The 896,822-nt window shown below is 65.5% G+C and carries 867 protein-coding genes, 10 tRNA genes, 1 other RNA gene, 5 pseudogenes and 3 riboswitches (2 of these 886 cut by a window edge); of the genes and pseudogenes, 416 read left to right on the top strand and 467 right to left on the bottom strand.

The genetic code is table 11. The features are described 5' to 3' along the window. From ACFSX5_RS13220 to treZ, 4 genes are all read right to left on the bottom strand, one after another. A protein-coding gene (locus ACFSX5_RS13220) for a CmpA/NrtA family ABC transporter substrate-binding protein (RefSeq protein ID WP_386834044.1) crosses the window boundary here: on the bottom strand, positions 1–1,137 show its 5' portion. It extends 84 nt beyond the left edge of the window; 1,137 of the gene's 1,221 nt are visible here — the first part of the coding sequence; the start codon lies at positions 1,135–1,137; its stop codon lies beyond the left edge, outside the window. A 13-nt stretch (positions 1,138–1,150) separates the two neighbouring features. Further along, complete coding sequence (locus tag ACFSX5_RS13215) at positions 1,151–1,738, bottom strand: ANTAR domain-containing response regulator (protein WP_386834042.1); 588 nt, start codon at positions 1,736–1,738, stop codon at positions 1,151–1,153. Between the two features lie 213 nt (positions 1,739–1,951). Beyond that, positions 1,952–3,505 (bottom strand): alpha-amylase family glycosyl hydrolase, encoded by a 1,554-nt coding sequence (locus ACFSX5_RS13210; RefSeq protein WP_386834041.1) that lies wholly within the window; start codon positions 3,503–3,505, stop codon positions 1,952–1,954. Then, entirely contained in the window at positions 3,502–5,337 is a 1,836-nt protein-coding gene (gene treZ / locus ACFSX5_RS13205) for a malto-oligosyltrehalose trehalohydrolase (protein ID WP_386834039.1), read from the bottom strand. The genes ACFSX5_RS13210 and treZ overlap by 4 nt, the downstream gene beginning before the upstream one ends. Positions 5,338–5,511: 174 nt before the next feature. Here treZ and ACFSX5_RS13200 point away from each other — a divergent pair, with 174 nt between their 5' ends. Together ACFSX5_RS13200 and ACFSX5_RS13195 are read left to right on the top strand one after the other, a co-directional pair. Next, the gene (locus ACFSX5_RS13200; protein WP_386834038.1) at positions 5,512–5,799 is read left to right on the top strand and encodes a DUF2934 domain-containing protein; all 288 of its coding nucleotides are present in this window, start codon (positions 5,512–5,514) and stop codon (positions 5,797–5,799) included. Between the two features lie 4 nt (positions 5,800–5,803). Beyond that, complete coding sequence (locus ACFSX5_RS13195; protein ID WP_386834037.1) at positions 5,804–5,968, top strand: hypothetical protein; 165 nt, start codon at positions 5,804–5,806, stop codon at positions 5,966–5,968. A gap of 56 nt (positions 5,969–6,024) precedes the next feature. On the opposite strand, the gene ACFSX5_RS13190 is transcribed toward ACFSX5_RS13195, so the two are convergent. After that, complete coding sequence (locus ACFSX5_RS13190) at positions 6,025–6,639, bottom strand: biotin transporter BioY (protein WP_386834036.1); 615 nt, start codon at positions 6,637–6,639, stop codon at positions 6,025–6,027. A gap of 97 nt (positions 6,640–6,736) precedes the next feature. Here ACFSX5_RS13190 and ACFSX5_RS13185 point away from each other — a divergent pair, with 97 nt between their 5' ends. Further along, positions 6,737–7,639, top strand: coding sequence for an MBL fold metallo-hydrolase (locus ACFSX5_RS13185; protein ID WP_386834035.1), 903 nt, complete (start codon positions 6,737–6,739; stop codon positions 7,637–7,639). A 3-nt stretch (positions 7,640–7,642) separates the two neighbouring features. On the opposite strand, the gene ACFSX5_RS13180 is transcribed toward ACFSX5_RS13185, so the two are convergent. The 4 genes from ACFSX5_RS13180 to pdxH all read right to left on the bottom strand — a co-directional run bounded on the left by ACFSX5_RS13180 (position 7,643) and on the right by pdxH (position 11,697). Continuing rightward, positions 7,643–8,461, bottom strand: coding sequence for a DUF1499 domain-containing protein (locus ACFSX5_RS13180; protein ID WP_386834033.1), 819 nt, complete (start codon positions 8,459–8,461; stop codon positions 7,643–7,645). A gap of 89 nt (positions 8,462–8,550) precedes the next feature. After that, positions 8,551–9,687, bottom strand: a complete 1,137-nt coding sequence (locus ACFSX5_RS13175) for a M48 family metallopeptidase (protein ID WP_386834032.1) — start codon at positions 9,685–9,687, stop codon at positions 8,551–8,553. Continuing rightward, a complete protein-coding gene (locus ACFSX5_RS13170; RefSeq protein WP_386834030.1) occupies positions 9,687–10,892 on the bottom strand; it encodes a DUF898 family protein in 1,206 nt (401 codons plus the stop codon). Before ACFSX5_RS13170 ends, ACFSX5_RS13175 begins: the two co-directional genes overlap by 1 nt. A gap of 175 nt (positions 10,893–11,067) precedes the next feature. Beyond that, on the bottom strand, positions 11,068–11,697 hold the full coding sequence (gene pdxH, locus ACFSX5_RS13165; RefSeq protein ID WP_386834028.1) for a pyridoxamine 5'-phosphate oxidase: 630 nt from the start codon (positions 11,695–11,697) through the stop codon (positions 11,068–11,070). Positions 11,698–11,794: 97 nt separating this feature from the next. Between pdxH and ACFSX5_RS13160 the strand changes: the two genes are divergently transcribed. Both ACFSX5_RS13160 and ACFSX5_RS13155 read left to right on the top strand, forming a co-directional pair. Further along, complete coding sequence (locus tag ACFSX5_RS13160; RefSeq protein ID WP_386834026.1) at positions 11,795–12,760, top strand: DnaJ C-terminal domain-containing protein; 966 nt, start codon at positions 11,795–11,797, stop codon at positions 12,758–12,760. Then, positions 12,757–13,092 carry a hypothetical protein gene (locus tag ACFSX5_RS13155; RefSeq protein WP_386834025.1) on the top strand — a complete coding sequence of 112 codons (336 nt, stop codon included), beginning with the start codon at positions 12,757–12,759 and terminating at the stop codon, positions 13,090–13,092. Before ACFSX5_RS13160 ends, ACFSX5_RS13155 begins: the two co-directional genes overlap by 4 nt. Positions 13,093–13,247: 155 nt before the next feature. On the opposite strand, the gene ACFSX5_RS13150 is transcribed toward ACFSX5_RS13155, so the two are convergent. After that, entirely contained in the window at positions 13,248–14,201 is a 954-nt protein-coding gene (locus ACFSX5_RS13150) for an L-threonylcarbamoyladenylate synthase (RefSeq protein WP_386834023.1), read from the bottom strand. A 74-nt stretch (positions 14,202–14,275) separates the two neighbouring features. Here ACFSX5_RS13150 and ACFSX5_RS13145 point away from each other — a divergent pair, with 74 nt between their 5' ends. Genes ACFSX5_RS13145 through ACFSX5_RS13130 form a run of 4 tightly spaced genes read left to right on the top strand, consistent with a single transcriptional unit; the run spans position 14,276 to position 16,818 of the window. After that, on the top strand, positions 14,276–15,223 hold the full coding sequence (locus ACFSX5_RS13145; protein ID WP_386834022.1) for a histone deacetylase family protein: 948 nt from the start codon (positions 14,276–14,278) through the stop codon (positions 15,221–15,223). An 8-nt stretch (positions 15,224–15,231) separates the two neighbouring features. Then, a complete protein-coding gene (locus tag ACFSX5_RS13140; RefSeq protein WP_386834021.1) occupies positions 15,232–15,474 on the top strand; it encodes an exodeoxyribonuclease VII small subunit in 243 nt (80 codons plus the stop codon). A 4-nt stretch (positions 15,475–15,478) separates the two neighbouring features. Beyond that, positions 15,479–16,078 (top strand): SCO family protein, encoded by a 600-nt coding sequence (locus ACFSX5_RS13135; protein WP_386834020.1) that lies wholly within the window; start codon positions 15,479–15,481, stop codon positions 16,076–16,078. Further along, on the top strand, positions 16,075–16,818 hold the full coding sequence (locus ACFSX5_RS13130; protein WP_386834018.1) for a TlyA family RNA methyltransferase: 744 nt from the start codon (positions 16,075–16,077) through the stop codon (positions 16,816–16,818). The genes ACFSX5_RS13135 and ACFSX5_RS13130 overlap by 4 nt, the downstream gene beginning before the upstream one ends. 111 nt (positions 16,819–16,929) lie before the next feature. Here the strand turns inward: ACFSX5_RS13130 and aroC are convergent, their stop codons facing one another. Beyond that, positions 16,930–18,045 (bottom strand): chorismate synthase, encoded by a 1,116-nt coding sequence (aroC, locus tag ACFSX5_RS13125; RefSeq protein WP_386834017.1) that lies wholly within the window; start codon positions 18,043–18,045, stop codon positions 16,930–16,932. A 129-nt stretch (positions 18,046–18,174) separates the two neighbouring features. Between aroC and ACFSX5_RS13120 the strand changes: the two genes are divergently transcribed. Further along, entirely contained in the window at positions 18,175–19,014 is an 840-nt protein-coding gene (locus ACFSX5_RS13120; protein ID WP_386834016.1) for an MBL fold metallo-hydrolase, read from the top strand. On the opposite strand, the gene ACFSX5_RS13115 is transcribed toward ACFSX5_RS13120, so the two are convergent. Together ACFSX5_RS13115 and ACFSX5_RS13110 are read right to left on the bottom strand one after the other, a co-directional pair. After that, positions 19,011–19,631 (bottom strand): histidine phosphatase family protein, encoded by a 621-nt coding sequence (locus ACFSX5_RS13115; protein WP_386834014.1) that lies wholly within the window; start codon positions 19,629–19,631, stop codon positions 19,011–19,013. The genes ACFSX5_RS13120 and ACFSX5_RS13115 overlap by 4 nt on opposite strands. Before the next feature lie 50 nt (positions 19,632–19,681). Beyond that, positions 19,682–20,491, bottom strand: a complete 810-nt coding sequence (locus tag ACFSX5_RS13110) for an enoyl-ACP reductase FabI (RefSeq protein ID WP_386834013.1) — start codon at positions 20,489–20,491, stop codon at positions 19,682–19,684. A gap of 92 nt (positions 20,492–20,583) precedes the next feature. Here ACFSX5_RS13110 and ACFSX5_RS13105 point away from each other — a divergent pair, with 92 nt between their 5' ends. Beyond that, positions 20,584–21,990 carry an FAD-binding oxidoreductase gene (locus ACFSX5_RS13105; protein ID WP_386834012.1) on the top strand — a complete coding sequence of 469 codons (1,407 nt, stop codon included), beginning with the start codon at positions 20,584–20,586 and terminating at the stop codon, positions 21,988–21,990. On the opposite strand, the gene ACFSX5_RS13100 is transcribed toward ACFSX5_RS13105, so the two are convergent. From ACFSX5_RS13100 to ACFSX5_RS13090, 3 genes are all read right to left on the bottom strand, one after another. Continuing rightward, positions 21,991–22,380 (bottom strand): type II toxin-antitoxin system VapC family toxin, encoded by a 390-nt coding sequence (locus ACFSX5_RS13100; protein ID WP_386834010.1) that lies wholly within the window; start codon positions 22,378–22,380, stop codon positions 21,991–21,993. Continuing rightward, positions 22,364–22,645: a type II toxin-antitoxin system Phd/YefM family antitoxin gene (locus tag ACFSX5_RS13095; RefSeq protein ID WP_386834009.1), complete on the bottom strand. Its 282-nt coding sequence runs from the start codon at positions 22,643–22,645 to the stop codon at positions 22,364–22,366. The genes ACFSX5_RS13100 and ACFSX5_RS13095 overlap by 17 nt, the downstream gene beginning before the upstream one ends. A gap of 64 nt (positions 22,646–22,709) precedes the next feature. Next, on the bottom strand, positions 22,710–23,435 hold the full coding sequence (locus ACFSX5_RS13090) for an SOS response-associated peptidase (protein WP_386834007.1): 726 nt from the start codon (positions 23,433–23,435) through the stop codon (positions 22,710–22,712). A 75-nt stretch (positions 23,436–23,510) separates the two neighbouring features. Here ACFSX5_RS13090 and ACFSX5_RS13085 point away from each other — a divergent pair, with 75 nt between their 5' ends. The 4 genes from ACFSX5_RS13085 to ACFSX5_RS13070 all read left to right on the top strand — a co-directional run bounded on the left by ACFSX5_RS13085 (position 23,511) and on the right by ACFSX5_RS13070 (position 25,222). Further along, positions 23,511–23,909, top strand: coding sequence for an NUDIX hydrolase (locus ACFSX5_RS13085; RefSeq protein WP_386834005.1), 399 nt, complete (start codon positions 23,511–23,513; stop codon positions 23,907–23,909). Between the two features lie 13 nt (positions 23,910–23,922). Beyond that, positions 23,923–24,282: a TIGR02301 family protein gene (locus ACFSX5_RS13080; protein WP_386834003.1), complete on the top strand. Its 360-nt coding sequence runs from the start codon at positions 23,923–23,925 to the stop codon at positions 24,280–24,282. A gap of 85 nt (positions 24,283–24,367) precedes the next feature. After that, positions 24,368–24,643 carry a hypothetical protein gene (locus ACFSX5_RS13075; RefSeq protein ID WP_386834001.1) on the top strand — a complete coding sequence of 92 codons (276 nt, stop codon included), beginning with the start codon at positions 24,368–24,370 and terminating at the stop codon, positions 24,641–24,643. Positions 24,644–24,694: 51 nt separating this feature from the next. Next, positions 24,695–25,222, top strand: a complete 528-nt coding sequence (locus tag ACFSX5_RS13070) for a hypothetical protein (RefSeq protein ID WP_386833999.1) — start codon at positions 24,695–24,697, stop codon at positions 25,220–25,222. On the opposite strand, the gene ACFSX5_RS13065 is transcribed toward ACFSX5_RS13070, so the two are convergent. Next, the gene (locus tag ACFSX5_RS13065; protein WP_386833997.1) at positions 25,219–26,547 is read right to left on the bottom strand and encodes a dihydroorotase; all 1,329 of its coding nucleotides are present in this window, start codon (positions 26,545–26,547) and stop codon (positions 25,219–25,221) included. The genes ACFSX5_RS13070 and ACFSX5_RS13065 overlap by 4 nt on opposite strands. Positions 26,548–26,616: 69 nt before the next feature. Between ACFSX5_RS13065 and ygfZ the strand changes: the two genes are divergently transcribed. The 3 genes from ygfZ to ACFSX5_RS13050 all read left to right on the top strand — a co-directional run bounded on the left by ygfZ (position 26,617) and on the right by ACFSX5_RS13050 (position 28,691). Next, a complete protein-coding gene (ygfZ, locus tag ACFSX5_RS13060) occupies positions 26,617–27,447 on the top strand; it encodes a CAF17-like 4Fe-4S cluster assembly/insertion protein YgfZ (protein WP_386833995.1) in 831 nt (276 codons plus the stop codon). A gap of 106 nt (positions 27,448–27,553) precedes the next feature. Continuing rightward, the gene (locus ACFSX5_RS13055) at positions 27,554–28,129 is read left to right on the top strand and encodes a hydrolase (RefSeq protein WP_386833993.1); all 576 of its coding nucleotides are present in this window, start codon (positions 27,554–27,556) and stop codon (positions 28,127–28,129) included. 109 nt (positions 28,130–28,238) lie between these two features. Next, positions 28,239–28,691, top strand: a complete 453-nt coding sequence (locus ACFSX5_RS13050; RefSeq protein WP_386833991.1) for a hypothetical protein — start codon at positions 28,239–28,241, stop codon at positions 28,689–28,691. Here ACFSX5_RS13050 and ACFSX5_RS13045 read toward each other — a convergent pair. The 3 genes from ACFSX5_RS13045 to ACFSX5_RS13035 all read right to left on the bottom strand — a co-directional run bounded on the left by ACFSX5_RS13045 (position 28,688) and on the right by ACFSX5_RS13035 (position 32,869). Then, positions 28,688–29,668, bottom strand: a complete 981-nt coding sequence (locus tag ACFSX5_RS13045; protein ID WP_386833989.1) for a cell wall hydrolase — start codon at positions 29,666–29,668, stop codon at positions 28,688–28,690. The genes ACFSX5_RS13050 and ACFSX5_RS13045 overlap by 4 nt on opposite strands. Positions 29,669–29,908: 240 nt before the next feature. Then, positions 29,909–30,466, bottom strand: coding sequence for a hypothetical protein (locus ACFSX5_RS13040; protein WP_386833987.1), 558 nt, complete (start codon positions 30,464–30,466; stop codon positions 29,909–29,911). A 75-nt stretch (positions 30,467–30,541) separates the two neighbouring features. Continuing rightward, positions 30,542–32,869: a putative PEP-binding protein gene (locus ACFSX5_RS13035; RefSeq protein ID WP_386833985.1), complete on the bottom strand. Its 2,328-nt coding sequence runs from the start codon at positions 32,867–32,869 to the stop codon at positions 30,542–30,544. A 60-nt stretch (positions 32,870–32,929) separates the two neighbouring features. Here ACFSX5_RS13035 and ispH point away from each other — a divergent pair, with 60 nt between their 5' ends. Genes ispH through rnhA form a run of 3 tightly spaced genes read left to right on the top strand, consistent with a single transcriptional unit; the run spans position 32,930 to position 34,891 of the window. After that, positions 32,930–33,901 carry a 4-hydroxy-3-methylbut-2-enyl diphosphate reductase gene (gene ispH / locus ACFSX5_RS13030; RefSeq protein ID WP_386833983.1) on the top strand — a complete coding sequence of 324 codons (972 nt, stop codon included), beginning with the start codon at positions 32,930–32,932 and terminating at the stop codon, positions 33,899–33,901. After that, entirely contained in the window at positions 33,898–34,428 is a 531-nt protein-coding gene (locus tag ACFSX5_RS13025; RefSeq protein ID WP_386833981.1) for a GNAT family N-acetyltransferase, read from the top strand. Before ispH ends, ACFSX5_RS13025 begins: the two co-directional genes overlap by 4 nt. After that, positions 34,421–34,891 carry a ribonuclease HI gene (gene rnhA, locus ACFSX5_RS13020; RefSeq protein WP_386833979.1) on the top strand — a complete coding sequence of 157 codons (471 nt, stop codon included), beginning with the start codon at positions 34,421–34,423 and terminating at the stop codon, positions 34,889–34,891. The genes ACFSX5_RS13025 and rnhA overlap by 8 nt, the downstream gene beginning before the upstream one ends. 311 nt (positions 34,892–35,202) lie before the next feature. Here rnhA and rmuC read toward each other — a convergent pair whose 3' ends face one another. From rmuC to ACFSX5_RS12975, 9 genes are all read right to left on the bottom strand, one after another. Next, on the bottom strand, positions 35,203–36,675 hold the full coding sequence (gene rmuC / locus ACFSX5_RS13015) for a DNA recombination protein RmuC (protein ID WP_386833978.1): 1,473 nt from the start codon (positions 36,673–36,675) through the stop codon (positions 35,203–35,205). Positions 36,676–36,800: 125 nt separating this feature from the next. Then, complete coding sequence (locus ACFSX5_RS13010) at positions 36,801–37,787, bottom strand: DUF808 domain-containing protein (RefSeq protein ID WP_386833977.1); 987 nt, start codon at positions 37,785–37,787, stop codon at positions 36,801–36,803. A 60-nt stretch (positions 37,788–37,847) separates the two neighbouring features. Further along, positions 37,848–39,872, bottom strand: coding sequence for a glycine--tRNA ligase subunit beta (gene glyS, locus ACFSX5_RS13005; protein ID WP_386833976.1), 2,025 nt, complete (start codon positions 39,870–39,872; stop codon positions 37,848–37,850). Positions 39,873–39,938: 66 nt separating this feature from the next. Further along, positions 39,939–41,837 carry a DUF2207 domain-containing protein gene (locus tag ACFSX5_RS13000; RefSeq protein ID WP_386833975.1) on the bottom strand — a complete coding sequence of 633 codons (1,899 nt, stop codon included), beginning with the start codon at positions 41,835–41,837 and terminating at the stop codon, positions 39,939–39,941. Positions 41,838–41,843: 6 nt separating this feature from the next. After that, on the bottom strand, positions 41,844–42,401 hold the full coding sequence (locus tag ACFSX5_RS12995) for a LemA family protein (protein ID WP_386833974.1): 558 nt from the start codon (positions 42,399–42,401) through the stop codon (positions 41,844–41,846). A gap of 91 nt (positions 42,402–42,492) precedes the next feature. Beyond that, on the bottom strand, positions 42,493–43,395 hold the full coding sequence (locus ACFSX5_RS12990; RefSeq protein WP_386835644.1) for a glycine--tRNA ligase subunit alpha: 903 nt from the start codon (positions 43,393–43,395) through the stop codon (positions 42,493–42,495). 92 nt (positions 43,396–43,487) lie between these two features. Further along, a complete protein-coding gene (locus ACFSX5_RS12985; protein ID WP_386833973.1) occupies positions 43,488–43,727 on the bottom strand; it encodes a hypothetical protein in 240 nt (79 codons plus the stop codon). Continuing rightward, positions 43,724–44,569: a S49 family peptidase gene (locus ACFSX5_RS12980; RefSeq protein ID WP_386833972.1), complete on the bottom strand. Its 846-nt coding sequence runs from the start codon at positions 44,567–44,569 to the stop codon at positions 43,724–43,726. The genes ACFSX5_RS12985 and ACFSX5_RS12980 overlap by 4 nt, the downstream gene beginning before the upstream one ends. A 51-nt stretch (positions 44,570–44,620) precedes the next feature. After that, complete coding sequence (locus ACFSX5_RS12975) at positions 44,621–45,340, bottom strand: tRNA1(Val) (adenine(37)-N6)-methyltransferase (RefSeq protein WP_386833970.1); 720 nt, start codon at positions 45,338–45,340, stop codon at positions 44,621–44,623. Between the two features lie 137 nt (positions 45,341–45,477). Between ACFSX5_RS12975 and ACFSX5_RS12970 the strand changes: the two genes are divergently transcribed. After that, positions 45,478–46,503, top strand: a complete 1,026-nt coding sequence (locus ACFSX5_RS12970) for a polyprenyl synthetase family protein (protein ID WP_386833969.1) — start codon at positions 45,478–45,480, stop codon at positions 46,501–46,503. Here ACFSX5_RS12970 and ACFSX5_RS12965 read toward each other — a convergent pair. From ACFSX5_RS12965 to ACFSX5_RS12955, 3 genes are all read right to left on the bottom strand, one after another. Beyond that, positions 46,497–47,384, bottom strand: a complete 888-nt coding sequence (locus ACFSX5_RS12965; protein ID WP_386833968.1) for a 4-(cytidine 5'-diphospho)-2-C-methyl-D-erythritol kinase — start codon at positions 47,382–47,384, stop codon at positions 46,497–46,499. The two genes, ACFSX5_RS12970 and ACFSX5_RS12965, sit on opposite strands and share 7 nt — an antisense overlap. Before the next feature lie 6 nt (positions 47,385–47,390). Then, on the bottom strand, positions 47,391–49,127 hold the full coding sequence (locus ACFSX5_RS12960) for a tetratricopeptide repeat protein (protein WP_386833966.1): 1,737 nt from the start codon (positions 49,125–49,127) through the stop codon (positions 47,391–47,393). Between the two features lie 96 nt (positions 49,128–49,223). Next, positions 49,224–50,876, bottom strand: a complete 1,653-nt coding sequence (locus ACFSX5_RS12955) for an electron transfer flavoprotein-ubiquinone oxidoreductase (protein ID WP_386833964.1) — start codon at positions 50,874–50,876, stop codon at positions 49,224–49,226. Positions 50,877–50,942: 66 nt separating this feature from the next. Between ACFSX5_RS12955 and ACFSX5_RS12950 the strand changes: the two genes are divergently transcribed. The 3 genes from ACFSX5_RS12950 to moaB all read left to right on the top strand — a co-directional run bounded on the left by ACFSX5_RS12950 (position 50,943) and on the right by moaB (position 53,685). Beyond that, on the top strand, positions 50,943–51,737 hold the full coding sequence (locus tag ACFSX5_RS12950; RefSeq protein WP_386833963.1) for a uracil-DNA glycosylase: 795 nt from the start codon (positions 50,943–50,945) through the stop codon (positions 51,735–51,737). Between the two features lie 123 nt (positions 51,738–51,860). After that, the gene (locus ACFSX5_RS12945) at positions 51,861–53,171 is read left to right on the top strand and encodes an MFS transporter (protein WP_386833962.1); all 1,311 of its coding nucleotides are present in this window, start codon (positions 51,861–51,863) and stop codon (positions 53,169–53,171) included. Continuing rightward, complete coding sequence (moaB, locus tag ACFSX5_RS12940; RefSeq protein WP_386833960.1) at positions 53,149–53,685, top strand: molybdenum cofactor biosynthesis protein B; 537 nt, start codon at positions 53,149–53,151, stop codon at positions 53,683–53,685. Before ACFSX5_RS12945 ends, moaB begins: the two co-directional genes overlap by 23 nt. Here moaB and arr read toward each other — a convergent pair. Both arr and ACFSX5_RS12930 read right to left on the bottom strand, forming a co-directional pair. Beyond that, the gene (gene arr, locus ACFSX5_RS12935) at positions 53,682–54,074 is read right to left on the bottom strand and encodes an NAD(+)--rifampin ADP-ribosyltransferase (protein WP_386833958.1); all 393 of its coding nucleotides are present in this window, start codon (positions 54,072–54,074) and stop codon (positions 53,682–53,684) included. The two genes, moaB and arr, sit on opposite strands and share 4 nt — an antisense overlap. Before the next feature lie 172 nt (positions 54,075–54,246). Then, positions 54,247–55,734 carry an MDR family MFS transporter gene (locus ACFSX5_RS12930; RefSeq protein ID WP_386833956.1) on the bottom strand — a complete coding sequence of 496 codons (1,488 nt, stop codon included), beginning with the start codon at positions 55,732–55,734 and terminating at the stop codon, positions 54,247–54,249. A gap of 362 nt (positions 55,735–56,096) precedes the next feature. On the opposite strand from ACFSX5_RS12930, the gene ACFSX5_RS12925 reads away from it, so the two are divergent. Continuing rightward, the gene (locus ACFSX5_RS12925) at positions 56,097–57,245 is read left to right on the top strand and encodes a PA0069 family radical SAM protein (RefSeq protein ID WP_386833954.1); all 1,149 of its coding nucleotides are present in this window, start codon (positions 56,097–56,099) and stop codon (positions 57,243–57,245) included. 270 nt (positions 57,246–57,515) lie between these two features. On the opposite strand, the gene ACFSX5_RS12920 is transcribed toward ACFSX5_RS12925, so the two are convergent. Beyond that, the gene (locus ACFSX5_RS12920; RefSeq protein ID WP_386833953.1) at positions 57,516–58,190 is read right to left on the bottom strand and encodes an HAD family hydrolase; all 675 of its coding nucleotides are present in this window, start codon (positions 58,188–58,190) and stop codon (positions 57,516–57,518) included. A gap of 63 nt (positions 58,191–58,253) precedes the next feature. Then, positions 58,254–58,835, bottom strand: coding sequence for a hypothetical protein (locus ACFSX5_RS12915; RefSeq protein ID WP_386833951.1), 582 nt, complete (start codon positions 58,833–58,835; stop codon positions 58,254–58,256). Positions 58,836–58,911: 76 nt separating this feature from the next. Between ACFSX5_RS12915 and ACFSX5_RS12910 the strand changes: the two genes are divergently transcribed. From ACFSX5_RS12910 to ACFSX5_RS12900, 3 genes are all read left to right on the top strand, one after another. Continuing rightward, a complete protein-coding gene (locus tag ACFSX5_RS12910) occupies positions 58,912–59,265 on the top strand; it encodes a DUF4180 domain-containing protein (RefSeq protein WP_386833950.1) in 354 nt (117 codons plus the stop codon). A 17-nt stretch (positions 59,266–59,282) separates the two neighbouring features. After that, positions 59,283–59,972: a ribonuclease HII gene (locus ACFSX5_RS12905; RefSeq protein WP_386833948.1), complete on the top strand. Its 690-nt coding sequence runs from the start codon at positions 59,283–59,285 to the stop codon at positions 59,970–59,972. A 114-nt stretch (positions 59,973–60,086) separates the two neighbouring features. Beyond that, on the top strand, positions 60,087–61,220 hold the full coding sequence (locus ACFSX5_RS12900) for a site-specific DNA-methyltransferase (RefSeq protein WP_386833946.1): 1,134 nt from the start codon (positions 60,087–60,089) through the stop codon (positions 61,218–61,220). 64 nt (positions 61,221–61,284) lie between these two features. Here the strand turns inward: ACFSX5_RS12900 and ACFSX5_RS12895 are convergent, their stop codons facing one another. The 3 genes from ACFSX5_RS12895 to ACFSX5_RS12885 form a co-directional block, all read right to left on the bottom strand. Further along, complete coding sequence (locus ACFSX5_RS12895) at positions 61,285–62,142, bottom strand: alpha/beta fold hydrolase (protein ID WP_386833944.1); 858 nt, start codon at positions 62,140–62,142, stop codon at positions 61,285–61,287. Between the two features lie 65 nt (positions 62,143–62,207). Beyond that, positions 62,208–62,984 (bottom strand): ZIP family metal transporter, encoded by a 777-nt coding sequence (locus tag ACFSX5_RS12890; RefSeq protein WP_386833942.1) that lies wholly within the window; start codon positions 62,982–62,984, stop codon positions 62,208–62,210. Positions 62,985–63,050: 66 nt separating this feature from the next. Further along, positions 63,051–64,103 (bottom strand): A/G-specific adenine glycosylase, encoded by a 1,053-nt coding sequence (locus ACFSX5_RS12885; protein WP_386833941.1) that lies wholly within the window; start codon positions 64,101–64,103, stop codon positions 63,051–63,053. 60 nt (positions 64,104–64,163) lie between these two features. On the opposite strand from ACFSX5_RS12885, the gene ACFSX5_RS12880 reads away from it, so the two are divergent. The 13 genes from ACFSX5_RS12880 to gcvPB all read left to right on the top strand — a co-directional run bounded on the left by ACFSX5_RS12880 (position 64,164) and on the right by gcvPB (position 79,272). Further along, entirely contained in the window at positions 64,164–64,724 is a 561-nt protein-coding gene (locus ACFSX5_RS12880) for a DUF721 domain-containing protein (RefSeq protein WP_386833939.1), read from the top strand. Positions 64,725–64,813: 89 nt separating this feature from the next. Next, positions 64,814–65,524, top strand: coding sequence for a DsbA family protein (locus ACFSX5_RS12875; RefSeq protein ID WP_386833937.1), 711 nt, complete (start codon positions 64,814–64,816; stop codon positions 65,522–65,524). A gap of 101 nt (positions 65,525–65,625) precedes the next feature. Next, positions 65,626–69,084, top strand: coding sequence for a chromosome segregation protein SMC (smc, locus tag ACFSX5_RS12870; protein WP_386833935.1), 3,459 nt, complete (start codon positions 65,626–65,628; stop codon positions 69,082–69,084). A 1,421-nt stretch (positions 69,085–70,505) separates the two neighbouring features. Then, on the top strand, positions 70,506–70,901 hold the full coding sequence (locus ACFSX5_RS12865) for an AtpZ/AtpI family protein (protein ID WP_386833934.1): 396 nt from the start codon (positions 70,506–70,508) through the stop codon (positions 70,899–70,901). An 18-nt stretch (positions 70,902–70,919) separates the two neighbouring features. Beyond that, positions 70,920–71,699, top strand: coding sequence for a F0F1 ATP synthase subunit A (locus tag ACFSX5_RS12860; RefSeq protein WP_386833933.1), 780 nt, complete (start codon positions 70,920–70,922; stop codon positions 71,697–71,699). A gap of 58 nt (positions 71,700–71,757) precedes the next feature. After that, complete coding sequence (locus ACFSX5_RS12855; RefSeq protein ID WP_046108093.1) at positions 71,758–71,985, top strand: F0F1 ATP synthase subunit C; 228 nt, start codon at positions 71,758–71,760, stop codon at positions 71,983–71,985. Between the two features lie 94 nt (positions 71,986–72,079). Continuing rightward, a complete protein-coding gene (locus ACFSX5_RS12850; protein WP_386833932.1) occupies positions 72,080–72,727 on the top strand; it encodes a F0F1 ATP synthase subunit B in 648 nt (215 codons plus the stop codon). A 5-nt stretch (positions 72,728–72,732) separates the two neighbouring features. Next, the gene (locus tag ACFSX5_RS12845; protein WP_386833931.1) at positions 72,733–73,221 is read left to right on the top strand and encodes a F0F1 ATP synthase subunit B family protein; all 489 of its coding nucleotides are present in this window, start codon (positions 72,733–72,735) and stop codon (positions 73,219–73,221) included. Between the two features lie 329 nt (positions 73,222–73,550). Further along, positions 73,551–74,489: an IS110 family transposase gene (locus tag ACFSX5_RS12840; RefSeq protein ID WP_386833930.1), complete on the top strand. Its 939-nt coding sequence runs from the start codon at positions 73,551–73,553 to the stop codon at positions 74,487–74,489. A 106-nt stretch (positions 74,490–74,595) separates the two neighbouring features. Beyond that, a riboswitch (glycine riboswitch) is annotated at positions 74,596–74,686 on the top strand. A gap of 148 nt (positions 74,687–74,834) precedes the next feature. Further along, complete coding sequence (gene gcvT / locus ACFSX5_RS12835; RefSeq protein WP_386833929.1) at positions 74,835–76,001, top strand: glycine cleavage system aminomethyltransferase GcvT; 1,167 nt, start codon at positions 74,835–74,837, stop codon at positions 75,999–76,001. Next, entirely contained in the window at positions 75,998–76,363 is a 366-nt protein-coding gene (gene gcvH / locus ACFSX5_RS12830; RefSeq protein ID WP_386833927.1) for a glycine cleavage system protein GcvH, read from the top strand. The genes gcvT and gcvH overlap by 4 nt, the downstream gene beginning before the upstream one ends. Positions 76,364–76,369: 6 nt before the next feature. Next, complete coding sequence (gcvPA, locus tag ACFSX5_RS12825) at positions 76,370–77,725, top strand: aminomethyl-transferring glycine dehydrogenase subunit GcvPA (protein WP_386833925.1); 1,356 nt, start codon at positions 76,370–76,372, stop codon at positions 77,723–77,725. Next, positions 77,722–79,272, top strand: coding sequence for an aminomethyl-transferring glycine dehydrogenase subunit GcvPB (gene gcvPB / locus ACFSX5_RS12820; protein ID WP_386833924.1), 1,551 nt, complete (start codon positions 77,722–77,724; stop codon positions 79,270–79,272). Before gcvPA ends, gcvPB begins: the two co-directional genes overlap by 4 nt. Positions 79,273–79,336: 64 nt before the next feature. Here the strand turns inward: gcvPB and ACFSX5_RS12815 are convergent, their stop codons facing one another. From ACFSX5_RS12815 to ACFSX5_RS12805, 3 genes are all read right to left on the bottom strand, one after another. Further along, positions 79,337–79,924 carry a hypothetical protein gene (locus ACFSX5_RS12815; protein WP_386833922.1) on the bottom strand — a complete coding sequence of 196 codons (588 nt, stop codon included), beginning with the start codon at positions 79,922–79,924 and terminating at the stop codon, positions 79,337–79,339. A 23-nt stretch (positions 79,925–79,947) separates the two neighbouring features. Next, the gene (locus ACFSX5_RS12810; RefSeq protein WP_386833921.1) at positions 79,948–80,442 is read right to left on the bottom strand and encodes a peroxiredoxin; all 495 of its coding nucleotides are present in this window, start codon (positions 80,440–80,442) and stop codon (positions 79,948–79,950) included. A 105-nt stretch (positions 80,443–80,547) separates the two neighbouring features. Continuing rightward, complete coding sequence (locus ACFSX5_RS12805) at positions 80,548–81,345, bottom strand: protein-disulfide reductase DsbD domain-containing protein (RefSeq protein WP_386833920.1); 798 nt, start codon at positions 81,343–81,345, stop codon at positions 80,548–80,550. 124 nt (positions 81,346–81,469) lie between these two features. On the opposite strand from ACFSX5_RS12805, the gene ACFSX5_RS12800 reads away from it, so the two are divergent. Continuing rightward, positions 81,470–82,045, top strand: coding sequence for a YqgE/AlgH family protein (locus ACFSX5_RS12800; protein WP_386833918.1), 576 nt, complete (start codon positions 81,470–81,472; stop codon positions 82,043–82,045). Positions 82,046–82,051: 6 nt separating this feature from the next. Here ACFSX5_RS12800 and ACFSX5_RS12795 read toward each other — a convergent pair whose 3' ends face one another. From ACFSX5_RS12795 to coxB, 11 genes are all read right to left on the bottom strand, one after another. Then, entirely contained in the window at positions 82,052–84,931 is a 2,880-nt protein-coding gene (locus ACFSX5_RS12795) for a putative bifunctional diguanylate cyclase/phosphodiesterase (protein ID WP_386833917.1), read from the bottom strand. Positions 84,932–85,099: 168 nt separating this feature from the next. After that, positions 85,100–85,711 (bottom strand): GNAT family N-acetyltransferase, encoded by a 612-nt coding sequence (locus ACFSX5_RS12790; RefSeq protein ID WP_386833916.1) that lies wholly within the window; start codon positions 85,709–85,711, stop codon positions 85,100–85,102. 4 nt (positions 85,712–85,715) lie between these two features. Beyond that, on the bottom strand, positions 85,716–86,978 hold the full coding sequence (locus tag ACFSX5_RS12785) for a M16 family metallopeptidase (protein WP_386833915.1): 1,263 nt from the start codon (positions 86,976–86,978) through the stop codon (positions 85,716–85,718). 38 nt (positions 86,979–87,016) lie between these two features. Then, complete coding sequence (gene thrC, locus ACFSX5_RS12780; RefSeq protein ID WP_386833913.1) at positions 87,017–88,405, bottom strand: threonine synthase; 1,389 nt, start codon at positions 88,403–88,405, stop codon at positions 87,017–87,019. A gap of 70 nt (positions 88,406–88,475) precedes the next feature. Continuing rightward, a complete protein-coding gene (locus tag ACFSX5_RS12775) occupies positions 88,476–89,219 on the bottom strand; it encodes an SURF1 family protein (protein ID WP_386833912.1) in 744 nt (247 codons plus the stop codon). Positions 89,220–89,291: 72 nt separating this feature from the next. Then, entirely contained in the window at positions 89,292–90,131 is an 840-nt protein-coding gene (locus tag ACFSX5_RS12770; RefSeq protein ID WP_386833911.1) for a cytochrome c oxidase subunit 3, read from the bottom strand. A 2-nt stretch (positions 90,132–90,133) separates the two neighbouring features. Continuing rightward, positions 90,134–90,700 carry a cytochrome c oxidase assembly protein gene (locus tag ACFSX5_RS12765; RefSeq protein WP_386833909.1) on the bottom strand — a complete coding sequence of 189 codons (567 nt, stop codon included), beginning with the start codon at positions 90,698–90,700 and terminating at the stop codon, positions 90,134–90,136. Next, positions 90,700–90,882, bottom strand: a complete 183-nt coding sequence (locus ACFSX5_RS12760) for a hypothetical protein (protein ID WP_386833907.1) — start codon at positions 90,880–90,882, stop codon at positions 90,700–90,702. Before ACFSX5_RS12760 ends, ACFSX5_RS12765 begins: the two co-directional genes overlap by 1 nt. Next, complete coding sequence (locus ACFSX5_RS12755) at positions 90,882–91,814, bottom strand: heme o synthase (RefSeq protein ID WP_386833906.1); 933 nt, start codon at positions 91,812–91,814, stop codon at positions 90,882–90,884. Before ACFSX5_RS12755 ends, ACFSX5_RS12760 begins: the two co-directional genes overlap by 1 nt. Positions 91,815–91,864: 50 nt before the next feature. Next, positions 91,865–93,559: a cytochrome c oxidase subunit I gene (gene ctaD / locus ACFSX5_RS12750; RefSeq protein ID WP_386833905.1), complete on the bottom strand. Its 1,695-nt coding sequence runs from the start codon at positions 93,557–93,559 to the stop codon at positions 91,865–91,867. A 22-nt stretch (positions 93,560–93,581) separates the two neighbouring features. After that, positions 93,582–94,505: a cytochrome c oxidase subunit II gene (gene coxB / locus ACFSX5_RS12745; protein ID WP_386833903.1), complete on the bottom strand. Its 924-nt coding sequence runs from the start codon at positions 94,503–94,505 to the stop codon at positions 93,582–93,584. 314 nt (positions 94,506–94,819) lie between these two features. Here coxB and ACFSX5_RS12740 point away from each other — a divergent pair, with 314 nt between their 5' ends. Both ACFSX5_RS12740 and ACFSX5_RS12735 read left to right on the top strand, forming a co-directional pair. Next, positions 94,820–95,332 carry an invasion associated locus B family protein gene (locus tag ACFSX5_RS12740; RefSeq protein WP_386833902.1) on the top strand — a complete coding sequence of 171 codons (513 nt, stop codon included), beginning with the start codon at positions 94,820–94,822 and terminating at the stop codon, positions 95,330–95,332. A 7-nt stretch (positions 95,333–95,339) separates the two neighbouring features. Beyond that, positions 95,340–95,585: a PilZ domain-containing protein gene (locus tag ACFSX5_RS12735; protein WP_386833901.1), complete on the top strand. Its 246-nt coding sequence runs from the start codon at positions 95,340–95,342 to the stop codon at positions 95,583–95,585. Positions 95,586–95,738: 153 nt separating this feature from the next. Here the strand turns inward: ACFSX5_RS12735 and ACFSX5_RS12730 are convergent, their stop codons facing one another. Further along, a complete protein-coding gene (locus tag ACFSX5_RS12730) occupies positions 95,739–95,996 on the bottom strand; it encodes a DUF1127 domain-containing protein (protein ID WP_386833900.1) in 258 nt (85 codons plus the stop codon). A 151-nt stretch (positions 95,997–96,147) separates the two neighbouring features. Here ACFSX5_RS12730 and ACFSX5_RS12725 point away from each other — a divergent pair, with 151 nt between their 5' ends. Genes ACFSX5_RS12725 through ACFSX5_RS12710 form a run of 4 tightly spaced genes read left to right on the top strand, consistent with a single transcriptional unit; the run spans position 96,148 to position 100,115 of the window. Next, the gene (locus tag ACFSX5_RS12725; RefSeq protein ID WP_386833898.1) at positions 96,148–97,041 is read left to right on the top strand and encodes a LysR family transcriptional regulator; all 894 of its coding nucleotides are present in this window, start codon (positions 96,148–96,150) and stop codon (positions 97,039–97,041) included. A gap of 46 nt (positions 97,042–97,087) precedes the next feature. Then, positions 97,088–98,698, top strand: a complete 1,611-nt coding sequence (gene xseA, locus ACFSX5_RS12720; protein ID WP_386833897.1) for an exodeoxyribonuclease VII large subunit — start codon at positions 97,088–97,090, stop codon at positions 98,696–98,698. 47 nt (positions 98,699–98,745) lie between these two features. After that, positions 98,746–98,967 (top strand): DUF2093 domain-containing protein, encoded by a 222-nt coding sequence (locus ACFSX5_RS12715; protein WP_386835643.1) that lies wholly within the window; start codon positions 98,746–98,748, stop codon positions 98,965–98,967. Positions 98,968–98,969: 2 nt separating this feature from the next. Further along, positions 98,970–100,115: a hypothetical protein gene (locus ACFSX5_RS12710; RefSeq protein ID WP_386833895.1), complete on the top strand. Its 1,146-nt coding sequence runs from the start codon at positions 98,970–98,972 to the stop codon at positions 100,113–100,115. Here ACFSX5_RS12710 and ACFSX5_RS12705 read toward each other — a convergent pair. Together ACFSX5_RS12705 and ACFSX5_RS12700 are read right to left on the bottom strand one after the other, a co-directional pair. Next, positions 100,112–100,363: a DUF4170 domain-containing protein gene (locus ACFSX5_RS12705; RefSeq protein ID WP_386833894.1), complete on the bottom strand. Its 252-nt coding sequence runs from the start codon at positions 100,361–100,363 to the stop codon at positions 100,112–100,114. The two genes, ACFSX5_RS12710 and ACFSX5_RS12705, sit on opposite strands and share 4 nt — an antisense overlap. A 14-nt stretch (positions 100,364–100,377) precedes the next feature. After that, the gene (locus ACFSX5_RS12700; protein ID WP_386833892.1) at positions 100,378–101,211 is read right to left on the bottom strand and encodes a 3'(2'),5'-bisphosphate nucleotidase CysQ; all 834 of its coding nucleotides are present in this window, start codon (positions 101,209–101,211) and stop codon (positions 100,378–100,380) included. Positions 101,212–101,482: 271 nt separating this feature from the next. Between ACFSX5_RS12700 and ACFSX5_RS12695 the strand changes: the two genes are divergently transcribed. Both ACFSX5_RS12695 and ACFSX5_RS12690 read left to right on the top strand, forming a co-directional pair. After that, positions 101,483–101,959, top strand: coding sequence for a DUF6101 family protein (locus ACFSX5_RS12695; protein WP_386833891.1), 477 nt, complete (start codon positions 101,483–101,485; stop codon positions 101,957–101,959). A gap of 107 nt (positions 101,960–102,066) precedes the next feature. Then, on the top strand, positions 102,067–102,519 hold the full coding sequence (locus ACFSX5_RS12690) for a nucleoside deaminase (RefSeq protein WP_386833889.1): 453 nt from the start codon (positions 102,067–102,069) through the stop codon (positions 102,517–102,519). Here ACFSX5_RS12690 and ACFSX5_RS12685 read toward each other — a convergent pair. From ACFSX5_RS12685 to ACFSX5_RS12670, 4 genes are all read right to left on the bottom strand, one after another. Beyond that, positions 102,516–103,397 carry a patatin-like phospholipase family protein gene (locus tag ACFSX5_RS12685; RefSeq protein ID WP_386833887.1) on the bottom strand — a complete coding sequence of 294 codons (882 nt, stop codon included), beginning with the start codon at positions 103,395–103,397 and terminating at the stop codon, positions 102,516–102,518. The two genes, ACFSX5_RS12690 and ACFSX5_RS12685, sit on opposite strands and share 4 nt — an antisense overlap. A gap of 142 nt (positions 103,398–103,539) precedes the next feature. Next, the gene (gene purD, locus ACFSX5_RS12680; RefSeq protein WP_386833886.1) at positions 103,540–104,814 is read right to left on the bottom strand and encodes a phosphoribosylamine--glycine ligase; all 1,275 of its coding nucleotides are present in this window, start codon (positions 104,812–104,814) and stop codon (positions 103,540–103,542) included. A 157-nt stretch (positions 104,815–104,971) separates the two neighbouring features. After that, a complete protein-coding gene (locus ACFSX5_RS12675; protein ID WP_386833884.1) occupies positions 104,972–106,342 on the bottom strand; it encodes a glutamate--cysteine ligase in 1,371 nt (456 codons plus the stop codon). Between the two features lie 69 nt (positions 106,343–106,411). Beyond that, positions 106,412–107,161, bottom strand: coding sequence for a 16S rRNA (uracil(1498)-N(3))-methyltransferase (locus ACFSX5_RS12670; RefSeq protein WP_386833883.1), 750 nt, complete (start codon positions 107,159–107,161; stop codon positions 106,412–106,414). Positions 107,162–107,501: 340 nt separating this feature from the next. Between ACFSX5_RS12670 and ACFSX5_RS12665 the strand changes: the two genes are divergently transcribed. Next, positions 107,502–108,236 carry a class I SAM-dependent methyltransferase gene (locus ACFSX5_RS12665; RefSeq protein ID WP_386833881.1) on the top strand — a complete coding sequence of 245 codons (735 nt, stop codon included), beginning with the start codon at positions 107,502–107,504 and terminating at the stop codon, positions 108,234–108,236. Here the strand turns inward: ACFSX5_RS12665 and ACFSX5_RS12660 are convergent. The 5 genes from ACFSX5_RS12660 to ACFSX5_RS12640 form a co-directional block, all read right to left on the bottom strand. Then, entirely contained in the window at positions 108,215–109,060 is an 846-nt protein-coding gene (locus ACFSX5_RS12660) for an aminoglycoside N(3)-acetyltransferase (RefSeq protein ID WP_386833879.1), read from the bottom strand. The genes ACFSX5_RS12665 and ACFSX5_RS12660 overlap by 22 nt on opposite strands. A gap of 205 nt (positions 109,061–109,265) precedes the next feature. Next, positions 109,266–109,688 (bottom strand): arsenate reductase (glutaredoxin), encoded by a 423-nt coding sequence (gene arsC, locus ACFSX5_RS12655; protein ID WP_386833878.1) that lies wholly within the window; start codon positions 109,686–109,688, stop codon positions 109,266–109,268. Then, positions 109,685–110,746, bottom strand: a complete 1,062-nt coding sequence (gene arsB, locus ACFSX5_RS12650; RefSeq protein ID WP_386833877.1) for an ACR3 family arsenite efflux transporter — start codon at positions 110,744–110,746, stop codon at positions 109,685–109,687. The genes arsC and arsB overlap by 4 nt, the downstream gene beginning before the upstream one ends. Before the next feature lie 7 nt (positions 110,747–110,753). After that, the gene (gene arsN2, locus ACFSX5_RS12645; RefSeq protein WP_386833876.1) at positions 110,754–111,179 is read right to left on the bottom strand and encodes an arsenic resistance N-acetyltransferase ArsN2; all 426 of its coding nucleotides are present in this window, start codon (positions 111,177–111,179) and stop codon (positions 110,754–110,756) included. Beyond that, positions 111,176–111,562, bottom strand: a complete 387-nt coding sequence (locus tag ACFSX5_RS12640) for an ArsR/SmtB family transcription factor (protein WP_386833875.1) — start codon at positions 111,560–111,562, stop codon at positions 111,176–111,178. The genes arsN2 and ACFSX5_RS12640 overlap by 4 nt, the downstream gene beginning before the upstream one ends. Positions 111,563–112,457: 895 nt before the next feature. On the opposite strand from ACFSX5_RS12640, the gene ACFSX5_RS12635 reads away from it, so the two are divergent. From ACFSX5_RS12635 to ACFSX5_RS12620, 4 genes are all read left to right on the top strand, one after another. After that, positions 112,458–112,673: a cold-shock protein gene (locus ACFSX5_RS12635; protein WP_386833874.1), complete on the top strand. Its 216-nt coding sequence runs from the start codon at positions 112,458–112,460 to the stop codon at positions 112,671–112,673. Positions 112,674–113,023: 350 nt separating this feature from the next. Continuing rightward, entirely contained in the window at positions 113,024–113,389 is a 366-nt protein-coding gene (locus tag ACFSX5_RS12630) for an IS5 family transposase (RefSeq protein WP_386833872.1), read from the top strand. After that, positions 113,365–113,655: a transposase gene (locus ACFSX5_RS12625; RefSeq protein ID WP_386835642.1), complete on the top strand. Its 291-nt coding sequence runs from the start codon at positions 113,365–113,367 to the stop codon at positions 113,653–113,655. The genes ACFSX5_RS12630 and ACFSX5_RS12625 overlap by 25 nt, the downstream gene beginning before the upstream one ends. After that, positions 113,568–113,792, top strand: coding sequence for a transposase (locus tag ACFSX5_RS12620; RefSeq protein ID WP_386835641.1), 225 nt, complete (start codon positions 113,568–113,570; stop codon positions 113,790–113,792). The genes ACFSX5_RS12625 and ACFSX5_RS12620 overlap by 88 nt, the downstream gene beginning before the upstream one ends. Here ACFSX5_RS12620 and ACFSX5_RS12615 read toward each other — a convergent pair. From ACFSX5_RS12615 to ACFSX5_RS12580, 8 genes are all read right to left on the bottom strand, one after another. Then, entirely contained in the window at positions 113,789–114,022 is a 234-nt protein-coding gene (locus tag ACFSX5_RS12615) for a BrnA antitoxin family protein (RefSeq protein ID WP_386833871.1), read from the bottom strand. The two genes, ACFSX5_RS12620 and ACFSX5_RS12615, sit on opposite strands and share 4 nt — an antisense overlap. Before the next feature lie 20 nt (positions 114,023–114,042). Further along, positions 114,043–114,279: a hypothetical protein gene (locus tag ACFSX5_RS12610; protein ID WP_386833870.1), complete on the bottom strand. Its 237-nt coding sequence runs from the start codon at positions 114,277–114,279 to the stop codon at positions 114,043–114,045. Positions 114,280–114,439: 160 nt separating this feature from the next. Continuing rightward, positions 114,440–114,808, bottom strand: a complete 369-nt coding sequence (locus tag ACFSX5_RS12605; protein ID WP_386833869.1) for a response regulator — start codon at positions 114,806–114,808, stop codon at positions 114,440–114,442. Between the two features lie 126 nt (positions 114,809–114,934). After that, positions 114,935–115,198 carry a hypothetical protein gene (locus tag ACFSX5_RS12600; protein WP_386833868.1) on the bottom strand — a complete coding sequence of 88 codons (264 nt, stop codon included), beginning with the start codon at positions 115,196–115,198 and terminating at the stop codon, positions 114,935–114,937. Further along, on the bottom strand, positions 115,195–115,476 hold the full coding sequence (locus ACFSX5_RS12595; RefSeq protein ID WP_386833866.1) for a hypothetical protein: 282 nt from the start codon (positions 115,474–115,476) through the stop codon (positions 115,195–115,197). The genes ACFSX5_RS12600 and ACFSX5_RS12595 overlap by 4 nt, the downstream gene beginning before the upstream one ends. Positions 115,477–115,500: 24 nt before the next feature. Then, positions 115,501–115,935, bottom strand: coding sequence for a hypothetical protein (locus tag ACFSX5_RS12590; RefSeq protein ID WP_386833865.1), 435 nt, complete (start codon positions 115,933–115,935; stop codon positions 115,501–115,503). Between the two features lie 183 nt (positions 115,936–116,118). Continuing rightward, a complete protein-coding gene (locus ACFSX5_RS12585; protein ID WP_386833864.1) occupies positions 116,119–116,403 on the bottom strand; it encodes a hypothetical protein in 285 nt (94 codons plus the stop codon). A gap of 185 nt (positions 116,404–116,588) precedes the next feature. Next, positions 116,589–117,083 (bottom strand): hypothetical protein, encoded by a 495-nt coding sequence (locus tag ACFSX5_RS12580; RefSeq protein ID WP_386833863.1) that lies wholly within the window; start codon positions 117,081–117,083, stop codon positions 116,589–116,591. A gap of 324 nt (positions 117,084–117,407) precedes the next feature. On the opposite strand from ACFSX5_RS12580, the gene ACFSX5_RS12575 reads away from it, so the two are divergent. The 4 genes from ACFSX5_RS12575 to ACFSX5_RS12560 all read left to right on the top strand — a co-directional run bounded on the left by ACFSX5_RS12575 (position 117,408) and on the right by ACFSX5_RS12560 (position 122,313). Then, complete coding sequence (locus tag ACFSX5_RS12575; protein WP_386835639.1) at positions 117,408–118,802, top strand: IS1182 family transposase; 1,395 nt, start codon at positions 117,408–117,410, stop codon at positions 118,800–118,802. 235 nt (positions 118,803–119,037) lie between these two features. Next, complete coding sequence (ubiA, locus tag ACFSX5_RS12570) at positions 119,038–119,970, top strand: 4-hydroxybenzoate octaprenyltransferase (RefSeq protein ID WP_386833861.1); 933 nt, start codon at positions 119,038–119,040, stop codon at positions 119,968–119,970. 40 nt (positions 119,971–120,010) lie between these two features. Then, positions 120,011–121,816: a DNA mismatch repair endonuclease MutL gene (mutL, locus tag ACFSX5_RS12565; protein WP_386833860.1), complete on the top strand. Its 1,806-nt coding sequence runs from the start codon at positions 120,011–120,013 to the stop codon at positions 121,814–121,816. Further along, the gene (locus ACFSX5_RS12560) at positions 121,813–122,313 is read left to right on the top strand and encodes a metallophosphoesterase family protein (protein WP_386833858.1); all 501 of its coding nucleotides are present in this window, start codon (positions 121,813–121,815) and stop codon (positions 122,311–122,313) included. Before mutL ends, ACFSX5_RS12560 begins: the two co-directional genes overlap by 4 nt. Before the next feature lie 121 nt (positions 122,314–122,434). Here ACFSX5_RS12560 and edd read toward each other — a convergent pair whose 3' ends face one another. The 4 genes from edd to ACFSX5_RS12540 form a co-directional block, all read right to left on the bottom strand. Continuing rightward, positions 122,435–124,249 carry a phosphogluconate dehydratase gene (edd, locus tag ACFSX5_RS12555; RefSeq protein WP_386833857.1) on the bottom strand — a complete coding sequence of 605 codons (1,815 nt, stop codon included), beginning with the start codon at positions 124,247–124,249 and terminating at the stop codon, positions 122,435–122,437. A gap of 123 nt (positions 124,250–124,372) precedes the next feature. Continuing rightward, complete coding sequence (gene pgl / locus ACFSX5_RS12550) at positions 124,373–125,068, bottom strand: 6-phosphogluconolactonase (RefSeq protein ID WP_386833856.1); 696 nt, start codon at positions 125,066–125,068, stop codon at positions 124,373–124,375. Further along, positions 125,068–126,549: a glucose-6-phosphate dehydrogenase gene (gene zwf / locus ACFSX5_RS12545; protein WP_386833855.1), complete on the bottom strand. Its 1,482-nt coding sequence runs from the start codon at positions 126,547–126,549 to the stop codon at positions 125,068–125,070. The genes pgl and zwf overlap by 1 nt, the downstream gene beginning before the upstream one ends. Before the next feature lie 20 nt (positions 126,550–126,569). After that, positions 126,570–127,508: a BadF/BadG/BcrA/BcrD ATPase family protein gene (locus tag ACFSX5_RS12540; RefSeq protein ID WP_386833853.1), complete on the bottom strand. Its 939-nt coding sequence runs from the start codon at positions 127,506–127,508 to the stop codon at positions 126,570–126,572. Between the two features lie 202 nt (positions 127,509–127,710). Here ACFSX5_RS12540 and cobU point away from each other — a divergent pair, with 202 nt between their 5' ends. Then, positions 127,711–128,265, top strand: coding sequence for a bifunctional adenosylcobinamide kinase/adenosylcobinamide-phosphate guanylyltransferase (gene cobU, locus ACFSX5_RS12535; protein ID WP_386833851.1), 555 nt, complete (start codon positions 127,711–127,713; stop codon positions 128,263–128,265). Here the strand turns inward: cobU and cbiB are convergent. The 4 genes from cbiB to cobA are packed head-to-tail and all read right to left on the bottom strand — an operon-like array spanning position 128,262 to position 132,777. Next, entirely contained in the window at positions 128,262–129,227 is a 966-nt protein-coding gene (gene cbiB / locus ACFSX5_RS12530; protein ID WP_386833849.1) for an adenosylcobinamide-phosphate synthase CbiB, read from the bottom strand. The two genes, cobU and cbiB, sit on opposite strands and share 4 nt — an antisense overlap. Continuing rightward, positions 129,227–130,681: a cobyric acid synthase gene (locus ACFSX5_RS12525; protein ID WP_386833847.1), complete on the bottom strand. Its 1,455-nt coding sequence runs from the start codon at positions 130,679–130,681 to the stop codon at positions 129,227–129,229. The genes cbiB and ACFSX5_RS12525 overlap by 1 nt, the downstream gene beginning before the upstream one ends. A 7-nt stretch (positions 130,682–130,688) precedes the next feature. Continuing rightward, entirely contained in the window at positions 130,689–132,005 is a 1,317-nt protein-coding gene (locus tag ACFSX5_RS12520) for a cobyrinate a,c-diamide synthase (protein WP_386833846.1), read from the bottom strand. Then, positions 131,971–132,777, bottom strand: a complete 807-nt coding sequence (gene cobA / locus ACFSX5_RS12515; RefSeq protein WP_386833844.1) for a uroporphyrinogen-III C-methyltransferase — start codon at positions 132,775–132,777, stop codon at positions 131,971–131,973. Before cobA ends, ACFSX5_RS12520 begins: the two co-directional genes overlap by 35 nt. Before the next feature lie 65 nt (positions 132,778–132,842). Here cobA and ACFSX5_RS12510 point away from each other — a divergent pair, with 65 nt between their 5' ends. Next, entirely contained in the window at positions 132,843–133,568 is a 726-nt protein-coding gene (locus ACFSX5_RS12510; RefSeq protein WP_386833842.1) for a cobalt-precorrin-6A reductase, read from the top strand. On the opposite strand, the gene ACFSX5_RS12505 is transcribed toward ACFSX5_RS12510, so the two are convergent. Then, positions 133,505–133,912 carry a cobalamin biosynthesis protein gene (locus ACFSX5_RS12505; protein ID WP_386833841.1) on the bottom strand — a complete coding sequence of 136 codons (408 nt, stop codon included), beginning with the start codon at positions 133,910–133,912 and terminating at the stop codon, positions 133,505–133,507. The two genes, ACFSX5_RS12510 and ACFSX5_RS12505, sit on opposite strands and share 64 nt — an antisense overlap. A gap of 282 nt (positions 133,913–134,194) precedes the next feature. On the opposite strand from ACFSX5_RS12505, the gene ACFSX5_RS12500 reads away from it, so the two are divergent. After that, positions 134,195–135,091 carry a cation diffusion facilitator family transporter gene (locus tag ACFSX5_RS12500; protein WP_386833840.1) on the top strand — a complete coding sequence of 299 codons (897 nt, stop codon included), beginning with the start codon at positions 134,195–134,197 and terminating at the stop codon, positions 135,089–135,091. 38 nt (positions 135,092–135,129) lie between these two features. Beyond that, the gene (locus tag ACFSX5_RS12495; protein WP_386833838.1) at positions 135,130–135,606 is read left to right on the top strand and encodes a hypothetical protein; all 477 of its coding nucleotides are present in this window, start codon (positions 135,130–135,132) and stop codon (positions 135,604–135,606) included. Here ACFSX5_RS12495 and cobO read toward each other — a convergent pair. The 6 genes from cobO to ACFSX5_RS12465 form a co-directional block, all read right to left on the bottom strand. Further along, the gene (cobO, locus tag ACFSX5_RS12490) at positions 135,603–136,211 is read right to left on the bottom strand and encodes a cob(I)yrinic acid a,c-diamide adenosyltransferase (protein WP_386835638.1); all 609 of its coding nucleotides are present in this window, start codon (positions 136,209–136,211) and stop codon (positions 135,603–135,605) included. The two genes, ACFSX5_RS12495 and cobO, sit on opposite strands and share 4 nt — an antisense overlap. A gap of 29 nt (positions 136,212–136,240) precedes the next feature. Then, complete coding sequence (cobN, locus tag ACFSX5_RS12485; RefSeq protein ID WP_386833837.1) at positions 136,241–140,044, bottom strand: cobaltochelatase subunit CobN; 3,804 nt, start codon at positions 140,042–140,044, stop codon at positions 136,241–136,243. A 157-nt stretch (positions 140,045–140,201) separates the two neighbouring features. Beyond that, a complete protein-coding gene (cobW, locus tag ACFSX5_RS12480; RefSeq protein ID WP_386833836.1) occupies positions 140,202–141,260 on the bottom strand; it encodes a cobalamin biosynthesis protein CobW in 1,059 nt (352 codons plus the stop codon). Further along, entirely contained in the window at positions 141,257–141,991 is a 735-nt protein-coding gene (locus ACFSX5_RS12475; RefSeq protein ID WP_386833835.1) for a CbtA family protein, read from the bottom strand. Before ACFSX5_RS12475 ends, cobW begins: the two co-directional genes overlap by 4 nt. A 25-nt stretch (positions 141,992–142,016) precedes the next feature. Further along, positions 142,017–142,199: a CbtB domain-containing protein gene (locus ACFSX5_RS12470; protein ID WP_386833833.1), complete on the bottom strand. Its 183-nt coding sequence runs from the start codon at positions 142,197–142,199 to the stop codon at positions 142,017–142,019. Between the two features lie 37 nt (positions 142,200–142,236). Further along, a riboswitch (cobalamin riboswitch) is annotated at positions 142,237–142,505 on the bottom strand. An 18-nt stretch (positions 142,506–142,523) separates the two neighbouring features. Further along, the gene (locus ACFSX5_RS12465; RefSeq protein WP_386833832.1) at positions 142,524–143,177 is read right to left on the bottom strand and encodes a hypothetical protein; all 654 of its coding nucleotides are present in this window, start codon (positions 143,175–143,177) and stop codon (positions 142,524–142,526) included. A gap of 92 nt (positions 143,178–143,269) precedes the next feature. Between ACFSX5_RS12465 and ACFSX5_RS12460 the strand changes: the two genes are divergently transcribed. Together ACFSX5_RS12460 and ACFSX5_RS12455 are read left to right on the top strand one after the other, a co-directional pair. Then, positions 143,270–143,524, top strand: a complete 255-nt coding sequence (locus tag ACFSX5_RS12460) for a DUF2164 domain-containing protein (RefSeq protein WP_386833831.1) — start codon at positions 143,270–143,272, stop codon at positions 143,522–143,524. Between the two features lie 37 nt (positions 143,525–143,561). Continuing rightward, a complete protein-coding gene (locus ACFSX5_RS12455) occupies positions 143,562–143,918 on the top strand; it encodes a DMT family protein (protein WP_386833829.1) in 357 nt (118 codons plus the stop codon). A 62-nt stretch (positions 143,919–143,980) separates the two neighbouring features. Here ACFSX5_RS12455 and ACFSX5_RS12450 read toward each other — a convergent pair whose 3' ends face one another. Together ACFSX5_RS12450 and ACFSX5_RS12445 are read right to left on the bottom strand one after the other, a co-directional pair. Beyond that, entirely contained in the window at positions 143,981–145,162 is a 1,182-nt protein-coding gene (locus ACFSX5_RS12450; protein WP_386833827.1) for a hypothetical protein, read from the bottom strand. A gap of 169 nt (positions 145,163–145,331) precedes the next feature. Further along, on the bottom strand, positions 145,332–146,288 hold the full coding sequence (locus ACFSX5_RS12445) for a zinc ABC transporter substrate-binding protein (protein WP_386833825.1): 957 nt from the start codon (positions 146,286–146,288) through the stop codon (positions 145,332–145,334). Between the two features lie 125 nt (positions 146,289–146,413). Between ACFSX5_RS12445 and ACFSX5_RS12440 the strand changes: the two genes are divergently transcribed. The 3 genes from ACFSX5_RS12440 to ACFSX5_RS12430 all read left to right on the top strand — a co-directional run bounded on the left by ACFSX5_RS12440 (position 146,414) and on the right by ACFSX5_RS12430 (position 148,594). Continuing rightward, positions 146,414–147,211 (top strand): ATP-binding cassette domain-containing protein, encoded by a 798-nt coding sequence (locus ACFSX5_RS12440; protein ID WP_386833823.1) that lies wholly within the window; start codon positions 146,414–146,416, stop codon positions 147,209–147,211. A 161-nt stretch (positions 147,212–147,372) separates the two neighbouring features. Beyond that, entirely contained in the window at positions 147,373–148,191 is an 819-nt protein-coding gene (locus ACFSX5_RS12435) for a metal ABC transporter permease (RefSeq protein WP_386833821.1), read from the top strand. After that, positions 148,181–148,594, top strand: coding sequence for a Fur family transcriptional regulator (locus tag ACFSX5_RS12430; RefSeq protein ID WP_386833820.1), 414 nt, complete (start codon positions 148,181–148,183; stop codon positions 148,592–148,594). Before ACFSX5_RS12435 ends, ACFSX5_RS12430 begins: the two co-directional genes overlap by 11 nt. 231 nt (positions 148,595–148,825) lie before the next feature. On the opposite strand, the gene rsmD is transcribed toward ACFSX5_RS12430, so the two are convergent. From rsmD to ACFSX5_RS12390, 8 genes are all read right to left on the bottom strand, one after another. Continuing rightward, positions 148,826–149,389, bottom strand: coding sequence for a 16S rRNA (guanine(966)-N(2))-methyltransferase RsmD (gene rsmD / locus ACFSX5_RS12425; RefSeq protein WP_386833818.1), 564 nt, complete (start codon positions 149,387–149,389; stop codon positions 148,826–148,828). A 3-nt stretch (positions 149,390–149,392) separates the two neighbouring features. Further along, entirely contained in the window at positions 149,393–151,048 is a 1,656-nt protein-coding gene (locus tag ACFSX5_RS12420; protein WP_386833817.1) for a pseudouridine synthase, read from the bottom strand. Between the two features lie 101 nt (positions 151,049–151,149). Next, positions 151,150–151,869, bottom strand: a complete 720-nt coding sequence (locus tag ACFSX5_RS12415) for a hypothetical protein (RefSeq protein ID WP_386833816.1) — start codon at positions 151,867–151,869, stop codon at positions 151,150–151,152. Positions 151,870–151,952: 83 nt separating this feature from the next. Next, positions 151,953–152,516 (bottom strand): signal peptidase II, encoded by a 564-nt coding sequence (gene lspA, locus ACFSX5_RS12410; RefSeq protein WP_386833814.1) that lies wholly within the window; start codon positions 152,514–152,516, stop codon positions 151,953–151,955. Positions 152,517–152,749: 233 nt separating this feature from the next. Then, the gene (gene ileS, locus ACFSX5_RS12405) at positions 152,750–155,674 is read right to left on the bottom strand and encodes an isoleucine--tRNA ligase (RefSeq protein WP_386833813.1); all 2,925 of its coding nucleotides are present in this window, start codon (positions 155,672–155,674) and stop codon (positions 152,750–152,752) included. Between the two features lie 81 nt (positions 155,675–155,755). Next, complete coding sequence (locus ACFSX5_RS12400) at positions 155,756–156,727, bottom strand: bifunctional riboflavin kinase/FAD synthetase (protein WP_386833812.1); 972 nt, start codon at positions 156,725–156,727, stop codon at positions 155,756–155,758. Between the two features lie 3 nt (positions 156,728–156,730). Then, complete coding sequence (locus ACFSX5_RS12395) at positions 156,731–157,597, bottom strand: TIGR01459 family HAD-type hydrolase (protein ID WP_386833810.1); 867 nt, start codon at positions 157,595–157,597, stop codon at positions 156,731–156,733. A 78-nt stretch (positions 157,598–157,675) separates the two neighbouring features. After that, positions 157,676–158,914, bottom strand: a complete 1,239-nt coding sequence (locus ACFSX5_RS12390) for an EAL domain-containing protein (protein WP_386833808.1) — start codon at positions 158,912–158,914, stop codon at positions 157,676–157,678. 148 nt (positions 158,915–159,062) lie between these two features. Here ACFSX5_RS12390 and ACFSX5_RS12385 point away from each other — a divergent pair, with 148 nt between their 5' ends. Both ACFSX5_RS12385 and ACFSX5_RS12380 read left to right on the top strand, forming a co-directional pair. Continuing rightward, positions 159,063–160,535 (top strand): sigma-54-dependent transcriptional regulator, encoded by a 1,473-nt coding sequence (locus ACFSX5_RS12385; RefSeq protein WP_386833807.1) that lies wholly within the window; start codon positions 159,063–159,065, stop codon positions 160,533–160,535. 67 nt (positions 160,536–160,602) lie between these two features. Beyond that, positions 160,603–161,130 (top strand): dihydrofolate reductase family protein, encoded by a 528-nt coding sequence (locus ACFSX5_RS12380; RefSeq protein WP_386833806.1) that lies wholly within the window; start codon positions 160,603–160,605, stop codon positions 161,128–161,130. 1 nt (position 161,131) lies between these two features. Here the strand turns inward: ACFSX5_RS12380 and ACFSX5_RS12375 are convergent, their stop codons facing one another. The 3 genes from ACFSX5_RS12375 to ACFSX5_RS12365 form a co-directional block, all read right to left on the bottom strand. Next, on the bottom strand, positions 161,132–162,064 hold the full coding sequence (locus ACFSX5_RS12375) for a DMT family transporter (protein WP_386833805.1): 933 nt from the start codon (positions 162,062–162,064) through the stop codon (positions 161,132–161,134). 211 nt (positions 162,065–162,275) lie between these two features. After that, a complete protein-coding gene (locus ACFSX5_RS12370) occupies positions 162,276–162,467 on the bottom strand; it encodes a hypothetical protein (RefSeq protein ID WP_386833803.1) in 192 nt (63 codons plus the stop codon). A 51-nt stretch (positions 162,468–162,518) separates the two neighbouring features. After that, entirely contained in the window at positions 162,519–162,896 is a 378-nt protein-coding gene (locus ACFSX5_RS12365) for a DUF427 domain-containing protein (protein WP_386833801.1), read from the bottom strand. Positions 162,897–163,048: 152 nt separating this feature from the next. Here ACFSX5_RS12365 and ACFSX5_RS12360 point away from each other — a divergent pair, with 152 nt between their 5' ends. Both ACFSX5_RS12360 and groL read left to right on the top strand, forming a co-directional pair. Continuing rightward, positions 163,049–163,339 (top strand): co-chaperone GroES, encoded by a 291-nt coding sequence (locus ACFSX5_RS12360; protein ID WP_386833799.1) that lies wholly within the window; start codon positions 163,049–163,051, stop codon positions 163,337–163,339. Between the two features lie 54 nt (positions 163,340–163,393). Continuing rightward, positions 163,394–165,031, top strand: coding sequence for a chaperonin GroEL (gene groL, locus ACFSX5_RS12355; RefSeq protein ID WP_386833798.1), 1,638 nt, complete (start codon positions 163,394–163,396; stop codon positions 165,029–165,031). 214 nt (positions 165,032–165,245) lie between these two features. Here the strand turns inward: groL and ACFSX5_RS12350 are convergent, their stop codons facing one another. From ACFSX5_RS12350 to ACFSX5_RS12320, 7 genes are all read right to left on the bottom strand, one after another. Continuing rightward, positions 165,246–165,995: a TSUP family transporter gene (locus tag ACFSX5_RS12350; protein WP_386833796.1), complete on the bottom strand. Its 750-nt coding sequence runs from the start codon at positions 165,993–165,995 to the stop codon at positions 165,246–165,248. 6 nt (positions 165,996–166,001) lie between these two features. After that, positions 166,002–167,201 (bottom strand): glycosyltransferase family 2 protein, encoded by a 1,200-nt coding sequence (locus ACFSX5_RS12345; RefSeq protein ID WP_386833794.1) that lies wholly within the window; start codon positions 167,199–167,201, stop codon positions 166,002–166,004. Positions 167,202–167,267: 66 nt separating this feature from the next. After that, positions 167,268–167,960: an ATP phosphoribosyltransferase gene (hisG, locus tag ACFSX5_RS12340; protein WP_386833792.1), complete on the bottom strand. Its 693-nt coding sequence runs from the start codon at positions 167,958–167,960 to the stop codon at positions 167,268–167,270. Further along, the gene (locus tag ACFSX5_RS12335; RefSeq protein ID WP_386833791.1) at positions 167,957–169,021 is read right to left on the bottom strand and encodes an ATP phosphoribosyltransferase regulatory subunit; all 1,065 of its coding nucleotides are present in this window, start codon (positions 169,019–169,021) and stop codon (positions 167,957–167,959) included. The genes hisG and ACFSX5_RS12335 overlap by 4 nt, the downstream gene beginning before the upstream one ends. 133 nt (positions 169,022–169,154) lie before the next feature. Continuing rightward, positions 169,155–170,651: a histidine--tRNA ligase gene (gene hisS / locus ACFSX5_RS12330; RefSeq protein ID WP_386833790.1), complete on the bottom strand. Its 1,497-nt coding sequence runs from the start codon at positions 170,649–170,651 to the stop codon at positions 169,155–169,157. A 274-nt stretch (positions 170,652–170,925) separates the two neighbouring features. Next, positions 170,926–171,186, bottom strand: coding sequence for a hypothetical protein (locus ACFSX5_RS12325; RefSeq protein ID WP_386833788.1), 261 nt, complete (start codon positions 171,184–171,186; stop codon positions 170,926–170,928). A gap of 335 nt (positions 171,187–171,521) precedes the next feature. Then, positions 171,522–172,139 carry a DNA-3-methyladenine glycosylase I gene (locus tag ACFSX5_RS12320; RefSeq protein ID WP_386833786.1) on the bottom strand — a complete coding sequence of 206 codons (618 nt, stop codon included), beginning with the start codon at positions 172,137–172,139 and terminating at the stop codon, positions 171,522–171,524. Between the two features lie 173 nt (positions 172,140–172,312). Between ACFSX5_RS12320 and ACFSX5_RS12315 the strand changes: the two genes are divergently transcribed. Next, on the top strand, positions 172,313–172,921 hold the full coding sequence (locus ACFSX5_RS12315) for a L,D-transpeptidase (protein WP_386833785.1): 609 nt from the start codon (positions 172,313–172,315) through the stop codon (positions 172,919–172,921). 62 nt (positions 172,922–172,983) lie between these two features. After that, a complete protein-coding gene (locus tag ACFSX5_RS12310) occupies positions 172,984–174,822 on the top strand; it encodes a ubiquitin-activating E1 FCCH domain-containing protein (protein WP_386833784.1) in 1,839 nt (612 codons plus the stop codon). Between the two features lie 19 nt (positions 174,823–174,841). Here ACFSX5_RS12310 and ACFSX5_RS12305 read toward each other — a convergent pair. After that, positions 174,842–174,918, bottom strand: a tRNA-His gene (locus ACFSX5_RS12305). A gap of 269 nt (positions 174,919–175,187) precedes the next feature. Here ACFSX5_RS12305 and ACFSX5_RS12300 point away from each other — a divergent pair. The 5 genes from ACFSX5_RS12300 to ACFSX5_RS12280 all read left to right on the top strand — a co-directional run bounded on the left by ACFSX5_RS12300 (position 175,188) and on the right by ACFSX5_RS12280 (position 182,792). Then, positions 175,188–177,797 carry a histidine kinase dimerization/phospho-acceptor domain-containing protein gene (locus ACFSX5_RS12300; RefSeq protein ID WP_386833782.1) on the top strand — a complete coding sequence of 870 codons (2,610 nt, stop codon included), beginning with the start codon at positions 175,188–175,190 and terminating at the stop codon, positions 177,795–177,797. 150 nt (positions 177,798–177,947) lie between these two features. Continuing rightward, positions 177,948–179,426 (top strand): ABC transporter substrate-binding protein, encoded by a 1,479-nt coding sequence (locus ACFSX5_RS12295; RefSeq protein ID WP_386833781.1) that lies wholly within the window; start codon positions 177,948–177,950, stop codon positions 179,424–179,426. Positions 179,427–179,459: 33 nt separating this feature from the next. After that, positions 179,460–180,413: an ABC transporter permease gene (locus ACFSX5_RS12290; RefSeq protein WP_386833779.1), complete on the top strand. Its 954-nt coding sequence runs from the start codon at positions 179,460–179,462 to the stop codon at positions 180,411–180,413. After that, complete coding sequence (locus tag ACFSX5_RS12285) at positions 180,410–181,249, top strand: ABC transporter permease (protein ID WP_386833778.1); 840 nt, start codon at positions 180,410–180,412, stop codon at positions 181,247–181,249. Before ACFSX5_RS12290 ends, ACFSX5_RS12285 begins: the two co-directional genes overlap by 4 nt. Then, positions 181,236–182,792 carry a dipeptide ABC transporter ATP-binding protein gene (locus ACFSX5_RS12280; RefSeq protein ID WP_386833777.1) on the top strand — a complete coding sequence of 519 codons (1,557 nt, stop codon included), beginning with the start codon at positions 181,236–181,238 and terminating at the stop codon, positions 182,790–182,792. Before ACFSX5_RS12285 ends, ACFSX5_RS12280 begins: the two co-directional genes overlap by 14 nt. Positions 182,793–182,861: 69 nt before the next feature. Here ACFSX5_RS12280 and bglA read toward each other — a convergent pair whose 3' ends face one another. The 8 genes from bglA to ACFSX5_RS12240 form a co-directional block, all read right to left on the bottom strand. Continuing rightward, positions 182,862–184,532 carry a beta-galactosidase BglA gene (gene bglA / locus ACFSX5_RS12275; RefSeq protein WP_386833776.1) on the bottom strand — a complete coding sequence of 557 codons (1,671 nt, stop codon included), beginning with the start codon at positions 184,530–184,532 and terminating at the stop codon, positions 182,862–182,864. A 184-nt stretch (positions 184,533–184,716) separates the two neighbouring features. Next, the gene (locus tag ACFSX5_RS12270; RefSeq protein WP_386833775.1) at positions 184,717–184,941 is read right to left on the bottom strand and encodes a DUF3072 domain-containing protein; all 225 of its coding nucleotides are present in this window, start codon (positions 184,939–184,941) and stop codon (positions 184,717–184,719) included. Positions 184,942–184,994: 53 nt separating this feature from the next. Continuing rightward, on the bottom strand, positions 184,995–186,308 hold the full coding sequence (locus tag ACFSX5_RS12265; RefSeq protein WP_386833774.1) for a GH1 family beta-glucosidase: 1,314 nt from the start codon (positions 186,306–186,308) through the stop codon (positions 184,995–184,997). A gap of 79 nt (positions 186,309–186,387) precedes the next feature. Further along, on the bottom strand, positions 186,388–187,515 hold the full coding sequence (locus ACFSX5_RS12260) for an Mrp/NBP35 family ATP-binding protein (protein ID WP_386833773.1): 1,128 nt from the start codon (positions 187,513–187,515) through the stop codon (positions 186,388–186,390). A 145-nt stretch (positions 187,516–187,660) separates the two neighbouring features. Then, on the bottom strand, positions 187,661–188,314 hold the full coding sequence (gene fsa, locus ACFSX5_RS12255) for a fructose-6-phosphate aldolase (protein WP_386833771.1): 654 nt from the start codon (positions 188,312–188,314) through the stop codon (positions 187,661–187,663). A 73-nt stretch (positions 188,315–188,387) separates the two neighbouring features. Next, a complete protein-coding gene (locus ACFSX5_RS12250; protein WP_386833770.1) occupies positions 188,388–189,572 on the bottom strand; it encodes an amino acid aminotransferase in 1,185 nt (394 codons plus the stop codon). A gap of 153 nt (positions 189,573–189,725) precedes the next feature. Continuing rightward, positions 189,726–190,646 carry an electron transfer flavoprotein subunit alpha/FixB family protein gene (locus tag ACFSX5_RS12245; RefSeq protein ID WP_386833768.1) on the bottom strand — a complete coding sequence of 307 codons (921 nt, stop codon included), beginning with the start codon at positions 190,644–190,646 and terminating at the stop codon, positions 189,726–189,728. Beyond that, the gene (locus tag ACFSX5_RS12240; RefSeq protein ID WP_386833767.1) at positions 190,646–191,404 is read right to left on the bottom strand and encodes an electron transfer flavoprotein subunit beta/FixA family protein; all 759 of its coding nucleotides are present in this window, start codon (positions 191,402–191,404) and stop codon (positions 190,646–190,648) included. Before ACFSX5_RS12240 ends, ACFSX5_RS12245 begins: the two co-directional genes overlap by 1 nt. A 183-nt stretch (positions 191,405–191,587) precedes the next feature. Between ACFSX5_RS12240 and ACFSX5_RS12235 the strand changes: the two genes are divergently transcribed. Genes ACFSX5_RS12235 through ACFSX5_RS12225 form a run of 3 tightly spaced genes read left to right on the top strand, consistent with a single transcriptional unit; the run spans position 191,588 to position 194,159 of the window. Then, positions 191,588–192,757: a M20 aminoacylase family protein gene (locus tag ACFSX5_RS12235; protein ID WP_386833765.1), complete on the top strand. Its 1,170-nt coding sequence runs from the start codon at positions 191,588–191,590 to the stop codon at positions 192,755–192,757. Next, positions 192,758–193,861 carry an AbrB family transcriptional regulator gene (locus tag ACFSX5_RS12230; protein WP_386833763.1) on the top strand — a complete coding sequence of 368 codons (1,104 nt, stop codon included), beginning with the start codon at positions 192,758–192,760 and terminating at the stop codon, positions 193,859–193,861. A 22-nt stretch (positions 193,862–193,883) separates the two neighbouring features. Further along, positions 193,884–194,159: a hypothetical protein gene (locus ACFSX5_RS12225; RefSeq protein WP_386833761.1), complete on the top strand. Its 276-nt coding sequence runs from the start codon at positions 193,884–193,886 to the stop codon at positions 194,157–194,159. Positions 194,160–194,197: 38 nt separating this feature from the next. Here ACFSX5_RS12225 and ACFSX5_RS12220 read toward each other — a convergent pair whose 3' ends face one another. Continuing rightward, positions 194,198–195,838, bottom strand: a complete 1,641-nt coding sequence (locus ACFSX5_RS12220; protein WP_386833760.1) for an alpha-glucosidase family protein — start codon at positions 195,836–195,838, stop codon at positions 194,198–194,200. A gap of 83 nt (positions 195,839–195,921) precedes the next feature. Between ACFSX5_RS12220 and ACFSX5_RS12215 the strand changes: the two genes are divergently transcribed. Beyond that, entirely contained in the window at positions 195,922–196,386 is a 465-nt protein-coding gene (locus tag ACFSX5_RS12215; RefSeq protein ID WP_386833758.1) for a GNAT family N-acetyltransferase, read from the top strand. 57 nt (positions 196,387–196,443) lie between these two features. Next, entirely contained in the window at positions 196,444–196,782 is a 339-nt protein-coding gene (locus ACFSX5_RS12210) for a cupin domain-containing protein (RefSeq protein ID WP_386833756.1), read from the top strand. A gap of 17 nt (positions 196,783–196,799) precedes the next feature. Here ACFSX5_RS12210 and ACFSX5_RS12205 read toward each other — a convergent pair whose 3' ends face one another. Both ACFSX5_RS12205 and ACFSX5_RS12200 read right to left on the bottom strand, forming a co-directional pair. Further along, the gene (locus tag ACFSX5_RS12205) at positions 196,800–197,729 is read right to left on the bottom strand and encodes a 2-hydroxyacid dehydrogenase (RefSeq protein ID WP_386833755.1); all 930 of its coding nucleotides are present in this window, start codon (positions 197,727–197,729) and stop codon (positions 196,800–196,802) included. A gap of 40 nt (positions 197,730–197,769) precedes the next feature. Continuing rightward, positions 197,770–198,705 carry an AEC family transporter gene (locus ACFSX5_RS12200; RefSeq protein WP_386833754.1) on the bottom strand — a complete coding sequence of 312 codons (936 nt, stop codon included), beginning with the start codon at positions 198,703–198,705 and terminating at the stop codon, positions 197,770–197,772. A gap of 149 nt (positions 198,706–198,854) precedes the next feature. On the opposite strand from ACFSX5_RS12200, the gene glpD reads away from it, so the two are divergent. Then, on the top strand, positions 198,855–200,342 hold the full coding sequence (glpD, locus tag ACFSX5_RS12195; protein ID WP_386833753.1) for a glycerol-3-phosphate dehydrogenase: 1,488 nt from the start codon (positions 198,855–198,857) through the stop codon (positions 200,340–200,342). A gap of 18 nt (positions 200,343–200,360) precedes the next feature. After that, positions 200,361–201,848, top strand: a complete 1,488-nt coding sequence (gene glpK, locus ACFSX5_RS12190) for a glycerol kinase GlpK (RefSeq protein WP_386833752.1) — start codon at positions 200,361–200,363, stop codon at positions 201,846–201,848. A 4-nt stretch (positions 201,849–201,852) separates the two neighbouring features. Here glpK and ACFSX5_RS12185 read toward each other — a convergent pair whose 3' ends face one another. Further along, positions 201,853–202,353 (bottom strand): CAP domain-containing protein, encoded by a 501-nt coding sequence (locus tag ACFSX5_RS12185; protein ID WP_386833750.1) that lies wholly within the window; start codon positions 202,351–202,353, stop codon positions 201,853–201,855. Positions 202,354–202,365: 12 nt separating this feature from the next. Then, positions 202,366–203,214, bottom strand: a complete 849-nt coding sequence (locus tag ACFSX5_RS12180; RefSeq protein ID WP_386833749.1) for an aminoglycoside phosphotransferase family protein — start codon at positions 203,212–203,214, stop codon at positions 202,366–202,368. 211 nt (positions 203,215–203,425) lie between these two features. Between ACFSX5_RS12180 and ACFSX5_RS12175 the strand changes: the two genes are divergently transcribed. Continuing rightward, entirely contained in the window at positions 203,426–203,596 is a 171-nt protein-coding gene (locus tag ACFSX5_RS12175; protein WP_386833747.1) for a hypothetical protein, read from the top strand. Here ACFSX5_RS12175 and uxaC read toward each other — a convergent pair. Beyond that, positions 203,593–205,008 (bottom strand): glucuronate isomerase, encoded by a 1,416-nt coding sequence (uxaC, locus tag ACFSX5_RS12170; RefSeq protein ID WP_386833745.1) that lies wholly within the window; start codon positions 205,006–205,008, stop codon positions 203,593–203,595. The two genes, ACFSX5_RS12175 and uxaC, sit on opposite strands and share 4 nt — an antisense overlap. 206 nt (positions 205,009–205,214) lie before the next feature. On the opposite strand from uxaC, the gene ACFSX5_RS12165 reads away from it, so the two are divergent. From ACFSX5_RS12165 to ACFSX5_RS12145, 5 genes are all read left to right on the top strand, one after another. Beyond that, complete coding sequence (locus tag ACFSX5_RS12165; protein ID WP_386833744.1) at positions 205,215–205,379, top strand: hypothetical protein; 165 nt, start codon at positions 205,215–205,217, stop codon at positions 205,377–205,379. A gap of 126 nt (positions 205,380–205,505) precedes the next feature. Further along, positions 205,506–205,679 (top strand): hypothetical protein, encoded by a 174-nt coding sequence (locus ACFSX5_RS12160; RefSeq protein ID WP_386833742.1) that lies wholly within the window; start codon positions 205,506–205,508, stop codon positions 205,677–205,679. A gap of 161 nt (positions 205,680–205,840) precedes the next feature. Continuing rightward, on the top strand, positions 205,841–205,996 hold the full coding sequence (locus ACFSX5_RS12155) for a hypothetical protein (RefSeq protein ID WP_386833741.1): 156 nt from the start codon (positions 205,841–205,843) through the stop codon (positions 205,994–205,996). A gap of 168 nt (positions 205,997–206,164) precedes the next feature. Beyond that, on the top strand, positions 206,165–208,588 hold the full coding sequence (gene treY, locus ACFSX5_RS12150; RefSeq protein ID WP_386833740.1) for a malto-oligosyltrehalose synthase: 2,424 nt from the start codon (positions 206,165–206,167) through the stop codon (positions 208,586–208,588). Positions 208,589–208,713: 125 nt separating this feature from the next. Beyond that, a complete protein-coding gene (locus ACFSX5_RS12145) occupies positions 208,714–208,863 on the top strand; it encodes a hypothetical protein (protein WP_386833738.1) in 150 nt (49 codons plus the stop codon). 21 nt (positions 208,864–208,884) lie between these two features. On the opposite strand, the gene ACFSX5_RS12140 is transcribed toward ACFSX5_RS12145, so the two are convergent. From ACFSX5_RS12140 to ACFSX5_RS12095, 10 genes are all read right to left on the bottom strand, one after another. Further along, positions 208,885–208,960, bottom strand: a tRNA-Phe gene (locus ACFSX5_RS12140). 168 nt (positions 208,961–209,128) lie between these two features. After that, positions 209,129–209,311, bottom strand: a complete 183-nt coding sequence (gene yacG, locus ACFSX5_RS12135; RefSeq protein WP_386833736.1) for a DNA gyrase inhibitor YacG — start codon at positions 209,309–209,311, stop codon at positions 209,129–209,131. Further along, complete coding sequence (locus ACFSX5_RS12130) at positions 209,311–209,949, bottom strand: Maf-like protein (protein ID WP_386833735.1); 639 nt, start codon at positions 209,947–209,949, stop codon at positions 209,311–209,313. The genes yacG and ACFSX5_RS12130 overlap by 1 nt, the downstream gene beginning before the upstream one ends. Before the next feature lie 9 nt (positions 209,950–209,958). Then, positions 209,959–210,177: a translation initiation factor IF-1 gene (gene infA / locus ACFSX5_RS12125; protein ID WP_046103343.1), complete on the bottom strand. Its 219-nt coding sequence runs from the start codon at positions 210,175–210,177 to the stop codon at positions 209,959–209,961. A gap of 75 nt (positions 210,178–210,252) precedes the next feature. Next, on the bottom strand, positions 210,253–211,224 hold the full coding sequence (locus tag ACFSX5_RS12120) for a UPF0262 family protein (protein ID WP_386833734.1): 972 nt from the start codon (positions 211,222–211,224) through the stop codon (positions 210,253–210,255). Next, on the bottom strand, positions 211,221–212,513 hold the full coding sequence (hisD, locus tag ACFSX5_RS12115) for a histidinol dehydrogenase (RefSeq protein WP_386833733.1): 1,293 nt from the start codon (positions 212,511–212,513) through the stop codon (positions 211,221–211,223). The genes ACFSX5_RS12120 and hisD overlap by 4 nt, the downstream gene beginning before the upstream one ends. A gap of 6 nt (positions 212,514–212,519) precedes the next feature. Next, the gene (locus tag ACFSX5_RS12110) at positions 212,520–212,954 is read right to left on the bottom strand and encodes a DUF2948 family protein (protein ID WP_386833731.1); all 435 of its coding nucleotides are present in this window, start codon (positions 212,952–212,954) and stop codon (positions 212,520–212,522) included. A gap of 569 nt (positions 212,955–213,523) precedes the next feature. Beyond that, positions 213,524–213,898: a VOC family protein gene (locus ACFSX5_RS12105; protein WP_386833729.1), complete on the bottom strand. Its 375-nt coding sequence runs from the start codon at positions 213,896–213,898 to the stop codon at positions 213,524–213,526. 70 nt (positions 213,899–213,968) lie between these two features. Then, positions 213,969–215,261 carry a UDP-N-acetylglucosamine 1-carboxyvinyltransferase gene (gene murA / locus ACFSX5_RS12100; RefSeq protein ID WP_386833728.1) on the bottom strand — a complete coding sequence of 431 codons (1,293 nt, stop codon included), beginning with the start codon at positions 215,259–215,261 and terminating at the stop codon, positions 213,969–213,971. Between the two features lie 137 nt (positions 215,262–215,398). Beyond that, positions 215,399–215,590: a hypothetical protein gene (locus tag ACFSX5_RS12095; RefSeq protein ID WP_386833727.1), complete on the bottom strand. Its 192-nt coding sequence runs from the start codon at positions 215,588–215,590 to the stop codon at positions 215,399–215,401. Positions 215,591–215,687: 97 nt separating this feature from the next. Here ACFSX5_RS12095 and ACFSX5_RS12090 point away from each other — a divergent pair. After that, positions 215,688–215,762, top strand: a tRNA-Thr gene (locus ACFSX5_RS12090). A 111-nt stretch (positions 215,763–215,873) separates the two neighbouring features. After that, complete coding sequence (locus ACFSX5_RS12085) at positions 215,874–216,803, top strand: aldo/keto reductase (RefSeq protein ID WP_386833725.1); 930 nt, start codon at positions 215,874–215,876, stop codon at positions 216,801–216,803. A gap of 91 nt (positions 216,804–216,894) precedes the next feature. Here ACFSX5_RS12085 and ACFSX5_RS12080 read toward each other — a convergent pair whose 3' ends face one another. After that, positions 216,895–217,287 (bottom strand): PRC-barrel domain-containing protein, encoded by a 393-nt coding sequence (locus tag ACFSX5_RS12080; RefSeq protein ID WP_386833724.1) that lies wholly within the window; start codon positions 217,285–217,287, stop codon positions 216,895–216,897. 141 nt (positions 217,288–217,428) lie between these two features. Here ACFSX5_RS12080 and ACFSX5_RS12075 point away from each other — a divergent pair, with 141 nt between their 5' ends. After that, entirely contained in the window at positions 217,429–217,686 is a 258-nt protein-coding gene (locus ACFSX5_RS12075; protein ID WP_386833723.1) for a hypothetical protein, read from the top strand. Further along, positions 217,686–217,985 carry a hypothetical protein gene (locus ACFSX5_RS12070; RefSeq protein WP_386833721.1) on the top strand — a complete coding sequence of 100 codons (300 nt, stop codon included), beginning with the start codon at positions 217,686–217,688 and terminating at the stop codon, positions 217,983–217,985. The genes ACFSX5_RS12075 and ACFSX5_RS12070 overlap by 1 nt, the downstream gene beginning before the upstream one ends. Positions 217,986–218,050: 65 nt before the next feature. On the opposite strand, the gene ACFSX5_RS12065 is transcribed toward ACFSX5_RS12070, so the two are convergent. From ACFSX5_RS12065 to ACFSX5_RS12055, 3 genes are all read right to left on the bottom strand, one after another. Beyond that, complete coding sequence (locus tag ACFSX5_RS12065; protein WP_386833720.1) at positions 218,051–218,719, bottom strand: OmpA family protein; 669 nt, start codon at positions 218,717–218,719, stop codon at positions 218,051–218,053. Between the two features lie 132 nt (positions 218,720–218,851). Beyond that, the gene (locus ACFSX5_RS12060; protein ID WP_386833719.1) at positions 218,852–219,622 is read right to left on the bottom strand and encodes an SDR family NAD(P)-dependent oxidoreductase; all 771 of its coding nucleotides are present in this window, start codon (positions 219,620–219,622) and stop codon (positions 218,852–218,854) included. Between the two features lie 371 nt (positions 219,623–219,993). Further along, entirely contained in the window at positions 219,994–221,286 is a 1,293-nt protein-coding gene (locus ACFSX5_RS12055; RefSeq protein ID WP_386833717.1) for a hypothetical protein, read from the bottom strand. 313 nt (positions 221,287–221,599) lie between these two features. Here ACFSX5_RS12055 and hemA point away from each other — a divergent pair, with 313 nt between their 5' ends. Next, positions 221,600–222,880: a 5-aminolevulinate synthase gene (hemA, locus tag ACFSX5_RS12050; protein WP_386833716.1), complete on the top strand. Its 1,281-nt coding sequence runs from the start codon at positions 221,600–221,602 to the stop codon at positions 222,878–222,880. 954 nt (positions 222,881–223,834) lie between these two features. On the opposite strand, the gene ACFSX5_RS12045 is transcribed toward hemA, so the two are convergent. Both ACFSX5_RS12045 and ACFSX5_RS12040 read right to left on the bottom strand, forming a co-directional pair. Further along, a complete protein-coding gene (locus ACFSX5_RS12045) occupies positions 223,835–224,506 on the bottom strand; it encodes a hypothetical protein (RefSeq protein ID WP_386833715.1) in 672 nt (223 codons plus the stop codon). Continuing rightward, entirely contained in the window at positions 224,506–224,796 is a 291-nt protein-coding gene (locus tag ACFSX5_RS12040; protein WP_386833714.1) for a DUF6460 domain-containing protein, read from the bottom strand. The genes ACFSX5_RS12045 and ACFSX5_RS12040 overlap by 1 nt, the downstream gene beginning before the upstream one ends. Before the next feature lie 279 nt (positions 224,797–225,075). On the opposite strand from ACFSX5_RS12040, the gene ACFSX5_RS12035 reads away from it, so the two are divergent. Next, positions 225,076–227,565 carry a ligase-associated DNA damage response DEXH box helicase gene (locus ACFSX5_RS12035; RefSeq protein ID WP_386835637.1) on the top strand — a complete coding sequence of 830 codons (2,490 nt, stop codon included), beginning with the start codon at positions 225,076–225,078 and terminating at the stop codon, positions 227,563–227,565. Further along, entirely contained in the window at positions 227,562–228,269 is a 708-nt protein-coding gene (gene pdeM / locus ACFSX5_RS12030; protein WP_386833713.1) for a ligase-associated DNA damage response endonuclease PdeM, read from the top strand. The genes ACFSX5_RS12035 and pdeM overlap by 4 nt, the downstream gene beginning before the upstream one ends. 179 nt (positions 228,270–228,448) lie before the next feature. Here pdeM and ACFSX5_RS12025 read toward each other — a convergent pair whose 3' ends face one another. The 3 genes from ACFSX5_RS12025 to ACFSX5_RS12015 all read right to left on the bottom strand — a co-directional run bounded on the left by ACFSX5_RS12025 (position 228,449) and on the right by ACFSX5_RS12015 (position 234,201). Next, positions 228,449–229,213 carry a TIGR02186 family protein gene (locus ACFSX5_RS12025; protein WP_386833711.1) on the bottom strand — a complete coding sequence of 255 codons (765 nt, stop codon included), beginning with the start codon at positions 229,211–229,213 and terminating at the stop codon, positions 228,449–228,451. Further along, entirely contained in the window at positions 229,210–230,142 is a 933-nt protein-coding gene (locus tag ACFSX5_RS12020; RefSeq protein WP_386833710.1) for a sulfite exporter TauE/SafE family protein, read from the bottom strand. Before ACFSX5_RS12020 ends, ACFSX5_RS12025 begins: the two co-directional genes overlap by 4 nt. Positions 230,143–230,628: 486 nt before the next feature. Then, a complete protein-coding gene (locus ACFSX5_RS12015; protein ID WP_386833708.1) occupies positions 230,629–234,201 on the bottom strand; it encodes a peptidoglycan-binding protein in 3,573 nt (1,190 codons plus the stop codon). 174 nt (positions 234,202–234,375) lie between these two features. Between ACFSX5_RS12015 and ACFSX5_RS12010 the strand changes: the two genes are divergently transcribed. Continuing rightward, positions 234,376–235,047: a response regulator gene (locus ACFSX5_RS12010; protein WP_386833707.1), complete on the top strand. Its 672-nt coding sequence runs from the start codon at positions 234,376–234,378 to the stop codon at positions 235,045–235,047. Between the two features lie 3 nt (positions 235,048–235,050). On the opposite strand, the gene ACFSX5_RS12005 is transcribed toward ACFSX5_RS12010, so the two are convergent. Then, positions 235,051–236,673, bottom strand: coding sequence for a hybrid sensor histidine kinase/response regulator (locus ACFSX5_RS12005; RefSeq protein WP_386833705.1), 1,623 nt, complete (start codon positions 236,671–236,673; stop codon positions 235,051–235,053). 157 nt (positions 236,674–236,830) lie between these two features. Between ACFSX5_RS12005 and mscL the strand changes: the two genes are divergently transcribed. The 4 genes from mscL to ACFSX5_RS11980 all read left to right on the top strand — a co-directional run bounded on the left by mscL (position 236,831) and on the right by ACFSX5_RS11980 (position 240,170). Further along, positions 236,831–237,268, top strand: coding sequence for a large conductance mechanosensitive channel protein MscL (gene mscL, locus ACFSX5_RS12000; protein ID WP_386835636.1), 438 nt, complete (start codon positions 236,831–236,833; stop codon positions 237,266–237,268). Positions 237,269–237,495: 227 nt separating this feature from the next. Beyond that, positions 237,496–238,131 carry a response regulator gene (locus ACFSX5_RS19655; protein ID WP_449240232.1) on the top strand — a complete coding sequence of 212 codons (636 nt, stop codon included), beginning with the start codon at positions 237,496–237,498 and terminating at the stop codon, positions 238,129–238,131. 209 nt (positions 238,132–238,340) lie between these two features. Then, the gene (locus ACFSX5_RS11985) at positions 238,341–238,733 is read left to right on the top strand and encodes a GFA family protein (RefSeq protein WP_386833704.1); all 393 of its coding nucleotides are present in this window, start codon (positions 238,341–238,343) and stop codon (positions 238,731–238,733) included. A gap of 75 nt (positions 238,734–238,808) precedes the next feature. Beyond that, positions 238,809–240,170: an MATE family efflux transporter gene (locus ACFSX5_RS11980; protein ID WP_386833703.1), complete on the top strand. Its 1,362-nt coding sequence runs from the start codon at positions 238,809–238,811 to the stop codon at positions 240,168–240,170. Here ACFSX5_RS11980 and ACFSX5_RS11975 read toward each other — a convergent pair. Continuing rightward, positions 240,167–241,276: a quinone-dependent dihydroorotate dehydrogenase gene (locus tag ACFSX5_RS11975; protein ID WP_386833702.1), complete on the bottom strand. Its 1,110-nt coding sequence runs from the start codon at positions 241,274–241,276 to the stop codon at positions 240,167–240,169. The genes ACFSX5_RS11980 and ACFSX5_RS11975 overlap by 4 nt on opposite strands. Further along, positions 241,273–241,629: a DUF952 domain-containing protein gene (locus ACFSX5_RS11970; RefSeq protein ID WP_386833701.1), complete on the bottom strand. Its 357-nt coding sequence runs from the start codon at positions 241,627–241,629 to the stop codon at positions 241,273–241,275. The genes ACFSX5_RS11975 and ACFSX5_RS11970 overlap by 4 nt, the downstream gene beginning before the upstream one ends. Positions 241,630–241,743: 114 nt before the next feature. On the opposite strand from ACFSX5_RS11970, the gene ACFSX5_RS11965 reads away from it, so the two are divergent. Then, positions 241,744–242,385: a S24 family peptidase gene (locus ACFSX5_RS11965; protein WP_386833700.1), complete on the top strand. Its 642-nt coding sequence runs from the start codon at positions 241,744–241,746 to the stop codon at positions 242,383–242,385. Continuing rightward, positions 242,382–242,828, top strand: a complete 447-nt coding sequence (gene aac(6') / locus ACFSX5_RS11960) for an aminoglycoside 6'-N-acetyltransferase (protein ID WP_386835634.1) — start codon at positions 242,382–242,384, stop codon at positions 242,826–242,828. Before ACFSX5_RS11965 ends, aac(6') begins: the two co-directional genes overlap by 4 nt. 14 nt (positions 242,829–242,842) lie before the next feature. On the opposite strand, the gene ACFSX5_RS11955 is transcribed toward aac(6'), so the two are convergent. The 3 genes from ACFSX5_RS11955 to ACFSX5_RS11945 are packed head-to-tail and all read right to left on the bottom strand — an operon-like array spanning position 242,843 to position 244,933. Next, a complete protein-coding gene (locus ACFSX5_RS11955) occupies positions 242,843–243,040 on the bottom strand; it encodes a type II toxin-antitoxin system HicA family toxin (protein WP_386833699.1) in 198 nt (65 codons plus the stop codon). Beyond that, positions 243,041–243,274: a DUF1902 domain-containing protein gene (locus ACFSX5_RS11950; RefSeq protein WP_386833698.1), complete on the bottom strand. Its 234-nt coding sequence runs from the start codon at positions 243,272–243,274 to the stop codon at positions 243,041–243,043. A 60-nt stretch (positions 243,275–243,334) separates the two neighbouring features. Beyond that, complete coding sequence (locus tag ACFSX5_RS11945; protein ID WP_386833697.1) at positions 243,335–244,933, bottom strand: lysine--tRNA ligase; 1,599 nt, start codon at positions 244,931–244,933, stop codon at positions 243,335–243,337. A gap of 134 nt (positions 244,934–245,067) precedes the next feature. Between ACFSX5_RS11945 and ACFSX5_RS11940 the strand changes: the two genes are divergently transcribed. After that, positions 245,068–245,481 carry a tellurite resistance TerB family protein gene (locus ACFSX5_RS11940; RefSeq protein WP_386833695.1) on the top strand — a complete coding sequence of 138 codons (414 nt, stop codon included), beginning with the start codon at positions 245,068–245,070 and terminating at the stop codon, positions 245,479–245,481. Here the strand turns inward: ACFSX5_RS11940 and ACFSX5_RS11935 are convergent. After that, complete coding sequence (locus tag ACFSX5_RS11935) at positions 245,478–246,263, bottom strand: transporter substrate-binding domain-containing protein (protein ID WP_386833694.1); 786 nt, start codon at positions 246,261–246,263, stop codon at positions 245,478–245,480. The two genes, ACFSX5_RS11940 and ACFSX5_RS11935, sit on opposite strands and share 4 nt — an antisense overlap. A gap of 236 nt (positions 246,264–246,499) precedes the next feature. Then, on the bottom strand, positions 246,500–247,708 hold the full coding sequence (gene metZ, locus ACFSX5_RS11930) for an O-succinylhomoserine sulfhydrylase (protein WP_386833692.1): 1,209 nt from the start codon (positions 247,706–247,708) through the stop codon (positions 246,500–246,502). Positions 247,709–247,749: 41 nt separating this feature from the next. Next, a riboswitch (SAM riboswitch) is annotated at positions 247,750–247,825 on the bottom strand. Between the two features lie 80 nt (positions 247,826–247,905). On the opposite strand from metZ, the gene ACFSX5_RS11925 reads away from it, so the two are divergent. Further along, positions 247,906–249,012 (top strand): 2'-deoxycytidine 5'-triphosphate deaminase, encoded by a 1,107-nt coding sequence (locus tag ACFSX5_RS11925; protein ID WP_386833691.1) that lies wholly within the window; start codon positions 247,906–247,908, stop codon positions 249,010–249,012. 34 nt (positions 249,013–249,046) lie between these two features. On the opposite strand, the gene ACFSX5_RS11920 is transcribed toward ACFSX5_RS11925, so the two are convergent. Together ACFSX5_RS11920 and ACFSX5_RS11915 are read right to left on the bottom strand one after the other, a co-directional pair. Next, entirely contained in the window at positions 249,047–249,259 is a 213-nt protein-coding gene (locus tag ACFSX5_RS11920; protein WP_386833690.1) for a hypothetical protein, read from the bottom strand. 3 nt (positions 249,260–249,262) lie between these two features. Beyond that, positions 249,263–249,457 carry a hypothetical protein gene (locus tag ACFSX5_RS11915; RefSeq protein WP_386833688.1) on the bottom strand — a complete coding sequence of 65 codons (195 nt, stop codon included), beginning with the start codon at positions 249,455–249,457 and terminating at the stop codon, positions 249,263–249,265. Positions 249,458–249,748: 291 nt separating this feature from the next. Between ACFSX5_RS11915 and ACFSX5_RS11910 the strand changes: the two genes are divergently transcribed. From ACFSX5_RS11910 to ACFSX5_RS11890, 5 genes are all read left to right on the top strand, one after another. Further along, the gene (locus ACFSX5_RS11910; protein ID WP_386833687.1) at positions 249,749–250,987 is read left to right on the top strand and encodes a glycosyltransferase family 1 protein; all 1,239 of its coding nucleotides are present in this window, start codon (positions 249,749–249,751) and stop codon (positions 250,985–250,987) included. Then, positions 250,980–252,113 carry a UDP-galactopyranose mutase gene (gene glf / locus ACFSX5_RS11905; RefSeq protein WP_386833685.1) on the top strand — a complete coding sequence of 378 codons (1,134 nt, stop codon included), beginning with the start codon at positions 250,980–250,982 and terminating at the stop codon, positions 252,111–252,113. The genes ACFSX5_RS11910 and glf overlap by 8 nt, the downstream gene beginning before the upstream one ends. Further along, positions 252,113–253,444 (top strand): family 1 glycosylhydrolase, encoded by a 1,332-nt coding sequence (locus tag ACFSX5_RS11900; protein ID WP_386833683.1) that lies wholly within the window; start codon positions 252,113–252,115, stop codon positions 253,442–253,444. Before glf ends, ACFSX5_RS11900 begins: the two co-directional genes overlap by 1 nt. Before the next feature lie 186 nt (positions 253,445–253,630). Then, a complete protein-coding gene (locus tag ACFSX5_RS11895; protein ID WP_386833682.1) occupies positions 253,631–254,566 on the top strand; it encodes a hypothetical protein in 936 nt (311 codons plus the stop codon). 68 nt (positions 254,567–254,634) lie between these two features. Continuing rightward, a tRNA-Gly gene (locus ACFSX5_RS11890) sits at positions 254,635–254,708 on the top strand. A 110-nt stretch (positions 254,709–254,818) separates the two neighbouring features. Here the strand turns inward: ACFSX5_RS11890 and ACFSX5_RS11885 are convergent. Continuing rightward, the gene (locus tag ACFSX5_RS11885) at positions 254,819–255,199 is read right to left on the bottom strand and encodes a septal ring lytic transglycosylase RlpA family protein (RefSeq protein ID WP_386833680.1); all 381 of its coding nucleotides are present in this window, start codon (positions 255,197–255,199) and stop codon (positions 254,819–254,821) included. Positions 255,200–255,432: 233 nt separating this feature from the next. Then, complete coding sequence (locus ACFSX5_RS11880; protein ID WP_386833679.1) at positions 255,433–256,560, bottom strand: S-(hydroxymethyl)glutathione dehydrogenase/class III alcohol dehydrogenase; 1,128 nt, start codon at positions 256,558–256,560, stop codon at positions 255,433–255,435. A gap of 222 nt (positions 256,561–256,782) precedes the next feature. Between ACFSX5_RS11880 and ACFSX5_RS11875 the strand changes: the two genes are divergently transcribed. Next, positions 256,783–258,117 carry an FAD/NAD(P)-binding protein gene (locus tag ACFSX5_RS11875; protein ID WP_386833678.1) on the top strand — a complete coding sequence of 445 codons (1,335 nt, stop codon included), beginning with the start codon at positions 256,783–256,785 and terminating at the stop codon, positions 258,115–258,117. A 43-nt stretch (positions 258,118–258,160) separates the two neighbouring features. On the opposite strand, the pseudogene ACFSX5_RS11870 reads toward ACFSX5_RS11875, so the two are convergent. The 10 genes and pseudogenes from ACFSX5_RS11870 to ACFSX5_RS11825 all read right to left on the bottom strand — a co-directional run. Further along, positions 258,161–258,511 (bottom strand): annotated as a pseudogene (locus tag ACFSX5_RS11870) (SDR family oxidoreductase); the annotation flags it as partial. Positions 258,512–258,692: 181 nt separating this feature from the next. Continuing rightward, positions 258,693–259,751: an ABC transporter ATP-binding protein gene (locus tag ACFSX5_RS11865; protein WP_386833676.1), complete on the bottom strand. Its 1,059-nt coding sequence runs from the start codon at positions 259,749–259,751 to the stop codon at positions 258,693–258,695. A 12-nt stretch (positions 259,752–259,763) separates the two neighbouring features. After that, positions 259,764–261,965, bottom strand: a complete 2,202-nt coding sequence (locus tag ACFSX5_RS11860) for a glycoside hydrolase family 2 protein (protein ID WP_386833675.1) — start codon at positions 261,963–261,965, stop codon at positions 259,764–259,766. 7 nt (positions 261,966–261,972) lie between these two features. Next, positions 261,973–262,791, bottom strand: coding sequence for a carbohydrate ABC transporter permease (locus tag ACFSX5_RS11855; protein WP_386833674.1), 819 nt, complete (start codon positions 262,789–262,791; stop codon positions 261,973–261,975). Next, complete coding sequence (locus ACFSX5_RS11850; RefSeq protein WP_386835633.1) at positions 262,788–263,618, bottom strand: carbohydrate ABC transporter permease; 831 nt, start codon at positions 263,616–263,618, stop codon at positions 262,788–262,790. The genes ACFSX5_RS11855 and ACFSX5_RS11850 overlap by 4 nt, the downstream gene beginning before the upstream one ends. Positions 263,619–263,970: 352 nt before the next feature. After that, positions 263,971–265,245, bottom strand: a complete 1,275-nt coding sequence (locus ACFSX5_RS11845) for an ABC transporter substrate-binding protein (protein WP_386833673.1) — start codon at positions 265,243–265,245, stop codon at positions 263,971–263,973. A gap of 89 nt (positions 265,246–265,334) precedes the next feature. Further along, a complete protein-coding gene (locus tag ACFSX5_RS11840) occupies positions 265,335–266,327 on the bottom strand; it encodes a LacI family DNA-binding transcriptional regulator (protein WP_386833671.1) in 993 nt (330 codons plus the stop codon). Between the two features lie 47 nt (positions 266,328–266,374). Next, positions 266,375–266,680, bottom strand: a complete 306-nt coding sequence (locus ACFSX5_RS11835) for a TM2 domain-containing protein (protein ID WP_386833670.1) — start codon at positions 266,678–266,680, stop codon at positions 266,375–266,377. Positions 266,681–266,750: 70 nt separating this feature from the next. Next, on the bottom strand, positions 266,751–268,883 hold the full coding sequence (pbpC, locus tag ACFSX5_RS11830) for a penicillin-binding protein 1C (RefSeq protein ID WP_386833668.1): 2,133 nt from the start codon (positions 268,881–268,883) through the stop codon (positions 266,751–266,753). After that, a complete protein-coding gene (locus ACFSX5_RS11825) occupies positions 268,880–274,375 on the bottom strand; it encodes an MG2 domain-containing protein (protein ID WP_386833667.1) in 5,496 nt (1,831 codons plus the stop codon). The genes pbpC and ACFSX5_RS11825 overlap by 4 nt, the downstream gene beginning before the upstream one ends. Before the next feature lie 624 nt (positions 274,376–274,999). Between ACFSX5_RS11825 and ACFSX5_RS11820 the strand changes: the two genes are divergently transcribed. From ACFSX5_RS11820 to ACFSX5_RS11800, 5 genes are all read left to right on the top strand, one after another. Beyond that, positions 275,000–276,586 carry an MGH1-like glycoside hydrolase domain-containing protein gene (locus tag ACFSX5_RS11820; RefSeq protein WP_386833666.1) on the top strand — a complete coding sequence of 529 codons (1,587 nt, stop codon included), beginning with the start codon at positions 275,000–275,002 and terminating at the stop codon, positions 276,584–276,586. A gap of 76 nt (positions 276,587–276,662) precedes the next feature. Then, positions 276,663–277,967, top strand: coding sequence for an ABC transporter substrate-binding protein (locus tag ACFSX5_RS11815; RefSeq protein ID WP_386833665.1), 1,305 nt, complete (start codon positions 276,663–276,665; stop codon positions 277,965–277,967). 116 nt (positions 277,968–278,083) lie between these two features. Further along, positions 278,084–278,977, top strand: a complete 894-nt coding sequence (locus ACFSX5_RS11810; protein WP_386833663.1) for a carbohydrate ABC transporter permease — start codon at positions 278,084–278,086, stop codon at positions 278,975–278,977. Positions 278,978–279,323: 346 nt separating this feature from the next. After that, complete coding sequence (locus ACFSX5_RS11805) at positions 279,324–280,094, top strand: carbohydrate ABC transporter permease (RefSeq protein ID WP_386835632.1); 771 nt, start codon at positions 279,324–279,326, stop codon at positions 280,092–280,094. Positions 280,095–280,247: 153 nt separating this feature from the next. After that, the gene (locus tag ACFSX5_RS11800) at positions 280,248–281,315 is read left to right on the top strand and encodes an ABC transporter ATP-binding protein (protein WP_386833661.1); all 1,068 of its coding nucleotides are present in this window, start codon (positions 280,248–280,250) and stop codon (positions 281,313–281,315) included. Here ACFSX5_RS11800 and ACFSX5_RS11795 read toward each other — a convergent pair. The 4 genes from ACFSX5_RS11795 to ACFSX5_RS11780 all read right to left on the bottom strand — a co-directional run bounded on the left by ACFSX5_RS11795 (position 281,270) and on the right by ACFSX5_RS11780 (position 286,849). Then, entirely contained in the window at positions 281,270–283,138 is a 1,869-nt protein-coding gene (locus ACFSX5_RS11795) for a glycosyltransferase (protein ID WP_386833659.1), read from the bottom strand. The genes ACFSX5_RS11800 and ACFSX5_RS11795 overlap by 46 nt on opposite strands. Before the next feature lie 200 nt (positions 283,139–283,338). After that, positions 283,339–284,355 (bottom strand): Hsp33 family molecular chaperone, encoded by a 1,017-nt coding sequence (locus tag ACFSX5_RS11790; RefSeq protein ID WP_386833658.1) that lies wholly within the window; start codon positions 284,353–284,355, stop codon positions 283,339–283,341. 125 nt (positions 284,356–284,480) lie between these two features. Continuing rightward, positions 284,481–285,413: an ornithine carbamoyltransferase gene (gene argF, locus ACFSX5_RS11785; protein ID WP_386833657.1), complete on the bottom strand. Its 933-nt coding sequence runs from the start codon at positions 285,411–285,413 to the stop codon at positions 284,481–284,483. A gap of 236 nt (positions 285,414–285,649) precedes the next feature. Next, positions 285,650–286,849 (bottom strand): aspartate aminotransferase family protein, encoded by a 1,200-nt coding sequence (locus ACFSX5_RS11780; RefSeq protein ID WP_386833655.1) that lies wholly within the window; start codon positions 286,847–286,849, stop codon positions 285,650–285,652. Between the two features lie 354 nt (positions 286,850–287,203). On the opposite strand from ACFSX5_RS11780, the gene ACFSX5_RS11775 reads away from it, so the two are divergent. Next, positions 287,204–287,773 carry a GcrA family cell cycle regulator gene (locus ACFSX5_RS11775; RefSeq protein WP_386835631.1) on the top strand — a complete coding sequence of 190 codons (570 nt, stop codon included), beginning with the start codon at positions 287,204–287,206 and terminating at the stop codon, positions 287,771–287,773. Positions 287,774–288,360: 587 nt separating this feature from the next. On the opposite strand, the gene ACFSX5_RS11770 is transcribed toward ACFSX5_RS11775, so the two are convergent. Next, on the bottom strand, positions 288,361–289,830 hold the full coding sequence (locus tag ACFSX5_RS11770; RefSeq protein ID WP_386833654.1) for a mannitol dehydrogenase family protein: 1,470 nt from the start codon (positions 289,828–289,830) through the stop codon (positions 288,361–288,363). A gap of 91 nt (positions 289,831–289,921) precedes the next feature. On the opposite strand from ACFSX5_RS11770, the gene ACFSX5_RS11765 reads away from it, so the two are divergent. The 8 genes from ACFSX5_RS11765 (at position 289,922) to ACFSX5_RS11730 (ending at position 299,089) form a co-directional block, all read left to right on the top strand. Continuing rightward, on the top strand, positions 289,922–290,860 hold the full coding sequence (locus ACFSX5_RS11765) for a sugar kinase (protein WP_386833653.1): 939 nt from the start codon (positions 289,922–289,924) through the stop codon (positions 290,858–290,860). 124 nt (positions 290,861–290,984) lie between these two features. Next, positions 290,985–291,515 (top strand): biliverdin-producing heme oxygenase, encoded by a 531-nt coding sequence (locus ACFSX5_RS11760; RefSeq protein WP_386833652.1) that lies wholly within the window; start codon positions 290,985–290,987, stop codon positions 291,513–291,515. Further along, positions 291,502–294,048: an HWE histidine kinase domain-containing protein gene (locus ACFSX5_RS11755; RefSeq protein WP_386833650.1), complete on the top strand. Its 2,547-nt coding sequence runs from the start codon at positions 291,502–291,504 to the stop codon at positions 294,046–294,048. The genes ACFSX5_RS11760 and ACFSX5_RS11755 overlap by 14 nt, the downstream gene beginning before the upstream one ends. 68 nt (positions 294,049–294,116) lie before the next feature. Further along, the gene (locus ACFSX5_RS11750; protein WP_386833649.1) at positions 294,117–296,771 is read left to right on the top strand and encodes a membrane-bound PQQ-dependent dehydrogenase, glucose/quinate/shikimate family; all 2,655 of its coding nucleotides are present in this window, start codon (positions 294,117–294,119) and stop codon (positions 296,769–296,771) included. Between the two features lie 95 nt (positions 296,772–296,866). Continuing rightward, complete coding sequence (locus tag ACFSX5_RS11745; RefSeq protein ID WP_386833648.1) at positions 296,867–297,787, top strand: VOC family protein; 921 nt, start codon at positions 296,867–296,869, stop codon at positions 297,785–297,787. Between the two features lie 8 nt (positions 297,788–297,795). Next, positions 297,796–298,341 carry a DUF924 family protein gene (locus ACFSX5_RS11740; protein ID WP_386833647.1) on the top strand — a complete coding sequence of 182 codons (546 nt, stop codon included), beginning with the start codon at positions 297,796–297,798 and terminating at the stop codon, positions 298,339–298,341. Between the two features lie 57 nt (positions 298,342–298,398). Further along, positions 298,399–298,578 carry a hypothetical protein gene (locus ACFSX5_RS11735; RefSeq protein ID WP_386833645.1) on the top strand — a complete coding sequence of 60 codons (180 nt, stop codon included), beginning with the start codon at positions 298,399–298,401 and terminating at the stop codon, positions 298,576–298,578. Positions 298,579–298,663: 85 nt separating this feature from the next. Continuing rightward, a complete protein-coding gene (locus tag ACFSX5_RS11730) occupies positions 298,664–299,089 on the top strand; it encodes an organic hydroperoxide resistance protein (RefSeq protein WP_386833644.1) in 426 nt (141 codons plus the stop codon). Positions 299,090–299,236: 147 nt separating this feature from the next. Here the strand turns inward: ACFSX5_RS11730 and ACFSX5_RS11725 are convergent, their stop codons facing one another. Beyond that, complete coding sequence (locus ACFSX5_RS11725; protein ID WP_386833643.1) at positions 299,237–301,033, bottom strand: ABC transporter ATP-binding protein; 1,797 nt, start codon at positions 301,031–301,033, stop codon at positions 299,237–299,239. A 608-nt stretch (positions 301,034–301,641) separates the two neighbouring features. Between ACFSX5_RS11725 and ACFSX5_RS11720 the strand changes: the two genes are divergently transcribed. Both ACFSX5_RS11720 and ACFSX5_RS11715 read left to right on the top strand, forming a co-directional pair. After that, the gene (locus ACFSX5_RS11720) at positions 301,642–302,886 is read left to right on the top strand and encodes an aminopeptidase (RefSeq protein WP_386833642.1); all 1,245 of its coding nucleotides are present in this window, start codon (positions 301,642–301,644) and stop codon (positions 302,884–302,886) included. A gap of 129 nt (positions 302,887–303,015) precedes the next feature. Further along, on the top strand, positions 303,016–303,309 hold the full coding sequence (locus ACFSX5_RS11715) for a GIY-YIG nuclease family protein (RefSeq protein ID WP_386833641.1): 294 nt from the start codon (positions 303,016–303,018) through the stop codon (positions 303,307–303,309). A 460-nt stretch (positions 303,310–303,769) separates the two neighbouring features. On the opposite strand, the gene ACFSX5_RS11710 is transcribed toward ACFSX5_RS11715, so the two are convergent. The 5 genes from ACFSX5_RS11710 to ACFSX5_RS11690 all read right to left on the bottom strand — a co-directional run bounded on the left by ACFSX5_RS11710 (position 303,770) and on the right by ACFSX5_RS11690 (position 309,699). Continuing rightward, positions 303,770–305,044, bottom strand: coding sequence for an L-fuconate dehydratase (locus tag ACFSX5_RS11710; protein WP_386833640.1), 1,275 nt, complete (start codon positions 305,042–305,044; stop codon positions 303,770–303,772). 188 nt (positions 305,045–305,232) lie between these two features. Further along, positions 305,233–306,180, bottom strand: a complete 948-nt coding sequence (locus tag ACFSX5_RS11705) for an ABC transporter substrate-binding protein (protein WP_386833639.1) — start codon at positions 306,178–306,180, stop codon at positions 305,233–305,235. An 88-nt stretch (positions 306,181–306,268) separates the two neighbouring features. Then, a complete protein-coding gene (locus tag ACFSX5_RS11700) occupies positions 306,269–307,267 on the bottom strand; it encodes an ABC transporter permease (protein ID WP_386833638.1) in 999 nt (332 codons plus the stop codon). 168 nt (positions 307,268–307,435) lie between these two features. Beyond that, entirely contained in the window at positions 307,436–308,953 is a 1,518-nt protein-coding gene (locus ACFSX5_RS11695; RefSeq protein ID WP_386833636.1) for a sugar ABC transporter ATP-binding protein, read from the bottom strand. Continuing rightward, complete coding sequence (locus ACFSX5_RS11690) at positions 308,950–309,699, bottom strand: SDR family oxidoreductase (RefSeq protein ID WP_386833635.1); 750 nt, start codon at positions 309,697–309,699, stop codon at positions 308,950–308,952. The genes ACFSX5_RS11695 and ACFSX5_RS11690 overlap by 4 nt, the downstream gene beginning before the upstream one ends. A gap of 120 nt (positions 309,700–309,819) precedes the next feature. Here ACFSX5_RS11690 and ACFSX5_RS11685 point away from each other — a divergent pair, with 120 nt between their 5' ends. From ACFSX5_RS11685 to ACFSX5_RS11670, 4 genes are read left to right on the top strand one after another with little or no spacing between them, the layout of a single operon-like run. Next, a complete protein-coding gene (locus ACFSX5_RS11685; RefSeq protein ID WP_386833634.1) occupies positions 309,820–310,587 on the top strand; it encodes an IclR family transcriptional regulator in 768 nt (255 codons plus the stop codon). Beyond that, positions 310,587–311,414: an amidohydrolase family protein gene (locus ACFSX5_RS11680; protein WP_386833633.1), complete on the top strand. Its 828-nt coding sequence runs from the start codon at positions 310,587–310,589 to the stop codon at positions 311,412–311,414. Before ACFSX5_RS11685 ends, ACFSX5_RS11680 begins: the two co-directional genes overlap by 1 nt. 48 nt (positions 311,415–311,462) lie before the next feature. Beyond that, positions 311,463–312,296 carry a sugar phosphate isomerase/epimerase family protein gene (locus ACFSX5_RS11675; RefSeq protein WP_386833632.1) on the top strand — a complete coding sequence of 278 codons (834 nt, stop codon included), beginning with the start codon at positions 311,463–311,465 and terminating at the stop codon, positions 312,294–312,296. Between the two features lie 42 nt (positions 312,297–312,338). Further along, complete coding sequence (locus ACFSX5_RS11670) at positions 312,339–314,069, top strand: PAS domain S-box protein (protein ID WP_386833631.1); 1,731 nt, start codon at positions 312,339–312,341, stop codon at positions 314,067–314,069. A gap of 115 nt (positions 314,070–314,184) precedes the next feature. Here ACFSX5_RS11670 and ACFSX5_RS11665 read toward each other — a convergent pair whose 3' ends face one another. From ACFSX5_RS11665 to ACFSX5_RS11655, 3 genes are all read right to left on the bottom strand, one after another. Next, on the bottom strand, positions 314,185–315,564 hold the full coding sequence (locus tag ACFSX5_RS11665) for an FAD-containing oxidoreductase (RefSeq protein WP_386833630.1): 1,380 nt from the start codon (positions 315,562–315,564) through the stop codon (positions 314,185–314,187). 90 nt (positions 315,565–315,654) lie between these two features. Beyond that, positions 315,655–317,070, bottom strand: coding sequence for a Si-specific NAD(P)(+) transhydrogenase (gene sthA, locus ACFSX5_RS11660; protein WP_386835630.1), 1,416 nt, complete (start codon positions 317,068–317,070; stop codon positions 315,655–315,657). Positions 317,071–317,167: 97 nt separating this feature from the next. Beyond that, positions 317,168–318,028: an LOG family protein gene (locus ACFSX5_RS11655; RefSeq protein WP_386833629.1), complete on the bottom strand. Its 861-nt coding sequence runs from the start codon at positions 318,026–318,028 to the stop codon at positions 317,168–317,170. A 103-nt stretch (positions 318,029–318,131) separates the two neighbouring features. Between ACFSX5_RS11655 and ACFSX5_RS11650 the strand changes: the two genes are divergently transcribed. Then, a complete protein-coding gene (locus tag ACFSX5_RS11650) occupies positions 318,132–319,052 on the top strand; it encodes a DUF817 domain-containing protein (protein WP_386833628.1) in 921 nt (306 codons plus the stop codon). Between the two features lie 119 nt (positions 319,053–319,171). On the opposite strand, the gene ACFSX5_RS11645 is transcribed toward ACFSX5_RS11650, so the two are convergent. Next, positions 319,172–320,491: a sensor histidine kinase gene (locus tag ACFSX5_RS11645; protein ID WP_386833627.1), complete on the bottom strand. Its 1,320-nt coding sequence runs from the start codon at positions 320,489–320,491 to the stop codon at positions 319,172–319,174. Between the two features lie 53 nt (positions 320,492–320,544). On the opposite strand from ACFSX5_RS11645, the gene ppk2 reads away from it, so the two are divergent. The 6 genes from ppk2 to recR all read left to right on the top strand — a co-directional run bounded on the left by ppk2 (position 320,545) and on the right by recR (position 325,535). After that, a complete protein-coding gene (ppk2, locus tag ACFSX5_RS11640; protein ID WP_386833626.1) occupies positions 320,545–321,402 on the top strand; it encodes a polyphosphate kinase 2 in 858 nt (285 codons plus the stop codon). A gap of 53 nt (positions 321,403–321,455) precedes the next feature. Then, positions 321,456–322,226 (top strand): N-formylglutamate amidohydrolase, encoded by a 771-nt coding sequence (locus ACFSX5_RS11635; protein ID WP_386833625.1) that lies wholly within the window; start codon positions 321,456–321,458, stop codon positions 322,224–322,226. 256 nt (positions 322,227–322,482) lie between these two features. Further along, positions 322,483–322,578: signal recognition particle sRNA small type (gene ffs / locus ACFSX5_RS11630), an RNA gene on the top strand. Positions 322,579–322,699: 121 nt separating this feature from the next. Further along, entirely contained in the window at positions 322,700–324,454 is a 1,755-nt protein-coding gene (locus tag ACFSX5_RS11625) for a DNA polymerase III subunit gamma/tau (protein WP_386833624.1), read from the top strand. After that, positions 324,451–324,774, top strand: coding sequence for a YbaB/EbfC family nucleoid-associated protein (locus tag ACFSX5_RS11620; RefSeq protein WP_386833622.1), 324 nt, complete (start codon positions 324,451–324,453; stop codon positions 324,772–324,774). Before ACFSX5_RS11625 ends, ACFSX5_RS11620 begins: the two co-directional genes overlap by 4 nt. Before the next feature lie 167 nt (positions 324,775–324,941). Continuing rightward, positions 324,942–325,535, top strand: a complete 594-nt coding sequence (gene recR, locus ACFSX5_RS11615) for a recombination mediator RecR (RefSeq protein WP_386833621.1) — start codon at positions 324,942–324,944, stop codon at positions 325,533–325,535. A 54-nt stretch (positions 325,536–325,589) separates the two neighbouring features. Here recR and ACFSX5_RS11610 read toward each other — a convergent pair whose 3' ends face one another. Next, the gene (locus tag ACFSX5_RS11610; protein ID WP_386833619.1) at positions 325,590–326,096 is read right to left on the bottom strand and encodes a hypothetical protein; all 507 of its coding nucleotides are present in this window, start codon (positions 326,094–326,096) and stop codon (positions 325,590–325,592) included. A gap of 133 nt (positions 326,097–326,229) precedes the next feature. On the opposite strand from ACFSX5_RS11610, the gene ACFSX5_RS11605 reads away from it, so the two are divergent. Further along, positions 326,230–326,436, top strand: coding sequence for a hypervirulence associated TUDOR domain-containing protein (locus ACFSX5_RS11605; protein ID WP_386833618.1), 207 nt, complete (start codon positions 326,230–326,232; stop codon positions 326,434–326,436). Between the two features lie 7 nt (positions 326,437–326,443). Here the strand turns inward: ACFSX5_RS11605 and ACFSX5_RS11600 are convergent, their stop codons facing one another. Then, complete coding sequence (locus ACFSX5_RS11600) at positions 326,444–326,830, bottom strand: GFA family protein (RefSeq protein ID WP_386833617.1); 387 nt, start codon at positions 326,828–326,830, stop codon at positions 326,444–326,446. Positions 326,831–326,952: 122 nt separating this feature from the next. Here ACFSX5_RS11600 and def point away from each other — a divergent pair, with 122 nt between their 5' ends. The 3 genes from def (at position 326,953) to truA (ending at position 329,270) form a co-directional block, all read left to right on the top strand. Next, positions 326,953–327,465, top strand: a complete 513-nt coding sequence (gene def, locus ACFSX5_RS11595; RefSeq protein ID WP_386833615.1) for a peptide deformylase — start codon at positions 326,953–326,955, stop codon at positions 327,463–327,465. Positions 327,466–327,603: 138 nt separating this feature from the next. Further along, positions 327,604–328,527 (top strand): methionyl-tRNA formyltransferase, encoded by a 924-nt coding sequence (gene fmt, locus ACFSX5_RS11590; protein WP_386833614.1) that lies wholly within the window; start codon positions 327,604–327,606, stop codon positions 328,525–328,527. A 5-nt stretch (positions 328,528–328,532) separates the two neighbouring features. Next, positions 328,533–329,270, top strand: coding sequence for a tRNA pseudouridine(38-40) synthase TruA (gene truA / locus ACFSX5_RS11585; protein ID WP_386833612.1), 738 nt, complete (start codon positions 328,533–328,535; stop codon positions 329,268–329,270). Here the strand turns inward: truA and ACFSX5_RS11580 are convergent. From ACFSX5_RS11580 to ACFSX5_RS11560, 5 genes are all read right to left on the bottom strand, one after another. Then, positions 329,267–329,836 (bottom strand): hypothetical protein, encoded by a 570-nt coding sequence (locus ACFSX5_RS11580; protein WP_386833610.1) that lies wholly within the window; start codon positions 329,834–329,836, stop codon positions 329,267–329,269. The genes truA and ACFSX5_RS11580 overlap by 4 nt on opposite strands. 8 nt (positions 329,837–329,844) lie before the next feature. After that, positions 329,845–330,390, bottom strand: coding sequence for a hypothetical protein (locus tag ACFSX5_RS11575; RefSeq protein WP_386833608.1), 546 nt, complete (start codon positions 330,388–330,390; stop codon positions 329,845–329,847). Continuing rightward, positions 330,387–331,547, bottom strand: coding sequence for a succinyl-diaminopimelate desuccinylase (gene dapE, locus ACFSX5_RS11570; protein ID WP_386833606.1), 1,161 nt, complete (start codon positions 331,545–331,547; stop codon positions 330,387–330,389). Before dapE ends, ACFSX5_RS11575 begins: the two co-directional genes overlap by 4 nt. A 33-nt stretch (positions 331,548–331,580) precedes the next feature. Beyond that, a complete protein-coding gene (gene dapD, locus ACFSX5_RS11565; RefSeq protein WP_386833605.1) occupies positions 331,581–332,432 on the bottom strand; it encodes a 2,3,4,5-tetrahydropyridine-2,6-dicarboxylate N-succinyltransferase in 852 nt (283 codons plus the stop codon). Between the two features lie 72 nt (positions 332,433–332,504). After that, complete coding sequence (locus ACFSX5_RS11560; RefSeq protein ID WP_386833604.1) at positions 332,505–333,272, bottom strand: tetratricopeptide repeat protein; 768 nt, start codon at positions 333,270–333,272, stop codon at positions 332,505–332,507. A gap of 138 nt (positions 333,273–333,410) precedes the next feature. On the opposite strand from ACFSX5_RS11560, the gene ACFSX5_RS11555 reads away from it, so the two are divergent. After that, entirely contained in the window at positions 333,411–334,760 is a 1,350-nt protein-coding gene (locus ACFSX5_RS11555; RefSeq protein ID WP_386833602.1) for a leucyl aminopeptidase family protein, read from the top strand. A gap of 6 nt (positions 334,761–334,766) precedes the next feature. Here the strand turns inward: ACFSX5_RS11555 and ACFSX5_RS11550 are convergent, their stop codons facing one another. The 3 genes from ACFSX5_RS11550 to ACFSX5_RS11540 all read right to left on the bottom strand — a co-directional run bounded on the left by ACFSX5_RS11550 (position 334,767) and on the right by ACFSX5_RS11540 (position 337,351). Continuing rightward, positions 334,767–335,438, bottom strand: a complete 672-nt coding sequence (locus ACFSX5_RS11550) for a YqaA family protein (RefSeq protein ID WP_386833600.1) — start codon at positions 335,436–335,438, stop codon at positions 334,767–334,769. Positions 335,439–335,503: 65 nt separating this feature from the next. Continuing rightward, on the bottom strand, positions 335,504–336,442 hold the full coding sequence (locus tag ACFSX5_RS11545; RefSeq protein WP_386833599.1) for a 2-hydroxyacid dehydrogenase: 939 nt from the start codon (positions 336,440–336,442) through the stop codon (positions 335,504–335,506). A gap of 78 nt (positions 336,443–336,520) precedes the next feature. After that, positions 336,521–337,351: a c-type cytochrome gene (locus tag ACFSX5_RS11540; protein WP_386833597.1), complete on the bottom strand. Its 831-nt coding sequence runs from the start codon at positions 337,349–337,351 to the stop codon at positions 336,521–336,523. Positions 337,352–337,605: 254 nt separating this feature from the next. On the opposite strand from ACFSX5_RS11540, the gene ACFSX5_RS11535 reads away from it, so the two are divergent. Then, positions 337,606–338,433, top strand: coding sequence for a prephenate dehydratase (locus ACFSX5_RS11535; RefSeq protein WP_386833595.1), 828 nt, complete (start codon positions 337,606–337,608; stop codon positions 338,431–338,433). Between the two features lie 7 nt (positions 338,434–338,440). On the opposite strand, the gene ACFSX5_RS11530 is transcribed toward ACFSX5_RS11535, so the two are convergent. The 8 genes from ACFSX5_RS11530 to ACFSX5_RS11495 form a co-directional block, all read right to left on the bottom strand. Continuing rightward, complete coding sequence (locus tag ACFSX5_RS11530) at positions 338,441–339,439, bottom strand: type II secretion system F family protein (RefSeq protein WP_386833594.1); 999 nt, start codon at positions 339,437–339,439, stop codon at positions 338,441–338,443. Between the two features lie 13 nt (positions 339,440–339,452). After that, positions 339,453–340,427, bottom strand: a complete 975-nt coding sequence (locus ACFSX5_RS11525; protein WP_386833593.1) for a type II secretion system F family protein — start codon at positions 340,425–340,427, stop codon at positions 339,453–339,455. Between the two features lie 4 nt (positions 340,428–340,431). Then, on the bottom strand, positions 340,432–341,916 hold the full coding sequence (locus ACFSX5_RS11520) for a CpaF family protein (RefSeq protein ID WP_386833592.1): 1,485 nt from the start codon (positions 341,914–341,916) through the stop codon (positions 340,432–340,434). Between the two features lie 23 nt (positions 341,917–341,939). Next, on the bottom strand, positions 341,940–343,208 hold the full coding sequence (locus ACFSX5_RS11515) for an AAA family ATPase (RefSeq protein WP_386833590.1): 1,269 nt from the start codon (positions 343,206–343,208) through the stop codon (positions 341,940–341,942). Between the two features lie 37 nt (positions 343,209–343,245). Beyond that, a complete protein-coding gene (locus ACFSX5_RS11510) occupies positions 343,246–344,667 on the bottom strand; it encodes a type II and III secretion system protein family protein (RefSeq protein ID WP_386833588.1) in 1,422 nt (473 codons plus the stop codon). A gap of 9 nt (positions 344,668–344,676) precedes the next feature. Continuing rightward, entirely contained in the window at positions 344,677–345,591 is a 915-nt protein-coding gene (gene cpaB, locus ACFSX5_RS11505; protein WP_386833586.1) for a Flp pilus assembly protein CpaB, read from the bottom strand. 192 nt (positions 345,592–345,783) lie between these two features. After that, a complete protein-coding gene (locus ACFSX5_RS11500) occupies positions 345,784–346,284 on the bottom strand; it encodes an A24 family peptidase (protein WP_386833585.1) in 501 nt (166 codons plus the stop codon). A gap of 93 nt (positions 346,285–346,377) precedes the next feature. Then, positions 346,378–346,557: a Flp family type IVb pilin gene (locus tag ACFSX5_RS11495; protein WP_386833583.1), complete on the bottom strand. Its 180-nt coding sequence runs from the start codon at positions 346,555–346,557 to the stop codon at positions 346,378–346,380. Positions 346,558–346,857: 300 nt separating this feature from the next. Between ACFSX5_RS11495 and ACFSX5_RS11490 the strand changes: the two genes are divergently transcribed. The 4 genes from ACFSX5_RS11490 to ACFSX5_RS11475 all read left to right on the top strand — a co-directional run bounded on the left by ACFSX5_RS11490 (position 346,858) and on the right by ACFSX5_RS11475 (position 349,238). Beyond that, positions 346,858–347,307, top strand: coding sequence for a pilus assembly protein N-terminal domain-containing protein (locus ACFSX5_RS11490; protein ID WP_386833582.1), 450 nt, complete (start codon positions 346,858–346,860; stop codon positions 347,305–347,307). A 131-nt stretch (positions 347,308–347,438) separates the two neighbouring features. Next, a complete protein-coding gene (locus tag ACFSX5_RS11485) occupies positions 347,439–347,972 on the top strand; it encodes a TadE/TadG family type IV pilus assembly protein (protein WP_386833580.1) in 534 nt (177 codons plus the stop codon). Further along, positions 347,972–348,547 (top strand): TadE/TadG family type IV pilus assembly protein, encoded by a 576-nt coding sequence (locus ACFSX5_RS11480; RefSeq protein WP_386833579.1) that lies wholly within the window; start codon positions 347,972–347,974, stop codon positions 348,545–348,547. Before ACFSX5_RS11485 ends, ACFSX5_RS11480 begins: the two co-directional genes overlap by 1 nt. Positions 348,548–348,617: 70 nt before the next feature. Further along, complete coding sequence (locus ACFSX5_RS11475) at positions 348,618–349,238, top strand: HAD family hydrolase (RefSeq protein ID WP_386833577.1); 621 nt, start codon at positions 348,618–348,620, stop codon at positions 349,236–349,238. A 3-nt stretch (positions 349,239–349,241) separates the two neighbouring features. Here ACFSX5_RS11475 and ACFSX5_RS11470 read toward each other — a convergent pair whose 3' ends face one another. The 5 genes from ACFSX5_RS11470 to ACFSX5_RS11450 are packed head-to-tail and all read right to left on the bottom strand — an operon-like array spanning position 349,242 to position 353,378. Further along, entirely contained in the window at positions 349,242–349,637 is a 396-nt protein-coding gene (locus ACFSX5_RS11470; RefSeq protein WP_386833576.1) for a VOC family protein, read from the bottom strand. An 11-nt stretch (positions 349,638–349,648) separates the two neighbouring features. Next, complete coding sequence (gene upp / locus ACFSX5_RS11465) at positions 349,649–350,290, bottom strand: uracil phosphoribosyltransferase (RefSeq protein ID WP_386833574.1); 642 nt, start codon at positions 350,288–350,290, stop codon at positions 349,649–349,651. Positions 350,291–350,308: 18 nt separating this feature from the next. After that, positions 350,309–351,526 (bottom strand): phosphopentomutase, encoded by a 1,218-nt coding sequence (locus ACFSX5_RS11460; RefSeq protein ID WP_386833573.1) that lies wholly within the window; start codon positions 351,524–351,526, stop codon positions 350,309–350,311. A gap of 3 nt (positions 351,527–351,529) precedes the next feature. Next, positions 351,530–352,852: a thymidine phosphorylase gene (deoA, locus tag ACFSX5_RS11455; protein WP_386833571.1), complete on the bottom strand. Its 1,323-nt coding sequence runs from the start codon at positions 352,850–352,852 to the stop codon at positions 351,530–351,532. A gap of 46 nt (positions 352,853–352,898) precedes the next feature. Beyond that, positions 352,899–353,378, bottom strand: a complete 480-nt coding sequence (locus tag ACFSX5_RS11450; RefSeq protein WP_386833570.1) for a MarR family winged helix-turn-helix transcriptional regulator — start codon at positions 353,376–353,378, stop codon at positions 352,899–352,901. 106 nt (positions 353,379–353,484) lie between these two features. Here ACFSX5_RS11450 and ACFSX5_RS11445 point away from each other — a divergent pair, with 106 nt between their 5' ends. Then, on the top strand, positions 353,485–354,714 hold the full coding sequence (locus ACFSX5_RS11445; protein WP_386833569.1) for an HlyD family secretion protein: 1,230 nt from the start codon (positions 353,485–353,487) through the stop codon (positions 354,712–354,714). A gap of 12 nt (positions 354,715–354,726) precedes the next feature. After that, entirely contained in the window at positions 354,727–355,767 is a 1,041-nt protein-coding gene (locus ACFSX5_RS11440; RefSeq protein ID WP_386833568.1) for an FUSC family protein, read from the top strand. Here ACFSX5_RS11440 and ACFSX5_RS11435 read toward each other — a convergent pair. From ACFSX5_RS11435 to ACFSX5_RS11400, 8 genes are all read right to left on the bottom strand, one after another. Next, the gene (locus tag ACFSX5_RS11435; protein WP_386833566.1) at positions 355,755–358,127 is read right to left on the bottom strand and encodes an aldehyde dehydrogenase family protein; all 2,373 of its coding nucleotides are present in this window, start codon (positions 358,125–358,127) and stop codon (positions 355,755–355,757) included. The genes ACFSX5_RS11440 and ACFSX5_RS11435 overlap by 13 nt on opposite strands. 8 nt (positions 358,128–358,135) lie before the next feature. After that, on the bottom strand, positions 358,136–359,125 hold the full coding sequence (gene deoC, locus ACFSX5_RS11430) for a deoxyribose-phosphate aldolase (protein ID WP_386833564.1): 990 nt from the start codon (positions 359,123–359,125) through the stop codon (positions 358,136–358,138). A gap of 161 nt (positions 359,126–359,286) precedes the next feature. After that, positions 359,287–359,721 carry a cytidine deaminase gene (locus ACFSX5_RS11425; protein ID WP_386833563.1) on the bottom strand — a complete coding sequence of 145 codons (435 nt, stop codon included), beginning with the start codon at positions 359,719–359,721 and terminating at the stop codon, positions 359,287–359,289. Between the two features lie 92 nt (positions 359,722–359,813). After that, complete coding sequence (locus tag ACFSX5_RS11420; RefSeq protein ID WP_386833562.1) at positions 359,814–360,779, bottom strand: ABC transporter permease; 966 nt, start codon at positions 360,777–360,779, stop codon at positions 359,814–359,816. Between the two features lie 3 nt (positions 360,780–360,782). Continuing rightward, entirely contained in the window at positions 360,783–361,913 is a 1,131-nt protein-coding gene (locus ACFSX5_RS11415) for an ABC transporter permease (RefSeq protein WP_386833560.1), read from the bottom strand. Beyond that, on the bottom strand, positions 361,910–363,502 hold the full coding sequence (locus tag ACFSX5_RS11410; RefSeq protein ID WP_386833559.1) for an ABC transporter ATP-binding protein: 1,593 nt from the start codon (positions 363,500–363,502) through the stop codon (positions 361,910–361,912). The genes ACFSX5_RS11415 and ACFSX5_RS11410 overlap by 4 nt, the downstream gene beginning before the upstream one ends. A 9-nt stretch (positions 363,503–363,511) precedes the next feature. Continuing rightward, positions 363,512–364,516, bottom strand: a complete 1,005-nt coding sequence (locus ACFSX5_RS11405) for a BMP family lipoprotein (RefSeq protein ID WP_386833558.1) — start codon at positions 364,514–364,516, stop codon at positions 363,512–363,514. 111 nt (positions 364,517–364,627) lie between these two features. Further along, entirely contained in the window at positions 364,628–365,125 is a 498-nt protein-coding gene (locus ACFSX5_RS11400; RefSeq protein ID WP_386833557.1) for a CoxG family protein, read from the bottom strand. A 166-nt stretch (positions 365,126–365,291) separates the two neighbouring features. Here ACFSX5_RS11400 and ACFSX5_RS11395 point away from each other — a divergent pair, with 166 nt between their 5' ends. From ACFSX5_RS11395 to ACFSX5_RS11385, 3 genes are read left to right on the top strand one after another with little or no spacing between them, the layout of a single operon-like run. After that, on the top strand, positions 365,292–366,515 hold the full coding sequence (locus ACFSX5_RS11395; protein ID WP_386833556.1) for a cell surface protein: 1,224 nt from the start codon (positions 365,292–365,294) through the stop codon (positions 366,513–366,515). A 32-nt stretch (positions 366,516–366,547) separates the two neighbouring features. Then, the gene (locus ACFSX5_RS11390; RefSeq protein ID WP_386833555.1) at positions 366,548–367,486 is read left to right on the top strand and encodes a DUF6384 family protein; all 939 of its coding nucleotides are present in this window, start codon (positions 366,548–366,550) and stop codon (positions 367,484–367,486) included. Positions 367,487–367,490: 4 nt separating this feature from the next. Continuing rightward, positions 367,491–369,035 carry a hypothetical protein gene (locus ACFSX5_RS11385; RefSeq protein WP_386833554.1) on the top strand — a complete coding sequence of 515 codons (1,545 nt, stop codon included), beginning with the start codon at positions 367,491–367,493 and terminating at the stop codon, positions 369,033–369,035. Here ACFSX5_RS11385 and ACFSX5_RS11380 read toward each other — a convergent pair. The 18 genes from ACFSX5_RS11380 to ACFSX5_RS11295 form a co-directional block, all read right to left on the bottom strand. Further along, a complete protein-coding gene (locus ACFSX5_RS11380) occupies positions 369,032–369,430 on the bottom strand; it encodes a VOC family protein (RefSeq protein WP_386833552.1) in 399 nt (132 codons plus the stop codon). The two genes, ACFSX5_RS11385 and ACFSX5_RS11380, sit on opposite strands and share 4 nt — an antisense overlap. A gap of 177 nt (positions 369,431–369,607) precedes the next feature. After that, complete coding sequence (locus ACFSX5_RS11375) at positions 369,608–370,366, bottom strand: iron ABC transporter ATP-binding protein (protein ID WP_386833551.1); 759 nt, start codon at positions 370,364–370,366, stop codon at positions 369,608–369,610. After that, the gene (locus ACFSX5_RS11370) at positions 370,363–371,364 is read right to left on the bottom strand and encodes an iron chelate uptake ABC transporter family permease subunit (RefSeq protein WP_386833550.1); all 1,002 of its coding nucleotides are present in this window, start codon (positions 371,362–371,364) and stop codon (positions 370,363–370,365) included. The genes ACFSX5_RS11375 and ACFSX5_RS11370 overlap by 4 nt, the downstream gene beginning before the upstream one ends. Continuing rightward, a complete protein-coding gene (locus ACFSX5_RS11365; RefSeq protein ID WP_386833549.1) occupies positions 371,361–372,323 on the bottom strand; it encodes an ABC transporter permease in 963 nt (320 codons plus the stop codon). The genes ACFSX5_RS11370 and ACFSX5_RS11365 overlap by 4 nt, the downstream gene beginning before the upstream one ends. A gap of 79 nt (positions 372,324–372,402) precedes the next feature. Continuing rightward, positions 372,403–373,311 (bottom strand): siderophore ABC transporter substrate-binding protein, encoded by a 909-nt coding sequence (locus ACFSX5_RS11360; RefSeq protein WP_386833548.1) that lies wholly within the window; start codon positions 373,309–373,311, stop codon positions 372,403–372,405. Between the two features lie 162 nt (positions 373,312–373,473). Continuing rightward, positions 373,474–373,959 carry a copper chaperone PCu(A)C gene (locus ACFSX5_RS11355; RefSeq protein WP_386833547.1) on the bottom strand — a complete coding sequence of 162 codons (486 nt, stop codon included), beginning with the start codon at positions 373,957–373,959 and terminating at the stop codon, positions 373,474–373,476. Positions 373,960–373,968: 9 nt separating this feature from the next. After that, entirely contained in the window at positions 373,969–374,880 is a 912-nt protein-coding gene (locus ACFSX5_RS11350; protein ID WP_386833546.1) for a LysR family transcriptional regulator, read from the bottom strand. A 26-nt stretch (positions 374,881–374,906) separates the two neighbouring features. Continuing rightward, positions 374,907–375,650, bottom strand: coding sequence for a TSUP family transporter (locus tag ACFSX5_RS11345; protein ID WP_386833544.1), 744 nt, complete (start codon positions 375,648–375,650; stop codon positions 374,907–374,909). A gap of 201 nt (positions 375,651–375,851) precedes the next feature. Continuing rightward, positions 375,852–377,747, bottom strand: a complete 1,896-nt coding sequence (locus ACFSX5_RS11340; protein WP_386833543.1) for an ABC transporter ATP-binding protein — start codon at positions 377,745–377,747, stop codon at positions 375,852–375,854. Beyond that, complete coding sequence (locus ACFSX5_RS11335; protein WP_386833542.1) at positions 377,744–379,600, bottom strand: ABC transporter ATP-binding protein; 1,857 nt, start codon at positions 379,598–379,600, stop codon at positions 377,744–377,746. Before ACFSX5_RS11335 ends, ACFSX5_RS11340 begins: the two co-directional genes overlap by 4 nt. 155 nt (positions 379,601–379,755) lie before the next feature. Beyond that, positions 379,756–380,745, bottom strand: coding sequence for a heparan-alpha-glucosaminide N-acetyltransferase (locus ACFSX5_RS11330; RefSeq protein WP_386833541.1), 990 nt, complete (start codon positions 380,743–380,745; stop codon positions 379,756–379,758). Between the two features lie 64 nt (positions 380,746–380,809). Further along, on the bottom strand, positions 380,810–382,660 hold the full coding sequence (recQ, locus tag ACFSX5_RS11325; RefSeq protein ID WP_386833539.1) for a DNA helicase RecQ: 1,851 nt from the start codon (positions 382,658–382,660) through the stop codon (positions 380,810–380,812). Between the two features lie 188 nt (positions 382,661–382,848). Continuing rightward, complete coding sequence (locus ACFSX5_RS11320; protein WP_386833537.1) at positions 382,849–383,712, bottom strand: SDR family oxidoreductase; 864 nt, start codon at positions 383,710–383,712, stop codon at positions 382,849–382,851. Positions 383,713–384,071: 359 nt separating this feature from the next. Continuing rightward, positions 384,072–384,638 carry a DNA-3-methyladenine glycosylase gene (locus ACFSX5_RS11315; RefSeq protein ID WP_386833536.1) on the bottom strand — a complete coding sequence of 189 codons (567 nt, stop codon included), beginning with the start codon at positions 384,636–384,638 and terminating at the stop codon, positions 384,072–384,074. A 154-nt stretch (positions 384,639–384,792) separates the two neighbouring features. Beyond that, the gene (locus ACFSX5_RS11310; RefSeq protein ID WP_386833534.1) at positions 384,793–385,275 is read right to left on the bottom strand and encodes a GNAT family N-acetyltransferase; all 483 of its coding nucleotides are present in this window, start codon (positions 385,273–385,275) and stop codon (positions 384,793–384,795) included. Positions 385,276–385,302: 27 nt separating this feature from the next. Then, positions 385,303–386,364: a D-TA family PLP-dependent enzyme gene (locus tag ACFSX5_RS11305; protein WP_386833532.1), complete on the bottom strand. Its 1,062-nt coding sequence runs from the start codon at positions 386,362–386,364 to the stop codon at positions 385,303–385,305. Further along, a complete protein-coding gene (locus ACFSX5_RS11300; RefSeq protein ID WP_386835629.1) occupies positions 386,357–387,133 on the bottom strand; it encodes an SDR family oxidoreductase in 777 nt (258 codons plus the stop codon). The genes ACFSX5_RS11305 and ACFSX5_RS11300 overlap by 8 nt, the downstream gene beginning before the upstream one ends. Positions 387,134–387,260: 127 nt before the next feature. Continuing rightward, positions 387,261–387,644 (bottom strand): RidA family protein, encoded by a 384-nt coding sequence (locus ACFSX5_RS11295; RefSeq protein WP_386833531.1) that lies wholly within the window; start codon positions 387,642–387,644, stop codon positions 387,261–387,263. 180 nt (positions 387,645–387,824) lie between these two features. Between ACFSX5_RS11295 and ACFSX5_RS11290 the strand changes: the two genes are divergently transcribed. Continuing rightward, on the top strand, positions 387,825–389,291 hold the full coding sequence (locus ACFSX5_RS11290) for a M81 family metallopeptidase (protein WP_386835628.1): 1,467 nt from the start codon (positions 387,825–387,827) through the stop codon (positions 389,289–389,291). Positions 389,292–389,516: 225 nt separating this feature from the next. On the opposite strand, the gene ACFSX5_RS11285 is transcribed toward ACFSX5_RS11290, so the two are convergent. The 7 genes from ACFSX5_RS11285 to ACFSX5_RS11255 form a co-directional block, all read right to left on the bottom strand. Next, positions 389,517–391,526: a beta-N-acetylhexosaminidase gene (locus ACFSX5_RS11285; RefSeq protein WP_386833530.1), complete on the bottom strand. Its 2,010-nt coding sequence runs from the start codon at positions 391,524–391,526 to the stop codon at positions 389,517–389,519. Between the two features lie 127 nt (positions 391,527–391,653). Beyond that, entirely contained in the window at positions 391,654–392,520 is an 867-nt protein-coding gene (locus ACFSX5_RS11280) for a MurR/RpiR family transcriptional regulator (RefSeq protein ID WP_386833529.1), read from the bottom strand. A gap of 29 nt (positions 392,521–392,549) precedes the next feature. Then, positions 392,550–393,626, bottom strand: coding sequence for an ABC transporter ATP-binding protein (locus ACFSX5_RS11275; RefSeq protein WP_386833528.1), 1,077 nt, complete (start codon positions 393,624–393,626; stop codon positions 392,550–392,552). A 64-nt stretch (positions 393,627–393,690) separates the two neighbouring features. Continuing rightward, complete coding sequence (locus ACFSX5_RS11270) at positions 393,691–394,914, bottom strand: ABC transporter substrate-binding protein (protein WP_386833526.1); 1,224 nt, start codon at positions 394,912–394,914, stop codon at positions 393,691–393,693. 91 nt (positions 394,915–395,005) lie between these two features. After that, complete coding sequence (locus ACFSX5_RS11265; RefSeq protein ID WP_386835627.1) at positions 395,006–395,848, bottom strand: carbohydrate ABC transporter permease; 843 nt, start codon at positions 395,846–395,848, stop codon at positions 395,006–395,008. Between the two features lie 92 nt (positions 395,849–395,940). Next, a complete protein-coding gene (locus ACFSX5_RS11260) occupies positions 395,941–396,828 on the bottom strand; it encodes a carbohydrate ABC transporter permease (RefSeq protein ID WP_386833524.1) in 888 nt (295 codons plus the stop codon). A 12-nt stretch (positions 396,829–396,840) separates the two neighbouring features. Beyond that, the gene (locus tag ACFSX5_RS11255) at positions 396,841–397,995 is read right to left on the bottom strand and encodes a Gfo/Idh/MocA family protein (protein WP_386833523.1); all 1,155 of its coding nucleotides are present in this window, start codon (positions 397,993–397,995) and stop codon (positions 396,841–396,843) included. 336 nt (positions 397,996–398,331) lie between these two features. On the opposite strand from ACFSX5_RS11255, the gene ACFSX5_RS11250 reads away from it, so the two are divergent. The 3 genes from ACFSX5_RS11250 to ACFSX5_RS11240 all read left to right on the top strand — a co-directional run bounded on the left by ACFSX5_RS11250 (position 398,332) and on the right by ACFSX5_RS11240 (position 402,055). After that, positions 398,332–399,492, top strand: coding sequence for an MFS transporter (locus ACFSX5_RS11250; RefSeq protein ID WP_386833522.1), 1,161 nt, complete (start codon positions 398,332–398,334; stop codon positions 399,490–399,492). Between the two features lie 2 nt (positions 399,493–399,494). Then, positions 399,495–400,925 (top strand): M81 family metallopeptidase, encoded by a 1,431-nt coding sequence (locus ACFSX5_RS11245; RefSeq protein ID WP_386833521.1) that lies wholly within the window; start codon positions 399,495–399,497, stop codon positions 400,923–400,925. Positions 400,926–401,167: 242 nt separating this feature from the next. Then, positions 401,168–402,055 (top strand): DMT family transporter, encoded by an 888-nt coding sequence (locus ACFSX5_RS11240; RefSeq protein WP_386833520.1) that lies wholly within the window; start codon positions 401,168–401,170, stop codon positions 402,053–402,055. Positions 402,056–402,072: 17 nt separating this feature from the next. Here ACFSX5_RS11240 and ACFSX5_RS11235 read toward each other — a convergent pair whose 3' ends face one another. Next, positions 402,073–402,294, bottom strand: coding sequence for a hypothetical protein (locus tag ACFSX5_RS11235; RefSeq protein ID WP_386833519.1), 222 nt, complete (start codon positions 402,292–402,294; stop codon positions 402,073–402,075). 502 nt (positions 402,295–402,796) lie between these two features. On the opposite strand from ACFSX5_RS11235, the gene ACFSX5_RS11230 reads away from it, so the two are divergent. Further along, the gene (locus ACFSX5_RS11230) at positions 402,797–403,840 is read left to right on the top strand and encodes a LacI family transcriptional regulator (RefSeq protein WP_386833518.1); all 1,044 of its coding nucleotides are present in this window, start codon (positions 402,797–402,799) and stop codon (positions 403,838–403,840) included. A gap of 159 nt (positions 403,841–403,999) precedes the next feature. Here ACFSX5_RS11230 and ACFSX5_RS11225 read toward each other — a convergent pair whose 3' ends face one another. Continuing rightward, positions 404,000–405,811: an ABC-F family ATP-binding cassette domain-containing protein gene (locus ACFSX5_RS11225; protein ID WP_386833517.1), complete on the bottom strand. Its 1,812-nt coding sequence runs from the start codon at positions 405,809–405,811 to the stop codon at positions 404,000–404,002. Positions 405,812–406,041: 230 nt separating this feature from the next. Beyond that, positions 406,042–406,515, bottom strand: coding sequence for an iron-responsive transcriptional regulator RirA (gene rirA / locus ACFSX5_RS11220; RefSeq protein WP_386833516.1), 474 nt, complete (start codon positions 406,513–406,515; stop codon positions 406,042–406,044). Positions 406,516–406,662: 147 nt separating this feature from the next. Between rirA and ACFSX5_RS11215 the strand changes: the two genes are divergently transcribed. Beyond that, complete coding sequence (locus ACFSX5_RS11215) at positions 406,663–407,007, top strand: integration host factor subunit alpha (RefSeq protein WP_386833515.1); 345 nt, start codon at positions 406,663–406,665, stop codon at positions 407,005–407,007. Here ACFSX5_RS11215 and ACFSX5_RS11210 read toward each other — a convergent pair. Then, a complete protein-coding gene (locus tag ACFSX5_RS11210) occupies positions 406,954–408,162 on the bottom strand; it encodes an ROK family transcriptional regulator (protein ID WP_386833514.1) in 1,209 nt (402 codons plus the stop codon). The genes ACFSX5_RS11215 and ACFSX5_RS11210 overlap by 54 nt on opposite strands. A 131-nt stretch (positions 408,163–408,293) precedes the next feature. Here ACFSX5_RS11210 and ACFSX5_RS11205 point away from each other — a divergent pair, with 131 nt between their 5' ends. Then, positions 408,294–408,794, top strand: a complete 501-nt coding sequence (locus tag ACFSX5_RS11205) for an HD domain-containing protein (protein WP_386833513.1) — start codon at positions 408,294–408,296, stop codon at positions 408,792–408,794. Here the strand turns inward: ACFSX5_RS11205 and ACFSX5_RS11200 are convergent. Both ACFSX5_RS11200 and ACFSX5_RS11195 read right to left on the bottom strand, forming a co-directional pair. Then, positions 408,791–409,603 (bottom strand): ABC transporter ATP-binding protein, encoded by an 813-nt coding sequence (locus tag ACFSX5_RS11200; RefSeq protein ID WP_386833512.1) that lies wholly within the window; start codon positions 409,601–409,603, stop codon positions 408,791–408,793. The genes ACFSX5_RS11205 and ACFSX5_RS11200 overlap by 4 nt on opposite strands. After that, positions 409,603–410,631, bottom strand: coding sequence for an ABC transporter substrate-binding protein (locus ACFSX5_RS11195; RefSeq protein WP_386833511.1), 1,029 nt, complete (start codon positions 410,629–410,631; stop codon positions 409,603–409,605). The genes ACFSX5_RS11200 and ACFSX5_RS11195 overlap by 1 nt, the downstream gene beginning before the upstream one ends. 97 nt (positions 410,632–410,728) lie before the next feature. On the opposite strand from ACFSX5_RS11195, the gene ACFSX5_RS11190 reads away from it, so the two are divergent. Next, positions 410,729–411,493, top strand: a complete 765-nt coding sequence (locus ACFSX5_RS11190) for an ABC transporter permease (protein WP_386833509.1) — start codon at positions 410,729–410,731, stop codon at positions 411,491–411,493. Positions 411,494–411,511: 18 nt separating this feature from the next. On the opposite strand, the gene ACFSX5_RS11185 is transcribed toward ACFSX5_RS11190, so the two are convergent. From ACFSX5_RS11185 to ACFSX5_RS11160, 6 genes are all read right to left on the bottom strand, one after another. Further along, the gene (locus tag ACFSX5_RS11185; protein WP_386833508.1) at positions 411,512–412,426 is read right to left on the bottom strand and encodes an ABC transporter ATP-binding protein; all 915 of its coding nucleotides are present in this window, start codon (positions 412,424–412,426) and stop codon (positions 411,512–411,514) included. Continuing rightward, positions 412,423–413,451, bottom strand: coding sequence for an ABC transporter ATP-binding protein (locus ACFSX5_RS11180; RefSeq protein WP_386833507.1), 1,029 nt, complete (start codon positions 413,449–413,451; stop codon positions 412,423–412,425). The genes ACFSX5_RS11185 and ACFSX5_RS11180 overlap by 4 nt, the downstream gene beginning before the upstream one ends. A gap of 3 nt (positions 413,452–413,454) precedes the next feature. Next, the gene (locus tag ACFSX5_RS11175) at positions 413,455–414,312 is read right to left on the bottom strand and encodes an ABC transporter permease (protein WP_386833506.1); all 858 of its coding nucleotides are present in this window, start codon (positions 414,310–414,312) and stop codon (positions 413,455–413,457) included. A 4-nt stretch (positions 414,313–414,316) separates the two neighbouring features. Beyond that, a complete protein-coding gene (locus ACFSX5_RS11170) occupies positions 414,317–415,321 on the bottom strand; it encodes an ABC transporter permease (protein ID WP_386833505.1) in 1,005 nt (334 codons plus the stop codon). Positions 415,322–415,420: 99 nt separating this feature from the next. Beyond that, a complete protein-coding gene (locus ACFSX5_RS11165) occupies positions 415,421–417,349 on the bottom strand; it encodes an ABC transporter substrate-binding protein (protein ID WP_386833504.1) in 1,929 nt (642 codons plus the stop codon). A 125-nt stretch (positions 417,350–417,474) separates the two neighbouring features. After that, positions 417,475–418,404 carry an ArsR/SmtB family transcription factor gene (locus tag ACFSX5_RS11160; RefSeq protein WP_386833503.1) on the bottom strand — a complete coding sequence of 310 codons (930 nt, stop codon included), beginning with the start codon at positions 418,402–418,404 and terminating at the stop codon, positions 417,475–417,477. Between the two features lie 180 nt (positions 418,405–418,584). On the opposite strand from ACFSX5_RS11160, the gene arfA reads away from it, so the two are divergent. Beyond that, positions 418,585–420,105, top strand: a complete 1,521-nt coding sequence (gene arfA, locus ACFSX5_RS11155; RefSeq protein ID WP_386833501.1) for an arabinosylfuranosidase ArfA — start codon at positions 418,585–418,587, stop codon at positions 420,103–420,105. Between the two features lie 27 nt (positions 420,106–420,132). Here the strand turns inward: arfA and ACFSX5_RS11150 are convergent, their stop codons facing one another. The 5 genes from ACFSX5_RS11150 to ytfQ form a co-directional block, all read right to left on the bottom strand. Then, a complete protein-coding gene (locus tag ACFSX5_RS11150; RefSeq protein ID WP_386833500.1) occupies positions 420,133–420,867 on the bottom strand; it encodes a FadR/GntR family transcriptional regulator in 735 nt (244 codons plus the stop codon). A gap of 1 nt (position 420,868) precedes the next feature. Further along, entirely contained in the window at positions 420,869–421,846 is a 978-nt protein-coding gene (yjfF, locus tag ACFSX5_RS11145; protein WP_386833499.1) for a galactofuranose ABC transporter, permease protein YjfF, read from the bottom strand. Next, positions 421,843–422,847, bottom strand: a complete 1,005-nt coding sequence (locus ACFSX5_RS11140; RefSeq protein ID WP_386833498.1) for an ABC transporter permease — start codon at positions 422,845–422,847, stop codon at positions 421,843–421,845. The genes yjfF and ACFSX5_RS11140 overlap by 4 nt, the downstream gene beginning before the upstream one ends. After that, positions 422,844–424,364, bottom strand: coding sequence for a sugar ABC transporter ATP-binding protein (locus tag ACFSX5_RS11135; protein WP_386833496.1), 1,521 nt, complete (start codon positions 424,362–424,364; stop codon positions 422,844–422,846). Before ACFSX5_RS11135 ends, ACFSX5_RS11140 begins: the two co-directional genes overlap by 4 nt. Positions 424,365–424,528: 164 nt before the next feature. Further along, the gene (gene ytfQ / locus ACFSX5_RS11130) at positions 424,529–425,500 is read right to left on the bottom strand and encodes a galactofuranose ABC transporter, galactofuranose-binding protein YtfQ (RefSeq protein WP_386833495.1); all 972 of its coding nucleotides are present in this window, start codon (positions 425,498–425,500) and stop codon (positions 424,529–424,531) included. A gap of 249 nt (positions 425,501–425,749) precedes the next feature. Here ytfQ and ACFSX5_RS11125 point away from each other — a divergent pair, with 249 nt between their 5' ends. The 5 genes from ACFSX5_RS11125 to ACFSX5_RS11105 all read left to right on the top strand — a co-directional run bounded on the left by ACFSX5_RS11125 (position 425,750) and on the right by ACFSX5_RS11105 (position 431,815). Beyond that, a complete protein-coding gene (locus tag ACFSX5_RS11125) occupies positions 425,750–426,961 on the top strand; it encodes an NAD-dependent epimerase/dehydratase family protein (RefSeq protein WP_386833494.1) in 1,212 nt (403 codons plus the stop codon). After that, complete coding sequence (locus tag ACFSX5_RS11120) at positions 426,961–428,661, top strand: hypothetical protein (RefSeq protein WP_386833493.1); 1,701 nt, start codon at positions 426,961–426,963, stop codon at positions 428,659–428,661. Before ACFSX5_RS11125 ends, ACFSX5_RS11120 begins: the two co-directional genes overlap by 1 nt. After that, entirely contained in the window at positions 428,636–430,453 is a 1,818-nt protein-coding gene (locus ACFSX5_RS11115) for a glycosyltransferase (RefSeq protein ID WP_386833492.1), read from the top strand. Before ACFSX5_RS11120 ends, ACFSX5_RS11115 begins: the two co-directional genes overlap by 26 nt. 81 nt (positions 430,454–430,534) lie before the next feature. Further along, on the top strand, positions 430,535–430,750 hold the full coding sequence (locus tag ACFSX5_RS11110) for a hypothetical protein (protein WP_386833491.1): 216 nt from the start codon (positions 430,535–430,537) through the stop codon (positions 430,748–430,750). 198 nt (positions 430,751–430,948) lie between these two features. Continuing rightward, positions 430,949–431,815: a DUF6544 family protein gene (locus ACFSX5_RS11105; protein WP_386833490.1), complete on the top strand. Its 867-nt coding sequence runs from the start codon at positions 430,949–430,951 to the stop codon at positions 431,813–431,815. A 133-nt stretch (positions 431,816–431,948) separates the two neighbouring features. On the opposite strand, the gene ACFSX5_RS11100 is transcribed toward ACFSX5_RS11105, so the two are convergent. From ACFSX5_RS11100 to ACFSX5_RS11090, 3 genes are all read right to left on the bottom strand, one after another. Then, positions 431,949–432,509, bottom strand: coding sequence for a hypothetical protein (locus tag ACFSX5_RS11100; RefSeq protein ID WP_386833489.1), 561 nt, complete (start codon positions 432,507–432,509; stop codon positions 431,949–431,951). A gap of 14 nt (positions 432,510–432,523) precedes the next feature. After that, complete coding sequence (locus ACFSX5_RS11095; RefSeq protein ID WP_386833487.1) at positions 432,524–433,075, bottom strand: DUF998 domain-containing protein; 552 nt, start codon at positions 433,073–433,075, stop codon at positions 432,524–432,526. Between the two features lie 196 nt (positions 433,076–433,271). Then, positions 433,272–433,961, bottom strand: a complete 690-nt coding sequence (locus tag ACFSX5_RS11090) for a polyheme membrane-associated cytochrome C (RefSeq protein WP_386833486.1) — start codon at positions 433,959–433,961, stop codon at positions 433,272–433,274. Between the two features lie 509 nt (positions 433,962–434,470). Here ACFSX5_RS11090 and ACFSX5_RS11085 point away from each other — a divergent pair. From ACFSX5_RS11085 to ACFSX5_RS11045, 9 genes are read left to right on the top strand one after another with little or no spacing between them, the layout of a single operon-like run. After that, complete coding sequence (locus ACFSX5_RS11085) at positions 434,471–435,733, top strand: Na(+)-translocating NADH-quinone reductase subunit A (RefSeq protein WP_386833485.1); 1,263 nt, start codon at positions 434,471–434,473, stop codon at positions 435,731–435,733. Then, positions 435,730–436,494, top strand: coding sequence for an RnfABCDGE type electron transport complex subunit D (locus ACFSX5_RS11080; protein WP_386833484.1), 765 nt, complete (start codon positions 435,730–435,732; stop codon positions 436,492–436,494). The genes ACFSX5_RS11085 and ACFSX5_RS11080 overlap by 4 nt, the downstream gene beginning before the upstream one ends. Beyond that, the gene (gene nqrC, locus ACFSX5_RS11075; protein WP_386833483.1) at positions 436,487–437,290 is read left to right on the top strand and encodes an NADH:ubiquinone reductase (Na(+)-transporting) subunit C; all 804 of its coding nucleotides are present in this window, start codon (positions 436,487–436,489) and stop codon (positions 437,288–437,290) included. The genes ACFSX5_RS11080 and nqrC overlap by 8 nt, the downstream gene beginning before the upstream one ends. Then, positions 437,290–437,943 (top strand): NADH:ubiquinone reductase (Na(+)-transporting) subunit D, encoded by a 654-nt coding sequence (locus tag ACFSX5_RS11070; RefSeq protein ID WP_386833482.1) that lies wholly within the window; start codon positions 437,290–437,292, stop codon positions 437,941–437,943. Before nqrC ends, ACFSX5_RS11070 begins: the two co-directional genes overlap by 1 nt. Next, positions 437,940–438,551, top strand: a complete 612-nt coding sequence (gene nqrE, locus ACFSX5_RS11065) for an NADH:ubiquinone reductase (Na(+)-transporting) subunit E (RefSeq protein WP_386833481.1) — start codon at positions 437,940–437,942, stop codon at positions 438,549–438,551. Before ACFSX5_RS11070 ends, nqrE begins: the two co-directional genes overlap by 4 nt. Beyond that, entirely contained in the window at positions 438,548–439,768 is a 1,221-nt protein-coding gene (nqrF, locus tag ACFSX5_RS11060) for an NADH:ubiquinone reductase (Na(+)-transporting) subunit F (RefSeq protein WP_386833479.1), read from the top strand. The genes nqrE and nqrF overlap by 4 nt, the downstream gene beginning before the upstream one ends. A gap of 4 nt (positions 439,769–439,772) precedes the next feature. Next, entirely contained in the window at positions 439,773–440,756 is a 984-nt protein-coding gene (locus ACFSX5_RS11055) for an FAD:protein FMN transferase (protein WP_386833478.1), read from the top strand. A gap of 12 nt (positions 440,757–440,768) precedes the next feature. Then, complete coding sequence (locus ACFSX5_RS11050; protein WP_386833477.1) at positions 440,769–440,945, top strand: hypothetical protein; 177 nt, start codon at positions 440,769–440,771, stop codon at positions 440,943–440,945. Continuing rightward, positions 440,938–441,330 (top strand): CBS domain-containing protein, encoded by a 393-nt coding sequence (locus tag ACFSX5_RS11045; protein ID WP_386833475.1) that lies wholly within the window; start codon positions 440,938–440,940, stop codon positions 441,328–441,330. Before ACFSX5_RS11050 ends, ACFSX5_RS11045 begins: the two co-directional genes overlap by 8 nt. Before the next feature lie 45 nt (positions 441,331–441,375). Here ACFSX5_RS11045 and ACFSX5_RS11040 read toward each other — a convergent pair whose 3' ends face one another. From ACFSX5_RS11040 to ACFSX5_RS11030, 3 genes are all read right to left on the bottom strand, one after another. Further along, entirely contained in the window at positions 441,376–442,350 is a 975-nt protein-coding gene (locus ACFSX5_RS11040; protein WP_386833473.1) for a calcium/sodium antiporter, read from the bottom strand. 44 nt (positions 442,351–442,394) lie between these two features. Then, positions 442,395–444,335: a heavy metal translocating P-type ATPase gene (locus ACFSX5_RS11035; protein ID WP_386833472.1), complete on the bottom strand. Its 1,941-nt coding sequence runs from the start codon at positions 444,333–444,335 to the stop codon at positions 442,395–442,397. Positions 444,336–444,540: 205 nt separating this feature from the next. After that, positions 444,541–444,948 (bottom strand): hypothetical protein, encoded by a 408-nt coding sequence (locus tag ACFSX5_RS11030; RefSeq protein ID WP_386833471.1) that lies wholly within the window; start codon positions 444,946–444,948, stop codon positions 444,541–444,543. A 2-nt stretch (positions 444,949–444,950) separates the two neighbouring features. On the opposite strand from ACFSX5_RS11030, the gene ACFSX5_RS11025 reads away from it, so the two are divergent. Further along, positions 444,951–445,271, top strand: a complete 321-nt coding sequence (locus ACFSX5_RS11025; RefSeq protein ID WP_386833470.1) for an HNH endonuclease — start codon at positions 444,951–444,953, stop codon at positions 445,269–445,271. A 36-nt stretch (positions 445,272–445,307) separates the two neighbouring features. On the opposite strand, the gene ACFSX5_RS19650 is transcribed toward ACFSX5_RS11025, so the two are convergent. Then, complete coding sequence (locus tag ACFSX5_RS19650) at positions 445,308–445,388, bottom strand: hypothetical protein (protein WP_449240240.1); 81 nt, start codon at positions 445,386–445,388, stop codon at positions 445,308–445,310. 2 nt (positions 445,389–445,390) lie between these two features. Here ACFSX5_RS19650 and ACFSX5_RS11020 point away from each other — a divergent pair, with 2 nt between their 5' ends. Then, a complete protein-coding gene (locus tag ACFSX5_RS11020; protein ID WP_386833469.1) occupies positions 445,391–445,591 on the top strand; it encodes a hypothetical protein in 201 nt (66 codons plus the stop codon). Between the two features lie 293 nt (positions 445,592–445,884). Here the strand turns inward: ACFSX5_RS11020 and ACFSX5_RS11015 are convergent. Next, positions 445,885–445,974: transfer RNA gene (locus ACFSX5_RS11015), tRNA-Ser, on the bottom strand. A gap of 246 nt (positions 445,975–446,220) precedes the next feature. Between ACFSX5_RS11015 and ACFSX5_RS11010 the strand changes: the two genes are divergently transcribed. The 3 genes from ACFSX5_RS11010 to ACFSX5_RS11000 are packed head-to-tail and all read left to right on the top strand — an operon-like array spanning position 446,221 to position 447,669. Then, entirely contained in the window at positions 446,221–446,544 is a 324-nt protein-coding gene (locus ACFSX5_RS11010; RefSeq protein WP_386833468.1) for a hypothetical protein, read from the top strand. Between the two features lie 34 nt (positions 446,545–446,578). Next, a complete protein-coding gene (gene msrA / locus ACFSX5_RS11005) occupies positions 446,579–447,241 on the top strand; it encodes a peptide-methionine (S)-S-oxide reductase MsrA (RefSeq protein ID WP_386833467.1) in 663 nt (220 codons plus the stop codon). A gap of 32 nt (positions 447,242–447,273) precedes the next feature. Beyond that, positions 447,274–447,669, top strand: a complete 396-nt coding sequence (locus ACFSX5_RS11000; protein ID WP_386833465.1) for an MmcQ/YjbR family DNA-binding protein — start codon at positions 447,274–447,276, stop codon at positions 447,667–447,669. Here ACFSX5_RS11000 and ACFSX5_RS10995 read toward each other — a convergent pair. From ACFSX5_RS10995 to ACFSX5_RS10970, 6 genes are all read right to left on the bottom strand, one after another. Further along, a complete protein-coding gene (locus ACFSX5_RS10995; protein WP_386833464.1) occupies positions 447,641–449,422 on the bottom strand; it encodes a hypothetical protein in 1,782 nt (593 codons plus the stop codon). The two genes, ACFSX5_RS11000 and ACFSX5_RS10995, sit on opposite strands and share 29 nt — an antisense overlap. Before the next feature lie 332 nt (positions 449,423–449,754). After that, positions 449,755–450,063 carry an HPr family phosphocarrier protein gene (locus ACFSX5_RS10990; RefSeq protein ID WP_386833462.1) on the bottom strand — a complete coding sequence of 103 codons (309 nt, stop codon included), beginning with the start codon at positions 450,061–450,063 and terminating at the stop codon, positions 449,755–449,757. A 52-nt stretch (positions 450,064–450,115) separates the two neighbouring features. Next, positions 450,116–450,517, bottom strand: coding sequence for a PTS sugar transporter subunit IIA (locus ACFSX5_RS10985; protein WP_386833461.1), 402 nt, complete (start codon positions 450,515–450,517; stop codon positions 450,116–450,118). A gap of 160 nt (positions 450,518–450,677) precedes the next feature. Next, entirely contained in the window at positions 450,678–451,148 is a 471-nt protein-coding gene (locus ACFSX5_RS10980; protein ID WP_386833459.1) for an HPr kinase/phosphorylase, read from the bottom strand. Between the two features lie 10 nt (positions 451,149–451,158). Next, on the bottom strand, positions 451,159–452,940 hold the full coding sequence (locus ACFSX5_RS10975) for a stimulus-sensing domain-containing protein (RefSeq protein ID WP_386835626.1): 1,782 nt from the start codon (positions 452,938–452,940) through the stop codon (positions 451,159–451,161). Positions 452,941–452,955: 15 nt separating this feature from the next. After that, positions 452,956–453,669: a response regulator gene (locus ACFSX5_RS10970; protein WP_386833457.1), complete on the bottom strand. Its 714-nt coding sequence runs from the start codon at positions 453,667–453,669 to the stop codon at positions 452,956–452,958. 262 nt (positions 453,670–453,931) lie between these two features. Here ACFSX5_RS10970 and pckA point away from each other — a divergent pair, with 262 nt between their 5' ends. Then, the gene (gene pckA / locus ACFSX5_RS10965) at positions 453,932–455,524 is read left to right on the top strand and encodes a phosphoenolpyruvate carboxykinase (ATP) (RefSeq protein ID WP_386833456.1); all 1,593 of its coding nucleotides are present in this window, start codon (positions 453,932–453,934) and stop codon (positions 455,522–455,524) included. A 17-nt stretch (positions 455,525–455,541) separates the two neighbouring features. Here the strand turns inward: pckA and ACFSX5_RS10960 are convergent, their stop codons facing one another. Then, positions 455,542–456,453, bottom strand: a complete 912-nt coding sequence (locus tag ACFSX5_RS10960) for a cell wall hydrolase (RefSeq protein WP_386833454.1) — start codon at positions 456,451–456,453, stop codon at positions 455,542–455,544. Positions 456,454–456,764: 311 nt separating this feature from the next. After that, a complete protein-coding gene (locus ACFSX5_RS10955; RefSeq protein WP_386833452.1) occupies positions 456,765–457,550 on the bottom strand; it encodes an alpha/beta hydrolase in 786 nt (261 codons plus the stop codon). Positions 457,551–457,704: 154 nt separating this feature from the next. Between ACFSX5_RS10955 and infC the strand changes: the two genes are divergently transcribed. Continuing rightward, on the top strand, positions 457,705–458,241 hold the full coding sequence (gene infC, locus ACFSX5_RS10950; protein ID WP_386835625.1) for a translation initiation factor IF-3: 537 nt from the start codon (positions 457,705–457,707) through the stop codon (positions 458,239–458,241). A gap of 293 nt (positions 458,242–458,534) precedes the next feature. Here the strand turns inward: infC and ACFSX5_RS10945 are convergent, their stop codons facing one another. After that, positions 458,535–459,512: a carbohydrate kinase family protein gene (locus ACFSX5_RS10945; RefSeq protein WP_386833450.1), complete on the bottom strand. Its 978-nt coding sequence runs from the start codon at positions 459,510–459,512 to the stop codon at positions 458,535–458,537. 184 nt (positions 459,513–459,696) lie between these two features. Here ACFSX5_RS10945 and ACFSX5_RS10940 point away from each other — a divergent pair, with 184 nt between their 5' ends. Further along, entirely contained in the window at positions 459,697–460,254 is a 558-nt protein-coding gene (locus tag ACFSX5_RS10940; RefSeq protein ID WP_386833448.1) for a TRAP transporter small permease subunit, read from the top strand. Next, positions 460,254–461,645, top strand: coding sequence for a TRAP transporter large permease (locus ACFSX5_RS10935; protein WP_386833446.1), 1,392 nt, complete (start codon positions 460,254–460,256; stop codon positions 461,643–461,645). Before ACFSX5_RS10940 ends, ACFSX5_RS10935 begins: the two co-directional genes overlap by 1 nt. Positions 461,646–461,746: 101 nt before the next feature. On the opposite strand, the gene ACFSX5_RS10930 is transcribed toward ACFSX5_RS10935, so the two are convergent. Next, a complete protein-coding gene (locus tag ACFSX5_RS10930; protein WP_386833445.1) occupies positions 461,747–462,847 on the bottom strand; it encodes a TRAP transporter substrate-binding protein in 1,101 nt (366 codons plus the stop codon). Positions 462,848–463,081: 234 nt separating this feature from the next. Between ACFSX5_RS10930 and ACFSX5_RS10925 the strand changes: the two genes are divergently transcribed. From ACFSX5_RS10925 to ACFSX5_RS10915, 3 genes are read left to right on the top strand one after another with little or no spacing between them, the layout of a single operon-like run. Next, positions 463,082–463,480: a COG4315 family predicted lipoprotein gene (locus tag ACFSX5_RS10925; RefSeq protein WP_386833443.1), complete on the top strand. Its 399-nt coding sequence runs from the start codon at positions 463,082–463,084 to the stop codon at positions 463,478–463,480. Between the two features lie 50 nt (positions 463,481–463,530). Continuing rightward, positions 463,531–464,004 carry a sigma-70 family RNA polymerase sigma factor gene (locus ACFSX5_RS10920; protein WP_386833441.1) on the top strand — a complete coding sequence of 158 codons (474 nt, stop codon included), beginning with the start codon at positions 463,531–463,533 and terminating at the stop codon, positions 464,002–464,004. Further along, entirely contained in the window at positions 464,001–464,777 is a 777-nt protein-coding gene (locus ACFSX5_RS10915; protein WP_386833439.1) for an anti-sigma factor family protein, read from the top strand. The genes ACFSX5_RS10920 and ACFSX5_RS10915 overlap by 4 nt, the downstream gene beginning before the upstream one ends. Before the next feature lie 232 nt (positions 464,778–465,009). Here ACFSX5_RS10915 and ACFSX5_RS10910 read toward each other — a convergent pair whose 3' ends face one another. Continuing rightward, the gene (locus ACFSX5_RS10910; protein WP_386833438.1) at positions 465,010–466,194 is read right to left on the bottom strand and encodes an alpha-hydroxy acid oxidase; all 1,185 of its coding nucleotides are present in this window, start codon (positions 466,192–466,194) and stop codon (positions 465,010–465,012) included. Between the two features lie 188 nt (positions 466,195–466,382). Between ACFSX5_RS10910 and ACFSX5_RS10905 the strand changes: the two genes are divergently transcribed. From ACFSX5_RS10905 to ACFSX5_RS10885, 5 genes are read left to right on the top strand one after another with little or no spacing between them, the layout of a single operon-like run. Next, a complete protein-coding gene (locus ACFSX5_RS10905) occupies positions 466,383–467,339 on the top strand; it encodes a Bug family tripartite tricarboxylate transporter substrate binding protein (RefSeq protein WP_386833436.1) in 957 nt (318 codons plus the stop codon). Next, positions 467,329–467,874: a tripartite tricarboxylate transporter TctB family protein gene (locus tag ACFSX5_RS10900; protein WP_386833434.1), complete on the top strand. Its 546-nt coding sequence runs from the start codon at positions 467,329–467,331 to the stop codon at positions 467,872–467,874. Before ACFSX5_RS10905 ends, ACFSX5_RS10900 begins: the two co-directional genes overlap by 11 nt. Before the next feature lie 3 nt (positions 467,875–467,877). After that, entirely contained in the window at positions 467,878–469,365 is a 1,488-nt protein-coding gene (locus tag ACFSX5_RS10895; protein ID WP_386833433.1) for a tripartite tricarboxylate transporter permease, read from the top strand. After that, complete coding sequence (locus ACFSX5_RS10890; RefSeq protein WP_386833431.1) at positions 469,362–470,294, top strand: SMP-30/gluconolactonase/LRE family protein; 933 nt, start codon at positions 469,362–469,364, stop codon at positions 470,292–470,294. The genes ACFSX5_RS10895 and ACFSX5_RS10890 overlap by 4 nt, the downstream gene beginning before the upstream one ends. Then, positions 470,291–470,920 (top strand): class I SAM-dependent methyltransferase, encoded by a 630-nt coding sequence (locus ACFSX5_RS10885; RefSeq protein ID WP_386833429.1) that lies wholly within the window; start codon positions 470,291–470,293, stop codon positions 470,918–470,920. The genes ACFSX5_RS10890 and ACFSX5_RS10885 overlap by 4 nt, the downstream gene beginning before the upstream one ends. Before the next feature lie 122 nt (positions 470,921–471,042). Here ACFSX5_RS10885 and ACFSX5_RS10880 read toward each other — a convergent pair. The 3 genes and pseudogenes from ACFSX5_RS10880 to ACFSX5_RS10870 form a co-directional block, all read right to left on the bottom strand. Beyond that, positions 471,043–471,222: pseudogene (locus ACFSX5_RS10880) on the bottom strand (acylphosphatase); the annotation flags it as partial. Position 471,223: 1 nt separating this feature from the next. Further along, positions 471,224–471,553, bottom strand: coding sequence for a TfoX/Sxy family protein (locus ACFSX5_RS10875; protein ID WP_386833428.1), 330 nt, complete (start codon positions 471,551–471,553; stop codon positions 471,224–471,226). Beyond that, positions 471,550–473,100 carry a UxaA family hydrolase gene (locus ACFSX5_RS10870; RefSeq protein ID WP_386833426.1) on the bottom strand — a complete coding sequence of 517 codons (1,551 nt, stop codon included), beginning with the start codon at positions 473,098–473,100 and terminating at the stop codon, positions 471,550–471,552. The genes ACFSX5_RS10875 and ACFSX5_RS10870 overlap by 4 nt, the downstream gene beginning before the upstream one ends. A 108-nt stretch (positions 473,101–473,208) precedes the next feature. On the opposite strand from ACFSX5_RS10870, the gene ACFSX5_RS10865 reads away from it, so the two are divergent. The 3 genes from ACFSX5_RS10865 (at position 473,209) to ACFSX5_RS10855 (ending at position 475,331) form a co-directional block, all read left to right on the top strand. Beyond that, positions 473,209–473,958 (top strand): GntR family transcriptional regulator, encoded by a 750-nt coding sequence (locus ACFSX5_RS10865; RefSeq protein ID WP_386833425.1) that lies wholly within the window; start codon positions 473,209–473,211, stop codon positions 473,956–473,958. An 8-nt stretch (positions 473,959–473,966) separates the two neighbouring features. Beyond that, positions 473,967–474,398 carry an RbsD/FucU family protein gene (locus ACFSX5_RS10860; RefSeq protein ID WP_386833423.1) on the top strand — a complete coding sequence of 144 codons (432 nt, stop codon included), beginning with the start codon at positions 473,967–473,969 and terminating at the stop codon, positions 474,396–474,398. An 81-nt stretch (positions 474,399–474,479) separates the two neighbouring features. Then, the gene (locus tag ACFSX5_RS10855) at positions 474,480–475,331 is read left to right on the top strand and encodes a fumarylacetoacetate hydrolase family protein (protein WP_386833421.1); all 852 of its coding nucleotides are present in this window, start codon (positions 474,480–474,482) and stop codon (positions 475,329–475,331) included. 180 nt (positions 475,332–475,511) lie between these two features. On the opposite strand, the gene ACFSX5_RS10850 is transcribed toward ACFSX5_RS10855, so the two are convergent. After that, the gene (locus ACFSX5_RS10850; protein ID WP_386835624.1) at positions 475,512–475,901 is read right to left on the bottom strand and encodes a RidA family protein; all 390 of its coding nucleotides are present in this window, start codon (positions 475,899–475,901) and stop codon (positions 475,512–475,514) included. 74 nt (positions 475,902–475,975) lie between these two features. Between ACFSX5_RS10850 and ACFSX5_RS10845 the strand changes: the two genes are divergently transcribed. The 3 genes from ACFSX5_RS10845 to ACFSX5_RS10835 are packed head-to-tail and all read left to right on the top strand — an operon-like array spanning position 475,976 to position 477,935. Beyond that, the gene (locus ACFSX5_RS10845) at positions 475,976–476,545 is read left to right on the top strand and encodes a tetratricopeptide repeat protein (protein WP_386833419.1); all 570 of its coding nucleotides are present in this window, start codon (positions 475,976–475,978) and stop codon (positions 476,543–476,545) included. Positions 476,546–476,602: 57 nt separating this feature from the next. Beyond that, positions 476,603–477,052, top strand: a complete 450-nt coding sequence (locus tag ACFSX5_RS10840) for an Rrf2 family transcriptional regulator (protein WP_386833418.1) — start codon at positions 476,603–476,605, stop codon at positions 477,050–477,052. Further along, complete coding sequence (locus tag ACFSX5_RS10835; protein WP_386833417.1) at positions 477,045–477,935, top strand: NAD(P)/FAD-dependent oxidoreductase; 891 nt, start codon at positions 477,045–477,047, stop codon at positions 477,933–477,935. The genes ACFSX5_RS10840 and ACFSX5_RS10835 overlap by 8 nt, the downstream gene beginning before the upstream one ends. Positions 477,936–477,943: 8 nt before the next feature. On the opposite strand, the gene trhO is transcribed toward ACFSX5_RS10835, so the two are convergent. Further along, entirely contained in the window at positions 477,944–478,978 is a 1,035-nt protein-coding gene (gene trhO / locus ACFSX5_RS10830) for an oxygen-dependent tRNA uridine(34) hydroxylase TrhO (protein WP_449240239.1), read from the bottom strand. A gap of 74 nt (positions 478,979–479,052) precedes the next feature. Between trhO and ACFSX5_RS10825 the strand changes: the two genes are divergently transcribed. After that, positions 479,053–480,090 (top strand): aldo/keto reductase, encoded by a 1,038-nt coding sequence (locus ACFSX5_RS10825; RefSeq protein ID WP_386833413.1) that lies wholly within the window; start codon positions 479,053–479,055, stop codon positions 480,088–480,090. Between the two features lie 160 nt (positions 480,091–480,250). Here ACFSX5_RS10825 and ACFSX5_RS10820 read toward each other — a convergent pair whose 3' ends face one another. Then, entirely contained in the window at positions 480,251–481,735 is a 1,485-nt protein-coding gene (locus tag ACFSX5_RS10820) for a DHA2 family efflux MFS transporter permease subunit (protein ID WP_386833412.1), read from the bottom strand. A gap of 159 nt (positions 481,736–481,894) precedes the next feature. Further along, positions 481,895–482,227, bottom strand: a complete 333-nt coding sequence (locus ACFSX5_RS10815; RefSeq protein WP_386833410.1) for a YnfA family protein — start codon at positions 482,225–482,227, stop codon at positions 481,895–481,897. 99 nt (positions 482,228–482,326) lie between these two features. On the opposite strand from ACFSX5_RS10815, the gene ilvA reads away from it, so the two are divergent. The 14 genes from ilvA to ACFSX5_RS10745 all read left to right on the top strand — a co-directional run bounded on the left by ilvA (position 482,327) and on the right by ACFSX5_RS10745 (position 496,155). After that, positions 482,327–483,853: a threonine ammonia-lyase, biosynthetic gene (ilvA, locus tag ACFSX5_RS10810; protein WP_386835623.1), complete on the top strand. Its 1,527-nt coding sequence runs from the start codon at positions 482,327–482,329 to the stop codon at positions 483,851–483,853. A 185-nt stretch (positions 483,854–484,038) separates the two neighbouring features. Beyond that, positions 484,039–485,274: a hypothetical protein gene (locus ACFSX5_RS10805; RefSeq protein ID WP_386833409.1), complete on the top strand. Its 1,236-nt coding sequence runs from the start codon at positions 484,039–484,041 to the stop codon at positions 485,272–485,274. Between the two features lie 79 nt (positions 485,275–485,353). Beyond that, entirely contained in the window at positions 485,354–486,058 is a 705-nt protein-coding gene (locus ACFSX5_RS10800; protein WP_386833408.1) for a pyrimidine 5'-nucleotidase, read from the top strand. Between the two features lie 37 nt (positions 486,059–486,095). After that, positions 486,096–487,973 carry an ABC transporter ATP-binding protein gene (locus ACFSX5_RS10795; protein ID WP_386833407.1) on the top strand — a complete coding sequence of 626 codons (1,878 nt, stop codon included), beginning with the start codon at positions 486,096–486,098 and terminating at the stop codon, positions 487,971–487,973. Further along, the gene (locus ACFSX5_RS10790; RefSeq protein WP_386833405.1) at positions 487,970–488,296 is read left to right on the top strand and encodes an ArsR/SmtB family transcription factor; all 327 of its coding nucleotides are present in this window, start codon (positions 487,970–487,972) and stop codon (positions 488,294–488,296) included. Before ACFSX5_RS10795 ends, ACFSX5_RS10790 begins: the two co-directional genes overlap by 4 nt. Positions 488,297–488,371: 75 nt before the next feature. Continuing rightward, positions 488,372–489,628 carry an NAD(P)/FAD-dependent oxidoreductase gene (locus ACFSX5_RS10785; protein ID WP_386833404.1) on the top strand — a complete coding sequence of 419 codons (1,257 nt, stop codon included), beginning with the start codon at positions 488,372–488,374 and terminating at the stop codon, positions 489,626–489,628. Between the two features lie 56 nt (positions 489,629–489,684). Further along, positions 489,685–490,428, top strand: a complete 744-nt coding sequence (locus tag ACFSX5_RS10780; protein WP_386833403.1) for a Crp/Fnr family transcriptional regulator — start codon at positions 489,685–489,687, stop codon at positions 490,426–490,428. Between the two features lie 61 nt (positions 490,429–490,489). Continuing rightward, a complete protein-coding gene (locus ACFSX5_RS10775) occupies positions 490,490–490,732 on the top strand; it encodes a DUF6894 family protein (RefSeq protein WP_386833401.1) in 243 nt (80 codons plus the stop codon). 87 nt (positions 490,733–490,819) lie between these two features. Next, complete coding sequence (locus tag ACFSX5_RS10770) at positions 490,820–492,145, top strand: erythromycin esterase family protein (protein ID WP_386833400.1); 1,326 nt, start codon at positions 490,820–490,822, stop codon at positions 492,143–492,145. Positions 492,146–492,147: 2 nt separating this feature from the next. Continuing rightward, the gene (locus ACFSX5_RS10765) at positions 492,148–492,804 is read left to right on the top strand and encodes a phosphoribosyltransferase (RefSeq protein ID WP_386833399.1); all 657 of its coding nucleotides are present in this window, start codon (positions 492,148–492,150) and stop codon (positions 492,802–492,804) included. A 94-nt stretch (positions 492,805–492,898) separates the two neighbouring features. Continuing rightward, positions 492,899–493,546: a nutrient deprivation-induced protein gene (locus ACFSX5_RS10760; RefSeq protein WP_386833397.1), complete on the top strand. Its 648-nt coding sequence runs from the start codon at positions 492,899–492,901 to the stop codon at positions 493,544–493,546. Beyond that, a complete protein-coding gene (locus ACFSX5_RS10755; RefSeq protein WP_386833396.1) occupies positions 493,533–493,949 on the top strand; it encodes a phage holin family protein in 417 nt (138 codons plus the stop codon). The genes ACFSX5_RS10760 and ACFSX5_RS10755 overlap by 14 nt, the downstream gene beginning before the upstream one ends. Further along, a complete protein-coding gene (locus ACFSX5_RS10750; RefSeq protein WP_386833395.1) occupies positions 493,949–495,004 on the top strand; it encodes a DUF3618 domain-containing protein in 1,056 nt (351 codons plus the stop codon). Before ACFSX5_RS10755 ends, ACFSX5_RS10750 begins: the two co-directional genes overlap by 1 nt. A gap of 50 nt (positions 495,005–495,054) precedes the next feature. Continuing rightward, the gene (locus ACFSX5_RS10745) at positions 495,055–496,155 is read left to right on the top strand and encodes a YihY/virulence factor BrkB family protein (protein WP_386833394.1); all 1,101 of its coding nucleotides are present in this window, start codon (positions 495,055–495,057) and stop codon (positions 496,153–496,155) included. A 3-nt stretch (positions 496,156–496,158) separates the two neighbouring features. On the opposite strand, the gene ACFSX5_RS10740 is transcribed toward ACFSX5_RS10745, so the two are convergent. The 8 genes from ACFSX5_RS10740 to ACFSX5_RS10705 form a co-directional block, all read right to left on the bottom strand. Continuing rightward, positions 496,159–496,908 (bottom strand): SDR family oxidoreductase, encoded by a 750-nt coding sequence (locus ACFSX5_RS10740; protein WP_386833392.1) that lies wholly within the window; start codon positions 496,906–496,908, stop codon positions 496,159–496,161. Further along, entirely contained in the window at positions 496,905–497,891 is a 987-nt protein-coding gene (denD, locus tag ACFSX5_RS10735) for a D-erythronate dehydrogenase (RefSeq protein WP_386833390.1), read from the bottom strand. Before denD ends, ACFSX5_RS10740 begins: the two co-directional genes overlap by 4 nt. Positions 497,892–498,028: 137 nt before the next feature. Continuing rightward, positions 498,029–499,516 (bottom strand): DUF6600 domain-containing protein, encoded by a 1,488-nt coding sequence (locus ACFSX5_RS10730; protein ID WP_386833388.1) that lies wholly within the window; start codon positions 499,514–499,516, stop codon positions 498,029–498,031. A 557-nt stretch (positions 499,517–500,073) separates the two neighbouring features. Continuing rightward, positions 500,074–501,195 carry a mandelate racemase/muconate lactonizing enzyme family protein gene (locus ACFSX5_RS10725; protein WP_386833386.1) on the bottom strand — a complete coding sequence of 374 codons (1,122 nt, stop codon included), beginning with the start codon at positions 501,193–501,195 and terminating at the stop codon, positions 500,074–500,076. A 15-nt stretch (positions 501,196–501,210) separates the two neighbouring features. Further along, positions 501,211–502,698: an argininosuccinate lyase gene (gene argH / locus ACFSX5_RS10720; RefSeq protein ID WP_386833384.1), complete on the bottom strand. Its 1,488-nt coding sequence runs from the start codon at positions 502,696–502,698 to the stop codon at positions 501,211–501,213. Positions 502,699–502,805: 107 nt separating this feature from the next. After that, positions 502,806–503,855, bottom strand: a complete 1,050-nt coding sequence (locus tag ACFSX5_RS10715) for a polyamine ABC transporter substrate-binding protein (RefSeq protein WP_386833383.1) — start codon at positions 503,853–503,855, stop codon at positions 502,806–502,808. 35 nt (positions 503,856–503,890) lie between these two features. Next, positions 503,891–505,564, bottom strand: coding sequence for an ABC transporter permease subunit (locus tag ACFSX5_RS10710; RefSeq protein WP_386835622.1), 1,674 nt, complete (start codon positions 505,562–505,564; stop codon positions 503,891–503,893). A 91-nt stretch (positions 505,565–505,655) separates the two neighbouring features. Beyond that, a complete protein-coding gene (locus ACFSX5_RS10705) occupies positions 505,656–506,792 on the bottom strand; it encodes an ABC transporter ATP-binding protein (RefSeq protein WP_386833381.1) in 1,137 nt (378 codons plus the stop codon). A 60-nt stretch (positions 506,793–506,852) separates the two neighbouring features. Here ACFSX5_RS10705 and ACFSX5_RS10700 point away from each other — a divergent pair, with 60 nt between their 5' ends. Further along, positions 506,853–507,752 carry a LysR family transcriptional regulator gene (locus ACFSX5_RS10700; protein WP_386833380.1) on the top strand — a complete coding sequence of 300 codons (900 nt, stop codon included), beginning with the start codon at positions 506,853–506,855 and terminating at the stop codon, positions 507,750–507,752. A 17-nt stretch (positions 507,753–507,769) separates the two neighbouring features. Here the strand turns inward: ACFSX5_RS10700 and ACFSX5_RS10695 are convergent, their stop codons facing one another. Beyond that, positions 507,770–508,183 carry a hypothetical protein gene (locus tag ACFSX5_RS10695; protein WP_386833378.1) on the bottom strand — a complete coding sequence of 138 codons (414 nt, stop codon included), beginning with the start codon at positions 508,181–508,183 and terminating at the stop codon, positions 507,770–507,772. Beyond that, positions 508,147–508,887, bottom strand: coding sequence for a hypothetical protein (locus ACFSX5_RS10690; RefSeq protein WP_386833376.1), 741 nt, complete (start codon positions 508,885–508,887; stop codon positions 508,147–508,149). The genes ACFSX5_RS10695 and ACFSX5_RS10690 overlap by 37 nt, the downstream gene beginning before the upstream one ends. 589 nt (positions 508,888–509,476) lie before the next feature. Here ACFSX5_RS10690 and ACFSX5_RS10685 point away from each other — a divergent pair. Continuing rightward, positions 509,477–510,607: a hypothetical protein gene (locus tag ACFSX5_RS10685; RefSeq protein ID WP_386833375.1), complete on the top strand. Its 1,131-nt coding sequence runs from the start codon at positions 509,477–509,479 to the stop codon at positions 510,605–510,607. A gap of 75 nt (positions 510,608–510,682) precedes the next feature. Here the strand turns inward: ACFSX5_RS10685 and ACFSX5_RS10680 are convergent, their stop codons facing one another. Further along, positions 510,683–511,978 carry a PDDEXK-like family protein gene (locus tag ACFSX5_RS10680; RefSeq protein WP_386833373.1) on the bottom strand — a complete coding sequence of 432 codons (1,296 nt, stop codon included), beginning with the start codon at positions 511,976–511,978 and terminating at the stop codon, positions 510,683–510,685. A 176-nt stretch (positions 511,979–512,154) separates the two neighbouring features. Between ACFSX5_RS10680 and ACFSX5_RS10675 the strand changes: the two genes are divergently transcribed. From ACFSX5_RS10675 to ACFSX5_RS10650, 6 genes are all read left to right on the top strand, one after another. After that, the gene (locus ACFSX5_RS10675; RefSeq protein WP_386833371.1) at positions 512,155–515,367 is read left to right on the top strand and encodes a helicase-related protein; all 3,213 of its coding nucleotides are present in this window, start codon (positions 512,155–512,157) and stop codon (positions 515,365–515,367) included. Positions 515,368–515,371: 4 nt separating this feature from the next. After that, positions 515,372–518,977, top strand: coding sequence for a type ISP restriction/modification enzyme (locus ACFSX5_RS10670; RefSeq protein WP_386833370.1), 3,606 nt, complete (start codon positions 515,372–515,374; stop codon positions 518,975–518,977). 349 nt (positions 518,978–519,326) lie between these two features. Continuing rightward, positions 519,327–519,524, top strand: coding sequence for a helix-turn-helix domain-containing protein (locus ACFSX5_RS10665; protein ID WP_386833369.1), 198 nt, complete (start codon positions 519,327–519,329; stop codon positions 519,522–519,524). After that, positions 519,521–522,106 (top strand): hypothetical protein, encoded by a 2,586-nt coding sequence (locus tag ACFSX5_RS10660; RefSeq protein WP_386833367.1) that lies wholly within the window; start codon positions 519,521–519,523, stop codon positions 522,104–522,106. The genes ACFSX5_RS10665 and ACFSX5_RS10660 overlap by 4 nt, the downstream gene beginning before the upstream one ends. Before the next feature lie 336 nt (positions 522,107–522,442). Then, complete coding sequence (locus ACFSX5_RS10655) at positions 522,443–523,693, top strand: tyrosine-type recombinase/integrase (RefSeq protein ID WP_386833365.1); 1,251 nt, start codon at positions 522,443–522,445, stop codon at positions 523,691–523,693. Beyond that, entirely contained in the window at positions 523,686–524,027 is a 342-nt protein-coding gene (locus ACFSX5_RS10650; protein ID WP_386833363.1) for a DUF3223 domain-containing protein, read from the top strand. The genes ACFSX5_RS10655 and ACFSX5_RS10650 overlap by 8 nt, the downstream gene beginning before the upstream one ends. Positions 524,028–524,236: 209 nt before the next feature. Here ACFSX5_RS10650 and ACFSX5_RS10645 read toward each other — a convergent pair whose 3' ends face one another. Both ACFSX5_RS10645 and ACFSX5_RS10640 read right to left on the bottom strand, forming a co-directional pair. Next, positions 524,237–524,515, bottom strand: a complete 279-nt coding sequence (locus ACFSX5_RS10645; RefSeq protein ID WP_386833362.1) for a helix-turn-helix domain-containing protein — start codon at positions 524,513–524,515, stop codon at positions 524,237–524,239. Between the two features lie 130 nt (positions 524,516–524,645). Further along, a protein-coding gene (locus ACFSX5_RS10640; protein ID WP_386833361.1) for an IS3 family transposase occupies positions 524,646–525,874 on the bottom strand; the annotation gives its coding sequence in 2 pieces (ribosomal slippage) (positions 524,646–525,526 and positions 525,526–525,874; 1,230 coding nt in all). A gap of 24 nt (positions 525,875–525,898) precedes the next feature. On the opposite strand from ACFSX5_RS10640, the gene ACFSX5_RS10635 reads away from it, so the two are divergent. The 4 genes from ACFSX5_RS10635 to ACFSX5_RS10620 all read left to right on the top strand — a co-directional run bounded on the left by ACFSX5_RS10635 (position 525,899) and on the right by ACFSX5_RS10620 (position 530,727). Beyond that, positions 525,899–526,369, top strand: coding sequence for a hypothetical protein (locus ACFSX5_RS10635; RefSeq protein ID WP_386833360.1), 471 nt, complete (start codon positions 525,899–525,901; stop codon positions 526,367–526,369). A gap of 210 nt (positions 526,370–526,579) precedes the next feature. Next, on the top strand, positions 526,580–527,791 hold the full coding sequence (locus tag ACFSX5_RS10630; protein ID WP_386833359.1) for a DUF262 domain-containing protein: 1,212 nt from the start codon (positions 526,580–526,582) through the stop codon (positions 527,789–527,791). Then, positions 527,778–529,226, top strand: a complete 1,449-nt coding sequence (locus ACFSX5_RS10625; RefSeq protein WP_386833357.1) for an AAA family ATPase — start codon at positions 527,778–527,780, stop codon at positions 529,224–529,226. The genes ACFSX5_RS10630 and ACFSX5_RS10625 overlap by 14 nt, the downstream gene beginning before the upstream one ends. A 586-nt stretch (positions 529,227–529,812) precedes the next feature. Beyond that, complete coding sequence (locus tag ACFSX5_RS10620; RefSeq protein WP_386833355.1) at positions 529,813–530,727, top strand: LysM peptidoglycan-binding domain-containing protein; 915 nt, start codon at positions 529,813–529,815, stop codon at positions 530,725–530,727. Positions 530,728–530,892: 165 nt separating this feature from the next. Here ACFSX5_RS10620 and ACFSX5_RS10615 read toward each other — a convergent pair whose 3' ends face one another. After that, the gene (locus ACFSX5_RS10615; protein ID WP_386833354.1) at positions 530,893–531,354 is read right to left on the bottom strand and encodes a hypothetical protein; all 462 of its coding nucleotides are present in this window, start codon (positions 531,352–531,354) and stop codon (positions 530,893–530,895) included. A gap of 465 nt (positions 531,355–531,819) precedes the next feature. Between ACFSX5_RS10615 and ACFSX5_RS10610 the strand changes: the two genes are divergently transcribed. Continuing rightward, positions 531,820–532,122 carry a hypothetical protein gene (locus tag ACFSX5_RS10610; RefSeq protein WP_386833352.1) on the top strand — a complete coding sequence of 101 codons (303 nt, stop codon included), beginning with the start codon at positions 531,820–531,822 and terminating at the stop codon, positions 532,120–532,122. 84 nt (positions 532,123–532,206) lie between these two features. On the opposite strand, the gene ACFSX5_RS10605 is transcribed toward ACFSX5_RS10610, so the two are convergent. Together ACFSX5_RS10605 and ACFSX5_RS10600 are read right to left on the bottom strand one after the other, a co-directional pair. Further along, positions 532,207–532,377 (bottom strand): YegP family protein, encoded by a 171-nt coding sequence (locus ACFSX5_RS10605; protein ID WP_386833351.1) that lies wholly within the window; start codon positions 532,375–532,377, stop codon positions 532,207–532,209. Positions 532,378–532,515: 138 nt separating this feature from the next. Beyond that, positions 532,516–532,770 (bottom strand): hypothetical protein, encoded by a 255-nt coding sequence (locus ACFSX5_RS10600; protein ID WP_386835692.1) that lies wholly within the window; start codon positions 532,768–532,770, stop codon positions 532,516–532,518. Positions 532,771–532,930: 160 nt separating this feature from the next. Between ACFSX5_RS10600 and ACFSX5_RS10595 the strand changes: the two genes are divergently transcribed. The 10 genes from ACFSX5_RS10595 to ACFSX5_RS10550 all read left to right on the top strand — a co-directional run bounded on the left by ACFSX5_RS10595 (position 532,931) and on the right by ACFSX5_RS10550 (position 545,276). Further along, positions 532,931–533,563 carry a restriction endonuclease subunit S gene (locus ACFSX5_RS10595; protein WP_386833349.1) on the top strand — a complete coding sequence of 211 codons (633 nt, stop codon included), beginning with the start codon at positions 532,931–532,933 and terminating at the stop codon, positions 533,561–533,563. Between the two features lie 7 nt (positions 533,564–533,570). Further along, on the top strand, positions 533,571–535,097 hold the full coding sequence (locus ACFSX5_RS10590; RefSeq protein WP_386833348.1) for a type I restriction-modification system subunit M: 1,527 nt from the start codon (positions 533,571–533,573) through the stop codon (positions 535,095–535,097). Next, the gene (locus ACFSX5_RS10585) at positions 535,087–536,388 is read left to right on the top strand and encodes a restriction endonuclease subunit S (protein ID WP_386833347.1); all 1,302 of its coding nucleotides are present in this window, start codon (positions 535,087–535,089) and stop codon (positions 536,386–536,388) included. Before ACFSX5_RS10590 ends, ACFSX5_RS10585 begins: the two co-directional genes overlap by 11 nt. Continuing rightward, positions 536,385–539,354, top strand: coding sequence for a type I restriction endonuclease subunit R (locus ACFSX5_RS10580; protein WP_386833346.1), 2,970 nt, complete (start codon positions 536,385–536,387; stop codon positions 539,352–539,354). Before ACFSX5_RS10585 ends, ACFSX5_RS10580 begins: the two co-directional genes overlap by 4 nt. Then, positions 539,351–540,091, top strand: a complete 741-nt coding sequence (locus ACFSX5_RS10575; RefSeq protein ID WP_386833345.1) for a M48 family metallopeptidase — start codon at positions 539,351–539,353, stop codon at positions 540,089–540,091. Before ACFSX5_RS10580 ends, ACFSX5_RS10575 begins: the two co-directional genes overlap by 4 nt. Before the next feature lie 146 nt (positions 540,092–540,237). Beyond that, positions 540,238–540,915 (top strand): hypothetical protein, encoded by a 678-nt coding sequence (locus ACFSX5_RS10570; protein ID WP_386833344.1) that lies wholly within the window; start codon positions 540,238–540,240, stop codon positions 540,913–540,915. Between the two features lie 93 nt (positions 540,916–541,008). Beyond that, a complete protein-coding gene (locus ACFSX5_RS10565) occupies positions 541,009–541,227 on the top strand; it encodes a hypothetical protein (RefSeq protein WP_386833343.1) in 219 nt (72 codons plus the stop codon). After that, positions 541,227–543,362, top strand: coding sequence for a VapE domain-containing protein (locus ACFSX5_RS10560; RefSeq protein ID WP_386833342.1), 2,136 nt, complete (start codon positions 541,227–541,229; stop codon positions 543,360–543,362). The genes ACFSX5_RS10565 and ACFSX5_RS10560 overlap by 1 nt, the downstream gene beginning before the upstream one ends. Before the next feature lie 332 nt (positions 543,363–543,694). Further along, positions 543,695–544,951, top strand: a complete 1,257-nt coding sequence (locus tag ACFSX5_RS10555) for a tyrosine-type recombinase/integrase (RefSeq protein ID WP_386833341.1) — start codon at positions 543,695–543,697, stop codon at positions 544,949–544,951. Then, positions 544,944–545,276, top strand: coding sequence for a DUF3223 domain-containing protein (locus ACFSX5_RS10550; protein WP_386833340.1), 333 nt, complete (start codon positions 544,944–544,946; stop codon positions 545,274–545,276). Before ACFSX5_RS10555 ends, ACFSX5_RS10550 begins: the two co-directional genes overlap by 8 nt. 465 nt (positions 545,277–545,741) lie before the next feature. Here the strand turns inward: ACFSX5_RS10550 and ACFSX5_RS10545 are convergent, their stop codons facing one another. The 3 genes from ACFSX5_RS10545 to ACFSX5_RS10535 all read right to left on the bottom strand — a co-directional run bounded on the left by ACFSX5_RS10545 (position 545,742) and on the right by ACFSX5_RS10535 (position 548,752). Next, positions 545,742–546,218 (bottom strand): RNA polymerase sigma factor, encoded by a 477-nt coding sequence (locus tag ACFSX5_RS10545; protein WP_386833339.1) that lies wholly within the window; start codon positions 546,216–546,218, stop codon positions 545,742–545,744. Positions 546,219–546,379: 161 nt separating this feature from the next. Then, a complete protein-coding gene (locus tag ACFSX5_RS10540) occupies positions 546,380–548,218 on the bottom strand; it encodes an ATP-binding protein (protein WP_386833338.1) in 1,839 nt (612 codons plus the stop codon). Between the two features lie 459 nt (positions 548,219–548,677). Beyond that, a tRNA-Gly gene (locus ACFSX5_RS10535) sits at positions 548,678–548,752 on the bottom strand. A 190-nt stretch (positions 548,753–548,942) separates the two neighbouring features. On the opposite strand from ACFSX5_RS10535, the gene trxA (ACFSX5_RS10530) reads away from it, so the two are divergent. The 3 genes from trxA (ACFSX5_RS10530) to ACFSX5_RS10520 are packed head-to-tail and all read left to right on the top strand — an operon-like array spanning position 548,943 to position 550,791. Beyond that, a complete protein-coding gene (gene trxA, locus ACFSX5_RS10530) occupies positions 548,943–549,893 on the top strand; it encodes a thioredoxin (RefSeq protein WP_386833337.1) in 951 nt (316 codons plus the stop codon). Between the two features lie 2 nt (positions 549,894–549,895). Then, positions 549,896–550,561, top strand: coding sequence for an LON peptidase substrate-binding domain-containing protein (locus ACFSX5_RS10525; protein ID WP_386833336.1), 666 nt, complete (start codon positions 549,896–549,898; stop codon positions 550,559–550,561). Next, the gene (locus ACFSX5_RS10520) at positions 550,561–550,791 is read left to right on the top strand and encodes a Trm112 family protein (protein WP_386833335.1); all 231 of its coding nucleotides are present in this window, start codon (positions 550,561–550,563) and stop codon (positions 550,789–550,791) included. The genes ACFSX5_RS10525 and ACFSX5_RS10520 overlap by 1 nt, the downstream gene beginning before the upstream one ends. On the opposite strand, the gene ACFSX5_RS10515 is transcribed toward ACFSX5_RS10520, so the two are convergent. Both ACFSX5_RS10515 and ACFSX5_RS10510 read right to left on the bottom strand, forming a co-directional pair. Further along, a complete protein-coding gene (locus ACFSX5_RS10515; protein WP_386833333.1) occupies positions 550,788–550,934 on the bottom strand; it encodes a KTSC domain-containing protein in 147 nt (48 codons plus the stop codon). The two genes, ACFSX5_RS10520 and ACFSX5_RS10515, sit on opposite strands and share 4 nt — an antisense overlap. A 70-nt stretch (positions 550,935–551,004) precedes the next feature. After that, a complete protein-coding gene (locus ACFSX5_RS10510) occupies positions 551,005–552,225 on the bottom strand; it encodes an FAD-dependent oxidoreductase (RefSeq protein ID WP_386833332.1) in 1,221 nt (406 codons plus the stop codon). Between the two features lie 259 nt (positions 552,226–552,484). On the opposite strand from ACFSX5_RS10510, the gene ACFSX5_RS10505 reads away from it, so the two are divergent. From ACFSX5_RS10505 to ACFSX5_RS10490, 4 genes are all read left to right on the top strand, one after another. Further along, entirely contained in the window at positions 552,485–552,823 is a 339-nt protein-coding gene (locus tag ACFSX5_RS10505) for a P-II family nitrogen regulator (RefSeq protein ID WP_386833330.1), read from the top strand. A gap of 28 nt (positions 552,824–552,851) precedes the next feature. Next, positions 552,852–554,186, top strand: a complete 1,335-nt coding sequence (locus ACFSX5_RS10500; protein WP_386835620.1) for an ammonium transporter — start codon at positions 552,852–552,854, stop codon at positions 554,184–554,186. 306 nt (positions 554,187–554,492) lie between these two features. Then, positions 554,493–557,189 carry a DNA translocase FtsK gene (locus ACFSX5_RS10495; RefSeq protein WP_386833329.1) on the top strand — a complete coding sequence of 899 codons (2,697 nt, stop codon included), beginning with the start codon at positions 554,493–554,495 and terminating at the stop codon, positions 557,187–557,189. 96 nt (positions 557,190–557,285) lie between these two features. Next, positions 557,286–557,909 (top strand): LolA family protein, encoded by a 624-nt coding sequence (locus ACFSX5_RS10490; RefSeq protein ID WP_386833328.1) that lies wholly within the window; start codon positions 557,286–557,288, stop codon positions 557,907–557,909. A gap of 3 nt (positions 557,910–557,912) precedes the next feature. On the opposite strand, the gene ACFSX5_RS10485 is transcribed toward ACFSX5_RS10490, so the two are convergent. After that, a complete protein-coding gene (locus ACFSX5_RS10485; protein WP_386833327.1) occupies positions 557,913–558,725 on the bottom strand; it encodes an undecaprenyl-diphosphate phosphatase in 813 nt (270 codons plus the stop codon). A gap of 116 nt (positions 558,726–558,841) precedes the next feature. Here ACFSX5_RS10485 and ACFSX5_RS10480 point away from each other — a divergent pair, with 116 nt between their 5' ends. From ACFSX5_RS10480 to ACFSX5_RS10465, 4 genes are read left to right on the top strand one after another with little or no spacing between them, the layout of a single operon-like run. Beyond that, a complete protein-coding gene (locus tag ACFSX5_RS10480) occupies positions 558,842–559,519 on the top strand; it encodes a glutathione S-transferase family protein (protein ID WP_386833325.1) in 678 nt (225 codons plus the stop codon). Next, positions 559,516–560,631: a tRNA epoxyqueuosine(34) reductase QueG gene (gene queG / locus ACFSX5_RS10475; protein WP_386833324.1), complete on the top strand. Its 1,116-nt coding sequence runs from the start codon at positions 559,516–559,518 to the stop codon at positions 560,629–560,631. Before ACFSX5_RS10480 ends, queG begins: the two co-directional genes overlap by 4 nt. Further along, positions 560,631–561,497 carry an SDR family oxidoreductase gene (locus ACFSX5_RS10470; protein ID WP_386833323.1) on the top strand — a complete coding sequence of 289 codons (867 nt, stop codon included), beginning with the start codon at positions 560,631–560,633 and terminating at the stop codon, positions 561,495–561,497. Before queG ends, ACFSX5_RS10470 begins: the two co-directional genes overlap by 1 nt. Further along, positions 561,494–562,147, top strand: coding sequence for a GNAT family N-acetyltransferase (locus tag ACFSX5_RS10465; protein ID WP_386833322.1), 654 nt, complete (start codon positions 561,494–561,496; stop codon positions 562,145–562,147). Before ACFSX5_RS10470 ends, ACFSX5_RS10465 begins: the two co-directional genes overlap by 4 nt. A 425-nt stretch (positions 562,148–562,572) precedes the next feature. On the opposite strand, the gene ACFSX5_RS10460 is transcribed toward ACFSX5_RS10465, so the two are convergent. Then, positions 562,573–563,256 carry an HAD family hydrolase gene (locus ACFSX5_RS10460; RefSeq protein WP_386833321.1) on the bottom strand — a complete coding sequence of 228 codons (684 nt, stop codon included), beginning with the start codon at positions 563,254–563,256 and terminating at the stop codon, positions 562,573–562,575. 161 nt (positions 563,257–563,417) lie between these two features. Here ACFSX5_RS10460 and ACFSX5_RS10455 point away from each other — a divergent pair, with 161 nt between their 5' ends. The 8 genes from ACFSX5_RS10455 to ACFSX5_RS10420 all read left to right on the top strand — a co-directional run bounded on the left by ACFSX5_RS10455 (position 563,418) and on the right by ACFSX5_RS10420 (position 574,354). Further along, complete coding sequence (locus ACFSX5_RS10455; protein WP_386833320.1) at positions 563,418–564,827, top strand: protein adenylyltransferase SelO; 1,410 nt, start codon at positions 563,418–563,420, stop codon at positions 564,825–564,827. Positions 564,828–565,311: 484 nt separating this feature from the next. Next, positions 565,312–565,866: a gamma carbonic anhydrase family protein gene (locus ACFSX5_RS10450; protein ID WP_386833319.1), complete on the top strand. Its 555-nt coding sequence runs from the start codon at positions 565,312–565,314 to the stop codon at positions 565,864–565,866. Positions 565,867–565,966: 100 nt separating this feature from the next. Next, a complete protein-coding gene (locus tag ACFSX5_RS10445; protein ID WP_386833318.1) occupies positions 565,967–567,466 on the top strand; it encodes an MmgE/PrpD family protein in 1,500 nt (499 codons plus the stop codon). Positions 567,467–567,660: 194 nt separating this feature from the next. After that, positions 567,661–568,815, top strand: coding sequence for a bifunctional 2-methylcitrate synthase/citrate synthase (prpC, locus tag ACFSX5_RS10440; RefSeq protein WP_386833317.1), 1,155 nt, complete (start codon positions 567,661–567,663; stop codon positions 568,813–568,815). 1 nt (position 568,816) lies between these two features. Continuing rightward, the gene (prpB, locus tag ACFSX5_RS10435) at positions 568,817–569,728 is read left to right on the top strand and encodes a methylisocitrate lyase (protein WP_386833316.1); all 912 of its coding nucleotides are present in this window, start codon (positions 568,817–568,819) and stop codon (positions 569,726–569,728) included. A gap of 2 nt (positions 569,729–569,730) precedes the next feature. Beyond that, the gene (locus tag ACFSX5_RS10430; protein WP_386833314.1) at positions 569,731–570,507 is read left to right on the top strand and encodes a DeoR/GlpR family DNA-binding transcription regulator; all 777 of its coding nucleotides are present in this window, start codon (positions 569,731–569,733) and stop codon (positions 570,505–570,507) included. Between the two features lie 153 nt (positions 570,508–570,660). Next, positions 570,661–573,267 (top strand): bifunctional diguanylate cyclase/phosphodiesterase, encoded by a 2,607-nt coding sequence (locus ACFSX5_RS10425; RefSeq protein WP_386833313.1) that lies wholly within the window; start codon positions 570,661–570,663, stop codon positions 573,265–573,267. A 64-nt stretch (positions 573,268–573,331) separates the two neighbouring features. Beyond that, entirely contained in the window at positions 573,332–574,354 is a 1,023-nt protein-coding gene (locus ACFSX5_RS10420; protein WP_386833312.1) for a Gfo/Idh/MocA family protein, read from the top strand. Positions 574,355–574,476: 122 nt separating this feature from the next. On the opposite strand, the gene ACFSX5_RS10415 is transcribed toward ACFSX5_RS10420, so the two are convergent. From ACFSX5_RS10415 to ACFSX5_RS10395, 5 genes are read right to left on the bottom strand one after another with little or no spacing between them, the layout of a single operon-like run. Then, a complete protein-coding gene (locus ACFSX5_RS10415; protein WP_386833310.1) occupies positions 574,477–575,307 on the bottom strand; it encodes a dipeptide ABC transporter ATP-binding protein in 831 nt (276 codons plus the stop codon). Positions 575,308–575,309: 2 nt separating this feature from the next. Then, complete coding sequence (locus ACFSX5_RS10410) at positions 575,310–576,152, bottom strand: ABC transporter ATP-binding protein (protein ID WP_386833309.1); 843 nt, start codon at positions 576,150–576,152, stop codon at positions 575,310–575,312. A gap of 5 nt (positions 576,153–576,157) precedes the next feature. Continuing rightward, the gene (locus ACFSX5_RS10405; protein WP_386833308.1) at positions 576,158–577,060 is read right to left on the bottom strand and encodes an ABC transporter permease subunit; all 903 of its coding nucleotides are present in this window, start codon (positions 577,058–577,060) and stop codon (positions 576,158–576,160) included. Positions 577,061–577,069: 9 nt separating this feature from the next. Next, on the bottom strand, positions 577,070–578,077 hold the full coding sequence (locus tag ACFSX5_RS10400; protein WP_386833306.1) for an ABC transporter permease subunit: 1,008 nt from the start codon (positions 578,075–578,077) through the stop codon (positions 577,070–577,072). 54 nt (positions 578,078–578,131) lie between these two features. After that, positions 578,132–579,727 carry an ABC transporter substrate-binding protein gene (locus ACFSX5_RS10395; protein ID WP_386833304.1) on the bottom strand — a complete coding sequence of 532 codons (1,596 nt, stop codon included), beginning with the start codon at positions 579,725–579,727 and terminating at the stop codon, positions 578,132–578,134. Positions 579,728–579,944: 217 nt separating this feature from the next. On the opposite strand from ACFSX5_RS10395, the gene ACFSX5_RS10390 reads away from it, so the two are divergent. Genes ACFSX5_RS10390 through ACFSX5_RS10380 form a run of 3 tightly spaced genes read left to right on the top strand, consistent with a single transcriptional unit; the run spans position 579,945 to position 581,771 of the window. Then, complete coding sequence (locus ACFSX5_RS10390; RefSeq protein ID WP_386833303.1) at positions 579,945–580,331, top strand: VOC family protein; 387 nt, start codon at positions 579,945–579,947, stop codon at positions 580,329–580,331. Then, positions 580,304–580,861, top strand: a complete 558-nt coding sequence (locus tag ACFSX5_RS10385) for a hypothetical protein (protein ID WP_386833301.1) — start codon at positions 580,304–580,306, stop codon at positions 580,859–580,861. Before ACFSX5_RS10390 ends, ACFSX5_RS10385 begins: the two co-directional genes overlap by 28 nt. Further along, positions 580,833–581,771 carry an aldo/keto reductase gene (locus tag ACFSX5_RS10380; protein WP_386833299.1) on the top strand — a complete coding sequence of 313 codons (939 nt, stop codon included), beginning with the start codon at positions 580,833–580,835 and terminating at the stop codon, positions 581,769–581,771. The genes ACFSX5_RS10385 and ACFSX5_RS10380 overlap by 29 nt, the downstream gene beginning before the upstream one ends. Positions 581,772–581,827: 56 nt before the next feature. On the opposite strand, the gene ACFSX5_RS10375 is transcribed toward ACFSX5_RS10380, so the two are convergent. The 3 genes from ACFSX5_RS10375 to ACFSX5_RS10365 all read right to left on the bottom strand — a co-directional run bounded on the left by ACFSX5_RS10375 (position 581,828) and on the right by ACFSX5_RS10365 (position 584,454). After that, positions 581,828–582,766: a Gfo/Idh/MocA family protein gene (locus tag ACFSX5_RS10375; protein ID WP_386833298.1), complete on the bottom strand. Its 939-nt coding sequence runs from the start codon at positions 582,764–582,766 to the stop codon at positions 581,828–581,830. A gap of 70 nt (positions 582,767–582,836) precedes the next feature. Beyond that, a complete protein-coding gene (locus tag ACFSX5_RS10370) occupies positions 582,837–583,184 on the bottom strand; it encodes a VOC family protein (RefSeq protein WP_386833296.1) in 348 nt (115 codons plus the stop codon). A gap of 13 nt (positions 583,185–583,197) precedes the next feature. Next, complete coding sequence (locus ACFSX5_RS10365) at positions 583,198–584,454, bottom strand: glycerate kinase type-2 family protein (RefSeq protein ID WP_386833294.1); 1,257 nt, start codon at positions 584,452–584,454, stop codon at positions 583,198–583,200. A 95-nt stretch (positions 584,455–584,549) separates the two neighbouring features. On the opposite strand from ACFSX5_RS10365, the gene ACFSX5_RS10360 reads away from it, so the two are divergent. From ACFSX5_RS10360 to ACFSX5_RS10340, 5 genes are read left to right on the top strand one after another with little or no spacing between them, the layout of a single operon-like run. Continuing rightward, entirely contained in the window at positions 584,550–585,242 is a 693-nt protein-coding gene (locus ACFSX5_RS10360; RefSeq protein ID WP_386833293.1) for a DUF1045 domain-containing protein, read from the top strand. After that, the gene (locus tag ACFSX5_RS10355; RefSeq protein ID WP_386833291.1) at positions 585,239–586,366 is read left to right on the top strand and encodes an alpha-D-ribose 1-methylphosphonate 5-triphosphate diphosphatase; all 1,128 of its coding nucleotides are present in this window, start codon (positions 585,239–585,241) and stop codon (positions 586,364–586,366) included. Before ACFSX5_RS10360 ends, ACFSX5_RS10355 begins: the two co-directional genes overlap by 4 nt. Continuing rightward, positions 586,366–586,932 (top strand): phosphonate metabolism protein/1,5-bisphosphokinase (PRPP-forming) PhnN, encoded by a 567-nt coding sequence (gene phnN, locus ACFSX5_RS10350; protein ID WP_386833290.1) that lies wholly within the window; start codon positions 586,366–586,368, stop codon positions 586,930–586,932. Before ACFSX5_RS10355 ends, phnN begins: the two co-directional genes overlap by 1 nt. A gap of 58 nt (positions 586,933–586,990) precedes the next feature. Next, on the top strand, positions 586,991–587,143 hold the full coding sequence (locus tag ACFSX5_RS10345) for a hypothetical protein (RefSeq protein ID WP_386833289.1): 153 nt from the start codon (positions 586,991–586,993) through the stop codon (positions 587,141–587,143). Next, positions 587,130–587,333 carry a hypothetical protein gene (locus ACFSX5_RS10340; protein ID WP_386833288.1) on the top strand — a complete coding sequence of 68 codons (204 nt, stop codon included), beginning with the start codon at positions 587,130–587,132 and terminating at the stop codon, positions 587,331–587,333. Before ACFSX5_RS10345 ends, ACFSX5_RS10340 begins: the two co-directional genes overlap by 14 nt. Positions 587,334–587,346: 13 nt before the next feature. Here ACFSX5_RS10340 and ACFSX5_RS10335 read toward each other — a convergent pair whose 3' ends face one another. The 4 genes from ACFSX5_RS10335 to ACFSX5_RS10320 form a co-directional block, all read right to left on the bottom strand. Further along, positions 587,347–588,378 carry a sulfate/molybdate ABC transporter ATP-binding protein gene (locus ACFSX5_RS10335; RefSeq protein ID WP_386833287.1) on the bottom strand — a complete coding sequence of 344 codons (1,032 nt, stop codon included), beginning with the start codon at positions 588,376–588,378 and terminating at the stop codon, positions 587,347–587,349. A 14-nt stretch (positions 588,379–588,392) separates the two neighbouring features. After that, positions 588,393–589,256 (bottom strand): sulfate ABC transporter permease subunit CysW, encoded by an 864-nt coding sequence (cysW, locus tag ACFSX5_RS10330; RefSeq protein ID WP_386833285.1) that lies wholly within the window; start codon positions 589,254–589,256, stop codon positions 588,393–588,395. Then, positions 589,240–590,091, bottom strand: coding sequence for a sulfate ABC transporter permease subunit CysT (gene cysT, locus ACFSX5_RS10325; RefSeq protein WP_386833284.1), 852 nt, complete (start codon positions 590,089–590,091; stop codon positions 589,240–589,242). Before cysT ends, cysW begins: the two co-directional genes overlap by 17 nt. 164 nt (positions 590,092–590,255) lie before the next feature. Then, a complete protein-coding gene (locus tag ACFSX5_RS10320; protein ID WP_386833283.1) occupies positions 590,256–591,278 on the bottom strand; it encodes a sulfate ABC transporter substrate-binding protein in 1,023 nt (340 codons plus the stop codon). A 213-nt stretch (positions 591,279–591,491) separates the two neighbouring features. Here ACFSX5_RS10320 and ACFSX5_RS10315 point away from each other — a divergent pair, with 213 nt between their 5' ends. From ACFSX5_RS10315 to ACFSX5_RS10290, 6 genes are all read left to right on the top strand, one after another. Further along, positions 591,492–592,067: a cysteine hydrolase family protein gene (locus ACFSX5_RS10315; protein WP_386833282.1), complete on the top strand. Its 576-nt coding sequence runs from the start codon at positions 591,492–591,494 to the stop codon at positions 592,065–592,067. A gap of 4 nt (positions 592,068–592,071) precedes the next feature. Next, on the top strand, positions 592,072–593,031 hold the full coding sequence (locus tag ACFSX5_RS10310; RefSeq protein WP_386833280.1) for a TIGR03885 family FMN-dependent LLM class oxidoreductase: 960 nt from the start codon (positions 592,072–592,074) through the stop codon (positions 593,029–593,031). 66 nt (positions 593,032–593,097) lie between these two features. Next, positions 593,098–593,688: a hypothetical protein gene (locus ACFSX5_RS10305; RefSeq protein ID WP_386833278.1), complete on the top strand. Its 591-nt coding sequence runs from the start codon at positions 593,098–593,100 to the stop codon at positions 593,686–593,688. Beyond that, positions 593,685–594,146: a dUTP diphosphatase gene (gene dut / locus ACFSX5_RS10300; protein WP_386835619.1), complete on the top strand. Its 462-nt coding sequence runs from the start codon at positions 593,685–593,687 to the stop codon at positions 594,144–594,146. The genes ACFSX5_RS10305 and dut overlap by 4 nt, the downstream gene beginning before the upstream one ends. A 1-nt stretch (position 594,147) precedes the next feature. Next, a complete protein-coding gene (locus ACFSX5_RS10295) occupies positions 594,148–594,843 on the top strand; it encodes a DUF2259 domain-containing protein (RefSeq protein ID WP_386833276.1) in 696 nt (231 codons plus the stop codon). Beyond that, positions 594,833–595,552, top strand: a complete 720-nt coding sequence (locus ACFSX5_RS10290) for a HesA/MoeB/ThiF family protein (protein ID WP_386833275.1) — start codon at positions 594,833–594,835, stop codon at positions 595,550–595,552. Before ACFSX5_RS10295 ends, ACFSX5_RS10290 begins: the two co-directional genes overlap by 11 nt. Before the next feature lie 5 nt (positions 595,553–595,557). Here the strand turns inward: ACFSX5_RS10290 and fabB are convergent, their stop codons facing one another. Continuing rightward, positions 595,558–596,784, bottom strand: coding sequence for a beta-ketoacyl-ACP synthase I (gene fabB / locus ACFSX5_RS10285; protein WP_386833273.1), 1,227 nt, complete (start codon positions 596,782–596,784; stop codon positions 595,558–595,560). 85 nt (positions 596,785–596,869) lie between these two features. Next, a complete protein-coding gene (fabA, locus tag ACFSX5_RS10280; RefSeq protein ID WP_386833271.1) occupies positions 596,870–597,391 on the bottom strand; it encodes a 3-hydroxyacyl-[acyl-carrier-protein] dehydratase FabA in 522 nt (173 codons plus the stop codon). Between the two features lie 177 nt (positions 597,392–597,568). Here fabA and irrA point away from each other — a divergent pair, with 177 nt between their 5' ends. From irrA to ACFSX5_RS10260, 4 genes are all read left to right on the top strand, one after another. Then, positions 597,569–598,072 (top strand): iron response transcriptional regulator IrrA, encoded by a 504-nt coding sequence (gene irrA / locus ACFSX5_RS10275; RefSeq protein ID WP_386833270.1) that lies wholly within the window; start codon positions 597,569–597,571, stop codon positions 598,070–598,072. Between the two features lie 192 nt (positions 598,073–598,264). After that, a complete protein-coding gene (locus tag ACFSX5_RS10270; protein WP_386833269.1) occupies positions 598,265–599,095 on the top strand; it encodes an arylamine N-acetyltransferase family protein in 831 nt (276 codons plus the stop codon). Then, the gene (locus ACFSX5_RS10265; RefSeq protein ID WP_386833267.1) at positions 599,095–599,715 is read left to right on the top strand and encodes a YdeI/OmpD-associated family protein; all 621 of its coding nucleotides are present in this window, start codon (positions 599,095–599,097) and stop codon (positions 599,713–599,715) included. The genes ACFSX5_RS10270 and ACFSX5_RS10265 overlap by 1 nt, the downstream gene beginning before the upstream one ends. Positions 599,716–599,880: 165 nt before the next feature. Continuing rightward, positions 599,881–600,774, top strand: coding sequence for a hypothetical protein (locus ACFSX5_RS10260; RefSeq protein ID WP_386833265.1), 894 nt, complete (start codon positions 599,881–599,883; stop codon positions 600,772–600,774). Between the two features lie 181 nt (positions 600,775–600,955). Here the strand turns inward: ACFSX5_RS10260 and truB are convergent, their stop codons facing one another. Genes truB through ACFSX5_RS10245 form a run of 3 tightly spaced genes read right to left on the bottom strand, consistent with a single transcriptional unit; the run spans position 600,956 to position 603,342 of the window. Continuing rightward, positions 600,956–601,861: a tRNA pseudouridine(55) synthase TruB gene (gene truB / locus ACFSX5_RS10255; protein ID WP_386833264.1), complete on the bottom strand. Its 906-nt coding sequence runs from the start codon at positions 601,859–601,861 to the stop codon at positions 600,956–600,958. Further along, complete coding sequence (rbfA, locus tag ACFSX5_RS10250; RefSeq protein WP_386833262.1) at positions 601,858–602,271, bottom strand: 30S ribosome-binding factor RbfA; 414 nt, start codon at positions 602,269–602,271, stop codon at positions 601,858–601,860. Before rbfA ends, truB begins: the two co-directional genes overlap by 4 nt. Positions 602,272–602,316: 45 nt before the next feature. Continuing rightward, entirely contained in the window at positions 602,317–603,342 is a 1,026-nt protein-coding gene (locus ACFSX5_RS10245; protein WP_386833261.1) for a 2-hydroxyacid dehydrogenase, read from the bottom strand. 97 nt (positions 603,343–603,439) lie between these two features. Between ACFSX5_RS10245 and ACFSX5_RS10240 the strand changes: the two genes are divergently transcribed. Further along, a complete protein-coding gene (locus ACFSX5_RS10240; protein ID WP_386833259.1) occupies positions 603,440–604,000 on the top strand; it encodes an SH3 domain-containing protein in 561 nt (186 codons plus the stop codon). Positions 604,001–604,127: 127 nt separating this feature from the next. On the opposite strand, the gene ACFSX5_RS10235 is transcribed toward ACFSX5_RS10240, so the two are convergent. The 6 genes from ACFSX5_RS10235 to ACFSX5_RS10210 form a co-directional block, all read right to left on the bottom strand. After that, on the bottom strand, positions 604,128–605,150 hold the full coding sequence (locus ACFSX5_RS10235; protein WP_386833257.1) for a DUF2793 domain-containing protein: 1,023 nt from the start codon (positions 605,148–605,150) through the stop codon (positions 604,128–604,130). A gap of 657 nt (positions 605,151–605,807) precedes the next feature. Further along, positions 605,808–606,638 (bottom strand): metal ABC transporter permease, encoded by an 831-nt coding sequence (locus ACFSX5_RS10230; RefSeq protein ID WP_386833256.1) that lies wholly within the window; start codon positions 606,636–606,638, stop codon positions 605,808–605,810. Continuing rightward, positions 606,635–607,489: a metal ABC transporter permease gene (locus tag ACFSX5_RS10225; protein ID WP_386833255.1), complete on the bottom strand. Its 855-nt coding sequence runs from the start codon at positions 607,487–607,489 to the stop codon at positions 606,635–606,637. The genes ACFSX5_RS10230 and ACFSX5_RS10225 overlap by 4 nt, the downstream gene beginning before the upstream one ends. Continuing rightward, on the bottom strand, positions 607,486–608,361 hold the full coding sequence (locus ACFSX5_RS10220; RefSeq protein ID WP_386833254.1) for a manganese/iron ABC transporter ATP-binding protein: 876 nt from the start codon (positions 608,359–608,361) through the stop codon (positions 607,486–607,488). The genes ACFSX5_RS10225 and ACFSX5_RS10220 overlap by 4 nt, the downstream gene beginning before the upstream one ends. Then, entirely contained in the window at positions 608,361–609,242 is an 882-nt protein-coding gene (locus ACFSX5_RS10215; RefSeq protein ID WP_386833252.1) for a metal ABC transporter substrate-binding protein, read from the bottom strand. Before ACFSX5_RS10215 ends, ACFSX5_RS10220 begins: the two co-directional genes overlap by 1 nt. Before the next feature lie 96 nt (positions 609,243–609,338). Then, positions 609,339–609,920 carry an NAD(P)H-dependent oxidoreductase gene (locus ACFSX5_RS10210; RefSeq protein WP_386833251.1) on the bottom strand — a complete coding sequence of 194 codons (582 nt, stop codon included), beginning with the start codon at positions 609,918–609,920 and terminating at the stop codon, positions 609,339–609,341. Between the two features lie 105 nt (positions 609,921–610,025). On the opposite strand from ACFSX5_RS10210, the gene ACFSX5_RS10205 reads away from it, so the two are divergent. Beyond that, positions 610,026–610,907, top strand: a complete 882-nt coding sequence (locus ACFSX5_RS10205; protein ID WP_386833250.1) for a glycosyltransferase family 8 protein — start codon at positions 610,026–610,028, stop codon at positions 610,905–610,907. A 15-nt stretch (positions 610,908–610,922) separates the two neighbouring features. Here ACFSX5_RS10205 and ACFSX5_RS10200 read toward each other — a convergent pair whose 3' ends face one another. Genes ACFSX5_RS10200 through ACFSX5_RS10190 form a run of 3 tightly spaced genes read right to left on the bottom strand, consistent with a single transcriptional unit; the run spans position 610,923 to position 613,095 of the window. Then, a complete protein-coding gene (locus ACFSX5_RS10200; protein ID WP_386833249.1) occupies positions 610,923–611,816 on the bottom strand; it encodes a hypothetical protein in 894 nt (297 codons plus the stop codon). Beyond that, entirely contained in the window at positions 611,813–612,727 is a 915-nt protein-coding gene (locus ACFSX5_RS10195) for an ABC transporter ATP-binding protein (protein WP_386833248.1), read from the bottom strand. The genes ACFSX5_RS10200 and ACFSX5_RS10195 overlap by 4 nt, the downstream gene beginning before the upstream one ends. Next, positions 612,724–613,095 carry a GntR family transcriptional regulator gene (locus tag ACFSX5_RS10190; protein WP_386833247.1) on the bottom strand — a complete coding sequence of 124 codons (372 nt, stop codon included), beginning with the start codon at positions 613,093–613,095 and terminating at the stop codon, positions 612,724–612,726. The genes ACFSX5_RS10195 and ACFSX5_RS10190 overlap by 4 nt, the downstream gene beginning before the upstream one ends. 348 nt (positions 613,096–613,443) lie before the next feature. On the opposite strand from ACFSX5_RS10190, the gene ACFSX5_RS10185 reads away from it, so the two are divergent. Both ACFSX5_RS10185 and ACFSX5_RS10180 read left to right on the top strand, forming a co-directional pair. Next, on the top strand, positions 613,444–614,202 hold the full coding sequence (locus ACFSX5_RS10185; protein WP_386833246.1) for a copper homeostasis protein CutC: 759 nt from the start codon (positions 613,444–613,446) through the stop codon (positions 614,200–614,202). A gap of 41 nt (positions 614,203–614,243) precedes the next feature. Next, positions 614,244–615,029 (top strand): siderophore ferric iron reductase, encoded by a 786-nt coding sequence (locus ACFSX5_RS10180; RefSeq protein WP_386833245.1) that lies wholly within the window; start codon positions 614,244–614,246, stop codon positions 615,027–615,029. A 129-nt stretch (positions 615,030–615,158) separates the two neighbouring features. Here ACFSX5_RS10180 and ACFSX5_RS10175 read toward each other — a convergent pair whose 3' ends face one another. After that, complete coding sequence (locus tag ACFSX5_RS10175) at positions 615,159–615,734, bottom strand: TetR/AcrR family transcriptional regulator (RefSeq protein WP_386833244.1); 576 nt, start codon at positions 615,732–615,734, stop codon at positions 615,159–615,161. A gap of 85 nt (positions 615,735–615,819) precedes the next feature. Here ACFSX5_RS10175 and ACFSX5_RS10170 point away from each other — a divergent pair, with 85 nt between their 5' ends. Beyond that, positions 615,820–616,230: a VOC family protein gene (locus ACFSX5_RS10170; protein WP_386833242.1), complete on the top strand. Its 411-nt coding sequence runs from the start codon at positions 615,820–615,822 to the stop codon at positions 616,228–616,230. A 68-nt stretch (positions 616,231–616,298) separates the two neighbouring features. Continuing rightward, positions 616,299–617,423, top strand: a complete 1,125-nt coding sequence (locus ACFSX5_RS10165; protein ID WP_386833241.1) for a Gfo/Idh/MocA family protein — start codon at positions 616,299–616,301, stop codon at positions 617,421–617,423. A gap of 11 nt (positions 617,424–617,434) precedes the next feature. Here the strand turns inward: ACFSX5_RS10165 and ACFSX5_RS10160 are convergent, their stop codons facing one another. Genes ACFSX5_RS10160 through ACFSX5_RS10150 form a run of 3 tightly spaced genes read right to left on the bottom strand, consistent with a single transcriptional unit; the run spans position 617,435 to position 621,203 of the window. Continuing rightward, positions 617,435–619,375: a hybrid sensor histidine kinase/response regulator gene (locus ACFSX5_RS10160; protein ID WP_386833240.1), complete on the bottom strand. Its 1,941-nt coding sequence runs from the start codon at positions 619,373–619,375 to the stop codon at positions 617,435–617,437. 18 nt (positions 619,376–619,393) lie between these two features. Continuing rightward, complete coding sequence (locus ACFSX5_RS10155) at positions 619,394–620,086, bottom strand: hypothetical protein (RefSeq protein ID WP_386833239.1); 693 nt, start codon at positions 620,084–620,086, stop codon at positions 619,394–619,396. Continuing rightward, positions 620,079–621,203 carry a hypothetical protein gene (locus tag ACFSX5_RS10150; RefSeq protein WP_386833238.1) on the bottom strand — a complete coding sequence of 375 codons (1,125 nt, stop codon included), beginning with the start codon at positions 621,201–621,203 and terminating at the stop codon, positions 620,079–620,081. Before ACFSX5_RS10150 ends, ACFSX5_RS10155 begins: the two co-directional genes overlap by 8 nt. 186 nt (positions 621,204–621,389) lie before the next feature. Between ACFSX5_RS10150 and ACFSX5_RS10145 the strand changes: the two genes are divergently transcribed. From ACFSX5_RS10145 to ACFSX5_RS10120, 6 genes are read left to right on the top strand one after another with little or no spacing between them, the layout of a single operon-like run. Next, positions 621,390–622,991 carry a glucan biosynthesis protein gene (locus ACFSX5_RS10145; RefSeq protein ID WP_386833237.1) on the top strand — a complete coding sequence of 534 codons (1,602 nt, stop codon included), beginning with the start codon at positions 621,390–621,392 and terminating at the stop codon, positions 622,989–622,991. Then, a complete protein-coding gene (locus ACFSX5_RS10140; protein WP_386833235.1) occupies positions 622,988–623,125 on the top strand; it encodes a hypothetical protein in 138 nt (45 codons plus the stop codon). The genes ACFSX5_RS10145 and ACFSX5_RS10140 overlap by 4 nt, the downstream gene beginning before the upstream one ends. A gap of 23 nt (positions 623,126–623,148) precedes the next feature. Next, a complete protein-coding gene (gene mdoH / locus ACFSX5_RS10135; protein ID WP_386833234.1) occupies positions 623,149–624,888 on the top strand; it encodes a glucans biosynthesis glucosyltransferase MdoH in 1,740 nt (579 codons plus the stop codon). Next, complete coding sequence (locus ACFSX5_RS10130) at positions 624,875–626,095, top strand: OpgC family protein (RefSeq protein WP_386833233.1); 1,221 nt, start codon at positions 624,875–624,877, stop codon at positions 626,093–626,095. The genes mdoH and ACFSX5_RS10130 overlap by 14 nt, the downstream gene beginning before the upstream one ends. Positions 626,096–626,107: 12 nt before the next feature. Further along, positions 626,108–627,253, top strand: a complete 1,146-nt coding sequence (locus tag ACFSX5_RS10125; protein WP_386833232.1) for a glycosyltransferase — start codon at positions 626,108–626,110, stop codon at positions 627,251–627,253. A gap of 52 nt (positions 627,254–627,305) precedes the next feature. Further along, entirely contained in the window at positions 627,306–627,596 is a 291-nt protein-coding gene (locus ACFSX5_RS10120) for a DUF2188 domain-containing protein (RefSeq protein WP_386833230.1), read from the top strand. A 58-nt stretch (positions 627,597–627,654) separates the two neighbouring features. Here the strand turns inward: ACFSX5_RS10120 and ACFSX5_RS10115 are convergent, their stop codons facing one another. The 5 genes from ACFSX5_RS10115 to ACFSX5_RS10095 form a co-directional block, all read right to left on the bottom strand. Next, a complete protein-coding gene (locus ACFSX5_RS10115; protein ID WP_386833229.1) occupies positions 627,655–628,587 on the bottom strand; it encodes an IS110 family transposase in 933 nt (310 codons plus the stop codon). Between the two features lie 277 nt (positions 628,588–628,864). Then, positions 628,865–631,123 (bottom strand): ATP-binding cassette domain-containing protein, encoded by a 2,259-nt coding sequence (locus ACFSX5_RS10110; RefSeq protein ID WP_386833228.1) that lies wholly within the window; start codon positions 631,121–631,123, stop codon positions 628,865–628,867. A 64-nt stretch (positions 631,124–631,187) separates the two neighbouring features. Further along, positions 631,188–631,616: an iron chaperone gene (locus ACFSX5_RS10105; RefSeq protein ID WP_386833227.1), complete on the bottom strand. Its 429-nt coding sequence runs from the start codon at positions 631,614–631,616 to the stop codon at positions 631,188–631,190. A 29-nt stretch (positions 631,617–631,645) separates the two neighbouring features. Continuing rightward, positions 631,646–632,404, bottom strand: a complete 759-nt coding sequence (locus ACFSX5_RS10100; RefSeq protein ID WP_386833226.1) for an ABC transporter permease — start codon at positions 632,402–632,404, stop codon at positions 631,646–631,648. Next, on the bottom strand, positions 632,401–633,360 hold the full coding sequence (locus tag ACFSX5_RS10095; RefSeq protein ID WP_386833224.1) for an ATP-binding cassette domain-containing protein: 960 nt from the start codon (positions 633,358–633,360) through the stop codon (positions 632,401–632,403). Before ACFSX5_RS10095 ends, ACFSX5_RS10100 begins: the two co-directional genes overlap by 4 nt. 158 nt (positions 633,361–633,518) lie before the next feature. Between ACFSX5_RS10095 and ACFSX5_RS10090 the strand changes: the two genes are divergently transcribed. After that, positions 633,519–634,298 (top strand): TetR/AcrR family transcriptional regulator C-terminal domain-containing protein, encoded by a 780-nt coding sequence (locus ACFSX5_RS10090; RefSeq protein ID WP_386833222.1) that lies wholly within the window; start codon positions 633,519–633,521, stop codon positions 634,296–634,298. Between the two features lie 53 nt (positions 634,299–634,351). Then, positions 634,352–634,705: a nuclear transport factor 2 family protein gene (locus ACFSX5_RS10085; protein ID WP_386833221.1), complete on the top strand. Its 354-nt coding sequence runs from the start codon at positions 634,352–634,354 to the stop codon at positions 634,703–634,705. Between the two features lie 87 nt (positions 634,706–634,792). Here the strand turns inward: ACFSX5_RS10085 and ACFSX5_RS10080 are convergent, their stop codons facing one another. The 6 genes from ACFSX5_RS10080 to ACFSX5_RS10055 form a co-directional block, all read right to left on the bottom strand. After that, a complete protein-coding gene (locus ACFSX5_RS10080; RefSeq protein WP_386833219.1) occupies positions 634,793–635,851 on the bottom strand; it encodes an ABC transporter ATP-binding protein in 1,059 nt (352 codons plus the stop codon). 11 nt (positions 635,852–635,862) lie between these two features. After that, entirely contained in the window at positions 635,863–636,948 is a 1,086-nt protein-coding gene (locus tag ACFSX5_RS10075) for a Gfo/Idh/MocA family protein (protein WP_386833218.1), read from the bottom strand. Next, complete coding sequence (locus ACFSX5_RS10070) at positions 636,945–637,961, bottom strand: Gfo/Idh/MocA family protein (RefSeq protein ID WP_386833217.1); 1,017 nt, start codon at positions 637,959–637,961, stop codon at positions 636,945–636,947. Before ACFSX5_RS10070 ends, ACFSX5_RS10075 begins: the two co-directional genes overlap by 4 nt. A gap of 34 nt (positions 637,962–637,995) precedes the next feature. Continuing rightward, complete coding sequence (locus ACFSX5_RS10065; protein WP_386833215.1) at positions 637,996–638,883, bottom strand: carbohydrate ABC transporter permease; 888 nt, start codon at positions 638,881–638,883, stop codon at positions 637,996–637,998. Continuing rightward, a complete protein-coding gene (locus tag ACFSX5_RS10060) occupies positions 638,876–639,820 on the bottom strand; it encodes a carbohydrate ABC transporter permease (protein WP_386833214.1) in 945 nt (314 codons plus the stop codon). The genes ACFSX5_RS10065 and ACFSX5_RS10060 overlap by 8 nt, the downstream gene beginning before the upstream one ends. A 114-nt stretch (positions 639,821–639,934) precedes the next feature. After that, positions 639,935–641,221: an ABC transporter substrate-binding protein gene (locus ACFSX5_RS10055; RefSeq protein WP_386833213.1), complete on the bottom strand. Its 1,287-nt coding sequence runs from the start codon at positions 641,219–641,221 to the stop codon at positions 639,935–639,937. 374 nt (positions 641,222–641,595) lie between these two features. On the opposite strand from ACFSX5_RS10055, the gene ACFSX5_RS10050 reads away from it, so the two are divergent. Next, positions 641,596–642,513 carry a LysR family transcriptional regulator gene (locus tag ACFSX5_RS10050; RefSeq protein WP_386833212.1) on the top strand — a complete coding sequence of 306 codons (918 nt, stop codon included), beginning with the start codon at positions 641,596–641,598 and terminating at the stop codon, positions 642,511–642,513. A 3-nt stretch (positions 642,514–642,516) separates the two neighbouring features. Here the strand turns inward: ACFSX5_RS10050 and ACFSX5_RS10045 are convergent, their stop codons facing one another. The 5 genes from ACFSX5_RS10045 to ACFSX5_RS10025 all read right to left on the bottom strand — a co-directional run bounded on the left by ACFSX5_RS10045 (position 642,517) and on the right by ACFSX5_RS10025 (position 649,305). Beyond that, entirely contained in the window at positions 642,517–643,338 is an 822-nt protein-coding gene (locus tag ACFSX5_RS10045) for a DUF2189 domain-containing protein (RefSeq protein WP_386833211.1), read from the bottom strand. A gap of 278 nt (positions 643,339–643,616) precedes the next feature. Continuing rightward, complete coding sequence (locus ACFSX5_RS10040) at positions 643,617–645,227, bottom strand: glycoside hydrolase family 43 protein (protein ID WP_386833210.1); 1,611 nt, start codon at positions 645,225–645,227, stop codon at positions 643,617–643,619. 171 nt (positions 645,228–645,398) lie between these two features. Continuing rightward, positions 645,399–646,706, bottom strand: a complete 1,308-nt coding sequence (xylA, locus tag ACFSX5_RS10035; protein WP_386833209.1) for a xylose isomerase — start codon at positions 646,704–646,706, stop codon at positions 645,399–645,401. Beyond that, entirely contained in the window at positions 646,703–648,166 is a 1,464-nt protein-coding gene (xylB, locus tag ACFSX5_RS10030) for a xylulokinase (protein ID WP_386833207.1), read from the bottom strand. The genes xylA and xylB overlap by 4 nt, the downstream gene beginning before the upstream one ends. 95 nt (positions 648,167–648,261) lie before the next feature. Continuing rightward, the gene (locus ACFSX5_RS10025) at positions 648,262–649,305 is read right to left on the bottom strand and encodes a LacI family DNA-binding transcriptional regulator (protein WP_386833205.1); all 1,044 of its coding nucleotides are present in this window, start codon (positions 649,303–649,305) and stop codon (positions 648,262–648,264) included. A gap of 125 nt (positions 649,306–649,430) precedes the next feature. On the opposite strand from ACFSX5_RS10025, the gene ACFSX5_RS10020 reads away from it, so the two are divergent. The 7 genes from ACFSX5_RS10020 (at position 649,431) to ACFSX5_RS09990 (ending at position 660,776) form a co-directional block, all read left to right on the top strand. Then, positions 649,431–650,441: an aldose epimerase family protein gene (locus ACFSX5_RS10020; protein ID WP_386833204.1), complete on the top strand. Its 1,011-nt coding sequence runs from the start codon at positions 649,431–649,433 to the stop codon at positions 650,439–650,441. A gap of 341 nt (positions 650,442–650,782) precedes the next feature. Further along, the gene (locus tag ACFSX5_RS10015) at positions 650,783–651,475 is read left to right on the top strand and encodes a nucleotidyltransferase family protein (RefSeq protein ID WP_386833203.1); all 693 of its coding nucleotides are present in this window, start codon (positions 650,783–650,785) and stop codon (positions 651,473–651,475) included. Further along, entirely contained in the window at positions 651,472–654,483 is a 3,012-nt protein-coding gene (gene addB / locus ACFSX5_RS10010; protein WP_386833202.1) for a double-strand break repair protein AddB, read from the top strand. Before ACFSX5_RS10015 ends, addB begins: the two co-directional genes overlap by 4 nt. Further along, the gene (gene addA, locus ACFSX5_RS10005) at positions 654,480–657,908 is read left to right on the top strand and encodes a double-strand break repair helicase AddA (RefSeq protein WP_386833201.1); all 3,429 of its coding nucleotides are present in this window, start codon (positions 654,480–654,482) and stop codon (positions 657,906–657,908) included. Before addB ends, addA begins: the two co-directional genes overlap by 4 nt. 79 nt (positions 657,909–657,987) lie before the next feature. Beyond that, positions 657,988–658,311, top strand: a complete 324-nt coding sequence (trxA, locus tag ACFSX5_RS10000) for a thioredoxin (protein WP_386833200.1) — start codon at positions 657,988–657,990, stop codon at positions 658,309–658,311. 391 nt (positions 658,312–658,702) lie between these two features. Next, complete coding sequence (gene trxA / locus ACFSX5_RS09995; protein WP_386833199.1) at positions 658,703–659,026, top strand: thioredoxin; 324 nt, start codon at positions 658,703–658,705, stop codon at positions 659,024–659,026. A 130-nt stretch (positions 659,027–659,156) separates the two neighbouring features. Then, positions 659,157–660,776, top strand: coding sequence for a glycoside hydrolase family 3 protein (locus tag ACFSX5_RS09990; RefSeq protein WP_386835618.1), 1,620 nt, complete (start codon positions 659,157–659,159; stop codon positions 660,774–660,776). A gap of 282 nt (positions 660,777–661,058) precedes the next feature. On the opposite strand, the gene ACFSX5_RS09985 is transcribed toward ACFSX5_RS09990, so the two are convergent. Both ACFSX5_RS09985 and ACFSX5_RS09980 read right to left on the bottom strand, forming a co-directional pair. Continuing rightward, positions 661,059–661,143, bottom strand: a tRNA-Leu gene (locus ACFSX5_RS09985). Between the two features lie 73 nt (positions 661,144–661,216). Continuing rightward, complete coding sequence (locus ACFSX5_RS09980; protein WP_386833198.1) at positions 661,217–661,579, bottom strand: GFA family protein; 363 nt, start codon at positions 661,577–661,579, stop codon at positions 661,217–661,219. Positions 661,580–661,720: 141 nt separating this feature from the next. Here ACFSX5_RS09980 and ACFSX5_RS09975 point away from each other — a divergent pair, with 141 nt between their 5' ends. From ACFSX5_RS09975 to ACFSX5_RS09950, 6 genes are all read left to right on the top strand, one after another. Next, positions 661,721–662,698 carry a complex I NDUFA9 subunit family protein gene (locus ACFSX5_RS09975; RefSeq protein WP_386833197.1) on the top strand — a complete coding sequence of 326 codons (978 nt, stop codon included), beginning with the start codon at positions 661,721–661,723 and terminating at the stop codon, positions 662,696–662,698. Positions 662,699–662,973: 275 nt separating this feature from the next. Next, positions 662,974–663,693, top strand: a complete 720-nt coding sequence (locus tag ACFSX5_RS09970; RefSeq protein WP_386833196.1) for a PadR family transcriptional regulator — start codon at positions 662,974–662,976, stop codon at positions 663,691–663,693. A 178-nt stretch (positions 663,694–663,871) separates the two neighbouring features. Beyond that, entirely contained in the window at positions 663,872–666,790 is a 2,919-nt protein-coding gene (locus ACFSX5_RS09965) for an FAD-binding and (Fe-S)-binding domain-containing protein (RefSeq protein WP_386833195.1), read from the top strand. A gap of 217 nt (positions 666,791–667,007) precedes the next feature. Beyond that, complete coding sequence (locus tag ACFSX5_RS09960; RefSeq protein WP_386831039.1) at positions 667,008–667,946, top strand: IS110 family transposase; 939 nt, start codon at positions 667,008–667,010, stop codon at positions 667,944–667,946. Between the two features lie 139 nt (positions 667,947–668,085). Beyond that, entirely contained in the window at positions 668,086–669,279 is a 1,194-nt protein-coding gene (locus ACFSX5_RS09955; RefSeq protein ID WP_386833194.1) for a class I SAM-dependent RNA methyltransferase, read from the top strand. Between the two features lie 93 nt (positions 669,280–669,372). After that, positions 669,373–669,786 (top strand): hypothetical protein, encoded by a 414-nt coding sequence (locus ACFSX5_RS09950; RefSeq protein WP_386833192.1) that lies wholly within the window; start codon positions 669,373–669,375, stop codon positions 669,784–669,786. Positions 669,787–670,086: 300 nt separating this feature from the next. On the opposite strand, the gene ACFSX5_RS09945 is transcribed toward ACFSX5_RS09950, so the two are convergent. The 4 genes from ACFSX5_RS09945 to ACFSX5_RS09930 all read right to left on the bottom strand — a co-directional run bounded on the left by ACFSX5_RS09945 (position 670,087) and on the right by ACFSX5_RS09930 (position 674,309). Then, positions 670,087–670,905 (bottom strand): sugar phosphate isomerase/epimerase family protein, encoded by an 819-nt coding sequence (locus tag ACFSX5_RS09945; protein ID WP_386833191.1) that lies wholly within the window; start codon positions 670,903–670,905, stop codon positions 670,087–670,089. A 114-nt stretch (positions 670,906–671,019) separates the two neighbouring features. Beyond that, positions 671,020–672,189, bottom strand: a complete 1,170-nt coding sequence (locus ACFSX5_RS09940) for a dihydrodipicolinate synthase family protein (RefSeq protein WP_386833189.1) — start codon at positions 672,187–672,189, stop codon at positions 671,020–671,022. 156 nt (positions 672,190–672,345) lie between these two features. After that, complete coding sequence (locus ACFSX5_RS09935; protein ID WP_386833188.1) at positions 672,346–673,497, bottom strand: Gfo/Idh/MocA family protein; 1,152 nt, start codon at positions 673,495–673,497, stop codon at positions 672,346–672,348. Positions 673,498–673,568: 71 nt separating this feature from the next. Further along, complete coding sequence (locus ACFSX5_RS09930) at positions 673,569–674,309, bottom strand: sulfite exporter TauE/SafE family protein (protein ID WP_386833186.1); 741 nt, start codon at positions 674,307–674,309, stop codon at positions 673,569–673,571. Positions 674,310–674,519: 210 nt separating this feature from the next. Here ACFSX5_RS09930 and ACFSX5_RS09925 point away from each other — a divergent pair, with 210 nt between their 5' ends. From ACFSX5_RS09925 to ACFSX5_RS09910, 4 genes are all read left to right on the top strand, one after another. Further along, complete coding sequence (locus tag ACFSX5_RS09925) at positions 674,520–675,557, top strand: Bug family tripartite tricarboxylate transporter substrate binding protein (RefSeq protein ID WP_386833185.1); 1,038 nt, start codon at positions 674,520–674,522, stop codon at positions 675,555–675,557. A gap of 75 nt (positions 675,558–675,632) precedes the next feature. Further along, a complete protein-coding gene (locus tag ACFSX5_RS09920) occupies positions 675,633–676,193 on the top strand; it encodes a tripartite tricarboxylate transporter TctB family protein (RefSeq protein ID WP_386833183.1) in 561 nt (186 codons plus the stop codon). Positions 676,194–676,207: 14 nt separating this feature from the next. After that, on the top strand, positions 676,208–677,734 hold the full coding sequence (locus ACFSX5_RS09915; RefSeq protein ID WP_386833181.1) for a tripartite tricarboxylate transporter permease: 1,527 nt from the start codon (positions 676,208–676,210) through the stop codon (positions 677,732–677,734). Further along, positions 677,703–678,368: a TetR/AcrR family transcriptional regulator gene (locus tag ACFSX5_RS09910; protein WP_386833180.1), complete on the top strand. Its 666-nt coding sequence runs from the start codon at positions 677,703–677,705 to the stop codon at positions 678,366–678,368. The genes ACFSX5_RS09915 and ACFSX5_RS09910 overlap by 32 nt, the downstream gene beginning before the upstream one ends. Positions 678,369–678,618: 250 nt before the next feature. Here the strand turns inward: ACFSX5_RS09910 and yihA are convergent, their stop codons facing one another. Genes yihA through rpmH form a run of 4 tightly spaced genes read right to left on the bottom strand, consistent with a single transcriptional unit; the run spans position 678,619 to position 681,699 of the window. After that, positions 678,619–679,269 (bottom strand): ribosome biogenesis GTP-binding protein YihA/YsxC, encoded by a 651-nt coding sequence (gene yihA, locus ACFSX5_RS09905; protein ID WP_386833179.1) that lies wholly within the window; start codon positions 679,267–679,269, stop codon positions 678,619–678,621. 47 nt (positions 679,270–679,316) lie between these two features. Further along, positions 679,317–681,146: a membrane protein insertase YidC gene (gene yidC, locus ACFSX5_RS09900; RefSeq protein WP_386833178.1), complete on the bottom strand. Its 1,830-nt coding sequence runs from the start codon at positions 681,144–681,146 to the stop codon at positions 679,317–679,319. 7 nt (positions 681,147–681,153) lie between these two features. Then, positions 681,154–681,540 carry a ribonuclease P protein component gene (gene rnpA, locus ACFSX5_RS09895; RefSeq protein WP_386833177.1) on the bottom strand — a complete coding sequence of 129 codons (387 nt, stop codon included), beginning with the start codon at positions 681,538–681,540 and terminating at the stop codon, positions 681,154–681,156. Between the two features lie 24 nt (positions 681,541–681,564). After that, a complete protein-coding gene (gene rpmH / locus ACFSX5_RS09890; protein ID WP_035077916.1) occupies positions 681,565–681,699 on the bottom strand; it encodes a 50S ribosomal protein L34 in 135 nt (44 codons plus the stop codon). Positions 681,700–681,922: 223 nt separating this feature from the next. Between rpmH and ACFSX5_RS09885 the strand changes: the two genes are divergently transcribed. The 3 genes from ACFSX5_RS09885 to ACFSX5_RS09875 all read left to right on the top strand — a co-directional run bounded on the left by ACFSX5_RS09885 (position 681,923) and on the right by ACFSX5_RS09875 (position 685,011). Next, positions 681,923–683,335, top strand: a complete 1,413-nt coding sequence (locus tag ACFSX5_RS09885; protein ID WP_386833175.1) for an FAD-dependent oxidoreductase — start codon at positions 681,923–681,925, stop codon at positions 683,333–683,335. A 52-nt stretch (positions 683,336–683,387) separates the two neighbouring features. Beyond that, complete coding sequence (locus ACFSX5_RS09880) at positions 683,388–684,821, top strand: sensor histidine kinase (RefSeq protein ID WP_386833173.1); 1,434 nt, start codon at positions 683,388–683,390, stop codon at positions 684,819–684,821. Between the two features lie 113 nt (positions 684,822–684,934). After that, positions 684,935–685,011 (top strand) — tRNA-Arg (locus tag ACFSX5_RS09875). A 167-nt stretch (positions 685,012–685,178) separates the two neighbouring features. On the opposite strand, the gene ACFSX5_RS09870 is transcribed toward ACFSX5_RS09875, so the two are convergent. From ACFSX5_RS09870 to ACFSX5_RS09860, 3 genes are all read right to left on the bottom strand, one after another. Beyond that, positions 685,179–685,742 (bottom strand): hypothetical protein, encoded by a 564-nt coding sequence (locus tag ACFSX5_RS09870; protein WP_386833172.1) that lies wholly within the window; start codon positions 685,740–685,742, stop codon positions 685,179–685,181. Positions 685,743–686,041: 299 nt separating this feature from the next. Beyond that, entirely contained in the window at positions 686,042–686,797 is a 756-nt protein-coding gene (locus ACFSX5_RS09865; protein ID WP_386833171.1) for an SDR family oxidoreductase, read from the bottom strand. 19 nt (positions 686,798–686,816) lie between these two features. Beyond that, complete coding sequence (locus tag ACFSX5_RS09860; RefSeq protein WP_386833170.1) at positions 686,817–689,498, bottom strand: bifunctional acetate--CoA ligase family protein/GNAT family N-acetyltransferase; 2,682 nt, start codon at positions 689,496–689,498, stop codon at positions 686,817–686,819. A 156-nt stretch (positions 689,499–689,654) separates the two neighbouring features. Between ACFSX5_RS09860 and ACFSX5_RS09855 the strand changes: the two genes are divergently transcribed. From ACFSX5_RS09855 to ACFSX5_RS09845, 3 genes are read left to right on the top strand one after another with little or no spacing between them, the layout of a single operon-like run. Further along, positions 689,655–690,350: a DUF1538 domain-containing protein gene (locus ACFSX5_RS09855; protein ID WP_386833169.1), complete on the top strand. Its 696-nt coding sequence runs from the start codon at positions 689,655–689,657 to the stop codon at positions 690,348–690,350. Beyond that, positions 690,347–691,072 (top strand): DUF1538 domain-containing protein, encoded by a 726-nt coding sequence (locus ACFSX5_RS09850; protein ID WP_386833167.1) that lies wholly within the window; start codon positions 690,347–690,349, stop codon positions 691,070–691,072. Before ACFSX5_RS09855 ends, ACFSX5_RS09850 begins: the two co-directional genes overlap by 4 nt. Before the next feature lie 4 nt (positions 691,073–691,076). Beyond that, on the top strand, positions 691,077–691,406 hold the full coding sequence (locus ACFSX5_RS09845; RefSeq protein WP_386833166.1) for a P-II family nitrogen regulator: 330 nt from the start codon (positions 691,077–691,079) through the stop codon (positions 691,404–691,406). A 2-nt stretch (positions 691,407–691,408) separates the two neighbouring features. Here the strand turns inward: ACFSX5_RS09845 and ACFSX5_RS09840 are convergent, their stop codons facing one another. The 4 genes from ACFSX5_RS09840 to ACFSX5_RS09825 form a co-directional block, all read right to left on the bottom strand. Beyond that, entirely contained in the window at positions 691,409–694,219 is a 2,811-nt protein-coding gene (locus ACFSX5_RS09840) for a cation-translocating P-type ATPase (RefSeq protein WP_386833165.1), read from the bottom strand. A 210-nt stretch (positions 694,220–694,429) separates the two neighbouring features. After that, positions 694,430–694,939 carry a DUF2249 domain-containing protein gene (locus ACFSX5_RS09835; RefSeq protein ID WP_386833164.1) on the bottom strand — a complete coding sequence of 170 codons (510 nt, stop codon included), beginning with the start codon at positions 694,937–694,939 and terminating at the stop codon, positions 694,430–694,432. Between the two features lie 35 nt (positions 694,940–694,974). After that, complete coding sequence (locus tag ACFSX5_RS09830; RefSeq protein ID WP_386833163.1) at positions 694,975–695,556, bottom strand: UbiX family flavin prenyltransferase; 582 nt, start codon at positions 695,554–695,556, stop codon at positions 694,975–694,977. Then, the gene (locus ACFSX5_RS09825) at positions 695,553–697,064 is read right to left on the bottom strand and encodes a UbiD family decarboxylase (protein ID WP_386833162.1); all 1,512 of its coding nucleotides are present in this window, start codon (positions 697,062–697,064) and stop codon (positions 695,553–695,555) included. The genes ACFSX5_RS09830 and ACFSX5_RS09825 overlap by 4 nt, the downstream gene beginning before the upstream one ends. A gap of 106 nt (positions 697,065–697,170) precedes the next feature. On the opposite strand from ACFSX5_RS09825, the gene ubiT reads away from it, so the two are divergent. The 4 genes from ubiT (at position 697,171) to ACFSX5_RS09805 (ending at position 700,124) form a co-directional block, all read left to right on the top strand. Continuing rightward, complete coding sequence (gene ubiT / locus ACFSX5_RS09820) at positions 697,171–697,668, top strand: ubiquinone anaerobic biosynthesis accessory factor UbiT (protein ID WP_386833161.1); 498 nt, start codon at positions 697,171–697,173, stop codon at positions 697,666–697,668. Positions 697,669–697,672: 4 nt separating this feature from the next. Further along, entirely contained in the window at positions 697,673–698,650 is a 978-nt protein-coding gene (gene ubiU / locus ACFSX5_RS09815; protein WP_386833160.1) for a ubiquinone anaerobic biosynthesis protein UbiU, read from the top strand. 1 nt (position 698,651) lies between these two features. Continuing rightward, positions 698,652–699,557, top strand: a complete 906-nt coding sequence (gene ubiV, locus ACFSX5_RS09810; RefSeq protein WP_386833159.1) for a ubiquinone anaerobic biosynthesis protein UbiV — start codon at positions 698,652–698,654, stop codon at positions 699,555–699,557. Positions 699,558–699,689: 132 nt separating this feature from the next. Then, on the top strand, positions 699,690–700,124 hold the full coding sequence (locus ACFSX5_RS09805) for a hypothetical protein (RefSeq protein ID WP_386833158.1): 435 nt from the start codon (positions 699,690–699,692) through the stop codon (positions 700,122–700,124). A gap of 84 nt (positions 700,125–700,208) precedes the next feature. Here ACFSX5_RS09805 and ACFSX5_RS09800 read toward each other — a convergent pair whose 3' ends face one another. Continuing rightward, on the bottom strand, positions 700,209–701,096 hold the full coding sequence (locus ACFSX5_RS09800) for an SUMF1/EgtB/PvdO family nonheme iron enzyme (RefSeq protein ID WP_386833157.1): 888 nt from the start codon (positions 701,094–701,096) through the stop codon (positions 700,209–700,211). A 61-nt stretch (positions 701,097–701,157) separates the two neighbouring features. Continuing rightward, positions 701,158–702,303, bottom strand: coding sequence for a copper-containing nitrite reductase (gene nirK / locus ACFSX5_RS09795; RefSeq protein WP_386833155.1), 1,146 nt, complete (start codon positions 702,301–702,303; stop codon positions 701,158–701,160). Between the two features lie 225 nt (positions 702,304–702,528). On the opposite strand from nirK, the gene ACFSX5_RS09790 reads away from it, so the two are divergent. The 5 genes from ACFSX5_RS09790 (at position 702,529) to ACFSX5_RS09770 (ending at position 705,317) form a co-directional block, all read left to right on the top strand. After that, positions 702,529–702,963 (top strand): pseudoazurin, encoded by a 435-nt coding sequence (locus tag ACFSX5_RS09790; RefSeq protein ID WP_386833154.1) that lies wholly within the window; start codon positions 702,529–702,531, stop codon positions 702,961–702,963. Between the two features lie 197 nt (positions 702,964–703,160). Next, positions 703,161–703,625 (top strand): metal-sulfur cluster assembly factor, encoded by a 465-nt coding sequence (locus ACFSX5_RS09785; RefSeq protein WP_386833152.1) that lies wholly within the window; start codon positions 703,161–703,163, stop codon positions 703,623–703,625. 3 nt (positions 703,626–703,628) lie between these two features. Further along, the gene (locus ACFSX5_RS09780; protein ID WP_386833151.1) at positions 703,629–703,880 is read left to right on the top strand and encodes a DUF2249 domain-containing protein; all 252 of its coding nucleotides are present in this window, start codon (positions 703,629–703,631) and stop codon (positions 703,878–703,880) included. A 3-nt stretch (positions 703,881–703,883) separates the two neighbouring features. Next, positions 703,884–704,912 carry a hypothetical protein gene (locus tag ACFSX5_RS09775; RefSeq protein ID WP_386833150.1) on the top strand — a complete coding sequence of 343 codons (1,029 nt, stop codon included), beginning with the start codon at positions 703,884–703,886 and terminating at the stop codon, positions 704,910–704,912. Positions 704,913–705,146: 234 nt separating this feature from the next. Next, positions 705,147–705,317: a hypothetical protein gene (locus ACFSX5_RS09770; RefSeq protein ID WP_386833149.1), complete on the top strand. Its 171-nt coding sequence runs from the start codon at positions 705,147–705,149 to the stop codon at positions 705,315–705,317. A 165-nt stretch (positions 705,318–705,482) separates the two neighbouring features. Here ACFSX5_RS09770 and ACFSX5_RS09765 read toward each other — a convergent pair. Next, positions 705,483–705,932: pseudogene (locus ACFSX5_RS09765) on the bottom strand (L-2-hydroxyglutarate oxidase); the annotation flags it as partial. Between ACFSX5_RS09765 and ACFSX5_RS09760 the strand changes: the two are divergent. Then, complete coding sequence (locus ACFSX5_RS09760; RefSeq protein ID WP_386833148.1) at positions 705,910–707,052, top strand: UDP-glucose dehydrogenase family protein; 1,143 nt, start codon at positions 705,910–705,912, stop codon at positions 707,050–707,052. The pseudogene ACFSX5_RS09765 and the gene ACFSX5_RS09760 overlap by 23 nt on opposite strands. A gap of 341 nt (positions 707,053–707,393) precedes the next feature. Continuing rightward, complete coding sequence (locus tag ACFSX5_RS09755) at positions 707,394–708,053, top strand: L,D-transpeptidase (protein ID WP_386833147.1); 660 nt, start codon at positions 707,394–707,396, stop codon at positions 708,051–708,053. Positions 708,054–708,161: 108 nt separating this feature from the next. On the opposite strand, the gene ACFSX5_RS09750 is transcribed toward ACFSX5_RS09755, so the two are convergent. Both ACFSX5_RS09750 and ACFSX5_RS09745 read right to left on the bottom strand, forming a co-directional pair. Further along, entirely contained in the window at positions 708,162–708,869 is a 708-nt protein-coding gene (locus ACFSX5_RS09750; RefSeq protein WP_386833146.1) for a type 1 glutamine amidotransferase, read from the bottom strand. A gap of 111 nt (positions 708,870–708,980) precedes the next feature. Then, positions 708,981–709,547, bottom strand: a complete 567-nt coding sequence (locus ACFSX5_RS09745; protein ID WP_386833145.1) for a NifU family protein — start codon at positions 709,545–709,547, stop codon at positions 708,981–708,983. Between the two features lie 122 nt (positions 709,548–709,669). Here ACFSX5_RS09745 and ACFSX5_RS09740 point away from each other — a divergent pair, with 122 nt between their 5' ends. After that, positions 709,670–709,960 (top strand): DUF3817 domain-containing protein, encoded by a 291-nt coding sequence (locus ACFSX5_RS09740; RefSeq protein WP_386833144.1) that lies wholly within the window; start codon positions 709,670–709,672, stop codon positions 709,958–709,960. On the opposite strand, the gene ACFSX5_RS09735 is transcribed toward ACFSX5_RS09740, so the two are convergent. From ACFSX5_RS09735 to ubiE, 7 genes are all read right to left on the bottom strand, one after another. Continuing rightward, complete coding sequence (locus tag ACFSX5_RS09735) at positions 709,961–710,431, bottom strand: universal stress protein (RefSeq protein ID WP_386833143.1); 471 nt, start codon at positions 710,429–710,431, stop codon at positions 709,961–709,963. 12 nt (positions 710,432–710,443) lie between these two features. Continuing rightward, positions 710,444–711,484 (bottom strand): tryptophan--tRNA ligase, encoded by a 1,041-nt coding sequence (gene trpS / locus ACFSX5_RS09730; protein WP_386833142.1) that lies wholly within the window; start codon positions 711,482–711,484, stop codon positions 710,444–710,446. 52 nt (positions 711,485–711,536) lie between these two features. Continuing rightward, complete coding sequence (murJ, locus tag ACFSX5_RS09725) at positions 711,537–713,096, bottom strand: murein biosynthesis integral membrane protein MurJ (protein ID WP_386833141.1); 1,560 nt, start codon at positions 713,094–713,096, stop codon at positions 711,537–711,539. 150 nt (positions 713,097–713,246) lie between these two features. Next, a complete protein-coding gene (locus ACFSX5_RS09720) occupies positions 713,247–716,045 on the bottom strand; it encodes a [protein-PII] uridylyltransferase (protein ID WP_386833140.1) in 2,799 nt (932 codons plus the stop codon). Continuing rightward, complete coding sequence (mutS, locus tag ACFSX5_RS09715; RefSeq protein WP_386833139.1) at positions 716,026–718,740, bottom strand: DNA mismatch repair protein MutS; 2,715 nt, start codon at positions 718,738–718,740, stop codon at positions 716,026–716,028. The genes ACFSX5_RS09720 and mutS overlap by 20 nt, the downstream gene beginning before the upstream one ends. A 125-nt stretch (positions 718,741–718,865) precedes the next feature. Continuing rightward, entirely contained in the window at positions 718,866–720,428 is a 1,563-nt protein-coding gene (gene ubiB, locus ACFSX5_RS09710) for a 2-polyprenylphenol 6-hydroxylase (protein WP_386833137.1), read from the bottom strand. A 3-nt stretch (positions 720,429–720,431) separates the two neighbouring features. Continuing rightward, the gene (gene ubiE, locus ACFSX5_RS09705) at positions 720,432–721,196 is read right to left on the bottom strand and encodes a bifunctional demethylmenaquinone methyltransferase/2-methoxy-6-polyprenyl-1,4-benzoquinol methylase UbiE (RefSeq protein ID WP_386833136.1); all 765 of its coding nucleotides are present in this window, start codon (positions 721,194–721,196) and stop codon (positions 720,432–720,434) included. A gap of 96 nt (positions 721,197–721,292) precedes the next feature. Between ubiE and mutM the strand changes: the two genes are divergently transcribed. The 3 genes from mutM (at position 721,293) to dnaA (ending at position 724,939) form a co-directional block, all read left to right on the top strand. Continuing rightward, positions 721,293–722,180, top strand: a complete 888-nt coding sequence (gene mutM, locus ACFSX5_RS09700; RefSeq protein WP_386833135.1) for a bifunctional DNA-formamidopyrimidine glycosylase/DNA-(apurinic or apyrimidinic site) lyase — start codon at positions 721,293–721,295, stop codon at positions 722,178–722,180. A 155-nt stretch (positions 722,181–722,335) separates the two neighbouring features. Then, positions 722,336–722,602, top strand: coding sequence for a 30S ribosomal protein S20 (gene rpsT / locus ACFSX5_RS09695; RefSeq protein WP_386833134.1), 267 nt, complete (start codon positions 722,336–722,338; stop codon positions 722,600–722,602). An 870-nt stretch (positions 722,603–723,472) separates the two neighbouring features. Next, positions 723,473–724,939 carry a chromosomal replication initiator protein DnaA gene (dnaA, locus tag ACFSX5_RS09690; RefSeq protein WP_386833133.1) on the top strand — a complete coding sequence of 489 codons (1,467 nt, stop codon included), beginning with the start codon at positions 723,473–723,475 and terminating at the stop codon, positions 724,937–724,939. 24 nt (positions 724,940–724,963) lie between these two features. Here the strand turns inward: dnaA and ACFSX5_RS09685 are convergent, their stop codons facing one another. Beyond that, a complete protein-coding gene (locus tag ACFSX5_RS09685; protein ID WP_386833132.1) occupies positions 724,964–725,356 on the bottom strand; it encodes a DUF6766 family protein in 393 nt (130 codons plus the stop codon). Positions 725,357–725,527: 171 nt separating this feature from the next. Between ACFSX5_RS09685 and dnaN the strand changes: the two genes are divergently transcribed. The 3 genes from dnaN to gyrB all read left to right on the top strand — a co-directional run bounded on the left by dnaN (position 725,528) and on the right by gyrB (position 730,349). Next, positions 725,528–726,652 (top strand): DNA polymerase III subunit beta, encoded by a 1,125-nt coding sequence (gene dnaN / locus ACFSX5_RS09680; protein ID WP_386833131.1) that lies wholly within the window; start codon positions 725,528–725,530, stop codon positions 726,650–726,652. Positions 726,653–726,689: 37 nt separating this feature from the next. After that, positions 726,690–727,802: a DNA replication/repair protein RecF gene (gene recF / locus ACFSX5_RS09675; protein WP_386833129.1), complete on the top strand. Its 1,113-nt coding sequence runs from the start codon at positions 726,690–726,692 to the stop codon at positions 727,800–727,802. Positions 727,803–727,925: 123 nt separating this feature from the next. Continuing rightward, positions 727,926–730,349: a DNA topoisomerase (ATP-hydrolyzing) subunit B gene (gyrB, locus tag ACFSX5_RS09670; RefSeq protein WP_386833128.1), complete on the top strand. Its 2,424-nt coding sequence runs from the start codon at positions 727,926–727,928 to the stop codon at positions 730,347–730,349. A gap of 18 nt (positions 730,350–730,367) precedes the next feature. On the opposite strand, the gene ACFSX5_RS09665 is transcribed toward gyrB, so the two are convergent. After that, positions 730,368–730,613, bottom strand: a complete 246-nt coding sequence (locus tag ACFSX5_RS09665) for a hypothetical protein (RefSeq protein WP_386833126.1) — start codon at positions 730,611–730,613, stop codon at positions 730,368–730,370. Positions 730,614–730,743: 130 nt separating this feature from the next. Here ACFSX5_RS09665 and ACFSX5_RS09660 point away from each other — a divergent pair, with 130 nt between their 5' ends. From ACFSX5_RS09660 to ACFSX5_RS09650, 3 genes are all read left to right on the top strand, one after another. Beyond that, positions 730,744–731,766: an LLM class flavin-dependent oxidoreductase gene (locus ACFSX5_RS09660; protein ID WP_386833125.1), complete on the top strand. Its 1,023-nt coding sequence runs from the start codon at positions 730,744–730,746 to the stop codon at positions 731,764–731,766. Positions 731,767–731,832: 66 nt separating this feature from the next. Further along, positions 731,833–732,048: a type II toxin-antitoxin system HicA family toxin gene (locus ACFSX5_RS09655; protein WP_386833124.1), complete on the top strand. Its 216-nt coding sequence runs from the start codon at positions 731,833–731,835 to the stop codon at positions 732,046–732,048. Continuing rightward, positions 732,035–732,328, top strand: coding sequence for a type II toxin-antitoxin system HicB family antitoxin (locus ACFSX5_RS09650; RefSeq protein WP_386833123.1), 294 nt, complete (start codon positions 732,035–732,037; stop codon positions 732,326–732,328). The genes ACFSX5_RS09655 and ACFSX5_RS09650 overlap by 14 nt, the downstream gene beginning before the upstream one ends. On the opposite strand, the gene ACFSX5_RS09645 is transcribed toward ACFSX5_RS09650, so the two are convergent. Further along, the gene (locus ACFSX5_RS09645) at positions 732,329–732,814 is read right to left on the bottom strand and encodes a hypothetical protein (protein ID WP_386833122.1); all 486 of its coding nucleotides are present in this window, start codon (positions 732,812–732,814) and stop codon (positions 732,329–732,331) included. 255 nt (positions 732,815–733,069) lie between these two features. Here ACFSX5_RS09645 and ACFSX5_RS09640 point away from each other — a divergent pair, with 255 nt between their 5' ends. Further along, a complete protein-coding gene (locus ACFSX5_RS09640) occupies positions 733,070–735,784 on the top strand; it encodes a PBP1A family penicillin-binding protein (protein ID WP_386833121.1) in 2,715 nt (904 codons plus the stop codon). Positions 735,785–735,789: 5 nt separating this feature from the next. On the opposite strand, the gene ACFSX5_RS09635 is transcribed toward ACFSX5_RS09640, so the two are convergent. Further along, on the bottom strand, positions 735,790–736,530 hold the full coding sequence (locus ACFSX5_RS09635) for a M48 family metallopeptidase (protein WP_386833120.1): 741 nt from the start codon (positions 736,528–736,530) through the stop codon (positions 735,790–735,792). 112 nt (positions 736,531–736,642) lie between these two features. Between ACFSX5_RS09635 and ACFSX5_RS09630 the strand changes: the two genes are divergently transcribed. Further along, positions 736,643–737,194 (top strand): ActR/PrrA/RegA family redox response regulator transcription factor, encoded by a 552-nt coding sequence (locus ACFSX5_RS09630; protein ID WP_386835617.1) that lies wholly within the window; start codon positions 736,643–736,645, stop codon positions 737,192–737,194. On the opposite strand, the gene ACFSX5_RS09625 is transcribed toward ACFSX5_RS09630, so the two are convergent. From ACFSX5_RS09625 to ACFSX5_RS09605, 5 genes are all read right to left on the bottom strand, one after another. After that, complete coding sequence (locus ACFSX5_RS09625) at positions 737,191–738,333, bottom strand: MFS transporter (RefSeq protein WP_386833118.1); 1,143 nt, start codon at positions 738,331–738,333, stop codon at positions 737,191–737,193. The genes ACFSX5_RS09630 and ACFSX5_RS09625 overlap by 4 nt on opposite strands. 11 nt (positions 738,334–738,344) lie before the next feature. Then, the gene (locus ACFSX5_RS09620; protein WP_386833117.1) at positions 738,345–738,806 is read right to left on the bottom strand and encodes an MmcB family DNA repair protein; all 462 of its coding nucleotides are present in this window, start codon (positions 738,804–738,806) and stop codon (positions 738,345–738,347) included. Further along, the gene (locus ACFSX5_RS09615) at positions 738,799–739,989 is read right to left on the bottom strand and encodes an MFS transporter (protein WP_386833116.1); all 1,191 of its coding nucleotides are present in this window, start codon (positions 739,987–739,989) and stop codon (positions 738,799–738,801) included. Before ACFSX5_RS09615 ends, ACFSX5_RS09620 begins: the two co-directional genes overlap by 8 nt. After that, positions 739,986–741,161 carry an MFS transporter gene (locus tag ACFSX5_RS09610; protein WP_386833115.1) on the bottom strand — a complete coding sequence of 392 codons (1,176 nt, stop codon included), beginning with the start codon at positions 741,159–741,161 and terminating at the stop codon, positions 739,986–739,988. The genes ACFSX5_RS09615 and ACFSX5_RS09610 overlap by 4 nt, the downstream gene beginning before the upstream one ends. Positions 741,162–741,269: 108 nt before the next feature. Beyond that, positions 741,270–742,139 carry a LysR family transcriptional regulator gene (locus tag ACFSX5_RS09605; protein WP_386833114.1) on the bottom strand — a complete coding sequence of 290 codons (870 nt, stop codon included), beginning with the start codon at positions 742,137–742,139 and terminating at the stop codon, positions 741,270–741,272. 178 nt (positions 742,140–742,317) lie between these two features. Between ACFSX5_RS09605 and ACFSX5_RS09600 the strand changes: the two genes are divergently transcribed. The 3 genes from ACFSX5_RS09600 to ACFSX5_RS09590 are packed head-to-tail and all read left to right on the top strand — an operon-like array spanning position 742,318 to position 744,459. Further along, a complete protein-coding gene (locus ACFSX5_RS09600) occupies positions 742,318–742,470 on the top strand; it encodes a DUF1127 domain-containing protein (protein ID WP_386833113.1) in 153 nt (50 codons plus the stop codon). 11 nt (positions 742,471–742,481) lie between these two features. Next, positions 742,482–743,477 (top strand): aldo/keto reductase, encoded by a 996-nt coding sequence (locus ACFSX5_RS09595; protein ID WP_386833112.1) that lies wholly within the window; start codon positions 742,482–742,484, stop codon positions 743,475–743,477. Continuing rightward, positions 743,470–744,459 carry an aldo/keto reductase gene (locus ACFSX5_RS09590; protein ID WP_386833111.1) on the top strand — a complete coding sequence of 330 codons (990 nt, stop codon included), beginning with the start codon at positions 743,470–743,472 and terminating at the stop codon, positions 744,457–744,459. Before ACFSX5_RS09595 ends, ACFSX5_RS09590 begins: the two co-directional genes overlap by 8 nt. Before the next feature lie 62 nt (positions 744,460–744,521). On the opposite strand, the gene ACFSX5_RS09585 is transcribed toward ACFSX5_RS09590, so the two are convergent. Both ACFSX5_RS09585 and ACFSX5_RS09580 read right to left on the bottom strand, forming a co-directional pair. Then, a complete protein-coding gene (locus ACFSX5_RS09585; protein WP_449240231.1) occupies positions 744,522–744,890 on the bottom strand; it encodes a septal ring lytic transglycosylase RlpA family protein in 369 nt (122 codons plus the stop codon). 378 nt (positions 744,891–745,268) lie between these two features. Next, a complete protein-coding gene (locus ACFSX5_RS09580) occupies positions 745,269–746,108 on the bottom strand; it encodes a glycoside hydrolase family 25 protein (RefSeq protein ID WP_386833109.1) in 840 nt (279 codons plus the stop codon). 177 nt (positions 746,109–746,285) lie between these two features. Here ACFSX5_RS09580 and ACFSX5_RS09575 point away from each other — a divergent pair, with 177 nt between their 5' ends. From ACFSX5_RS09575 to ACFSX5_RS09565, 3 genes are all read left to right on the top strand, one after another. Further along, entirely contained in the window at positions 746,286–747,812 is a 1,527-nt protein-coding gene (locus ACFSX5_RS09575; protein ID WP_386833108.1) for a YifB family Mg chelatase-like AAA ATPase, read from the top strand. 146 nt (positions 747,813–747,958) lie between these two features. Then, positions 747,959–748,372, top strand: a complete 414-nt coding sequence (locus ACFSX5_RS09570; RefSeq protein WP_386833107.1) for a hypothetical protein — start codon at positions 747,959–747,961, stop codon at positions 748,370–748,372. A gap of 164 nt (positions 748,373–748,536) precedes the next feature. Then, a complete protein-coding gene (locus ACFSX5_RS09565; RefSeq protein ID WP_386833106.1) occupies positions 748,537–749,184 on the top strand; it encodes a DUF1294 domain-containing protein in 648 nt (215 codons plus the stop codon). 19 nt (positions 749,185–749,203) lie between these two features. On the opposite strand, the gene aceA is transcribed toward ACFSX5_RS09565, so the two are convergent. Together aceA and ACFSX5_RS09555 are read right to left on the bottom strand one after the other, a co-directional pair. Then, on the bottom strand, positions 749,204–750,499 hold the full coding sequence (gene aceA, locus ACFSX5_RS09560) for an isocitrate lyase (RefSeq protein WP_386833105.1): 1,296 nt from the start codon (positions 750,497–750,499) through the stop codon (positions 749,204–749,206). 73 nt (positions 750,500–750,572) lie between these two features. Then, positions 750,573–750,803 carry a hypothetical protein gene (locus ACFSX5_RS09555; protein WP_386833104.1) on the bottom strand — a complete coding sequence of 77 codons (231 nt, stop codon included), beginning with the start codon at positions 750,801–750,803 and terminating at the stop codon, positions 750,573–750,575. A 144-nt stretch (positions 750,804–750,947) separates the two neighbouring features. Between ACFSX5_RS09555 and ACFSX5_RS09550 the strand changes: the two genes are divergently transcribed. Then, a complete protein-coding gene (locus ACFSX5_RS09550) occupies positions 750,948–752,354 on the top strand; it encodes a helix-turn-helix domain-containing protein (RefSeq protein WP_386833103.1) in 1,407 nt (468 codons plus the stop codon). Here ACFSX5_RS09550 and ACFSX5_RS09545 read toward each other — a convergent pair. From ACFSX5_RS09545 to rpmI, 6 genes are all read right to left on the bottom strand, one after another. Beyond that, complete coding sequence (locus tag ACFSX5_RS09545; RefSeq protein ID WP_386833101.1) at positions 752,351–753,070, bottom strand: helix-turn-helix transcriptional regulator; 720 nt, start codon at positions 753,068–753,070, stop codon at positions 752,351–752,353. The genes ACFSX5_RS09550 and ACFSX5_RS09545 overlap by 4 nt on opposite strands. A gap of 54 nt (positions 753,071–753,124) precedes the next feature. After that, complete coding sequence (gene pheT, locus ACFSX5_RS09540) at positions 753,125–755,545, bottom strand: phenylalanine--tRNA ligase subunit beta (protein ID WP_386833100.1); 2,421 nt, start codon at positions 755,543–755,545, stop codon at positions 753,125–753,127. 10 nt (positions 755,546–755,555) lie between these two features. Then, positions 755,556–756,599: an ASCH domain-containing protein gene (locus tag ACFSX5_RS09535; protein WP_386833099.1), complete on the bottom strand. Its 1,044-nt coding sequence runs from the start codon at positions 756,597–756,599 to the stop codon at positions 755,556–755,558. A 5-nt stretch (positions 756,600–756,604) separates the two neighbouring features. After that, positions 756,605–757,735, bottom strand: a complete 1,131-nt coding sequence (pheS, locus tag ACFSX5_RS09530) for a phenylalanine--tRNA ligase subunit alpha (RefSeq protein ID WP_386833098.1) — start codon at positions 757,733–757,735, stop codon at positions 756,605–756,607. Between the two features lie 279 nt (positions 757,736–758,014). Next, on the bottom strand, positions 758,015–758,419 hold the full coding sequence (gene rplT, locus ACFSX5_RS09525; protein WP_386833097.1) for a 50S ribosomal protein L20: 405 nt from the start codon (positions 758,417–758,419) through the stop codon (positions 758,015–758,017). 20 nt (positions 758,420–758,439) lie between these two features. Further along, complete coding sequence (gene rpmI / locus ACFSX5_RS09520) at positions 758,440–758,640, bottom strand: 50S ribosomal protein L35 (protein WP_104892577.1); 201 nt, start codon at positions 758,638–758,640, stop codon at positions 758,440–758,442. 154 nt (positions 758,641–758,794) lie between these two features. On the opposite strand from rpmI, the gene ACFSX5_RS09515 reads away from it, so the two are divergent. From ACFSX5_RS09515 to ACFSX5_RS09505, 3 genes are all read left to right on the top strand, one after another. Beyond that, positions 758,795–759,283 (top strand): hypothetical protein, encoded by a 489-nt coding sequence (locus ACFSX5_RS09515; RefSeq protein WP_386833096.1) that lies wholly within the window; start codon positions 758,795–758,797, stop codon positions 759,281–759,283. A gap of 182 nt (positions 759,284–759,465) precedes the next feature. Continuing rightward, complete coding sequence (locus tag ACFSX5_RS09510) at positions 759,466–761,349, top strand: glucose/sorbosone family PQQ-dependent dehydrogenase (RefSeq protein ID WP_386833095.1); 1,884 nt, start codon at positions 759,466–759,468, stop codon at positions 761,347–761,349. Between the two features lie 435 nt (positions 761,350–761,784). Then, positions 761,785–761,979 carry an AAA family ATPase gene (locus tag ACFSX5_RS09505; protein ID WP_386833094.1) on the top strand — a complete coding sequence of 65 codons (195 nt, stop codon included), beginning with the start codon at positions 761,785–761,787 and terminating at the stop codon, positions 761,977–761,979. Between the two features lie 5 nt (positions 761,980–761,984). On the opposite strand, the gene ACFSX5_RS09500 is transcribed toward ACFSX5_RS09505, so the two are convergent. Continuing rightward, the gene (locus tag ACFSX5_RS09500) at positions 761,985–762,329 is read right to left on the bottom strand and encodes a hypothetical protein (RefSeq protein WP_386833006.1); all 345 of its coding nucleotides are present in this window, start codon (positions 762,327–762,329) and stop codon (positions 761,985–761,987) included. Continuing rightward, the gene (locus ACFSX5_RS09495) at positions 762,329–763,429 is read right to left on the bottom strand and encodes an IS5 family transposase (RefSeq protein WP_386833004.1); all 1,101 of its coding nucleotides are present in this window, start codon (positions 763,427–763,429) and stop codon (positions 762,329–762,331) included. Before ACFSX5_RS09495 ends, ACFSX5_RS09500 begins: the two co-directional genes overlap by 1 nt. Positions 763,430–763,519: 90 nt before the next feature. Here ACFSX5_RS09495 and ACFSX5_RS09490 point away from each other — a divergent pair, with 90 nt between their 5' ends. Continuing rightward, the gene (locus ACFSX5_RS09490; RefSeq protein ID WP_386833092.1) at positions 763,520–764,686 is read left to right on the top strand and encodes an AAA family ATPase; all 1,167 of its coding nucleotides are present in this window, start codon (positions 763,520–763,522) and stop codon (positions 764,684–764,686) included. Positions 764,687–764,812: 126 nt separating this feature from the next. On the opposite strand, the gene polA is transcribed toward ACFSX5_RS09490, so the two are convergent. Then, a complete protein-coding gene (gene polA, locus ACFSX5_RS09485; protein WP_386833090.1) occupies positions 764,813–767,731 on the bottom strand; it encodes a DNA polymerase I in 2,919 nt (972 codons plus the stop codon). Between the two features lie 211 nt (positions 767,732–767,942). On the opposite strand from polA, the gene ACFSX5_RS09480 reads away from it, so the two are divergent. After that, positions 767,943–768,311 (top strand): response regulator, encoded by a 369-nt coding sequence (locus ACFSX5_RS09480; protein WP_386833089.1) that lies wholly within the window; start codon positions 767,943–767,945, stop codon positions 768,309–768,311. 94 nt (positions 768,312–768,405) lie between these two features. Continuing rightward, positions 768,406–770,244, top strand: a complete 1,839-nt coding sequence (locus ACFSX5_RS09475) for a PAS domain-containing protein (RefSeq protein WP_386835615.1) — start codon at positions 768,406–768,408, stop codon at positions 770,242–770,244. Here the strand turns inward: ACFSX5_RS09475 and ACFSX5_RS09470 are convergent. Continuing rightward, a pseudogene (locus ACFSX5_RS09470) lies at positions 770,241–770,726 on the bottom strand (transglycosylase SLT domain-containing protein); the annotation flags it as partial. The gene ACFSX5_RS09475 and the pseudogene ACFSX5_RS09470 overlap by 4 nt on opposite strands. Before the next feature lie 260 nt (positions 770,727–770,986). Between ACFSX5_RS09470 and ACFSX5_RS09465 the strand changes: the two are divergent. From ACFSX5_RS09465 to ACFSX5_RS09455, 3 genes are all read left to right on the top strand, one after another. Further along, positions 770,987–771,063: transfer RNA gene (locus ACFSX5_RS09465), tRNA-Arg, on the top strand. 88 nt (positions 771,064–771,151) lie between these two features. Further along, positions 771,152–771,343 (top strand): DUF4082 domain-containing protein, encoded by a 192-nt coding sequence (locus ACFSX5_RS09460; RefSeq protein ID WP_386833087.1) that lies wholly within the window; start codon positions 771,152–771,154, stop codon positions 771,341–771,343. A gap of 236 nt (positions 771,344–771,579) precedes the next feature. After that, a complete protein-coding gene (locus ACFSX5_RS09455; protein ID WP_386833086.1) occupies positions 771,580–772,977 on the top strand; it encodes an L-serine ammonia-lyase in 1,398 nt (465 codons plus the stop codon). Between the two features lie 4 nt (positions 772,978–772,981). Here ACFSX5_RS09455 and ACFSX5_RS09450 read toward each other — a convergent pair whose 3' ends face one another. After that, positions 772,982–773,392 carry a hypothetical protein gene (locus tag ACFSX5_RS09450; RefSeq protein WP_386833085.1) on the bottom strand — a complete coding sequence of 137 codons (411 nt, stop codon included), beginning with the start codon at positions 773,390–773,392 and terminating at the stop codon, positions 772,982–772,984. An 80-nt stretch (positions 773,393–773,472) separates the two neighbouring features. After that, positions 773,473–774,342 (bottom strand): c-type cytochrome, encoded by an 870-nt coding sequence (locus ACFSX5_RS09445; protein WP_386833084.1) that lies wholly within the window; start codon positions 774,340–774,342, stop codon positions 773,473–773,475. A 213-nt stretch (positions 774,343–774,555) separates the two neighbouring features. Between ACFSX5_RS09445 and ACFSX5_RS09440 the strand changes: the two genes are divergently transcribed. Further along, complete coding sequence (locus tag ACFSX5_RS09440; RefSeq protein ID WP_386833082.1) at positions 774,556–775,965, top strand: FAD-binding oxidoreductase; 1,410 nt, start codon at positions 774,556–774,558, stop codon at positions 775,963–775,965. Positions 775,966–776,283: 318 nt separating this feature from the next. Continuing rightward, the gene (locus tag ACFSX5_RS09435; protein WP_386833080.1) at positions 776,284–776,496 is read left to right on the top strand and encodes a hypothetical protein; all 213 of its coding nucleotides are present in this window, start codon (positions 776,284–776,286) and stop codon (positions 776,494–776,496) included. A 3-nt stretch (positions 776,497–776,499) separates the two neighbouring features. On the opposite strand, the gene ACFSX5_RS09430 is transcribed toward ACFSX5_RS09435, so the two are convergent. The 3 genes from ACFSX5_RS09430 to ACFSX5_RS09420 are packed head-to-tail and all read right to left on the bottom strand — an operon-like array spanning position 776,500 to position 779,446. Beyond that, the gene (locus ACFSX5_RS09430) at positions 776,500–777,531 is read right to left on the bottom strand and encodes a response regulator (protein ID WP_386833078.1); all 1,032 of its coding nucleotides are present in this window, start codon (positions 777,529–777,531) and stop codon (positions 776,500–776,502) included. Next, on the bottom strand, positions 777,528–778,907 hold the full coding sequence (locus tag ACFSX5_RS09425; RefSeq protein WP_386833076.1) for a sensor histidine kinase: 1,380 nt from the start codon (positions 778,905–778,907) through the stop codon (positions 777,528–777,530). The genes ACFSX5_RS09430 and ACFSX5_RS09425 overlap by 4 nt, the downstream gene beginning before the upstream one ends. Beyond that, complete coding sequence (locus ACFSX5_RS09420) at positions 778,904–779,446, bottom strand: molybdopterin-dependent oxidoreductase (protein ID WP_386833075.1); 543 nt, start codon at positions 779,444–779,446, stop codon at positions 778,904–778,906. The genes ACFSX5_RS09425 and ACFSX5_RS09420 overlap by 4 nt, the downstream gene beginning before the upstream one ends. A gap of 283 nt (positions 779,447–779,729) precedes the next feature. On the opposite strand from ACFSX5_RS09420, the gene ACFSX5_RS09415 reads away from it, so the two are divergent. The 3 genes from ACFSX5_RS09415 (at position 779,730) to ACFSX5_RS09405 (ending at position 780,507) form a co-directional block, all read left to right on the top strand. Beyond that, positions 779,730–779,981 carry a hypothetical protein gene (locus ACFSX5_RS09415; protein ID WP_386833074.1) on the top strand — a complete coding sequence of 84 codons (252 nt, stop codon included), beginning with the start codon at positions 779,730–779,732 and terminating at the stop codon, positions 779,979–779,981. A gap of 182 nt (positions 779,982–780,163) precedes the next feature. After that, complete coding sequence (locus ACFSX5_RS09410) at positions 780,164–780,334, top strand: DUF1127 domain-containing protein (RefSeq protein WP_386833073.1); 171 nt, start codon at positions 780,164–780,166, stop codon at positions 780,332–780,334. Next, the gene (locus ACFSX5_RS09405) at positions 780,334–780,507 is read left to right on the top strand and encodes a hypothetical protein (protein ID WP_386833072.1); all 174 of its coding nucleotides are present in this window, start codon (positions 780,334–780,336) and stop codon (positions 780,505–780,507) included. Before ACFSX5_RS09410 ends, ACFSX5_RS09405 begins: the two co-directional genes overlap by 1 nt. A 37-nt stretch (positions 780,508–780,544) precedes the next feature. Here the strand turns inward: ACFSX5_RS09405 and ACFSX5_RS09400 are convergent, their stop codons facing one another. From ACFSX5_RS09400 to ACFSX5_RS09375, 6 genes are all read right to left on the bottom strand, one after another. Beyond that, complete coding sequence (locus tag ACFSX5_RS09400) at positions 780,545–780,715, bottom strand: hypothetical protein (RefSeq protein ID WP_386833071.1); 171 nt, start codon at positions 780,713–780,715, stop codon at positions 780,545–780,547. A gap of 148 nt (positions 780,716–780,863) precedes the next feature. Then, on the bottom strand, positions 780,864–781,430 hold the full coding sequence (locus ACFSX5_RS09395) for an alpha/beta hydrolase (RefSeq protein ID WP_386833070.1): 567 nt from the start codon (positions 781,428–781,430) through the stop codon (positions 780,864–780,866). A gap of 55 nt (positions 781,431–781,485) precedes the next feature. Continuing rightward, positions 781,486–783,624, bottom strand: coding sequence for a polyribonucleotide nucleotidyltransferase (pnp, locus tag ACFSX5_RS09390; RefSeq protein ID WP_386833069.1), 2,139 nt, complete (start codon positions 783,622–783,624; stop codon positions 781,486–781,488). Between the two features lie 295 nt (positions 783,625–783,919). Beyond that, on the bottom strand, positions 783,920–784,189 hold the full coding sequence (rpsO, locus tag ACFSX5_RS09385; RefSeq protein WP_386833068.1) for a 30S ribosomal protein S15: 270 nt from the start codon (positions 784,187–784,189) through the stop codon (positions 783,920–783,922). A 133-nt stretch (positions 784,190–784,322) separates the two neighbouring features. Then, positions 784,323–786,044: a sensor histidine kinase gene (locus tag ACFSX5_RS09380; protein ID WP_386833067.1), complete on the bottom strand. Its 1,722-nt coding sequence runs from the start codon at positions 786,042–786,044 to the stop codon at positions 784,323–784,325. A gap of 125 nt (positions 786,045–786,169) precedes the next feature. Beyond that, positions 786,170–786,367, bottom strand: a complete 198-nt coding sequence (locus ACFSX5_RS09375; RefSeq protein WP_386833065.1) for a hypothetical protein — start codon at positions 786,365–786,367, stop codon at positions 786,170–786,172. A gap of 94 nt (positions 786,368–786,461) precedes the next feature. On the opposite strand from ACFSX5_RS09375, the gene miaB reads away from it, so the two are divergent. Further along, on the top strand, positions 786,462–787,871 hold the full coding sequence (gene miaB / locus ACFSX5_RS09370) for a tRNA (N6-isopentenyl adenosine(37)-C2)-methylthiotransferase MiaB (RefSeq protein WP_386833064.1): 1,410 nt from the start codon (positions 786,462–786,464) through the stop codon (positions 787,869–787,871). Here the strand turns inward: miaB and ACFSX5_RS09365 are convergent. Then, on the bottom strand, positions 787,868–788,386 hold the full coding sequence (locus ACFSX5_RS09365) for a hypothetical protein (RefSeq protein ID WP_386833063.1): 519 nt from the start codon (positions 788,384–788,386) through the stop codon (positions 787,868–787,870). The genes miaB and ACFSX5_RS09365 overlap by 4 nt on opposite strands. An 86-nt stretch (positions 788,387–788,472) precedes the next feature. Between ACFSX5_RS09365 and ACFSX5_RS09360 the strand changes: the two genes are divergently transcribed. From ACFSX5_RS09360 to ACFSX5_RS09345, 4 genes are all read left to right on the top strand, one after another. Then, entirely contained in the window at positions 788,473–788,808 is a 336-nt protein-coding gene (locus tag ACFSX5_RS09360; protein WP_386833062.1) for a nuclear transport factor 2 family protein, read from the top strand. Between the two features lie 133 nt (positions 788,809–788,941). Next, positions 788,942–790,003, top strand: a complete 1,062-nt coding sequence (locus ACFSX5_RS09355; RefSeq protein ID WP_386833061.1) for a PhoH family protein — start codon at positions 788,942–788,944, stop codon at positions 790,001–790,003. A gap of 2 nt (positions 790,004–790,005) precedes the next feature. Beyond that, entirely contained in the window at positions 790,006–790,494 is a 489-nt protein-coding gene (ybeY, locus tag ACFSX5_RS09350) for an rRNA maturation RNase YbeY (protein ID WP_386833059.1), read from the top strand. A gap of 59 nt (positions 790,495–790,553) precedes the next feature. Beyond that, positions 790,554–791,588: a hemolysin family protein gene (locus ACFSX5_RS09345; protein ID WP_386833058.1), complete on the top strand. Its 1,035-nt coding sequence runs from the start codon at positions 790,554–790,556 to the stop codon at positions 791,586–791,588. Between the two features lie 148 nt (positions 791,589–791,736). Here ACFSX5_RS09345 and ACFSX5_RS09340 read toward each other — a convergent pair whose 3' ends face one another. The 5 genes from ACFSX5_RS09340 to ACFSX5_RS09320 all read right to left on the bottom strand — a co-directional run bounded on the left by ACFSX5_RS09340 (position 791,737) and on the right by ACFSX5_RS09320 (position 794,707). Next, positions 791,737–791,889, bottom strand: a complete 153-nt coding sequence (locus ACFSX5_RS09340) for a hypothetical protein (RefSeq protein ID WP_386833056.1) — start codon at positions 791,887–791,889, stop codon at positions 791,737–791,739. A 61-nt stretch (positions 791,890–791,950) separates the two neighbouring features. Continuing rightward, the gene (gene msrB / locus ACFSX5_RS09335) at positions 791,951–792,445 is read right to left on the bottom strand and encodes a peptide-methionine (R)-S-oxide reductase MsrB (RefSeq protein ID WP_386835614.1); all 495 of its coding nucleotides are present in this window, start codon (positions 792,443–792,445) and stop codon (positions 791,951–791,953) included. 130 nt (positions 792,446–792,575) lie between these two features. Continuing rightward, on the bottom strand, positions 792,576–793,136 hold the full coding sequence (locus tag ACFSX5_RS09330) for a fasciclin domain-containing protein (RefSeq protein ID WP_386833054.1): 561 nt from the start codon (positions 793,134–793,136) through the stop codon (positions 792,576–792,578). A 318-nt stretch (positions 793,137–793,454) separates the two neighbouring features. Then, on the bottom strand, positions 793,455–794,159 hold the full coding sequence (locus ACFSX5_RS09325; RefSeq protein ID WP_386833053.1) for an anti-sigma factor: 705 nt from the start codon (positions 794,157–794,159) through the stop codon (positions 793,455–793,457). After that, positions 794,156–794,707 carry a sigma-70 family RNA polymerase sigma factor gene (locus ACFSX5_RS09320; protein ID WP_386833051.1) on the bottom strand — a complete coding sequence of 184 codons (552 nt, stop codon included), beginning with the start codon at positions 794,705–794,707 and terminating at the stop codon, positions 794,156–794,158. The genes ACFSX5_RS09325 and ACFSX5_RS09320 overlap by 4 nt, the downstream gene beginning before the upstream one ends. 151 nt (positions 794,708–794,858) lie before the next feature. Here ACFSX5_RS09320 and argB point away from each other — a divergent pair, with 151 nt between their 5' ends. Both argB and ACFSX5_RS09310 read left to right on the top strand, forming a co-directional pair. Further along, on the top strand, positions 794,859–795,761 hold the full coding sequence (gene argB / locus ACFSX5_RS09315; RefSeq protein WP_386833050.1) for an acetylglutamate kinase: 903 nt from the start codon (positions 794,859–794,861) through the stop codon (positions 795,759–795,761). Positions 795,762–795,869: 108 nt separating this feature from the next. Further along, positions 795,870–796,556, top strand: coding sequence for an outer membrane protein (locus ACFSX5_RS09310; RefSeq protein ID WP_386833049.1), 687 nt, complete (start codon positions 795,870–795,872; stop codon positions 796,554–796,556). Here the strand turns inward: ACFSX5_RS09310 and ACFSX5_RS09305 are convergent. After that, positions 796,553–798,853 carry a putative bifunctional diguanylate cyclase/phosphodiesterase gene (locus ACFSX5_RS09305; RefSeq protein WP_386833047.1) on the bottom strand — a complete coding sequence of 767 codons (2,301 nt, stop codon included), beginning with the start codon at positions 798,851–798,853 and terminating at the stop codon, positions 796,553–796,555. The two genes, ACFSX5_RS09310 and ACFSX5_RS09305, sit on opposite strands and share 4 nt — an antisense overlap. 15 nt (positions 798,854–798,868) lie before the next feature. After that, entirely contained in the window at positions 798,869–800,206 is a 1,338-nt protein-coding gene (locus ACFSX5_RS09300; protein ID WP_386833045.1) for a FecR domain-containing protein, read from the bottom strand. Positions 800,207–800,473: 267 nt separating this feature from the next. On the opposite strand from ACFSX5_RS09300, the gene ACFSX5_RS09295 reads away from it, so the two are divergent. Then, positions 800,474–802,267 carry an ABC transporter ATP-binding protein gene (locus ACFSX5_RS09295; protein WP_386833043.1) on the top strand — a complete coding sequence of 598 codons (1,794 nt, stop codon included), beginning with the start codon at positions 800,474–800,476 and terminating at the stop codon, positions 802,265–802,267. 40 nt (positions 802,268–802,307) lie between these two features. Further along, positions 802,308–803,513, top strand: a complete 1,206-nt coding sequence (locus tag ACFSX5_RS09290; RefSeq protein ID WP_386833041.1) for a TIGR03862 family flavoprotein — start codon at positions 802,308–802,310, stop codon at positions 803,511–803,513. 144 nt (positions 803,514–803,657) lie between these two features. On the opposite strand, the gene ACFSX5_RS09285 is transcribed toward ACFSX5_RS09290, so the two are convergent. Then, the gene (locus ACFSX5_RS09285) at positions 803,658–806,786 is read right to left on the bottom strand and encodes an efflux RND transporter permease subunit (RefSeq protein WP_386833040.1); all 3,129 of its coding nucleotides are present in this window, start codon (positions 806,784–806,786) and stop codon (positions 803,658–803,660) included. Continuing rightward, complete coding sequence (locus ACFSX5_RS09280) at positions 806,783–808,015, bottom strand: efflux RND transporter periplasmic adaptor subunit (RefSeq protein WP_386833039.1); 1,233 nt, start codon at positions 808,013–808,015, stop codon at positions 806,783–806,785. The genes ACFSX5_RS09285 and ACFSX5_RS09280 overlap by 4 nt, the downstream gene beginning before the upstream one ends. 103 nt (positions 808,016–808,118) lie before the next feature. Between ACFSX5_RS09280 and ACFSX5_RS09275 the strand changes: the two genes are divergently transcribed. The 11 genes from ACFSX5_RS09275 (at position 808,119) to ACFSX5_RS09225 (ending at position 820,534) form a co-directional block, all read left to right on the top strand. Continuing rightward, complete coding sequence (locus ACFSX5_RS09275; RefSeq protein ID WP_386833037.1) at positions 808,119–808,628, top strand: DUF2937 family protein; 510 nt, start codon at positions 808,119–808,121, stop codon at positions 808,626–808,628. A gap of 234 nt (positions 808,629–808,862) precedes the next feature. Further along, complete coding sequence (locus tag ACFSX5_RS09270) at positions 808,863–809,801, top strand: IS110 family transposase (RefSeq protein ID WP_386831039.1); 939 nt, start codon at positions 808,863–808,865, stop codon at positions 809,799–809,801. A gap of 212 nt (positions 809,802–810,013) precedes the next feature. Beyond that, positions 810,014–811,414: an adenosylhomocysteinase gene (ahcY, locus tag ACFSX5_RS09265; RefSeq protein ID WP_386833035.1), complete on the top strand. Its 1,401-nt coding sequence runs from the start codon at positions 810,014–810,016 to the stop codon at positions 811,412–811,414. A gap of 507 nt (positions 811,415–811,921) precedes the next feature. Continuing rightward, positions 811,922–814,375, top strand: a complete 2,454-nt coding sequence (locus ACFSX5_RS09260; RefSeq protein ID WP_386833033.1) for a sensor histidine kinase — start codon at positions 811,922–811,924, stop codon at positions 814,373–814,375. Next, positions 814,372–814,794, top strand: a complete 423-nt coding sequence (gene tsaE / locus ACFSX5_RS09255; RefSeq protein WP_386833031.1) for a tRNA (adenosine(37)-N6)-threonylcarbamoyltransferase complex ATPase subunit type 1 TsaE — start codon at positions 814,372–814,374, stop codon at positions 814,792–814,794. The genes ACFSX5_RS09260 and tsaE overlap by 4 nt, the downstream gene beginning before the upstream one ends. Before the next feature lie 225 nt (positions 814,795–815,019). After that, a complete protein-coding gene (locus ACFSX5_RS09250) occupies positions 815,020–815,631 on the top strand; it encodes an Ig-like domain-containing protein (protein ID WP_386833029.1) in 612 nt (203 codons plus the stop codon). Between the two features lie 82 nt (positions 815,632–815,713). Continuing rightward, positions 815,714–816,916 carry an IS256 family transposase gene (locus tag ACFSX5_RS09245; protein WP_386833027.1) on the top strand — a complete coding sequence of 401 codons (1,203 nt, stop codon included), beginning with the start codon at positions 815,714–815,716 and terminating at the stop codon, positions 816,914–816,916. A 24-nt stretch (positions 816,917–816,940) separates the two neighbouring features. Continuing rightward, positions 816,941–818,671, top strand: a complete 1,731-nt coding sequence (locus tag ACFSX5_RS09240) for a hypothetical protein (protein ID WP_386833026.1) — start codon at positions 816,941–816,943, stop codon at positions 818,669–818,671. A gap of 135 nt (positions 818,672–818,806) precedes the next feature. Further along, positions 818,807–819,166 (top strand): DUF2200 domain-containing protein, encoded by a 360-nt coding sequence (locus tag ACFSX5_RS09235; protein WP_386833025.1) that lies wholly within the window; start codon positions 818,807–818,809, stop codon positions 819,164–819,166. A gap of 167 nt (positions 819,167–819,333) precedes the next feature. Beyond that, complete coding sequence (locus tag ACFSX5_RS09230) at positions 819,334–819,909, top strand: TetR/AcrR family transcriptional regulator (protein ID WP_386833024.1); 576 nt, start codon at positions 819,334–819,336, stop codon at positions 819,907–819,909. 67 nt (positions 819,910–819,976) lie between these two features. Then, complete coding sequence (locus tag ACFSX5_RS09225; RefSeq protein WP_386833023.1) at positions 819,977–820,534, top strand: DUF308 domain-containing protein; 558 nt, start codon at positions 819,977–819,979, stop codon at positions 820,532–820,534. Between the two features lie 88 nt (positions 820,535–820,622). Here the strand turns inward: ACFSX5_RS09225 and ACFSX5_RS09220 are convergent, their stop codons facing one another. Further along, complete coding sequence (locus ACFSX5_RS09220; protein WP_386833022.1) at positions 820,623–823,028, bottom strand: methyl-accepting chemotaxis protein; 2,406 nt, start codon at positions 823,026–823,028, stop codon at positions 820,623–820,625. Between the two features lie 183 nt (positions 823,029–823,211). On the opposite strand from ACFSX5_RS09220, the gene ACFSX5_RS09215 reads away from it, so the two are divergent. Further along, a complete protein-coding gene (locus ACFSX5_RS09215) occupies positions 823,212–825,515 on the top strand; it encodes an FdhF/YdeP family oxidoreductase (protein WP_386833020.1) in 2,304 nt (767 codons plus the stop codon). Then, positions 825,515–826,315 carry a formate dehydrogenase accessory sulfurtransferase FdhD gene (fdhD, locus tag ACFSX5_RS09210; protein ID WP_386833018.1) on the top strand — a complete coding sequence of 267 codons (801 nt, stop codon included), beginning with the start codon at positions 825,515–825,517 and terminating at the stop codon, positions 826,313–826,315. Before ACFSX5_RS09215 ends, fdhD begins: the two co-directional genes overlap by 1 nt. A 7-nt stretch (positions 826,316–826,322) precedes the next feature. On the opposite strand, the gene ACFSX5_RS09205 is transcribed toward fdhD, so the two are convergent. Both ACFSX5_RS09205 and ACFSX5_RS09200 read right to left on the bottom strand, forming a co-directional pair. Beyond that, positions 826,323–826,706 carry a hypothetical protein gene (locus tag ACFSX5_RS09205; protein ID WP_386833017.1) on the bottom strand — a complete coding sequence of 128 codons (384 nt, stop codon included), beginning with the start codon at positions 826,704–826,706 and terminating at the stop codon, positions 826,323–826,325. A 72-nt stretch (positions 826,707–826,778) separates the two neighbouring features. After that, positions 826,779–827,237 carry a DUF1810 domain-containing protein gene (locus tag ACFSX5_RS09200; protein WP_386833016.1) on the bottom strand — a complete coding sequence of 153 codons (459 nt, stop codon included), beginning with the start codon at positions 827,235–827,237 and terminating at the stop codon, positions 826,779–826,781. A gap of 77 nt (positions 827,238–827,314) precedes the next feature. Between ACFSX5_RS09200 and ACFSX5_RS09195 the strand changes: the two genes are divergently transcribed. Continuing rightward, positions 827,315–827,521 (top strand): hypothetical protein, encoded by a 207-nt coding sequence (locus ACFSX5_RS09195; RefSeq protein WP_386833015.1) that lies wholly within the window; start codon positions 827,315–827,317, stop codon positions 827,519–827,521. 69 nt (positions 827,522–827,590) lie between these two features. Here the strand turns inward: ACFSX5_RS09195 and ACFSX5_RS09190 are convergent, their stop codons facing one another. Continuing rightward, complete coding sequence (locus tag ACFSX5_RS09190; protein WP_386833014.1) at positions 827,591–827,851, bottom strand: hypothetical protein; 261 nt, start codon at positions 827,849–827,851, stop codon at positions 827,591–827,593. Between the two features lie 138 nt (positions 827,852–827,989). Here ACFSX5_RS09190 and ACFSX5_RS09185 point away from each other — a divergent pair, with 138 nt between their 5' ends. After that, a complete protein-coding gene (locus ACFSX5_RS09185; RefSeq protein ID WP_386833012.1) occupies positions 827,990–828,196 on the top strand; it encodes a hypothetical protein in 207 nt (68 codons plus the stop codon). Between the two features lie 161 nt (positions 828,197–828,357). Here ACFSX5_RS09185 and ACFSX5_RS09180 read toward each other — a convergent pair whose 3' ends face one another. Next, positions 828,358–829,269 carry a LysR substrate-binding domain-containing protein gene (locus tag ACFSX5_RS09180; RefSeq protein ID WP_386833011.1) on the bottom strand — a complete coding sequence of 304 codons (912 nt, stop codon included), beginning with the start codon at positions 829,267–829,269 and terminating at the stop codon, positions 828,358–828,360. Between the two features lie 107 nt (positions 829,270–829,376). Between ACFSX5_RS09180 and ACFSX5_RS09175 the strand changes: the two genes are divergently transcribed. From ACFSX5_RS09175 to lepA, 3 genes are all read left to right on the top strand, one after another. After that, on the top strand, positions 829,377–829,523 hold the full coding sequence (locus ACFSX5_RS09175; protein ID WP_386833010.1) for a hypothetical protein: 147 nt from the start codon (positions 829,377–829,379) through the stop codon (positions 829,521–829,523). Positions 829,524–829,575: 52 nt separating this feature from the next. Next, complete coding sequence (locus ACFSX5_RS09170) at positions 829,576–830,025, top strand: hypothetical protein (protein WP_386833009.1); 450 nt, start codon at positions 829,576–829,578, stop codon at positions 830,023–830,025. Positions 830,026–830,095: 70 nt separating this feature from the next. Next, entirely contained in the window at positions 830,096–831,907 is a 1,812-nt protein-coding gene (gene lepA / locus ACFSX5_RS09165) for a translation elongation factor 4 (RefSeq protein WP_386833008.1), read from the top strand. Positions 831,908–832,443: 536 nt separating this feature from the next. Here the strand turns inward: lepA and ACFSX5_RS09160 are convergent. Together ACFSX5_RS09160 and ACFSX5_RS09155 are read right to left on the bottom strand one after the other, a co-directional pair. Next, positions 832,444–832,788, bottom strand: coding sequence for a hypothetical protein (locus ACFSX5_RS09160; RefSeq protein WP_386833006.1), 345 nt, complete (start codon positions 832,786–832,788; stop codon positions 832,444–832,446). Beyond that, positions 832,788–833,888: an IS5 family transposase gene (locus tag ACFSX5_RS09155; protein ID WP_386833004.1), complete on the bottom strand. Its 1,101-nt coding sequence runs from the start codon at positions 833,886–833,888 to the stop codon at positions 832,788–832,790. Before ACFSX5_RS09155 ends, ACFSX5_RS09160 begins: the two co-directional genes overlap by 1 nt. A gap of 243 nt (positions 833,889–834,131) precedes the next feature. Here ACFSX5_RS09155 and ACFSX5_RS09150 point away from each other — a divergent pair, with 243 nt between their 5' ends. The 10 genes from ACFSX5_RS09150 (at position 834,132) to ACFSX5_RS09105 (ending at position 840,846) form a co-directional block, all read left to right on the top strand. Next, on the top strand, positions 834,132–834,692 hold the full coding sequence (locus ACFSX5_RS09150; RefSeq protein WP_386833002.1) for a dihydrofolate reductase family protein: 561 nt from the start codon (positions 834,132–834,134) through the stop codon (positions 834,690–834,692). Between the two features lie 73 nt (positions 834,693–834,765). Further along, positions 834,766–835,023, top strand: a complete 258-nt coding sequence (locus ACFSX5_RS09145) for a hypothetical protein (protein WP_386833001.1) — start codon at positions 834,766–834,768, stop codon at positions 835,021–835,023. Positions 835,024–835,100: 77 nt separating this feature from the next. Continuing rightward, positions 835,101–835,673, top strand: coding sequence for a hypothetical protein (locus tag ACFSX5_RS09140; protein WP_386833000.1), 573 nt, complete (start codon positions 835,101–835,103; stop codon positions 835,671–835,673). 480 nt (positions 835,674–836,153) lie between these two features. Then, positions 836,154–836,783, top strand: a complete 630-nt coding sequence (locus ACFSX5_RS09135; protein WP_386832998.1) for a DUF1236 domain-containing protein — start codon at positions 836,154–836,156, stop codon at positions 836,781–836,783. A 97-nt stretch (positions 836,784–836,880) separates the two neighbouring features. Then, the gene (locus ACFSX5_RS09130) at positions 836,881–837,342 is read left to right on the top strand and encodes a Crp/Fnr family transcriptional regulator (protein WP_386832996.1); all 462 of its coding nucleotides are present in this window, start codon (positions 836,881–836,883) and stop codon (positions 837,340–837,342) included. Next, on the top strand, positions 837,339–837,647 hold the full coding sequence (locus ACFSX5_RS09125) for a SelT/SelW/SelH family protein (RefSeq protein WP_386832995.1): 309 nt from the start codon (positions 837,339–837,341) through the stop codon (positions 837,645–837,647). The genes ACFSX5_RS09130 and ACFSX5_RS09125 overlap by 4 nt, the downstream gene beginning before the upstream one ends. Positions 837,648–837,726: 79 nt before the next feature. After that, positions 837,727–838,521, top strand: a complete 795-nt coding sequence (locus ACFSX5_RS09120) for a substrate-binding periplasmic protein (RefSeq protein WP_386832994.1) — start codon at positions 837,727–837,729, stop codon at positions 838,519–838,521. 133 nt (positions 838,522–838,654) lie between these two features. Beyond that, the gene (locus tag ACFSX5_RS09115; RefSeq protein WP_386832993.1) at positions 838,655–839,470 is read left to right on the top strand and encodes an amino acid ABC transporter permease; all 816 of its coding nucleotides are present in this window, start codon (positions 838,655–838,657) and stop codon (positions 839,468–839,470) included. Between the two features lie 57 nt (positions 839,471–839,527). After that, on the top strand, positions 839,528–840,046 hold the full coding sequence (locus tag ACFSX5_RS09110) for a CreA family protein (protein ID WP_386832992.1): 519 nt from the start codon (positions 839,528–839,530) through the stop codon (positions 840,044–840,046). 164 nt (positions 840,047–840,210) lie between these two features. Next, complete coding sequence (locus ACFSX5_RS09105) at positions 840,211–840,846, top strand: peroxiredoxin (RefSeq protein ID WP_386832990.1); 636 nt, start codon at positions 840,211–840,213, stop codon at positions 840,844–840,846. 110 nt (positions 840,847–840,956) lie between these two features. Here ACFSX5_RS09105 and ACFSX5_RS09100 read toward each other — a convergent pair whose 3' ends face one another. From ACFSX5_RS09100 to ACFSX5_RS09045, 12 genes are all read right to left on the bottom strand, one after another. Further along, positions 840,957–842,249, bottom strand: coding sequence for a bifunctional folylpolyglutamate synthase/dihydrofolate synthase (locus ACFSX5_RS09100; protein WP_386832989.1), 1,293 nt, complete (start codon positions 842,247–842,249; stop codon positions 840,957–840,959). Positions 842,250–842,315: 66 nt separating this feature from the next. Then, complete coding sequence (locus tag ACFSX5_RS09095) at positions 842,316–844,826, bottom strand: methyl-accepting chemotaxis protein (protein WP_386832988.1); 2,511 nt, start codon at positions 844,824–844,826, stop codon at positions 842,316–842,318. 90 nt (positions 844,827–844,916) lie between these two features. After that, positions 844,917–845,897 carry an acetyl-CoA carboxylase, carboxyltransferase subunit beta gene (gene accD, locus ACFSX5_RS09090; protein ID WP_386832987.1) on the bottom strand — a complete coding sequence of 327 codons (981 nt, stop codon included), beginning with the start codon at positions 845,895–845,897 and terminating at the stop codon, positions 844,917–844,919. Positions 845,898–846,005: 108 nt separating this feature from the next. Then, a complete protein-coding gene (gene trpA / locus ACFSX5_RS09085; protein WP_386832985.1) occupies positions 846,006–846,830 on the bottom strand; it encodes a tryptophan synthase subunit alpha in 825 nt (274 codons plus the stop codon). Positions 846,831–846,833: 3 nt separating this feature from the next. Next, complete coding sequence (gene trpB, locus ACFSX5_RS09080) at positions 846,834–848,045, bottom strand: tryptophan synthase subunit beta (protein ID WP_386832984.1); 1,212 nt, start codon at positions 848,043–848,045, stop codon at positions 846,834–846,836. A gap of 122 nt (positions 848,046–848,167) precedes the next feature. Continuing rightward, positions 848,168–848,815, bottom strand: a complete 648-nt coding sequence (locus ACFSX5_RS09075; RefSeq protein WP_386832983.1) for a phosphoribosylanthranilate isomerase — start codon at positions 848,813–848,815, stop codon at positions 848,168–848,170. A gap of 6 nt (positions 848,816–848,821) precedes the next feature. Beyond that, the gene (locus ACFSX5_RS09070) at positions 848,822–849,178 is read right to left on the bottom strand and encodes a LapA family protein (protein WP_386832982.1); all 357 of its coding nucleotides are present in this window, start codon (positions 849,176–849,178) and stop codon (positions 848,822–848,824) included. Positions 849,179–849,265: 87 nt separating this feature from the next. After that, positions 849,266–849,550, bottom strand: a complete 285-nt coding sequence (locus tag ACFSX5_RS09065; protein ID WP_164533056.1) for an integration host factor subunit beta — start codon at positions 849,548–849,550, stop codon at positions 849,266–849,268. Between the two features lie 32 nt (positions 849,551–849,582). Next, entirely contained in the window at positions 849,583–850,545 is a 963-nt protein-coding gene (gene sppA / locus ACFSX5_RS09060) for a signal peptide peptidase SppA (protein WP_386832981.1), read from the bottom strand. Between the two features lie 31 nt (positions 850,546–850,576). Beyond that, complete coding sequence (locus ACFSX5_RS09055; RefSeq protein WP_386832980.1) at positions 850,577–851,092, bottom strand: GNAT family N-acetyltransferase; 516 nt, start codon at positions 851,090–851,092, stop codon at positions 850,577–850,579. Between the two features lie 74 nt (positions 851,093–851,166). After that, complete coding sequence (rpsA, locus tag ACFSX5_RS09050; protein WP_386832979.1) at positions 851,167–852,876, bottom strand: 30S ribosomal protein S1; 1,710 nt, start codon at positions 852,874–852,876, stop codon at positions 851,167–851,169. A 165-nt stretch (positions 852,877–853,041) separates the two neighbouring features. Further along, a complete protein-coding gene (locus ACFSX5_RS09045; RefSeq protein ID WP_386832978.1) occupies positions 853,042–853,689 on the bottom strand; it encodes a (d)CMP kinase in 648 nt (215 codons plus the stop codon). Between the two features lie 183 nt (positions 853,690–853,872). Here ACFSX5_RS09045 and ACFSX5_RS09040 point away from each other — a divergent pair, with 183 nt between their 5' ends. Both ACFSX5_RS09040 and ACFSX5_RS09035 read left to right on the top strand, forming a co-directional pair. Beyond that, positions 853,873–854,280 (top strand): TIGR02300 family protein, encoded by a 408-nt coding sequence (locus tag ACFSX5_RS09040; protein ID WP_386832977.1) that lies wholly within the window; start codon positions 853,873–853,875, stop codon positions 854,278–854,280. Between the two features lie 174 nt (positions 854,281–854,454). Then, a tRNA-Ala gene (locus tag ACFSX5_RS09035) sits at positions 854,455–854,530 on the top strand. A gap of 82 nt (positions 854,531–854,612) precedes the next feature. On the opposite strand, the gene ACFSX5_RS09030 is transcribed toward ACFSX5_RS09035, so the two are convergent. Further along, positions 854,613–855,713 (bottom strand): alpha/beta fold hydrolase, encoded by a 1,101-nt coding sequence (locus tag ACFSX5_RS09030; RefSeq protein WP_386832976.1) that lies wholly within the window; start codon positions 855,711–855,713, stop codon positions 854,613–854,615. Positions 855,714–855,877: 164 nt separating this feature from the next. Between ACFSX5_RS09030 and ACFSX5_RS09025 the strand changes: the two genes are divergently transcribed. The 5 genes from ACFSX5_RS09025 (at position 855,878) to ACFSX5_RS09005 (ending at position 861,079) form a co-directional block, all read left to right on the top strand. Next, positions 855,878–856,474: an exopolysaccharide biosynthesis protein gene (locus tag ACFSX5_RS09025; RefSeq protein WP_386832975.1), complete on the top strand. Its 597-nt coding sequence runs from the start codon at positions 855,878–855,880 to the stop codon at positions 856,472–856,474. Then, positions 856,471–858,189 (top strand): alpha/beta hydrolase, encoded by a 1,719-nt coding sequence (locus tag ACFSX5_RS09020; RefSeq protein ID WP_386832974.1) that lies wholly within the window; start codon positions 856,471–856,473, stop codon positions 858,187–858,189. Before ACFSX5_RS09025 ends, ACFSX5_RS09020 begins: the two co-directional genes overlap by 4 nt. A 31-nt stretch (positions 858,190–858,220) precedes the next feature. Next, positions 858,221–859,369, top strand: a complete 1,149-nt coding sequence (locus ACFSX5_RS09015) for a winged helix-turn-helix domain-containing protein (RefSeq protein WP_386832972.1) — start codon at positions 858,221–858,223, stop codon at positions 859,367–859,369. A gap of 75 nt (positions 859,370–859,444) precedes the next feature. After that, positions 859,445–860,752 (top strand): nicotinate phosphoribosyltransferase, encoded by a 1,308-nt coding sequence (pncB, locus tag ACFSX5_RS09010; RefSeq protein WP_386832971.1) that lies wholly within the window; start codon positions 859,445–859,447, stop codon positions 860,750–860,752. Positions 860,753–860,812: 60 nt separating this feature from the next. Continuing rightward, a complete protein-coding gene (locus ACFSX5_RS09005) occupies positions 860,813–861,079 on the top strand; it encodes a hypothetical protein (protein ID WP_386832969.1) in 267 nt (88 codons plus the stop codon). Here the strand turns inward: ACFSX5_RS09005 and ACFSX5_RS09000 are convergent. The 5 genes from ACFSX5_RS09000 to tsaB form a co-directional block, all read right to left on the bottom strand. After that, positions 861,048–861,278, bottom strand: a complete 231-nt coding sequence (locus ACFSX5_RS09000) for a hypothetical protein (RefSeq protein ID WP_386832968.1) — start codon at positions 861,276–861,278, stop codon at positions 861,048–861,050. The two genes, ACFSX5_RS09005 and ACFSX5_RS09000, sit on opposite strands and share 32 nt — an antisense overlap. Before the next feature lie 78 nt (positions 861,279–861,356). Continuing rightward, positions 861,357–862,166 (bottom strand): lysophospholipid acyltransferase family protein, encoded by an 810-nt coding sequence (locus ACFSX5_RS08995; protein ID WP_386832967.1) that lies wholly within the window; start codon positions 862,164–862,166, stop codon positions 861,357–861,359. Next, complete coding sequence (locus tag ACFSX5_RS08990) at positions 862,163–862,549, bottom strand: Fur family transcriptional regulator (protein WP_386835613.1); 387 nt, start codon at positions 862,547–862,549, stop codon at positions 862,163–862,165. The genes ACFSX5_RS08995 and ACFSX5_RS08990 overlap by 4 nt, the downstream gene beginning before the upstream one ends. 77 nt (positions 862,550–862,626) lie before the next feature. Beyond that, the gene (gene rimI / locus ACFSX5_RS08985; protein WP_386832966.1) at positions 862,627–863,106 is read right to left on the bottom strand and encodes a ribosomal protein S18-alanine N-acetyltransferase; all 480 of its coding nucleotides are present in this window, start codon (positions 863,104–863,106) and stop codon (positions 862,627–862,629) included. Beyond that, positions 863,103–863,714, bottom strand: coding sequence for a tRNA (adenosine(37)-N6)-threonylcarbamoyltransferase complex dimerization subunit type 1 TsaB (gene tsaB, locus ACFSX5_RS08980; RefSeq protein ID WP_386832964.1), 612 nt, complete (start codon positions 863,712–863,714; stop codon positions 863,103–863,105). Before tsaB ends, rimI begins: the two co-directional genes overlap by 4 nt. Positions 863,715–863,829: 115 nt before the next feature. On the opposite strand from tsaB, the gene lnt reads away from it, so the two are divergent. From lnt to ACFSX5_RS08960, 4 genes are all read left to right on the top strand, one after another. Beyond that, positions 863,830–865,455: an apolipoprotein N-acyltransferase gene (gene lnt / locus ACFSX5_RS08975; protein WP_386832963.1), complete on the top strand. Its 1,626-nt coding sequence runs from the start codon at positions 863,830–863,832 to the stop codon at positions 865,453–865,455. Between the two features lie 144 nt (positions 865,456–865,599). After that, complete coding sequence (gene metK / locus ACFSX5_RS08970) at positions 865,600–866,856, top strand: methionine adenosyltransferase (RefSeq protein WP_386832961.1); 1,257 nt, start codon at positions 865,600–865,602, stop codon at positions 866,854–866,856. Between the two features lie 74 nt (positions 866,857–866,930). Continuing rightward, entirely contained in the window at positions 866,931–867,638 is a 708-nt protein-coding gene (gene trmB, locus ACFSX5_RS08965; protein ID WP_386832959.1) for a tRNA (guanosine(46)-N7)-methyltransferase TrmB, read from the top strand. Positions 867,639–867,721: 83 nt separating this feature from the next. Further along, the gene (locus ACFSX5_RS08960; protein ID WP_386832957.1) at positions 867,722–868,102 is read left to right on the top strand and encodes a winged helix-turn-helix transcriptional regulator; all 381 of its coding nucleotides are present in this window, start codon (positions 867,722–867,724) and stop codon (positions 868,100–868,102) included. 103 nt (positions 868,103–868,205) lie between these two features. On the opposite strand, the gene ACFSX5_RS08955 is transcribed toward ACFSX5_RS08960, so the two are convergent. Together ACFSX5_RS08955 and ACFSX5_RS08950 are read right to left on the bottom strand one after the other, a co-directional pair. Further along, positions 868,206–868,424: a hypothetical protein gene (locus tag ACFSX5_RS08955; RefSeq protein ID WP_386832956.1), complete on the bottom strand. Its 219-nt coding sequence runs from the start codon at positions 868,422–868,424 to the stop codon at positions 868,206–868,208. Positions 868,425–868,613: 189 nt separating this feature from the next. Next, positions 868,614–869,309 carry an alpha/beta fold hydrolase gene (locus tag ACFSX5_RS08950; RefSeq protein ID WP_386832955.1) on the bottom strand — a complete coding sequence of 232 codons (696 nt, stop codon included), beginning with the start codon at positions 869,307–869,309 and terminating at the stop codon, positions 868,614–868,616. A gap of 128 nt (positions 869,310–869,437) precedes the next feature. On the opposite strand from ACFSX5_RS08950, the gene rimP reads away from it, so the two are divergent. The 5 genes from rimP (at position 869,438) to ACFSX5_RS08925 (ending at position 875,875) form a co-directional block, all read left to right on the top strand. Then, positions 869,438–870,067, top strand: coding sequence for a ribosome maturation factor RimP (gene rimP / locus ACFSX5_RS08945; RefSeq protein ID WP_386832954.1), 630 nt, complete (start codon positions 869,438–869,440; stop codon positions 870,065–870,067). A gap of 1 nt (position 870,068) precedes the next feature. Continuing rightward, the gene (gene nusA, locus ACFSX5_RS08940; protein ID WP_386832952.1) at positions 870,069–871,673 is read left to right on the top strand and encodes a transcription termination factor NusA; all 1,605 of its coding nucleotides are present in this window, start codon (positions 870,069–870,071) and stop codon (positions 871,671–871,673) included. 25 nt (positions 871,674–871,698) lie between these two features. Then, a complete protein-coding gene (locus ACFSX5_RS08935) occupies positions 871,699–872,388 on the top strand; it encodes an RNA-binding protein (protein ID WP_386832950.1) in 690 nt (229 codons plus the stop codon). A gap of 5 nt (positions 872,389–872,393) precedes the next feature. Further along, positions 872,394–875,186, top strand: coding sequence for a translation initiation factor IF-2 (infB, locus tag ACFSX5_RS08930; protein WP_386832948.1), 2,793 nt, complete (start codon positions 872,394–872,396; stop codon positions 875,184–875,186). Positions 875,187–875,254: 68 nt separating this feature from the next. Next, entirely contained in the window at positions 875,255–875,875 is a 621-nt protein-coding gene (locus ACFSX5_RS08925; RefSeq protein WP_386832947.1) for an HAD-IA family hydrolase, read from the top strand. Here the strand turns inward: ACFSX5_RS08925 and ACFSX5_RS08920 are convergent. From ACFSX5_RS08920 to ACFSX5_RS08910, 3 genes are all read right to left on the bottom strand, one after another. Beyond that, on the bottom strand, positions 875,872–876,336 hold the full coding sequence (locus ACFSX5_RS08920; RefSeq protein WP_386832945.1) for a glutathione peroxidase: 465 nt from the start codon (positions 876,334–876,336) through the stop codon (positions 875,872–875,874). The genes ACFSX5_RS08925 and ACFSX5_RS08920 overlap by 4 nt on opposite strands. Before the next feature lie 43 nt (positions 876,337–876,379). Beyond that, on the bottom strand, positions 876,380–877,378 hold the full coding sequence (locus ACFSX5_RS08915) for a cation diffusion facilitator family transporter (RefSeq protein ID WP_386832943.1): 999 nt from the start codon (positions 877,376–877,378) through the stop codon (positions 876,380–876,382). Positions 877,379–877,473: 95 nt separating this feature from the next. Continuing rightward, on the bottom strand, positions 877,474–878,310 hold the full coding sequence (locus tag ACFSX5_RS08910) for a glycosyltransferase family 2 protein (protein WP_386832942.1): 837 nt from the start codon (positions 878,308–878,310) through the stop codon (positions 877,474–877,476). Positions 878,311–878,426: 116 nt separating this feature from the next. On the opposite strand from ACFSX5_RS08910, the gene ACFSX5_RS08905 reads away from it, so the two are divergent. After that, a complete protein-coding gene (locus ACFSX5_RS08905; RefSeq protein ID WP_386832940.1) occupies positions 878,427–878,846 on the top strand; it encodes an Hsp20 family protein in 420 nt (139 codons plus the stop codon). A gap of 15 nt (positions 878,847–878,861) precedes the next feature. Next, positions 878,862–879,143 (top strand): DUF1150 family protein, encoded by a 282-nt coding sequence (locus tag ACFSX5_RS08900; RefSeq protein ID WP_386832938.1) that lies wholly within the window; start codon positions 878,862–878,864, stop codon positions 879,141–879,143. Positions 879,144–879,195: 52 nt separating this feature from the next. Here ACFSX5_RS08900 and ACFSX5_RS08895 read toward each other — a convergent pair whose 3' ends face one another. The 8 genes and pseudogenes from ACFSX5_RS08895 to ACFSX5_RS08860 all read right to left on the bottom strand — a co-directional run bounded on the left by ACFSX5_RS08895 (position 879,196) and on the right by ACFSX5_RS08860 (position 885,989). Continuing rightward, entirely contained in the window at positions 879,196–879,663 is a 468-nt protein-coding gene (locus ACFSX5_RS08895; RefSeq protein ID WP_386832937.1) for a PTS sugar transporter subunit IIA, read from the bottom strand. Between the two features lie 50 nt (positions 879,664–879,713). Further along, positions 879,714–880,295 (bottom strand): ribosome hibernation promotion factor, encoded by a 582-nt coding sequence (locus tag ACFSX5_RS08890; RefSeq protein WP_386832935.1) that lies wholly within the window; start codon positions 880,293–880,295, stop codon positions 879,714–879,716. Positions 880,296–880,489: 194 nt separating this feature from the next. After that, the gene (gene rpoN, locus ACFSX5_RS08885; protein WP_386832934.1) at positions 880,490–881,995 is read right to left on the bottom strand and encodes an RNA polymerase factor sigma-54; all 1,506 of its coding nucleotides are present in this window, start codon (positions 881,993–881,995) and stop codon (positions 880,490–880,492) included. A 123-nt stretch (positions 881,996–882,118) separates the two neighbouring features. After that, positions 882,119–882,868, bottom strand: a pseudogene (lptB, locus tag ACFSX5_RS08880) (LPS export ABC transporter ATP-binding protein); the annotation flags it as partial. Positions 882,869–882,873: 5 nt separating this feature from the next. After that, entirely contained in the window at positions 882,874–883,329 is a 456-nt protein-coding gene (locus tag ACFSX5_RS08875) for an LptA/OstA family protein (protein ID WP_386832933.1), read from the bottom strand. Continuing rightward, a complete protein-coding gene (locus tag ACFSX5_RS08870) occupies positions 883,329–883,973 on the bottom strand; it encodes a hypothetical protein (RefSeq protein ID WP_386832932.1) in 645 nt (214 codons plus the stop codon). The genes ACFSX5_RS08875 and ACFSX5_RS08870 overlap by 1 nt, the downstream gene beginning before the upstream one ends. A gap of 14 nt (positions 883,974–883,987) precedes the next feature. Beyond that, positions 883,988–884,602, bottom strand: coding sequence for a ribonuclease D (locus ACFSX5_RS08865; protein WP_386832930.1), 615 nt, complete (start codon positions 884,600–884,602; stop codon positions 883,988–883,990). A gap of 70 nt (positions 884,603–884,672) precedes the next feature. After that, positions 884,673–885,989, bottom strand: coding sequence for an ActS/PrrB/RegB family redox-sensitive histidine kinase (locus ACFSX5_RS08860; RefSeq protein ID WP_386832929.1), 1,317 nt, complete (start codon positions 885,987–885,989; stop codon positions 884,673–884,675). A gap of 132 nt (positions 885,990–886,121) precedes the next feature. On the opposite strand from ACFSX5_RS08860, the gene ACFSX5_RS08855 reads away from it, so the two are divergent. Further along, entirely contained in the window at positions 886,122–886,592 is a 471-nt protein-coding gene (locus tag ACFSX5_RS08855) for a DUF2852 domain-containing protein (protein ID WP_386832928.1), read from the top strand. 277 nt (positions 886,593–886,869) lie between these two features. On the opposite strand, the gene ACFSX5_RS08850 is transcribed toward ACFSX5_RS08855, so the two are convergent. The 9 genes from ACFSX5_RS08850 to ACFSX5_RS08810 form a co-directional block, all read right to left on the bottom strand. Then, positions 886,870–887,844 (bottom strand): ABC transporter substrate-binding protein, encoded by a 975-nt coding sequence (locus ACFSX5_RS08850; RefSeq protein ID WP_386832926.1) that lies wholly within the window; start codon positions 887,842–887,844, stop codon positions 886,870–886,872. A 25-nt stretch (positions 887,845–887,869) separates the two neighbouring features. Continuing rightward, positions 887,870–888,979 carry an ABC transporter permease gene (locus ACFSX5_RS08845; RefSeq protein ID WP_386832925.1) on the bottom strand — a complete coding sequence of 370 codons (1,110 nt, stop codon included), beginning with the start codon at positions 888,977–888,979 and terminating at the stop codon, positions 887,870–887,872. Continuing rightward, a complete protein-coding gene (locus ACFSX5_RS08840) occupies positions 888,976–889,845 on the bottom strand; it encodes an ABC transporter permease (protein WP_386832924.1) in 870 nt (289 codons plus the stop codon). Before ACFSX5_RS08840 ends, ACFSX5_RS08845 begins: the two co-directional genes overlap by 4 nt. A 139-nt stretch (positions 889,846–889,984) precedes the next feature. Then, positions 889,985–890,776 (bottom strand): ABC transporter ATP-binding protein, encoded by a 792-nt coding sequence (locus tag ACFSX5_RS08835; RefSeq protein ID WP_386832923.1) that lies wholly within the window; start codon positions 890,774–890,776, stop codon positions 889,985–889,987. Between the two features lie 206 nt (positions 890,777–890,982). Beyond that, positions 890,983–892,434, bottom strand: coding sequence for a dihydropyrimidinase (hydA, locus tag ACFSX5_RS08830; protein ID WP_386832922.1), 1,452 nt, complete (start codon positions 892,432–892,434; stop codon positions 890,983–890,985). 14 nt (positions 892,435–892,448) lie between these two features. Continuing rightward, a complete protein-coding gene (locus ACFSX5_RS08825) occupies positions 892,449–893,699 on the bottom strand; it encodes a Zn-dependent hydrolase (RefSeq protein WP_386832921.1) in 1,251 nt (416 codons plus the stop codon). Positions 893,700–893,702: 3 nt separating this feature from the next. Then, entirely contained in the window at positions 893,703–894,089 is a 387-nt protein-coding gene (locus tag ACFSX5_RS08820) for an endonuclease domain-containing protein (protein WP_386835612.1), read from the bottom strand. Positions 894,090–894,244: 155 nt separating this feature from the next. After that, complete coding sequence (locus ACFSX5_RS08815) at positions 894,245–895,741, bottom strand: CoA-acylating methylmalonate-semialdehyde dehydrogenase (RefSeq protein ID WP_386832920.1); 1,497 nt, start codon at positions 895,739–895,741, stop codon at positions 894,245–894,247. 66 nt (positions 895,742–895,807) lie between these two features. After that, positions 895,808–896,822, bottom strand: the 3' portion of a protein-coding gene (locus ACFSX5_RS08810; RefSeq protein WP_386835610.1) for an aspartate aminotransferase family protein. 266 nt of this gene lie beyond the right edge of the window; 1,015 of the gene's 1,281 nt are visible here — the last part of the coding sequence; its start codon lies off the right edge, out of view; it ends in the stop codon at positions 895,808–895,810.

Genomic DNA, 896,822 nt, shown 5'->3' with positions numbered 1-896,822 from the left:
CAGCTTGCCGCCGAGAGCCCCCACCACCATCGCCGTCGACAGCTCGCCCTCGACCTTGCTGCTGGCACCGGGCACGGCAAAGCCCATGCCGGCGAGTGCGGCGCGATAGAGATCGGGGCGGTAACTTGCGGCAGCCCTGGCCGCGTGTTCGGGCGTGTGGGCCACCTGCCCCCAGCGCACCATCTGCGAGTAGAACCAGAGCGCGTGGCTGACCCAGGGAAAGTTCGCCGCGCGGGAATAGGGCACGAAGAACTGGGGCAGGCTCCGCTCGGTGCCTTCGACGAATTGCAGCCTGCCGGTGATGGCGCGCAGCAGCAGGCCGGCGTCGACGCCGAGGCGATCCTCGCGCGCCAGCATGGCGGCCAGCGCCTCGTGATTGGCCGGGTCCTCGCACCAGCGCGCGGCGCGGGTGGCGGCGCGCAGCAGGGCGGCGAGCCGTTCGGGGTAGCGCTCGGCCCAGGCGAGGCGGGTGCCCAGGACCTTGTCGGGACTGTTGTTCCAGATCTGGCCCTTGGTGGTGACGATGCGCCCTACCCCGCGCTGCACGGCAACCGAGCCGAACGGCTCGCCGACGCAGTAGCCGTCGGTGCGTCGCGCCTCGAGGGCATCGGCCTGGAAGGGCGGCGGCACGATGACGATGTCGACGTCATGATCCGGATCGATGCCGGAGGCGGCGAACCAGTAGCGCAAGGCGTAGTTGTGGGCGCTTTCCGGGTGGACCACGGCGAAGCGCAGGCGCGGCAGGCCCTTGGCAGCCCGCTGTTGCACCACGGTGCGCAGGGCTGCCCCCACGGGACCGGGGGAACCGTCCTCCGGCGCGCCAGCCTCGGCCATCGCCGCCCAGACGGCGTTGGATACGGTGACGGCGGCGGCACCGAGCCCCAGCGCCATCGGCGCGATCACCGGCACGTCGAGCGGGGTCAGGCCAAGATTGGCGCTGAGCGGCATTGGCCCAAGCATATGGGCAACGTCGAGATGGCCGATGGCAACGCGGTCGCGGATATTGGCCCAGGAGGTTTCCCGCACCAGTTTGAGTTCCAGTCCTTCCGCCTCGGCGAAGCCGAACTCCTCGGTCGCCAGCAGCACGGCGCTGTCGAGCAGCGGAACATATCCGGCGACGATCTGCGTCAGCCCCACGACATCACCTCCTTCATGGTCCCAGTAGTTCCGAGGCGGTGATCAGCGCCTGCGCGATCTCGACGATGCGCCGGTTCTGGTTCATCGCCGTCGAGCGCAACAGGCCATAGGCCTGCTCCTCGGTGAGGCCGCGGGTCGACATCAGGATGCCCTTGGCCTTGTCGATGATCTTGCGGCCTTCGAGTTCGGAGCGGGCTGCCTCCAGTTCGTCCTGCAGACGCGAGAAGGCGCGGAAGCGGACGATCGCCATATCGAGGATCGGCTTGATGCGGTCCTTGCGCAGGCCGTCGACCACATAGGCCGACACCCCCGCCTCGACAGCCGCTTCGATCTCGGACGGATCGGACTTGTCGACGAACATGGCGATGGGACGCTTCAGCGAGCGGCTGATGGCGAAGAAGTGCTCGAGCACGTCGCGATTGGGATTTTCGAGATCGACGATCACCACGTCCGGCGCGATCTCGCCTATGCGCCGCGCCACGCCGTCGATGTCGGTAATGACCTGCACCGCCTCATGCCCGGCCTCGCGCAATCCCGCCTCGATGATCGAGGCGCGGATGGCGTTGTCGTCGATCACCAGGATGGAAAGGGTGTCGGCCATGGTCTCCCGCAGCGTGTACCCAAGGGTTCGCCGAGTGGACGCGGTTTGTCCACCGCGCCGGATGCGGGGGTGGTTTGTGGTGAGCGCATGGGGACACTAACCGCTGCCGCGCCAGGACCTGATCCTGAGCTTGTCGAAGGACGAGGTCCGGTGGCACCGACCTCGTGGTTCGACGGGCTCACCATGAGGTCTATGAGAGCGCGGTGTGTGCCCTCAGTCCAGTTTCACCAGCACGGCTTCGTTGGGGCGCAGGCCGAAGGGGCCGGTGACGGCTTCTTCCCGGTCCATCAGGGTGGAGACGAGGATGCGGCCGCTTCCCTCGAACTCTGCCGGTTGCGGAGTGTCGGAGAAGTTGGCGGCGACGTAGAAGCGGTCGGTCTTGCCGCGATAATAGGCCAGCACCTGCTTGTTGCCGTAGGCGGTCTCGTAGGCCGGGCCTTGCAGGTCGAGGTATTGCCGGCGCAATTCGATCAGCCGGCGATGCAGGTGCACTATCGAACGTGGGTCGGCCTTCTGCGCCTCGACATTGCATGTGTCGGCGTTGGGCGGCAGCGTCATCCATGGCGTGCCGGTGGTGAAGCCGCCATGCGGCTCGGCGGACCAAGGCATCGGTCCGCGTTCGGCATCGCGGCCTTGTCCGAACTTCTCGTAGGGGTCGACGGCATCCTTGGGGTCGAACTCGCTCGCCTCCATTCCGAGTTCGTCGCCATAGTAGATGAACGGGGTGCCCGGCAGGGTGAGCAGCAAGAGTGACGCCACGCGGGCCTGTGCCGGACCGAGCCGTGTCGCGAGGCGTGGCACGTCATGGCTGCCGATGACCCAGTTGGGCCAGCCGTTTTCCGGTAACAGCAGCATGAACTGCTCGATGGACGCGTCGACCTTGCGCGCCTTCCAGGGCTCGGTCTTCATCACCTGGTTGTTGAAGGGCATGTGCAGCATCGGCGCCTTGCGGCCATAATAGCGCATCATGCGGGTGATCGGCGCCTGCACCTCGCCGATGAACACGGCATTGTACTCGTCCAGGATCTTGCGCCAGCGGGCGATCAGCTCGTGCGTCTCCGGCCGGTCGGAACTGAACACATGGTCCATCCAGGCCGGCGGGCCCTCGTCGAGGTCGTCGTCGGTGGGTTCGTCGCGAAAGTGGATGTCTTCCACCAGGTTCATGGCTGAATCCAGCCGGAAACCGTCGATGCCGCGATCGAGCCAGAAGCGCATGCCGCGCTCGATGGCCTCGACCACATCGGGATTGCGCAGGTTGAGGTCGGGCTGGGAGGACAGGAACAGGTGGTAGTACCACTGCCCGGTCGCCTCATCCCACTCCCAGGCAGGTTTGTCGGTGTTGTCGATCCAGTTGTTGGGCGGGCCGCCACCGGGCTTGCCGTCGCGCCAGACGTACCAATCGCGCCTGGGGTTGTCGCGCGACGCGCGGCTCTGCTTGAACCATTCGTGCTGGTCCGAAGTGTGGTTCGGCACGAAGTCCATGACGAGCTTCATGCCGCGCCGGTGCATCTCGGCCAACAGCCGATCAAAATCCTCCATCGTTCCGAACACCGGCTCGATGGCGGTGAAGTCGGCGATGTCGTAGCCGGCATCGACCATGGGCGATTTGTAGAGCGGCCCCAGCCAGATGAGATCGACCCCCAGCCACCCGAGATAGTCGAGCCGGCTGGTGATGCCGTTGATGTCCCCGATCCCGTCGCCATTGCCGTCCTGAAAGGACATCGGGAAGATGGAATAGGCGACGGAGGACCGCCACCATTCCTTCACGCATCCGTCCCTTGGCTCAGGGTGTAGACGAGGCTCCAGGCCGACAGGGTATCGCCTTCGGCGAAGCCTTCGAGCCAGAGCTGGTCGGGACCCCAGATGCTGACGCCGGAATATGGCTCGTCGGAGAGATTGGCGACCAGGGTCAGGCGCGAGCCGTCGCCGAGTTTCCAGCTCACCTTCAGCACGCGTGGCGCCAGCAGTTCATGGCTGCCGGAGAACCCCTCCATCCCGATCAGGCGCGGCACGATGTGCTTCCTGCGAAGCTCGATCAGCCGCCGGTAGAGGCTGAGGAAGCGGACACTCTCCTCCTCGCCGCGCTCATGCCATTTGAGCCTGGAGGCCTCGAACGTCTCCACCGCCATCGGGTCTGGCGGATCGCCCTGCCCTTCCTTGCGTGGGAAGTCCTTCATCTCCTCGGCGCGACCCTTGCGGATGGCATCGGCCAGGTCCTCGCCGACATCGGAGAAGAACAGGAACGGGGTCTTGGCACCCCACTCCTCGCCCATGAACAGCATCGGGATTTGCGGCGCCAGCAGATAGAGCGCCGCCCACAGCCGCGCCTTGTTGGGCGGCACCAATTGGGCAAGGCGCTCACCGAAGGGGCGGTTGCCCGCCTGGTCGTGGTTCTGCGCATAGGCGACGAAGGCGGTGGGTGGCAGGAAGGCGCTCGGTTCGCCTTTTTCCTTGGCCAGATGTTCCATGTATTCGCCCTGCCAGGCGAGTCCCTCGGACAGAGCGCGCCCAACCAGGTCCATCCGACCATCGAAGTCGGCATAATACCACTGTGCCTCGCCGGTGATGGCGTTGTGCAGGGCGTGGTGGACGTCGTCGTTCCACTGGGCATTGTAGAGCCAGGGCGAACCATCCTCGCGGCGCTTCAGCCATCCGGACTGATTGTCGGCGTTTTCGGCCACGAGGTGGATGTGGCGGCCATCGGTCGAGGCGCGGACCTGCTCGGCCAGATCCTGCAGCATGTGGCGCGGACCATAGTCACGGATTTCGTGCACGGCATCGAAGCGCAGGCCGTCGAAATGGTACTCGTTGAGCCAGTAGCGGGCATTGGCGAAGACGAAATCGCGCACGGCAGTGGAGCCTTCGGCGTCGTAGTTCACCGCCGCCCCCCAGGGGGTGTCGTGCTTGTCGGTCATCAGGGGCGTGTAGACGCCCATGTAGTTCCCCTTGGGCCCGAAGTGGTTGTAGACCACGTCGAGGAACACGCTCAGCCCCTTGGCATGAGCCGCATCGATCAGCGCCTTCAGGTCCTCGGGGCGCCCGTAGGAATGGTCGGGCGAGAACAGGTGCCCGCCGTCATAGCCCCAGTTGCGATCACCGGGGAAATCGCCGATCGGCATCAGCTCGATGGCGGTGATGCCGAGTTCCATCAGGTAGTCGAGCTTGTCGATGATCGCCCGGAAGGTGCCCTCCGGCGTGAAGGTGCCGACATGCAACTCGTAGATGATCATTTCTTCCCAGGGCCGTCCCCGCCAGCCCTCGTCGGTCCAGCCGAAGGCGCGCGGGTCGATGATCTCGCTCGGCCCGTCAATGTCCTCGGGCTGGAAGCGGGAGGCCGGATCGGGCACTTCATGTCCGTTTTCGAGCACGAAGCGGTAGCGCATGCCCGGCCGCGCCTCGGCCACCTCCACCTCGTACCAGCCGCGCGGCTGGCTCTCCATGGCGACGACCATGTTGAGGTCGTAGATCTTGAGGGAAACGGCCTGGCAGAACGGCGCCCAGAGGCGGAAGCGCACCCCATGGGGGATGATCTGGGTGCCGAATTTCATCTCCTGGTCCCGCTGCACAGTCCGGAAGAGCGGGGGAGTCATGTCGTTCATAGGCGTTGGTCCTGCTGAGCCGCTGCTGCTTCAAAGCTGGCGGTGCCGGCTTCGTTCCCGAGCGCCTTCGCGTCGGACCGGGCCTGCAGCCTTGAAGAATTGCCACCAATTGCCGCAACGACAGCGGCCCGGCCCCGTTCCTGCCAATAACAACGGCAAGCACGGGAGAGCGCCATGCCTGACATCGACGAAGACCGCATCCGCCAGCGGGCCTACCAGATCTGGGAGCGCAAAGGGCGGCCGGAGGGCAACCCCGACGACCACTGGCACGAAGCCGTGGGCGAACTGATGGGCGAGGATCACCTTGCCTCGGGTGGCGTCGAAGTGGGCTCGGCCACATCACATCATCCGGGCGGCACCCTGCCCGCCGGCGGGGCACGCGTGGCCGGCAGCATCGGCACCGGCGGCGGCTCGACGGCCAATGATGGCACCGGCTCGCAGCCGGGCCGCGACAGCGAGTGACACCATGGCGGAGCAGGAAGCCTTCAAGGAACCGGCCGATCCCAAGCTGAACCCGCCGCCCTCTACCGGCGCGGCGGCCGGACCGCTGCCCATTTTCGGCTTGCTCGCCGTGCTGGCGGTGGTGGTGATCGGCATCATCGCCTTCGTGGTGATGCGCAGCGCCGGCTGAACAAACGAAAAGGGCCGGCGCGGAGCCGGCCCTTTCCACAAACTCTGCAGTTGCCGTCAGCGGCGGGAGACGATGCCCCAGATGCCGGTAACCGTCAGGGCCGCCAGCGCCATCTTGAGGATGTCCCACACCACGAAGGGCTGCACGCCGCGGGCCCAGGCGGACGCAACGACGTTGGACTGGTCGATCCAGCCGGCCTGGCCGGACATGGCGAGCAGCCAGGCAAAGCCCAGCGCCATCATCACGGCATTGCCGATGAGCATGGCGCCGAACAGCGCCAGCGGCTTGCCGGAAGCGCCGCGATCGGCGGCATAGCCGGTGACGGCGGCAAGAACGAGGAAGCCGATCAGGAAGCCGCCGGTGGGGCCGAGCAGATAGGCCGGGCCGCTGAACGCGCCGGCGAACACCGGCAGGCCGGCGAACCCTTCGAGCAGGTAGAGCGAAACCGTGGCCACGCCGATGCGCAGGCCGAAGGCCGCGGCAACGGCGGCAATGGCGAAGCTCTGCAGCGTCACCGGCACCGGCCAGGTCGGCACGTTGATCTTGGCGCACGCCGCGATGAACAGCGTGCCGAGCACGACCGTCGCGAGATTGGACGCGAGTTTGGCTGCAGCGCCTTGCGGCTGGAAGCGGCCGAGAAGCGTGTTGGGCGTGGTCAAAGTCAGCGCCATTTCATACCTTCCGTGCTTGCACATCCGAAGCGGCGCGCCTCCCCGGCGTCTTTGCTTCGGTCGAGGCAAGTCTTAGTCGCTCCCCCACAGGTTCGCAATGCCGCCCGCTCCCGTCTTCGACACCAGTTTCGATCCCGAGACGGGGCGTGCCGTCGCCGTCGGGGATGGCATCGTGCGGGTGACGGCGCCGAACCGCAGCGCCTATACCTTCACCGGCACCAACAGCTTCCTGCTCGGGCACCAGCGGCTGGCGCTGGTGGATCCGGGGCCGGATGATCCGCGGCACCGTTCGGCGCTGCTCGATGCGATCGGCGGGCGGGGGGTGGCGGCGATCCTGCTGACGCATACCCATCGCGATCACTCCGCCGGCGCCCGGCGCCTTGCGGACGATCTGGGCGCACCGCTGTGGTTCGGCGGTCCACACCGGCTGTCGCAGCCGCTGCGGCGATTCGAGCGCAATCGGCTGCGGCGGTCCTCCGACTGGGATCTGATGCCGGATCAGACATTGCTGGACGGCGAGCGCATCGTGGCGGGGGACGTGGAGGTGACGGTGCATGCAACGCCCGGCCATTGCGCCAACCACCTCGCCTTCGGCATGGGCGATACGCTGCTGTCGGGCGACCATGTGATGGGCTGGAACTCGACGCTGGTGGCGGTGCCGGATGGCTCTATGGCGGATTACCTGGCCTCGCTCGACAAGGTCATCGCCCTGCCCTACCGGAGCTATCTGCCCGCGCATGGCGGGGAAATCGCCGATGGGCCGGGGCATGCTGCGGCGCTCAAGGCGCATCGGGAGGGGCGCAACCGGCAGGTGCTGGCCGCGGTTGCGGCGGGCGCGCGCAGCGTCAGGCGCATCGTCGATGCGATCTATCCGAGTCAGCCCCTGCCCGTGCGGCTGGCGGCGCGGATGACGATAGCAGCGCATGTCGAATATCTTGCCGACAGGGGTGAACTGCGGACCACGCGGACGTTGTTCGGGCTCAAGGTTTCACCGGCCTGACGGCTACTCTGCCTCAGGTTCTTCCGGCAGCTCGGGTTCGGCCTCGAGCGGCTGGTTGGCGTTGGGGTTGTCGCGAAGCAGCGTGGTCACGGCATCATCGAGTGCCACCAGGAAGCTCTCGATGCGACGGCCATTGCCGCCGAAATCATGGACCAGATCGAGCGAGGCCGAGCGCATATCGACGGTGGACTCCTCCATGCCGCCGGTGACGCGGATCACCACCTCCTCGCGCCAGCCGGGGATGGCAGCAACACGGGCGTTGATGCGGCCGGGGCTGAAATCTGCGCCCGGCTCGCGCTCGGCGATGATCTCCCAGCCATTGGCCATGACCATCTGGCGGATCAGACTGTAGGCAGGCACCTGCCCCAGCGGGTAGGTGCGGGTGTGGACGTTGGGGAACACCGCGGCGGCTTCGGCGGTCGAAAGCACGTGCGGCGTCGGCATGCTGCGGCTGACCGGGTCGAAGATCAGCGGCAGTTCGCCCCGCTCCACCGTCGCGATATCGGTGACCTGCGGATAGCGCAGCGCCAGGCTCAGATGCCAGGCAAAGGGCAGGAGGGCCAGCGTGCCGAACAACAGCCCGAGCAGCGCCCGGTCCCAGCCCAGGTCACCGCTCTGCCAGAGCCGCACCAGCGCCACCAACGCCGCCAGCACGGCCATCGCCGCCACTGCCGCAGCAGCGATTTCGGCGACCAGGAAGACGTCCCCGGAGATCAGCCGCATCCACATGAGCACGATCGGCAGCACCACCATAGGGATGGCGAGATTGCCCAGTCGGCGCGCCCAGATCGCCCATCGTGATGTTCGGATCAGTATCCGCAAGTGTTTCCCGCCTATGGAGCTCGCCGACCGGCTCCGCCCTCGTCACCAGAACGGCTTTAGCAGCAACATGTTGCCTGAGCCTGAATGCCCTATCCGCCCTTGCGCTTGCCGGCGGCGGGCAGATCGCACATGCCCTTGATGGCGCGCCACTCCGCGTCGGTGAAGGGTGGCTCGAGCCCGGTCGGGCGCTCTGCCGCCATGAGCTCCAGCGCCGCCTTGCGGTCGTCGGTGAGCGGATGTGTGCTCAGCAGCGCCAGGGCCCGGGCGAAATCATCGTCGGCGCCGGCCCGCCCGACGAGGTCGGCGAGCCCGGCAGGATGGAAGTCCATCCGCTGGGCCACCTCGGCAGCGAAGGCATCGGCCTGCAGTTCCGATAGCCGCGAGAAGCGGGTGTCGATCACCATGGTGCCGAGACCTGCTGCCAGCGAGATGCCGGTCATGTCGCCGAGGATGAAGCCGATCAGCGCACCGGTGCCAGCGGTGGAGATCAGTTGCTCCATGCCGTGGCGGTTGACCACATGGCCGATCTCGTGCGCCAGCACCCCGGCGAATTCGTCGGGCGTGCGCGCCAGGTGCAGAAGGTTGGAGAAGAAATAGACCTTGCCGCCCGGCAGCGCGAAGGCGTTCGGCACTTCCGAGCGCACCACCTGGATGTCGAGGTCGAAGGGTGTTCCGGTTCCGGCAATGGCCGCGTCCCCGAAGCGGCGGAGCGCGCGATTGGCCAGGCTCTGCGGATCGGGGTCGCAAATATCCAACCCTCCAAGGCTCGTTTCCATCTGTTGCGCGACGGTGTCGCCCAAGCTCGCCTCCCAGGCGGGCGGCACCAGGTGCACCAGCCGGCTCGCCAGCACCGGCACGCCATAGACATAGGCCGAGATCACAGCGGCGAGGGCCAGAGTAGCGGTCACCGCAAGCCGCATCTGCCGGCCCGCCTCCGCCCGGTGCTTCTGGTGCAGTTGCGGCAGGGTGGCGAGCACGCGCGCGATGTTGTCCCGCCCTGCGATCACCACGCGAGCGCCGTCCGGCTGACCGGTCGAGCCCAGCCGCAATTCGTGCCGGCGGGTGGGGACCATGAACAGCGAGTCCGCCGGCCAGCGGCCGATCTCGGTGCGCGAGTGCGGCTGGCGGATGACGAGGGTGCCGGCGCTGCCGACCGCCTCGTAGTCGAGCCCGGCATGATGCGCCGTCGCGACCTGTCCATCCCAGAAGCGTGCGGGAATGGCCATCAATACGCCCCCACATTGAGGGCGTCCGCCAGACCTTCCCCGCCGAGCGCACGATCCTCGCCGCGCGCCCGCACCGAAGCGAGCGTCTCGAGCCCGCTGATGCGCGCGTCCCGTGCCACCAGCCGCCAGAAGCCGTAGCCGAGGAACAGCTCATTGGCCCAGGTGAAGCCGCCCAGGATCAGCAGGTAACCGACGATGATGGCGCTCAGGGTCAACAGGCTCGACTGCATGTGCTGCATGAACACGGTCAGATCGAAGCCGCCATCGCTGAAGGCGTCACCGGCCACGATCTGCAGCACCACGAAGCCGCCGACAGCGAGCAGGATGTAGATGCCGATCAGCGCCATGCCAAACAGCAGGTACTGCCCCAGCAGCCGCCAGGGGGACACCGTCACCGTCAGGGTTGCCTCGCCGAGTTGGATCGAGGAGAACATCCGCGTCATTTCGGTCGCCCGGTAGACGGTGACGATCACCCCGATCACCAGCGCGCCCAAGACCAGTGGCACATAGCCCGCCGGGTTGGCCGTTCCCTCGTCGGGGAACGCGCCACCTTCGACGGCTGCGACCACGGCGATGACCGCGACCACCGCGGCCACCAGCCAGGCCAGGTAGTAGGGTGCCACCAATTGCTTCAGCCCGCCGGTGAAGCCGAACTGCCGGTCACCGAACCAAGAATTGCGGTAGCGATAGCGCCACAGGCTCAAAGCCATGAAGGGATAGGCGAGGCCGGCCGTCACGATCACCAGCAGCGACCACAGAAACCGCCGCACGGCGTAGCGCCAGGCGCTGCCCTGCTGGTCGAAGCGGATGCCGCGCCACAGCGTGCGCGACAGACGGAAATCGCGGGCGCGATAGATCGCGTAGCCCATCAGGAACCACAGGATGACGCCGACGGCGCCATAGCCGACCACCACCGCTTCCGAGGATTGCGTGGAGAGATAGAAGAACAGCCCATAGAGCGGCACGAACACCGCCAGCGCCATCAGGAAGCCGAGCAGCAACTGCACGGCCGAGCCGGTATATTCCAGCGCATCGCCGCCGATTTCGGTGTTGGACCAGTAGAAGCGCCGCTTGGCCGTGGTCAGCCAGAACCGATAGAGCCCGATGGTGGGCAGCATCAGCGCATAACCGCGCAACAGGGTCCAGCCGAGTTCCCCCCGCCCCCCGGTAAACCGCACCGGCTCCGTCTCCACGCCCCAGGCCATCAGCGCCCCCGATCCTGCCGCGTTTTTACGAGAGCGCCATGAGGTTGGGAAGGCGCGTTCACCGCGGCTTCAGTAGACCTCATCCTGAGCCTGTCGAAGGACGAGGTCGTGCGCACCTTAGGGTCAGCGGCCGCGACCTCGTAGTTCGACAAGCTCACCATGAGGTCTACTTGGCTCAGGGATAGAGCCGCGTACTGGTCCAGCCGGCACCGTCGCGCACGAAGCGGACGCGGTCGTGGAGGCGGAACTGGCCGTCTTTCCAGAACTCGATCTGGGTCGGCACGATGCGGAAGCCGGACCAATGCGGCGGGCGGATCACGGTGCCCTCGCCGGCGGCGGCCGTGAGTTCTTCAACGCGCGCCGTCAGTTCCGCCTTGCTGGGCAACGGCCGGGACTGCAGCGATGCGGAGGAGGCGATCTGGGAGCCGCGCGGACGCGAGCCGAAATAGGCGTCGGCCTCCTCAACGCTCACCACTTCCACCGGGCCGCGCACCCGCACCTGCCGGCGCAGCGATTTCCAGTGCATGACGAAAGCGGCCCTGGGGTTGGCCAGGAGTTGGCGGCCCTTGTCGCTGTCGAAATTGGTGAAAAAGCAGAAGCCCCGGGCATCGCGGGCATTCAGCAGCACCATGCGCACGTCCGGCATGCCCTCGGCGTCGACGGTCGCCAGCGCCATGGCGTGGGGGTCGTTGGGCTCGGAGTCCTTGGCGAGCGCAAACCACTCCTCGAACACCGCGATCGGGTCGAGCCCGCTGCGGTCGCTGTCGTCGAACAGGCGGTCGGTCAAGGTCTCGAGCATCGGCATCTCCGCTGCCCCGAAAACTGGACAAGCCCAGGGGGCGTCGCCATATAGGACTCAAATCCGGGGCGCGACAACGCCCCCAGCCATTGAAATGGACCAGATGCGCGATCCTTATACCGTGCTCGGGGTGCCCCGTTCGGCGAGCGAGAAGGAGATCAAGTCTGCCTATCGCAAGCTCGCCAAGCAGTACCACCCCGATCAGAACCCAGACGACGCCTCGGCCCACGCCAAGTTCGCCGAGGCAACCAATGCCTACGACCTGCTGAACAACACCGAGAAGCGGGCGCAGTATGACCGTGGCGAGATCGACGCCGACGGCAATCCGCGCTTTGCCGGCTTTGGTGGTGGCGGCTTCGGCGGTGCCCGCAGCGGCGCCCGCTCCGCCGGCGGTGCTGGCGGCTTCACCGCCGAGGACATTCTCAAGGAGTTCATGAGCGGCTTCGGCGGCCAGCCGCGCGGCGGAGCCCGCCCTGGTGGCGGCGCCCAGTGGGACCCGTTCACCGGCACGGCCAGCGGCTTCGCCGGCGCCGCCGGCGCCGGTCCCGGCACCCGCACGACCAAGGGCGAGGACATCGTCGTCACCGTCGCCGTGTCGCTCGAGGATGCCCACAAGGCCGCCTCTATCCCGGTGCGCATGCCTTCGGGCAAGGTGCTGTCGGTGAAGCTTCCCGAGAAGGTCGAAGAAAACCAGCAAATCCGGCTCAAGGGTCAAGGCGGCACCAGCCCCTTCGGCGAGCCGGGCGATGCGCTGGTGACCGTCAAGTTCGAGAAGTCGAGGCAGTTCCGCAAGGACGGCCACGACATCCGCACCGACGTGCCGATCACGCTCTACGAGGCCGTGCTCGGCGCCAAGGTGCGGGTGCCCACCCTGGACGGCCCGGTGGAGCTTAACCTGCCGCCGGGCGTCGATACCGCCAAGGCGCTGCGCCTCAAGGGCAAGGGCCTCTACAATGACGGCGATCTCTATGTGAACCTGCGGGTGGTGATGCCACCCGGGGGCGATCCGGACCTCGAGGCGCTGGCGCGGTTCCTGCGCGACCAGAAGCCCTATTCGGTTCGCGATTGAGCCGAGCGCTGATCATTGCCCTGGTGAGTGCCGCCGTCCTGATGGTCGGCGGCATTGCCTTGATGGGGCTGCCCGGCGCCGTCTACGGCACGCTGGCCGATCCGGTGGTCACCGCGCTCCGCGGGCTCCCGGAGCCGGTGCTCACCGGCGACCGGGCCTGGCCGATGGCGATCCTGCTCACCCTCGCGGTACCCCCGGTTATTCCGCTGACGGTGTTTGTTCAGCGGCGGCTGCGGCCGGGGATGGCCTGGTGGGGCGTGCTGCTGCTGATCCTGGCGACGATGTACCTGTCCACTGTCGCCATCATGTTCGCCTTCAGCTTCGGGCTTTAGCTTTCGCCGAGCACGTCTGCCTCACCTCTCCCCTGAGGGGAGAGGTCGCCGCGAAGCGGCGGGTGAGGGGTTCAGCGCCGGTGTTCTGCCGCGAGGGTGAACCCCTCACCCCAACCCTCTCCCCTCAGGGGAGAGGGGGCGAAGGGGCCGCCTACTTACCCGCGCGGTGCCGCGGCCCGGCGCAGGCGATCATTGATTGCCTCGCCGAGCCCCGTTTCCGGTATCGGCGCCACTGCAATCACCGCTGCACCGCTGGCATCGAGTTCGTGCAGCATCGAGAACAGGTTACGTGCCGCCTCCCGCAGGTCACCTGCGGGCGACAGGTTGCGGGTGGGGCCGTCGAACTCCGCCGCCGGCCCGAAGGCCAGGTAAGCCTCATCTGGCCGCGGCTCCGCCGACAGGCGTATTCCCGCATTGGGGGCATAGTGGCTGAGCATCATGCCCGGCGCCGCAATCCCGGCGTCTTCGCCCACCACCTCCACCGGACGGCCCATGGCCGCGGCGATTTCCTCGCGCGCCACGGCACCGGCGCGCAATTGCACCAGCCGCTCGCCCTCGACCCGCACGATGGTCGACTCCACGCCCGCCTGGCAGGGCCCGCCGTCAAGCACCGGCACGCGGCCGCCGAAGCCGCGGCGCACCTGTTCGGCTGTCGTGGGCGACAGCCGCCCGGACGGGTTGGCGGATGGTGCCGCCACCGGCCTCCCGACCGCCGAGATCAGTTCGCGCGCCAGCGGATGGTCGGGCACCCGCACCGCCACCGTGTCGAGCCCGGCCGTCGCCACATCGGCCAGCCCGTTGCCGGGTTTTGCCGGCAGCACCAGCGACAACGAACCCGGCCAGAACCGCGCCGCCAGGTCGCGCGCCAGTGGCGTGAACGTCACCAGCGTCTCGGCCATGGCCAGATCGGCGCAATGGATGATCAGCGGGTTAAAGCGCGGCCGGCCCTTGGTTTCGTAGATCGACAGCACCGCATCAGGGTTGGTGGCATCGGCGCCGAGCCCGTACACCGTCTCGGTGGGAAAGGCGCAGAGCTGCCCGGCACGGATCAGCGCCGCGGCTTGTGCCAGGTTTGGCCGTTCAGGAACCGTTTGGGCGCCGTTCATCATGGTGGCGGCTGTTTGACAACCGCGCCCCGCCGCGTCAAGACGAAGGCCAGCAAACCAGCGCGGAAGCACCCATCTTGACCACGCTGCTCGTGTCCCAGCAGAACTTCGCCGATCACCGCACGCCGGACGGCCACCCGGAGCGCGCCGACCGCATCCGGGCCGTCGAGGACGCGCTGTCGCGCCCGCGCTTTGATCGCCTGGTCCGCCGCCCTGCCCCCTCGAGCGATCTCGCACTGGCGGAACTCGTCCATGACAGCGGCTACCTGGCCCGACTGCGCGATGCGCGTCCGGCCGAAGGCATTGGTCAGCTCGACGAGGACACCTTCATCTCCGCCGAGTCCCTCGACGTCGCCGGTACCGGCCTAGGCGGCGCGCTTGCGGCACTCGATGCGGTGCTGTTGGGCGAGGCCGACAACGCCTTCTGCGCCATCCGCCCGCCCGGTCACCACGCCGAAATCGCTCGGCCGATGGGGTTTTGCCTGATCAACACGGTGGCCATCGTCGCTCGCGAGGCGCAGCGCAAATACGGGGCCGAGCGCATCGCGATCGTCGATTTTGACGTCCACCACGGCAATGGCACCGAGGACATCTTCAAGGCGGACCCGACGGTGTTCTATGCCTCGAGCCACCAGATGCCGCTTTACCCCGGCACCGGCAGCCCGCGCGAACGGGGCGTGGGCAATATCTGCAACGTTCCCCTGGCGCCGGGCTCCGGTGGGGAGGCGATGCGCGAGGCTTATCTCGGCACAATCCTGCCGGCACTGGTCGATTTCGCCCCGGACCTGCTGCTGATCTCGGCAGGTTTCGATGCCCACCAGCGCGACCCATTGGCGCAGCTCCAGTGGGAGGGGAGCGATTTCAGCTGGCTTACCGGCAAGTTGATGGATGTGGCCGATCGCGCCTGCGGCAACCGCATTGTTTCGCTGCTGGAAGGTGGCTATGACCTCAAGGGCCTGGCCCAGGGTGTCTCGCACCATGTGGCCATGCTGATGGATGGGGCGGTCGGCCGCCTCGACGATTAGGAGCAGTCATGGCGGAGACCGACGACATCAGCGCCCTCAGCTTCGAGGCAGCGCTCCATCAGCTCGAAGAGATCGTGCAGAAGCTCGAGACCGGCCGGGCGCCGCTCGCCGAGTCGATCTCCATCTACGAGCGCGGCGAAGCCCTCAAGAAGCATTGCGAGACGCTGCTGCAGACGGCCGAAGCGCGGATCGAAAAGATCACGCTGTCGCGGGATGGCCGCGCCACCGGGCTCGAGCCGCTGGACCCCTGAGATCATGGCTACCACCAAGTCCCTGCGCACCTTCCGTATTGTCCTGTGGGTGCTGGTTGCGGTTGCCGCCATCGGCGCAACGGCGCTCTATTTCCTGCGCCCGCCGCAGCGGCCTCTGGGGGTAACCGGACAGGAATTCGCTCTTGCCTCCACCCAGGGCGGCACCTTCACGCAGAACGACCTGCGCGGCACGCCGAGTCTGGTCTTCTTCGGCTACACCTTCTGTCCGGACGTGTGCCCCACCACCCTCGCCGAGACTACGGCCTGGCGGGCGGCGCTGGACCTCGCGCCGGAGGACCTGCGCATCATCTTCGTCACCGTCGATCCCGAGCGCGACACGCCGGAGATGGTCAAGGACTATGTGGAAGCCTTCGATCCGTCGATTATCGGCCTCGTCGGCTCGCTCGAGGAGACCGAGAACGCCAAGAAGGCCTTCGGCGTGTTCTCCGAGAAGGTGGGCGAGCCGGATGATCCGTACTACCTCGTCAACCATTCGGCGCTGACCTTCCTGATCGACGAGAACGGGCAGTTCGAGGGCACCATCGCCTACCAGGAAGCCCAGGACACCGCCGTCGCCAAGGTGAAGCGGCTGGTCGAGGGGTGAGCGAGCGCATCCGGCTCGACCAGGCGCTGGAGCAGCGGGGGCTCACTCCCAGCCGCTCCCGAGCCCGCGATGCCATCCTGCGCGGCACCGTTACGGTCAACGGCGTTACTGCCGGCAAGCCCAACCAGCAGGTCGGGCCCGATGACGCGATCGCCATTGCCGATCCTGCCTCGAACTATGTTTCCCGCGCTGCCCTTAAGTTGATCGCCGGCCTGGACGCTGCTGATGTTCCCGTCGAGGGGCGCATCTGCCTCGATGTCGGTTCGTCCACCGGTGGCTTCACCCAGGTGCTGCTGGAGCGGAGCGCGGCCAAGGTCTATGCCGTCGACGTCGGGCACGACCAGTTGCATCCGAGCCTGCGCGGCGACAGTCGGGTGATCAGCCTCGAAGGCACCAATGCGCGGGATCTCACCGCCGAGGTCATCCCCGAGCCGGTGGACCTTGTCGTCTCCGACATCAGCTTCGTCTCGGTGACCAAGGTGCTTGCTGCGCCACTGGCCCTTTGTGCCCCTGCCGCCGGTGCCGTCATCCTGTTCAAGCCGCAATTCGAGGTCGGCCGCGAGCATGTCGGCAAGGGTGGCATCGTCACGGATGAGGCGGAGACGGCCCGCGCCATGACGGAGGTGATTGCGTTTGTGGGGGCGGCGGGTTTCCGGCACATTCTGTCCGTCCCCTCCCCCATCGCCGGTGGCGACGGCAATCGGGAAACGGTGCTGGTGTTCAGACGCGCTGGCACCTGAGGCTCTGCGCAACCCCTCACCCTGACCCTCTCCCCGGAGGGGCGAGGGGACGCAGGAACCCATCGCTCTGTGCGGGTGGAGTGGGGTTGCCGCCCCTCGCACCCAAATCGTTCAGTTCCGCTCGAAGCCCACCGCGCCTTCACGGCCCGTCTGACCGCGGTGGCGCAAATAGTGATCCGCCAGCACGCAGGCCATCATCGCCTCGCCGACCGGCACGGCACGAATGCCGACGCATGGGTCGTGGCGGCCCTTGGTGACGATGTCGGTGTCCTCGTTGCTGGTGGTCACGGTCTGGCGCGGGGTGATGATCGAGGAGGTCGGCTTCACCGCAAAGCGGCAGACGATCGGGTCGCCATTGCTGATTCCACCGAGAATGCCGCCGGCCTTGTTGGAGAGGAAATAGGGCTGCTCCGGCCCGGCGCGCATCTGGTCGGCGTTCTCGACGCCGGTCAAGCTCGCGGCCTCGAAGCCAGCACCGATCTCGACGGCCTTCACCGCATTGATGCTCATCATCGCCGATGCCAGGTCGGCACTGAGCTTGCCGTAGACCGGTGCGCCCCAACCAGCCGGCACGCCTTCGGCCACAACTTCGATCACGGCGCCCACCGAGTTGCCGTCCCGGCGGATGCCATCGAGATAGTCGGCCCACTCTCCGGCCGCCACCGGATCGGCGCAGAAGAAGGGGTTGTTGTCGACTTCGCTCCAGTCGAAGCGACTGTAGTCGATCTTGTGCGGACCGACCTGCACGAGGCTCGCCCGAACGGTGACGCCCTTGAGCACCTGCCGGGCCACCGCGCCGGCCGCCACGCGCGCGGCCGTCTCGCGCGCCGAGGTGCGGCCGCCGCCGCGATAGTCGCGGATGCCGTATTTCTGGTCATAGGTGTAGTCGGCGTGGCCGGGCCGGTACTTGTCGCGTATCTCGGAATAGTCCTTGGACCGCTGATCGGTGTTCTCGATCATCAGCGAGATCGGGGTGCCGGTGGTGCGCGGTCCGTCGGTGCGCTCGTCCTCGAACACGCCCGAGAGGATGCGCACCTCGTCGGCCTCGCGCCGCTGCGTCGTGAACTTCGACTGCCCGGGTTTGCGGCGATCAAGATCGCGCTGGATCATCTCGGGGGTCAGCAGCAGGCCCGGTGGGCAACCATCGACCACGACGCCTAGCGCCGGCCCGTGGCTCTCGCCCCAGGTGGTGAAGCGGAAAAGATGCCCGAAGGTATTGAACGACATGGCGCGGCCCCTGTTGGTCGCCTGTTTAGGGCAGCGGCGGCGCCCGGGTCAATCGAGCCGGCTTAACACGCCGCATGCCTGCGAACCCTGACCGGCCTGTCGACTTCTCCCCGCGCAAGGAGAGTACGCATGACGGTTCAGATTCCTCTTTCCGATGCAGCCCTCGCGGCTGATCGCGACGGTGGCGGCGGCACGCACGAAATCGCGCCCGATATCGCCTATCTGCGGACGGTGCTGGTGAACGTCATCTATGTCGGCCGGCCAAACCAGCCTGGCTGGGTGCTGGTCGATACCGGCATCATCGGCTCTGCCGGCGCCATCCGCGATGCCGCCCACGCGCGCTTCGGCCGGGATAATCCTCCCGCGGCGATCATCCAGACGCACGGTCATTTCGACCATGTCGGCGGGCTCGAAAGCCTCAGCCGTGAATGGGATGTGCCCGTCTATGCCCACCCGCTCGAAGCGCCCTACCTCACCGGCCAGGCGAGCTATCCCACGCCCGACACCAAGGCCGATGGCGGGGTGATGCCCAAGCTCGCGCCGATGTTTCCGCGCACGCCGGTCGACGTGTCCGAGCGCCTGCGCCTGTTGCCGGAGGACGGGTCCGTACCGCATCTGCCCGGCTGGCGCTGGGTGCATGTGCCCGGCCACACCCCAGGGCAGATCGCGCTCTGGCGGGAAGCCGACCGCAGCCTCATCTCGGCCGATGCCTTCATCACCACCGGCCAGGAATCTGCCTACGAGGTCATGACCCAAAAGCCGGAGATGCACGGCCCACCGCGCTACTTCACCCCGGACTGGATCGCTTCGGCGGAATCGGTGCGGCGCCTGGCGGCCCTTGAGCCGAACCTCGTCATCACCGGCCACGGTCGAGCGGCGGCGGGCGAAGAGATGCGCCGGGCGCTACGCCAACTCGCCAGCGAGTTCGAGCAGATCGCGCCGCCCGAACACCTGCGTGAGGGCCATTAGGCCTCGTCGGGCCGCAGCAGTTCCATCCTGCCTGGCGTGAAGTGCATCACCGCATCCTGCGGCGGGGCCCAGTTGATCACCTCGATCACCGGCGCCCGCTCGATCAGCACGCGCAGGGTCCGGGCAATGCCGCCATGTGCCACCACGACCGACGGACCGGTCAGCACTGCGGCGAATTCGATCAGCCGCGCCTCAACGTCCCGGTAGCTCTCGCCGTTCTCGGGCCGGAAGTCCCAATAGGTTTCGTCGCGATGCCCCGGAGCCACCGCCATGTTGGCCGGCAGTTCCTCGTGGAGGCTCCCCTCGAGCACCCCGAAGGAGATCTCCATCAGCCGCACGTCGTACTTCACCTCGGGCAGATGGATGGAAAAGCCGGCACGAACCCGGTCCATAGTCTCGCGGGTGCGGCCAAGAGGCGAGGCGTGCCATTCGAAGGCGCGGGGGTCGAGCCCCCGCTCCTTGAACAGCTGGGCCAGCAGCTTGCCGTTGCGGCTCGCCTGGCCCTTGCCCTTCTCGTTGAGTGGGATGTCCTTGCGCCCCTGGTAGCGGCGCTCGGCATTCCACGGCGTCTCTCCGTGCCGGATGAAGTAGATTTCCGGCCAGGCGGGCGCAGTCATGTTCTTTCCGCGCCGTGGGCAGGCGCGTCCTTCAAGCTAGTGGCGAGCGCCTATTCGCTCGCCTCGGGAGTTGCATCGTCGAGCAGCTTCATACCAACGACGTTGAAGCCGGCGTCCACGTAGTGGATTTCACCGGTGACGCCACCGGCCAGATCGGACAGCAGGTATGTTGCGGCACCACCGACATCGTCGATCGAGACGTTCTTGCGGAGAGCGGAGTTCGCCTCCTGCCAGTGCAGCATGTCGCGCAGGCCGGAAATGCCGGATGCAGCCAGCGTCTTGATCGCACCGGCCGAGATGGCGTTGACGCGGATGCCGGACTTGCCGAGATCAACGGCGAGATAGCGCACCGAGGCCTCGAGCGCGGCCTTGGCCACGCCCATGACGTTGTAGTTCGGCACGTATTTGGCCGCACCATAATAGGTCAGCGTCAGCAGCGATCCGCCGGCCGACATCAGCGGCTCGGCGCGCTTGGCGACGGCCGTGAAGGAATAGACCGAGATGTCCATGGTCAGCGCGAAGTTGTCGCGGCTGGTCTCGATATAGCGGCCCTCGAGCTCTTCCTTGTTGGAGAAGCCGATGGCGTGGACGAGGAAATCGAGCTTGCCCCAGCGTTCCTTGATCTGGCGGAAGGTCTCGTCCATGGCCGCTTCGTCGCTGACATCGCACTCGACCAGGAAGTCGGAGCCGACCTCGGCTGCCAGCGGCTCGACGCGGCGCTTCAGCGCCTCGCCCTGATACGAAAACGCCATTTCGGCGCCCTGGGCATGCAACTGCTTGGCGATGCCCCAGGCGATGGACCGGTTGTTGGCGAGACCCATGATGAGGCCGCGCTTGCCGGCCATCAATCCAGTGGTCATTGTTGTTTTCCCTTGCTGGAGTCGTTAGGTCGGTTGTGACACAGGGCCCTGTAGGGGGCAAGTTCGCCGCCCCGCCAGCTCAAGCTTTCACCATGACCATCGACATCATCGCCACGCTCGCCGCCATCGTCGGCACCGACCACGTCATCGCCCCGGGCCCGGGCATGGCGACCTATATCAGCGAGCCGCGCCGCCGCTTCCACCAGACTGCCGCAGCCGTCGTCCGGCCCGGCACGGTCGCGGAGGTGCAGGCGATCGCGCGCTGGGCCAACGAGCATGGCATCGGCCTCATACCCCAGGGCGGCAATACCGGGCTTGTCGGGGCGCAGGTCCCGCTCCGAGGCGACGAGGTCATCGTCAGCCTCCCGCGGCTCGACCGTGTCCGCAGCGTCGATCCGGCGGCAGGCACGATTACTGTCGAAGCCGGCGCGATTCTGGAGCACGTCCACGCTGCCGCCGAAGCTGAGGGCATGATGTTCCCGCTCTGGCTTGCCTCACAGGGCTCGGCCCGGATCGGCGGTCTGCTCTCCTCCAATGCCGGCGGCGTCAATGTGCTGGCCTATGGCAATGCCCGCGAGCTCACCATGGGGGTGGAAGCCGTGCTCGCCGACGGGCGGCTCTACCAGGGCCTCAACGCGCTGAAGAAGGATAATACCGGCTACGACCTCAAGGACCTGCTGGTCGGCGCCGAAGGCACGCTCGGCATCATCACCGCGGCAACGCTGAAGCTGTTCCCGCAGCCGGAAGACCACGAAACGGCGCTGGTCAATGTCGCGAGCCCCGCCCGCGCGGTCGAACTCTTCCAACTGCTGCGCGAGCGGCTCGGTGGCCGCCTGACCGCCTTCGAGCTGGTGCCCGCCCTCGGGCTCGACATGCAACTCCGCCATGGCATGCTGGATCGTGATCCCACCGCCGGCCCCTCGCCCTGGTACGCGCTGGTCGAGTTCTCGCGCATGAGCGGCGGTGATCCCGGTACGCTTGCCAGCGCCATCGAGGCGGCGTTCACCGCCGCGCTCATCGACAACGCGGTCCTCGCAGAATCCCTCGCCGACCGCACCCGCATGTGGGCCTTCCGTGAGCAGATGAGCGAGGTCCAGTCCAAGGAGGGCGCCTCGGTCAAGCACGACGTCTCTGTGCCCGTTGCCGCCATCCCGGCGCTAATCGAACAGGGCTCGGCCGCCGCCGAAGCGCTCGCCCCCGGCATCCGCCCGGTGCCGTTCGGCCATGTCGGCGACGGCAACATCCACTTCAACTTCAGCCAGCCTGTGGGGGCCGACGGCAAGACCTTCATGGCGCAGTTCGACGAGGCGCTGCACGAAGCGATCTACGACGTGGTGCTGCGCCTCGGCGGCTCGGTTTCCGCCGAGCACGGTATCGGGCAGCTCAAGGTCGACCTGCTCAAGCGCGTCAAGGACCCGGTGGCACTCGAGATGATGCGCGCCATCAAGGCGGCGCTCGATCCCAAAGGCATCCTCAACCCGGGCAAGATGCTGGGATGATCACCAGGTGATAATAGTGTCGCTGTAGGCAGCCAGCTTGCTGTCGGCAGTGACGAGACGCATCGGCTCGGCCAGTGCCTGCGCCAGGATCAACCCGTCGAATGGATCAGCGTGCGCCAGCGCTATCTCTTCCAGCGCTGCGGCATGCGCGGCCGTGAGATTCAACATGAGCAGTCCGAACCCTTCGAACATGACGATCATCTGCGCGCTCGAGAACTTCGGTGCCGACTTGCCGCCCTTGCGGCGCTTGATAGCCACTTCCATGATCGAGACAGCGGACACGAAGAGGGTATTGCGCTGATCCTCCAGCAGCCGCTGCACTTTGCGGGGTATGCGCTCGGGTTCCATGACCGCCCAAATGGCGACGTGGGTATCAAGAAGCAGGTTCATCTTCGCCCGGGAAGATCGAACTATCCTCAAACATCCGGCGGATCTCTTCGTCGTCGGCGTTGAACTCCTCGAGGGACATAGAAGGATACATGCCCTTGAACATCCCCAGCTTCCGCTTGCCCAGCGGCTTCGCCGCGATCGGCACCAGCCGTGCCGCGGGCTTGCCGTTGCGGGCGATGATGATCTCCTCCTCGGCGCCGCTTTCCACCGCCTCGACGAGCTTGGACAGATTGGTCTTGGCCTGAAGCATGTTCACGGTGCTCATTCTCGGCCTCCTTGGCTAAGCCTGGCTAATGTAGGCCTCGCTCGCCGCCGGCACAAGCTGCAGGCTAGAACAGGCTCATCTGCCCGCTCGCGGCCTTTTTCGGCTTCGGCTGGGGTCGCACGATCTCGGCCGGCTCGATCAGGCCAGGGTCATCGTCGCGGGCGGAGTTCACTCGCGTCGAGACCGGGTGGAACTTCAGCGCGCCATCCTCGAGCGGCAGCGCCAGTTGCGCGGCATGGCGCGCCCGCACGTGGCGCACGTCGAGCCACTGGTCCATGGCCTCGCCCCGCAACACGGCCGGCATGCGGTCATGCACCTCCGACAACTGCCGGTTGGCGGGCACGGTGATGGTTGCGACGCTGTCCACCAGCTCGCCGTTCGGCCCCTCCCAGGTAGCCCAGAGTCCTGCCAGCGCCATCGGGCTGCCGTCGGCCATCGTCACGTAGTAGGGCTGCTTCGACTTGTCGGGGTTGGTGTGCCACTCGTAGTAGCCGCTCGCAGGCAGGATGCAGCGACCGTGTTTCATCGGGTCGCGAAAGGCCGGTTTGTCCAGCATCGACTCGACCCGCGCATTGACCAGCAGCGGAAACTCGCGCGGGTCCTTCACCCAGTTCGGCACCAGGCCCCAGCGCGCAAAGTGAGCCTCGCGCCGTGCCTCCTGCTCCCAGATCGCCACCACCGGCTGAGTTGGCGCGATGTTGTAGCGGGGCACGATTTCGACGCTGTTCAGGAGCTTGAACAGTTCCGCCATCATTTCGGGAGGCAGGGTCGAGGCATAACGTCCGCACATCGGCTCTTTCTCCTTTCGTGCCGCCGCAACAGGTAGTCTCTGTGGACCCGAATCGCAATTTGTCGAACCAGAAACGTGACCGAGATCCCCAACGCCGCCAGCGTCGCCATCATCCGCACCGGCAAGGTGCTGCTGATCAAGCGTGCCCGTCAGCCCTACCAGCACCTGTGGACCCTGCCGGGCGGCCGCACCGAGCCGGGCGAGACCATCGAGCAATGTGCTGCGCGCGAGGTGCAGGAGGAGCTCGGCCTCGCCGTGCGCAATCTCCGGCCGGTGCTGGTGCAGGCGCTCGGGCGCAATGGCGAGTTCCGCCTGGCGGTGTTCGCCACCCAGGACTTCAGCGGCCTGATCCGCCCGTCGGACGAAGTGGCCGACCACAAGTGGATCGATCCGTCGGCTCTCGTGGCGTTGCGAACCACCAGCCGCCTGGATGACGTTCTGGCGAAGGCATTCGCCGTGCTGCAACAAAGCTGATATGAGCGCGCTCATGCGCACCCTCTTCGCCCTGCTGTTCGCTCTGGTCCTCGTCGGTCCCGCCGCCGCCATCGATCCGCCCTACCAGCGGCAGATGGAGCGGCTCTCGGAGATCATGGGCAGCCTCTATTTCCTCGAGCCGCTCTGCGGCAATGCCGATACCGACTGGCGGCAAGAGATGGGCGAACTGATCGAACTCGACGAGCCGGACGATGATCGCCGGCAGCGGCTCGCGGGTGCGTTCAACACCGGCTACACCGCCTATGCGCGCTTTCACCGCGCCTGCACCCCTGCAGCCAGTACCGCCTACCACCGCCTGCTCGAAGAGGCACAGCGGATCGTACGCGACATTCACGCCCGCTTCGCGGAGTAGGGCTCGGTAGAACTGCATAGCAGATGTTAACCTTCGGGTTACTTCCGCCGCGCTGTCGCCGCATCGGCGTGTTAACGCATTGCCCATGACCACGAGATCCATCTTTGCCCCCGGCTGGGGCCAGGACGCCGCAGGCCGCGATCAGGACGAGCGCCAGATCGCGCTGGAATACCTGGCCGAAGCCTGGAACAGCGCCGAAGATGACGGCGTGGAGTCGGCTGCGCTTGCCCATGCGTCGCTATTTGCCGCGCTTGCGACCTTGGTAAAACTGCATGGCGACGATGCGACCGCCGAACTCATCGCCAACCTGCCCGACCGCATCCGTACCGGCGAATACAATCTCGACCGCAATCTGCAGTAGGGGCTTGCCTGCAGCTCTCCACCGGTCATGATCGGCGCAAGGAGTTCCCGCATGCGCACCATCCCCTTCGCCTTCGCCCTTCTTGCCCTCACCGTGCCGGTAGCCGCGCAGGAGACATCGGTCAGCAGCGACCTCTCCGCCCTGCCCGCACCGGTCTTCGAGACCTACGAGGCGCTGCTGGACGCTGCCCGTGCCGGCGATTTCGACGGGCTCGAACAGGTCCGGACTGAGAGGGGCGACGACCTGCAGATCGGCTTCGGTGGTGCCGAGACGATCACCGACTTTCTCACTGCCAATTCCCTAAGCGGCGACGGCGTCGACGCGATGGCCGGGCTCATCGAGATCCTCGAATCGCCCTATGCCCGGGTAGATGCCGGCGACGGCACCATGTTCTACATGTGGCCGTTCCTGGCCGGGCTCGAAGACCTCAGTGACCTGCCCCTCGAACAACGGCTCGAGGCCTACCAGCTCGTCGATGCCGACGCGCTCGACGACTTCGCCGAATATGGCGGCTGGCTGGCGACCCGCACCATCATCGAGGCCAATGGCCGCTGGACCGCGATCGTCGCTGGCGACTAGGGACGCGACAGCGCTTCGCTGAAGCGCATCGGCTGCCCGGTGGATGGGGTGACCAGTTCCCCGTTCCACATCACCCGCCTGCCCCGCACCACCGTGCCGACCGGCCAGCCGGTGACGGTCACGCCGTCATAGGGCGTCCAGCCGGCGCGACTCTTCACCCACTCATTTGAGATGGTCTCGCGGCGCTTCAGATCGATCACCGTCAGGTCGGCATCGTAGCCGACGGCAATACGCCCCTTGTTGGCGATGCCGAACAGCCGGTTCGGCCCGTGGCTGGTCATGTCGACGAAGCGCTCGAGGCTCATTCGGCCAGCGTTCACATGGTCGAGCATGATCGGCACCAGCGTCTGCACGCCGGTCATGCCGGAATGGCTCTCGGGATAAGGATGGTCCTTCTCCTCGCGCGTGTGCGGCGCGTGGTCGGACCCCAGGATATCGGCGACCCCGTTGTGGACGCCAGCCCAGATGCCATCGCGATGCGCCTTGTCGCGCACCGGCGGGTTCATCTGCGCATAGGTGCCGAGCCGATCGTAGGCGGTCTCGTCCAGAGTCAGGTGGTGCGGTGTCACCTCGACGCTGGCGACGTCCTTGTGATCGGCGAGGAACACCATCTCTTCGGCGGTCGAGATGTGCAGCACATGGATGCGCTTGCCGGTCTTGCGCGCCAGCGCCACCAGGCGCTCGGTGCAGTTGAGCGCCACTTCCGGCGAGCGCCACACCGGGTGGCTCGAGGGGTCACCCGGCACCCGCAGGTGCTCGCGCTCCTCGAGCATGTATTCGTCTTCGGAATGAAACGCGGCACGGCGGGAGATGGCGTTGAGGATCGCCTCCACCCCGGCATCGTCCTGCACCAGCAGCGAGCCGGTGGAGGAGCCCATGAACACCTTGATGCCGGCGCAGCCCGGCAGCCGCTCCAGCTCCGGCAGGTCGGCGACGTTGTCGTGGGTGCCGCCGACATAAAAGGCGAAGTCGCAGTGCATGCGATTGGTGCCGAGCCGGATCTTCTCCTCGAACCGCTCGCGGTTGGTGGTCAGCGGATTGGTGTTCGGCATTTCGAACACGCCCGTCACGCCACCCATCACCGCCGACAGTGATCCCGATTCGAGGTCTTCCTTGTGGGTCAGCCCGGGCTCGCGGAAGTGCACTTGGGTGTCAATCACGCCCGGCAGGATATGGAGCCCCGTGCAGTCGACGACCTCCGCCGCGTCGCCGCTGATGGAGCCCACGGCCGCGATGCGACCGTCCTTGACGGCAATATCGCGCTGCCCCTGCCCGTCATGGTTCACCACGGTGGCGTTCTTGAAAATCGTGTCGTACTGCGCCATGTCTTCGGTCCCGCCGCTTGCCGTGTTCCGGCCGATGTAGCGGAGGGGCGCTCCGCGAGGCAAGTCACCATGACCATCCATCTGCGCGCCGACCGCGCCGTGTTCCGCTTCGGCGGCCCCGAGGCCCACAAGCTCCTGAACGACGTCGTCACCGGCCACATCCCTGCTGCCGATGAAGGCGTTGCCGCGCCGTGGGCGCTGCTGTCGCCGCAGGGCAAGATTCTGGCAGAAGGTCTCGCCGGCTGGAATGATGAGGCGCTGTGGCTCGACGTGCATGAGTCGGTCGCCGACGATTTCTTCAAGCGCATGCGCATGTACCGCCTGCGCGCCAAGGTCGACATTGACGACCTGCGCGCAACGCACCGCGTCGGGTTTTCCGACGGGGCCGACCTAACCGGGATCGTTCATCGCGACAGGGTGGGGCCGGTGTCTCTTGGATCCCGCGTAATCGCCTCCGCCGAAGAGGCCGCCCATTGGGCGCAGGACGATCGAGCCTACCAGCAGAGGCGCATCGCGGGCGGCATTGCTCACCAGGGCAACGACTTCCCCGCCAACGACATCTTCGCCCACGACATCGGCCTCGACCTGCTCGATGCCATCGACTTCGACAAGGGCTGCTATGTCGGCCAGGAAGTGGTCAGCCGCATGAAGCATCGCGGCACCGCCCGACGTCGGCCGGTGATCGTCTCGGGTGTGGAAGCGGAGCCTGGAACGGCGGTCGTGGCGGGGGGCCGCGAGGCCGGCACAATCGGCCAGGTGGACGACGGCAAGGCCGTCGCCATTCTCCGGCTCGACCGTATCACCGATCCGTCCGCCGTCACCGTCAACGACAAGCCCGTCGGCCTGACCCTGCCGCCCTGGGCTTCCTACCACTTCGGCGACAGCGTTCCCGAGGACTAGTCGCCGCGCCGAACTCCCGAATCGTCCGACCTTCCGCTAGGCTCGCGCGCGCAGGCAATCGCGACGGGGACATATGGCACAGGCAGGTGAAAGGGCGTGGCAGCGCATGCTGTCCGGCCGGCGGCTCGATATTCTCGACCCCTCGCCCCTCGACGTCGAACTCTCTGACATTGCCCACGGTCTCGCCCGCGTGGCCCGCTGGAACGGCCAGACCGTCGGTGACTACCCCTTCTCCGTCGCGCAACATTCGGTGCTGGTGCTGGAACTTTTCCGTGCCCAGCAGCCGGAGGCCGGCGCCACAGCACAGTTGCAGGCGCTGCTGCACGACGCACCGGAATATGTGATGGGCGACCTCATCTCCCCCTTCAAGGCGGCGATGGGCGGCAACTACAAGCTGGTCGAACAGCGCCTCCTGTCGGCGATCTACCTGCGCTTTTCCCTGCCCGCTGCCATGCCCGCTGCGCTGGTGAAGCAGGTCAAGAAAGCCGACCGCGAGGCCGCCTACTACGAGGCGGTGGAACTTGCCGGCTTCACCGAATCCGAGGCCCGCAAGTATTTCGGGGCTCCCGGCGTCGCCGCCTTCGAACTCGACTTCTTCGAACGGCTGATCCGGCCCTGGCCTACCCGCGAGGCACATGACCGCTTCGTTGCCGCTTTCGAGGCGATCTCCGGCACTGCCTGAACCCTGTGCGGATTAACCCTGCTGCGCGATGAACTTTGCGCGAGGGATAAATCTGGTTACTGATCCGTTAACGTGATTGCCGCAAGCGGCTCAAAACGGGACGGATGCCATGAACACGCCGGATCGCCACATGTTGCTCGGAATGGCCTTGGGCGCCGTCTGCGCCACCGCCCTGGCGGCGACCGGGCCGGGATGGGTGCTGTCGGTGACGGCCGACGAATTGCCGGGACCGGCGATCGACACCGACAATCTGGTGCGGTTCGGCGATCGGGAGTTCTTCGTCGACTACGAGGATTGGGTCTCAACCGATCCGCTGTCGACCGCTTCGGTCAAGAAGATCGAGGCCGGTCGGGTCAGCTACGTGACCATCACCACCACGGCAACCGGCGTCTACTCCAGCGACGGCTTGACCTCCCGGCACGTCCAGTATCCCGGCATCGGCGTTGAACCGGCCGAGCCCGCCAATCGCTTCGCCTACTGGAGCGACGGCCACTGGAACGCCTTCGCCGTGACGGTCGGAGATTCCTTCCGCTACATCTCGAGAGCGGCGGTCAACCGCTAACCGAAGAGCCAGCCCCGCTTGAACTTGTAGAACACGTGCAGCCCGATCTGGGTGACCTTGTTCATGCGCGGGGCCCAGGCCGGCCGCACATAGGTGGCGTGGTAGTGCGTCGCGTCGCCGACCTCGGTCAGGTAGAGCTCGCCGGCCGTATAGCGGCGTGCGATATCCTGCGCCTGCGCCCATGACTTGTTGTCGTTGATGCTCTCGGGGATGCCGTCGCAGGCGAAGGAGAACTGGCACGAATTGCGACGATGCTGGTTCTGGTAGACCACCCCGCAGATGGTGTCGGGATAGCGATGATCCTTCACGCGGTTCAGCACCACCTGCGCCACCGCGACCTGGCCGCGATAGCTCTCGCCGCGCGCCTCGAAGTAGATGGCCGTGGACAGGCACCAGAGTTCCTTATCCGAGACTTCGACCGCCTCGCCGCTGGCATAGTCGCCAGTCGCAGGGGTGTTGGCGCGGGCATAGGCCAATTGCTCGGACGGCGTCAGCGGCACCGGATTGGTGGCGCTGACCATCGGCGGGGCAATGCCCGCAATGGCGTCGAGTGCGGCTGCCGCGGCCGGATTGATCGAAGCGACCGACATGCGCGGCCCCTCTTGAACGGGCTCAGCCTCTTCGGCCGCAGCAAGCCGCGACTGCGCAAGATCGGTCGGATCAGCGGGTTTCCGCAGCGCCGCCAGTTGCAGCCGGGTTTCCTCGAAGCTCTGGGCGAAGGCCAGCACATCCACCGGCGGCCGGTAGCGGTCGGTCTTGGCGGCGCGGTTGGGGCCGCTGAAGGCCGCAGCGCTGAACAGGTGATCGAAGGCGTTGGTCGAGACGGGAGCGGGCTCTGCCGGGCCAAGGCTGGCCGACGCCACTTCCACCGTTCGCGGCAGGTTTTCGACCAGGTCAGTGCCCGATCCGATCCCACCTGCCATCAGTCCGGAATAGGCAAGGCCGGAGACCAGCCCAGCCGCCAGCAACCGGAACAAGGGACTCCGCCGGCGAACCGCTCTGACCGGGCGCGACTGCACCACGGGCCGGGTGGAATGGGCCATAAACGCTACTCAACGCTACACAACACTACTGGCCGGCCAAAGTGACGCTAAAATGCCGACGATCAGAATGTTGTCTGATTAGGGTTAGCAGCGCGTAAACGGCGACTTTGACCAGTAGATGGGCGAACCGTGGCCGGGGTGGGGCAAGCGTGAGGAGCGGCGAATATGTCGCACTCAGCTGCCGCAGGCGGCCCGCACATGCGCCGCCTCCGGCGCAAAGGCATCCACCCGGAAGCGCACCGACAGCGAACGCGAGTTCACAGGCGTCACCCGTGCCGTGAGGTTGGTGGCACCGGCCAACCCGTCCAGGAACTGCGCCGCATCGCGCGTATTGTCGATCACCAGCGCGGTGTTGTCCTCGTTCACCGGCAGGGTACGGCTGCGCGCCGCCTGCAGATCGTATTGCAGCGTAATGCCGGCGTCCCGTCCCAGAGCCGACATGGTATTGCCGGCAAAGGCGAAGCTGACGGTCAGCTCATCTTCGATGCACGCCACCGTCATTGTCGCCGGTCCCCGTCCGGTGGGGCGGGCCGGGATCAACTGCTCGGATTCCAGTACAGCGCTCAGTCCTTCGGCCGCCGCCTGCGCGTCGCGGAACAATCCGTCGTAGCAGGCAAGTCTGCCAGCATCGTCTTCGATGGCCGTGCAGGCCGACACACCCGTCTGGGCACTGGCAGGCAGGCTGGGTGCCGCAAGCATCGGCGCCAGCAGCAGAACCGGCAGAACTCTCACCTCGGATCGTCTCCTTCCCCCGGCCGCAGGAACAGCGGCCTCGTCCCCTTCATATAGGGCTCATCTTGCCCGCAGTTAAGCAGACGCCTGCGCCAGCGTCAGCCTTGCGACCGGGACACGATAGGGTGAGCAACTGACATAGTCGACACCGAGCCCCGAGAAGTAGCGCAACGAGGTCGGGTCGCCGGCATGTTCGCCGCAGATGCCGATCTTGAGCGTCGGGTTGGCGGCCCGGCCGCGGCTGATGGCGATGCCGATCATTTCGCCCACCCCCTTCTCGTCGATGGTGACGAAGGGGTCGCGCTCGTAGATGCCCTTGCGCTGATAGGCGGCGAGGAAGGTCGGAGCATCGTCACGGGAAATGCCGAAGGTCGATTGCGTCAGGTCATTGGTGCCGAAGCTGATGAAATCCACCATGTGGGCGATGTCGCCGGCGCGCAGGCACGCCCGCGGCAGCTCGATCATGGTGCCGAAGCTGAGCTTCACCCGATCAGTGCGCAGGAGGCCCGAATTGGCGGCTATGGCATTCACCCGCTCCCGCACCCAGGCCACCTCGCTGGCCGTCGAGACGAACGGGACCATGATCTCCACGGCCACCGGCTCGCTCTGGCGTTCCGACGCCTCGCGCACCCCGGCCATCAGCGCCTGCACCTGCATCTGCAGCAGTTCGGGGTAGGTGATGGCTAGGCGCACGCCGCGGTGGCCGAGCATCGGGTTGACCTCGGCGATGCGCTCAAGCCTCAGCCGCAGCGCCCGGACGGCAAGCCCGAGCTGCGCTGCCGTCTCCTCGATGTCCTCGTCGCTGCGCGGCAGAAATTCATGCAGCGGCGGATCGAACAGGCGCACGGTCACCGGCCGGCCGTGCATGGTGGCAAACAGCGCCGAATAGTCACCGGTCTGGTAGTCGACGAGGCCGTTGATGGCGCGGCTACGGTCGTCCTCGTCTTCGCTGAGGATGACGCGGCGCAGCGCCACCATGCGCTCGGGCGAAAAGAACATGTGCTCGCTGCGCGCGAGCCCGATGCCTTCGGCCCCGAAACTCAGGGCCGTGAGCGCCGATTCCACCGTCTCCGCATTGGTGCGCACCGAGATCTGCCGCGTGGCGTCGGACCAGCCGAGCAGCGTGCCGATGGCACCGCCGATATGCGGCTGCGCCAGCGGCAGCGCCCCCGCATAAACGGAGCCGTCGCTGCCATCGATGGTCAGCCGGTCGCCGGTGCGGAACTCGCGATCCCCGATGCGGCACACCATCTCGCCGGCATTCACCGACAGCGTCCGCACCCCGGCGACGCAGGGCTTGCCGGTAATGCGTGCCACCACCCCGGCATGGCTGGTCATGCCACCACGGGCGGTGAGAATGCCGGTGGCTGCCTTCATGCCTTCGATGTCGGCCGGGCCGGTCTCGTTGACCACCAGGATGCAGTGACGGGACCGGGCTCGCATGCGCGCCGCATCCTCGGCGGTGAACACCACCACACCGCTGGCCGCGCCGGGCGAAACCCCGAGGCCCGTCGCGATCGGCAAAATCCCCTCGGTGGAGCGGATGCCGGGGTGCAGCAATTGCGCGATGCGGGTGGGGTCGACGCGCGTCACTGCATTGTGGGCGGTCCAGACCTTGCGCTGCACGCGATCCACCGCCGCCTCGAGTTCGGCCGCCGCCGAGGCCTGGATCGGCCGCGCTGACAGGAAGGTGACCTTGCCGCCATCGACCGCAACGAGGCAGGTCATGTGCCGCCCCGACTTGGCGTCGAGCAGTTGCACCAGCGCTTCGACCGAATCCGGCAGCCGCGGCAGCGGTGCACCACCGGCCGGCGCCGGCCCCAGCTTGCCGGTCACGGCATGGCGCGTCAAAAACTGCTCGAGTTCGCCTTCTGCCGTGGTCTGCACCAGGACGATCTGTCGCGCGCGCTCCTCTTCCGACGAACGCGATCCGCCCCAGCTCCGCTCGAAGCCATAGCTCTCGAACGCCTCGCGGATGGCTTTGCCGAGAGCGCTGCCCGGATCGACGGATTCATCGGAGGTCGTCGGCGCCGGAATGCCGATCCGCGCCGGCATGAGGCCGCCATTGTGCGCCCCGGCGGAGGTGCGCACCGTCAGTTGCGGCGGCTTGGACGGGTCGGCGACCAGCTTGAACAGACAGGCGATCCAGTGCGTGCGCAGCTTGGTGTCGCGCCGCTGCCGCTCAGCCTGCAGCCCTTCCCAGGCGGCGCGGGTGATGGCGATGGTTGGAACGGTCGGGAAACCGGTTTCGCCGACCCGGAAGATCCAGCGCGCCTTGCCGCTCAGCAATTTGAGCTGGCTTGCCGACAGGTTCGCCTTGCCCGTTGCCGGGACGATCGCGAACATTTCCTGCGCCAAACTCACTGCCGGGTCCTTGCCGTAATTCGCGGGCATATTGCCCATGCGCCCCATCGCCTGCAACAAGGCTTGACTTGCCCGGGCGCGGAAAGCATCTGAACTGCTATGGAAAAGCGGCCGCACCTTGACATTCTGCTCTGCGCCCCGCGCGGTTTTTGCGCTGGCGTGGATCGAGCCATCCAGATCGTGGAGCTCGCCCTCGAGAAATACGGTGCGCCGGTCTATGTCCGCCATGCCATCGTGCACAACAAGTACGTGGTCGACGGACTCAGGGCCAAAGGCGCCATTTTCGTCGAGGAACTGAGCGAGATCCCCGACACCGAGGCACCGGTGGTGTTCTCCGCCCATGGCGTACCGAAGTCGGTCCCCGCCGATGCCAAGACGCGCAACATGTTCTTTCTCGACGCCACCTGCCCGCTGGTCAGCAAGGTGCATGTGGAAGCGCAGCGCCATTTCGCCGAAGGCCGCGAGATCGTCCTGATCGGCCATGCGGGCCACCCGGAAGTGCTCGGCACCATGGGTCAGTTGCCGGAGGGCGCGATCACGCTGATCGAAACCGTGGCCGATGCCATGGTCTTCACGCCGAAGAACCCCGAAACCCTCGCCTTCGTCACGCAGACCACCCTTTCAGTCGACGACACTCGCGAGATCGTCGCCGCACTGAAGTCCCGCTTCCCCGCAGTCAGCGGCCCTCACAAGGAAGACATCTGCTACGCCACCACCAACCGGCAGGAGGCCATCAAGGCCGTTGCCCCGGAAGTGGACGCGATGATCGTCGTCGGTTCGCCCAACTCTTCCAATTCGCTGCGACTGGTGGAAGTAGCGGAGCGTTCGGGCTGCAAGGTTGCCATGCTCGTCGACCGCGCCTCCGAGATCGATTGGAGCCGCCTCGTAGGCATCCGCTCGCTCGGCGTCTCCGCCGGTGCCTCGGCGCCCGAGACGCTGGTTGACGAGGTGATCGAAGCCTTCGCCGAGCGCTACGACATCAAGGTGGAGACCCGTGTCACCGCTCGCGAGAACATCGCCTTCAACATTCCGCGCGAACTGCGCACGCTCGAAACCGCCGTGGCTCGATGACCGACCTGACTTTGCTCGAAACCGAGCGGCTGGTCATGTCCGGCTGGCGCATGGACCAGCTCGACGACCTCGTCCGCCTGCACGGCACCGAGGCCGTCGCCCGCTATCTCAGCGCCGACGGCCAGCCTTGGAGCCATGACAAGGCGCGAACCGCGCTCGCCGGCTGGATCGAGCTGTTCGAGACCCGTCGTCTCGGCAAACTGCGGCTCATCCGCAAGTCCGACGGCGCCTTCATCGGCCGTGCCGGATACGGAATCTATCCCCCCACCGGTGAGCCGGAGATAGGCTACGCCCTGTTCGAGGAACATCACGGGCAAGGCTATGCGACCGAGGCGGCGGCGGCGCTCCGCGACTGGATCTTCCGGGAAACCGACGCCACTCACTTCATCGGCTTCGCCGACACCCGCAACGCGCCCTCGCTTGCCGTCCTCCGCAAGATCGGCATGGTCCCGACCCATGTCGACACGGAACCCGGCGGGCTCCTGTGCCAGTTCCACGTCTATCAGCGGCCCGCGGCCGATGTCTGAAGCGGTCATCATCCACACCGATGGGGCCTGCTCGGGCAATCCCGGCCCTGGCGGCTGGGGCGCCATCCTCCAGTTCGGTCCGCACACCAAGGAGCTCAAGGGCGGCGAGGCGCTGACCACCAACAACCGCATGGAGCTCACCGCCGCCATCGAGGCGCTGAACGCGCTCACCCGACCGTGCAAGGTCGAACTCCACACCGACAGCCAGTACGTCAAGAATGGCGTGCAGGGCTGGATTCACGGCTGGAAGCGCAACGGTTGGCGCACCGCCGACAAGAAGCCGGTCAAGAACGTCGAGCTCTGGCAGGCGCTCGACGCCGCCACCCAGCGCCACGAGATCAACTGGCACTGGGTCAAGGGCCACGCCGGCCACGACCTCAACGAACGCGCTGACGAACTCGCCCGCGAAGGCATGGCCCCGTTCAAGCCGAAAAAACGCGCCGAACTGATGCCGCCGGTTTAGGCGGTGCCCGCGACCTCGTCCTTCGATAGGCTCAGGATGAGGTCCAGGACGGTGCAGCGGGCCGGAGACACTCCAGGCAGGCGCTCAATCCCTCATAGACCTCATGGTTAGCTTGTCGAACCACGAGGTCGCGGGCACCACCTACGCACAGAGAATCCCAGCTCCTGCCTCACCTCTCCCCTGAGGGGAGAGGTCGCCGCGCAGCGGCGGGTGAGGGGTTAAGCGCCTGAGTTCCTGCCGTGAGGGTGAACCCCTCACCCTAACCCTCTCCCCTCAGGGGAGAGGGGACCAGCACAGCGCCTGCCGAACCCCTACCCCACCCGGTGCAGGAAGGCCGAGCTCACCACATTGCCGTCGCCGTCCTCACCCGCATCGCCCAGGTCTTCCTCGAACTGGCCCAGCAGATCCACCGCCTCGGTTCCCGGCAACTCCTCGACCCCGCGCAGCTTGCGGGTAATTGCCCGGCTGCGCACTTCGGCCTTCTCGATGTGATTGGAGGCCTCGTTGAGCTTCTTCTTCACGCTGCTCAGCACATCGCCGAACTTGCCGAACTCGGCCTTGACCGCCCCGAGCACCTGCCACACTTCGCCCGACCGCTGCTGGATGGCGAGGGTCTTGAAGCCCATCTGCAGGCTCGACAGGATCGCCGTCAGCGTCGTCGGACCAGCCACGATGATGCGGTGCTTCTTCTGCAACTCGTCCACCAGGCCCGGCCGGCGCAGGGCCTCGGCATAGAGGCCCTCGGTGGGCAGGAACATGATGGCGAAGTCGGTGGTGCGCGGCGGCACGATGTACTTGGAGGCAATCGTCGCCGCCGAATCCTTGAGCCGCCGTTCGAGCGCCTTGGCGGCGATCTCGACCTGGTCGACGTCGCCGGCGTCGGCGGCGGCCTGCAGCCGCTCATAATCCTCCACCGGGAACTTTGCATCGATCGGCAGGAACACCGGCTGCTCGTCGCCCGGCAACTTGATGGCAAACTCGACCCGCTCCGAGCTCCCCTCGGCCATGGCGGCGTTGACCACATACTGGTCCTTGGTCAGCATCTGCTCGAGCAGATTTCCCAATTGCACCTCGCCCCAGGAGCCGCGCGCCTTGACGTTGGTCAGCACGCGCTTGAGGTCACCAACGCCAGTCGCGAGCGTCTGCATCTCGCCCAAGCCCTTGTGCACCGCATCGAGCCGCTCGCTGACCAGCTTGAAGCTCTCGCCCAGCCGCTGCTCCAGCGTTCCCTGCAGCTTTTCGTCGACGGTCATGCGCATGGCTTCGAGCTTGGCGGTGTTCTCGTCGCGCAGGGTCTTGAGCTGAGCCTCCAGCGCCCCTCGCAGGGCCTCGCTGCCGAGCCGCTGCGCCTCCGACAGCGCCTGCACCCGCGCCTCGAAGCTGTCGTGCTGCTGCTTCTGGATATCGAAGAGCTGGCGGGATTGCTGGTGTGCGCGCTCGCCGAATGTTTCCAGCGACGTCTTCACCGTCTCGCCCAACGCCTTGCTGGCTTCGCCCTGCTGGCGCGCCTGCTCGGCTGATTGCCGCGCCAGCCCTTCGGCCAGGACGCGGATCGAGGCGTTGACCTCCTCGCGCAGGTGCCGCGCACCCTCCGCCTGTTCCTGGCGGCTGCGCTGCATTGCGTCGGCCACCGAGCGCTCGAACCGCTCCTGCCCTGCCACCAGCGCATCCAGCGCCTGCCGCAGGGTCGCGTCGCTGCCGCCGCTGCGCCTGAAGGCACCGACCACGGCAAACACCAGCGCCAGCGCACTCAAGGCGATGGCGATCAGCACAAGATTGGACAAGGGCACGGCTTCCGCCGCAGCGAGCATTTCGGTCAGGGCGTCGATGGTGCGATCCTCCGCAGAATCGCCCTATCGGAACATAATGGGAACGCCGACGCAAGCGGCGCTGGCCGCTGCTCCACAGCTCAGGCAGTCTTCCGCTTCGGCAGCACGCCCTTGACCGCCCGCCACAGGGGCGCGATGACATAGCCGGCCACCGGGATCAGCAACGCCCCCAGCGCCAGCCCGAAGACGAAATCCACACCGGCCGTTGCCAGCCACCCGGCCACCGCCGCGATCGCCGGGAAGGCTGCTTCGGCCCAGTGCGCCGCCGCCTCGATGACGTGCTCGGGCCAGTCGAAGCCGAATTCGTAGAGCCCATGGGCGACGATGCTGCCGCCGACCCAGGTCATGGCCGCCGTACCCACAATGCCGAGCACCCGCATGAATCCCGGCATGGCCTTGACCAAACCGCGCCCGAAGGTGCGCCCGGTGCGGGTGCGGCCGTGCTTGGCAAGCCAGACGCCGGCGTCGTCCGCCTTCACGATCAGCGCCACCGCACCATAGACCGCCACCGTGATACCGATCGCGGCAACCGCGAGCACCGCGGTGCGGAACCAGAGGCTGTCCACCTCGATGGCCGCAAGGATGATGGTCATGATCTCGGCCGACAGGATGAAGTCGGTCTTGATGGCGCCGGCCACCTTGGCGTCTTCCAGCGACGTCGGTTCGAGGGCGACCGGCTCGAGCGAGGCCTCGTGCACCTCTGCCTCATGCGGCAGCAAAGCATGGAACACCTTCTCGGCGCCCTCGTAGCAGAGATAGGCGCCGCCGATCACCAGCAGCGGCGTGATCAGCCAGGGCGCAAAGAGGCTCATCAGCAACGCCGCCGGTAGCAGGAACAGCAGCTTGTTCTTGACCGAGCCCCAGGCGATCTTCGCCACGATCGGCAGTTCGCGATCGGCAGCGAACCCTTGCACATAGTTCGGCGTGACCGCAGCATCGTCGATCACCGCGCCCGCGGCCTTGACGCCGGCCTTGGCCGCCTGCCCGGCAACATCGTCCAGCGACGCCGCCGCCACCTTCACCAGCCCCGCAACATCATCGAGCAGCGCCAAGAGGCCCACAGCCATCAGCGAAATCCTTCCAACAGGTCCATCGCGGAAAGCCGGAGGCCGGTCGCCGGTTCCCTCCTAGCCGGCAACCTTGGAGAAGTCGGCAACGAGATGCATGGTGTCGCGCAGCCGCGCCAGCAGGTTCAGCCGGTTCGCCCGCACCGCCGGATCGGCATCGTTGACCAGCACCGCCTCGAAGAAGGCATCGACCGGCGCACGCAGGGTTGCAAGTTCTGTCATGGCGCCCTTGTAGTCGTCGCGGTCGACATGGCTCGTCACCGCGGCATGCACGGCGTCCACGGCGAAGGTCAGCGACTTCTCTTCGGCCAGACCCAGCAGCGACTGGTCCACTTCGCCACGATAGCTGGTGCCGTCCTTCTTCTCCTCGGCAGCGAGGATGTTGGCCGCGCGGCGATAGCCGGCGAGCAGGTTCTGCCCGTCCGGCGACGAGAGCAGCGTCGACAGTGCCTCGGCCCGCTGGGTGATCTGCAGGATGTCGTTGCTGTCCGACGACAGCACCGCATCGACGAGGTCATGTCGCGCGCCAGCGTCGCGTAGCGACACCTTCAAGCGGTCGTGGAAGAAGGCGAGAAGGTCCGGGTCGACCTCGAGCGGGAAGCGCAGCCCGTTCTCGGTGATGATGCGGATCACACCCAGCGCAGCCCGGCGCAGCGCGAACGGATCGCGCGAGCCGGTCGGCTTCTCGTCGATGCTCCAGAAGCCGGTGAGCAGATCGAGCTTGTCGGCCAGTGCCACGGCAATGGCGACGGGCTCGGTCGGAACGCGATCCGTCGGGCCGAGTGGTTTGTAGTGCTGTTCCACGGCATTGGCGATGTCGGCCGGCTCGCCCTGCGCGGTGGCATAATAGCGGCCCATCAGGCCCTGCAGTTCGGGGAACTCGCCGACCATTCCGGTGACGAGGTCGGCCTTGGCCAGCATGGCGGCGCGCTTGGCGCGCTCGACATCGGCGCCTACCAGTGGGGCGATCTCGCCGGCCAGCTTCACCAGTCGCTCGACGCGCTGGAACTGGGTGCCGAGTTTGGCATGGAACACGGTGTCCTCGAGCTTGGGCACGCCATGCTCGAGCGGCGTCGCCAGGTCGCCCTGGTAGAAAAACACCGCGTCCGACAGGCGGGCGCGGATCACCCGCTCATTGCCGGCGATGATGGCCGCACCGCCATCGGCCGCCTCAGTATTGGCGGTGATGATGAAGTTCGGCGCCAGCTTGCCGGAAGAGTCGCGCAGGCAGAAGCACTTCTGGTTGGCGCGGATGGTGGCAATGATCACTTCCTCCGGCAGCTTGAGGAAGTCGGGATCGAACGAGCCCATCATCACCACCGGCCACTCGACCAGCCCGGCGACTTCCTCGAGCAGCCCCTCGTCCCCGATCAGGGTCAGCCCCTGCGCGAAGGCCAGGTGCTCGGCGTCCGAGCGGATCATGTCCTTGCGGCGGTCGAGGTCGAGCACGACCTTGGCGCGCTCCAGCGCCGTGACATAATCGTCGAAGCGCTTCACGCGAATGGCGTCGGGCGCGAGGAAACGGTGGCCATAGGTGGTCTGCCCCGCCGCGATCTCGCTGGTTGCGAACGGCACCACCACCGGCTCATCATTGTCGTTGCCGAAGGTGGCGGTGATGGCGCGCAGCGGCCGCACCCAGTTGAAGCTGCCCGAGCCCCAGCGCATCGACTTGGCCCAGGGGAATTCCGCCAGCACCTTGGGCAGGATGCCCGACAGCAGGTCCAGCGCTTCGGCACCCGGCCGGTGGATGTGGGCGACATAGAAGTCGCCCTTCTTGGGGTCGCTCTCGACCTTGGCCTCATCGATCGAGGTCAGCCCGGCCGACCGCATAAAGCCGTCGATCGCCTGCTGTGGCGCGCCGACCTTGGGGCCCTTCTTTTCCTCATGAGTGTCCGGCGAACGGCCCGGCACGCCCGTCACGCTCAGCGCCAGCCGGCGGGGCGTCGCATAGGCGCGCGCACCCTCGTACAGCAGCCCGGCATCGACCATGGCGTTGGTGACGGCCTTCTTGAGGTCCTCGGCCGCACGGCGCTGAAAGCGGGCGGGGATTTCCTCGGAGAAGAGTTCGAGCAGCAGTTCGGGCATGGGCGGGAAACCGGCTAGAGGAGTGGGCGACTAGTTAGCGTGGTGCGGTGGGCATGTCCATGGCGGCTACCAGCCGCCGCCGCCACCACCACCGCCTCCTCCGCCGGAGAAGCCGCCGCCACCGCCACCCCCGCCCGAAAAGCCGGACGAACTCGCCTGCACCGGTTGTGCCGCGACCATCGCCGCCGCCATGCCCGTCGTTGCCGAGGTGATGGCGCTGGAGAGCCGCCCCGACGAGAAGGAGGAGCCACGATACCAGTTGGGTCGGTATCCGCCTTCGGCATCGGGCACGGCATTGCGCCCCAGTTCCGCCTCGAAATGGTCCGACCACGGCTTCTCGACCCCGAGCGCAATGGCATAGGGCAGGATGCGCTCGAACCGCTCCACGGTCAGCGGCGGCTCGCCGAGGATGTTGAGCCGCTCCTTCTCCGCCGTCTCGAGATAGAGCTTGAAGCCCTCGATCTCGTCCATGACCTTGCGGCCCTGGATAGTTGGCGCCCGCATCAGCACCGCGAAGCCGACGGTGATCAGGACGATCGAAGCCGCCGCGACCGCCGCAGTGTTGATGGTGATGCTGGTGAAGCTTTCGAGCCCGATGCCGATGAAGTTGAAGCCGACGATGGCCAGCCAGATCAGCGGCACCACCCGGCCAAATCCTCGCCCGTTCCAGAAGCTGTGCAGCACGCCTGCACCGACACCAAGGATGATGCCGATCACCGCAGCCGCTATCAGCCATTCCGGCTCCAGCACGTCGAAGACCACCATGGCGCCGAGCACCAGGATGGCGATGACGAACCCCAGCACGGCAAAACCGGTATTGTTGCGGAACCAGACCTGCCGGTTCTCGCCCTCGATGGCCGCGACGAAATCGCGGCGTTTCTTGGCGATGTCGGCGCCATTGGCCTTGTCTATGGTGAAGCTGCCGCGGCTCTCGACGAAATCGTAGATGACCTGCTCCGGCGTCGGCAGCTTTTCGTTCGGCGCCGTCCCGGTGGCGGTCACCTTCAGCGTCTTGCCGGGGTTGTCGATCCGCACCAGGCCCTTGACCCCCAGGTCGAAGATTGCCGCGGTCAGTGCCGTCCAGCCGCTGTTGGAAAAGCCCCAGTGATGGACATAGTGGGTCAGCGCCGGCGAGAAGCCCTTGGGCGGGTGGAACAGCGGGATGATCGTGCCCTTGGGCGGGTCGCGGCCCACTCGGCTCCAGGCCGTGAGGTTATAGGCGAGCACCGCCACCACCCCCAGCACCGGCAGCCACACATCGCGCAGCCTCGACAGCCAGGCCAGGAGCGCATCGACCCCGGTCGGCGCCACCAGCACGCCCTTGTTGAAGGCGACGGCGAAGGTCATGCCCTCGCCCGGCCCCAGTGCCCGCCCGGTGCGGAAGATCGCCTCGGTGTCGGAAACGCGGGTGATCGTCACCGCCTGCTCGGTCGAGCCGACCGGTCCCGTATAGGCCACGAGATCTTCGATCACCGCGCCATTCGGCAGCACTGCCCGGGCGACCGACTCGAGCACCGGGAAATTCCAATAGTGACCGGTGGCGTTCCAGTAGAGTTCGTCGTGGTCCTCGAACTCCCGCGCCATGCCGGTCATGGTGTAGGTGATGACGTAGCGGTGCTCGCCCGGGCTCAGCATCCGCTCCGGGTCGCCGATCCACACCCGGTGGAAATTGCCCATGCGCTCGACGCGGAACGTCTCCGGCCGCCCTGCCCGGGTCACCGAGATGACGTCGATGTCCGAGCGCAGCTTGTTGCCGTGGTCGTCGAGCTGAGTGGTGAAGATGTCGCGAAAGATGCCGCGGCGGATCTCCACCAGCTCGGCATTGACGTCGACCGTTTCGACCACCCGCACCGAACCGTCAGGCCGCAGCGTCACCTCGGCGGCGAGAGAACGGATCTCCTCGCGTGCCAGCACCGGTGCCGCCAAGACGGCCAGGGCGACAACAACCAGTCGCAGCAACCGCAACACGGCTCAGAACTTGACGCTGGGAACGGCCCGGTCGGCGGGGTTCTCGAGCTCGAAATACTCGGCCTTCTGGAAACCGAACGGCCCGGCGATGAAGTTCGACGGCACCGACTCCACCATCACGTTGAGGTTGCGCACCGCACCATTGTAGTAGCGCCGCGCCATCTGGATTTCGTCCTCTATGGTCTGCAGCGCCGCCTGGAACTCGAGGAAATTGGTGCTGGCCTTGAGGTCGGGATAGGCCTCGGCGGTGGCGATCAGCCGACCCAGCGCCTGCGAGAGCTGGCCTTCGGCCTGCGCGCGCTGCGCCGGCGTGCCCGCAGCGGCGCTCGTCGCTGCCGCCCGGGCATTGGTCACCGCCTCGAGCGTCTCGCGCTCATGGCCCATATAGCCCTTCACCGTCTCGAGCAGATTGGGAATCAGGTCGGTACGGCGCTTGAGCTGCACGTCGATCCCCGACCAGCCCTCCTCGACCATCTGCCGGGACTTCACCAGCCCGTTGTAAAGCACGACTGCATAGAGCGCCGCGAGAACGACGACACCTAGGATGATCCAGCCGAACATGTTGCGCGCTCCCTCGCCCGCATTGACGCCGCAGCGGACACTCGCACCGCCACGGGGCCGTTGCAACTTTTAGTGAAAAGTCCGGCGGCTTCTACTCGGCGCCGCCGCCTTCGGTCTGCAGCCACGCCTCGCCGCAAGCTTTTGCCAGCTCGCGAATTCTGAGGATATAGCTCTGCCGCTCGGTCACCGAAATGACGCCGCGCGCATCGAGCATGTTGAAGTTGTGCGAAGCCTTGATCACCTGCTCATAGGCAGGAATCGCCATGGTCTGGCGATTGGCTTCCGCGCCTTTCGCCAGGATGGCGCGGCATTCGCGCTCGGCATCCTCGAAGTGGCGGAACAGCATGTCGGTGTCGGCGGCCTCGAAATTGTACTTCGAGCTTTCGCGCTCGTTCTGCAGGAACACCTCGCCATAGGTCACCTTGTCGGCGCCCTCGCGGCCGTTGAAGTTGAGGTCGTAGACGTTCTCGACCCCCTGCACATACATGGCGAGCCGCTCGAGCCCATAGGTGATCTCGCCCGGCACCGGCGAACACTCGAAGCCCGCCACCTGCTGGAAATAGGTGAACTGCGACACTTCCATGCCGTCGCACCAGCACTCCCAGCCAAGACCCCAGGCGCCCAGCGTCGGGCTTTCCCAGTCGTCCTCGACGAAGCGGATGTCATGCAGGCGCGAATCGAGCCCGATCTCGGCCAGCGACTGCAGGTAGAGATCCTGGATGTTGTCCGGCGACGGCTTCAGGATCACCTGAAACTGGTAATAGTGCTGCAGCCGGTTCGGGTTCTCCCCATAGCGGCCATCGGTCGGCCGGCGGCTCGGCTGCACATAGGCTGCCTTCCACGGCTTCGGGCCGAGCGCCCGCAGCGTCGTCGCCGTGTGGAAAGTACCGGCGCCCATCTGCATGTCGTAGGGCTGCAGGATGACGCAACCCTGCGCCGCCCAGAAATTCTGCAGCGTCAGGATCAGACCCTGGAACGAGTTCTTCGGATCCAGGTGAGCGGGGCGGGACGACATCGGCGACACAATCCGGGCAGGGAAACGCGGCGGACCCTAGTGGCGGCGCCCCATCCGGTCAACACTGCCGATCACCGCCGCGTGTCCTCGTCCTTTCGCCCCGGCCGATAGGTGCCGTCAGGCCCCTGCTCCAGGTCGATGACGTCGGGGCGCTCGCGTTCGCGCAGGTCGCGTTCGCGGCGGAGGCGGCGGACCTCTTCGTCCTCCGCCTTGAAGCTCTTCTGCCAGTCGCGCCAGATGCGGCGGGCACCGAAGACGATGATCAGTCCGATGATGGCGAGGATGATGACGCGCAGCAGCATGGCGGTCATAGCCCGAACCGTGCCCAGGCAGCGCGATCTTCGACCGTCGCGGCCAGTTCATTCGACCAACCGGCGGCGAAGCTCAACCGCGGCAGCCCGAACCAGCTCCGCTTGGGTTCGATCACCTTGAGCTGCACCTTGTCTCCGTAGCGTTGGCGCAACGTCGCATGGAGGTCGCCGATCGCGTCGACCAGCCCCAGTTCCACCCCGCGCAGTCCGGTCCACCACTCGCCGGTGAATAGTTCGTCGTCGGAAGCCCGGAGCCGCACCCCGCGGCGGGCCTTCACATGGTCGATGAACACCTGGTGGATGTCGAGTTCGAAGCGCTTGATGCGCTCCACATCCTCGGGTTTCTCCGGCAGGAAGGGGTCCAGCGTCGACTTGTTGCGGCCTGCCGTATGCACCCGCCGCTCGATGCCGAGCTTGTCGATGGCTCCGACAAAGCCGAAACCGGCCATGATCACCCCGATCGAGCCGACGATGGAGCTTGGGTCGACGATGATCTCGTCCCCGGCAACAGCGATGAAATAGCCGCCGGAGGCCGCCGCATCCTCGACGAACACCAGCACCGGCTTGCCGTTCTGGTCGGCGAGGTCGCGGATATGCTTGCTGATCAGCCGGCTCTGCACCGGCGATCCACCGGGCGAGTTGACGACGATCGCCACCGCCGGCGCCGACTTGATGGCAAAGGCGCGCTTGAGCAGCGGCGCCACCGTGGCGATGTTGAGCCGGCCCTGGCGCTGCTCGGCGGCGATCACACCATGCAGGCGCACCACCGGAATGATCGGTCCACCGCGGCCGGTCAGCCGCTGCAGCCAGTTGCGCCTTGGTGTGGTGGTCAGTTCCGCCATCGCCTGTCCCTTGAGCCTGTGTGGGCGAGATTTAGGTGGTCCCGCCCGGGTTTACCAGTCGAGCGCGGCATTGCCACGGAAGATGTCATCGAACTCGGGGGCAAAGGCACGGCCATCGGCACCGTGCAACGGGCGGCTCGCGAGCAGGGTCAGCGGCGCCCGCGACCCCTTCTTCCCGCGCACCAGCACCCGGCTGGCCGCCTCGCCCGGCCGCGGCGACAGCGACAGCACCGCCAACGCACCGAAGCGCGGCTCCAGCGCGGCCAGCAAAGCCCCGAGCCGCTCGGCGGGATAGATGAAGATCACCTCGCCCCCGGCCCGCGCCGTTGCCGCCGCCACCCGCGCCCAGTGCGCCAGCCGGTCCGCCGGCATGTGCCGCGCCGCTGCCCTGCCTCCGTCCGGCGCCAGCGTGCCAAGCACGAAGAAGGGCGGATTGGCGATCACCGCGTCGAATTCGTTGTCGGTCAACCCCGCGCTACGCCGGACCTCGGCCGAAGCCTCGACATCCACCGCGGCCACCGCAGCCCGCTCCGAAAACCCGTTCTCCGCGACATTGGCCCGCGCCAGTTCGAGCGCCAGCGGCTCCCGCTCCGCCAGCACCGCATTTCCGGCCCGGCCGAGCTCGAGCGCCACCAGACTCGCCGTCCCCACGCCGGCACCGAGTTCTAGCAGCCGCCCCGTTCCGGCCCGTACCGCGGCGCCCAACAGCACGCTGTCGAGCCCGGCCCGGAAGCCGTGGCGCGGCTGCGACAGTTGGAGGCGGCCACCCAAAAAGCCGTCGCGCGTTATGGAATGGTATTTTACAACGGGTTCGGGCTGGTCTAGGGACATCGTGCGCGGGGCCGGTTCGCGCCGACCATACAGGTGCCGAGGCCGCCGGCTCAACAGCTATCCCATCGGCAGCGAGGATGCAGGGTACGGTGTCAGTTCTGACCCAGATCAAAGAGGACGCGGTCGCGACGCCCGTCGACCGGCTGGTCGCGGCGACGGCTCCGGACATGGCCCGCGTGAACGAGCTGATCCTCAGCCGTGCTCAATCGCATGTGGACATGGTGCCTGAGCTCGCCCGCTACCTGATCGACAGCGGTGGCAAGCGCCTTCGGCCGATGCTCACCGTCGCCTCGGCCATGCTGTTCGGCAAGGGCACCGGCAACGCCATCAATTTCGCCGCCGCCGTCGAGTTCATGCACAATGCCACCCTGCTCCACGACGACGTGGTCGACGAGAGCGACATGCGCCGCGGCAAGCCGGCCGCCCGCATGATCTGGGGCAACAAGGCGTCCATCCTCGTCGGCGACTTCCTGCTCGGCCAGGCCTTCATGATGATGGTGGAGACCGGCGACATCGTTTCGCTCGGTGTCCTGTCCTCCGCCTCTGCCGTGATGGCGGAAGGCGAAGTGCTGCAGCTCGCCAAGACCGGCGACGTCAGCACCAGCCCGGCCGACTATTCCGAAGTGATCCGCGCCAAGACCGCAGTGCTGTTCGAGGCCGCGTGCCAGGTGGGCGCCATCTCCGGTGGCGCCGACACCGCCGGCCGCCAGGCGCTGAGCCAGTACGGGCTCGAACTCGGCATCGCTTTCCAGCTTGTCGACGACGTTCTCGACTATGGGGGCCAGGCCGGCACGCTCGGCAAGAACACCGGTGACGACCTGCGCGAAGGCAAGATGACGCTGCCGGTGATCCTGGCGCTGGCCGAAGGCACCGCCGAAGAACGAGAGACCATCACCACCGCTCTTGGCGATCCCGACGCCACGGCCGATCAGGTCAGCGCCGTAGTCGCGATCATGAACCGCTACCGCGCTCTCAGCCGCACGCTCGACCAGGCCCGCGTCCATGCCCGCGCGGCCCAGCGCGCGCTCGAGGCGCTGCCGGCGTCCGACATGCAGACGCTGCTGGCGGACGTTGTCGAATACAGCGTGTCGCGCGCCTACTGAGCCGCTCCGGCCGTCAGCAGCGGCGCGGCCGCCACCCAGTGCTCCGGGTTGCGCTCGCGGACCGATTGCGCCGCCTGATGCGCCTGCCCTTCCGACCCGAACAGACCGAACACGGTTGCCCCTGAGCCGGACATCCGCGCCAGCATGCAGCCCGGCGTTGCGGCAAGATCCTCGACGATGTCCCCAATGACCGGCACCAGCTTCACCGCCGGCGGCTGCAGGTCGTTGCGGGTCTCGGTCAGCCAGAGCCCCAGTTGCGCCGGGCGCGTGAGCAGCTCGGGCAGCGCCGGCAGCGGGTAGTTGTCATGCGCTCTCAGCCGCCGGAACACGTCGGCCGTCGCCAGCGCCACCAGCGGATTGACCAGCACGATGTGCAGGTCCGGAAATGCCGGGAGCACCTGCAGCTCCTCGCCGATCCCGCCCATCACCAAAGGTTGCGACAGCAGGCAGGCCGGCACATCGGCGCCGAGCCGGAGGGCCAGTTGCTGCAATTCCGCAGAGGCCGGCGGCAAACCCGCACGTGCTGCCATCAGCCGCAGCGCCGCGGCCGCGTCGGCCGAACCACCGCCGATCCCGGAGGCAACCGGCAGGTTCTTGGTCAGAGTCAGCGCCAGCGGCTCCACCGCATCGGGCCAGCGCGCCCGAAAGGCGGCAACGGCGCGGTTGACCAGATTGGTCTCGCCACCGCTCAGTCCGTCGGCGAAGGGGCCCGCGATCGTCAGGCTGTCGCGCTCGGCTGGTTCGGCCCGCAGTTCATCGCCCACGGCCGCAAAGGCGATGAGGCTCTCGAGCTCATGATAGCCGTCCTCGCGGCGGCCGGTGACATGCAGCGCAAGGTTCACCTTGGCCGGTGCGACCTGAAACAGCCCGTCGTCGTCCATATGAGCTTACTGGCTCGCGACGTCTTGGCTGAGCCCGTTGGCGAGCTTGGCCGCCACCCGCTCGCGCACATTGCCGACCTCGTCGACATCGGCGGCGATGGTCCACTGGAACTTCGCCTCGAGTCGCCGGCCCGCCTGCCAATAAGCGTCGCCGAGATGGTCGTTGAGCTCGGGATCGTTCGGCAGCAGCGTCACCGCCTGTTCCAGCGTCGTCACTGCATCCTCGATACGACCGAGCTTGTAGAAGGCCCAGCCCAGCGAATCGATGATGTATCCGTCCTGCGGACGTGCCTCGACTGCCTGCTCGATCATGTCCAGCGCCGGTTCGAGGTTCATGTCCATGTCGATCCAGCTATAGCCGAGATAGTTCAGCACCTCCGGCTGGCCAGGATTGAGCTCCAGCGCCCGCTTGAAGTCGGCCTCGGCCTTCGGCCACTGCTTGGCGCGCTCATAGGACATGCCGCGCGTGTAGTAGATCGCCCAGTCGCCGTTGCGATTGCCGCCGGTGAGTTCGAGCGCCTTGGTATAGGCTTCGGCGGCCTTCTCGTACTGCTCGTCGAAGCGCAGCAGTTCGGCATAGGTGAAAACGGCGTCGAGATCGTCGGGGCGCGTCGCCACGATGTTGCCCAGCCGCCGCAGCGCCTCCTCCCCGTCACCCAGCACGTCCAGGTTGTGGGCAAAGCGCACCACTGCCGCCGGCTTCATCGGCGACTCGTTGGGGATGGACTCGTAGATGCGGTTCGCCGCCTCCGCCTGCCCGACCCGGTCGAGCACCTCGCCCACAGCAACCGCGATGACGTCGGCCTTGGGATCGAGGTAGAGCCCGAGCCGCAGGAACACCAGGGCAATATCGGGGCTGCCATCGCGGGCCAGGGCAACGCCGAGGCCATGGAACATCTCCGCTGCACCGATCTGGACATTGGCGGTGAAGATGCCGGGGCGGCGTTCTTCTTCCACCGCTTGCTTCACTTCGGTCACCAGCGGATGGGTCAGCCCCTGAGATTCGAACTGGGCGATCACGTCCGCCGCTTCATCGAACTGGCCGGCATTGGCCAGCATGCTGGCATAGACCTGCGTCACGCGCGCCACGTTCGGCTCGTTCTCGAAGGCCTGACCAGCGAGCCGGATGGCACTCTTGGTTTCCCCCGCCGCCTCGGCCATCAGGGCCCGGTGGAAGATCAGGAAGTCGTCGAGCCCGGTGGCGCCGATCTCCTGGAGCAGGGCGTCGGCCTCATCCTTGCGGTCGAGCCCGATCAGGGCCCAGGCGCGCAGAATCGCTGCCGTCACGCCGGAGAATGTCTCGACGCTGATCTCGGCGAACTGCTGCTCGGCAGCTGTATAGCGGCGCTCCTTGAGCGCCTCTGTGGCGGAGATCATCTGCGCCAGCTCGTTGCCGGTTTCGAGCTCCAGCAGGCGCCGGGCGGTCTTGGCTGCCTCGGCGATCTGGCCATCGGCAGCCTGGGCGATGAAGGCGCGTTCGACCAGCAGGGGATTGTCCCAGTCGGCCTGCGCCGCGGCCGCCATGTACCGGGCGGCTTCGTCGGTCCTGAGGTCTTTCAGCGCCTGCTGCCCCGCCATGTAGGAGCCAGTGGGCGAGACCCGCGCATTGGTCAGCAGACCAAGCAGCTTGAGCTGCTCGTTGACCCCCAGTGCCCCCTCCTGCGCCCCGGTTGGCAGCGCCAGGCCAACCAGCAGAAGAGCCGTGAGGGAAAGGCGCGAGAGGCGAGTGCGAAGCGATGTCACGGGGTCGAGGTCTCCTTGGCCGCAAGGCCCGATTTGACGGCAGACATTGTCTGTTTTGCGACTGCGCCGCAAGCGCACGCCAAATGGCGTGATCGGCTACATGCCCGAGTAGTTCGGACCGCTCCCGCCTTCGGGCGGAACCCAGGTGATATTCTGCGCCGGATCCTTGATGTCGCAAGTCTTGCAGTGCACGCAATTGGCAGCGTGGATACGGAACACCGGCTCGCCGCCCTCCTCTGCTACTTCATAGACCCCTGCCGGGCAGTAGAGCGGTGCCGGCTCGCCGTAGCGCGGCAGGTTCTCACGGATCGGCACCGTGGGATCGGCCAGCACCAGATGCACCGGCTGGTCTTCGTCGTGGGCGATGTTGGCGAGAAACACCGAACTGTTGCGGTCGAAGGTCAGCTTGCCGTCCGGCCTTGCATACTGCCGTCCCGGTTTCTTGCCCTTGGGCCGCAGCTTGGCGTGATCCGGGCCGCTATGGTCAAGCGTCGTGCCCCGATGGGGCGAGCGCGAGAAGATCGCCGAACGCCAGAGGTCGATCCCACTGGCGAGCGCGCCCAGCAGCGTGCCGTACCGGCTCCACAGCGGCTTGACGTTGCGCACGCCGATCAGCTCGTCGGCAATACCGGTCTGCATGACTCGGTGGCCGAAATCGGCGATCAGATCGTGCTCACGCCCGTTGGCGATGGCTTCACCCACGGCGTCCGCGGCGCCGATCCCCGACAGAATCGCGTTGTGAATGGCCTTGAGGCGCGGCGCGTTCATGAACCCCGCCGAGCATCCGATCAGCCCGCCGCCCGGGAAGGCCAGCGTGGGGATCGACTGCCACCCGCCCGCGGTCACCACCCGGGCGCCATAGCTCACCCGCGTGCCACCCTCGAGCAGTGGCGCCATCGCCGGGTGCTGCTTGAAGCGCTGGAACTCGTCGAACGGAGAAAGAGTGGGATCCTCGTAGTCGAGATAGGTGACCAGCCCGACATAGAGCTTCCGATCCTCGGCATGGTAGACGAAGCCGCCGCCGGCCGTGCTGTCTTCCAAGGGATAGCCGAGATAGTGATCCACCTGCCCCGGGCGGTGCCGGTCGGCGGGGATCTCCCACACTTCCTTGATGCCGAGGCCATATTTCTGCGGCTGGCGCTCCAGCGAATGCGAACGGATCACGCGCTTCGCCAGTGAGCCACGCGCGCCTTCGGCGATCAGCGTGTACTTGGCCTTGAGGGCAATCCCCTCGGCAAAGCCGGGCTTTGGCTCTCCTGCGCGGTCACGGCCGAGATCGCCAGTGATGATGCCCCGGACCGGTCCGCGCTCGGTGCCGAGCACGTCGACCGCTGCGGTCATCGGGAAGATGTCGACGCCGAGCGCCGTCGCCTGTTCCCCAAGCCACTGCACCAGCCGTCCCAGGCTGACGATCACTGCGCCCGGCGTCCGCATCTGCGGCGGCACCAGCGCGTGCGGCAGCGAGAAATCGCGTTTGGCCGTGAGATAGTGATAGGTGTCGCGGGTGACATCGGGCCCCACGGGCGCGCCCTTCAGCCGCCAGTCCGAGATCAGCGCGTCGAGTCCCACCGGATCCATCACCGCGCCCGACAGGATATGGCCGCCGAGTTCTGCCGATTTCTCCACCACCGTCACCGACAGATGCGGATGGTGCTGCTTCAGGCGGATGGCCGCCGACAGGCCAGCGGGACCGGCGCCGACGATCACGACGTCCGTTTCGATTGTCTCGCGCGAGCCGGCTTCTGCCATGGGTTTGTGCGGTCCTCATCGCCCGAACGCTGGCCGGGCCGAACGGGGTGTGACATAACAGAACTCATGTCCGAGACGCGACCGCTAAATCACGACGAGCTGCTCGCCGTGCTCGACTGGTATCGAGCCGCCGGCGTCGACATTGCCGTCGGCGACGAGCCGGTCGACCGCTTCGCCGTGCGTCCCCGGCCCACACCGGCCGCGCCACCGCAGGAAAACGCGGCGCCGCCGGTCAACCTTCTCTCCATCGGCAGTGACCCGGCGGAAGCCCGGCGCCTCGCCGCCTCCGCGCAGACCCTGCCGGAGCTGCAGCAAATCCTCGGCGCTTATGACGGCTGCGGGCTCAAGCTGCGAGCAACCCAACTGGTCTTCGCCGACGGCAATCCGGAAGCCGAGATCATGCTGATCGGCGAAGCCCCCGGCGCCGAGGAAGACCGGCAGGGCAAGCCCTTCGTCGGCCGCTCCGGCCAGTTGCTCGACCGTATGCTCGCCGCCATCGGCCTAGACCGCACCAAGGTTTATATCGCCAACACAGTCCCCTGGCGCCCGCCCGGCAACCGCGCGCCCACCCCCGAGGAAGCAGCGCTCTGCCTGCCGTTCCTGCAGCGGCAGGTGGAACTGGTCGCGCCCAAGGTGATCATGACCCTTGGCGGCCCCGCCATGCAGACGGTGTTCTCCACCACCGCCGGCATCATCAAGATGCGCGGCCGCTGGTCCACCGTCACCATCGGCCAGCACCAGGCCGACGCCATGCCGACCCTCCACCCCGCCTATCTCCTGCGCAACCCCGCCGCCAAACAACAAGCCTGGCGCGACCTGCTGAGCTTCAGGCTCAAACTCGACGAACTCGGGATCGGTTGAAGCCGGAGGCCTTCGGACAGTGCCGGGGCGATATTCCCTTGCCCTGGAGCGGGAACGCCGCCCTAATGCCACCGTTGGGTGATTTGCACCTCTGCCTTCAGTCTACCCCGGACCCATAGCGTCATGGCCTCCGTCATCAAGATCTATGCCCTGTTCCTTGGCTCGGCCCTGCTCATGTTCGGCGGCGGGCTACAGGGCCTGCTCCTCTCCGTCCGTGGCGCCGAGGAAGGGTTCTCGCTGACAGCGCTCGGGCTGATCGGCACCGGCTGGTCGGTGGGGTTCGTCGCCGGCTCCATCGCCGTGCCGATGATCGTGCGCAATGTCGGCCATATCCGCGCCTTCTCGGTGATGGCGGCCATCGGCACCGTCACCATCCTGCTCAACCTCTTGTGGATCCAGGATATTGGCTGGATCCTGCTCCGCGCCCTGTCCGGCTTCTGCTTTGCCGGCGCGGCGATGATCGTCGAGAGTTGGCTCAACGAGGTCGCCGACAACCGCAGCCGCGGCACGGTGTTTTCGATCTATGTCACCATCAACATGGCCTCCTCGACGCTGGGGCAGTTGGCCATGTCGATCACCGGCACTGCCGGCTACATCCCCTTCGTGATCGGCGCCATCAGCTTCATCTGCGCGGTGCTGCCCACCGCGCTTACCTCCACGCCGCAGCCGCGCCCCCTCGCCTCGGCCAAGCTTGACCTTGGCCTCCTCTACCGCACCTCCCCGATCGCGGTGATCGCTGCCTTCTCCTGCGGCATGGCCAATGGTGCCTTCGGCACGCTGGCGCCGGTCTATGGCTACGCGCAGGGCCTCGAGGCCGGCGACATTGCCCTGTTGTTCGCCGTCGCCGCCATCCTCGGCGCCCTGGCGCAGGTGCCGGCTGGTCGTCTCTCCGACCGCATCGACCGCCGGATCGTCATGATCGGCCTTGCCAGCTTTGCGGCAGTCGTCGGTCTCGTGACTGTGCTGATCAATCCCGGTCCCGGCTGGCTCATGTACGTGCTGTTCGCCGCCTACGGCTTTGCCGCGAACCCGCTCTATGCCATCGCCGTCGCCCACGCCAACGACTTCGCCAAGGGCGACTTCGCCAAGGTGGCCGGCGGCATGCTGCTGGTGCTCGGTGTGGGCCTTGCCGTCGGCCCTGCGGTCGCCTCTCTCCTCATGGGCTGGTCGCCCGTCGGGCTGTTCGTGGTCACCGCCACCTTCCACGGTGCCCTCGCCGTTACCGCATATCTCCGCATGCAGATCCGCCGGAGCCCCGAGTCCCGCGCCCCGTTCCAGCCGATGACCACCGACCGGCCGACGCAGGAAAGCGTTGTGCTCGATCCGCGCTCTGGTAGTGATGACGAGGACATTCCGGTGGAGCACGAAGCTCCGGTTCCGGAAGAACTCTTGGCCACAAAGGACGCGGGCGATGTTCAAGACCGACCGGTTTGAGGACCGCAGCTTCAAGCCGCTTTCCATCGCCGTCGTCGCCGTGTCCGACACCCGCACGCTCGAGACCGACACCGGCGGCGCCCTGCTCAAGTCGCTGCTCGAGGCGGACGGTCACACCTGCCACAGCCGGCAGGTGATCCGCGACGACATCCAGCTCATCCGCCAGGCTGTCCAGACCCTGGTCGCCGACCCGGCGGTCGACGTCGTTCTCACCACCGGCGGCACCGGCTTTTCCGGCCGCGACGTGACGCCCGAAGCAATTGAGCCCCTGTTCGACAAGCGCATGGACGGCTTTTCGGTGCTGTTCCACCAGTACTCGGCGACCACCGTCGGCACGTCCTCGCTGCAGTCGCGCGCCACGGCCGGGCTGATCGGCACCACTTTCGTGTTCTGCCTCCCCGGCTCCCGCGGCGCCTGCCGCGACGCCTGGGGAGGCATCCTCAGCCATCAGCTCGACTACCGGCACAAGCCGTGCAATTTCGTCGAGCTGATGCCGCGGCTTTCTGAACGCTAGTTGATGATCTCGGCGCCCTCGCGCATCAGCCGCTCGATGCCGGCGCGCATGGCCGCCAGTTGCTCGGGCGGATGCCCCTCCCAGTCCATCAGTTCGGAAACGATCCGCAACGGCTGCTGCGAGCGGTAGGACTTGGTTGGGTTGCCCGGGAACTTCTTGTCGGTGAGGTTTGGATCATCCATCCATGGGCCCGTCGGCTCGACGATATAGATGTGGCCGCGCCCTTCGCCCTGCGCCAGTTCGGCACCCCAGACCGCAGCCTCCAGCGTAGCGCTGAAATAGATCCACGCGGCCTGGTGACCGCCAAGATTCGCCCGATAGCCGGGCACCAGCAGGTCGCCCGGTTGCAGTTTCGCCTTGGTGCCGTGGTAGAATACCGGATCCGTCATCGCGTCGCTCCTGGCTGTTGGATGGACGGCGAACCTACTGCGGCACCCGCCTCTTGAAGCAAGCCCGTCGTGCTCCACATATGTGAGTGGGACGGCACCTCCTCCATGTCGTGCCCATGAAAAAGGCGCCGGTTTCCCGGCGCCTTTTCTGCTTTCGGCAATGTCGCAAGGCTCAGTGGCCGTGACCGCCATGCGCGCCGCCGCCCTCGGGGCGGCGGATGAAGAACGCCGCCACCACCGCGAACAGCGAGATCACCGCACCGATGGTGAAGGCGAGGCGGATGCCGCCTTCCAGCGCCGGCACCTGGTCCAGCCCCGACGCCGCGAGCGCGGCCGTCTGCACCGTCATCGCCGCAATGAACAGGGCGATGCCCGCAGCACCGGCCAGTTGCTGGGCCGAACCCAGCACCGCCGAGGCGTGGGAGTAGAGCTCCTTGCGCACCGAGCCCATGGACGAGGTGAACACCGGCGTGAAGATCAGCGCCAGGCCAATGCTCAGCACCACGTGCCCCGCCAGCAGCGCCCAGACCGAAGTGTCCTGACCGACCGTGGTCAGCGCCCACAGCACGGCCGAGACCATGATCGCACCCGGCACTGCCAGCACGGTCGGACCCACGCGGTCGAACAGGCGGCCGACGATCGGCCCCATCAGGCCCATCACGAGGCCACCCGGCAGCAGCAACAGACCGGTCTGCAGCGTGTCGAGGCCCACCACGTTCTGGGTGTAGATCGGCAGCAGGATCACCGTGCCGAACAGCGCCATCATCGCCACCAGCATCATGCTGACAGAGACGGTGTAGTTGCGCGACTGAAACACCCTCAGGTCGAGCAGCGCCTTGTTGTCCTTCTGCAGACCGAGCTGCCGCCAGACGAACGCGGCCATCGCGACGATGCCGACGGCGATCGGCACCCACAGCGGGATCGGACCCGGCTCACCGGCATGGGCGATGCCCTCGCCGAAGCTCGACAGGCCATAGATCAGCCCGCCGAAGGCCAGTGCCGACAGGATCACCGAAAGGACGTCGAGCGGCGCATAGCGCGGGGTACTGACGTTCTGGATCTTGCGGGCGCCCAGCAGCAGTGCGCCCACCGCGATGGGCAGCACCAGGATGAACATCCAGCGCCACTCCAGATGCGCCAGGATGAAGCCGCCGATGGTGGGACCAATGGCCGGAGCCACGGACATCACGATCGAAATGTTGCCCATGGTCTTGCCGCGGGATTCGGGCGGGACCAGGGTCATCACCGTGGTCATCAGCAGTGGCATCATGATCGCCGTGCCCACCGCCTGCACCACGCGCCCGAGCACCAGCAGCCCCAGCCCCGGCGCCACGGCGCAGAGCAGCGTGCCCAGGGTGAAGGTCGACATCGCGATCAGAAAGATCGGCCGCGTGTTGAGGCGCTGCAGCAGGAAGCCGGTGATCGGGATCACCACCGCCATGGTCAACAGGAATGCCGTGGTCAGCCACTGGGCCGCCCCCGCCGTCACGTTGAGGTCGTCCATTAGGTTGGGGATGGCCACGCTCATGATGGTTTCGTTGAGAAACACCACGAAAGTGGATACGAGCAGCAGGGCGATCACCAGCCGGTTGCGGCTGGCGACGTCGGGCTCCCGTGCGGGCTCGAGCGGTACGGAGTCGATCGTAGCGTCGATACTCATGGTGTCCTCGATTCTGTTTCAGCGTTTGCCGTTGCGACGAGCGGCCAGGGGCGATCTCGACAGCGCTCTGCAGCGCGGGAATGACATCCCTTGGCAGCAGCGTTCTTTGACTGGACTTCGGCTAGCCCCGGCCGAAGGGGGGCGACGAATACGCCCGCGCCCCAAGTGCGTCCACCCGAAAAACTGCAACTCTGGCCTGCATTTTCGCTGCCGCGGGCCTTCAAACCCGGGCGCAGTGCTCCCATGTTGATGCCAGCTGAAGCCGCTATCGCGGGAACTTCTGCGCCACAGTTCTTGTTTTGTTCTCATCAGATGCTATCTTGAGAACACGGGGGTCGAGTCGACCCGCGCGGAGAACCACCATGGCGCTTTACCAGGCACCCTCCTTCGAAGCCCTCGAGCGGCTGAGCCGCAGCCGCGACGCCGACCTGGCCCGGCGCGAACTCCTGTCGCCCGACCGCATCCGCGGCCGCGGTGCGCAGTCCAACCGCTCCGGCCGCTTCGAGAAGCAGACGCGCGAGAGTTTCGACGATGGCTGGTCGACGGTCGAACCGCTGCCGGTGTTCGAGACGGTCGAGCACACCGAGCGCGCCAAGACCATCATCACCGCCAATGACAGCCCGGACGTCAATTTCGAGCGCTCGATCAACGCCTATCGCGGCTGCGAACACGGCTGCTCCTACTGCTTCGCGCGTCCCACCCACGCCTTTCTCGGCCACTCCGCCGGCCTAGAGTTCGAGCGCGACATCTATGTGAAGACAAATGCGATCGAAGCCCTGCGGGCCGAACTGGCGGCGCGCAACTACAAGGTGCGCGCCATCGCCATGGGCACCAATACCGATCCCTACCAGCCCGCCGAGCGCAAGCACCGGCTGACCCGCGGCATCCTCGAAGTCATGCTGGAAACCCGCCACCCGGTGATGATCACCACCAAGTCGGCGCTGGTCATCCGCGACCTCGACATCCTCACCGAACTGGCCAAGCTCGGCCTCGTGAAGGTCGGGCTGTCGATCACCTCGATGGACCACAAGCTCAGCCGCAAGATGGAGCCGCGCGCCTCCTCACCCGCCCGGCGGCTCGAAGCCCTGCGCCTCCTCAGCGAAGCCGGCGTGCCCACCGCCGTCCTCGCCTCCCCGATGATCCCGGCCATCAACGACATGGAACTCGAGCGCATCCTCGATGCCGCCCGCGCCCAGGGCGCCATCAGCGCCTCGATGATCCTCCTCCGCCTGCCCGGCGAGGTGCGCGACGTGTTCCGCGAATGGCTGCTGCGCCACTTCCCCGACCGCGTCCGTCACGTCCTTTCGCTGGTGCGCGACACCCGCAACGGCAAAGACTATGACGCCCGCTGGGGCGTGCGCATGACCGGCGAAGGCCCCTACGCGACCCTGCTCCGCCAGCGCTTCGAGAAAGCCCGCGAGCGCTACGGCTTCACCGAACGCATGCCACCCCTCCGCACCGACCTGTTCGTGCCGCCCAAGCTCGAAGACCGGCAGATGAGCTTGTTCTGAGGGATCACCAACAACCCCAACGTCATCGCCGCGCAGGCGGGGATCCATTCTTCCCGCGACCTCCAGGAAAGAGTGGATTCCCGCCTGCGCGGGAATGACACCGTGGGTATGGGAAGGGCGAGCTCAGCCCTCTCATAGACCTCATCCTGAGCTTGTCGAAGGACGAGGTCGCGGCCACGGTGTCTCCACCCTCGTGGTTCGACAAGCTCATCATGAGGTGTAGGCCCCGCGGGAGGGATCGTAGTAGCAGCGATGCAGGAGCACCGTCCCCTACCCCATCACCCGTTCCCGCACCAACCGCAGCACCCGCTCGTCGTCATACCCGGCTGCTGCAATCATCGCCCCCGCCTCGACCAGCGCCACTTCGTCCAGCCCCGTCGCAATCCCGATCGTCGCTATTCCCGCTGCCGTTGCCGAGGCAATGCCCGTCCGCGAATCCTCGAACGCCACACTGTTGGCTGGGTCCGCGCCCAGCAGCCGCAGCCCCTCCAGATATGGCAGCGGATGCGGCTTGCCGTGCTCCAGTTCCGCCCCGATCACCACATGCTCGAACCTCGGGCGCACCCCGATGGCATCCAGCAGCAGGTCGGCATTCGGCCGTGGGGCATTGGTCACCGCCACCTTGGGCACCCCGTTTGCCTCAGCCCAGTCGAGCAGCGCGAACAGCCCATGCACCGGCTCGATCCCTTGCGCCGCGAGTTCCCGAAAGGCAGCCTCCTTGCCATCGAGGATCTCCATCCGCCGCTCCGGCGTCTCGTCCGGAAACAGCTGCGCCCCGATATGCACATTCGCCTTGCCCTGCAGTTCCCGCGCGAACCGTTCCTTGTCGAACCGGTGCCCGTAGGGCGCAAAGGCGTCGTTGAAGGCCTTGAGGTGCAACGGATCGCTATCCACCAGCGTGCCGTCGATATCGAACAGCAGCGCGGCGCCGGGCTTGAGGGGCATGTATTCTGGTCCGTCAGGGAAGTTGCCGGATAAACCCCTGAGGGGCCGTTGCCGTCAACCGGCTTAGTATTGCGCCACCCGCCGCGCATAGGTCGACATGAAGTCGAGCGAGGCCATCACACCGCGCAGGGACAGGCGCACCTCGTGCTCACCGCCTCCGCTCACCGGCACGCTCAGCGTCACTGCATTCCCGGCCTTCATCAGCTCGAGCAGGCGGTCACGCGTCGCCGCATCGCTGATGAAATACTGGTTCACCGTGTTGAACCGCGTCTCGAGGTCGCTGTCGAAAGCGAGGCGCAGCGGTGGCTCGCTCCCAAAGCTCAGGACCAGATCGCGGCTCTCGTCCACGCTGACGTCATCGGCCGCCACTGTCACCGCCAGGTCGAGTTCTCCATCGAGCCGGTTGCGGACCAGCGTCAGCTTGTAGGCCGGCAGATTGGCGCTGTTCAGCTCGGCGCTGCCGGTCGAGGCGAAGCAGGAATAGCCGTAATAATCCGGCGCATCCTCGATGATCCTGTCCGGGCAAGAGGCTAGCCAGTCGCGGTGATACTCGCGCCATTCCCCTGAGGAATGAGCGAACGGATCAGCGCTCGCGGGCGCAACGGCAATTGCGGCGAGCAGAAGGGCGACGGCAGTCCTCGGCAATCTGAAACCTCTCTGGCTGGCGCCCTCCCGCGGCTTCGACTATAGCAGCCGCCCCGACGCTGAACAGGAGGTGGGAATGGCCATTACCAATCACAACGGCATGACCCTGCTCGAGCTCGAGCTCGAGGGCGCCTGCCTTGGTGCAGACCTCCACGTCAACGACATCCTGGGCGATGCCTTCGGGGCCGAGGCCGAGATCGTGGTGGTGCCGGTGAGCCGCATCGAGCCCGCCTTCTTCGAACTCAGAAGCGGGATCGCTGGCGAGGTGTTCCAGAAGATGGAGCAGTACCAGCGCCGCCTCGTCATCCTTGGCGACATCGCCGCGGAGGTTAATGCCAGCAAGTCGCTCCACGACTTCGTCTACGAGACCAACCTTCGGGGCCACCATCTGTTCGTTCCCGACCGGGAGGCGATGCTGGCGCGGCTGTGACCGCCGGCCCGATTGACTTGGCCGCACCACTGCAGATGCTCGACACCATGCTGATCGATTCGCCCGTCCAGACCGAACCGGATTTCAGCCGCGAGCGCGAGCTGATGGCTCGCGGGGCGCGGCTGGTCGCCGGCGTCGACGAAGCCGGCCGCGGCCCCCTCGCTGGTCCGGTCGTGGTGTCCGCCGTGGTGCTCGATCCCACCAGCATCCCCGACGGGCTCGACGACTCCAAGCGCCTTGACGAGGAAAACCGCGAGATGCTGTTCGAGCGCGTCATGGCCACCGCCCTCGGCGTCGCCGTGGTGGTCGCCCCGCCCTCGGTCATCCTCGAGCGCAACATTCGCGGCGCCACCCTGTGGGCCATGGCCCGCGCCGCCTGCTCGCTGCCGGTGGTGCCGGATCGCGTTCTGGTCGACGGCCGTGACGTGCCCATGGGTCTGCCCTGCGACGGCGTCGCCGTGATCGGCGGCGACGGGCTCAGCGTCTCCATTGCCGCGGCCTCGATCGTCGCCAAGGTCACGCGCGACCGCATGTGCCGCATCATGGACTGCGACGCCCCGCATTTCGGCTTCGCCGGTCACAAGGGCTATTCCACGCCGCAGCACCTGACCGCCCTCACCCAGCACGGCCCCTGCCGTCACCACCGCGAGGCCTTCGCGCCAGTGGCTGAAGCCTGGGCCCGCCTCAGGGGCGAACTCGTCGCCTAGGCGATCATCCGCGCTCCGGGACAGCGCTTAACCTCCCGCTAACCCCTTGCGAACGCTCCCTTAACCTTACGCAGGCTATAACGGTCCCGTTAGTACTGCGTTAGGGTTAAGTGCATGTTGCGTACCGCGCGTACGGCGTACATCGCCGATGCGGAAGAGGCCAGAAGCCTGCCGATCGACACGATCCTGGTGGGCGACTGCATCGATCACATGAATGCCCTGCCGGCCGGCAGCATCGACCTGATCTTCGCCGACCCGCCGTATAATCTGCAGCTGGAACAGGGCCTCACGCGCCCCGACCAATCGCGCGTCGACGCCGTCGACGACGAGTGGGACAAGTTCGAGAGCTTTGCCCATTACGACGGCTTCACCCGCGAGTGGCTCCGCGCCGCCCGCCGGCTGCTCAAGCCCGATGGCGCCATCTGGGTCATCGGCAGCTACCACAACATCTTCCGCGTCGGCACGGCGCTGCAGGATCTCGACTACTGGATCCTCAACGACATCGTCTGGCGCAAGGCGAACCCGATGCCGAACTTCCGCGGCACCCGCTTCACCAATGCCCATGAGACCCTGATCTGGGCCTCGAAGTCGCAGAAGAGCCGCGTCACCTTCAATTACGAGGCGATGAAGCTCGCCAATGACGACACGCAGATGCGGTCGGACTGGCTGTTCCCGATCTGCACCGGCGCCGAGCGGCTGAGGGACGAAGACGACGAAAAGGTCCACCCGACCCAGAAGCCGGAGGCCCTGCTCTATCGCATCCTCAATGCCACGACGAAGCCGGGCGACATCGTGCTCGACCCGTTCTTCGGCACCGGCACCACTGGCGCGGTGGCGCGCAAGCTCGGCCGGCACTTCATCGGCATCGAGCGCGAGCAAACCTATGTTACAGCCGCGCTCACCCGCATCGCCAGCATCCGCCCGGCCGTGTTCGAGGCCCTGCAGTCGGTCACGCCCAAGCGCAAGGAAGCCCGCATTCCTTTCGGCTCGCTGGTCGAACAGGGACTTATTCAACCTGGCACGCAACTCTTCGACTTAACGAGACGTTACTCGGCCATGGTTCGTGCTGACGGCTCACTCGTCTCCGGTCCCCATCAGGGCTCCATCCACAAGGTGGGTGCTCTCGTGCAAGGGGCCGAAGCATGCAACGGGTGGACCTTCTGGCACCACGACGACGGCGGCCGCCTAGCTCCTCTGGATGATTTGCGCGCCGGCGTTCGTCGTAAACTTGATTTGCTTTCTGCCTGATCCTGACCTCCAATCGTCTCAGGCTCTAAACTGGCCGCCGGCACCACCGGCGGCCTCTTTGTTTCTAGGCCTCGGCGGCGGCGCCAACGAGCCGCGAAATCAGCTCCGCGACCTTTTCCGGCTGATCCTCCGGCGCGAAATGCGCGCACTCCTCGAGCACGGTAAGCCGCGAACCCGGGATCGCCTGGTTGAGCCTGTGCGCCCAATCCGGCGTCTGCCACTTGTCCTCCGCGCCCCAGATCAGTTGCACCGGCACCCGGCCCAGCTCCGGAATTCGGTCGGCGATCTCGAGCGTATGCACCGGGTCGTAGTGCCGGACCTGATGCTGGAACAGGCTCGGCTGCCCGATCGGGCCGGAGATATAGTCGAGATAGGTCTCGAGTGGCCCGGCGGCGAACCGCTCCTTGTGATGCACAGCACTCAGCAGCCAATCACGGAAATGCTCTCGATGGACCGCATCAGGCGCCTTGATCAATGCGTCGAGGCCCTGCTCCATCTGCTGGCGCGTCCGGCCTGAAGGGTAGCTGTCGTAGCTCACCACATCGATCATGGTCAGCGACAGCAGCCGCTCAGTGTGAAACACGCCAAACCGCTGCGCGACGCCCCCGCCGATGTCGTGCGCGACAAGGTGAAAGCGCTCGATGCCCCAGTGCGCCAGCATCTGTTCGAGCACGCCCACCTGAGCGGAGATGGACGTGTCCACCTCGAGCGATGCCGGCCGTTCGGACAGCCCGAAGCCCAGAAGATCGAACAGGTGCACCCGAAATCCCGCCGCCGCGAGACGCGGCGCGACGTTCCGCCAGATCAACGATGATGACGGCGTACCATGCACCAGCACCACCGGCTCACCATCGCCATGCGCTCCTGCGGCAATCCGACAGCCGTCCACCAGCACATGTTCGGTGATGAGTTCGTTGTTCACGCTGGTTCTCCTTCGGCTGGTGAGTGTCACCTGCCGAATGCCCGGAACCGCCGATCGATCCGCGTTCAACTCACCTGCGACAGCACCAGCGCCGTCAGAAACCCGCAGGTGATCGCGATGGCTGCCGATTGCTGGTACTGGTGCTCTTCGGCCGACGGCAGCAGGTCGGTGGTGGTGAGATAGAGCATCGCTCCCGCCCCCGCCGAGAGCAGGAACGACAAAACCTCCACCGGCACGTTGCGCAGCAGCGCCCAGCCACCAAGCCCCGCCACCATCAGCGACAGCCCGATCAGCCCGGTCCACACCAGCGTGCGCCGCACATGGGTCCTGTCATCCTCCTTGCGGGCAAGCGCACCGATGCTCATCGCCTCGCTGAGATTGTCGATGGCGATGGCGATGCCCACCACCAGCGCGGTGGCGCCGCCGAGCGACCCTCCGACACCGATGCTGAGCCCCTCGATCAGTTCCTCCGTGGCGGTGGCCATCGCCAGCACCGTCACCATGGTGCCGCGCGGCCGGTGCCGACGGTGGAAGCTCTCCACCTTCGGCTTCTGGTCCGCCTCGTCTCCGGCGAGCTGTCCCTTGTTGACGAACATGTCGAGACCATAGGTCAGCAGCATGCCGAGGATCACCGCCGGCACCACCAGCCACACGGCGATCCGTTCCAGCGCCGTCGGAATCATCTCAAAACTCGCCGTGCCGATCAGGATGCCGCCGGCGAACCCCACGGTGATCGAGAGCAGCAGACTCGACGGCGAGAAGCGGGTGGCGACGAACCCGCCGATGGGCGAGCACAGCCCGGCGCCAATCACGATGGCCGCTACCTTCCAGAACCCGTCCACGCCGACCTCCGCTTTGCGCAGGAGAACGGCCGCAATCAGACCCGGTTGCTGCCCCTTACCAGCGGCTCAGCCGTGCCCAGCCGCCGCGAGCACCTTGCGGAACAGGGTCGGCAGCGCCTCGCCACCAAGGCGCTGCGGTTCCACCCACCAGCCGTCGTCGACACCGGCCGGCTCTACCGTCGCCGACCACACCTCCAGTTCCAGCCGGAAATGGGTGAACATGTGCACCACCTGGCCATGGTGCCGCCAGTCGCCCGCAGTCGGGTAGGTCGGCGCGCCCAGTTCCGCCGCCCAGTCGGAACCTGGCACCTCGCTCATCCCGGCGAGCAGCCCCTTGCTTGGCCGGCTGCGCAGATAAACGTCCCCGCCGGCATCACGCATCACATAAGCATGGCCCTTGCGGATGGGCTTGTCGGTCTTCGCCGCCTTCACCGGATAGGCGGTAGGGTCCGCCGTCCGCGCCGCCGCACAGCCCGGCTCCAGCGGGCAAAGCAGACACGCGGCATTGCGCGGCGCACAGACGGTGGCACCGAGATCCATCATCGCCTGGGCGAAATCTCCCGCGCGCTGCGGCACCGAAAGCTGCAGCACCGCCCGTAATTCTTCCTTCCCCTCTCGCACCGGCACTTCGAGCCGGTGATAGCGCGCCAGCACCCGTTCGAGATTGCCGTCCAGCACCGCCACGCGTTCGTCGAAGCAGATCGCGGCGATCGCCGCGCTGGTATAGGCGCCAATGCCGGGAAGCGTCGCGAGCCCAGCCGCCGTCGCCGGGAACACCCCACCATGCCGCTCGACCACCGCCTGCGCGCAGGCATGGAGGTTCCGCGCCCGCGCATAGTAGCCGAGCCCCGCCCATTCGCGCAGCACCGAGTCCAGCGGCGCCGCCGCCAGCGCGAACACCGTCGGCCACAGCTCGGTGAACCGGAGGAAATAGCGACGCACCGCTGCCACGGTGGTCTGCTGCAGCATCACTTCGCTGAGCCACACCCGATACGGATCCGGCCGCACGCCTTGCGCCCGCAAGGCCGGCGGCACCCGCCATGGCAGGTCGCGCGCATGCCGGTCGTACCAGGCGAGTACGGCCTCGGCATCAAGCGGTCGGGGGTCGAGAGTGGGCATCGCCTCCCGATACTCACCCGCCCGCCGCTTCACAAGCGCCGGCACCGGCTTGGCGCGGATGTGATCGCACTTGCCGCTGCCCGCCCCCGGCGCTACTCCAACGTCATGGCCAAGGACGAACCAGCCGAACCCAAGCGCCGCAATCGCACGCTCAGCGTCGCCGATGCCGTCTCGGGCGCGCTCGGTCCGATGCTGAAGAAGCGCGGCTTTGCCAGCCGCGACATCATCGCCAACTGGCCCGCCATCGCCCCGCCGCCCTATGACCAGGTCACCATGCCCGACAAGCTGAGCTGGCCGCGCGGCGAACGGAGCGCGGAGGGTGCGACCCTGGTCCTGCGCTGCGCCCCGGGCCATGCCCTCGCCGCCCAGCACGACGCACCTCGGATTGCGACAGCGGTGAACCGCTATTTCGGCTTCCTCCTGGTACGCGAGGTGCGCCTGTCTGCCGACCCGTTCACCCCCGGTTCAGGCACCAGGCGCGACAACACCCAACAACCGGACCCGAGCGTTGCCGCAAAGGTCGGGGGCCTCGTGGCCCGGGTGGACGACGACAATCTGCGGGAAGCGTTGCGGGCCTTGGGCCACGCGCTCGCCAGCAGATCGGACCGCAACAGCGAATAGTGCGTTCACCCAGCAGTGACCTATGTGCCCACTTGCCGACGCGGTCGACGCGTGTAGTGTCCGCACAACCACAAGAAGGAGCGTGAGCCGTGAACCTCAACCGTCGTGAGACCCTCGCCTTGGCCGCTGCCGCATCGGTGCTGAGCCTGTGCGGCGTGTCCGCTGCCAGTGCCGCCGAAGGCGACATGATCGATCAGGCGAAGCTGTTGGCTCCGGCCGGCGACCTGCCCGACCGCCCGCTCGGAAATCCCGACGCGCCGGTGACGGTGATCGAATACGCCTCCCCCACCTGCCCGCACTGCGCGACCTTCCACAACGAGGTCTATCCCGAGTTCAAGGCGCAGTACGTCGATACCGGCAAGGTGCGGTTCATCCTGCGCCCCTTCATCCGCAACCCGATCGACGCCGCCATTTTCATGCTGGCCGAGGCCTCGGGCGAGACCAACTACCACAACGTCATCGGCACCTATTTCCGCACCCAGGCCACCTGGGGCATTTCGCAGACCCCGCGCGACGCCATCTTCGAAGTGGCCCAGCAGCTCGGTTTCAACGAGGAAAGCTTCAACGCCGCATTGACGAATCAGGCCCTCTACACCGGGATGGAAGCCCAGCGCGAACAGGCGCTAAACGAGTTCGGCCTGCAGGGTACGCCCACCTTCTATGTCAACGGCAAGACGCTCACCGGCGACAAGACGCTCGAACAGCTCGCTGCCGAGATCGACCCGCTCGTGCCCGCCGACTTCCAGCCGACCGACGCCGACGCCGCAGCCGACGCCGCGACCGAAACTCCTGCGCAGTAGTCTCGGCAACCTCGATGCCCCCCTTCTCCCCTTGCGGGAGAAGGTGCCCGAAGGGCGGATGAGGGGCTTCCCTCCGCGCCCACAGCAGGCCGGGTGAACCCATGAAGTTCACCCGCCTCAAGCTCCACGGCTTCAAGTCCTTCTGCGACGAGACCGTCCTGGTGATGGAGCCGGGGTTGACCGGCATCGTCGGCCCCAATGGCTGCGGCAAGTCCAACCTCGTCGAAGCCATGCGCTGGGTGATGGGCGAAAGCTCCTACAAGGCCATGCGCGCCTCGGGCATGGACGACGTGATCTTCTCGGGCTCCGGCAACCGCCCGGCCCGCAACACCGCCGAAGTCACCCTCGTCCTCGACAATTCCGACCGCACCGCCCCGGCTGCCCTCAACAACGCCGACATCCTCGAAGTCACCCGCCGCATCGAGCGCGAGGCCGGCTCGGTCTACCGGGTCAACGGCCGCGAGGTGCGCGCCCGCGACGTGCAATTGCTGTTCGCCGACGCCTCCACCGGCGCCCACTCGCCCGCCCTCGTCCGCCAGGGCCAGATCGGCGAACTGATCGCCGCCAAGCCCACCGCCCGCCGCGCCCTGCTTGAAGAGGCTGCCGGCATTTCCGGTCTTCACTCCCGCCGCCATGAGGCCGAGTTGCGCCTGCGTGCCGCCGAGCAGAACCTCGAGCGCGTCGACGACATCATCGCCCAGGTCGAGGCGCAGCTCGAAACGCTGAAGCGCCAGGCGCGCCTTGCCACCCGCTATCGCGCCCTCTCGGGCGACATCCGCCGCGCCGAAGCGACCCTTGCGCATCTGCGCTGGGTTGCCGCCCGCTTTGCCGAGAAGGAGGCCGAAGCCCAGCAGGCTGTGCTGATCCGCCAGCTCGCCGACGCCACCCATGCCGAGCGGGTCGCCCAGAAGACCGCCGAAGCCGCGTCCGCCGAACTTGCGCCGCTGCGCGAGCGCGAGGCCGTGGCCGGAGCTGTGCTCCAGCGCTACACCATCCTCGCCGAGCAACTGGCCGAAGAAGCCCGCCGCACCAGCCAGCGCCGCCGCGAACTCGAAACCCGCCTCGCCCAGCTCGCCGCCGACGGCACCCGCGAGCACGACCTCGTCACCGAGGCGGAAACCACGCTCGCCGCCCTCACCGCCGAAGATCAGGAGCTCGCGCGCGAGGCGGAAGCCGCGGCAACGGAACTGACCGCAGCCCGCACCGCCGCCGACACGGCCAAGGCCGCAGCCGCGGACGCCGAGACGCGCGCCCGCGAAGCGCTGGACGCCTTGGCGCAGCTCCGCGCCCGCCGCGCCGCCGCCGAGCGCAGCCACGCCGACGCCCTCGCCCGTATCGAGCGCGTGCGCCGCCAGACCGCCGAAGTGGAAACCGAAGCCGCGACCGTCAGCGCCGCCCTCTCCGCCGACGCCGACCTTGCTGCCCGCCGCGCCGCGCTCGAGGCCGCGCAGGCAGAGGCCGGCACCGCCGAAGCTGCGGCCATCGCCGCCGAAGAAGCATCCGCCGCCGCCCAAGCGAGCCTCGACGCACTGCGCCCCAAGCTCGTCGAAATCGACTCCAGCCTCACCCGCCTCGAAGCCGAGGCAGCGACTCTGGCCAAGATGCTCAATGTCGCCGACGCCAGCCTCTGGCCCGCCATTGTCGACGACCTCAAGGTCGCCCCCGGCTACGAGACCGCGCTCGGCGCAGCCCTTGGCGACGACCTCGAAGCCAGCTCAGATGCCGGCGCTCCGATCCACTGGTCCGTCGCCATCGACCACACCGACGACCCGGCCCTGCCGCAGGCGGCCGAGCCGCTCAGCCGCTACGTCACCGGCTCGCCGCTGCTGAAGCGCCGGCTCGACCAGATCGGCCTCGTGTCACCCGTCGACGGCCCGGCGATGATGCGCGCCCTGAAGCCAGGGCAGAAGCTGGTCACCCTCGATGGCGCCCTCTGGCGCTGGGACGGTTTCGTGGCCGCGGCCGATGCCCCCTCGCCTGCCGCCCAGCGCCTGGCTCAACGCAACCGTCTCGCCGAGCTCGACGAGGAAATTCTGCGCATCCGTCAGGAGCGCAATGCCCGCCGCCGCGACGTCGAAGCCGCCACCGCCGCCGTCGATGCTGCCCGCGCCGAGGAGCGCCAGTGTCGCGACTCCTGGCGCGCCGCCCAGCATGCCATCACCGCTGCCCAGTCCGGCGTCGATCAGGCCCAGCGCCGCATGGGCGACCTTGCCGCTCGCCAGTCTGCCCTGGCCGAGGCCCGCCAGCGGCTGGATGCCAGCCTTGAGGAGGCGACGCTCGCCCTCAAGGAAGCCGAGACCGCCCTTGCCGGTGCCGGCACCGAAGATGAAGCCGCTGACGCTGCCCGCACCCTCGAAACCCGGCTCGCCTCGCTGCGCGATGCCGCCGAGCAGGCACGCCTCCGCCTGTCCACCCTCGAAACCGCGGCACGCCTCCGCGACAACCGCCGCGCCCAACTCGCCCGCGATGCCGAAGCCTGGGGCCGCCGCCGCGACAGTGCCGCCGGTCAACTCGCGACTCTGGCCGAGCGCCGCGCCGAGGTCGAAGCCCAACTCGCCTCCTCTGCCGAAACCCCGGACGGTTTCGCTGCCCGCAAGGCGCAGCTCGACGAGCAGATCGACACCGCCAAGGTCGAGCACAAGGCCGCCGGCGACAGCCTTGCCGTCGCCGACACCCGCTGGCGCGAAGCCGACCGCGCCGTCAAGGCCGCCGGCGAGGCCCTCACCAATGCCCGCGTCGAACTCACCCGCCTCGAAGAGCGCGTCCGCGGCCTCATCGCTCAGCGCCAGCAGATCGAGCGCAGCATCGAGGAAACTCTTGGCATTGCCGCCAAGCAGACGCTGGAAGCCTCCGGCATCAAGCCCAGCGAAGCGCTGCCGCCCGAGGCGCAGGTCGAACAGCGCCTCGACCGGCTCAAGGCCGAGCGCGAGCGCCTGGGCGGGGTCAACCTCTCCGCCGAGAAGGAAGCCGTCGAGGTTCAGGAAAAGCTCGACACCATGGTCGCCGACCGCGACGACCTGATCGAGGCCATCGCCAAGCTGCGCACCGGCATCCAGTCGCTCAACCGCGAGGGCCGCGCCCGCCTTAGCGAAGCCTTCACCCAGGTCAACGCCCACTTCCAGGAGCTGTTCACCACCCTGTTCGGCGGCGGCACCGCCGAGCTCAGCTTCGTTGAAAGCGACGATCCGCTCGAGGCCGGCCTCGAGATCATCGCCCGGCCGCCTGGCAAGAAGCCGCAGACCATGACCCTGCTCTCCGGCGGCGAACAGGCGCTCACCGCCATGTCGCTGATCTTTGCGGTGTTCCTCACCAACCCCGCCCCGATCTGCGTGCTCGACGAAGTGGACGCGCCCCTCGATGACGCCAATGTCGAGCGCTTCTGCACCCTGCTCGACTCCATGCGCCAGCGCACCAACACCCGTTTCATGGTCATCACCCACAACCCGATCACCATGAGCCGCGTCGACCGCCTGTTCGGCGTCACCATGGCCGAACGCGGAGTCTCCCAACTCGTCTCGGTCGACCTCACCACCGCCGAAAGCTTCCGCGAAGCGAGCTAGCACCCCGGCTGCGGCGGGACTGCACCACCGGGACAAGCCTCCGGTGGTGACGACGCGGAGAGTCACTCTCATAGCGGTCCGTCGTCATTGCCGGGCCTGTCTGACAATCCATCGCCACTCTCCCACCCACGCGTCATCCCCGCGAAGGCGGGGATCCATTCTTCCCAGGAGCTCGGCAAAGAGTAGATTCCCGCCTGCGCGGGAATGACGCCGGGTTGTTACTGGTGCTGTGCCTCTCAAGAATCTGTCTGGACCACCGGGACAAGCCCGGTGGTGACGACACGGAGAGTCACTCTCATATCGGTCCTTCGTCATTGCCGGGCTTGTCCCGGCAATCCATCCGCAACTCTCCCACCCGACCGCGTCATCCCCGCGAAGGCGGGGATTCATTCTTCTCAGGCGTTCAGCCAAGTGGATTCCCGCCTTCGCGGGAATGACGCCGAGTGTGTTGTGAGTTCATGGCGCACCCCCACCCAGCCTCCCCCGCAGGCGGGCGAGGAGCTGCATCGAGGTTGCTGCGCTGCCCGGGCACCCACCGGTCCGTCCCTCCCCTTCAGGGGGAGGTTGGGTGGGGGTGTGCGATCCCTCGCCCCTTCACCACCCCCTCCCCACCCCCGATGTCACCCCCGCGAAAGCGGAGGCCCATGCCGAGATTTTCCCACCGCCGCAAGATGGTGGTGCAAGCACCTCAGGCTGGATTCCCGCGTGCGCGGGAATGCACCGAGTGTGTTGTGAGTTCATGGCGCACCCCCACCCAGCCTCCCCCGCAGGCGGGGGAGGCGCTGCATCGAGCCTGCCGCGCTGCTCGAACACCCACCGACCCGTCCCTCCCCCGCCCGCGGGGGAGGTTAGGTGGGGGCTCTTCCCACACCCACCAGCCCCACAAATCTATCCCCCTTATCCCCGTCGCCTCCCCATGCCCCATACTCCCCCCATCTCTTCCGCACGGGGCGGCCTGCAGCGACCAGTGGCGGAAGGACGGCCGGGCAGGGGGAGGTCGCTCTTTCCCTGGGCTCGTGGGTGGTCCGCTCAGGTCCGGCGAGGTGCGGTAAGTCCCGTGCCCCCTGTCCGGAATGGAGTCGTCGCGCCCCGTTCTAAAATCCCGGCGCCCCGAGGCGATGTCGTCTCACTAAATAAATACTCAGAGGCGCCACCGCCTCGGGGCCCGCTCCCATCGAACCGACGGTGACCCCGGCGGACAGCTTCGCTCGCCCAGAATCCGTCCGGCATGCCACGACTCCACCACCACACCTGTGTGGACAGCATGCCGCACCCCTTGTGAGCCTCGAATTTCCACGATTTCACAATCACTTAGCACCGCGCTACTCGCCTTGACACCATTTGGGGCCACCACTATGTTGCGCGCGACCAAAAGGGCGCCCCGGAATCCCGGGAAAGCTGGCAACAAGGGGAGCGGGCGGATGACGAATTCGCAAGACGACCCGAAGCTGCCGGACAGCGCTCGCGGGGTGACGCGGGATCTGGCATCGCGCATCGCCTCGGCCAAGCGGGAACGGATGCTGGAGGACGACAGAGCCTCCCGCGACGCTTCCCCGGAGATGAGCGGACTGGCGCGCGGCTTGCGCATCGGCACCGAGTTCGTCGCCGCGATCATGGTGGGGGCCGGCATCGGCTATCTCATCGATCTTGGCCTGGGAACCAGCCCCTGGGGCTTGCTCATCCTGTTCGGGTTGGGCTTTGCCGCTGGAATCCTGAACGTCATCCGTGCGGTGGCGGAAATGAATGCCGCTTCGCCTCCTCCCGCCGGTGCCGATCTCGGTCCGGACGGGGAAGACGAAGAGCTGAACGATAGATGATGGCACCTAGAGGGCTCTATGGCCGGTACTGACCCGATCCACCAGTTTGTCATCTATGACATCTTCGAGCTCTTCACCCTTGGCGGTGATGCAGCCGAAGGCACCGGCACCACCTTCGCCTTCACCAATTCGTCGCTGTTCATGGTGCTGACGGTGGTGGCGATCACCGGCTTCCTGCTGCTGTCGACCTCCGGGCGCAAGCTGGTGCCGACGCGGGCGCAGCTCACCGCCGAACTGCTTTACGAGTTCGTCGCCGGCATGGTGCGAAGTTCTGCCGGAACCGCCGGCATGAAGTTCTTCCCGCTGGTGTTCTCGCTGTTCACCTTCATCCTCTTCGCCAATATGTGGGGCATGGTGCCCTACTTCTTCACGGTCACCAGCCACATCATCGTCACCTTCGCGCTGTCGATGCTGGTGTTCCTCACCGTGATCGTCTACGGCTTCATCAAGAACGGCCCGAAGTTCCTCAAGCTGTTCGTGCCGGCCGGCGTGCCGGGCTACATCCTTCCGATCGTGACGCCGATCGAGATCATTTCCTTCCTCTCGCGTCCGATCAGCCTCTCCGTCCGTCTGTTCGGCAACATCCTTGCCGGCCACATCACCCTCAAGGTCTTCACCGGCTTTGCCGTGATGATGATCGGCGCCCTGGGCGCTCTCGGCTGGGGCGCTGCCATCCTGCCGATGCTGATGGCGATCGCCCTGACGGGCCTCGAGTTTCTCGTCGGTGCAGTCCAGGCCTATGTCTTCGCGGTCCTGACCTGCATGTATCTCAACGACGCGATCCACCCCTCCCACTAACCACCAATCTCGGCGGTAAATGCCCGTCGAACTCCTAGTCGCTTGAAAGGACATTAAAATGGAAGCTGAAGCCGCGAAGTTCATCGGTGCGGGCATTGCTTGTTTCGGTATGGCCGGCGCCGCCATCGGTGTGGCCAACATCTTCGGCAACTTCCTGTCGGGCGCCCTGCGCAACCCGTCGGCCGCTCCCAGCCAGTTCGGTAACCTGATCTTCGGTTTCGCCGTGACCGAAGCTCTGGGCATCTTCTCGTTCCTGGTTGCCCTGATCCTGCTGTTCGTCGCCTAAGACGAACCACCAGAGCCTTGCCGCAGCCGGTCGCCCGGCTGCGGTTTGATGTCCGGCAGACCCGCCAGGACACCGGACGAACGGGACCGCACAGATGGTAACGCAAGCCTTCGCGCAAGAGGCGGAAACGCCGACCGAGGAAAACCTCGACCAAGCCGTCGACGCCAGCCACGGCGAACCCGTGCCCGGCGCAACCGGACACGATCCGGTGGCGGATACTCATTCCACGGCCGAAGTGCACCACGAAGAAGCCCATGGCGTCTTCCCGCCCTTCGATCCGGCGACCTTCCCGAGCCAGTTGCTCTGGCTCGCGATCACCTTCGGTGCGCTCTATCTGCTGATGAGCCGCATCGCCCTGCCCCGCATCGGCGGCATTCTCGAGAAGCGCAAGGCGCTGATCGATGCCGACCTTGCCGCAGCCGATGCTTCCCGCCAGCAGACCGACGCAGCCATCGCCGCCTATGAGTCGGCCCTGGCCGCGGCCCGCAGCAATGCCCAGGCCATCGCGACGCAAACTCGCGAGCAGATCCAGGCTGACCTGGCGGGCCGTCGCGCTGCCGTGGAAGCCGACCTCACCAGCAAGGTGACCGAGGCGGAAGCCCGCATCGCTGCCACCAAGGCCGAGGCGATGACCCATGTCGACGAGATCGCCGCTGAAACGGCGCAAACCGTAGTCACCCAGCTCATCGGCGATGTACCCGCCGAGAACGTCCGCGCTGCGGTCGCCAAGGCCAAGGAGTAAGCGCCATGCCAGAATGGTTGGATAACAGCTTCTTCGCCATGCTGGCGTTGGTCATCTTCGTCGGCATGATGATCTTCTTCGGCGTCCCCCGCATCATCGGCAAGATGCTCGACGGCAAGATCGCTGACATCGAGAACGACATCGCCGAAGCCAAGCGCCTGCGCGAAGAGGCCGCAGCTCTCCTGGTCGAATACGAGCAGAAGCGCGTCGCCGCCGAAGCCGAGGCCCAGGGCATCGTCACCGCCGCACAGGAAGAGGCCCAGCGCCTCACCGCCGAGGCGCAGGCTTCGCTGGCCGAGCTCGTCGCCCGCCGCACCAGGTCGGTGGAAGACAAGATCGCCCAGGCCGAAGCTCAGGCAGTTGCCGAAGTTCGCGCCCGCTCTGCCGACCTCGCGATCGAGGCGGCACGCACCGTCCTCACCGACGAGATGCGCAACCGCGGCGGCCAGGTCATCGACAAGGCCATTGCCGACGTGGGCAGCCGGCTGAACTAAGGCTCGGTACATCACTCAAGAACCAAAGGCGGGTCGCAAGACCCGCCTTTCTTGTTTTCGTGGCCGCGACCTCGTGGTTCGACAAGCTCACCATGAGGTCTACGGGGGCGCCGAGTTCTCATAGACCTTGTATTAGCGGGATGTGCGAATGTGGGGGTGCCGCGGCCTGTTCGACACCAGGCCGCGGCGGCGGCATCGGATCGAGGTAGACCCAGACTGGTGGTGTGCACCTTTGTCTGAGGATGAGCGGGATCGTTGCCGTCAGTCTTCATCGGGCCCGCATGGTTGATTGAACCCAGGGTTCGCATTCCAAGGACGGGACGAGGAAGATGAGCCATTCTAGCACATTTGTGGCCGGGATCGATACCGGCAAGGCAGCTCTTGATCTGGCGGTGACGCCCGGCGAGGGATGGCTGCGGGTGAACAATGACGCGGCCGGATGGCAGGCGGCGGCGGAGTGGTTGCTCAAGGCCGGAGTCGATCGGGTCGGCATCGAAGCCAGCGGCGGCTACGAACGTGGCGTGGTCGCGGCTTTGCGGGAGGCCGGGTTCAAGGTGATCCTGCACCAGCCGCTGCAGGTACGCCTGTTTGCCCGCATGCGTTTGCAGCGCGCCAAGAACGACCGGCTGGATGCCCGGGTCATCGCCGCCTTCACCGCCCTGTTCCAGACGAGTCGGGCCGCAGTTGATCCGGCCCTGTCGGCCTTGAACGAGCATCTGGTCTTCATCGACCAGCTGGTCCAGGACATCGCCCGGCTCAAGACCCGGCTCGAGCATCTGCACGATACCCGTCTTGCCAGCCTGGTTGCCGCTGACATTGCCGCACTCAAGGCCCGCCTGCGCGACGAACGGCGCCGGCTGGAACGGGCGGTGCGGGCCGACAAGGCTCTCGGGCGGCGGCTCGATCTGCTGCTCTCCGTCCCCGGCATCGGCATACCGACCGCCTTGGCCTTGCTGATCGCCATGCCGGAACTGGGCAGCATCAGCCGTGAACAGGCCGCTGCCCTGATCGGGTTGGCACCGTTCGACCACGACAGCGGCAAGCATCACGGGCGGCGCCACATCGCCGGCGGCCGTGCCCGCCCCCGGCAGGCTCTCTACGCCGCGGCCCTGCCTGCCGCCTATCGATGGAACCGCCAACTCATGGCGCTCTATGCCCGCCTTACTGCCGCTGGCAAACCCCACAAGCTCGCCCTCGTCGCCTGCGCTCGAAAACTCGTCATCTTCGCCAACACCGTTCTGCAACGAGGCCAACCCTGGACCCCATAGCTAATGGTTGCTCATCCTGAGCCCGTCGAAGGACGAGGTCGCGGCCAGCTGCTTGTGACAAGCACCTCTGGGTGCATTGACGCCCGCCGGAATCTCCACCATGGTGCCGGCGACTGCGGGAGAGACCGGCCACAGAGCCGGCGCCGAAGGAGCAACCGCCCCGGAAACTCTCAGGCATCAGGGACCGCAGTCGGGTCAAGCACTCTGGAAAGTGGACCGGCTCGCCGGTCACCCCGAAGGAGCAACCGGCGCTCAGCCGGGAAATCTCTCAGGGCAAGGACAGAGGGGGCACGTGCGCTTCTCAGGCGAGGCGCGTTCCGTGTCGCTCATTGTTCCGGGTTGCCCATGGCCGAAGCCAGCTCCGCCGATCTCAAGACCGTACCGCTCCACGCCCGCCACGTCGCCGCCGGCGGCCGCATGGTGCCGTTCAGCGGCTATTCCCTGCCCGTCCAGTACCCCACCGGCATCATGGCCGAGCACAAATGGACCCGCGAACAGGCCGGCCTGTTCGATGTCAGCCATATGGGCCCCTGCTTCCTGATGCTCGACAATCCGAGCGGCGATCCCGACGCCGACCACGCCGCCATCTCGGCCGTGCTCGAGCCGCTGGTGTGTGGCGACATTGCCGGCCTCAAGCCGGGCCAGATCCGCTACACGCTGCTGCTCAACGACCAGGGCGGCATCCTCGACGACCTCATGGTCGCCCGCTCGCCCAAGGTGTCCGGCGCCCTCTATATCGTCGTCAACGCCGGCACCAAGGAAGCCGACTTCGCCCGTATCGCCGCGGCTGCCGAGGGCCGCGCCCGCCTCACCCGTGCCGACCAGAACCAGGCGCTGCTCGCTCTCCAGGGCCCGGAGGCCGTTGGCGTCCTTGCCCAGCATCTGCCGGGCGTGGTCGAGCTTGGTTTCATGCAGTACGGCCCCTACGAATTCGCCGGCCAGACGGTGATCGTCTCCCGCTCCGGCTACACGGGCGAGGACGGCTTCGAAATTCTTTGCCCCAACAGCTTCGCCGAAACCCTGTGGGACACGCTCCTGGCCGATCCGCGGGTGAAGCCGATCGGCCTCGGCGCCCGCGACTCGCTGCGGCTCGAGGCCGGCCTGCCGCTCTATGGCCATGACCTCGACGAGACCGTCTCCCCTATAGAAGCCGATCTCGGCTTCGCGGTCAGCAAGCGCCGGCGCGAGGCCGCCGACTTCCCTGGCGTCGGGCGCATTCTCGCCGAGCGCGAGGGCGCTCTCACCCGCAAGCGCGTCGGCCTGATCGTCGAAGGCGCGCCGGCCCGCGAGGGCTCGGACATCCTCGACGCCTCTGGCACCATTATCGGCCGGATCACCAGCGGCGGCTTCGCCCCCTCGCTCGGCAAGGCCATCGCCCTCGGCTTCGTGCCCCCCGAGCACACAGCGGCTGGCACCCGCCTCCAGGTCTCGGTTCGCGGCCGCGCGCAGCCCGCCGAAATCGTCGCCACTCCCTTCGTCCCCCACCGCTACTTCCGCAAGGCTCCGCAATGACCACGAAGTTCACCCCGGATCACGAATATCTCCGCGTCGACGGCTCCACCGGCACTGTCGGCATCACGCCCTATGCCCAGGAGCAGCTCGGCGACATCGTCTTTGTCGAGCTGCCAGAAGTCGGCAAGGTGCTGAAGAAGGGCGACGAGGCCGCGGTGGTCGAGTCGGTCAAGGCCGCCTCCGAGATCTACGCGCCGGTTTCCGGCACCGTCACCGAGGTCAACTCCGCCCTCGCCGGCGAGCCCGGTCTCGTCAACTCCGACCCCGAGAACGCCGGCTGGATGTTCAAGCTCACCCTCAGCGACCCGTCTGAGGTCGACTCCCTGCTTGATGCCGACGGCTATGCCGAACTGACCCTCTGAGACCAGATGCGCTATCTTCCCCATTCCGCCCATGAGCGCGCCGACATGCTCGGCGTCATTGGCGCTGCCAATGTCGAGGCGCTGTTCAGCGCCGTTCCGGCATCTGCCCTCAAGAGCTTCGAGCTCGACCTGCCCGCCCACCAGCCCGAATTCCTGGTGGAGGCGCATATGCGCGCCCTCGCCAACCGGAACCACGCGGCCGCGGACGGTCCGTTCTTCATTGGCGCCGGCGCCTACCGCCACCACGTTCCGGCGACCGTGGATCACCTGATCCAGCGTTCGGAATGGCTCACCGCCTACACGCCCTACCAGCCGGAGATTTCGCAGGGCACCCTGCAGATGCTGTTCGAGTTCCAGACCCAGGTGGCCAAGATCACCGGCATGGATGTGGCCAACGCCTCCCTCTATGACGGTTCGACCGGCACGGCCGAAGCCGTGCTGATGGCCCAGCGCCTCACCAGGCGCAGCAAGATCGTGCTCTCCGGCGGCCTCCATCCGCACTACCGCGACGTGGTCAAGGCCTACCTCAAGGACGATCCGAACCTGGTCTGCCTGTCCCCCTCTCCCGAGGGCCAGGGCGATATCCTCGACCACATCGACGGCAGCACCGCCGCCATCGTTATCCAGACACCCGACTTCTATGGGCACCTGCGCGATCTCAAGGGTGCGGCCGATGCCGCTCATGCCGCCGGCGCGTTGCTGATCGTGGTGGTCACTGAGGTCGTCTCCCTCGGCCTTCTCGAAGCGCCGGGCGCCCTCGGCGCCGATATCGTCGTCTGCGAGGGCCAGTCGATCGGCAACGCCCTCAACTTCGGCGGCCCGTATCTGGGCCTGATGGCCACGCGCAAGGAGTTCATCCGGCAGATGCCCGGCCGGCTCTGCGGCGAGACCGTCGATGCCGACGGGCAACGCGGCTTCGTACTGACCCTCTCCACCCGCGAGCAGCACATCCGCCGCGAGAAGGCCACCAGCAACATCTGCACCAATTCCGGCCTCTGCGCCCTCGCCTTCTCCATCCACATGGCGCTGCTCGGCGAAGCGGGCTTCACCCGCCTTGCCCGGCTCAACCATGCCAATGCCGTCAAGCTGGCGCGGATGCTTGGCACGGTCCCCGGCATCGAGCTTCTCAACAAGAGCTTCTTCAACGAAATGACCATCCGTCTGCCGGTGCCTGCTGCACCTGTGGTCGAGATGCTCGCCCAGGCTGGCGTCCTCGCCGGTGTGCCGGTCAGCCGGGTCGAACCCGGCAACCCCGAGGTCGAGAACCTGATCGTACTCGCCGCAACCGAACTCACCACCGACAGCGACATCGAGATGCTGGCCGAGTGCCTCCACGCCGCCATCCAGGAGGACGAGCAATGAGCATGAACACCCAGGGCCGCCCCACCGGCATCGGCACTGCCGCCACCGGCATGTCCTCCACCGGCTCCGCCCTGCTCCCCAACGAGCCGCTGTTGTTCGAGATCGGCGACACCGAGCACTCCGGCGTCGACCTGCCGGACGCGCAGGTCGACGGCAGCTTCCTCGGCGGCTTCGAGCGCAAGACCCCGCTCGACCTCGCCGGCCTCACCGAGCCCGAGGCCATGCGCCACTATGTACGCCTCAGCCGGCTGAACCACTCCATCGACAGCGGCATGTACCCGCTCGGCTCGTGCACCATGAAGCACAATCCGCGCCTCAACGAGAAGATGGCCCGTCTGCCGGGCTTTGCCGACATCCACCCGCTGCAGCCGGTCTCGACCGTACAGGGCGCGCTCGAGCTGATGAACCAGCTCAGCCACTGGCTGATGACCCTCACCAATACCGCCGCCGTCGCCCTGTCCCCCAAGGCCGGCGCCCATGGCGAACTGCTCGGCATGATGGCGATCAAGGCCGCCCAGGAAGCCCGCGGGCAAGGCCACCGCAAGGTCGTGCTGGTTCCCGAAAGCGCCCACGGCACCAACCCGGCCACGGCCGCCTTCCTCGGCTACAGCGTCAAGGCAGTCCCGGCGCGGGCGGACGGCACCGTCGACGTCGAGGCGGTCAAGGCGGCCCTGTCGCCTGATGTCGCCGCCATCATGCTGACCAATCCCAACACCTGCGGCCTGTTCGAGCCACAGGTCCTCGAGATCGCCGCCGCGATCCATCAAGCCGGCGCCTTCTTCTACTGCGACGGCGCCAACTTCAACGCCATCATGGGCGTGGTACGGCCGGGCGATCTCGGCATCGACGCCATGCACATCAACCTGCACAAGACCTTCTCCACCCCCCATGGTGGTGGCGGGCCGGGTGCCGGTCCGGTGGTCCTGTCCGAAGCGCTCGCGCCCTTCGCGCCAGTCCCGTTCGTGCGCCGCAACGGCAACGCGCTGGAGCTGGTCGAGCATGTGGAAGGTCAGGCCCTCGGCCGCGTCACCGCCTTCCATGGCCAGATGGGGATGTATGTGCGCGCCCTCACCTACATGCTCAGTCACGGCGCCGACGGGCTGCGTCAGGCTGCGGAAGACGCCGTCCTCAACGCCAACTACATCAAGGCGCGGCTCGGCGAAGTCTTCTCGGTCCCCTACCCCGATTACCCGACCATGCACGAGGCCCTGTTCGACGACAGCTTCCTCGAGGGCACGGGCGTCACCACGCTCGATTTCGCCAAGGCGCTGATCGACGAAGGTTTCCACCCCATGACCATGTACTTCCCGCTGGTCGTGCATGGCGCCATGCTGGTCGAGCCCACCGAAAGCGAGAGCAAGCAGACGCTCGACCACTTCTGCGACGTCATGGCCGAGTTGGCCGAGGACGCCAAGAACGGCAATCGCGAGCGCTTCACTGCCGCCCCGCAGCGGGCACCCCGTCGCCGGCTCGATGAAACCCGTGCCGCCCGACAGCCGATCCTCAGGTGGGAACGGCCGATGGTTGTTCCGCAGGCAGCCGAATAGAACAAAGGGCCCGGTGATCGTTCACCGGGCCCTCATTTTTCGTTCATCTGCGTTCAGCTTGGCGTCAGCCCTTGGTGTCGAAACCGACCCAGATGGTGATGGTTTCCCCACCAAGATAGGGGATGGCGACGTTCTCGACCACCTTGACGAACTCGGCCGAACGGGCCGGCGGCGTCAGCGCCACGGGGATGGTGTACTTCTCCGAGAACACCGCCTGGCCGTCGCGCTCCACCGCGAAGCGGATCGGGGCGTTGACCGAACTCTGGTTGCCCTGCGGCCCCAGCAGCACGCGCCCAACCACACCCATATTGACAGTGATCAGGCCGTTCGAGACCACGCAATTCCGCGACGTCTCGTCGATAACACCCTGATATTGCAGCGCTCTCGGATCACCCGTGCGGCCGCTGCCATAGTAGAACATTGCCTCGCTGCCGGTCCGCACGCGGATCGGCGGGCACTCGGTCGCGATCGCCGGCAGGGCATTGGTCTGCGCCGCTGCCACCGCGGCCGGCGTCGCCGTCGCGTTCTGCAATTGCTGCTGCTGGGCGGCATTGCCGCCCCCCATCAGGCCGCCCATGGAGCAGCCGGCAAGGGCAAGCGCCGTCAGGCCGGCACCCGCCAGACGCAGGACGGGGGAAACCATGTCGTTCATCAATGCTCCTCCTGACGCGGACACTAGCGGCCCTGAGCCTCGAGCGCCATCAGAATGGCAGGCGCGCCGGTCGCCGTCACCCCGGGCGCATCCTCGACGAACACGGCTTCCACAACCCCGTTGCGGATCAGCGCTGCCGAGCGGGTAAAACGGGTGCCCATTCCCGAGCCGGACAGGTCCTTGTTCAAGCCCATGGCCTTGGCGAGGTCGCCATTGCCATCGGCCAGGAAGTCGATCTTGCCCAGCGCGCCTGAGGCTTCCGCCCAGGCCTTCATGACGTGGTGGTCGTTCGCCGCCGCGCAGACAATGCGGTCCACGCCCGCAGCCCGCAACTTGGCTTCGTTGCTGACGAAACCAGGCAGATGGTTCACGTGGCAGGTCGGGGTGAACGCGCCGGGCACGGCGAAGAACACCGTCAGGCCCTGCCCCAGCGCGGTGTCGCTGGTGGTATCGGCAATGCCGTCGCCGGTAACGAGCTTGACTGGTACCGACGGGATGGGATCACCGCGTTCGATCATGAACTCTGCCTCTTGGGATTGCTGCCGCCGGTCTAGCGGTCTTGTTCAGGGAGTTGCCCGTGCGCATAGGCGGCTTTGGGTCGTGACACAAGCAGTGCCGACGCCTCAACCGGGCGGTCCGATGGTGCGGCGCGTCTCATAAGCCCCTTCGCTGGTCATGAACGTCAGCCGAACCTCACGCCCGACGAGCCCGTTCATGTCCCCCATGTCGAGCACCGGAATCTGCACTACGTTCGCTTCGGGGCCAATTTGCGGCATACCCAGCAGCGGCATGCCATCATCGAATGTGGCGATCAGCGACTGAATGTCGATGTCTGCGGTCTCGACCAACACTGCGCCCCGCTCCGGTACCAATTGCGCTTCGCCGAACCCCGGCTCCGCCTCTGGCCAGGCCATCGGTACGTCGGCCACGGCCTGGCGAATGCGGAGGCCATTGGCGCGATCCGGGGCGGCATCACGCAGCGGGATCGAAAACTGCGCCTGGGCCGGAATGCAGATTTCCGAGCAGATCCCCACCACGAGGCTTGCCTCGAGCTGCGGTGCGTCGGCGTCGACGTTCAGCAGCACGGGGATCACCGTGTGGCCACGATAGACATAGTCGAGGTAGTCAGGAGTCTGCTCCACGGCCGGGAATGGCCAGAGCACCTGATGGCTCACGACTCCCTGGGAGCCCCCGAGATCCACCTCGAGCGGCAGGCCGGTATCACCGGGCACCTGCCAATAGGTCTTTGTGCTCTCCGGCATGTCGATCTCGATCGCCGCCAACGTGCGGCCGTCGCTCTTGATCTCACCGGTCGAGACCATGCGCATCTGCACACCGGGGGCCACTTCCACCCAGGGCGTTTCGCCCGCCAGGGTAGGGCCAGCGATCATCGATAGAAGCAGCAAGAGGATCAGACGCATGACCTCGCCCTTATCGCAGGCAGGAATGAAGAAACAGCGCATCAGGCCATCGTGAAGGCGCCGGCGCCGCCCCATCAGGCCCGGCGGCTTGGCTTTGCGGGATACGCACTCTACTATTCACAGCATGAGCACGCTTGAAGGACAATTTCTGGTCGCCATGCCCGACATGGAGGATGAGCGGTTCGCTGAAAGCGTCATTCTTCTCGTTGGCCACAGCGACGAGGGGGCGATGGGGCTGGTGGTCAATCACGCCCTCAGCACTCTCAAGTTCTCCGACATCCTGGACGAACTCGACCTCGGCGACCCGGACTCCATCATCCGCTTGCCGGACTCCATTCGCAACCGCGAGGTCCTGCGTGGGGGCCCGGTCGAGAAGGGCCGCGGCTTCGTTCTCCACTCCGGCGAATACCGCAGCGGCAACACCTATGCCGTGCAGGGCGGTGTCTATCTCACCGCCACGCTGGATGTGCTCAAGGCCATGGCCTTCGGTCCGGCGCCAAAATCCTCGCTGTTCGCGCTCGGCTGCTGCGGCTGGGGCGCCGGTCAGTTGGAAGATGAAATCGCCCGCAATGGCTGGCTCACCGTTCCCTTCGACAAGGAACTGCTGTTCGAGGTGCCGGTAAAGGGGCGGTACGAGGCCGCTCTGGCGCGCCTCGGTGTCACCCGCGCGACGCTCAGCTCCGAGGCCGGCCACGCCTGAGCCTCCTCAGCGGGCCAGTTGTGCCGCGAGCTTCCGGCCCAGCTCAGCCCCGGTCATCGCTGCACCGAACGCAAATCCCTGCGCGTGCCGACAACCCAGTTGCCGGAGCCGTTCGATCTCGTCGAGCGTCTCGACCCCCTCGGCGATCACCATAAGGTCCAGGTCCGTTGCCAGCGTCACCACGGAGCGGATGATCGGCGCCTGGGTGTGGGCGATGCCAGTGGCGTCGCTGATCTTCACGAAAGCGCCTGGGATCTTGATGGTGTCGAACGGGAAGCGGTGCAGATAGCTCAGCGACGAGTGACCCGTCCCGAAGTCGTCCAGGGCAAGGCCGAGGCCGATATCCTTGAGCGCCTGCAGCATATAGGCGGAGTGTTCCGGATTGGTCATCACCTGGGATTCGGTGATCTCGAGCTTGAGGTGCCGCGCCAATTCGCGATCCTGGCTCAACAGGCTCCGCATGTCGTTGAGCAGGGTCTCGGTCGCCAGTTGCGAGGGTGACAGGTTCACCGAGATGAAGAACTCCTCGGGCAAACCAAGGGTCGTCATCCACTCGCGCGCCTGCGTGGCCGATTGCTCGAAGGCGAGCCGCCCGAGCTTCTCGATCTTTCCCGAACGTTCTGCCAAGGGCACGAACTCATCGGGATTGACCAGGCCGCGGGTCGGGTGCGTCCAGCGCATCAGGGCTTCCGCGCCCACCATCTGCCCGGAAACGACATCCACCACCGGCTGGAACTGCACGTGCAGTTCACCCTGTTTCATGCCGCGCTCGAGATCCTCCTCCCCAGCGCGGTTGTAAGTGGCAATGGAACGGGCCGAAGCGCGATAGGCTTCGATGCGATCGCCGCCCAGGCGCTTGGCATAGTACATCGCCAGCTCGGCGTCGCGCAGCACGTCGTCCGCACCGGCCGGATTGCTGTCATAGATGGTGACGCCGATCGAGGCGGTGAGGGTCAGGTCGCGATCGCCGAAGTTGAAGGGCGCCTTGAGGGCCTTGCGGATCTGCTCGGCCGACTCGGCGATCTTGCCTGCCGCCTGTTCGGAGGCGAGGATCACCGCGAACTGGTCGGCAGAGATGCGGGCCACCGTGTCGAGCGGGCGCATGATGCGGGCGATGCGTCGAGAGATCGCCAGCAGCACCGAATCGGCAGCCGAGTGACCGATGCGCTCTTCCAGTTCCATGAAACGGTCGATGTCGATCAGGAACACTGCCGGCTTGATGCCGCCCGGCGTGCGGGCCCGCACCAGGGCGCGCTCGAGGCGATCCAGGAAGAGCTGCCGGTTGGGCAAGCCGGTGAGGCTGTCGTGCACGGCGTCGTGCAGCAGCCGCTCGCGAGCAGCCCGGTCTTCCGTCACGTCCTGCAGCGTGCCGACGATGCGATTGACCTGTCCGCCGCCACCCAGCACGGGCTTTACGCGCATGCGGAAGGTTCGGTAAGTGCCGTCGCTGCTGGCGATCCGCATATCCGCCGAGACCTTGCCGCGGCGCAGTTCCACCAGCGTGTCGAAGGCGGTGCGGAACCGGTCACGATCATCGGGATGGACCCGGTCCAGCCAGCGCTTGATCGCCCCGCGCAGGGCACCGCGCTTTTCCCCCAGACGGGTCGCCAGTTCGTCGCTGACGGTGACGCGGTCGCGGTCGATGTTCCAATCGAAGACGAAGTCGCCCGAACCCGTAAGCGCCAGGGCGCGACGCTCCACCTCGCTCAGGGCGCCGATCGACACCTGCCCTTCGGCGAAGGCGTGCTGCACTGCCGTGAAGCCGAGCAACATGACGATCAGCACCAGGCCGCCACCCACGGCCGGCTGGGCGATGTCATTGCTGACCTGACCCGACACCACCAGCCAGGAATAGAACAGCCAGGCGATGAAGATGATCCAGGTGGGCACCAGCAGCACGGCTCGGTCATAGCCGCGCAGCGCCAGCAACAGGATCAGGAACATGCCGGAAAGTCCCAGCAGCGCCAACACAAGCCGAGCGATAGTTGCGGCGATGGCCGGTTGGAAGAAGGCGAAGGCGAAGAGCGCCAGGAACAATGCCGCCAGGCCAAGCGCCAAGTGAATGAAGCGCAGATGCCAGCGGTGGAGGTTGAGGTAGATGAACAGGAATCCGGCCAAGGTGGTGGCGATTCCCGCCTCCGCCGCCGCCCTCAGGGGCTGCATGCCGCCTGCGGAAAAGCCGAGCAGACGCCCCATCACGCCGAAATCGATCAAGAGGTAAGCCAACGCCGCCCAGGCGAAAGCGGCCGTAGCCGGGAACACACCCCGCCCCTTCACCACGAACATGATGGTCAGGAACACCGCTGCCAACGAGGCGACGCCAAGCACCACACCGCGGAACAGGGTGAAGGAATTGACGTAGTCGCGGTAGGCGCTCGGCTCCCAGAGGTAGAGTTCCGGCAGGTCCTCACCGGCCAGTTCGGCGACGAAGGTGACGGTGGCACCAGGGTCGAGCGTGACCTCGTAGACATCTGCTTCGCTGTCGCTGAGCAGCTCCGGGCGAATGCCTGCACTGGGCGTCAGGGCCGTCAGCCGGTCACCACCCAGATCCGGCTGGATAATCCCGGAACCCGGAAGGCGGAAATACGGCGCCACCAGCAGCCGCTCGATCTGCTGGTCGCTATCGTTGCGCAAGGCGAACAGCGCGAAAGAGGGGTTTGTCCCCTGCTGGCTCGCCAGCACTTCGATGCGGCGAATGATGCCGTCTTCGCCCGGGGCGGTGGACAGTTGGATGCGCCCGTCGGTGCCGGGCTGCACCTCGATCACCTCCGACAGATTGACGGCGTTGACGTCCACAGGAACGGTGATGACTTCAAAGCCGGACGCCGCAACCAGGCTCGCCAAGGCGAGCGCAAGACCTGTGGCGAGTGCACGGAGGTGACGCATTAGGGGCGATTATATCCTGCGGTAGGCTGCATTGTGGCAGCCCCCTGCCCATGACGCCGCATGGCGATACGGCGGGGAGGCCGGCGTCCTCTTTGCGGGAGCGCGTCCTTGGTAGCGAGGATTGCCAGCGGGAACAAGCAGCGGCGGGTGTTGCCAAATGGCAACTGGCTAGACAGCCCGCCTGGTGTAACGCGCCGCTTCCCAGCGCTCACGAGTGAGACCGAATAGGACGTGGTCTTCCCAGCGGCCGTTGATCTGCAGGTACTTTTCCGCAAACCCTTCTTCGACGAAGCCGTTCTTTTCCAGCACCCGGCGTGAAGCCGTGTTGCCGGGCAGGAAGGCGGCATGCACGCGGTGCAGTATCAGCGTGTCGAAAACGAACGGTAGGCACGTGCCCACCGCCTCGGTCATGATTCCCTTGCCGGCATAGCTCTGGCCCATCCAGTAGCCGAGCGTCACGAATTGGGCAGCGCGCCGCCGGATATTGGACAGTGTCACGCCGCCGACCAGGGTCTCGGCATGGCCTTCGGTCAGATAGATAAAGAACGAAAAGTCCGTCCCCTCCTCCGCCTCCTCACGGGCCCGGCGCACCCGGCTTGAGTAGGCCCGCCGGCTGAGGTCCGCTTCCGTCCAGCGCGGCTCGAACGGGCGCAGGAAATCGCGGCTGCGGTGACGCAGGTCATACCACTCGTCATAGTCGGCCAGTCGCGGCAGGCGCAGCACCATGCGGGGGCCGCGAAGCACCACAAGCGAGGCCGGCGATGACCAGGGCCACAGCATGCCGTCAGCGCCGTAGCTGGTCGCCGATGCTGCCGACGTCGGTCAGCGAATTGACCGGGCCGATACCGGCCAGGGTCGGCGCGGCGCCGGAGAAGATCTGTTCCGCCACGTCCCGCACCCGCTGAGCAGTGATGCGATTGATCCGCTCCACCGTCTCCTGCATCGGGATCGGCCGTCCCCACAGCACCTGTTGCCTCGCCAGCTGTCCGGCACGGGCGGACGGGCTCTCCAGCGACATCAGCAGACCGGCGCGAATCTGGTTGCGCACACGCACCACTTCCTCGTCGGAGATAGTTTCTGTGGCCCGCTTCAGTTCATCGAGCACCACGGGCACCAGTTCGGCGACCTCTTCCTCGCCGGTGGCGGCGGCAACGCCGAAGACACCGCTGTCCTCGAATGCCCAGTGGAAGGAATAGACCGAGTAGCAGAGCCCGCGCTTTTCGCGCACTTCCTGGAACAGCCGCGAGCTCATGCCGCCACCCAGCACCGACGCGAGCACCTGCGCGGCATAGAATCCGTCGGAGTTGTAGGCGCGTCCCTCGAAGCCGAGCACGATATGGGCCTGCTCGTGGTCAGACAGCAGCCGCTCCTCGCCACCATGATATTCGGCACGTTGCGGCGCCGGGGCGCCATTCGGCTTCAGGTCCGCGAAGCGGTCGCGCGCCACCTGCACCAGGCCCTCGTGGTCCACATTGCCCGCAGCCGCGATCACCATGTGGTCGCCCACATAGTTGCGCTTCATGTATTTGCGGATCATGTCGGGCCTGAAGTCGCGGACGGAGTCGACCGTACCCAGAATGGTGCGCCCGATCGGCTGGCTCGGATAGGCAGCCTGCTGGAACAGGTCGAAGACGTGGTCGTCAGGATTGTCGCGAGCAGCGCCGATCTCCTGCACGATCACCTGCTTTTCCCGCGTCAGTTCCTCGTCCTCGAACAGCGAGTTCTGCAGGATGTCGGAAAGGATATCGGCCGCAAGCACCACATCGTCCTTGAGCACCCGGGCGAAATAGCCGGTGTGCTCGATGGAAGTTGCAGCGTTGAGATCGCCGCCCACATTCTCGATCGCCTCGGCAATCTCGAGCGCCGTGCGGCTGGTGGTGCCCTTGAAGGCCATGTGCTCGAGCAGGTGCGATATGCCATGCTCGCTTTTGCGCTCGCTGCGGGCGCCTGCCTTGACCCACACCCCGATCGAGGCGCTTTCGAGGTGCGGCATGTCGTCGGTGAGGACCACCATGCCGTTGTCGAGGGTCGTTGATTGTACGCTCACGCGGTTACCTCCGAGCCGGATTTCGTCCGGCCTTCTCGTCAGGCGCGCGTCCGCGCCAGAATGAAATCTTCAACAGCCCGGGCGTCGTTGGCAAGAACGCTGACGCGCTCCGGCCGCTCGTGCAGGTCGGCAAGCCAGGCTGGCAGCGGCGGCTCGACGCCCGATGCGGCCAGCACGGCAGCGGGGAACTTGGCAGGATGCGCAGTGGCGAGCGTCACCATCGGGGTTGCCGACAGGTGCGAACGCGCGACGTTCACGCCGACCGCGGTGTGCGGGTCGAGCAGGTATCCGTTTGCGGCTCGGGTTTCACCAATGGTGCGGGCAGTCTCGCTCTCGTCGGTCGTGCCTGCGGCAAAGCCGCTGCGGATGGTTGCCAGCGCCGCCTCCGGCACGGCGAACCCCCGCGATTGCTTCAGCCCCTCCATCATCCGCCCGACCGCCGCTGCGTCACGCGCGGACGCTTCGAACAGCAGCCGTTCGAAGTTGGACGATATCTCGATATCCATCGAGGGGCTGATGGTCGGGGTGACTCCCGCCATGTCGTAGCGACCGGTGTCCAGTGTCCGCCGCAGGATGTCGTTGCTATTGGTGGCGATCACCAGCTTCTCGATCGGCAAGCCCATGGCCTTGGCGCACCATCCGGCAAAGATGTCGCCGAAATTGCCGGTCGGAACGGTGAAGCTCACCGGGCGGTGCGGTGCACCGAGCGAAACAGCGGCGGTGAAGTAGTAGACGATCTGCGCGACGATGCGCCCGAAATTGATCGAGTTGACGCCGCTCAGCCGCACCCGATCCCGGAACTGGGTATCCGCGAACATCATCTTCACGATGGCCTGGCAGTCGTCGAACGTGCCCTGCACCGCGATGTTGTGGACGTTGCCGTCGAGCACCGTGGTCATCTGCCGCCGCTGCACTGGCGAGGTCCTGCCCTCAGGGTGCAGTATGAAGATGTCTGTGGTGTCCCGCCCGCGAAACGCCTCGATCGCGGCGGAGCCGGTGTCCCCCGAGGTGGCACCCACGATCGTCGCCCGGGCGCCGCGTTCCGCCAGGATGTGATCCATCATCCGGCTCAAGAACTGCATGGCCACGTCCTTGAACGCCAGCGTCGGACCGTGGAAGAGCTCGAGGACGAAGTGATTGGGCTCGAGTTCGACCAGCGGAGCGACCGACGGGTGCCGGAACTCGGCATAGGCAGACTCAACGATATCGCGGAGCGCCGCTTCGGGGATTTCCCCTTCCGTGAAGCGCCCGATGATGTCGAGGGCGACGTCGGCATACGGCCTGCCTGCGAACCCGGCGATCTCGGACGCGGTGAGTTGCGGCCAAGTCTGCGGCAAATAGAGTCCGCCATCGGCGGCTAGACCGGCCAGCACTGCGTCGGAAAAACCGAGCACCGGCGCCTGGCCGCGTGTGGAAACGAATTGCATGCCTGTGGAGAGTCCGTCTCGAGATCGGGGCAACCTAGTCAATGCCGGGCCTCATCGCAAGATTAGGCAGTCAAGCTGCCCCATCGCGACGCTGCCGCCACAGCCAGAACCCAAGCATCACCACGGCGACGACTGCGAAGCCGTACCAGGTAATGGCATAGCCCAGATGGTTGTTGGGGAAAGTGATCACCGTCTCGCCGCCCTGCGGCAGTTCACCCGGCGCGCCTGCCGGCATGTCCACGTAGAACGGCGCGAACGGCGCCAGCGCCGGATCGACCATCTCCGCCAGCCGCTCCGGATCGCGCACGAAGTCGATGCGATCCGAGGTGTTGGGCGCCGGAGTCAGGAAGCTCGTCCCCTCGGCGGGGCGAAGCAGACCGGTAATGGTCACCTGCGGCTCGTCCGGTCCGCCATCCGTGACAGCCGCCTCCTGGAATTCCTGGGGGACGAAGCCGCGATTGACGAACACCGTGCCGCCCTCAGCCAGGACGAACGGGGTCACCACCCAATATCCCACGCCCCCATGGACGCCGCGTGCATCGGCGAGGCTGGTGAACACGGTGACGGTCTGGCTGTAGCGGAAGGTGCCGGTGAGTGCGACCGGTTGATAGTTCATCGCCTCCGCGTCGAACGAAGCCCACTCATTCACGGCGGGGACCGGCACCGGCTCAGCGTCGAGACGGGAGTCCACCGCGGCGATCAGCGCCTCCTTCTCGGCAAGGCGCTGCATCTGCCAGGTGCCCAACCAGAGGCAGAGCGCCGTGAGCGCGAGCATCAGTGCGGCGAAGACGATGGTTCCGGCCCTGTGGTTCACGGGCAGCCCTCAGTGGTCAAAAAGAAAGGGCGCAGCTTGCGGCTGCGCCCTGGATAGATCGAGTCCCCGGTCCTAGTGGCCCGTAAGCGCCACGCCCCACGAACCCCAGACATAGATCGAGGCGAACAGGAACAGCCAGACCACGTCCACGAAGTGCCAGTACCAGGCGGCGAATTCGAAACCCAGGTGACGCTGGGGCGTGAAGTCGCCACGCTCGGCGCGGATCAGGCAGACCAGCAGGAACACGGTACCCACGAACACGTGGAAGCCATGGAAGCCAGTCGCCATGAAGAAGGTGGCGCCGTAGAAATTGCCCGAGAACGAGAAACCGGCCTGCGTGTATTCCAGGATCTGCACGAACGAGAACAGCACGCCAAGCGCGATCGTCAGGACCAGGCCCCAACGCAGGCCCTTGCGGTCGCCTTCAAGCAGAGCGTGGTGTGCCCAGGTGACCGTGGTGCCCGAGGTCAGCAGGATCAGGGTGTTGAACAGCGGCAGGTGGAAGGGGTCGAAAAGTTCGATGCCGGTCGGAGGCCAGTGCCCACCGGTGACTTCGACGCGGGTGTATTGCTCGACGTCATCGAACCGGAAGAACCCGTCGAAATAGCCCCAGAACCAGGCGACGAAGAACATCACCTCGGAGGCGATGAACAGCATCATGCCGTAGCGGTGATGGATCTGAACCACGGGGGTGTGGCTGACGCCATCATTGGCTTCCTTCACCACATCGCTCCACCAGGCATAGAACGTGTAGAGCACGCCGGCGAGGCCGATGAAGAAGAGCCACGGTGTCCAGTCCTGCATCCAGGCGATGGCGCCGATCGCCATCACCAGCAGCGTAAATGACATCACGACCGGCCAGGGGCTCGGTTCGACCATGTGATAGTCGTGGTTCTTGGCTACTCCAGCCATGGTCAGCTTCCCCCGTTGTCTGAAGCGTAGAAGGTATAGGAGAGAGTGATCTCTCGGATGGTGTCGAGCTCGGCGACTTTATCGAGCTCAGGATCGACGAAGAACACGATCGGCATCTCTACCGTTTCGCCCGGCTGCAGCGTTTGCTCGGTGAAACAGAAGCACTCGATCTTGTTGAAATAGGCGCCTGCGGCGTTGGGCGTGACGTTGAAGATTGCCTGGCCCGTGATCGGCTTGTCGCTGAGATTGGTGGCGATGTAGTTCACCGTATCCACCTGCCCCACCTGATCGGTGATGGCCGCTGCCGGCTTCACCGTCCAGGCGAGGTCGTTCGCGACGGTGGAATCGAACCGTACGGTCATCATGCGGTCGATGACGCCCTTGGGGCTGTCCGTCGCCACTTGGGTGGTGCCGCCATACCCGGTCACCTGGCAGAACAGCTGATAGAGCGGCACCGATGCATAGGCGAGGCCCACCATGGCGCCGACGAAACCAAGAGCCACGAGTCCCACCCGCTTGTTGCGACGGGGATCAGGGCCGGCTCCAGAATTGTGCAGTACTTCAGTCATCACAGTGCCCGCTCGAACAGAGCGGGTCCCATCTTGACGATGGTCAGCGCGTAGAACGTGAGGGCGAACAGCACCAGGGCCGCCGCCAACGCCCACGACCGACGGCGGCGGTTGCGTGCCCGCGCCTCGTCAGCATCCGGCGTCGCCGCCGGGGGATGAGTCTTGTTCTCGGATGCAGCCATCAGAATGCGCCTCCGAAACGGGTGAGCAGATTGTCCGCCAGCAGGGCGAAGAACACAATGAACAGGTAGCTCAGCGAGTAGTTGAACAGCACGCGAGCCGACTTGCGCATGGCCACCGATTCCTCGGTACGGACCAGTCGCGCCGCCAGGACCAGGAACGATACGCCGGTGACTACGGCGACGATCGTGTAAACGGTTCCGGCCATGCCGAGCCAGGTTGGCAACAGGGCGGAGACGGCCAAGAGCGCGGTGTAGACCAGGATCTGCCGCTTGGTCGATGCTTCCCCGGCGACGTTCGGCATCATCGGCACGCCCGCAGCGCCATAGTCGGCCTGCTTGTAGAGCGCCAGCGCCCAGAAGTGCGGCGGGGTCCACAGGAAGATGATCAGGAAGAGGGCAACGCTCTCCCAGGTGATGGTGCCGGTTACGGCAGCCCAGCCCACCATGGGCGGAAACGAGCCGGCGGCGCCGCCGATCACGATGTTCTGCGGCGTCCAGCGCTTCAGCCACATCGTGTAGATCACGGCATAGAAGAAAATGGTGAAGGCGAGCAGTCCACCCGCCACCCAGTTGGTGGCCAGACCCAGCAGCATCACCGAAAACACGGCGAGCACCACGCCAAAAGCCAGTGCCTCACCGGGCGTCACTCGCCCGGCGGGGATCGGCCGGTTGCGGGTGCGGCTCATCACCGCGTCGATGTCCGCATCGTACCACATGTTGAGCGCGCCGGAGGCACCTGCGCCGATGGCGATGCAGACGATGGCAATGATGCCAATGACGGGATTGATGTCGCCAGGCGCCACCAGCAGCCCCACTGCGGCCGTGAACACCACCAGCTGCATGACGCTCGGCTTCAGCAGGGCGAGGTAGTCCTCCACCCGTGCTTCGCCCGTCATCGCGGGAAGGTTCTGACTGTCGTCGATCAGGGCCACTGGGGATTGCCTCGGAAGTTCGTGGGCCGCGCGCACGCGGCCCGTACTGGTTAGTGTGCCTTGGACTCTTCGATCTTCGGCAGGGTCGAGAACTGGTGGAACGGCGGCGGGCTCGAAAGGGTCCACTCGAGCGTCGTCGCACCCTCGCCCCACGGATTGTCGCCCGCAGGGCGCTTCTTCCGGCTGGCTTCCCACGTTGCGTAGAAGAAGATCAGCATGGCGGCGAAGGTCACGTAGTAGCCGATCGACGAGATGCGGTTGAACAGCGCAAACGCATCCGGGTAGTCGATGTAACGACGTGGCATGCCGGCGAGGCCGAGGAAGTGCTGCGGGAAGAACACCAGGTTCACGCCGATGAACATGGTCCAGAAGTGCAGCTTCCCGAGGAACTCGTTGTACATGTACCCGAAGATCTTGGGGTACCAGTAGTACCAACCCGCAAAGATCGAGAACACGGCGCCGAGCGACAGCACGTAGTGGAAGTGCGCCACCACGTAATAGGTGTCGTGCAGGTAGCGGTCTGCACCGGCATTGGCGAGCACCACACCCGTCACACCGCCGACGGTGAACAGGAAGATGAAGCCGATCGCCCAGAGCATGGGGGTACGCAGGGTGATCGAGCCGCCCCACATCGTGGCAATCCAGCTGAAGATCTTCACGCCGGTCGGCACCGCAATCACCATGGTCGCCGCCGCGAAGTAGCGCTGCACGTCGAGGCTGAGGCCGGTGGTGTACATGTGGTGCGCCCAAACCACGAAGCCGACGAAGGCGATGGCCACCATGGCGTAGGCCATGGCGAGATAGCCGAAGACGGGCTTGCGCGAGAAGGTTGCGACGATGTGGCTGATCATGCCGAAGCCGGGCAGGATCATGATGTACACTTCGGGGTGACCGAAGAACCAGAACAGGTGCTGGAACAGGATCGGATCACCCCCGCCCTGCGGCGAGAAGAAGGTGGTGCCGAAATTGCGGTCGGTCAGCAGCATGGTGATGCCACCGGCGAGCACGGGCAGTGCCAGGAGCAGCATGAAGCCGGTGACCAGCACGGACCAGGCGAACAGCGGCATCTTGTGCAGGGTCATGCCCGGCGCACGCATGTTCAGGATCGTGGTGATCAGGTTGATCGCACCCAGAATGGAGCTGACGCCGGCGATGTGCAGCGACAGGATCACGAAGTCCAACGACGGACCGGGGTGACCACTGGTCGACAGCGGCGGATAGACGGTCCAGCCGCCACCGAAACCGGCAACGCCGCCAGCGCCTTCAAAGAACAGGCTGAGCAGCAGCAGAATGAACGCCGACGGCAGCAGCCAGAACGCCACGTTGTTGATGCGGGGGAAGGCCGTGTCCGGCGCCCCGATCATCAGCGGAGCGAAGTAGTTGGCGAAACCACCCATCGTGGCCGGCATGACCACGAAGAACACCATGATCAGCGCGTGCGCGGTGGTGAACACATTGTACATGTGCTTGCCGGCATCCAGTGCCTCGGCACCGCCGACGCCATACACCATGGCCGCGAGGCCGTGGAAAATCTGAATGCCCGGCTCCTGCAGTTCCATGCGCATGACGCCGGAAAGCAGGCCGCCGATGACGCCAGCCACGATGGAGAACACCAGGTACATGATCCCGATGTCCTTGTGGTTGGTGGAATAGAGCCAGCGGCGCCAGCCGGTGGGCTCGTGCGCATGCGCAGCGTGATCGTGCCCGGTGGCATGCGCCTCGAGATGAGTGGTGGTGTCAGCCATAATCGTCCCCTGACCCTATAACTTACTGCACAGCCGGCAGGGTGGCAGCCGCGGTCGCGTAGTCCGCGCCCTCTGCCGCCGCCATGAAGGCTGCGAATTGTTCCTGGCTGACCACGCGGATCGCGATCGGCATGAAGGCATGATCCTTGCCGCAAAGCTCGGAGCACTGGCCGTAGAAAATGCCGGTCTCGCGCGAGTTGAACCAGGTCTCGTTGAGGCGGCCCGGCACCGCGTCCATCTTCACGCCGAAGCTCGGCACGGCGAAGGCATGGACCACGCCCAGCGGATCAGCGGTGACCTGCAGGCGCACGGTGGTGTCGACCGGAACCACGAGTTCGTTGTCCACGGCAAGCAGACGCGGCTGGTTCGGCTTGGAAGCCAGGCGATCGTCCTCTCCGAGCATGATCGAGGTCAGCGTCACGCCCTGGTCGACATACTCATAGTCCCAGTACCACTGCTGGCCGGTGGCCTTGATGGTGAGTTCGGCAGCCGGCACTTCGACTTCGCCGAACGAGAAGATGTTGGCCCCGAGATATTTCCGCTCCCCGTCCGGGGTGGTCATCTGGTCGGCCAGCACACCGAAGGAAGGGATGGCGATGACGATCAGCACCACGATCGGCAGCACCGTCCACAGGATCTCGACCAGGGTATTGTGCGTGAAGGGATTGGGCGTCGGGTTGGACTTGGCGTTGTAGCGCACCAGCACCCACACCAGTAGCGCCAGCACCAGCACCACGATTAGGCTGATCGTCCACATCAGGATGCCGTCGTGGAAGGTGACGATCGAGTCCATGATCGGCGTCACGGATGGCTGCAGGTGGAACTGCCCCGGGAGCGCATATCCTGGCGTCTGCTGGCCCGCCTCCTGGGCAAACGCCAGGCCCGGCACGAAGGCCAGCGCGGCTGCCGTTGCGGCTCCCATCCTCTTCAAGAACTGCCCGGTCACCGAAACCCCCTATCGAATACAGTGGTGCGATCGCACCGGATTGAGGGGAAAACCAGCGGCATAGCTAACGCCGCCCCGACTCAACCTCGGAGCGAAAAACTCGTTCTTGGCACCTAAACCACATCGGCACAGCCGAGTCTATTGCGGCAATGGCGGCCCAACATGCGTCATATTGATCCCCGGCTTCGCCTCACCCTCGCCGCAGTTCTTACCCCAAATGCGCGCGTAAACGGGGGTTTGGTTGACTCGTCGGGCAGGCTGCCCGACACAGAAGCAAGCCCGCCGCGGCCCGATTCGGCAGGAGATGTGAGAGAGTGACGTTCAGCCTCAACCGCCTTGTGGCCCGTCTGGGCCTTGCCGCAGCCTTCGCGGCCTCCCTCGTGATCACCGCCGGCGCCCAGGGCACCGTGCGTGGTGAATACGGGGACTGGCAGATGAGCTGCGACACCCCGCCCGGCGCCAGCTTCGAGCAGTGCGCGGTCATCCAGAACGTCGTTTCCGAGGACGAGCCCAATGTCGGGCTGTCGGTGATCGTGCTGCGCACCGCCGATCGCGAAGCCCAACTCCTGCGCGTGCTTGCCCCGCTTGGCGTGCTGCTGCCCAATGGGCTCGGGCTCAACGTCGATGGCCAGGACATGGGACGCGTCGCCTTCGTGCGCTGCCTGCCCAATGGCTGCATCGCCGAGGTGATCCTGGACGAAAGCCTGATCGAGACCCTTTCGAACGGCGAGGAAGCCATCTTCGTGGTCTTCAAGACCCCGGAGGAAGGCATCGGCATCCCGGTCTCGCTCAACGGCTTCGACGAAGGTTTCGCACAACTGCCGTGAGGCGCCCATGAGCGAGGATCATCGACAGGCCCCGCGCCGCCGCACGCTTAAGGGTGGCCGCATCGTCATCAACAACGGCTTCTCGACCTTCGAGTGCACCGTACGCAATCTGTCCGACACGGGTGCCCGTCTCAAGGTGGCGAGCATCGTCGGACTGCCGGACAGCTTCGATCTGGTGATGGAAGACGGCACGCGACACGCCTGCCGCGTTGCCTGGAAGACCGAGACCGAGCTCGGCGTCACCTTCGTCTGAAAAAAAGCCGGACACGCGGCAGAGCCACGGTCCGGCCAGTCATCAGGAAACGGGACCGGCGGCAAAACCGATCCGGGATGGCACAGCCGCGTATCGCGCCTGGGCCATGACGAAGCGTCTTCGGCGGAGGTCGGCCGAAGTCGCAAACTGGTCCTAGAGCCTCGAGTTCCGGGCTCGTGCACTGCTGAGCACCAGCCCGGAACCGCGGGGCTGCTGCAGGGCCTCGATGATGTCCGAGCGGCTGATGCCGAGATCACGCAATCGGGCCTCGTCCAGCTCCAGCAGGGAGGTGAGTGCTCGCCGACGCGCGCGGCTCGTCCTGACGGCAGCAATCCAGCGCCCGAGCAGGGCGAGGGGATTCCGAGGCGTTGCGGCCGCGACTGACCGCTCGCCGAACAGCGAGAGAGCCATGGTAGTCTCCGGATCGTGCATGGGCCGGCGAGGGAAGCACCGGTGGGGAAGCGCGGATGGTCAGCGCCGGTGATCCATGGGGTAGGCTCTGGACATCCATTCGTCCAACAAATAGATTTCATTGTCTCGATCAATTCGCGTGATGATCTGAATGACCGCTCCGCTCGACCTCGATCAGTTGCAGAGCTTCTGCGCCATCGCCGATTGCGGCAGCTTCACCGAGGCCGCGCGGCGGGTGAACAAGACTCAGTCGGCAGTGTCGATGCAGATCAAGCGGCTCGAGGAACGGCTGGGTCACACGCTGTTCACGCGTGACGGCCGCAGTGTCACCCTCACCGCTCATGGCGAGACACTCTATGCCCGCGCCCGCAAGATGCTGCGGGTCAACGCCGAGATTCTCGACCATTTCTCCGATGACGACCTCTCGGGCTCCATTCGCTTCGGCGTCCCCGATGACTATGCCGTGCGCCTGCTGCCGGTGATCCTGTCAAGCTTCCAGCGCACCCATCCGCGTATCGCCGTCGATGTGTCCTGCATGGCGTCCGAACAACTGCTCTCGGGCATGCGCGCGGGCCGCTACGACCTGATCGTCTTCACCCAGGGCACGGAGCAGAACTACGGCGAACTGTTCCGCACCGAGCGGATGTTCTGGGTCGCCTCCCATGGGGGACGCGCCCTCGCCAGTGAACCGCTGGCGATCGCCTGTGGTCCGCAGTGCTGCATCTGGCGCAAGGACGCCATGGAGGCGCTGGAGCGCACCGGGCGCGACTATCGCGTCGCCTATACATCGTCCAACGCCACTGCCATCTCGAGTGCCGTGCTCTCCGATCTTGCCGTCGGCTTTCTGCCGGAAAGCGCCCTCCAGCCCGGCATGCGCGTGATTGGTGACGAACAGGGCCTGCCCCGGCTGGGCGATGCGCAGATCGCCCTGATGCGGGCGAGCCACGCCTATGGCGGCATCTATGACGCGCTCGCCAACCATATCGTGCAATCGATGGGCAATCTCGACGTCCCGACCGGCTCGCAGGCCGAGGCCGCCGAGTAAGCGCCACCCGCTTGACCCGGCCGCGCGGTTGGCGCACCAAAACAGCATGTCCCAGGTTCTGACCAACGCCGCCGAGTATACCGTCAGCGAGATTTCGCAAGCTGTCCGGCGAACGGTGGAGGAAGAGTTCGGCTATGTCCGGGTGCGCGGAGAAATCTCCGGCTATCGCGGCCAGCACTCATCCGGCCACGCCTATTTCACCCTCAAGGACGAGAACGCCTCCATCGACGCGGTGGTGTGGAAGACCGCTTTTGCCAAGCTGACCTTCAAGCCCCAGGAGGGACTGGAGGTCATCGCCACCGGCCGGCTCACCACCTTCCCGCGCTCCTCCAAATACCAGATCGTCATCGAGCAGATTCAGCCGGCAGGCGCCGGCGCGCTGATGGCGCTGCTCGAAGAGCGCCGTAAGAAGCTGGCGGCGGAGGGACTGTTCGCCCGCGAGCGCAAGCGCCCCCTGCCCTATCTGCCGCGGGTGATCGGCGTCATCACCTCGCCTACCGGCGCAGTGATCCGCGACATCCTCCACCGCCTCGAAGATCGCTTCCCCACGCGCGTGCTGGTCTGGCCGGTACGCGTCCAGGGCGAGACCTCCGCCGCCGAAGTGGTTGCCGCCATCGAAGGCTTTAACGCGCTGGCCCCGAACGGCGCAACGCCACGGCCGGACCTGCTGATCGTCGCCCGTGGCGGCGGCTCGATCGAAGACCTGTGGGGCTACAATGACGAGGCCCTGGTACGCGCGGTTGCCGCCAGCGGCATTCCCGTCATCTCGGCCGTCGGGCACGAGACCGACACTACCCTGTGCGACTACGCCGCCGACATGCGGGCGCCCACGCCCACCGCGGCAGCGGAAGCTGCCGTCCCGGTTCGGACGGAACTCGTTGGCTATGTGGACGATCTCGGCGCCCGCCAGCGCAATGGCGCCCGACGTGTAGCTGCAACCGCCCGCGACCGGCTGCGCGCTGCCGCCGCCGGGCTGCCGCGCCCGCACGACCTCGTCACGGCACAGCGGCAGCGGCTCGACCATGCTGCCAGCTCCCTGCTCGCCTGCCTGCGGCACTCGGTGCAGGACCGGCACGTCGCCTTTTCTCGCGTCGCACCGCGCCTCGCCCCGCAACTGCTGCAGCGACGCCGCGCGGAACTGGGCGAACGGCTTGCGGCATTGTCGCTGCGCAAGGAAGCCGGCGTTCGCAAGACGGTGGAACAGGCGCGGCTGAAATACGACCCGTGCGCCACCCGGCTCGCACCTGAAGTCACCCGTCTGGTGGAGCGCCGCCGCGCTCAATTCCACGCGACCGCCGTCAAGCTTACCCCCAGCGCATTGCGCGCCGACCTGCGCCACGGGCGCAGTGTCCTCACACCGTTGGCCGCGCGGCTCATGGCCGGCATCGACCGCACCATCGGAGACCGGCAGGCGGCCCTCACCCAGGCGGGCAAACTGCTCGACACGCTGAGCTATCGCAGCGTGCTCGCCCGCGGCTATGCCGTGGTCAAGGACATGGACGGCAACCTCGTCCACCACCGCGAGGGCCTGGCGCCCGGCGAGCCGCTGGCGGTCGAATTCCACGATGGTGAGGTCGGCGTCACTGTCTCCGGTAGCCCGGTGGTCCGGCGACGAAAGAGCCGGGCGGATGAAGGGACGCAGGAAAGCCTCTTTTGATCGGCAGTGCCGAGCGCTATATCGACGGCACGACAAGGAATGGCGTCATGAACATCTTCGACAAGGGCTTCGCGCCGGCCGAGGCAACGATCCGCTACATGGACGGTGACTATGTGGTGCTGAAGCCCGGCACCTTCGTGCGCTGCGCCATCACCGGCAAGCCGATCGCGCTCGATGAACTGTTCTACTGGAGCGTCGACCGGCAGGAGCCTTATGCCGATGCCGAGGCCGCCCACACCGCGTTCGAGCGTTACGGCCGCGGAGTCTGAGCGTGGCGGAAGCGTCAGTCCGCCCGCGTTTTCTGATTATCTCGAACGGTCATGGTGAGGATGCGATAGCCGCCCAGATCGCGGCTCGCCTCGCCGGTGACGTCATGGTCGAAGCCTATCCAATGATCGGGTCGGGCAACGCCTATGCAAGCGTGTGCCCCATCGTCGGCCCGCGGGCGACGCTCGCCTCCGAAGGCTGGCGCAACGTCAAGGGCTCGCTGCGAAGGGACCTTGCCGCCGGCGGCCTTGGTACCATTCCGCCCGCACTGCGCTTCCTGCGCCAGGTTCGGGGCAAATACGACAAGGTCGTCGTAGTCGGAGACATGGTGGGCGTCTTGGCGTGCCTGGCCGCCGGCCACCGCAACCTCTTCTATATAGACGTCTACAAGACCGGCGCTGCTCGCCTCTATTCGGGCCCGGAACGCTGGGCGATCCGGAAGGCCTGCAGCACGGTATTCTGCCGCGCCTCCAACCTGGCGCAACTGCTCGCTGCCGGCGGTGTCGATGCGCGTTCCGCCGGCAATGTCATGATGGATACCATTCCTCACGGAGACTACGACGCGGTGAGCCGGCGCCGACGCCCCTTCGCCGTGACGCTGCTGCCCGGCAGCCGCGCCCTCACCTCCGAGAGCTTCGCCCTGCAAGTCGAGGCAATCCGCGGCCTGCCGGACGACCTGCGCCCGAACGTTTTCCTCGCCGCCGCTGGCAGCGTCAGCGTGGACGAACTGGCTCGCGCCAGCGGTCTCACGCGGGTGTCCATGCTGACGGCGGAATCCGGCGATCTCGGGCAACTCACCGACGGCGGGCTCACCATCCACATGGCTCGCGGTTCGGCGATGGGCAACCTGCTTGAGGCATCTGACCTGGTGTTGAGTCAGGCCGGCACCGCCACGGTGCAGGCGCTGGGTCTCGGTCGGCCCGTCATCACCTTCATCAACCCGCGCGATCGCCGCTCCCGCTTCGAAGACGAGCAGCGGCTGTTCGGCGACGCACGGGTCGTAGTGGAGGCGGACGCCGCCAAGGTGCGGGACGCCCTTCAGAGGCTGCTCACCGACTCGTCCGAGCGCTTCCGCCTGGCGACAATCGGCCGGGAACGCATTGGCGGCCCCGGGGCTCTCGACGCGATCCTGGCCGCGCTTCTGAACTAGGCGTCAGACTTGCCGGTCTCGGGGTCGAGCAGCCTGTGCAGATGCACGATGAAATACCGGGTCTCGGCACTGTCGACAGTCATCTGCGCCTTGCGCCTCCAGGCGTCGTAGGCCGAGGCATAGTTCGGGTAGAGGCCCACGATGTCGACCTTGTCGAGATCGTCGAAGGTGACACCGTCGAGGCTCGACAGTTCGCCGCCGATCACGAGATGGAGCAGTTGCTTCTGGTTTTCGGTCGAAGCCGCCATGGCCGAATCCTTCCTTACGAGATAGCCAAGTCCGCGTCGCTCGTCTCGGGACACCCGTAGACATCGATCAGCGCCGCGTGGACGACGGGTTTTAGGCTCATGTCACTCAGCGCGGCAAGCGCCCCGTGGCGCACATCTCGTTTGTTGAATCGCGGGGTCCCGCTGCAGACGTCGGCGAAGTCGACGCCCGCCGCATCGAGGATCAGCGCCGCCGCCGCGATGTCCCAGTCCTGGCTGCCGCGGCGCACCGCCAGCCCGTCGAGCCGGCCGGTGGCGACCTGCACCAGCCGATAAGCCAAAGAGGAGTAAACGGGGCCGCGCGTGTAGTTGAGCCCCGCCTTCTGCATCTGCTGGTGCACCGCGCCGGGTGCCGGGATCAACGGCAGCGCTCCGGCCCGTCGACTGCGGCGCAAGGGCTGGCCGTTGAGCCGCGCGGTGCCTCCGGCGATGGCGTCATAGAGTTCGTCGCGCACCGGAGCATAGACCACCCCCGCCACCGGCACCCCGTCCTCAACCACGGCAAGGCAGATGGTCCAACTGTCCTCTCCCCGGAGGAACCCGCTTGTGCCATCGATCGGATCGACCACGAATACCCGCCGGCAGGCGAGCCGGCTCGGATTGTCGACCGTCTCCTCACTGAGCCAGCCATAGTCGGGGCGCGCACCGAGCAAGCTTGCCGCCAGATAACGGTCAACGAGAATATCCGCCTCGCTGACCGGCGTGGCGTTCTCCTTCTTCCAGCTCTTCACGTCCTGGCGGAAATAACCGGCCGCGATGATCCCCGCTGCCACCGCGGCGGAGCGGAGCAGTTCGAGGTCTTCGGCGTGGCTGGTCGGAAAATCTGGCATTGGCGGGCCCTTTTAGGCCCGGCTCCCCCTGCGAGCAAGCGCGCGGAGAGACACTGTCGCGCGACATCGCAGTTAATCGCTTCCTACACCGAGTCAGCACCCGCTAACCGTTCGCGGAAACAAGATAAACTTAACCGAACCGATTAAGGCCACGGGTAAGGCGGGGCGCTATCGTGAGGCCCATAAAGCAGGGCGCAAAAGCTCTCGAAGTTGACAGGAAGGCGAGTTTCAAATGCATCACGGCGTTGCGATGGAAGGAGCAGCAGTTGTGTTGGCGTTCCCGCGCCGCGACCTGGCGGAGCGCCGGTTCGTGGCTGCCAACGACAACGGCCCGCGCGATCCGGTCAAGACCGTAACGGTCCGGCGCGTGCTCGAGCAGAGCGGAATTGCCATCAAGATCAAGGTGCCGGTCACCGAGTTCATCGGCGTGGCCGTGGCCACGAGCCTGACCGAGGAGGGCGTGCTCTCCAGCGCCATCGAACTGGTGCATTCCGATCCGGACCTCAACTATCGGGTGTTCGAGGAAGAGGGCAACCACACCGTCGTTGCCGAATGGCAGAACTGGGGCAAGAAGCTCCGCCTGCCGCTGTTCATCAAGGCAGGCGATGGCACCTACCTGCCCTACAGCCAGCAGGTCAGCGGCATCACCGCTGCTCCCCCTGCCCCGCGCCGGCGCTTTGCCGCCGACGCTTCCCGCCGCCCGCGCTTCCTCAACCGGCGCAAGCCCGGCCAGCCGGACGCGATCTGAACGAGTTTACTGCCCTCCAAAGCACGTTGAGAGGTCGGCCGGTGGTGCGGTCGGCCTTTCGGCGTTTTCGGCTTCCCCTTCCGCTCGCGAGGCGATAGCGGAACAGCATGCCGCCCGTGACCGCACCCATGGACCTCGCCCTCGCGCTCGCCGCCGAAGCCGCCGCCGTCGGCGAAGCGCCGGTCGGTGCCGTGATCGTCGAGGGTGAACGCGTCCTTGCCGCCGAACGCAACCGCATGCAGGCCATGCGCGACCCCACCGCCCATGCCGAATTCCTCGCCATCCGTGCTGCTCTCGAAACCCGCGGCACCGGCCGCCTCGACGGCTGCGATCTCTATGTGACGCTCGAGCCTTGCGCCATGTGCGCTGGCGCCATCGCCCACACGCGTCTCCGCCGCGTCTACTACGGTGCCGAAGATCCCAAGGCCGGCGCCGTCGACAACGGCATCCGCCTCTTCGCCCAACCCACCTGCCACCACCGTCCAGAGGTGATCGGCGGCCTCGGCGCCAGCCGCTCCGAAGCGCTGCTGCGCGAATTCTTCCGCGGCTTGCGCGACTAGCTGTTGGGATTGCTGTCGATCACCGGCTGGCGGTCGGCGATATAGTCCTCGATCTTCTGCTCGAGAATGCGCTTGAAGCGGTCCTTCTCGGCATCGACGTGGTTGAGGATCTCGCGCACCCGCCAGAACTCGTGCGCCCCGAACCGCGCCACATGCGGGCGCACATAGACGTCCGGCGGGTAGGCCGCCATCTGGTGGGCGATCAGCGAGTGCATCATGATCTGCGCCGAACCGAACCAGACGTCGAGGGGACGGTGGTCGGTCTTGAACAGCCCCTCGGACGGGTCGCCATTGACGTCAATGCCAATCAGGAAATCGGTGTCGATATCGGCCTGATCCAGCGGCAGCGGGTTGACCACACTGCCATCCACCAGCACGTGATTGGCGTGGACTACCGGCTTGAACAGCGACGGAATGGCGATCGAGGCCGCCACCGCCGGCCGCAACGGCCCGGAGTTGAACACCGTCTGGTGCCAGGACTGGAAATCGGTCGCCACCACATAGAGCGGCACCTTGAGATCCTTGAACTCGTGCGGAAAATGCTCCGGCGTAAACGCATCGACGATGCTCGTGGCATCGAGTTGCACCGACAGCCCGCTCTTGAACAGACCGCTGAGCCCACGGACATGGTGGCTCCACAGCCGGCCGGCGATGATGCGCATGGTGCCGAGCACTTCGAACGAGTGCTCGCGCAGTTCCTTGCCGGTCATGCCCGCAGCCCAGCCAGCGCCGATCAGGGCCCCGATCGAGGTGCCCGAGATCACCGACGGCTTGAGCCCCAGCTCATCCATCGCCTCGATATAGGGGATATGCGTCAGCCCACGCGCCGAGCCGCCACCCAGCGCCACGCCGATGCGCGGACCCGAAACCGTGCTCATGCCGCCCCGCTCCTTGCCCTTGGAGCGCAGCCGCTCGACCAGCCGCTTGCCGCGCAGTTGCAGCGGCGTCAGCGGCCGGGGCGACGGCGCCTCGTCGAAGACGGATCGGAGGTAGGTTAGGCGGCTGAGATTGAAAAAGGGTTCAGGCGCCGGAACGGCTGATTTCGCGCCAACCGATGTCGCTGCGGCTAAAGCCTTCCGGCCAGTCAATCTTGTCCACGCATCGGTAAGCACGGTCTCTTGCGTCTTTCACCGTGGTTCCGAGCGCCGTGACGTTGAGCACGCGCCCGCCGGCAGCAACTAAACGCGCGCCATCGCGGCGCGTTCCGGCGTGGAAGACCTGGACCTCAGGATCATCGATCTGGTCCAGCCCACGGATCTCCGAGCCCTTGCCGTAGTTGCCGGGATAGCCCTGCGTTGCGAGGATCACGGTCAGCGCCCAGGCATCCTTCCAGCGTACGTCCATGCCCTTGAGACTGCCGCTCGCGGTGGCCTGCAGCAGCTCCAGCAGGTCGCTGTCGAGCCGCATCATCATCACCTGGCATTCCGGGTCACCGAAGCGGGCATTGTATTCCACCAGCTTCGGGCCCTCGGCCGTCAGCATCAGCCCCGCATAGAGCACGCCGCGATACGGAGTGCCGCGGGCGGCCAGACCTTTCACGGTCGGGAGGATGATTTCGTTGATGGCGCGATCATAAAGCGCTTTGGTCAGCACCGGCGCCGGGGAATAGGCCCCCATGCCACCGGTATTCGGCCCCTGGTCGCCGTCAAAGGCGCGCTTGTGGTCCTGCGCCGTGGTCAGCGGCAGGATATCGGTGCCGTCGCTGAGCACGAACAGGCTGACCTCCTCGCCTTCCATGAACTCTTCCACCACCACTTCGGCGCCTGACTGTCCGAAAGCACCGGCGAAGCAGTCCGTGATCGCCGCCTCGGCCTCTTCCAGCGTCATGGCGACGGTTACGCCCTTGCCGGCCGCCAGACCGTCGGCCTTGATCACGATCGGCGCGCCCTCGGCATAGACATAGGCCAGGGCATCGGCCTCGTTGTCGAAGCGCGCGTAACGGGCGGTGGGAATGCCCATCTCGTCGCACAGGGCCTTGGTGAAGCCCTTGGAGCCTTCCAACTGCCCCGCCGCCTTGGACGGGCAGAAGCACTCGATGCCTGCCGCCCGCAGGTCGTCGCCGAGCCCCGCCACCACCTGCGCGTCGGGCCCCACCACGACGAAGTCGATGCTTTCGGACCGGCAGAGGGCAATCAACGCCGCGTGGTCGGTGATATCCACCTCGCGGTTCTCCGCCACCGCCTCGGTACCGCCATTGCCCGGCGCGATGAACAGCTTGTCGACCTTCGGAGACCGCGCCAGCTTCCACGCCAGGGCATGCTCGCGCCCCCCCGAACCGATCACCAGTACCCGCATCTGTGCCCTCCGATGTCAGGCGCGTGATGCACGAGATGGCGGGGAGTGGCAAGGGCGGGACTGGCGAGATTGTTTCGGTCGGTATGCTCCAGCAGAGTGGAGCCACACCCTCCCCCTTGCGGGGAGGGCCGGGGAGGGGATCGACCGGAGTGGAGCCCTACAGCTCCGCCTCAGCAAAAATCCGCGTCAAATCCCCATCCCACTCGCCACGGAACCGCTCCAGCCAGCGCTCGGCCGGGGACTGCGAGGTGCGGATCACTTCTTCCAGTGGCGCCAGATAGATGGTCTCGTCCTTGCCGGCCGCATTGCGCCGCCCGCGCCGAACCAGTCCGGCCTCGGCGATGCCAACGGCCTGCGCCGCGACGTCGAACAGGTTGGACCGGTCATGCGGAGTCATCAGCCCCAGGCGGGGCACCTCGCGGCGCAGGTGTTCGCGCTCTTCGCGGGTCCACGGCTCAATCAGCTCGTAGGCGGCTTCCAGCGACACCTCGTCATAGAGCAGCCCGGTCCAGAACGCCGACAGCGCCGTGACCGAAGCCTCGTCGCCCATGTCGGCGCCGCGCATCTCGAGATATTGCTTCAGCCGCACTTCCGGGAAAATGGTGGAGAGGTGGTCTTCCCAGTCCTTGACGGTGGGCAGCTCGCCGGGCAGTTGCGGCAGTTCGCCCTTGAGGAACGCCCGGAAGCTCTCGCCGGCGACGTTGACGTATTTGTGGTCCCGAATGACGAAATACATCGGCACGTCGAGCGCATAGTCGACATACTGCTCGAAGCCGAAGCCCTCGTCGAACACGAAGGGCAGCATGCCGGTGCGGTCGGGATCGGTGTCGAGCCAAATCTGACTGCGGTAGCTGAGATAGCCGGTGTCGCGGCCTTCTGAGAAGGGCGAATTGGCGAACAGGGCCGTCGCCACCGGCTGCAGCGCCAGGGATACCCGGAACTTCTTGACCATGTCCGCTTCGCTCGAGAAGTCCAGATTGGTCTGAACGGTGGCTGAACGGAACATCATCGAGGTTCCGAGCTTACCCTTCTTGTCCATGTACGGCGCCATGATGCCGTAGCGGGATTTCGGCATCGCCGGAATGTCCCTGACCGACCACAGCGGCGTCACCCCGAGCCCGAGGAAATGGATGTCGAGCGGCTCGGCCACGGAGCGGGCAACGCGCAGATGCTCGCCCATCTCCTCGGCGGTGCCGTGCAAATCCACCTGCGGCGCCCCGGAGAGCTCGAACTGGCCACCCGGCTCGAGCGAGATGCCGCCGGCGACCTCGTTGTTCCTGAGCCCGATCGGGTTGTCCCCGTCATAAAACGGGTGCCAGCCCGTTGCCTTCTCGATGCCGGCGAGCAGCGCACGAATCCCCTGCTCGCCTTCATAGGTCACTGGCCGCAACGGATCGGTGTGGAAGACGTGCTTTTCGTGTTCGGTGCCGATCCGCCACTCGTCCGCGGGTTTAGCGCCCCGCGCCAGGGCCTCGATCAGGTCGGCGCGGGATTCGATCAGCGGAGAATGAGAGTCGGCGCCGGCCATGAAGTCCTCTGGTTACGGGGCAAATGCGGGCGCGAACATAGCGTTGCGTTCACCGAAAGCAATCGCGATTTATCGCCAGTCACCGATGGATGCCTGAATCAGCGCCAGTGCTGCCACGGCAGCGGTGTCCGCGCGGAGAATACGCGGCCCGAGACTGATCGGCACCACGAAGTCCAGCCCGCGCAGTCGCTCGCGTTCGGCGTCGGAGAAGCCACCCTCCGGGCCAACCAGCAAACCGACTCGCTCCCCGGCCAGCGATTGCAGCGTTGCCAGCGCAGACGACGATGGCTCCCCTTCATCAGCGAAGACGAGCCTGCGGCCGGCATGATCCTCCGGCCAGCGGTCCAGCAGGTGATCGAGGGTAATCTCCGGCGCCACCACCGGCACGTTGAGCACCTCGCATTGCTCGGCCGCCTCGATGGCGTTCGCCACCAGCTTGTCGTGCTTTACCCGGCCGACCTGGGTGAACCGGGTCAGCACCGGCTGCATGGTGCCGACGCCCATCTCCGTCGCCTTCTGCACCACATAGTCGAGCCGCTCGGTCTTGAGCGGCGCAAAACCGTACCAGAGGTCGAGCCGCGGCGTCTGCGGCGCAATCTGCTCGACCGGTTCGAGAGCCACCGACTTCTTGCTGTCCGCGGTCAGCCGCGCCAGCCAGGCCCCGTCGCGGCCGTTGAACACCACGACCTCGTCACCCACCGACTTACGCAACACCGCAGCCAGATACAGCGACTGCTCCTTGTTCAGGATGATCTCGGCACCGGCGGCAAGATCAGGATCGACGAAGAGACGGGGCAGGCTGGCGTGAGTGCGGGGCATGGCGGCAGCATATCTTCCAACACACTGACCTGCCAGCTTGCTGCTTGGCCCCTTCGCCCTCGACGGAGCCGCGCGGTCACCGCTGGCGCCGCCCGCCCCAAGGCGATCGACCTTCGCTCCATCGCCAGCCACCGTCGCACCCGCCCCCCGCTTGCGCACCCAGGGCAACGCCGCCGTCGCGCCCGACTGGGACGAGTTCTAGGTCGGGGCGGCGACTGTCCCGCCGCATACACATGGCTCAGTGGGGTCCGCTGCCGACAGCGGTCGGGTGGTTTGCCGCCGGTCGGCTTTCGGGCGAGAGGGTCAGGAATGCGGACTTCATAGCCTCGAGGCCAGCACCGTGCCCGACCTATACGATGATCCAGAGCTCTATGACCTTGTCGCGCCGCGTGACGAGGCGATGGAGCAATTCTACGTCGAGGTCGCTGGGGGCCACTCTCGAAAGGTGCTGGAGCTGGCCTGCGGATCAGGTCGCCTGACGGTGCCGCTCGCCAAGAGCGGTGCGCTGGTGACGGCAGGGGACATTTCGGCGATGCTCGACAGGGCGGAAGCTGCCGCTCGTGAGAGTGCCGTCGACGTCAGCTTCGTTGAGCTGGACATGCGGGATTTCGATCTCGGTACCAAGTTCGATGTCGTAGTGATCGCCGCCAACTCACTGATGCATCTGAACACGACGGAAGACTTGGTGCGAGCCATGTCTGCCGCCCGCCGGCATCTGGCGCCCGGAGGAATCTTCGCCTTCGATATCTTTGTGCCGAGCCCATCCCTGCTCAGCCTGCCTTCGGCACAGCGTCGGCCCGTGGGCGTTTTTCCCCACAAGCACCTCGGAGAGGTGACGGTGGAGGAGACGATTACCTATGATCCGGTCTCCCAAGTCAGCCAGGCGGATTGGTATTGGTCGACGAAGCTTGATCCGACGTTCCGGCGCACAACGATCCACATGCGCCAAATATACCCGCAGGAAATGCCGCTGCTCCTGCAACTGGGCGGGTTGACGCTGGCCAGCCGCTTCGGTGATTTCGTTCGACAGCCGCTAGATCCGGAAAGTTGGCGTCAGGTTTGCCTGTGTCGATGACTGGCCGATGCCGGGTGGTCGCGGCCGGACCAGTGCTGAACTGCGAACCCAACAAGCTGCTGCATTCTCGTGATGACGCATCGCGCCTGCGCGATGCTGCCGCGTGCCGCGACGCCAGACGCTAGCGCGGCCTCACCAACCATCAGGAATTCATCATCGTCCATGATCTGAGGAACGTCGAAAGTTACCCATTCGCGTTCACCGGCAACGATGATGGGAGCGCCCTCCTTCGTAGTGGACCGATCCGGCCACCGGATATGCTCGGCAAGATGCAGAGCCGTACAACGGTTGAACTCCACCCCGATCAGCAGGACCTTTGCATCCAACCGGTGCAACTCCCCCAGAGGCGAAGTCGGGCCCAATGGATCGCTCAACTCATGGCGAGCTACAATCTCCTGGGCGTGACGACCCCACGCCGCCATCGAGCTTGCAGGATGGGCGCTGCGGCGAACACCGGGCCAGGTCCGGAAAGCTTCGGCAACCGCTCCCATGTTGCGAGTCGGTGTGGTGGCCGCTTCATATGCAGGCATGGTCGAGCGAATCGTCTCGATCCACTCCAGGGGCACAGGCGGTGCGCTCCAGTTGGCCGGCTCAGTGAGGCCTGTGGAATGGGATGGCATCACCAGTGTCCCATCGTCCCCCACCGCATCAAACAACGCCTGGAGCACGGCGACCTGGCCGCCGCAGACCCAGCCCATGGCACGCATGGAGCAATGGACGAGCAGAGTGTCGCCCGCTCTGACGCCCAGCTTGGGCAAGTCGTGTTGCAGGCTCTCGCGGGTGGCCGGTACCTTGGTGCGTGCAATGATATCAGCTTCACTCATGGTCGGCACTCCGCGGTCACGAGGACTGGTACTGCCCTTTTCCGGCATCCACCCGATCTACAGCAAGGGGGTAGTAGGCTCAGTGGCGGGACAGGGGTGGCAAGCAGACCGTCAGCTTTGCGGAGCAGCTCGCCCCTACACGGACATTGGGAACCTGAACATGCTGGAGGAGCCGGGAGAGTCTTGCGGCGCTTCCTGTCCCGCATCAGACAAGGCGCTTGCCTTCGGCGTTGATGATGACTTCGCCGTCCTCCTTGGTGAACGGGCCTATATCGGGGTTCTCGAGGATGTCGAGCACGACCTCGGACGGGCGGCACAGGCGGGTGCCCTTCGGCGTGACTACGAAGGGGCGGTTGAGGAGGATGGGGTGCTCTGCGATAGCTTCGAGGAGTTCGTCGTCGCTCCGGGCCGGGTCTCCGAGGCCGAGTTCTTCGAACGGCGTATCCTTCTTTCGAAGCGCCTCGCGCACTGTGAGCCCGGCGTCGCGGATCAGCCGGGTGACGGTGCCCCGGTCGGGCGGGGTCTTGAGGTATTCGATCACCGTGGGCTCGACGCCGCTCTGGCGGATCATCGCCAAGGTGTTGCGAGACGTGCCGCAGTCGGGGTTGTGATAGATGGTGACGCTCATTCGGCTGCCTTCGCTTCGGTGTTGCGGCCGACTGCGGCGCCGCGTTCGTACCAGCCCTTGGTGCGGTTCACGATCCAGACCACCGAGAGCATCACCGGCACTTCCACCAGCACGCCGACAACGGTGGCGAGCGCTGCGCCGGAGTTGAAGCCGAACAGGCTGATGGCGGCGGCAACGGCCAATTCGAAGAAGTTCGAGGCTCCGATCAGGGCGGAAGGACCGGCCACGCAGTGCTGCTCCCCTGAGACCCGGTTCAGCAGGTAGGCGAGGCCGGAGTTGAAGTAGACCTGGATCAGGATCGGCACCGCCAGCAGCAGGATGACCGTAGGCTGGGCGACGATCTGTTCGCCCTGGAAGCCGAAGAGCATGACAAGGGTCAGCAGCAACGAGGCGATGGAGATCGGCTGCAGGACTGCAAGCGCCCGGTTCATACTGTCGATCCCGCCATTGGCGAGCAGCCAGCGGCGGTAGAGCTGCGCGGCGATCACCGGCACGACGATATAGAGCCCGACCGACAGGAGCAGCGTGTCCCAGGGGACGGTGATGGCGGAGAGACCAAGCAGAAGGCCGACAATGGGGGCGAAGGCGATGATCATGATGGCGTCGTTGAGCGCCACCTGCGACAGGGTGAAGTGCGGCTCGCCCCTGGTCAGATTGGACCACACGAACACCATGGCGGTGCAGGGCGCAGCGGCAAGGATGATGAGGCCGGCGATGTAGCTGTCGATCTGCGTTTCAGGCAGCAGCGGACGGAACAGCCAGCCTATGAAGAGCCAGCCCAGAAGTGCCATGGAGAACGGCTTGATGGCCCAGTTGATGAATAGGGTGACGCCGATGCCGCGCCAGTAGGCGCCGACCTGGCCGAGCGACCTGAAGTCGATGCGCACCAGCATGGGGATAATCATCAGCCAGATCAGCACCGCCATCGGCAGGTTCACCTGTGCGTATTCGAGTGCAGCCAGACCTTCGAAGACCGAAGGCAGGAAGTGGCCGGCGGCGACCCCGACGATGATGCAAATGGCGACCCACAGGGTCAGGTAGCGTTCGAAGATGGTCATAGGCACTCTAGATGGCACGCCATAGCAGAGCAGCACTGGTGCAGATGGATGACGCCTGCCGGGTAGCCAGGATCGCTGCCGGAGCAGCAGTGCGGCCGATGTGGTCGAAACCGAGGTGCTTGAAGAAGCTGGCCGCAGTCGTTGTCAGAAGATAGACGCGCTTGCCTCCGGCTGAGGATATCTCGCCGAGGAGGGTTTCGGTGACGAGCCGACCGGCGCCAGTTCCGCGCCTGTCCTCCGGCACGACGACGGAGCGAAGCAGTGCATCCTCGCCATAAAGCTCAAACCCGCCAAAGCCGATGCGCTGCCCATCCCGCTCGATGCGGAAGAAGGAGCGTCCCGTATCCTCTACGTCATCCATAGGCAGGCCTGCGGCTGAAAGTGCAGCCTGGAGATTGGTATCGGTTCCGGAAACCGGCACAGCGGTGATCATGCTGTGCCCTCGCTCGCGCCACTGGCGCCTTTCAGGACGCCAGTGCCCGAAGCGCAGCATGGGGTGAATTCGGCGACCAGTGGTCCGCAGAGTTCGGGCCGCCCGCCGCAGCAGTCCTGAACCAGGTAGCTGGCAAGCTCACGGACACGATCTACAACGGCCCGGTAGATTATCGAGCGGCTCTGCCGTTCAGAGTCGATCAGCCCCGCCCGGGTCAGTATGGCGAGGTGCGAGGACATGGTGTTCTGGGGAACGCCGAGCCGGCGAGCCACCTCACCCGCAGGAAGGCCTTCCGGCTCGTGCTTCATCAGCAGGCGGAACGTTTCCAGTCGCGTGGGCTGCGAGAGGGCTGCAAACACGACGAGTGCATCATTTGTTTCCATAAATCCAAAGTCATCGATATATCAGAGGGAGTCAAGGGACCTTACCGCGTTAGATTCGATCGTAGCTCTTGGTCTTCCATGGCCGCGGCATTGGCCACAATAGGATGGGCGAACGAAGGGGTGTCGCCCAGTGTCGTGTTTCCAAGCCGGTCGAACTCCAGGTGCTCACTGCCGAGGTTCGGCGCGGCTGCCCCTTAGCTCTCTGGCAGGCAAGGTAACCGTTGACTTGACCTGGACAACAGGAGGGCGGCGCTTCGGATCTGCCTTCCCAGGATCTCGCCTGCGTTGTGTTCAGGCCAAGGGCACCACCCCGCCGCTGAGAGCGTCGGCAAGCACCCGGCCTTGACTTTGGCCGGTTTTGAGCGGAAGCACAGGAGTGCTCGGGTCCGCCCTATAGTGCACTCAATGTACGCCTATGATGGCGCACCCAGCGAAAGAGACACAATGAATCACCGGTTCGAAACTGGTCAGGTTTTGGAGCTCCGCTCCGCACCTCGCCACAGCAACAGACCTGCAGGGCTGTGCGAAGTCATTTCCTGCCTGCCACATGACAAGGGACCACTGCTCTACCGGGTAAAATCCCGCAACGAGAGCATCGAGAGGGTTGTGGATGAAGTGGACCTTTCGCCCAGCGATGCGGTGAAAACCGCTACCGAAACCCACGCGAGTGTCTTCAAGATTGCCATCCGTAGGCGCTGATCCTGTCGCGCCTTGTTTCCGACGTGAACAGCTGTCATAAGGCACTCACACGTTTTCAGCCCAAGTCGGCTGCCTCTGCCGGACATTTCCGGTCCTTGGCTCACTGATCCACTTTGCGAACGTTCTAGGCTCCTTCTGCATGTCGCAGGGGAGAAACGCTCGCTTTGCTTCGGCTCCGAGCTACAAGGAAAATACCATGGCCAACATCAACGGCACCGTTAAGTTCTTCAACACCACCAAGGGCTTTGGCTTCATCACTCCAGAAAACGGCGGCAAGGACCACTTCGTGCACATTTCCGCTGTCCAGAATTCTGGTGTCGACGGTCTCTACGAGAACGACAAGCTGACCTACGAGATCGAGACTGGTCGCGATGGTCGCGAGTCTGCGATCAACCTGATGCTGCAGAAGTAGTCTTCGGCACCAGCCGCGTAGATGTAGAAGGCCGCCCGAAGGGCGGCCTTCTTCGTTCCGGCGCCTGGAGGGAACCACTGGCCACGAGTCGGTTAGGGGCTTACGCCGATCCGGTCAACTCTTCATGGGGACCTGTGGGTGCTAGGATTTCTTTTGCTCACCGAGACTGACAGCGCCTTTCAACGAAGGGGTTTGATGCGTTGGTCTTCGGTTTTTCCTGCATGGCATCATCGCACGTTTGAGGACCAGCCCGTTAGCGGTATCGGGGAATTCGGCCGCTAGGTCGTGAACCCATAAACGAGGTTCCGTTTTGCGAGCGATCGTGATTCAAGCTCTTGATGGAGGGCCTGATGGTAGGACGTCACGATCTCAGCGAGAAGGAATGGGCGCTGATCGCGCCCCTGTTGCCCAATAAGCCGCGCGGGGTTGCGCGGGTAGATGACCGGCGGGTGATCAGCGGTATCTTCTACATACTGCGCACAGGGGCACCCTGGCGCGATCTGCCGGAACGTTACGGCCCCCCAACCACGGTCTACAACCGCTACAACCGATGGGCCAAGCAGGGCATCTGGCTGCGCATCTTTGAGCGGCTGAGCGAGGTCTCGCCGGAGAGTCTGCACCTTCTCGACTCCTCGATCGTTCGTGCCCACCAGCATGCGGCGGGTGGTAAAAGGGGGGCCCGGATCACGCCATCGGTCGCTCCCGTGGGGGACTGACCACCAAGATCCATGCCGTTGTTGACCGACGCGGGCTGCCCATCCGCTTCGTACTCACTCCTGGGCAGGCCTCCGACAAGACTACGACGCCCGAACTGGTCGGGCCGCTCCGGCTGCGCGGCGATGTGGTTGCCGACCGCGGCTACTTCGGGCGCCACGTGACCGAAGCCATAGAGGCATCCGGTGCGACGGCCCACATCCCCAGTCAGAGCAATGTCCGCATCGTCCGCTCCGTCGATCCCGAACTCTACCGAAAGCGCACATGATCGAGCGCTTCTTCAGCCGCCTCAAACACTTCCGAGGCATCGCAACCCGATACTTTAAAACCGCAGCCAACTTCCTCGCTGCAATCCACCTGGCAGCCGCAAGGCTCTGGATTAGAAGTTATGAGTCCACAACCTAGTGGAGGCCGGCGGCTGCCCGAAGTGCTGCGTTGATGCGCTCCTGCCACCCGGGCCCTTCCGCCTGGAAGTGCTCCAGTGTGTCCCGGTCGATGCGCAAGGAAACCAGTTCCTTGCCGGTCGGTACGGTGTTCGTCCTGGGCAGGGGTTCGCTCGGCTTGGTGGTGAGGCTCTTGAACGCAGCCTCGGCATTCTCGGTTACGCTGTTGCGCCGGCGCGTAGGATGAACCATTTGGCTTGACCTTTTGCTGATCAGAGTTTGCTGTAGAGCGTCGTCACCGTCTCCACACCCGAACCGCTCGTCTCTGTGACGCGGGCGCGCAGGCGCCGGGAATTGCCGATCGTGTGCAGGTCCTCGTTCAGCACCTTCATTGCTGCCGCTTTCGGCGAAGCTGCGTACACCTTGCGAACGTCCGACTGCTGCGGCCGCCCCTCAGGATCGGTATTGTAGGATTCGACGATATATTCTTGCTGCGGCGACGTGTTCATCGGCTCACTCCAGGAGGGTGACCTTAGCACCTCTTCCTTGCGGCATCGACCAGGCTGGAGCGGCGTTGCGGCTACTCCTGTGCCGGCTCCCTGCCGCCAGGCGGTGGAAAGCGCGAAGCGTCGGAAAACGAGATGGTAACCGCCACAGGGACACTCGGGGTCAGAGCGCCAATTGGTCGCGGAGTGCGGCCGAGAGGTCCGCCAGGTCGATGGGCTTGGGCAGCATCTTGCTGTTTGGCACGCCGCGCTCCGTCCAGGAGGCACCGCTGTCGCCACTCACATAGATCACCGGCAGGTTGGGCCAGATCTCTCGCGCACGGTGCGCAAGTGCCCAACCATCATGTGCCCCGGGCATGCGGATGTCGGTGAGCAGGACATGGGGCTGCCCACCGGCAGAAAGCCACTGAACTGCCGCATCACCGGTTGGAAACGTGACCACATCGAAGCCGGCTTCCACCAGTTCATATTCGAGAGCGGATGCGATGAGATATTCGTCCTCAGCAATCGCAACGATGGTTCGCTGTGTCATGGCAAGTCCTGCTTGTTCTGGGCGCAGTGCACTACGGGTGGGCCCAAGCCGGGTTTCGCGTTATTGTCTGCCTTGGGTGGCGGCCAGCCGTGACGGCGGCCAGGCGGTAATTCTGCACTGCCACTCCTACGAGTGCCCGCTGTTGAGGGCATGTGCCTCGTCGTTGGCGAGGAGCGCCTCAAGTTCTGCGGTGGTCACACTCCAGGCGCTGGTTTCACCGCCGGAGGTGAGCAGCAGCGTGTACTCAGTTCGGTAAGCTTCCCAGGACACATCGAGCGGAACCTTCTCGACTCGCAACTCGAAGGTGCCGGGCTTGTGCTGGCCGGACATCCCGCTCAGCTGGAATGGATGGCGCAGCGTTACCCATCGGCTGGTGCTGATCTCGCTCATTTCTGTCGGTCCTCCTGCAGTGGTGCAGGCTCCACAGGTTCCTTGGTCGACGGCGAACCGAGCCGGACGAAGTGTTCCGTCATCCAGGTCCGGACGGTAGCGGCGGTTTCCACCACCTCGCTCCCGGTGTTCCGGCAGATAACGGCGCAGAGGTCCCGTTCCGTGCTGATCCGGTCGAGATCGCGCGAGGTGAGGAACGGCCACCTCTTCTGTGCCTCCAGTCGCTCGCCGAATTGCCGACGGCCGAATGGGGTGACGTCTTGCTTGTTGCCGAACATCAGCTTCTCCGAGGCAGGTGCTCATCAGGAGACGATCTGCCCGAGTTCGGCACCCTGTGTGGTGATGGTGAGGTCTTCCTCGGCTCGCTCGGCCAGCCCGCGCGACACGAGGAAGAACACGGCTGCTTCGTCGTCGGTGCCGTAAAGCGTCCGCAGGGGCACGGGACCCTGGTTCAGGCGGCGGAGCAGCCCATAAGAATAGACCGGAATGTGCTCCGGCCGGCGTGGTGCGCTCCCGCCCGCCATGAACCCGTCGTCGAGCACGGCCGGCCGCATCAGGTCGGCAGCCTCGTGAGTGAAGCATAGCGCCTCGAGCCACGAGGCAACGCCGGTCGGTACCTGCGTTTGGCCACCTAGCCACTCTTCGACTACGCCGGGCCTGACTTCGAGGGTCTGTGCCAGCGTGGCGGGCCCCCACTTTATGGTGTCGAGGCAGGCCTTCAGGCGCTCAGGTTTCATTGGGTCCTCTTGGCGGCAAGCTCCCGGATGCGGCCGGGCCTAGATGGGCGGTCGGGTCATGCACGGGTCCCCTCCGGGGATGCGGTTCTTCAAAGCGATTGTCGTTATGAGGCAGCATGCCCGCTACCCGTCCGAGCAGAATGACGGGAAAGCCGCGACGCCGGCCCTCCGCAGTGAGCGGCCTCACCAGTGGGGCCGGCGCGGCGGGTACCCTGTTGACCGTACCGGGTCGACCGAGTTGGCGGAATGCTCGGCCAGTCGCAGTCGTTGCCCGTTCAGCCACGAGGCCACCAGCGAGCGGGCCGCCGGCAAAGGCACCCTCTTGCGCGATGCCACGAGCACGCTGAGCTCGGCCGGCGATCGGACCGCGCGCAGGTCACGATCGCTCAGGAAGGGCCACGCCCTCTGCGCCTCCGCCCGTTTGCGGATCTTGAGGGAAAGGCGCTCCTCGGTGCGATAACCGAACATAGGATTTTCTTTCGGGAGAGCGGGCGACCGATGCGGTCGTTAGATCGTCGTGTGCATGAAGCACGGCCAAAGCCTCAATCGATCTCCATAGACACATGTCGCCCCCCACTGAATGGTTGCATCACGGAAAGGAGCGGCGACCAGCGCGTCGCACGTCGGCAAGAGCTGCGCCGCTCACCCGAAACCTATTGCGCCGCCGGATCGGCACCCACAGGCTCTGCGGCTGGGGGTTCCACCACCGGCTGCGGCGCCACCGCCGGGACGTCCCCTTCGGTGACTTCACCCTCTTCGATCACCTCGCCGTCTTCCACCACGGGTAGTTCGATCGGCTCGAGCCCGGAAAGCATTCGCGCGCAAAGCGTCGCGGTTGGCCGCGCGACCGCTTCGCTGTCCGGCATAACTGCCCAGCCACCGTTCTCGATGAACGTGCGCTGCTGGGAGGCACTGGCGAACTGCTTGATCTCTGCAAGGTTCTCCCGCGCCCCCTCATCCGCGAGGAAGTTCTGAACGCATATCGCGGCGGCCAGATCAGTCCGGCTCGTATCTGCTGCGGCCTGTGCACGAGCCTCGGCTGAACCGCCAGTAACCCACCCTCCCCACATGAAGCCTACGATGGCCACGGCAATACCTCCGGCCACCGCGCCATAGGCCGCGGGTTTGATCCATTCGGGGGTGTTCATGATGTTCCGATCAGTTCGGAGTGGACGGCATAATCACCGCCTAGTCGGACCTTAGCATGGAACAGGCGTTGACCCTAATGGTTGGGCTGAACCGGCGACAAGGCCTGGCGTGGCGAACAGGATCAAGCCGGTGACTACAAAGTTCACCGCACTGTCCGAGATATCAGCAGGCCAACGGCAGCTTTCGGAGCATCTCCCTGCAAACTGCCATGACCGACATGGGGTCGAGGCTGTGTGAAAACCCCTGACCGTGCTATGATTTGGCACTGCTTCGGGGGTGCCGCATGGGGCGTTTCGTTGAAGTTGCCGTAACAGGCGAGCTTTCTGCCAGCGTGCCTTGAGGACTATGTCGATGCTGACAATCCTGTCCGCATCATCGATGCATTCGTCGATGAACTCGATCTCGCCGAGCTCGGCTTCGAGCGTGTCCAGCCGGCATCGACTGGCAGACCGGGCTACGCGCCAGGCACCATGCTCAAGCTCTATGTTTATGGATACCTCCATCAGCTGACCTCGAGCCGAAAGCTGGAACGCGAGGCGGGTCGCAATATCGAGTTGATGTGGCTGATCGGCAAGCTGGTGCCCGACTTCAAGACCATTGCCGACTTCCGCCATGACAATGCCAGTGCGATCCAAATGGCGTGTCAGCGCTTCGTTGCCATCTGCCGCGCCCTTGGCCTGGTCGGCGGCGGAATGGTCGCCATTGACGGCTCACGCTTACGCGCGGTGAACACGCACGAGAAGAACTACACCAAGGGCAAGCTGGCGCGACGGAAGGCTCATGTCGAGGAAAGCATCGCGCGCTACATCGCCGAGCTTGAGCAAGCCGACAGTGCAGAGACTGGCCCCGCGACACCGCGGATCGCGCACCTGACCGAGCGACTGGCGTCGCTGCGTGGGCGGCTCGGTGAGCTTGAGGAGATTGGCCAGCAGCTGCAAGCTGCACCGGACGAGCAAGTATCGCTCACCGATCCGGACGCCCGCGCCATGGCGACTGGAAGCAATCATCGTGGTGTTGTCGGCTACAACGTCCAGGCGGCGGTCGATACCAAGCATCACATCGTCGTCGCCAACGCAGTGACGAACCGAGGGCATGACCGCTCGCATCTGCTGGAAATGGCCAAGGCGGCACAGGCCGAGCTCGGCGCTGCTGATATGATCGCCCTTGCCGATCGTGGATATTATGAGGGTGGGCAGATCCGCTCCTGCGCCGCAGCCGGCATCATCCCGATGGTACCCAAGCCGAATACGTCACCAGCCCAGGCGCGAGGTTTTTGGGGCAAGGCCATGTTCGTGCACGAGCCCGAGACCGACACCTATCGCTGCCCTGCAGGCGAACAGCTCCAGAAGCGCTTTGCAAGGGTGGAAGGCGGCAAGCTCATCAGCGTGTACTTCAACCAGAAGGCTTGTGGTGCCTGCTCATCTCGTCCTCTGTGCACAGCCGGCAAGGAGAAGCGCATCCGACGATGGGAGCACGAGGCCGTGCTCGATGCGATGGAACGTCGCCTCGAAGCCATGCCGGACGCCATGGCGGTCCGTCGATGTACGGTCGAGCACGTCTTCGGCACGATCAAGGGCTGGATGGGCGCCACACACTTCCGGACGCGAGGACTAAAGAACGTCGCCACCGAAGCCAGCTTGGCAATCCTGGCCTACAACATCAAGCGCGCTATTGCAGTCGCCGGCGTCGGCCCCACCATCAAGGCAATAAGGAGCTAAGAGAATCCCGCTGCCTTATCGCCGACCCACTCGGCATAGCGCCGCAGCGAGTTCTCACACAGCCTCGGGTCGACACCGGTCACCTCCGTATGGTGAGGCGCATCCCCATGCACCATCATTCCCCCATCCCGGGCATGACGCCGGGGGCGGAACGCTGTAGAGCTGGCTGACGTATCGAGACCTCATCCCGAGCCTGTAGCAGGACGAGGTCGCCTGCCGAGAAGCCGAGGCCGCCATGACCGATTCCAACCCCACCGGCTCCGTTGCCGATGCCCAGGCCGGCAATTGGGTCGACCGCCATGCCCCCGACTGGCTGAAGCCCTATGCGCGCCTTGCGCGCTGGGACCGGCCGATCGGCTTCTGGCTCCTGTTCTGGCCCTGTGCCTGGAGCTTGGGCCTCGCCGCGGTGGCCGATCCCGCCCGCGGTTTCGACTGGTGGGCGGCGATGCTGATGCTGGTGGGCGCCATCCTGATGCGCGGCGCCGGTTGCACCTTCAACGACATCGTCGATCGCGACATCGACATGAAGGTGGCCCGCACCCGCTCGCGCCCCATCCCCTCCGGCCAGGTCACCGCCCGCGACGCGCTGGCCTTCCTCGTCGCCCAGGCGCTGCTTGCTTCGGTGATCCTGTTCCAGTTCAACCGCTTCACCGTCTGGGCCGGCATCGCCTCGCTGGTGCTGGTCGCCATCTACCCGTTCATGAAGCGGATCACCTGGTGGCCGCAGCTTTTCCTCGGCCTCGCCTTCTCCTGGGGTGCGCTGGTCGGCTGGACCAGCCAGACCGGGGGCATCGCCCAGCCGGCGCTGCTGCTCTATCTCGGCTGCATCCTGTGGGTTATCGGCTACGACACCATCTACGCCCTGCAGGACATCGAGGACGACGCCCTGATCGGCGTGCGCTCCACCGCCCGGCTGTTCGGCCCACGCACCCGGCCGATCGTTGCCGGCTTCTATTCTGGCGCGTTCGTGCTGTGGATGCTCGCGGCGCTATGGGCCGGGGCCGGCATCGTCTTTGCCGTGCTGTCGCTGGTCGCGGCGGGCCTGCTGGCCTGGCAGGTGCAGACCGTCGATGTCGAAGCGCCAGGCAATCCGCTGCTCCGCTTCAAGAACAACCACTATGTCGGCATCGCGCTGACGCTGGCGCTCCTGGCCGAATGGGTGTGGTGAGGCGCTGGGGCGTCGTATAGTCGCCCCAGGAGAATCGCCCGTGTCCATCCGCCAGCTTCCCGAAGACTTGATCAACCGCATCGCCGCCGGCGAAGTGGTCGAGCGGCCCGCCAGTGCCGTCAAAGAGTTGGTGGAGAACAGCATCGATGCCGGTGCCACCCGCATCGTCGTCACCACTGCCGGTGGCGGCAAGACGCTGATCCGCATCGAAGACGATGGCTGCGGCATGGACCAGACCGACCTGCTGCTGTCGGTCGAGCGCCACGCCACCAGCAAGCTCGGGGCGGACGAACTCGACGACATCCGCACCCTCGGTTTCCGCGGCGAGGCGCTGGCCTCGATCGGCTCGGTGGCCGAGCTCTCCATCGCCTCGCGCTGCGCCGAGGCCGAGAGCGGCCTTCGCCTCGATCTCCGCTATGGCGCCCGCTCCGGCCCGGTGCCGGTCGCCATGAACTGCGGCACGATCGTCGAGGTGAAGAACCTCTTCGCCCGCACCCCTGCCCGCCTCAAATTCCTCAAGACCGACCGCGCCGAGGCCGCCGCCATCACCGATGTGGTGAAGCGCCTCGCCATGGCCAATCCGGGCGTCCACTTCGTCCTCAACGGCTCCGACCGCACGGCGCAGAGCTGGCCGGCGGTGACGGGCGCCCGCGCCCTCGAGGCGCGCCTGTCGCAGCTCGTCGGCGACGACTTCGCCCAGAATGCCGTTCCCCTCGCCCTGTCCCGCCATGGCGTGGTGGTGGCGGGGCTCGCGGGCCTGCCCACCTATACCCGCGCCAATTCGCTGTCCCAGTTCTACTTCGTCAATGGCCGCTCGGTGCGCGACAAGGTGCTGGTCGGCGCCGTGCGCGCCGCCTATGCCGACTACACCTTCCGCGACCGCTTTCCGGTGGTGGCGCTCTATGTCGCCGTCGACCCCGCCGAGGTCGATGTCAACGTCCACCCCACCAAGGCCGAACTCCGCTTCCGCGATGCCGGTGGTGTCCGCGGCGCCGTCATCCGTGCCATCGGCGAGGCGCTCACCGCCGCGGGCTTCAAGGCCTCGACCAGCGTCGCCGAGGACGTGCTCGGCGCCTTCACCACTCCCGCCTATGAATCCGCTGCAATTGCTCCCGTTTCCGCCCCCGTTCCGCTGCAGAACGCGGTTCAGCGGGAACGGAACGCAACGGCATTCTCCCCATTTTCCGCCGCCGAGGTGCTGCCCGGGCTCTCCGAGCCGAGCGCCCGGATCGAGGCCGATACCCCCGCCCCTGCCCTCACCGAATTCCCCCTCGGCGCCGCCCGGGCGCAGATGTTCGACAACTTCATCATCGCCCAGAACGGCGAAGGCCTTCTGCTGGTCGACCAGCACGCCGCCCACGAACGCCTTGTGTATGAACGGTTTAAGGCCCAGATGGCCACCGGCACCGTCCCCAGCCAGGCCCATTTGATCCCGGTCGTGGTCGAGCTGCCGGAGGAGGACTGCGAACGTCTCGAGGACGCCTCCTCCGAACTACAGAGCTACGGCCTTCACCTCGAACGCTTCGGCCCCCGCGCCATCGCGGTGCGCGAAACCCCAGCAATTCTGGGCTCTTCCGACGTCGAAGGCCTGGTCCAAGACCTCGCCGACGGCCTCGCCGAATGGGATTCCACCGCCGCCGTCAGCGACCGCATGGAGGCCATCGTCGCCCGCATGGCCTGCCACGGCTCGGTCCGCTCCGGCCGGCGACTGCGGGTGGACGAGATGAACGCCCTGCTGCGCGACATGGAGCGCACGCCCCATTCCGGCCAGTGCATCCACGGCCGGCCCACCTACGTTGAGCTCAAGAAGAAGGATATCGAGCGCCTGTTCGGCCGGAGCCGTTGATTTTGCTGTATTTTACCAGCGACACCCACTTCGCCGACCCGCGCGTGCTGCGCATCGACCGCCGCCCCTTCGCCGACATGCCCGAGCACGACGCGGCGCTGATCGGCAACTGGAACAGCACCGTCTCGCCCGAAGACGAGGTCTGGCATCTCGGCGATTTCGCCCGCGGCAGCACCGAGGATGTCGAGGCGCTGCTCGAAAAGCTCAACGGCACTAAGCACCTGATCATCGGCAACAACGATCCCCCGGCGACTCTCGCCGCCCATGGCTGGGCCAGCATTCAGCATTATGCCGAGCTCAGGATCGACGCGCAGTTGTTCATCCTCTGCCACTACCCGTTCCGCACCTGGAACCAGATGGGCAAGAAGTCGGTCAACCTCCACGGCCACTCGCACGGCAGGCTAACGCCAATCCCGCGGCAGTTCGACGTCGGCGTCGATGCGCAAGGGCTCAAGCCGAGGACGCTGGCGGAGGTTCTAGCCTCAAGGAAGCGGTAGTGCCCCCACCCATCCTCCCCCGCACGCGGGGGAGGGGAAGATCGAGCCTGCCTCGCCGCCCGGGTACCCACCACCCCGTCCCTCCCCCGCTCGCGGGGGAGGTTAGGTGGGGCCTCTTGGCCTACCCGAACACGCTCGCGCCGCGGTCTGCGACGCCCACCAGCGCCCGCATCCCCGCAAACAGCTCGCGACCCATGCCGTAGTGCTGCGGGCGCAGGTCTTCGGTCGCCGGCGTGCGGGAGAGGAATTCCTTCTCGTCACCGATGAACTGCAGTGTGCCTGCATTGGCGTCGAGCCGGATGATGTCGCCGTCCCGGATCTTGCTGATCGGCCCGCCATCCATGGCTTCCGGCGTCATGTGGATCGCCGCCGGCACCTTGCCCGAAGCGCCGGACATGCGGCCGTCGGTGAGCAGCGCTACCTTGAAGCCGCGATCCTGCAGCACGCCGAGCGCCGGGGTCAGCTTGTGCAGCTCCGGCATGCCGATGGCGCGCGGCCCGGAGAAACGAACGACGGCGACCACGTCGCTATTGAGCTCGCCCGCCTTGAAGGCCGCCTGCAGACCTTCCTGGCCGTGGAAGACGCGCGCCGGCGCTTCCACCACACGATGCTCCGGCTTCACCGCCGAGACCTTGATGACCGAGCGGCCGAGATTGCCGGTCAGCAGCTTGAGACCACCGGACTCCTGGAACGGTGTCTTGGCTGAAGCCAGCACCTTGGGCAGCGCCGATTTCGCGGCTGCGGGCTCGAAGCGCAGTTCGTCCTCGATTAGCTTGGCTTCCACCGTGTAGCCGGAGAGGCCGGTACCCCAGACGGTCCTCACGTCTTCATGCAGGTGCCCGCTTTCCAGCAGTTCCCGGATCAAAAAGCCCATGCCGCCCGCCGCGTGGAAGTGGTTCACGTCGGCGACGCCGTTGGGATAGACCCGCGCCAGCAGCGGCGTTGCGTCCGACAGATCGCTCATGTCGTCCCAGGTCACCTGCAGCCCGGCCGCGGCGGCGATGGCGATCAGGTGCAAGGTGTGGTTGGTCGACCCACCCGTGGCGTGCAGGCCTACGAGACCATTGACGATGGCCTTTTCGTCGATGACGTGGCCGACCGGTGTATAGTTGTTGCCGAGCGCGGTCAGCGACAGCGCCCGCTTGGTGGCTTCGCGCGTGAGGGCGTCTCGCAGCGGCGTGCCTGGATTGATGAAGCTGGCGCCAGGCAAATGCAGGCCCATGATCTCCATCAGCATCTGGTTGGAATTGGCGGTGCCGTAGAAGGTGCAGGTGCCGGGCGAGTGATAGCTCTTGCTCTCGGCTTCCAGCAGTTCGGCGCGGCCGACCTTGCCTTCCATATAGAGCTGGCGGACCTTGGCCTTTTCGTCATTGGGAATGCCGGAGGGCATGGGCCCGGCCGGGATGAACACCGCCGGCAGATGCCCGAAGGTCAGCGCCCCGATCAACAGGCCCGGCACGATCTTGTCGCAGATGCCGAGATAGACGGCGGCATCGAACATGTTGTGGCTGAGCGCAATGGCCGTCGACATGGCGATCACGTCGCGGCTGAACAGCGACAGGTCCATGCCGGCCTGTCCCTGGGTAACGCCATCGCACATGGCCGGCACGCCGCCGGCCACCTGCGCCGTGGCGCCGATCTCGGAAGCGGCGGCTTTGATGATCTCAGGATAGAACTGATAAGGCTGATGCGCGCTCAGCATATCGTTGTAGCTGGTGACGATGCCGAGGTTCAGCGCCTTGTTGCCGGCCAGCATCGCCTTTTCCGTCGGCGAGCAGGCGGCAAAACCGTGGGCGAGGTTGCCGCAGGAGAGAACGGCGCGGTTCACGCCGGCTTCGCGGGCGGCATCGATGCGGCGGAGATAATCGGCGCGGGTGTCGCGGCTGCGCGCGGCAATACGGTCAGTGACGTCCTGGATCGCCTGACGGACGGACATATCGAGCTCCTACTCTATGGTGGGAGCGCTCAACCGAGGCAGGCGGGGATCACCTGCCTCGTGGGCACACCCTGCTGGAGCCGCGTAGTGGCCAAGGCAGCCGATTGGGGGCCGCCGAGGGGACTAAGGGCACCAGAAAACGGTTACTGGCTGACCCGACCGCAGAACGGCGCGCACGGGCATGTCCTCGACGGGACCATCCCCCAGCGCCTGATCCAGCGTGGCAGCCTTTTCTTCCCCCTCGACATGCAGATAGATCCCATCCGCGCGGAGGAGACGCGGCAGGGTGAGAGTGATGCGGGGCTCGCCGGCGCCGGGCGCACGCAGGGCCATGGTCGGGCCTTCGTCGGACAGCACCTGGTCGAGCGTATCGCCACCCGGGAAGAAGCTGGCGGTGTGCCCGTCATTGCCCATGCCGAGCACCACCGCAGCAAAGCGCTCCGGCAGATCGGCAAGCGTAGCATTGGTGCGGGCAACGCCATCGGCGTCGGGTTCATTGCCGCCGGAATAGAGCGGCAGGAAGCGCGCGATGGCAGCGGGGCCCTGCAGCAGTTTTTCGTTGACCAGCTTGGCGTTGGAGCGGTCGTTGAGTTCGTCCACCCAGCGTTCGTCGACAAGGGTGACGATCACCTTCGTCCAGTCGAGCGTCTTGGTCTTGCCGAGCACCGAAAAGAACTTGGCTGGCGTCGAGCCGCCGCTGACGGCGATGGCAGCAACGCCATCACGTTCGATGGCCGCCTCGATGCGGGCAGCGACCGTCTCGGCGAGTTCCTTGGCGAGTGCGGCCTTGTCGGCGAAGCTGCGGCGTTCGACGTCCACTACAGGTTCTCCTCGTACCAGGTGCGGCCATCGCGCTCGATCAGGGCGATCGAGCCGCTCGGGCCCCAGGTGCCGGCCGAATAGGGCTGCGGCGGCTCATTGGCGTGATTCCAGGCCTCGCGGATCGGGTCGACCCAGCGCCAGGCGGCCTCCAGCTCGTCGCGGCGCATGAACAGGGTCTGGTTGCCGCGGATCACGTCCAGCAGCAGCCGCTCGTAAGCTTCCGGCGTACGCTCGGTGAACTGCTGGGCGAAGCTCAGATTGAGCGGCACTTCACGCAGGCGCATGCCGCCCGGGCCCGGGTCCTTGATCATCATCATCAGCTTGACGCCCTCGTCGGGCTGCAGGCGGATGATCAGCTTGTTGGGGCGCGGCGCGCCTTCGGCATGATCGAAGATCGAGTGCGGGATCGGCTTGAACTGGATGCAGATCTCCGAAACGCGGCTCGCCATGCGCTTGCCGGTGCGCATGTAGAACGGCACGCCCGACCAGCGCCAGTTCTCGATCTCGGCCTTGAGGGCAACGAAGGTCTCGGTGCGGCTGCCCTTCTTGTCGTCGGGCAGTTCTTCCTGATAGCCGGCAACGGCGGCGGTCTCGGACTTCACGCCGCGATACTGGCCACGCACGGTCTTGGTGGAGACCTCGCCATTGGTGATCGGCCGGAGGGCACGCAACACCTTGAGCTTCTCGTCGCGCAGCGCATCGGCGTCGTCGCTGGCCGGCGGCTCCATGGCCACAAGGCAGAGCAACTGCAGCATGTGGTTCTGGATCATGTCGCGCAGGGCGCCGGATTCGTCGTAGTAGCCGCGGGTGCCAGCGCCGACGCTTTCAGAGACGGTCAACTGCACGTGGTCGATATGCGCACTGTTCCAGATCGGCTCGAACAGGGCGTTGGCAAAGCGCAGGGCCAGGAGGTTCTGCACCGTCTCCTTACCGAGATAGTGATCGATGCGATAAACCTGATCTTCGTTGAAGATCTTGGCGATGCCGTCATTGATCTCGACGGACGATGCGAGATCGTGGCCGAGCGGCTTCTCGATCACGACGCGGGCGTCGCGGCGGTAGTACTTCTTCTTGGCCAGGAACTCGGCGATCGGCTCGAACAGGTCGGGCGCCACCGCCAGATAGAAGGCGCGCACGATCTTGGGATCCTCACGCAGCTTCTTGCCGAGATCACCCGCCTCTTCCGGCTTGGATACGTCGATGGAGACGTAGCTGAAGATCTTGACGAAGCGGTCGATGACGCCCGCGTCCTGGTAGTCCTTCTCGACGAACTGGGTGACGGCGTCGCGGGCGACCTGCTGGAAGTCGGCGTCACTGAGCTGCGAGCGCGAGGCGCCGATGATCTGGGATTTCTCGTCGAACTGCCCGTCGAGGAACCGGTGGTACAGCGCCGGAATCAGCTTGCGCTTGGTCAGGTCGCCGGTGGCGCCGAACACCACATAGTCGAAGGGCTGGACGGGAATGATACGGCTGGACACGGGGCGTTCCTGGAAATCGTTCAGGCGGAGAAGTTCTGGCGGGCGAGGATGACTGCGCCATGCAGAGGTTCGAATCTGGGCAGGGCGACGAAGTCGCCATACCGCTGTTGCAGGATCGGGAAGAGGCGCTGCCCGAACCCGCCGACAATGGCCATGACCTGGGCGCCGTGGTTCCTGAACCAGCGTACATAGGTGTCGATGTAGCCGATTTGAATGTCCATCATCCGGCGGGCAACGGGATCACCCTTGTCGAAATGCTCGATGAACAGCGGCATCAGCTTGCCGTATTCGGCCGGGGCACGGCCGATCAGCGCGTCGTCGCATCCTTCCGAGCCGTCGCGGCTCAGCAGGGTCAGATCCATCTCGGTGGCGAAGGACCAGGTCATGACGGCCTGGTTGTCGCCGCCGAGGGCCGCTATCACCGCTTCAGTCAGGGGAGATGCCTCGACCAGTCCGTCGGCTGCTTCGACCGAATAGCGGGCGAGTTCCCGGCCGAGGATGGCGCCCGACATCTGGTCGCCGATATGAAAGCCCCACCCGCCGGCCTGGTAGCGCTTGCCGCCGACGATGGACATGGCCGCCGAGCCGGTGCCGATGATGACCACGCCGCCCTCGTCGCCGCCCAGCGCCCCGGCGTGGGCGATGTCGATGTCGTCATAGACCTTCACCCCGGCAAAGGGCCACGGCCGGGCCGCGAACTCGGCCCGCGCCGAATCCATGCGGCCACCGGCCATGCCGAAACAGGCGTAGGTGTTGGCGGTTTGCGCATAGTCGAGGCCGGCCGCAGCGAAGACGTCGCGGGTACCGTCGCTGATGGCCTTGTAGGCCGGATCGCCATCGTCGATCTGCAGATTCGAGCGCCCGTTCTTGACTTCGGCGAGGGTGACGAGATTCTCGTCGGCAAGGCGCACGCGGCAATTGGTGCCGCCGCCATCCACGCCAAGATAATATCTGGGCACGCGGGGAAACTCCGTTGTCTCGACGGATGCTAGGGTATCGTTTCGGCGCGGACCATAATGCGAAAGGCGCCTAGACGAAAGTAGGATAAGGGACAAAAAACCGGGACCTTACGGGCAGGGTCGCGGAGCACCCGGACGGGCATTGGCAACCACATCGGCGGGCCCGGAATTGCCTTATGGAGTAGCGGAACGGAGTGCGGCGATGACGCGACACGTATTGGTGCTGGGCGGAGCGCGATCGGGCAAGACGGCGTTCGCGGAGCGGCTGGCGCTCCATGCCGGAAATCGCCCGGCCTATCTCGCCACCGCCGAGGCGCTCGATGCTGAGATGCGCGACCGCGTCGAAAGCCACAAGGCCGGCCGCGCCGCGCGCTTCACCACCATCGAGGAGCCGATCGCCCTTTCCGCGGCGATCCTGCGCGCGTCGGCCGACCATGATGTGATTCTGGTAGACTGCCTGACCCTGTGGATCACCAACCTGCTCATCGCCAATGAGGACGTGGCGCAGGCGGTCAGCGAATTGGTCGCGGCGCTGGTGCAGATCAAGACGGCAAAGGTGATCCTGGTCAGCAACGAGGTCGGCCTCGGCATCGTGCCCGACAACGCCATGGCCCGCACCTTCCGCGATCTCGCCGGCTCGGCCCACCAGCGGCTCGCCGAAATCTGCGACGACGCCTATTTCGTCGTCGCCGGCCTGCCCGTGGTGCTCAAGGGCGAGCCGCCCGACGCGCCCACCAGCAAGATCCACGAGGCCTAGCCCGCGATCGCCAGCGCCAGAGCGAGCACCACGCTGAAGCCGAGCAGCACGTTCAGCGTGGCGCGGTAGAGCTGCAGTGCCCACTCGATGTGGTTGGGTCCGAGTGCCTTGGTACCGTCGCCCATGGTGGGCAGGTCCACGACCTCGCCATCATAGGCCCGCGGCCCGCCAAGGCTGATGCCGAGCGCGCCGGCGAAGGCCGCCTCCGGCCAGCCGGCATTGGGCGACTTGTGCTTCATCGCATCGCGCCAGGCCGCCGCCCAGGCACCACCGGGGCTCGCTTGCGGCACGAAGAAGCAGGCGATCACCACCAGCAATGCGGTGAACCGCGCCGGCACGAGATTGACCAGATCGTCGAGCCGGGCCGCTGCCCAGCCATAGTCGCGGTAGCGCTCGTTGCGGTGGCCGATCATCGAATCGGCGGTGTTGATGGCCTTGTAGGCGGCAATGCCCGGCAGGCCGAACAGCACCAGCCAGAACCACGGCGCCACCACCCCGTCGGAGGTGCTCTCCGCCAGCGTCTCGACCCCCGCATTGACCACGCCCGCCTCGTCCAGCACCTGCGGATCCCGCCCCACCACGTGGCTCACCGCTGCGCGTCCGGCATCCAGGGACTGCCGCAGACCGGCCGCCACGGCAGCCACGGCGCGCCCCAGCTCCTTCTGCGCCAGAAAGCTCGTGGCGAGCAGCATCTCCACCAGCCAGCCGCCCGGAAAGGACCGCAGCAGCCACTGGATGACGAGGCAGGGCAAAACGGCGGCGGCGACCAGCAGCACCACCGAGACAATGCCCGCCAGCCGCTTCTGATCCGCCGTGCGCGGGCGCCGGAACGACGCGGTCTCCAGTGCGGTGATCAGCCGCCCGAACCACATCACCGGATGGCCCACAACCTTCAACAGCGCCGGCGGATAGCCGAGCCAGCGTTCGACGGCGAGCGCCAGAGGGGCGAGGAAAGCGTCCATCAGACGGGCTCCGCAAGCGTCAGCAGCATGTCGAGGTCGAGATGCCGCTCGAGATGGGCGGCAAGCGCATCGAGCGTCGCGTCCACCCCGGCCTCATAGGCGAGGTCGGCAGCGGCGGCCCCGCCGAGCAGCGCCCGGCGAAACCCGTCGGCGGCGAAAAGGCCGTGCAGGTAGGTCCCGGCCACCCTCCCGTCCGCGCTCACCGCCCCTTCCGGCGCCTCGCCGACATGGGCGAAAGGCCGATCCCGATCGGCTCCGGAGGTCACGCCCATATGCATCTGGTAGCCGGAGATCGTCTCGCCCGAGGCCGCATGGTGCGCCGCTTCCAGCCGGAGCTCTTTCACCGGCGCCAGCACCGTGTCGACATTCAGCAGGCCCAGTCCCTCGCTCGTGCCCGGCTCCCCCTCCACCCCATCGGGATCGGCAACGCTGCGGCCGAGCATCTGGTAGCCGCCACAAATGCCGAGCACCTGCCCGCCGGCGCGCCAATGCGCCTTGATGTCGATGTCCCAGCCATTGGCCCGCAACGCCGTGAGATCGCTGCGCGTCGATTTCGAGCCGGGCAGGATGACGAGGTCGGCATCCCGCGGCAGCGCCTGACCCGGCTGCACCAGCACCAGCGACACACCGGGCTCGGCGCGCAGCGGATCGAGATCGTCGAAATTGCTGATGCGCGGCAGCCGCGGCACGGCGACCACGAAATCACCGCGGCGCTCCCGGGCATAGGCCTCCAGCGCCAGAACGTCTTCCGCCGGCAGCCGGTCGGCGGCGTCGAACCAAGGCACGGGGCCGAGGCACGGAACACCGGTATGACGGGCGAGGAAATCCCGGCCCGCTGCGAACAGCACAGGATCGCCCTGGAACTTGTTGATCAGCGTCGCCCGTATGCGCCCGGCGTCGGCTGGATCGATGACGCTGAAGGTCCCCGCCAGCGCTGCGATCACACCGCCGCGCTGGATGTCGCCGATCAGCACCACCGGCACAGCGGCAGCCGCGGCAAAGCCGAAATTGGCGATGTCCCCTTCCCGAAGGTTCACCTCGGAAGCGCTGCCCGCCCCTTCCACCAGGACGATGTCCGCGTCCGCCGCCAGTTCGCGAAAGGCCCCGAGCACCTCCGGCAGCAATTCCTGCCGGTTCTTCCAGTATTGCCGCGCCGCCACCGAACCCCGCCGCTGCCCCCGAACCACCAGTTGCGAACCGGTCTCCCCCTCGGGTTTCAGCAGCACCGGGTTCATCGCCGTCACCGGCTCGCGGCGGGCAGCGAGTGCCTGCAGCGCCTGCGCCCGCCCGATCTCGCCGCCATCGGCGGTGACGGCGGCGTTGTTGCTCATGTTCTGCGGCTTGAACGGCGCGACCCGCAACCCGCGATTGCTCAGAGCGCGGCACAGCCCCGCGACCAGCAGCGACTTGCCCACATCGGAGCCCGTGCCCATGAACATCAATGCCTTGGCCATTGTCTGCTTATGCCCGATCGATGACATGGGCGTAAGAGCCCATGACGCGCCCGATCACGGCGCCCATCGGCGGCAGCGCCTCGCCTCGAGCGTCCGTGGCGGCAAACAAGGGCGGCAGGCGCGTCTGCCGGGCGAAGGAGTAGTGAAATTCGTGCCCCATCAAATGTCCCGGCCAGGGCAGGTCCCCCGACTGGATCAGCCGGCGATAGCCCAGCACGCGCTTGGGCCTGTCGATGCGGGTGGTGACCGGCAGCAGCCCCGCCATGGGGTAGGCTGCTCCCGTCTTGTCGACGATTGCCTCGCCCAGCACCATGAAGCCCCCGCACTCGCCATAGATCAGCGCACCGCGGTCCCGCGCCGCGGCGAGGCCGCTCTTGAACCGTGAGGCGGCGGCAAGTTGCGGGCCGTGCAGTTCGGGATAGCCGCCCGGCAGGAAGATCGCATCTGCCGATGCGTCCGGCGCCTCGTCCGCCAGCGGCGAAAAGAAGCTCAGCGTGGCACCCTGCGCCCGCCAGCCATCGAGCAGGTGCGGGTAGAGGAAGGCAAAGGCGGCATCGCGGGCAATGGCGATGTGCTGACCCAGCGGCGGCAGCGGCTCGCCCGCCTCGCTCGCCTCCGGCGTTGGCGAGGCAAGCCGCAGCAGGGCGTCGAGGTCGACATAGTCGCCCACCGACTGCGCTGCCGCCGACAGGAACAGGTCGAAGCCGTCGATCTCCCCCGGCAGCACCAGCCCGAGATGCCGCTCCGGCAGCGCCATGTCCGGATCGCGCGGCAAGGCGCCGAGCAGCGGCAGTCCGGTTTGCGCCACCGCCTCCGCCAGCATGCGCTCGTGCCGGGTGGAGGCGACGCGGTTGAGGATCACCCCCGCCACCCGCACATCGCTGCGCCAGCGCGCGAAGCCGGCGATCAGCGCCGCCACCGACTGGCTCTGCCGCTCGGCATCGACGGCCAGGATCACCGGCAGGCCGAGACCGGCCGCCAGATCGGCGGTGGAGCCGGTGTTGTCGGCGGCCCCGTCGAACAGGCCCATCACGCCCTCGACGACGAGCAGGTCCGCCCCGGTCGCCTGCAAGCTCGCCAACTCCCGCAGCCGCTCCGCCGGCATGGCCCAGGGATCGAGATTCACCGCATCCCGCAGTGCCGCCCGGCTCAGATAGGTCGGGTCGATATAGTCCGGCCCGGTCTTGGCCGGTGCCACCACCGTGCCGCGCTGCCGCAGCGCCGCCAGGAGGCCGAGCGTGACCACGGTCTTGCCCGATCCCGAGCGCGGCGCGGCAATGACCAGCCCCTTAGCCAAAGCGGTGGCTCCGCACCGCTTCCACATACCAGTCGAGCGACTGCCGGTAGGTACCCACTTCGCCCAGCACCACGATGGCCGGCGTCGGCACCTCGACGAGGCTCGATGCAGCGAAAAGAGTGGTTTCCAGCACCTGTTGCTGCGGCGTCGCCGCGTTGGAGACAATGGTCAGGCGCTCCTCGGGCTGCCGGCCAGCCGCAAGCAGGCGCCCGGCGATCACCGGCAGGTGCTTGACCGCCATGAACATCACCAGCACCGGTGCTGCCTGAGCCACCGAAGGCCAGTCGATGGCGCCCGGCACGTCCCCGGTCTCGTCATGCCCGGTCAGGAACAATACCGCATGGTTGGTGTCCCGGTGCGTTACCGGAATGCCGGCATAGGCAAGCCCGCCCAGCCCCGAAGAAATGCCCGGCACGATGCGGAACGGAATGCCGGCGCGTGCCAGAGCCTCGGCCTCCTCGCCGCCACGGCCGAACATGAAGGGATCGCCGCCCTTGAGGCGCAGCACCCGCCGTCCGGCCTGCGCCAGCTCGATCAGGCGCAGGGAAATGTCGGCCTGCTTCGGCGACGGCTTGCCGCCCCGCTTGCCGGCGAAAATGCGTTCGCTACTGACCGGAGCGAGCGCCAGGATGGCATCGGAAACCAGCGCATCATGGACGATCACGTCCGCCTGCCCGAGCGCATGATAGGCGAGCAGCGTCAGCAGGCCGGGGCCTCCCGGCCCGGCGCCGACGAGCCAGACGGAGCCGGGCTGAAGCTCGGGAAAATCGGCCGCCTCGAGTTGTGCGAAGTGGGTCACGACGCTGCCCCACGGACTTGCGGCCCCTGCCCTGCCGGGCCAGAGTGCCGACAGGGAGTAAGTGCATGAAAATCCTGATCCTGGGCGGCACGGCGGAGGCGCGGGAACTGGCCGGCCGGCTCGTTGCCGAGGGCCACGAGGTCATCACCTCGCTGGCCGGGCGCACGAGCGACCCGATCCTGCCCCCGGGTGCACTCAGGATGGGCCGGTTCGGCGGCATCCCCGGGCTCAGCGCTTATCTGCGCGTCGCCGGCATCGAGCGTCTGGTGGATGCGACCCACCCCTATGCCGGCATGATCTCGAAGAATGCCGTCGCCGCTGCGCAGCAAACCGGCGTCAGACTGGTCCGGCTGATGCGCCCCGGCTGGGAACCCCGCGTCGGCCAGGAATGGACCCTGGTGGAAACCGTCGCCGAAGCGGCTGCGGCGCTGCCGCCGGGCGCCGACGTACTGCTGACCACCGGCCACACCGGACTCGAGACCTTTCTCGAGCGCGACGACTGCCATTTCGTCATTCGGCTGATCGAGACTCCGGCGCTGCCGATCCCGCAGCATGCGGAACTGCTGCGGACGCGCCCGCCCTATGCGCTGGCCGACGAATTGGCGCTGATGCAGCGGCACGGCTTCACTCATCTCGTCACCAAGAATTCGGGTGGCGGGCAGACGGCGGCAAAGCTCGAGGCGGCGGCGGAATTGGGCGTAAAGGTCATCATGATCCAGCGGCCGTTCTATGGTCCGGCCATGGAGGTTGATTCGGTGGAGGCGGCCATCGCCGCGCTGGAGCTCGGCTGACCCCATAGCAGCGGATCGAAATCCGCTGGCACGGCGGCCAGCGCACAGGTGCCGCGGGCGGACTTCAGCTTGCCGAGGACCAGTGGCCCGGCACTCGCCGCCACCGGCTCCGCCACCCCCGGCCCGGGCAGGTCGACCACGCGCAACGGCACGCCCAGATGGGCAGCAGCAGAACGAAGTGCCGGGTGATTGGCGCGCCGGGGAACGGTCGCAAGGGCGACCAGCTCGCCAGAACCCTGCGCCAGGGCCTGACAGATGAGATCGATCACTTCGCCGCTTGCGGCGCTGCTGGTGCAGCCAATGCCGGCAACCAGTCGCCGGCCGATGTCAGCACTCTTCGTCATCAATGCCTCTCGTTTCCCGAAGAGGCAGGGTTCGCACCAGACCCGTTGCAGCTCCGGAGTTGGTCCCCGCTTGGGTCGACCGCACCGGACTCTGTTTCAGTTCCGTCAGGGGGAACGCTGCGCTGGTCCGGTTCTAGGCGCAGGGGCAGCCGTGGTCAATCAAGGGCTTAGCGACCCAGACCCGCTGTTGCGAATGCTTCTCAGAATCATGGGCAAATTCAAGGGCTTGCACCTGCAGCCGTGGCGGCCTATGGCCGGATTTCAGCAGCTTCAGGAGCCACGATGACCACCGCTCAGCGTACCCAGACCATCGCGGCGGCGAGTCTCGGCATTGCCGTGCTGGTGTTGGCCCTGAAATTCCTCGCCTGGTGGGTGACGGGATCGATCGCGCTCTACTCGGATGCGCTCGAATCCATCGTCAACGTGGTCACCTCGGTCGCGGCCCTGATCGCCGTGAGCCTGGCGCAACGACCGGCCGACGCTGCCCTGCCCTATGGGTACCACAAGGCGGAGTATTTCTCGGCCGTGCTGGTCGGCGTGATGATCATCATCGCCGCCATCCTGATCTTCCGAGAAGCCTGGCTGGGGCTGCTGGCGCCAGAGATCCCGGACGCGCCGGCGCTCGGCCTCGGCATCGGCGCCGCTGCGACCGTCGTGAACATCGTCTGGGCACGCGTGCTGATCCGGCACGGCCGCAAGGCCCGTTCGCCGGCGATCGAAGCCGATGGCCGGCACCTGATGACCGATGTGGTGTCCACCGTGGGCGTCCTTGTCGGCCTCGGATTGGTAGTCCTCACCGGCTGGGCGGTGCTCGACCCTATCCTCGCGGCACTGGTCGCCCTCAACATCCTCTGGTCGGGTTGGGCCGTGGTCCGCGACAGCGTTGGTGGGCTCATGGATGTGGCAGTGCCAGCCGACGTCCAGCAGACCATTCGCGAGGTCATCGCCACCAGCGCCGAAGGGGCGATCGAGGCGCATGACATCCGCACCCGCCAGGCCGGGCGCATGACCTTCATCGACTTCCACCTGGTGGTGCCCGGCGCCATGAGCGTCGACGATGCCCACACCATCTGCGATGGCATCGAGGCCCGCCTGCGTGAAGCCGTGCCGGACGTCCAGATCACCATCCATGTGGAGCCCGAGAACAAGGCCAAGCACTCCGGCATCGTGGTGGTGTGAGCTTGCAGACCCCCGCCTTTGCGGGCAGGATTCACGGCATGCGCACTGCCCTCGTCGTCACCGCACTGCTCCTCGCCGCCGCTCCTGCCGCCGCGCAGTTCTGGACCCAATACGCCAATGCCCGCTTCGGCTATTCGCTCGACATTCCCCCCGGATACGAGGCTCAGGGCGAGAGCGACAATGGGGACGGGCGGACCTTCTTCGATCCGGCGACCACGCAGATGCTGACGGTGTGGGGCGGATACGTGCTCGAGGACTTCGAGGCCGAGGCACGATCCTCGATCGCTTCCGCCGAGGACGACGCGTGGAACATCACCGGCGAAACGGTGACCCCCGATTGGGCGGAGTTCACCGCCATCAAGGGGATGCGCGCACTCCACCAACGGCTGATCGCCGGCTGCAACGGCACCGCCTATGCCGCTTTCCGGATCGACTACCTCGTCACCGACACGTCCAGGATCGGCGAGATCATCGAAGGCCTGACCCCCACCTTCCTGCCGCCGACCAATTGCTAGAACTCGATGCCCTTCTGCGCCTTCACCCCGGCGCGGAAGTGGTGCTTGATCTCGGTCATTTCGGTCACCAGGTCGGCGATCTCGATCAGTTCGTCCTTGGCGTTGCGGCCGGTGACGATGACGTGCTTGTCGGCAGGCTTGGCCTTGAGCACCTCCACCACCTCGGCGATCGGCAGGTAGTCGTAGCGCAGGCAGATATTGAGTTCGTCGAGCAGCACCATATCGTATGACGGGTCGGCGATCAGCGCCTTGGCCTGCTCCCACGCCTTGCGCGCAGCGGCGAGGTCGCGCTGCCGATCGGCGACGTCCCAGGTGAATCCCTCGCCCATGGCGTTGATGGTCACCTGCTCGGGGAACTTGTCGAGCACGTCGCGTTCGCCGGTGTTCCACACGCCCTTGACGAACTGCACGACCCCCACCCGCATGCCGTTGCCGATGGCACGAAAAACCATGCCGAAAGCTGCCGTGGATTTGCCTTTGCCCTTGCCGGTGTGAACGATAAGCAACCCTTTTTCCTCGGTTTTGCTGGCGAGTATCTTGTCGCGGGCAGCCTTTTTCTTCCGCATCTTCTCGGCATGATACGCGTCGCGTTCGGCCTCGGTCATCAGGTCGGTCTTCTTCACCGGCTGCTCGCTCATAGGGCGGTCTCCTCGAGATAGGCATAGGCGGCGTTGGAGCGGGGCGACCACAGCCCGCGCTCGCGCGCCTCGTTGAATTTCGCGATCAGCTCATCATAGCCGAAGCGGTTGGAATTGCTGATAAATTCCCGCACCCGATCGTCCTCCACGAAGGCATCGAAGGCGAGGTCGAAGTGGTGGCTTTTCACCGCCCCCGTCGTCGCGGCAAAGGCGAACATGAAGTCGACCGTCGCAATGATCTCGAAGGCGCCGCGATAGCCATGGCGCATCATTCCGGCGATCCATTTGGGGTTCACCACCCGCGAGCGCATCACATGCGCGATCTCTTCGGAAAGTGTCCGGATTCTGGGCCTTTCCGGCCGGGAATGGTCGTTATGATAGGCCGCCGGAGCCCGACCGGTCAGCGTCTCCGCCGCCGCGGCGAGGCCGCCCTGGAACTGGTAATAGTTGTCGCTGTCGAGCAGGTCGTGCTCGCGATTGTCCTGGTTGTGGACCACCGCATCGATGCCGGAGAGCCTGAGAGCGAAGCGATCCCGCTGCGGCAGCCCGTCGGCCTTGGCGCCATAGGCGTACTGGCCCCAGTCGAGCGCGCGACCGGCCAGGTCGGCCTTGCTCGACCAATTACCACTATCAATCAAGGCGTTAAGCCCGGCGCCATAGCTGCCGGGGCGGGAGCCGAAGATGCGGTGGCCCGCCTCGAGGGCGGCCTCATCCTTGGACTTTCCGGCGGCCATCAAGCCTAACGCCTCGCTGCGCATGCGGGCGGCGATGGGGTTCTCCTCCTCGGGCTCGTCCAGGGCGCCGATGGCCCGCGCGGCGCGGTCGAAGAGGGCGATCTGCGTCGGGAACGCATCGCGGAAAAAGCCCGAGATTCTGAGGGTTACGTCTACCCGGGGGCGACCTAGCCTGGCGAGCGGGATGATCTCGTAGCCGGAAAGGCGGAGCGAACCCGGGTCCCAGGTCGGGCGGGCGCCGATCAGAGCCAGCGCCTGGGCGATGTCGTCGCCGCCGGTGCGCATATTGGCGGTGCCCCAGACGGAAATGGCGACGGCGCGGAGGTGCTGGCCGTGGTCCTGGAGGTGCCGAAGCACCAGGTTTTCTGCGGATTTGCGGCCGAGTTCCCAAGCGGTGGGAGTGGGCACGGCGCGCGGGTCGACGGAATAGAAGTTGCGGCCGGTCGGCAATACGTCGAGGCGGCCGCGGGAAGGGGCGCCAGACGGCCCGGGGCCCACGAGCTTCCCGTCCAACCCGTTGAGGAGCGCCGATGTTTCCGCCGGGCCGGATAGGCGGAGACGGGGTTGGACGACCTCCTGCACGGTCTTCATCACGGCCCGGGTGGCGCTCCAGTCCGGGGCGGGGTCGGTCTCGCCGCTGACGAGGCGCGCAGCGAGATCTTCCAGCGCAGAAACAACGTCCCCGACGCGGCGCACGGAGGATTCTGAAGGCAGATGAACGGAGTCTGACGGCTGATGAACGCCTTCAGCCGGACGGTGATGAACCGCATCTGCCTGTTGATGAATGGAGTCCGCGCCCGAGATGAAGGGGCCCCGCCAGGGCTGCCCCAGTTCCGCCGTCAGTGGATCGAAGCCGAGTTTGAGGTCGTCGGCGAGAGCGCGGATCAGCGAGGCCTCCTCCGGGCTCTCCCCTCGAGGTACGCGCGTCAAGGCGACGGTGAGATCGCGCTCGAGAGCTCCCGCGGGCGACTGGCCGAAGACGTGGAGTCCATCGCGGATTTGCGCCTCCTTGAGGTCGCAGAGGAAGTTGTCGATCCGGATCAGCGCTTCCGTTTCGTCCTCGGGCAGGCCGATGTCCTGGTCGAGCCGGGCATCGCGGGTGAAGTCGAGGATGCGGCGGCGAAGGCCGTCGAGGCGGCGGCGGTCCATGCCGGAGGCGGCGTAGTATTCGTCGAGCAGCGCCTCGAGGTCCTTGAGCGGCCCGTAGGTCTCGGCGCGCGTGAGCGGCGGCACGAGGTGGTCGATGATGACGGCGCCGGTGCGGCGCTTGGCCTGGGTGCCCTCGCCGGGGTCGTTGACGATGAAGGGGTAGAGGTGTGGCAGTTGCGCCCACAGGGCGTCGGGCCAGCTGAGATCGTCCAGCGCCACGGCTTTGCCCGGCAGCCATTCGAGCGTGCCGTGCTTGCCGTTGTGGATCAGCGCATGGGCGCCGAACTCGTGGCGGAGCCAGAGATAGGCGGCGACATAGGCGTGGGGCGGCGGGCGGTTGGGGTCATGGTAGCTCGTGGCATCGTCCTCGCCATGCGTGCGGCCGGGCTGGAGCAGGACGACGACGTTGCCGAAGCGGTGCACCGGCAGGTGGAAGCTGCCCTCGCGCACGAAGGGGTCGGTGGCGGCATCGCCCCAGGTCTCGACAAACGACTGGCGGAGTTGCTCCGGCAGCGGGGCCAGGAGTTCGCGATAACGGGCGAGCGGGAGCACGGCGTCGGACTGCCCGCGCTGCGGATTGGCGTTGGTCGGACCGGACTGGAGGCGCGCCATCAGGTCGGCGGCGGTGGTGGGAATGTCGGCCGCAGCATACCCCTCCCGCTTCAACTCCCGCAGCATGCGCACGGTGGACTCGGGGGCGTCGTAGCCGACGCCGTTGGCGAGGCGGCCGTCGCGGAGGGGGTAGTTGGAAAGGATGACGGCGATCCGGCGCTCGGGGCGGGGCGTGTGGCGCAGGCGGGTCCAGTTGCGGGCGAGGGTGACGGTGCGGCGAATGCCGGAAGGTTCGGGCGCGTAGGCGGTGAGCGGGCACTGGGTGCGCTCGTGCCAGACGGCATCGGCCTTGTGGCCGACGATGATGCCGCCGATGCGGCCATCGAGTTCGGGCATGACCACCGTCATCGCCAGGTCCTTGGCGGAGAGGCCTTGCGGGTCGCTGCTCCATTCGGCGGCGGAGCGGCCGGACTGGATGAGCTGAATGACCGGGGCGTCGGTGCTACTGAAGGGGTTGTGCTTGTCGTCGAGCCCGTCGAGCCCGATCGCAAAGGCAGTGAGATTGAGGATAGCCGAGGGCCGGAAGGCGGCGAGGGCATTCTGCACGAACCGGACGCAGGCGCCTTCCTTGAGCGAGGAGACGAGCAGCGGCACGGGGGCGAGCCCCTGCTGCTCCAGTTCGCTGATCAGGGCTTCCACCACGTCGGTGCCGGCGCCTTCGAGGGCAGCACGGTAGAAGAGGATGGGGATGTGCGGGCGATCCGCGCCATGCAACGTCCGCAGCCCGGCCTCGTCGGTGATGCCGATGTAGGGGTGCCACAGGCCGAAGCGGGGGAAGGGCTGGGGAGCCAGATCGGCGACGCGGGGTTCTGCGGCTGACGCCGGCGCAGCAAGAGCCGTGAAGGCGTCCAGAATGGCATCGGCATTTCCGGGGCCGCCGGCGACAAAGAGGCCGTGAAGCTTGTGCCAGTCGTCGGGGTGGACCGTGGAGCGGTCCCGCAGAATCGGGTCGGGGTTGGCGTCGCCGGGGAGCAGGATGAGCGGGATGCGCTTGTTGGCGCAGAGGGCGGTGAGTTCGTCGACGCCATACTGGAAGTAGGCGATGCCGCCGATCAACCGGAGCACCACCAGGCGCGCGTGCCGGACGGTGTTCTCGAGCCAGAGATCGACCGAGAGGTTGTTGGCGAGGCGCAGGGTGTTGGCGAGGCGCAGTTCGGTTTCGCCGGAGCGGTCCGCGGCAGCCGCGAGCATCGACAACTCGCTGTCGGCGGAGGAGGCGAAGATAAAGGCGCCAGGAGATTGGCCGAGGTCGATGGCCTCGCCCTCCTGCTGGATTGCACCGGCCTGGGCGGAGAGGAGGTGCATGTCAGCCCTCTCTGGAGAAGGAGCCGACCGACCCCCTCCCCGGCCCTCCCCTCAAGGGGGAGGGAGAGCAGGAGCCGTTAGCACCGAGGCGGAGGCTCCTTTGCTTCCCTCCCCCTTGAGGGGAGGGACCGAGGGAGGGGGTCCCGGTGATCATCACCTAAGCCGCGACCGACTCTGCCCGGCGCAGGCTTGCGGTGACGGCGGCGTGGTCGAGCGGGGACTCGCCGATGACAACCAGGCTGGTCTCACGCTTCTCGTCGGCACGCCAGGGCCGGTCGAAATAGGCGGTGACGCGCGGGCCTACCGCCTGAATGGCGAGGCGGGCGGCGGCACCGGGGATGGCGGCGAAGCCCTTGAGGCGGAGGATGTCGTGCCGGCGGATGGTGTCCTCGATGGTGGCAAGGAGCTGATCCTTGCCCTCCACGGCCGGCAGGGTCAGGGCGAAGCTGTCGAAATCGTCGTGCTCGTGCTCTTCGCCGCCATGCTCCAGCTCGTGGTGGCTGGGACGGTTGGCAATGTCGTCCTCGGAACCGATGCCCATGCCGAGCAGCGCACCGATATCGACATGGCCGTTGCGGGCGTGGATGACGCCGACGCCCGGGCGCAGCTCGGCGCGGATATTGGCTTCCACGGTCTTGAGCGTCTCGGGATCGACGAGGTCGGTCTTGTTGAGAATGACGAGATCAGCGGCGGAAAGCTGGTCCTCGAACAGTTCGCCCAGCGGGGTTTCATGATCGAGCATCTCGTCGGCGCGGCGCTGCGCGTCCACGGCGGCCTCGTCGGCGGCGAAGCGGCCTTCAGCGAGAGCCGCGGCATCGGCGACGGTGACGACGCCATCGACGGTCACCTGTGCCTTGATCTCGGGCCAGTTGAAGGCGCGGATCAGCGGCTGCGGCAAAGCAAGGCCGGAGGTCTCGATGACGATGTGGTCGAACTTCTCGGGCCGGGCCAGCAGCGCCTGCATGGTGGGGATGAAGTCTTCCGCCACGGTGCAGCAGATGCAGCCGTTGGATAGTTCGACCATGTCCTCTTCGCGGCAGGTTTCGTCACCGCAGCCGGCGAGGATGTCCTTGTCGACGCCGAGCGAGCCGAACTCGTTGATGATCAGGGCGATGCGCTTGCCCTTGGGAGCGTGCGCCAAGAGGTGGCGCACGAGGGTGGTCTTGCCGGCACCAAGGAAGCCGGTGATGACGGTGGTCGGGATTTTGGTGCTCATGCCGGAGCTCCCTCGGGGATGGCCACCGAGCGGGCCGCGAGACGATCATTGACCCAGCCGAAGGCAAGGCCGAGCACGGTGAAGAACAGCGCGCCGTTGAACAGCACGGCCGAGACGAATTCGGCGGTCATGCGCGGCGGCACGCCGGTGGGCTCGTCGGGCGCGACGGGCGCCGCGATCAGGTGCGGCAGGATGATCAGCGCCGCAGCGACGGCCAGGGCCCAGCCGGCGCGGAATTTTGCCGCGATCACCAGGGCAGCACCGGTCGACACGGCGGCACCGGCCCACCAGAGCTGGCGCGCGAGCGTATCAGCCACCGGCATGCCGGGCATGCCAGGCGGCAGGCCGAGAGCAGGCGCCAGGCTGAAGGCGGCAAAGGCGCCGAGGCCCCAGAGCAGGCCGTTATTGAAGGTGATCGGCAGGTTGAACAGGACCGACACAGCGCCGAGCACCAGGGCATAGCCGGCGGCCATCAGCAAATTGGCAAGGACGGTGTAGGCGGTGCGCTCGAAGCCGTCCTGCGGCATCCACTCGTCGTCGCCGTGGCTATGAACCGGAGTGCCGGCTTCATGGCTATGGGCGGCGTCATCGCCGTGGCTGTGCGCTTCGCCGCCTTCGAAGGATTCAGCGGCAAAGATCAGCGGGGTGACGCGCCAGGCCTGGAAGGCGGACGTGACGAGGCCAGCACAAAGGGCTGCGAGAACCGCAGCAACAAACAGATTGCGAAACATGTCGAGATTCCTTGTTCCCGCTGCCTCAGTGGCAGGGAAAGCCCATGGCATGGCGCGTATCGTGGGCGCCGTTGTGCAGGCGGTAGTCACCGGCAAAACCGGTGCCGACCAGCAGCACCAGGCCCAGCATGAGGGCGAGTGCGCCGGCGATCAGCCGCTGCGACAGGGTCAGGGATGGAATCGAGGTAGAAACGGCAGTGGTATTCATGCGGCACCCTCCGTGCGCGGAATAGAATTGGACCGTGATGGTCCGGCTCGCGACGGCAGGTCTCCTGGCTTGCGGTGATTGCAGCGCCCTCGCCTTCCCGGACTTCCTCGGGGCATCGACTTATCCAAAAACCGCGTCGCACTTTTTGGGTCGATGCCTAGGCATCCAGTGGCATTCGAGGGCACCCACCGCTCACAGTTGCGGGGGCAGCCACGGTCTTGGCCCCTGATGGGTAATCCGCACCGTGTTCCCTTTTGATCCCCCGGCCGCAACGGGCGCGGGAGAACCGTCCCGATCAGCAATACGCCCTCGGATAGCGCCGGGTCAATATTGGGGCATCGGCAGGTCGTCCGGCCAGGGGTAGCCGAGAGTCAGAACCTGAACGCGGGTGTCGATCTCGGCCAGCAGCGGATCGTCGGACGACACCTGCACTTCGCCGGAGACGGAGGTGACGTCGATGTCTTCGGGATAGTCGTCACTGGGCGAGAAGCGGATGGAGAGGTGGCAGCCGCCTTCGAGCTGGGCGAGGTTGCCGGATTCGATGTTGGCGTAACCGCCATAATCCCACCAGAAACCGCCGACCTGGAACGGCTCGCTGTTGAGCGCCTCGACCTCGGCGACGGTCTGGCCGATGCGGACGCCGCCGGGCGCGGTCTGTGAGGGGGACAGTTCGACATAGCTGAGACGGGTGAAGTTCTCCTCGTCGAACCAGCCGAACTCCATGATGCGCTCCGGATCGTCCGGGAAGACGGTGGTGGCGATGAGTTCGGTGCCCTCGGGCCCCGGCACGGTGCCGGTGACGACGTTGTCGGCGCCGAAGGTCTCGATCAGCATGGCCTCGGAACTGCCGGGGCCGAAGACGCCCAGGCAGGCGACCTCTTCGCCCGAGGCGGCAGGTGCACCCTTGTCCTTGGCGGCGGCGGGCGCAGCGGCAGCGAGGACGCAGCAAGCAAGGGCGAGCGACAGGCGGGCATTCATGGTGATTTTCCTCCCATGCGGCCTCGGCCGCATTGGCTGATCATAAACGACTCGCGATATGAACGGCAGCCGAAGCAGAGGTATCCCGTTCCATGAAGCCCATTACGTTCAGCCGCGAAGAGACCAAGGCGCTGGTCGGCGAGATCCAGGATTATTTCCGCGAGGAGCTCGACCAGCAGATCGGCGCGCTGCCGGCGGAGATGCTGATGCAGTTCTTCAGCGAGCGGATGGGCGCCTATTTCTACAATCGCGGGCTCTATGACGCGCAAGCGCTGGTCCGCAAGCAGATCGACTCGCTCAGCGACGACATCTTCGCGCTGGAGCAGCCGACCAGGCACCTGCGATAGAGGATCGTCTCAGCCTCACCTGATTTGGGAGCAAGCCTTGGGCTTCAACCTGCCGACGCTGGCGCCGATCGCGCTACTGATCGCGTCCAACCTGTTCATGACCTTCGCCTGGTACGGGCACCTGAAGTTTCCCGGCGCGGCCCTGTGGGTGGTGGTGCTGGCGAGCTGGGGCATCGCCTTCTTCGAATACTGGCTGGCAGTGCCGGCCAACCGGATCGGCTACGGCGTCTATTCGGGGGCGGAGCTCAAGACCATCCAGGAGGTGATCTCGCTCAGCGTCTTCGTCCTGTTCGCGGTGTTCTACCTTGGCGAGAAGATGACCTGGAACCACGGGGTGGGCTTCGCGCTGATCGCGCTCGGGGCGTTCTTCATCTTCAAGGGGCCGCTGAAGTAGGGGCGCCGGAGCTTGCTGCGCCCCGGCACCCGCGTGATGTCTCCTGCCGACCGGCAGTTGGGTCAGTGCTGCGTGCCCGAACCGCCGACGGCGACGACCGTATAGGGCAGGCCGTCGACGGCGATCGCCTCGGCCACGGTGAAGGTGTCGACCTCGATCATGTGCACCACGCCGGCGAGCGGATCGGTCACCGCGACGTGGTCGCCGGCTACGGCGAGACGCGGACGAGGCAGGCTCCATTCGCCGTCCATGGAGTAGGGTTCGGTGACCCTGACGGTCTGGGCGATCTTGCCGCTGACGACGTCGAGCTGATGGAGATCGCCGTCCTCGGTGAAGATGTAGGCGAAGCGGGGGCGAACCGGATCGGCGACGAAATGCACGCGACGGGTGGGGAGTTCAACCAGGCGGAAGATTGGTTCGGCACCGGGTTCGATGATCACCGCCTTGTCCGACCCGTAGTTGCCGACGAAGTACTGCATGCCCCGGCCGCCGATAAGGGTGGTGGACTTGCCCTCGGGCAGCCCGTCATAGCCGATCCTTTCGACCTCAGGTTCGCCGGAGCCTGAGAGGAGGAGCAATCCTTCCGCGCAGGCGATCGCCAGGATGTTGCCCGAACTGGCTTCGCCATGGAGATCGGCGCAGCCATGGGTGTCGCCGACGACGTAGCCTCCGGCGTCCAGCACATTGACGCCGATCGGCAGGTTGGAGGGATTCTCGGGATGGGGCACGGAGACGATGGTGTAGTCACCCCAGGGAATGGCAACGCCGTGATGTGGCGCGCCGCTGTCGATCTCACGCGGTTCAACGGCTTCTCCGGCGATCCAGGCGTCAGCGTCGAGGATGCTGGCTAGGCCCGAACCGTCGAAGAAGATGGCGACGTCGCCATCATGCCCGACGAAATGCACCGGGCGCTCTCCAGTGACGGTTGCGTCCACCAGCACCGGATCGGTGATGTCGATGTCGCCGTGGTCGCCGTGATCGTCGATGGCGATCCCGGAGCGGATCGCCGACACCTGGTTGGCGGCTCCCTGCACGGCAAAGATGTTGGAGCCTTCCGTGTAGAGGCTCGGTGGTCCGGCGAGGTCGAAGCTGGCGATCGTATCGGCGGCAACTGGATCGATCACTGTCACTCGTCCTTCGGCGTGATCGCCCACGAACAGGCGCCAGGCAGTCGTTTCTTGTGCTGCGCCGGGACCGACCAGCGCGGTGGCGGCGAGGAGCGCGAGGGGAAAGCGGATGTGCATGTTACCTCCGATATGTTAGCACATTACGTACAGGAGTAGAGTGGGGATGTTCTGGAGTGGGCAGGACGTCTAGGGGCCCCGGCCTTGCCTTTCGATAGGCTCAGGACGAAGTCGATGAGAACGCAGCGCCTCGTAGACGTTATGGTAAGTCCAAGAGCCCGGCGGACGATTATTCGCCCAGGCACTCCACCATGCCGGCGGCGAGGCCGCGCATCAGCTCGGCGTAGAGCTCCGGACCGGCTTCGAGCGCACTGCCCTCGGGGTCGAGGGTGCCGGCGCGGGCGGGGGTGGCTTCGGTGACGGTGGCGACGAGGGCGGGCTCGAAATTGGGTTCGGCGAAGACGCAGACGGCGTTGCGGTCGGTGATGATGTGGCGGAGTTCGTCGATGCGGGCGGCGCCGGGCAGCACTTCCGGGGAGACGGTGATGGAGCCGGCGGCGGCAAGGCCGAAGCGGTGCTCGAAATACTGGTAGGCGTCGTGGAAGACGATGAACGGGCGGTCGGCGACCGGCGCCAGGGTCGTTTCGAGCTCGGCTTCCAGCGCGTCTATGGTTTCGACGGTGGCGGCGGCGTTGGCGGCGTAGGTGGCGGCGTTGGCCGGATCGGCTTCAGCCAGCACCTCGCCGATGTGGGTGACCATCAGGGCGGCGTTGTCGGGGTCGAGCCAGAAGTGCATGTCGGCGTCGCCTTGGGCGTGGTCGTGACCGGCATGATCATGCCCCTCGTGGTCGTGATCGTGGTCATGGTCGTGACCCTCGTGCTCATGCGCCTCGAAGGCGCCGCCCTCGCGCATGGGGAGGAGTTCGAGGCCGGGCGTTTCGGCGAGTTCGACCAGGGTGGCATTGTCCGAGAGGGTGCCGAGCGCGTCGCCGAGGAACAGTTCCATGCCGTGCCCGGTCCAGAACACCACATCGGCCGATTCGAGCGCGGCGGCGTCGGAGGGTTTCAGCGAATAGGTGTGGGGTGAGGCGGCGCCGTCGACCAGCAGGTCCGGCTCGCCGACACCGGCCATCACAGACGAGACGAGCGAATGGATCGGCTTGGTGGTGGCGACCACCGCAGGGGCCGCAGTCGCGCTGGTGGTCAAGAGGAGCAGGCCGGCGAGGATGGGGAGGGCGCGCTGCATCATGGCTCCGTGTAATGTTATGTTATTACGCTTGCGGCGGTGTTATGCTATAACGTATTTGGAGGCGTCAAGGGGTGATGCGCCGATGGAGTCGCCCCTGCCCCGCCACACCTGCTGGAGCCGAAATGCTTGATGCGCGACACGAGATCCTGGTGACGCTGGCCGGTGCCGGCGTGCGCCGCGGCGGGCGGACGCTGGTCGAGGGGGTCGACCTCGACCTCAGGCGCGGCGAGATCGTGACGCTGATCGGACCCAACGGATCGGGCAAGTCGACCACGGCGAAGATGGTCACCGGCGTGCTGAAGCCCACGGCGGGCACGGTGACGCGGCAGCCGGGGCTGACCATCGGTTATGTGCCGCAGAAGCTCGGCATCGACTGGACCATGCCGCTGACGGTGGAGCGGCTGATGACGCTGACCGGACGCTTCGGTGCGGCCGAAATCGAGCGGGCGCTGGCAGCGGTGGGTGCGGCGCATCTCAAGCGCGCGGCGGTGCAGGAATTGTCGGGCGGCGAGTTCCAGCGGGTGCTGTTCGCGCGGGCGATGATCCGCAAGCCCGACCTGATGGTGCTGGACGAGCCGGTGCAGGGCGTCGACTTTTCGGGCGAGGTGGCGCTCTACGAGCTGGTGCGCGAGATCCGCGACACCACCCGCGCCGGCATTTTGATGATCAGCCATGACCTGCATGTGGTGATGGCCGAGACCGACACGGTGATCTGCCTCAACGGCCATGTCTGCTGCACCGGCACGCCGGCGGTGGTGAAAAAGAGCCCGGAATATCTACGCCTGTTCGGCCCGCGGGCGGCCGAGACACTGGCGATCTACGAGCACCATCACGACCACGAGCACCATGACGATGGCTGCGTGGTGCCGGCGGGGGCGGTGCATGAGCATGGGCACGAGGGGCATCATCATGGGCATTGAGGGCTTGGCCAGCCACGACACCCCCACCCCAACCCCTCCCCTCAGGGGGGAGGGGCTTTGGTGCGGTGGTTGGGGCAATACGCTGCCACAGACGCGAGGCGGTCCCCTCCCCCTTGAGGGGAGGGCTAGGGTGGGGGTGTCGAACTCCGGGAGCCAACGTCATGCTCGGTGATTTCTTCTCGCGCGCCCTCATTGCCGGAATCGGCCTCGCAGCCGTGACCGGGCCGCTCGGCTGTTTCGTGGTGTGGCGGCGGATGGCGTATTTCGGGGATACGATGGCGCATTCCGCGCTGCTCGGCGTGGCGCTGTCGATCCTCCTGTCGCTCAACATGGCGCTCGGCGTGTTCGTCGTGGCCGCAATGGTTGCCGGGGCGCTGTTGCTGCTGGAGCGGCAGAATTCGCTGTCGACCGACGCGCTGCTCGGCATTCTCAGCCATTCGACCCTGGCGGTCGGGCTGGTGCTGGTGGGGTTCCTCACCACGGTGCGGATCGACCTGATGGGCTTCCTGTTCGGCGATCTTCTCGCGGTCTCGTTGGGGGACATCGCGCTGATCTATGGTGGCGGCGCCGCCATCCTCGGCGTGCTGCTGCTCGGCTGGCGGCCACTGCTGGCGGCCACGGTGAGCCCGGAACTCGCCGAGGCCGAGGGCCTGCGGCCGGGGGTCAGCCGGGTGATCCTGATGCTCTTGATGGCATCGGTGATCGCCATCGCCATGAAGCTCGTCGGCGTCTTGCTGATCACCTCGCTGCTGATCATCCCGGCCGCCACGGCGCGGCGCCTCAGTGCGACACCGGAGGCGATGGCGGCGATTGCCGCCGTGCTCGGCGCATTGGCGGTGATCGGCGGGCTGTTCGGCTCGCGCACCTGGGACACGGCGTCGGGACCCTCGATCGTGGTCGCGGCCCTCGTGATCTTCCTGGTCTCGCTGGCGGTGCCCACCGCCCGCTTGTTTGGGCGAAAGGTTCAGCATGGCGCATGATCATCCCATCCCGGCGGACCTGACCCGCAACCAGGAGCTGGTGCTGGGTACGCTGAACCATTCGGCGGGGCCGCTCAGCGCCTATGACATTCTCGACCGGCTGCGCGGCGAAGGCCTGCGGGCACCGCTGCAGGTCTATCGGGCGCTCGACAAGCTGGTGGAGCGCGGCCTCGCGCATCGCCTGGAGTCGCTCAATGCGTTCGTTGCCTGCGCCGATGTGCACTGTCACCGCAAGGGCCTGATCGCCTTCGCGATCTGCGAGCGCTGCGGCAAGGTCGACGAGTTCGCCGACGCCGTGATCGAGGAGCGACTCGGCGGCTGGGCGGAGACCGAAGGGTTTACCGTGGAGCGCACGACGATGGAGATCCGCGGGCGCTGCTCGGAGTGCGCGAAGGCGGCATAGGGGCGCCAGGTTGCGGGGGTGCGAGGCCGCGACCTACCCACACCCACCAGCCTGCCCCTGGACGTGATCCGAGGGCCTCTTATCGCGTCAGCGGGCGCTGACAATGGCCCTCGAGTCGAGCCCGAGGGCAGATCGGGGACCGGGCAGTTTCGGTGCGCTGCCGCAGCGCCGAAGACCGGATCGATAGCACCGTGGCCGCGACCTCGTCCTTCGACAGGCTGAGGATGAGGTCTATGAAGCTGTGGTGGCCGTCAGAAAGTGCACTGCGGCGGCGCCGTATTCGCGGCGGTCTTCGAGGGTCAGACCGGCGGGAATGGTGATGGGGGTGTCCACCGCCTCTTCCCAGACCAGGGTGGCGCCGTCGGCGAGCCAGCGGTGGGTCAGCAGTTGGTCGACTGCCTGTTCGCCGAGTTGCTTGCTGTAGGGCGGATCGAGGAACACCAGGTCGAAGCGGCCGAAGGTGCCCGGGACGCCAAGATTGGTGGCGTCGCGGCGCAGGAGCTTGGTGATGCCGGCGATGCCGAAATCCTCGATATGGTCGCGGATCAGGCCGCGGCCCTCGGCGCCGTTCTCGACGAAGGTGACATGGGCAGCACCGCGCGACAGCGCCTCGAGCCCAAGGGCGCCAGTGCCGGCGAACAGGTCGAGCACGCGCTTTCCTTCGAGCACCGGGCCGAGACGCGAGGCGAGAATGTTGAAGACGTTCTCGCGCACCCGATCCGCTGTGGGGCGGATCGATTCATCACTGGGTGAACGCAACTGCTTGCCGCGGAAGCGACCGGCGACGATGCGCATGCCTTAACCCCGCGGACGGCGCGGACCGCCTGCCGGCTTGCCGCCAGCGGGACGGGAGCCGGTGGGACGCGGACCACCGGGACGCGGGCCGCGCGGCTTTGCCGGTCCCCCATCGCGCGGCGGGCGACCACCAGGGCTGCCGCCCGGCTTGCCGCCGAAGCGGGCGGGCTTGCCACCGCGATCCCCCTCGGGCCGCGGGCGAGCAGGCCGGGACGGACGCCCCTCGCCTGCACCAGCGTCCTCGCGCGGGCGGAACGGCTTGTCACCACGGGGGCGGAACGGCTTGTCGCTGCGCTGCGCCTCGTCGCGCGTGCGCGGCGGACGCGGCCCACGAGCAGGGGCATCGCCGTCACGCCGGGGCGGGCGCGGACCACGGGCAGGACGAGCGTCGGCGCCTTCGGCGTCGCGGCGCGGCTTGAAGGATCCGCGGGGCGCATCGTCACCCCCACGGCGCGGTTTGAAGGCGCCACGCGGAGCCTCGTCGCCGTCGCGGCGGGGCTTGCCAGCACCCTCGAAGCGCGGCTTACCGAAGCTGCGGTTGGGACCGCCGTCGCGGTCGCCGCGGCCGCGGGCAGGCGCCCTGCCCTGGTATTCCTCCGGCGCGCGACCGTCCTCGTCGAAATGAATGCGGCGGGTCGGGCCGGCCGGACGATCGTCACGGGCGCCGCCACGGGGCGGAGCGGCGCGCGGCGCCACACGGTCGCGCGGGCTGCGGACCGGGCGCTGCTCGCGCTGCGCTTCCCATTCCTCGGGCGACAGTTCGGCGTGATCGGTGAAGCGGAAGCGCTGGCGGTTGATCTCGACGGTGTTGGTGCCGCGGCCGGTCTTGCGGTCGCGCGTCGGCTTGCCCACCAGCGCCTTGGCGGGATCGAGCTCGGGCATCTCGCTGTCGAAATCGACATCGGCAGCGTCGGCCAGCTTCTTGCCGAGCTGATCGCGCAGCACCTTGGCGCGCACCGTCTCGATGCCACCGACCGGAATGTCGTTGAGCTGGAACGGACCGTAGCTGACGCGGATCAGGCGGTTGACCTCGAGGCCGAGCGCGCCGAGCACGTTCTTGACCTCGCGGTTCTTGCCTTCGCGCAGCGCCACCACCAGCCAGACATTGCTGCCCTGCTCGCGCTCGAGGGTCGCTTCGATCGGCCCGTAGCGAACGCCTTCGACCTCGATACCATCCTTGAGCGTATCCAGCCGCGCCTGGGTGATGCTGCCATGGGCCCGCACGCGGTAGCGGCGGAGCCAGCCCGTCGCCGGCAGTTCGAGCACGCGCTTGAGGCCGCCGTCATTGGTGAGCAGCAGCAGCCCTTCGGTGTTGATGTCGAGCCGGCCGACGGTGACCACCCGCGGCAGGCCGTGCTCGGCCAGCGCCTCGAAAATGGTGGGGCGGCCTTCGGGATCCTTCTCGGTGACCACGAGCCCGGCAGGCTTGTGGTAGAGCCAGACGCGGGTGCCCTGACGGGCGGCGAGCGGAGCGCCGTCGACGAGGATGGTGTCACGGTCGGTAACGTTGAAGGCGGGCGTGATCACCTTCTTGCCGTTGACCACCACGCGGCCGGCGGTGATCCAGGCTTCGGCGTCACGACGAGAGCAGAGGCCGGAGCGGGCGATGACCTTGGCGAGGCGATCGCCGGTGTCGGGCTTGGCAGGAGAGGTGGACATCGCTGGATGATCTTTCGACATGCGGGACCCGGACGGGCGGCGCGGAAATGACGATGCGGCCGGACAAGCCGACCGCATCAGAAAACGTGTTGAGTCCCGGCCTAGTTGGGGTTGTTGTCCAGGCCGAGTTCCTTGCCCAGGGAGCCGCTCTCGATTGGCCGCGAGGCAGAGCTGGCGCCGCCGATCCAGTTGCGCTGCGACTGCAGCGCCTTGCGGACATCCTCGGGGCAGCGCTGATCGTTCACCGAGACGAGTTCGCCATTGGCGGCGCGGCAGACGAGTTCGGCATCGCCGACGCGCGTGAAGTACTCGTCGGGCGGCAAATAGAGTGGCCGGTTGGTGTTGGCGGTAACCGTCATGTTGGCCGCCTGCATGCGGGCGGTCAGCATCTTGGCCTCCGCTTCGGTCAGCGGGCGACCGGAGAGCGAGCGCAGATCCACCACCTTGGCGTTGCGCAGGCGCTGCAGATCGGCCTCGGTCAAACCGCTGGTATCGATCCGCACGGTATCGCTGTTGGCCGGCAGCTGGGCGGCGGCAACCTGCGTCGCCGGCTGCGGCAGAGCTTGACCGCTGGCCGGCAGCACCAGGGGCGCGCGGGCGGTCGCAGGCTCTTCCTTCTCGGCAGCGCCGGGAATGAGGCCGACGCCGGCGGCGGTCGGCTTCAGCACTTCGCGCTCGAAAGTGCCGATATCGGTCATGGCGTTGGTGCCTTCCACCGTGGTGCAAGCACCCAGGCCAAGGGCCAGCACGATGCCCAACGAGGCTAGACCCACACGGGCAAGGCCGGCGCGGGCACGCTGCCCGATCAAACCACTCAGCATGTAACGTCCTTCGCGATATCGCGGCGCTTATAGACCATTCTGCCCGCTAAAACCAGATTGCGGCAGCACCATGTTGTGGCGCTTCACGCCTGCTTGGGGCGAGCCTTGCCGAGGCCCAGCGCATCGAGCAGCAGCAGGATGACGCCGAATGTGATGGCGACATCGGCCAGGTTGAAGATGTAGAACGACCATTGGCCCCAATGGAAGTGGAAGAAGTCCGCCACCGCGCCATAAAGCAAGCGGTCGAGGGCGTTGGACAGCGCGCCGCCCACGGCGAGGGCAAGGCCGAGCCGCACCAGCAGCACGTCGGTGCGTGTCCACCAGACAGACAGGGCGATGATGGCCACGGCCATGATCAGCCCCAGAGCCCAGACGGGAAGGCCGCCGAGCAGCCCATACGAAATGCCGGTGTTCCAGACGAGCACATAGTCGAAGAAATCGGTCACGCGAATGAACTCGCCGCCGCGCCAGCCGGTGAGGCTGACGGGGACGAAGGTGGCAAAGACTTCGACGCAGCGATCCTGGCCGATGCCGATGCAGTCGGCGGCGATGTGGAAGTGCTTCTGCGCCCGGTCGATGCCGAAGGCGAAAATGCCCGCCATGAGCGACACCAGCACGGATGGGTCGCGCAGCGATGGTGTGGTCATGTGGTAGCCCCTCCTTGCATCAGGACTAGGGAGCATGGCGCCGGGTGGCAAGTGAGAAGGTGAGGCGGACACCCAGTGCGCGAAGGCACCCCCTCACCCTGGCCCTCTCCCCCTAGGGGCGAGGGGACGATGTTGCCGGTGCGGCGCTCCCCACAGACACCGAATCCTCGCCTCCTGCGTCCCCTCCCCCCTAGGGGGAGAGGGCCAGGGTGAGGGTTGCACCAGCTCTTCGGCTACAACCCCGCTTCGGCCCGTTCGCGCAGGGCCTGGGCGTCGCGGAGGGTGACGTCGGGGAAGTCGGGGTCGGTGCCGACTTCGGGCAGGACCTTCCAGGAGCGGGCGCAGCGCTTGCCTTCGGCCAGCGCCGGCACCACGGCGACGCCGGGCACTTCCGCCAGGGTGAAGGCGCCCATGGGCAGTTCGCCAGCCTTTTCCACGCTGATGGCGGAGGTGATCGCCACTTCGGCCATGTCGACCCCCTCGATGGCGGCGGCGAGCCGCTCATCGGTGATGGTGACGCGCGGGGCCGCTTCCAGCGAGGAGCCGATGCGCTTTTCGCGGCGCTCGATCTCGAGGGCGCCGGTGATGACGCGGCGGACGGCCTTGATGCGATCCCAGCGCTCTTCCAGTTCCGGATCGAGCCAGTCCGCCGGAACATCGGGGAAGAGGCGCAGGTGGACGGACGAGCCGGCCTCGGGGTGACGCTCGAGCCAGCACTCTTCCATGGTGAACACCAGGATGGGCGCGAGCCAGGCGGTGAGGCAGTCGAACAGGTGGTTGAGCACCGTCAGCGCGGCGCGGCGGCGAACCGAGGAGATCGGATCGCAGTAGAGCGCATCCTTGCGGATGTCGAAGTAGAACGCCGAAAGCTCGATGTTCATGAAGTTGGTGAGGAGCGTGACCACGCGGCGGTAGTCGAACTCCTCGTAGGCGGCGCGGACGCCCTGGTCGAGCTCGGCGAGGCGATGCAGCATCAGCCGCTCGAGCTCGGGCATTTCGGCGAAGGCGACTTCGTCCTCGGCCCGGTAGTGAGCGAGGTTGCCGAGCAGCCAGCGCAGGGTGTTGCGCAGCTTGCGGTAGCTGTCGACCGTGGTCTGGATGATCTCCTTGCCGAGGCGCAGGTCTTCCGCATAGTCGGACGAGGCGACCCAGAGGCGCAGGATGTCGGCGCCGTACTGCTTGATGATCTCCTGCGGGGCGACGACGTTGCCCAGCGACTTCGACATCTTGCGGCCTTCGCCGTCCATGGTGAAGCCATGGGTGAGCACGCTGTCATAGGGCGCGTGGCCGTTGGTGGCGGCGGATTCGAGCAGCGAGGAATGGAACCAGCCGCGGTGCTGGTCCGAGCCTTCCAGATACATCGAGGCCGGAAACTTGAGGTGCGGCCACTTCTGCTTGTTGCGCAGAACGAAGGCGTGGGTGGAGCCGGAGTCGAACCACACATCGAGGATGTCGGTGACCATCTCGTAGTCGGCGGCGTTGTAGCCGTCCCCGAGATAGCGCTCGGCCGCGCCGGGCTTGTACCAGGCGTCGGCGCCTTCTTCCTCAAAGCTCTGGGCGATGCGGTGGTTGACCTGCTCGTCCTTGAGGATCTCGCCGCTTTCCTTGTGCACGAACACGGTGATCGGCACGCCCCAGGCGCGCTGGCGCGACAGCACCCAGTCGGGGCGCTCGGCGATCATCGAGCGCAGGCGGTTCTGTCCGGCAGCGGGGTAGAATTTGGTGGCGTCGATGGCGCGGAGGGCGCGGGTGCGCAGGGTGTCGCCTGCGGCGCCGCCGATCGGGCGGTCCATGTACACGAACCACTGCGGGGTGTTGCGGTAGATCACCGGCTTCTTGGAGCGCCAGGAATGCGGGTACTGGTGCTTGATGCGGCCGCGCGCGACCATGGCGCCGCGCTCGGCTAGGGCGGTGATGACGCGCTGGTTGGCGTCGCCCTTCTTGCCGCTGTCGTCGATGACGCGGGCGCCTTCGAAGCCGGGCGCATCCTTGGTGTAGAAGCCGGCATCGTCGACGGTGAAGGGGATGCGGGTGTCGATGCCGCGCTCGGTGAGCTGGCGGCCGTTGGACATCCAGACGTCGAAGTCGTCGAGGCCGTGGCTCGGCGCGGTGTGGACGAAGCCGGTACCGGCATCGTCGGTGACGTGTTCGCCGTCGAGCAGGGGCACGTCGAAGGCGTAGCCGTTGGCGAAGCCGCGGAGCGGGTGGGCGCAGGTCAGGCCGGCCAGATCAGCGGCGGAGACAGTCGCGCGCTTCTCGAAGGCTTCGACCTTGGCCTTGCTGAAGACCTCGGCGGCGAGCTGGTCGGCGATGATGTACTTGTCGCCCACCGCGGCCCAGTTGCCTTCCGGCGCAGCCGTGACCTCGTAAAGCCCGTACTCGATCTTGCTGGAAAAGGAGATGGCGCGGTTGGCAGGAATGGTCCACGGCGTCGTGGTCCAGATCACCACAGAGGCACCAGCAAGCTCGCCGGAAGTCACCGGGAACTTCACCCAGATCGCGTCGGACTCGTAGTCTTGGTACTCGATCTCGGCTTCGGCCAGCGCCGTGCGTTCGACGACCGACCACATCACCGGCTTGGAGCCGCGATAGAGCTGGCCGGAGGTGGCGACCTTCATCAGTTCGCGAGCGATCTGGGCTTCGGCGTCGAAGCTCATGGTGAGGTAGGGGTTGTCCCACTCGCCGAGCACGCCGAGGCGCTTGAACTCCTCGCGCTGGATGTCGACCCATTGCGAGGCGAAGGCGCGGCATTCCTGGCGGAATTCGACGACCGGAACCTCGTTCTTGTCCTTGCCCTTGGCGCGGTACTGCTCTTCGATCTTCCACTCGATCGGCAGGCCGTGGCAGTCCCAGCCCGGCACATAGGCCGAGTTGTAGCCCAGCATCTGCATCGAGCGGCTGACGAGGTCCTTCAGCGTCTTGTTGAGCGCGTGGCCGATATGGATGTTGCCGTTGGCGTAGGGCGGGCCGTCATGCAGGGTGAACAGCGGACGGTCCCTGGCCTGCTCGCGCTGGAGGCCATAAAGGTCCATCTCTTCCCAGCGCTTCAGCCAGTCGGGCTCGCGCTGCGGCAGGCCGGCACGCATGGGGAAGTTCGTCTCGGGCAGGAACAGCGTCGAGGAATAGTCGGTCTCGGCGCTCACGGCGGTATCGGTCATCACACGGCAATCGGGATGGGGGAGGTTGGCGGCCTTTTAGCAAGGCAGGGCGGATGGGGCAAAGGGTTTGGGTACCCTTGGCTAGCCGAAGAACCCCAGCTGGGCATCCAGCTCCGTCAGCGGGCGGGCGGCGGCGAGGGCTTCGCGGGCCTTGCGGCTGTCGCGATCCATGGCGGCGATGAGGGCGTCGAGGCCGGAGAACACTTCCTGGCCACGGATGTGGGCGACGAGGGCGACCTCGATGGTGTGGCCGTAGATGTCCTCGTCGAAGTCGAACAGGTGCGTCTCGAAAGGCGGGCGCTGGTTGTCGAACATCGGCTTGCCATAGGCGGCGACGCCATCGAACAGCCGCTCGCCGAGGCGGGCGCGGACGGCATAGACGCCCTGGGCCAGATGGAAGCCGGTGGGCGTCATGGTGTTCGCGGTGGGGTAGCCGAGCTCCCTGCCCCGCTGGTCGCCCTTGATCACGCAGCCGGTGAAGAACCAGTGGTAGCCGAGCAGGCGATTGGCGGCGGTGACGGCGCCCTCCGACAGGGCAGCGCGGATGCGCGAGGAACTGATCGGCTCGTCGCCCTCATCCATCAGGTCGAGGGTTTCGACGGCGAAACCCTGCGCCTCGCCAGCAGCCTTGAGGAAATTCGGCGTGCCGCGGCGCTGGCGGCCGAAATGGAAGTCAGCGCCGACGATCACCCCGGTGACGCCCAGCGCCTCGACCAGGAAGCGCTGGACGAAATCCTCCGCCTCGATCTGCGAAAAGGCGCGGTCGAAATGGAGAATGGCGGCGGCGTCGAGCCCGAAGGCCTCGGCCAGACGCGCCTTGGCGGTGCCGTCGGTCAGCCGGAACATGAACGGGGCCGGCGCGAACACGTCGCGCGGATGCGGCTCGAAGGTCAGCATCAGCGCCGGCACGCCGGCGGCACGCGCCCGCTCCAGGAGGGTCGCGAGCACCGTCTGGTGGCCGCGATGCACCCCGTCGAAATTGCCGATGGCCACATAAGCGCCGCGCAGCGAAGCGGGCACGCTGTCGAGTGAATCAAGCCGCTGAAAGGCCATCTTTTACCACGCCAGCCGCGGCAGGAAGCCGGCGACGCGGGCGCGGCTCGGCGCCACGAGGTCGGCAATGGCTTGGGGGTCGGGCTGGCCGAAAGCGTCGAGTTCGGCCGCATGGATGGAGCCGGTGACGAACAGCAGGTCGACGCCGAACTGGGCGGCGCCCGTCGCGTCGGTGCGTACGCTGTCGCCGATCGCCAGCACCCGCGCCTTGTCGAGCGGCCGGCCGGCGGCCTCCTCGGCGAGGCGGAAGGCTTCCTCGTAGATCGGCTGGTAAGGCTTGCCGGCCATCAGCACCATGCCGCCCATGGCGGCATAAAGATCGCCGAGCGAGCCGCCGCAATAGATGATCTTGTCGCCATGCTCGACCACCCGATCGGGATTGGCGCAGATCATCGGTAGCCGCCGCGACAGCCAGAACTTGGCGCGCTCGCGGTACATTTCGGGGTGATCCTCGTCGGTGTCGAGATCGGTCACCACCACCGCCTCGGCTTCTTCCGCGCCGGTGCGGCGCACGTCGAGGCCCTCATAGAGCGAGTCGTCCTCGGTCGGCGGGCCGACATGGTGGATGGCCCTGCCCCGATACTTGGCGATCATCGCCCGGGTCGCATCACCGGAGGACACGATCGCATCATAGGCATCGCGGCCGACGCCGAGGCGATCGAGCATGGCAACGATAGGACCGGAGGGCCGCGGCGCATTGGTGATGAACACCACCTTGCCGCCCGCCTTGCGGTACTCGACCAGCGCCGCGACGGCGCTCGGGAAGGCCGAAACACCGTTGTGCACCACGCCCCAGACATCGCTCAACACGGCATCGTAACGGCCGGCAAGATCGGAAAGTCCGTCGATTTCTGGAAGAGGTGCGGTCATGGGTCGGGTCCAGGGGAAGGTGGCCCTGTATGTGGCAGCTTGCCGCTACCGATCAAGCCCAAACCGTGGGCTCGCGACTCAGCCCTCCACCCGTCGCAGTTGCTGCGTGAGGGGCGCTCCCGGCACCTCGGAGGCGAGATCCGGGCGGATGGGCCCGGGGACCCCGATATATGGACCCTGCGCCAGGGTGATCCCGGCGTCGAGCAGTTCGACGATCTGGCGCTCGCTGGTGATGCCGCTGGCGAGCAGCACCACGCCGGAACGGGCAACATAGCTGGCGATGTCGGTAGCGTGGAAGTCGGTGAAGGTTTCGGGGGCGTCGATGAAGCGGCTGGCATCGATCCGGAGCGAACGCACGCCCTGGGCGGCGAGCTCGGCCACATCCATGCGCAGGCCGGTGACGCCGGACAGGGAGAAGCTGGCGCCCTTCTTCACCATGGAATCGGTCAGCGCCCGCTCGCCGGTTGTGAGTTCGACCCACTGGGTGTGGGGCACAAGGAAGGTGAAGCTGGGGGCGACGGCGCGATTGGCCTCGACGCTGGCGGCCAGTTGTTCGGCAGCGACGTGGTCGGCGAGGGTCGCGCGGGAGAGCGGGATATAGAGGGCCAGCGGCTGGCCGTTGCTGCGGGCGCGCCGCGCGATGGTGATCGCCTCGACCATGGCCATGCCCTCGGTGCGGCGCACCAGTTCCTCGCTGCCCCTTCGCGGCATGAAGTCTACGCTGTCGACCAGTTCGCCATTGCCGAGCATCAGGCGCGGAACGAGATCGAAGCCGTGGGTGCGGCGCTGCGGCAGCGTCACCACCGGCTGGACATGGAACAGCAGGCGGTTCTCCGCCATGGCCTGGCGCAAGCCGTCGGAAGAGATGCGCGGCTCCGGCTCCAGGCCGGAGTTAACCGGTGCCGCCGGGGCGATATAGCGCTCGCCGGCCGGTGCGGGCCTGGTGGGCACCCGGTCCTCGATCTCGGCTACGGCTTCCGCCACCTGGCGAATGACGGTGCCAAGCACCGAAATGTCCGCTTCCATGCCCTCGAGGCGCTGGCCGGCATTGAGGTCGGTCAGGGCGTTGATGCGCTGGCCGAGCACCGCCCCGGCCTGGGCATCGGTGGCCAAGAGACGCGACAGATCCTCGATGGCGCGCTCCAGCCGGTTCTCGGCGCGCACGCGCAGGCGGCGCTCCATCAGCACCACGGCGGCACAGCCGAACACGATGGCGGCAAGGATCGCTTCGGTGGGCGTGAAGGCGAGGCCGAAATAGCTAGTGGCGCCAACAGCGAGCGCGGCAAGGCCGATAAGGGTGTAAACCAGTGCCTGCACGAGGTGTGTCGCTGCCTTTCGCGTCGTGTGGAATCGGCTCCTGTTCATACCATTGTGGGGCGGGCGTGCCAAAGCGAGCCGGCGAGCGGAACGGATTATTTACCCTAACGGAATGACAATTGCGGCGGACACAACACCGGACGGCCGCATGGGCGGCGCCAGCCGGGGCACCAAAGAGGGCATGGACCGCATGGCAAGGCAGACGGGTATCGGTGAAGCAACTGTCGGAGCCGGCCTGCTGGTGGTCGATGCCGACGCTGCGCATGCGCGTGCGCTCGCCGAGGCCCTGCAGGCGCTGTCGATCTATCCAAGCATTGCCACCGCCGGCAATGGCCGCGAGGCATTGGAAATCCTGCGCCGCAACGGCTGCGAGATCGTGCTCGCGGACCTTGCCAGCCTGTCCGACATCGCCTCCTCTGGCGAGGATGCGGTGGCGCGACTGGTCAGGGTGGCCGATGGCGCCCTGGTGATCGCCCTGGCGGAAGGCGATTCGGTTTCGGCTGCGGTGGGCGCGATGCGCGCCGGAGCGCACGATTACCTGGCCAAGCCGGTGAATGGCGAATTGCTGCGGACCCGGCTGTGGGACCTGTGGCAGCGGCACGGCCGTGGACCGCGGCCGACCGCAGCGCCGGCGAGCCCGGCTCCCGCGGGTCCCGATTTCGGCGGCTTTGTCGGCCGCTCGAGCGCCATGCAGGTGGTTTACGAACAGATCGGCCGTGTCGCGGGGTCTTCGGCCCCAGTGTTCATTACCGGGGAAAGCGGCACCGGCAAGGACGTGTGTGCCGAGGCGCTGCATGCCCATGGGCCACGCGCCGGCAAGCGGCTGGTGGCCGTCAACTGCGCGGCGATCCCGCGCGACCTGATGGAAAGCGAATTGTTCGGCGTAGCCCGGGGTGCCTTCACCGGAGCGCACGAGGACCGCAAGGGCGCGGCGGAGCTGGCCGACGGCGGCACGCTGTTTCTGGACGAGATCGGCGAACTGGACCTGTCGCTGCAATCGAAACTGCTGCGATTTCTGCAGACCGGGACACTGAGCCGGCTCGGGGAATCGGGGACGCGCAAGGTGGACGTGCGGGTGATCTGCGCCACCAACCGCAACCCCATGCAACTGATCCAGGAGCGCAAGTTCCGCGAGGACCTGTTCTACCGGCTCCACGTGCTGCCGATCCACCTGCCGCCGCTGCGGCAGCGGCCGAGCGACGTGCTGCCGCTGGCGCGGTATTTCCTCGCCCATTATGCGCGCGAGGAACACAAGAGCTTCACCGGCTTCTCGCGCGAGGCCGAGGCACGGCTGAGCGCGGCCGAATGGCCCGGCAATGTGCGGCAATTGCAGAACCTGGTGCGGCGGCTGGTGGTGATGTTCGATGGCGGCGAGATCGGACACGACATGCTCGACATCGCCGATATCGAATCGCGCCGGCCCGCCAGTGGCGGGGAGCCGGCGCCGACCGTGTCCCGGCGCGCGGTGCAGCCGATGTGGCAGCAGGAGCAGCGGATCATCGAGGAGGCGATTGCGGCCTTTGGCGGCAACATCTCTCTGGCCGCGGCAGCGCTCGAGATCAGCCCCTCCACCATTTATCGCAAGCGCCAGAGCTGGGCGGAAATGGCGATGGCGGGCTAGGCGTCGCCTGCTGACAGCGGCTGACAGCGGCCGGGCCTAGACGACGGCTCCAGCAAGGAGCACGCCCATGGCCCGAATTCTCGGATACATCGCCGCCAGCCTCGATGGCTTCATCGTCGACCAGAACGGCAGCCTCGACTGGCTGTTCAAGTATGACGACATGGACCTCGGCGAGCACGACTACCGCACCTTCATCAAGCGCATCCGCACGGTGGTGATGGGACGCGCGACCTATGACTGGGTCGCCGCCGAGCCGGGTCCATGGGCCTACCAGGACCAGCGCACCATCGTGGTGACGCACTCTCCGATCGAAGATCCGAAGGGGCCGCTCGAAATCCGATCCGACATCGATGCGCTGATTGCCGAGTTGCGGGCGCTCGACGATGGCGATGTGTGGATGCTCGGCGGCGGGCGGCTGCAGATGGCCTTCATGGAGCGCGGGGCGCTCGATGAACTGGAGATCTACGTGATCCCCGAGATCATCGGCGGCGGCGCGCCGCTGTTCCCGGCCACCGGCTTCCGGGCCTCGCCGACGTTGATCTCGGCCAAAGAGATGAGCAAGGGCTGCGTGCGCCTGCACTACCGCTTCGGCTGAGCTATTGGGGCGGCGTGGCGCTGCGGGCGTTGCGGCGATCAAGACCGAGATAGTGCTCGCGCAGGATCACGGCGATGCCGGATCCGACGATCACCAGCGCGCCCACGAGCATGGTTGCGGTGGGTACATCGCCGAAGACGAAGAAGCCGATGATGATGGTGAGCAGCAGCGAGACATATTCGAACGGCGCGATCACCGACATGTCGGCATAGCGGTAGCAGGCGGTCATCAATAGCTGGCCGACGCCACCGGCGATGCCGGCGCCGATCAGCAGTGCGGCCTGTTCCGGCGTGGGCCAGACCCAGCCGAAGGGGATGGTCAGAAGCGACAGGAGGCTGGCGCTGATGAAGAAGTAGGTGACGATGGCTTCGGTGCGCTCGGTCTGGACCAGATTGCGCACCTGCAGCATGGCAAAGGCGGAGAGGACCGCGCCCGAAAGCGCGGCGATCGCACCCACGGCCTCGCCATCGAGCGCGGCGCCCGATGTCAGCACCGAAAAGCGCGGCACGAGGATGATCAGCACTCCGGCGAGCCCCACCAGCACCGCGGTCCAGCGGAAGGCATGCACCCGCTCGCGCAGGAGCAGGGCGCCGATGGCAACGATCAAGAGCGGCGAGGCATAGCCGATGGCAGTGGCCTCGGGCAGCGGCAGGCGGGTCAGGGCAAAGAAGCCGGAGCCCATCGACATGACGCCGATCAGCCCGCGCACGAAGTGGCGCATCGGCCGCCTGGTGCGGAACGCATCGGCGATCCGTCGCTGCCAGATCAGCATGGCAAAGACCGGCAGCAGCGCGAAGAAGGAGCGGAAGAACACCATCTCCCCTGCCGGAATGGTGGCCGTCGCCTTGAGCAGCGTCGCCATCACCACGAAGGCGCAGACGGAGAGTATCTTGAGGGCGATGCCGCGCAGAGGCTGGGTTCTGGTGGGGGTCACGGCTTCGTGGTCTTCCGTCGGCTAGGAGCCGCACCTGCAAGGCTGGTGCGCGAGGCCCCACCCCACCCTCATTCCCTCCCCATCGAGGGGAGGGAGGCGCAGGAGCCACGGTGCCGGTGTTCATCGTCTCCCTCCCCCTTGTGGGAAGGGATCAAGGGTGGGGGTGCCGGCCCATCCACAGCCACCGCTAGCTCGTTGGGAGCATCCCGCCTCAGCGGCCGGATTGTTCCAGCTTTTCCTTGGCGATACGGGCGGTCGCGAAGGCCTTGTGTTCGGGGCCGACGGCGCTGCCGGTCTTGATCACCTTGCCGTCGGCGTCGTGGATTTCCCAGTGCCAGTTGGCGTTGGCACCCATGCCGCCGGTGCGGCGGAGCTTGATCTGGTAGTTCGGGGAGTCTGTCATGGAGGCCCTTATGCCGCAGGGGTCGTGCCGGGGGAAGAGGGTGCCGGCGGATCAGACCTCGGAAAAGCGGTGTTCGATGCGATCACCCGAGAAGGCGATGAGGTCCGTCAGATCGGCGAACTCGGCCGGCGGCTCGGGATGGAACCAGGCCTGGTCGGGTCCGGTGGCGGTCAGGGTCTTGATGGTGCTGTAGTGGATCTCGCCCAGCACCGGGTCGGTGCCGCGGGTTTCGGAGAGTTCGAGGATGCCGGGCTGGATGTCGTCACGCGGGAAGTAGATGCGCACCGGGGCGCCAGGCTGGTGCAGTTCCAGGGCGTTGAGGGAACTGCCGATTTCGGCGCCATCGAAGGAGACATGAGCGCGGCCCGAAACCGGGCGGATGAAGACGTCGCTATCCGTCATGTGGACCTGCCAAGTTGCTGATTGCATTCGGTGCTCAACGCGCGAATGCGGGAGCGAGTTCACGGGTCCTTGACTCGCTCCGGGGGCGCTCCTATATCGCCGAGGTCGTTGTTAGCACTCACTTCATGCGAGTGCTAACAGCCGTGAAATTGCCAGTATTGATGCCACAAGGAGCAATCATGGGCTTCCGTCCTCTCCACGACCGCGTGGTCGTCCGCCGCGTCGACAGCGAAGAAAAGACCAAGGGCGGGATCATCATCCCCGATACCGCCAAGGAAAAGCCCTCCGAGGGCGTGATCGTCTCCGTGGGCCCCGGTGCCCGCGACGACTCCGGCAAGATCATCACCCCGGACGTCAAGGCCGGTGACCGCGTGCTGTTCGGCAAGTGGAGCGGCACCGAGGTCAAGCTGAACGGCGAAGACCTGCTGATCATGAAGGAATCCGACATCATGGGCGTGATCGAGGGCTAACCGGCTCTCTCGCGCCCTTTTCCGTATCAACCCAGAACATCTAGGGAGCCAGTCATGGCCGCCAAAGAAGTCAAGTTCTCTACCGACGCCCGCGAGAAGATGCTGCGCGGCGTGAACGTCCTCGCCAATGCGGTGAAGGTCACGCTCGGTCCGAAGGGCCGCAACGTCGTCATCGAGAAGTCGTTCGGCGCTCCGCGCATCACCAAGGACGGCGTCTCCGTCGCCAAGGAAATCGAACTGGAAGACAAGTTCGAGAACCTCGGCGCCCAGCTGCTGCGTTCGGTCGCCTCCAAGACCAACGACATCGCCGGTGACGGCACCACCACCGCCACCGTTCTCGGCCAGGCCATCGTCGTCGAAGGCATCAAGGCCGTCGCCGCCGGCTTCAACCCGATGGACCTGAAGCGCGGTATCGACCTCGCCGTCGGCGAAGTCGTTTCCAACCTCAAGGCCTCGTCCAAGAAGATCACCTCTTCGGCCGAAGTCGCCCAGGTCGGCACCATCTCCGCCAATGGCGAGAAGGAAATCGGCGACATGATCGCCGAGGCCATGCAGAAGGTCGGCAACGAGGGTGTGATCACCGTCGAGGAAGCCAAGACCGCCGAGACCGAGCTCGACGTCGTTGAAGGCATGCAGTTCGACCGCGGGTACCTGTCGCCCTACTTCGTCACCAATGCCGAGAAGATGACGGCCGTCCTCGAGGACCCCGTCATCCTGCTGCACGAAAAGAAGCTCTCGAACCTGCAGGCCATCCTGCCGATCCTCGAATCCGTCGTGCAGTCGCAGCGCCCGCTGCTGATCATCGCCGAGGACATCGAGGGCGAAGCCCTGGCCACCCTCGTGGTGAACCGTCTGCGTGGCGGCCTCAAGGTCGCTGCCGTCAAGGCTCCGGGCTTCGGTGACCGCCGCAAGGCAATGCTCGAAGACATCGCCATCCTGACCGGTGGCCAGGTCATCTCCGAAGAACTCGGCATCAAGCTCGAGAACGTGACCATCGACATGCTGGGCACCGCCAAGCGCGTCGAGATCACCAAGGAGAACACCACCATCGTCGACGGCGCCGGCACCCAGGAAGACATCCAGGGCCGCGTTGGTCAGATCAAGGCGCAGATCGAGGAAACCACCTCGGACTACGACCGCGAGAAGCTGCAGGAACGCCTGGCCAAGCTCGCCGGTGGCGTTGCCGTCATCCGCGTCGGCGGCTCGACCGAAGTCGAGGTGAAGGAGCGCAAGGACCGCGTCGATGACGCCCTGAACGCCACCCGCGCCGCCGTTGAAGAAGGCATCGTGCCCGGTGGTGGCGTGGCCTTGCTGCGCGCCTCCTCAGCTCTCACCGTCAAGGGTGCGAACGCCGACCAGGAAGCCGGCATCTCCATCGTCCGCCGCGCCCTGCAGGAGCCGGTGCGCTGCATCGCCAACAATGCCGGTGCCGAAGGCTCGGTCGTGGTCGGCAAGATCCTCGAGAACTCGGCTGCTTCGTTCGGCTACAACGCCGCGACCGGCGAGTATGGCGACCTGGTCGCCCTCGGCGTGATCGACCCGGTGAAGGTGGTCCGTACCGCTCTCGAGGATGCGGCTTCCGTCGCCTCGCTGCTGGTCACCACCGAAGCCACCGTCGTCGAGGCCCCCAAGGAAGCGGCTCCGGCAGCTCCGGGCGGCGGCATGGGCGGTATGGGCGGCATGGATTTCTGATCCGCTAGCGGATCAGAGTTTCCTGCGCTCACGGACCGGGTCGCGGTCGGAGGACTTCCGACCGCTGGCCCTCCGCGGGGGCGGCCAACGGCCGGCCGGCCTTGCCGCCATGGTTGCTGCGCGCCCCAGCCCAACAAGGACTTCGAAGCTCGTTTCTTCCCAGTTGCGGACTTCGTGGAAAGGCGCGGTGGAAACACCGCGCCTTTTTCATCGCCTACGGGAACAGCAGCAGCCGGATCGCCAGGGCGATCGACACCACCACCACCAGCGGCCGGATGACCCGCGCGCCATAGCGGATACCGGTACGCGCCCCCAGATAACCGCCGATCAACTGCCCGGTGGCCATGGCCACCGCAGCCGGCCAGACCACGTCCCCCGCCGGAATGAAGATGGTGAGCGCGGCTAGGTTCGAAGTGAGGTTCAGCGCCTTGGTGCTGCCCGACGCCTTGGTCAGCCCCAGCCCGAACAGCACCACGAAGCCGATGGTGAAGAACGAGCCGGTGCCGGGGCCGAAAATGCCGTCGTAAAAGCCGATCAGCAGCCCCATCACTGGGACGAACAGCCGGAACGTCAGCCGCGCCGCCCGATCGGCATCGCTGAGATTGGGCGCGAACAGGAAATAGAGCGCGATGGCGATCAGCGCCACCGGCACCGCGATCTCCAGGAGGCTGGTATCGGCCTGGCGCACCACCAGTGCCCCGATGAGGCTGCCGGCATAGGTGAACAGGATCGCCGGGATCAGCGCCTTGAGATCGACGAAGCCGCGCCGCCAATAGGTCAGCGCCGCCATGCCGGTGCCCACCACCGACTGCATCTTGTTGGTGGCAAGCGCGGCCACCGGCGGCAGGCCGGCCGAAAGCAGCGCCGGCAGCGCGATCATGCCGCCGCCGCCGGCAATGGCATCGACGAAGCCTGCCAGCATGCCGACGCCGGCAAGGGCAAGAAGAACCAGAGGATCGAGCATGATGGGCTAGGCCGTGGGGTTGTCCGGTGGCAGGGGATCGGTGACGCGGCGCTCATAGATCGGGATGTTGATCATCGACGACATGAAGCCGCTCATCATCAGTTGAAAGCCGCAGACCAGCGCCGTGGTGGCAACGATCAGCGGCCGCAGCGTGGTGGAGGGGTTGAGATGGCCGAAGCCGCGATCGGCCCATTCGGCCACGCCCCAGACGAGCCCGGCGACGCCCGCGCCCATCAGCACCAGCGCCGCAAGCAGCACCCGCTCCAGGGTCAGCGATTCGAGCAGGCGCCCATATGTGCCGGATGGGGGAATGAAGCCATAGCGGGAGGCGAAGCGCCGGCCGATGATGGCGAAGGCGATGGATTGAACGCCCATGATCACGAACAGGCTGGCAATGAGCAGGGTGTGGATGTCGAAGGTAACCGAGCCATAGCGCACCGGACCCGGCAGCAGCACGGCCCCGACCACCAGCCCGAGCCACAGGAGGGCAATGCCGGGGTAGAGGAACAGCCAGCGCGGCGAGAACAGCAGCAGGAAGCGCAGGTGCCGCCAGCCATCGCGGAAGGAGCGCAGATGCGGCGCCCGCGAACGCCCGTCTGGCGAAAGCGTGGTCGGCACTTCGCGCAGGTCGAGCTGCGCCAGCGTCGCCTTCACCACCATTTCGGAGGCGTATTCCATGCCGCTGGTGCGCAGGTTGAGCCCGAGCACCGCGGCGCGCGAGAAGCCACGCAACCCGCAATGGAAATCGCCGATCGGGGTGCGGAAGAACAGTCGGCCGACCGAGCTCAGCACCGGATTGCCGAGATAACGGTGATGCCAGGGCATGGCGCCCGGTGCGATGCCGCCGCGGAATCGGTTGCCCATCACGAGGTCGGCGCCATCGCGCAGAGCGGCGACAAAAGCGTCCAGATGGGCGAAATCGTAGCTGTCGTCGGCATCGCCCATGATGACGTAGCGGCCGCGGGCGGCGGCGATGCCCCCGGCAAGGGCAGCGCCATAGCCGCGCTCGGTGACGCTTACCACGCGGGCGCCGGCGGCACGGGCGATGTCCTGCGAGCCATCGGTCGAGCCGTTGTCGGCGATCAGGATCTCGCCCGCTATGCCGGTGCGGGCAAGGAAGCCTTGCGCCTTGCCGATGCAGGTGGCGAGGGTTTCGGCCTCGTTGAGGCAGGGCATCAGGATGGTGAGTTCGAGCTCAGGGGCCACCCACGCTCTCCCGCGACAGAATCGCTGATCTTGTGCCCCAGGGGAGCGGCGGGTGCAATGCGGGGCTCAGGTCTCGAGGCGCGCCAGCAGCGTTTCGAGCTGCGCCGTGCTCTCCGGGGCCCAGTTGGCCGTGCGGGAAACGACGAGACAGGCCTGGCTCTTCAGCATCACCCCGTCCTCAAGCACACGCAGCCCGTTTGCGGTCAGGGTGGAGCCGGTTGAGGTGATGTCCACCACGACGTCCGCGACACCTGCGGCCGGCGCCGCCTCGGTGGCGCCGAGGCTTTCCACGATCCGGTATTCCGCGATCCCGGCGCGGGCGAAGAACTGGCGGGTGATGGTGATGTATTTGGTCGCCACCCGCAGCCAGCGGCCGTGGCGCGAGCGGAAGTCGGAGGCGACGTCGGCGAGGTCGTGCATATGCGTGACGTCGATCCAGGCCTCAGGGACGGCGACGACCACATCGGCATGGCCGAAGCCGAGTTCGGCCGCGAAGCGCACCGCGTCAGGCCCGGCTTCGCTGGTCTCGTGGATCAGGTCGCGCCCGGTGATACCGAGGTCGATGGTGCCGCGGATCAGTTCGCGGGCAATCTCGCTCGCCGGATAGAAGCGCACGGTGACATCGGGCACCCCGGCGATGCTGCCGAGATAGGAACGGGCGCCGCCGGGCCGCTCGATGGTGAGGCCGCGGGCGGCGAACCAGTCGCGCGCCTGTTCTTCGAGGCGGCCCTTGGAGGGCAAGGCAAGGGTGAGGGTCATTTCGGCCACTCCGCTTCCAGCCGGTCGACCCACAGGGCACAGCCGGCAGCGGCGATCGGGGCGGTAGCGCCCAGCCGCTCCAGCAGCCGGTCATACTGGCCGCCGGAAACGAGGATGGTATCCCCCTGCCCGCGCATCTCGAAGACGATGCCGGTGTAATAGTCGAGGCGCGGGGAGAAGCTGGCGTCGAAGGAGATACGCGCCTCGCCCAGGCTGTCGAGGTGGCGCCGCAGCGCCCGGATGGGGGCGCCGAGAAACAGCCGATGGCGTTCGCCGAGGGCTTCGATCTCGCGCAGCGCCGCCATGGCGTCGCCGCGGATGGCGAGATACTGACGCAGCAGCTTCAGGGTCGCGGCCGGAACCTGTGCAGCATCGAGCGCCTGTTGCTCGAGGAAGCGGTCGGCGATCTCTTCGGGGGTCCGCCCGTCGGAGAGGCTGAGGCCGGCCGACACCATGCGGGCGGTGACGTCCTCCACCAGTTCCTCCCGCGAGGGCTGCTCACGGCGGGGCGCGTCCGGCGCCTGTTCCAGCCGCGTGAGCAGCCGGTCCATGGCTTCGGGGTGGCCGAAGCGGTGGCGGATGCGCGAGCGCCAGGCCTCGGGCATGTCGGCCTGCGCCAACAGCGCCTCGAACAGGCCGACGCCGCCCAGCAGCACCTGCGGAACGATGCCATAGATCGACAGCGCCGCGCGGGCGAAGGTGAACACCTGGTCGAGCGCCACTTCCCCGTCCGGCTGCGCGAGGAGTTCGATCCCGGCCTGATCGAACTCGGCCGGCTTGCCGGCGCGCTGGCGGAAGATCGGACCGAGATAGCTGAACGCCGCCGGCCGGCGGTCGCCATTGGCGATGTAATCGGTGGCGATCGGCAGGGTAAAGTCGGGGCGGAGGCAATACTCCTCGCCCGAAGCATCGGTGGTCAGCAGCAGCCGGCGGCCGAACTCCTCGCCGGCAAGATCGAAATAAGGCCCGGCCGGCAACAACAGCGGCGGCGTAGCGCGACAGCCACCCTGCGCTTCGACAAGGGACTCGAGCTGCGAGCGGCGCATGGCGGCGTTGGTCATGCCACGCTCTCCGCGAACCGTGCGCTCCGAGACCTCATCCTGAGCTTGTCGAAGGACGAGGTCGTGGCACCATCCAGCGCACGACCTCGTGGTTCGACAGGCTCACCATGAGGTCTACTGAGGCGCCAAGGCATCACTGCTCACTCAGCAGCTTCTGGATCGCCGACAGCAATTCTGAGCGGTCCACCTCGAACTGCCCCGGACGCGCGGCTTTCCACTCGGCGTTGTCGGTGATCTCGGCGGCGGCCTGTTTTCCGGCGACGAGGTCCTTGATCTGCACCACGCCGCGGGCCCGCTCGTCGGAGCCCTCGATGATCACTGCCGGCGCATTGCGCTTGTCGGCATAGGCGACCTGCTTGCCGAAATTCTTGGTCTGGCCGAGGAACATCTCGGCACGGATGCCGGCATTGCGCAGTTCGGAGACCATCGCCTGGTAACCAGCGGTCTGGTCCTTATCCATGACGAGGACCACCACCGGACCGACGGGCTGGGTGGCGCCGAGATTGCCGGTGAGCTTCAGCGCATTGGCAAGGCGCGACACGCCGATGGAGAAGCCGGTTGCCGGCACCGGCTCGCGACGGAAGCGCGAGACCAGCCCGTCATAGCGGCCACCGCCACCGACGGAGCCGAACACCACGTCCTGTCCCTTCTCATTCTGCACCTTGAAGGTGAGTTCGATCTCGAAGACGGGGCCGGTATAGTATTCGAGGCCGCGGACCACGGAGGGGTCAAGGATGACGCGGCCGCCAAAGCCGGCGGCGCTGACGAGGCCGAAGATCGAGGCCAGTTCCTGCACGCCGGCAAGGCCGGTCTCGGACCCGCCGATCAACCCGGCGAGGGTGTTGATGGTGGCAATGACGTGCTCGTTGCTGCCGCGTTCCACGCCTTCGGTAGGGACACCGCTGTCGACATAAGCGAGGATCGGCTCAATCTGCGTCTCGGCGAGACCTGCGCCCTTGGTGAAGTCGCCGGACTCGTCCTTGCGGCCCGCGCCGAGGAGGAGACGGACGCCTTCGGGACCGAACTTGTCGAGCTTGTCTATGGCGCGGAGGACGGTGAGCTTCTGCTCGTCGGTCTCGACACCGGCAGCGGCGAGCACGCCGTCCAGCACCTTGCGGTTGTTCACCCGCACCACGTACTGGCCAGCGAGGCCGAGGGCGTCCATGACGTCGGCCATCATCATGCACATCTCGGCATCCGCCTCGGGACCGGGCGCGCCAACCGTGTCGGCATCGAACTGCATGAACTGGCGGAAACGGCCGGGACCGGGCTTTTCGTTGCGGAACACGTAACCCTGCCGGTAGGAGCGGTAGGGCTTGGGCAGGGTCTCAAAATTCTCGGCGAAATAGCGGGCGAGCGGCGCCGTCAGGTCGTAGCGCAGGCTCAGCCACTGCTCGTCGTCGTCCTGCAGCGAGAACACGCCGGCATTGGGCCGGTCGGTATCGGGCAGGAACTTGCCGAGCGTCTCGGTGAACTCGAACAGCGGGGTTTCGACCGGGTCGAACCCGTAGCGATGATAGACCTGCTTGATCTTGTCGATCATGGCGCCCACGGCAGCGATCTCGCCCGCGTCGCGATCCTCGAAGCCACGCGGCAGGCGCGGCACGATGAGCTTGGTCTTGTCGGTCATCATTGGTCCTGGAAAGTCGCGCCGTTCCTAGCGGATCGGGGGACGAGCGGCAACAGGGGCATGTGGTGGCCTCGGGGGCGTGGAGAGTCCCCTCACCCTGACCCTCTCCCCAGAGGGGCGAGGGGACGCAGGAGCCGGCAGTGCGATGCCAATGCTCTGCACCGCAACGGCCACATCGTCCCCTCGCCCCTCTGGGGAGAGGGCTAGGGTGAGGGGTCTACCGGGTGAGGGGTTTACCCGGGAGAGGGAGGCCGGCGAACCGGCCTCCCCTGCCCTACATGCCGGGCCTCCTGAGGGGGGCAGGCATGGCGATGCCGTTGTGAACATCGGTCCAGTGTGCCGCTTCTGCCGCCGGGGGCAGGCCGAGATCGGCCCTGAGGTAGGCGGGAAGATGGGCGGGCAGCCGCGGCCGGTTCCACCAGGCCGCCAGCGCTGCGGTCAGCACCGGCACGAGACCGCGCTGGTGCACGGCATCGGCAATGGAGAATTCGAGGCGCAGCACCACGCTGCGCGAGTCGATCGCGTCATAGGTCATTTGCTTGTCCGGCCGCCATGACGCGCACCGGTCCCTTGGTCAGAGATGGAAACAGAACCGGAGACGGAGTCGTGGCGCGACCCGGTTTCGGCTCAGGTGGTTGTGGTCAGGAAGCGTCCGGAAGAAGGGCCGCCGAAGAAGACACGTCGGGTGTCAGTTTCGGTGCCAAGTGCCTTTGAAAGGTCCCTGACGGAGTACGCAGAGCTTGGTCATGTAGCGCCTCCCTGGGGTTGGCAGTTGTGGACGAAGCGCTTCTAGCTCACGAAGCCGTGAGCCGCAAGCAACAAAAGGACAGATTGTCGCAGCGCCTCCGACCCGTGGCAGATCTGCCACAGCTATCCCGGGCGAGCCAGCTTCTGCCGCTCAGCCTCGACCTCGTCGCGGCAGAAGCAGCCTTCCACATGATCGTTCACCAGCCCCATGGCCTGCATGAAGGCATAGCAGGTGGTGGGGCCGACAAAGGCGAAGCCGCGCTTGCGCAGATCCTTGCTGAGGGCGCGCGAGGCGTCGGTCTGCGCCAGCGCGCGGATCGCCTGCCAGCTCAGATCATCCGGCCGATGCTCGGGCTTCGGCTCGAAGCGCCAGACATAAGCCGCGAGCGAGCCGAACTCGCGCTGCACCTCGAGCGTGCGCGCGGCATTGTTGATGGTCGCTTCGATCTTGCCGCGGTGGCGGATGATGCCGGGGTCGGCGAGCAGCCGCTCGACGTCGCGCTCGTCCATCCGCGCCACCCGCTCGATCGAAAAGCCGTGGAAGATCTCGCGGAAGCGGTCGCGCTTTCTGAGGATGGTGATCCAGCTCAGCCCCGACTGGAATCCCTCGAGGCAGATCTTTTCGAACAGTCGCGTATCGTCCACCACCGGCCGGCCCCATTCGTGGTCGTGGTAGTGCCGGTAGAGCGTGTCGTCCCCGGCCCAGGGGCAGCGTGGCAACGAATCGTGCTGGTTTGTCATGCAGATCTCCAGAACGCGGCGGGGGTGGTAACGGAACGCAGCCGGATTGTCGCCGCAACCCGTCAGATCGTGTCAGCAGCAGTGCCGGTTTCACCACCCGCTAACCACATCGATTCACGGCGCGTTGGTCGCCGCCAAGCATAGTACCGCCGATCCAGAAGCGGAGCAGAACGATGGTTGGCCTGGTCGGACGGTTGGTACTCGCGGCTGTGCTGGTGGTGGCGAGTGTCACCCCCACCTTCGCGCAACAGTGGCGTTTCGCCCCGCCGACGGGGGTGATCATCACCCAGGGCGCCCCAAGTAACCCTTTGATGCTGCGGGCGAATACGCAGGTTCATCCGGTCTATCTGCGCCAGGTGGTGCAGTACCCCACCACCGAGCGCAGCGGCACCATCGTGGTCGATACCCGCGCGCACTTTCTCTATTTCGTCCTCGGTGACGGCCGCGCCCTGCGCTACGGCATCGGCGTTGCGCGCGAGGGCTTCGAGTGGCGCGGCACCCATCGCGTCACCCGCAAGGCGGAGTGGCCAAGCTGGACCCCGCCGGCTGAAATGCGCCGCCGCCAGCCGGGCCTGCCCTCGCACATGCCCGGTGGCATCAACAATCCTCTAGGCGCCAGAGCACTTTACCTGGGCTCGACCCTCTACCGTATCCACGGCACCAACGAGCCCTGGAGCATCGGCCAGAACGTGTCTTCGGGCTGCATTCGCATGACCAACGAAGATGTCATCGACCTTTACGACCGCGTCCAACTTAACACCAAGGTGGTCGTTATTTCCTAACGACTCTTCGCCAGACTGCGCCGGTGCCCGCCTGACGGGCACGAGGTGTTGCGGTGGGGCAAATGCGACTTCCCTCCAGTCTGATCCGGCGTTTCGTCGCGGACGAGCGCGGGGTATTCGCGGTTATCTTCGGGCTGATGGCCATCGTGCTGGTGGCGGTCGGCGGAGCCGTGGTCGACTATGTGTCGCTGGAACAGGCCCGTAACCGCGCACAGATCGCCCTGGACGCAGCGGCCCTGGCGCTCCAGCCGCAGATCAACAGAGCCACAGCCACACCCGACTCGATCCGTGAACAAGCGCTGGCGCTGGTGAACGAGCAGATCGGCAATGACAGCCGTATCTCGCTGACCATCAATGAGCCGGTGATCGACCAGGAGAACGGCCGGCTGCGGCTGAGCGGCAGTTTCGAGATGCCGACCTATTTCGTCCAGCTTGTCGGCGTCAGGAAGTTGGGTGCGGCCTTTGCCTCCGAAGTGGTTCGCGGAGCGGTGGACGTCGAAGTCTCGGTGGCGCTCGACGTCACCGGCTCGATGCGCGGCCAACCCCTGATCGACCTCAAGGCCGCCGTGCGGGAACTCGTTGACGCGGTGGTGCAGGATGTGCAGACGCCGAACTACACCAAGATGGCGCTGGTGCCCTATTCGCAGGCGGTCAACGCCGGCACCTACGCCACCGCCCTGCGCGGCCCGATCCGCGGGCCGAAGGGCATCAGCAACATCAGCTGGATGGCAAACACCACTGTCCGTGACATCTCGAGCATTTCCCGTTCGAACCTGGCAACAGTGGAAACCTCGGTGGATCACGGTTTTGCCAACGGAGACTGGGTTTATCTCTGGGGCGTGAGCGGCATGTCCCAAATCAACAACCGAGCCTATCGCGTCACCAACCGAACCAACCGCACCTTCCAGTTGCAGGGCGTCAACAGCAGCAGCTACAGCTGGTACTTCTGGGGCGGCAAGGTCCGCAAGTGCAGCAATGCCGACTGCAACGTGGTGATAACCTCCAACAATCATGGCTACGCCGCAGGGCAGTACCTGCTCATCACCGACAGCGCCATCAACGACCTCAACAACGAAACGCTGCGTGTTGCCAGCGCCACCACCCACACCCTGACGCTATCGGAATTCCCGACGCCAAGCGGCACCGGCACCAACACTTCGAACCGCGGCAATCTGCACTGCACCTGGCAGACGGCAACCGAAGGCTGCACCTATTATCGTTTTCCGGTCACGAGCGGCGGCTGGACCACGCATGCGGTGACCAACTGCGTCACCGAGCGCGGTCTCAACGGCGCGACGGACCTCCCCCCGACCACGACGCTGATGGGCCGGAACTACCCTGAATCGGGCAATGGCTGCACCAGCCATCAGATCGTGCCGCTGACGGCAAACAAGACCACGCTGCACAACGCCATCAATGCGTTGGTCGACAATGGGTCGACCTCCGGCAGCCTGGGGGTTCTGTGGTCGTGGTACATGCTGGCGCCGAATTTCGGTTATGTCTGGCCGGCCGAGTCGCGCCCGGCGGCTTATCGCGACGACAACCTGCTCAAGGCCGCCATCATCATGACCGACGGCGAGTTCAACACGGTCCATTGCAACGGCGTGGTGGCGCGCAACACCGGCAGCGGCAGCGGCGGCAACAAGATCAACTGCGACGCGCCGAACGGCGATCCCTATGATCAGGCGCGCGCCTATTGCAACGCCATGAAGGCGGACGCCACCGGCATCATCGTCTATACGGTCGGCTTTGGCATCAATCCCGGGACACCGGCCGCCAACTTCATGAATTCCTGTGCGTCCACGCCCGAGAACGCCTACCTTGCGGAGAACGGCGCGGCGCTGGCTGCTGCGTTCCGGCAGATCGCGCAGAACATCTCGGCTCTGCGCGTGGCGCGCTGACAATCATGGAAAGGGAGAATGGTACCGCCTCCCCGGATCGAACGGGGGACCTCTAGATCCACAATCTAGCGCTCTAACCAACTGAGCTAAGGCGGCAGGGTGGCTTCGCGGGAGCTGGGCTCCGGGCGAAAGCGGGCGGAACATAGGCAAGGAATGCCGCGATGACAAGCACCGATTTGCCCTTGCGAACAGGTGGCATTCACAAGGCGCTTAACCAAATGCCGTATTGGTGCACGGACATCGAAGCGCCGCACTGGACCCCGATTTTTCCACGGGATATTGAAGAAAACTTACGAAGTGCCGGCTCATCTGTGCCGAATTGGTACAGCTCCAGCCGTTGAGTACCGGAGACCCGCTGGGGCGACATGAACGTCGACTGGACCACATCGCCGAGCGGCCAGCGCGTGATGGCGCATGCCGAAGATGCGCGCCCGGCCTGGCTCTGGTCGCAGGACGGGCAGAGCCTGCTGTGGCACAACCAGGCGGCGGAGCTCTTCCTGGCCAAGGTGAAGAAGCACGGCCTCAAGAAGCAGCCGCTGGCCGCTCCCATCAAGGGACAGGTGCAGCGCATCATTCGGCTCGGCTCCGTGGGCAGGGCAAGCCTGGCCCGCATCCAGTTTCTCGCCGGCGAGCGCCCTGCCTCCGCCACCTGCACGGTGACGCCGCTCGCCTGGGGGGATAGCCAGACAGCGCTGTTGATCGTCGGGGTCGATCCCATCGACGAGGCGGTGCTGACAGCGGCGCGCGCAGGAGCGGCCGACGCAGAACAGGATCAATCACAGTCGATCCCGGAAGCGGTGGTGGACCCGGAACCCGCCATCCACCCCGAGACAGCTCCGCCGCCGCAGGCACCGTCGGAGGCCGAACCGCCGCCGCAAGGACCTGTCGAGCCGGAGCATCTGTCGGAGGCCGATGCCGACGCATGGGTCGAATCGGTCGAGCCACCGCCCGTTGCCGCACCGACCGTGCAGGACACGGAGGAAGCAGCCGAACCCGCCGAGGAGGCGGACTGGGATCGCGACATCGCCCTTGCAGAATATGGCACCGAAGACCGTTCGGCCGAGACGGAGCCGGACGGGACGGAGTCGGCCGGAGAGGCCGAGGCGCAGCCGGCGCCCGAGGAGGCGCGCTCGGTTCGAAACCGGCTGTCGCGGCTGATCGAGATGCTGAGCGACGAGCCCGCCGAGCCTGCTGAAGCAGAGCGGACCGAAGCGAGCGAGGCACCGGCAGCCGAGGAGCCGACGCCGGACGAGACCGAGGCAGCGGCGCTCGCCGTGACCGAGGGTGAAGGTACGACGCAATTGTTCCGGGTGACTGCCCGCCGGATCGTCCCAGCAGACGAGTCGGAGACTGCACCGGAGCCGGTGGCGGAAACGCCGGCCGAGCCCGAGACTGCTCCGCCGCCGGCAGCGGAAACGCCGCCCGATCCGGAAACGGTGGAGCGGGTCTCGCGCTACAATTTCGACGAGCTTGCCCGAATCCTCAACGACCGCGTCGGTGACACCAATCCGGCGCCCGTCGCTTCCCCGGCCAAGGCCGGCGAGTTGGTGAGCCTGGGTGGCGAGACCCTGGTGCTCAACCGCCTGCCGCTGGGCATTCTGGTGTTTCGCGACCAGCAGATCCTGTTCGCCAACCGCGCCATCACCGAAATGGTGGGTTACGAGTCGGTGGAGAGCCTGCGTCAGGCGGGGCTCGCGGCGGTGTTTCCGGCGGCAGGCCCCGACGAGCCGGCAGCAGGACCGGTCAATCACCTGGTTCAGCGGGACGGCACGCTAGTGCCGGTGACGGCGCGGCTGCAGTCGATCTCCTGGCATGGCCGGCCGGCCTTGATGCTGTCGGCCAGCGCCACCGAAGTGCGCACCGGACACGAGGCGGCGGTGCGCGCCTTCGCCGAGGCGTTCGCGGAGATCAGCGGCGACGGTTTCATCGAAGCGACGCGCTCCGGCATGGTCAGCGCCCTCTCCGGCCGCGCCCGCGAGGTGCTGGGCGAATCGGTGGCCACCGGCAAGACGCTGATCGAGTTCATCGCCGATTCCGATCGCGAGACCCTCCGCGCCTTTCTCGAGCGCCCGGCCCGCTTTGCCGAGACGGCGCGGCCGGCGGAAACGCTGCGGCTGCGCAACGGCCGGGGTGACCTGGCGCTGTTCGCGCAAGGCCAGGCGGGCGTGGTGTCCGGCTATTTCGGGCTGGTCCGTCCGCGCGCCACTCCTTCGGCTGCGGCGCGGCTTGCGGCCGCAGGAAGCGGTGACGATCCGGGCCTGCTGGCGCGCATCAGCCGCGGGGTGCGGCGGCCGCTCAACACCATCATCGGCTTCTCGGATCTGCTGCGGACCGCCGCGACCGGGGCGCTCGATCCTGACCGCCAGAACAGTTATGCCGCCGATATCGCCAGCGCCGGGCTCGAGATCGCCGCGCTGGTCGACGAGCTCGAGGACTATGCCCGGCTGCGCGAGGGCCGCTACCTGCCGCAACGCGCCAGCATCGACCTTGCCGGCCTGCTCGAGAGCAGCGTGGTGCGGGTGCGCCAGCAGGCGAGCAGCGCCCGGGTGTTCGTGCGCAGCGGTATTTCCGAGCGATTGCCGCGGATCACCGCCGACCGTGCCTCGCTGGCGCAGGCGGTACTCAATCTGCTGGCAAGCGCCATCGACCAGACGCCCACCGGCGGCACGGTGGTGATCTCGGCGCAGCACGAGGACAATGGCGGCATCGCCATCCATATCCGCGACGGCTCCGATACGCCGGTGGACATGGCGGAACGGTTCGTGGTGTTCCGCGACGGGGTCGGCCGCGATGGTCAGGCGCTGGCGCCGGTGCGCTCCAGTGTCGGACTGGCGCTGACCCGCTCGCTGCTGGCGGTGAACACCTTTTCGCTCGCGGTCGATCCCGCGGGGGAACAGGGGCTGCTGTTCAGCCTCAGGATTCCCGCAGGGTGTGTGGAGCCGGCCGAGAAGTCCGGCGTCGCCGAAGAGCACTGAGAATCCTGCGCCGGCCCTTGCGTGGGTTGAACTTGCTCAACGGGTCTCGCCTCGTAGGAAAGTATCACCGGCTCCGGTGCTGCCATGTCAGTGGCGATGTTCTATTAGGGGCGCGGAGCGGCCATCCGGCCAGACAAACAGGGGACGAGTATGCATGCTTGGGTGAAGGCCTCATGGCTGGCGGCGGCGCTGGCGACTTGCGCAGTTCCGGCGGTGGCGCAGCAAACCGACATCCGGATCGGCGTCGCCCTCGAGCCACCGATCCTCGACCCCACCGCCGGTGCGGCGGAAGCCATCGACATCGTGGTGTACCAGAACGTGTTCGAGGGCCTGACGCGGGTGGACCAGAACGGGGCGGTGCAGCCGGGGCTGGCGACCGACTGGACCATTTCCGAAGACGGGCTGACCTATACCTTCACCCTGGCCGAGGGCGTGACCTTCCATGATGGTTCGAGCTTCGACGCCGAGGACGTGAAGTTCACCTTCGAGCGCATTCTGGGGCCGGACAGCGTCAATGCCCACAAGGAGTTCTACGAGCCGATCGAGAGCGTGACGGTGATCGACCCGCTGACGGTGGAGCTCAAGCTCAGCCGCCAGATCGGCAACTTCCTGTTCGACCTCGGCCGCGGCGATGCGGTGATCGTGGCGCCGGAAAGCGCCGACAACAATGCCAACGAACCGATCGGCACCGGGCCCTTCGCCTTCGTGCAGTGGGATCGCGGCAGCCGCGTCATCCTCGAGCGCTACCAACCCTATTGGGGCGAGGCGCCGGCGCTGAGCCGCGCCACCTACCTGTTCATCGCCGATACGGGAGCCATGACCAGTGCGCTCTTGGCCGGGGACATCGACGGGACCAACAATTTCGGCCAGGAGGCGCTGGCGGTGTTCGAGGGCAATCCGCAGTTCACCGTGCTGGTCGGCTCGACCGAAGGCGAGACGATCCTTGCCACCAACAACCAGAAAGCGCCGTTCAACGATCTCAAGGTGCGCCAGGCGATGGCACATGCGCTCGACCGGCAAGCCATCATCGAAGGCGCGACCTATGGCTATGGTACCCCGATCGGCTCGCACTTTGCCCCGCACAACCCGTACTATGTCGATCTGACCGGCACCTATCCCCATGATCCGGAAGCGGCCAGGGCGCTGCTGGCGGAGGCAGGATATCCGGACGGATTCTCGGCAACGCTGAAGCTGCCGCCACTGGCCTACGCCCGACTGTCGGGCCAGATCATTGCCAGCCAGTTTGCCGAAGTCGGCATCCAGCTCGAGCTGATCAATGTCGAGTTTGCGCAGTGGCTCGAGGACGTCTATTCCAACAAGGACTACGACCTGACCATCATCAGCCATGTCGAGCCGTTCGACGTTGGCAACTACGCCAACCCCGACTACTACTTCGGCTACGACAATCCCGAATTCCAGGCGCTGATCGACGAGCTCAATGGCACCACTGACGACGCCCAGCGCCGGGAACTCGCTGTCGAGGTGCAGGAGATGCTTGCGCGCGACGCGGTCAATGGCTGGCTGTTCCAGCTGCCGCAGACCGGTGTGTGGAACAGCAAGCTCGCCGGCATGTGGCCGAACTCGCCCATCGAGGGGCTGGTGCTGCGGGACATCCACTGGACTGAGTAGCGGCGGGCCGGCCCTCACCGGGAAGGCGGTCAGATGATCGCCTTCTTCGTGCGCCGGGTGCTCGGCTTTGCCGTGACGCTGTTTCTGGCGGCGGTGGCGATCTTTGCCGTGCTGAACGTGCTGCCGGGCGATCCGGCGCAGTTCACGCTCGGGCTCAATGCGTCGCCGGATGCGGTGGCGCGGCTGCGTGCGCAGATGGGGCTCGACCGCCCTGCCCCGGAACGCTTCTTCGACTGGCTGTTCGGAATGCTGCGCGGCGATTTCGGACAGTCCTATACCCAGCGGGCACCGGTGGCGCAGTTGATCTGGGACCGGGTGGGCGTGACAGTGCCGCTTGCCGTGATGGCGATGGTGATCTCCGCCCTGGTGGGGCTGCCGCTCGGCATTCTCGCGGCGCGGCGCCGGGGCAAGCCGCTCGATACCGCGCTGATGGTGCTGGCCCAGACCGGCATCGCCATTCCCAATTTCTGGTTCGGCATGCTGCTGACGCTGGTGTTCGCCGTGGCGCTGCGCTGGCTGCCACCCGGTGGCTTCACGCCGTGGCATGAGAATCCGGGCCTCGCCTTCCGCGGGCTGATCCTGCCGGCGCTGGCGCTGGCGCTGCCGCAGGCTTCGATCCTGGCGCGGGTGATGCGCACTGCGCTGGTCGACGTCACGGGACAGGATTTCATCCGCACGGCGCGAGCCAAAGGGCTGACGCTTGGGGAAGCGGTGTGGCGGCACGGGGTTCGCAATGCGCTTCTGCCGGTGCTGACCATTCTGGGCCTGCAGTTCGCCTTCCTGATCGCGGGCACCATCATCGTCGAGAACGTGTTCTACCTGCCCGGGCTCGGGCGGCTGGTCTTCAATGCCGTGCTGGAGCGCGACCTCGTGCTGGTGCAGGGTGCGACCATCATCCTGGTGCTGGTGGTGACTGCGACCATGCTGATCACCGATCTCACCTATGCGCTGGTCGATCCGCGCCTGAGGGAGCGGACGACACCGTGAAGCGGCTCCTGCAACATCCGAGCCTCGCGGTCGGGCTGGCGGCGACACTGGTGTTCGTCCTTGTCGGGCTCACCTCGCTGGTGTGGACGCCCTACCCCATCGAGCAGATCGATATCGGTCGCCGCTTCCTCCCGCCGAGCCCCGATCATTGGCTGGGCACCGACCACCTGGGGCGCGACATGCTGGCGCTGGTGATGTCGGGGACCTTCACCAGCTTCCAGGTGGCGGCGTTATCGGTAGTCATCGGCGCCGGCGTCGGCGTGCCGCTCGGATTGGCGGCGGCAGCCTGGGGCGGCGCGGTGGAATGGATGGTGCTGCGGCTAAGCGATTTCATGTTCGCCTTTCCGGCGGTGGTCGTTGCCATCCTCATCACCACCCTGCTCGGCCCCGGCGCGACCAACGCCATCATCGCCATCGGCATCTTCAACATTCCGGTATTCGCGCGGGTGGCACGGGGCGGAGCGATGAGCATCGGCACGCTCGATTTCGTCGCGGCGGCGCGGCTGGCGGGGCTCGGCAAGGCAGCGATCGCCTTGCGACACCTGCTGCCGAACATCATGAGCCTCATCATCGTGCAGGGCACGATCCAGCTCTCGCTCGGCATCCTGTCGGAGGCGGGGCTGTCCTATATCGGCATCGGCACGCAACCGCCGGAGACCAGCCTCGGGTTGATGCTGCGCGATGCGCAGGGGATGTTCCTGGTCCACCCCTGGCTCAGCATCGTGCCGGGCCTCTCCATCGTCTTCATCGTGATCGCGCTCAACATTGCCGGCGACGGCCTGCGCGATGCGCTCGACCCGCGGCTCAGGCAGGGCACCAGCGATGTCCTTGCTTGAAGCAACAGGCCTTTCCGTTCGCTTCGGCGTGCTGGAGGCGGTGGCGGATGTCGCGTTCAGCATCGCGCCGGGAGAGCGCTTCGGCATCATTGGCGAGAGCGGCTCGGGCAAGACCATGACGGCTCTGGCGGTCAGCGGCCTCTTGCCGGAAGGCGCCGCCATGTCCGGCAGCATCCGTTTCGACGGACAGCCGCTGCCTGAGGACGAGCGCACCATGGCGCGGCTGCGCGGCAAGCGCATCGGCATGATCTTCCAGGAGCCGATGACAGCGTTGAACCCGCTGATGCGGATCGGGGCGCAGATCGCCGAGGCGATGCGCATCAACCTACCGGCAGGGGAGCCGGAGGGCGCAGTGTTGGCGCTGCTCGAAGAAGTGGGTCTGGCGCCGGATCATTCCCGCCGCTTCCCCCACCAGCTCTCGGGCGGGCAGCGGCAGCGGGTCATGATCGCCATGGCGCTCGCCAGCGAGCCGGACCTGCTCATCGCCGACGAGCCGACTTCGGCGCTCGACCTGATCACGCAGCGGCTGGTGCTCGATCTGATTGCCGAGATCTGCGAGCGCCGGCGAATGGCGCTGTTGTTCATCAGCCACGACCTCAAGGCGGTGGCGGCGCTCTGTAGCCGGGTGGCGGTGATGCACCGCGGCCGGATGATCGAGACGGGGGCGACCGATGCGGTGTTCCGGGCGCCGCGGGAGCCCTACACGCAGCGACTGGTGGCGGCAACGCAGCTGGAGCGGCACACCGGCGCCGAGGCGCCCTCGGGTCCGATCCTGCTCGAAGCCGAGGCGGTGACACGGGACTATGCCAGCCGGCGGTGGCTGCTACGGGGCCCGTCCTTCCGGGCGGTGGATTCGGTGAGCTTCACCCTCCATCAGGGGGAGTGCCTGGCTCTGGTCGGACCTTCGGGGTGCGGCAAGACCACGCTGGCGCGGGTGCTGGTCGGGCTCGACACCGCCACGTCCGGCGCGCTCCGCTTCGAAGGTCAGAGCTATCGCGGGGCCGACCTGCCGGCGGAGCTTCGACGCGATCTGTCGCTGGTGTTCCAGGACCCGTTCGGCAGCTTCGATCCGCGGCTGACGGTGGGACAATCGGTGGGCGAGCCGCTGCGGCTGGAGCGGGGGCTCGATGCCGCGGCACGGCGGAAACGGGTGGAAACGGCAGTGCTGGCCGTGGGCCTCGATACGGCGATGCTGGATCGCTATCCGCATGAATTCTCCGGCGGCCAGCGCCAGCGGCTGGCGATCGCCCGGGCGCTGGTGACCCGCCCGAAGCTGGTGGTGCTCGACGAGCCGGTCTCGGCGCTCGATGTGTCGGTGCGGGGCGAGGTGCTGGCGCTCCTGGCGCGGCTCAGGGCCGAGCACGGGCTCACCTACGTGCTGATCAGCCACGATCTCGACATGGTGCGGACCATGGCGGACCGGGTACTGGTGATGGAGGCCGGACGGATCGTCGAGGAAGGCGATCCAGACGAGATTTTCGCCGCGCCGCAGCACCGGCTGACGCAGGACCTGGTGGCGGCGCGGTTGCCGGAGGTGGGCTAGAGCGTCCGTGCCCGCGCCCTCGTGGTTCGACAGGCTCACCACGAGGCCTATGGGGGGCGCGGTGCGAGACTACAGCCGGCCGATATAGGCCCCGAACGGCTCAAGGTCGATTTCGCCTTCGATCACGGCAGCCACGACGCCGGGGCAGCCGAGGTCGTGCGGGTCCATGCCCGGCGGCACGACGAATTCAGCGGCGGCCTCGGTCATGTTGAACACGCACAGAAGCCGCTCACCCTCCCCTTCTCGGATGAAAGCCAGCACGCCCGTCGGCGCCTCGAGCAGGGTGATGGTGCCCTTGCTCAGCGCCGGGTGCTGTTTGCGGAAGGCGAGCACGGCCCGATAGAACTGCAGCACCGAATCGGGATTGGCGAGCTGCTGGTCGACGGCGCGCATCAGATGGTTGTTGGGCACCGGCAGCCAGGTCTTGGGCGCACTCGAAAAGCCGCCCTGCGGCGCAGCGGCCTGCCACACCATCGGCGTGCGGCAGCCGTCGCGGCCCTTGAACTCGGGCCAGAACTCGATGCCGTAGGGATCGACCAGTTCGTCGAAGGCCAGCTCGGCCTCGGGCAGGCCGAGTTCCTCTCCCTGATAGAGGCAGACCGAGCCTCGCATGCTCAGCAGCAGCGTGATCGCGAGGCGAACAAAGGCCTCCTGGTGATCGCGGGCCGCCCAGCGGCTGAGATGCCGCACGACGTCGTGGTTGGAGAAGGCAAGACAGATCCAGCCATCGGGCGCGGCGGCCTCGGTGTCGGCGATCGACTTGCGGAAGTGCGCCGCGCTGAACTCGCCGCCGAGATAGTCGAAGGTGTAGGCCATGTGGAGGCGCTGGCTGCCGGAGGTGTACTGGCTCATCACCTCGAGCTGATGCTGGCTGTCACCGATTTCGCCGACCGTCGTGGTCCCGGGGTACTGGTCCATGAGGGAGCGCAGACGCTCGAGGAAGGCCAGGTTCTCGGGGCGGCTCTTGTCGAACAGGTGTTCCTGGAAGTTGTAGGGGTTCACGGCCGGAGCTGTCGAGGCGTTGAAATCCTCCGGCCGCACCACGGGATTGGACTCCAGCCCCTGTGAGTGGAAGTAGAAATTCACCGTATCGAGCCTGAAGCCGTCGACGCCGCGCTCGAGCCAGAAGCGCATGTCGGAGAGCAGGGCATCCTGCACTGCCGGGTTGTGGAAGTTGAGATCCGGCTGGCTGGCGAGGAAATTGTGCAGGTAATACTGCATGCGCCGGCTGTCCCACGCCCAGGCCGAGCCGCCGAAGATCGACAGCCAGTTGTTGGGGGGCGTGCCGTCGGGCTTGGGATCGGCCCAGACGTACCAGTCCGCCCGTTCATTGGTGCGCGAGACGCGCGATTCGGCGAACCAGGGATGGCGGTCCGAGGTGTGGCTGATCACCTGGTCGATGATGACCTTGAGACCGAGACTGTGGGCTTTCTCCAGCAGCCGGTCGAAATCGCCCAGGGTGCCGAAGATGGGATCGACGTCGCGGTAGTTGGAGACGTCGTAGCCGAAGTCCTTCATCGGCGAGGTGAAGAACGGAGACAGCCAGATGGCATCGACGCCAAGGTCCGCGACGTACCCGAGGCGCTCGGTGATGCCGGTCAGATCGCCCACGCCATCGCCGTTGTGATCCTGAAAGGAGCGGGGGTAGATCTGGTAGATCACCGCCCCGCGCCACCAGTCGCGATCGAGTTCCTGTTCCGGCTCGGTGCGCGGCTCGGTCATCATGGTTATGGCGGACATGGGGGCTCCTCGCGAATGCTGGCGCGGTGTCTAGCACCACGGTTCGCGCGGGAGAAGGTGGTGGGTGGCGGATGGTTCCGCACTCTTCTCCCCGTCAGGAGAAGGCGGCGCTGCAGCGCCGGATGAGGCGGGAGGGCTTCTCGCCCTCCTTGAGCTTCCCCGCCCCGTTTGGGAGAAAGGGGGGCTAGTCCAGCCCCACCTCTTCGCGCAGCGCGTCGATGCGCTTGCTGGCTTCGGCCTTGCTGAGCCGGTCTTCGAACAGTTCAGGCTTGCCGGCCTGCTCGCTCAGCGTCTTGAGGTAGGAGGCTTGGGCGTCGGTCATCGGATCGTCGCCCGTGGTCCAGTCGTCCGGATCTTTTTCGAGGTTCGAATGCGGACCGGGATCGACCTTGGGATTGGTGTTCGACATCGGGAGAACTCCTGTTTCTGTTCTCCCAATGTTCTCACCGGCGACGGGTTCCCTCAGCGGGTGTTGTGCAGCATGCCCTGGAAGGCGCGATAGCTCGCCTTGGGCGTGCGCTTTTGCGTCTGGTAGTCGACATGAACGAGGCCGAACCGCTTGGCATAGCCCTCGGCCCACTCGTAATTGTCGAGCAGCGACCAGGCGAAATAGCCGCGCACATCGGCACCCTGGTCCTGCGCTGCCTTCACCGCCTGCAAGTGGGCGTCGTAGTAGCTGACGCGGCGCGGATCGTCGTCGCCTTCGACCTCGGCCATGCCGTTCTCGGTGATATAGAGCGGCACCTTGGTGTATTCGTTGAAGACGCGCACCAGCAGGTCAGTCAGGCCCTGCGGGTAGATTTCCCAGCCGATATCGGTCTTTTCGAGGTCGCCCTTGACCTGCTCCACCGGCCGCGCCGGATCGCCGGACGCCTTGTAGAGGCCGCGGGTGTAGTAGTTGATGCCGAGCCAGTCGAGCGGGCGGGAGACGACCTCCATGTCCGCCTCGTAGCCGGAGGGCAGGTTGTCGCCAAGGAAGTCGAGGATTTCCCTGGGATACTGGCCCTTGAGCACGCCGCCGAGGTACCAGCGGTTGAACATGGCGTCGCCGAAATTCGCCGCCTGCCTGTCGGCTTCGGAGTCCGAGGCCGGTTCGGACTTTTCGAGATTGAGCACGATGCCGAGGTTCTTGGCGCCATTGGCGCGCAGGGCGTCGATGGCAGTACCGTGGGCGAAGAGCACGTGGTGCATGGCGCGGGCGGCAGCGCGGATATCGCGATAGCCGGGGGCATGAATGCCGAGGAAATGGCTGAGGAAGGCGACGCACCAGGGCTCGTTGATGGTGGCGGTGGCGGCGAGGCGATCACCGAACCTGTCGGCGACGAGCGCGGCATAGTCGGCGAACCAGCCAGCAATGTCGCGGTTCATCCAGCCGCCCTTGTCCTGCAGCGGGGACGGCAGGTCCCAGTGGTAGAGAGTGGCGTATGGCTTGAGCCCGCGCTCGAGCATGCCGTCGATCAGCCGATCGTAGAAGTCGACACCGGCCTGGTTGACGGCACCGGTGCCCTCGGGGATCAGCCGCGGCCAGGCGAAGGAGAAGCGATAGGCATCGAAGCCGCCGTCGCGGATGAGGTCGAGATCCTGCGGCCAGAGTTCGTAGTGGTTGCAGGCGTCGCGGCCGGTGTCGCCACCGACGACATTGCCGGGCGTGGCGGAAAAGCTGTCCCAGATCGAAGGGCCGCGACCGTCACGCTGACCGCCTTCGATCTGATACGCGGCGGTCGCGACACCAAAGGTGAAGCCCGGCCCGAAATTGCTGCGCTCGACTGTGAACATGTGCCCCTCATTCACTCGGCCGTTACCGGTGGAGCAAGGCTGATAACCGACCGAGGCCGGTTGTGCAATCGATTGCAGTTCAAAGATCGCGGTACGCCTTGCCGTCCGCGGCAGATGCCCATTCGGTAATAGTGGCGAACGGATCGCTGCCTGCGCTCGCCAGTACCGCGCGCGCGATCTGGCGGAAGGCCTTGGCTTCCGGCCCGTCTGGTTCTGCGACAAGTGGGGGACGCCCGGCGTCGGAGTCCTCGCGGATGGACATCACCAGCGGGATGGCACCGAGGAACGGCATGCCGAGTTCGGCCGCCGCGCGCTCGGCACCACCGGTGCCGAAGATGTCGTAGCGCCGGCCGGTATCGGGGGCGATGAAGTAGCTCATGTTCTCGACCAGGCCGAGCAGGCGCACGCCCATGCGCTGCATCATGTCGACGGCCTTCTTGGCATCGATCAGCGCCAGATCCTGCGGGGTCGAGACGATCACGGCGCCGTCCAGCGTCACCTGCTGGAACAGCGAGATGTGGATGTCGCCGGTGCCGGGCGGCAGGTCGACGACGAGCACGTCGAGCTCGCCCCAGTCGGTTTCGCGCAGCAACTGGCGCAGGGCCGAAGTTGCCATCGGACCGCGCCACACCACTGCCTGGTCTTTGGTCAGCATCGAGCCGATCGACATGGCCTTGAGGCCATAGGCACCATGGGGCGTGAAGATGCCGTCCTCGCGGATGGCGGGGCGGCCTTCGAGCCCGAGGAGCTTGGGGATGGAGGGGCCGTAGAGGTCGGCGTCAAGGATGCCGGTCCTGAGGCCTTCGGCAGCGAAGGCCAGCGCCAGGTTCACGGCGGTGGTCGACTTGCCGACGCCGCCCTTGCCGGAACCTACGGCGATGATGTGGCGGACGCCGGGCACCGGCGTCTTGCCGGGCGGCTGCGGCGTGCCGTGGGAGAACCGGGGACCGCCGGTCTGCTTTTCGGAGGTGATGGACACCATCACCTTGCGCCCCGGAGCCTCGCGCTGCGCAACGGCGATCGCCTGCTCGCGGGCGGGGCCGAAGGCCGCCTCCATGCCCTGTGCAACCGAAATGGCGAAGGCCACGGCGCCGGGGGTGACGATGATTTCCGAGAGCCCGGCATAACCCGCCAAGTCGGCGCCGCCGGGGATTTCCACGGCGGCCAGCGCGGATTTGATGCGGGCGGCAAGATCGGGGTCGGACATTAGCGAACGGGTGCCTCTGTACCCCGAACTCCCATCCCACCCGGTGTCATCCCCGCGAAAGCGGGGATCCATCTTGATATCTCAGGATGGGCCCCCGCTTTCGCGGGGGTGACATCGAGGACGTGAATAGAATTGGTCCGAGCCACTACAGGATCGACTGACCGGTGCCCTTCCAGTCCTTGAGGAAGCCTTCGATGCCCGAATTGGTCAGCGGGTGGTTGGCGAGCTTGCGGATCACGTCGGGCGGAATGGTGGCCACGTCGGCGCCGGCCAGAGCCGCCTGGGTGACGTGGTTGGCGTTGCGGATCGAGGCCGCCAGGATCTGGGTCTCGAACTGGTAGTTGTCGTAGATGGTGCGGATGTTCTCGATCAGTTCCATGCCGTCGAGATTGATATCGTCGAGGCGGCCGATGAAGGGCGAGATATAGGTCGCGCCGGCCTTGGCAGCGAGCAGCGCCTGGTTGGCCGAGAAGCACAGGGTGACGTTGGTCTTGATGCCGGCTTCCTTGAAGTGCTTGGTGGCCTTGAGGCCATTCAGCGTCAGCGGCAGCTTGACGACGACGTTGGAGGCGATCTTGGCCAGCACTTCGCCTTCGGCGACCATGCCGTCATATTCGAGCGAAGCCACCTCGGCCGAGACGGGCCCGGGGGTCACGTCGCAGATTTCCTTGATGACTTCCTTGATGTTCCGACCGGACTTGGCGATCAGCGACGGGTTGGTGGTGACACCGTCCACGAGGCCAGCCTCGTGCAGTTCGCGGATGTCTTTGACTTCTGCAGTATCGACGAAGAACTTCATCGTTCCCTCCTGATTTCGGTTGCCGGCGCGGCGTGTTGACCAAGGTGTAGCACGGCACCACCCGGCCGCAAGGTTAGCGGGTGGCGGCGAGCAAGGCCTCGGCGAGGTCACCCACGCGATCCTCGGGGATGCCGGCGACGTTGATGCGGCTGTCCCCGATCATATAGATGCCGTTGGTGGCCTTTAGATGTTCGACGACGCTGTTTTCGAGCCCGAGCAGCGAAAACATGCCGCGATGCTCGGCGATGAAGTCGAAGTCGGTCGAGTTGCTGCGCTGGCGGATGGCTTCGGCGAGCTTTTCGCGCAGGCCGATCATGCGGGCGCGCATGTGGTCGAGCTCACGCTCCCACTCGGCTCGCAGCTCCTTGTCCTCGAGAATGGTGCGGATGATCTCGGCACCATGATCGGGGGGCTGCGAATAGGCGCCGCGGATGATGTTGAGCAGTTGCGACTGGGTGATGTCGGCTGCCTCGGCATTGCGGGCGACCAGGATGGCGGCACCGATGCGCTCGCGATAGAGGCCGAAGTTCTTGGAGCCCGAGAAGGCCACCAGGGCTTCCGGCACCATCGAGAGCACCTTGCGGGTGCCGTAGGCGTCGGGCTCGATGCCGTCGCCGAAGCCGAGATAGGCGAGGTCGATGAACGGCAGGGCGCCGGTGCGCGCGAGGCTCTCCGCCACCCGGTCCCACTGCTCGGGCGTGAGGTTGGCGCCGGTGGGGTTGTGGCAGCAGCCGTGGAGCAGGACAACGTCGTCCGGGCCCAGCCTGTCGAGCGCAGCCAGCATGGCGTCGAACTTCACGCCGCGGGTTTCGGCGTCGAAATAGGGGTAGGTCGCGACCTTGAGGCCGGAGTTGACGGCGATCGGGTTATGATTGGGCCAGGTCGGGTCGGAGACCCACACCGTGGTGCCCGGACGGGCGCGGTTGACCAGTTGCATCAGCACCCAGAGCGAACCGGTGCCGCCGGGGGCCTGGGCGATACGGACGCGCGAGCGGTCGACGCTATCGGCCAGCGCCAGATCGAGCACGGCGTTGGCGAAACCCTTGTTGCCCGCAATGCCGAGATAGGTCTTGGTCTTTTCGGACTCGAGGATGCGCTGCTCGGCCTTGCGCACCGAGGACATCACCGGGGTGGTGCCGGCCTCGTCCTTGTAGACGCCGACGCCGAGGTCGATCTTGGCCGGGCGGGGGTCGGCGGCATACTCGCCCATCAGCGCCAGGATCTTGTCGCCGGGGGCCTTGGTGAGGGTTTCAAACATTGCAGGAGGGTCCGGTAAGAGGCGTGGCCTTTATAGGCGGGCGGTGGGGTTTTGCAATTGCAGAAGGATTTCCAGGAGCACTGCATCCTGAGCCTGTCGTAGGGCGAGGTCCGGTAGCACCGACCTCGTGGTTCGACGAGCTCACCATGAGGTCTACGAGGGTTTGCGTTTCTCCAGCTCCGCGATCAGCTCGGGTACCACGGTGAACAGGTCGCCGATCAGCGCCAGGTCGGCGATCTTGACGATCGGCGCTTCGGGATCGGTGTTGATGGCGATGATCTTCTTGGCGCCCTGGATGCCGGCGAGATGCTGGAGCGCTCCGGAGATGCCGACGGCGATATAGAGATCGGGCGCGATCACCTTGCCGGTCTGGCCCACCTGCCAGTCGTTGGGGGCGTAGCCGGCGTCAACCGCCGCCCGGGTCGCCCCGACCGCAGCGCCCAGAGTCTTCGCCAGCCGCTCGATCAGCTTGAAGTTCTCGGCCGAGCCGACCGACACTCCGCCACCCGCCACGATCTGGGCCGTGGCGAGGTCGGGTGAATCGCTCTCGGTGCGGTGCGTCGCAATGATCCGCGCGGCAGCAGCTACGGAGATGTCGCGTTGCTCGACCGTGGCGTTGCCGCCGGTGGCGACCGGCCGGAAGGCGGACGCGCGCAGGGTCAGCAGATGCTTCGGTTGCGGATCGCGCACTGTTTCGATGGCATTGCCGGCATAGATCGGCCGCTCGAAACGTTCCGGCGAGAGGATCCTGGTAATGTCCGTCACCGGCATGATGTCGAGCCGGGCGGCGATGCGCGGGATGACGTCCTTGCCCACCGAGGAGGCTGCAGCGACGAGATATGCATAATCGTGCGCAAAAGTCTCGATAAGTGTCGCCAAACCGTCCGCTACCGGCTCAGCGGTAACGGAAAACACCCGATTCACCTGCTGAAGCGCCGCTGCAGCAGAAGCCGCAGCAGCCGGTCCGACGACCAGTACATCCACCGGACCAAGGTCGGCAGCACCGGCAACGATGCGAGCAGTGGCGGGGGCCAGAACACCGTTGTCGACTTCGGCGAGAACCAGAACGCTCATCACAGCGCCTCCATCGCGTCGACGTCAGAGGCAATTAGCGTCGCCAGTTCGGAGGCCGTACCGACCTGGCTACCTGCCCGACGCTCCGGCGGCGGCGAGACCTTCTCGACGGTGAGGCGCGGGGCAAGATCGACGCCGAACTCGGCGACCGGACGGGTGGCCAGCGGCTTGGACCGCGCCTTCATCACCATCGGCAGCGCCGCATTCCTGGGCGTGTTGAGCCGGAGGTCGGCGGTAACGATCGCGGGCAGCGGCAGGGCGACGGTTTCGCGGCCATAGTCGACCTCGCGGGTGACCTCGAGCCTATCTCCTAACGCCTTGATTTCGGATGCGAAAGTCGCCTGCGGGCGGTTGGTCAGGGCCGCGAGCATCTGGCCGACGTGGTTGGAATCGTCATCCACCGCCTGCTTGCCGAGCAGCACCAGGTCCGGCTGCTCCTCTTCGACCACCTTTGCCAGCAGCTTGGCGATGGCGAGGGTTTCGAGCGGCTGATCGGCCTCGACCAGGATGCCGCGATGGGCGCCCATGGCGAGTGCAGTGAGGATCACATCGGTCGCCGGCTTGGGGCCGATGGAGACCACCACGATTTCGCTCGCCTGGCCGGCTTCGGCCAGTTGCACGGCAGCTTCCACGGCGTGCTTGCAGAACGGGTTCATGGACATGCGCACGCCATTGGTTTCCACCCCGGTTCCATCGGGACGGACTCGGATGCGGACGTTGTGGTCCACCACCCGCTTGACGGCGACGAGGATCTTCATTGGCGGCTCCGGCAGGTTGCGGGCTTTCTGGCAAAAAGCCCCGGAGCGGGCAAGGCGCAGGAGGAGAATTCGGTTCGGCCCTGCGCGCCAATGTTGGAACGCGGTGCTGCGGCAAGGGCGCTGTTGACGCCATCTGTTGGGGCAGCGACATTGTCGCATCCAGTCAGCCGCGTCGGAGCCTTCATGCCGATCATCAATCGCATCGCCGAATTCCATGACGAGATCACCGCCTGGCGGCGCGATCTTCATGCCCATCCGGAGGTGCTGTTCGATACCGCTCGGACCGGCGCCATCGTGGCGGAGAAGCTGCGGGAATTCGGCTGTGACGAGGTGATCACCGGCCTCGCGACCAACGGGGTGGTCGGCATCATCAACGGGCGCAGCACCGAAGGCGGGCGCACGATCGGGCTCCGCGCCGATATGGATGCGCTGCCGATGACCGAGAAGTCCGGCAAGCCCTATGCTTCAACCGTAGACGGCAAGATGCATGCCTGCGGGCATGACGGGCACACGGCAATGCTGCTGGGCGCGGCGAAATACCTGGCCGAGACGCGCAATTTCGAGGGCCGGGTGGCGCTGATCTTCCAGCCGGCGGAGGAAGGCGGTGGCGGCGGCAAGGTGATGCTCGAGGACGGTCTGCTGGACCGCGTCGCCATCGACGAATTCTACGGCATGCACAACTGGCCCGGCATGCCGGTCGGCACGTTCGGTATCCGCGCCGGCGGCATCATGGCGGCGACCGACCGCTTCTATATCGACATCACCGGCAAGGGCGGCCACGCCGCCCGGCCGCACGAGACCATCGATCCGATCATCGTCGGAGCGCAACTGGTCACGGCGCTGCAGACCATCGTGTCGCGCAACATCGACCCGCTCTCGAGTGCCGTGCTGTCGGTGACGATGATGGAAGCGGGCGAGGCCGACAACGTGATCTCGCGAACCGCCAAGATCACCGGCACCGTGCGGACGCTGGACGGGGCGGTGCAGGACATGATCGAGGATCGGCTGGCCGAGTTCGTGCCGCAGTTCGCCAAGAGCTTCGGCGCGGAGGCAAGCGTGCGCTATGCCCGCGGTTATCCGGTGACGGTGAATACGCCCGAGCAGACCGCCTTTGCCGCGAATGTCGCTGCCGAGGTGGTGGGCGTGGATCGGGTGGACACCGATGCACCGCCATCAATGGGCGGTGAGGACTTTTCCTTCATGCTCGAGAAGCGTCCGGGCGCGTACATCTTCCTCGGCAATGGCGACACATCGGAACTCCACACCGACACCTACGACTTCAACGACGAGGCCATTCCGGTGGGCACCAGCTATTGGGTGCGGCTGGTCGAGAAGGCGCTGCCGGCGCGGTGAGTGCCGGTTGCCGCCTGGCGGCAGCCCTATCCCGATAGCCGCCGCGACAGGCTGATGACGTTCCTCGTTCCCTCGCTGTTGACGATCGCGCTCGCCGCCGCCGGTGGGGGCGTCGCGACACTGCTCGGCCTGCCGGCCGGCTGGATCATGGGTGGCGCTCTGGTGGTATCAGTGGCCGCCATGGCTGGCGTGCCGGTCGCCATGCCGAACCGGCTCCGGGACGTGGTGTTCGTCCTGATCGGCATGTCCATGGGTGCGAGCGTGGCGCCCGATAGCCTTTCCCTGCTCCCCAGTTGGCCCGCGAGCCTGGCGGGGCTGGTGCTGGAGCTGGTGCTGATCATCGGGCTGACCGGCTGGATGCTGCAGCGCCGCTTCGGGCTTGATCGCGGCACGGCCTATCTCAGCTCGTTTCCCGGGCACCTGTCTTTTGTCATGGCCATTGCCAGCGCCGGGGTGGGCGACGCGCGGCAGATCGCCATCATCCAGGTTATCCGCATCCTGATGCTGACGGTCGCTGTGCCGATCGGGGCGATGTTCCTGCCGGTGGCGGAATTCACGCCTGCGGCGGATTTCGGGACGCTCGGCGTGCTCGAACTGCTGATGCTTGCTGCAGGCTGCGTGGTCGTGGGGCTGGTGTTCGTGCGGCTGAAGGTGCCGGCGGGACTGGTGCTGGGGGCAATGGCGGCTTCCACGGCCGCCAAGCTGGCGGGCCTTTATACCGCGGCCATTCCCGAACCATTGGCGATCATCACCTTCGTGCTGACGGGGGCACTGATCGGCTCGCGCTTCGCCGGCATCACCCGGCGCGAGTTCATGGCGGCAGCCAAGGGTGGAGTGATCGCCACGCTGATGACACTGGTGATCGTGACTGCGGTCGCCTGGGGCGTGAGCCTTGTCGTGAGCATCCCGTTTGCCCAGATATGGATCGGACTGGCGCCGGGTGCGCTCGAGGGAATGGGTGCGCTCGGCATTGCCTTGGGATATGACACGGCTTTCATAGCCGCCCATCATGTCGTCAGGCTGATGTTGCTGACCTTTGCCATCCCGCTGGTTGTGGCGCTGATTCAGCGACGCGAGACCGCCACAATCGGGCGAGATGACTGAACGCAGAACCGGAGTTCACCTGATGAAGAAATCGCTTCTTGTCGGCATCGCCATCGCCGCGATCGCCTCCGCGCCCGCAATGGCCGCCCCGATCTGTAGCGGCACGTTCAGCCTGCCGCGCGACCGCTTCAGCGAGGCAGAAATCAATGATTACAACCAGCAGATGCTGCGCTCCTACGGCGTCGACGCCACCCGCGTCGAGATGTGGAGCGGCTGCATCCGCGCCTATGTGCGCCAGCCGGACGGCACCGAAGAGATGCAGTTCTTCGAGCCGCTGAACTTCCGCCGAGTCGGCTGATCTTCGGACAACCCTCACCCAAGGGTGAGGGCTTTTTCCTATCGGTAGCTCACCCGGGCTGTGCTCTCGCCCGCGATGGGGATGAAGGCGAAGCCATTGGCTTCGAGGCGCAGCGACCGGCCCGAAAGTGTCGCGCCGCGAGACACCTCTTCCAGTGCGGCGCCGCGGGCACCGGAGACTGTCAGGTCGCACGGCTCTGCGGAGAGATTGAAGGCGCAGAGCATGGCCTGACCGTCGTGTTCGCGCCGAAAAGCGAGTACCGGCTCGGCGGTGTTGAAGAAGCGAATGTCGCCGAGGGCGAGTTCGGGGTGCGTTTTGCGCCAGGCAAGAATGGTGCGGTAGAAGGCGAGGGTCGAGTTGTCGTCGCCCTCTTGCGCGGCAACGTTGAGCGCCGATTGTGCCGGCTTAACCGGTAGCCAGGGCGTGCCGGTGGTGAAGCCGTTGGGCGCTTCGCCCTCTTCCCACGGAATGGGCGTACGGCAGCCATCGCGGCCCTTGTCTTCGGGCCAGAAGCGGATGCCGCGCGGGTCGGTCAGTTCCTCGAACAGCAGATCGGTTTCGGGCAGGCCGAGTTCCTCACCCTGATAGAGGCAGACCGAGCCCCGCAGGCTCAGCACCAGCGCGGCCGACTGGCGAGCGAGGTCCTCGCGCGACACGCTGTGCGGCGCCCAACGGGTGACATGGCGCGGCACGTCGTGGTTGGAGAAGCTCCAGCATGGCCAGCCATCGGGCCCCACCTTGAAGAAGGTCTCGAGCCGACTGCGGAAATGGCGGGCGGTGAACTCGTCCCCGAGGAAATCGAAGCCGTAGCACATATGGAGCGTGTCGCCGCCCGAGGTGTACTGAGCCATCAACGGTACCGACTTGTGCGAGTCGCCCACCTCGCCGACGGAAGTGGTGCCGGGGTACTGTTCGAGCAGGGCCCGCACGCGTTTGAGGAAGGCGAGGTTCTCCGGCTGGGACTTGGAGAATTTGTGCTCCTGCATGTCATAGGGGTTCACGGCATAGGGCAGGTGCTCGCCGCGCACCCGGTTGGGCGGGTTGGAGCGCAGCCGCTTGTCATGGAAGTAGTAGTTGACCGTATCGAGGCGGAAGCCGTCGACGCCGCGCTCGAGCCAGAAGCGCATGACGTCGAGCACCGCCTGCTGGACTTCCTCGTTGTGAAAGTTGAGGTCGGGCTGGGAGGCAAGGAAGTTGTGCAGGTAGTACTGCCCTCGCGTGGGGTTCCATTCCCAGGCGCGGCCGCCAAAGACCGCCGGCCAATTGTTCGGTGGTGAGCCGTCGGGCAGCGGATCCGCCCACACATACCAGTCGGCGCGCCGGTTGGTGCGGGACAGGCGAGACTCCTGGAACCAGGGGTGCTGGTCGGAGGTGTGGCTGACCACCTGGTCCATGATGACCTTGAGACCGCGGGCATGGGCCTGTTCGATCAGCGAATCGAAATCCTGAAGCGAGCCGAAGAGCCTGTCGACCTCCAGATAGTCGGAGACATCGTAGCCCATGTCGTCCTGAGGCGATTGCTGGATCGGCGACAGCCAGATGCAGTCGACGCCGAGGCTCTGGATATGGTCGAGCCGGTGGATGATGCCGGCAAGGTCACCTACTCCGTCGCCATTGGTGTCCTGAAAGGACCGGGGGTAGACTTGGTAGATAACGCCGCCCCGCCACCATTCGTTCATTGCCGTCTCCGTCTGCTGCAAGGGACGCAAGCTAGCCTGATGCGGCCCGGTTTGGAATCGCGGGGACGGAATGGGAGCCACGATTGGACGCACTTCACACCGAATTGCTGGCCGACCGGCCGGAGGTGATCGGGGCGCTGGTGGAGCTGATGGAGTCGGTCTGGGCAGACTGGTACCATCCCGGCGGCGCCTCGGCGCGGGCGGAACTGAGCGAGAGGCTCCAGCGTGACCGGCTGCCACTCGGGATTGTCGCGCTGAACGGCGAGGCGGCGGTCGGCACTTGCGCCCTTACCGTCAGTTCGGGCGGGCTGGTGACCGAGCGCTCGCCGTGGATCGGAGGGCTGGTGGTCGATCCCCGCTGGCGCCGCCGCGGTGTCGGTCTCCTGCTGCTGCAACGGGCCCGGCACGAGGCAAAGCGGCTGGGATACACCAGAGTTTATGCCCTGACGGCCGAAGCGATGGCGCTGTTCGAGGCCGCCGGCTGGCGGCACGTGGACACGCTGACGGTCTCGGACGAGGCGCACGCGGTGTTCGAAATCAGTGCATGATTGGTGTCGAACCGGGCCGATGCCGCTCGTCGCATGGGCAGATATGGAGGACACACCATGGCACATCTGCTGCGCGCCGCCGACCGGCCGGTCACCAAGAGCCGCACCATCCGCTTCGAGGGTGATGCCTACGGCACCGGTATCTCGTTCTTCTCGGTGGACAACGACCCCGGCCAGGGGCCGGTGCTGCACACCCACCCCTATCCCGAGACCTGGATCGTGAAGTCGGGGCGGGCCCTGTTCGTTGCGGGCGACGAGCAGTTCGAGGCCGGCGCCAACGACATTGCCGTCGTGCCCGCCGGCGTGCCGCACAAGTTCACCAATATCGGTGACGGACGGCTGGAACTGGTCTGCATCCACGCCGCTGGAACGATGGAGCAGACGAACCTGGAGTGATCGGCCGAAGCGGTAGTCTACACCACCGCGCTCGGTAGCGGGTCGCCGTTGAAGTGCGCCTTGAGGTTCTTGAGGACCAGGGCGCCCATGGCGTCGCGGGTGGTGCGGGTGGCGCTGGCGTAGTGGGGTGTCAGGACGACGTTGTCGAGTTTGCGCAGGCGCTCGGGGACGCGGGGTTCGTCGGCGAAGACGTCGAGACCGGCGCCGCCAATCCCGCCGGTTTCGAGCAGTTCGATCATCGCCTGCTCATCGACGAGGCTGCCGCGGGCGACGTTGACCAGCCGCCCCTCGGGGCCGAGCGCCTCGAGCACCTGGCGCGAGACGATACCGTTGGTCTCGGGGCCGCCCGGAGCCACGATGACCAGCCAGTCGCTGTCGCGCGCCATTTCTTCGAGATTGTCATAGTAGACGTGGGGTTCGGTCGGCTGCCGGTTGCGGCCATGATAGACGATGCGCATCTTCATTGCCTGGGCGCGGGCGGCGATCTCCTTGCCGATGCGGCCGAGTCCGAGGATGCCGACGGTCTTGCCGCGCAGTTCGGTGGTGAAGGGATAGTTGCCCTGCTCCCAGCGGCCCTCACGGGTGAAGCGATCCGCTTGCGGCAGTTGGCGCGACAGCCCGATCATCAGCGCCATAGCGATCTCGGCAACAGCATCGTCCAGCACGCCGGGCGTGTTGGTGACGCGGATGTTGCGCTCGCGGGCGGCCTTGGTGTCGATGCTGTCGTAGCCGACGCCGAAATTGGCGATGATCTCGAGCTTGGGCAGCCGACCCATCAGCGCGCCGTCGACATTGCCGCCGGCAATGGCACGGATGCGCGGGCCGATTTCGTTCAGCAGGGCTTCGCGGTCGCTGGCTTCGTGCAGCTTGTGCACGGTGTAGCGCTCGGCGAGGCCGGCTTCGCAGGTGTCGAGGAGCTTGTGGGTCTGGAGCAGTTCGATGGTCATAGACCGACCATAGCTGCCGAAACGCGTCTGGCAAGCGGCCTCAGGCGCCGAGAATGTAAAGCCACACCGATACCGTCACCGCCGAGGCCAGGGTGGCGATGAGGATGGTGTTGGCAGCAACGCTCACGCCGCGATTGTAGTAGGTGGCGAAGACGTAGATGTTCACGCCCGGCGGCATGGCCGACAGCAGGATGCCGTAGCGGGCGATCTCGATCGGTACGCCGAGCACCGGCACCATCAGCACATAGGCGATGAGAGGGTGGAGGATGAGCTTCAACACGCTCGCTACCACCGCCTGCCGCCAGCTATCCGACAGCCGGTACTCGTTGAGAGCGCCGCCGATGCCGAACAAGGCAACAGGGACCACCGCCTGCATCATCATCAGGAAAAAGGCGTCCGCCGGCTCAATGAGTTCAAGGCCACTGAAATAGCCGATCATGCCGGCAGCGATGCCCCAAATGAGTGGATTTGAACCCACACGGCGAAGGGCTACTGCCATGGTCTTGCCCAGCGACTGCCCGTCGCGGCGCATGAACTCCATAGTCAGCATCGCAAGCGTCAGCAGAATGGCGCCGTGCAGGCCGATGATCGACAAGGTGACCGGCAGGGCTTCTGCGCCGTAAGCGCGCTGAATGATGGGCAGGCCAATGAGGACGGTGTTGGTGAACATGGCCGAAAATCCGGCTGAAACCGCCTCGCCCGGGCGATTCCCGAAGAGCTTCACCGCCAGCAGAATCCCGGCCACGAAGCAGATTATTGCGCCGATGTAGTACGGCGCGATGATCGCGATGTTGAACGCTGACACCAGATCGCTGTTGATCAGGGAATAGAACAGCAGGCAGGGGGTCGCGAAGTTGTTCACGAAGGCGATGAGACCGCGAATGCCCTCTGCGGGGAAAGCACGGAGCCTCACGGCAAAGTAACCGAGTGCCATCAGCGCGAAGATGGGCGCGATGACGTTGACGATGGCGAGCATGCTGGGTTTCCGCACAGAGACAGCCCCTGCCTACGCGCGCCAGGACGGCCGGTCAACGCAACCTTGTATGGAAGAATAAACGAAAGCTGATGCTTTTCGTTGTCCGGGGAACCGCGTACAAGCGAAAGCCAGCCGAAACGGAGAACCAGATGCCGAAGGACAATGTCGATATTCTTGTGATCGGCGGGGGCATCAATGGCGTCAGCGTCGCCCGCGACGCGGTGGGCCGCGGCTTCACCGTTGCCCTGGCGGAAATGAACGACCTCGCCTCCGGCACCTCGTCGGCCGCGACCAAGCTGGTACATGGCGGCCTGCGCTATCTCGAACACTACGAGTTCCGGCTGGTTGCCGAGGCGCTGGCGGAGCGGGAGGTCTTGTGGGCCGAAGCGCCGCACATCATCTGGCCGCTAAGGTTCGTGCTGCCGCACCACAAGGGGCTGCGCCCTGCCATCGTGCTGCGGGCGGGCCTCGCCATGTACGACAATCTCGGCGGCCGGCGACTGCTGCCGGCGACCAAAACACTGGACCTCACCCGGCATGAGACCGGCAAGCCGCTGAAGCCCGGCTATCGGCTGGGATTCGAGTATTCCGACTGTTGGGTGGATGACGCGCGTTTCGTGGTGCTCAACGCGCGCGATGCCGCGGATCGCGGTGCCGACATCCTGGTGCGCACCAAGGTGGCCTCGGCACGGCGCGACAATGGCGGCTGGGTTGCGACACTGGAAGGCCCGGATGGTCAGCGCGAGGTTCGCGCTCGATTGCTGGTCAATGCCGGCGGCCCCTGGGTCGACCAGGTCATCAACGGCGTGGTGCACAACAACGGCAAGCGCAATGTCCGGCTGGTCCAGGGCAGCCATATCGTTGTCCGCAAGCTCTACGACCACGACCGCTGCTACATCTTCCAGAACGCCGATGGGCGCATCATCTTTGCCATTCCGTACCAGGACGATTTCACCCTGATCGGCACCACCGATCGCGACTACCACGGCGATCCCAAGGATGTGGCGATCACGCCGGAGGAGACCGCCTACCTGCTTTCTGCCGCGAGCGAGTATTTCGCCAAGCCGGTCACGCAGGACCAGATCGTGTGGAGCTATTCCGGGGTGCGGCCACTGTTCGACGATGGCGCCAGCGCCGCGCAGGAAGCGACGCGCGATTATGTGCTGAAGGTCGATGGCGACATCGCCACGGGGGCCATGGTCAACGTGTTCGGCGGCAAGCTCACGACCTCGCGGCGGCTCGCCGAGTCGGTGATGGAGAAGATCGAGGGCGTGCTCGGCCAGCGCGGCAAGGCATGGACCAAGGGCAGCACCTTGCCGGGCGGCGACTTCGGCCCGCTCGAATTCGAGCCGCAGGTGCGGCGGCTGCAGCTCGACTATCCGCAACTCCCCCCTGCCCTGCTTCGCCGGCTGATGCGGCTCTATGGGAGCAAGGCGCGGGTGCTGCTCAGCGAGCGGCGGACGGTGGAGGCGCTGGGGGAAAACTTCGGGTCGGACCTCTACGCGGCCGAGGTCGACTACCTCGTTGCCAACGAATGGGCGAAGACGGCACAAGACGTGTTGTGGCGGCGCACCAAGCTGGGGCTGCGGGTCAGCGCCGACGACACGGCGCGGCTCGACGCCTATTTGGCGCAGTAGGGTACCAGGGGAGGAATCATGAGCGGATTTGTGCTGGCGATCGACCAGGGAACGACTTCGTCGCGGGCGATTGTGTTCGATGCCGAGCGCAGGATCGTGGGGGTCGGGCAGCGGGAGTTCACGCAGCTTTTTCCGCAGGACGGCTGGGTTGAACACGACCCGGAGGAGATCTGGGAGAGTGTCGTCTGGTCGGTGAAGACGGCGCTGGCCCAGGCCGGGATCGGGGCCGGGCAGGTCGCGGCGCTCGGCATCACCAATCAGCGGGAGACAACGCTGGTGTGGGAGCGCGCCACCGGCAAGCCAATCCACAACGCCATCGTCTGGCAGGACCGTCGCACCAGCCGGCGCTGCGCGGAGCTGAAGGCGGCGGGGCACGAGGCGACGATCACCCGCAAGACCGGCCTGTTGCTGGACCCCTATTTCGCCGGGACCAAGCTCGAATGGCTGTTGGACAACGTGGACAGTGCGCGGGAGCGTGCGCAGGGCGGCGATTTGGTGTTCGGCACGGTCGACACCTTCCTGATCTGGCGGCTGACCGGCGGCAAGGCCCACGCGACCGATGCGACCAATGCGGCCCGCACCCTGCTGTTCGACATCGCCAAGAACCAGTGGGACGCTGAACTGCTGCAGTTGTTCGGCGTGCCGGAGCAGATGCTGCCGGAGGTGAAGGATTGTGCGGCGGACTTCGGCGCTACGGACCCGGCGATGTTCGGGGCGGCCATCCCGATTCTCGGGGTTGCCGGTGACCAGCATGCCGCCACTATCGGGCAGGCCTGCTTCGAGCCGGGCATGCTGAAATCGACCTATGGCACTGGGTGCTTCGCGGTGCTCAACACCGGCACCGACCTCTGCCGCAGCGAGAACCGGCTGCTGACCACCATCGCCTATCGGCTCGATGGCGTGACCACCTACGCGCTCGAAGGCTCGATCTTCGTGGCCGGAGCCGCGGTGCAGTGGATACGCGATGGGCTGAAGCTGGTGCAGCATGCGAGCGAGACCGGACCACTCGCGGCACAGGCCGACCCGGGTCAGCACGTCTATATGGTGCCCGCTTTCGTCGGGCTCGGGGCGCCCTGGTGGGATGCAGACGCGCGCGGCGCCATTTACGGGCTGACGCGCAACACCGGACCAGCCGAGATCGCGCGGGCGGCGCTCGAATCCGTGTCGTATCAGACGCGGGATCTGCTGGAGGCGATGCGCAAGGACTGGCGCGGCGGCGGCGACACGGTGCTGCGCGTCGATGGCGGCATGGTCGCTTCCGACTGGGCCATGCAGTTTCTCGCCGACATCCTGGATGCGCCGGTGGACCGGCCGGTGATCCTCGAAACGACTGCGCTGGGTGCGGCCTGGCTTGCCGGCTCCCGCGCGGGAGTGTGGCCGGGCATGGCGGAATTCGCGGCGAGTTGGGCGCGTGACCATCGCTTCGAACCGCAGATGGATGCGGCGGTTCGCGAGCAGAAGGTGCGGGGCTGGGACGCGGCCGTGCGCCGGACGCTGACGCAGTAGGGCGCTACTGCATCCAGGCCTGGAAGCTGCCGCCGGCGATCATGGCCCAGTACACCTTGCCGCTGCCGGTGCGGGCGGCCGCGAGGCCGAACTCCGTAAAGCGGTGGCTCAGGAGGGTCGAGCGGTGGCCGGAGGAGCCGAGCCAGCCTTCGATGGCGGCGGGCAGCGTGGCGTAGCCCTTGGCCACGTTCTCGCCGACCGCTCCCATATAGCCGGCGGCGGTGACGCGTTCGCGCAGAGTGGTGCCGAGATCGTGGCTGAGGGTGTCGCGGCTGGCCATCAAGCGCGCCTGGGCGCGGGCGGCATCCTCGAGACGGGTGTTGTAGGTCCAGGGCGGAGCGCCATTGGCCCGGCGCGTCGCGTTGATCGCCGCCACGATCTCTTCGTCGGAAAGGGTCTCCGGGGAACTTGCCAGCTTGGGCAGGACCGGCACCGTCGTGGAGCAGGCGGCGAGCGCAGCGGCGGCGCCGAGGACGAGGAAGTGGCGTCGCTTGAGGACGGACATCGAGGCTCCGGATCAGGCCCGATCATAGGCCGCGAGCAGCGGCGGCAGGACGGCAAGGTCGGTGGTGATGGGATTGCCGGCGGCCAGGTCCCAGCAGACGCTGAGACCGGAATGGGCGGCGGCATAGCCGAGGATGCGTTTGCGGTTGAAGCCGAGGCGTGCCGCGAAGATATCGGCCATCTGCGCGATGCGGCGCGGATCGGCCGCAAGGTTCGTCGCACCCTGTGGGTTGCGGAAGGCGTTCGCCACCTCGTAGGCGGGGTCACCGATCAGTCCCTTGGGGTCGATGGCGAGCCATCCGCGGTCCGAGGAGAGGATGTTGTCGTGGTGGAGATCGCCATGCAGCGGCACCTGCGCGGCGGGCTTGTCGAAGAGCTTCAGGGCGATGCCGCTGGCGCGGGCATAGAGATCGCGGGCGGTGTGCGGCCAGGCGCGGACATCGGTATCGAACAGGGCCTGGAAGCGCTGGCGCAGCGGCATCAGACCTTCAGGAGCGTCGGGGCGGGGGCGGTGCAGATTGCCGACCACCGTAGCGATGGCAATGGTCGCCTCCTCGTCATGGCCGGCCCGGACGGCATCGCCGAGTGTCTTGCCGTCGAGCCACTCCATGAAGATGGTGTCGCCATGCATGTCGAACATGGTGGCCGCGCCGTCGCCGCCGTACCATTGCAGCAGGCGGGCACCCCTGCCCTCTTCTTCCGATACATCCGGCTTGAGGATCTTGAGGGCGGCGAAGTTGCGGCCGTTCTGCTCGACGCGGAAGATCCAACTGCGTGGCGTTTCCGTCACCGGCGTGGACTTGGTGAGCGACCAGCGGATCATGGCGCGGCTGAGCGCCGTCTCGACAGGCGACTGATTCATGGCCGGCATTAGAACAGAAGCGGAGGGATGTTGCGACGGCATGTCGCCTGTTGACGGCGAAAGGTGATGGAATTGCGGCGTTTGCGCTTCAGTAAGGTTGACGCTTGGCAGGACGGAAACCCTGACTCGCACCGCCGACGGCAAGGAAACCGCTGTTTACCTATTTGGGGCGCACACTCTCCTCAGGCGCAGGAACGATGAGGAGGTCGAGATGGCGCATCCCGGCATCGAAGACGATCCGCGGCGGCTCCGAGATATCGTCGCGACCGACGAGGAAAGGCCGAGCTGGAGTCAGCAGCTCGCCAATGGCCTGGGCGGGCTGATGCTGCTGCTCGTGACCGGCGTGGTGATCGTGCTGCTGGTGCTGTGGCGGTCTCCCTAGCTGATGCGGTAGGCATCCTTGGCGGCCTGGTAGCTCAGGTGACGAGCGATATCGCTTGCCGATGAGCGGGTGAGACGATGCTCGGCGACCCAGTTGGCGAGGAAGCCTGCGACCTCGCGGCGCCACACATCGTGGCGGGCCGGGATGGATAGCAGGGCGCGCGTGTCGTCGTTGAAACCGGCCAGATTGTAGAAGCCGGCGGTTTCCACCACCTGGTCGAGATAGCGGCGGATGCCCTGCGGCGAATCGTGGAACCACCAGGGCGGGCCGATCATCAGCGACGGCCAGTAGCCGGCCATCGGCGCAAGCTCGCGCGCATAGGTGGTTTCGTCGAGTACGAACATGATGATGCGCAGGTTCGGCTCGTTGCCGCAGCGCGACAGCAGCGCCTTGAGCCCCCCGACATAATCGGTGGTGCCCGGGATGTCGGCACCAAGGTCAGGGCCGCGCTCGGTGAACAGCAGCGGATCGGTGTTACGGCGTGAGCCGGCGTGGATCTGCATGACCATGCCATCGTCGACCGACAGCAGCGCCATCTCGGTCAGCATCTGGGCACGGAACAGTTCGGCGTCGTTGGCGTCGTGACGGCCGGCGAGGATTCTGTCGAGCAGCGCCTGCTTTTCGACCAGCGGCAGATCGGCGGTATTGGCGGTGGGAACGCCGTGGTCGGTGGCGACGGCGCCGAAGCGGCGGAAGTATTCGCGACGCTTCCTGTGGGCGTTGATCAGCCCTTCCCAGCGCGTGATGTCTTCGCCGGTCAGTTCGCCGAAGCGCTTGAGATTGTCGACAATGGCGGGGCGGCTTGGGTCGGTGACGTCGTCGGGGCGATAGGTGGTGCGGACGCGGCCGATGGTGCCGGCAGACTCCATCTTCTGGTGGTGCACCAGCGGATCGAGGGCGAATTCCGTGGTGGCGATCACTTCCACCCTGGCGCGATCGAGGATGGCGTGCGGCAGGAGTTCCGGCGTGGCGAGAGCCGCGTCGATGGTGTCGTAGATGCGGTCGGCCGTCTCCGGCGACAGTTCGTCGGTGATGCCGAACGCCCAATGGAGCGAATGGTCGACCCAGGTCTTGGACGGGGTGCCGGCGAACAGGTGGTAGTTTGCGGCCAGCAGCCGCCAGGCCGCCCTGCCCTCGGCGACCGGTTTGCCATCCTTGCGGGGCACGCCGAGATCGTCATAGCTGAGGCCGCGGCTGCGGAGCATGCGCAGCACGTAGTGGTCGGGCGTCAGGAACAGCGCGGCCGGATTGCTGAAGCGTCCGTTCTCGGCGAACCAGGATGGATCGGTGTGCCCATGCGGGCAGATCAGCGGCAGATCCGCCACCTCCGCATAGAGCTCGCGGGCGATGCCGCGGGCGGGCTCGGCTGAAGGAAACAGGCGATCGGGGTGCAGGTGCGCTGGCTGGGTCATGCAGCCGTTCTGCCACGACAGCACGACGAGATCAACGACTTCCATACAAGATGCGGATCGATCGCATTTATCTCGAATTAACCGCATCTGAAGCTCGGCATTCGACCCGCGCTGGGCAGAGAGTAGGCTCTGGGCAAGGGTGAGAAACAGCGCAAGGCGGCTGCCCACAACTGCCGGTCGGCGACCGGCCAGCAAGGGGGTGCCAGATGGCCAATCTCGATACCCATGATCCCACACTTGTCGAGTCGGCGAGGCGGCTCGCGCGGCGTGCAGGCCGCATTGACCACACACAGCGCATGCTGGTCGCGGCGGGACTTTCTGCCATGGGCATCGTGGCGGTGGCTGCAACCATGCTGGGGATGGTGCTCTAGCCAGCATACCCCCAGCGCATGGCTGGCTTGACCGATCGAGCCCTACCCGATGACCGCTCATGGGCCCATCTAGGGGTCATGAAAGCGGCCCGGAAATGTTGATCGGGTCCATCCAAGGAGTTGGTCATGAGCGCCCTGCGCAACAATCGTCTGTTTGCGACTCTCGGTACCATCGCCGATGTGTTCGGCAGCGCCGCCGCTGCCGCCGCGGCTGTGGAAGCGGGTCGGACGCCCAAGGCCAAGCACCTGAGGACCCTCGGTATCGACGCCGACGCTTTCCGTCGGATCGAGCGGCTCTAGTCTCCCCGACGCGGGGCGCCGTCCCTCCCTCCCGGCGACCCGCGCCGAGCCCGGTCCGTACGTCAGAGAGCCCGGATGCCAGCAATGGTGTCCGGGCTTTTTCTTGGCCGGAACCGATGGCGCCGCCTGCCTGTTGGATGGGCATAGCGAAGGAGATCGCCATGGCCGACAAGGACATCAAGAGCAAGCCGGCACCGCTCGAGACCGATCCGGGTGAGCAGCAGGACGACAACATCGACGATCTGGGCGACAAGCACGGCGGTGGCAAGCAGGAGCAGCCGGGCGGAAGCGGCACCGACAAGGACCGCAAGCGCTGAGGCGCACGTCTCCGTCACCCACGGCAGGGCGAGGAACGAACTCTCCCCGCTGCCGTTCAGACCGGGCCCGACACCTGGACCAATGCCCATGATCCCCGCGAATCCTACCCGGCGCCATGCTGCGCCGGGCTGCCCTAGTGCGTGGCCTACCAGACGGGGGCGGCCGCTATGATCACCCCACGCGCCACCTACCGCCTGCAGCTCAACAAGGACTTCACCTTCGCCGATGCCCTGGCGCTGGTGCCCTATCTCGAGGAGCTGGGGGTCAGTCACGCCTACCTGTCGCCGATCCTCAAGGCGCGAGCCGGCAGCACGCACGGCTATGACACGGTCGACCATACGCAGCTCAACCCCGAACTCGGGACCATGGCAGAATTCCGCGCGTTGGCGGATGCGCTGCACCAGCGGGGCATGGGCGTTCTGCTCGACTTCGTGCCCAATCATGTGGGTGTCGGCGGCAGCGAGAACCCGATCTGGCTCGACCTGCTGAAGCATGGGCAGGCGAGCCGCTATGCCGAGTGGTTCGACGTCGACTGGTCCGCGGGGCGACCGGGAGCGACTGGCAAGGTGCTGGTGCCGTTCCTGGGCTCGACCTATGCCGAAGCGCTGGCGGCGGGGCAGATCCGACTCAAGTCCGATGGCGAGGATGGCTTCGCCGTCTGGGTCTATGACAACGACAAGCTGCCGGTGCGGCCGGAGGATGCAGCGGCGCTGGTGGAGCAGTATGGCAGTGCCGATGCTGCCGTGACGGCGCACACCGGCCACGAGGGCGATTTCGCGAGTTGGGGGGCGCTCGACCGGCTGATTGCCAGCCAGCACTGGCGGCTGGTGCATTTCGGCGCTGGCGGCGACGAGATGAACTATCGCCGCTTCTTCGTGAACAGCGAACTCGCCGGCATCCGCATCGATCGCGACGAGGTCTTCGAGCATGCCCACCGTCTGGTGTTCGAGCTGATCGCCGAGGTGCTGGTGGATGGTCTCAGGATCGACCACATCGATGGGCTGCTCGATCCCAAGCGGTATCTGGAGCAGTTGCGGGCGCGGTCGCCGCGGCCGATCTGGTTGCTGATCGAGAAGATACTGGCGCCGCACGAGCAGTTGCGGCCGGACTGGCCGGTGGATGGCACCACCGGGTACGAGGCTGGCGCAGAGTTGATCCGGCTGGTCACTCGGGCGGAGGCGGAACCGGCACTGACGGCAGCCTATGCTGACTTCGTGGGCGAGGTCACGGAGCCGGACCAGGAGGAGTACCGCACCAAGCTCCGGGTGATGGACAACGAACTCGCGGCGGAGCTGGAATCGCTGGCGAAGCGCTTCGCAGCGCTCGCCTGGTCTGTGCCGGAGACGCGGGACCTGACCGAGTTGCAGATGCGGCGGGTGCTGCGCGAGACCGTGGCGCATCTGTCGGTTTATCGCACCTATGCCGATGGCGAAGGTGTAAGCAGCCGGGACCGGCGAGAGATCGGCCGGGCGCTGGCGTTGGCGCGGCGGACGCAGCCGCAGGTACAGCCGATAGCGTTCGATTTCGTCGAGAGGGTCCTCTGCGGCACGCTCGAGGGCGGATATGACCCGGAGGCGCTGCGCCTCGCCCGGGGGCGGTTCCAGCAGTATAGCGGGCCGGTGATGGCCAAAGGTCTCGAGGACACCACCCTCTATCGCTACAACCGGCTGGTGTCGCTGAACGATGTCGGGGCGCATCCGGACCGGTTCTCGCTTTCGATCGCGGCGTTCCACGACAGCAATCGCCGGCGGCTTGTGACACATCCAAGTTGCATGATCGCGACATCGACGCATGACACCAAGCGTGGCGAGGATGTGCGCGCCTTCATCGCTGCGATAGCGGATGAGCCGGAGCTTTGGGGCGAGGCGGTGAACCGCTGGCGGCAGCGGCTTTCGCCGGCGGCGGACGCGGTACATCCGAACGATCTCTACCTGCTGTTTCAGTTGCTGGTCGGCGGCTGGCCCGTAGGGGACGTGGGAGACGAGTTTGCGCAGCGGCTCAAGGACGCGATGATGAAGTCGGTGCGCGAGGCGCGGGAGCGCAGCGACTGGGGCGTGAACAACACCGGGTATGAGGAGCAGGTATTCGGGCTGATCGACGCCCTGCTCGGTGACGCAAGGTTTCTCGAGGATTTTCACCCGGTGCGCGAGCGCATCCAGGCTGTCGGGCGGCGCAAGGCGCTGGTGCAGGCGGCACTGAAGCTGACCATTCCCGGCGTGCCGGACATCTACCGCGGAGGCGAAGACTGGGAGCAGAGCTTCGTCGACCCCGACAACCGCCGGCCGGTGGATTTCGCGCGCCTGAAGGAGCGGCTGGCCTCACCGGAAAAGAACCGGGACGAGAAGATTGTGCTCACCCGGACGCTCCTCCGTCTGCGTTGCCGGTTGCCGGAGGTGTTCTCTGCGGGCAGCTACGAGCCCATTGATGCTGGTGAGGACATCATAGCCTTCCGCCGCAGCCATGGGGACAAGTCCGTGGTGGTGATCGCCGACCTGTCACGTGGGCACAGCACAATGCTGCCGCAGTTGGCGGACCTGCCCACCGCCTTTGGATCGACGGGAGGGCCGGTCTGGGTGCTGGCGAGCGCGTGAGAGGCTTCGCTGCTGACGGCTCGCTGACAGGATGCTGACGACCGGCGGCTGAGATTTTGGTGTTGGAACAATCAGCTAGCTGGGCAGTTGAGGGTGAAACGAACGAACTCTGCTGGAGAACCAGAATGGTTGCCCTCTTGATCGCCGCCGCCCTGCTCTGCCTCGCCATGCCCGCCGCGCTTCTGGCGGCGCTGTTCTACAATGACTACGAGGCTCGCCGTGCCCAGCAGGGCATCGACGCGCTGGCCGAAGCAGCCGTGCGGCACGGTCTGTAGGGCTGGAGGGTCTTGGGAAAATGGTGCCCGGGACCGGAATCGAACCAGTGACACGCGGATTTTCAATCCGCTGCTCTACCAACTGAGCTACCCGGGCAAGGGCTCTTCCGGCGTGCCGGTTGCGAGCCACGCGGCCTTATAGGGGAAGGGTTTGTAGGGCGCAAGCGTGAAAAGAAGCGCTTGCATGGGTCAGGTTCGAGCCTGTGGAAAGGCCGCTCTCGGTGGCCTCTCCCTCGGAAAGGGCGAGAGGACTCCGCGCTCCTTGCTACTCTTCCTCCTGGTAGTCGGCGTCCTCGTCAGTATCGCCCGAGTCGTCGCCGCGGGCGGGGATAACGTAGGTGCCGCTGAGCCAGCGGTTGAGGTCGATATCGGCGCAGCGCTTGGAGCAGAAGGGCTTGAACTCTTCCACCGTGGGCTTGCCGCAGATTGGGCAGCGCTTCTCGGCCATCAGACGCCCGAAAGGCTCGACTGATTGAGCCAGTTGAAGTGAACGGGGTAGCCCTCGCCGGCGAGCAGTTGGGCCACCTCATGCAAGGGCAGGCCGACCACGGCGGAATAGGAGCCCACCAGCTTGACCACGAAAGCGCCGGCAATGCCCTGGATGGCATAGCCACCCGCCTTATCGCGCCACTCGGCGCTGGCGAGATAGGCCTCCATCTCCTTGCTGGTGAGACGCTTGAAGCGGACGCGGGTTTCCACCAGCCGCTGGCGGCGTGCGCCGGAGGGCGTGAGCAGGGTCAGTCCGGTATAAACGCGATGGGTGCGGCCGGAGAGCATGTGGAGGCAATCGGACGCCTCTTCCATGGTCTCCGCCTTGGGCAGCACGCGGCGACCGACGGCAACCACGGTGTCGGCGGCGAGCACAAGCGCCCCCTGCCCAAAGCCGGCGGAGCGGGCCTTGTGCTGGGCGGTCAGCGCCTTGAGTTCGGCGAGGCGGATAGCCAGGTGCCGCGGCAGCTCGCCCTTTTCCGGCGTTTCGTCGACATGGGCCGGCACCAGGTGCTCGGGCTCGATGCCGATCTGATTGAGCAGGGCAAGGCGGCGCGGCGAGGCGGAGGCCAGGATCAGGTCCGGACGGCTGGCCATGGGCGCGGCTTACTTGAAGCGGTAGGTGATGCGGCCCTTGGTCAGGTCATAGGGCGTCATTTCGCACAGGACCTTGTCACCGGCGAGGACACGGATGCGGTTCTTGCGCATGCGGCCGGCGGTGTGGGCGATGATTTCGTGATCGTTCTCGAGCTTCACGCGAAAGGTCGCGTTGGGAAGCAATTCCGTTACCACGCCCGGAAATTCGAGCACTTCTTCCTTGGCCATACTGTCTCCAGAAAAGACCCCGCGCACACATTCACCGGGCGCCGGGGTCGAAAAGCGCGCGGAACCTACTCGAATTCAGGGACTTTGTGAACCACCGGAAACCAATGGCTCGAGGCGCTCGCGCACCTTGAGGCGCAACTGGTCACGAAGTTCACGATAAGCGTTGAGGACGAGGTCACGGCTACCCTCGACCAGCGACGGGTCGGGGGTGGGCCAGTGTTCGACGGCGCCCGCTTCGAGCCCCTTCTTCGCCACGGCATCGGGAGCGTCGTCCGAGAGGGTGACGACGAGGTCGAAGCGGTTGGCGACGAGTTCATCCAGAATATGGGGGGTGTGCACGCTCATATCAACGCCGACCTCCTCCATGACTTCATGGACGAAGCTGTCGGCCTTGCCGCCGTCGACGCCCACGGAACGGGCGATGATGCGGCCGGGAAAGGCCTGGCGGGCGAGCGCGGCGGCCATGGGCGAACGGACCGAGTTCATCGAGCAGACAAAGAGCACGGTCGGCAACTCGCTCTTGGATTCGTCGATCCGGCTGGCATAGGGCTGCACGGCGCAGATCAGGGTGAACAGGCGCCGGGCGGTGTTGAGGTCGATGATCAGCTTGTTGTGGAGCCGAGTGCGCAGCAGTTCGGCCGCCTCGTTGTGCATGCCGCGGCGCGCCATGTCGACGGTTTCGATCTGAAAGGGCTGCGCCGAGCGGATGGCCTCGTAATAGGCCTCGCGAATCCGGAAATAGTCGCGGATGAGCCGGCGGAACGGGGTGAGCGAAAGGTAGTGCGCGGCGATCGGCTGGAAGGTCTCGGGATGGCGGACGTCGAGGACGATGGAGTTGCCGATGATCGAGACGTGGAGGGCGAAGGGCCCTTTGGCGTCGACGCGAGCGGGGCGGAAGGAATTTTCCTCGAGCAGGTCGTAGATGGCGATGCGCCACTCATGCACCTCGTCGGGGTCGATCGAGGTGATGGTGTTGGGATCAAGCGTGACGGTCACCAGGCGATCGCTGTCGGAAGGCTTCGCCTGGGCCTCCATCGAGATGCTCAACGGTTGAGCCTAATGGAGATGGAGCGCCCGTGGCCGTCGAGCGCCTCGACTTCGGCGATGGCGACGGCCGCCTCCGCCAGGGCCGAGAGCGAGGTCGGATCGCAGCCGAGGATGGAGGTGCGCTTCATGAAGTCGAGCACGCCGAGCCCGGAGGCGAAGCGTGCCGAGCGGGCGGTGGGCAGCACGTGGTTGGAGCCGCCGACATAATCGCCGATGGCCTCGGGGGTGTGGTGACCAAGGAAGATGGCACCGGCATGCCGGATGGCCGGCAGGATCGACTGCGGATCATCGAGCGCCAGCTCCACATGCTCCGAGGCGATGCGGTTGGCGAGGCTGGCGGCCTCCTCGAGGGAAGCGACCGTGATGATGGCGCCGAACTCTTCCCAGCCCTCGCGGGCGATCTGCTGCTTGGGCAGAAGCGAAAGCTGGCGGTCGACCTCGGCGGCGACGGAGTCGGCGAGGCCTTTTTCCGTGGTGACGAGGATGGACTGGGCGCCACCGCCATGTTCGGCTTGGGCAATCAGGTCGGCCGCAATCCAGGCCGGATTGGCGGAGCCATCGGCGATGATGAGGACTTCGGAGGGACCTGCAATCGAGTCGATGCCTACCTGGCCGAACACCTGGCGCTTCGCCGCCGCAACATAAGCATTACCTGGACCGACGATCTTGTCGACACGGCCAACGGTTTCGGTGCCATAGGCCAGAGCAGCAATCGCCTGGGCGCCACCGATTCGGTAGATCTCCGTCACGCCAGCGATCTGCGCTGCCAGCAGGATGGAGGCGCTGATCTGGCCGCCAGGGGTTGGCACGGCCAAGGCGATACGCTCGACGCCGGCGAGCTTGGCCGGCACGGCGCCCATGATCACGGTCGAGGGATAGGTGGCGAGCCCCCCCGGGACATAGATGCCAACGGCATCGACCGGGGTCCAACGAGTGCCAAGCGTTACTCCGAGCGCGTCCTGGTAGACGTGGTCTTCGGGCTTCTGCTTCTCGTGATGGGCTCGGATGCGATCATGCGCCGTCTGTAGCGCCGTCCGCACCTCTTCGGACACCTGTGCGGAAGCCTGCTCGATTTCTTCGGGCGAAATACGCAGGTCGGCGGCCGCGAAGTTGGTGCGGTCGAACTTGTTGGTCAGTTCCAGGACTGCCGCATCGCCACGGGCGCGCACATCGGCGATGATGCGGGAAACGGTGTCGCTGACGTCTTGGCTGGATTCGCGCTTGCTATCCAGGAGGTCCTGGAAACGCGCATCGAAATCGGAATCGGCGGTATCGAGACGAACGGGCATGGCGACCTAGTCGAGGGCGTGACGGGGCTGGCCGGCGGCGGCCCAGGCGGCGCCGAGGTCGGTCAGGCGGGCTTCAACGTAGTCGACGCCGAGCCGGATGGTGCCGCCACCGGCGAAGCTGAGCTCGATGATGCCGGCGGGCGCGTCTGCCGGGGTGAAGGTAATGGCCAGCAGCTCCAGCACCCCGTCGGCAGCGTTGGGATCGAAGCCGGCATAAGCCACATGGCCAACGGCATCGAAATGCAACGCCGCGCGCTTCCGCAGGCCCTTGCTGCGGCGCCCGCCGACCGAGGTCCAGTCGAAGCGGTTCATGAGGAGGGCGAAGCGCCGGTCGGCCCGGGCATAGCCCATGTCGGCGACACGGACCACGGCATCCTGCACATGGGCAGAAATGATCTGCAGATCTTCGATGTCGAGCGCAATGAGCTTCAGGTCGGTCATGTTCGGCCTTGAGTCTGGGGTGAGCGGCGACAGCCTCGGTCTACAGCGTGAACACGATATGGGCAATGTGGCTGCAACGGGCAAGCGGCGATGGCCGCCGGGTTCGGCCCGTCGGTTCGGTTGAAGGCGGAGCCCCGAGGCGGCGGCGCCTCTGAGATTTTATTTAGTGAGACGACATCGCCTCGGGGCGCCGGGATTTTAGAACGGGGCGCGACGACTCCATTTCGGACAGGGGGTGCGGGCCTTACCGCACCTCGCCGAACCTGAGCGGCTCACCCAGAGCCCAGGGAAAGAGGGACCTCCCCCTGCCCGGCCGTCCTTCCGCCACTGGTCGCGGCAGGCCGCCCCATGCGGAAGAGATGAGGGGGAGTATGCATGAGGTGGAGTATGCATGAGGTGGAGGGGCTGGGGATAAGGGGGATAGATTCGAGGCTGGTGTTTGCCGGCCCCCACCTAACCTCCCCCGCGAGCGGGGAGGGACGAGGCGGTGGGTGGTTGGGCAGCGAGGCAGGCTCGATGCAGCCCCTCCCCCGTTCGCGGCGGAGGTTGGGTGGGGGCGTGCCGCGAGCTCACGTTCCCTGCATCCAGCCGATGGCGGCGCCGGTGGGGTCGCGGAGGACGCAGACGCGGCCGATACCCTCGACGTCATGGGGCGGGCGGATGGCGGTGGCGCCGTGTTCGAGGGCGGTGGCGAAGCGCTCGTCGATGTCGGTGACTTCGATGAAGGCGATCCAGTAGGACTGGGTGGTTTCCACGTCACCGGTTTCGAGCGCGCCGAGACCGCCGACCATCTCCTCGCCGGACCAGATGACGGCATAGGGCTGGCCGTCGAGCTCACGCTCCCGAAAGCTCCAGCCCAGCGTGGCACCGAAGAAGGCCTTGGCCTTCTCGACGTCCGTGGTCAGCAGCTCGTTCCAGACGAAGACGCCGTGCTTTCTTGCCATCAACCCCTCCCCTCGGTCGTGATCGCGGGGAGAGGTTAGGCGATGCGCTGGCGTGGCGCCAGCCGGCGGATCAGCCGGAGACGCGTTCGATCTCGGCGCCGCAGCGGGAGAGCTTGTCTTCGAGGCGCTCGAAGCCGCGGTCGAGATGATAGATGCGGTTGACCACGGTTTCGCCGCGGGCAGCGAGGCCGGCGATGACCAGCGACACCGAGGCGCGCAGGTCGGTGGCCATGACCTGAGCGCCCTTGAGCTGCGCCTTGCCGCGGATGGTCGCGACCTGGCCATCCACCGAGATATCGGCGCCGAAGCGGGCGAGTTCGGCCACGTGCATGTAACGGTTCTCGAAGATGGTCTCGCGGATCTGCGAGGTGCCGGAGCTCATGGTCATCAGGGCCATGAACTGGGCCTGCAGGTCGGTCGGGAAGCCAGGGAAGGGCTCGGTTTCGACATCGACCGGCTGGATGCCGTTGCCATTGCGGTGGACGCGCAGCCCATCGGCTTCGGCGCTCAGGGAGACACCGGTGCGGGCGAGGATGTCGAGGGCGGACTGCAGGTGCTCGGCCCGGGCGCCGCGCAACAGGACGTCCCCGCCGGTCATGGCCGCAGCCATGGCGAAGGTGCCGGTCTCGATGCGATCGGGGATCACCTGGACGGTGGCGCCATGGAGCTTTTCCACGCCCTCGACGGTGAGGGTGCGGGTGCCGATGCCTGAGATTTTCGCGCCCATGGCGACGAGGCACTCGGCGACATTGGTGATCTCGGGCTCCTGGGCGGCGTTCTCGATCACCGTGGTGCCCTGGGCCAGTGTGGCGGCCATCAGGATGGTGTGGGTGGCACCGACGGAAACCTTGGGGAAGCTGACGGTCGCGCCCCTGAGCCCGCCCTTGGGGGCGCGGGCGACGACATAGCCTTCGTCGATGTCGATTTCGGCGCCGAGCTGGCGGAGACCGAACAGGAACAGGTCGACCGGGCGGGTACCGATGGCGCAGCCGCCGGGCAGCGACACGCGAGCCTCGTGGCAGCGGGCGAGCAGCGGGCCGATGACCCAGAAGCTGGCGCGCATCTTCGAGACCAGATCATAGGGGGCGGTGGTGTCGACGATGTCGGCGGCATGGAAGGTCATGCGCTGGCCCACGCCCTCGGCCTCGCCGCGGCGGCGGCCGTGAACGGCAATGTCGACGCCGTGATTCTCGAGGATGCGCTCGAGCTGCTTGACGTCGGCGAGGCGCGGCACGTTCTCGAGCACCAGCGGCTCATCGGTGAGCAGCGCGGCAATCATCAGCGGCAAGGCGGCGTTCTTGGCGCCCGAGATGGGGATTTCGCCCCGAAGCTCGTTGCCACCCACCAAACGAATTCGATCCATGTTTGTCCTGGTCCTGAATGGCGACCCTTGTGGGGTCTGCTACCTGAAAGGGAGGTAGGCCAAGTCTTCTTTGTCCCGTAGACCAGACTCGCCGCGCTCAGCGTATGTACGATGCGAACAGTTCGCCCGAAATTGGTTTACGGTTTCTTGACCGTGCCCGGTTCGGGAGCCGCAGGAGGTTCAGGCGCCAGCGCATCGCGATCCGATCGCGCCCGCGCCTGAGTCTTGCGGCGCTTGAGGTTCTCTCGAAGCTTTGCGGCCAATCTTTGCTCACGCAACAGGGCCTGTTCGGACTTGCTCATGCTGTGCCCGAGTCTGGTGTTCGGCATCGGGGTGCTCATAGGCGCTTTTTGGCCTTGCGTCGAGCGGGGGGCTATGGCAGTAGAGCCCCCGTTCCGCCGGACGGCCAAGCCCCGGCAGATTTTCGCTGCCGTAGCTCAGTGGTAGAGCACTCCCTTGGTAAGGGAGAGGCCGTGAGTTCAATCCTCACCGGCAGCACCAGTTTCCTGCTTGTCTGCTGTTACCGTCGTTGCGATCGGTGCCCACCGGGTTGCCTCCGGGGGGCTTCTGGTGTCCTGATGGCGCTGCCCGCCATTTTGCCAGGACCAACCGATGAAGACCTACAGCGTGCCCGGGGCCGGGTTGAGCGTGCCGAGCCTGGTGCTCGGGCTCATGCGCATCGCCGAGATGGAGGATGCCGCGATCCGTCGTCTGTTCGACACGGCAGTCGAGGCGGGAATCACGATGCTGGATCACGCCGACATCTACGGCGGCGCGCCGCATCGGAGCGAATCGCGGTTCGGCGAGGCAGTTCGGCTGTCGGCGGCGGAGCGCGAGCGCATCCAGATCCAGAGCAAGGTGGGCATCCGCAGCGGCTATTTCGATTTCTCGGCCGAGCACATCCTCAAGTCTGTGGACGAGTCGCTGGCGGCCCTGCGGACCGATTACCTCGACGTGCTGTTGCTGCACCGGCCGGATGCACTGGTGGAGCCGGAAGAGGTGGCGGCCGCGTTCGACACGCTTCAGGCCGCCGGCAAGGTGCGGCATTTCGGGGTGTCCAATCATACGCCGGGACAGATCGAGCTGTTGAAGACGGCCGTGCGGCAGCCACTGCTGTTCAACCAGATGCAGTTGAGCCTGACGCATGCCAACCTGATCGCCCAGGGGATCGCTGCCAATATGGGCGAGCTCGAGCAGTCGGTGTCGCGTGACGTCGGGCTGCTCGACTACAGCCGGCTCAAGGGGATGACGCTGCAGGCGTGGTCGCCGTTCCACGCCGGGCGAGGCAAGGGGATCTTCCTTGGCGACTACGATACCTACCGCGAACTCAACGAGACGTTGGACCAACTGGCAGCGCAGTACGGGGTGACGCCGACCGGCATTGCCATCGCCTGGATCGTGCGGCACCCGGCCAATATCCAGGTGGTGCTGGGCACCACGCGACCGGAGCGGGTGCGCGACAGCGCCGCCGGGGCCGACATCCGGCTGACTCGCGAGGAGTGGTACCGACTGTTCCGGGCGGCGGGGCATACCGTGCCCTAAGCGCGGCTGCCCAAACGAAAACCGGCGCTCCGAAGAGCGCCGGGGGCGATAAACATTACTTCGTGCTGAAAATATCTGACCGGGGGCGCGGTCAGATCCAGTACGGGGCTACGCCGTAATAGTCGTAGACCCGGCGGCCGTTCTCGGCCGTCCAGTAATCGTCGTCATTGTCGCGATCGTAGCGCGGCGCGCCCTCGAGCTGCTCCTTGGTCACGTCCACCCGGTAGCCACCGAGGCTTTCGTCGTAGTTCAGCTTGGACCAGGGCAACGGATAGTGTTCGTGACCGATGCCCATGAAGCCGCCGAAGCTCAGCACGGCGTAAGACACCTTGCCGCTGCGCTTCTCGACCAGAATGCGTTCGATCGAGCCGATATGCTCGCCGCGCGGATCGAAGACCTTGGTGCCTTCCACCTTGTCGGAGGCGATGAGGTCATGGGTCTCGTGGACGTCGGCGTCAGCCTTGCGGATGTCGTCGTAAGCCATCTCTGACTCCTCTCGTTTGCGGTGTGCAGAAAGAACGCATGCCCTGTGGCGTGGTTCCCCGATCACCGGTCCGAAGCGGAACCGTGATCGGGCCACTGCATTGAGCTTTCGACGGCTTTTTTCTTGCCGAAGGAGAGTGCTATGGCTTTCGACAGCCTCAAGGATCGCCAGGGCGGCAAGGAACGGTTGCGCCCCATGGAGATCGCCCACAACTCCCTGTTCACCGCGCGCGAAAAGATCGCGCTGCTCAACGAACTCAAGGCGGAAGTTACAGGGGCGCAGCAGGAAGGCGATGATCTCGGCATCGACGCCGAGGAGATCGACGCCGCTATCGCCGAAGTGCGCGAGGGCGTGCAGTCGGGGGTGGGCGCAGACACCGTATTCAAGGGAGATTACTGATGGCGACGGCGCCCAAGGCCCCTACCCCCACCGTGGCCGAGGTGGATTTCCTGACCGACGAGAACGGTGCGCGCGTGGACGTGCCGGATGGCTCGCAGCTCAAGGTGGCGAACGAGCATGAACCGACGGTGGGCTCTACCGGGCCCACGAACTGGTGGCTCTATGGGCTGATCGGCATGGCGATCGTGATCGCGCTGTTGTTCGTGCTGCAGCTGTTCAACGGGGCGCCGAGCACCGAGGTGCAGCCGGGCACGCCCACGGCTGCACCGGTGGTAGAACCGGTGGCTCCGCAGAGCTGACGGGCACGGCGCTCCAACAAAAAAGGGCCACGCGATGCGTGGCCCTTTTGCTTAGTGCGGCTGGATCAGCCCTGGATGGGCGAGAGCTGGATCTCGACGCGGCGGTTCTGGGCGCGGCCGGCTTCGGTGGCGTTCGAGGCGATCGGGGCGGTCTCGCCCTTGCCCTCGATATAGAAGCGGCGCTGGTCGATGCCCTGGCTCGACAGGATGGTGGCCACGGCAACAGCGCGGCGCTGGCTGAGGCTGAGATTGTAGGCGTCGTCGCCCTGGGAGTCGGTGTGGCCGTAGACGTCGACAATGGTCTTGTCGAACTTCTTGAGCACCAGCGCAACGGAGACGAGCGTCGAGTTGAACTGCGGCTGCACCGTCGAGGAATCGGTGGCGAAGGTGATGTTGGACGGCATGTTGAGAATGATCTGGTTGCCGACGCGGGTGACCGACACGCCCGTACCCTGGAGCTGGGCGCGCAGTTCGGCTTCCTGCTGGTCCATGTAGGAGCCGATGGCCGCACCGGTGAGGCCGCCGACACCGGCGCCGATCAGGGCGCCGACGCGCGGATCACCGCCCACTGCAGCGCCAACCAGCGCCCCGGCAACGGCGCCGCCGCCGGCGCCGAGCAGCGTGCCGCCCGCGGTGTTGGAGAGCTGAGACTGGCCGGTATAGGGATTGGTGGTGGTGCAGGCGGTCAGCGCCAGCGTGGCCGCGAGCGCGACCAGGAACTTCGACTTCTTCAATGTATCCCCCTGAAGGATTCGTTCGGTGGCCTTGGTGGCCGCGGAATACGGCAGCACCGTGGTAAGACTATTGCCCTCGTCGTCAGCTAGATGAACAACGATGAACGCTGGCTGAACGGCTGATGACCGCTCTCAGGTGTGGGCCCAGCCGCCATCCACGAGGAATTGCTGCGCTGATATCATTGAACTGTCATCGGCGGCGAGGAAGAGGGCCATGCGGGCAACGTCGTCGGGCATGACGCGGCCGGCAAGTGCCTGGCTCTGGTCGAGCTGCTTTTCGCCCTCGGCATCGAGCCAGAGGGTGCGCTGACGCTCGGTCATCACCCAGCCCGGCGCGATGGTGTTGACGCGGACGCCGGACTTGCCGAGTTCGCGGGCCATGGAGCGGGTGAGGCCATGGATGGCGGCTTTGGCGGTTTCGTAGATGGGGATGCGCGGCGACATCACCATCCAGCTGATCGAGCCGAAGTTGATGACGGCGCCGCCGCCGGCCCGGATCATGCCGGGCGCGACGGCCTGGATGGCGAAGAAATAGTGCTTGAGATTGACCGCCATGCGGTCGTCCCAATAGGCGGGGGTCGCCTCGGCCCAGCCATGACGCTCGTCGTGGCCGGCATTGTTGACCAGCACCAGAGCGTCGCCGTGGGCTCCGGCGAAGCCGTCGATGGCAGCCTGGTAGGCGGTGATGTCGGTGATGTCGCAGCGGGTGAAGCGGACGGCGTGGCCGGCGGCGGTGAGCTCGGAGGCGAGGCGCTCCCCGGCTTCATCGGCGATGTCGACAAAGCCCACCCGGGCGCCCTGGGCGGCGAAGTTGCGGACCAGCGACTCGCCGATGCCGGAGGCGCCGCCGGAGATGACGACGGGCCGGTCGCACAGGCTGGGATAGTCGGCGAAGTTGGTCATGGTCAGAGGTCCGCGATCGGTGGGCTTTGGTTCTTGGTAGCGTTCCTGCGGGCGGGCTGCAAGTGCAGGTGAGGTACGTACCTCAAACGGTCTGCGGAGGGCTGACGGATGGTATGGGGTCGATGAGGGGGCGACACCCCCACCCTTGATCCCTCCCCACAAGGGGGAGGGAGACGATGAACATTGGAGCTTTCCCTCGAGGCAGCGCTCGCTTGTCTCCTCATCTTCCGCTTGGATGGTGCGGTACCCCCACCTTACCTCCTCCTGGGAGGGGGAGGGGTTGAGAGATCGGAGAGGGGAGACATTGTGCCGGTGGAGAGTGGATCGCCGGGACGGGCCCGGCGATGACGAAGGAGCGGGGAAGCTCTCGGTCAGACGGGCTCGCGCGCCTCGGTGCTTTCGAGCAGGGTGAGGATGTCGTCGACGCGTTGGAGGTAGCTGGCTTCCATGGCGAAGTTCAGGGTGATGAACTCGCGGTTGGGCACGAAGGTGCAGAGGTTGGCGCTGGGGTGGAAGGAGCCGACATAGACGGGCTCCACCAGGCTTTTGGTGAGATTGCCGTACATGCGGTGCGGCGGCACCAAGGTCAGCACCACGTCGGTGGACCGGTTGTAGCGGAACAGGCGGTCGCTGAAGAGAAAGGGCAGCACCCGGGCCGTCTTCCGCATCATGCCGAACATGCCCATGATCATGAGCTGGAAGGTGGTGGTGTCCTTGGCTTCCACCTCGGTCAGGGTCTGGTCGATCCCGCGGACATAGTCGACGAAATCGCCCTTGACCTGGAACTTGGTCTCGAGGGCACGGACGCGGAACTGGTCGTCGTCGTCTTCGAAGCGCTCGGAATTGTCGAGCATGGTGTAGGCGGCGGAGATCACCTTGGCCTCCGGGCCCTTCTCGGCGACGTTGAGCGCCTGGGTGATGAGGCCGAACATCAGCGCGCGCTGGCGCACGCCGAGCTTGTTGGCGACGGCGCGGATGCGCGAGCGTTCGATGGCGAGCGAGCGGAAGCCGAGCTGCTTTTCCGGCACCGGGGTGGCATGGGCAAGAATGACGGTGAGAGCCGTCATCATGAAGGAGCCGAGCGCCAGGCCGAACCGGCGCTTGAGCGGGATCTTGGTCTTTGTGGGCCGGGTGGACACCGAACTGCGCGCGATGGAGTGCGAACGCGTCAGCAGCGAGGAATCGTGGCCCTCGAGCAAAGCATGGCTCGAGCGCACCAGCACGGCAGCGGAGCGGCCCTGGGCGTCGGGGCCGCCACGGCGGGTGACGGCATAGACCCGGAACAGCGGCAGATCCTTGCGCTCGAAGATGTCGAGCCCCTTGCCCAGCCACTTGTCCGGGTACTCGTCGAGTTCATCGACCTCGGCCACCGAGGTGATGGCATCGAGAATGTGCTTGGGAAAGGGTTGCCCCGGCAGGGCGCCGACGAAGCCATGCGTCAGTTGCGGCGCGAGCGACACCATTTCGGCGACGAAATTGTCGAGCGCCTGCTTGTCGAGCGGTGTCCTGGAGAAGGCAGTGAAATAGACGGTGTTCTTGGAGTGGTAGAGATACCACTGGAAGTTGGTGAACAGGGCCTGCGGATTCTTGCGGACGGCGCGGGCGGCCCAGAGCAGGGCCTCGTCATGCTCCGCGGCGGTATTACTGCCGGAAAAACTCTTCACAATAAACGTCCCCCCTGGTCCTCTGGACCATGATGGGAGCGTAGTAATTCGCGCTGAAACCGGCAACACCCCCTGTTTGGGCGGGTTAATGCCGCATCATCTTGATTATCGGGTGTGGCTGGCGTGCCACCCTGACGCATTGGCAAGCGGTGAGGCACACTTTAGAATGGCTCTCAAGATTTCGCCTCTCCGTGAGGCGATTCAAGGGCTTAGCTTCCGACCCGCAGCCACTTGACCTAGGTCAACGCGCAAGGCCGGAGACTGGAAGACAAGAGTGCCAGCCAAGCAAGCCGGCGCAAGAAGGACGAGCCTCATGGACTATCGCGGCATATTCGAAGATGCGGTCGACGCGCTGCGCGCCGAAAAGCGGTACCGCGTGTTCGCCGATCTCGAACGGATCGCCGGGCGCTTCCCCAATGCCATCTATCGCGACGATTCGGACAATGCCCGCGAGATCACCATCTGGTGCTCCAACGACTATCTGGGCATGGGCCAGCACGAAAAGACCGTGACGGCGATGCAGGAGGCCGCAGCCAAGCTCGGCGTCGGCGCCGGTGGCACGCGCAACATTTCCGGCACCAACCGGCCGCTGGTCGAGCTCGAGCGTTCGCTCGCGGACCTGCACCGCAAGGAAGCGGCGCTGGTGTTCACCTCCGGATTCGTTTCCAACGAGGCGGCGATCTCGACCATTGCCCGGCTCCTGCCGGACTGCATCATCTTCTCCGACCAGCTCAACCACGCCTCGATGATTCAGGGCGTGCGCCAGTCGGGCATGGAAAAGAAGATCTTCCGCCACAACGACGTCGCGCACCTGCGCGACCTGCTGGCGGCGACGGACCGCAAGCGGCCGAAGCTGATCTGCTTTGAATCCGTCTATTCGATGGATGGCGACATCGCCCCGATCAAGGAAATCTGCGACCTGGCCGAAGAGTTCGGCGCGCTGACCTATATCGATGAAGTGCATGCGGTGGGCATGTACGGACCGCGCGGCGGCGGCATTGCCGAGCGCGACGGGCTGATGGACCGGATCGATGTGATCGAAGGCACGCTCGCCAAGGGTTTCGGCGTGATGGGTGGCTATATCGCTGCCAACAAGTCGATCATCGACGCAGTGCGTTCCTATGCGCCGGAGTTCATCTTCACCACTGCCCTGCCCCCGGCGCTCTGTGCGGCTGCCCGCGCCTCGATAGAGCACCTCAAGGCATCCGACCATGAGCGGCTGATGCACCAGCGTCAGGCGCGGCTGACCAAGGCGATCCTTGCCGATGCCGGCCTGCCGGTGATGGACACGCCGACCCATATCGTGCCGGTGCTGGTGGGTGACGCGCGCCAGTGCAAGGCGGCCAGCGACATGCTGCTCGACAAGCACAACATCTATATCCAGCCGATCAACTACCCGACGGTCCCGAAAGGCACCGAGCGCCTGCGGATCACCCCGACTCCGCTGCACACGGACGAAATGATCTTCGCGCTGCGCCATGCCCTGGTGAGCGTGTGGACCAGCCTTGAGCTGCCGCGTGAGAAGGCCGATGCGGCGATTACCGCAAACAAGCTGACCAGTGGCGACCTGACGCTGCCGACGGTGGGCGGGTGATTGTTGGACCTCGTCCACTCGGGCGTGGGCTCCAGGTAGGCGACTGGCTGGAGCATTGCGCTCAAGTCGCACCCGGTGTCATCCCGCGTAAGCGAGGATCCATCCTTAGGTATCTCACATCCACCTGGCGGCCGTTCCGGCATCTCGGGATGGGCCCCGGCTCAAGGCCGGGGTGACATCGGAGGTGTGGGAAGTGTGGGGCCCCATGGAGAAATCCATGAGGGTGAACCCCTCACCCCTGACCCCTCTCCCCGGAGGGGCGAGGGGAAGATGGAGCCGATAGGCTCGCGTACTGCTTCATACTTCTCTGCCACTGGCCCTTCTCACCTCTCCCCTGAGTGGAGAGGTCGACGCGGAGCGGCGGGTGAGGGGTTTACCCCCGGTGTTCTTGCCGTGAAGGTGAACCCCTCACCCTACCCTCTCCCCTCAGGGGAGAGGGGCGAAGGAACGGATAAGTTGGAGGCTGGGTGGCAGCAGCCCCTCACCCCTGCCCCCTCTCCCCGGAGAGGTGAGGGGAAGAAGGAGCCGATGGGCTCGCGTTTCTTCTGCTGTTTCCGCCACCGACGCCCCCGCCAGCGCAATGGACCTTTGGTCGCAGTTGAAGTTCCGTGTCCCGCGGCCGATGTAGGTAGTGGGTTCTAGAACCCTGTTCCGAAAACACTTTTTCACGCTCCGCATGTGCGAGAAGCGAGGAGGTATGCCGTTATGTCCGCCCTGAGGCAGTGTCCATCATGTGCCGAGCCGTGGCCCCGGGCCGCCGTGCGCTGCCCATGGTGCCGCGCCACCGTCGAAATGCCGAGCCGCGTGCCCGAACACCTCTATGCGGCGCCGGGACGGAGGGCCGGAGAGACAGGGCGGCCGGTGCCGAGAACAGAGGCACAGACGTAACGCCCTGCCGGCACAAGCCTCTCAGGATCGGCCCCGGCTCGAGGCCGGGGTGAGGTCGGAGGCAGATCAGCGCTCGACCACGAGTTCGAAGACCACGTCGGCCCGGTCGGCCGACGTGGCCACGAGGTCGTAGTTGGGCAGGTCGTTGCGGGCGATGTGGGCGCGGTTGCGCTCTTCGGTGAAGAGGCCGTGTTCGGCGTGGCGCCGGAGCAGACGCGCCTCGACGAGGTCCCGCGGCACGTCGAGATAGACGGCGTAGTCGAGCAGCGGGCGGACGCCGGCCCAGGGTGGGCTGGGCAGCAGCAGGTAGTTGCCTTCCACGATCAGCACGCCGACTTCGGGCGCAACGGTGAAGGCGTCGTCGACGACGTCCTCGATCTCGCGCGAGTAGCCGGGGCCACTGACCCGGCCGGTGGCGGATTTGAGGTGGTGGAGGAAATCGACGAAGGCGGCGCCCTCGAAGGTGTGGGGCGCCCCCTTGCGGTGGGTTTCCTGCAGCGCCTCGAGCTTGGCGTGACGCATGTGGAAGCCGTCCATCGGCACCAGAGCGGCAGAGCCGGTGCGCACAACGTTGAGCAGGTTGACGAGTTCGGCCGCCAGCGTCGACTTGCCGGCGCCGGGCCCACCGGCAAGGCCGATGGCGATGCGATGCCCGTCCGCTTCCGACTGCATTTCGGAGATGTGCGGCACGAGGCGCTGCAACGCCTCGGCGGGGGTGAGGCGAAGGCGCTCGGCCATCAGCGGCGCCGGGTGAGGCGCAGCAGCAGCCAGATGGGGATAACGACGGCTGCACCGGTAAGAATGTAGCTGCCGATGTGGCGGAACTCACGGAAGCCGTCGCGCAGGGCATCGCGGAAGATGTCGACGGCGCCGCGCACGAGGTCGCGGACATCGAAGCCGAAGCTCTGCATGACGAAACCGACCAGGAGCGAGACGATCACCAGCCGGAGGATGACGCCGGCGGGATTGCCCCCGAAGAGCCGCTCGCCGAAGGAGCGGGATGGGCGATCGGTAGTGGTGTCGGTCATGTGAAAGCTCCCTTCCGGCGCAATGGATATCATATAGGCTTTGTGGCGATTTGCAGAAGAGCGCGCGCTTGAGTCTATTTGCGGCATCACCCCCCTCCCAGCCTCCCCCGCAAGGGGGGAGGTGCCGTTGCGGTGGCTGGGGCGAGATCGATACCCCCACCCTTGATCCCTCCCCACACGGGGGAGGGAGACGATGAACACTGGCAGCACAGCCCTGCGCCTCCCTCCCCTTGATGGGGAGGGAGTGAGGGTGGGGTGGAGTTCGGCGCGCGGAGTTCTGTGGTGACCGCCACCCTGCCCCCGATCATTGCCGAGTGGTTCGAGCGCAAGGGGTGGCGGCCGCGGGAGCATCAGTTGGGGGTGCTCGGGAGCTGGCAGCAGGGGCGATCACAACTGCTGATCGCGCCGACCGGCGCCGGCAAGACGCTGGCGGGCTTTCTGCCAACGCTGAGCGACCTGGCCGACGGCGGGTTCGAGGGACTGCACACGCTCTACGTCTCGCCGCTCAAGGCGCTGGCGGTGGACGTGCAGCGCAATCTCAATGCGCCGATCCTGGAGATGGGGCTGAAGATTTCGGCCGAGACCCGGACGGGGGATACGCCGGCATCGAAGCGCGTGCGGCAACGGACCAAGCCGCCGCAGATCCTGCTCACGACGCCCGAGCAACTGGCGCTCCTGATCAGCCATCCGCATGCCGAGCTGATGTTCGGTTCGCTCAAGCGCATCGTGCTCGACGAACTGCATGCGTTGGTGACGTCGAAGCGCGGGGAATTGCTGTCGCTGGCCCTGGCGCGAATCGCGGCGCATGCGCCGGATTTGCAGATCACGGCGCTGAGCGCCACGGTGGCGCGGCCGGACCTGTTGCGCGACTGGATCGCGGCACCGCTGCCGGAGCGCGAAACGGAACTCCTGGTGATGAAGGGCGGGGCGGCGCCGGAACTACAGATCCTCGAGACGGAGCAGCACCTGCCCTGGGCGGGACATTCGGCGAACTATGCCCATGCCGAGCTCTACGAGGTGATCAAGCGGCACAAGACGACACTGTTGTTCGTCAACACCCGCTCGCAGGCGGAGATGCTGTTCCAGGGGCTGTGGAACATCAACGAGGACATGCTGCCGATCGCGCTCCACCACGGGTCGCTGTCGGTGGAGCAGCGGCGTAAGGTCGAGAGCGCGATGGTGTCGGGTGCGCTCAAGGCGGTGGTGTGTACCTCGACGCTCGACCTCGGCATCGACTGGGGCGATGTGGACCTGGTGGTGCAGGTGGGGGCGCCCAAGGGCTCGTCGCGCATGCTGCAGCGGATCGGCCGCGCCAACCACCGGCTGGACGAGCCGTCGCGAGCGCTGCTGGTGCCGTCGAACCGCTTCGAGGTGCTCGAATGCGAGGCGGCAGTGGAGGCGGTGGCGGAGGGTCACCAGGACAGCGAGGACCCCATCGCCGGCGGCTATGACGTGCTGGCGCAGCACGTGCTGGGCATGGCCTGCGCCGAGCCGTTCCATGCCGACGATCTCTATGCCGAGGTGAGGCGGGCATGGCCCTATCGCGAGCTGCCGCGCGGGCAGTTCGACCGCATTCTCGATTTCGTGGCGACCGGCGGCTATGCGCTGCGGGCCTATGAGCGCTATGCGCGGCTGCGGCAGACCGAGGACGGGCGCTGGCGGATCGCCCATCCGCAGGTGGCGCAGCAATATCGGCTCAATGCCGGCACCATCATCGAGGAGCCGATGGTGAAGGTGCGGCTGGTGCGCGGTCGCGGCTTCAAGCGGGGTGCGGTAACCGGGCCGATCGGCTATGGCGGCCGGGTGCTGGGGGAGATGGAAGAGTCGTTCTTCGGCCAGTTGCAGGTGGGGGACACCTTCATCTTCGGCGGCGAAGTGGTGGCCTTCGAGGGGCTGCGGGAGAACGAGGCATTCGTCAGCCGGGCGCAGGCGACGGACCCGAAGATCCCCTCCTACATGGGCGGCAAGTTTCCGCTGTCGACCTATCTCGCCGAGCGGGTGCGGCGGATCATGGATTCGCCGGAGGAATGGCGGAAGCTGCCGGAGCAGGTGGAAACCTGGCTCAGGCTGCAGCGCGAGGTGTCGGTGGTGCCGCAGCGCGACAGCCTGCTGGTGGAGACGTTTCCGCGCGGGACGCAGAACTTCATGGTCTGCTACCCGTTCGAGGGGCGGCTGGCGCACCAGACGCTGGGCATGCTGCTGACGCGGCGGCTGGAGCGGGCGCGGGCGCGGCCGCTGGGGTTCGTTGCGTCCGAATATTCACTCGGCATTTGGGGGCTGGGTGACCTGTCGGGGCTGATCCGCACCGGGCGGTTGTCGCTGGACGAACTGTTCAGCGAGGACATGCTGGGCGACGACCTCGAAGACTGGCTGGATGAATCGGCGCTGATGAAGCGGACGTTCCGCAACTGCGCGATCATTGCCGGGCTGATCGAGCGGCGGCATCCGGGCAAGGAAAAGACCGGTCGGCAGATCACCATGAGCTCGGACCTGATCTATGATGTGCTCTACCAGCACGAGCCGGACCACATCCTGATCCAGGCGACGCGGCGAGATGCGGCGCGTGGACTGCTCGACATCGAGCGGCTGGGGCAGATGCTGAAGCGCATCCGCACCCATATCGTCCACAAGCCGCTCACGCGGATTTCACCGCTGGCCGTGCCGGTGATGCTCGATATCGGGCGGGAACCCATTTTCGGTGAGGGGCGCGAATCTGCTATGGCGGAGGCAGCCGACGAACTGATGCGCGAGGCGCTGGGGCGGAGTTGAACCAGCCATTCATCCGGGCCGAGATCACGGAGACCCCGATCTTGCGCTTTTCGGGACACAATTTCGAACCCCTGCCCTCGGGCGCGCTCTTCTGGCACGGCCAGCAGACGCTGCTGGTTGCCGACCTGCATCTCGAGAAGTTGTCGAGCTACGCCCGGCACGGGCAGATGCTGCCGCCCTACGATACCGGGCTGACGCTGGCAAAGCTCGAAGCGGACATGCGCCGGACCGGCGCCAGCCGCGTGGTGGCGCTGGGCGACAGTTTCCACCGCGATGAAGGTTCCACCACGCTGCTCGAGGCGGACCGGGCGCGGGTGGATCGGCTGACCGATATGGCGGAGTGGATCTGGCTCGGCGGCAATCACGATCCGCGGCCGCATGCCCTGGGCGGCCGCTGCATGAACGAGGTGGAACTCGCCGGCGTGCTCCTGACGCACGAGCCCCAGCGCAATGCCGCGGGGATGATCGCGGGGCACCTCCATCCCTCGGCGCGGGTGCATATGGAAGGGCGCACCGCACGGCGGCCGTGTTTCGTCCATGACAACCGGCTGATGATCCTGCCCGCCTATGGCAGCGCCACCGGTTCGCTCAACATTCTGTCGCCGGCCTTTTTCGGGCTGTTCCACTGGCCGGCGCTGGAGGTGGTGATGCTGGGGCGCGAGCGCACCTATCCGGTGAGCCCGAAGCGACTGGTGCGGGGGTAGGCTCGGGCGAGTGGCATCTGCCGGCCACCCCCACCGCGTGTCATCCCCGCGGAGGCGGGGATCCATCCTGGCCTGCCTGCACATCCACCTGGCGGCCGTTCAGCCATCTCGAGATGGGCCCCGGCTCAAGGCCGGGGTGACACTGAGTGTGTGTAGGCGTCATGCCTTCAAGCCAACGATCAGCGCCGGAAGACCACGCCGCCGAGCCAGCCGGTGACGAGGGCGAGCAGGACGCAGACGACGCCGTAGGCCAGCGGGTACTGGACGGCGGAGAGGGCAAGGAAGCGTTCGAAGCCGATCTTGCGGACGGCGAAGCCTTCCGATCGACGGGCGACGATTTCGCCGTTCTTGAACACGTATGTCAGCGCCAGATAGGGACCGGGCGGGGCGTGGCTCGGCAGGGTCAGGCGGGCGGAATAGAAGTTGTTGGCGAGGAACTGAACGCCGTTCTCCTGGACACCGAACAGACCTTCCTCGGTCATCAGGCGGACGAGTTGGCGGCCGAAGACGGCGGTCTTCCACCAGCCGGCGTCAGTGGGCGTGACGATGTGGGACTCGGGCAGGATGCGGTTGGTGGTGAGCGTGGTGACATCGGAGATGTCGCGCAGGCGGGCGCTCGAGAGCACGTGGAAGTAGCTCGGAAAGTTCTCGAACTCGACCTGGTCGGTGTTGAGCCAGACGCCGAAGATGTTGGACTTCTGGCGGGCGACACGGGTCTGGGTGGGGCCGACAACGACGATGACGACGTTGTAGGGCCCCTGCACGGTGGAGGGATCGGCACCCGCTTCGGGGCCGATCTGGCCGAAAAAGGTCAGCCGTTCGCCATCGAAGCTCGAGGTGATTTCCACCGTGTCGCTCGACACCTGGGTGACGAGGCGCTGGGCAGCGGCGGGTGGTGCAAGGAGCACCAGTGCAGTCAGTAGGGTGGCGAGAAAGCGTTTCACCGCAAGCCTCCCGGCCCCATCACGGCCATGCTGAACGGGTCGGCGGGGGTGAGGATCAGCGACAGGCCAAAGCGGATGGCAACGGCGAGGACCAGCAGCGCCAACAGACCACGAAGTTGCTCGCCGCGCAGATACTTGCCGGCGGAAGCGCCGAATTGGGCGCCCACGGTGCCGCCGACCATGAGGCAGAAGGCGAGGAGAATATCGACGCTCTGGCTCTGGACGGCATGAAGGATGGTGGTGGCGCCCATCATCGCCACGACCTGCGCCAGCGAGGTGCCGATGACGACATTGCCAGGCACGCGCAGCAGATAGACCAGCGCCGGCACCATGATGAAGCCGCCGCCGATGCCGAGCAGCGAACCGACGAAACCGATGAAGAGGCCGATGATCAGCACCGGCAGCACGCTGATATAGAGGCGCGACTTCTTGAACCGGACACGCATGGGCAGGCCATGAATCCAGTTGTGCTGGTTGGGCAGCCGCTCGCGGACCACCACGCCCTGGCGCTGCCGGAGGATGGCGCGGGTGGACTCGATCAGCATCATGACGCCGACCGAACCGAGCAGGATCAGGAAGCCCAGCGAGATGACAAGGTCGAGCTGGCCGGCATTGCGCAAAAGCGAGAAGGCGGCGACGCCGCCGAATGCGCCGAGAATGCCGGACAGCACCAGATACATGGCCAGGTGCAGGTCGACGGCGCCGCGGCGATAGTGGGCCAGAGCCCCGGAGGTCGAGGCGGCAACCACCTGCCCGGTCACCGAGGCGACAGCCACCGAAGAGGGGACGCCGGAAAAGATCAGCAAGGGCGTGAGCAGGAACCCGCCGCCGACCCCGAACAGGCCGGACAAAAAGCCAACCGCCCCTCCGATCCCCACGAGAAAGAAGAGGTTCACGGAAAGCTCGGCGATCGGCAGATAGACCTGCAAGGCTCAGAATTCCGGGGATCAGCTTGATCGCCACCAGCTTAGCGCATTGTGCGTCAACAAGAAGTCAAGCGATCACAGGATTGTGGAAATGCCCGCGGACGCGAGGCCCCCACCCAGCCTCCCCCTGAAGGGAGGTTGGCTCGCTCCGGAGTTACCGAGTCCCCTGGAACGGAAGTCTGCCCTGTGGACGAAGAACGCAGAAGCTTCGGCCTTCCCCTCCCCCTTGAGGGGAGGGGTGAGGGCATCGGCGGATGTGCAGACGGGAGTTCGGGGGTTGTCTTGACCTCGACACCCCCACCCTCGATCCCTCCCCTCAAGTGGGAGGGAGGCGATGGGGGCCGCGCTGCGGTGTACGGCAAGGAGGAGGGAGGAGAGGATCGAGCTTGCATCGGCGTGATCCGAATAACCCCCACCCAGCCTCCCCCTGAAGGGGGAGGGGTGGATCGAGATTGGCTCGCTGCTGGAGGTGTCCCTGCGAGATCTAGCCTAGACGGGCTGGCTGCCGAGGACGGCGAGGAGGCGGGGGTTGATCTGGCCCTTTTCCGACATGCCGGTGCCGCGCTCGAAGGCCTTGATGGCTTCCGCCGTTTTGGGGCCGGCGACGCCGTCCGGGGTGCCGATGTCGTAGCCGAGCTTGACCAGCGCCTGCTGCACGCGGGTGATCACCTCGCGACTGGTGATGGGCTCGCCCGGGTCAAAGGCTTCCGCCCAGGTTCCGATGGGAGCGAAGTTCGACGGCAGGTCGATGGGCGCGGCCTTCCACGAGGCCAACTCGGCGTCGAGGCGGCCGACGGCTTCGGCGTTGAGCGACTTGGCGATATCGTCCTTGGCCTTGCCGGCGTCGGCATCGCCACTGCGGGCGGCCAGCGAGAACCATTTGTAGGACTGCTCGAAATCCTGCTCCACCCCAAGGCCACGGGCATAGAGCATGCCGAGGTTGAACTGGGAATCGGTCATGCCGAGTTCGGCTGCCTTGGTGAACCATTCGGCAGCGGTCTCGAAATCCTGCGGGCCGAGTTCGCCACCGGCATGCAGGGCTGCGAGGTTGTGCATGGCCATGCGATTGCCGTCTTCGGCGCTGCGCTGGTACCACAGACGGGCGACTTCGAGATCCTTCTCGAGCCCCTGCCCTGCTTCGTAAAGGTTGCCGAGGCGATACTGGGCCGGGGCGAAGCCTTGGGCGGCAGCGCGCTCGTACCACTTGGCGGCTTCGGCGAAATCCTGCTCGACCGCACGGCCTTCGCTGAAGATCGCACCGATCTCGAACTGGGCCCGCACATCACCATCGGCAGCAGCCTGGCGCAGTTCGATCGGGCCCACTGCCTCGGGCGGCAGATCGAAGGGCTCGGCAGGCGCGGCGGCGATGGTGTCGGGAATGCTGCCGGTGGTCTCGGACGAGGGTATGCCGGTGGGGACGGGATCAGCGGCGGGCTCGGCGGGGGCCGAAGCCGCTGTGGTTGCGAGCAATGCCGGCGGCATGGGCGTCGCCGTCGGCTTGGGCGCGGAGAAGCCGGCCGTGGCGTTGGGGTTGATCGCGCCGACTGCACTCGAGTCGACCATGTCGATGGTGCGCGGGTTCGGCGGCACCAGCGACACGTCCTGCTGCTCGCTCGGCACCGGAGTGGCAACCGGATCGGCGGGGACCGGATCGGCCGGTGCAGTGGTTTCGCTCGGCGCGACGGTGGGCGTGGCCTGCTGCTCGGCACTGCGCTGCAGCACCAGGTTCAGCGCCAGCATGGATACCGCCACCAGCGCGGCGGCGAGCAGCAGCGGGCGCCGGTTGCGGCTCAGGAAGCTGCCTTCGGCTGCCGGATCGTCCTCGACCATGGGGATCGGGGCTACGGCCGCGGCAGCGGCCTTGCGCGACGGGCGCGGCTCGGCGGCCGGCTGTTCGCCCTTGGCGGGCTTGGCGGGCTTGCCCTGCTTGGCTGGCTTGGCGGCCCTGGACTTTGCGGGTACCTTGACCGGCCCGGCGGTGGGGACTGCGACCTCGGCGTCCCCCTGGCGAGCCTTGGGCCGGAAGCGCGCGAGGGCGCGGCCGATGGGCGAGGCATCCGAGATATCGTTTGCCGGGCCATCCTGACGCGCCTGCTGGGCACGCCGGGCGGCGGCGACGAAGGTGGAGGTGCTGCTGGCGGCCGGCGCAACGTCGGGCGCGGCGGGACGGCTCTTGGGCTGGACTTCGGCGAAAGGATCGGTCGGTTCGTTGCCAAAGCTCGACACCGGGCGCGGCGGACGCTCGACCACGGCCGGATCGAACACCGGGCGGCCCTCGGCTTCGACGCGCGACGGCGGAGGCGGCGGAAAGCCGGGATCGACCAGCGGAGCCTCGGCAGCCGGGTTGGCGGGCATGCTGTCGGACTTGCCGGAACGGGCGAGCGCCGCGAGCATGGCGTCGAGCCGCTTGTCTTCGGTATCGGCCGGGGTGGATTGCGGCTCGGCGGGACTGGCTTCCGGGGCCGACTGACGCGCCGGCTGGCGCTGCGTATTGCCGCTCAGCGCGGCCTCCAGCCGTGCCAGGCGCTCGGCGGTGTCGCGGCCGGCGGTGTTCAGGACGGCCGTCATGCGCTCCTCGAGCGCGCTGATGCTGTCTTCGCTCAAGCCGGGTGCCGCGGCGGGTGCGGCCGTCTTGCTGATGGCCTCGGAGGTCTTCTGCGCCAACATGGTGGCGAGCTTGTCGTAGTCGGGACCCTTGCTGGCCGTGCGGATAAGGCCGGTGATCTGGTCTTCGATGCTCTTGAGGCTTTCCGGCCCGAACATGGCCACGGGCGCCGGCGCCTTGCGGGTGACGGCTTCGCTGGTGCGCTCGGCGACCAAGGTCGCCATGGCTTCGAGGCCGGCCTGGTCCTGCTGCGTGGAGTAGAGACGGGCCAGCTTGTCGAGCTGGGCGCCGGTGTCATCCATGCGCGCCATCAACTGATGCAGCTGATCCTCGACCTTGCGGGTGTCAGCGGGCTGCAGGTTACGGCTGGCGAGGTCCTCGAGGCGGTTCTCGATCTGCTGGAAGCGCGGCTCCATGCCGGCGAGCACCGCGTCGCGCAGGGCGGAAACATCGGTCTTGAGCCCGGCAACGTCGCCATTGGCGCTTTCGAAATCGCCGATACGGGCGGCGAGGGCATCGACCTTGGCGACCAGCTTGCTGGGGGCGGCGTCGCTCGACTTCATCGCCTTGGTGAAGGCCGCCATTTCGGCCGTCAGCCGCTCGAGCTCGGGGCTCGGCAGGGCGACATTGCGCTCGATGGCATCGATGCGGTCGTAGATGTTGCGGACGCTCTGCTCGATCGACTCGACCAGTGGGGCGGTGTCGCCGCCGCTCTCGATGCGACGTTCCTCGCGGACGACCTCGCGCTCCATCTGCTGAGCCTGCAGTTCGGCGAGCTTGCCGACAGTGGCGGTGACGTCATCGAGACGATGGTTGATGGCGCTGAGGTCGACCCGCGGGCCCTCCTCGATCATGGCGCCGAGCGCGGCGATCTGCGCTTCGAGACGCTTGACCTGCCCCGTCTCGCCGACGGCACCGGCAAGCAGTTCCACCACATGGGTGAGCTGCTCCACCTGGCTGGCGACCTCGCGGACGCTGCCATGGCCGTTGCGCTGGGCCTTGAGTTCGCCTTCGAGCCGCTCGAGCCGACCGGAGAGGCCGGTAACAAGGGTGGTGAGTTCGCGGAATTCAGGGTTCTCGCTGGCGCGACGGCCGACACTCGGACCAGGCGCCGACATCTGCCGGCTGCGGATTTCGGCGATCGCCCGGGTGAGGGCGTCGGTCTCGTCATCGGCCATGGTGTCGCGCTCGCTGAACCGGTCCACCGCACGCTTGACCGTCCGCAGGGCCTCGCGGCGCCGAACAGCCGGCTCGGCACCACCCTCGACACGTTCGCGCAGGGTTCGCACCCGCTGCGCCAGCCCGTTCACCGCCGGTTCCGGACGCTCGTCGCGAGCGTAGCGATCCTCGACCTGATCGAGCAGCGCCACCAGTTCGCCGCGCAGCGCCTGCCACTCGCCCCCGGAGGGGTCGCGCGGAACGTTCAACGTCTCCGGATCGAGGTAGGCGCGGGGCATGGTTGGTCCCTGTGCATTGAATGGCGGCCCTCGCGACTCCACGAAGGTATGACGGTCACTGTTGAGAAAACATGGTAAAGAAGCCGTTAAGCATTGCCGCAATATGCAACAGCCACCGCCTGCGGAACCTGCTTTTGTCGGGGTTCTGCCATCTCAGAGGAGCTCCATTCGGGCATGACTCGCCGCCGCATCATTATCGTCGACGACCACCCGCTGTTTCGGGCGGCGCTGAAGCAGACGCTGGCGGGCGGGGACACGACCGTAGCGGTGGAAGAGGCCGGGGACCTCAATGGGCTGAGCGCGGCGCTCGATGCCGATCGGGACTGCGACCTGGTGCTGCTCGACCTCAACATGCCGGGGGCACGGGGCTTTTCCGGCTTGCTGCTCTTGAGGGCGCAATATCCCGACATTCCGGTGATGATCATCTCCGCGGTGGAAGACGGCACTGTGATCCGCAGGGCATTCGAACTCGGCGCGGCGGGATACCTGCACAAATCGGCCGGACCGACGGAGATCCGGCGGGCGATCGAAACGGTGCTCTCGGGCGAGATGTTCGTGCCGGCTGGGGCGAGCCTTGCGGCGGAGGACAGCCACAGCGCCCTGATGCGGCGGCTGGCGACGCTGACGCCGCAGCAGGTGCGGGTGCTGATGATGCTCAGCGACGGATTGATGAACAAGCAGATCGCCTATGAGCTGTCGATCTCGGAGGCGACGGTGAAGGCGCATGTGTCCGCCATCCTGCAGAAGCTCGATGTCGACAGCCGCACCCAGGCGGTGATCGCGGCGGCTCGGATCGAGGAAGGCGAGTTCGAGGCGCTGTTCAACCTGGGAGCGGAGAAGGCGTAGCGCCTACCCTGCCCGCCGGACCGGACGGCCGCTCTGACTGGCGAGGCCGCTGATGGCGGCGCGCAGGGCGGCGGGCTTGACCGGCTTGGTGACGACAGTGATGCCGCGATCCTCGGCAAGGGCGCGAACGGCGGGACTGCGGTCGGCAGTGACCAGAGCGGCCGGCAGGTGGCCGCCGAGATTGTGGCGGAGCCACTCGATCGCATCGAGGCCGGACGTCTGGTCGAGGTGGTAGTCCATCAGCACCAGGTCGGGATACCAGCCTTCGAGCAGGTGTTCCTTGTCGATCTGTTTCAGCGACAGCGCGCTGCGGACCTCGCAGCCCCAATGGCCGAGCAGGCCCTCCATGGCTTCCAGGATGGCGCGCTCGTTGTCTACGCAGAGCACCTTGAGGCCCGCCATGCCGAAGCCGGCTTCGGCGGCGGGGCTCGGTGCCTCGGATGCGGCGCGCACCGGGCGGGTTACCGGCAGGTAGAGCGAAAAGCGCGAACCGCGGCCCTCGGCGCTATCGAGTTCGAGCGTCAGGCCCAGCGCGGTGACAAGACGCTGGACGATCGAGAGGCCGAGCCCCAGCCCTTGCGCCATGCGGGCGCCACGCTCGAGGCGGGAGAATTCGGCAAACACCAGCCGGTGCTGGTCACGGTTGAAGCCGATGCCGGTATCGACGATGTCGAGGCGGACGCGGGCGCCGCGCCGGCGCAGCCCCACCAGCACCTTGCCGCCGGGGGCGGTGTATTTGATGGCGTTGGAGACGAGGTTCTGCACGATGCGGCCGACTAGGGTGCGGTCGGCGAGCAGCGTCACCGCCGAGGGCACGATGCGCAGCGAGATATTGCGCTCGCGGGCCATGGGGGCGAACTCGACCTCGATCTTGCGCAGGAGATCGCGGGCGGTGACCGGCGCCACGGCCGGGCGGAGGGCGCCGCTGTCGATGCGCGAGATGTCGAGGAGCGCGGCCATGATGTCTTCCACCGCCGTCAATGAAGCCTCGATGGAATTGGCGAGTTCGGCAAGGCTGGTGGATTTGGCGCGCTCGATCAGCGTCGAGGTGTAGAGCCGGGCGGCGTTGAGCGGCTGCAGCAGGTCGTGACTGGCGGCCGCGAGAAACCGGGTCTTGTCGTGGTTGGCAGCGTCGGCCTTGGCGCGGGCGATCTCGAGTTCGGCATTAACGCGGGTGAGCGCGGCGGTGCGCTCGGCGACGCGGCCTTCGAGGGTCTGGTTGACGCGCTCGAGTTCGCGCTCGGCGTGAGCGCGGGCGGTGACGTCGGAGATGCTGATCACGAGCCCGCCTTCGGGCAGGCGGCTGGAATGAAACTCCAGGGTCTGGCCGGAATGGCCGAGGCGCTGGGTGACGGTGCTTTCCGAGGAGGTCAGCAGGTCGATGCGCTCCACGGCCAGCCGGGTGGCGTCACCCGGGCCGAGATCGCCGCGCGCGGCAAGGCGCAGGGCGATGTCGAACAGCATGGTGCCCGGCGCGCCCACCGTCTCGGGCAGGCCGAGCAGGTCGACATAGCGCCGGTTCGAGGTGACGAGGCGCAGCGCGGCATCGAAGATGGCGATGCCCTGCGGAAGATGATCGATCGCCTGCCGGAGGCTGGTGGCGGCTTCGGCCGCTGGCGGTTGCATGAGCGCGGGGATCCGGGTTGCTGAGCAGACTATGGGCGCCTCATCCGGCACAGGCAAGGCCGACGTCCGGCCATTGCCTCGCGCGGAATGTTAACCGATGTTAGCCTATCCGCGCGTGGGAGCCGGATTTGCGGCAAGGAGAGAGACAATGGCCGGTGTGTTGAAGGAATTTCGCGATTTCGCCATCAAGGGCAACATGATCGACCTCGCCATCGGGGTGATCATCGGAGCGGCGTTCGGCGCCATCGTGTCGTCGATCGTTGACGACATCTTCATGCCGCTGATCGGACTGATCATCGGCGGGATCGACTTCTCCAACCTGTTCATCGTTCTCTCCAACCCCAACGACGTGCCGGTGCCCTCCGTCGCCGCCGCACGGGACGCGGGCGTTGCCACGCTCAATATCGGGCTGTTCATCAACGCGGTGGTGAAGTTCACCATCATCGCCTTCGTGCTGTTCATGGTGGTGAAGGCGATCAACGCCATGAAGCGCGAAGCGGCCAAGGAGCCGGTTGAAACCACCCCCGCCCCGAGCAAGGAAGAGATTCTGCTGACGGAGATCCGCGACGCGTTGCGGGCGAACCCGCGGGTGTAGGAAGACTTTCCTTGACATCGACCACATAGGTTCATATGCCTACTCCGTAGGTGCTGCGTCCATCCGGGTTTTTCCGGATCGGGAAAAATCCGCACACCTCGTGCACAGTGGATCCGCCTTTTACCGGGTTGCCCGGGACGATGGTGCTTGGAGCCGCGCCGTTGCCGGGAGGCTGTTGGGACAGGTGAAGCGTGGGACGGACGCATCTGGCCAAGGAGGGAACGGCAATGAGCGACCAGGCCGACTACCACTCGCATCGTACCGGTGACCGGCTGATCCATATCGTCGATGGCGACATCGAAACCTGTGAAGCATTGAGCGTGCTGTTTCGGCTGGAGGGATTTCAGACCGGGTACTTCCTCGAGGCGGCGCAGTTCGTCACCGCTTTGGAGCGGTGGCAGCCGGATGTTGTGGTGCTGAACCTGCGGGTGGGGCAGGACAGCGGGCTGGCGCTGCTGAGCCGGGTGCGGGGCGCACAGACCGGCACACCGGTGATCATGCTGGCGGACGGCCCGCAGGTGGAAGCGGCGGTGACGGCGATGAAGCTGGGGGCCACCGACGTTTTGACCAAGCCGCTCGACAGCGATCATCTGCTGATGGTGGTGCGTGAGGCCTTGCGGCGGGAGGCCTCGCGGACGCCGGCGCCGCAACACCGGCCAGTGGAGCTGCGCAACTTCGCGGGAGGTGCTGCAGTTGATCACCAGCGGGCAATCCAACAAGGAAGCCGGGCGGCAGCTGGGGATTTCGCCGCGCACCATCGAGGTGCACCGGGCGCGGGTGATGGAGAAGCTTGGGGCGAAGAATACCGCCGACCTGATGCGGATCGTGCTGACCAGTTGAGGGTGGACCTGCCGGGGCGGTGACGCCGTGGTGGGTTTACCGCGAGATCTCAGGGATGGGTCCCCGCTTTCGCGGGGATGACAACTGGTGGGTGTGGGGCACGGGCAGCAACGCTCACGCATCGCAGAACTGGCCCGATACGGCGCCTCAACCGGCAATGGGAAACTGACTGCGGCGGATCGCGCGGTCACCGCGTGCGTTCGTGCCAGACACGGAGCTGAGGAGGCGTGACATGGAGCGGGTGACGGGTGGGTGCCTGTGCGGGGCGGTTCGCATCGAGGCGGTGGGGGAACCGTATCGGGTGGGCGTCTGCCATTGCCTCGACTGCCGCAAGCATCATGGGGCGTTGTTCTTTGCGGCGGCGATGTTTCCGGCTGCAGCGGTGGCGGTGACGGGTGAAACGGGCAGCTACAAGGGCCGACATTTCTGCCCGCGCTGCGGCTCCTCGGTGTTCGCCGTGAGCGGAGACGAGGTGGAGCTGCATCTGGGGGCGCTGGACCAGCCGGACCAGTTCGTGCCGACCTATGAATGCTGGACGGTGCGCCGGGAGGCGTGGCTGCCGGAATTTCCGGAAATGCGGCAGTACCAGCGCGACCGTGAGGCGGCAGGGCGTTCGGAAGGCTAAGCCTCTCCCGCCGCTTGCGAAGGTCGCGGCGGCAGCTACAAGAGACGGTTCGTCTCGTCGACTCCCTCGGACATCATGACCACCTCCCCTTCGCCCGCGCGGCCGCAGCATCCTTTCGTGGTTCGCCATGGCGACGTGCTGCGCATCGCCCTGCCCGCTTCGATCGCCTTCATCACCGAGCCGCTGGTGGGGCTGGTCGACATCGTGGTGATCGGACGGCTGGGTGACGCGGGGCTTCTCGGCGGGCTGGTGCTGGGGGCGCTGGTGTTCGACGTCCTGTTCTCGCTCGCCTATTTCCTGCGCATCGGCACAGGGGGCCTGGTGGCGCAGGCGGTGGGGGCGCGCGACCCGCAGGATGGCTTGCTGCATGTGAGCCGGGCACTGGTGCTCGGCGTCGGGATCGGCCTGGCGATGATCGCTCTGTGGTGGCCGATCCTGTGGCTGTCGACGACGCTCTTGGCGCCGGAGGCCGGTGCGAGCGCGGCGCTGGCGGACTACTTCTTCTGGCGCATCTGGTCGGCACCGTTCTCGCTGGTGAACTATGCCCTTCTGGGCTGGTTCTACGGCCGCGCCGCGGCACGAACCGGCATGCTGCTGCAATTGCTGCTGCACGGGATCGACATCACCCTCAGCATCTGGATGGTGCACGGGCTCGGTTGGGGCGTGCCGGGCGCCGCGATCGCTACGGTGATCGGGCAGGTCGTGGCCGCCGGTGTGGGGTTGGGGCTGCTGATCCGGCACTATGGTGGCATCGCGCCGATGCTGCGCCGGCTCAGCGTGCCGGACCTGCTGCATGCACCGGCGGTGACCCGGATGCTGGGGCTGAGCCGCGACCTGATGATCCGCTCGGCGGCGCTGATGGGCGCCTATGCCTGGTTTGCCGCACAGGGCTCGCGCATGGGCGAGGTGGCATTGTCGGCCAATGCGGTGCTGCTGAACCTCCTGATGGTGGCCGGCTATTTCCTCGACGGCATTGCCCAGGCGGCGGAGCAACTGACCGGCAAGGCGGTGGGCGCCAACTGGCGGCCGGCCTTCGACCAGGCCTACCGCCTGTCGATGGTGTGGGGGCTGATGATCAGCCTCGTGATGGGCGCGGCCTGGTACCTGTCGGGGCCGTGGCTGATCGGCTTCATGACCACCAATGAAGAGGTGCGAGCCTATGCGCTGACCTACCTGCCGATCGCGGTGGTGGCGACGCTGACCTTCATGCCGGCCTTTGTCTATGACGGCATCCTGATCGGCACGACGCTGAACACCACGATGCGCAACGGCATGGTGGTGTCGCTGGTGGTCTTCCTCGCCGCGGCGATGGTGCTGCAGCCGATGCTGGGCAATTGGGGGCTGTGGGCCGCGCTCCATTGCTGGTTCCTGGCGCGCGGCGGCATCTATTGGTGGGCGCTGGAGCGGCGGCGGGCCGGCTTGTTTGCGGTGGCCTAGAGGCTGGCGCGGCCGGCAGCCCAGTCGTCCGTGCGCGTGCCGGACAGTTCGGCGATGCTGGTCTTTCCGGCCGCGCGGACGGCGGTGACGAGGCCGCGCTTGATGCGATCGAGCAGGTCGAGCCCGCCGAACACCAGCGCAGAGTAAAGCTGGATGGCGTCGGCACCAGCCTCGAACTTGGCGACGGCCGATTGCGGCGAGTGGATGCCGCCGACGCCGACGATGGGCAGCGTGCCGACGCGCTGGCGCATCTGCGCGAGGCGGCGGGTGGAGAGTTCGAACAGCGGCTTGCCGGAGAGGCCGCCGGTTTCCGCGGCATTTTCGAGGCCAGCCACCGGGTCGCGGCTGATCGTGGTGTTCGAGACGATGAGTCCGTCGAGGTCGGTAGTCTCGATCACTGCGGCGACGGCATCGAGGGCGGCCTCGTCGAGATCGGGCGCGATCTTGAGCAGCACCGGGACGCGGGTCCTGGCCTTGGCACGGGCGGCAAGCACGTCGCCAAGGAGGCGCCGCAGCGTTTCATCGGCCTGCAGATTGCGCAGGCCCGGGGTGTTGGGCGAGGAGATGTTGACGGTGAGGTAATCGGCCAGATCGGCGAAGCGGCGGACGCCGAGCACATAGTCGGCGACGAAATCCTCGCTGTCCTTGTTGGCGCCGATGTTGACGCCGAGAGCGGCGGGCACGCGGAGGTTGCGCAGGCGCTCGAACACGGCGTCATGGCCCTCGTTGTTGAAGCCCATGCGGTTGATGACGCCTTCGGCGGCAGCGACGCGGAACAGGCGGGGCTTCGGGTTGCCCTGCTGCGGGCGCGGCGTGACGGTGCCGATCTCGACCATGCCGAAGCCCATCAAAGCCAGCGGCCGCGGCACCTCGGCGTTCTTGTCGAAACCGGCAGCCATGCCGACCGGGTTGGTGAGCTCGAGGCCGCAGAGGCTGGTCTTAAGCTCGGGCGGATCGGCGCGATCCTGCTGTGGCGCCAGGCCAAGGCGCAGTGCAGTGATGGTGCTCGTATGGGCCGTCTCCGGATCCATGTTGAGCAGGGTCTGCCGGGTGACATCGGCGACGCCCGGCAGGCGGAGCAGCGGCGACAGGGCAGACAGGATCATCGGACCGCCTCCGGGAGGGTGCAGGACCCGTCTGCGGCGACGCTCACCGGCGCTTCCCAGGCCACGGCGGAAAGCGGCAGCGGACGGTTGTAGAGGTGGGGGAACAGGGCGCCGCCGCGCGAGGCTTCCCAGACGAGGTCGTCGCCCAGATCAGCCGTGCGGACCGCAAGGATCACCAGGTCGGACTGGCTCTTGAAGTGAAGCCGCAGGGTTTCGGCCAATTGCTCCGCGGTGGAAAAATGCATGTAGCTATCGGCGTCGTCGATCGGCATGCCGGCGAAGCTGGTGGTGGCGCGGGCGGGGGCAAAGGCCGCTTCGGTGGCGATCTTGTAGATGAATTCGGGGCTCGGCATGGCGCGGACCGTATAAGGGCGGTTCGTGGGCCGCAAGCGGATCGGACTTTACTTTGGGAGAAGAGGAGGATAGGTATAGGACGTAATTCTGTGCATTGAGAATAATGTCCTGACATGCTGTCGCACCGCGCCATCTGGGACGGAATAGACGCGCTGGCCCGCCGCCACGGGCTGTCGGTGTCGGCGCTCGCCAAGCTGGCGGGGTTCGACGCGACGGCGTTCAATGTTTCCAAGCGCGTCGGCAAGGACGGCCGGCCCCGCTGGCCGTCGACCGAGAGCATCGCCAAGGTGCTGGAGGCGACGGGGGAAAGTTTCGAGACGTTCTTTCAGGGCGCCGGCGCCTATACGCAGGGCGCATCGACGGGGCGGCTTTCGACGGTGCCGCTGCTGGGCCTCGCGCAGGCGGGCACGGGCGGCTTCTTCGACAGTGCGGGTTTCCCGGCCGGACAGGGCTGGGACGAGGTGGCGCTGCCGACGCCGGGCGACAACGGGGTCTATGCGCTTGAAGTGCAAGGCGATTCCATGGAGCCGCTCTATCGCGAGGGCGACCGCATCGTAGTGTCGCCCACCGAGCAGGTGCGGCGCGGCGACCGGGTGGTGGTCAAGACCCGCGACGGCGAGGTGATGGCCAAGATCCTGGCGCGGCAGACAGCCAAGCAGATCGAACTGCATTCGATGAACCCGGCCTATCCACCGCGGACGTTCGAACTCAAGGACATCGAATGGATGGCGCGGATCATCTGGGCGAGCCAGTGAAGATCGTTCCGCTTACCGAGGCTAATGCAGCCGAGTGGCTGGAACTGCGCCTGGCGCTGTGGCCGGATACCAGCCGGCAGGAGCACGAAGCGGAGATCACTCAGATCCTCGCCGCGCTGGGGGACACCTTCAGCATTCTGGCGCAGGACCGGGAAGGGGCCGCACTGGGGTTTGTGGAGGCGAGCCTCAGACGCGACTATGTCAACGGCACCGACACCTCGCCGGTCGCCTTTCTCGAAGGCATCTACGTCGTGCCCCAGGCGCGCGGGCGCGGGGTGGCGCGGGCGCTGGTGGCGGCGACGGAGACCTGGGCGCGCGAGCAGGGCTGCATCGAATTTGCCTCCGATGCGCTGCTCGACAATGTCGACAGCCACGCCATGCACAGGGCGCTCGGCTTCGAAGAGACCGAGCGCGTGGTGTTCTTCAGGAAGGTGCTGAAGTAGCAGCCGCTTGGCCCTCAGAACTTCTTGTCGATGCCGGCCTGCTTCATCACGGCGTTGGCCGTGTGGCGGGACAGACTGCCCCTGTCGACGGTGAAAGTGCGGCCAGTGATCGGGCTGTACCAGATCTCGTGGTCGCCTTTGCCGTGGCGCTTGAAGGTGCAGCCTGCGGCACGCAAGGCTTCGACGATCTCGGTGTAGAAGCCGCGGACCATCTACTCGGCGGCGTCGCCGGTGATGTCTGCCAGCACGTGGAAATCGATGGTCCGAGGGTCGGGGCCGGTGACATCGTTGTCAGCGAGCAGTTCCGGGGTTACCGCCACCACCCGCCGGTACAGATCGTCCAGCGTCGCCGCTTCCGTCACCAGTCCAACGATATCCTCGCTCGTGGCAACCCAGACCCCGGCTTCGGCATCCCATTGCGCCGTGACGCGAAAGCTGTCTGTCATCTGCCCTTCCTCGCTCGGCAAGGAGCGTAGGACATCACCGGCTGACCAGCAAGCCAGCCCTCAGGTCAGCAGCTTGCCGGCCAGGGCGTCCTCGATGAGCATGCGGGTTTCGCCAACGCCATAGAGGGCGATGAAGGAGCCGAAGCGGGGGCCCTGATCGTCGCCGAGCAGCACCTGATAGATGGCCTTGAACCAGTCGCGCAGGGGCTCGAACTTGTGGGCCTTGCCGATCTCGTAGACGAGGTTCTGCAGGGCCTCGGCGTCGGTCGAGCCGGCATAGCCTTCGAGCTGGGTGCGCAGGTCCTCGAGGGCGGCGCGCTCCTGCTCGGTGGGCGCCCGATAAACCTTGAGCGGCTTCACCTTGTCGTTGAAGTAGCGCACGGCATAGGCGGCGAGCTTGTCGAGCTCGGGATGGGTGGCAGGGCTGGCACCGGGGATGTAGCGCGAGATGAAGCCCCACATCACCTTGGTGTCCTGGGCGTTGGCAGTCGCCACCAGATTCAGCAGCAACGCAAAGCTCAGCGGCACGTCGGGGTTGGGCACGTCGCCATAGTGGACGTGGAAGGCTGGGTTCTCGAGCCGGGCGGCCGCATCCTGCGTCTGGTAGGCGGCGACGTGGGAATAGTAGTCGTCGACCTGGCGCGGGATGACGTCGAAGTGGAGGCGCTTGGCCACCCGGGGCTTGAGGAACATGTAGAGCCCCAGGCTCTCGGTCGAGGCATAGGTCAGCCACTCGTCGATGGTGAGGCCGTTGCCCTTGGATTTGCTGATCTTTTGGCCTTCGGCGTCGAGGAACAGCTCGTACACATAGTGCTCGGGCGGGGTGCCGCCGAGGATGGCGCAGATGCGGTCGTAGATCGACTGGTTGGTCTGGTGATCCTTGCCGAACATCTCGAAATCGACACCCAAAGCGGCCCATCGCATGCCGAAATCGGGCTTCCATTGCAGCTTTACGTTACCGCCAGTGACCGGAACGGTGGTGTCTCGGCCATCTTCGTCAGTGAAAGTGACAGTGCCGTCCTTTGCGTTCACTTCCTTCATCGGCACGTAGAGCACGCGACCGGAAATCGGCGAGATCGGCAGGAAGGGCGAGTAGGTCGCCTGCCGCTCGGCGCCGAGGGTGGGGAGCATGACGGCCATGATGTCGTCATAGCGCTCGGCGGCGCGCAGCAGCACTTCGTCGAACTTGCCGGACTTGTAGTAGTCGGTGGCGCTGGCGAATTCGTAGTCGAAGCCGAAGGTGTCGAGGAAGCGCCGCAGCATGGCGTTGTTGTGGTGCCCGAAGCTCTGGTGCTCGTTGGTCCAGGGGTCCGGCACCGAGGTCAGCGGCTTTTGCAGATGCGGCTCCATCGCCTCCTTGGAGGGGACGGTGTCCGGAATCTTGCGCATGCCGTCCATGTCATCGGAGAAACACAGCAGCCGGGTCGGGATCTGGTCGCGGGTGAGCAGGCGAAAGGCGGTGCGCACCATGGTGGTGCGGGCAACCTCGCCGAAGGTGCCGATATGCGGCAGACCCGAGGGGCCGTAGCCCGTCTCGAACAGGGCTTCGGTCTTGCCGGACTTTTCCAGCCGCCGGACGAGTTTGCGCGCCTCCTCGAACGGCCAGGCGCGGGCGGTCTGGGCGGCGTCGAAAAACGCGGGGTCAAGCTCGGGCAGCACTGGGGAAAGCCTCTATCTCGGGGAACCGGGGGTGTTTGACACCGGCGGCGGCGCGCGTCAACGGCGGCTTGCCTTGCCAAGGCGCGGCTGGCTGCCTAGGTGTTGGCGCAAATGTTACGCCCAAGGACCCGCCGATGTCGCTTTCCGTGCATGATGCCCTGATCCGCCTGATGATCGTTGCCGCCTCGGCGGACCACGACATCACCGAGGTCGAGCTGGACCGCATCGAGGGGCTGATCGGGCGGCTGCCCGTGTTCGAGGGCTTCGACCGCTCGCGGCTGGCTGAGGTGGCCAATGCCTGCGCCGATGCGATGAATGATGGCGCGGGGCTCGACGGCGTGATCGCCGAAGCCATCGCCGCGCTGCCGCCCAAGCTCGAGGACACGGCCTATGCCCTGGCCGTCGAGGTCACTGCGGTGGACCTCTTGCTGGAGCAGGAAGAACTGCGCTTTCTCGAACTGATGCGCGACCACATGCGGCTCGACCGGCTGACCACGGCGGCGATCGAGGTGGCGGCGCGGGCGCGGCTGCGCAAGCTCCCGGATTAGTAGAACCCCACCGGGAACCAGCGCAGGTAGAGTTCGTCGAGGGTGCCGTTGTCCTGGAGGCGCACCAGGGCCCAGTCGATGGCTTGGCGCACCGCGTCCTGCCCGGCGGGGACGGCGACGGCGAGACCCTCCCCGAACAGCGCCGGACGGAAATAAGGCTCGCCGGCAAAGCCGCAGCAGCCGAGATTTTCGTTGATCCAGAACGAGGCGCGCATGGCGTCGCCGAAGAAGGCGTCGGCGGTGCCAGCCTTGAGCGCTTCGAGTGCCTCGATCTCGGTTGGAAAGGCGCGGGTCGCAACGTCCGGCAGGTAGCGCTGCATGAAAGTGGCGTGGGCGCTGCCGGAGCGGACGGCGACTGTGCGATCCGCCAGTTGGGCGGGATCGAAGCGTTCGGCATCCTCGAGACGGGTGACGAAGCGTCCGGGCAAGGCGAGGTAGGTGGCGGTGAAGTCGAAGCGCTCGCCGTTCTCGGGGGTCAGCGCCAGACCGGCGATCAACGCATCACCCTGATTATCGGCCAGCGCATCGGCGACCTGCTCCCAGGGCCAGGCCTGGATGGTGCAGGCGACGTCGACCTCGGCGCAGATGCGGCGGGCGAGGTCGATGTTGAAGCCGATCAGTTCGCCACCCCCATCACGGAAGTTGAAGGGTGGGAAATCGGCGGTGGTGAGGAAGCGGATCGCGGGGATCGGCGTGACGCTGGGCAGCAGTTCGCGCGCGCTCGGATCGGTATGGTTGGGCAGGGTCTGGGCGAAAGCGGGGGTGGCGAGGCCAACGGTCATCAGCACGGCCGCGAGTGCGCTGACAAAGCCCCCCACCCGGCTCGATGACGGACTTGGCAGGCCAAGTCCTATCTCGCTTCCCTCCCCATCAGGGGGAGGGAGTGCAGGAGCCGAGAGCGCCGTGCGCGCACGGCCATTGCTACTCTCCAAAGTGAGCGCCGTGGGCGCGCGCCCGTCGCCTCCCTCCCCCTTGTGGGGAGGGAATGAGGGTGGGGGTGTCGGCACAAACCAGACCATCAGACCTGATCCAGGCCGTACATCAGATCGGCAATGAGGTCGTCGGGGTCTTCGAGGCCGATCGAGAGGCGCAGGAGGCCGGGGGTGACGCCGGTTTCGAGGCGAACTTCCTCGGTGAGGCGGGCGTGGGTGGTGGTGCGCGGATGGGTGATCAAGGAGCGCGCGTCGCCCAGATTGTTGGAAATCAGGATCACCGCCAGATTGTCGGAGAGGGCGAAGGCGCCTTCCTGTCCGCCCTTGACGTCGATGGCGAGCAGCGTCGAGCCGCGGCTCATCTGCCGCCTGGCGAGGTCACATTGCGGGTGGTTCGGGTCGTGCGGATAGATGACCCGTTCGACCTTGGGGTGGCTCGCGAGAGCGGCCGCGACCTTTTCCGCGCTATCGGTCATCCGCTCGATGCGCAGGGCATAGGTCTCGAGCCCCTTGAGCAGCACCCAGGCATTGAAGGCGCTGAGGGTGGCGCCGGTCTGGCGCAGGAAGGTGTGGATGTCGCCCTCGATCAACTCCCTCGAGCCGAGGACCACGCCGCCGAGCACCCTGCCCTGGCCGTCGATGTGCTTGGTGGCCGAATAGGTGACGAGGTCGGCCCCGAGTTCCAGCGGCTTCTGGTAGAGCGCGGTGGCGAAGACGTTGTCGACGATCAGCCTGGCCCCGTGGGCATGGGCGATCTCGGCGACGGCCTTGATGTCAACCAGTTCGAGCGTGGGATTGGTCGGCGTTTCGACGAACACCAGCCTCGTGTTCGGCTGCATGGCGCGCGCGAAGTTCTCGGGGTCGCGGCCATCGACCAGGGTCGAGCTGACGCCAAAGCGCGGCGCGTAGTCCTCCACCACGTAGCGGCAGCCGCCGAACAGCGCCTGGGCGGCAACGATGTGGTCCCCTGCCCTGACCTGGCTCATCACCGCATTGGTGACGGCGGCCATGCCGGAGGCAAAGGCACGGCCCGCCTCGGCACCCTCGATCAGCGCCATGCGCTCCTGGAACACGTCGACCGTCGGGTTGGCAAAGCGCGAGTAATTGTGCCCGCCCGGGATCTTGTTCTGGAACAGGAGCTCGGCATGTTCGGAGCTCGGGTAGGAGTAACCGGAGTTCAGGAACAGCGCTTCGCTGGTCTCGTGGAACTCGGTGCGATTGTTGCCGCCGTGAACCATCTGCGTGGCCGCGGACCGGTTCTTCGGATCGCGGAGCGGATTGTTCTGTTTCGACATGGGCGCTGCCTTCAGACAAAAAAACCGGCACGCGAGTGGCGGCCGGTTCCCACACGGTCCTTAGCGACTTGTTTTAAGTGGCTGCAAGCGACCGGCCAAATCACCACTGGGCTGTGATGTAAGGGCAATTGGCTGTTGGCGTCAACCGCGGTGGTTGCTAGGAAAACCCGGGCCTTCGCCCGCGTGAGCTGCTCGAGATGCAACAGGACTGGCCCCAGGGCGTCTTTCCCGCACGGTTGATCGAAGCCCTGCACCAGCAGGGTGCGATAGCGGCTGCCCGTCCGTTCGATGCCGATCAGGTGCAGCCGGCAAGCCTGGACCTCCGACTGGGGCCGGTGGCCTACCGGGTGCGCTCGAGCTTTCTGCCCGGGCCCTCCCATTCGGTGGCCGAGCGCATCGAGGCGCTGAAGCTGCATGAGGTCGACCTGAGCAAGGGCGCGGTGCTGGAGCGCGGCTGCGTGTACCTCGTGCCGCTGCAGGAAACGCTGGCGCTGCCGGCTGCGGTCAGCGCTTCGGCCAATCCCAAGAGTTCCACCGGCCGGCTCGACGTGTTCACCCGCGTGATCGGCGACCGGGCGCGCGGTTTCGACCAGTTGCCGGCGGGTTATGCCGGCCCCCTCTATCTCGAAATCAGCCCGCGCACTTTCCCGGTGCTGGTGCGCACCGGCTCGCGCCTGAGCCAGATGCGCTTCCGGTCGGGCGACACGCGCTTGTCGGCGGCCGAGCACGTGGCGCTGCACGAGGCCGAAGGGCTGGTGTTCGGCGAAACGACGCCGGTCGGCGACGGGGTGGCGCTATCCATCGACCTCCTGGGCGAGGGCCGCAACGGGCTGGTCGGCTTCCGCTCCAAGCGCCACACGGCGGTGGTGGACGTCGACCGGAAGGGTGCGCTCGACGTGCTCGATTTCTGGGAGCCGCTGGTCAATCGCGGCGGCGGCGAACTGATCCTCGATCCGGACGAGTTCTACATCCTCGTCAGCCACGAGGCGGTGCATGTGCCGCCGACGCATGCGGCGGAGATGGTGCCGTTCGATCCGCTGGTGGGGGAGTTCCGGGTGCACTATGCGGGCTTCTTCGACCCCGGCTTTGGCCACTCGCCGGCGGGCGGCAGCGGCAGCCGGGCGGTGCTGGAAGTGCGGAGCCGCGAGGTGCCGTTCCTGCTCGGGCACAGCCAGACCATCGGACGGCTGGTCTATGAACGCCTGGCGGAGAAGCCGGACCGGCTCTACGGCTCGGCGCTCGGCTCGAACTACCAGGCGCAAACCCTGAAGCTCTCAAAGCACTTCAAGCCCTATCCGGGCTAGAGGCGGGCGGCCGGAGCCGCCCTGCCCTGTCTCGCTAATTATTGCCGCCCTTGTCGCGGGGGTTGTGGGTGTGATGGCTGTCGCGCACGCCACCGCCGCCGGAGACGTCGGACTGCCGGCCGTTGGTCGGCTGACCCGGGGCCGGACCGCGACCTTCAGTGGGATCAGGCAGGTCGGACCTCTGGTGGCTGCTGCCCGGTCCGCCGTGGTGACGGTTGGCGGCTTCGGTCTTGTCGGAAGTGGACATGATTCACCTGTCCTGCTGGTAACCCTGATGGGTGGTGTTCTGCTTGCTGTTGCCCTGGCGGCCCTGCTGGGCGAGGTTGCGGCCTTCGCCGGGGTGGCCCTTGCCGCCATGCTCGCCGTGCAGGTCGACGTGGTCATCGCCACCGGGGCCCTTGGGGCTGACATTTTCCGGCGGGATGGGAGGCATATGTTTGGACATGGTCTTCTCCATTGCTGGATGGAGACCAACCCCGCGGTCGCGAGCCCGTTCCAAGCCTCGCGATCTGTTCAACCAGATTAGCCGCCCGAGCCGGCCAGGGCGCTGGTGTTGAAACGGCGCATTTATTTACGTTGCCCGGCGGAACGAGAGTACCCCCAGCCCGGTTTGGATGGCGGAACCTTCGGAGGATGTATCGATTGCGGACTTCCTTCCCGCGCCGTCCTCCACCCCACAGTGCGACACTCTCCAGCGGGCCTCATGGGCGCCGATCGATGCCGATTGGATTTTGACATGCCGAGAACCACTCCGCCTTCTCTTGCCTCCGCCTCCTTCCAGCCCATCCCCAACATCGTGCGCCAGTCCCAGGCGGCGAACAGCGAGCAGCCGCTGCTGCTGTGCTTTTCGCACCTGCGCTGGAACTTCGTGTTTCAGCGGCCCCAGCACCTGTTGAGCCGCGCCGCCAGGACCTACCGCGTGTTCTTCTTCGAAGAGCCCATTTTCGAGGACGGCATCGAGCCGGACCTGCGGGTGGAGCGCTCCAACGAGGGCGTGATGGTCGCCGTGCCGATGCTGCCGCATGGGCTGAGCCCGGCCGAGATCGACGAGCACCTGCGCGACCTGGTGGACGGGCTGGTGGCCGACACGCCGGCGGCCGAAACCGTGCTCTGGTACTACACGCCGATGGCGATGAGCTTCAGCGATCACCTCTCGGCGGATGTCGTGATCTACGATTGCATGGACGAGCTCTCCGCCTTCCGCGGTGCGTCGCCCCATATGCGCGAATGCGAGCGCAAGCTGTTCGCCAAGGCGGATATCGTCTTCACCGGCGGCATGAGCCTTTATGAATCCAAGCGCCGCCAGCACCACAATGTGCATGCCTTCCCCTCGAGCGTCGACGCGGCGCATTTCGCCCGCGCCCGGCGGCTTGGCGCCGTGGACCCCGCCGACCAGGCCGATATTCCGCATCCGCGCGTCGGCTTCTTCGGCGTGGTGGATGAGCGCATGGATCTCGATTTCGTCCGCGAGATCGCCGAGCTGCGCCCGGACCTCAACTTTGTGTTCATCGGGCCGGTGGTGAAGATCGACCCGGCAAGCCTGCCGCAGCGGGCCAACATCCACTGGCTCGGCGGCAAGGATTACAAGGCGCTGCCGGATTACCTCGCCGGCTGGGACATGGCGCTGATGCCGTTCGCGCTCAACGAGTCGACGCGCTTCATCAGCCCCACCAAGACGCCGGAGTTCCTCGCCGCCGGCAAGCCGGTGGTGTCGACCGCGGTGGCCGACGTGGTGAAGCCCTATGGAACCGAGGGGCTGGTGGAGATCGCCGCCACTCCGGCCGAGGCCGCAGCCGCGATCGACAAGCTGTTCCGCATGGACCGCAAACCCTGGGAAGAGAAGGTCAACCGTAAGCTCGCCAGCATGAGCTGGGACAAGACCTGGGGCGAGATGAACCAGCTGATCCTGGCCGAACTGCGCCCGGCGTCCGGCCTCGGCACCAGTGCCACGGCGGGAGTGGCCGCCCGTGTTTGACTGGCTCGTGGTCGGGGCCGGCTTTGCCGGCAGCGTCATTGCCGAACGCCTCGCTTCACAGCGGGGCGAGTCGGTGCTGGTGGTGGACCGCCGCAACCATGTCGGCGGCAATGCCTATGACCGCTATGACGATGCGGGGTTGCTGATCCACCAGTACGGGCCTCACATCTTCCACACCAATTCCGAGCAGATCGTCGACTATCTGTCGCAGTTCACCGAGTGGCGCCCGTATGAGCACCGGGTGCTGGCGAGCGTCGACGGGCAATTGCTGCCGATCCCGATCAACCGCACCACAATCAACAAGCTCTATGGGCTGAACCTCACCACAGAAGAGGAGGTGGAGGCGTTTCTGGCCGAGCGCGGCGAGCGGATCGAGGAGATCAGGACGTCGGCCGATGTGGTGCTGTCGCGGGTGGGCCGGGATCTCTACGAGAAGTTCTTCCGCGGCTATACGCGCAAGCAATGGGGGCTCGACCCGTCCGAGCTGGACAAGCAGGTCACGGCCCGGGTGCCGACGCGGGCGAACGAGGACGATCGCTATTTCACCGACAGCTTCCAGGCCATGCCCGCGGGTGGCTTTACCCGCATGTTCGAGCGCATGCTCAGCCACCCCAACATCAAGGTGATGCTGCAGACCGACTTCCGCGACATCCGCGACGTCATCCCCCATCGGCGCGTGGTGTTCACCGGGCCGGTGGACGAGTACTTCGACTTCCGCTTCGGCAAGCTGCCCTACCGCTCGCTGCAATTCGAGCATGTGACGCTGGAGGAGGAGTGGCACCAGCCCGTGGCGGTGGTGAACTACCCGCAGGACCGGGACTATACCCGCATCACCGAATACAAGCACCTGACCGGCCAGCAGCACCCCAAGACCAGCATCACCTACGAGTATCCCTCCGATATCGGCGACCCGTACTATCCGGTGCCGCGCGAGGAGAACCAGGAGCTCTACCGGCAGTACAAGCACCTGGCGGACGCAACGCCCAATGTTCATTTCATCGGGCGGCTCGCGACCTATCGCTACTACAACATGGATCAGGTGGTGGGGCAGGCGCTGGCCGAGTTCCGCCGCATCCAGGAGAGCATCCCCGTAGGCGCGGAGGTGCGGCAGCCGGAGGCCGTCTAGTGCAGCGTAAGGAAACGAACGGCAAGGCCGGCTCCATGCAACTTTGGGGCGGGCTCGAATGTACCGTGGTCCGCATCGGCCACGACTATCGCGACGAATTCGCCGAGACCGGCCACCGGAACCGCATCGAGGATCTCGATCGCGTCGCCGCGCTCGGCATCCGCACGCTGCGCTATCCGGTGCTGTGGGAGACGGTGTCGCCGGACGACCCGGACCGGTGCGACTGGCAGTTTTCCGACGAACGGCTGGGCCGGCTGCAGGAACTGGGCATCGAGCCGATCGTCGGGCTGGTGCACCACGGCAGCGGGCCGCGCTACACCGACCTGCTCGATCCCGGTTTCGCCGAAGGCCTCGCCCGCCACGCCGAGCGGGTGGCGGCACGCTACCCGCATGTGCGGCAGTTCACGCCGGTGAACGAGCCGGTGACCACGGCCCGGTTCAGCGGGCTTTACGGGCACTGGTATCCGCACCGCCGCGACGAAGCGTCGTTCCTGAGGATGCTGGCCAACGAGTGTCGCGCCACGGTACTCGCCATGCAGGCGATCCGGCGCATCACGCCACAGGCGCAACTGGTGCAGACCGAGGACATGGGCAAGGTGTTCGCCACCTCGCGGCTGCAGTACCAGGCCGACTACGAGAACGAACGCCGCTGGCTCGGCTTCGATCTCCTCTGCGGCCGCGTCGACCGCAACCACCGCTTCTGGCGGCCGCTACTGGATGCCGGCGTGACGGAAGCGGACCTGGACTTCTTCCGCGACAATCCGACCCCGCCGGACATCATCGGAGTCAACCACTACCTCACCAGCGAGCGCTACCTCGACCACCACTGGTGGCACTATCCGGACCACTTCCATGGCGGCAATGGCCGCGATCGCTACGCCGATGCCGAGGCGGTACGCATCCCCGCGCTGGAGGACCAGGTCGGACCGGAGGCGCGGCTGCGCGAAGTGTGGGAGCGCTACGGCATTCCCATCGCCGTCACCGAGGCGCATCACGGCTGCACCGGCGACGAGCAGGTGCGCTGGGTGCTCGATGTCTGGGATGCGGCGTGCACCCTGGCCGCGGAGGGGGTGGACCTGCGAGCCGTGACCATGTGGTCGCTGTTCGGGTCGGTGGACTGGAATACGCTGCTCACGGAAAACAATGGCTTCTACGAACCCGGCGCCTTCGACATCCGTCACGATCCGCCGGCGGAAACCTTCCTCGCCGAAGCGGCGCGGGAACTGGTTGATTCGGGCGTGTGCGCCGGCACCAATGCCGTAGCCCAGGGCTGGTGGCACCGGCCGGACCGCTTCTACCAATTGCCCGAGGTGGAACGGCACGTCGGCTGAGGGTCCGCGGGCGCGAATCCATCACCTTTGCGTGCAAAAGTGAGTCCGCCGCGCCACAGCGAAAATCTATTCTTGAAACAGGCTTGATTGCGCCGATATGTGCGCGATCCTTAGAACGGGCCGGACTTCGGGCGCAGCGTCAACGCTCGATGGACTCGCTAAGTTCCATCGCCGACGGCAAGAAAAATGCAGATCAGTTTCGACACCAATCAGTTTCCCCTCTTCCATCCAGCCGACCTTGATGACGTGAAGGATCCCTGCCCCGTTTTCGACGGGCAACTCTGGCACGTGTTCGGCTCCGGGGGGACGGTGACCACCGAAACCTGGAAGATCTACCATGCCACCGCGCCCTCGATGGAAGGCCCGTGGACCCAACAGCCGCTGATCAGCCTGCCGGTGCAGGGCTCGGGCGTCGCCGCGCCGGGCGTGATCTTCGACGAGGGCGTGTTCCACATGTTCGTCCAAACCGAGTTCATGAAGTCGGGCGGGCGCTGCGAGCATCTGGTGTCCAATGACGGCTTTGAGTGGGTGCGGCTGCCGACGGCATTCGTCGCCCTGCCGGACACCGACGAGGACGGCATCTACGATCCGCATCCGGCGGTCGTCGGTGGGCAGAAATACATCGTCTATTCCGGCATGGCCAAGTTCGCCCGCGTGCCGCAGCCCGACGTGTTCCTGGCGCGCAGCCTCTCGGGCACCTGGTTCGGGCCGTGGGAGCGGCTGGGCAAGATTCTCGACCACAGCGACATTCCGCACCACAACCCGCGCGACCATGACGACTACGAGTGGGGCATCGAGGGCGCGCAACTGGTGGAACTGCCGGACGGCCGGGTGCTGCTCAATGCCACCTGCTTCCTGCCTGCCGGCGAGCGCGGCAACCGCCAGCGCGTGTTCTTTGCCGTGGCTGAGACGGTGGAAGGCCCCTATCGCACCCTCGGCCCGGTGCTCGATCCGCTCGAGCCGGGCGAGAACGGCCATTCGACGGTGATGATCCAGGGCAACGAGCTGGTGCTGTTCTACCAGAGCCGGTTGCGCACCACCGATCACCGCTGGCGCTACGGCATCGCCCGGGCGCAGATGCGGCCGGCCAACGCCAACGCCGCCGAAGCGGCCGCTGGCTGAACTCCCAAGGCGCCGTCCAACACGGCGCCTTGACGCCTCCGGCGATTTCCAGCATCTATCGCCGTGTCGCGGGTGTAGCTCAATGGTAGAGCAGAAGCTTCCCAAGCTTACGACGAGGGTTCGATTCCCTTCACCCGCTCCAGCCCTTCTCATGATTGCACTGCCCTGACCCGACACCGAAAGGTGGGGTTCGCTTGGGCACAAAAAAGCCCGGCGCTTGGCCGGGCTTTCGTGATGCGACGCGAGATCGGGTCAGCTCATGATCTCGATGCTGACCTCGGCGGTGCCGGGGCCGATCATGTCGATGGCGGCGGCGGCGCTGCGGGAGAGGTCGATCACCCGGCCGCGGATATAGGGGCCGCGGTCGTTGATGCGCACGACCACGGACTTGCCGTTGTTCTGGTTGGTGACCTTTACCTTGGTGCCGAATTTCAGCGTCTTGTGAGCGGCAGTCATGGCGTGCATGTCGTAGCGCTCGCCATTGGCGGTGGTGCGGCCGTGAAAGCCGGGGCCGTACCAGGAGGCAACGCCCGAGTGATGGGCGGTGGAGGCAAGGGCCGGGGGAACGATGGCAGTCGCGGCGACGGCGGCGGAGAGGAACAGGCCAGCGGCAAGACGAGAAATTTTCTGCATGAGTGGGAACTAAAATCCGTTCGTTGCGTTTCTGGCGGCGCTTAAAACGAACGGATGTGTCCTCAAAGGGCACTCAGCAGGGCGTGAATGGGGAAATTGCGGGCCTTATGCCTCTTTGTGTCCCCATTGCCTGCCCCATTCTCCAAGCTTTGTGACCCTCCCCGGCAGTCAACCGCCGCAGGGCGGCGGGTTGACGCAGGTTGGTTCACGATGGGTTCAGTGGCAACGCGCCCCTAGTACAGCACCACCGAGCGAATGCTCTCGCCCCGGTGCATCAGATCGAAGCCCTTGTTGATGTCGTCGAGCCTGAGGGTATGGGTCACCATCGGGTCGATCTCGATCTTGCCGTTCATGTACCAATCGACGATGCGCGGCACATCGGTGCGGCCCTTGGCGCCACCGAAGGCGGTGCCCATCCAGGTGCGGCCGGTGACGAGCTGGAACGGGCGCGTCGAGATTTCCTGGCCGGCACCGGCCACCCCGATCACCACCGACTTGCCCCAACCACGGTGACTGGCCTCGAGCGCCTGGCGCATGACTCTGGTGTTGCCGGTGCAGTCGAAGGTGTAGTCGGCGCCCCCGATCTGATCGATGCCACGCTTGGTTATATTGATCAGATGGGCAACGACATCGCCCTCGATCTCGGTCGGGTTGACGAAATGGGTCATGCCGAAGCGCTCGCCCCACTCCTTCTTGCTGTTGTTGATGTCCACGCCGATGATCATGTCGGCCCCGGCGAGGCGCAGCCCCTGGATGACGTTGAGCCCGATACCGCCGAGACCGAACACCACGGCGGTCGCCCCGACCTCGACCTTGGCGGTGTTGAGCACAGCGCCGACGCCGGTGGTGACGCCGCAGCCGACATAGAACACCTTGTCGAAGGGCGCCTTCGGGTCGATCTTGGCGACCGCGATCTCCGGCATGACCGTGTAGTTCGAGAAGGTCGAGCAGCCCATATAGTGGTAGATCGGCTGGCCCTTGAGCGAGAAGCGGCTGGTGCCGTCGGGCATCAGACCCTTGCCCTGGGTGGCGCGAATGGCGGTGCACAGATTGGTCTTGCCGGAGAGGCAGGAGGCGCACTGCCGGCACTCGGGCGTATAGAGAGGGATCACATGGTCACCCACGGCCACGCTGGTGACACCGGGACCCACTTCGACGACGACGCCCGCGCCTTCATGGCCGAGGATCGAGGGAAAGATGCCCTCGGGATCGGCGCCGGAGAGAGTGAACTCGTCGGTGTGGCAGATGCCGGTGGCCTTGATCTCGATCAGCACCTCGCCGGCCTTGGGCCCCTCGAGGTCGACCTCCAGGATTTCCAGTGGCTTGCCAGCTTCGAATGCAACGGCGGCGCGTGTCTTCATCCTGCGATCCTCTTCCCAGCGGTTCCGACTGGCCTAGCCCAAGACAGCAGGTAAGTCGACCGCCAGGGGCGCGCCCCAAGCTTTCCGCGTCATGCGCATCTGCCGTGTTTCCAATTCTCGACCAGCGAAGTAGACTCAGCTTGACCCTTCTCCCGAAGCGATGGAGGCGGCGATGTGGTTTGTCGGCATATTCACTCTGGCCAGGGCCAAACGGGAGACGGCATGACAGGTGAGCGCTCGATCATCATCATCGGTGGGGGCGCAAGCGGCGTGCTGCTTGCCGCGCATCTGCTGCGCGATGGCGGCATGGGCGTTCGCGTCACGGTGATCGAGCGACGCGGGGAGTTCGGAGTGGGGCTCGCCTATTCGGCGATGCAGCGCGACCACAAGGTCAATGTCCCTGCCCGCAACATGAGTGCCTTCGCGGACCAGCCCGACCATTTCCGCGCCTGGCTCGTCTCGCGTGGCTACGACCCCGGTCCAGACGGCTGGTGGTTCGCGCCACGGAGGCTCTATGGCAGCTATCTCGGATCGCTGCTCGAGGAGGTGGGACGAGCAGCCAGGGGACGGTTGCTGATCGTCAATGGGGAAGCCATGGCGGTGCGCGAAACGGAGCGCGGGATCAGCACCCATCTCACCGATGGCAGGGTGCTGGAGGCCGACCTTGCGGTGCTTGCGCTTGGGCATGAGACGCAGCCGGCGCGAAGCAAGGGCCTCGCCGTCCGCGCCGGATCGCCCCAGGACACGCCTATCGATCCGGACGATCCGGTGATCATTCTCGGCTCGGGCCTCAGCATGGTCGATGCCTGGCTGAGCCTCGCCGCCGCCGGGCATAGGGGCGACATCCTGGTGGTATCGCGCAACGGATTGCTGCCGCAGGCGCATCACGACGTTCCACCGTTGCAGTTCGCGGCGGAGACGGTCCCGACCGGCAAGAGCATCGTGACGTTCCTGCGCTGGTTCCGCGGCCAACTGGACGCCACCATCGAACGCGGGGGCGACTGGCGGAGCGTGGTCGACGCCCTGCGTCCCCACAGCCAATCGATCTGGCAGAACTGGTCGGAGCGCTCGCGACGGCAGTTTCTTGCCCATGCGCGTCCCCTGTGGAACGTACACCGTCACCGGCTGCCGCCGGAACTGCACGACCGGATGACCGCAGCAATCGCATCGGGACAGATGGAACTGATTGCCGGGTATTTCCTCGACATCGCCAAAGCCGACAAGGGCGTGGTCGCCACCATCCGTCGGCGGGGCAGCAAGACCACCGAGCGGATTGCGGTCAGCCGCGTCTATGACTGCGGCGGGGTCAGCGTCGATGTGGCGGCGAGTTCCAACCCGGTACTGCACGACCTGGTCTCGAGCGGACGCGCCCGGCCGGATCCGCTGCGCATCGGGCTCGATGTCAGCCAGGATTGCGCGGTGAGCGACGCTGCCGGCAAGACCAGCAGCCGGCTGTTCGCCATTGGCCCGCTGACCCGCGGGCGGCTGTGGGAAATCGAAGCCATCCCCGATATCCGCATCCAGGCAGCAGAACTGGCCGCGAAGCTGCGCGCGTGAACGGCCAAGTCTGGTGGTGACTGCTGCCGCCACCAGAGGCATCCTAGATGTTCTGGCCGCCGGAGATTTCGATGCGCTGGGCGGTGACCCAGCGGTTTTCCGGGCCCAAGAGGCTTGCCACCGCAGGGCCGATATCCTCGGGGAGGCCGACGCGGCCGAGCGCAATGATGTTGGCGAAGGCCTGGTTGTAGGCCGGGGTGTCGCGCACGGCGCCGCCGAGGAAGTCGGTTTCGATGGCGCCGGGGGCGACGACATTGGCGGTGATGCCGCGGCTGCCGAGTTCGCGGGCGAGATAGAGCGTCAGGATCTCGATGGCGCCCTTGGCCGCCGAATAGGCGGAGAAGCCGGGATAGGAGGCGCGGGTCAGCCCCGAGGAGAAGTTGACGATGCGCCCGTGCCGCTGATCGAGGCGCGGCGGCGGATGTTGAGCGAGGGCGAGATGATCAGCAACGCCGCCTATGCGGTGGGCTACGAAAGCGTGCCGCAGTTCACCCGTGACTACCGGCGGCTGTTCGGCCTGCCGCCGGGGCCGGGAGCTGAGGGCGGCCAAGGCGCAGATGCAGGCGGCGTGAGCGCTAGCGCAGCCGCCGGCCGGCTTCGCTGAAAACCAGCAGTTGCGCCGGGTCGAAATGGGCGCGGTAGCTGTCGCCCGAGGCGAGCTGGCGATCGTTGTCGGTGGCTATGGTCAGCAACTCGCCGGCGGAGCCGCGGGCATAGGCGTAGGTTTCGCCACCCAGGTGTTCGATGAGTTCCACGGTGACATCGAGAGCGGCAGGGCCCTCGCGGCGGAAGTGTTCGGGGCGGATGCCGACGGTGACGGGCGTGCCATCGGAGAGCTTCACCGGCGAGGGCACGAGATTGGCCGGGTAGTCGGTCAGCCGGATGGCGCCGTTCTCGACGGTCCCCTTGAGGAAGTTCATGCGCGGCGAGCCGATGAAGCCGGCGACGAAGAGATTGTCCGGATCGTCATAGAGTTCGAGCGGCGTGCCGACCTGCTCGATGGTGCCGTCGCGCAGCACCACGATGCGGTCGGCCAGCGTCATCGCCTCGACCTGGTCGTGGGTCACGTAGATGATGGTGGTCTTGAGTTCCTGGTGGAGGCGGGCGATCTCGATGCGCATGTGGACGCGCAGTTCGGCATCGAGGTTGCTGAGCGGTTCGTCGAACAGGAAAACATCGGGTTGGCGCACAATGGCGCGGCCGATGGCGACGCGCTGGCGCTGCCCGCCGGACAGTTCCTTGGGATAGCGGCCCAGCAGCGGCTCGAGCTCGAGGATGCGGGCGGCCTCGGCGACGCGGCGCTCGATCTCGGGCTTGGGCGCACCGGCGAAGCGCAGGGCGAAGCCCATGTTGTCGCGCACCGTCATGTGCGGGTAGAGCGCGTAGCTCTGGAACACCATGGCGATGCCGCGCCGCGAGGGGTCGACATCGTTCATCCGCTCGCCGCCGATCTCGAGCTCGCCGGCGGTGATGGTCTCGAGCCCGGCGATCATGCGCAACAGCGTGGACTTGCCGCAGCCGGAGGGGCCAACGAAGACCACGAACTCCTTGTCGCCGATGTCGAGATCGACGCCCTTGATGACCTCGACCGCACCGAAGGACTTGCGGACGCCCCTGAGCTTTAGTCCGGACATGACGACTTCCCCCTAGTTCGCCGTGAGCGTGATGGACTGGCGGCCGAGCCGCTCATTGGTGACGGTGACGGTGATCGGCCCCTGCCCGGTGGCACGGACCCAGAACCCGGTCGATCCGGCGCGCAGCGGAACCAGTGCCGGGCCCAGGCGCTCCCCTGCTCCGCCGACCTCGATGCTGACCGGATCGGAGAAAAAGGGCAGCTTGTTGCCGGCCTGGTCGAGCGCGCGGACCATCACCCGCACTGTTTCCCCCAAACCTGTCAGGTTTTCACCATCCGCCTGCACTTCGAGCGTCGCCGGTAACGGATCGCAGACGAAATTCACCTCTTTCATCGCCTTGCCGCCGACATAGCCGGTGATGGTGGCGCTTTCCCAGGACATGCCCCAGCGGCCGAGTTCTTCGTCGCTGAAGTCCTTGCGGTCCATCACCACCGGCGCATGCGGCAGGTGCGGATAGGTCTCGCGATCCGGCGTAAAGCGCTTGGGCGGGTTGTTGCCGTAGCGCAATTCCACGTAATCACAATTGGTTAGCACGATCAGCGGCAAGACGCCGCCGATGTTGCGCTCCCCGCGTGCCCAGAAGGTCACCGGCTTGAGGATGACCTCCTCGTCCGGATCGCACTGGCTGGCATAAGCATAGGCCGCAAACTTCGGCTCGCGGAACATGTCCATGACGCCATGATGGCAGATGCGATCGCCGGAACCGAAGTCCTTGTGAGTATTATAGTCGAAGGCGCACCAGCCTATACAGCCGGCAATCTGCGGATCACCATAGGCGGCATTCATCACCTCGAGATGACGGCGCACATGTTCTGCCTGGCGCTGCTCCTGATCATGCACCTTGGTGGGATACATGTGCCCGCCATACTCGGTGATCATGTAAGGAACGACGCGATCGAGCCCGGTGACTTCCTGTTGCGGGCGCAGCGGCGTGCGTGGCCGGTTTCCGCCCAGTTCCTCGTTGCCGAGGATGAAGTCGTTCATGGTGTAGACGTCTTCGAGCAGCTCGCTTTCGGTGATGTAGCGGACCCCGCCGGTGGGGCGGGTGGTGTCGAGCTCATGCGCCAACTTGTTGGTACGAATGTAGAAATCGTGGTCGTCCTGGGATTCGTTGATGCGCACGCCCCAGATGACGATCGACGGATGGTTCCAGTCGCGGGTGATCATGCGGCGGACATTCTCGACGGACTCGTCCTTCCACGCCTCGCCGCCGATGTGCTGCCAGCCCGGGATTTCCTCGAACACCAGCAGGCCCAGTTCGTCGCAGCGGTCGAGGAACCAGTGTGACTGCGGGTAGTGCGAAGTGCGCACGATGTTGAGGTGCAGCTCGTGCTTGAGGATCTCGGCGTCGCGCTCCTGGGCCGAGCGGCCCATGGCATAGCCGGAATAGGGGAAGGACTGGTGGCGATTGAGGCCGCGCAGCTTTAGTGGCTTGCCGTTGAGCTTGAACCCCTCCGGAGTAAACTCGACCGAGCGGAAGCCGAAGCGGAAGGTGGATTCATCCTGGCCGTGGGTCGTATCCAAAGTGACGGCGAGGGTGTAGAGGGCGGGATTATTGATGTCCCACAAGGAGATGCCGGGGAGATCGTCGAGGGCGATCTCGATGCTGGTGCTGTCGAGCGAAGCGTCGGTGGTGGCGATGGTGTTGCCCTGGCTGTCCTTGAGGGTGGCCAGCAAGGTGCCCGAGAGCGGCAGGTTTTGGGGGTTGGCGATTTCGATGCGGGCACGGAGAGATTTGTGGTCTGCCAAGACGTTAGGGGTTTCGATCTTGGCGTTCTGGACGAAAATCGGGCTGGTGACGCGCAGCCAGACGTCGCGGTAGATGCCGGCATAGGTGAGGTAGTCGATCTGCCCGCCAAAGGGCGGAATCTCGGGGTTTTCGCTGCCGTCGATGGTGACGGTGAGGACGTTCTCGCCCGGCTGCAGCTTGCCGGTCAGGCGCACCTCGAAGGGGGTATATCCGTCACGATGTGACTGCGTTTCGTTGCCGTTGAGGCTGACTTTGCAGTTTGCCATGACGCCATCGAAGACAATCGACACTTCCTTGCCGTTCCAGGAGGGATCGGCGGTGAAGCGCTTTTCGTAGGTGAAGGGGCGCTGGTAGCTCTTCTCGTCGAAATAGCTGAAGGGCAGCTCGACGGCGGTGTGCGGCAGGCGAACGGTCTCGCTGCCTTCGAAGAGCCAGCCGGAATTGAAGTCGATCAGGGGACGCATAGTTTCTCTATTTGACGGCGCCCAGCATGCCTTCGACGAAGCGCCGCTGGAGCAGGAAGAAGATGACGAGAGTGGGCAGGGTGGCAAAGATCGCCCCGACCATGACGACGCCCCAGTCGGGCGTGTAGGCGGAGGTGAGGCCCGCCACCACCAGAGTGAGGGTCTTCATCTCGTTGGTCTGCAGCACGATCAGCGGCCAGAGGTAGTTGTTCCAGTTGGCCATGAACACGATGATGGTGGCGGCCGCATAGGTCGAGCGCATCACCGGCATGTAGACGTTGAAGAAGATCTGCCATTCCTTGAGGCCGTCGATGCGGGCGGCATCGCGCAGCTCATGCGGGAAGGCCTTCGTCGCCTGGCGGAAGTAGAAGATGATGAAGATCGAGGCGACGGTGGGCAGGATGATCGCCTGGTAGGTGTTGATCATCTTGAAGTTGGCCATCATCACGAAGAGCGGCACCATCAGGGCGGCAAATGGGATGGAGAGCATCAGAAGCAGGCCGGCGAAGACCCGTTCGCGGAAGCGCGAGCGGAACATCTCGAAGCCATAACCGGCGAGCGAGGAGACCAGCAGGGTCAGCGCCGTGCCGACGCCGGCAATGAAGAACGAGTTGAACAGGATCCTCGGCATGTCGACCGAGGAGAAGAAGGTGACCATGTTGGTCCACAGCGCGCCGCCGGGCGTCGCTTTGCCTTTGAGGATGTCGGCGGAGGTGTTGGTGGCGCCGACCGCCATCCAGAAGAAGGGGAACACCGACACGAAAGCGGCGATGCTCAGGAGCAGGTAGGTGGCGACGCGGCCGAGAAGGGCGGTTGGATTGCTCATGCGCGGCGATCCCGGGCGGCGAGGAACTGCAACAGGCTCAGAATGCCGACCAGTACGACGATGACGTAGGACACGGTCGCGGCGTAGCCGAAGCTCGGCATGAACTTGAAGCTGAGATTGTAGATGTAGAGCGACAGCGTCAGGGTGGCGTCGGACGGACCGCCCTGGGTGATCAGGTTGGGCTCGTCGAAGAGCTGCAGCGTGCCGATTGTCGAGATCACCGTGGTGAAGAGGATCACCGGCTTCAACATGGGCACGGTGATGTACCAGAAGCGGGCCCAGGCCGGGACGCCATCGATACGGGCCGCCTCATAGATCGACCGGTCGATGTTCTGCATCGCGGCGAGATAGAAGATCATGTTGTAGCCGGTCCACCGCCAGGTAATGGCGGTGATGATGACGACCTTGGCCCAGAACGGATCGGCCAGCCACGGAATGGGGCTGCCGATGATGTGCAGCGCCATCAGCATCTGGTTGACGATGCCGTCCTGCGCGAACATCGACTTGAACACCACCGAATAGGCGACCAGCGAGGTGACGCAGGGCAGGAAGATCGCGGTGCGGAATAGGCCCCTGCCCCACAGCCGGCTGTTGTTGAGCGCATTGGCAAAGAGCAGGGCCAAGATCAGCATGACCGGCACCTGGACCGCGAGGAAAGTCAGGGTGTTGGTGAGTGCCCGGATGAAGACCGGGTCCTGGGTGAGGCGGACGATGTTGGCAAAGCCGCCGAAGCTGAGATTCATGCCGCGGCCGACCTGGAAGCTCATCCAGAGCGACCACAGGATCGGGTAGATCATGAAGATGCCGAGCAGCACCAGCGCCGGCATGACGAAGAGCCAGCCGTTCACCTGTTCGCTGCGGCCGAGATTGGGGCGCGTGCGACCGCCTCGCGCTCCGATGCTCGTGGTGTCCGCCCCTGCCACCATCTTTGCTTCTCCTCACCTTCCCTGAGGGATTTCCGCACCGACATCCACCGGCTGTCATCCCCGCGGAAGCGGGGATCCATCTTGAGATCTCAGGATGGGCCCCGGCTCAAGGCCGGGGTGACATCGAGCAGGTAGATGCTGCCGTCCTAAACAGTCCCGTTGGCCGACGGCCCCGCGCACACTGCCGAGGCAGTTGCCGCGCGCGGGGTCGCGGGAGGCCGGAGGCGCTGGGCGCCTCCGGATGGCTTGAGCCTTACTGGGTCTGCTGACGGACCTGGGCGTCGATGGCGGCGGCGATCTCGTCGACATTGCCGCCGCTGGTGAGCGCCGGGATCTGAGCGACCACGGCAGCGTCGGCCTCGTTGGTGAAGATGCCGTAGTTCACAGCCGGGATGGCGCCGAGCCAATCGGAGAAGTTCTGCCAGACGGGCGCACCGCCGAAGAAATCGTCGCTGGCCGAATAGGCTTCGCCTTCACGCGCGGCGAGGAGTGAGCCGAGAGCGCCCTGGTTGACCAGGATCTGCTGATAGAATTCGGTGTCCTGACCCCAGATGGTTGCGAGGAAGTCGATGGCGGCTTCCTTCTGCGGGCCGGCAGCCATCACGTACCAGCTCGAACCGCCGAGATTGGAGGCGTGGGTGGCGCCTTCCACATTGGCGAGCGACGGGATGGGGGCGATGCCCCACTGGCCGGACTGATCGGGGTTGGCCTTGATGGTGCCGGTCATCCACACGCCGGTGACGGTGCCGAGGGTGTCGCCGGAGGTGAAGGAGCCGGTATATTCCGTCCAGCCGGCAACCGGCTTGGTGATGCCGGAGGCGACGAGGCGCTGGTAGGTCGCGAGCGCTTCCTTGAACACGGCATTGTCGGCGATGGTGACGTTGCCGTCGGCATCGAAATACCAGGAACCGGCGGACTGCATCATGATGCGGAAGATGCCGGCATCGTTCGGATCGATCGGGAACATGATCTGTCCCGTCTTTTCCTTGACGTCGAGGCCGATCTCGATGAGCTCGTCCCAGGTGATGTCCTGGAGGGCATCGGCGCTGTAGCCGGCCTCTTCGAGGATGTCGGACCGGTAGAAGAAACCCGTGACGCCGGAGTCGAAGGGCAGCGAGTAGACTTCGCCATTCAGGGTCGCGAGTTCGACCTTGTAGGGCGCGAAGCCAGAGTAATCGATGTGGCTGGTCAGCGGCTCGAAGGCGCCGGGGAAGGACTGCAGGTACTTCTGGGCACCATAGTCTTCGATCAGCACGATGTCGGGAAGGCCATCGGTGGTGCCGGAGGCGAGCTGCGCCTGCAGCTTGGTTTCGAGGTCGGCCTTGGCGAAGTCGACGATGTTGACGGTCACGTCGGGGTGCTCGGCGGCGTAGCGCTCGCCTGCGAGCTTCATGGTCGCGCCGTTGAAGTTCGGGTCCCAGGCCCAGACGGTGATGTCGACAGCCGACGCGGCGGTCACACCGAGCATGCTGACGCCGGCGAGCGCTGCGACGAGCGTGCGCTTCCAGCCCGTAGAAATGCGGGTCATTCTATCCTCCCTTTGGCGGGTGTATCCTCATTCACCCTGGGGAGGAGCGTAGCCGCATCCAAACGGCCGCGCAAGATTTCAGTAAATATTTACCCCGGCATTCCACCGCCCGGCAGGCGGGTGCTGGCGCGCCAGACCAGACGCGAAGCGAGGGTGATCTGCTTGGCCAGTTCCCGGCCGCCGACGCGCTCCAGCATCAGCTCCACCGCGGTCTCGCCGATCTCCTCGGCTGGCAGGTGCACGGTGGTTAGCGGCGGGTTCAGAAACTGCGCCACGGAGACGTCGTTGAAGCTCGCCACGCCGATGTCGTCGGGGATCGACAGCCCCTTTTCGTGAATGGCGCGGTAGGCGCCGATGGCCATGGAATCGTTGAAGGTGATGATGACTTCGGGCGGCCGCTTCTGTTCCAGAATCTCGGTGGTGAGGCGGTAGCCGCCCTGCTCGGTGTTGTCGCCGCTACGGAACATGCGGTCGTCGAACCAGCCGGCCTGGGTCATCCACTGCACATAGGACTGGGCGCGCCGATCGCCCCAGCCGATATAGGCGATGCGCCGGTAGCCAGCGGCGGCGAGCTGCACCAGGAGCTTTTCCATGGCGAGCCACAGATCGGCATGGACGCCATCGAGCTGGTCGTCGGCGGGGGCGAAATCGGCGAACACCAGATGGCGGGTGTGGCGGCGGAGCCAGTCGATCTCGTCCTCGTCCTGGCGGCCGATAGCGATGACGCCGGAGGCGCTCTGCAGCATGGCGGCGTCGGGCCGGGCATCGGTGTGGTAGACCTTGACGGTCTCGACCTTCAGCGCGGCGCAGCGGCTTTCGATGCCGAGGCGGAGGCCGACGTAGTAGGGATCCACCAGTTCCTGCTCGGGGCGAAGGAAGTGGACCAGCGCAAGCTTGGTCAGACCCTGCTGGTTGGCGCGGTTGCGGTTGCGCGGGGTGGCGTAGTTCAGCGCCTCGGCGGCCTCGATGATGGCGTGGCGCTTGCGGGTCGAGATCGACAGCGTCGGATCGTAGTTGAGGACGCGCGAAACGGTGGCGCTGGAGACGCCAACGGCAGCCGCGATTTCCTTGAGGGTGACCATGCCGGAACGCTAGGGCGGCGACCGGCAGGCGTCAACCGCGGGTTCGGCTAGCGGCGACCCAGAAGGCGATCGGCGATGCGGCTGTTGCGGCCGGCGGCGATGCCGGGGATCAGCAGCGCATCGATGAGCCACCACAGGCCGACCAGCGCCCAGAGGAAGCCGAGGACGCCGAAGCTGACCAGGGTCAGCAGCAGCACGGCGGCGGAGAAGGCCAGCATGATGAAGCCGCTCAGCGGCTTGCCGAGATAGAAGCGGTGCGCGCCGACATAGCCGAGGAAGAACCACAGCACATAGGCCACGAGCAAAGACTTCTTCTCGATGTCGTATTGGGCAAACGCGCGATCGCTGGCCATGGGACCTCCTGATGAGCAGGTGCTAATTGGGAAGTGTCGGGCCGCGGTTCAAGCACCGCGCTGCAAGCGGCTAATCCAGGAAGACGGTGACGCTGTCCCCCTGCCCGGCTGCATCGACCACCGACAGGGTAACATAGCCCGGCCCGTCCGGCTCCCAGAAGCTCTCGCGGGCAAAGGCCGAACGGCCGAAGGGCGCGCCATTGGCAAGGAAAGTGAAGGGCGGCACGCCGTTGCGTATGCGCACCATCAGCGGCGAGGCTTCTCCGGCGGAGAAGCCGAGATCGACATCGACGCCATCGACGGGAAAGGCGATCTCCGGCGCCGCCTGGCGGGCGACGAGGCCGCTATCGGGGTGGCGGAAGCGGCGCAGCGGGTCGGGCAGTTCGGTGTTGGAGGCTACAAGAGCACCGGCAGGGGCGCGGGGCAGCGGCGCCTTGCGCGGGCCGAGGCGATCGAAGGCCTCGAACAGCACCGGGGCCGCGGCGGTGATGCCGGCCATGCCGGGCACCGGAGCACCATCGGGGCGCCCGACCCAGACGCCGATCACGGTGCTGCCGTCGAAGCCGATGGCCCAGGCATCGCGATAGCCATAGGAGGTGCCGGTCTTGTAGGCGATGCGGCCGGGCGAGCCGTTGAGCGGCGGCGGCACGTCGGCGAGGATATCGGCCACATACCAGGCGGCGATCGGATCGAGCACGGGGGCGGGCTGACCCACCGGCGCCTCGCCGGGACGGCTGCCGTCGACGAGGTGGACCGGCATGCCGCCGCGGGCGAGGGCAGCATAGGCGGAGACGAGGTGGCGCAGCGTCACGCCGACGCCGCCGAGGCCGACGGCAAGGCTCGGGGCCGTATCGGTGGGCAGCGTCATGGTGGCATAGGCGCGGCGCAGGCGGGCGACAAGGCGGGCAGGGCCGACGGCATCGAGCACGACGATGGCGGGGATGTTGAGCGATTCCGCCAGCGCGGCGCGGATGCTGACGGTGCCGCGGGTGAAGCCGTCGAAATTGACCGGGACATAGGCGCCGAAGGCGGTGGGGCGGTCCTCGATCAGCGATTCCGGGTGGGCGAGGCCGAGTTCGAAGGCGAGGCCATAGATGAAGGGTTTGAGGGTCGAGCCGGGGGAACGAACGGCCGTGGTCATGTCGACGAAGCCCTTGCTCTCGGTGTTGAGCAGGCCGGAGGAGCCGACCGAGGCGAGGATTTCGCCGGTTTCGATGTCGGCGGCGACGATGGCGACGGAGACGCGGGGGGCGATCAGGCGGGCGCGGGCGGCGGCGAGGCGCTCGAGCGCCTCCTGAAAGGGGCGGTCGATGGTGAGCGGGATTTCTCGGGCGGCAGGCCGGGCGCGCACGGCCGATTCCGCCAGGTGTGCGGCGAGCATCGGGAAGGCGCGGCGGGCAGCGGGAATCGGCTCGTGCTTGGCGGCGGCGGCCTCCTCCGCCGGCAGGGCACCGAGGGCGACGAGGCGGTCGAGCACCATGTCGCGGCTGCGCTGGGCCGCGGCGGGATCGCGGTCGGGACGGCGGGCTTCCGGGGATTGCGGCAGGGCCACCAGCAATGCGGCCTCGGCTGTGGTGAGGCGGGTCGGCTCCTTGCCGAACCAGGCGAGGCTGGCGGCACGCACGCCCTCGATGTTGCCGCCATAGGGGGCGAGGGTGAGGTAGAGATCGAGGATCTGCTGCTTGCTCAGCGTGGCTTCCAGCCGGTCGGCATGGACCATCTGGCGGAGCTTGCCGTCGAGGCTGCGGGTGGCGCTGCCTTCGAGCAGGCGGGCGACCTGCATGGTGAGGGTGGAACCGCCCGAGACGACGCGGCCGCCGGCGAGGACGAACTGGCCGGCGGCGCGGAGCATGGAGTTCCAGGCGATGCCGTGATGCTCGTGAAAACTCCTGTCTTCATAAGCAATCAGCATGTCGAGGAAGCGCGGATCGACCTCGGCGTGGGTGACCGGCAGGCGCCAGCGGCCGTCGGCGGTGGTGAAGGGGCGGAGCAGCCGGTGCTCGCGATCGACCACCGCGACCGAGACGGGCACAGCAGCCGGATCGGGGGTCGGCGGCAGGGTGGCGGCGATGCCGAGGACCACAGAATGAACGTGGATGAACGCTGCCAATGTCAATGTGAACAGCGAAAACCCGGCAAGCGTCAGCCACCGCACCCAAGGGCGCGGTGGCGATGAACCGATGCTGTCGTCCGGGCTGGTCATCGCCCGGCCGGGGTCACCTCGACCTCGCCGCTGCCGAGCACGGCGCGCCGCTCGGGGCGGTACATGTCCTCCACGGTGGTGCCGGGCAGCACGAAGGTGCCGGGCGAGGTGGCACGGACCATATAGCCGGTGGTGATGGGGCCCTCGGGCTCGGAGAAGAAGCGGAAGGCGGCGACATACTGGTCGGTGCGCGACTCGACATGGACCGGCGAGTTGAGCTGGAGCCAGTCGAAGTCGGAGGCGCCCTCCCCGGCCGACAGGTTCGGGTTCTCGATCTCGAAGCCGGCGGGCAGCGGGTCGGCGACGAGGTACTGGCCGGAGCCGAGGTCATCGACCCACATGTCGATGACGACCACCAGGCGCTCGTTCTGGGTGAGCACGGTGGTGGTCGGATCGATCTCGGTGCCGTCGGGCAGGTAGTAGGTGCGGCGCAGTTCGAAGCCGTTGGCGGAGGCCTCGGGGGGCTCGACCGGATAGCCGGAGGTCGAGACCATCACCTCGGTGGCGTCGTTGCCGGTATTGGCGACCTCGATGCCGTCGCCGAGTTCGGCGGCGGTCAGCTTGCGGTAGACGGCGCCGGTGGCGGCTTCACCCGCGACAGTGACGGAGCCATCGCCGGCATCGCGGCCGAGGGCGGCGGCGGCGAGCAGGGTCCAGGTATCCTCCTGGGTGGAGGTGTAGTCGGATCGGTCGCGGAGCTTGGCCAACTGGTTGGTGAGGGCGACGAGGTCGAGGCCCTCGGGGTGGAACTCGGCGGCAAGGGCAATCACGCCGGCGAGGTCGCGCATGTGGCTGCCATAGTCCGGACGGTAGTCGCGGGTGTCGGGCGTGCGCAGGTTGTCGAGGGCGGCCTCGAAGGCCTGGGCGGCGCGGGTCTGGTCGCCGTAAAGCGCCAGCGCCGCACCGAGCTGAGCCTGCGCCAGCGGGGTGGCGAAGGCGTCGAGCCGGGCTTCGTGGTAGTAGCGCAGGTCGCCGATGGCGGCACGGCCGGCACGGGCGAGGTCGTAGAGCGCGTAAGCGATATCCTCGCCGCCCTTGTCGAAGTCCGAGGCGTAGGACAACTGGTTGGCAAGGCTGTCGAGCGCCCGGGTGAGGGCGAGTTCGGGCACGTCATAGCCTTGGTCGCGGGCGCGCATCAGGAAGTCGGTGACGAAGCCGTCGAGCCAGAAGTCACCGCCGTCATAGGGTCCCCAGAGGCCGAAGCCACCGCTGGAGCTCTGCTTGGCGAGGATGGCGGTGATGGCATCGGCCACGGTCTTGTCGATCTCGCCGTCTTCGCCGAGGCCGATGCGGGACGCCACTTCCTCGAGGTAGAGCAGCGGCAGGGCACGGCTCGAGACCTGCTCGGCGCAGCCATAGGGATAGCGGCTGAGCGACTGCAACAGGCCCGGGACATCGAGGCGGGCGAGCGGCCCGATAGCGAGGGTGATCTCGCCGGTGTCCTCGAGATAGTCCTGCAGGTAGTCGGGGCCGACCGTGACCGTTTCCCCGGCAGGGAGCGGCAGCAGGCGTCGCGACATCGTCATGGCGCTGACCGGACGGACGCCGAGCAGCAGTTCCTTGGTGAGGGTCGAGCCGTCGGGCTGGGTCAGCGTCACCACCACCGGCACGTCACCGATGGCGGTACCGGAGAGGGTGAGGTCGAGCGAGGTGCGTTCGCCTTCGGCCAGTTCCATCTCGGTATTTTCGGCATCGGTGCTGATGCCGTCGCCGAGGCTGAGGCCGACGGAATAGGTGCCGGCCTCGCCGGACACGTTGTTGACCTCGACCAGGAGGCGCGACTCGTCGCCGACGCGCAGGAAGCGCGGCGGGCTCAGGGTCACCACCACCGGATCGCGGACGATGACGTCGGCCGAGGCGTGGCCGACGGCGTCGGCAGTCCAGGCCATGGCCATGACGCGGACGGTGCCGGCGAAGTCGGGCATGTCGAAGGTGACGGTAGCGTTGCCGTTCTCGTCGACCTCGACGATGCCCGAGTGCTGGGCCACCAGAACGGTGGTGGGCGGAGGCGTGCCGAGGCGCGAGCCGCCGCCATCGCCGCCGGAGCGGAGGGCGCCGGGCAAGCCTTGCGTGGGATCGATCAACTGGCCGTAGAGGTCGCGGATTTCCACGCCGAGCTGGCGCTGACCGAAATACCAGTCGTCGGGCGCCGGCACCTGGAAGTTGGTGAGGTTGAGAATGCCGAGGTCGACGGCAGCGACGGCCACATAAGCCTCGGTGCCGGCGGCGACATTGCCGAGTTCGACGGTGACCTCGAGGCTCTGGCGCGGCAGCGTCTCCTCGGGCACGTCCAGCGTCACGTCGAGCTTGCGGTCGCCCGGATCGACATCGGCGAAGGCAAGGCCGAGGGCGCGGGCCGGCATGCGCTTCTGCGCCGCGTCCGCCGGGCGATAGAGCGCGGCGGTGACATAGGCGCCGGGGCCCCATTCCTCGGTGACCGGCAGCGGCACGGTGGTGCCACCCCCGGGCACGTCCACCGCCTCCATGCTGATGATGCGGTTGTCGACCACCATAACCAGCGCAGTGCCGGCGAACTGCGGATCGAGCCGGAGCTGGGCGGTGTCGCCGACGCGATAGGACGGTTTGTCGAGAGCAACTTCCAGCGTGTCGGGCGTGTTGGAGCCGGCTTCGGCATAGTAGTAGCCGGCATAGAACTCGTAGCTCGACGAGTGCGGGTTGCGGCCGCCGGTCTCGACTTCGAGCCGATAGAGGCCCCAACGCACATTGGCGCCCACGCTGGCGGGACCGCCCTCGGGAATATCGACGGTGCCGCTATCCACTTCGCGCGGCGTGGTGATCGACTCCCAGCGCCAGGACGAGCCGTCGCGGTACCATTGGTAGCTGGTCTCGATGCGCGACAGGCTCCAGCGGACGCCCTTTTTGGCGACAGCCTCGTTGTCGGGCGAAACGGCGATGATGTCGAAGCGGGCTTCGCTGCCTTCCTCGATGCCGGAAGGATCGGAGAAGGCGGGGCGAATGCCGAGGCGATCACCCGAAGCCTCGACGGGCCGGGTGATGCTGCGCTCGACGGTGCGGCCATTGGTGTCGACCAGGCGCAGCAGCACCTGCGCTTCCAGCGGGCGCGTCGTCGAGGCCGGCTCGGGCAGCACGATCTCGGCCACGGCGGCGCCCGTGTCATCCGTATAGGCGACGACGCCGAGCGGCTCGCGGCTGGTCTCGGTCGTGTCGTCCTCGCGGCCGAAGGTGTAGCCGGGGAAATCCGGCAGCGTGGTGCGCGGACGGACGATCGCATCGGCTTCGACCGCGAGATTGGGCGCGGTGGCGCCGTAGAGGTATTTGGCGGCGACGTCGATCTCGGTGGCTTCGCCGGGGATCATGGCGCCTTCGGGGGCGCTGAGTTCGAAGGCGAGGCGCTCGGGCTCGAAATCTTCGACGAGGAAGCTGGTGCTGCTGAGCGAGGCGGCATCGGGATCGGCATAGAGCCTGAGCGTCCAACTGCCGCGCATGGCCTCGGCGGCCATGGGCAGAGCGGTGAAATAACCGCCCTCGCCTTCCTCGTTGAGCACCTGGCGGTTGGCGACCACGCCATCGGGACGTTCGACCTCGAGGGTCAGCGGCATGCCGGTGACGGCATTGGCGCGCTCATCGCGCAGCAGCGCGGTGAAGAACACGGTTTCGCCCGGTCGATAGACGCCGCGTTCGGTGGTGGCGAAGACGTCGAGCGGCCCCGGCGAGGGACGGCCCTCGACGCCCCGGTCATTGAGATCGAAGGCAGGACGGGAGAGGTCGAGGAAGGCGTAGTCGCCCTCTCCGGTTTCAGCGACCAGCAGTTGCGGGGCGCGACCGCCCTCGCCGCGGGCAAGGCCCGGCGCGAAGATGGCGCGGCCGTCGGCATCGGTGGTGGCTTCGCCCAGGATCTCGTTGTTGCGGGCGACAAGCCGGACGCTGGCGCCCTCGACCGGCTCGGCGCTGGTCAGGCCGCGGACGAAGGCGTGGACGCCGTCATCACCCTGGATCGTGGTGAGGCCGAGATCGGTGACGATGAACCATTGGGTAGCGAGGTCGCGCCAGTACTCACCTTCCTCGCCCTTGACCCTGGCGGTGATGACATAGGCGCCGGGCTGCATGGTGCCGATCGCCTCGCCCACCGGCACGGCGGTGGTCGTCATGGCGTTGCGCTCGCCCTGAGTGAGGTCGACCTCGCCCTCGAACACCAGTTCGCCGGTCTCCAAGGCCATGTTTTCGGCCGAGTATTGCGAGAGATCACCGGCGAAGACGCCGTCGCGCACCGCCATGGCGATGGACCGATCGCCGATGCGGTAGATCATGATCTCGGCAGTTTCGGCGTTGACGGAGCTGATGGGCAGACCGCCAGCAAGGCCCGAGGGCATCACATAGGCGGTGTTGGCGAAACCGACAAAGGCGGCGCGGTCGGGCACGTAGACGTCGAGTGCGACGTCCTTGCCGAGAGTTTCGCCATCGGCCGAGCTGAGCCCGGCGCGGAAACGGATGGCGTAGCGGCGGCCATGCTCGAGGCCTTCGACGCAGATCTGGTCCTCGGTGGTTTCGATCGCCGCCTGCGGCGCGTCGGGAACGACCACATAGCTGGCGAGATCGGCGCCGCTGCGGGACAGCGGATCGGAGAAGACGACGCAGACGCGCGGCGTGGCACCGTCGGAGTCGACCTGGTGGCTGGTGATGGCAAAGCCATGCTGGGCGACGACCTCGTCGAGATGAGCTTGCAGCACCTCGTTCGGCACCAGAGCCAGGCTGGCGCGATAGGTCGCGATGGCTTCGCGATACATCTCGCGGAACTCGATGGCATAAGCCAGCGCCCGCAACCCGCTGGCGCGCTCTTCGATGGATTCGGCGCGGAGGAACGCGTTCATGGCGGCAGCACCGGCGACGCGGATCAACTCCGAACGGCTGCTGTTCTCGGTGTCGGCAATGTGCTCGAGCCGGCTCAGGACGGCATCGGCCAGGGCGAGCCAGACCGCAGGGTCGTTGCCATTGATGCCGAGCGCCTGGCGGTACGAGATGATCGCCGCGGCCGGATTATCCTCGGACATCGCCGTGTCGCCGGCGGAGACCAGCCCGGCATAGGTGGCCTTGGGCGGCGGCGCATCGGTGGTGGGCAGCTCGTCGACGAGGTCGCGGGCGGTGCTGATGATGTAATCGGCGGGGAACGGCAGCTCGGCCTGGCGGACAACCTGGGTCACGGCCGGTGTGGGCGAGCGGACGACGCGGCCGGAGGTAGCGCCTTCATAGGCGGTCTCCTCGCCGACGGTGCCCTTGAGGAAGCACCAGCGCGACTGCTCGTTGAAGGTGAAGGCGCGGCAGATCCGATCGTCGGCACAGGCCGCCTGACAGGCCTCGAGCGTGGTGTTGCGGCTGATGGAGTAGTCGAACCCGGGCAGGTCCGTGCTGGGCAGCAAGGTGATCTTCGGATCGGCAGCGGTGGCGGGCAAAGCCCCGGCGAGCATGAGCATGGCCGCGCCGAACCAGCGCACCCACAAACGGGTCTGCTGCATGATGTCCCTCCAATGCCCCACCGCGGCGGGCATAATAAGGAGGGCGAAGAGCCCGGTAAAGCTCCCGCGGCTGGCGAGGTTACTTGGCGTTGTTTCGGTTGGGAGCGGAACATCTTTCCCATGGGGGAAAATACCACTCCGTGAGGTTCGGACTGCGCCCTGAACTTGTCATCTTGTATGGCAGTTTAAATGATCTAACTTACTGATGTGTATAAGCATTTTTGGTTGACCAACAGCTATTTCAACAAAATCGTTGACTTACGGGCGGCCGTCGGCACATCTTCCATACATCCAAGTGGGAGCAACCCCTCAGGAACGGCCGGAGACACGTCATGGACCCCGAGGGGTCCAGCCAGGGTATGTGGTCAAGCGTGAGCTACGCGGGTTTTCTTCGGTCTGACCGTTCACCACGGACCGATGCTGAACTCGACCTTCTGAGAGGCCCGTAAGGATCTCAACCGTGCGGTCGCGGTTGGCGGGACATCCCCTTCCCAGCAGCGCCGCAGCAGACACCGAAAACGGTGCGCGGGAGGCAGGGGTGACGGGTTTTCAGGCAGCCAAGGGTGGCGGTTTCGCAGCGGCGCAGTGCGCCGGCGGCTGCTTGCGGCTGGCCGGAGGGGTGGCATGAGCGCCCTGCTCGAGCGACTGCGTACCCGGCCGGAGTTCGGTGCCGGGGCCGTGCGCTTTGCCGCCTCCAGCGAGGCGATGGAGCGGCGCCACGACGACGCAGTGCGGGAACTTGCCACCTGCATCAAGCCGGCGCCGGGGCCGGAGCCGATCCTGCAGGAAGGCGGCATCTATTTCGGCTGCTGGCTCGAAAGCACCGGCACCATCAATGCGGAACTGCTGAGCCGCTTCCGACCCGACGTGGCCGCCGACACCTTTCTGGGCTTTGCGCGGCACCAGCGCGAGGACGGGCTGTTTCCCTACAAGCTGACCAAGGACGGCGCCGCCTTCTCGCAGATCCAGACGGTGACGCCGCTGGCCCGCTCGGTGTGGACGCACTACCAGCTCAACGGCCGCGACCAGAATTTCCTCGCCAAGATGTATTCGGCCATGAGCCGCAACGATGCCTGGGTGGCGCGCTGGCGCGACACGCGCGGCACCGGGGCGGTGGAGGCGTTCTGCGCCTATGACACCGGGCACGACCTGTCGGCGCGCTTCTGGCACGTGCCGGACTCGCCCAAGGGGAACGACCCCAAGCAGTTCGACCTGTCGAGCCCGATCCTGCCGTTCATCGCACCGGACCTGACCGCCAATGTCGCCTGCCAGCGCCGGTATCTGGCCAGGATGGCGGAGGAGTTGGGCGAAGACGGCGCGCCATGGCACGCGAAGGCCGAGGCCAGCGAGCGGGCGCTGTGGGCGCAGTGTTTCGACGAGGCCGACGGGTTCTTTTACGACCGCGACCGCAACGACCGCTACGTGCGTGTGCGGGGCGACGTGCTGCTCAGGGTGCTCGCCTGCGAGATCGGGGACGCGGCGTTCTTCGCCGGAGCGCTCGAGCGTTATCTGCTGAACACGGCGAAGTTCTTCGCCAAGTACCCGTTCACCTCGCTGTCGCTGGATGACCCGCGGTTCGATCCGGCCTTCGACTACAACAGCTGGTGCGGGCCGACGAACTTCCTGACGCTGATCCGGGCGGCGCATGCCTTCGAACATCACGGCCGGCATACGGAACTGAGCTGGGTGATGCAGCCGACGCTGACGGCACTGTTCCGCGCCAGCCGCTTTCCGCAGACGCTGAACCCCTTTACCGGCAGCGCCGGGTTCACCGAGAGCTATTCGCCCTCGATCCTGTGCCTCCTCGATTTCGTCGAGCGGCTGAGCGGCATCCAGCCGCGGCCGGACGGATCGCTATGGTTCACCGGGCTCACGCCAGCGCAGATCGAGCATCGCGACGAGACGCACGAGACCGCCTACGGGCGCAGCGTCGACGGGGCCAGATTGGAGCTGGTCAATGCCGAAGGACGCGCGCGGGCGTGGCGGAACGGCGAAATGCTGTTCGACGTGCCGCAGGGCCTGCGGGTGGTAACGGCGCGGGACGGCACCGTCACCGGCTTGATCGGCCTGCGGGCGACGCCGGTCACCGGCACCGTGCGGATCGATGGGCAGGAGATCCCGGTAGCGATCGCGGCCAATGAGGTGTGGCAGCGACGAGGAGGAGAGTTCGTCCGGGTTGAGGCGCCCGGGCTGACGGCGCCGAGGAGTTAGGCGCAAGAAGTTTCACCGGCGGGCAGAGGGACTGACCCGCCGAGGTGACGTACGTAGCTCATAGGGAGGACACGACGTGAGCAAGTTCAACCGCAGGCAATTCCTGCACCGGTCTGCTGCAGGGGCCGGCTCGCTGATGGCGGTGACGGCGCTGGGCGGGCTGCCCGCCTTCGCGCAGGACCGGCAGATCCGGCACTTCTGGTGGGGCAACCCGGAGCGCGACAAGCGCACCTTTGCCGTGATCGAATTGTTCAACCAGAAGAACCCGGGCATCGTCGTCACCGGCGAGACGCTGGGCTTTGCCGACTACTTCACCAAGCTCACCACGCAGATTGCCGGCGGCAACATGCCGGACGTGATCCAGCAGGGCTATGGAGTGCTGTTCGAGTACATCAACAACGGCGCCGTGGTGCCGCTCGACGACTATGTCGGCAAGACGCTCGACATCTCCAAGATCGACCAGAGCGCCATCGATGCGGGCACCGTGGACGGCAAGTTCTATGCACTGTCGATCGGTGCCAACTCGCACATGGCGATGTTCAACACCCGCCTGTTCGAGGAAGCGGGGATCGTCCCGGGCGAAGACTTCGACCCCTATGGCTATACCTATGACGAGCTCAGCGAATTCGCCGCCGCCATCAAGGAAGCCACCGGCGTGCCGGGCACCGACGACAACACCGCCGACTACCAGAACTTCTCGGACTTCATCGCCCAGAAGGGCGTGGTGATGTGGGACGCCGACGGCACATACGGGGCCACCCAGGAGATCGTCGAGGAATACTGGAGCATCTGGGAGAGAATCCGCGATGCAGGCGGCACGCCGCCGGCGCAGGAGACGGCCAGCCTCGCGGGCGTTGCCGAGTTGAGCCAGACGGGCGTCGTCACCGGCAAGTCCGCCATGACCTATCTGTGGAGCAACCAGCTCGTGGGCGTGCAGGGGCTGATGGAGGACAAGCTCGGGGTCGCCATGTACCCGAACACTGCCGAGATGATCCCCGGCTCGATCGTGCAGCCGTCGCAGTTCGTCTGCCTCACCCGCGACAGCGTCGATCCGGAAGCGGCCACGACCTATATGAGCGCCTTCGTCAACGACATCGAGATGACGCAGATCCTGGGTCTCGAGCGCGGCATTCCGAGCCAGAGCGATGTCCGCGCCGCCCTGCAGCCGGAGCTGACCGAGGTCGAGGCCCTATCGGTCGAGTTCTTCGACAAGATCCAGGGCAAGACGGCGCCGCTCGGGCCGCCGCCGCCATCGGGTGCGAACGAGGTGGAGCAGACCTTCGAGCGGCTGGCCGTCGCGGTGCTGCTGAAGGAGCGCACCATCCCCGAAGTCGCCGCCGACTTCATGCAGCAGGCTCAGGCGATCCTCGCCCGCGCCTGAGGCTGACGAACAGGTCCTGCTCTCCTCCCGGGGGCAGGATCTTCCGGGGTGGGCGTGCCGGTGGCACTCCCTGACGGCACACCCACCCTGTCTTCAACGGAGGTTTTCGGGTCGAGATGGAAAAGTTCCTGCGCCGCAATTTCGCGGGCTACGCGTTCCTGACGCCATGGCTGATCGGGTTCTTCCTGCTCGCCATCGGGCCCATCCTGGCCTCGCTCTATCTGAGCTTCACCAAATACAACATCGTGCGGCCGCCGCAGTGGATCGGGCTCGACAACTACGCCTACATGTTCCAGTTCGACCAGCGCTTCTGGAAGGCGCTGCAGGTGACGTTCACCTTCGTGGTGCTGTCGGTGCCGGCCAAGCTGATCTTCGCGCTCGGCGTCGCCATGGCGCTCGACAAGGGCATCCGCGCGGTCGGCTGGTACCGGGCGCTGTTCTACCTGCCCTCGATCCTCGGCGGCTCGATCGCCGTGGCCATCCTGTGGCGGCAATTGTTCAGCTATGACGGCGTGGTGAACGCCGTGCTGCGCTTCTTCGGCGGCGACGGCCCGTACTGGCTGGCCGACCCCAACTATTCGCTGTGGACGCTGGTGGTACTGGCGGTGTGGCAGTTCGGCTCGCCGATGCTGATCTTCCTTGCCGGCCTGCGGGCCATACCGACCGAGCTCTATGAAGCGGCCGAGATCGATGCGGCGGGGCCGGTCAAGAAATTCTTCGCCATCACCGTGCCGCTGCTGGCGCCCGTGATCTTTTTCAATCTGGTGCTGCAGATGATCGAGGCCTTCAAGAGCTTCTCGGGTGCGTTCGTGATCTCGGGCGGCCGCGGTGACCCCTTGGATTCCCTGCTGTTCTTCACCGTCTATCTCTACAACGAGGCGTTCAGTTTCCTGCGCATGGGCTATGCCTCGGCGCTCGCCTGGGTGCTGCTGCTGGTGATCGCCCTGTTCACCGCCATCGCCTTCTGGACCAGCAAATACTGGGTCCACTACGAGAACGAGAGGGGATGAGGATGCTCATCTTGTCCTCAGATCTTGCGACGCCTGGGCTCCCCTCCCCCTTGAGGGGAGGGGCCGGGGGTGGGGGTCCATCGGTGGATCACAGGACCACCCCCACCCCAGCTTCGCTAGGGCCTTGCAGGCCCAAGCTGCGCTACCCTCCCCTCAAGGGGGAGGGAGGGCGAAACAGCGGCTTCTCGGTTCATGGAGACATCCGATGACCGCCATGACCTCGACCTCCCCTGCAACCGTCAGCGACACGGCCGCTCTGGCCCTGGCCTACCGCGAGACACGTGCCCGGCGGGCGCGGCGAGCGGGCTTGCTCAAGCACCTGTTCCTGATCCTCACCTCCTTCGTGATGATCTATCCACTGCTGTGGATGGTCGCGAGTTCGCTCAAGCCCGACAACCAGATCTTCGGCGACCTGTCGCTGTGGCCGTCGACCTTCGACTGGCAGAACTACTGGCAGGGCTGGAATGCGCTGCCGGTCAGCTTCACCACCTTCTTCTGGAATTCGACGGTGGTGACGGTGCTGAGCGTGATCGGCAACGTCATCTCCTGCTCCTTCGCGGCCTATGCGTTCGCGCGGCTGGAATTCAGCGGCAAGACCATCTGGTTCGCGCTGATGATGATGACACTGATGATCCCGTACCATGTGGTGCTGATCCCGCAGTACATCATGTTCCTGAACCTGGGGTGGGTGAACACCTACCTGCCGCTGATCGTGCCGCGGTTTCTCGCCGGCGACGCCTTCTTCATTTTCTTGATGATCCAGTTCTTCCGGCAGTTGCCGCGCGAACTCGACGAGGCGGCGATGATCGACGGCTGTTCGCCGTTCAAGATCTACTGGGCGATCATCATGCCGCTATCGCTGCCGGCGATGGCGACCGCCGCGATCTTCAGCTTCATCTGGACCTGGGAGGATTTCCTGGGACCGCTGGTCTATCTCAACGACATGAAGGACTACACCGTACCGCTGGCGCTCAGGATGTTCATCAGCCAGGACAGCGTCTCGCAGTACGGACCGATGTTCGCCATGTCGATCCTGTCCATCCTGCCGATCGTGTTGTTCTTCGTGCTGTTCCAGCGGCTGATCATCCGCGGCATTGCGATGAGCGGACTGAAATGAGCGGGTTCCGCCTATTTCTCCCCTCCCCCTTGAGGGGAGGGGTTGGGGGTGGGAATCCACAGGACCACCCCCTCCCCGGCCCTCCCCTCAAGGGGGAGGGAGGGCAGAACACCTGCCTTGCGTCTTGTTCTTGCACCTATTTCGAGTTGAACCATGGCCGCCGTTACCCTGAGTGAAGTCCGCAAGGCCTATTCCGGCTTCGAGGTGATCCACGGGATCGATCTCGAGGTGCAATCGGGCGAGTTCCTGGTGCTGGTCGGGCCGTCCGGCTGCGGCAAGTCGACCCTGTTGCGCATGATCGCCGGGCTCGAGGAGATCACCGACGGCACGATCGCCATCGGCGACCGTATCGTGAACGACCTGCCGGCGAGCCAGCGCAACCTGTCGATGGTGTTCCAGTCCTATGCGCTCTACCCGCACATGAGCGTGCGGCGGAACCTGGCGTTCGGCCTATCGAACCTCAAGATGCCGAAGGCCGAAATCGAGCGGCGGGTCGCGGAGGCGGCGCGCATCCTCAGGATCGAGGAACTGATGGAGCGCAAGCCCCGCCAGCTCTCCGGCGGGCAGAAGCAGCGCGTCGCCATCGGCCGGGCGATCGTGCGCGAGCCGCAACTGTTCCTGTTCGACGAGCCGCTGTCGAACCTCGATGCGGAACTCAGGGTGCAGATGCGGGTGGAACTGGCCAATCTCTACAACCGGCTCGGCACCACCATGATCTATGTGACCCACGATCAGATCGAGGCCATGACCATGGCCACGCGGATCGTGGTGCTCAACCAGGGCAATATCGAGCAGGTCGGCACGCCTTACGAGCTCTACAACTTCCCGCAGAACCGGTTCGTCGCCACCTTTATCGGCTCGCCGCGGATGAACATGATCGAGGCGATGGCGAGCGGCGGACGGGCGGAACTGCCGGATTTCGGCAGCCTGACGCTGACAGAAGCAGCGCCGGCGGGACCGATCAGCGTCGGGGTGCGGCCCGAGCAACTGCAGCTCGGGGAAGGCGGCGACGTCCTGGCAGCGGGAACGGTGCGCCTGGTCGAGTATCTCGGCAGCGAGAGCTACCTGCATGTGGCGCTGAGCTCCGGCGAGGTGCTGCTGGTGCAGGTGCCGGGGCGGGCCGATCACCGGATGGGCGACAAAGTCACCGTCTCGTTGAGCGCGCGCAACGCCCACTACTTCGACGCCAAGGGCCAGCGGATCGGCCTGTTCGACAGCTGAAGCCGCTTGGGTAGCGTGTCGCGCCCGGCGGGCCGGTGCGGCGTCTTGAACCAGAAATAGGGACGGCGGGCGAGGTCCACCGCCGCCCGCAGCATCGCCAGCGCCACGATGATCCAGTAGAACGGCAGCAGCGCTTGTGGCGCCATCAGTTCGCGCCGGCCGAGCCGCTTCAGGCCGGCCAGGTTGAGGGCGAGTGCGCTGCCATAGCCCAGCACGAGCACACCGCCGTAAAAGGCCGACCAACCCGGATGCGCCGGTATGGGCAGATGACCGGTGACGAGGCCGGCGGCGAACACCAAGACGAAGCCGACATGCAGCAAGGGCCCGGTGATCATGCCGAGCGCCAGGATTTCGAACGCCAGAGCGGGGCCGAACCCGGTTTCGCGGGCAAGCCGCCGCGGATTGCGGTTGTGGACGATGAAGGTCTGCATCCAGCCCTTGAGCCAACGGGTGCGTTGGCCAAGCCAGGGGACGAAGCGGGTCGGCGCGCTCTCGACCGTGCAGGAATCGAGCACATCGACAGCGAGGCGCCGGCGGGCGAGACGCAGGCCGAGGTCAGCATCCTCGGTGACGTTGTAGGCGTCCCAGCCCCCCACCTCGCGCAGCACGGAGATCCGGAAGTGGTTGGAGGTGCCACCAAGCGGCATCGGCAGGCGCCAGCGGGCCAGCGCCGGCAACAGCACGCCGAACAGCCCGGCATATTCTCCGGCAAACATGGTCGCGAGCCAGGACGAGCGGCCGTTGTCGATCTCGAGCCGGGCCTGCAGGCAGACGAGCTCCGGCGCGTCGCGGAAGCGCAGCGCCGCCTTCCATAGCTGCGCCGGATCGGGGACGTCCTCGGCATCGAAGACGACGACGAACTCGCCGCGGCAGAGCGGCAGCGCATAGTCCAGCGCCTTGGGCTTGGTTCGAGGGGCGGCGTCGGGAACCCGCACGAGGCTGAAGCGGGGATCGCCGAGCCTTTCGGTCACCGCAGCGACGGTTTCGGGCGAAGTTTCCTCGACCACGAAAACGATGTCCAGCCGCTCGGGCGGATAGTCCAGGTTGCGCAAGGCCGCAAACAACTGCGGCACCATCTGCGCCTCGTCGCGCAGCGGCACCAGCACCGAATAGACCGGCAGTTCGGCATCGTCCGGCCGCTGCGGCGGTGCGCCTGCGCGAGGGCGGGTGCCGAGCGCCGCGAGCCGGATAATGCTCGGCGCCAGCAGCAGAACGATGACCAGCGGCAAGAGCAGATACTGGAAGTGGTAAGGGGCGACGAGGACCAGCGCCACCAGCAGGACAAGTGCGGCGATGAACGCCAGCCGCGCCGCGCGCGTCAGTTCCAGATGTGCGCTTGCATAGGGCCAGCGACGGGCGAGGCGCTGACGGGCGCTGTCGATGAGTGCCTTAGCCGCGCAGCGGGAAACGAAGTCGCGGAGGGCAGTGTCGGGAACGAGGCAGATCTTGTCGCGCAGGTCCGGGTTCAGCCGGCGCTGCTCTGCCAGCCGCAGGACGCGGGTGAAATCGGGGGCCGAGAAGACCACCGGCCTGCCGAGAACGACCAGGCCGAACGAGCGCATCTCGGACAGGGCGTCGAGGCGGTCGGGGTCGATCTGCCGCTCAAGGCCACGCGGGACGGTTTCGTGGAAGGCGAGATCGGCCCAGCGAGCGGCGCGCTGCATGACCAGCGTTTCGTTGATGCCGAGGCTCGAGGCGCAATAGCGCAGCGGGTCGACTTCGCGTGCCAGGGCATCATCGAGGACGTCGCGGGCGATATCGGGGTGGACCGGTGTTTCGCCGTCGCCCAGAACCCAGCAGAGAAGATCGACGGCGGCGGACACTCCGGTTCAGCCTGCGAGCAAGACCGAAACAGGTGCTTGCATCCCATAGGCGCGCGCAAACGACCATACACTGCAGCAGCCCATGGTCGCCCCCACGCCCATTGCACCCCGTCAGAAGCAAAGCGTAGCACAAAGCTGCGTCGCCGCAAGAAGAGAGCTTCCTGCGGCGACCAGACGTCTCTAGAGCGAGCGGACTTTGATTAGTTCGGCTCGAACTGATGCGGGTTGAAGTGGTAGGCGGTGGAGCAGAACTCGCACACAACTTCGATTTCACCGTCGACCGCCATTTCCTCGCGGTCTTCGGCAGTGAAGCTGTTGGCGAGCATGTCCTCGATGCGATCGGCGGAGCAGGTGCAGCGCTCCTCGAGCGTCATCGGCGCGAACACGCGCACACCGGTCTCGTGGTAGAGCCGGAACAGGAGCCGCTCGGAGGTGAGGTCGGGATCGGCCAGTTCCAGGTCATCGAGCGTCGCCAGCATGGTGCGGGCCTCGGTCCAGCCATCGGCCTCGACGAAGTCGGGATCCTTCATGGCCGGGTTGTCGAAGTCGCCGTCGCCCGGCAGGTCGGCCATGGTGGCCCCGCCATGCTCGGGCAGGTGCTGGATCAAGACGCCGCCGGCGCGCCAATGGGGGCGGTGATCGCCCTTTTTGGTGAACTCGGCAACGGCCAAGCGCACTACGGTGGGGATCTGCTCGGACTGCATGAAATAGGTGTGCGCCACCTCTTCCAGCGAGTTGCCGTTGAGGGCGACGATGCCCTGGTAGCGCTCGGTGTGCGGACCCTGGTCGATGGTCATGGCGAGGTGGCCGTTGCCCAGCAGCTCGCCGGGACGGGTACGACCCTCTTCGGCGGCCTTGACCAGGAGGTCATGGTCGAAGCGGGCATAGCCGCGCATGCCGTCGGGGGCGTCGAAGTCGACAACGATCAGGTTCACCGGGCCATCCGTCTGCGTCTGCATGATGAAGCGGCCGTCGAACTTGAGCGACGAGCCGATCAGCGCGGACAGCACCACCGCTTCGCCAAGGAGGCGCGCGACGGGAGCGGGATAGTTGTGGCGCGACAGGATGGTGTCGAGCGCCGCGCCCAGCCGCACGCTTCGGCCGCGGGTGTCGAGCCTGTCGAGGGTGAAGGGAACGACGGTGTCGTCGACGCTTTCGGGGCGATCGAGCCCCAGGGCGCTCATCAGGTTCTCGGTCATGGTCGTCGTGTCCGTCATCGTGTTCTTCCGCGAAGGCTAAGCCTTGGGTGCAGGATGCGCCACCTCGGCAATGAATAAGCGCGTCATCCCCGCACAGGCAGGAATGACGCCATGGTCAATGCGAAGCGGGCGATCCGCCGGGGTTAGTTGGTCTCGACCCCGAAGGCCCAGCACAGAATGGCTTTCTGGGCATGAAGGCGGTTTTCGGCCTCGTCCCACACCACCGACTGCGGACCGTCGATCACCTCGTCGGTCACCTCGTCCCCGCGATGCGCGGGCAGGCAGTGCATGAACAGGGCATCCTTGTTCGCCAGCGCCATCAAATTGGTGTTGACCTGGTAGGGTTTCAAGACCCGCCGGCGCTCGGCGGCATCGACGTCGCCCATGGAAACCCAGGTGTCGGTGATCACAAGATCGGCACCTTCCACGGCCTCGCGCGGATCCTCGATCAGTCGCACGGCATCGCCGGCGCGGCGGATGTCCTCCATGAGGTCCTTTTCGGGGCTGTATTCCTCGGGCGTGGCGATGGTGAGCTGGCAGCCGAACAGTTCGGCGGCATTCACCCACGAATGGAGCACGTTGTTGCTGTCGCCGACCCAGGCGACCTTGGCGCCGCTGATATTGCCGCGATGCTCCTCGAAGGTCATCAGGTCAGCCATGATCTGGCACGGATGGGCGCGGCGGGTGAGGCCGTTAATCACCGGCACGCTCGCGCCTTCGGCCAGTTCGAGCAGGTCGGCATGGGAGAGGATGCGGATCATGATCGCATCGACATAGCGGCTCATGACCTTGGCGGTGTCTTCGAGGGTCTCCTCGCGGCTGAGCTGCATCTCCTGGCCGGAGAGCATGATGGTCTCGCCGCCGAGCTGGCGCATGCCGACGTCGAAGCTGACACGGGTGCGGGTGGACTGGCGCTCGAAGATCATCGCCAGCACCTTGTCCTTGAGCGGCTGCGGGCGGTCGCCCTCCTTGAGGCGGCCCTTCAGCGACACGGCCACGTCGAGCATGCCGCGCAGTTCGGGATAGGTGAAATCGTCGATGGAAAGAAAATGCTTTGGGGTGCCGGTCGTGGTCATGGGCCGGGGTCCTTTGTGACGCTTGGGTCCTGTGTCCGAAGGGACATCGTGAACCTTGAACATTTCCGGTGTCATCCCCGCGAAAGCGGGGATCCATCTTGAGATCTCAGGATGGGCCCCGGCTCAAGGCCGGGGTGACACCGAGTGTGTGGTGGGGCGTGAACCCCGTCCGCCCCCTCAGGGCGGAGGGAACAAACCGCGTCGGCGGCGGCCGAAATGGTAGAAGACCAGCATCGTCAGCTCGCCGCGGCGGTGGAGGCGGTTTCGGCTTCGATGGCGTCGAAGGCGGCGCCGAGCTTGCTCATGGCCTCTTCGATATCGGCCTCGGTGATGATCAGCGGCGGGATCAGGCGCAGGACGTTGTCCCCTGCCCCGATGGCGAGCAGTTGGTGGTCGTCGCGCAGGCGGGCAACGAAGTCCCGCACCGGCGGCGCGATCTTGATACCGGCGAGCAGTCCCTTGCCGCGCATCTCGAGCACGTAGTCCGGGTATTTCTGCGCCAGTTGCTGTAGGTGCCAGCCGAGGCGCTGGCCCATCTGGTTCACATGATCGAGGAAGCCGGGGGCGGTGATGCGGTCGAGCACGGCATTGCCGACCGTGCACGCGAGGGGGTTGCCGCCATAGGTCGAGCCGTGGGTGCCGGGCACCATGGAGGCTGCGACCTCTTCGGTGGCGAGGCACGCGCCGAGCGGGAAGCCGCCGCCGATGGCCTTGGCGACAGCGACGATGTCGGGAGTGATGTCGGCCCATTCATGGGCAAAGAAGCGCCCGGTCCGGCCAAAGCCGCACTGCACTTCATCAAGGATAAGGACAAGTCCGTGCTCGTCGCACAGCTTGCGCAGGCCCTGCATGAACTCGACGGACATGGCGGTGACGCCACCCTCGCCCTGCACCGGCTCGATCAGGATGCCGCAGGTCTGCGGACCGATCAGCGCCTTCACCGCCTCGAGGTCACCCGGCTTGGTGTGCTTGAACCCGGGCATGGGCGGGCCGAAGCCTTCGAGGTAGGACGGGTTGCCGCCGGCGGCGATGGTGCCGAGGGTGCGGCCATGGAAGGAGCCAGTGAAGGCGATGATCTCGTAGCGATCCGGCTCGCCCTTGGCGAAGAAGTAGTGCCGCGCCGTCTTGATGGCGCACTCGATCGCCTCGGCACCCGAATTGGTAAAGAACACCCGGTCGGCGAAGGTAAGGTCGACCAGCCGCTGCCCCAGCCGTTCCTGCTCGGGAATGGTGAAGACGTTGGAGGTGTGCCAGATCTTGTCGGCCGCAGCCTTCAGCGTCGACACCAGGTGCGGGTCGGCGTGGCCAAGGGCATTAACGGCGATGCCGGAGTGGAAATCGAGATATTCTCGGCCCTGCTGGTCGTACAGTCGCACGCCCTCGCCCCGCTCGAAAGCGAGATCGGACCGGGCATACGTGCCGTAGAGCGCAGACATGGTGGGCCTTCCTTTCAGGGGTGGCATCTGGAGCGTGGCAAAAGCGCCACAAAAACCAAAAACGCGCTTGTTTGCAGCGCGTTTTCGGCAGTGGAGTTAGGGCGAATTCGCCTCCGAAGTCAATCATTCGCCCGCAAGTGACTGATTTGACTCATTGATCGTTAAGCAGATTTTAACCGGTGGAATGTCGGGGAAATCGGAGCCCGACTCTTGATCCCGATTCCAGCGCTGCGGTAGTCTGCTGATCAACGGGAGACACGACATATCGTGTGGCGGACCCGCCTATCATACGACGCCTAGCGTTCTACGGCTGCCATGCCGTGTGGCAGCACATGGAAGGATTCTGTGTTGACGATGGTTTCAGAAGCGCAAACGGCAGGCTGGACCGAGGAGCGTGTCGAGCTCCTCAAGAAGCTCTGGATGGAAGGCCTCAGCGCCAGCCAGATCGCTGGCGAGCTCGGCCAGGGCGTGACCCGCAATGCGGTCATCGGCAAGGTGCACCGGCTAAAGCTGTCGGCCCGCGCCAAGCCCACCAACACGACGCCTCGCGCCCGGCCGGCGGCTCCGCGTCCGGCGGCGCCCCGCCGCGTGACCGGCACGAGTTCCGGTCTCGGCGGCGCGGCGAGTGCCGCCGCCAAGGTGCGCCACACCATGCCGCGGCCGCAGACCATCGGTGCAACTGCCCTGGCCGCAGCCCCGGAGATGGAAGCCGAGCTCTATGTCGCCCCGGCGGCCGAGCTCTACATCCCCGAAGAGAAGCGCCTCTCGCTGCTGCAACTCAACGAGCATACCTGCAAGTGGCCGATCGGCGACCCGCTGACCCCGGACTTTTATTTCTGCGGCCAGCATAGCCTCGAAAGCGGCCCCTATTGCGAGTTCCACTCGCGGCGGGCCTATCACCAGCTGGACCGCAAGAAGCGGTAAGTTGGGTGAAATGAGATGAAGGGGCGCCGCGGGGCCCCTTTTTGTTTGGGTCGTGGTGGAACGTGCCCGCGTCGGGCGGTCCCGTTTCTATCGCATCGTCAGGCATCCGCCGCTTCCCGCTAACCAAACGTTGTGCCTAGCGGAGGGAGGGTGCCGGTGTGAGCACTGCCTGGACCACCGGGACAAGCCCGGTGGTGACGATGGCGGGGAAAGCGAGGCCGCTGCGCCCTCGCGCCTTTGTCGGCCCCCTCTTATCGTGCCGTCATTGCCGGGCTCGTCCCGGCAATCCACGCCGACCTCGCCAAGCATCCGCGCTTCCCGCCAACCACAGGCCATCCCCGCGAAAGCGGGGATCTCTTCTTCCCCGGCCAAACAGAGTGGATTCCCGCCTGCGCGGGAATGACGTTGTGATGGGCCGAGGTGCCGGGCGAGCACTGGATGGACCACCGGGACAAGCCCGGTGGTGACGATGGCGGGGACATCGAGGCCGCTCCGCCGCCGTCGCGCCTTTTTCGGCCCCCTCCTATCGCGTCGTCATTGCCGGGCTTGTCCCGGCAATCCAGTCTTGGCGCGAGGCCGATGAGGCCCTATCCTGCCACGTGCCGCACCGTCTCCGCCGCGCCTTCATCGAACAAGGTATCGAGGTGGCCTACCACGGCGCTGCGGAACACGTTGTTCCCGGCCAGATCGGTGCCGAAGACTTCGTTGAGGGCAGCGAGCCCGTCGAACAGGGCTTCGGCATCTTCGCCGGCGTCGGCGGCGATGGCCATCATGCGCAGGGCGAGCGGATCGCGGACGTCGATGGCTTCGCCGTCTTCATCGACGCCGGTGACATAGCGCATCCAGGCGGCGACGCCGAGGGTGAGGCGGGTGGTCGACCCGCCGGCGGCCAGCCGGTCGCGGATGGTGCCGAGCAGGCGCTGCGGCAGTTTCTGCGAGCCATCCATGGCGATCTGCCAGGTGCGGTGCTTGAGGGCCGGGTTGGAGAAGCGTTCCAGCAACTGGTCACGGTAGGCGGCCAGGTCGACATCGGGCATGTGCAGGGTGGGGATGACTTCCTCGGTCATCAAGCCATGGATGAGCTTGCGAAAAGCCGGATCGGCAACCGCATCGGAGACGTGCTCGTGACCGGCAAGGTAGCCGAGATAGGCAATGGTCGAGTGCGAGCCGTTGAGCATGCGGAGCTTCATGCGCTCGAAGGGCTCAACTTCGCTGGTGAGTTGCGCACCGGCGGCGGCGAAGTCTGGGCGGCCGCTGGTGAACTCATCCTCGATCACCCACTGGGTGAACGGCTCGGCCATCACCGGCCAGGCATCCTCGGCGCCGATCAGCGCGGCAACGGTTTCGCGGTCGGCGTCGGTGGTGGCCGGCACGATGCGGTCGACCATGGTGGAAGGAAATGCCACCTGCTCCGCGACCCAGTCACCGAAGCCATCCTCGCGCAGGGCGGCGAAGCGGGTGACGATGCGCTTCACCGTGGCGCCGTTGGACGGCAGGTTGTCACAACAGAGCACCGTGAACGGCGCGATGCCGGCGGCGCGGCGGCGGGCAAGCGCCTCGACGATCAATCCCGGGGCCGAACGCGGCGCCGACGGGTTGGCAAGATCGTGGACGATGTCGGGGTGGCGCGCGTCGAGTTCGCCGGTTGCCGGATCATGACAATAGCCCTTCTCGGTCACCGTCAGGGAGACGATGCGAATCTCCGGTGAGGCCATCAGTGCGATCAGCGCCTCGCGCTCGGCATTGGCGTCCAGCACGCCAAGGATCGAGCCGATAATGCGCGGATGGGTGCCCGCGGCGTCGCGAATGGCAACGGTGTAGAGGCCGTCCTGCGGCTCCAGCGCCTCCTTGGTGTCCGGCCGACGGAGGCTTGCCCCGACGATGCCCCAACTCGGGTCACGATCGAGCAGATCATCGACATAGACAGCCATGTGGGCGCGATGAAAGGCGCCGATGCCCAAGTGGACGATGCCGGGGGTAACCGCGCTGCGATCATAGCTGGGCACGGCGGCCCCGGCTGGTGGGTGGGCAAGAATGGCGGCGCTCAGGCGCGGCATGGGAAACTCCGAAGCGGTGACCGCGGCACCATAGCGGCTGCGGTTCTTGTATGGAAGATCGGGCTTGCGATGGGACCGCCTTTACCTGCATATGCCGGACGCAACAAGGAGGATCGGCGTGGCACAGCGTTTCGTCAGCATCGGGGAATGCATGATCGAAATGAGCGGCGGCGAGGACCGGCAATACCGGCTCGGCTATGCCGGCGACACCCTCAACACCGCCTGGTATATGCGCGCCCTGCTGCCGCAGAGCTGGGACGTCGACTATGTGACAGCGCTCGGCGAGGACCGCTACTCCCGAGATATCCGCGGTTTCCTCGACAGCAACGGCATCGGCACCGGCCGTATCCAGACTATCGCCAACCGCCGTCCCGGGCTCTACCTGATCCACCAGGAAGCCGGCGACCGCCATTTCACCTATTGGCGCGACACCTCCGCAGCCAAGCTGCTGGCTGACGACAAGCCGGCGCTGCATGCAGCGGTCGATGGCGCGAGCATGGTCTACTTCTCCGGCATAACGCTCGCGATCCTGGCGCCCCGCGCCCGCGGGCGGTTGCTCGGGGCGGTCGTCAAGGCGCGCGACGCCGGTGCGAAGGTGGCGTTCGACACCAATATCCGCCCCGCGCTGTGGTCGAGCCAGCGCGCGATGATGGGCGTGCTGACGGCCGCGGCGAGCCTCTGCGACATCGTCTTGCCGACCCATGACGACGAGGCCCCCTTGTTCGGCGACGCCTCGCCGGAAGAGACCGCAGCGCGCTATCTCGAGCTCGGGGTGGAGGAAGTTGTGGTCAAGAACGGCGCCAAGCCGGCCCTGATCGCCACAGCACACGAACAAGTGAGTGTCGCACCACCGCCAGCGGCACAGGTGGTGGATGCGACCGGCGCCGGCGACAGCTTCAACGGCGGCTATCTCAGTGCCCGGCTTGCAGGAAAGTCGCTGCGGGACGCGGCAGAAGCAGCGCACCGGGTGGCCGGAATCGTCATCGGGCACCGCGGCGCACTGGTCGATCCGGCTCTGCTCGGCGGCTAAACTCGCTCTGCGCCACGGGTTTCCATCACCGTCCGGCGGAATAGTTGGTGACGTAGGGAGCCGGAGGGCATAGGTTGGCACGACGCCAACCACGCAAAGCTCCCGCCACGTGCCTCAAGCCTCCTTGCGCGATGACCTGCGCCAGGCCACCCGTGACATTCACCAGCAGCTCGACGATCTCGTCGGCGGCTTCGGCACGCTGGCGGAGTATCGGCGGTACCTCGTGGCCAGCCACACCTTCCGGCGGGCCGCTGAATCGGCGCTGCCGGCACGGGAGTCGAGCTGGGCTGCACTGAGCATCGTGAACGCCGCGGAGCGCGATCTTGCCGATCTCGGCTGCGCGCCGCGCGCCGGAGCGCCTGCCCTGCCCCAGGCCAAGCTGTCGGAAGCCTGGAGGCTCGGGGCGCACTATGTGCTCGAAGGCTCGGGCATCGGGGCGCGCCTGTTGCTGCGGCGGGCCGAGGCGCTGGGGCTCAGCGGCGCCTTCGGCGCGCGGCACCTGGCGCAGCAGGCGGCCGATCGCGAGCGCTGGCCGCGGTTCCTCGCCCTCCTCGACACCTCCGACGCCGATCGTGTGGATGCCCGTGCGGGCGCTCATGCGCTGTTCTCACTCGCCCTTGCGGCACACAGGGAGGTGCAGCATGAACGCTCCTAGCCGGGTCGACCTGACCAATTGCGACCGCGAGCCGATCCACATTCCGGGCAGCATCCAGTCGCATGGGTGCCTGATTGCCTGCGATGCGAGCGCCATCACCATCCGCCGGCACTCGCGCAACCTGGATGACATGCTCGGCACCGTCAGCGACTGCAACGGGCGCAACCTGGCCGAAGTCCTCGGGCAGGAGGTCGCCCATTCGGTCCGCAACGCTCTGGCGCGGACGCAGGAGGGCAGCCGGGCCGCGCTGCTGTTCGGTCAGACGCTCCCCAGTGGCCGCCGCTTCGATGTGTCGGTGCACCGCTTCAAGGGCGCCGCCATCGTCGAGCTGGAGCCGGCCGATGACGCCATCGCGCCGCCGCTGGAACTGGCAAGGGCGATGATCGGGCGCATCGCCGCGATCGAGACGGTGGACCGGCTGATCCGCGACACCGCCCGGCTGATCCAGGGCATGCTGCACTACGACCGGGTGATGATCTACAGCTTCGGGGCGGACGGCGCCGGCAAGGTGCTGAGTGAAGCCAAGCGTGGCGACCTCGAGAGCTTTCTCGGCCAGTATTTCCCGGCGTCGGACATTCCGCAGCAGGCGCGGGCGCTCTATCTCAAGAACACCATCCGCATCATCTCGAACTCAAATCCGCAGCCGGTGCCGGTTGAGCCCGTGCTCGATGCTTCGGGCGAGCCGCTGGACCTCAGCTTCGCGCATTTGAGAAGCGTTTCGCCGATCCATTGCGAGTATCTGCGCAACATGGGCGTCGGCGCCTCGATGTCGATCTCGATCATTGTCGAGGGCCAGTTGTGGGGGCTGATCGCCTGCCATCACTACTCGCAGCGCACGCTGACCATGGCCGAGCGCGTGGCCGCCGAAATGTTCGGGCAGTTCTTCTCGCTGCATCTCGAGGCCCTGCACCGCAAGCAAACGCTGGATGCAGCGACCCGCGCCCGCGCCTTGCTCGACCGTTTCCTCCAAGCCAGCTCTGGCAGCCGCGATTTCGGGCAAATCCTGCGCGAGCGCCTGCCTGAGTTCCAGGAACTGATCGCGTCCGACGGGCAGGCGCTGTGGATCGACGGCAAGTGGACCACGAGCGGTACCGTCCCGCCCGCAGCGGCGTCGGCAAGCCTGGTGCGCTTTGCCGAAGCTGCCACCGAGGGCCGCGTGTGGGCGACGCACCAGCTCTCGGCTGTGCTGCCCGGTGCGGAGGAGTATGCGCCGGACGCCTCGGGCATGCTGATCATTCCGCTGTCGCAGCGTCCCCGCGACTACATGTTCTTCTTCCGCAAGGAGCTGGTGCACACGCTGGACTGGGCGGGCAATCCGGACAAGGTCTACGAAACCGGCCCGATGGGCGACCGGCTGACGCCGCGCAAGAGCTTTGCCATCTGGAAAGAAACGGTCCGCCAGCAGTCCGCGCCATGGACGGCTTCGGAGCGGCAGTTTGCCGAGGCAACCCGCGCGGCGCTGGTGGAAGTGGCGCTGCGGCACAGCGAATTGCTGGCCGACGAGCGCAACAAGGCGGAACTCCGCCAGCGAATGCTGAACGAAGAGCTCAACCACCGGGTCAAGAACATCCTGGCGGTGATCAAGTCGCTGGTGAGCCAGCCTTCCGAGAGCGGGCATTCGCTGGAAGATTACGTCCAGTCACTGCGCGGGCGCATCCAGGCGCTGTCGCATGCGCATGATCAGGTGATCCGCGGTGATGGCGGCGGCGGGCTCGCGGAGCTGGTGCGGGCCGAGTTGTCGCCCTATGGCGGCGAGGGCCGCACGGTGGAACTCAGCGGCCCCGCAGTGTGGCTGAACGCCCAGGCCTTCTCCGTGATGGCGCTGGTGCTGCACGAACTGTCGACCAATGCGGCGAAGTATGGCGCGCTGTCGCGATCCGGCGGCAGGCTGAAGGTCGCCTGGAGCGTTGCGGAAACCGGGTCCCTGCACCTCGACTGGGTCGAAAGCGGCGGTCCGCCGGTGCGGCCGCCGTCACGGCGGGGCTTCGGCACCGTGCTGATCGACCGGTCGGTGCCCTTCGACCTCGGTGGCGACAGCCATGTTGCCTACAACCCTGACGGTGTGGTGGCGAAGTTCCGCGTTCCCGGCCGCTTCGTCTCCGTGGAGCGGGCGAGCGCGGGGAAAAGCATGCTGGAGGCGCCCACCGTGGCGGAGCCGGTGCATGCGGTTGCCGGACGCCGGGTGCTGATCGTTGAAGACCAGATGCTGATCGCGCTCGATCTCGAGCAGATGCTGACCGATGCCGGCATCGAGGTCGTCGCCACCGCGCCGAGCGTGCGTGAGGCCTTGTCGGTGGTGCAGAAGCAGCCCATCGACGCCGCTATCCTCGACGTGAATCTAGGCGCGGAGAATTCGGCCGACGTGGCCGACGCCCTGGCCGAGCGCGGCATCCCGTTCCTCTTCGCCACCGGCTATGGCGATGGCGGCGCCCTGCCGGAACAGCACGCAGCGGTTACGGTGGTTCGCAAACCCTACGAAGCTGCAGCGATCGTGCAGCAGCTGCAGCGGTTGCTTGGAACCAACATAAGCTAACCGAATATCGGAACCACATCCGTCCGCCTTCGTTGCGCCCGCAATTGGCCACAATCGGGAGAGGCGAAATGGCGGACCGTGGGCGCGGTTTCGGGTACTGGGCAGTGTTGGTTCTGGCACTGGTGATGGCAGTCTTCGGGCTGCCGATCTTTGCCGGCGGCATCTGGCTGATCACGCTGGGCGGCAGTTGGTACTATGCGCTTGCGGGGCTTGGCCTCGTTGTTTCCGCCTTTTTCCTGTTCCGCCATTCGATGGCGGGAGTCTGGATTTATCTGCTGACCTTCCTGGGCACGCTGATTTGGGCGTTGTGGGAGAAGGGCATGGATGGATGGGCGCAGGTGCCGCGCCTTGTCGGGCCGACCGTCATCCTGGTGCTGGTGCTGCTCTGCATTCCGGCGCTGCGCGGACCGGCACGGGTGGCGCGGGGCGCCTTTGCCGCCGCCGCTGTCGGCGTGCTGTCGCTCGGCGCCTCGCTGATGGTGCTGACCACCGCCAGCGATGCGCGCCTTGTGGCGCAGGAAACCCCTGCCCCGGCCCCAGCCGAGCCGAGCCCTGCTGAGCCGGCGCCTGCCGAACCGGCACCGGAAGAAGCCGAACCGGCTGAGCCAGAGCCGGCAACTCCGGCAACTCCGACAGAACCAGCCGATCCAGCCGAAGCCGATGCAGCTGAGCCTGCGGCGCCCGCCGATCCCGCCGGCGCGGAAAGCGAGGCGGCCAGCCCTGACACCGGCACCGCCGCGCCGGTAGACCCGACCGAGGGCGATGCTGCCCCGGCAGAGACCACCCTGGCCGCTGCGCAACCGGAGCCGCAACTGGAGGTCGGTGCCGACTGGCCCGCCTATGGCGGCAGCTACCACGCGCTGCGCTACTCACCGCTGTCGCAGATCACCCGCGAGAACATCGACCAGCTCGAGCGCGTCTGGGAATACAACACCGGTGACATGCCGTCCGAGGCCGCCGAGGGTAAGTACTCGCCGGAGAATACGCCGCTGAAGGTGGGCAACAACCTCTATCTGTGTTCGCCGATGAACATCCTGATCGCGATCGATGCCGCATCGGGCCTCGAGGAGTGGCGCTTCGATCCGGAAGTATCGGAGGATGCGATCCCCTATGGCGCCACCTGCCGCGGCGTCGCCTACTACCAGATACCCGATGCGCCGGCCGACCAGGCCTGTGCCGCCCGTATTCTGGTGGGCACGCTGGATGCGCGTCTGATCGCCGTTGATGCCACCACCGGCCAGCCCTGCGCCGATTTCGGCGTCAACGGCCAGGTGAACCTCGAGGAAGGGATCGGCGACACCGTACCGGGCTGGTATGCGGTGACCTCGCCGCCGACCATCGTGCGCGGCATTGCCGTGTTGGGCGCCCAGGTCAAGGACGGTCAGGCCGAGGATGCGCCCTCGGGCGTGGTCCGCGGCTATGATGCCGTGACCGGGGAACTCGCCTGGGCCTGGGACCTTGGCAACCCCGACAACCGCGGCGCTCCTGCGGAAGGCGAGGTCTATACCCGCGGCACGCCGAATATGTGGACCATCGCCGCCGCGGACGAGGAACTGGGGCTGGTGTATCTGCCGCTCGGCAACTCGTCCGTCGACTATTACGGCTCCAACCGCAGCGAGCTCGAAAACGAGTACGCGACCTCGCTGGTGGCGGTGGATGCCACGACCGGCGACGACGTGTGGCACTTCCAGACCGTCCGCAACGACGTGTGGGACTACGATCTCGGCTCGCAGCCCTCGCTGGTCGACTTCCCGACGGCCGACGGTACGGTGCCGGCACTGGTGCTCGCCTCCAAGCAGGGCGACATCTACATCCTCAACCGCGAGACCGGTGAATCGCTGTTCCCGGTGGAGGACCGTCCGGTGCCGACGGGTGGCGTCGAGCCGGAATACCTGGCAGAAACACAGCCGTTCTCGGCCTACCACACGCTTGCCTTCCCCGACCTGACGGAAGCGGACATGTGGGGCATGACGCCGATCGACCAGCTCTGGTGCCGCATTCAGTTCCGCCAGTCGCACTACCAGGGCATCTACACGCCCCCGACCAGCGACACCCATTGGCTCCAGTACCCGGGCTATAATGGCGGCAATGACTGGGGCAGCGTCGCGATCGATGTCGAGCGCGGACTGCTGATCGCCAACTACAACAACATGCCCAACCACAACCGGCTGGTGCCGCGCGAGGAGGCCGACGAGGCCGGGCTGGTTCCAATCTATGACGCGGGTGCGGGTCAGGGCGAGACCGCCCTGGGTGAAGCCGGGCCGCAGATCGGCGCCCCCTATGCCATCGACGTCAATGCCGGCTGGCGCCAGTGGACCGGTCTGCTGTGCACCGAGCCGCCCTATGGCGGGATCCGCGCCATCGACCTCGCGACCGGCGAGACCGTGTGGGACCGGCCGTTCGGCACGGCGCGCCGCAATGGTCCATGGGGCATCCCCTCGATGCTGCCGCTGGACATCGGCACCCCGAACAATGGCGGACCGGTGGTGACGGCCGGCGGGCTGATCTTCATCTCGGCCACGACCGACAACCTGATCCACGCGATCGACGTGGAAACCGGCGAAACCGTATGGACGGACGAGCTGCCCGGCGGCGGGCAGACCACGCCGATGACCTATGAGGTGGACGGACGCCAGTATGTGGTGATCGCGCCCGGCGGGCACCACTTCATGGAAACGCCGATCAGCGATGCGGTGATCGCCTACGCCGTGCCGCAGGAGTGACGACCGGACTGTTCGGCGATTGCGCTCTGGAGGCTGGCCGCGCCAGCCTCCAGATTAGGGGCAACAAATGCTCCCCGGCGTGAAAGGCCGAAGTCATGATCGACGCTTCCGTACAGACCAATGTCCGCTCGCAGCCCGTGCTGCCCCTCGCTACCCAACTCGGTCCCGTGCGCCTGCGCGTCACCGACCGCACCAAGGCGCTCGCCATCTGGCGTGATGTCGTCGGTCTCGAGCTGGTCTCTGAAGACGGCCCGGTGATGCAACTCGGCGCCGGCGGCAAGGTGCTGATCGAACTCGAGAACGGCGCCAGTAGCCCGGTGGTGCCGCGCAGCGTCGGTCTCTATCACGTTGCCATCCACGTGCCGACCCGCCGCGACCTGGCGCAGATGGCCGTTCGTGCCCTCCAGCGCAATGTGCGCATCTCGCCCACGGACCACCTGGTCAGCGAAGCCATCTACCTGTGGGATTTCGACGGCAACGGCATCGAAATCACCTTCGAGACGCCGTGGCGCGGCAGCCTCGGGGATCCCGACAAGGGCGAGAGCTATGCCGTCACCGCCGATGGCCGCACCCATTCCGGACGCGACCCGATCGATCTCGAAGGGCTGCTGGCCGAACTCGGCGAGCAGCCGGTGCTGGAGCCGAGCATGCCTGCCGGCACCCGGATCGGCCACATCCACCTGCACGTGACCGACCTCGCCAAGGCGATGCACTTCTACCGCGACGTGGTCGGCTTCGGCGGGTTCCTTCTCATCCATTCCTTCGGCATGGGTGATGTCGGGCTCGACTACATGCCGCACACCATCGCCTTCAACATCTGGTCGGGTCCGCAGGCAAAGGTCGCGCCCAGCTCGACAGCCGGTTTGAGCTGGTTCACCATCCGCCTGCCGGAGGACCAGAGCCTCGAGGCTCTCGCCGGCCGGCTGCGTGCCGCTGGTTCAACCGTGTCGGATGCAGGCGGGTGGCTGGCGACCTCCGACCCGTTTGGCAACATCATCCGGCTGGTCGCAGCCTAGGAGGTTACATGCGGGGATTCGAGGACGTGCTCGACTTCTGGTTCGTGGAGCACGGACCTGACCACTGGTTCGCGCGCACGGACGAGTTCGATGCAGCGCTCGCCGCGCGCTTCAGGGAAACACACCAGGTGGTCGCCCGCGGCGAAGCCTGGGCCTGGCGTCAGGAACCACGAGGGCGGCTAGCCGAGATCATCGTGCTCGACCAGTTCTCCCGCCAGCTCCATCGCGGCGGTGCCGACGCCTTCGCGCAGGACAAGATGGCCCTGGTTCTTGCGCAGGAGGCCGTCGCGCTCGGGGTGCACGAGGCCATCGGCAAGCCTGCCGGCATGTTCGTGCTGATGCCGTTCATGCACGCGGAGTCCGTCGTGATCCAGGAGGAGGGATTGCGGCTGTTCGAGGCCTATGGCGAGCCAGAGCAGGTCGACTACATGGCCAAGCACCGCGACACCATCGCCCAGTTCGGGCGTTTCCCGTTCCGCAACGCGGCGCTGGGGCGCCAAAGCACCGCCGAGGAAGTCGCCTATATGCACGAGCACCAGGAGCGCGGCTTCTAGCGCCCGGCAACCCTTGCGCCCTGCTTGTCGTTGCACCCGGTAAACGGAGTGCAAAACATGGAAATGGAAGCGGGCCCCAGCATCTGGCTGATCCTTCTGACCGTGGGGGTGGCGATCCTCGCGGCGGCAGCCATCTACGGCATCATGCGCAACCGCCAGCGCACGCTCGGCGAACGGGTCCACACCGAAGTGGAGACCAAGCGCGAATACGCCGCCGAGGATCGCGACCGGAGCTGACCCTTCCGCGCCAGCCCGTTTCGTGTTGAAGTCCCTCGGCTCTACGAGGGCTGCAACCGAGTTTTACCCGAGCAAGGAGTTATCCATGCCGAAGATCATGTACACCGCCCGTGCGACCTCAACCGGCGGCCGTTCCGGCCACGGGGCGACGGACGATGGCGTTCTGGACGTCACGCTGACCACGCCGAAGGAGATGGGTGGCGACGGCGCCCGCGGTACCAACCCGGAGCAGTTGTTTGCGGTGGGCTATTCGGCCTGCTTTCTCGGCGCCATGAAGGCTGCCGCCCGCAAGAGCGGCGACAAGATTCCGGAAGACGCCAAGGTCACCGCCGAGGTGAGTTTCAAGGATCGCGAAGACGGCGAGGGCTTCTGGATCGAGGCGGCACTCAGGGTCGACGTGCCAGGCATGGACAAGGCCAAGGTGCAGGACATCGTCGAACGCGCCCACATCATCTGCCCCTATAGCGAAGTGTCGCGGAAGGGCTTTGATGTGTCGCTGAACGTGGTGTGAGGCCAATAGCCCCCACCTGGCCTCCCCCGAAGGCGGGGGAGGGATCACATCGCGTGTGGTTCACTGGCCAGTTCAAACCACCAGCGCACCCCTCCCCCTTTCAGGGGGAGGATGGGTGGGGGTACGGCGCCCCCCGCCAATCTCGCCCTAAGCCACCAATCCCTTGGTCAGCTCCAGCGCCTGACGCTCGAACAGGCGGCGGTAGATGCCGCCGTTGAGGCGGATCAACTGCTCGTGGCTGCCTTCCTCGACGATGCGGCCCTTGTCGAAGACCAGGAGCCGGTCGAGCGCCCGCACCGTCGAGAGCCGGTGGGCGATCACCAAGGTGGTGCGGCCCTGCATCAAGCGCTCCATGGCCTCCTGGATCAGCACCTCGCTTTCGCTGTCGAGGCTCGAGGTCGCTTCATCGAGGATGAGAATCGGCGCATCCGCAAGGAACGCCCGCGCGATGGCGACGCGCTGCCGCTCGCCGCCCGAGAGCTTCACCCCGCGCTCGCCCACCAGCGTCTCGTACTGCTTGGGCAGGTGCATGATAAAGTCATGGGCGTTGGCCTGCTTCGCCGCTTCGATGATCTCGGCGCGGCTGGCATCGGGACGCCCATAGGCGATGTTCTCGGCGAGCGTGCGGTGGAACAGGATCGGCTCCTGCTGCACGATGGCGATCTGGCTCCTCAGGCTCGACTGCTGCACTCCGGCGATATCGGTGCCGTCGATGCGGATCTGGCCTTCCTTCACGTCATAGAGGCGCTGGATCAGCTTGACGAAGGTGGTCTTGCCCGAGCCGGAATGGCCGACCAGACCCACCCGCTCGCCGGCCGGGATGGTGACCGAAAAGTCGCGATAGAGCGGCGTCGGATGCGCTCCATACTGGAAGGTCACCCGGTCGAACTCGATGGCTCCGTCGGTGATGCGGATCGGCTTGGCACCGGCCATGTCCTCGATGCCGAGAGGCTGGGCATAGAGGTTCACCAGTTCCTCCATGTCGTTGACCGAGCGCTGCAGGTTGCGGATGTGCTGGCCGACATCGCGCAGATGCCCCGAGAGCAGAAAGAACATGGTGAGGACGAAGGCGATGTCGCCCGGCGTCGCCTGGCCCTGTGACCAGAGCCAGAGGGCAAGACCCAGGATCGCCGTCTGCATGACGACCATCATCAGCCCCTGGGCGCCGCCATTGAGGGTGCCGCGCTTCCAGGTGCGGCGGGTGCGGCTGTCCCACTTGCTGATCACCGTCTCGAGCCGCTCTTCTTCGCGATGTTCGGCGCCGAAGGCCTTGACCACGTTGTTACAGCTCACCGCATCGGCCAGCGCGCCGCCCATGCGGGTGTCCCAGGCGTTGGCGAGCGTTGCCGCCGGCGCGACGAAGCCCGTCGACAGCATGACCGTCACCACCACATAGACCAGCGAGCCGACCCCGATCAGCACACCCATGGCGGGCCAGTAGGAGCCGAGGATCACGGTGGCCCCGACCAGCATAACGGTGGACGGCAGCAGCGCCACCAGCAGCGTGTCGTTCATCAGGTCGAGCGCCCACATGCCGCGCGTGATCTTGCGGACCGTGGAGCCGGCGAAGCTGTTGGCGTGCCAGTCGGTCGAGAAGCGCTGCACCCGGTGAAAGGCGCTGGCGGCGATCTCGCCCATCATCTTCAGCGTCAGGGCGATGATGTTGAAGAACACGAACTGGCGCAGCACGACGGAGCCGAGATAGAGCACCGACATGGTGACGAAGGCGGTGAGCGCCAGGGTCATGGCGTCATTGCCGCCGCCCGCCACCGCGTCGACCAGCCGGCCGGCAAACAGCGGGCTCAGTGCTTCAGCCAGCGTGGCCAGCATCACCAAGAGGGCAATGGTGGCGACGCGCCAGGGCTGGCGGCGCCAGTGATCGAAGGTGAAGCCGAGCACGTTGCGGAAGGCGTCGGCGCGGAAATCGAACTTCTTGCGAGTCATTGGGGGTGTCCGGCGCCAGGACGGCAGCCGGTCCTTCTGAACTGATTATGGCTGGCGCAGCAGAACCAGGAGGCAAAACGGCCGTGTGGCGGGTCGGCTGCTGGATCGGGTTGGGAGTAAACCGCGGGCGGCGGGCCTTGATCGGCGGGCCGCGGGGAGCAAAACGGACCTAGAGTCGCGAATTGCCCACTGGGGAAGCGAACATGGGTGCTGTCACACTGCGCCTCCCTTGCTGGAACGAAAACGAAAAGCGGCGAACGGTTTGTAGCCAAACCGTTCGCCGTTGCCAATGGTCAAGAATCTGCGACGCGCTTGAGTGATGCGCGACGGCAACAGTGCTGGCGCGGGGCGCTATTCCGCGACGAAGAGATCGCGCGTGGTGAACTGGGCATAGGCGAGCGCCACGGCGAAGACGGCGAAGATGGCGATCACGGCGGCAGCGACGATGGTGAGGGTCATGACGAACTCCCGGTGTTGATGCCCCACTTGTGCGGCCCGTCCGGCGGCGCCGCCTTGACCAGGATCAAATCGGAATTGCGGTGGCGCGGCGCAGCCGGCGCGGCTAGGCTCGCCCCTCGAAATCGCAACACCAAGAGGCAAGACGCCCGATGACTTCTCCCATCGATCCCGACAAGCTCGACAAGCTCGGCCAGGTCGCCATCAAGGTCGGCCTGCAACTCGCCGAGGGCCAGGACCTCATCATCACCGCGCCGATGACGGCTGCGCCGCTGGTCCGCCGCATCACCGAGCACGCCTACAAGGCCGGGGCCGGTCTCGTCACCACCATCTATTCGGACGAGGAAGCCACCCTCGCCCGCTACAAATACGCCAACGACCAGAGCTTCGACCGCTCGGCCGGATGGCTCTACGCCGGCATGGCCGAGGCCTTCCGCAACAACGCCGCGCGCCTTGCCATCTCGGGCGACAATCCGATGATGCTGGCCGGCCAAGACCCGGAGAAGGTCTCCCGCGCCATGCGCGCCAACTCCGCCGCCTATCGCCCGGCGCTGGAGCTGATCACCGGCTTCGACATCAACTGGAACATCGTCTCCTACCCAACCCCGGCCTGGGCCAAGCTGGTGTTTCCCGACGATTCCGAAGAGATCGCGGTCGGCAAGCTGGCGGACGCGATCTTCAAGGCCTCGCGCGTCGACAATGATGATCCGATCGGCGCCTGGAAGGCGCACAACGCCAACCTAAAGGCGCGCTGGACCTGGCTCAACGGCAAGCGCTTCTCGGCGCTGAAGTATACCGGCCCCGGCACCGACCTCACCATCGGCCTCGCCGATGGTCACCGCTGGAAGGGCGGCGCTTCGGAAGCCAAGAACGGGGTCACCTGCAACCCCAACATCCCGACCGAGGAGGTGTTCACCACCCCGCACCGGATGCGGGCCGAGGGCCACGTCTCGGGCACCAAGCCGCTGTCGCATAACGGCTCGTTGATTGAGGGCATGTACGCCCGTTTCGAGGGCGGCCGGCTGGTCGAGTTCAAGGCATCGAAGAACCAGGACCTGTTCAACAAGGTGCTCGACACCGACGAGGGCGCCCGGCACCTCGGCGAAGTGGCGCTGGTGCCCCATTCCTCGCCGATCTCAGCCTCAGGCATCCTGTTCTACAACACGCTCTACGACGAGAACGCGAGCTGCCACATCGCCATGGGCCAGTGCTACGCCGACTGCTTCGAAGGCGGCAAGGAGCTGACGCCGGAGCAAATCCAAGCCCAGGGCGGCAACAAGAGCCTGATCCACATCGACTGGATGATCGGCTCGGACAAGATCGACATCGACGGGGTGAATGCCGATGGCTCGACGGAGCCGGTGATGCGCGGCGGCGAGTGGGCGATGGCGGTGTAGAGAGAGCACCGACACCTCTACATCGTCACCACCGGGCGTGGTCCCGGTGGTCCACGCCGAGGCGCTACAAGTGGATTGCCGGGACAAGCCCGGCAATGACGAAGGTAACGAAGGGATGGAGGCGGTGCGATGAAGGGATACGTCTACATCCTTGCCTCTCGCCGAAATGGCACGCTCTACACGGGCGTAACCTCCTCCCTCTCCCGCCGCCTGCTTGAACATCGCCACCAGCTCACGCCCGGCTTCACCTCACGCTACGGCGTCAGGACACTGGTCTGGTTCGAGGAACATGACTGGGTGGTGGACGCCATCCAGCGCGAGAAGAACATCAAGAAGTACCCTCGTCAGTGGAAGCTGAACCTCATCGAGGCGCAGAACCCTGAGTGGCTTGATCTCACCTGGCAGCTCTTCGACGCCGACTGAAGGGTCCCGCTCTCTTCACATCGTCACCACCGGGCTTGTCCCGGTGGTCCAGACGGCCCTCGGCAACTGGATTGCCGGGACGAGCCCGGCAATGACGATGCGGTGGGGACACGGGCTAGAGGACGATCACATAGTGTCTCCGTCGAGGACCACACTGTCGAGAGTACATGAGCAAGTCTCTCCACATCGTCACCACCGGGCTTGTCCCGGTGGTCAAGACCGGCGCTCCGCCACTGGATTGCCGGGACGAGCCCGGCAATGACGATACGGTGGGACACGGGCTAGAGGACGATCGCATAGTGTCTCCATCGAGGACCACACTGTCGAGAGTCCGTCAGCACGTCTCTCCACATCGTCACCACCGGCTTGTCCCGGTGGTCCAGACGGCCCTCCTCCACTGGATTGCCGGGACAAGCCCGGCAATGACGAGGCGGTGAAGGCATTTCAGGGAACGGCTCGCCTACCCCCGGAACGCATTCCCCCTGATCGACTCCGGCTTCATCTCGATGGAAAATCCCGGCCGTTGCGGGGGCATATAGGCGGCGTCGCGGATCACGCAGGGGTCGAGGAAGTGCTCGTGCAGGTGGTCGACATATTCGATCACCCGCCCGTCCTTGGTTCCGGATACCACCAGGTAGTCGATCATCGACAGGTGCTGGACGTATTCGCAGAGGCCGACGCCGCCGGCGTGCGGCCAGACCGGCAGGCGGTATTTGGCGGCCATCAGCAGCACGGCGAGCACCTCGTTGAGCCCGCCGAGGCGACAGGCGTCGATCTGGACGATGTCGATGGCGCCCTGGGTGATGAACTGCTTGAACAGGATGCGGTTCTGGCACATCTCGCCGGTCGCGACCTTGACCGGGGCGATGGCCTCGCGGATGGCGTGGTGGCCGGCGACGTCGTCAGGGCTGGTCGGTTCCTCGATGAAATAGGGGTTGAAGCGCGACAGCGCCTTCACCCAGTCGATCGCCTGGCCGACTTCCCAGACCTGGTTGGCGTCGATCATCAGATAGCGATCCGACCCCATGATGGAGCGGACGATCTCGAGTCGGCGGATATCGTCTTCGAGGTCGCGCCCGACCTTCATCTTGATGTGGGTGAAACCGGCCTCAACGGCCTCGGTCGCGAGCCGCGTCAGCTTCTCGTTGGAGTAGCCGAGCCAGCCGGCGGAGGTGGTGTAGCAGGGGTAACCCTCGGCCTCGAGCCTGGCGATCCGCTCGGCCTTGCCGGCCTGGGCGCGCTCAAAGATCGCCAGCGCCTCATCCGGCGTGATCGCGTCGGTGAGATAGCGAAAGTCGATGATGGAAACGAGTTGCTCGGGGCTCATGTCGGCCACATAGCGCCAGACCGGCTTGCCGGCGCGCTTGGCCAGCAGGTCCCACACGGCATTGACGATGGCGCCGGTCGCCAGGTGCATGGCGCCCTTGTCCGGACCGATCCAGCGCAATTGCGAGTCGCCGGTGATGTGTCGCCAGAAGCGGCCGGGATTTTCCTCGATCCAGTCGAGTTCGAGCCCGACCACCCGCGCCTCGAGCGCGCGCAGCGCCGCCACCACCACCTCGTTGCCGCGGCCGATGGTGAAGGTCAGCCCGTGCCCCTCATGCGCGCCGTCGGTGCCGAGCACCACATAGGCGGCCGAATAGTCCGGGTCCGGGTTCATCGCGTCGGACCCGTCGAGCGCTGCGGAGGTGGGGAAACGCAGGTCGTGCGTGGCGAGGGAGGTGATCTTGGTCAATTCAGCGTCCGTTGCGGCATCGCCCCCTCACCCGCCGCTGCGCGGCGGCCTCTCCCCGGAGGGGCGAGGCGAAGGCTCCAGCTTTCGTCGCAGCGGCGGATGGTTCACCGGCGTCGCCGCGGCGTCCCCTCGCCCCTTTGGGGAGAGGGTCAGGGTGAGGGGCCGGCACGCACCGGCCCCTGCATTGATCAGTCGTACAGAACCGCCGCGATTTCCGGGTCGGTCATGTTGGAGGCGTCGTAGTAGTAGAAGCCGGTGTCGATGACTTCCGGCAGTTCCTCGCCGTTCAGCGCGGCGACGGCGGCCTTGACGGTCTCGTAGCCGATGCCGACCGGGTTCTGGGTGATGGCGCCGGCCATCAGGCCGCTCTCGACCATGCCCTTCTGGGCGGCGCCGGAGTCGAAGCCGATGACGACGACTTCGCTGCCCAGTTCCTGCTTGCCATTGGCGACGCCGATGGCCGAGCCCTCATTGGCCCCGAAGATGCCCTTGAGGTCCGGGTTGGCCAGCAGGATCGACTTGGTGATCTCGGTCGACTGCAACTGGTCACCGCCACCATACTGCACGGTCACCACTTCAATGTTCGGATAGGCTTCCTCGATGCGGTTGACGAAGCCGTCAACGCGATCGATGCCGGTGCGGCTGGTCTGGTCGTGGGCAACCACGGCGACCTTGCCTTCCTCGCCGATCAGTTCGGCCATCTTGTCGGCCGCGAGCGCCGCCGCGGCGACGTTGTCGGTGGTGGCGGTGGTCAGCGGAATGTCGCTCTCGACGCCGGAGTCGAAGGCAATGATCGGAATGCCGGCATCATTGGCCTGCTGCAGCAGCGGCGTGGCTGCCTGGGAGTCGAGGGCAGCGAAGCCGATCGCATCCGGGCCACGCGACAGGGCGGCAGCCAGCATGTCCATCTGCCGGTCGACCTGCGATTCACTCTCCGGCCCCTCGAAAGTGACGGTGACGCCAAGCTCAGCCGCGGCCTGATCGGCACCGGCCTTCACGGCCTGCCAGAACTGGTGCTGAAAGCCCTTGGAGATCAGGGCGATGTCGTAGTTCTCCTGGGCCAGCGCGCCACCGGCGGTGGCGGTGAGCATGGCGACGGCGCTGAGGGCGCCGAGCAGGGTGCGTCTCGTAAGCATGGGGTTCTTCCTCCCTTGGTGTTGCATTCGTCGTGTCGGGCGTTCGCCGCCTCTTGTTGGCGCCTCGAGGCGCGGGGATCGTCGGCGCCTAAAGGGTGCGGCGCCGCAGGATGTCGGCATAGACGGCCAGGATGATGATGGTGCCGGTCACCACCGTCTGCCATTCCTGGGCCACCGAAAGGATGCGCAGGCCATTGGCCAGCACGGAGATGATGAGGGCGCCGATCAGCGTGCCGAGCACGGTGCCGCGGCCACCGGACAGCGACGTGCCGCCGATCACCACCGCAGCGATGGCGTCGAGTTCGTAGCCCTGCCCCAGCGCCGGCTGCGCCGAATTGAGGCGGGAGGCAATGAGGATGCCGGCGACGCCGCAGATGGCGCCGGCCGTGGCATAGACGGCGATCTTCCAGCGATCGACATTGACGCCGGACAGGCGCACCGCCTCCTCGTTGGAGCCGAGCGCAAAGGTGTAGCGGCCGAGCGCGGTGCGTGAGAGCACGAAAGCGGCAAGCAGCGCCACCGCGAACAGGATCATCACACCGTTGGGAATCGGCAGCGCCGGGATGACGGCGCCGACCAGCGAGCCCTGAGCGATCTGGGTGAAGCCGGGCGTGTCGTTGAAGTAGATCGGCCGGGTGCCCGAGATCACCAGCGACAGGCCCTTGAGGATCAGCATCATGCCGAGGGTGGCGATGAAGGGCGGCACCTTGAGCTTGGCGATGATGGTGCCGGACACAAGTCCCACTGCGGTGCCGGCAAGGATGGCGCCGAGCACGCCCAGCGGCAGCGGCAGCCCCCAATAGGTCAGGATCACACCGGTGATGACGGCGCAGAAGGTCATCAGCGTGCCGACGCTGAGGTCGATGCCGCCGGTGATAATCACCAGGGTCGCTGCCACCGCCAGCACGCCGTTCACCGACGTCGCCTGCAGGATGGCGAGCACGTTCTGGGTCTGCATGAAATTGGGCGAAGCCAGCGAGAACACCACCACCAGCGCGATCAGGCCGGAAAAGGCCAGCAGCCGATGAAGCGCACCCGAAACGCGGGGGCCGGATTTCTGTGCGATGGGGGCAGTGGTGTCGGTCATTTGGCTCCCCGGCGTGAGGTGTCGTTGCGTAGGTGGGCGCTCAGGAACCCCCACCCTTGATCCCTCCCCACAAGGGGGAGGGAGACGATGAACACTGAGCGATCGGCCCTGCGCCTCCCTCCCCTCGATGGGGAGGGAATGAGGGTGGGGTGGGCGACGCACACGGCACTATCCAGCATGCCGCACCTCCATGGCCGGCTCGCGCAGGGTTGCGAGCCGCATGATCTCTTCCTGCGAGGCGCCGCCGGGCAGGATGCCGGTCAGCCGCCCCTCGCACATCACCGCGATGCGGTGGCTGAGGCGCAGGATTTCCGGCAGTTCGGAGGAAATGACGATGATCGCCTTGCCGTCAGCGGCAAGCTGGTTGAGCAGGCGGTAGATCTCCGACTTGGCGCCGACATCGATGCCGCGGGTCGGCTCGTCGAAGATCAGGATGTCGCAGTCGCGCAGGAGCCACTTGGCAATGACGACCTTCTGCTGGTTGCCGCCCGAGAGCAGCCGCGCTTCCTGGGTGTCGCTCGGGGTCTTGATGCTGAGCTGGCGGATGTACTTCTCCGCCGCCTGGTGCATGCCGGCATCGTCGAGCACGCCAGCCGCGCGGGTGAAGCGTGCGAGGCTCGCCAGCGCGATGTTGTTGCGCACGTCGAGGCCGGTGGCGAGCCCGAACAGCTTGCGGTCTTCCGACAGGTAGCCGATGCCCGCCGCCACTGCGTCCTGCGGCGAGGAGATGCCGACGCGCTTGCCGCCCACCCAGATCTCGCCGCCCTCGCGGCGGTCGGCGCCGAAAATTGCGCGGGCGACTTCGGTGCGCCCGGCCCCCATCAGCCCGGCAAAGCCGAGGATTTCACCGCGGCGCAGTTCGAAGCTGACATCGCGGATATCGCGCCCGCGCCGGAGATTGCGCACTTCCAGCGCCACCGGGTTGCGGCTGGTGTCGGTAATGGCGGCGGTTTCGTTGCTGAGCGTGCGCCCCACCATCATCGAGATGATGGTGTCGATCGGTGTATCGGCGGCCGGGACGGTGCCGACATATTCGCCGTCGCGCATCACCGTCACCCGGTCGGAGATGCGTTTGATCTCGTCCATCTTGTGCGAGATGTAGACGATGCCGACGCCCTCGCTCTTGAGCTGGTTGATGATGGCGAAGAGCTCGGCGATCTCGGCATCGTTCAGTGCCGCGGTCGGCTCGTCCATGATCAGCACGCGCGAGCGGTACGACAGCGCCTTGGCGATCTCGACCATCTGCTGCTTGGCGATGGTCAGCGTCTCAACCCGCACTGTGGGTTCGAGCTTGAGGTTCATCTGCGCAAAGATGGCGCGGGCATCGCGGTTCAGGGCCGCCTCGTCGAGAATACCGAAGCGGCGCGGCTCGCGGCCGATGAAGATGTTCTGCGCCACCGTGAGGTCGCGCATCAGCGCCAGTTCCTGATGGATGATGGAAATGCCGGCATCGAGCGCCTGGCGCGGGGAGGTGATCTCGACCGGCTTGCCGTCGAGCTTCACCGTGCCGCCGTCGCGCGTATAGACCCCGGACAGGATCTTCATCAGCGTCGACTTGCCGGCGCCGTTCTCGCCCATCAGGGCATGGACCTCGCCGGGAAGCAGTTCGAAGCAGGCGCGACTCAGCGCCCGGACGCCGGGGAAGCTCTTGTCGATATCGAGCATTTCCACCAGCGGCGTGGTCATATGGTGACGCCCCCATCGACCAGCACCGGTTGGCCGGTGATGAAGCGGGACTCGTCGGAGAGGAGCATCACCACCAGCGGCGCAATGTCGTCGACGGTGGCAAGCCGGCCCAAGGGCTGGCGGGCAATGAAGTCCTTCTCGGCCTGCACCGGATCGGGCGAGTTGGCGATGCGGGCGCGCAGCGAGGGCGTGTCGACCGTACCCGGACACACGCAATTGCAGCGGATGCCGCGCTTCACATAGTCGGCGGCCATGGCCTTGGTGAAGCCGATCACCGCCGCTTTTGTCGAGCCATAGAGCAGCCGGTTGGGGAAGCCTTTGATGGAGCCGGCCATCGAGGCCATGTTGAGGATGACGCTGCCGCCATTGTGCGGCGCGCGTTCCAGCAGGCCGGGAAGCAGGGCCTTGGTCACCCGGTACATCGACTTGACGTTGAGGTCGAAGCTGAAGTCCCAGTCGTCTTCGCTCGTGGCGAGGATGTCGCCATTGTGGACGAACCCGGCGCAGTTGAAGATGCCGTCGAACGGCGCCTGGCTGGCGGCGAAGGCGTTCACCGCCTCGGTGCTGCGCACGTCGAGCACTGCGGTTTCGATGCCCGGCGCCTCATCGGGCAGCGTTGCCAGCAGCTCGGCATTGATGTCCGTGGCGACCACCTGGGCGCCTTCGCGCACGCAGGCGATGGCGCTGGCGCGGCCCATGCCCTGCCCCGCTGCCGAGATGAAGATACGCTTGCCCGCAAGCCGCATGGTTCTCGATGTCCTCCCTCACGCGGATCGTTGCCGCGCATATACGAACAGTCTATTCACAAATGAACTATGCTGGCAATCGCTAACATGTCAGTATGCCGGCAGGATCGGAGGGCAGGCTTGGACGCTGAGATCGCAGAGCGCTATCGCGCACCGGCGCTGGACAAGGGTCTCGACATCGTCGAGCTCCTGGCGGGCACCGATGGCGGACTCACTCAGGCGGAGATCGCCAAGGCGCTGAGCCGCTCGCCGGCCGAAATCTATCGTATGCTCGACCGGCTGGTGCGCCGCGACTATGTCCGCCGCACCGACGGCGACCGTTACGAGCTGACCCTCAAGCTGTTCGAACTGGCGCACCGGCGCCCGCCGCTCCACCGCCTCATCAGCCAGGCCAACCCGGTGCTGCGCAGCTTCGCCCTCAGGGCGCAGCAGGCGGTGCACCTCGTGATCCGCGACCGCGGCATCCTCGTCGTGGTGGCGCAGGTCGACGGGCCCGGCTACTGGAACGTCTCCATTCGCGTCGGCTCGCGCATCGGGCTGGTCAACACCGGCTCCGGCCACGTGTTTCTTGCCTATGCGACGCCCGAAGAGCGTCAGTTGATGCTCGCCGAGCAGGACCCCGGCCGCGAGCAGGTGATGCCGGAAGGGCTCGAGGCGCGGCTCGACCGGGTGCGCGCCGACGGCTCGGAGGTGATGCCGAGCGCGCAGGTTTCGAGCGTGTTCAACCTGTCGGTGCCGATCCTCGGCGCCATGGGCTCGGTGCTGGCGGTGCTGACCTGCCCCTATACCGAGCGGCTCGACCGGCGCGATGCACCGGACCTCGAGCAGTGCCTCACCCTCTTGAAGGAAGCCGGGCAAGAGGTGTCCAATCGCCACCAGGAGGCATGATGCGCATTCTCGATACCCATCTCCACCTGATCTATCCCGACCGCTTCAGCTATCCCTGGATCGGGCCCGGCCACCCGCTCAACCGCGAATGGAGCCATGAGAGCTATTTCGCGGAGGCCGTCGGGCTCGGCATCGAGTCGGCGCTCCACATGGAAGTCGATGCCGCCGAGGCGGATATGGAGGCGGAAACCGCCTTCGTGCTGGAGCTGCCGCGGATCGCCGGCGCCATTGCGGCGTGCCGCCCGGAGCGCGCCGGTTTCGTGGCGCACATGGAGCGCCTGAGCGCTGAGCCGCGCGTGAAAGGCGTACGCCGCATCCTGCACGAGGTGCCGGACGAGCTCAGCGAACAGCCGATCTTTGCCGAGAACCTGCGGCGCCTCACGGACTACGATCTCAGCTTCGACCTTTGCCTCCGTGCCGACCAGTTGCGGCCCATCGGGCTACGGCTGGTGGACGCGGCGCCGGACGTGCAGTTCATCCTCGACCATTGCGGCAATCCCGACATTGCCAAAGACGGACTCGAGCCCTGGCGCGCCGACACCGCTGCACTGGCCGAGCGCCCGAATGTGGCGGTGAAAATCTCCGGCATTGCCACCAATGCGCGGCCCGGCTGGCAGCCCCATGACCTTCGCCCCTATGTCGAGCACCTGATCCACGTGTTCGGCTGGGACCGGGTGGTGTGGGGATCGGACCATCCGGTGCTGACGCGCAACGGGTCGCTGACGAGGTGGGTGCAAGCGACGCGCGAGATCGTCGGCAGCGCCAGGGCGGACGAGCAGGCGCGGCTGTTCCGCCGCAATGCCGAGCGCATCTATCGGGTGGGTTGAAAGCCCGGCAGGGGCGTGGAAGTCTTCGCCCCACAAGGGAGACTCGTCATGGCCGCCATCACCGCCGATCGCATCGCCGTATCCACCTGGTCGCTGCACCGGCTGCTCGGGACCACCTATCCCCACGACCTCACCCGCTTCGAGGTCGGCCCGGAGCATCAGACCTATGGCGAGGGCGAAGAATCGCTGCTGGGGCTGCCGTCGGTGCTCGCCAATCACGGCTACCACCGGCTGGAGATCGTCTCGTTTCACCTGCGCAGCATCGATCCGGTGTATCTCGGCGAACTCAGGGACCAGCTCAAGATCGCCAATGTGCGGCTGCAGACGCTCCTGATCGACGCCGGCGACGTCACCCATCCCGAGCACGGTGCCCGCGACGAACGCTGGATCGCCCGCTGGATCGAAATCGCCAACGAACTCGGCGCCGAGCATGCGCGCATCGTGGCCGGCATGCAGGCGCCAAACCCTGAGACCCTCGACCGCTCGGCAGCGGCCTTGCGACGGCTGGCCGACGGCAATGCCGGCTCCCCGGTGCGGCTGGTGACGGAGAACTGGAACAAGCTCCTCGCCGGCCCCGAGCAGGTCCACTACCTCCTGGACCGGCTGGAGGGGCGGATCGGCCTCCTCGCCGACTTCGGCAATTGGCGGGGCCCAGACAAATACGAGCAACTGGGCTCCATCTTCCCGCGCGCCGAGCTTTGCCACGCCAAGGCGAGCTTCATCGATGGCGACCTCGACGAGGTGGACTACGCCGCCTGCGTGACGGTGGCGGAAGAGGCAGGCTATCGCGGTCCCTACACGCTGATCTTCGACAGCGACGTTCCGGGGGAATGGGCGGGCCTCCGGGCCGAACGCGACTTTCTGCTGCGCGAAGCCGCCTGACCTAAGGCTGTTATTAACGTTGCATGGCGCAAGGTTAGCGCCATGTCCGCGCCGTCGAACAATGCTCCGACCGTAGTGCCCGGGCCTTTCCGTTTGGAAGGGCACAATGCGCTTCTGGCTCGCATCGTCGAAACGGCGGCAATCGGCACCGCGCTTTATGATCTGGAAGGCCGGCTGGTCTATGCCAACCGCGCCTTTGCCGACCTGCTCGGCTACACCGCGGGCGCACCCCTGCCCGCTCTTTCCGAGCTCATCCACCACGACGACGCTTCCGCCGGAAGGCTGCACCTCGAACGGATGCTGCGCGACGAGTTGCGCGACTATCGCGGTGAACACCGTCTGCGCCATGCGGATGGCAGTTCGCTCTGGGTCAGCCTCGTTGCCTCGGCGCTCACCGCCAAGGCGGACGGGGCGCCGGAATATCTGGTGCTGCAAGCCTCCAGCATCGAGCGGCAGAAAAAGGCAGAGGAGGCGCTGACCTATTCGGAAAGCCGGTGGAACTTCGCGCTCGAGAGCGCCCGCCAGGGGGTGTGGGACCATGATATCCGCACCGACACCATGTTCTATTCGCGCATGTGGCGGATCATGCGCGGCCTCTCACCGGACGAGCCGGTGCCGGAGGACCACCAGAAAGCCTGGCTGAGCCGCATCCATCCCGATGACCTGGGCCATGTGCTCGCCAATATCGACCGGCAGGACCGCGGCGACAGCGATTTCGACGCGCTGGAGTATCGCGAGCGCCGGCCGGACGGCAGCTATGTCTGGATCCTGTCGCGCGGCAAGCCGGTGGAATGGGACGAACACGGCAACCCCGTGCGCACGCTCGGCACCGATACCGACATTACCCGCATCAAGGTGATCGAGCAGGAGCTGGCGGCCGAAAAGGAACGGCTGCGGCTGACGCTGGAATCCATTGCCGACGGCATGATCTCCGCCGACAGCCAGGGCCGCATCACCTTCATGAACCCGGCTGCCGAGCAACTCACCGGTTTCACCTCGGCCGAGGCCATCGGCCGGCCGGCCCATGAGGTCTTCGCCCTGCGCGACGCCACGACCGGCAGGCGCTGCGAGTGTCCGGTGGCACGCTGTCTCGAGATCGAAGACACCGTCCATCGTGAAGACGACATGGTGCTGGTCAGCCGAACGGGCACGCAGCGGGACATTCGCTGCACCGCCGCTCCGGTGCGCATGGCCGACCGGGCGGTGCTCGGTGCCGTGCTGGTGTTTCAGGACGTAACCCAGAGCCGGGCAATGCAGCGGCAACTGGCGCACTCGGCCTCGCACGATCCACTGACCAGCCTGCCGAACCGGGCGGCCTTCGAGGAGGCCATGTCCACCGCCACCGCGTCGGCCCGCGACAGTCAGCGGCGGCACAGCCTGCTCTATATCGATCTCGACCGCTTCAAGCCGGTCAACGACAGCGCCGGCCATGCCGCGGGCGATGCGCTGCTGCAGCAGGTCGCCAAGACCATCCGCGGCTGCTGCCGCAACCACGACATGGCCGCCCGCATCGGCGGCGACGAATTCGCCGTGCTGCTCACCGACTGCCCCGTGGGCAACGCGCGCGCCGTGGCGGAAAAGATCGTCCGCGCCGTGGGTGCCCTGGAGTTCCTCTGGGCCGGGCGCACCTACCGGATCGGCGCCAGCATTGGCATCGCCGAGATCAGCCGCGAGGCCGCGTCCCCCCTGGGCGTCATGGGCGAAGCCGACGCCGCCTGCTACGCCGCCAAGGCGCGCGGGCGGGCCACCGTGGTGGCCTTCGGGGATTTATAGGAAAGGTCAGTGGCACCGTTGCAGCGGTGCCCGCGGCCTCTTGGTTCGACAAGCTCAGAAAACAAGCTCAAGGCTCCTGCGTCCCCTCTCCCCTGAGGGGAGGCGACGGCGAGACCTACTTCAGCGGTTTCAACTCCCCCAGCAGCGTCGGCAGCAGCTCCGTCACTGTGGGGTGGATGTGCATGGTCTCCACCATCTTCGTGTAGGGGATGCCCGAGGCCATCAGTTGCAGCAGCGACTGCACCACCTCGTCGCCATTGATGCCGAGAATGGCCGCGCCGAGAATGGTCTTGTCCTTGGCATCGACCAGCACCTTCATCAGGCCCTGCGTCTCGCCCCGCTCCCGCGCCCGGGCCACGCGGCTCATCGGCATGGTCGCGATCAGCGCATTGCGGCCCGAGGCGCGTACCTCAGCCTCGCTCATGCCGATGCGGCCCAGAGGCGGATCGACATAGAGCGCGTGGGTCGGGATGCGGCCCGCCAATGAGCGCTTGCCGCGCTCCAGCAGGTTGTTCACCACGATCTCGTGCTCGTAGTAGGAGGTATGGGTGAAAGCGCCGCGGCCGTTGACGTCGCCCATGGCCCAGATGCCCTCGACACTGGTGCGCAGATGGTCATCGACCGGGATGAAGCCGCGTTCGTCGGTCTCGATGCCAGTGGCGGCGAGATTGAGCGCCTCGGTGTTGGGAATCCGGCCAAGCGCCACCAGCAGATGCGTGCCCTCTATCGAGGACCGCCGCTCGCCCGACTTGAGCGATACGAACACCCCGGTGCCGGCGCGGTGCAGCGCCTCGACCTCGGTGTCGAACAGGAACGTCACCCCCTCCGCCTCGAGGATGGAGCGGATGGCGGCGGAAACGTCCGCGTCCTCCTTGGAGGCGGGTCGCGAACCCCGATCGACCACCGAGACCTTGGAGCCGAAGCGGGCATACATCTGCGCGAACTCGAGCCCGACATAGCTGGCGCCGACAATGATCAGGTGGCTTGGCAGCGTATCGAGTTCCACCATCTGCTTGTTGGTGAGATAGGTGATGCTCTTGATGCCCGGCCAGTCCGGCACCATCGGCCGCGCGCCGGTGTTGATGAAGATCTCGGGAGCCGTGAGCCGGCGGCGTCCGACCGCGATCTCCTTGGGGCCGACGAACCTGCCCTCGCCGCGGATCACCTCCAGCCCCTCGAGACCGCCGAGCCAATCGGTGAGACTCTGTACCGAGGCGCCGACGATCCGGTCCTTGCGGGCTTTCACCGCCCGCATGTCGACGGTGACGGGCGTACTGACCTGTACCCCATATTCGCCCGCTCGACGGGCCATCCAGGCGGCACGGGCGCTCGCTACCAGCGTCTTGGTGGGCGTGCAGCCATCGTTGACGCAGGTGCCCCCCAGGTGCTCGCGCTCGATCAGCGCGACCCGCCGGCCTTCCTTGACGAGGCGCGCGGCCAGGAAAGGGCCGGATTGGCCTGCGCCAATCACGATGGCATCGAAACGTTCGGTCATGACTTTCTTACCGGGAAGGCGAGGTCAGTCTAGGCTCGCTCGCCCGCTTGATCCAGCCGGCTCGCATAGGCAATGAGGTGTAGCCGTCGATCATTCGACCGGCGCCATCTGCGTGGTGCGCGGCATGCGGTTCCAGGCGTCGAGCGCGGCGATCTTGTAGGCCTCGGCGAGCGTCGGATAGTTGAAGGTATTCTCGACGAAATAGTCGAGCGTGCCGCCGAGATTGAGCACCGCCTGGCCGATATGGATCAGTTCGGTCGCACCCTCGCCGACGATGCTGACGCCGAGCAGCTTCCGGTCGTCGAGCGAGAAGATCATCTTCATCATCCCCGACTGCAGCCCCATGATGTGGCCGCGCGAGGTCTCGCGGAAGCGGGCGACGCCGCACTCGTACGGCGTGCCCTGCGCCCGCACCTCCTGCTCCGACAGTCCGACCGTGGAGATCTCGGGCACGGCATAGATGCCATAGGGGAAGAACTGCGGCGCCGGCGGCATGGCGGCACCGAACGCATGGAGGGCCGCAATCCGCCCCTGCTCCATCGAGGTCGAGGCGAGCGCGGGAAAGCCGATGACGTCGCCGGCCGCATAGATGTTGCGGCACTGGGTCTGGAAGGTTACCGGATCGACCTTCAGCCGCCCGCGCTCGTCCGGAACGACGCCGCAGCCATCGAGGCCGAGGTCGGCGGTAGCCCCGACGCGACCGGCAGCATAGAGCACCATGTCGGAGCGGATGTGTCGCCCATCGGCGAGGTGGGCGATGGCCCAGCCCTGTTCGTCCTTCTCCACCGATTCCACCTTCGCCCCGAGCCGCAGCGTCATGCCGCGCTGGCGCAGGTCGTGAGTGAATTCCTCGATGATCTCGCGGTCGATGAAGTCGAGGATCGCGTCGCGCGGCTCCACCACCGTCACGGGCACGTCCAGCGCCGAAAAGATGGTGGCGTATTCGATGCCGATCACGCCGGCGCCGACCACCGTCAGGCTGCGGGGTACCCGAAGGTCGGTGACAAGGCTGTCGCTGTCGACGATGGTGTGGTCGTCGAAGACGATGTTGGGCGGGCGGTACGGCATGGTGCCGACGGCGATCACCGCGAACTGGAAGCCGAAGACGTGCTCCTCACCCTCGTGATCGGTGACGCAGATACGGTTGGTGTCGATGAACTTGGCCTTGCCGCCGAAGGTGCGCACGCCATTGCGGGCGAACTGGTGCTCCAGCACCTCGATCTCGTAGTCGAGCGTCTTGCGCAGCCGGGCGCCGAGGTCCTTGCCCTCGATGTCCTTCTTGACCCGGTAGGCGAGTCCATAAAAGCCGCGCTCGCGCCAGCCGGAAAGGTTCAGCACCGTCTCGCGCAGGGTCTTGGACGGGATGGTGCCGGTGTGGACGGAAACGCCACCGAGCCGCATGCGGTTTTCCACCACCAGCACCGACTTGCCGAGCTTTGCCCCCTGGATGGCGGCGCGGCGTCCGGCCGGTCCGCTGCCGATGACGACGAGATCGTATTGCTGCACGTGCAAGAACTCCGTTTGGATCATCGACACCTTTCGCCGTCACTGACACTGCGGCCGCGGCGGCACAACAGGCAGAAACGGAAGGCAGCTCTGCGGCTCAGTCGCCGCGCAGCACCTCGTCGATGGCGGGCAGGTTGTAGAACTGGCGCACCACGTCCCAGCCCTCGTCGGCCGTATCGACCACGGTGAACAGGTCCGGATCGTTGGGCGCGATGGTACCAGCTTCGGCCAGCGCCTCGAAATTGATGACCTTGCGCCAGAACTCGCCACCGAACAGCAGCAGCGGTACCCGCGCCATGCGGCCGGTCTGGATCAGCGTCAGGGTCTCGAAGAACTCGTCGAGCGTGCCGAAGCCACCGGGGAACACGGCGACCGCCCTGGCGCGCATCAGGAAGTGGATCTTGCGCGTCGCGAAATAGTGGAAGTTGAAGCTCAGCTCCGGCGTCACATAGAGGTTGGGCGCCTGTTCGTGCGGCAGGACGATGTTGAGGCCGATCGACGGCGCCCCGACATCGGCCGCGCCGCGATTGCCGGCCTCCATCACCCCCGGGCCGCCACCCGTCACCACCACATAATCGGCATAGTCGAGCGACTTCGAGGTCATGGAGGCGAGCTGCGCGAAGCGGCGGGCCTCTTCGTAATAGGGGGAGGCCGCCTCGAGATTGCGCTTCTGCGTCTCGTTCTTGGCGGCCCAGGCCGGCTGGCCCGGCGCCGGAATGCGGGCGCCGCCGAACAGCACGACGGTCGAATTGATGCCGCGCTCGCGCAGGCGGAACTCGGGCTTGAGATATTCGAGCTGGAAGCGAACGCCACGCAGATCCTCGGAGGTGAGGAACTCGTCATCGGCAAATGCCAGGCGGAAAGCGGCGGATTCGGTCTGCGGCGTCGAAGGTGCGCGCTTGGAGGCGGCGACGTCCTCGACCGAGGTGCGCAGCGAAGTGGGACGGCGTCTGGCCATGGGGAATGTTTGGTCCTGATGTTGTCGAGAGTCGAAACTGCCACAATTCGGAAAAGTTCGCCGCCGCATATCCGAGCAAGGGCAACAGGGGCAAGCCGAACGGATGGCGCGATTCACCAGTGTCGAGGCGCGGATCGATGCCGCAGCCCACCGTGTGCTGCAGCGCCTGCCGCGCGGGCGGCTCGCCGACGGGCTCGTCGAGTTCGTCGTCTTCGGCCTGAAGCAGGCCTGGGCATGCCTCTTCGGCGGGCTGATGCTGGCGATGATTCTCCTCACGCGCCTGTGGTGGCTGGAGGTTGGCCTCCACCGCTACGACTTCTGGTTCCTCGCCGCGCTCGCCATCCAGGCCGGCATGCTGCTGTTCCGGCTCGAAACTCTGGGCGAAGCACGGGTGATCCTGATCTTCCACCTGGTCGGCACCGGCATGGAGCTGTTCAAGACCGCCGTCGGCTCGTGGATCTATCCCGAGGAGGCGCTGTTCCGCCTCGGTGGGGTGCCGCTGTTCTCGGGCTTCATGTATGCCTGCGTCGGCTCCTACATGGCGCGCATCCAGCGCATCTTCGACATCACCTTCACCCGCTACCCGCCGGTGTGGCTGACGGCCCTGCTGGCAGCGGCGATCTACCTCAACTTCTTCACTCACCACTATATTTTCGACTTCCGCTGGGTGCTGCTCGCCGCAGTCGCGGTACTCTACGGCCCGAGCTTCATGCATTACCGCGTCTTCCGCTTCCGCCACTCGATGCCGATGCTGCTCGCCTTCTTCCTCGTCGCCCTGTTCATCTGGATCGCCGAGAACATCGCCACCTGGGGCGGCGCCTGGCTCTATCCGAGCCAGGAAAACGGCTGGACCCTGGTCAGCCTCAGCAAGCTGGTCTCGTGGTACCTGTTGATGCTGATCTCGGTGGTGCTGGTTACGCTTGTGCATCCGCCGCGGCGGGTGGAGGATTCGGGTCCCATGCGCGCAGGTCGAGGGCGTGGAGGGACACCCCCCTCCCAACCTCCCCCGCAAGGGGGGAGGTGAGCTCCACTCTTGTGGCACGATCGCGTCACACCACGGAAGTCACCCTCCCCCTTGCGGGGAGGGATGGGAGGGGGTTTTGGAGGCCCTCACAGACCGGGTGTTCGGCCCCGCCTGAGCCCTCACGCCAAATACACATCCACCCGCATGCCCTCGCCGGGCTTGCTCTTGATGGCGATCTCGCCGCGGTGGCGGTGGACGATGTGCTTGACGATGGCGAGGCCGAGACCGGTGCCCTTCTTCTTGCGCGAGGCCTCGGCATCGATGCGGTAGAAGCGCTCGGTCAGCCGCGGCACGTGCTCCGGCTCCACCCCCGGTCCGTGATCCACCACCGTCACCCGGTGCTGGAAGCCCGGCCGGTCCGACGCGCCGAGGCTGACCTCCACCGTCTTGCCGCCGGCGCCGTATTTAATGGCGTTGTCGAGCAGGTTCTCGAACACCTCATAGAGCTGGCCGCGATCCGCCGTCACTGCTACCGGCCCTTCGGGCAGCGACAGCACCACCTCGAGCTCGGCCGCACGCGCCTGGATCTGCAGCCCATCGCGCACCTCGCGCAGCAAGCCCGCGAGATCGACGCTGTCGGTAGGCCTGAGATGCTGGTGCATCTCGATGCGGGACAGGCTCAGCAGGTCGTCGATCAGCTTGCTCATGCGCTCGGCCTGCCCCCGCATAATGCCGAGGAACTTCGCCCGCGCCTCAGCGTCGCGGGCCGCGGGACCGAGCAGGGTGTCGATGAAGCCCATGAGCGAGGCCAGCGGCGTTCTCAACTCGTGGCTGGCATTGGCGATGAAGTCGGTGCGCAGCGCATCGACGCGCTTGAGTTCGGTGAGGCTGTGGAAGGTGACGATCATCTGCCGGTTGTTGTCCTCCAGCCACTCGACTCCGTGCCGGCGGAGCGGGGCGACAAGGACGTTCTCCCAGGTCTCGGACGGAATGGTCTCGTGCAGTTCCACCGTGCGCGGCGTGCCGTGACGCAGAACCAGGTCGACCGAGCGGATGAAGTCGGGATTTCGCAGCGCCAGCGTGATTATTCGCCCTGGCGCCACGGAGGAGAAGCGTCGCGCCGCAGCGCCATTGGCATGAATCACCACCGCACGCCGGTCGAGCACGAAGCAGGGTTCGGCCAGCGCGTCGGCGAAGGCGGCGATGGCGTCGGCGTCACTGCCGGCGGGCGCCACCTTCTGCTCGGCCGGCAGCACCGCGACCACACCGGACGGGATCACGGCGGCCCAGATCAAGAGGGCCGCGAAGGACAATGCCGCCCAGCCGAGCGGCAGGTGTCCGAGCACGACCAACACCGTGAATACGACACCGACCGCCGCTACGAGTGGGGCCTGGGCGAGAAAACGGTCCGCAGCGACCCGCAACCACGGCAGGGGCCGCGGCTTTGTAGTGGACAGGTCCTGCTTCGACAGATCAGCCAGAATGGGCTCCCTCGGCACTTGGGGGCGGGTCTATATCATGGCCCTTATGACAAGGGAGCGACAGCACCACCGTGACCGGACTTCTCGACCAGTTCGACATCGACGATCCGCATTTGCCGAAGGCGATCAAGGACCAGGCCCTCACCTCCGGCGACTACCCCTACAAGGATAAGCTGGGCAAGCACGAGTATGAAGAGCACATGCACAGGCTGCAGGTGCACCTGGTGCGTCTGCAGGCGCATATGGCCAAACACGGTGATCGCATCGTCATCCTGTTCGAGGGGCGCGATGCGGCCGGCAAGGGTGGGGCCATCAAGGCGTATGTCCAGAACCTGAACCCGCGCTACAACACCGTGGTCGCCCTGCCGAAGCCGAACGACCGCGAGCGCACGCAATGGTATTTCCAGCGCTATGTCGACTGGCTACCCGCCGCCGGCGAGGCGGCTCTGTTCGATCGCTCCTGGTACAATCGGGCCGGGGTCGAGCGGGTGATGGGCTTTGCCACGCCAGAGGAAGTGGCGCTGTTTCTCGAGGAAGCGCCGGAATTCGAGAAGCGCATCGTCAAGGACGGCATCCACCTGTTCAAGTTCTGGCTGTCGATCGGGCGGGAGATGCAGCTCAAGCGCTTCCACGATCGCCGGCACGATCCGCTCAAGACCTGGAAGCTGTCGCCGATGGACATCGAGGCGCTGGGCAAGTGGCACCAATATTCCGACGCCCGCAACGAGATGCTGCGCCGCACCGACACCCTTCATGCACCCTGGACGGTGATCCGCGCCAACGACAAGCGCCGCGCCCGGCTGGCGGTGATCCAGACGGTGCTCGAGCGGCTCGACTATGACGGCAAGGACGTGAACGACATCGGCGCCATCGATCCCAGGATCCGGATGAACGCGTCGGACTTTCTCGAACTCAAGGAAGTCGAGTAAGGCAAGGCTGCCGCGATTCGGCGGCGGCTGGTGAGACGAACATCGGGCACGCGATGCAGGCGGACGGCTGGCGCGACAAAGCAGTTCTGGTTTCCAACGCACGGGGCAGTTCGCCCTTCGTGGTGGTGTGCGACCATGCCAGCAACCGCCTCCCGGCGCGCTACGGCACCTTGGGGCTGAGCCCGGTCGAACGGCTGAGCCACATTGCGTGGGACCCCGGAGCGCTGGCTGTTTCGCGCGCCCTGTGCAGCCTGCTCGACGCCCCGCTGGTGGAATCCACCGTCAGCCGGCTGATCATCGACTGCAATCGCGAACTCGATTCCCCCGACCTGATCTGGACCCTGTCGGAAGCGACCCGCATCGCCGCCAATGAGGGCATCGATGACGCGGAGCGGCAGTTCCGCATCGATCACTATCACCGCCCCTACCATGCCTCCATTGAGACCCTGCTCGAAGCCCGCCGGCACGCCGGGCAGGAAACGATCCTCGTATGCATGCACTCATTCACGCCGGTCTATCATGGCGTGGCGCGGCCTTGGCCGATCGGCCTGCTGCACGGTACGGATGTCGGCTTCACCCAGGCGCTCTATGGCGCCCTCAAGGCCGAGGACGCCACGCTCAATGTCGGCTGGAACGAACCCTATGCCGCCCTCAAGGGCGTGACCCTCACCCTCGAGCGCCATGGCGACGGCCGCGGCATCGAATCCACCATGATCGAAATGCGCCACGACGAAATCCTCGAGCCCCGCGGCGTCACCCTGTGGGCCTCCCGCCTCGCCCGGAGTCTCGCCATGGCGCGCGAAATCCGGCGCGAGGCACGGTAACCGCGCCTCTCTGGACCACCGGGACAAGCCCGGTGGTGACGACGCGGAGAGTCACTCCATATCGGTCCTTCGTCATTGCCGGGCTTGTCCCGACGATCCACCCACCACGTCATCCCCGCGAAGGCGGGGATCCATTCTTCTCCGGAGTTCAGCGGAAGAGTGGATTCCCGCCTGCGCGGGAATGACGCCGTGCTTTTGCTGCTGGTGTGCTCTCCCAGCCTTGCCAAGGCCATGATTAATTCGCATATAGCCGGTCGGGAGGTTGGCGCGGACGTGTTCCTCGCCAACCGGGTCAGGTCCGGAAGGAAGCAGCCCCAACGAGATCCTCACGGGTCGTTGCCAGCCTCCTACTTCACCATGCGCTTTCGTTGGACATCGAGCGCGGCGCAGTTGCCTGCGACGCCCACGGCCCTATGATCCCCCGATGACCAGAGGCGGCTTTCCGACAGTGCTTTCCGAGGGAGGGGCAGACCATGGCTGACGCTCAGACCTCTCCCTATCTCGTTCTCGCCCGCAAGTACCGGCCGCGCGACTTCACCACGCTCGTCGGCCAGGACGCGATGGTGCAGACGCTGGGCAACGCCTTCAAGCAGAACCGCATCCACCACGCCTTCATCCTCACCGGCGTCCGTGGCGTCGGCAAGACCACTACCGCCCGCATTCTCGCCCGCGCCTTCAACTACGAGAACGAGAACGGCCGCCAGCCGACGCTCGACCTCAGCGTCGAAGGGCAGCACTGCCGCGCCATCATCGAGGGCCGCCATGTCGACGTGGTCGAGATGGACGCTGCCTCCAATACCGGCATCAACGACATCCGCGAGATCATCGACTCGGTGAAGTACGGGCCGGTCTCGGCGCCCTACAAGGTCTATGTGATCGACGAGGTGCACATGCTGTCGACGGCGGCCTTCAACGGGCTGCTGAAGACGCTGGAAGAGCCGCCGCCCTATGTGAAGTTCATCTTCGCCACCACCGAGATCCGCAAGGTCCCGGTGACGATCCTGTCGCGCTGCATGCGCTTCGACCTCCGCCGCATCACGCCGGAGGTGATGACCGCCTATCTCGAAACCATCCTCGGGCAGGAGGGCATCCAGTTCGAGCCGGAAGCGCTGGCGATGATCGTGCGCGCCGGCGAAGGCTCCGCCCGCGACAACCTTTCCCTGCTCGACCAGGCCATCGCCCATGGCAACGGCACCGTCACCGCCGCCACGGTCAAGGCCATGCTCGGCCTTGGCGACCGCGCCCGCGTCATCGATCTGTTCGAGGACGCCATGGCGGGCCGCGTCGGGGAGGCCCTGACCACGCTGCGCGCCCTTTACGACATGGGCGCCGACCCGCAGACGACCATCGCCGACCTCGCCGATTTCTGCCACCTCGTCACGCGCATCAAGGTGGTTCCGGCCGCAGCCGACGACGTCTCGCTGACCCCGGACGAGCGCAGCCGCGGTGCTGATCTTGCCAACCGCCTGCCGATGCGCGCCCTCAGCCGCGCCTGGCAGATCCTGTTCCGTGGCCATGACGAAGTGGCCAAGGCCCATAACGGCCTGCAGGCCGCCGAGATGGCGCTGATCCGGCTCGCCTATGCCGCCGACCTGCCGAGCCCCGACGAGGTGATCGCCCGGCTGACCAACCAGCCGGTGCCGCCGCCCTCCCCTGCCCCGTCGCTGCCGCCACGCGGCCCCTCGGGCGGTGGTGGTGGTGCTACGGCCCTCCGCATCGAGCAGCCGCAGCCGGCACCGGTCGCCGTCTCGCAGCCGATCGCTATGGCGCAGCAGCAGCCGGCGCCGACCGTGCAGCCGGCGCTCGCCACCGTTGCCAGCTACAAGGACCTGATCGCCCTCGCCACCGCCAAGCGCGACATCCTGGTGCGCATGGCCCTCGAGAGCCAGATGCGGCCGGTGTCATTCGAGCAGGGCAAGATCGAGGTGGCGCTCGTCGAGGGCGCCGATCCCGGCATCATCAACACGCTCTCCGCGCGCCTGCAGACCTGGACCGGCGAGCGCTGGCTGATCACCGTCTCGACCAAGCCGCCGGAAGGGCTGACCCTGCGCCAGGAAAAGGAGCAGCGGATCGAGGCTGCGCACCGGCAGGCGCATGAGGACCCGCTGGTGCAGGCGATCCTCGAGACCTTCCCCGGCGCCAAGGTCGTCAACGTGACCGTGCGCGACGAAGAAACCCCGATGGCGGCCGACGCCGCCCCACCCCCAGTGGAAGAGGACGACGAATGAAAGACATCATGGGCATGATGAAGGCCGCGAGCGAGATGAAGGGCAAGATGGAAGCCCTTCAGAACGAGCTCGGCAATCTGGTGGTGGAAGGCCGCGCCGGCGGCGGGCTGGTCACCGTCTCGCTCACCGGCAAGGGCGAACTGCGCGGCATCAAGATCGACCCTTCCCTGTTCAACCCGGCCGAGGCCGAGGTGCTCGAGGACCTGATCATCGCCGCGCACAACGACGCCAAGGCCAAGAGCGAAGCCGAGATGCAGAAGAAGATGGCCGAAGTCACCTCCGGCCTGCCCCTCCCCCCGGGCATGAAGCTGCCGTTCTGAGGTTACCGGGAGCATTCACACTGATGGCGCAACAACCACGGTGTCACCCCGGCCTTGAGCCGGGGTCCATCTTGAGATCTCAGGATGGATCCCCGCTTTCGCGGGGATGACATCGGAGCTGGGGCGGCGTTAGCTCCAAGCCAGCGGTGCAAGGGACCAGAACACAAATGGCCAATGGCGGCCCCGAGATCGAGCAACTGATCCAGTTGATGGCGCGCCTGCCGGGGCTAGGGCCCCGTTCGGCGCGGCGTGCGGTGCTGCAACTGATCAAGAAGAAGGATCAGTTGATGGTGCCGCTTTCGGCCGCGCTCGATCGCGCCGTTGCAGCGGTCAAGACCTGCGAGGTCTGCGGCAATATCGATACGGCCAGCCCCTGCGGCATCTGTGCCGATCCCCGCCGCGACAACGGCATGCTGATCGTGGTCGAAGACGTCGCCGACCTGTGGGCGCTGGAGCGCGCCGGCGTCGGCGCGGTGAAATACCATGTGCTCGGTGGCGTGCTGTCGCCGCTCGATGGCGTCGGCCCCGATGACCTCGCCATCGACGGATTGCTGCGGCGCGCCCCCGAGTTCGGCGAGATCGTCCTCGCCATCAACGCCACCGTCGAGGGCCAGACCACCGCGCACTACGTCACCGACCGGCTCGCCGGCAGCGGCGCGCGAGTGACGCGCCTCGCCCATGGCGTCCCGGTCGGCGGCGAGCTCGACTATCTCGACGAAGGCACCCTCAGCCAGGCGCTGAAGGCCCGCACCGCGATCTAGCCGAACCCCACCTCTCCCGTGAGGGGAGAGATGAAGGGGCGATAGCTACATTCCTCAGTGCACGCCCTTGTCGGGGTCGAAGTCGTCACCGTCTTCCCATTCCGCCACGTCCAGCGGCTCGAGTGCGGCATCCTCCTCGTCGCCGTCGAAATCGGCATCGGAATCGCGGCCCTCGATGGCGCGGCGCGAGTCGACATCGTCGGGCGACAGCGCGTCCAGCCGCTCCTCGGGATCATAGTCGAGCGTAGGATTGAGCTCGGCATAGTCCTCGAGGTCGTCGGAATTGGCGATGGTGGCACTCAGCTCGTCGATGGCACGGTCGATCTCATCGAGGCTGGCCTGGGGGTCCTGGTCGCCCCAGTCTCCGGTTTCGCGGGTAGCGGCCTGCTCACGCAGTTCCCGCAGCCGCGCCAGGCGGTGACTGGCGGGACGGTCGTCGCCATAGAGCAGGTCCTCGATCTCGGTCTGCGTATAGGGCTCGGCCAGGTTGAAGGCCTCGGACGCATCACCAGGTTCGATATCCTGCGGGATGATGTGGCCGGGGTTGGTGATCGGGGGCATGGAAAACTCCTTTGCGCACCAGTTTCACCGGTTCAACGTTGCTGTGCGCGCCGGGTTCATCCCACCGTCATCAACTTCGGTGGCGAACCACCCGCTCCGGCTTCGCGTTTGCAGACGGAAACGGAGAGGCACCATGGCAACCACATCGTTCCGCAAAGGCAGCAAGGTGAGCTGGAACTGGGGCGCGAACACTGCCACCGGCAGGATCGTCGAACGCTTCACCCAGCCGGTGGAACGCACCATCAAGGGCACAGCGGTGAAGCGCAACGCATCGCAGCGAGAGCCAGCCTACCTGAGCAGGAGGACGGCGACAAGGTGCTCAAGAGCAAGAGCGAACTGAGCCGCGCCTAAACCGGATGGCCCAGATCCTCGCGGTGCTGCCCGGCGCCGGGCACCGGATGGAGCCAAGGCTCACGCCGTTTGATCCAGCCTTCGTTGACCGGCACCAGCCCGACCGGCGCCTCGTCGAGCGAACCGAGGGCGACTTCCACATGGTCGTCGCTGATGTGGAACAGCCGGGTGCCGCAGACCGGGCAGAAGCTGCGGCCCTCATAAGTGGTGTATGTGCCGGCCACGCTGAACTGATCGGGCCGCCAGTCGCCATAGTAGAGAAAGGTGGAGCCGGTTTCCTTGCGGCAGTCGGTGCAGTGGCAGAGCCCTGTCCTGTGCGGGTGCCCGTCGAGCTGGTAGCGCACCGCTCCGCAGCGGCAGCTTCCCTTGTAGGTGCTGGTCATCGCCTGTCTCCTCGCCGGCTCAATTCCAGGCGCATACCGGCGGTTCCCGCGCGGCGGAGTTGACCGGAGGCGCGCAAAGGACCATATCGGTGCCAATTCCCTTGCATTCTGGACCTCTCGCCATGGCCGTTCGCCCCATTCTCGTCATTCCCGATCAGCGCCTGAGGTCCGTGGCCGATCCGATCGTCGAAGTGGACGAGGAGATCCGCACCCTCGCCAAGGACATGCTCGACACCATGTATGATGCGCCCGGCATCGGCCTGGCCGCGCCGCAGATCGGGGTCATGAAGCGCATCGTGGTGATCGACATTGCCGGCGAGGGCGAGAAGCCCGACCCGATGGTGCTGATCAATCCCGAGATCGTCCGTTTCGGCGACGAGATGCAGGTCACCGAAGAGGGGTGCCTGTCCATTCCCGAGCTCTATTACGAAGTCGAGCGGCCCAATGCCGTGACGGTGAAGTACACCGATCTCGATGGCAACGAGGTCGTGAAGGATACCGAGGGCAAGCTCGCCGTCTGCGTCCAGCATGAGATCGACCACCTCGATGGCGTGCTCTATATCGACTATCTCAGCCGCCTGAAGCGCGACCGCGTGCTCAAGAAGTTCGAGAAGGCTGCCCGCCGGGCCGGATAGTCAATGACCGCGACCTCGTCCTTCGACAGGCTCAGGATGAGGTCTATCGGAGTGCTGCGCTCGCGTAGACCTCATGGTGAGCCTGTCGAACCACGAGGTCGCGGCCGCTGAACGAGCCGCCGGCAAGGAGTTCCGCCGATGCGCGTCGTCTTCATGGGCACGCCCGAATTCGCCGTTCCCACGTTGACCGAGATCGTCTCGGCCGGCCACGAGATCGTCGCCACTTACACCCGCGCGCCGAAGCCCGCGGGCCGGGGCCAGGCGGAGCGCCGCTCGCCCGTGCACGAAGCCGCCGACGGGTTCGGTATTCCGGTGTTCACACCGAAATCGCTGAAGAACGAGGCCGAGCAGATCATCTTTTCGAGCCACGACGCCGATGTCGCCGTGGTCGTGGCCTATGGCCTGCTGCTACCCAAGCCGATCCTCGAAGCGCCGCGCATGGGCTGCCTCAACCTCCATGGCTCGCTGTTGCCGCGCTGGCGCGGCGCCGCCCCGATCCAGCGGGCCGTGATGGCCGGCGACCGCGAAACCGGCGTCATGGTCATGCAGATGGACGAGGGGCTGGATACCGGGCCAGTGGCTTTGGTCGACCGCATCCCAATCGGGCCCGAGACGACCGCCGGTGACCTTCACGACCAGATGATGCGGGTAGGCGCCGACCTGATGGGCCGAGCCCTGGCAGCGCTCGAGCGTGGCAGCCTCGACTTCACGCCGCAGGCGGCCGAGGGCGTCACCTATGCCAGCAAGATCGAGAAGGCCGAGGCGCGGATCGATTGGTCGCTGCCGGCCGAGACCGTCCACAACCACATCCGCGGCCTGTCACCCTTTCCCGGCGCCTGGTTCGAACTCGAGCTCGGCGGCAAGCCGGTGCGGATCAAGGCCTTGCGCTCCACACTGGCCGACGGCAGCGGCGCCCCTGGCACCCTGCTCGGCAACGACCTGACCATTGCCTGCGGTGTCGGTGCGGTGCGGCTGGTGCAGGTGCAGCGCGAAGGCAAGGGCGCCATGGACGCCGCCACGTTCCTGCGCGGGGCGGGGCAGTTGCCGGAGAAGGCGGGCTGATCCCCATGCCCCGCTACAGGCTCACGATCGAATATGACGGATCACCCTTCTGCGGTTGGCAGCGCCAGGCGGACCGCTTGAGTGTACAGCAGGCGCTGGAAGAAGCGATCTTCGCCATGAGCGGCGAGCGCATCACCACCCAAGCCGCGGGCCGGACGGATGCCGGCGTGCACGCGCTGGGCCAGGTGGTGCATTTCGATCTCGGCAAGATGTGGAACCCGTTCCGCATACGCGAGGCGCTGAACTACCACCTCCGCCCACATCCGGTTGTGGTGCTGGAGAGCGAGGCCGTGTCAGACGAGTTCGAGGCGCGCTTCTCGGCCACGGCACGGCACTACGAATACCGCATCCTCAACCGCCGGGCGCCGGCAGCCATCGAGCGCTATCAGGTCTGGCACGTGCCGAAGCCGCTCGATGCCGACCGCATGGGGAAAGCGGCGGCGCTGATCCTCGGTCGGCACGACTTCACCACCTTCCGCTCGGCCGAGTGCCAGGCGAATTCGCCGGAACGCACGCTGGACCGGTTCGAGGTGCGGCGCGAACTGGACCACATCGTCATCACTGCCAGCGCCCGCAGCTTCCTTCATCATCAGGTGCGCTCGATGGTGGGCTCGCTGAAGCTGGTCGGCGAGGGCAAATGGAGCCCTGCGGAGTTCCGGGCGGCGCTCGATGCGCGCGAGCGGGCGCGCTGCGGCCCGATGGCACCGCCCTACGGGCTCTACCTGACCAAGGTCGACTACTAGACCGGCGGCAGCGGCGGCGGAGGCAGCATGATGGCCACGACGCCGAGCGCAAGGAACACACCGACCGCCTGCGACAGGAACAACAGCCCGATCTGCAGCGGGGTGAGCGTCACCACGAAGCGGCCGATATTGATGAAGGTCATGATGGCCATCACCACCACAACCACCAGGATGATGATGCCCAGCGGCCCGAGGAAGGTCGACAGCAGCAACAGCACCGCTGTGGTGAAGGTGACCCAGTTCGAGGCGACGAGGTAGGGCACGAAGCCGTCGCCGCGCCGCATCTGCCGCAGCGCTATCCAGGCAGTCAGCGCCTGAGCCCCGAACAGGACGGCATTGACGACGACCGACTGGGTGGCAGCGCCGGGGGGCAGCCGGGCCCCGGCCAGCAGCGGTCCGAACCCGGCCAAGGCGATGGCGATCACCACGGCCAGCAGGCTGCCGACCAGACCGCGCTGGCTGAAGTCGAAATAGGACGGTGCGTCGCGCTGCCCCACCACCAGAGCGATGCAGCCACGCACGGCAGCCTTGATCTCTTCGACATAGCTGGAGGAAGGCTGGGACAAGGGCGGTCTCAGATGGGAGAAGCAGGCGGGTTGGACAGGATGTAAAGCGCGATCCGCATGGCGACAAGCATCAGCACCGCCAGAATGGCAAATGAAGCGGAAACGCCGCGGCTCCACGCCGTCGCCGCCCGCGCCAGCCGGAAGTACCCGAAGCCCAGCGCCAGCCAGCTCAGCATGATCGCCGGCCCGCCGATCAGGGCGGCGATGATGCCTTCCAGCGGCACGAAGGCGATCAGGAGGAAGATCGCCGGGACCAACACGTCCAACGACGAGACGAGCCCGCCCACCGCCTTGCGCGTCAGCCACAAAGCGAGCAGCACGGCAGCGACGGGAATCATCAGCACCGCCAAACCCGCGATCAACGCTGGCAGGGTCGGCGCGCCGTACTCCACCGATGCCACGCTGACGGCCAGCAATGCCACGATGACGAAAAGGCCGAGAGCCGTGACCATTCCCGGGCGCGTAAGGCTGAAGCGCTCGCGCCAGCCGGGTGCTCTTCCCAGCAACAGCCGCCAGCCGATCACCGCGTCGCGCAGCGTCGCCCAGAGCTTCATGCGTCGCGATCGAAGAAGCGCTGCATGAACTCGCGGTAGATCGCGGTCAAACCCTCGAGGTCGGCGATGGCGATATGCTCGTCAGCCTTGTGCATCGTGGAACCGACCAGCCCGCACTCCACCACCGGACCATAGCGGGCGACGAAGCGCGCATCGGAGGTGCCGCCCCCGGTCGAGTACTCGGGACGCCGTCCGGTCACCGTCTCGATGGCATCGGACAGAGTCGCCACGTCGTCGCTAAGCGGCGACAGGAAGGCGTGTGACGGCGTGCCGACGGATTCGAACACAATCTCTGCACCTGCGGCATCGACGGTAACGATACGCAAGCGAATCCACTCGGAAAGTGTCTCAGGCGTCCACAAATCGTTGTAGCGGATGTTGAACCGCAGCGTCCCCGCAGCCGGGATGACGTTGGAGACCGGATTGCCCACATCGATGGTGGTGACCTCGAGATTGGTCGCCGGGAAGTGCTCGGTTCCCTGGTCGATTTCCACATCGAGCGCCGTCACCACCCGCGCCAGCACCGGCAGCGGGTTGTTGGCCTTCTCAGGATAGGCGACATGCCCCTGAGTGCCGGTGACGGTGATCTGCCCCGAGAACGAGCCACGCCGCCCGATCTTGATGCTGTCGCCCAGCAGCTTCGCCGAACTCGGCTCGCCGACGATAGCAAAATCAAAGGCATAGCCCTGCTCCGCCATCCAGCCGAGCAGCTTGTCGGTGCCGTTCACCGCGTCGGCTTCCTCGTCATTGGTGATTGCGAGCATCACCGTACCGGCGTCTTCCGGAATGTTCGCCGCCGCCGCGACAAAGGCCGCGATGCCCGACTTCATGTCGGCAGCACCCCGGCCGTAGAGCCGCCCACCAGCCTGGCGGGGGGTAAACGGATCGGCAGTCCACAAGGCTTGGTCGCCGGGCGGCACCACGTCGGTGTGACCTGCGAAAAGCAGCCTCCTGCCGCCATTGCCACGCACCGCGAACAGGTTGTCGACGGGATAGGAACCGTCGCCCTCGAAGGTGAGGCGGGTCACCGTAAACCCCAGGGCGACAAGCGCGCCCTCGAGTACCGAAAGAACGCCTGCCTCCTCGGGAGTCACCGAAGGGCAGGCGATCAGGGATTCCAGCAAGGGGACGGGATCAAGCGTCACTGGTGCGGTCAAAGTCCGTCCCTTCAGGTGCGAGCCGCGGCGAACTCAGTCGCGGAGGAGGTCGTTGATGCCGGTCTTGGAGCGGGTCTGGGCGTCGACGGTCTTGACGATCACGGCGCAATAAAGGTTCGGACCCGGCGTGCCATCGGGAAGCGGCTTGCCAGGCAGCGAGCCGGAAACCACCACCGAATAGGGCGGCACGCGGCCGATATGAACCTCGCCAGTGGCGCGGTCGACGATCTTGGTCGAGGCGCCGATGAACACGCCCATGGAGATGACGGACCCCTCGCCGACCACGACGCCCTCGACGATCTCGGAGCGGGCACCGATGAAGCAGTTGTCCTCGATGATGGTGGGGCCGGCCTGCAGCGGTTCGAGCACGCCACCGATGCCGACGCCGCCGGAGAGGTGCACGTTCTTGCCGATCTGGGCGCAGGAGCCGACGGTGGCCCAGGTGTCGACCATGGTGCCGTCGCCGACATGGGCGCCGAGATTGACGAAGCTCGGCATCAGCACCACGCCCTTACCGATATGGGCGGAGCGGCGCACCACGGCGCCGGGGACTGCGCGGAAGCCGGCTTCACGCCAGCGGTTCTCGCCCCAGCCTTCGAACTTGGTCGGCACCTTGTCCCACCAGGAAGCACCCTGCGGCCCGCCAGCCATGACCTGGTTGTCGTTGAGCCGGAAGGACAGGAGCACAGCCTTCTTGAGCCACTGATTGACCTGCCAGCCGCTCTCGGTCTTTTCAGCAACGCGCAGTTCGCCGCGGTCGAGCAGTTCGAGCGCTGCGTCCACCGCCTCGCGGATTTCGCCGCTGGTACCGAAGCCGATGTTGGCGCGATCATCGAAGGCTGCATCGATGATGCGTTCGAGTTCGACAGGGTTCGCAGTCGGCATGGCAGGGCTCCTAGGATGTGCGGCCGGACCATAGCCGTGCACTTCCCGCTGTCAACGGCGTTGGTAGGCGGTTCAACCCTGGATCAGGTCCCAGCGATTCTGCTGCGTCAGCAGGGCCCGGACATAGGCCATGTTGCTGTCGACCTGTTCGGGCGGCAGTTCGGCAGCGTAGAGGGCACGGGCCTCGTCGAAGCGCCCCTGCAGACCGATGACCAATGCCAGATTTTGCCGGGTCTGGGTGTTGGCGCCGTGCATTCCAACTGCGCGCCGCAGGTGCTTTTCGGCTGCATCGAGGTCATTGGTCATGGCGTAGGACAGACCGAGGTTGGTCTCGATGGAGGCTTCGCCCGGCGCCAGCACTTGTGCCTGCTGGTAGAGCTTGCGTGCTTCCTGGTTACGACCCATCTGGTCGAGGGTCGCCCCTTTGACCAGGAGCGCGTTCCAATCGGGCATGTCGGGGCGGATCACCCGGTCGAGCACGGCCAGGGATTGCTCCAAGCGTCCGTCGGCCGTCAGTGCCTTGGCATAGGCGACGGCTATGGTGGCGTCCTGAGGGTAGAGGCTCACGCCCTGCTCGAGCACCGCTACCGCCTGCTGGCTCTGGCCCTGCGCCCTCAGGGCAGCAGCGAAGTGCAGAATGGTGCCCTTGTCGCGCGGATTGCGCTGATAGCGGGCGGAGAGCTCCGCGACAGACTGTTGGGCCGCGCCGGCGGGTAGGCCCGCATAGTCGGGCGAGGGCATGCTGCCGCGGTTGGAGGCGCAGGCGGAGAGGGTCAGCACAACCACGCCCGCGGCCGCGCAGGCTCGTAGAAAAGCGCGATTGCGGAGGCGAGCGATCATCGGTGGCTCCTGGTGGTCTGGCCCATCTCGCCTCAGCAATAAAACATTAACCCTAACGCAGGGTTAAACCCTGGCTGTCCAGCGTTGCCGGTACCCTGCCCTGCCGGTACAAGCGACAAGCTTTTGCGGAGAGTTCACATGGCCGAGTCGATCACCCTGCCCATCCATTTCGTCGGCGAAGACCGTCTCGAATCGGCAGAACTGACGGCAGGCCAGATCGGATGGGCCAAGGCCAACGGCTTCACCGGACAAAGGGGACGACTGCTCCCCCTGCCCGACCAGAATGGCAACCTCTCTGGTTATCTCTTCGGCACCGGCACAGACGCCAACCGGCCGGTGTTCGTGGCGGGGCTCGCCGGCGCTGCCCTTGGCGAGGGCCAATATCGGCTGGCAGGCGATTTCGGCGATGCGACTCGGGCTGCAACGGCGTTCCGGCTCGGTGCCTACCGATTTGATCAGTTCCGCCAGGCCCGCACCGCTCCGGAACTGGAACTGCCTTCAGATGCTGACGCCGCAGAAGTGGGCCGCCAGGTCGCGGCTGCCACACTGGCTCGCGACCTGATCAACACCCCGCCCAATGAACTGGGACCGGATGCGCTCGATCGCACCATTCGGGCGTTTGCCGCCGAGCGCGGCATGAGCGTCACGGCAATTGTCGGGGAAGAGCTCGTCGCACAGAACTTTCCCCTGATTCACGCGGTCGGCCGTGCCAGTGCCGAGGCGCCGCGGCTGCTGGATCTGAGCTGGGGCAATCCGGACCATCCGAAGGTCACTCTGGTCGGTAAGGGGGTGACTTTCGACACCGGCGGGCTCGACATCAAGACGGCTGCCGGGATGCTGCTGATGAAGAAGGACATGGGCGGCGCGGCCAATGTGCTTGGCCTCGCCCACACGATCATGGACGCACGCTTGCCGGTGCGGCTCAGGGTGCTGATCCCCATCGTCGAGAACGCCATCAGCGGCTCTTCCTTCCGGCCCGGCGACATCATCCGGTCTCGCGCGGGCATCACCGTCGAAATCGGCAATACCGATGCCGAGGGGCGGCTGATCCTTGCCGACGCGCTGGCCCTGGCCGACAGCGAAAAGCCGGACCTGCTGCTCGACATGGCAACGCTTACCGGCGCGGCTCGCGCCGCTCTCGGTCCGGACCTGCCCCCGCTCTATTCAACCGACGAAAACCTGGCGCGCGATCTCGTCGCCTCAGGATTGGACTGGGAAGACCCGCTGTGGCCGATGCCGCTGTGGAGCCCATATGATTCGATGTTGGCATCCAAGGTGGCCGATACCAACAATGCCGGAAGCGGCGGCTTTGCCGGCTCGGTGACGGCGGCGCTGTTCTTGCGGAAGTTCGTGCGCGAGGCTCGCAACTGGGTGCACCTCGACATCTATGGCTGGGCTCCCGAGGCACGGCCGGGCCGGCCGGTCGGTGGTACGGATCAGGCGATCCGCGCCGTCTATGGTGTGCTGCGGCAGCGCTACGGGTGCTGACCGCTCTTAGTTCTCCACCAGGTCGACGCCGACAGCCTGCTCCATCGGCTCGTCCATCACCTCGGTCCCGGCTTTGGGGAAGAGCAGAGGCGCGAGGGCAAAGCCGGCGACCACAGCGATGATCATTCCCCATCCGGCCACTTTCTTGTAGCGCTCGATCAGCGCCGTGATGGCTGGCCCGAAGAAATAGAACAGCCCGCAGGGCACGAAGAAGCGCAGGCCGCGGCCGATCAATCCGTAGATCACAAAGGTCCATAGATCGAGACCGGCGACACCGCTGGTGATGGTGATCACCTTGTAGGGAATCGGGGACACGGCACCGATCAGAATCATCAGCGGACCGTTCTCGCTGAAGCTGCGGCGCAAGGATTCAAAGCCGTCTCCCGCTCCGTAGAAGTCCACGATGGCGCGGCCAAGCGTGTCGAAAAGGAAGTACCCGATCGCATAGCCGGCGAGACCGCCGACCACCGACGAGACTGTGCAGATGGCCGCCAGTCGCCAAGCCCGGCGCCGATCCGCCAGAATCATCGGAGCCAGCATGATCTCCGGAAACACCGGCACGATCATCGCTTCAAGAAAGCAGATCAGGGCGAGGATGGGTTCGGCGAGCCGGTGCTGCGTAGCCTGCTTGAGGCGGTCGTAGAGCCCGTGTTTGCTGGCGGCGGTAGTTTCGGTCATGGACATCCGGAGTTGTGACTGATCTCAATTGCCCGGATCGTCCGCGCGCGCGAGCAAATTTTCCGTCAATAGCCGCGGTTTCGATCAACCACATTGACGAGAGGCTCGCCTGCCTCGTGGTCGCGGATCACCTGCGAGAAGTAGCGCACCCCGCTCTTGAGGTCCGAGATCGCGGCGACATGCGGAGTGATGTAGCAGGTCTCGATGTCCCAGAGCGGACTGTCCGCCGGCAATGGCTCGGTCTCGAATACGTCGAGGCTGGCGGCGGCAAGGGTACCATCGCCAAGGGCCCGGACGATATCCGCCTCGCGCTGATGGCCACCGCGAGCCGCGTTGACGATCACAGGTCCACCTGCAAGGCGATCACGCCGCAACCTGCTGAAGGTGTCGTAGTTGAGGATGCCGGTCGTTTCAGGGGTCAGGGGTAGAAGGTTGACCAGGATATCCGTGCCGGAAAGGAAGGCGTCGAACTCGTCCTCACCGGTGAACACCTCAACGCCGTCCAATTCCTTGGGCGTGCGGCTCCAGCCCCGAAGCGTGAAGCCGAGGGCAGCCAAGCGCTTCAAGGCATCCTGCCCCAAGACACCGAGGCCCATGACGCCGACGGTGCTCTCGCTGGCCGAGGGCGGGTAGAGCTGGTTCCAGCGCCGCGCTCGCTGATCGGCTTGGAAGCGACTGAACAGGCGGTGATGCATAGTGACTTGCGCCACTACATAGTCACTCATGCGCTGCGTCAGGTCCGCATCGACGAAACGAACGATCGGCACGTCCGGCAGCGCCGAGTGCTTGAGCAGCGCGTCGACGCCCGCACCAAGAGACAGGATCGCCTTGAGGCTGGTGAGGCCCTCAAAGGCGTCCGGCTTCGGCTTCCAGACATAAATGTACCGCACCTGAGCCGGGTCGAAGCTGTCGCTCCTGCGGACCACCGGATAGGGCGCAAGCGCTTCGGTGAAGGCAGCGGCCCACGCAGCCTCATCAACATCGGAAAGGTGCAGCAGCAACATCGGGCGCCTCGTGTGAAAGAAATGGGGCCGCACCCATCGAAGGATGCGGCCCCAAAGAACTGAACGCTATGGAGCGCCTTACTGCGCAGGCGCGGCGGCCGGAGCGCCGGTCTCGCTGCCCGCGCCTTCGGCCGCGGGCGTGCCCGGCAGCGGCGGAGCTGCGCCGGGGCCACTGGTGGTCGGGGTGCCCTGAACCGGGGTGTCCGACTGGGTTTCGGTCGGGGTGTCGGTCACGGCGGCCGGAGCCTGCTCGGTGCTGACCTCGTCGGCCGGAGCAGTGGCCGGGTTCTCTTCCTCGGCTGCACCCTCTTCGGTGGTGGCTGCACCCTCATCGGCCGGAGCGCCCTCGGCGGGAGCTTCTTCCGGAGCCGGGAACGGAACCGGGCTCGGCGACAGGGTCTGCAGATAAGCGAGAATGTCGGCGCGCTCTTCGGCGCTGCGAACACCGGCGAAGTTCATCTTAGTGCCGGGAGCGTAGTCGGCCGGACGAGCCAGGAAATGATCGAGGCTGTCGTAGGTCCAGGTCCGCCCTTCGGCATTATAGGCCATCAGAGTGTCCGAATAGGCAAAGCCGGGCACGCCGCCTTCGGGACGTCCGACCACACCATAAAGCGCCGGGCCCTGCTTGTTGGGCTCGCCCTCGCCGAAATTGTGACAGGACTGGCACTTGCGCACCGCAGAGGCACCCGCCTCGGCGCTGGCGCTGGCCAGCAGCACCGGCAGCGGCACCACCTCCTCAGCTCCGGCTTCCGCCACTTCCGTGGTCGGCTCGGGCTCGGGCAGGTTGTAACCGGGGCCACGGTTCTCAATCGGGTGGTAGATGGATTCGGCAACGAAGCCCACGCCCATCACGAACAGCAGGGTGCCCAATACGGCGCCCATGATCTTGTTTAGCTCGAACGAATCCATCTGGTCTCTCTGCCGGTCCATCCCCGCGGACTTGTAACCGGACCCGGATCGCTTTTCGATAGCCGAAAAGCGCTTTGCCTCAACATCCGGGGGTCCGATGCGGGCGGAAGATAGTCGCAACCCCTTGGGTGCGCAACCATGCTCCTGTTGGTGCGACAATTCCCCACCGCCAGTGACGTTGCGCGACTTGCGCTGAATTGACTCCCCGTGACTGGGAGCGCAAAAGCCGGCTGTTCACCAGTCTCGGGGCACAGATGACCAAGAAGATTGCCTTTCAGGGCGAACCCGGCGCGTTCAGCCATGCAGCTGCCCTGGGCGTTTTTCCCGACGCCACCTTTTTGCCCCACGTCACCTTCGAGGAGGCGATGGCCGCCGTTCAGAACGGTGTGGCCGACAGGGCGGTGCTGCCGGTGGAGAATTCACTCTATGGCCGGATCACCGATATCCATCACCTGCTCCCCGAGAGCGGGCTGTTCATCGTTGGGGAAACCTATCTGCGCATCGAGATGAACCTGCTCGGGGTTCCCGGCGCGACGCTCGCGGACATCAAGGCCGTGCAATCGCAGCCACCGGCGCTCGGCCAATGCCGCAAGTTCATCGCTGATCACGGGCTTCGCACGATCAATGGCGCTGATACCGCCGGCTCGGCGCGCGAAGTTGCCGCCCGAGGCGACCAAAGCGTTGCTGCCATCGCCTCGCGTCTTGCCGGGGAGATCTATGGGCTCGACCTGCTCAAGACCAATATCGAGGATGCGCAGCACAATACCACCCGCTTCCTGGTCATGTCCCGCGACAAGCAGGAGGCACCTGCCGGTGACCGTGTGAAGACGACGTTCGTGTTCCGGGTCCGCAACGTGCCTGCCGCGCTCTACAAGGCGATGGGCGGCTTCGCTACCAACGGCGTCAACATGACCAAGCTCGAGAGCTACATGGTGGGCGGGGCTTTCACGGCGACGCAGTTCTATGCCGATATCGAGGGTCACCCGTCGGACGTTGGCGTGCAGCATGCCTTCGACGAGTTGCGGTTCTTCACCGACCGCTTCGACATTCTCGGGGTTTATCCCGCCGCCGAGCCGCGCTGAGCCACGATCAGCCGCCACTCATCAGAGAAGGGTCGAAGGCGCGGATCATCGCCGGCGACATGATGACGACGAAGAGAACCGGCAGGAAGAACACGATCATCGGTACCGTCAGCTTCGGCGGCAGCGAGGACGCCTTCTTTTCGGCTTCCATCAGGCGGGCCTCTCGCCCTTCTTCGGCCATCACGCGTAGCGCCTGACCGACGGAGGTGCCGTAGCGATCAGCCTGGATCAGCGCCGTCATCACGGCCTTGACGTTGTCGAGGCCAGTGCGGCGCCCCAGGTTTTCGTAAGCGCGGGAGCGGTCTTCCAGAAACGAGAGCTCGGCTGTGGTGAGCGCCAGCTCCTCCGCGAGTTCGACACTCTGCGCGCCGATCTCCTTGGTCACGCGCTTGAAAGCGTGTTCCATCGACATGCCGGCCTCGACGCACAGAAGCAGCAGGTCGAGGGTGTCCGGCCAGGCCTTGCGAATGGAAGACTGACGCTTGTTGATGGTGTTGCGCAGCAAGAGCACCGGCAGGTAGGCGCCCAGGAGGCCTGCACCGATCGCATATACAAGGTTGAGGTAAACCGGCCGATCACCCGGGGTGACGACCAGGAGGTAGAAGGCCGCAAATGCGAATGTCCCAATCGGTGCCGCAAAGCGCTGGAACAGATAGGTCGTCAGATGCCCCTGCCCGCGGTAGCCGGCCATCGCCAGTTTGTCGACGGTACCCTCGTCCTGAAAGGCTTTACGGAGATCGAGGCGATCGACCACAGTCTTCATGTAGGAGCGAGCTTCGGCGGGCGCACGGATCGAGCGGCCCTGCGCCCCCGGCTGGTTGCCCCGCAGCCGAGCCATTTCCTCGGCACGCATTTTCTCTCGCTCGAGTGCCACGCGCTTGATGCGACTGCGCATCTCGGTCCGCGCTACCATGCTCGATCCGAAGGTGAAGACCACTGCCGCGGCAGATATGGCGGCAAGCACCGCCATCAGGAACTGCGGGCTGATGAGAGTTTCGATGTTCATCCTGCCGCCGCTCCTAGAAGTCGAACTTGACCATGCGAACCATCACGAAGACGCCCATGGCGAGCATCAATGCGGAGGCGCCGAGGCAAACCAGGCCAACCGGGGTGGTGAACAGTGGCTGCAGATAGGTGGGAGACATGATGCTCACCAGCGTCGCGACCACGAATGGGAGGGAGCCGATGATGCCGGCCGACGCCTTGGCCTCTGAGGACATCGCCTTGACCTTGAGCTTCATCTTCTTGCGGTTGCGCAGCACGCGCGCGAGATTGCCGAGGGCCTCCGACAGGTTGCCGCCGGCCTGTTGCTGCACCGAGATCACCACGACGAAGAAATTGACCTCCGGCAGCGGTACGCGCTCCAGCAGGACCTGCACCGCTTCGGTCATGGACAAGCCGAACGCCTGCTGATCGAGCACGCGTCCGAACTCCGACTTGACCGGCTCCTTGGCATCCCGCGCCACCAGACGAACGGTGTCGTTGAGGGGCAAACCGGTCTTGACGCCGCGCACGATGGCTTCCACCGCATTGGGCAGTTCATCCAGAAACCGGTCCTGGTACCGCCGGCGGCGGAAATTCAGGTACATGCGCGGCAAGACATAGGCGCCCGCCACGGCGAAGACGGCCGCGAAGAACCAAGGCACCTGAACCAGGATCAGCACCAGAAAGGCAACGACTCCGAAGATCACGGAATTGCGGATGAAGGTGCGTGGCTGCGTGCTCAGTCCCGCCTGAAAGATCAGCTGCGGCAGCGTCAGCCGCTTCTTGGCATTGAGCGCATCCGACTGCTGCTTGAGCGCTTGCTGAACGTTCCGCCGCCGCTCCTCGCGGGTGCGGGTGGTGCTGGCTTCGAGGCGGTTGGCGCGCACGTCGCCCTGGAACTGCTGCATTCGCTTCTTGGCCCGGCTCGAACCAAAAGCCGACGGCACCAGCGCGTATCCTGCGGCACCCACAGTGATCATGGCGAGCAAGGCGACAAGCAGCGTAGTCATCGTCTCACGACTCCAGCAGCTCGCGATGTTCGGTGTTGGACTTCTCCAGCGCCTCGACCAGGTTCGCTTCCTCGTTGAAGTAGCGGGCACGCTCGGCGAATTGCGGCTTGGTGATGCCGGTCGAACGGTGGCGGCCGATCAGCATGCCGCCGGCATCCTCGCCGAGAATGTCGTAGAGGAAGATGTCCTGGGTGACGATCACGTCCCCTTCCATGCCGATGATCTCGGTGATGTGGGTGATGCGACGTGAACCATCGCGCAGGCGTGCCGCCTGCACGATCACGTCGATGGACGAGGTGATCATCTCGCGGATGGTGCGGCTCGGCAGGGCATAGCCGCCCATGGTGATCATGGATTCCAGGCGGCTCAGCGCCTCGCGCGGCGAGTTGGCGTGGAGCGTGCCCATGGAGCCGTCGTGGCCGGTGTTCATCGCCTGCAGCAGGTCGAACGACTCGGGTCCACGCACTTCGCCGACGATGATGCGTTCCGGCCGCATACGCAGACAGTTCTTGATCAGGTCGCGCATGGTGATTTCGCCTTCGCCCTCGAGGTTGGGCGGGCGGGTTTCGAGACGCACCACATGCGGCTGCTGCAGTTGCAGTTCGGCGGAGTCTTCGCAGGTGATGACCCGCTCATCCTTCTCGATGAAGGCGGTGAGGCAGTTGAGCAGCGTGGTCTTGCCGGAACCGGTACCGCCCGAAATCAGCACATTGGCGCGCACGCGGCCCAGGATGCGCAGCACCTCGGCGCCTTCCGGCGAGATAGAGCCGTATTTGACGAGCTGCTGTAGCGTCAGCTTGTCCTTCTTGAACTTGCGGATGGTGAGCGCAGCGCCATCAATTGCAAGAGGCGGGGCGATGACATTGACGCGGGAGCCGTCCGGCAGGCGGGCGTCGCAGATCGGGGAGGACTCGTCGACGCGGCGGCCTACCTGGGAAACGATGCGCTGGCAGACGTTCATCAGGTGCGCGTCGTCGCGGAAGCGGACATTGGTCAGCCGAACCTTGCCGCCGACTTCGATGTAGCACCTCTGCGACCCATTCACCATGATGTCGGCGATGTCGTCGCGCGCCAACAGCGGCTCGAGCGGACCGTAACCCAGCACGTCGTTGCAGATATCCTCGAGCAGATCCTCCTGCTCGGAGATCGACATGATGATCGACTTGAGCGCGATGATCTCGGCGACGATGTCGCGGATTTCCTCGCGGGCGGACTGCTGGTCCATGGTCGCGAGCTGCGACAGATCGATAGAATCGATCAGCGCGTTGAAGATCGCCGACTTGGTCTGAAAATACTCCTTGTCGCGCTGGGCATCGGCCGGGGCGCGGACGTCGAGCACCTCATCCGTGCCAACGGCGCGGCGGCTGGCGTTTTCGTCAACGCGACGAGGGGCCGGTTCGACTGCGCGGGGCGGCGGGCTCGCCATCGGACGCGGGGTTTCACCGACGCCGGGAGTGTTGCCTCCGAAAGTGGTACGCTTGCCGAACATGGTCAGTCAGTCCTCTAGTGGGGTCAGGCCCGCTTCTTGAACAGCGAGCCCAACCTGAGGCCGGTGGTGCGGCCGCCGGCCTGCCCCGCCTGTCGGCCGGTGACATGCAGGCCGATGGACCGGTAGATGTCGTTGATCTTGTTGTTGGCGGAGACCTCGGCGATCATCTGGCCGTTGTTGGCCGCCGTACCGAACAATGCCGCGTCGAAGCCGATGCAACCGAGCAGCTGGCACTCGATGGAACTGGCGAACTCGGCGGGGTTGATCTCGGGCCGGCGCGGCATGTTCACCTGATTCAGCACCAGGCAAGGCGCATTCTCCGTGGGGCGGAGCGCCTTGAGTGCATCGGCCAGGTTCTTGGCGTTGCGCAGATTGGCGAGGTCCGGTTCAGCGACGATGACCACTTCATCCACGGCTGCCACCGTGTGGCGCAACCATGCGGTCCAGACATGGGGCAGGTCCAGAACCACCACCGGCATGGCGTTCTGGCTCATCTCGACGACCTGCTCGAACTCGCGCTCCTCGAAGTCATAGGTCTGGTCGAGCGTGACCGGAGCGGTCAGCAGGCTGATGTGGCTGGCGGCCTTGCTCATCAGCCGATCCAGCATGGTCTGGTCGACCTTCTGGTTGGCGTGGATGGCGTCTGCCAGGCCGTGCGGCGGATCCTGGTTGAAATTGAGCCCGGCGGTGCCGAAGGCCAGGTCCATGTCGAGGATCAGCGTGTCCTGGCGCAGCGAACTGGAGATCGCCCAGGCGACGTTGTGCGCCACCGTTGATCCGCCCGCGCCGCCCTTGGCCGACAGGAAGGCGATGGTGCGGCCAATGGGCGCCGCGTTGGCGGATGCGAAAAGCTCGGTGATGGCCGCGACGATCTGCGGCGCGGTCGCGGGCAACACGATGTATTCGGACACACCGGAGCGGATCAGTTCGCGATAGAGCCGCACATCGTTGACATGGCCGAGCACGATGACGCGGGTCGAGGCATCGCAGACCTCGGCGAGCCGTTCCAACTCGGTGGGAATCTGCTCCGGTGCTAGTGATGTCTCGACGATCACCAGATTGGGTGTAGGATTGGCCTTGTAGGTCTCTATGGCGCCGTCGATGCCGCCATTGTGCGTGGTCAGCGCCACCTTCGACATGCGCCGGTCGTGCACCGCGCTTTCCACCAGCTGAGCAGTCTGGGAATTTTCGCAGAAGGCCTGAATGGTGATGCGCGGCACCAGCCGCGCACCCGAGGCGATCTCGGCTGCCGGCTCATCCACCTTGGGGGTCTCGGGTGTGAGGAAACTCATCCGTCAAGAACTCCTGGGCCGCACGGGCCCCAATGCCTTAGTCGAGTACGAAGCCGATCTGGCCGCTGAAGCTGCCGCGCATGCTGCCGCTACCGGCGACGCCATAGATCTTCTCGATCTTGCCGAGGAAGATGCCTTCGGCGTCATTGGCCGCCACCGAGGTGTCCGTCGGGACCGGAATGGTACCGGCGGGGCTCGGCTGCACCAGATAAGGCGTCACCAGGATCACCAGCTCGGTCTGCTGGCTCTGGAAATCGCGCGACCGGAACAGGGCACCGAGGATCGGGATGTTGCCGAGCCCTGGGAACTGGTCGATTTGACTGGCGGTGCGTTCCTGAAGCAGACCACCGATGGCCAAGGTAGTCCCGCTGGGCAGTTCCACAGAGGTGCTGGCCTCGCGCCGGCTCAGGGACATATCCGCTTGCGGTTCGGAGACAGCGGTCTCGACCGTCAGGGCAACTACGCCACTGGATTTGACCACCGGTGTGAACGCCAGTTCCACGCCGTAGGGCTTGAATTCCACGGTGCGAACCAGCCTACCGTCGTCGTCCTCATCAAAGGTGGCATAGGGGATCTCACCGCCAGCCAGGAAGGTTGCCGGCTGCCCCGAGATGGCCGTGAGAGTCGGCTGCGCCAGAACCCGCAAGCCGCCCCTCTCCTCTAGCGCCCGGATTGCAGCGGCTATGGTATTTCCGTTGGCACTGAACCCGGCATTGATCGCGTGTGGTACCTCGGGATCCACGGTCATGTTGCCAAAGTTCAGCAAGTTGGCGACGCCGACGTTGAACATCGCTGAAAGATTGATGCCGAACTGCTTGGCCACGCTCCGCTGCACTTCGGACACGGTGACCTGCAGCATGACCTGCTGAGCTCCCACCACGTCGACGATGTTTGCTACGTTTCGGGGGTCACCGGCAAACTGGACCGCAACATCGGTCGCCCGCTGTCTGTCCTCGGCCGACAGAACCGTGCCTGTGAGGACAACACGGTTGACAGGGTTTACGTCAGTGCCGAGCGTGACCGACTCCACCTGGATATTCGATCCTGGAACAACCCTCTTCAAGGCGGCTTCAAGCGCGTTGCCCACCTGGGAGGGTTGTTCGATGACGCGAACGTCGAGCACGGCGATCTTCTGACCACGATCATCAAGGAAGATGATGTTGGTGTCGCCCCCGGTGATACCCTGAAGGATGGCCCGAGTGCGGGTGCGCATGATGGCTCCGGCTATCGCCGGCTGCGACACCACGACTTCGGCTACGCCCGCGGGCAGATCCACCAGTATGGACTTATTGAGTTCGATCTCCACCGTGCGCACTGCGCCGTATGAGGCGGGTGTGATGGTCAGATGCGCCTCAGTCGCAACTGCCGGGCTGACGGCAAGGACGGTTCCTGCGAGCAGCAGACCGGCAAGTAGCGCTTTGAATGGGTGCATGCGGGTGCTGGCGGTTCTCGAGAGCATGGATTGCACCTATTGTGGCACTTGAGCCGGATCGACGGGCACTGGAGCTGCGGGCATTGTGGGGCCGGAGCTCATTGGCGGCAGTGGGATGGCGGAAGTGTTCGCCATGGTGGTGCCGGACAGGACGGCCTGTTCCTGGCCGAACCTGATGAGACGCACGGTCTGGCTCGACGGTATGGCGTCATCCGCCTTGTTGAAGTCTACGACCGAACGGAGCGTCAGGCTGAGCTGCCCACGCATTGACGCATTGATCAAGGTTTCGGCCTGGCCAGGGGTTAGCTCCAGGGTCGCGATGGTGGCATCGGTGAAGGTCTGCGGCTGCGGAGCGGTCTGAACGGCAGGATCTTCTGCACCGCTGCTGGCTCCGAGCTCACCCAGGCGCTGTCCGATGGCCAGGACCCGAACATTCGACAAAATCAGTTCCGATTGCTGACCCGTTGGGGTTTCAGTGGTCAGCACCACGTCGACGTGGTCGTTCGGAACGACGAAGCCGCCGGCGCTCGACACGGCGGTCACCCCAACCGACACGCCGCGCATGCCTTCCGAAAGCACTGCGGAGAGGTAGCCCTGGTCGGCGCGGACGAGCTTCGCCTCGCGGATCGGCTCCCCCGGGAAGATTTCGAAACGAGCCACGGCCCCCGTCAGTTCTGCAGGGGCGTCCGGCATGGCGGCGACGGTGACATACTCGGCGCGCAGCGCTCCCTGCGGCCATTCCTGCCACTCGACAGCGGCCGGGTTCAGCCGTTCGCCAACGCCGATCGGAGTCTTGGCCACGAGCACCTGCGTGGTGACTTCCTCCACCACGCGCGGCGTGTTGTCTGCCTGCTCTACCGGAGGTGGCGCAGACCCCCGCGTGACGAGGAAAGCTGCTAGCCCACCGGCGATCAGAGCTACAAGCAGCAGGATGAGACGCGCCGGCTTCATGCCAATACTCCGGTCAACTCACGGACGATAAGACCCGATTTCACCGGAGGCACTTTGCAGCCAAAGGGTCAAAGTTTGGTTAACCGGCTGTTTGCAGATGGAGTTAACAACTTATGAATTCTACGCAATTTGCATCAATTGAGTGCAAGATCACGCACACGCGTGTTCTTTCCTTGCTCTGCCAGATGCCAATCAGGCGGAGAGCAGCTGATAGATTGTGGAGTTGGAATAGGTCAGCAGCCCTGCCGCCGCGAGCGCGACGCCGTAGGGGATACCGCTCTTCTTGTTGTGAAGCCGCTCCAGCCACGGCCAGCGCGCCAGGAACGGGGTCAACGGAAACCCCCGAAGTGTCAGAAGGGCAAGAGTGAGCACGCCGCCGAGCAGCGCCGCATAGACCAAATATGGAAGCGTCAGGCCGAAACCGAGCCACAGCGTCGTGGCTGCCGCGAGTTTGGCATCTCCGCCGCCGATCCAGCGGAAAGCGAAGAAGGCGAAACCTACAGCGAGTGCGATCACAGCGGCAGTGACATGCATCGCGACCTGCTGCAAGGGCAGATTAACCGCAAGCGCGATGATGAAGAAGCCGGCCACGAGGACCAACACCAGACGATTAGAAATCCGCATGGTGAGCAGGTCTGACGAGGCAGCCAAAGCCATCGCAAAGGGGAAAAATAACAAAGCCAGCGTCGGCATGGCACTCGCGCTCCCGAGCAGAATCGGCATCTGCGTGCTTGATATACGAAAAAGGGGAGGCTGAGCCTCCCCTTTCCAACCCGGCAGGATTCGCTAGTCCTGAGGGACGTCCACCTCTAAACGACCAGCAATGCCGCCGAACAGCTCACTGAGGTTGTTGCCGAGCAGGCTGACTGCAGTGATGATGGCGACAGAGATAAGGGCGGCGATCAGGCCGTATTCAATGGCGGTCGCGCCGGACTCGTCCTGCGCGAAACGTGCGAAGATGTTCATTTCCAGGCTCCAATTACGTCAGTAGCTGACGGCATCGTTCGACACGTGATACGCCGAACAGCGTGAACGCTAGAGCGGAGGGATTGAGATTGCGTTAATCGTCGCACACCTCCCGGCCTCACTTTGCTTAAAATTGCAGCTAAAACGGAAGTATAGATTGAGTGCCCCTAGCGATGATCTCACTCCCAGGACCAACTCTCCTAACAATGTCCGCAGTATCTCTCTGGTTCGGACATTTGCATTTCGTTCACCATTTTCGCGCATCGTTCTGACGCGTCATTCGCAGTCCGGGACAGGTTCATGCGTATCCCTCTCGCCGCCCTTGTGGCCACATCGCTACTCGCTGCTTCGGCGCTGCCGCCGGCATTTGCTCAGGATGGAGCGCCCATCACGGTGAACGTGAACATGGCGCGCGTCCTGCGTATCAATGCCCCGGCGGCTACGGTGATCGTCGGCAATCCCGCTGTTGCTGACGTCACCATCCAGGATCCCCAGACCCTCATTCTCACGGGCAAGAGCTATGGGCAAACCAACCTCATCGTCCTGGATATGGGCGGCGAGCCCATCGCCGATACGCTGATCGAAGTTGCCCAACTGACGGCGGGCACCGTAACCGTCTACCAGGGGCAGAACCGCACCAGCCTCGCCTGCGCACCGACCTGCCAGCCGACGATCACCCTCGGGGATGACGGAAACTTCTCGGCAAGCACCCTCGCCTCTTCCCAGCTGGTCCAACAGGCGGCGGAATAAAACCACCGTTCGCCAAGGCTTCACGCGTAGGGCAATTGGCCAGGCTGCCCTAACCATCGGTTAGCCCAAGTCCGATAATCTGTGCGGCGTCAAACCACAAAGCGCAGGCCATGCCACAGAGACGCAGATCCATGATTGATCGCTTGAGAGCGCATACGAAGCGCTTCTCGAGCAACGAGTCTGGGGTCACGGCAATCGAATTCGGCCTGCTGGCCCTGCCCTTCTTCGCGGTGCTCGGGGCCATTCTCGAAACCTCGGTGATATTCATTGCCGGCCAGGTACTGGAAAGTGCGCTGCACGATGCGGGCCGGTTGGTCCGGACCGGCCAGACCCAGACCGGGTTCGACCTACTGGCATTCCGCGCCGACCTGTGTAGCCGGACCTACGGGCTTTTCGGCGATTGCAGCGGCATCTTCGTCGAAGTCCGCCCGGTGGGCCTCTTTGGGTCGGCGACGCCAACAGCCCCGGTTGATGCGACTTGCATATCGGCTTGTACCTGGACCCGCCCCGAGCACTTCGATGACGGTGGCCCCAACTCGGTTATGTTGGGGCAGGCCTATTTCCGCTGGCAGACGATCGTCGGGCTTGACCTCGGGCTCAACAATCTTGGGGACGGGCGCCGATTGTTGGGCAGCGTGACCGTTTTCCAGAACGAGCCCTTCTGATGACGGTGCGCGGCAGACGACTGAGAGAGCTTCTCCGGCGTTTCGCGGTTGCGCAGCGAGCGGTCGCCGCCATCGAGTTCGCGCTGGTCTTCCCCTTCATGCTTGCCCTCTATGTCGGCGTGGTGGAGGGTGGCGCGCTGATCACCGTCGATCGAAAGGTCCAGTCGGTCGCCGGAGCGGTGGGCGATCTGGTCGCGCGCACCAACGACAGCCTGCCTGTGGGGCGTCTCAGGGACTATTTCCGGGCGGCGAGCGGGATCATGATCCCCTACTCGTCAGACCGGCTGGTGCAACGAGTGGTTCTGGTGGAAGTACGGGACAACCTCACGACACGCGTCGAGTGGTGTCAGCAGTTCACCAATGACACCATGTCCGTGTGCACCAACTATACCACTGGATCGAGCTTCACGCTGCCAGACAACCTGGTCAACCTGGCGCGCAACCAATACGTGGTGGTGTCGGAGGCGAACTATTCCTACACCCCTATCGCAAGACTGGTCATCGCTCAGCCTGTGAACTTGTTCCGGAGGAATCACTACATGCCCCGCTTCCCCGGGAAAATTCGAATCCAGTAGCTCCTACCCCGCGGCTTGCACCCTTTGGTCGGCCATGCCACAAGCCCGGCGCATCATTGCCGAGGCCTTCATGAACGACACCCTCATCCCCGTGTTCGACCTGGGCGGCGTCTTCGTCGACTGGAATCCGATGTACCTGTTCCGCAAGCTCTTCGAGAGTGAGGAAGACGCGCAGTGGTTCCATGACACGATCTGCACCCCCGACTGGAACCTCGAGTTCGATGCTGGGGAAATCTATGCCGAGGGTGTCGCCAAGCTGGTGACGCGCTTCCCCCGGTACTGGCGCGAGATCAAGGCCTTCGACGAACGCTGGACCGAGACGTTCGGCCCGTTCATCCAGGGTACAATCGACATTCATAATGAACTGGTCGAGCAGGAGATCCCCACCTTCGCGATCACCAACTTCTCCTGGGAGAAGTGGATGACGCGGCTGGGGGAATGGCCGTTTCTCGAGAAGTTCGACGGCGTCATCGTGTCCGGACTCGAGGGTCTGGTGAAGCCCGACCCGCGCATCTACCGCGTGTTCTGCGAGCGCTACGGCTTTGCACCGGACTCCTGCGTGTTCATCGACGACAGCGAACCGAATGTGGTGGCCGCGCGCAAGTTCGGCATGCACGCCATCTGGTTCAAAGACCCAGCGCAACTCCGCGCCGAACTGATCGCCCTGGGCTTGCCGCTCGCGACGAAGTAGCCGCTAGCGGAACCGCCCGCCCTTCTGGATCACCTCGATCTTGTAGCCGTCCGGATCGGTAGCAAAGAAAAAGCGGGCAACGGGCGTGTCGCCGTTCTTGAAGTCGACCAGCTTGCCGACGGTGAAGCCTTCGGCGGTGAAGCGGGAGTATTCGGCATCGACATCGTCGACCACCACCGCCAGGTGTCCGTAGCCGTCGCCAAGATCGTAGGGCTCCGTGCGCCCCTTGTTGATGGTGAGTTCGAGTTCGAAGCCACCGCTCTCGGCAGCCATGTAGATCAAGGTGAACTCAGCAAAGTCGAGTCGATCGACTACGGAGAGACCGAACGCCTTCTCGTAGAAGGCGAGCGAACGTTCCTCATCGATGACGCGAATCATCGAGTGGACCAGCTTTGCCATGAGGGCTTCTCCTATTTCGTGCCGTACATGCGGTCGCCGGCGTCGCCGAGACCGGGCACGATGTAGCCCTTCTCGTTCAGGTGGCTGTCGATCGCGGCGGTGTAGACCGGCACATCCGGGTGAGCCGTTGTGAAGCGCTCGATGCCTTCCGGGGCAGCCAACAGGCAGAGGAAGCGGATGTTGTTGGCTCCTCGCTCCTTCAGCTTGTCGATGGCGGCCGTGGCGGAATTGGCGGTCGCCAGCATCGGGTCGACGACGATGATCAGCCGATCTTCCAAGCTCGATGGCGCCTTGAAGTAGTATTCGACCGGCTCCAACGTCTCGTGGTCGCGGTACAGGCCGATATGAGCAACGCGGGCAGCCGGCACCAGGTCCAGCATGCCATCCAGCAAACCGTTGCCTGCCCGCAGGATGGAAGCGAAGACCAGCTTCTTGCCTTTGATGGCGGGCGAGTCCATGGCTGCCATGGGCGTCTCGATCGGGATCATCTCGAGTTCGAGGTCGCGGGTGACCTCGTAGCACATCAGGTGCGCGATCTCGCGCAGGAGCCGCCGGAAGCCGGCGATAGAGGTCTCCTTGTTGCGCATGATCGTCAGTTTGTGCTGGATCAGCGGATGGTCAATAACCGTCACATTGCCCGCGACCTTGCTCATCCGTTCACTCCGCTGAACCTAAAGGAAAGACCTGCCATGTCGGCCCGGCGCGAGGCCCAGCCAGGCGGCAATGCTCTCGCCAATATCGGCGAAGGTGGAGCGAATGCCAATCTCCCCAGGCGGCAGGGCTGGGGAAAAGACCAGGATCGGCACCTGCTCACGAGTGTGATCCGTGCCCGGCCAGGTGGGGTCGTTGCCGTGGTCGGCGGTGAGGATCAGCAGATCGTCATGACGGAGCTTGCTGATCAGTTCCGGTAGCCGCGAGTCGAACAGTTCGAGGGCGGCAGCATAACCGGGCACGTCGCGCCGATGGCCGTACTCGCTGTCGAAATCCACGAAGTTGGTCATGATGAACGCCCGATCCGCTGCCATTTCCATGGCCTCGAGCGTGCGATCGAACAGTTGCAGGATGCCGGTGCCCTTGAGCTTGTGGGTCACGCCGGAGCCGGCATAGATGTCAGAGATCTTGCCGATGGCGAAGACCTGGTTGCCTGCCGCTGCGTTGCGGTCCAGCAGGGTCGGCTCGGGCGGGGCAATGGCGAAGTCGCGCCGATTGCCGGTGCGCTTGAAGGTCTCCGGCATCTCGCCAAGGAAGGGACGGGCGATCACTCGGCCGATGTTCAGCGGTGCTGTGAGTTCGAAGGCGATCTCGCATATCCGGTAGAGCCGCTCGAGACCGAAATGGGTTTCGTGGGCGGCGATCTGGAACACCGAGTCGATCGAGGTGTAGCAGATCGGCCTGCCGGTGCGGATGTGCTCCTCACCAAGTTCGGCAATCACCGCGGTGCCGGAAGCGTGCTTGTCGCCCAGAATGCCGGGCAGTTCGGCTCGTCGGATGAACTCGGCGATGAGTTCGGGCGGGAAGGTCGGTTCCGTCTGCGGGAAGTAGCCCCACTCGAACGGCACCGGCACCCCAGCGATTTCCCAGTGCCCGGAAGGGGTGTCCTTGCCTTTGGAGACCTCGCGCCCGACACCGAAGCGGCCGCCTTTAGGTGAGGCGGTGAGGCCTGGTGGCAGGGCACCGCTCGAGAGCTTGACGGCGGCCCCGAGCCCCATCGCGTCCATGTTGGGCACGCGCAGCGCACCAGAGCGCAGGCCGGCAAGGTCTGCCTTGCCGGCCGCCGCCCATTCGGCGATGTGCCCGACGGTATTCGCCCCTTCGTCGCCGTAGGCGGCAGCATCCGGGGCGCCGCCGATGCCGACGCTGTCGAGGAGGCAAACGATGGCGCGAGGCATAGGCTACTCCGAAGCGGTGATGCGGCCGGCGATCAGCGGATGTGTCGGTGCGGACTCGCCGAGCCGGTAGGCGGTGACAAGCCGGCGCTCCGCATCGGTGGCGCTCTCTTCGTCAGCGGCATGAATGCGGGCGATGGGTGTTGCGGTATCGACGGCGGCGCCGAGCCCCACGAGGCGGTCAAAACCGACCCGATGATCGATTGTGTCCGTGGGCGTGGTACGGCCGCCCCCGAGGGAAACGACGGCCATTCCGACACCGCGTGTGTCGATGGCCGCAACCGTGCCCGCCGCGGTCGCGAAGACATCGCGCACAATGGGCGCGGGGGCGAGGTAGCTGTCCATACGGTCGATGAAGTCCGCAGGGCCACCCAGCGCCGTGACCATGCGCCCGAAGCGCTCGGCGGCGCGGCCGCTGTCGAGCGCCTCCTCGACCAGGCTGCTGGCGGCGGCAATCTCGGATGCAGCTCCGGCCGCCAGGGCGATTTCGGCGCAGAGGGCGAGTGTGACTTCGCGAAGGCGGGTATCCTGATGCCGACCCGTCAGGAAGTCGACGGCGTTGCGCACCTCCAGGCCATTGCCGGCGGCGCTGGCCAGCGGCTCGTTCATGTCGGTGATCAGTGCCGTGGTGCGCAGGCCGGCTCCGTTGGCCACGGCGACAAGACTGCGTGCCAAGCTCTCCGATTGCTCAAGCGTGGACATGAACGCACCTGAACCGTTCTTGACGTCCAGCACGAGGGCGCCCAGTCCCGCAGCGAGCTTTTTGGACAGGATGGAAGCGGTAATCAGCGCGATGGATTCGACGGTGCCGGTGACGTCCCTAATGGCGTAGAGCGTCTTGTCGGCCGGGGCGAGATCGGCGGTCTGGCCGATGATGGCGCAGCCGACCTCCTTCACCACCTGGCGGAAGAGATCGTTGCCGGGCTGCGTCTGGTAACCGGGTATGGAGTCGAACTTGTCGAGCGTGCCGCCGGTATGGCCGAGGCCGCGCCCCGAGATCATCGGCACGTAGATCCCGCAGGCCGCGAGGATCGGTGCCAGCATCAGCGAGACGTTGTCACCGACGCCGCCGGTCGAGTGCTTGTCCGCAACGGGTCCGTCGAGATCGGACCAGTCGAGGACGGTCCCGGAATCGCGCATGGCCAGGGTGAGCGCCACACGCTCGTCCATGCTCATGTCGCGGAAATAGACCGCCATAGCGAAAGCCGCTGCCTGAGCATGAGAGACCGTACCCTCGGCAAAGCCGGCGATGAAACGCGCGATTTCCTCGCCGGCGAGGGGCTCGCCGTTGCGCTTACGGATGATGACTTCTTGCGGAAGAAAGGCCATGCCCGACCCTATGTCAGTTCCACGCGGCAGAAAACAGCCGGTGTGATCAGGGCAGATGATCCGCGCCCTTGGCTTCCTGCGAGCGGATGCGACGCAGGGAATCGCGTGTATTGGCCAACAGACGGTGCATGAATCGCTTTACCACCTCGGCTTCTTCGGCGGTCAATTCGTCGATAACGGAACCATTGAGCCGGCGGACGGTCTCGCGCAGGTCGAGCAACCCCTTCTCACTGGCGCCTGCTCCTAGTGACAGGAGCACGGCCCGCCTATCGGTGGGGTGCGGGGTGCGTTGGATAAGGCCACGGGCTTCCAGCCGGTTCAGCAGGATGGCCGTCGCGCCACTGGTCAAACCCAGATGTTCGGCCAGAGCCTTCGGGGTCGCGGACCCTTCGGAACTGCGGATGAAATAAAGACTCATGAGGTCGGTCTGGTTGACGCCCGCCTGCTCGGCGGCCCAGCGATAGACCTGGCCAAGCTCGGCGGAGAGTTCGCGCAACAAGTCCTCAAGTTCGTCCACCTGATCCATTCACCATTCCTCACATGCAAATTAGCTATGCCCAAAAGTATCTTTATTGCAAAGCTAATCGGCACACCTTACATCCCCAGCTCTGGAGCAGACAGAGGATGACAGGATGGCACAGGTCAAGCTGACGGGGAACGATGACCAGGTGGAAACGCGTGGCGAGTTAACCCGGCTCGATACCAGCGCCCCTGTTGGCACCAACGTCCGGTCCATAGAGGCAGCTTCACCTGGAACGCAATCTGCGGTTTCGGAACCGGAACCCGCAGGCAAGCCGAACCGCAGCCGCAAGAAGGCCGGTCGCATTGCGCTGTTGCTGCTGGTCCTGCTGGTAGCGTGTTTCGCGTGGTACCCGCTGTCGGACCACCACGCGCCCTATGCAGGCGGCGGCTCCATCACTGCCGAAGTGACACAGATCGCCTCGCGGGTAGCGGGACCCGTTAGCCATGTGGCGGTGCGGGACAATGCCGAGGTCAAGGCCGGTCAAATCCTGTTCCAAATCGATCCCACCCCATATGAATTCGATGTCCAGCAGGCACGGGGACAACTGGACCAGGTGTTGAACACCGTTCACTCGAGTCTGGCGGCAATCCCTGCGGCAGAAGCCAAGCTCGAGCAGGCCCAATTGGCACTGTCGATGGCCAACGACGACCTCGATCGGGCTCGCCAGCTCGCAGAGAAAGGTCTCGTGGCCGAGGCCAAGCTGAGCCAGGCCATCAGCAACCAGCAGAACAGCGCACTCAACGTCGCCGCTGCCACCGCAGAGGTGGAGCGCCTGCGCGTCGCCACGGGCACTTCCGTGGAGACCAATCCGAACGTGCTGACGGCCCAGGCCACGCTGGAAAAAGCCGAGTTTGCACTTGCCAGCACGACGGTGACGGCGCCGCATGACGGATACGTCACCAACCTGTCTCTCACCGAAGGCCAGTTCGTTGGCGCTGGAACGCCGGCCCTCACCTTCATCAACCCGGCAACGCAAATGGTGATCGTGGATCTGCGCGAGAACCAGTTGATCAATGTGGAGCCGGGTGACGAGGCGATCGTGACCTTCGAAGCGGCTCCCGGACGTCAATTCTCCGGTACGGTCGAAAGTGTCGCCTGGGGCATCAGCAGCGGCCGCACCAGCGTCAACGGGCTTTCCCAGCCCACCACCGACACCCGCTGGTTCCCGCCCGCGCGCAAGATCCCGGTGCGTATCAAGCTCGACGATTTGTCCGGTCTGCCTGCCAATGTGCGGCTGGGTTCGGAAGCCGGCGTGCTGATCATTCCGGAGGATGGCATCATCCCCATGATTGCTCGCACCTTGATGGGCTTCGGCGGCTTCATGGCCGGCTTCAACTAGGCGGGCTGTTCTATGGAAGAGCTCCCGAAGGTCGACCCCAACGAAGACCCTTATCTGGCGCTGCGCAGCGCCTTGGCAGTCGCGCTTTGTCTGTTGCTGGCCGAGCCGCTCGGGATCACCATGCCAATGCTGCCGGTGGTCATGGCCATGAGCATCATGTCAGTGCAGCGCGGCGCTCTCAGCCCGCGCACCTTCGCCGCGCCCATCATTCTGCCCATCATCTCCATCGTCTTCAGCTGGCTCGCGGCAGTGACGGTGAACGAGCCGTTGGCCTTCGTCTTCATCAACGTGCTGCTGATGATCGCAGGCATGGCCCTGATGCTGTTCCGTGGCTCGCGCGGCGGCATGATGCTGACGGTTTTCCCGATGATGATGGCCATGTCGGCGCTCTACAGCGACTACGCGCTGGCGGTGATCCGCGACAGCATGGTGATGGGCGGGGTGGCGCTGTTTGCCGGCGTTGTCGGACTCAACCTGATGTTCCCACCCCAGACCCGTCGCGTGCATGTGGAGGTCACCACCCCCCTCGAGACCGACAAGCCGGGGACGGCGTTGATGATTCGCCTGGCGGTCTACCTCCCGGTCCTGCTGCTGACCTATGCCAGCGGCGACATGAACCTCATGGTGGTGCCGATCATGCTGCTGTTCGTGTGCGCGGAGCCGGACCACGGCTCGCGCCGCAAGCAGGTCATCGACCGGGGTGGCGGCACGGTTGTCGGGGGGCTGATCGCAGCGGGGGTGATGGCCGTCTACAGCGTGGTTCCTGAGACGCCCATCCTGATCCTGCTGCTGGCGCTGGTCACCTATTGGCTGATCGACAAGATGACGACGGGCAAGCAGCGTCCCCTGCTCTACCAGTATATCTGCTCGACGGCGCTGGTGATGGTGCTGTCAGCCACCTCCGGCGGGCGCGATGCGCTGGAGGTGATCGTGCAGCGCGTTGTGCTCACCTCAGCCATCATGATCGGTGGCATCATGCTCCTGGCGCTGCTGGAGATGATCTTCCTGCCGCACCGGGAAGACGAGGAGCCCCTGCCGGCTCAGGCGCCGTAGGGGATCCAGACATTCTTGACCTGCGTCGCCTTGCCGAGGAGGTAGTCGCCAGCGAAACGCGGATCGGCGAAATCGTAGTCGAGGCCGCGGCTGGTCCAGGTCTGTTTCAGGTTGCCGGTGGAGGCTTTTTCGACCAACGCCGAGGTCTCGACCGAACCCATGAGCCAGAGGCCGTCGACGCCATCGTGCTCGGCCAGGGTCTTGGCCAGTATTGCCGGATCGCCGGTGACGATGTTGACGACGCCGTTCGGCACGTCGGAGGTTTCGAGCACCTGGTAGAAGTCGGTCATCGACAGCGCCGAACGGCTGGACGGGACCAGGACCACGGTGTTGCCCATGGCGATCGCAGGAGCGAGCAGCGCCACAGAGCCGAGCAGCGGCCGGACTTCAGGTGCGACGATGCCGAGCACGCCGAGCGGCTCGACCATAGCCGCGGCGACGGCGCGGGGGGGCGGATTGTGCACGGCGCCGTCGTACTTGTCGGCCCAGCCGGCGAATCCGAACAGGCGCTCGACCGCAAGATCGACCTCTGCCTCGCCGTCCTCGCCAGTCTGCGCCTTGATGCGCGCAGCGAACTCTGCGCGGCGGTAGTCGAGGTTCTCGGCGAGGAAGTAGAGGATCTGGGCGCGCGAATGCGCCGCGGTGTTCGCCCAGCCGGAGGCAGAGCGAGCCGCTTCCACGGCGTTGCGGATATCCTTGCGGTTACCCTCGCCGACTTCACCGACGAGCGTGCCGTCAGAGCCGAGCACCGGACGGCTATAACCGCTGTCGGGGCGGGCCTGCTTGCCGCCGATGTACATCTTGGCGGTCTGGTCGAGGTGGTCGCTGTCGAGCGGGTTCGCAGATCTGACGGCGGCCGTTACCGGCGAGGGTGCGGCAGCGGGCTTCAACGCCTTCTCCCACTTCGGCTTGAGGTAGGCGCCCATGCCCTCGCGGCCACCTTCGCGACCGAAGCCGGACTCCTTGTAGCCACCGAAGCCGACGGCGGCGTCGAAATTGTTGGTGCCGTTGATCCACACCACGCCCGCCTTGAGCTTGGGGGCAATGTCGAGGGCGAGGTTGATGTTCTCGCTCCACACGGTGGCGGCAAGACCGTAGCGGGTGTTGTTGGCGAGTTGCACCGCTTCTTCAGGCGTGCGGAAGCTCATGGCGACCAGCACCGGTCCGAAGATTTCCTCGGCCACCAAGGTGCTGGCGGGCGAGACATTGGTGACGAGGGCGGGCTTGAGGAAACAGCCATTGCTCGGCACATCGCCATCGGGCTCATAGACATGGGCACCCTCGGCGACCCCGCGCTTCATCAGATCGCGGATGCGTTCCACCTGAACCGGCGCGACCAGCGCGCCGATATCCACTGACTTATCAAGAGGATCCCCCACGCGGAGCGTTGCCATGCGCCGCTTTAGGCGGGTGAGGAACTGTTCTTCGATCGACTCCTGCACCAGAAGCCGCGAACCGGCACAGCAGACCTGGCCCTGGTTGAACCAGATGGCATCGACCAGACCCTCGATGGCGCTGTCGATGTCGGCGTCTTCGAAGACGAGGTAGGGGGATTTGCCGCCGAGTTCGAGGCTGAGGCCCTTGCCGGTGCCGGCGCTGGCAGCGCGGATGATCTTGCCGACTTCGGTGGAGCCGGTGAAGGCGATTTTGTCGACGCCGGAATGGTTTACGATGGCGGCGCCGGTGTCGCCCTGGCCGGTGACGATGTTGACGACGCCCTTGGGCAGCCCGATCCGGTCGCAGATTTCGGCAAACAACAGCGCCGTCAGTGAGGTGAATTCGGCAGGTTTCAGCAGCACAACGTTACCCGCAGCGAGCGCAGGTGCGATTTTCCAGGCCAACATCAACAGCGGGAAGTTCCACGGGATGATCTGGCCGCAGACGCCGTAGGGGACGTGGTCGGGGAAGGCGCGCTCGAGGTGAGTGGCCCAGCCGGCGTGATGGTAGAAGTGGCGGGCGACGAGCGGGATGTCGATGTCGCGCGACTCGCGGATCGGCTTGCCGTTGTCGAGCGACTCCAGAACCGAGAACAGCCGCGCGTGCTTCTGCACCGCGCGGGCGATGGCATAGAGGTACTTGCCGCGCTGGTAGCCCGAAAGCGCGCTCCACCCGGGCAAGGCGGCACGAGCGGCCGCCACGGCACGATCAACGTCTTCCGCGCTGCCGTCGGTGATCTGGGCGAGGCTCTCGCCGGTCGCCGGGTTGTCGGAGGAGAAGGTGGTGCCGGGCTCGGTCCAGGCGCCGTCGATATAGTGGCCGAAGCGGCGGTCGTGGGAGTCGAGCCAGGCATAAGCCTGATCCGGGGCTTCCGGGGCAGGACCGTATTCGAGGGTTTCGAAAATCTGGGCGATCTTGTTCATGGCGGTCCTCACACCATCGGCTGGCGGTAGTCGGCGGCGTAATGGCCGGTCAGGCCATGTTCGAGCTGGCGTTCGATGTCGGTGAGCAACGAAGAGGCGCCGAAGCGGAACAGGTGCGGCTGCAACCAGTGCGTGCCGAGTTCCTCCTTCATCAGCGCCATGTATTTGAGCGCGTCCCCGGCGGTGGCGATGCCGCCGGCCGGCTTGTAGCCGATCTCGATGCCGGTTTCCTCGGCGAACCAGCGGATCATGCGGATCATGGTCAGCGAGGTCACGAGATTGGCGTTGACCTTTTCCTTGCCCGTCGAGGTCTTGATGAAGTCGGCGCCGGCCATCATGCAGACCAGCGAGGCCTTGGCGATGTTGGTCTGGGTGGCCAGTTCCCCGGTGCCGAGAATGGTCTTGATATGGGCGTCGCCACAGGCCTTGCGGAAGGCGCGGACCTGATCGTAGAGCGCCTGCCAGTCGCCGCGCAGAACCATGCCGCGCTCGATGACGATGTCGATTTCCTCGGCGCCGTCGCGTACCGAGGCCTCGATTTCGGCGATCTTGGTCTCGACTGGAGCGAGGCCGTGGGGGAAGGCGGTGGAGACTGCGGCGACGGGAATGCCTGTGCCTTCAAGGGCTTGCACTGCGGTGCGGACGAAGGTGTGGTAGACGCAGACGGCGCCGGGGAGGATCCGGAGGGTCTCGACCCCGAGTTTCTGAACAATGTCGTGGCGGAGCGGGTGGCGGGCCTTGGCACAGAGGCGCTCGACGCGGCCGGGGGTGTCGTCGGCGTTGAGCGTGGTCAGGTCGATCAGCGTTATGGCCTTGAGGAGCCAGGCTAATTGGTAGTCCTTCTTCACCGTGCGGCGGGCACCGATGGTGGAGGCACGACGCTCCAGCGCCGAACGATTCATGCGCACACGGCCGACCCAGTCGAGGTCGAGCGGGAAGCCCGGATTGCGTTTATGAACGCTTTCTGAACGATTGCTGTCGACGACCTTGAGACTCATGAATTCCTCCAACAGGTCGGATGCGCTGATGCTGCAGCAAGTCTAGGGCTAGCTGAACGGCGTGTCGAGAAAGGGGCGACATCGAGCGGGTGGAGATGCCCCTCACCCTGGCCCTCTCCCCGGAGGGGCAGGGGACGATGAATAGGCGATCCGGTCCGGAACTAGCGGCCGAGAAACTCCGGGCCGAAGCTGTGGGGCAGCAACTGGCCGAGGGTCTGAACCAGCGGTTCGCCGTCGACGCCATGGGAGATCACTTCCACGTCGAGATCGGCGAACTCGCGGATGCGCTGGCGACAGCCGCCGCAGGGGGTGACCGGCACGGTGCCGGGGCCGGTGACGTAGATGCGGCGGATGCGCTTGCCGCCGCCGGCCAGCATGGCGGCGATGGCACTCGGCTCAGCGCAGTTGCCGACGGGATAGGCGGCGTTCTCGACATTGCAGCCGGCATAGATGTTGCCGTCGTCGGCGAGGATGGCAGCGCCCACCTGGAACTTGGAATAGGGCGCATAGGCGCGGGCGCGGACTGCCTCGGCGGCAGTGAAGAGGGCTTGGTCGTTTTCGTTGAGCAGCATTGCTGAACCTTCAGTAGACCTCATCCTGAGCCTGTCGAAGGACGAGGTCGTAAGCGCGGTGGCCGCGACCTCGTGGTTCGACAAGCTCACCATGAGGTCTATGGGGGTTCACGGGTCTACCGCTCCTTGGTGTAGGGCACGCCGCCGGCCTTGGGGCCGACGGCCTTGCCGATGAAGCCGGCGAGCAGGACGACGGTGAGGACATAGGGCAGCGCCTGGATGGCCTGGATCGGGACTTCGATACCGCCGAACTCGGCGCCCTGGAAGCGGATCTGCAGCGCTTCGAGGAAGCCGAAGAGCAGGCAGGTGAACATGGCCGGGACCGGCTTCCACTTGGCAAAGATCAGCGCCGCAAGGGCGATGAAGCCGCGGCCGGCGGTCATGTTGTTGCCGAAGCCGGAGCCTTGCGCAATCGAGAAGTAGGCGCCGGCAAAGCCGCAGAGAAGGCCGGTGATCAGCACCGCCTGGTAGCGGAGGCGGTTGACCGGAATGCCGGCCGTATCGACCGCCTTGGGGTTCTCGCCCACGGCGCGCAGGCGCAGGCCGAAGCGGGTGCGGTAAAGCACATAGGCGGTGATCGGCACCGCGAGGAAGGCGATGTAGACCAGGATGTAGTGGCCCGAGATCAGGTCGGCATAGATCGGACCGATGATCGGGATGCCCGAAAGCTCCTGGGCGAAGGGGAGCTGGATGGCCCCAAACCGACCCTCCCCCGAAAGCTGCGGGGTGCGGCCGCCCTGGCGGAACCATTGCTGGCCGAGGAAAGTGGTGAGGCCCGCCGCGAGCATGTTGATGGCAACGCCGGCGATGAGCTGGTTGCCCCGCAGGGTGATGGCGGCTGCCCCCTGCAGTGTTGCGGTCATGATGGAAATGACCAGGGCGGCACCGAGCCCGGCCCAGGCGGAGCCGGTGACGGCAGCCATGGCACCGGCGGCGAAGGCCGCCATCAGCATCTTGCCTTCAAGACCGATGTCGAAGACGCCGGCGCGTTCGGAATAGAGGCCCGCAAGGCAGGCGAGCAGCAGCGGCGTCGAGAGGCGCAGGGTAGCGTCGAGCAGGGAGAGAATGAACGCGATATCCATGGCTCAGCTCTCCGACTTGACGGTTTCGCGCTCGAGCGCTTCCGCCTTCTGCTCGGGCGAGAACAGCATCAGCGTCCGCTGCAGGCCGGGGCGGAACAGCCCTTCCATGGCGCCGGTGAACAGGATCACCAAGGCCTGAATGATGACGACCACGGTACGGTCGAGCCCCGAGATGACGTATTGCAGTTCGTTGCCGCCCTGATAGAGGGCGCCGAAGAGCAGCGCTGCCAAGGCAATGCCGATGGGATGGTTGCGGCCCATCAGCGCCACGGCGATGCCGACGAAGCCGGCATCGGCGACAAAGTCGAGCACCAGCCGGTTCTGTACGCCCAGCACTTCGTTGAACGCCACCATGCCGGCTAGAGCCCCAGACAGGGTCATCGTGATGATGATCATCCTGGAGTTGGAAATGCCGGCATAGCGCGAGGCGGTGGGGTTCTGCCCCATGACGCGCAGGGCATAGCCAAAGCGGGTGTGCCAGATGAGAACGTAGACGCCGATCAGTGCCAGGATGGCGACCACGATCGAGAGGTTCACGGGGGTGTAGTTGAAGGGCGGGAAGAACTGCCCGAGCTTGGGCATGCGCCCGCCTTCGGCGATCATCGCCGATTCCGGCCCCGACACGCCGGCCGGCTTCAGCACCCGGTTCAGCATGTAAATCATCAGCGCCGAGGCGATGAAGTTGAACATTATGGTGGTGATGACGACGTGGCTGCCGCGCTTGGCCTGGAGGTAACCGGGGATGAAGGCCCAGGCGCCGCCGAACAGGGCGGCCGCCAGGAGCGCCACCGGAGCGACCACCAGCCAGTGGGTGTCCTGTAGCGCCAGGGCGACGATGATCACCCCGAGGCCGGCAACATAGGCCTGCCCGTTGCCGCCGATGTTGAACAGCCCGCCATGAGCGGCGAGCGCCACGGCGAGGCCGGTGAAGACGAAGTTGGTGGCGTAGTAAAGCGTGTAGCCGATATTGTAGCCGTTGCCGAAGGCACCGGTGACGATGGCCCAGATCGCGGTGAACGGATTGTGGCCGATGGCGAGAACCACCAGACCGGAGACAAGCATTGCCAGAAGCAGATTAAGCACCGGCAGAAGGGCCACGTCGGCCCAGCGAGGAAGCGGCCGAAGCGCACTCATTCAGCGGCTACCTTGTTGTTGATGCCGGCCATCATCAAACCGAGTTCACCTTCGGTGGCGGTGGCGGGGTCGGCTTCGCCGACGATGACGCCGTCGAACATGACGAGGATGCGGTCGGCCAGCGAACGGATCTCGTCGAGTTCGACCGAGACCAGGAGGATGGCCTTGCCGGCGTCGCGCATCTTGATGATCTGATTGTGGATGAATTCGATGGCGCCGATGTCGACGCCGCGGGTGGGCTGACCCACGACCAGCACATCGGGATCGCGGTCCATCTCGCGCGCCAGCACGATCTTCTGCTGATTGCCGCCGGAGAACAGCGAAGTCTTGAGATTGATGTCGGCGGGGCGCACGTCGAAGGTCCTGATGTGCTCCTCGGCCTTGCGCTTGGCGGCGGCGATGTCGAGCATGGCGCCGTTGCCGTATTCGGGGCTGCCGGAATAGCCGAGGATGGCGTTTTCCCACTCGGAAAAGCTCGTCACCAGGCCCATGCGCTGGCGGTCTTCGGGCACATGGGCAATGCCGGCGGCCCGGGCGCGGGCAGCGCCGTCGTCGCCCCTGAGGTGCATCTCGTTGCCGTTGACCAGGACCTTGCCCGATTTCTGATCGCGCATGCCGGTGACGGCTTCGAGCAGTTCGGACTGGCCGTTGCCGGAGACGCCGGCAATGCCGACGATCTCCCCGGCGCGGACGGAGAAGCTCACGTCCTTGACGCGGACATGGCCCATGTCGTCGGCGACGACGAGGTTCTGGACCTCGAGCAGGGTCTGGCCGGGATTGGCGGCGTCCTTTTCGACGCGCAGCAGCACGCGGCGGCCGACCATGAGTTCGGCGAGGTGTTCCGGCGAGGTTTCGCTGGTCTTGACGGTGGCGACCATCTCGCCCTGACGCATGACCGAGACATTGTCGGTGATGGCCATGATCTCGCGCAGCTTGTGGGTGATCAGGATCACCGTCTTGCCCTGCTCGCGCAGGGTGCGAAGCACGCGGAACAGGTCGTCGGCCTCCTTGGGCGTCAGCACGCCGGTCGGCTCGTCAAGGATCAGCGTTTCGGCGCCGCGATAGAGGGCCTTCAGAATCTCGACGCGCTGCTGCTGGCCGACCGAGATGTCCTCGATAATGGCGTCGGGATCGACCTCGAGATTGTATTCGTGCTCGAGCCGGTCGAGTTCGCGGCGGGCGCGGTCGAGGCTGGGCTTGAGGAGCCCCGAATCCTCGGCGCCGAGCACGACGTTCTCGAGGACGGAGAAATTGTCGACCAGCATGAAGTGCTGGTGCACCATGCCGATGCCCAAAGCGAGGGCCTGGCTGCTGTCGGTGATGTCGGCGACCGCGCCATTGACACGAATGGTGCCGCTGTCGGCGGTGTAGAAGCCGTAGAGAATGGACATGAGGGTGGACTTGCCGGCACCGTTCTCACCCACGATGCCGTGGATGGTGCCGCGTTCGACCTTGAGGTCGATGTCCTTGTTGGCGTGGACCGGCCCGAAGCGCTTGTTGATCTTCTCAAGCTCGATGGCCCAGCCGTTGGCCGGTACGGTTGCAGCGGCCGTTTCCGGCCGCTGCGAAGTTTTGTTCAGATCGCTCATCCGCTGGGCTTAGGCCGGGCAGCTCGAATCGGTGGTGTAGTCGTGGACTTCGATTTCACCCGAAACGATCTGCGCCTTGAGGGCTTCGACCTGGCTGATCATGTCCTCGGTGATCAGGTCCTGATTGTGCTCGTCGACGGCGTAGCCGACGAAGTCGCCATCGAGACCGAGGGTGGTGAGGCCGGGGGTGAAGGTGGCGTCGTCGCCGGCTTCGTTGAAGGCCTTGATCACGGCGTTGTCGACGCGCTTCAGCATCGAGGTCAGCACCGAACCGGGGTGCAGGTAGTTCTGGTTGCTGTCGACGCCGATCGAGTACTTGCCGGCATCGGCCATGGTCTGCAGCACGCCGAGGCCGGAACCGCCGGCAGCGGCGAAGACGACGTCAGCGCCCTGGTCGACGGCAGCGCGGGCGAGTTCGCCGGCGGTGACCGGATCGTTCCAGGCAGCCGGGGTGGTGCCGGTGTAGTTCTCGATGACGGTGGCGTCAGCGTTGACGGCCTTCACGCCCTGGGCGTAGCCGCAGTAGAACTTGTGGATCAGCGGAACGTCCATGCCGCCGATAAATCCGACAGTGCCGGTTTCGGACTGCATGGCGGCAAGGGCGCCGACCAGGAACGAGCCAGTGTGCTCGTCGAACAGGATCGACTGCACGTTCGGTGCATCCACCACGGCGTCGATCACGACGAAGTTGGTGTCCGGGAACTCGGCAGCCAGCGGGCCAAGCACCGACTCCCACATGAAGCTCATCACCACGATCGGGTTGGCACCCTGCGAGGCGAAGCGGCGCAGGGCCTGCTCGCGCTGGGCGTCGTTCTGCAGCTCGAGATCGAGATAATTGCCGCCGGTCTCGGCCTTCCAGGCCTCGGCGCCGTTGTAAGCCGCTTCGTTGAAGGACTTGTCGAACTTGCCGCCCAGATCGTAGATCAGCGCCGGGTCGGCGAGGGCTGCGCCGGTGAGGACCGCGCTGAGCGCCACGCCGCCGGCGATGGCCTTGGTGAGAGTTGCGAATTTCATTGATTGGTCTCCCTGTCTCGCACTCGGCAGGAGCCGCCTTGCGCTAGACCGGGATAGAAGACTCGAAACGGGCGGGCTGCAAGAGGGCAGTGTGCAAATTTTTCCGACTGGTCAAATTTCCGGCACATTGCCGTCCGCGGCAGAATCGGGGGCGGGGAGCGGGACCACTCCGGCTCCCATAGCGGTTCCGAAGCGCTCGAAAAAGCCGTCGATCACCCGCTGGGCGGAATTGCCGATCAGGCCCTTGCCGAGTTTCATGATCTGGCCGGAGGCGCCACCATGGGCGAGGAAGACCAGAAGCGTGTCGTTCCCGAGGTCGGAGAGCGCAATGTCGGCGGCCGCCTCGGCCTTGCCGAGCAGCCCGCCGCGGCCGCGACCGGTAAGCGTATAGCGTTCCGCCGGGGTGACATCGGACAGCACGAGCTCACCAGTGAAGGTGGGGTGCACCACGCCGAGATTGACCTTGATCCTGAGTTCGAGCGTGTCCTCGCTGACCCAGTTGATGCTGTCGCAGCCGGGAATGGCCTCTTTCAGCACGGCGGCATCGTTGAGGGCCGACCACACAAGCTGGCGCGGTGCGACGATGCGATAGCGGCCGCCAAATTCCATGAACCTCTCCCGGGGCGTGCCCCTACACCTGCGGCTTTTTCGCACCAATATCGGCTAAATAGTCGGGGGGCGGCGGCGTTGCAATTGTCACGCGGGGGACCAGACGCAATCTATAGCGCAACCGCGCCAGCCCGGCGGCGGAGCAGCAACAAGACGGGAGCACGAGATGGCCAACGAAACGACCACGGCACCTGCCACGACGACGGCGACGAGCCTGCAGGCGGCAACGCCGCTGCAGTATCTCGACAAGGCCGTAAACGCCATCCGCGATCTCGGCATCTGGCCCGAGCAGCAGGGCGAACAGCCGATCACGGGGCTGCTCAGCCAGATCACCGAACTCGACGAGACCCGCGTGGTGCTGATCGGGCGCACGCTGTCGCAGGCCAGCGCCTTCAACGAAGTTGTGCGCGAGCAGGTCGCGGCGATGAAGATCGCCGAGCGCTACGAGGACATCACCAAGGGGTTCGACTCCATCCGCGACGACGCCAAGGGGATGGTGGACCAGCTCAGCGACAACAAGATCGACCTGTTCGAGCGCGCCTCCAATGTGTGGATGAAGGTGAGCCGCGGCGACATCGCCACCCGGTTCAACAAGATCCGCGACACCTATCTCTCGGTCACCGCGGACACCAAGGACCAGATCGATCGCGAGCACACCATTCTTGAGGCGTATCGCGACTTCCGCGGGGCGCTGAAGCAAGCCGAGGTGATGGCGCTCGAAGTGCTGGAGACCGCCGAGAAGCGGCTCGAGGAGAAGCGCGTCATCCTCCAGCAGGCTTCGGATGCGGTCGCCAACTACAGCGGCACGGTGCCGGCGGACCGGGCGCGGCTCGAACTCGACCGCGACGAGAAGCTCAGGGACATGCAGAACGAGGAGAAGCGCTACCAGATCGCCAAGGACCTCTCGGACAACCTGACCATCTCCTACAACACCTCGGAAGTGGTGATGGCGCGGCTGATGCAGACCACCAATGCCAAGGAGCGGGTGTATCAGCAGTCGATCTCGTTCTTTTCCACCAATGAGACGGTGCTGACGGCGCTCTCGGCCTCGTTCACCGGCATGTTCGGCCTACATGAATCGACCGAGACGCTGAACGCGATGAAGGAAGGCATGTCGAAGTCGCTCGAGACGCTGAGCGAGATCGGCGACCGGGTCACCGAGGAAGCGGTGCGGGCCGGCTATGGACCGACGGTGCGGGCGGATGCGGTCAAGAAGCTGGTGGATTCGGTGGTGAACTTCCAGGAGAAGAGCCGCACCATCATCAACGAGATGCGGGTGGCTTCCACCAAGAACTCGGCGGAAATCCGGGATGCGGTGGAAGACGGCAAGCGCCGGCTGGCGACATTGGCCTCGGAAGGCAATGCGCTGCTGCTCGAAAGCCGCAGCTGAGGCCAACGGCAGAGCCAAGGTAACCGCCCCGCATGAGTGACGTGACCGCCAAACCCGTAGCGCCCCTGGACGAGGTGATGCTCGCCATGGACGTGGTCGACACGCTGCGCCACCGGCAGGACCTGGTGGCGCGCGAGCTCGACTCTGTGGGCAAGGAGCAGCAGCTCATCGCGCGGCTGCGGGAAATCTACCACCAGCAAGGGATCGAGGTCCCCGACCACATCCTGCGCGAGGGGGTGGCGGCAATCGCGGACAGCCGGTTTGCCTACACGCCGCCCGCGCCGGGGTTCGGGACCACGCTGGCGCGGCTGTATGTGGGGCGCAAGCGCTGGGGAAAGCCGGTGCTGGTGGCCGCCACCGTGCTGCTGGTGGCCATGATCGGCTGGTTCGGCGTGTGGCAGCCCTACCAGGGCAACGTTGCTGAGCAGGCGCGGATCGAGCTCGCCGAGGGGCTGCCGGCGCAGATGGATGCGATCTACCAGAGCATCTACGAGGAGACCAAGGTGCAGTCGGCGGTGGTTCAGGCCGAGGACCTGCGCCAGCGCGGCAAGGCCTTTGCCGCTGAGGGCAATCGCGAGGGCGCCGAGGAGATGGTGGCCCGGCTCGAAGCGCTGCGCGACCAGTTGCGGCAGGAATATACGCTGAGGATCGTCAACCGCTCGGGGGTGCAGTCGGGGTTCTGGAGCTTTCCCGAGATCAACACCGAGGCGACCAACTATTATGTGGTGGTGGAGGCGGTCGGCGCGGACGGCAACGTGCTGGAGCTGCCGATCCTCAACGAGGAGACGAACCAGATCGAGACGGTGAGCATGTGGGGCGTGCGGGTGCCGGAGAGCGTCTACGACGCGGTCGCGGCCGACAAGCGCGACGACGGCATCATCCAGGGCGGGGAGATCGGGCGGAAGTCCTATGGCTTCCTCGATGTCGAGTACAACATCCAGGTGCTCGGCGGGGCAGTGACGCAGTGGTAGAACAATGAGTATCCGCGGACCCGAAGCCCTGGCCAGCCTCGAAGAGGCCATGCGCGACATCAGGCGCGAGGAGGACGAGATCTCCCGGCGTCTGGCGCGTTCGGCCGACCGGATCACCAAGATCCGCGAGACCGAGGCGGAGTTGTTCCGGCAGCTCGCGCAATTGCGGCTCGACCCCGCCGTTCAAAGCGAACTCGACGGCACGATTACGGGCGCCGAAGCACGGGCGCGCGAGCAGCTCAAGGCGCATGCGAAGGCGCTGAGTGCGGCAGAGGGAGCGCTGGCCGAAACAGACGCGACATTGGCGCGGCTGACGGGCGAGCGCGCGGAGGCGCTGCGAGACTATGAGCGGCACCAGAGTGAGTTGAAGGCACTGGCCGGACGGCTCGGGGCGAGCATTGCCAAGGACCCGGTGTTCGCGGCCAAACAGGCAGAACTCGCGGAACTCACCAGTGTGGCCGACCAGGCCATGCGCAAGACGCAGCAGGCCGAACAGGACCGGGAGGCCAAGGGCAAGCCGTACCGCGACGATCCGCTGTTCATGTATCTGTGGGAGGCGGGCTACGGCACCCCCAACTATCGCGCCGGCAATCTGGTGCGGTATTTCGACGGAATGGTCGCCAACCTCGTCGGCTACCACAAGGCCCGTCCCAACTTTGCGGTGCTGAACGAGATTCCCCTCAGGCTGCGCGAGCATGCCGAGCGGCAGGCGGAACTGGCGCAGAAGGGGCAAGAGGAACTCGACCAACTCGAAACGGCGGCGATCGACGCGGCCGGGGGCAAGGCGATCCGCGAAGCAATGGAGACATCGCAGGCGCGGATCGATGCGCTGGACGCCCAGATCGTCGATGCCGAGGACGCCCGCGACGAGGCAGCAAAGGCATTGAGCGAGTTGGCCGAGGGTCGCGACCCCGCCTTCAGCGGCGCCTTGGGTGAACTCGCGGCGGCGCTCGGACGCGAGGACATCCAGACGCTGCTGGCGGATGCCCGGCGGACCCGCACGGGTCAGGACGACACCATCGTGGCGCAGATCGACGATGCGCGTTCGCGCATCCGGGCCGAGGAAGAAGAAACAAGCGACCAGCGCGAGCGGCTCAAGGTGCTGGCGGCGCGCCGACGCGAGCTGGAAGACATTCAGTGGGAGTTCAAGAAGCAGCGTTTCGATGATCCGCGCTCGACCTTCCGCGAGGACCGGCTGGTCGGCGACCTGCTCAACGACTTCCTGCGCGGCGGCATCTCGGCTGCGGCCTACTGGGACCAGTGGCGGCGTTCGCAGAACTGGAGCGCCGGTACGAACGACTGGGGCGGCGGCATTGGCCTGCCGGACAATGGCCGGCAGCGCAGCAGCAATCCCTGGATCGATGCCGGCTTCAGTTGGCCGGATTCGAGCTTCGGTGGCGGTTCATCGGGCCGGAGCCGTCCCCGCAGCGGCGGCTTCGGCGGTGGCTGGGGCGGCGGCAGCTCGTCGGGCGGCGGGTTCTCGCGCCCGCGCAGCGGCTCGAAGGGCACGCGCAAGCACTCCGGCTTCAAGACCGGCGGCGGCTTCTAGTTGGTCGTCGGCTGGGCCATCAGTTCCCAGACATTGCCCTCGGTGTCGGCAAAGTAGGCGGAGTAACCCCACTCCGACTGGGTGCCGGGGGTGATGACCGAGCCGCCACCGGCGAGAACGCGATCAAGAATATCGTCGACGGCCTCAGGGCTCTCGGCCTGGTGGCTGAGCACGAAGCCAGGCGTGCCGGCCACGGCGGTTTCGAGGCCCGCGGTCTGGGCGATTTGCTCGCGCGGGAAAAGGACGAAGCTGAACTTGTCATCGAAGAAGAAGGCGACGTGGTCCTCCCCTGCCCCGATGCTTTCGTCGGGGAGTTCGAACAGGGCGCGGTAGAACACGAAGGCGCGTTCGAGGTCATCGACGCCGATGGTGATGATGGAGATGGACGGCTTCATGGGCTCTCCTCCGGAGGCAGGAAGGATAGCTACGAGGGGTGATTTGGTACAGCCTTTGAACCCGCGGAAACCTTACCCTGAGCCTGCCGAAGGACGAGGTCGGGGACGCGGAGGCATCGGGGCCGCGACCTCGTGGTTCGACGGGCTCACCATGAGGTCTACGCGAGCGCGGCTGGATCAGCCGTAGTAGACGCTTATCAGTTGGCCGCCAATTTCGTGAACCTTGATGTCCATCTCGTAGATGGGGCCGAGCACTTCGGGGCGGATCATCTCCTTGACCGGGCCCTGGGCGGCGACCTTGCCGTGCTTCATGGCGACGATGGTGTCGGCGTACCAGGAGGCGAAGTTGATGTCGTGCAGCACCAGCACCACGGTCTTGCCGAGGTCGTCGGCTGCCCGGCGCAACAGCTTCATCATGCCCATGGCATGCTTCATGTCGAGATTGTTGAGCGGCTCATCGAGCAGGACGTAGTCGGTGTCCTGGCAGAGCACCATGGCGACGAAGGCGCGCTGGCGCTGGCCGCCGGAGAGTTCGTCGAGGAAGCGGTCAGCCAGCTCGTCGAGGGCGAGATAGCTGATCGCCTCGTTGATGTGCCGCTGGTCGTTGGCGGTGGGGCGCCCCTTGGAGTGGGGATAGCGGCCGAAGCTGACGAGGTCGCGCACGGTAAGGCGCGCGGTCATGTGATTGTCTTGCCTCAGGATCGACAGGCGGCGGGCGAGAACGTCGCTGGGGGTCTTGGTAATATCGAGCCCATCCACGGTGACGCTGCCGCGGTCCATGCCCATGAGGCGGCTGATCATGGAGAGCAGGGTCGACTTGCCGGCACCGTTTGGGCCGATGATGGCGGTGATGCCGCAGGCCGGCAGGGTCAGGGAGACACCATCGACGACACAACTGTTGCCGTAGTTCTTGGTGACTTCGCTGGTGACGATCATCGCGCCATTCTCCGCAATACGAGCATGATGAAGACGATGCCGCCGAGGAACTCGATGATGATCGAGAGGGCGGTGTCGAACTCAAAGACGCGCTCGAGGATAGTCTGTCCGCCCACCAGGCAGATGATGGCGAGCAGTGCCGCTGCCGGTAGCACGTATTTGTGCCGGCTGGTGCCCACAAGCGAGTGAGCAAGGCTGGCGACCAGCAGCCCGAAGAAGGTCACCGGCCCCACCAGCGCAGCCGAAATCGCCACCAGCACCGAGATCATCATCAGCATGGAGGTGATGCTGCGGCGGTAGTTCACCCCGAGGTTGATGGCGTTGGCGCGACCGAGATTGAGCACGTCGAACACCGGCAGCATGCGCACGATGAACACCGAGACGATCCCGGTGATCACATAGGCAAACAGCATGTGCTGGGTATCGATGCGCGAGAAGCTGGCAAAGAACGTGTCCTGCAGCACGTTGAAGGCGTTGGGATCCATGATGCGCTGCATGAACAGGATCAGGCTGCGGAACATGATGCCGAACACGATCCCGACCAGCACCAGCAAATGGAGGCTTCGCTCCTGCCAGACGAAGAGCCAACTGAAGAGCAGGCTCGCAAAGCCGACCATGACCACCACTTCGAGGGTGAAGTGAACGGTGGGATCGAGGCTGACCAGCGAGCCGATGCCGAAAAAGAAGACCAATGAAGTCTGCAGCAGTACGTAGAGCTGGTCGAAGCCCATGATCGAGGGCGTGAGGATGCGGTTGTTGGTGGCGGTCTGGAACATCACCGTGGAGACGGCGACGGAATAGGCCACCAGGATGAGGCCGAGGAGCTTGCGGCCCCGGAAGGGGATGACGAAGCTCCAACTGCCCTTGGCACCGATGGTCATGAAGCAGACTACCGACACGACCGCCAGGGCGCTCAGGATCAGCAGGACGAGCGCCGGACGGGACAGCTTGAAACGGGGAGCGACGACTTGGGTGTCATCGGACGCAATCGTGGTCATGCCGCCTCCCGCTTCTGACGGAGGAGCAGCCAGAGGAAGACGAAGCTGCCGATGACGCCAACGACCACCCCGATTGGAATCTCATAGGGCGCCCGCACGATGCGGCCGAGGATATCGCAGGCCAGCACGAAGGCGGCACCCGAAACGGCCACCCAGGGAACGGTGCGGCGCATGTTGTCGCCCACCAGAAGGCTCACGACGTTGGGCACGACGAGGCCGAGGAACGGGATGATCCCGACCGAGACCAGCACCACGGCGCTGGAGACGGCGACGATGATCAGCCCCAGGGTCAGCACCTGGTTGTACCCAAGCCCGAGATTGGTGGTGAAGTCCTCGCCCATGCCGGCAACAGTGAAGCGGTCGGCGGCCCAATAGGCAAGCACGGTGCAGCCGAGGCCGATCCAGAGGAGCTCGTAGCGGCCGCGCAGGACGCCGGAGAAGTCGCCGAGTTCCCAGGCGAGCATGGAGGGCAGGAGCCCAAAGCGATAGGCCGCGAAGGTGGTGACCGCGCCAATGATGCCCGACAGCATGATGCCGACCAGCGGCACTAACAGGACTTCGCGCGGCGGGATGGTGCGGATGATGCGCAGGAACAGGAAGGTGCCGGCGAGCGCGAAAGCGGCCGCGACGAGCATCTTGCCCATGATCGGCCAGCCGGGGGCGAGCATGGTCACCACGAGGAAGCCGAACAGGGCGGACTCGGTGGTGCCGACGGTGCCGGGTTCGACGAAGCGGTTGCGGACCACGATCTGCATGACGAGGCCGGCAATGGCCATGGAGGCGCCGGCAAGGATCAGCGAGAGCGTGCGCGGGATGCGGCTGATCAGCAGCACCTGCATCTGCCGGTCTTCCGGACCCGAAGCGAGCAGACCGGAGAGGGAGATATCAGTGACGCCGACGAACAGGCTGGCGAAGCCCAGAACGATGGTTGCGACGATAGCAATCAGGAGAAGTCGCACGAAGGCAGTCTCGCCAGTTGGAATGGCAAGAACCCGGCAGGATTTCCGCCGGGCTCAAACCTCAGGAAATGTCAGTCTCTCAGGCGTTGAGGCCTTCGAGAACCTGATCGAGCAACAGCATCAGGCCTTCATAACCATGCATGGTGATGTAGGCGGCCTGCGGATCGAGATAGACGATCTGGCCTTCCTGAGCGGCAGTGGTCTGGTTGACCAGTTCGTTGTCGAGCAAGGCGGCCGCAGCACCGGTGTTCTCGCCGACGCCGGCGTCGCGATCGACGACGAACAGCCAATCGGGGTTCACTTCGAGGATGAACTCGAAGGAGACGGTGTCACCGCCGTGGTCGCCATCTTCGACTTCGGCCATGGCGGAAGGCATGCCGATCTCGTTGTAGATCCAGGCAACGCGGGAATCCGGACCGTAGACGCCGACATTGCCGGCATTGGTGACCAGCACGAGAGCGGTGCCCTTGCCTTCAGCGGCGGCCTGCACTTCGGCGATCTTGGCATCGAGGTTGGCGATGAGTTCAGCGGCAGCATCCTGCTTGCCGAAGATCTCGCCGAGCTTGGTGATGTTGCCCTTGACGCCTTCAACGAGGGCGCCGTTGTCGATCGACAGGTCGACGGTGGGCAGGATGTCCTTGGCGGTGTCGTAAGCGGCGCGCGAACGGGCAGCGACGATGTAGAGATCGGACTCGGAGGCTGCGATGGCCTCGAAATCGGGCTCCTGCAGCGAGCCGATCTTCAGCGCGTCAGCCGGGATGGAGTCGGCGAGGTAGGACGGGGCGTTCGAGGAGGGAACGCCAGCGACGGTCACGCCGAGGGCGTTGAGGTTGTCGAACGCGGCCCAGTCGGACACCAGCACCTTCGCCGGCACGCCGGTGATCACCGTTTCACCCTGAGCGTGGGTGACGGTCTGTTCCTGAGCAAAGGCGGCGGGGCTGAGGGCGAGGCCGGCCAGCAGGGCGGCAGTCAGGGCGAAATGCTTCACGGGAGCTCCCAAACGAAGGTGTTGACGCTGGCGCCGCCTAAAACTGACGTCGCCGGTCAGGTTCATAATAGGCTCGGGGCGCAGCGTCAAAGGCCAAGTTGACACATCCGCTCGTATTTTTGTCGAGATGGACGTTTTGTCGTGCCGACAGAGGTTTGCCGCTCAGTGGTGGCTGTGGTGACCTTCGGCAGCGGCCGCAGAGACGCCGCCGACGGCGAGGTCCACATCGACAGCGCCCGCCTTTTCGAAGGTCAGAGTGACGGTGATGGTCTCACCTTCGATGAACGGAGATGAAAGCCCCATGAACATGACGTGCAGGCCACCTGGCTCGAGAGTGACCGTCTCGCCAGCGGGAATAACGATGCCATCGGTCATGGGACGCATCTTCATGACGTCGCCTTCCATGGCCATCTCGTGGAGCTCCACCTTGGCGACGGCCGCGGAGGCGGCGGAGACCAGGCGATCATCCTCGGTGCCGGTGTTGGTGATGCTCATGAAGCCGCCGCCGGCCGGTGCGTTGGGCAGGCTGGCGCGGGTGAAGGGGGCGGAGATCTCGATATCTCCCACGCGGATCGGCTCGTGCTGGGCGGCAGCGGGGGCGATCAGCAGGAGAGTGGCGGTGGCGAGGGCGGAGAGGGTGCGGAGCATGGCGGAGCCTCAGATGGAGGGGGCGTAGGTGTCGCTGCAGAGGGCGAGGAAGCTCTTCATGGCAGCGGATAAGGGGCTGGATTTGCGGCGGGCGACAAGGAGTTGGCGTTGAGCCCAGGGGTCGGCGACGGGCGCGCAGACGAGGTCGGTACCGGCGAGAAGGTGGAGGCTGGTGGAGCGCAGGAAGCCGATACCGAAGCCGGCTTCGACCATGCGCACCAGTGCCGGAAAGCTCTCTACCCGCAGTGTTTCGGACAGCGTTTTGTTACCCTCACGAGCGGCATCGGCAAGCAATCTGTCAAGAGAACCGGTGTGATGGATACCAACAAGGGGATGATCGACAAGTTCGGCAAAGGCGATGGGCGTCCGCGGGTCGAGACGGGGCGCCAGAGGGTGATCGGGCGGGGCCAGCACCCACACCCGCTCGTCCTCGAAGGCTTTGATCTCGAAGCGGGTGAAATCGTAGTGGTCGGAGACGATGGCGAGGTCGGCCCTGCCCTCTTCCAGCGCCAGCAGGGCGCGGGCGGCGCCCATTTCCTGAATGTCGATGCGAATGCCGGGATGGCGATCGGCGTAGCGGGCGAGCAGTTCGGGAAGACGGCCGGTGAGGGCTGAACTGGTGCAAGCGAGGCGGAGCGCGCCGCGCTGGCCGGTGCCGTAATCGGCCATCACCGCATCGAGATCGGCAATGGCGCGCAACACGGCGCGGCAACCTTCGGCATAGGCCTCGCCGGCACTGGTGAGGCGCACGCCCTGAGCGGAGCGATCGAACAGGACGACGCCGAGCCGGGCCTCGAGATCGGAGACGCGACGGCTGACGGCGGAGGAAGCTATGCCCTCCCGCTCGGCGGCGCGGCCGATGGAGCCGGTTTCGGCCAGAAGCAGGATGAGGCGGGCGGTGACGCTGTCGAATGGTGCCATTGGGTCTCTCGCCGGCACCATAGCGATCAGACGGCGCCGAGCAAGGACAAGCCGCGGATGAGATAGAAAATGCCGATGGCAGTGACGATCAGCCGCGTCCAGCGGCGGAAATTGGCATCGGTCAGGCGCTGCAGAATCCAGTGGCCGAAGCTGGTGCCGCCGATGGCGAAGGGGGCGGCGAGGAGGATGCCGGTCCATTCGATGGGTGTCAGGACCATGGTGGCATTCCAGTAGAACACCACCTTCACCGCATGGGAGAGCACCTGCGTTGCCGCCTTGGTGGCGATGATGGTGCGCCGGTCCATGGGGGTGCGGATGAAGAAGATGTCGATGGTGGGCCCGGACACGCCGACGGCGAGATTGAGGCCGCCGCCGACAAGGCCGCAGATCACCGCCTGGTGCGGGCGGCTGGCGTCTAGGCTGAGCCAGCGCTGCGGAATCCAGACCAGGATCGGCATCAGCCCGATGGCGATGCAGACGGTGGCCAGGTCGGGCGTGTAGCGCAGGATGGCGAGAATGATGGCGGCGGCGGCGAGGCCGAGGACGATGAAGCCGAGACTCCGCCAGTCGATCCAGGCGCGGGAGAACCAGGCGCGCGAGCCGTTGGCGATGATCTGCACCATGCCCTGGACCGCTATGGCGGTGCCGACCGGCAGGAGCGCCAGAAGGATGCCGAGCAGGATCAGCCCGCCGGCCATGCCGAAGATGCCGGAGATGGTGGAGGTGACGAAGACGGCCGCGACGAGAGCGGCACCGATCCAGATGCTCATGGCGCCGTCATGCGCCGGCCATGGAAGCGGCGCCATGCGGATTTCGGCATGAGGGGGTGCTCGTTTCCCAATCGAAGGAGGGGGTGAACGTTAGTGTGCCTTAGACCTCATGGTGAGCTTGTCGAACCACGAGGTCGGCAACACCGCGGCCGCGACCTCGTCCTTCGACGGGCTCAGGATGAGGTCTACGTGGCGTCAGGTTCAGGTCGAGGCGGCCCTGGCATTTGCCTCAGCCACCAGTTCGTCGGGGATGTCGTCGAAGCTGGCGTAGTTCATGTTGTAGAGGCGAGCGTAGAGGCCGCCCTGCTCCATGAGTTGATCGTGGTTGCCCTCTTCGATCTTTTCGCCGTTCTGCAGCACGATGATGCGGTCGGCGCCGCGGATGGTGGCGAGGCGGTGGGCGATGACGAGGCCGGTGCGGCCTTCGAGCAGGCGCTCCAGCGCCTTCTGGATCTGCCGTTCGGTGTAGGAGTCGATGGAGGCGGTGGCCTCGTCGAGCACCAGGATCTTGGCGTCGGCGACAAGGGCGCGGGCGAAGCTGATCAACTGGCGCTGGCCGAGGGAGATGTTGCCGCCGCGCTGCTCGAGCACGCTGTCATAGCCGTCGGGCAAGCGGCTGATGAAATCGTGGGCGCCCACGGTTTTGGCGGCCTCGATGACCTCCTCGCGGGTGGCATCGGCCTTGTTGTATCGGATGTTCTCGAGCACGGTGCCGGTGAACAGGAAGGGCTCCTGCAGCACCATGGCCACCTGCCGGCCAAGGGAATCCTGCGTCACGTCACGCACATCGTGCCCGCCAACGAGGACCGCGCCGGACTGCACTTCGTAGAAGCGGTGCACGAGAGCCATGGCGCTGGTCTTGCCGGAGCCGGTAGGGCCGACCAGGGCGACGGTCTCGCCGGGGTTGACGCGGAAGCTGACATTGCGGAGCACCGGCCGGTCGGGGGCATAGCCGAAGACCACGTCGCGGAACTCGACCGAGCCGTCCATGTCGCCGGTGAGTTCGACCGCGCCCGGCTTGTCGGCGATGGCAACGGGCAGATCCAGCACTTCGATGATGCGGCGGCCGGAGGTCATGGCGCGCTGCATGATCGAATACTGCATGGTGAGCGAGCGGATCGGATCGAAGAAGCGCTGGATGTAGAACAGGAAGGCGACGATGACGCCGACCTGCAGCGAACCGTTGAGCACCAGCGACCCACCGACCACCACGACGGTCGCCATGGCGATGCCGGTGAGAGTGTCGACGATCGGCACCATGACCTGAGCGAAGCGGGAGCCGGTGAGCTGGTTTTCGAGATTGTGGTAGGCGCGGTCGTCGAAGAGGTCGAAATTGACCTTCTGCCGGTCCAGATTCTGGATGGTGCGAACGCCGTTGATGCCCTCGGCCATGGCGCCGGCGGTGAGCGAGTTGGTCTCGTGCGCGGCCCAGAAGGCGCGCTTGGCCGGCGGTAGCCAGAAGATGCGGACAAGGAACAGCACCGGCATGGTGGCGAGGGTCAACAGACCCAACTGCCAGTCGAGCCCGAGCAGCACGACGATGATGCCGCCGAGCAGGACGATGTCGCCGACCGAGATCACCGAGGTTTCGAGGAATTCCTGCATGGAATTGACGTCACCCTGGAGGCGGCTCATCAGGCGGCCGACCTCGGTCTTGTCCATGAAGGAGAGCGAGACGCGCTGAAGGCGGTCGAACATGGCGCGGCGCATGTCGAACAGCACGTGCTCGGCGACTTCGCCGACCTGCTTTTCCTGCACGAAGGAGGCGCCGAAATTGACCAGCACGACGATGGCGAAAAGGCCGACGGCCCGCATCAGCAGCGAGGCGTCGCCACCAGCGACCAGCGCCGAGTCGATGGCATTGCCGATGATCAGAGGGATCGCGAGCTGGGTGCCGGTGAAGAGGATCACCGCGGCGACGGACAGATAGATCTTGTGACGGTAGGGGTGAACGAAGGCCCAGATGCGGCGCACGGTGCGCGGATCGTAGGCCTTGCCGAAGACCTCTTCCTCGATGCGGTGCGAGCCGACACTGGCACGCGGCGGGCGGCGGCCGTGATGGATCGGCTCGTCCTCGTCCTGCTCGATGGCACTCATTGCGCGGCGCTCCCGATGTCGAAGTCCTCGGTCGGGCGGGTCTGCAGGTCGTAGAGGGCGCGATAGCGGCCGCCGAGCTCGAGCAGTTCGGCATGGGTGCCGCGCTCGGCGATCTTGCCGTCGGCGAGGAACAGGATGGTGTCGGCGTGCATGAGGGAGCTCAGCCGGTGCGAGATGATAAGGGTGACCCGATCCTCGGCATAGCGGCGGATGGCGGTGCGGATGCGATGTTCGGTGCCGGCATCGATGGCGGCGGTTGAATCGTCGAAGACCATCACGGCGGGGCGCAGCACGAGGCTGCGGGCGATGGAGAGGCGCTGGCGCTGCCCGCCGGAGAGGGAGACGCCGCGCTCGCCGACCACGGTGCCGTAACTGGCCGGCAGGCCCATGATGTAGTTGTGGAGCTGGGCGCTCTCGGCGGCCTTCTCGATCTTGGTCTCGCGCGCCCACGGATTGCCGTAGGCGATGTTGTTTTCGATGGTGGTGGTGAAGAGGAACGTATCCTGCTGCACCACGGCGACGCTGCGGCGGAGCGACTGGAGGGTCACGTCGCGAACGTCCTGCCCGTCGATGGTGATGCGGCCACCGGTGACGTCATAGAAGCGCGGAATGAGGTGGGCGAGCGTCGACTTGCCGCTGCCCGGGGCGCCGACGATGCCGATGGTCTGGCCGGGATGGGCCTCGAAGCTGACGCCATCGAGCGTGGCGTGGGTGGCGCCGGCATAGGTGAAATGCACGTCCTCGAAGCGCAGCACGCCCTTGGTGATCTTCAGCGGCTGGGCGCCGGGGCGGCTGTCGATTTCGACCGGCTCGTCGAGGAAGCCGAAGAGGCGCGAGCCGCAGGTGGAGGCGCGGGCAAAGGAGTTCACCATCAGGCCGAGCTGGCGCACGGGCATCTGCAGGATGGTCATGAAGGTGAGGAAGGAGGCGAGCGTGCCCACGCTCATCTCGCCGGCAATGACCTTGTTGCCGCCCACCCAGAGCACGAGGCCCATGGCGACAAAGAAGCTGAAGGTCATCATCGAGGTGTTGCGGACCCGGATGCCGACGCGCTGGTGCGACAGTCGCAGCGCCTCGAGCGACGCGGACTCGAACTTGGCCATCTCGTGATCCTTGGCCGCGAAGGCGCGGACCACGCGGATGCCGCCGAGGTTTTCTTCCATGACACGGGAGAGGGCCGACAGCTTCTCCTGCAGGACGAGCCAGGTGGCACGCAGGCGCAACTGAGCGACGGAGGAGCGCCAGGCGACGAAGGGGGCGAAGCTGAGGGCCAGAAGGCCGAGCACGACGTCGGTCGAGATCAAGAGCCAGGCGCCCACGCCGAGCAGCACCGTGAGCAGGATGACGCGGATGAAGCCGGTCGAGAAGAAGATGCGTACGCCATCGAGATCGAGCAGGCCGACGGTGATCAGGTCACCGGAATGGACCTTGTCGTGGTAGGAATAGGAGAGCCGCTGGACCTTGTCGTAGAAGGCAAGGCGCAGCTCGTAGCCGACATGATGGGCGACGGATTCGCCGAAATAGTTCTGCAGCAGCGTGAACAGGCCGCGGGCGATGGACACCACCAGGATGGTGACGGCGCTCCAGATCAGCGCCTGTTCACCACCCTCTCCTGCCACGGTCAGGATGTTCTGGGCCTGATCGATGGCCTGGCCGAGCAGGCGCGGGATGCTGAGCTGGAGAATGGCGGCGATGATCGTCGCGCCGACAGCGATGGCGACCTGAAACGGATGGCGCAGCGACAGCAGGGTGATGCGCAGCAGCGGGCTCTGGCCCTTGCCCGCATGGGCGGCGGCGACATGGGCAGACGCGTTGCCGCGCGAGCGGGCGCGGCCCGCCTTGAGACTAATCAAGGGAATGATCCAGACGTGCGTGAGGCCCGAAGGGGAGGCGGGAGGAACCGTCGCCAGCATCGGGCGAAAAATCTCAGCTGTCATACAACTGTGATTTGAACTTCCATTCAAGACGCAATCTGCGCAAAAAATGCGCAGATCGTCAGGAACCCCGATCAGTCGCCGGATTGCAACTCAGGATAGATCAGGATCGAGCATTGCCGGTTCTGGGCGTCGAGCAGGGCCTGCTCCTCGGCGGTGACGAGGCCGGTGGCGACGGCGTTCCAGAGGTCGTTGGTTTCGACGCCTTCGAGGCCGCACTGGCAGTAGGTGGTGCAGCGATCGGCATCGGTGCCGCCGGCGAGGCAGGTCTGCTGGCAGGCGCGGAGGAAATCGAGCTCGCGCATGGCAAGATCGGGCCGGAGCGTCGCCGACAGCGGATAGATGATGCCGAGCAGTAGCGGCTGGTGGACGAGATAGATGACGAGGCTCCAGCGGCCGAGCCAGACGAGGATGCCGGCGAGGCGGTTCTTGGGCTGGATGCGGGCGAGGCGATCGAGCCAGCCACGGGTGCGGGCGATGCGGGTGACGACCACTGCTAGGAGGACGACGCCGAACCACGGAAAGACCGGCACGAGGTCGTTGGCGGGCGGGGGCACCACCCAGAAGCCGAGCCAGGACCAGGCGCGCTCGTTGAACAGCGGGTCGGCATGGAGAAGCGGCAGGGCGATGAACACCGCAGCGGTGATTGCCGGCAGCCAGAGCGGGGCGCGGATGAAGGGCAGCGCCAGAAGGCTGAACAGGGCGATGGCGTGGAGGACGCCGAAATAAACGAAGCTGTCGGGGAAGGCGAACCAGGTGGTGACGGTGATCACCAGCGCGCCGGCGAGGACGAAGAGCCAGCGGCGCCAGAAGGCGCGCCAGCGGATGCCGTCGGCATGGCCGAGGGAAAGGCCAACGCCGACCAGGAACAGGAAGCTGCCCAGAATGGTGCGGGCAAAGAGCACCCAGCCGGGATCGTAGCCGACATCGACCGGGATGAAGCGGAAGTACGACAGGTCCCAGCACAGGTGGTAGACCACCATGGCGATGATGGCGACGCCGCGGGCGATGTCGATGACGGGGATGCGCGGGCGCTTCGGAGTGGGAGCGGGTTCGGGGGTCACGGGAAGGCACCCCTCATCCGCCCCTTCGGGGCACCTTCTCCCGGGCACGGCGCGCGTGAGGGGGTCATCCGGCGAACTCCTGCAGCACCTTGAGGAAGGCGGGACCGTAGCGGTCGAGCTTGCCCTGGCCGACGCCGGGCAGGTTCAGGAGATCGTGGGGGTGGCGCGGCTGCGCGAGGGCCATGGCCTTGAGCGTGGAGTCATGGAAGATGACGTAGGGGGGCACGCCCTGCTGCTTGGCGAGGCGGGTGCGCTCTTCGCGCAGGGCGTCGAACAGCGGCTGCGCGTGAGCCGGAACCTCGGTGGCGTTCCGCAGCCGCTGGCGGGTTTCGACTGCCCGCTTGGGGCGATCCTTGCGCAGGGTGACGGACTTTTCGCGCTTGAACACGGCGCGGGCGCCCTCCCCCAGCATCAGGGCGCCGTGGTTCTGGTGGTCGGTAAGGACGAGGCCGGAGGCGGCGAGCTGGCGCAAGACCGACTGCCAGGCCTTGGCGTCGAGTTCGCGGCCCTGGCCGAAGACCGGCTGGTGCTGGTGGCCGAAGCGGGTGACCTTCTCGGTCTCCTTGCCGACGAGCACGTCGATGATATGCGCGGCGCCGAAGCGCTGACCGGTGCGGTAGATCGCGGCCATGGCCTTGATGGCGGCCTCGGTGCCGTCCCAGGATTCGACGGGGGAGGTGCAGGTATCGCAGTTGTTGCAGCCGCCGGAATGGGCTTCGCCGAAATGGCGCAGGATCGCCTGGCGGCGGCACTCGGCGGTTTCGCAGACGCCGAGCAGGGCATTGAGCTTGGCGTGTTCGAGGCGCTTGACCTCGTCAGGGGCATTGCCCTCGTCGATCATGCGGCGGCGCTGGACGACGTCGGCCATGCCGTAGCTCATCCAGGCTTCGGCGGGTTGGCCGTCGCGGCCGGCGCGGCCGGTTTCCTGGTAATAGGCCTCGATCGAGGACGGCAGGTCCATGTGGGCGACATAGCGCACGTCGGGCTTGTCGATGCCCATGCCGAAGGCGACGGTGGCGACGAGGCAGAGGCCTTCTTCCTTGAGGAAGGCATCCTGGTTGCGGCTGCGCAGGTCGGCCGGCATGCCGGCGTGGTAGGGCAGCGTCTTGATACCCTTGCCGCTCAGCCATTCGGCCAGGTCTTCCACCTTGGCGCGGGACAGGCAGTAGACGATGCCGGAGGCGCCGTTGTGACCGGCGAGGAAGCTCAGCAACTGCTCGCGTGGCTTGTCGCGCTCCACGATGGAATAGCTGATGTTGGGGCGGTCGAAGCTGGTGGTGAAGACACGCGCCTGCTCTAGACCGAGGCGCTCGATGATGTCTTCGCGGGTGGTGGGATCGGCGGTGGCGGTCAGCGCGATGCGCGGCACGCCGGGGAACAGCTCCACTAGGTGGATCAGTTCGCGATATTCGGGGCGGAAGTCGTGGCCCCATTGCGACACGCAGTGGGCCTCGTCGATGGCAAAGAGCGCGATCTCGCAATCGCCGAGCATGTTGGCGAAGCCCGGCGTCGCGACGCGCTCGGGGGCGACATAAAGCAGGTCGAGTTCGCCGCGGCGAAGCTGACGCCGGGCCTCCTGCGATTCTTCCGGAGTGAGGGAGGAATTGAGCGCAGCGGCGCGGACGCCGGCCTGGCGCAGAGCCTCGACCTGGTCGCGCATCAGCGCGATCAGCGGCGAAACCACGATGCCGACGCCGGGGCGGCAGATCGCCGGGATCTGGAAGCACATCGACTTGCCGGCACCGGTGGGGAACAGCACCACGGCGTCCCCGCCGCCGACCACGTGATCGATCACATCGGCCTGCTGGCCGCGGAAGCTCTTGTGCCCGAAGACGTCGCGCAGCACGTCGAGCGGCGCGCGCGGCTTGGGCGGCGGTGGAGCGAAGAGGTCGGTGGTGAAATCGTGGAGGCTCACCCCACGGGTTGAATCATGGGTCGGGGGTGAGCCGCAATGGCAATTACCGGGAACTTAACGGGATCACCTCTCCGTTGGAACCTCGCAGACCTCATGGTGAGCCTGTCGAGCCACGAGGTCGGTGACACCGTGGCCGCGACCTCGTCCTTCGACAAGCTCAGGATGAGGTTTACGAGAGATAGCAGCCCCTAGCCTCCGACGATCTCGCCGCCATTGGGGTGGAGCACCTGGCCGGAGAGGTAGGAGCTTTCGTCGCAGGCGAGGAAGAGGTGGCAGGTGGCGACCTCGTTGGGCTGGCCCGGGCGCTTGAGCGGCTGGCTGGCGCCGAACTCGGCAACCTTGTCGGGCGGGAAGGTTGCCGGGATCAGCGGGGTCCAGATCGGGCCCGGGGCGACGGCGTTCACGCGGATGCCCTTTTCCGCCAGGCTGCCGGAGAGCGAGCGGGTGAAGGCGACGATGGCGCCCTTGGTGGCCGAATAGTCGATCAGGGTCGGCGAGCCGCGATAGGCGGTGACGGAGGTGGTGTTGACGATCGAGGCGCCCTCCTGAAGGTGCGGCAGGGCAGCCTGGGTCATGTAGAAATAGCCGAACAGATTGGTCTCGAAGGTCTTGGCCAGTTGTTCGGGGGTGATGTCGGTCAGGTCCTGCTGGACATGCTGCTCGGCGGCGTTGTTGACGAGGACGTCGAGCTTGCCGAACTGCTCCACCACCTTGCCGACGACGTTGTCGCAGAAGGTCTTGTCGGCGACGTCGCCGCGGATCAGCAACGCCTCCTTGCCTTCCGCCTTGATGGCGTCGGCGGTGATCTTGGCGTCCTCGGTTTCCTCGAGATAGACGATCGCGACCTCCGCACCCTCGCGCGCGAAGAGCACGGCGCAGGCGCGGCCGATGCCGGAATCGCCGCCGGTGATGATCGCCACCTTGTCCTTGAGGCGACCATTGCCGGCGAATTTCGGCATGTAGTCGGGCTTGGGGTGCATCTCGGTCTCGCGACCGGGCTGGTGGTCCTGATGCTGGGGCGGATTGATCTTGTTGCTGTCGTCGCCGGACATGGGGGCCTCGCTGTGATGGGATGAGACCGGTGCGGGCGGGACAAGGGCTCGGCTGCCGTTTCGTTGGCCGGGGCGGGAAACCGGAAAAACCATCCCCGTTCCCTATGCCGCCGCGTCCGGTTGACGCGCACCGGTCTCGTGCGAGGGCAACGGGTGGGGTGGGGAGTGGTTCCGGGTGCGGCGTGTGTTGAACCCCTCGCTCTGGCCCCCTCCCCTCAGGGGAGAGATCGCCCCGTAGAGGCGGATGAGGGGTGCAGCACCGAGGTCCTGCCGTGAGAGTGCACCCCTCACCCTGACCCTCTCCCCTGAGGGGAGAGGGGACGATGGAGGGGAGAGTCATCGGCCGGGTGCGGCGCGCCTCAGCCCTTCATCGGGCGGCTGAGGAAGGGGGAGTTCTGGACGCCGAAGCGCCAGGGGGTGTCGGCGCCCTTGGTGATGCCGATGCGGGGACCGGTGACGATGGGGTGGTCGCGGTCAGCTGCGAGAAGGGTGAAGGGCGGCTGGTCGAGCGGCACGTGGTCGTGGCGACGGTCGATGGCGAGGGCTTCGCACAGCTTGCCGGGGCCGGAGCAGAGCTGGCGATCGGCGAGCCCACCGCGGCGCTGGCGCATCTGGTCGAGGCCGTGCGTGGGTTCGAGGGCGCGGATCAGCACGGCACTGCCGGGGCGGCAGACGAAGTTGAGGCACCAGTGGATGCCGTAGATCTTGTAGACATAGGCAATGCCGGGCGGTCCGAACATGGCGGCATTGCGGGCGGTGGGGCCGCGGAAACTGTGCGAGGCCGGATCGGTCTCGTCATAGGCCTCCACCTCGACGAGCGGACCGCCGACGCCGTCGACCAGCAGGGTGGCGCCGATCAGGTCGCGGGCGACGTCGAGGACGGGGCGGTCGAAGAAGCTGCGGGGGATCGTCGGCATCATGTGCATCGAGTCTGTGGCTCCACCCCACCCTCGGTCCCTCCCCATCGAGGGGAAGGAGGCGCTGGGGGCGGGTTTCGGTATCTAGGCAGCGACAGGAGAGCCGAAGGACCCCCTCCCCGGCCCTCCCCGCAAGGGGGAGGGTGGGCAGAACAGTGGCTCCTCAGGTCGATCCGCCTTTCAGCATATCCTTGTAGATGCCGGGTTCGCTGCCGGGGATGGGCATGGCGTCGAGGCGCTTCTGATAGAAGGCGACGGGGCCGGCGCCGCCGATGACGGCATAGGCGTAGCCGGCTTCGCGCATGCCCTTGAGGGTGGCGGTCAGCAAAGCCTCGCCGAGGCCCTTGCCACGCTCGGTCTCGTCGACGCCGGTGGGGCCGAAGAAGCCCTTGGCGGTGGCGTCGTGGCAGGCGAAGCCGAGAATGCGGTCGTTGCGGTGCGCGACCCAGAGGGTGACCGGCGACTGCGCCATGGCCTTTTGCGCCTCACTCACCCAACCCTGACTGAAGTGGCGCCCGATCCAGTCGCAGATGACATGGGCCTCCGGCGCGATAGCGCGGCGGACGGTGATGCCGGCAGCAAAGACGCGCTGCTCGCTGGCGAAAGCCTGGGGCAGGTCGTAGAGCCGGACCAGAAGATCGGGCATGGGTGTTCTCCTCCGTTTCGGAGGAGCCTAATCGACGCGACCGCGCGCCGCCACCTCGATGGTTTCGACCAGTTGCTCGTTCGAAATCAGGTGCACCCGGTCAAAGAGGTTGGAGACCACACAGGCATGGTTGGGGATGATGCGGACCGTGTCGCCGATCCTGGGCTTGTCGGTGCAACGCGAGAGATCGAGCGTGCCGTGCTCTTCGCTGAGGCCGGTGATCACCGCCTCTGGGTAGGCTTCGATGAGGCCAAAGCCGGTGAGCCCGAGGGTATCGCTGGTCAGGGCCTTGGAGCCGGCATCGATGATGGCGCGGTCCTCGGTGGGCCGGCTGACGACGGTGGCAAGAACGGTCAGGGCACAATCGGCCCAGGTGCCGACGTTCCTCGCGACCTGGGAGCGGTCCATATAGATATAGGTACCGGGGCGGTGCTCGGTGGCGGCGGTGACCTCGTGAGCACGCCACAGGTCCGGCGTGCCGCCATTGCTGACGATCTCGGGCGCAAGGCCGTTGGCGGTGAGCAGGTCCACCGCTTCCGCCAGCCAGGCTGCGTTCTGTTCGACTTTGCCGGCGGCGGGATAGGTCATCAGCCCGCCGAAATGGAGACCGGGCGAGGCGGCGATGACCTGCGCCAGGTCCAGCGCAGCAGCGGGGCTCTGGACGCCGCAACGCCCCATGCCGGTATCGCACTCGACGAGAACGTTTAGCGGTTGGGGTGCGTCGGCGAAGGTGGCGGAGAGGCCGGCGACGGTTTCGCGGCTGTCGGCGGTGACGGAGATGTTGATCCGTTGGGCGAGCGCACGGAGGCGGGCGAGTTTCCTCGCGCCGATGATGTTGTAGGGCAGAAATATCTCGCGGATGCCGGCATCGGCAAAAACCTCGGCCTCGCCCAGCTTCTGCACGGTGATGCCGACGGCGCCGAGTTCGATGGCGCGGCGGGCAAAGCGCGGCAGCTTGTGGGTCTTGATGTGCGGCCGGAGCTTCAGGCCGTGCTGGTCGGCATAGTCTTGCGCGCGGCGCAGATTGCTTTCGACGCGATCGATGTCGATCAGGACGGCGGGCGTCTCGAGAGCGGACAGGTCAGTCATTGGGGCGCAGGACCTCGTCGACGAAGCGGAGATTGCCGGCGGTCAGCCCGGCATCGACCGGCAGAACGGTGCCGGTGATGCCGGCGGCGGCATCGGAACACAGGAACACGGCGGCGTTGGCGACATCAACCGGGGACACCAGGCGCCCGAGCGGATAGTGCGGCAGCACCTTGCCGAGCAGGGCCGGATCGGCTTCGAGCCGGTGATCCCAGGCCGGGGTGCGGACGGAACCGGGGGCAACGACATTGGAGCGGATGCCGTCGCGGCCGTGCTCGACCGCGAGGGCCTTGCTGTAGGCGACCAGCCCCGCCTTGGCGGCGGAATAGGCCGGATTGCCGTAGTGAGCGAGGGCGTTGACGGAGGAGATGAAGACGAGTGCCCCCCTGCCCCGCTTGGCCATGGCGTCGATGATCGGATCGGTCAGCGCATAGGCACCGTTGAGGTTGATGGCGAGTTCGGAGGCCCAGACCGCATCGTCGAGATGGCCGAGATGCTCGGCGCGGGTGAAGCCGGCATTGGCGACGACGGCATCGGGAGCACCGTGGGCACCGATGTGCTCGACCACCGCGGCGCGGGTGGCGGCAGGATCGGCCTGATCGAAGAGGATGCGGCCGGCGAGGTCGAGGTCGGCAAGCAGCGCCGGCTCGACATCGGCGCCGATGACGCTGGCGCCAGCTTCACGAAAGGCGGCCACCAGGGCCCGGCCGATGCCGCCGCCGGCACCGGTGACGAGGACGGTCTGGCCATCGAGGCGGAAGGGGGAGGTCATCTGGGGCACCATATTCTCCTAGAACCTCATCCTGAGCGCGTCGAAGGAGGAGGTCGCGGCCACTGCGTTACCGACCTCGTGGTTCGACAGGCTCACCATGAGGTCTGCGAAGCGTCGGCGGGAGCGGTTACGGCCCCTTATACGCCACGCATTCGATCTCGACCTTGCAGTCGACCATCATGTGCGACTGCACGCAGGCGCGGGCGGGGGGATGTTCGCCGAAATAGCTCTTGTAGACGGCGTTGAAGCTCCAGAAGTCGCGCGGATCGTCGAGCCAGACGCCGCAGCGGACCACGTGTTCGAGGCCGTAACCAGCTTCCTCGAGGATGGCGATGATGTTCTTTATGGTGAGATGGGTCTGCTCGACGATGCCGTTGCCCACGATTTCCCCATCCTTCATCGCCACCTGGCCGGAGACGAACAGCCAGCCGCCGGCTTCGACGGCACGGGCGAAGGGGAGGTTCTGGCCGCCGGCACCGGCCTTTTCAGCACCATAGCGTTTGATCGGCATGAGAGACTCCTGTGGTTGGAAATGTAAGCCAGTTTCGGCGTTGTCGAACATTAGCCGCGGAATGCGGGCGAAATGAACCGGATTGTTGCTGGGCGATGTAAATTTCTTACGTGAGCCAAGGGTGCGATCATGGTAGGACTGACCTCACTCCTTGTCTCGACAGAAGGCGAGTCCTTCCCCTTGCGCATCTTCACTGCCGCCCTCGCCACCGAAACCAACACCTTCTCGCCCATCGCAATCGACCGCCGCGCCTTCGAGGCGTCGCTGCAGGCGGGGCCAGGGCAGCATCCGGAAACGCCGACGCTGTGCACGGCGCCGATCACGGTGGGCCGCGAAGTCTGCGCCCGCGAGGGCTGGACCTTGATCGAAGGCAGCGCCAGTTGGGCCGATCCGGCGGGGCTGGTGGCGCGGGCGACCTATGAGGGGCTGCGCGACGAAATCCTGGCGGAACTGCGGGCAGCGATGCCGGTCGATGCGGTGGTGCTGGGGCTCCATGGCGCGATGGTGGCGCAGGGCTATGACGATTGCGAGGGGGACCTCCTCACGCGGGTGCGCGAGATCGTGGGGCCGGATGTGCTGGTCTGCGCCGAGCTCGACCCGCACTCGCACCTGACGGCGAAGCGGGTGGCCGCGGCGGATTTCCTCGTTGCTTTCAAGGAGTTCCCGCATACCGATTTCGTCGACCGGGCGCGTGACCTGTGGGCGATCGCGGTTCGGGCGCTCAAGGGCGAGGTCAGGCCGGTGATGAGCGTGTTCGACTGCCGGATGATCGACGTGTTTCCGACCTCCAAGCAGCCGATGCGGGGGTTCGTGGACCGGATGATGGCGCTGGAGCGCAGCGAGCCGGGGCTGCTGAATCTCTCGATAATTCATGGGTTTATGGCTGGCGACGTGCCGGAGATGGGCACTAAGGTCATTGCGGTGACGGACGCGCAGCCGGCGGCCGGAGCGGCCTTGGCAGAGCAGCTGGGGCGGGAACTGTTCGCCCTGCGCGGCACCTTCATGGTCGAACAGGTGGACGAGAAAGTTGCTGTAGATCAGGCACTTGCGGCGCCGCGCGGGCCGGTGGTGATCGCCGATGTGTGGGACAATCCCGGCGGCGGCACGGCGGGGGACGCAACGGTGATCCTCGAAGAGATGATCCGGCGCGGGGTGACCGACGTGGCGGTGGGCACGATCTGGGATCCGATTGCGGTACAGATCTGCTTCGCGGCGGGAGAAGGTGCAGAAATCCCGTTGCGTTTCGGTGCCAAATCAGCGCCGTTTACAGGCAATCCGGTTGATAAACGTGTCACCGTGAAGCGGCTGGTGCGAAACGCCGAGATGCGGTTCGGGGAAAGCTGGGCGCCGTTCGGGGATTCGGCATGGATCCACTTCGACGGCGTCGACGTGATCCTCAATTCGACCCGGGCGCAGAGCTTCGATCCGTCGCTGTTCTCGGTGATGGGGATCGAGCCGACCAGCCGCAGGATCCTGCTGATCAAGTCGACGAACCATTTCTATGGCTCGTTCAGCAAGATCGCGACGGAGATCATCTATTGTTCGGCGGGGAAGCCTTATCCGAACCGGCCGGCGGAGACGGATTACCGCAAGGCGCGGCGGGATATCTGGCCGATGGTGGAGAATCCGTGGGCCTTGCGCCCTTGACTCACCCCTCACCCGTCTCGACCTGACGGCCGATCCACCCTCTCCCGCAAGGGGAGAGGGTGCACCGAGTTTGCCTCACGCTTGGCGTATCTTCTCGCCGTGCCGGTAGAGCCCCCACCTAACCTCCCCCGCAGGCGGGGGAGGGACGGATCGAGTGTGGCGTGATGCTGGTGGGCCACCGTAGCACTCCTCCGCCGCGGGCGGGGGAGGTTGGGTGGGGGTCGGCTATTCCGCTGCCCAGTGGCCGTACATGATGGGCATCAGGCCGACGAGAGACTTGAAGCGGTCCCAGCTCTTGCGTTCGGGCTGGGTCCAGGCGGATTCGGCAATGGCCGAGAGTCGCGGGAAGACCAGGCGGTCGAAGATGGCGCGGTCGGTCATCGATTCCGACCAGATGCAGCTCTGAATGCCGATGAGGTGCTTGAGGCCATTCTCGGAGAAGCCGGCGCGCGGGTCGAACTCGTAGGTTTCCTGCGGACCTGACCAACCAGCCCAGCCGGCACCGGGCTCGGCCCAGGAGACGCCATTGGCCATGTCGAGATAGTAGCGCTGCCCGGGGGAAACGACGATGTCGTAGCCGCGCTCGGCGAGAGCGGCGTTGATCTCGACATTGCGCCAGCCGATGACGAAGCTCTTGTCCTTGTCGACGGCATCGCCATGGGCCGCCTCTTCCCAACCGCCGGTGATGGCGCCCTTGGACTTGATGTAGTCGTGGACGCGGCGGATGAAGTGGGCCTGCAGGATGGCGGTGGGCGAGCCTTCGATCTCGTCGGCGCCGTGATGGTTGCCGAGCTGGTTGAACTGGCGCTCGTGCTTCTTGCGCATCTCGAGGCCGGCGAGCTTTTCCAGGAGATCGAGCGCCAGCGGTGAGCCGGACCAGGCTGCGAGCGGCACTTCGTCAGCGCCGAGGTGGAAGATGCCGGCCGGGAACAGCTCCAGCACCTCGTCGATCACCGTCTCGACGAAGCGGTAGACCGGCTCGTGGGCGGGGTTGAGCGAGTTGTTGGGGAAGCCCTGGACCGACTGGTACTCGCCCTGCTCGTTGGGGTCGCGGAGCTCGGGGAGCGCCTGGAGCGCGGCATAGAAGTGGCCGGGCATGTCGATCTCGGGGATCACGGCGATGCCGAGGCTGTCGGCCAGCGCCACGATCTGGCGGACGACCTTTTTGGTATAGAAGCCGCCGGTGGGGAACGGACCGGAGCCGAGCAGCGGCGGCAGCGCCTTGCCGTGGCCGCGCCAGGCGGCGATCTCGGTCAGGGCCGGATAGATGTCGATCTCGAGGCGCCAGGCTTCGTCTTCGCTCAGGTGCCAGTGGAACCGGTTCATCTTGTTCCAGGCCATCAGCTTGAGGAGGCGGCTGACCTCGGCACCGGTATAGAACTGGCGGGCGACGTCGAGATGAGAGCCACGATAACCGAAGCCGGGGGCGTCGGTGATGGTGCCGCCGGTGGGGAAGATGAAGGTCTGCGGGTGCTGGCGGGCCCCGCGCAGGATGTGGCCGAGCGTGACAAGGCCGTAGAACATGCCCTGGCGGGTGGTGGCGGCCACGGTGGCACCGTCTTCGGCGAAGGCGATCTCGTAGGCCTCGTCGCCCACGCCGGCGCGCTCGACGATGGCGACCGGCATGCCGGCTTCGGCAGCGGGACGGACGATGGCTTCGACGGGGAATAGGTCGTCAACGAGGCCGGCGAAAGCAGCGGCGGCGCGGCTGGCGAGTTCACCTTCGGGACGGAGGTCGAACCCAGCGGGAGCTGCGCGCTGGCCGGTGGTGGCGACCGATTGCGGCCAGGGGATGATGGAGACGTTGACTGGTGCCTTGGCCGGGACCGGGAAACGGGCCGCGCCCTTGAGCAGCGGCGCATTGTGGCCCTTGCCCTTGGTCGGGGCGGTGGCGATCGGCACCAGAGTGCCGTCGGCGAGCACGACATAGGCGGAGTTTGCGCCGTCGCTCCAGTGGCGGAGACCATAGGAGAGGCCGCGGGCAGTTGCGGTCCAGGTCGCGCCGGGCTCGAGCACGAAACCGTCGGGCGGGGCGATCAGCGTGTGGTTGGACAGCCGGCGGAGCAGCTTGCCATTCTCGAGCGTCGCATGCGGGTCGATGCGGGCGGGACCGGAGAAGCCGAGCTGAAAATTGCTGACGGGCTCGTCGCCGGTGTTGGTGAGTTCGAGGCCATAGCCGAGCGGTTCGGTGTCGCTGGCGGGGGTCCAGGTGGTGACGAGGGAGAAGCTGGGCATTTTCCAATAGTCCAATCTTGCGGAAGACCTCATCCTGAGCCTGTCGAAGGAGAGGTCGCGGCACGGAGTTTCCGACCTCGTGGTTCGACAAGCTCACCATGAGGTCTACGAGGGTGCGGTGAGCGGGCTAGTCCCCCAGGGGCTGGCCGTCTTCGCCGTCGCGATTGACGATCAACTGGTGCTTGATGCGGCGCATGCTGGCGATGGCGGTGGGGCCGAGGCGGGTGGCGATGGTCTGGGAGAGGATGTCGATGGTGGCGAGGAAAGCGTAGCGGCCCGGAGTGGGACGCAGGATGTCGGAGTTTTCGTGCCAGCGAACCGGCACCAGGATGTCGGCCTGCTCGGCGACGGGAGAGCCGGAGCGGGTGAAGACGACGCGGGTGAGGCCGTATTCGCCGGCAATGGTCAGGGCCTTGGCGAGCTGGGCGTTGTTGCCGGACATGGAGAAGGCGATGACCACTGTGCCCGCCGGGGCGGAGGCGGCGCGCATCATCTGGAGCTGATGATCGTCGCTAGAGGCGATGCGGATACCGAGGCGGAACAGGCGCGTCTCGATCTCGCTGGCCATGGTGGAGGAGGCGCCGCCAGAGCCGAAGGCCAGCACGTAGCTCGACTTGACGATGCTCTCGGCAGCGCGCTCGACCGCGGCGAAATCCAAGTGATCGAAGGTTTCGTAGATGGTCGACTGGATGCCGTTGATCACGCCCTGGGCGATCTCCTGCACGCTCGAGGGGCCGGCGGTGGGGGCGAAATAACGCTGGCCGACGAAGCGGGACTGGGCGAGGCGCAGCTTGAAATCGGCATAGGAATCGCAGCCGAGGCGGCGGCAGAAGCGGGTGACCGTCGGCGGCGAGACGTCGGCCTGCGCGGCAAGGTCGACGATAGACATCTTCAAGACGCTCTCGACGTCGGCGAGGACGATCTCGGTCAGCGCCCGCTCGGAACGGGTGAACTCGTCCTTCTCGGTCTGCAGGATACCCACGATGTCGAGCATGGAACTGCCTCCTCGCGGGTGGGCGGCCTTTAGTAGACGGCCTGCCCGCGATGATCGAACAGGTGCACCTGAGCGCGGTTGAAACCGACGCTGATCGGAGTCCCCTCGGTGATCTCCGGGCCGCCTTCGAAGAGGCCGAGGAAGTTCTCTCCGGCGGGGAGATCGGAATAGGTCACCGTGTGGATGCCGAGTTCCTCGACGATGCGGGGCGTAACTTCAAGGGTGAACTCGCCGCTGCCCAGCGCCAGGTGTTCCGGGCGGATGCCGATGGTGACATCGCGGCCGGCGATCTCGGTGCTGCTGCGCGGCAGCGACAGCGTGCCGAGGCTGCCGACATCGATCACCGCCGTGGTGCCGTCGGCGCTGCGCACCTTGCCGGAGATGAAGTTCATCTTGGGGCTGCCGATGAAGCCGGCGACGAACAGGTTGTCGGGCTTGTGGTAGAGCTCGAGCGGCGAGCCGACCTGCGAGATCTCGCCGGCGTTCAGCACCACGATCTTGTCGGCCATGGTCATGGCTTCGATCTGGTCGTGAGTGACGTAGATCATGGTGGAGCCGAGGCGCTTGTGCAGTTCCATCAGCTCGATGCGCATCTCGGAGCGGAGCGCGGCGTCGAGATTGGAAAGCGGCTCGTCGAACAGGAAAATCTTGGGCTGACGCACGATGGCGCGGCCGATGGCGACGCGCTGGCGCTGGCCGCCGGAGAGCTGGCCCGGCCGGTGCTGGAGGCGCGACTCGAGCTGCAGCACCTTGGCCGCGGCCTGGACGCGCTGGTCGACTTCGGCCTGCGGGAGCTTTTCGACGCGCAGCGGGAAGGCGATGTTCTCGTAAACGGTCATATGCGGATAGAGCGCATAGGACTGGAACACCATGGCGATGCCGCGCTGGACCGGGGGAAGCTCGTTGACGACGCGGCCGCCGATCTCGATCTCGCCGGCAGTGACATCCTCGAGGCCGGCGATCATGCGCAACAGCGTTGACTTGCCGCAGCCGGAGGGGCCAACGAAGACCACGAACTCGCCCTCGGCGACCTCGAGGTCGATGCCCTTGATGATGCGAGCTTCGTTGAAGCTCTTTTCGAGGTGCTTGAGGCTGAGCTGCGACATGCGGCGTCTCCGATAATCTGGGAAGCCGCCGCCCCGAAGGGCGGCGGCAGGGTCTGGGAGGACCTTACTTGTACTGCTCGAGTTCGCCGGCAGCGCGCTCCAGCGCTTCCTGCGGTTCGGCCTGGCCGGTGACGACCGACTGGACCATCTCGATCATGACGTTCTGCAGACCGATGTAGTCGGTGAACAGCGGCTCGGGACCACCGAACTCGATGCCGTCGAGGAAGGGCTGCCAGTAGGGCTTCTCGGCGACCAGCTCGCTGGTCTGCGGCTCAAGCGGACGCAGCGGGGTCAGGCCCTGGGCCATTTCTGCAGCCCACTGACGCTCACCGGAGGTGATGTACTTGGCGAGGCTGATGGCCTGCTCCTCGACACCCGAGCCCTTGAACACGGCCAGCGCGTCGGTGATCAGCAGGGTGCCGGGACCCTGAGCGTCGGGACCGAGCGGCAGGTCGGCCACGCCCCAGTTCATGCCGGCTTCTTCGGCCAGGATGGCAGCGCCCGGGGAGGCTTCGATCATGGCAACGCCGCCGTCGAGCCAGATGGCGCGGACTTCGTTCTGCTCGTAGGCAGTCGGGCCTTCCTCGGAGTAGGGCGTGATTTCCTTGAGGGCTTCAAGGGCAGCCAGGACCTGCGGCGAGTTGAGGGTGATGTTGCCCTCGGCGTCGATCACCGAACCGTTGTTGGTGTACACCCAGTGGAGGAACTGGTGCATGGTGTTGTCGAAGGTCTTGGCGACGAGACCGTAACCGGCCGCATCGGTGTTCTCGGTGATCTGCTTGGCGAAAGCGATCTTTTCTTCCCAGGTCTTGGGCGGAGTCTCGGGATCGAGACCGGCTTCCTCGAACAGGTCCTTGTTCCAGTAGAGAGCCTTGGTGGAGAAGGCCACCGGAACGCCCCACTGGGTGCCGTCGAAGGTGACGGTGTCGGGCACGTAGTTGTAGTACTCGGCCTTTTCCTCGTCCGTCATCGGGACGGGGACGATCAGGTCGTTCATGGCGAACTGCTTGAGGGTGCGCGAGCCGACATAGGCCAGGGCAACCGGCGTGCCGGCAGCGGCGAGGGTGGTCACCTTGTCCTGGCACTGGCCCCAGCCGACGACTTCCGGCGCGACCTTGAAGCCGGGGTTCTCGGCTTCCCACTCGGCGAAGTATTCGGCGTAACCGGCGGTCAGTTCGTCACCGCAGTTGATGAAGGTGATTTCCTGGACGTCCTGGGCGACGGTGGCAGGGGTCGCGCTGGCTAGAGCCAGAAGCGAAACCGCCAGCGTAAGGCTAGTCTTGTTCATTGTAGTCTCCCTTGTGATGCGGCCCATATGAGAGCCGCTTTTCCCTCAGCCGGGGCCGGCGCGGCCCCGACGTCGAAAACCCTCCTCGGTCCTACTGCTTGATCGCCCCGGCGGTGAGGCCGGCCACGAGGTAGCGTTGCAGGAACACGATCACGATCAGCACCGGCAGGATGCCGACGAAACTGGCCGCCATCAGCTCGTTCCAGATCACCTCCTGCTTGCCGAAGAAGGCGAAGAGCCCGATCGGCAGCGGCATGAACTCGGTCTTGGAGTTGAAGGTCAGCGCAAAGATGAACTGCTGGGCGTAGGCGCCGATGAAGGTCATGATGGCGACCACGACGATGCCCGGCATGGCGAGCGGCAGGATGACCCGGCGCAGCGTGTAGAACCGGCTGGCACCATCGACCCAGGCGGCCTCGTCGAGCTCGCGCGGGATGCGCATCATGTAGGTGCGCAGGAGCCAGATCGAGGACGGGATCAGGAAGGCGGCGCCCGGCACGATCATCGCCCAATAGGTGTTCAGCAGGCCGAGCGTGCGCATCAGCCGGAACAGCGGGATCAAGAGCACCGCGCCCGAGAACATGTTGACCGCAAGGAACATGCCGAGCAGCAGCCCCGACCCGGAGAAGCTGAAGCGGGCGAAGGCATAGGCGGCGGGCACGACGATGGCGACGACGATCAGCGTCACCACGGTCGAGATGAAGAAGGAGTTGAAGATGTGCAGGCCCAGCGCCGGCACCGATGTCCACATGGTGATGTAGGCATCGAACGAGCCGTTCTTCGGGATGAAGCTGTAGGGCGTCGAGAAGAGCTGCGACAAGGGCTTCAGGGAAACCAGAAAGCCTTCGATGAAGGGGGCGAGCACGAAGAACAGGAAGACCGCGATGCCGGCATAAAGGCCCGCCACCTCGTACCACTTGTAGCGGTCGATCATGGCCTTGGTGGCGCGGGCGCGAACCTTGCGCCGGGGCTTGACCAGCGCCGGGCTGTCGACGGAGGCGACTTCCTGGGAGCGGGGGATGTCGGTCATTTCGCTTCTCCCTGCGAAAGACGCCGCACGGCGCGGAAGTAGACGATGCAGAAGGCGGTGACGAAGAGCGAGATCACCACGGCCCGGGCGGCGCCTTCGCCGTATTTGCGCGAGCCGATGGCGGTCTTGTAGGTGTCGATGATCATCGTGGTGGTCTGGCCGGACGGGCCGCCCTGGGTCAGGATCCAGATGATGTCGAAGCTGTTGAAGGTGGCGATCAGCGACAACAGGCTCATGGTGATGATGGCCGGCACCATCAGCGGCAGGGTGATGCGGCGGAAGCGGTAGAACCGCCCGGCCCCGTCGGCCCAGGCCGCTTCGTGCAGGTCGCGCGGGATCGACTGCATGGCGGCGAGGAAATAGATGGTGACCATCGGCACGCCGATCCACACGTCGGTGACGATGGTGGCCCAGAAGGCGGAGTCGCCATAGGCCAGGATCGGCCAGGGCTTGCTGATGATGCCGAAGTTCTGCAGCAGGCCGGAAATCATGCCGAACTGGCCGTTATACATCCAGCCCCACATGAAGATGCCGATGGCCATGGGCACGATCCAGGGCGGCATGGTGAGGATGCGGAACACCGCCTGGCCGGGAATGGCGGCGTTCAGCAGCACGGCGCCAAACATGCCGATCACCATCTTCATGGACACCGAGAAGAAGGTCCAGACGAAGGTGCGGATGATGACTTCGGTGAAATTGCCGGCGCCGAAGATGCGCTCATAGTTGGCCCAGCCGATGAAATCGTGGTCGGGCCTGAGCGACGCGTTGGTGAACGACAGGATGATGGTGTCGACCAGCGGGTAGGCGACGATCGTCAGGATATAGAGGACGGCGGGAGCCAGCAGCGCGATTGCGAACAGGGTGGCGTTGCGGGTGCTGGTCACGGCGGGGCTCCTTTAGCTCGTCCGGCCCAGGGCAGCATCGAATTGCTGCCAGATGGGGGTCATGTCGACGACGGATCGGGTGCGCATGGCCTGGTCCATGGAGAGGGCTAACAGGCCAGCTTCGAGCGCATCGGTGACCGAGACCGGCAGCGGCGCGCCTTCGAGCAGGTGCTTGAGGATGTCTTCGGCCATCTGCTCGTCGGCACCATAGTGCTGCGACAGGTCGGAGGTCTGATAGGTCTTGTCGACCAGCCGCTCGGAAGTGCGGGCGTCGGTGACCTGGAAGTAGTTGCGGATGAAATCGCCCTCGGCCATGCCCTGCGCGCCGATAACGGCGAAGCGGCGGAAGTCGTGAGGCACGTTGAGGTTGGTGTGGAAGCAGAGCGAGGCGCCGTTTTCGTATTCCACCAGCGCCTGCTGGAAATCGATGATGTCGCCGTCGCTGTCGAAGACCTTGTCCGAACCCATCCAGCCGGAGGGCTTGCGATGGTAGACCTCGAGGTCGTTGGCGCCGGCTGCCTGCGGGGCATTCTTGGGCACGAAGCTGCGGCGGCCGCCGAAGCTCGACACATAGCGCGGGCGGCAGCCCATGACGCCGTTGTAGAGATCGAGATCGTGGCAGCACTTCTCGAGCATGAAGCTGCCGGAATAGCGCTCGTAGCGGCGCCAGTCGCGCATGAAGAAGGCGCCATGGTAGGGCGGGATGTGTTCGGAAGCTTCGATGGCGGCGATGTCGCCGAGCTTGCCCTCGGCCTGAGCCTTGCGCAGGTCGACATAGAGCGGGGCATAGCGGAGGACGAGACCGACCATGACATTGTCGGAGCCGTACTGGGCGAGCAGCCGCGCCAGCTCCATGGTGTCTTCAATGGTGGTGACGACCGGCTTTTCGGCGAAGATCTTGAGCCCGCGCTCGAGCCCGATGCGGATATGCTCGAGATGGAGGTGATTGGGCGAGCCGACCATCAGGAGGTCGAGCTGTTCGGCATCGAGCATGGCTTCGAGGCTGTCATAGCTCTGGCCGACGGAGACGCCATGCTCCTCGACATAGGGGAGGCCGGCGGGATCGGGATCGACATAGGCGGCAACGGTGAAATCCGGATGCGCCAGCGAGAACACCCGCGCCAGATAGCCAAGCCGATAGCCGAGGCCGACAATGCCAACGCGCATGAGTTCCCTATTCCCTGTATGCCGCCAGCCTCTTTTCGGGCCGGTCGGTTTTGTAAACGATTTTCAAGACTAGGATCGTTCCGGAGACGATGTCAACACGAATTCGCTGACACTTCAATACCAATCTAAACCACCCCATCGCGCTGCCCAAACTCTGCACGAGGCGGCTGTTTCGTAAGCATTTCTTTCGACCGCGTCGTAAGTTGGGGTGTGGACAAGCTGCCGCCGTTGGCGCACCATGTTGCAATTGGTATCCATCCTGCGGACCTGGTTCCGTTTCATCGCAGCAGCAGCGATGAAAATGTGAAACAGCCGTTCTTGTCTTGCGGCGACTCGATGTTCACGCCCCAGCGCCTGGTCCTGTTGACCTTCTTTCTGCAGCCGGTTGCATTCGGCTCGTGGCTGCCGCGTATTCCGGAGGTGCAGGCGGGTTTGCAGCTCGGGCCGGCGGCTTTGGCCGTTGCCTTGCTGGGGCTGCCCTGCGGTACGCTCGCTACCCTCCCCTTCGCCGGCGGCATCGTTGCCCGAATCGGCGCCCGCGCCGCGATCCTGTGGGGATTCATGTTCTATTCGGCGGTGGTGGCGCTGCCGGCGCTGGCGCTCGACCCGCTGCTGCTGTTTCTGGCGCTGGTGCTGGCGGGATCCGCCATCTCGTTCGTCGAGCTCGGGCTCAATGTGATGGCGGACCAGGTGGAGCGCGCCGGCGGCAGGCTGGTGATGAACACCGCCCATGGCTGCTGGTCGCTCGGGATCATGGCGGGTAGCCTGATCGGCTCGATGTTCGCGGCGGTGGGTCTGGCGCCGTGGATCGCCATCCTGCTGGTCGCAGGGCTTGTGCTGCCGGTGGCGCTCGTAGCCGGGCGGGTGCTTCCGGTACTCGATGCGCCGGCCGAAGCGCAGGGCGAAGGCAAACGCGGCTGGAGCCCGCCGGGCTGGGCGCTGATCGGCATTTGCTGCTTCGTGTTCGGCATCACCATGACTGAAGGGGCGATGGCCGACTGGTCGGCGATCTTCCTGCGCGACGCGCTCGCTGCCGAGAGCGGGATGGTGGGACTCGGTTATTCGGTGTTCGCGATGATGGTGGCGGCTGGCCGGTTCGGCGGTGACGCCATGAAGCGGCGGCTGGGAGCTGTGGGCACGGCGCGGCTCTGCGGGGCGCTGGCAGTGACCGGGGCCGTGCTGCTGTACCTGGCTCCCAGCATCCCGCTGGCACTGGCCGGCTTCGCGGTGATCGGAATCGGCGTGTCGGTCGGCTTTCCGCTGGCGGTGACGGCCGCAGCGTCGGTGGGTGAGCGGCCAGCCTCGGCCAACCTCGCGGTGTTGAGCTTCGTGGCCCTCACCGGCTTTCTGATCGGCCCGCCGCTGATCGGCTTCGTTGCCGAACTCGGCGGCATTCGCCTCGGCATCGCCTGCCTGGTGCCGGTGCTGCTGGTGAGCGTGGCGCTGACCGGACGGCTGGCGGCGCGGCCAAAGACTTCCTCTGTTCCTGGAGTGTGACGATGCGGATAGCCGTTGCCGGCCTGCACACCGAATGCAGCACCTATAACCCGGTTCTGGCGCGGGAGGCGGACTTCCGCGTGCTGCGCGGCCCCTCCATGCTGAAGGACGCCTATTTCGACTTTCTGACGCACTTTCCGGCCGAGTTCATCACCATCCTCCATGCTCGCGCCATCGCCGGCGGACCGGTGGAACGCGGCATCTACGAGAGGTGGAAGGGGGAGATCCTTGAGGGGCTACACGCTGCGCTGCCGCTGGACGGCGTCTATCTCGCCATGCACGGGGCGATGTTCGTCGAGGGCATGTTCGACGCTGAAGGCGACTTCATCACGGCGGTGCGCGAGGTGGTCGGCCCCGATGTGCTGATCGCGGCGAGCTATGACCTCCATGGCAATATAAGCCAGCGCATCATCGACAATCTCGATATCTTTTCGACCTACCGGACGGCGCCGCATATCGACGTGCCCGATACGATGCGGCGGGCGGTGACCATGCTGGTGCGGGCGCTGAGCCGCGGTGAAAAGCCGATGCTGGCCTGGGCACCGGTGCCGGTGCTGCTGCCGGGCGAACGCACCTCCACGCAGGACGAGCCGGCGCGCAGCTTTTATGCGCAGCTTCATGCCGTCGAGGAGCCGACGGGCATCTGGGATGCGTCGTTCCAGGTGGGCTATGTGTGGGCGGACGAGCCCCGCGCCACGGCCTGCGCGGTGCTCACCGGGACCGATCGGGAGGCAATGACGGCTGCCGCACGACACCTGGCGCAGGACTATTGGGACAGGCGCGAGGGCTTCGTGTTCGGCACGACTACCGGCTCGATCGAGGAGTGCGTCGAGTGGGCGGTCGCGTCCAGAACCGCGCCGGTGGTGCTGGCGGAATCGGGGGACAACCCGACCGGGGGCGGTGTCGGTGACCGGGCGGAAGTGCTCGCGGAACTGCTGCGGCGCAAGGCGGAGGGCGTGTTGTTCGCCGGCATTGCCGATCAGGCGGCGACGGACGCGGCCTATGAGGCCGGGGTTGGTGCACAGGCGCAGCTCAGGATCGGGGGATCGCTCGACCCTTCCAGCACCCCGGTCGAGGCGGAAGCCGAGGTGGTGTACCTGCTGGAGGCAGCGGAGCCGCGGCTGCGCGAGGCGGTGGTGCGGATCGAGGGCGTCGAGTTGGTGCTGACGGCCCGGCGGCGGCCGTTCCACAACATTGCGGATTTCACCCGTTTGGGACTCGATCCGCGCACTGCGAAGATCGTGGTGGTCAAGTCGGGCTATCTGTCGCCGGATCTCGGACCCATCGCCAATCCGAGCCTGATGGCGCTTTCGCCGGGCGTGGTGGATCAGTTCGTGGAGCGGCTGGTGCGAGAGCACAAGAGCGTGCCGCAATATCCGTTCGACACGGATTTCGGGTTCGTGCCGGAGGTGCGGTGGTCGGCGCGGGCGTAGGGCGCCGAACCAGGAAAGTCCCCTCACCCGTCTCGCGCTGCGCGCGATCCACCCTCTCCCCGGAGGGGCGAGGGGACGATGCGGCAGCGGCAGTGGCTGTCACATCTTCGAACTCGCGGCTCTCGCCTTCCCCCATGGAGAGGCCAGCGTGAGGGGGCACTGAACTCTCGTAGTTTCTCACCCTTGCGCCCTGCCCCGGCACAGGGCATCCATCCTTCCCCACCTCGTCGAGTTTCGCTCCCATGACCCAGCACAAGATCGGCTCCGGCATCGCGCTGGCCGCGAGCGGCATCGTGATGCTGGTGGCGATGGATTCGTCGGCCAAGGCGTTGGGCGAGACGCTCACCACCTTCCAAATCGTGTTCGCGCGCTGCCTGGGGGCGGCGTTGTGGCTGGCGCTATTCGTGGCGGCCACGCGGGGCGAGTGGCCGCGGCGGGCCAATTTCGGCCGGCAAGTGTTGCGGGCGGTGATGCTGGTGATCACCGCCGGGATGTTCTTCTACGCCGTGCCGCGACTGCCGCTGGCGGTGGTCGGCGCGCTGGGCATGACGGCGCCACTCTATGTGACGCTGATTGGTGCGGTGGTGTTCCGCGAGCGGATCCGCCCGGCGGCGTGGCTGGGACTGGCGCTGGGAGCAACCGGCAGTGCCGTGATCATCTTTGGTGGCGGCACGATGATTGCCGGCTGGACCGGAGGCGAGCCGCTCGCTTGGCTGGCGGCGGTGCTGGCTCCGCTCTGCTATGCGCTGACGCTGGTAATCCTCAAGCACCATTCGGAACGCGAGGCGCCGGCAGCGATGACCATGGCGCAGACCTTTCTCGCGGCTGTGCTGGTGCTGCCGCTGGCCGCGCAGGACGTCGTGGTGCCCACCGGCTGGGCGGCGGTGCTGACCGTGCTGATCGGCCTATTGGGTGCGGCTGGTTTCCTGCTGCTGATCAATGGGCTCAAGCGCCTGCCGGTCGCGGTTTTCGCCGTGATCGACTATTCCGGCCTGCTCTGGGCCGGGCTGTTCGGTTTCGCCTTTTTCGGGGAGGTGCCGGGGCCGCAACTCTGGATCGGCGGGGCACTGATCATTTCGGCCTGCGTGCTCGCCGCGCACATCGCGAGACCTGCAAGCCCGCAGGTCTGACGGTGAGGCGAAGCCGCTCAGGCGGCGGCTTCGCTGTCGTTCAATGCACGGGCGACGGCGGCGGTGGCGAGATCGACCGAGGCGAAGTGCTGACCATCGATCGCGAAGGCCGGCAGCTTCACCGCGACGAAACGGTAGCCGCCTTCGGCCGGGACGACGACGCCCTGCGGCTCACCCGAGACTTCTATGACGATAGGCCGCTGCGCTGGGGCCCTGTTGAGACTGCTCTCCTGCATCATGAGACGCTCCGTTGGTGCGTCGGGGACGGTGAATGGGCGGAGGCTGGAGCCTCGCACCGGACCGGCCGGCAACGCTGGGTTCTAGTTGGACTGTGCGACGGGGGTGTGACCGAGGGTCACATTCGTTTTACGCAGCAGCCCGGCCAGCGTTTGGCGTCTCGATGACAGGTGCGTACGTTGTCGGAACCGGCATGGAGGGTGAAGGTCTGCGAAGCGATCATCTTCTTTCCTTTCCTGCTGGTTGACGGACAAGCATCGGCAAGTGCCGATGCAGGAGCAACATAGGGGTGTTTGCGGGCAAACACCAGCCCTCCGAATCCAGACTTTCGACCAATGACGGAAAATCCTGCTCGAATTCGGGCAGACAAGACCGAAAAGTGGTGGCAGTGAATTTGACGTACGTGCCTCGAAAAACCGCGACTTGAAACGATGTAACCAATCTGCTGTTGTCGACGTCTCAAGCGTCACAACCGGCGAAACAGCCGGGCCGAGGGGTAGAAAATTGTCCGATCCAGAGGTCGCGGCCACCAAAGGCAAGCGGGGGGTGAAGCCATCCGGCAAGCCCACGCTGAAGACGATCGCGCAGATGACCGGCCTTGCGGTCACCACCATATCCCGCGCGCTCAACAATGCCCCGGAACTGGCGCAGGAAACGCGCGACCGGGTGCAGAAGATCGCCGCCGAGATCGGCTACCTGCCCGACCGGGCGGCGCTGCGCCTCAAAACCGGGCGCACCAATGTGATCTCGCTGGTGCTGGAGCCGGACGAGCAGATCTACGGATTTGGCTCTTCCATCGTATCCGGAGTGACCGAGGCGCTGCGGGACACCGCCTACCATCTGGTGATCACGCCGCTGTTCCGGGGCGTCGCCCCGATCGAGCCGATCCGGCACCTGGTGCGCAACCGCATGGCGGATGGGGTGATCTTCTCCAAGGCCGAGAGCTTCGACGAGCGCATCCGCTATCTGCTGGACAACGACGTACCGTTTGTCAGCCACGGCCGCTCCGCCTGGCCGGACCAGCACCCCTGGGTCGATTTCGACAACGAGGCCTATGCCTATGGGGCGGTGAAGCGGCTGGCAGAAAAGGGGTGCCGCCGGGTTTCGGTGGTGCTGCCCGAAAGCGCCCTCACCTATACCGACCACCTGCGCTCGGGCGCGGCACGGGCGGCCGCGGAAGCCGGCATTGCCCACGAGTTCGCCGGGGACATCAATTCGTTCAGCCCCACGGATGCGATCCGCAATTATGTGGTGAAGCGCTCACGCCGGCCGGACGGGCCGGACGGCTGGGTGTGCGTGTCGGAAGTGTCGGCGCTGGGCGTGATCGGCGGGCTCAACGAAGCGGGCCTAGTAGTTGGGCAGACCGCCCATGTGGTCACCAAGCAGAACTCGCCGATGTTCGCGCAATTCCAGCCGGGCGCCGAAACCGTGCACGAGGACTTCAACGATGCCGGGTTCCAGCTCGGCAGCATCCTCTTGCGGCGGATCGCCGGAGAGACCGAGGGGCTGACCTATCTCAAGCAGCCGGTGTTCGACTGGCGGGGGTGAGGGTCTCCCCCGCGGAAACCACCCTCTCGCAGAGCTCATCCTGAGCCGGTCGAAGGAGGAGGTCGGTGACACCGGGGCCGCGACCTCGTGGTTCGACCAGCTCACCATGAGGTCTATGATGGGTTCGGGGTGGGGTGCCCCCAGTCCGGGCACCGCTGGTCAGCCCTCCAGCTCCTCGCGCAGCATTTCCAGTTCCAGCCAGCGGTCTTCGGCGGCGGCGCGCCTGGATTCGGCGTCGGCCAAGGCCTTGGACTTCGTGGCGAAGGCGTTCGGATCGCGGGCATAGAGATTGCCATCGGCCAGGGCGTCGTTCAGCGCCTTGATCTCGGCCTCGAGCTTCTCGATCTCGGCCGGCAGGGTTTCGAGGGCGTGCTTGTCCTTGAAGCTCAGCTTGCGCCTGGCCGCCGGGGCCGGCTGCGGCGCCGCGGCTGCGGTCTTGGGCGCATCGCGCGTGACGGCCGCCGCGCGAGCACTGACGCCGCCGCCGCGCTGGGCCACCATGTCGGAATAGCCACCGGCATATTCGGTCCAGCGGCCCTCCCCTTCGCTCATCAGCACGGAGGTGGCGACGCGGTCGAGGAAGTCGCGGTCGTGGCTGACGACGATGACGGTGCCGGGATAGTCGGCGACCATTTCCTCGAGCAGGTCGAGGGTTTCGAGATCGAGGTCGTTGGTGGGTTCGTCGAGGACCAGGAGGTTCGACGGCAGCGACAGGGCGCGGGCGAGCGCCACGCGGGCGCGCTCGCCGCCGGAGAGCTTGCCGATGGGCGTGTTGGCCTGTTCGGGGGTGAACAGCCAGTCCTTCATGTAGCCGACGACGTGCTTGGGCTGGCCGTTGATCTGGAGCGTATCGCTGCCGCCGCCTGTCAACGCATCGCGCAGGCGCGTCTCGGGATCGAGGCGGGCGCGGCCCTGGTCGAGCATGGCCATTTCGAGGGCCGAGCCGAGCTTGACCGTGCCGCTGTCGGGCGCCATGAGGCCGGTGAGGAGCTTGATCAACGTGGTCTTGCCGGCGCCGTTGGGACCGACGATACCGAGCCGGTCGCCCCGCAGTACCCGCAGGTTGAGGTCGCGCACGATAGGGCGGACGCCATAGGCCTTGTTGACGCGCTCGGCCTCAGCCACGAGGGCCCCGGAGGTGCGGCCGGCGGAGGCGGTCATCGACACATTGCCGATGACGCCACGCTGTTCGCGCCGCTCGCGGCGGAGAGTGGAGAGGTTTTCGAGGCGACGGACATTGCGCTTGCGGCGGGCGGTAACGCCGTAGCGCAGCCAGTGCTCCTCGCGCACGATCTGCCGATCTAGCTTGTGGCGCTCCTTTTCCTCCTGCTCCAGCACCTCGTCGCGCCAGGCTTCGAAGGCGGAGAAGCTGCGGTCGAGCCGGCGGGTGATGCCGCGGTCGAGCCACACGGTGGAGCGGGAAAGATCGGACAGGAAGCGGCGGTCGTGGCTGATCAGCACCATGGCCGAGCGCAGGCTGTCGAGTTCGGACTGCAGCCATTCGATGGCGGGCAGGTCGAGATGGTTGGTGGGTTCGTCGAGCAGCAGCACGTCGGGGCGGGGCGCGAGCACGCGGGCAAGAGCGGCGCGGCGGCCTTCGCCACCGGAGAGATTTCTGGGAGATTCCTCGCCGCTTAGGCCGAGCGACTCCAGCAGGTACCGGGCGCGATGTGGATCATCGCCGGGGGCGAGGCCGGCTTCCACATAGGCCAGGGTCGTGGCGTAGGCGGACAGGTCCGGCTCCTGCGGCAGGTAGCGCAGGGTTGCGGAGGGCTCAACGAAGCGCTGGCCGGAATCGTGACCGACTTCACCGGCGGCGATGCGCAGCAAGGTGGACTTGCCCGAGCCGTTGCGGCCGACCAGCGCGATGCGCTGGCCGGGCGAGACGATCAGTTCGGCGCGCTCCAGCAGTTGCGTGCCACCGAAGGTCAGCGAGATATCCTGGAGCGAAAGAAGGGGAGCGGCAGCCATGGCGGCGGATAGAGCATAGCCCAAAGGCAAAGGAAAGGCCGGTCAGGACGTTGAGGATCCTAACCGGCCCGGGGAGACGGCAGCAGCAAGCCTCCGTCGTCTCGCGGCGGGCTGGACCGGCTCGATCCCCTCGACCATCCGGCGCCGCGCGATGACGGATATAAGCCACAGCCTAATATGACTGTCAAACTCATATTTGTTTGTAGATGCCGCGACGGGCGCGGCGCGCCTCAGCTCAATGCCGCGAGAACCGTCTCGGACACTGCTTCTGCCGTGCTCAGGCCCAGGCGTTCGCGAATGGAGCGCTTCTTGCTGGCGAGGTCGGCAATGGTGTAGCTCTCGAGCACCTCGAAAAAGGCTCCGAGCGCCTCACGCAGGGCGCCGTTGAGATCGCACTCGCCGATCAGCGGGCAATCGGCGCCGTCCTCGAAGCACTCGGCGAGAGCGAAGTTCTCTTCGGTGAGACGAATCGTGTCGAGCAGGGTGATCTCTTCGGCGGGCTTGCCGAGCCGAATGCCGCCATGGCGGCCACGCACCGTCTTCAACAGGCCATTCTCGACCAGCGGCTTGATCAGCTTGAACAGGAACAGTTCGGAGATCCCGTAGGCCTTGGCGATCTCGGCCACGCGGCTCAGCCCCGGCTCGTTCACGGCGCAATAGACCAGGGTGCGGATGGCGTAGTTGGATTGTCTGGTGAGTCTCACGTCGGCCTCTCGGGTTCAACTCACACCTTATAACCATTCTAAAAAGTGTCAATTCCTGACCGATCACTTCATGTTTGAAACCCACGCAGCGGCACTGGACGTGCGCTTAAGTTCGGCTTATGAATTTAACCGGGAGATGGGAGAATCGTGAGCAGAACCAGGACTCGAGCCGATCTGATCGAACGGGCGGTGGCAGAGACAGGACTGCCGCGCGCCGAAGTGTCGGCCATGCTGGACGACATGCTGCGCCTGATGGGCTCGGCGCTGATGAATTGCGAAACCGTGAAGCTGACCGGGTTCGGCTCGCTTCAGGTCCGCTCCCGCGCGGCCCGTACTGGCCGCAATCCCCGCACCGGCACCGAGCACGAGATTTCCCCCCGCCACACGGTGGTGTTCACGCCGAGTGCACAGCTCAGGCAGGCGCTCGCGACGCGCGTATCAGGCGGCGATATCCGCGAAAGCACGCGAGAAGTAGCGACGGTAGATCGGTAGTTCGGCGGCACCGACTGCGGCCGCCACCGCCCCCAGATGACCAGCCCCGAGACGGGGCACGGGCCGGGAGCCTACCGGCAAACCGGCCAAAGCCCGTTCAGTGACCTCGATCAAGCGGTGCAGCACGGGCGCCGGCAGCAGACCATCGACGATCGCCAGGCCTGCCGCTGCGACCGTGGTGGTGTTGTAGATCACCGTCGCAAGGGCACTGGCGGCCTGATCGATCCAGAGATCGAGCACCGGACCCAGTTCGTCATAGGTCCACTCATGCGGAGGCAGGTGCGCCGGAAGGGCGGGGCCGGCCAAGGCGGCCAGAGACGACAACGACGCCAGTTGATGCGCGGGCTGCAACTGCCCCCTGCTGTCGGATACCAGCATGTCACCGAGGTTGGCGGGCGCGCCGAAGGGCCCTTCCCACTCCACGCCCTCGGCGAGACGGGCGGCGGCAATATCGTTGCCGAGAAAGAAGTGAATGAAACGGGAGGGACGCGGCGGCGGATGGTGGACCACCTGCGCCCAGGCAGCGGCGCTGCCGCAATCAAGGATCGACACCTCAAGGCCTGTTTGAGCCTGCAGTTCGCTGGCGAGGTCCAATTCTGCCCACAGGGCAGCCTGCTCGGGCGGAGCACCGAAGCGATCGAGGCCCGTCAGCATCTCGCCGGGGAGCGCGACACCGATATCGGCCAGCCGCGCTTGTGCACCGGCAGGCAGCTCAGCACGAAGAGCGGCGATCGCAGTGCCCAGCGCCGTCATGATGGTCGTGGCATCAGGATAGGCGTAGTGGAGGCGCTGTCGCGACCGGACCTGGGCATGCAGGTCAAGCAGCAAAACCTCGGCATGGCGCCAGCCGATCTCGACGCCGATGCCGAAGGCGCCGTCTGCCCGCAGGAAGATCGGTGTCGCAGGCTGCCCGCGCCGGCCGCGCAGCACTTCGCCGCGCTCGATCAATCCGGCTTGCTCGCAGTCGGCAAGGATGGCCGACACCGTTTGCGGGGCGAGGCCGGTACGGCGGGCAATCTCTGCATTGGAAAAGCCGGGATAGAAGGCGATCACCGTGAGCACGGCACGCTCGTTGGCGCGGCGAAGCCCCTGCGGCTGCAGGCCACGCCCCCGCACGTCGAACGCGTCGCGCAACTCCTCGGTCAGTGACGACATGGTGTTTCCATTCCAGGCGCCCCTCTGGGTCTCGGGCGCCGCGGTATTGAAAAGGTTCAGCCGCTGCTGTCCACTAAGAAAAGGTCGCAGGCGCACCAAGTGTCGGCCAGACCCTGCCGGAAGGAATTGCGATGAGCGAGCTCGAGGCGCGGGCACGGGCCTTTGCCACCGAGGCGCATGGCGCCATCGACCAGCGTCGGAAATATAGCGGCGAGCCCTATATCGTGCATCCGATCGCGGTGGCGGAACTGGTGCGCTCGGTCCCGCACACGCCGGAGATGATCGCGGCGGCGCTGCTCCACGACGTGGTCGAGGATACGCCGGTGACGATCGAGGAGATCGAGAGGGAGTTCGGGGCGGGGGTGGCGGAGCTGGTGGGCTGGCTGACCGACGTCTCCCGGCCAAGCGACGGCAACCGGCGCGTGCGCAAGCATCTCGACCTGCTGCATACCGCCAAGGCACCGCCGGACGCCAAGACCATCAAGCTCGCCGACCTGATCGACAACACCCTGACAATCGCCAAGCACGATCGCAGCTTCTGGCCCGTTTACCGGCGCGAGAAAGAGGCGCTGCTGCAGGTGCTGAAAGAGGGCGATCCGACGCTTTGGAAGCGGGCCGCGTCCAACATCTAGCCAGGCTGGTAGAAGTCAGAGAGCGGATCGGACAGCACCATCTCCCGCAGCCGCTGCCAGAGGAATGACCGCAGTTCGATGAAGCGGCGATCGGCCCGAACGTCGTAGTCCCAACGCGGCCGTGGCAGGTCGATGGCCACGCGCTCGACCAGCCGGCCGGGGCGGGGCGCCATCAGCAAAATCTCATCGGCGAGCAGGATGGCCTCGTCGACGCTGTGGGTGACGAACAGCACTGTAGGGGTGCGGGCCTGCCAGATGCGCAGCAGTTCGAGCTGCATGAGTTCGCGGCTTTGCGCGTCGAGGCTGGCGAAGGGTTCGTCCATCAGCAGCAGGCGCGGCTCCGGTGCGAGGGCGCGAGCGAGTGCCACCCGCTGACGCATGCCGCCGGAGAGTTCAGCCGGCCGGGCGTCGGTGAAGCGGGATAGACCGACGAGATCGAGATAGTGCCGCGCCCGCTCCAGCCGCGCTACGGCATCCATGCCGGTGCCGAGGAGCCCGAACTCGACATTGCGCGATGCCGACTCCCACGGGATCAGGCGGAAGGACTGGAAGACGAAGCCGATCTCGGGCCCCGGCGCTGGTGCGGCACCGTCGACCAGCACCTGCCCTCGATCGGGCTGCATGAGCCCGTCGCAGAGGCGGAGCAGCGTGGTCTTGCCGCAGCCGGAGGGGCCGAGAATGGCAACGAAGCGGCCACGCTCCACCGCGAAGCCGAGATCGCGCAGCGCTTCGACTTCAGCGCCAGAGGTGACGAAGCTGAGGCTCACATTGCGCAGTTCGACCGCGGCTGGAGCGGGCGCCGCTACCATCAGCGGTCGGCAGCGTCGGCAGACGGGTCGGTGCCGAGTTCGGACAACACCGCATCGAGGGGCGCGAACTCGACCCAGTGTTCCAGCGGAACAGGATCGAGTCCGTCGAAATCGGGTCCCTGGAACACCCAGTCGGCCGAGAACTCGAGCTCGCTGCGGCTCAGCCCGCCGTTGACGCTCCAGCTGCCGTCGAAGCTGGCAGCGAGGTCATCGAGAGTGGTGCGCTCCACATGCGGCAGCAACTCCGCCATGGCGGCGGACCAACGCTGAGGCTCGGCTGCAAAGTCGCGCGAGGCGAGTATCAGGGCGCGGATCACCGCCCGCACCTCATCGGGGCGTTCGGCCAGAACGTCAGGGGAGACGACATTGACCTTGTTCACCACCGGCGCTGCCCGGTAGTAGGCCTCCTGGTCGACCAGCACTTCGAGCCCGTCGTGCGCGGGCAGTGTCAGCCAGACGCCGATCGACATGGTTGTGGCTTCGATCCGTCCCGCAGCCAGCGCCTGCGCCCGCACGTTGGGCTGGCCGAGCGGAATGATGGCGAGGGTTTCGGTGTCGACGCCGGCTGCCTCCAGCACCTTGAGGCTCAGCGAATGGTCGAGGCTGCCGAGACGGCCCACGCCGAAGCTGCGGCCGGAAAGATCGGCAGCGCCGTCGATCTCGTCAGAGCCGGCGATCAGAAAGGGCAGCGACTTGTTGGGCGACATCACCGCCTTGAGGTCGGTCGCTCCGCGGGCATGGAGCTGCAGCATGGCATCGAGGCCGATATTGGCCATCTCCCCCTCCCCCGCTGCCATGGCGGCAATGGCAGAGGGCGTCTGCTGTACCCGCACCAGTTCGACGTCGACCCCTTCACGGGCGAAGTATCCCTCAGTCAGCGCCAGCTCCATCACCGAATTGGGCACAAGCGGCGGCTCGTGGTCGGTGACGATCAGGCGGAACGGCGCCGCCATCGCCAGAGGTGGAACAGACGCGGCAGCAAGGCCGAGAAGAGCGGCCAGGAGCCCGGCAGCAAGACGAACCGACACGAGATGTCTCCGGTTTGCGGAAGCGCCGACGAGTCGCGATGTAGCAGCCGGCGTGATAGGGGCTTGTAACCGGAGCGGCGCGGGGAATGAAGGTCGCTTGCAACATGCGGAGCGTGAACACGGCATGATCGCGGGATTGCGGGCGCTGGTGCTGGTGGGACTTGTGACCGCCTGGTGGGTAATGGCGGCGGTGCTGGACAACCCGTTTATTCCTGCTCCGGCCGAAACTGCAGCAGCCGGGCTGCGCCTGATCCAGAATGGCCAGTTGCTGCCGGCGGTCGGGAACAGCCTTTTGGTCTTCGTGCTCGGCTTCGGACTGGCAGCGCTGGTGGCCCTGCCCGCCGGCGTTCTCATGGGAGCGTGGCGCACATTGGGGCGGGCACTCGATCCCTTCGCCTACGCGTTTGCCGCCACGCCAAGGGTAGCGTTCATCCCGCTGATCATCGTTCTGCTCGGCATCGGCACAGAGGCCAAGCTGACCGTGGTGTTCCTTGGCGCGGTGATGCCGATCCTGCTCAACACCTATTCCGGCGTCGCCCAGACGGATCCGTCGCTCCTCGAGATGGCGCGTTCGGTGAAGGCCGGGCGCTGGGACGTGTTCACCCGCATCATGGTTCCGGGCGCCCTGCCCTCCATCGTCACCGGCCTCAGGATCGGAGCCACCATCGGCCTGATCAGCACGGTGGTGGCAGAACTCTATACCGCCGTGCAGGGCCTGGGCGGGCTCCTGGCGCTTTATGGCAACAGCTTCCGCATGGCCGAGTATTTCGTGGTGGTGCTCACACTGGCTGCGATCGGCGTGGTGGTTACGGAAAGCCTCAGGCTCGTGGAAAAGCTGGTGCAACGCCGTCGCCATGGCTGACGGCTGCTACCGGTGCGGTCAGCCATAGACGCGAACGTCGCGTCCATCCGGCCGGGCGACAAGCCGACCCGCCTTTGCGGCCAAGGCCGTTACCTCTTTCACCGTGTCCGGGTCGGTCGAAAGCTTGCCGGCACCGGCATCGTCCGCCGACAGAACCGAGGCCTTCAAGAGGCGCGAATAGGGGTGCTCGGGATTGTCCAGCACCGTGCGGGCGTCGCCCATTTCCACGATCCGGCCGCGCTGCATGATGATCAGCCGGTTGGAGATATAGTAGGCAGTGGCGAGGTCATGGGTGATGTAGATGACGCTGACGCCGAGATCGTCGCGCAGGCTGCGCAGCAGGTTGACGATGCTCATGCGCAGCGAGGCGTCGACCATCGAGACCGGCTCGTCGGCGATCAGCAGCGGCGGGTTGGGAATAAGGGCGCGGGCGATGGCACAGCGCTGCAACTGACCACCGCTCATCTCATGAGGGAAGCGGCCGCGGACTTCGGCGAGGCTGAGGCCGACCTTCTGCAGCGCCTCGTCCATGGCGCGATCGATCACCGCCCGATCGGAGGTGTGAAGGAAGCGGCGAGCGGTGGACTCCAGATAGCGCTCGATCTTCTTGAGCGGGTTGAACGCCTCGAAGGGGTTCTGGAACACCGGCTGCACCTGGCTCATGAATTCGAGCCGGCTGGCGCGACCGGCGCGACGATCCACCTTCTGGCCGCGGAAGCGGATCTCCCCGCTGGTCGGGTCCTCGAGGCCGAGGATCATGCGGGCAAGGGTCGTCTTGCCCGACCCGGACTCCCCGATGATGGTAAAGATCTCGGGTGTCTCGGCACTGAGGGAGAAGCTGGCGTCTACCACCGCCTCCACGACGCGGCGACCAAGAAGGCCGCCCATGGTGAAGCGCTTGGAGACATCGCGAACGTCGAGCAGGGTGGTCATGCGGGCACCCCTGCAGGGGCGGCGGCGCCGACCAGGGGCACGACGTCGCGCCAGCGCCAGCACGCCGTGCGGTGATCGGGCGCCACCGTCTCGAGCGGCGGCACCTGCTCGCGACATTTCTCGATCGCAAGCGGACAGCGCGGGTGGAAGCGGCAGCCCTGCGGTGGATTGGCGAGGTTCGGCGGGCGCCCCTCCAGCGCCGGGCGCTGGGTTGTGTCGCCGATGCGCGGCAGGCTTGCTACCAGGTGCGCCGTATAGGGGTGCTTGGGCGCAAAGAACATCTGCCGCGTCGGCCCCTCCTCCACGAGGCGCCCGGCATAGATGATGCCGACCCGGTCAGCCATGTTGGCGTGCACGCTCATGTCGTGGGTGACGAAGACCACCGAAGAGTCCATCTCGCGCTGGATGTCGCGGATGAGGCTCAGCACCTCCTTCTGAACCACGACGTCGAGCGCGGTGGTGGGCTCGTCCGCAATGACGAATTCGGGGTGGCAGACGGTGGCAAGGCCGATGGTGACGCGTTGGCGCATGCCGCCGGACAGTTCGTGCGGATAGGCCCGCAGCACATCGGGCGGCAGCTTGAGCCGCGAAAGGTGATGCACCACCCGTTCTTCGAACGCCCGCCCCGAAAGACCGAGCGGCCGCTGGGCGAAGTCGCGGAAGGTCTTGCCGATGCGGCGCACCGGATTGAGCACGCTCATCGAGCCCTGCATGATGTAGCTCAGGCTCTTCCAGCGCACCGCTTCGATCTCCTGCGCGCTGGCATGGGCGACATCGATCGGGCCGGTCTTGAAGTCGAAGCGCGCCGATCCGTCGACAATGCGCAGGGGCGGCCGGACGGCGGCGGCGAGGACCTTGATGAAGCTGGTCTTGCCCGACGAGCTCTCGCCGGCGATGCCGTAGACCTCGCCGCGACGGACGGTCATGGTGATGTCGTCCACGGCGCGAACTTCGCGTTCCACGCCGAAATAGTTCATCTGGTAGTAGGCCTTGAGGCCCTCGACGGTGAGAATATCCCGGGACATGGCTCAGACTCCCATGCGGCGCAGGCGGCTGCGGGGATCGATGTACTCGTTCATCGAGATCGCCAGCAGGAACAACCCGACAAAGGTGATCACGATCAGGATCACCGGGATCAGGATCCACCACCAGACGCCAACCACCATCGCCGAGTGGGAGTTGGCCCAGTAGAGCACGGTGCCGATGGTGGGATTGTTGATGTTGACCAAGCCCAGCACGGCCATGGTCACTTCGAGGCCGATCGACCACAGCATGTTGGCCATGAAGGTCGAGAACACGATCGGCATCACATAGGGCAGATGTTCCTCGAGCAGAATTTTCGGCGTCGACATGCCGGCAAAGACCGCGTGACGGGTGAATTCGCGATGCTTGAGGCCCAGCGCCACCGACCGGATCAGCCGCGCGTCGAAGGGCCAGCCGAAGCAGGCCATGATCAGCGCCAGCGTCAGGCTGTCGAGATTGTTGCGCAGCACGAAATAGAACAGCACCAGGATAGGGAAGATCGGCACCGCCACGAAGATGTCGTTGATGAACATCAGGACGCGGTCGACCCAGCCTCCGACATAGCCGGACAGCAGGCCCACCGTGATCGAGATGATGCGGCTGAGGACGGCAACGATGATCCCGAACATCAGGCTGTTGCGGAAGGCAGCGGAGAGTTGCCAGAACAGATCCTGGCCGCGCGAGTTGGTGCCGAACCAGTATTGCGCCGAGGGCGGCTGGTCGGGAATGGCAAGGTAGATCAGCGTGGTGTCGACCGGCGAAAAGAAGGAGAGAGAGGCGAAGATTGCCACCACTCCAACCAGGATCAGGCCGATCGCGAATTCGATGTTGTAGCGGAGCAGGTCGCGGAAAACGGCGAACATGAGGCTACTCCGCCCGCACGCGTGGATCGAGAAGCGGATAGAGCAGGTCGACGACGAAGATCGCCACCGCCACGGCCGCCACGGAGACGGTGGAGACGGCGAGGACCAGCGAGTAGTCGCCGCCCCCAACGGCATCGATCAGCAGCGACCCGAGACCGGGATAGTTGAACACCTGCTCGGTGATGATGGTGCCGGAAAACACGCCTCCGAGGGTCATGGCCAGGGCCGTGAGCTGCGGGACCAGCGCGTTGCGGATCACGTAACCGCCGACAATGGTGCGCCGCTCGACGCCGGCGAGTTCGGCATAGGTCACGTAATCCTCGGTGACGATGTTGGAAACCAGCGCCCGCATGCCGAGGAACCAACCGCCGAAGCCGACGAGCACCAGCGAAGCGGCGGGCAGGATGGCATGGGTCAGCACGGAAGCGATGAACGGCCAGTTCCAGCCGGGCGTGACATTCATGGCGAAGCCGCCCGAGATCGGCAGCACTGGCCACAGGAAGCCGAAAACGATCAGCAGGATGAAGGCGACGATATAGTAGGGGATCGGCTGGATGCCGATGGCGACGATGCCGAAAGCCTTGAGGAAGCGATTGTTCTGATTGTAGCCGGCGAGGCCTCCCAGGATGTTGCCGACGATCCAGGTGATCAGGATGGAGGTGACCAAGAGCGCGACCGTCCAGGGCAGCGCCCGTACCACCAGGGTCATGGCTGGGGTGGGAAAGGCGATAAGCGACGGGCCCAGGTCACCGCGCAGCAGGCGGCCCCAGAAGTTGAGGTATTGCTGCAGCAGAGGCTCGTTGACGCCATACATGTCGGTCAGCGCCTGGCGCATGGCCGTGATGGCTTCGGGCGAGAAATTGGACCGGGCGGTCATGCGCCCGAGCGCGGCTTCGACGGGGCTTATGGGTGAAAGGTGGGTGACCAGGAAGGTTGCCGAAACCCCGAAGAACACGACGGCCAGCAGTTGCAACAACCGCTTGCCGACAAAAACCAGATAGCCGTGCATCCGCTCTCCCCGATTGCCCCAAGGTGCGGCCGGCAGGTGCCCCGCCGGCTCGCAGCGCATCCCTTCGCCGGCCCCTTTGGGGGGCCGGCAGGGAGGACCTTACTGCGCCCCTTCCACGGGCGTGATCTGGGTGAAGATGTACCGGGCGTTGGACCAGTTGGTGACCGGATTGGCGTAGGGCGCCTCGGCGTTCGGCCAGCCCGTCCAGTAGCGGTTCGACTGCACCGAGAACACGTTGTAGGCCATGATCGGGATGTTCGGCATCTCGTCCAGATGCAGCTTCACGAACTCATGGCCGTACTCGATGCCCTTCGGATCGTTGAAGTCGATGGCGCGGATCTTCTCGATGATCTCGTCGAGCTGCGGGTTGCTCCAGCGCATCCAGTTGCGGGCCGGCTGGGTCTCGCCCGGTTCGGCAACGTATTCGGAGTGGTAGGAGTCGAGGAAGAAGCTGAGATCGGGGTGACCACCCCAGCTTTCCACCGCCCAGCCGATCTCGACCGCAAAGTCGCCGGCACCGGTACGGTCCCAGATATCGGGCGCCACTTCCGCCGAGGCCTGGACACCGTTCTGCGACCAGGTCTGGGCAATGATGGTGCCCAGTCGGTTGACCACGCCTTCGGAGGGAACCAGCACGCTGAAGGCGAAGGGCTGTCCGTCCGGAGTGGACCACTGGTTGCCGTTCTTGGTGAAGCCGGCGGCCGTCAGCAGCTCCTCGGCGGCAGCCAGATCCTGCTTCCACCAGCCATAGCCGAAGGCGTTGCGGATGGCGTCCTCGTCGGTCGGCACGGCGTCGCCGAACTGCGGGCGCACCATCTCGGCGATCTGCTTGCCGATCTCGGGATCATACGGCTTGATCGTGCGGGTGCCGGTATCGACCTCGTAGTTGACGAGGTAATCCTGCAGCGGCCCGTGGTAGTCGCGCGGGTGCGTACCAGTGGGCGGCACCGAGATGGCCGAGAGCGTCGCCGCACCGCGATAGGATGCCATCGACATGGCGCGAGCATCGAGCATGAGCGTCAACGCCCAGCGGACGCGCTTGTCCTGGAACAGCGGGTTCTGGTGGTTGAACACAGCCATCACTAGCGTGGGGTCCGGGTGGGCATAGGGGAAGCCGGGGAACCAGCCCTGGGCCTGCGGATCCTGCTGCATGATCGAGAACGTGCCTTCCGGCGACAGGTCGTGGATCATGTCGAGATTGCCGTTCCGCATCTCGATCAGCCGGTTATCCGTGGACACGTTGTTGCGGTAGATCACGAAGCGGGGCTTCGGCTCGCCGACCTGGCCCAGCGTGGTCTTGTCCCAGTCCTCGCGCTTTTCCCAGATGTACCAGGTGCCGTTCGGATCGAACGAGTGTAGCGTGTAGGGCCCGAGGCTCACCGGCGGATTGTTGTCGTAGGTGAGAACGTCGTCAACGGCTTCGAAAACGTGCTTCGGCATGATCCAGGCGCCGTTCCAGCGCACCGAGAAGATGGTGTGGAAGCGCGAATTGGGCGCCTTGAGCTTGAAGTGGACGGTGTAGTCGTCCTCGGCGGTGACTTCTTCTACCTGGGTCGAGAACGCCCCATGCCAAACCATGCCGGGCGTGTCGCGCTGCTTTTCGACGGTGAACACCACGTCCTCGGCCGTGAGCTCTTCACCGTCGCTCCACAGGATGCCCTCGCGCAACTTCACGGTCATTTCGGTGAAGTCGTCATTGTACTCCCACGGACCGGCAGCGAGAGAGTTGTAGACAGCGTTGTCGCTGGCCTCCGGAATGCCGGCATCGGGGTCGATGAACCACAGGGTGTCCATGGTCAGTTGCTGCAGGCCAGTGGACAGGCCGCCGCCACCATTGACCCAGATGTTGAACCAGCCAGGATTGCGGATCACGCCTTCCGGGTTGTGAACGATCACCGTCTCGTTGCGGGGAAACTGCGCCAGATCCGGGGCGGTGCCCTCCGCGTCCTGCGCCAAAGTCAGGCTGTTGGCGGCAAGCGTCAGCACGCCGGCAGCGGTGCCCGCCAAAAGGAACGCACGTCTATCCATCATGTCCTCCCTAGAAGCGCACCCTCCCGTGCGCTGCAAAAGGGAGATTAGTCACACTTATGAGCCTGTCAACCGGATTACTGATGTGGATCAAATATCATGATAGATAAGCGCCTTTCGAGCGGCTATTCGCCGGTCTGAAGCCGCATGATGATGTCCTGGTCATAATTGCCGAAGCCGCGTCCGAAAATGTTGATGCCGCCAGGGTGCTTGGCATCCTCCTTCACCGCGATGCGCAGGCGGATCGAGTGGTGGGTGTCGAGATCAAGGTCGGCCAGGGACACCGGCGATATCTTCATACCGTCGACATAAGTGCCGTTGCGGGTGACACGCCAGCCCTTCAGCTTGCCGTACTGGCTCCCCTTCAGCTTCCACCAGGAGGGGGTATAGACGCCGCGCTTGTCACCAAAATCGCCGGGCGACGTCCAGGTGCCGATCTCGATGCCGTTCACCGACAGGGTGATATCGCTCGGCCAGTCCGCCGAGGTGCCGGGCACTTCCGAGGAGAGCTCCATGGAGAACTCCATGGCCTCGACAGGCTGCTGGGCCAGGCGCGCATTGTTGGGGAACTGATACTCGACATAGCCCTGGTTGAACCAGATCAACCCGGTCTTCATGCGCTCGGGATTCAGGAAGGAATCCGGCACATCCAGCAGCCCGATGATCCCGTCGACCGAGCATAGCCCGCACGGCGCGGATACTTCGCAGCTGGTGTAGAGCCCGAGCGGCATCGCGACTTCGATGGAATCAGCATCGAGCGGGGCAACGGCCTCCTTGAACATCACCAGCACCTCGTCGAAGGTGGAGTGGCAAATCTTCTGGTTGCCCTTGCGCGCCTTCTGGTTCTCGGTGCGGATCAGCCCACAGGTCTCAAGGATCTGCACATTGGTCGAGACGGTCGACTGCGGCAGCCCCAGGCGATCGGCGATCTCGTTGCCGTTCATGGCCCCCTCCACATGCAGGAGCTTGAGAATCTTCACGCGGATAGGGGAGGCCAGACCCTTGAGAACCTCGAGGTTCTCCTCCGGATCGACGACAAGAAAATTGCGGCTCATGACCCCGTCCAACAGCGATATCGCCATCGCTTTGTATCAGGTTCGGCGATAGTCTCAACAGAACTGCCCCATTTTGCTGTCTCGACATCGCAACATACCCAGTTGACGACACGGGCGGCAGCCTCTTAGTAACAGTAAGCCTGATACGTATCAGAAAACTGGGTTTAGGGGGGAGCAGCCGTGCGTGCGAGTGTCATCGCTCACCGCGACTATGTGATCGCGGACATCGACAACAGGATCTACGGGGCTTTCCTCGAACATCTGGGCCGGGCGATCTATACCGGCATCTACGAACCCGACCATCCTACCGCCGACAAGAACGGCATGCGCGGCGATGTTGCCCAACTGGTGCGGGACCTCAACGTGCCGATGGTGCGCTACCCGGGGGGCAATTTCGTCTCCGCCTATAACTGGGAAGACGGTATCGGGCCCAAGGAGCAGCGCCCGACGCGGCTCGACCTTGCCTGGCATACGTCCGAGAGCAATCAGGTCGGCATCCACGAGTTTGCCGACTGGTGCGACACCGTCGGCACCGACATGATGCTTGCGGTCAACCTCGGCTCGCGCGGGCTCGAGGAAGCCCGGAACTTCGTCGAATACGTCAACGGCCCGACCGGCAGCTATTGGGGCGACCTGCGCAAGAAGAACGGCCGTGCCGATCCGTGGGACGTCAAGCTCTGGTGCCTCGGCAACGAGATGGATGGCCCCTGGCAGATCGGCCACAAGACGGCTGAGGAATATGGCCGGCTGGCCGGCGAGACGGCGAAGGCACTGAGGGCGTTCGACAAGTCCCTGGAACTGATCGTGTGCGGCTCCTCGCACTCCAACATGCCCACCTACCCCGAATGGGAGCGGGTGGTGCTGGAGCACACCTATGAGTCGGTGGATCACATCTCGCTCCACATGTACTCGTCCAACCACGACAAGCACACGCCGAACTACCTGGCGCACAACGTCAAGCTCGAGACCTATATCTCGACCGTGGCCTCAACAATCGACTATGTGAAGGCCAAGACCCGCAGCAAGCGCAAGGTGACCATCTCGTTCGACGAGTGGAACGTGTGGTACCACTCGCACAAGCAGGACCGCGCTATTCTCGACGGCAAGCATGGCTGGCCCCATGCCCCTGCCCTGCTCGAAGACATCTACAATTTCGAGGACGTGCTGCAGGTCGCCTGCTGCCTCAACACCTTCATCCGCAAGTCGGACGTAGTGAAGCTGGCCTGCATCGCCCAGTTGGTGAATGTGATCGCGCCGATCATGACCGAGCCCGGCGGCGCGGCCTGGAAGCAGACCACCTATTACCCGTTCTACTTCGCCTCCCTGTTCGGCCGCGGCCGGGCGCTGAACCTGTTGGTCAGCAGCCCCGTCTATGAGAGCAGCCTTGCCGGCGAAGTGCCCTATCTCGACGTCTCCGGGGTGGAGAATGAAGCAGAGGGCACGCTCACCTTCTTCCTGGTCAACCGCAGCGGTGACGAACAGCTCGAGGTCGACCTGTCCCTGCAGGGCTATGCCGATGCGGGTGTCGTCGACCACCAGATCATGGTGCATGAGGACCTGAATGCGGTGAACTCGGCTGCCAACCCGGACAATGTGCGGCCGCAGCAGGGCAGCGGCGCCAAGGCGGAAGGTGGTTCACTGACCGTCAGCCTGCCCCCGCACTCATACCAGATGGTCCGCCTCAGCGTCGCCAAAGGCTGAGGCTGACGCCCAACTCGTGCGGGCCGCTCACGAGCGGCTCGCAATCCGCTCCTGATCGGCCGCCGAGGCCCTTCCGAGCGCCAGAGCGGCCGCTTCTGTGTCCCCCTTCTCGACGGCATCGACCAGTTCTTCCAGGATGGCCACGCGAGCCTTGCGATAGCGGGCACCCTCCTCGCCGTTCCGGGTCAAGGCAAGGGCCAGGGTCAGCTCGACCACGCCGACGACCGAGCGCACCAGCTCGTTGTGCGAGGCGTCGGCGATGATCGCGTGCACTTCAAGACAGGCAAGGCCGAACTGCTCGATGTTCTCATCGGCGCTGGCTGTCTGGTGCGCCCAGTATTTGAGGAGGCGCACCTGTTCGGCGGTGCGGAGCCGTGCAGCGTGTCGCACCCCGAGATCCTCGAGGGCCGCGCGCACCTCGAACAGGCTGGCGTGGAACTTCGGATCGGGCGGCGCCTCGAAGTGCCAGGCAAGCACCTGCGGGTCGAAATAGTTCCAGCGGCTCCGCGGCGAGACTCGGGTGCCGACCTTGGGCCGGGCTTCCACCAGCCCCTTTGCCTCGAGCGTTTTCAGGGCCTCGCGCAGCACGGTACGGGAGACCCCGTAGGTCTCCATCATCACCGTATCGCTGGCAAGCACCGAACCCACGGGGAACCGGCCGGCGACAATGGCACTGCCGATCTCGTTGATGACATAGGTGTGGTAGTTGCGCGCAGCGGTCCGCCCGGAAAGGGAGCGGATAAGGCTGCCGGCTTCGATCATCTCATCCCTTCTCGGGCGCCCTGTCTCCCGATGACGAGGCCGCGAAGATCAGCCGTTGCAGGACGATGAACAGGAACAAGAGGACGCCGATGACGATTTTGGTCCACCAGCTCGACAGCGTGCCGTCGAAGATGATGTAGGTCTGCACCAGGCCCAGCAGCATGACACCGACAAAGGTGCCCAGCACGAAGCCATAACCGCCCGTCAACAACGTGCCGCCGATGACCACCGCACTGATGGCGTCGAGTTCGACACCGACAGCGGCCAACGGATAGCCGGCGGAGGTGTAGAGTGAGAACACGATTCCCGCCACGGTCGCGAGCAGACTCGACAGCATGTAGATGGCGACGGTGGTCCGCGCCACCGGCACGCCCATCAGTGAAGCCGAGACCGGGTTGCCTCCGAGGGCGTAGACATAGGAGCCGAACTTGGTGCGATGCGCCACAAGCGCGCCGATGATGAATACCGCGATCATCAATAAGCCGATGAAGCTCAGCCTGCCGCCACCGGGCAAACGGATGATCAGGTCAGAAATCCAGCCGTAGAACTCGTGATTGATCGGGATCGAGTCCTGGGTGATGACGGACGCGCCGCCGCGGGCAAGGAACATGCCTGCCAAGGTGACAATGAAGGACGGCACCTGCAGGAAGTGGATGGCAAGCCCCATCGCGCCACCGAAGGCTGCGCCGACAACCAGCGCCACGGCAAAGGCAGCGAGAGGGTGAAAGCCGGCCCAACTGATCAGCACCGCCACGAGGACGCCGGTAAAGCCGATCACCGCCCCGACCGACAGGTCGATCCCGCCCGAGAGGATAACGAAGGTCATGCCGACCGCGGCAATGCCGAGAAAGGCATTGTCGGTAAGGAAATTGCCGAGCACCCGCGTCGAGAACATGCTGGGAAACTGCAGCACCGACAGCGCATAGGCGATGGCGAAGATGACCGCCGTGGCGAAGAGGGGACGAAGGCTACGGCTCACTTGGGCACCGCCTGTTTGACCGGGCGTAGCCGAACCGGCGCCAGCCTGGAAGCAAGGGGAGACTGGATCAGCAGGATCAGGAAGATCATGCCGGCCTTGACGATGAGGTTGAATTCGGGCCGGAAGCCCGACACCAGGATGCCAGTGTTCATGGCCTGGATGATGAAGGCGCCGACAACCGCCAGCGGCACGGAGAAGCGCCCGCCGAGCAGCGAGGTGCCGCCGATCACCACCGCAAGGATGGCGTCGAGTTCGAGCCAGAGCCCGGCATTGTTGGCATCGGCGCCGCGGATGTCGCCGGCAACGATAATGCCCGCCACCGCTGCACAGAGGCCCGAGAGGCCGTAGACCATCATCAGCAGCATACGGCTGCGGATGCCCGAGAGGCTGGCGGCAGCGCGGTTGATGCCGACGGCCTCGACAAACAGTCCGACCGCGGTGCGGCGATAGAGCAGCGTCACCAGCACCATCAGCACCAGCGCGATCACTGCAGCCATCGGCAGGCCCAGGAACGAACCCGTGCCGATGAAGATCAGGACGGGATCATTGAAGGTGACGATGAAGCCTTCGGTGATGAGCTGGGCGATGCCGCGGCCGGCCACCATCAGCACCAAGGTGGCAACGATCGGCTGGATATCGAGCACGGCAACGAGGAAGCCGTTCCACAGGCCGCAGATCAGGCCGACCGACAGGGCCGCGGCAACAGCGATCGGCGCGGGGTAGCCGGCGACCACCAGCGTGGCCGCAACTGCGCCGGCCACGGCCATCACCGCGCCGACCGACAGGTCCACGCCCTTGGTTGCGATGACGCCGGCCATGCCGATGGCGAGGATTGCGACCGGCGCGCCGCGGTTCAGCACGTCGATCAGCGAGCCGAACAGGCGCCCGTCCTGCCAGGTGATGCGGAAAAAGCCGGGGAACAGTGCCCAGTTGATCAGCAGCACGCCGAGAAGCGCCAGCAATTGCGGATTGGCGAGGCCGCGAAGCGTGCGCCGGATCATGCCGGGGCCCCTTCGCGATGATTGGCGATGGCCTGCACGATGACCCCCGGATTGATGTTCTCGCCGCTGAGTTCAGCGACCAGTTCGCGGTCGCGCATCACCACGATGCGCGAGGAATAGGCGACGACCTCGTCGAGCTCGGAGGAGATGACGACCAGCGCCATGCCTTCGTCGCGCAACCGATTGATGGTGCGCACGATCTCGGCATGGGCGCCGACATCGATTCCGCGGGTGGGCTCGTCGAGGATCAGGAAGGCGGGATCGGTGGCGAGCCAGCGCGACAGGATCACCTTCTGCTGGTTGCCGCCCGAAAGGAGCTTCACCGGCATGTCGAGCGAGGCGGCGCGGATATCCATGGCTTCGCCGAACCGGCCGGCGATCTCGAGTTGCTCGTCGCGGTTGAGGCGGCTGAACCAGCCGAGCTTGCCCTGCAGGGCGATGATGATGTTCTCGCGCACCGACAGATCGCCGAAAATGCCCTCGATCTTGCGGTCCTCGGGCAGGAAGCCGAACCCATGGGCGATCGCATCGGTGGGGCGGGCAATGGTGGTGGGCTTTCCCTCGATGGTGACGGTGCCTTCATCCGCTGCATCGGCGCCGAACATGATGCGCGCCATCTCGGTACGACCGGAGCCCAGCAGGCCGGCAACCCCCACCACCTCGCCCTTGTGAATGGTGAGGTTGAACGGATGCACGCTGCGCTTCTTGCCATAGTTCTTGAAGTCGAGCAGCACCTCGCCCAGCGGCCGCGCATCCTCGACGCCGGTGGCGCCGGAGAAGGCGATGTCCTTGCCCAGCATCAGCCGGACCACGTCGGTGCGGGTGAGATCGTCGAGCGCCCGGGTCTCGATCAGCTTGCCGTTGCGCAGGATCGTCACGCGATCGGCAATGGCAAAGACCTGGTCGAGGAAATGGGTGATGAAGACGATGGCGAGGCCCTGCTGCTTGAGATCGCGGACGATCTCGAACAGCCGTTCCACCTCGTTGCGGTCGAGGCTGGCGGTAGGCTCGTCGAGGATCAGCACCTTGCCGGAGAGTTCCACGGCGCGGGCGATGGCGACGATCTGCTGGACGGCGACGGAATGGGCGCCGAGTTCACTCGCCGGATCGATATCGAGGCCGTAGCGCTGCAGCACGGCGCGGGAGTCGCGCTCCATGCGGCGGCGGTCGACGAGCCCGAAGCGGGTCGGCTGATGGCCAAGAAACAGGTTCTCGGCGACGGAGCGGTTGGGCAGGAGGTTGACCTCCTGATACACCGTGCCGATGCCGTATTTCTGCGCGTGCTGCGGGTTGTCCAGCGTGACCGGAGTGCCGTCGACCAGCACCTGCCCGGTGGTGGGCTGGTAGGCACCCGTCAGAATCTTGATGAGGGTGGACTTGCCGGCGCCGTTCTCGCCCAGGAGCGCATGCACCTCGCCGGCGCGCAGGCCGAAGTCGATAGTGTCGAGCGCGATGTGGTTGCCGAAGATCTTGACGATCTTGCGCGCCTCGAGCGCGTACGACCCTGCGTCTGCCACGATGTTCTCCCCCAAGACGTCACGATAGCAGAGCTGCCGGACCTTTGCTTCCCTCCCCCTTGAGGGGAGGGATCGAGGGAGGGGGTCGCTCCGCGGTCCGCCGAACCACCCCCTCCCCAGCCCTCCCCTCAATGGGGAGGGAGGTCTCTTGCTGGCGTCGTGCTCTAGTAACCGAGATCCTTGCGGCGCTCGTATTCGCCCTCGGGATCGTCCTCGGCGGTGTAGAGCTTGGACTCGGTGATGATGAACTTCTCGGGTTCGGTGCCGTCGGCCCAATAGGCAGCGAGGGCGTCGAAGGCGGGGCCGGCCATGTTCGGGGTCAGCTCGACCGTGGCGTTGGCTTCACCAGCAGCGATCGCGGTGAAGATGTCCGGCACGGCGTCGATGGAAACCACCTTGATGTCGGTGCCGGGCTTGAGGCCGGCATCCTTGATCGCTTGGATGGCGCCCACGGCCATGTCGTCATTGTGCGCATAGACGGCGCAGATGTCCTCACCACCATTGGTGGACTTGAGGAACGCCTCCATCACTTCCTTGCCCTTGGAGCGGGTGAAGTCGCCGGTCTGGCTCTGCGTGATGGTGATGTTGTCATGGCCGGCAATGGCTTCCTCGAAGCCCTGCTTGCGGTTGATAGCCGGGCTGGAGCCCACCGTGCCCTGCAGTTCGACGACATTGCACTCCTCGTCGCCCACCGCTTCCACCAGCCACTCGCCGGCGACGCGGCCCTCGAGCACCTGATCGGACATGACGGCGGTGAGATAGAGGTCTTCCGGCGCTTCGATGCCGCGGTCGAGCAGCACGACCGGGATTTCGGCTTCCTGAGCCTCGGCGAGCACGTCTTCCCAGCCGGTCGCCACGACCGGGGCGAGCAGGATGGCGTCCACACCCTGTGCGATGAAGCCGCGGATGGCCTTGATCTGGTTTTCCTGCTTCTGCTGAGCGTCGGCGAACTTGAGGTCGACGCCACGCGCTTCGGCTTCCTGACGGGTCACGGAGGTCTCGGCGGCGCGCCAGCCGGATTCCGAACCGATCTGCGAGAAGCCGATGACCTTGCCGGAAATATCCTGCGCCAGGACAGCCGACGACAAAGCAGTAGCGAGGCCCGCCGCGACGGCGAGCTTGGTGATGATGTTCACGATGATCCTCCCTTTGGGCCGCCGGGCGTTTTCGCTTCCGGCAACACAGGGACGGTACAAAAAGTACTATTATATGTAAAGCCCATCCTTACCTGGCGCCCGACGGCTTCGCGCAGAGGTCAAAAACGGCGGAAAGCCTGCTGTTTCAACCGAATAGAGGATACCAGGAACCATCTTGCTCCTGCATAGGGGCGCGAACCATTTCGCTTCCCGGTCGTCTACCTCCACAGGCAGTATACGGAGGCGGCGATGCGGATCATGGTTCTTGGCGGAGATGGTTTCTGCGGATGGCCGACCGCGCTGCGGCTCTCCAGGGACGGCCACGAGGTCACGATCGTCGACAACCTCTCGCATCGGCGTATCGACGGTGAGCTCGGGGTCGAGAGCCTGACGCCCATCGCCGATATCGATGAGCGTCTTGCGGCCTGGCAACGGGTCAGCGGCAGGTCAATTGCGTTCCGCAACGTCGACATCGCCCAGGACTACGATGGGCTGCGCAGCCTGCTGTCGGAGGTGGACCCTGATGCAGTGGTCCACTTCGCCGAGCAGCGCGCCGCGCCCTATTCCATGCGCAACAGCGCCACCAAACGCTACACCATCGACAACAACATCAACGCCACCCACAACCTCCTGGTGGCGCTGGTCGAACTCGACCTCGATGCCCATCTGGTCCATCTCGGGACGATGGGCGTGTATGGCTATTCCGGCGATGGCTTCGAAATCCCGGAAGGCTATCTCGATGTGTCGGTGAGCAATACCGAGGGGCAAGCCGCGACGCGGTGCATCCTCTACCCTACGCAGCCCGGCAGCGTGTACCACCTCAGCAAGTCGCTCGATCAGTTGCTGTTCCAGTTCTATGCCCGGAACGACCGGCTGCGGATCACCGATCTGCACCAGGGGATCGTCTGGGGGACGCAGACCGAGGAGACCCGTCTCGACGACGCGCTGGTCAACCGCTTCGACTATGACGGCGACTACGGCACCGTGCTCAACCGCTTCCTGGTGGAGGCGGTGAATGGCTATCCGCTGACCGTCCATGGCAGCGGCGGGCAAACGCGCGCCTTCATCAATATCCAGGACACCGTCCGCTGCGTCGCCCTGGCGCTGGCACACCCGCCGCCGCGGGGCGAGCGGGTCCGCATCATCAACCAGTTGGCTGAGACGCAGAGCGTCAAAGGCGTGGCGGAGCTGGTGGCAAGCATAACGGGTGCGCAGTTGGCGCATGTTGACAATCCCCGCAAGGAGGCCGAGAGCAACAGCCTCCAGGCATCCAACCAAACCTTCCGCACCCTCGGGCTGGAACCAATCCTGCTGCGGGACGCATTGCTCAACGAAACCCTCGAAGTCGTGGAACGCTTTAAGCACCGCTTCAACCCGGACGTGGTACCCGCGCGCTCGCTGTGGACGCGCGAAAATCGCCCCGGCGTCCTGCCCGACCCGATTGGGGGCGGCGCGAGCTGATGCGCGACCTGCTGCGGCTGTTGGCGATTGCGGTCCTGGTGTTCGCCATTGTCGGCTTCGCCATGATCTATTCGCGCGACAGCGCCTTCCGCTATGGCCTTGCGAGCTTTCTCAGCGGCACTGGCGGAGCCATCAGCCGCGGCTTCTCGGACCTTACCGGCTTGGGACGCGGCAGCGACGAGCCAGCACTGGAGACCGCATCGCTTCGGATCATGCGGCCGAACCAGACGGCCTGGGTGGGGCTGACCGGTTTCCCCGACCAGACGGCGGTGCATTTTTCGGTGCCGCAGCTCGGCGGCTATCAGCAAGGTCTGCTGGACCTGCGCTTCGACGTGCAGTTGGCGGAAGGGGGCGATGGCCTGCTCAGCATCGCCGTCAATGGCGAGCGCCGCAGCGAGATCGTGCTCAACACCGGCCACAATGCCTATGACGTGGAACTCCCCCTCACTCCGGCGGACCTGCTCGCCGACCGGGTGGTGGTGGAGTTGTCCGCGCGGGGTACCACCAATAGCGGCCAGATCTGCCCCAGTGATTCCGCCAATTCCGGCAGCGCCGTGAGCCTGTTGCCGGAGAGCGCGCTGGTCCTGACCACGCTGCAGGCTGCCGACGACCCGGAAACTGCCCTCATCGCCGCCCCCGATCCGCTTCAGCTCTATCTCGGCGCCGACACGCACAGCCAGGCCGTCACCATGTGGGCTGCCCAGAACCTTACCCGCGCCGGCGTTTCCTCGGTCATCGTGGACGATGCCAGTGGGCCGGGAAGGATCGTGGTGACGGACCAGACCGATGCGCCGGAGGCGGTCGAACTCGACGTCGGCGGCACGATCGTGCTGAACGGCAGCCAGGGGCTGCAGCGGGCAATAGGGTTCCATCGCGCTGACTTCGTGCCGGCGGGAACCGGGGGATGGCCGATTTCGGTAGCGAGGCTGACCACGGAGACCTTGGCGCGCAATTTCCGTGGATCCAGGCGCTGGACCATTCCCTACAACATCGCCGACCTGCCGGGCGGCCTTACTCCGACCCGGTTCGACCTGGCCCTGCGCGCCAGCCGGCTGGCCGACGGGAACGAGTGGATGCTGCGCATCTCGCTCAACGGCAACCTGCTCCGCACCGAGCGGCTACCGGGTGACAACCCGGACATCCGGTTGCCGGTCGAGCTGCCCACCGAATTGCAGCGTCTCTCCAACGCGCTTCTGGTCGAACTCATCGATACCTCGCCGAACCAGAGCATCTGCCGCGCCGCCCCAGACGCGCAGGCCCAACTCCTGCCCGAAAGCCGCCTGAGCGCCTCGGGGGCGCAGCCCGTCGACGGCTGGAGTGCTCTGGTGCGTGAACTGGCCGAGGCGGAGTTCGTGGTACCCGGCAACCACGGCCTGCTCTCCGTCCATCAGGCGACCCGCGTCGCGGCGGCCCTGGCGCAGTTTCTGCCGGTGGATGCCAAGGTGGCCTTCATGGCGGACGGTCCTGCCATGACACTGACGGTGGTGGATCGCGAGCGGATTGCCGAGATCCTGCAATCCAGAGAGCGGGACGCCGAGGACGCGAGGGGGAAGCTGTGGGCGGTAACGGCGGCGCCGAGCGCCACAGCCGACACGCTCGGCCTCACGGACCTCACCAGCGGAGACGCGGCGGCGGCGCTGCTGCAGCAGATGCGCGCAACCAACGTGGCCATCCTTGTCCAAAGCCCGCCCCTCCAGTGAGCCCCGCGCCCCGGCGGGTCACCATTACTGGTCGGTCGACAGCGCGCCGGCCACGCTGACGCGGCAACTGCCGCTTTCCGCAGCGCCACTGGTGTTGCTGCTGTTCACCCTGTTCAGCTCGTGCCTGCTGTTTGCCATCAACACCGTGCCGGCGCTGGTGGCGACGTTTCCGAACCGCGACTTCGTGTTCTCGCCCTATCTGGGCACCCACTCCATCCCGCTGCGCATCTTCATCCTGTCTTTCTACCTCGCGTTCGCCGCGGTGGTGGGCGCCAGTTCGCTGGGCAAGGTGAAGTTCCTCGTCGAGATGACCGCCACCTTCATCACCGTCTGCTGCGCCTTCGACCTACTCAATGTCGTGCTCTACGAGGCCTTCGGGTTCATCTATTCCCTCCATGTGGTCGAGATCCTGTCGGGACTGTTCGGCTTCTTCGTCTTCTCGCTGAAGCTGCTCGACCACGGCACCATGCCGCCTCGGGCCGAGACCCCCATGGGCCAGCGCTACAAGGGCATGGCGTCGTTCCGGCTCGCCATCGCCGTGGCCATTGCCATCGTCCTCTCGGTCCTCGTAGACCAGCAGGACGTCTTCATCATCGAGCGTCTGCGCGAGCTAGCGCTGCTCGGCGGCACCGGCCCCGGCGTCTTCCTGTTCCTGCCCATGCTGTTCCTGCTGCTTTATGTCGACGGCACGGTGCAGGCGATCATCCGGCGCAAGGTGACCTTCACCCCGCCCGTGACCGTGATCGTGCCGGCGCACAACGAGGCGCATGTGATCGATCGCACCATCGCCAGCCTCGATGCTTCGGCCGCCGGTTATGGCGGCGACGTCCTGGTGCTGGTGCTGAACAATGCCTCAACAGACGACACGGCGGGCGCTGCATGGGCGGCGTTCGACAAGGCCCGGCACCTCAGGGGACGCGTCGTCGATGTGCCGACGCCGGGCAAGGCCAAGGCTCTGAACCGCGGCGTGCGGGAAGTCGACACCCCGTACATGATCCGCATCGACGCCGATACGCAGGTGCTGCCCGAAACACTGCGCCGCGCCATGCGCCACTTCTCCCGCCAGCATGTGGGCGTGGTCGGCGGGCTGCCCCTGGCGCCAGGTGATGGCCCTTTCGACCGCGCCCGCACGCTCGAGGTCCTGCTCAAGCACGGCTACTACCAGGTGGCCTACGGCGCCACCGATGCGATCGTCGGCGTCCCGGGCATGTTCGCCGCCTATCGCACGCATCTGGTGCGCGCCGTCGGCGGGTTCGTCACCGGCATGAACGGCGAAGACACGGACGTGTCTCTGCGCATCGGCGAGATGGGCTACCGCATCGTTGGCGACCCGTCGGTGGTCTATATCTCGGAAGTGCCGGTGACATACCGGCATCTGCGCGAGCAGCGCATGCGCTGGTTCCGCTCGATCTACCATGTGAGCGCCCGCAACCGGAATTATCTCGACAGCTGGCGCTTTTCCATGCGCGGCAAAGTCATCCTGCCGTTCATGCTCCTGAACTCCGCCCGACGGGCGATGATGGTGCCGCTGGCGCTGTTCGGGGTGCTTCATCTCGGGTTCGGGCTCGACCCGGAGAGCCAACTCACGGCGAGCGCCGTGCTGGCCGTGCTCTTGGGGGCGCCGACCCTGATGGCAGCCTTTGCGGCCCTCGCCAATGGCCGACCCAAGGCCTTGCTGGGGTTACCGGAATACACGCTGTTCCGGATCGCCCGCTCCTACCTCACCCTTGAATCGGTGCTCAGCATCGCCTTCGCCAAGCCGCCTAAACTCGGTAAAATTGCAACCCGATAGCTCATCCCCTGTTCTTGTTGGCAAGCGACTATCCGCCAACAGGCACCGGCGCCCTCCGCCATGCCGAGGGGTTCGAGCCAAATGCGCTATCCGTTGCTTGCCTTCCTGTTCGTCTTCGTGCTCGGGCCGTACACGGCGCACGCCCTGCTGACGGGCGCCGCGCGGATCCAGCCGAGGGACGCGACAGTGCCTGCGATCCAGCGTTCAGCGAAAATCTCCGACCGCAGCCATTTCGGCGGCGGCGTCCTCATCTCCATGCGCCAGAGCGGCGCACACCGACTGATCGCACTGAACTAGCATCGGCTTGGAGGAAATGGCGGAGGGGATGGGTCTGATACCCAACCTTCTCTGAGATACAGTGGCAGTATTGCCAAGGGCGTGGCGCTGAACCCCTGCTTGTGCAAGCAGTGGCGGTCCACGCGTTAACGGCACACGACCTGAGCTCAGGGAGCGAAACGGTTTTCGACACCTGCAGCGACAGGTATAGTCTTGCAAATGAAGATGCTCTTCCTGGCAACGCTGATCATAGTTGGGTGCATTGTCGCAGGGCTATTCCTTTGGCGCTGGTCGGACCATCAAGCCGACCGTCGGATTGGAGCATCGCTGGCTGCGACTCAACCGGAAAATCCAGCGCAGTTCGATCCGGAGATGGTCGCGGACCTGCCTGAACCCGCACGGCGGTACTTCTCGTTCACCATCAGGCCGGGCACGCCGCTCTACACGGTGGCGGAGATCGAAATGGTCGGCCAGTTCAGTCTCGGGACCAAGGAGTCGCCGGACTACATGGCCATGCGGGCTCATCAAGTTCTAGCCGCGCCCGAGGGCTTCGTTTGGCGCATGTCTGCCAGGAACGGGCCAATGAGTGTTTCCGGCTCTGATGCCGCAGCGGACGGGATGAGTTGGACGCGTTTCTGGCTCATGGGACTGGTCCCGGTGGCCCGCATCAGCGGGACGGATGACCACCGGCGATCAGCGTTTGGCCGCTACGTGGCCGAGGCAGTTTTCTGGACTCCCGCCGCCCTGTTGCCCGGACCTGGGGTGGTCTGGGAGCAAGTCAACGAAACGACCGCCCGTGTCACCGTCACTCATGAAGGGATTCAGCAGTCAGTCGACGTGACGGTGGACGCCGAGGGCCGTCCCCTTACGGTCGTCTTTCCGCGTTGGAGCGATGCCAATCCTGAGAAGACTTTCAAGCTCCAGCCGTTCGGCGGCAGTCTAACACAGTTTAGGGACTTCGACGGCTTTCGTCTGCCGACGCATGTCGAGGCAGGCAATCAGTTTGGCACCGATGCGTACTTCCCGTTCTTCATTGCGGATATTACCGGCATCACGTTTCCCTCCCAGTTGGCTTCGGGACGATGACGGTGCTTCCCGCTGGGCATGACCATCGACGGTCGTTTGCTCGTTCGAAATGAAAGGGCTGAGCACGGCGACGCTAAGATACGAACTCTCCGGCAGGGCAAACGATCTAGAGTACTGGGTTCGGTCGGCCATTTTACCTGTTCCTGCGCGCGCTCTCCGACCTTCCTTCTCCTCTACCCGCGGAGCTGCCCAGTTCTCTCAGGAGTCTTCCCGCCCGGCTGCGCTCTGCCGCGCTCCCATGCGCTAAGAAGCGCTCCAGGATCGGCCCGAGTTTTCGTTGAAGAGGCGGGTCTTCGCGGGCAAATTCGAACAGCGATGTCATGCTTGAAGTCGTGACGATGCGGCTCCTGTCCCTGAGATATTCCAGCAAAATCGTAATCGCGACATCTCGCTGGGAAGCATCAAGGCCGATGCGCGGCAGCATTTGAGCTATGTGCCAGCGCAGTTCCTGCTGGACGCTGGTTCGCGCCAACCGGAGAAGCCGCGACCGGAGTGGAACGAACCAATCAGGTCTGCTGATCGAAATCTTCTCAGCAGCATCGGCGCAGCGCATCCGGAGCACCTCGTCCTCGCCCTCCATTCCATCGAGGAGAACCGGGAGCTGCTCCGGGTGGGCGAGCACAAAGGGTACAACCGCACCGACCCGGCCGATGGATCGCCTGTCGCCACCCGCAAGAACTGACAGGATATCCATGTCCTGCCGGCTCGTCATTGGCGCAAGCTCGATTGCTGCAACCAAAGGTCGAGTGCGGTCAAGAACATCCAAGCCAGGAAAATGCCGATCGTGATCCGCTCGTAAAAGCCCATGGCAGGCCAGCCTTGCGCCGCGGCGATGGCCGCCAGCAGGCCGGAAACGAAAACGGCAGCCAATGCCAAAAGGGTCAGCAGAGACCGGACCTTCCCCTCCGGGCGTCTGCGCCAGCCGAGGCCCAAAAGAAGCATCGCAGCCATGGTGCCGATGGACAGCAATCCTGCCGTCACCAGATGCGCGATTCCGGCAGGTGTTGCGGGTGCACCCACGGCGTCCATCGGGAAGGGCCATGAAATAAGGCCCAGAACGCCTGTCAGTCCCACGACAACGCTGCCCCATCGGAACATGCGGCCCCATCGACGCGTGCGCATGAACAGACCGAGGGCGAACACGACCACCAGCACGTTGTAGATAGCGAAGCCAGGTTCGAGTTGGCTGCGCCGTATGGCACCAGTTGCCGTGAGCTCGCTGATCGCCTGGTTGACGTGGCTGTAGTCTGGAGTGAGCACTCCCCCCCCCCCAAGATCACAACGGCAGAATAAAGCAAAGGCGCGGCCATACCGGCCAGTAGTAAGTGCGATGGAGAGGACGGAATGGCGTGCAATCTCTTCAGTTGTCGATGCCTTCCTTTTGCATGTGCGCGACCCCAGACTCATCCTTCGTCATTCGCAGCCGCTTGCGTGGGTCGCACGATTCCAGACCACCTCATCGAGCCATATCCGACAGGTCGCGCCCCAAGCCTACGGAAAGATCTTCAGCGGAATCAAACAGGAGTTGTAAGGCGTAGTGCGGATTGTGAACGTGGATACCCGCATCCGCGCCGACGAACTTCCAGTTGTACGCAGCCTTCAGGAGCCGAGGGGTCCAGCTCGCGTAGGCGACGGGTGCGCCCTCCCGCTGGTCCGGCAGTCCGTCCGCATTGTGGTCGGAAAAAAAGTAGGGATGGCGATTTCCATCGTAGACGATTGCCGTTCCAGCTACCTCGCGCGCGTACTCGGCCAGCAAAGCGAACAGCCGCTCCCTGTTGGCGACGATGTCAGCGAAGATGCCCTGCTCAAGATTGCCGCTGCCGTCGAAACTCTGGCGAGAAATGCGGATTGCACGTGAATCGCCCGATTCATGGCAGGTGGTGCACGTCTCCTCCGCCACAGTCAGGTTGTGCGGTTCGTGGCACCCCACACAGGTAGAGACCGGGCGGGCGTGGAAGAACCGCTGCTGGTAGTCCTTCCCTGGATACTGGTATCCCAAAGCGCCGGAACCCCCAAGCAGGCTCGCTGCGGCTACCGCGTAATGTGGATTGATGAAGGACAGTTCTGGATTGACCTCGTCCTCGGAGCTTTCCGCCACTGCACGTTCGATCGTTGCGCTCGACGCCCGGCCCTGGTGGCAAGTCATGCATGCCGCTTCAGCACCCACCACGGGATGCTGAGTGCCGGAAGGGAGCCGGATCTCGTTTACGCTCGGAAGGCCTGGATGGTGGCAGGTGTCGCAATCCACCACCCCGCCGACGGGTATAGGACTCTGCGGCGGTCCCGGAGTGCTGCCATCGAACCCGTACAATGAGCGAAACCCCGCTCCAGAGTGACAGGTGGAGCAAACTGGCGGGATTTCGCCAGTATCGTTCCAATGCGCGAAGGACTCGGAATGTATATTCGCGTGCCCAGATCGAGCCCATTGCGTGATCTCTTCAATATTAGGGGTCCGCTCCGGCGTCTGTCCGATTGCCGACGCAACCACGAATAGGGCCGGAATACTGCTCCACAGGAGAATTGATCTGAGTTGCACGGGCGGCCCTCCTCGCACGGGTGGAAGCATCAAAAGTTCTCTGGTAGTCCTTGATTGTCAAGCGGAAGGGCGATTGCCGTCTCAGTCAAGCCACGGAGGGACATGCAATATTGGGACACATGGAACGCGGCCTGTTCGTACGAGTGGCATCGCCCCAACCTCTGCCAGGAACACCTGAAACCGTCATCACGGCCGAAGCGGGAGTGAACCTGCCCCCGTGGATGGAATTCAGGGTGGAGCGCCTGGTCGAGGTCGGCAGCCGTGTTGCCCAAGGCACGCCAATCCTGAGGGATCGCCGGCGTCCCGAGTGCCTCATCACAGCACCCATCTCTGGCCGCCTTTCGGAACTTGAGACTGGTGCGGGGCGCCGGCTGACGAGCCTGATCGTTCAGGCGGAAGGTTCAGGCGAGCGGCACCAATATGATGCCAAGTTGGCACTCGGAGAACTTGAAGGCGGAAACGGATCAACCGCGCTGCGTCAACTGCTTCAGAGTTCTGGTCTCTGGATGCGACTGAGGAGCCGGCCTTTCGGCAAAGTGCCCGAAGCATTAGCGGCTCCTGCCGCGATATTTGTCATGGCGGTCGATACTCGTCCCCTGGCGCCGGACCCGCGGCATGCGATCGGAGAGGATAACATCGCACGACTCAATTTTGGATTACGCGCGCTCTCAAGCCTCTGCGACGGGCCCCTATTCTTCTGCCAGGACCAAGGGCCGGACATCCCTGACGCGCACGGTAGATTGAAGATAGTTCGGACCGGCGAGTTGCACCCTCAGGGTCTGGCGGGGCTCCAGATCCACCGGCTGTTCCCTGCGCGTCTGGCCCGACAGGTCTGGGACATCTCCATAGAGGATGTCGTCGCCATCGGCCAACTGCTGTCCGAGGGCCGGCTGCCGGAAACGCAAGTGGTGTCCGTTGCCGGGCCGGGACTGCGCGAGGCGAGGCTCGTCCGCTGCCCTCCCGGAGCCGATCTGCGCGAGCTCTGCTACGCCTTCATGTCACCCGGTCCGCGCATCATCCTTTCCGGCTCGGTTCTCGATGGGCGCGAGTTGCGCTGGCTCGGTTTCCACGACCGGCAGGTTACGGTGCTCGAGCGTCGCGAGCCAACGCCGCGGCACTGGCTGGAATCGGCCCTTCGCCGGGCATCGCGCCCGGAACCAGTCATTGCCACGGCTGCCGTCGAGCAGGCGTTGGGAGGCGCTATGCCGGGGATGGCCCTTCTGCGAGCGCTCTCCGTCGGGGACGACGAGGCCGCAATCGACCTTGATGTCCTTTCGCTGGTCGAAGAAGACCTGGCGCTCGTTGATTACGTTACCGCGGCATCGCCGCGCTTCTCGGATCTGCTGCGCGCTGCTCTGAACCGCATCGAGGCAAACACATGATCCGTGGCATCTGGACTCGCGAGACCGTTGCCATGGTTTTCCTGGCTGCACTGCTACCAGTTGCGGTGTCATGGATCTGGGACGAAGGGGTCTTGGGCACCGGTCGCCTCGTGTTCGTCCTTATCCTGGCCGGGATATGGCAGGCGCTGTTTACCTTTTTCCGCGCCCAGCCGCCGAGCGCGGCCGGGGCTATATCCGCATTTGCCATCGCCGTTCTGGCACCCGAGGTGGGGCCGCTTCAGTTCGCGATAGGGGTCAGTTTCGGTTTCGTCTTCGGCGAACTGGTCTTTGGCGGCTGGGGGCGGAGTGTCCTCAGCCCAGCGGTTGTGTCCATCATGTTCCTCGGCTTCGGCTTTCCCGCGGCGGATTGGCCTCACCTGCCGGTTCAGATCGGCTGGGCCACAATCCCGGCAGCGGCTATCCTCCTGTTCTTCGGCGTGCTGCCGTGGCGCGTCCTGGCTGGCGCACTTGTGGTGCTCATCGCTGCGGGTGGGTTCAACTTCGACCTGCTGACCAGTGCCGTTGCATTTGTTCTGGTTTTCCTCGTCTGCGATCCGGCGGTCAGCGCGTCGACGCCGCTTGGGCGTTGGCTCTATGGAGCCCTCTTTGGTGCATTGACCGCACTCTTTGCCGCATTTTGGGAGACAGCTCCCGTGCAGATTGCTGTTTCGGCAGCACTCCTGGTTTCGCTCGCAGCACCTCTACTGGATGAAATAGCCATCGCCGTCTGGCAGGCTGTTCGGAGATATCGTCGTGGCTGAGCTCAACCCGATCAAGCTGTGGCGAGGGATCCTGTCGCTGCCCAACGAAAGCCGAACCAAGACCATCGCCGTTGCCTTTACCGTCTCCATCGTGTGCGCTCTGCTGGTCACGGGTGCTACGGTCGTGCTGCGGCCGATCCAGGCGCAGAACCGCGCGCTTGAACAGCAGACTCGACTTGAGGCGCTGCTGGCAGAAATCCCGGGGCTATCGGCGATTTTGGCAACGTCCGATGAGATGAAGTTGTCGACTGTCGTGGTGGATCTACGGCGCGCCGAGGCTGCACAGGATGTTACACCCGAGACGATGGCAAGCGCCCTAACGGACTCCGCCAACTGGACCGAGTTGTCGCCGCAGGAGGACATCGCCAACTTGGGAAGCCGCGCCGACTTCAAGCAGATTTACCTGCTCCGCGGCCCAGAGGATCAAGTGGAGCTGGTAATTCTGCCGATCAGCGGGACAGGTTACGGCGGCCCGATTGAGGCGATGATTGCAGTCGAGGGCGACATGAACACCGTCGCGGGGCTCGCGGTGATGTCGCACAACGAGACTCCGGGGCTGGGTGCGCGGATCGATGAACCCGCCTGGCGGCAGCAGTTTGCAGGCAAGCGCATCGAGGACGACACCGGAACACCTCAGTTAGCCGTTGCGCGCGGCGCAGCGACGACCGAATTCGAGGTCGACGCCATTACCGGCGCGACGCGAACCAACACGGCCATGACGCAAATGCTGGCATTCTGGCTCGGGCCAAACGGGTACGGCCCGCTTCTCGATGCCATACGACGGGGAGAGTTCTGATGCGGCTCTGGGGAACCCTTACCGATCCAATCCTGCGTCAGAATCCTGTCACCTTGCAGATCCTCGGCATCTGCTCGGCGCTTGCGGTGACGACCACGCTTGCTGCAGCGATCACCATGTCAGCGGCACTGACGGCCGTCGTGGTGGCCGCTGCAGGGATCATCAGCCTCATCCGGCGGCATCTGCCTTCCTCCATCCGCCTCATCGTTCAGATAATCATCGTCGCGTCACTCGTCATCGTCGTGGATCAGTTTCTGCAGGCGTTCTTCTTCGAGATGAGCCAACGGCTCTCCGTCTTTGTCAGTCTCATCGCTACCAATTGCGTCGTCCTGGGACGCACCGAGTCCTTCTCGCTCCACAATCCGCCCGTTCCCGCCATGACCGACGCGCTCGGTAACGGCCTCGGCTATTCACTGGTCCTCGTGATCATCGGCAGCGTGCGCGAGCTGTTCGGCCAAGGCACTCTCATGGGCACTGAAGTCTTTCGCACCACCGAACAGGGCGGCTGGTTCGAGCCGCTGAGCCTGATGCTTCTTGCACCGAGTGCGTTCTTCCTGCTCGGCGGCCTGGTCTGGGCAATCCGCAGCTGGCGGGTGGAACAGGTGGAGGTCTCCGAGCACGCGCTGGCCCCTGCCGAGGAGACGCGGGGATGAGCGATCTCGGGGCGCTCTTCATACGCTCGGCGTATATCGAGAACATGCCCCTCACGCTGTTTCTGGGGCTGTGCACCTTTCTGGCGCTGTCGCGCAGACCAGGAACGGCAGTTGGGCTCGGCGTAGCGGTGATTGCGGTCATGGGGGTGACTGTGCCGCTCAATCATCTGCTCTACACGTATCTGCTTGCTCCGGGCGCGTGGGCGTGGGCCGGTTTTCCTGATCTCGACCTGAGCTATCTGCGCCTTCTGACCTTTATTGGGGTGGTCTCGGCGGCAGTGCAGCTGGTCGAAATGGTCCTCGACCGGTCCTTTCCCGCGCTCTTCGCTACCTTCGGCGTCTTTCTCTCCCTGCTCGCGGTCCATTGTGCGATCCTCGGCGGAAGCCTGTTCATGGCCGACCGCAGCTACAATCTCGCCGAGAGCACCGTCTTTGGCATCGGAGCCGGCACCGGATTCGCCGTGGCGGTGATCGTGCTGTCGGCAATCCGGCGGCGGCTGGCTTATGCGGATCTGCCGGCGGGACTTCAGGGACTAGGCATTGCCTTCATCCTGACGGGCATGATGTCCCTCGGTTTCGCCACCTTTGCCCAGGTGGCAGTACCATGATCGAGATCACTCTAGGCAGCGCACTGATCGTCCTCCTCATTTTAGGACTTGCCCTGGGCCTTCTCGCAGCGCGGTCGCGACTGGTGCCAGACATCGCTCTGAAGGTGATCGTGAATGGGGGGCAGGCAATCACAGCCAAGCGGGGCGCGAAGCTCCTCGAGGTCCTCCACGGCGCCGACATCCCCATTCCCGCAGCCTGCGGCGGCAGCGGAACCTGCGGGCAATGCCGCGTCACCGTCACCGGTGACGGCGCAGGCGAGTTGCGATCGACCGAGCGCGGTCTACTATCAGCGAAGGAGCGTCGCGAGAAGGTGCGGCTGGCGTGTCAGCTCAACCTGCGCGGCACGGTGGATGTTTCCGTGCCACCTGAGGTCATGTCGGCGGAGGGCTTCACATGCCGGGTCATCAGCAACCGCATGCTCGCTCCACTGATCCGCGAGTTGGTGCTGGAAATCCCGGAAGGGCGCGACCTGACCTTTCGAGCGGGCGGTTTCATGCTGCTGACCGCGCCCCCCTACGAACGCGACTTCTCGCAGCTCGAGATCAATGCGGAGCACGAGCTGACCTGGCGGATTTCGGGTTGGTCGGGGCTGCGATCAGTTACCACAGAGCGCACGTCACGCGCTTACTCGTTCGCGGGGCGACCGGAGGACCGCGGCCGCCTGGTTCACAATATCCGCCTGGCAGTTCCGCCTGCAGGGCGCGAAGCCGAGATCCCGCCGGGCATCGTCTCATCGTACCTCTTCGGCCTCAAACCAGGCGACAGCATCGACGTGTCCGGCCCCTATGGGGAATTCCACGTCCAGCCGACCCAGCGCGAGATGGTCTTCGTCGGCGGCGGTGTCGGTATGGCACCGCTTCGCGCCATGATCCATGAGCAACTTGCCCGCGGCACAAGCCGCAAGATGTCGTATTTCTACGGCGCCCGGTCGGTCGCCGATCTCTTCTATGTCGAGGAATTCGAGGCACTAGCTGCGCAGCACGAGAACTTCGACTGGACGGTGGCGCTTTCAGACCCCGCGCCGGGTGACCGTTGGCGAGGCGCGACCGGCTTTATTCATGAGGTCCTGCGGAAGGCGATGCGCGACCATCCGGCGCCGGAAGAATGTGAATACTATCTCTGCGGACCACCGGTGATGATCTCTGCCGTGCTCTCCACGCTCGACGATCTGGGCGTGGAGCCGCAATCCATCTTCAACGACGATTTCGGGAGCTGAGGACATGAACAAGATCCATCTCACCCGGCGTCAGGTTCTCGCAGGCGGCCTTGCAGCGGCAACGGCACTTGCCTGTCCGGCGCTCGCCCGCTCCGCATCTCCGACTTTGGCGATTGGCGGACCGGCCTTCGGCACCTCCTGGAAGGCCACGTTGAGGGCCGCGGCCAACGCGGGCGTGCTCGAGACTGCCCTGCAGGAGACGCTTGCTCGGATCGACCGGCTGATGTCGCCATGGCGGCGCGACAGCGCCATCACAGCATTCAATGAGAGGCGAAGCCGGGACTGGCAGCCGATCGACAGCGAAATCGCTACGGTCGTTCAAGCGGCATCGTCGGTTCGGGGCGCCAGCGAGCGAGCCTTCGACATCGCGGTCGGACCGCATGTGGGACGCTGGGGCTTCGGTCCAATGGCGGCAGCAGAGGTTCCCCTGGACGCCGAGGTCCTGGCTTCGGATGCTGCCCTTTGCAAGTCACACCCCGAAGTGACTGTCGATCTCTGTGGCATTGCCAAGGGTTATGCGCTTGACAAGATGGTGAGCGTGCTGCGTGAACGCGGCGAGGAGAATCTTGTCGTCGACCTGGGCGGTGAAGTCGCTGCGCTTGGATATCATCCGAGCGGTCGTTCATGGCAGATTGCGGTGGAGGATCCCCGCCACGGCCATTTCGGTTCGGCCGAAATCATCGCCCTCGCTGGGCGGGCAATCGCCACGTCCGGCGACAAGGTCAACGGCTATACGCTTGGCGGAAGGCGCTACAGCCACATTATCGATCCGACCACAGACGAGCCCGTAGAGGGGGCCGCTGCATCGGTCTCCGTCATCGCCGACAACGCCATGCTGGCCGACGGATGGGCAACTGCGCTCGTGTCCGCGGGCGTCAATGGCCCTGCACTGGCCCAGCGAAATGGGCTGGACGCTCTTTTCCTTTTCAACGAGGAAGCGAGCCTTCGACGTGTCGCAATCGGTCGCTTCGATGAGCACTTGGCCTGAGGAGGAACGCACATGGAGCTTGTCATCGCGCCACTGATCGTCATTCTGGCAACGGGTGGTCTTGCGCTGGGACTGATGGTTCGGGGCCGCGTGCTTCAGACCTCCTGCGGCGGGTTAGCCTGCCTGCCTGACGATGCCCGTTGTGCGGGATGCCCGAAGCGGACTCAGCAGGTGCACGGCGATGACTGACGTTATCGCCAGTGTCATCATGCGAACGGATTATCTGACGCTCGACACGGAGATGCCGATCCGTCAGGCCGCCGGCCTACTGCACGCGAACGGCCAGGAAGCAGCACCGGTCGTGGACGCTGCAGGCACCCTCGTCGGAATTTTGACGCAGAAGGACTGCTTCCGCCCCGCCATGATGGCGAGCTACTACCGGCAGTGGCGGGGCACCGTGGGCGACCAGATGAGCCGCCCTGTCAAGATCATCGAGGCTGAAGCGGACATCGTCGCCGCCGCCGAGATGTTCCTTTCAGAGCCGCACCGGGCCTTCCCAGTGCTTCGATCGGGACAGATTATCGGGTTATTGCGCCGCGAGGACGTCCTCGGCCGCTTGCTCGAGTTGGGTTAACGAGGACGAGGGGTAGTCTTGCCGAGGCACCATTGGGTCCGACCATCAGATCAAGGCGATCGCACCGCGCCCGTTCGTGGTGAGCAGCGCCACCAAATAGAGCCCGTATGTGGCCAGGAAGACGACACCTTCGCGTCGACTTAGGCGCCAGCCGGTCACTGCAAATACAACGAGCAGCACAGCCGTGCCCACCATCACCCAGACATCAAAGCGAAGGAATTCCGAGCTAACTGCCACCGGCGAGATGAGCGCACACCCTCCAAGGATCCCGAGCGCGTTGAAGATGTTGCTGCCCACAACATTCCCGAAGGCGACGTCGCCCTTTCCGCGGATCGCAGCCATCACAGATGTGGCGAACTCCGGCATCGACGTGCCAACCGCCACTAAGGTCAGGCCGACTACCGCTTCGGACAGTCCGAGGCGCGGCGCTATCTCAATAGCCGCTCCGATCAGGAGGTCCGCCCCGAACACAACTCCAACGATACCGCCAACGGCGAGCGTCAGCGCGAGCCAGACTGACACTGGCGCCGCGTGGGCCTCGGCTTGGGCGCTATGCATTTCGGCGCTTGCGTCGGAGGACATCCTCTCCGTCGCGTAGGTGTAGCCGACGTAGCCGGCCAGAAGAACCAGCAGTATCAAGCCCTCCCAACGGCCGATCTCGCCCCTCAGGGCAAGCACAAGCAACAACAGGCTGGCTCCGATCAGGACGATCCCATCACGACGGAACGCCTCCTTGCGCGTCGCGATTGGCAGGATCAGTGCGGACGCCCCCAGGATGAGCAAGACGTTGGCGATGTTGCTGCCTATGACGTTGCCGACCGCAATTGCAGGTGCTCCGCGCACCGCAGCCTGAATGCTCGAAACAAGCTCGGGCATCGAGGTTCCGAAGCCGACAAGCGTCAGGCCGATCATCAGCTGAGAGACACCGAGGCGCGTCGCTACACTGACGCTGCCTCTGACCAAGGCTTCGCCACCGCCGAGCAGCAGTGCAAGACCGATGATGAGTTCAATCCAAGTCAATCTGCAGATTCCTGAATTCAGGGGGGAGCCGTCCTATGGAAGCTTCAGCCTGCGGATCGGGTCACCTTCCTGCGATATGCCCGGCTCGCATCTGGTCGGACCTGCTCCGAGGAGGCCGACCTGGACATCCGCATAGGCGGCGTCACCGCCTTGCCTCGCCGAATAGGATCACGGAGCAGCCGCAATCCATTGAGAACCACCAGCACCGTCCCGCCTTCATGTCCGATCACGGCGATCGGCAGAGGCAGTTCAAAGAACAGCCCCCCGGTCACGAGCACTGCCATCGCCCCTATGGCGAATGTGAGATTCTGGCGAATGATCGCCGCCGTCCGACGTGCGAGCCGATGCGCTTCTGCAAGCCGCCCCATGTCTTCCGACAGGAGGGCGACGTCAGCTGCCTGAAGCGCAACCTCTGAGCCCGCCGCCCCCATGGCGATTCCCACTTCGGCGCGTGCAAGCGCGGCTGCGTCGTTGACGCCGTCGCCGACGTAAGCAACCTTGCCAGTTGCTGCCAGTTCGCCCACCATGCTGACCTTGTCTTCAGGCAGCATGTCAGCATGGATCTGCGCTGGCTGTAGCCCGAGCTCTTCGCCTATCCGCAGCGCCACGGGACGGCGGTCGCCGGTCATCATGACGATCCTGCCGATCCCGGCCTCCGTTAGCGCAGCAAGTGTCGGCCGCGAGGTCGCGCGCACCGCATCGGCGATGGTAACGGCCCCGAGCACCCGCCCATCCCGCCCGGCATAGATTACCGAGTGGGCGTCCGCGGCCAAGGCCAGCAGTGCTGGGTGATCGATGGACGCGCCCATAAGCGTGGCAAGGCGCGGATTGCCAGCCCACAACCGGGATTGCCCATCATTGCCGACGATACCCTCGCTCGGTCTGTTGACCACGTCCAGCACCTTGGCAGGCTGCAGGCCGCGGCTGGCGGCCTCTCGCCGGATTGCGGCTGCACTGGGGTGTTCCGATTGGGCCTCCAACCCCGCGAGAAGCGCCAGGAAGCCCGGCTCGTCGTCATCGAGGGCCACGACACCAGTCACGGCCGCCTTTCCCGTGGTCAGTGTGCCTGTCTTGTCGAAGGCGAAGGTGTCCACCGACGCAAGCGTTTCGAGCGCTTCACCGCCCTTGAACAGCACGCCTCCACGCGCAGCAGCAGACAGCGACGACAGAATGGCGGCCGGCACAGAAATAACGATCGCACAAGGACTGGCTGCAACCAGCAGGGTCGCCGACCGATACAGCGCTTCCTCCCAAGTGCTTCCGAGGAGGTAGAAGGCGCCGAAGGCGAGGACGGCGCCGGCCATCACCGCAATCGTGTAGCGCTGCCCGAACCAGGCGCTGAACCGCTCAGAGGGAGCTTTGGACGATTGGGCCTGGGTGACAAGCGCTATCATCCTCGCGACGGTGCTGTCCTGCACCGTCTTCGTTACGGCGGCCTCAAGCACACCGTCGATGTTTACCGTCGCCTCGAATACTGGGGCCCCGGGTTCCTTGGTGACCGGCATGGACTCGCCAGTGATGTTTGCCTCGTCGAGAGCGCCGCGACCGCTGGTAATGATTCCATCCGCGGGGACCCGCGCCCCGGGCCGCAGGACGAAAGTATCGCCCACTGCCAGCTCGGCAACCGGGACTTCGGTGACCAGGCCGTCGGGCCCCTTGCGTAATGCAGTTTCCGGTCGAAGCGCCATTAGGGCTTCTATGGCCCGGCGGGCGCGTCCCATCGCCCGCTCCTCCAAAGTGGTCGAGACACTGAACAGCGTCAAAAGGATCGCGCCCTCGAACGGTGCACCGACCGCTGCAGCCGCAAGCGCCGCGACGACCATCAGCAGGTCGATGTCCAGAATGTGCTCATCCCACAGGACGGAAACTGCTCTCCAAGCTGCCGGTAGGCCGCCAGCGAGATACACAATCGTGAGGCCTGATAGGGACGAGATGTCGGCTGCGCCACCTCGGAGGGGCCATAGTCCAAGGATGGCCAGCAGCATTCCGAGGACTGTCGAAACGGTCAGGACGAAGGATAGATTTTCTTGCAGCAGTCGTCTCACGTGATCTTGGCGCACCGTTGCAGCTCTCTTTACTCCAAATTCCGTTCGGCCAGCCCATAGTGCTGCGCGCCGGTCGGGCACAGCACTGATAGCACGGAAAGCTGTTGCGACAGACCGGCGCCGGCGATTCAGTATGCTAGTGCGCCTACCTTCCCAGAACCGATTTGATCGTGTGACCGCCGCCATAGATCGCGAGCCAGAGGCCGGCGAAGCCTAGCAGGTGTTCCCATGGTATCGGCACGATTGACGTGCCGGCGGTTGCGTTCGCTACCGGCAATATCACGCCGTTCCATGACCAGAGGAACAGCAACATCCACGACATGGCCGGGCGCCATCCCCAGAAGAAGACGCTGCCACGCTGATCCTCGCGGTCCAGCATGTGGTCGCGCTGCGAGGTCGCCATCGTGAGATAGGCAAGCCACTCGGCGCTTCGTTCGCGCTCGATCGCCTGCACCTTGGTGGCGGCCTTGGAATCAGCCTCGATCGCAGCTTTCACTGCTTCCGGTGTGGGCTGAGCACCAAAGGCCTGGGCAACGTGCGTTTCGCGACGCACTGATGAGCGCCTATGGGGGGCGTTGTGCGATGACCGGTTGCGCTATCGCAGACGTCCTCGAGGCGGCGCACATTTATCCATATCGAGGAGCGGCGACCAATGCCGTGTCAAATGGGCTTCTCTTGCGGGCCGACTTGCACACTCTGTTCGATTGCGGCCTGATCGCCATCGACGCCGTCTCGAGAACGATTCTGGTGTCTCCCCGGCTTAACGACAGCGAGTATGGCGAACTGCACGGCCGGAAGTTACGCTCGCCGCAAACCCCAGCTCAGTTGCCGAGTGAGGCTGCCCTCATCATCCACCGAGCCTCGGCGGGGTTCTAAGGCAGTTTCTGCCACGCGCGGCGCCGCGGCTGGTACTCATCGTTGCGCCCGCCGCCAGCCGGCGCTTTGCGCTTCCGCCTCGCTGCAGAACCAGCGCTCCCCGTCGCGCTCCTGGATCCGTGTCCGCTCGTATCCTCGCGCTCGAGATTAAGGGCACCGACAGCCCTCAGAACAAGGCCAAGCGGGATGCGCTGAACGAATGGGTGAAGGCGATCAACGCGGCAGGCGGTTTCGGACGCTGGGCATGGGATGTCGCGTTCAAGCCAGGCGAGGTGCAGGACATCATCACGAAACACGCGGCCGCCGAGCCAGCAGAATAGAGCTGGTGGCTCGTCCAATGAGCGACGATGTTGTTCGACGCCGGTCCTATCTAGACAGCGCCACTGGCATCGAAGTGTTCAGGTTGTGCTCGGATTTATCTGGGCCTTTCAGCGCCTTGCAGACTCTACACCGAACCTGCGCAGTCGAGAGGCTTGGAGAATATCGGCCCTGAGAGACCGCTTCGGGACGGTCTGGCGCCGGCGTCAGTGCTCAGCCCCACCGGCATAACCCGTGAAAACAACGGAAAAATTCGGTCGCAGCCGGATCGGGAGAGCGCTTTTGCGAGGGCAAGTGGCGGAGAGAGAGGGATTCGAACCCTCGAGACGGTTCCCCGCCTACACACTTTCCAGGCGTGCGCCTTCGACCACTCGGCCATCTCTCCGCATCGGCTGTTTCCCGGCTGGAAGAGATCCGGGAAAGCCGGCCTCAAGGCCGGCGCGAGCGAGCGGCAATATACTTATCGTCGCCCCTTGCGCAAGGGATCACGACACGGCGATGACGATTGTTTCAGCGTTAGCCACAACCCATCTCTTGTGAGCCGAACCTCGGGCATGGCAGAACACCTCTGTCCACCGGCGGAACGGGCGGCTTCGGCCCGGCTTATCCTCGTGTAGGATAGGGAAGGGTCATGCGGCTGATCTTGCGTATCACGGGTACCTGGCTGATTGCGCTGGCACTGGTGCTGGCGGTGGTGGACGGCACGCGCTCGCTGGCGGCCAATGCAGTGGAGTTCACCAGCCTTGCCGAGCTGTGGACTCAGCTCAACCCGGCCAGTCTCGAGGCGGTGCGGGGCTTTTTCGCCAGCCGATTTTTCGCCGACCTGCTCGATGCGACGCTCGATCAAGTGCTTGATTATCCGGCATTCGCAGTCGTGGCGATCCCCGGTATCATGATCGCCCTGCTGGGCCGCCGACCCCGACGGGAGCGCTATATCCGCGCCGGTCAGTTCTGACCGCCCCACGGGACGGCTTGAAAGGAGTTCACCGATGTTCCTCAGATCCAAGCCCATGACCATCCCGAGCGCGGCCGAGGCCCTGCCGGGCCGGGACGCGGAAATCCCCGTCGCCGCTCAGCATTTCGTCAATGGCGAGCCACTCAAGGGGCCCTATCCCGCGGGCGCCGAGACCATTTACCTCGGCCTCGGGTGCTTCTGGGGTGCCGAGCGGCTGTTCTGGCAATTGCCCGGCGTGATCGTCACCGCGGTGGGTTACCAGGGCGGCCATACGCCCAATGCGACCTATGAGGAGGTCTGCAGCGGCCGGACCGGGCATAGCGAGATCGTCAAGGTGGTCCATGACCCCAAGGCCATCAGCCTTGAGACCATCCTCAAGACGTTCTGGGAAGAGCACGACCCGACGCAAGGCATGCGGCAGGGCAATGACGTCGGCACGCAGTATCGCTCGGCGATCTACACGACCACGCCCGAACAGGCCGAAATCGTGCGCAAGAGCCGTGACATGTATCAGGCGGCTCTGGACAGGGCTGGACGCGGCCGAATCACCACGGAGATTGCCGAGGCCGGTCCGTTCTACTATGCCGAGACCTACCACCAGCAGTATCTGGCCAAGAACCCGAACGGCTATTGCGGCCTCGCCGGCACCGGCGTGTCGTGCCCGATCGGGCTCGGCGTCACCGCTGCTGCGGAGTAGATGAACGAAGCTGAACGAAACATGGGCGGCAGATGAACGATTTTCCGCCGCTCATGCATCGCTCGAACTTCGAAGATTTCGTCACCTCGCTGCCGGCTGCACGAACCGTGCGGCAGTGGCGGGACGATTCCGTGGCCTATGTGGGTGAGCGCATCTTCGCGCTGCTCGATCGTGACCCGGGCGAGATCTGGCTCAAGGTCTCGGATCTCGCCTACCCCATCCTGATCGAGCAGCCCGGCATCCGGCCGGCACCCTATTTCGCCCGGGCCAGGTGGGTGGCGATCTCGTCCGCGAGCGGGCTGGGCAAGGAGGACCTTCGCGCCTACCTGATCGAGGCCCATCGGCTGGTGGCGGCGCGGTTGACGCGCAAGGCGCGGCTGGCACTCGGGCTCGAACCGCTTATTGCGGCAGAACCGCAAACACCCTGAGGGCGCTTTCCGGAAGCGTGACCTCCTCGAGCCAATCCGGCAGGGTGCCGGCTCCCACTAGTTCAATGAAACTGTCTTCCGCGCGACCGGCCAGGCCCCGCATTTCCGGCATGGCCGGGCAAAGCACCACGAGGCCGATGCCGCGCGCCTCGGCGATGCCGCGCGCTTCGCTGATGGGCCCGTTGAAGAAGCGGAAGGCATCGAGCACGCCGGCCTCGTTGCGGTGGTAGGGCGCGGCGACCACGGCATGCGGGGTTTCGAGCAAGAGGTGAGCGCCGAGATCGATGGGCGTCATGATGCGCTCGGGCGGCAGCGGCGCGAGGTCGGCGAATGCGGCAGGCACGAGGCACTGATCCTTGCTCTCGAGCACGGCAGCCACGGTCTCGGCGCGGCCGGGCAGCAGGGCGGTGAGGCCGGTCATCGCCAGTGCCAGCACCGCCCCCGAGAACATCAGCCATGAGACCACGAGACCGCCGGCGGCAGCGAGGCTGCGGCTGGCGAGGTAGCGGTGGCGGGCAGTAACGATGACCCAGGCGGCGGCGGGTATGGCGGGCATCACCGCCAAACGGGCGCCGCGTGTCTGCACCAGCATGACGGCGGCGGTGGCGAACAGGAAGGCGAACAGCACCAGCCACTCGGCCCGCTGCGCCTTCACCCGCCACAGCCGCAGCACCACCACGCCCAGCCCGAGCAGGATAGGCACGCCCACGGAAACGGCGTAGGCCGGCAGATCGAGCAGCGTCTCGTGCCAGGGCTTGGCCTCGGTGATGGCGCCGATCCAGTTCTCCTGCAGCCAGGGATCGAGCGCGCCATAGGGCCCGCCCAGGCATTCGGGATAAAGCACGGCGACGATGCCAGCGACGCCGGTGGCACCGGGAATGGCGAGCAGCAGCAGGCGCTGCCAGGATTTCTGTGACGCCGGCAGCAGCGACACGGCGGCGAACACCACGGCGACCCACAGCGCCGCCCCGGCATAGGTGGGCGAGATCATATCGCAGGCGCCTTCCAGCCACCGTGCCGGTGGGCGGGTGAGTGCGAGTCCTGCCGCAGTGGCAAGGCCGAAAGCCAGGCCGAAATGGCGCATGGCGCGGGCGCGGCCGGGATCGAACACATAGCCAAGGCCGAAGACAAGGATGGCAGCGACCGCGGCCGGCAGGGACTCGGTGGCGACCGTCAGTCCGAGGGCGGCGAACAGACCGGCAAGCCAGGCGAAACGCGGACGCGAGACCGCCTCGACTGCGGCCCACACGGCGGCGAGCGTCAGCACCACCACCAGATTATGATGGTCGATGCGGCCGGGCGCGAACTCGGCGGTGATTGCGGCACTCAGCATCGGCAGGATCAGCGCCGGCAGCACCGCCTCGGGCCCGGCAAGGCGCAGCGCCAGCCGCGCGCTCAGCCACAAGAGCGCCAGGAGCAGCAGCAGGGGCCAGACCGTACCGGCGAAGATGGCAGCATCGGCCGCGCCGAACAGGGGCGTTGCGACGAACACCAGCAGCGCCAGCGGCAGGTCAACGAGGCGCGACCAGTGGATCTCGGCGCCCCAGGGCGTGTTCAGCCGGTGCTGGGTGAGATCGTACCAGCCCTGTCCGGCAAGAAAATCGCGCACCACCACCATGCGCATGGCGTCGTCGGTATCGCCGAAGAACGGCTCGCCCCCCTGCCCCATCCAGGTGCGCAGCACCAGGATCAGCGCAGCACTGAGGAACACAGCCGCGACAAGGCGGAGATCGATGCGGTGGGACTGGGTCACGAGCGGGAGAATGAGGGAAAGGGATTAAGGTGAGGTTTGGGGGTGCTCCGGGTGGCCGATGTTCATCGTCTCCCCCCCTTGAGGGGAGGGATCAAGGGTGGGGGTGTCGGGAGCGCGTACCCGGGCTGGGCGGCGGGGCGTTGTCGGGCCCAATTGTGAGTCTTGAGCTTGTACGAACGCCGACACCCCCACCCCCAACCCCTCCCCTCAAGGGGGAGGGGAGGACCGGTGGAGGCACCGGTGCCTGCGCCCCTACTTCAGTGGCCGCGTCCTCGTCCTTCGACGGGCTCAGGATGAGGTCTAGGAGGCAGGGGGAAGGGCCAGCTACCGCCCTACAGGGCGCCGTCGGCGTCTTCGTCGAAGCCGTTGTTGACGAGTTCGACGATGGCTTCGAGGGCTTCGCGGGCCTGCTTGCCGCTGGCCTGGACGAGGATGGTGGAGCCGGGGCCGGCGCCGAGCATCATCAGGCCCATGATGGAATTGCCGTTGACGGACTGACCGTCCTTGATCACCTGGACATTGGCATCGAAGCACTCGGCCGTGCGAACGAAGCGTGCCGAGGCGCGGGCGTGCAGGCCCTTGCGGTTGACGATGGTCAGCTGCTGGGCCAGGGCGCGGCTGGTGCCGGTAGCGGTGTCCATCAAGCGATCCTCCAAGACGTCCGGTACCCTACCGCAAGAAATGCGGCAGCATCTAGCCGGCGCCGAGGATCGAATTGGCGACGGTGATGTATTTGCGGCCGGCTTCCTGCGCCAGGTTCACCGCCGCCTTGATGTCGAGCTCGCCCCGGACGCGGCCGAGCTTGACCAGCATCGGCAAATTGACCCCGGCGATCACTTCGACATCGCGGTTCTGCATGACCGAGATCGCTAGATTGGAGGGCGTGCCGCCGAACATGTCGGTGAGGATGATCACCCCACTGCCCTGATTGGCACGATCCACCGCATCGAGAATGTCGTTGCGGCGCTGCTCGACATTGTCGTCGGGCCCGATGGCGATGGTCTCGACCAGCTCCTGCGGGCCGACCACGTGTTCCATGGCTGACTTGAATTCATTGGCGAGCGCCCCGTGCGTCACCAGTACCAGACCGATCATGCGACGTCCCCATGCCGTGTAGCGGTGGCGTCCTGCCACCCACGACATTGCGTTTCCTGCCCCCTGCCGTCCGCCTGAGCGAGCCGGCGCGAACCCGGCCTATACGGACGAGCAGCGGCCAGTCTTGACCCGACCGGCCCGGTATTCAAGCAAATTGTTGTCACCGCTCGGTCTGTCCACTGCCAAGCGCAGCGACGGCTTCTGCCACAAGCAGCACCTGGTGGCCGAGGGCGATCACGCCCGACCGCGGTACCGGGGCGCGCGGCAGGGTGTGGCCCATGAGCTCGGTGGTCAGCTCGTCCTCCTCGATCAGGCGGACGAAGTCCGGAATCAGGTCGATGACCAGGTGGAGGGGCACGAGATTGCGGTGGGGACGGCTGATGATGCCCCGTCCCCTGAGTTCGATCAGGCCGGCGAGCTGCGGCGGTGCCTGCATGGTCAGTTCACGGCCGGTTTCGGCGAGGTCGACGCGATCGTCGGCGACAAGGAAAGCCGGCTGGTTCCGCATCTCCCATCGGTCCAGCAGAGCCAGTGCGAGCACCGATTTGCCGGATCCGGAGGGGCCACGCAGCAGCACGCCGGTTTCGCCCAGCACGAGACCCGTGCCGTGCACATTAAGCGGTTTCGTCATGGATCGGAACTTACTTGCGGGCGCGCGGCAGGACAACCGTGAACACGGCGCCAGAACGGTCCTGGCGATTGGTGGCCCGAATGGTGCCCTTGTGGGCATCCACGATCTGCTTGGAGATCGACAGGCCGAGCCCCGAGTGATCGCCGAAGCTCTCGGTTTCGGGGCGATCGGTGTAGAAGCGCTGGAAGATCTTGCCGAGATCGCCGGTGATGCCGGGGCCCTCGTCGGTCACGGTGACGGTGATGCTGTCGGCGTCGGTGCTCACCGCCACGGTCACGGTGCCGCCCTTGGGAGAGAAGGACACGGCATTGTCGATGAGGTTGGCGAAGACCTGGGCCAGCCGGGATTCGTGGCCGTTCACCACGGTGGAGCCGCGCCCGGCGCGGGCGGCGAGTTCGACCGTGACGTCGCGATTGGCAGCGATGTCGCGCTGGATGGCGACCATGGCTTCGGCCAACTGCAGCACGTCGACGCGCTCGGCGCTTTCGCGCGCCAGTTCGGCATCGAGGCGGCTGGCGCTGGAGATGTCGGTGATCAGCCGGTCGAGGCGCTTGACGTCGTGCTGAATGATGGCGTTGAGGCGATCGCGATCCTCGGCGCGCTTGGCGAGTGGCAGAGTCTCGACGGCGCTGCGGAGCGAGGTCAGCGGGTTCTTGAGCTCGTGGGCGACGTCGGCGGCGAAGCGCTCGATGGCCTCGATGCGGTTATAGAGCCCATCAGTCATGCGCCTGAGAGCCCCGGAGAGGTGGCCGATCTCGTCGGGGCGATCGGTATAATCGGGGATTTCGGCACGGGCATTGCCGGCGGTCTGCACCCGCTCGGCCGCTGCCGCCAGCCGGCGCATGGGGCCGGCAATGGTGCCGGCCATCAACAGCGACAGGGCGATCTGCACGCCGGCGGCGATCATGGCGATCCTGAGGATGCTCCAGCGCTCCTGCGACACCACCGAATCGATGTCGCCCGGGGCAGTGGAGAGGAGAATGGCGCCAACGACGTTGCGCAGCCGCTGTACCGGCACCGCGACCGACACCACCAGCCGGTTCTGCTCGTCGACGCGGACGAAATCGGCGGGGGCGCCGTTGAGGGCCGAGGCGACCTCGGGATATCGGGCGCCCTCGGCGACGCCATGCTCCTGGTATTTGGGGAAGTTGTCGCCCGGCACCCAGGAGAGCACGGCATTCCACCAGTCCCAGAGGAAGAAGCTCTCGCCCTTGGGCGTGGTGGACGGTCGGATCACTTCGCCGCGCGCATAGATGTTGTCGCTGTCGAGGATCATCAGGCCCTGCTGATCATAGATGCGGGCGCGGGTGCGGGTGGGGGTGATGAGATTGCGCAGAAGCGGGGCCACCCGCTCGGGGCTGATCGGAAACTCCAGCGTGGGGTCGTAATAGGAGAGCGAGGAGACGGTGCCGTCGCCCTGCAATTGCAGCAGGCGATCGGGGTTGACGGTGATCGTGTCGCTGTCGGCGGTGGCCGAGGCGGCAATGGCGGCGGCAATGATCTCGCCCTGCACCCGCAGCGACTGCACCCGGGCATCGATCAGACCGGCACGCCACTGGTTGAGGTAGAGAATGCCGACCACCAGCACCAGGAGACCCGCCAGGTTGAGGACGATGATGCGGCGCGTCAGGCTCGAGAATATGGTGAGATCGAGAAAGCGGCGAATGCCGCTGCCGATGCGGGCAAACGGCGCCACGACGCTGCGCCAGCGGAACCGGCGCCGCTCGGGCGTGGTCGCCTCTCCCTCCGCCCGGTGGGCGTCGGATCTTGCGGGCGCATCGTCGTCGAGCACGGCCAAGAGAGGCTCCTACTGCTCCTTGAAGCGATAGCCGACGCCATAAAGCGTCTCGATCATCTCGAAGTCGTCGTCGACGGCCTTGAACTTCTTGCGCAGCCGCTTGATGTGGGAGTCGATGGTGCGGTCGTCGACATAGACCTGGTCATCATAGGCGGCGTCCATCAGCGCGTTGCGCGACTTGACCACGCCGGGCCGCAGCGCCAGCGCCTGCAGGATCAGGAACTCGGTGACGGTCAGGGTCACGCGCTGACCTTTCCAGGTGCAGGTGTGGCGCTCTTCATCGAGCACCAGCGCGCCGCGCTCGATCAGCGCCTTGCCGGGCTGCGGCTCGGCGCCATTGGGCGTGGCCGAGGGATCGCGCGGGGCGGAGCGGCGCAGGATCGCCTTGACCCGCTCGACCAGCAGGCGCTGGCTGAACGGCTTGGTGATGAAATCGTCGGCGCCCATCTTGAGCCCGAACAGCTCGTCGATCTCCTCGTCCTTGGAGGTGAGGAAGATCACCGGCACGTCGGATTTCTGGCGCAGGCGGCGAAGCAATTCCATGCCGTCCATGCGCGGCATCTTGATGTCTAGGATGGCCAGGTCCGGGCGGTCGGTGGTGAGACCTTCAAGACCGGAGGCACCATCGGTGTAGGTGGAAACCGTATAACCCTCGGCCTCCAGCGTCAGTGACACGGAGGTGAGAATATTGCGGTCATCGTCCACCAGGGCGATCTTGGGCATGGGCTGCCTTTCTTCTTTGTGACGCTTGCAAAGTCCAACGCGCGAAGAGTCAAACGGTTGGCGTGGGCGTGGCGTGCCGTTGCAAGCGACAAATACGCGCTAAATATGGCGCGTCCAAGCGTTATGCGACGCCCTAACGCGGGCGGGACCTGCTGCGACTTCCGTCTTACGACCGATTTCGGGATGGTTGTATGACCAATTAGCCCTCAGCCTTGGCTCCACGACCGCGGCCGCATGTTCGCCGCGCGGAGGAGAGAGGCGAATGGCTGAGTTCGACCACGAAACCCTGAGGGCATCGATCGGCACGCGGGCGGGGTCGGTGTCGCGCAACGACATCGCACCGGCCCTGGTGGCGCAGGCGATTGCCGGGGGCGAGGGGAAATTCACCGCCGACGGAGCATTGTCGGTGACCACCGGCGCCTTCACCGGGCGCAGCCCCAAGGACAAGTTCATCGTGCGTGATGCACTGACCGACCGGCGCGTGTGGTGGGACAATTCGGGTGCCATGATGCCGGAGGCATTCGAGCGACTGCTGGCCGATGCGGTCGCCTCCTATGGCGGGCTCAGCGTGTTCCGGCAGGACCTGATCGCCGGAGCCGACCCGCGGCACCAGTATGCGGTGACGGTGATGACGCCGTCGGCCTGGCATGCGCTGTTCATCCGGAACCTCCTGATCCGCCCCAACGAGGGCGTTGAGCTGTCGCCGGCGGCGCGGGCGGCGACCATCGTGCACGTGCCGCGGTTCAAGGCTGATCCGGCGCGTCACGGCAGCCGCGGCGAAACGGTGATCGCGCTCGACATGAGCCGCAACATCGTGGTGATCGCCGGCACGCTCTATGCCGGCGAGATCAAGAAGAGCGTGTTCTCACTGTTCAACTTCCATGCGCCGGAGGCCGGCGTGCTGCCGATGCACTGCTCGGCCAATGTGGGGGCGAACGGGGATACGGCGCTGTTCTTCGGGCTGTCGGGGACGGGTAAGACGACGCTCAGCAACGATCCGGCACGGCCGCTGATCGGGGATGACGAGCATGGCTGGGGCGAGGACGGCGTCTTCAACCTCGAGGGCGGGTGCTATGCCAAGACAGTGAAGCTCAGCGCGGAGGCAGAGCCCGAGATTTTTGCAGCAACACGCCGTTTCGGCACGGTTCTCGAAAATGTGGTTCTCGACGGTAACGGAAAGCCGTCATTTGATGACGTTTCCCTCACGGAAAACACCCGGGCGGCATACCCGCTGACAGTGCTGCCGCGGGTGGCGGAAGGCGGAGCCGGCGGGGTCCCGAAGACCGTGGTGTTCCTTACCGCCGACGCCTTCGGCGTGCTGCCGCCGATCGCCCGGCTGACGCCGGAGCAGGCGGTCTACCATTTCCTCTCCGGCTACACCGCCAAGGTGGCCGGCACCGAGCGCGGCGTAACCGAGCCCCAGGCCACGTTTTCCGCCTGTTTCGGAGCCCCGTTCATGCCGCTCCACCCGACGATCTATGGCGAACTGCTGGAAGGGAAGCTGCGCGAAAGCGGCGCGGCGGCCTGGCTGATCAACACCGGCTGGACCGGCGGCGGCTATGGCGTCGGCAAGCGCATCGACATCGCCTCGACCCGGCGGCTGCTGACGGCGGCGCTCGATGGCAGCCTCGAGGGCGCAGCCATGCGGACCGACGAGTTGTTCGGCTTCCGGGTGCCGCTTCAGGTGCCCGGCGTTGAGGCCAAGCTGCTGACGCCGCGGGCGACGTGGGCGGATGCGGCGGCCTATGACCGGCAGGCGCTGAAGCTCGCCGACCTGTTCCGGCGCAACTTCGAGAAGTTCGGGGACGGTGCCGATGCGGAGCCGGGACCGAAGCTGGCGCTGGCGGCGGAATAACCACCGCCGCATCCGCCTCAGTTCGGCGAGTAGAAGATGTGGGAGTCGATGGTCGCCACGGCGCTGTAGGTGCTGGCCCAGGAGGGGCGCACGGCCGTGGTGTGGTAGTAGAGCGTGGAGCCGGGGAGCGAGCCGACGGAGTCGCCGGTGGCGAACTCGGCGTAGATCTCCTTGGCCAGCTCGGCGGACCGCAGCCAGGCACGGCGCTCGCGCGGGGTGTCGGTGCGGCCGTCGCAGGCGAAGGTGAACTGGCAGCGATAGCGGCCCTTGTCGGCGTTCTGGTAGATCACGCCGCACAGGGTCGACGGGAACTTGCCGGAGCGGGCGCGGTTGACGATGACGTTGGCAACCGCGAGCTGCCCCTCAAGGCTTTCGCCGCGGGCTTCGTGGTAGATCGCCTGGGCCAGGCAATCGCGCTCGGTATTGGCGTGCTCGAGGCGCTGCTCGAGCGGCTGGTAGTCCTCGGCGATGTATGCGGCCAGAAGCCCGGGGCTGAGACGGCCGTCTTCGGCTTCGGCAGCGGCCGGCTTGAACTCGCCGGTGAAGTCGGCGATCGCGTTGACGGCGCTATTGCCGCTGAACGAGCCGCGGGCGATGTAGCCCAGGAGAACTTCGGTGTTGAGTTCACCCGCCGGGGCGGCATGGAGTTCGACGGAGCGCAGCTTCTGCTGGCGCTCGATGTAGTTGGACAGAAGCGCCGGCGTCAGCGGCTGCCGACCAGGCTCCAGCGGAACCAGAGTTGGGCCAAGGGCCGGCTGGTCGCGGATCAGCACCAGATCATCGGGCACAGGCATCGGCAGGACCACGGGACCGTCGACGGTTTCGGCATGCGCAGGCGCCAACGTCACGATCAGCACAAAAGCCACGGCAGCAAGTGCAAGCACATGCGAGAGCGCACGCACAGCGATGGCTTTCCAGCTTTGGGTCAATGCCCCGTCCTTACCCCTGAGCCCGTCCGGCCATATCCGGCGGGCCTTCTTGGCGTGGAGATCCTTGTGGACCTTCCAGTCACTTCCGGGCCGGCACACTATCCAAGCGGCGCGCGGCTGGGAAGATGAAATTTACGCTCGGTTAACCATAGCGGTTAGCGTCTTAAAGTACGGTTAATGGAGGGAGCGCGGGATGAAAACCCTGCTTGTTCAAAGCCTTGCTGCGTGGTTAGGCCGAGCTTGCGCCGATCGGTAAAGGTTTATGCATCTAGGTGTGGTCAGATGCCGCGTGTGCCCGGCGTGCTACAGCTTCAGGTCTCGATCAGCCCGAGGATGGCCCGGCGGAGGCGATCGAGGTCCTCCGGCCGGCTGAGGCGATGGTCGCCATCGGGGATCATGGTCAAGGTCACCGGATCATGCAGCAGGTGGGTGGTGAGGCGCACGGCATGGGCCGCGGGCACATCCGGATCCTGCCCGCCCTGGAGGATCACCACCGGGCAGCCGGGCTCGATCACCGCGCCCAACAGGCGGTGCCGCTCGCCATCTTCGAGCAGCGTGCGGGTGATGCGGTAGGGCTCGTCGCCATAAGCACTCGGCCGGTCGACATAGCCGAGATTGTGCAGGTCTTCGTGCTGGGCGGGCGTGAAGCCGGGGAGCATCAATTCGTGGGTCATGTCGACGGCCGGGGCGATGAGGACGAGCCCGGCGAGGCGCCCCGCCCCGCGCTGTTGCAGCGCCCGCGCCAGCAGCAGGGCGATCCAGCCGCCCATGGACGAGCCCACCACCACCTGCGGACCCTCGGTCAGCGCGAACACCGCCTCGGCCTCTTCGAGCCAGCGGGTGGTGGTCCCGTCGGTGAACTCGCCGCCGGAGGCGCCATGGCCGGAATAGTCAAAGCGGGTGACCGCAAGGCCTTTTTCCTCGCCGAGTTGATCGAGGCAACTCGCCTTGGCACCGGTCATCTCGGAGCGAAAGCCGCCGAGCCAGAACAGGCCCGGATGCCCGCCGGAGCGGCGCAGCAGGGCGATCTCGCGCGCGGCGGAGCCCTCTCCGACAACGAGGCGCGAGGCGACAGAAGCGAGCGGAGCCAAGAACATTCTCCGAAGAAGCGAAACCGGCGGCGGCGCACGGGCGTTTCCCAGCCGCAACAGCCCGGAAAATCGCGCGTGTGCTTGTTGACTTATGCTCCCGCTAACACGATTTTAGGCGCGTTTTCACCCCCTCCTACCAATGACACAAGGATAGCTTGCCATTCGCCGTCCCATGAGACCCGTGGCCCCCCAAAAGGACGGGCCGATTTCCAATGAGGATATTTCCAGCCCCGACGTTCAGCTGATCGATGCCGACGGTGAGAACCGCGGCGTGGTGCGCACGCGCGAAGCGCTGGCCGAAGCCCAGGAACAGGGGCTCGACCTGGTGCTGATCGCCCCGAACTCCACTCCGCCGGTCGCCAAGATGCTCGATCTCGGCCGCTTCAAGTATGCCGCCCAGAAGAAGGCAGCCGAAGCGCGCAAGAAGCAGAAGGTCATCGAGGTCAAGGAAGTCCAGCTTCGCCCCAACATCGACGACCACGACTACAACACCAAGATGAAGGCGGTGCAGCGGTTCATCGACGAGGGCGACCGGGTCAAGGTGACGATGCGTTTCCGTGGTCGCGAAATGGCGCACCAGGAACTCGGCATGCAGTTGCTGCTCAAGGTCCGCGAACAGATGGATGCGGTTGCCAAGGTCGAGTCGCAGCCGCGCTCGGAAGGCCGGCAGATGGTGATGGTGCTGGCGCCGAAGTAAGGGCGTCCAGCTTTCCGAGGTCTTGAAGGCGGGCTGCGGCCCGCCTTTTTGTTTTGTGGGGTCGGTGAGCGTGGATGGACCCCTCACCCTGACCCTCTCCCCAGAGGGGCGACGGGACGCAGGGGCCGTGATCCCCGTGCTCCGGAGGAGCGCAAGGGGTTCAACACCGTCCTCTCTCCCTTGAGGGTCAGGGTGAAGGGTTGCCTCTCGCGGCAGGAACTCAGGCGCTGAACCCCTCACCCGCCGCTGCGCGGCGACCTCTCCCCTCAGGGGAGAGGTGAAGAGCCTCGGGCTTAGCTCTTGAGCACCGCATCAACTTCCGCCCGGGTCGGTGGCTTGCAGCCCTTGCGGCCGCAGTTGATGCCGGCGACGACGGCGCCGAAGCGCAGCATGTCGGCAAGGCCGGTGTCGTCGAGTTGGGACATGGCATCCGGGGCGAGACGGTTGTGATCGTGCAGCCAGGTGATGATGCCGGCCATCAGGCTGTCCCCTGCCCCGACGGTGTCGCCGAAGACCGGCGGCCGGTGGATGTCGGCACTGGCGGTACCGGAGCGGGTGAAGGCGCGCGACCCCTGGTCGCCCAGAGTAACGACGACGAGCCGGCATTCCGGGCCGTCCAGCAGGCGGCGGGCATAATCTTCCACCGTGGCGTCGGGGGCGAGGGCGGCGATGTCTTCCTCGGAGAGCTTCACCAGATGAGCGCGGTCGAGGAACAACTGCAGCCGCCGCTTGTAGCCGTCGAAATCGTCGACGAGGCTAGGGCGGACATTGGGGTCAATGGTGATGGTGGCGCCGTGGGCGCGGGCGGCATCGACGACCTCGAGCCACGCTTCGGCTTCGCGGGGCACGATGGGGCAGAAGCCGCCGATCTGGTAGAGTTCGAGCGCTTCCGGCAGGGCCGCGATGGCGCTCCGGGCCTCGATGGCGCCGTCGGCGGCGCGATAGAAGCCGTAACGGGCATTGTGGCGGTCGTCGAAATTGACCACGGCCAGGGTGGTGTAGTCCGGCACCCGCTCTTCGAGCAGGGCGGTGACACCGGCCGCTTCCAGCGGGCCCATCAGATAGTCGCCGAAGGCATCGGCCGAGATGGGGCAGAGGAAGCCGGTCTCGTTGCCGAGCTTGGCGAGGGCAATGGCGCAGTTGTAGGGCGAGCCGCCCGGATGGGCGGTCATGACAATCTGCCCCTCGCCGTCGCGGCCGGTGACACGGCCGTCCTCCAGCGTCACCTCGGCCTTGAGATCGATCAGGCTTTCGCCGCCGACAACGAACATCCGCACCCCCCAAAATAGTTGCGTCGACATAGCATCTTGCGGGCTGCTGTCACCAGCGGCGCGAGAAGCGGTTTCCGCCAAGCAACGCGCGGAAATTATTGACGATACAAATCAATCCTGTTCTACAAAAAACAGCGGCAGTGGAGGCACATCCGCACCGCCGAGGGACATGGGGAGGTTCAGCGTGCAAGGACTCGCCTGGCTGGTGCGCGGCATCAGCGGCATCAACCGGGTGGTGGGGGAAGTCCTCAGCTGGTTGGCGCTCGGATGCGTACTCGTCTGCTTCACCGTGGTGGTGCAGCGCTATTTCTTCCACACCTCGATCCTGTGGATGCAGGACCTCTATGTCTGGATGAGCGGGGCAATGTTCACCGCCGTTGCCGGGTTCGCGCTGTTGCGTGGTGACCATGTGCGGGTCGACATCTTCTACCGGCCCTGGCCGGTGCGGCGGAAAGCCATGGCCGACCTGTTCGGGGTCGTCGTGTTCCTGCTCCCCTTCGTTGTCGTGGTCTGGGTCTACGCCTTCCCAGCCGTCCGCCGCTCCTGGGGTTTTTACGAAGGCTCCTCCAATATCGGGGGCATGCCCGGCCTGTTCCTGCTCAAGACCTTTATCCTGTTGTTCTGCGTGCTTGTCGGCATTCAGGGCATCGCCATGGCGGCGCGCTCCATCCTGGTCCTCGCCGGGCGCGAGCATTTGCTGCCGCCCGCGCTACGCTATGAAGCCGAGAAGGGGCACGGCTGATGGATCCTGTATTGCTCGGAGAGATCCTCTCCGGCCTCATGTTCTTCGGCATCATCGGCGTGTTGATGCTGGGTTTTCCCGTGGCCTTCTCGCTGGCCGGCACGGCGCTGGTGTTCGGCCTCATCGGCTGGTGGCTGGGGGTCTATGACCCGTCCAACTACGGCTCGCTGGTCGGCCGCTATATCGGACTGATGACCAATGAAGTGCTGGTGGCGGTGCCGCTGTTCATCTTCATGGGCGTGGTGCTCGAGCGCAGCGGCATCGCCGAGCGCCTGCTGGTCACCATGGGCAAGCTGTTCGGCAATGTCCGCGGCGGCCTCGGCTATTCCGTGATCATTGTGGGCGCGCTGCTCGCCGCCTCGACCGGCGTGGTGGGCGCGACGGTCGTCACCATGGGCCTGATCTCGCTGCCGGCCATGCTGCGCTCCGGCTATGACCCGAAGCTCGCCACCGGCGTCATCTGCGCCTCGGGCACGCTGGGGCAGATCATTCCGCCATCGACCGTGCTGATCTTCATGGGCGACATGCTGTCGGGCATCAACGCCCAGGTGCAAATGAGCCAGGGCAATTTCGCGCCCGAGCCAGTGTCGGTGGGCTCGCTGTTTGCCGGAGCCATTCTGCCGGGCCTGCTGCTGGTGATGCTCTATATGGCCTGGGTGGCGATCAAGGCCGTGATCGATCCGCAATCCTGCCCGGCAACGCCGGTGCCGGAGCATGAGAAGAAGGATCTTGCGCGCGAAGTGGCGTTTGCGCTCGTGCCGCCGCTGTTGCTGATCGTGGCGGTGCTCGGCTCGATCCTGGGCGGTATCGCCACCCCGACCGAAGCGGCTTCGGTGGGCTCGGTGGGCGCCTTGATCCTCGCCGCGTTCAACCGCCAGCTCAATCTCGGCATCTTGCGCCAGGCGGTGATCTCCACCGCCACCATCACCTCGATGGTGTTCATCATCCTGTTCGGCGCGGCGGTGTTCTCCGTCGTGTTCCGGATGATGGGTGGTGACAATCTGGTACATGAATTCCTGTCGAACATGCCGGGCGGCGCCATCGGCGCGACCATCATCGTCATGTTCATCATGTTCCTGCTCGGCTTCATCCTCGACACCTTCGAGATCATTTTCATCGTGATCCCGATCACCGCGCCGGTGCTGCTGGCGCTGGGCGTCGATCCGCTGTGGCTGGGTGTCGCGGTGGGCGTGAACCTGCAGACCAGCTTCCTGACCCCGCCCTTCGGCTTCGCGCTGTTCTACCTGCGTGGGGTGGCGCCGCCGACGGTATCCACCGGGATGATCTACAAGGGCGCGGTGCCTTTCGTGATCCTGCAGTTGATCGGGCTGATCGCGCTGTTCGTGTTCCCGGACCTGATCACCTGGCTGCCGCGGTTGCTGTACAATTAAGGGCTGCTGCGACGCCCTCGATGTCCCCCGGTTCTTGAGCCGGGGATCCAAAAAAAAGCCCGGGCCGAAGCCCGGGCTTTCGTTTTGGTCGCGGGAGCCGCTTAGCTGAAGGTGATGTACTTCTCGCGCGCGGCGAGGAAGGGCATGTCGGTGCCCTCGGTACGCTCGCGCAGGAGGTTGAAGGCGGAGACGAAGCTTTCGGCCACGCGCTTGGTCATCTCGTCGCCGCTGTCGCGGATTTCCGAAACCAGCTCCATCGAGGCCTTGGCGCCGGCTTCGACGATCTCCTCGGGGAACTGGCGGACCTGCACGCCATGCTCGTCGACCAGGGCACGCAGGGCGCGCGGGTCGTTGGCATACATGTCGGAGGCCATGTCGTCATAGGCCGCCTGCGAGAAGACGGTGATGATTTCCTGGAGGTCCGCCGGCAGCTCCTGGAACTTGGCCTTGTCGACCACGATCTCGGTGGCAAGGCCCGGCTCGACGAAGCTCGGGAAGTAGTAGTTCTTGGCGATCTGGTGGAAGCCGAGGGCCAGATCCTGGAACGGACCAACGAACTCGGCCGCATCGAGCGTGCCCGACTGGAGCGCCGCGAAGATTTCGCCGGCGGCGAGGTTGGTCACCGAGGCGCCGAGCTTGGCCCAGACCTGGCCGCCGAGGCCGGGGGTGCGGAAGCGCAGGCCCTGGATGTCAGAGACGCCGGTCAGTTCGTTGCGGAACCAGCCGCCGGCCTGGGTGCCGGTATCACCGGAGAGGAAGCCCTTGAGGCCGAACTGGTCGTAGATTTCGTCCCACAGTTCCTGGCCGCCGAGATAGCGGACCCAGGCGGTCAGCTCGCGGCTGGTCATGCCGAAGGGCACGCCGGTGAAGAAGCTGAGGCCCTGCGACTTGTTCTGCCAGTAGTAGGGCGTGCCGTGGCTCATTTCGGCGGAACCGTCGATCACCGCGTCCAGCGCCTGCAGGCCCGGCACCATTTCGCCGGCGGCGAATACCTGGATGGTGAGGCGCCCGTCGGTGGCGCGGCCGACGCGGTCGGCGAACTTCTGCGCGCCGGTGCCCATGCCCGGGAAGTTCTTGGGCCAGGTGGTGACCATGCGCCAGGTGATGTTGCCCTGGGCAATGGCGGGCGTGGCCAGGGTCGTGGCTGCCGCTGCCCCGACTGCAGCGACCGAAGCGGATTTGAAGAATTCACGTCTTTTCATAAAGGTCCTCCCGAGTGGCGCGCGCCCCTTGCCCGCGCCGCCGATGTCGCCGCTCTGCGGCAGCGCATCAGTTGGCGCTAGAAAAGCAACAGCCTTTGCGGCTGTCCAGCATGTTGTTGAGCCAGCAACGATTTTGCTGATGCTGAAGATTGTTTGGCCCCGGCGGGAATAAGGAGCGCCGGGCGGTGTTCATCTCGTACGGGCCGCATCGGCCCGGGACAGGAGGACTCCCCCATGCACGTGCGTTCCCTATTCGCCGGCGCTGCCGCGCTCGCCTTGCTCGCCCTGCCGGGCTTTGCCGCCGAGTATCTCGGCGGACTGGTGCAATCGACCGATATCGGCGGCCAGATGGTGCTGACCGATGCCAATGGCATGGCGCTCTATACCTTCGACAAGGACACCCAGGGCGACGGCAAGAGCGTCTGCAACGACGATTGCGCGGTGAAGTGGCCGCCGCTGATGGCCGACGATACCGCGCAGCCCGAGGGCGACTTCACGATCGTCACCCGCGACGACGGCAGCAAGATGTGGGCCTACAAGGGCTGGCCGCTCTACTATTGGTACGAGGACACCGCGGCCGGCGACACCAAGGGTGACGGCGTCGGCGGCGTCTGGCACCTTGCGATCGAGTAAGGGCTGAGGAGGCTGCCCTGGACCTGTTCCTCGAGGAGGTTGAGGCCGCCGTGCCGGCGCTCAGGCGATATGCCCGGGCGCTGACGCGCAATGCCGACCGCGCCGACGACCTCGTCCAGGACTGCCTCGAACGCGCCATCAGCCGGCGCGGACTGTTCCGGCCCAAGGGCACGGTCCGCGCCTGGCTGTTCACCATTCTGGTCAATCTCCACCGCAACGGGCTGCGCGCCGACCGGCGCCGCGGCGAGCCGGTGCCGGTGGAGATGCTCCCCGATCCGGCGGTTCCGGCGCCGCAGCCGGGACATCTGGCGCTGGCGGAAGTGGCGCGCGCCATCGACACGCTGCCGCTCGAACAGAAGGAAGCCTTGTTGCTGATCGCCCTCGAAGGCCTCGCCTATCAGGAGGCCGCCACCATTCTCGGCATCCCGCCCGGGACGCTGATGAGCCGGCTGAGCCGCGCTCGCGCGGCGCTGCGCACGCTGACCGGCACGCCGGCGGAGCCGCATCTGAGGACGGTGAAATGACGGTCACCCGCGAGCAGTTGATGGCCTATGCCGATGGGCAGCTTCCCGAAGGCGAGCGCGTGGCGGTCGAGACCTGGCTGGGCGCCAACCCGGAGGCCGCCGCCGAAGTGGCGATGATCGTCCGGCAGAACGACGCCATCCGCACCCTGTTCGCACCGGCCGGCGCCGAACCGCTGCCGGAGGCACTGCGGGCTGCCACCGCGGCCACACGAGTGGGGCGCCGGCGCCGTCAGATGATGCTGCGCGCCGCGGCGGCGGTGGTGTTGGTCGGCATCGGGCTCGGGGTCGGCTGGTTCGGCCGACCGCTCATTGAGCGCCAGCCCGCCTATGAGTTGCTGGTTGCCGATGCCCTCAGGGCGCACAGCGTGTTCGTGGCCGAGAACCGCCATGCGGTGGAAGTGCCGGGCAGCGAGGGGGAGCACCTTTCCACCTGGCTGTCTAACCGGCTCGAAACCCAGCTCGGCATGCCGGACCTGACTGCGGAAGGCCTGACGCTGGTCGGCGGGCGGTTGTTGCCCGGCGAACCGGAGCTCGGCGGACGCGCAGCGCAGTTGATGTATGAGGACGCGGGCGGGCAGCGGGTGACGATCTATGTGACGGCGGCGCTGCCCGGTGGTGCCGAGGAATACGAGCATGTCGAGGCGGGGCCGGCTGCGGCGGTCTACTGGGCCGATGGGCGGATCACCTGCACGGTGATCGGGACGCTGCCGCCGGAGCGGATGCAGACGGTGGCGCGGACGGTGTTTGCGCAGATGAAGGGGGTGGAGGCGTAGGGGGCTTGTTGGTTTGTGGAGCTCCACTCCTGCCGAACCCCCTCCCTGCCCTCCCCGCAAGGGGGAGGGTGACCTCCACTCGCTTGTGCCGATTTGCCACCCTGATGACCTGGCGTGGTTCTGCCGGTTTGCCACCCTTATGGCGTGACGTGATCTCCTCACGCCCACCGCAGTCACCCTCCCCCTTGCGGGGAGGGCGGGGAGGGGGGCGGCAAGTGTGGGGCCCAGCGGCCTACCTGTTGCTCGCCGGCGCCATCCGCGGCGGGAAGTCCACCGAGTAGATATTGTGCAGGCCGACGTCGTGGATGTCGCGCTCGCCGCAGAGGGCCATGGTGATGTCGAGTTCGCGGCGGATGATTTCGAGGGCGCGGGTGACGCCGGCTTCGCCGCCTGCCCCGAGGCCCCAGAGGAAGGCGCGGCCGATGAAGGTGCCCTTGGCGCCCAGCGCAACGGCCTTCAGAACGTCCTGGCCGGAGCGGATGCCGCTGTCGAGATAGACGTCGGTGAGGTGCCCCACCGCTTCGACGATCTCGGGGAGGACACGGATAGAGGACGGGGCGCCGTCGAGCTGGCGGCCGCCATGGTTTGAGACGATGATGCCGTCGGCACCATGGGCAACGGCGGCGCGCGCATCGTCGGCATCGAGGATGCCCTTGACGATCACCGGACCGCCGAAGCGTTCCTTGACCCAGCCGATCTCCTTCCAGCTCAGCGCCGGATCGAACTGCGACGAGGTCCAGGCAGAGAGCTTGGAGAGATCGCCCGCCGCGTCGACATGGCCGACGATGTTGCGGAAGGTGTGCCGCCGAGTGCCGAGCATCTGCATGGCCCAGCGGGGCTTGATCATCATTTCGAAGACGAATTTCGGCGTGAACTTGGGCGGGGCCGACATGCCGTTGCGCAGATCCTTGTGGCGCTGGCCGAGGATTTGCAGGTCCATGGTCAAGACCAGCGCCGAGCACTTGGCGGCCTTCGCGCGGTCGATCAGCCGCTCGATGAAGCCGCGGTCGCGCATCATGTAGAGCTGGAACCAGAAGGGCTTGGAGGTATTCTCGGCGACGTCCTCGATGGAGCAGATGCTCATGGTCGAGAGCGTGAACGGCACGCCGAACTTCTCGGCCGCGCGGGCGGCCTTGATCTCGCCGTCGGCGCTCTGCATGCCGGTGAAGCCGGTCGGCGCCAGGGCCACCGGCATCGCGGCCTGCTCGCCGGTCATGGTGGTGGCGAGGTTGCGCCCCTCCATGTTGACCGCCACGCGCTGGCGCAGGAAGACCTTGCGGAAATCCTCGGTGTTGGCGCGATAGGTGCTCTCGGTCCAGGCGCCGCTGTCGGCATAGTCGAAGAACTGCTTGGGCACCTTTCGGCGCGCCTCGGCCATCAATTCGTCGATGGTGAGGAAGCGCTCGAGATTGGCCATGGGAGACTCCGGGATATCGGCCGGTGCCGTAGCAACTAACATGTTAGTCGTCAATGCATTGAGACATTTGATCGATTGACGCTCGGGAGCAAACTTGATCAGCTAACGGCAAGCCCGGCCATCGAGACGGGCGACAGCAAACGCGGCGCGGCACGATCCATGTGCGGAACGCCGACGGGAGGTTACCAATGAACATCAAGACGCTGGTTGCATCCGCAACCATGGCGCTCGCCTTCTCGGCCGGCGCTGCCCAGGCCCAGGTCAACGTGATGCTGCCCGCCAATCCCGGCGGCGGTTGGGACTCGACGGGCCGCCAGGCCTTCGAGGCCCTCAACGCATCCGGGCTCTACACCGGTGGCGTCAACTTCACCAATACCGGCGGTGCCGGTGGCACCGTTGGCCTTGCCGAGTTCCTCGGCACCTCGAGCGGCCAGCCCGATGCGCTCGCCGTCTTCGGCGCCATCACCGTGGGCGCGATCGAGCTCAACGACTCCCCGATCAACCTCGCCGAATTCCGCCCTGTGGCGCGCCTCACGGCTGAATACCTGGTGATCGCGGTGGCGGCGGATTCGCCCTACAATACTCTGGCTGACCTGGTCGAGGCGCTGAAGGCCGAGCCCGGTGCAGTGCCGGTCGGTGGTGGTTCGGCCGGTGGTGTCGACCACATCGCCCTGGCGCTGCTGGCGCAGGAAGGCGACGTGCCCGTCGGTGACCTCAACTACATCCCGCAGGCTTCGGGCGCCGAGACCGTGACCGGCATCGTCAACGGCACGCTGGTCGCCGGCATTTCCGGCACCTCCGAGTTCGCCCAGTTCGCCGAACAGGGCCGCATCAAGCTGCTCGGCGTGACCTCGGCCGAGCGCCGCGAGAACCTGCCGGACGTCCCGACCTTCGCCGAAGCCGGCTACAATGTCGAACTCGCCAACTGGCGCGGCATCCTTGCCGCCCCGGGCGCGCCGGACGACAACTATCAGCAGTGGGTCGATACCTTCACCCAGTTGAGCCAGACCGAGGAGTGGCAGCAGGTGCTGGAGACCCAGGGCTGGGACGATTACTTCCTCGCGGGCGAGGAATTCGGTGAGTTCATCGCCCAGGAAACCGAAGTGCAGGGTCAAATCCTCAGGGATGCCGGCCTTGTCGACTGATCGGCCTACGGCCTCAAACGGGGGGAGCGGCCAGCCGGCCGCTCCCTCGCGCTTTTCGGGGTGGGCGAGCCGCCCCTATTGGCTTGGCGTCGGCGTGGCGCTGATCGGCGCCGTGTGGCTGTGGGGCGCATCGAGCCTGCCGCAGGGCGCCCGCTATGCCGCGGTTGGTCCGGGCCTGTTCGTCACCATGGCAGGCCTCGGCCTCCTCATCCTCGGGGTGATCCTCGTTGTGCAGGTTGCGCGCGGCGAAACCTTCGAACCGCAGGACGCCGAAGACGCCAGCGGCGATCAGCCGATGGACAAGCGCGCCTTCATCACCGCGCTGCTTGCGGTGTTCCTGCCGGTTGCGGCGGCCAAGACCGTGGGCCTGCCGCTGATCGCGAGCCTCAGCTTCATGCTGGTGGCGCGCGCCTTCGGCTCGACCCGCTGGTGGCTCGACCTCATCATCGGCCTGGTGCTGTGCACCGCCGCCTATTTCCTGTTCACGCGGCTGGGGCTGCAGCTCGGCCGCTATTTCCCGCCGCTGGGGTTCTGAGCCGTGGAAACCTTCGAACTGCTGCTGCACGGCTTTTCCGTAGCCCTGCAACCGACCAATCTGATGTGGGCACTGGTCGGCTCGCTCCTCGGCACCATGATCGGCATCCTGCCCGGCATCGGGCCGGCGCTGACCATTGCCCTGTTGTTGCCGGTGACCACGCAACTGGCGCCGACCGCCGCCTTCATCATGTTCGCCGGCGTGCTCTATGGCGCCATGTATGGCGGCTCGACCACCTCGATCCTGCTCAACACGCCCGGTGAAGCGGGCTCGATGATGACGGCGCTCGAGGGTAACAAGATGGCCCGCGCCGGTCGCGGCGCCGCTGCGCTCGCCACCGCCGCCATCGGCTCGTTCGTCGCCGGCACCATCGCCACGCTGTGCCTGACCTTTGCTGCCCCCGCGATTGCGGAGCTGGCCTTCTATTTCAAGCCGACCGACTATTTCGCGCTGACCATCCTGGCCTTCACCTCGGTGGCGGTGGTGATGGGCACGAGCCGCGTCCGCGGCTTCATCTCGCTGTTCCTCGGGCTGGCATTGGCCGTGGTGGGCATTGATGCGATGTCCGGCCAGCCGCGGCTGACCTTCGGGCAGATGGACCTCTTGCGCGGCATCAACCTCGCCGTGGTGCTGGTGGCGCTGTTCGCGGTTGGCGAAATCCTCTACGTCGCCAGCCGCTACCGGCACAGCTCCGGCGAAATCGCCCGCACCAAGGGCTTCACCTGGATGTCGGGCCAAGATTTCCGCCGCTCGTTCTGGCCGTGGATCCGCGGCACGGTGATCGGCTTCCCGATGGGAGCGCTGCCCGGTGGCGGCACAGAAATCCCCACCATGCTGAGCTATACCCTGGAGCGGAAGCTGACCAAGCACCGCGACGAATTCGGCAAGGGCGCCATCGAAGGCGTTGCCGGCCCGGAGGCTGCCAACAATGCGGCTGCGGCCGGCATTCTGGTGCCGCTGTTGACGCTCGGCCTGCCGACCTCGGCCACGGCGGCGGTGCTGCTGGCCGCCTTCCAGAACTACGGCCTGCAGCCCGGTCCGTTCCTCTTCACCTCCAACCCCGAACTGGTCTGGGGCCTGATCGCGTCGCTCTATGTCGGCAACATCATGCTCCTGGTGCTGAACCTGCCGCTGGTGGGCGTGTGGGTGCAGTTGCTGCGCATTCCGCGGCCGCAGCTCTATGCCGGCATTCTGGTATTCGCGCTGATCGGCATCTGGGGGCTGGCGCAATCGTGGATGGACTTCCTCATCATGGGCCTGATGGGGCTCGTGGGCTACATCATGCGCGTCTATGACTTCCCGATCGCGCCGGTGCTGATCGGGCTGATCCTTGGGCCGATGGCCGAGAACAACCTCCGCACCGCGTTGGCCGCCGGCCAGGGCAACCCGATGGTGCTGGTGTCGACGCCGATGTCGATCACCTTCCTGGTGCTGGCGGTGCTGTTCCTTGCCGTGCCGCCGCTGCTCCGCCGCCTGAGGGCCAACGCATGAGGAAGACCGGCGACATGATCCCGTCGGAGGAGGCGATCGAGCATGTCGACCGCCGCTTCCACGACATCGCCATCGGCATCGCCACGCTCGACGTGCTCTATGATGGCTGCCGCTGGAGCGAGGGGCCGGTTTGGTTCGGCGACATCGACATGCTCCTGTTCAGCGACATCCCCAACAACCGGATGCTGCGCTATGTGCCGGGGCTGGGGGTGACGCCGTTCCGCTCGCCCTCGAACTTCGTCAACGGCAACACCCGCGACCGCGAGGGGCGGCTGATCTCGTGCTCCCATGGCGCGCGCGCCGTGTTGCGGACGGAGTGGGACGGCACCATCACCACGCTGGTCGACCGCTTCGAGGGCAAGCGCCTCAACTCGCCCAACGACGTGGTGGTGAAATCGGACGGCACGATCTGGTTCACCGACCCGCCCTACGGGATCCTCTCCGACTACGAGGGCTACAAGAGCGAGCAGGAGCAGGAGCGCTGCAACGTCTTCCGCTTCGATCCGGCGGCCGGCTCGCTCACCGTGGTGGCCGACGATCTCCTCAAGCCGAACGGGCTCGCCTTCTCGGTCGACGAGTCCGTCCTGTATGTTTCCGACACCGGCCGCAGCCACGATCCGGATGCGCCGCAGCAGATCCGCGCCTATGACGTCGACGGGGCGAAACTGCGCAACAGCCGCGTGTTCACCCTGGTCGACACCGGCGCCTCGGACGGCTTCCGGCTCGACACGGAAGGCCGCATCTGGACCAGTGCAGGACCGGGGGTGAACGTCTATGACCCCGCCGGCGAGTTGCTGGGCCGGATCAAGACCGGCGCCAAGACCTCCAACCTCTGCTTCGGCGGCGCGCGGCGGAACCGGCTCTACATCACCTCTTCGCAATACCTGATGGCGATCTCGGTCGCCGCCACGGGGCTGCAGCGCCCTTGATCCAACCGAACTTGTTCATCCGCGAGCATTTGCGGCTAGGGCCGGTGCCGGGAGTGGCTGGGGTCGAGGTCTATCAGGCGCATTCCGGTAGCCGGCTGTCGCGGCTGGGCAGTGATGCCGCGCCGTACTGGGCCTATGCCTGGGGCGGCGGGGTGGTGCTGGCGCAGTATCTGCAGGCGCATCCGGAGCTGGTAGCGGGGCGGCGGGTGCTCGACCTCGGGGCCGGATCCGGGCTGGTGGGGATCGTGGCGGCGCAGCTTGGGCCCGATGTAGCCGCGGCGGAGATCGATCCGTTTGGGCGGGCAGCAGTGGAGTTGAACGCTGCGGCCAACGGGGTTTGCGTGGCGTTGGTCGATGTTGACATCGCCGGAGAGCCGCCGGCGGGATTCGAGCTGATCCTGGCGGGGGATGTGTTCTACGATCCGGAGGTCGCGGCGGGGGTGCTGCCGTTTCTCCAGCGCTGCCGCGAGGCGGGCACCGAGGTGCTGATCGGCGATCCGCAGCGGCGGGATCTGCCGGTCGGGGTGCTTGAGCCGGTGTTCCGGGGGGTGGTGACGGACATGGGCGGGGTGGAACGGGAGGCTGGGGTGTATCGGCTCAAGAACCCCCACCCAGCCTCCCCCTGAAGGGGGAGGGGCGGATCGAGTCTGTTGCGGCTTCGTGGCCGCGACCTCGTAGTTCGACAAGCTCACCATGAGGTCTATGCAAATTCGGAGCTGTGGTAGACCTCGTCCTGAGCCAGTTGCCAGCAGGCTGCGAGCATGGCCGCGACGGCATCATCGTCGCCTGCAAAGACGGCTTCAACCGAGCCGTCGCGGCGGTTGCGTACCCAACCGTTGAGGCCTCTGGCCTCAGCCTCGCCGACAACCCACAGGCGGAAGCCGACACCCTGCACACGGCCGGTGATGGCGGCATGGGCGCTGCGCATGCTAGGCCTTCCGTGCCCTGGGCTTCGGCTCGGGCAGCGCATCGGCGGTGGTGCGGACCAGGGCCGCGAGCCAGTCGGCGTCGTCCCAGCGGTCGCCGTCGATCAGGAAGTACATCTTCGAGCCGGGATAGGCCTCGGCTTCCGTCACCTCGCCCAGCCAGGCCCGACCCGCCTCCGTTGGCTTGATGAACAATTGGTCGTCGCAGACGAAGGCGACCACCTTTCCGTCGCAATAGAGCCCGTACTCGCCGAACATCTTGCGCGCGGTCATGCTGCCGGCGCCGGCCGTCTGCTCGAGCAGGTAATCGACTGTGCGCTGCTGGGTGCTCACATCACCGCCCCGACCTGCCAGGGCACGAACTCGTTGTCGCCATAGCCGAGGGCTTCCGACTTGGTCTTCTCGCCCGAGGCGACGCGGAGCATCAGATCGAAGATTTCCTGGCCCTTGTCCTCGATGGAGACGCCGTCGATGATATCGCCGCAGTTGACGTCCATGTCGTCGGTCATGCGGCCGTAAAGCTCGGAATTGGTGGCAAGCTTGATCGAGGGCACCGGCTTGCAGCCATAGGCGGAGCCGCGGCCGGTGGTGAAGGCGAGGATGTTGGCGCCGCCCGCGACCTGGCCGGTGGCCGAGACCGGATCGAAGCCGGGCGTGTCCATGAAGACGAAGCCCTTCTCGGTCACCGGCTCGGCATATTCATAGACGGCGGTCAGCGGCGTGGTGCCGCCCTTGGCCGCGGCGCCGAGGGACTTCTCGAGAATGGTGGTCAGCCCGCCGAGCTTGTTGCCGGGCGAGGGATTGTTGTTCATCTCGCCGCGGTTGCGCTGGGTGTAATCCTCCCACCAGTGAATGCGCTCGATCAGCTTCTCGCCCACTTCGCGCGAGACGGCGCGGCGGGTCAGCAGGTGCTCGGCGCCGTAGATCTCGGGGGTTTCGCTGAGGATAGCGGTACCGCCATGGCGTACCAGCAGGTCGGCGGCGGCGCCCAGGGCCGGGTTGGCGGTGATGCCGGAATAGCCGTCCGAGCCACCGCACTGCAGGGCCAGCGTCAGGTGCGAGGCATCGACGGTCTGGCGCTTGGCGGCAGCAGCGATCGGCAGCATCTCCTTGATGCGCTCGACACCCCAATCGATCATCTTCTGGGTGCCGCCGATCTCCTGGATGGTCATGGTCTGGAAGGTGTCGCTGTCGGCGATGCCGTAGTGCTCCTTCATGCGGCCGATCTGGAACGCCTCGCAGCCGAGCCCGACCAGCAGCGCCGCGCCGAGATTGGGATTGGCGGTATAGCCCCACTGGGTGCGGCGGAAGATCTTGTAGCCCTCGCCGTCGATCTCCATGGCGCAGCCGGAGCCGTGGACGAAGGGGATGACGCCGTCGATCCCGGGATAGTCCTCGAGAATGCCGGAGCGGTTGATGGCCTCGGCCATGAACTTGGCGACGGTGGCCGAGCAGTTCACCGAAGTGAGGATGCCGATATAGTTGCGGGTGCCGACCTTGCCGTTGGGGCGGACATAGCCTTCGAAGGTGGCACGCTCGGCGGTCGGGACCATGTCGACCGGCAGGACCCCTTCGCTGAACTGGTAGTCGCGGGCAATGGTGCCGTCGCCGGCGCCCATGCCGCAATTGTGCTCGTGCACCCAGTCGCCGGGCTCGATAGCGTCCTTGGCGAAGCCGATGATCTGGCCGAACTTGATGATCGCCTCGCCGGCACGCACCGGCTGAGTGGCGAACTTGTGCCCGCGGGGAACGCGGCGGCGGATGATGATGCCCTGCGGGGTCTCAGCGCCGACCTCAAGATTGCTGAGCGCGACCGCGATGTTGTCGGCGCTGTTCAGCACCAGCGTCTTGGCCTCGGGGCGGGTCATGGTCTCGGACATGGATCGGGCTCTCGGGGATCGGGGGATTTACCGCAGCACGCTTTGCCGCCATGGTGCGGCGCGGCGACGGGCGTTGTCAGCGGGTCGGGCACTTACTAACATGTTAGCATGACATCCGAAGCAAGTCCCTACTCTTTTCTGCAGCGCTCCGGCGGAATAGCGCGCGGCAGTGTCACCGTCGAGGTGACCAACGCCATCCGCCAGGGGATCGTCACGCTGGCGCTGCCCCCGGGCAGCCCCATCGACAAGACGGCCATCTGCGAGCAGTTGGGCGTGTCGCGCTTTCCCGTCAGCGAGGCGCTGGCGCGGCTGCAGACCGAAGGGCTGGTCGACATCGCTCCCCAGCGTGGCTCGACCGTGTCGCTGGTCAGGATCGCCGACGTCAAGGAATACATGCTGATCCGCAAGGCGCTCGAATCGGAGGCGCTGCGGGTGCTGATCGGGGCGCATGACGACGGGTTGGTCGCGGCCCTGCAGGAGAACATGCAGCGCCAGCGCGCCGCCGCCGAGCGAGACGATGCCGAGGCCTTCCACGCCGTCGACATCGAGTTTCACGATATCATTTATCGCTCGATGGGCTTCAGCAAGATCAAGGGCATCATCGACCAGGCGCGCGCCAATCTCGACCGCGCCCGCCGCCTGATCATCACCCCGCGCCGGCTGAACCACACCATTGCGGAACACCAGGCGATCCTCGACGGCATCCTCGCCGGCGATCAGGCACAGGCGACACGCGCCATGCGCGCCCATATCGACGCGGTGATGGTGGAACTCTTCGCCTTTGCCCGCGACCATGCGGAACTGTTCGCCGATGGTGCTGCGCTCGAGGCGGACGGCGACAACTTCCCCTTCGGCTGAGGCCACACATGCTCAAGAACATCCCGCCCCTGCTCGGCCCTGACTTGTTGTCGATCCTCCGCGCCATGGGCCATGGCGACGAGATCGCCATCGTCGACGCCAACTATCCCGCCACAGCCATGGGCACGCGGCTGGTGCGGCTCGACGGGCACAGCGCCACCGACGTGCTCGATGCCGTGCTTAGGGTGCTGCCGCTCGACGATTTCGTGGACCATGCCGCCTTCGGCATGGCGGTGGTGGGCGAGCCCGAGCGGCGCGAACCGGTGATGGATGCCTTCGACGACGTCATCTCGCGGCACGAGCCGGGCATGAAGCTTCATCTGCTGGAGCGTTTCAGCTTCTACGAGCGGGTGCGGTCCGGATTTGCGGTAGTGCAGACCGGCGAGGGCCGGCTCTATGGCAACATCATTCTCAAGAAGGGCGTGATCCGACCGCAATAGGCGAACGGAATCGCGCCGGGCTGGCCTCGACAGCTAACATGTCAGTGGCTATGGCCTAGCGGACGAACAGGGAGAGACCCAATGAAACTGCTGCGCGTGGGCGCCAAGGGCGCCGAGAAGCCTGCCATTCTTGCGGAAGACGGCACCATCCGGGACCTCAGCGGGATCATCCCGGATCTGGCCGGTGCCTCGCTGTCCGACGAGAGCCTGGAGCGCATCCGTGGCGTTGACGCTTCCACGTTGCCGCAGTTGAGTGCGGACGAGCGGATCGGCCCCTGCGTGGGTCAGGTCGGCAAGTTCATCTGCATCGGCCTCAACTATGCCGACCATGCTGCCGAAACCGGCGCGCCGATCCCGGCCGAGCCGATCATCTTCATGAAGGCGACCAGTGCCATCATCGGCCCCAACGACGACGTCATCATTCCCAAGAACTCGCTCAAGCCGGACTGGGAAGTCGAGCTCGCCGTGGTGATCGGCAAGGAAGCCCGCTACATCGACGAGGCCGACGCCATGGACCATGTCGCCGGCTATTGCGTCTGCAACGACGTCAGCGAGCGCCACTTCCAGACCGAGCGCGGCGGGCAGTGGGACAAGGGCAAGGGCTGCGACACCTTCGGGCCGATCGGGCCGTGGCTCGTCACCCGCGACGAAGTCGCCGACCCGCAGAACCTCAAGATGTGGCTCGAAGTCGACGGCAAGCGCTACCAGGACGGCTCCACCAAGACCATGATCTTCGGCGTCGCCCATGTGGTGAGCTATGTCAGCCAGTTCATGTCGCTGCAGCCCGGCGACGTGATCACCACCGGCACCCCGCCGGGCGTAGGCATGGGCATCAAGCCGGATCCGGTCTGGCTCAAGCCCGGCAATGTCATGCGGCTGGGCATCGAAGGCCTCGGCGAGCAGACGCAGAACGTGCGGGCCTACGGGGCGTAAACTACTCCTGAATTCCTAAGGGTGCGGTCCTTCAGGGCGCTGCCTCTCCCACCGTGTCATTCCCGCGCAGGCGGGAATCCATTCTTCCACTGCACTCCTGGAAAGAGTGGATCCCCGCCTTTGCAAGGATGACGTGGTGAATAAGGACGGGACAACCGGCTGGCGCCGAGGCGCTCCATCTCAGTTCGGCCGCCTCGCCACCAGATCGATCTCTACCAGGGCGCCGACCGCAAGCGCTGTCACCCCGACCGTGGTGCGGGACGGTAGCCTGCCCGGGGTGAAGAAGCTCGGCCAGAGCTCGTTGAGCGCTTGGTAGTCGCGCTCGAACTCGGTCAGGTAGATGCGAGCCATGGTGACATGCTCGAGCCCCAGGCCGATGCCGCCGAGCACGATGCGCAAGTTCTCCACCACCCTGCGGGTCTGGGCGACGATTCCCTCCGGCAGCGGCGCATCGGGATTGGCAGGGTCGGTTGGCATCTGGCCGGTGACAAAGACCCAGCCATCAACCTCCACCGCATGCGAGAACGGGGCGACCGGACGCGGGCCGCTGCTGATCATGTGGTGGAGCATCTCACTCATGGTTTTCTCCTTGTAGAATTGCGACCTCTCTTGCGTGTCCTTGCGCCGAGGCGCAAGCTCGGTGAATGCGGAAGCGAATGGGTGCCATCGCCGGTCTGCTGATTGCCCTCATGGGGCTTTTCGCCATGGCCCCTGCTTCGGGGCAGACCAGCGAGACGGAGTATGCGGCCGCACTAGACGGCTTGTTCGCGGAACTGGCAGCGGCGCCCGACCCGGCTGCGGCGCAGGGCATCTCCGACGACATCTGGCGGCTGTGGATGGAGCCGCCGGACGCGGAGCTCGCCGCCCGCATGGCGAGCACGCTCGAGTTGCGCTGGCGCGGCGACGTGGCGGGACTGATCGCGACGCTCGATGCAGTCATTGCCGAGTATCCGGACTATGCCGAGGCCTATAACCAGCGCGCCACGGTGAACTTCATGCTCGGCAAGTACGACGAGTCACTGGCCGATATCGCGGCGACGCTGGAGCGCGAACCCCGCCATTTCGGCGCACTCGCCGGACGGGCGCTGATCCTCAAGGAGCGGGGCGAGTATGAGCAGGCGCTGGAGACCATGCGCGCGGCGCTGAAGATCCACCCGTTTCTTGGCGAGCGGGCGCTTTTTCCCGAACTCAGCGAGGACGCTATCGAGGCTTGAGATCTATGTGAAGCCCGCCCCTTGACGGCTGCCCATATATGTAACAAATAAAGTTACATGAAGAAGTCAAGCCGCCTCTCCCTCGCCCTCCATGCGCTGGTGCATCTCGCCAAGCAGCCGGACCAGACGCTGACCTCGTCGGCGCTCGCCACCTGCCTGATGACCAATCCGGTGGTGGTACGCCGTGTATTGGGGGAACTGCGGGAGGCCGGCATCGTTGCGGCCACACGTGGACCCGAGGGCGGCTGGCAGTTGAAGCAGGCGCCTGAAGCAGTGACACTCAGGGCCGTATCGGCCGCTATGGGCGAAAGCCTGTTGATCCGCGCCGAAAGCGACCCCGGCGATCGCCAATGCGGCATTGTCCGCGCCGTCGACGCCGTGATGGCCGACTTCCTGATCGAGGCCGAAGCGCTGCTCGCGGCCAGGCTCGAAACCATCACCCTGGCCGATCTCGCCGGATCGACCACATCCTTCCCCTTTCTTACCGGAGCTCATCACCATGGATGACGTTATCATCGTCGGCGGCAGCTTTGCCGGGCTGGCCGCCGCCATGCAGCTCGGCCGCGCCCGACGCAAGGTCACCCTGCTCGACACCGGGCTCAACCGGAACCGCTATGCCAGCCACGCCCATAACGTACTCGGCTTCGACGGCGTCCCACCCGGAGACGTGCTGAGCCAGGCCCGCGAGCAGGTCGCGGCATATCCGACCGTCAAGCTGGTGCAGGGGCGGGCCGAAACCGTATCGGGCGAGCCGGACGACTTCACCATCAAGACTGCCGAGGGCGAGAGCTTCACGGGGCGCCGGCTGATCCTCAGCTATGGCATCGTCGACGAGTTCCCCGACATTCCAGGTTTTGCCGAGAGCTGGGGCAAGACCGTGATCCACTGCCCGTTCTGCCATGGCTACGAGGTGGCGGGGCGGCGCTGGGGCCTGCTGTTCAGTTCACTGCTGTCGCTGCATGCGACCTCGCTTTATGCCGACTGGACGGACGACATCACCCTGATCCTCGACGGCAATGACATTCCCGACGAGGAGCGCAGCAAACTCGAAAAGCGCGGGGTCAAGATCCACGACGGCAAGCTTGCGGCCATTCAGCAGGCGGGGGGCGGAATCAGCGGCGTGACGCTCGAGGACGGCACCGAGATCGGGCTCGACGCCCTCTATGCCCATCCGCGCAACCGCCCCTCGGCGAACCTGCACGAGCAACTCGGGCTCGACACCAAGGAAACGCCTACCGGCCTGATGGTGGAGGTGGACGAACGGCAGAAGACCTCGCGCGACGGCGTCTACGCTGCGGGCGACCTGAGCAACGGCATGCACAGTATCACCATCGCCGCCTATTCCGGCTCGATGGCCGCCATGGGGGCGCAGCAGTCGATGCTGGGCTGAGCGGTCCGCTAGCTGCCGTTGGCGCGGCGGGAGGCGTCGGCGCGGTCGCGCTTCCTCGCCCTGGCCTCCGCCGCATCGGTGATGGCGGCATCGCCGAGATGGGCGCGACCACGCTGGCGGGCGAGATCGATCTGGCGCTGGCGTTCGGCGGCGGCGGCGTGCCTGGCGGCGTCGCCATGGCAATGCGGACAGCTTACGCCTTCGACATAGCGCGCGTCGGCGCGGTCGGCGGCGGTCAGCGGATTGCGGCAGGCGCGGCAGAGGGTGGCGTCACCGAGCTTGAGGCCATGGCCGACCGAGACGCGCTCGTCGAAGACGAAGCATTCGCCGGCAAAGCGGCTCTCGTTTTCCGGCACCTGTTCGAGATAGGCAAGGATGCCGCCCTTGAGGTGGTACACCTCCTCGAAGCCTTGGCTCAGGAGGTAGCTCGACGCCTTCTCGCAGCGGATGCCGCCGGTGCAGAACATGGCGACTTTCTTGTGCTGCGCCGGATCGAGCTTTTCGGCGACATAGTCCTTGAACTCGACGAAGCTGTCGGTGCCCGGGTCGACCGCGCGCTGGAAGGTGCCGATGCCGACCTCGTAACGGTTGCGGGTATCGACCAGCACCACGTCGTTGCGCTCGATCAGCCGGTTCCAGTCGCGCGGGTCGACATAAGTGCCGACGCGCTCGGCGGGGTTGGCCTCCGGGGCGCGGAGGGTGACGATCTCGGGCTTGAGGCGGACCTTCATGCGGAGGAAGGGCATCTCGGCGGCGTGGGAGTATTTGACCTCGGCGCCCTCCAGCCGGCCGGCGAAATCGGGGCCTTCGAACAGCCATTCCGCCAGGGCGTCGATGGCCGAGGGGGTGCCGGCGACAGTGCCGTTGAGGCCTTCAGGCGCGAGGATCAGCGTGCCCCTGATGCCCTGGCTGCAGCAGAACTGGGCCAGCGCCGGGCGGATCGCCCCGGCATCCGGGAGCGCAGCGAATTTGTAGATCGCCATTACCTTGTATGGCTGATCGGCTTGGGGCAGAGTGGCGGCGATTTCAGGATCCGGGCTCATCGGCCCGCTCATATCACCGGCTGCAGCCGTCGTCACGGGCAGCCGCTCCGCACATCATCGGGAGGACCTTCGCCATGACCTATCGGGCCGATACGGCACGCTATGACACCATGCAGTATCGCCGCTCAGGCCGCTCCGGGCTGAAGCTGCCGGTGGTGAGCCTCGGGCTATGGCAGAATTTCGGCGGCACGCGCGACTACCCATCGGCGATGGAAATCCTGGGCTATGCCTTCGACCAGGGCATCACCCATTTCGACCTCGCCAACAATTACGGGCCGCCAGCGGGTTCGTCCGAGGAACTGTTCGGCACCGTGCTGGCGCGGGATTTCCGGCCCTATCGGGACGAGCTGATCATTTCCACCAAGGCCGGGTACAACATGTGGCCGGGCCCCTATGGCGAGTGGGGCAGCCGCAAGTACCTGCTCGCAAGCCTCGACCAGTCGCTGCAGCGCATGGGGCTCGACTATGTCGACATCTTCTATTCGCACCGCTTCGACCCCGAGACGCCGCTCGAGGAAACCATGGGGGCGCTGGCCGACGCGGTGAGTTCGGGCAAGGCGCTTTATGTCGGCATCTCCTCCTATCCCGAGAAGGAGACGCGCGAGGCGCATCGCATCCTCAAGGAGATGGGGGTGGCCACCACCATCCATCAGCCGAGCTATTCGGTGCTGAACCGTTGGATCGAGAATGACAAGACCATCGACGCCTGTGGTGAACTGGGCATCGGCATGATCGCCTTCTCGCCGCTGGCGCAGGGCGTGCTGTCGGGCAAGTATTCGTCGGGCGACAAGGAAGGGACCCGCGGCGCCAACCCGAACGGATCACTCCGCGCCAGCCATATCGAGCCGCGCGTGCTCGCAGCAGTGGACCGGCTCGGCGAGATCGCCCGGCGTCGCGGTCAGTCGCTGGTGCAACTGGCGCTCGCCTGGGTGCTGCGACGGCCGGAGATGACCTCGGCGCTGATCGGCGTGCGCACGCTCGAGCAGCTCAAGGACAATCTCGGCGTGCTCAACAATCTCGAGCTCAGTGCCGAGGAGATCGCCGAGATCGATCGCGCCACGGCCGAGGGGCAGATGGAGTTGCACCCGCGGCCGAGCGGCTGGCTTCGGTAGGAGGGTGTCGGCGCCCTTGCTCCCTCTCCCCTGAGGGGAGAGGGTCGGGGTGAGGGTTCAGGCCTCTCGGCAGAACACCACCCATGAACCCCTCACCCGCCGCTACGCGGCGACCTCTCCCTCAGGGGAGAGGTGAGCGGCCAGCGCGAGCACACCTTAGCTACGCCTCGACGATGACCGGGGCCGCCGAGGGGCGGTCCTGGCCTTCGCCGCGGCCGCGGCGGAAGAAGGGGACGAGCAGCAGCACGATGGTGAAGCTGACCACCTGGTACCAGAGCGCCAGGGCGGTGGCCTCGGCGAAGGCAGTGTGGGTGTCGGCGCCGGCGGCAAAGCCGTTGGCAAGACGGGTGAAGAAGATCTCGCCCACCAGCGCCACGCCGACGGCGCCGCCGATCTGCTGGAACGCCTGCAGGGCGCCCGAGCCGGCGCCGGCATCGCGCGGCGGCACATTGCGCAGCACCAGCTGGAACAGCGAGGAAAAGCCGAGCCCAAGCCCGATGCCGGCAATCAGCAGCGGAGCCAGGAACCACCACGGATCGATGGTGTCGGAGACCGCCGCGACGATGAAGTGCAACGTGCCGATACCGAGCGTCAGCAAGGTGGCGGCGGCAGCGAGGCGGCTGCGCAGGTAGCGATTGCCGAATCGGCCGGCGATGAAGGAGGCGATCAGCACGCCCACCGAGAAGGGGGCGTTGGTGAGCCCGGACTGGAGCGGGGTGAAGTCGAACCCGGCCTGCAACAACAGCGAGATCACCATGAACATGCCCGGTATGCCCGAGGCATAGATGGTGACCACCAACGCGCCGAACATGTAGTCGCGGTTGGTGATGAGGTCGTGGTTCAGCAGTTGCGGCTTGTCCTGCCGCGCGCGACGAGCGGTCCAGACGACGAACAGGGCAAGGAACACGGCGCCGATGGCGATCATGAGGAAGGCCCAAAGCGGCCAGCCATAGGCCCTGCCTTCGACGATGGGGAAGACCACCAGCACGAGGCCGATGGCGCTGAGGGCGATGCCGACGAAGTCGTTGCTGAGCGAGGGGTGGCCGGGCAGGCGCGGAATCAGGAACCAGGCCGCCACCAGCGCGGCGATACCGATGGGCACGTTGACGAGGAAGATCGGCTCCCAGTCGAAGCCGAACAGCTGCGCCTCGATCAGTACGCCACCCAGGATCGGTCCACAGACGGAGGCGAGGCCGGCCGAGAGGCCGAACAAGGAGAAGGCCTGGCCGCGCTCGCTCGGCGGGAAAGTGACGGTGGCAATGGCCAGCACCTGCGGCGCCATCATCGCCCCGCCGAGACCCTGCAGCACGCGGGCAAAGATCAGGAACTCGATGCTGGGCGAGAGGCCGCACAGCGCCGAGGCGGCGGTGAAGGCGACCATGCCCCACATGAACATCCGGCTGCGGCCGACGATGTCTCCGAGCCGACCGAAAGGCAGCAGGCCGAGAGCGAAGGCGAGGATGTAGGCGGCAACCACCCACTCGATCTGCGCATCGGTGGCCCCGAAGCTGTCGCGCATCGACGGCAGGGCGACATTGACGATGGTCACGTCGATCAGGTTCATGAAATTGGCGATGAGCAGCACCGCCAGCGCCACCCAGCGGCGCGGATCGGGTGTGGCAACGGCGTCGTTCGGAGTCGACATATGTTGGCGCCTCTCCGGGGCGATTTCGGGCACCGCCAGGGCGGCGCGCCAGGTGAGTGATGGGGCGATGTTTTTGGCCGGCCGTCGGCTTGAGCGTCGGCGATCCTGCTGTCGGACCGTGTCACTAATGGGTTTCGGCGGCCGACGCTACCCGCCGCTCTATCCACGTGGGCCGAAGAGGATCACCGCGGCGCCGGCAAGAACGATCGCCCCACCGACGAGGTCCCAGCGGTCGGGCAGTTGCCGCTCGACCACCGTCAGCCAGAGCAGCGACGCGACCACATAAACGCCGCCATAGGCGGCATAGGCACGGCCGGCGGCATCGGCGGGCGCCAAAGTCAGCAGCCAGGCGAACCCCGCCAACAACGCCATCCCCGGGAGCACCCACCAGGGAGAGTGCCCGAGCCGCAGCCAGGCCCAGAAGGCGAAGCAACCGCCGATCTCGGCGAAAGCGGCGAGAGCGTAGACCATGGCTGTCGAGGCGATCGGCATGCATTGGGACTAGCACGCCGCCAGGGGATGGTCAGGGGTGAAACTTGACAATCGATGCGCTCGGGCGTCCTTGCGGCGCAGTTTCCGGAAGGGCCCGCCATGCAGGATTATGTCCGCCGCATCCTCACCTCATCGGTCTATGAAGTGGCAGAAGAAACGCCGCTCGAGCGCATGGAGCTGCTTTCCGCGCGGCTCGGGGCCGACATCCTGCTCAAGCGCGAGGACCTGCAGCCGGTATTCTCGTTCAAGATCCGCGGCGCCCACAACCGCATCTCGCGGCTGACGGCGGAGGAGCGCGCCCGTGGCGTGATCTGCGCCTCGGCGGGCAATCATGCGCAGGGCGTGGCGCTCTCGGCGACGCGGCTCGGCATCCGCGCGGTGATCGTGATGCCGACAACCACCCCGCTGATCAAGATCGGGGCGGTGCGGCGACTCGGTGGCGAGGTGGTGCTGTTCGGCGACGGGTTCGATGCGGCGCGCGCCCATGCGGTGGAACTGGCGGACAAGCACGGCCTGGTGATGGTGCACCCGTTCGACGATCCGGACGTGATCGCCGGCCAGGGAACGATCGGGCTCGAATTGCTACGCCAGCATCCGGGCGAGATCGGCGCCATCTATGTGCCGGTGGGCGGGGGCGGGCTCGCGGCCGGAATCGCCTCGATCGTCAAATTCCTCAACCCGGCGATCCGCGTCATCGGGGTGGAGCCGGAAGAAGCTGCGAGCATGAAGGAAGCCATTGCGCAAGGGCACCCGGTGGCGCTCGACCAAGTGGGGCTCTTCGCCGACGGCGTGGCGGTCCGCCAGGTGGGGGACGAGACCTTCCGGCTATGCCGGGAGTTGCTGGATGATATCGTCACCGTCAGCGCCGACGAGATCTGCGCCGCCATCAAGGACATCTTCGACGATCATCGGGCCATTGCGGAGCCGGCAGGGGCGCTGGCGCTCGCCGGGCTCAGGCGGCAGGTGGAGGACCGCACCGCTCCCGCCGGTGCGCTGATCGCCGTCAATTCGGGCGCCAACGTCAATTTCGACCGGCTGCGCTATGTGGCGGAGCGGGCCGAGATCGGCGAGCGCGCGGAAGCACTGCTCGCCGTGGAAATCCCCGAGCGGCGCGGCAGCTATCGCGCCTTCATCCGCCTGCTCGGCAACCGCGCGATCACCGAGTTCAACTATCGCTATGCCCCAGGTACCACCGCCAAGATCTTCGTCGGCGTCAAGCTCAGCCGCGGAGAAACCGAGAAGCAGGAAATCATCGACCTGCTGACCACCAACGGTCTCGGCGTCACCGACATGACCGACAACGAGGTGGCCAAGCTCCATGTGCGCCACATGGTAGGGGGCCGAGTGGACGGACTCGACAACGAGACGGTCTACCGCTTCCAGTTCCCGGAGCGCCCGGGAGCGTTGCTCAAGTTCCTCGAAGGGCTGAACGATGCGTGGAACATCACCCTGTTCCACTACCGCAACCATGGGGCCGATTATGGCCGGGTGCTGGTGGGGGTGGAGGTGCCGGAGGCGACCCGCGGCGACTTCCTCACGCATGTGGAAGCCATCGGCTTCCCCTATTGGGAGGAAACGGAGAATCCGGCCTACCGAATGTTTCTCGATCGTGCCGTCACCCCCTGAACGGGTGGTGCCGTCACACTGTCGCGACACCATTATGCAGAGATAAACCGCAATGCAGCCCGCCGGATCGATTTCGGCGGGATTGTATTGCAATTGCATGGCAGCGACGCCATTTCGGCCACTCGGCCAAGACAATCAACCAGGCGCACGTCCCACAAGGGGACGAACCCTCCGGAGGACTTTGCATGTCGACCACCAAGACCATCCAACTGCTGCTTCTGAGCGGTGTCGCCGCTGCGGCGCTTTCCGCGCCCGCCAGCGCGCTCGAGGCCCAGGCCTTTGTGGATCGCGTCGCCGAGGTCTACCGGACCATGGGCTATGAGCTCAGCTTCGGCGAAGCGACGCTTGAGGGCGACACCATCACCGTCGATGGCTTGACGGTGGAAGTGGTTGGCGTCGACGAAGAGCCGATGGAGATCGACACCACGCTGACCTTCCGCGGTGTCAGCGAGACCGAAGACGGCGCCTATTGGGCCGAAGAGCTGACGGTTCCAGATGTCGACACCGTCTTCACCACCGAAGAGGACGAGGCCGAGGGCCGCGTGACGCTCTCCGACATCCGCGTCGAGGACCTTTATTTCCCAGCTGGCGATGCCGCTTCGGCCATCGCTCAGGTCCAGAGCTTCGGGGCCGCCTCCACCGGCCCGCTGAGCGTGTTCCGTAATGGGGAAGAAGTGGTGCGCGTCGAGTCGATGGAAGCTCGCTCCACCTTCACCCCCGAACAGGGCACTGACGAACTCGTTGACGTCGACTCGACGCTCGCCATCAACGGCATCTGGGCCGACCTCTCGACCGTGAGCGAGGAAGACCCCGAATCCGGCGCCGTGATCGAGCAGTTGGGCCTCACCGAGATCAACGGCAGCATTACCCAGCACATGACCTGGTCAATGGCCGACGGCCACATGGTCATGGACGAGTTCGTGTTCGATTTCGATGATCTGGGCGCGCTCGACATCACCTTCGATATCACCGGCTTCACCCCCGAGGTGCTGGACCAGATCTACGCCATGCAGGCGCAGATGGGCGGCGAGGAGATGACCGAGGAGCAAGCGCAGGCGCAGATGATGAGCGGCATGGCGCTGATGCAGGGCGTCAACATCGTCTCGGTCGCCATTCGCTATGACGACGCCTCGCTGGCCGATTCGCTGCTCGACTTCTTCGCCGAAGACGCCGGCACCGATCGCGCGACTTTCGTCGACGGCCTCAAGCAGCAGTTGCCGCTGATGATCGAGGGCTTGGGCATCCCGGCGCTCAACGATCTGATCGTTCCGCCGGTGTCGGCCTTCCTCGATGATCCGCAGAGCCTCGAGATCGCCGCACGCCCCGCCTCGCCGACCTCGCTGCTGGTGCTGATGGCGGCAGCGGCCAACCCGGCCGGGCTGATCCCGGCGCTGGGGCTGACGGTCACCGCCAACCAGTAAACGTTTCGAGAGCCGCCCTCCGGGGCGGCTCTCCCATTATTTAAGAGAATTTTTCGTCCCGATGCGGCACAGTGGCCGCATGAACGATCTGACCCCGGCCGTTGTCCGCTCCCTCAGCCATGTGACCGACTGGGTGTTCGATCTCGACAACACCCTCTACCCGCGCACCTGCAATCTGTTCGCGCAGATCGACGTGCGGATCACCCAGTATGTGATGGACCTGACCCGGCTCGACTTCGCAGGGGCGCGAGAGTTGCAGAAGAGCTATTACCGCGACTACGGCACCACCCTGAACGGGCTGATGCAGCGGCACAAGGTGGACCCGGACCACTTCCTCACCACCGTGCACGCCATCGACTACACGCCTGTCGATGCCCATCCCGACCTCGTGGACGCGATCCGCAGCCTGCCCGGCCGCAAGTTCATCCTCACCAATGGCGATACCGGCCATGCCCGCTCGGTGCTGCGCCGGCTGGGCGGCGACGAATTGTTCGAGCATGTGCACGACATCCGCGCCATGACCTTCGTGCCCAAGCCGCATCGCGAGGCTTATGACGGGTTCTTCGCCACCTATGGCATCGACCCCAACAGCGCCGTTATGTTCGACGACCTCGAGAAGAACCTGGTGGTGCCGCACGAAGTGGGCATGTCGACCGTGCAGGTTGTGGCGAGCGACGACTTCCAGCACGAGCAGGTCGAGGCCTGGGAGCTGGGGCGTGCCACGGGCCCGCATGTCCATCACGTGACCGACAATCTGGCGCAGTTCCTCCGCCAGCTGCCGTGATATTCCCGCCGGGCGCGGCAGGCGTTATCATCTGCGCATGACCGACCTTCCCGGGCGCCGCCCGCCGCCCTCGCCCGAAACCGCTCCCACCGTTCGCGAGCAGTTCCAGAACCTTCGCCTTCTCGGGCGTCTCCTGGTGCAGATCTGGCGCACCAGCCCCGCCATGACCATCGCCACGGTGGTGCTACGCATCATCGCGGCGCTGCAGCCGATCGCCATGCTCTATGTCGGCAAGCTGATCATCGACGAGGTGGTGCGGCTGACCGGCATCACCGCGCCTGGGCCGGGCTTTGCCGAGTGGTGGGCGAGCGGGGTCCTGTACCCGCTGATGTGGCTGATCATCATCGAACTGGTGCTGGTGATCGGGCTCGATATCGTCAATCGCGCCATGGGGCTGGTCGACTCGATTTTGAGCGAGCTCCACTCCAACCAGATGAGCGTCGAGCTGATGGCGCATGCGGCGCGGCTCGACCTCCGCCACTTCGAGTCGGCGGAGTACCAGGATCGGCTGGAACGGGCGCGGCGGCAGGCGGCAGGGCGCAATACGCTGTTGTCGGTGATGTTCGGGCAGGCGCAGAACATCGTCACCGTCGCCACCCTTGCCGCGGGCCTCTTCGTCTATGCGCCCTGGCTGATCCTGCTGCTGCCGATCTCGTTCATGCCGGCCGTGCTGGGCGAGGCGCGGTTCAACCAGCTTGCCTACTGGCTGTCGCGCTGGCGGACGCCGGAGCGGCGCGAGCTCGAATATATCCGCTACATCGGGGCAACGCCCGAGACGGCCAAGGAGATCAAGCTGTTCGGCCTCGGCGGCTTTCTGGTCGACCGTTTCCGAAAGCTCGCCCACACGATTTTTCTTGAGAATACGCGCGTCGCGCGGCAACGGGCGTTCTGGGGGGCGATCTTTGCCGCCATCTCGACGCTGACCTATTATGGTGCCTATGGCTTCATCGTCTGGCGGACGGTGACCGGGGACTTCACCATCGGTGATCTGGCGTTCCTGTCCGGCTCGTTCCTGAGGCTCAATGGGTTGTTCCAAGCCATCCTGCTCGGCTTCACCCAGGTGGCTGCGCAGTCGATGTATCTGGATGACCTGTTCTCGTTCTTCGAGATCCAGCCCGGCATTCTCTCCCCCGAGGCACCCAAGGCGTTCCCCGCGCCGATCCGGAGTGGCATCCGCTTCGAGAATGTCGGCTTCCGCTATCCCGACACGGACACCTGGGCGGTGCGCGATCTCAGCTTTTCGATCAATGCCGGCGAGACGCTGGCGCTGGTGGGGGAGAACGGCGCGGGCAAGACCACGATCGTCAAGCTGCTCACCCGGCTCTACGACCCGGACGAGGGGCGGGTCACCATCGACGGGATCGACCTGCGCGAGCTGTCGCTCGAGGACATCCACTCCCATGTCGGGGTGATCTTCCAGGACTTCATCCGCTACTCGCTGACGGCACGCGAGAATATCGGGGTCGGACGCATCGAGGCGGCGGGGGACCAACAGCGGATCGAGACGGCGGCGGAGCAGAGTCTTGCGGACAGCGTCATCGGCAAGCTGCCGCAAGGCTATGACCAGCAACTCGGCCGGCTGTTCAAGCAGGGGCGCGACCTTTCCGGCGGCGAGTGGCAGAAGGTCGCGATCGCCCGCGCCTATATGCGCAGTGCCGACATCCTGATCCTCGACGAGCCCACGGCGGCGCTCGACGCCAAGGCCGAGGCCGAGGTATTCGCCCGCTTCAAGAGCCTCGCGGCGGGCCGGACGGCGTTGATCATCTCGCACCGGTTCTCGACCGTGCGCATGGCCGACCGGATCCTGGTGCTGGAGGCCGGCGGCATTCTCGAGGCAGGAACCCACGCGGAACTGGTGGCGCTGGGCGGACGCTATGCCGAACTGTTCGAGTTGCAGGCGGCGGGGTACCGGTGAGCAGCACCCTGCGCCAGCCGAGCGACAGCGATATCGCCGTTATCGCCGAGACCTACCGGCTGCTCGGCGATCCAACGCGCCTGAGGGTGCTGCTCGCCTGCCTCGATGGCCCCATTCCGGTGGGGGAGATCGCCAGCCGGACGGGCGCCTCGCAATCGCTGGTCAGCCACCACCTTCGTCTGCTGCGGGGGGCGCGGCTGGTGCGCGGCACGCGGCGGACCAAGCAGGTACTTTATGAACTGGCCGACGCCCATATCGCCCGCATGCTGATCGATATGGTCGATCATGTCGGCGAAAAGGCCGGCGAGCCGGGCGATGACTAAGCCGCACGCACAGGAGTGGTGCCGCGCCTCACTCTGCACTAGCCTCGGGTAACGAACCGCATCTGGGCGCAGACCATGGCTAGCGAGCACGACGTCATCATTCTTGGGGCAGGCATCGTCGGGATTGCGACCGGCATCCACCTCTTGCGCCGCGGGCGCAGCGTGCTGCTGGTCGACAAGCGCGAGCCCGGGCACGAGACGTCCTACGGCAACGCCGGCATCATCCAGCGCGAAGGCGTGCGCCCGCATGCCTTTCCGCGCGATCTAGCAATGCTCATGCAGGTGGGCCTGCACCTTTCCACCGCAGCCCGGTACGAGCCCATGGCCCTGCCCCGGATTGCCAGACCTCTGTGGCGGTACTGGTGGGCATCGTCGCCCGGTCACTATCGCAAGATCGTCGAGAGCTACGCGCCCCTGATTGCCCGATCGATCGCAGCTCATTCCGATCTCATTCTCGCGGCCGGCCCGGCCGCCGAGGCGCTGATCAGCCGCACCGGCTGGTTCCTGGCGTTCCGCAGCGAGCACGGGCTCAGGGCCGAGGCCGCCAAGGCCGAGGAGGACCGCCAGCGCTTCGGTATCGCCCACCACGTGGTGGAGTGGCCGGAGCTCAAGACCATCGAGCCGGACCTCAAGGGCGGGCTTGCCGGCGCCATCCACTGGACAGACCCGTGGACGGTGCGCGACCCAGGCGCGCTGGTGGCGGAGTATTTCGCCCTGTTCCAGCGGCTCGGCGGCACCTTCCTCGCGGGCACGGCGGAGGACCTGGCGCAGGATCGCGATGGCTGGACCGCCACTGTCGACGGCCAACGCCAGAGTGGCCGGCAGGCGGTGGTGGCGCTCGGGCCATGGTCACCGGAGGTGCTGGACCGGCTCGGATACCGCCTGCCGCTGTTCGTCAAGCGCGGCTACCACATGCACTACGGCACCGAAGGCGGAGCGAAGCTCAACCACCTCGTGCTCGATGCCGAGGTGGGCTATGTGCTGGCGCCGATGGCCAAGGGCATCCGGCTGACCACCGGCGCCGAGTTCGCCCTGCGCGATGCCGCACCGACACCGGTGCAGCTCGGCAAGGCTGAGAAGGCGGCGCGGGAACTGTTTCCTCTTGGGGAGCGGCTCGAGCCGGCACCGTGGAAGGGCGCCCGGCCCTGCACTCCCGACATGATGCCGATCATCGGCGAGGCACCGCGTCACAAGGGCCTCTATGTCGGGATTGGGCACGCCCACCATGGCTTCACGCTTGGACCCGCCACGGGTGAACTACTGGCGCAATCGATGACCGGCGAGCCCACCGCGATCGACATCGCACCCTTCGCCATGCAACGCTTCCTTTGATGCGCCTCGAACCAGAGGCCGCGGTAAGCGTTTCCCGAGCAAGGAGAGATCACGATATGGCGATCGACAAACACGCTCTACTGAGGCCACTGTTTGAAAGGCTCGAGGCGCTGGATGCGCTGACCGAGGAGGAGCGTGCTGCACTTGTCGATGCGGCCAGCAACGAAGTCCGCACCTTTGCAGCCAAACAGGAGATCGTCGCCCAAGGCTCGCGGCCAAGTGCCAGCACGCTGGTGCTGAGCGGGCTATCCGCTCGTCAGACGCAGTTGCGGGACGGCGACAGGCTGATCAGCGGGCTGCATCTCAGTGGCGACTTCGTGGACCTGCATTCACTGGTGATTGGCGAGATGGACCACGGGATCCTCGCCATGAGCGACTGCACCGTGATCACTTTCCCGCACAGCAAGCTACGCGACATCACGGCGACGCACCCCCATCTGACCCGGATGCTCTGGTTGGTGACGCTGATTGACGCGGCCATGCACCGGCAATGGCTGGTCGTAAAAGGTGGGCTCGACTCGTTGGGTGAGGCGGCGCACCTCTTGTGCGAAATGTATGTCCGCCACCAGATGGCCGGACTCGCAAGGGACCGAAGCTTTCCCTTCCCGCTGACGCAGCAGGATTTCGGCGATGCACTCGGCAAGTCGCTGGTCCAGACCAACCGGGTCATCCAGACCCTTCGCAAGCTAGGGGTGATTGCCTGGCAGGGCCATCAGGTCACAATTCTCGACTGGGATCAGTTGGCAGAAATGGCGGAGTTTGACCCCACCTACCTCAACTTCTCCAGGGAACCGCGCTGACCCGCGAAACCGCGGCTACCCTCGCGCGTTGACGCGCAGGTTGTTCAGTGATGCGGTTGTTATGCCTCGGTTCTTTCTCCACCTGCGCGATGGCGACGAGAGCGTTGAAGACGCAGCAGGGACGGAGTTTCCTTCGCTTCTTGCAGCGCGTGCCGAAGCCATCAAGTCCGCTCGAGAGATCATGGCCGAGAGCCTCCGGCACGGGCTTCCGCTGGACCACAAGCAGATTGAGATTTGCGACGCGAACGGGCAATTGATCGAAACCGTCCGCTTCCATGACGTGCTGCGAGCCATCGGCGAATAGGGCCGAGACATTGCTCCGGTGAATAGCGGATCGCTCCCCAACGGCAAGCGTTGACCTCGACGGACAGTCACTGCGCGGGAGGACGCCATGACCCTACTCGAGGTGAAGCCGGACAGTGCCGTCGAGCTTGGTCATGCCATCCGTGACGCCTGCGTGCCTTTGCCCGACCCGCGGCGGGCGCTGGAGTTCGGCCCCTATTTCGAGCCCTTCGCCAATGCTCGCGTCGTCATGCTCGGCGAAGCCAGCCATGGCACCGAGGAGTTCTACCAGGCACGGGCCGCCATCACCCGCATGCTGATCGAGCATTACGGTTTTTCGATCGTGGCGGTGGAGGCGGATTGGCCCGATGCCAACCGCATCGATCGTCATGTGCGCCAGCGTGGCCCCGGCGGATACGACGCCGAGTCCTTCGCGCGCTTTCCCACCTGGATGTGGCGCAACACGGCGGTGGCCGAGTTCGTCGACTGGCTCCACGACTACAATGCGGAGCGGCCGATGGCGGCGCGGGCGGAGTTCCGCGGCCTTGACGTCTACTCCCTTCGCAGTTCGATCGGCGAGGTGCTCGACTATCTCGATCGCGAGGACCCGGAGGAAGCTTCAAAGGCCCGCCGCCGCTATGGGTGCCTGTCCCCCTGGCAGGCTGAGCCGGCCTGGTACGGCCGGTCGGTGATCACCGGTGAGATCGACCCGTGCGAAGCGGCAGTGGTGGAGCAGCTCGCTTCGATCGTGGCACGGCAGATGGAGTTGGGGCTCGAGGATGACGAGAACGGCTTCGACGCGGCCCAGAATGCCCGGGTGGTGCAGGCCGCCGAGCAGTACTACCGGATGATGTATCGGGCCGGGAACGACTCCTGGAACCTGCGTGACCGGCATATGTTCGACACGCTGATGCACCTGCTGGACCGCCGCGGGCCGCTGAGCAAGGCGGTGGTGTGGGCGCACAATTCTCACATCGGGGACGCCTCGGCGACCGAGATGGGCTGGAGCGGGCAGTTCAATATCGGCGAACTGGCGAAGAAGGCCTTCCGCGACGAGGCGGTGCTGATCGGCTTCGGCACGGACCATGGCACGGTGGCGGCCGCCGACGACTGGGACGAGCCGATGCAAATCAAGACGGTGTTGCCCAGCCGCCCGGATTCCTACGAGCGGGTGTTCCGCCATACCGGTCACGCCCGTGCCCTGCTGAATCTGCGCCCCACCGGCCATGTTCGCGAGGCCCTTGCCGAACCACGGCTGGAACGTGCCATCGGCGTTATCTATCGGCCGGAGACCGAGCGGCAGAGCCACTATTTCCAGGCCGTGCTGCCGGAGCAGTTCGATGCCTATGTCTGGTTCGGGGAAACCCGGGCGGTGACGCCGCTGCCGACGCACCGGCCCGAGGGCGTGCCGGAAACCTACCCCTTCGGCGTCTAGCCATGTTCGCCGACCGCGTCGCTGCCGGCAAGGCTCTCGCGGAGGCAGTGGCGCAGCTGCGGCTCACTGATCCCTTGGTGGTGGCGCTGCCCCGCGGTGGGGTGCCGGTGGGCCACGAGGTTGCGCAACGTCTCGGTGCGCCGCTCGACGTGCTGATCGTGCGCAAGCTGGGGGCGCCCGGGCACGCGGAGCTGGCGATGGGCGCCATTGTCGGCGGTGCGGCCCCACAGACGGTGTTTAACCCGGAGGTGATGGAGTCGCTGCGGCCTTCGCCGGAGCACGTCGAGGCGGAGATCCGCCGCGAGCAAGCGGAACTTGCCCGGCGCGAGGCCGTCTATGCCGCTGACCATCCGCCACTCGACGTCCACGGCCGAACGGTGGTGGTGGTGGACGACGGTCTCGCCACCGGCGCGACCGCTGAGGCGGCGCTCAGGGGGCTGCGTCAGGCGGGCGCGGCAAAGCTGGTGCTGGCGGTGCCGGTAGGGGCAGCCGAGGCCGTCAACCGGCTCGAAGCCGTGGCCGACACGGTGGTGTGCCTCAGCGTGCCCTTCCGCTTCGAGGCGGTCGGTCAGTGGTACAGCGATTTCCGGCAGGTGAGCGACGAAGAGGTGATCGCCCTCCTCCGCAGCCGCAAAAACGGCGGCAAAGCATCACGATAGCGCAGATGGCGGGAACTTGGCGAAAGCCCGGCCATTCTCCGTTCACTGGCGCAACCGCCTATTTGTGAAGCGCCCTCTGTCGGAGAGGTGAAAGATGACTATCGAGAATCCAGGGACGACTGACAACGGAGCTTTGTCGGACGTCGAGAACAAGGCCAAGCACGACATGGGCGAGGCCAAGGAAACCCTGCGCAGCGACCTCGACGCGGTGAGCCGCCGGGCCGCCGAAGACGTCGATGCGCTCAAGCGCGAGGCCAAGGGCCAGATCGACAGCGTTGCCGAGCAGGCAACACAGAAGGTCCGCTCGTTCGCCGACGACCAGAAGACCCTGGCCGCCAGCCAGATCACCGGCGTTGCCTCGGCGATCTCGCGCGTTGCCGATGAGCTCGAAGGCACCGAACAGGCGACCATCGGACGATATGCCCGTGACCTTGCCAACGGTCTCGAGCGGTTCGGCCGCGACGTCGACGGCAAGAACCCCGAAGACTTGATGGGCATGGCCCAGCAGTTCGGCCGTTCGCAACCGCTGGCGTTCCTTGGTGCTGCAGCCCTGGCCGGGTTCGTGGCAAGCCGCTTCGCCGGAGCTTCGGCGCAGCGCCGGCAGCAGCCGAGCCCGGCGACCAGCTACACCAGCTCCACCACGACGCAGCCGGCGCCAACCAATCTGGGCGCCAGCGGCAACGGCACCGAGTTCGCGCGTCAGGGTCAATCCTACACGGGAGGCCAGGATGTCACAGGTTAACGAAGGACGTCCGCTGGGCGAGCTGCTGAGCGGGCTTGCCGGCGACATTTCCGGGCTGTTCCGCAAGGAAATCCAGCTCGCCAAGACCGAGGCTTCGGAGAAGATCTCGGAGACCATGGCAGCGGCCGTGTCGGTGCTGATCGGTGCGGTGCTCGCCCTCGGCGCCCTGGGGGTGCTGCTCAGCGCCATCGTGTCGTTGCTGGCGGCCTTCTTCGTCAACATGGGCTGGGATGCGACGATGTCGACAGCCGTGGCTTCGGGCATCGTGACGATCGTCGTCGGCATTATCGCCTGGATCTTCATCTCCAAGGGCCTGAACGCCTTCAAGGCTCAGAACCTCAATCTCAAGCGCACGACGACCTCGCTCGGTCGCGACGCAGACATCGTGAAGGAGAGGCTGTGATGGCCTACGACAGCGACGACACCAAGAGTTCCGCCGAGCTGCAGCGCGAAGTCGATCAGCAGCGGGCGCGCCTCGAGGACCGGATCGACCAGATTCAACAGAAGCTCTCGCCCGGGCAGCTGGTTGATGAACTGCTCGCCTATACCAAGGGCGGCGGCGGGGAGTTCCTCGGAACACTGCAGCGGCAGGTCACCGCCAACCCCCTCCCGGTCGCCATGCTCGGCGTGAGCCTGGCCTGGCTGATCGCCAAGCCCGCGCCGACCACGGACACGCATCACGACCATCATGATGCCGACCGCGACTGGGACGACAGCATCAACGCCAACCGCGGCTATGGCGAATACGACGCCTATGAGGACTATCCGGTGGCCACCATTTCCGGATCGAGCCTGCAGCGCGTTTCGCATACGCCGGACGAAAGCGGCACGCACTACAGCGAGTGGCTGGACGATGCGGGCAAGAAGTACCGCGCCGCTTCGGACAGTTTTGGCCGCCGTGCGGGGCATTTCCGCGACGAGGCCGGCAACACCTACAAGGGTTTCGTCACCGGTGCCGGCGAGCGGGTCACCCAGTTCCGCGACGAGGCGGGCAATCTGCTCGAGGAAGCCAGCGGGTGGGCCTCGCACACCTGGCAGCGCATGCGCGAGATGATGCACGATGCCCGCGACGGCATGGCGCACGGCATGTCCCAGGGCCGTTCGCGCGCAGGCGAGGCCGGCATGGGCATGATGGGGCAGATGGATCAGCTCAACCGCACCATGATGCACCAGTTCCGCGATCAGCCGCTGGTCGGCGGTGCCCTGGCCTTCGCGCTTGGTGCCGCGCTGGGCGCCGCCCTGCCGCATACCCGTCAGGAGGACGAACTGCTCGGCGAAGCCGCCGATGCGGTGAAGGCGAAAGCGGGCGAAGAGGCGAGCCACCTCTACGAGCAGGGGCGCGAGAAGGCGACCGAGCTCTATGAGGAAGCTTCTCATCGTGCCGGCGACCTCTATCAGCAGGCCAAGGACGGGCTCGGCGTGTCCGACAGCGAGGACGGGGCACCCCGCCCGCACTGACCCCTTCAGCGGAGGGCCACGGCCCTCCGCTTTCCTCATGAGGAGAGAGAATGTCGACGCCGGATGCGCTCGCCACCCAACCCGGCCGCGGTCGCCGCGCGGAAAATCCAACCGAGATCCCCATGCGGGGTTGGAAGGATGTCCTTTGGCGCATCTATGCCGACATCAACGAGAACCACATCCTGCTGACGGCGGCGGGGGTGACCTTCTACCTGTTGCTGTCGATGGTGCCGACGCTCAACGCCTTCATCTCCATCTATGGCCTGTTCAACGACCGGCAGAGCGTGCTGCAGCACGTGGAACTGCTCGCTGGCGTCGTGCCGCCCGACGCGTTGTCGATCATACGCGATCAACTGACGCGGTTGACGGCGGAGAGTACCGACGCCCTGGGCGTGACCTTGCTGGTGTCGCTAGCGATTGCCCTGTGGAGCGCCAGCGCCGGGGTGAAGGCGATGTTCGAGGCCATGAACGTCGCCTACCACGAGGAAGAACGTCGCTCCTTCATCGTCCTCAATGCCGTTGCCCTGCTGTTTACCCTCGGCGGCGCCATCGCGGCGACGCTGGTGCTTTCGGTCGTGGTGCTGATGCCGGTGCTGATGGGGATCTTCCTGCCGGGCGGCGGCGGCATCGAATGGCTGGTGCGGATCGGCAGTTACGCCGCGTTGCTCGTCGTCCTGTCGCTGATGCTGGCGGTGCTCTACCGCTGGGGCCCGAGCCGCGAGCAGGCGAAATGGCGCTGGATCACACCCGGTGTGATCCTGTCGGTGTTGGCCCTGGGCATCGGATCGGTGGGCTTTTCCTGGTACGTCACCAACTTCACCGACAACAACGCCACCTATGGCTCGCTAAGCGCAGTGATCGGCCTGATGACTTGGCTGTGGATTTCCACCACGCTGGTGATCGTGGGCGCAGTGCTCAACTCCGAAATCGAGCACCAGACGGCCAGGGACTCGACCACCGGCGAGGACAAGCCGCTGGGCAGCCGCGGGGCGTTCGTCGCCGATTCGGTCGGCGAAACTGCCGGTGGCTCGGACGACGAGGACAGGGCGCCCAAGCGAGACCGCAAGCGCATCTCCTGGGGTACTATGGCCTTTGCGCTGCCGGCGGCACTGGCGCTGTCCGCCGCGAACCGGCGCTCGCGGCGGGAATAGCGGCTAGCCCCGGCCGACAAATGGCATCTGTGTTGCCATGACGGTCATGGTCAGCGTGTTCGCATCGAGCGGCAGGCTGGCCATGTAGCCGACGGCATCAGCCACATGCTTCACATCGATGGTGGGCTCGGCGGCGGTCAGGCCGTTGGCCTGCAACACGCCCGCCGACATGGCACTGGTCATGTCGGTGCGGGCATTGCCGATATCGATCTGGCCCACGGCGATGTTGAAGGGGCGCCCATCGAGGGCTGCCGCCTTGGTGAGGCCGGCCACGGCATGCTTGGTGGCAGTGTAGGGCGAGGAGTTCGGCCGCGGGGTGGTGGCCGAGATCGAGCCGTTGTTGATGATGCGCCCACCCTGCGGCGTCTGCCGCTTGAACTGGCGGAAGGCAAGCTGGGTGCAGAAGAAGGCGCCGGTCAGGTTGGTGGCGACCACCCGCTCCCACTGTTCGGGCGATATCTCCTCGAGCGGCACCGGGGGCGCACCGATGCCGGCGTTGTTGACCAGCAGGTCCAGCCGACCCCATCGGGAGGTGACGGCACCAAAGGCGAGTTCCAGCGCATCGCGGTCGGCGATGTCGACCGGTACCACCAGTGTGCGACCCGTTCCGGCGTCGATCTCCTCGGCGGCCTGTTCCAGCGCTTCGGGGCGGCGGCCGAACAGAGCCACGGCGAAGCCATCGGCGTGAAGCCGGGCGGCGATGGCCTTGCCGATGCCGGTGCCACCGCCGGTGATGATTGCAACCTTGGTCATGGCACGATGCTCCCGCCCAGTTCGTCTTCGATGTGAATGCGGATGATCTCGTCGAACGAGCTTTCGGCGACGAAGCCGAGCGCCTTAGCCCGGACCGGATCGAAATCCTTGGGCCAGTTCTCGACCATCTCGATGATCATCGGGTCGGGCTCGCGCCGGATCAGCGCGACGGCTCGATCACCAGCGGCGCGGCGGAGCGCCTCGATCTGCTCGCCGACGGTGGCGGAGAGGCCCGGCATGTTGAGGTTGCGCCTCGTGCCGAGCAGGGCGGTATCGAGTTCGGCTGCGTGCAGCAGGAACCCGACGGCCGCACGCGGGCTCGCATGCCAGTGCCGGGCGCTTTCGTCGACCGGCAGCACCGCCTCCTGCCCCACCAGCGGCTCGCGCAGGATGGAGGAGAAGAAGCCGGAAGCCGCCTTGTTGGGCTTGCCGGGCCGGATGCAGATGGTGGGCAGGCGGACGCCGATGCCATCGAAGATGCCGCGGCGGGAATAGTCGGCCAGCAGCAGTTCGCCCATTGCCTTTTGCGTGCCGTAGCTGGTGCGGGGCGCGAGGATGAACTCGTCGTCGATCTGCTCGGGAAATGGCGCGCCGAAGACGGCAATAGACGAGGTGAAGACCAGCCGCGGGCAGTAAGAACCGCGCAGACCTTCCTGGCGAATGGCTTCAAACAGCAGGCGGGTACCATCCAGATTGATGCGGTAGCCCTTGTCGAAATCGAGCTCGGCCTCGCCGGAGACGATGGCGGCAAGATGGAAGATCGCGTCAGGACGCGTGGCGATCAGCGTCTCCGCAACGCCTGGCTGAGAGATGTCGACGGCGCGAAGATCATGGGGAATGTCGCCTCGCGGCGGCTCGGGTGCGACGACGTCGACCAGCGTCAGGCGCTCGATCGTCTGCCCCTGCAACGTGCCGCGCGCCGCAAGGGCGGCGGTGAGTTTGCGGCCCACCATGCCGGCGGCGCCAATGATCAGGATGTGCATGTGGGCCTCCCCGGCTTTGCATTCAGGATCACAGCCTAGACGGCAACCGGCAAGCCCCGGTCGCACAACTGGCGTTCGGCCAGGCAAAAAGAAAGGGGGCTTCCGCCCCCTTTCGGTGCCCTGATGGTAAGGCAGTGTCAGTTCGCCGGAGCGGTTTCCGGCTCCTCGGCCACGGGAGCTTCGGCCGGCGGGGCCTCGGCAGGCGCACCCGCCTGTTCCGGCGTTACGCAGACACCGTCCACCAGCAGTTCCGGTGGGCACGCGGGCTGTTCAACGGCAGGAGCTTCTTCTTCGACAACCGGCTCCTCAGGCGCAGCTTCCTCGGCAGCCGGCTCTTCGGCCGGAGCTGCGGGTTCTTCGGCAACCGGCTCCTCGGTCACCGGCTCTTCAGCGGGCTCCTCCGCAACGGGCTCCTCGGCGGCCGGCTCTTCAGCAGCAGGCTGTTCGGCGGCAGGCTCTTCAGCCGGCTCTTCAGCAGCGGGCTCCTCGGCGCCGGGTTCCTCGGCGGCAGCTTCGGGTTCTTCCTCGCTCACCGCTTCGCCGGCTGGCTCCTCGACAGCATCGGCCTCCTCGGCAGGTGCCTCCGTTTCCGCATCCACAGCCGCATCCGCTTCCGCCTCGGCGTCCACCTCAGTCGTGGCGTCAGCCTCGGCCTCGGTGGTGGCTTCGCCTGTCGCGTCCGCTTCGGTTTCGGTGGCGGCTTCGCCTTCTGCATCGGCTTCAGCGTCGGCGCTGGCCTCGGCATCGGGGGTACCGGCAGCTTCGGTGGTGCCACCCTCTTCCTCTATAACGGTGGCGGCTTCCTCAGGCTCGACAGCCTCGGGCGGAGCGACTTCCTCGGTGGGCTCCTCGATATCGGCGGTGAAGACCGAGATGGTGCTGGCTTCAGCGGTCACCTCGGTGGCTTCCGCCGGCTCGGCGGCGGCTTCCACCTCGAGCACCTGCACCTCCTGGCCGGTCTGCTCCTGGATGTAGTCGATGTCGATGACGTTGTTGACGACGACGTTGTTCTGAACGACCACCGGGCCGACATACTCGGTCTGGGTCAGGAGGTCCGGCTGGTCATCCACGAAGATGATCGACGCGCGCAGGTCCGGCTCAACGAAGCGGCGGACCGGCACGAAGAACCAGCGATCCTCCGGTACCTCGACATTGCCGATTTCGATCGAGATCGAGAACCCGTCGCGTTCCGGCGGCAGCGGCGCCCAGCCCACGACATCGCCGCCGCGGCGCCAGCTCACCCAGGCGGGGGCCCATTTGGTGCCCGGCACCCAGCACCAGCCAAGATCGGCATCCACATACCAGCGGCCATAGTGGTAGGTGGCCCAGGAGAAGGGTTCCTGGGACTGGAAGTACCAGCCGTAGTCGGCGAGATAGACCCAGCGGCCATTGGTGTAGGGGCGCCAGCGAGCGTCGACGCCGGTGGGGCACCAAACATAGTTGTAGCGCGAATGGCGCACCCAGACCCCGTGGGGCTCCAGGCGATCATAGAACAGGTTGAAGCTGACGCTCACCGACTGGGCTGCGGCGGGGCTGGCCCCGACGACGGGGACACCGGAAAGCTGTGGGGAGGCGGCGAGCAGCGCCAGCGCTGCAATGCCCGCGAGCATCTTGGTTTTCATCATTGGACCACCCTTGTACGTCCACCCCCGCAGGATCTTGGAAGCGGGTGGCTGCCGGGCGATTCGCGGGGGCGGTGGGACAACAACCCGGCAGCCTTGCGCCGTTAACGGGAAGTTTGCCCGATGGTTGCAGCTAAATCTTTGATGTGTAAGATGAAAAGCCACTGACAGCGGTGTCAGCGTCCTGTCAGCTAGTCGGGCCGTAGGATGCGGGCCGTGCGCTGCGCAAGCTGTGCCAGAAAAACAAAAAGGGTCCCGAAGGACCCTTTGTTTCTCAAGGCTTGCCGGCCTTGGGAAGATTGGAGCGGGCGATGGGATTCGAACCCACGACCCTAACCTTGGCAAGGCAGGAATTGTGCTGTCGATGCAGTGCCTTAGCGTCCGCCTTAGTTCACTCTGGTGCCCGTCCGTTCACGCCTGAGGGGCCGCCATCCCCGTAGTCGATACTGTACTCGGTGTAACCACAGAGGGCCCCCCTGCACGGCAATGAATTCCAGTGACTGCAACCCGGCCGTGACCGTGTATTGGTCTGAACGGGTTGCGCTCCACTGTGCACCTAACTAGCGCCAGTCTTCGACTGCGAAGTTTTCGGCCGCATCAAGATCAACGTCGAACCCCAAGCCAGCGCGGGTGGGCAACTGAAAATGACCTTCTGAGATTTGCGGTCTCCCGGGGTAGAGCTGATGCCAAAATGGATCACGCCCTTCTTCCGGATAAATCTCGGCGAAGGTACCATTTGAGGCCCCACCCATCAGATGCATGCTGATGTGAGGCTCCCCAACTTGCGCTACTTTAAGATCTGCCAAGTCCGCGGCGGCTGCCAGCTTCGACCATGCAGTGATACCGCCCCCTCGGTTGTATGTCATGTTCAGTACGTCGATCGACTCGGAAGTGAGCAAACGGAAGGACTCGAACACCGACTGATCACTCTGGCCGGCTCCGATAGGAATGCCAGACTTCAGCCGAACGTCTCGAAGCCCATGTGTGATGTTTCTTGGATGTATGGGTTCCTCAAGCCACTCGGGCCTCACCTCTTTGATAAGGGTAGCGAACCGAACTGCATCTGCAGTGGACCAGGCCATATTTGAATCCACGACAATCTTGTAGTCGTGACCAGCAATTTCCCGCAGCGTCAGCACGCGGTGAGCGTCCTCCTCGATACTGAGAGCGCCAACCTTGAACTTCACACCCGCCAGCCCCATGCGCTTGAACAGGTTATACTCTCGTTCAATTCCTTTGGCGTCCCTGGCAGTCTCGTAGTAGCCACCGATACCAATAACCGGAACTCTCTCACGAGCGCCGCCCAACAGCTGCCAAAGCGGGACATTCAGGTGCTCGGCTCGGGCGATCCAAAGGGCCGTATCAACGACGGCAAGTGCCTGAACAAAGTCCTCACGGGGGATATATGCTTTGAAGCCTCTCAGCATGCCTGCCCAGAGGCGTGCTGAATCTCTTATGTCGCTTCCAACTGCTAGGGCCCTAAAGGGGCCAGCTATGTAGGCCTTCAAGACGTCCGTATATCCGGTCTCGTTTCCAAGAGATACGGTGGTTACTTGGCCATCCTCGAGTTTCACTTGGCACAGTATTGCCGCACGATGGTTTACCTGGTAGGTACCGCCACTAAAACTAGCGGAAAGGGGCGTAGAGATCTCTCTGATCTGGACACTGACGATCTTGGTCATCTAAATTATTCCGTTCTATGCTTTTAGATTTTTGACAGCGAGTAGCGTCGTCGCCCACGCCGCTTCGATCTCGCCGCGCCGCTCCCCTATGAAGGCTCTTTGTTCGCGCACAACACCGCGGTAAGTTTCTAGGAGTCGTGAAACTTCCAAAGGGCTGCATCCTCCAGCCGACATTGCAGCATTCACGAATGCTCCGGCATCCAAGGCAGCATCCAGCTCAGGTTGCGTAAGTCTAGCGCTAATACCTAAATTAGAGGCAAGCGCGTTGACTTGATCCGCCTCGATTTCTGTCTTCGTCTTGCTTTGCTCAGCTGCGTGCCGAACCAATAAGGCAACCAAGGAATACCCTTTGCGATAGGGAACGGAGTGCACCTTGAACAGATGATCGGCAAGGCAAGATGCCGTCGTCCAACCAGAGGCGGCAGACGAGCGCATCGCCGGAACGTTCACCTCCAGTGAGGTAACGATCTCAGCGCTAAGATCGAGGGATGCGCTAACTAAATCAAAAGCTTCGTCAATGATTTCTGCCTCTTGCAGCACTACGTCTGATGTACCGTACCCCCGGAACTTAGCAAGAAGCCCCGAAAACCATTGGGTTGCCTGACCTGCTTCAGCTCGTATTGCGTCCAGAGACGTCGGGTTCTTTTTATTTGGAAAGATGCTGCTGGTACTGCAAAAGCTACTATGTAGCTCGACTAGATTGAACTCGCCGGAGGACCAAAGGGCGAGGTCTGTCGATAAATCTGAGAGGATGCTCATGACCAACGACAGAACAGCAACAATCTCTGCGGTGTAGTAGGCGTCTCGCGCCACCCGAGCATGTGGGATGTAGGTAGAGAAGCCCAGAAGCTCGGCGGTTCTATTCCTATCGATCGGCCATGTCGTTCCAGATAGCCCGACGGCGCCCAAGGGGCTTCTATTGAGACGGGCGTAGCCTTGTGCGAGTTTCTCACACTGCTCCAGAAGCCTATCCTGAACAGACGTCAGATAGTGTCCAAATGTGGTCGGGTGCGCGTGCTGCAGGCAGGTGAAGCCCGGCATTAGCGTCTCTCTATGCGCGTCGGCCACGTCACTTAAGCGCTCGGAACACGCGAGGATGCTTTCCATGACGTCCAGCACACGACGCCGCTTGAACATTCGCCGTGCGGTGGGTCCCTGATCAAGGCGACTACGTGCGGTGTGAAGCATTCCCGCCGTTTCGGTACCAATCTTGCGTCCCAGTTCGGCCTCTACTTGTAGAAGCAAACTCCCAGCACCAGCATCAATGACGGCATTACGGAATCCCGAGCCGCGTATTTCGATAAGACCGTCACCTATCACTGCCGCATGAGACGTCTCGATTATCCCTGCCTCTGAAAGCATTACGCAATGAGCTAAGTCCACCCAAATGTATTCGTCGAACTGCCTTAGCTCTCGCTTGAGATGCTTATTTTCGCTGTATTCTAGAAGGCTTGCGGCTGTTTTTGAGCCTAAACGCGCCATGTAGTAGGGTTGCTGTGTCATCTGTCGCCTGCTGCAAGGCACACTTCGACTGGTCCGCAGCAAGCGTGAGAACGCTTCGCTGCGGACGTCTGATGTAGTTGAGGTTTCTGGTTTAGGCTGGGCCAGCTCTACCCGAGTAGCCAGGTATTGAAGCGTTCGGCAGCCGTCTCCTGCAGCGGCCCCCAGAAGCGGAAATCAAGAGGCCCCATCTGGGCTAGGTTCTCGGGGAAGGTCGGCAATGTGCGGCTTCGCTCAGCATCCATGAAGTCGAACGCGCCTGGATGTGACGGCCCAATGCCCATCTGTGCGCACGCGACGGCTTGCCTCTCCGGCGAACAGCAAAATGCAATGAACTGACGTGCTGCATCCGCCTTAGGACTGCCCTTAGGAATGACCCAGCCGAAGTTGGTAAAAAACCCGCCATTCCATACGATCCGCACCGGCACCCCGGCGTCGATTACGCTTTGCGCCCGGGAGTTGAAGGTGGGACAAATGTCCAACTCGCCAGATTCCAAGAGCGTAGGGGTTTGGGCTGCCGAACTCCACCACACGTCGATATGAGGCCGTATCTCTTCAAGCTTCGCAAACGCCCGCTGCCATCCGGCTTCCTCAGAGAGTACCTGCGGGATATCTGCTAACGGAACACCGTCCGCCAAGAGCGCAATTTGAATGGTGTCCCGAGCGAACTGCCGAAGGCCACGGCGGCCCGGAAATCCCTCAACGTCCCACATGTCGGCATAAGAGGTGATCGGCTTGTTCACCGTATCTTCGCGATACGCTAGAACAAATGCGGCAACGTCGGAGGCGACGAAGTGGTCGTCCTTCATTGTGTCGGGAATAGCGAGCGCGTCATCCGAGGAAAGATCCAAGGGCTCGAGCAAATCGTTCTCGACCAGCGTATGAGAGACGTCCTGCCCCACAGAGGCGCAGAGGTCCCACCGGTAGTTGCCAGTTTCTACAACAGCTCGGACTTCAGCAGCTGGGTTGTCGCGTCGCTCAACAGGCACAACGCGGATACCGGTTTCCCGCTCGAACGGCTCGTAGAAAGCCTCCGTCCAAGCTCGCGTATATGCCCCGCCAGCATCTCCCACTGTAAGTGTATCCGTTTGGCCGTAAGCGCGTCCGATTATCGCTGGTGCGGAGATCGCAGCCACGGCGGTCGTAGCAGAAAACTGCATGAAACGTCTGCGGGTTATTCCCTTGATAGTTGGCACTAGACTTCCCTTTCCCTTGTTTTGATCCGTCGCCCCCATGAGAGGACTTCGGTTATGGTCACAACGAGGATGACCCCGACCAGCACTACCGTCGAAACGGCGGCAAGTGTTGGAGTGATATTGAAGTGCGCTTCACTCCAAATTCTCTTAGGCAATGTTGTTGATGTGCCGCTGGCGATGAACATTGCGACCGTAAGTTCATCGAATGAACGGATGAAGGCAAAGATGAACGCCGCTATGATACCCATGCGCAGCAAAGGAACCGAGACAAACCAGTACGCCTTTGCCGGACTAGCTCCAAGCGTGTGTGCCGCAGTGTTGAGGCGCCAGTCATAGTTGTTGAACGCAGCAATCATTGCCACGATGACGTATGGTAGCGCAAAGACGGTTTGCCCCAGCACAAGACCAAGGTCCGTTCCTACTAGGCCCAAGTCAGCGAAGAAGTAGAACATCGCCAAAGCAATGAGAATGTTAGGGACCGCTAGGGAGAGCAGGATCAAGCCCATGACAACAGGGCTGGCGATGACATTCCCTTTAGAAAACGCAACCGCAGCAGGCATTCCGATCAGAATAGAGACAGCGGAGGTGAGGAGCCCGACGATCACCGATCGGATGGTCGCTTCAACCCAGATGCTGGACTCGAAGTATTCCTGATACCATTGCAGGGAGAACCCGCGCGGCGGCCAGGAAAGGAACCCCGATTGTGTGAACGAGAGGGGGACCAGGAATAGGATCGGAAGGCTTAGCCAGGCCAGTACCAAGTAGGTGACCACGCGGTGCGCCATGCTCGAAGAACCTGCGGCGCCCGCCGTGCGGTCGCGGAACATCCATCCCGTTGCCTTCGTGACGACTGTCAAGATCGCATGTCCGCCAATTCGCCGCGCCCGGCTAATGTGGTTTGGCCTGCTCATGTTCGCAGCCGGTATACCGCCCCCGGCGACGCTGACGCCCATCAACTTCGAAGCAGATAGAAGGACGAGCCCAATGAAACTGAGGAAGACGATCGCGATGGCAGCAGCCATGTTCCAGTTAAACAGCTCATCGATCTGCTGAATGATCAGCTGTCCAATCATTGTCTCTCTAGGCGACCCCAACAATGACGGCTGGACGAAGAATCCCAGCCCCAGTACGAAGGAGATCACTGTTGCGGTAGCAACCCCCGGCCAAGTTAGCGGAAAATATACCTGCCAAAATTGAGTGGCAGGATTGGCCCCCAATGTAGATGCGGCCGTGGTAAGTCTCGGGTCGATGTTTTGCATGGACGAGAGTATCGTCAGCACCGTAATCGGAACTATTGCATGCACCATGCTCATCAAAACAGCGCTGGAATTGTACAATAGACCGAGGGGCGTTTCGGTTAGGCCCAAGCCAAGGATCGCGCTGTTAAGTACGCCATTCCGGCCGAGTAGAACGAACCATGCGAGCGTACGGATTAGTACACTCACCCAGAAGGGTATCAGGATAAGGATCATCAGGACCGCGAATGTCCTTCCCCGGTTGCGGGAAAGGTACAGCGCCACTGGGTATGAAATGATGACGCTCAGTATAGCCGTAAGGAGTGCTAGCCCTATAGTGGTTAGCGATACCCCTAGGACTGTCTGGCTTGTGACGGCACCGAACAAGTGTGCAAACGTGAAGCTGCCGTCCACGCCCTGGAATGCCAGAGAAGCCATTCGCATCAGCGGCCAGGCCAAGAAGGCCAGCAGAAATATCACGGTAGGTAGTACTAGCAGCTGAGTTGCGAGCTGCGCGCCGAATGGTGCCCTACGCATGGCGCTCTCGCTCTTCGGAAAAGAATGCTACGTCGCGCCAATTCCATCCTACAGTGACACTTTGACCGATATGCCACCTTGAAAGAGACGAAACGTCAGAGAGGCGCTGCAGGATTATCGATGCACCGCCCTGATCAAGCGTGAGATGAAACTGCGTGTAGAATCCGACTTGCCTGATGTCTGACACACGGCAAGTCCTGAGTTCATCGTGAGGCGTTTCCGGGTCGAGCTGAAGACATTGGGGGCGGATCATCATCCATCCAGACGTGCCTTGCTCCGGGGCCTGTGGTGATACGGCTCCAAGGTCTTTCACGTGTGCTACATTCGAGGCGCCGCTACCTTCTGCTTCGTAGGGGTACAAATTGGCCTCGCCAAAAAATTCGGCGGCAAAACGCGAATTCGGACGAAAGTACAGGTCACTGGGAGCGCCGCTCTGGACGATTTCCCCATCCTTCATAAGGCAGATCCGGTCAGACAAAGTCAGAGCTTCAGTCTGATCATGTGTGATGTAGACAACAGTTGTACCGAGCGCCTTGTGAAGGCGGCGGATTTCATCCTGCATCGAGTCGCGTAAGCGCTTATCCAGCGCTCCCAGCGGCTCATCCATGAGGATCACCGACGGCTCGTAAACTACACACCGAGCAAACGCCACGCGCTGCTGTTGACCACCAGAAAGCTCGGAGGGGAACCTGTTTCCGAAGCTCGTCAGGCCAACTGCGGAAAGGACGTTATCGCACTTCCTTTGAACCTCCTCCTGCCTCTCACCCCGCATCCGCAATGGGAAAGCTATGTTCTCAGCGACAGTCAGGTGAGGAAAGAGCGCGTAGTTCTGAAAGATGACCCCAACGTCACGCTTGTGAGCAGGCAGTTCCGTGGCAGGACGGCCATCTATGGAAATGCTCCCCCCCGAGGGGTAGTTGGTGCCGGCGATGAGCGATAGCAGGGTGGTCTTGCCTGAGCCCGATGGACCAAGGAGCGTGACGAACTCCCCCTCCTTCACCTCCAGATGGGTCGGCCGCAAGGCCTGGAAATCGCCGTACTTTTTCTCCACGCCTTCAAGCTTCAGCTTGACGGCAAACCCGTCTGCGCTCGGCTCGCCCATGTGACACCCTTTATTTTTCTGCAGCATTCGCCAACTTGAACCCCCTGTCAAAATTATATATTGGATGTCATATGATCAAAACTTCTGATGAAAATGGAACTGCGGCAGCTTGAAGCGTTTCGCGCGATAGCGACTTTGGGCAGCTTTTCTGCGGCGGCGACGCGGTTACACACCACGCAGCCAGCGATTTCGGCTCGTATCCGATCCCTTGAATTTGAATTAGGCGGGCCGCTCTTTGACCGGTCTGCGAAGCCAGCACGCCTCACGCCTCTCGGTCACAAACTGCTCGACTATGCCGACCGGATTGGCTCTTTGGTCACCGAGGCTCAAGGCATCGGCAAGGGCGCAGCTGGCACAATCCGGAGCGCAAGACTAGGAATTCCAAGCGCCCTCGTTTCACGGTGGGCGCCGTTTTTGATCGGCGAAGTTTACAGGAACAACCCGAACGCCCGAGTGGAGCTGCACATAGATCGCTCAGTTGTGCTGCAAAGCATGTTAACTAACGGAGAAATCGATTTCGCGCTGACAATCGGCCAGCCCAACGCAGATGAGCTAGTATCAACCCCAGTGGCGAGATATAGTTACTGCTGGATCCAAAGTAACACACACCCAGCCACCCGCAAGATCCACAGCATTTCTGAGATCAATAAGCCAGTGGCAACATATTCCAAGACCTCAGCAGCGTATATCGAACTTCGTGACTACCTTAGGAAGAACAAGCTCGAGCACATTTCGCTTAGCGGAAGCAACTCTACGGACGCCATCCTGAAACTAGTTTCGGAAGGGCTCGCGATCGGCCTTGTTATGTCTATCGCCTTAGATGATGATGCCCATCCAATGCCAGTATCAGTAATGGATTTGCCAACAAGCATGATCTCAGACGTGGAGTATTTCGCGAGTTTTCGACGCGATGGGGCAACTCTCCTTGGAGAATATCTAGCCAGCGCGGCATCTACTTTTTCCGGTCCGCGGGCTGCTGACCGATAGCTGATGCCATGCGAGCATCACTTCTCTTCCATGTGATCTGCCAGTGCTGACCGGACCCGCGGCCGCAGCACATTCACGTAGGTGTTGAGTCTGCCCGCTAACCATTGAAACGCCCGATCACGTTCTGCGGGATCGTGTAGTGAACGGACTTGCAGCGCGTCCCCGATCGAGTAGCGTCCATCCCTCTTGGTTAGCTCCGCGCTGGGTCCAAGCTCGTCCTTGAAGCTGTCCCACTCACTGGCGATGATCTCTGCCACCGCCTCGCCTGGGCTGTTCTTTGCACTCGAAAGGAACAGGCCAACACGCCCACGTCCAACTTCCCGATATGCGGTAAGCCAGCTGCCTGGCGCAGGAAGCGCAAATGTGCAGTAGCCGAGCCGCGTCGGCTTGGGGATTACCTGCTCCGGATCGTCAAACTGCAGCTGCTGCAAGAACTCGGTCCAGAACAGAAGGCGCTCCTCCCCCAGAGCCGTCGCTCCAGAAGCGTTGACTCGTGGTTCGGCTTCCTCATCATCGGCAAGGACGTACCTTCGGGCACCGACACCACATTGCGGGTGATGATCGCCGTCTTTGCCAGCACCCGTGGGACAACAAGGCGCTGCCCATCTGGCATCACGTAGATGGGCATCTCTACCAGCCCTAGGGAGAAGTGCAGTCCCGCGTGGGCCTGCAGATACTCTGCGATGGCCTCGACACCCGCCCGTATCCCATCGCCGACGATTAGCAGGAGGAACCGTCCGCGCCTCAAGTTCAACGTCAACGCGTCGTTGAACTCCATCTCATCGACCTCCGGGTGTGCTGCCCGAACCAGCTCAAGTAGCGGGTTTCCCTCGCGGCGCTTGAGCCGGATGCTCACCTCTCGTTGCAGGTCCGAGGAGGACCAGCGACTAAGCTCTTTCGCATAATCAAGGATCTGGCCAACCACCTCCCGCCGGCCCTCAGGGTTTCTCCAGAGCTTACACTCAACCAGTACCGGCAGCCCCGAAGGGGTCACGAGGAAGTTGTCGATCGGACCGGCGGAGGTGTTCAACTCCCGACAAATGGGAACCGGATTTGCGAACATAGGATCGATCTCGGCAACCGGGAGTGACCCCGGATACGCTTGAACAAGCTCCTGAATGTCTGCCTCGGACACCGAGGACTCTGCTGGCAAATGACTGAGCGGGGTCAGCGGCACAGCGCCAGCCCCAGAGGTCAAGAGAAGCGGAGCGCTGTGTTGTCTCGTCATTTGAATACTACTCTGATCCTCTGTTAGCCTGCGGGAGGCGTAGGAATTCTGCCACCTGCCCGCCGATATGTGCCCAACTCATTCCGCTTGTATAGGCTAGACCAGCCTAGCGGTGGTCTTCAGGATACTTCAGCTTTTCGGGTGTGGTCAGCCACACGGGCGCGCGTACACCGCGCCCCTGGTCGCCAGCGGGTTACCGCTGGCCGGCTACGACAAGAGCGTCCCCGTTAGAAAACTTAGTACTAGTTGGCACTTAGCTGAACTGCGGTGCACTGGAGCGACGGCTTGACTATAACTTCAGTTTGGCAAGGCAGAAATTGTGCTGTCGGCGCAGCGCCTTAGCACACGCTTCAGTTCACTCTAGTGCCCGTCCGTTCAAGCCTGAGGCGCCACCGGAACGTATGCGGATATTGTACCTAGTGTAACCACGCCGGAAGCTCGTGAACGGCAGCGAACTGCAGTGACTGCAACCCGGCTGCAACCCGTAGAGGCCACCATGCACATTTCCCGTGATGAACTGTACCGTTTGATCTCGGAGCGCCCTCTCAGCAAGGTAGCGCCAGAGCTTGGGATTTCCGCAACTGCACTCGCTCGGGTGTGCCGAACGCACAATGTGCCCTATCCCGGCTCCGGCTACTGGACGAAGAAGGCGATGGGTCTGCCTGTGGAACTCGTCCCGCTACCGACGACAAAAGAAGGCGCGGTTCGCATCGAGCTCAAACCCACCACAGCCAGCACCGGTGCCCGAAGGAGTCTGCCGCGATCCTCTTCATCAGCACCAACGGAGTCCCCCGCGACGCCTCCTGCGCCCACCGTCCAGGTGAGCGATCGTCTCACCAGACCCCATCCCCTGATCGCAAGGTGGCTGATGGAACACGAAGAGCGGACACGCAAGGCATCGAGGTCACGTGATCCGTGGCAAGTCCGGTTAGCGCCAGCGCCCTGGACGACGCTGGACCGCCGCCGGCACCGAATTCTAGATGCCGTGTTCAAGGCGGTGGAAGCCCGAGGCGGTGAAATAGGAGAAGGGCCGAAGGGGCTGATTAGCGCGACGATCTCTGGCGAGCAGATCAACTTCCAAGTCAGAGAGAAGCTCCGACAGATCAAGATTCCGCAGGATGACAAGCGCAGATCTTACATGACCACCGAACTGATCGGCACCGGAAACTTGGTTTTTGCGATACGCACCTATCTCCGCGGGTCGTTCAATGAGGAGTGGCGGGAGACCGAGCGGCGCCCACTAGAGACACAGGTTCCTGAGATCGTCGATCGACTGTTCGAAGGAGCGAAAATCTTGAGGGCTTGGCGCGAGGAGCGAGATGCTGAAGCTGAACGGTGGCGCCTAGAGAGTGAGAAACGCGCGGAGATCGAACGCATTCGCCTTCTGGATGAAGCTCGGAAAGCAGAGCTCATCAAGCTAGCCGAGCGTTGGGAGACCGCTCAGCGGCTGAAGACGTATTTGGGAGCACTGGCCGCTACTCAACCGTCCCTAGGTGAGGTCGCCGGAGACAGGTCCGTAGGCGAGTGGTTTGAATGGGCCGAGGCATTTGTTGCTGAGCTGGACAAACATACCGGCACTGCACCGTCCGCATTCTCGGCAGTGAGCTCCGCAACACCTGGCCAATGATGGCTTGAGAACCCGCACTTATCGATGCGCTCCGCGCGAGTGGCGAGTGGCGAGTGACGAGTGGTCAACGAGCCACTAGAGTGTTTGCGTCGCTTGATCCACAAATTCAGGCAAAATTCCAGCTATTGCCTCGAAATATGGATCAAGGCGATCTAACAACGTGACCATGCCCTTGGAGATTTCCTCTGCGTTGTGCAGATCGTCTATCACCACGGCATTATTCCTCAGGAACTTCGAGTACCGCTTCCCCTCTTTGTCTGCATCGTTCTGGAAACGGATACCCTCCAGGCCGGAGACAGACCCGAGTTGCCTGATGCGGCCGATTAGTTCACTCCGGAGACTGTGGTCAGCCAAGGGGCCCACTTCAGCGAAGAGTTTGAGCGTTCCAGACGCGCCGTCTGCACTTTCCAGCAGCTCTAGCCAACAGATCAGCGGATATCCCGCCCACCATTGTTCGCAGCCGCGCCACGGACGTCCGAGTACCTCGAAGCTATCCACCCAGCCCACCGGCAGGAAGCTTATGCTGCGGTTGTTATGTCCATTGTACCGATAGCTACGAGAACCGACAGACACCGTAGACCTCGGTTCCCAGGTGCCTTCGAACACGGTCTCGGCAGCCAGAACAAAGTCCGTACTGGCACCGTACTCCATGACGAAATCAAGGACCTTCTTGTGTGTTCGATAGAGTTGGCGGGCCAATGCTTCCATCGCTACGCGCTCTTCGCTCATACCTGCGGCCTCTCTGACAATCTCTAGATAGTGCTCGAGGAAAATCGAGACTTCTTGCCCCAGCGTCAGGCCTTCCAAGGCCATCAAACGGGGAAGCAAGTCACATATTGCGCTGTAGCGGATCGGGGCGAAGCTCTCGTCCTGTGGCAGCTCATCCAGCAACGTGAGAAAGATGCCGCAAACCACCGGCGGCTCGCCCCGAGAGCTAAATGCCGCCCTCACCTTCTGAGCGTATTTTGCGAGCTGCCCCTCATGCTGGCTCGCGTAGAACTTGTTCTCTATGACAAAGGCCCAGTTGTTCCGGCGTGAGAGAATGAAGATGTCAATGTTCTGCCACTCACGATGCACCTGTGCATCCCGAAGATCGCTTTGGACAACGTCGATGGCAGTGACACGCCCACAGGCGCTGCGCCCTCGCAGCGCCTGCGCGAGAAAAGCCTTGAGGAACCGATCGCTGAACCCGTGGGTCTCAGATGGGTCGAGCAGCCACGCCAAAATCGCAGAATGGCGAACCTCCATCCCTTCCATCCGCATGGTGCGGATAGGGTTGAAGCGGCCCAGGTAGGCTCCTAGACGGTCTAACCCCTCGTTGTTGACAAAGAGGTGCTCAAATTCGTCGAGGCTCGGTTCAGCAACTGACACTTTGTCGCCCCTTCCACTTCCACGCGGCACGTGAGTGGCACTTGGATGTCGCATCGTTCCCGGCAGGGCAAGAGCAAACAACTGAGGCCCCTCGTTAATCACAACGGTTACCTTGCTGCGAGTGAGCAGATCGTTTAGCCCTTGTTCAAAGAAGTTGTGCGGCGGTGCCGACTCCCGTGGAAGCTCTTAGCGCATTCCGCGGCTATTCTTCGCATCGATTACGCACCGAACTGGCGACAGGGTGGGGCATGCCGAGACGAGAGAACGCCAAGACGGGCGGGGAACTATTCATCGTCGACAATAGTGACGATGAATGGAAAGCCCTGCGCTACCTGCATGAGTGGTGCGACTACGCAAAATCCGTAGACGTTGCCTCAGCGTACTTCGAAATCGGCGCACTATTAGCTCTCGACGGGCAGTGGCAGAAAACAGATGGCCTACGGGTTCTTATGGGCGACGAGGTAGCAGCCCGGACACGCAACGCCTTCGAGCAGGCATTGAAAGCTCGTCAGGATCGTCTGGATGAAAGTGTTGAGGTCGAGAAGGAGAAAGATGACTTCCTCGACGGTGTACCCGCTATCGTTGAAGCCATCCGCAGGGGGAAGATCCAGTTTCGCGTCTACCGCAAGGCCAAGTTTCACGCCAAGGCTTACATCACTCACGCCCGGAGCGAGGTCATCGGGGCCGCAGCTCTCGTCGGCTCCTCCAATTTCACCAGACCTGGATTGACGCAAAACCTCGAACTCAACGTCCAGATTACCGGTCAGCCGGTAACGGTACTACAAGACTGGTACGACGAGCATTGGGACGAGGCGGAAGACGTTACACCCGCAATGCTCCGCACCATCGAGCGGCACATCCAATCATTCACCCCGTTCGAGGTGTGGGCCCAATCGCTGCGAGAATATTTCCGCCGGCGCGAAATCTCGGCCGGAGAATGGGAACGAGAGCAGTCAAGGATCTGGCCCATGCTGGATGGCTATCAGCGGGAGGGTTACGGGCAACTCCTGAAGATTGCGGGCGAACACAACGGCGCCTTCCTCTGTGATGGTGTCGGTCTGGGTAAGACGTTCGTCGGGCTGATGCTTCTGGAGCGACTCGCGGTTCACGAGGGCAAGCGAGTCGCGCTGATCGTGCCCAAGTCCGGGCGCAAGTCGGTTTGGGAGGCCAATCTGGACCGGCACCTGCCGCATGTCGGCCGTGGCCCTTGGGACAACGTGATGGTCCTAAACCACACCGACCTTGGCCGTGGCGGCGACGTCGGCAAGGCCGTGGAGGCCATCGGCAAGCATTTCGACGCGATCATCATCGACGAGGCGCACAACTTCCGGAACCCGGGACTGGCCGGGACCGGCAGGAAACGGGAGTCCCGTTACCGCATCTTGCAACGCATTGCCGAGGGCAAGCAGCTCTTCCTGCTGACGGCCACGCCAGTAAACAACGGCGTGTACGATCTGATGCATCTCATCGAACTGTTCAGTCGCGGTGGCGACGCTTTCGCCACTCTGGGTGTGCATTCGCTTCGGGGGCACTTTCGTACCCTGGAGAAGGCCATCCGCAAGGCCAATCGGGCAGACGAACATGCAGCGCCCGAGGACGATGTCGATCAGTCGGTCGAAACTGGCCCGGCCCGTGAAACCTTCGCCGCCGACCCGCTGGTCCAGAGCCTCGTGGTGCAGCGCAGCAGGGCTTATGTGAAGGCAAGTCAGCAGGCCGAGTCGAAAGGGCAGGCGATTTTCCCCGTACGCGAGGATCCAAAGGTCGCCGAATATGAGCTGTCCCCGCTACAACAGCAGCTGCTCGAACTCGTTGAGGAATCCTTCAAGCACAAGAATGAACTCTTCCGGTTGGCGCTCTATGATCCCACAGAGTGGCTGATCGAGCCGTCCGACGAAGACGACCTAGTCCTAGGTCGCCGGGCGCAGGTGGTGCGGCTAATTAGGATCGGTTTCCTCAAGCGCCTTGAAAGCTCGACGGCGGCCTTCGAGTTGTCATGCCATCGGCTCATGGTGAAGCTCCTCGCCTTTTGGGAAGCGCACGTCGAGACCGAAGCAGAGCAGTTGGACCTTGCTGTCTGGAAAGAACGTCACGCCCATCAGATCGCGCAGGTCAAGGCCGGCCTCGCCAGCCACACGGCAGACGACGAGGAGCCTGAGGAAGATGCGGACGCCCTGATTTCAGGCGAAATTCTTGATCGCGTAGAGGTTCTGCCTCGCGACAAGTATCGGGTCCATGAGCTGGTGGCAGAAACGCGGGAGGACCTCAATCAGCTCGTAAAATTCCTCGACGTTCTGCGCGATTTCGATGCCGACCGTGATGGTAAACTGTTGTCGTTGCACCGGCTGTTGACTGAGGATCCCGTTCTTAGCGCCCAGAAGGTTCTCATCTTCACCGAGTATCAGGGGACGGCGCGCTACTTGCGCCGCGAGCTGGAGAAGAAGGGTATCGACGGGCTGGCGCAGGTCGACTCTGGCACCAAGACGCCGCGGGACCGGATCATCAGGCGGTTTGCGCCTTACTACAACCAGAGCAGCAGCGGCGAACTGGCTAAAGCTGGCGAGAAGGAGATCAGGGTCCTCATCGCCACCGACGTCCTCTCGGAAGGGTTGAACCTGCAGGATGCGACACGCCTCATCAATTACGACCTACACTGGAATCCCGTACGGCTGATGCAGCGTATCGGTCGTATTGATCGGCGAATGGACCCTCGGGTTGAGAAAGCGCTCATAGCCGATCACCCGGAAACCGCCCCATTGCGGGGCCGTGTGGCATACTGGAACTTCCTGCCCAACACTGCCCTGGAAAGGCTGCTGGGCCTCTACAACAGGGTTGCCGGCAAGACGCTCCGCATCTCGCGCCTCTTTGGCATTGAAGGGCGTCGCTTGCTGACCGAGCAGGACGACTACGACGATCTCAAGAACCTCAACGAGAGCCTCGACCAGAAACCGTCAGAGGAGGAGCTGCTGCGTAACGAGTTGCGCCAGTTGCTGATTGATCATCCGGACCTGGAGGCACGCCTCGCGGATCTCCCGAACCGGGTGTTCAGTGGCCGCGAAGCCGCTGCCACCCGGGGCGTCTTCTTCTGCTATGCCCTACCGGGGCGGGGGAGAGGGCCCGAGGGTGAGGAGCGGTGGGACCTCGACGAGAGTCGGCAAGTGCGCTGGTACTTCCATGACCTGGATGGCGGTTCGGTGCTCGAAGGAGCCCCTGCGATCGCCGCTCGGGTACGCTCAGCTTCCGATACCCCGAGACGCATCCAGCTGGATCGTGCCACCCTCGTTGCCGCCCGCACCGCGGTCGAGAAGCATATAGAAGGGGGATACATGCGCAGGGTGCAGGCCCCCGTAGGCGCGAGGCCGGTCCTCAAGGCCTGGATGGAGTTGAACTGATCCGATGACCCGCCCCGAAGCCCTGAAGGAAATCACCGACTTCCCGAGTCTAGTTGCGTACCTGCGGGACGAGCTGGAATGGGAAATCCCGGATGATCTGCCGCTCGACAGGCTGACCTACAGCTATACGGCGGACGAACTCGGTCTAAAGCTGGATGCCCAAGTCGAGATCACCCAGCTGCGGCCCATCCTTGGGCGCGAGAACGCCTGGGGTGTCTTCTTCGTCGACTTTGATAAGGCCGAACTGCCTGTCACCCTGCTGCGCCGCATCTTGTCGAGCGTCAGCCGCCGGAGCCGCGCCTCGGCGAACCCGGCTGACCGCGCCCTCTTTGACAAAAACGATCTGCTGTTTGTGTCGGCCTTTGGCAAGGCCGAAGATCGACGCCTGGCGCTGGCCCATTTTCATCAAGACCCGGGCACCCAGACCCTGCCCACGCTGCGGGTATTGACCTGGGATCGGCGCGATACTAGCCGTCACATGCAGACGGTGGCAGAGCGGCTGGACCGCCTCCGCTGGCCAGACGGGCGCGAATTGGACTTGGCTTGGAAGGCGCGCTGGACCAGTGCCTTCGTAGACCGTCCGCGTGACGCGATCCGTACCGCAAAGGAGATGGCCCAGGCACTGGCTGACTGCGCCAAGCAAATCCGCGTAGCAATCGAAGAGATCCTACCTCGGGAGAGGGCCGGCGAGCCGCTGACGCAATTGTTCGAGGCGGTGAAAGCGACGCTGAATAAGGGCTTGGACGTTCCGAAGTTCGCCGACACGTACGCCCAGACCATCGCTTATGGGCTATTGTCCACGCGCATCGACCAAGTGCAGCGCTGGCGCGCCGAGAAGGCCGAGACGCTGAACGGCGACCTGCCGCTGCCGCCAATCACCGCCGACGCCCTGGAAACGGCAATACCGACCAATCCCTTCCTGTCGGAGTTACTGACCAGCTTCATGGGCGCTGTCGGCCGCGACGCCGGCGGTTCAGCGCTGGACTTCGACGAACTGGGTCTCGGCGATCTGGTCGACCTGCTGAACACCGCCAACATGGAGGCGGTCCTCGACGACTTCGACAAGGACAAGCAGGGCGACGACCCTGTCATCCACTTTTACGAGGGCTTCCTCGCCGCCTATGACAAGGCGATGAAGGTCCAGCGCGGTGTTTTCTATACGCCCAAGCCGGTCGTCTCCTTCATTGTCCGTTCGGTGGACGAGGTGCTGCGTACTGAGTTCGGCCTGCTGCTGGGGCTGGCGGACACCACGACCTGGGGCGAGTTCGTCGCGGCGGACCCGGGTGCTCAGATCCCCGACCGGGTGAAACCCGACGAGCCCTTCGTGAAGATCCTCGACCCGGCTACTGGCACCGGTACCTTCCTGGTCGAGGTCATCGACCTGATCTGGCGGCGTATGACCGAGGTGGCTTGGAAAGGCAAGACGGCCGAGGAGAAGCGCCGGCTGTGGAACGCGTATGTGGCTGAGCACCTGCTGCCGCGGCTGTACGGCTACGAACTGATGATGGCGCCCTACGCCGTGGCGCATATGAAGATCGGCCTGAAGCTGGCCGACACCGGCTATGACTTCTCGGGCGTCGAGACGGAGCCGGACGGCAGGACGCGGCCGATGCGGGCGCGGGTGTTCCTGACCAATGCGCTGGAGCCGGCGCAGGACCTCGACATGCAGCTAGCCTTCATGAACGAGGCCCTGGCGCACGAGGCGAGGGCGGCGAACGAGGCTAAAGCGCGGGCACGGTTCACGGTGGTGGTGGGAAATCCGCCGTATTCGGGGGACAGCGGCAACCCCAGTAAGATCGGTAACAAGCTTACGCCAATTGGGCAGCTGGTTCAGCGATACTTCCAGGTTGATGGGAGGCCACTGGGTGAACGGAATCCGAAGTGGCTCAACAACGATTACGTTAAATTTATCAGAATTGCTGAGCACCATCTATCTGAAACTGGTTCAGGCGTATTGGGATACATCACCAGCAACTCCTGGCTCGACAGTCCGACATTCCGGGGTATGCGCGAGTCTGTAATCGACAGCTTCGAGAAACTATCGATCATCGACCTGCACGGCAATATCAACAAGCGCGAGCGCGCGCCTGATGGCGGGCCGGACGACGGAGTCTTCGAGATTCTGGAGGGCACCAATATCACCTTGGCGGCTATGAGCACGAGCTTGGACCGTGAGGTTCGCCACCTCGATGTATTTGGGGTTTGGCCCCATCACCCGCCTTCGGCGGGTAAGAAGCTGTGGGTCGAAACCCATACGCTTGTCACCGCCGAAGCCAGGCCTATTCGTCCTGCCGCACCTTCACGATTGCTAACGGCCGCGTCGGAACGAGCCGACGAGACATACGCCAGCTTTTTCTCCCTCAAGGAGGTGCTTCCTTCCTCAAGCGTTGGCATCGTTACTGCCAGAGATGATCTGACCATTGGGTTTACAGATGTGGAGATCCTCGCGCGAGCCGAACGCTTCCGCGACATGGAGCCTGAACAGGCACGTGTAGAGTTCCATTTAGGCAAGGATGCACGGGATTGGAAGGTCGTGCTGGCTCAAGCGGACCTGCGGGGCACAGGATCTCTAAGGGCTTCTGCCATTCCAATAGCTTATCGACCCTTTGATCTTCGCTCGACGATCTATACCGGCAGGGTTCGCGGCTTCATCTGCATGCCACGACCTGAAATCACGGGTCAAATCATTCGACAGCCCGGCCCACTTATCTCCTACTCGAGGGGCACGGAGGTCTCTGGCAGTTGGTGTCACATCTTCGCCTTCGACGTTCCGATCACGCACCACTCGGTATCGCTCAAGGAGGTTAACTACGCCGCTCCTCTCTGGCTTCACCAGTTAGGGACTGCAGCCCGCCCCAATCTCGCCCCAGCTTTCACCGCCCGCCTCGCCAAGTTGACCGGCCTCCGATTCGACGACGGCTCCGACGCCCCGGCGCAGGGGGCTTTGCCGGGGACCGAGCCGCCTCCGCCACCTCAGGGGGCTCTGGCGCTGCGGCGCGAGCGGGGCGATCTGAAGACGACCTTCGGCGCGCGCGACGTGTTCGACTGGATCTATGCGGTGCTGCACTCGCCGGCATATCGCGAGCGCTACGCCGACTTCCTGAAGTCCGACTTCGCGCGCGTGCCGCTGCCGAAGGACCGCGACCTATTGGCTGCCCTGATCCCGTTGGGGACGAGGCTGGTGGCCCTGCACCTGCTGGACGCAGACGCCCTGCCGGACCTGCTGGCGGACCCGAAGGCGCGCTTCGTCTCCAACGGCGGCGAGGCGTGCCTGGGCCGGTTCAACAAGGAGGTGCGCCGCGACGCCTCGGGCCGGGTCTATCTGAACGACCAAAACTGGTTCGCCACCGTGTCCCAGGCCGCCTGGGAGCACTGGATCGGCGGCTACCAGCCGGCCCAGAAATGGCTGAAGGATCGCAGCGAAACCGGCTCCAAGGACAAGCTGAAACCCGGCCGCCTGCTGACCGACGAGGACATCCTCCACTACCGCCGCATGATCGTGGCCCTGGAGGAGACCGGTAAGGTCATGGCCGAAATCGACCGTGTTATAGACCAGCATGGTGGGTGGCCCGATGCGTTTCGGGGAATGATAGACAGACACGGACACTAACTCGTACCTGGCGCTACTCCCCGTTTGACGCATACGTCAGCCGTTCGGCTCCGGTCAGCTACGCGCGCGTGTGCGCGGGAGCCGTCTGACGGCGGCCACGAAACGAGAACATCACACTTCCTGCTTGCACCGATCCAGACCTTGGATATTCTGTGCTCGTAGCTGATGACGTGTGCTAGCGCGCAGTTGAACCTGCCTTCATGACGTAGGGCTTCAGACGTAGCGACCACGGTCGAAAAGTTCTGCAGAGCTCTGCCGGCTGCAATTTTTCACCCCACCAAAACTGGGGCGGAGATTGCACGCCCAAGCACTGCTTGCCGTCGTTTCTCCGCCTCTTGAAGGTAGAGAAATGCCTGATCATCTGATTGAAAAACTCGTCACCCTTGACGCCGCAGCACAGTCGCTGGGTATCCACCTGTGGGCACTCCGGCGCGCCGTAAGACGCGGCGTCATTCCTAGTTATACGCCCTTCGGCCGTCGACGGCTGGTACGCGTGTCTGAAGTCCTGACATACATCGACTCCTCTCGCCAAGGGGGGCAACAATGAAGTTCTCCCTGAGCGAATTCCTGGCAGTCTTCTGGGGTGCCTCATTCGATGGCCAGCTGAAGGTTTGGAGCAAACAAACTAAGGCCACTGCGTCCTACGGGCCGAAGGACATTTCCAGGCTTGTCCAAGACGTTGAGAGAAGGAGACAGGCGGAAGACCTTTACATTGGTTTGAGCACGCAGCCGGCGGGGCTCGGTGCAACTTCGCGCGGTACCAGCGACACAGCTATGATGGTCCCTGGTGCTTTTGCAGATATCGACTTCGCCGAAGCGAAGAATAGCGCTAAGCGCTACCCGCCGGATGCTGTCACCGCGCTCGGCTTACTACAGTCGTTCGATTTCGCTCCCTTCCTCGTCCAGAACAGCGGAAATGGACTCCATGTTCTCTTCAAGTTCGACAAACCGCTCTTAATCGAGAACCGTCATGACAGACTGCGGGCTCAGAACCTACTTCGGGTTCTGTCGCGCAAGCTGGCAAAGCACTTTGAAAGCGCGGGGTACGAGATCGACAACGTCAGCGATCTCGCGCGTGTGCTTCGGGTACCGGAGACCTTCAATCACAAATCCGGCGCCCCGAAGCGCGTTGCTGTGATCGAGTACAATCCCCAGAACCATATCGCAGTGACGGAGCTGGAGCAGGAACTATTCAAGCCCACGGACGACAAGCGTGGCACACCAGTGTTTCCGCGGGGCGACCACACTCTCGTTCAGCAGGAATGTCCTTGGTATCGCTATTACACTGGCGAAGGTGCGGCGAACGCCGACGAGCCTACTTGGCATGCGACTGCGTCCGTTACAGCTCGGTGCAGAGACGGTGAACGCATCTTCCATGAGTACAGTGCGCGGCACGCTGCCTATAACCCCGGCGAGGCCAACCGGAAATTACAGCGCGCACTGGACGAGGCTGGGCCCCGCACATGCGCCACAATATCGGAACTTGGCGGCGAGCGCTTTTGTGCTGATTGCCCGCACCGCGGTACCATCACCTCCCCTATCCAGTTAGGTAGGGGCTATGATCCGGGGCTGTCGGGCCCAAAGCGCTTGGGATTCACTAAGGAGGGGCACTACGCCCTCCTTGATCCAGTACGCAAGATAGTAGTGCTAGCAACAGCTCAGCAACTTCTTGCCGAACAGTACCTTTTGGGACTGGCTGAAACCGCGTTCTGGGCGACCAGGTACCCGGGTAGAAAGCCGGGATCAACGAATTTCAGGGCGGCAGGGGAGGCGCTCATAAAAGCCTGTCGACGCGCCGGTGCATTCAACCCGGTGCGGATACGTGGGCGCGGGGTGTGGCTCGAGGACGGTGTGGTCGTCGTCAACTTGGGGCAACCGGTCAACAGCGCCAAATACCTCTACCTGTGCTTTGAGAGCATTTCTCTGGATAGCGGCACACAATTCGACGTTCAACGGCTGCGAGATCACCTGGATCTCTACAGATGGCGCAACCCGCTGGACGCAGCGTTGCTTTTTGGTTGGCTGGCAATGGCACCAGTTTGCGGCGCACTCTCTTGGAGGCCCCACGCGTTTGTCTATGGGCCTGCGCGATCAGGCAAGACAACTATCCACACGGTGGCCTCGATCATCCTGAGCCCGCTCGCCATCTCGGCTGATGGGCAAAGTACCGAGGCGGGCATAAGGCAAACTCTTGGCCCCGATAGCTTGCCCGTGTTGTTGGACGAGTTCGAGAGCGACCAAAATGGCTATACGTTAAAAAACATCCTCCGGCTGGCCCGCAGTGCATCGTCAGCGGACACACCAGTCCTCAGGGGCACACCTGAGGGCAAAGCTATGAGCTTCAGCCTCCGTACCACGTTCTTGTTCAGCGCTATCAATCCGCGCGGCATGTCTCCTGCCGATCAATCCAGAATATCTATGTTCGAGCTCCAGATGCACGACAACGACCGAGAGAAATCACGACGTATCGCATCGGACGAAGCGTACTTCCGGGCAACCGGCTCCGCGTGGGCCTCTCACATGATCAAACTCGCTCATCTCGTCCAGCCGTCCGCCGATGCTATTGACCTCCACCTGACAGGGGATCGGCGGCACCGTCAGAATATGAGCATCTTGCTTGGGGCAGGATTTGTTGCCCTTCACGAGAGAACCCCAACAAATGAGGAAGCAGAGGAACTCGCTACTGCATATGCGTCGACCATTGAACGGCACGCCCTAGAGGGTTACCGGGATGATGCGCAGGAGTGTTTTGATCACCTTCTGTCACATGTTGTGGACGGTCTTCCGCTAGGCCACTGGCTCGCCCGCTTGAGGGAGGGGCAGGCAGGACGTCTCAACGATGTTCTTGATGCAGAACGCGTCGTCTCCCCCTTGGGCATTCGCGTCATCTTGGGTGGCGAACATGAGGGTGTTTACATAGCCAACGGGGCGCCAGGCTTGGAAGAGGTGTTCCACGGCACATCCTGGGCACAACGGGCGTGGCAAACAGCACTCCGTAAACTCGACGGGTCTTTCACGCCGCCGAACCCAGTACAGTTTCGACTGCTAGGCAAGAAACGGGCGCTAGGCATCCCGATCTTCTACTTGCCTGAAGAGGCTCCAGCATCCTGGAGAGGACCAGTATACTAGCAGGACGGACGGACACCTACACACCATGGGATGGGGATAGATGTGCCTGCCGGGGGCACCATGTACCCTGTACCCGCGCTGTAGTGCGTCCGTCCGTCCGTCTCAGCCTCATGGACGCCAAGCGCGATTTCAACCCGAATGGGCATGAAATCTACTGGCGCCGCAACAACTCCAAGGTGCCCGTCGGACGGGCATCTCGAACCCTGAAACACGGCTTTGGGGCCTCTCCAATGCCACGGGTTGCACCGTGGTTACTGGCGAAGCACAGCAGAAATTGTGCCGGACATCCTGGCCGTGTTTTCCTTTTTCGGTTGAAGTCACAACAGGTTAGAAGAAATGTTCGATCCCAAGATCACTAAGCGCAACCGCCGTCGCAAGTTGGCGGACGGGCGGGTTGTCGAGATGCAGCGCTTCGTAGTCCAATTCATCGACCCCGACACTGGCCGTCGTCGCCAACTGTTCTTTCCACTCCGCCGTGACGCCGAAACGTACCGTGCAAAAATCGTAAGCGAAGTCCATGCCGGCACCTACGTGGACCCCAACAAGGTTCCGACAGTCTCCGAAGCCACCCGGCACTACCTAGAGAACCGGCGAGGCGAGGTGAAGGCGTCGACCCTCCACGGTTACGAGGTCGTGGCCAAGAACATTGTCGGCCCCCTACTGGAGGGGACGCAGCAAGAACGCGCGGAATACGCATTGACCGGCGAGTTGCCGCGGAAAGACGCTCGACTACTACAAATGCTCGGGCACGTGCCGCTCAACGACCTCACCACCGCACAGATCCGTAACTGGCATCGTGTCGTCATGGAGCAGGTGGGGCGGTACACCGCGAACCGGGCACTCTCAATGCTCAGGGCAGTTCTGGCGCTGGCGGAGGAGGACTTTCGCGTGCGAGCGCCGTCACTGCCGACAAATGTCGCCCGACGGCGGAACAAGGTCCGGAAGGAGATCTTGGGGCCGCAGCAGGTGGCAGAGATCATCGCCCACGCCAAGACCGACACGCATCGTGGCATCTACTACGCCTTCCCATTCCTCACAGGCACCCGCATCAGTGAACAGTTGGGCCTGTTGTGGGGGGACGTCGACTTTGACAACAACTGCATCCACATTCGGCGCATTCAGGAGCGGGACGGCAGCCTGACGGAAGCAACAAAGACCGAGGCGGGCGTGCGGGACATTCCCATGCCCCCTACCCTGCGCGAAATGCTGCTCGCGTGGCGTTTGGTCTGTCCGAGACAGGACGGCAAACTCTACAGGGTCTTTCCTGGTCCGGGCCGGCTGCAGCCATGGCCTTTGCTTCGCAAAGATGGAGGTGGGCCCATGCTGTACCAGAACTTCCGCAAGCGGTTCTGGGTGCCCGCCTTTGATGAGCTGAAGCTCCCCTATGTGACCCCGCACTCGGCGCGCCACAGCTTCATCTCAACCCTGCAGGCACAGGGAGTCGAGGTCGGGCTCGTGGCGAAACTGGCCGGTCACTCCAATGCCAATGTTACCTTGGGCCACTACACGCAGGCGGTCCGTGGCGGTGAGGCTGCAATGAGCGGCCTGGAACAAGCCTTCTCATCGACGGAGGTGACTCATGGCTAAGGGGCCTCAACTGACAATCGCTGGGCGGATGTTTCCCTGGAAGGCCGCAGCACTACGGGAATGCACTAGGATCCTTAATGATGGTCCTGCGGGCACCATCGTGGAGGGAGCAGACTCTGAGTTTGTGGAGGTGCTCTGGTTAAATCGCCCTGACAAGCAGGCCGAATTCCCAGGCAAGAAAGTGGTCCGCTTCGAGCGACGATACCGGGCCGGCAAGGAGAAGTGGACGATCTGTTTCTGGGCGGTGTTCGAAGACGGAACAGCCACCGACTTCAGCTACAAGAAGGCTATCGAGAATATCGAAGCCAGTCACCGCCTGGCCGTAGCTACCTAGCCGGGCCCCACTGCATACCGTGCCAGGTGCGCCCGCCGGCACGGGACCGCCGTAGCTGGGCCCCTAGCTACTACTATAGCCGGCGCCCTGCACGGGCGCCGGCGTAGGCCTCCCGCAGCTGTGCTGCGGCGGCAGCTTCGCTGCCCCTCCCCCCTCTTCGAGAACAGGTGGATGGGACCCGGGGGGACCCGCTTCCCGGCTAATATCACTCAAGGCCTGACTGCTTTGACCGGTGCTTTGGTCGCCCGCTTGCCCCGGCTACCCTGATCTAGTTGAAGCACATCCTCGGCGAATAGGCTTGCGATGTGGACGCCCAACGCCTCTGCTATGTTCCAGAGACTTAGGACCGTTGGGTTTCTCTGCCCTCGCTCCAACGCGCTAACGTAGGCGCGGTCGACGCCCATCAGCTCGGCGACTCGCGCTTGCGTGAGGTCGGCCTGTAACCGATACCTTCGCACATTCGCTCCAATGACGCGCCGCACATCCATGCAGCACAACGAGCAAAATTGTGCTCGTTATCGCGACGCATTATAATGCTCGTTACGTATGCGGAGGCGATCTACGTGCGAGTACGTGCGTGGAGTGGACCCCGTTTCACCGGACAGGCGGCGGTTGGGTTTAGGCACTGAGGCGCAGGAACTCGCGTGGTGAGTGGTACTTGAGGCCGGAGTGCGGGTGGACCTCACAGTAGTCGTCGATCCATTCGGGCAGCAAGGCCAGGATTGTGTCGGCGTCTGGGAGGATGACGGTTGAGGCGTAGTCCCTCTTCAGGGTTTTGACAAAAGCCTCGGACATGCCATTGCTCTGCGGGCTTCGAACCGGGGTGAAGAGCAGGTCAATGCCCAGGGCCGCGGCCACCTGTGCTGTCTGCCTGGAGACATAGGCGCTGCCGTTGTCGGAGAGCCATTCGAGCCGGTGTGTGACCTTGAGTGTGCGGAAGCGGCGCTCGACAGCCGCGATCATCAGGTCACACACCATCTCGCCAGAGATGCCGGCATTGGCAACGGCCGACCAGGCGATGATCTCGCGATCGCAGGCATCGATGACGAAGACGATGCGAACCACCTCGCCATTGCGGGCATGGATCTCCAGATGATCGGAGCACCACCGGATATTGGAGCGCAGGGCAACGACAACACCATCGTGGGTGCGGGCAGGCCGCAGAGCCGTATGCTTTTGAAGGGTGAGGCCGTTCTGCTGCATGATCCTGAGAACGCGCTTGGCGTTGACCACGGGCTTGCCGTCTTTGCGCCGCTGCCGGTTGAGCAATGCTGTCACCCGTCGATAGCCATAGGTGGGGCGCTGGTCGATGATCGGCCGCAGTTCGGCAAGAAGGACCACATCATCGGCCTTGCGGTAAGCCCCGCGCGGCTTGGCAGGCTTGCTGGCACGCTCGACCAGGTTGGACCTGGAGACGCCCAGCGTACGGGCAATGGCACTCACTGGGTATCGTCCTCTGGATTGCTCCACGACAGCAAGGGCGAGGTCCGTTTTTTTGGGCGCGCGAGATCAAGGGCTTCCTTGAGGATCTCGGCTTCCATCGTCTTCTTGCCCAGCATGCGCTCGAGATCGCGCACACGCTTCTCCAACTCGCGGACCTGGGAGGCGCCAACAACATCCTCGTCGGCCTGAACCGCCGCGTGGCCGCCTTCGAGCATGCGGCGCTTCCAGGCGAAGAGCTGGGACGGGGAAATGCCGGCGCGTCGTGCCACATAGGACACGCTCATTCCCGGCTGCATGGCCTCCTCCACCAGCCGCACCTTCTCGGCGACGGACCAGCGCCGCCGGCGCTGCACGGAGGTGATGACTTCGACGCGTCGAAACGGCTCGTCGGGACTCTTGGACATAGTCGTACTCATAGGCGCATGCCTATGCCTTATCGGCTATGCCGCCTGTCCGGTCAAAATGGGGTGCGCTCCAGTGCGGTTACAGCTCTTGTTTCGGTCGCTCTTATCGGGGTTACGGCTGGTGTAGCGGACGATTTCGATATGCTCCCTCACCCGGACAACCCCAAAGGTAAGGGCACCTACGCCTGCACGATGTATGACGGCGTGTCGGTAAATGACGACGGCCGCCTTTTACGGGACCACTGGGCAGACTGGTTCATAGAGGACTACAATCAATTCCAGTTCGATGCGGAAACCGGGGAGTTTAGTACCGAAGGCCAGCAACTTTTCTGGACAGTGCTGCGACCCGGTAGCTCAGCGTGGGACCTAATCGCGCACCTGCCTGGACCCGACGCGTCCTTCAACATGATGCGAATTGAAATCTGGAATGAGCCTGTCCGCTTTGTCATGACCAACGGGAAGCAATTCTTCTCGGGCACCTGCGTTCGGGATTAGAAGAGGTACAGGGCGCGTAACGCCCTCCGCATCGATTCTCTGCGAATAGGTACAAGCGAGGGTAGCTGCTGCTCTTACCCTACGGGTCTGAAGCAGCGAGCTGTCCGGCTGCGCGCAGTAGTACGTCGAATGGGGGCATCCCACGTTAGGGATTCAGCCAGCTATTGGCGGCATGGTTGGTAAGCTATGGGTGAGGACCAGGTCTGAGCAATGCGTGTAGATCAGTCATCGACTGACATTCTCTCGCTGGTGGAGAAAATTCGTGACGGGCGACTCGACATTCAGCCAGACTTCCAGAGAGGTCAGGTCTGGCCCGAACCGAAGAAGGTACGTCTGATCGATTCGATACTACGGGAATGGTATGTTCCAGCCATCCATATCGTAGTCAACGATGACCTGGACAGCGAGGAAGTCCTGGACGGCCAACAGCGACTGCAGGCAGTTCTCTCTTTCATGGCGGACGAATTCGCCATTGACGGAAGGATTGAGCCAACCGACGACCGCATCTCAGCCCTCCACGGGATGAAGTACTCGCAGCTCCCAGATCGGGTCCGCGCCCGCTTCAATCGGTTCCCGATCAGCATCATCCGGTTGCGAGACTATACATCAGAGGAACCTGGGGAACTCTTTTTTAGGCTGAACCAGCTGACAGCGCTAACGGCGGCAGAACAACGGAACGCGCTCGTCGGAGCGCCTCGCAACCAAGTTCGGTTCGTCGTTGATCACTTCGAACACGATCTGGGCTCCAGGAGTATCGGCTTCTCGAACGCCCGGATGAACTTTGATGACGCGATATCTCGCCTGGCAGTGGTGCTCGAGCACGGAAGCTTGTCAGCGAAGGTGACCGCCAGTTCACTAGAGCGACGCTATCGTCACGGCAAACCCTTTCCTGACGAGATTATGAGATCGATCTCGCAGGCACTTCACGCCATAGCTAGCCTTGCTTCAGAGGGTAAGGTTGCAGCGCGCTTGAACAAGGCGAGCCTCTTTTCGTGGTTGTACTTCTATGTGGACACCTATTCTCCCAATGCACATTTCCTGCCCGACTTCTCATCTTACTATCTAATTTTCGAGAACATGAGGTCAGGCTCGCGAAAAAGCATCGACGATCAGCAAGACCTACTGCTTTCATCACTGCCAACTTCACAAAGAGGGGCTTTCAACGAAAGCCTATCTATATTCAACGACCGCGCCTCCTCTCGCGTTAATGATGTAACTTCGGTACTACTAAGAGATCTATGCCTCAACTGTGGAATAGCTATTCTTTACCCCGGCACGGTTGATTGGCAAATCTATGAACGCCGTTCGACGATCCGCGATTCTATTGAACGACTAGGCAACCTCCCGAGCGACGTGGGTGAGCGGGCGATGGAGGAAGCGCTACTAGCCAAACGGTGGGAGCTCGCCGTTGAAACTCGCTGAGCTCTCGGATCTGCGCCGCAGGTTGGCAAAACGCAACATAGCTGCCGCGCCATCGATTCAACGGATTTCGATAAGCGGGCTTACCGGCTTCAGAGACCTCGACATTGCCCCCCAAACCGGCTTCCTAGCCTTGTGTGGTGGTACTGGCGTAGGCAAAACGGCTTTCTTGGAATCTCTATATTATGCCCTAAGCTCTTCGGAAGCAGAGCAACCAAGAGGGTTGAAGCGCCTGAGTGGTGCCCGCGTTCGAGTGGAAGTCGCTCTCCCGACCGGAACCTATACTTTTGATGGAACAGTTGGGCGGCGCGCTCCCGATGAGGATTGGGAGGGGCTCGGAACGGGCGTTCAATTCGTAGGGCTTGAAAATCGTACCACAGACATCCAAGCCGCTCTGCGAGACCAGGACATCGATGTGCTGAAGGAGGGTGTCGGGCGAGGCAGTCTTGACGGGGAAACTGTAAGCGCACTCTCCCTGATTTGCAGGAGGGTATATTCCTCTGTTGGGTTCTACGAGATTGAGGTCGGTGAAAGCATAGTACCCCTATTCGAGGTAACAGTCGGGGAGCTCACCTATGACTCAACCACAATGGCAACCGGTGAACTCTCAACCTTCTATCTAGCATGGGCGCTCCAGAGGGCTGAATCTTATGGGGTGCTTATCCTAGAGGAGCCTGAGGCATTCTTGCCTCCAGTTAGCCACCGGGCGATCTTCGGCTTGATCGCGAAGGCTGCCCTTCAAAAGCACTTAGGAATAGTCCTTTCCACTCATGCTGCGACCGTGGCGTCTGAGCTTGAATCGACTAACCTGATCGCCATACGCAAGCATGAAAATTTAGCCAGAATCTCGGGGAACGACGAGACCAAAGCAAAGGTGCTTAGTTATCTTGGACTCACGCCCTCTCGCACAATTGTCGCACTTGTCGAAGATGAAGTGGGTCAGGAAATTTTCTTGCACCTCTTCCGACAAGCGGAGCTTCCTGGGCTGGTCAACCTTGAGGTTGTTGTTGAACCGGACGGAGCTGGAGCAATAGGGAAAAGGCTGGACTTCGTTCCGGCCATCAAGAGTGCCCTGTTCCTAGGGGTGCTCGACGGTGACATGAAGCAAGAAGCTTCAAGTTGGGAAACACCTCACGAGATTGTCTTCTTGCCCTTCAGCCGTCCGATCGAGACAGAATTGCTCGAGACGATGAGGCGAAACGTCCCGGAGATCGCAGCGCGAGTAGGCGTGTCTGAAGATTCTCTCTCGAACGGGCTATCTGACACGGAGGGCGGGAACTACCACGACGCGTTCAAGCAAGTCGCTGGCGCTATCGGTGTGGATCGCAAGATCCTAACGCACGCGACTTATGAGATTTGGGCCCAGCAGGAGAGTAATGCGGGTGCTGTCCAGGAGTTCTTGGCTAAACTAAGTATGATCGCACAGGCGCGTTCGTAGCTGCGTGGCGACTGATAGGCGCTTTCCATTTTGCCTGTAACCGGCGTGTAACCCTCGACTTCAACCAGCAACTTGCAAAGCGCCCGGAAAAACAAAAAGGGTCCCGAAGGACCCTTTGTTTCTCAAGGCTTGCCGGCCTTGGGAAGATTGGAGCGGGCGATGGGATTCGAACCCACGACCCTAACCTTGGCAAGGCAGGGATTGTGCTGTCGACGCAGTGCTTCAGCGTACGCCCTAGTGCACTCTGGTGCCCGTCCGTTCAAGCCTGAGGCGCCGCCGGAATCCATGCGGATATTGTACCCGGTGTAACCACGCCGGAAGCTCGTGAACGGCAGCGAACTGCGGTGACTGCAACCCGGCTGCAACCTGAGCGGGTTGCGTCAGGTCACGGACGAAAAGCTTCCCACCAGAACCAACACACACCACGTGACGTTCGCTCGCGAAGTGTGCAGTCAGCTGTTCAGAGATCGCCCGGTCGAGACTTCGAAACTTCACGCCGATGATAACACTTCAACTCGAACATTCAGGTCCAGTTCAGCCACCACAATGGCACCCTCGTCCTTGCAGGCAGTCGTGGAGCAGCACCATGTTGATAAAGCTCGTTCGTGCCAGTGTGCTGGTGGCTCTGTTGGGTGCCATTCCGGGTGGCTGGATTTCTCCAGCTTTTGCGGAGAGTTCTTGTGGCACATCGGTTCGAGTGCAGCCTGGCGATACCCTTTTTCGCATCGCTGCGAGGTGTGGCGTGTCGATCTCCGAGATCCTGCGCGCTAATCCGAACTTGGTAGACCCAAACTACATAAAGCTCGGTATGACTCTCCGGTTACCTGGACGGGTAGCACCAGATGAGCCGAGCCCAACCTCGTCGCTTGTGCGTACTCATAGAGTCCGACCGGGTGAGACGCTCTCGATCATAGCTAGACGCTTCAATGTTAGCTTGCGGGCGCTGATCGCGGCTAACCGTGACCTAGGCAATCCGAACATCCTTCGCGTGGGAGACGTGATCCGCATTCCAAGCCGTCATGCAGGCAGCGGGCCGGACTTGCCAGTCCCTCCGGGTGTACCAAATACTATCACAGTAGTTGGAACCCTCACCGATGAGGGCGCCACATGCCAAGCAATGCGGGGCGACGATGGCCGGCTTTATACGCTTGTCGGCAACGCCGGCTACGGTCGCAGCGGCGAGCGAGTGCAGCTTCTTGCAAATCCTATTCAGTACTCATTTTGCCAGCAGGGCACGACGCTTGAGGTGGTCAGGGTTCGACGGCTTGATCCTCCTGCTCCTCCGCCCAACAGAATAACCGTCGTTGGGACAATCACTGACGAAGGCGTAGAATGCCAGGCGCTGCGTGACCATAGCGGGCAGCTCTATACCCTGACAGGAAACGTTGGCCGCATCTTCGAAGGAGAAACAGTGCGGGTAGAAGGCAGGATCGCTGAAGTTTCGTTCTGCCAGCAGGGTACAACCATAGACGTCCAGGTCATTGAACAGGTGCGGAGGTAGTCGCGCTCTTAAGACCTCGAATGGTCCACGGCGCGGTGCCACCCAGCTGAACTGCTGCGCACTGGAGCGACGACTGCCTTAGAGATGGTGGCCCGAGCGTGCGGCTGGCCCGCATCACGTCTAGTGCGCACCAAGCGCCCGGCTTCCGCCATCCAAACATGGAACTTAGATCAGAATGGCGTAAGCGCACTGGAAGACGAAGTTAAGCAGCGCGCTGAATTTCAGGACGTGCCAGAGAATGATACGGCTGCCTATCCGGCGCTTGTCGTCTGCCGCCTTGTAATTGTCCCGGTAGTGGTTAGTCCAACCTAGGTCGTCACTGACCCTCCGTTCGAGTAGCGCCAGATAATCATCTACCTGATCAAGATGGCGCCTGAAAACTTTCGAGCGCCCCTCACCCACAAGGGCGACCACTAGGCCGAGAGTAGCAGCCAGGGGCCCGAGTATAAATTGAGGCAAGAATGCCCCTTCCGCAGGCGACATTTGAAAAAGGATGAGAGCAAAAACGAACCCGGCGCACGCGAGTTCATTATTGGTCATCCGGTCAATTGTTCGATTTACCTCTTCTCGCAGCGGCTGATATTCCGCGATCGCAAAATCGCGGTCCGATTTGTCTTCGTTGGCCATGATGACTCAGCTAGTTTCGCTGTGTGGTGAACAGCTTCCATCCCTGCGGCATGATCAGCCCACATTGAACTCTTGTACACGGCCACCACGCCTGCGGCTAACGTATCGCTCCGCTCAGCGGCTGAAGACGTACTTGAGGGCATTGCCTTCACTCGACCGTCGCTTGAAGAGGTCGCGGGGTCAGATCCATGAGAGAGATTCGTTGGGCGTCTGTTGCTGAGCTAGACAAACTTGCTGGACTGCACCGTTCGCGTTCTAGGCCGTGACCTCGGTTGCAAGCGACCGATGAGCATGGCTGAAGCATCTCAGCTTGGAAATGACCGCCCCTCATCTCAGTGTTCCGAGCGCCCCCCCGCGGAACAAGCTCAACAGATTTGATTCACCGGTGTAGAAGGCATCCCGATTGACCCCGCGGTAACTAGGAGGCAACCTCTTCGAGGTCCTAGCTGAGTTTCAGAGGCCTTCGTGTTTGTGCGATACGCAACTGACGAGATCGAACCGCCGAACAGAAAGGTGTTCGAGACCCTGTCCGATGCTAGAGCGGACTTTTCCAAAGTTCGGAGGATGGTGGGGCGGGGTGAGTTCGAGATTGCATTGCTATTCCACCTCCCGACTGTGAGTGACGTCAGAACAGCTGCCCGGGCAATTGATGACAGACTGTCTGGCAAGCCGCCGGAAGTAGAAATTGTTGTGCTGGATCTAGAACAGAGCTCCAGCAGAAGGATGCGGGACCTTGCCAAGTCTCTCTTTGCTGACTTCGACTTCTAGACGTTGCATCTCCCCCAGGGCGACACGTAACGCTACACAGAAACACCCGACCACCTGGGATGATCGGGTGTTGCGCTAGATCCGCTAAGTACGATCGTTGACAGGAGCGGTCGGCGCCACGCGCTTCACCGCCGCAATGCCAGTTTCAGCCGCCTGTTTGGAGGTGTACACCTCGGAGTGGCATAGGGTTTCGCCATTGGCGCCCTTAAGGCGCCAGAAGTATCCGCCTGCATTCGCGCGAAGGATTTCAAACATGTAACTGGCCCTCCTTGGGCCGGAAATGAGACCCGTCCGAAGCGCCGGGTCATTGATCTTTAAGAAGGGGCCAGCTAGGGTAATGGTGTTCAAGCATGCCTAGCGGGCTTCGGCCCAAGTGTTCGGAAATCGGCTGGTTTACGAGACCAGTCGGTTTTCCATCCACGTTGCCTTCGGCGTCAGATACGGCCCCTCCGGCGGAAGTTCGTCAGGACTCGCCGGCGGAACCTCAGGAAACCGCGTTCCATCCTTTACTTCAGCGATCCGGCCCTGATTGAGGCCGAAGAACGCTGCGATATCATGATGGCGGTCGCCCCGCTCGATCATTCCTCTTATGAGCGCCGCATCGCGCTCGGTGATGGTGAGGCCGCTCGGCCTCGCACGTGATGCCATATATTTCTCCTGTGTTTTCATCGTCAGACTCTGGCCTGACACCTCCTATATGAGGGAGAGGCGCCGGATAGTCAACATAAAATCCCATAAATGAGCGCCGTAGCCTGTTACGGTTCGGTTTTTTCTTGACGGTGTAACGTGCTACGGCTATCTTTGGCGCATGAAAAAGCAAGAGAAAACAGTCGCCTCAAGCCGCACCGGCGCACGCCTGCTCGACGTAGCAGACGTTTTTGCTGGGGTCGGGGTGTCGCGCGAAGAAACGGTGGTCCGTCCGGGTGAAAGGCTGCCAGTTATCGGCGTCCGTGACCTTCAGGATGGCACTGTGGCCGCCCGAGAAGCGCTGGACACCGTGGGCTTTTCGTCCCCCTCCAAAGCTATAAGCTATGCGGTTCAGGCTGACGACGTGCTCGTCACCGGGCGTGGGACACTGCTGAAGTTCGGCCTCGTGGGCGATGAGACAGCAGGAGCCATTGCCAGTGCGAACATCATCGTCGTGCGACCCGGCCCCGATGTGACGGGCGGTGCGCTGTTTGCGATCCTATCGAGCGATGTCTTTCGCCCAAAGATCGAGGTTTTGCGAAGAGGGGCAACGACGCTGCTATCCCTGTCGCCGAAAGACCTTGCCAAGCTCGAAATCAGTCTGCCGTCGCTGAACGAACAAGAGCGCATCGCCGCCCTCGTTAAGGATACGCAAATCGCCTACCGCACCGCCCTGGAGGCCGCCGAAATCCGCCGCTCACTCGCGCGGCGTCTGATTGACGCTCGCCTGTTTGGCAACAACCAGAACCATTGAGGAAAACATGGCTAAACTCACACGTGCTGAACTGGAAAATCATCTCTGGAAATCCGCCGACATCCTGCGCGGCTCCATCGATAGCTCAGACTATAAGATCTACATCTTTGGCTTTCTGTTCCTGAAGCGGCTTTCTGATCGTTTCGAAGAAGAAGCCAAGGAGGCTATCCGTCGGGGTCTGCCGGAGGATGTCGCCTACAGCGACCCCGACGAGCATGAGTTCTTTCTGGTTGAACGGGCGCGCTGGTCGTCGATCAAAAAGCTGACGACAGACATTGGCGACCACCTCAACAAGGCTTGCGACGCTATCGAGGATGCCAACCCCTCCATTGAAGGAGTGCTGGCCAATATCGATTTCAACTCCGCATCTCGCCTTGGCGACGCCAAGAACCGCGAAGGCGTGCTGGCCCGCCTAATCGACCACTTTTCGCGCATCGACCTGTCGAACGCGTCGCTGTCCGAGCCGGACATGCTAGGGCGCGCCTATGAATATCTCATCGACAAATTTGCAGACGACGCGGGCAAGAAAGGCGGCGAGTTCTATACCCCGCACCATGTCGTGCGGCTCATCGTCGAATTGCTGGACCCCAAGCCCGGCATGCGCATCAGCGACCCCACCTGTGGCTCAGGTGGCATGCTGGTTCAGGTTGCTGAGCATGTGGCAAAGCTTGAAGGTAAGCGGCTGGGTGAAGCACTCAACATCACGCTGCATGGACAGGAAAAGAACCTTGGCACATGGGCCATCGCGAAGATGAACCTGCTGCTGCACGGGCTGCGCGATGCGCGAATTGAAAAGGGCGATACGATCCGCAATCCGCGCCTGCTCGATCAGGACGGCAACCTGTTCCTTTATGATCGCGTAATCGCCAACCCGCCCTTCTCTCTGGATAGCTGGGGTGCGGAGGACGTCTCAGGCGACACCGAGAAGAAGGGCCACAACCGCTTCATCTACGGCATTCCCCCGAAGAACATGGGCGATCTAGCCTTCGTTCAGCACATGGTGGCCACGCTCAACGCCAAGGGCGTATGCGGTGTGGTGATGCCGCATGGCGTGCTATTCCGCGGCTCAGGCGACGGCCGTATTCGCGAGGCGATGCTGAAGGCCGATCTGTTCGAGGCGATTATCGGCCTGCCGGAAAACCTGTTCGCAGGCACCGGCATTCCCGCAACCGTTTTGATCCTCAACAAGGCGAAAGCGCCTGAGCGCAAAGGTAAGGTCCTGTTCATCCACGGTGCGAAGGAATTCGAGGAGCGGCCCAAAAAGAACATCCTTGGCGAAGGCAACATCACGCGCATCGTCAATGCCTTCAATTCTTGGAAGGATGAGGATCGCTTCTGCCGCATCGTCGACATGAAGGAGATCGAAGAGAACGATTTCAACCTCAACATCTCCCGCTACATCGACACGCTTGAGCCCGAAAAGCCAATCGATGTGCAGGCCGAACTTGCCAAGCTGTGGGACGCTGAGAAGGTACGGGACGAAGCTGCGGCCCGCATGAACGCCCTTCTCAAGGAGATGGGTTATGTCGGTTGAGGTGCCTAAAGGCTGGCGAGAAGGTCGGTTGAAAGACCTTTGCGAGGCGGTCGACCGTCGGCTTGGAGTTGGCGACAAGCTTGAAGTCTTGAGCGTCGCAAAGCGTGGCGTTGTCCCGCAGTCGCTGACCTATGACAAGGAAATCGCGAGCGAGGACGTTTCCCGCTATCGGGTTATCGAGCCGGGTGAGTTCGGGTTGGCTCCGATGGCGCTCTACTATGGTGCTATCGGTCGGTATCACGGCAGCGCTCCCGGGATCATCAGTCCTGCATATAACGTATTTCGTCACACCGCGAATGCGGACCCTGACTACTTAGAAACTCTCATTCGAATGCCGCGCATGATCGCGAGATACGACGCGTTGAGCCAAGGGGGCAATTTGGAAGGCAAGCGCAAGCTTACGCCTTATGATGCCTTCGAGACTGTCCAGATCGCCATCCCTCCGCTCGCTGAACAGCGTGCGATTGCGGAAGTTTTGGGCTCAGTGGAACAGGCTATCACCTCCCTTGAGGCTTTGATTGAGGCGCTAGTCAACGCCAAGCACGCGACCATGCGCGAGTTGCTGACGCGCGGCATTCGGGGCCAGAAAGCGCCGATAAAGCCCTTACCGTCACGCTGGGTGCTTGGACGAGTAGCCGAGGGGATCACTCATATCCCGGCAGATTGGGACCTCGTTACACTGACGAAGGTAGCCAAGCTCGAAAGCGGTCATACGCCTGACCGGAAGGAGCCAACCTATTGGGCCGGCAACATTCCTTGGATCTCACTTCAAGATGCCGATGCACTCACCAAAGTGACCATCTCGGAGACAGCCGAAACCATTGGACCCTTGGGCTTAGCTAACTCATCCGCACGCATGCTTCCGGCAGGAACTGTTGTGCTTCAGCGAACTGCAAACGTCGGTCTTGCTTCTGTAATGGGTCGCGAGATGTGTACTAGTCAGCATTTCGCGAACTGGATTTGCGGAGGCAAGCTCGATCCATACTACCTTCAACAGGTATTCCGGCACATGCCGCGTGAGTGGCAGCGCCTTGTCGCAGGGAGCGTCCTGCCTGACATCTACATGGGAACCTTCAAGGCATTGCAAATTCTTCTGCCACCATTGGCTGAGCAGAAGAAGATCGGCGAGGTCGGCGTCGCCTTCGACCAGCGGATTGAAGAAGAGCGAAGCACGTTGACCGCCCTGATTGAGAACCGCAAGGCGCTTGCGCAAGAACTGCTCTCGGGTCGGATCCGCCTTCCAGACAGCATGATTGCGCGGCATCGTGACAAAGCCGGACAAGCTGCATGAACCAGACCAGTGAACAGCTTGAGCGCGAATGGGTAGAGGAGCCGGCGGCGGACCTGCTGCGGGTGCTGTTCGACTATAGACCGTTGTCTCCTGACGACGTGCGGCGGTTGCGTGACGGGCTGGCAACCGAGCCGGTTCTGACGGTTCGCCTTACCGAATGCCTGAAGCGCCTCAATCCTTGGCTGGGCGAGGACGGCGTTCGCCGCGCTGTTGCGGCTGTCACGCGCGTTACCGCCGTCGATGTGATGGAGGCCAACGAGAGCGCCTATACGGCCCTCACCTACGGCGTAACGGCCCCCCATACTGAAAGCGGCAGGCGACAGGACCGCAATGTGCGGTTCTTCGATTTCGATGATCCATCCGCCAATACATTTGAGTTCGCGCGGCAAGTCGCCATCAAGGGCGCGCGTCAGGACATTATCCCCGATATAGTCGTTTACGTGAATGGTCTCCCGCTCGCGGCCATCGAATGTAAATCGCCGTCGCTGGCAGACCCGATGGGTGAGGCGATCCGCCAGTTCCGCCGCTATGAAAGCCGGGATGAATTCGCCGGGCTTGGTGCACCCCGCCTGTTCGAGACGGCGCAGATTTCCATCGCACTGGCGCGCGACGTGGCGAAGTATGGCACGACGCTGACGCCTGCCCGGCAATGGGCTGAGTGGAAAGACCCCTATCCGCTTACGCTCGATGCGCTCGCGGCACAATTGGGCCGAACACCAACCGGGCAAGACATCTTGCTCGCTGGACTTCTCGCCCCGGCCAACCTGCTCGATCTCATTCGCAACTTCGTTATGTTCGAGACCATCGATGGGCGACGCATCAAGAAACTGGCGCGCTACCAGCAGTTCGTTGCCGTTGGCAAGGCGATAGAGCGGATCCGGACCGCGTCCAACCCGCAACGTCGTGGTGGTGTCATCCACCATACCCAAGGTTCCGGCAAGTCGCTGACGATGGTGTTTCTGGCGACCAAGCTGCGCCGCCTTCCCGAGGCTGAAAATCCGACGATTGTCATCGTTACGGATAGAACCGACCTTGATGACCAGATCACTGGACAATTCCAGCGTTCAGGATTTGCTAACCCCATCCAGGCCGAAAGCGGAGACGCGCTGCGCAACGCTCTGTCGGGCGGCGCTGGAACTACGGTTCTGACCACCGTCCATAAGTTTCACAGCGCCGTGCCGAAACGCTCGTCGGTCATTTCCAAAGCGCGGAACGTCTTCGTCATGGTTGATGAAGCGCACCGGACGCAATATGGCGCGCTTGCCGCTCGGATGCGCGCAGGACTGCCCAATGCCTGCATGATCGCCTTCACCGGCACGCCCATCGACAAAAAGGACCGCAGCACCCGCGAGGTCTTCGGCGATTATCTGCACCGCTACCTGATCGATCAGGCTGTGAAAGATGGAGCGACCGTCCCGATCTATTACGAGATGCGCGATGCCCGCATTAGAATCGACGGACGCGATTTTGAACGGGAAGTTCGGGCAGCTTTCCCGGAACTATCCGAAGACGAGATTGCAAAACTCAGACGTGGCACCGGCCTTCAGGAGAAGCTAGCTGGAGCGCCGGTTCGCGTTGAGGCCATCGCCAAAGATATTCTCGAGCACTATCGAAGCACGATTGAACCGAACGGGTTCAAAGCGCAGATCGTGACAGCTAGCCGCGATGTCGCCGTCACCTACGTCGAGGCATTGGAGCGGCTTGGCGCGCCCGAATGCGCGCTTATCATGTCCGCATCCAACAATGACAGCGCCCGGCTGCAAGCCCATCACCTATCCAAGCGCGACCGCGACACCTTGATTGGTCGCTTTAAGAAGCGCGACGATCCGCTAAAAATCTTGGTCGTCTGCGACATGCTGCTGACCGGTTTTGACGCCCCGGTAGAGCAGGTTCTGTATCTTGATGCGCCTCTGCGCGAGCACACGCTTTTGCAGGCGATTGCTCGCGTGAACCGCACCGCTGACGGCAAGACCTATGGGCTGGTTGTGGACTATTGGGGAGATAACCGGCGCATCGCCGATGCCTTGGATATGTTCTCCGACGAGGATGGCATAGTTAGCGCGCTTCGCCCGCTGTCCGAGAAAATCCAGCTTCTGGAAAGTCGGCACCGGGCCGCCATTCGGCTCTTCGAAGGCCTTAGCCGTCAGGACGATACCGCATGCGTTGAACTGCTGCGTCCGGATGACGTTCGCGCCAAATTCGAACTCGACTTCCTGCGCTTCGCCGAAGCCATGGACATGGTCCTACCTGACCCAAAGGCATTGGAAGAACCCTATCCATCCGACTTGAAATGGCTGTCGCGCATTCGCGTTCTCGCCCGCCGCGCCTATCATGAGGAGCCGTTCGACCCGAAGGACTACGGCGCGAAAGTCAGCGAGATCATCACCAGCCATCTCGCGGTGACCGGTGTCGAGCAGTTGTTGGTAAAGTTCGATATTCTCGACCCCGCCTTCCGTCCGCATCTGGAAAGCCTGCGGTCGAGCGACGCCAAAGCTGCAGAGATCGAGCACGCCATCCGCCAGGAAATCCACGTCCACCGCGACGAAAACCCCACGGCCTATGCCTCGCTTTGGGAGCAGTTGGAGCGGATCGTCAACGACAGGCGGGAAGCTCGCGTGTCCGCAGCCAGCGCTTTGACGCAGCTTGAAGCAATGGTCGGGCAAGCCGCAAATATTCGTTCGGGGGCGGCGGGCAGGAGCGACGGTCTAACCGGAACGGCTGCCGCCATCCTGCCCTTCATCGACGCCGACATACCCGACGCCGAGCGCTCCCGGAGCGCTGCCGGTATCACCAAGGCACTCGAGGAGTATGCCGAAGTCGTCGACTGGCACCACAAGGAGGACGTGCAGCGGCAGATGCGTCGATCCATCAAGGAGCAGTTGCGTAGCTTAGGATTGGATGCGCACAAGGTCGAGGCCACGACGGCAAAGATCATGGATGTCGCCCGCGCGAGGTATGCGGGATGACGGACGCCGCTCAGCATTCCATCGTCTTTGGCGGAGAAACGTTTGCGTTCCTGATCGAGCGGACAGCACGCCGGAAAACTGTGGCGATATCGGTTGGCTTCGATGGAGTGCGCGTTCTCGCACCGTCAGACCTGGATGATGAGCGCGTCCTTGGCATCGTTCGAAAGAAAGGCGCTTGGCTGCTTCGCAAACAGGCGGCCTACCGCGAACTTGGGGGACAGCCGGTTGCAAAGGAATTTGTGAGTGGCGAGACCTTCCACTATCTCGGCCGCCAGTATCGCTTGAAGCTCATTCCCGACGAAACCGCCGTCACGACTCGGATTGCAGCCAGAGGTTCGACATTTGTCGCTCCGGTGCTGCCGAATGGACATGCATCCGTTCAGCGCGCCGCCGTCCGCAGTGGTCTCAAACATTGGTATCGAGCGCGAGCGCTTCAGCATTTTCCTCTACGTGCGCGAAGGATCGCAGAGACACTCGGCATTCCAACACCACCTGTGAAAGTCGTTGACCAATCGAAGCGCTGGGGCAGTTGCGATGAACAGGGCCGCGTCCGCCTAAACTGGCGCTTGGTGATGGCACCGATGCCATTGGTCGACTACGTTATTGCTCACGAGGCGTGCCATATTCTTGAGCACAATCATTCTGGTCGGTTTTGGCGGTTGCTAGAAACGATCATGCCGGACTACGAGGATAGGGTGAACCGCCTCAACAGGATCGGACACTTGCTTATCTGGTGAGCAGCACCACAAGCATGAGTTCGAGAATCTTTGGACGAGATCTGGCTACAAAGCACTAGTGCCGGTCTTTAGCATACTTCAGCTTTTCGGTCGGGCCAGCTACGCGGACGCGCGAACCGGGGGCGACACTCACAGGACGACGGCTCATGTATGATGAGGCAGCAACAGCAATTCCTGTTGACGAAGATCACTTCTGGGCGATGGTCGAACAGAACTTTGAGTTCGCGCGACATGTGCTCGAGGACTACCCCCTACAGTCCAAACAAGAGGCTCTGGAAGAGCGGACACCTGCATTCCTGGTGCTGGCCTACCGGGGGACATCAGATGAGATGGACCAACGGGATTTCTACTACCGGCTAGGGAACGAGCTTCTTCCCCAGGTAGAGGCGCTTATAACACGCCGAGACTTGTCCATAGAGTTTGTGCAGCAGTGGGGCAAGCTCATGTTCTGTCATGGCATGCTAGCCACCTACATCTTTGATGATGCTGATCCGCTGGCGGTTCAAAGGGCCGCGAAGAGGAGCGGAGAAGCCCGGGCTTCTGACTTACATCGGCGATGGCTCGCTCGGGTGTTCTCCATACCTGAGTTTGCAAGGCTGAAGCGGGAAGCGGCAGACCACGACGTGGGTGAGCTGCTCCGGTCTCTGCAAACAGACGCTGCGATACGCTCAAGGTATCCTGACGGGTGGTTTGAAAAAATCCTCACGAAGTCGGGAGAACTAAGGAGCACATTCCAGGGTAAGAATTTCCCTCGCGGGGACTTCGACGCGCTCTGTGCTCAAGAGGGCGACGACTTACCGCCCTTACCTAAATTTCCTGATTAGCTGCTGTCTAGGTCGACCAATCGTCGCGTGTCGCCCAGGTTCAAGCCTGTTACGTCGATGCGCATCGGCACCCCGCAAATTCAAGGTGTCGAAATGACCAAACACGAAGACCTTAACGCCCAGGCCTCTTCGCCTGAAGCTTTTATTACTCTCAAGCAAGCCGCCGCTTGCCTCGGACTGCCGTATTTCAAGATCCAACGCGCTGCGCGTCAAAGGATCATCCCGACTTATAGAGTCTACAACAGCCGCCGCCTCGTACGACTTTCCGAAGTTGTTGCCTTGATCAACGACAGTCGTGTTGGAGGGGTGTGATGCAGCACGACACCGATTCAGCCGTTGCGTTCCTGCAGCAGGTTCATGGAGACCGGCTAGCCCACCTTGCTGCGATCAGTATCGCCGGCAAAGTTACAGCCCGCAGTTTCGAAGTGAATAAACCGGCCAACATGTCTGCTTGGATAGAGCAACAGCAAGGCGAGGCGAACGTATACTTCCACGTAAATGAGCCGCTTGCTGGCGTCGCCGACACGAAGGTCAAAAAGGAGCAGGTTGCCCGCGCCCATTTTCTTCATGTCGACGTGGATGATGCGTCATCGCTAGAACGTATTCGGCAGTTTGTGCCGCGCCCCAGCGTGATTGTTTTTTCTGGCGGCGGGTATCAAGCTTTTTGGGCACTCCGGGAGGCTCCCGAGGATCTTGATCGCGTGGAGCGCTGCAACATGCAGCTTGCTGCCGATCTAGGGGGAGACCACTGCCACAACGTTGACCGAATTATGCGTGTGCCAGGGACGATCAATGTTCCCAACGCAAAGAAGAAAGCCGCTGGGCGCACACCAACGGTCGCCTTTGTGGTTGAGGCCAATTGGGAACGTCGCTACTCGCTCGACGACTTCGCTGAGGCTCCGCATTCAGACAGCGACGCTGCACACATAGAAGATGAGGATGTCTCGGAGGCTGGTGTAGATGTTTTGCCGAGCTCGGTGTCCGCAGTCACCCGTTCGCTCATTGAGTACGGCGACGACCCAGCTCATCCCATCGGAAGCGAAACCGCTCATTTCCGTTCACGCAGCGAAGCCGTATTCCGCGTCGCCTGTGACCTGGCTCGTGCTGGCTGTACGGATGCGACCATCGCCGGTGTTCTGATCAACCCGTGCTATGGCATCGCCAAGTCCGTCCTCGAAAAACGGAACCCCAAGCAGTACGCCCTCAAGCAGGCGCGGTCTGCGCTGACTTCCGTGTCTGGCGGCTGGCCGGACGGGGATCGGGGCGGCATTCCAAAGCCCACAATGCGAAATACAGTCGTTGCCTTGCAGCGATCGGCCCTGAGTTTCACTCACGACCTTTTTCGCCACCGGAAGATGGTGAGCGGTGTTCCACTCGGTGAACAACAAGGGGAGTTGAGTGACGACCTCTGCGTAGTTTTACGCGGGATGATCATTCAGCAGTTTGGGTTCGATCCCAAGGCCGACAACGTGAGGGACGCGGTTGCCCAACTATGTCTGGACAACGGCGTTCACCCAATCCGGGAGATGCTCGCAAGCCTGATTTGGGACGGTGTACCGCGTGTAGGCCGATGGCTTCCCACGTATCTTGGCGCGGCTGATACCGAGCTCAATAGCGCTATTGGGGTGCTCATGCTTGTGGCGGCGGTTCGGCGTGTTCGCCAGCCCGGAACCAAGTTCGACACCATTGTGATTCTGGAAGGCAGGCAAGGATCCGGAAAGTCGACGGCACTTCAAATTCTGGCCGGCCCCGACAACCACGCTGACAACGAAATCCTTACTCTCGGCCAACGAGAGCAAATGGAGGCGATGGAGGGTGTCTGGATTTACGAGCTCAGCGAAATGTCAGGGTTAAGCAAGAGCGAAGCAGAGAAGACGAAAGCGTTCGCGTCGAGACAATTTGACAAAGCCCGCATGTCCTATGGTCGGTTTGCTGAGAGGCGTGGTCGGCAGGCGATCTTTGTAGGCACGACCAATGAAGCAAAGTACCTCAAAGACCGCACAGGGAACCGTCGCTTCTTGCCCGTCAAAACCGGTGCAATCGACCTGGAAGCGCTGCGCCGCGATAGGGACCAACTTTGGGCGGAAGCCGCGAGGCTTGAAGCGCAGGGAGAGCCTATCTCACTCCCCGAAGAACTTTGGGCTTCGGCTGCCATTGAGCAGGAAGAACGTCTGGAAGACGATCCGTGGCTCGAAAAACTCTCGGAGGTGAACGGCACGGCTGCCGGCGCCACGGTCCGCGTGGCAACCACCTTCTTGCTGACCGTTGTTTTAGGTCTCGACGTCGAGCGGCAGCACAGCGGACACGCCAAGCGAGTCACAGGGCTTATGAAAACCCTTGGATGGGAAGCAACGAAGTACAAGATGCAAGGGAAGACCGTTCGGGGCTTTGTTCGCCCACTACCAGAGGGCCACACAGACGACCCTGCTGACCCCTACCCTTTCTAGGGTGGCGGTGGCGGGGGTGGCACTTCCCCCCAGGGAAGGAGCTATGTGTAGTGGGTAGCCGTGTGTGTACGCTGCGCGCCCCGTAGTGCGTGCCACCGCTGCCACCACGCCACCGCGCGATTTCAACCCGAATGGGCGTGGAATCCAAAACCGCCTTTGAACTCCGCGAGGCCCCGAACCGCGGGGCCTCGGAACCTCCGAAAACACGCTGCGAATAGCGCTTGAGGCCACCTGGTTCCTTCGTGGTTCCACGCCAGGGTGCCGAGAAATTGTGCGCAATATGTCGCCCGTGTTTTCCTGTTTTTGGTTGAATTCACAACAGGTTAAACGCAATGAAACCCTTCGATGTCTCTATCACCAAGCGCGTTCGCCTCCGCGAGCTCTCCACCGGCCGCGTCGTCGAGCATATCCGTTGGTTTGCTAACTACCGCGACCCGGATACTGGTCAGCGTAAACTCCCCTCCTTCGAAACGCGGCGCGAGGCGGAAGCCTTCAAGAACGAATTGCTCAGCAAGGTGCATGCCGGAATCTATGTCGATCCCAGCCGCGCGCCCACGGTCGCTGAAGCCGTGGCGCATTTCTTGAGCAATCGGGAAACCGAGGTCAAAGCCTCGACGCTGTACGGCTACCGTGTCGTCGCCAAGGCCATTACCGGACCGCTGCTCGAAGGCACTGTGCAGGAACGCGCCGAATACGCCGTTTCGGGGGTGCTGCCCCGGCGCGACGCTCGGTTGCTAAAGATGCTGGGTGAAGTCTCGACGGCGGCTCTCACCACAGCGGATATTCGCAACTGGCATCGTACCGTCATGGAGCAGGTGGGGCGGTACACCGCCAACCGCGCCCTCTCGATGCTCAATGCGGCGCTGGCGCTGTGCGAGGAGGACTATCGGGTCCGAGCCCCTGCCATGCCGACCAATGTGGCCCGGCGCAGGGCGAAGGCAAAAAAGACAATCTTGACCCCACAGCAGGTGGGCAAGCTCATTGCCCACGCTAAGACCGACAGGCATCGCGGCATCTACTACGCCTTTCCGTTCCTCACCGGCACCCGAATTAGCGAGCAACTGGGCTTGTTGTGGGAGGATGTGGACTTTGACAGCAATCGCATCCACGTCCGACGCATTCAGGAGCGGGACGGCAGCCTCACCGAGACCACCAAGACCCAGGCGGGTCAGCGGGAAATACCGATGGCGTCGACCCTTCGGGAAATGCTGCTGGCGTGGCGTCTCATTTGCCCGCGCACCGACGGCAAACTGCACCGGGTCTTTCCCGGCCCCGGTCGTCTGCAACCTTGGCCATTGCCGCGCAAGGACGGTGGTGGTCCGCTGCTCTACCAGAATTTCCGTAAACGGTTCTGGGTGCCGGCGTTTGAATCGCTCAAGATGCCCTATGTGACCCCTCACGCGGCGCGGCATAGCTTTATTTCGACCTTGCAAGCGCAGGGCGTAGAGGTGGGCTTGGTGGCGAAACTGGCTGGCCACTCCAATGCGAACGTCACGTTGGGTCACTACACGCAGGCAGTCCGAGGCGGAGAGGCTGCTATGAGCGGCCTGGAGCAAGCCTTCTCATCAACGGAGGTGACCCATGGCTAGAACGTACCGCCTTGGGCGTGAGAGCTTCGCAACCAAGGACCTGGCCCGGCAGCGGGTCAGCGCGATCCTCAACGCAGGACCGATCGGGTCGGAAGTTACCGGCTTGGACGTACTTATTCTCTACGACTTGCTCGCCCTGCGCACTGACAAGCAGGCGGAGCTACAGGGGCGCTCGGTGCAGGGTTTCGTTCGGGGAATTCAGCCAGGAGACATGAAGCGGACGCGCTGTTTCTGGGCAGTCCTAGACAACGAGACTCGGATACATTTCAGCGTGTACAAGGCGCTTCGCTTGCTTGAACCGGACAGCCAGCATGCTGCGGGGTAGCGGCACTGGCGCCGCTGCCCGGGCGTAGGGCGCGAACGGCTGTGTCCGTGGGCACAGCTACCTCCATAGCCGGCGCCCGCGACGGGCGCCGGCGTAGGCCTCCTGCAGGTACGTGAGCGGGGAAGCAGCTTCGCTGCCCACCCCTTTTTTCAAAGAGAGACAGATGGGACCCGTGGGGACCCGCTTTCCGACTGGCAGCATTGCTAACCTGCCTTATACTTTGGTCGCCCTCTCCATCTAGGCGAGCCGTACCTCCCTAGAGCGCCCTCGCTGCACCCGGAAGACTCGGGCCGTCGAGTTCAATCCCCTCGCTCCATGCTAGTCCGTTGAGTTCAGCGATCTGCACGAGAGAATGAGGCAGAGGTGCGGAACCTGGTCCGCGGCAGCTCAATTTGCGAGGGACTGTCAGTCCACCCACGACGGAACGGAGTCAGATGAACGACTCCGCTCTCGTTGTAATGAGCACTAGGCTGCGAGCATTTCAGTGAGTTCCGCCAGCAACTGGGCCGGAAGCGCCGCTTTGACGTTGCGGCGTGCTCGGAGAATTCTGACGCCGATGGCGGTCGGGGTACAGCCAAAGGCACTTGCGATCTGGCGGTGGGATTGACCCGCTGCCACGGAAGTAAACACTCTCAGGTCGTCGGGTTTGATAACCGTCTCCACCTGAGCGCAAAGGCTGCGGGCCTCAATCTCGCTCACCGGGTTGTTCGTAGGCTCTTCGCGAGGGAGGTGACGGTGACGGAGGACCGAACGGTGTCGATTACGGCGGGCGGCGGTCTTAGTAGCAGTAGTGACCGCTTGCTCGTCGAGGCTGTTGCCTGCATCAAGCAGCTTATTCATGGCCGCCTCGAGAGCCTCGACGCGGTTGTCAGCCTTTGAGCTGCGGGCGACTTCGGTCTGGAGGCGCGCGTACGCCTCCCATTCGGGGGGAACTGTAGCCAATTTGATCTCCATGTCTGTGCGGACCGATGTTGGCCGCTGAGAGAACCACCCTTCTTGGAGACGGGGCTCTCCGGCCGGGACGCTATGCCCGACCGGAGCTTTCCGGCCCCTCTGAGGGGTAGTACCTGTTAGGATACCAAGTCGCAGGAATATTACAACGACTAGACGGTCATCTGGATACGGTAGGCATCCGACCATTCGCGGCGGAAGTTTTCGAGCACCTTTGCCGCATCTTCATTGTGTGCCACCATCCGGCTCTGCGTCCGGGCTAGTGAAAGTAGTAGCAGCTCAAGAGCAGCAATGGGCCCGCGGGACTCTTCCTCGACAGGAAGGGCACTGTCATCCCCGTCGCCGCCGCCGCTGACCTCCAGCTTTTGCAACGGCTCGTACAGTTCGGTGAAGAACGGATGAGCGGTGTTGATCGTCAGGATGATACGACCAAACTTGTGTCGAACGTCATAGAACGGCCAGTATTCGTCGTGCTTGAGGTCCAGGATGTACCGTGACTTCTGGATGCGCTCGTACGCTTCCTCGTCGGTTTCATCTTGACGGCGTAAGGTGCTGGCCAACCCTCGCAGATTGGCGTCAAGGTCCGCTTGCTCAGCTTCACTCAGTTTGCTCTCAACCTCGTTGGGCTGGAAGCCCTCGGCTTCACTGGCCCGTGTCTCGCTGGCTGTTGGCTGCGCCGGTTTACGAGCCGCTGACTGCGCCGCCTGAAACCGCTTGATTTCATCGTTCAACGTGGTGATCTCGTCACCAATAGCGCGCTTGATGGCTTCCTCCACATAGCCCTTTAGCCGTACGCCTTGTTTGTTGGCCGCCACGCCGAACGCCTCGTCCAGCTCGCCGCCGAAGTCGATTTGGATGCGGTACCAGTGCGTAACGGTGTGCCGAGTGGTGAGTTTCGGCATCGGCCCTGCAAACACCTCACGGTCATTCCGCAGAATGGAAACGGTGAGCCCGCTGAAAACGTGTAGGTCGTTCTTGAGCGTCTTCTTCGGAAGGTGATACCACTCCTCGATCGGAAGCCTGAACACCTTGATAGTGACGGGCCGGGACTCCTGACCGTTCTCCTTTACAGGCACCAGCACTTCCCGCGAGAACAGCAGACGGCTGCTTCGCGCAATGCCGGGTTCAAGGAAACGCTGGTGCCTGGCGCTCGAAAGCGAGTAGGTGGGGTCAGTCGCCTCCACTAGGCGGTTGTTAACATAGAGCGAGAGCCCCTGGGCGATGTGGCGCCGATAAACTCTACCCATTTCCTTGACGGCATGGTCCACGAGTGTCTGGACCTTGCGGTAGGTGAGGCGGTCGCACCCCGGCATGTAGACAATGGTGCCTGACTGACCCAGCTTTTCCTCGAGGTACTCGCCGCCTTCTACGAACAGTTCCTGCTCTGACGGGTTTTTCGGGAATACCATCGGCTGGCGGAACAGGTCTGCTAGGTCGTCCGGTAGCTCGGTGGAAAGGGTTGGCTCGGGCAAGCCCACCAGGTTGGTACGCTCGCGGCCAATGGCGTCTACATCTAGCGTCATGTTGTAGTAGGCGTTCGGCTCCTGCCATGAATACACGTCAAGTACCGGTGACATGCTCAAAGCAGCGGTTTTCATGCCCATTCCAAAGCGGGCAATACCTGAACGATTCCCGAAGCTCATTGAACCGCCAAACGCCATCGCCACCTTTAGGGTAGTAGGCGCCATACCAGACCCGTTGTCGTAAACCGCGGCATCAATGACCGCATTATCGCGATTTCCGGTCTGGCGGAAGTAGACGCGGATTTCAGTGGCGCCAGACTGGATGGAATTATCAACATGCTCGCACAGGGCCGAGGTGGTGTTGTTGTATCCGACGTCGCGCAGCGACTGGATAAGCGTCTGGGCAAAGAAGAGGGGCACAGTAGCCTTCTCTTTGACAATGCGGTTGAGCACTGCCTTGCCACCACGCGGAGCGTCACTCCCCCAATTGAGAACGGACGTCTCCTGGTCAATGATCTCATCTGCCATCTTGGTCTCCTTGGTTTGTGGCACCAGCTGTTTGGCGCCAGAAGCGGCCTCTCGGGCCGATACTGAGGAGGAGGTGGGCCGAAGGAATTCTTACAGCCGACGTTTGATCGACCGTCGGCGGAGGTGCATGACCTGTTCGGAGCTCGGGCACGTGAGAGCGAAAGACAAGTTCGCAACTCCACGCCAGGGAAGGCGTAAGGGGCCTACTGTCGCTTTTTCCTGCCGCCGTTTCAATTCCGTGCCGGTACTGGGATTGGCGCTACAATAAGCAAAGGTTAGCAACAACAGCACTCAGGGGTCTCACTAGGAGTGAGCCGGTAGCAGAAGCGGTCGGAAGTCAACTTCATTGGAACCCGCTTGTAACCGCGGACCCTAACCGCGCCCACGTGAGAGCCCGGAAAAACAAAAAGGGTCCCGAAGGACCCTTTGTTTCTCAAGGCTTGCCGGCCTTGGGAAGATTGGAGCGGGCGATGGGATTCGAACCCACGACCCTAACCTTGGCAAGGTTATGCTCTACCCCTGAGCTACACCCGCGCTCCGTCGCCGCAGTGCTTGGCAGCGCTGCAACGGGGGCCTATATGCCCAAAGGAATTCCCGATTGCAACCCACAATTTGACGCATGCGTCACAGTTGTGGAGCAATGGGGTTGTCACCCCGGCGCCAGCGGCGCAAACACGCTGCAAACGCCTATCCGAAGCTGCCGTGCAAGGGACTTTGCCCGCTCATGTCGACCCCGTTCAATGCTGCCGCTCCCGCTGCGCCGACCGGCACCCCCGCCGGTGCGCTGATCAAGGATTCGACCGATCGCGATTTCCGCGCCGACGTGATGGAAGCCTCGCTGGAACAGCCGGTGCTGGTGGATTTCTGGGCGCCATGGTGCGGCCCGTGCCGGCAGCTCACCCCCACCATCGAGAAAGTGGTCAACGAGAAGGCCGGCAAGATCAAGCTGGTCAAGATCAACATCGACGAGAACCCTTCTATCGCCGGCCAGCTCGGCGTGCAGTCGATTCCGGCGGTGTTCGCCTTTGCCGGCGGGCGGCCGGTGGACGGGTTCATGGGCGCACTGCCCGAAACAGAAGTGCGGCGCTTCGCCGACCGGGTGATCGCCGCAGCGCCGGCCGGCCAGCCGAAGCAGGGATCGCTCGAGGCGCAGATCGCCGATGCGCTGGCCGCGGCGCAGGAATCAGTGGAGGCCGGGGACCTCGCTCAAGCGGCGCAGATCTACGGCATGGTGCTCCAGCACCAGACCGAGAACGCGCAGGCGCTGATCGGGCTCGGGCAGGTCTATCTCGCGGCCGGTGAGCCGGAACAGGCGCAGGCGACCCTCGACATGGTGCCGGAGGCCGAGCGCAAGGGCGACGCCTATACAAGCCTCGCCAACTCCATCCGGCTGCTCGGGGAAGCGGCCGCCCTCGGCGGCACGGCAAAGCTCGAAGCGGCGGTGGCGGCGAACCCCGACGACCACCAGGCGCGATTCGACCTGGCGCTGGCGCTCAATGCCGAGGGCAAGCGGCTCGAGGCGGCGGAAACGCTGGTGACGCTGTTCAAGCGCGATCGCACCTGGAACGAGGACGCAGCGCGCAAGAAGCTGCTGGAACTGTTCGAAGCCTGGGGCGCCAAGGACCCGGCGACGCTGAAGGGCCGGCGGCTGCTTTCGGCGGCGCTGTTCTCCTGACCATGGTGCGCCGCCCGGCCAGCCCTGACGATCTACCGCGCTCGGTGCCGCTGTTTCCGCTCACCGGGGCGCTGCTGCTGCCGTTTTCGCACCGGCCGCTCAACATTTTCGAGCCGCGCTATATCGAACTGGTTGACGCAGCGCTCAGGGGCGACCGGCTGATTGGGCTGATCCAGCCGGAGGATACCAGCGAGGAAAGCCCGCGCGGACGCACGCCGCTGGAGAGCATCGGCTGCCTGGGCCGGCTCACCCATTTCGAAGAGAGCGGGGAGAGCCGCTACTTCATCATCCTCGAGGGGGTGACGCGGTTCCGGCTGGTGCACGAGCTGACGGTGATGACACCCTACCGGCAGGGCGTGATCAGCGCCGAGGGCTTCGAGCACGACTTCACCCGCGACTATGGCGAGGACGCCGTGGACCGTATCCGGTTCGTGAAGATGATGCGCGACTATGCCGAGTACGCCAGCATCGAGCTCAACTGGGACGAGATCGAGCGCACCGGCACGGCCGACCTCGTCAATTTCTGCTGCATGGTGAGCCCCTATGGCCCGGCCGAGAAGCAGCAATTGCTGGAGGCGCCGACGCTGGAGGCCCGGGCGGAGACGCTGATCGCGCTCACCGAATACGAGATCGCCCGCGGCGGCAGCGGTCAGGCTCCGCTCAACTGATGCCGACGCAACCGACCAACCCGCGCCATGTGGTCGATCCACGAACACTGGAAATGCTGGTCTGCCCGCTGACCAAGACGCGGCTGACGCTCTCAGCCGATCATACCGAGCTGATTTCGGTCGCGGCACGACTAGCCTTCCCGATCAGGCGGGGCGTGCCCCTGCTCAGCCTCGATGAGGCCCGGGAATTGAGCGAGGACGAGGTTCGGGCGATCAGCGCCCGCGGCTAGGGAACGACGGGCGGGCTGTACTCGAAGCGATCGCGGATGTGAGCCGCGAAGTAGCGCCCCTTGGACTCGGCTTCGAGAAGCTCAAGGTAAACCTCCAGCGCACGTCGTAGTAGGTGTAAGGGCCAGGATCGTCCGGAAACCATAGCTGCAGTTGCCGCGCTTCTTCTTCGTACTCGCCGCGCAGGACTGCGGTCGAATCGAAGTACGGCATGATCAGATCGGAAGCCCGCTCAGTAGGCGCGGGTTGGCGCTGCTCACCCCAGCCGCCGTGCGGATAAAGGTGGATTTGGCGAGCGGCGTACGGTCCACCAGCCCGAGTCCGAGATCGCGCAGCGCACGAACCGGGGCCAGATCGTTGGAGAACAGCCGGTTCAGCCCGTCGGTGGCTGCAGCCATGGCGGCAGTGTCGAGCCGGCGCCAGCGCTGGTAGCGGGCGAGCACATCGGGGGCACCGGCGTCGAGCCCGAGCCGCAGCGCCTCCACCACCACTTCGGCGAGCGCGGCGACGTCCTTGAGGCCAAGATTGAGCCCCTGCCCGGCGATCGGGTGGATGACATGGGCGGCATCGCCGATCAGGGCGAGACGCGGAGCGACGAATTCGCGCGCGATCTGCAGGCGCAGCGGGAAGCCGGCGAGCTTGTCTTCCACGGTGACCGGCCCAAGGGTTGAGCCCATAGCCGCCTCGATCTCGCCAGCCAGAGTCGCCTTGTCGAGGTTGAGCAGGCGTGACGCCTCTGCGGTCGTCTCTGTCCACACGAGCGAAGAGCGGTTGCCGGGCAGCGGCAGGCTGGCGAAGGGGCCAGCGGGACGGAAGTGCTCGTAGGCGACGCCGTCGTGCGACAGTTCGTGGGCAATGGTAGCAACGAGGCCGGTCTGACCATAGTCGTGCCCGAGCGTGCCGATGCCGGCCATGCGGCGCAGGGCGGAGTTACCGCCGTCGGCGGCAATGACCAGGGGAGCCACGAGCCGGCGGCCGTCGGCGAGGTCAAGGTGCGCTTCCGATCCCGCATCGGCGAAGGCGGCAATTTCAGCCGGCGCCACGATGGTCACGCCCTCACCCAACGCCGAAAGCAGAGCCCCGATAGAAGCCGAGTTCGGCACCATGTGAGCAAAGGGCTCGCCGGGGCTCACGTCCCCCTCGAAGGTGAGGAACAGCGGACGGGCGATGTCGCCGCTCCCGGAGTCCGTTATCCGCATGGCGAGGATCGGCTGCGCCGCGGGTTCCATACCGGACCAGACGCCGAGCGCCTCGAACAGGCGCCGCACCGAGGCGGCAATGGCCGAGGCGCGGTTGTCGCTTGGGACGGTCAGTGGGCGCCGATCAACGAGTGCGACGCGCATGCCGCGGGCCGATTGCACCAGCGCCAGGGCCATGCTGAGGCCCACCGGTCCACCGCCCACCACGATGACGTCGAAGCGATCCACTTGCGGCATTGGCAGCTACTCCTTTGCCGCTTATCTGCGCTGTAGGTGGCTAAAGCGCAAGGTCATCACGACCGCTGCCCATAATCTGGGCAACAAGTCCGCAGGATGCCTACAACGTGTGCACGGGCGATGCACTTTGTTCGCGCCGCGCCGCACCGATCCACCAACATGCTGTAAACGCTGGATCTTTCCCCGAGCCGGCAATTTGGCACGGCGCTTGACTCTTGTTTGGCATTCCAGACCAGCGCGAAGTCGCAAGGGGGCTCACATGAAACTGGTGATAGCGATTATCAAGCCATCACGCCTCGAAGAGGTCCGCCAGGCTCTCAACTCGCTCGACGTGCACGGCATGACCGTGACGGAAGTGAAGGGCTATGGCCGCCAGAAGGGGCATTCGGAGATTTACCGCGGCACCGAATACGCCGTGCATTTCCTGCCCAAGCTCAAGATCGAGATCGCGGTCGACGACGCACTCGCCGACTCCGTTGCCGCGGCGATCCGCGACAGCGCCCAGACCGGCCGGATCGGTGACGGCAAGATCTTCGTGCTCGACCTGCTCGCCGTCACCCGCATCCGCACCGGTGAAACCGGCGCGGCCGCCCTGTAAGCGTCTTCGGGAGAAAACAAGAATGAAGATGAACAAGGTACTCGGGAGCGCTGCACTAACCTCCCTCCTGCTGGCCCTGCCAGCCTTTGCCCAGGAAGTTGCCGTCGATGCGGCGGAAGTGGTCGAAGAAGTGGCCAGCATCGATACCGGCGACACCGCCTGGATGATCGTGTCCACCCTGCTGGTCATCATGATGACCATCCCGGGCGTGGCACTGTTCTATGGCGGCCTCGTGCGCGCCAAGAACGTGCTCTCCGTGGTTACCCAGGTATTCGGCGCCTTCTCGATGATCGCGCTGCTGTGGGTCGCCTATGGCTACTCGCTGGCCTTCTCCGGTCCGAGCGAAGGCGGCCTGTCGGCATTCATCGGTGACTTCTCCAACCTGTTCCTTGCCAATGTGACCCCGGACTCGGTGTCGGGCACGCTGCCTGAACTGGTGTTCGTGGTGTTCCAGCTGACCTTCGCCTGCATCACCGCAGCGCTGGTGGTCGGTGGCATCGCCGAGCGCATGAAGTTCGGTGCAGTGATGGCGTTCCTGGCCATCTGGTTCACCTTCTCCTACCTGCCGATCGCGCACATGGTGTGGTCCGGGGCCGGCCTGTTCTTCAACATGGGCGCCCTCGACTTCGCCGGTGGTACCGTGGTGCACATCAACTCCGGTGTCGCGGCCGTGGTCGCTGCCATCGTGCTTGGCCCGCGCATGGGCTACCTGAAGGAGCCGATTGCACCGCATAACCTGATCTTCGTGTATGTCGGCGCCAGCCTGCTGTGGGTGGGCTGGTTCGGCTTCAACGCCGGCTCCGCCCTGGGGGCCAACGGTCTGGCTGCCCAGGCCTTCCTCAACACCATCACCGCTCCTGCCGCCGCCGGTATCGCGTGGGCAATCGGTGAAAAGATCACCCGCGGCCACGCGTCTGCCCTCGGCTTCGTGTCGGGCGCCGTTGCCGGCCTCGTGGCCATCACCCCGGCCGCCGGCTTTGCCGGTACCTTTGGCTCCATCGTGCTCGGTGCCGTTGCCGGCTTTGCCTGCCTCTGGGCCGTGGTCTCGCTCAAGCCCGCTCTCAAGTACGACGACAGCCTCGACGTGTTCGGCATCCACGGTGTCGGCGGTATTGTCGGCGCCATCGGCACCGCCATCGTGGCGGCCCCGTCGCTGGGCGGCTTCGGTGCCGAGGACTACGCCATGGGCGGCCAGCTCGTGACGCAGGTGCTTGCGGTGGTGGTCGCCATTGTCTGGTCGGCCGTAGTGACCGTGGTTGCCATGTTGATCGTGAAGGCCCTGTTTGGCGGAGCACGCGTGTCGGAAGCTTCCGAGAGCGACGGCCTCGACCTCACCACCCACGGCGAACGCGCCTACAACTGATCCAAACTCGTCCGGCGGCGGTCTGCTGCCGCCGGACCATCTACGTCGATCGTGGCGTGCGGCTCGTGCCCTCTTGGCCCGCCACAGAGGCTTCCCACTCGCAAACCGCATGGGCCGCACTCCACGATCGACAGTTCCCGCGGCGCCTGCCTCCCTCGCGCCAAGCGGTTACCTCGGCCCACCCACCAGGGTGGGCCTTTTCTTTGCTCGGGGCGGCACCGCCATGGTTAGCCTTGAGTTAACCCGGTCCGCATAGATTTGCCGGCATGTGGGCCCGGAGTTTTCCGGGCAAGTACCGAGTTTGCCATGCCCAGTTCCCCCTCCCCCGTGCTCGACGAAATCCGCACCCTGCCGCAGCGGGGCAGCAAGCGCGGTGCGTCCGCATCGGCCTCGGTGCCGAAGCCGCCGCCGGCGCTCTCCATTCGCATTCCAGTGCGGGTGGCAGGCATGCTGCTGCTAGGCCTGGTCGTGGTGGGTCTTGTGTCCATCGCCTCCTGGTCGGTGGACGATCCAAGCATGAGCTTTGCCACCAGCAAGCCTGCCGCGAACTGGCTGGGTTATCCGGGCGCGGTGATCGCAGACCTGCTGTTCCAGTTTATCGGGCTGGCAGCACCCGTGTTGCTGGTGCCGCCGGCGCTCTGGGGCTGGGCCATGGTGCGCCGGCGCATGCCGACGCGGCTGGGTTTGCGCGGCCTGACCTGGTTGGGCGCAACGGCGCTCGCGACCGGCGTTCTGGCCTTCCTGCCGGCGCCGGAGAGCTGGCCACTGCCGACGGGGCTCGGCGGCCTTGCCGGCATGGGCTTCACCAATCTTGCCACCCTCGTTGCCGGTGAGCAGCCGCAGGCGATCACCGCCACCTTGTTCGCCATCATCATCGCCGCGCCGGCACTGGCGCTGTTCTGGATCGCCATGGGTCTCGGCACCGCTGTCCCAGTCGGGCCCGAGAAGGGCAAGGGCCGTGCCGCACCGCGCGAGGACGAGCCCGAACCGAACCCGCTGGTGGAGGTGGCTATCGGGGCCATGGTGCATATGGGCTATTCACTGCGGACCGCTTTCCGCCGCGCCCGGGCCCAGCATGCCGAACGCCGTGCTGCCGAGATGCCGGAGCACACCGATATCGAGCCGAGCCTCGACGGACGCTCCCCGGTGGTGGAGCGCCGCGAACCCGCGCTCGAACCGACGACCCGCCGCATCCATGCCCCCGCCGAACCGGTGTTCGAGGCGGAGCCGGTCGTCTCGGCGCGAATCAATGCGCGTCCGTCCTATGACGAGGACAGCATCGATTATCCCGAAGAGGACGAGGACCTGCCCTTCGTGCCGGACGCACCCGTCGCACCGGTGCCCGCCCACACCCAGCGCGGCGATTCCCGCTTTCATCCGGTCGATCCGGCAGCACCGCGCGTCGCCGCCCCTGCCCCGCGTCCAGCGCCGGGCCAGCGCGTGTTCCGGGAGGCGCAGCCGAGCCTGCTCGACGAGCCGACCGGGTTCGAATTGCCGGCCCTGAACCTCCTGGCCGAGCCGCAGCGCAAGGGTCCCTCCGCCGATCATTCCCCGGAGCGGCTCGAAGCCATGGCACGGCGCCTCGAAGAGGTGCTGCAGGACTTCGGCGTCAAGGGCGACATCATCAATGTCCGCCCAGGCCCGGTTGTCACCCTGTTCGAACTCGAGCCTGCGCCCGGCATCAAGTCGAGTCGCGTGATCTCGCTGGCCGACGACATTGCCCGCTCGATGAGCGCCATCTCCGCCCGTGTCGCCGTGGTGCCGGGGCGCAATGCCATCGGCATCGAGCTGCCGAACCAGAACCGTGAGACGGTGTTCTTCCGCGAGATGCTGGCCTCGTCGGACTTCGAGAAGATGAAGGGCAAACTCCCCATCTGCCTTGGCAAGACCATTGGCGGCGAGCCGGTGATTGCAGACCTCGCGCGCATGCCGCACCTCTTGATCGCCGGCACCACCGGCTCGGGCAAGTCGGTGGGCATCAACACCTTCATCCTGTCGCTGCTCTACCAGATGACCCCAGAGCAGTGCCGGATGATCATGATCGACCCCAAGATGCTCGAACTCAGCATCTATGACGGCATCCCGCATCTGCTGACCCCGGTGGTCACCGATCCGCACAAGGCGGTGGTGGCGCTCAAATGGGCGGTCCGCGAGATGGAAGACCGCTACCGCAAGATGTCGAAGATCGGTGTGCGCAACATCGACGGCTTCAACCAGCGCGTCGCCGAGGCCAAGAAGGAAGGCCGCGTCATCACCCGCACAGTGCAGACCGGGTTCGACCGCGAGACTGGCGAAGCGATCTTCGAGAGCGAAGAGTTCGATCTCGAGCCATTGCCGTATATCGTCGTCATCGTCGACGAGATGGCCGACCTGATGATGGTCGCCGGCAAGGACATCGAAGGGGCCATCCAGCGCCTGGCCCAGATGGCCCGTGCTGCCGGCATTCACATGATCACGGCCACGCAGCGCCCGTCGGTGGACGTGATCACCGGCACCATCAAGGCCAATTTCCCCACCCGCATCAGCTTCATGGTGACCAGCAAGATCGACTCGCGCACCATTCTGGGCGAGCAGGGTGCCGAGCAGCTCCTCGGGAATGGCGACATGCTCTACATGGCCTCGGGCGGCCGCACCAAGCGCCTGCACGGCGCCTTCGTGTCCGATGGCGAAGTGGAATCGGTGGTGGCGCACCTCAAGTCGCAGGGCTCTCCGGATTACCTCGACTCGGTGACCGAAGAGACCGAAGAGGGTGGCGAGTTCGGCGAGAGTGCCGGTGGTGGCGACGACTATGCCGGTTCGGGCGACGAGCTCTACGACAAGGCCGTCCACATCGTCCTGACCGACAAGAAGGCCTCCACGTCCTACGTCCAGCGCCGCCTCGGCATCGGCTACAACAAGGCCGCGACGCTGATCGAGCGCATGGAACGGGAGGGCGTGATCAGCCCGGCCAACCACGCCGGCAAGCGCGAGATCCTGGTGGGCAACAACGCCGACGGGTACTAGGCCACTGCGCCAGGCGGGAGCGGGAAGGAACTTTCCCGCTCTTGCCGTAATTCGTGGCTAGGCTACGCTCAACCGCCTCGCTTCGAAGGGACTGCCATGAACAGACGCGATATCCTGCTGCTCGGCTTTGCCGCGGCGCTGATCCCGGCATTGCCGGCTGCGGCGCTGGACCGCGCCCTCACCCCAGAGGAGCAGCAGCTGATCGCCGAGATCACGACCCACAACAATGCCATTCGCACCATGGCGGGCCGGTTCCTGCAGATCGACACCAATGGCGGGCGTACCGAAGGGACGTTCTTCCTTGAGCGCCCGAACAAGGTGGCGTTCCGCTATGCGCCGCCGAGCCGCGAGGAGATCGTGTCGATCGGGCGCGGTTTCTATGTGCTGAACCGCCGCGACGAAACTTACTACGCCTACCCCCAGGACAGCATTCCGCTGCGGCAGTTCCTCGGCGACCAGATCGACCTGATGGCCGCCAACGTGCTCGATGTGGTGACGTCGGACGGCTACCTGACCATTACGGTAATCGACGAGACGGTAGCAGGCACGGTTCAGGTCTCGCTGATCTTCGATACGGAAACCAAGGACCTGGCGCAGTGGACGCTGGTGGAGCCGAGCGGCGCCGAGCTCACCTTCTCGCTCTATGATGTGCAGAAGGGCGTCGAGATTCCGCCCGCCTTCTTCTCGATTCCGGCGAACTACAAGCCGCTGGAGCAGTAAGGCCTAAAGCCCGAACACCAGGATCGCGATCAGCCCGGCGGCGCCCACCAGGATGCGCCACCAGGCGAATGGCGCAAAGCCGTGGCGCGAGACGAAGTCGAGCAGGTAGCGCACCACTAGGGCACCGACCACGAAAGCGGCGGCGAAGCCGATGGCGACGTTGACCGCCAGGTCGGCGGTGATCAGGTCACGGCTCTTGTAAAGGTCGTAGCCGAAGGCGCCTGCCATGATCGGCAGCGCGATGAAGAAGGTGAACTCGGCAGCGCTGCGCTTGGTGGCGCCGAACAGCATGGCGCCAACGACTGTGGCGCCGGAACGCGAAACCCCCGGGATCAGCGCCAGCATCTGGAACAGCCCGACGATAACCGCCAGGTGCCAGGGATAGGTGTAGATGTCGTCGTAGACCGGGCGCTTGGGCATGCGGTCGACGATCAACAGGATAATGCCGCCGACAAGCAGCGAAATGCAGATCACCAGCGGCGTTTCGTACACCACCTGCTGGATGAAATCGCGCAGCAGCACGCCCGCCAAGACGGCCGGAAGGCAGGCGAGGATGACGGCTATGGCGAAGTGCCAGGCATAGGCCTTGCCGGTGAGGGCGTCGCGAATGAGGACGCCAAGCTTCGTCAGGTAGACGGTGATCACCGCCAGGATCGCGCCCAACTGGATCAGCACCACGAAGGTCGCCGGCTGCGTCAGGCCGAAGAAGTGCCCGGCGAGCAGCAGGTGGGCGGTGGAGCTCACCGGCAGAAATTCCGTGAGCCCTTCGAGGATACCGAGGATCAGCGGCACAAAAAGACCTTGATCGGCGTTCATCTGATCCCCTAACTCGTCCCCTAGCCCCCTTGGCGGGCCTCGTCTCTTAGCGGTGTTCGCGCGGAGCGCCAAGGCAGGGGCCGCATGCCTCGTCTGCACCCGTGAGCGTCACATTCATGCCGAGCCTCGTCCATCATCCCCTCGACCCGAGTTCCCGTCTGGTGCGCCTGATGTGCGCCGAATATGGCGTGCCGCTCGACCTCGAGGAGATCAAGCCGTGGCTGCGGGAGCCCGACTTTCTCGAGGTGAACCCCGCCGCGACGCTGCCGATCCTGTTCACCGAACTGGAACAGCCGGGCGTGGGCGTACTGTCAGCGGTGCATATGGTGGAGGACCTCTACACGCCGGAGGCCGTAAGCGGGCTTGTGCCGCCCGATGCGGGCGCGCGTGCCGAGATGTGGCGTCTGGTGGAGTGGATCATCGTCAAGCTCAATGACGAGGTGACACGCTACCTGATCGACGAGAAGATCGCCAAGCGCGACCAGCGCGGCGCCACGCCTGATCCCGCCGTACTGCGTGCAGCCAAGTCCAACCTTGTCGAGCACATGCTCTACTTCAACTGGCTGCTGGCAACCCGCGCCTGGCTGGCTGGGGACACCATGACCCTGGCCGATTTTGCGCTCGCGGCGCATTTGTCAAGCCTCGACTATATGGGCGATGTCGACTGGTCCAAGGCCGTGGAAACCCGAGACTGGTACAGCCGGATGAAGTCGCGGCCGGCGTTTCGCACGCTGCTCAACGACCGCGTGGTCGCGATGCCGCCCTCGCCTGGATATGCGGATCTCGACTTTTGACCGATAGCCTCATCGCTGAACTCCGGGACCGGGCGGCGGCGCTCGGCTTCGAGGCGTTCGGCGTCGCGGCGGCCACGGCCCGGCCGGACCTGCCGGAAAAACTCAACCAGGCCATTGCGCAGGGTTGGCACGGTGACATGACCTGGATGGCCGAAACCGCGGACCGCCGCGGCAGCCCCACCGGCATGTGGCCGGAGGCGCGCTCGGTGATCGTGCTCGGCATGAACTACGGCCCGGAAACCGACCCGCTGGCTCTGCTCGGCGAAAAGCTGGTGGGCAGCATTTCGGTTTATGCCCGCAATCGCGACTACCACGAGATCATCAAGGGCAAGCTGAAGGAACTGGCGGGGCTGCTCGCCCGGCGTTCCGGCGAGGCGGTGAAGGTGTTTGTCGACACGGCGCCCCTGATGGAGAAGCCGCTCGCCGAGGCCGCTGGCCTGGGCTGGCAGGGCAAGCATACCGTTGTGGTATCGCGAGAATTCGGCTCCTGGCTGTTCCTGGGCGCCATCCTGACCTCGGCGGAACTGCCGGTGTCCGCGCCGCATGTGGAGAGTTGCGGGAGTTGCACCAGGTGCCTCGATGTTTGCCCGACGGCGGCGTTTCCGGCGCCGTTCCAGCTCGATGCACGGCGGTGCCTGGCTTACCTGACGGTGGAGCATAAGGGCCCGATTCCGCTGGAGTTCCGGCGGCCGATGGGCAATCGCATCTATGGGTGCGATGACTGTCTCGCGGTGTGTCCGTGGAACAAGTTCGCCAGCGTTTCCAGAGAGATACGGCTGCGGGGCCGGCCGGAATTGGAGCGACCGCTATTGGCGGATCTGCTGCAGCTCGATGATGCGGGGTTCCGGAAGCTGTTTGCGGGGTCGCCGATCAAGCGGATCGGGGTGGGGCGGTTTTTGCGTAACGTCTTGATTGCGGTAGGGAATTCGGGCGAGAAGGCGCTGGTGCCGCTGGTCGAGTCGCGGCTCGAGGATCCGGAGCCGGTGGTGCGTGGGGCGGCGGCATGGGCGCTGCGCGAGCTCGACCCGGAACGGGCGAAAGCCTTGCGTGACAAGGCTTTGGCGCGCGAAACCGACCCGGAGGTGGTGGCGGAATGGAGCGGGGACCGCTGATGCGGATGTTCATCTTCGGCTATGGGTTCTCGTCTGCAGCAGCCGCCGCAGCGGTGACGGAATTGGCAGATTCCGTTTGCGTTTCGTGCACGGTGAGAAGCGAAGAGAAGGCGCAGCGGCTCAAATCTGCAGGAATGGACGCGCATCTGTTTGACGGCACCGCGCCCGGGCCGACGCTCGGGTCCTCACTGCGGCAGTCGACGCATGTGGTGTTCTCCATCCCGCCCGGAGAGGCAGGCGACCCGGCACTGGTGCACCACCGCGCCGACCTCGATGCCGCGCCGCTCGAATGGCTCTGCTACTACAGCACCGTCGGGGTCTATGGCGACTTCGGCGGCAACTGGATCGACGAGACGGCGCCGCTGGTGCCGCGCAATGCCCGCAGCGACCGGCGGGTAGCGGCGGAGCAGGCCTGGCGGGACTACGCCAAGGCGCGCGGCGTGCCGTTGGCGATCCTCCGGTTGGCGGGAATCTACGGGCCGGGGCGGTCGATCTTCGACAAGCTGCGGGACGGCACGGCGCGCCGGGTGGTGAAGCCGGGCCAGGTGTTCAACCGCATCCATGTCGCCGATATCGGGCGGGTCACGGCACTGGCGGCGGAGCAGCGGCTCGAGGGCACCTTCAACCTCGCCGATGACGAACCGGCGCCGCCGCAGAATCTGGTGACCTATGCTGCCGGGCTGATGAAGGTGGAGCCGCCGCCGGAGATTGCCTTCGAGCAGGCCGAGTTCACACCGATGCAGCAGAGCTTTTACCGCGACAACAAGCGGGTCTCGAACGCGGCGATCAAGCAGGCGCTCGGGATCGAGATGCTGTATCCCAACTACCGCGTCGGGCTCGACGCCATCTTCAAGGACGAGAAATGACCGTCTCCCCGGCTCTGGCGGCACCGCAACGACTGGTGCTGGAAGGCCGCTTCGTGCGGCTGGAACCGCTGGAGCGCCGCCATGCGGCGGACCTCTTGGCGGCCTCCCAGGGCGATGGGGTGCCGGAGCGTTACCGCTGGCTGTTCGAGCACGCGCCGACCACACTGGCGGAAGCAGAGAGTTTCGTCGAGCGGATGAATGCCGGTCCCGACCGGTTCGTCGCGGTGGTGGACAAGCGCAGCGGCCGGGCGGTCGGCCGGCAGGGCTGGATGCGCATCTTTCCCGAACACGCCTCGATCGAGATCGGCGGCGTCTATTGGGGACCGGCGATGGCCCGGACGCCGCTGGCGACAGAGGCCTTCTTCCTGTTTGCACGGCACGCCTTCGACGAGTTGCAGTACCGGCGCTTCGAGTGGAAGTGCAACGACCGCAACGAGCCATCCAAGGCGGCGGCGCGGCGCTTCGGCTTCACCTATGAGGGCGTGTTCCGACAGGACCGGATCGTCAAGGGCGAGAGCCGCGACACGGCGTGGTTCTCGATCATCGACAGCGAATGGCCGGCGATCCGGGCGGAGTTCGAACGGTGGCTGGCGCCGGAGAATTTCGATGCGGATGGGGTGCAGCGGACGAAGCTGCGGGTGAGGCGGTAGGACACCCCTCATCCGCCCTTCGGGCACCCTCGGGTCAGGCCCGAGGGCAAGCTCTTCTCCCGCAAGGGGAGAAGGGGGCATCGCGCTCGTTGCTCACTCGGTGCCCCTCTCCTCGAGGGGAGAGGAATTTCTTCACCTCTCCCCTGAGGGGAGAGGGGACGATGGGCGGGAGGCTGGTGTGTGGGCCCCACCCCACCCTCAATCCCTCCCCATCGAGGGGAGGGAGGCGCAGGAGACGGGCAAGAGGCTGCATTCTTCACCTCTCCCATCGAGGGGAGAGGTCGCCGCGGAGCGGCGGGTGAGGGGTTCAGCGCTGCGGCTCCCGCCGAGAGGGTGAACCCCTCACCCTGACCCTCTCCCCTCAGGGGAGAGGGGACGATGGGCGGGAGGCCAGGGTGAAGCTTCTGGCTTCCCTTTGCCTGGCGTCAGCGCTTCGGGAATGCGGCCAAGTGGACGTGTTCGAGGCTTTCGAGCACGGCGATGCCGAGTTGGCGGATTTCTTCGCTGGGGTGGACCAGGTCGGGGACCATGATGGTCTGCATGCCGGCGGCGTGGGCGGCGCGGACGCCGGCGTGGCTGTCTTCGAGGGCAAGACAGCGGGTGGGCTCGATGCCGAGGCGGCCGGCGGCGGTGAGGTACGGCTCGGGGTGGGGCTTGGGGTTGCGGACGTCGTCGCGGGTGACGATGGTGTCGAACAGGTCCAGGAGGCCGGCGGCGCCGAGATGGTGCTGGGCGTGCGGGTTGCGCGAGCTGGTGGCGACGGCGGTCGGCACGTTGTTCTCGCGCAGGGCGGTAACGAATTCGCGGGCGCCGGGCTTCAGCGGCACGCCGCTGTGCGAGCGCTCGCGCATGATCACGCGGCAGCGCTCGTCGAAGAGGGTGTAGGGGAAGGCGACGCCATAGGATTCGACCAGGAGTTGCCGTGTGTGCTCGTGGCTGGAGCCGACCATGCCCCGATGGACGTCGTCGGTCATCTCGAAGCCGAGTTCGGTGCAGACGTCGAAGACGATGGTGCGGAAGACCGCCTCGGTGTCGAGGAGCGTGCCGTCCATGTCGAAGATGACGGCGTCGAAAGGCGAAAGGCTGAGGGTGTCGGTCGCGGGGATCATCGCCGATCATATAGGCCGAATCGGCGACCTTCGAAAGACACGAGGCTGCAAGCCGGGTTTGCGAGGGCGAACCACAGGGCCATGCGGGGCGTTGGGCCCGAGATGGACTGCCGGGACAGGCCCGGCAGTGACGAAGGACGGGCCGGCTACGGGAGCGGTAGATGCGTGAATTTCAACCGGCTCGCCGCCACGAGGAACTCGGCGGCGAGTTCTTCGATCCGGTACGGCCGGCCGACTTTCCCAAAACCATCCTCAGGCATCGCGACCAGCGCTGGGCCGAACGGCTGGGTCTGGGTGCGCTGAGTGAGGAAGAGTGGGTGCGCCATTTCGGGCGGTTCGAGCCCCTGTCCGGCTCGTTCGAGCAGCCGCTGGCGCTGCGCTATCACGGCCACCAGTTCCGCAGCTACAACCCGGACCTCGGGGACGGACGCGGCTTCCTGTTCGCGCAGTGCGTCGACCCCGTCGACGGCAGGCTGCTCGATTTCGGCACCAAGGGGTCGGGGCGCACGCCGTGGTCGCGGGGTGGCGACGGGCGGCTGACGCTCAAGGGCGGGGTGCGCGAGGTGCTGGCGACGGAGATGCTGGAAGCGCTCGGGGTCTACACCTCAAAGAGCTTCTCGCTGGTCGAGACCGGCGAGGAACTTTATCGGGGCGACGAGCCCTCCCCCACCCGCTCGGCAGTGCTGGTGCGCCTGAGCCACAGCCATATCCGCATCGGCACCTTTCAGCGGCTGGCCTATCTCGAAGACCCCGGCAATCTCCGCCGGCTGGTGGAATATTCGATCACCAACTACTACCCCGAGTTGACGGATGCTCCCGATCCGGCTGCGGCGTTGCTGGAGCGGGTGGTCAAGGAGGTGGCGCGGCTCGGGGCACAGTGGATCGCCGCCGGCTTCGTGCATGGCGTGCTCAACACCGACAACATCAACATCACCGGCGAGAGCTTCGACTATGGGCCGTGGCGGTTCCTGCCGCATTACGACCCCGACTTCACCGCCGCCTATTTCGACGAAACGGGGCTTTACAGCTTCGGGCGGCAGCCGGACACGCTGGCGTGGAACCTGACCCGGCTGGCCGAATGCCTGGTGCCGCTGTCGAGCATCGAGGCGCTGGAGCCGGTGCTCAACACGGTGTGGCCGGCGTTTCGGGCGGAACTGCCGCGGCAGATCCTGCGGCGGCTGGGGCTGAAGCCGCGGGATACCGAGCGGGACAGCGCGTTCCTGAGCGCGCTGTTCGGTTTCCTGAACGAGAGCAAGGCGCCGTATGAACAGTTCTTCTTCGACTGGCGCGGCGGGGCGCTGAGTGCCGAGCGGGCGGCACGGAGCCCGGCGGCCGAGTTCTATATGCGGGAGAGTTTCCGGGCGGTGGCGGACGGGCTGGAAGGGTTCGCGCCGGCGGCGGAGGTGAATCTCGACCATCCGTATTTCGGTCGCGAGCGGCCGCGGACGATGCTGATCGAGGAGATGGAGGCAGTGTGGGCGCCGATCGCGGAGCGGGACGACTGGGGGGAGTTGGCGCGGGTGTTGGGGGAGATTGCGGAGATGCGGGAGGCGTATGGGGTGACGGTTTGAGGTTGCGTTGCAGACCCCTCACCCTGGCCCTCTCCCCGGAGGGGCGAGGGGACGCAGGGGCCGATGGTGCGGTTGGTGGGACGCGATTTGGGCGGGGTTCACCTCTCCCCTGAGGGGAGAGGTCGACGCGAAGCGGCGGGTGAGGGGTTGGAACCGAGTGCCCGCCGTGAACGTGAACCCCTCACCCTACCCTCTCCCCTCAGGGGAGAGGGGGCGAAGGAGGCGATGGTGCGGTTGATGGCACGAGATGACTGGGTTCACCTCTCCCCTCAGGGGAGAGGTCGACGCGAAGCGGCGGGTGAGGGGTGCAGGGGGTGAGTTCCTGCCGTGAACGTGAACCCCTCACCCCCACCCTCTCCCCTCAGGGGAGAGGGGGCGAAGGGGCCGGTGGGCTGGTGGCGTGGCGGCCGGGGAGAGGGCCAGGGTGAGGGGTTGTTGCCGCGCACACCGGCGCTGGTTACCTTTGGGGCAGGAGGACCTGACGATGCCGCTTTATGTCCTGGATGGAATTGCGCCGGAGATCGATCCGGATGTGGCCTGGATTGCGCCGACGGCGGTGCTGGTGGGGAGGATCATCGTCCGGGCGGATGCCGGCGTGTGGTTCGGCGTGGTGGCCCGGGGGGATAACGAACCCATCGTGATCGGCGCGCGCAGCAATGTGCAGGAGAATGTGGTGCTCCATACCGATATGGGGTTTCCGCTGACCATCGGGGAAGGCTGCACGGTCGGGCACAAGGCAATGCTGCATGGCTGCACCATCGGGGACAACACGCTGATCGGCATGGGCGCGACGGTGCTGAACGGGGCGCGGATCGGGCGGAACTGCCTGATCGGGGCCGGAGCGCTGGTGACCGAGGGCAAGGAGATCCCCGATAATTCCCTGGTGGTGGGGGCGCCAGGCAAGGTTATCCGCGAACTCGACGAAGCCGGCATCCAGCGGCTGCGGAACTCGGCCGACGGCTACGTACGCAATGCGCGCAGGTTCGCTTCGGGACTGAGCGAAGTGCCGGTGGCAGCCGGAGACTTCCTGCCCGCCTGATGGCCTCTTGCCGAAACGGCATGAAGGTTTCGCTTGGGACCGGCACCTGCGAGAGGGTACAACCCGCCCAACACACGAACACGCCTGTTGCGAGGGGAAGATGAAGATCCACGAAGTCCGCACCTACAAATCCGCCGAGCCGCTGCCGCGAGAGGACCAGCTCGCCTGGAAGCTGGCGAGCGTGGCGACGGACCCGGTGGCGGTCGAGGACGATGTGGTCGAGATGATCGGCAACCGCATCATCGACAATGCGGCGGTGGCGGCAGCCTCGATCGCGCGCGGGCCGATCCGCTCGGCGCGGGCGCAGGCGCTGGGCCACAAATCGGCCAAGGGCGCTTCGGTGTTCGGGCTTGCCGACGACGTCAAGGTGTCGCCGGAATGGGCGGCCTGGGCGAATGGTGTCGCGGTGCGCGAACTCGATTTCCACGACACGTTCCTTGCGGCCGACTACAGCCACCCGGGCGACAACATCCCGCCGATCCTGGCGGTGGCGCAGAGCCTCGGGCTCGATGGCGCGGCGCTGGTGCGCGGCATCGCGGCGGGCTACGAAATCCAGGTCGACCTAGTGAAGGGCATCTGCCTGCACGAACACAAGATCGACCACATCGCCCATCTCGGCCCGTCGGCGGCCGGCGGTATCGGGGCGCTGATGGGGCTGTCGACGGAAATCACCTATCAGGCGATCCAGCAGGCGCTGCACACCACCACCACTACGCGCCAGTCGCGCAAGGGCGAGATCTCGACCTGGAAGGCCTATGCCCCGGCTTTTGCCGGCAAGATGGCGATCGAGGCGGTGGACCGCGCCATGCGCGGGGAAGGTGCCCCCTCCCCTGCCTATGAAGGCGAGGACGGTTTCATTGCGTGGCTGTTGTCCGGTCCCTCGGCGCGCTACCATGTGCCGCTACCGGAAAAGGGCGAGCCGAAGCGCGCCATTCTCGACACCTACACCAAGGAATATTCGGCCGAATACCAGAGCCAGGCGCTGATCGACCTCGCCAAGCGGATGGGGCCGAAGATCGGGGACCTCTCCAAGATCAAGTCGATCCTGATCAAGACCAGCCACCACACCCATTATGTGATCGGCACCGGCGCCAACGACCCGCAGAAGATGGACCCGAACGCCAGCCGCGAAACGCTGGACCACTCGATCATGTATATCTTCGCGGTGGCGCTCGAGGACGGCGGCTGGCACCATGTGAAGAGCTATGCGCCCGAGCGCGCCAAGCGGCCCGAGACCGTGGCCCTCTGGCACAAGATCACCACCGAGGAAGACCCGGTGTGGACCAAGCGCTACCATGCCAAGGGCGACGACATGGCCTTTGGCGGCCAGGTGATCGTCACCATGGACGACGGTTCCACGGTCGTCGACGAACTCGGTGTTGCCGATGCGCATCCGAACGGGGCGCGGCCGTTCAAGCGGCCGAACTACATCGAGAAGTTCAGGACGCTGGCCGAAGGCATCGTGTCGCGCGAGGAGCAGGACCGGTTCCTCGCACTGGTCGAGCGGCTGCCGACGCTGACGGCGGCGGAAGTGCGCCAGCTGAACTTCGTGGTGGCGGCCGACCAGCTCGGGGCCGAGGCGCCGAAGGGGATTTTCTGAAGCCAGCGCAATGGCACACTCGGTGTCACCCCGGCCCCCGGGTCGCGCCCGAGGGCAAGCTCTTGAGCCGGGGGCCATCCTGAGATGCCGATACGGCCATCTGGCGGCGGTGGAAGCATCTCGAGATGGATCCCCGCTTTCGCGGGGATGACATCGGGGGTGGTGATCGGCCGGGACAAATGGGAGGAACGATGATGAGCGAAGCACCAGGCTTCAAGCCGAAGAAATCGGTGGCGCTGTCGGGCGTGGCGGCGGGCAATACGGCGCTGTGCACGGTGGGCCGGACGGGCAACGACCTCCATTATCGCGGCTACGACATTCTCGACCTGGCTGAATCGAGCGAGTTCGAGGAGGTGGCGCACCTCCTGGTCCACGGCACGCTGCCGACGGTGGCGCAGCTTCGGGCCTACAAGCAGCGGCTGAAGGCGATGCGGGGCTTGCCGCAGGCGGTGCGCGCGGCCCTTGAGGCGCTTCCGGCGGCGGCGCATCCGATGGATGTGATGCGCACCGGCGTTTCGGCGCTGGGTTGCACGTTGCCGGAGCCAAACGACCACAACGCGCCCGAGGCGCGCGCCATTGCCGACCGGCTGATGGCGAGCCTCGGCTCGATGCTGCTCTACTGGTACCACTTCGCCCATAACGGCCGGCGGATCGAGGTCGAGACCGACGACGATTCCATCGGCGGGCATTTCCTGCACCTGCTGCACGGCAGTGAGCCGGATGCGGAGTGGGTCCGGGCGATGCACACCTCGCTCATCCTTTATGCCGAGCACGAGTTCAACGCCTCGACCTTTACGGCGCGGGTGATCGCGGGAACGGGGTCGGACATGTATTCGGCCATTGCCGGGGCGATCGGCGCGCTGCGCGGGCCGAAGCATGGCGGGGCCAACGAGGTCGCCTTCCAGATCCAGGAGCGCTATGCGAGCCCGGACGAGGCGGATGCCGACATCCGCCGGCGCGTCGAGAACAAGGAAGTCATCATCGGTTTCGGCCACCCGGTTTATACCGTGTCGGACCCGCGCAACGTGGTGATCAAGCGGGTGGCGAAGTCGCTGGCCGATCGCGCTGGGGCGCAGCGGCAGTATGCCATCGCCGAGCGCATCGAGTCGGTGATGATGGACGCCAAGCGCATGTTCCCGAACCTCGATTGGTTCAGTGCCGTCTCCTACAATCTGATGGGGGTGCCGACGGCGATGTTCACGCCGCTGTTCGTGATCGCCCGCACCTCGGGGTGGAGCGCGCATGTGATCGAGCAGCGCGAGGACGGCAAGATCATCCGTCCATCCGCCAATTATGTCGGCCCGGAGGATCTCGCCTTCGTGCCGCTCGAAGACCGCAAGGAGGCCTGAGATGCCTTATCTCGTCGCCGATGAACTGCCGCGCGAAAGCGCCGGCAGCCGCTTCCGCCAGTTGCTGTCGCAGCCGCAGATCCTGCAGTTGCCGGGGGCGCATAACGGCCACGCCGCGATCCAGGCGAAGCGCGCCGGGTTCGAGGCGCTGTATCTTTCCGGCGCGGCGATGACGGCGTCCATGGGCCTGCCGGACCTCGGCATCATCACCGTGGACGAGGTGGCGTTCTTCATTCGCCAGATCGCCCGGGCCTCGGGCCTGCCGCTCTTGGTCGATGGCGATACCGGCTATGGCGAGGCGCTCAACGTGATGCACATGGTGCGCACCTTCGAGGAAGCCGGCGCCGGCGCCGTGCACCTCGAGGACCAGTTGCTGCCCAAAAAGTGCGGGCACCTCAACGACAAGAAGCTGGCTGATGCCCACGACATGGCAGCCAAGGTAACGGCGGCGGCCAAGGCGCGGCGGGACCTCGTCATCATCGCCCGTACCGATGCGGCGGCGAGCGAGGGGCTGGACGGCGCCATTGCCCGGGCGAAGCTCTATGTGGAAGCAGGGGCGGACGCGATCTTCCCCGAGGCGCTGACCACGGTGGACATGTTCCGCGACTTCGCCAAGGCCATGCCGGGGGTGAAGCTTCTCGCCAACATGACCGAGTTCGGGCGTACGCCGTACCAGACCGCCGCCGAGTTCGAGGCGCTGGGCTATTCCATGGTGATCTGGCCCGTCTCGTCGCTGCGCGTCGCCAACAAGGCGCAGGAAAAGCTCTACCAGGCCATCAAGCGCGATGGTGGCACCAAGGCGATGCTGGGCGAGATGCAGACACGCCAGGAGCTTTATGATGTGATCGGGCTGCACGATTACGAGGCGCTGGATGCCTCGATCGTCAAGACCATCGTCCCCGGCACGGAGTAGCGATGCCCGTCACCGACACCGCACAGCGGCACCAGGCCATACTCGAACTCGCGCGCGCGACGCAGCGGGTTACGGTGGAGGAACTGGCGCCGCGGTTCGGTGTGTCGGTGCAGACGATCCGCAAGGACCTCAACACGCTCTGCGAGCAACGGCTGTTGAGCCGCGTGCATGGCGGAGCGACGCTGCCATCGGGGGTGGAGAACCTCGAGTATGAAGCAAGGCGGCGGATCGCGGCGGCAGAGAAGGAAGCCATCGGTCGGGCTGCGGCTGCGCTGATCCCCAACGATACATCGCTGTTCATCAATATCGGCACCACTACCGAGGCGGTGAGCCAGGCGCTGCTCGATCACTCGGGACTGCTGATCGTCACCAACAACATCAACGTGGCCAACCGCATGCGGGTCTATCCGCGCTTCGAGGTGGTCATCGCCGGCGGCGTGGTGCGGCCATCGGATGGCGGCATCGTCGGGGAGGCCGCGGCGGGGTTCTTCTCGCAGTTCAAGGTAGATTATGCCGTGATCGGCGCTTCGGCGCTCGACGAGGACGGCACCCTGCTCGACTACGACTATCGCGAAGTGAAGGTGGCGCAGGCTATTATCGCAAATGCGCGACACGTGATCCTGGTCGCCGACGAAAGCAAGTTCAGCCGGTCAGCGCCGGTGCGGATCGCCCGGCTCGAGCAGGTCGATACGTTCGTCACCGATCGTTGCAATAATGAGATCCGAACCCACTGCGCCGCGGCGGGCGTGACTTTGGTCGAAACTGCGGCCGGCGCTTAGGCCGGCGTTTACCAGCGAAACAGGTCCCCTCGATCCGGTAAGGCTCCCATAAGGCAGGGCGTCTAGGCTGCCGGGCATGCCTCCATGGGCAGGGGCTTGGACGTTCGAATGGCTGGTTCGACGAACAGACAGGACAGGAACCGATCAAGCTGGATGGTCCCGGCCTTGGTGGCGCTGGTGCTGCTGTTGGTTGGCGCCGTTGCCATCGAGCGGCAAAGCGCGTCCCTGGCCGAAGAGCGTGCCAGAACAGCAGTGGTGGCTGAAGTGTCCCTGATCCGCGCCAAGCTCGAAGGCAATATCAACGCCAATATCCAGTTGGTGCGCGGGCTGGTGGCAACCATCTCCACCGAGCCCGACATGGACCAGGACCGGTTCACCGAGCTGGCTGCGAACCTGTTCGCCGAACAGAGCCAGTTGCGCAGCATCGCCGCGGCACCGGACCTGGTGGTCCAGATGACCTATCCGCTCGTTGGCAATGAGCGCGCCATCGGCCTTGATTACCGGGTGACCGAGGCTCAGCGCGAGGCCGTGCTCAGGGCCAGGGACACCGGGCGTCTGGTCATGGCAGGCCCCGTGGACCTGGTGCAAGGCGGAACCGGTTTCATTGGCCGTTTCCCGGTATTCGCCGACGACCCGAGCGGCGACCGGTTCTGGGGCGTCATCTCCGCAGTGGTGGACGCCGACAGGCTTTATCTCGACAGCGGCCTGTTTGACCGCGGCTTGACGATCGATATTTCGATCACCGGGCGGGACGCCGGTGGTGCAATCGGAGAGCGGTTCTTCGGTCCCGACCTCAGGGGGGACAATCCGGTTGTCACCCAGGTGCTTTTGCCCTCAGGCAGCTGGGTGATGTCGGCGGTGCCCAAGGGCGGCTGGGGCGCGGTGGATTCCTGGCAATGGGCCGTGCGGCTGGCGCTGATCGTGGGCGGCATTCTGGTGCTGGCGCCGATGGTGATGATCATCCGGCTGATGCTGGAGCGGCAGAACCACATTCGCGAACTGAAGGCGCGCGAAGTGGATCTGGAGCGGGTCACGCGGCGGCTCGGCCTCGCACTCGCCACCTCGCGGGTGGGTGTCTGGGAGATGGACACCATCACCAGGGAGCTGGTCTGGGACGACCGCATGAACGAGCTCTACGGGCTGCCTGCCGACGGAGGCGCGCGCAGCTACATCGACTGGCGCGATGCACTGCACCCGGACGACCGCCGCGTGGCGGAACACGATTTCGCCGAGGGCATCCGAACCGGGCTCTACCAATCCACCTTTCGAACGCTGCACCCCGACGGCACCGTCCGCCACGTCCGCAGCATGGGGGCGGTCTATACCGACCCGGAAAGCAACCCGAAGATTCTGGGCGTCAACTGGGACGTCACCAAGGACGTGCTGCTGAACGAGGACCTGCGCCGCGCCAAGGCGCTGACCGAGGCCCACAACCGCGAACTCGAGGCAGCGCGCAGCCGTATCGAGCACAATTCGCTGCACGACAGCCTGACCGGCCTGCCGAACCGGCGATATCTCGACGAAACGCTGCGTCGCCATGCCGAGCACGGTTACGCCGGCTGCGGAAGCATGGCGCTGCTCCATATCGATCTCGACCGCTTCAAGCAGATCAACGACACGCTGGGCCATGCGGCCGGTGACGCCATGCTGGTTCACGCCAGCGCCGTGCTGCGCGCCAATTGCCGCGATACCGATTTCGTCGCGCGCATCGGCGGGGACGAGTTCGTCGTGCTCTGCCCGGCAGGCCCGGATGACGACTACATCGCAGGGCTCGCGGAGCGGATCGTCGAACAGATGCGCGAACCGGTGAGCTATGAAGGGCATGAGTGCCGGTTTGGGGTTTCGATCGGCATCGCCGTCGGCCGGGTGCTGCCGGTCGATGCCAAGCAATTGCTGATCAATGCCGACATCGCCCTTTATCGCGCCAAGCGGCGGGGCCGGAACCGCTACGAGTTCTTCTCCGATGCGCTGCAGGAAGATGTCATCAACACCAAGCGCGTCGCGGATGAGATTCTGAAGGGGCTCGAGCGCAACGAATTCGTTGCCTGGTTTCAGCCGCAGTTCGCCGCCGGGACGCTGGACCTGGTCGGCGTCGAGGCGCTGGTGCGCTGGCAGCACCCGACCGAAGGCATCAAGGCTCCGGCGAGTTTCATGCCCGTGGCCGAAGAACTCAACGTCGTCGCCGCCATCGACTCGCTGGTCCTCGAGCAGACGCTCGCCGCGCTGCGGCATTGGGAGAGCATCGGCCTCAACGTGCCACGGGCCTCGGTGAATGTGTCGCTACGGCGGTTGAGCGATGAAGGCCTCATCGAATCCCTGCGTCGACACGATATCAGTCCGGGCCGGATCGCTTTCGAGCTGGTGGAGTCGATCTATCTGGACGAAGGGGACGGTGCCGTCGCCTGGACCATCGATCAGCTCAAGGAACTCGGCATCGACATCGAAATCGACGATTTCGGCACCGGCTATGCCTCGATTGTCTCGCTGCAGAAACTCCGGCCGGACCGGCTGAAGATCGACCGGCAACTGGTCGACCCGATCCTCACCGATCCGGCGCAGAGGCGATTGCTGGCCTCGATCATCGATATCGGCAAGGCGATGGACATCGCCGTGGTGGCCGAGGGGGTGGAGACGCTCGCCCACGCCAGCATCCTGACCGAACTCGGCGTCGATATCCTGCAGGGCTATGCCTTCGCGCGGCCGCTGAGCCCGGAGCAGTTCGAAACCTTCCTCGCTACACAGGCCTGGCGCGCCGCCTGAGGGTTGCGCCCACTACCGACCCTCTGGCAATCATCGCAGCGCAACTGCGAGAGGGTGGGAGAAGATGGCGAAGTTCGGTCTGGGCGTGATCGGTGCGGGCATGGGAGCGAAGCCGCACGGGCTGGCACTGCAATCGCTGAGCGATCAGATCAAGGTCACCGGCGTCTACCGGCGCCACCGCGAACAGCTCGCCCGCTTCTGCGAGACCTATGGCCTGCCCGCAGCAGACAGCTTCGATGCCATCCTCGCCGATCCCGAAACCGAAGCGGTGCTGGTGCTCACCCCACCGAATGCCCGCGAGGAGATCATTGCCGCGGCCGCCAAGGCCGGCAAGGCCGTGCTGATGGAAAAGCCGGTCGAGCGCTCGCTCGCAGCGGCGGAACGCATCGTGGCGCTGTGTGACGCAGCAGGCGTCAAGCATGGCGTGATCTTCCAGCATCGATTCCGCCGGGCTTCGAAGCTTCTGGCCCAAGCCGTTGCGGAAGGCCGGTACGGCGCCCTGGCCGCCGTGCACCTGGTGGTACCGTGGTGGCGGCCGCAGCAGGGCTATTACGACCAGCCGGGACGCGGAACGCTGGCGCAGGACGGCGGCGGCGTCTTGATCACCCAGGCGATCCACTCGCTCGACCTGATGCTGAGCCTGTGCGGCGATGTCGCCGCGGTGACGGCCATGGCGGCCACCACCCGGCTGCACCAGATGGAAACAGAGGATTTCGCCACCGCGGGCCTCGAATTCAGCAACGGAGCGGTAGGGGCGCTGATGGCGACCACGGCGAGTTTTCCGGGCGGGCCGGAATCGCTGACGCTCAACTTCGAGCGGGCCTCCGCAACCCTCGCTGCCGGCACGCTGACGGTTCGCACGATGGACGGCGCGACCATCGTCGAGGGCGAAGCAAGCGAGGGCGGCGGCGGCGCCGACCCGATGGCATTCCCGTTCGACTGGCACGCCGCGCAGATAACGGAATTTGCCGAAGCGGTGCGCGCGGGACGGCAGCCACTGTCGAACGGGCATACGGCGCTCAAGGTGCACCGGTTGATCGATGCGTTGATGCGCTCGGCAAGTGAAGGGCGGCGCGTGGAGGTTTGAGGCCCCAAGAGACAGCAGCCGTTGAAGGTCGAAGCGGCGCTCCGGTCGTGAGGATGAACCCCTCACCCTAACCCTCTCCCCTCAGGGGAGAGGGGATCCGTTCACAGTCTCTTCCAAGGGCATCAGCCCGCCAGGGCCGCCTTGCGGGCGATGCGCGCCTTGATGGATTCGACGTCGGCGCGCGGTGTCGCGGCGAAGAGGGTGCGGGTGTATTCGTGCTGGGGGGCGCTGAATACGGCGTCGCGGGTGCCGTGCTCGACCACGTCGCCGAAATACATCACCATCACCTCATCGGCGATGTAGCGCACGACGCTGAGATCGTGGCTGATGAAGACATAGGTCAATCCGAACTCGTCCTGCAGGTCCTTGAGCAGGTTCAGGATCTGCGCCTGCACCGACAGGTCGAGCGCCGAGACCGGCTCGTCGAGCACGAGGAAGCTCGGATTGAGCATCAGGGCGCGGGCGATGGCGATGCGCTGGCGCTGGCCGCCGGAGAACATGTGCGGATAGCGGTTGAAGTGCTCGGGGCCGAGCCCGACCTTGACCAGCATGGCCATGGCGCGCTCGCGCCGCTCGGCCGCCGGCATATTGGTGTTGAGCAGGAGCGGCTCGGCCAGAACGTCGCCGATCTTCTGGCGCGGATTGAGCGAGCCATAGGGATTCTGGAAGACGATCTGCACCTTCTGGCGCAGTTCGCGGGTGACGTGATGGGCGTCGGCGGGAATGCCGTCGATGATGATCTCGCCGGAGGTGGGCGCATCGATCAGGGTGATCATGCGCGCAAGGGTCGACTTGCCGCAGCCACTCTCACCGACGACGGCGAGGGTCTTGCCCTTCTCAAGGGTGAAGGAAACGCCCTTCACCGCCTGGACCACCTTGGCCGGCCGGAACAGGCCGCCGCTGGTGTGGTACTCGCGCTTGAGATCGCGCACTTCGAGAACGGGGGTCGCCATGATCAGACTCCCGGAGCCGGTTCGAAGCGGAAATCGGAGACGGTGGGCAGCCGGTCGCCGGTGGCGTTTTCCGGCAGGGCCGACAGCAGCGCGCGGGTGTAGTTGGACTTGGGGTTCTCGAACAGGGAGAGGACGTCGGCCTCCTCCATCTTGTGCCCCTTGTACTGCACGATGACGCGATCGGCGGTCTCGGCAACCACGCCCATGTCGTGGGTGATCATGATCAGGCCCATGCCGTGCTCGGCCTGGAGGCGCATCAGGAGATCAAGGATCTGCTTCTGGATGGTGACGTCGAGGGCGGTGGTCGGCTCGTCAGCGATCAGGAGCTTGGGATTGCAGGCAAGCGCCATGGCGATCATGACGCGCTGGCACTGGCCGCCCGACATCTGGTGCGGGAAGGCACCGAGCCGGTCGGCCCCATCGCGGATGCCGACGAGACGCAGCAGTTCTATCGCCCGATCGCGGGCGGCGCGGCCATTGAGGCCGAGGTGGCGGCGCAGCACCTCCTCGATCTGGAAGCCGATGGTGAAGCAGGGATTGAGGCTGGCGATCGGCTCCTGGAAGATCATGGCGATATCCTTGCCGATGATCTGCCGCTTCTGCTGGGCGGACATGCGCAAGAGGTCGAGGCCTTCGAACTCCATCTTGTCGGCGGTGACGGTGGCGGTATTGGGCAGAAGGCCCATGACCGCGAGCATGGCCACGGACTTGCCGGAGCCGGATTCACCGACAATGGCCAGCACTTCGCGGCTGTCGACCGAGATGTCGATGCCGTCCACGGCCTTGAACAGGCCGGCAGAGGTGTCGAAGGCGACGGTGAGATTGCGGATTTCAAGCAAGGCCATGGTGGTCAGCTCCGCTTGAGCTTGGGATCGAGCGCATCGCGCAGGCCGTCACCGACGAGGTTGATGGAGAGCACGGTGATCAGGATGGCGAGACCGGGGAAGGTCACCACCCACCAGGCGCGCAGGATGAACTGGCGGGCCTCGGCGAGCATGGTGCCCCATTCGGGCGTCGGCGGCTGGGCGCCGAGACCGAGAAAGCCGAGCGCAGCGGCGTCGAGAATAGCGCTCGAGAAGCTGAGGGTGGCCTGCACGATCAGCGGCGCGAGGCAGTTGGGCAGGATGGTGACGAACATCATGCGCAGATGACCGGCGCCGGCAACGCGGGCGGAGGTGACGTAATCCTTGCCGAGTTCGCCGAGCACGGCCGAGCGGGTGAGGCGGACGAAGTGGGGCTGCAGCACCACGGCGATGGCGATCATCATGTTGATGAGGCCGGGGCCGAGGATGGCGACCATCACCAGCGCCAGCAGCAGCGAGGGGAAGGCCAGGATCAGGTCCATGATGCGCATCAGCAGCGTGTCGACCCAGCCGCGGGCATAGCCGGCGAGGAGGCCGAAGATGATGCCGCTGGTGAGGGCGATCACCACGACGACTGCGCCGATCAGCAGCGAATAGCGGGCGCCGTGGATCAGGCGGGAGAGAATGTCGCGACCGACGGCGTCAGTGCCGAGGATGAAGCCGGCGCGGCCGCCCTCGAGCCAGGAGGGCGGAACCAGCAGGGCGTCGCGGAACTGCTGCGACGGCGAGAAGGGCGCGATCCAGTCGGCGAGCAGCGCCATCAGCACGAGGAGGACAAACACCACCAGGCCGATGACGGCGCCGCGGTTGACGGAGAAATAGTACCAGAACTCGCGCAGGCGAGCGGTCCGAGTGGCCACGGGCATGGCAGTTGCGGCAGCGTCGGTCATCGCAGCCTCCTAGCGGTGCCGGATGCGGGGATTGATGAGCCCGTAGAGCACATCGACGATGAGATTCACGGCCATCACGATGAGCGCGATCAGCAGCAGGCCGGCCTGGACCACCGGATAGTCGCGCCGGGAGATGGCATCCACCATCCACTTGCCGATGCCCGGCCAGGAGAAGATGGTTTCGGTGAGAATGGCGCCGGCCATCATCACGCCGACCTGCAGGCCGATGGTGGTGACCACCGGGATCAGGGCGTTGCGCAAGGCGTGGATGCCGATGACCTGCCGCGGGGCGAGGCCCTTGGCGCGGGCAGTACGGACATAGTCGTCGCCGAGCACTTCCAGCATGGCCGAGCGGGTCTGGCGCGCGATCACCGCCAGCGGGATGGTGCCCAGGGTAATGGTGGGCAGGATCAGGTGCCGCAGGGCGGAAACGAAGGCGCCATCCTGCCCCGAGAGGAGGGAGTCGATGGTCATGAAGCCGGTGACGGCCGGGAAGAAATAGAGGAGGTCGATGCGACCCGACACCGGGGTCCAGCCGAGGATGCCCGAGAACAGGATGATGAGCAGCAGGCCCAGCCAGAAGATCGGCATGGAATAGCCGACAAGGGCGGTGCCCATCAGCGTCTGGTCGAGCCAGGAGCCACGGCGCACGGCAGCGATGATGCCCGCAGGGATGCCGAGCACGACGGCGAAGATCGTGGCGCAGAAGGCCAGTTCAACCGTTGCCGGGAACAGGGTGAGGAAATCGCGGATCACGGGGCGCTTGGTCGAGATCGAGGTCCCGAAATCGCCCTGGAAGATGCCCAGCAGGTAGTCCCAATACTGCACCCAGATCGGACGGTCATAGCCGAACTGGACCATGAGCTCCTGGTAGCGCTCGGGCGAAACGCCGCGCTCACCAGCAATCAGCAGGATGGGATCGCCCGGCAGCACGCGGACGAAGGCGAAGGCCACGATCGTGATGCCGATGAAGGTCGGCACGATCAGGAGCAGGCGCTGGAGAAGGAAGCGGATCATTCGTTTCTTTCGGGATGCCGGGGGCGGATGGCCCGCCCCCGGTCTTAGTCCCGATTACTCGGCGATGTCGACGCCGTCAAAGGCGTGAGTGCCCTTGGGGTCCATGACGTAGCCGGTGACCTTGTTGCTCATCGGCATGAAGACGAGGGAGTGCGCGATGGTCGCCCACGGAGCCTCACGCTTGAAGACTTCCTGAGCTTCCATGTAGAGCTCGGCACGTTCTTCCTGGCTGGTCAGGGTCTTGGCTTCCTGAACCAGGGCGTCGAACTCCTCGTTGCACCACTGGGCGCGGTTGGCACCGCCAACGGCGTCACAGCCGAGCAGCACGGCGAGGAAGTTGTCCGGATCGCCATTGTCGCCGGTCCAGCCGAGCAGCACCGCACCGTCGCGGTCCACCTGCGAGGACTGCTCGAGGTATTCGGCCCATTCCATGGAGACGATCTCGACGTCGACGCCCACTTCGGCGAAGTCAGCCTGGATCAGTTCGGCCATGCGGCGGGCATCCGGGTTGTACGGACGCGACACCGGCATCGCCCAGACCTTCATCGAGAGGTTCTCGACGCCTTCGGCAGCCAGCATCTCGCGGGCGGCTTCCGGATCATACGGATCGTCTTCGATCGACTCGTTGTAGGACCACATGGTCGGCGGGATCGGGTTCACGGCCACGGTGGCCTGGCCCTCGAACACGGCCTGGACGATCGCTTCCTTGTCGATAGCCATGTTCAGCGCCTTGCGAACATTGGCGTTGTCGAACGGCTCCTGCTGGGTGTTGTAGGCGAGGAAGCCGATGTTCAGGCCTTCCTGCTCCATCAGGGTCAGGTTCGGGTCGTTGCGGATGGTCTCGAGGTCAGCCGGGTTCGGGTACGGCATGATGTGACATTCGCCCGCCTGCAGCTTCTGCAGACGCACGGCCGGGTCGGTGGTGATGGCGAAGACCAGATCGTCGATCGGCTGCACGCCACCCCAGTAGTCGTCGAAGCTGGCGTAGCGGATGGCCGCATCCTGCTGGTAGGCGACGAACTGGAACGGACCGGTGCCGATCGGCTGCTGGTTCAGCATGTCCATGGTGCCGGCCGCTTCGAGCTGGTCAGCATATTCCTTGGACACGATGGAGGCGAAGTCCATGGCCAGGTTCGCGATGAACGGAGCTTCCGGACGGGTCAGGGTGAACTTGACGGTGTAGTCGTCGATCTTCTCGATGTTGGCGAGCAGTTCGCCCATCGACATGGAGTTGAAATATTCCCAGGTGATGCCGGTCGAATAGGCATACCACGGGTGATCTTCCTTCCACTGACGCTCGAACGAGAACAGCACGTCGTCGGCGTTGAAATCGCGGGTGGGGGTGAAGTAGTCGGTGGTGTGGAACTTCACACCCTGGCGGAGATGGAAGGTGTATTCCAGGCCGTCCTCGGAGACTTCGTAGCTCTCGGCAAGGCCGGGCTCGGTGGTCGAGGCGCCCTTGGTGAACTGCACCAGGCGGTTGTAGATCGGACGCGAGGAGGCGTCGAAAGTGGTGCCAGCGGTGTAGGGGGCCGGGTCAAAGCCTTCCGGCGAGCCTTCCGAGCAGTAGACCAGCGTCTTTGCCTGAGCGGCACCGACGGTCAGCGCGAGCACGGCGGAAGCCGCCAGCAGCGTCTTGGTCAGTTTCATGTTTTTGTCTCCCGATAACTTATGGCCCCGGCGTTCCCGTCCGAGGCTTGGCGACACAAAAGCCTAGAATCCACGGCGGCGCAATGGGTGAGTTTGACCATCTGGTCAATCGTGTGACAGCGAAATGGCTTTCCACAGGAATGGACGGATGTTGGAACAAGCGTTCGCATGCGCCGATCGCTTGACCTGCTCCACTGCCGAGGCGAAGCATGGCCGCATGAGCCAAGCCATTGCCACGATCACCCTGGTTGTTGCCGACTATGATGAGGCGATCGCGTTCTATTGCGACAAGCTCGGGTTCGATTTGCTTGAAGACACGGCGCTGGGCGGCAAGCGCTGGGTGGTCGTCGCACCACAAGGTGGTGGCGCCCGGGTGCTGCTGGCACGAGCGGCGGATGAGCGGCAGCGGGCTGTGGTCGGCAACCAGACGGGCGGGCGGGTGATGATGTTCCTGGAGACGGACGATTTCGCCCGAGATCACCGCCGCATGCTTGCGGCTGGCGTGACGTTCCTGGAAGAGCCGCGGCACGAGAGCTATGGCACAGTGGCAGTGTTCGTCGATCTTTACGGAAACAAATGGGACCTTATCGAGCCGCGGCGCTGAGCTTTCTGCTCCTGACTGCACCATCTCTGGCACAGGCGCCGGGATGGCATTATTCGCCCCTGCCGGGAGAAGGCGATCGCGCCACGCTCGGGTGCGATCGCGACAGCACGCCCAACGACTATGCCTGTCTCGCCGTGCGCTGCGAGGACGACTACAGCGTCGGCGTTCATGTCCACACCAGCCGGCATCCGGATGATCTCGGCACCTGGGAAACGACCCTCGACCGCGAGAACAAGCAGGTGGTGGCCGAACCATCGGAGGCGCCTTATGGCGGCCGCATCGTGGAAGAGGCGGATTGGCTGTTACAGGGGCTGCGGCACGGCACCTTCGTCTATCTTCGGCATGCCGACGACGAGGGCGGCGGCTTCCGCTTCATCGACCTGACCGGCTCGCTGTTTGCCATCAACGCAGCGCTTGCCTGGTGTGCACCACGTGTGCCGGCAGGGGCCGAACCCAACGACGCCTCCGGCGTTGACGCAGCAAATTCGAAGGAGAACGACAATGGATCGTCGCCCGCTGGGACGCAGTGAACTGGTGATCGAGCCGCTGGTGCTCGGCGGCAATGTGTTTGGCTGGACCGTGGACGAGAAGGCCGGATTCGACATCCTCGACGCCTTCGTCGACGCCGGCTTCACCGCGCTCGACACTGCCGAAGGTTATCCGAACTGGGTGCCGGGCAACCCGCCTGGCATGAGCGAAACCATCATCGGCAAGTGGATGAAGGCGCGCGGCAATCGCGACAAGGTGCACGTTTTTACCAAGGTGAACTCGGGCAAGAAGCCGGGTGGGCTGAAGTCGGACGGGATCCGCCAATCGATCGAGGCCTCGCTGAAGCGGCTGCAGACCGACTATGTGGACCTCTATTTCAGCCACTGGCCGGACGCGGAGGCGAACCACGAAGAGACGCTCGGCGCCTATGACACCCTGATCCGGTCGGGAAAGGTGCGGGTGATCGGCGCCTCCAACTACACCGCGCAGATGGTGGAAGAGGCCGAGAACACCGCGGTGATCAAGTCGCTGCCCCGCTACGAGGTGCTGCAGCCGCGCTACAACCTTTATGATCGCGCGGAGTTCGAGGCGCTGCAGCCGGCGGTGGAGAAGTTCGAACTCGGCACCATCGTCTATTATAGCCTGGCTTCGGGATTCCTGACGGGCAAGTACCGGTCCAAGGACGATCTCGGGCAGTCGCCGCGTGGCGGCGGCGTCGAGAAATACCTGGACGACAAGGGCCAGCGCATTCTCAAGGCGCTGGATGAGGTGGCGGGCGCTGTTGGAGCCACTCAGGCCGAAGTAGCACTGGCCTGGTTGGTGGCGCAGAAGGGTGTCAGCGCGCCGATCGCGTCGGCGACCTCGGTCGAGCAGGTGCAGAGCCTCGCCAAAGGCGTGCGACTGGGCCTGAGCGAGGAGCAGGTGCGCGTTCTGGATCAGGCGGGGGCGTAACTATCCCCACCCTACCCTCCCCCTCGAGGGGGAGGGTGCGAGAGCTCAGTGGCTCGTCACCACTCGAAGGCGGGGCCGTTCTCGCGGGCGCCGAGCAGGAAGATGTCGGCGGTGAGGCGGAGGGGGGCGGCGTCGACGTCGGTTTCACGACGCTCGAGCAGTGCGGCGAAACGGTCGTAGATGGCGGCGTATTCCTCGTCGCCGTGTTCGAGAATGGTCTCACCGTCGACCTTGAGGGTGCGGCCGCCGCGCTCGAGCAGCACCGTCCGCCCCTTTCCCGTGGTGAAGCGGATGGTCCAGATTTCGCCGGTTTCCTCGAGCCAGTTGAACCCGGCGGAGAGTTCTGGCCGATGCGGCTGGCCGGACTTGAAGCGGATGTCGACATCCACGGGGGTCTGCTTGTTGGCCGGGAAGGTCAGCCGCGCGCCTTCGACGAACACCGGGAAGGGCATGACCTTGGTGAAGATCGAAAGGGCATTGATGCCCGGATCGCAGACGCCGAAGCCCCCTGGCTCCCATACCCAATCCTGACCGGGATGCCACTTGCGAACGCTTTCGCGCCAGTCGATGCGGGCAGAGGTGACGCCTTCGTCGACGAGGAGCGCCTTGGCCCGGTCCACCGCGGCGTTGAACTGGGAGTGCCAGGTCTGGAACAGCACGCGATCGAGGCGCCGCGCATGGGCGATGAGATCGTCGAGTTCGGAGATAGTCGGGGTCGGCGGCTTTTCCATCAGCACGTCCTTGCCGGCGTCGAGCGCCTCGCGGACAATCTGGTGGCGCACGCCGGGCGGCGTGCAGACAGCGACCAGGTTCACGTCGGGCATGGCGGCATAGAGTTCCGCCGGCGTGCGGAACACCGGCACGTCGCCATGGCCGATCCCGCGGGTGGAGACGGTGGCGGCGAGTTCGAAATCGTCTGACGCGTCGATGACCGGCAGGTGCTGGTCGACGGCGATCTTGCCCACTCCAATGACGGCGATGCGGCGCTTGGCCATGGATCGTGCTCCCAAGAAGATCGTGGCTATAGAGCAGACGGAACGACCGGCCGCCAGAGCAAAAGTATGATTATTCCGCCGGCTGCCACAACTCGACCGGATTGCCTTCGGGATCGTGGATGCGGGCAAAGCGGCCGGTTTCGGGAGAGTCCCACTCGTCCGGCCGGGTTTCCACGGCAATGCCGGCGATTTGCAGCTGCACGATAAGGGCGTCGAGATCATCGACGCGGAAGTTGATCATCCACTGCTTCTCGGCAGGAAAATAGCTGGTCTCCAACTTGAACGGGGCGAAGACCGTGGGGCCCGCCGCCTGCTGCCAGAAACCGGAGACGCCGAGGTGGGTCTCGTACCACTCTGCCAGTGCCTGGTTGTCGCGCGAGCGGAAGAAAACGCCGCCTATTCCTGTTGCCTTGGCCATGTGGACCCTCCTCTCAGGTGACGAGAATGGCGCGGAAGTCGTTGACATTGGTGCCGGTGGGACCGGTGACGACGAGATCGCCGATGGCGTTGAATGCGGTCCAGGCGTCGTTGGCGGAAAGGGCGGCCAGCGGATCGACGCCAGCGCGGCGCAGGCGCGCGGCCGTGGTGCCGTCGGCATAGGCGCCGGCATTGTCCTCGGAGCCGTCGATGCCGTCGGTATCACAGGCAATGGCGGAGATGTTCTCCAAGCCATCGATGGCGATGGCGAAGGCGAGGAGGAACTCGCTGTTGCGACCGCCACGGCCACCGCTGCCGCGAATGGTGACGGTGGTCTCGCCGCCCGACAGCAGCACGGCGGGACGGGTGAAAGGCCGGTCGCGGGTGGCGGTTTCGCGGGCGAGTGCGGCATGCACCTGGCCGACGTCGCGGGCCTCGCCTTCGATGGAGTCGGAGAGGATTGCGGGGGTTATCCCCTGCTCTGCCGCGAGCGCTGCGGCGGCTTCGAGCGACAGGGCGGCGGAGGCGATGGTGGCGACGGTGTTGCGCGAGAAGGCCGGGTCGGTGGGCAGGGGCGCGGGATTCTCGTCGCTGGCGAGGAGGCGCGCGGCTGCCAGCGGCAGGTCGAGACGGTAGAGGCTCGCATATTGGCGGGCCATCGCACGGGTGCCGGCCAGCGGCACGGTGGGGCCGGAAGCAACCAGGGCCGGATCGTCGCCGGGAACGTCGGAAACCACCAGGGTGGCGACGCGCGCCGGGGCGCAGCGGAGAGCGAGGCGTCCGCCCTTGACCGTGGAGAACTGGTTGCGGATGAGGTTCATCACGCCGATCGGCGCGCCGGAGGCAAGCAGGGCACGGTTGATGGCCTGTTCGTCCTCGAGGCTGAGGCCGGCGGCCGGTGCGGGCAGCAGGGCGGAGCCGCCGCCCGAGATCAGTGCCACGACCAGGTCGTCCGGACCGAGGCCGGAGACAGTTTCCATCAGGCGGCGGGCGGCGAGGAAGCCGGCGGCGTCGGGGACCGGATGGGCTGCCTCGACGATCTCGATGCGTTCGCAGGGCTCGGCATAGCCATAGCGGGTGACGACGAGGCCGGAGAGCGGACCATCCCAGGCCTGCTCGAAGGCACGTGCCATCTGCGCGGACGCCTTGCCGGCGCCGATGACCACGGTGCGGCCCTTCGGGCGCTCGGGAAGGTGGCGCAGAATTGCAGGGCCAGGATCGGCCGCGGCAACGGCTGCCCGAAAAAGACGTTCCAGCAGTTCGCGCGCCATGTGCATCCTCCCGCCTTGCGCTTTACATGGCCCAAGGTTAGCCAGCAATACGGCAGCGCCTCGCCGCCGACCACGCGACCAGCCCGGGAACCAGCATGACCGAACGCTTCGCCATCTATTTCGCCCCTTCGGCCGAGAGCGCGCTGTGGGAAAGGGCATCCCAGTGGCTGGGGCGGGATGCGGCAAGCGGCGAGTTGTTCGACGGCACGGTGGCGGGGGTGGACCGCAGCCGGCTCCTCAACCTGACGCAGGATGCGAGCCGCTACGGATTTCATGCAACGCTGAAGGCCCCGATGGCCTTGCCCCCGGAGCACGGCGCCGAGGATTTGCGCGAAGCAATGCGGCGCTTCTGCCGCGTTCGGCGGCCGCTCGACCTCGGACGGCCGCGGATCGAGAACCTCAGCGGGTTCCTGGCGCTGGTGGTCGAGCCGAGCGAATCGCTGAGCGATCTGGCGGCGGATGTGGTGGAAGCGTTCGAGCCGTTCCGGGCGCCGATGTCGCTGCGCGATCGCGAGAAGCGCGTCGCCAAGGGGCTGACTGAGAGGCAGGTCGAACTGCTCGATGCCTATGGCTATCCCTATGTGTTCGACCAGTTCCAGTTTCACATGACGCTGACCGACCGGCTCGGGGCGGAAGATGCTCGGGACATCGCGCAGGCAGCGGCGACGTGGTTTGCGCCGGTGCTCGAGGAGCGGCTGGTGCTGGACCGGCTGTCACTGTTCCACGAGCCCGATAGCGGCAAACTGTTCCGGCGCATCGCCGATTTCCGCCTGGGGGACGCACAGTGAGGGGGGCGGCGTTCTCCAATGCCAGGCTGGTGCTGCCGGACCGGGTGATGCACGGTGGATTGGCGGTCGGCGACGGGCAGATCGCGGCCATCGACGAGGGTGCCACGCTTGGTGAGGACATGGAGGAGGATTTCCTGATCCCCGGCCTCGTCGAGCTCCATACCGACCATCTCGAAAGCCATTACCGGCCGCGGCCGGGCGTGTTCTGGGACCCGGTGGCGGCACTGCATGCGCATGATGCGCAGATCGCCGGATCCGGAATCACCACCGTCTTCGATGCCGTGCGGCTCGGTTCGGATGCCGAGCTCAAGGATATGGGCACGCATGTGGAGCGGCTGACCGGGGCCATTGCCACGGGAACGCGGGATGGGTGGCTGAGAGCCGAGCACTTCATCCACCTGCGCTGCGAATTGCCGAGCCACGACGTGCTGGCGCAGTTCGATACCTTCGCCCAGCACCGGCTGACCAAGCTGGTTTCGATGATGGACCACACGCCGGGGCAGCGGCAGTTCCGCTCGCTCGAGGCGTATCGGCGGTTCTATCAGGGCGCGCGCAGTGAGGCCGAGATGGAGCGCTTCATCGCGGAGCGGCTGGCGGAGCACCACCGCTATGCTGCAGCACACCGCGCCCACATCGTTCGCCATGCCTTCGAGGCAGGCCTGGCTCTCGCCAGCCATGATGATGCAACCCTGGCGCATGTGGACGAGGCGGTGGCGGATGGTGTCGCAATCGCCGAATTCCCGACCACGCTCGAGGCGGCGGCCGCGGCGCATGATGCGGGGCTGGCGATTCTCATGGGCGCGCCGAACGTCGTGCGCGGCGGGTCGCACTCCGGCAATATCTCGGCCATTGATCTGGTGGCGGGTGGCCTGCTCGATATCCTCAGCTCGGATTATGTGCCGTTTGCGATGCTGCAGGCAGCCTTCGTGCTGCCGGAGCGGGTCGAGGGGCTCACCCTGCCGGAGGCGATAGCGTTGGTGTCCAGCAATCCGGCTCGGGCGGCGGGGCTGAACGACCGTGGGGAGATCGCCATCGGCAAGCGCGCCGATCTGGTCAGGGTGCGCATGGCCGGCAACCTGCCGGTGGTGCGCGGCGTGTGGCGCCAGGGCGTGCGGGTCGCCTGATGGCGAAGCCCCTCGGTTCGCTGGTGCTGGTGGTTGGTGCCTCGGGCGTTGGCAAGGACACGCTGATCAACGCCGGACGGCAGGCGCTCGAGGGAGACCCGCGGTTCAGCTTCGTGCGCCGGATCGTGACGCGGCCGGCCGACGCCGAGACCGAGGATCACGAGAGCATGGCTCCCGAGGAGTTCGCCCGGCAGGAGGCGGCGGGCCGCTTCGCCCTGACATGGGACGCGCATAACCTCCGTTACGCTCTGCCGATCAGCATCGAAACCGACATCGCTCTCGGGCGCACGGTGGTGGCGAACGTCTCGCGGCATGTGGTGGGCAAGGCCCGCGACAAGTATCCCGCCTGCGCCGTGATCCTCGTAACCGCCGAGATTTCCTTGCGCGCGGAGCGGTTGATGACCAGGGGACGCGAGTCACCGGACCAGATCACCTCGCGCCTGGCGCGGGAGAGCGCGCCCGTTCCGGCCGGAATTCACCCCATCATCATCGACAATTCGGGGCCGGTGGCGATCGGGGTCACCGCTTTCGTGATGGCGCTACGGGCGATCGCAGCGCAGGATTGAACCCTGCGGACAGTTGCGGCGTTGCAGCCGGAGCGTCAACTGTGAGCGGAGCGTAGCCATGGGTCGAAGCGGCCTCTATGCCGTCATCGCCATTTTGGCGATCGCCCTGGTCATGCTCGCGATCTATGCCTACCAGCAGCAGCAGACATCCGGCCCCAGCCTCGAGGTACGGGTGGACGAACAGGGGATCAGCATCGATGGCAATGGTTGAGATGACAGGTGGCCGGCGGCAGGCCATCAAGACGGCGATCCACGCCGAGTTGCAGCGCCAGGCGCAGGCAGGCGCCCACCGCGTCGACACCGAAGAGCTGGCCGCTGCCGTGGAAGAAGCGCTCGATCCCGATGAGCCGGTCGAGGAAGGCAAGCGGCCGCAGGAGCTGAACGCCACCAACGACGACTGAGCTCTCGCGCGGACTAGGCTGCAAACACGCGCCAGCGGCGGGGACGGAAGCTGAGTTCGGTGCGCTCGACGGCAGGATCGTCGAAGGGCAGATCCACCTCCACCCGCTGCTCGGAATCGGCGAGTTGAACCTCGACCCGTCGCGTGCCGCCAACCCGGCGGCTGGTCACGACGCGGCCCTTCAATGCAGCCTCGGCGTCGGTCAGTTCCACATCGTGCGGGCGGAAGAAGAGGCGCCCGGCGCTTTCTCCGCCAGCGGCCGGTATTCCGATCGACTTGCCCCCGGTGTGAAGTTCACCATTCACCGCCGTTACCGGCACCTGGCTCGACTCGCCGATGAAGCCGAAGACGAAGGGAGAGCCGGGGCGGTCATAGACCTCGTCCGGCGTGCCCACCTGTTCGATCCTGCCCTGGCTCATGACGCAGAGCCGGTCGGCCAGTTCCAGCGCCTCTTCCTGATCGTGCGTGACGAATACGGTGGTGTGACCGGTGCGCTCGTGGATTTCGCGCAGCCACCGGCGCAGCTCGCGGCGGACCTGGGCATCGAGAGCGCCAAAGGGTTCGTCGAGCAGCAGGACGCGAGGTTCGATCGCAAGGGCGCGCGCCAGGGCGACCCGCTGGCGCTGACCGCCGGATAATTGTGCCGGATAGCGCTTCTCGAGGCCAGAGAGCTGGACCAGATCGAGCAGTTCGAGGGCGCGGCGGCGGATCTCTCCGGCTGGCGGGCGGCTCGAGCGCGGACGCACCTTGAGGCCGAAGCCGACATTGTCGAGCACCGTCATATGACGGAACAGGGCGTAGTGCTGGAATACGAAGCCGATCTGGCGCTCCTGCACCGATTTGGAGGAGGCTTCTTCCTCGCCGAAGAAGATGCGCCCATCGGTGGGCTGTTCGAGGCCGGCAATCAGGCGCAGCAGGGTGGTCTTGCCGGAACCGGAAGGGCCGAGGAGCGCGATCAGCTCGCCCGAGTGGATGTCGAGCGAAACATCGTGGAGCGCCGGGAACCGGTCGAACTCCTTACGCACATGGTCAACGCGAACGTCCATGGGTCTCTTTCCCGTCAATGGTTGCGGGTGGCCGCGAGCTCATCGCCGTAGCGCCACTCGAGCACGGTCTTGAGCACAAGAGTCACCAGCGCCAGCAGCGCCAGCAGCGAAGCCAGGGCGAAAGCCGCCGTGGCGTTGTATTCATTGTAGAGCATCTCCACCTGCAGCGGCATGGTGGTGGTCTGGCCGCGAATCTTGCCCGAGACCACTGCAACGGCGCCAAACTCGCCCATGGCGCGGGCATTGCAGAGCAGCACCCCGTAAAGCAGGCCCCAGCGGATGTTGGGCAGCGTCACTCGGCGAAAGGTCTGCCAGCCGGACGCACCAAGCGACAGTGCCGCCTCTTCATCGCCGGTTCCCTGATCCTGCATCAAGGGGATGAGTTCGCGGGCGACGAAGGGGAAGGTGACGAAGATGGTCGCCAGCACCAGTCCGGGCACGGCAAACAGCACCTCGATGCCATAGCTCTTGAGCCAGGGACCGAGGAAACTGCCAGCGCCGAACAGGAGGACGTAAACGAGACCCGAAATCACCGGCGACACGGAAAAGGGCAGGTCGATCAGGGTGATCAGGAAAGCCTTGCCGCGGAACTCGAACTTGGCGATCGCCCAGGCGGCACAGATGCCGAACACGACGTTCAGCGGCACCGCGATTGCGGCGACGGTCAGCGTCAGGCGGATGGACGATTGTGCTTCCGGCAGTTGCAGGGACGACCAGTAGGCGCCGAGCCCCTGCCGCAGCGCTTCGGTGAAGACAGCATAGAGGGGCAGCACCAGGAACAGGGCGAGGAACACCAGGCCGACCGCGATCAGCAAACGACGGACACCGGGTGCCTCACCGGTGGGGTCAGCGAAACGGCGGTCAGCGGCCATAGCCATACCTCCCGCGGCTCCAGGCCTGGATCAGGTTGATCACGAACAGCAGCACGAACGAGATCGACAGCATGATCGTCGCGATCACGGCCGCTCCGGCGTAGTTGTACTCCTCGAGACGGATGACGATGAGCAGCGGGGCGATCTCCGAAACGAACGGGATATTGCCGGCAATGAAGATGATCGAGCCATATTCACCCACCGCTCGCGCAAAGGCGAGCGCGAAGCCGGTGAGAATCGCCGGCAGCAGCCCGGGCAGCAGCACGCGGGACACCGTCTGCAGGCGATCGGCGCCGAGAGTCGCGGCCGCCTCCTCGACGTCGGCTCCTGCTTCCTCGAGGATCGGCTGCACGGTACGCACGACGAAGGGCAGGCCGATGAAGATCATGGCGATGATGATGCCGACGGGGGTGTAGGCGATGCGCCAGCCGAGCGGCGCCACCAGTTGGCCGATGATGCCGTTGGGCGCGTAGATCGCGGTTAGGGCAATGCCGGCCACCGCCGTGGGCAAGGCGAAAGGCAGATCGACAATGGCATCGGCAATGCGGCGGCCGGGAAAGCGGTAGCGTACCAGGATCCAGGCGATCAGGGTGCCGAAGAGGACGTTGACCGCCGCTGCCACCAGGGCGGTAACGAAGCTGGTACGCAGCGCTGCCAGCACCCGCGGGTCGCTGGCAATTGCCCAGAAGCCCGCGGGGCCGACGCCGGCGGCGCGAAGCACCAGCGCAATCAGCGGGATCAGGATGATGATGCCGAAATAAAAGAGAGTGAAGCCAAGTGCCGGGCCGAAGCCGGGCAACACGCTGCGGGGACGAAGGCGTCGTCGCAATACCAAAGGCATCATCCCTTGTCCGTCCCGGCGCGTCACACTAGCGCGATAGCCGGCACACTCAAGATCGACCGTCACCTCAGGACGGCCGGCACAGAAATAAACGGCCACCAGAGCGTCAGCCGCAGCAAAGTTGTGCCGCCGGCCTCACATCGGGCCGGCGGCACCGTTGCGAGCTATTGACGGGGACCGGAGTAAATCTGGTCGAAGACACCACCGTCGCCGAAGTATTTCGGCTGGGCCTCGCGCCAACCGCCGAACTCCTCGATGGTGACCAGGTTCACCTGGCCGAAGCGGGCGATATCCTCGGCGGCCGCAGCGTCCGGGCGGTAGGGCCGGTAGTAGTTCGCGGCAGCGATGGCCTGGCCTTCGTCGGAGTAGAGGTACTCGAGGTAGGCCTGAGCCACTTCGGTATTGCCCTTTCGTTCGGCGTTGGCCGGAACCAGCGCGACCGGCGGCTCTGCCCGGATGGAGATCGACGGCGTGACGATGTCGAAGGCGTCGGGGCCGAGCTCCTCCAGCGCCAGCCAGGCTTCGTTCTCCCAGGCGAGCAAGACATCGCCGATACCACGCTGCACGAAGGTGGTGGTGGAGCCGCGGGCACCGGTATCGAGCACCGGCACATGGCGGAAGAGCTCGCCCACGAACTCCTGTGCCCTCGCCTCGTCATTGCCATACTCGGCGCGTGCCCAGGCCCAGGCGGCGAGGAAATTCCAGCGGGCGCCGCCGGAGGTTTTCGGATTGGGGGTGATGACCTCGATGCCTTCGCGAACCAGGTCGCCCCAGTCCTGGATGTTCTCGGGGTTGCCCTTGCGAACCAGGAACACGATGGTCGAGGTATAGGGCGCGTTGTTGTTTTCGAGCGTGCCGCGCCAGTCGGTGGGGATCAGTCCCGCGTCGGCAATGGCGTTGATGTCGCTTTCGAGTGCCAGGGTGACCACATCGGCTTCCAAGCCATCGATCACTGTGCGGGCCTGCGAGCCAGAGCCGCCATGGGTCACCTGAACGGCGACAGTTTCGCCCGTTTCCTCCTGCCAATGGGCGACGAAGGCCTCGTTGAACTCACGGTAGAGTTCGCGGGTGGGGTCGTAGGAGACGTTGATCAGGGTCTTGTCCTGACCATGTGCAGTGACGGCAAAGCCCAGGACCAGGGCAGCGCCAAGACCGAGATAGGCGAGATAGCGAGGATAGCGTTTCAACGGGGACCTCCGGGTTCTCGATGCCGAAAGACTATCAGGCAAGTAGAGTATTACGAGTCGTTGCCGTGCCGTTGAGAGGCTTGGGCCAGAAAGAATTTCGCGCCGCCTGCCCTTGCGTGCAGACGGATGTTGCGCCGCGACGGCGCGCCAGCCGGGAACGAGGGCGATGGCGCGTGCATTCCTGCCGCATCAGCGTCAGGAGCCCCTCCCCCCATGCCCAGCAACCGCGTGCATCTTTGCGTCGACATGCAGCGCATGTTCGTCGAGGCGACGCCGTGGCACATCGAGACCATGGCGGCGACCCTGCCCGGAATAGAGGCGCTGGTGGAGCGCGACCCGGAGTCTACGGTGTTCACCCGCTTCATCCCGCCACCGCCCGAGTCGGTGCGTGGCGCCTGGGTCGACTATTATGCAGCCTGGCCGCAGATGGCCGGTGACCGCGTGCCGGCGGAACTGCTGGAACTGACCCCGACGCTGCAACGATATGCGCCAAGGGCCCGCACGCTGGACAAGCCAGTGCTGTCACCCTGGTGGTCGGGAGAACTCCATCAGCATCTGCGAGCGCGCGAGGTCGACACGCTGATCATAACCGGCGGAGAGACGGATGTGTGCGTGCTCGCCACGGTGATGGGTGCCATCGATCTCGGCTATCATATCCTGCTGCCAACCGACGGGCTCTGCAGCTCGGCGGAAAGCTGCCACTCGGCCATGCTGTCGATATACGGCAGCAGGTTCGGCAGCCATCTGGCGACCACGACCATTCGGGACGTCCTTGAGGACTGGCGGTGACCCCATGTTGATCGGCTACCACGCATCGCACGAGCAGTTTGCCCCGAGCCTCCTGATGGCCTGCGCACAGGCCGCGGAAGAGGCTGGGTTCGCCTCGGTGAAATCATCGGACCACTTCCAGCCGTGGAGCGAGCGGCAGGGGCAATCGGGCTTTGCCTGGAGCTGGCTGGGTGCGTCCATGGCTGTAACCAGCGTGCCGTTCGGCTCGATCTGCGCGCCCGGCTACCGGTACCATCCGGCGGTGATCGCGCAGGGTGCAGCGACTCTGGCGGAGATGTTTCCGGACCGGTTCTGGCTGGCGATTGGCAGCGGGCAGGCGATCAACGAGGCCATGACGGGGCTGCCCTGGCCGGAGAAGGCGGAGCGCAACGCGCGGCTCAGCGAATGCGCGGCGGTGATCAAGGCGTTGCTGGCGGGTGAGACCGTGACGCATCGCGGCCGGATCACCGTGGTGGAAGCCAAGCTCTACTCGCGACCAGAGACGCCGCCACCCATCTTCGGCGCCGCCGTGACCGAGGAGACCGCGCGCCTCGTGGCGCAGTGGGCGGACGGGCTGCTGACCATCGGCAGCGAGCCGGAGGCTTCGCGCAAGGCCATTGAGGCGTTTCGAGAGGCGGGCGGCGAGGGCAAGCCGGTCTATGTGCAGCATGCCTTGAGCTGGGCGCCGACGGAGGACGAGGCAATGGAGCAGGCGCTGGACCAGTGGTCGAGCGCGGTCGCGGGGGGCGAGGTGAACTGGGACCTGCGGCGTCCGAAGGATTTCGATACGGTGGGGGCGCTGATCAGTGCCGATCGCATCCACCAGTCGGTGGCAGTTTCCGCCGATCCTGGCTGGCATGCCGAGCGTCTGGCCGCCTATCGCGAGCTCGGTGTCGATGCGGTGTATATCCACAATGTCGGCACCAATCAGCGCCAGTTCATCGAGGCGTTCGGAGCAAAGGTGCTGCCGCAGCTGGCGGACTAGCCGGGTTGCGGGCGCAGTGGGGAGCCAATAAGTTCCGGGCCGAGTGAGGCCGGAGACCACCAGCGCATGACCCTTGTTTCGCTCGGCAGGCTGGCCGGGACACTGATGCTTGCCGGCGCAGTGGCCGGCTGCGTCGACGCGGCTGTCGAGGTCGAGCTGATGGGGCCGGAAACGGCACAGGTGGTGGTGACGCAGGCCATGAACGCAGATTTCTACGGGATGCTAAAGACCGAAGCTGACGGCGACAGCGACCATGCGAGGCGGTTCTGCGTCGACGGGGAACTCACCGAGAAGCGGGATGGCAGCGCCACTTGCACCATAACCGCGGAGGGCACTCTGCGGCAGTTGCCCCGTGCCGGCCAACCGGTCCGCTTCACGCCCGAGGAAGATGGGCTCGTCAGGGTCGAGCTGGCGCTTGAAGAGGTGCGGGACGAGATCGGCGCCGGTGACACCGACGAGGACGGGCGGCGGATGCTCGAGGCTTTCTTTTCGGGGCGAAAGCTGACGGTCAGCTTCTTCGGTGGGGTGATCGCCGACACCAACATGGACGTCTCGGCGGATGGGCAAGCGGCTACCGCAGTGCTGCCGTTGCTGGACGTGGTCAACGAGACTGGCGACTGGCCGGACGTGCTTTATGCAGTCGTGGAGGCGCCCTGATGGACACTGTACGGGTTGGGTTCGCATCGCTGCCGCATGGGGATGGTTTGCCGCTGCCGCAACGGCAGACGGAGGGTTCTGCCGGATACGACTTGGTTGCAGCGCTGCCGTCGGAGGACTCGATCGAACTGCAGCCCGGCGCGCGTGCGCTGATACCTTGCGGCTTCGCGATGGCACTGCCACCAGGCTATGAAGGCCAGGTGCGGCCGCGCTCGGGGCTCGCGGTGAAACACGGGATCACCGTGCTCAATGCTCCGGGGACGATCGATGCTGACTACCGCGGCGAGGTGAAGGTGCCGCTGATCAATCTAGGGGCGGAGCCGTTTACGGTGCGGCGCGGAGACCGGATTGCGCAACTGGTGGTGGCACCGGTCAGTGTGATGGAGATCGTGGTCGAGGAGGCGCTCGATGAGACGGAGCGGGGTAGTAGCGGGTTTGGTTCGACGGGTATCGGCTAGCTTGGCGCTGGCCTTGGGCCTGGCGCTTCCTACTTTGGCGGGCGACCGGGCGCTGCTCGACATTATCGGCTATTCCGAAGACAGCCGCTTTCTCGTGTTCGAGGAGTTCGGCATCCAGGATGGGTCGGGCTTTGCCTATTCCAACTTCTATGCCGTGGACCTGCTCGAGGACAGTTGGGTGGTGGGCACGCCGCTGCGGATGCGGGCGAGTGACGAGGGCACATCTCTAGCGGATCTCCGGCAGAAGGCTCTGGCGGATGCACAGCCTGTATTGGCGGAACTCGAGATCAGCGTGCCGGCGGACGTCATTGCTTCGATCGGAGACGGCGTGCCCGAACAGGATGGCAAGAGCTTGCGATTTGGGCTGCCGGGTTATGAGCCGGGCACCGTGCGCAGCGATCATGAGCTACGGCTGGAGACTTTTCCCACCGCTGCCGCATCGCCGTGCATCGACTGGTTCGCCGTGGAGCCGCTCGGCTATGCGCTGACGCTCACGACGGGAGAGGAAGAGCGTCTGCTCCATCGAGACGACACGCTGCCGCGCTCGCGGGGCTGCCCGCAGGACTATCGTCTTTATGCCGTGGCGGTGCCGTTCAACAGCGCCGAGGGCGAGGGAGCGGTGGCGATCCTGTCCGTCTATCCGTTCGGCTTCGAGGGGCCGGACCGGCGTTTTCTGGCGGTGTCGCTTGGCCTCTGAAGCTTTCTCGCCCGAAGAGACCCGCCGCTATTCCCGTCACCTGGTGCTCAAAGGCATGGGTGGTGCGGGCCAGCAGAAGCTGAAAGCGGCTCGGGTCCTGGTGGTGGGTGCCGGAGGGTTGGGCAGTCCAGCCATTGCCTATCTGGCGGCTGCAGGCGTGGGAACGCTGGGGATTGCGGATAGCGACAGCGTGGCTGTGTCCAACCTGCAGCGGCAGGTGATTCACCGAACCGCGGATATTGACCGAGCCAAGACCGAGAGTGCCGCAGACTTCGTGCGTGAGCGCAATCCGTACGTGGCGGTGGTGGAGCATCCGGCTATCGAGGGGAACGATGCGGATCAGGTTCTGGCCGGATACGACCTGGTGCTCGACGGCACCGATACGCTGACGAGCAGGCGGATCGTTGCTGCCGCAGCAGCGCGACTCCGCTTGCCGCTCGTGTCGGGGGCGATGTCGATGTTCGACGGGCAGGTGACGGTATTTGCGCCGGGAGGGCCGTCCTTCGAGGCGGTGTTTCCGCCCGAGGCCGACGATGCCGATCTGCCGGGCTGCGAAGTCACCGGCATTATCGGCCCGCTACCGGGGGTGATCGGCAGCCTGATGGCCATGGAAGCGATCAAGCTGATCACCGGCATCGGCACACCGCTGGTGGGGCGGGTTCTGGTCTATGACGGCAAGCGGGGCGAGTTCACCACTCTCGAGGTGTGATGTCCCTACGCGTCCGGGTGCTTGAAGACGAGCGCCGCATTGGTGCCGCCGAAGCCGAAGCTGTTGCTGAGCACGACGCCGAGATCGACGTCATCACGGCGCTGGCGCAGGATCGGCATGTCCTCGAAGGCAGGATCGAGGGTTTCGATGTTGGCGCTCTCGGCGATGAAGCGGTGGTGCATCATCAGAATCGAGTAGATCGACTCGTGCACGCCGGTCGCGCCCTGCGAGTGCCCGGTCAGCGACTTGGTGGCAGAGATCGGCGGACACTTGTCTTCGTTGCCGAACACAGCCCGGATGGCCTCGATCTCCTTGAGATCGCCCACGGGCGTGGAGGTCGCATGCGGGTTGATGTAGTCGACCGGCAGCTTGACGTTCTGCAGCGCCATGCGCATGCAGCGCTCCGCCCCTTCGCCCGAGGGCGCGACCATGTCGAGCCCGTCGGAGGTGGCCCCGTAGCCAACCACCTCGGCCCAGATGCGAGCGCCGCGTGCCTTGGCGTGCTCCAGTTCCTCGAGCACCAGCACGCCGGCACCGCCGGAGATGACGAAGCCATCGCGGGCGGCGTCGTAGCAGCGGGAGGCCTTTTCCGGCGTCTCGTTGAAATCGGAGCTCATGGCTCCCATCGCGTCGAACAGGTCCGACAGGGTCCAGTCGAGGTCTTCGTGGCCGCCGGCGAAGACAATGTCCTGCTTGCCGAGCATGATCTGTTCCATGGCATTGCCGATGCAGTGCTTCGACGTCGCGCAGGCGGCGGTGATGGTATAGTTGATGCCCTTGATGCCGAAGGCGGTGGCAAGGGTTGCGGAGGCGGTTGAACCCATGGCTTTGGGGACCGCCAGCGGCCCGATGCGCTTGGGCGATTTCTTCTCGCGGGTGACGTCCGCCGCCTCCACGATTGTGCGGGTCGACGCGCCACCCGAGCCCATGACGATACCGGTCATGGGGTTGGAGATGTCCTTGTCCTCAAGCCCTGCGTCGGCGATAGCCTGCTGCATGGCGAGGTAATTCCAGGCCGCGCCCTTCCCCATGAAGCGGGTGACGCGACGGTCGAGGATTTCGAACGGATCGAGGCGCGGGTCGCCCTTGACCTGCGAGCGGAAGCCAAGTTCGGCGTAGTCTTCGGCGAACACGATGCCGGGCCGGGCCTGGCGTAGGCTATCGGTGACCTCATCGAGCGTATTGCCGATGGAGGAAATGATCCCCATGCCGGTCACGACAACTCGTCTCATTCGACCTCGCTCCGTCGTCTCGTCGCGCCTTGGGCGGCGCCTTGTTGGTCTTGGGCCAAGCGGGGCTGAGGACCGCCTTCGCGGCCTAGTGATCCTGAAGTTGGCTGTCGGAGAACAGACCTACCCGCAGGTCGGTTGCTTCGTAAATCACCCTTCCGTCGGCCTTGACCCAGCCGTCGGCGATACCCAGCACCAGCCGAGACCGCATGACGCGCTTGATATCGATAGCGTACTCGACCAGTTCAACATCGTTGGTCACCTGGCCGGTGAACTTGATCTCGCCCCCGAGTGCCCGTCCCTTGCCTGGGGACCCACCCCAGCCGAGGAAAAAGCCGGTCATCTGCCACAGCGCGTCCAGGCCGAGGCAACCAGGCATCACCGGATCCCCGATGAAATGGCAGTTGAAGAACCAGAGATTGGGATGCACGTCGAGTTCGGCGCGGACATAGCCCTTGCCGAAGGTGCCGCCGGCTTCGTCGATATCGGTGATGCGGTCAAACATCAACATGGGCGGAGCGGGTAGCCGGGCGTCCATCTGGCCGGGCAATTCGCCCCGCCCATGCGCCAGCAGCTCTTCGTAGCCGAATGACCTCTGCCGTTCCGCCATACGCCCTTCCCCAGTTAGCCTGAATATTGTCTCGTATAGGGGTGCAGTGAGGGGGTCAAGCCAGCCAGCGGCGGGTGAGAAAACTGCGCCAAGCGGCGGCCGACTTGTACCAGCGAGCGGCCAACGGTATAACAGAGCAAGAATTTCCGGCCCTTTCGCCCGAGTTGTAAGGACGCAATGACCGACCGACCTTCCGCTGCCCGCTCGCATCCGTCCCGCAAGCCTTGCCTGACGGCCGTGTTGCGCATGGCCGGGCTTCGGCCCACCCGCCAACGGGTGGCCTTGGCCGAACTGCTGTTCGGCGGCCCGCATCGCCACGTCAGTGCCGAACAGCTGCACAGCGAGGCCGTGTCGTCCAATGTGAACGTGTCGCTGGCCACAATCTACAACACGCTGCACCAGTTCCATGAGGCAGGGTTGCTGCGCGAAGTGGCGATCGACGCATCGCGGTCGTATTTCGATACCGACACCTCGGACCATCACCATTTCTTCGTCGAGGACGAGCAGCGGATGATCGACATCCCGGCGTCCTCGGTGGCTTTCGCGTCGCTGCCGAAGCCACCGGAGGGAATGCAGGTCAGCCACGTGGACGTGGTGATCCGGGTCCGCCACGCGCCCCTCCCCGTCGATGCGGTGGACCTGCGCGACGCAACACCGGCCGATGATGGACTGCTGGACTAGCGCTCGCCTGCCAGCGGATTTCTGCGGCGGATGACAGCTCTCGCCGATGGGTTCGGTGCGGCGCGCAGCCGAGCCAGCACGTGCAACAATGTCCATCCCCCTCCTGACGCAATTCGCACCTGAGGGCGGGGTGACATTCACTGCCCGCCTCCCATAGGGTGGCGTGATCGGCAACGATGGCAAAGGTGGTCGATGGGCGCGAAGCTCAATCTCAACGCCTATTTCGAGCGAATCGGGTTCTCTGGATCGATCGCTCCGACAGTCAGCACGCTCTCTCTGCTTCACGCGCTGCATCCCGCAGCGATACCTTTCGAGAACCTCGATCCGCTGCTCGGGCTGCCGGTCAGTCTCAGGCTGGCCGACATCGAACGAAAGTTGGTGCTGGAGCAGCGGGGCGGCTATTGCTTCGAACATAATTTGTTGTTCCTGGCGGTGCTGCGGGAGCTGGATTTCAACGTCCGGCCGATCGCCGCCAGGGTGGTGTGGTCGAATCCGGAGGCCGCTTCGGCGCCGCCGACGCATATGCTGCTCGCCGCAGAGATCGGCGGCTCGACCTATATCGCGGACGTCGGCTTCGGCGGGCTTACCCTCACCGCCCCGCTGAAGCTCAGGACCGATGTGGAGGAGGAGACGCCGCATGAGCACTTCCGGCTGACGGGCGGCGAGCCGGAGTGGCGGCTCGAAGCCGAACTCAAGTCGGGCGAGTGGCGGACGCTCTACCATTTCGCCACCGCTGAGTGGCCAGAGGCGGAGTACCAGGCTGCCAATGTGGCGACCTCGAGCGGGCCCGACACGCCATTCACCCGCGAACTGCGCGTGGCGCTGTCGCCTGCAGGACGGCGGTTGGCATTGCGAGGCAATCGCTTCACCACATACCGCGTTGGTGAGCCGGCCGAGGAGCGGTTGCTGACGAGCGTCGCGGAAATGCGGGAGGTGCTCACCGAAAGGTTCGGCCTGGACCTTCCGCAGGGAGCAGAGCTCGACGAGAAGCTATCCGGCTTCGTGCCGGAGGCGGACGGCTGATGGCGCCCGTGGTGGTCGATCCGGACAAGGTTCGGGAGTTCCCAACGCAGGCAGATTTCGAGCGCTGGCTCGCCCAGCACCATGCCACCGCAGACGAGGTGTGGATCCGCATCTTCAAGAAGGCCTCCGGCAGGGCCAGCATCACCCCGATCGAGGCGATCGACTCGGTGCTGTGCTGGGGCTGGATCGATGCCATACGCAAGAGCTGGGACGACGTTTCGTTCGTGCAGCGCTATACGCCGCGCAAGCCCAAGAGCCTGTGGAGCCAGGTCAATCGCGACAATGTCGCCCGGCTGATCGCCGCGGGCCGGATGACCGAGCACGGGCTCAAGCATGTCGAAGCCGCCAAAGCCGACGGGCGTTGGGACGCAGCCTATGCCGCGGGCAGCACGATGGAGATGCCGGAGGATCTGATGGCGGCCATTGCTGCCAATCCGGCGGCCCTCGCCACCTTCGAGGGACTGAACAAGACCAACCGCTTCGCCCTCGCCTTCCGTGTCGGCAATCTGCGCACCCCTGCCGGCAGGGCGAAGAAGATCGCGGCCTTTGTCGACATGCTGGCCCGCGGAGAAACCCTCCATCCGCAGAAGCAGAAGGCGGCGTCGGCTGCCCAAGAATGAGGCAGCGAGGGAACAAATCCGCGTGAGCGGTGGTTGAGGAGCCATCAGCGTCAAACGGAGGCATTCCCATGAACGCCATTATCTATCTCGTCGGTCTGGTTGTGATCGTGCTCGCGATCCTTTCCTTCCTGGGGCTCGGTTGAGAGCAGAGGAGGGAGAACGCCCATGAGTATCGATGCACCATCGACCACGATCGTGGAGACCAGTGGCACGGCAGGCGAGCAATCGTCCTATGTGGACTGGCCGGCGATCATTGCCGGCATCGTGCTGGCTTCCGCCATCAGCCTGACCTTCATCGCCTTCGGGTCGGCCGTTGGCCTCAACTTCGTCGACTTCAATGCCCGTGAGGGCGCCAGCCCGATCTTTATCGGTATCGCCGCGGCGCTGTGGTTCCTGTGGATTCACATCTCCAGCTTCATGGCCGGTGGCTATCTCACCGGGCGGCTGCGCCGTCGCTACTACGACGCCACCGAAGACGAGAGCGACGTGCGTGACGGCGCCCATGGGCTGCTGGTCTGGGCCGGTGCGCTGGTGGTCAGCGCAGTGGTCACCGCCGCTGGGGTCGGTGCGGTCGGCAATATCGTCGGTTCGGCGCTGTCGACGGCAACCACTGCAGCATCCAACGTCGCGGAGGGTGCCGGCGAGAGCATGGATCCGAACGCCTACTTCGTCGATACGCTGTTCCGCTCGGACCGGCCGGCGACGGACACCACCGTCGCTCGCGACGAGGCGGGGCGGATCTTCGCCCGGGCGGCGCTCGGAGACGGCACCGTTCCCGAAGAGGATCGCACCTATCTGGCGCAATCGGTGGCTGCCAACACCGGGCTGGCCCCGGACGAGGCGCAGGCCCGTGTCGACCAGGTGATCGCCAATGTGGAGACGGCCCGGCAGGAAGCGCTGGAAGCGGCGCGTGTCGCCCGCAACACCGGAATCATCGCGGCCTTCCTGATTGCTGCGTCGAGCCTAGTGTCGGCCATTGCGGCGTACTGGGCGGCCCAGAAGGGCGGCAACCACCGCGACAACAACACCGTCTTCGCCGACGTCTTCCGCCGCTTCTGAGGAAAGGACCAAGACATGTTCCGTGCAATCGGCCTTTGGCTGCTTGGCGTTCCGGTCTTCCTGATCGTCATCATCATGCTGTTCACCTGATCAGCAAAGAGGCGGGGCGAAAGCCCCGCCTTTTCTTTCTGCCAGGTGAGAATAGTCCCGCCAGCACGAGCGGGGATAAGTGCCGCAAGCGTCAGGTGTTGAAGACGCGCCTGGGCTTGAACTGGCCGAACTGCACCCAGCCGGTGGCGACCACCTCGCCCTTGAAGCTGACCCAGCACTCCTCAAGCGATGCTGGAGCGGCGGCACCCGTCAGCAGCACCGGATTGCCATGGCGCACCGCGGTGGCCTGCACCGGATCGAGCCGGATTTCCGGAAGATCGGCAAAGCCGGCGGATACCGGCTTCAGCAGGGTGTCCCGGACATCTTCGGCTGCCGCTTCGAGGTCGTCGATGCTGACCGCATCAGCGTCGGTGAAGGGTCCGACGGCGGCACGGTGGAGCAGGCCGACATGGCCATGGGTGCCGAGTGCCTCGGCAATGTCTCGCGCCAGGGCGCGAACATAGGTGCCCTTGCCGCAGGTTACTTCCAGCAGCGACTGTTCGGCGCCGTGCTCGAGAACCTGGATCGCGTCGACGTCGACTTCGCGAGGCTTGATGTCGACGGCTTCTCCGGCGCGCGCGAGATCGTAGGCGCGTTCACCGTCAATCTTGATGGCCGAGAAGGCCGGTGGCTTCTGCAGGATGGTGCCGGTGAAGCGGGGCAGCACCGCCTCGAGGGCTTCGGCACTGGGGCGCACATCGGACTGGGCGATCACCGAGCCTTCGGCATCGTCGGTGGTGGTGGCGGTGCCCCAGCGGATGGCGAAGCGGTAGATTTTGGTGCCATCCTGCACCTGCGGGACGGCCTTGGTGGCTTCGCCCAAGGCGATCGGCAGGATGCCGGTGGCGAGCGGGTCGAGCGTGCCGGCATGGCCGGCCTTCTGCGCGGCGAACAGCCAGCGCACCTTGCCCACCGCCTGGGTGGAGGTCATGTCGAAGGGCTTGTTGAGGACGACCCAGCCCGAGATGGCGCGCTTGGCGCGGCGGGCGGTGGTCACTGCTGGTCGCCGTCCTCTTCGTCGTCGCGCAGGTCGCGCTGGACCCGGTCGGAGCGCAGCAGCGCATCGATCCGGCTGGCCTCGTCGAAGGTGTCGTCGACGAAGAAGCGGATTTCGGGGGCGTATTTCATGTTGATCTGCGGCGCCACGCGGCCGCGGATGAACTTCCTGTTGCGGTTCAGTGCCGCGACGATCTCTTCGGCGTGCTGGCCACCGAGCGGCATGACATAGGCGTTGGCGATCTTGAGATCGGGGGTCATGCGTACTTCGGGCACGGTGATCACCGAGCCGGTCAACGCATCGTCCTCGACCTCGCCGCGCGCGAAAATCGCCGCCAGGGCGTGGCGGACCAGTTCGCCCACCCGCAGCATACGCTGGCTGGGGCCCGCCGGTTTGTGGTCTTTGCTCATGCCGACGAATTAGGCGCTTGCCGGGACAACGTCAATTGCCGCGGGTTAGCGCGGGACCGGGCGGGCTGCGGCATTGAGCCCCTCGGGCAGCACGCGGTGGGGTGGCTGGTGGCCGTCCATGAAGGCGCGGATGTTGACGATCACCGCCTCGCCCATTTCGGTGCGCGCCTCCAGTGTCGAGGATGCCATGTGGCCAGTGAGGACGATGCGATGGTCCTGCGCCAGCGCCAGCAGACGCGGATTGATGCCGTTGCGATTGTCGAAGACGTCTAGGGCAGCACCGGCGAGGTGCCCGCTCTCGATGCCGGAGAGGAGCGCCTCTTCGTCGAGCAGTTCGGGGCGGCTGACATTGACGACGAAGCTGCCCTCGCGCATGCGGCCGAGCCGTTCGGCAGAGAGGATGCCGTGGGTCTCGCGGGTCAGCGGGGTGTGGAGGGAGACGATGTCCACCGCCTCGATCATGCGGTCGAGATCGTCCCAGTAGGTGGCGCCGAGCGGCACTTCCACCGCCAGTGGCCGGCGGTTGCGAGAGAAGTAGTGGATGTTGAGGCCGAAGGCGCGGGCGCGAAAGGCGACGGCGGTGCCGATACGGCCCATGCCGACAATGCCGAGCGCCTTGCCGCGGAGGCGGGTGCCGAGCATGGAGGTGGGCGACCAGCCGGCCCATTGGCCGTCGCGCAGCAGCATTTCGGCGCCTTCGATGAGGCGGCGCGGCAGCGCCAGCATCAGCACCACCGCCATGTCGGCGGTGTCCTCGGTGAGGACGGAGGGCGTGTTGGTGACGGTGACGCCGGCGGCCCAGGCGGCCTCGACGTCGATATTGTCGACCCCATTGCCGAACTGGGCGATGAGGCGCACCGATTTCGGCATGCGCGCGATCAGGTCGGCATCGATGCGGTCGGTGATGGAACTGACCAGCACGTCCTTGTCCTCGAGGCCGGCGAGGATGTCCTCGCCGGTGAGGGTGACGTCGGCATCGTTCACATCGGTCTCGAACAGGGTGGCCATGCGCGCCTCGATCGACTCGGGCAGGCGGCGCGTCACCAGGATCTTGGGCTTTTGAATCGCCATCGCATCCGGATTGGGGCCAGATCGGCCGGGGCCGGGTTTAGCGGCCATTAAGGATATCGGCCTAGTGATAAGGCAATTCCGTTCCTCGTGCCAAGTTATGTTCGACACCCGCCGCGGAAGCTTTCCGCGTTTCATTTCCGGCCTGTTGATGCTGCTGGCCGTGCTGCCAACGGCAGCACCGGCGCTGGCGCAGGCCAACAATCCCAGCGGCCTGCCGCTGCCGCGCTTTGCCAGCACCCGCTCGGAACCGATCAATGTGCGGGTGGGGCCCGGACAGAAATACGAGATCGCCTGGACCTATGTGCAGGCGGGAATTCCGGTGGAAATCGTCCAGGAGTTCGACACCTGGCGCAAGATCCGCGACGTCGAGGGCGACGAGGGCTGGGTGCATCAGAACCTGCTTGCGGGCACGCGCATCGGCTTCGTGCAGCCGGTGATGGGGGGCGCCGAAGTGCCGCTCCGGGCCAGCGCCGCGGACGATGCGGCAGCGCGGGCGCGGCTCGGGCCCGGGCTCAAGGTCACCATCAGCGAATGCGATGGCACCTGGTGCGAAGTGACGGCGAGCCAGCAGGACCAGTCGCAGCGCGGCGCCAGCTATAGTGGCTATGTGCGCCAGGAAGAGCTTTGGGGCGTCTATCCGGACGAGGTTTTCGACTAGGTTAGCACCGCTCCGCACAGATGCAGCCACAACCGCGCTTGTCATCCCCGCGAAAGCGGGGATCCAACCTGAGATCTCAGGATGGGCCCCGGCTCAAGGCCGGGGTGACACCGAGGGTGGGGAGGGATCAGAGGTTCGCCTCCAGTTCGTCGACACGTGCCGCAAGTTCCTGGACCGCCTTCACCAGCGGGGCGATGAAGCTGTCGTAGCGCAGGCCCTGTTCGCTGTGGGGATCGGCGGGATCAACGAGGACGTGGCCGGCGGAGGGCGTGCCGCCGAGGGCCGCCAGCACCTGCTGGGCGATGAAACCGTAATGGGTCGCCTCACCGGCTGGCTGGCGGTAGCGCACAGGCTCGAGCGCCAGGATGAAGTCGAGGCCGAGATCGCTTGGTGCGATCTCGGTTTTCTGACGCTGGTCGGAGGTCTGGATGGTGCCGGTCGCCGACCAGATGGCGGACCAGCGGGCGCCGGCGGCGCCGAGACTGACCGCATTGTCGGCAGCGGGCTGGAGGCTGTAGCCGACGCTGACGGTGCCGCTGGCAGGGGCGATGGTGATGGCATCGGTCCAGGCCGAACCGTCGCTGCTGACCTTGATGCGGAACGAATCGTCACCGGCGAGGCCCAGTTCGGCGCGACCGGACCAGTCGGTCTGGAGGAGCAGCGAAGCGGTGTCGGTGCTCGTTGCCTTGTTGAGCTTGAGCTGGTGACCGGCGCCGGCGTGGTTGAACAGGGTGGCGTCCGCCGAGACGGCCAGGCGATTGGTGTTGTCGGGCGTAGCGTTGATCCCGAGCTGTTCTAGGCCGTCGCCGAGCGCCATCAGCGGCCTCCAGGCGCCCGCGTCAAAGACCAGCAGCACCTGCTGGTCGACGCACCAGACCTGCCAGCCCGGCGCCGGATCATGAAAGCTCCAGGCGCCGGCCTGCCAGATGGCGAATTCGTCGGCGTGGCCGGCCCAAGTTCCGGTGGCGCCGGAGGGGACGAGATAGGCTTCGCCTTCGAGCGGCAGTGGCGGCGGGGCAGTGGTGGTGCGGCTGACGACGACCGGCTGCACCAGTCCGTCCAGCGCCCGAAGGGCCTCGTTGTGAGTGATGTGCTTCTGCGCCTGGCCCGGCATCAGGTAGGGCAGCGACAGGCGGGGGGTGTGGTCCATGGTGATCTCCTTTGTGGGGAGAGCAGGCCGCGGGTGTGGGCGGGGATAAGCGGGACAGATCGTGGATTTTGCCAGCAGCTTTAGCCGCCGGGCTTTCGCCGTCGGTTGGAAGAGGAGCGGGCCCCGAGGCGGTGCCGCCTCTGAGAATTTTAAAGTGAGACGACATCGCCTCGGGGCGCCGGGATTTTAGAACGGGGCGCGACGACTCCATTCCGGACAGGGGGATGGAGATGTTTTCCATCCTCGCCGGACCTGAGCGGACCACCCGCGAGCCCAGGTGAAGAGCGACCTCCCCCTGCCCGGCCGTCCTTCCGCCAATGGTCGCTGCAGGCCGCCCCGCGCGGAAGAGATGGGTGGAGTATGGGGCATGTGGAGGGGGTGGGGATAAGGGGGACAGATTTGAGGGGCTGGTGTTTGCCGGCCCCCACCTAACTTCCCCCTGAAGGGGAGGGACGGGCCGGTGGGAGGCCGGGCTGCAGAGCGAACTTCCCCTTAGGGGGAGGTTGGGTGGGGGGCGCCTGTCCGATCTTCTTCGACGAGGGACCATGCCCGTTGCGAGATGGATTGCCGGGACAAGCCGGGCAATGACGAAGGACCGATGGGCAACGACTCTCCGCGCTGTCTCCAACCGGCTTGTCCCGGTGGTCCGTCCGAGCACTAGACCACAGCGGGCTTTCGTGTCGTGGCCGCGAAGACGGTTATGAAGACCAGGGTCAGCAGCAGGACGATGGTGGGGGCGGGGGCGGAGTCGAGGAAGAAGCTGAGGTAGATGCCGATCAGCGAACACAGGGTGGAGATGGTGGCGGCGAGGAGCAGCATGACGCCGAAGCGGCGGGTGAGGAGGAATGCGATGGCGCCGGGAGCGACCAGAAGGGCGACGACGAGGACGATGCCGACGGCGGAGAGCGCGGCGACGATGGCGAGCGAGAGCAGCGCCAAGAGACCGTAATGCAGGAGGCGGGTGTTGAGGCCGATGGCGCCGGCCTGCTGCGGATCGAAGGTGAAGAGCATGAGATCGCGCCAGCGCAACACGATGATGACCGTGACCAGAACCCCGATGACGGCTGTCTGAACGAGGCCATCGGGGGTGACGCCGAGGATGTTGCCGAACAGGATATGGTCGAGGTGGACATCGGTGGGGAAGGCGGTGATGAGGACGATGCCGAGGCCGAAGAGGCCGGCGAAGACCACGCCCATCACCGTGTCTTCCTTGATGCGGGAATTCTCCTTGAGGTAGCCGACGGAGATGGCGCAGACCATGCCGGCGATGAAGGCGCCGATGCCGAAGGGGAGGCCCGCCAGATAGGCGAGCACCACGCCCGGCAGCACGGCATGGGAAACCGCGTCGCCCATCAGCGACCAGCCCTTGAGCACCAGGAAGCAGGAGAGCAGCGCGGTGGGAACCGCGACCAGCACCGCCACCAGCATGGCCGTGGTCATGAACGGAAACTGGAACGGCCAGAGGGCGTAGAGCAGGAACTCGCTCATGCCCGAAGCTCCAGCCGGGCGCGACGGCGCGCGGCGAGGATGCCGTGCTTGGGCGCGAAGACGAAGGCGAGGAGGAAGATCAGGGTCTGCAGGCAGACGATGACGCCGCCGGTGGCGCCATCGAGGAAGAAGCTGAGATAGGCGCCGACGAGGCTGGTGAGAGCACCGATCAGGATGGCGAGGACCACCAGCGGGCCGAAGCGGTCGGACAGGAGATAGGCGGTGGCGCCGGGGGTGACCACCATGGCGATCACCAGGAAGGCGCCGACGGTCTGCATGGCGGCGACGGTGCAGGCGGCAAGGAGAGTGAAGAAGACGACGCGCAGTAGCGGCGGGTTAAGGCCGATGGAGCGGGCATGGGACTCGTCGAAGAAGGTGACCATCAGGTCCTTCCAGATCACCGCCATGACGGCGAGGGTGATGCCGGAGATGATGACGAGCTGGAGGGTGTCGCCGGGGGTGACGGCGAGGATGTTGCCCATGACGATGGTCTGCACGTTCACCGAGGTGGGCGACAGCGATATCATGAACAGCCCGAGCCCGAAAAAGGCGGTGAAGATCAGGCCGATCACCGCATCTTCCTTGAGCTTCGTCCGCTGGGTGAGGAACAGCATGGCGAGGGCAGCGAGCCCGCCGGAGAAGAAGGCGCCGAGCGAAAACGGCAGGCCGAGCATATAGGCGCCGGCAACGCCGGGGACGATCGAGTGGCTGAGCGCGTCGCCGATCAGCGACCAGCCCTTGAGCATGAGATAGGCGGAGAGGAACGCGCAGACGCCGCCGACCAGTGCCGAGACCCACATGGCGTTGACCATGTAGCCATAGCTGAAGGGGAGCAGCAGCGTGTCGATCATTGTTCGGACCGGTCACGCTGCTGTGGGGTCATGCGGCCCTTTTCGCCATAAAAGACGAGCGGCCGCTCGTCGTCGGTGAGGACGGTGAGGTGCCGCGGGTAGTCGTCGGCATGGAGCCCCTGCCCTGCCAGAACGAAATGGCGGAGGGCACCGCCGAAGGCGTCTTCGAGATGCTCGCGGGTGAAGACCTCGCTCGTCGGACCGGAGGCGAGGACGGTGCCCTTGACCAGCACGCAACGGTCGCAGAACTCGGGGACGGAGCCGAGATTGTGGGTGGAGACCAGCATGACCTTGCCCTCGTCGCGCAGGTCGCGCAGCAGGCCGACAATGGCATCCTCGGTCTTGACGTCGACGCCGGTGAAGGGTTCGTCGAGCAGGATGACCTCGCCTTCCTGCGCCAAGGCGCGGGCAAGGAAGACACGCTTCTTCTGGCCGCCCGAAAGTTCGCCGATCTGGCGCTTGCGGAAGTCGATGAGGCCGACGCGTTCCAGCGACTCGGTGACCTTGTCGCGGTCGACGGGGCGCGGGCGGCGGAGCCAGCCCATGTGGCCGAAGCGACCCATCATGACGACGTCTTCCACCAGGACGGGGAAGTTCCAGTCGACCTCCTCGGACTGCGGCACATAGGCGACGAGGTTGCGCCTGAGGGCTTCGCGACCGGGCACACCGAGAATGCTGACACTGCCGGTGGCCAGCGGCACGAAGCCCATGATGGCCTTGAACAGGGTGGACTTGCCGGAGCCGTTGACCCCAACCAGCGCGGTGATGGAGCCGCGCGGCACGGTGAAGCTGGCGTGCCGCATGGCGGTGGTGCCGTTGCGATAGGCAACGGAAACGTCGGCAACGTCCAATCCGGCGGCGGTTGCGTCCATCAGGAAGCGAGCCCCGTGGCGATGGTCTCGGTGGTGACCCGCAAGAGGTCGAGATAGGTGGGCACCGGCCCGTCGGATTCGGACAGGGAGTCCACATAAAGGACGCCGCCATAGCTTATGCCGGTCTCGCGGGCGACCTGCTCGGCGGGAGCGGAGGAGACGGTGGATTCCGAGAAGATGGCGGGGACGGTGTTGGCGCGGATGGTGTCGATCATGGCGCGCACCTGCTGCGGGGTGCCCTGCTGGTCGGCATTGATGGGCCAGAGGAACAGTTCCTTGAGGCCGAAATCGCGGGCGAGATAGCTGAAGGCGCCTTCCGAAGTGGCGAGCCAGCGGCGTTCCTCGGGCACGGTGGCGAGGCGGTCGCGGATGGGCTGGACGGTGGCGGTGATCGCCTCGGCATAGGCGGCAGCGTTGCTGTCATAGGTCGCGGCATTGGCCGGATCGGCTTCGCTCAACGCGCGGCGGATGTTCTCGACATAGACCAGCGCGTCGGTCGGCGACATCCAGGCGTGGGGATTGGGCTTGCCGGCATAGGGGCCGGTGCCGATGCCGATCGGCTCGACGCCGTCGCTGACCACTACGCTGGGGATGTCGCCGAGGCCGGCGAGGAAGGGCTCGAACCAGAGTTCGAGATTGAGGCCGTTCCACAGGATGAGGCCGGCACCTTGGGCGGCGACAAGATCGCCGGGGGTGGGCTGGTAGTTGTGGATCTCGGCACCGGGCTTGGTGATGGAAACGACGTCGGCCGCCTCACCGGCGACGTTGCGGGCCATGTCGGCAATGACGGTGAAGGTGGTGACCACCTTGAACCGCTCCTGGGCGGCGGCGGGGAGACTGGCGAGGGCGGCGAGGCCGATGGCGAGGAGCAGGCGACGCATAAACGAACTCCGGGACATTACACCCTCGCTATACTACAATTGCAAATCATTCGCAATAGCAACTGGTGCGTGCACGGGGCGGTAACGCGCCGGCGGCTAGAGGGTTTCGACGGCGCGGGCGATGCGGGTCCCGAACCGGCCGAGGCGCGCGGCATCGACGTTTTCGGCTGCGTGCAGGCTGAGCATCGTGAAACGCGCCTGTGGGGCGCAGGCGCCGAGAATGGCGGTCTTGAGGATGCGGCGAACGGGCCGGCGCATCACCAGCGTGTCGATCCACCAGGGCGAGCCGAGGGTGGTGACGACGAGGCAGGCCTTGAGGCTGGTCAGGCGCGGCTTGATCGGGGTGCCCTGATCGAAGGCGAAGCCAGGGGCCCAGACGCGGTCAAACCAGCCCTTGAGGATCGCCGGCAGGCCGAACCACCAAGTGGGAAACACCAGCACCAGGATATCGGCTCGGGCGAGGCGCTGCTGCAGGGCGACCGCGTCGGAGTCGGACTGCGGCTCGGCATAGTAGTTGCGGCGCTCGGTGGGCGTCAGCGCAGGCTGGAAGGCTGCGGCGTAGAGCTCGAGGCGGTCGATCTCCCAGCCGCGGGATCGGAGGGCCGCTTCGACGGTATGGCTGAGATGGGCGCCGAGACTGTCGGGCAGTGGATGGGCGAAGACGAGATGGGCGCGCATGGAAGCTCCGGCTGAGACGGCGGTTGGGTGTGCGGCCGAACGGTACAAGAGAGCGGTTGACGTTCCAGCCGGCAATGGGGAAAAGCCCTCATGTTCTGAACCCGGGTGAGCAGCGTGCCGGCAATCCACATTGCCCTGACTTTTGACGACAATTTTTGGGCGCCGGCATATGCCACAATGCGGTCCGTGTGCCTATTCACCAAGCGAAAGCAGGATCTGGTGTTCCACCTCTGCCATCGCACGCTCAGTCCAGGCCACCACACTGATCTCGCTGCGATCGCGGACGAGTTCCCGGTTCACCTCCGGTGGTACGACCTCGATCAATCCGAGATGTTCCGCGATGTCGCGCGCCGCATGCCGGAAAATCGCCGGCTGTCCAACATCGTCTACGCCCGGCTGATGCTCGATCAACTGCTGGGGTCGGAGGTGGAGCGGGTGTTGTACCTCGACTGCGACATGCTGGTGCGGGACGACATCGCCGCACTTTTTGACATCGACCTGCGGGGCAAGGCCATTGCCGCGGTGCGCGATACAATGGGCGCCTTCATTGCCGGCGGACGCGACCTTAAAAACAATCGCGATATCTTTGATGCCGCAGACTACTATTTCAACGCTGGCATGGTGTTGATCGACATCGCCAAGTGGCGCGAAGCCGACGTGATCGGGCGCATGGAGGAAGCGCACCGAACCGGGGTGATGCAGCGGATCTACTACGACCAGGACCTGCTCAACCTCGTTTTCAAGGACAATTGGCTTAAGCTCGACTGGCGTTGGAACACCATTGATGCGCGCCATGCCCATGAAGGGCTCGATCCAGCCATCCTGCACTATACCGGTGAGCGCAAGCCATGGGGCATCTTCTCGACCATGCTGCAGACGGTGGCCTTTGCCCGGCTCTACCGCCACGTGATGACGAACGAGTTGTTCTATCGCTTCGCCCGCCACCGTTGGAGGCGGTGGTGGATGAAGCGGCTGCGCCTCGGCTAGGCCGAGGCACAGGGGTCAGTCGCCGATGACGCGACGGCGGTATTCGCTGGCGAGGTAAACGGCCAGGAGTGCGACGGCGAGGCCGATCAGCACCTGCAGCCAGTCGGTGCGGTTGATCAGGTCGGTGGCGAAGGCGAGCGCGCTGAAGGGGGCGTCGCCCAGGAACCAGGCATCGAGGTAACCGCCTTCGCCGAACGGGAGGCTGGCGCGGTAGCTGATGTAGTTCCAGGTGTGGGTGGAGAAGGGGTGGATGCCACCCAGGATGACCCACTCGAACATCGACACGATGGCCGGCAGGACCAGCGAGACCGGGATGGCCCAGCGGCCCATCGCGGTTGCGAGACCGCCGATGACCCCCATGAGCGGCAGGTACCAGAGCAGGCCGACGGCGAAGGCGACGAGAATGGCGAGCGCCACCTGGCCGTAGATGACCGCAATGCTGCCGAACGCGGCCCAGGTGGCGGAGCCGTTGATCAGCATGGTTACGAAGGCGACGCCGAACAGCAGCAGGCCGCTCAGTAGTGCAATGGCATAGACGGTGCCGGGCAGGATGGTAGTGGCGGCGGTGAGTTTGCTCATCAGCACCCGGAAATCGCTGACCGGCATCGACTTCCAGAACAGCATGGAATTGTTGCGCCGGTCGGCCCAGAAGGCGTCACCGCAATAGAAGAACAGCGTCGCAATCAGGTAGAGGGCCCAGCCGGCGCCGAAGCCGAGAAAGCCGATCTCGAAGATGCGGAGCGGCGCGACGGTGAACATGGCGCCGGAAAAGCGCGCGTCGACACGGCCGAAGGTGAAGGCGATCAGCGTCGCCCCGAAGAGCACCCCGACCAGGGCCAGTGGGCCCCAGAGAAAAGCGCCGCGGTGCTCGATGAGTTCGCGACGAACCAGCGCGATGAAAGCCCTCATTGAGCGGTCTCCGGGTTGGCGGTGGGCCGCTGCATCAGCGCGACGAAGAGGTCGGACAGGGTGGGCGTGGAGATTTTACCGAGCGGTTCGAGCGAGGCGCGATCGACGCCATCGAAGATCATCACCGTCTGGCCGAACCGCGTTTCCTCGTAAACCGGGCCGTATTTGCGCGCTTCTGCTTGCTTTTCGTTATCATTGACGACGAGCTGCGTGAATTTGTCGTTCACGGTCTCCATCTGCATGTGAAGGATCAGGTCGCCGTCGCGAATGAACATGATGTCGGAGAGCATGAACTCGATCTCGTCCACCTGGTGGGTGGTGATGATCAGGGTACGCTCCTCGGTCATGTAGTCTTCGAGCAGACGCCGGTAGAAGCGCTTGCGGTAGGTGATGTCGAGGCCAAGGGTCGGCTCGTCGAGGACGAGGAGCTTGGCATCGATAGCCATGACGACGGCAAGGTGCAGTTGTGCCATCATGCCCTTGGACAGGGTCTTGATCTTCATCTCGGGGCGAATGTCAGTGCCTTCGAGGAACTGGCGCGCCTTTTCGGGCGAGAAGTTGGGGTGGATGTTGGTGAGCAGCGCGAAGAGCTCGCGCACCCGCATGAAGCGCGGCAGGCTCGCGACGTCGGAGATGAAGGCAACGTTCTCCATCAGTTGCGCGCGGCGGGCGAAGGGATCCTCGCCGAGGACACGAATGGTGCCCTCGCAATTGGTGAGGCCCAGCATGGCGTTGAGCGTGGTGGTCTTGCCGGCGCCGTTGTGCCCGACGAGGCCATAGATGCGGCCGGCGGGAATGTCGAAATCGAGCCCGTGCAGGATTTCCTTGCGGCCGAAGCGCTTGCGCAAGCCCCGAGCAGTGACGATGGGGGGCTGCACGGCCGGCGAGGTGGTCGGGGACAGATCGGTCATTTCGTGTTGTCCTCGGTGGGGTTCTCGGGAGTGAGGAGCTGCTTGAGGTCGAGCTCCAGCGCGCGGATGCGATCGGCGATGCGGGGCCAGTCTTCTTTGAGAAATTGCCGACGCTCATGGGCGAGCAGTTCCTCGCGCGCCCCCTGCTTCACGAACATGCCCAAGCCCCTTCGTTTCTCGACCACGCCGATTTCGACCAAAGCGTCGTAAGCCTTGGTGACCGTCAGCGGATTGACCGACAGATCGGCAGCGATCTGGCGCACTGAGGGCAAGGCCTCGCCTTCCTGCGCCTGACCCCTCAGGATCATGTCGATCAGCCGTTGCCGGATCTGGACGAAGATCGGCTGGCTGGTGTGGAAGTCATCCATGCGTTATGCCTAACTAGTGTGCTAGTGATGAAACACAGTGATGCGGAGCGCGCAAGTGTGTTTTGGGTGACGGGCTGCGTCGTTGTTGAGGGACGGCTAGTGGAAGAATGGATCCCCGCCTTCGCGGGGATGACGTGGTGGGTGTCGTGAGATTGGAGCGTGGGAGGCTGGGCTGGATTGCCGGGATGAGCCCGGCAATGACGAAGGCAAGAAGAGGCCGGCTGTCTGAAGGGTGGTCACCCGCCGGGCTCGTTCCGGTGGTCCGGGCATCTGAGCCACTGGTACACGCCCACTTGCACGGGCCATGGGGGTTGGCTAAGCCAAGAGCATACCAATTGGAGACCAATCATGGCGCAGCAGCACCCGTTCAAGATCGAGATCTGTGTTGAGGGGGTCGACGGGCTGGTGGCGGCGCAGGAGGCGGGTGCCGATCGGGTGGAGTTGTGCGCCAGTCTGCTCGAGGGCGGGATCACGCCGAGCCTTGGTGTAGTGAAGACGGCGCTCGCGGTCGCGACCATCCCGTTCCATGTGATCGTGCGGCCGCGCGGCGGCGACTTCCTCTATTCGGCGCTCGAATTCCAGTCGATGCTGGAGGACGTCAAGGCGCTGCGGGAGTTGGGAGTGGCCGGCGTGGTGATCGGGTGCCTCACCGCCGATGGACGGATGGACGAAGAGCGGATGAAGGCCCTGGTCGAGGCGGCGCGGCCGCTGAAGGTGACCTGCCATCGCGCCTTCGACATGACGGCGGACTTCCGGGAGGCGGTCGAGGCACTGGTGCGCTGCGGCGTCGATCGGGTGCTGACCAGCGGGCAGCGCGACACGGCTGAAGAAGGCGTCGACATCCTCAAGGCGACGGCAGAGGCGGCAGCCGGGCGGATCGTGGTCATGGCCTGCGGCGGGCTCAACGAGGACAATATCGCCCGGCTGCGGCGCGAGAGCGGTTGCGACGAGATGCACTTCGCCGCACTGACCACAGTTGGGAGCGCAATGCAGTACCGCAACCCCAATGTCGGCATGGGCGGCACCGCCATCGAGCGAGAATACGAGCTCACCCTGACCGACCGCGAGGCCGTGCGGCGCACCATTGCGGCGGCGCGCGCGGCATAAGGCGCTTTGCAGCCAGTGCCGCGCCCGGATAGAAGCGCGGCATGGCCCGATCCTTTCTTTTCGCGCAAGACGATGCCGCTGTCGCCACGACACGGCTGATCGCCACGGCCGCGAGCAGCACCGGCTTCATGAAGGGCATGCCGGGCGCGGCGCCGGAGGGCTGGTACCGAGTCGGCGGCGACAATGCCGGCTTTCTCACGGCGCTCCACGAGGCGCTGCGGCAGACCTATCCGGAGGCGGGCGCTACCTTCCATGCGGTGCGGCTGTGGACGAATCTGATCTGGCAGCCGGCCTATCTGGCTGTGATCGCCGTGCACCTCCACGGCGCGGTGCCGGATTTTTGGGGCCTGTCGCAGGACCGGCGCGGCATCTATGTCGACGGGTTCCGGCTGGCGGGGCGGCCGCAGCGCAGCGGGACCACGACCGAGATGATCGCCGATGCAGCCGGGCAGTTGCGGGTGGCGACCGATGCCATGTTGGCGGAGGTGAACACGCTGGAGCGGCTGCGGGACACCCCTGCCCGGCGCCTGCTCGCCTATCGCATGGCCGCGCTGATGCTGTGGCTGAGACATCGGCGGCGCGAGATGAGCAATCACGACGTGCTGGCGACGGCGGAGCAGTGGTTTGGTGCCCTGGATCTCGGCAGCCATGTTGCGCTGCAGCCGGTGCCGGCGGGCGACGGCTCCGAGGTGCTGATCGTCAAGCGCAAGGGGTGCTGCCTCGACTATCTGATCACGCCCGAACGACTCTGCGCCAGTTGTCCGAAGCAGCCGGAAGCGGTGCGGCTGCAGCGGCAGACGGCGAATGCGGTTGCGGAGCGGGGATAGAGGCCCCTCGGTGGGAGGGGCGGCATCTCAGGATGGGTCCCCGCTTGCGCGGGGATGACAGCCGGTGGCTGTGGGGGGAGAGTGCTCATCACGCGCCCTGCCCCACCCGCGGGGCCGGACCTATGCACCCTAAGTACGAAGACCTTCCAGCATGGCGGCCATGGCGGCTTGGAACTCGGGGCGCTGGTCTTCGGGGGCCAGGGCGGCGCGGTCGAACAGCGCGCCGAAGAGTTGGGCGAGCGGCAGGACCGGCAGGCGCTTGATGGCCCCGGCATCCATGGCATCGCGCAGGCCGCAGACGAGGGTTTCGAGGCCGTACTGCGCATCGATGGCGTCGAGCGCTTCGCGACCGAGCACGGCGGGCGCATCGAGGAGCATGATGCGGCGACGGCCGGGGTCAGCCATGGCGGCGAAGAAGGCCTGACTGCCGGCCAGCAGCGCCGCGACAGGATCTGTGGGTGTCGCCTCCCCTGCGGCTTCGATGCTGGCCGCAACGGCCGCGTGCTCGGCCTCGACGACGGCGGCAAAAAGCGCCGTCTTGTCCGCGAAGTGATGGTAGAGCGCGCCGCGGGTGACACCTGCCGCAGCGACAATGTCAGGCGTGGCAGTGTCGGCGAAACCCTTCTCCGCAAACAGCTTTCGACCGGCTTCCAGGAGCAGCCGGCGGGTTTCGGCGCGGCGTTCGGCCTGGCTGCGTCTTTCCATTTGCATACATACTGCCTGTATGTTATTCACATCGACATACAGGCAGTATGTATCTTCTCTTCGGCCTGATGCAAGGAGAACCCGCATGCGTACCGACAGCTTCTATCCTCTCGTCCAGGTGGAGGACGTGGAGTCCACCGCCCGCTTCTATGAGACTCATTTCGGCTTCACCCGCACCTTTTCGAGCGACTGGTACGTGCAGTTGCGTGCCGCTTCGGACCATCCCTTCGAACTGGCGTTGATCCGCTACGACCACGACTCCATCCCCCCGGAAGCGCAGGTGGTGACGCGCGGGCTGATCCTCAGCTTCTATGTGCAAGACGCGGCGGCGGAGGAGCAGCGGCTGGCGGCGGCTGGCCTGACGATCTCGCAGCCGCTACGGGACGAGGTGTTCGGGCAGCGTCACTTCATTCTCGCCGACCCCAACGGGCTGTTGATCGACGTCATCACCCCGATCGAACCGAGTGCGGAGTTTCTCGCCACTCTGGGCGGCTGAACTTCCATACCACTCTGGCGACTCTCGGCCGGTGCCGGTAATGATGCACGTCACTCATGGAGGAATGAATGAGCGGACAGCGTCTGGGCATCGGCATCATCGGCACGGGCAATATCTCGTCGGCCTATTTGCGCGCCATACTGGGGCGCGAGGGGCTGGCGGGTTTCCCCGTGCTCGACGTGCGCGGCATCGCCGACATGAAGCAGGAAGTGGCGGAGGCCCGGGCGGCCGAGTTCGGGCTGAAGGCCGTGAGCATCGACGAACTGCTGGCCGATCCCGAGATCAAGCTGGTTATCAACCTGACCATTCCGCGGGCGCATGTGGACGTGGGGCTGCGGTGCCTGGCTGCCGGCAAGCACGTCTATTCGGAAAAGCCGCTCGGCATCAATTTCGCCGAGGGCAAGCGGCTGCTCGACGCAGCCGAGAAGGCGGGGCTGAGGATCGGTTCGGCGCCCGATACCTTCCTCGGCGGCTCGCACCAGCAGGCGCGGCAGGTGGTGGATTCCGGTGCGCTCGGGCAGATTGTCGGCGGCACCGCCTTCTTCCAGTGTCCCGGCCATGAGAGCTGGCACCCAGATCCGGCCTTCTATTACGACATCGGCGGTGGGCCGGTGCTCGACATGGGGCCGTATTACATCACCGACCTCGTGAACCTGCTGGGGCCGGTGGCGCGGGTCTCAGCGATGAGCTCGCGGCTCAGGACGCAGCGGCCGATCACCTCGGAGCCCAAGAAGGGCCAGATCATGGACGTGCATGTCGACACCCATGTCACCGGCTCGCTGGGCTTTGCCAATGGCGCGATCGTGCAGGTGGGGCTGAGCTTCGATGTGCCGGCGCACAAGCACGTGCCGCTCGAACTCTACGGCACCGACGCCAGCCTGATCGTGCCGGACCCGAACTTCTTCGGCGGCGATGTCGAAGTGCGCAAGCGCGGCAAGGGCGAGGAGTGGACCGCAGTCGCGGTGGAACAGCCCTATGCCGACGGCAACTACCGCTCGCTGGGCGTTGCCGACATGGCCCAAGGCATTCTCGACAACCGGCCGCACCGCGCCAACGGGCACCTGGCCCTGCATGTGCTCGAAGTGATGGAAGCCTTCGCCACCGCTTCGGCCGCGGGCCGCGTGGTCGAGATTGCGACGCCGATCGAGCGGCCGGAGCCGCTGGCGACCTCGCTCAGGAACGGTCAAGTCTGAGGCGAACCGGTTCAGGCGGCGTTGTTGCGCCGCCCGACCGCAGTGATGGCCGCCTCGAGGTCGGCTTCCGAGAACGGCTTGTTGAGTCGCGGCAGCCGCAGGTCCTCGCCTTCCGGCAGTTCGGCATAGCCGGTCGCCAGGATGATGTCGGTGGACGGCCAGCGCTGCATGATCTCGATCGCGAGCTGGGCGCCGGTCATGCGCGGCATGGCATGATCGGTGACCACCAGGTCGAAATGCTGCGCATCGAGATGGCCCAGCGCCTCCTCGGCGGAATAGGCTTCCACCACGGTATGGCCGAGATCCTCGAGCATGGCGGCGGTGTTCATCAGCACCAGGGCGTCGTCGTCCACGGCGAGCACGTTGAGATGGCGGGGAGCCGCTTCGGTGTCCTGCGCCGGCTGCAGCGGCAGCTCGGGCTCTTCATCGAGAACCGCCGTATCGCCCTCGCTCACCGGCAGCCAGATGCTGGCGGTGGTGCCGCGCCCGGGAGTGCTGGTGACGGTCAGGCGGCCACCCGATTGCTGGGCGAGACCGTGCACCATGGACAGCCCGAGCCCGGTGCCTTTGCCGATGCCCTTGGTGGTGAAGAATGGCTCGGTGGCGCGCTGCAGGGTTTCGGGTGACATCCCCTCCCCCTCATCGGCAACCGACAAGCGGACATAGCGGCCCGGCGTCAGATCGTCGAAGTGTGGCGTGGCCAGTTCGGCCGTGATGGTGAGCCGGCCACCGGCAGGCATGGCGTCCCGCGAGTTCACCGCCAGGTTGAGAATGGCCGTCTCGAGCTGGGCGGCATCGGTGCGGACCAGCGGCAGGTTGTCGGCGAAGCTGGTTTCGATATCGATGGTCGTGCCGAGCGAGCGCTGCAGCAGCTCGGTCATGTCGGTGACGAGCCGGGTGAGGTCGACCGGGCGGAACTCGAGCGTCTGGCGGCGGGCAAAGGCGAGCAGGCGCTGGGTCAGCGTAACACCGCGCCGGGCGCCTTCGGTGGCATTGGCGAGCCAGCGGCTGACTTCGGCGTCGGGCGGCAGCCGGCGGGTGGCGAGCTCGAGACTCGACAGCACCGCCATCAGGAGATTGTTGAAGTCGTGGGCGATGCCGCCGGTGAGCTGGCCGACGGCCTCGAGCTTCTGGGCCTGGAACAGCTGCTCGCGGGTCTGCTCGAGCGCGTCCTGCGCCCGTTGGCGCTCGGTGACGTCGCGGGTGATCTTGGCAAAGCCCAGAAGCGTGCCGTCGTCGTTGTAGATGGCGTCGATCACCACATGGGCGCGGAAGCGGGTGCCGTCCTTGCGAACGCGCCAACCTTCGCGCTCGTAGCGCCCCTCGGCGCGGGCGATGGTGAGGGCCCGCTCGGGCTCGCCGGCTTCACGGTCCTCGGGGACGTAGAAGCTGCGGAAGTGGTGGCCGATGATCTCGTCGCGGGTGTAGCCCTTGATGCGCTCGGCGCCGGCATTCCAGTTGGTGACGATGCCTTCGGGCGAGATCATGTAGATGGCGTAGTCGGTGACGCCTTCGACGAGGCGGCGGAACTGGTCCTCGCTGGCCTGCAGGGCAAGCTGGGCGGTGCGGCGCTCGGTGAGGTCGCGGGTGACCTTGGCAAAGCCGATCAGCCGGCCAGAGGAATCGCGGATGGCATCGACGACGACATGCGCCCAGAAACGGGTCCCGTCCTTGCGCATGCGCCAGCCTTCGCTTTCGAAGCGGCCCTCTTCGGAGGCGATGCGCAGGGCGCGCTGCGGCAGGCCGCGCTCGCGGTCTTCAGGCGTGTAGAAGCTGGCGAAGTTCTGTCCCAGAATCTCCGCTTCCGTGTATCCCTTGAGACGGGCGGCGCCGGCATTCCAGCTCGACACCGTTCCTTCCGGCGAGATCATGTAGATGGCGTAGTCGGTAATCGCATCCAGAAGGATGCGGAACCGCCCCTCCTCCCCGAGGGACGCCAGTACCTGATCCATAAGCTTGCCCCTGTTCAATCAACCCCCATGAACGCCACTTCGGGCAAGATCGTTCCAAACGGCGGTGCGGCCCTGTTCCTCTACGGCATCTTGGCCCGCCGGCACAATCCCGGCGCGGGTGAGCTTGACGGAGCGGTAGCGGGTGTCGGGATCGGTTTCGCCCATCTGCACGGCATCGGGGAAACGGAGGATGAGCTCGAGCGTGCCATCGGCGAGGACGTCGTCCGGCACGGGGAGCCGGAACGATTGCGGCTCGGGCAGTGCGACATCGAGGGTGTTGGTGAGTTCGCCGTCGATCAGCACCTCGACACGCTGCGGCTGTGGATCACCGTCGCGGCTGATGGCGGCGAGGTCGAGCACCAGTTCATGGGCACCGGGCTGCGGGTCGCCGCGGAAGCGGAGGCGCGAACTGGTGCCGACGGCGTGGGTGCCGTCGCCAGCCGGTCCCTCCCAACCGCAGACGCGCAGCGGCATCGCCTGTTCTCGGCCGTCGGATGTGAAGTCCACCACGGTGCCGAAGGCGTAGGTGCCGGGCACGGGCTGGTTGAGGCAGGTCGTGCTGCGATCGATGTAGTAGGCGCGGAAATCCTCCGGCACGTCGGGATTGAGCATCAGCCAGACGACGCCGGCCTCGGCGGCGAAAAGGAGGCCGGCGAGAGCATAGGCGCCCCAGCGGATGGCAGGCCGGCTGAAGATTGCGGTGCTAGACAAGGGCGAGGTTCCAATCGAGCCAGCCGAACGTCCCGTACCAACCGGCGGCCAGGATCAGCAGCATGCCAAGAACGAAGCCGATGCGGCTGCGGCCGAGGAGGTCGGCGAGCAGCAGCGACATGGGCGCCATGCCGGCAACGAAGCGGACCATGGAGGCAAGGCCGGCGAAGAGCGGCAGCGTGAGGGCGATGAAGGCGTAGATGGCCATGCCGATGCGGCCGGTGAGCACCAGCCCAACGATCAGCACGTAACCCGCAATCGAGGCGGCCGCGAGGAACTGCGACGCGGTGGGCCACCAGCCCTCCCCCGGCAGGTTGGTGAGTCCGTTCCAGATGAAGACCGGCGGCAGGCCGAAGGGACGCCCCCAGGCCCGCTGTACATGCTGGAAGGCGAGGGCATCCCCGATGTGGAAATGAAGGAACGCCATATAGGCGAAGAGCCCGAGCGGGGCGACGGCGAAGGTCAGCACCAGTTCTGGTCGGACCAGGGTTGCCGGGATGAAGTCGCGCCAGGTGCCGCCGCGCTCCCGATGCTCCACCCACACCTCCCAGAGGATGGCGAAGACGATGAACACGCCAACGATGCGGGTGGCGGAGAGAGCCGCCGCCAAGACGCCCGCCAGCAACCAGCGTCGCTGCTGCAGGGCAACGAACACCGCAACGGTGAGGAAGATGAACAGCGTCTCGGTGAAGAAGGTGGTGAAGTAGACCGAGAACGGCCCGGCGAGCAGGAAGGCGGCAAAGAGCGTGAAGGGGCGCAGCTTGCGACCGAGCAGCGGCCAGGCGACCAGCGCGGTCCCCATGCTGACGAGAATGGAAACCGCGGCGCTGAGCTGGAGCGTAGGGAGCCCCGTCAACTGGCGCATCAGGCCGATTAACATTGGATAGAGGGGAAAGAAGGCCCAGTTCGCCGCGTTGATCATTTTCGGTGTCGGAAAGGGATCATAGCCCTCTTCGGCGAGACGGACGTACCACTCGCAGTCCCAACGACACATGACCTTGAAGAAGTCGGCGGGGTCGGCGTCGGGAATGGCGAAACGATAGGCCAGAAAACGGGTTAGGAGACCGAGGCCGGCGAACACGACGACGATCGCTACGCGTTGGGCCCAGCTTGGCACCGCCGCGTCCTGCCGTGACAAAGCGACTTCCTGCACCCTGATTACCCCTCGGACCCTGGCCGACGTAACGCGGAACCGGGCAGTTCAATTATGCGTGTAGCGCATGCCCGCCATGCCACAACTTTCACACCTCGACGGCGTTGCGTGAAGTTGATGGATATCAGGCCGGTTCTTCCCAGCGTCACCATGCCCAGTAACTCAGCGTACCTTGCGTCCCGCCGCACGTTTCTCAAAGGCGCGGCGGCTACAGCCCTGCTTGTGTCCACCACGGCGCTCACGCCTGCGGTGAGTGCAGCAACTCCCCAGTCCGGTCCGTTCGACTTCGAGTCCTTCTCCCAGCGGATGAGGGATCTGGCGGCCCAGCCACATCAGCCGCCGGCACCGCTCGCTTCGGCCTTTTACGCCAATCTCGACTATGACGGGTATCGGCGGGTGCAGTTCAACACCGAACGCGCCAAGTGGATCGAGGACGGGCACGGCTATCAGGTCCACGGCTTCCCGATGGGATGGCTGTTCAAGGAGCCGGTGACCGTGTTCGAGATCGTCGATGGCGACAGCCACTCGATCGAGTTCGGCGCCGGCGACTTCAACTACTTCATGGAAGGCGAGATGAAGGAGGCGGCCGAGACCGCCACCTTCCCCGGCGTTGCCGGCTTTCGCATCAACTATCCGATCAATCGACCCGAGGTGGCCGACGAACTCGTCTCGTTCCTCGGTGCGAGTTATTTCCGTGCCCTGGGGCGCGACAACATCTATGGGCTGAGCGCTCGCGGGCTGCTGATCAACTCCTGGCGCGAGGGACCGGAGGAGTTCCCGCGCTTCTCCGAGTTCTACCTCGAAAAGCCTGTCGAACCCGGTCCGATGACGCTTTATGCGGCGCTCGAGAGCCCCAGCGTGACCGGCGCCTATCGCTTCGTGATCCACCCGGCCGGCGAGGACCAGCAGGAAACGGTTATGGAGGTCACGGCCCGGCTCTATTTCCGCGAGGCAGTGGCGGAACTGGGCATTGCGCCGCTGACCTCGATGTTCCTGTTCGACGACACCAACCGGGCCGGCTTCGATGACTACCGGCCGCAGGTGCACGACAGTAACGGTCTCCTGCTCGAGCCGTCCGAGGGGCAGCCGATGTGGCGTCCGCTGAACAATGCGTCCTGGCTCGGCAATTCCTATCTTCATGACCCGTCGGTGAAGTCGTTCGGCCTCTATCAGCGCGGCCGCGAATTCGAGACCTATCAGGACGCTGGCGCGCATTACGAGCGCCGCCCCTCGCTGCGGGTTGAGCCCCTCGGCGACTGGGGGCCGGGTTCGGTGCGACTGGTCGAGATCCCGTCCAAGCTCGAGGCCGACGACAACATCGTTGCCTTCTGGATCCCCGAGCAGCCGATCGCCGCCGGCGATGAGCGCGAATTCAGCTACCGCCTCGTCTGGGGCGACCTTTTGCCCGACTCCGGGGCACCACTCGCCCATGTGGCCGAGACCCGTGTCGGCCTCGGCGGGGTGTCCGGTGTTGCCAATGCTGCAACACTTCGGAAATTCGTCATCGATTTTGCCGGCGGCGAACTGGAGCAGATGCATCCAGATACGCCCTTCGACGTTGAGGCCACGGTTTCGGCCGGCAGCATTGTATCCACCGCCTTCTCCCGTATCCCTGCGAACGGGATGTGGCGGCTCGTGCTGGATGTGGACACAACCGGGCAGACGCTGATCGAACTCAAGGCCAGCGTCGGCACCGAGGGACGTCCGCTCACCGAGACCTGGATTTACCAGTGGCGCGGAGTGGTGGCATGAAGCATCAGGATTTCTCTTTGTACCAGGGTCTTCCCGACGCGCCCCTGCCCATGCCCAAGCAGAGGCTGGAACGCCAGCGCGGCTCCATCTTCGACCTGCTGCGATCCATGCTGCTGGTCTGGCAGCGCCCCTAAACCGATGTGCCACGGAGACGTTCATGGGCAGGGCTGAGCAGCTGCGGGCTGCCACCCTCGCCGTCGCTGCGGCGGCGAGCCTTGCCGCAGGCTGGGCTTTCCTCGATCTGATCGGAGGCAACCGGCCCACTACTCTCGACTGGATGCGCAGCATCCTGCTGACGGTGACGGTGTTCTGGCTGCTGTGGGGCGGACTGACCGGTATCCTCGGCGCGCTCGCGCCGGTGCGAAAGCCGCTCGGCTGGACCCGGCCGAAGGGCCTGACGGCCGTGCTGGTGCCGATCTACAACGAGGATCCGGTCGAAACCTTTGCCCGCATAGCGGCGATGAACCGGCACCTCGTGGAACGAGGGCTAGCGGACCGGTTTCACTTCGCCATTCTGTCGGACAGCACCTCGCTCGAAGTCGCCGCCGAGGAAGCGGCGGCATTCGAGCTGTTGTTGCGCGAGCCGCAGGCTGCCGGCCGCATCTTCTATCGGCGGCGCGAGCGCAATGTCGGCCGCAAGGCCGGCAATATCGAGGACTTCGTCGCCCGCTCGGGTGGCGCCTACGAGTATGCGCTGATCCTCGACGCGGACAGCCTGATGGAAGCCGAGACCATAGCGGCCATGGCAGCGCGAATGGACCAGGACAGCCGTCTTGGGCTGCTGCAGACCGTGCCGGAGGTGATCGGCGCCCACACTGTGTTCGCGCGCATGATGGCGTTCTCGTCGTCTTACCTGTCGCCCTATTTCGCCCGCGGCATGGCGCTGCTGCAGGGTGAGCAGGGCCCCTATTGGGGGCACAATGCCATTGTCCGGGTGCGGGCCTTTGCCCAGTGCTGCGGGCTGCCGGTTCTGTCGGGCAAGCCGCCTTATGGCGGGCACATCCTCAGCCACGATTATGTCGAGGCGGCGCTGCTGGCGCGGGGCGGCTGGAAGGTCGAAGTGGACCCCGAGCTCGGCGGCTCGTTCGAGCATGGCCCGGAGAACATGGTGGAGCACGCCAAGCGCGACCGGCGCTGGTGCCAGGGCAATCTGCAGCATCGCCGGCTGGTGTTTGCGCCAGGCCTGAAGCTCTGGAGCCGGTTCACGTTCGTCCAGGGCATCATGGCCTATGCGGTTTCCCCGCTGTGGCTGGCGCTGCTGGCGACGAGCATTCTTGCGACCGTGTTCCCGGACCGCGGCGGCATCCGCTGGGATGCAACGCCCCTGGTGCTAGGCCTGGGCGTGGCGGGGGCACTGCTGTTGCCGAAGCTCGCCATCGTGATCCGCGGCGCCATCGACGGGCACAACCGTCGCTTCGGCGGCAATCTGCAGGTGGCGCTGTCGGTGCTGGCCGAAATCGTGCTGTCGACGCTGATCGCGCCGGTGCTGCTGGCGTTCCAAAGCCGGGCGGTGATCCAGATCCTGCTCGGGCTCGATGGCGGCTGGCCGGCAACCGAGCGCGATGCACGGCGGGTGCCGCTGTGGACCGCCGTGAAGGCCAGCTGGTGGATCAGCCTGCTGGGGCTTGCTGCCATCGCCGCCATGACCATCGCGGCACCGCGCTATGTCGCCTGGCTGCTGCCGGTGGCGGGGCCCGCGGTGATAGCGCCGGTGATCATCTGGGCCACGTCGATGGGTGATGGGAGTTGGGCGCGGGGGCGGCTGTTCACCAGTCGCGCCGAACATGCACCGTCCCCGGTGATGGCGGAGAACATCCGCATTCTTGCCGCCTGGCAGAACGACATGCCGCTCGAGGTGAGTGCGGCCGCGCCGGAGAAGTCGCATGCTCCAGCGTAAGCCCACCTTCTGGGAGCGGGTGCCGCTGATGCGGCAGGTAATAGCCGGCAGCGCCCCCCTGCCCCCGGGCCAGCGCGACGAGCGGCTCGACATGTTCCGCGGCCTTGCCCTGGTGATGATCTTCATCAACCACGTGCCGGGCACCATCTACGAGCAGTTCACCAACCGCAATTTCGGCTTTTCCGATGCGGCCGAGGCCTTCGTGTTCATGTCCGGCATGGCGGCGGGGCTGGCCTATTCCGGAGCGTTCACCAATGGCTCGCCGCTGTGGCTGGCGATCGCCCGCCCTTGGACTCGGGCGCGGCAACTGTACTTCGTGCACCTCGCCATCACCGCCATGGCGCTCGGCATCTTCGCGGGCGCGGCGCATTTCTTCGGCCTCTACGAACTGCTGACCAAGAACAATCTCGGGCCGCTATTCAGCAACCCGCTGGCGGCGATGATCGGGCTGCCCCTGCTGACGCATCAGCTCGGCTATCTCAACATCCTGCCGCTCTATCTGACGCTGCTGCTGGTGACGCCACTGTTCATCATGGTGGGACTGCGCAAGCCGATGTGGCTGCTGGTGGGCTCGATTCTTGTGTGGGCGATCGCCGGGCAGTTCCGGCTCAACTTTCCGAACTATCCCAATTCCGGCGGCTGGTTCTTCAACCCGCTCTCCTGGCAATTGCTGTTCGTGCTCGGCCTGTTGTGCGGCATGGCGATGAAGCGCGGGCAACGCTTCGTGCCGGGCAATCCGCTACTGTTTCTCGCCAGCGCGGCCTTGCTGGTCCTGGTGCTTGTGTGGGTGAAGGTCCCCGACTTCGGAGCGGCCGGCCGCGAGGTGCTCGGCTTTCTCAGCCGCATGGGGCTGCCCTTCTACATCACCTGGTTCGACAAGAGTTATCTCGCCCTGCCCCGGCTGTTGCATGCGCTGGCCCTGTTCTACGTGATTGCCTCGCTGCCGATCATGCAGCGCGTGGCCGCCAGCCGCTGGGCAGCACCGCTGCGGTTGATGGGGCGGCAAGGTTTGGCAGTGTTCGCAACCGGAACGGTGCTCAGCCTGTTGCTGCAGGCGGTGAAGGCCGCCGTTCCGCCGCACCCGATCAGCGACGGGCTGATGCTCGGTGCTGGTCTCGTTGTTCTCGTGGTCCTCGCCCTTATACTCACGCGCACCGCCGAGATGCGGCGCGCTGCTGCTCGCCCACCGCAAACCGCCACTCCGTAGGAGCGCGTGCCTATGTCGCCTGTCACCTACCAAGTCCCGCTGCCGTCCCGTGAAACTGCGTTCCAGCCGGCCCCGGTGGAGCTGGCGGTGGTGGTGCCCACCTTCAACGAGCGCGACAATCTCGAAGAACTCTACCAGCGCGTGGCGGTCGCCCTGGATGGCATCGGCTGGGAGATGCTGGTGGTCGACGACAACAGCCCGGACGGCACGGCGGAACTCGCCTGGGAGCTGGGGCATCGCTGGCACAATTTCCGCTGCATCAAGCGGGTGGGGCGGCGGGGGCTCTCCTCGGCGGTGATCGAGGGAATGCTGGCGACCAATGCGCCCTATGTGGCGGTGATCGATGGCGACCTCCAGCATGACGAGGCGGCGCTGCCGCAGCTGCTCGCCAAGGTCAAGGCCGGTGCCGACATCGCCGTCGGCACCCGCTATTCGGGCGAGGGCTCGACCGGCGAGGGCTTTTCCGCCGTCCGCGCCTGGGGCAGCCGCACGGCCACGAAGCTGTCGTCCTTCATTGCCGGGCAGAAACTGAGCGATCCGATGAGCGGGTTCTTTGCCGCCCGCCGCGACCTGATCCTCGCGGTCGCGCCGCACCTGTCGAGCGAAGGCTTCAAGATCCTGCTCGACCTCGTCATCACCGCGACCCGTCGCGGCACGCCGCCGGCGGTGGCCGAAGTGCCTTATACCTTCCGGCCGCGCCATGCCGGGGAAAGCAAGATGAGCCCGCTGGTGGCGCTGCAGTTCGGCGGGCTGTGGCTATCGAAGCTTTCCGGCGGCGTGTTGCCGACCAGTTTCCTGCTGTTTTCGCTGGTGGGCTTTTCCGGCATCGCGGTGCACCTGACGACGCTATGGCTGTTCTTCGATGTGCTGAAGACCGATTTCATCCTGGCGCAACTGGTGGCGACGGTGATCGCCATGACCTGGAACTTCTTCCTCAACAACGTGCTGACCTATGCCGATCGGAAGTTGCGCGGCTGGAAGGTGCTGCGGGGACTGTTCGCCTTCTATGCCGCCTGTTCGATCGGAGCGCTGGCCAATGTGTCGGTGGCGGCGCTGATCTACCAGTACGAGCAGGTGCCGCTGCTGGCGGGGCTGGCCGGCGCGCTGATGAGTTCGGTGTTCAACTACTCGGTGACGCGCGTCTTCACCTGGCGCTGAGCGCAACCGCTCCGGTCTGGCGAGTGTTAACCCGCCAGACAAGGAGCAAGCCATGACCCGTGTGATCTACGACGTCGTCGAACATGACGGCGGCTTCGCCTACAAGGTGGGCGACGTGTTCTCGGAAACCTTCCCCACGCACCAGGCGGCGCTGGATGCTGCCGTCGCTGCCGCCGACCGGCAGCAGCAGACCGGCGAGACGGAGGCGATCCGCTACCAGACCGCCGACGGCAAGTGGCACGACGAACTCGCCAGCGGCGAGGACCGGCCGGAGACGGAGGTCGAGGACGAGCTGGTGGAGCCGAGCGAAAACGGCGAGCGGCGGGAAACGCAGCTGCCTTGATGGCTTGCGCAGGCTCTGTCCGTCACCTCTCCCCTGAGGGGAGCGACTGTCTTGATAGTCAAGCGTGTGTCCACGGCTTTTGGTCTCGGATGATGGCGTTGAGTATGACGAGGAGTTTGCGAGCGGTTGCGATAACGGCGACGAGCTTGGGCTTGCCGGCTGCCACCAGCCGGTCGCGGAAGGCCTTCAGCATGGGGTTGTGGCGGGCTGCGACCATTGCCCCCATGAACAAGGCGGCACGGACGGCTGATCGCCCGCCGCTGATGAAGCTTCTGCCCCGCCAGCGGCCGGACTGCCGGGTATAGGGTGCCAGCCCGGCGAGAGCGGCGATCTGCTTGGGCGAGAGGTGGCCAAGCTCGGGCAGTTCGGCCAGCAAGGTTCGGGCGATGGTCTTGCCAATGCCGGTTACGGAGGCGAGCAGATCCTCCTTGTCGCGCCACACCGGGGTGCCGCGCACAGTCTTGTCGATGTGGGCGTCCAACTCCTTGAGGTCGGCTTCCAGAGTAGTAACGACGCGGGCCAATGACAGCCGGACTGGTCCGGGCTGGGCCTGAGCCCGGCGCGCCCGTTCCGCCACCAGCATGGCCACCAGCTGCCGCCGCCGCGCCATCAGCGCTTCGAGCTCGGCCGTGGCCGCGTCAGCTATGGCTCGGATAGGAGGCCGCACCGCCGCCATGAACAGGGCGATGACCCGGGCGTCGATGGGGTCGGTCTTGGCTCTTAGCCCGAGCGCCTGCGCATAGTGCCGGACCTGGGCAGGATTGAGCACCACCACCGGCAGGCGTGCTGCCGCCAGTGCCGCCGCCGCCAGGCGTTCATGCCGCCCGGAGGCTTCCAGGCCGATGCCAGCAAGCCCATCCAACCGGCCCAGCCGATCCAGCAGTTCCGCCACCCCCGCTTCGTCATTGCCCACTGCAAAGCCTTCTCCGGCGGGCTGCACATGCACATCCAGCCGCGTCTTGCTCACATCGATGCCAACGGTGATCTCCATCTTGTCCCCTCCTTGCCTAATCGGGCTCGCCTTGCGGCCCCGGCGACTGTTCGGGATCGATGGATCGATGCGGGACGCCCCTTGCTCCCCTTCGAGCTGAACTGCCCCTGGGTGGGTCGAGCTGTCCCGCATCACCGCAGCGCCAACCCTACCACAGGATGGCGACCCCAAGTTACAAGAGGTGACGGACAGCGGCGGGCGAGGGGTTCAGCGCTGCGGCCTGCCATGAGGGTGAACCCCTCACCCCAGCCCTCTCCCCTCAGGGGAGAGGGAGCGCCTACCGAGCCGCCAGCGCCTGTCCGGTGAGCGAATGCTCGGCCTTCACCAGATCAGCCGGGACGCCCTCGAACTGGACCGTGCCGCCTTCGTGGCCGGCGCCGGGGCCGAGGTCGATGACCCAGTCGGCGCGGGAGATGACGTCGAGATTGTGTTCGATGACGACCACGGTGGAGCCGGCGTCGACCAGCCGGTCGAACAAGCCGATCAGGGTGTCGACGTCGTTCATGTGAAGGCCAGTGGTCGGCTCGTCGAGGACGTAGATATTGCCCTTTTTGCCGAGCTCGGCAGCGAGCTTCAGCCGCTGGCGCTCGCCGCCGGAGAGGGTCGAGAGCGGCTGCCCCAGAGTGAGATAGCCGAGCCCGACGTCCACCAGACCGGTGAGGATGCGGGCGATGGCGGGCTCGGTGAAGAACTTCGCAGCCTCTTCGACGCTCATGTCGTAGACATCGGCGATCGACTTGCCGCGGAGCTGGTGTTCAAGCACTTCGGGCAGAAAGCGCTTGCCTTCGCAGGTCTCGCAGGTGGTGACCATCGGATCGAGATGGGCGAGATCGGTGTAGATCACACCGAGCCCGTTGCAGTCCGGGCAGGCGCCCTTGGAATTGGCGGAGAACAGCGACGCCTCGACCCCGTTAGCCTTGGCGAAGGCCTTGCGGACGCCGTCGAGGATGCCGGTATAGGTGGCGGTGTTGGATCGGCGGGATCCCCGCGCCAAGTTCTGGTCGATAATGATGGTATCGGGATAGGCGGCCGGCAGGCAGCCCTGGATCAGCGATGATTTGCCCGAGCCGGCGACGCCGGTGACCACGGTCAGCACGCCCTGGGGAATGCTGACCGAGACATCCTTGAGGTTGTTGAGGCGGGCGTGCTCGATGCGGAGCTCGCCGGTCATTTTCCTGACGTCCGCCTTGAGGGGCTGATGCCGCGTGATGTGGTTGCCGGTGAGGGTGCCGGAGGTCAGCAGACCCTGGTAGTCGCCCTGGTAGACGATCTCGCCGCCCTTGGAGCCGGCCAGCGGGCCCATATCGACGACGTGGTCGGCGATGCGGATCATGTCGGGCTTGTGCTCGACGATCAGCACCGTGTTGCCCTTGTCCCGCAACTGCTGCATCAGCCCGGCAAGCCGCCCGACATCGTGGGGGTGGAGGCCGACCGAAGGTTCGTCAAACACATAGGTGATGTCGGTGAGCGACGAGCCGAGATGGCGCACCATCTTCACGCGCTGCGACTCGCCACCCGACAACGTCGCGCTCTCGCGATCGAGGCTGAGATAGCCGAGGCCGATGGTGACGAGATTGTCGAGCCGCGCCGCCAGGGCATCGAGCATCGGCTTGACCTCGCGGGCTTCGATGGTGCGGACGAGCCGGGCGAGGTCGGAGACCTGCATGGCCGACAGCTCAGCGATGTTCTTCCCGGCGACCCGGCTACCGAGAGCGGCGGCGTTGAGGCGTGTGCCGCCACAGGCGCGGCAGGTTTCGCGGGTGAAGATGCGGTCGTATTCGAGCCGGACATGCGGCTGCAGCGAGTCCGGATCCTTGGAGCCGAGGCCCTTCTTGAGCTTGGCGACCACGCCCTCATAGGTGAGGCCGATCTTGCCGACCTTGATCTTGCGACCATCATCGAGGTGAAGGAGGTTGTGCCGCTCCTCCTCGGTGTATTTATCGACCGGCTTATCCATGTCGAACAGGCCGGAGTTCTTGTAGATCTCCCACCACCAGGTATCGACGGCAAAGTCCTTGGGCAGCAAGGCGCCCGCATTGAGCGACCTGGTTTCGTCGATCACTGCCGCCATGTTCATGGCTGCGACCTGCCCGATGCCCTCGCAGTCGGGACACATGCCGCGAGGGTCGTTGTAGCTGTAGAGGCCGGGCGGCCCGAGCCGGGGCTCCGCCAGCCGCGAGAACAACACCCGCAGCATCTGCGCGGTGTCGGTGACGGTGGCAACGGTGGAGCGGGAATTGCCGCCGAGGCGCTGCTGGTCGACGATGATGGCGGCGGAGATGTTCTCGAGCAGGTCGGCATCCGGCTGGCCGTAATGCGGCATGAACTGCTGCACGAAGGCCGGATAGGTCTCGTTGATCAGGCGCTGGGATTCCGCGGCGATGGTGCCGAACACCAGCGAGGACTTGCCGGAGCCCGACACCCCGGTGAACACCGTGATCCGGCGCTTGGGGATGTCGAGCGACACGTTCTTGAGATTGTTCTCGCGTGCACCGCGAATGATGATCGACCCGTATGCGCTGTCTTCGGCAGCCATGACGCCTCCTTCGTGCTGTGCCGGGGTGATGACGGATGGCCGTGCCAGATTCCGACAGCAGGGGTCAGCCGGCGGCCTGCTTCACCAGTTCGGCGATGCGCTTCTCTTCTGCCGCGGTGATCTTCAGCAGGGCGAATGAAGTCGGCCACATATTGCCGTCGTCGAGCTGGGCGTTGGCGTTGAAGCCGAAGCTGGCATAACGCTCCTTGAACTTGGCCGCCGGCGTGAAGAAGCACACCGCCTTGCCATTGCTGTCGGCCCAGGCCGGCATGCCGTACCAGGTCTTGGGGGCGAGTTGCGGCGCTACTTCCTTGACGATGGCATGGATGCGCTCGGCCATCTGTTTGTCGGACCCATCCATCTCGGCAATCTTGGCGAGCAGGTCGGCTTCACCATCGGCCTTGCCGCCTTTCTTGCGCTCGCGCTTGGCCTCCTTCATTGCCGCCTGTTCCTCGGCGCTGAAGGTGGATTGCTTGGCTTTCGAATCGGCCATGGGGGCTCCTCCTCTTCGGGTTCGGTTTGCTAGAGCGTGGCCTTGCGGATCTGGGCGACGCCGATGCCGACGCCGATCACTGCCACGCCAGCGGCCACAAGTACGCCATAGAGCACGGTGGATGTGAACACCTCGCCCATGAACAAGGCGCGCTCCGCCTCGACCAGGTATGTGACCGGGTTGAAGCGGCTGAGCCAGAACAGCCAGTCGGGCGCCGCCGTCATGGGGAGCAACACACCACCCAGCAGCATCAGCGGCAGGGAGACGGAGTGGCTGACCAGGTAGAACAACGAACCGTCATTCTTGGTGGCAATCGCAAGCGAGTAGGACAGCGAGGCCACTCCCACACCGAACAGCAGCAGCAGGACGAAGCCGATGACGATCGGCAGGACATGCATGGTCAAGCCGAAGGGTACCGCGACGATGACGAGGATCAGCGCCTGCAGCATCAACGGTACCAATTCCTTGAGGGCGCGGCCGATCATCACTGCAGGTCGGCTCATCGGCGTTACCAGAAAGCGCTCGAAACTGCCGCTGATCAGCTCCTCGGTGAGCGCCCAACCGCAGGAGACGGTGGTGAACAGCACCAGCATGACCATCATGCCGGGGACGAACCACTGGATAGGCGCCACCCCGCCCGGCGACGGCACCTCGCCCAGCAACGGCACGAAAAAGGCGAGATAGAGCAGCGGCTGGATCAGGCCGAACGCGATCAGGTAGTACCAGGTGCGCAGGGTGGGCTTGATCTCACGCCGGAACGATATGGCGATGTCGGAAACAAAGTTCATGCGGCGGCTCCTTCCCGCAGGCTGCGGCCGGTAAGGCCCAGAAACACGTCGTCGAGCGTCGGCCGCCTGATGCGGGCGCTGATGACCTCGATGCCGCCGTCGTGGAGGCGCCGGATGAACTCGGGGAGCACCGCCTCGCCATCCTTGAGAGTGACGGCGATGGTGCGCTCGTCGCGCCGCAGCTCGCGCCGATCGGGCAGGTTGTCGGCGATGGTGGCAGCCGCTTCGGTCTGGTCGGCACAAAGCAGGCTGACTTCGATGGTGTCGCCGGCTAGCTCGGCCTTCAGGCGAGCCGGCGTGTCGTCGGCAATCAGCCGGCCATTGTCCATCACCATGACCCGCTCCGCCATGGTGTCGGCTTCATCGAGGTAGTGGGTGGTCAGGAAGATGGTCATGCCCGTGGCCTGCCGCAGCTTGAGGATATGCGCCCAAAGATTGGCGCGGCTATGCGGATCGAGCCCTGTGGACGGCTCGTCGAGGAACAGCACCGGTGGCGTGTGCATCAGCCCGAGTGCCACATCCAGCCGGCGCTTCTGCCCGCCCGAGAGCGACACGCAATCACGGTCGGCAAGAGCATCGAGCTCGAGCATGGCCAAGAGCTCGTCGGCCCGGCGACGGGCTGCCGCCTCGCTCATGCGCTGGGCGCGACCCTGGATCACCAGTTCGTCGCGCACCCGGTGGTAAGGCCCGGAGGCAGTACCCTGGCCGACATAGCCGATGAGCCGCCGCACCGCGGCAGCGTTGGTGGCGATGTCGTGCCCGCCGACGGTGCCGCTGCCCGAACTCGGCGGCAGGAGCGTTGTCAGCATCCGCACGGAAGTGGACTTTCCGGCGCCATTCGGGCCGAGAAAGGCGACCAGTTCGCCCTCGGCGACATCGAGGCTCAAGCCGCGGACCGCCTCCACTGCTCCTGCCTTGGTCTTGAAGGTGCGAGCCAGCTCTCGCGCGTGAATCATCGACCATCCTCCAGGGTTGGGCTCGAACCGGTGACGGTTGAGCAAGCCCCGTTTCGACACCGGGCTCGACTTTGTTCCAAGCCGGCCCTAAACTCCGTACAGCATACAGGGTTATTAGCAACAACCTTGTACGCTGTAAAGAGTTGTGTGAGGCAAAGATGAGCGAAGAGATCGCCGGTCGTGGCGACCCCCGGCGCGCGCTGGAGCTGATGTGGGGCCTGTCCGAGGGACGCAAGCGGGGTCCTCGGACGAAGGTGGCGTTGGCCGATCTCGTCGCGGCGGCGGTGCGGATCGCCGATGCCGAAGGCATAGAGGCGGTTTCCACCCGCAGGGTTGCCGAGGCGGTGGGTATGTCGCCGATGAGCTTTTACACCCACATCCCAGACAAGACGGTGCTGCTGGACCTGATGCTGGACGCCGCAGCCGGGCCGGCAGAGGGTGAGACGGTGGATGAACCCATCGCCTTCGATCCCACCCGGTGGCGCGACAATGTTGCCATGGTGGCCCGCGAGCTACGATCGTTCTACCTGCGCCATCCATGGGCATTGCAGATCGGCACGCATCGGCCGGTGCTCGGTCCCAACACCATGCGATCCTATGACCACTTCCTGACCGTCTTCGACGGCCTGGGACTCAGCGAGGTGGAGATGGACCTGTCGGCCACCATGGTCGCCAACTATGTGCATGGCGCAGTCCGCGACGTGGTGCGGGCCAGCATGGTGAAAGAGCAGACCGGGCTCAGCGACGACGAGTGGTGGTATGCCGTGGCACCGCTATTGGAGCAGATCGATTTCTCCCCCTACCCCGTGGCCAACCGCGTCGGCCCCGTCGTGGGCGAGCTCTACGGGCTTGGCGATCCGGACCGCGCCTTCGAGTTCGGTCTCGAGCGGCTGCTGGATGGGCTCGAGGTCCTGATCCGCAGGAAGGGCGAGGCCTAAGCGGGAACATCGGCCGGCGGCCTTCGTTGCCCCACCAGGGAAGGAGGCCAGCCATGACCCGCTCCACCGCCGAAGTGCTGGAGGATCACCTCGAATGCCGCATGCGCGGGGATCTCGAGGCGGACCTTGCACGGAACTATGCCGAGGACGTGGTGGTGCTGACCGCCACCGGCAAGCGGATCGGCCACGACGCCGTCCGGCATTTCAGCCGCATCCTCAACGAGCACGTGCCGCCGGACTATGAGTTTCCCATCAAGCTGGTGGAAGGGCGCTTCGCCTATATCGAATGGCGCGCCCGGGAGCCGGGGCGCAGCGTGGAGGATGGCGCCGACAGCTTCGTCATCGAGGACGGACGGATCGTCTGCCAGACCATCCACTACACGCTGCAGGAGACCATGCCGGAGTAGGCTGGCGCGGGGCATGAGCCCATGTTCATCGTTTCCCTCCCCCTTCTGGGGAGGGATCAAGGGTGGGGGGTGGGCAAGGCTCGGCACCTACCGCGGCAGAGCGTTGCCGGCGGCGTCAAACAGGTGGACGAGGGCCGGATCGACATGGGCCGAGACGGTCTGGCCGTTGGTGAGCGGCCGCTGGCCTTCGAGCACCACGGTCATCGGTTGGCCGTCGGTTGTGGTGGCATAGACCACCGTTTGGCCGCCGAGGTTTTCGACCAGCTCGACACGAAGGTCGGCCAGCTTGATGCCGGTGCCCTCGTTGAGGGTGATGTGCTCGGGGCGCACGCCCAAGGTTGTTGCACCGGTGGTGGTGCGGCCGAGGGCGAGCGTGTGGCCGGCCGAGGTCACGGAGTCGCCGTTGCCGGAGGTCGCCAGGAAATTCATCTTGGGCGAGCCGATGAAGCCGGCGACGAACAGGTTTTGCGGGTTGTTGTAGAGCTCGAGCGGGGCGCCGGCCTGCTCGACGATGCCGGAGCGCAGCACCACGATCTTGTCGGCCATGGTCATGGCCTCGACCTGATCGTGGGTCACGTAGATCATGGTGTTGCCGAGATCGTTGTGAAGCTTGGCGATCTCGACGCGCATGGCAACGCGCAGCTCGGCATCGAGGTTGGACAGCGGCTCGTCGAAGAGGAAGATCTTGGGCTCGCGCACGATGGCGCGGCCGATGGCGACGCGCTGGCGCTGGCCGCCGGAGAGCTGCTTGGGCTTGCGCTGCAACAGCGGCTCGATCTTGAGGATTTCGGCGGCGCGCTGCACACGCGCCTGGATCTCGGCCTTGGGCATCTTCGCGGTTTCGAGGCCGAAGGCGAGGTTCTGGTAGACGCTCATATGCGGATAGAGCGCATAGGACTGGAACACCATGGCGATGCCGCGCTTGGCCGCCGGCACCTCGTTCATGCGCTGCCCGTCGATCAGAAGATCGCCGCCGGTGATCGGCTCGAGCCCGGCGATCATGCGCAGCAGGGTGGACTTGCCGCAGCCGGAGGGGCCGACGAAGACGGTGAACTCGCCGGGGTCGATGCTGAGGTCGACACCGTGGATCACCTCCACGTCGCCATAGGCTTTGACGATCTTGCGAAGCTCGATGCTGGTCGCCATGGCTGTTCTCCTCAGGCGGCTCGGAACTGCTCGGGCACCCAGCTCTGGTAGAGCGGATGGGATGGCCCGAGCGGCAGGGGGACGTCGGTATTGGTGGCGGCGGAATGGTAGAGCGCCGTCACCAGCTCGAGCGAACGGCGGGAGTCGGCGCTGGTGACGGGGAGCGGCCCGGCACCGATCAAGGCATCATGGAAGCGGCGCATCTGCGTCTGGAAGCGCGAGGGCACGTGCTGCCAGTCCTTGAGGAGTTTCTCGATCTCCTGAGCGGTCTTGTCGGTGCGCGGCTGGATCTTCCACAGCTTGTCGCCGGGATTGTAGGCGGCGTGATCGCTCTCGAAGGTGACGTTCTCGAAAGCGAGGCGGATGCGCGTCATGTCGTCGGCCGAGCCGAGCGTGGCGGTGAGGCTGGCGAGGGCGCCGTTCTTCATCAGGAGCGAAGCGGAGATGGTATCTTCCACCTCGATCGGATTCACCCGGGTGGCGACGCGGCCGAAGACGCGCTCGATGTCGCCCATGAGATAGGTGAAGAGGTCGTGCGGGTGGATGGCGTGACCCATCAGCACGCCGCCGAGTTCGGTGGCCCATTTGCCCCGCCACGGCACGGCATAATAGGGCGCGTCGCGACGCCAGAGGGTTTCCACCGTGCCCATGAACGGCTTGCCGGCGATCCCGGCGTCGATGATGCGCTTGGCCTGTTCGATGCCGTTGCCGAAGCGGTACTGAAAGACGGGCATCAGCATGCCCTTGGAGCGCTGCTCCTCTTCCATCACGGCATCGATCTGGGCCAGAGAGCCGACCAGCGGCTTTTCGCAGATGACGTGCTTGCCGGCCTTGAGCGCGGCCATCACCATGGGGAAGTGCAGCCCCGGCGGCGTGCAGATGTCGACGATGTCGATGTCGTCCATGGCGAGGACGTCATCGAACTTCTCGACGCGGCGCTCGACGGCAAATGCGTCGCCGATCTGCGCCAGGCGTTCGGCGCTGAGGTCGCAGATGGCCTTGACCTTGAAGCAGCCTGAGTTGGGCAGATATCCCTCGACGATATGCGAGCGGCCGATGCCGCAGCCGACGACGGCGACGTTGAAGACCCGGCTCATTGTTCCCACTCCGTGCCGCGCTCGGCGAGTTGCTGTGCGGTCAGGGCCATCTTCATGGCGTTGTAGCAGCGGTCCTGCGGCATGGCCGTTTCGGTGCGGTTGCGAACATCGTCTAGGAACTGGCGCCCGAACGGCCGCTCGACCTGGCTGCAGTCGATGTGGCGCGGGCCTTCCTTGTTGACGAGGAACAGGTGGTCGGTGCCCGGGCGGCCGGCGATGTCGATATACTTGCGCAGCTCGATATAGCCCTCGGTACCGATGATGGTGAGGCGCCCGTCGCCCCAGGTCGGCAGGCCTTCGGGGGTGAACCAGTCTACGCGGATGTAGCCGGTGGTGCGGTCGGTGCGGACATGGGCATCGCCGATGTCCTGCAGGCCCGGACGGTCCGGATGGGCGCGGTTGGCGACGCTCGCTGAGACCACCTCACCATCCATGGCGCCCGAGAAGAACAGGAACTGCTCGAACTGGTGGCTGGCGATGTCGCAGAGGACGCCGCCGTAGCGCTCGCGGGTGAAGAACCAGTCGGGCCGCTGGTTGTTGCGGATCGCATGCGGGCCAAGGCCGACGGTGTTGATCACCTCGCCGATGGCACCGGCCTTGATGAGATTGCCGGCCTCGACTGTGGCGCGGACTTCGAAGTGCTCGGAATAGAGCACCGAGTAGATGCGGCCGGTCTCGCGCTGCACGCGCTGGATCTCGGCCAGTTGTTCGAAAGTCGTCATGCCCGGCTTGTCGGTCAGCACGTCCTTGCCGTGCTGCATGGCGGCGATCGAGATAGCGGCGCGGTCGGCCGGGATCGCCGAAGTCAGCACCACCGAGATGGACTCATCTTCGAGGATGGCGCGCGGATCGCTGACGCGCTTCGCCTCGGGATACTTGTTCCCGAAGTCGGCAGCGAGGTCGTCCTCCGGCGCATGGAAAGCGACGAACTCGGCGCCAGCGTCCTTCAGACAGTCGACCTGGCCATAGATGTGGGAGTGGTTGATGCCGATGGCGGCGATGCGGATGGTCATGACAAGCTAACTATGAGTGCAGTGGAGGAACCTGTCACCGCTTCATCCCTGTGGTCGCGATGCCTTCGATGAGCATGCGCTGGAAGAAGAGGAAGAACAGGAAGATCGGCACCAGGCTCAGCACGCTCATGGCGAACATCGAGCCGTAGTCGGAGGTCCCGGTGGAGTCGGTGAAGGTGCGGAGGCCGAGCATCACCGTGTACTGCCGCATCTCGGACAGGTAGATCAGCGGTCCGAAGAAATCGTCCCAGGTCCAGATGAAGGTGAAGATCGCTGCGGTCGCCAGTACCGGCATGGAGAGCGGCATGATGATCTTCCAATAGATGCGCCAGGGGCCGGCGCCGTCCATCATCGCCGCCTCATCGAGTTCGCGCGGAATGCCGCGGAAGAACTGCACCATCAGGAAGATGAAGAAGGCGTCGGCCGCAAGGAACCGCGGCACCACCAGCGGCAGGAAGGTGTTCACCCAGCCGAGGTTGAGGAACAGCACGTATTGGGGGATCAGCGTGACCTGATAGGGCAGCATCAGCGTCATCAGCATCATCGCGAACCAGAACTTGCGGCCGCGGAACTCAAGGCGGGCAAAGGCGAAGGCCGCCAGCGAACAGGCGAGCACATTGCCGCAGACGCTCAGGATCGAGATGATGAAGCTGTTGGTGAAGAAGACACTGAAGCTCACCCGCAGCCCGTTCCAGCCACGGATATAGGAGTCGATGCTCCACTCGCTCGGCCAGAGCGAGGCCGAGGTGAAGATCTCGTTCTCGGGCCGGAACGACGCCGCCAGCATCCACAACAGCGGATAGAGCATCAGGATCGACATGCCGATCAGCCCGGCATGAGCGAGAACGCTCAGGATCTTGCGCTGGGTGGGCGACAGCGTCTTGAGGCCGACGACTTCGAGCTTGGCGGGAGCATCAGTCATCGTAGTGCACCCAGTATTTGGAGGTGAGGAAGGAGAAGGCGGTGAACAGCCCGACCAGCGCCAGCAGCACCCAGGCCAGCGCCGAAGCATAGCCCATGCGGAAGAAGCCGAACGCCTCCTGGTAGAGGTAGAGCGTGTAAAACAGGGTCGAGTTGATCGGATTGCCGGTGCCGCCGGAGATGATGAAGGCGGGCGTGAAGCTCTTGAAGGCCTCGATGGTCTGGATGATGGCGTTGAAGAACACCACCGGCGTCAGGAGCGGCAGGGTGATCTTGTAGAACTGCCGCCACTTGCTGGCGCCGTCGAGGCTGGCGGCCTCGTACATGTCCTGCGGGATCTGGCGCAGGCCCGCGAGGAAGATGATCATCGGCGAGCCGAACTGCCATATCGACAGCACGATCAGCGTCCACAGCGAATATTGCGGGTTGGAAATCCAGCTCGGGCCTTCGATGCCGAAGATGGCGAGGAAGTCGTTGACGAGGCCATCACGGGCGAAGATCTGGCGCCACAGGATGGCAATGGCGACCGACGCGCCCAGCAGGCTCGGCAGGTAGAACAGCGCGCGATAAAGCGGCAGCCCCTTCATGCCGCGGTTGAGCAGCATGGCCACGGCGAGGGCGAAAGCGAGCTTCAGCGGCACCGAGAAGATCACGAAGAACATGGTGACCCGCATCGACGCCCAGAACTTGGGGTCGTTGGTGAACATGCGGATATAGTTCTGTGCGCCGATCCACTCGGGCGAGGTCAACAGGTCGAAATCGGTGAAGCTCAGATAGAGCGAGGTGATGATCGGGCCGATGGTCAGGCCGAAAAAGCCGATGAACCATGGCAAGAGGAAGAGGTAGCCGGGGGCATCGTTCTGCCACAGGCGCGACCAGAACGAGGGGCGGGCTTCCGCCGCGGGCTGATCGGTACGTTCCAGAGTGGTGGTGCTCATGGCCATTCTCGGCGGTCCTCCTCAAGAAGCTGGGACCGCCAGAGGGCGCGTCGTCCCGGAGGTCAGGTCGGGGTGCGCCCCCGCCCGGAGGCGGGAGCGCTTGGGAGGAAAGCGTCAGACGGCGCGTTCGAGGATGGCGTTGGCTTCGGCCACGAAATAGGCCGCACCATCTTCCGCCGAGCGGGCACCGAAGCCCACTTCCTGGCCAACCGTACGCAGCAGCGACAGGTCGATCTCGCCGGCAGCGGCCGGCGGGGGCGGCGGGAGCGGCCCGAGCAGGTCACCGAGGTTGGACACGAAGTTGAGCGCGATCTGGTTCTGCTCGTCCAGCAGCGGGGCGACAACCTCGCGCATGGCGGGCAGGCAGGGAATGCCGCGCTCAACGTCGAGGACCTTGGCTGCTTCCGGATCGGAGATGAAGAAGTTAAGGAACTCGGCGGCCTCCGCCTTCTTCTGCGAGGATCCGGCGATCGAGAAGAACATCGACGGCTTGCGGTAGTGCCCGCCGCCAACACCTTCGGCGATGCGCGGGTAGCCGACCATATCGATGGGATCCTGCATCAGTGCCTGGAACGCCACGAGCTGGTTGGAGTTGGCCGGGATCATCGCGGCCTTGCCCGACACCAGCATGGTGGATTCGAGCGGCCCGGTATCGAGCGCCTGCTCGTCCGGAGCGACGCACACGCCGGCTTCGCGCAGGTTGTTCCACAGGGTGAACCACTCGGTCATGTCGGCTTCGTCGAGGCCGAGCTTGCCGTCGGCGGTGTAGAGTTCCTTGCCCTTCTGGCGGATCCAGTTGTTGAGCATCGGCTCGGAATAGGAGCCGTCGGCAACGACCTTCATGCCGACGCCGGCGCTGTTGAACGCCTCGCCCATCGCCATCAGATCATCATAGGTCCAGGCATTGGTCGGCGCGTCGATGCCGGCCTTTTCGAAGGCCGCGGTGTTGACGAGCATGGCCACCGAGTTGGCGCCCAGCGAGATGCCGTAGAGCTTGCCGTCGACCTTGCCGCCTTCGAGCTGGTCCTCGTCGAAATCGGCGAGCTGCAGCTGGTTGCCGACGAACTCGTCGAGCGGGGCAATGGCGTTGCGCTTGGCGTATTCGACGATGAAGCGGTAGTCCATCTGGATGATGTCGGGGGCGTTGCCGCCGGCCGTCTGGGTGGCAAGCTTGGGCCAGTAGTCGTTCCAGGCAAGGAATTCGCCCTGCACGTCAACGCCGCTGGCGTCCTTGTAGAGGTCGGTGACCTTGTAGGTCCGGTCGGCGCGCGGCTGGCCACCCCAGAAGATCAGGCGAAGCGAGTCGGCCTGCGCCCAGGCGGGCGAAATGCCGGCCGCGCCCGCGGCCACCAGGGCAGAGCTGCCCAAGAGGAATTGGCGTCGATCGATACGGATTGTCATAATGGTTTTCCTCCCATGAACACCTGCCGTCCGCACGGCTCAACTGAAGCGGGACGCGGCCTCCTCGCCGCGTTATCACCAAACAGTTACTAAGGCCCCGAGTGTACCGTCCCTGACAGTGCACCTTCTCCCGCTATTTCGTCTGGTCGCGCCCCGACCCGGTTTGCAAATAACCAGCCAGTTACAGCTAGCACAGAGCTTCGCAGCCACGCAACACACTTGTATGGAAGCCTCCGGGGCGCAACATATCCCGGTTTTCCGGTTGTTTTCCGTTACCTCCGACGGCTCACCTGCAGCATCCTTGCGCAAAGCTGACGAAAAGAAAAATACAAATATCAGTCGCTACTATAGATGTGATCTATGGAGGAGATCACATGGACAAGCTGCTTATACAGTTCATGGCCGTAGCGGAGGCGGGCAGCCTGAGCGGGGCGGCGCAGGCGCTGTTCATCACCCAGCCGACGCTGACCTTCAACATGCGCAAGCTGGAGGAGACGCTGGGCGTGCCGCTCCTGGTGCGGTCATCGCGCGGGGTGGAACTGACGCCTTATGGCGAGACGCTCTACCAGAATGCGCGGTTGATGCGGCGGCTCTACGACAACACCGTCAAGTCGATCGAGCACCAGAAGGGCCGGATCGAGCAGGGCCTGTCGATCGGGTCGGGCTATTCGTGGTGGACGCTGTTCATCCGCGACATGGTGGTGGAATATGGTGAACGCCACCCGAGCGCGCGCGTGCATGTGAGCCTCGGCAACCAGTTGCGCTGCATGGACCAATTGCTGTCGGGCGACATCGCGCTGTTCGTTGCCCATGAAATCGAGGGGCTCAACCGCTCGACCGGGGCGCGCTTCCTGCCGCTGGGGCGGGTGGAGCAGGGCTATTTCGTCCGCGGCGGTCATCCGCTGCTGGACCGGCCGCGGAGCCTGGCGGAAATTGAGACCTATCCGGCGGTGACCAGCGCCCTGCCCGAGATCCGCCACCAGCGCTTCTTCGAGACCTGGAGCCGCAGCACCGGCGCGGCAGCCTTCGACCAGGGCAAATATGCCTTCGCCTCCAACTCCCTGCAGGCCTGCCTCGATTATGTGGAGAAGACCGATGCGGTGCTGGCCCATACCGCGGTGATGGGGGAGGAATTCCAGCGCCGCGGCATCGGGCAGATCGAGGTCACCGAGCCGACGCGGCAGAATCGCGTCGGCATCTATGTGCTCAACGAACGCGCTGCCGAGCCGCGGGTGACGGAGCTGGTCGAGTGGATCAGGCGAGCCGCCGCCGGCGTGATGCCGACGGCGTAGCGCTCAGAAGCGCATGCCCCGGATCTCCGAAGCGGTGTCGACGGTGTGCCGGTAGAGATGCCAGGTGGCGTGGCCGAAGATCGGCAGCACGATGGCGAGACCGACGAAGAGCGGCAGCGACGCGATGAACAGGCCGGCCCCGATGATGACGCCCCAGGCGAGGATCGGCAGCGGATTGCGCATGAACACCCGCAGCGATGTTTCCACCGCCACATAGGCGCCGACGTCGCGATCGAGCAGCAGCGGGAAGGCGACGACGGAGAGCGCCAGCGCAGCAAGGGCGAACAGGGCGCCCAGCATGGTGCCGACGATGATCAGCGTGGCGCCGCCGGGTTCGGTGGTCACCTGGGCGATCAGCGCCGCCAGGGTGCGGGGCGTCGAACTGCCGAACAGCGATTCATAGAGGGCCTGGGCGCTGGTCAGCCACAGGGTGAACAGCACGAAGAGAAGCGCACCGACGGCGAGGATGCCGGGCATGGCGGGCGAGCGCAGCACCGCGAAGGCATCGCTCCAGGACGTGTCGAGCCCGGCCTCGCGACGACGGGAGACTTCGTAGAGCGGCAGGGCCGCCAAGGGCCCCAGCAAGGCGAAGCCGCCGACCAGCGGATAAAGCAAGGGCCAGGTGTGATAGCCGTTCATCCAGATGGTGAGCACGACCCCGGCGATGACGTAGATGACGGCGATCAAGGCGTAGTGGCTGGGCTTTTCCCAAAAATCACGGGCGCCCAACTTCAGGCAGGTGAACAGATCGGCCATGCCGATAGTGTTCACCATGGGTTTGTCGAGGCGTTCGCCGTGCCCCGCAATGACGTGAAAATCGGCCATGGTGGTTCTTCCTCCGTTCAGGAGGCCACGAGGCCGTCAGAAGCGCCGCCCCTTGCGTTCCGCGAACCCGCGACCGCAACGAGGGCTTAATATAGCCCGGGAGCGACGTTTTGTCGCCCCCGAGATGGATCGTGTGGAGGGGCTCCGACACAGCCACTGCGTGTCATGCCGGTGACAGCGGGGATTCATCGCGAGATCTCAGGATGGGCCCCCGCTTTCGCGGGGGTGACATCCGGTGGGTAGTGGAACATCGAAGCCGAACGGCCTTGATGACGGTCCTAGATCTCGTAGCGATCCGACTCGTGCCGCTGCGGACGGTAGGTGAAGTAGTCGAAATCGGCATTAAGCGCGGTGCCGTTGAGGTCGCTGGCGGCGACGCCGACGAAGGCGCCGGTGAAGCTGCCATGGGCCTGGTGGCCGCCGCATTCGTCCGAGAGGATCGAGGCGTCGAGAACCGGGCCGATCGGCTGCAGGTCCTGACCCTCGAGAGCGTAGAAGAACTGCAGGCTCTTGCCGCGGATCTGCAGCGCCAGCTTCACCTTGCCCTGATTGGGGATCTGCACCGGCTCGGCGGGGAAGTTGAGATTGCCGTCGGGCCAACTGATCTCGGAGCTCATGATCAGCAGTTCGCGCTGGCCGTCTGAGTGTGCCGTGACGGTCAGGTAGAAGAAGTTGTAGCGCGAGTAGTAGGCGGTGAGCCCGGCGAACTGGCGTTCGTCGGTGGGCGAGAAATCGATCACCGTCTCGGCGTCGTAGCTGAAATGGGTCTGGCGGCGAGCGACCAGCGCCTGCTCGAACCAGGAGCCGATCGATTCACGACCGAACAGGCGCAGCTTGCCGCCTTCGGTGGTGAAGATGCGCTCGGTCTCGGGGGTGCGCAGCCACTGGAAGTCCTTGGGCAGGCCGTTCTCGAAGGTATAGCGCTGCTCGGCCCAGTACTTGCTGTCGTCGCGGGTGCCGGGCACTTCCACCTTGAGCGAGGGAACCGGGCCGTTTTTGACGTAGAGCCAGTCGTCCTCGCCCCAGTAAGCTTCCTGGATCGAGGTCTCACGGCCGAGAACGCAGCGGCGTTCCTGGGTGGTGGGGCGGCCGCCGAGGTGGACGAGGTAGGTCTTGCCGTCGGGCGTTTCGACGAGGTCGCCATGGCCGGCGCGCTGGATGGCGGCGAAGGGCGCGTCCTTGGAGGTCAGGACGTGCTTATCGGGATGGGTTTCGTACTGGCCGTCGATGGTGCGCGAGCGGGCGAAGGTGCAGGCGTGGTCATAGGCCGTGCCGCCTTCGGCGGTGAGCAGGTAGTACCAGCCGTTGCGCTTGTAGATGTGCGGGCCTTCGACGAGCTTGAGGTCGGTGCCCTGATAAATATTGGTGCGCGGTCCGACGAGCTTGCCGGCCTTGGGATCGAATTCCTGCAGCGCAATGCCCGCAAACTTCAGCGGGCGGGTGCGGTGGTCCCACATCATGTTGACGAACCACTTGCGGCCGTCGTCGTCGTGGAACAGCGAGGGATCGAAGCCCGAGGAGTTCACATAGATCGGATCGGACCAGGGGCCTTCGATCGACTCGGCGGTGACGATGTAGTTGTGGGCGTCCTTGAACGAGCCGTCCTTGCGCTTGACGTCGGTATAGACCAGCCAGAAGCGTTCGCCGTCATGGGTGATGTCGGGGGCCCAGACGCCGCACGAATCCGGATCGCCGCGCATGTCGAGCTGCGATGCGCGGCTGAGCGGACGGGAGACGAGCTCCCAGTCGGCGAGGTCCTTTGAATGGTGGATCTGCACGCCCGGGTACCACTCGAAGGTGGAGGTGGCGATGTAGTAGTCGTCGCCGACGCGGCAGATGGAGGGGTCCGGATTGAAGCCGGGGAGAATGGGATTGGTGATTGTGGCCATGAGAATGCGGCTCCATCGCCCTCTCCCCTTGCGGGAGAGGGTGCCCGAAGGGCGGGTGAGGGGTTGCCGCCACCCGCTCGGAGCGAGTGGCGAGACCGCGAACCCCTCATCCGTCGGCTGCGCCGACACCTTCTCCCGCAAGGGGAGAAGGGGGCTCCGCGGTCGTGACGACTAGACGAACCGGTTGACCAGGTTTTCGAGGTATTCCTGGCGGCCGGAGCGGGGTTGGGGGTTGATGTTGTCGCTGTCGACCTTGGCGGCGATGTCGGCGAGGCTGAGCTTGCCGCCGAGGATGTCGGCACCGATGCCGCTGTTCCAGCCGGCATAACGGTCGTCGAGCGCGCGATCGAACTCACCGTCCTCGATCAGGGCAGCAGCGCCCTTGAGGCCGCGGGCCAAGGTGTCGAGGCCGAGGATGTGGCCGTGCAGCAGGTCCGCCGGATCGAGGGACTGGCGGCGCACCTTGGCGTCGAAGTTGAAGCCGCCCTTGCCGAGGCCGCCTTGCTTGAGGATGTAGTAGAAGGCCAGCGCCATTTCGCCCGGATTGTTGGGGAAGTGGTCGGTGTCCCAGCCGGACTGCAGGTCGTTGCGGTTGGCGTCGACCGAGCCGAGCATGCCGAGGGAGGAAGCAACGGCGAGTTCGTGCTCGAAGGAGTGACCGGCGAGGAAGGCGTGGCCGACCTCGATGTTGCACTTCACCTTCTTTTCGAGACCGTACTTCTGCAGGAATCCATACACGGTGGCGACGTCGTAGTCGTACTGGTGCTTGGACGGCTCCTGCGGCTTGGGCTCGATCAGGATCTGGCCCTTGAAGCCGATCTTTTCGGCGTGCTCGATCACCAGCGTCAGGAAGCGGGCCATCTGGTCCTGCTCCTGGCCGATCCTGGTGTTGAGCAGAGTTTCGTAGCCTTCGCGGCCGCCCCAGAGGACGTAGTTTTCGCCGCCGAGCTCGTTGGTCAGCTCGAGCACGGCCTTCACCTGGCCGGCGGCATAGGCGAACACTTCCGGATCGGGGTTGGTGGCGGCACCGGCCATGTAGCGGCGGTTGGAGAACAGGTTCGCCGTGCCCCAGAGCAGCCTCTTGCCGGTGCGCTGCATGTTCTGGGCGATGAGGTCGCCGATGACGCGCAGGTTCCTGTTGCTTTCGGCGAGGGTGTCGCCCTCGGGCGCCACGTCGACGTCATGGAAGGCAAAGAACGGCACGTCGATGAGGTCGAAGAACTCGAACGCCACTTCGGTCTTGAGCTTGGCGCCTTCGAGGCCCTTGTCGAACCAGGGGCGGTCGAAGGTGCGGCCGCCGAACGGGTCGCCGCCTTCCTGGGCGAAGGTGTGCCAATAGGCGATGGCGGGGCGGATATGGTCTTCCATCCGCTTGCCGGCGACGATTTCGTCCTTGTTGTAGTGGCGATAGGCCAGCGGGTTCTTGCTGTCCGGGCCTTCATACTTGACCTGGCTCAGGCCTTGGAAAAAGTCACTCACGTACGGGTCTCCTCGATAGCGGGGTACAGGGCGCGGTAACGCGCATACTGGTCGAAATAGGCGGCCGACAGCGAACGGTCGGGCGCGATGGTGGTCTTGATGGGTGGCATGGTCATGACGGCCTCGGGCTTGACCCCTTCGGCCGCGCAGAGGCCGAGCCGGGCAGCGCCGAGCGCGCCGCCGAAATCGCCGTCGGCCGGCAGGGCGATCTCCATGTCGAGATTGGTGGCGAGCATGTTGAGCCACAGCTCGGACTTCGAACCGCCGCCGACGGCGAGGAGGCGGTTGATGCTGGTGCCGGCGTCGGCGAGGACGCGCTGGCAATCGCGCATGGCGAAGGTGACGCCTTCCATGACGGCTTGGGCCATCTGGGCGGTGTCGGTCGACTGCGACAGGCCGACAAAGGAGCCGCGGGCACCGGCATTGTTGTGCGGGGTGCGCTCACCCGAGAGGTAAGGCAGGAAGATCGCTTCGCCGGGGCCGCGGAACTGCCGTTCGGCCTCGCCGGAGAGCTCGGCCTGCTTCTTGCCGGTGATGCGGGAAAGCCAGTTCAGCGAGTCGGTTGCCGACAGGATCACGCCCATCTGGTGCCAGGTGTCGGGAATGGCGTGGCAGAAGGCGTGGACGGCGCCTTCGGTGTTGGGGCTGAAGCGCTCGTTGGAGACAAACAGCACGCCCGACGTGCCGAGGGAGACGAAGCCCTCGCCGGGGCGGATGGCACCGATACCGCAGGCGGCGGCGGCATTGTCACCGGCGCCGCCGGCGACGATCACCGCCCCGTCCATGCCCCAGCGCTGCGCCAGCTCCCGCTTGAGCTGGGCCGAGGCGGCGGAGCCTTCCACGAGGCGCGGCATGTGCTCGCGGGTGAGGCCGGTGACGGCAAGGAGTTCATCGGACCAGTCGCGCTTGGCGACATCGAGCCAGAGCGTGCCGGCGGCATCGGACATTTCCTCGACATGCTCGCCGGTGAGCAGCAGGCGGACATAGGCCTTGGGCAGCAGGACCTTGGCGATCTTGCCGAAAACCTCGGGCTCGTGCTTGCGGACCCAGGCGATCTTGGGGGCGGTGAAGCCGGGCATGGCGATGTTGCCGGCGATCTGCCTGAGGCTCGGGAGCGCCGCTTCCATCTCCAGGCACTCGGCGGCGGAGCGGCCGTCGTTCCAGAGGATGCAGGGGCGGAGGACCTCGTCGTCCTTGCCGAGGAGCGTGGCGCCGTGCATGTGGCCGGAGAGGCCAATGCCGCGGACGGCGGCGAGTTCAGCGGGGTGCGAGGCCTTGAGCTTGTCGATGGCGGCGAGGGTTGCCGTCCACCAGTCGGCGGGGTTCTGCTCGGACCAGCCGGGCTGGGGGCGCACGGGCTCGACGGCGGGCGCCGAGGCTTCGCCGAGGGCGCGGCCATGCTCGTCGATCAGGAGCGCCTTGACGCCGGACGTGCCGATATCAATGCCGAGATAGCTCATGAGGCACGTACCTCATTCAGGTACATGAACGACATGTGAATGATTCCTCCCTGCCCCTGAACGGGGGTTTGCCGGCTGCTTGATTGACCGGGCTTCTAGCGCAGATTGTCGCGCAGGAAAATCCCGATTTCAATGGGGAGGGTCACGACGCTGCCCCCCTGCCCCAGCGCAATGCTGCGGGCGGCGGTGATGGCCTCGCGGATTTCGCCATCGGGGTTCTGGTCGAGGACGACGTCGATGGCGCCGGTGGTGAGGCCGCGGCGGGTGGGCGCAGTCAACTCGTGGGCGATGACGCGGAGCTGGTGGGTGCGGCCGGAGGCGCCGATGGCGGCAACGAGGCCGGCATTGCCAGCGCCGAGATTGTAGATGCCGGCGAGATCGGGATGGTCGGCGAGGAGCTGGCCGACGATAGCCTCGGTTTCACTGCGTTCGTCGTGGCCTTCAAGCGGGCCGACCAGGGTGATGGCGGGGAATTCGGTTTCGATGACGGCGCGGAAGCCGGCGAGGCGGTCGGCGTGGTCGCGCAGGTGCAGCGAACCGGCGATCACGGCGACGGTGCCGCCCTGGGGCAGGAAGCGGCCCATCAGCGAGGCGGCGGTGCAGCCGGCGGCGTGATTGTCGATGCCGATGAAGGCGCGGCGCTGCGAGCCCGGCAGGTCGGAGACGAGGGTCAGGACGGCGATGCCGCGGCGGGTGGCGGCATCGACTGCGGCCATCACCGAGGGTTCTTCGCTGGCAACGACGATCGCGCAGTCGCACTGGCGCGGATCGAGCGCGTCGAGTGCGGCGGCGAGGGCATCGGCGTCGAGCGGCGGCAGGCGGTAGGTGTCGATGTGGACGCGGTCGGCGAGCGCGATGTCGCTGCGGCGGCCCAGTGCCTCGGCGAGGCTTTCCATGAACTCGTTGGAGGAGTCGGGGATCAGGAAGGCGAGGTTGAGGTCGCGGGCGCGGGCGAGGAGCGAGGCGCCGAGATCGCGGGTGAAGCCGATGCGCTCGATGGCCTCGGCGACCTTCTCGGCGGTGGCCGGGCGGACGCCGGGGCGGCCATTGAGCACGCGATCGACGGTGGCAAGGGAGACACCGGCGGCGCGGGCCACGTCGTGGACCGTTGCGCGGCGCCTGACGCCGATTTCGTTCACAGGGGTCGTCCTTTTGCTGTTGCGCCGACCTTTCGCATCGGGGCGGCAAAGGTCAAGTGCCCGATTGCCGGGATGGCGGAAAGCAGGCTAGACCACTGCCGGATTTCGCAAGGGGAGAGGATGCGATGGCCATTTCCGTCACCACGATCGGCGAGCATCGCGGCAAGCGCGTCGACCAGTTCCGGCTGACCAGCGACACCGGGCATGTGGTCGACATCATCTCCTATGGCGTGGTGGTGCGCGACTGGCGGGTGCCGGTCAAGGGCGGCGAGCGCGGGGTGGTGCTGGGGTTCGACGAGTTCGCGCCCTACCCCGAGCATTCCCCGCATTTCGGCGCCGTGACGGGGCGCGTTGCCAACCGCATCAAGGGCGCGAGCTTCGAGCTCGGCGGCAAGACCCACAAGCTCGAGGCCAATGTCGGCGACCTGCAGTTGCATGGCGGGGTCGAGGGGCTCGGCATGCAGGTGTGGGACGGGCACGTCAACACTGCTGCCAACAGCGTGCTGTTTACGCATGTGTCGGCCGACGGAGCGATGGGCTATCCGGGCAACGTCAATTTCAGCGCCATCTATACGCTGACCGGCAACCGGCTGCGGCTGAACCTGCATGCCTCGCCGGACTGCCCGACGCCGATCAGCCTGGTGCAGCACCAGTATTTCAACCTCGGCACCACCGACACGGTGCTCGACCACCTGATCCAGGTGAATTCGAGCGCCTATACCGAACTCGGGCCGGATCTGGCGCCCACCGGCTCGATCCTGCCCTCGCGCGGGACACGGTATGACCTGCGGTCGCCGCGGACCATGCGCGACGAGGCCGGCAACCCGGTGGAGTACGACATCGGCATGGCGCTCGACACCGGCCGGGATTTTGCGGATCCGATCGCGACGGTGATGTCGCCGGAGCGCGACCTGACGCTGAAGCTGTGGAGCGACCGGCCGGGGGTGCAGGTCTATAACGGGGTGTGGACCGACGTCGAAGTGCCGGGCATCGGCGGCCGCCGCTACGGCAAGCATTCGGGCTTCTGCCTCGAGGACCAGAACTTCGCCGACGCGGTGCACAACCCGCATTTCCCCAGCGTGATCAGCACGCCGGAGCGGCCGTATCGGCACTGGAGCGTGTTCGAGATCGGGTAGGAATTCTGTGGCCGCGACCAACAGGGCTGATGGCGCACTCGCTGCGGGCGCAGTGCCATGGATTGCCGGGACGAGCCCGGCAATGACGAAGGCGCGATAGGGCAGAGTCTCTTCACATCGTCACCACCGGGCTTTTCCCGGTGGTCCAGCGAACAGTGCGGCTCGCTCACTATCGGCGACGAGCCGTGGCGTCATTCCCGCGCAGGCGGGAATCCACCCTTTCACTGCGTTCATCAAGAGAATGGATCCCCGCCTTCGCGGGGATGACCCGGTAGAGGGATGTGCACGCCAATCTCGCGCCGGCACTGGACATCTTCCCCCTGCCCCACTCAAATCGGCGCATGACTGACGATCCGCGATTCCCTGATGTGATGTTGCTGGCCGCGGGGCTGGGGACGCGGATGCGGCCGATTACGGAGGATTTGCCGAAGCCGCTGGTGCCGGTGGCGGGGATACCGCTGATCGAGCGGATCATCGCCAATGCGCGGGCCGAAGGGGCGCGGCGGTTCGTTGCCAATGCCCATTATCGCGCCGACCAGGTGCTGGCGCATTTCGGCGGGCTGCTCAAGGTCAGCCGCGAGGAGGTGCTGCTGGGCACCGGGGGCGGGGTGAAGCGGGCGCTGCCGATGCTGGCGAGCGACCCGATCTTCGTGATGAATACCGATGCCTTCTGGCCCCGCGGGGCGGATCAGCCACTGGGGCGGATGGTGACGCTGCACGACCGGGGCGAGGCCGATATCGTGCTGCTGTGCGTCCATCCGCGCAACGCCACGGGCTTTCACCGCAGCCATGATTTCTGCCTGGCGCCGGATGGGCACATCACGCTCGATTACGGGGCGCCGGTGATCTATGCCGGCGTGGCGCTTATCAGCCGGTGGCTGTTCGATGACACGCCGGACGGGCCGTTCTCGCTGAACCGACTGTTCGAGCAGACGCTCGAGGCGGATCGGCTGATGGGCGTGGTGCTGGATGCCGAGTGGTTCCATGTCGGGGACCCCGAGGCGCTGGCCGAGGCGGAGCGACGCCTCGCATGAGGCTTTATTCGATCGCGCCGCATGCCCCGTTCATTCCGACGCTGGCGGAACGCGTGCTCGACGGCACGCTGCTCCACGGCTGGCAGCAAGAGGGGCCGTTCTGGCTGGCCGACGTCACCATCATCCTGCCGACGCGGCGGGCGCGTCTGGCGCTGGCAGACGAGTTCGCGCGCCGTGGCCACCACCTGCTGCCGGACCTGAGAACGCTTGGTGGCGAGGTGGAGGACGAGGAGCCGTTCCTGCCGCCCTTCGACGCCCCGGCCCTGCCGCAACCGGCAACGGCGCTGGAGCGACGGCTGGTGCTGAGCCGCCTGGTGGCGGAGTGGGCGGCTTCGGGGGTGGGCCGGCAGGCGTTTTCGACGCCACCGACGCCGGCCGAGATCCTTGCCATGGCCGAGTCGCTGGGCGAGGTGATCGACGACCTGATCACCGAGGAGCGGACCGCGACCGACATCCGCGCCGTCGCGGCCGAGCGCAGCGCCGACCTCGGTGAATACTGGCAGCAGACGCTGCAGTTCCTCGACATTGCCCTGACCTTTTGGCCGCAGCATCTCGGGGCGGTCGGGCGCGCCGATGCGGCCTGGCTCCGCAACCAGCGGCTGGAGCGGCAGGCCGGAGCGGCGGCGTGGCTGTTCGGCGACAAGCCGGTGATCGCGGCGGGTTCGACCGGCTCCATCCCCGCGACGGCGCGCCTGCTGGGCGCCATCGCCCGGCTGCCGCGCGGTGCGGTGGTGCTGCCGGGGCTCGACACGACGATGAGCGCGACCGAGCACGAGGACCTGCTGAACGCCCAGAACCAGCCGCATGGGCACCCGCAGTATGGGCTTGCGAGCCTGCTGCGGCGGCTCGGCGCGACGGTGTCTTCGGTGTCCGAACTGGCGGAGGGCGACGACACGCGGACGCGGCTGGTCAACACGGCACTGAACCTTGCCAAGGACACGGCCCGCTGGACCGACGAGAAGCTGAAGCTGACGCCGATGGAAATCGGCATGGCCACCGCCGGCATTTCGGTGATCCGGGCGCGCAACGAGGACGAGGAGGCGCGTGCCATTGCCCTCGCCGCCCGGGCGGCGCTGGCGGACAAGCGCACGGTGGGGATCGTGTCCCCCGACCGGAACCTGGCGCGGCGGATCGCGGCCGAACTCAAGCGCTTCAGCATCCATGTTGACGATTCCGCCGGCACGCCGCTGTTCCAGGCAGCGGCAGGGCGGCTGTTGCGGCAGATCCTGGCGGTGGCGGCGGGCGGCTGCGCACCGGTCGACATCATGGCGCTGTTGCGCAACCGGGCCGCGACCTTCGGGCTCGAGCGCGCAGCGGTGCGGCGGCTGGCCGACGACATCGAGCTCGGGCTGTTGCGCGGACAGCGGGCGGCGCCGGGGCTCGACGGGCTGCGGCAGCTCCTCGCCGACAATCTCGACGAGACCACGCGCTATCCGGCGAAACGGCTCAAGGATCATCATCGCGAGCCGCTGGAGGATCTGTTCGGGCGGATCGAGGCGGCCATCTCGCCGCTGGCGAAACTGATGGAGCAGCCCTCCATTGCCGCGAGCGACCTGGCGCGCTGCCTGTGCACGGCGCTCGAGGCGGTGGCGGACGGCGCCGACCTGCCGGGGCGCGACGAGCTTGGGCGCTGGGCGGCGGAGATGGCAGCGCAGGCGGGCGAGGGGCATCGCTTCGTGCCGTTCGGGCTCGATGGGGTGCTGGCGCAACTGACCAGCGGCTTCAACGTGCGCACTGCCGAGGACCGGCGGCAGGACATCGCCATCTGGGGGCGGCTGGAGGCGCGGCTGATGAACCCCGATATCCTGATCCTTGCGGGGCTCAACGAGGACATCTGGCCCGAAGTCGCCGACCCCGGGCCCTGGCTCAGCCGCGGCATGCGGCTGGCCGCGGGGCTCGAACCGCCGGAGCGGCGGCAGGGCCAGGCCGCCCATGACTTCGTGCAGGGGCTGGGCAATCGTGAGGTGACCATCGCGTATGCCGAGCGGGTGGGCTCGGGTCCGGCGCAGCCCTCGCGGCTGCTGCAGCGGCTCGAAGCCTTCGTGGGCGAGGCCGGGCACTGGCGCGACCGCGGGGCGCCGTGGCTGGAACAGGCGCGGCGGCTCGATGCGGTGACCGAGGTGACGCCCGCAGGCCGGCCGGCACCCAACCCGCCGGTCGAGGAGCGGCCGCGCAAGCTGTCGGTGACGGCGATCGAGACGCTGATGCGCTCGCCCTATGACATCTATGCCGCCACGGTGCTGAAGCTGAAGCCGCTCGACGCGCTGGGCGAGACGGCGGAGGCGCGCGACCGCGGCAACACCGTGCACGAGATTCTGTCGCGCTTCGTGATCGAAGGGCACCCGGCACGGGCGCCGGATGCGCTGGAGCGCATCATGCACATCGCCGAGGAAGAGTTCGGGCGGCTGCATGTCAGCACGGAACTCAGGGCCATCTGGCTGCGGCGGTTCGAAACGGCGGCGCGGCAGTTCCTCGACTATGAGAGCGAGCGCGAGCCGCTGGTGAAACAGCGCCATGCCGAGATCAAGGGCGTTTGGGCCCTGCCCTCCGGCTTCACGCTGACCGGGCGCGCCGACCGGGTGGACGAATTGGCCGACGGCACGCTGGAATTGATGGACTTCAAGACCGGCGGCGTGCCGGCGCCGGGGGCGATGCGGGCGTTCGAGGCACCGCAATTGCTGCTGGAGGCGGCAATGGCCGAGGCCGGGGCGATGGAGGGCGTCAAGCCGGCGGCGAGTTCGGCGCTGACCTATGTGAAGATCGGGCTCGGGCCCGACGCCTTCTCGCCCAAGCCGTTCAGCCTCGCCGAAGGCCACGACGTGATGAGCGCGGCGGCCGAGACGGCGCGGCGCATGCAGGGGCATGTCGACTATTTCCTGTTCCGCGAGACGCCGATGCCGGCGCGGTTGCTGCCGGTGAAGAACCAGCGCTTCCCCGGCGCCTATGACCATCTGATGCGCATGCAGGAGTGGACCGCGGTCGATGAGGACGAGGAGGAGCTGTGGTGAGCGATCGCGGCAAACTCTCGGTTCCGGCCTCGACCCAGCGCTTCCAGGCGCAGTCGGCCGATCCGCGCCAGTCGATCTGGGTGGGTGCCAATGCCGGCTCGGGCAAGACCTTCGTGTTGACCCAGCGGGTGTTGCGCCTGCTGCTGAGCGGGGCGCAGCCGCAGAGCATCCTCTGCCTCACCTATACCAAGGCGGCGGCGGCGGAGATGCGCGGGCGCGTGGCGCAGCGGCTGGCCGAATGGGCGGTGATGCCCGAGGCCGAGCTGCTGAGGGAATTGCGCAAGCTCGAAGGGCCGGCGGCGCCGAAGCTGCTGGAGCGGGCGCGGACGCTGTTTGCCCATGCGCTGGAAACGCCGGGTGGGCTGAAGATCGTCACCATTCACGCCTTCTGCGAGTCGGTGCTGCACCGGTTTCCGCTCGAAGCCGGGGTGCCGTTCGACTTTGCGGTGATCGAGGAGGAGGAGCGCGCCGGACTGGTGCGCAGCGCCCGCGAGGCGGTGCTGGCGGAGGGCCTGCGCGGAGAAGGCGCGGCCGAGGCGGTGCTGACCCTGTTCGACCGGCTCAGCAATTTCCAGATCGAGGAGGCGGTGGACCTCGCGCTCAGCGACATGCGGCGGCTGAAATCGGTGCTGGACGACGTCGCCGGCAGCAAGAGGCGGTTGCGGTGGCTGGTGGGCGAGGTCAGCGGGTCGGCCGAGCAGTTGCGGCACGACATGACCGAAGCGAGCCTGCTTACGGCGGCGGATATTCGCGAGGTCGTGGCGCTGTGCGACGGCAAGCCGGAAGGGCGGCGCTTCGTCGACCTCCTGGCGCGGCTCGACCCGGAGCGGCCGACGCCGCGGCTGTTGCGGGCGGCGTTCCTCACGGGTGACGGCAAGCCCCGGGCGCTCGGCACGGCGGCGCTGCGAGGGAAATATCCGGCGGTGTTCGCGCGGCTCGAGGCCGAGCAGGAGCGGATCATCGGGCTGGTCGAGGCGCTGGCACGGGCGGAGCTGGTCGAGCGCAGCGAAGCGCTGCTCGACGTGGTGGCGGCGATCGTCAGCCGCTACGAGCGGCACAAGCGGGCGCGGTCGCTGCTCGATTTCGATGACCTGGTGGAGCGGCTGGGCGACCTCTTCGCCGATCGGGCGGTGGGCGCCTGGGTGCAGTACAAGCTCGATGCCGGGATCGACCATATCCTCGTGGACGAGGGGCAGGATACCAACCCGGAGCAGTGGCGGGTGGTGCGGTCGGTGGTGGAAGAGTTCATCGACAATGCCGGGGCGGCGTCGCGGCCGCGCTCGTTCTTTGCGGTGGGCGACCAGAAGCAGTCGATCTACTCGTTCCAGGGGGCGGAGCCGGCGCTGTTCGGGGATACCGGGCGGCGGTTCGGGATGGCGGCCAAGCAGGTGGGCATCCCGTTTGCCGACGTGCCGCTCAGGACCAGCTTCCGCACGCTCAAGGAGATCCTTGCGGCGGTCGACAAGGTGGCAGCGCTGCCCGAGGTGTGGCCGGCGCTGCTCGAGACCGATCAGGTGCAGCACGAGGCGGCGCGCGAGCAGGTGGGCGGCAGCGTGACGCTGTGGCCGCCGGTACAGCAGCAGCCGCCGGCGGTGCGCGCCGGACAGTGGCCGCTGGAGCCGGCGACCGGCGCCGAGCGGACGGCGCCACGGCAACTGGCGGAACGGATCGCTCGCGAGATCAAGGGCTGGATCAAAGCCAAGCGGCCGCTGGCGGGGCGCGGGCGGCCGATCGGGCCGGACGACGTGATGGTGCTGGTGCAGTCGCGCGGGGCGGTGTTCCAGGAGATCATCCGGGCGCTCAGGCGCGAGGGACTGCCGACACCCGGCGCGGACCGACTGGAGGTGACGACGCATATCGCCGTGCTCGACCTGATGGCGCTCTGCGACGTGCTGCTGAACCCGGCGGACGACCTGCAACTGGCGGCGCTGTTGCGCTCGCCGCTGTTCGACGTCAGCGAGGACGATCTCTACCAGGTGGCACGGGGGCGCCAGCGCACGCTGTGGCGCGCGCTCAGGGACTGTGCCGTGCCGGCCTGCGCCGACGCCTACGGGCGGCTGCGGCGGTGGCGGGGCGAGCTCGATTTCGAGCGGCCGTTCGAGTTTCTGAGCCAGGTGCTCTATGCCGAGGGCGGGCTGAAGCGCTTCCACGCCCGGCTGGGCGAGGAGGTGGACGACGTGTTCGCCGAACTGCTGGAGCTGGCGCTGGCGCATGAGCAGACCGAGCAGCCGTCGCTGCAGGGGTTCGTCGCGGCACTGCGGCGCACGGAAGTGTCGATCAAGCGCGAGCTGGCCGAGGCGGGCAGTGGCGTCAGGGTGATGACGGTGCATGGCGCCAAGGGGCTCGAGGCGCCGATCGTGATCCTCGCCGATGCGGCGTCGAAACCGCAGGGGCGGCAGACCAGCCGGCCCGTCTATGTGCTGCCCAGCGCGCCGGGGCCGCTGCTGGTCCATGCCGCCAATCGAGCGCAGCACGTCGCCGACAGCCAGGCGGTGCGCGACACGGTGGAGGCGGCGCTGCTGCAGGAATATTGGCGCAAGCTCTATGTCGGCATGACCCGCGCCGAGGACGAACTCTATGTCACCGGGGCGCTGACGCAGACCGGTTCGCTCGACGGCACCTGGTACGATGCGGTGGAGCGGGCACTGCGGCCCGACTGCGAGGTGGTGACCGGCGACGATGGAGCCGAAACGGCGCTGATCTATCCGGCCGAGCGGACGCCGCCCCAGCCGGTGAGCCGGCCGACCGAGGCGCCACCGGCGCAGCGGCAGCCGCTCAGCCTTGAGGCGGTGGCGGAGCCGGTGCGGGCGCCGGTGGTGACGCCATCCACCGCGGGCAAGGGCGGCAGCGCCGGAGGGCGGATGGGGGCGCTCGACACGGCGGCAGAGCGGGTGCGCGATGCCGAGACGGCGCGCAAGGAGGGCATCGCGGTCCATGCGCTGCTGCAGCATCTGGGGCGATTCGAGCCGGCCGAATGGCGCGAGGTGATCCCGCGGGCGCTGATGAGCCTGGTGCCGGAAAGCGCCGCGCATCACGCGGTCATCGCCGAGCGGGCGATCCGCATTCTCGAGAACCCGGCGCACCGGCGGCTGTTCGGCCCCGGCAGCCGTGCCGAGGTGCCGTTCCTCCTCGAGGCGGAGCGCGACGGCAAGCCGATCCGGCTCGCCGGACGCTTCGACCGGCTCGTGGTTGACGACTCGGGTGTGCTGGTGGTGGACTACAAGTCCGACGCGTCGGTGCCCACGGAGGTGGGCGCGGTGCCGGGGAACTATCGAACCCAGCTCGGATTATATGCGTTGGTTGCAGGTCAGCTCTTTCCCGGGAAGCCGGTTGCTGCGGCAATCCTCTGGACTGAACTGGAATCACTGATGAATCTGCCGCCGGAGATGCTGGCGGCGGCAAGCCGGGGCTTCACCATGCGGTGACCTGTCTTGCCCTCTGGCTGGACACGCACCAGCTTTGGGGACACAAGACCCGCCGCTTCAATCAAAGGCAATAATCGACATGACCAAACAGGTTTCCGACGCCACCTTCGGCGAGGAAGTACTCAACAGCAAGGAACCCGTGCTGGTGGATTTCTGGGCGGAATGGTGCGGGCCCTGCCGGGCGATCGCCCCCGTGCTCGAGGAACTGAGCACCGAGCTCGCCGGCAAGGTGAAGATCGTCAAGCTCAACGTCGACGAGAACCCCGCGATCACCGCCCAGTATGGTGTGCGCTCCATCCCCACCATGATCCTGTTCAAGGGTGGTGAAGCCGCCGACATGAAGATCGGCGCCGGCACCCCCAAGGCCGGGCTGAGCAAGTGGCTCGAGGGCCACGCCGCGTAAGTCTATTCGCGGCGGAGATTCATGGCACCGCCGGAGCGATCCGGCGGTGTTTTTGTTTGTGGGGGCGGTGGGTGTGGAGGGAACCTGCGCCCAAAGGTGGTGAGTGTGGAGAGGACCCCCACCCAACCTCCCCTGGGAGGGGGAGGGGCGGGCTGGTGAGTGTGGAGGGACCCCGCGCCCAAAGGGGTGGCTGGTGGGTGTGGAGGGAACCCCCACCCTGCCTCCCCCTGAAGGGGGAGGGGCGCATCGAGCTTGCCTTGCTGTCTCGACATCTACCGGCCTGGTCCTTCCCCCTTCAGGGGGAGGTTAGGTGGGGGTGCGACACCACATCTGGTATCTTGCTGCACGCACGAGCCACGATGTAGCATCTCCTCCTACAGGAGAGACTCACATGGCCCAACATGTCACCGACAGCGATTTCACCGCGGAAGTGCTTCAATCCGACCGGCCGGTGCTGGTGGATTTCTGGGCCGAGTGGTGCCCGCCCTGTGTGGCCATGTCGCCGACCATCGATGCGCTGGCCGACGAACTCGCCGCGACGGTGAAGATCGTCAAGCTCGACGTCGACAGCAACCCGGCAACGACCGTCGCCTACAACGTCCGCTCCATGCCGACGCTGATCGTGTTCCGCAACGGCCAGCCGGTGGACCTCAAGGTCGGCGCCGGACAGTCGCGGGCACAACTGGTCAAGTGGCTGGAAACGGTGGCGGCCTGACAGGCCCTGTTTTTGCCCCCCGGTTCTGCTATGGCGGAGAAAAACCGGGAGGGCCAAAGCCTTGCAACAAATCGATGCCTTGCAACAAATCGATCTCGCCGCCGCGCCGTTCAACCTGGACGAGGCGGCGATGCAGTGGGTCCACACCACCCGCGACTCCCTAGCGCCGCGTGACAAGCTGGCCCAGCTCTTCGTGCTGATTTCGCGCGGGGACACTGAGGCGACGGTGCAACTGGTCCGCAGCTTCCGGCCCGGCGGCATCACCCGCTTCTATGGCACCGACCTGGCCGAAGAGGTGGACCTGATCCGGCAGGCCTCGGCGGCCACCACCCTGCCGCTGCTGGTCAGCGCCGATCTCGAAGGCAGCCGCATGAGCCTTGCCTTCGGCACGGAAGTGCCGAACCCGCTGGGGCTGGCGGCCGTCGACGACGTCGAGGCGACCACCGCGATCGCCACCATCATGGCCGAAGAGGCCAAGGCGGTCGGGCTCAACTGGAGCTTCACCCCGGTCATCGACATCAATGCCGCCTGGCAGAGCGCCATTGTCGGCACCCGCTCCTATGGCAGCGATGTCGACCGCATCGAGCGCCATGCCATGGCGCAGATCGAGGCCTTTCAGCGTCAGGGCGTTGCCGCCACGGTGAAGCACTGGCCCGGCGAGGGCTATGACGATCGCGACCAGCACCTCGTCACCACCGTCAACCCGCTGACGCTGGAGCAGTGGGAAGAAAGCTTCGGCCGGCTCTACCGCCGCGCCATCGCCGATGGGGTGATGAGCGTGATGTCGGCCCATATTGCGTTTCCCGCCTTCGTGCGTTCGCTCGATCCGGAGGCCGGCGCCGAGGCGTTCCGGCCGGCTTCGGTCAGCCGCCTCCTGACCACCGAACTGTTGCGCAACCGGCTCGGCTTCAACGGGCTGATCGTCTCCGACGCTACCGCCATGGCGGGCCTGGGCGACTGGGGCCCGCGCGAGGTGACGGTGCCGGAACTGGTGATCGCCGGCTGCGACGTCATCCTGTTCTCGGACGATCCGGAAGCCGATCTGATGCACCTGGTGCGGGCCGTCGCCGACGGGCGGCTGTCGCAGGAGCGGGTGGACGAGGCGGTGACCCGCGTGCTGGCGCTGAAGGCGGCCCTGGGCCTGCACCGGGACCGGCCGGCGCCGACGCTCGAATCAGCCCGGGCCAAGGTGGGCACCGGGGTGAGCCGCGCCACGGCGCGGGCGGTGACGGCGCGGGTGCCGACGCTGGTCAAGGACGTCGGCAACATCCTGCCGCTGTCGCCGGAGCGGCACCGCCGTGTGCTGGTCTATTCGACCGGGGCGATCATGCCCTTCGTGCCGCAGCCGATTCCGCTGAGCCTGCCCGAGCGCCTCACGGCAGAGGGCTTCGAGGTAACGGTGCACGAGCCCGGCACCATGGCCAATCCGCGCGACTACGACCTGGTGCTGTACCTGCTTGCCGAGGAAACGCTGATGACGCGCGGCCGCATCTTCCTCGACTGGCGGCGGCTGACCGGCTCGGTGTTCGGTGCCATGGCGCGGCACTGGCATCAGGTGCCTACGGTGATGGTGTCGCTGGGCTTCCCCTACTACCTCTACGACGCCCCGCGGGTGCCGGCCTACATCAACGCCTATGGCTCGAGCGAATCGATGCAGGCGGCGGTGCTGGAGGCGCTGCTCGGGCGGGCGCCGTTCGCGGGCACGAGCCCTGTGGACCCGTTCGTGGGGAGCGAGCAGGGGCGGTATTGAGGCGGATCAGTCGCCGGCGCGGAGTGCCAGACTGGACGCGGCGTCATTCCCGCGCAGGCGGGAATCCATACTTCCCAGGAACGCACGGAAAGAGTGGATCCCCGCCTGCGCGGGGATGACGTGGTGGCTCTTTCGGGATGCTCGGTGCGCTACGGATACGCATGGATTGCCGGGACGTGCCCGGCAATGACGATGCTCGCGAGGTGTGAGGCAGGCCGGGCAACATCGCCGCAAAAACAAAGGCGCCGGTCGTGACTTGCGTCAGGACCGGCGCCTTGGAAATGGTGCCCAGAAAAGGACTCGAACCTTCACGCCTTGCGGCACACGGACCTGAACCGTGCGCGTCTACCAATTCCGCCATCTGGGCGACGGGCGTGTTCCTAGGGGCAGGACAGGACGATGTCAACGGACTTTCGCGCGACTGTCCCCAGAGCGGTGCTTCAGGCCTCGGCGCCGTTCCAGTGCATGATGGTTGCGCGATCGACGGCAGGGGCGTCATCAAGGGCGTTGACGTTGATCATCACCAGCTCGCGACCCTCGCGATCCTGGCCGCGGGCGAAGGATTCGATGCCGCAGTCGCGGCAGAACAGGTGCTGGATGGCCTTGGTATTGAAGCGGTAGTCGACCAGCTTGTCGGCGCCGGACAGCAGTTCGAAGTTCTCGGCCGGGACCGACTGCATCACCCAGCCGAGCCGCCGGCAGCGCGAGCAGTTGCAGTCCATCAGACTGCCGAGGTCGGTGGTGGCGGTGTAGCGGACGGCGCCACAATGACACTGGCCATGGTAGGTGCGGGTTTCGGGCATGGCATCTCTCCTTGTAAGAACGAAACATGAACGTCTAACCATCGCCGAGTCAAGCCGGTGAGGCAGCGTGCACCCTCGACAGCGGCTGCGGCGTTACGCTAGAAGCGGGCAATTCCCCCTCGATCGCAGTGGAGCCGGTCCATGGAGCGCTACCAGTCAAAGCTTGTCACCATCTTCGGCGGCGGAGGCTTTGTCGGCACGCAAGTGGTCCAGGAACTGGCGCGGCGCGGTCACCGCGTCCGCGTCGCCGTGCGGCGACCGAACCTGGCCATCCACACCCGCATGTTCGGCAATGTCGGCCAGATCCATCCGATCCAGGCCAATATCCGCAATGCCGAGTCGGTGCGCCGCGCCGTCGAGGGCGCCCATATCGTCATCAACCTTGTTGGCGTCGGCAAGGATAGCGGGCCGCAGACGTTCGAGGCGGTGCATGTGGAAGGCGCAGCAACCGTGGCCCGCGAGGCGCGGGCCGCCGGCGCCGCGTCGCTGGTGCACATGTCGGCGCTGGGCGTCGATGCCGCCGCCGAGGTCAGCCGCTATGCCCGGAGCAAGCTCGATGGCGAGGCGCGGGTGCGCGAGGCCTTCCCGGACGCGGTGATCATGCGCCCGTCGCTGATCTTCGGCCAGGACGATGGCTTCTTCAACATGATGGCCGGCTTTGCCCGCATCCTGCCGGTGATGCCGCTGATCGGCGGCAAGACCCGTTTCCAGCCCGTCTATGTCGGCGACGTGGCGCAGGCGATCGCGCTGGCCGCGGAAGGCTCGGTGAAGGTAGGCCGCATCTATGAGCTCGGCGGACCCGAGGTGGTGACCCATCGCGAGCTGCTGTCGCTGATCCTCAAGGAAAGCGGGCGCAACCGTCCGCTGCTGCCGGTGCCGACGGCGATTGCGCGGCTGATGTCGATGGTGCCGGGTGGCCCGATCACCACCGACCAGGTGCGGCTGCTGCATGTGGACAACGTCGTCTCCGACGCAGCGATCAAGGACAAGCGGACGCTGGCCGGCTTCGGCATTCCGCCGGTGGGCATGGCAACCATCCTGCCGACCTATCTGTGGCGCTTCCGCCCGCACGGGGAATTCGACCGGCCGACTACCGACGCCGAGGGCGTGCGGCCGTAAGGGGCACCGCCAGAGGGAGTCGAAGCCGCCGGACGCGGGTTCGGCGGTTTTGTTTTGGGGTGGTGTTACCGACCTCGTCCTTCGACAGGCTCAGGATGAGGTCTGCGAGGGTGCTGAGTTCCCATAGCCGCATGTGAGCTTGTCGAGCCACGAGGTTGCGGCTAGTCGTCGGCGGCCCTCACGCGATTCTTCTTAAGATATATCTTGAAACTGTTCTCCGGGGTTCCGACCTCCTGACCCAATGGCGCAGTGGCGCACCGAAAGGAGACAGGACCATGAACGATTTTCGCAATGGAGAGCCGAACTGGCGCCGGCTGGAGCAGATGGCGCGACGCGGCTGGGGGCGGTTCGCCTCGGGGCTCGAGGGCGAGGGCTGGGGCGGCAATTTCCGCATCGGGCGCATGCTGGCCGCGGGCGACGTGCGGCTGGTGGCGCTCTATTTGATCGAGCAGCAGCCGCGGCACGGCTATGACCTGATCAAGGCGATCGAGGACCGATCGGCCGGCTTTTATTCGCCGAGCCCGGGCATCGTCTATCCGGCGCTGACCTATCTCGAGGAAGCGGGCTACGTGACCTCCGAGGCCAGCGGCAACAAGAAGCTCTACACCATCACCGACAACGGCCGCTCACACCTTGCCGACAACCGCGAGGCGATCGACTCGACGCTGAATTTCCTCGCCAAGGCCGGCGAGCAGATGAACCGGTTCCGGGAGTTTGCCAAGGCCGACTGGCCGTTCGGCGGTGAAGGCGGCGAGCGCGATGGGTTTCGTGCCGGCCGCCGAGGCATGGGTCCGGGCTGGGGCCCCGAGCCGGCCGGAGGCGATCGTGATCTTCAGGGCGTTGTGCCTGAGCTCAACGACGCCCGACGCTCGGTCAAAGAGGCGCTGCGCAAGGCGCGGCATTTCGGCGAGGACCAGCAGCGCCGTGCCGCCGAAATCCTGGCGCGGGCGGCGCGCGAGGTCGAGGCGCTTGGAGAAGACGAGGTGGACGTTTAGTCCGAATACCCCACCCAACCTCCCCCGCATGCGGGGGAGGGGCTGTATCGAGTTCGCCTCGGCATCCGGACAGCCACCGACCGCTCCCTCCGCCTTAGGTAGGGGCCGCCGCACACAGTCGCCTGGGGGTGCAAAAGGGTGGCTTCGCAGCGATGCGCTAACATGTTAGTGCAGGGGCATGCAGCAAGCCGTTCTCTCCTCGACCCAGCCCAAGGCGCAAACGCCCGACCGTCAGGCGGCCGGTGAACGGGTCGTCGCCCGTCTCGAAGGTCAAATCCGCGGGCGGATGTATACCGATCCGCTGATGACCTATGCCTGGAGCGGGGACGCCAGTTCCTACCGGCTGATCCCGGCGGCGGTGGTGTTCGTCAATTCCGAGGACGAGGTGCGGGCGGTGTTCCGCGCCGCTCGCGCCGAAGGGCTGCCGGTGACCTTCCGGGCAGCGGGGACGTCGCTGAGCGGCCAGGCGTTGACCGACGGCGTGCTGGCGGTGCTGGGCGATGGCTGGCGCAAGCTCCAGATTCACGACGGGGCCGACCGGATCACGCTGGGGCCGGCGATCATCGTTGCCGAGGCCAACCGGGCGCTGAAGCCGTTCAACCGCAAGATCGGGCCGGACCCGGCCTCGCAGGCCACCTGCAAGATCGGCGGGGTGGTCAACAACAACTCGTCCGGCATGTGCTGCGGGGTGGCGCAGAACACCTACCACACCATGGCGCGGCTCCGGATCGTGCTGACCGACGGCACGGTGCTCGACTCGGGCGATGCGGCGAGCTGCGACAGTTTCCGGGTCACGCATGCGGCGATGCTGGAGGAAATCCACCGGCTGCACCACGAGGTGATGGCCGACTCCGAACTGGTGGCGCTGATCCGCCGCAAATACCGGATCAAGAACACGGTCGGCTATTCGCTCAATGCGCTGGTCGACTACCATGACCCGCTCGAGATCCTGATCCACCTGATGGTGGGCTCGGAGGGCACGCTCGGCTTCGTGTCGGAGGTGACCTACAACACCGTGCCCGAGCACCCGTTCAAGGCGACGGGGCTGATCCCCTTCCCCGACCCGGAGGCCGCTGGCCGCGCCATCATCGAGATGAGCAATGGCGGGGTGCAGGTCACGACCGGGATCACCGCGGCGGAATATATCGAGCGGCGGGCGCTGGCGACGGTGGAGCACCTTGCCCCGATGGCGCCGCTGTTGCCGTGGCTGACCGATACTTCCCCGGCGGTGCTGATCGACGTGACGGCGCCCGATGCCGAAACGCTGGCGGTGGAAGTCGCCAAGGCCGAGGCGCTGCTCGCGCGCCATGGCGCCACCCATATCGATCTTTCGACCGACGAGTTGCGCAGCCACGCCCTGTGGGACATCCGCAAGGGCTTCTTCACCTCCGGTGGCGCGGCACGGCCCAAGGGCACCTCGATGCTGACCGAAGACGTGGCGGCGCCGATCGAGCGGCTGGCCGAGTTCGTGGTCGACATGCGCAACCTTCTCGATGCCCATGGCTACGAGGATGCGATCATCTTCGGGCACGCTCTGGCCGGAAACCTCCATTTCCAGATGAGCGACAACTTCGCCCAGGCGGGCGCGGCGGAGAAATTCGACCGCTTCAACCAGGAGCTGTCGGAACTGGTCTCGGTCCGTTATGGCGGCTCGCTCAAGGCCGAGCACGGCACCGGCCGCGCCATTGCGCCGTTCGTCGAGGCGGAGTGGGGCGAGAAGGCCTACCGGATCATGCACCGGATCAAGGCGCTGTTCGATCCTGAACGGCTGCTCAATCCCGGCGTGTTGCTCAACGACGACCCCAAGATCCACGTGAAGAACCTCAAGGTCATGCCGCTGGCAGACGAGATCGTCGACATGTGCATCGAATGCGGGTTCTGCGAACCGGCCTGCCCCAGCCACCACATGACGCTGACTCCGCGCCAGCGCATCGCGGTCACCCGCGAGCGGGAGCGGCTGCGCGAAACGGGCGAGGACCCCGAGCGCCTGGCGCGGTTCGATGCGGACTTCCAGTATCCCGGGCTCGACACCTGTGCCGCGTGCAATTTGTGCTCGCTGCGCTGCCCGGTCGGCATCGAGACCGGCACCATGATCATGGGCGAGCGGGCGCGGCGGCGCGGCGACACCGCCGAGGCGGTAGCGGGGTTCGTCGCCGGCCATCGTGGCGCGGTGGAAACCATGATGCGCGGCGGCGTTGGCCTTGCCGATGCGGCGCGGGCGGTCATTCCAGCGCCGGCGGTCGAGGCAATCACCGACGCGGCGCGGCGGCTCACCGGCAAGCGGGTGCCGCGCGTGTCGCGGGCGCTGCATCGCGGCCCCGGCGCGCCGAAGCTGAAGGAATCGCGGCAAGACCCGCGTTCGACCGGTTTTCCGGTACCGATCGCACAGTCCGGCCGGCCACGGATCGTCTATTTCCCCGCCTGCCCCAGCCGCATGTTCGGGGCGCCGGAGACGCGGCTGAAGCTGTTGAGCGGACCCGATGCCATGGTGGCGCTGCTGGAGCGCGCCGGCTACGAGGTGGTGATGCCCGAGGGCGTCAACGGCCAGTGCTGCGGGCAGCCATTCCAGTCCAAGGGCTTCCCGGCGGAGGCCGACCGGGTCGGCGGCGAACTGGTGGCCAGGCTGTCGGACGTGGGTGGCCAGATGCTGCCGGTGGTCACTGATGCCTCGACCTGCGCCAAGCACCTGGCGGCGGTGCCCGGCGGGGCGACAGTGATGGATTCGGGGCTGTTCGTGGTGGAGCATCTGTTGCCGCGGCTGACCGTGACGCAGCGCCTTCCGGTGGTGGCGGTGCATCACAATTGTTCGGCGCAACGGCTCAAGGAGCAGCCGGCGACCGAGGCAGTGGCGGCAGCTTGTGCCGAACAGGTTGCGGTGCTGAACTCGGTCACCTGCTGCGGCTATGCGGGCGACAAGGGATTGTTCGTACCGGAGCTCAACGCGCATGCGACGCGTCGCGTGAAGGGCGATATTCCCGAGGGTTGCGAGATCGGGGTGTCGACGGTGTCGACCTGCGCCTCGGGGCTGACCGAGCATGCCGGCGTCCCGTTCGTGGCGCTGGTAAGCCTGCTGGAATGGGCCACGCGGGAGGGGTGAGCTCTTCGGTAGACCTTGTATTAGCGGGATGTGCGAATGTGGGGGTGCCGCGGCCTGTTCGACACCAGGCCGCGGCGGCGGCATCGGATCGAGGTAGACCCAGACTGGTGGTGTGCACCTTTGTCTGAGGATGAGCGGGATCGTTGCCGTCAGTCTTCATCGGGCCCGCATGGTTGATTGAACCCAGGGTTCGCATTGCAAGGACGGGACGAGGAAGATGAGCCATTCTAGCACATTTGTGGCCGGGATCGATACCGGCAAGGCAGCTCTTGATCTGGCGGTGACGCCCGGCGAGGGATGGCTGCGGGTGAACAATGACGCGGCCGGATGGCAAGCGGCGGCGGAGTGGTTGCTCAAGGCCGGTGTCGATCGGGTCGGCATCGAAGCCAGCGGCGGCTACGAACGTGGCGTGGTCGCGGCTTTGCGGGAGGCCGGGTTCAAGGTGATCCTGCACCAGCCGCTGCAGGTACGCCTGTTTGCCCGCATGCGGTTGCAGCGCGCCAAGAACGACCGGCTGGATGCCCGGGTGATTGCTGCCTTCACCGTCCTGTTCGGGATGGACAGGGCGGCTGCCGATCCGACACTGGCCGGCTTGCACGAGCATCTGGTCTTCATCGACCAGCTGGTCCAGGACATCGCCCGGCTCAAGACCCGGCTCGAGCATCTGCACGATACCCGTCTTGCCAGCCTGGTTGCCGCTGACATTGCCGCACTCAAGGCCCGCCTGCGCGACGAACGGCGCCGGCTGGAACGGGCGGTGCGGGCCGACAAGGCTCTCGGGCGGCGGCTCGATCTGCTGCTCTCCGTCCCCGGCATCGGCATACCGACCGCCTTGGCCTTGCTGATCGCCATGCCGGAACTGGGCAGCATCAGCCGTGAACAGGCCGCTGCCCTGATCGGGTTGGCACCGTTCGACCACGACAGCGGCAAGCATCACGGGCGGCGCCACATCGCCGGCGGCCGTGCCCGCCCCCGGCAGGCTCTCTACGCCGCGGCCCTGCCTGCCGCCTATCGATGGAACCGCCAACTCATGGCGCTCTATGCCCGCCTTACTGCCGCTGGCAAACCCCACAAGCTCGCCCTCGTCGCCTGCGCTCGAAAACTCGTCATCTTCGCCAACACCGTTCTGCAACGAGGCCAACCCTGGACCCCATAGCTAATGGTTGCTCATTCTGAGCCTGTCGAAGGACGAGGTCGCCGCCACGGTGTCACCGACCTCGTGGTTCGACAAGCTCACCATGAGGTCTGCGAGAGAGCTGCTTGTCTCCGTCGCAGCACCGCTTTACTGACCGCCCATGATCCACACCGCCACCATCACCGGCCTCGGCCACAAGGGCGAAGGCCTTGCCGAGGTCGACGGGCGCCGCGTCTTCGTGCCGCTGGCGCTGCCGGGGGAGACGGTGGTGGTGGAGGCCGAGGGCGACCGCGGCACGCTGGTCGAACTGGTCGAGCCCTCCCCCGACCGGCAGGTGCCGTTCTGCCCGCATTTCGGCCGCTGCGGTGGCTGCCAGTTGCAGCATCTGGCGCGGCCCGCCTACGAGGCCTTCAAGATCGGGCTGGTGGAGACGCCGCTCCGGCAGGCCGGGCTGGAAGCCGAGGTCATCCGCTTCATCGACGCGGCCGGGGATGGCCGCAGGCGGGCGACACTGCATGCACGGCGCGAGGGTGCCGGCTATATGCGGCTCCGGAGCCATCAGGTGCACCCGATCGACCAGTGCCCGATCCTGGTGCCGGCGCTCGACAAGGCGCCCGAGATCACCCGGGCGGTGCAGGAGGCGATCGGGGAGGCCGATGTCAGCTTCACGGCGACGCTGAGCGGGCTCGACGTGGCGGTCCGCACGGAAAAGAAGCAGGCGCGGCCGGAGCGGCTGGTGCCCGTCGCTACCCGCTTCCGGCTGGCGCGACTGGCGCTCAATGGCGAGATGGTGCTGATGCATGCGCCGCCGGTGATCGGCATGGGCCGGGACGAGGTGGAACTGCCGATCGGCAGCTTTCTTCAGGCAACGGCAGAAGCGGAAGCGGCATTGGCTGAGTATGTGATCGGTGCCGTGGGCAAGGCCAAGCGGGTCGCCGACCTGTTCTGCGGAGTGGGACCCTTCGCCTTGCGGCTCGCCGAGCAGGCGCCGGTGTTTGCCGCCGACAGTGACAAGGCCGCGGTCATGGCGCTCGACAAGGCCAGGCGGCACGCCAAGGGGCTGAAGGCGATCACCGCCAAGCCGCGCGACCTGTTCCGCGATCCGTTGACCCGGTTCGAGCTCGACTATGATGCGGTGGTGCTCGATCCGCCCCGGGCCGGCGCCGAGGCGCAGGTGAAGGAGATCGCCGCCTCGAAGGTGAAGCTGGTGGTGATGGTGGCCTGTGATGCGCGGACCTTTGCCCGCGACGCGGCGACACTGGTGAAGGCGGGGTTCAGCCTCGAGGATCTGGTGGCGGTGGACCAGTTCACCCAATCAACCCACGTTGAAATCGCTTCAACTTTTCGGCGCTAGCGCAACCCAGGCGCGGAGGTGGCGTTGGGACAGGCATCCTAACACGATCAGCTTTGTGCGGTGGGGCGCCGCTACGAAATGGAGCCTTCCAAAATGCAATTGTTCAAGACCGGTCTTGCCGTTGCGGCGCTGTGCGCCGCAACCATCGTGCCGACTTTCGCCCAGCAGCAGTCGCTGCGGACCAACCGGATCGAGCCGCCCCAGGGCGTGTTCGTCGACGAGTACGGTACTTCGTTCACCTTCTCCGCCTGCGGTGAAGGCACTGCCCTGTGCGGCGTGCTCAACGACATCCAGGGTGAATCGCGCACCGAAGAGAACCTCGCCTATGTGGGTCAGCAGGTGATGCAGGCGCAGCCGACGGGCCCGAACACCTGGGAAGGCACGGTGATTTTCGACGGCCAAGAAGCCAAGGCGACGATCACCCAGACGGGTCCCGATACGGTGGAAATCCAGGGCTGCCGCGCGGCGATCCTGTGCCAGACGCTGGTGTTCAACAAGGCGTCGTAAGGCGCTGGTTCATCGAGTTGTACAAGGACCCCGGCTCTGGCCGGGGTTTTTGTTTGGTGGCGCGCTCGGCAGCACCGCCACCTTACCTCCCCCTGAAGGGGGAGGGAGAGGAGAGATCGGGGCCAATGGCTTGTTGAACGCGGGTCACCTCTCCCCTGAGGGCGAAGGGGGAGAGGTCTGGGGCCGCGACCTCGTGGTTCGACGGGCTCACCATGAGGTCTACGGGAATGCGGCGCGCGCCGATGCTTCGTAGACCTCATCCTGAGCTTGTCGAAGGAGGAGGTTGCGGGCACTGACGCCTCAGCAAACCGTCGCTACGCGGTCCTTGATGACCTCAAGCACTTCGTCGCCGGGGCGCTTCCACCAGTTTTCGGTGGAGAAGATCTCCACTTCCTGGGGGCCGTGGTAGCCGGCGGCTTCGATCATGGCGCGGATGGACTTGAGGTCGATGACACCGTCGCCCATCATGCCGCGGTCGTTGAGCATGTCGCGGGTGGGCACCAGCCAGTCGCAGATGTGGTGGGCGAAGATACGCTTCATGCGGCCGGCGCGCTGGATGGCGCGCTCGAGGTTGGGGTCCCACCAGACGTGGTAGACGTCGATGGCGACGCCGACGGTTTCGCCCAGGGTCTCGCAGATGTCGAGCGCCTGATCGATGGTGTTCACGCAGGCGCGGTCGGCGGCATACATCGGGTGCAGCGGCTCGATGGCGATTTTCACACCAGAGGCCTTGGCGTGGGGCAGCATGGCGGCGATGCCGTCCGCGACCATGCGGCGGGCGCCGGGCAGGTCCTTGCTGGAGCCGGGGAGGCCGCCCACCACCAGCACCAGGCAGTCGGCGTTGAGCGCGGCCGCCTCGTCGATGGCGCGCAGGTTGTCGTCGATGGCCTTCTGCCGGCCCTCGGCGGTTTCGGCAGGGAACATGCCACCGCGGCAGACGCCGGTGACGCGCAGCTTGTTGTCGCGCACGATGCGAGCGGCTTCATCCAGCCCGATGGCGGCGATCTGGTCGCGCCAGGGGGAGATGGCGGTGATGCCGTGACGGAGGCAGCCTTCGACGGCCTCGGCAAAACCCCACTGGCCACGGGTGGTGGCGAGATTCAGGGAGATTTCAGTCATTGGCGCAGCCTCGGCGTTGGGGGTGGGGCTCCATCGGGGATGCACCGCGCGACCCCCTCCCTCGGTCCCTCCCCTCAAGGGGGAGGGAAGCACCAAGCACAAGCTCCGGGACAATCATGCAGACACCCCATGAACGGCGAGAACATCGCGCATGCGGCGCGTGGCGAGTTCGGGATCGGCAAGGACGCGGGCCTTGTCCGCGAGCCGGAACAACTCGGCGAGGTGCTGCAGCGAACGGGTCGACTGCTGGCCGCCGATCATGGCGAAATGGTCCTGCAGGCCATTGAGATAGGCGAGGAACACCACCCCGGTCTTGTAGAACCGGGTGGGCGCCGCAAAGATGTGGCGGCTGAGCGGGACGGTCGGCTCCAGGAGGTCGAAGAACTCGTTGGTGTTGCCGCGGCCAAGGGCGGCAAGACCCGCCGAGGCGGCGGGGGCAATGGCATCGAAGATGCCGAGCAGGGCGTGGGAATAGCCCTGGTCGTCGCCAGCGATCAGTTCGGCATAGTTGAAGTCGTCGCCGGTATACATCTTTACCGTTTCCGGCAGCCGGCGGCGCATGGCGATCTCCTTGTCGGCGGAGAGCAGCGAGATCTTGATGCCATCGACCTTGTCGGCATTGGCGGCGATGACGTCGAGGCAGACATCCATGGCGGCGTCGTGGTCGGCGCAGCCCCAATAGCCCTCGAGGGCCGGATCGAACATCTCGCCGAGCCAGTGGAGAATCACCGGCTGCTGGACCTGCGAAAGGATGCGGCCATAGACGCGGGCATAGTCGTCGGGGGATTTTGCCGCGGCGGCGAGGGCACGGCTCGCCATCAGGATGACGCGGCCGCCCTGCCCCTCCACGAACCCGACCTGCTCCTCATAGGCGCGGATGATGTCGTCGATGGTGACACCGGGGCCGGGCGCAAGGTGATCGGTGCCGGCGCCATAGGCGATCAGCGCATCATCGCGGGTGCGGGCTTCGGCCTGCGAGCGGCGGATCAGTTCCTGCGCGTCGGTCCAGGTCAGGCCCATGCCGCGCTGGGCGGTATCCATGGCTTCGGCGACGCCGAGGCCGAGATCCCACAGGCGATGGCGGAAGGCGACGGTTTCGTCCCAGTCGATGGCGGGGGTGAGCCAGGGATCGTTGCTGGCGAGAGGGTCGGCGACCACGTGCGCCGCGGCGAAGGCGATGCGCGGGAAGTCGGTGGCCTTGAACTTGACGAAGGGAATGGGATCGCCGCTCAAGGTGTAGGGGCTGATCGAGCGGTCGGGATTGGGCAGGTTGATCGTGGGCATCGTAACCCCTCATCCGCCCTTCGGGCACCTTCTCCCGCAAGGGGAGAAGGAGGACGCCGTGGGCGTGGCTGGCACTGTGCCCCCTCTCCCCTCGCGGGAGAGGGTGGATCGCGCGTCAGCGCGAGACGGGTGAGGGGGCTTCCCCGTCGAGGTTCGTCAGAACTGCAGTTCGGGCACGTCGAGCCAGCGGCGTTCGGCCCAGCTCTGGAGGCCTAGTTCGGCGAGTTGGACGCCCTTGGCGCCGGCTTCGAGGCCGAACTCCCAGGGAGCATCCTCGGCCACGTGCTTGAGGAACATCTCCCACTGCGCCTTGAAGCCGTTCTCGGCGGGCCAGTTGTCCGGCACTTCTTCCCAGTCGTCGAAGAAGTTCATGGTCTGCGGCTGGTCGGGGTTCCACACCGGCTTGGGGGTGTTGACGCGATGCTGGGTCCAGCACTTGTGCAGGCCCGCAACGGCGGAGCCGTGGGTGCCGTCGACGTGGAAGGTGACGAGGTCGTCGCGGCGGACGCGGGTGGTCCAGCTGGAATTGACCTGGGCGATGATGCCCCCCTCGAGTTCGAAGGTGGCGTAGGCCGCGTCGTCGGTGTCGGCCTGGAAGCGATTGCCCTTTTCGTCGACGCGCTCGGGGATGTGGGTGGCGCCGAGGCAGGAGACGGCCTTGACCGGCGCGAAGGTGTTGTCGAGCACGTAGCGCCAGTGGCACAGCATGTCGATGATGATGCCGCCGCCATCGGCCTTGCGGTAGTTCCAGCTCGGGCGCTGGGCTTTCTGCCAGTCACCCTCGAACACCCAGTAGCCGAACTCGCCGCGCACGGAGAGAATCTGGCCGAAGAAGCCGGAGTCGCGCAGCATCTTGAGCTTCATCAGGCCGGGCAGGAACAGCTTGTCCTGCACCACGCCGTGCTTGAGGCCGGAGGCGCGGGCCTTCTTGGCGAGATCGACGGCGATGTCGAGCGAATCCGAGGTGGGCTTTTCGCAGTAGACGTGCTTGCCGGCGGCCAGGGCCTTTTCGATCAGGCCGGCGCGCATCAGCGTGGTGCCGGCATCGAAGAACACCGTGTCATCGGGGTTGGCGAGGGCGGCATCGAGATCGGTCGACCAGCGCTGGATGCCGTGCTTTTCGGCGAGGCGCTGCATCTTCTCGCGGTCGCGGCCGACGATGATCGGATCGACCACGAGCCGGTCGCCATTGGACAGGACGACGCCGCCCTGGTCGCGGATCGCCAGGATCGAGCGCACCAGGTGCTGGTTGTAACCCATGCGTCCGGTGACGCCATGCATGATGAGACCGAGGCGCCGTTCCGCCATAGTGTATCCCCTCCGGTGTAACTGGTTGGTTACTTATACATGGCGGCCGCGGCTCGTCAAGCGGGGTCGCGCTAGAGGCCGAGCACCATTTTGAGGCCGATGGCGGCGAGGAACACCAGGATCATGCGATCGAAGGCGCGGCGGCTGAGGCGGGTGCCGACCCACTGCCCCACCGGCATCAGCAGGAAGATGGGCACGAGCGCAAAGACGCCCTGCAACATCCATTCCGGCTGCAAGACGCCGGCCACCCAGAGCGATGGCAGTTGCACCGCGGCGAGGACGAAGAACATGGCGGAGACGGCGAAGACCATGGCGTCGCGATCGAGCGCCATTGCGTGGATATAGGTCATGCCAATGGGGCCGGAGACGCCGGTGGCGCCTTGGAGAATGCCGCCGCCGATGCCAGTGAAGGGCGCGAGGCGCTTGGCCAGCGGGAGCGGCAGCGACCAGTGCGGTGTGGCGAGGCGAAGCCCCACATAGGTGAGCAGGAGGCAACCAAGACCGAGGACCAGCAGGCGCTCCGGCAGGCTGGTGAGAGCCCAGGTGCCGAGGCCGATGCCGAGCGCACCGGCGACGAGGAAGACGGGCATGAAGGCGAGGCGCGGATTGCCCGCCTCGCGGCGGAAGCGCCAGACCTGCCAGGCATTGGTGGCGATCAGCGGAATGACCATCAGCCCGATGGCGTGCTGCAGGCCGAAAAAGGCGGTGATCACCGGCAGGGCGATCAGCGGCAGGCCCATGCCCGAGGCGCCCTTGACCACAGCCCCTGCCCCCAGCGCCAGCACCATGACCAGAATGCCGGTCCAGTCCATCCTTGTTCCCTCGCCGGTTCTTCACGCCGGCGCAAGAGCGGGCGGATCGGGCCGCAACGGCCTGACAGCGGCCAAAATCCGCTGGCGCCGAGGCCGTGTCAAGCTAACCGTGTGGTTACTTGGTTGACAGCGTCGTTTGGCGGCAGCACTCTTGCGGCAGACGGCCAAAGACGGAAACCGCGCGGCCGCAGAACAAACGGGAGGACTTGAATGTCTCGATTCACCCGCTCTTTGCTGGCAATGACGCCGGCATTGATGCTGACAACAGGTTTTGCAGTAGCCCAGGAATGGCAGCCCGATCGGCCGATCAACCTGATCGTGCCGTGGGGCGCCGGCGGCTCCACCGACCAGGTGACCCGCGTGACCGCCCCCATTCTCGCCGAGGCGCTCGGCGTCGAGGTGGTGGTGGTGAACCAGCCCGGTGCTTCCGGCGCCATCGGCACCCAGGAAGTGCTGAACGCACCGCGTGACGGCTACACCTGGACGGCCAACGCCATCGCCAACAACGCCACCTATTCGGTGACGGGCCTGCTTGAGGGCACCAATATCGACGACTGGCACATCTACCTGTCGGTCGCCAACGTGCCGGTGGTGAGCGTGCCCGCCAACAGCGAGTTCGAGGATTTCGGCCAGTTGCTTGAGGCCTTCCACACCCGTGGCGGCGAGATCACGGTCGCGACGGCCGGCATCACCTCCTCGGGCGGCACGGCCATCGCGGCCCTGTCCGACGCGGCTGAAGGGTTCGAGTACAACATGATCACCTATGACGGCGGCGGGCCGGCGGCGATTGCCACCGCTTCCGGCGAGGCGATGGCGACGACGCAGCTCGCGGTAGAACAGACCGAACTGATCCGAGGCGGGCGTCTCAAGGCTTTGGCCGTGCTGTCGGATGAGCCGCTGGTGCTCGAGGGCGTCGACCCGATCCCGCCGATCACCGAATGGCTGCCGGATATGGAACTGGCGCCCGACTATTTCGGCATCTTCATCCCCACCGGTGTGCCCGATGAGGTGATCGCCACCGTCGATCGCATCTGGGAAGAAGAGGTCATGAACTCGGAAGAGCTCCAGACCTATGCCGAGACGTTCGGCGCCGTGTTCGCCCCCTCCTATGGTGCCGAAGCGCGCGAACGGGCCATGCCAGTGGTGATCCTGGAGGCCTGCTCTTCGGTTGAGCGCGGCGAAGCCGTGAACGACCCCTCCACCATCGGCATCGACTGCGAGACCCGCACCGAGGTCGGGGCGCAGTAAGCCAGAACAGCGCACGTATCCTGCCGCCCGGTGGAGCATTCCGCCGGGCGGCTTTCACAGACGACCAGGCACGACATGACCGAGACACCCAATCTGGCGGGGCAGAACCCGTTATCCGCCGCTGACGACGACAACAGCCCCGGCATGATCAAGGCCGACCTGCTCACAGGGTTGTTCTTCGTGGTGCTAGGCGTGGCTATCTTCTACGGCGCCTGGACCATGGATCGGCTGGAAGTGCGGCGAATTCAGCCGCTGACGGTACCCGGGCTTGTGCCGGGGCTCCTGAGTGCTGCCTTGACGCTGTGCGGTGGCCTTCTGGCGCTAAGGTCGCTGCGTGCGCCTGCCGAGGGCGGGTGGCGTGCCCTGGGGGGCGCGCTCGGTTCCGGCGCCGCCGGCCGGGCCATGGCCGTTATGGTGCTGGCGCTGGTCTATACGCTGGGTCTTGTCGGCAACCTGCCGTTCTGGGCCGCGACCGGCATCTTCGTCTTCGTCTTCATCATGGTGTTCGAGTGCTGGCTGGCCGAGCCGCGCCGGCCATGGCTGCGTTCCCTGCCCTGGGCGCTCGGCCTCGCCATTGTCACCGCCGCGGTGGTGACGCTGGTGTTCGAACGCGCCTTTCTCGTGCGCCTTCCCTGAAGAGGACCTGAACCATGCTGGATGGCCTCTTCATGCTGGGCAACGGTCTCGCCCACTTCCTCACTCCGCTGTCGCTGTTCAACATCGCCTGGGCGACGCTGCTCGGCATCGTCATCGGCGCCCTGCCCGGTCTGACTGCGACCATGGGCGTGGCCCTGCTGGTGACGCTGACCTACAAGATGGCACCAGACCAGGCGATCCTGTGCCTGATGTGCCTCTATTCCGGTGCCATCTATGGTGGCAGCCGCACCGCCATCCTCCTGTCGATCCCCGGTACGCCCGCCAGTGCAGCGACCACCCTCGACGGACACCCGCTGGCCCTGCAGGGCAAGGCCGGCATGGCGATGGGGCTCGCCACCACCTCGTCGGCGCTCGGTACGCTGGTGGGGATCGTCGCGCTCGCGCTTATTGCCCCCTTGCTCGCCGAAGCCGCGCTGCAGTTCGGCACCTACGAGTTCTTCTGGCTGGCTCTGTTCGGGGTGATCATCTCCGGCCAGCTCACGGCCATCGATGATCCCCTCAAGGGCTATATCGCCGGCATTCTCGGCCTGCTGGTCGCGATGGTGGGCATGGAGACCCTGCATGCCCATCAGCGCTTCACCTTCGGCATTCCGGCGCTGGGCGGTGGCATCGATCTTATCCCGGCCATGGTGGGCGCCTTCGGCTTCGCCGAAATTCTCGGCGTCATGAAGCGCAGCGCCCACGCCCGCATCGTTTCGACGGGTGATCGCGTGGTGCCGCGCCTCAGCGATGTGCTCCGCTACAAGTGGACGACGCTGCGCTCCGGGATCATCGGCACCTTTGTCGGCATCGTTCCCGGGGTCGGCGAGGACGTGGGCGCCTGGGCCTCCTACGCCGCTGCCAAACGCGGCAGCAAGGAAGCACATCTCTTCGGCAAGGGCAGCCAGGAAGGCCTGATTGCCGCCGAGACTGGCAATTCCGCCGTGGTGCCCGGTGCCATGATCCCGACGCTGACGCTGGCGCTGCCGGGCTCGGCGGCCGCAGCAGTGCTGATCGCGGCCATGTTCATCCACGGCATCCGGCCGGGCCCGCTGCTGATGACGGAGAACCCCGAGTTCCTCTACCAGGTGGTGGCGATCCTCTTCTTCTCCACCATCGGCATTCTGGTGTTTGGCCTTTCCCTCACCAAGCCACTGCTGACAGTGCTCTCTGTGCCGCGCGAACGGCTGATGGCGGTGGTGTATGTGCTGTGCGTGGTGGGTTCGTTCGCCATCACCCAGCGCATGTTCGACGTCTATGTGATGATCGGCTTCGGTGTCGTCGGCTTCATCCTGCGCGAAATGAAATACCCGATGGCGCCACTGGTGCTCGGCATCATTCTCGGCGACCTGCTCGACCTGAACCTGAGACGCGGGCTGATGCTGACCAATGGCGATCCGTCGCCTTTCTTTACGCGTCCGATCAGCGCTGTTATCTGCCTCGTCATTGTCTTCACCATCCTGATGTCCATTCCTGCGGTGTCACGTCGTGTCCGAGCCCTCTTCACCCGTGATCGCACGGCCGCCGCAGCCCAGCGCTGAGCCGGCCAAGCGCACACGCAATTCCGCCCGCACCAAGGCCGCCATCCTGGTGGCAGGGCGGGCCGAATTTGCCGAGCGGGGCTTCGAGGGCGCGCGCGTGGACGCCATTGCCGAACGGGCAGGCGCCAACAAGCGGCTGCTCTACCACTATTTCGGCAACAAGGAGGACCTCTACCGGGCGGTGCTGCGCGACGCCTATGAGGAAATCCGCCGCGGCGAGCGGGCGCTGAGCCTCGACCAGTACGGTCCTGCCGATGCTATGGACCGGCTGGTGCGCTTCACCTTCCGGCACTTCCTCGCCAATCCGTGGTTTCCGCGCCTGCTCGGCACCGAGAACATCGAGAATGCGCGGTTTCTGAAGACGCTGCCGGATATCAAGGCGCTGCATTCGCCGCTGGTGGGGCAGATCACGGCTATTCTCAAACGCGGCGCGGAGAGCGGCATTTTCCGGCGTGATGTCGATCCGGTGCAGCTCTATATCTCCATCGCGGCGCTCGGGTTCTTCTATGTGTCCAACATGGCGACGCTAAGCGTAATCTTCGACCGGGATCTGAGTGGCGTTGCCATGGTCCAGGAGCGCGAGGCGCAGGCGGTGCAGATGGTGATCGATTATCTGAAGACGCAGCCGGAGTAAGGTTGGATCGCCTGTGACGGGGTGCGTTTCTAGGGGGCGTCATTCCCGCGAAGGCGGGAATCCATTCTTTCCAGGAGCTCAGCGGAAGAGTGGATCCCCGCCTGCGCGGGGATGACGCTGTGCTGGGGCCTCGCTGGTTCCGCATAGACCTCATCCTGAGCTGTCAAAGGACCAGGTCGGCAACGCGGTGGCCGCGACCTCGTGGTTCGACAGGCTCACCATGAGGTCTATGCGGCAGCGGTGTGGGCCCCTACCCTTCGAGCAGTTGCGCGATTTCGGTGCGGAGGTCGGCGATGCCGTCGCCTTTGAGCGACGAGGTGAGGATCAGGCGGGGGTGGGCAGCCGGGCGCTTGGCGATGGCGGTTTCGGTGGCGCGGATGGCGGCGTCGAGGTCGGTGCGGCTGGGCTTGTCGGCCTTGGTGAGGACGACCTGGTAGCTGACGGCGGCGCGGTCGAGTTCGTTCATGACCGACAGGTCGTTGTCCTTGGGGCCGTGGCGGCCATCGACGAGGACATAGACGCGGCGCAGGGTGGCGCGGCCGATGAGATACTGGTGAATCAGACTGGTCCAGGCGCGGACCTTGTCTTCTGGGGCCTTGGCGAAGCCATAGCCGGGCATGTCCACCAGCCGCAGGGGCTCGGTGGTGCTTTCAAAGATGTTGAGTTCCTGGGTGCGGCCCGGCGTGTTGGAGGTGCGCGCCAGGGCGGAGGTGCCGCACAGGGCATTGATCAGGCTCGACTTGCCGACATTGGAGCGGCCGGCGAAGGCGACCTCGACGCGGTCCATCGGCGGCAGGTCAGCAATGCGCACGCAGCCCTTCACGAAGACGAAGGGCCGCGCGAACAGCAGGCGCGCGCGTTCGATGGCTTCGGGCGGAAAGTCGGGTGTGTCGATCGGCATGGTGGTCTCCAGGCGAAAGAGGCGCCTCGCGGCGCCTCCTTATGAGATCAGCTCTTGGTGGGCTGGGCCGGCTTGGGCTTGCGCCGGAAGCTGTCCATGATGTTGCCGAGCAGGTTCACCTCGGCGCCGTGGCGCTTCATGATGAACCACTGCTGGGCGATCGACAGCGTGTTGTTCCAGGCCCAGTAGATCACCAGACCCGCCGGGAAGGTGCCCAGCATGAAGGTGAAGATCACCGGCATCCAGTTGAAGATCATCGCCTGGGTCGGATCCGGCGGCGGCGGATTGAGGCGCATCTGCACCCACATGGTGATGCCCATGATCACCGGCCAGATGCCGAGGTGGAGGAAACCACCGATCACCGGGATCACGGTCGGATCCCACGGGATCAGCCCGAACAGGGTGAAGATGTTGGTCGGATCGGGCGCGGCAAGGTCACGGATCCAGCCGAAGAACGGCGCGTGACGCATGTCGAGGCTGATGAAGATCACGGTGTAGAGGGCAAAGAACACCGGAATCTGGATCAGGAGCGGCCAGCAGCCCGAGAGCGGATTGATCTTTTCCTTGCGGTAGAGCTCCATCATCGCCTGCTGCTGGGCAGCGCGATCGTCCTTGAAACGCTCCTGGATCGCCTTCATTTCCGGCTGCACCCGGCGCATGGCGGCCATGGAGGCATAGGAGCGGTTGGCGAGCGGGAAGAAGATCGCCTTGACGATCACGGTCACCGCAAGGATGGCAAGGCCGAAATTGCCGAGGATGCCGTAAAGGAAGGTCAGCAGATAGTACATCGGCTGGGTCAGGTACCAGAACCAGCCCCAGTCGATCAGCAGGTTCAGTCGGTCGAAGCCGTACTGGTCCTCGTAGGCGCTGATGACGGCTTCTTCCTTGGCGCCGGCGAACAGGTAGCTCTCGCGGCTGGCGGTGCCGCCGGCGGGAACCACGACCGGCGTCGTCTCCACATAGCTCGTCTGGTAGTCGTCGAAGCCGGCAGCGTTGTTCCAGCTCATGCGGGCGTTGAGCCCGGTGCCGGCGGGCGGCATGACGGCGGTGGCCCAGTATTTATCGGAGAAGCCGAGCCAGCCGGTGGTGTTCTCGAAGGTCGCCTGCCGCTCGTTCTGCAGGTCGGTATACTTGCGCGAAACGAGGTTGTTGGAGCCGAGGACGCCGTGCGGGCCTTCATGCTGGATGAAGAAGTTCTGCACCTGCGGCGTGTTGTGGCGGATCACCCGGGCATAGGGGTAAAGCGCGACGTCGCCCGCACCGGTGTTCTCGATGGTCTGCTCGACGGTGAACAGGTAGTGCTCGTCCACCGAGATGGTGCGGCGGAAGATGAGGCCGGCGCCGTTGTCCCACACCAGGGTGACCGGAGTCTCGGCGGTGAGGGTGGCGTTGTCGCCCTCGACCGACCAGACGGTCTGCGCATCCGGCACGGCGATGCCGCTGCCGCTGGCGGCCACCCAGCCTTCTTCGGCGAAATAGGCGTTGGGCAGTCCCTGCGGGGTCAGGAGCGTAATGATCGGGGAATCGGGGTCGACCGTCTCGCGGTACTGCTTGAGACGCAGATCGTCGATGCGGGCGCCGGTGAGATTGATCGAGCCCTCGAGATCGGCGGTGTCGATGGTGATGCGCTGGCTGGCCGCAAGCGCCTGCTCGCGCGTTTCGAAGCCCTGGACGGCACCCGGCGCGGCGGGAACGGCAGCCTGGCCAGGAGTTGCCGGCGTTGCCAGAGAGGTGTCGGCACCCGCCTGCTGGGCCGCGGCGATCTCGGCCTGGCGCTGGGCCTGTTCGAGCTGCGGGCCCGCCACGAAATACTGCCAGCCGAACAGCACGAGCATGCTGAGCACGATGGCAAGGATTACATTGCGATTGTCGGTCATTTGGCTGTCAGTTCCGTGGGCCGCGGCCGGAGGCAGGGCGCTCGCCGCCGGACCGGGGAGTATGCACGCGCTCGATCAGCGCGCCGAGGTCGGCAACAAGCTTGTCGAAGGGTTCGGCCAGCGCTTCGCGCCGCCCGACCAGCACATAGTCATGACCGACGCGAAAGTCACGCGCGCAAGCTGCGGCAGCCGCGCGCAGGCGCCGCTTTATGCGATTGCGCTCGGGTGAGTTGCCGATTTTCTTGGTGACGGTGAAGCCGATGCCGGCTTCGGGCGCTGCGGCCGGTACGACCTGCAGGCCAAACGCAGACCGCCCGGCGCGATTGCCCCGGGCAGCCTTGAGAAACTGCGAACGTCTCGTCAGTCGGCGAAGCGGAGGCCGCACCGGGTCCATGGCCGACATCCGGCCAGGACGGCCTTAGGCCGAGAGCTTCTTGCGACCGTCGCGACGACGACGGTTCAGGATGGCGCGGCCGTCCTTGGTGGCCATACGGGCACGGAAACCGTGGCGGCGGGCACGCACGAGCTTGGACGGCTGATAGGTACGCTTCATGACATCAAACCGCGGCGGGCGCGGTTCCTCTTTTCTGGCTGCTTGCAAGCAAAATCGGGTGCACGCGCCGGACAGCCGTCCCGCGCAGCGCGTTGGTGGGGTCTATAGGGAAAAGCGGCGGGCAAGTCAACGCGCCCGCGCCGAGCCGCCGGACACTGCCAGCGATTGTGTTCGCCGGCGCTTCGCCCCATAAGAACTGCACCTTTTTGGGCAATTCGACGGCATGGCAGACCTTCTCAAACCCGACCTCTGCATCATCGGCCGGGGCGCGACCGGGATCGCGCTGGCGCTCCGGGCGCGGCAGCGCGGCGCCGAGGTGGTGCTGATCGACCGCGGTGTGCCTGAGCCCGGCGACCCCGCCCATGGGCTGATCGCGCGAGCCGGCCTTCTCGCCAGTGCCGCGCGCGCCCACGCCATTGCCTCGGCCGGGGCGGTGGGGCTGGAAGCGGCGGCACCGCGGCCGTCCTTCCGCAGCATCGGCGAGCATGCGGCTGCCCTCGCGGCGGCGACCACGCCCGAACACGCCGCCGAGCGGCTGACGGCGCTGGGAGTCGTCGAACGGCGGGGTGCTCCCGTTTTCACCGACCGTAATACGCTGAGCTGCGGCGAGACCACCATCAAGGCCCGGCATTTCGTGCTGGCAACCGGCGCCCGTCCGGCGCTGCCGCAGGTGGACGGGCTCGACTCGGTGCCCTTCTTCACCCCCGACACGGTGTTGAGCGCGGTGCGCAAGTTCAGCCATCTGGTGGTGATCGGCGGCGAGCCGGCCGCACTGGAACTGGCGCAGGCCTATCGCCGTCTCGGTGCCGAGGTGACGCTGGTCCCACAGGGGCCGCTCCTTGCCGGGTTCGACCCGGAACTGGTGGCGCTGCTCACCACGGCACTCACCGGCGAGGGCATCGACATCCGCACCGGCTTCCACGCCGTGGCGGTGCAGAAGCGCAGCCAGGGCACGGGAGTCGAGATCGCCGGGCCCGAGGGCAACCGTGACACGCTCGATGTCTCCCATATCCTCGTTGCGCATGGCCGCGCGCCGGAGCTCAATGGCGAATGGCTGAGCAAAGCGGGGCTGAAGCTTCATCCCGACCATCCGACGCAACTGCTGCTCGATGCCGATGGGCGCACCAGCAACCGGCGGGTCACGGCGATCGGCGGCGCCGCCGGCGACACGCAGCCGACCGACACCGTCCGCAAGGGCGAGCGTCTGCTCGACCGCCTGCTGGGCGGACGCTCAACCGCTGTGCCGGCGCTGCGCCATGTGGCGACAGAGCCGGCACTCGCAGAAGTCGGCGTCATCCCGGCGGGGCCCAAGCCCCGGCCGGGCTTCACGGTCCACCGGGCTAGCCTCGCCGAAAACAGCGCCGCACGGGCCCTCGGAGCCACGCAGGGCAGTGCCAAGCTCGTCGTGTCGGCACGGGGTCAGATCGTGGGCGGTGGTGTGGTCGGCACCGGAGCCGGCGAGACGGTGGCGCTGATCGCCCAGACCATCGCGCATGGCACTCCGGCCGCTGGGCTCGCCCGCCTCGCGCTCCCCGAACCCAGCGCCGCGGCGGTGCTGGTCACGCTCGGCCGCGAAATCGAGGCCGCTTCGGCTCCGCCGCGCCGGGGTGGCGTGTTGCGCCGGCTGCTGGGCTGATTTCCCAAAGCGGGGCTTACGCGTCCGCGAGCCGCCGCTATACTCTGTGGCAATGAGCAAGGAACGCAGCGTGCTGCCCGGCCGGTTCTCCGGCCTCTCGATCAAGTTGATCGCCACCATCATCGGGGTGATCCTGCTGGTCGAGGTCGTGGTCTATGTGCCTTCGCTCGCGAGCTTCCGCGCCAACTGGCTGGAGGACCGACTGCGGGTCGGCATCGTCGCCGCGCGAGTGCTCGATGCCGTGCCCGACGTCATGGCCCTGCCCCGCAGCCTCACCGACCGGCTGCTGACCTCGGCGGGCGCCAACGCCATCGTCTATCGCCGACAGGGGCAGAGCCAGCTTATCGAGCTGGCCATGCCGGTGCGCCCCGATGTGGTGGTCACCGCCGACATGCGCCAGCAGGACATCATGACCCTCGCCGCAGGTGCGCTCGATACGTTGTTCGCCGGGCCGGGACGGACGCTGCGCATCGTTGGCGAGGGCGACCTGGACGAGAGCCTCGTCGAGATCCTGATGTCGGAATACCCGTTGCGGCAGGACATGCTCGCCTATTCGCGGCAGATCGCGGCGGTGTCGCTGGCGATCGCGGCGCTGACCGCGGTCGCGCTTTACCTCCTGGTCAGCGGGCTGTTCATCGCCCCGGTGCGGCGGCTGACGCAGAACATGCTGGCCTACCGTCAGGAGCCGGAGAATGCGGCGCTGATCCTCACCCCCTCGGCCCGGCGGGACGAGATCGGCATTCTGGAACGCGAGCTGGCAGCGATGGAGCGCGACATTTTCTCCATGCTGCGCCAGCGCCGGCATCTGGCGGAGCTGGGTCTCGCCGTCGCCAAGATCAACCACGACCTTCGCAATACGCTGACCTCGGCGCAGCTGCTGTCGGACCAGGTGGCGACCCTCGACGACCCCAAGGTGCAGCGGCTCGCTCCGCGCCTGGTCACCACGCTCGACAAGGCCATTGGCTTTGCCCAGTCGGTGCTCGACTACGGGCGCGAGACCGCCGCGCCGCCGGTGTTCGAACCGGTGAAACTGCACGACCTGGTGGTGGACGCCGCCTTCGAGGCGCGGCTGGTGGGCCACCCGACGGTGCAGTTCCGCAATGGTGTAGCGGAGGAACTGATCCTCAGTGTCGATGCCGTCCAGTTCGGTCGGGTGCTGGTGAACCTATTGAAGAACGCCCGTGAGGCGCTCGAAGCGCAGAACAACGGCCACGATCCGGTGCCGGAGGTAGCCGTTTCGGTGACGGAGGACGAGGCGCAGACGGTGATTTCGGTCACCGACAACGGTCCCGGCCTGGCGCCCCGCGCGCGCGAAAATCTGTTCGTCGCCTTTGAAGGTTCGGCCCGGGCCGGGGGCACGGGGCTCGGCCTCGCCATTGCTCGCGAGATCGTTGAAGCCCATGGCGGGCGCATCGGCCATGTGCCGACCCCGACCGGGACACGCTTCGACATCGAGCTGCCGGCGGACCTCCGGACCAGCCTTTGAGCTCAATCCAAAAAAACTGCATCGGCTGCGCTTGCCAAGCCGCAGCACCTTCGTTATGGGTGGCGCCGCCTCGGGCCGCTACTGCCGCCCGACACCGCCGTTGATCGGCATGCGCGCCCGTAGCTCAGCTGGATAGAGCACCAGACTACGAATCTGGGGGTCAGGAGTTCGAATCTCTTCGGGCGCGCCATTCCTGTTCGAAAACTGCGAAAATTTCCCCTCGGTAGTCGAACAGTGCAGCGCAAGCGTGCCGCCGACTATGAGCAGGCGCTGTTCACTAGCCTCGAGTTCCGATCGCAAGCTCACGAGCAGCATCTAGGTCGCTCGCGAGCTCGTTGGGCCCGCCCGTGAGCATCACTATGCATCGACTCTGAGGCGCCGTTCTCGGAAGAACAGTAGCGTCAGCAACCCCGTTGCGAGCGGGTACACAACTGCATAGCCGAGGATTCCGATGTTGCGGAGGTTCATGTCGCCCCAGAACACGCCAGCTATTCCGGCGAGCGCCAACGCACCACTGCAGAAAAACAGGCGCCGGATGGCGGCCTCCAGTCCCGAGCCCGTAAGGGTCAGGCCGGCAAAGACCACCGCGAGCGGGAAGAAGAGATCCCAGGCCAATATATCCAAGGCGTACGCCACGGATGGCCAACGGAACGACAGCAGAAACGGCGCTACTTCCAGGCTGGCGAATTTCGGGTGCCCTGCCACGGTCAGGATAGTGAAATGAACGGCGGACGTCACGCCTGCAAGCAGTGACCCGAACACCAGCGCGGCGATACCCCAAGCCTGCACTCCAGATTTGGCCCGCGTCCGGAGGGCAACCATCTGCAACACGATCGCAGGGGCCAGGAGGAGGATAAGGAGCTCCATCAAGACCAGTATAGGCCCAGCGATCGGGACCTCGGGTGATGGCAGCATGGCCAAGCCGAATCCGAGTGCTCCGGCGTACACCGCGCTAAGCAGGACGATGGTGAGCGAAGAAGCAGCCCCGAGCATAGCCACACCATGCAACAAGTCAGTTGAAGCGGCCAAGCACAAGCCATGGTCGTGTTGCCGAGGTGAACCGTGAGAGCCTAGGCCGCGGCGGGGTGGGCTTGCGGCGTTCATGCCTTTGGGCTTCGATTCATCCCGCAGGCAACTGGGCCTAGTGCTCTATGTAACAGGCGCTTGCGGCCCGAACGGCGAGCCGCGGGTGTGTTTCGATGTACTGGATCGGGCTGGAGCTATGCGGCGCTCCACCCCATATCAAGAGGTATCAGAGCACCGTTCAGGTGGCGTGACTCGTCCGACGCCAGGAACAGGATTGTGTTGGCGATATCGATCGGATCGAGCGTTCCCGGGGCGCTCGCGTGGTAGGCACCGATACGCGCCAGTGCGGCCTGGTCGACAGGGCGATCACCGACGCTGCTCATGATGTTGGTGTTGACGCCGCCGACGGCGAGGGCGTTACACCGCAGGCCGAACTTGGCATACTGATAGGCGGTGCTCATGGTGAGGCCGACTACGGCGTACTTTGAAGCGGTATAGGCCGCTCCCGCAGCGCCGCCGCCAAGTGCCGCCGCCGAGGCGATGTTGATGATCGAACCAGCGCCCTGGGCGAGCATCAAGGGCACGGCCCGACGCATGGCGTACATGGGACCGTCCACATTGACGGTCATGCACCGGCGCCACATGTCGTTGTCCACGTCCGCGACGGACTGAAACAGGTCCATCACCCCCGCATTGTTGACGAGCACGTCGATGCGCCCGAACTCGCTGACGGCGCGGTCGATCATGGCGAGGCAGTCGGCTTCATTGGCAACATTGGCGCATACCGGCACAATGCTCCCGCCGATTTCCCTGGCGGCACGGGTTACCGCCTCTTCGTTCCAGTCTGCAGCCACTACCCTGGCTCCGTGGTGGACAAACAGCCGGGCCGTCGCCAGCCCTATGCCTGATCCTGCTCCGGTGATGACCGCAACCTTGTTCTCGATGCGCATGAGAGTCTCCTTCACTGGGTCAGCGGGGGCGTAGGGACAGAGCAACCCTCACAAGAGCGGGATCGCCGGTGTCGGCGGCTGCCGAGAAACCGAGCTGCCTGGCGAACTCGACCATGGCCGTGTTTTCCCGGAGAATGAGCCCGAACAGCTCTCCGATACGCCGGGCACGGGCATAGCGCAGCAAGTGCTCCATCAAGGCACGTCCGAGACCCAGGCGCTTGAGGTCGCTGCGGACCAGCAGGCCGAATTCGGCCCGAGCTCCATCCGGATCTGCGGTATATCGGACGATGCCGGCGAGCTCTCCGCTGGGCTCGAGCGCCACGAACGCGATGTCGCGGTCATAGTCGAGTTGAGTGAGCCGGATCAGCAACTCGTTGGGGAGCCGCTGGAAGCGCTCACGGAACCGCATGTAGAGGTCGCTCTCCGAGACCCGTGCCAGGAAGTCGGGGTATAGCCGCGCGTCCGCCGGGCGGATGGGACGGATCTGCACCTGCCTGCCGTCCAACTCGACCGTCTGGTCCCAGCCGGAGGGATAGGGGCGGATGGAGAGGTCGGTCCTTGGCCCCGCCTCAGCTAGCAGCGCCGGATCGATTTCGATGCGGGCGTCGAGCGCAATCACGCCATCCGCGTCGGCCAGCAATGGATTGATGTCCGCTCCCCGGATCGCGGGGAAGTCGACCGCCAGCTGCGACAGTGCCGTCAGCACGTTGCCGATGGCCTGCAGGTCGGCCGCGGGCCGGTCGCGATAGCCGGCGAGGAGCCGGGAGATGCGGGTGCGGGCGATCAGTTGCTGTGCCAGCGGCTGGTCGATGGGCAGCAGTTCGGTGGAGGTATCATCCACCACCTCCACCGCGGTCCCGCCGGCCCCGAACAGGAGCACCGGACCGAAGATCGGGTCGACGCTGAGACCGGCGATCAATTCCTGCGCCTGCGGACGCGAGATCATCGGCTGCACCGCAAAGCCCTCGATCGCTTCGCGGCCATATTGCTGTTCCACCCGCTCGGTCATGCGCGCCGCGGCCGCGCGGGCATCCTCGGCCGAGCGCAGGTTCAGCACCACTCCGCCTACGTCGGATTTGTGGGTGATCCGGCGGGAATAGAGTTTCACCACCACGGCGCGATTGCTCTCCAGCATGCGAGCAGCGACCTCGCCCACTTCGTCGCTCGAGTGCGCCACCACGATCTCCGGTGCGCCGATGCCATAGGCCTGCAGCAGCGCCTTGGACTCGGGCTCGGTCAGGAGCGTTCGGCCTTCCTTGCCCACCTGATCGAGGATGGCCTGTGCCGTCTGCCGATCGAATCCGGGCTGTGCACCGCTTTCCGGCACCTGCTGCAGGGCCATCTGCGCCCGAGACCAGCGTGTCAGCATGCCCACCGCCTCGGCGGCTGCTGCCGGAGTGTCGAAGCTGGCCAGTCCAGCATTGGTGAGTTCCCGCCGCGCCCCTGCAGCGGCGGCCTGACCCAGCCAGCAGGTCAGGATCGGCTTGCCGTTGATGGTGCCGCCCCCTGCCTCTTCGGCCACCGCCCGCGCCGCATCGACCGGTGAGGCGAGCCCAGTGGGGCAGTTCATCACCAGCACCGCATCGACGTTCGGGTCGGCTGCCGCGGACCGCACCGCAGCGCGATACCGCTCTGGCGGCGCATCGCCGATGATGTCGATCGGATTGGCGCGGGACCAGGTCTGCGGCAGGTCGGCATCGAGCCGGGTGATGGTTTCGGGCACGAGGCTGGCGAGTTGCGCCTCCTGGTCGAGGATATGGTCGACCGCGAGCACGCCGGCCCCGCCGCCATTGGTGACGATCGCCATCCTGGCCGATTGCATCGGGGGGAAGCGGGCGGTGATCTCGGCCGCGGTGAAGAGATCCTCGAGGTCGTTGACGCGAATGATGCCAGCGCGGCGCAGGGCGGCCTCGATCACGCGGTCGGCCCCGGCGAGAGCGCCAGTATGGGTGGCCGCTGCCTGTGCAGCTTCGGCATGCCGGCCCGGCTTGACGGCGATCACCGGCTTCAGCCGGGCCGCCGCCCGGGCTGCAGACAGGAATTTTCGCGGCTCCGGAATGGACTCGAGGTAAAGCAGGATGGCGCGTGTCTTGCCGTCCCGCGCCACCATGTCGAGACAGTCGCCCACATCGACATCGGCCATGTCGCCGAGCGACAGGATATGGGAAAAGCCGATCCCCTCGGCTGCGACCCAGTCCATCACCGAAGATACGATGGCGCCCGATTGCGACAGCAGTGCCAGCCCGCCGGGTTGGGCGCCCATATGGGCAAAGCTGGCGTTGAGCCGCTGATGCGGGGCAAGGATGCCGATGGTGTTGGGTCCGATCACGCGCAGCAGATGCGGGCGCGCCGCATCGAGCATCGCCTGACGCAGCCCATTGCTGCTGTTCAGCCCGGCGGTCATGACCACCACGGTCCGCGTGCCTCTTTCGCCGAGCTCCGCGACCAATCCGGGCACCGTCTGGGGCGGCGTCATGATGACGGCGAGATCCGGCACGTCGGGGATGTCGGCGATCCGGGGGTAGCAGGTGAGGCCGAACACCTCGCGGTATTTCGGGTTCACAGGGTAGATCGATCCACCGAAACCACCGTCGATGACGTTCCGAAGCACCACGCGCCCAACCGAGCCCTCCCGATCCGAGGCGCCGATCAAGGCGATCGAGCGGGGCAAAAAGGCGGGTCCGAGGTTCCTGATGCTCATGCTAACTCTCTTTGGCCAAGGAACATTACCGCCTATACAACGGACAACCTTGATTTCGATCAACGCTCGACAGTGGGGAAACGCCATTTTGGGAGCGTGGACCATCGGAGGAGGGCAAGAGGTGGTATTCCTGTCTGGGAGGCGAGAACCACGCGCATGAGCAGCGTTCTTGTTCGGAACCTGAACGAGGTCTTGAGGGCTGTCGCGCCACTCCTGGTGACCGTCTGCCTGCTGCAGTTCACGCTCGTGTGGGCGCCGATTGAGCTTTTCCTACAGTTCCTTGCCGGCACAGTTCTTGCTGTCGCGGGCATGCTGCTGCTGTTCATCGGCATCGATCTCGGCCTCTTGCCGATGGGCCGTTTCGTCGGAGCCGAACTGCCGAAGCGGGGTTCACTGGCACTTATCGTGGTCGTGGCGTTCGCCGTCGGATTCGCGCTCACCGTGGCCGAGCCCGACGTCATGGTGCTGGCCGATCAGGTCCAGAAGGCGTCCTCCGGGCGGATACCGGCGGCAGCCGTGCTCTACAGCACGGCCATGGGGGTGGCGATACTGACCGCAGTAGCGCTCCCCCGCATCGTCTTCGGCTGGTCGATCAAGATCATCGTGGTGCTGCTTTTTGGAGCAATGCTGCTGCTGACGGCGTTTGCGCCCGCAGACTTCGTGCCCCTGGCGTACGACGCCGGCAGCGTGACCACGGGAGTGCTGACCGCCCCTGTGATCATCGCCCTTGCCATGGGGCTGAGCACCGTGCTCGCCGGGCGAGACAGCGTGGCCGACGGGTTCGGCGTTCTCGGCCTCGCTTCGCTTGGCGCCGTGCTGGCGGTTCTTTTCATGGCGCTTGTGTGGCCATGACGACCGACTGGCTTCAGCATATCGGGGATCTTGCACTGGGCGTGCTGGTCGCCGTGCTGCCGCTCATGGCGCTGTTCGTGGTATTCCAGTTGCTCGTGTTGCGACTGCCGCGGAAGCAGGTGCGCGATATCCTCGTGGGCACCACGGTTGCCGGGGTTGGCCTGTTTCTGTTCCTGCTCGGCGTGCAGATCGCCTTTCTTCCGTTTGGCCAAGTGATCGGGGAACGACTAGGCGAGTTGTCGTCGCCCTGCATAATGGCCGGTGTCGGTGCGGTTCTGGGGCTTACCACCGCCTGGGGCGAGCCGGCAGTTCGGGTGCTGGCCGATCAGGTCGAAGAGGCCAGCCATGGCACCATCAAAGGCTGGCTGGTGCTCTACAGCGTGTCGCTCGGAGTCGCCGCCTGGGTGGCTGTGGGAATGTTGCGGATCGCCTATGGAATTCCGCTAACCTGGCTGGTGGTGCCGGGATATGCCCTCGCCATCGCGATGGTGATGGTCTGCGACCGGAAGTTCCTGGGTATTGCCATTGACGCGGGCGGGGTGGCCACCGGTCCACTCGCCAATACCTTCCTGCTGGCGGTAGCGCTGGGAGCTGCTTCCGCCACCGGACAGGATGCGCTCGTGGTCGGTCTGGGCTTTGTTGCCCTGATCGCACTGGCTCCGATCCTCTCCGTGCTCGCTTTAGGGCTGGTGATCCAGTTCACGACCAAATCCAAGGAGTAGTTCGATGCAGGACCCGCATCTCATCGTCACCATTGTCCGCAAGGGTTGGGGCGAGGCCATTCTCGAGGCGACCATGGCCGCCGGTGCCCATGGCGGCACCATCATTCCAGCACGGGGGATCGGCAAGAACGAGCAGCAACGCGTGTTCGGGATTCAGATCGAGCCGGAAAAGGAGATCGTGTTGACGCTGGTCCCCGGCGAGATCAAGGCCGATATCCTGCGTGAGGTGGAACGTGCTGGTGAACTCAACGCTCCGGGCAAGGGCCTGGCCTTCACCCTCCGCGCTCAAGATGTGATCGGCATCGTGCACCTCGTCACTGACGAGACGGACTGAATTCAGACGGCAGCCTTGTTCGTTCGGCGCAGCACCCATTTGCGGGCTTCGCCGAGCCACAGCACCAAACTGCCCAAGGCAGCACAGACCATCCACTGCTCGAGGGTGAGCGGGACGGTGCCGAAAGCGTAGTTCATTGCCGGGATGTGGACCACGGCGACCTGCAACACCAGCGACAGCGTCACCGCTCCCCACAACCAGCCGTTCGCGAAAAGGTGGTGGAACGCGCTGACGGTTTCGGACCGGGCGTTGAAGCAGTTGAAGAGCTGGGCGAACACCAGCACGGTGAAGCCGGCGGTGCGGGCTTCATCGAGCGTGCCGCTTCCTTCGATCAATCCATGGGGCAGGTAGAAGTCGATGGTGAAGAGTGTGGTTGCCGCCATGACCAGCCCGGTGAACAGCACGCCGGCCCACATCCGGCGATCGATGGCGGGTTGGTCCGGGCGCCGGGGCGGCCTTTGCATCAGGTCGTCTTCGGGCTGGTCGAGCCCCATCGCCAGTGCCGGACCGGAATCCGTCACCAGGTTGATCCAGAGGATCTGGGTGGCGAGCAGCGGTAGCACGAGGCCCTCGCCGACAGCACTGAGCCCGATCACGCCCGCGCCGACGACACCTAGGAAGACGGTCAGCACCTCGCCCATGTTGGAGGACAGCAGGTAGCGCAGAAACTTGCGGATGTTGTCGAAGATGCCGCGCCCCTCGCGCACGGCCTGAACGATGGTGGCGAAGTTGTCGTCCGCGAGGATCATCTTGGCCGCTTCCTTGGTCACCTCCGTGCCGGTGATGCCCATGGCGATGCCGATATCCGCCGACTTGAGGGCCGGTGCATCGTTCACCCCGTCGCCGGTCATGGCGACGACGTGCCCATCGGCCTGCAGCGTATCGACGATCCTGAGCTTGTGCACCGGAGCGACACGGGCAAACACTGATGTGCGCCGGACCGCATCGGCAAAATCGCTCTCGTCCAGCTGGTCGAGGTCCGCACCAGTCAGCGCCTGGGCGTCGGCGTCGACGATGCCGAGGCGGCTGGCGATGCGCACCGCCGTGCCGGGATGATCGCCGGTGATCATGATCACGCGAATGCCGGCGCGTTTGGCCTCCGCAACCGAGACGGCGGCCTCTTCGCGTGGCGGGTCGATGATGCCGACAGTCCCCACGAAGATCAGGTCGCGTTCCAGCTCCTCGGCGTTCCCCTGGTCGTCGACGCTTTCGAGGGGCTTGTACGCGACGGCGAGCGTGCGCAGCGCATCATTGGAGAGGCTCTCGACATCGGCTCTGGCCCGCTCGCGCCAGCTCTCGTCCATTGCCACGACTTCCATGCCGACGCGAATTCGCGTGCAGCGGCTGACGAGTATGTCGGGCGCGCCCTTGGTCACCAAGATCGGCTGGTCACCCCACTCGTGGTCCAGCTCGACCGTCGACATCATCTTGCGCTCGGAGGTGAAGGGGATCTCCCGCACCCTCTGGAAGCGCCGTTGCCGCCGCTCCTCGATGCCGAACTTCTTCTCCGCCACCAGGAAGGCTGCCTCGGTGGGATCGCCCTCGATGCTCCACTGATCTTCCCCGGCCTGACGCAGGGCGGCGTTGTTCGCAAGACTACCGCCACTGATGGCCACGATCTGCTCGGCCCTGAGCGGACCTTCGGGAGGCGAGTGCTCCGGCCCTTGAATCTCTCCGCGGGGTGCGTAGCCAGTCCCGGTGATGTGGGTCGTGCCCGAAGCGGTCGCGACCCGCTCGATGGTCATCTCTGCCCTGGTAAGGGTGCCGGTCTTGTCCGAACAGATGACAGTTGCAGAGCCAAGGCTCTCGACCGAAGACAGGTTCTTTACCACGGCGTTGTGCTCGGCCATGCGCTGCACCCCGAGTGCAAGCACCAGCGAGAGGATCGCAGGCAGACCCTCTGGCACAGCCGCCACCGCCAGCGACACGCCCAGCAGCAACACCGTCACCAGATCGCCCGCGCTGCTGATGTCGGAGATCAGCAGGATGGTCAGCACCACCACCGCCGCAATGGCGATCACCGCAATGCCGAGAGTGCGCCCGATACGGGCGACCTCACGCTGCAGCGGGGTGGGGTCTTCGCGGGTGGCGTCGAGCATCTCGGCCACGCGGCCCATCTCAGTGTGCATACCCGTGGCGGTGACGACGGCGAGCCCGGTGCCTTGCGTCACGGCGGTGCCCTTGAAGACCATGGACGTCCGTTCGGCCAGCGGCGCCCGCTCCGGCACGGGCTGGACATCCTTGGACACGGAGGCGCTCTCGCCGGTTAGGGAGGCCTCCTGAACCCGCAGCTCTGCGACTTGCACGAGCCTGGCATCGGCACCCACCGCGTCGCCTTCCTCCAGCAGCACCAGATCGCCGGGGACCAACTCGGTGCTGGGCACGCGCCGGCGTTCACCGTCACGAACCACCGAGGACGTCACGGCCGTCATCTTGGCCAGGGCCGCCACTGCGTCGGCCGCGCGGGATTCCTGCACATAGCCAAGGACCGCATTCAGCAGCACAATGGCAGCAATGACGATGGCGTCGATGGGCAGCGGTTCGTGCCCCTCCAGCAGCCATGCCACGGACGACACCACCACGGCGCCGAGCAGAAGGTAGATAAGCGGATCCTGGAACTGGGCGAGCAGCCGCCCCCACCAGGGTGTGGACCGCGCCACTCGCAGCTCGTTGGCGCCGTGCTGATCGCGGCGACGCCGAGCCTCATCGGCGGGAAGTCCGGTGCTGACGTCGGTACCGAGGCTGCGGGCCACCAGCTCGGCTGGCCGGGTGGAAGGGTCGTGTTCGTCCAACATCGCCTCGGCCTCGGTCATTCTCGCCTCCTGTCCCCGATTCATGGCTCTGCCTGCACGGGCGAATGCCATCCGTGCCGAGGGTCGGCCCTGAACGTCACCCGGTCATCATGAACACTCGTCGCGCGAGTGAACATGAGCTGCGTCAACTGTTCGCCTGCATGGGAAGATACTCACGACTCCCAGTTGCTCGGCGCAGAGCAGTCAACCGGTTAAAGCCCGGGATCGCTATTAGTGACGATGGCCCACCCTAACCATCAACCGGTACGTGGTTCCTTCGGGATCGAAGTTGCCTACCCAGGCGTGCCCCCTGGCTTGCAGTTGGGAGTAAAGCGATAGCGGCTCTTGTTGCAGCAGCGCAAAAAGCACCTCCCCTTCGGCCATCGCCGCCAGGCGGGTCAAAATACGATCAACCCATTCAGCCGTGTTCAACTCGGTGCAGTCCAGATAGCGGCTTGGATCCGGCCAGCTGTCGGGATCGTCGGGGTGCGAGGCAGAGCCGTTCCCGGGCACCGACAGTGGCGTGAACACAACTTCCCAGTTTCCCCCGTCTATCGGTCTGGCCTGATAGACAAAGCCTCTGGCCGCCATCACCGAGAAGAGTGGTTCGGGACGAAAGCTCGCTAGCAGCCTTAACTGCTGCCCGGGTGCGAGCGCACCGACTGCCTCCATGATGGCGCCGAATGGCTCACCGCCGTCACGAAGAATCGGGCGGACATCAAGTTCAAGGGGCTCGGTCATGCGATCCTCCAATCTTCGGGCTAGGGCGCCGGGGGTCAACCTTCGCCACCCCAGGGCTTTGCTTCGCTGTCGCCAGGCAGGTCGAGAAGATCGATGGCTCTGGCGGCAAGATGATCCACTATGTCGGCGATACTCTGCGGACGGTGATAAAAAGCCGGCACTGGAGGCGCGACGATGGCACCCATCTCCGTCGCAGCCAACATGTTGCGCAAGTGGCCGAGATGTAGCGGCGTCTCGCGCGTCAGCAGGACCAGACGCCGCCGCTCCTTCAGATGCACATCTGCCGCCCGCGTCACCAGGTTGTCTGTGATCCCCGCGGCAATGGCCGCCAGGGTTCGCATCGAACACGGCGCCACGATCATCCCCTTGGTGCGGCAGGAGCCGCTGGCAATACTCGCTCCGATGTTGGCTGCCGAGTGGACGCGCGTGACCAGCGCGCGGAGGCGCTCTGGTGCGTCGTGACCCACCTCATGCACCAAAGTCCGTTCCGCCGCTGCAGAGACCACGAGGTCAGTCTCCACGTCCGTTCGGCAAGACAGGCGTTCGGCGATGCGGATGCCGAGGGCCGCACCTGACGCCCCGGTTACCGCCAGAACGATGCGGAGCGCGCCATTCATGTTGGCAACCCCAACTCGTGCCAGATCGTGTCGATCCGCCCTGTGACTTCGGAAGACATCACCAATGGTCGCCCCCATTCGCGGCTGGTTTCCGGCCCGATCTTGTTGGTGGCGTCCAGCCCGAGCTTGCCGCCCAGCCCCGGCTGGGCCGAGGCGAAGTCCAGATAGTCGATGGGCGTATCCGGAATCACCACCAGGTCTCGCGGCGCATCGAAGCGGGTGGACAGAGCCCACATCACGTCCGTCCAGTTGCGCACATCGATATCGGGATCGACGGCGATGATGAGCTTGGTCATGCTGAACTGCGGCAGCATCGACCACAGGCCCATCATCACCCGCCGCGCCTGCCCGGGATAGCGCTTGTCTATGGCCACCACCATGGCGCGATAGGAGCAGGCCTCCGGCGGCAGCCACAAATCGCGGATCTCGGGGAACTGCTTCCGGGCCAGGGGAACGAACAGCGGCGTCATTGCCGCGCCGAGACGAGAGGGTTCGTCCGGGGGGCGTCCGGTATAGGTGGACAGGTATATGGGAGAACGCCGCATGGTGATGGCGCTCAGCGTGACCACCGGAAACGGCTCGACCGAATTGTAATAGCCGGTGTGGTCGCCGAATGGACCTTCCGGCTGCGTCTCGGTGGCGCTGACCGTCCCTTCCAGCACGATCTCTGCCTCCGCCGGCACCGGCAGGCCGACGCTGACCGCACGCGACACCCGGCTCCGGCACCGGCGCAGCACGCCGGCAAAGGCCATTTCGTTGAGCCCGTCCGGCAGCGGGATCACCGCCGCGAGCAAGCTCGCGGGATCGGCGCCGATGGCCACGGCCACCGGCATGTCCAATCCCTTCTGCTGCCAAAGCCGGTAGTGGCGCGCCCCGCCACGGCTCGGCAGCCAGCGGACCAGGCACCGATCGGGCCCGATCACCTGCATGCGGTACACGCCCACATTGATGTCGCCCGGATCGTCGGGGGCGCGCGTGATCACCAGCGGCCAGGTGATCAGCGGCGCCGGCTCCCCGGGCCAGCAGGTCTGGATCGGCAGGCGCCCGAGGTCGATCTCGCTCCCGCGCCGGACAACCTCCTGGCAGGCCGGCGCGGCGACGGATCGGGTGCGCAGGCTGAGGGCGGAGCGAAGCAGGTCCCGCTGGCTCCACGCTGCCCGGAGGTCTCGCGGCGCCTGCGGAGAGCGCAACTGCGCCAGTCCCTCCCCCAGTCCGGGCAGGTCTTTGGCATCGAGACCAAGCCCGAGCGCGATGCGCTCCGTCGTGCCGAACAGGTTGACTAGCATCGGCATGGCGGCCGGCTTGCCGTCGGCCTGCAGCGGGTGCTCGATCAAGAGGGCCGGTCCGTCCTTCTCCAGCACCCGCCGGTGGACTTCGGTGAGGTCATGCACGGTGCTGATCGGCCGGGTGATTCGGCGTAGCAGCCCCCGCTCCTCCAGCACCTCTATGAAGTCGGGCAGGCTGGTGGCGATGCGGTGGCGCGGGCTGGGGAGAAGCGGGACGGACATTGCCGACACTTGCCAGCCCCGACCCCGTTCTTCCTTGCGCTGCATCAAGGTTCGGGCCGCCGCTGCTCGCTACCCTGCCCGGTGCGTCAACCAACTGGAGGTGCCGATGATGCTGCTGCCGCGCCCGCTGACCCTCTTCATCGACCGCCTGCCCGTTCCCGTGGTGCAGCGTATCGTCAGCCAGGTCTTCCATCAGGTCCTGCGGCAACATCCGGACCTGTTCGACCGGCTGGGCACCGAGGCCAACAAGCGCTTCTGCTTCGCGCCGACCGATCTCGACCTGGTCTTTTTCATCCACCCGGCGAGCAAGTCGTTCCGCACCTTCCGCAAGGCCAAGGTGCCGCGCAGCGATGCCACCGTCGCCGGACCGATGCTGACGCTGCTCGCCCTGCTCGAGGGGCGGATCGACGGCGATGCCGTGTTCTTCTCGCGCAGCCTGACGGTGACCGGCGACATGGAGGCCATGCTGGCGCTGCGCAATGCGCTCGACGATTGCAGTTTCGACCTGCCCTCCGACCTTGCCGGCATGGCCGGCCCGCTGGCCGGGCCGTTCAAGCGGGCGGCCGAACTGGTGCGCCGCCGTGCCCTCAATGGGGCGGTCTGACCTCATGGAACTGATCTGCCCAGCAGGAACACCTGCCGCCTATCGCGAAGCCGTCGAAGCCGGTGCCGACGCCGTCTATTGCGGCTTCCGCGACGAAACCAATGCCCGCAATTTCCCCGGGCTCAACTTCACCCGCGAGGAACTGCGCCAGGCGGTGGCCCATGGACATTCGCGGGGGGTCCAGACCTATGTGGCCCTCAACACCTTCATGCGCGCCGGCAATGAAGACCTCTGGTATCGCGCCGCCGACGATGCCGTTGCCGCCGGAGCCGATGCGGTGATCCTGGCCGACATGGCGCTGATGGACTATGTCGCGAACACCTATCCCGAGCAGCGCCTGCACGTCTCCGTGCAGGCCTCGGCCTCCAATGTCGATGCGGTGAGCCTGCTGGTCGAAAGCTTCGGGGCCAAGCGCCTGGTGCTGCCGCGGGTGCTCACCATCGCCGAGATCGCCAGGCTCGCCCAGCAAGTCGACTGCGAACTCGAAGTCTTCGCCTTCGGCGGGCTCTGCGTCATGGCCGAGGGACGCTGCTCGCTCTCCTCCTATGTCACCGGCCAGTCCCCCAACATGCACGGCGTGTGCTCGCCCGCGAGCCATGTGCGCTATCGCGAGGATGGCGAGGAAATGGTCTCCGAACTGGGCGGTTTCACCATCAACCGGTTCGGCGCGGGCGAACCGGCCGGCTATCCGACCCTGTGCAAGGGGCGCTTCCACATTGCCGAAGATGAAGGCTATGCCTTCGAAGACCCGGTTAGCCTAGACGTCATGGACCATCTCGACGCGCTTCGCGATGCGGGCGTCACCGCGCTCAAGATCGAAGGCCGGCAGCGTGGCAAGGCCTATGTCGCCGAAGTCGTGTCCAGCCTGCGGGCGGCACTCGACGCGCCGAAAGAGCAGCGCGCCCGCAAGCTGGCGCATCTGCACCGGCTGAGCGAGGGCCAGCGCACCACCTCTGGCGCTTACGAAAAGAAGTGGCGGTGACATGGCGATGACCACTGCCCTCAAGATCACCATGGGGCCGGTCCCCTATCTTTGGTCCGGCGAGAGATGGCGCGACTTCTACTATCGCATCGCCGACTGCGAGCATGTCGATGCCGTGACATTGGGCGAAGTGGTGTGCTCCAAGCGCAGCCACTTCATCCAGCCGCACCTGCCGGGAGTGGTGGACCGCCTGTCTGCCGCCGGCAAGTCGGTGGCGCTGGCGTCCATCGCCCTGGTCACTCAGGAGCGCGAAGCCGCACAGACCAGGCGCCTCGCGGCGGAAGCCGCTCTGGCAGAGGCCAATGATCTTTCGGCCCTGCGCCTGTTGGCGGGCAAGCCGCATCTGGTGGGGCCGTTCGTCAATGTCTACAACGGCGCAACCGCCAGGCTGTTGGCCAAGCGCGGTGCGACCCGCATCTGCCTGGGTGCGGAACTGCCCGCGAACTCGATCGCGGCGATCATCGCCGGGGCACCCGATATCGAATACGAGATCATTGCCTTCGGCCGGCTGCCTCTGGCCATTTCGGCCCGCTGCGCCCATGCCCGGGCCAAGGGCCACACCAAGGACAACTGCCAGTTCGTGTGTGGCGAGGAGCCGGACGGCCTCGACGTCGATACCCTCGATGGCCAGCCCTTCCTCACCGTCAACGGCGTCCAGACCATGTCCCGTCACTGCCAGGTTCTCCTGGCCGACATGCCGGCGCTTGCGCGCATGGGCATCACGCATCTGCGCCTGTCGCCACAGGATTGCGACATGGCGGCGGTCGCCGGCATCTATGCGGATGTGCGGGATGGCCGCAGGACAGCTGAAGAAGGCCTGGCGGCATTGCGGGAAATCTACGCAGCAGCCCCCTACTCCAACGGCTTCCTGCATGGCGTTGCAGGCATGGAGTGGGTGGCGGCATGAACCATCATGGGCCCGGCGTCACCTGCTCTCATCGCGGCAGCATCGTGCCGCGATTGCCGGCGCCATCTTGCGCAGGCGCAAAGAAGCTTTCGTGGACGCCGCTATCCTGTCGCTGAAAGCAGGAAGATCGGCATGAAACTTACCAAAATCGCGGCGGGCGCTCCAGCGCTGCTCAAGGACGACGGCAGCGCGGTGGCTCTGGAGGCCGTGGTCGACGCCATTGTGTCAGCCATCAAGGAGCATGGCCACTACGGAAATCTTGCACATCACATTTCCGGAGGTGGCGATTGGGACGCCTATGCCGCGGCCATACGCCAGTTGCTGTTCGGCCGTTCTTCGTACGGGGATCTTGGCCCGCTGGCGCGAAATGTCGCCCGCTCCCTGAGTGGGCGTGGACCGGAGAACATCCGCCCTTTCCGCGGGTGGTTTTTCGATCGGCTGGAGATCGAAAGCTCCATGCTGCATCGCATGCTCGTGGAACGCCGGATCGAGACCCTCAATGAGGACGCCGAACGTTCACGCCCGCGCTTTCGCAAGTCAGCGCTTAGCATTCTGACCAGTCACTAGGTGACGGACCCCCTCCCGGCGAGCAGGGCACGACTTGCCGCGGATCGGTTCCCTCATCGCGCCCCGAACGACGTCGCGCAGTGACTACAGGGCAAGCCAGTCCCAGAGCGATTCCATCGGCTCCGGATCGCGCATCAGGCGGAAGCTGAGATTGTCCGGCGGTGCACCCACCGAGCAGCCACCGCCACGGGCATCCTGTACGAACACGTTCATAGGGGTCAGGTGACGCCCCTCGAGGTAGCGGATGCCGCAGCTTTCGACGACACTTGCGACCCTGCCATTCGCATCGAGGGTCGTGCGGTTGGCGCAGGTGGCGGTCCATTCCCAGATATTGCCGGCAAGGTCCTCGACGCCATGGCGGTTGGCACCGAATGCCCCACCGGGTTGTGGGATGGCCTCGGGCCGGATCGCGCGACCGGCCTCCTGTTCGTACTGCGCCAGCCAGCGTTCGGCGGGATTGGCGGTATCGATCTCAGCCTCGAGAGCGTGGTCAACGGCCCGGTCGCCGGCAATGAATATCCACTCGGCGACCGTGGGCAGCCGCCAGGTCTGACCCGTGGCCTCCGACAGCCATTCGGCATAGCTGGTGGCGCCATTGTAGCTGATGCCGGTTGCCGGCAGTGCCGGATCGTCGCTCCTGACTGCGGGGCGCGGCGTCTCGCAGCCACCGTCGGCAACGCAGCGAAGGTAGTCCCCTGCCGTGACCTGCCGACGCATCACCTCGACGGGGCCGAAGGCTTCTTCCACCACCGTGCCGTTCACCGGTGCGCCGTGCTGCTGGAAATCGCCGGGCAAGCGGTGCTGAAAGGTGCGGGCTTCCACCACCACGGTGTCCGGAGGGGTAACTGCCGGTGCCCGGCCCGACGGCAGCAGGTCAAGTTGGGCGGCGCCAAACAGGCCGAAGCCGACCAACAGCGCTGCGGGCAACATCAGCCCCGCAAGACTTTCGCGCTTTTCCGTCGCAGCATGCATCCGAACCTCCCCTGTGCAAGAGAGGCGGCCCGCAAGGAGACAGCGGGCCGCCCGACACGGCTCAGGCGATCGGGCTTGGAGCCTGAACCTGTGTCATCAGGTCGTCATTCCACTCGCCCTCGACCTTGAAGTGGGCGGTGGCGCCCAGCTCCACGGCTTCGATGAGGTTGTGGTTGACGTAGGCGTAGATACCAGGCTGCAGGAAGGTATAGAGTGCCGCTGCGGCGCAGCCGCCCGGGATCAGCCAGGTCTCGAGATCGACTTCCGGCGCATTGCGGAACTTGCCGGTCGCCCAGACATAGTCGCCATGTCCCCCGATCAGGTGCGGACGCGTGTCGCGGTTGGCCTGGCTGTGCACGATCAGCACCGTCTCGCCGACATTGGCGGTCATGGCGTTGTCGCCGGTCAGGGCCCCTACGGCACCGTTGAACACCTCGTGGGTGGGGATCAGCCCCTTCATCACCTCGAGCATGTCGGCATAGCAGTCGCCGGCCGACTCGTAGCTGCGGAAGTTGCCGTTCTCGTCCTTGGGGACGTAGAAGTCCTGCTCGCCGATATAGAAGACCTTGTCGTATTTGAGCGGCCGGCCGGCCCCGTCCTTGAGCCCGTCGCGCGGCAGCACCATGATGGCGCCGTTCATGCCCGACACCACATGCCAGGGGATCATCGAGCCGCCGGGCGCGCAGTGGTAGACGAAGACGCCGGGCCGAGTGGCGCGGAACCGCAGCTTCACCTGCTCGCCGGGGTTGACCATGGTGAGCCCCCCGCCCCCAAGTGCACCGGTGGCCGAGTGGAAGTCGATATTGTGCATCATCAGGTTGGTGTCGGGGTTGACCAGCGTCAGCTCCACATAGTCGTCCTGGTGCACCACCATCAGCGGACCCGGTACCGAGCCGTCGAAGGTCATCGCCTGTACGGTGGTACCAAGATCATCGATGACCAGCGGTTTCTCCTGGATGGTGAGGGTGAACTCGACCACTTTCGGTCCGCCAGTGGCCACCTGCTCATGCTCGTGCACGAAGGGCGGAGGCAACAGCTTCACCTGTACGCGCGGCAGGGCGCTGAGATCGGGCGGCGGACCGGTGACCACGCCGGCATCTTCCGCCGATGCGGGCACCGAGGCCAGCACCGCTCCGAACACGCCGGCCAGTGCAACCCCGGCCATCAGATTGCGGCGCGACAGGTTCACACGATCATGGTCTTGCATTTTCTTCTCCACTGACGCGGACCGTTCCTGGTCCGGACGGTCATGGAGATAACAGCCCCGTGAGCAGGCATCTTTGCTCCCGAGCAAATAGTGAAGCCTCAACAACTTACGGTGCTGCGACATTTTGTACGGGGCTGTTTGACCCGCATCAAAGAACACTTGGCAAGGGTGACTAGAACGGGCGCCAACGGGGCGCACGGGCGCGCCCGGACCAAGGAGAAGAAAATGAAGACCCTCGGGATTGCTGCCGTTGTTGCATTGCTCATCGGCGCAGCACCGGCCTATGCCGCCAATGTCGAAGTCCAGATGCTGAACAAGGGCGACGACGGCGCCATGGTCTTCGAGCCGGCGCTGATCGAAATCGCTCCGGGCGACACGGTGACGTTCGTGGCCACCGACAAGGGGCACAATGCCGAGAGCATCAAGGAGATGATGCCGGAGGGTGCCGAGACCTTCAAGGGCGCCATGGGCAAGGATGTGGCCTTCACCTTCACCCAGCAAGGGGTCTACGGCATCAAGTGCGCGCCGCATCTGGGCATGGGCATGGTCGCCGCCGTGGTGGTGGGCGAACCCGCCAATCTCGACGCCGCCAAGACGGTGACGCTGCCGGGCAAGGCCAAGGACCGCATGGCCACTGCCCTCAACGCCGTCGCACAATAACGCTAAACTCGCCCGGGTGGCTCGTCCACCCGGGCGCTGCAATAGCCGGTGGAGTGCATGGTTGACCTTGCTGCCTCGCGTCTCGGCGCGACGCTGCCCCTCCCTCCTGCCGGTCTCGTCCATCCGCCAACGAAGCACAGCCACGCTTCGGAGAAATTGCTGCACCGCGTAGCGGTGGGCGCAACAGTGCTGGAATCATGAGCCGTTTCACCAGACTGGTGGCCGCAATGTCGCCGCTCACCGCATGGCGCGGAAAACACCCTTCCTTGCGCGGCATCAAAGAACCGCTAGCCGATCCGGTCCAGAAAGCGGCGTCCACTCGAGCGGCGGACGCACCCGACGATGACGGGGGCATCGATCCGGATCTGGCGGCATGCCTCAGGGGCGTGCTCGACCCGGAGATCGGCGTCAATATCGTCGATCTGGGGCTGGTGTACCTGGCTCGCAGGACCAGTGAGCATGTCGAGGTCAGAATGACCCTCACCAGCAGGGCCTGTCCGATGGGAGCGATGGTCGTCGAGGACGTGCGGTTGCGGGTGAGCGAGTGCTTCCCCGAGGCCGCTCGGGTGGATGTCGAACTGGTCTGGGATCCTGCCTGGAACCCGGACTTCATTACCGATGCCGGGCGCGAGGCGCTCGGGCGTCCACCCAAAGGAAACTGACCCATGTGCAGCGACTGCCAATCCACCGATACCGTTATCGACGTGCGCGTTATCGCCCCGCGAATGCGCCATCCCATGATCTTCACCGCCTTCGAAAACCTCGCGCAGGGAGACGCCTTCGTCATCGTCAACGATCACGACCCGAAGCCTCTGTGGTATCAGTTCAGCGCCGAGTACCCCGGCACTTTCGACTGGGTCTACGAGCAGCAGGGCCCCGAGGTATGGCAGGTCCGGGTGACCCGCACCGCAGCCTGATCGATGCCGCCGAAGCTCGTTCCCCGCACGCTTCTTGCCGCCACTGCCGTTACGGCGGTGGCGGGACTCTATGGCGGGCTGCTTCGGTTCGGCGCGGCTTTGCCCTTCCTTGCAACGCCGGTCGATCTGCATGGGCTGGTGATGATGCATGGCGTCTTCGGTACGCTGGTGCCGCTTGAGCGGGCCGTGGCCCTCGGGCGGCCATGGTGGTTCGCAGCGCCCCTGCTGTCGGTGACCGGGATCGCCATGCTTCTTGCCGGCCTGCCCGCAGGATTGGGGCTGCTGCTGCTTTCGGCAGCCATCTTCGCCCTGATGTCGATCCGGGTGATGCAACTGCAGCCCACGGCGTTCAACTTCTCGCTGCTTCTCGGTGCGACCGCCCTGCTCCTGGGCACCACCGTGCTGGCTCACACCGGCGATCCGACCGAGGCGATGCCCCTATGGCTCGTCTTTCTGGTTCTCACGGTCGCGGGGGAGCGACTCGAACTCAGCCGGCTCACCGGAACGGGCCGCCGCGCCACGGTGCTGTTCGTACTGATCGCCGGTGCTATGCTCGCCGGAGCCACGCCGGCGGTCCGGCAGTTCGACGCGGGCATGATACTGCCAGCAGCCATGATGGCCATGGCGGCGTGGCTCAGCCTCAATGATGTCGCCCGGCACCGGCTTCGCGCCGGTGGCCAGACCGCGTTCATGGCCGTGGCGATCCTGTGCGGTCATTTCTGGCTGGCAGTGGCTGGCCTAGCCGCGCTGGGCGAGCCGCAGTTCCCCGCCATGCGCGACCTGTTCATCCACGCAGTCGGTCTCGGCTTTGCCATGTCGATGATCATGGGCCATGCCCTGATCATTCTGCCCGCCGTCGCGGGATTGCGGGTGGCGTACCGCCCGGCGATGTACCTGCCGCTGGCACTGCTGCAGATCTCCGTTGCAGCCCGCGGCCTTGGGCTGCTCAACCCCAACCTGTTCATGATGTCGGGCGTCGCCACAATGACCGCCCTCGTTCTGTTCGGCGCCATGGCGTGGTTCGGCAGATAGGCTGGCAAACCGGCGACTTGCCATCAGCCAACTCAACGGAAGCACCGGACCTGAACAGCCGCACTCGGCACAAGAGCCTTCGCTGTTGATCAAGCAGCGCAACGACAAGCGCCTGGGTGGACCCTGCTTCCGACACCGCCGGCGCCTCACCGTTGCTGCTACCCGCTAGAGGCGGCCGGCCGTCTATGGGGGAGCGGTCTGAACGAAGATGCCGCAGCAAGCGGAGGTGTTCAGATGCAGGTGAACGTCTTCATGTCGGCGGTGCAACACAAAGGGGCCACGCCAACCTTCCTGCTGTTGCCGTTGCGGCCGCAAGCCACCATTCCGCAACACCCTCAGGGCTTGGAGGGGCAGTACGTCACGACAACGGAAGCCGACCACAGCATCATCGGTTACTCCGACTGATGTTGAGGCAGCGCTGAACCGCGACGGTTATCTGGTCACCTCCACCCGTTAGTTCGGCAGTCGCGATCAGGCGCAACAGCGGCCAGGGGTTGGGCAAGCCGGCCACTGCGTATGCCGCGGAGCCGTCCGGCCCGCTGGGCGCACGGCGATCGGGATTGCAGTTCTTCAGGCCAAGAGTTCTCCGGCGATCATTTGGCCGATCGGAATGGCGGCGGTGGCAGCCGGGGATGGAGCGTTGAGGACGTGCAGCATGCGCTCGGTCCGAGCGAACAGAAAATCATGCACCATGGTTCCGTCGGACCGCACTGCCTGCGCTCGGATGCCGGATGGGTGAGGCTGGAGATCGGCGAGCGTGAGGGAGGGGCAGAACTTCTGGCAGGCGCGCAGATAGTGCCGGCGGCTCAGCGAATTGGTGGCTTCAGAGATGCTGGCTCGGGCATGCCTAGCGATCACCTTCCAGAAGCCGGGAAAGGAGAGCATGTCGGAGGCATCGCCTGCATCGACCGCAAGCTTGGCGTAGCCCTCTCGAGCTAGCGCGGGCACAGCGTTGGGCCCCACCGTCAGGCTGCCGTCGATCATCCGCGTGAGATGAATGCCCAGGAACGAAAGGGAAGGAGCTGCCGATCTGACGCATGTCATCGCCGTCGCTCGTTCGATCGGGACCCATATCAACGGGTTCAAGATCGTCATCGAGAAGTCGACCGTTCCGGTCGGAACGGGAGACCTCCTGGCTCGCACAATCAGTGAAACGATGGCTGTCCATGGCCTAAGCCATGACTTCGAGGTCTGCTCCAATCCCGAATTCCTCAAGGAAGGCAGCGCCATAGCGGATTTCGCCGACGCCCCACGGATCGTGGTGGGCGCCGGGTCTGATCGCGTGCGCCAAGCGATGCGCGACTGCTACCAGCCCTATCTACGTGACCGCGACAGGCTGGTCTTCATGGATGTGCGAGCCGCTGAACTGACCAAGTATGCGGCCAATGCGATGCTCGCCACCAAGATCAGTTTCATCAACGAAGTGGCCAATCTGGCTGAACGGCTGGGGGTGGACGTGGAGCAGGTCCGCACAGGCATCGCGTCCGACCCCCGGATCGGGCCACACTTCATTCAACCGGGTGCAGGCTATGGCGGTTCGTGTTTCCCAAAGGACGTGCGGGCTCTTGTCCGTGCGGGACGGGATGCAGGCTACGAGCCGCAACTGCTCGCAGCCGTGAACGACGTGAACATCCGCCAGCAGAACACCTTGTTCGACAAGCTCCACGACGCTTTCGCCGGCGATCTGGCCGGTCGCACCTTCGCGGTCTGGGGATTGGCGTTCAAACCCAATACCGACGATATGCGGGAGGCGCCGAGCCGGCGGCTTCTGGAAGCGCTCTGGGAGCACGGTGCGCTTGTTCGTGCCTACGACCCCGAGGCGATGCGCGAGGTGCGCCGCCTCTACGGCTACCGTGCCGATCTCGAATTGTGCGAAAGTCCCGAAAGTGCACTTGAATGCGCCGATGCGCTGATCGTTTGCACCGAATGGCCTTGTTTCGCCGCCGCCGACCCTTCGAAACTGGCCGAAGCGCTGGCTTTCCCGATCGTGGTCGATGGCCGCAACATGTTCGACCCGGCCATGATGCAGCAGCACAAGTTGCTCTACTACGCTGCCGGCCGCGGCTCCTCCGTGGCGGATTCCAGTCAATTGAAAGCCCTGACAGCTGCTCCGGCCGCCCACATCCTGGCGGCCGAGTGAGCGGCGAGGAGTCTATCCCGCAGGACTAGCCGACAAGGTAGTGCGGCGCTCGCTTTAGGGGCAGAGGAGGTTTAGCACCTCTGCCTCGGAAACTTACGGCGACGAGGCGCTCTCTGCGTCCGTGACTCAACTTTCCTATCTCCAGTAACCTGCCGAAGCCCGTGCAGGCGCTCGCCACCGCGGCCGTTGTTGCAGGTTCGCAACAGCGGGAAATCATCACAAGCGTGCGAGGAACCGGCTACCGGGCGGGCCGTTGCGGGGGTGATGTTTTCCTGCACTAGCGAAGCATTCCCAAGCGGCTTAGGGCATTGGCCATATTCCGAATTTTACCAGCGTCACCCATGGATTCCGTATTGCTCTCACGCCGTCTGTTCATGATCGGCCTGCCGGCCGCTGCTCTGGCCGCCTGCTCCTCCACCCGCACGCCGGTAGTGCAGGAGCCCATTATCGATCCCTACTATCTGCGGATGTATGGCCCGATCCTCGATGAGCCGTTCCCCGTCGCGGCGATGGATCTGCGCCGCGTCGATCCGAAGTGGTGGCGTCAGGAGGTGCCTGATCCGACCGGGGAGAAGCCGGGCACGATCGTCGTCGACACCCCCGCGCATTACCTCTACCTGGTGATGGAGGGCGGCCGCGCCCTGCGCTACGGCGTCGGCGTCGGCAAGGACGAGGCGCTGGTGTTCCGCGGCAACGCCTATATCGGCCGCAAGGCGGAGTGGCCGCGCTGGACGCCGACCCAGTCGATGATCAAGCGCGAACCGGAACGCTACGGACCTTATGCCGGCGGCATGCCGGGCGGCCCGGAAAATCCGCTTGGGCCGCGCGCGCTCTATCTCTACCGCGATGGGCGCGACACTTTGTTCCGACTCCATGGCACCACGGAGCCGTATACCATCGGCACCAACGTTTCGTCGGGCTGCATCCGCCTGATGAACCAGGACATCATCGACCTCTACGCCCGCGTCCCCACCGGCACCCGCGTCGTGGTCTACAACTGAGGCTTCTCGTCCGGGTCGATGCCGCGGCAGCGGCGTCCCCGCGGACCCATACCGTAGTCACCCGCAGCGACACCCAAGCTGCTGTCGCGACATCGGCCCGGACGAAGCTCAGCGCTCGGTGAAGAACCGGGCGATATAGTCGGAGAGAATTCGACTGTCGGACGCTCGCTCGAGCGAGGCCACCGCACTATCCACCACAGCATCCGGAGCCCGTCCGCGGCGCATTTCCGCCAAGGCCTGGGCATAGTCGTCCTCGAACTCGGGGTGCGGCTGGAAGCTGAGCGCAGCGCCGTTGCGATAGGCAAGGCCTGCATTGGGGGTGAATTCGGAGGCGAGGATCACCTCGGCCTCGGACGGCGCCTCGATCACCTGGTCCTGATGCGAGCAGGCGACGGACAGCGCTTCCGGTGCATCGGCCATGAAGGCGGGCCTTGCGGTCACCTGATAGGTGTGGCGCCCGATACCCCAGCCCTTTTCCGATTTGGTGACGACGCCGCCCAGCGCATCGGCCATGATCTGGTGGCCGAAGCAGATGCCGAGCATCGGCGTGTTCGCCGCATAGGCTCGACGAATGAAGTCGCGGAGCGGGTCGAGCCAGGGGTGGTCTTCGTAGACGCCGGCGGGGGAGCCGGTGATGACGATGCCGTCGAGCCCAGACGGATCAGGCAGGGCTTCACCGTTCGATACGGCTACCACCTCATAGCTGAAGTCGCGGCCGGTCGCGTCGAACATGCGCTCGAACATGCGCGGATATGAGCCGAACCGTGGCAGGAGCGGCGCCGGCACTTCGCCGGTCTGGATGATGGTGAGCTTCATGGTGTCTGCAGAAGGAGATTGTGTTGCACCCATAGCAGCTTGCGGAGCCGCTGAAAAAACGAAAGGCCCGGATCGCTCCGGGCCTTCGCTTGCTGCTGTAGATAGTGGGGGTCAGACCTGCTGGACACCTTCGACGCCGGGAACGAAGTGGCGGAGGAGATTTTCAATGCCGCTCTTGAGGGTAGCGGTGGAGGAGGGGCAGCCGGAGCAGGCGCCCTGCATGTGCAGGAACACCGTGCCTTCCTTGAACCCCTTGAAGATGATGTCGCCGCCATCCATGGCGACGGCCGGGCGGACGCGGGTGGCGAGCAGTTCCTTGATCACTTCGACCGTCTCGGTGTCTTCCTCCTCGAAGAACTCCTCGACCTCGCTGAAGTCGACGGGCTCGCCGGCGCTCTCGCTGAGTACGGGCTTGCCGGACAGGAAGTGATCCATGATCACGCCGAGAATGGCCGGCTTGATGTGGGCCCAGTTGGTGTCGTCCTTGGTCACCGAAATGAAATCGGAGCCGAGGAAGACGCCGGTCACCCCGCCAATGCCGAACAGGCTGTGGGCCAGCGGCGAAGCGGCCGCGGCCTCGGGGGTGCGGAAATCGCGCGGCTCGCCCGGCAGCACATCCCGGCCGGGCAGGAACTTCAGCGTTGCCGGATTGGGAGTGGCTTCGGTCTGGATGAACATCGCTCGGTCCGCCTTACGTTTTAGAATGCTTCTAAGATAGAGTTCCTGCGCGTTCCTGCAAGAGCAAAGTCGCGACCTTCAGCCGCGTTTGACGCGCCCCGTTCATGCGCTAGCGTCATAACATGATACGCATCTTCAGGTATATCGCCCTGTTCGAGGGACTCACCGCCGTCGCGCTGTTCTTCGTCGCCATGCCGGCCAAATACTGGTTCGGCAATCCGACGCTGGTGCCGCCGATCGGCGCCATTCATGGTTTTGCCTTCGTCGCCTATATGCTGGCGATGGTGGTCTGTCTGCCGGGACGCTGGCTGTCGGTCAGGAATTGGCTGACCACCTTTGCTTCGGGGTTCGTGCCGGGCGCCTCGTTCTTCAACGACCGGATGCTGCGCCGCCACGAACTGGTCGCGGCCTGATCAGCAGATCGCGATCACTTCCTCGTCGCTCATTCGGCCCGGCACGATGGTGAGCGGGATCGGCAGGGCATTCGAGCGGGCGGCGAAGTGCGTGACCAGCGGCCCCGGCCCCTCGCCGGAGGTGGAGGCGGCAAGCACGAGGATGGCGATATCGGGGTCCTTGCCGATGATGCGCTCGATCTCGGCGGTGGCCTCACCCTCGCGGATCACGGTCTCGGCGCGCACGCCGCCAATGGCGCGGATGCGGGCAAGGCGGGTGTCGAGGTTGCGCTCCGCCTCCTCCACCGCTTCGGCCCGCAGCACGTCCTCGACGCCAAGGCCGATGAATTCGGGCTTGGCGACCACGCTCATCAGCACGACGGTGCCGCCCGTACGCTTGGTTCGATAGGCGGCGAAGGTCAGCGCGCGCTCGCATTCCTCGGTCTCGTCGATGACGACCAGGAACTTGCGCTTGTATTCGGTGTCGTACATCGCCGCCTCCGGTTAGCGGATGAAGCCTACGATCGAGCGGACGTCCACCATGGTCGCCTCGGCAATAGCCCGCGCCCGCTCGGCCCCATCACGCAGGATAGCGTCGATGGTCTCGCTGTCATCGATCAGCCGGCGCATTTCCCCCGCCATGGGAGCCAATTGCGCCACGGCGAGATCGGCGAGAGCCGGCTTGAACTTGCCCCAACCCTGCCCGCCGAACTCGGCCAGCACCTCGGCCTTGGTCTTGTCGCTGAGCGCAGCATAGATGCCGACGAGGTTGTCGGCCTCGGGGCGGCTCGCCAGCCCCTCCACGTCATGCGGCAGTTCGGCCGGGTCGGTCGTCGCCTTCTTGATCTTTTTGGCGATGGCGTCGGCATCGTCGAGCAGGGAGATGCGCGACTGGTCGGACGGGTCCGACTTGCTCATCTTCTTGGTGCCGTCGCGAAGGCTCATGATGCGGGTGGCCGGGCCGGCGATCAGTGGCTCGGTGACCGGGAAGAAGGCGCCCTCGTCGTCGCCCGCGTTCTGGGCGGCGATGGAGTCGCGATAGTCGTTGTTGAACTTGATGGCGATGTCGCGCGTCAGTTCCAGGTGCTGCTTCTGGTCGTCGCCCACCGGCACGTGCGTTGCCTTGTAGAGCAGGATGTCGGCCGCCATCAGCGAGGGATAGGCGAACAGACCCAGCGAGACGTTTTCGCTGTTCTTGCCGGCCTTGTCCTTGAACTGGGTCATGCGGGCCATCCAGCCCATGCGCGCGACGCAGTTGAACACCCAGGCGAGCTCGGCGTGCTGGATCACCTGCGACTGGTTGAAGACGATGGAGCGCTTGGGGTCGACACCGGCGGCGATGAAGGCGGCGGCCACTTCGCGCGTGGCCCGGCGGAGATCGTCGGGCTCCTGGCGGACGGTGATCGCGTGCATGTCGACCACGCAATAGATCGTCTCATGGGTCTCCTGCAGCGGCACGAAGCGGCGGATGGCGCCAAGATAATTGCCGAGATGGAGATCGCCGGAGGGCTGGATTCCCGAAAACACGCGGGGAGTAAACGTCATGCTCTGAAGTCTCGCTGCTGTGCCGCCTGTTTATCGTCCCGCGGCGCAGACGTCACCCCCGCCGTAGCCGCCGGAGCAGCAGGCCGAGCCGCTGGGCACCGCTAAAATGCACCAGGGTGAAGTAGGTAACGACGCCAAAGGCGATCAGCACGGCAAGAACCAACGCCTGGTGCCATAGCGGCACGCCGGGCGCCAAATGCGGCCCGCCCCGCTGCGACAAGAGATAAAGGGCGCCGCCCATCAAGGCGCTCGAGAGGATGATCAGCGCGTGGCGCCGCCCGGCGTCGAGCGAGAGGCGGAACTGGCCCCGCAACGCCAGCACAGTGCCGAGCAGAAGGGCGTTGAGCCAGGCGGACGCCGCGGTGGCGATGGCGATGCCGACATGGAGAAGGGTCGGGAACAGCCACAGCGACAGGGCGATGTTGGCGACCACCGAGACGGCAGCGAAGATGGTGGGGGTGACCGTGTCCTCGCGGGCGAAATACCCCGGCTGCAGGACCCGGATCAGCACATAGGCGGGCAGGCCAGCCGAAAAGGCGATCAGCGCTTCGGCCGTTGCCCGGGTGGCAGCCGGATCGAAGGCACCGCGCTCGAACAGGACACGTACGATCGGCTCGGCCATGGCGATCAGCGCCGCCGCCGCCGGCAGCGACAGCAGCATGGCGATGACGAGCGACTGGTCCTGCGTCTGCTCGGCTTCGGCGAGGCGCCCGCCCTTGAGGTGTCGGCTGAGTTCAGGCAGCAGCACGGTGCCGATGGCAATGCCGATGATGCCGAGCGGGAGCTGGTAGAGCCGGTCGGCATAGGACAGCACCGAAATGGCATTGTCGGCGCCCGAGGCGATGATGGTGCCGACAAAGATGTTGATCTGGGTGATGCCGCCGGTGAGGATCGCGGGAACGGCGAGCACCCAGAAGCGGCGCACTTCCGGATCGGGCCGCGGCAGGCGGAAGCGCGGACGGAAGCCGGCGCGTTCGATGGCGATCCAGACCAGCACCAGTTGCGCCACCCCGCCGGCCATGGTGGCGATGGCCACCCAGACGGTTGCGGTTTCCGGCGCCTGCACCCACCAGATGGCGAGCGGCACCAGCGCCACGATGTTGACGATGTTGAGCAGGACCGGCGCGAAGGCGGCGGCAAAGAACCGGCCCAGCGAGTTCAGCATCGCGCCATACGCCGCCATCAGCGACATGCAGGCGAGATAGGGGAACATGATCCGCGTCAGCAGCATGGTCAGCTCGAGCTTGGCCGGGTCGTCGACGAAGCCCGGCACGAACAGCACCATGATCTGCGGCATGAAGATCTCGGCGAGGATGGTGACCACCACCAGCATGGCCACGAGCCACGCCATGATGCGGGAGGCAAGATCGCGCGCCGCGGCGTCCCCCTGCTGCTCGAGGGCGCCCGAGAACATCGGCACGAAAGCGGTGTTGAAGGCGCCCTCGGCAAACAGGCGCCGGAAGAGATTGGGGAAGCGGAAGGCGGCAAAGAACGCGTCGGCCGCCGGGCCGGTGCCGAGCACTGCCGCCATCAACGCGTCGCGGATGAAGCCGAAGACGCGCGAGACCAGGGTCAGCCCGCCGACCGAGAGGAAGGAGCGGTAGAGGCTCACGGGAAAGTGCCCCTACGAGGGACCCCCACCCCGTCCCTCCCCTCAAGGGGGAGGGGGCGCAAGATAGACGACTTCGGAGTGTGCGGCTCCTTCCTTCCCTCCCCCTTGAGGGGAGGGCTAGGGAGGGGATCTGGCGGCAGACGCGCCGGGCTAGCCATTCACCACCTTCGGCTCGGCCTTGCGGGGCTCGAACACGGCCATCAGCGCGTCGTGGATCTTGCGCTGGCGCGGCTTGGACATGATCTTCTGGCCGGTGAGGTCGGTGACGTAGAAGACGTCCACCGCCTTCTCGCCATAGGTCCCGATATGGGCCGAGCCGATGGTGAGGCTGAGGTCGGAAATGGCGTGGGTCAACGCATAGAGCAGGCCCATGCGATCGAGGCCCGACACCTCGATGACAGTGAACTTCTCCGACAGCGCGTTCGAGACCGACACCTGCGCCGGCAAGGCGAAGGGCTTGAGGCGCTTGTTGTGCCGCGACTCCTTGCCGAGGTCGATCAGGATCTGCCGCTTGCCCTGCAGGAGCTGACGCACGGTCTCGATGATCCGGGTGGCGCGAACTTTCTCGTCCTCATCGGAGGTGAAGCTGCGGCGCAGGCGGAAGGTGTCGAGCGCGCGCCCGTCGCGGGTCGAGAATATCTGCGCGCCGATGATGGAGGCATCCTGCATGGTGCAGGCGCCGGCGATCAGCGACAGCAGGCGCGGATGGTCGGGCAGGTAGAAGCTGACTTCGGTGATGCCTTCGAAGGACTTCACCCGGATCGAGCCGGCGAAGGGCTCGCCGGCACGGTCGGCATTGCGGATCATCTTCGCATGCTCGACCTGCAGTTCCGGTTCGGCGCGCAGCCAATAGTGGTCGTAGTGTCGGCCGATATAGGTGCCGACTTCGTCCGTAGGCCAGTCCGAGAGCGCTCTGCTCAACTGCTCGCGGGCGGCGCCGATGCGATCGGACTGGGTCACCTGCGAGTGGCCGCCGGACAGCAGCGGCTCGGTGGCGTAGTAGAGTGCGCGGAGGAGCGAGCCCTTCCAGCCTGACCAGACGCCAGGACCGACCGCGCGGATATCGCAGGCGGTGAGGATCATCAGCAACGCCAGCCGCTGCGGCGACTGCACCACGTCGGCGAAGGCATTGGCGGTCTCGGGATCCTGAATGTCGCGCGCCTGGGCGATTTCGCTCATCAACAGATGGTATTCGATCAGCCAGGCAACGGTGTCGGTCTCGGCCGGGGTCAGCCCGAAGCGCGGGCAGAGACGACGGGCGATGCGGGCGCCGGCAATCGAGTGGTCCTCCGGGCGCCCCTTGGCGATGTCGTGGAGAAAGAGCGCCACATAGAGCAGGCGCGTATCGTTGAGCTGCGGCAGCAATTCATGGGTGAGCGGCAGTTCGTTCCTGAGACCGCCATTTGCGATGTCGGCCATGACGCCAACAGCGCGGATCAGATGCTCGTCCACCGTGTAGTGGTGGTACATGTTGAACTGCATCAGCGCGACGATCTTGCCGAATTCCGGCACGAACTTGCCGAGCATGCCGCTCTCGTTCATGGCCCTGAGGATGCGCTCGACATAGAGCGGGCTGGTCAGCACCGTCAGGAAGCACTCGTTCGCCCGAGGGTCGTTGCGCAAGCGGTTGTCGATCAGCCCGAGCGAGCGGCGGATCGCCTGGATCGCGTCAGGGTGGAACAGCAGTTCCTCACGGCCCGCCACCATGAACATGCGGATGAGGTTGACCGGGTCCTTCTCGAACACATCCGGCCTGGCGATGTTGAGCCGGCCGGTGTCGACGACGAAGTCGGTTTCGCCCTTGATCTTCGAGCGGCCCGAGCGGAACGGCGCCAGCACCCGTCCGACCAGGTCCATGTCCTTGGCGTGGTTGAATTCAAGCGAGGCGCAGATGATGCGGGTCAGGTCGCCGACATCCTTGGCCACCAGGAAATAGCGCTTCATGAAGCGCTCTACGCCGAGCATGCCGATGCGGCGCTCATAGCCCATGCGCTCAGCGAGTTCCGGCTGCATGTCGAAGGTCAGCTTTTCCTCGGCACGACCGGTGATGAAGTGAAGGTGGCAGCGCACGGCCCAGAGGAAATCCTCGGCACGGCTGAACAGGCGGTAGTCGGCAGCCGAGAGCACGCCCTTGCCCACCAGCTCCTGCGAGGTCTTGACCTGGTAGAAGTACTTGCCGATCCAGAACAGGGTGTTGAGGTCGCGCAGGCCCCCCTTGCCGTCCTTGATGTTGGGCTCGACGACGTAGCGGGTGTTGCCCATCTGGCGGTGGCGCTCGTCGCGCTCGGCCATCTTGGCGGCGATGAACTCGGGGCCGGTCTTCGGCATCACCTCGGTTTCGAAGCGCTTGACCAACTGATCGAAGAGCGCCTTGTCGCCGGTGAGAAACCGGGCCTCCAGCGTGGCCGTGCGGACCGTCATGTCGGCCTTGGCCATGCGGATGCATTCATCGACCGAACGGACGGCGTGGCCGACCTTCTGGCCGAGGTCCCACAGCAGATAGAGGATGTATTCGGTGACCTGCTCGCCCCAGGGCGTCTGCTTGTAGGGCAGAATGAAAAGGAGGTCGATGTCGGAGCCCGGTGCCAGCGTGCCGCGACCATAGCCACCGACGGCCGCGAGCCCGATGGCTTCGGCGCCGGACGGGTTGTCGACGGGGTAGACGCGGCGGGTCGCGAAGGCGTGGACCGCCGCGATGATCTCGTCCTCGGCGTTGCTGAGGTTTTGCGCGCAGCGGGTGCCCTTGCCGGTGGCGATCAGTTCCGCCTCGGCGGATTTGCGGGCGTCGGACAGCGTCTGGCGGATGTGGGCGAGGACCTTGGCGCGGGCGGCAGTAGACTTGGGATCGTCCGCGCCGATGGCGTCGTCCAGTTCGCTCAGGATGGTTTCGGCGGACTTCAGCGCGAACAGCGGTTTTCGCGGCTTTGCGTCAGCTTCGGCGAGCGTCATCGCGGATTTTCTTCAACTCGTACAGCGCCTCGATGGCCTGCCGGGGTGTCAGCTCGTCGGGGCGGATGCCATCGAGAGCCTGATGAACCGGGTCTGGCCCGACCGGCCGAGCGGGCGGCTGGTGGGCAAATAGCGGCAGATCGTCTAGCACGCTTGCCCGCTGGCCGGAAGAGGCGGTGCCCGAGGAGCGCTCCTCGAGCGTGTTCAAGATTTGGCGCGCGCGGACCAGAACTGGCTCCGGCAGACCGGCAAGACGCGCAACCTGAATGCCATATGAACGGTCGGCAGCACCTTCCACCACCTCGTGGAGGAACACCACCTCGCCCTCCCACTCGCGCACCTTCATGGTGACGTTGCTGACCCGCGGCAGGGTCTTGGCGAGGCTGGTCAGCTCGTGAAAGTGGGTGGCGAACAGCGCCCGGCACCCGGTCTGATTGTGCAGCGCCTCGACCGCCGCCCAGGCGATGGAGAGACCGTCGAAGGTGGCGGTGCCGCGGCCGATCTCGTCGAGCACCACCAGCGAGCGGCGGGTCGCGCGGTTGAGGATGGCGGCGGTCTCGACCATTTCGACCATGAAGGTGGAGCGGCCGTGCGCGATATCGTCGGAAGCACCGACACGCGAGAAGACGCGGTCGACAACGCCGATATGGGCGCTGGTCGCGGGCACGAAGCTGCCCATCTGCGCGAGGATGGCGATCAGCGCGTTCTGGCGCAGGAAGGTCGATTTACCGCCCATATTGGGGCCGGTGACCAGCCATAGCCGCCCGCCGCCGATCTCGTCCGAGCCCGACAACTCGGCATCGTTGGCAACGAAGCTGCGGCCTTCAGCCATGGTGCGTTCCTCGACCACCGGGTGGCGGCCGCCTTCGATATGGAAGGCGAGCGAGGTATCGACCTCGGGGCGCACATAGCCGCGGGTCAGCGCCAGATGGGCCAGCGCGGCGGTGACGTCGAGTTCGGCCAGGGCATCGGCAAGGGCGCGGAGCAGGTCGGTGCGCTCGAGCACGGAATAGCGGAGGCTTGCGAACACCTTTCGTTCGATCTCGAGCGCCGCTTCATGGGCACGGGCGATGCGGCCCTCGAGATCGGCCAGTTCCGCCGTGGTGAAGCGTATGGCATTGGCCATGGTCTGGCGATGGATGAAGAGCTGGCGGTGCGGTTCTTCGAGGAGCTTGTTGCCCTGTCCGGCGGGAACTTCGACGAAATAGCCGAGCACGCCGTTGTGGCGGATCTTGAGTGCCTTGACGTCGGTCTCGGCGATGAGCCGAGCCTGCAGGGCTGCAACCACGGCGCGGGTTTCGCTGCCGAGGGCGCGCTCTTCGTCGAGCTTCGCATCATAGCCCTGGCGGACGAAGCCGCCATCGCGGGCGAGCAGCGGCAGTTCGTCGTCGAGCGCGGCAGCGAGATCGGTGGCGAGGCCGACCGGTGCGGCGGCAAGGGTAGCGGAGAGCCGCTCGAGCACTGCGGGAAGTGCCTCGGCACCAGCCAGCAGGCGCGAGACGGAGATGGCACCACCCACGGCCCGGCCGATGGCGGCGAGGTCGCGCGGACCGCCGCGATCGAGGGCGAGGCGGGTCAGGGCGCGGGCAAGGTCGGGTACGGCCTTGAGTTCGGTGCGCAACCGCCCCGCAAGCAGTGTGTCTTCGGTCAGGAAGGACACCGCATCGAGGCGGTGATTGATGGCCGCAGCATCGGCGAGGGGTGCCGCCAGACGGGAGGCGAGCAGGCGCGAGCCGGGCGCGGTGACCGTCAGGTCGATGCTGTGGCGGAGCGAGCCGGTGACCTGCCCACGTTGGGTCTGGGTGAGCTCGAGGCTCATGCGGGTGGCCGCATCGATGGCGAGGTGCCGGCCGGCGCTGTCGATCACCGGCGCCCGGAGCGCCACCCCTGCCCCGCGCTGACTATCGCGCACATACCCCACCAGCGCGCCGAGCGCCGACCGCGCAGCGCGGGAGAGAGCGCTCGGATCGAAGGTGCCGGCGGGGAAGCCCTGGCGCAGCGTGTCCGCCGCCGCCTGGCTATCGAAGCTCTCCGGCGGCGTGACGTGAGTGCGCGCAAGGAAGGCGGGCGGCAGCAGTTGCCGCTCGGACAGGACGTCCCTGGTTGCTGCGCTCATCAGCAGTTCGGCAGCATCGATCCGTGCGAGTTCGTCGAGCACCTGCTCGGCGGTGAGGTCGGCAGTGAAGGTCTCGCCCGTTGAAATATCAGCCCAGGCCAGGGCGAAATCTGTGTCGCCATGGCGGACGCTGGAAATGGCGGCGAGGTAGTTGGCGGCACGCGCCTCGAGGTGATCGTCTTCGGTCAGGGTGCCGGGGGTCACCAGCCGCACCACGTCCCGCTTCACCACGGATTTGGAGCCGCGCTTCTTGGCTTCGGCCGGGTCTTCCACCTGCTCGCAGATGGCGACGCGGTGGCCGAGCTTGATCAGCTTGTTGAGGTAGTCGTTGGCGGCGTGGATGGGCACGCCGCACATCTGGATGTCCTGGCCCAGATGCTTGCCGCGCTTGGTCAGCACGATGCCGAGCACGGCGCTGGCAATCTCGGCGTCCTCGAAGAACAGCTCGTAGAAATCGCCCATCCGGTAGAACAGCAGGTACCCCGGATTGGCCGACTTGATCTCGAAATACTGCGCCATCATCGGCGTCAGCTGCACGGCGGCGCCGGCCGGGGCAGAATCGGGAAGGGAGACGTCCATCAGCAAAAGGGCGGCCAGTTCGAGGAAGACCGGACCTTAGGACCTCGGGCCGCGCGCTACAACCGCAGCGGCCCGGCTTTGCACCGGCAACCGAGCGCGGCTGCGGGTCCCGAGCGCGCCTCTGCCTAGAGGCTGGGCTGCATCGCAAAGCGGAGCAGGACGTAGAGCAGGGCTAAGAGGACCAGTCCGCCGAGCCCCAGCACGCCGAGCAAGGCTGCCCGCAACAGGCCGTCGCGCTCGCGCGGGCGATTGCGTTCAGCACGATGTTCAGCCAGCGCCAGTTCGGCCTCGGCGATCAGCACCGGCAGGCGGTTGGCGGCGTCGCCGAAGGCGCGCAGGTGATCGGCGAGGTCGTTGAGCTTGCCGATCGGGCCCTGCTCGCGGCGGAGCCACTCGCCGACCACCGGCTCTGCGACGGTCCAGATATCAAGGTTGGGATCGAGCGAACGGGCGACGCCTTCCACCAGTACCATCGATTTCTGCAGCAGCACGAGTTCCGGACGCGTCTGCATCGAGAACAGTTCGGTGATGGCAAAGAGCTGCCCCAGCACCTTGGCCATCGAGATGTCTGCGGCGGTACGGCCGTGGAGCGGCTCGCCGATGGAGCGGATGGCCAGGGTGAAGTCGTCGACCGACTGGTTCTTGGGCACATAGCCGATGTCGAAGTGCCGTTCGGCGACCAGCCGGTAGTTGCGGGTGATGAAGCCGTAGAGGATGTCGGCCAGGAACCGACGCTCGTAGCGGTTGATCCGGCCCATGATGCCGAAGTCGACGGCGATGATGTTGCCGGTGGCCGGATCGGCGAACAGGTTGCCCGGGTGCATGTCGGCGTGGAAGAAACCGTCGCGGATGGCGTGGCGCAGGAAGGCCTGCAGCAGTTGGGCGGCGAGCTTGCGCCGGTCGAGACCCGCGGCATCGATGGCGGCATGGTCGCGGATCGGAATGCCTTCCATCCAGGTGGTGGTAAGGACGTTCTGGGCCGTGTGATCCCAGGAGACGGTGGGGATGACGAAGCCGGTGTCACCCTTGATGTTCTCGCTCATCTCCGAGATGGAGGCCGCCTCGAGGCGGAGGTCGAGCTCAAGGCGGGCGGAATGATCGAGCGTCTGCAAGACCTCGGTCGGCTTCAGCCGCCTTGCCGGGCGGATGAAGCGTTCGGCGAAGCGGGCGCCGGCATAGAAGCCCTCGATATCGGCGCGGAAGCGCTGGGCGACGCCGGGGCGCAGCAGCTTGACCGCCACCACGCGCCCACCGGAGGGGCTGTCGATGCGCGCCTTGTGTACCTGGGCGATGGATGCCGCCGCAACCGGGGGGCTGAGTTCGGCGATATCGGTGGCCTTGGTGCCGAGCGCCTCCTGAAGAATGGCGGGCACCAGCGCCGGGTCGAAGGGCGGCATGCGGTCCTGCAGGCCCGACAGATCGGCAGCGGCATCGACGCCGACGATATCGGGACGGGTGGCCAGCGTCTGGCCGAACTTCACATAGGTGGGGCCGAGCTTGTTGAGCGCCGCGTTGAGCCGGTCGACGCGGCCGGTGCGCCGCACCGAGCGACGTTCGACGAGGCGCGCCATGCCGATCGCCGCAGTCGCCATCGGCGGCAGCGATTCAGTCGGCAGCACCGAGAAGGCACCTTCGCGTGCCAACACCCATACGGCTCGTGCGAGCCGGAAATACGCCCCCAGGCTCATGCGTCAGAGTTTCCAGCCCGAGAACAGGACGGCGATATTGCCCGAATAGGAGGTGTGCTTCACCCGCTTGAAGCCGGCCCCGACCAGCATCGAGGAGAAGAGCTGCGGCGAGGGGAACTTGCGGATCGATTCCACCAGGTACTCATAAGGCTGGGCATCGCCGGTGACCACGCGGCCGATGGGCGGGATCACCCGGTCCGAAAAGGCGCGGTAGATCGCGTCGAACCCGGGCACATCCACCTGCGAGAATTCGAGCACCAGGATGCGCCCGCCGCGCTTCAGCACCCGGTGGGCTTCCTTGAGCGCCAGGTCGATCCGCGGCACGTTGCGGATGCCGAAGGCGATCGTATAGGCGTCGAAGCTGTTGTCCTCGAAGGGCAGTTGCTCGGCATTGGCCTCGACGAAGCTCGCCTGAGCCGGGTAGCGCCAGTTGCGGGCGCGCTCAGCGCCCACGCGCAGCATGTCGGCATTGATGTCGGAAACCACGACTTCGGCGTGACCGACCGAGGCATTGAGGATGCGCTCGGCGATGTCGCCGGTACCGCCGGCCATATCGAGCACCCGGTAGGGGCGGGCGCCGCGCTTGGGCGGGGCGAGTTCGGTGACCATGGCATCCTTCCACAGCCGGTGGATGCCGCCACTCATCAGGTCGTTCATCAGGTCGTAGCGGTCCGCAACGTCGTGGAACACCTGATTGACGAGGCCCTGCTTTTCTTCGAGCGGCACGGTCCGCTCGCCGAAATGGGTGGTCTCTTGGCGATCGCTCATGGGTCTGGCTCGCTCGGTTCCGATTTTGCCGGCACCATATATAAGACATGTCGGGTTGCCCATGGCACAAAGCCGCACATGGATTAAGGAGAGGTGATGCCTGAACTGCCCGAGGTCGAAACCGTCCGCCGAGGCCTCGAGCCGTGGCTTGCCGGCGCCACCATCGAAGCGGTGACCTTGAACCGGGCCGACCTGCGCTTTCCGTTTCCCGAAGGCCTGAAGGCGGCGCTGGAAGGGACGACCGTCACCGGCGTGGGGCGGCGCGCCAAGTACCTCCTGATGTCGCTTTCCACCGGCAAGACGCTATTAAGCCATCTCGGCATGACCGGCTCCTGGCGCTTCGCCGAGCATCCGATCGACAAACCGCCGCGGTACTACGAGCCGACACTGGCGGAAAAGCACGACCACATGGTGTGGACCATCGCCCACCCGGAACACGGGCGTTCGCACCTGATCTATGCCGATCCGCGGCGCTTCGGCTTCATCGGACTCTATGACGACCCGGCCGACAGCCCGTATCTCGAGGGGCTCGGGCCCGAGCCGCTCGGCAACGACTTCCATGCCGAAGGAATGGCGGAGGCCTTTGCCGGCAAGAAGGCGCCGATCAAGGCGGCGCTGCTGGACCAGAGGGTAGTGGCGGGGCTCGGCAATATCTATGTGGCCGAGGCGCTGCACCGCGCTCATATCCTGCCCACCGCCGCTGCCGGCCGGCTGGTGACCCCGAAAGGCAGACCCAAGGCGATGTTGGAAGGTCTCGCTCAAGCCGTGCGGCAGGTGCTGGTGGAGGCCATCGAGGTCGGTGGTTCAACGCTGAGGGACTTTCGGAACGCCGAAGGCGGCTCGGGCTATTTCCAGCACCGCTTTGCCGTCTATGACCGGGAGGGGGAGCCCTGCCCTACCCCGCTCTGCACCGGCACGGTGGAGCGGATCGTGCAGTCGGGGCGGTCCACCTTCTTCTGCCCGGTGTGCCAGAAGCTGCCGTGATCAGGCTGAACCTGAATCACAGTTGACGCTTTCCCGTCTTTCCCCTATAGACCCCGCGACTTGGCGGCGCCTGTGCCGCCGCTTTCATTTCATGCCGGATGGTTGCGACTTCGAGCGAGGCGCATCTGGCCGGTTGGACGCCAAGAGGACCATTCATGGCCAATACGCCGTCAGCCAAGAAGGCTACCCGCAAGATCGAAGCCCGCACCGCGATCAACAAGTCGCGCCGCAGCCGCGTTCGCACCTTCATCCGCAAGGTCGAAGAAGCGATTGCTTCGGGCGATCACGCTGCGGCCATGACGGCGCTGAAGGCTGCCGAGCCGGAGATCAACCGCGCGGCGAACAAGGGCATCGTTCATGCCAACCTGGCGGCCCGCAAGGTCTCGCGCCTCAACAGCCGGGTGAAGGCGCTGAGCGCCTGATCCAAGTATGCATCACTCCGGCTTGCCGGAGTGCTGAACAGACGGACCGGGCTCCCATTGCGGAGCCCGTTTTGTTTGTGACGGAATGGCAAAGCCATTTCCGATTCCAGCGCTCGTGACACCATCATGACAGTGGTAGATACCACTTTTCCCAGTCTGTGGCTGGCTCGAAAGTCAAGGGTTGTCAGAGGCTTGCGCAGGCGGTGCGGCGTTTCGCCCGACGGTCCGGGCAAGCGTCACGGAATATTTTTTTAGGCTTCGATAACCGCTAGTGAATCGAATCTGCATTGAGTCCCAAACGGTTGTGGAAAGGCACTTTTGCACCCGCCGGGCCCCTTGGTCAGCAGCGACAGAGTCAAGCCCCGTTTTTGGATTTATGGCGGTTGCGGGCCCAAAATGCTCCCTCTAGAGTGCCTTGGTCAGCAGGGAAAAGCGGCGCCGAAAACGAGCGTCTCACCCCGGCTGATGAGGTTCAAGGGGTTTGTTTTCGGGGCAGGCCGATTTTTCGGCCGGGGTCATATTCGGTGAAGATTGAATTGGCATTCGGCAAGTCCGACGGCTTTTTTCTGGCCGGTGGATAGGCTCAATCCGGTCTGAATTGACCGGGGATCACGACGACAAGGGTTAGGCACCGACGGCTCGACAAGGCCGCGGTCAGAAAAACTGTGCCTGCTGCTGGCAGGTGCACGGGCGAAGCTGTGGCTCTTTCAGGACGGAAGGCCGCGATCTGAGGCAAGACACTGCCGGTGCGGACCGGCAGCATGAGAAACGGGGCTCAAGATGATGCGACAGGCAACTGCCGGAACGGGGGATTGGTCGAGTGCCACGGCGCCTTCCACCTCCACCACGACTGAAGGCAAGGACCCTGTCATGACCACCCAAGACGATGGCCTCGATCGCCGTGACCTGTGGGCCCGGGTGCGGGCGCGCATCAAGGCCGGCGTCGGCGAGGACGTCTTCACCTCCTGGTTCGCCAGGCTCGAGCTCGACGATCTGGCGGACGGCGTGGTGCACCTGTCGGCGCCGACGCGGTTCCTGTGTTCCTGGGTCCAGTCCAACTATTCCGACCGCATCCTCGAGGCTTTCCGGCAGGACGAGCCGAGTGTCGAGCGCATCCAGGTGTCGCTGCGCGTCGCCGGCCAGCCCCGGCCGCGGCCTTCCGCCGTCGCAACGGATGCCGCCAACACCACGACCAGCGCCCCGGCCCCCGCAGCCAGCGTCGCCACTACCGCCCCCGCCCCGGCAGCCCCCGCTGCGCCCCGTCTGGTGCGCGATACAGCCAAGGGCGACGCCCTCTCCGGCAGCGCCATCGACCCGCGCATGACCTTCGACAGCTTCGTGCCCGGCTCGGCCAATGAGATGGCCTTCGGCGTGGCCCGCCAGATCGCCAATGCGGCGATCAACAACACCGTGACCTTCAACCCGGTCTACATCCATTCCACCGTCGGACTCGGCAAGTCGCACCTGCTCAACGCCATCGCCCATGCGGTGGAAGCGGCCGATCCGACCAAGAACATCGTCTATCTGACCGCCGACCACTTCATGTACCACTTCATCACCGCCGTGCAGCGCCAGTCGGCGCTCGGCTTCAAGGAGTGGCTGCGCCGGGTCGACCTGCTGCTGATCGACGACATGCAGTTCCTGCAGGGCAAGTCGGCCACCGAATTCGGTCATACGCTGGGCACTCTCCTTACGGGCGCCAAGCAGGTCGTGGTTGCCGGCGATGCGCCGCCGCGCGATCTCGAAATGATCGACGAGCGTATCCGCTCGCGCCTGTCGGGCGGGCTCGTGGTGCCAATCTCCGGCTTCGACATCGAGCTGCGCCGCGCCATCGTGCAGCGCCGCGCCGATCAGGCCACTGCCCGCTTCGGCATGCACTTCCCGGCGGCCGTAATCGACTATGTCGCCCGTGCGGTGATCAGCCATGGCCGCGACCTCGATGGCGCGGTGAACCGGCTGGTCGCGGCCAACCAGCTGACCGGTGAACTGATCACCGTGCCCCTGGCGGAAAAGACCCTTGCCGACCTGATCCGCTCCCGCGATGCGCGCCGCGTGCGCATCGAAGACATCCTCAAGATCGTCGCTCGCCACTACAAGGTACCGCGCAACGAATTGCTGTCGGCCCGCCGCTCGCGCGACGTGGTACGCCCGCGCCAGATCGCGATGTTCCTTGCCAAGGTGCTGACCTCGCGCTCCTTGCCCGAGATCGGCCGGCGCTTCGGCGGTCGCGACCACACCACCGTGCTGCACTCGGTGCGCAAGGTCGAGCAGATGATCAAGGACGACATCGATCTCGCCCAGGAGATCGAACTGCTCAAGCGCATGCTGGAAGAGTAGGCTGTAGGCGAGCCATAAGGCTCGCTATTCGGGCGCCTGGTAGTGCGGGTCGGTGTGCCGGCCCGCATAGGCCTCATCCAGTTCGTTGATGATCTTCTGCCCCTCTTCGGGCGCGATGCGCTTGAGGATCTCGTCGATCTTGGCTTCGACGCGATCATCACCTTCCTTGGATTGCGGTGAGCCGAGATAGAGCAGGAAAGCGAGGCCACCGACCTGCCAGAGCAGTTGCAGGAACTCCGACTGCCAGTTCTCCAGCGTGTCGCGCAGCATCTCGACCAGATACGGGCTGAACTCGGCAGGCTGGCCGTGCGACGCCTGCTCTTCGGCAAAGGCAAACCAGCCGAAGACCCAATGCCCCACCAGCGTGATGAGGAAGAAGCCCAGCGTCACCCAGCCATAGCTGTATTTCTTCCACACGGACTGTCCCGCGCGGCGCAATGACGCGGTTGCGCGCAGCCCCGCCTGTGCAAAGCTCGGCGCAACAGGCGCTCGCGCTTGCGTTTTGGCTACCGAATTGTAAATGTCCAAGCCCGGTTCGCCGGGGGTTCGCTGCCGCTTGGCAGCCTTGAGTGCCAGGGAAGTCGCCGCATGAAGATCACGCTCGAACGCAATCATCTGCTCAAGTCACTGGGCCATGTGCATCGGGTGGTGGAGCGGCGGAATACCTATCCGATCCTGGCCAACGTGCTGCTGAAGGCGGCCGACGATCGGGTCGAGCTGCGCGCGACCGACCTCGACATCGAAGTCACGGAGATGGTGCCGGCGATGGTGTCGACGCCGGGCACCACCACCGTGCCGGCGCACACGCTCTATGAGATTGTCCGCAAGCTGGCGGACGGCTCGGAAGTCCGCCTCGAAACCGACGGCAGCGACAACATGGTGCTGACCTCGGGCCGCTCGCGCTTCAATCTCGCCTGCCTCAACCCCGACAGCTTCCCCGACCTCAAGTCCGGCAGCTTCGGTCACGAATTCCAGATGCCCGCCCCTGCCCTGCGCGAGCTGATCGAGCGCACGCAGTTCGCGATCTCGAATGAAGAGACGCGCTACTATCTCAACGGCATCTACTTCCACACCGTCGACGTCTCCAACGCCGGCACCCTGTTGCGGGCGGTCGCAACCGACGGGCATCGCCTGGCCCGTGCCGAGATCGAGGCCCCGGCGGGTTCCGGTGGCATGCCGGGCATCATCGTGCCGAAAAAGACTGTGGGCGAGGTGCAGAAGCTGCTCGATGGCGCTGCCGAAGAGGACGTGAAGGTCGAAGTCTCCGACACCAAGATCCGCTTCAGCCTCGGCTCGGTGGTGCTGCTGTCCAAGCTGATCGAGGGCACTTTCCCCGACTATGACCGGGTGACGCCCAAGAACAACGACAAGCAGATGACGGTCGACCGGCAGAGCTTTGCCATCGCCGTCGACCGCGTCTCGACCATTGCGTCCGAGCGCGGTGGCAAGGCCGTCAAGCTCCATGCCAACGAGGGCATGCTGGAACTGTCGGTGACCAACCCCGATCACGGCACCGCCAGCGAAGAACTGCCGGTCGAGTTCGAGACCGAGGGCTTCGAGATCGGCTTCAATGCCCGTTACCTGCTCGACATCATCGGCCAGATCCGATCCGAGAACGCCATTTTCCTGTTCAACGATGCCGGCTCGCCGACACTGGTGAAGGAAGAGGGTGAAGCGCGGGCGCTCTACGTGCTGATGCCGATGCGCGTGTGAGGACGGCAGCGATCCCGGCCCGCGCTGCGGCGTCGACATGACCCGCCATCTTTCCCGCCTGCGCCTCACCGCCTTTCGCAACTATGCTGCGGCGGCACTCGATCTCGACCAGCGCCATGTGGTGCTGACCGGCCCCAACGGCGCCGGCAAGACCAATTTGCTGGAAGCCATATCGGTGCTCTCCCCCGGCCGTGGCCTGCGGAATGCCGGCTTCGACACGCTGCAGCAGCAGGGCAGCGATCAGCCCTGGGCGGTAGCGGCAACGGTCGAGACCCATGACGGCCCCTCCGATCTCGGCACCGGCGCGGCGGCCGAAGGTGGGCGGCGCGTGCGCATCAACGGCGCCAATGCCCGCTCGGTGGAATTGCTGAGCGACTATCTGCGGGTGCTCTGGCTCACCCCGGCCATGGACGGGCTGTTCTCCGGCCCCGCCTCCGATCGCCGGCGGTTTCTGGACCGTCTGGTGACGACGCTGATCCCCTCGCACTCGGCCGCGGTCGGCGACTACGAGAAGGCCATGCGCCACCGCAACCGCCTGCTCGAGGAGGACGCCGATCCTGCCTGGCTCAACGCCGTCGAGGTGCAGATGGCAGAACTCGGCACCCAGATCCACATCGCCCGCGCCGACAGCCTTGAGCACCTGCAGGCGCTGATTGCGGAGAGCCTCGAGGATGCGAGTTTCCCGGCCGCGCATCTGGCGCTGACGCCGCTGTTCGAGAGCGGGGCGGAGCCAACGGGCCTGACGGAGCTGGAATCGGCGCTGAGCAGCGGCTGGCGGGCGTCTCGGGCCCTTGATCGCGCCGCCGGACGCACCATATCAGGACCACACCGTGTCGATCTCCAGGTAACCTATGCCCAAAAGGGCATGCCGGCCGCATTGGGCTCGACAGGGGAGCAGAAGGCCCTGTTGATCGGGCTGATACTCGCCCATGCACGACTGGTGAAGCTGAGGACCGCGATCACCCCCTTCCTGCTGCTCGACGAGATCGCCGCCCATCTCGACCCCGACCGGCGGCGCGCCCTGTTCCTCGCCCTCGACGGCCTCGGTACCCAGTGTTTTCTTACCGGCACGGACGCCGTTTTGTTCGAGGCCATGGGCGATCGGGCGCAGCGTGTTGCCGTAAAGGACGGCCGACTGACCCTCGGCTGAACTCAGGGTAACGAAACGCAGTCAAAATCCGGGTGAAAGCCCCCGAAAATGCCCATTTTCCTTGGGGTCGGCACCCCGTTCCGCTAGAACAAACCCATCCAGAAAAAGAACCGATTCGACCTCATGACCGACGCTCCTGCTCCCGTTCCGAATGAATACGGCGCCGACAGCATCAAGGTGCTGAAAGGCCTCGATGCAGTTCGCAAGCGGCCGGGCATGTATATCGGCGACACCGACGATGGCTCGGGCCTTCACCACATGGTCTACGAGGTGGTGGACAACGCCATCGACGAGGCACTGGCCGGCCACGCCGATCTGGTGACTGTCACCCTCAATGCCGATGGTTCGGTCACGGTGACCGACAATGGCCGCGGGATCCCGACCGGCATCCACAAGGAAGAAGGCGTGTCGGCGGCCGAGGTCATCATGACCCAGCTCCATGCCGGCGGTAAGTTCGACCAGAACTCCTACAAGGTCTCCGGCGGTCTGCACGGCGTCGGTGTGTCGGTGGTGAACGCCCTGTCCGTCTGGCTGCGCCTGCGCATCCGCCAGAACGGCAAGATCCACGAGATGACCTTCACCCATGGCGATGCCGACGGGCCGCTCGAGGTGGTGGGTGAGTATGAAGGCCGCTCGGGCACGGAAGTCACCTTCCTGCCGAGCCCGCAGACCTTCACCATGACCGACTTCGACTTCAAGACGCTGGAACACCGGCTGCGCGAACTCGCCTTCCTCAACTCCGGTGTGCGCATCGTCCTGTCCGACCGACGCCACCCGGAGCCGGTGGAAGTGGAGCTTCACTACGAGGGCGGGCTCGAGGCGTTCGTCAACTATCTCGACAAGGCCAAGCAGCCGGTGTTGGATCGGCCGATCACCATGACCGCCGAAAAGGACGGCATCACGGTGGAAGTGGCGCTGCAGTGGAATGACAGTTACCACGAGAACGTCTTCTGCTTCACCAACAACATCCCCCAGCGCGATGGCGGCACGCACCTTGCCGGCCTCCGCGCCGCGCTGACGCGCCAGGTCACCGGCTATGCCAACAGCTCCGGCATCGCCAAGAAGGAGAAGGTCGAACTTTCGGGCGACGACACCCGCGAGGGGCTGACCTGCGTCCTCTCGGTCAAGGTGCCGGATCCGAAATTCTCCTCGCAGACCAAGGACAAGCTGGTCTCCTCCGAAGTGCGTCCGGTGGTCGAGAACGTCGTCAACGACAAGCTCGGCCAGTGGTTCGAGGAGCACCCCAACGAGGCCAAGGTCATCGTCGGCAAGGTGGTGGAAGCCGCCGCGGCCCGCGAGGCCGCCCGCAAGGCGCGCGAACTCACCCGCCGCAAGGGCGCGCTCGAGATTTCCTCGCTCCCCGGCAAGCTCGCCGACTGCCAGGAGCGCGATCCGGCCAAGTCCGAAATCTTCATCGTCGAGGGTGACTCGGCGGGTGGCTCCGCCAAGCAGGGCCGCGACCGCTCCAATCAGGCGGTGCTGCCGCTGCGCGGCAAGATCCTCAATGTCGAGCGTGCGCGGTTCGATCGCATGATCTCGTCCGACCAGGTCGGCACGCTGATCACCGCGCTCGGCACCGGCATCGGCCGCGAGGAGTTCAACGCCGACAAGCTGCGCTACCACAAGATCATCATCATGACGGACGCCGACGTCGACGGCGCCCACATCCGCACGCTGCTTCTGACCTTCTTCTACCGGCAGACGCCGGAACTGCTGGAGCGCGGCCACATCTATATTGCGCAGCCGCCCCTCTACAAGGCGACGCGCGGCCGCTCGGAGCAGTACCTCAAGGATGAGGCGGCGCTCGACAAGTACCTGATGGAAGCCGGCCTCGAAGACGCGGTATTCAAGACAAGGGACGGCATCGAGCATGCCGGCCCGGACCTGCTGGCGATCACCCAGCAGGCCCGCGACATCGTTCATGCCGTCGACAACCTCAACACCCGCTACAACCGCAATCTGGTGGAACAGGCCGCGATCGTCGGCGGGCTCGACCCCGAGGCGATCGATGATCCAGCCCGGGTCGACGAGGTCCTGACCCGCGTGTCGAACCGGCTCGACCGCATTTCCGACGAACTCGAACGCGGCTGGACGGGCGAAGTCACCGATGACGGCGTGGTATTCTCGCGCACCGTGCGCGGCGTGACCGAGCGCCACATCCTCGATCAGGCCCTGCTGCAGAGCGCTGATGCGCGCAAGCTGCGCCAGTTGGCGGAACGGCTCGACGAACTCTATGGCGGGGTACCGACGCTGACCCGCAAGGGCGACACGCAGCCGATCTATGGCCCGGGTTCGCTGTTCAAGGCAGTGACCGATGCCGGCCGCAAAGGCGTGTCGCTGCAGCGCTACAAGGGGCTGGGCGAGATGAACGCCGAGCAGCTGTGGGAAACCACGCTCGATCCCAACGCCCGCACCCTGCTCCAGGTGCATATCGACGAGTCGAGCGAAGCCGACCAGATCTTCACGGCGCTGATGGGCGACCTGGTGGAGCCGCGCCGCGACTTCATCCAGGACAACGCGCTCAGCGTCAGCAATCTCGACGTCTAGCAGTGGTTCGCGCCGGAGCTAGTCCGGCGCGGATCCGTCCACACCAAGCTCGAGCACACAGTGGCCATCGCGGCGCAAGGCAGCTTCCACCGCTGCCGCTGTCGCGGGGATGCGGTGGTCACTGGTTGCCGTGGTGCCCAGCAGCCTCCATTCCCTGTCCTGAAGGCGCAATGGAATCGCCGCACTCGGCCCGTCCTGCAAGACGAGCATCTGCGCTTTGCCGGCGCGATCCTGCACCTCGGAAACGTACAGCTTTACTCGCATTCCCCCACTTTCCCCGGTGCAATACAGGCACAGGGCGGGAAATGTTGCAACAACCTGGAGCACTCCCGGCGCAGACAGGAACCGGCCGCGGATGCTATTGCTATGCTCCAGATCCCTGGAGTGAACCGGCATGAAAAAGATCGGCTCTTTGTCCTTTGGCCATTGGTCGCCTTCACCGCAATCCGGCACCCGCTCGGCCGCCGATGCGCTGCTGCAGTCGATCGACCTGGCTGTCGCGGCCGAGGAACTCGGGGCCGACGGCGCCTATTTCCGCGTGCACCATTTCGCCCGGCAACTGGCGTCGCCATTCCCGCTGCTGGCGGCGATCGGTGCCCGGACCAGGCGGATCGAGATCGGTACCGCCGTGATCGACATGCGCTACGAGAACCCGATGTACATGGCCGAGGATGCCGGAGCGGCGGACCTCATTGCCGGCGGGCGCCTCCAGCTCGGCATCAGCCGCGGCTCGCCCGAGCAGGTGATCGATGGCTGGCGCTATTTCGGCTATCAGCCGGGGGAGGGCCAGACCGATGCCGACATGGCCCGCCAGCACGCCGAAGTGTTCCTGGAAGTGCTGAAGGGGAAAGGCTTCGCCCAGCCCAACCCGCGGCCGATGTTCCCCAATCCGCCGGGCCTGCTGCGCCTCGAGCCGCATTCAGAGGGATTGCGCGAGCGCATCTGGTGGGGCGCTGCCAGTGATGCGACCGCCATCTGGGCGGCCCAGCTTGGCATGCACCTGCAGTCCTCGACTTTGAAGTTCGACGAATCCGGCAAGCCGTTCCACGTTCAGCAGGCCGAACAGATCCGCGCCTATCGCGCGGCTTGGAAGGAGGCCGGGCATACGCGTGAATCGCGGGCGTCGGTGAGCCGCTCGATCTTCGCGCTCGTCAACGATACCGACCGCCTCTATTTCGGTCGCGGCGGTCCGGAAGAGGATCAGTTCGGCTATATCGAGCCGGAAAAGCGCGCCGTATTCGGCCGCGGCTATACCGGCGAGCCGGACCAGTTGGTCCGCGACCTGGCCCAGGACGAAGCCATCGCCGAAGCCGACACGCTACTGCTCACGGTGCCGAACCAGCTCGGCGTCGACTACAACGCCCATGTGATCGAGAGCATTCTCACCCATGTGGCACCGGCCCTGGGCTGGCGGTGAGGCATGTTTCAGCGACAACTATCTCCGGGATAACGTCCTTCCTCGGACTCATGTGCGAGGGGTGAGATGATGAAGCGGTACCTCAGCGATAGCAGGGAAATCATCCGCCGCCTGGAGGCTGCTGGCTTTGAGCTTGTTTCAGTGCGAGGCTCACACCATAAATACCGTCATGAAGTGACTGGACGGGTGGTTATCCTTCCGCATCCGCGAAGGGACATCCCCTTGGGTACCGCCCGGTCCATCTACCGGCAGGCGGGTTGGACAACAGATGCCAGCAAGTGACACCCTTTTCATCGCCTTGATCCACAAGGAAGCCGATAGCGGATACGGGGTGTCTTTTCCCGATGTTCCGGGAGTCATCGCTGTGGCGGATACGCTGGACGAAGCCATCAAGGAGGCCGCGGGCGCGCTGAGTTTCGCGTTCGAGGATTGGGACGGTCCACTGCCGGTGCCCCGCAGCCTTGAGGCTTTGCGCCTGGACGACGAGTTCCTTGCCCATTCTGCCGAGGCCGTGGTCGCGGCTATTCGGCCATCACCCGCCTACTACGCAGCGGCGGAATGATCACGGCAGGCTAAACCCGCTAGTGTCACACCTGTTCGCCCGCCAGTACGCCTCGACCGGCGTGAAGCGGCCGGTGGCGTGTTGCTCGATGGCGGCGGCGAAGGCCATGGCGCGGCATTCGTCGGGGCCGGCGACCACATGCACCATTTCGTGCAGCACCGTCAGGGCGCGCAGCTCATCATTGCCATCGCTGAAGAAGCGGGGGCAGAAGACCAGCCGCACCACGCCATTCTCGGCTGGCAGCAGCGTATAGGCAGCGAACTGTCCGCACCGGTCGGCAGGGTCGCTGTCGGTGACCAGGGTGACACCCTCGCCCAGGCTCAGCGCCGCCCGATAGCGCTCGATCTCGACGCCATGGAGGTGCGCCGCCAAGTGTGGCCGCGCCCGTTGGAACAGGTCGATGGCGCGGTTGATCGCCTGCTCCGGCTCCCGGGCATCGACGGCGGTGGCAAGGGCGAGCAGGGCCAGGACGAGGAGGTAGCGCATGGCAGCGTGCTTAGGGTGGCCCGCACCAGACTGCAACCCGGCTGTGTCTGCTGCGACACAACTGCTGCACCATCGCAAAAACCCCACATAAACCAGCCACATTTCGCGCGGAGAAGCGGTGATGCAGACGCCGCGCGCGTGCCGCCCGACATGTGTCGAGCAGCATCGTTCGCGGCAAGTTCATGCCGATGCCGATTCCCACAGGGGCGCGAAACGGCTAAAGCAGTTGACCATCCCCGACTACAGGTTCGCTCGATGGATTTCCGTCTCTCCGCCGATGATCGCGTTGGTGCCCAGCCGGCCCGCAAGTCCGCCCGCCCACAGGCGCGCGGCAAGTCCGGGCAGCGCGTGGAGCCGACGCTGGGTCACTCGGTCGGCGTGTTCGTCGACGACGAGCGGACCGGCGGCACCCCTCCGGGCGGCAGGGGCGGCGGCAAGCCGCCCAAGGACAAGAAGCCTCGTCGCGGCCACGCGCAACCAGCACGGAACAAGCGCCGCAAGCGTTCCGGCGGCTTCCTCATGGGCCTGCTCTGGTGGGGGTTCGTCGCGTGCCTGTGGGGTGGACTCGCCGTTATCGGCATCATCGTCTACTACGGCGCGCAACTGCCCTCGTCCAACACCTGGGCCATTCCGGACCGGCCGCCGAATATCCGCATTCTTGCATCCGACGGCTCGCTGATCAGCAATCGCGGCCAGACCGGTGGCGAGGCGATCACCTATCGCGAACTGCCCTATTACGTGCCTGCGGCGATCATCGCGTCGGAAGACCGGCGTTTCATGAGCCATTTCGGCGTCGACCCGATCGGCCTCGTCTCGGTGGCCATCGAGTCGATCCAGGCGCGCGAGGTCACGCGCGGCGCCTCCACCATCACCCAGCAGGTGGCCAAGAACCTGTTCCTCACCCCGGACCAGACGCTGGGCCGCAAGGTGCAGGAAGCCATTCTCGCCATCTGGCTCGAGCAGAACTACACCAAGGAAGAGATCCTCGAGCTCTATATCAACCGCGTCTATTTCGGCGCCGGTGCCACCGGTATCGAGGCCGCGGCGCAGACCTATTTCGGCGTTTCCGCCCGCAATCTGTCGCTCGGGCAGGCAGCGATGCTGGCCGGCATTCTGCCGGCACCCTCGGCCTACAATCCCAAGTCCAATCCAGAAGCGGCCAAGGAGCGTCAGCGCCTGACGCTGAGCGCCATGGCGCGCGAGGGCTACATCACCCGCGAAGAAGCCGACGCTGCCCAGATCGACCCCGACCAGACGGTGCGCACGCGCGTTGCCGGTTCGGAGTCCTATGTGGCCGACTGGGTCGAGTCGCTGATGACCGCCTATATCGGCGAGATCGCCGACGACGTGGTGGTGGAAACCACCATCGACTACAAGATGCAGAAGGACGCCGAGTTCATCGTCAAGGAGATGGTGGCGTCCGAGGGCCCCAAACGCGGCTTTACCCAGGGTGCGCTGGTGGCGATGGATGTGGACGGCACCGTGCGCGCCATGGTCGGCGGCGTCGACTACCAGGCCAGCCAGTACAACCGCGCTGTCACCGCCAAGCGCCAGCCGGGCTCGACCTTCAAGCCGTTCGTCTACATGGCGGCGATGGAAAAGGGCTATACGCCAGATACCCTCGCCGAAGACGCGCAGTTCGAATACAATGGCTGGAGCCCGCGCAATGCCACCGGCAAGTACGCCGGCACGGTCACCTTGCGGCAGGGCCTCGCCTACTCTCTCAACACGATCGCCGGGCGCCTCGCCATCGACGTCACCCCTGAAAAGGTGATCGAGGTTGCGACCCGCATGGGTATTTCCTCGCCGCTGACGCCGGTGCCATCCATTGGCCTTGGCACGCAGGAAGTGAACCTGCTCGAACTGACCAGTGCCTACGCGCCCTTCGCCAATGGCGGCATGGGCGTGATCCCCAACGTGATCACCAAGATCACCAGCAAGGACGGCACCGTGCTTTACGAGGCTTCGGATGCCGGTCCGGGCCGGGTGGTCGATCCGACCGTGCTGGCGCAGATGAACGACATGCTGAAGACCGCAGTCGAGGTCGGCACCGGCCGCGGCGCTAATCTCGGCGGCTGGGACTTCGGCGGCAAGACCGGCACCTCCCAGGAGAGCCGCGACGCGCTATTCGTCGGCTATACCTCGGCCATGGTCACCGGCGTCTGGCTCGGCAATGACGACAACAAGTCCACCTCGCTGTCGGGCGGCAACGTGCCCGCCGCGATCTGGAGCGAGTTCATGACCAAGGCCCATGAAGGCAAGTCGCCGGCACCAATTCCCAGCAGTTCCTATGAGGGTCAGTTGGTGGCGCAGCCGGTCGTCGACCCGGTGACCGGCCAGCAGGCGATCGATCCCGCCACCGGCATGCCGCAGGTGCAGTTCGTCGATGCCGGCACCGGTGCGGTCGTGCAGACGATGACCGATCCGGCGACGGGACAGTTGATGCGCATGGATGCGGCGACCGGCCAGTTCGTACCGGCGACGACCCTTGGTCAGCCGGTGCAGCCGGTCCAGGGCGGCCAGATGGTCGACCCCGCCACCGGAATGGCCGCCGACCAGATGACCCAGGGCCAGCAGATCGACCCGGCCACCGGGCTCCCCGTGGTGCAGCAGCAGATCGACCCCGCAACGGGCCTGCCACTGATCCAGCAGCAGGTGGATCCGGCGACCGGCTGGCCGGTGGACCAGATGGCGCAGCCGCAGCAGGTCGACCCCGTCACCGGCTATCCGCTGCAGCAGCAGACGCAGACGGTGCCGATCGATCCGGAGACCGGTTTGCCGATGCAGTTGGTGGTCGATCCGGCGACGGGCGAGCAGGTGTGGGTGCCGAGTGCACCGGCGCAGATGTCGGCCCCGACCCAGTTCGCGCCGCAGCCGATCCAGCCGCCGCAGCCAATCCAGCAGCAGCAGCCGGTCTATCAGCAGGAAAACTCGCAGCGGACGCTGATGGACCTGATCTTCGGGGGCTGAGCGGCCTAGCTGCCGCCACCCGCCGCCATCAGGGTCGCGCCATGGGCTTTGAGCCAGGCGCGGCCCTTTTCGTATTCGGGCAGGGTTCGCTTCACCGTGGCCCAGAAGGCAGGCGAGTGGTTCATCTCAACCATATGCGCCACCTCATGGGCGGCGACATAGTCGAGCACGAAGGGCGGCGCCAGGATCAGCCGCCAGTTGTAGGTGATGGTGCCGGTGGAAGAGCATGAGCCCCAGCGGCTCCTCTGGTCGCGGAGGCGGACCACCTTCACGGAAACACCAAGCCGCGCCGCATGGAACGCAGTCCGCCGCTGCAGATCGTGGAGCGCTTGTTCGCGCAGCCAGTCGGTCAGGCGCCGCGCCTGGTGCTCGGGAGCGCCGGGCACCAAGATTGTCGCATCGTCAGCCTCGCCGACCTGCACTCGCCCCCTCACCTGCCCCGTGGCCACGATCCGGTGTGGTACGCCGCGGAGCGGCACCGTACCACCATCGGCAAAGGGCGCTGCTTGCGGGGTGCGCTTGATCCTCGCGGCAAGCCAGTGGCGCTGGCGCTCGAGAAAGGCCTCGGCTTCGCGCCAGCGTCCATGCGCGGGCAGGGTCAGGAGCGGTGGCCTGCCAGGCGGCAGCGACAGCCGATAGCTCCTCGCTCGCGCGCTCACCTTCACCGTTATCGCCACGCGCGCGCCATCGATGTCGATATGGGTGACATCGGGAATGGCTGGACGAGGCTTGAAGAACAGGTTCATGCACACCCGGACGAGAATCGGTGGCGCAGCATAGCGCAGCAGCGCTGTGCGCGGCCATCACGACCCGCTGACGGGCTTTGACCTGATCGCAGCGAGCGCCTATCTAGAAACCATGAGCGAGATACAAGACCTTCTGGCCGGTGATCCGAGCCTGTTGCTGGTGGATGACGACGCGGCCTTTCTGCAGCGGCTGGAGCGTGCCATGGCGCGCCGCGGTTTTGATGTGCGCAGTGCCGGATCCGTTGCTGCAGGCCTCGCTGCCGTTAACGAAAAGCCGCCAGCTTTTGCCGTGGTTGACCTCAGACTCGAGGACGGCAACGGCCTCGAAGTGGTCTCGGCGCTGCACCAGAAGCGCCCCGACGCCCGTGCCGTGGTGCTGACCGGCTATGGCAACATCGCCACCGCCGTCACCGCCGTAAAGCTCGGCGCCATCGACTATCTCAGCAAGCCGGCCGACGCCGACGACGTCATCAACGCCCTGCTCGCCACAGGTGAAGAAAAGCCGGAGCCGCCGGAGAACCCGATGTCGGCCGACCGCGTGCGCTGGGAGCACATCCAGCGCGTCTACGAGCTCTGCGACCGCAACGTCTCCGAAACGGCGCGCCGTCTCAACATGCACCGCCGCACGCTGCAGCGCATTCTCGCCAAGCGGGCGCCGCGCTAATCTTCCGCAGCCCGCAATCGCCCGGCCGTCGCCCAGGTGAGCAGCAGCAGCGGCAGCAGGGTCGCGAAGGCGAGCCGGACACCGAAGCCTTCGGCGACCGCCCCGATCAGCACCGGCGCGCCGAGATTGACGATTTGGAACACCAGCGTGGTGGCGGCGACGTTTTCCGCCGCTGGCCGATTGCCCAGCCGGGCTGCCGCTGACAGGGTCAGCGGGTAGAGCACGCAGATGCCCAGGCCGAGCAGCAGGAAGCCTGCTAGGGCCAGCATCGCGGTGGGTGCCAGCACCACCAGTAAAAGCCCGCCTATGGCCAGGGTGGCGAGCCCGCGGCCGACGCGGACCGGGCCCAACCGCTCGATCCAGCGATCGGCCACCAGCCGTCCCACCGCCATGGCGACCAGCAAGGCAGGTAGCGCCAGGGACTCGAGCCAAGCCGGGGCGTCGAACTCGTCGCGCAGGTAGATGATGGACCAAGCGCGAGCCGAGCCTTCGCTCAGGCCGGCGCCGAGCCCGAAGGCCACCAGACCCAATGTGGCCAGCGTCGGCCAGGCCAGCCGGCTGCCGGCTTCGCCGGTATGCGGCCGCGGGGGCATGGCCGGCATGGGCCTGACCACGAAGACCACGAGCGCAATCAGCATCGGCACGAGCGCCCAGAGGTGAACCGCCGGGGAAATGTGGAGGCCGCGCAGTGCCGCGCCGACCAGAGCGGTGAGGAGGAAGCCGACGCTCCAGGCGCCGTGGCAGGTGTTCATCACCCGCTCACCCGACGCCGCCTCTACCCGATCCGCCTCGACGTTCATCGCCACATTGCTGAGCGAGAAGCCGATGCCGTTGAGGGCAAGGATGATGAACAGGGCGATCGGGTGGAGCAGGATCGTGGCCAGTGCGGCGGTGATCGTCACCAGTGGCAGGAGCCACAGGATCACGCGGCGGGTGCCGAAGCGCTCAATGATGCGGCTCGAGAACAGGAACATCGACAACCCGCCGAGCGGCTGGCCGATCAGCACGAGACCGAGTTGGCCTTCGCTCAAGCCGATGGCGAGTTGAAGATCGGGGATGCGGGTGTGAATGGCGCCGGAGGCCAGCGCATGGGTGAAGAACAGGGCGATGATGCGCCAGTGGCGCGCGATGGGATGCATGAAGGGGGCCGTTATTTCGGTCCGGGGTCCATCAGCACATGCAGGCGGTCGGCGCCGAGGCGCGCCAGCTTCAGCATCAGTGCCTTGCGCCGGGCCGGCGCCAGCGGCGTCAGCGGGCTGTCGCGCAGCATGGCCCCATCGTGGCCGTCGGCGACGATCAGCCCTTCCGTGGTCGGGAAGATGTCCGGGTCCAGTTCAGGCGGTTTGGCGAAGAAGAACTTGTCGGAAAAGTCCCGGTACTCGTGCCATTTGCGGTCCACCTGGAAGTCGACAAGGCTCGACTTGATCTCGACGATCCAGATCTCGCCATTGGGGCCGACGCCGAGGACATCGGCGCGCCGGCCGCTCTTGAGGGTGACCTCGGCATAGCAAGACATGTCGTGGGTCTCGCGCAGGAGGCGCATGACGCCGCGCTGAACCCGCAGGGCCGTTGCCGACTGGCGACCATCGACGATGGGCCCGAGCTCAGCCATGGGGCGGCAGGGGCTCGGGCGTGCTGCCGATCGGCACCCGTGTCCGGGACGCCGGCAGGGCGAAGGTAGAGGCCCACAGGCCAGCGAGGAGCAGGGGCAGGCAAACGAGGTACGAGTTACGGATGCCCAGATGCTCGGCGACGAAACCGAGCATGGGCGGCGCGAGGAAGAACACCACGAAGCTGACCTGGCCGAGGGCCGCAACATTGACCGCGGACGGGCGGTCGGTGCGCTGCGCTGCAGCCGACACCGCCAGCGGATACACGGCGGAGCAGCCGATGCCCATCAGAGCAAATCCGGCGAGCGCCACCCAGGCCACCGGCGCCAGCCAGACCAGCACCACGCCGAGGCTGGCAAGCCCCAGCAGCACCACGGCGACACTGCGGGCGCCGAACCGGCTGACTACGGGATCGGCCGACAGGCGCATCGCCGCCATGAAGAAGGCGAACAGGGTCAGCCCCATGCCGCCGATGAACGGCTCAACATCGAAGACGTCGCGCATATAGATGGCGGACCAGTCGATGCCGGCACCCTCGACCAGGAACGCCGCGAAGCCGATCAGACAGAGCGGCAACAGGCCCCAATGCGGGAAGGCAATGCGGTGCTTGCCGTCGCCATGGGCGTTCGGCGGCACCGGGGCACTGCGCATGCCGGCGATGATGCTGCCGCCGATCACGCAGATGATCAGCGCCATCAACCCGAGATGAAGCCCGGCGGAAAGTCCGGACTGGCGGATGCTCGCCCCGGCAAGGGCCGTGACGAAGAAGCCGACGCTCCAGAAGCCATGGGCGGTATTCATGTAGCGCTTGCCGTACTGGGTCTCGAGCCGGTCGATCTGCACGTTGAGGTTGATCTCGAGCGCGCCCGAAAGCAGGCCCGTCACCAGCAGCACGGCGAACACGGCGACTGCAGAGTCCAGCCAAGGAACCGTGGCCAACAACAGGGCCGGCCCGAGCACCGTGAAGAAGGCGGTGGTGCGGGCGCCGAGCCGTTCGATGATCGGCGCTCCGAGCGTGAGCGAGATCAGCGAGCCGATCGACATGCCGATCATGGTGAGGCCGAGTTGCCCCTCGCTGACCCCGAGATGGGTCTGGATGTCAGGGAGGCGCGCCATCAGCGCCCCGGTCATCAGCGCGAAGAAGAAGAAGCAGGCATAGATTCGGTGCTGCGAGGCCAGTTTCATTCTGCCGGTACCTCCCGCATGGCCGCACGCGGCTTGAGCGCGTGGCTGGTGAGCAGGCTGAGGATCACCAGCGGCAGGCCGACGCCGAAGGTCCAGCGGATGCCGAAATGCTCGGCGACATAGCCGAGCAGTGGCGGGCCGACCAGGAAGGCAACGAACGAAATCTGCGCCAGCGCGGCAACGTTCACCGCAGCGGGACGGTCGGTGCGCTGCGCGGCGGCGGACATAGCGAGCGGGAACAGGGCGCTGGAGCCGACGCCGATCAGCGCCAGACCGACATAGGCCAAGGCGAAGCTGGGAGCGGCAAAAACCAGCACAACGCCCGCGCCGAGGATGACCAGCAGTGCGCGCGCCACAACGACAGGGCTGAAGCGCTCGACGAAGCCGTCGGCGAAGAAGCGGGCGACCGCCTGCGAACCCGCAACCAGCGCCACGGCAAAGCCGGCCCAGAAGGGTGCAGCGTCGAACTCGTCGCGCATGTAGATGGCGGACCAGTCGATGCCGGCGCCTTCCATCACCATGGCGGAGAGACAGACGCTGACCAGCATAAGGATAGCAAGTGTGGGCGCGGCAAAGCGGGGTGCAGCTTCGGTGCTGCCGCCGGCACGATGGGGCGCCGGCCGGTAGCGGCCGAGAACCAGCCAGGTAGCGGCGCCGACCACCGGCACCATCGCCAGAAGATGCATTTGTGGCGAGACGCCGGATTGGGCGATGAAGGCGCCGGCAAGGCCGGCGAAGAAGAATCCGAAGCTCCAGAAGGCGTGCGCCCGGCTCATGATCCGGCGGCCGATGGCGTGCTCGACGCGGTCGGCCTCGAGGTTGATGATGATCTCTATGCAGCCGATGGTGAGGCCCACCGGGATCAGCAGCAGGAACAAGGTCAGCGGATTGGGTGCCCAGACGGCGAGGGCGTAGAGTGCCGAAAGCAGCGGAATGCCGCCGACCAGAACGCGACGATAGCCGATGCGCTCAAGGATCGGTCCGGCAAAGGTCAGCGACAGGATGGTGCCGACGCCGGGGCCGATCAATGCGAGGCCGAGTGCGCCTTCGCCCACGCCCATCGCCTGCTGGATGGCCGGAATGCGCGGATACAGACTACCCATGCAGAATGAGTAGATGAAGAAGGCCGCAAAGACCCTGATCTGCGGCGGCAGATCGAGACCGATTTTCATGTCAGGCAGACTCTTGCGCAGTAGTGGCGGCAACCCTAGGGGGAGTCGCGGCAAAGGAATATATCGGTTCTGCAACGTTGTGCTGTCGGTTGCAACAGGCTGATCGTCTCAGGGTCGCGCCAACTCGCCTCGAAACAAGGGGCCGTGGGCCCGCATCAGCTCGGCGATGCGATCGGCGACGGTTCGAACAGCGGGGGTATGCCGTTCCTCATGGTGGGTCACCAGCCACTGATCCGTCTCGAGCTCGCCAATGACCGGCGCCACCCGCACCAGCCGCTCGTCGCCATCGCCGACGAAGCACGGGAACACGGACAGCCCAGCGCCATTGGCCACGAGTTCGCGCACGCTCATGGCATCATTGCCACGCACGGCGATGCGGTCGGCATGGCGGGCGTGCAGCCAGCGCGCCGAATGGGTCTGGCTGCCCTCGCCGGCAACGCCCACGAACAGCCCGGCCTTGATGCCGTTGATCAGTTCGCGGCCAGAGTAGAGCCCATAGGCGACCGTGCCGATCAGCCGGCCAGCGAGCCATTGTTCGGTGGGGCGCTGGTTGCGGATGCCGATATCGGCGTTGCGGCGGCCGATATCGACCTTGTGGTTTGCGGTGACCAGTTCGAGCCCGAAGCGGTCTTCGACGCGCCAGAGCTCGCCGATGTGGCGGGCCAGAAAGGCCGAGGTCCAGGGGCCGGCGGAGACCCGCACGACGCGCTCACCGATGGCGCCATCCTTCCAGCGCTTGAGCGACAGCATGGCCGCTTCGACGTCCTCGGCGCGTGCGAGGAGGTCTTCGCCGGCCTGGGTGAGGCGATAGCCGGTCTGGCTGCGGTGAAACAGCGCCTCCCCCACCTGCCGCTCGAGCGCGGTGACGCGCCGGCCCAGGGTGGCCGCGCTGAGGCCCGTCGTGCTGGTCGCGGCACTCAGGCCGCCGAGCCGCGCCACGTCGAGAAAGAGCCTGAGGTCATCCCAACTGAAGTCCATTTTTCAGTTCTGCAATGCTCCTTGCGATCCTGTCTATAGCGCTCGCTGCCTGTGTAGAGCAAATATGCTGCTGTCGCTGCCGACCACCGCAGCAGCCCTCAACTCATAGCGACAGAAACGAAAGGCGCCGCCCCGGCAGCGCCGATGGTGAGTCTTTGCCGCAGAAAGGAGCACCACAATGCACCCCTGGACCCGCAAATATCTGGATTGGCGGCAGCGTCGCATCGCCATCCGCAAACTGCATCAACTCGACGATCGCATGCTGACTGACATCGGCACGAGGCGCGACGCCATCGGCCGGTTCGTCGCCGGCTACAACGACTGCATTTGAGAAGAGCGACCATGAGCACACTGCGCAAACTCGGCCGCAGCGGCCTGTCGACCAAGGCCATTGGGCTCGGCTGCTGGGCCATAGGCGGTCCCTTCACCCTGGATGACCGTGCCGATGGCTGGGGGGATGTCGATGACGCCCAGTCTGTCCGGGCGATCGAGGCGGCGCTCGAACTGGGCGCCACCCTGTTCGACACCGCCGACGTCTACGGCACCGGACACAGCGAGCAGGTGCTCGGCACGGCACTCAAGGGCCGCCGCGGCCGGGTGCTGATCGCCACCAAGTTCGGCTATTGCTACGACGCGAAAGCACGCTCGGTAGCGGGGGTCGATGTGAGCCCAAGCTATATCGACCGGGCTTCGGCGGAATCGCTCCGCCGGCTCGGCACCGACCACATCGACCTCTACCAGATCCATGTCGGCGAGCTCGCCGATGATGCGGTGGATGCCGCCGGCGAAGCGCTGGAGCACCTTGCCGAGGCCGGACGCATCCGGTGGTGGGGCTGGAGCACCGACAATGCGAGCGCGGCGTCGCGAATGCTGAAGTTCCCGCACTTCGCCGCCGTGCAGCAGGAGCTGAACCTGTTCGTCGACGGGCCGCAGGTGCTGGAGCTTTGCGAGGCACACAACCTCGCCAGCCTCAATCGCTCGCCCCTCGCCATGGGCATGCTGACCGGCAAGTTCGGTGCGACCTCCCGCCTGGCGGAGACCGATGTTCGCGGCGCAGGACACGCCTGGGTGCGCTTCTTTGCCGGTGGCCGGCCGCGGCCGGAAACCCTGCAGCGGCTAGAGGCGGTGCGCGAGCTGCTGACCACCGGTGGGCGGACCGTGGCACAGGGTGCACTGGGCTGGTTGCTGGCCCGCTCTCCGGCGACAGTCCCCATTCCCGGCTTCAAGAGCGAGGCGCAGGTGCGCGAGAACCTCGGCGCCCTCGACTATGGCCCGCTGCCGCCGCAGGTGATGGGGGAGATCGACGCTATCCTCAACCAGGAGACCGAGAATGCTTGAAACCACGACGCTGGGGCCGCTGACCGTCTCGGCGCTGTCACTGGGCGCTATGCTGTTCGGCACCACCACGCCGGAGGACATGTCGCGCCGGCTGCTCGACCGCTATGTCGATGCCGGCGGCAACTTCATCGACACGGCCAACAACTATGCCTTCTGGCCCGAGAACGGCCGCGCCGGGATAAGCGAGGAACTGCTCGGCCGCTGGCTTAAGGATCGCGGCCGGCGAGACGACCTGGTGATTGCCACCAAGGTGGGGGCACTGCCCAACCGGGTCGGCGCGGGGCTGGAAAATATCCAGGGGCTCGGGCGCGAAGCCATCGTGACCTCGGTGGAGGACTCGCTGCGCCGGCTCGGAACCGACTACATTGATCTCTACTATGCTCATATCGATGATCGCACCACGCCGTTGGAGGAGACACTGGCGGCGTTCGATACGCTGGTGAAATCCGGCAAGGTGCGAGCCATCGGCTGCTCCAACACCAGCGTATGGCGGATCGAGCGGGCTCGCCAGCTCAGCCGGCAGCACGGCTGGGCCGAGTATGTCGCGCTGCAGCAGCACTTCAGCTACTTCCGCCCGCGGCCGGATTCAGACCTCAAGCGCAACGCCACGATGGGGCTGCGCGGAGGCTGGGGTACGGAAGGCGGACTGCGGGGTCAGCACCTCGATTATATCCGCTTCAACCCTGAATTCCGGGTGGTCGCCTATTCCCCGATGCTGCGGGGTGCTTATGCCAAGCCGGAGCGGCTGGAGCCGGCCTACCAGACCGAAGACAATCAGCGCAGGCGAGAGGTCCTCGATGCGGTGGCGGCGGAAACCGGCACGAGCGCCAACCAGGTGGTGCTGGCGTGGCTGTTGGGCTCGACACCGGCGATCATTCCGTTGGCAGCTGCCTCCACCGAAGCGCAGCTCGAGGAGAACCTTGCCGGGGCGATGTTGAAGTTGACCCCGGAGCAGATGCAGCGGCTCGACACCGCCGCCTGAACTGAACAGCGAAGGCCGCCCAACGTGTTGGGCGGCCTGGGTCTTCCGTCGGGAGGAAGCTCTCAGGAGGCGGCGAGGCAGACCGAGGTGGTACCGCGATTGCGGAAACCCAGCTGAGTTGCCGCCGCCTTGGAGAGATCGATGATGCGGCTGCCGTGGAAGGGGCCGCGATCGTTGATCCTGACCTGCACCTGATTGCCGGTGCGCTGGTCGGTCACGGTGACCTTGGTGCCGAACGGCAGGGAACGATGCGCCGCCGTCATGGCGTTCTCGTTGAAGACTTCGCCCGATGCGGCCCGCTTGCCATTGAAGCCGGGACCGTACCAGGAGGCGCCGCCGCACTGGGCGTAGGCTGCAGTGGGAAACACAAGGATCGCTGCAGCGATGGCGACGGCGGATACGGCTTTTCTGTTCACCCGTGGAACTCTCATTCGTTAACGATGAGAGTGTCGTAACGGGGGCCATGGGCCACAATGTGCCCACAAACCTTGGCTTTGGCCGCGGCAGGGGCAGTGTTGCAGCAGAGCCGCAGTGAATCGGCAGCCTCTTCTACATTGCTCCCCGGAGAGTTACCGGATCAGAGCAAAGCCGGCCGAGAATCTGGAGTTTTGCCAGATCATGTTTCTCCGCTGGGTAAGCAAAGCGGATTCACTTTGCTGGGTGTGGCGGTAGCGCCACGGTGGTCTGCTGATGTTCCGGTTCGGCAGGATTTCTGCAGGTTCCGAGGAAAAATGCATGCTTTTCGTGCCCGACGAGAGCGGAATGTGGCACGTTTCGGGCAGATTCCTGCAGATCCGGAACGGTTCCTTCTATTTTGCCGGCTGGCACCGTCCGGTCGGAGCCAGGGCAGCGATGGCGCGTGGGTCGCAGCCGGTGGAGAGGAAGGTCAGCCATTCGTTCTGACCACCATAGAACACGTTGCGATCCACCTCGCCGCGCACGCCGGGAACGACACCGGTCTGGGTGTACTGCCAGAAGGTCCAGGTGCGGTTGTGGTAGCGCTCATGCGGCTCGGCGGCGGTGGAGCGCAGCCAGAAGCTGTTGGGGAAGTATTCGCCGGCGAGGACGTCGCGGTGGAAGTTCATGTCGGTGTAGATGATCGGCAGCTTGCCGGTGTGGCGTTCCATCGCCTCGAGCATCACCCGGATCTTTTCGAGAGCGTCGGCGCGGCTGGGCTTGTTCTTGCAGCTCGAATGGTTGTTCCACTCGAGGTCGAGCACCGGCGGCAGGGCGCTGAAGTCCGCCGGCACGTTGGCGACGAACCAGGCCGCCTGTTCCGAGGCCAGTGAGCACCAGGTCATGAAGTGGTAGGCGCCGCGCGGCATGCCGGCATCGCGGGCGCGCTCCCAGTTCCGGCGGAAGTTGGGGTCGATATAGTCCTTGCCCTCGGTCGCCTTCATGAAGACGAAATGGATGCCGTGGCGGCGGGCGGTGTGGAAGTCGACATTCTCCTGGTAACGCGCAACATCGATGCCCTGGATCGGCATCGAGCGGGCGCGATCGACCCCGGCGTGGGGCCGGTTGTCGCCCGGAATGGCGCCATAGAGCCCGCCGGCGCTGGCGCAGGCTGCCAGCACGGCGGCGAGCGCAGCCGTCATCACGCCCTTGGTGACGGCGGCGAAGGAGAAAGCGGGTCGGCTCTGAACCATGGAAGAACGCACTCGCAGAAACTGAATGGCCTTTGATTCAACTGCCGGCAGTTAATGGGCGATTAGGGTTGAGGGGAGCCGCAACGGGCATGGTTAGCGCCAAGCTAATGTTCTCTCTCCGTTCTTGAGCAGGCTGTGTGCTTCTGCTAGCGTCGGCTCGAGTGGGGCGCGTTGAGCATGGTTACCCGGGTCGCGACAGTGGCGTTTCAGGGCATCGAGGCGGTGCCCGTCGATGTGCAGGTGCAGATCGCGCCGGGCATGCCGAAATTCCTGATGGTGGGGCTGCCCGACAAGGCAGTGAAGGAGTCGAGCGAGCGCGTCCGCGCCGCCATGGTCGCCTCCGGGCTCGGGCTGCCGCCCAAGCGCATCACCGTCAATCTGGCTCCTGCCGACCTGCCCAAGGAGGGGAGCCACTACGACCTGCCGATCGCGCTGGGGCTGATGGCCGCCATCGGCGCAATCCCGCAGGATGCGCTCGACGGTTATCTGGTGCTGGGCGAACTCGGGCTCGACGGAAGGCTGGCACATGTCGGCGGCATCCTGCCGGCCGCGATCGCCGCGCAAGGTCGCGATCTCGGGCTCATCTGCCCCTCCCTCTCCGGGCCAGAGGCGGCCTGGGCTGGGGAAGGGCTCGACATCGTTGCGGCCGAGAGCCTGCTGGCGCTGGTCAATCACCTGACCGGACACCAGTTAGCGGCACGGCCGCAGCCGGGTCGACACTTGCCGGCGGGGGAATTGCCAGATCTCGCCGATGTGCGCGGGCAGCAGGTGGCGCGGCGCGCGCTCGAGGTAGCAGCGGCCGGCGGCCACAATCTCTTGATGGTCGGGCCGCCCGGCGCCGGCAAGTCGATGCTGGCGCAGCGTCTGCCGTCCATCCTGCCGCCGCTCAATCCGCGCGAGCTGCTGGATATCTCGATGATCCAGTCAATCGCCGGGGAGCTGGCGGGCGGCGCCATTTCCGACCGGCGGCCGTTCCGGGCACCGCACCACTCCGCCTCGATGGCAGCGCTGGTCGGTGGCGGGCTCAAGGTGCGGCCGGGCGAGGTGAGTCTGGCCCATAACGGCGTGCTGTTTCTCGACGAGTTGCCGGAATTCGCCCCCAGCAGCGTTCTCGACTCGCTGCGCCAGCCGCTCGAGAGCGGCGAGACGGTGATTGCGCGGGCCAACAGCCGCGTCACCTATCCAAGCCGGGTGCAGCTGGTCGCCGCCATGAACCCGTGCAAATGCGGCATGGCCGGCACGCCAGGGCATACCTGCCGCCGGGGCGCGGCCTGCGCCGCCGAGTACCAGGCGCGTGTCTCCGGTCCGTTTCTCGATCGTATCGACATCCGCATCGACGTGCCGGCGGTGACGGCCGCCGACATGATCGGACCGGCGGGGGCAGCGGAAAGCTCGGCCGAGGTGGCGCGACGAGTGGCAGCTGCCCGCGAGCGGCAGCGCCAGCGCTATGCCGATGCGGGCGCCGAGGGCGTGTTCACCAATGCCGCTGCCGGCGCCACACTGATCGAGAAACTGGTCGATCCGGACCGCGAGAGCCAGTCGCTGCTGCTGCAGGCGGCGGAGCGGTTCAACCTCTCCGCCCGCGCCTACCACCGCGTGCTGAAGGTGGCCCGGACGCTGGCTGATCTCGCCGGCGCCGACAAGGTCAGCCGCCCCCATATCGCCGAAGCCCTGAGCTACCGACTGAACTTCAGCGGCGCCTGACGCTCAGGCTGAGCCTGTTGAGGGGCCACGCGCTTGAGAAGTCACTAATTCAGTTCGGCGAATTGCTTTCACCACAGGATGGGAGTCTTCAGGACACTCCTCTAGCATGTCTGGGCGCAACAGGCGCGAAAGCTGGAGGTACAAAAATGTCTTGCGCCGAAGTGATCAGACACGACCGGGCTCATGCAATCGTCGGCCACCGCCGGCAGATCCTCCGGGCACTCGCAACTGCGGCCATCGCCGTGGCCGCCACGCCGACACTGGCGCAACAATATCCGACCATCGTCGGTGAGTGGTACATGGAAGACTACGGTCCGCAGGATTGCGGCACGCCCTTCGGGGCCAAGATTGGTCCCATGAGCTATGCCGAGGACACCTATGTCTGCCGCTTCGATGACGTTCGTCGCGATGGCTGGAAAGTGACCTGGAACGGCTCCTGCTCTGATGGCAACACCACGGAAAGCTCGCAGGTGGTGGCGATCGAAACGCGCGGACGACTGTCCATGTGGTTCAACGGCTATTCGGCACTCTCCGCCTTGCGTCGCTGCCCGGCCCGTTAGCCCCTTAAGCTTGCCGGGTCGGCGCCCGTAGTGTGCCTGCCAATCGCCTCGGCACGCCGCTCGCGAAATCGCGCCTTGCCAGGGCGAAGCGGCTTGAGGCAATGGTAGGGCCCGATTCAGGCACGACAACTCTACCGGTGCCGCCCTGCCCCGAGCCCGGACCGATGCGCAAGACAGGCGAACTCGTCCAGTGGAACAACAAGGGGGGCTACGGCTTCGTGCGCGACGCGGCTGGCCGCGACTATTATGTCCACATCTCCAAGATGATCGACGGGGCCCGGCCGCGGCTGGGCGACAGGCTGAGCTTTGCCGTCACCGAAGGACGCAAGGGCCGGCCATCGGCGGTGGAGATCAGCATTGTCACCCCTCCTCCCGCGGCGCCACCACCCCCGCCCAAGGTTCAGCGCGCGCCGGTCGAGCCGACCGGTGACCGTCTGTTGGGACTGCGCACTGCGGCGGCGACGATGATGACGCTGTTGATCATCCTCGCCATCAGTTTGGATCGCGTCGGCATCGGCTTGGCGGCAGCCTATACCGCCATGGGCGTGGCGTCGGCGCTGCTCTATCGCTTCGACAAGCTCTATGCGTTGCAGGGGCGGTGGCGGGTGAGCGAGACCAACCTCCATAGCGTCGACCTGAGTTTCGGCATTATCGGCGGGCTGGTGGCGCAGGAGCTCTACCGCCACAAGACCATCAAGCCGCGCTTCGTCGCCGCCACCTGGGCCATCGCGCTGCTGCATACGCTCGGCCTGTTGGCGCTGGCGCTCGGCTGGTTCGAGCCGCTGCTGCGGAGCCTGACCGGCAGCGCCTGAGGCGCCGCCGGCCGGTTGCTTAGTGGAACTGCGCCGTCTCGGTCGATTCCGCCATGGCGGTGGTGGCGCTGCTGCCCTGGCTGATGGTCATGGCTACCGCATCGAAATAGCTGGTGCCGACCTCGCGCTGGTGGCGCGTGGCGGAGAAGCCGTGGACTTCAGCCGCAAACTCGGCCTGCTGCAGCCGGGAATAGGCGGCCATGCCCTCGGCCTTGTAGGCGCGGGCCAGCTCGAAGGTGGTGAGGCTGAGATTGTGGAATCCGGCCAGGGTGATGAACTGGTACTTGTAGCCCATGGCGGCGATCTCGCGCTGGAAGCGGGCCATGGCCGCCTCATCCATGTGCCTCGCCCAGTTGAAGCTGGGGGAGCAGTTATAGGCCAGCATCTGGTCGGGATGGTGCTTGCGCACGCCCTCGGCGAAGCGCCTGGCCTCTTCGAGATCGGGCTTGGAGGTCTCGCACCAGATGAGGTCGGCATAGGGCGCATAGGCGATCCCGCGGGCGATGGCGGCGTCGATGCCGCCCTTGAGGCGGTAGAAGCCCTCCGGCGTGCGCTCGCCGGTGATGAAGGGGCGGTCCGCCTCGTCGATATCCGAGGTGATCAGCCGCGCCGCCTCGGCATCGGTGCGCGCCATGATCAGGGTGGGCACGCCCATGACGTCGGCGGCAAGCCGGGCGGCGTTGAGGGTGCGGATAAACTGCGAGGTCGGTACCAGCACCTTGCCGCCGAGATGGCCGCACTTCTTTTCGCTCGCCAACTGATCCTCGAAATGGACGGCGGCGGCGCCGGCTTCGATCATCGCCTTCATCAGCTCATGGACATTGAGGGCGCCGCCGAAGCCGGCCTCGGCATCGGCGATGATGGGGACGAAATAGTCGATGTTGGTGGTGGCGGTGCCGTCGGCCTTTTCCATCTGCTGGATCTGGTCGGCGCGCTGCAGCGCCTTGTTGATGCGCCGCACCACTGCCGGGACGCTGTCGACCGGATAGAGCGACTGGTCCGGATACATGTTGCCCGATGAGTTGGCATCGGCCGCCACCTGCCAGCCGGAGAGGTAGATGGCCTTGAGCCCGGCCTTCACCTGCTGCACGGCCTGGTTGCCAGTGAAGGTGCCGAGGGTCGGCACGAAGTCTTCGGTGTGGAGCAATTCCCACAACCGGCGGGCACCATTCTCGGCCAGTGTGTGGCGGATCGGCAGGGAGCCGGCGAGACGGCGCACCTCTGCCGGGGAGTAGGTGCGGGAGATGTTCTTCCAGCGGTCGGGCGCATAGTCCGGAGCCCGGAAGGTTTGGGGTTCATGGGGCTTGTCGAGCATGCAATCCTCCTTGGGCATGGCTTCGCCGCTCCCGCCGAAGCGGGTCGGATGCGGTTTGCGGTGGTTGGTTGGGTCAGGCCGAGACGCGGCGGCTGAAGGTAGCGGCGACCAGGTCGGTGCCGGCGAACAGTTCCTCGGTGCCGGACTCGGCCACCAGCGCGAAACGGTGCCGACCGATGGGCCCGGCAATGGCGTAGCCCTCCGCAGCGAGGCCGCGGGCCTTGAACTGCGCCATGGCGGCGCCAGGCGTCGTGGCGATGATGGTGACGTATTCCTCGCGGGTGGTGCTGCTGGTGGTTGTCATCGCATGTCTCCTCCGATGCGTGATGTAAAGATTTGACAACAACGCTCGGAAAGCAACAAATACCCACACAAGCAGCAGTAAATCTGTAAAACCGCAGTCAAGCGGCGGGTGCAGGGTTGTAAATCCTGTAAAGGAGGAGCAGCGGTGGACACCGCGGATACGCAGATCGGGGGACGCATCAAGCGCTTGCGGCGGCAGCGGCGCCTGCCCCAGGCGGAGCTGGCGCAGGCGCTCGGGATTTCGCCCAGCTATCTCAACCTGATCGAGCACAACCGCCGCAAGGTGACGGTGCCTTTGCTGTTCGCCATTGCCGGCCAACTCGGGGTCGAGCCGGGCGAGCTGGTGGAGGGCGACGAGGGGCGCCTGGTGGGCGACCTGATGGAGGCCTTCGGGGACGACCTGTTCGCCGACAGCGACATCACCAATCTCGAGATCCGCGACCTGGCCCACGCCAATCCTGCTGCCGCCCGGGCGGTGCTGCGGCTCTATGACCGGTATCGGCATCTTGCCGCCGGCACCGCGACACCGGCGGCACAAGGCGGCGCGGAGCCCTTTCACCTCGCGACCGAAGCCATCTCCGATTTCCTGCAGCTGAACGGCAACCACTTCCCCGCGCTTGAAGACGCGGCCGAACGGGTCCGCGCCGATATCGACAGCAGCGGGGACAGCTTCGAGTCGGGCCTCAGGACCTACCTCTTCAACGTTTTCGGGCTGGAGGTCCGCCTCGCCTCCCTGCCCCATGGCATTGCCCGGCAGCTCGATGCAGGCGGCCGGCAGTTGCTGGTGTCGGACCTGCTGCCGGCGGAGTCGGCGACGTTCCTGCTCGCCCAGCACCTCGGCAACCTGTCCGCTGCCGGCGAGATCGATGCCATTATCGCTGCCGCCAATCTGCCGGAGGGCGACGCGCCGGCGCTGGCGCGGAACGTGCTGTCCTCCTATTTCGCGGGGGCAGTGGTGATGCCCTATGGGCCGTTCCTGCGGGCCTGCCGCGACCATCGCTACGACATCGAGCGGCTGGGGCGGCGGTTCGGCGCCAGTTTCGAGCAGGTCTGCCACCGGATGACGACGCTGCAGCGCAAGGGCGCGTCGGGGGTGCCGCTGCACCTGGTGCGCACCGACATTGCCGGCAACATCTCCAAGCGCTTCTCGCTGTCGGGCATCCACATTCCGCGCCATTCCGGCGCCTGCCCGCGCTGGAACATCTACTCGGCCTTTCTCGCGCCCGACCGGATCAACGCCCAGATCAGCGAGATGCCGGATGGGCGGCGCTATTTCTGCATCGCCCGCACCATCACCAAGGGCGACTACCGGCACAACGCGCCGCGACGTTACCTCTCGATCGGGCTCGGCTGCGCCATCGAGCATGCGCGCGAACTGGTCTATTCGGACGGCATCGACCTCGCGGGCGACCTGCAAGTGGTGCCGATCGGTACGGGGTGTCGCAACTGCCCGCGGCTCGAATGCGGGCACCGGGCGCATCCGCCGGCCGACCACCGCTTCCGGTTCGACGAGCGGGTGCGGCCGGTGAGCCTCTACGGCCGCATGAGCTAGCCGGCGGCGCGCTGCTCCTGGTGACGGCGCTCTTCCTCGGCCCAACCCTCGCGCCATTCGCGCTCCAGCACGGCCCGGCGCTTACCGTAGCGCTGCTCGGTGAGGCGGAGGCAGGCGATGCGATCGGTGCGGAAGTTGCGGAAGGCCTGGCGCAGCAGGCACCAGGCAGCGATGGTCTGCTTGCCTTCGTAGAAGGCGAGACCGACCGGCCAGATGGTGCGGGTGGTGGCGCGCCCCTGCTCGTCCTCATAGTCGATTTCCACTGCCCGCTCCTGGCGCATGGCGGTGCGGATCTGGCCCAGCACCGGCACCGGCTTGCGGCCGCCGCGATACATGGCGACCGGCCACAGCGCGGTGTCGCTGATGCGGTCGCGCAAATCGTCGGGCGAGGCCGTGGCGATCTTGCCCAGGGCGTTGCGGGCGGCGAGGCCCAAACCATCATCGGGCTGCGCCTCGACCCAGCGCAGGCCGAGCACCAGCGCTTCCAGTTCCTCGGCGCTGAACATCAGCGGCGGCAGGAAGAAGCCGGGTTTGAGCATATAGCCGACGCCCGCCTCGCCATCGATGGGGGCGCCGAGCCCGATCAGGGTCTGGATGTCGCGGTAGAGGGTGCGCACCGAAACGCCCTGCTCCTCGGCAAGGCTGGCCGCCGTGACCGGCCGCCGGTGGCGCCTGAGCGCATCCATGACTGCAAAGAGCCGTTCGGTCTTGTCCATGGTCCCGTATCCAGGTGCGGGGGGCAACTGGATACGAGATTCCACGACCGAATCCTAGGTCCGGAGTACGCCGCCGGTCGACTTGGTGACCGCAGCGACAACAGCGGCCGAGACCTTGTCGATGTCTTCGTCGGTCAGGGTGCGCTCGGTGGGCTGCAGGGTCACGGCGATGGCGACCGACTTCTTGCCTTCACCGACATGGGTGCCGGCGAAGACATCGAACACCGTCACGTCGGTGATCAATTGCTTGTCGGCGCCGCGCGCGGCCCGGAGGATGGTCCCGGCGGGCACCGCCTGGTCGACGACGAAGGCGAAGTCGCGGCTGACCGGCATCAGGCTCGAGAGGTTGAGCGCCGGCTTGGTGCGGGTCGGCTTGCGGCGGGGCTCGGGTAGTGCGTCGAGGTCGATCTCGAACATGGCGACGGGGCCGTCGAGGTCGAGTTCGGCAGCGCGGGCGGGATGGAGTTCGCCGAACCAGCCGATGGTTTTCGGGCCCTGGGCGACGCGGCCGCCGCGGCCGGGGTGCGACCAGGGCGCGGGCTCGGCCAGCACCTGCATCTTGTCGATGTCATAGCCGAGGGCGTCGAGCACGGCGGCGAGGTCGGCCTTGGCGTCGAAGACGGAGACGGGCTCGGCGCGGTTCTGCCAGTGACGGCCGCTGCCGCCGAGGCGGGCGCTGCCGGCGCGGAGGCCGGTGGCATAGGTGTGCTGGCCATCGGGCGTGTCGGAGAGGAACACCTGCCCGACCTCGAACAGCGCCACATCGGCGTGGCCGCGATTGCCGTTGCGGCGGGCGGCGGCAAGCAGCCCCGGCAGCAGCGAGGGCCGCATGTCGGTCATGTCGGAGGCGATCGGATTGGCAAGCTGCAGCGCCTCGCTGCCGCCACCGAAATGAACGGCTTCCGCATGCGAGATGAACGACCAGGTCACCGCCTCGTCCATGCCGCGCACGGCGAGCGCCCGGCGGGCGATGCGGCGGCGGTTCTGGATGGTGGTCAGGATGCGCGGGGCGACATGGTTCAGCCGCGGCAAGGGCTCGACCGGCACGTTGTCGACGCCGACCATGCGCATGACTTCTTCGACGAGGTCGGCCTTCTGCGTCACGTCGGGGCGCCAGGACGGCACGAACACCTTGCGGGTGTCGCCTTCGCCCTCGGCGGTGAAGCCGAGCCGGGTGAGAATTTCGACGATGCGGGCGGCGTCGACGTCGAGACCGGTGAGGCGCTTCACTTCCGCCAGAGGGAAGTCGATCACGGTGTGGGGGAACACGTCCTCGCCCGAGATCGCCGGCTCCATTGGCGTGCCGCCGCAAAGCTCCATCACGAGGCGCGTGGCGAGTTCGAGCCCGGGTTCGGTGAGCGCCGGATCGACCGAGCGCTCCAGCCGGTAACGGGCATCGGAGACGATGCCGGTCTTGCGGCCGGTGCGGGCGATCAGGTCCGGATCCCAGCTCGCGCATTCCATGAAGACGTTGACCGTCTCCTCGGTGACGCCGGAGCGGATGCCACCCATGACACCGCCAAGACAGAGTGGGCCCTGGTCATCGGCAATGACGGTCATGGTTTCGTCGAGCGTGTAGATACGGTTGTCGAGCGCGTCGAAGGGCTCGTTGCGGGCGGGGCGCAGCACCGGCTGGCCGACGATCTTGTCGGCATCATAGGCGTGGAGCGGACGGCCCCAGCCGAGCGAGACGAGGTTGGTGATGTCGACAATGGCGTTGATCGGACGCAGCCCGACGGCCTTCAGCCGCTGCTGCAGCCACTCCGGGGACGGCCCGTTCCTGACACCCTTGATGTAGCGGCCGGCGAACTTGCGGATCGCCTTGGCCTCGCCCTCGGCGAACTGCTGCGGCAGCGGGGCGATCGGGCTCGGACCCTGCGAGGGCACCGGCGTCCAGTTGGTCTCTTTCAGCGTGCCGATGCCATAGGCGGCAAGATCACGGGCGACGCCATAGACGCCCGTCGCATCGCCGCGGTTGGGGGTGATGGCGATGTCGAAGACCACGCCATCGATGCCGGCATAGTCGACATATCTCGCGCCCACCGGAGCGTCGGCCGGCAGGTCGATGATGCCGTCATGATCGTTGCTGAGCTCGAGCTCGGCGGCCGAGCAGAGCATGCCGTTGGACGGGGCACCGCGGATGACCACGCCGGCCTTGAGCTCGAAATCCTTGCCCGGGATCCAGGTTCCGGGGAAGGCGAACACCGACTTCATGCCGGTGCGGGCGTTCGGGGCGCCACAGACGACGTCGATCAGTTCGCCAGTGCCGGCATCGACCTTGCAGATGTTGAGGTGATCCGAGTTCGGGTGCCGTTCGGCCGAGACCACATGCGCCACCACAAACTTTTCCAGGGCGTTGCCCTGGTTCTCGATGGATTCGACTTCGAGGCCGATGGCGGTCAGCGCGGTGCCGATCTCCTCGGTCGAGGCAGTGGTGTCGAGATGCTCGCGGAGCCAGTCGAGGGTGAACTTCATGGCTTGTCTCTTATCGGAAATCGGACGCGCTGCCGGTGATCGGCGGCAGGGCACGGGATAGCTTGAACAATTCCACCAGCACATTGGCGAAACCGCGGGCGTCGTCGATGCCGCGGTGGGTGTGAGGGATGTGGCCGTAGAACTCGGCTGGCAGCTTGCTCATGCCCCAGTCGAGATAGCTCGCTCCGCGCAGCGTGCCGGCCATGGTGTAGAGGCAGACGCCGCCGCCGCGGAAGATCTGGCGCGTCTTGAACGGACCACCGAGCACGCGGGTGCCGGCGAATTCGTCGAGATAGTGATCCATCCACAACCCGTCGAAGATCATCGGCGCGGCCGCGAACACCTTCGGGCCCGGCAGCGACTCTACCCAGTCGGCAAAGCGCGGCATGACGATCGCCGGATCCTCGGCACCGGTAGTGGCGGCCTCCCAGGCTTCCGGCTGCGTCTGCCACCAGGCCATGGTGGTCTCGTCCGGCTTGCGGTCGGGGCGCGGGGTCAGCACCGCCTCGAACTCGCCATGGCGAGTGCCGTTCGCCTCGATGGCGACGGAGGCAAAGCTCAGCATGGAGGAGTGGAGCGGCGTCGGCCCGTCGGACTCGATGTCGGTCACGATGAAGATGGGCGAGGCGGTGCGGTTGTAGAGCGCGCGGCCGGCCGGCAGCATCTCGACCAGCCGGAAGGTCTCGCAGACGATCTCCATGTCCGGCGAGAAGCCACCATTGCGGGCGAAGTAGCGCTCGTGCCCCTCGCGCCAGGCGGCATAGTCGCCTTCCCCCTCGCGATCGGTGAACTCGGGGCGGATCTCGTCAAACCGCTTGTGCTCGACGGTTTCGGTCTCGATCACGCAGGCGGGCTCACCTGCGCCATCGAGCACGACATAAAGCTGCCCCGGCACCGGCAGGGGCTCGCTCTCGAGCGCAAAGTCCCGCAAGGCACTGCAGGTCGCCGTCTTCTTGCCGGCGAGCACGAGCGCAAGCAGCTCATCCGCCAACTTGGGCGAGTCGCCGAAGCTGAAGGTGCTGAGGTCACGATAGTGCGGCGGCAGGTCGGCCATCGGGCTTAGCTCGACAGCCCACCGAACAGGGTCGGCAGGTCGAGCGGGCGGAAGCCATAGTGCTCGATCCAGCGCTGGTCGGCATCGAAAAAGGCGCGCAAATCGGGCATGCCGTATTTCAGCATGGCAAGGCGGTCGATGCCCATGCCCCAGGCGAAGCCCTGGTAGACATCGGGGTCGAGCGCGGCATTGCGGATGACATTGGGATGGACCATGCCGCAGCCGAGGATTTCGAGCCAGTCGGAGCCCTCGCCGATCTTCACCTCGGAACCGGAGCGGTCGCACTGGACGTCGACTTCCATCGACGGTTCGGTGAAGGGGAAGAAGCTCGGCCGGAAGCGCAGGGTGACGTTGGGAACCTCGAAGAACGCCTTGAGGAATTCCTCGAGCACCCAGCGCAACTGGCCGATATGGGACGACTTGTCGATCACCAGCCCCTCGACCTGATGGAACATGGGGGTGTGGGTCTGGTCGGAATCGTTGCGATAGGTGCGGCCGGGCACGACGACGCGGATCGGCGGCTCCATCGAGGGAGTGACCCACGGCGCCTCGGGCTTGGCGTTGCTGCGCTGCATCACCCGCATCTGCACCGGCGAGGTGTGGGTGCGCAGCACCTTCTTCACCCCGTCGGGGGAGGGCTTCATGAAGAAGGTGTCGTGCATCTCGCGCGCCGGGTGCCCTTCGGGGAAGTTCAGCGCGGTGAAGTTGTAGTAGTCGGTCTCGACGTCGGGACCCTCGGCGATCGAGAAGCCCATGTCGGAGAAGATCGCGGTGATCTCGTCGATGGTTTGCGAGATCGGGTGGATGCGGCCGCGGGCGGCGGGGCCGGGCTGCAGCGGCAGGGTGACGTCCACGGTTTCGGCCTTGAGGCGGGCTTCGAGCGCCTGGGCGCGCAGTTCGGCACCGCGCGCCTCGATCAGGCCGGCGATCTCGGTCTTGAGCCCGTTGATGGCAGGACCGGCAGTCTTGCGCTCTTCGGGCGCCATGCTGCCGAGCGAGGCGAGCAGCGCCGACACGCTCCCCTTCTTGCCGAGGGCCTGGACGCGCACCTGATCCAGCGCGGTCTCGTCACCGGCAGCGGCAATGGCGGCGGAAAGCTCGGTGCGGAGCTGATCGATCTGGGCGTCGAGGGACATGGCAGTCTCGTTGGCGTCGGTTTGCGGGCGTTAGAGCATTTTGGGACGGGGAAGTCGACTTCCCGCGCCAGGCTTTGTGCTGCTCTCCCTCCCCCTTGAGGGGAGGGTCGGGGAGGGGGTGGTGCGGTGCATCACCGATGGACCCCCTCCCCCAACCCCTCCCCTCAAGGGGGAGGGGAGGCAGAGCCATGGGTTAGCGTCGCACCAAAACAAAACGCCCCGCGCCATCCCGAAAATTCGGGCGGCGCAAGGCGCGGTTTTTGACCTCAGCGAGGTGAGTTAGGCGGCGGTGACGCGGGCGTGGGTGGTGTCTTCCACGCCTTCGAGGTAACCGAGCGCCGCCTTGGCCTTGGCGACCAGGGCCGCGAACGCTTCGGGCTGGGTGATCGCGAGATCGGACAGCACCTTGCGGTCGACGGCAATCTCAGCCTTGCTGAGGCCGTCGATAAATCGACCATAGGTCAGGCCGTGCTCGCGGACGGCAGCGTTGATGCGCTGGATCCACAGGGCGCGGAAATTGCGCTTCTTAACGCGACGGTCGCGGTAGGCGTACTGGGCGGCCTTCTCGACGGCCTGCTTGGCAATGCGGATCGTCGACTTGCGACGGCCGTAATAACCCTCGGCGGCCTTCAGGACCTTCTTGTGGCGGGCGTGGGCGGTAACGCCTCTCTTCACGCGTGACATGTGTCAGCTTCCCTTCAGCGTTAGCGGTTGTACGGCATGTACCACTTCACCAGACCCTCGTCGCCCTTGGACAGGATCTTGGTGCCGCGGTTGGTGCGGATGTACTTGGCGTTGTGGCTGATCAGGCGGTGACGCTTGCCGGCGACGCCGGACTTCACCTTGCCGGTGGCAGTGAAGCTGAAACGCTTCTTGGCACCGGACTTGGTCTTCATCTTGGGCATTTTGCGGGTCCTTGAGAGTGTTCGGATGGATTTGGGCCCATCGCATTCAAAGACCGCCACGGCATGCCTTTTGGCCGGGCGGTCCGGAGGATGCGGCTCTATAGGGGGAAACCGCCGGATTGGCAAGCGGCGTGGGCGGGAAACCCGGTGCGGCATGGCTGCGTTGCTTGCCATGGCCGACACCACCCTTGCAACCGACCAGCTCGACCACATCCGCACGGAGCTGCGTGCCGAGATCGAACTGCTGAACAGCCGCCTCAACGCGCTGATCGCCTCGCAGAGCTTTCTCGTCATCGCCTATGGCTCCTCGCTCGGAGCCAGCTTCGGGGAATGGCGAACGCTGTTCACGGTCACCCTGCCGCCGCTGTTCTCGGTGCTCGGCTTCGTGCTGGTGATCGAGGCCTGGCCGGGGCTCAGGGCCGCTCATGAGGCGATCCGCCTGTGGCGGCGGCGGGAGGCCGAACTCGTTTCGTCCCACTCGGGCTACAATCCCTATACGCTCGCCACCGACGAGCAGAGTCGTCGGCGGCTGGAACAGCGCCAGCGGGCGGGCAGCTTGTTCTGGACCCGGGTGCCGGTGATCTTTCTCACCGCCTGGGTGCTGTTTTTCCTGATGCCGTTCGTTTTGTGGATGTGGGGGTGAGCCTGGGAGCCATCGGAGTGCCGCCGGCTCCTGGTGGGTACGATGGGTGTCGGGTGGGGAACTCGGGGCGTGCCCCCCCGCCTCCTCTCTAGGAAAAGATAAGTGGCTTGCCGCCTATGGCGGCTGCAACACTCGCGGGTGTCAATCGTTGCAGCCCAGTTATACCACCTAGGAGGCACCAGATGACCCAGTCGCGCACCGCAGGCACCAGCAGGATTTCGTCCGTCGGCATGCGTTTTGCTGCCCCACTGGCGGCAGCGCTGATGCTGACGGCGGGTCCGGTGCTGGCACAGGTCACGCCGGTGGAAATCCCGCAGGGCGAGAGCGAACTGTTCGGCTCGCGGGTGTTGACGACGGGCCTGTCCAACCCCTGGGCGATGCGCTGGGGGCCGGACGACATGATCTGGGTGACCGAGCGGACGAGCGGCGAGGTCACGCGGGTCGACCCGACCACCGGGGCCCAGCAGGTGCTGCTGACGCTCGAGGACGTCTATGCCGGCCCGCAGCATGAGGGGCTGCTCGGCCTGGCCCTGCATCCGGAGCTGCTCCAGGGCACCGGCAACGACTATGTCTACCTGTCCTACACCATCAACAACGGCACCGCCGAAGAGCCCGACCCCTCGGCGCAGATCGTGCGCTACCGCTGGGACGAGACGTTGCAGCAGCTTGTCGACCCCGAGATCGTGCTCGGCGGGCTGCCGGCCTGGAACGACCACAATGCCGGCCGGGTGGTGATCGGGCCGGACATGAAGCTCTATTATTCGATCGGCGAGCAGGGCGCGAACTTCGGCCGCAACCTCCGCCGGCCCAACCTGGCGCAGGCGCTGCCGACGCAGGAGGAGGTGGATGCCGAGGATTGGCGCACCTATTCGGGCAAGATCCTGCGCATGGAGCTCGACGGCTCCATCCCCGAGGACAATCCCGAGATCGAGGGCGTGCGCAGCCACGTCTTCAGCTATGGCCACCGCAACCCGCAGGGCCTCGCCTTCGGCGCCGACGACACGCTCTATGTCGCCGAGCATGGTCCAGCCTCCGACGACGAACTCAATGTCATCGAGCCCGGCGGCAATTATGGCTGGCCGCGCGTTGCCGGTTTCAAGGACGATCTGGCCTACCTTTACATCAACTGGAGCGAGGCGCCGGAGGGGGTGGACACCAGCACGGACCCGCTGCCGGACGACGTGCCGACCTTCCCCGAGACCGAGTTCGAGGAAGAGATGGTGGACCCGATCGCCACCTATTTCACCGTCGACGATGATTATCCGATCGGGGAGATCTGCGGCTATATCTGCGACCCGACCGTCGCGCCGTCGTCGCTGTTCTACTATGAGGCTGGCGAGAACGGCATCGAGGAATGGGACAACGCGCTATTGATCCCGACGCTGAAGCACGGCGTGCTCTATGTGCAGCACCTGAGCGAGGACAGGCAAGAGGCCGAGGGGCTGCCGGAGGCGTGGCTCTCGACCCAGAACCGCTATCGCGACGTGATCGTGTCGCCGGACGGCGCCAGCGTGTTCATCGCCACCGATGCCTTCGGCTCGGCGGCCCAAAAGTTCGGGCCCGAGGCGCAGCAGACCAGCGTGCTGCACAATCCCGGCGCCATCCTGATGTTCGGCTATGGCGAACAAGGCGGCTCGCTGGGCGTTGCCGCCGGCGGCACCGTCGGTGGGGCGGCGGCCGCGGGCGGCGGTGAGGCCGTTCAGGAGTGGGAAGACCCCAACACCGGCAAGGTGCCGGCCAAGGGCGGCGACAAGGTGGCGGTGGTGACCGAGGAGTCGGACGTCGCCGAAGTGGCCGGCCGCGGCCTGCCCAAATACGCCGCCAACTGCGCCGCCTGCCACGGCCCCGACGGCCGCGGCAATGCCGGCGCCGCGCTGGTGGGGAACCAGGACCTCGCCGACGAGACCTTCGTCGCCCGCACCATCGTGCACGGCTTCGGCTACATGCCGGCCTTCGGCGGCCGGCTGAGCGACCAGGATATTGCAGAGATCGGAACGTATATCCGGAACGCGTGGGGGAACGAGTTCGGGGTGCTCACGACGGAGCAGGTGGAGGCGGTAAGGTAGGGGGTTGGGCAGAGGGTTCCGCCCCAACCACCGGATGTCAGCCCTTCGGGCACAGCCCTCATGGCCTTCTCCCCTGAAATCGCTTCACCGGAGCGATTTCGCCTAGGGCCGGCTCGAAGCCCGCGCGTAAGCGGGGGCCCATCCTGAGGTGCTGGCACGACATCTAGCGGCGGTGAGGACATCTCGGGATGGGCCCCGGCTCAAGGCCGGGGTGACGCCAAAACTATTGCGACGTTCGTTAGGCCCGATGTGACACACGATCCGTCCGATGCTTGGCATCTATCCTGAGACTTCCTGATATCATCTGCCGTGCGACGCCCCCACTCTGGGTTGGTCAACCTAAGTCGTGTGGCCACAAAGTGCTTTCATAGCCAGCAGAATCGCATAATTCTTCCCCCAGATTTTTCTGGAGGAACGGCCTAGGCCGCTAGTCTAATGAAGCTCAGTCCAAATGAAATTAGTGAAGAGCTCGAGCGGGTACGAACCGGACACTACAACCAGTTCATAAGACGCTTAACTTTGCATAAGGCCAGAGGCTTTGTCGAGCAGAGCGTAGAGTTTCGCAACCCAGTAACTGCGTTGATTGGGACCAATGGCGGCGGAAAGTCAACAATCCTAGCAGGGTGTTGAAGAAGTCAGTCGGGTTCGCAGACGAAACCTGAGTGATCGGCCTTGTGGATGAAGAAGTGGCCGACGAGGCGACCGGCAGTGCCGATCATGACCCATCCGCGGCCGCAGGCTGGATCGTTGTCGTCGTAGCCTTGCCATGAGAACTCGGCGCAGGCGGCCCCGTCTCGGGAACCATAGCGAACGTCGAGGAAGCCCTTAAGCGCGCCGAAAGCGATTTCGCCATCGGCCGGGCCCTCAAAGGTGAGGTGTGCTGGTTCGACGAGATCGAGGACATCGTTGTCCCAGACATCCATTTCGACGATGCGCCAGCGGCCGGCGAAGGCCTTCGCGTATGCGGGCACCTTTGCCATCAGCCAGTCTCCGCAATCAGCTTTGGCAACCGCACAAGATTGTAGGCAGCGGCAGCGAAGGTGAAGGCCCAGCCAACCCGTTCGAGCCCTTTGAACCTGGTCTTGCGCTGTCCGGCCACAGTCTTGATCCAGCCGAACGCCTCTTCAATCCGTTTTCTGATGCGCAGGCTCACGGCGTAGCCGGATTGGCGCGCTGTGCGTCCATCAATTGCAGAGCGGCGGCCGCTGAGGTTGCGAGCCACATGCGGCGTTACCCGCATGGAGCGCAGTTCATTGATGAAATCCTCGGCATCATAGCCTTTGTCGGCGCCCAGTGTGATGGCCCGCGGCCGGTCGGCATGAGGCTCGATCATATGCAGCGCCGCCACCCGCTCGGCATGGCCATCCGCATGCGTCAGGCAGGCATCGACCAGAAGCCCGTGGCGGTTCTCCATCAGCCCGTGCCCCATGAAGCAGAGCTTGGCCTCCTTGCCCGCACCCTTCTTGTAGAGCCGGGCTTGCGGATCGGTGCTCGAAGCATGAGTGGCGTTCGACCGCTTCTGGCCGTGAAAGCTGGCATCCGGGTTGCGCCCACCACCACTGCTTGGCGGCTCATCCGTGTTGTCCTCCGGGCTGTTGGGCCGGATACTCTTCATCGACGCCCACGCCTCGATCAGCGTGCCGTCCACCGAGAAGTGTTCCGTGGATAGCAGCCTCTTGACCGGCGGCTGCGCCAAGACCGCCGCCAGGAACTTGGCGGCGATATCGCCCTCGAGCAGCCTGTCGCGGTTCTTCGAGAAGCTCGAATGGTCCCAAACCGCATCGTCGATCCCCAGACCCACGAACCAGCGAAACAGCAGGTCGAACTCCAGCCGCTCCATCAACTGGCGCTCCGAACGGATTGAGTAGAATGCCTGCAGCAGCATCGCCCGCAGCAGCTTCTCGGGCGCGATCGAGGGCCTACCCAAACCCGAGTAGAGCGAAGAAAACTCACCTTCCAGCGCCAACAGCGCCTCGTTCACCAGCCGCCGGATCGTGCGCAGCGGGTGGTCCTTCCGCACCCGTGACTCCAGATCCACATAGCTGAACAAGGCACCAGTCCTCTCGTCCGCTCCCCGCATCCCGCCTCCGCAAATCAGCGGAGTCCATTGAATCACGCAACAACCGATCCGACGAGCGACTTCTTCAACACCCTGCTAGGGGCCACTGCTATGGCCTACAAATCCATTCGACCCGGACAGTTCTTCCCGAAGTCTTTCGCCGGAGACAACTCCATGGCGGATTGGTCAATCGAATATGAACTCATCGACAAGCCCACTCATCCCACTCAGAACATCACCAAGACCGCAAAATTTACAAAGTCCAAGTGGCGACGCGACGACTTTCCGGATCGCAGCGTCCTATACATCGAAATTCAACGCACGGTTCCTGCAGGAGAACTCACCAAGTTCAAGCGGTTCTTAGGGCCAGCTCAAGAAGGCCTGAAGATCGGCAACCTCTCTGAGAACACTACCAAGTATGCGTCGGCTGTCTTAGATAAAGACATCTCGAATTACAGGGTTGCCCATATTGAGGACGACCCCACAAACATAATCTACATCGGAAAGCATCAGGGCTCCGACTATTCCCAGTTCCACTTCGGAGCTGGTGAAGCATCCATAATAGCTACGATCGACCGCATCGAGAACGCAAAAGACAACTCACTTGTTCTAATAGAGGAAGTTGAGAACGGATTGCATCCCATAGCTGTGCGGCTGTTTGTACAATACCTACAGAATGCCGCAAGACGGAAACGCCTGCAGGTGGTGTTTACCACTCACTCGCAAGATGCGATTGATGAAGTTCCTTCTGAGGGGATATGGGCATCAATCCACTCAAATACTTGGAACGGGAAGCTGAGCATCGCGAGTTTGCGAGCGGTGACCGGATCTGTCCCGAACGAAAAGGTCGTCTTTGTTGAAGATACCTTCGTACAGGAATGGGTTGAAAACGCGTTGGGGCGCTACGGTGGCGAAGCTGCCGAAACCACTAAGGTGTACCCGGCGGGGGGCTACCCAAACGTGGTCAAGGTTACGGAATTTCACAACACGAACCCAGCAAAGACTGTTCCTGCGGTCGGTCTGGTGGACGGTGATATCTATGATCCCGCTGCGAATGCGCCCCTACCTGAATATTGCCGGTTCCTGGGGGGCGGCAGCCCAGAGGCCACGGTGTTCGAGTACATCTACGACAACCGTGTCGATTTATGTTCGTTGATTCGGCAGCGGTGCTTGCTCTCCGCATTCGATGAAGAACGAATAGTTCAGGAGATCGAGAGCGTTCATAACGGCGCCCACGATCCCCATGTAGTATTCAAAAGATTAAGTGAAAAAGCTTAACTTCGTTTCTGCTCTTCGAATACGCGCGGGAATGATCGACATATTCAACGAGCAGAACAATGACTTTTGGAAAGACACAATAGAGTTCATAAGAAGCGCAAGAGCGTAGCCGAAGCGTTGTATCGATCAATGCGCCCCGTCCCAGTCCTTGGCTGCGTGCGCGTCCACCTGGATCGGCACGGTTAGGCGCACGGCCGGCTCCGCCGCACCCTCCATCACCCGCTTGATCACCGGCATGGCGGCTTCTTCGGTGCCCTCGGGGACTTCGAAGATCAGTTCGTCGTGGACCTGGAGCAGCATGTCGGCTTCGATGCCTTCGCGCTCGAGTTCGGGTTCCATGCGGATCATGGCGCGGCGGATAATGTCGGCGGCGGAGCCCTGGATGGGGGCGTTGATCGAGGCGCGCTCGACGAAGCTCCGCTCGGCGGCGTGGGAGGAGTTGGCGTTGGGGAAGTTGATCTTGCGGCCGAAGATGGTCATCACATAGCCGTCCTGCTTCACGCGGCGGCGCTGGTTGTCCATGTAGTCCTTGATGCCGGGGAAGCGCTCGAAATAGGTCTTGATGTAGTCGCCGGCGACCGAGCGCTCGATGCCGAGCTGGTTGGCGAGGCCAAAGGCCGAGATGCCGTAGATGATGCCGAAATTGATGGCCTTGGCGCGGCGGCGCACTTCCGAAGGCATGCCTTCCACCGGCACCCCGAACATTTCCGAGGCGGTCATGGCGTGAATATCGAGGCCTTCCTCGAAGGCATCCTTGAGCGCCTGGATGTCGGCGATGTGGGCGAGCACACGCAGCTCGATCTGCGAATAGTCGGCCGAGATCAGGGTCTTGCCGGGCGCGGCGACGAAGGCGGTGCGGATCTTGCGGCCGTCCTCGGTGCGTACCGGGATGTTCTGCAGGTTCGGATCGTTGCTGGAGAGGCGGCCGGTGAGAACCGAGTGCTGCGAATAGGTGGTGTGGACGCGGCCGGTGTGGGCGTTGATATAGGTGGGCAGCGCATCGGTATAGGTGCCCATCAGCTTGGTGAGCTGGCGCCACTCGACCACGGCGCGGGCGAGCGGCACGCCCTTTTGCGCCAGGTCTTCGAGCACGTCGGCGCCGGTGGACCAGGCGCCGGTCTTGGTGCGGGTGCCGCCCTCGAGCTTCATTTCGTCGAACAGGATCTCGCCGAGCTGCTTGGGCGAGCCGAGGTTGAACTTGCGGCCGGCGAGCTCGTGCGCCTCGGCCTCGAAGGCGGCGGCGCGCTGGGCGAAATCGCCGGAGAGGCGGGCGAGGATCTGCCGGTCGACGGAAATGCCGCGGCCTTCCATGCGGGCGAGGACCGGAGCGAGCGGGCGCTCGATGGTCTCGTAGAGCGTGGTCATGTTCTCGGCGGCAAGGCGCGGCTTGAGGATGCGCCAGAGCCGGAAGGTCATGTCGGCGTCTTCGCAGGCATAGCGGGCGGCTGAGGCGATATCGACCTCGGCGAAGGTCTTCTGCGACTTGCCGGTGCCGAGCAGTTCCTTGATCGACTGGCCGGGGACGCCGAGCCAGTGGTCGGCGAGCTCGGCCATGGTGTTGAACTGCGGCCCATCGAGCGAATAGCTGAGCAGGAGGGTGTCGTCGATGGAATTGACCTCGACGCCATAGCGGCGCAGCAGGCCGAGATCGTACTTGCTGTTGTGGAAGATCTTGAGGATCGAGCGGTCGGCGAAGACGGGGCGCAGCAGGTCCAGCGCCTCGCCGAGGTCCATCTGCCCCTCGGCCTTGCCGCCACCCCCAAAAATGTCGCCATCGCCGGCATGGTGGCCTAGCGGCAAATAGGCGCCGGTGCCGGGCCCGACCGAAAAGCTGATGCCGACGAGATCGGCGGTCTGGTTGTCAAGCCCGGTGGTTTCGGTGTCGGTGGCGACGATGCCGGAGCGGTAGATCACCTCGATCCAGCGCTGGAGGCTCCGGGCATCCTCGAGCACCTCGTAGGTGTCGGGATTCCAGGGGATGGCGCGTACCTTCTCGTGCTGCTCGCGGGCATGGACGACGACCGGCAGCGCATCGCGGCCCTGGGCCTGCTGGCGGGCGGCGCGGGCCTCGGCGCGGGCGGCATTGTCGAAGCCGACCGGCGAGGCCGGCTGGGCGGCAAGTGCCGGATCGGGCTCCCAGGCGTCCGGGTCGGCCCCGATCAACCCCGCAAGGCGCTTGGTGATGGTGGCGAATTCCATCGCCTTGAGGAAGGGGAAGAGCTTTCCGGGCTCGACCGGCTGGCGCTGGAGGGCGGAGAGCTCCAGTTCCACCGGTACGTCCTGCGCCAGGGTCACGAGCTGCTTGGAGATGCGGGCGAGCTCGGCATTCTCGCGCAGCTTCTCGCGGCGGGCGTTCTGCTTGATGTCGTCGACGTGGTCGAGCAGGTTCTCGATGGTGCCGTACTGGTTGATGAGATCGGCCGCGGTCTTGACGCCGATGCCGGGCACGCCCGGCACGTTGTCGACGCTGTCGCCGCACAGCGCCTGCACCTCGATCACCTTGTCGGGGGTGACGCCGAACTTGGCGAACACCTCATCGGCGCCGATCCACCTCAGCGGCGGCTGGCCAGGGCGCGGAATGGTGTCGAGCATGCGGATCGACCCGTCCGGCTCGACGAGTTGCATCAGGTCCTTGTCGGAGGAGACGATGGTGACCTTGCCGCCGGCGGATTTGGCCTGGCAGGCATAGGTGGCGATGATGTCGTCGGCCTCCCAGCCCTCCTGCTCGATGCAGGCGATGTTGAAGGCGCGGGTGGCGTGCCGAACCAGCGGAAACTGCGGCACCAGCTCTTCCGGCGCCGGCGGGCGCTGGGCCTTGTACTGGTCGTAGATGTCGTCGCGGAAGGTCTTGGCCGAATGGTCGAAGATCACCGCCATGTGGGTCGGCTCGTCCTCGCCCTTGAGGTCCTCCATCAGCTTCCACAGCATGTTGCAGAAGCCCTGGACGCAGCCGACCGGCAGGCCGTCCGACTTGCGGCTGAGCTGGGGCAGGGCATGGAAGGCGCGGAAGATGTAGCCCGAGCCGTCGACGAGCAGCAGATGCATGGAACCGATTCCGTTGAACGCGGAGCCGGACTTTAGGGCAGATGCCGCCGGGGCAAAAGGGCGCGCGGGCCGGTCCGCAATTCGGTCATGTTTGTAACCTAGGTCTTAACACTCAACTGACCGTTCGCGGGCACCCTTCGGCTCCGCATCCCGGTTTGGTCTGCCACGGGCGGGCCATCTGCTTTTGCCGAAGACCCCGAAAGTTGCGCCCTTGAGCAGTGAACCGGCTACCATTCTCGTCGTCGATGACGATGCCCTGATCACCATCGGGACCGTCGACCTGGTCAACGGTCTCGGCTATCGCGCGCTCGATGCCTATTCCGGGGCCGAGGCGCTGGTGATTCTGGAGAGCCCGCAGCCCATCCACGCGCTGATCACCGACTATGGCATGCCCGACATGAATGGTGCCCGCCTGGCGGAGCTGGCGCAGGGCATGCGTCCGGGTCTGCCGGTGATCCTCGCCACCGGCTATGACGACGTGCCGGAAGCGGAGGCCATGGCCTTGCCACGGCTCACCAAGCCCTTCCGGGACGAAGAGGTGCGCGACCTCCTGGCCACGATCGTCGCCGTCGGGGCTTGATCTTTTCCCCGCCAAGCCATTTATGGTTCATCGAAATCCCAGCCATTCGCCCGTCCCGGGCGTGACCTAGAGTGCGGGGGAACGGGAGGCGGCCCTGAACGGGGACCTGCGGACGACCATCGACTTTGCGGCCCTGTTTGAAGCCGCACCCAACCCCTACGTCCTGTTCGACCGTGATCTGACCATCGTGGCCTGCAACGCCGCCTATGAGCGCGAGGTGCAGCGGCCGCGCGATACCGTCATCGGCCGCAACCTGTTCGAGGCCTTTCCGTCGGACCCCGATTCACCTGGCGGCAGCCTGTTGCGTGGCTCGCTGGCAAAGGTGCTGGCGGAAGGTCGCCCCGACGAGTTGGCGCTGATTCCCTACGACGTCAGCCCGACGGGCGAGCCCCCATCGCTTCGCTACTGGAGCGCCACGCACACCCCGATCTTCGGCGCCGATGGGCGGATTGCCTACGTATTGCAGCACACCACCGACGTCACCGCGGTGGAAACGCTGCGTCGCACTGCCCGCAGCCTCAAGGATGAGGCGGGCATTCTCGGTCGCGCGGCGGCAGTTCAGGCCGAAAACACCGCGCTTGCCCAGCAATCGGAGGAGTTGCGGCGGCTGTTCCAGCAGACCCCCAGCTTCATGGCAGTGGTGAGCGGGCCCGACCACGTTTTCACTCTGGTCAACGACGCCTATCAGCGCCTGGTGGGGCTCGACCGCGACATTCTCGGCAAGTCGGTGGCCGAGAGCATGCCGGAAATGGTGGAGCAGGGCTTTACGCGCCTCCTGGACCAGGTGCGGCGCACCGGCGAGCCATTCATCGGTCGCGGTGTGCCGGTGATGGTGCAGCAACCCAGCGGCAGCGCCGAACTGCGCTATCTCGACTTCATCTACCAGCCGATCCGCGATGTCGACGGTGCGGTCGCCGGCATCTTCGTGCAGGGCCACGACATCACCGAGCAGAAGCTGGCCGAGCAGGAATTGCTGCGCCAGCGCGAAATGCTGCGCATCGCCCAAGAGGCGGGGGGCGTCGGCACCTTCGTGTGGGATCTGGGCACAGGGCTGTTGACCGGCTCGCCCACCTTCAACCTGCTCTACGGCCTGCCGGCCGACAGCGGCCCGCGGCCCTATACCGACTATGTCGATGCGGTGCATCCCGACGATCGCGAGCGGCTGGCGACCGCGGCCGGCCGCAGTCTCGAGGAGGGCCTGCGCCGTACCGAATACCGCATCGTCCTCCCGGACGGACAAGTGCGCTGGCTCGAGCGGCAGGGCAATGTGCTGCGCGGTGCCTCCGGCGCCCCCACTCACGTGGTCGGCGCCAGCTTCGACATCACCGCCCGCCAGGACCGCGAGGCGCAGATGGCGCTGCTGACGCAGGAATCATCGCATCGCATCAAGAACCTCTTGACCATGGTGCAGGCTATCGTGGCGCAGACGCTGCGCTCGGCCGACAGCATGGCCATGGCGCGCACCAGCGTCGCGGATCGCCTCACGGCCCTGGCGCAGGCGCAGGATCTCTTGACCAACGGCCTCGAAGACGGCGCCGGACTGCACGACCTGGTGGTGTCGGCGACGCGGCTGCATGACGATGGCCAGCGTTTTCATGTCGAAGGTCCCAATATCCGCCTTGGCAGCCGTCCGGCGCTGGGGGTGGCGCTAATGCTGCACGAACTCGGGACCAACGCCGCCAAATATGGCGCGCTCAGCATTGCTGAAGGGCGTGTCGATATCACCTGGCACACCGATGCAGCGGGCAATGTCGAGTGGCAGTGGGCGGAGCGGGGCGGACCGGAAGTCCACCCGCCGCAGCGGCGCGGCTTCGGCTCGTCGCTGATCGAGCGGGGGCTGTCCTCGCTGCCGGGCAGCAGCGTCAGCCTGACTTACCATGCATCAGGCGTGGTGTGTCGGGCGCATCTGGCCGTGGCCGGACGGACGGGCTAGCGCAGGCCCGACACCTCGAGAAGGCCGAGGCGCTTGGCGTCGTAGTAATAACCGCGGGCATAGTAGCGCACCGCCAGGTCAGGATTGCCCTTGGCGGTGACATAGGCGCCGGCGAGGTAGCGCACGGCGTAGCGCAGATTGGTCTCGGCATCGAGCAGGCCACTGGGCGAGCCGCGATAGCCCATGCCGCTGGCAGTGGCGTGGCTGATCTGCATCAGGCCGTAGTAAGGGCCGTTGCGGGCGGCCGGGTTGTAGTTGCTCTCGCGCACGATGACGCGGCGCACCAGCGATTCCGGAACGCTGTATTGCTGGCTGTAGTGGCTGATCAACCCATCGAGCTGGTTGCCGGTATAGGCAAGGAGCTTGGGTGCGGCGGGCACCACCGCCGCATCGGGCACGTGCCCAGCCGGAGTGGACGAGGGCGTTGCCAGGGCCGCGAGCGCTGCCGTGGCCTTGCCGCCGGGAGCCGGCTTGAGGCCACTGATCGAGCACCCGGTCAGCAGCAGGCTTGCCGCGGCGAGTCCGGCGAGGCAAACGCCGGTGCGAAGGGGTAGTCTGGTCATGCCGCGATCCTAGCCGATTGTCGCCCTGCCGCCCATACGGGCAAATCGCGGCGGCTTGATGGCTCTTGTGTGACGACGCACTTCTACTGGCGCAGTCGTGAACTTTTCCTTCCCCACCCGTTGCGCGTGCCCCCGGCTTTGGCTAGTTTGCGCCCATCCGCCGGACCCGTTCGGCCAATGCACCCGTAGCTCAGCTGGATAGAGCGCTGCCCTCCGAAGGCAGAGGCCACAAGTTCGAATCTTGTCGGGTGCGCCAATATTTCCAAAACGAGATCGTTTCCACTCGGCGTGCGGCTTCGCGGCCGTGTTGCCGACATAGTGGGCTGCTGTCTTCGACCTATGTGGTGTCCTATCACAGCAATGGCTTCTACTCGGCGACGGCCAATGGGTTTGCGACCGCGGTGGCCAATGGCAGTCTGACCGCACCGGCAAGCGGCAGTTCCGGTGGAAACGGGGTGTTCGCCTATGGACCGACGAGCTTCCCCTCCGGGACATTCAACGCCACCAACTACTGGGTGGACGTGATCTTCGAATAGCTCGCGACTAGATCATTGGAGCGAGAGCGCCTCCGGCGGACAAGGACCAATGATGTCCTTGGGAGGACAGGTCATGCCCCGTGGCCTTCGGGTGCTTCTGCTTGCCGTATTGGCGTGGGTGCTGGTGGTGCTGGCAGCCTGGGTCCTTCTGAGCCTTTTCGGGTGATCTCGCGCCGGTCTCGATAGCGCTCGGCTTTGCCGCTAAGGTGGCGGGCAGAGGCTGCTGGAGTTCGCCCGTGTTCCTGTCGGTGTTCGACGTGTTCAAGATCGGGGTGGGTCCGTCAAGTTCCCACACCATGGGACCGATGGTAGCGGCCGGACGATTTCTCGCAGAACTGCGCGATGGCGATTGGCCCCGCCCGGCGCGGGCGCAGCCGGTGGCGCTGACGGCGAGCCTGCACGGATCGCTCGCCTTTACCGGCCTCGGGCATGGCTCGGGTCGGGCGGTGATCCTGGGGCTCAGCGGCTTGTTGCCGGATACGGTCGACCCGGACCGGATGGACGCGGTTGTCGAGGGCGTCGAGCGCACAGGACGGGTGGAGCCGCCGGGGCACCCACCCTACCGGTTCCGGCCGGCGCGCGACCTGGTGTTCGACAAGCAGACGCGGATGCCGCTGCATCCGAACGGGTTGCAGTTCACCGCCTTCGACGAGGGCGGCGCGCTGCTGCTCAGGCGGGCATTCTATTCCGTCGGTGGCGGCTTCGTCATGTGCGAGGCGGAGATGCTGGCCGGCGACACCAAGGTGGCAGCAAGTGGGCCGGCGGTCCCCTACCCCTTCGACTCCGCCGCGGCAATGCTGGCCATGGCAAGACAATCCGGCCTGTCGATCGCCGAGATGAAGCGGCGCAACGAACTGGCGCTGCGCAGCGCCACGGAGCTTGAACACGGGCTCGACCGGCTGTGGCAGGCGATGTCGGACTGCATCGACCGCGGGTTGCGCCGGGAGGGGCGCTTGCCCGGCGGGCTCAAGGTGCCACGGCGGGCCAGGGGCATCCACGAGCGACTCGAGGCGGCGCGAACGCGCAACGTGTTCAATCCGCTCGCCGCCAATGACTGGCTCTCAGTGTTCGCCATGGCGGTGAACGAGGAGAATGCCGCGGGCGGTCGGGTGGTCACGGCGCCGACCAACGGCGCCGCCGGGGTGATCCCGGCGGTATTGCGGTTCTATGTCGAACAGGTGGGCGGCGCCGAACGCCGCGGCATCCATGATTTTCTCCTTACCGCCGCAGCCATTGGCGGCATCGTCAAGCACCGCGCCTCGATTTCGGGCGCCGAGGTCGGCTGCCAGGGCGAGGTTGGTTCGGCCTCGGCCATGGCGGCGGCGGGGTTGTGCGCGGTGATGGGCGGCACGCCCGAGCAGGTGGAAAATGCCGCCGAGATCGCGCTCGAGCACCATCTTGGCATGACCTGCGACCCGGTCGGCGGGCTGGTGCAGGTTCCCTGCATCGAGCGCAATGCCTTCGGGGCGGTGAAGGCGGTGACAGCGGCATCGCTGGCACTGATGGGCAATGGCGTCCATGCCGTGTCGCTCGATGCCTGCGTCGAGACCATGCGCCAGACCGGGCGGGACATGAACGAGCGTTACAAGGAGACCAGTCTCGGCGGCCTTGCGGTCAATGTGGTGGAGTGCTGAGCTTTCAGCCGCGCTGCATCAGGCGGCGATGAAAGCCGAGATGCTCGCGGTCCGGCCAGAACATCGTCTCCTCGGGCAGAAACAGCTTTTCGCCCAACCGGCGCGCCAGCGCTGGCTGCAGCCGGTGCGGCTCGGGCAGGAGGATGCGGTAGTCGTCGGCGATCACGATATGGCCAGCGCGGAAAGCGCGGCCAGCATGTTCCTCCACCGCCAGGTAATTGGTGATGGCGAGCGGGCCGCCGCTGTCGCGCGGGCGGATGGCGACGGCTTCGAGATGGGGATGGATCAGGCCGCCTTCGGGCAGGAAGCGCTCGCCAGTGAGGGCGCAGCGATAGCCATAAGCGGTGAGCACCAGACGGTAGAGACCCGCCTGCGGATTGTCGCCCAGCCCCTCCGGCTTGTCAGGCGCAACCATCCCTCGCCTCCGTATTCACCCCTAAGGGAGAATACGTATCTGGCGGCAAAGGACAATGGCGTCCCGTCGGCGCAGGGAGGCTACTCGGCGAGAAGGAACTCGGCCAGGGCGGTGAGGTCTTCGTCGGTCCAGTGCGAGGTGGAGTCGGCGATCACCTCGCCCATCGGGCCGCCGAGGACGTCGAAATTGGGGGTGAAGCCGTCCCTGAGCGTCTGCACCAGGGTGGGGACGTCGTAGCCCTCCTCGCGCAGCGCTGCCGCGGTGATGGCGGGGGCGCGGCCGCCGACGCCGCCGGGGGAGCCCGTCAGCGCCTGGTCCCATTCGATCGCGCCGAAGACGTTGCGGGGCGTGTGGCAGGCGACGCAGTGGGCGGGGCCGAAGGCGAGGTACTTGCCGCGATTATAGGTCTCGGAGCGGCCGGGCTCGGGCTCGAAGCGGCGCGGGGTGAAGAACAGGTTCTTCCAGCCGGCGGCGGCCAGGCGGATGTTGAAGGGGAAGGGCAGGTCGCCGGCCGGCTCGGCAACGGGTTCGGTGGCAAGAAGCGCCGCGTGAAGATCGGCGACCTCCTGGTCGCTCATCAGTGTGTAGTTCTCATAGGGGAACACCGGGTAGAGGTGCCCGTCGGCGCCCATGCCATTGCTCATGGCGTCGGCGAACTGCGCCAGCGTCCAGTTGCCGATCCCCGCTTCGGGGTGGGCGGTGATGTTGGGCGGCACGAAGGTGCCAAAGGGCGTTGCGAGCCCCGCACCGCCGGCGAGTTCGGGTCCGCCATTGGCCGCATCGGTGTGGCAGGAGATGCAACCGCCGATTCGAAGCAGGTAGGCACCGCGCTCGGCATCCCCCACCAGCGTCAGGTCGCGCGACGGACCGGCAACCGGCTTCAGAAGATAGAATCCCGCCGAAACTGCCACGATCAGCACGACGACGCCCACAAGCCACCAGCAACGCACCTGGTTCTCCCTCCGTAAGCCGTTGAGGAAAAGAGCAGATTGGCCACCAGCGTGCAATCGGCGGGCCGATCACTAGCCCGAGAGTTCATCCACTCACGCAATCCAGCCTCCAATTCGGCCCCCACAAACGGGTAGGGCGCGGCCCTGCGCGATCCTCTATTCCGCCCCGCCATCACGCGCCGGGGAGCGGCGCCTTTACTTGGAGCGGACAAGATGAACGTCGTCATGCGGGTGGCTGCACCCGAACTGACTGGTCAACTGGCACGCGGCGTCGAGACCCTCGCCCTCAGGATGAAGGGCCGGATCATCACCACGGGTGACACGGATTATGATGCATTGCGCGCGGTGGCGCTCGGCAACTGGAACCACCAGCCGCTGTTCATTGCCCGCGTGCAGGACGCGGCCGATGTTGCCGATGTGGTCGACTTCGCCCGCCGCAACGAACTCGAGATCGCCATTCGCAGCGGCGGTCACTCGGTGTGCGGGCACAGCAGCAGCGCCGGTGGCGTCGTCATCGACCTGCGCGACCTCAACGGCATCGACATCGATACCGCGGCGATGACGGTTTGGGCCGGCAGTGGCCTTACGGCGGGAGAGGTGTCCGCGGCGCTCGACCAGCACCAGGTAGTGGTGGGCTTCGGTGACTCCGCCGGAGTGGGCATCGGTGGCCTCACCGTGGGCGGCGGGCTCGGCTACATGGCACGCAAGCATGGCCTCACCATCGACGCCCTGCTGGCGGCCGAGATCGTCACCGCCGCGGGGGACATCCTGACGGTCGACGAAGGCAATCATGCGGACCTGTTCTGGGCCATTCGCGGCGGCGGCGGCAATTTCGGCGTGGTCACCCGGTTCAAGTACCGGCTGAACCCGCTGCCGGAGTTCACCGGCGGGCCGCTGGTGCTGCCGGCGACACCGGAAGTGGTCACCGGCTTCGTGACCGCTGCCCGGGCGGCACCGGAAGAGCTGACCACCATCCTGATCGCGATGCCCTGCCCGCCGATGCCCTTCCTACCGCCCGAACTCTACGGCAAGACCGTGCTGATGGGCATGATGGCCTATGCCGGCCCGGCTGCGGCTGCCGCGGTGGCACTGGCGCCGTTCCGGGCACTGGCGACGCCATTCGCCGACCTGGTGCGGCCCGGCCCCTACAGCATGATGTACCTGCCCGAAGAGCCGGGCATGACGCCGGCTGTATCGGTACGGGCGCGGTTCATCGATGACATCGACCTGAAGCAGGCCACGGACATGCTGGAGCGGGTGAGCGCGTGTCCGGCGCCGATGCGGATGGCGCAGATCCGCATCCTCGGTGGGGCGGCGGCGCGTGTGCCGGCCGAAGCCACGGCCTATGCGCACCGGTCAGCGCCGATCCTGTTCGCCTACCTTGCGATGGACGGTGGCGCCGAAGCGGCGGCGCGCAACGACCGCTGGGCGGCGGATGGGATCGCCGCCCTCGGCACGAGTGCCATGGCCGGCACCTATGTGAACTTCCAGGCGGAACAAGGCGCCGACAGTCTCGACCAGGTCTACCCGGAAGCCACCCTGGAGCGACTGCGCGAGATCAAGCGCCGCTACGACCCGACCAACCTGTTCCGGTTGAACCAGAATATCCCACCCGCCGCATGACCGATCCCGGTCAATTCTGGTGACGCCGTAACGGCGCCGGAGCTGCTCAGCAGTTCCGGCGCCGATTTGTTTCTCACCGGCCTCGGTCGTTATTTTCCGTTATCTTGCCCGATCTGCCCACCTGTTTGAGGGGCGAGGCAAGTCTCAACAAATGATTAATGGCGCGCAACCGGGGCGATGACTTCGCCCCGTCCCTTCTTTCACATCGAGACCATCATGCGCCGCACGTTGCTGCTTTCGAGCCTCTATGCGCTCGCCCTTGCCTTTCTGGCCCTGCCCTATGGCCTGGCCGCCTGAACCCATGCCGAGGACAAACAGATGACCCGCCTGCCCCCCACCATCGACTTCGACGAGAGCCAGCATCCCGAGCTGACCTCGATCTTCCGCGACATCGATGCCGCCATCGCGGCCGTGATCGCCAGCGACCCGGCGTTCCGGCCGCGGCCGGCGAGCAAGCGCCGCCGACCGGCGGCAAAAGGTGCGGCCGCACCCGCCGCTCGGACGCGCCGCAGCCAGCGCGCCGCGGCGTGAGCCCTACTGATCCTCGAGGCTGACCGGACTCGATATGAACAGGCTGATCAGGTCGGCCTGACGGTCGGTCTCGGTTTTGCGGAACAGGTTCTTGAGCGTGTAGCTCACCGTGTTGCGCGAAATACCGAATTCCTCGGCGATCTCGTCGAGCCGCAGGCCACGCGCCAAGGCCAGTGCCAGCCGCGTCTCTGCCGGGGACAAACCATAAAGCTGCGCGACCGCCTCGGCCGCGGCGCTGAGGCGCCGCTCGGGGTCGGTGACGAAGAGCCCGACCACCGGCTCGCCCGGCTGCGCCGGACCCCGGCCCAGCGGGCAGGCCACGGCGAACAGGGCGCGACGGCCGGAATTGCGGCTGAGCGCCACCGCCTGACTCGCCTGCCGATCACCGGCAGTCGCCCGGGCGATCGCCACATCGACGATATCGCGCAGGGCCTGAGTCTGCTGCGGTTTCTCGCCACGCAGCAGACCCTCGCGCGAGACGCTGATGCCGTCGGCTTCGGTTACCAATTCCTCGGCGCGGCGATTGCGGAACAGTACCTTGCGTTCGCTGTCGAGCAGGAACACGCCGAGGGCGATGCGATTGAGCGCCTCATCGGCACCGAGCAGGGCCGAGCGCACGCTGCCGCCGGCGCTGCCTTCGCCCCGCACCGCGCCCTTGATGCGCGCGACCTGGTCGAGGCGCGCCGCGACGGTGATCAGCATCAGATCGAAATCGATGGGCTTGGTCAGGTAGTCGTCGACCCCCGCTTCCTTGCCGGCGATGATGTCGCGGCGGCTGGCAAGAGCGGTGAGGAAGATGAAGGGCAGATCGCCAAGGCCGGGCTCCTGCCGCACCAGCCGGAGCAGTTCGAGCCCGGACATCTTCGGCATGGTGATGTCGCACAGCACCAGGTCGAAACGGCTGGCACGTAACTGTTCCAGCGCGTCCTGCCCATTGGCCGCTTCAGCCACCTGATAGCCGGCAGCGGCGAGTTCCTCGCAGATATCGGCCCGGAGGTCGGCTTCGTCCTCGACGCAGAGAATGGTGGCTGTCATGGCCCGGCAATCACTTCAGTGTTGAGAATGGGCGCCTCGCTGGCCTCTGGGGCCGGGCGGCGGAAGGGGAAACGCAGGGTGAAGGTCGAACCCTTGCCCTCGACGCTGTTCACCTCGATCCGGCCCCGATGCAGATCCATGATCTGGGCGGCAAAGCTGAGGCCGATGCCGGTGCCGGGAATACCCTCGGCGGTGCGGGCACGATAGAAGCGGCGGAACAGCGAACCGAGCTCATCCTCCGGCACACCGACACCTTGATCGGTCACCTCGATGACGATGTCGCTGCCGACCCTGGCGGCGTGCACCTTCACCGAACTGCCGGCGGGCGAATATTTGAGCGCGTTGGAAATGAGATTCTGCACCGCCTGCTCCAGCAGCGTGGTGTCGGCTTCTATCGCGCGGGGAAGGTTTTCGATCTCCAGCGCGATCCGCCGCTGATCCTGCTCGGGCTGGCTGTCCCACACACCTCTCAGCAGTTCCTCGAGGTCGCAGGAGCGCAGGTTGAGGGCGATCTCGCCCTCTTCCAGGCGCGCCGCGTTGAGAGTGCTTTCCATCAAACGGGTCAGGCGCAGGCAAGCCGCCCGGATCTTCTCGGCGCGGGAGGCGATCTCGTCCTCGCTCATCAACGAACCGCGGCGCACCATGCGCTGGGCGCTGGCGTCGATGATCGCCAGTGGGGTGCGGAACTGGTGCGACACCACCGAGATGAAGGCGCGGTGCAGCCGCGACACCTGCCGCTCCCGTTCAAGGGCGGCCTCGGCGCGCACCATCTTGCCATGCTCGCCGACCAGGATGCCGGCGAGCAGCAGTCCTGCCGCCATGGTGGCGACCAAAGTCGCCAGCACCTCGAACAGGGTGTGGCGGCGCTGCTCGCGAATGGCGGCATCGCGCTGGCGCTTGCTGAACAGGGCGGCATTGGCGACATCGCGTAGCGACGCCGCAAGCTCCAGCGCCTCTTCATGGAGTGTCGCGACGGCGGAGCCATCGTCGGGTTGGAGGGCCTGCAGCACGCCATGGGCGCCGTCCACCGTCAGTCGGAACTCATCCAGCTGCCCGGAGTAGCCGAGCCCCTGCAGCTGCCGGTGCGGCTCACCCTGCTCGAGCACCGCGATGCGGCTGCTCAGCAGGTCGAGCAGCAGTTGCACCTCGTCGCGTGCCACTTCTCCCTGGCCGTAGCCCCGCACGGCATCGGCGAAGCGGACCGCCTCATACTGCCCCTGGCTCGACAGCCACACCATGTCCTCGGTGATGTAATCGGCGGTGGCGTTTTCGCTTGAAAGCAGCCGCAGCGTCGCCGCGACCAGCAGCGCGAACAGGATGGCCATGGCGACGAGAGCCAGGAGAAAGCGCCGGGTCATCCACGGCCTGAGGCTCATTGGACTTGCAGCTCCCGCAACTGCCACACCCACCGGTCGTTGTATTGCGGCTCCTGCAGTTCCGGATGGGCGTCGCGGGGGTAGACGATCCACAGCGGACCACGGTCGCGCACCTGCATCTCGGCGCCGTTCATGACCGTGGCGAGCAGGACGTCATAGAGCGCGGCATCCTCGAAGGGGATGGGCGCGCGATAGTCGTTGAGGGCGAGGCCGGTGATGGTGGTGCCGACGGCGCCGACCCGCTCCAGCACATCGCGCAGCAGCACGCCCTGGAAGTGCTGCACGCCGTCGGTCCACGCGGTGGTGGTGCTGACCTCAGTGAGCCCCAGGGCATACAGCATGTCGCGGTCGAACTCGGCGCCGCGCCCGGAATTGGTGACTGCCACTGCGCCACTCACCACCAGGATCACCGGTCCGGTCGGCTGCGGCAGCGGTTCGGCGGCAGGTGGCGCCGCCGCCGTCAGGGCGAACAGCAGCGCGGCCGCCAGCCATCGCCAACCGGCGCCCAGCCCACCTGCACCTGACTTGCCCCTTGGCATCTTGAGTGTCGCCCCTCTGGCCCGGCTCCCTCGGGCGTCCATCGTATAATGGCGCTCAATATTTCGCTTGGTCCAGCGACGCCAAGCAGAAAAACGCACCATTGATACGATTTTACCTGTTCGGGTGGGGACACGACAGAAAACCAGGCCGGGCGGATCGCGCTCTACTACCCTCATCCGGCGAACCACTCGTTTGGGTGGCGACGACGCGGGATCACGCGTGGTCTTGGGACCGCAATACCTGCGGTCACTGCCGCGACCTCCACAACTTCTGGAATCCGCCATGTCACACCATCATCGCGACCTGCCGCTCGGCATTTACGTGCTGATCGGAGTCTCAGTGGTCAATTTCGAGCTCTTCGGTCCAGGCACCACCGTGGTGGTCGGCCTGGGAACGATCATCCTGGCGATGCTGGCGGCGCTGGTGGGACATGAGCTTCGCCGCCGGATGATTCCGCCGGACCCACGCAAACGCGTGGGGCGAAGAGATGAGCAAGCGGTTAACACCACGGCGACCGGTGGCGCTCGCTCCTGACTTCCCGACGTGCCGGTGCCTCCTATTTCCTGACCTCCCTCGCCGCCCGCGCCCTGCCGGGCGGCTTTTTCTTGGCTGGGCGCAACGCACCCCGGATTTCGCCGAAGGTGCCCCTCAAACGGGTGGGGCGGCAGACCGGAGGCGGCCCTAGATCGGCGCCACACAAGTTCTTGGAGAACATCATGCTCGAGTTTCTCGATGCCTGGCGCCTGAAGCGCCGCCACCGCCAGACCCAACTGCACCTTGCCGAACTCAGCGATCACCTGCTGGCCGACATAGGCATCAGCCGGGCCGAGATCATCGAGCTCGACGCCTATCGCACGAGGCGCAAGCGCCACGGGGCCGGCCGCTGATGCGCTATGTGCCTTCGCATCTGCGCCGCCGCCGTCGGCCGCTGTTCCGCGCCTGGCACCTGCTGCTGCTGCTGTCGGTGGTGGTGCTGACGCCCAAGCTCGACATGGGCAAGTTCCCGCTGCTGGCGAGCTGGTTGCCGGCCGAAACGGCAGAGCAGACGCAGCGCGGCTGATCGCGGGGGGTGGACCGGGTCAGGAGTTCAGAGACGGCTACCCTGCACGCCTCCGCTCGCGATCGACAAAGCCGATGGCCAAGGCGCCGATCATGGCCATCAAGGCGCCAACCAGCGCCAGATCCTGATAGGCACCATCGCGCCCCCACAGGCCGAAGACCAGCGACTTCCGCGAACATCGCCTCGGACGAGCGTTCATCCGTGACATTTTGCATCCACGATGATGCCTGCGCTCCGGGCAGGCGCAGCATGGTGACGGCGCGATGAGTCTTCTCTTCGGCACATAGACAGCTTCAGCGGGAACACCGAAAGTATCCCGCGCGCGGGCTGAATTTGCTCCGCCGGCTTGGCGGGGCTCAGGGTTGCAGCAGCGCCTCCACCGCGTCGGCGACAGCGCGGGCGGCGCCGGCGGCTTCATGGTCGACGCCGGGCAGCACATGGAGGGTCGCCTGCGGCAGCACCGAGCGGTAGCGCTCGGCATGAGAGACAGAAACGGTGTCGTCGGCATCGCCAATGAGGAGGCGGACGTGCCGCAGTGCTGTGAGGCGATCCCGCGCTCCGGGCGGCAGGGCATAAACCTCGAACCCGTCGAAATCCCAGTCCGGCATGCCCCAGAAGGGCGCCGCGAGGAGAACGACGCCTCGAAGGCCTCGCGGCAGCGTGTCCACCGCCGCGAGGTGCTGCAGCAGGCTCGAACCGCCGAGCGAGTGGCCGACGGCGACAAAGGGCTCCTGCTGTCGCGCCAGCGCCGCGGCGATGGCGGGCAGCCAGAGACCAGGTTCGGGGTTTTCCGGCTCCGGCATCAGCGGGGCGTCCACCGGCACATCGGCGCGAAGCTCGGCTTTCAAGGCGGCAAGCAGGGCCGAGCTGCCTTCCCCGGGCCCCTGTGCACCGGCACTATGGATGAACAGCACTCCCGCCATGTCACACCCCCAAACAAAAAGGCCCGGATCGCTCCGGGCCTTCCATTCGAGCCGCTTACTCGGCGGCGGTTTCTTCCTTGGCGATTTCCTTGCCGGTCGCCTGGTCGAGAACCTTCATCGACAGGCGGACCTTGCCGCGCTCGTCGAAGCCGAGGAGCTTGACCCAGACCTTGTCGCCTTCCTTGACCACGTCGGTGGTCTTGGCGACGCGCTGGTCGGCCAACTGGCTGATGTGGACTAGGCCGTCCTTGGCACCGAAGAAGTTGACGAAGGCGCCGAAATCGGCGGTCTTCACCACGGTGCCCTGGTAGATGCCGCCCACTTCCGGCTCGTCAGTGATCGAGCGGATCCACTTGATCGCCGCTTCGATCTGCGAGCCTTCGCTGGACGAGACCTTCACGGTGCCGTCGTCCTCGATGTTGATCTTGGCGCCGGTCTTCTCGACGATCTCGCGAATCACCTTGCCGCCGGTGCCGATCACTTCGCGGATCTTGTCGGTCGGGATCTTCAGGGTCTCGATGCGCGGGGCGAACTCGCCCACTTCGCCGCGGGAGGTCGAGATGGCCTTGGCCATTTCACCGAGGATGTGGGCACGGCCTTCCTTGGCCTGGGCCAGGGCGACGCGCATGATCTCTTCGGTGATGCCGGCGATCTTGATGTCCATCTGCAGCGAGGTCACGCCTTCGGACGTGCCGGCCACCTTGAAGTCCATGTCGCCGAGGTGGTCCTCGTCGCCGAGGATGTCGCTCAGCACCGCATAGCGCTCGCCTTCGAGGATCAGGCCCATGGCAATACCGGCCACCGGACGCGGCAGCGGCACACCGGCATCCATCAGCGCCAGCGACGTGCCGCAGACGGTGGCCATCGAGGAGGAGCCATTGGACTCGGTGATCTCCGACACCACGCGAATGGTGTAGGGGAATTCTTCTACCGACGGACGGATCGGGTTGATGGCGCGCCAGGCGAGCTTGCCGTGGCCGATCTCGCGACGGCCGGGCGAACCCATGCGACCAGCTTCACCGACCGAGTAGGGCGGGAAGTTGTAGTGCAGCAGGAAGTTTTCCTTGCGGAGGCCTTCGAGCGTGTCGACATACTGCTCGTCTTCACCGGTGCCGAGGGTCGCAACCACCAGCGCCTGGGTTTCGCCGCGGGTGAAGATGGCGGAACCATGGGTGCGGGGCAGCACGCCGACTTCGGCCAGGATCGGGCGGACGGTCTTGGTGTCACGGCCGTCGATGCGCGAACCGGTGTCGAGGATGTTCCAGCGCACGATCTTGGCCTGGAGGTTGTGCACCACCTCGCCCAGATCTTCCTTGGAGATCTCGCCGGCTTCGATGCGAGCGGCGAAAGCCTCCTTCACCTTGGCGTTGGCGGCATCAACCGCAGCATAGCGCTGCTGCTTGTTGGTGATCTGGTAGGCAGCGCGCAGGTCGGCCTCGGCAATGGCGAGGACTTCCTTTTCGAGCGCGGTGTAGTCCGGCGGCGTGAAGTCGCGCGGTTCCTTGGCGGCGAGTTCGGCTAGCTTGATGATCGCGTCGATGACCTTCTTGCTCTCGGCGTGACCAAACATCACGGCGCCGAGCATCACTTCCTCGGAGAGCTCCTTGGCTTCCGATTCAACCATCAGGACGGCGTCGGCGGTGCCGGCCATGACGAGGTCGAGCTTGGAGTCGCTGCGGCGGTCGACCGGCAGGTTCAGGACGTATTCGCCATCGACATAGCCGACGCGAGCGGCGCCGATCGGGCCCATGAACGGCACGCCGGAGATGGTCAGCGCCGCGGAGGCAGCGACCATGGCCAGCACGTCCGGGTTGTTCTCCATGTCGTGCTGGAGAACGGTGACGATGACCTGGGTCTCGTTCTTGTAGCCTTCGGGGAAGAGCGGGCGGATCGGGCGGTCGATGAGACGCGAGGTGAGGGTCTCACCTTCGGTCGGCCGGCCTTCACGCTTGAAGTAGCCGCCCGGAATCTTGCCGGCGGCGAAGTACTTTTCCTGATAGTTCACCGTCAGCGGGAAGAAATCCTGCCCCGGCTTCGGCGACTTGGCGCTGACGACGGTCGCCAGCACAACGGTTTCGCCGAGCGTGGCGAGCACGGCACCATCGGCCTGGCGGGCGATCTTGCCGGTCTCGAGGGTCAGCGGCTGGCCGCCCCAGTTGAGCTCGACCTTGTGGTGATCGAAATTGATCGACATGGTTTTGTCTTTCCATTCTGCCGGCGGAGCGGAAACACGGGATAGGCCAAGAGCCCGCGAACTCTGCCGGTGTGCCCGCACCTGGCCGCACCCCATGTGCGCGCCGGCTCAAAATCAGGCACTGTTGCTGTCTGGCGGGGACAGAACATGGACAAGACAATGAGCCTCTCCGCAGCGGAAGAAGCCGATAATCCTGCCATGCTCCGGCAACCGCCGGCCTAGGCGCCGCCCAGGATGAACCAACCTGAACGGCAGATAAACGGATGCGGAGCCTTAGCACCGCATCCATGACCGCTTAGCGGCGCAGACCCAGCTTCTCGATGAGGGTCTTATAACGGGCTTCGTCGGTGTTCTTGAGGTAGTCAAGAAGACGACGACGCAGCGAAACCAGCTTCAGCAGACCACGACGGGAATGGTTGTCCTTGTTGTGGCCCTTGAAATGTTCGGTGAGGTTGGCAATGCGCTCGGACAGGATCGCAACCTGAACTTCCGGAGAACCGGTATCGTTCGGCTTGGTCGCGTATTCCTTGATCAGAGCGGCCTTGCGCTCGGCAGTGATCGACATCGGGGATTCCTTTTCGAAAAAGAAGGTGGACGCCCCGGCCGGGATGTCGTCCAGGCGGGGCCAATGGCAATGCCGCCCCAAAGGGAGCGATTGCTGGCGCCCATATAGTGCAAAGGGCGTGGCTTTTCCAGACTTATTGCGCCGCGGCGACCTCTGCCGCCCCCTCGCCCTCCGGATCGATGGCCGGCAGCGGAATCACGAACTGCCACTCGATGCCGTCTTCGCGCAGGTGCCGCTCGACCGTGGCATTGAGCGACCGGCCGACCATGGCCTTGAGCACGGTGGTGCCGAAGCCGACGCGGTCCCCAACGATCTGGAGCCCCGGCACGGTCTCGCGCCAGACGAGTTCGAGTTCATCGCTGCTGCTCCAGGTCAGGTCGAGCCGGCCGCTGTCGCCGGCGAAGGCACCGTATTTGACGGCATTGGTCGCCAGTTCGTGCAGGGCCATGCCGAGCAGTTGCGCCGCCTGCACGTTGAGCCGCACCGGTGGGCCGGAGATGGTCATGCGGCCGGCATCCTGCGGAGCGAAGGGCTCGAGCTGGCTCTCGGCCAGTTCCATCAGTGCGACCCCGGCGCGCCCATGGGTCAGCAGCAGATCGGTCGACCGGGCCAGGCCCATGATCCGGCGCTCGAAGGCCTGCACATAGGACGGAATATCCGTCGCACCGCGGGCGGTCTGCTTGGCCATGGCGGTGATCACCGTCATCTGGTTCTTGGCGCGATGCGCCACTTCGCGCATCAGGAACTCGACGTCGCGCTCGGCAGCGCGGCGCTGCGCCGACGCGTCGGAGAGGGCCTGCGACACCTCGGCGATCTCGGCGATCGGGTAGGGCCGGGCCCAGACCTCGTCGCCGTCGCCCAGGCGCCGCGCGTCCTTGGCAAGGCCGCGCACCGATTCCGTCACCTGGCGGTTCAGCCATACGAGCCCGGCGATCATCAGCGCCAGCAGCAGCACGGCCCCGCCCGCCAGCGAGCCGACCGAAATCATCAGCGGCTGAAACACCGTCCATACCGGCGCCCAGACGACCACCGTCCATCCCGTGCTGGGGGAGCGTTGCGCCACGCTCAGCATCGGACCTTCCGCCGTATCCACCTCACGCCAGCGGTAGAAACTCGGCCGTTCGCCGAGTTGGGGGAAGGCGAAGGCGTTCCCCAGCGCTCCGGCGGATGCCGTACCCGCCAGCACCTGGTTGCGCTTGTCGAGCAGGGCAGCGTTCCAGCCCTCCGGCAGAACCGTCTCGGAAATGACCGAGGAAAGGCCGGCAACCTCCTGATTAAGGGCGATGAGCTTGCGCCCGTCGTCAGGAATGTCGACCGGCTGAAGGATATTGTAGATCAGCTTTTTGGTGACCGAGCCCACCAGCACGTCAGTTATGGCGACCTCGCCGGTGCTGAACGCCGTCTCAGCGGCCTCGACGCTGTTGGTACGGCTGTGCGGCACGTCGAAGTCGGAGCGCGTATAGGCGAAGGTGGTGAGGTCCGGATTGATGATGAACAGGCTCTTCTGGGTCTCGTCGAGCGCTACGCGGCTGTGCTCGTGAAAGCCGCGATAATCGCCCTCGCGCAAGGACGGGGCAGCAGCCAGGACGCGCAGCGTGGTGATGTTGGCGCCGATCTCGCGCTCCATCGCCTGGGTGACGCCGCGGGCGCTGGCCAGCATCAGCGTCTCCATCGTTGCCTGCTGGGCAAGATGGTTCTGAAAGATCAAGAGGCCTGCAAAGAGGAAGCCGGGGACCAGCGTCACCAGTGCGGCGCCGGTAAGGTAGTGCACGATAGGACGTATTCGACGCGGCCGCGATTTCCCGGCCGGCGCGGCAGCCGTCAGCGGATCGATGTTCTTGTCGTACGTGGCCATACCGCATTTCCGGCCGGCACCGGGCACCGGCAGGAAGGACCTTAGCCGTCCCCGCCGGATGCGGAAAGTGTGATAAGGCTAAACCTGTGTTAAGTCGCGGCGCGTTTTGGCGAATTTGCCACGGCTCAGTAGTTGGCCGGCGGATCGCTGGCCGGGAAGCTCTCGTCCACGGCCTCGTCCACCTCATCCCACTTCTTGGGCTTGTCGGCCTGAGCTTCGGCGCCGGCGTCGCGCACTTGCACCGGAGAGTCCTTTGGGCCGGGCTTCTGGCCGCCCTTCACGGCGGGCGCAGCGTCCGAGTTATTGCCTTGGGTCTTGGTCATCTCGCATGCCTCTTGGGTTCACCAGAACAACACCGGAGACGGGTGGCAGTTGCAGTCTTTGAGTCTTGCCGCGGGCTCTGGTATGACGCGCCGCATGACCGAAACCGCCGCCCCGCCCCGCGCCAACAGCAAGAAGCTCTTCATCCGCACCTATGGGTGCCAGATGAACGTTTATGACAGCGACCGCATGACGGACGCGCTGCTGCCGCACGGCTATGAGCCGACAACGGAAATCGGCGAAGCGGACCTCGTGCTGCTCAACACCTGCCATATTCGCGAGAAAGCCAGCGAGAAGGTCTTTTCCGAACTGGGGCGCCTCAAGGAACTGCAGGCCGAACGGCGCTCGCAGGGCCATGACGTGATGATCGGCGTTGCCGGCTGCGTCGCCCAGGCCGAGGGCGAGGAGATCGCCCGCCGCGCGCCGGTGGTCGACCTGGTGTTCGGGCCGCAGGCCTATCACAAGCTGCCGCAGATGCTGGAGCAGGCGCAGGGCCGCCGGCACCTGCCGGATGCGCTGAAGCGTGCAGTGGTCGACACCGACTTCCCTGAAGAAGACAAGTTCACCAAGCTGCCGGCAGCCCGCAAGGACGTGACCATCGCCCGCGGGCTGACCGCCTTCCTCACCGTGCAGGAAGGCTGCGACAAGTTCTGCTCGTTCTGCGTCGTGCCCTATACCCGCGGTGCCGAGACCAGCCGGCCGCTGGAGCAGGTGCTGGCCGAAGCCCGCAATCTCGTTGCCGCCGGGGTGAAGGAACTCACCCTGCTCGGCCAGAACGTCAATGCCTATCATGGCCTCGACGGCAATGGCCGCAGCGTCGGGCTGGGCGAACTCGCCTACCGTCTTGCCGAGATCGAGGGGCTGGAACGGCTGCGCTATACCACGAGCCACCCCCGCGACATGGACGACGCACTGATCGCCGCGCATCGCGACCTGCCGCTGTTGATGCCGTATCTGCACCTGCCGGTACAGTCGGGTTCGGACCGCATTCTCAAGGCGATGAACCGCCGCCACACCGCCGACGAGTATCTGCGGCTGATCGAGCGCATCAAGGATGCGCGCCCCGATATGGCGCTTTCGGGCGACTTCATCGTCGGCTTCCCCGGCGAGACGGACCAGGATTTCGAAGACACGCTCGCGGTGATCCGCGAGGTAGGATACGCCTCGGCTTACTCCTTCAAATATTCGCCTCGCCCCGGCACGCCCGGCGCATCGCTGACCGAGCAGGTGCCCGAAGAGGTCAAGAACGAACGGCTGCAGCGGCTGCAGGCGCTGGTGGTGCAGCAGACCCAGGCGTTCAACGCCTCCATGGTTGGCCGGACTCTGCCGGTGCTGATCGAGCGCGTCGGCCGCCAGGCCGGCCAGGTCGGCGGACGCTCGCCCTACCTGCAGGCGGTGCACCTCGAGGGCAGCCCCGACCTGATCGGCGCCATCCACCAAGTGGAAATCATCGGCACCAGCACCAATTCGCTGGTCGGCCGGTTGCCGGTGGCCCAGGCGGCCTAGCCGCGCGGCCGGGTGAAATTGTCTTCCAAGCGTTCGACCAGGGCTTCGAAGCGCGGTTTGTCCTCTGCCGGGAAGCTGATCTCGAAGGCCGAGAAGGTCTGGTGATCGGGCGAGAACATGACCTTGGTGTAGAAGATGGTCAGGTCGCCCGGCCCCAGCGGCTCATAGAAGCCCGACAGCACGAACCAGGAGTCGCCGCCGGCGCGATAGGTGATGGTTCCGATCTGCTCGCCGGCAGAGAGACGCGCCTCCAGCGCATCACGATTCATGCCTTCGGCCGGACCGCCATAGAGGCTGAGTTGGGCCTCGCCACCCACCTCTGCGAGCATGATTCCGGGCGAGCCCTCCGCCTCGACCACCGAAAAGAGCCCGAGCGGCAATTCGGCCGAAAAGCCGTAGACCGGGTCGGCATAGGGCGTCCAGGTCACCGCTGCCGGCTGGGCTGCGACGGCAGCAACCGAAACAATGGTGAAGGCGGCGGAATGAACCAGGGGTCTCCAGAACGTGGCAGGCATGGCGGCATCCTTGTGCGGCAGCGGTGCAGTCCCTAATTGGGAAAATGCCGCTGGCAGACAATCGCTGCACTCGAGAGGAGGACGTCATGGACGAAGTATGGAGCATCGAGCGCAGGCTCTGGTTGGAGGGGGTGGAGGCGTACGAATCCAATATGGCGCCAGACTGCCTGATGGCCTTTGCCGGCATCGGCGTGCTGCGCGGGCCGGCGATCGTCGAGAGCCTGCGGGAGGCGCCGCGCTGGCGTACGGTGACGATGTCGGAGCAGGTGGAGGCGAGGCCCAGCTATGAGACGATGGTCATCGCCTATGTCGCCGAAGCGTCCCGCGGTGAGGGCAAGCCTTATCGCGCCTTGTGCACCTCCACCTACCTGCTGGCCGGGGGCCGCTGGACCATCGCCCAGCACCAGCAGACGCCGATCTGAGCGCAGTCCCTTGTGCATGGGCCAAGCTGTCACAATATTTCTACAGACAGCGCACCCAAAACGCCCTAGCGTCGTTGCTGTGAGTCAGGCGCCGAGGCGCCGCTGAGGAGCCAACACCAGCTTGAGCAGGCACTTGCCACCGCACGCAGACAACGCCCTCGCTTCCCAACTCGAACTCGCCTTTGAAGACAACCGCCTGGCGGCCCAGCTCTACGGGGATTTCGACCAGAACCTGGCGCTGATCGAACAGCGCCTGGGGGTTTCGGCTGCGCCGCGCGGCAACCATGTGCTGATCAAGGGCGCGTCCGGTGCCGTCGACCAGGCACGGCGGGTGCTCGAATCGCTCTACGAAAGCCTGGAAGAAGGACGGTCCCTGGAAATCTCGGATGTGGATGGAGTCATCCGCATGATCGAGACCGAGGATTCGCAACTGACGCTGCCCACGCTCGAGAAGAAGGGCAAGGTGCGCATGGCCCAGATCGCCACGCGCAAATCCACCATCATCGCACGCACCCCGGCGCAGGACGCCTATATGCGCGCCATGGACCGGGCCGAACTGGTGTTCGGCGTCGGGCCTGCCGGTACCGGCAAGACCTACCTGGCCGTTGCGCACGCCGCTTCGCTGCTGGAGCGCGGCGACATCAACCGCATCATCCTGTCGCGTCCGGCCGTGGAAGCCGGCGAGCGGCTCGGCTTCCTGCCCGGCGACATGAAGGAGAAGGTCGACCCCTACCTTCGCCCGCTCTATGACGCGCTTTACGACATGATGAAGCCGGAAACGGTGGAACGCTGCATCACCTCGGGGATCATCGAGGTGGCGCCGCTCGCCTTCATGCGCGGCCGCACCCTCGCTAATGCGGTGGTGATCCTGGACGAGGCGCAGAACACCACCTCCATGCAGATGAAGATGTTCCTGACCCGCCTGGGCGAGAATTCCAAGATGATCGTCACGGGCGACCCGAGCCAGGTCGACCTGCCGCGCGGCGAGAAATCCGGGCTGATCGAAGCGGTACACCTGCTCGACGGCATCGAGGGGGTGCATGTCTCGCGCTTCAACGACAAGGACGTGGTGCGCCATGCCCTGGTCGGCCGCATCGTGCGCGCCTACGAGGCCGACTCGCAGCGCCGGATCGCCGAGAAGGAAGGCGACACCTCGGGGCTGGCGCGGACCCTGGGCACGCTGCCGCGGACCTGAGCATGCCCACCCCTCCCCTCGAGATCGCCGTCATCGTCAATGACGAGCAGTGGCCGGATGGCCTTGAAGCGCGCGCGGAAGCGGCCGTGCTGGCGGCGCTTGCCGGAAGCAAGGCCAAGGTTACGGGCGCGGCGGAGCTCTCGATCCTGCTCACCAACGACGCCGAGCAGCATGAGCTCAACCGGCAGTGGCGGGGCAAGGATTCCTCGACCAACGTCCTGAGCTTCCCGCAGATCGAGCCGTTCGGCCCGGTCACCGGTCTGCTCGGCGATATCAGCCTTGCCCGCGAGACGCTGGAGCGCGAGGCGGCGGAGCAGGGCGTGACCTTTGAAGCCCATTTCACCCACCTCGTGGTGCACGGATTCCTCCATATCCTCGGTTATGACCACATGACCGATGAGGAAGCGGCGGAAATGGAAGGGCTCGAGACCGTTATCCTTCACGGGCTCGGCATCGAAGACCCCTATGCGGACGATGCCCGGAACGGGTAGAATGCCGCCTCGTTTTTCCTACAGAGGACAGACAAGCTGCCAGTTGGCAGCGGACAGCGATGACCGACAGCGACAGTTTGGGCAACTCAGCGCCCACCAACCCCGAGCCTCCCTCTAGTCCCGCCTCCGTGGCGTCACGGGGGCCAAGTCTCTGGAACCGGCTCAAATCCGTGCTGGCCCTGCGCACGGTATCCCTGCGCGACGACCTGCAGGTCGCGCTGGAGGAAAGGGGCAGCGCCGAAACGGCGGATTTCTCCGAAAGCGAGCGGACCATCCTCGCCAATGTGCTGAAGCTCTCCAATATCAGCGTCGGCGACGTCATGGTGGAGCGCAGCGACATCCAGGCGGTGGACGCCGACACCAATCTCGGCGCGCTGATCGCCCGCTTCCGTCGTGTCGGTCACTCGCGCCTGCCGGTCTATGACGACAATCTCGACAACATCCTCGGCTTCATCCACGTCAAGGATGCCCTGAGCAAGATCACCGTGCCGGTGACCGATCCGGACAAGGAAGTGCCGGTCAAGCTGGTCTCGACCATCCTGCGCCAGAAGATCGTGCGCCTCGACATCATGCGCGAGGCGATGTTCGTGCCGACCTTCATGCCGGTGGGCGACCTGTTGCAGCAGATGCGGGCCAGCCGGACCCACATGGCGATCGTGGTCGACGAATATGGCGGCACCGACGGGCTCGTCACCATCGAGGACCTGCTCGAAGTGGTGGTGGGCGAGATCGAGGACGAGCACGACGAACTGGCTGCCGCCCTGATCCGCAAGGTGGGGACCGATATCTGGGTCGCCGATGCGCGCGCCGAACTCGATGACGTCAAGGCCCTGCTTGGGCCGGATTTCGATCCAGGCGAGTATGGGGAAGAGGTGGAAACGATCGGTGGGCTGGTGTTCGACCTGGCCGGTCACGTGCCCAAACGCGGCGAGCGGGTGAACAATCTGCCACATTTCGATTTCGAAGTACTGGCCGCCGACAGCCGCCGCATCAAGCGCCTGCGCATCCGCCGCAAACAGTCGCAGGCGGACGAGCCAGCCGAACCGCTCGCCATCACCGACCAGCGCTCACCGGAGCAACGGGCGGCGGAATAAGTTAAGGATTGGGGCTGCTTACATCGAAAAACTCGATGTCACCCCGGCCTTGAGCCGGGGTCCATCTTGATATCTCAGGATGGGCCCCCGCTTGCGCGGGGGTGACAACCGTGGGTGCTGGAGGGCCGCAGCCCTGATGCAGCGGTCGCTAATTCCGCCCGTCATTGGGGCGGGCCTTGTCGCCGCCTTCGCGGGTGTCCTTGGTCTTGGCGTCGGCGGTCTGGCCGAAGGTGGTGCCGCCGAGATGGCCGCCCTTGTCCATCTTCTTGAGCTGTTCTTCGTCGGACTTTTCCTTGCTCATCCTTGGCTCCTTTCGTGTGTGAAAGGCCAACCGATGGCGCCGGAGTTTGTTCCGATTTCTATCAGGCCGCAGCGGGCTCGAAGCGCATCGCGACGCCGTTGATGCAGTAGCGCAGGCCCGTGGGCTGGGGACCGTCGTTGAAGACATGGCCCTGGTGCCCGCCGCAATTGCTGCAGTGCACTTCGATGCGGATCATGCCGAAGCTGGTGTCTTCCGAGGTGCCGAGAGCGCCGTCGAGATAGGTGTAGAAGCTCGGCCAGCCGGTGCGGCTGTCATACTTGGTGGCGGCATCGAACAGCGGCTGGTCGCAGCCGGCGCAGTGGAAGATGCCGGGGCGCTTTTCGTCGTTGAGCGGGGAACTGAAGGCCCATTCGGTGTCGTGCTCGCGCAGCACCTTGTAGGAGGCGGGGTCGAGCCGGGCGCGCCATTCCTCTTCGCTCAACTGGAACGGGAACTCGCCTTCTGCGGCCCGCGGCGATGGGCGCAGCACCAGCACCGAGAAGGCGCCGAGCGCCGCCATGGCGGTGCCGGCGAGCAGGAAATTGCGGCGAGTGATGGCCATGCGCGTTCTCCCTGAAAGGCCGAACCCCGCACCGCTGCCCCGAGGGAGCGGGCACGATACGGGGCTCGATTGGCGGCAGTGTAGCGCCTTGCGGGGCGCGCTGCCGTCAAGACTTGGTGAGGGCTCAGGAAGCCGGCAGAAGCACCGCGTCGATGACGTGGATGACGCCGTTGGACTGGATCACGTCGGCGATGGTGACGGTGGCGGCGTTGCCATTCTCGTCGGTGACGATGACGTTGCCGCCTTCGGTGGTGAGCGTCAGTTCACAGCCGCCGACCGTGTCGACCTTGGCTTCGCCGCCGCCCGATTCGATCATGCCGAGCACGTCAGCGGCCAGCGCCTGGGCCGGAACCACGTGGCAGGTGAGGATCTGGGTCAGTTGATCCTTGTTCTCGGGCTGGAGCAGGGTTTCGACGGTGCCGGCCGGCAGGGCCTCGAAGGCAGCGTTGACCGGTGCGAAGACGGTGAACGGGCCTTCGCCCGACAGCGTCTCGACCAGGCCCGCGGCCTGGACGGCAGCAACGAGGGTGGTGTGGTCGGCAGAATTGACGGCGTTCTCCACGATGTTGCGGTCGGCAAGCATCGGGGCGCCGCCCACTTCGGGATTCTCCTGGGCAAAGGCGGCGCCGGTGAGGGCGGCAGCGGAGAGCAGGGCAGCGGCGGTGATGGAGCGAAGAGCGATCATTGTTCGATACCTTCCTTGATGTTGGTTCCGGTTGGCCGGAGACGCAGGAAGGTACGGACGCAGGATGCGGGCGGTTTTGGCGAGTTTCAGGGATTCTTCGTTGAAAATGCTGAAACTTTCGGTGCCGAGCGTACGTATCGGCCCGCCTTGGCGACGACTCGTGGTGCTGCACCAGTGCTGATGTTGCCTTGTGGGGAGGGATCAAGGGTGGGGTGTCGGCGGCAGAGCATACTGAGGATCGGGACGTGCGAATAGCACGACACCCCCACCCTCACCTCAAGGGGGAGGGGGGAGGAGACATCGCGTTCGTTCCACCGACTAAATGCGGGTGACTGCGCCCTGGGCGACGATCGGGCCGGTGGCGACGCCGGTGGGCGAGCCGCCTTCGGGCTCGAGGGTCAGGGCCAGCACGGAGCCCTCGCCCCAGCCGGCGAGAATGTCGGGGGCGACCTTGACCTCGATTGCTTCGCCGACCGGTACCACGCCCATCGAGGTCACCGTGTCGTCCTGGATGGCCCAGAGCTCGAGGTCCTTGTCGGGCGCCACGGCACCGGACAGAGCGGTCAGGCGGAGCGTGCCGGCGCCGTCATAGAAGGCGAGGAAGCGGATGTCGCTGCCCTCTTCCTCGAGCGCGGCCACCAACTGGTTGGTGAGGCTGGTCACGTCCTGGCGCGGCTCGAAGGCGGCAAAGCCCACCGCCACCACCGCCACTGCCAGTGCACCGGCGGCAAGACCGCGCCACAACGCGAGCGAATCCCACCAGCTCGTCCGCCGCTGGCTGGCGCCGAACAGGCGCTTCTCGATGCTGCCGAACACCCGGCCCGGCGGCGCCACTTCGGCAAACTCTGCGTCCATGCCGGCAAAGCGCGACACCCAGAAATCGCGTTCGGCCTGAAGGCGCGGATCGGCGGCGATCATCCGCTCCACCTGCGCATGGCTGGTGGCGTCGAGCAGGCCGAGCACGTATTCGGCGACCAGCGCCCGCGCTCCGTCCGTTCCGCCGATGTCCTCGTCCATGCTCATGCCGTCAGGCACTCTCTCAATCTGATCAGACTCCGGCGCAGCCAGGTCCGCATAGTATTCAACGGCACCGTATAGCGCTCCGCCAGTTCCTCGTAGCTCATGCCATCGAGATAGGCGCCGCGCACGGCGTTGGCACGGTCGGGATCGAGCGTGCCGAGGCAGTGGTCGATACGCGCCTTCTCCTGGCTGGCCTCCGCCGCCCGTTCGGGCGATGGGGCGTCGTCGGGTACGTCGAGCGCGACGTCGATGTCGTCGGAAACCGGGCGACGGGCCCGCAGGATATCGAGCGCGTGATTGCGCGCCACCGCCACCAGCCAACTGATCGGACTGGTGTTGCCTGGTATGAAGCGGTCGGCCCGCTGCCAGATCTTGACGTAGACTTCCTGGATGGCCTCTTCGGCCTCCGAACGGTCCTTCAAGATACGGAGCACCACGCCGAAGAGTTTCGCCGAGGTCCGCTCATACAGCGTGCGGAAGGCCGCGCGGTCCTTGAGGGCACAGCGGCTGATCAGGTCGGCGATGTCGGCGCTCGGCGTCTGCATCGTCATCGTCTAGCTGTTCCCTGTTCGCCTCGCCAGCACCCTTAACGCAGGATAAGCGAAATGGATCGCCCGCTTGCGGACATCTCGACCTTTTCGTTGGGGGCGCTATGGTCTAGACCGATGCCGCCCGTTGTCCGGCCGCCTAACAGGATTGCGCATGTCCGATCTCGACGCCCAGAACGACCGCTTCTCGCATGATGCCGGGATCCTTGCGCAGGCGCTGCCCTATATGCAGCGCTACGAGGGCAAGACGGTGGTGGTAAAGTATGGCGGCCACGCCATGGGCGACATCGCCCTCGGCCGTGCCTTTGCCCGGGACATCGCGCTGCTCAAGCAGAGCAAGGTCAACCCGATCGTCGTCCACGGCGGCGGGCCGCAGATCGCCCAGATGCTCAAGAATCTCGGCATCGAATCCAAGTTCGAGGGCGGGCTGCGCGTCACCGACCAGCGCACCATGGACGTGGTCGAGATGGTCCTCGCCGGCTCGATCAACAAGGAAATCGTCGCGCTGATCAATGCCGAGGGCGAATGGGCCATCGGCCTCTGCGGCAAGGACGGCAACATGGTCTTCGCCAAGAAGGCCCACAAGACCGTCAAGGACCCGGGCTCCGCCATCGAACGGGTGCTCGACCTCGGTTTCGTCGGCGAGCCGGTGGAGGTCGACCGCACGCTGCTCGACCTGCTGGCCCGCTCCGAGATGATCCCGGTGATCGCGCCGGTGGCGCCCGGCCGCGACGGCAACACCTACAACATCAATGCCGACACCTTTGCCGGCGCCATTGCCGGCTCGCTCGGCGCCAAGCGGCTTCTGTTCCTGACCGACGTGCCGGGCGTGCTCGACAAGGACGGCAAGCTGATCCCCGAACTCAGCGTCAGCGAGGCCAAGTCCCTGATCGCCGACGGCACCATCTCCGGCGGCATGATCCCCAAGGTGGAAACCTGCCTCGAGGCGCTGGATGCCGGCGTCGAGGGCGTGGTGATCCTCAACGGCAAGATGCCGCATGTGGTGCTGGTGGAACTCTTCACCGAATTCGGCGCCGGCACGCTGATCGTGCGGTAGCGATCTGTTAACCACCGGGCGTTTTGCCGGGGGTGTGACACATCGGTCATTGCTGCCCCGGGAAAACTCGTGGCAAATTTTAGGCATTGTGTTTGGCGGGAGATGACGATGCGTGGGACCAAGGGGCTGGCAGCGAGTGTAGCGGCGGCGGCGCTGCTGATGGCGACGGGGGCTTCGGCCCAGCAGATCGAGACCGTGATGGTGCTGCCCACCGTCGACTCGCAGGCGTATCAGACCTCATCCTTCGTCTGGGACGGCTTCTATGTCGGTGCGCAGGCGGCGATCGTCGCCACCAAAACCCATGAGATCAATGGGGTTGTCGGTCCCGAGCAACTGCTCGGCGATATCGGTGGCCATGCCGGCGTCTTCGCCGGCTACCGCATGACCGTCACCGACTGGCTGGTGCTCGGCGTGGATGTCGAAGCCAACAACGTCGCCACCGAGTACCTGTTCAACGCGGCGAACTATGGTGCGCTGAAGTGGGATGCGGCGGTGCGTGCCACCCTCGGTTATCCGGTGGCCCCGAACGTCCTCGCTTATGGCATCGTCGGCTACAATTGGGGCCGGTTCGACATGTCGCCAGGCATCGGTACCGCCGATTCGGCGTTCACCGCCGGTGGCTGGCAGCTCGGCGTGGGCGCCGACATGATGGTGACCGACAACATCATGGCCCGCCTTCAGGCGACCTGGACCCATTTCGGGGTCAACAATCTTCCAAGTGGCGGCAACCCGGCCTTCGGCACCAGCGAGCCCAGCGATCTGGTGGTGCGCGCCGGCCTCGGCTGGAAGTTCTAGGCGGCATCCACCTGTCGTGACCGGAGGCCGATCGCCTCCGGAGCGCTCGGGCGCGCGAACAGATAGCCCTGACCGATCGGGCAGCCCACCGTGGCAAGGTAGCGGCGCTGCTCGTCCGTTTCGACGCCCTCGGCGATCACCAGCTTTCCGAGGCGCCGCGCCATCAACAGCACGGTCTCGACGATCACTTCGCGCTGCGGGTCCGGCAGGCCCCGTACGAAGGACTGGTCGATCTTGATCTTGTCGATCGGCAGGCGTGCCAGATAGCTCAGCGACGAATAGCCGGTGCCGAAATCGTCGAGCGCGATGCGGGCGCCGAGCGCCTGCAATTGCTCGAGCGCAGCGACGATACCGGCGTCATTGTCGACGAACAAAGTTTCGGTAATCTCGAGATCGAGCCGCGAGGCGGGGAAGCCGGTGGATTCGAGGGCAGCGCGCACGCTGCCCACCACGTCGCCCAGCCGGAACTGTGCGGCGGAAACATTCACCGACAGACGCCCCTGCCAGTCCCATCCTGCCGCCTGGCGGCACGCCTCGCGCAGCACCCAGTCGCCGAGGCCGACGATCAGGCCGGTTTCCTCGGCCAAGGGCACGAATTCGGCCGGCGAGACCAGGCCGAACTCCGGGTGCTGCCAGCGCACCAGCGCCTCGACGCCGACCATGGTGCCGCTGGCAAGGTCGACCTGCGGCTGGAACAGCAGGAAGAACTGCCCGTCCGTCAGGGCCCGGCGCAGCGCCAGGTCGAGCCGCCGCCGCTGTTCGATGCGGTTGCCGTGGCCGGGGTCGAACACAGCGCTCCTTATGCCGCCCCGGCGGGCGACGTCGAGCGCGATTTCGGCCTGGCGCAGCCGCTCGGCGGCCGGCATGCCGCTGGGGCTGCTGAAGCCGAAGCGGGTCTGCAGGATCGCGTGGTGGCCATCCACCGCATAGGGCGCCTCGAGGGCCGCGGCCAAGCGGGACGCGGTTTGTTCGGGCGTGTCGCCCGCCGGCTGCAGGAAGGCGAAGGTGGCGTTGCCCACCCGCGCTGGCAGGGAACCGGTCTGGTAGTCGAGCCGCATCACCGCCTCGGTCAGCACGCGGTCGACGACGCCGTGCCCGAGGGTTGCGGTCACCGTGCTCACCCGCACCAGTTCGATCAGCACCAGGCAGCCGACGCGTTCCCGGTGATCGAGATCGTCCAGCATGGCCTGGCGCGAGCGCGCCCCGGTGACCGGATCGTGCAGGGCGAGCCAGGCGAGGCGCGCCTGTTGACGCCGGTTTTCGGCGCGCTTGTCGGCCCATTCGCGCACCAGCGTCATGATCACCAGCCCGGCGCCGAGCGCATGCAGCGCCGCCGTATCGACAAGCAGGGCGGCATCGCGAAGCGCCCACCAGGCAAGCAGCTCGATCAGCACGGCCGCCGCGGCCGCGCTGCCCAGCAGTTGCGCCACCGAGAGCCGCCGCCCCGCCAGCAGGAACAGCATCGCCGCCAGCACCGCGACGGCGCCGGCAGGCGCGAATCTGAGGTCGCTGAGGCCGCGACCGGCCTTCAACGTCTCGGTGGCAGCGATCTGCACCATGGGCCCGGGAATGACGCCGAAGCGGGGGACACGGAAGAAATCGCGCAGTTCCACCGCGCTGGCGCCAACCACCACCTGCTTGCCCGCGACCAGGCCGGGATCGATGCGGCCGAAGAGCACATCGGCGGCCGAGAAGCGCGGCACGGCGTCGAGGTCGATGCCGTAGTCGATGACGATGCGCGGCTCGGTGACGGCCCCCGGCGTGAGAGCAACGGCCACCGAGGGAATCGGCGGCTCGTCCAGGGCGGCAGGCACGGACTGCAGCAGACCGGTGCCGTCGCCATCGACATTGACCAGCACCGATCCCGCATGCGCCGCGAAGCGGGGAATGGGCTGGTTGAGGATGGCCGAACCATCAAGCGCCCGCTGCTGAAAGGCGGCCAGCCAGGCATAGCCACCGGCGCGCCCGAGCGCCGCCTCGAACGCGGCATCGGCGGGTTCGCTGGAGACGGTGCTGAAGTCGATGTCGAACACCACCTCGTCGGCGCCGAAGTCCATCAGCCGGTCGAGCAGCTCGGCATGGACGGTCCGGGGCCAGGGCCAGACGCCGACCCCGGACAGGCTGGCGCCGTCGATCTCCACGAACACCACGTTCCCGCTCGGGGCGCGGTCGGTGCCGGCAAAGCGCAGCTCGCGCAGAGCCTGGTCGATGGGGCCGAACACGCCCAGCAGCGCCGCCGCGAACACCAGGACGGTCAGCGTTGCAACAGCCGCTCCGCGGGAGGCCGGGTGTGGCATGGTCAGCTCCGGGTTCTAGCCGCGGCCGTTGCCATTGCCGTTACCGCCGCCATTTCCGTTGCCGTTGCCGCCGCCGGAATTGCCGGGACCCCCGCCATTGCCACCGGAGTTGCCATTGCCGTTGCCGCCACCGGAGTTCCCAGGGCCATTGCCGCCGCCGGAGTTACCGGGACCGTTGCCGCCACCGGAGTTGCCCGGGCCATTGCCACCGCCGTTGCCGTGGCCGTTGCCGTTGCCGCCGGAGTTGCCCGGGCCGTTGCCACCGCCGTTGCCGTGGCCATTGCCGTTGCCGCCGGAGTTCCCAGGGCCATTGCCGCCACCGTTGCCGTGGCCATTGCCGTTGCCGCCGGAGTTGCCGGGCCCGTTACCGCCACCATGCCCGTGGCCGTTGCCGTTGCCGCCGGAGTTGCCCGGGCCATTACCGCCACCGTTGCCGTGGCCATTGCCGTTGCCGCCGGAGTTGCCGGGCCCGTTACCGCCACCATGCCCGTGGCCGTTGCCGTTGCCGCCGGAGTTGCCGGGCCCGTTACCGCCACCATGCCCGTGGCCGTTGCCGTTGCCGCCGGAGTTGCCGGGCCCGTTACCGCCACCAAGACCGTGGCCGTTGCCGTTTCCGCCGGAGTTGCCCGGGCCATGGCCGCCGCCGTTTCCAGGACCATTGCCGTTGCCCGGCGTCCCGTTGGCGGGTTGTGGAACCTCGGGGGCCGGATCCGGCTGGCCATTGCCGGCGCCGCCTGACGGCGCGGAAACATCAGCCACCGGTTCGGTGGTGCCCGGCACCACCTGGACACCCTCGAAGGTGAACACGGCTGCAGCCTGGCCGCCGGTGACGTTGAGGGGCGCGGTCTCGGAGACCACGGCCTCCTGGCCCCGCCGGATGTCGGTGACGAGGTCGTTGCCGGTATCCTGCACCTGCACGACACCCCGATCGACCTGCACGCGGGCACTGTGGCCTTCGACCACCACCGTGAAGCGTGTGCCCTTGACCACCGCCGCGAGATACGGCGTCTGCACCGAAAAGTGCTGAACGTTGCGGCGCTCGACATCGACCGAGACCACGCCACGGGCCTGGATCACGCTGGTCTTGAGTTCGGCGCCGGCGTCGCGAAGGCTGATCTCGGTGTTGGCCTGGAGCTCGATTGTCTCGTTGCCACGCATGAGACCGATGCGGCCGTCGGGGCCGGTGCGCAGCTTCTGCCGCGGCTCCACCACTCGGCCGCGCTCAAGCGGAACCCAGCTCCAGCCGACCTGGATTTCGGCCGTCCCCCGCACCCGGCCGACGACCCATTCCTGGGCAAGCGCCGGCACAGTGAGCGCCAGCAAAGCTATAACCACCAACAGAATTCTTCTCATGGCCCCCTCGCATTCTTGCGTGAGACCACGACACCCCCCGCACCCTTAGGGAAGAGTTACCGGTCCGGGGCTGTGACGATCACGGCACAGGAGAGGGTGAAGATTGCGTTGCGGCGACCCTGCAAACCCAAAGCACCCACGTCCGCCTTGCTCCCGGGGTGCAAGTCGCGCCATATTTCCTCCGATCAACGCCCAGAGGGGAGACCGACATGAAAGCGATCCTGACCGCAACGAAAGGACCCATCATGCTCAAGGACATCCCGACCCATGTCGTCGATCACCCGCGCGAGGCCGAGCGCCGCGCATCCTAGCCTTTCCACCAGCCAGCAACGCTGGCGCAAATTCCTCTCCTATTACCGACCGCACCTGCCGCTGCTCGCGGCTGACCTTGCGGCTGCGCTGGTGGTTGCTGCTGCGGCAGTGGCACAGCCGCTGGTCGCCAATATCGTCACCACCCGGCTGATTGCCCTTCCCGACGGGCCCGAGGTGCTGAGCCAGATTCTTTTTGCCGGGGGGATCATGCTCCTGCTGCTGGCGGTGCAGGTCGCGGCCGGCTTCTTTGTCGACTATCAGGGCCACATGATGGGCGCGCGGATCGAGGCGGATGTCCGCCAGGAGTTGTTCGAGCACGCCCAGAAGCTCAGCTTCGGCTTTCATGACCGCACCCGCACCGGGCAGTTGATGAGCCGCATCACCAACGACTCGCTCTGGCTCGGGGAGCTCTTTCATCACGGCCCGGAAGACCTGGCCATCACGGTGCTCAAGTTTGCCGGCGCCATGGCGGTGCTGGTCTATGTCGACCCGGCGCTGGCGGGCTGTATCGCCCTGCTGGTGCCGTTCGCCGTGCTCTATGCGCTCCACTTCAACGGCCGCATGAACCGGGCGCTGGCGCGCAGCAAGGAAGAGATCGCCGCCGTCAACCAGCGGGTGGAGGATGCCTTGGGCGGCATCCGCGTGGTGCAGTCCTTTGCCAACGAGCCGCTGGAGAGCCGGCGCTTCGCCAGCCACAACCGGCGCTTTCTCGACAGCCGGCGTGACGGCTACCGCAGCGAGGCCTGGTTTTCGCTGGGCGCCGACAGCTTTGCGCAACTCATCGTCATCATCGTCATCATTGTCGGTGCCCTGCGCGTGCGCGGGGGCGAACTGACGCTCGCCGACATGCTGACCTTCCTCTTGGCGGTCGGCGTGCTGGTCGATCCGGTGCAGCGGCTCGCCAACATCATCCGGCTCTGGCAGGAGGGCCATACCGGCTTCGTGCGGACCATGGAAATCCTCGAGGTTGAACCCGATATCGCCGATCGGCAAGGCGCCGCCGCCCTGCCCCGGCCCAGCGGGGCGATCAGCTTCCGCGAAGTCGGCTTCCGCTATGGGGCTGGCGGGCCCGAGGTGTTCTCCGGCCTCAGCTTCGACATCGCGCCCGGCTCCTTCGTGGCGCTGGTCGGCCCGTCGGGCGTGGGCAAGACCACGCTGTGCAGCCTGATCCCGCGCTTCTACGACGTCACCAGCGGCGCCGTCCTCATCGACGGCACCGACATTCGAGACGTCACCCTCGCCTCGCTGCGGCGCCAGATCGGGGTGGTGCAGCAGGACGTCTATTTGTTCGCCGGCACAGTGGCGGAAAACCTCCGCTATGGCCGCCCCGACGCCACCGACGACCAGATCGTCGAAGCGGCGCGAGCTGCCAACGCGCACGACTTCATCACCGCCCTGCCCGATGGCTACAGCACCGATATCGGCCAGCGCGGGGTGCGACTCTCCGGCGGGCAGAAGCAGCGACTGACCATCGCCCGCGCCTTTCTCAAGGACCCCGCCATCCTGATCTTCGACGAGGCCACCAGCGCGCTCGACACCGAGAGCGAGAGGCTGGTGCAGGAGTCGATGGCGCGGCTGGCCCAAGGCCGCACCACGATCGTCATCGCCCACCGCCTGTCGACCATCCGCCAGGCCGAGCGCATCCTGGTGCTGGGGCCGGGCGGCATCGAGGAGGACGGCACCCACGAGGCGCTGATGGCACAGGGCGGCGCCTACTGGCGGCTGCAACAGCTCGCCGCCCGCATCTGACGGCTCGACAATGCTGGCAGGCTGCCGCACAAGCCACCGCATGGCAACGATCGCGATCATCGGGGGCGGGCCGGCGGGGCTCATGGCGGCGGAGGTGCTCGGCGGGGCCGGGCACGCCGTTACCGTGTTCGAGGCGATGCCGACCGTCGGGCGCAAGCTGCTGATGGCCGGCAAGTCGGGGCTCAATCTTACCCATGCCGAGCCGCATAGCGACTTCGTCGCCCGCTATGGCGCCGCTGCGGAGCGGCTCCGGCCGACGCTGGACAGCTTCACCGCGACCGATGTCCGCGACTGGTGTCGGGGACTCGGCGTCGAGACCTTTGTCGGCTCGTCGGGGCGGGTGTTTCCCACCAGCATGAAGGCCTCTCCACTGCTGCGCGCCTGGCTTGCCCGGCTCGAGACGTTCGGCGTCACCGTTCGCACCCGGCATCGCTGGAGCGGCTGGATGGGGGATGCGCTGCGGTTCGAGACGCCGCAGGGTCCGGTCACCTACCGGTTCGACGCCACCATTCTCACCCTGGGCGGCGCCAGCTGGCCTGGGCTCGGATCGGATGCGGCCTGGGTGCCGTGGCTGGCCGAAAAGGGTGTGGCGATCGCTCCGTTCGCGCCGGCCAATTGCGGCTTCGATGTCGGCTGGAGTTCCGTATTCATCGAGCGCTTCGCCGGTCAGCCGGTGAAGTCGGTGCGCGCCAGTTCCGATGCGGGCGCAATTGCCGGTGAGTTCGTGATCAGCCGCCACGGGGTGGAGGGAAGCCTGGTCTATGCCCACGCCGCCGCGCTGCGCGACCGTCTCGCAGCGACCGGCAGTGCCGCGCTCACCCTCGACCTGATGCCGGGGCGTACGGCCGACCGCCTCGCCGCCGATCTGGCGCGGCAGCCGCAAAAGCTCAGCTTCTCGAACCGGCTGCGCAAGGGCGCCGGGCTCGATCCGGTCAAGACCGGCCTTCTGCGCGAGGTGATGCCGGAGGCGGCGGCGCTCCCGCCGGAGCAGCTTGCGGCCACCATCAAGGCCCTGAAGCTGCCGCTTCTCCGCCCGCGGCCGATAGAGGAGGCGATCTCCTCGGCCGGCGGCATTCGCTGGAGCGAGTTCGACGAGCGGCTGATGCTGACGCGCCTCCCCGGCACCTTTGCCGCCGGGGAAATGCTCGACTGGGAAGCGCCCACAGGCGGCTACCTGCTCACCGCCTGCCTTGCCACCGCCAGGGCTGCCGCCGATGGGGTGATGCGGTGGGTGGAGGGGCGGTAGAACCCCTCATCCGCCCTTCGGGCACCTTCTCCCACAAGGGGAGAAGGGGGCACCGAGTTCGTTGCCGGCTCCGAGCCTCCCCTCTCCCCTTGCGGGAGAGGGTGGCTGGCGCGCAGCGCCAGACGGGTGAGGGGTTGTGCGCTCCTACTCCGCCGGTGCCTCGGCATGGACATCGTCCGGTGCCTTGGGCAGGAAGCGGCGGGTGCGGCGGGTGAAGCCTTCGATATAGGTCAGGATCACCGGCACCACGACCAGCGTCAGCAGCGACGAACTGATCAGCCCGCCGATGACCGCATGCGCCATCGGCGCGTTCTGCCCCGACCCTTCATGCAGGCTCAGCGCCAGCGGCAGCATGCCGAAGATCATGGCGAGCGTCGTCATCACGATCGGCCGGAAGCGGGTGGCACCCGCCTCGACCAGCGCGTCATAGAGGTTGAGCCCCTCGCGGCGACGCTGGTTGGCATTGTCGACGAGCAGGATCGCATTCTTCACCACCAGGCCCATCAGCATGATGAAGCCGATGGCCGAGAACATGTTGAGGGTGGACCCACCCACCAGCAGGCCCACCATCACGCCGATCAGCGCCAGCGGCAGCGAGATCATGATCGCGACCGGCTGCAGGAAGCTGCCGAACTGCGAGGCCAGCACCAGGTAAATGAAGATCACCGCCAGCAGCAGGGCCGAGCCTGCGGCGCCGAAGGTTTCTTCCAGCTGTTCCGCTTCACCGCCCTGCGAGGCGCGATAACCGGCCGGCAGATCAAGGGCGTCGATGGCCTCCTGCACCAGCGGGGCCACGGCGCCGAGTTGGGCGCCGCTCGCCAGATTGGCGCTGACGGTCACCTGTCGGGCAAGGTCGAGGCGCTGGATTTCACCCGGACCCTCGGACTGCACGATCTCCGCCACCTGGTCGAGCCGGATCACCGCGCTCGAGCCGGTGGCACCGCTCTGGGCGATCGGCAGGGCGCCCAGCACGGCGACATTGTCGCGGGCCTCCTCCGGCAGGCGAACCACCACGCCGAAATTTTCGCCCTGCGGGTTGGTCCACTCGGTCACCTCCTCGCCACCCAGCATGGGGCTGAGGCTGGCGCCGATCTGCTGCAGGCTGACCCCGAGGTCGCTGGCCGCATCGCGGTCGACCCGCACGCCCAGCACCGGCTGCGGGTTGTCGAGACTGGTCTCGACCTCCTGCAGCCCTTCGATCTGGCTGAACCGCGCCACGAGGTCGTCGGACAGGCGGTCGAGCACGCGGAAATCATCGCCATAGAGGCTGACCTGGATGGGTGCGGCCACGGTGCCGAGCCCGCCGGCTGCGCCGACGTTGAACTCGGCACCGGGAATGGCCCGGAGCGCCTCGCGCACCGGATCGGTCATCTGGGTCGGCGTCCGCTCGCGTTCGCTCTGCGGAACCATGGTGACGAGGATGGTGGCGCGATTGTCGCCCGAGGTGGTGCCGGCATTGAGCGTGGCATAGGTGCCGAGCACTTCGGGGAACTGCCTCAGCGTCGCATCCACCTGCCGGACTTTGCTCGCGGTATGTTCGAGCGAGGAGCCGATGGGGGTCTCCACATCCACCTGGAACTCGCCGGTATCGGCCGGCGGTACGAACTCGACGCCCACCAGCGGGAACAGCATGAAGCTGCCGACAAAGGCGGCAAGCGCTACGCCCACGGTGGACTTGCGGTGCCGGAGGCACCAGCGCAGCAGACCCCGGTAACGCTCGGAGAGCCAGCCGAAGAAGCGATCGAACTGCGCCACCGCCCGCCCCAGCGGGCCGCGCTTGGCGTTGGGGTTAGCGGCGGGGTCGTACCAGACGCTCGAGAGCATCGGGTCGAGCGTGAAGGCCACGAACAGCGAGATCAGCACGGCGACGGACACGGTGACGCCGAACTGGAGGAAGAAGCGGCCGAGAATGCCTTCCATGAAGGCGACGGGCAGGAACACGGCGACGATCGACAGCGTGGTCGCTAGCACCGCCAGGCCGATCTCGTTGGTGCCGTCGAGTGCGGCCTGCCGGTGGTGCTTGCCCATATGCAGGTGCCGCATGATGTTCTCGCGCACCACGATGGCATCGTCGATCAGGATGCCGACGGCGAGCGACAGTGCCATCAGCGTCATCATGTTGAGGGTGAAGCCGAGGAAGTAGAGCACCGTCATGGTGCCGATGATCGAGATCGGCAGCGTCAGGCCGGTGATCACCGTCGAGCGCCAGGAATTGAGGAACAGGAACACGATGACGACGGCGAGGATGGCGCCCTCGACCAGCATGTTCTGCACCGCATGGAAGCTCTGTTCCACCGGCACCGCATTGTCGCGGACGATCTCGAGACGCACGCCCTCGGGCATGTCGCGCTCGTTGAGCTCGGCGATCGCCTCGCGCACCTCCTCGGCCACCTGCACCGTGTTGGCGCCCTGCGTCTTGACCACGTCGATGGCGAGCGCCCGCTGGCCGTTGAGGATGGCAAGGCTCGTTGCGTCCGCCTGGCCCTGCTCGATGGTGGCGACGTCGCCGAGCCGCACCGGCTGGCCACCGCGGCGGGCGACGATCAGGTCGAGAAAGTCCGCGGCGTCCTCAACCCGGCCCTCGACCTGGATCGACTGCACGGCAGCGCCTTCGGTGATCGAGCCGGCGGCGAGATTCTGGTTCTCGGCACGCAGAGCCTGCGTCACCTCGCCGACACCGACATTGAAGGCGTTGAGGCGATCAGGGTCGATCAGGACGTTGAGCTGGCGCGGCACGCCGCCCACGACCGTGGCGCGGCCCACGCCGGGGATGATCGACAGGCGACTGACGATGACATCCTCTGTGAGCGCGGTGAGGTCCCGTGCGCTCATGGTGTCCGAACTCACCGCCAGCGACACCACCGGCAGTTCGGAAGGGTCGAAGCGGAGGATCTGCGGGTCGCCGGCATTGTCGGGCAGCACGCCTTCGATCTGCGCCAGGCGGTCGCGCACGTCCTGCGCCGCGGCCGAGGACTGCACATCCATGTCGAACAGGATGATCACCATGGCTTGGCCCATCTGGGCGATCGACTGGATGGTGTCGATGCCGCTGATGGTGTTCACCGCGTTCTCGATCGGCTCGACGATGTCGTTCTCGACCGCTTCGGGCGAGGCGCCGGGATAGCTCGTCACCACTGCCACCACCGGCAGGTCGATGTCGGGCAACTGTTCGATCGGCAGGCGCTGGTAGGAGTAGATGCCGAACACCAGCAGCGCCACCATGACCATGGTGGCGAAGACCGGATGATTGACGCTGATGCGGGTGAGGATCATCGGCCGCGCTCCATGAGCATCTGGATCTGGGTGCCGGGCACCAGCTGCGGCAGCACGGCGGAGACGATCACGTCACCGGCGACCAGGCCCGAGCGGATCTCGGTGAGCCGGTTGGTGCTCCAGACCTCACCCGCTTCCACCGGCTGGCGCACCACGGCCTCGCCTTCGAGCTTGAGCACATAAGGCCCTTCCGCGTCCTCGCGGATGGCAGCAGCCGGAACCGCAATGGCTTGTTCGACGGCGTCCACCACGATGTTGCCGGTGACGAACATGCCGCCGCGCAGCAGGCCATCGGTGTTGTCGAGCGCCACATAGACGGGGATGGTGCGCGTGCCTTCCTGCGCCACCGGGTTGATCCGGTCGACCTCGCCTTCAAAGGTGCGGCCGGCGAGCCCCTCGACAGTGATGCGCACGGTCTGGCCCCGCTCGATCTGCGCTGCCGTGCCCACCGGGGCGGCAGCCACGACCTCGACACTCGACAGGTCGACCACGGTGACCAGCGGCGTGCCGGCGGCAACGGTCTGGCCGGGCTCCACCGCCCGCACCGAAACGATGCCGGTGAGCGGCGCCGTAACGGTGGCATTGGCCAGGGCGTTTTCGGCTCCTGCCACCTGCTGCTCCAGGGCCACGAGGCTGGCGCGCAACTGGTTGACCGTGCCCTGCGCCTGTTCGAGGCCGGAGCTGGGGGCCAGCCCGCGCGAAATCAGGTCCTGCGTGCGCGCCAGCTCGTTTTCGGCGGTGGACAATTGCGCCCGCGTGGCTTCGGCCGTGGCCCGGGCCTGGTTGAGCTGCAGTTCGAGGTTGCTGATGTCCACCTGCACCAGCACGTCGCCTTCTTCGACCCGGTCGCCGGCGCGCACCAGCACCTCGGAGATCTGCCCGTTCACCTCGGACGATACCTGGGTCTGGCGCACGGGGGCGATCGAACCGGTGATGCGCACAAGGTTCTCGAGCCGCTGCGGCTCGACCGTCAGCACCTCGTCCTGACGCAACTGCATGACCGTCGGGGTTTCCGCCGGCTGCTCCTCGGCCGGTGCCTCGGGCGCCGCAGGCTGCTGCCCCTGCCCCATGAAGAAAACCGCTGCGGCCACCGCGGCGAGGATCACCAGCACCAGCAGGATCCACGGCCAGCGCCGGCGGCGGGTCAGGCCGGCAGCAGCCAACGCCTCCCGCTCCCGTTCACGACGCGTCTTTGCCCATTCGGGCTTGTCGGAAGGGGCGGTGGCCATGTGTTTTTTCCCTCTGGTCGGCAAGTTCGGAAGACCTAAGGTCAGCATCGGCCTTGCGCAATCCCGCACGTCGCCACCACATTGAGCAAAAATGGAGGCGGGCATGCGGCGGATGGTAGCGAGCATCGGCGGAATCGCCTTGGCGCTGGTGCTCAGCCAGTTCCCCGAATATGCCCAGCAATACACGCAGCGCCTGGGCGGGGCGGTCGACGAACTCGCTGCCGTCACCCAGGCATTCGACCGCGATGCCGCCGCGGGCGGTCTCGACCGGCAAGCAGCGCTCCAGCGCTACAACGCCTCCAATGACGACTTCCTCGCCGGACGCGGGCACTCGATGACCGCCACCTTCCAGCGTTACGAACAGCTCAGCACCACCCTGGCGCGCATCGAAAGTGCCGGACCGGTGGAGCGCTTCCAGAACCTGCCAGCCTATCTCGACAGCGATATCGGCCAGCGCACCCTCGCCGCCTACAAGCCGGCCGTGCCGGTGACGGTGGAGGGCATTCTCTATGCCGGGGCCGGGTTCCTGCTCGGCTATCTCGTAATGTCGGCGCTGGTGCGCACCTGCACCCTGCCGTTCAGGCGCAGGTATCCCCTCGGGCGGCGGGCTTAGTGGCTTGGCGCAAACTTGGCGCATCATAGACCTTGTATTAGCGGGATGTGCGAATGTGGGGGTGCCGCGGCCTGTTCGACACCAGGCCGCGGCGGCGGCATCGGATCGAGGTAGACCCAGACTGGTGGTGTGCACCTTTGTCTGAGGATGAGCGGGATCGTTGCCGTCAGTCTTCATCGGGCCCGCATGGTTGATTGAACCCAGGGTTCGCATTGCAAGGACGGGACGAGGAAGATGAGCCATTCTAGCACATTTGTGGCCGGGATCGATACCGGCAAGGCAGCTCTTGATCTGGCGGTGACGCCCGGCGAGGGATGGCTGCGGGTGAACAATGACGCGGCCGGATGGCAAGCGGCGGCGGAGTGGTTGCTCAAGGCCGGTGTCGATCGGGTCGGCATCGAAGCCAGCGGCGGCTACGAACGTGGCGTGGTCGCGGCTTTGCGGGAGGCCGGGTTCAAGGTGATCCTGCACCAGCCGCTGCAGGTACGCCTGTTTGCCCGCATGCGGTTGCAGCGCGCCAAGAACGACCGGCTGGATGCCCGGGTGATTGCTGCCTTCACCGTCCTGTTCGGGATGGACAGGGCGGCTGCCGATCCGACACTGGCCGGCTTGCACGAGCATCTGGTCTTCATCGACCAGCTGGTCCAGGACATCGCCCGGCTCAAGACCCGGCTCGAGCATCTGCACGATACCCGTCTTGCCAGCCTGGTTGCCGCTGACATTGCCGCACTCAAGGCCCGCCTGCGCGACGAACGGCGCCGGCTGGAACGGGCGGTGCGGGCCGACAAGGCTCTCGGGCGGCGGCTCGATCTGCTGCTCTCCGTCCCCGGCATCGGCATACCGACCGCCTTGGCCTTGCTGATCGCCATGCCGGAACTGGGCAGCATCAGCCGTGAACAGGCCGCTGCCCTGATCGGGTTGGCACCGTTCGACCACGACAGCGGCAAGCATCACGGGCGGCGCCACATCGCCGGCGGCCGTGCCCGCCCCCGGCAGGCCCTCTACGCCGCGGCCCTGCCTGCCGCCTATCGATGGAACCGCCAACTCATGGCGCTCTATGCCCGCCTTACTGCCGCTGGCAAACCCCACAAGCTCGCCCTTGTCGCCTGCGCTCGAAAACTCGTCATCTTCGCCAACACCGTTCTGCAACGAGGCCAACCCTGGACCCCATAGCTAATGGTTGCTCATCCTGAGCCCGTCGAAGGACGAGGTCGCGGGCACGGTGTTACCGACCTCGTGGTTCGACAGGCTCACCATGAGGTCTATGGGAGTGACGCGCCTGACCGCTCCATCTACATATAAACATCCCTTTATGTCCCGTTGCCGCATTGGCAGGCTTCGCGTATAGGTGCGGCAACAGCAAAAACGCCCGGAGCCCCTGCCTCATGACCACCTTCACCGATTATGCGGTCAAGGACATCTCGCTTGCCGCCTATGGCCGCAAGGAAATCGAGATCGCCCAGATCGAGATGCCCGGCCTGATGGCCATCCGCGAGGAATATGCCGCCGCCCAGCCGCTCAAGGGTGCGCGCATCGCCGGCTCGCTCCACATGACCATCCAGACCGCCGTGCTGATCGAGACGTTGGTGTCGCTCGGGGCCGAGGTGCGCTGGGTGTCGTGCAACATCTTCTCGACCCAGGACCACGCCGCTGCCGCCATTGCCGCCGCCGGCATTCCGGTGTTCGCGCACAAGGGCGAGACGCTCGAAGAATACTGGGCCTTCACCGACCGGATGATGGACTGGGGCAATGGGCAGACCCCGAACCTGATCCTCGACGATGGTGGCGATGCCACCATGTACATCCTGACCGGCGCCAAGGCCGAACAGGACATCTCCATCCTCGACAAGCCGGGCAACGAGGAAGAGGAAATCTTCTTCGCTACCATCCGCAAGCGCCTCGCCACCCACCCGAACTTCTTCTCGACCATCCGGGCCGCCATCCGCGGCGTGTCGGAGGAAACCACCACGGGCGTGATGCGGCTCTACCAGCTGCAGCAGAAGGGCGAGCTGCCGTTCCCCGCCATCAACGTCAACGACTCCGTCACCAAGTCGAAGTTCGACAACAAGTACGGCACCCGTGAATCGCTGGTCGACGCCATCCGGCGCGGCACCGACGTGATGCTGGCCGGCAAGGTCGCGATCGTTTGCGGTTATGGCGACGTGGGCAAGGGCTCGGCCGAGTCGCTGCGTGGCGCCGGCGCCCGCGTGCTGGTCACCGAAGTCGACCCGATCTGCGCCCTGCAGGCGGCCATGGAAGGCTATGAGGTCGTCACCCTCGAGGAGGCCGCCCCGCGCGCCGACATCGTCGTCACCGCCACCGGCAACCGTGACGTTCTCACCCTCGACGACATGCGCAAGCTCAAGGACATGGCGATCGTCTGCAACATCGGCCACTTCGACAACGAGATCCAGATTGCGGCGCTGCGCAACTTCAAGTGGACCAACGTCAAGCCGCAGGTCGACCTGGTCGAGAAGCCCGACGGCAACCGCCTGATCGTGCTCTCCGAGGGCCGCCTGGTGAACCTCGGCAACGCCACCGGCCACCCGAGCTTCGTGATGTCCGCTTCGTTCTCCAACCAGACGCTGGCCCAGATCGAGCTCTGGACCAATGGCGACAAGCTCGAAAAGAAGGTGCACGTGCTGCCCAAGCACCTCGACGAAAAGGTCGCCGAACTGCACCTCGCCAAGCTCGGCGCCAAGCTGACCAAGCTCACCAAGGACCAGGCGGACTATATCGGCGTGTCCACCGAGGGCCCGTTCAAGTCGAGCGAATACCGGTACTGAGCGACCGCCCCCGAGCCACGAACTGCGCCCTCTCCAGCCGGAGAGGGCGTTTTCATTTCATGGCGGGAGGCCGTTGGGGCGTCGGTGACCGCGACCTCGTCCTTCGACAAGCTCAGGATGAGATCTATGAGTCTGCAGTACCGGCGGTGAGAATTGGGCTGATCGGGCCCAGGCGCGCGCCCGATCTCTCATAGACCTCATGGTGAGCCTGTCGAACCACGAGGTCGCGGCCACTGAGTCCACAAAACCCCCACCCCTGCCGTTTCTGCTTCGTTCTCGGTCAAGCACCCTTTTCGGTCCTTTGCCCGCGATCAACAGCCATTAAGACTCTGTTAGCCGATTCAGCGCCTCGCTATGGTTTTGATGATTCGGCCGCGGGGGGACACGCTGGCCGCGTCGGGGGCCGCTTTCCCCACGGGATTGCGCGTATCAGCCCTCTTTCAAGTTGAGGCGTACCGGCTCTTGCGGGCCGGCCATCACTAGCGTGAAACGGTTACAGAGGCAGTCATGGCGCCGGGCAGGCTCCGGAAGCATTGGGGATTCGCACCGCTGGGTGCCGCCCCGCTCACCCTGATGACGGCGATCCCCGCCTCGGCACAGGGTTTTGCTTCCGCAAATCTGGTGGGCGCGGCGCCCATCGCCATCGCACTCGGTGCGGGGGGCTTTGCGCTGATCGCCACCGTCGTCGTCCGCGGCATCATCCGCGACGGCCGCATCGCCCGCCGGCGCGACGCCGAACGCATCGCCGGCCTCCGTGCCCTGGTCGACGAATACGAGGCGCTGCTCTCGGGCACCCGCGAAGTCACCATCCTGTGGACCGAACAGGGCGCCGAACCGCGCCTGCTCGGGCAGGCCAGCGCCATCCTGCCGCCAGGCCGACATCCGGAAGCGGTGCTGAATTTCGACACCTGGCTGCCGCCGGCCGAGGCCGACCGGCTGACGCAGGTGCTGGCGGCCCTGCGGATGGACGGCCATTCCTTCGATACGGGCGTTACCGCGCTCGATGGCCGGCTGATCCGCGCCAATGGCTGGGTGCTGGGCGGGGGCGTCGCCATGCGCCTGCGCCCCGCCTACCTGCAGCCGGCACGGAGCGAAGCCGGTGCCGACGACGCGCTGGCGATCGTGCGCTCCATGCTCGCAGCGCTCGGCAAGCCGGCCTTCGCCCGCGACGCTGACGACCGGCTGATCTATGCCAATGCCGCCTATCGCGACCTGGCGAAGACCCTCGGCCGCAGCGCCCCGGCCGGGGCAGCGCCGGAACTGCTCGATCCCACGGCCCTCAGGCAGCATCTCGAGGCCTGCAAGGCCAGCGACCAGCCGGTCAGCGCCACCGTCACCTTTCCGGGCAAGGGCCGCTACGAGCTGGTGGAATTCCCGGTCGGCGAAGGCCGCGCCGGCTGTTTCTTCCCGCTCGCCGCCGAAGCTGCGGCGCCAGCGGCCCCGACCGGTTACGCCCATATCGGCGGCATCATCGATGCCCTGGCCACCCCCATCGCCATTTTCAACCCCCGCCGCGAGCTGACGCAGTTCAACCAGGCCTATGCGGCGCTGTGGAACCTCGACAAGCGCTTCCTCACCCCCGGGCTCGACGAGCGCGCCATTCTCGACAAGCTGCGCACCGAGGGCATGCTGCCCAACCAGGTCGACTACCAGACCTGGCGCGCCAAGCACCTCGAATCCTACTCGCGCAAGGCGCCGTTCGAGGCCGAGCCCTGGCACCTGCCGGACGGACGCACCATCAAGGTCATCACCGCCCCGGCCGGGCCGGAAGGCGGCGTCGTTTATGTGTTCGAGGACATCACCGAGCGGCTGAAGCTCGAATCCACCAACAAGACCTTCAGCAACGTTCAGCGCGAAACCATCAACGCCCTGTCCGAGGCCGTGGCGGTGTTCGGCACCAATGGCCGGCTGACGCTGAGCAATCCGCGCCTGTCGGCGCTGTGGAAGCTGCCCACCAACGAGCTAGGTCTCAACCCGCATATCGACCAGATCGCCGAAGCCGCTGCCCGGGCAATCCCCGAGGACGGCGCCTCGATCTGGCGCGACCTCAAGCGCGCCATCGTCGATCTCAACCCCACCCGCTCCGACCAGACCGGGCGCATCAACCGCTCCGACGGGCGGCTGCTCGACTATGCCATCACGCGCCTGCCGGACGGGCAGACCATGATGACCTTTCTCGATGTCACCGAAAGTGCCAGCTATTCCAAGGTGCTCAAGGAGCGCAACGACGCGCTGGTGGCGGCCGACCGGCTCAAGGACGCCTTTGTCGAGAACGTTTCCTATGAGCTGCGCTCGCCGCTCACCAACATCATCGGCTTCGCCGACCTGCTCGCCGGCACCGAAGGCGGCACGCTCAATGCACGCCAGCGGGAATATATCGACTACATCCGGGCGTCTTCCGTTACCCTTGGCGTGCTGATCGACAACATTCTGGACCTTGCTTCGGTCGATGCCGGCATTGCCGAACTTCGCCCGGAAACGCTGGACGTCGCCAGCCTCGTCGACAAGGCCAAGGCGGGCCTCTCCGCCACCTTCCCGGAAGTGTCGGGCGAGGCGCCGATCAACCTCGTGGTCGATATCGAGCCAGACCTTCCGGCTTTCGTCGCCGACGGCACCCGCATCGTCCAGGTGCTCTACAACCTCCTGTCCAACGCCGCCCGCTTCTCGCCGCCGGGCGGGGAGATCCGGCTCACCGTCTCCAATCGCGGCGAGCGCATGCTGTTCGTGATCGAGGACGAGGGGCCGGGGCTCACCGACGAGATGAAGTCGGCGATCCTGACCCGGCTCGACACCCCCAGTGCCGGCGGGCGCCAGCGCGGCGCGGGCCTGGGCCTCTCGATCGTGCGCACCTTCGTCAACCTCCACGGCGGCACCATCGCGGCGGAAAAGCGTGAACCGCGCGGCTCGCGCATCATCGTCAACCTGCCGCGCGACAGCGCCATGGCCGGCATCGCCGAATGAGCGAGCAGCGGTTTCTGCCGGCGCCGGAGGATACCGACCGGCTCGGCGCCGAACTCGCCACCACGCTGACGCCGGGCGACATCGTCGCCCTCAATGGCGATCTCGGTGCGGGCAAGTCGGCGCTGGCCCGCGCCATCATCCGCAGCCTCGCCACCGATCCCGCGCTCGACGTACCCTCCCCCAGCTTTGCGCTGGTGCAGCCCTACGACACCCCGCGCGGACCGGTGCTCCACGCCGACCTCTACCGCCTTGCCGACGCCAGCGAAGCCGACGAACTCGGCCTGCTCGACACCCCCGATGCCATCATCCTCGTCGAATGGCCCAGCCGCGCCCCCGCCATAGCGGAGGCCGCAACAGTCACGGTCACTCTCGACATCCCGGAAGATGGGGTAGGACGGACGGTCAGGATCGAGCGGTAAGCGGCTCGCCAATTCTCCCCAGCGAGCGGCCGGGACCGGCTCCTAATCATCCGCATCCCAGAATGGCCAGTCTCGTTGGTCTGTACGAGAAGCGAACATCTTCAGCAGTTTACAGTTCTGCGGCGTCAGTCTGCTGCGTGAGATTTGCCGATCATTGATGGCAGTTACGCCTCTATAGTTTTACTACTCGCCACGCACTCATGGAACCAAACAGTCGACGTCTGATTGCGCACTGACTGGCGCTTCCGTGAGGAGGAACTCATCGAACAGGGGAAGGTCACAGTCAAACGCAAGCTCAGCGGCAGGGCCAAGACGACCGCGCTGGTTGTGCTTGTCTTGGTTCTGGGCCTGGTTGCGCTGATTGCCGCGTTCTGGATCAAGTCTTCCGATCAGGAGCCACCTCGGATCACGGCGGTCAGTCCGGTTGCGAACGCCGCCGGCGTTTCTCCAGGCGCAAGGGTTCAGGTCAGCTTCAACCATGCCTTCCCCACCGTGTTCGACGTTGTCAGCTTGCGTCTTTGGAACGCCCAGGGCGACCGCATCATAGGGGCTTTCGAGGTTCACAGCACTGAAACAGCGGCGATGCTGGCGCCGGTCACGGAACTCGCTCCCGGCAAATACAGGGCCGAAGCTCGCATTGGCGATGGCGAGGCCGTTGAATGGGAATTCACCGTATCGGAACCAGACCCGTGGCCGGAGAGCATCGGCCCCATCCTGGTAATCAGTTCCGAGGCAGGCAAATTCGGCGACTACTATGCAGAGATCGGTCGTGTCCCGGGACGTGGTGTAACTGAGGTGGTCAAGCCGCTCGCGAGCGCGCCATTACGAGCGCCGTAGCGAGCGAGCGGCTGGGTGGTCATCGACGGATTTCCGGTAAGGTCTGGTTGCTCACCCCAACCCTGCACCTGAAGGACCACCGATGACCGACACGATGATGAACCTGCGCACGCTCGTAGAGAAGACCCCCGACGCCGATATTCTGCGCGAGATGATTGGCTTCGCTGCCGAACGGCTGATGGAGATGGAAGTTGGTGCCGCCACCGGCGCTGGCTATGGCGAGAAGAGCGCTGAGCGGCGGGTCCAGCGCAATGGCTACCGCGATCGAGATTGGGAGACGCGGGCCGGCACGGTCGAGCTGCGCATCCCCAAGCTGCGTAAGGGCAGCTACTTCCCGGGCTTTCTGGAACCTCGGCGATTGGCCGAGAAGGCTCTGACCGCGGTGATCCAGGAGGCCTACATCCAGGGCATCTCGACCCGTTCGGTGGACGACCTGGTCAAAGCCATGGGCATGAGTGGCATCTCCAAGAGCCAGGTCAGCCGGCTGTGCGAGGAGATCGATGGCCGGGTGAAGGCCTTCCTCGAGCGGCCGATTGAGGGCGATTGGCCCTACCTGTGGATCGACGCCACTTACCTCAAGGTACGTCGGGGTGGCCGCATCGTCTCGGTCGCTGCCATCATGGCGGTTGGCGTCAATGCCGATGGCCGGCGCGAGGTGCTGGGCATGGAGATCGGCACCTCGGAGGCCGAGGCGATCTGGACCGAGTTCCTCCGCAAGCTGACCCGTCGTGGCCTGCGAGGCGTGAAGCTGGTGATCTCCGATGCCCATGAGGGCATCAAGGCGGCCGTCACCAAGGTGCTTTGCGCCACCTGGCAACGCTGCCGAGTCCACTTCATGCGCAACGTCCTTGCCCATGCCGGCAAGAGCGGCCGTCGCGTAGCTAGCGCCTTCATCGCCACGGCCTTCGCTCAGGAGACGCCGGAGGCGGCCAGCACCCAATGGCGAGCCGTTGCCGACCAGATCCGCCCTCGCGTGCCCAAGCTCGCCACCATCATGGACGAGGCCGAGCACGACGTCCTTGCCTACATGAGCTTCCCCAAGGAGCATCGGGCCAAGCTTCACTCAAACAACACGATAGAACGGGTGAATGGCGAGGTGAAGCGCCGGACCGAGGTAGTGGGCATCTTCCCCAACGAGGATGCCATCGTCCGGCTCGTTGGCGCCATCCTGCTCGAGCAGAACGATGAGTGGGCTGTGCAGCGCGCCAGATACATGACGCTGGAATCCGTCGCCCCGTTGAGCGATGATCCCCTCGTCAGCCTGCCGGCAGTCCCCGCACGCTGACCAACCCGGCCAAGCCGGATATGCGTGGAGGCCCTGCCTCAGTTACACCACGCCGAGGGACACGATCCAGAGATCCTGCGGGCCGAAGGATTTACGGGTTTCTCACACGCCAATATCGAAGATCTGACACGCGAAGAATTGTCTTCGCATGCGGTGGCGATCTTGACTGGCGGAGACCTGAACCCAGGACATCTCGCAATCATCCGGGACTGGCTGGAGAACGGCGGCAATCTGATCGCGATGAGGCCCGGTGAAAGTCTCTCCGCAATGGCCGGACTGAGGTCATCGGGCCTAACAATCAGCGGTGGCTACCTGCAGATCGATACTTCTGGTCCGCCTGGACAAGGGCTGGTGGCCGAGACCATCCAGTTCCATGGTGAAGCCGATATCGCAGTGACCACGGGGGAGACCAGATCTCTTGCTGGTCTCTACCACGACGCCGTTACCCCCGCCCGCGCTCCCGCAGTCACGCTAAGGCCGGTCGGAACATCGGGCGGGGACATCGCTGTGTTCCTGTTCGACCTGGCTTTGTCGGTGGCGTTGACCCGCCAGGGCAACCCGGCATGGGAGGGGCAGGAGCGGGATGAAGCCGAGCCCATACGCCCAAACGACCTGTTCTTCGGCGATGCCGGTTCGAATACCCAGGCGGACTTCGTGGACCTGGACAAGGTCGCCATTCCTCAAGCCGACGAGCAGATGCGCCTGTTGTCCAACGTGATCCTGCATTTGACGCGAGACACCGCGCCGCTGCCCAGGTTCTGGTACTTCCCCAAGGGCGCCAAGGCCGTCCTGGTGATGGCGGCTGACGACCATGGCACCCGCGATGGCACCGAGCGGTTCTTTCAGCGACTCCTCGCTCTTGGCCCGGAGGGGTGCGATGTCGCGAACTGGGACTGTGCGCGTGCTACCTCCTGGATTTATGCCTCCTCAGACCTGACCAACCAGCAAGCGGCCGAGTTCATCGCGCAGGGCTTCGACATCGGGTCTCACCCAAACACCCATTGTCACAACTGGTCAGAGGATTCACTTGCGCGGGCATTCTTTGAAGATCTGCATAGCTTCGCACTGAAATATCCGGACCTGCCCCGGCAGCAAGGAAGCCGGCTGCATTGCATCGTCTGGAGTGACTACGCGAGCCACCCTCGCATCGAACGGGGATGGGGCATTCGCTATGACCTGAACTACTATTACTGGCCCGGCACATGGATCGCCAACCGATCCGGTTTCATGACCGGTTCCGGCCTGCCAATGCGCTTCGCCGACCGGGAAGGGCGTTTGATCGACGTCTACCAGCAGGAGACCCATCTGGTGGATGAAGTTTTCGGCACTGCCTTTTCGCCGGTGGAGACGTTGATCGACAGAGCGCTCGGGCCGGAAGGATATTACGGGGCCTTCGGGACTCACGTCGACTTCCACAATGATTTCGATCTTCAACTCATGAATCTGGCAGTGGAGAAGAACGTCCCCATGGTTTCCGTGCAGCAAATGCTGGACTGGACCGACGGGCGCAACGCATCAGGCTTCGACAACACGAAATGGGAAGACGACGTTTTGTCGTTCGACGTTCACGCGGACGCCCGAACGGGGGAAATGTTGGTGGGCATGCTGCCGTTCAATTTCAACAATGCGCAGCTGGTTGAACTCCGCCGCGGGGAGGCGGCGGTCCCTTTCACCGCCGAACAGATCAAAGGGGTCGAGTACGGCCTGTTCAGTGCCACCTCAGGCTCCTACACTGCGACCTACGCCCCACATTGATGGTGAGCCTCTGCGCGCGAAACGGGGCTGCTCCGGGACGCGACTCCATTGTGGCCCTGGTGCCGAGCATGAGCTTTCCGAAGCGGCGCGAGGGGACTAGGGTCGGACCAGCACATCCGGCGACAGGACACGCCCATGGCCCACCGCATCTACGCAACGAGCTTCGGCAGCGTTTATCCGCATTATGTCGCCAAGGCGGAGCGCAAAGGCCGGAGCAAGGAAGAGGTGGACACCATCATCCGCTGGCTCACCGGCTATGACCAGCAACAGCTGGAGGCGCAGTTCGGTGCGAGCTTCGAGACCTTCTTTGCCCAGGCGCCGCGGCTCAACCCGGCGCGGTCGTCGATCACCGGAGTGATCTGCGGCGTTCGGGTGGAACAGATCGAGGAGCCACTGATGCGTGAGATCCGATACCTCGACAAGCTGATCGACGAGCTCGCCAAGGGCAAGGCGATGGAAAAGATCCTGCGCCAGCAACCCGAGACGGCGAAATAGCGAACGGCAGGCGCGATCCTGCCGCTTTCGTTCTCACTCGGGTCTGCCAACCGTCAGAACTCGTTCAGACCGAGGTACAGACCGAAGGCTAGTCTGCATCGGCTCCGTCTTCCTGACCGGCACTTGTGGCCCTTGACTCTCTACCTACCAGAAGGTAGGGAGAGCACATGAGCACCACCACCACTGCCGACGAGATCATCGATTGCGCCCGCTCCCTCATCATCAAGGGGGGCTACAATGGCTTCAGCTATGCCGACATCGCGGCCGTGGTCGGGATCCGCAAGGCGAGCATCCACCATCACTTTCCCAGCAAGGTCGATCTGGTCCGCACTCTGGTCAAGCAGTACCGGGAGGATGCGCAGGCAGGTTTTGCCGCGCTTGAACGGAGCGCCAGCGACCCGCGTGATCAGTTGACCCGCTATACCGGCTACTGGGAACAGTGCCTCGCCGATGCGAGCGCTCCGTTCTGCATCTGCGCCTTGCTGGCAAGCGAACTGCCCATTTTGCCCGATCCGGTTGCGAGCGAGGTGCGTCTACACTTCGCCACCTTGTCGGCATGGCTGGCCTCGGCATTCGAGCGCGGCAGCGCCTCAGGCGTATTGCAGATCCAGCATGCCCCCCAGGTGGAAGCCGAAAGCTTCATGGCAGTGGTGCATGGCGGCATGCTCTCCGCTCGGGTGAACAACGATCCCAAACTGTTCGAACTCGTCACTGCGCCCGTGCTCCAGCGGCTTTCTGCCTGAATCCAACCAGCGAGTTGCACATTCATCTCCCACACCCTACCAACTAGTAGATAGAAAGGCCCATTTCATGAAGACCTCTGACGAGCGCTGGCTGGCGCGCTACTATTTCTCCCGCGCCAGCTTTTCTGTGCTGTGGGTCGGCCTGGCTCTGAGCCTTGGCCAACAGCACGCCGGCCTCGGTGCTGCGCTGTTGTTGATCTATCCGCTTTGGGATGCGGTGGCGAACGCCGCCGACGCCTCCCGCAATGGCGGCTTCGGGCGAAACCGCACCCAGACCATCAACCTCGCCGTCAGCCTGGCGACCACTCTGGCGGTCGCGGCAACGCTGCCGGTGGGACTCGGCAGCGTGTTGGCGGTGTTCGGCGCATGGGCGATTCTGTCAGGGATCCTGCAGTTGAGCACCGCTCTGCGCCGCTGGCGGGTTGCCGGCGCACAATGGGCGATGGTCCTCAGCGGGGCACAGTCGGCACTGGCTGGCGCCTTCTTCATCGTTCAGGCACAGCAGGCTGTACCGGCGGTGCTGCCCACGATTGCGGGCTATGCTGGGTTCGGTGCCCTCTATTTCGCAATCTCGGGCATATCGCTGGCGCTGCGCGGGCGCTCGCAACAGCAATCAGCGGCATGATCCGGCTTGCTCGGAAACCCGCCTCGCAACAGGAGAACGGCAGGCACCAAGGCCTGCCGTTCAAAGCTCGACCGCGGTTGGGCAGCCGTCAGAACTCGTTCCAGTCCTCGTCCTTGAGCGCCGCGTTGCCGCGGCTGAGATAGGCGCGCGCAGCGCCCTTTACCTTCTCCTGCAGGCCCTTGATGCCGCGGGCCGCGGGAGCTTCCTTCAGCACTTCCGCCTTCGGAGCCGCGGCACGGCCCTCCACGCGGAAGATCGACACGATGCGGTCGAGCCCTTCGGCCTGAGCCTCGGTCTGCTCGAGCGCGGCGTTGGTTTCTTCCACCAGCGCGGCGTTGTGCTGGGTCATCTCGTCCATCTGGCGCACGGCGGTCGACACTTCGGCGATGGCGGCGGTCTGCTCGCCGCTGGCACTGGCAACCGCCTTCATCAGCTCGTTGTTTTCCTCCACCGTCTGCAGGATCGCCTGCAGCTTCTCGGCAGCGAGCGACACGAGTCTGGTGCCGCCATTCACCTCCTGGGCGCTCTGCTCGATCAGTTGCTTGACCTCGGCGGAGGCCTGCGCGGCGGACTGCGCCAGGCGCCGCACTTCCACGGCCACCACGGCAAAACCCTTGCCGGCTTCACCCGCGCGCGCCGCCTCGACCGAAGCGTTGAGCGCGAGCAGGTTGGTCTGGAAGGCGATGTCGTCGATCAACCCGATGATGTTGCTGATCTTGCCGGAGGAGGCGGTGATCCGCTCCATGGCGTGATTGGCATCGGTCATCACCTGCCCGCCCTCGTTGGCGAGCTGTGCCGCCAGGCGGGTGCGGGTCGCGGCCTGGTCGATTTTCTGGGCATTGTCGGTGACGGTGCCGGAAAGCTGCTCCATGGCCGCCGAGGTCTCCTCGATCGCCGCCGCCTGCCGTGTGGTGCGCTCGCTGAGATCATTGGCGCCGGCGAGGATCTCGCCGGTGGCGGTCTTGAGCCCGGCCGATGCCGATCGCAATTGGGCGACGATGTCGCTGTACTTGTCGGCCAGCAGATTGGTGTCGGTCTTGAGGCGCTCGAAGGCGCCACGATACTGGCCCTGCATGCGTCGGGTCAGGTCGGCATGGGCGATAGCCGAGAGCACCTCAGCGGTCTCGGTGATGCCGCTGTCGACCGTTTCCATCAGGTGGTTGACCGAGGCGGCCATCTCGTCGAGCTCGGCCTTGCCGTAGGTCTGGCCGATGCGGGCGGTGAAATCCCCGGCGACGGCGGCCGCGACGACCCGACCCACCTCGGTCTGCAGGTCGTTGCGCAGCGCCTGCTCGTCGGCTTCGAGCCGGCGGGCGGCCTCGCGGTCGCTGTCGAGCCGTTCGACCTGCTCGCGGTTCTGGCGGAACACTTCCACCGCCCGGGCCATGTCGCCGATCTCGTCGCGGCGCTCGCCGAACGGGATGGGGCTGGTGACGTCGCCTTCGGCAAGGCTCGCCATGCGGCCGGAGATGCTCCGAAGCGCCCGCGAAATGCTGCGGATGGCAAAGAAGCACATGCCACCCACCAGCGCCACCAGCACGGCGACGATCGCCGCCAGTTGCAGCACAGTGCCGCCGAGCGTAGCCATGCGGCTCTTGGCCAGTGCGTCGAGACCGGCCATAGCCCGGTCGATCGATGCCGTCATTGTGCCCATGCGCTGGTTGGCCGCCTCGGTCCAGGCCACGGGGGTTACCGCCTGTGCGGTCGCGTTCGGAGCGTTGGCATAAAGCCCGGCGCGCACCGTTTCGAGCGTCTGCTCGTGCGGACCGCTGAGGAACGCCCGGTAAGGCGCGAGCACATCCGCCGGCAGGAAGTTCAGTGCCGAAGCATGGCCCTGGCGCAGGTCGCGCGAGTGCAGCGCGAAGCCGAACATCGAGGTCGGCAACTGCCCTTCGGCGAGGTAGCTGAGCCCGATATTGACTTCCATCATGCCGGCGTCGCTGGTCTGCATCAGGGCGTAGAGCCCCTGCATGAAGCGCGAGAGTTCAAGATCTTGCACCTCCCCGGCGGCGGCGGAAACGAGCCCGATGCCCGCGGCCGAAATGGGCTGCAGCACGGGAAGGGCAGCGTCGGGGTCTGCTACGCCGCGGTCGGTGTCGGCACGGAAGCTGGCGAGCTTGGCTTCGCCCTCGCGGATGAAGGCTGCCTCGGCATTGATGGATTCGTTGACGATGCCGGCGGCAACGATCTGCTGGTGCGCCTCGGCGACCGCGTCGAACAGGGAATCCGTTACGGCGCGAAGCGCCGCCATATCACCGGGCTGACCCGTGAGTTCGGCCGGCAGGGCCTGCGCCAGCGCCGCACCGGCCGCGGCGAGCTGTTGCACCAATTGGGCGCGTTCCAGGTTGCGATATTGGCCGATCACGATGGCCGCCTGGAACCCGGCGAGGGCGACCAGGGCGGCGAGTGGAACGATGGCAAGGCTGAGAAGGAGGGATCGGACGGAGAGTCTGGTCACGCCGGAGGAGTTGGCGCGACGGAAGCGGGGGATCATGAGGGTAGTCCAGGACAGAGTTGGCCCCAAGCTACCACCGATCCTTTAAGGCCCGCTTAAGCATGCGGACGTTTCCGCCCGCCGTCATGGAACCAAATCCCGCTGTCGGCCCGGCGTGTCACGCCCGGCGAAGTGGAACGGAAGCCCTGGGGTCGCATTCAGCCCTTAGCGAGGGAGGACCGCATGGCGCGCAAGGAAAAAATCGAAGAGTATTCCGGACCGGCCGGCGGCTGGGGCTCGATGAAGTCGGTGACGCGCCACATGCTCAAGCAGGACGCGGTGCGCGCGGCTCCCCTCCTGCCCAAGCAGAACAAGCAGGACGGCTTCATGTGCGTCAGTTGCGCCTGGGCCAAGCCCGAGCCGCCGCACGCTGCCGAGTTCTGCGAGAACGGCGCCAAGGCCACCTTCTTCGAGCTGACCGGCAAGCGCACCACGCCCGAGTTCTTCACCCGCCACACGCTGACGGAGCTGCGCACCTGGACCGACCATGACCTCGAAAACCAGGGCCGGCTGACGCAGCCCTTGCGCTACAATCCCGAGACCGACCGCTACGAAGCGGTGGATTGGTCCGAGGCCATGGCCGAAATCGGCCGCGAGCTCGCCGCCATCCGCAGCCGCGACCCCAAACGCGCGGTGTTCTACACCTCCGGGCGGGCTTCGCTCGAAACTTCGTACATGTACCAGTTGTTCGCCCGCATCTACGGCAACAACAACCTGCCCGACAGCTCCAACATGTGCCACGAGACCACCTCGGTGGCGCTGCCGGAAACCATCGGGCAAGCTGTCGGTACGGTGCGGCTGGAAGATTTCGACCAGGTCAGCACCCTTTTGTTCTTCGGCCAGAATGTGGGCTCCAACAGTCCGCGCATGCTGCACCAGCTCAAGGATGCGGTGGAGCGCGGCGCAACCATCATCACCTTCAATCCGCTGAAGGAGCGCGGGCTCGTGCGGTTCGTTGATCCGCAGAACCCGGTGCAGATGCTGACCCCGAACGAGACGCGGATCAGCACGCTCTACCACCAGGTGCGCGCCGGCGGCGACATTGCCGTGATGGTGGGGATCGCCAAGGCGCTGGTCGCGCTCGACGACGAAGCGCAGGCACAGGGCGCACCACGGGTGCTCGATACCGCCTTCATTGCCCAGCATACCGCAGGGCTTGCCGAGTTCGATGCCTATGTTCGCGCACAGGCCTGGCCGGACATCGAGCAGGAAAGCGGCGTCTCCCGCGGCGATCTCGAGGTCGTGGCCGGCATCTATGCCAAGTCGCCGAGCGTGATCGGCGTCTATGGCATGGGTCTCACCCAGCACAAGCTCGGCATCGACACCGTGCAGATGCTGACCAATCTCCTGCTGCTGCGCGGCAATATCGGCAAGCCCGGCGCCGGCATCTGCCCGGTGCGCGGCCATTCCAACGTGCAGGGTCAGCGCACCGTGGGCATCGCCGAAAGGCCGGAACTGGTGCCGCTCGACCGCCTTGCCGAACAGTTCGGCTTCGAGCCGCCGCGCGAGAAGGGGCTCAACACCGTGGAAGCCTGCGAGGCGATCGTCGCCGGCGAAGTCGATGCCTTTGTCGGGCTCGGCGGCAATTTCCTCCGCGCCATCCCGGATCGCGACGTGATGGAGGCCAACTGGCCGCGCATGCGGCTGACCGTCCAGATCGCCACCAAGCTCAACCGCTCGCACCTGTTCTGCGGCGATGTCGCCTACCTCCTGCCCTGTCTCGGCCGCATCGAGATCGACCGGCAGGCGAGCGGCGAGCAGTTGGTGACCATGGAGGATTCCACCAGCGTCTTTCACAAGTCGCGCGGCATGCAGGAGCCGGCAAGCGAGCATCTGCGCTCCGAACCCTGGATCGTCGCCGAACTGGCCAAGGCCACGGTGCCGGGCGAGTCCACCGTCGACTGGGACGGCTGGGTGGGCGACTACGGCAAGGTGCGGGACGCCATCGAAGGGACCTGGCCCGACAAGTTCGGCGGCTTCAATCGTCGCATCCATGAGCCCGGCGGCTTCCCCAAGCCCCTGCCGGCCCGCGAGCGGGTGTGGAAGACCGAGAACGGCAAGGCCAACTTCAAGGTCCCACAGGCGCTGCATGCGAGCTTCGATCCGGGCACCGACGACAAGGTGCTGCGCCTGATCACGCTCAGGAGCAACGACCAGTTCAACACCACGGTCTACGGGTATCGCGACCGCTTCCGCGGCATCGAAGGCACCCGCATGGTGGTGCTGATGAACCAGGGCGACATCGACCGGCTCGGGCTCAAGGAGGGCCAAGAGGTCGGTATGCAGACAGTCGCCGACGACCACGTCGACCGCCGCATGCAGGGCTTCAAGGTTGTGCCCTACGACATTCCCGCCGGCTGTGTCGGCGCCTATTATCCCGAAGCCAACGCGCTGATCCCGCTCTACCAGCATGCCGAGCGCAGCTTCACCCCGGCGGCGAAATCGGTGCCGGTGCGCATGCTGAAGCCCGAGCCGGGGATCGTGTGATGGAAACGGCTTTCCCTGTCCTTCACGATGTCCGCCCGCTCCGCGTCCGCGAGCAGGCCGAGCTACACCAGCGCGCGGTGCCGGAGGAGCAACCGGTGGCGATCGTCTGCAACGGCACCACGCTCGCCGTAATGATGGCGACACCCGCCGATCTCGAGGATTTCGGCGTCGGCTATCTCATCAGCGAAGCAATCGTCGACAGCTCCGCCGACGTCGAGCGCAGCGAAGTCGTCGCGCACCAGCAGGGCATCGAGATACGGCACTGGATCAGCCCCGCCAAGGCGCAGCGAATGCTTGCCCGCCGTCGGCAGATGGTCGGCCCCACCGGATGCGGCCTCTGCGGCATCGAGAGCCTCGAACAGGCAATGCGCGATCTTCCGCCGGTCCGATCCTCGCTTCGCGTGCAGGCCGCTGCCCTGCGCCAGGCGGTCGCGGACCTCCGCGCGCTGCAGGTGCTGAATGCCTCAACCCGCGGCGTGCATGCCGCCGCCCTCTGGCATCCGGAACAGGGGCATCGGCTGGTGCGCGAGGATGTCGGCCGCCACAACGCGCTCGACAAGCTGATCGGTGCAATGGCGACCACCGGCACCCCGCCGGGCGTGCTGCTGCTGACCAGCCGCGTGTCCATCGACCTGATCCAGAAGGCAGCGCTGGCGGCATTCCCGATCATCGCCGCCATCTCGGTGCCCACCAACCGCGCCATCGAGGCGGCCGAGAGCGCCGGAATCACCCTGGTGGGTGTGGCGCGGGACGATGGGTTCGAGATCTTCTCTCACCCGGGCCGCATCGCCGGCTGCTAGCCGCCGCTCAGAGATAGTGCCGCTTCACGTAGTCCCGGAACATCCGGTGCGGCCCGTTCCGGGCTATGCCGTCGTGGGTGAAGAGCGTGCGAACATGCTCGACCCCGTCTTCGCGCCCGCGCAGATATTGAGGGTGCAGTTCACCTGTGGGGCTGCCGTGCTGGATGATGGCGCTGCGTGCCGCTCCGCCATAGCCGAACGCCATGCGGTCCAGCGCCTCCGCCATGATCGCAGTGAGTGCCGCCGCGTCGGGCATGCGGAACCGGTAGACGGTCGCCACGGCATGCTTGGTCAGCACCTGCAGAAATCCTACCACATAGGGATCGGCAAAGGTCCGTGCGGGCAGCGGCTCGCCCTTGGCTCCGGTGAGGTCCGCGAATGTCGAGCGCAAGTATAGCTCGGCCTGCTCGACCGCCTTGTCCCGCTTGCTCCGGAAACCGAACATCGCCCTGCCGCAGACGCGCTAGCCCGCCGACGTCCGCAACAGCCCCAATGTTCTCTCGTCCTCGTTGCCGCCGAAAAACGACTGCAGAGCCCGCTCGAACACCCCCGCCTCGGGTGCGGCGCGGTGGAACAGGGTCATCGAGGAGTGGAACTTCAGGTCGTCGGGCGAGCCGAAAATCTCGTTCAGCGATCGCGGAGCGGCGCTGGCGGGCGCATGCAGCAGCACTGCCTCGGTGCATTCCACCAGACGCGCCGCCAGCACCGCATGAGTGAAGTAGTTGCGCGCCTCGGCAACGCTCCCGAGCGCATAGCGCCGCGCCATCTCGCTTTGCCCGAGCCCCGCCAGTTGCGGGAACACGAACCACATCCAGTGGGTGCGCTTGCGGCCGGCGCGCAGTTCCGCCAGCACGTCGGGATAGACCTGGTTCTGCGCCTCGAGAAACAGCGCCGCCAGCGCGGCTTCATCGCGTTCGCTCATCACCTTCTCCTGTGACCGGCCGAAACGGGGAACCCCTTCGGGCGCCGGCGGTTGCTCCGGCAAAGGAGAGAAACCCCATGCAGATGCCATCCATTCACCCCGACCCCGCCGACGATACCGGTCCGGGCCCGGTGCCGCCCATGGGCCCGTCACCCTCGGACCCGGACGGGCAGACTGTACCGGTCGAGCCGGACAGCCCCGGAAAGAACCCGACCTTCCCGCCGGGACAGACGCCGTTTCCTGACCGCGACGAGCCGCCGGCCGACCATCCCGACAGCCTCTGAGGCGGCCTCCCCGTCCAGAACACCGGGCCCATGCGATAACCTCCGCATGGGCCCGTGCTTTGCCGGCACTCAGTCGTCGCGCCGCTTGTGGTGTTCGCTTTCCTGATTGGCGCCGCGCTGGATGGAGCGGTCGCCGCTCGACAGATCGTATTCCCCCGCCGGCTGCTCGATATCCTTGCGGGCCTCGTCGAGCGACTTCTGGTGCGGGTCGACATCGACGCCCTGCTGCTTCTCGCGCCCTTCGAACATAGCCTTCTGGTGCTCGCGGGTGCGCGGGCCCTGAGTGGTCTTTTCGGTGCCGCGGGTCTCGTGATTGCTCTGCTGAACCATTGTGGATCTCCTGTTGAGCCCTCTCCGTGGAGCAAACGGAGCCCATGCCGCACAGGTTGCCCCAATGTGATCGGCAGGACGGGAACGCGTTCCCGTCTTCGCCGGTTGGCCCTCCACATCCGCAAGGAGGACGTTTTCATGAGCAACCAGCCAAAGACCCGCCACCCCAACGATCTCGACCTCAAGCGCAATCCCGGTATCGGCCAGACCACCCAGGGCATCGACCAGCAGGACGCCGTGTTCCAGGACGAAGAGGGCGAGAACACCATCGAAGGCGACGTGATGAACGACACCGAAGCCGATGGCAGCATCAACCCCAACCGCCGCGGCCGGACGAACCATTAGGCGGAAAGCCCCTCACCCTGGCCCTCTCCCCAAGGGGGCGAGGGGACGCAGGAGCCGTATGCTCCGTGCATGTGTTGGGCACCGCCCCATCACCCATCGTCCCCTCGCCCCTCCGGGGAGAGGGTCAGGGTGAGGGGCCTCTCCACCCACGAGCCATCTCGCTAGCCCCGCGCCTGCGCCACATACCCTTCCACACTCGCCGGCACCTCGTCCGCCAGCCACTCCCGGAAGGCCCGCACTTTCCGGGATTCCCGCCGCCCCTCGGCCGTCGCCAGCCAATAGCCGTTGCGCCCCATAACCGGCAGGTTGAACGGCCGCACCAGCCTTCCGTCGCTGACCGCGTCGGCGCTCATCATGTCGGCCGCCAGCAACACGCCCTGCTCGGAAATGGCGGCATCGAAGGCGAGCGAGGGATCGGAAAATACCGGCCCCTTTAGCTCGAAATCGCGCGGCAGCCCCGCCCGCTCCAACCACAGCGACCAGTCCAGCATCGTCGTTTCGTCGCGGATCACCGGCACATGCCGCAGCTCGGCGGGTGCCTTCAGCAGCCGCGCCACCGGCGGGGCGCAGACCGGCTGGAAGGCCTGTCCGCCGATCAATGTCGTCCGAATCCCCGGCCACTGCCCGGCGCCGAAGCGGATGCCGCAGTCGAGGTCGGCGCGACTGAGGTCGAGCATGGCGCCGGTCACGTTAAGCCGGACTTCCATGCCCGGATGGCGGGCGGTGAACTTGTTGATCCGCCAGATCAGCCAGCGCGAAGCAAAGACGCTGCCCACCGTCAGGTTCAGCACCGCATCGTCGCGGCCGGTGAGGCCCGCCAGTCCATCCTGCAACTGCGTGAAGCCGGCGCTCAGTTGCGGCAGCACCGCGAGCAGTGCCGGACGCGGCTTCAGTCCGGCGGGGGTGCGGTCGAACAGCTCCACCCCCAGCCGCTCCTCGGCGCGCCGCAGGTGCTGGCTCACCGCGCCCACCGTGACCCCCAGTTCCTCCGCCGCCGGTGCGAGGGCGCCACGCCGGGCGACGATCTCGATGGCCCTCAGCGCATTCAGCGGAATGGGAAACGGGTTGCTCATGGAGATTTTCTAAACTCCAGCCCAGACCTTGTCCATTGCGGCAGCGTGGTCAGCACGGCAGATTAGCGACATACCAACCCGCAACCGCTGCCGAAGGAGCCGACAAAATGTCGATCCTGACCACGCTTTTCCGCCGCCTTGTCGCCCGTCGCCAAGGCCGCGCCACCGCCACGCCGGACCCCGACCAGCTCGATCTGCGCCAATGGGCGGATCTGCCGGCCTGGCATCCGCGTTCCGACCGGGCGCCGTGCTGAGGTCACAATCTCGGTGGAAACAGGCGCGCCTTCCTTATTCGGAGACCCGCCGATGATCCGGACGACCGCCGCTGCCCTTGTGCTTGCCCTTGCCGCCTCCACCACCAGCATGGCTCAGGAGGCGACCACGCCGCCCGCCGACACCCAGGTGACGGTGGACCCGAGCGCCAATGTGCGGGCCCTGCCCAAGGCCGTCGACATCCTCACCGGGCTCTATGCCACCCTCGCGACGGTGGAAATCTGCGAGATCGCGCTCGATCCGGCCATCCAAGCCGCCATCGACGCCGACCGCGCCAGCATGGAAGCCTCGGCCGCCTTCGACCAGCCGACCGGCGAAAAGGCCTACCAGGCAGTGCTCGCCGACGTGCGCAAGACCAATCCGGACTGCGCCGAGGGCAGCGCCGACCGCCAGGGCGTTGATGCCGTGACCGCGGTCTATGCCAGCCGCACGGCCGCCGCGCCTGCTCCGGCGGCTGCCCCTGAGGCAACACCGCAGCAATAGCGGCAAAAGGCGGCGTTAACCGCCCCTATACCATCTTTGCGCCGCGCCGGGCCTCTGGTATCAGCGCGGCATGACAACGCCGCTCTCCCATATCCGCAACTTTTCCATCGTCGCCCATATCGACCATGGCAAGTCGACCCTCGCCGATCGCCTGATCCAGCTGACCGGCGGGCTCGATGCCCGCGAAATGGCCGGCAAGGAGCAGGTCCTCGACTCGATGGACATCGAGCGCGAGCGCGGCATCACCATAAAGGCGCAGACCGTCCGGCTGAACTACAAGGCGCAGGACGGCGAGACCTACGTCCTCAACCTCATCGACACGCCCGGCCACGTCGACTTCGCCTATGAAGTGTCGCGCTCCATGGCCGCCGTCGAGGGCTCGCTGCTCGTGGTCGACGCCAGCCAGGGCGTCGAGGCGCAGACGCTGGCCAATGTCTACCACGCGCTCGATGCCAACCACGAGATCGTGCCCGTCCTCAACAAGGTCGACCTGCCCGCCGCCGACGTGCCGCGGGTCAAGGCGCAGATCGAGGACGTGATCGGGATCGATGCCTCCGACGCGGTGGAAATCTCCGCCAAGACCGGCCTCAACATCGACCAGGTGCTGGAAGCCATCGTCCACCGCCTGCCGGCCCCCCAGGGCAATCTCGACGCCCCGCTCAAGGCGCTCCTCGTCGATTCGTGGTACGACACCTATCTCGGCGTGGTCGTCCTCGTCCGCATCATCGACGGCGTGATGAAGAAGGGCCAGAAGATCCGCATGATGGCCTCCGGCGCCGTCTACGAGCTTGACCGCGTCGCCGTGCAGACCCCCAAGCTGGTGGAAGTCAAGGAACTCACCCCCGGCGAGCTCGGCGTCTTCACCGCCTCGATCAAGGAAGTGGCCGACACCAATGTCGGCGACACCATCACCGACGACCGCAAGCCCACCGCCGAGGCCCTGCCCGGCTTCCGCCCGGCGCAGCCCGTGGTGTTCTGCGGCCTCTTTCCCGTCGACGCCTCCGATTTCGACGAGCTGCGCGCCGCCATGGGCAAGCTCCGGCTCAACGATGCGAGCTTCAGCTTCGAGATGGAAACCTCTGCCGCCCTCGGCTTCGGATTCCGTTGCGGCTTCCTTGGCCTGCTCCACCTCGAAATCATCCAGGAGCGCCTCTCGCGTGAGTTCGACCTCGACCTCATCGCCACCGCCCCGAGCGTGGTCTACGAGATCGCGCTCACCAATGGCGAGACAATGCACCTCCACAACCCGGCCGACCTGCCGGACGTGATGAAGATCGAGGAGATCCGCGAGCCCTGGATCAAGGCCACCATCCTCACCCCGGACGAATATCTCGGCGCCATCCTGAAACTCTGCCAGGATCGCCGCGGCGTGCAGCGCAATCTCAGCTATGTCGGCTCGCGCGCCATGGTCGAATACGACCTGCCGCTCAACGAGGTGGTGTTCGATTTCTACGACCGGCTGAAGTCGATCTCCAAGGGCTATGCGAGCTTCGACTACCAGCTCGCCGAGCACCGCCCCGGCGACCTGGTGAAGCTCAGTATCCTGGTCAACGCCGAGCCCGTCGACGCGCTCTCCATGCTGGTCCACCGCAGCGCCGCGGAATCACGCGGCCGGGTGATGTGCGAAAAGCTCAAGGAGCTGATCCCGCCCCACCTCTTCGTCATCCCCATCCAGGCCGCCATTGGCGGCAAGATCATCGCCCGCGAAACGGTGCGCGCCATGCGCAAGGACGTGACGGCGAAATGCTATGGCGGCGACGCGACCCGCAAGCGGAAGCTGCTGGAGAAACAAAAAGCCGGTAAGAAAAGAATGCGGCAGTTCGGCTCGGTGGAAATACCGCAGGAAGCCTTCATCAAGGCACTTAAGATGGGCGACGACTGAGCCAGCATTCTTTTCTTACCGACCGCCCAGAAGGCGGCAAGACTTCGAACCGGCCGCAGGCAAATCGCGCCAGTGGCGCGATTTTAGGTGAGAAGGCCATGAGACCTATGGTCGAATGGCGCGCATGCAGAAGTTCGGCAGCGCTCAAGAATAGGGTATCTTTGCGAGTTCGTGCGGCGAAGCTGAGATGCCACGGGTGTTCGCGACAGTCGCTGAGGCCGCTGCAAGAAGTACTTGGGCCCCGACAGGAAGTCACGTCCGCAGATCCCGCTGCACGTACGCCCCAATTGCCACGCCTACCTCATGCACGGACCAACTTTGCAGCGACTTGTCGTTGTAGAAGCGCCGGTTCGTTCGAAGTTACGACCTAGCCAACGATATGGCAGAGGTGCGACTTGCGCCAGTGTCTTGTAGTCGACCATAAATAGCGGGCCTACAGCATCTGGGACCGCGATGAACCCCACGTCAATTGGTGACCTACTTCAGCAGACGAGGCAACTAGGTATCACCCAGGCCCTAGCAGGGTGTTGAAGAAGTCAGTCGGGTTCGCAGACGAAACCTGAGTGATCGGCCTTGTGGATGAAGAAGTGGCCGACGAGGCGACCGGCAGTGCCGATCATGACCCATCCGCGGCCGCAGGCTGGATCGTTGTCGTCGTAGCCTTGCCATGAGAACTCGGCGCAGGCGGCCCCGTCTCGGGAACCATAGCGAACGTCGAGGAAGCCCTTAAGCGCGCCGAAAGCGATTTCGCCATCGGCCGGGCCCTCAAAGGTGAGGTGTGCTGGTTCGACGAGATCGAGGACATCGTTGTCCCAGACATCCATTTCGACGATGCGCCAGCGGCCGGCGAAGGCCTTCGCGTATGCGGGCACCTTTGCCATCAGCCAGTCTCCGCAATCAGCTTTGGCAACCGCACAAGATTGTAGGCAGCGGCAGCGAAGGTGAAGGCCCAGCCAACCCGTTCGAGCCCTTTGAACCTGGTCTTGCGCTGTCCGGCCACAGTCTTGATCCAGCCGAACGCCTCTTCAATCCGTTTTCTGATGCGCAGGCTCACGGCGTAGCCGGATTGGCGCGCTGTGCGTCCATCAATTGCAGAGCGGCGGCCGCTGAGGTTGCGAGCCACATGCGGCGTTACCCGCATGGAGCGCAGTTCATTGATGAAATCCTCGGCATCATAGCCTTTGTCGGCGCCCAGTGTGATGGCCCGCGGCCGGTCGGCATGAGGCTCGATCATATGCAGCGCCGCCACCCGCTCGGCATGGCCATCCGCATGCGTCAGGCAGGCATCGACCAGAAGCCCGTGGCGGTTCTCCATCAGCCCGTGCCCCATGAAGCAGAGCTTGGCCTCCTTGCCCGCACCCTTCTTGTAGAGCCGGGCTTGCGGATCGGTGCTCGAAGCATGAGTGGCGTTCGACCGCTTCTGGCCGTGAAAGCTGGCATCCGGGTTGCGCCCACCACCACTGCTTGGCGGCTCATCCGTGTTGTCCTCCGGGCTGTTGGGCCGGATACTCTTCATCGACGCCCACGCCTCGATCAGCGTGCCGTCCACCGAGAAGTGTTCCGTGGATAGCAGCCTCTTGACCGGCGGCTGCGCCAAGACCGCCGCCAGGAACTTGGCGGCGATATCGCCCTCGAGCAGCCTGTCGCGGTTCTTCGAGAAGCTCGAATGGTCCCAAACCGCATCGTCGATCCCCAGACCCACGAACCAGCGAAACAGCAGGTCGAACTCCAGCCGCTCCATCAACTGGCGCTCCGAACGGATTGAGTAGAATGCCTGCAGCAGCATCGCCCGCAGCAGCTTCTCGGGCGCGATCGAGGGCCTACCCAAACCCGAGTAGAGCGAAGAAAACTCACCTTCCAGCGCCAACAGCGCCTCGTTCACCAGCCGCCGGATCGTGCGCAGCGGGTGGTCCTTCCGCACCCGTGACTCCAGATCCACATAGCTGAACAAGGCACCAGTCCTCTCGTCCGCTCCCCGCATCCCGCCTCCGCAAATCAGCGGAGTCCATTGAATCACGCAACAACCGATCCGACGAGCGACTTCTTCAACACCCTGCTAGATCGTCGAGGATGGACTGCGCAAGATAGCGCTACAGTATGAGCGCTCGGTACTATGCCGCCGATCTTGCTCCTCACTATAGCTGCGCGCGCCGTTGTGCCACCTCGTGCTCGCTCCGACAAACGAGTCCTGTCCTTTTCCAGCAGTCATGCCACCCTTCACCCCATGCAACCAGTCCGCTACTCCATCGGCATCACCCTCGACGGCTGCATTGACCACCAGGTCGGCATGCCGGATGCGCACACCCACCAGCACTCCACCGAGTGGATCGCCTCCGGCGACCATCTCATGTTCGGGCGCGTCACCTACGGGCTGATGGAGTTCTGGCGGCCGGTGGCGGAGGGGCGGGTGCCGGAGGGGTTCCCCGAGTGGATGGTGCCGTTTGCCCATGAGATCACCCGGGCCAGGAAGTACGTCGTCTCCGACACGCTGCCCGAAAACCCCGGCTGGAACACCGAGCTCGTCTGCAATGCCGAGTTGGAAGCCACCATTCGCCGGCTGAAAGCGGAGCCAGGGCGGGGCATCCTGGTGGGCGGGGTGGCCATGCCGCTGCACCTGGCGGCGCTGGGGCTGATCGACGAATACGAGTTCGTGGTGCAGCCGCGGATTGCCGGGCATGGGCCGTACCTGTTCGAGGGGCTGAAGGACGTCGTCGATCTCCGCCTTGTCGGCGAGAAGCGGTTCCCCGGCGGTCACGTCGCCCTCACCTACCAGCCAGCACGCTGATTCCGCTTCACTTTGTGATGGAACGCCGGAGGGGCGTTCACCGTCTGTTAGCCATGAATGGTGAGATCAGCAGATGGCCCGGGAACTCAGACGGCTCTACCCCAACCAGCGCCAGCCACATGATGCGGTGATCGTCACCGTGCGCCAGGCGCTCGGCCGCACCGTGGCCGATGTGGCGGCGGTGGAGGTGATCGCCGATTTTCCCCAGCCGGTGCCGCAGGCGCTCGCCGCGGCCGAGGCGCTGCAGGCCCAGGCGGGCCTCAGGGAAATCGCCGTCATCATCGACAGCGAGGTCGAGTGGCGTCCCGAATGGGGCACGCTGGTCGGCTGACGCACTTATCCCCGCGGCCCCGGGACGGGCGTATCCTTTCCGGTCACCCTGTTGGACCGGAGAGGATACGCGAAACAATGTCCCATCGACCCCGCACCACCAGCCGCCGCCAGGCCGAGGCGCATGAGGCGCTGTGGCTGGAGCTGACCGCGCTGAAGACGCAGGTCGCCGCCATTGCCGCCCGCCGACCGGCTGCCGCCGTGCCCGATGCGGTGCGGATCGCCGCCGAATCGCTGATCGCCGACGCTGCCCCCTTCGCCCGGCCGCGCGGTGAAACCCTGCCGGTCGCCGCCTTCGACTATGCCGGGCTCGCCGTGCAGCTCGGTCGCATGCTCGCCCGGCTCGACCATTGGGAGAGCCGCCACACCGCCTGGGACGCCAAGGCCGGCTGCCAGGCCTGGCAGTTCAGCGACGGCTCAGCGCCGGTGCGGCGCCACCGGCCCGCCGTGCCCCCGCCCCCGAAACCGGAGCGCGACATGAGCGAGATGCGGCGCAAGCTGATCGAGCGGGAAGCGCAGCTCACCCGCCGCTATTACGATGCTGCCTTCAAGGCGGGGCGGGAGGCGGCCATGGCGGAACTGGCGGCGCGGGAAAGCGTGGCGCCTGAGGCGGATGAGCCGACTTATCCCCGGGTCCGCCGACTGGAGTAAACTCCTCCCATCTCTCCCGCGACGAGGCGGCCTGCGCAGCGACCAGTGGCGGGAGGACGGCCGGGCATGGGGGCGTCGCTGCCTTCCATGGGCTCGCGGGTGGGCCGCTCAGGTTCGGCGAGGGCGAATTTCGCTCTCCTGTCCGAAATGGAGTCGCCTGCACCCCGTTCTGAAATCCCGGCGCCCCGAGGCGCTCGCGTCTCACCTAAAAATACCTCAGAGGCGCGCGGCGCCTCGGGGCCCGCCTTCCTCTTTCACCGGGCTGCGCCAGCGCCGCCCGGCGCTTCGGCACGCCCGTCCTGTCCGGCGTTGCCCAGCGGCCACGCACCGGCGTGGTGCCGATCACATTGCGGGAACCGACGCACTGCCCGGCCGTTGCTTGGGCCGGGGCGGTTCACCGCGCCAGAGCCCATCCCGGGCCGGCGCCTTAACCCGCAACTCGGGAGGCCCTAAACCCTCCCCAAGACAGGACTACTCACAATGAAGAAACTGCTTCTGGCTTCCGTGGCCGTGATCGCGCTCGGCGCACCGGCCTTCGCCCAGACCGAAGTCACCACCGATGCCGACACCAACGCCACCATCGGCGCCACCGCCGGTGGCGCGGGCGGCGCTGCCCTTGGCGCCGTGCTCGGCGGCCCGATCGGCGCCGTGGTCGGCGGCTTTGCCGGTGCCGTGATCGGCGGCGAAGCCGGTGTCGAGGCATCCACCGTCGAATACGCCACCGCCAACCCGGTCGAGCCGATCTATATCGACGGCAGCGTCGATGTCGGCTTCGTGGTGCCGGCGGACGTGACCATCCACACCATCCAGGGCGATGATCGCTACGGCTATATCTACGCCAATGACCGCGTCTGGATCGTCGACCTCGAGACCCGTGCTCTGGTGCAGTCGCCGGGCTATGTGGTGTCGCAGTCGGTGGCCGACTATGCCGTGGGCAACCCGGTCGGTTCGGTGACGGTGGATGGCGATGTCGTGGTCGGCACCGTGCTGCCGGGCGATGTCGAGGTCAACACCATCCCCGACAGCCCGACCTACTCCTATGTCTATGTGAACGACCGCCCGGTGCTGGTGGAGAATTCCAGCCGCACCGTGGTCTGGGTCAACAACTAGGCCTCTGCGCCGCCCGGGGAATTCGGTTTCTCCGGGCGGCACCCTTTTCCGGCCGCCACCCTCCGCGCTATAGAAGTGCGGCAACGGAGGGCGCGTCATGGCCGATATCCTCGACTATTGCGCAGGGCTCGAGCCCCGCACGTTCGAACCCGGCGCCACCATCCTGCCGGAGGGCGAGCGCCTCGGCCGGCTCTATGTGCTGATCGACGGCGAGGTCGAAGTGATCCGCGAACGCACGCAGGTCACCCATGTCGACGAGCCGGGCTCGATTTTCGGCGAAATGGCGGTGCTGCTCGAGATGCCGCATTCGGCCACGGTCAAGGCGCTGAGCACCGTCCGTGTCTACGAAATCCCCGATGCGCTGACCTTTCTCGACACAAGACCGGAATTCTCGCTGGCCATTGCCACCATGCTGGCGCGGCGGCTCTATTACACCACCTCCTACCTCGTCGACCTGCAGCAGCAGTCCGCCGGCAAGCGGCAGGATCTCGACCTCGTCGACCAGATCCTCCAGAGCCTCGTCGATCCCAGCGACGTCAAGCGGCAGGGCACAGCGTGAGCGACACCCAGCCCAGTCTCTCCATCACCTACTGCACCCAGTGCAACTGGCTGCTCCGGTCCGCCTGGATGGCGCAGGAAGTGCTCTCCACCTTCGGCACGGAAATGGGCGAAGTTATCCTCGTCCCGGGAACCGGCGGTATCTTCGAGATCAGGCTCGATGGTGAGCTGATCTGGGAGCGGAAGCGCGATGGTGGCTTTCCTGACGTCAAGGTTTTGAAGCAGATGGTGCGCGATCACATCGACCCCGAGCGCAGCCTCGGTCATATCGACCGCGCCGCCGCCCACGGCGCCGAGGCCGGCTAACTGCGACGGCCGGGCATTCACAATCCTGCCATCCATCCGCTAATGTCGCGCCGACTTCACTTGGGGGAGACCGTCGACCATGACCCGCAAAGCGATTGCCGCCGCTGCTGCCAGCCTGCTCGCCCTCGGCTTCGTGCCCGCCTCGGCGCAGGACCTGCCCGATCTCGGCGGCCGCACCATCCGTGCCGTCACCGAGAACGCCTACTATCCGCTGAACTTCGCCGATCCGGAGACCGGCGAGGGCATCGGGCTCGAATACGACGTCATCAACGAGATCGCCAAGCGCCTCAATGCAACGGTCGAATGGGACCTCACCGCCTGGGACGTGATGATCGAAGCGGTGCGCACCGGCCAGTTCGACGTTGGGGCCGACGGCATCACCATCACCGAAGAGCGCGAGGAGCAGATCGACTTCACCGACCCGTTCATCACCGTGGAGCAGTACCTCCTGGTGCGCGCCGACGAGGATCGCATCACCGGGGTCGAGAGCTTCGCCGAGCATGAAGACCTGCTGTTCGGCGCCCAGGCCGGCACCTCGTCCTTCTACACCGCCATCTATGACGTTCTCGATGGCGACGAGAGCAATCCGCGCGTCAAGGTGTTCGACAGCTTCGGCGCGGCCGTGCAGGCGGTGAAGGCGGGCGATGTCGATGCGGTGATCGCCGACCAGGCGGCATCGGCCGGCTATATCGGCGCCGATCCGAATTCGTTCAAGCAGGCGGGCGAGCCGATCAAGTCCGACCCGTTCGGCTTCATCCTCACCCCCGACTCTGACCTCGTCGAGCCGTTCAACGCTGCCCTGGCGCAACTTGAAGCCGAAGGCTGGCTCGAAGAACGCATCAACTACTGGTTCTTCGAATACGGCGCCGAGTAATCCTCCCCGTCAGCCGTAGACCTCATGGTGAGCCTGTCGAACCAGGAGGTCGGTAACACTGCGGCCGCGACCTCGTCCTTCGACAAGCTCAGGATGAGGTCTACAAACCTGCGAGCGGACCTCTCCCTGTTCCATGACCTACCGGCCGCGCCCGCCCTCGCTCCTCTCCCGCATTCCCTGGTGGCTGCTCGCCATCGGGCTGCTGTTTGTCATCGGCCTGTGGGCGATCACTGCCGACGCGACCTATGCTTCGATCTTCCGCACCTTGTCCGGCGGCGTGGTGACGACGCTGTGGGTGACGGTCGTCGCATTTGTCGCCGCCACCGTGCTCGGTCTCGTTGTGGCGCTGGCACGGACCTCGAACGTCCGGGTGCTGCGCGAGATCGCGACCTTCTATGTCGAGATCATCCGCGGCATCCCGATCCTGGTCTTCCTGTTCTATGTCGCCTTCGTCGCGGCACCGGCCATGGTGGGTGCCTTCAACTGGCTCATGGCGCCGCTGATCGGCTGGGGCTGGATGGAGCCGGCCACGGTGCGCGGCTTCGATTTCGTCTGGCGGGCGATCTTTGCGCTCACCGTCTGCTATTCGGCCTTCATCGCCGAGATATTCCGCGCCGGCATCGAGGCGGTGGGCCGCGGCCAACTGGAAGCCGCCCGCTCGCTGGGGCTCAGCCGCTGGCAGTGCTTCCGGCTGGTGATCTTTCCCCAGGCGCTGCGCACCATCCTGCCGCCGCTCGGCAACGACTTCGTGTCGATGGTCAAGGATTCCGCTCTGGTCTCCGCCCTTGGCGTGCAGGACATCACCCAACTCGGCAAGCTGTCGGCGTCGTCGAGCTTTCTGTTCTTCGAGACCTACAACGTGGTGGCGTTCCTCTATCTCACCATGACGATTTCCCTGTCGCTGCTGGTTCGGTTGCTGGAGCGTTATCTCGATCGGAACCGCCCCTAGCGCCTTGCACAAAGGGGCAAACGCAACCACCTGTCAGCCGTCACCACGGAGCCCGCCATGAAGTCCTTTGTCCAACTCGCTGCCGCCGCCGGAACCGCCCTTCTGCTCGCCAGTTGCGGCGATGCCGGCCAGGTCGGCTCGGTCGGCGTTGACTGGACGGGCAACGACATCGCCATCGACGCGCTGGCAGATCCCGATGTCGACGGCGTGGTCTGCCATCTCGCCTATTTCAACCGCTCGTTCCTGGACCGAATGAGCCAGGGCAACTGGTTCGAGGACCCGTCCTATTCGGCGCTCGACTGCTCGGTGGTCGGCCCGGTGACGATCGGCGATATCTCCACCCGCCCAGGCGGCGAGGAGATCTTCCGCGAAGGCCGCTCGCTGATCTGGAAGTCGCTGCGGGTGACGCGCATTCACGATGCGACCAACAACTCGCTGATCTACCTCGCACACGCTCGTCAGATCCAGCAGGGCTCGGGCAAAATGAGCCTGTCGGTCATCCCCCTCGCCGGCGAGGACGTGACCTGGAGCGAGGGGGCGCCGGGCGCGGTGCCGGCGACGGTCAACACCCAATAGATCCCGGGGATTTTGCTTCCGCCCGGGAAAGTGGAAGCTTATGGCGCACCATTGCGCACATACGTAAAACCTTTTCCCCTTGTGCTGCTGAAGTTTACGTCCGCGGTGACGATATTCAGAGCAAACGAGGACGTGCGACGCCACGTCGGAAGGAAGAGCAGGTTATGGCAATTCTCATCGGCGACACCGCCCCCGATTTCACCCTCGACTCCACCGAGGGTCCGATCCACTTCTACGACTATATCGAAGGCTTCTGGGCCGTGCTGTTCAGCCACCCCAAGAACTTCACCCCGGTGTGCACCACCGAGCTCGGCTACACCGCCAAGCTCAAGGACGAATTCGAAAAGCGCGGCGTGAAGGTGCTCGGCCTGTCGGTCGACAAGCTGGAAGACCATGCTGGCTGGGCCAAGGACATCGAGGAAACCCAGGGCGCGGCTCTGAATTTCCCGCTCTTGGCCGACACCAATGGCGAGGTCGCCCGCCAGTACGACATGATCCACCCCAATGCCGACAACAGCCTGACGGTGCGCTCGGTGTTCGTGATCGGTCCGGACAAGAAGGTGAAGCTCAAGATCGAGTATCCGGCTTCCACCGGCCGCAACTTCGACGAAGTGCTGCGCGTCATCGACTCGCTGCAGCTCACCGCCAAGCACCAGGTAGCCACCCCGGTGAACTGGAAGAACGGCGAGGACGTCATCATCGTGCCGGCCGTTTCCAACGAAGCCGCCCGCGAAAAGTATCCGGAAGGCTGGAAGGAACTTAAGCCCTACCTCCGCATTGTTCCCCAGCCCCGCGCTTGAACCAAGCGCACACGTTTTCTCCCTGACAAACTGGGCGGCTGGCCACAGCCGCCCTTTTCTTTTGTCCCCGCCAATGTCGCGGCGTGCGACACTGCTTGTGTCAGCACGGCTTAGTCAGGAGGGGTCCGGTTCTTGGCCAGAACATCGCCGGCAAGATAGAGCGAGCCGCAGATCAGCACCCGCGCGCCGGGCGTGTGCGCTGCCCGCGCCAGGGCACGGCCCAGCGACGGCATCGGCCTCGCCGCAAACCCCACCCGCTCCGCAGCAGCGGCGATCTCGGCAGCCGAATGGGCATTTTCCTCCCCGGGGATGGTCAGGCCCAGCACCTCCTGCACCATGCCGGCGAGCGGCTTCAGGAAGTCCGCCGGATCGCGATTGTTCATCATGCCCATGATCAGGATCAGTGGCGCCGGACGGCTCGCCTCGAGCTCGGCTATGGTGTGCGCCAATGCGGCGGCCCCATGCGGATTGTGGCCCCCATCGAGCCAGAGCTCCGCTCCTGGGCCGAGCCGGTCCCGCAGCGGTCCCGGCAGTGGCATCATCCGCGCCGGCCAGACCACTTTCCGCAGACCAGTCGCAAAAGCCGCTTCGTCGATCGGCAAGCCGAATTGGCGAGCGGCGGCGATGGCAAGGGCAGCATTGTCGAACTGGTGACGGCCGAGCAGTGCCGGGGGCGGCAGGTCGAGCAGGCCGTGTTCATCCTGATAGACCAGGCGCCCGTCCTGCTCGTCACCATGAAAATCCTCGCCCTGCCAAAGCGGGCGAATGCCGAGCCGGTGGGCAGCTCGTTCGAGCACGGCGCGTCCCTCTGGTCTTTGCAGCCCCATCACCGACAGGCTGCCGCGCTTGAGGATGCCGGCCTTGTTGGCAGCGATCTCCGCCAGCGAGTTGCCAAGGAAGCCCTGGTGATCGAAATCCACCGGGGTGATGATGGTGCCGAGCGGATGCTCCACGACATTGGTGGTGTCGTAGGTGCCGCCCATGCCGGTCTCGAGCAGCAGATAGTCGGCAGGCGTTTCAGCGAACAGCACGAAGGCAGCAGCGGTGGTTACCTCGAAGAAGGTGATCGGCCGGCCGGCATTGACCTCTTCCACCCGCTCCAGGATTGCGTTGAGCCGCCGGGTCCCCACCAGCGTGCCGGCAAGGCGGATGCGCTCGTTGAAACGCACCAGGTGGGGCGAGTTGTAGACATGCACCCTTTGCCCCGCCGCCTCGAGGAAGGCGCGCAGATAGGCGATGGTCGACCCCTTCGCATTGGTGCCAGCGACATGGATGGTCGGCGGCAGGTGCTGGTGCGGGTTGCCCAGGGCGGTCAGGAGCGGCAGCAGCCGGTCGAGGCTGAGGTCGATCAGCTTGGGATGAAGGCGCGACAGGCGCGCGAGAATGGCGTCGGTACGGGACATGATCTTGATGAGCCGGCTGGAGCCGATCAGGTACCCCCGATCGACCCGTGGCTCAATGCCCGACCGCTAGAACTCGGCCCAGTCCGCCTTCTCTGCGGCATTGCTGCCGCGACGCAGATAGGTGCCGGCGACCGCCTTCAGCTTGTTCTGCAGTCCCCGCACACCGCCAACCGGCTGTTGAGTGTTGGCCGGCGTCGCGGCCACCGCTGGCTTGCCGCTGGTCGAGACGGTGAAGATGTCGACGACGCGGTCGAGTTCGGTGGCCTGTGCCTCCGTCTGCTCGATGGCGGCGTTGATCTCCTCGACCAGCGCAGCATTGTGCTGGGTGGCCTCGTCCAGCGTGCGCACCGACGAGTTGACCTCGTCGATGGACAGCGCCTGCTCGTGGCTGTCGCGGGCAATGGCCTGCAGGGCCGTAGTGTTTTCGGTGATGGCGGCCTGCATGCTGGCGATCTTGTCGGCAGCTTCCGCCACCAGACGCGATCCGCCCTGCACTTCGGTCGCCGACTGCTCGATCAGCGCCTTGACCTCGGAGGAGGCGTTGGCGGCGGACTGCGCCAGCCGGCGCACTTCCACGGCAACCACCGCAAAGCCCTTGCCGGCGTCACCAGCCCGCGCCGCCTCGACGGAGGCGTTGAGTGCCAGGAGGTTGGTCTGGAAAGCGATGTCGTCGATCATGCCGATGATGCTCGAGATCTTGGCCGAAGACTGAGTGATCCGCTCCATCGCGGCATTGGCCTCGGCCATGACGGCGCCGCCGGCCTCCGCTGTCCGCGCAACCGCCTGCGCCTGCTGATTGGCGCTTTCGGCCTTCTGGGCGTTGCCGGCAACGGTCGAAGCCAATTGCTCCATGGTGGCCGAGGTCTCTTCGATCGTCGCGGCCTGACGGGTGGTGCGCTCGCTGAGGTCGTTGGCACCGGACAGGATTTCGCCGGTGGCACTCTTGAGTGCGCTCGAGGTCTCCCGCAACTGACTGACGATCTCTCCCAGGCGCTCCGCCACTGCATTGGTATCGGACTTGAGCCGGGCAAAGGCGCCCTGGTATTCGCCTTCCACGCGGCGCGTCAGATCGGCGTCGGCCAGGGCGGCGAGTACGCTACCCGTTTCGGTCAGCCCACGATCAACGGTATCCACCAGCTCGTTCACCGAGGCGGCGAGCGTGTTGAGCTCGGCATCGGGGAAGGTGGCGTCCACCCGGCGCGAGAAATCGCCGGCAACCGCCGCATCGACGACGTCGCCGAAGGCGCGCTGCAGGCTTGCCATCATCTCGGCCCGCTCCGCCTGTGCCGACAGGACACGGGCAGCCTCGGCCTCGGTGAGCGCCGCCACCTTCTCGGCATTCTCGCGGAACACTTCCACGGCTCGAGCCATGGCGCCGAGTTCATCGCCACGCTCGGTGCCGGGCACGTCGACCATGACGTCGCCCTTGGCCAGCCTGTCCATGGTGCCGGTGAGGCGAGTAATCGGGCGCGTGAGGGTGCGGGAAAAGGCAAGGCCGCCGATCCCCACCAGCAGCATCAGCCCGGCACCGATTGCCAGCATCATATCGCGCATGCGCGTGACCGGGCTCAGCACCTCGTCCGTGCCCATCACGGCCACGGCAGCCCAGTTCCCCACCGGAGTGGTCACCGGCGCTGCAGCAACCAGCATGTTCATGTTCCGGTAGTCATGGCTTTCGCCGAGCCGGGTTTCGCCGGCCACGGCCGCATCCACCACCGGGTTCGCCAGCGGCGTCACCATGGCGTCGGCACCCTCGATGAACACCGAATCGGAGCGCAGCAGCGTATCACCGCCGACCACCAGCACTTCGCCGGTCTCTCCGAGCGTGTCGCGCTTGCCGACCACCGCATCGAGCCGTTCCGGCGGCAATTGCAGCGCGATGGCGCCGATCTTGCGACCCTGCGGGTTGAACACCGGTTTGGCAAAGAAGCTTGCCGGCGCTCCAGCGGCGGCCGGATAGCCGGCGAAGTCGGCAAACACCACGAGCTCAGGGTCTTCGCTGGCAATCACCGCCTGTACGAGGCCGCCAAGGGTGGTGCCGGCGAACGGACCGCCTTCGGCGAAGCTGGTGCCAAAGTCCTCGCCCTTGGTCACGGAATAGACCAGCGCCCCCTTGGTGTCGAACAGGTAGAGGTCGCGATAGCCGCGCGTCTCGATCTGCTCGCGGAAGCTGGCGTGGAAGCGTGTGTGAGTGACGTCATAGGCGCCGGTGGTGCCGAGCGTCTCGAGCGCTGCGAGATTGTCCGGGTTCGGATTGTCGTCGACATAGCTCTTGCGCACTGCCGCTGTCGGATCAGCGCCGAACTGCAGCCAGGCGCCGGCGAAATCGCGCAGAGCCTGCACCGTGCCCTCGGAGCGGGAGGTGGCAACGAGATCGTCCTCGACGGCGGCGAGGTAGCTCTCCACTGCCGCGGCGCGTTCGGTCGCCAGCGTCATCAGGTTGGTTTCCGCCGACGCGCGCAGCGCCTGCGAGCCGATCAGATAGCTCGCAGTCCCGACGCCCAGGCTGACGAGCAGGGCAGAACCGAGAAGCGCCAGCGGCAGTTTGCGGGCGATCGGCATGGACGATCTGGTCACGATGGTCTCCCCCAGCAGAATCGCCGCTCCCGAGGGAAGCGGCGTGACTGCGGAAAAGTAACCAAACGTGCTTAAGTGCGGGTAAAGACGCTACTCAGCGTGGGCGGCGCTCGGCGGTGTCGCCTCGTCGTCGAGATCACCCTCGGCCGCAACGGCGGCATCGCGGAGACTGGCCTGAGCGGCCAGCGTCGGAGCGATGGAGGTCAGTTCGCCGATCGGCTCGGCCTTGGTGAGGATCGCGGCCAGCGAGCCTATGGTCGAGCGCAGGTTGTGCCGGTGCACCACCATGTCGACCATGCCGTGCTCGTACAGATATTCCGAGCGCTGGAAGCCCTTGGGCAGCTTCTCGCGGATGGTCTGCTCAATCACGCGCTGACCGGCAAAGCCGATCAGGGCGCCGGGTTCGGCCAGATGCACGTCCCCGAGCATGGCATAGGAGGCGGTAACGCCACCGGTGGTCGGGTTGGTCAGCACCACGAAGAAGGGCAGGCCGGCTTCGCGCAGCCGCAGCACCGCAACAGTGGTGCGTGCCATCTGCATCAGGCTCAGAATGCCTTCCTGCATGCGGGCGCCGCCGGAGGACACAAACAGGATGAACGGCGTCCGTCGCTCCACCGCCGTCTCGAGGCCGGTGATGATGCCCTGGCCGGCCGCCATGCCGAGCGAGCCGCCCATGAAGTCGAAATCCTGGATCGCGACGGTCACGTCGCGCTTGTAGAGCTTGCCGGTCGCAACGATCACCGAATCCTCGAACCCGGTCTTGTTGCGGTTCTCGCGCAGCCGGTCGACATAGCGCTTCTGGTCGCGGAACTTCAGCGGATCCACCGGCGCGGCGGGGACCGGCACCAGGTCATAGGCGCCATCGTCGAGGAAGGTCTTGAGCCGATCGGTCGGCTTGATCTTCATGTGGTGGCCCGAATTCGGCACCACCCACTGATTGGCCTCGAGATCTCGGTAGAACACCATCTCGCCGGACTCGGGGTCCTTGACCCACAAATTCTCGGGCGTCTCGCGCTTGTTGGTCAGCAGCGAGCGGATTTTGGGGCGGACGAAGTTGTCGATCCAGTTCATGGCGCGGCCTCTCGTGGCAGTGACGATGAGCTAACCGTCAATTGTGGCGAATGTTACAGGAGCCGCGGCGTTCCCGCCAAGGCAACGAGTGGGAGTGTCCCCGGCCGTTCAGGCGCGGGCGCGCTTCACGCCGGCAGCGAGGTCGGCGACGAGGTCGCGCACGGCGGCCACGGTTCGCGCCGTTGGCCGACCATCTTGGAGCGAAGTGCGCACCGCTTCCACCAGCACGGTGCCGACAACCACGCCATCGGCATGACGTCCGATTTCGGCGGCATCCTCTGCGGTCTTGATGCCGAAGCCGACGGCGACGGGCAGCGGGCTGTGCGACTTGATCCGCTCCACCGCCTCGCCCACTGCGGCGCGCGACTTGATCGCGGCGCCGGTCACGCCGGTCATCGACACATAGTACACAAAGCCCGAGGTGTTCTTCAGCACCGCCGGCAAACGCCGGTCATCGGTGGTCGGAGTGGTGAGCCGAATGAAGTTGATGCCGGCCGCCAGCGCCGGCAGACAGAGCTCCTCATCCTCTTCGGGCGGCAGGTCGACGACGATGAGGCCATCCACACCAGCGGCCTTGGCCGCCGCGAGAAACCGCTCCACTCCGAAGATATAGATCGGGTTGTAGTAGCCCATCAGCACGATCGGCGTGGTCTCGTCCTTGCGGCGGAAATCCTCGACCATGCCGAGCACGCCGGTCAGCGTCTGGCCAGCGTCCAGGGCCCGCTTGCCCGCCAGCTGGATGGCGACACCATCCGCCATCGGGTCGGAGAAGGGCATGCCGAGCTCGATGATGTCGGCACCCGCCTGCGGCAGCGCCTCGAGGATGGCCTGGGCGGTGGCAAGGTCCGGATCGCCAGCCATGACGAAGGTCACCAGCGCCGGGCGGTTCTTGGTTTTCAGTTCGGCAAAGCGCCGTTCGATACGCGAAGTCATGGTCTAGAGCAGCCCCAGATGCTTGCCGACACTTTCAACGTCCTTGTCGCCGCGACCCGACAGGCACAGCACCACCGACTGGTCCTTGCCCATGGTCGGGGCGAGCTTGATCACCTGCGCTAGGCCGTGGGCGGACTCCAGCGCCGGGATGATGCCCTCGGTGCGGGTGCAGAGCTGGAAGGCTTCGATCGCCTCGTTGTCCGTGATCGGCACGTAAGTGACGCGCTTGGTGTCATGGAGGAAGGAGTGCTCGGGGCCGACGCCAGGATAATCGAGGCCCGCGGAGATGGAGTGCCCTTCGAGGATCTGGCCGTCTTGGTCCTGCAGCAGATAGGTGCGGTTGCCGTGCAGCACGCCGGGGCGGCCACCGGTCATCGAGGCGGCATGACCGTTCTCGACGTCGATGCCGTGGCCACCGGCCTCGGCGCCGTAGATCGCCACTTCCGGATCATCAAGAAAGGCATGGAAGGTGCCGATGGCGTTGGAGCCACCGCCGACACAGGCGACCACCGCGTCGGGCAGCTTGCCTTCGGCGTCGCGGAATTGCGCCTTCAGCTCGGTGCCGATCACCGACTGGAAATCGCGCACCATCTCCGGATAGGGGTGCGGACCGGCTGCGGTGCCAATCAGGTAATAGGTGCTGTCGACGTTGGTGACCCAGTCGCGCAGCGCCTCGTTCATGGCATCCTTGAGGGTTCCGGCGCCGGCGGTGACCGGGCGAACTTCGGCGCCCAACATCTTCATGCGCAGCACGTTCGGCTTCTGACGCTCGACGTCGGTTGCGCCCATGAAGATGGTGCAGGGCAGCTCGAATTTCGCACAGACCGTCGCCGTCGCCACGCCGTGCTGGCCGGCGCCGGTTTCGGCGATGATGCGAGTCTTGCCCATGCGTTTGGCCAGAAGAATCTGGCCGAGGCAGTTGTTGATCTTGTGCGAGCCGGTGTGGTTGAGCTCCTCGCGCTTGAACCACACCTTTGCCCCGCCGAGATGGCGCGTCAGCCGCTCGGCGAAATAAAGCGGGCTCGGCCGGCCGGTATAGTGGGTGGCGAGGTGCTGCAGTTCGGCACCATAGCTGGGGTCGGCCTTGGCCTCGCGATAATGCCGCTCGAGATCGAGGATCAGCGGCATCAGTGTCTCGGCGACGAACCGCCCGCCATATTGGCCGAAGCGGCCATGTTCATCCGGGCCGTTGCGCAGGGAATTGATGCGGTCCATTCGCGGGAGTCCTGTTTGCTCGGTGCCTCCCACAGATCTCGCGCCGAGCCTGTCGAAGAAGGAGGTCTGTGCCACCGACCTCCCGGTACGACAAGCTCACCGCGAGGTCTACGATATTCCGCCTACTGTGCCGCTCTGGCGTTGCGGATAAACGCTTCCACCAGCCGCTTGTCCTTCACCCCGGGAGCCGTCTCCACGCCTGACGAGACGTCGACGCCGAGAGGGCCAACGCTACGGAGCGCCGCGGCAACCGTGTCGGGCGTCAGGCCTCCGGAAAGCATGAAGGGAATCGAGGGGTCAAGCGCCTTGAGCAGGTTCCAGTCGAAGGTGCCGCCGTGCCCGCCCGGCCGGTCGGCCCCCTTGGGCGGCTTGGCATCGACAAGGATGCGATCGGCCACATCGACATACTGAGCGACATTGGCGACGTCCTCGGCCGACCCTATCGGGATCGCCTTGAGGATCTGCACTCCGGCCTCTTCGCGGATGGTTTCCACCCGATGCGGGGTCTCGGGGCCGTGCAGCTGAATCCAGTCGGGCGCCAGCGCAGCGACTTCGGCCACGCAGCTATTGTCGGGATTGACCAGCACGACGCAGGTCTCGATGCGACCACGTGCCTGACTGATCAGGTCGGCGAGTTGCTCGATAGTGACGTGGCGCGGCGAGCGCATGAAATGCATGAAGCCCACCATGTCCGCTCCGGCGGCAATGGTGGCTTCCAGCAGGTCAGGGGTCTTGATGCCGCAGATTTTGACGATCGCAGGATCAGCCATAGGGCTTCAGCGTAGCTCCAACAGGTCATCGAGTTCATTGGCGGGGCGGGTTTCCCCGTAGCGCCGGCGCATGCGCTCGATTTCTTCGCTCAACTGCTGCGTTTCACGGCGCCAGTGCTTTTCGCGGCGGCGGTGGTGACCCTGGGCGAACCAGGTGGCGATGCCACCCGCCAGCACCCCGATCAGCAGCATCGCATAAAGGACCACGAACAGCGGCACACCATAGCCTGGCGCCGGGTCCGGAGTGGTAGTGACGAACGGATTGAAATTGACCGCCACGAGATGCCGGTTCGCGAGGGCGAACAGCACGAGCACCACCGAAAGCGGGACCAGGACCAACCAGCCGACGATTTTCTTGACCATGCGTACTGCCGTGAGGCCCTTGCCCGTTGGTTCTGGCGATATCGCGCTTCCGAACCGGGAAAGTGGGGGCCACCTCCCTGGAAACGCCTAGCTGCTGCGGTTCAGCCGCTCGCGGATTTCCTTGCCGGCCTTGAACTGGGGGACGTATTTTTCCCCCACATCCACCTGCTCGCCGGTACGCGGGTTGCGCCCCACGCGAGCGGGGCGGTTCTTCACCGAGAAAGCGCCGAAGCCGCGCAGTTCCACCCGGTCGCCGCGCGCCATGGCGTCGCCGATCTCGTCCAGGATGGCGTTGACGATGTTCTCGATGTCACGCTGGAACAGATGCGGATTTTCAGCCGCGAGCTTCTCGACGAGTTCCGACTTGATCATCCCGGGCTCCGGTTGGCCATTTTGGCCCCACTTCAAGGCGCCTGGTCAACCTGCCAAAGCGCGACCAGCCCGTCAAGCGCGACGGGGCCCGAGGCGGGCAGGCCAAGTGCCGCACGCACTTGTGCGCCCAGTACCGCACCGACCCAGTCGAAACCCTGCTGCGGCGGCGGCCAGGCGGTGACGATCGGCAGGTCGGCAGCCACTTCCCGCTCGGCCTCGAGCCACTCCAGCGCTTCGGCTTCCCCGCCGAGGGCATCGACGAGGCCGAGTTCGAGCCCCACCCGTCCGGTGACGATGCGGCCATCGGCCAGGTCCAGCACCGTGTTGCGCCCGAGCCCCCGGCGCTCGGCAACCACGTCCACGAACCACTCGAAGCTGTCGTTGACCAGCGCCTGGATCGACGCCCGGACCTCTCCCGTCAGCGGTTCGTCATAGTCCGGTTCGGCCTTGAGCGGCCCGGAGGCGACCTTGTCGAGGTCGATGCCGATGGTGTCGAGGAGCTTTCCGGCGTTCACGTGCTGGAACAGCACCCCGATGGAGCCGACGATCGACAGCCGCCGCGTGAAGATGCGGTCGGTAGCGATTGCGGTCATGTACGCCGCCGACGCGCCGAGTTCCTTGACCACTGCGACCGTCGGCTTCGCGGCGCGCAGCCGGGTCACCGCCTCATAGAGTTCCTCGCCGCCGGCCATGGTGCCGCCCGGCGAGTTGATGGCGATGATCACCGCCTTGACCCGGCCCTCTTCGGCAAGGGTCTCCAACATCTCGAGCCGGGCCGGATCGGTGGCAATGGTGCCGTCGATGTCGACACGGGCGATATGGTCGTCAAGGCCGGTTTCCGGCATGGCGAACCGCCCCAGAGCGACCAGCACGACAAGGGCCAGCGCGAGGAACGCGACCAGCCGCCACCGCCCCCTTGAGGTGCGGTAGCTTTCCGCGGCGATGGCGCTGTGCGGATCGGACGGGGGAACGGGCGGTACGCTGGCGTCGGTCATTGGAGCAGGCCTTGCGATCAGGCTTTCACCCCTAGACGGACGGGCGGGAAGGAGCAAGCGGCCTGACCATGAAGCGCGCCGCCGCCTCATAGCTGCGGAGCTTGTCGGTGAGATCGGTACGGTCGTCAGGGGCAAAGCCGTGCCGCGCCCAGAACGGCAGCGAATTGTTGACGGCGACCAGACTTGCGGAGGCAAAACCCTGGCGCGTGGCGTGGGCAATCACCTCTTCGACGATCAGCGCCGCCGCACCCGAGCCACGCGCCGATGGCAGCAAGGCCAGGTCGTGGATGTAGTAGGTGTCCGCATCGGCGGGGAGCCCGCCCAGCCGGGAATTGAGCGCCGGAACGCCACCCATCCGCCACGGGTGCGACAGGATATAGCCGGCGGGCTCGCCGTGCAGTTCCAGAAGACGCGTCCCGTCCGGATAGAGCCGCTGCCGTTCGGCAAATACCGCGGTTTCTTCCGGGAAATCCGGGTGCACCTCTGCCGCAATGGCTTCCACCGCCGGCAGGTCGAGAGTGGTCAGGGCACGCCAGTGGATCGGCATCGTTCCGCTCCGACAAGAAAAAGGGGCCCGCGCGGTATGCGCGAGCCCCGGGGTTCTACAGCGTCGCGCCAGCCTTAGTTGCTGTCGCGGCCCTTGAGGGCGGCGCCGAGGATGTCGCCGAGCGAAGCACCCGAGTCGGACGAACCGAAGTTGGCCACGGCCTCACGCTCTTCGGCGATTTCGAGCGCCTTGATGGAGAGCTGGATGCGGCCGGTCTTGCGGTCGTACTGGGTGATGCGGGCATCGACCTTGTCGCCCTTGGCGAAGCGCTCGGGGCGCTGGTCGTTGCGGTCGCGGCTGAGGTCGGCGCGGCGGATGAAGGCCGTCACTTCGCTGTCGGCGATGCGCACTTCGATGCCGCCATCGTTGACTTCCACGACTTCGGTGGTGACCACGGCGCCCTTCCGGAGGCCGCCCTCGCCAGCCGCAGCCGAAGAATCGGCCAGATCGTCGGCCGCCAGCTGCTTGATGCCGAGCGAGATGCGTTCCTTCTCGACGTCGACGTCGAGGACCTTGGCCTTGACGATATCGCCACGGTTGTAGTCGTCGAGCGCGACTTCACCCGACTTCTGCCAGTCGAGGTCGGACAGGTGCACCATGCCGTCCACATCGCCTTCGAGGCCGATGAACAGACCGAACTCGGTCTTGTTCTTGACCTCGCCCTCGATGGTGGAACCGACCGGATGCTTGTCGGCGAAGGCTTCCCACGGGTTCTGCAGGGTCTGCTTGAGACCGAGCGAGATGCGGCGCTTGTCGGGATCGACCTCGAGCACCACCACTTCGACTTCCTGGGAGGTCGACACGATCTTGCCGGGGTGGACGTTCTTCTTGGTCCAGCTCATTTCGGAGACGTGGATCAGGCCTTCGATGCCCGGCTCCAGTTCCACGAACGCACCGTAGTCGGTGATGTTGGTCACGCGGCCGGTGAACTTGGCGTTGATCGGGTACTTGGCCTCGATGCCTTCCCACGGATCGGCCTGCAGCTGCTTCATGCCGAGGCTGATGCGGTGCGACTCGTGGTTGATGCGCACGATCTGGACCTTGATGGTCTCGCCGATGGTGAGCACTTCCGACGGGTGGTTGACACGGCGCCAGGCGATGTCGGTGACGTGGAGCAGGCCGTCGATACCGCCGAGGTCCACGAACGCACCGTAGTCGGTGATGTTCTTGACCACGCCGTCGACCACCTGGCCCTCTTCGAGCTGCTGGACGATTTCCGAACGCTGCTCGGCGCGCGACTCTTCGAGGATCGCACGGCGCGACACGACGATGTTGCCGCGGCGCTTGTCCATCTTCAGGATCTGGAACGGCTGCGGCACGTTCATGAGCGGGCCGATGTCGCGGATCGGACGGATGTCCACCTGCGAGCGCGGCAGGAAGGCGATGGCGCCTTCGAGGTCGACGGTGAAGCCGCCCTTGACCTGGTTGAAGATGGTGCCTTCAACGCGCTCGTTGCGGTTGTAGAGCTCTTCGAGCTTGACCCAGCTCTCTTCGCGGCGGGCCTTCTCGCGGCTCAGGACGGCCTCGCCCATCGCGTTCTCGACGCGGTCGACATAGACCTCGACTTCCGAACCGACGGTGATGGTGCCGTCGCGGCCGGCCTGGCCGAATTCCTTCAAGGCCACGCGACCTTCGGTCTTGAGACCGACGTCGATGATCGCGAGGTCCTTCTCGATGGCGACGACCCTGCCCTTGACGACCGAGCCTTCAGCGGCATCGTTGTCGACAAAGCTGTCGAGCAGCATCGATTCAAAGTCTTCTTTCGTCACAGTCTGCTGTGCCAAATTCATTTCTCCGGTGCACCGGTGGCTGGTGTTGAACGGCCGGGGCATGCCGCTTTGCCAAAAGCAAAAGCGCCGGCGCGCAAGCGCCCGGTCGGTTGTTGGTTTGAAGTCTTTCCGGGCCAGCGCCTGAATGATCACCGGTGCGGCTGGACACGAAGGGTGAAATTAAGGCGTCTGCCTTGCCTTCGATGCCACGGCCCTGTCGACGATCGCGATGGCTGCGCGGAGTGCGGCCTCTATATCGAGAAGCGTGGTGTCGAGCAAGTGCGCATCCGCCGCCCGATAGAAGCCGCCATTGGGATTGGCCATGTCACGGGCGTCCCGCTCCTCTATCTGGTGATAGAGGGCGTAGCGGTCAACCACCAGCCCGCGCGCCTCGAGCTGACGGGCACGGCGTTCCATCCGCGCCTTGCTGTCGGCCTGGATGAACAGCTTGGCGTCGGCGTCGGGGGCGATCCGCGTGCCGGTATCGCGCCCGTCGAGCACGGCACCACCGGGTTGGGTGGCAAAGGCCCGCTGATAATCGAACAGCGCCTGCCGCACCGGACCGATCACCGCCACCTTGCTGGCCAGCACCCCGGTTTCCGCGGCTGTCAGCGCGTCGATGTCCTTGAGTTGAGTGGCATCGAGAGCCCGGGCGGCCGCGATCGCCGCCGCTTCGAATTGCGGCGTATCGACATGGCCGGCCACCGCCAGTCCGACGGCACGGTAGAGCAGCCCCGTATCGAGATGCGGCAGGCGGTAGTGGCGCGCAAGGCCGGCTGCCAGCGTCCCCTTGCCGGACGCGGCCGGTCCGTCGACGGCGATGATCATCCGCAAACCCCTTCGCTGCGCCAAGCCCGCACCGCGCTTAGCACGGTCCCGAGCCGGGCCGCCACCACGCGGAACCAGTCTTCACATTTTCGGTTTGACAGCCACAGGGATTGTCCATAACCGGATCGACCGATTTCCGGGCGCCGACCAATGCGTCCTTTCCCCCTATTCACGAGGAACATCATGGCCAGTTCCGAACGCGGCACCAAGCGGACCGACCCCGATACGGGCAAGAAGTTCTACGATCTCAACATGGATCCGATTGTCTCGCCCTATACCGGCAAGAGCTATCCGCGCTCCTATTTCGAGACGGTGCTTGCCGGCAAGCCCTCCCCCGCCACCGCCCGCCGCGTCGATGACGAGGACGAGACCGAAGAGGTCGAGGAGGAGGAGGATGCGGCAGCGCCCGAGATCGTCTCCCTCGAAGACGCCGATGCCGAAGAGGCCGGCGACGACATTCCGGAGACCGACGACGTGGATGTCGAGGTCGACGAAGAACTCAGCGACGACGATGACGACGTGTTCCTCGAAGAGGAAGACGATGAGGACGACGAACTCGGCTTCGACGTCGGCGGCGACGAAGATCGCTGATTCCGTTTGATTTTTCGGCCGGCGGGCTGCGTCCGCCGGCCGCATCAAAAAGTGTCATTTAGGCACTTGCACGGGGGCGGATCATCCAATAGGTTCCGCCTCGCTTCGGACGGGCTCCGGCCCCGACGAACCCAACAGACTACCGCAAGGTTGCGTTTCGCGCCTTGTCCGGATGGGGCCATAGCTCAGCTGGGAGAGCGCTTGCATGGCATGCAAGAGGTCAGCGGTTCGATCCCGCTTGGCTCCACCAATTCCCCTCCATCATTGTTATGGAAGTCGATCCGGCGGTGGTGCCACCGCGGGTCCGTAGTGTTGCTCGACGAAGCTGGTGATCAGCGCGACATGATCCTCCCAGCGCTCGAGGAACCCATGTGGTTCACGCCCTCCACCATGGTCAGCGCGGCGCCGGGCGTGGATGAGGCGATGGTGGCACCGGCCTCGGGCTTGGTGACGATATCGACCTCGCCCGCGATCACCAGTACCGGCACCGCAGCCTTAGCCATGGCGCCAGTCGCGTCCCAACGCAGCATCGCCAGATTGCCACGCTGTATGTCGCCCGGCGGGTTGCGGGTCGACAGCAGGGTGGTGTGCTCGAGCTGGCTGCGGGTCACATATTTGCCGAAGCCGAGGCGATTGCCCACATGGGCCCAGCCACTGAGATAGCTCTGCCACATTCCCAGCCAGGCCAGCGGCTGCAGCAGGATGGTGAGGCGCATCACCGGCTCCAGCACCGGCCGACGCAGCGTCTGAAGCAGTCGGCTCGCGATCATGGTCTTGAGTGGATCGGTATAGGTGGTGTTGACCAGGATGGCTCCATTCACCCGCCCGGCGAACAGGGCCGGCTGGTCGCGCGCCAGGGTCTGGATCGTCATGCCGCCAATGCTGTGACCGACAAGAAAAACGCGATCCGCGCTGGCAGCATCGATGACGGCAGCCAGGTCCATCGCGAAATGGCTGAGGTCGATGCTCTCGCCGGTCGCGGCTTTCGAGGCGCCCATGCCGGCCAGGTCCCACACCACCACGCGGAACCGCTGTTCCAGCCGCCGGCGCAGCAAATTCCAGATGGTGCCGTCCATGGCCCAGCCATGAGTCAACACCAGCGTTGGCGCGCCTGCGGGGCCAGACTGCTCGACATGCAGCCGATTGCCGGTGGGACTGGTGACGACGGTGCCCTTCTGCCGTTCAGGGCGGCTCCGCTCCTCTTTGTCGGCGCGCGCCAGCAGCGGCAGCAGGATGAACTTGCCGCCGAACGAGGCCGCCAGCAGCAGCAGGCCCAGCCACAGGGCCCATTCCGGGCGGACGCGCACGAGGTCGCCATCTGCGTCGCGGATCCAGTCGCCCTGCCACCATTGCCACAAGAAAGAGGCGGCCACAGCCAGGATCAGCAGCGAGATCAGCACCGCGATGAAGCGGAAGATGGATAGGATGGGCATTGGTCGTCCTGGTCGGTTCGGCAAAGCAACTGCGCCCAAGCCCCGGGGTTCCGACTGATCTCATTCGCTGCGCGGGATGAACCAACAGGTCAACCGCTGGTTGTGTGCTGCGACAGCGCGCCTATAGTGTTGCTGCATCTTCCAAGACCAAGCCCCAAGAATCCGTGACTCCCATCGAAGCCCGCGTCGAGGCGATTGCCACCAGCATCAGGGAGGCGGAGGGCGGCCTCACCGCCGGTACGCTGATCGGCTTGCTTGGGCCCACCTCCCACACCATGGCTATCCTGGTGCTGTCGGTGCTCAACATGATCCCAGGCCCGCCCGGCTATGGCGGCACGGTGGCCATCGCCATGATGGGCGTCACCCTTGCCATGCTGCTCGACTGGCCCTTGCGGCTCGACGGCTGGATCGGGCAGCGCCGGCTGTCACACAAGCTGGTGGTGCGGGTGATGGATCGACTGGTGATGCTGGCGCGCCTGTTCGGCCGGGTGTCCAAGCCACGGCTCGAATGGCTCGCCGGTGAGACGGCCCAGCGGGTAACCGGCCTCTTCATCCTCCTGGTCTGCCTGCCCATGGTGGTGCCGATCCCGCTGATCAACGCGGTGCCCAATGTCGGCATCGCCGTTATCACCGTGTCTCGGGTCAACCGTGACGGCGTCGGCGTTCTGATCGGCGGGGTCATCGCCATCCTCGGCCTCGGCATCGCTGTTGCCGCCATCTGGGGCGTGGTTCACCTCGCCCGCTCGGTCTTCGGGATATGACCGGCTGGGGCGACAGACTCGTCGGTGCTCGCCGCTGGGCGGGCAAGCAGCTCGACCGCCTCTCAACCGGCGGCTGGCTCTTCGGACTGCTGTTCTTCGCCCTGTCGCTGACCCCCTCGCTGATCCCGCGGCATTTCAGCGTTCAGGGCATTCTGTGCGGCTTCGCCTTTGCGGCGGGCTACGCCATCGGCGTGTCGCTGGAATGGTTGTGGAACTTCCTCGAGCTGCGCTGGCCCAATCGCCGCGTCGCCCGCTGGGTCGGGCGACTTGCCGCTGGGGCCTGTCTGGTGCTCGCCATCGCCTTTCTGTGGTTCTCCACCGGCTGGCAGAATTCCATCCGCGCCGCCATGGGAATCGCTCCGGTGGAGGCGCGTCAGCCATTGCTGGTCGCAGCCATCGCTGTGGTGCCTGCTGCGGTGCTGATCGGCATCGGCACCATGATTGTTCACGGCGTACGCCTGGTCTGGGCATGGATGGCGCAAGCCATCCCCACGCGGATGGCGTTCGTCCTGGCGCTGATCACAGTGGGCCTCGCAACGGCCACGGTTGGCAATGGTGTGGTTGCGCGCGGCGTCCTTTATGTCGCCGATCGCTTCTACGGCCAGTTCGACCGGCTCGCCGGTAGTGCCGAGCCGCAGCCGGCAGAGTCCTGGCGCTCCGGCAGCCAGGAATCACTGATCCCCTGGGACACCATCGGCCTCGATGCCCGCATCTATGTCGAGTCGGGGCCGACTGCCGAGGAGATCACCACGCTGACCGGCCGTGGAGCCATCACCCCCTTGCGCATTTATGTGGGGCTGCGTGCATCCGAAACCGCTGCCGGGCGCGCGCAGCTCGCTTTGGCGGAGATGGACCGCGTGCGGGCGTTCGATCGCTCCGTCCTGGTGCTGATCATGCCTGTCGGTACCGGCTGGGTTGAACCCGCGGCCATCGACACGCTCGAAATGCTGCATGGCGGCGACATCGCCAGCGTTGCGGTGCAGTATTCCTACCTGACCAGCTGGCTGTCGCTGGTTTCCGAGCCGGATGTGGGGGTGGAGACTGCCCGAGCGCTGTTCGCCGCGGTCTACGAGCGCTGGACCGACATGCCGGAGGAGACCCGCCCCAAGCTCTACCTGCACGGTCTCAGTCTTGGCGCATACAGCTCGGCGGCATCGGCATCGCTTTACGATGTGCTGGGTGATCCCTTCGACGGCGCCCTATGGGTTGGCACCCCGTTCGCCACCACGGCCTGGCGCACTGCCACGGCCAACCGGGACCCCGAATCGCCTTTCTGGCTGCCGCAAGTCGGTGACAACACGGCCGTGCGCTTTGCCAACTCCGGCGAAGACCTTAGCCGCGAGGGATGGGGGCCGCTGCGGATCGTCTATCTTCAGTACCCGACCGACCCCATCGTCTTCTTCGATCCCGGGTTGCTGTACCGTGAGCCCGCGTGGCTGAGCGGCGAGCGCGCCCCGACGGTGTCGCCGCTGCTCAATTGGTACCCCGTTGTCACCTTCCTGCAGTTAGCCCTCGACATGGCCCTGGCGCAGACCTCGCCCATCGGCTTCGGCCATGTCTATGCACCCCAGGACTACCTCGATGGCTGGATCGCCGTCACCGATCCGCCGGGGTGGACCACTGCGGCGCTGGACGACCTGCGGGAACGCCTCACCCGTCACGGCGATCGTGAACTCATCGAGGCGGGCTGGTTTCGGGAGAGTCTCGCCGAGTGATGCACCGCGCAGCGTCAATGGAGAGGCCCCAATGCCCAGCAAGCCAGTGATCCTGTCGGCGCGAGAGGCGCGTGCCATCTGGCTGCGGGCCCAGCGCCTCGACCAGGAGAAGCCCTTCGGATCCGGCCCGCAGGCGGTTCTCGCTGCCATCGGGCACCTCGGCTATGTGCAGATCGACACCATCAACGTCATCGAGCGCTGCCACCACCACATTCTGTTCTCGCGCATCCCGGCCTACCGGCGCAGTGACCTCGCGCAATTGCAGAGCACCGATAAGACGGTGTTCGAGTACTGGACCCACGCCCTGAGCTATGTGCCCGTCGCCGACTTCGCCTACTTTCTGCCGGCGATGAAGCGGTTTCGCGACATCAACGACACCTGGTTCGGCAAGGTCACGCCTGCCGAGATCACCGCCATGACGAGGCGCCTCAAGCGCGAGGGACCGCTGTCCATCCGCGACATTGCCGACGACGAACTGGTTGAAAAACACCACCCCTGGGCGAGCCGGAAACCATCCAAGCGGGTGCTGCAGCTGATGTTCTACCAGGGGCTGGTAGCGATCTCCGCCCGCCAGGGCATGGTGAAGACCTATGACCTGACCGCCCGGCATTTTGGCTGGGAGCGCATGCCGCGCCCTGCTTCGGAGCGGCAGGTCACCGCCTACAAGCTCGATCGTGCCCTGCGCAGCCAAGGGGTGGTCAGTCTCGACTCCATCTGCCACCTCGAGCCGTCAACCAAGCCGGCTGTGCTGGCCTTGATCGAATCGCGGGTGAAGCGAAAGCAACTGGTGGAAGTCGCCATGGAGGGCGCCGAGCGGGTGAAGCTGTGGGCCGCACCCGAGACCCTCGAGAGCCCGGTCGAGCCGGCGTCATCGGAACGCGTGCACCTGTTGTCGCCGTTCGACCCGCTGATCATCCAGCGCAAGCGGCTCAAACTGTTTTTCGGCTACGATCACCTGTTCGAGGCCTATGTGCCGGCCGACAAGCGCAAGCTCGGATATTTCGCCTTGCCGGTGTTGATGGGCGACCGCATCGTCGCTGCCATCGACCTCAAGGCGGATCGCACGGAGCGGCGCCTGCTCACGCAGAAACTAACCTGGCTTGCAGAACCCGGCGCCGCCGAACAGCAGGCGCTCGACACGGCCCTCGACCGCTTCGCGGCCTTTCAGTTCGCCGACTGAACCGAACGGCTCGCCGCATCGGCGGCTTTCCAAGCAGGCGCCTGCCGGGCTACAACGCGCCGCGAAAGGGTTGCCATGGCCACTTATACCGACATCGCCCGGCGGGTTTACAACCACACCTTCAAGCTCGACCCGATCGTGCGGAGCCTGCTCGACACGGACTTCTACAAGCTATTGATGCTGCAGATGATCTGGGGCCTCTACCCCCGCGTCGAGGCGACGTTCTCCCTGATTAACCGGACCAGGTCGGTGCGGCTGGCCGAGGAGATCGACATCGACGAGCTGCGGGCCCAGCTCGACCATTGCCGCACCCTGCGCTTCTCCAAGAAGGAGATGATCTGGCTCGCCGGCAACAGCTTCTATGGCTCCAAGCAGATTTTCGAGCCGGCTTTCCTCAAGTGGCTCGAGGACTTCCAGCTCCCCGAATACCGGCTGGAGCAGAAGGACGGCCAATTCGTGCTCGAATTTCCCGGGCTCTGGCAGGAAACCACCATGTGGGAGATCCCGGCGCTCGCCATCATCAACGAGCTGCGCTCGCGCGCCGCGATGAAGCAGTACGGACCCTTCACCCTGGACGTGCTCTATGCCCGCGCCAAGGCCAAGATGTGGGAAAAGGTCGAGCGTCTCGCCAAGCTCCCCGACCTCAAGATCTCGGATTTCGGCACCCGCCGCCGTCATTCCTTCCTGTGGCAGCGCTGGTGCGTCGAAGCGCTCAAGGAGGGCATCGGCGAGGCCTTCACCGGCACCAGCAACGTCAAACTCGCCATGGACAACGACCTCGAGGCGCTCGGCACCAATGCCCATGAGCTGCCCATGGTGCTGGCGGCGCTCGCCAAGACCGACGAGGCGCTGAAGGCAGCGCCCTACCAGGTGCTGCAGGACTGGGAGAGCTATTATGGCGGCAATCTCAAGATCGTTCTGCCCGACGCCTTCGGCACGGACGCCTTCCTGCGCGATGCCCCCGACTGGGTGGCGGACTGGACCGGGTTCCGCCCGGACAGCGCCCCCGCCATCGAGGGCGGCGAGAAGATCATCGCCTGGTGGAAGTCCAAGGGCCGCGACCCGAGCGACAAGCTGCTGATCTTCTCGGACGGGCTCGACGTCGACATGATCGAGGAGGCCTATCTCCATTTCGACGGCAAGGTTCGCATGACCTTCGGCTGGGGCACCAACCTCACCAACGATTTCGAGGGCTGCGCCCCGGAGCCCAATCCCGGACTCGATCCGATCTCGATCGTCGCCAAGGTCAGCGAGGCCAATGGCCGGCCGGCGGTGAAACTCTCCGACAATCCGGCCAAGGCGACCGGTGATGCGGCCGAGATTGAACGCTATATCCGTGTGTTCGGCGAAGCCGGCCGGGTGGAGCACGCCGTGCGCGTGTGAGTCCAATCGGCAACACTGCTGCTGAATAGCCCGAAGGATCGAACCATCGGGCGTGGCCGCATGTTACTCGCCGGCACCATGACCATCGAGTTGATCGAGATCGCCGTCGCCGAGAAATCGGCTCATCCCCGCCTGACCGGCCGCGTCGTCGGACGGGTGCGCGCCGTGCTGCAGGAAGATCAGGCCGGCCGCGAGCAGACGCACGACCTCAGCATCCCGGTATGGGCCGACGTCGCCGATGGCAGTTCCGAGGCCGATATCGATATGGCCCTGATGCTCAAGGCATCCGACATCATCAACCGGCTGCGGGCGAGCCTTGCCGGCTGAGTTGGCGGAGGAAGTCCGGACGCCTCCCCTCCAGCACCGGCTCGCCCTCCACCCGCACATGGCGGTATTGCGGCGCCTCGGCATAGTAGCGGGCCGCCTGCTCGAGCCGCGCCATGCGGCGCAGCCGAACTTCGTCACGCACGAACCAGATGATGCTGGCAAGGACGATCATCCAGATGGCGGCAAGCTGCACGATCATGGCCGGTTCCTTGACTGGCCACCGTGATAGCTACCAGGTCCTTGCCGGCAAAGCGGCGCGGCCCGTTAGGATTACTGGCTAAACTTGTACCGATCCGGGCAGCTTCTGGCCGCGGTTCAGCGCCACCAGCATGGCCCTGACATCCTGCTCGGCCGCCTTGCTGACCAGCTTGCGGTTGTCGGTTTCGGTCAGCGGGCGCGGCACGCCGAAGGCGACGGTCACGTCCTTGACCGGTCCCGACAGGATATCGCGGATATTCTGCTTCACCGATTTCGACTTGATCCAGGCGATCAACGAGCGCTCGTTGCGGCTGACCGGCAGGCCCTGCAGGCGTGTATAGGCGATGGTCAGCGGCTGGATCAGCACCTCGCTGGCGCCGGCATCGATCATGGCGTGCTGGGCCGCGCCGATGAGCGCACTGCGGAACGGCAGCACATGGGTGCCGATATCCGACTGCCCCTCGGCAAACAGCAGCACCGCATTGCCGCCCGCCATATGGGCGCCCATCTCGCGGCTGGTGCGGCCGGCGTCGTGGCGGCGGGTGCGGTCGACGAAGATGGTCCGCTGCAGCCGCGCCACCATGCCGACAAAGGGCCAATCGCCGACCTCGCGCTTTGCAACGAAGGTGACATCGGCCACCGACCCCACGGCAATGATGTCGGTCCAGGACACGTGGTTCGACACCAGCAGCGTCGGACGGCCGGTGGCGGGGCGTCCGATCACCGTCACCCTGAGGCCGAGGAAGATGCAGCCCAGCTTGTGAAACGTGCGCGGGATCGCCTGCCAGAACGGCAGCTTCAGCTTCAGGATCAGCCATTGCAGCGGAATGGCGATGATCAGGAACGGCACGAACACCACAATAAAGAACAGGGCGCGGAAGATGGTCACCGCTCGGGCTCCTTGCTGTCGAGCGGCACCGCATAGAGTTCGAGCCGGTGGTCGATCAGCCGATAGCCCAGCCGCTTGGCGATCAGCTCCTGTATGGCCTCGATCTCCTCGTTGCGAAACTCGATGACCTTGCCGGAGCGGATATCGATCAGGTGGTCGTGGTGCTCTTCGGGGATCGGCTCGAAACGGGCGCGCCCGTCCTTGAAGTCGTGCTTGGTCACGAGCCCCGCTTCCTCGAACAGGTTCACCGTCCGGTAAACCGTCGAGAGCGAGATTCGCGGGTCGACCTCCGAGGCGCGGCGGTAGAGTTCCTCGACGTCCGGATGGTCGGTGGCTGCTTCGATGATGCGCGCTATCACCCGGCGCTGGTCGGTCATCCGCATGCCGCGGGCGATGCAGGATTCCTCGAGGGTCGGCTCTGTCACGTCCCAGCTCCGCTCCGGTCGGCTAGGCCTTGGGGTTACCCAAGATCGCGGGACAAGACAAGCGCAGTGGCGGCGGTGCCATCTGGGCGCGGATAGTAGCCCTTGCGGCTGCCGACAGCCGTGAACCCCTCGCGCTCATAGAGTTTGCGTGCGGCCACGTTCTGCTCGTCGACCTCGAGGAACATCCGTTTCGCGGCGGTATAGCGCAGGTCCTCGAGGGCGGCGCGCAGCAGCGCCAGGCCCACCCCTTTGCCACGCCAGCGCGGCTCGACGGCGATGGTCAGCAGCTCCGCCTCGTCGCCGGCAACCCGAACCAGGATGAACCCCGCAATGCGGCGCCTGGCATCGCAGGCGACATAGATCCGCGCCGCCGGGTCTTCCATGAAGGTGTCGAAATCGGCCTCCGGCCAGCCGCGGTAGAAACCGCTAGCATGGATGCGCGCCAGTTCGGCCGCGTCGGCAGGCTCGGCAGGCTCCACATGCAGGCCCGCGGGGGCCATCCACAGCTTCATCATGGCGTCTGCCGGACCAGCCGCGCCGCGGTCTGCGGTTTGGCATCGGCATCGCGGACATAGGCGGCTTCCGGCGGGAAGCTGGCTGGATCAGCACCGGCGGCGAAGCGCGCCACCGCGACGATGTCAACAAAGGGAGAGCGCAGCACCACGCCGTCCGCTGGCACCAAGGCTTCGGCCTCGGCCGAGGGCAGCAGCCGCGCTGGTTCCGTCGGTTCGCCGGGGCCACTGAAGCCTTGCAGGTAGGCCTCGCCACGGCGGGCATCGAGCAGAACGGTGCAGGGTCCATCCACCGATAGCGACAGTGCCAGCAGGCTCGGCACCCCGATCACCGGGATGCCCCGCGCCAGGCCCAGCCCCCGCGCCGCCGACAGGCCGATCCGCAGCCCGGTAAACGACCCCGGACCAGTGGTCGATGCCACACGGCCGAGATCGGCAAAGGTCAGCTCGTTGCGAGCGAGCAGCGTTTCGAGGCACCCGAACAGCCGTTCGGCATGGCCAGTGGCAATATCCTCGACCAGCCAATCCGCTCGCCCATCCGGGTGTACCAGTCCCAGTTGCAGGCGGGGCGCCGCAGTGTCGATGGCAAGCGTAAGGGGCAGGAGGCTCATGCACCGCTCCTAGCGTTGCGGCGGACGCGAGTCTATCGGCAAGTCGACGCCTTGACGCTTGGGGGCACCGGCGCGACCTTGCCGCGATGTATGCCGATTCGAGAGGAAGCCGCCCATGACCTGGCTGGCCGAGACAGCCATGCTGAGTCACGGCTGGAGGCGCTTCCTGCTGCTGCTGGCGGCTGGCGCGATCGCTGGCCTGTCCGTGCCACCGCTGTTCCTGTTCCCTGTGCTGTTTGTGAGCTTCCCGCTCTGGGTCTGGGCGCTGGATGGTGCCGAGCGCGGGCGCGGGTGGAGGCGACTGTTTGGCCCGGCGTTCACGATCGGCTTCGCCTTCGGTTGGGGCTATTTCACCGTGGCCTTCCACTGGCTTGGCGCGGCGTTCTTTGTCGATGGCGGCATCATGCTCGCCATCATGCCCTTCGCGATCCTGGCCCTCGCGGCCTTGATCGCGGCTTTCTGGGGTGTTGCCAGCGCTCTCGCCCACCTGCTGTGGAGCGACAGCGCCTGGCGGATCGTGACGCTGGCGACCGCCGTCACCGCCGCCGAATGGGCCCGCGGTCATGTGCTGACCGGCTTTCCCTTCGACCTTGTCGGCTATGCCCTGACGCCCAATGACGAGATGATGCAGGCGGTGGCGCTCGTCGGCATCTACGGGCTCACCTTCATTGCGCTGCTTCTTGCAACCACACCCGCACTGATCTGGCCGGCGGACGGGCGCAGCCTGACCCAGCGGCTGCTGCCCTTCTTTCTGGCCCTGCTCGTGCTGGTGGCCCAACTCGCCTATGGCACCAACAGGCTGACCGCCACCACCGCCACGGAGCGGCAGGACGTGGCGCTGCGCCTGGTGCAGCCGCTCGTCTACGAGCATGCCGACTGGAGCAATGCCGATCCGGTGGCCCTGATCGACCGTCTGGTGATGCTGTCGGAGATGCAGATGGGGCCCGACGACGCCGGGCTCGCCGATATCGACGTCCTGGTCTGGCCGGAATCGAGCCTGCCCTTCTACCTGTCGAGCTACCCTGACGCGCTGGCCCGGATCGCCCGCATGCTGCCGGACGGGAGCACCCTGCTCACCGGCGCGCCGCGCATCAACTACCTTCCCGGTGGCATGGTGCCGGATGGCCCGCCTTACAATGCGCTGCTTGCCATCAACACGGAGGGCGAGGTGATCGCCTCCTACGACAAGGCGCATCTGGTGCCCTTCGGCGAGTTCCTGCCCTATGGCGAATTTTTCGCCCGACTCGGGATCAAGCAGTTCGTCCCCGGCGCCGAAGGCTGGGCGCATGGCGATCCGCGGCGGCGCCTGTTGCAACTGCCCGGCTCACCGTCGCTCCTCGCGCTGATCTGCTACGAAATCCTGTTCTCGGGCGATCTGGGCGCCACCGCTGACGCGCAATACCTGCTCAACATCACCAACGATGCCTGGTTCGACGGCTCGATCGGGCCGGCGCAGCATGCCCATCATGCACGGGTTCGGGCCGTGGAAGAGGGCATGAGCCTGGTCCGGGCCGCCAATTCCGGGCACACCTTCGTCAGCGATCCGCTGGGGCGCATCACCGCCGCGCTGGCACCCGGGGAAATGGCAGCCCTGGACGCCCGCCCGCATGAACGGGTGGCGCCACCACCCTTCGCCACCTGGCGATACTGGCCGCTGCTGGTGATGTTGGTCATCGGCTTGGTCGCCTCGGTCCTGGCGCATCGCAGCAGCCGCCCGAAACGCTTGTCGAGCAGAGGCTGACCAGAGCAAAACCATCCACCCCCAAGCTCTCGGCGGGATATCAAGATTTCTTTATATCCCGCTTGACCCACTGCCTGCACGGTGTCAAAAACCACGTCAACTGCCTGTTCACGGGCGGTTTCCACTCTCTTTGGGAGATTTGGCTTGGCGCGTTCGTCCTATCTGTTCACCTCGGAGTCGGTGTCCGAGGGCCATCCCGACAAGGTGTGCGATCGCATCAGCGACGAGATTGTCGATCTGGTCTTCAAGGAAGCCAAGAAGGCGGGCATGGATCCGGCGCAGGTGCGCATAGCCTGCGAAACCCTGGCGACCACCAACCGGGTGATCATCGCCGGCGAAGTGCGCGTCCCCGAGACGCTGCTGAAGAAGGGCAAGGATGGCAAGGTGCTGCTCGACGCAGCCGGCCATCCGGTGGTCAATCCGGCCAAGTTCAAGTCCGCTGCGCGCAAGGCGATCCGCGCCATCGGCTATGAGCAATCGGGCTTTCACTGGAAGACCTGCAAGATCGACGTGCTGCTGCACGGCCAGTCGGCGGACATCGCCCAGGGTGTCGACGAAGCCGGCAACAAGGATGTGGGCGCTGGCGATCAGGGCATCATGTTCGGCTATGCCAGCCGGGAGACGCCGGAACTGCTGCCGGCCCCCATCTACTACGCCCATAAAATCCTCGAGACGCTGACCACCGCCCGCAAGGCCAATCACGGTCCTGCCGGCAAGCTCGGACCGGATGCCAAGTCGCAGGTCACGGTGCGGTACGAGAATGGCAAGCCGGTCGGCGTCACCCAGATCGTCCTGTCGACCCAGCATCTCGACGAGAACCTGACCTCGACCGACGTGCGCAAGATCGTCGAGCCCTATGTGCGCGAGGCGCTGCCCGAGGGTTGGATCGATGACCAGACCGTCTGGCACATCAACCCGACCGGCAAGTTCGTGGTCGGCGGCCCCGACGGCGATGCCGGGCTGACCGGCCGCAAGATCATCGTCGACACCTATGGCGGTGCCGCGCCGCATGGCGGCGGCGCTTTCTCAGGCAAGGACCCCACCAAGGTGGATCGCTCGGCCGCTTATGCGGCACGCTATCTCGCCAAGAACGTCGTCGCGGCTGGCCTGGCCGACCGCGCCACCATCCAGCTCAGCTACGCCATCGGCGTTGCCAAGCCGCTGTCGATCTATGTCGACCTCCATGGCACCGGCAAGGTGGACGAAGCCAAGCTCGAAGAGGCGTTGGCGAAGGTGATGGACCTTACCCCGCGCGGCATCCGCACCCATCTCGACCTGAACAAGCCCATCTACGCCAAGACCGCAGCCTACGGCCATTTCGGGCGCAGGGCCGGCCGCGACGGCAGCTTCTCCTGGGAGAAGACCGACCTCGTCAAGGCGCTCAAGGAAGCGGTGCGGTAGTCACCCGCCAGCCAACCATGATATGCGGCGGCGCTGCCTTCGGGTGGCGCCGCTTTGTTTCCGGCGAGACCCAGATGACCGACCACCAGCTTCCCCTGACCCGCTCCGGCGAACCGCGCGCCTTTTTCGGCCGCCGCTCCGGCAAGAAGCTGCATGGCGGCCAGAAGGCCGTGGTCGATGCGGCTCTGCCCGAGCTCGAGATCAAGCTTGAGGGACGCCTCGATCCGCGCGTCCTCTTCGGCGACGCCAGGCGCATCGTGGTGGAAATCGGCTATGGCGGCGGCGAGCACCTCGCCCGCAAGGCCGCCGAGGAGCCCGAGACCGGCTTCATCGGTTGCGAGGTTTTTACTGGGGGCATCGGCAAGATGGTGCAGGCCATCGCCGAGCAGGAACTCGGCAACGTCCGGCTCTTCACCGATGACGCCCTGAAGCTCCTGGTGGCACTGCCGGACGCATGCCTCGATGCGGTGTATCTGCTCTACCCGGACCCCTGGCCCAAGACCCGGCACCACAAGCGCCGTTTCGTGTCGCCCACCACATTATCCGAGCTTGGGCGGGTGATCCGTCCCGGCGGAACCTTCTATTTCGCCACCGATATCGAGGACTATGCGGACTGGACACTGGCGCACATCGTGCGCTCTTCCGCCTTCGAGTTCCTTCCCGAACGCCCAGGCAGCTGGCATGAGCCCTATCCGGGCTGGCAGCCCACGCGCTACGAGCAGAAGGCCCGCCGCGAAGGACGCATGACCAGCTTCTACTTCAGCTTCCCCCGAAAAAAGTGATCTGGATTTATTCAAAGCCGAGTCTGGAACACGGCTGGCGGCGACCTATCTGAGTACCTCAAACCTGAAGCGTCGAGGTTTCCATGTCTGCCATTTCCAATAGCCGCTCCGACAAAGGCGATCGCCCGAAGGCGCGGTCCGGCAAATGGACGATGACGATCATCACCCTGCTGCGCGATCAGCCGCAGCGCTTCAACGCTCTTAGGCGCCAGACCGGCATCTCCCAGAAGACCCTCACCACAACGCTGCGGGAACTGGAGCGAAACGGCTTCGTGCTCCGCACGATGTTCGCAACGATTCCGCCCCGCGTCGAGTATGAACTGACCGAATTGGGACGGGAATTGCTGGAGCTTTCGGAAGGTGTCCGCGACTTCTTCCAGCGCCGTCGACCGCAGATGGAAGCGGCTCGCGAGCGCTTCGACGCCTCGGGTGGCGAGCCTGAGATCCGGCTCAACCACCCGTAAGGCTACGGGCGCCGCCGACGGGATCGACGGCGCCAGGAATGAAGCCTAGAGCTCGACCGGCTGCAGCGAACCCGGCACGAAGAACTGCATCGTCTGGGTGCCGTCAGCCTGGGTGACATAGGCGCGGATCAGCCCGCTCCCACTCTTCCACCGCCGTCGCATTCACGCCCTGCTGCTGCAGGCGGGTGACGATCGAGTCCTGCTGGAACTGCTGGAACTCGGGCGAGCCGGTGAACAGGCCTTCGGTATCGGCCATGGCGGGCGCGGCGACACCGGCAACGGCAGCGGTGGCAACAAGGGCGATCACGGTGTTCTTGAACATTTCGGTGTTCCTTTCAGTGTTGAACACCAAGGCAAATGCGCGCCGCGGCGCCTGCCCTCAAGACCGTATTTCCGACTTTCCTGCCCTTGTAATCCAGCTTGGGGCACCGAGGGTTTTCCTAGAGAAATCAAGTGGTTCTGGTGCCACTAGGTTTCTCCGAAGCTACCGGGTTCCCTTCCGGTGCCCGGCTCAGCGCCGCAGCCATTTGGCGAGTGCCTCGCCTACTGCGTCGGGCTGTTCCAGCGGCACCATGTGCCCTGCACCCGCGATAACGGTGAGTTCGGCGCCTGGCACGCCGCCGGCGATCTCGCGGGCGCCATCCACGCCCGTGACCATATCCGCCTCGCCCACCACGACGCTGGTCGGCACCCTGATGCCGGCGAGGTCCGGACGCGAATCCGGTCGGGCCAGGATGGCGCGTTGCTGGGCCACATAGGTCTCGGCGCCCGTCTCTCGCGCCATCGAAGCGTGCAGGTCCCTCAGCTCCAGACTGTCGACATTGTCCGGGTGCACGGTGTTGGGAAAATTGGCGCCGATCACCTGGTCGAACCGCCCCTGCTCGGCCAGAGCGATCATCCGACGGCGGTTCTCCGCCTGCTCGGCTGTGTCCGGGCGCGCCATGGTGGCGAGGCAGCACAGCCGCTCCACCCGCTCCGGTGCCTGCCGCAGCATTTCGAAGGCGATGTAGCCGCCCATCGAAAAGCCAAGCAGCGCAAAGCGCGGCGGCGCCTCGGCCAGGATCGCTCCGGCGATCGCCGCCATGCTGTCGCCACGGCGGTGATTTACCAGTGTCACCGAAGCGAGCGGCCATAAGCTGCCCAGCAGCGGCACGAAGGCGCGCTCGGTGCAATTGAGGCCGGGAATCAGCAAGAGTGGGAAGGTCATGACGGGCGAGGCTCGAGGCGTGACTTGCAGGATCGGTGGAGCGGCGCTATATAGGGCGCATCATCTCTAGCATGCTTGCGAGAGTGGGAGCCGGCCGGCCCCGCTCTTTTTTATTGACCGAAGGACCGATGGCGTTCGATCTCACGGAAAAGCGCTACATCAAGGAAACCGGGCTCGAAGCCCGGATTGCCCGGATCGTCGAGCCGGTGGCCAATGGGCTCGGCTTCTCGCTGGTGCGGGTGAAGATCACCCCCGAGAACGGCACCACGCTGCAGATCATGGCCGAGGACCAGAACGGCCGCTTCACGATCATGGACTGCGAGGCCCTGAGCAAGGACCTGTCGCCGGTGCTCGACGTGGAAGATCCGATTGACCGCGAGTATCACCTCGAAGTGTCCTCGCCCGGCATCGACCGGCCGCTGGTACGCCGGCGCGACTATGAGCGCTATCTCGGCCACGAGGCCAAGGTGGAGCTTGCCGACCTCGTCAACGGCCGCAAGCGCTTCCGCGGGCTGATCAACGCGGTGGACGACGAAGCCGTCACCATCACCCTGCCCGATGCCCCCGGCGGCACCGATCCCGACCACCGGCTGCTGCTCAGCAACATCGCCGAGGCCAAGCTGGTGATGACCGACAAGCTGTTCGAACTGGCTCGCCAGGAGCAGGAACAGAACCCGATCGACGACGACGAGACCGAGACGGTCGAATATGCCGACGTCGATACCGACGACGAAGACGTGTCCAAGGAGACAAACTGAAATGGCCGTTAGCGCGAACCGGCTCGAGCTGTTGCAGATCGCCGACGCGGTTGCCCGCGAAAAGTCGATCGACCGCATGGTCGTGATCGAGGCGATGCAGGACGCCATGGAAAAGGCCGCCAAGGGCCGCTACGGCGCCGAGACCGAAATCAAGGTCGAGATCAACCCGCGCACCGGCGAGACCCGCATGTGGCGCCTGCTCGAGATCGTCGACACCGTCGAGGAACCGAGCCGCCAGATCGGCCTCCAATACGCCCAGGCCAAGTCGCCGCAGGCCAAGATCGGCGATTTCCTCACCGAGCCGCTGCCGCCGATGGAATTCGGCCGCATCGCCGCCCAGTCGGCCAAGCAGGTGATCGTGCAGAAGGTGCGCGATGCCGAGCGCGACCGCATGCACGAGGAATACTCCGGCCGCGTCGGCGAGATCGTCAACGGCACCGTCAAGCGCGTCGAATACGGCAACGTGATCGTCGATCTCGGGCGTGGCGAAGCCATTATCCGCCGCGACGAGCTGATCCCGCGCGAGCAGTTCCGCTATGGCGACCGCGTCCGCGCCTATATCTACGACGTCCGTCGCGAACAGCGCGGGCCGCAGATCTTCCTCAGCCGCACCCATCCGCAGTTCATGGCCAAGCTGTTCATGCAGGAAGTGCCGGAAATCTACGATGGCGTGATCACCATTCGCTCGATCGCCCGCGACCCGGGCTCGCGCGCCAAGATCGCGGTGACCTCGAACGACTCCTCCATCGACCCGGTCGGCGCCTGTGTCGGTATGCGTGGCTCGCGCGTGCAGGCCGTGGTCGGCGAGTTGCAGGGCGAAAAGATCGACATCATTCCCTGGACCGACAGCATCGCCGATCTCGTGGTTTCGGCGCTGCAGCCGGCGGACGTCGCCAAGGTGGTGCTCGACGAGCAGGCCGAGCGCATCGAAGTGGTGGTGCCGGACGAGCAGCTGTCGCTCGCCATCGGCCGCCGCGGCCAGAACGTGCGCCTCGCTTCGCAGCTGATCGGCTGGGATATCGACATCCTCACCGAGCAGGAAGAGTCCGAGCGGCGCCAGAAGGAATTCACCGAACGCTCGAGCCTGTTCATGCAGGCCCTTGACGTTGACGAGATGGTTGCCCAACTACTGGCTTCGGAAGGGTTCTCCTCGGTCGAGGAACTGGCCTATATCGACACGAACGAAATCGCGTCGATCGAGGGCTTCGACGACGAGACCGCTGCCGAAATCCAGAACCGTGCGGCCGAATACCTGGCCGAGATCGAGCGGACGTTCGACGAAGAGCGCAAGACGCTCGGCGTCGAGGAAGAGCTCTACGATATCGCTGGGCTCAATGCCGCCATGCTGGTGGCCCTGGGCAAGGACGGCATCAAGACCGTGGAGGACTTTGCCGGTTGCGCTGCTGACGACCTGGTGGGCTGGAGCGAACGCAAGGACGGAGAGACCAAGCGCTTCGAAGGCACCTTCAAGGATTTCCCGGTGTCGCGCGAAGAAGCCGAGGACATGATCATGCAGGCCCGCATCAAGGCCGGTTGGGTCAATGAAGAGGATCTCGCTGCGCCTGAAGGCGAAGACTACGCCGACGAAGAAGGAGCCTCGGCCTAACGGCCGACGCTCTGCGAGGGCACCAATGGCCCGGCGCGAGGACACAACGAGACTGTGCGCGCTGACCCGGCAGGACAAGCCGGTCGGCGAGCTCATCCGCTTCGTGCTGGGGCCGGATGGCGTGCTGGTGCCCGACACCGAGGCCAAGGCCGAAGGGCGCGGCGTCTGGGTAACGCTGTCGCAATCGGCAGTGGCCGAGGCTGTCCGCAAGAAAGTATTCGCGCGCAGCCTCAAGACCGAGGTCAAGCTGCCGGAGGATCTGCCGGCGCTGGTGGAACTAAGGTTGAAGCAGCGCCTGCTGGCCGCCCTCGGAATGGCCCGCAAGGCCGGCCAATTTGTCACTGGCGCGACCAAGGTCAAGGGCGCGATCGAGGCAGGCGAAGCGGTGGCGCTGATCACCGCGACCGACGCCGCCGCCGACGGACGCGCCAAGATGATGTCGGCGCTCAAGGCGTTGAACTACGCCCGCCGCGAGCAGGGATTCGACGCTGCCGACGTGCCCCACTTCGAATTGCTCACCAGCACCGAAATGGGTTTGGCACTTGGACTTGAAAATGTGATACATGCTGCCCTCAAGACTGGGGCAGCAGCCCAATCGGCGGTGGACAAGGCCAGGCGACTGGCCAGCTACACCGCCAAACCGCTGGATGAACACACCGACCGCTCCGCGGCGTCCGGTGTGCTTTTGTCCGTGGAACCTGACGAGAGACGATAGGTAGTATGGCTGATAACGACGACAAGCGCACCGACGACACCGGCGCCAAGAAGACGCTGACCCTCAAGGGCGGCCCCGCGCTGGGCAATCGCCCGGGCACGTCGCGCGGGCCGTCTCGCTCGACGGTGGTCGTGGAAAAGCGCACGCGCGTGGTGCCCAAGCCCGGTGGCGCAGCTCCCGGCGCCGGCGGCCGTCCAGGTGCTGGCGGCGGCAGCCGTCCGCCTGCCGGCCGTCCGACCGGCGGTGGACCACAGCAGCGTCAGCCGATGGGCCTGAGCGCCGCCGAGGCGGAAGCGCGTCAGCGCGCCCTGGCTCAGGCCGGCGCCCGTCTCGCCGAGGACCGTGAGCGGTTCGCGGCCGAAGAGGCACGCCGCATCGAGGAAGAGAATCGCCGCCGTCAGGTGCGCGAGGAGGCCGCTCGTCAGGAAGAAGAGCGCCGTCGTGCCGCCGAGGAGGCTGCCGCCGCCGAAGCGCGTGCCGAGCAGCGTCCCGAGCGGACCGAAGAGCCGCGTGAAAGCCGCGAGCGTCCCGCAGCTCAGCCCTTTGTTCCGGCCTCGCAGCGCAATCCTGGTCCGTCCAGCGTCCGAGTTGTTGCCGGCCGCCCCGGCCAGCCGCCGCGTCCGCAACGGGCCGAACGTCCGGCCGGCCGCCCCGATGGCGAGCGCCCTGCCGGCGCCCGTCCGGCTGGCGCGCGTCCCGCCGGCACTTCCGGCCGTCCGGCCGGTGAGCGCCGCCCTGGCGGCATGGCCCCGATCGGCAACGTACCCCCGCCACCCCCGAGCGAGGCCGATGGCCGTCGCACCCGGACCGGCGCACCCCAGACCCGGCCGACCACCGAAGCCGAACTCGAGAATGCCCGCCGCGCCTCCCGCGCCGCTCCGGAGCGGCCGACGCGCCGCGCCAATGACGGTGCTTCGCGTGGCCGCCTGACCGTTGCCAGCGCCACCACCGAGAGCGATCGCGATCGCGGGCCGTCGCTCGCGGCCATGCGCCGCCGCCGCGACAAGAAGATGGGCCGCAACCAGTCGTCGCAGCCCAAGATCAGCCGCGAGGTGGTGATCCCCGAGGTTATCACGGTGCAGGAACTGGCCAACCGAATGGCCGAGCGCTCGGTCGACGTCATCAAACTGCTGATGCAGCAGGGTCAGATGATGAAGATCAACGACGTGCTCGATGCCGACACGGCGGAACTGATCGCCACCGAACTCGGTCACACCGTCAAGCGCGTGTCCGAAGCCGACGTGGAAGAGGGCCTGTTCGACGTGCCTTCCGACGACAAGGCCGAGGACCTCACCGATCGCGCGCCGGTGGTGACCATCATGGGCCACGTCGACCACGGCAAGACCTCGCTGCTCGACGCCATCCGCGAAGCCAATGTGGTTTCCGGGGAAGCCGGTGGCATCACCCAGCATATCGGCGCCTACCAGGTCGAGAAGCAGGGCCAGAAGATCACCTTCCTCGACACCCCGGGCCACGAGGCGTTCACCGCCATGCGTGCCCGCGGTGCCCAGGCGACCGACATCGCCGTGCTGGTGGTGGCGGCGGACGACGGCGTGATGCCGCAGACGATCGAATCCATCAGGCACGCCAAGGCGGCCGGGGTCCCGATCATCGTGGCCATCAACAAGATGGACAAGCCGGAGGCCAATCCGACCCGCGTGCGGACCGAACTGCTCCAGCATGAAGTGTTCGTGGAATCCATGGGCGGCGACGTGCTGGACGTGGAAGTCTCTGCCAAGACGGGCAACGGCCTCGACAAGCTGCTCGAGACCATCCTGCTGCAGGCCGAAGTGCTCGAACTCAAGGTGGCCCGTGATGGGCGCGCCGAGGGTCTGGTCATCGAAGCCAAGCTCGATCGCGGCCGCGGTGCGGTGGCAACGGTCCTGGTGCAGCGTGGCACGCTCAAGATCGGCGACATCCTCGTGGCCGGCACCGAGTTCGCCCGCGTTCGCGCGCTGATCAACGACAAGGGCGACCAGGTCAAGGACGCCGGCCCGTCCGTGCCGGTGGAAGTTCTGGGCTTCAACGGCGTGCCTTCGGCTGGCGACCGCTTCTCGGTTGTGGAGACCGAAGCACGTGCCCGCGAGGTCACCGAGTACCGCCAGCGTCAGATCCGCGAGCGGACTGCCGGCGGTGGTGCGACCAGCCTCGAGCAGATGATGAACCAGCTCAAGGCCTCGGGCATCAGCAAGTTCCCGCTGGTGATCAAGGGCGACGTGCAGGGTTCGGTCGAGGCGATCGTGGCCTCGCTCAACAAGCTGTCGACCGACGAAGTCTCGGCGCAGATCCTGTTCTCGGGTGTGGGCGGCATTACCGAATCCGACGTGACCTTGGCCTCGGCTTCGAACGCCATCGTCATCGGCTTCAACGTGCGTGCCAACAAGCAGGCCAATGACCTCGCCACCCGCGACGGCATCGAGATCCGCTACTACAACATCATCTACGACCTCGTGGATGACGTGAAGAACGCGATGTCGGGCCTGTTGAAGCCCGAGCGCCGTGAGACCTTCATCGGCTACGCCGAGATCCTCGAAGTCTTCCAGATCACCAAGGTCGGCAAGGTTGCCGGCTGCCGGGTCACCGAGGGCCTCGTGGAACGCGGTGCCGGCGTGCGCCTCCTGCGCGACAACGTCGTCATTCACGAAGGCAAGCTCAAGACGCTCAAGCGCTTCAAGGACGAGGTCAAGGACGTCCAGGTCGGCCAGGAGTGCGGCATGGCCTTCGAGAACTACGAAGATATCCGCGCGGGCGACCAGATCGAGTGCTTCCGCGTCGAGACGGTCCAGCGCTCGCTGTAAGAGCAGCGAACGGGCAGATACAAGAAGGGCGCGGCCGAGGCTGCGCCCTTTCTCGTTGGGGGGAAGCAATGCGGACCATCATGATGGATGTGGACGGCGTACTCGTCAGCGGTCGCCCACAGGACGGCGGACATCTGTTCACCGATCTGGAGCGCGATCTCGGCATCTCGCTGCCGGTACTGCAGCGGGAATTCTTTGTCCCGCGCTGGCCCGACATCGTAACCGGCCGCAAGCCGCTGCTGCCGGAACTGACCGAGGTGCTGACGCGGATCGCTCCGTCCGTCACGGCAGAGACGCTGCAGGACTATTGGTTGCGCAACGACTCACGCATCGATCACGACCTGCTCGCTGCCATCGCAGTGTTCCGCGCCGGCGGTGACCGGGTGTTCCTCGCCACCAATCAGGAGCACCACCGCGCCCGCTACCTGATGGAGGAGATGGGGCTCGCCGCCCATGTGGACGGCATCTTCTATTCCGCCGCCCTTGGCTGCCGAAAGCCGGATCCGAGCTTCTTCGAACTGGCCAAGGCACAGGCGGCACCGGCCGGCGGCGACTTGCTGCTGATCGACGATACCGAGGCAAACGTCCTCGCGGCGCGCCGCTGTGGCTGGCGCGCCATCCACTGGTTGCCGGGAATGAACCTGGCTGCCGAGATTACGCGCGCCGAACGGGTGCCGCGCCCCGGCTAGAGGGCGGCGCGGATCTCCGACTCGAGCTCGTCCGGGGTCACACCAGGAGCGAAACGGGCTGCCACACGGCCATCCCGTCCGATCAGGAACTTGGCGAAATTCCACTCGATCTCGCCGGGGAAGTCCTGCTTGAGCCAGGTGTAGAGCGGGCTCGCGGCCTCTCCGTTCACCTCCAGCTTGGCGAACAGCGGGAAACTGACCCCGTAGTTCATCTCGCAGAACTCGGCGATCTCCCGGGCCTCTCCCGGCTCCTGCTCGCCGAACTGGTTGCAAGGGAAGCCGAGCACAACCAGCCCCCGATCGCCATAGGTCTGCCACAACCGCTCCAGACCCTCATACTGGGGCGTGAGGCCGCATTTGGAGGCGGTGTTGACCACCATCACCAGCTTTCCGGCATAGTCCGCAAGCGCCTGCGGCTGACCGTCGAGGCGCGGCAGGGTGAAGTCTGAAAGCGTGGTCATGCTGATCGGTCTCCGAAGGAATGGGCTGAGCATAGACGCTCGCTCAAGGCACTGCATCCCGCTCCAGCACGCAATCGCGATGCCCGCCCCAGGCGATCTCCACCGTGGCATGATCGATGCCGTAGTCTTCGGCGAGTTGTCGCTTCACCGCGGCTGTGGTTGCTGCGGGGTCGGCACCGGCTGCCAGTTCGATCTCGAGCGTTGCCACAGGGCGGCCCGAAGTGATCGACCAGACATGGACATGGCGAACATCAGCCACACTCGGCACCGCCGCCCTGACACTTCGCGCCAGTTCGTTCACGACGAGCCCGCTGGGCGCCCCTTCGAGCAGGATGTTGAGCGAGGATCGGAACAGCCCCCAAGCTGCGCGCAGGACCAGCACCGCCACCAGCACCGACAGAATCGGATCGATGGGCATCCACCCCGTGGTCCAGATCACCAGCGCTGCGGCGATCGCCGCCACGGAACCCAGCAAGTCGCCCACCACGTGCAGCATGGCGCCGCGAATGTTGACGTGCTCCCGCTCGCCTCGCGACAGCACGAAGAACACCAGCAGGTTCACGAACAGCCCGAGGATCGCCACCGCTAACATGGGGCCCGCCAGCACCTCGTGCGGATCGAACAGCCGTCCGAACGCCTCCCAGACGATCCAGCCGGCAAGGGCGAAGAGCGTCACGGCGTTGATCAGTCCCGCCACCACTTCGAGCCGCATATAGCCGAAGGTGCGGCGGCTATCCGGCTGGCGTCGCCCAAAGCGGAAGGCGGCCCAGGCGAGCAACAGCGCCGAGGCATCGGTCAGCATGTGCCCGGCATCAGCAATCAGCGCCAGCGAGCCGGACAGCACCCCAGCGACAATCTCTGCAACCATGAACCCGGCGGTGAGCACGAAGCCGATCAGCACCACCCGCTCATTGGCCGCACGCACCGTCGGCGCATGGCTGTGCCCAGCATGCTCGTGGCCATGGCCGTGATCGTGATCGTGATCGTGATCGTGATCGTGCGCCCCGGCGTGAGCCTCATTGGTGTGGTCGCGATGGGTCACCGACTTACCTCCTGCCATCACATGAATACATGTTCATATGTTGCAAGTCAATTCAGCCGTCGGTCAACCTTCGTTCATGTTCGTTCATTTTGGCTTCAGCCGCGCAGCCGCGGCTCGAGATGATCCTCGAACAACAGCCCCGGATTGGCCGCAAGCGCCGCCCCATAAGCCCGCTCCGCCTCGAGTGAAATCTCGAGAAACCGGGCCACTCCGGCCACCTCATCCTTCGGCAAGCCATAGTATCCGTCGCGCAGACGCCGCAGGATCTCGGTCTTGGAGCGGATCATCCCCGCCGCCACGTCTTTACCGTTGCTCATCGATTCCGAACGTTTGACGTAGTCGTGCAGCGGCGTGCCGAGATGCATGGACACCGGCGCCTGCCGCCACAATTGCAGCAGCAGTTCGAGATCCGTCATGTTGCTGAGCGTCGGATCATAGCGGGCATCGGTGCGGCGGCGGTCCCAGGCGACCATGGAATCCATCGACAGGCTCACCCATTTGTACGTGCCGGCGGTCAGTTCCCGATCCGGCCCCTCCCCGACATAGCGCAGGTGCTGGAACCTGTCCGTCATCACATCGAGGGCGGTGGTGACGACCGGATACTCCGCAAGCGCCTCCACCACCCGCTCGAGCTTGTCCGGCTTCATCCGGTCGTCGGCGTCGAGGATGGCAACATAGGGTGCGGTGATCTGGTCCAGTGCCACATTCCGGGCCAGCGAGGCGCCCCGGCCGATGCCGCCGCTCGACGCATGGCGGATCCGTTCATCTCCCATTCCGGCTTCGTTCAGAAACGCGTCATAATCGGCACCATCGTCGGCAACGAGCCACAACTCCCAATCGGACCAGCTCTGCTCCAGAACGCTGCGTATGGTGGCGGCAATGGTGGCCTCGGCCCGATAGGCCGGGGTGACGACGGCGACGGTTCTGCTCATGACAGCTGGCCTTGCGGGTTGAATGACGCGGCATCTCGACCCATATCTGCCGCAGGCGCCCGATGCCACTCCCCCCGGGTCGAGCGCCGACGTTGCTTGCTACAAGGACGGCGTGAATGTCACGTATCTCGGTATTTTCCGCCCCGTTCCTCCTCGGCTTCGACAGCTTCGAGGAGCGCATAGACCGGCTGTCGAAAACCGCCGACGGGTACCCGCCCTACAACATCGAGCGGCGCATCGACGCCGACGGAACCGAGCAGTTCCTGGTGTCGGTAGCGGTCGCCGGTTTCGGCGCCGCCGAGCTCGAGGTGACCGCTGAAGACAACCAGCTCGTCGTGCGCGGCAAGCAGAAGGACGATCCCAATCGGGAGTACCTGCACCGCGGCATTGCTGCCCGCCAGTTCCAGCGCAGTTTCCTGCTCGCAGATGGTATGACGGTAAAAGATGCAACTTTGGGCCACGGTATGCTCGTTGTGGCTATAGAGCGCCCCCGGACGCCCAAGATCGCCCGCCGCATCGAAATTCGCTCAGTCTGAGGAAAGGGCCGAAAAATGTATGAGAAGAACCCGGCCGCGGCCGAAATGCTGATCCACCCGCTGAAGTCGCTCACCCGCGCGCAGTTTGCTGCGCTCGGCGGCAACGCAGTGGCTTATGTGCGTCCCGTTAGCGGTGCGCTGTTGTCCATGATGATCGAAGAAGCCGAGTTCGAGCCGGAAGAGCAGTACCATCTGCTGATGTCCGCCGACGGCACGCCGCTCCTCGTCACCGACACCGAAGACGCGCTGATGGAGTGGCTCGGCGACAAGAATCTCGGGCTTGCCACGCTCCACTAGGCGGCCCCACAGATAACAGGAGCGGCAGGCAGCGATGCCTGCCGCTTTTTTATTAGGCGGCGTAACTTTCCGGCATGGGAGCGGTCAGCAGGGCCCGGAGCTTTTCAGGGTCATCGAGGCGACGCAGCTCTTCTACCACCGACTCGGTGCGCAGCAGCCGCGCCACCTTGGACAGGGCCTTGAGGTGATCAGCGCCCGCCCCGGTGGGAGCGAGCAGCATCATCACCAGATCGACCGGCTGATCGTCCACGGCATCGAAATCGATGGGGGTATCGAGGCGGGCGAACACGGCGGCGACACCATTGAGCCCGGTGATCTTGCCATGCGGTACGGCTATGCCGTTCCCCAATCCTGTCGAACCAAGAGCTTCACGGTCGGAAATAGCCGTGAAGATGTCGTGAGCGGCCACGCCGGTGACTTCACCGGCGCGTTCGGCAAGCAACTCGAACAGCTCGCGCTTGGATTTCACGCCGCTGCAGTACAGCACTGCGCGCTCAGCCAGAATTTCGGCTAGTTCCATTACGATTTGGCCTTGATTCGATTGATGCAGGACAGGCGGGGCATGGCCGATCAACTGGCGCCCAGGGCTGGATCAATCCAGCCGATATTGCCGTCTGGGCGGCGGTAGACCACATTTAGGCCGCCATGTCCAGCGTGGCGGAACATAACAACCGGGTGACCCGAGAGCTCAAGCTCCATCACCGCTTCTTCCACGCTCATGTCGCGCAGGTTCTTGGTAGCTTCTGCGATCACCGGAGGGGCGTAATCTTCCGCGAGTTCCTCCTCCTGTTCGCTCGAGCCGAACACGGTGTACTGGGCCGTCAGGTCGACGCTGTCGCCAACGCCGACACCGCCGCGACGATAAGAGCGAAGCCGCCGATTATAGCGCCGGAGCCGCTTCTCAATGTGGGTGGCCACGATCTCATAGGCGCTGGTGGCATCGCCGCCTTCGGCGCTCGCCTGCAGAGTGATGCCGGTATCGAGATGCAGTACGCATTCGGCATGAAAGCCGCTGCCGTTCGGGGTGAGCGTCAGATGCCCGTCGTAGCCACCGTCGAAGTACTTGGCCAGAACGTTGGCAACGTGATCCTCCGCCTTGCCGCGCAGAGCATCGCCCACATCCATGTTTTTTCCCGAAACACGCAAGGTCATGGCCTATTCCTTCTTGTCGATTGTGTCCGACGCGAGAGGTCCGGAGCCTAACCCCGTGGGTTCATCCGGGATCCCGCCTGCCGCTGCTCTTCATGCGAGCCCACGGCAGGGGATGCTAGCCCTCCGCGCCTGTGAGAGCAAATGCACAAGCAGGTCTTCAGGTTCGCTTGGCTGTCGGGCGGCAAAGGCTTCGGTCAGCCGACGTGTTGCAGCGCCTTCTTCTGGCGCCGGCGGATCACCGAGGACGGGATGTTCATGGCTTCGCGGTACTTGGCGACGGTGCGCCGGGCGACATCGATGCCCTGCTCCTTCTTCAGCACTTCCGCGATGGTGTCATCGGACAGAATGGCCGTCGCCGATTCCGCCTCGATCAGTTGCCTGATGCGATGGCGCACGGCCTCGGCCGAGTGCTGGTCGCCGCCATCGCTGGCCGCAATGGCCGTGGTGAAGAAGTACTTCATCTCGAACAGCCCGCGAGGCGTCGCCATGTACTTGTTTGTCGTCACCCGGCTGACGGTGGATTCGTGCATGTCGATGATCTCGGCGACGTTGCGGAGCGTCATCGGCTTGAGGTGAGCAATGCCGTGGGCGAGAAATCCATCCTGCTGACGCACGATCTCGGCGGCGACCTTGATCATGGTCTGGGCGCGTTGGTCGAGGCTCTTGGTCAGCCAGTTGGCGGTGGCGAGGCAGTCGGACAGAAAGCTCTTTTCGGCGGTATCGCGGGTCTTTCTGGTGACACTCGCATAGTAGACGCGATTGACCAGTACCCGCGGCAGCACTTCGGTATTGAGTTCCACCTGCCAGCCGCCATCCGGCCCCTGGCGTACGAAGACGTCGGGCACCACCGCCTCCACGGGAGCGCTGTCGAAGGCGCGGCCCGGCTTGGGGTCGAGCGTTCGGAGTTCGGCAAGCATGTCGGCCAGATCCTCGCGATCGCAGCCCACCCTGCGCATCAGCATCGACAGGTCGTGGCTGGCGAGCAGATCCAGGTGTTCAAGCAGCCTGGCCATCATCGGGTCGAGCCGGTCGCGCTCCCGTAGTTGGATGGCGAGACATTCCGGTACCGAGCGGGCGAAGACGCCGACCGGATCGCAGCCCTGTAGTGCCTGCAGCACAGCTTCGACGTCCGCCAAGTCCGCGCCGAGTTGGTCGGCCACCGCTTCGAGTTCGACAGCCAAATAGCCCGCCTCGTTGAGCCCGTCGACGAGGTATCGCGCGATCAGGCGGTCCCCTTGCGTCTTCAGCAGCAGGTTGGCCTGCTGCATGAGGTGATCGCTGAGCAGGGGCCGGTCGGCGACGTATTGATCGAGGTCGGGGGCTTCTCCGTTCCCCAGTGCCCCGTCCCCATCGACCCGCGACTGCGGCAACAAGCGGTCCTGTGCAGGCTGGTCCGGAAACACGTTCTCGACTGCCGTATCGTAGTTGTCGGCGATCGAGTCCGCGTCCTGGATGCGCTCGGAGCGGGTGACGGTGTCTTCGTAGGCGCTGAGTTCCGTCGGCGGCTCCGGCGCTTCAGCGGTTTCTCCCGGCTCGCCGCCATCCTCGCGTTCCAGCAGCGGGTTGCGCAGCAGTTCCGCTTCGACGAAGTCGTTGAGTTCGAGATGGCTCAACTGCAGCAGGCGGATCGACTGCATCAGTTGCGGCGTCAGCGTCAGACTCTGGGTCTGGCGGAATTCGAGACGCGGCGAAAGAGCCATAAGGGGTGGACCGTCAGCGCAGTTCGCAGCCGGGGCGGCTGCCTTGTCGAGCCGGACCATGACTCATTTCGCCGGGAGCGGCAAGCGTCAGGGCAAGTTCCGTGCCAGCTGTGGCGAAACAGCTCAGATGGCGAAGTTTTCGCCCAGATACACCCTGCGGGCATCGGGATCGGCGCTGATGGTTTCGGGTTTGCCCTGGATCATCACCTTGCCGCCGTGAATGACATAGGCGCGGTCGACCAGCCCCAGCGTCTCGCGCACCGCATGGTCGGTGATCAGCACGCCGATGCCGCGCTGCGTCAACTGGCGGACGAGGCCCTTCACCTCACCGACAGCGATCGGGTCGACGCCCGCGAAAGGCTCATCGAGCAGCATGAACACCGGGTCGGCGGCAAGAGCGCGGGCGATCTCGACCCGGCGGCGCTCGCCGCCAGACAGAGCGAGAGCACTCGACTTGGCCAGATGCGCGATCGAGAACTCGTCGAGCAGCGACTCGAGCCGGCGCTGGCGCTCGGCGCGGCTTTTCACATGGTTTTCCAGTACCGCCAAGATGTTGCCGGCAACCGTCAGGCCTCGGAAGATGGATGGCTCCTGCGGCAGATAGCCGATGCCGAGCCGACCCCGCTGAAACAGCGGCAGGTGCGTGATCGGGCGACCATCAAGACGGATATCGCCTCCATCAGGCTTCACCAGGCCCATGATCATGGTGAACACGGTGGTCTTGCCCGCGCCATTGGGGCCGAGCAGACCCACCGCCTCCCCCCGACGAACGGCAATGGAGACGTCGCGGACCACTACCCGCCGGCCGAAGCTCTTGGCGAGGCTGTGGGCAACGAGCCAGCCGTTCTGGTCGATACGCGGGCGGGCCGCAGCCTCGTTCATTGGCTGGTGAACACCCCGGTGACACGGCCACTGCTACCACTGGTGAAGGTGGACACGTTGGTTTCGAGATTCACCACCAGTTCGCCCGCATCGACGGTCCCGCTCGGCTGCGTCACCCGGACATTGCCGGTGAGGCGGAGCAACTGGTCGCCCGGCGTGAACACCGCCTGGTCGCCGGTGGCGTCCTGATCCGCTGTCTTGAGCCGGACCCCGCCCGAGGCGATAAAACTCTCGATATCGGTTGTCCCGCCTTCGCCATAGACCGCCACCACCTTGGGCGCCCAGACCGTGACTGTGGGATGCACGACCACGACGTTGCCGTTGAACACGGCTTCGCGGCTGGACTCATCGACCGTGAACTGGTCGGCGGTGATCTCGACCGGCTCCTGCGCCAAAGCGGGCGCGGCCAGCAGCAAAATGGCAGCAAGTGCAAGACCCAGGCGGCACAGCATCAATCGTTCTCCGTCTTTTCCTGAGGTCCAGGCGTGTCGGGCAAGGTGACGGTGACGCGGGAGAAAGTCCAGAGCTGTCGCTGGACGTCGTAGACCAGTTCCCCGGCACGAACCGTAGCACCATCGGCATAGTCGATGGCGACATCGCCAGTCACCGTCAGCTGCTGAGCCTGCCAGTCGAACACGGAGTCGACGAAGCGGCCGGTCGTACCCGTTGACTGCTCCACCTCGGCATCCCCTTCGATCAGCACCAACTGCCTGGTCGTGTCGAGGGTTGCTTCGTCGGCTATGGCGCCGAACGTGGTGCCGTCGGGCTTGTTCACACTGAGAACGGCGGCGGTCAGGTCGATGAGTTCGGTGCTGTCGAGCCTGGCTTCAGCCGCATCGGCAGCAACGCGATAGGCGGAGCCGTCGTCCAGCAATCCGGAATATTCGGGCGCATCGACGGTGATGCTGTCGCGGCCGACAGTGATGTTGTCGATGCCGAAACGGTTGCCGAGGCTCGACAGATAGATCTGGCCGATCAGCACCACCAGGATCACCAAGCCCATCGCCGGCACGGCAAGGCGCAGCACGCCCACAACCCGGTTGCGGCGCTCGAGACGCCGGTAGATCTGGCTGCGCGGTGCCTCTGCCGTTGCCATCGACGCCTTGTGCCTCAGCTATGAGCGAAGATGTCGTTTTCTTCCCAGCCCAGCAGGTCGAGTTCGCACCGGGTCTTAAGGAAGTCGAAGCAGGCGCGCGCAAGCTCGGTGCGGCCCTCCCGCTGCAGCATCCGGTCGAGATGGCGCTTGAGGTCGTGCAGGTAGAGCACATCGGAAGCGGCATAGTCGAGCTGAGCGTCGCTGAGCTTCTCGCCGCCCCAGTCGGAGCTCTGCTGCTGCTTGTTGAGGTCGATCGACAGCAGTTCGCGTACCAGATCCTTGAGCCCGTGGCGATCGGTGTAGGTGCGCACCAGCTTGCTGGCGATCTTGGTGCAGTAGACCGGTCCCGTGACCACTCCGAAATGATGCTTGAGCACCGCCACGTCGAAGCGGGCATAGTGGAAGATCTTGGTGACGCCGGGGTCGGCAAGCAGGCGCGTCAGGTTCGGCGCCTCGCGCGAACCAAGGGGGATCTGCACCACATCGGCGCTGCCGTCGCCGGGCGACAACTGCACCACGCAGAGCCGATCACGATGGGGATCAAGCCCCATGGTCTCGGTGTCGATGGCAACCTCGCGGCCATAGCGGGAGAGGTCAGGCAGGTCGCCGCGGTGCAGTCTGATGGTCATCGGGAAAGCTCTTTGGGTGGTGTCGATCTCACTTCGCACAGCATCGCGGCCTTGGAAAGGCAAAGCGCCGTCATCGCGCCGGCTCCAGGTCCTCGCGCCGCCAGACGATGCGAACGCGCGCATGGGCGGCGCCTTCAGCATTGTCGAAGGCGAGTCGGGCGCCGGTGCGCTCGAGCAGAGTCTTGGCGATAAAAATGCCAAGGCCGAGGCCGCCGGACTGATGAGCGTTCTGCCCCTGCGGGTCGCGCGGGCGGGTGGTGAGGTAGGGTTCGCCGAGCCGGGCGATCAATTCGGGCGGAAAGCCGGCTCCATCATCCGTGATGGTGATGGTTACAGTGTCGGCATCCCATCCGGATTCAATGCGCACCGTCTCATGCGCGAAATCGGTGGCGTTCTCGATCAGGTTCCCGAGCCCATAGAGCAGGCCGACGCTGCGGCTGAAGACCGGTGTCGGGCCGCTGCCGGTACCGTCGAACAGAATAGCCTTGCCGCGGCTTTCGTGCGGGCGGGCGACTTCGGCGAGGAGGTCGTCGAGGGGTACGGCCGCAAAGGGGTCGCCGCCATCGTCGCCGAGATTGCGCAGCTTGGCGAGGATGGCGCGGCAGCGGGCGGCCTGCTCGATGATCAGTTCGACATCGTCGGCAAGGGCGCTGCCGGGGTCGACATCGGCCCGCATTTCCTTGGCGGCCAGGGCGATGGTCGACAGCGGGGTGCCCAGTTCGTGGGCGGCGGCGGCGGCGAGGCCATCGAGCGCGCTCAACTGCTCGCGGCGCGAGAGCGCCAGTTCGGTGGCCGCTAGGGCATCGGCGATCTGGCGTGCCTCATGCGCCACCCGGCTGGTGTACGCCGAGATGAAGGCGACGCCGCAAACGATCGCCACCCAGATGCCGATGACGAAAACGCGGTTGAAACCAAGCTGTTCTCCCGGCACCCACGGCAGCGGCAGGTGCCATATGGATAGAAGCGAGGCCAGGCCGGCGGTGAGCAGGGCAATGGTGAAGGTCCAGCGCTGCGGCAGGATGCTGGCCGAGACGGAGACGGGGGCAAGCAGCAGCAGCGAGAACGGGTTTTGCAACCCGCCTGTCAGCGCCAGCAGCCCCGAGAGCTGCAACAGATCGAAGGCGATCTGCAGCGCGGCAAACAGCGAAGACGGCCGGTGGGCGGCGCCGAAGCGCAGCACCAGAAACAGGTTGAAGGCGGCCGAGGCCCCGATCAGCAACAGGCATTCGACGAGCGGTAGCGGGAAGCCGAGGCCGAAGGCGACGAACAGTACGCTGATGGTCTGCCCGCCGACCGCGAGCCAGCGCAGCAGCACCAGGGTTTCGAGTCGAAGCGGTCGCCAACTCGACGGCAGAGGCAGGCTGTCGGCGGCGGAACTCATGGACATCGGCGACTCCGGAGCGCGCCCATAGTGAGCGCTTTTGGGCATTTCAAGACAAAAAAATCGACGGGCACATGCTTGATCCCACCCCCGCCGGGACCACGTTACACCCATTCGTGACTGGGAGAATGTTTCGAAATGACCACTGCAATCATCAAACCTCAATGGTCGCCCCTGACCATCGGCCTCATGGTCCTGGGCTTCATCGTCTTCTGGCCGCTCGGCCTCGCCGTTCTCGGCTACATCCTGTGGGGCGAGAAGTTCGGCGGCACGCCGGAGAAGGCTCAGGCCTACTGGAACAAGGGCAAGAGCTGGTGCAGCTCCACCGGCCGCCACGGCTTCAAGGCCCACTCCACCCGTTCCAGCGGCAATGCTGCCTTCGACGAGTATCGTGACGAGCAGCTTCGCCGCCTCGAGGAAGAGCGCTCCCGGCTCGATGCCGAGATCGACGCCTTCCACGAGTACATGGAGAACCTGCGCAAGGCCAAGGACCGCGAGGAGTTCGACCGCTTCATGGCCGACCGCCGCGGCTCGCGCCAGGGTTATGGCGACAACGGCAACAACGGCCAGAACAATGGCGACAACAACGGTTGGGGCAACAACGGCTAAGCCCCGCCGGACCTCCTCCCTCCTGAAGTCGGTCTCCCAAGACCAAACTGGGCGCCTCGCAAGGGCGCCCTTTTTTGTGCCTTCCCGAGGATGTGATTTTCCGCGGTCCCCCACCTAACCTCCCCCGCAAGCGGGGGAGGGACGGATCGAGTTGCCGCGATGTCTCCACGCTCACCGAGGCGCCCCTCCCCCTTCAGGGGGAGGCCGGGTGGGGGTGTCACGAAAAAACAGATCGCGCCACAAGGGCGCGATCTGCGGGTGCCGAACAGGTAGAAGCTTACAGCCCGTCGGTGACGACGGTGGTGTAGGCGCCTTCCGGCTGGTTCTTGATGATGCCCTGGTCGAGCAGCGCCTGCACGGTGCGGTCGTAGGTCTCCATGTTGAGAGCCGCATCGTCCGGATCGACGAGCTTCGAGACCTCTTCCACCATGTAGCGCTGGTGGTCGTACTCGGCAGCGCCGGTGTCGTCGGCCTCGACCACGATCTCGGCGGCTTCATCCGGGTTGTCGAGCGCGTACTGCCAACCCTTCATCGAGGCGCGGACGAAGCGGGTATAGGCGTCGACCTTGGCCGGATCGTCGAGGGTTTCCTCCATGACATAGAGGCCGTCCTCGAGCAGGTCGTTGCCCATCTCGGTGTAGTTGAAGATGGTGAGGTTGTCCGGGCCGTAGCCGGCATCGAGCGCCTGGCCGTACTCGTTATAGGTCATCACCGAGATGCAGTCGGCCTGGCCCTGGATCATCGGCTGGATGTCGAAGCTCTGCTGCAGGACAGTGACGCCCTCCGCCGAGCCGTCGGTGGGGATGCCGAGCTTGTTCATCCAGGCAAAGAACGGGTACTCGTTTCCGAAGAACCAGACGCCGAGCGTGTGGCCGGGGAAATCCTCGGGCGAAGTGATGCCGGTCTCGGTGGGGCAGATCATCATCAGGCCCGAGCGCTTGAACGGCTGGGCGATGTTGACCAGCGGCACGCCCGTATCGCGGGCAGCAAGGCCGGCGGCCATCCAGGTGACGATGATATCGGCACCACCGCCGGCGATCACCTGCTCCGGGGCGATGTTCGGGCCGCCGGGCAGGATGGTGACGTCGAGGTTCTCCTCGTCATAGAAGCCCTTGGCTTCCGCGACGAGATAACCGGCGAACTGGGCCTGGGTGACCCATTTGAGCTGCAGCGTCAGGGCGTCCTGCGCCACGGCAGGGAGGGCCGAAAGCGCCAGGGCGCCTGCGACGAGACCTCCGATCAACTTCTTCATCTTCACGTTCCCTTTTCCCTGTTGGTTACGCCCGTCCACCGCGGACGGACGGATGCCAGAAGGTGACGCCCCTTTCTATGAGGGCGATCACCCCGTAGAAGGCGGACCCCGCGACCGCCGCAACGGCGATCTCCGCCCAGACCAGGTCGATGGCGAGACGCCCCACCCCGGTCGATATCCGGAACCCCATTCCCACCACGGGTGTCCCGAAGAATTCGGCTACGATTGCCCCGATCAAGGCCAGAGTCGAGTTGATCTTGAGGGCGTTGAAGATGAAGGGCGCGGCGGCCGGCAGGCGCAGCTTGAACAGCGTCTGCGTGTAGCTCGCCGCATAGGTGCGCATCAGGTCGCGCTCGATGACGCTGGCGGCGTTGAGCCCGGCAACGGTGTTGACCAGCATGGGGAAGAAGGTCATCGCCACCACCACGGCAGCCTTGGATTGCCAGTCGAAGCCGAACCACATCACCATGATCGGGGCGATGCCGATGATGGGCAGGGCCGACATGAAGTTGCCGATCGGCATGACGCCGGCCTTGAGGAAGGGCGAGCGGTCGACGGCGATGGCAACCAGCAGGCCCGCCAGGCAGCCGATGATGTAGCCGGGGATCACCGACTTGACGAAGGTCTGGACGAAATCGGCCCAGAGGATGCCGGTTTCGGCGGCGAGACGCGCGGCAATGGCGGACGGCGCCGGCAGCAGCACCGGCGGGACGTTGGCGCCGCGGGTGACCACTTCCCACACCACCAGCAGCGTCAGCCCGAACACCAGCGGAATGACGAGCCCGGTGCCGCTATGCGGCAGCGCGCCCGCGCGGATGGCGGCGGAAAGCCGTTCGACGAACAGCCAGGCAAAGGCCCAGGCGGAGAGGAGCGCCAGCCAGAAATGGGCGGGCATCGCGGCGCCGGCCGGCAGCGAGAGGATCAGCGCCGCAGCTCCGGCGGCGGCGAGAATGCCATCGAGGGAGAGGTTGAACGCCACTCGGACCCTGAGCAGCGACAGGGTACCGAGCGCAAAGAACAGCAGCAGCGGCGCCGGTGTGTTGCCGACCGCAAGGCTCAGCAGCAGGCCGACCAGGCTGGCGCCGGCGGCGAGCAAGGCGAGGAAGCGCTGCAGGGGGGAGAGGCTGCCGATCATGCTGCGCGCACTCCCATGCGGCGGTTGACCACCCGCTCGGCGCCACCGACCAGCGCCACCAGCACCGCGGCAAGCCCGGCGGCGATGAACAGGGCGGCCCAAATTTGGATGGTCTGGCCGTTATAGGAGCCGGTCAGGAGCCGCACGCCGAGGCCACCGCCCGAAGCGTTGGAGAGTTCGGCCACCACCGCGCCGATCAGCGAGATGGCGATGCCGACCTTCATCGAGGCAAACAGGAACGGCATGGCAGCCGGCCAGCGCAGCTTCGAAAACACCTGCCAGGGATTGGCGTCATAGGTGCGCATCAGGTCGAGCTGGATGCCCTCGGGCGAGCGCAGGCCCTTCACCATGCCAACGACCACGGGGAAGAAGCTCAGATACATCGAGATCAGCGCCTTGGGCACCAATCCGGTCATGCCGACAGCGCCGAGCCCGACCACCACCATGGGTGCCACGGCGAGAATGGGGATGGTCTGGCTGGCGATGATCCACGGCATCAGCGAGCGATCGGCAGCGTCGTTGTGGATGATGATGACGGCGAGCAACACGCCCAGCGCGGTGCCGAAGGCGAAGCCGAGCAGGGTCGCCGACAGGGTGATCCAGCCATGATAGGCGAGTGAACGCTTGGAGCCGATGTCGAGCATCACCGTGGCATTCCAGATTTCGCTGATCACCTGGTGCGGCGCCGGAAGCACCGGCTTGTCCTGCGCCCAGGTCTGCTGCGCGAACTCGGTGAAGGCGACGTTTTCGAGATTGGCGCGGGCGTTAAGCTGGTTCTGCCAGGGCGCGTTCATCCAGATCGCCGCGGCATACCAGAGCGCCAGGATGGCGAGCAGGATGGTGAGGACGGGCAGGACGCGGTTCATGGGTGCAGTACCCCCACCCAACCTCCCCCTGAGAGGGGGAGGGGCTGCATCGCGTGCTCGGCCCGGATCCTACCCAACACACCGGCCGGTCCCTCCCCCTGCCAGGGGGAGGCTAGGTGGGGGTTTGCGGGGCGCCCCATCACACCGCCTCCTCATAGGAGTGGCCAGCCCTCAACCCCTCCCGCACCCTTGCGGCGATGGCGAGGAACTCAGGCGTTTCGCGGATGTCGAGCGGGCGCTCGCGCGGCAGGTCGCTGACGATGACGTCGGTCACCCGCCCCGGGCGCGGCGACATGACCACGATCTTGGTCGACAGGTACACCGCCTCCGGAATGGAGTGGGTGACGAAGCAGATGGTCTTCTGCGTCCGGTCCCACAACTTCAGCAGTTCGGAATTGAGATGGTCGCGCACGATCTCGTCGAGGGCGCCGAAGGGCTCGTCCATCAGCAGCAGGTCGGCATCGAAGGCCAGGGCCCGAGCGATGGAGGCGCGCTGCTGCATGCCGCCCGAGAGCTGCCAGGGATAGCGCTTCTCGAAGCCGGTGAGGTTGACCAGCTCCAGCGTGCGGCGGATGCGCTCGGCCTGCTGCTCGCGGCCATAGCCCATGATTTCGAGTGGCAGGGCGACGTTCTTTTCGATGGTCCGCCAGGGATAGAGCGCCGGCGCCTGGAACACATAGCCATAGGCGCGGCTGCGTCGGGCCTGTTCCGGGGTCTGGCCATTGACGGTGAGGGTGCCGGAGGTGGGGCGCTCGAGATCGGCAATGGTCCTGAGAAAGGTGGTCTTGCCGCAGCCCGAAGGGCCGATGAAGGAGACGAACTCGCCCTTGTCGATGGTCAGGTTGACGTCGCTGAGCGCGACCACATCGCCATCGGCCGTCGGAAAGGTGAGCCCGAGTTGGTGCGCGGCAACAACGGCTGCGGCGGGCATGGCCTTGTCTGTGATGCGGTCGGAAACAGAAGTCGTCACGGACAAGAGCTGGTGCCTTTCTCAGGAAGTGCCGGTCCCGGAGGCGGTGCCCGCCCCCGCATGTGGACAATGCAAGGGGTGTGCCGCGGCGCGAGCGGCGTGGTGCCGCCGCTCCTGCGAGCCAAACCCTTCCTGCACTGCCACTTTTTTGCGCATGCTGATCGTGCCTAGACGCCGGTCGCGGGAATGCCGGCCCGCTCCACCTTGCGCGGCGCAACGAGTTCCTTCCACTGCGACAGCGCCCGGTTCACCGGATTTTTCGCCTCGCGGGCGACGAACTTGCCGTGCCCCGGCTCGGCCTTGACCTCGTTCTCGACCACCGAGACCTTGCCGCGACTGAGCACGAAGCGCGGCAGGCCGGTGACTTCGAAGCCTTCGAAGACGTTGTAGTCGATCACCGACTGCTGCGACTGGGCCGAAATGGTCTTCTTGCGCTTCGGGTCCCAGACAATGAGGTCCGCATCGGCCCCTTCGAGCACCGCACCCTTCTTGGGGTAGAGGTTGAGGATCTTGGCGATGTTGGTGGACGTCACCGCCACGAACTCGTTCATGGTCAGCCGGCCGGTGTTGACGCCGGCGGTCCACAAGACCGGCAGGCGATCCTCGAGCCCGCCCGTGCCGTTCGGGATCTTGGCAAAATTGCCGACACCGGTGCGCTTCTGATCGGTGGTGAAGGCGCAGTGGTCGGTGGCGACGCAGGAGAGCGAACCCGACTGCAGCCCGGCCCAGAGCGAATCCTGGTGCTGTTTGTTGCGGAAGGGCGGCGACATCACCCGGCGCGCGGCGTGGTCCCAATCGGGGTTGAAGTATTCACTCTCGTCCAGCGTCAGGTGCTGGATCAGCGGCTCGCCATAGACGCGCATGCCCTTCTGACGGGCGCGGCGGATGGCTTCATGCGCCTGTTCGCAGGAGACGTGGACGACATAGAGCGGCACGCCGGCCATGTCGGCCAGCATGATGGCGCGGTTGGTGGCCTCGCCCTCGACCTCCGGCGGGCGGGAATAGGCGTGACCTTCGGGGCCGGTATTGCCCTCGGCGAGGAGCTTCTGGGTCATGGCGGCGACGATGTCGCCGTTCTCGGCATGGACCAGCGGCAGGGCGCCGAGCTCAGCACAGCGCTGGAAGCTGGCGAACATCTCGTCGTCGTTCACCATCAGCGAGCCCTTGTAGGCCATGAAGTGCTTGAACGAGGTGATGCCGCGGTCGACCACCTCGGCCATCTCGTTGAACACCTGCTCGCCCCACCAGGTGATGGCCATGTGGAAGGAATAGTCGGCCGAGGCCTTGCCGGTCTTGTTGTCCCACATCTTCAGCGCCTCGAGCAGCGACTGGTCGGGGTTGGGCAGGCAGAAATCGACCACCATGGTAGTGCCGCCGGCGAGCCCCGCGCGGGTGCCGCTCTCGAAATCGTCGGCCGAATAGGTGCCCATGAAGGGCATTTCGAGGTGGGTGTGCGGATCGATGCCGCCCGGCATGACATAGCAGCCGGTAGCATCCAGGGTCTCGTCACCGGAAAGATTCTGGCCGATCTCGACGATGGTCTCGCCGTCGATCAGCACGTCGGCGCGATAGGTCAGGTCGGCGGTGACGATGGTGCCGTTCTTGAAGGCTGTGGTCATGGTATTGTGGTCCCTCAGTTCACGATTTCAGCCGTTTCGAGCACCGCATGCAGCAGCACGTCGGCGCCGGCTGTCGCCCATTCCTTGGAAATGTCTTCGGCTTCGTTGTGCGAGAGCCCGCCCACACAGGGGCACATGATCATGGTGGCGGGGGCCACCTTGGCGGCCCAGCAGGCGTCGTGGCCGGCGCCGGAGATGATGTTCATGTGCGAGTAGCCGAGCTTTTCGGCGGCGGCGCGGACGCGGCCCACCAGTGTCGGATCGAAGGTGACCGGATCGAAATGGCCGACCGCTTCCACCGCGCAGCCGACGCCCAGTTCCGCGCAAATGGCGGCGGCGCGGCTTTCGATGGCGGCCCGCATGCGGTCGAGTTTTTCCTGGGACGGCGTCCGCAGATCGACGGTGAACACCACCGTGCCGGGCAGCACGTTGCGCGAATTGGGCGCAAACTTCACCTGCCCGACGCCGGCCACGGCACCGGGCTGCTCAGCCATCGCCAGCTCCTGCACCATCTCGAAGATGCGAGCCATCGCGAGGCCGGCATTGACCCGCATGTCCATCGGCGTCGAGCCGGTATGGGCTTCCCTGCCCGTCAGGGTGAACTCGAGCCACCACAGGCCCTGGCAGTGGGTGACGACCCCGATCTGCTTGTCCTCCGCCTCGAGAATCGGCCCCTGCTCGATGTGGTATTCGAAGTAGGCGTGCATCTTGCGGGCGCCGACCTCTTCCTCGCCCACCCAGCCGATGCGCTCGAGCTCATCGCCGAAGCGCTTGCCCTCCGGATCCGTGCGGCCATAGGCATAGTCGAGCGTGTGGGCACCGGCAAAGACGCCCGAGGCGAGCATGGCCGGCGCGAAGCGGGCCCCTTCCTCGTTGGTCCAGTTGGTGACGACGATGGGGTGGCGGGTCTTGATGTTGAGGTCGTTCAGCGAGCGCACCAGTTCGAGGCCGGCCAGCACGCCGAGCACGCCGTCGTATTTGCCGCCGGTGGGCTGGGTATCGAGATGCGATCCGACATAGACCGGCAGGGCGTCCGGGCCCGTGCCCGGGCGGGTCATGAACATGGTGCCCATCTTGTCGACACCCATGCTGAGCCCCGCTTCGCTGCACCAGCGCTGGAACAGCTCGCGCCCCTGCTTGTCGGAATCCGTCAGCGTCTGCCGATTATTGCCCCCGGCAACACCCGGGCCGATTTTGGCCATCTCCATGAGACTGTCCCAGAGACGATCAGCGTTGATGCGAAGGTTTTCTCCGGGTGCGGTCATGGGTTACTCGCAGGCTTTGTGCAGGTGGGAAGACCCCTCGCCCTGGCCCTCTCCCCGGAGGGGCGAAGGGACGAAGGAGCGTAGGGTGTCGAGTATGGTGGCGAGCACGATGTGCGTGTCGCTTAGTATGTCGTTGTTCCAGAACCGCAGGATGGTGTAGCCGGCGGAGCGGATCGCTTCATCGCGGAAGTGGTCTCGCCCAGGGGTATGCTGGCCGCCATCGGCCTCGATGACGAGCATGGCGTCGCGACAGGCGAAGTCGGCGTAGTAGCCGGAAATCGGTAGCTGGCGGACGAACTTGTAGCCGGCGAGGCGGCGATTCCGCAGATGGTACCAGAGGCGGTTTTCCGCCTCGGTGAGTTCGGTACGCAAGGTGCGCGCTCGAAGCAGCTTTTTTCCCTTCGCCCGCCGCTGCGCGGCGACATCTCCCCGGAGGGGCGAGGTGAATGTTCCTCCACCGGCGCCGCCCCCAGCGTCCCCTCGCCCCTCCGGGGAGAGGGTCAGGGTGAGGGGTGCGATGTCGGTGAGTGCCCCGATCATTGCCGCTACTTCAAGCTCGGGAAGGTGAATTCGGCGCCGCCCTTGATGCCGGCGGGCCAGCGGGTGGTGACGGTTTTGAGCCGGGTGTAGAAGTGGATGGCTTCCGGCCCGTAGATGCCGTGGCTGCCGAAGATGGAGCGCTTCCAGCCGCCGAAGGAGTGGTAGGCGACCGGCACCGGAATGGGCACGTTGATGCCGACCATGCCGACTTCGATCTTGTCGGCGAACTCGCGGGCGGCGTCGCCGTCGCGAGTGAAGATGGCGGTGCCGTTGGCGTATTCGTGGTTCTGGATCAGGCTGACGGCGTCGTTGAAGCTTTCGGCGCGCACCACCGACAGGACGGGGCCGAAGATTTCTTCCTTGTAGATGGTCATGTCGGGCGTCACGTCGTCGAACAGGGTGCCGCCGACATAATAGCCGTTCTCATAGCCCTGCAGCTTGAAGCCGCGGCCGTCGACGACGAGCTTGGCGCCTTCCTCGACGCCCTTGTCGATATAGCCGACGATCTTGTCGCGGTGCTGCTTGGTCACCACCGGACCCATCTCGGCGTCCTTGTCGGTGGCCGGGCCGATCTTGAGGGCTTCGACGCGTGGCTTGAGCTTGGCGACAAGGGCGTCGCCGGTGGCCTTGCCGACCGGCACGGCGACCGAAATGGCCATGCAGCGCTCGCCGGCGGAGCCGTAGCCGGCGCCCATCAGCGCATCGGCCGCCTGGTCGAGGTCCGCATCGGGCATGATGACCATGTGGTTCTTGGCGCCGCCGAGCGCCTGGACGCGCTTACCCGTGCTGGTGCCCCGGGTATAGACATATTCGGCGATCGGCGTCGAACCGACGAAGCTCACCGCCTTGATGTCGGGGTGGTCCAGAATGGCGTCGACGATTTCCTTGTCGCCATGGACGATGTTGAGAATGCCCTCGGGGAGACCGGCATCCATGAACAGGTTCCAGGCGAAGACCGAGGCGGAAGGGTCGCGCTCCGAAGGCTTGAGGATGAAGCTGTTGCCGCAGGCGATCGCGGCCGGATACATCCACAGCGGCACCATGGCCGGGAAGTTGAACGGGGTGATGCCGGCAACCACCCCGAGCGGCTGTCGGTCGGAATAGGTGTCGATCGAAGGGCCGACATTGCGGCTGAACTCGCCCTTGAGCAGATGCGGGATGCCGCAGGCGAAGTCGACGCAGTCGATGCCGCGGGCGACTTCGCCCAGCGCATCGTCATGCACCTTGCCGTGCTCGCGCGAGATGATGCGGGCCATTTCGTCGGCATGCTGGTCGAGCAGCGCCTTGAAGCGGAACATGATGCGCGCCCGCTTCATCGGCGCAAGATTGCCCCAGTCGACCTGCGCCTTCTTGGCGCTGGCGACGGCGGCGTTCAGCTCATCCACCGTGGACAGCGGCAGTTCCGCACTCTGCTCGCCGGTGGCGGGGTTGAAGACCGGCACACGGCGGGTGGACGCCGATTGGTAGCGCTTGCCGGCGACGGCGTTCTCGATGACCTGCATCAGCTCTTCCCCTCCAATTCGGGAACAAACATTCTATTCTTCTCCCTATAGAATGTCTGTTCCATGCTACTCAAGGGTCTTGAGGATGTCGGCCAAGGTGCCGACGATCTGGTCGATCTGCGCCTTCTCGATGATCAGCGGCGGCGACAGGGCGATGATGTCGCCGGTGGTGCGGATCAACAGGCCAGCGTCATAGGCCTTGAGGAAGGCGGCGAAGGCCCGCTTGGTGGGCTGGCCGGCGATCGGCTCGAGCTCGATGGCGCCGACCAGGCCGATATTGCGGATGTCGATGACGTGCGGCAGGCCCTTGAGCGAATGGAGCGCCTCTTCCCAATAGGGGGCGAGCTCGTTGCCGCGTTCGAACAGGTGTTCTTCCTTGTAGGTCTCGAGAGTCGCGAGACCAGCGGCCGAGGCGATCGGATTGCCCGAATAGGTGTAGCCGTGGAAGAACTCGATCAGGTGCTCCGGCCCGTTCATGAAGGCATCATGGATCTGGGCCGACACCAGCACCGCGCCCATGGGGACGACACCGTTGGTCAGGCCCTTGGCCGTGACCATGATGTCCGGGGTGACGCCGAAATAGTCGGCGGCGAAGGGTGTGCCGAGGCGGCCATAGCCGGTGATGACCTCGTCGAAGATCAAGAGGATGCCGTGCTTGCTGGTGATCTCGCGCAGCCGCTGCAGATAGCCTGGCGGCGGGATCAGCACGCCGGTCGAACCGGCGACCGGCTCGACGATGACGGCGGCAATGGTGGAGGCATCGTGAAGGGTGACGATGCGCTCGAGTTCGTCGGCGAGCTCGACGCCATGCTGCGGCAGGCCGCGCGAGAAGGCGTTTTTCGACAGATTATGGGTGTGCGGCAGGTGATCGACGCCGCTCAGCAGAGTGCCGAACATCTTGCGGTTGTTGACGATACCGCCCACCGAGATGCCGCCGAAATTGACCCCATGATATCCGCGCTCGCGGCCGATCAGGCGGGTACGGCTGCCCTCGCCATTGGCGCGATGGTAGGCGATGGCGACCTTGAGGGCCGTTTCCACCGATTCCGAGCCGGAATTGGTGAACAGCACATGGTCGAGC

The sequence above is a fragment of the Devosia albogilva genome (assembly GCF_042685625.1).
GTDB lineage: Bacteria > Pseudomonadota > Alphaproteobacteria > Rhizobiales > Devosiaceae > Devosia > Devosia albogilva.
The sequence above is the reverse complement of the archived record's forward strand: the minus strand, read 5'-3'. Positions and strand labels throughout refer to the sequence as shown.

Bases quoted from the DNA above. Each gene is read 5' to 3' on its own strand.
- ACFSX5_RS13215 (WP_386834042.1), bottom strand. From the start codon at position 1,738: ATGGCCGACACCCTTTCCATCCTGGTGATCGACGACAACGCCATCCGC.
- treZ (WP_386834039.1), bottom strand. From the start codon at position 5,337: ATGAACGACATGACTCCCCCGCTCTTCCGGACTGTGCAGCGGGACCAG.
- ACFSX5_RS13200 (WP_386834038.1), top strand. From the start codon at position 5,512: ATGCCTGACATCGACGAAGACCGCATCCGCCAGCGGGCCTACCAGATC.
- ACFSX5_RS13195 (WP_386834037.1), top strand. From the start codon at position 5,804: ATGGCGGAGCAGGAAGCCTTCAAGGAACCGGCCGATCCCAAGCTGAAC.
- ACFSX5_RS13190 (WP_386834036.1), bottom strand. From the start codon at position 6,639: ATGGCGCTGACTTTGACCACGCCCAACACGCTTCTCGGCCGCTTCCAG.
- ACFSX5_RS13185 (WP_386834035.1), top strand. From the start codon at position 6,737: ATGCCGCCCGCTCCCGTCTTCGACACCAGTTTCGATCCCGAGACGGGG.
- ACFSX5_RS13175 (WP_386834032.1), bottom strand. From the start codon at position 9,687: ATGGCCATTCCCGCACGCTTCTGGGATGGACAGGTCGCGACGGCGCAT.
- ACFSX5_RS13170 (WP_386834030.1), bottom strand. From the start codon at position 10,892: ATGGCCTGGGGCGTGGAGACGGAGCCGGTGCGGTTTACCGGGGGGCGG.
- pdxH (WP_386834028.1), bottom strand. From the start codon at position 11,697: ATGCCGATGCTCGAGACCTTGACCGACCGCCTGTTCGACGACAGCGAC.
- ACFSX5_RS13160 (WP_386834026.1), top strand. From the start codon at position 11,795: ATGCGCGATCCTTATACCGTGCTCGGGGTGCCCCGTTCGGCGAGCGAG.
- ACFSX5_RS13150 (WP_386834023.1), bottom strand. From the start codon at position 14,201: ATGATGAACGGCGCCCAAACGGTTCCTGAACGGCCAAACCTGGCACAA.
- ACFSX5_RS13140 (WP_386834021.1), top strand. From the start codon at position 15,232: ATGGCGGAGACCGACGACATCAGCGCCCTCAGCTTCGAGGCAGCGCTC.
- ACFSX5_RS13135 (WP_386834020.1), top strand. From the start codon at position 15,479: ATGGCTACCACCAAGTCCCTGCGCACCTTCCGTATTGTCCTGTGGGTG.
- aroC (WP_386834017.1), bottom strand. From the start codon at position 18,045: ATGTCGTTCAATACCTTCGGGCATCTTTTCCGCTTCACCACCTGGGGC.
- ACFSX5_RS13120 (WP_386834016.1), top strand. From the start codon at position 18,175: ATGACGGTTCAGATTCCTCTTTCCGATGCAGCCCTCGCGGCTGATCGC.
- ACFSX5_RS13115 (WP_386834014.1), bottom strand. From the start codon at position 19,631: ATGACTGCGCCCGCCTGGCCGGAAATCTACTTCATCCGGCACGGAGAG.
- ACFSX5_RS13110 (WP_386834013.1), bottom strand. From the start codon at position 20,491: ATGACCACTGGATTGATGGCCGGCAAGCGCGGCCTCATCATGGGTCTC.
- ACFSX5_RS13105 (WP_386834012.1), top strand. From the start codon at position 20,584: ATGACCATCGACATCATCGCCACGCTCGCCGCCATCGTCGGCACCGAC.
- ACFSX5_RS13100 (WP_386834010.1), bottom strand. From the start codon at position 22,380: ATGAACCTGCTTCTTGATACCCACGTCGCCATTTGGGCGGTCATGGAA.
- ACFSX5_RS13095 (WP_386834009.1), bottom strand. From the start codon at position 22,645: ATGAGCACCGTGAACATGCTTCAGGCCAAGACCAATCTGTCCAAGCTC.
- ACFSX5_RS13090 (WP_386834007.1), bottom strand. From the start codon at position 23,435: ATGTGCGGACGTTATGCCTCGACCCTGCCTCCCGAAATGATGGCGGAA.
- ACFSX5_RS13080 (WP_386834003.1), top strand. From the start codon at position 23,923: ATGCGCACCCTCTTCGCCCTGCTGTTCGCTCTGGTCCTCGTCGGTCCC.
- ACFSX5_RS13075 (WP_386834001.1), top strand. From the start codon at position 24,368: ATGACCACGAGATCCATCTTTGCCCCCGGCTGGGGCCAGGACGCCGCA.
- ACFSX5_RS13070 (WP_386833999.1), top strand. From the start codon at position 24,695: ATGCGCACCATCCCCTTCGCCTTCGCCCTTCTTGCCCTCACCGTGCCG.
- ACFSX5_RS13065 (WP_386833997.1), bottom strand. From the start codon at position 26,547: ATGGCGCAGTACGACACGATTTTCAAGAACGCCACCGTGGTGAACCAT.
- ygfZ (WP_386833995.1), top strand. From the start codon at position 26,617: ATGACCATCCATCTGCGCGCCGACCGCGCCGTGTTCCGCTTCGGCGGC.
- ACFSX5_RS13055 (WP_386833993.1), top strand. From the start codon at position 27,554: ATGCTGTCCGGCCGGCGGCTCGATATTCTCGACCCCTCGCCCCTCGAC.
- ACFSX5_RS13050 (WP_386833991.1), top strand. From the start codon at position 28,239: ATGAACACGCCGGATCGCCACATGTTGCTCGGAATGGCCTTGGGCGCC.
- ACFSX5_RS13035 (WP_386833985.1), bottom strand. From the start codon at position 32,869: ATGGGCAATATGCCCGCGAATTACGGCAAGGACCCGGCAGTGAGTTTG.
- ispH (WP_386833983.1), top strand. From the start codon at position 32,930: ATGGAAAAGCGGCCGCACCTTGACATTCTGCTCTGCGCCCCGCGCGGT.
- ACFSX5_RS13025 (WP_386833981.1), top strand. From the start codon at position 33,898: ATGACCGACCTGACTTTGCTCGAAACCGAGCGGCTGGTCATGTCCGGC.
- rnhA (WP_386833979.1), top strand. From the start codon at position 34,421: ATGTCTGAAGCGGTCATCATCCACACCGATGGGGCCTGCTCGGGCAAT.
- ACFSX5_RS13010 (WP_386833977.1), bottom strand. From the start codon at position 37,787: ATGGCTGTGGGCCTCTTGGCGCTGCTCGATGATGTTGCGGGGCTGGTG.
- glyS (WP_386833976.1), bottom strand. From the start codon at position 39,872: ATGCCCGAACTGCTGCTCGAACTCTTCTCCGAGGAAATCCCCGCCCGC.
- ACFSX5_RS12995 (WP_386833974.1), bottom strand. From the start codon at position 42,401: ATGTTCGGCTGGATCATCCTAGGTGTCGTCGTTCTCGCGGCGCTCTAT.
- ACFSX5_RS12985 (WP_386833973.1), bottom strand. From the start codon at position 43,727: ATGACCGCCATGCTGCTGCGCGTCATCATCCTCGCCATCATCGGACTG.
- ACFSX5_RS12980 (WP_386833972.1), bottom strand. From the start codon at position 44,569: ATGGCGGAACTGACCACCACACCAAGGCGCAACTGGCTGCAGCGGCTG.
- ACFSX5_RS12970 (WP_386833969.1), top strand. From the start codon at position 45,478: ATGCAGGGTACGGTGTCAGTTCTGACCCAGATCAAAGAGGACGCGGTC.
- ACFSX5_RS12965 (WP_386833968.1), bottom strand. From the start codon at position 47,384: ATGGACGACGACGGGCTGTTTCAGGTCGCACCGGCCAAGGTGAACCTT.
- ACFSX5_RS12955 (WP_386833964.1), bottom strand. From the start codon at position 50,876: ATGGCAGAAGCCGGCTCGCGCGAGACAATCGAAACGGACGTCGTGATC.
- ACFSX5_RS12950 (WP_386833963.1), top strand. From the start codon at position 50,943: ATGTCCGAGACGCGACCGCTAAATCACGACGAGCTGCTCGCCGTGCTC.
- ACFSX5_RS12945 (WP_386833962.1), top strand. From the start codon at position 51,861: ATGGCCTCCGTCATCAAGATCTATGCCCTGTTCCTTGGCTCGGCCCTG.
- moaB (WP_386833960.1), top strand. From the start codon at position 53,149: ATGTTCAAGACCGACCGGTTTGAGGACCGCAGCTTCAAGCCGCTTTCC.
- arr (WP_386833958.1), bottom strand. From the start codon at position 54,074: ATGACGGATCCGGTATTCTACCACGGCACCAAGGCGAAACTGCAACCG.
- ACFSX5_RS12930 (WP_386833956.1), bottom strand. From the start codon at position 55,734: ATGAGTATCGACGCTACGATCGACTCCGTACCGCTCGAGCCCGCACGG.
- ACFSX5_RS12925 (WP_386833954.1), top strand. From the start codon at position 56,097: ATGGCGCTTTACCAGGCACCCTCCTTCGAAGCCCTCGAGCGGCTGAGC.
- ACFSX5_RS12920 (WP_386833953.1), bottom strand. From the start codon at position 58,190: ATGCCCCTCAAGCCCGGCGCCGCGCTGCTGTTCGATATCGACGGCACG.
- ACFSX5_RS12910 (WP_386833950.1), top strand. From the start codon at position 58,912: ATGGCCATTACCAATCACAACGGCATGACCCTGCTCGAGCTCGAGCTC.
- ACFSX5_RS12900 (WP_386833946.1), top strand. From the start codon at position 60,087: ATGTTGCGTACCGCGCGTACGGCGTACATCGCCGATGCGGAAGAGGCC.
- ACFSX5_RS12885 (WP_386833941.1), bottom strand. From the start codon at position 64,103: ATGCCCACTCTCGACCCCCGACCGCTTGATGCCGAGGCCGTACTCGCC.
- smc (WP_386833935.1), top strand. From the start codon at position 65,626: ATGAAGTTCACCCGCCTCAAGCTCCACGGCTTCAAGTCCTTCTGCGAC.
- ACFSX5_RS12865 (WP_386833934.1), top strand. From the start codon at position 70,506: ATGACGAATTCGCAAGACGACCCGAAGCTGCCGGACAGCGCTCGCGGG.
- ACFSX5_RS12860 (WP_386833933.1), top strand. From the start codon at position 70,920: ATGGCCGGTACTGACCCGATCCACCAGTTTGTCATCTATGACATCTTC.
- ACFSX5_RS12855 (WP_046108093.1), top strand. From the start codon at position 71,758: ATGGAAGCTGAAGCCGCGAAGTTCATCGGTGCGGGCATTGCTTGTTTC.
- ACFSX5_RS12850 (WP_386833932.1), top strand. From the start codon at position 72,080: ATGGTAACGCAAGCCTTCGCGCAAGAGGCGGAAACGCCGACCGAGGAA.
- ACFSX5_RS12845 (WP_386833931.1), top strand. From the start codon at position 72,733: ATGCCAGAATGGTTGGATAACAGCTTCTTCGCCATGCTGGCGTTGGTC.
- ACFSX5_RS12840 (WP_386833930.1), top strand. From the start codon at position 73,551: ATGAGCCATTCTAGCACATTTGTGGCCGGGATCGATACCGGCAAGGCA.
- gcvT (WP_386833929.1), top strand. From the start codon at position 74,835: ATGGCCGAAGCCAGCTCCGCCGATCTCAAGACCGTACCGCTCCACGCC.
- gcvH (WP_386833927.1), top strand. From the start codon at position 75,998: ATGACCACGAAGTTCACCCCGGATCACGAATATCTCCGCGTCGACGGC.
- gcvPA (WP_386833925.1), top strand. From the start codon at position 76,370: ATGCGCTATCTTCCCCATTCCGCCCATGAGCGCGCCGACATGCTCGGC.
- gcvPB (WP_386833924.1), top strand. From the start codon at position 77,722: ATGAGCATGAACACCCAGGGCCGCCCCACCGGCATCGGCACTGCCGCC.
- ACFSX5_RS12815 (WP_386833922.1), bottom strand. From the start codon at position 79,924: ATGAACGACATGGTTTCCCCCGTCCTGCGTCTGGCGGGTGCCGGCCTG.
- ACFSX5_RS12810 (WP_386833921.1), bottom strand. From the start codon at position 80,442: ATGATCGAACGCGGTGATCCCATCCCGTCGGTACCAGTCAAGCTCGTT.
- ACFSX5_RS12805 (WP_386833920.1), bottom strand. From the start codon at position 81,345: ATGCGTCTGATCCTCTTGCTGCTTCTATCGATGATCGCTGGCCCTACC.
- ACFSX5_RS12800 (WP_386833918.1), top strand. From the start codon at position 81,470: ATGAGCACGCTTGAAGGACAATTTCTGGTCGCCATGCCCGACATGGAG.
- ACFSX5_RS12795 (WP_386833917.1), bottom strand. From the start codon at position 84,931: ATGCGTCACCTCCGTGCACTCGCCACAGGTCTTGCGCTCGCCTTGGCG.
- ACFSX5_RS12790 (WP_386833916.1), bottom strand. From the start codon at position 85,711: ATGCTGTGGCCCTGGTCATCGCCGGCCTCGCTTGTGGTGCTTCGCGGC.
- thrC (WP_386833913.1), bottom strand. From the start codon at position 88,405: ATGCAATTCGTTTCCACACGCGGCCAGGCGCCGGTGCTCGGTTTTTCC.
- ACFSX5_RS12770 (WP_386833911.1), bottom strand. From the start codon at position 90,131: ATGGCTGGAGTAGCCAAGAACCACGACTATCACATGGTCGAACCGAGC.
- ACFSX5_RS12765 (WP_386833909.1), bottom strand. From the start codon at position 90,700: ATGACTGAAGTACTGCACAATTCTGGAGCCGGCCCTGATCCCCGTCGC.
- ACFSX5_RS12760 (WP_386833907.1), bottom strand. From the start codon at position 90,882: ATGGCTGCATCCGAGAACAAGACTCATCCCCCGGCGGCGACGCCGGAT.
- ctaD (WP_386833905.1), bottom strand. From the start codon at position 93,559: ATGGCTGACACCACCACTCATCTCGAGGCGCATGCCACCGGGCACGAT.
- ACFSX5_RS12735 (WP_386833901.1), top strand. From the start codon at position 95,340: ATGAGCGAGGATCATCGACAGGCCCCGCGCCGCCGCACGCTTAAGGGT.
- ACFSX5_RS12730 (WP_386833900.1), bottom strand. From the start codon at position 95,996: ATGGCTCTCTCGCTGTTCGGCGAGCGGTCAGTCGCGGCCGCAACGCCT.
- ACFSX5_RS12725 (WP_386833898.1), top strand. From the start codon at position 96,148: ATGACCGCTCCGCTCGACCTCGATCAGTTGCAGAGCTTCTGCGCCATC.
- xseA (WP_386833897.1), top strand. From the start codon at position 97,088: ATGTCCCAGGTTCTGACCAACGCCGCCGAGTATACCGTCAGCGAGATT.
- ACFSX5_RS12715 (WP_386835643.1), top strand. From the start codon at position 98,746: ATGAACATCTTCGACAAGGGCTTCGCGCCGGCCGAGGCAACGATCCGC.
- ACFSX5_RS12705 (WP_386833894.1), bottom strand. From the start codon at position 100,363: ATGGCGGCTTCGACCGAAAACCAGAAGCAACTGCTCCATCTCGTGATC.
- ACFSX5_RS12700 (WP_386833892.1), bottom strand. From the start codon at position 101,211: ATGCCAGATTTTCCGACCAGCCACGCCGAAGACCTCGAACTGCTCCGC.
- ACFSX5_RS12690 (WP_386833889.1), top strand. From the start codon at position 102,067: ATGCCGCCCGTGACCGCACCCATGGACCTCGCCCTCGCGCTCGCCGCC.
- ACFSX5_RS12685 (WP_386833887.1), bottom strand. From the start codon at position 103,397: ATGAGCACGGTTTCGGGTCCGCGCATCGGCGTGGCGCTGGGTGGCGGC.
- purD (WP_386833886.1), bottom strand. From the start codon at position 104,814: ATGCGGGTACTGGTGATCGGTTCGGGGGGGCGCGAGCATGCCCTGGCG.
- ACFSX5_RS12675 (WP_386833884.1), bottom strand. From the start codon at position 106,342: ATGGCCGGCGCCGACTCTCATTCTCCGCTGATCGAATCCCGCGCCGAC.
- ACFSX5_RS12670 (WP_386833883.1), bottom strand. From the start codon at position 107,161: ATGCCCCGCACTCACGCCAGCCTGCCCCGTCTCTTCGTCGATCCTGAT.
- ACFSX5_RS12660 (WP_386833879.1), bottom strand. From the start codon at position 109,060: ATGAGTGAAGCTGATATCATTGCACGCACCAAGGTACCGGCCACCCGC.
- arsC (WP_386833878.1), bottom strand. From the start codon at position 109,688: ATGAGCGTCACCATCTATCACAACCCCGACTGCGGCACGTCTCGCAAC.
- arsB (WP_386833877.1), bottom strand. From the start codon at position 110,746: ATGACCATCTTCGAACGCTACCTGACCCTGTGGGTCGCCATTTGCATC.
- arsN2 (WP_386833876.1), bottom strand. From the start codon at position 111,179: ATGATCACCGCTGTGCCGGTTTCCGGAACCGATACCAATCTCCAGGCT.
- ACFSX5_RS12640 (WP_386833875.1), bottom strand. From the start codon at position 111,562: ATGGAAACAAATGATGCACTCGTCGTGTTTGCAGCCCTCTCGCAGCCC.
- ACFSX5_RS12635 (WP_386833874.1), top strand. From the start codon at position 112,458: ATGGCCAACATCAACGGCACCGTTAAGTTCTTCAACACCACCAAGGGC.
- ACFSX5_RS12630 (WP_386833872.1), top strand. From the start codon at position 113,024: ATGGTAGGACGTCACGATCTCAGCGAGAAGGAATGGGCGCTGATCGCG.
- ACFSX5_RS12615 (WP_386833871.1), bottom strand. From the start codon at position 114,022: ATGGTTCATCCTACGCGCCGGCGCAACAGCGTAACCGAGAATGCCGAG.
- ACFSX5_RS12610 (WP_386833870.1), bottom strand. From the start codon at position 114,279: ATGAACACGTCGCCGCAGCAAGAATATATCGTCGAATCCTACAATACC.
- ACFSX5_RS12605 (WP_386833869.1), bottom strand. From the start codon at position 114,808: ATGACACAGCGAACCATCGTTGCGATTGCTGAGGACGAATATCTCATC.
- ACFSX5_RS12600 (WP_386833868.1), bottom strand. From the start codon at position 115,198: ATGAGCGAGATCAGCACCAGCCGATGGGTAACGCTGCGCCATCCATTC.
- ACFSX5_RS12595 (WP_386833866.1), bottom strand. From the start codon at position 115,476: ATGTTCGGCAACAAGCAAGACGTCACCCCATTCGGCCGTCGGCAATTC.
- ACFSX5_RS12590 (WP_386833865.1), bottom strand. From the start codon at position 115,935: ATGAAACCTGAGCGCCTGAAGGCCTGCCTCGACACCATAAAGTGGGGG.
- ACFSX5_RS12585 (WP_386833864.1), bottom strand. From the start codon at position 116,403: ATGTTCGGTTATCGCACCGAGGAGCGCCTTTCCCTCAAGATCCGCAAA.
- ACFSX5_RS12580 (WP_386833863.1), bottom strand. From the start codon at position 117,083: ATGAACACCCCCGAATGGATCAAACCCGCGGCCTATGGCGCGGTGGCC.
- ubiA (WP_386833861.1), top strand. From the start codon at position 119,038: ATGACCGATTCCAACCCCACCGGCTCCGTTGCCGATGCCCAGGCCGGC.
- edd (WP_386833857.1), bottom strand. From the start codon at position 124,249: ATGTCCGTCCGTCAGGCGATCCAGGACGTCACTGACCGTATTGCCGCG.
- cobU (WP_386833851.1), top strand. From the start codon at position 127,711: ATGACGCGACACGTATTGGTGCTGGGCGGAGCGCGATCGGGCAAGACG.
- cbiB (WP_386833849.1), bottom strand. From the start codon at position 129,227: ATGGACGCTTTCCTCGCCCCTCTGGCGCTCGCCGTCGAACGCTGGCTC.
- ACFSX5_RS12525 (WP_386833847.1), bottom strand. From the start codon at position 130,681: ATGGCCAAGGCATTGATGTTCATGGGCACGGGCTCCGATGTGGGCAAG.
- ACFSX5_RS12520 (WP_386833846.1), bottom strand. From the start codon at position 132,005: ATGTGGAAGCGGTGCGGAGCCACCGCTTTGGCTAAGGGGCTGGTCATT.
- ACFSX5_RS12510 (WP_386833842.1), top strand. From the start codon at position 132,843: ATGAAAATCCTGATCCTGGGCGGCACGGCGGAGGCGCGGGAACTGGCC.
- ACFSX5_RS12505 (WP_386833841.1), bottom strand. From the start codon at position 133,912: ATGACGAAGAGTGCTGACATCGGCCGGCGACTGGTTGCCGGCATTGGC.
- ACFSX5_RS12500 (WP_386833840.1), top strand. From the start codon at position 134,195: ATGACCACCGCTCAGCGTACCCAGACCATCGCGGCGGCGAGTCTCGGC.
- ACFSX5_RS12495 (WP_386833838.1), top strand. From the start codon at position 135,130: ATGCGCACTGCCCTCGTCGTCACCGCACTGCTCCTCGCCGCCGCTCCT.
- cobO (WP_386835638.1), bottom strand. From the start codon at position 136,211: ATGACCGAGGCCGAACGCGACGCGTATCATGCCGAGAAGATGCGGAAG.
- cobN (WP_386833837.1), bottom strand. From the start codon at position 140,044: ATGCACCTCCTCTCCGCCCAGGCCGGTGCAATCCAGCAGGAGGGCGAG.
- cobW (WP_386833836.1), bottom strand. From the start codon at position 141,260: ATGAGCACCAAAATCCCGACCACCGTCATCACCGGCTTCCTTGGTGCC.
- ACFSX5_RS12475 (WP_386833835.1), bottom strand. From the start codon at position 141,991: ATGTTTCGCAATCTGTTTGTTGCTGCGGTTCTCGCAGCCCTTTGTGCT.
- ACFSX5_RS12470 (WP_386833833.1), bottom strand. From the start codon at position 142,199: ATGAATACCACTGCCGTTTCTACCTCGATTCCATCCCTGACCCTGTCG.
- ACFSX5_RS12465 (WP_386833832.1), bottom strand. From the start codon at position 143,177: ATGAATGCCCGCCTGTCGCTCGCCCTTGCTTGCTGCGTCCTCGCTGCC.
- ACFSX5_RS12460 (WP_386833831.1), top strand. From the start codon at position 143,270: ATGAAGCCCATTACGTTCAGCCGCGAAGAGACCAAGGCGCTGGTCGGC.
- ACFSX5_RS12450 (WP_386833827.1), bottom strand. From the start codon at position 145,162: ATGCACATCCGCTTTCCCCTCGCGCTCCTCGCCGCCACCGCGCTGGTC.
- ACFSX5_RS12445 (WP_386833825.1), bottom strand. From the start codon at position 146,288: ATGCAGCGCGCCCTCCCCATCCTCGCCGGCCTGCTCCTCTTGACCACC.
- ACFSX5_RS12440 (WP_386833823.1), top strand. From the start codon at position 146,414: ATGCTTGATGCGCGACACGAGATCCTGGTGACGCTGGCCGGTGCCGGC.
- ACFSX5_RS12435 (WP_386833821.1), top strand. From the start codon at position 147,373: ATGCTCGGTGATTTCTTCTCGCGCGCCCTCATTGCCGGAATCGGCCTC.
- ACFSX5_RS12430 (WP_386833820.1), top strand. From the start codon at position 148,181: ATGGCGCATGATCATCCCATCCCGGCGGACCTGACCCGCAACCAGGAG.
- rsmD (WP_386833818.1), bottom strand. From the start codon at position 149,389: ATGCGCATCGTCGCCGGTCGCTTCCGCGGCAAGCAGTTGCGTTCACCC.
- ACFSX5_RS12420 (WP_386833817.1), bottom strand. From the start codon at position 151,048: ATGTCCACCTCTCCTGCCAAGCCCGACACCGGCGATCGCCTCGCCAAG.
- ACFSX5_RS12415 (WP_386833816.1), bottom strand. From the start codon at position 151,869: ATGCTGAGTGGTTTGATCGGGCAGCGTGCCCGCGCCGGCCTTGCCCGT.
- lspA (WP_386833814.1), bottom strand. From the start codon at position 152,516: ATGACCACACCATCGCTGCGCGACCCATCCGTGCTGGTGTCGCTCATG.
- ileS (WP_386833813.1), bottom strand. From the start codon at position 155,674: ATGACCGATACCGCCGTGAGCGCCGAGACCGACTATTCCTCGACGCTG.
- ACFSX5_RS12400 (WP_386833812.1), bottom strand. From the start codon at position 156,727: ATGGCCTTTCAGCGGCTTGATTCACTCGACAGCGTGCCCGCTTCGCTG.
- ACFSX5_RS12395 (WP_386833810.1), bottom strand. From the start codon at position 157,597: ATGACCGCACCTCTTCCAGAAATCGACGGACTTTCCGATCTTGCCGGC.
- ACFSX5_RS12385 (WP_386833807.1), top strand. From the start codon at position 159,063: ATGGGCGGCGCCAGCCGGGGCACCAAAGAGGGCATGGACCGCATGGCA.
- ACFSX5_RS12380 (WP_386833806.1), top strand. From the start codon at position 160,603: ATGGCCCGAATTCTCGGATACATCGCCGCCAGCCTCGATGGCTTCATC.
- ACFSX5_RS12370 (WP_386833803.1), bottom strand. From the start codon at position 162,467: ATGACAGACTCCCCGAACTACCAGATCAAGCTCCGCCGCACCGGCGGC.
- ACFSX5_RS12365 (WP_386833801.1), bottom strand. From the start codon at position 162,896: ATGCAATCAGCAACTTGGCAGGTCCACATGACGGATAGCGACGTCTTC.
- ACFSX5_RS12360 (WP_386833799.1), top strand. From the start codon at position 163,049: ATGGGCTTCCGTCCTCTCCACGACCGCGTGGTCGTCCGCCGCGTCGAC.
- groL (WP_386833798.1), top strand. From the start codon at position 163,394: ATGGCCGCCAAAGAAGTCAAGTTCTCTACCGACGCCCGCGAGAAGATG.
- ACFSX5_RS12350 (WP_386833796.1), bottom strand. From the start codon at position 165,995: ATGCTCGATCCTCTGGTTCTTCTTGCCCTTGCCGGCGTCGGCATGCTG.
- hisG (WP_386833792.1), bottom strand. From the start codon at position 167,960: ATGACCCTCACCCTTGCCTTGCCCTCCAAGGGCCGCCTCGAAGAACAG.
- ACFSX5_RS12335 (WP_386833791.1), bottom strand. From the start codon at position 169,021: ATGACCAACGCCGCCATGCGCCGCTCGCAGCTCGAGTCCCTTGTCGAA.
- hisS (WP_386833790.1), bottom strand. From the start codon at position 170,651: ATGACCGACAAGACCAAGCTCATCGTGCCGCGCCTGCCGCGTGGCTTC.
- ACFSX5_RS12325 (WP_386833788.1), bottom strand. From the start codon at position 171,186: ATGACCTATGACGCGATCGACTCGCGCAGCGTGGTGCTGCGCCTCGAA.
- ACFSX5_RS12320 (WP_386833786.1), bottom strand. From the start codon at position 172,139: ATGACAAACCAGCACGATTCGTTGCCACGCTGCCCCTGGGCCGGGGAC.
- ACFSX5_RS12315 (WP_386833785.1), top strand. From the start codon at position 172,313: ATGGTTGGCCTGGTCGGACGGTTGGTACTCGCGGCTGTGCTGGTGGTG.
- ACFSX5_RS12310 (WP_386833784.1), top strand. From the start codon at position 172,984: ATGCGACTTCCCTCCAGTCTGATCCGGCGTTTCGTCGCGGACGAGCGC.
- ACFSX5_RS12300 (WP_386833782.1), top strand. From the start codon at position 175,188: ATGAACGTCGACTGGACCACATCGCCGAGCGGCCAGCGCGTGATGGCG.
- ACFSX5_RS12295 (WP_386833781.1), top strand. From the start codon at position 177,948: ATGCATGCTTGGGTGAAGGCCTCATGGCTGGCGGCGGCGCTGGCGACT.
- ACFSX5_RS12290 (WP_386833779.1), top strand. From the start codon at position 179,460: ATGATCGCCTTCTTCGTGCGCCGGGTGCTCGGCTTTGCCGTGACGCTG.
- ACFSX5_RS12280 (WP_386833777.1), top strand. From the start codon at position 181,236: ATGTCCTTGCTTGAAGCAACAGGCCTTTCCGTTCGCTTCGGCGTGCTG.
- bglA (WP_386833776.1), bottom strand. From the start codon at position 184,532: ATGTCCGCCATAACCATGATGACCGAGCCGCGCACCGAGCCGGAACAG.
- ACFSX5_RS12270 (WP_386833775.1), bottom strand. From the start codon at position 184,941: ATGTCGAACACCAATCCCAAGGTCGATCCCGGTCCGCATTCGAACCTC.
- ACFSX5_RS12265 (WP_386833774.1), bottom strand. From the start codon at position 186,308: ATGTTCACAGTCGAGCGCAGCAATTTCGGGCCGGGCTTCACCTTTGGT.
- ACFSX5_RS12260 (WP_386833773.1), bottom strand. From the start codon at position 187,515: ATGTCCGACCCCGATCTTGCCGCCCGCATCAAATCCGCGCTGGCCGCC.
- fsa (WP_386833771.1), bottom strand. From the start codon at position 188,314: ATGAAGTTCTTCGTCGATACTGCAGAAGTCAAAGACATCCGCGAACTG.
- ACFSX5_RS12250 (WP_386833770.1), bottom strand. From the start codon at position 189,572: ATGTTTGAAACCCTCACCAAGGCCCCCGGCGACAAGATCCTGGCGCTG.
- ACFSX5_RS12245 (WP_386833768.1), bottom strand. From the start codon at position 190,646: ATGAGCGTTCTGGTTCTCGCCGAAGTCGACAACGGTGTTCTGGCCCCC.
- ACFSX5_RS12240 (WP_386833767.1), bottom strand. From the start codon at position 191,404: ATGAAGATCCTCGTCGCCGTCAAGCGGGTGGTGGACCACAACGTCCGC.
- ACFSX5_RS12235 (WP_386833765.1), top strand. From the start codon at position 191,588: ATGCCGATCATCAATCGCATCGCCGAATTCCATGACGAGATCACCGCC.
- ACFSX5_RS12225 (WP_386833761.1), top strand. From the start codon at position 193,884: ATGAAGAAATCGCTTCTTGTCGGCATCGCCATCGCCGCGATCGCCTCC.
- ACFSX5_RS12220 (WP_386833760.1), bottom strand. From the start codon at position 195,838: ATGAACGAATGGTGGCGGGGCGGCGTTATCTACCAAGTCTACCCCCGG.
- ACFSX5_RS12210 (WP_386833756.1), top strand. From the start codon at position 196,444: ATGGCACATCTGCTGCGCGCCGCCGACCGGCCGGTCACCAAGAGCCGC.
- ACFSX5_RS12205 (WP_386833755.1), bottom strand. From the start codon at position 197,729: ATGACCATCGAACTGCTCCAGACCCACAAGCTCCTCGACACCTGCGAA.
- ACFSX5_RS12200 (WP_386833754.1), bottom strand. From the start codon at position 198,705: ATGCTCGCCATCGTCAACGTCATCGCGCCCATCTTCGCGCTGATGGCA.
- glpD (WP_386833753.1), top strand. From the start codon at position 198,855: ATGCCGAAGGACAATGTCGATATTCTTGTGATCGGCGGGGGCATCAAT.
- glpK (WP_386833752.1), top strand. From the start codon at position 200,361: ATGAGCGGATTTGTGCTGGCGATCGACCAGGGAACGACTTCGTCGCGG.
- ACFSX5_RS12185 (WP_386833750.1), bottom strand. From the start codon at position 202,353: ATGTCCGTCCTCAAGCGACGCCACTTCCTCGTCCTCGGCGCCGCCGCT.
- ACFSX5_RS12180 (WP_386833749.1), bottom strand. From the start codon at position 203,214: ATGAATCAGTCGCCTGTCGAGACGGCGCTCAGCCGCGCCATGATCCGC.
- ACFSX5_RS12175 (WP_386833747.1), top strand. From the start codon at position 203,426: ATGGCGCATCCCGGCATCGAAGACGATCCGCGGCGGCTCCGAGATATC.
- uxaC (WP_386833745.1), bottom strand. From the start codon at position 205,008: ATGACCCAGCCAGCGCACCTGCACCCCGATCGCCTGTTTCCTTCAGCC.
- ACFSX5_RS12165 (WP_386833744.1), top strand. From the start codon at position 205,215: ATGGCCAATCTCGATACCCATGATCCCACACTTGTCGAGTCGGCGAGG.
- ACFSX5_RS12160 (WP_386833742.1), top strand. From the start codon at position 205,506: ATGAGCGCCCTGCGCAACAATCGTCTGTTTGCGACTCTCGGTACCATC.
- ACFSX5_RS12155 (WP_386833741.1), top strand. From the start codon at position 205,841: ATGGCCGACAAGGACATCAAGAGCAAGCCGGCACCGCTCGAGACCGAT.
- treY (WP_386833740.1), top strand. From the start codon at position 206,165: ATGATCACCCCACGCGCCACCTACCGCCTGCAGCTCAACAAGGACTTC.
- ACFSX5_RS12145 (WP_386833738.1), top strand. From the start codon at position 208,714: ATGGTTGCCCTCTTGATCGCCGCCGCCCTGCTCTGCCTCGCCATGCCC.
- yacG (WP_386833736.1), bottom strand. From the start codon at position 209,311: ATGGCCGAGAAGCGCTGCCCAATCTGCGGCAAGCCCACGGTGGAAGAG.
- ACFSX5_RS12130 (WP_386833735.1), bottom strand. From the start codon at position 209,949: ATGGCCAGCCGTCCGGACCTGATCCTGGCCTCCGCCTCGCCGCGCCGC.
- infA (WP_046103343.1), bottom strand. From the start codon at position 210,177: ATGGCCAAGGAAGAAGTGCTCGAATTTCCGGGCGTGGTAACGGAATTG.
- hisD (WP_386833733.1), bottom strand. From the start codon at position 212,513: ATGCCCGTTCGTCTCGATACCGCCGATTCCGATTTCGATGCGCGTTTC.
- ACFSX5_RS12110 (WP_386833731.1), bottom strand. From the start codon at position 212,954: ATGACCGACCTGAAGCTCATTGCGCTCGACATCGAAGATCTGCAGATC.
- ACFSX5_RS12105 (WP_386833729.1), bottom strand. From the start codon at position 213,898: ATGGCAAGAAAGCACGGCGTCTTCGTCTGGAACGAGCTGCTGACCACG.
- murA (WP_386833728.1), bottom strand. From the start codon at position 215,261: ATGGATCGAATTCGTTTGGTGGGTGGCAACGAGCTTCGGGGCGAAATC.
- ACFSX5_RS12095 (WP_386833727.1), bottom strand. From the start codon at position 215,590: ATGCCGAACACCAGACTCGGGCACAGCATGAGCAAGTCCGAACAGGCC.
- ACFSX5_RS12085 (WP_386833725.1), top strand. From the start codon at position 215,874: ATGAAGACCTACAGCGTGCCCGGGGCCGGGTTGAGCGTGCCGAGCCTG.
- ACFSX5_RS12080 (WP_386833724.1), bottom strand. From the start codon at position 217,287: ATGGCTTACGACGACATCCGCAAGGCTGACGCCGACGTCCACGAGACC.
- ACFSX5_RS12075 (WP_386833723.1), top strand. From the start codon at position 217,429: ATGGCTTTCGACAGCCTCAAGGATCGCCAGGGCGGCAAGGAACGGTTG.
- ACFSX5_RS12070 (WP_386833721.1), top strand. From the start codon at position 217,686: ATGGCGACGGCGCCCAAGGCCCCTACCCCCACCGTGGCCGAGGTGGAT.
- ACFSX5_RS12060 (WP_386833719.1), bottom strand. From the start codon at position 219,622: ATGACCAACTTCGCCGACTATCCCAGCCTGTGCGACCGGCCCGTCGTC.
- hemA (WP_386833716.1), top strand. From the start codon at position 221,600: ATGGACTATCGCGGCATATTCGAAGATGCGGTCGACGCGCTGCGCGCC.
- ACFSX5_RS12045 (WP_386833715.1), bottom strand. From the start codon at position 224,506: ATGGCCGAGCGCCTTCGCCTCACCCCCGCCGAGGCGTTGCAGCGCCTC.
- ACFSX5_RS12040 (WP_386833714.1), bottom strand. From the start codon at position 224,796: ATGACCGACACCACTACCGATCGCCCATCCCGCTCCTTCGGCGAGCGG.
- ACFSX5_RS12015 (WP_386833708.1), bottom strand. From the start codon at position 234,201: ATGCCCCGCGCCTACCTCGATCCGGAGACGTTGAACGTTCCGCGCGAC.
- ACFSX5_RS12010 (WP_386833707.1), top strand. From the start codon at position 234,376: ATGACTCGCCGCCGCATCATTATCGTCGACGACCACCCGCTGTTTCGG.
- ACFSX5_RS12005 (WP_386833705.1), bottom strand. From the start codon at position 236,673: ATGCAACCGCCAGCGGCCGAAGCCGCCACCAGCCTCCGGCAGGCGATC.
- ACFSX5_RS19655 (WP_449240232.1), top strand. From the start codon at position 237,496: ATGAGCGACCAGGCCGACTACCACTCGCATCGTACCGGTGACCGGCTG.
- ACFSX5_RS11985 (WP_386833704.1), top strand. From the start codon at position 238,341: ATGGAGCGGGTGACGGGTGGGTGCCTGTGCGGGGCGGTTCGCATCGAG.
- ACFSX5_RS11980 (WP_386833703.1), top strand. From the start codon at position 238,809: ATGACCACCTCCCCTTCGCCCGCGCGGCCGCAGCATCCTTTCGTGGTT.
- ACFSX5_RS11975 (WP_386833702.1), bottom strand. From the start codon at position 241,276: ATGATCCTGTCTGCCCTGTCGCCGCTGCTCCGCCTGCCGGGCGTCGCC.
- ACFSX5_RS11970 (WP_386833701.1), bottom strand. From the start codon at position 241,629: ATGCCGAGCCCCGAATTCATCTACAAGATCGCCACCGAAGCGGCCTTT.
- ACFSX5_RS11965 (WP_386833700.1), top strand. From the start codon at position 241,744: ATGCTGTCGCACCGCGCCATCTGGGACGGAATAGACGCGCTGGCCCGC.
- ACFSX5_RS11955 (WP_386833699.1), bottom strand. From the start codon at position 243,040: ATGGTCCGCGGCTTCTACACCGAGATCGTCGAAGCCTTGCGTGCCGCA.
- ACFSX5_RS11950 (WP_386833698.1), bottom strand. From the start codon at position 243,274: ATGACAGACAGCTTTCGCGTCACGGCGCAATGGGATGCCGAAGCCGGG.
- ACFSX5_RS11940 (WP_386833695.1), top strand. From the start codon at position 245,068: ATGTCGCTTTCCGTGCATGATGCCCTGATCCGCCTGATGATCGTTGCC.
- ACFSX5_RS11935 (WP_386833694.1), bottom strand. From the start codon at position 246,263: ATGACCGTTGGCCTCGCCACCCCCGCTTTCGCCCAGACCCTGCCCAAC.
- metZ (WP_386833692.1), bottom strand. From the start codon at position 247,708: ATGTCGAAACAGAACAATCCGCTCCGCGATCCGAAGAACCGGTCCGCG.
- ACFSX5_RS11925 (WP_386833691.1), top strand. From the start codon at position 247,906: ATGCAACAGGACTGGCCCCAGGGCGTCTTTCCCGCACGGTTGATCGAA.
- ACFSX5_RS11920 (WP_386833690.1), bottom strand. From the start codon at position 249,259: ATGTCCACTTCCGACAAGACCGAAGCCGCCAACCGTCACCACGGCGGA.
- ACFSX5_RS11915 (WP_386833688.1), bottom strand. From the start codon at position 249,457: ATGTCCAAACATATGCCTCCCATCCCGCCGGAAAATGTCAGCCCCAAG.
- ACFSX5_RS11910 (WP_386833687.1), top strand. From the start codon at position 249,749: ATGCCGAGAACCACTCCGCCTTCTCTTGCCTCCGCCTCCTTCCAGCCC.
- ACFSX5_RS11895 (WP_386833682.1), top strand. From the start codon at position 253,631: ATGCAGATCAGTTTCGACACCAATCAGTTTCCCCTCTTCCATCCAGCC.
- ACFSX5_RS11885 (WP_386833680.1), bottom strand. From the start codon at position 255,199: ATGCAGAAAATTTCTCGTCTTGCCGCTGGCCTGTTCCTCTCCGCCGCC.
- ACFSX5_RS11880 (WP_386833679.1), bottom strand. From the start codon at position 256,560: ATGAAGACACGCGCCGCCGTTGCATTCGAAGCTGGCAAGCCACTGGAA.
- ACFSX5_RS11875 (WP_386833678.1), top strand. From the start codon at position 256,783: ATGACAGGTGAGCGCTCGATCATCATCATCGGTGGGGGCGCAAGCGGC.
- ACFSX5_RS11865 (WP_386833676.1), bottom strand. From the start codon at position 259,751: ATGTCCGGACTAAAGCTCAGGGGCGTCCGCAAGTCCTTCGGTGCGGTC.
- ACFSX5_RS11860 (WP_386833675.1), bottom strand. From the start codon at position 261,965: ATGCGTCCCCTGATCGACTTCAATTCCGGCTGGCTCTTCGAAGGCAGC.
- ACFSX5_RS11855 (WP_386833674.1), bottom strand. From the start codon at position 262,791: ATGAGCAATCCAACCGCCCTTCTCGGCCGCGTCGCCACCTACCTGCTC.
- ACFSX5_RS11850 (WP_386835633.1), bottom strand. From the start codon at position 263,618: ATGCCGGCGCTGGTGCTGCTCGGCATCTTCATGATCTACCCGATCCTG.
- ACFSX5_RS11845 (WP_386833673.1), bottom strand. From the start codon at position 265,245: ATGACCCGCATTTCTACGGGCTGGAAGCGCACGCTCGTCGCAGCGCTC.
- ACFSX5_RS11840 (WP_386833671.1), bottom strand. From the start codon at position 266,327: ATGGTCACCCTCAAGGAAATCGCGGCTGCCGTTGGCGTCTCCAGCGCC.
- ACFSX5_RS11835 (WP_386833670.1), bottom strand. From the start codon at position 266,680: ATGGCCAGCGATCGCGCGTTTGCCCAATACGACATCGAGAAGAAGTCT.
- pbpC (WP_386833668.1), bottom strand. From the start codon at position 268,883: ATGACCAGCCCGGACGACAGCATCGGTTCATCGCCACCGCGCCCTTGG.
- ACFSX5_RS11825 (WP_386833667.1), bottom strand. From the start codon at position 274,375: ATGCAGCAGACCCGTTTGTGGGTGCGCTGGTTCGGCGCGGCCATGCTC.
- ACFSX5_RS11820 (WP_386833666.1), top strand. From the start codon at position 275,000: ATGAGCGCCCTGCTCGAGCGACTGCGTACCCGGCCGGAGTTCGGTGCC.
- ACFSX5_RS11810 (WP_386833663.1), top strand. From the start codon at position 278,084: ATGGAAAAGTTCCTGCGCCGCAATTTCGCGGGCTACGCGTTCCTGACG.
- ACFSX5_RS11805 (WP_386835632.1), top strand. From the start codon at position 279,324: ATGATCTATCCACTGCTGTGGATGGTCGCGAGTTCGCTCAAGCCCGAC.
- ACFSX5_RS11800 (WP_386833661.1), top strand. From the start codon at position 280,248: ATGGCCGCCGTTACCCTGAGTGAAGTCCGCAAGGCCTATTCCGGCTTC.
- ACFSX5_RS11790 (WP_386833658.1), bottom strand. From the start codon at position 284,355: ATGACGGACACGACGACCATGACCGAGAACCTGATGAGCGCCCTGGGG.
- argF (WP_386833657.1), bottom strand. From the start codon at position 285,413: ATGACCACGACCGGCACCCCAAAGCATTTTCTTTCCATCGACGATTTC.
- ACFSX5_RS11780 (WP_386833655.1), bottom strand. From the start codon at position 286,849: ATGTCTGCGCTCTACGGCACGTATGCCCGGTCCGATCTCGCTTTCGAG.
- ACFSX5_RS11775 (WP_386835631.1), top strand. From the start codon at position 287,204: ATGGTTTCAGAAGCGCAAACGGCAGGCTGGACCGAGGAGCGTGTCGAG.
- ACFSX5_RS11770 (WP_386833654.1), bottom strand. From the start codon at position 289,830: ATGCCGCGCCTGAGCGCCGCCATTCTTGCCCACCCACCAGCCGGGGCC.
- ACFSX5_RS11765 (WP_386833653.1), top strand. From the start codon at position 289,922: ATGCCGGACGCAACAAGGAGGATCGGCGTGGCACAGCGTTTCGTCAGC.
- ACFSX5_RS11755 (WP_386833650.1), top strand. From the start codon at position 291,502: ATGAACGCTCCTAGCCGGGTCGACCTGACCAATTGCGACCGCGAGCCG.
- ACFSX5_RS11750 (WP_386833649.1), top strand. From the start codon at position 294,117: ATGGCGGACCGTGGGCGCGGTTTCGGGTACTGGGCAGTGTTGGTTCTG.
- ACFSX5_RS11745 (WP_386833648.1), top strand. From the start codon at position 296,867: ATGATCGACGCTTCCGTACAGACCAATGTCCGCTCGCAGCCCGTGCTG.
- ACFSX5_RS11740 (WP_386833647.1), top strand. From the start codon at position 297,796: ATGCGGGGATTCGAGGACGTGCTCGACTTCTGGTTCGTGGAGCACGGA.
- ACFSX5_RS11735 (WP_386833645.1), top strand. From the start codon at position 298,399: ATGGAAATGGAAGCGGGCCCCAGCATCTGGCTGATCCTTCTGACCGTG.
- ACFSX5_RS11730 (WP_386833644.1), top strand. From the start codon at position 298,664: ATGCCGAAGATCATGTACACCGCCCGTGCGACCTCAACCGGCGGCCGT.
- ACFSX5_RS11725 (WP_386833643.1), bottom strand. From the start codon at position 301,033: ATGACTCGCAAGAAGTTCGATTTCCGCGCCGACGCCTTCCGCAACGTG.
- ACFSX5_RS11720 (WP_386833642.1), top strand. From the start codon at position 301,642: ATGACTTCTCCCATCGATCCCGACAAGCTCGACAAGCTCGGCCAGGTC.
- ACFSX5_RS11715 (WP_386833641.1), top strand. From the start codon at position 303,016: ATGAAGGGATACGTCTACATCCTTGCCTCTCGCCGAAATGGCACGCTC.
- ACFSX5_RS11705 (WP_386833639.1), bottom strand. From the start codon at position 306,180: ATGCTTACGAGACGCACCCTGCTCGGCGCCCTCAGCGCCGTCGCCATG.
- ACFSX5_RS11700 (WP_386833638.1), bottom strand. From the start codon at position 307,267: ATGACCGACACCACTGCCCCCATCGCACAGAAATCCGGCCCCCGCGTT.
- ACFSX5_RS11695 (WP_386833636.1), bottom strand. From the start codon at position 308,953: ATGACCACGCCGCTGGTGGAAATGCTCGATATCGACAAGAGCTTCCCC.
- ACFSX5_RS11690 (WP_386833635.1), bottom strand. From the start codon at position 309,699: ATGCGGCTTGCGGGCAAGCGTATCTTCATCTCGGCAGCGGGGCAGGGC.
- ACFSX5_RS11680 (WP_386833633.1), top strand. From the start codon at position 310,587: ATGCGCATTCTCGATACCCATCTCCACCTGATCTATCCCGACCGCTTC.
- ACFSX5_RS11675 (WP_386833632.1), top strand. From the start codon at position 311,463: ATGGCCGCCATCACCGCCGATCGCATCGCCGTATCCACCTGGTCGCTG.
- ACFSX5_RS11670 (WP_386833631.1), top strand. From the start codon at position 312,339: ATGTCCGCGCCGTCGAACAATGCTCCGACCGTAGTGCCCGGGCCTTTC.
- ACFSX5_RS11665 (WP_386833630.1), bottom strand. From the start codon at position 315,564: ATGACCGAACGTTTCGATGCCATCGTGATTGGCGCAGGCCAATCCGGC.
- ACFSX5_RS11655 (WP_386833629.1), bottom strand. From the start codon at position 318,028: ATGGCCAGACGCCGTCCCACTTCGCTGCGCACCTCGGTCGAGGACGTC.
- ACFSX5_RS11650 (WP_386833628.1), top strand. From the start codon at position 318,132: ATGGCGCGATTCACCAGTGTCGAGGCGCGGATCGATGCCGCAGCCCAC.
- ACFSX5_RS11635 (WP_386833625.1), top strand. From the start codon at position 321,456: ATGCAGGCGGACGGCTGGCGCGACAAAGCAGTTCTGGTTTCCAACGCA.
- ACFSX5_RS11625 (WP_386833624.1), top strand. From the start codon at position 322,700: ATGGCTGACGCTCAGACCTCTCCCTATCTCGTTCTCGCCCGCAAGTAC.
- ACFSX5_RS11620 (WP_386833622.1), top strand. From the start codon at position 324,451: ATGAAAGACATCATGGGCATGATGAAGGCCGCGAGCGAGATGAAGGGC.
- recR (WP_386833621.1), top strand. From the start codon at position 324,942: ATGGCCAATGGCGGCCCCGAGATCGAGCAACTGATCCAGTTGATGGCG.
- ACFSX5_RS11610 (WP_386833619.1), bottom strand. From the start codon at position 326,096: ATGCCCCCGATCACCAACCCCGGCCACATCATCCCGCAGGATATCGAA.
- ACFSX5_RS11605 (WP_386833618.1), top strand. From the start codon at position 326,230: ATGGCAACCACATCGTTCCGCAAAGGCAGCAAGGTGAGCTGGAACTGG.
- ACFSX5_RS11600 (WP_386833617.1), bottom strand. From the start codon at position 326,830: ATGACCAGCACCTACAAGGGAAGCTGCCGCTGCGGAGCGGTGCGCTAC.
- def (WP_386833615.1), top strand. From the start codon at position 326,953: ATGGCCGTTCGCCCCATTCTCGTCATTCCCGATCAGCGCCTGAGGTCC.
- fmt (WP_386833614.1), top strand. From the start codon at position 327,604: ATGCGCGTCGTCTTCATGGGCACGCCCGAATTCGCCGTTCCCACGTTG.
- truA (WP_386833612.1), top strand. From the start codon at position 328,533: ATGCCCCGCTACAGGCTCACGATCGAATATGACGGATCACCCTTCTGC.
- ACFSX5_RS11575 (WP_386833608.1), bottom strand. From the start codon at position 330,390: ATGAAGCTCTGGGCGACGCTGCGCGACGCGGTGATCGGCTGGCGGCTG.
- dapD (WP_386833605.1), bottom strand. From the start codon at position 332,432: ATGCCGACTGCGAACCCTGTCGAACTCGAACGCATCATCGATGCAGCC.
- ACFSX5_RS11560 (WP_386833604.1), bottom strand. From the start codon at position 333,272: ATGATCGCTCGCCTCCGCAATCGCGCTTTTCTACGAGCCTGCGCGGCC.
- ACFSX5_RS11555 (WP_386833602.1), top strand. From the start codon at position 333,411: ATGGCCGAGTCGATCACCCTGCCCATCCATTTCGTCGGCGAAGACCGT.
- ACFSX5_RS11550 (WP_386833600.1), bottom strand. From the start codon at position 335,438: ATGACCGAAACTACCGCCGCCAGCAAACACGGGCTCTACGACCGCCTC.
- ACFSX5_RS11545 (WP_386833599.1), bottom strand. From the start codon at position 336,442: ATGTTGCTGCTGCACCTTTCCGATGTTGATGAGGCTGCGTGGGCCGCT.
- ACFSX5_RS11540 (WP_386833597.1), bottom strand. From the start codon at position 337,351: ATGGATTCGTTCGAGCTAAACAAGATCATGGGCGCCGTATTGGGCACC.
- ACFSX5_RS11535 (WP_386833595.1), top strand. From the start codon at position 337,606: ATGACCAAGAAGATTGCCTTTCAGGGCGAACCCGGCGCGTTCAGCCAT.
- ACFSX5_RS11530 (WP_386833594.1), bottom strand. From the start codon at position 339,439: ATGAACATCGAAACTCTCATCAGCCCGCAGTTCCTGATGGCGGTGCTT.
- ACFSX5_RS11525 (WP_386833593.1), bottom strand. From the start codon at position 340,427: ATGACTACGCTGCTTGTCGCCTTGCTCGCCATGATCACTGTGGGTGCC.
- ACFSX5_RS11520 (WP_386833592.1), bottom strand. From the start codon at position 341,916: ATGTTCGGCAAGCGTACCACTTTCGGAGGCAACACTCCCGGCGTCGGT.
- ACFSX5_RS11515 (WP_386833590.1), bottom strand. From the start codon at position 343,208: ATGAGTTTCCTCACACCCGAGACCCCCAAGGTGGATGAGCCGGCAGCC.
- ACFSX5_RS11510 (WP_386833588.1), bottom strand. From the start codon at position 344,667: ATGCTCTCGAGAACCGCCAGCACCCGCATGCACCCATTCAAAGCGCTA.
- cpaB (WP_386833586.1), bottom strand. From the start codon at position 345,591: ATGAAGCCGGCGCGTCTCATCCTGCTGCTTGTAGCTCTGATCGCCGGT.
- ACFSX5_RS11500 (WP_386833585.1), bottom strand. From the start codon at position 346,284: ATGCCGACGCTGGCTTTGTTATTTTTCCCCTTTGCGATGGCTTTGGCT.
- ACFSX5_RS11495 (WP_386833583.1), bottom strand. From the start codon at position 346,557: ATGAACATCTTCGCACGTTTCGCGCAGGACGAGTCCGGCGCGACCGCC.
- ACFSX5_RS11490 (WP_386833582.1), top strand. From the start codon at position 346,858: ATGCGTATCCCTCTCGCCGCCCTTGTGGCCACATCGCTACTCGCTGCT.
- ACFSX5_RS11485 (WP_386833580.1), top strand. From the start codon at position 347,439: ATGATTGATCGCTTGAGAGCGCATACGAAGCGCTTCTCGAGCAACGAG.
- ACFSX5_RS11480 (WP_386833579.1), top strand. From the start codon at position 347,972: ATGACGGTGCGCGGCAGACGACTGAGAGAGCTTCTCCGGCGTTTCGCG.
- ACFSX5_RS11475 (WP_386833577.1), top strand. From the start codon at position 348,618: ATGAACGACACCCTCATCCCCGTGTTCGACCTGGGCGGCGTCTTCGTC.
- ACFSX5_RS11470 (WP_386833576.1), bottom strand. From the start codon at position 349,637: ATGGCAAAGCTGGTCCACTCGATGATTCGCGTCATCGATGAGGAACGT.
- upp (WP_386833574.1), bottom strand. From the start codon at position 350,290: ATGAGCAAGGTCGCGGGCAATGTGACGGTTATTGACCATCCGCTGATC.
- ACFSX5_RS11460 (WP_386833573.1), bottom strand. From the start codon at position 351,526: ATGCCTCGCGCCATCGTTTGCCTCCTCGACAGCGTCGGCATCGGCGGC.
- deoA (WP_386833571.1), bottom strand. From the start codon at position 352,852: ATGGCCTTTCTTCCGCAAGAAGTCATCATCCGTAAGCGCAACGGCGAG.
- ACFSX5_RS11450 (WP_386833570.1), bottom strand. From the start codon at position 353,378: ATGGATCAGGTGGACGAACTTGAGGACTTGTTGCGCGAACTCTCCGCC.
- ACFSX5_RS11445 (WP_386833569.1), top strand. From the start codon at position 353,485: ATGGCACAGGTCAAGCTGACGGGGAACGATGACCAGGTGGAAACGCGT.
- ACFSX5_RS11440 (WP_386833568.1), top strand. From the start codon at position 354,727: ATGGAAGAGCTCCCGAAGGTCGACCCCAACGAAGACCCTTATCTGGCG.
- ACFSX5_RS11435 (WP_386833566.1), bottom strand. From the start codon at position 358,127: ATGAACAAGATCGCCCAGATTTTCGAAACCCTCGAATACGGTCCTGCC.
- deoC (WP_386833564.1), bottom strand. From the start codon at position 359,125: ATGAGTCTCAAGGTCGTCGACAGCAATCGTTCAGAAAGCGTTCATAAA.
- ACFSX5_RS11425 (WP_386833563.1), bottom strand. From the start codon at position 359,721: ATGAGGTCTACTGAAGGTTCAGCAATGCTGCTCAACGAAAACGACCAA.
- ACFSX5_RS11420 (WP_386833562.1), bottom strand. From the start codon at position 360,779: ATGGATATCGCGTTCATTCTCTCCCTGCTCGACGCTACCCTGCGCCTC.
- ACFSX5_RS11415 (WP_386833560.1), bottom strand. From the start codon at position 361,913: ATGAGTGCGCTTCGGCCGCTTCCTCGCTGGGCCGACGTGGCCCTTCTG.
- ACFSX5_RS11410 (WP_386833559.1), bottom strand. From the start codon at position 363,502: ATGAGCGATCTGAACAAAACTTCGCAGCGGCCGGAAACGGCCGCTGCA.
- ACFSX5_RS11405 (WP_386833558.1), bottom strand. From the start codon at position 364,516: ATGAAATTCGCAACTCTCACCAAGGCCATCGCCGGCGGCGTGGCGCTC.
- ACFSX5_RS11400 (WP_386833557.1), bottom strand. From the start codon at position 365,125: ATGGAATTTGGCGGCCGCTATCGCATCGTCGCACCGCGCCAGCTTGTG.
- ACFSX5_RS11395 (WP_386833556.1), top strand. From the start codon at position 365,292: ATGGCCAACGAAACGACCACGGCACCTGCCACGACGACGGCGACGAGC.
- ACFSX5_RS11390 (WP_386833555.1), top strand. From the start codon at position 366,548: ATGAGTGACGTGACCGCCAAACCCGTAGCGCCCCTGGACGAGGTGATG.
- ACFSX5_RS11385 (WP_386833554.1), top strand. From the start codon at position 367,491: ATGAGTATCCGCGGACCCGAAGCCCTGGCCAGCCTCGAAGAGGCCATG.
- ACFSX5_RS11380 (WP_386833552.1), bottom strand. From the start codon at position 369,430: ATGAAGCCGTCCATCTCCATCATCACCATCGGCGTCGATGACCTCGAA.
- ACFSX5_RS11375 (WP_386833551.1), bottom strand. From the start codon at position 370,366: ATGATCGTCACCAGCGAAGTCACCAAGAACTACGGCAACAGTTGTGTC.
- ACFSX5_RS11370 (WP_386833550.1), bottom strand. From the start codon at position 371,364: ATGACCACGATTGCGTCCGATGACACCCAAGTCGTCGCTCCCCGTTTC.
- ACFSX5_RS11355 (WP_386833547.1), bottom strand. From the start codon at position 373,959: ATGCTCCGCACCCTCTCCGCCCTCGCCACCGCCACTCTCCTGCTGATC.
- ACFSX5_RS11350 (WP_386833546.1), bottom strand. From the start codon at position 374,880: ATGGCACCATTCGACAGCGTCACCGCCCGCCTCATCCTGCTTCTGGCC.
- ACFSX5_RS11345 (WP_386833544.1), bottom strand. From the start codon at position 375,650: ATGAGCATCTGGATCGGTGCCGCTCTCGTCGCGGCCGTCTTCGTCACC.
- ACFSX5_RS11340 (WP_386833543.1), bottom strand. From the start codon at position 377,747: ATGAGTGCCATCGAGCAGGACGAGGACGAGCCGATCCATCACGGCCGC.
- ACFSX5_RS11320 (WP_386833537.1), bottom strand. From the start codon at position 383,712: ATGTCCGGCGACGACAGCAACAAGATCAATCCGCCCCAGCATCAGGAC.
- ACFSX5_RS11315 (WP_386833536.1), bottom strand. From the start codon at position 384,638: ATGCACATGATGCCGACGATCCCCCGCAGCTTCTTCGACCGCCCCGTC.
- ACFSX5_RS11310 (WP_386833534.1), bottom strand. From the start codon at position 385,275: ATGCCCGATCTTCTGGTCCGGCTCTACGACCTGCCCCAGGCTTTCGCC.
- ACFSX5_RS11305 (WP_386833532.1), bottom strand. From the start codon at position 386,364: ATGACTGACCTGTCCGCTCTCGAGACGCCCGCCGTCCTGATCGACATC.
- ACFSX5_RS11300 (WP_386835629.1), bottom strand. From the start codon at position 387,133: ATGACCTCCCCCTTCCGCCTCGATGGCCAGACCGTCCTCGTCACCGGT.
- ACFSX5_RS11295 (WP_386833531.1), bottom strand. From the start codon at position 387,644: ATGCCGATCAAACGCTATGGTGCTGAAAAGGCCGGTGCCGGCGGCCAG.
- ACFSX5_RS11285 (WP_386833530.1), bottom strand. From the start codon at position 391,526: ATGCCCAGCTTCTCCCTCGTCACCACCTGGACCCCCGCCAGCGACACC.
- ACFSX5_RS11280 (WP_386833529.1), bottom strand. From the start codon at position 392,520: ATGCTCGACATCGTGGGTATCCTGCAGACCGAGAAGGACGAGTTCACC.
- ACFSX5_RS11275 (WP_386833528.1), bottom strand. From the start codon at position 393,626: ATGTCGCAGCTCAGCCTCAAGCACCTCGAAAAGAGCTTCAACGAAGCT.
- ACFSX5_RS11270 (WP_386833526.1), bottom strand. From the start codon at position 394,914: ATGAACAAGACTAGCCTTACGCTGGCGGTTTCGCTTCTGGCTCTAGCC.
- ACFSX5_RS11265 (WP_386835627.1), bottom strand. From the start codon at position 395,848: ATGATCGACCGCTACAAGTGGTACGAGGTGGCGGGCCTTTATGCCGGC.
- ACFSX5_RS11255 (WP_386833523.1), bottom strand. From the start codon at position 397,995: ATGCGCGTTGGCATTGTCGGCCTCGGCTATCGGCTTGGCTATCTGGCG.
- ACFSX5_RS11250 (WP_386833522.1), top strand. From the start codon at position 398,332: ATGTTCACGCCCCAGCGCCTGGTCCTGTTGACCTTCTTTCTGCAGCCG.
- ACFSX5_RS11245 (WP_386833521.1), top strand. From the start codon at position 399,495: ATGCGGATAGCCGTTGCCGGCCTGCACACCGAATGCAGCACCTATAAC.
- ACFSX5_RS11240 (WP_386833520.1), top strand. From the start codon at position 401,168: ATGACCCAGCACAAGATCGGCTCCGGCATCGCGCTGGCCGCGAGCGGC.
- ACFSX5_RS11235 (WP_386833519.1), bottom strand. From the start codon at position 402,294: ATGATGCAGGAGAGCAGTCTCAACAGGGCCCCAGCGCAGCGGCCTATC.
- ACFSX5_RS11225 (WP_386833517.1), bottom strand. From the start codon at position 405,811: ATGGCTGCCGCTCCCCTTCTTTCGCTCCAGGATATCTCGCTGACCTTC.
- ACFSX5_RS11210 (WP_386833514.1), bottom strand. From the start codon at position 408,162: ATGTCGTCACTGACCGAGGAGTTGCGCGACGCGTTCGACGTGCGGGGG.
- ACFSX5_RS11205 (WP_386833513.1), top strand. From the start codon at position 408,294: ATGAGCGAGCTCGAGGCGCGGGCACGGGCCTTTGCCACCGAGGCGCAT.
- ACFSX5_RS11200 (WP_386833512.1), bottom strand. From the start codon at position 409,603: ATGGTAGCGGCGCCCGCTCCAGCCGCGGTCGAACTGCGCAATGTGAGC.
- ACFSX5_RS11185 (WP_386833508.1), bottom strand. From the start codon at position 412,426: ATGACCACCCTGCTCGACGTTCGCGATGTCTCCAAGCGCTTCACCATG.
- ACFSX5_RS11180 (WP_386833507.1), bottom strand. From the start codon at position 413,451: ATGTCCCGGGATATTCTCACCGTCGAGGGCCTCAAGGCCTACTACCAG.
- ACFSX5_RS11175 (WP_386833506.1), bottom strand. From the start codon at position 414,312: ATGTTCGCCGTTTTCCGCGACCTGCTCCGCTACAACATCGAATTCGCG.
- ACFSX5_RS11170 (WP_386833505.1), bottom strand. From the start codon at position 415,321: ATGCACGGCTATCTGGTTTTTGTCGGCAAGCGGTTGTTGCAACTGCTG.
- ACFSX5_RS11165 (WP_386833504.1), bottom strand. From the start codon at position 417,349: ATGGATAGACGTGCGTTCCTTTTGGCGGGCACCGCTGCCGGCGTGCTG.
- ACFSX5_RS11160 (WP_386833503.1), bottom strand. From the start codon at position 418,404: ATGAGCCGCAATTTTCTTGTCGTCGATCCGGAGGAGAACCTCGAGGTT.
- ACFSX5_RS11150 (WP_386833500.1), bottom strand. From the start codon at position 420,867: ATGATCGAAGCCGGCAGCCTTATCCGCTCCCTTTCCGGGCGGACCGCT.
- ACFSX5_RS11140 (WP_386833498.1), bottom strand. From the start codon at position 422,847: ATGATCCGGCGCACGCTTCGCGGCCTCGCCAATCCGCAATTGCTGGCG.
- ACFSX5_RS11125 (WP_386833494.1), top strand. From the start codon at position 425,750: ATGCGGATCATGGTTCTTGGCGGAGATGGTTTCTGCGGATGGCCGACC.
- ACFSX5_RS11120 (WP_386833493.1), top strand. From the start codon at position 426,961: ATGCGCGACCTGCTGCGGCTGTTGGCGATTGCGGTCCTGGTGTTCGCC.
- ACFSX5_RS11110 (WP_386833491.1), top strand. From the start codon at position 430,535: ATGCGCTATCCGTTGCTTGCCTTCCTGTTCGTCTTCGTGCTCGGGCCG.
- ACFSX5_RS11105 (WP_386833490.1), top strand. From the start codon at position 430,949: ATGAAGATGCTCTTCCTGGCAACGCTGATCATAGTTGGGTGCATTGTC.
- ACFSX5_RS11100 (WP_386833489.1), bottom strand. From the start codon at position 432,509: ATGGATATCCTGTCAGTTCTTGCGGGTGGCGACAGGCGATCCATCGGC.
- ACFSX5_RS11090 (WP_386833486.1), bottom strand. From the start codon at position 433,961: ATGACTTGCCACCAGGGCCGGGCGTCGAGCGCAACGATCGAACGTGCA.
- ACFSX5_RS11085 (WP_386833485.1), top strand. From the start codon at position 434,471: ATGGAACGCGGCCTGTTCGTACGAGTGGCATCGCCCCAACCTCTGCCA.
- ACFSX5_RS11080 (WP_386833484.1), top strand. From the start codon at position 435,730: ATGATCCGTGGCATCTGGACTCGCGAGACCGTTGCCATGGTTTTCCTG.
- ACFSX5_RS11070 (WP_386833482.1), top strand. From the start codon at position 437,290: ATGCGGCTCTGGGGAACCCTTACCGATCCAATCCTGCGTCAGAATCCT.
- nqrE (WP_386833481.1), top strand. From the start codon at position 437,940: ATGAGCGATCTCGGGGCGCTCTTCATACGCTCGGCGTATATCGAGAAC.
- nqrF (WP_386833479.1), top strand. From the start codon at position 438,548: ATGATCGAGATCACTCTAGGCAGCGCACTGATCGTCCTCCTCATTTTA.
- ACFSX5_RS11055 (WP_386833478.1), top strand. From the start codon at position 439,773: ATGAACAAGATCCATCTCACCCGGCGTCAGGTTCTCGCAGGCGGCCTT.
- ACFSX5_RS11050 (WP_386833477.1), top strand. From the start codon at position 440,769: ATGGAGCTTGTCATCGCGCCACTGATCGTCATTCTGGCAACGGGTGGT.
- ACFSX5_RS11045 (WP_386833475.1), top strand. From the start codon at position 440,938: ATGACTGACGTTATCGCCAGTGTCATCATGCGAACGGATTATCTGACG.
- ACFSX5_RS11035 (WP_386833472.1), bottom strand. From the start codon at position 444,335: ATGCTGCTGGCCATCCTTGGACTATGGCCCCTCCGAGGTGGCGCAGCC.
- ACFSX5_RS11025 (WP_386833470.1), top strand. From the start codon at position 444,951: ATGAGCGCCTATGGGGGGCGTTGTGCGATGACCGGTTGCGCTATCGCA.
- ACFSX5_RS11010 (WP_386833468.1), top strand. From the start codon at position 446,221: ATGCGGCTGATCTTGCGTATCACGGGTACCTGGCTGATTGCGCTGGCA.
- msrA (WP_386833467.1), top strand. From the start codon at position 446,579: ATGTTCCTCAGATCCAAGCCCATGACCATCCCGAGCGCGGCCGAGGCC.
- ACFSX5_RS11000 (WP_386833465.1), top strand. From the start codon at position 447,274: ATGAACGATTTTCCGCCGCTCATGCATCGCTCGAACTTCGAAGATTTC.
- ACFSX5_RS10990 (WP_386833462.1), bottom strand. From the start codon at position 450,063: ATGGACACCGCTACCGGCACCAGCCGCGCCCTGGCCCAGCAGCTGACC.
- ACFSX5_RS10985 (WP_386833461.1), bottom strand. From the start codon at position 450,517: ATGATCGGTCTGGTACTGGTGACGCACGGGGCGCTCGCCAATGAATTC.
- ACFSX5_RS10980 (WP_386833459.1), bottom strand. From the start codon at position 451,148: ATGACGAAACCGCTTAATGTGCACGGCACGGGTCTCGTGCTGGGCGAA.
- ACFSX5_RS10970 (WP_386833457.1), bottom strand. From the start codon at position 453,669: ATGCCCAAGATCGCCCTGGTGGACGATGACCGCAATATTCTCACCTCC.
- pckA (WP_386833456.1), top strand. From the start codon at position 453,932: ATGGCTGAGTTCGACCACGAAACCCTGAGGGCATCGATCGGCACGCGG.
- ACFSX5_RS10955 (WP_386833452.1), bottom strand. From the start codon at position 457,550: ATGTTCTTGGCTCCGCTCGCTTCTGTCGCCTCGCGCCTCGTTGTCGGA.
- ACFSX5_RS10945 (WP_386833450.1), bottom strand. From the start codon at position 459,512: ATGTTCGTTGTCGGCGGCGAAAGCCTGATCGATCTCAAGGCCGAGGTG.
- ACFSX5_RS10935 (WP_386833446.1), top strand. From the start codon at position 460,254: ATGGATCCTGTATTGCTCGGAGAGATCCTCTCCGGCCTCATGTTCTTC.
- ACFSX5_RS10930 (WP_386833445.1), bottom strand. From the start codon at position 462,847: ATGAAAAGACGTGAATTCTTCAAATCCGCTTCGGTCGCTGCAGTCGGG.
- ACFSX5_RS10925 (WP_386833443.1), top strand. From the start codon at position 463,082: ATGCACGTGCGTTCCCTATTCGCCGGCGCTGCCGCGCTCGCCTTGCTC.
- ACFSX5_RS10915 (WP_386833439.1), top strand. From the start codon at position 464,001: ATGACGGTCACCCGCGAGCAGTTGATGGCCTATGCCGATGGGCAGCTT.
- ACFSX5_RS10910 (WP_386833438.1), bottom strand. From the start codon at position 466,194: ATGGCCAATCTCGAGCGCTTCCTCACCATCGACGAATTGATGGCCGAG.
- ACFSX5_RS10905 (WP_386833436.1), top strand. From the start codon at position 466,383: ATGAACATCAAGACGCTGGTTGCATCCGCAACCATGGCGCTCGCCTTC.
- ACFSX5_RS10890 (WP_386833431.1), top strand. From the start codon at position 469,362: ATGAGGAAGACCGGCGACATGATCCCGTCGGAGGAGGCGATCGAGCAT.
- ACFSX5_RS10870 (WP_386833426.1), bottom strand. From the start codon at position 473,100: ATGTCCGAGACCATGACCCGCCCCGAGGCCAAGACGCTGGTGCTGAAC.
- ACFSX5_RS10865 (WP_386833425.1), top strand. From the start codon at position 473,209: ATGACATCCGAAGCAAGTCCCTACTCTTTTCTGCAGCGCTCCGGCGGA.
- ACFSX5_RS10860 (WP_386833423.1), top strand. From the start codon at position 473,967: ATGCTCAAGAACATCCCGCCCCTGCTCGGCCCTGACTTGTTGTCGATC.
- ACFSX5_RS10855 (WP_386833421.1), top strand. From the start codon at position 474,480: ATGAAACTGCTGCGCGTGGGCGCCAAGGGCGCCGAGAAGCCTGCCATT.
- ACFSX5_RS10850 (WP_386835624.1), bottom strand. From the start codon at position 475,901: ATGCTCCACCACATGATCAGCAGCGGCCCGCGTCCGGTCGCCCCGTTC.
- ACFSX5_RS10845 (WP_386833419.1), top strand. From the start codon at position 475,976: ATGCGGAAGCGAATGGGTGCCATCGCCGGTCTGCTGATTGCCCTCATG.
- ACFSX5_RS10840 (WP_386833418.1), top strand. From the start codon at position 476,603: ATGAAGAAGTCAAGCCGCCTCTCCCTCGCCCTCCATGCGCTGGTGCAT.
- ACFSX5_RS10835 (WP_386833417.1), top strand. From the start codon at position 477,045: ATGGATGACGTTATCATCGTCGGCGGCAGCTTTGCCGGGCTGGCCGCC.
- trhO (WP_449240239.1), bottom strand. From the start codon at position 478,978: ATGAGCCCGGATCCTGAAATCGCCGCCACTCTGCCCCAAGCCGATCAG.
- ACFSX5_RS10825 (WP_386833413.1), top strand. From the start codon at position 479,053: ATGACCTATCGGGCCGATACGGCACGCTATGACACCATGCAGTATCGC.
- ACFSX5_RS10820 (WP_386833412.1), bottom strand. From the start codon at position 481,735: ATGTCGACTCCGAACGACGCCGTTGCCACACCCGATCCGCGCCGCTGG.
- ACFSX5_RS10815 (WP_386833410.1), bottom strand. From the start codon at position 482,227: ATGCCGATCGCCTCGACAGCCATGGTCTACGCTCTCGCCGCTTTCGCC.
- ilvA (WP_386835623.1), top strand. From the start codon at position 482,327: ATGCAGGATTATGTCCGCCGCATCCTCACCTCATCGGTCTATGAAGTG.
- ACFSX5_RS10805 (WP_386833409.1), top strand. From the start codon at position 484,039: ATGTCGACCACCAAGACCATCCAACTGCTGCTTCTGAGCGGTGTCGCC.
- ACFSX5_RS10800 (WP_386833408.1), top strand. From the start codon at position 485,354: ATGAACGATCTGACCCCGGCCGTTGTCCGCTCCCTCAGCCATGTGACC.
- ACFSX5_RS10795 (WP_386833407.1), top strand. From the start codon at position 486,096: ATGACCGACCTTCCCGGGCGCCGCCCGCCGCCCTCGCCCGAAACCGCT.
- ACFSX5_RS10785 (WP_386833404.1), top strand. From the start codon at position 488,372: ATGGCTAGCGAGCACGACGTCATCATTCTTGGGGCAGGCATCGTCGGG.
- ACFSX5_RS10780 (WP_386833403.1), top strand. From the start codon at position 489,685: ATGGCGATCGACAAACACGCTCTACTGAGGCCACTGTTTGAAAGGCTC.
- ACFSX5_RS10775 (WP_386833401.1), top strand. From the start codon at position 490,490: ATGCCTCGGTTCTTTCTCCACCTGCGCGATGGCGACGAGAGCGTTGAA.
- ACFSX5_RS10770 (WP_386833400.1), top strand. From the start codon at position 490,820: ATGACCCTACTCGAGGTGAAGCCGGACAGTGCCGTCGAGCTTGGTCAT.
- ACFSX5_RS10765 (WP_386833399.1), top strand. From the start codon at position 492,148: ATGTTCGCCGACCGCGTCGCTGCCGGCAAGGCTCTCGCGGAGGCAGTG.
- ACFSX5_RS10760 (WP_386833397.1), top strand. From the start codon at position 492,899: ATGACTATCGAGAATCCAGGGACGACTGACAACGGAGCTTTGTCGGAC.
- ACFSX5_RS10755 (WP_386833396.1), top strand. From the start codon at position 493,533: ATGTCACAGGTTAACGAAGGACGTCCGCTGGGCGAGCTGCTGAGCGGG.
- ACFSX5_RS10750 (WP_386833395.1), top strand. From the start codon at position 493,949: ATGGCCTACGACAGCGACGACACCAAGAGTTCCGCCGAGCTGCAGCGC.
- ACFSX5_RS10745 (WP_386833394.1), top strand. From the start codon at position 495,055: ATGTCGACGCCGGATGCGCTCGCCACCCAACCCGGCCGCGGTCGCCGC.
- ACFSX5_RS10740 (WP_386833392.1), bottom strand. From the start codon at position 496,908: ATGACCAAGGTTGCAATCATCACCGGCGGTGGCACCGGCATCGGCAAG.
- denD (WP_386833390.1), bottom strand. From the start codon at position 497,891: ATGCACATCCTGATCATTGGCGCCGCCGGCATGGTGGGCCGCAAACTC.
- ACFSX5_RS10730 (WP_386833388.1), bottom strand. From the start codon at position 499,516: ATGATGAAAACCAAGATGCTCGCGGGCATTGCAGCGCTGGCGCTGCTC.
- ACFSX5_RS10725 (WP_386833386.1), bottom strand. From the start codon at position 501,195: ATGACCAAGATCGTCAGTGTCCAGATCAGAGAGATCTCTACGCCCCTT.
- argH (WP_386833384.1), bottom strand. From the start codon at position 502,698: ATGACACAGCAACCCTACTACATGGCGCGTTTAGGCTCAAAAACAGCC.
- ACFSX5_RS10715 (WP_386833383.1), bottom strand. From the start codon at position 503,855: ATGCAGTTTTCTGCTACGACCGCCGTGGCTGCGATCTCCGCACCAGCG.
- ACFSX5_RS10710 (WP_386835622.1), bottom strand. From the start codon at position 505,564: ATGGCTTCTCTGGCATTCCAGGGCGTGGACGGCAGCTTCACGTTTGCA.
- ACFSX5_RS10705 (WP_386833381.1), bottom strand. From the start codon at position 506,792: ATGCTGCAGAAAAATAAAGGGTGTCACATGGGCGAGCCGAGCGCAGAC.
- ACFSX5_RS10700 (WP_386833380.1), top strand. From the start codon at position 506,853: ATGAAAATGGAACTGCGGCAGCTTGAAGCGTTTCGCGCGATAGCGACT.
- ACFSX5_RS10685 (WP_386833375.1), top strand. From the start codon at position 509,477: ATGCACATTTCCCGTGATGAACTGTACCGTTTGATCTCGGAGCGCCCT.
- ACFSX5_RS10670 (WP_386833370.1), top strand. From the start codon at position 515,372: ATGACCCGCCCCGAAGCCCTGAAGGAAATCACCGACTTCCCGAGTCTA.
- ACFSX5_RS10665 (WP_386833369.1), top strand. From the start codon at position 519,327: ATGCCTGATCATCTGATTGAAAAACTCGTCACCCTTGACGCCGCAGCA.
- ACFSX5_RS10660 (WP_386833367.1), top strand. From the start codon at position 519,521: ATGAAGTTCTCCCTGAGCGAATTCCTGGCAGTCTTCTGGGGTGCCTCA.
- ACFSX5_RS10655 (WP_386833365.1), top strand. From the start codon at position 522,443: ATGTTCGATCCCAAGATCACTAAGCGCAACCGCCGTCGCAAGTTGGCG.
- ACFSX5_RS10650 (WP_386833363.1), top strand. From the start codon at position 523,686: ATGGCTAAGGGGCCTCAACTGACAATCGCTGGGCGGATGTTTCCCTGG.
- ACFSX5_RS10645 (WP_386833362.1), bottom strand. From the start codon at position 524,515: ATGGATGTGCGGCGCGTCATTGGAGCGAATGTGCGAAGGTATCGGTTA.
- ACFSX5_RS10635 (WP_386833360.1), top strand. From the start codon at position 525,899: ATGCCTTATCGGCTATGCCGCCTGTCCGGTCAAAATGGGGTGCGCTCC.
- ACFSX5_RS10630 (WP_386833359.1), top strand. From the start codon at position 526,580: ATGCGTGTAGATCAGTCATCGACTGACATTCTCTCGCTGGTGGAGAAA.
- ACFSX5_RS10620 (WP_386833355.1), top strand. From the start codon at position 529,813: ATGTTGATAAAGCTCGTTCGTGCCAGTGTGCTGGTGGCTCTGTTGGGT.
- ACFSX5_RS10615 (WP_386833354.1), bottom strand. From the start codon at position 531,354: ATGGCCAACGAAGACAAATCGGACCGCGATTTTGCGATCGCGGAATAT.
- ACFSX5_RS10605 (WP_386833351.1), bottom strand. From the start codon at position 532,377: ATGTTTGAAATCCTTCGCGCGAATGCAGGCGGATACTTCTGGCGCCTT.
- ACFSX5_RS10600 (WP_386835692.1), bottom strand. From the start codon at position 532,770: ATGGCATCACGTGCGAGGCCGAGCGGCCTCACCATCACCGAGCGCGAT.
- ACFSX5_RS10595 (WP_386833349.1), top strand. From the start codon at position 532,931: ATGAAAAAGCAAGAGAAAACAGTCGCCTCAAGCCGCACCGGCGCACGC.
- ACFSX5_RS10590 (WP_386833348.1), top strand. From the start codon at position 533,571: ATGGCTAAACTCACACGTGCTGAACTGGAAAATCATCTCTGGAAATCC.
- ACFSX5_RS10585 (WP_386833347.1), top strand. From the start codon at position 535,087: ATGTCGGTTGAGGTGCCTAAAGGCTGGCGAGAAGGTCGGTTGAAAGAC.
- ACFSX5_RS10580 (WP_386833346.1), top strand. From the start codon at position 536,385: ATGAACCAGACCAGTGAACAGCTTGAGCGCGAATGGGTAGAGGAGCCG.
- ACFSX5_RS10575 (WP_386833345.1), top strand. From the start codon at position 539,351: ATGACGGACGCCGCTCAGCATTCCATCGTCTTTGGCGGAGAAACGTTT.
- ACFSX5_RS10570 (WP_386833344.1), top strand. From the start codon at position 540,238: ATGTATGATGAGGCAGCAACAGCAATTCCTGTTGACGAAGATCACTTC.
- ACFSX5_RS10565 (WP_386833343.1), top strand. From the start codon at position 541,009: ATGACCAAACACGAAGACCTTAACGCCCAGGCCTCTTCGCCTGAAGCT.
- ACFSX5_RS10560 (WP_386833342.1), top strand. From the start codon at position 541,227: ATGCAGCACGACACCGATTCAGCCGTTGCGTTCCTGCAGCAGGTTCAT.
- ACFSX5_RS10555 (WP_386833341.1), top strand. From the start codon at position 543,695: ATGAAACCCTTCGATGTCTCTATCACCAAGCGCGTTCGCCTCCGCGAG.
- ACFSX5_RS10550 (WP_386833340.1), top strand. From the start codon at position 544,944: ATGGCTAGAACGTACCGCCTTGGGCGTGAGAGCTTCGCAACCAAGGAC.
- ACFSX5_RS10540 (WP_386833338.1), bottom strand. From the start codon at position 548,218: ATGGCAGATGAGATCATTGACCAGGAGACGTCCGTTCTCAATTGGGGG.
- trxA (WP_386833337.1), top strand. From the start codon at position 548,943: ATGTCGACCCCGTTCAATGCTGCCGCTCCCGCTGCGCCGACCGGCACC.
- ACFSX5_RS10525 (WP_386833336.1), top strand. From the start codon at position 549,896: ATGGTGCGCCGCCCGGCCAGCCCTGACGATCTACCGCGCTCGGTGCCG.
- ACFSX5_RS10520 (WP_386833335.1), top strand. From the start codon at position 550,561: ATGCCGACGCAACCGACCAACCCGCGCCATGTGGTCGATCCACGAACA.
- ACFSX5_RS10515 (WP_386833333.1), bottom strand. From the start codon at position 550,934: ATGGTTTCCGGACGATCCTGGCCCTTACACCTACTACGACGTGCGCTG.
- ACFSX5_RS10510 (WP_386833332.1), bottom strand. From the start codon at position 552,225: ATGCCGCAAGTGGATCGCTTCGACGTCATCGTGGTGGGCGGTGGACCG.
- ACFSX5_RS10505 (WP_386833330.1), top strand. From the start codon at position 552,485: ATGAAACTGGTGATAGCGATTATCAAGCCATCACGCCTCGAAGAGGTC.
- ACFSX5_RS10500 (WP_386835620.1), top strand. From the start codon at position 552,852: ATGAACAAGGTACTCGGGAGCGCTGCACTAACCTCCCTCCTGCTGGCC.
- ACFSX5_RS10495 (WP_386833329.1), top strand. From the start codon at position 554,493: ATGCCCAGTTCCCCCTCCCCCGTGCTCGACGAAATCCGCACCCTGCCG.
- ACFSX5_RS10490 (WP_386833328.1), top strand. From the start codon at position 557,286: ATGAACAGACGCGATATCCTGCTGCTCGGCTTTGCCGCGGCGCTGATC.
- ACFSX5_RS10485 (WP_386833327.1), bottom strand. From the start codon at position 558,725: ATGAACGCCGATCAAGGTCTTTTTGTGCCGCTGATCCTCGGTATCCTC.
- ACFSX5_RS10480 (WP_386833325.1), top strand. From the start codon at position 558,842: ATGCCGAGCCTCGTCCATCATCCCCTCGACCCGAGTTCCCGTCTGGTG.
- ACFSX5_RS10470 (WP_386833323.1), top strand. From the start codon at position 560,631: ATGCGGATGTTCATCTTCGGCTATGGGTTCTCGTCTGCAGCAGCCGCC.
- ACFSX5_RS10465 (WP_386833322.1), top strand. From the start codon at position 561,494: ATGACCGTCTCCCCGGCTCTGGCGGCACCGCAACGACTGGTGCTGGAA.
- ACFSX5_RS10460 (WP_386833321.1), bottom strand. From the start codon at position 563,256: ATGATCCCCGCGACCGACACCCTCAGCCTTTCGCCTTTCGACGCCGTC.
- ACFSX5_RS10455 (WP_386833320.1), top strand. From the start codon at position 563,418: ATGCGTGAATTTCAACCGGCTCGCCGCCACGAGGAACTCGGCGGCGAG.
- ACFSX5_RS10450 (WP_386833319.1), top strand. From the start codon at position 565,312: ATGCCGCTTTATGTCCTGGATGGAATTGCGCCGGAGATCGATCCGGAT.
- ACFSX5_RS10445 (WP_386833318.1), top strand. From the start codon at position 565,967: ATGAAGATCCACGAAGTCCGCACCTACAAATCCGCCGAGCCGCTGCCG.
- prpC (WP_386833317.1), top strand. From the start codon at position 567,661: ATGAGCGAAGCACCAGGCTTCAAGCCGAAGAAATCGGTGGCGCTGTCG.
- prpB (WP_386833316.1), top strand. From the start codon at position 568,817: ATGCCTTATCTCGTCGCCGATGAACTGCCGCGCGAAAGCGCCGGCAGC.
- ACFSX5_RS10430 (WP_386833314.1), top strand. From the start codon at position 569,731: ATGCCCGTCACCGACACCGCACAGCGGCACCAGGCCATACTCGAACTC.
- ACFSX5_RS10425 (WP_386833313.1), top strand. From the start codon at position 570,661: ATGGTCCCGGCCTTGGTGGCGCTGGTGCTGCTGTTGGTTGGCGCCGTT.
- ACFSX5_RS10420 (WP_386833312.1), top strand. From the start codon at position 573,332: ATGGCGAAGTTCGGTCTGGGCGTGATCGGTGCGGGCATGGGAGCGAAG.
- ACFSX5_RS10415 (WP_386833310.1), bottom strand. From the start codon at position 575,307: ATGGCGACCCCCGTTCTCGAAGTGCGCGATCTCAAGCGCGAGTACCAC.
- ACFSX5_RS10410 (WP_386833309.1), bottom strand. From the start codon at position 576,152: ATGGCCTTGCTTGAAATCCGCAATCTCACCGTCGCCTTCGACACCTCT.
- ACFSX5_RS10405 (WP_386833308.1), bottom strand. From the start codon at position 577,060: ATGACCGACGCTGCCGCAACTGCCATGCCCGTGGCCACTCGGACCGCT.
- ACFSX5_RS10400 (WP_386833306.1), bottom strand. From the start codon at position 578,077: ATGATCCGCTTCCTTCTCCAGCGCCTGCTCCTGATCGTGCCGACCTTC.
- ACFSX5_RS10395 (WP_386833304.1), bottom strand. From the start codon at position 579,727: ATGAAACTGACCAAGACGCTGCTGGCGGCTTCCGCCGTGCTCGCGCTG.
- ACFSX5_RS10390 (WP_386833303.1), top strand. From the start codon at position 579,945: ATGAGCCAAGCCATTGCCACGATCACCCTGGTTGTTGCCGACTATGAT.
- ACFSX5_RS10385 (WP_386833301.1), top strand. From the start codon at position 580,304: ATGGGACCTTATCGAGCCGCGGCGCTGAGCTTTCTGCTCCTGACTGCA.
- ACFSX5_RS10380 (WP_386833299.1), top strand. From the start codon at position 580,833: ATGGATCGTCGCCCGCTGGGACGCAGTGAACTGGTGATCGAGCCGCTG.
- ACFSX5_RS10375 (WP_386833298.1), bottom strand. From the start codon at position 582,766: ATGGCCAAGCGCCGCATCGCCGTCATTGGAGTGGGCAAGATCGCCGTC.
- ACFSX5_RS10370 (WP_386833296.1), bottom strand. From the start codon at position 583,184: ATGGCCAAGGCAACAGGAATAGGCGGCGTTTTCTTCCGCTCGCGCGAC.
- ACFSX5_RS10365 (WP_386833294.1), bottom strand. From the start codon at position 584,454: ATGGCGCGCGAACTGCTGGAACGTCTTTTTCGGGCAGCCGTTGCCGCG.
- ACFSX5_RS10360 (WP_386833293.1), top strand. From the start codon at position 584,550: ATGACCGAACGCTTCGCCATCTATTTCGCCCCTTCGGCCGAGAGCGCG.
- phnN (WP_386833290.1), top strand. From the start codon at position 586,366: ATGGCGAAGCCCCTCGGTTCGCTGGTGCTGGTGGTTGGTGCCTCGGGC.
- ACFSX5_RS10345 (WP_386833289.1), top strand. From the start codon at position 586,991: ATGGGTCGAAGCGGCCTCTATGCCGTCATCGCCATTTTGGCGATCGCC.
- ACFSX5_RS10340 (WP_386833288.1), top strand. From the start codon at position 587,130: ATGGCAATGGTTGAGATGACAGGTGGCCGGCGGCAGGCCATCAAGACG.
- ACFSX5_RS10335 (WP_386833287.1), bottom strand. From the start codon at position 588,378: ATGGACGTTCGCGTTGACCATGTGCGTAAGGAGTTCGACCGGTTCCCG.
- cysW (WP_386833285.1), bottom strand. From the start codon at position 589,256: ATGGCTATGGCCGCTGACCGCCGTTTCGCTGACCCCACCGGTGAGGCA.
- cysT (WP_386833284.1), bottom strand. From the start codon at position 590,091: ATGCCTTTGGTATTGCGACGACGCCTTCGTCCCCGCAGCGTGTTGCCC.
- ACFSX5_RS10315 (WP_386833282.1), top strand. From the start codon at position 591,492: ATGCCCAGCAACCGCGTGCATCTTTGCGTCGACATGCAGCGCATGTTC.
- ACFSX5_RS10310 (WP_386833280.1), top strand. From the start codon at position 592,072: ATGTTGATCGGCTACCACGCATCGCACGAGCAGTTTGCCCCGAGCCTC.
- ACFSX5_RS10305 (WP_386833278.1), top strand. From the start codon at position 593,098: ATGACCCTTGTTTCGCTCGGCAGGCTGGCCGGGACACTGATGCTTGCC.
- fabB (WP_386833273.1), bottom strand. From the start codon at position 596,784: ATGAGACGAGTTGTCGTGACCGGCATGGGGATCATTTCCTCCATCGGC.
- fabA (WP_386833271.1), bottom strand. From the start codon at position 597,391: ATGGCGGAACGGCAGAGGTCATTCGGCTACGAAGAGCTGCTGGCGCAT.
- irrA (WP_386833270.1), top strand. From the start codon at position 597,569: ATGACCGACCGACCTTCCGCTGCCCGCTCGCATCCGTCCCGCAAGCCT.
- ACFSX5_RS10270 (WP_386833269.1), top strand. From the start codon at position 598,265: ATGGGCGCGAAGCTCAATCTCAACGCCTATTTCGAGCGAATCGGGTTC.
- ACFSX5_RS10265 (WP_386833267.1), top strand. From the start codon at position 599,095: ATGGCGCCCGTGGTGGTCGATCCGGACAAGGTTCGGGAGTTCCCAACG.
- ACFSX5_RS10260 (WP_386833265.1), top strand. From the start codon at position 599,881: ATGAGTATCGATGCACCATCGACCACGATCGTGGAGACCAGTGGCACG.
- rbfA (WP_386833262.1), bottom strand. From the start codon at position 602,271: ATGAGCAAAGACCACAAACCGGCGGGCCCCAGCCAGCGTATGCTGCGG.
- ACFSX5_RS10245 (WP_386833261.1), bottom strand. From the start codon at position 603,342: ATGGCGATTCAAAAGCCCAAGATCCTGGTGACGCGCCGCCTGCCCGAG.
- ACFSX5_RS10240 (WP_386833259.1), top strand. From the start codon at position 603,440: ATGTTCGACACCCGCCGCGGAAGCTTTCCGCGTTTCATTTCCGGCCTG.
- ACFSX5_RS10235 (WP_386833257.1), bottom strand. From the start codon at position 605,150: ATGGACCACACCCCCCGCCTGTCGCTGCCCTACCTGATGCCGGGCCAG.
- ACFSX5_RS10230 (WP_386833256.1), bottom strand. From the start codon at position 606,638: ATGAGCGAGTTCCTGCTCTACGCCCTCTGGCCGTTCCAGTTTCCGTTC.
- ACFSX5_RS10225 (WP_386833255.1), bottom strand. From the start codon at position 607,489: ATGATCGACACGCTGCTGCTCCCCTTCAGCTATGGCTACATGGTCAAC.
- ACFSX5_RS10220 (WP_386833254.1), bottom strand. From the start codon at position 608,361: ATGGACGCAACCGCCGCCGGATTGGACGTTGCCGACGTTTCCGTTGCC.
- ACFSX5_RS10215 (WP_386833252.1), bottom strand. From the start codon at position 609,242: ATGCGTCGCCTGCTCCTCGCCATCGGCCTCGCCGCCCTCGCCAGTCTC.
- ACFSX5_RS10210 (WP_386833251.1), bottom strand. From the start codon at position 609,920: ATGCGCGCCCATCTCGTCTTCGCCCATCCACTGCCCGACAGTCTCGGC.
- ACFSX5_RS10200 (WP_386833249.1), bottom strand. From the start codon at position 611,816: ATGAGGGCTTTCATCGCGCTGGTTCGTCGCGAACTCATCGAGCACCGC.
- ACFSX5_RS10195 (WP_386833248.1), bottom strand. From the start codon at position 612,727: ATGACCGATCTGTCCCCGACCACCTCGCCGGCCGTGCAGCCCCCCATC.
- ACFSX5_RS10190 (WP_386833247.1), bottom strand. From the start codon at position 613,095: ATGGATGACTTCCACACCAGCCAGCCGATCTTCGTCCAGATCCGGCAA.
- ACFSX5_RS10185 (WP_386833246.1), top strand. From the start codon at position 613,444: ATGGCGCAGCAGCACCCGTTCAAGATCGAGATCTGTGTTGAGGGGGTC.
- ACFSX5_RS10180 (WP_386833245.1), top strand. From the start codon at position 614,244: ATGGCCCGATCCTTTCTTTTCGCGCAAGACGATGCCGCTGTCGCCACG.
- ACFSX5_RS10175 (WP_386833244.1), bottom strand. From the start codon at position 615,734: ATGGAAAGACGCAGCCAGGCCGAACGCCGCGCCGAAACCCGCCGGCTG.
- ACFSX5_RS10170 (WP_386833242.1), top strand. From the start codon at position 615,820: ATGCGTACCGACAGCTTCTATCCTCTCGTCCAGGTGGAGGACGTGGAG.
- ACFSX5_RS10165 (WP_386833241.1), top strand. From the start codon at position 616,299: ATGAGCGGACAGCGTCTGGGCATCGGCATCATCGGCACGGGCAATATC.
- ACFSX5_RS10160 (WP_386833240.1), bottom strand. From the start codon at position 619,375: ATGGATCAGGTACTGGCGTCCCTCGGGGAGGAGGGGCGGTTCCGCATC.
- ACFSX5_RS10145 (WP_386833237.1), top strand. From the start codon at position 621,390: ATGCCCAGTAACTCAGCGTACCTTGCGTCCCGCCGCACGTTTCTCAAA.
- ACFSX5_RS10140 (WP_386833235.1), top strand. From the start codon at position 622,988: ATGAAGCATCAGGATTTCTCTTTGTACCAGGGTCTTCCCGACGCGCCC.
- mdoH (WP_386833234.1), top strand. From the start codon at position 623,149: ATGGGCAGGGCTGAGCAGCTGCGGGCTGCCACCCTCGCCGTCGCTGCG.
- ACFSX5_RS10130 (WP_386833233.1), top strand. From the start codon at position 624,875: ATGCTCCAGCGTAAGCCCACCTTCTGGGAGCGGGTGCCGCTGATGCGG.
- ACFSX5_RS10125 (WP_386833232.1), top strand. From the start codon at position 626,108: ATGTCGCCTGTCACCTACCAAGTCCCGCTGCCGTCCCGTGAAACTGCG.
- ACFSX5_RS10120 (WP_386833230.1), top strand. From the start codon at position 627,306: ATGACCCGTGTGATCTACGACGTCGTCGAACATGACGGCGGCTTCGCC.
- ACFSX5_RS10115 (WP_386833229.1), bottom strand. From the start codon at position 628,587: ATGGAGATCACCGTTGGCATCGATGTGAGCAAGACGCGGCTGGATGTG.
- ACFSX5_RS10110 (WP_386833228.1), bottom strand. From the start codon at position 631,123: ATGGCTGCCGAAGACAGCGCATACGGGTCGATCATCATTCGCGGTGCA.
- ACFSX5_RS10105 (WP_386833227.1), bottom strand. From the start codon at position 631,616: ATGGCCGATTCGAAAGCCAAGCAATCCACCTTCAGCGCCGAGGAACAG.
- ACFSX5_RS10100 (WP_386833226.1), bottom strand. From the start codon at position 632,404: ATGAACTTTGTTTCCGACATCGCCATATCGTTCCGGCGTGAGATCAAG.
- ACFSX5_RS10095 (WP_386833224.1), bottom strand. From the start codon at position 633,360: ATGATTCACGCGCGAGAGCTGGCTCGCACCTTCAAGACCAAGGCAGGA.
- ACFSX5_RS10090 (WP_386833222.1), top strand. From the start codon at position 633,519: ATGAGCGAAGAGATCGCCGGTCGTGGCGACCCCCGGCGCGCGCTGGAG.
- ACFSX5_RS10085 (WP_386833221.1), top strand. From the start codon at position 634,352: ATGACCCGCTCCACCGCCGAAGTGCTGGAGGATCACCTCGAATGCCGC.
- ACFSX5_RS10080 (WP_386833219.1), bottom strand. From the start codon at position 635,851: ATGGCGACCAGCATCGAGCTTCGCAAGATCGTCAAAGCCTATGGCGAC.
- ACFSX5_RS10075 (WP_386833218.1), bottom strand. From the start codon at position 636,948: ATGAGCCGGGTCTTCAACGTCGCCGTCGTCGGCTGCGGCATCGGCCGC.
- ACFSX5_RS10070 (WP_386833217.1), bottom strand. From the start codon at position 637,961: ATGACCATCCGCATCGCCGCCATCGGCATCAACCACTCCCACATCTAT.
- ACFSX5_RS10065 (WP_386833215.1), bottom strand. From the start codon at position 638,883: ATGACTGATGCTCCCGCCAAGCTCGAAGTCGTCGGCCTCAAGACGCTG.
- ACFSX5_RS10060 (WP_386833214.1), bottom strand. From the start codon at position 639,820: ATGAGCACCACCACTCTGGAACGTACCGATCAGCCCGCGGCGGAAGCC.
- ACFSX5_RS10055 (WP_386833213.1), bottom strand. From the start codon at position 641,221: ATGACAATCCGTATCGATCGACGCCAATTCCTCTTGGGCAGCTCTGCC.
- ACFSX5_RS10050 (WP_386833212.1), top strand. From the start codon at position 641,596: ATGGACAAGCTGCTTATACAGTTCATGGCCGTAGCGGAGGCGGGCAGC.
- ACFSX5_RS10045 (WP_386833211.1), bottom strand. From the start codon at position 643,338: ATGGCCGATTTTCACGTCATTGCGGGGCACGGCGAACGCCTCGACAAA.
- ACFSX5_RS10040 (WP_386833210.1), bottom strand. From the start codon at position 645,227: ATGGCCACAATCACCAATCCCATTCTCCCCGGCTTCAATCCGGACCCC.
- xylB (WP_386833207.1), bottom strand. From the start codon at position 648,166: ATGAGCTATCTCGGCATTGATATCGGCACGTCCGGCGTCAAGGCGCTC.
- ACFSX5_RS10020 (WP_386833204.1), top strand. From the start codon at position 649,431: ATGGCCATTTCCGTCACCACGATCGGCGAGCATCGCGGCAAGCGCGTC.
- ACFSX5_RS10015 (WP_386833203.1), top strand. From the start codon at position 650,783: ATGACTGACGATCCGCGATTCCCTGATGTGATGTTGCTGGCCGCGGGG.
- addB (WP_386833202.1), top strand. From the start codon at position 651,472: ATGAGGCTTTATTCGATCGCGCCGCATGCCCCGTTCATTCCGACGCTG.
- trxA (WP_386833200.1), top strand. From the start codon at position 657,988: ATGACCAAACAGGTTTCCGACGCCACCTTCGGCGAGGAAGTACTCAAC.
- trxA (WP_386833199.1), top strand. From the start codon at position 658,703: ATGGCCCAACATGTCACCGACAGCGATTTCACCGCGGAAGTGCTTCAA.
- ACFSX5_RS09990 (WP_386835618.1), top strand. From the start codon at position 659,157: ATGCAGTGGGTCCACACCACCCGCGACTCCCTAGCGCCGCGTGACAAG.
- ACFSX5_RS09980 (WP_386833198.1), bottom strand. From the start codon at position 661,579: ATGCCCGAAACCCGCACCTACCATGGCCAGTGTCATTGTGGCGCCGTC.
- ACFSX5_RS09975 (WP_386833197.1), top strand. From the start codon at position 661,721: ATGGAGCGCTACCAGTCAAAGCTTGTCACCATCTTCGGCGGCGGAGGC.
- ACFSX5_RS09970 (WP_386833196.1), top strand. From the start codon at position 662,974: ATGAACGATTTTCGCAATGGAGAGCCGAACTGGCGCCGGCTGGAGCAG.
- ACFSX5_RS09965 (WP_386833195.1), top strand. From the start codon at position 663,872: ATGCAGCAAGCCGTTCTCTCCTCGACCCAGCCCAAGGCGCAAACGCCC.
- ACFSX5_RS09960 (WP_386831039.1), top strand. From the start codon at position 667,008: ATGAGCCATTCTAGCACATTTGTGGCCGGGATCGATACCGGCAAGGCA.
- ACFSX5_RS09955 (WP_386833194.1), top strand. From the start codon at position 668,086: ATGATCCACACCGCCACCATCACCGGCCTCGGCCACAAGGGCGAAGGC.
- ACFSX5_RS09950 (WP_386833192.1), top strand. From the start codon at position 669,373: ATGCAATTGTTCAAGACCGGTCTTGCCGTTGCGGCGCTGTGCGCCGCA.
- ACFSX5_RS09945 (WP_386833191.1), bottom strand. From the start codon at position 670,905: ATGACTGAAATCTCCCTGAATCTCGCCACCACCCGTGGCCAGTGGGGT.
- ACFSX5_RS09940 (WP_386833189.1), bottom strand. From the start codon at position 672,189: ATGCCCACGATCAACCTGCCCAATCCCGACCGCTCGATCAGCCCCTAC.
- ACFSX5_RS09935 (WP_386833188.1), bottom strand. From the start codon at position 673,497: ATGGCGGAACGGCGCCTCGGTCTCATCATGCATGGCGTCACCGGACGC.
- ACFSX5_RS09930 (WP_386833186.1), bottom strand. From the start codon at position 674,309: ATGGACTGGACCGGCATTCTGGTCATGGTGCTGGCGCTGGGGGCAGGG.
- ACFSX5_RS09925 (WP_386833185.1), top strand. From the start codon at position 674,520: ATGTCTCGATTCACCCGCTCTTTGCTGGCAATGACGCCGGCATTGATG.
- ACFSX5_RS09920 (WP_386833183.1), top strand. From the start codon at position 675,633: ATGACCGAGACACCCAATCTGGCGGGGCAGAACCCGTTATCCGCCGCT.
- ACFSX5_RS09915 (WP_386833181.1), top strand. From the start codon at position 676,208: ATGCTGGATGGCCTCTTCATGCTGGGCAACGGTCTCGCCCACTTCCTC.
- yihA (WP_386833179.1), bottom strand. From the start codon at position 679,269: ATGCCGATCGACACACCCGACTTTCCGCCCGAAGCCATCGAACGCGCG.
- yidC (WP_386833178.1), bottom strand. From the start codon at position 681,146: ATGACCGACAATCGCAATGTAATCCTTGCCATCGTGCTCAGCATGCTC.
- rnpA (WP_386833177.1), bottom strand. From the start codon at position 681,540: ATGGACCCGGTGCGGCCTCCGCTTCGCCGACTGACGAGACGTTCGCAG.
- rpmH (WP_035077916.1), bottom strand. From the start codon at position 681,699: ATGAAGCGTACCTATCAGCCGTCCAAGCTCGTGCGTGCCCGCCGCCAC.
- ACFSX5_RS09885 (WP_386833175.1), top strand. From the start codon at position 681,923: ATGGCAGACCTTCTCAAACCCGACCTCTGCATCATCGGCCGGGGCGCG.
- ACFSX5_RS09880 (WP_386833173.1), top strand. From the start codon at position 683,388: ATGAGCAAGGAACGCAGCGTGCTGCCCGGCCGGTTCTCCGGCCTCTCG.
- ACFSX5_RS09865 (WP_386833171.1), bottom strand. From the start codon at position 686,797: ATGCGCATCGAGAACAAGGTTGCGGTCATCACCGGAGCAGGATCAGGC.
- ACFSX5_RS09860 (WP_386833170.1), bottom strand. From the start codon at position 689,498: ATGAGCATCAGGAACCTCGGACCCGCCTTTTTGCCCCGCTCGATCGCC.
- ACFSX5_RS09855 (WP_386833169.1), top strand. From the start codon at position 689,655: ATGAGCAGCGTTCTTGTTCGGAACCTGAACGAGGTCTTGAGGGCTGTC.
- ACFSX5_RS09850 (WP_386833167.1), top strand. From the start codon at position 690,347: ATGACGACCGACTGGCTTCAGCATATCGGGGATCTTGCACTGGGCGTG.
- ACFSX5_RS09845 (WP_386833166.1), top strand. From the start codon at position 691,077: ATGCAGGACCCGCATCTCATCGTCACCATTGTCCGCAAGGGTTGGGGC.
- ACFSX5_RS09840 (WP_386833165.1), bottom strand. From the start codon at position 694,219: ATGACCGAGGCCGAGGCGATGTTGGACGAACACGACCCTTCCACCCGG.
- ACFSX5_RS09835 (WP_386833164.1), bottom strand. From the start codon at position 694,939: ATGACCGAGCCCCTTGAACTTGATGTCCGCCCGATTCTTCGTGACGGC.
- ACFSX5_RS09830 (WP_386833163.1), bottom strand. From the start codon at position 695,556: ATGAATGGCGCGCTCCGCATCGTTCTGGCGGTAACCGGGGCGTCAGGT.
- ACFSX5_RS09825 (WP_386833162.1), bottom strand. From the start codon at position 697,064: ATGTCCGTCCCGCTTCTCCCCAGCCCGCGCCACCGCATCGCCACCAGC.
- ubiT (WP_386833161.1), top strand. From the start codon at position 697,171: ATGATGCTGCTGCCGCGCCCGCTGACCCTCTTCATCGACCGCCTGCCC.
- ubiU (WP_386833160.1), top strand. From the start codon at position 697,673: ATGGAACTGATCTGCCCAGCAGGAACACCTGCCGCCTATCGCGAAGCC.
- ubiV (WP_386833159.1), top strand. From the start codon at position 698,652: ATGGCGATGACCACTGCCCTCAAGATCACCATGGGGCCGGTCCCCTAT.
- ACFSX5_RS09805 (WP_386833158.1), top strand. From the start codon at position 699,690: ATGAAACTTACCAAAATCGCGGCGGGCGCTCCAGCGCTGCTCAAGGAC.
- ACFSX5_RS09800 (WP_386833157.1), bottom strand. From the start codon at position 701,096: ATGCATGCTGCGACGGAAAAGCGCGAAAGTCTTGCGGGGCTGATGTTG.
- nirK (WP_386833155.1), bottom strand. From the start codon at position 702,303: ATGCAAGACCATGATCGTGTGAACCTGTCGCGCCGCAATCTGATGGCC.
- ACFSX5_RS09790 (WP_386833154.1), top strand. From the start codon at position 702,529: ATGAAGACCCTCGGGATTGCTGCCGTTGTTGCATTGCTCATCGGCGCA.
- ACFSX5_RS09785 (WP_386833152.1), top strand. From the start codon at position 703,161: ATGAGCCGTTTCACCAGACTGGTGGCCGCAATGTCGCCGCTCACCGCA.
- ACFSX5_RS09780 (WP_386833151.1), top strand. From the start codon at position 703,629: ATGTGCAGCGACTGCCAATCCACCGATACCGTTATCGACGTGCGCGTT.
- ACFSX5_RS09775 (WP_386833150.1), top strand. From the start codon at position 703,884: ATGCCGCCGAAGCTCGTTCCCCGCACGCTTCTTGCCGCCACTGCCGTT.
- ACFSX5_RS09770 (WP_386833149.1), top strand. From the start codon at position 705,147: ATGCAGGTGAACGTCTTCATGTCGGCGGTGCAACACAAAGGGGCCACG.
- ACFSX5_RS09760 (WP_386833148.1), top strand. From the start codon at position 705,910: ATGCCCAGGAACGAAAGGGAAGGAGCTGCCGATCTGACGCATGTCATC.
- ACFSX5_RS09755 (WP_386833147.1), top strand. From the start codon at position 707,394: ATGGATTCCGTATTGCTCTCACGCCGTCTGTTCATGATCGGCCTGCCG.
- ACFSX5_RS09750 (WP_386833146.1), bottom strand. From the start codon at position 708,869: ATGAAGCTCACCATCATCCAGACCGGCGAAGTGCCGGCGCCGCTCCTG.
- ACFSX5_RS09745 (WP_386833145.1), bottom strand. From the start codon at position 709,547: ATGTTCATCCAGACCGAAGCCACTCCCAATCCGGCAACGCTGAAGTTC.
- ACFSX5_RS09740 (WP_386833144.1), top strand. From the start codon at position 709,670: ATGATACGCATCTTCAGGTATATCGCCCTGTTCGAGGGACTCACCGCC.
- ACFSX5_RS09735 (WP_386833143.1), bottom strand. From the start codon at position 710,431: ATGTACGACACCGAATACAAGCGCAAGTTCCTGGTCGTCATCGACGAG.
- trpS (WP_386833142.1), bottom strand. From the start codon at position 711,484: ATGACGTTTACTCCCCGCGTGTTTTCGGGAATCCAGCCCTCCGGCGAT.
- ACFSX5_RS09720 (WP_386833140.1), bottom strand. From the start codon at position 716,045: ATGACGCTCGCCGAAGCTGACGCAAAGCCGCGAAAACCGCTGTTCGCG.
- mutS (WP_386833139.1), bottom strand. From the start codon at position 718,740: ATGGACGTCTCCCTTCCCGATTCTGCCCCGGCCGGCGCCGCCGTGCAG.
- ubiB (WP_386833137.1), bottom strand. From the start codon at position 720,428: ATGAGCCTGGGGGCGTATTTCCGGCTCGCACGAGCCGTATGGGTGTTG.
- ubiE (WP_386833136.1), bottom strand. From the start codon at position 721,196: ATGAGCGATCGCCAAGAGACCACCCATTTCGGCGAGCGGACCGTGCCG.
- mutM (WP_386833135.1), top strand. From the start codon at position 721,293: ATGCCTGAACTGCCCGAGGTCGAAACCGTCCGCCGAGGCCTCGAGCCG.
- rpsT (WP_386833134.1), top strand. From the start codon at position 722,336: ATGGCCAATACGCCGTCAGCCAAGAAGGCTACCCGCAAGATCGAAGCC.
- dnaA (WP_386833133.1), top strand. From the start codon at position 723,473: ATGACCACCCAAGACGATGGCCTCGATCGCCGTGACCTGTGGGCCCGG.
- dnaN (WP_386833131.1), top strand. From the start codon at position 725,528: ATGAAGATCACGCTCGAACGCAATCATCTGCTCAAGTCACTGGGCCAT.
- recF (WP_386833129.1), top strand. From the start codon at position 726,690: ATGACCCGCCATCTTTCCCGCCTGCGCCTCACCGCCTTTCGCAACTAT.
- gyrB (WP_386833128.1), top strand. From the start codon at position 727,926: ATGACCGACGCTCCTGCTCCCGTTCCGAATGAATACGGCGCCGACAGC.
- ACFSX5_RS09665 (WP_386833126.1), bottom strand. From the start codon at position 730,613: ATGCGAGTAAAGCTGTACGTTTCCGAGGTGCAGGATCGCGCCGGCAAA.
- ACFSX5_RS09660 (WP_386833125.1), top strand. From the start codon at position 730,744: ATGAAAAAGATCGGCTCTTTGTCCTTTGGCCATTGGTCGCCTTCACCG.
- ACFSX5_RS09655 (WP_386833124.1), top strand. From the start codon at position 731,833: ATGATGAAGCGGTACCTCAGCGATAGCAGGGAAATCATCCGCCGCCTG.
- ACFSX5_RS09650 (WP_386833123.1), top strand. From the start codon at position 732,035: ATGCCAGCAAGTGACACCCTTTTCATCGCCTTGATCCACAAGGAAGCC.
- ACFSX5_RS09645 (WP_386833122.1), bottom strand. From the start codon at position 732,814: ATGCGCTACCTCCTCGTCCTGGCCCTGCTCGCCCTTGCCACCGCCGTC.
- ACFSX5_RS09640 (WP_386833121.1), top strand. From the start codon at position 733,070: ATGGATTTCCGTCTCTCCGCCGATGATCGCGTTGGTGCCCAGCCGGCC.
- ACFSX5_RS09635 (WP_386833120.1), bottom strand. From the start codon at position 736,530: ATGAACCTGTTCTTCAAGCCTCGTCCAGCCATTCCCGATGTCACCCAT.
- ACFSX5_RS09630 (WP_386835617.1), top strand. From the start codon at position 736,643: ATGAGCGAGATACAAGACCTTCTGGCCGGTGATCCGAGCCTGTTGCTG.
- ACFSX5_RS09625 (WP_386833118.1), bottom strand. From the start codon at position 738,333: ATGCATCCCATCGCGCGCCACTGGCGCATCATCGCCCTGTTCTTCACC.
- ACFSX5_RS09620 (WP_386833117.1), bottom strand. From the start codon at position 738,806: ATGGCTGAGCTCGGGCCCATCGTCGATGGTCGCCAGTCGGCAACGGCC.
- ACFSX5_RS09615 (WP_386833116.1), bottom strand. From the start codon at position 739,989: ATGAAACTGGCCTCGCAGCACCGAATCTATGCCTGCTTCTTCTTCTTC.
- ACFSX5_RS09610 (WP_386833115.1), bottom strand. From the start codon at position 741,161: ATGAAAATCGGTCTCGATCTGCCGCCGCAGATCAGGGTCTTTGCGGCC.
- ACFSX5_RS09605 (WP_386833114.1), bottom strand. From the start codon at position 742,139: ATGGACTTCAGTTGGGATGACCTCAGGCTCTTTCTCGACGTGGCGCGG.
- ACFSX5_RS09600 (WP_386833113.1), top strand. From the start codon at position 742,318: ATGCACCCCTGGACCCGCAAATATCTGGATTGGCGGCAGCGTCGCATC.
- ACFSX5_RS09595 (WP_386833112.1), top strand. From the start codon at position 742,482: ATGAGCACACTGCGCAAACTCGGCCGCAGCGGCCTGTCGACCAAGGCC.
- ACFSX5_RS09590 (WP_386833111.1), top strand. From the start codon at position 743,470: ATGCTTGAAACCACGACGCTGGGGCCGCTGACCGTCTCGGCGCTGTCA.
- ACFSX5_RS09585 (WP_449240231.1), bottom strand. From the start codon at position 744,890: ATGAGAGTTCCACGGGTGAACAGAAAAGCCGTATCCGCCGTCGCCATC.
- ACFSX5_RS09580 (WP_386833109.1), bottom strand. From the start codon at position 746,108: ATGGTTCAGAGCCGACCCGCTTTCTCCTTCGCCGCCGTCACCAAGGGC.
- ACFSX5_RS09575 (WP_386833108.1), top strand. From the start codon at position 746,286: ATGGTTACCCGGGTCGCGACAGTGGCGTTTCAGGGCATCGAGGCGGTG.
- ACFSX5_RS09570 (WP_386833107.1), top strand. From the start codon at position 747,959: ATGTCTTGCGCCGAAGTGATCAGACACGACCGGGCTCATGCAATCGTC.
- ACFSX5_RS09565 (WP_386833106.1), top strand. From the start codon at position 748,537: ATGCGCAAGACAGGCGAACTCGTCCAGTGGAACAACAAGGGGGGCTAC.
- aceA (WP_386833105.1), bottom strand. From the start codon at position 750,499: ATGCTCGACAAGCCCCATGAACCCCAAACCTTCCGGGCTCCGGACTAT.
- ACFSX5_RS09555 (WP_386833104.1), bottom strand. From the start codon at position 750,803: ATGACAACCACCAGCAGCACCACCCGCGAGGAATACGTCACCATCATC.
- ACFSX5_RS09545 (WP_386833101.1), bottom strand. From the start codon at position 753,070: ATGGACAAGACCGAACGGCTCTTTGCAGTCATGGATGCGCTCAGGCGC.
- pheT (WP_386833100.1), bottom strand. From the start codon at position 755,545: ATGAAGTTCACCCTCGACTGGCTCCGCGAGCATCTCGACACCACTGCC.
- ACFSX5_RS09535 (WP_386833099.1), bottom strand. From the start codon at position 756,599: ATGGCCGACCTGCCGCCGCACTATCGTGACCTCAGCACCTTCAGCTTC.
- pheS (WP_386833098.1), bottom strand. From the start codon at position 757,735: ATGTCCCTCGACGCCCAGATCGATCAGCTCCGCACCGAGCTTTCCGCC.
- rplT (WP_386833097.1), bottom strand. From the start codon at position 758,419: ATGTCACGCGTGAAGAGAGGCGTTACCGCCCACGCCCGCCACAAGAAG.
- rpmI (WP_104892577.1), bottom strand. From the start codon at position 758,640: ATGCCCAAGATGAAGACCAAGTCCGGTGCCAAGAAGCGTTTCAGCTTC.
- ACFSX5_RS09515 (WP_386833096.1), top strand. From the start codon at position 758,795: ATGGCTGCGTTGCTTGCCATGGCCGACACCACCCTTGCAACCGACCAG.
- ACFSX5_RS09510 (WP_386833095.1), top strand. From the start codon at position 759,466: ATGACCCAGTCGCGCACCGCAGGCACCAGCAGGATTTCGTCCGTCGGC.
- ACFSX5_RS09505 (WP_386833094.1), top strand. From the start codon at position 761,785: ATGAAGCTCAGTCCAAATGAAATTAGTGAAGAGCTCGAGCGGGTACGA.
- ACFSX5_RS09500 (WP_386833006.1), bottom strand. From the start codon at position 762,329: ATGGCAAAGGTGCCCGCATACGCGAAGGCCTTCGCCGGCCGCTGGCGC.
- ACFSX5_RS09495 (WP_386833004.1), bottom strand. From the start codon at position 763,429: ATGCGGGGAGCGGACGAGAGGACTGGTGCCTTGTTCAGCTATGTGGAT.
- ACFSX5_RS09490 (WP_386833092.1), top strand. From the start codon at position 763,520: ATGGCCTACAAATCCATTCGACCCGGACAGTTCTTCCCGAAGTCTTTC.
- polA (WP_386833090.1), bottom strand. From the start codon at position 767,731: ATGCATCTGCTGCTCGTCGACGGCTCGGGCTACATCTTCCGCGCCTTC.
- ACFSX5_RS09450 (WP_386833085.1), bottom strand. From the start codon at position 773,392: ATGGTTGCGCCTGACAAGCCGGAGGGGCTGGGCGACAATCCGCAGGCG.
- ACFSX5_RS09440 (WP_386833082.1), top strand. From the start codon at position 774,556: ATGAACGTCGTCATGCGGGTGGCTGCACCCGAACTGACTGGTCAACTG.
- ACFSX5_RS09435 (WP_386833080.1), top strand. From the start codon at position 776,284: ATGACCCGCCTGCCCCCCACCATCGACTTCGACGAGAGCCAGCATCCC.
- ACFSX5_RS09430 (WP_386833078.1), bottom strand. From the start codon at position 777,531: ATGACAGCCACCATTCTCTGCGTCGAGGACGAAGCCGACCTCCGGGCC.
- ACFSX5_RS09425 (WP_386833076.1), bottom strand. From the start codon at position 778,907: ATGAGCCTCAGGCCGTGGATGACCCGGCGCTTTCTCCTGGCTCTCGTC.
- ACFSX5_RS09420 (WP_386833075.1), bottom strand. From the start codon at position 779,446: ATGCCAAGGGGCAAGTCAGGTGCAGGTGGGCTGGGCGCCGGTTGGCGA.
- ACFSX5_RS09415 (WP_386833074.1), top strand. From the start codon at position 779,730: ATGTCACACCATCATCGCGACCTGCCGCTCGGCATTTACGTGCTGATC.
- ACFSX5_RS09410 (WP_386833073.1), top strand. From the start codon at position 780,164: ATGCTCGAGTTTCTCGATGCCTGGCGCCTGAAGCGCCGCCACCGCCAG.
- ACFSX5_RS09405 (WP_386833072.1), top strand. From the start codon at position 780,334: ATGCGCTATGTGCCTTCGCATCTGCGCCGCCGCCGTCGGCCGCTGTTC.
- ACFSX5_RS09400 (WP_386833071.1), bottom strand. From the start codon at position 780,715: ATGTCACGGATGAACGCTCGTCCGAGGCGATGTTCGCGGAAGTCGCTG.
- ACFSX5_RS09395 (WP_386833070.1), bottom strand. From the start codon at position 781,430: ATGGCGGGAGTGCTGTTCATCCATAGTGCCGGTGCACAGGGGCCCGGG.
- pnp (WP_386833069.1), bottom strand. From the start codon at position 783,624: ATGTCGATCAATTTCGATCACCACAAGGTCGAGCTCAACTGGGGCGGC.
- rpsO (WP_386833068.1), bottom strand. From the start codon at position 784,189: ATGTCGATCACTGCCGAGCGCAAGGCCGCTCTGATCAAGGAATACGCG.
- ACFSX5_RS09380 (WP_386833067.1), bottom strand. From the start codon at position 786,044: ATGGCCACGTACGACAAGAACATCGATCCGCTGACGGCTGCCGCGCCG.
- ACFSX5_RS09375 (WP_386833065.1), bottom strand. From the start codon at position 786,367: ATGACCAAGACCCAAGGCAATAACTCGGACGCTGCGCCCGCCGTGAAG.
- miaB (WP_386833064.1), top strand. From the start codon at position 786,462: ATGACCGAAACCGCCGCCCCGCCCCGCGCCAACAGCAAGAAGCTCTTC.
- ACFSX5_RS09365 (WP_386833063.1), bottom strand. From the start codon at position 788,386: ATGCCTGCCACGTTCTGGAGACCCCTGGTTCATTCCGCCGCCTTCACC.
- ACFSX5_RS09360 (WP_386833062.1), top strand. From the start codon at position 788,473: ATGGACGAAGTATGGAGCATCGAGCGCAGGCTCTGGTTGGAGGGGGTG.
- ybeY (WP_386833059.1), top strand. From the start codon at position 790,006: ATGCCCACCCCTCCCCTCGAGATCGCCGTCATCGTCAATGACGAGCAG.
- ACFSX5_RS09345 (WP_386833058.1), top strand. From the start codon at position 790,554: ATGACCGACAGCGACAGTTTGGGCAACTCAGCGCCCACCAACCCCGAG.
- ACFSX5_RS09340 (WP_386833056.1), bottom strand. From the start codon at position 791,889: ATGAGCAAGGAAAAGTCCGACGAAGAACAGCTCAAGAAGATGGACAAG.
- ACFSX5_RS09330 (WP_386833054.1), bottom strand. From the start codon at position 793,136: ATGATCGCTCTTCGCTCCATCACCGCCGCTGCCCTGCTCTCCGCTGCC.
- ACFSX5_RS09325 (WP_386833053.1), bottom strand. From the start codon at position 794,159: ATGAGCATGGACGAGGACATCGGCGGAACGGACGGAGCGCGGGCGCTG.
- ACFSX5_RS09320 (WP_386833051.1), bottom strand. From the start codon at position 794,707: ATGACGATGCAGACGCCGAGCGCCGACATCGCCGACCTGATCAGCCGC.
- argB (WP_386833050.1), top strand. From the start codon at position 794,859: ATGTCCGATCTCGACGCCCAGAACGACCGCTTCTCGCATGATGCCGGG.
- ACFSX5_RS09310 (WP_386833049.1), top strand. From the start codon at position 795,870: ATGCGTGGGACCAAGGGGCTGGCAGCGAGTGTAGCGGCGGCGGCGCTG.
- ACFSX5_RS09305 (WP_386833047.1), bottom strand. From the start codon at position 798,853: ATGCCACACCCGGCCTCCCGCGGAGCGGCTGTTGCAACGCTGACCGTC.
- ACFSX5_RS09300 (WP_386833045.1), bottom strand. From the start codon at position 800,206: ATGAGAAGAATTCTGTTGGTGGTTATAGCTTTGCTGGCGCTCACTGTG.
- ACFSX5_RS09295 (WP_386833043.1), top strand. From the start codon at position 800,474: ATGTCGTCGATCACCCGCGCGAGGCCGAGCGCCGCGCATCCTAGCCTT.
- ACFSX5_RS09290 (WP_386833041.1), top strand. From the start codon at position 802,308: ATGGCAACGATCGCGATCATCGGGGGCGGGCCGGCGGGGCTCATGGCG.
- ACFSX5_RS09285 (WP_386833040.1), bottom strand. From the start codon at position 806,786: ATGATCCTCACCCGCATCAGCGTCAATCATCCGGTCTTCGCCACCATG.
- ACFSX5_RS09280 (WP_386833039.1), bottom strand. From the start codon at position 808,015: ATGGCCACCGCCCCTTCCGACAAGCCCGAATGGGCAAAGACGCGTCGT.
- ACFSX5_RS09275 (WP_386833037.1), top strand. From the start codon at position 808,119: ATGCGGCGGATGGTAGCGAGCATCGGCGGAATCGCCTTGGCGCTGGTG.
- ACFSX5_RS09270 (WP_386831039.1), top strand. From the start codon at position 808,863: ATGAGCCATTCTAGCACATTTGTGGCCGGGATCGATACCGGCAAGGCA.
- ahcY (WP_386833035.1), top strand. From the start codon at position 810,014: ATGACCACCTTCACCGATTATGCGGTCAAGGACATCTCGCTTGCCGCC.
- ACFSX5_RS09260 (WP_386833033.1), top strand. From the start codon at position 811,922: ATGGCGCCGGGCAGGCTCCGGAAGCATTGGGGATTCGCACCGCTGGGT.
- tsaE (WP_386833031.1), top strand. From the start codon at position 814,372: ATGAGCGAGCAGCGGTTTCTGCCGGCGCCGGAGGATACCGACCGGCTC.
- ACFSX5_RS09245 (WP_386833027.1), top strand. From the start codon at position 815,714: ATGACCGACACGATGATGAACCTGCGCACGCTCGTAGAGAAGACCCCC.
- ACFSX5_RS09235 (WP_386833025.1), top strand. From the start codon at position 818,807: ATGGCCCACCGCATCTACGCAACGAGCTTCGGCAGCGTTTATCCGCAT.
- ACFSX5_RS09230 (WP_386833024.1), top strand. From the start codon at position 819,334: ATGAGCACCACCACCACTGCCGACGAGATCATCGATTGCGCCCGCTCC.
- ACFSX5_RS09225 (WP_386833023.1), top strand. From the start codon at position 819,977: ATGAAGACCTCTGACGAGCGCTGGCTGGCGCGCTACTATTTCTCCCGC.
- ACFSX5_RS09220 (WP_386833022.1), bottom strand. From the start codon at position 823,028: ATGATCCCCCGCTTCCGTCGCGCCAACTCCTCCGGCGTGACCAGACTC.
- ACFSX5_RS09215 (WP_386833020.1), top strand. From the start codon at position 823,212: ATGGCGCGCAAGGAAAAAATCGAAGAGTATTCCGGACCGGCCGGCGGC.
- fdhD (WP_386833018.1), top strand. From the start codon at position 825,515: ATGGAAACGGCTTTCCCTGTCCTTCACGATGTCCGCCCGCTCCGCGTC.
- ACFSX5_RS09200 (WP_386833016.1), bottom strand. From the start codon at position 827,237: ATGAGCGAACGCGATGAAGCCGCGCTGGCGGCGCTGTTTCTCGAGGCG.
- ACFSX5_RS09195 (WP_386833015.1), top strand. From the start codon at position 827,315: ATGCAGATGCCATCCATTCACCCCGACCCCGCCGACGATACCGGTCCG.
- ACFSX5_RS09190 (WP_386833014.1), bottom strand. From the start codon at position 827,851: ATGGTTCAGCAGAGCAATCACGAGACCCGCGGCACCGAAAAGACCACT.
- ACFSX5_RS09185 (WP_386833012.1), top strand. From the start codon at position 827,990: ATGAGCAACCAGCCAAAGACCCGCCACCCCAACGATCTCGACCTCAAG.
- ACFSX5_RS09180 (WP_386833011.1), bottom strand. From the start codon at position 829,269: ATGAGCAACCCGTTTCCCATTCCGCTGAATGCGCTGAGGGCCATCGAG.
- ACFSX5_RS09175 (WP_386833010.1), top strand. From the start codon at position 829,377: ATGTCGATCCTGACCACGCTTTTCCGCCGCCTTGTCGCCCGTCGCCAA.
- ACFSX5_RS09170 (WP_386833009.1), top strand. From the start codon at position 829,576: ATGATCCGGACGACCGCCGCTGCCCTTGTGCTTGCCCTTGCCGCCTCC.
- lepA (WP_386833008.1), top strand. From the start codon at position 830,096: ATGACAACGCCGCTCTCCCATATCCGCAACTTTTCCATCGTCGCCCAT.
- ACFSX5_RS09160 (WP_386833006.1), bottom strand. From the start codon at position 832,788: ATGGCAAAGGTGCCCGCATACGCGAAGGCCTTCGCCGGCCGCTGGCGC.
- ACFSX5_RS09155 (WP_386833004.1), bottom strand. From the start codon at position 833,888: ATGCGGGGAGCGGACGAGAGGACTGGTGCCTTGTTCAGCTATGTGGAT.
- ACFSX5_RS09150 (WP_386833002.1), top strand. From the start codon at position 834,132: ATGCAACCAGTCCGCTACTCCATCGGCATCACCCTCGACGGCTGCATT.
- ACFSX5_RS09145 (WP_386833001.1), top strand. From the start codon at position 834,766: ATGGCCCGGGAACTCAGACGGCTCTACCCCAACCAGCGCCAGCCACAT.
- ACFSX5_RS09140 (WP_386833000.1), top strand. From the start codon at position 835,101: ATGTCCCATCGACCCCGCACCACCAGCCGCCGCCAGGCCGAGGCGCAT.
- ACFSX5_RS09135 (WP_386832998.1), top strand. From the start codon at position 836,154: ATGAAGAAACTGCTTCTGGCTTCCGTGGCCGTGATCGCGCTCGGCGCA.
- ACFSX5_RS09130 (WP_386832996.1), top strand. From the start codon at position 836,881: ATGGCCGATATCCTCGACTATTGCGCAGGGCTCGAGCCCCGCACGTTC.
- ACFSX5_RS09120 (WP_386832994.1), top strand. From the start codon at position 837,727: ATGACCCGCAAAGCGATTGCCGCCGCTGCTGCCAGCCTGCTCGCCCTC.
- ACFSX5_RS09115 (WP_386832993.1), top strand. From the start codon at position 838,655: ATGACCTACCGGCCGCGCCCGCCCTCGCTCCTCTCCCGCATTCCCTGG.
- ACFSX5_RS09110 (WP_386832992.1), top strand. From the start codon at position 839,528: ATGAAGTCCTTTGTCCAACTCGCTGCCGCCGCCGGAACCGCCCTTCTG.
- ACFSX5_RS09105 (WP_386832990.1), top strand. From the start codon at position 840,211: ATGGCAATTCTCATCGGCGACACCGCCCCCGATTTCACCCTCGACTCC.
- ACFSX5_RS09100 (WP_386832989.1), bottom strand. From the start codon at position 842,249: ATGTCCCGTACCGACGCCATTCTCGCGCGCCTGTCGCGCCTTCATCCC.
- accD (WP_386832987.1), bottom strand. From the start codon at position 845,897: ATGAACTGGATCGACAACTTCGTCCGCCCCAAAATCCGCTCGCTGCTG.
- trpA (WP_386832985.1), bottom strand. From the start codon at position 846,830: ATGACTTCGCGTATCGAACGGCGCTTTGCCGAACTGAAAACCAAGAAC.
- trpB (WP_386832984.1), bottom strand. From the start codon at position 848,045: ATGGACCGCATCAATTCCCTGCGCAACGGCCCGGATGAACATGGCCGC.
- ACFSX5_RS09075 (WP_386832983.1), bottom strand. From the start codon at position 848,815: ATGGCTGATCCTGCGATCGTCAAAATCTGCGGCATCAAGACCCCTGAC.
- ACFSX5_RS09070 (WP_386832982.1), bottom strand. From the start codon at position 849,178: ATGGTCAAGAAAATCGTCGGCTGGTTGGTCCTGGTCCCGCTTTCGGTG.
- ACFSX5_RS09065 (WP_164533056.1), bottom strand. From the start codon at position 849,550: ATGATCAAGTCGGAACTCGTCGAGAAGCTCGCGGCTGAAAATCCGCAT.
- sppA (WP_386832981.1), bottom strand. From the start codon at position 850,545: ATGACCGACGCCAGCGTACCGCCCGTTCCCCCGTCCGATCCGCACAGC.
- ACFSX5_RS09055 (WP_386832980.1), bottom strand. From the start codon at position 851,092: ATGCCGATCCACTGGCGTGCCCTGACCACTCTCGACCTGCCGGCGGTG.
- ACFSX5_RS09045 (WP_386832978.1), bottom strand. From the start codon at position 853,689: ATGATCATCGCCGTCGACGGACCGGCCGCGTCCGGCAAGGGGACGCTG.
- ACFSX5_RS09040 (WP_386832977.1), top strand. From the start codon at position 853,873: ATGGCCAGTTCCGAACGCGGCACCAAGCGGACCGACCCCGATACGGGC.
- ACFSX5_RS09030 (WP_386832976.1), bottom strand. From the start codon at position 855,713: ATGCCCATCCTATCCATCTTCCGCTTCATCGCGGTGCTGATCTCGCTG.
- ACFSX5_RS09020 (WP_386832974.1), top strand. From the start codon at position 856,471: ATGACCGGCTGGGGCGACAGACTCGTCGGTGCTCGCCGCTGGGCGGGC.
- ACFSX5_RS09015 (WP_386832972.1), top strand. From the start codon at position 858,221: ATGCCCAGCAAGCCAGTGATCCTGTCGGCGCGAGAGGCGCGTGCCATC.
- pncB (WP_386832971.1), top strand. From the start codon at position 859,445: ATGGCCACTTATACCGACATCGCCCGGCGGGTTTACAACCACACCTTC.
- ACFSX5_RS09005 (WP_386832969.1), top strand. From the start codon at position 860,813: ATGTTACTCGCCGGCACCATGACCATCGAGTTGATCGAGATCGCCGTC.
- ACFSX5_RS09000 (WP_386832968.1), bottom strand. From the start codon at position 861,278: ATGATCGTGCAGCTTGCCGCCATCTGGATGATCGTCCTTGCCAGCATC.
- ACFSX5_RS08990 (WP_386835613.1), bottom strand. From the start codon at position 862,549: ATGCGGATGACCGACCAGCGCCGGGTGATAGCGCGCATCATCGAAGCA.
- rimI (WP_386832966.1), bottom strand. From the start codon at position 863,106: ATGATGAAGCTGTGGATGGCCCCCGCGGGCCTGCATGTGGAGCCTGCC.
- tsaB (WP_386832964.1), bottom strand. From the start codon at position 863,714: ATGAGCCTCCTGCCCCTTACGCTTGCCATCGACACTGCGGCGCCCCGC.
- lnt (WP_386832963.1), top strand. From the start codon at position 863,830: ATGACCTGGCTGGCCGAGACAGCCATGCTGAGTCACGGCTGGAGGCGC.
- trmB (WP_386832959.1), top strand. From the start codon at position 866,931: ATGACCGACCACCAGCTTCCCCTGACCCGCTCCGGCGAACCGCGCGCC.
- ACFSX5_RS08960 (WP_386832957.1), top strand. From the start codon at position 867,722: ATGTCTGCCATTTCCAATAGCCGCTCCGACAAAGGCGATCGCCCGAAG.
- ACFSX5_RS08955 (WP_386832956.1), bottom strand. From the start codon at position 868,424: ATGTTCAAGAACACCGTGATCGCCCTTGTTGCCACCGCTGCCGTTGCC.
- ACFSX5_RS08950 (WP_386832955.1), bottom strand. From the start codon at position 869,309: ATGACCTTCCCACTCTTGCTGATTCCCGGCCTCAATTGCACCGAGCGC.
- rimP (WP_386832954.1), top strand. From the start codon at position 869,438: ATGGCGTTCGATCTCACGGAAAAGCGCTACATCAAGGAAACCGGGCTC.
- nusA (WP_386832952.1), top strand. From the start codon at position 870,069: ATGGCCGTTAGCGCGAACCGGCTCGAGCTGTTGCAGATCGCCGACGCG.
- ACFSX5_RS08935 (WP_386832950.1), top strand. From the start codon at position 871,699: ATGGCCCGGCGCGAGGACACAACGAGACTGTGCGCGCTGACCCGGCAG.
- infB (WP_386832948.1), top strand. From the start codon at position 872,394: ATGGCTGATAACGACGACAAGCGCACCGACGACACCGGCGCCAAGAAG.
- ACFSX5_RS08925 (WP_386832947.1), top strand. From the start codon at position 875,255: ATGCGGACCATCATGATGGATGTGGACGGCGTACTCGTCAGCGGTCGC.
- ACFSX5_RS08920 (WP_386832945.1), bottom strand. From the start codon at position 876,336: ATGACCACGCTTTCAGACTTCACCCTGCCGCGCCTCGACGGTCAGCCG.
- ACFSX5_RS08910 (WP_386832942.1), bottom strand. From the start codon at position 878,310: ATGAGCAGAACCGTCGCCGTCGTCACCCCGGCCTATCGGGCCGAGGCC.
- ACFSX5_RS08905 (WP_386832940.1), top strand. From the start codon at position 878,427: ATGTCACGTATCTCGGTATTTTCCGCCCCGTTCCTCCTCGGCTTCGAC.
- ACFSX5_RS08900 (WP_386832938.1), top strand. From the start codon at position 878,862: ATGTATGAGAAGAACCCGGCCGCGGCCGAAATGCTGATCCACCCGCTG.
- ACFSX5_RS08895 (WP_386832937.1), bottom strand. From the start codon at position 879,663: ATGGAACTAGCCGAAATTCTGGCTGAGCGCGCAGTGCTGTACTGCAGC.
- ACFSX5_RS08890 (WP_386832935.1), bottom strand. From the start codon at position 880,295: ATGACCTTGCGTGTTTCGGGAAAAAACATGGATGTGGGCGATGCTCTG.
- rpoN (WP_386832934.1), bottom strand. From the start codon at position 881,995: ATGGCTCTTTCGCCGCGTCTCGAATTCCGCCAGACCCAGAGTCTGACG.
- ACFSX5_RS08875 (WP_386832933.1), bottom strand. From the start codon at position 883,329: ATGCTGTGCCGCCTGGGTCTTGCACTTGCTGCCATTTTGCTGCTGGCC.
- ACFSX5_RS08870 (WP_386832932.1), bottom strand. From the start codon at position 883,973: ATGGCAACGGCAGAGGCACCGCGCAGCCAGATCTACCGGCGTCTCGAG.
- ACFSX5_RS08865 (WP_386832930.1), bottom strand. From the start codon at position 884,602: ATGACCATCAGACTGCACCGCGGCGACCTGCCTGACCTCTCCCGCTAT.
- ACFSX5_RS08860 (WP_386832929.1), bottom strand. From the start codon at position 885,989: ATGTCCATGAGTTCCGCCGCCGACAGCCTGCCTCTGCCGTCGAGTTGG.
- ACFSX5_RS08855 (WP_386832928.1), top strand. From the start codon at position 886,122: ATGACCACTGCAATCATCAAACCTCAATGGTCGCCCCTGACCATCGGC.
- ACFSX5_RS08850 (WP_386832926.1), bottom strand. From the start codon at position 887,844: ATGAAGAAGTTGATCGGAGGTCTCGTCGCAGGCGCCCTGGCGCTTTCG.
- ACFSX5_RS08845 (WP_386832925.1), bottom strand. From the start codon at position 888,979: ATGATCGGCAGCCTCTCCCCCCTGCAGCGCTTCCTCGCCTTGCTCGCC.
- ACFSX5_RS08840 (WP_386832924.1), bottom strand. From the start codon at position 889,845: ATGAACCGCGTCCTGCCCGTCCTCACCATCCTGCTCGCCATCCTGGCG.
- ACFSX5_RS08835 (WP_386832923.1), bottom strand. From the start codon at position 890,776: ATGCCCGCCGCAGCCGTTGTTGCCGCGCACCAACTCGGGCTCACCTTT.
- hydA (WP_386832922.1), bottom strand. From the start codon at position 892,434: ATGACCACAGCCTTCAAGAACGGCACCATCGTCACCGCCGACCTGACC.
- ACFSX5_RS08825 (WP_386832921.1), bottom strand. From the start codon at position 893,699: ATGACCGCACCCGGAGAAAACCTTCGCATCAACGCTGATCGTCTCTGG.
- ACFSX5_RS08815 (WP_386832920.1), bottom strand. From the start codon at position 895,741: ATGCAGGTCATCGAGAACGCCGTCGCCGGCAAGCGCTACCAATCGGCG.